This window comes from Nitratireductor aquibiodomus, assembly GCF_900105565.1.
GTDB lineage: Bacteria > Pseudomonadota > Alphaproteobacteria > Rhizobiales > Rhizobiaceae > Nitratireductor > Nitratireductor aquibiodomus.
In genome coordinates this window covers 280,960-1,190,519 of the sequence record NZ_FNSL01000001.1, presented here as the reverse complement: position 1 = coordinate 1,190,519, position 909,560 = coordinate 280,960, and the positions used below count along the sequence as shown (strand labels likewise).

Annotated in this window: 857 protein-coding genes, 14 tRNA genes, 2 other RNA genes, 1 pseudogene and 2 riboswitches (2 of these 876 only partly in view); of the genes and pseudogenes, 475 read left to right on the top strand and 399 right to left on the bottom strand. The window is 61.1% G+C overall.

What is annotated here, in order from left to right; all coding sequences use genetic code 11:
- Positions 1–671, top strand: partial view of a cation diffusion facilitator family transporter gene (locus BLW55_RS05705; RefSeq protein WP_090327374.1) — the 3' portion only. Its footprint begins 211 nt before the window's first position; 671 of the gene's 882 nt are visible here — the last part of the coding sequence; its start codon lies beyond the left edge, outside the window; the stop codon is at positions 669–671.
- Here BLW55_RS05705 and BLW55_RS05700 read toward each other — a convergent pair whose 3' ends face one another.
- The 4 genes from BLW55_RS05700 to BLW55_RS05685 all read right to left on the bottom strand — a co-directional run bounded on the left by BLW55_RS05700 (position 672) and on the right by BLW55_RS05685 (position 2,556).
- Positions 672–1,094: a YciI family protein gene (locus BLW55_RS05700; protein ID WP_007008723.1), complete on the bottom strand. Its 423-nt coding sequence runs from the start codon at positions 1,092–1,094 to the stop codon at positions 672–674. It lies immediately after the preceding gene.
- A 99-nt stretch (positions 1,095–1,193) separates the two neighbouring features.
- Positions 1,194–1,622 carry a hypothetical protein gene (locus tag BLW55_RS05695; protein WP_090327372.1) on the bottom strand — a complete coding sequence of 143 codons (429 nt, stop codon included), beginning with the start codon at positions 1,620–1,622 and terminating at the stop codon, positions 1,194–1,196.
- 42 nt (positions 1,623–1,664) lie between these two features.
- A complete protein-coding gene (locus tag BLW55_RS05690; RefSeq protein ID WP_007008725.1) occupies positions 1,665–2,159 on the bottom strand; it encodes an SRPBCC family protein in 495 nt (164 codons plus the stop codon).
- 46 nt (positions 2,160–2,205) lie between these two features.
- Positions 2,206–2,556, bottom strand: coding sequence for an ArsR/SmtB family transcription factor (locus tag BLW55_RS05685; RefSeq protein ID WP_025030306.1), 351 nt, complete (start codon positions 2,554–2,556; stop codon positions 2,206–2,208).
- A 145-nt stretch (positions 2,557–2,701) separates the two neighbouring features.
- Between BLW55_RS05685 and BLW55_RS05680 the strand changes: the two genes are divergently transcribed.
- On the top strand, positions 2,702–3,793 hold the full coding sequence (locus tag BLW55_RS05680; RefSeq protein WP_090327370.1) for an AbrB family transcriptional regulator: 1,092 nt from the start codon (positions 2,702–2,704) through the stop codon (positions 3,791–3,793).
- Between the two features lie 17 nt (positions 3,794–3,810).
- On the opposite strand, the gene BLW55_RS05675 is transcribed toward BLW55_RS05680, so the two are convergent.
- From BLW55_RS05675 to BLW55_RS05665, 3 genes are all read right to left on the bottom strand, one after another.
- Complete coding sequence (locus BLW55_RS05675) at positions 3,811–5,025, bottom strand: serine hydrolase domain-containing protein (protein ID WP_244508995.1); 1,215 nt, start codon at positions 5,023–5,025, stop codon at positions 3,811–3,813.
- Positions 5,026–5,168: 143 nt separating this feature from the next.
- A complete protein-coding gene (locus tag BLW55_RS05670; protein WP_025030307.1) occupies positions 5,169–6,005 on the bottom strand; it encodes an alpha/beta fold hydrolase in 837 nt (278 codons plus the stop codon).
- A gap of 122 nt (positions 6,006–6,127) precedes the next feature.
- Positions 6,128–6,733, bottom strand: a complete 606-nt coding sequence (locus BLW55_RS05665; protein WP_090327366.1) for a dihydrofolate reductase family protein — start codon at positions 6,731–6,733, stop codon at positions 6,128–6,130.
- A gap of 117 nt (positions 6,734–6,850) precedes the next feature.
- Between BLW55_RS05665 and BLW55_RS05660 the strand changes: the two genes are divergently transcribed.
- Positions 6,851–7,369, top strand: coding sequence for a winged helix-turn-helix transcriptional regulator (locus tag BLW55_RS05660; protein ID WP_007008731.1), 519 nt, complete (start codon positions 6,851–6,853; stop codon positions 7,367–7,369).
- 5 nt (positions 7,370–7,374) lie between these two features.
- Here BLW55_RS05660 and BLW55_RS05655 read toward each other — a convergent pair whose 3' ends face one another.
- Genes BLW55_RS05655 through BLW55_RS05645 form a run of 3 tightly spaced genes read right to left on the bottom strand, consistent with a single transcriptional unit; the run spans position 7,375 to position 8,853 of the window.
- Positions 7,375–8,025, bottom strand: a complete 651-nt coding sequence (locus BLW55_RS05655) for a DUF899 domain-containing protein (RefSeq protein WP_090327363.1) — start codon at positions 8,023–8,025, stop codon at positions 7,375–7,377.
- A gap of 28 nt (positions 8,026–8,053) precedes the next feature.
- Complete coding sequence (locus BLW55_RS05650) at positions 8,054–8,521, bottom strand: SRPBCC family protein (RefSeq protein WP_090327361.1); 468 nt, start codon at positions 8,519–8,521, stop codon at positions 8,054–8,056.
- Positions 8,518–8,853 carry an ArsR/SmtB family transcription factor gene (locus BLW55_RS05645; RefSeq protein WP_090327358.1) on the bottom strand — a complete coding sequence of 112 codons (336 nt, stop codon included), beginning with the start codon at positions 8,851–8,853 and terminating at the stop codon, positions 8,518–8,520. The genes BLW55_RS05650 and BLW55_RS05645 overlap by 4 nt, the downstream gene beginning before the upstream one ends.
- Before the next feature lie 384 nt (positions 8,854–9,237).
- Here BLW55_RS05645 and leuA point away from each other — a divergent pair, with 384 nt between their 5' ends.
- The 4 genes from leuA (at position 9,238) to BLW55_RS05620 (ending at position 12,764) form a co-directional block, all read left to right on the top strand.
- Entirely contained in the window at positions 9,238–10,962 is a 1,725-nt protein-coding gene (gene leuA / locus BLW55_RS05635) for a 2-isopropylmalate synthase (protein WP_090329895.1), read from the top strand.
- Positions 10,959–11,723 (top strand): alpha/beta fold hydrolase, encoded by a 765-nt coding sequence (locus BLW55_RS05630; RefSeq protein WP_090327356.1) that lies wholly within the window; start codon positions 10,959–10,961, stop codon positions 11,721–11,723. The genes leuA and BLW55_RS05630 overlap by 4 nt, the downstream gene beginning before the upstream one ends.
- 143 nt (positions 11,724–11,866) lie before the next feature.
- Positions 11,867–12,478, top strand: a complete 612-nt coding sequence (locus BLW55_RS05625) for a hypothetical protein (protein WP_025030729.1) — start codon at positions 11,867–11,869, stop codon at positions 12,476–12,478.
- A gap of 67 nt (positions 12,479–12,545) precedes the next feature.
- Entirely contained in the window at positions 12,546–12,764 is a 219-nt protein-coding gene (locus BLW55_RS05620) for a DUF3955 domain-containing protein (protein ID WP_007008738.1), read from the top strand.
- Positions 12,765–12,770: 6 nt separating this feature from the next.
- On the opposite strand, the gene BLW55_RS05615 is transcribed toward BLW55_RS05620, so the two are convergent.
- Positions 12,771–13,691 (bottom strand): metallophosphoesterase family protein, encoded by a 921-nt coding sequence (locus BLW55_RS05615; RefSeq protein WP_090327353.1) that lies wholly within the window; start codon positions 13,689–13,691, stop codon positions 12,771–12,773.
- Positions 13,692–13,744: 53 nt separating this feature from the next.
- Here BLW55_RS05615 and BLW55_RS05610 point away from each other — a divergent pair, with 53 nt between their 5' ends.
- A complete protein-coding gene (locus BLW55_RS05610) occupies positions 13,745–14,230 on the top strand; it encodes an NUDIX domain-containing protein (protein WP_090327350.1) in 486 nt (161 codons plus the stop codon).
- A gap of 27 nt (positions 14,231–14,257) precedes the next feature.
- Here the strand turns inward: BLW55_RS05610 and BLW55_RS05605 are convergent, their stop codons facing one another.
- On the bottom strand, positions 14,258–15,247 hold the full coding sequence (locus tag BLW55_RS05605; RefSeq protein WP_090327348.1) for a glutathione S-transferase family protein: 990 nt from the start codon (positions 15,245–15,247) through the stop codon (positions 14,258–14,260).
- 277 nt (positions 15,248–15,524) lie between these two features.
- Here BLW55_RS05605 and BLW55_RS05600 point away from each other — a divergent pair, with 277 nt between their 5' ends.
- Positions 15,525–16,034, top strand: a complete 510-nt coding sequence (locus BLW55_RS05600) for a GNAT family N-acetyltransferase (RefSeq protein WP_090327346.1) — start codon at positions 15,525–15,527, stop codon at positions 16,032–16,034.
- A 329-nt stretch (positions 16,035–16,363) separates the two neighbouring features.
- On the opposite strand, the gene BLW55_RS05595 is transcribed toward BLW55_RS05600, so the two are convergent.
- The 4 genes from BLW55_RS05595 to BLW55_RS05580 are packed head-to-tail and all read right to left on the bottom strand — an operon-like array spanning position 16,364 to position 23,201.
- Positions 16,364–18,424 carry a glutamine amidotransferase gene (locus BLW55_RS05595; RefSeq protein WP_090327342.1) on the bottom strand — a complete coding sequence of 687 codons (2,061 nt, stop codon included), beginning with the start codon at positions 18,422–18,424 and terminating at the stop codon, positions 16,364–16,366.
- Position 18,425: 1 nt separating this feature from the next.
- Positions 18,426–21,236 carry a DUF4159 domain-containing protein gene (locus BLW55_RS05590; RefSeq protein WP_090327339.1) on the bottom strand — a complete coding sequence of 937 codons (2,811 nt, stop codon included), beginning with the start codon at positions 21,234–21,236 and terminating at the stop codon, positions 18,426–18,428.
- Entirely contained in the window at positions 21,233–22,150 is a 918-nt protein-coding gene (locus tag BLW55_RS05585; protein ID WP_090327336.1) for a DUF58 domain-containing protein, read from the bottom strand. Before BLW55_RS05585 ends, BLW55_RS05590 begins: the two co-directional genes overlap by 4 nt.
- 28 nt (positions 22,151–22,178) lie before the next feature.
- Positions 22,179–23,201: an AAA family ATPase gene (locus tag BLW55_RS05580; protein WP_090327334.1), complete on the bottom strand. Its 1,023-nt coding sequence runs from the start codon at positions 23,199–23,201 to the stop codon at positions 22,179–22,181.
- A 209-nt stretch (positions 23,202–23,410) separates the two neighbouring features.
- On the opposite strand from BLW55_RS05580, the gene BLW55_RS05575 reads away from it, so the two are divergent.
- The 3 genes from BLW55_RS05575 to BLW55_RS05565 are packed head-to-tail and all read left to right on the top strand — an operon-like array spanning position 23,411 to position 25,925.
- On the top strand, positions 23,411–24,022 hold the full coding sequence (locus BLW55_RS05575) for a DUF1285 domain-containing protein (protein ID WP_007008745.1): 612 nt from the start codon (positions 23,411–23,413) through the stop codon (positions 24,020–24,022).
- On the top strand, positions 24,019–24,657 hold the full coding sequence (locus tag BLW55_RS05570) for a CoA pyrophosphatase (protein WP_007008746.1): 639 nt from the start codon (positions 24,019–24,021) through the stop codon (positions 24,655–24,657). Before BLW55_RS05575 ends, BLW55_RS05570 begins: the two co-directional genes overlap by 4 nt.
- The gene (locus tag BLW55_RS05565; protein ID WP_090327331.1) at positions 24,657–25,925 is read left to right on the top strand and encodes a CCA tRNA nucleotidyltransferase; all 1,269 of its coding nucleotides are present in this window, start codon (positions 24,657–24,659) and stop codon (positions 25,923–25,925) included. The genes BLW55_RS05570 and BLW55_RS05565 overlap by 1 nt, the downstream gene beginning before the upstream one ends.
- Positions 25,926–25,948: 23 nt before the next feature.
- Here BLW55_RS05565 and BLW55_RS05560 read toward each other — a convergent pair whose 3' ends face one another.
- The 6 genes from BLW55_RS05560 to BLW55_RS05535 all read right to left on the bottom strand — a co-directional run bounded on the left by BLW55_RS05560 (position 25,949) and on the right by BLW55_RS05535 (position 32,220).
- Positions 25,949–26,134 (bottom strand): DUF1059 domain-containing protein, encoded by a 186-nt coding sequence (locus tag BLW55_RS05560; RefSeq protein ID WP_007008748.1) that lies wholly within the window; start codon positions 26,132–26,134, stop codon positions 25,949–25,951.
- A gap of 120 nt (positions 26,135–26,254) precedes the next feature.
- Positions 26,255–27,145 (bottom strand): LysR substrate-binding domain-containing protein, encoded by an 891-nt coding sequence (locus tag BLW55_RS05555; protein WP_090327329.1) that lies wholly within the window; start codon positions 27,143–27,145, stop codon positions 26,255–26,257.
- 9 nt (positions 27,146–27,154) lie between these two features.
- Positions 27,155–27,352 carry a hypothetical protein gene (locus tag BLW55_RS05550; RefSeq protein WP_090327326.1) on the bottom strand — a complete coding sequence of 66 codons (198 nt, stop codon included), beginning with the start codon at positions 27,350–27,352 and terminating at the stop codon, positions 27,155–27,157.
- 121 nt (positions 27,353–27,473) lie between these two features.
- Complete coding sequence (locus BLW55_RS05545) at positions 27,474–29,360, bottom strand: ABC transporter ATP-binding protein (RefSeq protein WP_090327324.1); 1,887 nt, start codon at positions 29,358–29,360, stop codon at positions 27,474–27,476.
- Complete coding sequence (locus tag BLW55_RS05540; RefSeq protein ID WP_090327321.1) at positions 29,357–31,204, bottom strand: ABC transporter ATP-binding protein; 1,848 nt, start codon at positions 31,202–31,204, stop codon at positions 29,357–29,359. The genes BLW55_RS05545 and BLW55_RS05540 overlap by 4 nt, the downstream gene beginning before the upstream one ends.
- Positions 31,205–31,965: 761 nt before the next feature.
- A complete protein-coding gene (locus BLW55_RS05535) occupies positions 31,966–32,220 on the bottom strand; it encodes a hypothetical protein (protein ID WP_090327320.1) in 255 nt (84 codons plus the stop codon).
- Between the two features lie 297 nt (positions 32,221–32,517).
- On the opposite strand from BLW55_RS05535, the gene BLW55_RS05525 reads away from it, so the two are divergent.
- Positions 32,518–32,964 (top strand): tRNA (cytidine(34)-2'-O)-methyltransferase, encoded by a 447-nt coding sequence (locus BLW55_RS05525; protein WP_025030739.1) that lies wholly within the window; start codon positions 32,518–32,520, stop codon positions 32,962–32,964.
- A 252-nt stretch (positions 32,965–33,216) separates the two neighbouring features.
- Here the strand turns inward: BLW55_RS05525 and BLW55_RS05520 are convergent, their stop codons facing one another.
- Positions 33,217–33,474 (bottom strand): hypothetical protein, encoded by a 258-nt coding sequence (locus tag BLW55_RS05520; protein WP_007008755.1) that lies wholly within the window; start codon positions 33,472–33,474, stop codon positions 33,217–33,219.
- 119 nt (positions 33,475–33,593) lie between these two features.
- Between BLW55_RS05520 and hemF the strand changes: the two genes are divergently transcribed.
- Both hemF and BLW55_RS05510 read left to right on the top strand, forming a co-directional pair.
- Positions 33,594–34,508, top strand: coding sequence for an oxygen-dependent coproporphyrinogen oxidase (hemF, locus tag BLW55_RS05515; protein WP_007008756.1), 915 nt, complete (start codon positions 33,594–33,596; stop codon positions 34,506–34,508).
- A gap of 116 nt (positions 34,509–34,624) precedes the next feature.
- Positions 34,625–35,506 carry an EamA family transporter gene (locus tag BLW55_RS05510; protein WP_090327317.1) on the top strand — a complete coding sequence of 294 codons (882 nt, stop codon included), beginning with the start codon at positions 34,625–34,627 and terminating at the stop codon, positions 35,504–35,506.
- 7 nt (positions 35,507–35,513) lie between these two features.
- On the opposite strand, the gene BLW55_RS05505 is transcribed toward BLW55_RS05510, so the two are convergent.
- Positions 35,514–36,146 carry a LysE family translocator gene (locus tag BLW55_RS05505; protein ID WP_025030740.1) on the bottom strand — a complete coding sequence of 211 codons (633 nt, stop codon included), beginning with the start codon at positions 36,144–36,146 and terminating at the stop codon, positions 35,514–35,516.
- A gap of 92 nt (positions 36,147–36,238) precedes the next feature.
- Between BLW55_RS05505 and BLW55_RS05500 the strand changes: the two genes are divergently transcribed.
- From BLW55_RS05500 to BLW55_RS05475, 6 genes are all read left to right on the top strand, one after another.
- On the top strand, positions 36,239–36,556 hold the full coding sequence (locus tag BLW55_RS05500; RefSeq protein ID WP_090327314.1) for a DUF6665 family protein: 318 nt from the start codon (positions 36,239–36,241) through the stop codon (positions 36,554–36,556).
- A gap of 73 nt (positions 36,557–36,629) precedes the next feature.
- Positions 36,630–37,409 carry a class I SAM-dependent methyltransferase gene (locus tag BLW55_RS05495; protein WP_210184093.1) on the top strand — a complete coding sequence of 260 codons (780 nt, stop codon included), beginning with the start codon at positions 36,630–36,632 and terminating at the stop codon, positions 37,407–37,409.
- Between the two features lie 270 nt (positions 37,410–37,679).
- Positions 37,680–38,243 (top strand): ubiquinol-cytochrome c reductase iron-sulfur subunit, encoded by a 564-nt coding sequence (gene petA / locus BLW55_RS05490; protein ID WP_007009891.1) that lies wholly within the window; start codon positions 37,680–37,682, stop codon positions 38,241–38,243.
- A 23-nt stretch (positions 38,244–38,266) separates the two neighbouring features.
- Complete coding sequence (locus BLW55_RS05485; protein ID WP_007009892.1) at positions 38,267–39,553, top strand: cytochrome b; 1,287 nt, start codon at positions 38,267–38,269, stop codon at positions 39,551–39,553.
- Positions 39,554–39,582: 29 nt separating this feature from the next.
- Positions 39,583–40,407, top strand: coding sequence for a cytochrome c1 (locus BLW55_RS05480; RefSeq protein ID WP_007009893.1), 825 nt, complete (start codon positions 39,583–39,585; stop codon positions 40,405–40,407).
- Between the two features lie 197 nt (positions 40,408–40,604).
- Positions 40,605–41,156 (top strand): adenine phosphoribosyltransferase, encoded by a 552-nt coding sequence (locus BLW55_RS05475; RefSeq protein WP_025030744.1) that lies wholly within the window; start codon positions 40,605–40,607, stop codon positions 41,154–41,156.
- A 7-nt stretch (positions 41,157–41,163) separates the two neighbouring features.
- Here BLW55_RS05475 and BLW55_RS05470 read toward each other — a convergent pair whose 3' ends face one another.
- The 7 genes from BLW55_RS05470 to BLW55_RS05440 all read right to left on the bottom strand — a co-directional run bounded on the left by BLW55_RS05470 (position 41,164) and on the right by BLW55_RS05440 (position 46,584).
- Positions 41,164–41,634, bottom strand: coding sequence for a MaoC family dehydratase (locus tag BLW55_RS05470; protein ID WP_090327310.1), 471 nt, complete (start codon positions 41,632–41,634; stop codon positions 41,164–41,166).
- On the bottom strand, positions 41,631–42,098 hold the full coding sequence (locus BLW55_RS05465; RefSeq protein WP_090327307.1) for a MaoC family dehydratase: 468 nt from the start codon (positions 42,096–42,098) through the stop codon (positions 41,631–41,633). Before BLW55_RS05465 ends, BLW55_RS05470 begins: the two co-directional genes overlap by 4 nt.
- A gap of 294 nt (positions 42,099–42,392) precedes the next feature.
- Positions 42,393–43,364 (bottom strand): magnesium transporter CorA family protein, encoded by a 972-nt coding sequence (locus BLW55_RS05460; RefSeq protein ID WP_007009897.1) that lies wholly within the window; start codon positions 43,362–43,364, stop codon positions 42,393–42,395.
- An 87-nt stretch (positions 43,365–43,451) separates the two neighbouring features.
- Positions 43,452–44,555, bottom strand: coding sequence for a redox-regulated ATPase YchF (gene ychF / locus BLW55_RS05455; RefSeq protein ID WP_090327304.1), 1,104 nt, complete (start codon positions 44,553–44,555; stop codon positions 43,452–43,454).
- Between the two features lie 3 nt (positions 44,556–44,558).
- Complete coding sequence (gene pth / locus BLW55_RS05450; protein ID WP_090327302.1) at positions 44,559–45,278, bottom strand: aminoacyl-tRNA hydrolase; 720 nt, start codon at positions 45,276–45,278, stop codon at positions 44,559–44,561.
- A gap of 24 nt (positions 45,279–45,302) precedes the next feature.
- Positions 45,303–45,956 (bottom strand): 50S ribosomal protein L25/general stress protein Ctc, encoded by a 654-nt coding sequence (locus tag BLW55_RS05445; RefSeq protein WP_025030747.1) that lies wholly within the window; start codon positions 45,954–45,956, stop codon positions 45,303–45,305.
- 205 nt (positions 45,957–46,161) lie between these two features.
- A complete protein-coding gene (locus tag BLW55_RS05440) occupies positions 46,162–46,584 on the bottom strand; it encodes a winged helix-turn-helix transcriptional regulator (RefSeq protein ID WP_025030748.1) in 423 nt (140 codons plus the stop codon).
- A gap of 101 nt (positions 46,585–46,685) precedes the next feature.
- Here BLW55_RS05440 and BLW55_RS05435 point away from each other — a divergent pair, with 101 nt between their 5' ends.
- Complete coding sequence (locus tag BLW55_RS05435) at positions 46,686–47,246, top strand: NADPH-dependent FMN reductase (RefSeq protein WP_090327300.1); 561 nt, start codon at positions 46,686–46,688, stop codon at positions 47,244–47,246.
- A gap of 67 nt (positions 47,247–47,313) precedes the next feature.
- Here the strand turns inward: BLW55_RS05435 and BLW55_RS05430 are convergent, their stop codons facing one another.
- The 6 genes from BLW55_RS05430 to lgt form a co-directional block, all read right to left on the bottom strand.
- Entirely contained in the window at positions 47,314–48,246 is a 933-nt protein-coding gene (locus tag BLW55_RS05430; RefSeq protein WP_007009902.1) for a ribose-phosphate pyrophosphokinase, read from the bottom strand.
- Positions 48,247–48,349: 103 nt separating this feature from the next.
- On the bottom strand, positions 48,350–48,976 hold the full coding sequence (locus BLW55_RS05425; RefSeq protein ID WP_007009903.1) for a hypothetical protein: 627 nt from the start codon (positions 48,974–48,976) through the stop codon (positions 48,350–48,352).
- A 7-nt stretch (positions 48,977–48,983) separates the two neighbouring features.
- Positions 48,984–50,135 carry a M24 family metallopeptidase gene (locus BLW55_RS05420; RefSeq protein ID WP_007009904.1) on the bottom strand — a complete coding sequence of 384 codons (1,152 nt, stop codon included), beginning with the start codon at positions 50,133–50,135 and terminating at the stop codon, positions 48,984–48,986.
- The gene (gene pgeF, locus BLW55_RS05415; protein ID WP_090327298.1) at positions 50,135–50,929 is read right to left on the bottom strand and encodes a peptidoglycan editing factor PgeF; all 795 of its coding nucleotides are present in this window, start codon (positions 50,927–50,929) and stop codon (positions 50,135–50,137) included. The genes BLW55_RS05420 and pgeF overlap by 1 nt, the downstream gene beginning before the upstream one ends.
- A 58-nt stretch (positions 50,930–50,987) precedes the next feature.
- The gene (locus BLW55_RS05410; RefSeq protein WP_090327296.1) at positions 50,988–52,076 is read right to left on the bottom strand and encodes a class I SAM-dependent methyltransferase; all 1,089 of its coding nucleotides are present in this window, start codon (positions 52,074–52,076) and stop codon (positions 50,988–50,990) included.
- Positions 52,073–52,897 carry a prolipoprotein diacylglyceryl transferase gene (gene lgt, locus BLW55_RS05405; RefSeq protein WP_425286773.1) on the bottom strand — a complete coding sequence of 275 codons (825 nt, stop codon included), beginning with the start codon at positions 52,895–52,897 and terminating at the stop codon, positions 52,073–52,075. The genes BLW55_RS05410 and lgt overlap by 4 nt, the downstream gene beginning before the upstream one ends.
- Before the next feature lie 146 nt (positions 52,898–53,043).
- Between lgt and BLW55_RS05400 the strand changes: the two genes are divergently transcribed.
- From BLW55_RS05400 to BLW55_RS05390, 3 genes are all read left to right on the top strand, one after another.
- On the top strand, positions 53,044–53,358 hold the full coding sequence (locus BLW55_RS05400) for an accessory factor UbiK family protein (RefSeq protein ID WP_090327290.1): 315 nt from the start codon (positions 53,044–53,046) through the stop codon (positions 53,356–53,358).
- A gap of 336 nt (positions 53,359–53,694) precedes the next feature.
- Positions 53,695–54,195, top strand: a complete 501-nt coding sequence (locus tag BLW55_RS05395) for a type III secretion system chaperone family protein (protein WP_007009910.1) — start codon at positions 53,695–53,697, stop codon at positions 54,193–54,195.
- Positions 54,196–54,216: 21 nt separating this feature from the next.
- Complete coding sequence (locus tag BLW55_RS05390) at positions 54,217–54,570, top strand: tRNA-binding protein (protein WP_210180064.1); 354 nt, start codon at positions 54,217–54,219, stop codon at positions 54,568–54,570.
- A 196-nt stretch (positions 54,571–54,766) separates the two neighbouring features.
- On the opposite strand, the gene BLW55_RS20750 is transcribed toward BLW55_RS05390, so the two are convergent.
- Both BLW55_RS20750 and BLW55_RS05380 read right to left on the bottom strand, forming a co-directional pair.
- Positions 54,767–55,120, bottom strand: a complete 354-nt coding sequence (locus tag BLW55_RS20750; RefSeq protein WP_177175024.1) for a GFA family protein — start codon at positions 55,118–55,120, stop codon at positions 54,767–54,769.
- Positions 55,121–55,130: 10 nt separating this feature from the next.
- On the bottom strand, positions 55,131–55,625 hold the full coding sequence (locus BLW55_RS05380; protein WP_007009913.1) for a DUF2165 family protein: 495 nt from the start codon (positions 55,623–55,625) through the stop codon (positions 55,131–55,133).
- A 160-nt stretch (positions 55,626–55,785) separates the two neighbouring features.
- Here BLW55_RS05380 and BLW55_RS05375 point away from each other — a divergent pair, with 160 nt between their 5' ends.
- Together BLW55_RS05375 and BLW55_RS05370 are read left to right on the top strand one after the other, a co-directional pair.
- Positions 55,786–56,028, top strand: coding sequence for a hypothetical protein (locus BLW55_RS05375; RefSeq protein WP_244508993.1), 243 nt, complete (start codon positions 55,786–55,788; stop codon positions 56,026–56,028).
- 113 nt (positions 56,029–56,141) lie between these two features.
- Complete coding sequence (locus tag BLW55_RS05370; protein WP_143038418.1) at positions 56,142–57,266, top strand: tetratricopeptide repeat protein; 1,125 nt, start codon at positions 56,142–56,144, stop codon at positions 57,264–57,266.
- Between the two features lie 62 nt (positions 57,267–57,328).
- Here BLW55_RS05370 and BLW55_RS05365 read toward each other — a convergent pair whose 3' ends face one another.
- Positions 57,329–58,669 carry a sensor histidine kinase gene (locus BLW55_RS05365; RefSeq protein WP_007010435.1) on the bottom strand — a complete coding sequence of 447 codons (1,341 nt, stop codon included), beginning with the start codon at positions 58,667–58,669 and terminating at the stop codon, positions 57,329–57,331.
- A gap of 313 nt (positions 58,670–58,982) precedes the next feature.
- Here BLW55_RS05365 and BLW55_RS05360 point away from each other — a divergent pair, with 313 nt between their 5' ends.
- Positions 58,983–59,330, top strand: a complete 348-nt coding sequence (locus tag BLW55_RS05360) for an antibiotic biosynthesis monooxygenase (protein WP_007010436.1) — start codon at positions 58,983–58,985, stop codon at positions 59,328–59,330.
- Positions 59,331–59,338: 8 nt separating this feature from the next.
- On the opposite strand, the gene BLW55_RS05355 is transcribed toward BLW55_RS05360, so the two are convergent.
- Complete coding sequence (locus BLW55_RS05355) at positions 59,339–60,061, bottom strand: response regulator (RefSeq protein ID WP_007010437.1); 723 nt, start codon at positions 60,059–60,061, stop codon at positions 59,339–59,341.
- A 54-nt stretch (positions 60,062–60,115) separates the two neighbouring features.
- The gene (locus BLW55_RS05350; protein WP_065815439.1) at positions 60,116–60,616 is read right to left on the bottom strand and encodes a MarR family winged helix-turn-helix transcriptional regulator; all 501 of its coding nucleotides are present in this window, start codon (positions 60,614–60,616) and stop codon (positions 60,116–60,118) included.
- 259 nt (positions 60,617–60,875) lie between these two features.
- Here BLW55_RS05350 and BLW55_RS05345 point away from each other — a divergent pair, with 259 nt between their 5' ends.
- From BLW55_RS05345 to BLW55_RS05335, 3 genes are all read left to right on the top strand, one after another.
- Positions 60,876–61,769: a branched-chain amino acid aminotransferase gene (locus tag BLW55_RS05345; protein WP_090327283.1), complete on the top strand. Its 894-nt coding sequence runs from the start codon at positions 60,876–60,878 to the stop codon at positions 61,767–61,769.
- Between the two features lie 120 nt (positions 61,770–61,889).
- Positions 61,890–62,165, top strand: coding sequence for a hypothetical protein (locus BLW55_RS05340; RefSeq protein ID WP_090327280.1), 276 nt, complete (start codon positions 61,890–61,892; stop codon positions 62,163–62,165).
- Positions 62,166–62,257: 92 nt separating this feature from the next.
- Entirely contained in the window at positions 62,258–62,899 is a 642-nt protein-coding gene (locus tag BLW55_RS05335; protein WP_090327276.1) for an MBL fold metallo-hydrolase, read from the top strand.
- 8 nt (positions 62,900–62,907) lie between these two features.
- Here BLW55_RS05335 and BLW55_RS05330 read toward each other — a convergent pair whose 3' ends face one another.
- Positions 62,908–63,405 (bottom strand): anthrone oxygenase family protein, encoded by a 498-nt coding sequence (locus BLW55_RS05330; RefSeq protein WP_090329893.1) that lies wholly within the window; start codon positions 63,403–63,405, stop codon positions 62,908–62,910.
- Between the two features lie 89 nt (positions 63,406–63,494).
- Between BLW55_RS05330 and BLW55_RS05325 the strand changes: the two genes are divergently transcribed.
- On the top strand, positions 63,495–64,106 hold the full coding sequence (locus tag BLW55_RS05325; protein WP_090327272.1) for a TetR/AcrR family transcriptional regulator: 612 nt from the start codon (positions 63,495–63,497) through the stop codon (positions 64,104–64,106).
- A gap of 334 nt (positions 64,107–64,440) precedes the next feature.
- Here the strand turns inward: BLW55_RS05325 and BLW55_RS05320 are convergent, their stop codons facing one another.
- A complete protein-coding gene (locus BLW55_RS05320) occupies positions 64,441–64,884 on the bottom strand; it encodes a BA14K family protein (RefSeq protein WP_090327270.1) in 444 nt (147 codons plus the stop codon).
- Between the two features lie 351 nt (positions 64,885–65,235).
- On the opposite strand from BLW55_RS05320, the gene BLW55_RS05315 reads away from it, so the two are divergent.
- Positions 65,236–66,048 carry a DNA helicase gene (locus tag BLW55_RS05315; RefSeq protein WP_244508992.1) on the top strand — a complete coding sequence of 271 codons (813 nt, stop codon included), beginning with the start codon at positions 65,236–65,238 and terminating at the stop codon, positions 66,046–66,048.
- A gap of 233 nt (positions 66,049–66,281) precedes the next feature.
- On the opposite strand, the gene BLW55_RS05310 is transcribed toward BLW55_RS05315, so the two are convergent.
- The 7 genes from BLW55_RS05310 to BLW55_RS05280 form a co-directional block, all read right to left on the bottom strand.
- Complete coding sequence (locus BLW55_RS05310) at positions 66,282–66,497, bottom strand: cold-shock protein (RefSeq protein WP_065815433.1); 216 nt, start codon at positions 66,495–66,497, stop codon at positions 66,282–66,284.
- A gap of 413 nt (positions 66,498–66,910) precedes the next feature.
- On the bottom strand, positions 66,911–67,123 hold the full coding sequence (locus BLW55_RS05305; protein WP_090327267.1) for a cold-shock protein: 213 nt from the start codon (positions 67,121–67,123) through the stop codon (positions 66,911–66,913).
- Between the two features lie 332 nt (positions 67,124–67,455).
- Positions 67,456–67,926 (bottom strand): VOC family protein, encoded by a 471-nt coding sequence (locus BLW55_RS05300; RefSeq protein ID WP_090327264.1) that lies wholly within the window; start codon positions 67,924–67,926, stop codon positions 67,456–67,458.
- 71 nt (positions 67,927–67,997) lie between these two features.
- Positions 67,998–68,126 carry a hypothetical protein gene (locus BLW55_RS21020; protein ID WP_280140461.1) on the bottom strand — a complete coding sequence of 43 codons (129 nt, stop codon included), beginning with the start codon at positions 68,124–68,126 and terminating at the stop codon, positions 67,998–68,000.
- Positions 68,127–68,175: 49 nt separating this feature from the next.
- Positions 68,176–68,613, bottom strand: coding sequence for a DUF1284 domain-containing protein (locus tag BLW55_RS05290; RefSeq protein WP_090327262.1), 438 nt, complete (start codon positions 68,611–68,613; stop codon positions 68,176–68,178).
- Positions 68,610–69,215 carry a biotin transporter BioY gene (locus BLW55_RS05285; RefSeq protein ID WP_090327259.1) on the bottom strand — a complete coding sequence of 202 codons (606 nt, stop codon included), beginning with the start codon at positions 69,213–69,215 and terminating at the stop codon, positions 68,610–68,612. Before BLW55_RS05285 ends, BLW55_RS05290 begins: the two co-directional genes overlap by 4 nt.
- 192 nt (positions 69,216–69,407) lie before the next feature.
- Positions 69,408–70,073, bottom strand: a complete 666-nt coding sequence (locus BLW55_RS05280) for a GntR family transcriptional regulator (protein ID WP_090327256.1) — start codon at positions 70,071–70,073, stop codon at positions 69,408–69,410.
- Between the two features lie 128 nt (positions 70,074–70,201).
- On the opposite strand from BLW55_RS05280, the gene BLW55_RS05275 reads away from it, so the two are divergent.
- From BLW55_RS05275 to BLW55_RS05265, 3 genes are all read left to right on the top strand, one after another.
- On the top strand, positions 70,202–70,771 hold the full coding sequence (locus tag BLW55_RS05275; protein WP_090327254.1) for a helix-turn-helix domain-containing protein: 570 nt from the start codon (positions 70,202–70,204) through the stop codon (positions 70,769–70,771).
- Between the two features lie 3 nt (positions 70,772–70,774).
- Positions 70,775–71,311: a GNAT family N-acetyltransferase gene (locus BLW55_RS05270; protein WP_090327251.1), complete on the top strand. Its 537-nt coding sequence runs from the start codon at positions 70,775–70,777 to the stop codon at positions 71,309–71,311.
- 274 nt (positions 71,312–71,585) lie between these two features.
- Positions 71,586–73,172 (top strand): OpgD/OpgG family glucan biosynthesis protein, encoded by a 1,587-nt coding sequence (locus tag BLW55_RS05265; RefSeq protein ID WP_090327249.1) that lies wholly within the window; start codon positions 71,586–71,588, stop codon positions 73,170–73,172.
- Between the two features lie 6 nt (positions 73,173–73,178).
- On the opposite strand, the gene BLW55_RS05260 is transcribed toward BLW55_RS05265, so the two are convergent.
- Together BLW55_RS05260 and BLW55_RS05255 are read right to left on the bottom strand one after the other, a co-directional pair.
- The gene (locus tag BLW55_RS05260) at positions 73,179–73,685 is read right to left on the bottom strand and encodes a DUF2938 domain-containing protein (protein WP_090327246.1); all 507 of its coding nucleotides are present in this window, start codon (positions 73,683–73,685) and stop codon (positions 73,179–73,181) included.
- Positions 73,686–73,948: 263 nt separating this feature from the next.
- Positions 73,949–74,515, bottom strand: a complete 567-nt coding sequence (locus BLW55_RS05255) for a DUF2239 family protein (RefSeq protein WP_036541590.1) — start codon at positions 74,513–74,515, stop codon at positions 73,949–73,951.
- A gap of 128 nt (positions 74,516–74,643) precedes the next feature.
- Here BLW55_RS05255 and BLW55_RS05250 point away from each other — a divergent pair, with 128 nt between their 5' ends.
- The 4 genes from BLW55_RS05250 to BLW55_RS05235 all read left to right on the top strand — a co-directional run bounded on the left by BLW55_RS05250 (position 74,644) and on the right by BLW55_RS05235 (position 79,307).
- Positions 74,644–75,162: a SixA phosphatase family protein gene (locus tag BLW55_RS05250; RefSeq protein WP_090327244.1), complete on the top strand. Its 519-nt coding sequence runs from the start codon at positions 74,644–74,646 to the stop codon at positions 75,160–75,162.
- Between the two features lie 222 nt (positions 75,163–75,384).
- Entirely contained in the window at positions 75,385–75,813 is a 429-nt protein-coding gene (locus BLW55_RS05245; RefSeq protein WP_065815420.1) for a GNAT family N-acetyltransferase, read from the top strand.
- A gap of 112 nt (positions 75,814–75,925) precedes the next feature.
- Positions 75,926–78,796, top strand: a complete 2,871-nt coding sequence (uvrB, locus tag BLW55_RS05240; protein WP_090327241.1) for an excinuclease ABC subunit UvrB — start codon at positions 75,926–75,928, stop codon at positions 78,794–78,796.
- Between the two features lie 223 nt (positions 78,797–79,019).
- Positions 79,020–79,307 (top strand): GIY-YIG nuclease family protein, encoded by a 288-nt coding sequence (locus tag BLW55_RS05235; RefSeq protein ID WP_007010463.1) that lies wholly within the window; start codon positions 79,020–79,022, stop codon positions 79,305–79,307.
- 305 nt (positions 79,308–79,612) lie between these two features.
- Here the strand turns inward: BLW55_RS05235 and BLW55_RS05230 are convergent, their stop codons facing one another.
- Positions 79,613–79,984: a GFA family protein gene (locus BLW55_RS05230; protein ID WP_090327240.1), complete on the bottom strand. Its 372-nt coding sequence runs from the start codon at positions 79,982–79,984 to the stop codon at positions 79,613–79,615.
- Positions 79,985–80,813: 829 nt separating this feature from the next.
- On the opposite strand from BLW55_RS05230, the gene BLW55_RS05225 reads away from it, so the two are divergent.
- A complete protein-coding gene (locus BLW55_RS05225) occupies positions 80,814–81,293 on the top strand; it encodes a hypothetical protein (protein WP_090327237.1) in 480 nt (159 codons plus the stop codon).
- 111 nt (positions 81,294–81,404) lie between these two features.
- Here BLW55_RS05225 and BLW55_RS05220 read toward each other — a convergent pair whose 3' ends face one another.
- The gene (locus BLW55_RS05220) at positions 81,405–81,638 is read right to left on the bottom strand and encodes a hypothetical protein (protein ID WP_007010466.1); all 234 of its coding nucleotides are present in this window, start codon (positions 81,636–81,638) and stop codon (positions 81,405–81,407) included.
- A gap of 253 nt (positions 81,639–81,891) precedes the next feature.
- Between BLW55_RS05220 and BLW55_RS05215 the strand changes: the two genes are divergently transcribed.
- The 5 genes from BLW55_RS05215 (at position 81,892) to BLW55_RS05195 (ending at position 86,083) form a co-directional block, all read left to right on the top strand.
- Positions 81,892–82,212 carry a BA14K family protein gene (locus BLW55_RS05215; RefSeq protein ID WP_177175023.1) on the top strand — a complete coding sequence of 107 codons (321 nt, stop codon included), beginning with the start codon at positions 81,892–81,894 and terminating at the stop codon, positions 82,210–82,212.
- A 506-nt stretch (positions 82,213–82,718) separates the two neighbouring features.
- Complete coding sequence (locus BLW55_RS05210; protein WP_007010468.1) at positions 82,719–82,961, top strand: DUF1344 domain-containing protein; 243 nt, start codon at positions 82,719–82,721, stop codon at positions 82,959–82,961.
- A 180-nt stretch (positions 82,962–83,141) separates the two neighbouring features.
- Entirely contained in the window at positions 83,142–84,362 is a 1,221-nt protein-coding gene (locus tag BLW55_RS05205; RefSeq protein WP_090327232.1) for an NAD-dependent epimerase/dehydratase family protein, read from the top strand.
- Positions 84,363–84,374: 12 nt separating this feature from the next.
- A complete protein-coding gene (locus tag BLW55_RS05200; protein WP_090327230.1) occupies positions 84,375–85,184 on the top strand; it encodes a glycosyltransferase in 810 nt (269 codons plus the stop codon).
- Complete coding sequence (locus tag BLW55_RS05195) at positions 85,181–86,083, top strand: NAD-dependent epimerase/dehydratase family protein (protein ID WP_090327228.1); 903 nt, start codon at positions 85,181–85,183, stop codon at positions 86,081–86,083. Before BLW55_RS05200 ends, BLW55_RS05195 begins: the two co-directional genes overlap by 4 nt.
- A gap of 142 nt (positions 86,084–86,225) precedes the next feature.
- Here the strand turns inward: BLW55_RS05195 and BLW55_RS05190 are convergent, their stop codons facing one another.
- Positions 86,226–87,443 carry a mandelate racemase/muconate lactonizing enzyme family protein gene (locus tag BLW55_RS05190; protein WP_090327226.1) on the bottom strand — a complete coding sequence of 406 codons (1,218 nt, stop codon included), beginning with the start codon at positions 87,441–87,443 and terminating at the stop codon, positions 86,226–86,228.
- The gene (locus BLW55_RS05185; RefSeq protein WP_177175022.1) at positions 87,440–88,528 is read right to left on the bottom strand and encodes a Zn-dependent alcohol dehydrogenase; all 1,089 of its coding nucleotides are present in this window, start codon (positions 88,526–88,528) and stop codon (positions 87,440–87,442) included. Before BLW55_RS05185 ends, BLW55_RS05190 begins: the two co-directional genes overlap by 4 nt.
- Positions 88,529–88,712: 184 nt before the next feature.
- Between BLW55_RS05185 and BLW55_RS05180 the strand changes: the two genes are divergently transcribed.
- The gene (locus BLW55_RS05180) at positions 88,713–89,102 is read left to right on the top strand and encodes an acyl-CoA thioesterase (RefSeq protein WP_007010475.1); all 390 of its coding nucleotides are present in this window, start codon (positions 88,713–88,715) and stop codon (positions 89,100–89,102) included.
- 3 nt (positions 89,103–89,105) lie between these two features.
- Here the strand turns inward: BLW55_RS05180 and BLW55_RS05175 are convergent, their stop codons facing one another.
- From BLW55_RS05175 to BLW55_RS05150, 6 genes are all read right to left on the bottom strand, one after another.
- Positions 89,106–90,404 (bottom strand): hemolysin family protein, encoded by a 1,299-nt coding sequence (locus tag BLW55_RS05175; protein WP_090327223.1) that lies wholly within the window; start codon positions 90,402–90,404, stop codon positions 89,106–89,108.
- A 60-nt stretch (positions 90,405–90,464) separates the two neighbouring features.
- Positions 90,465–91,307 (bottom strand): extensin family protein, encoded by an 843-nt coding sequence (locus BLW55_RS05170; RefSeq protein ID WP_090329891.1) that lies wholly within the window; start codon positions 91,305–91,307, stop codon positions 90,465–90,467.
- 171 nt (positions 91,308–91,478) lie between these two features.
- Positions 91,479–92,114, bottom strand: a complete 636-nt coding sequence (locus BLW55_RS05165; RefSeq protein WP_244508991.1) for an extensin-like domain-containing protein — start codon at positions 92,112–92,114, stop codon at positions 91,479–91,481.
- 226 nt (positions 92,115–92,340) lie between these two features.
- Positions 92,341–92,769, bottom strand: a complete 429-nt coding sequence (locus BLW55_RS05160) for a DUF3775 domain-containing protein (protein WP_025030685.1) — start codon at positions 92,767–92,769, stop codon at positions 92,341–92,343.
- A gap of 77 nt (positions 92,770–92,846) precedes the next feature.
- The gene (locus tag BLW55_RS05155; protein ID WP_090327218.1) at positions 92,847–93,737 is read right to left on the bottom strand and encodes a DMT family transporter; all 891 of its coding nucleotides are present in this window, start codon (positions 93,735–93,737) and stop codon (positions 92,847–92,849) included.
- A 100-nt stretch (positions 93,738–93,837) separates the two neighbouring features.
- Positions 93,838–94,974, bottom strand: coding sequence for a PQQ-dependent sugar dehydrogenase (locus BLW55_RS05150; protein ID WP_090327216.1), 1,137 nt, complete (start codon positions 94,972–94,974; stop codon positions 93,838–93,840).
- Positions 94,975–95,250: 276 nt separating this feature from the next.
- Here BLW55_RS05150 and greA point away from each other — a divergent pair, with 276 nt between their 5' ends.
- The 4 genes from greA to BLW55_RS05130 are packed head-to-tail and all read left to right on the top strand — an operon-like array spanning position 95,251 to position 98,364.
- On the top strand, positions 95,251–95,724 hold the full coding sequence (gene greA, locus BLW55_RS05145; protein WP_007010482.1) for a transcription elongation factor GreA: 474 nt from the start codon (positions 95,251–95,253) through the stop codon (positions 95,722–95,724).
- Positions 95,725–95,726: 2 nt separating this feature from the next.
- Complete coding sequence (locus BLW55_RS05140) at positions 95,727–96,815, top strand: glycosyltransferase family 4 protein (protein WP_090327212.1); 1,089 nt, start codon at positions 95,727–95,729, stop codon at positions 96,813–96,815.
- On the top strand, positions 96,812–97,573 hold the full coding sequence (locus BLW55_RS05135) for a glycosyltransferase family 25 protein (RefSeq protein ID WP_090327209.1): 762 nt from the start codon (positions 96,812–96,814) through the stop codon (positions 97,571–97,573). The genes BLW55_RS05140 and BLW55_RS05135 overlap by 4 nt, the downstream gene beginning before the upstream one ends.
- Positions 97,570–98,364, top strand: a complete 795-nt coding sequence (locus BLW55_RS05130; protein WP_090327207.1) for a glycosyltransferase family 25 protein — start codon at positions 97,570–97,572, stop codon at positions 98,362–98,364. Before BLW55_RS05135 ends, BLW55_RS05130 begins: the two co-directional genes overlap by 4 nt.
- Before the next feature lie 3 nt (positions 98,365–98,367).
- Here the strand turns inward: BLW55_RS05130 and BLW55_RS05125 are convergent, their stop codons facing one another.
- Positions 98,368–99,192 (bottom strand): hypothetical protein, encoded by an 825-nt coding sequence (locus BLW55_RS05125; protein ID WP_143038417.1) that lies wholly within the window; start codon positions 99,190–99,192, stop codon positions 98,368–98,370.
- 75 nt (positions 99,193–99,267) lie between these two features.
- On the opposite strand from BLW55_RS05125, the gene BLW55_RS05120 reads away from it, so the two are divergent.
- Together BLW55_RS05120 and BLW55_RS05115 are read left to right on the top strand one after the other, a co-directional pair.
- Positions 99,268–100,044 carry a glycosyltransferase family 25 protein gene (locus tag BLW55_RS05120; protein ID WP_177175021.1) on the top strand — a complete coding sequence of 259 codons (777 nt, stop codon included), beginning with the start codon at positions 99,268–99,270 and terminating at the stop codon, positions 100,042–100,044.
- Between the two features lies 1 nt (position 100,045).
- On the top strand, positions 100,046–100,825 hold the full coding sequence (locus tag BLW55_RS05115; RefSeq protein WP_090327200.1) for a glycosyltransferase family 32 protein: 780 nt from the start codon (positions 100,046–100,048) through the stop codon (positions 100,823–100,825).
- 19 nt (positions 100,826–100,844) lie between these two features.
- Here the strand turns inward: BLW55_RS05115 and BLW55_RS05110 are convergent, their stop codons facing one another.
- Positions 100,845–101,318, bottom strand: coding sequence for an Lrp/AsnC family transcriptional regulator (locus BLW55_RS05110; protein ID WP_007010488.1), 474 nt, complete (start codon positions 101,316–101,318; stop codon positions 100,845–100,847).
- A 387-nt stretch (positions 101,319–101,705) separates the two neighbouring features.
- Between BLW55_RS05110 and trxB the strand changes: the two genes are divergently transcribed.
- Together trxB and BLW55_RS05100 are read left to right on the top strand one after the other, a co-directional pair.
- Positions 101,706–102,680 carry a thioredoxin-disulfide reductase gene (gene trxB / locus BLW55_RS05105; RefSeq protein WP_007010489.1) on the top strand — a complete coding sequence of 325 codons (975 nt, stop codon included), beginning with the start codon at positions 101,706–101,708 and terminating at the stop codon, positions 102,678–102,680.
- Positions 102,681–102,757: 77 nt separating this feature from the next.
- Positions 102,758–103,648 carry a LysR family transcriptional regulator gene (locus BLW55_RS05100; protein ID WP_025030692.1) on the top strand — a complete coding sequence of 297 codons (891 nt, stop codon included), beginning with the start codon at positions 102,758–102,760 and terminating at the stop codon, positions 103,646–103,648.
- 285 nt (positions 103,649–103,933) lie between these two features.
- Here BLW55_RS05100 and msrP read toward each other — a convergent pair whose 3' ends face one another.
- The 4 genes from msrP to BLW55_RS05080 form a co-directional block, all read right to left on the bottom strand.
- Positions 103,934–104,908, bottom strand: coding sequence for a protein-methionine-sulfoxide reductase catalytic subunit MsrP (msrP, locus tag BLW55_RS05095; protein WP_090327196.1), 975 nt, complete (start codon positions 104,906–104,908; stop codon positions 103,934–103,936).
- Between the two features lie 130 nt (positions 104,909–105,038).
- Entirely contained in the window at positions 105,039–107,084 is a 2,046-nt protein-coding gene (locus BLW55_RS05090) for an elongation factor G (protein WP_090327192.1), read from the bottom strand.
- 207 nt (positions 107,085–107,291) lie between these two features.
- Complete coding sequence (locus tag BLW55_RS05085; RefSeq protein ID WP_007010493.1) at positions 107,292–108,821, bottom strand: putative bifunctional diguanylate cyclase/phosphodiesterase; 1,530 nt, start codon at positions 108,819–108,821, stop codon at positions 107,292–107,294.
- A 126-nt stretch (positions 108,822–108,947) separates the two neighbouring features.
- The gene (locus tag BLW55_RS05080) at positions 108,948–110,150 is read right to left on the bottom strand and encodes a pyridoxal phosphate-dependent aminotransferase (RefSeq protein WP_090327188.1); all 1,203 of its coding nucleotides are present in this window, start codon (positions 110,148–110,150) and stop codon (positions 108,948–108,950) included.
- A 182-nt stretch (positions 110,151–110,332) separates the two neighbouring features.
- Between BLW55_RS05080 and BLW55_RS05075 the strand changes: the two genes are divergently transcribed.
- Positions 110,333–111,253 (top strand): EAL domain-containing protein, encoded by a 921-nt coding sequence (locus BLW55_RS05075; protein ID WP_090327186.1) that lies wholly within the window; start codon positions 110,333–110,335, stop codon positions 111,251–111,253.
- A gap of 4 nt (positions 111,254–111,257) precedes the next feature.
- Complete coding sequence (locus tag BLW55_RS05070) at positions 111,258–112,154, top strand: EAL domain-containing protein (protein ID WP_177175020.1); 897 nt, start codon at positions 111,258–111,260, stop codon at positions 112,152–112,154.
- Between the two features lie 40 nt (positions 112,155–112,194).
- Here the strand turns inward: BLW55_RS05070 and BLW55_RS20745 are convergent, their stop codons facing one another.
- Positions 112,195–112,347, bottom strand: a complete 153-nt coding sequence (locus BLW55_RS20745; RefSeq protein ID WP_155983450.1) for a hypothetical protein — start codon at positions 112,345–112,347, stop codon at positions 112,195–112,197.
- On the opposite strand from BLW55_RS20745, the gene BLW55_RS05065 reads away from it, so the two are divergent.
- The gene (locus BLW55_RS05065) at positions 112,346–112,549 is read left to right on the top strand and encodes a hypothetical protein (protein ID WP_090327181.1); all 204 of its coding nucleotides are present in this window, start codon (positions 112,346–112,348) and stop codon (positions 112,547–112,549) included. The genes BLW55_RS20745 and BLW55_RS05065 overlap by 2 nt on opposite strands.
- Before the next feature lie 297 nt (positions 112,550–112,846).
- On the opposite strand, the gene BLW55_RS05060 is transcribed toward BLW55_RS05065, so the two are convergent.
- Positions 112,847–113,050 carry a hypothetical protein gene (locus BLW55_RS05060; RefSeq protein WP_244508990.1) on the bottom strand — a complete coding sequence of 68 codons (204 nt, stop codon included), beginning with the start codon at positions 113,048–113,050 and terminating at the stop codon, positions 112,847–112,849.
- Between the two features lie 235 nt (positions 113,051–113,285).
- Positions 113,286–113,840, bottom strand: a complete 555-nt coding sequence (locus tag BLW55_RS05055) for a methylated-DNA--[protein]-cysteine S-methyltransferase (RefSeq protein ID WP_090327176.1) — start codon at positions 113,838–113,840, stop codon at positions 113,286–113,288.
- A 426-nt stretch (positions 113,841–114,266) separates the two neighbouring features.
- Between BLW55_RS05055 and BLW55_RS20900 the strand changes: the two are divergent.
- The 4 genes and pseudogenes from BLW55_RS20900 to BLW55_RS20740 form a co-directional block, all read left to right on the top strand.
- Positions 114,267–114,626: pseudogene (locus tag BLW55_RS20900) on the top strand (transglycosylase SLT domain-containing protein); the annotation flags it as partial.
- 169 nt (positions 114,627–114,795) lie between these two features.
- Positions 114,796–115,806, top strand: coding sequence for an ATP-binding cassette domain-containing protein (locus BLW55_RS05045; protein WP_090327170.1), 1,011 nt, complete (start codon positions 114,796–114,798; stop codon positions 115,804–115,806).
- Positions 115,803–116,612, top strand: coding sequence for an ABC transporter permease (locus BLW55_RS05040; RefSeq protein WP_090327168.1), 810 nt, complete (start codon positions 115,803–115,805; stop codon positions 116,610–116,612). The genes BLW55_RS05045 and BLW55_RS05040 overlap by 4 nt, the downstream gene beginning before the upstream one ends.
- 64 nt (positions 116,613–116,676) lie before the next feature.
- Positions 116,677–116,862, top strand: coding sequence for a hypothetical protein (locus tag BLW55_RS20740; protein WP_007007469.1), 186 nt, complete (start codon positions 116,677–116,679; stop codon positions 116,860–116,862).
- 870 nt (positions 116,863–117,732) lie between these two features.
- Here BLW55_RS20740 and carB read toward each other — a convergent pair.
- Complete coding sequence (gene carB / locus BLW55_RS05025; RefSeq protein ID WP_090327163.1) at positions 117,733–121,230, bottom strand: carbamoyl-phosphate synthase large subunit; 3,498 nt, start codon at positions 121,228–121,230, stop codon at positions 117,733–117,735.
- A 291-nt stretch (positions 121,231–121,521) separates the two neighbouring features.
- Between carB and BLW55_RS05020 the strand changes: the two genes are divergently transcribed.
- Positions 121,522–122,274, top strand: a complete 753-nt coding sequence (locus tag BLW55_RS05020; RefSeq protein ID WP_090327160.1) for a DUF4336 domain-containing protein — start codon at positions 121,522–121,524, stop codon at positions 122,272–122,274.
- Positions 122,275–122,298: 24 nt separating this feature from the next.
- Here BLW55_RS05020 and BLW55_RS05015 read toward each other — a convergent pair whose 3' ends face one another.
- Positions 122,299–122,640: an ArsR/SmtB family transcription factor gene (locus tag BLW55_RS05015; protein WP_025030705.1), complete on the bottom strand. Its 342-nt coding sequence runs from the start codon at positions 122,638–122,640 to the stop codon at positions 122,299–122,301.
- 172 nt (positions 122,641–122,812) lie between these two features.
- Here BLW55_RS05015 and BLW55_RS05010 point away from each other — a divergent pair, with 172 nt between their 5' ends.
- The 4 genes from BLW55_RS05010 (at position 122,813) to BLW55_RS04995 (ending at position 127,286) form a co-directional block, all read left to right on the top strand.
- On the top strand, positions 122,813–123,985 hold the full coding sequence (locus tag BLW55_RS05010) for an MFS transporter (RefSeq protein WP_090327156.1): 1,173 nt from the start codon (positions 122,813–122,815) through the stop codon (positions 123,983–123,985).
- 141 nt (positions 123,986–124,126) lie between these two features.
- Entirely contained in the window at positions 124,127–125,050 is a 924-nt protein-coding gene (gene ypfJ / locus BLW55_RS05005) for a KPN_02809 family neutral zinc metallopeptidase (protein ID WP_090327153.1), read from the top strand.
- Positions 125,051–125,095: 45 nt separating this feature from the next.
- Positions 125,096–125,611, top strand: coding sequence for a DUF2937 family protein (locus tag BLW55_RS05000; RefSeq protein ID WP_090327152.1), 516 nt, complete (start codon positions 125,096–125,098; stop codon positions 125,609–125,611).
- A gap of 163 nt (positions 125,612–125,774) precedes the next feature.
- Positions 125,775–127,286 carry a VWA domain-containing protein gene (locus BLW55_RS04995; protein WP_090327149.1) on the top strand — a complete coding sequence of 504 codons (1,512 nt, stop codon included), beginning with the start codon at positions 125,775–125,777 and terminating at the stop codon, positions 127,284–127,286.
- 53 nt (positions 127,287–127,339) lie between these two features.
- On the opposite strand, the gene carA is transcribed toward BLW55_RS04995, so the two are convergent.
- Positions 127,340–128,539, bottom strand: coding sequence for a glutamine-hydrolyzing carbamoyl-phosphate synthase small subunit (gene carA / locus BLW55_RS04990; RefSeq protein ID WP_090327147.1), 1,200 nt, complete (start codon positions 128,537–128,539; stop codon positions 127,340–127,342).
- Positions 128,540–128,947: 408 nt separating this feature from the next.
- Here carA and BLW55_RS04985 point away from each other — a divergent pair, with 408 nt between their 5' ends.
- A complete protein-coding gene (locus BLW55_RS04985; protein ID WP_025030652.1) occupies positions 128,948–129,397 on the top strand; it encodes a GatB/YqeY domain-containing protein in 450 nt (149 codons plus the stop codon).
- Positions 129,398–129,678: 281 nt separating this feature from the next.
- On the opposite strand, the gene BLW55_RS04980 is transcribed toward BLW55_RS04985, so the two are convergent.
- Positions 129,679–132,060 (bottom strand): sensor domain-containing diguanylate cyclase, encoded by a 2,382-nt coding sequence (locus tag BLW55_RS04980; RefSeq protein ID WP_090327144.1) that lies wholly within the window; start codon positions 132,058–132,060, stop codon positions 129,679–129,681.
- 222 nt (positions 132,061–132,282) lie between these two features.
- Between BLW55_RS04980 and dnaG the strand changes: the two genes are divergently transcribed.
- The 6 genes from dnaG (at position 132,283) to BLW55_RS04950 (ending at position 139,060) form a co-directional block, all read left to right on the top strand.
- Entirely contained in the window at positions 132,283–134,220 is a 1,938-nt protein-coding gene (gene dnaG, locus BLW55_RS04975) for a DNA primase (protein ID WP_007007480.1), read from the top strand.
- Between the two features lie 359 nt (positions 134,221–134,579).
- Positions 134,580–136,577: an RNA polymerase sigma factor RpoD gene (gene rpoD / locus BLW55_RS04970; protein ID WP_007007481.1), complete on the top strand. Its 1,998-nt coding sequence runs from the start codon at positions 134,580–134,582 to the stop codon at positions 136,575–136,577.
- A 189-nt stretch (positions 136,578–136,766) separates the two neighbouring features.
- Complete coding sequence (locus BLW55_RS04965; RefSeq protein WP_007007482.1) at positions 136,767–137,060, top strand: GYD domain-containing protein; 294 nt, start codon at positions 136,767–136,769, stop codon at positions 137,058–137,060.
- Between the two features lie 172 nt (positions 137,061–137,232).
- Positions 137,233–137,652, top strand: coding sequence for a secondary thiamine-phosphate synthase enzyme YjbQ (locus BLW55_RS04960; protein WP_090327142.1), 420 nt, complete (start codon positions 137,233–137,235; stop codon positions 137,650–137,652).
- Between the two features lie 81 nt (positions 137,653–137,733).
- Positions 137,734–138,027 carry an HlyU family transcriptional regulator gene (locus tag BLW55_RS04955; protein WP_065814871.1) on the top strand — a complete coding sequence of 98 codons (294 nt, stop codon included), beginning with the start codon at positions 137,734–137,736 and terminating at the stop codon, positions 138,025–138,027.
- A 322-nt stretch (positions 138,028–138,349) separates the two neighbouring features.
- On the top strand, positions 138,350–139,060 hold the full coding sequence (locus BLW55_RS04950) for a DUF599 domain-containing protein (RefSeq protein ID WP_244508989.1): 711 nt from the start codon (positions 138,350–138,352) through the stop codon (positions 139,058–139,060).
- Between the two features lie 4 nt (positions 139,061–139,064).
- Here BLW55_RS04950 and BLW55_RS04945 read toward each other — a convergent pair whose 3' ends face one another.
- Positions 139,065–139,661, bottom strand: coding sequence for a TetR/AcrR family transcriptional regulator (locus BLW55_RS04945; protein WP_090327137.1), 597 nt, complete (start codon positions 139,659–139,661; stop codon positions 139,065–139,067).
- Positions 139,662–139,795: 134 nt separating this feature from the next.
- Between BLW55_RS04945 and BLW55_RS04940 the strand changes: the two genes are divergently transcribed.
- Positions 139,796–140,221 (top strand): VOC family protein, encoded by a 426-nt coding sequence (locus BLW55_RS04940; protein WP_007007489.1) that lies wholly within the window; start codon positions 139,796–139,798, stop codon positions 140,219–140,221.
- 62 nt (positions 140,222–140,283) lie between these two features.
- On the opposite strand, the gene BLW55_RS04935 is transcribed toward BLW55_RS04940, so the two are convergent.
- From BLW55_RS04935 to BLW55_RS04920, 4 genes are all read right to left on the bottom strand, one after another.
- Positions 140,284–140,718 (bottom strand): FKBP-type peptidyl-prolyl cis-trans isomerase, encoded by a 435-nt coding sequence (locus BLW55_RS04935; RefSeq protein ID WP_007007490.1) that lies wholly within the window; start codon positions 140,716–140,718, stop codon positions 140,284–140,286.
- A 275-nt stretch (positions 140,719–140,993) separates the two neighbouring features.
- Positions 140,994–141,413, bottom strand: a complete 420-nt coding sequence (locus BLW55_RS04930) for a VOC family protein (RefSeq protein WP_007007491.1) — start codon at positions 141,411–141,413, stop codon at positions 140,994–140,996.
- Between the two features lie 99 nt (positions 141,414–141,512).
- Positions 141,513–142,766: an RNA polymerase sigma factor gene (locus BLW55_RS04925; protein WP_090327135.1), complete on the bottom strand. Its 1,254-nt coding sequence runs from the start codon at positions 142,764–142,766 to the stop codon at positions 141,513–141,515.
- Positions 142,763–143,149, bottom strand: a complete 387-nt coding sequence (locus BLW55_RS04920; RefSeq protein WP_007007493.1) for a YciI family protein — start codon at positions 143,147–143,149, stop codon at positions 142,763–142,765. Before BLW55_RS04920 ends, BLW55_RS04925 begins: the two co-directional genes overlap by 4 nt.
- 174 nt (positions 143,150–143,323) lie before the next feature.
- Here BLW55_RS04920 and BLW55_RS04915 point away from each other — a divergent pair, with 174 nt between their 5' ends.
- Complete coding sequence (locus BLW55_RS04915; protein ID WP_007007494.1) at positions 143,324–144,028, top strand: orotate phosphoribosyltransferase; 705 nt, start codon at positions 143,324–143,326, stop codon at positions 144,026–144,028.
- Positions 144,029–144,106: 78 nt separating this feature from the next.
- On the opposite strand, the gene BLW55_RS04910 is transcribed toward BLW55_RS04915, so the two are convergent.
- Together BLW55_RS04910 and BLW55_RS04905 are read right to left on the bottom strand one after the other, a co-directional pair.
- Positions 144,107–144,976, bottom strand: coding sequence for a dihydrodipicolinate synthase family protein (locus BLW55_RS04910; protein ID WP_090327132.1), 870 nt, complete (start codon positions 144,974–144,976; stop codon positions 144,107–144,109).
- Between the two features lie 174 nt (positions 144,977–145,150).
- Positions 145,151–147,136 carry an OmpA family protein gene (locus tag BLW55_RS04905; protein WP_177175019.1) on the bottom strand — a complete coding sequence of 662 codons (1,986 nt, stop codon included), beginning with the start codon at positions 147,134–147,136 and terminating at the stop codon, positions 145,151–145,153.
- A 190-nt stretch (positions 147,137–147,326) separates the two neighbouring features.
- Between BLW55_RS04905 and BLW55_RS04900 the strand changes: the two genes are divergently transcribed.
- From BLW55_RS04900 to BLW55_RS04890, 3 genes are all read left to right on the top strand, one after another.
- A complete protein-coding gene (locus BLW55_RS04900; RefSeq protein ID WP_025030661.1) occupies positions 147,327–147,770 on the top strand; it encodes a YcgN family cysteine cluster protein in 444 nt (147 codons plus the stop codon).
- Positions 147,771–147,822: 52 nt separating this feature from the next.
- Positions 147,823–148,239, top strand: coding sequence for a ketosteroid isomerase-related protein (locus tag BLW55_RS04895; protein WP_090327130.1), 417 nt, complete (start codon positions 147,823–147,825; stop codon positions 148,237–148,239).
- Positions 148,240–148,339: 100 nt separating this feature from the next.
- A complete protein-coding gene (locus BLW55_RS04890; protein WP_090327127.1) occupies positions 148,340–148,693 on the top strand; it encodes a hypothetical protein in 354 nt (117 codons plus the stop codon).
- 96 nt (positions 148,694–148,789) lie between these two features.
- Here the strand turns inward: BLW55_RS04890 and BLW55_RS04885 are convergent, their stop codons facing one another.
- Entirely contained in the window at positions 148,790–149,518 is a 729-nt protein-coding gene (locus BLW55_RS04885) for an SIMPL domain-containing protein (protein WP_007007500.1), read from the bottom strand.
- A gap of 110 nt (positions 149,519–149,628) precedes the next feature.
- Between BLW55_RS04885 and BLW55_RS04880 the strand changes: the two genes are divergently transcribed.
- Together BLW55_RS04880 and BLW55_RS04875 are read left to right on the top strand one after the other, a co-directional pair.
- A tRNA-Ile gene (locus BLW55_RS04880) sits at positions 149,629–149,705 on the top strand.
- Between the two features lie 825 nt (positions 149,706–150,530).
- Positions 150,531–157,412: an isopeptide-forming domain-containing fimbrial protein gene (locus tag BLW55_RS04875; RefSeq protein ID WP_177175018.1), complete on the top strand. Its 6,882-nt coding sequence runs from the start codon at positions 150,531–150,533 to the stop codon at positions 157,410–157,412.
- A gap of 101 nt (positions 157,413–157,513) precedes the next feature.
- Here BLW55_RS04875 and BLW55_RS04870 read toward each other — a convergent pair whose 3' ends face one another.
- Positions 157,514–161,182, bottom strand: a complete 3,669-nt coding sequence (locus BLW55_RS04870; RefSeq protein ID WP_090327124.1) for a DUF7929 domain-containing protein — start codon at positions 161,180–161,182, stop codon at positions 157,514–157,516.
- A 10-nt stretch (positions 161,183–161,192) separates the two neighbouring features.
- Positions 161,193–163,184, bottom strand: a complete 1,992-nt coding sequence (locus tag BLW55_RS04865) for an NHL repeat-containing protein (RefSeq protein WP_090327122.1) — start codon at positions 163,182–163,184, stop codon at positions 161,193–161,195.
- A gap of 424 nt (positions 163,185–163,608) precedes the next feature.
- Here BLW55_RS04865 and BLW55_RS04860 point away from each other — a divergent pair, with 424 nt between their 5' ends.
- Genes BLW55_RS04860 through BLW55_RS04850 form a run of 3 tightly spaced genes read left to right on the top strand, consistent with a single transcriptional unit; the run spans position 163,609 to position 166,224 of the window.
- Positions 163,609–164,178: a sigma-70 family RNA polymerase sigma factor gene (locus BLW55_RS04860; RefSeq protein WP_090327119.1), complete on the top strand. Its 570-nt coding sequence runs from the start codon at positions 163,609–163,611 to the stop codon at positions 164,176–164,178.
- A complete protein-coding gene (locus BLW55_RS04855; protein WP_090327118.1) occupies positions 164,175–164,831 on the top strand; it encodes an anti-sigma factor in 657 nt (218 codons plus the stop codon). Before BLW55_RS04860 ends, BLW55_RS04855 begins: the two co-directional genes overlap by 4 nt.
- Positions 164,824–166,224, top strand: a complete 1,401-nt coding sequence (locus BLW55_RS04850; RefSeq protein ID WP_090327115.1) for a S8 family serine peptidase — start codon at positions 164,824–164,826, stop codon at positions 166,222–166,224. The genes BLW55_RS04855 and BLW55_RS04850 overlap by 8 nt, the downstream gene beginning before the upstream one ends.
- Here BLW55_RS04850 and BLW55_RS04845 read toward each other — a convergent pair.
- Genes BLW55_RS04845 through BLW55_RS04830 form a run of 4 tightly spaced genes read right to left on the bottom strand, consistent with a single transcriptional unit; the run spans position 166,221 to position 170,714 of the window.
- Complete coding sequence (locus tag BLW55_RS04845; protein ID WP_090327113.1) at positions 166,221–167,006, bottom strand: ABC transporter ATP-binding protein; 786 nt, start codon at positions 167,004–167,006, stop codon at positions 166,221–166,223. The genes BLW55_RS04850 and BLW55_RS04845 overlap by 4 nt on opposite strands.
- Positions 167,006–167,986, bottom strand: coding sequence for a FecCD family ABC transporter permease (locus tag BLW55_RS04840; RefSeq protein WP_090327111.1), 981 nt, complete (start codon positions 167,984–167,986; stop codon positions 167,006–167,008). Before BLW55_RS04840 ends, BLW55_RS04845 begins: the two co-directional genes overlap by 1 nt.
- Positions 167,983–168,852 carry an ABC transporter substrate-binding protein gene (locus BLW55_RS04835; protein ID WP_090327109.1) on the bottom strand — a complete coding sequence of 290 codons (870 nt, stop codon included), beginning with the start codon at positions 168,850–168,852 and terminating at the stop codon, positions 167,983–167,985. The genes BLW55_RS04840 and BLW55_RS04835 overlap by 4 nt, the downstream gene beginning before the upstream one ends.
- A complete protein-coding gene (locus BLW55_RS04830) occupies positions 168,852–170,714 on the bottom strand; it encodes a TonB-dependent receptor plug domain-containing protein (protein WP_090327106.1) in 1,863 nt (620 codons plus the stop codon). The genes BLW55_RS04835 and BLW55_RS04830 overlap by 1 nt, the downstream gene beginning before the upstream one ends.
- Positions 170,715–170,841: 127 nt before the next feature.
- A riboswitch (cobalamin riboswitch) is annotated at positions 170,842–171,053 on the bottom strand.
- 275 nt (positions 171,054–171,328) lie between these two features.
- Here BLW55_RS04830 and BLW55_RS04825 point away from each other — a divergent pair.
- The 7 genes from BLW55_RS04825 (at position 171,329) to preA (ending at position 181,829) form a co-directional block, all read left to right on the top strand.
- Positions 171,329–172,981 (top strand): ABC transporter substrate-binding protein, encoded by a 1,653-nt coding sequence (locus BLW55_RS04825; protein ID WP_090327103.1) that lies wholly within the window; start codon positions 171,329–171,331, stop codon positions 172,979–172,981.
- Positions 172,982–173,062: 81 nt separating this feature from the next.
- Positions 173,063–174,100, top strand: coding sequence for an ABC transporter permease (locus BLW55_RS04820; protein WP_086008139.1), 1,038 nt, complete (start codon positions 173,063–173,065; stop codon positions 174,098–174,100).
- Between the two features lie 12 nt (positions 174,101–174,112).
- A complete protein-coding gene (locus BLW55_RS04815) occupies positions 174,113–175,270 on the top strand; it encodes an ABC transporter permease (protein ID WP_090327102.1) in 1,158 nt (385 codons plus the stop codon).
- A 22-nt stretch (positions 175,271–175,292) separates the two neighbouring features.
- Positions 175,293–177,911, top strand: a complete 2,619-nt coding sequence (locus tag BLW55_RS04810; RefSeq protein ID WP_090329889.1) for a dipeptide ABC transporter ATP-binding protein — start codon at positions 175,293–175,295, stop codon at positions 177,909–177,911.
- 97 nt (positions 177,912–178,008) lie between these two features.
- Entirely contained in the window at positions 178,009–178,956 is a 948-nt protein-coding gene (locus BLW55_RS04805) for an SH3 domain-containing protein (RefSeq protein WP_177175017.1), read from the top strand.
- Between the two features lie 195 nt (positions 178,957–179,151).
- Complete coding sequence (locus tag BLW55_RS04800; protein ID WP_090327097.1) at positions 179,152–180,504, top strand: NAD(P)-dependent oxidoreductase; 1,353 nt, start codon at positions 179,152–179,154, stop codon at positions 180,502–180,504.
- A gap of 14 nt (positions 180,505–180,518) precedes the next feature.
- Entirely contained in the window at positions 180,519–181,829 is a 1,311-nt protein-coding gene (gene preA / locus BLW55_RS04795; protein ID WP_090327095.1) for an NAD-dependent dihydropyrimidine dehydrogenase subunit PreA, read from the top strand.
- Between the two features lie 42 nt (positions 181,830–181,871).
- Here the strand turns inward: preA and BLW55_RS04790 are convergent, their stop codons facing one another.
- The gene (locus tag BLW55_RS04790) at positions 181,872–182,543 is read right to left on the bottom strand and encodes a glutathione S-transferase family protein (protein ID WP_040664849.1); all 672 of its coding nucleotides are present in this window, start codon (positions 182,541–182,543) and stop codon (positions 181,872–181,874) included.
- A gap of 103 nt (positions 182,544–182,646) precedes the next feature.
- Between BLW55_RS04790 and BLW55_RS04785 the strand changes: the two genes are divergently transcribed.
- The 5 genes from BLW55_RS04785 (at position 182,647) to BLW55_RS04765 (ending at position 185,650) form a co-directional block, all read left to right on the top strand.
- Complete coding sequence (locus BLW55_RS04785) at positions 182,647–183,081, top strand: MarR family winged helix-turn-helix transcriptional regulator (RefSeq protein ID WP_007007516.1); 435 nt, start codon at positions 182,647–182,649, stop codon at positions 183,079–183,081.
- Positions 183,082–183,184: 103 nt separating this feature from the next.
- The gene (locus tag BLW55_RS04780) at positions 183,185–183,676 is read left to right on the top strand and encodes an RrF2 family transcriptional regulator (RefSeq protein ID WP_007007517.1); all 492 of its coding nucleotides are present in this window, start codon (positions 183,185–183,187) and stop codon (positions 183,674–183,676) included.
- 37 nt (positions 183,677–183,713) lie between these two features.
- Complete coding sequence (locus tag BLW55_RS04775) at positions 183,714–184,181, top strand: carboxymuconolactone decarboxylase family protein (protein WP_025029602.1); 468 nt, start codon at positions 183,714–183,716, stop codon at positions 184,179–184,181.
- 57 nt (positions 184,182–184,238) lie between these two features.
- Entirely contained in the window at positions 184,239–184,613 is a 375-nt protein-coding gene (locus BLW55_RS04770; RefSeq protein WP_090327090.1) for a DoxX family protein, read from the top strand.
- A gap of 92 nt (positions 184,614–184,705) precedes the next feature.
- Entirely contained in the window at positions 184,706–185,650 is a 945-nt protein-coding gene (locus BLW55_RS04765) for a DMT family transporter (protein ID WP_244439659.1), read from the top strand.
- Positions 185,651–185,684: 34 nt separating this feature from the next.
- On the opposite strand, the gene BLW55_RS04760 is transcribed toward BLW55_RS04765, so the two are convergent.
- From BLW55_RS04760 to paaI, 4 genes are read right to left on the bottom strand one after another with little or no spacing between them, the layout of a single operon-like run.
- Positions 185,685–186,575, bottom strand: coding sequence for a PaaX family transcriptional regulator (locus tag BLW55_RS04760; RefSeq protein ID WP_090327089.1), 891 nt, complete (start codon positions 186,573–186,575; stop codon positions 185,685–185,687).
- 40 nt (positions 186,576–186,615) lie between these two features.
- Positions 186,616–187,212, bottom strand: a complete 597-nt coding sequence (locus BLW55_RS04755) for a TetR/AcrR family transcriptional regulator (protein ID WP_090327086.1) — start codon at positions 187,210–187,212, stop codon at positions 186,616–186,618.
- Between the two features lie 43 nt (positions 187,213–187,255).
- Entirely contained in the window at positions 187,256–188,566 is a 1,311-nt protein-coding gene (paaK, locus tag BLW55_RS04750; protein ID WP_090327083.1) for a phenylacetate--CoA ligase PaaK, read from the bottom strand.
- Between the two features lie 19 nt (positions 188,567–188,585).
- Positions 188,586–189,023 (bottom strand): hydroxyphenylacetyl-CoA thioesterase PaaI, encoded by a 438-nt coding sequence (paaI, locus tag BLW55_RS04745; RefSeq protein WP_090327082.1) that lies wholly within the window; start codon positions 189,021–189,023, stop codon positions 188,586–188,588.
- Between the two features lie 115 nt (positions 189,024–189,138).
- Between paaI and BLW55_RS04740 the strand changes: the two genes are divergently transcribed.
- Together BLW55_RS04740 and paaZ are read left to right on the top strand one after the other, a co-directional pair.
- Positions 189,139–190,377, top strand: coding sequence for a cytochrome P450 (locus tag BLW55_RS04740; protein ID WP_090327078.1), 1,239 nt, complete (start codon positions 189,139–189,141; stop codon positions 190,375–190,377).
- A gap of 18 nt (positions 190,378–190,395) precedes the next feature.
- The gene (gene paaZ, locus BLW55_RS04735; protein ID WP_090327075.1) at positions 190,396–192,426 is read left to right on the top strand and encodes a phenylacetic acid degradation bifunctional protein PaaZ; all 2,031 of its coding nucleotides are present in this window, start codon (positions 190,396–190,398) and stop codon (positions 192,424–192,426) included.
- A gap of 110 nt (positions 192,427–192,536) precedes the next feature.
- Here paaZ and BLW55_RS04730 read toward each other — a convergent pair whose 3' ends face one another.
- The 6 genes from BLW55_RS04730 to BLW55_RS20895 all read right to left on the bottom strand — a co-directional run bounded on the left by BLW55_RS04730 (position 192,537) and on the right by BLW55_RS20895 (position 197,186).
- Positions 192,537–193,601, bottom strand: coding sequence for a 3-carboxy-cis,cis-muconate cycloisomerase (locus BLW55_RS04730; protein WP_090327074.1), 1,065 nt, complete (start codon positions 193,599–193,601; stop codon positions 192,537–192,539).
- A gap of 46 nt (positions 193,602–193,647) precedes the next feature.
- On the bottom strand, positions 193,648–194,262 hold the full coding sequence (gene pcaG, locus BLW55_RS04725) for a protocatechuate 3,4-dioxygenase subunit alpha (RefSeq protein WP_090327071.1): 615 nt from the start codon (positions 194,260–194,262) through the stop codon (positions 193,648–193,650).
- The gene (gene pcaH / locus BLW55_RS04720) at positions 194,262–195,002 is read right to left on the bottom strand and encodes a protocatechuate 3,4-dioxygenase subunit beta (protein WP_090327069.1); all 741 of its coding nucleotides are present in this window, start codon (positions 195,000–195,002) and stop codon (positions 194,262–194,264) included. The genes pcaG and pcaH overlap by 1 nt, the downstream gene beginning before the upstream one ends.
- Positions 194,999–195,397 carry a 4-carboxymuconolactone decarboxylase gene (gene pcaC, locus BLW55_RS04715; RefSeq protein ID WP_007007528.1) on the bottom strand — a complete coding sequence of 133 codons (399 nt, stop codon included), beginning with the start codon at positions 195,395–195,397 and terminating at the stop codon, positions 194,999–195,001. The genes pcaH and pcaC overlap by 4 nt, the downstream gene beginning before the upstream one ends.
- An 18-nt stretch (positions 195,398–195,415) precedes the next feature.
- Positions 195,416–196,588, bottom strand: a complete 1,173-nt coding sequence (pobA, locus tag BLW55_RS04710) for a 4-hydroxybenzoate 3-monooxygenase (protein WP_090327067.1) — start codon at positions 196,586–196,588, stop codon at positions 195,416–195,418.
- A 151-nt stretch (positions 196,589–196,739) separates the two neighbouring features.
- A complete protein-coding gene (locus BLW55_RS20895) occupies positions 196,740–197,186 on the bottom strand; it encodes a hypothetical protein (RefSeq protein WP_244508987.1) in 447 nt (148 codons plus the stop codon).
- 69 nt (positions 197,187–197,255) lie between these two features.
- Between BLW55_RS20895 and BLW55_RS20890 the strand changes: the two genes are divergently transcribed.
- Positions 197,256–197,600: a helix-turn-helix domain-containing protein gene (locus BLW55_RS20890; protein ID WP_244508986.1), complete on the top strand. Its 345-nt coding sequence runs from the start codon at positions 197,256–197,258 to the stop codon at positions 197,598–197,600.
- Positions 197,601–197,609: 9 nt separating this feature from the next.
- Here BLW55_RS20890 and BLW55_RS04700 read toward each other — a convergent pair whose 3' ends face one another.
- From BLW55_RS04700 to aptA, 8 genes are all read right to left on the bottom strand, one after another.
- A complete protein-coding gene (locus tag BLW55_RS04700) occupies positions 197,610–198,593 on the bottom strand; it encodes an ABC transporter substrate-binding protein (protein ID WP_090327061.1) in 984 nt (327 codons plus the stop codon).
- 45 nt (positions 198,594–198,638) lie between these two features.
- Complete coding sequence (locus BLW55_RS04695; protein ID WP_090327059.1) at positions 198,639–199,499, bottom strand: ABC transporter permease; 861 nt, start codon at positions 199,497–199,499, stop codon at positions 198,639–198,641.
- Positions 199,496–200,422, bottom strand: coding sequence for an ABC transporter permease (locus BLW55_RS04690; RefSeq protein ID WP_177175016.1), 927 nt, complete (start codon positions 200,420–200,422; stop codon positions 199,496–199,498). Before BLW55_RS04690 ends, BLW55_RS04695 begins: the two co-directional genes overlap by 4 nt.
- Before the next feature lie 159 nt (positions 200,423–200,581).
- Positions 200,582–201,406 (bottom strand): ABC transporter ATP-binding protein, encoded by an 825-nt coding sequence (locus tag BLW55_RS04685; RefSeq protein ID WP_090327056.1) that lies wholly within the window; start codon positions 201,404–201,406, stop codon positions 200,582–200,584.
- A gap of 14 nt (positions 201,407–201,420) precedes the next feature.
- Positions 201,421–202,872 (bottom strand): dihydropyrimidinase, encoded by a 1,452-nt coding sequence (gene hydA, locus BLW55_RS04680; protein WP_090327053.1) that lies wholly within the window; start codon positions 202,870–202,872, stop codon positions 201,421–201,423.
- 50 nt (positions 202,873–202,922) lie between these two features.
- On the bottom strand, positions 202,923–204,173 hold the full coding sequence (locus BLW55_RS04675; protein ID WP_090327051.1) for a Zn-dependent hydrolase: 1,251 nt from the start codon (positions 204,171–204,173) through the stop codon (positions 202,923–202,925).
- Between the two features lie 13 nt (positions 204,174–204,186).
- Positions 204,187–204,480 carry a cupin domain-containing protein gene (locus BLW55_RS04670; RefSeq protein ID WP_090327048.1) on the bottom strand — a complete coding sequence of 98 codons (294 nt, stop codon included), beginning with the start codon at positions 204,478–204,480 and terminating at the stop codon, positions 204,187–204,189.
- A gap of 1 nt (position 204,481) precedes the next feature.
- Positions 204,482–205,810: an omega-aminotransferase AptA gene (gene aptA, locus BLW55_RS04665; RefSeq protein ID WP_090327046.1), complete on the bottom strand. Its 1,329-nt coding sequence runs from the start codon at positions 205,808–205,810 to the stop codon at positions 204,482–204,484.
- 245 nt (positions 205,811–206,055) lie between these two features.
- Here aptA and BLW55_RS04660 point away from each other — a divergent pair, with 245 nt between their 5' ends.
- Positions 206,056–206,673 carry a TetR family transcriptional regulator C-terminal domain-containing protein gene (locus tag BLW55_RS04660; RefSeq protein ID WP_090327043.1) on the top strand — a complete coding sequence of 206 codons (618 nt, stop codon included), beginning with the start codon at positions 206,056–206,058 and terminating at the stop codon, positions 206,671–206,673.
- A gap of 287 nt (positions 206,674–206,960) precedes the next feature.
- Here BLW55_RS04660 and BLW55_RS04655 read toward each other — a convergent pair whose 3' ends face one another.
- On the bottom strand, positions 206,961–207,539 hold the full coding sequence (locus BLW55_RS04655; protein WP_090327042.1) for a hypothetical protein: 579 nt from the start codon (positions 207,537–207,539) through the stop codon (positions 206,961–206,963).
- 124 nt (positions 207,540–207,663) lie between these two features.
- Entirely contained in the window at positions 207,664–207,936 is a 273-nt protein-coding gene (locus BLW55_RS04650; protein WP_090327041.1) for a DUF3892 domain-containing protein, read from the bottom strand.
- A gap of 435 nt (positions 207,937–208,371) precedes the next feature.
- On the opposite strand from BLW55_RS04650, the gene BLW55_RS04645 reads away from it, so the two are divergent.
- Complete coding sequence (locus BLW55_RS04645; protein WP_025029630.1) at positions 208,372–208,860, top strand: CreA family protein; 489 nt, start codon at positions 208,372–208,374, stop codon at positions 208,858–208,860.
- 51 nt (positions 208,861–208,911) lie between these two features.
- Here the strand turns inward: BLW55_RS04645 and BLW55_RS04640 are convergent, their stop codons facing one another.
- Positions 208,912–209,247 carry a hypothetical protein gene (locus tag BLW55_RS04640; RefSeq protein WP_090327038.1) on the bottom strand — a complete coding sequence of 112 codons (336 nt, stop codon included), beginning with the start codon at positions 209,245–209,247 and terminating at the stop codon, positions 208,912–208,914.
- A gap of 100 nt (positions 209,248–209,347) precedes the next feature.
- Positions 209,348–209,782, bottom strand: coding sequence for a PaaI family thioesterase (locus BLW55_RS04635; protein WP_090327036.1), 435 nt, complete (start codon positions 209,780–209,782; stop codon positions 209,348–209,350).
- Positions 209,783–209,899: 117 nt separating this feature from the next.
- On the opposite strand from BLW55_RS04635, the gene paaA reads away from it, so the two are divergent.
- The 5 genes from paaA to paaE are packed head-to-tail and all read left to right on the top strand — an operon-like array spanning position 209,900 to position 213,596.
- Positions 209,900–210,895, top strand: a complete 996-nt coding sequence (paaA, locus tag BLW55_RS04630) for a 1,2-phenylacetyl-CoA epoxidase subunit PaaA (protein WP_090327034.1) — start codon at positions 209,900–209,902, stop codon at positions 210,893–210,895.
- Positions 210,896–210,900: 5 nt separating this feature from the next.
- On the top strand, positions 210,901–211,188 hold the full coding sequence (gene paaB / locus BLW55_RS04625) for a 1,2-phenylacetyl-CoA epoxidase subunit PaaB (protein WP_007008364.1): 288 nt from the start codon (positions 210,901–210,903) through the stop codon (positions 211,186–211,188).
- On the top strand, positions 211,188–211,961 hold the full coding sequence (gene paaC, locus BLW55_RS04620; protein WP_090327031.1) for a 1,2-phenylacetyl-CoA epoxidase subunit PaaC: 774 nt from the start codon (positions 211,188–211,190) through the stop codon (positions 211,959–211,961). The genes paaB and paaC overlap by 1 nt, the downstream gene beginning before the upstream one ends.
- Positions 211,958–212,494, top strand: coding sequence for a 1,2-phenylacetyl-CoA epoxidase subunit PaaD (paaD, locus tag BLW55_RS04615; protein WP_090327029.1), 537 nt, complete (start codon positions 211,958–211,960; stop codon positions 212,492–212,494). Before paaC ends, paaD begins: the two co-directional genes overlap by 4 nt.
- A gap of 22 nt (positions 212,495–212,516) precedes the next feature.
- Positions 212,517–213,596 carry a 1,2-phenylacetyl-CoA epoxidase subunit PaaE gene (gene paaE, locus BLW55_RS04610; protein WP_090327026.1) on the top strand — a complete coding sequence of 360 codons (1,080 nt, stop codon included), beginning with the start codon at positions 212,517–212,519 and terminating at the stop codon, positions 213,594–213,596.
- 238 nt (positions 213,597–213,834) lie between these two features.
- On the opposite strand, the gene BLW55_RS04605 is transcribed toward paaE, so the two are convergent.
- The 3 genes from BLW55_RS04605 to BLW55_RS04595 form a co-directional block, all read right to left on the bottom strand.
- Complete coding sequence (locus BLW55_RS04605) at positions 213,835–215,481, bottom strand: thiamine pyrophosphate-binding protein (protein WP_090327023.1); 1,647 nt, start codon at positions 215,479–215,481, stop codon at positions 213,835–213,837.
- Positions 215,478–216,653, bottom strand: a complete 1,176-nt coding sequence (locus BLW55_RS04600) for a CaiB/BaiF CoA transferase family protein (protein ID WP_090327021.1) — start codon at positions 216,651–216,653, stop codon at positions 215,478–215,480. The genes BLW55_RS04605 and BLW55_RS04600 overlap by 4 nt, the downstream gene beginning before the upstream one ends.
- A 90-nt stretch (positions 216,654–216,743) precedes the next feature.
- Entirely contained in the window at positions 216,744–217,673 is a 930-nt protein-coding gene (locus BLW55_RS04595; RefSeq protein ID WP_090327018.1) for an alpha/beta fold hydrolase, read from the bottom strand.
- A 101-nt stretch (positions 217,674–217,774) separates the two neighbouring features.
- Between BLW55_RS04595 and ettA the strand changes: the two genes are divergently transcribed.
- Both ettA and BLW55_RS04585 read left to right on the top strand, forming a co-directional pair.
- Positions 217,775–219,424 (top strand): energy-dependent translational throttle protein EttA, encoded by a 1,650-nt coding sequence (gene ettA / locus BLW55_RS04590; protein WP_090327016.1) that lies wholly within the window; start codon positions 217,775–217,777, stop codon positions 219,422–219,424.
- A 240-nt stretch (positions 219,425–219,664) separates the two neighbouring features.
- Positions 219,665–220,786: a beta-ketoacyl-ACP synthase III gene (locus tag BLW55_RS04585; protein ID WP_025029636.1), complete on the top strand. Its 1,122-nt coding sequence runs from the start codon at positions 219,665–219,667 to the stop codon at positions 220,784–220,786.
- 14 nt (positions 220,787–220,800) lie between these two features.
- Here BLW55_RS04585 and BLW55_RS04580 read toward each other — a convergent pair whose 3' ends face one another.
- Positions 220,801–221,136 (bottom strand): DUF2293 domain-containing protein, encoded by a 336-nt coding sequence (locus BLW55_RS04580; protein WP_090327013.1) that lies wholly within the window; start codon positions 221,134–221,136, stop codon positions 220,801–220,803.
- Positions 221,137–221,363: 227 nt separating this feature from the next.
- On the opposite strand from BLW55_RS04580, the gene BLW55_RS04575 reads away from it, so the two are divergent.
- The gene (locus tag BLW55_RS04575) at positions 221,364–222,383 is read left to right on the top strand and encodes an ArsR/SmtB family transcription factor (RefSeq protein ID WP_007008374.1); all 1,020 of its coding nucleotides are present in this window, start codon (positions 221,364–221,366) and stop codon (positions 222,381–222,383) included.
- Entirely contained in the window at positions 222,383–223,303 is a 921-nt protein-coding gene (gene metF / locus BLW55_RS04570; protein WP_007008375.1) for a methylenetetrahydrofolate reductase [NAD(P)H], read from the top strand. The genes BLW55_RS04575 and metF overlap by 1 nt, the downstream gene beginning before the upstream one ends.
- A gap of 349 nt (positions 223,304–223,652) precedes the next feature.
- Here the strand turns inward: metF and BLW55_RS04565 are convergent, their stop codons facing one another.
- Positions 223,653–224,576: a DMT family transporter gene (locus tag BLW55_RS04565; RefSeq protein ID WP_090327011.1), complete on the bottom strand. Its 924-nt coding sequence runs from the start codon at positions 224,574–224,576 to the stop codon at positions 223,653–223,655.
- A 185-nt stretch (positions 224,577–224,761) separates the two neighbouring features.
- Here BLW55_RS04565 and BLW55_RS04560 point away from each other — a divergent pair, with 185 nt between their 5' ends.
- A complete protein-coding gene (locus tag BLW55_RS04560) occupies positions 224,762–225,982 on the top strand; it encodes an alanine racemase (protein ID WP_007008376.1) in 1,221 nt (406 codons plus the stop codon).
- Positions 225,983–226,011: 29 nt separating this feature from the next.
- Complete coding sequence (locus BLW55_RS04555) at positions 226,012–227,454, top strand: cation:proton antiporter (RefSeq protein WP_090327008.1); 1,443 nt, start codon at positions 226,012–226,014, stop codon at positions 227,452–227,454.
- Here BLW55_RS04555 and BLW55_RS04550 read toward each other — a convergent pair.
- Together BLW55_RS04550 and BLW55_RS04545 are read right to left on the bottom strand one after the other, a co-directional pair.
- Positions 227,451–228,629 (bottom strand): lytic murein transglycosylase, encoded by a 1,179-nt coding sequence (locus BLW55_RS04550; protein WP_090327005.1) that lies wholly within the window; start codon positions 228,627–228,629, stop codon positions 227,451–227,453. The two genes, BLW55_RS04555 and BLW55_RS04550, sit on opposite strands and share 4 nt — an antisense overlap.
- A 43-nt stretch (positions 228,630–228,672) precedes the next feature.
- Positions 228,673–229,476, bottom strand: coding sequence for a glycoside hydrolase family 25 protein (locus tag BLW55_RS04545; RefSeq protein WP_090327003.1), 804 nt, complete (start codon positions 229,474–229,476; stop codon positions 228,673–228,675).
- Positions 229,477–229,605: 129 nt separating this feature from the next.
- Between BLW55_RS04545 and BLW55_RS04540 the strand changes: the two genes are divergently transcribed.
- Positions 229,606–231,003, top strand: coding sequence for a serine hydrolase domain-containing protein (locus BLW55_RS04540; RefSeq protein WP_090329887.1), 1,398 nt, complete (start codon positions 229,606–229,608; stop codon positions 231,001–231,003).
- A gap of 138 nt (positions 231,004–231,141) precedes the next feature.
- Here the strand turns inward: BLW55_RS04540 and BLW55_RS04535 are convergent, their stop codons facing one another.
- The 3 genes from BLW55_RS04535 to BLW55_RS04525 form a co-directional block, all read right to left on the bottom strand.
- Positions 231,142–231,819, bottom strand: a complete 678-nt coding sequence (locus BLW55_RS04535; protein WP_090327000.1) for a class I SAM-dependent methyltransferase — start codon at positions 231,817–231,819, stop codon at positions 231,142–231,144.
- Positions 231,820–231,821: 2 nt separating this feature from the next.
- A complete protein-coding gene (locus BLW55_RS04530) occupies positions 231,822–233,066 on the bottom strand; it encodes a BtaA family protein (RefSeq protein ID WP_090326998.1) in 1,245 nt (414 codons plus the stop codon).
- Between the two features lie 210 nt (positions 233,067–233,276).
- Entirely contained in the window at positions 233,277–236,903 is a 3,627-nt protein-coding gene (locus tag BLW55_RS04525; protein ID WP_090329886.1) for a hydantoinase B/oxoprolinase family protein, read from the bottom strand.
- A 160-nt stretch (positions 236,904–237,063) separates the two neighbouring features.
- Here BLW55_RS04525 and BLW55_RS04520 point away from each other — a divergent pair, with 160 nt between their 5' ends.
- From BLW55_RS04520 to rnpB, 9 genes are all read left to right on the top strand, one after another.
- Positions 237,064–238,035: a TRAP transporter substrate-binding protein gene (locus tag BLW55_RS04520; protein ID WP_090329885.1), complete on the top strand. Its 972-nt coding sequence runs from the start codon at positions 237,064–237,066 to the stop codon at positions 238,033–238,035.
- A gap of 99 nt (positions 238,036–238,134) precedes the next feature.
- On the top strand, positions 238,135–238,686 hold the full coding sequence (locus BLW55_RS04515; protein ID WP_244508985.1) for a TRAP transporter small permease: 552 nt from the start codon (positions 238,135–238,137) through the stop codon (positions 238,684–238,686).
- Positions 238,686–239,990 (top strand): TRAP transporter large permease, encoded by a 1,305-nt coding sequence (locus tag BLW55_RS04510; protein ID WP_090326991.1) that lies wholly within the window; start codon positions 238,686–238,688, stop codon positions 239,988–239,990. The genes BLW55_RS04515 and BLW55_RS04510 overlap by 1 nt, the downstream gene beginning before the upstream one ends.
- 2 nt (positions 239,991–239,992) lie before the next feature.
- The gene (locus tag BLW55_RS04505; RefSeq protein ID WP_244508984.1) at positions 239,993–240,514 is read left to right on the top strand and encodes a winged helix DNA-binding protein; all 522 of its coding nucleotides are present in this window, start codon (positions 239,993–239,995) and stop codon (positions 240,512–240,514) included.
- Between the two features lie 221 nt (positions 240,515–240,735).
- Positions 240,736–240,921, top strand: coding sequence for a hypothetical protein (locus BLW55_RS04500; RefSeq protein ID WP_007010418.1), 186 nt, complete (start codon positions 240,736–240,738; stop codon positions 240,919–240,921).
- Between the two features lie 131 nt (positions 240,922–241,052).
- A complete protein-coding gene (locus tag BLW55_RS04495; protein WP_040665534.1) occupies positions 241,053–241,763 on the top strand; it encodes a J domain-containing protein in 711 nt (236 codons plus the stop codon).
- Between the two features lie 23 nt (positions 241,764–241,786).
- Positions 241,787–242,527: an N-acetylmuramoyl-L-alanine amidase gene (locus tag BLW55_RS04490; protein ID WP_090329884.1), complete on the top strand. Its 741-nt coding sequence runs from the start codon at positions 241,787–241,789 to the stop codon at positions 242,525–242,527.
- Between the two features lie 212 nt (positions 242,528–242,739).
- A complete protein-coding gene (locus BLW55_RS04485) occupies positions 242,740–243,465 on the top strand; it encodes a lytic transglycosylase domain-containing protein (protein ID WP_090326988.1) in 726 nt (241 codons plus the stop codon).
- Between the two features lie 80 nt (positions 243,466–243,545).
- Positions 243,546–243,987: RNase P RNA component class A (gene rnpB, locus BLW55_RS04480), an RNA gene on the top strand.
- Positions 243,988–244,059: 72 nt separating this feature from the next.
- On the opposite strand, the gene BLW55_RS04475 is transcribed toward rnpB, so the two are convergent.
- Entirely contained in the window at positions 244,060–245,169 is a 1,110-nt protein-coding gene (locus BLW55_RS04475) for a cystathionine gamma-lyase (RefSeq protein WP_090326985.1), read from the bottom strand.
- A gap of 361 nt (positions 245,170–245,530) precedes the next feature.
- On the opposite strand from BLW55_RS04475, the gene mraZ reads away from it, so the two are divergent.
- From mraZ to BLW55_RS04365, 22 genes are all read left to right on the top strand, one after another.
- Positions 245,531–245,998, top strand: a complete 468-nt coding sequence (mraZ, locus tag BLW55_RS04470; RefSeq protein WP_090326983.1) for a division/cell wall cluster transcriptional repressor MraZ — start codon at positions 245,531–245,533, stop codon at positions 245,996–245,998.
- The gene (gene rsmH / locus BLW55_RS04465; RefSeq protein WP_090326980.1) at positions 245,995–247,014 is read left to right on the top strand and encodes a 16S rRNA (cytosine(1402)-N(4))-methyltransferase RsmH; all 1,020 of its coding nucleotides are present in this window, start codon (positions 245,995–245,997) and stop codon (positions 247,012–247,014) included. Before mraZ ends, rsmH begins: the two co-directional genes overlap by 4 nt.
- 8 nt (positions 247,015–247,022) lie before the next feature.
- Entirely contained in the window at positions 247,023–247,391 is a 369-nt protein-coding gene (gene ftsL / locus BLW55_RS04460) for a cell division protein FtsL (RefSeq protein WP_007010425.1), read from the top strand.
- The gene (locus BLW55_RS04455) at positions 247,388–249,112 is read left to right on the top strand and encodes a peptidoglycan D,D-transpeptidase FtsI family protein (RefSeq protein ID WP_090326975.1); all 1,725 of its coding nucleotides are present in this window, start codon (positions 247,388–247,390) and stop codon (positions 249,110–249,112) included. The genes ftsL and BLW55_RS04455 overlap by 4 nt, the downstream gene beginning before the upstream one ends.
- 62 nt (positions 249,113–249,174) lie before the next feature.
- Positions 249,175–250,629, top strand: coding sequence for a UDP-N-acetylmuramoyl-L-alanyl-D-glutamate--2,6-diaminopimelate ligase (locus BLW55_RS04450; RefSeq protein WP_090326973.1), 1,455 nt, complete (start codon positions 249,175–249,177; stop codon positions 250,627–250,629).
- Positions 250,626–252,050, top strand: a complete 1,425-nt coding sequence (locus BLW55_RS04445) for a UDP-N-acetylmuramoylalanyl-D-glutamyl-2,6-diaminopimelate--D-alanyl-D-alanine ligase (RefSeq protein ID WP_090326970.1) — start codon at positions 250,626–250,628, stop codon at positions 252,048–252,050. The genes BLW55_RS04450 and BLW55_RS04445 overlap by 4 nt, the downstream gene beginning before the upstream one ends.
- Before the next feature lie 3 nt (positions 252,051–252,053).
- Complete coding sequence (gene mraY / locus BLW55_RS04440) at positions 252,054–253,136, top strand: phospho-N-acetylmuramoyl-pentapeptide-transferase (RefSeq protein ID WP_007010549.1); 1,083 nt, start codon at positions 252,054–252,056, stop codon at positions 253,134–253,136.
- Positions 253,137–253,145: 9 nt separating this feature from the next.
- On the top strand, positions 253,146–254,543 hold the full coding sequence (gene murD / locus BLW55_RS04435; RefSeq protein WP_090326968.1) for a UDP-N-acetylmuramoyl-L-alanine--D-glutamate ligase: 1,398 nt from the start codon (positions 253,146–253,148) through the stop codon (positions 254,541–254,543).
- Between the two features lies 1 nt (position 254,544).
- Positions 254,545–255,699, top strand: coding sequence for a putative lipid II flippase FtsW (ftsW, locus tag BLW55_RS04430; RefSeq protein ID WP_090326965.1), 1,155 nt, complete (start codon positions 254,545–254,547; stop codon positions 255,697–255,699).
- A 1-nt stretch (position 255,700) separates the two neighbouring features.
- Positions 255,701–256,825 carry an undecaprenyldiphospho-muramoylpentapeptide beta-N-acetylglucosaminyltransferase gene (gene murG, locus BLW55_RS04425; RefSeq protein ID WP_025031584.1) on the top strand — a complete coding sequence of 375 codons (1,125 nt, stop codon included), beginning with the start codon at positions 255,701–255,703 and terminating at the stop codon, positions 256,823–256,825.
- The gene (gene murC / locus BLW55_RS04420) at positions 256,822–258,225 is read left to right on the top strand and encodes a UDP-N-acetylmuramate--L-alanine ligase (RefSeq protein ID WP_025031585.1); all 1,404 of its coding nucleotides are present in this window, start codon (positions 256,822–256,824) and stop codon (positions 258,223–258,225) included. The genes murG and murC overlap by 4 nt, the downstream gene beginning before the upstream one ends.
- On the top strand, positions 258,222–259,184 hold the full coding sequence (gene murB, locus BLW55_RS04415) for a UDP-N-acetylmuramate dehydrogenase (RefSeq protein ID WP_090326963.1): 963 nt from the start codon (positions 258,222–258,224) through the stop codon (positions 259,182–259,184). The genes murC and murB overlap by 4 nt, the downstream gene beginning before the upstream one ends.
- 308 nt (positions 259,185–259,492) lie before the next feature.
- Complete coding sequence (locus tag BLW55_RS04410) at positions 259,493–260,419, top strand: D-alanine--D-alanine ligase (RefSeq protein ID WP_007010556.1); 927 nt, start codon at positions 259,493–259,495, stop codon at positions 260,417–260,419.
- Positions 260,407–261,327 (top strand): cell division protein FtsQ/DivIB, encoded by a 921-nt coding sequence (locus BLW55_RS04405; protein ID WP_244508983.1) that lies wholly within the window; start codon positions 260,407–260,409, stop codon positions 261,325–261,327. Before BLW55_RS04410 ends, BLW55_RS04405 begins: the two co-directional genes overlap by 13 nt.
- Entirely contained in the window at positions 261,324–262,640 is a 1,317-nt protein-coding gene (gene ftsA, locus BLW55_RS04400; RefSeq protein ID WP_025031587.1) for a cell division protein FtsA, read from the top strand. Before BLW55_RS04405 ends, ftsA begins: the two co-directional genes overlap by 4 nt.
- 65 nt (positions 262,641–262,705) lie before the next feature.
- Positions 262,706–264,397, top strand: coding sequence for a cell division protein FtsZ (ftsZ, locus tag BLW55_RS04395; protein ID WP_090326961.1), 1,692 nt, complete (start codon positions 262,706–262,708; stop codon positions 264,395–264,397).
- 308 nt (positions 264,398–264,705) lie between these two features.
- Complete coding sequence (lpxC, locus tag BLW55_RS04390; RefSeq protein ID WP_025030314.1) at positions 264,706–265,644, top strand: UDP-3-O-acyl-N-acetylglucosamine deacetylase; 939 nt, start codon at positions 264,706–264,708, stop codon at positions 265,642–265,644.
- Between the two features lie 169 nt (positions 265,645–265,813).
- Positions 265,814–266,656, top strand: coding sequence for an outer membrane protein assembly factor BamD (locus BLW55_RS04385; protein ID WP_036540120.1), 843 nt, complete (start codon positions 265,814–265,816; stop codon positions 266,654–266,656).
- 8 nt (positions 266,657–266,664) lie between these two features.
- Positions 266,665–268,338 (top strand): DNA repair protein RecN, encoded by a 1,674-nt coding sequence (recN, locus tag BLW55_RS04380; RefSeq protein ID WP_090329882.1) that lies wholly within the window; start codon positions 266,665–266,667, stop codon positions 268,336–268,338.
- A gap of 125 nt (positions 268,339–268,463) precedes the next feature.
- Entirely contained in the window at positions 268,464–270,575 is a 2,112-nt protein-coding gene (ligA, locus tag BLW55_RS04375) for an NAD-dependent DNA ligase LigA (RefSeq protein WP_090326959.1), read from the top strand.
- A gap of 183 nt (positions 270,576–270,758) precedes the next feature.
- Entirely contained in the window at positions 270,759–271,487 is a 729-nt protein-coding gene (locus BLW55_RS04370) for an AzlC family ABC transporter permease (protein WP_007007724.1), read from the top strand.
- A complete protein-coding gene (locus BLW55_RS04365) occupies positions 271,484–271,786 on the top strand; it encodes an AzlD family protein (protein WP_007007725.1) in 303 nt (100 codons plus the stop codon). Before BLW55_RS04370 ends, BLW55_RS04365 begins: the two co-directional genes overlap by 4 nt.
- Before the next feature lie 8 nt (positions 271,787–271,794).
- Here BLW55_RS04365 and BLW55_RS04360 read toward each other — a convergent pair whose 3' ends face one another.
- Positions 271,795–273,624: an aminopeptidase P family protein gene (locus BLW55_RS04360; RefSeq protein WP_090326956.1), complete on the bottom strand. Its 1,830-nt coding sequence runs from the start codon at positions 273,622–273,624 to the stop codon at positions 271,795–271,797.
- Positions 273,625–273,855: 231 nt separating this feature from the next.
- Between BLW55_RS04360 and BLW55_RS04355 the strand changes: the two genes are divergently transcribed.
- Positions 273,856–274,035 carry a hypothetical protein gene (locus BLW55_RS04355; protein ID WP_007007727.1) on the top strand — a complete coding sequence of 60 codons (180 nt, stop codon included), beginning with the start codon at positions 273,856–273,858 and terminating at the stop codon, positions 274,033–274,035.
- Positions 274,036–274,116: 81 nt separating this feature from the next.
- Here BLW55_RS04355 and BLW55_RS04350 read toward each other — a convergent pair whose 3' ends face one another.
- Genes BLW55_RS04350 through BLW55_RS20735 form a run of 3 tightly spaced genes read right to left on the bottom strand, consistent with a single transcriptional unit; the run spans position 274,117 to position 275,778 of the window.
- A complete protein-coding gene (locus tag BLW55_RS04350; protein WP_090326954.1) occupies positions 274,117–274,989 on the bottom strand; it encodes a 50S ribosomal protein L11 methyltransferase in 873 nt (290 codons plus the stop codon).
- 12 nt (positions 274,990–275,001) lie between these two features.
- A complete protein-coding gene (locus BLW55_RS04345) occupies positions 275,002–275,580 on the bottom strand; it encodes an SCO family protein (RefSeq protein ID WP_025030316.1) in 579 nt (192 codons plus the stop codon).
- 36 nt (positions 275,581–275,616) lie between these two features.
- Positions 275,617–275,778 (bottom strand): hypothetical protein, encoded by a 162-nt coding sequence (locus tag BLW55_RS20735; protein WP_162829773.1) that lies wholly within the window; start codon positions 275,776–275,778, stop codon positions 275,617–275,619.
- 253 nt (positions 275,779–276,031) lie between these two features.
- On the opposite strand from BLW55_RS20735, the gene BLW55_RS04340 reads away from it, so the two are divergent.
- On the top strand, positions 276,032–276,400 hold the full coding sequence (locus BLW55_RS04340) for a DUF488 domain-containing protein (RefSeq protein ID WP_090326952.1): 369 nt from the start codon (positions 276,032–276,034) through the stop codon (positions 276,398–276,400).
- 194 nt (positions 276,401–276,594) lie between these two features.
- Positions 276,595–277,056 carry a hypothetical protein gene (locus BLW55_RS04335; protein WP_040664932.1) on the top strand — a complete coding sequence of 154 codons (462 nt, stop codon included), beginning with the start codon at positions 276,595–276,597 and terminating at the stop codon, positions 277,054–277,056.
- 12 nt (positions 277,057–277,068) lie between these two features.
- On the opposite strand, the gene BLW55_RS04330 is transcribed toward BLW55_RS04335, so the two are convergent.
- Entirely contained in the window at positions 277,069–279,567 is a 2,499-nt protein-coding gene (locus tag BLW55_RS04330; protein ID WP_090326947.1) for an ATP-dependent helicase, read from the bottom strand.
- Positions 279,568–279,859: 292 nt separating this feature from the next.
- Here BLW55_RS04330 and BLW55_RS04325 point away from each other — a divergent pair, with 292 nt between their 5' ends.
- Complete coding sequence (locus BLW55_RS04325) at positions 279,860–280,396, top strand: glyoxalase superfamily protein (RefSeq protein WP_090326945.1); 537 nt, start codon at positions 279,860–279,862, stop codon at positions 280,394–280,396.
- Positions 280,397–280,401: 5 nt separating this feature from the next.
- Here the strand turns inward: BLW55_RS04325 and BLW55_RS04320 are convergent, their stop codons facing one another.
- Positions 280,402–280,815, bottom strand: coding sequence for a MerR family transcriptional regulator (locus tag BLW55_RS04320; protein WP_025030319.1), 414 nt, complete (start codon positions 280,813–280,815; stop codon positions 280,402–280,404).
- A 154-nt stretch (positions 280,816–280,969) separates the two neighbouring features.
- On the opposite strand from BLW55_RS04320, the gene BLW55_RS04315 reads away from it, so the two are divergent.
- On the top strand, positions 280,970–281,848 hold the full coding sequence (locus BLW55_RS04315) for a dienelactone hydrolase family protein (RefSeq protein ID WP_090326942.1): 879 nt from the start codon (positions 280,970–280,972) through the stop codon (positions 281,846–281,848).
- Between the two features lie 3 nt (positions 281,849–281,851).
- Here the strand turns inward: BLW55_RS04315 and BLW55_RS04310 are convergent, their stop codons facing one another.
- The 3 genes from BLW55_RS04310 to BLW55_RS04300 form a co-directional block, all read right to left on the bottom strand.
- Entirely contained in the window at positions 281,852–282,082 is a 231-nt protein-coding gene (locus tag BLW55_RS04310) for a hypothetical protein (RefSeq protein ID WP_244508982.1), read from the bottom strand.
- A gap of 173 nt (positions 282,083–282,255) precedes the next feature.
- The gene (locus BLW55_RS04305; protein ID WP_007007736.1) at positions 282,256–283,893 is read right to left on the bottom strand and encodes a chloride channel protein; all 1,638 of its coding nucleotides are present in this window, start codon (positions 283,891–283,893) and stop codon (positions 282,256–282,258) included.
- Positions 283,894–283,901: 8 nt separating this feature from the next.
- Positions 283,902–284,390: a thioesterase family protein gene (locus BLW55_RS04300; protein ID WP_090326938.1), complete on the bottom strand. Its 489-nt coding sequence runs from the start codon at positions 284,388–284,390 to the stop codon at positions 283,902–283,904.
- A gap of 124 nt (positions 284,391–284,514) precedes the next feature.
- Here BLW55_RS04300 and BLW55_RS04295 point away from each other — a divergent pair, with 124 nt between their 5' ends.
- The gene (locus tag BLW55_RS04295; RefSeq protein ID WP_025030322.1) at positions 284,515–285,933 is read left to right on the top strand and encodes an FAD-binding oxidoreductase; all 1,419 of its coding nucleotides are present in this window, start codon (positions 284,515–284,517) and stop codon (positions 285,931–285,933) included.
- 197 nt (positions 285,934–286,130) lie between these two features.
- Positions 286,131–289,937: an AsmA family protein gene (locus tag BLW55_RS04290; RefSeq protein WP_342027750.1), complete on the top strand. Its 3,807-nt coding sequence runs from the start codon at positions 286,131–286,133 to the stop codon at positions 289,935–289,937.
- Between the two features lie 34 nt (positions 289,938–289,971).
- On the opposite strand, the gene BLW55_RS04285 is transcribed toward BLW55_RS04290, so the two are convergent.
- From BLW55_RS04285 to BLW55_RS04270, 4 genes are all read right to left on the bottom strand, one after another.
- Entirely contained in the window at positions 289,972–290,202 is a 231-nt protein-coding gene (locus tag BLW55_RS04285) for a ribbon-helix-helix domain-containing protein (RefSeq protein ID WP_090326936.1), read from the bottom strand.
- Entirely contained in the window at positions 290,199–290,396 is a 198-nt protein-coding gene (locus tag BLW55_RS04280; RefSeq protein ID WP_007007741.1) for a DUF4169 family protein, read from the bottom strand. Before BLW55_RS04280 ends, BLW55_RS04285 begins: the two co-directional genes overlap by 4 nt.
- 2 nt (positions 290,397–290,398) lie before the next feature.
- Entirely contained in the window at positions 290,399–290,965 is a 567-nt protein-coding gene (locus tag BLW55_RS04275) for an SspB family protein (RefSeq protein ID WP_007007742.1), read from the bottom strand.
- 86 nt (positions 290,966–291,051) lie between these two features.
- Positions 291,052–291,753: a TetR/AcrR family transcriptional regulator gene (locus BLW55_RS04270; RefSeq protein WP_081784688.1), complete on the bottom strand. Its 702-nt coding sequence runs from the start codon at positions 291,751–291,753 to the stop codon at positions 291,052–291,054.
- 177 nt (positions 291,754–291,930) lie between these two features.
- Here BLW55_RS04270 and BLW55_RS04265 point away from each other — a divergent pair, with 177 nt between their 5' ends.
- On the top strand, positions 291,931–293,136 hold the full coding sequence (locus tag BLW55_RS04265) for a multidrug effflux MFS transporter (protein WP_090326934.1): 1,206 nt from the start codon (positions 291,931–291,933) through the stop codon (positions 293,134–293,136).
- Positions 293,137–293,253: 117 nt separating this feature from the next.
- Here the strand turns inward: BLW55_RS04265 and ssrA are convergent.
- Positions 293,254–293,621: a transfer-messenger RNA gene (ssrA, locus tag BLW55_RS04260) on the bottom strand.
- Between the two features lie 153 nt (positions 293,622–293,774).
- Here ssrA and BLW55_RS04255 point away from each other — a divergent pair.
- From BLW55_RS04255 to BLW55_RS04225, 7 genes are all read left to right on the top strand, one after another.
- Positions 293,775–294,086, top strand: a complete 312-nt coding sequence (locus tag BLW55_RS04255) for a DUF2853 family protein (RefSeq protein WP_007007744.1) — start codon at positions 293,775–293,777, stop codon at positions 294,084–294,086.
- Positions 294,087–294,244: 158 nt separating this feature from the next.
- A complete protein-coding gene (locus BLW55_RS04250) occupies positions 294,245–295,039 on the top strand; it encodes a thymidylate synthase (protein WP_090326932.1) in 795 nt (264 codons plus the stop codon).
- 14 nt (positions 295,040–295,053) lie between these two features.
- Positions 295,054–295,548: a dihydrofolate reductase gene (locus BLW55_RS04245; RefSeq protein WP_090326930.1), complete on the top strand. Its 495-nt coding sequence runs from the start codon at positions 295,054–295,056 to the stop codon at positions 295,546–295,548.
- Between the two features lie 147 nt (positions 295,549–295,695).
- Complete coding sequence (gene hflK / locus BLW55_RS04240) at positions 295,696–296,802, top strand: FtsH protease activity modulator HflK (RefSeq protein WP_090326927.1); 1,107 nt, start codon at positions 295,696–295,698, stop codon at positions 296,800–296,802.
- A complete protein-coding gene (gene hflC, locus BLW55_RS04235; RefSeq protein WP_007007748.1) occupies positions 296,802–297,731 on the top strand; it encodes a protease modulator HflC in 930 nt (309 codons plus the stop codon). The genes hflK and hflC overlap by 1 nt, the downstream gene beginning before the upstream one ends.
- A gap of 12 nt (positions 297,732–297,743) precedes the next feature.
- A complete protein-coding gene (locus BLW55_RS04230) occupies positions 297,744–297,929 on the top strand; it encodes a DUF2065 domain-containing protein (protein WP_007007749.1) in 186 nt (61 codons plus the stop codon).
- Positions 297,930–298,102: 173 nt separating this feature from the next.
- Positions 298,103–299,602 carry a DegQ family serine endoprotease gene (locus BLW55_RS04225; protein WP_090326925.1) on the top strand — a complete coding sequence of 500 codons (1,500 nt, stop codon included), beginning with the start codon at positions 298,103–298,105 and terminating at the stop codon, positions 299,600–299,602.
- A gap of 64 nt (positions 299,603–299,666) precedes the next feature.
- Here BLW55_RS04225 and BLW55_RS04220 read toward each other — a convergent pair whose 3' ends face one another.
- A complete protein-coding gene (locus BLW55_RS04220; protein WP_090326922.1) occupies positions 299,667–300,230 on the bottom strand; it encodes a GNAT family N-acetyltransferase in 564 nt (187 codons plus the stop codon).
- Positions 300,227–301,114, bottom strand: coding sequence for a phosphoserine phosphatase SerB (serB, locus tag BLW55_RS04215; RefSeq protein WP_090326919.1), 888 nt, complete (start codon positions 301,112–301,114; stop codon positions 300,227–300,229). Before serB ends, BLW55_RS04220 begins: the two co-directional genes overlap by 4 nt.
- A gap of 30 nt (positions 301,115–301,144) precedes the next feature.
- Here serB and miaA point away from each other — a divergent pair, with 30 nt between their 5' ends.
- Positions 301,145–302,080, top strand: coding sequence for a tRNA (adenosine(37)-N6)-dimethylallyltransferase MiaA (gene miaA, locus BLW55_RS04210; protein WP_090326917.1), 936 nt, complete (start codon positions 301,145–301,147; stop codon positions 302,078–302,080).
- A 90-nt stretch (positions 302,081–302,170) separates the two neighbouring features.
- On the top strand, positions 302,171–302,953 hold the full coding sequence (locus BLW55_RS04205; RefSeq protein ID WP_007007754.1) for a GGDEF domain-containing protein: 783 nt from the start codon (positions 302,171–302,173) through the stop codon (positions 302,951–302,953).
- Positions 302,954–303,084: 131 nt separating this feature from the next.
- Here BLW55_RS04205 and BLW55_RS04200 read toward each other — a convergent pair whose 3' ends face one another.
- Entirely contained in the window at positions 303,085–304,968 is a 1,884-nt protein-coding gene (locus BLW55_RS04200; protein WP_040664937.1) for an ATP-binding protein, read from the bottom strand.
- 352 nt (positions 304,969–305,320) lie between these two features.
- Here BLW55_RS04200 and BLW55_RS04195 point away from each other — a divergent pair, with 352 nt between their 5' ends.
- From BLW55_RS04195 to BLW55_RS04175, 5 genes are all read left to right on the top strand, one after another.
- Entirely contained in the window at positions 305,321–307,123 is a 1,803-nt protein-coding gene (locus BLW55_RS04195; protein WP_090326914.1) for an acetolactate synthase 3 large subunit, read from the top strand.
- Positions 307,124–307,206: 83 nt separating this feature from the next.
- Positions 307,207–307,779, top strand: a complete 573-nt coding sequence (ilvN, locus tag BLW55_RS04190; RefSeq protein WP_007007756.1) for an acetolactate synthase small subunit — start codon at positions 307,207–307,209, stop codon at positions 307,777–307,779.
- A gap of 130 nt (positions 307,780–307,909) precedes the next feature.
- Entirely contained in the window at positions 307,910–308,506 is a 597-nt protein-coding gene (locus tag BLW55_RS04185; protein ID WP_007007757.1) for a LysE family translocator, read from the top strand.
- Positions 308,507–308,890: 384 nt separating this feature from the next.
- A complete protein-coding gene (locus BLW55_RS04180) occupies positions 308,891–309,388 on the top strand; it encodes a hypothetical protein (RefSeq protein ID WP_007007758.1) in 498 nt (165 codons plus the stop codon).
- Positions 309,389–309,435: 47 nt separating this feature from the next.
- Positions 309,436–310,563, top strand: coding sequence for an ATP-dependent DNA helicase (locus BLW55_RS04175; RefSeq protein ID WP_090326912.1), 1,128 nt, complete (start codon positions 309,436–309,438; stop codon positions 310,561–310,563).
- A gap of 27 nt (positions 310,564–310,590) precedes the next feature.
- On the opposite strand, the gene BLW55_RS04170 is transcribed toward BLW55_RS04175, so the two are convergent.
- Both BLW55_RS04170 and BLW55_RS04165 read right to left on the bottom strand, forming a co-directional pair.
- Positions 310,591–311,445 carry a DUF3179 domain-containing protein gene (locus tag BLW55_RS04170; protein WP_244423391.1) on the bottom strand — a complete coding sequence of 285 codons (855 nt, stop codon included), beginning with the start codon at positions 311,443–311,445 and terminating at the stop codon, positions 310,591–310,593.
- Positions 311,446–311,797: 352 nt separating this feature from the next.
- A complete protein-coding gene (locus tag BLW55_RS04165; protein WP_007007762.1) occupies positions 311,798–312,193 on the bottom strand; it encodes a SpoIIAA family protein in 396 nt (131 codons plus the stop codon).
- A 127-nt stretch (positions 312,194–312,320) separates the two neighbouring features.
- Between BLW55_RS04165 and BLW55_RS04160 the strand changes: the two genes are divergently transcribed.
- The 6 genes from BLW55_RS04160 (at position 312,321) to BLW55_RS20610 (ending at position 316,667) form a co-directional block, all read left to right on the top strand.
- Positions 312,321–313,061 (top strand): pyridoxine 5'-phosphate synthase, encoded by a 741-nt coding sequence (locus BLW55_RS04160; protein WP_090326909.1) that lies wholly within the window; start codon positions 312,321–312,323, stop codon positions 313,059–313,061.
- A 115-nt stretch (positions 313,062–313,176) separates the two neighbouring features.
- Positions 313,177–313,758 (top strand): transglycosylase SLT domain-containing protein, encoded by a 582-nt coding sequence (locus BLW55_RS04155; RefSeq protein ID WP_007007764.1) that lies wholly within the window; start codon positions 313,177–313,179, stop codon positions 313,756–313,758.
- Between the two features lie 168 nt (positions 313,759–313,926).
- Positions 313,927–314,610 (top strand): TetR/AcrR family transcriptional regulator, encoded by a 684-nt coding sequence (locus BLW55_RS04150; protein ID WP_007007765.1) that lies wholly within the window; start codon positions 313,927–313,929, stop codon positions 314,608–314,610.
- A gap of 48 nt (positions 314,611–314,658) precedes the next feature.
- The gene (ilvC, locus tag BLW55_RS04145; RefSeq protein WP_025030596.1) at positions 314,659–315,678 is read left to right on the top strand and encodes a ketol-acid reductoisomerase; all 1,020 of its coding nucleotides are present in this window, start codon (positions 314,659–314,661) and stop codon (positions 315,676–315,678) included.
- Between the two features lie 156 nt (positions 315,679–315,834).
- Positions 315,835–316,125 carry a PilZ domain-containing protein gene (locus BLW55_RS04140; protein WP_025030595.1) on the top strand — a complete coding sequence of 97 codons (291 nt, stop codon included), beginning with the start codon at positions 315,835–315,837 and terminating at the stop codon, positions 316,123–316,125.
- Between the two features lie 305 nt (positions 316,126–316,430).
- Positions 316,431–316,667, top strand: coding sequence for a hypothetical protein (locus tag BLW55_RS20610; RefSeq protein ID WP_143038415.1), 237 nt, complete (start codon positions 316,431–316,433; stop codon positions 316,665–316,667).
- Positions 316,668–317,042: 375 nt separating this feature from the next.
- Here BLW55_RS20610 and BLW55_RS21015 read toward each other — a convergent pair whose 3' ends face one another.
- Both BLW55_RS21015 and BLW55_RS04120 read right to left on the bottom strand, forming a co-directional pair.
- Positions 317,043–317,177: a hypothetical protein gene (locus tag BLW55_RS21015; protein WP_280109686.1), complete on the bottom strand. Its 135-nt coding sequence runs from the start codon at positions 317,175–317,177 to the stop codon at positions 317,043–317,045.
- A gap of 375 nt (positions 317,178–317,552) precedes the next feature.
- Positions 317,553–318,494 carry a phytanoyl-CoA dioxygenase family protein gene (locus tag BLW55_RS04120; protein WP_090326905.1) on the bottom strand — a complete coding sequence of 314 codons (942 nt, stop codon included), beginning with the start codon at positions 318,492–318,494 and terminating at the stop codon, positions 317,553–317,555.
- Positions 318,495–318,614: 120 nt separating this feature from the next.
- Between BLW55_RS04120 and BLW55_RS04115 the strand changes: the two genes are divergently transcribed.
- The gene (locus BLW55_RS04115) at positions 318,615–319,475 is read left to right on the top strand and encodes a helix-turn-helix domain-containing protein (protein ID WP_177175015.1); all 861 of its coding nucleotides are present in this window, start codon (positions 318,615–318,617) and stop codon (positions 319,473–319,475) included.
- Positions 319,476–319,536: 61 nt separating this feature from the next.
- On the opposite strand, the gene BLW55_RS04110 is transcribed toward BLW55_RS04115, so the two are convergent.
- Both BLW55_RS04110 and BLW55_RS04105 read right to left on the bottom strand, forming a co-directional pair.
- Positions 319,537–320,079, bottom strand: a complete 543-nt coding sequence (locus BLW55_RS04110; protein WP_090326900.1) for a BA14K family protein — start codon at positions 320,077–320,079, stop codon at positions 319,537–319,539.
- A 159-nt stretch (positions 320,080–320,238) separates the two neighbouring features.
- On the bottom strand, positions 320,239–320,688 hold the full coding sequence (locus tag BLW55_RS04105) for a BA14K family protein (RefSeq protein ID WP_007007773.1): 450 nt from the start codon (positions 320,686–320,688) through the stop codon (positions 320,239–320,241).
- 255 nt (positions 320,689–320,943) lie between these two features.
- Between BLW55_RS04105 and BLW55_RS04100 the strand changes: the two genes are divergently transcribed.
- Entirely contained in the window at positions 320,944–322,059 is a 1,116-nt protein-coding gene (locus BLW55_RS04100) for an endonuclease/exonuclease/phosphatase family protein (protein WP_090326897.1), read from the top strand.
- A 31-nt stretch (positions 322,060–322,090) separates the two neighbouring features.
- Here the strand turns inward: BLW55_RS04100 and BLW55_RS04095 are convergent, their stop codons facing one another.
- Genes BLW55_RS04095 through BLW55_RS04085 form a run of 3 tightly spaced genes read right to left on the bottom strand, consistent with a single transcriptional unit; the run spans position 322,091 to position 325,124 of the window.
- Positions 322,091–323,299, bottom strand: a complete 1,209-nt coding sequence (locus tag BLW55_RS04095) for an ABC transporter permease (protein WP_090326895.1) — start codon at positions 323,297–323,299, stop codon at positions 322,091–322,093.
- The gene (locus BLW55_RS04090; RefSeq protein WP_090326894.1) at positions 323,299–324,015 is read right to left on the bottom strand and encodes an ABC transporter ATP-binding protein; all 717 of its coding nucleotides are present in this window, start codon (positions 324,013–324,015) and stop codon (positions 323,299–323,301) included. The genes BLW55_RS04095 and BLW55_RS04090 overlap by 1 nt, the downstream gene beginning before the upstream one ends.
- Positions 324,012–325,124 (bottom strand): efflux RND transporter periplasmic adaptor subunit, encoded by a 1,113-nt coding sequence (locus BLW55_RS04085; RefSeq protein WP_177175014.1) that lies wholly within the window; start codon positions 325,122–325,124, stop codon positions 324,012–324,014. Before BLW55_RS04085 ends, BLW55_RS04090 begins: the two co-directional genes overlap by 4 nt.
- A gap of 253 nt (positions 325,125–325,377) precedes the next feature.
- Here BLW55_RS04085 and BLW55_RS04080 point away from each other — a divergent pair, with 253 nt between their 5' ends.
- The 3 genes from BLW55_RS04080 to BLW55_RS04070 all read left to right on the top strand — a co-directional run bounded on the left by BLW55_RS04080 (position 325,378) and on the right by BLW55_RS04070 (position 327,314).
- Positions 325,378–326,295 (top strand): PhzF family phenazine biosynthesis protein, encoded by a 918-nt coding sequence (locus BLW55_RS04080; protein ID WP_090326890.1) that lies wholly within the window; start codon positions 325,378–325,380, stop codon positions 326,293–326,295.
- Positions 326,296–326,401: 106 nt separating this feature from the next.
- Positions 326,402–326,477, top strand: a tRNA-Lys gene (locus BLW55_RS04075).
- Between the two features lie 168 nt (positions 326,478–326,645).
- On the top strand, positions 326,646–327,314 hold the full coding sequence (locus BLW55_RS04070; RefSeq protein ID WP_090326888.1) for a protein-L-isoaspartate(D-aspartate) O-methyltransferase: 669 nt from the start codon (positions 326,646–326,648) through the stop codon (positions 327,312–327,314).
- A 170-nt stretch (positions 327,315–327,484) separates the two neighbouring features.
- Here the strand turns inward: BLW55_RS04070 and BLW55_RS04065 are convergent, their stop codons facing one another.
- Both BLW55_RS04065 and BLW55_RS04060 read right to left on the bottom strand, forming a co-directional pair.
- Positions 327,485–332,104 carry a translocation/assembly module TamB domain-containing protein gene (locus BLW55_RS04065; protein WP_425286761.1) on the bottom strand — a complete coding sequence of 1,540 codons (4,620 nt, stop codon included), beginning with the start codon at positions 332,102–332,104 and terminating at the stop codon, positions 327,485–327,487.
- The gene (locus BLW55_RS04060; RefSeq protein WP_090326885.1) at positions 332,101–334,005 is read right to left on the bottom strand and encodes an autotransporter assembly complex protein TamA; all 1,905 of its coding nucleotides are present in this window, start codon (positions 334,003–334,005) and stop codon (positions 332,101–332,103) included. Before BLW55_RS04060 ends, BLW55_RS04065 begins: the two co-directional genes overlap by 4 nt.
- A gap of 325 nt (positions 334,006–334,330) precedes the next feature.
- On the opposite strand from BLW55_RS04060, the gene BLW55_RS04055 reads away from it, so the two are divergent.
- The 3 genes from BLW55_RS04055 to BLW55_RS04045 all read left to right on the top strand — a co-directional run bounded on the left by BLW55_RS04055 (position 334,331) and on the right by BLW55_RS04045 (position 338,050).
- The gene (locus BLW55_RS04055) at positions 334,331–335,698 is read left to right on the top strand and encodes an acetyl-CoA C-acetyltransferase (protein WP_244508981.1); all 1,368 of its coding nucleotides are present in this window, start codon (positions 334,331–334,333) and stop codon (positions 335,696–335,698) included.
- Entirely contained in the window at positions 335,698–337,800 is a 2,103-nt protein-coding gene (locus BLW55_RS04050) for a 3-hydroxyacyl-CoA dehydrogenase NAD-binding domain-containing protein (RefSeq protein ID WP_090326880.1), read from the top strand. Before BLW55_RS04055 ends, BLW55_RS04050 begins: the two co-directional genes overlap by 1 nt.
- Positions 337,801–337,867: 67 nt before the next feature.
- Complete coding sequence (locus BLW55_RS04045; RefSeq protein WP_090326878.1) at positions 337,868–338,050, top strand: DUF3008 family protein; 183 nt, start codon at positions 337,868–337,870, stop codon at positions 338,048–338,050.
- A 112-nt stretch (positions 338,051–338,162) separates the two neighbouring features.
- On the opposite strand, the gene BLW55_RS04040 is transcribed toward BLW55_RS04045, so the two are convergent.
- Complete coding sequence (locus tag BLW55_RS04040; protein WP_090326875.1) at positions 338,163–339,365, bottom strand: pyridoxal phosphate-dependent aminotransferase; 1,203 nt, start codon at positions 339,363–339,365, stop codon at positions 338,163–338,165.
- A 205-nt stretch (positions 339,366–339,570) separates the two neighbouring features.
- Here BLW55_RS04040 and BLW55_RS04035 point away from each other — a divergent pair, with 205 nt between their 5' ends.
- Positions 339,571–340,278: a nitroreductase gene (locus BLW55_RS04035; RefSeq protein WP_007007786.1), complete on the top strand. Its 708-nt coding sequence runs from the start codon at positions 339,571–339,573 to the stop codon at positions 340,276–340,278.
- 273 nt (positions 340,279–340,551) lie between these two features.
- Positions 340,552–341,142, top strand: a complete 591-nt coding sequence (locus BLW55_RS04030; RefSeq protein WP_090326873.1) for an EF-hand domain-containing protein — start codon at positions 340,552–340,554, stop codon at positions 341,140–341,142.
- A gap of 113 nt (positions 341,143–341,255) precedes the next feature.
- Here BLW55_RS04030 and BLW55_RS04025 read toward each other — a convergent pair whose 3' ends face one another.
- From BLW55_RS04025 to BLW55_RS04010, 4 genes are read right to left on the bottom strand one after another with little or no spacing between them, the layout of a single operon-like run.
- Positions 341,256–341,846 (bottom strand): sarcosine oxidase subunit gamma, encoded by a 591-nt coding sequence (locus tag BLW55_RS04025; protein WP_025030488.1) that lies wholly within the window; start codon positions 341,844–341,846, stop codon positions 341,256–341,258.
- Complete coding sequence (locus BLW55_RS04020) at positions 341,839–344,832, bottom strand: sarcosine oxidase subunit alpha family protein (RefSeq protein ID WP_090326870.1); 2,994 nt, start codon at positions 344,830–344,832, stop codon at positions 341,839–341,841. Before BLW55_RS04020 ends, BLW55_RS04025 begins: the two co-directional genes overlap by 8 nt.
- Positions 344,829–345,104: a sarcosine oxidase subunit delta gene (locus BLW55_RS04015; RefSeq protein ID WP_090326867.1), complete on the bottom strand. Its 276-nt coding sequence runs from the start codon at positions 345,102–345,104 to the stop codon at positions 344,829–344,831. Before BLW55_RS04015 ends, BLW55_RS04020 begins: the two co-directional genes overlap by 4 nt.
- A 10-nt stretch (positions 345,105–345,114) precedes the next feature.
- On the bottom strand, positions 345,115–346,374 hold the full coding sequence (locus BLW55_RS04010) for a sarcosine oxidase subunit beta family protein (RefSeq protein WP_090326863.1): 1,260 nt from the start codon (positions 346,372–346,374) through the stop codon (positions 345,115–345,117).
- Between the two features lie 198 nt (positions 346,375–346,572).
- Between BLW55_RS04010 and BLW55_RS04005 the strand changes: the two genes are divergently transcribed.
- The 7 genes from BLW55_RS04005 (at position 346,573) to BLW55_RS03975 (ending at position 355,463) form a co-directional block, all read left to right on the top strand.
- Positions 346,573–349,038 (top strand): mechanosensitive ion channel family protein, encoded by a 2,466-nt coding sequence (locus BLW55_RS04005; protein WP_090326860.1) that lies wholly within the window; start codon positions 346,573–346,575, stop codon positions 349,036–349,038.
- Between the two features lie 107 nt (positions 349,039–349,145).
- Positions 349,146–349,418: a hypothetical protein gene (locus BLW55_RS04000; protein ID WP_007007793.1), complete on the top strand. Its 273-nt coding sequence runs from the start codon at positions 349,146–349,148 to the stop codon at positions 349,416–349,418.
- Positions 349,419–349,639: 221 nt separating this feature from the next.
- Positions 349,640–351,073: a UbiA family prenyltransferase gene (locus tag BLW55_RS03995; protein WP_007007794.1), complete on the top strand. Its 1,434-nt coding sequence runs from the start codon at positions 349,640–349,642 to the stop codon at positions 351,071–351,073.
- A gap of 3 nt (positions 351,074–351,076) precedes the next feature.
- Complete coding sequence (locus BLW55_RS03990) at positions 351,077–352,426, top strand: FAD-binding oxidoreductase (RefSeq protein WP_090326857.1); 1,350 nt, start codon at positions 351,077–351,079, stop codon at positions 352,424–352,426.
- Between the two features lie 111 nt (positions 352,427–352,537).
- Positions 352,538–352,975 carry an EamA family transporter gene (locus BLW55_RS03985; protein WP_090326855.1) on the top strand — a complete coding sequence of 146 codons (438 nt, stop codon included), beginning with the start codon at positions 352,538–352,540 and terminating at the stop codon, positions 352,973–352,975.
- Positions 352,972–353,979 carry an NAD-dependent epimerase/dehydratase family protein gene (locus tag BLW55_RS03980; protein WP_090326853.1) on the top strand — a complete coding sequence of 336 codons (1,008 nt, stop codon included), beginning with the start codon at positions 352,972–352,974 and terminating at the stop codon, positions 353,977–353,979. Before BLW55_RS03985 ends, BLW55_RS03980 begins: the two co-directional genes overlap by 4 nt.
- Positions 353,980–354,035: 56 nt before the next feature.
- On the top strand, positions 354,036–355,463 hold the full coding sequence (locus BLW55_RS03975) for an aspartate aminotransferase family protein (RefSeq protein ID WP_244509155.1): 1,428 nt from the start codon (positions 354,036–354,038) through the stop codon (positions 355,461–355,463).
- 141 nt (positions 355,464–355,604) lie between these two features.
- On the opposite strand, the gene BLW55_RS03970 is transcribed toward BLW55_RS03975, so the two are convergent.
- On the bottom strand, positions 355,605–357,329 hold the full coding sequence (locus BLW55_RS03970; protein ID WP_090326849.1) for a hypothetical protein: 1,725 nt from the start codon (positions 357,327–357,329) through the stop codon (positions 355,605–355,607).
- Positions 357,330–357,564: 235 nt separating this feature from the next.
- Between BLW55_RS03970 and BLW55_RS03965 the strand changes: the two genes are divergently transcribed.
- Together BLW55_RS03965 and BLW55_RS03960 are read left to right on the top strand one after the other, a co-directional pair.
- Positions 357,565–360,084, top strand: coding sequence for a GcvT family protein (locus tag BLW55_RS03965; RefSeq protein WP_090326845.1), 2,520 nt, complete (start codon positions 357,565–357,567; stop codon positions 360,082–360,084).
- 113 nt (positions 360,085–360,197) lie between these two features.
- Positions 360,198–361,046 carry a DUF1194 domain-containing protein gene (locus tag BLW55_RS03960; protein ID WP_244423393.1) on the top strand — a complete coding sequence of 283 codons (849 nt, stop codon included), beginning with the start codon at positions 360,198–360,200 and terminating at the stop codon, positions 361,044–361,046.
- Between the two features lie 6 nt (positions 361,047–361,052).
- Here the strand turns inward: BLW55_RS03960 and BLW55_RS03955 are convergent, their stop codons facing one another.
- From BLW55_RS03955 to BLW55_RS03940, 4 genes are all read right to left on the bottom strand, one after another.
- Entirely contained in the window at positions 361,053–361,538 is a 486-nt protein-coding gene (locus BLW55_RS03955) for an SRPBCC family protein (RefSeq protein WP_007007023.1), read from the bottom strand.
- Between the two features lie 79 nt (positions 361,539–361,617).
- Positions 361,618–362,616: a GlxA family transcriptional regulator gene (locus tag BLW55_RS03950; RefSeq protein WP_025030496.1), complete on the bottom strand. Its 999-nt coding sequence runs from the start codon at positions 362,614–362,616 to the stop codon at positions 361,618–361,620.
- Positions 362,617–363,274: 658 nt separating this feature from the next.
- Positions 363,275–363,406, bottom strand: coding sequence for a hypothetical protein (locus tag BLW55_RS21010; protein ID WP_280140459.1), 132 nt, complete (start codon positions 363,404–363,406; stop codon positions 363,275–363,277).
- A 29-nt stretch (positions 363,407–363,435) separates the two neighbouring features.
- Positions 363,436–363,618, bottom strand: a complete 183-nt coding sequence (locus BLW55_RS03940; protein ID WP_007007021.1) for a hypothetical protein — start codon at positions 363,616–363,618, stop codon at positions 363,436–363,438.
- 131 nt (positions 363,619–363,749) lie between these two features.
- Here BLW55_RS03940 and BLW55_RS03935 point away from each other — a divergent pair, with 131 nt between their 5' ends.
- Together BLW55_RS03935 and ligD are read left to right on the top strand one after the other, a co-directional pair.
- Positions 363,750–364,649, top strand: coding sequence for a LysR substrate-binding domain-containing protein (locus tag BLW55_RS03935; RefSeq protein ID WP_007007020.1), 900 nt, complete (start codon positions 363,750–363,752; stop codon positions 364,647–364,649).
- A 71-nt stretch (positions 364,650–364,720) separates the two neighbouring features.
- The gene (ligD, locus tag BLW55_RS03930; protein ID WP_090326842.1) at positions 364,721–365,620 is read left to right on the top strand and encodes a non-homologous end-joining DNA ligase; all 900 of its coding nucleotides are present in this window, start codon (positions 364,721–364,723) and stop codon (positions 365,618–365,620) included.
- A gap of 27 nt (positions 365,621–365,647) precedes the next feature.
- Here the strand turns inward: ligD and BLW55_RS03925 are convergent, their stop codons facing one another.
- From BLW55_RS03925 to BLW55_RS03890, 8 genes are all read right to left on the bottom strand, one after another.
- Complete coding sequence (locus BLW55_RS03925) at positions 365,648–367,705, bottom strand: ASKHA domain-containing protein (protein ID WP_090326840.1); 2,058 nt, start codon at positions 367,703–367,705, stop codon at positions 365,648–365,650.
- 71 nt (positions 367,706–367,776) lie between these two features.
- The gene (locus BLW55_RS03920) at positions 367,777–368,730 is read right to left on the bottom strand and encodes a methyltetrahydrofolate cobalamin methyltransferase (protein ID WP_090326837.1); all 954 of its coding nucleotides are present in this window, start codon (positions 368,728–368,730) and stop codon (positions 367,777–367,779) included.
- 64 nt (positions 368,731–368,794) lie between these two features.
- On the bottom strand, positions 368,795–369,907 hold the full coding sequence (locus BLW55_RS03915) for a methylenetetrahydrofolate reductase (RefSeq protein WP_090326834.1): 1,113 nt from the start codon (positions 369,905–369,907) through the stop codon (positions 368,795–368,797).
- Positions 369,904–370,500 carry a methylenetetrahydrofolate reductase C-terminal domain-containing protein gene (locus tag BLW55_RS03910; protein WP_090326832.1) on the bottom strand — a complete coding sequence of 199 codons (597 nt, stop codon included), beginning with the start codon at positions 370,498–370,500 and terminating at the stop codon, positions 369,904–369,906. The genes BLW55_RS03915 and BLW55_RS03910 overlap by 4 nt, the downstream gene beginning before the upstream one ends.
- Positions 370,487–370,789: a virulence factor gene (locus BLW55_RS03905; protein WP_007007013.1), complete on the bottom strand. Its 303-nt coding sequence runs from the start codon at positions 370,787–370,789 to the stop codon at positions 370,487–370,489. Before BLW55_RS03905 ends, BLW55_RS03910 begins: the two co-directional genes overlap by 14 nt.
- Before the next feature lie 111 nt (positions 370,790–370,900).
- Positions 370,901–371,518 carry an exopolysaccharide biosynthesis protein gene (locus tag BLW55_RS03900; RefSeq protein WP_244509154.1) on the bottom strand — a complete coding sequence of 206 codons (618 nt, stop codon included), beginning with the start codon at positions 371,516–371,518 and terminating at the stop codon, positions 370,901–370,903.
- A 143-nt stretch (positions 371,519–371,661) separates the two neighbouring features.
- The gene (locus BLW55_RS03895; protein WP_177175013.1) at positions 371,662–372,291 is read right to left on the bottom strand and encodes a DUF4893 domain-containing protein; all 630 of its coding nucleotides are present in this window, start codon (positions 372,289–372,291) and stop codon (positions 371,662–371,664) included.
- Positions 372,292–372,372: 81 nt separating this feature from the next.
- The gene (locus tag BLW55_RS03890) at positions 372,373–373,005 is read right to left on the bottom strand and encodes a DUF1638 domain-containing protein (RefSeq protein WP_090326826.1); all 633 of its coding nucleotides are present in this window, start codon (positions 373,003–373,005) and stop codon (positions 372,373–372,375) included.
- A gap of 104 nt (positions 373,006–373,109) precedes the next feature.
- Between BLW55_RS03890 and BLW55_RS03885 the strand changes: the two genes are divergently transcribed.
- The gene (locus BLW55_RS03885; protein WP_007007008.1) at positions 373,110–373,268 is read left to right on the top strand and encodes an entericidin domain-containing protein; all 159 of its coding nucleotides are present in this window, start codon (positions 373,110–373,112) and stop codon (positions 373,266–373,268) included.
- A 31-nt stretch (positions 373,269–373,299) separates the two neighbouring features.
- On the opposite strand, the gene BLW55_RS03880 is transcribed toward BLW55_RS03885, so the two are convergent.
- Entirely contained in the window at positions 373,300–373,998 is a 699-nt protein-coding gene (locus BLW55_RS03880; RefSeq protein WP_007007007.1) for a corrinoid protein, read from the bottom strand.
- Between the two features lie 318 nt (positions 373,999–374,316).
- Between BLW55_RS03880 and BLW55_RS03875 the strand changes: the two genes are divergently transcribed.
- The 6 genes from BLW55_RS03875 (at position 374,317) to BLW55_RS03850 (ending at position 378,334) form a co-directional block, all read left to right on the top strand.
- Complete coding sequence (locus BLW55_RS03875; protein ID WP_040664649.1) at positions 374,317–374,787, top strand: hypothetical protein; 471 nt, start codon at positions 374,317–374,319, stop codon at positions 374,785–374,787.
- 7 nt (positions 374,788–374,794) lie between these two features.
- Positions 374,795–375,178: a hypothetical protein gene (locus BLW55_RS03870; RefSeq protein ID WP_036540751.1), complete on the top strand. Its 384-nt coding sequence runs from the start codon at positions 374,795–374,797 to the stop codon at positions 375,176–375,178.
- Entirely contained in the window at positions 375,178–375,603 is a 426-nt protein-coding gene (locus BLW55_RS03865) for a hypothetical protein (RefSeq protein WP_090326824.1), read from the top strand. The genes BLW55_RS03870 and BLW55_RS03865 overlap by 1 nt, the downstream gene beginning before the upstream one ends.
- A 108-nt stretch (positions 375,604–375,711) precedes the next feature.
- Positions 375,712–376,170, top strand: coding sequence for a hypothetical protein (locus BLW55_RS03860; RefSeq protein ID WP_025031238.1), 459 nt, complete (start codon positions 375,712–375,714; stop codon positions 376,168–376,170).
- 7 nt (positions 376,171–376,177) lie between these two features.
- Positions 376,178–376,564 (top strand): hypothetical protein, encoded by a 387-nt coding sequence (locus tag BLW55_RS03855; protein WP_007007002.1) that lies wholly within the window; start codon positions 376,178–376,180, stop codon positions 376,562–376,564.
- A gap of 186 nt (positions 376,565–376,750) precedes the next feature.
- Positions 376,751–378,334, top strand: coding sequence for a trimethylamine methyltransferase family protein (locus BLW55_RS03850; protein ID WP_007007001.1), 1,584 nt, complete (start codon positions 376,751–376,753; stop codon positions 378,332–378,334).
- Positions 378,335–378,336: 2 nt separating this feature from the next.
- Here BLW55_RS03850 and BLW55_RS03845 read toward each other — a convergent pair whose 3' ends face one another.
- Positions 378,337–379,080, bottom strand: coding sequence for an META domain-containing protein (locus BLW55_RS03845; RefSeq protein ID WP_177175012.1), 744 nt, complete (start codon positions 379,078–379,080; stop codon positions 378,337–378,339).
- A 229-nt stretch (positions 379,081–379,309) separates the two neighbouring features.
- Between BLW55_RS03845 and BLW55_RS03840 the strand changes: the two genes are divergently transcribed.
- Positions 379,310–380,359, top strand: a complete 1,050-nt coding sequence (locus tag BLW55_RS03840) for an aldo/keto reductase (RefSeq protein ID WP_090326819.1) — start codon at positions 379,310–379,312, stop codon at positions 380,357–380,359.
- Positions 380,360–380,512: 153 nt separating this feature from the next.
- Positions 380,513–381,439, top strand: coding sequence for an alpha/beta fold hydrolase (locus tag BLW55_RS03835; protein WP_025031242.1), 927 nt, complete (start codon positions 380,513–380,515; stop codon positions 381,437–381,439).
- 68 nt (positions 381,440–381,507) lie between these two features.
- On the opposite strand, the gene BLW55_RS03830 is transcribed toward BLW55_RS03835, so the two are convergent.
- The gene (locus BLW55_RS03830) at positions 381,508–382,221 is read right to left on the bottom strand and encodes a L,D-transpeptidase (protein WP_244508979.1); all 714 of its coding nucleotides are present in this window, start codon (positions 382,219–382,221) and stop codon (positions 381,508–381,510) included.
- A gap of 304 nt (positions 382,222–382,525) precedes the next feature.
- Between BLW55_RS03830 and BLW55_RS03825 the strand changes: the two genes are divergently transcribed.
- Together BLW55_RS03825 and BLW55_RS03820 are read left to right on the top strand one after the other, a co-directional pair.
- Entirely contained in the window at positions 382,526–383,164 is a 639-nt protein-coding gene (locus BLW55_RS03825) for an aminoacyl-tRNA deacylase (RefSeq protein ID WP_244508978.1), read from the top strand.
- 652 nt (positions 383,165–383,816) lie between these two features.
- Positions 383,817–384,815: a glycoside hydrolase family 25 protein gene (locus BLW55_RS03820; protein ID WP_025031245.1), complete on the top strand. Its 999-nt coding sequence runs from the start codon at positions 383,817–383,819 to the stop codon at positions 384,813–384,815.
- 117 nt (positions 384,816–384,932) lie between these two features.
- Here BLW55_RS03820 and BLW55_RS03815 read toward each other — a convergent pair whose 3' ends face one another.
- Genes BLW55_RS03815 through dsbD form a run of 3 tightly spaced genes read right to left on the bottom strand, consistent with a single transcriptional unit; the run spans position 384,933 to position 388,152 of the window.
- On the bottom strand, positions 384,933–385,529 hold the full coding sequence (locus tag BLW55_RS03815) for a DsbA family protein (RefSeq protein WP_025031246.1): 597 nt from the start codon (positions 385,527–385,529) through the stop codon (positions 384,933–384,935).
- Positions 385,526–386,353 carry a TlpA disulfide reductase family protein gene (locus BLW55_RS03810; RefSeq protein WP_090326815.1) on the bottom strand — a complete coding sequence of 276 codons (828 nt, stop codon included), beginning with the start codon at positions 386,351–386,353 and terminating at the stop codon, positions 385,526–385,528. The genes BLW55_RS03815 and BLW55_RS03810 overlap by 4 nt, the downstream gene beginning before the upstream one ends.
- 2 nt (positions 386,354–386,355) lie before the next feature.
- Positions 386,356–388,152 (bottom strand): protein-disulfide reductase DsbD, encoded by a 1,797-nt coding sequence (gene dsbD / locus BLW55_RS03805; protein ID WP_090326813.1) that lies wholly within the window; start codon positions 388,150–388,152, stop codon positions 386,356–386,358.
- Between the two features lie 179 nt (positions 388,153–388,331).
- On the opposite strand from dsbD, the gene BLW55_RS03800 reads away from it, so the two are divergent.
- The 5 genes from BLW55_RS03800 to BLW55_RS03780 all read left to right on the top strand — a co-directional run bounded on the left by BLW55_RS03800 (position 388,332) and on the right by BLW55_RS03780 (position 392,970).
- The gene (locus tag BLW55_RS03800; RefSeq protein ID WP_025031805.1) at positions 388,332–389,081 is read left to right on the top strand and encodes a L,D-transpeptidase; all 750 of its coding nucleotides are present in this window, start codon (positions 388,332–388,334) and stop codon (positions 389,079–389,081) included.
- Between the two features lie 39 nt (positions 389,082–389,120).
- Entirely contained in the window at positions 389,121–389,786 is a 666-nt protein-coding gene (locus BLW55_RS03795; protein ID WP_090326810.1) for a response regulator, read from the top strand.
- The gene (locus tag BLW55_RS03790; RefSeq protein ID WP_090326808.1) at positions 389,783–391,150 is read left to right on the top strand and encodes an ATP-binding protein; all 1,368 of its coding nucleotides are present in this window, start codon (positions 389,783–389,785) and stop codon (positions 391,148–391,150) included. The genes BLW55_RS03795 and BLW55_RS03790 overlap by 4 nt, the downstream gene beginning before the upstream one ends.
- Entirely contained in the window at positions 391,147–391,740 is a 594-nt protein-coding gene (locus BLW55_RS03785) for a thioredoxin domain-containing protein (RefSeq protein WP_177175011.1), read from the top strand. Before BLW55_RS03790 ends, BLW55_RS03785 begins: the two co-directional genes overlap by 4 nt.
- 63 nt (positions 391,741–391,803) lie before the next feature.
- Complete coding sequence (locus BLW55_RS03780; protein ID WP_090326804.1) at positions 391,804–392,970, top strand: fumarylacetoacetate hydrolase family protein; 1,167 nt, start codon at positions 391,804–391,806, stop codon at positions 392,968–392,970.
- Between the two features lie 20 nt (positions 392,971–392,990).
- Here the strand turns inward: BLW55_RS03780 and BLW55_RS03775 are convergent, their stop codons facing one another.
- Positions 392,991–393,587 carry a thermonuclease family protein gene (locus tag BLW55_RS03775; protein ID WP_090326802.1) on the bottom strand — a complete coding sequence of 199 codons (597 nt, stop codon included), beginning with the start codon at positions 393,585–393,587 and terminating at the stop codon, positions 392,991–392,993.
- A gap of 109 nt (positions 393,588–393,696) precedes the next feature.
- Positions 393,697–394,275 (bottom strand): putative glycolipid-binding domain-containing protein, encoded by a 579-nt coding sequence (locus BLW55_RS03770; RefSeq protein ID WP_090326800.1) that lies wholly within the window; start codon positions 394,273–394,275, stop codon positions 393,697–393,699.
- 306 nt (positions 394,276–394,581) lie between these two features.
- On the opposite strand from BLW55_RS03770, the gene BLW55_RS03765 reads away from it, so the two are divergent.
- The 3 genes from BLW55_RS03765 (at position 394,582) to BLW55_RS03755 (ending at position 396,347) form a co-directional block, all read left to right on the top strand.
- On the top strand, positions 394,582–395,310 hold the full coding sequence (locus BLW55_RS03765; RefSeq protein ID WP_090326797.1) for a class I SAM-dependent methyltransferase: 729 nt from the start codon (positions 394,582–394,584) through the stop codon (positions 395,308–395,310).
- A gap of 157 nt (positions 395,311–395,467) precedes the next feature.
- Positions 395,468–396,046, top strand: a complete 579-nt coding sequence (locus BLW55_RS03760; protein WP_090326795.1) for a TetR/AcrR family transcriptional regulator — start codon at positions 395,468–395,470, stop codon at positions 396,044–396,046.
- Positions 396,047–396,059: 13 nt separating this feature from the next.
- Complete coding sequence (locus BLW55_RS03755) at positions 396,060–396,347, top strand: YciI family protein (protein WP_090326793.1); 288 nt, start codon at positions 396,060–396,062, stop codon at positions 396,345–396,347.
- 248 nt (positions 396,348–396,595) lie between these two features.
- On the opposite strand, the gene BLW55_RS03745 is transcribed toward BLW55_RS03755, so the two are convergent.
- The 7 genes from BLW55_RS03745 to BLW55_RS03715 all read right to left on the bottom strand — a co-directional run bounded on the left by BLW55_RS03745 (position 396,596) and on the right by BLW55_RS03715 (position 406,452).
- Entirely contained in the window at positions 396,596–400,345 is a 3,750-nt protein-coding gene (locus BLW55_RS03745) for a vitamin B12-dependent ribonucleotide reductase (RefSeq protein WP_090326790.1), read from the bottom strand.
- A gap of 681 nt (positions 400,346–401,026) precedes the next feature.
- A complete protein-coding gene (locus BLW55_RS03740) occupies positions 401,027–402,562 on the bottom strand; it encodes an inorganic phosphate transporter (protein ID WP_007006978.1) in 1,536 nt (511 codons plus the stop codon).
- A gap of 136 nt (positions 402,563–402,698) precedes the next feature.
- Positions 402,699–403,166, bottom strand: a complete 468-nt coding sequence (locus tag BLW55_RS03735) for an NUDIX hydrolase (protein WP_090326788.1) — start codon at positions 403,164–403,166, stop codon at positions 402,699–402,701.
- Between the two features lie 235 nt (positions 403,167–403,401).
- Entirely contained in the window at positions 403,402–404,115 is a 714-nt protein-coding gene (bluB, locus tag BLW55_RS03730; RefSeq protein ID WP_090326786.1) for a 5,6-dimethylbenzimidazole synthase, read from the bottom strand.
- 23 nt (positions 404,116–404,138) lie between these two features.
- Positions 404,139–404,636 (bottom strand): xanthine phosphoribosyltransferase, encoded by a 498-nt coding sequence (gene gpt, locus BLW55_RS03725; RefSeq protein ID WP_007006975.1) that lies wholly within the window; start codon positions 404,634–404,636, stop codon positions 404,139–404,141.
- Between the two features lie 144 nt (positions 404,637–404,780).
- Entirely contained in the window at positions 404,781–405,623 is an 843-nt protein-coding gene (locus BLW55_RS03720) for a universal stress protein (protein WP_007006974.1), read from the bottom strand.
- A gap of 76 nt (positions 405,624–405,699) precedes the next feature.
- Positions 405,700–406,452, bottom strand: a complete 753-nt coding sequence (locus BLW55_RS03715) for a competence/damage-inducible protein A (protein WP_090326785.1) — start codon at positions 406,450–406,452, stop codon at positions 405,700–405,702.
- A gap of 191 nt (positions 406,453–406,643) precedes the next feature.
- Here BLW55_RS03715 and wrbA point away from each other — a divergent pair, with 191 nt between their 5' ends.
- Positions 406,644–407,243, top strand: a complete 600-nt coding sequence (gene wrbA / locus BLW55_RS03710; RefSeq protein ID WP_090326782.1) for an NAD(P)H:quinone oxidoreductase — start codon at positions 406,644–406,646, stop codon at positions 407,241–407,243.
- A 102-nt stretch (positions 407,244–407,345) separates the two neighbouring features.
- Here wrbA and BLW55_RS03705 read toward each other — a convergent pair whose 3' ends face one another.
- Positions 407,346–408,326, bottom strand: a complete 981-nt coding sequence (locus BLW55_RS03705) for a nucleoside recognition domain-containing protein (RefSeq protein WP_007006971.1) — start codon at positions 408,324–408,326, stop codon at positions 407,346–407,348.
- 120 nt (positions 408,327–408,446) lie between these two features.
- On the opposite strand from BLW55_RS03705, the gene BLW55_RS03700 reads away from it, so the two are divergent.
- Entirely contained in the window at positions 408,447–408,899 is a 453-nt protein-coding gene (locus BLW55_RS03700; protein ID WP_090326780.1) for an Lrp/AsnC family transcriptional regulator, read from the top strand.
- Positions 408,900–409,074: 175 nt separating this feature from the next.
- Positions 409,075–409,159: transfer RNA gene (locus tag BLW55_RS03695), tRNA-Leu, on the top strand.
- Between the two features lie 39 nt (positions 409,160–409,198).
- Here BLW55_RS03695 and BLW55_RS03690 read toward each other — a convergent pair.
- From BLW55_RS03690 to BLW55_RS03680, 3 genes are all read right to left on the bottom strand, one after another.
- Positions 409,199–411,670, bottom strand: a complete 2,472-nt coding sequence (locus BLW55_RS03690; RefSeq protein ID WP_090326777.1) for an autotransporter family protein — start codon at positions 411,668–411,670, stop codon at positions 409,199–409,201.
- A 258-nt stretch (positions 411,671–411,928) separates the two neighbouring features.
- Positions 411,929–413,731, bottom strand: a complete 1,803-nt coding sequence (recQ, locus tag BLW55_RS03685; RefSeq protein WP_090326775.1) for a DNA helicase RecQ — start codon at positions 413,729–413,731, stop codon at positions 411,929–411,931.
- Between the two features lie 82 nt (positions 413,732–413,813).
- Complete coding sequence (locus BLW55_RS03680) at positions 413,814–414,710, bottom strand: LysR family transcriptional regulator (protein ID WP_090326772.1); 897 nt, start codon at positions 414,708–414,710, stop codon at positions 413,814–413,816.
- A gap of 118 nt (positions 414,711–414,828) precedes the next feature.
- On the opposite strand from BLW55_RS03680, the gene BLW55_RS03675 reads away from it, so the two are divergent.
- From BLW55_RS03675 to ade, 3 genes are all read left to right on the top strand, one after another.
- The gene (locus tag BLW55_RS03675) at positions 414,829–415,767 is read left to right on the top strand and encodes a DMT family transporter (protein ID WP_244508977.1); all 939 of its coding nucleotides are present in this window, start codon (positions 414,829–414,831) and stop codon (positions 415,765–415,767) included.
- 1,101 nt (positions 415,768–416,868) lie between these two features.
- Positions 416,869–417,594 (top strand): TetR/AcrR family transcriptional regulator, encoded by a 726-nt coding sequence (locus BLW55_RS03670; RefSeq protein ID WP_244508976.1) that lies wholly within the window; start codon positions 416,869–416,871, stop codon positions 417,592–417,594.
- Positions 417,595–417,669: 75 nt separating this feature from the next.
- Positions 417,670–419,487: an adenine deaminase gene (ade, locus tag BLW55_RS03665; protein ID WP_090326767.1), complete on the top strand. Its 1,818-nt coding sequence runs from the start codon at positions 417,670–417,672 to the stop codon at positions 419,485–419,487.
- A gap of 131 nt (positions 419,488–419,618) precedes the next feature.
- On the opposite strand, the gene BLW55_RS03660 is transcribed toward ade, so the two are convergent.
- Both BLW55_RS03660 and BLW55_RS03655 read right to left on the bottom strand, forming a co-directional pair.
- Positions 419,619–420,800: an alpha/beta hydrolase gene (locus BLW55_RS03660; RefSeq protein WP_007006965.1), complete on the bottom strand. Its 1,182-nt coding sequence runs from the start codon at positions 420,798–420,800 to the stop codon at positions 419,619–419,621.
- A gap of 86 nt (positions 420,801–420,886) precedes the next feature.
- Positions 420,887–422,344, bottom strand: a complete 1,458-nt coding sequence (locus BLW55_RS03655; RefSeq protein ID WP_025030148.1) for a TrkH family potassium uptake protein — start codon at positions 422,342–422,344, stop codon at positions 420,887–420,889.
- A gap of 133 nt (positions 422,345–422,477) precedes the next feature.
- Between BLW55_RS03655 and ilvA the strand changes: the two genes are divergently transcribed.
- The 4 genes from ilvA to BLW55_RS03635 all read left to right on the top strand — a co-directional run bounded on the left by ilvA (position 422,478) and on the right by BLW55_RS03635 (position 427,565).
- Entirely contained in the window at positions 422,478–423,764 is a 1,287-nt protein-coding gene (gene ilvA / locus BLW55_RS03650) for a threonine ammonia-lyase IlvA (protein WP_007006963.1), read from the top strand.
- A 9-nt stretch (positions 423,765–423,773) separates the two neighbouring features.
- Positions 423,774–424,310 carry a DUF1697 domain-containing protein gene (locus tag BLW55_RS03645; RefSeq protein WP_090326764.1) on the top strand — a complete coding sequence of 179 codons (537 nt, stop codon included), beginning with the start codon at positions 423,774–423,776 and terminating at the stop codon, positions 424,308–424,310.
- A 280-nt stretch (positions 424,311–424,590) separates the two neighbouring features.
- Complete coding sequence (locus tag BLW55_RS03640; RefSeq protein WP_025030150.1) at positions 424,591–425,952, top strand: DEAD/DEAH box helicase; 1,362 nt, start codon at positions 424,591–424,593, stop codon at positions 425,950–425,952.
- 398 nt (positions 425,953–426,350) lie between these two features.
- Positions 426,351–427,565, top strand: coding sequence for an MFS transporter (locus tag BLW55_RS03635; protein WP_090326760.1), 1,215 nt, complete (start codon positions 426,351–426,353; stop codon positions 427,563–427,565).
- 70 nt (positions 427,566–427,635) lie between these two features.
- Here the strand turns inward: BLW55_RS03635 and BLW55_RS03630 are convergent, their stop codons facing one another.
- On the bottom strand, positions 427,636–428,472 hold the full coding sequence (locus BLW55_RS03630) for an SDR family NAD(P)-dependent oxidoreductase (RefSeq protein WP_007008276.1): 837 nt from the start codon (positions 428,470–428,472) through the stop codon (positions 427,636–427,638).
- 202 nt (positions 428,473–428,674) lie between these two features.
- Here BLW55_RS03630 and BLW55_RS03625 point away from each other — a divergent pair, with 202 nt between their 5' ends.
- The 5 genes from BLW55_RS03625 to BLW55_RS03605 all read left to right on the top strand — a co-directional run bounded on the left by BLW55_RS03625 (position 428,675) and on the right by BLW55_RS03605 (position 432,664).
- A complete protein-coding gene (locus BLW55_RS03625; protein WP_090326758.1) occupies positions 428,675–429,709 on the top strand; it encodes a cysteine synthase A in 1,035 nt (344 codons plus the stop codon).
- A complete protein-coding gene (locus tag BLW55_RS03620) occupies positions 429,709–430,449 on the top strand; it encodes an alanyl-tRNA editing protein (RefSeq protein WP_425286760.1) in 741 nt (246 codons plus the stop codon). The genes BLW55_RS03625 and BLW55_RS03620 overlap by 1 nt, the downstream gene beginning before the upstream one ends.
- 117 nt (positions 430,450–430,566) lie before the next feature.
- Positions 430,567–431,421: a 3-mercaptopyruvate sulfurtransferase gene (sseA, locus tag BLW55_RS03615; protein WP_090326751.1), complete on the top strand. Its 855-nt coding sequence runs from the start codon at positions 430,567–430,569 to the stop codon at positions 431,419–431,421.
- 90 nt (positions 431,422–431,511) lie between these two features.
- The gene (locus BLW55_RS03610) at positions 431,512–432,069 is read left to right on the top strand and encodes an OmpA family protein (protein WP_007008273.1); all 558 of its coding nucleotides are present in this window, start codon (positions 431,512–431,514) and stop codon (positions 432,067–432,069) included.
- A gap of 121 nt (positions 432,070–432,190) precedes the next feature.
- Positions 432,191–432,664: a DUF1203 domain-containing protein gene (locus tag BLW55_RS03605; protein ID WP_007008272.1), complete on the top strand. Its 474-nt coding sequence runs from the start codon at positions 432,191–432,193 to the stop codon at positions 432,662–432,664.
- A 77-nt stretch (positions 432,665–432,741) separates the two neighbouring features.
- On the opposite strand, the gene ald is transcribed toward BLW55_RS03605, so the two are convergent.
- Positions 432,742–433,857, bottom strand: coding sequence for an alanine dehydrogenase (gene ald, locus BLW55_RS03600; protein WP_007008271.1), 1,116 nt, complete (start codon positions 433,855–433,857; stop codon positions 432,742–432,744).
- Positions 433,858–434,007: 150 nt separating this feature from the next.
- Here ald and BLW55_RS03595 point away from each other — a divergent pair, with 150 nt between their 5' ends.
- The gene (locus tag BLW55_RS03595) at positions 434,008–434,481 is read left to right on the top strand and encodes an Lrp/AsnC family transcriptional regulator (RefSeq protein WP_007008270.1); all 474 of its coding nucleotides are present in this window, start codon (positions 434,008–434,010) and stop codon (positions 434,479–434,481) included.
- A gap of 12 nt (positions 434,482–434,493) precedes the next feature.
- Here the strand turns inward: BLW55_RS03595 and BLW55_RS03590 are convergent, their stop codons facing one another.
- Positions 434,494–435,144, bottom strand: a complete 651-nt coding sequence (locus BLW55_RS03590; protein WP_090326748.1) for a 5-formyltetrahydrofolate cyclo-ligase — start codon at positions 435,142–435,144, stop codon at positions 434,494–434,496.
- 209 nt (positions 435,145–435,353) lie between these two features.
- Here BLW55_RS03590 and BLW55_RS03585 point away from each other — a divergent pair, with 209 nt between their 5' ends.
- Both BLW55_RS03585 and BLW55_RS03580 read left to right on the top strand, forming a co-directional pair.
- The gene (locus tag BLW55_RS03585; RefSeq protein ID WP_090329878.1) at positions 435,354–437,327 is read left to right on the top strand and encodes a bifunctional 2',3'-cyclic-nucleotide 2'-phosphodiesterase/3'-nucleotidase; all 1,974 of its coding nucleotides are present in this window, start codon (positions 435,354–435,356) and stop codon (positions 437,325–437,327) included.
- Positions 437,328–437,491: 164 nt separating this feature from the next.
- On the top strand, positions 437,492–437,788 hold the full coding sequence (locus BLW55_RS03580; RefSeq protein ID WP_007008267.1) for a Dabb family protein: 297 nt from the start codon (positions 437,492–437,494) through the stop codon (positions 437,786–437,788).
- Positions 437,789–437,796: 8 nt separating this feature from the next.
- Here BLW55_RS03580 and BLW55_RS03575 read toward each other — a convergent pair whose 3' ends face one another.
- From BLW55_RS03575 to BLW55_RS03560, 4 genes are all read right to left on the bottom strand, one after another.
- Positions 437,797–439,248 carry a cryptochrome/photolyase family protein gene (locus BLW55_RS03575; RefSeq protein ID WP_090326745.1) on the bottom strand — a complete coding sequence of 484 codons (1,452 nt, stop codon included), beginning with the start codon at positions 439,246–439,248 and terminating at the stop codon, positions 437,797–437,799.
- A 21-nt stretch (positions 439,249–439,269) separates the two neighbouring features.
- Positions 439,270–439,512, bottom strand: a complete 243-nt coding sequence (locus BLW55_RS03570; protein ID WP_090326742.1) for a hypothetical protein — start codon at positions 439,510–439,512, stop codon at positions 439,270–439,272.
- Between the two features lie 149 nt (positions 439,513–439,661).
- Positions 439,662–441,206 (bottom strand): CYTH and CHAD domain-containing protein, encoded by a 1,545-nt coding sequence (locus BLW55_RS03565; RefSeq protein WP_177175010.1) that lies wholly within the window; start codon positions 441,204–441,206, stop codon positions 439,662–439,664.
- 189 nt (positions 441,207–441,395) lie between these two features.
- Positions 441,396–441,470, bottom strand: a tRNA-Asn gene (locus tag BLW55_RS03560).
- 247 nt (positions 441,471–441,717) lie between these two features.
- On the opposite strand from BLW55_RS03560, the gene BLW55_RS20885 reads away from it, so the two are divergent.
- Both BLW55_RS20885 and BLW55_RS03550 read left to right on the top strand, forming a co-directional pair.
- Positions 441,718–441,942 carry a hypothetical protein gene (locus tag BLW55_RS20885; RefSeq protein WP_425286772.1) on the top strand — a complete coding sequence of 75 codons (225 nt, stop codon included), beginning with the start codon at positions 441,718–441,720 and terminating at the stop codon, positions 441,940–441,942.
- A gap of 124 nt (positions 441,943–442,066) precedes the next feature.
- Positions 442,067–442,140 (top strand) — tRNA-Cys (locus BLW55_RS03550).
- Between the two features lie 251 nt (positions 442,141–442,391).
- Here the strand turns inward: BLW55_RS03550 and BLW55_RS03545 are convergent.
- Entirely contained in the window at positions 442,392–442,967 is a 576-nt protein-coding gene (locus BLW55_RS03545; RefSeq protein ID WP_090326734.1) for a GNAT family N-acetyltransferase, read from the bottom strand.
- A 214-nt stretch (positions 442,968–443,181) separates the two neighbouring features.
- On the opposite strand from BLW55_RS03545, the gene BLW55_RS03540 reads away from it, so the two are divergent.
- The 9 genes from BLW55_RS03540 to BLW55_RS03500 all read left to right on the top strand — a co-directional run bounded on the left by BLW55_RS03540 (position 443,182) and on the right by BLW55_RS03500 (position 456,348).
- Positions 443,182–444,117: a pirin family protein gene (locus BLW55_RS03540; RefSeq protein ID WP_090326731.1), complete on the top strand. Its 936-nt coding sequence runs from the start codon at positions 443,182–443,184 to the stop codon at positions 444,115–444,117.
- Between the two features lie 324 nt (positions 444,118–444,441).
- The gene (locus BLW55_RS03535; RefSeq protein ID WP_090326728.1) at positions 444,442–445,116 is read left to right on the top strand and encodes a protein-L-isoaspartate O-methyltransferase family protein; all 675 of its coding nucleotides are present in this window, start codon (positions 444,442–444,444) and stop codon (positions 445,114–445,116) included.
- Positions 445,117–445,323: 207 nt separating this feature from the next.
- Entirely contained in the window at positions 445,324–446,688 is a 1,365-nt protein-coding gene (locus tag BLW55_RS03530; RefSeq protein ID WP_040665070.1) for a TolC family outer membrane protein, read from the top strand.
- A gap of 262 nt (positions 446,689–446,950) precedes the next feature.
- A complete protein-coding gene (locus BLW55_RS20730) occupies positions 446,951–447,715 on the top strand; it encodes a PopZ family protein (RefSeq protein WP_244508975.1) in 765 nt (254 codons plus the stop codon).
- Positions 447,716–447,903: 188 nt separating this feature from the next.
- On the top strand, positions 447,904–450,756 hold the full coding sequence (locus tag BLW55_RS03520; RefSeq protein WP_090326725.1) for a valine--tRNA ligase: 2,853 nt from the start codon (positions 447,904–447,906) through the stop codon (positions 450,754–450,756).
- A 414-nt stretch (positions 450,757–451,170) separates the two neighbouring features.
- The gene (locus tag BLW55_RS03515) at positions 451,171–452,412 is read left to right on the top strand and encodes an OmpP1/FadL family transporter (RefSeq protein ID WP_007008256.1); all 1,242 of its coding nucleotides are present in this window, start codon (positions 451,171–451,173) and stop codon (positions 452,410–452,412) included.
- A 247-nt stretch (positions 452,413–452,659) separates the two neighbouring features.
- Positions 452,660–453,592: a TerC family protein gene (locus tag BLW55_RS03510; RefSeq protein WP_202800338.1), complete on the top strand. Its 933-nt coding sequence runs from the start codon at positions 452,660–452,662 to the stop codon at positions 453,590–453,592.
- A 241-nt stretch (positions 453,593–453,833) separates the two neighbouring features.
- Positions 453,834–455,558 carry a dihydroxy-acid dehydratase gene (gene ilvD / locus BLW55_RS03505; RefSeq protein ID WP_007008254.1) on the top strand — a complete coding sequence of 575 codons (1,725 nt, stop codon included), beginning with the start codon at positions 453,834–453,836 and terminating at the stop codon, positions 455,556–455,558.
- Positions 455,545–456,348: a tetratricopeptide repeat protein gene (locus BLW55_RS03500; RefSeq protein WP_090326722.1), complete on the top strand. Its 804-nt coding sequence runs from the start codon at positions 455,545–455,547 to the stop codon at positions 456,346–456,348. Before ilvD ends, BLW55_RS03500 begins: the two co-directional genes overlap by 14 nt.
- Before the next feature lie 115 nt (positions 456,349–456,463).
- On the opposite strand, the gene BLW55_RS03495 is transcribed toward BLW55_RS03500, so the two are convergent.
- The 3 genes from BLW55_RS03495 to BLW55_RS03485 all read right to left on the bottom strand — a co-directional run bounded on the left by BLW55_RS03495 (position 456,464) and on the right by BLW55_RS03485 (position 458,776).
- Positions 456,464–456,724 (bottom strand): hypothetical protein, encoded by a 261-nt coding sequence (locus BLW55_RS03495; RefSeq protein WP_090326719.1) that lies wholly within the window; start codon positions 456,722–456,724, stop codon positions 456,464–456,466.
- Positions 456,725–456,822: 98 nt separating this feature from the next.
- Positions 456,823–457,614, bottom strand: coding sequence for an exodeoxyribonuclease III (gene xth / locus BLW55_RS03490; protein WP_090326716.1), 792 nt, complete (start codon positions 457,612–457,614; stop codon positions 456,823–456,825).
- A gap of 106 nt (positions 457,615–457,720) precedes the next feature.
- Complete coding sequence (locus BLW55_RS03485) at positions 457,721–458,776, bottom strand: polysaccharide deacetylase family protein (RefSeq protein WP_090326713.1); 1,056 nt, start codon at positions 458,774–458,776, stop codon at positions 457,721–457,723.
- A gap of 257 nt (positions 458,777–459,033) precedes the next feature.
- On the opposite strand from BLW55_RS03485, the gene BLW55_RS03480 reads away from it, so the two are divergent.
- Positions 459,034–460,428: a uracil-xanthine permease family protein gene (locus BLW55_RS03480; RefSeq protein WP_090326710.1), complete on the top strand. Its 1,395-nt coding sequence runs from the start codon at positions 459,034–459,036 to the stop codon at positions 460,426–460,428.
- Between the two features lie 103 nt (positions 460,429–460,531).
- Here BLW55_RS03480 and erpA read toward each other — a convergent pair whose 3' ends face one another.
- Positions 460,532–460,882 (bottom strand): iron-sulfur cluster insertion protein ErpA, encoded by a 351-nt coding sequence (erpA, locus tag BLW55_RS03475; protein ID WP_090326708.1) that lies wholly within the window; start codon positions 460,880–460,882, stop codon positions 460,532–460,534.
- A 148-nt stretch (positions 460,883–461,030) separates the two neighbouring features.
- Between erpA and BLW55_RS03470 the strand changes: the two genes are divergently transcribed.
- The 14 genes from BLW55_RS03470 (at position 461,031) to BLW55_RS03405 (ending at position 477,032) form a co-directional block, all read left to right on the top strand.
- On the top strand, positions 461,031–462,251 hold the full coding sequence (locus BLW55_RS03470) for a deoxyguanosinetriphosphate triphosphohydrolase (protein WP_065815096.1): 1,221 nt from the start codon (positions 461,031–461,033) through the stop codon (positions 462,249–462,251).
- Between the two features lie 60 nt (positions 462,252–462,311).
- On the top strand, positions 462,312–464,069 hold the full coding sequence (argS, locus tag BLW55_RS03465; protein WP_090326705.1) for an arginine--tRNA ligase: 1,758 nt from the start codon (positions 462,312–462,314) through the stop codon (positions 464,067–464,069).
- Positions 464,070–464,180: 111 nt separating this feature from the next.
- Positions 464,181–466,940 carry an SPOR domain-containing protein gene (locus BLW55_RS03460; RefSeq protein WP_090326704.1) on the top strand — a complete coding sequence of 920 codons (2,760 nt, stop codon included), beginning with the start codon at positions 464,181–464,183 and terminating at the stop codon, positions 466,938–466,940.
- A gap of 90 nt (positions 466,941–467,030) precedes the next feature.
- On the top strand, positions 467,031–468,050 hold the full coding sequence (nagZ, locus tag BLW55_RS03455) for a beta-N-acetylhexosaminidase (protein WP_007008246.1): 1,020 nt from the start codon (positions 467,031–467,033) through the stop codon (positions 468,048–468,050).
- Positions 468,051–468,111: 61 nt separating this feature from the next.
- Positions 468,112–468,918: a segregation and condensation protein A gene (locus BLW55_RS03450; protein WP_007008245.1), complete on the top strand. Its 807-nt coding sequence runs from the start codon at positions 468,112–468,114 to the stop codon at positions 468,916–468,918.
- Positions 468,911–469,642 carry an SMC-Scp complex subunit ScpB gene (scpB, locus tag BLW55_RS03445; protein WP_090326703.1) on the top strand — a complete coding sequence of 244 codons (732 nt, stop codon included), beginning with the start codon at positions 468,911–468,913 and terminating at the stop codon, positions 469,640–469,642. The genes BLW55_RS03450 and scpB overlap by 8 nt, the downstream gene beginning before the upstream one ends.
- A 53-nt stretch (positions 469,643–469,695) precedes the next feature.
- Positions 469,696–470,814 carry an ABC transporter ATP-binding protein gene (locus BLW55_RS03440; protein ID WP_007008243.1) on the top strand — a complete coding sequence of 373 codons (1,119 nt, stop codon included), beginning with the start codon at positions 469,696–469,698 and terminating at the stop codon, positions 470,812–470,814.
- Positions 470,815–470,849: 35 nt separating this feature from the next.
- On the top strand, positions 470,850–471,074 hold the full coding sequence (locus tag BLW55_RS03435) for a twin-arginine translocase TatA/TatE family subunit (RefSeq protein ID WP_007008242.1): 225 nt from the start codon (positions 470,850–470,852) through the stop codon (positions 471,072–471,074).
- Positions 471,075–471,127: 53 nt separating this feature from the next.
- Positions 471,128–471,703: a Sec-independent protein translocase protein TatB gene (gene tatB / locus BLW55_RS03430; RefSeq protein ID WP_090326699.1), complete on the top strand. Its 576-nt coding sequence runs from the start codon at positions 471,128–471,130 to the stop codon at positions 471,701–471,703.
- Positions 471,700–472,533, top strand: a complete 834-nt coding sequence (gene tatC, locus BLW55_RS03425) for a twin-arginine translocase subunit TatC (protein ID WP_090326696.1) — start codon at positions 471,700–471,702, stop codon at positions 472,531–472,533. Before tatB ends, tatC begins: the two co-directional genes overlap by 4 nt.
- A 66-nt stretch (positions 472,534–472,599) precedes the next feature.
- Entirely contained in the window at positions 472,600–473,883 is a 1,284-nt protein-coding gene (gene serS, locus BLW55_RS03420) for a serine--tRNA ligase (protein WP_090326695.1), read from the top strand.
- Between the two features lie 4 nt (positions 473,884–473,887).
- Positions 473,888–474,646 carry a 5'/3'-nucleotidase SurE gene (surE, locus tag BLW55_RS03415; RefSeq protein ID WP_090326692.1) on the top strand — a complete coding sequence of 253 codons (759 nt, stop codon included), beginning with the start codon at positions 473,888–473,890 and terminating at the stop codon, positions 474,644–474,646.
- The gene (locus tag BLW55_RS03410) at positions 474,643–475,296 is read left to right on the top strand and encodes a protein-L-isoaspartate(D-aspartate) O-methyltransferase (protein ID WP_090326690.1); all 654 of its coding nucleotides are present in this window, start codon (positions 474,643–474,645) and stop codon (positions 475,294–475,296) included. The genes surE and BLW55_RS03410 overlap by 4 nt, the downstream gene beginning before the upstream one ends.
- Positions 475,297–475,406: 110 nt before the next feature.
- A complete protein-coding gene (locus BLW55_RS03405) occupies positions 475,407–477,032 on the top strand; it encodes a peptidoglycan DD-metalloendopeptidase family protein (RefSeq protein WP_090326688.1) in 1,626 nt (541 codons plus the stop codon).
- Positions 477,033–477,122: 90 nt separating this feature from the next.
- Here BLW55_RS03405 and BLW55_RS03400 read toward each other — a convergent pair whose 3' ends face one another.
- On the bottom strand, positions 477,123–478,001 hold the full coding sequence (locus BLW55_RS03400) for an ATP-binding protein (RefSeq protein WP_090329876.1): 879 nt from the start codon (positions 477,999–478,001) through the stop codon (positions 477,123–477,125).
- Positions 478,002–478,243: 242 nt separating this feature from the next.
- On the opposite strand from BLW55_RS03400, the gene yajC reads away from it, so the two are divergent.
- From yajC to BLW55_RS03375, 5 genes are all read left to right on the top strand, one after another.
- A complete protein-coding gene (gene yajC / locus BLW55_RS03395) occupies positions 478,244–478,591 on the top strand; it encodes a preprotein translocase subunit YajC (RefSeq protein WP_007008235.1) in 348 nt (115 codons plus the stop codon).
- 69 nt (positions 478,592–478,660) lie between these two features.
- Positions 478,661–481,231, top strand: coding sequence for a protein translocase subunit SecDF (gene secDF, locus BLW55_RS03390; RefSeq protein ID WP_025031103.1), 2,571 nt, complete (start codon positions 478,661–478,663; stop codon positions 481,229–481,231).
- On the top strand, positions 481,231–481,620 hold the full coding sequence (locus tag BLW55_RS03385) for an Mth938-like domain-containing protein (RefSeq protein WP_025031104.1): 390 nt from the start codon (positions 481,231–481,233) through the stop codon (positions 481,618–481,620). Before secDF ends, BLW55_RS03385 begins: the two co-directional genes overlap by 1 nt.
- Before the next feature lies 1 nt (position 481,621).
- Positions 481,622–482,470: a phytoene/squalene synthase family protein gene (locus BLW55_RS03380; RefSeq protein ID WP_177175009.1), complete on the top strand. Its 849-nt coding sequence runs from the start codon at positions 481,622–481,624 to the stop codon at positions 482,468–482,470.
- Between the two features lie 78 nt (positions 482,471–482,548).
- Positions 482,549–484,306, top strand: coding sequence for a DUF4153 domain-containing protein (locus BLW55_RS03375; RefSeq protein WP_090326685.1), 1,758 nt, complete (start codon positions 482,549–482,551; stop codon positions 484,304–484,306).
- Between the two features lie 94 nt (positions 484,307–484,400).
- Here BLW55_RS03375 and trmFO read toward each other — a convergent pair whose 3' ends face one another.
- The gene (gene trmFO, locus BLW55_RS03370) at positions 484,401–485,804 is read right to left on the bottom strand and encodes a methylenetetrahydrofolate--tRNA-(uracil(54)-C(5))-methyltransferase (FADH(2)-oxidizing) TrmFO (protein WP_090326682.1); all 1,404 of its coding nucleotides are present in this window, start codon (positions 485,802–485,804) and stop codon (positions 484,401–484,403) included.
- A 242-nt stretch (positions 485,805–486,046) separates the two neighbouring features.
- Between trmFO and BLW55_RS03365 the strand changes: the two genes are divergently transcribed.
- Positions 486,047–486,496: a hypothetical protein gene (locus BLW55_RS03365; protein WP_244508974.1), complete on the top strand. Its 450-nt coding sequence runs from the start codon at positions 486,047–486,049 to the stop codon at positions 486,494–486,496.
- Between the two features lie 485 nt (positions 486,497–486,981).
- Here the strand turns inward: BLW55_RS03365 and BLW55_RS03360 are convergent, their stop codons facing one another.
- Positions 486,982–487,122: a DUF1127 domain-containing protein gene (locus BLW55_RS03360; RefSeq protein ID WP_007008226.1), complete on the bottom strand. Its 141-nt coding sequence runs from the start codon at positions 487,120–487,122 to the stop codon at positions 486,982–486,984.
- 333 nt (positions 487,123–487,455) lie between these two features.
- On the opposite strand from BLW55_RS03360, the gene BLW55_RS03355 reads away from it, so the two are divergent.
- Together BLW55_RS03355 and tig are read left to right on the top strand one after the other, a co-directional pair.
- Positions 487,456–487,540: transfer RNA gene (locus BLW55_RS03355), tRNA-Leu, on the top strand.
- An 88-nt stretch (positions 487,541–487,628) separates the two neighbouring features.
- Positions 487,629–489,065 (top strand): trigger factor, encoded by a 1,437-nt coding sequence (gene tig / locus BLW55_RS03350; protein WP_007008225.1) that lies wholly within the window; start codon positions 487,629–487,631, stop codon positions 489,063–489,065.
- Positions 489,066–489,149: 84 nt separating this feature from the next.
- On the opposite strand, the gene radC is transcribed toward tig, so the two are convergent.
- The 7 genes from radC to BLW55_RS03315 form a co-directional block, all read right to left on the bottom strand.
- On the bottom strand, positions 489,150–489,890 hold the full coding sequence (gene radC / locus BLW55_RS03345; protein ID WP_007008224.1) for a RadC family protein: 741 nt from the start codon (positions 489,888–489,890) through the stop codon (positions 489,150–489,152).
- Between the two features lie 68 nt (positions 489,891–489,958).
- On the bottom strand, positions 489,959–490,786 hold the full coding sequence (map, locus tag BLW55_RS03340; protein ID WP_090326678.1) for a type I methionyl aminopeptidase: 828 nt from the start codon (positions 490,784–490,786) through the stop codon (positions 489,959–489,961).
- A gap of 54 nt (positions 490,787–490,840) precedes the next feature.
- A complete protein-coding gene (sfsA, locus tag BLW55_RS03335) occupies positions 490,841–491,542 on the bottom strand; it encodes a DNA/RNA nuclease SfsA (protein WP_007008222.1) in 702 nt (233 codons plus the stop codon).
- A gap of 51 nt (positions 491,543–491,593) precedes the next feature.
- On the bottom strand, positions 491,594–492,568 hold the full coding sequence (locus BLW55_RS03330; RefSeq protein WP_244508973.1) for a hypothetical protein: 975 nt from the start codon (positions 492,566–492,568) through the stop codon (positions 491,594–491,596).
- Positions 492,569–492,714: 146 nt separating this feature from the next.
- Positions 492,715–492,790, bottom strand: a tRNA-Glu gene (locus BLW55_RS03325).
- An 80-nt stretch (positions 492,791–492,870) separates the two neighbouring features.
- A complete protein-coding gene (locus tag BLW55_RS03320; protein ID WP_090326671.1) occupies positions 492,871–494,028 on the bottom strand; it encodes a D-Ala-D-Ala carboxypeptidase family metallohydrolase in 1,158 nt (385 codons plus the stop codon).
- Positions 494,029–494,282: 254 nt separating this feature from the next.
- A complete protein-coding gene (locus tag BLW55_RS03315) occupies positions 494,283–496,112 on the bottom strand; it encodes a PHA/PHB synthase family protein (RefSeq protein ID WP_090326669.1) in 1,830 nt (609 codons plus the stop codon).
- Between the two features lie 113 nt (positions 496,113–496,225).
- On the opposite strand from BLW55_RS03315, the gene BLW55_RS03310 reads away from it, so the two are divergent.
- The 5 genes from BLW55_RS03310 to recJ all read left to right on the top strand — a co-directional run bounded on the left by BLW55_RS03310 (position 496,226) and on the right by recJ (position 502,258).
- Positions 496,226–496,648 carry a hypothetical protein gene (locus BLW55_RS03310; protein WP_090326666.1) on the top strand — a complete coding sequence of 141 codons (423 nt, stop codon included), beginning with the start codon at positions 496,226–496,228 and terminating at the stop codon, positions 496,646–496,648.
- 83 nt (positions 496,649–496,731) lie between these two features.
- A complete protein-coding gene (locus BLW55_RS03305; protein ID WP_025031113.1) occupies positions 496,732–497,952 on the top strand; it encodes an LL-diaminopimelate aminotransferase in 1,221 nt (406 codons plus the stop codon).
- Between the two features lie 40 nt (positions 497,953–497,992).
- Positions 497,993–499,306 (top strand): homoserine dehydrogenase, encoded by a 1,314-nt coding sequence (locus BLW55_RS03300; RefSeq protein WP_090326663.1) that lies wholly within the window; start codon positions 497,993–497,995, stop codon positions 499,304–499,306.
- 140 nt (positions 499,307–499,446) lie between these two features.
- Positions 499,447–500,424: a class II fructose-bisphosphatase gene (gene glpX, locus BLW55_RS03295; protein WP_007008215.1), complete on the top strand. Its 978-nt coding sequence runs from the start codon at positions 499,447–499,449 to the stop codon at positions 500,422–500,424.
- Positions 500,425–500,476: 52 nt separating this feature from the next.
- Positions 500,477–502,258 carry a single-stranded-DNA-specific exonuclease RecJ gene (gene recJ / locus BLW55_RS03290; protein WP_090326660.1) on the top strand — a complete coding sequence of 594 codons (1,782 nt, stop codon included), beginning with the start codon at positions 500,477–500,479 and terminating at the stop codon, positions 502,256–502,258.
- A gap of 9 nt (positions 502,259–502,267) precedes the next feature.
- Here recJ and BLW55_RS03285 read toward each other — a convergent pair whose 3' ends face one another.
- From BLW55_RS03285 to folE, 3 genes are all read right to left on the bottom strand, one after another.
- On the bottom strand, positions 502,268–503,248 hold the full coding sequence (locus tag BLW55_RS03285) for a patatin family protein (protein ID WP_025030411.1): 981 nt from the start codon (positions 503,246–503,248) through the stop codon (positions 502,268–502,270).
- A gap of 192 nt (positions 503,249–503,440) precedes the next feature.
- Positions 503,441–503,887, bottom strand: a complete 447-nt coding sequence (hisI, locus tag BLW55_RS03280) for a phosphoribosyl-AMP cyclohydrolase (RefSeq protein WP_007008212.1) — start codon at positions 503,885–503,887, stop codon at positions 503,441–503,443.
- Positions 503,887–504,552 (bottom strand): GTP cyclohydrolase I FolE, encoded by a 666-nt coding sequence (folE, locus tag BLW55_RS03275; RefSeq protein WP_007008211.1) that lies wholly within the window; start codon positions 504,550–504,552, stop codon positions 503,887–503,889. The genes hisI and folE overlap by 1 nt, the downstream gene beginning before the upstream one ends.
- 242 nt (positions 504,553–504,794) lie before the next feature.
- Between folE and BLW55_RS03270 the strand changes: the two genes are divergently transcribed.
- The 3 genes from BLW55_RS03270 (at position 504,795) to thrS (ending at position 507,805) form a co-directional block, all read left to right on the top strand.
- A complete protein-coding gene (locus BLW55_RS03270; RefSeq protein ID WP_007008210.1) occupies positions 504,795–505,241 on the top strand; it encodes an iron-sulfur cluster assembly scaffold protein in 447 nt (148 codons plus the stop codon).
- Between the two features lie 4 nt (positions 505,242–505,245).
- Positions 505,246–505,584, top strand: coding sequence for a membrane protein insertion efficiency factor YidD (yidD, locus tag BLW55_RS03265; protein WP_025030414.1), 339 nt, complete (start codon positions 505,246–505,248; stop codon positions 505,582–505,584).
- 235 nt (positions 505,585–505,819) lie between these two features.
- On the top strand, positions 505,820–507,805 hold the full coding sequence (gene thrS, locus BLW55_RS03260) for a threonine--tRNA ligase (RefSeq protein ID WP_090326657.1): 1,986 nt from the start codon (positions 505,820–505,822) through the stop codon (positions 507,803–507,805).
- 70 nt (positions 507,806–507,875) lie between these two features.
- Here thrS and BLW55_RS03255 read toward each other — a convergent pair whose 3' ends face one another.
- A complete protein-coding gene (locus BLW55_RS03255; RefSeq protein ID WP_007008208.1) occupies positions 507,876–508,784 on the bottom strand; it encodes a hypothetical protein in 909 nt (302 codons plus the stop codon).
- Positions 508,785–508,992: 208 nt separating this feature from the next.
- Here BLW55_RS03255 and BLW55_RS03250 point away from each other — a divergent pair, with 208 nt between their 5' ends.
- Together BLW55_RS03250 and BLW55_RS03245 are read left to right on the top strand one after the other, a co-directional pair.
- Complete coding sequence (locus tag BLW55_RS03250) at positions 508,993–509,553, top strand: nitroreductase family protein (RefSeq protein WP_425286771.1); 561 nt, start codon at positions 508,993–508,995, stop codon at positions 509,551–509,553.
- A gap of 11 nt (positions 509,554–509,564) precedes the next feature.
- Positions 509,565–510,173, top strand: a complete 609-nt coding sequence (locus tag BLW55_RS03245; protein ID WP_090329874.1) for a flavin reductase family protein — start codon at positions 509,565–509,567, stop codon at positions 510,171–510,173.
- Between the two features lie 8 nt (positions 510,174–510,181).
- Here BLW55_RS03245 and BLW55_RS03240 read toward each other — a convergent pair whose 3' ends face one another.
- A complete protein-coding gene (locus BLW55_RS03240) occupies positions 510,182–511,060 on the bottom strand; it encodes an HpcH/HpaI aldolase/citrate lyase family protein (protein ID WP_090326651.1) in 879 nt (292 codons plus the stop codon).
- Positions 511,060–511,515 carry a MaoC family dehydratase gene (locus BLW55_RS03235; protein WP_090329873.1) on the bottom strand — a complete coding sequence of 152 codons (456 nt, stop codon included), beginning with the start codon at positions 511,513–511,515 and terminating at the stop codon, positions 511,060–511,062. The genes BLW55_RS03240 and BLW55_RS03235 overlap by 1 nt, the downstream gene beginning before the upstream one ends.
- A gap of 145 nt (positions 511,516–511,660) precedes the next feature.
- Between BLW55_RS03235 and BLW55_RS03230 the strand changes: the two genes are divergently transcribed.
- Positions 511,661–512,806, top strand: a complete 1,146-nt coding sequence (locus tag BLW55_RS03230; RefSeq protein ID WP_090329872.1) for a DUF2336 domain-containing protein — start codon at positions 511,661–511,663, stop codon at positions 512,804–512,806.
- Between the two features lie 78 nt (positions 512,807–512,884).
- Here the strand turns inward: BLW55_RS03230 and parE are convergent, their stop codons facing one another.
- From parE to BLW55_RS03190, 8 genes are all read right to left on the bottom strand, one after another.
- The gene (parE, locus tag BLW55_RS03225; protein WP_090329871.1) at positions 512,885–514,942 is read right to left on the bottom strand and encodes a DNA topoisomerase IV subunit B; all 2,058 of its coding nucleotides are present in this window, start codon (positions 514,940–514,942) and stop codon (positions 512,885–512,887) included.
- A 193-nt stretch (positions 514,943–515,135) separates the two neighbouring features.
- Positions 515,136–517,937: an aminomethyl-transferring glycine dehydrogenase gene (gcvP, locus tag BLW55_RS03220; RefSeq protein WP_090326648.1), complete on the bottom strand. Its 2,802-nt coding sequence runs from the start codon at positions 517,935–517,937 to the stop codon at positions 515,136–515,138.
- 9 nt (positions 517,938–517,946) lie between these two features.
- Positions 517,947–518,315, bottom strand: coding sequence for a glycine cleavage system protein GcvH (gcvH, locus tag BLW55_RS03215; protein ID WP_007008200.1), 369 nt, complete (start codon positions 518,313–518,315; stop codon positions 517,947–517,949).
- Between the two features lie 7 nt (positions 518,316–518,322).
- Entirely contained in the window at positions 518,323–519,426 is a 1,104-nt protein-coding gene (gcvT, locus tag BLW55_RS03210) for a glycine cleavage system aminomethyltransferase GcvT (protein WP_090329870.1), read from the bottom strand.
- 148 nt (positions 519,427–519,574) lie between these two features.
- Positions 519,575–519,673: riboswitch (glycine riboswitch) on the bottom strand.
- A 128-nt stretch (positions 519,674–519,801) separates the two neighbouring features.
- Positions 519,802–520,185, bottom strand: coding sequence for a helix-turn-helix domain-containing protein (locus BLW55_RS03205; RefSeq protein ID WP_007008199.1), 384 nt, complete (start codon positions 520,183–520,185; stop codon positions 519,802–519,804).
- Between the two features lie 227 nt (positions 520,186–520,412).
- A complete protein-coding gene (gene fghA / locus BLW55_RS03200; protein WP_090326645.1) occupies positions 520,413–521,252 on the bottom strand; it encodes an S-formylglutathione hydrolase in 840 nt (279 codons plus the stop codon).
- A 4-nt stretch (positions 521,253–521,256) separates the two neighbouring features.
- Positions 521,257–521,721: a YaiI/YqxD family protein gene (locus BLW55_RS03195; protein ID WP_177175115.1), complete on the bottom strand. Its 465-nt coding sequence runs from the start codon at positions 521,719–521,721 to the stop codon at positions 521,257–521,259.
- A 4-nt stretch (positions 521,722–521,725) separates the two neighbouring features.
- On the bottom strand, positions 521,726–522,853 hold the full coding sequence (locus BLW55_RS03190) for an S-(hydroxymethyl)glutathione dehydrogenase/class III alcohol dehydrogenase (RefSeq protein ID WP_090326639.1): 1,128 nt from the start codon (positions 522,851–522,853) through the stop codon (positions 521,726–521,728).
- Positions 522,854–523,061: 208 nt separating this feature from the next.
- On the opposite strand from BLW55_RS03190, the gene BLW55_RS03185 reads away from it, so the two are divergent.
- The 5 genes from BLW55_RS03185 (at position 523,062) to BLW55_RS03165 (ending at position 531,677) form a co-directional block, all read left to right on the top strand.
- Positions 523,062–525,074 (top strand): acetyl-CoA carboxylase biotin carboxylase subunit, encoded by a 2,013-nt coding sequence (locus BLW55_RS03185; protein ID WP_090326637.1) that lies wholly within the window; start codon positions 523,062–523,064, stop codon positions 525,072–525,074.
- A 13-nt stretch (positions 525,075–525,087) separates the two neighbouring features.
- Positions 525,088–525,780, top strand: a complete 693-nt coding sequence (locus BLW55_RS03180; RefSeq protein WP_090326634.1) for an HAD hydrolase-like protein — start codon at positions 525,088–525,090, stop codon at positions 525,778–525,780.
- 92 nt (positions 525,781–525,872) lie between these two features.
- A complete protein-coding gene (gene dnaE / locus BLW55_RS03175; RefSeq protein WP_090326631.1) occupies positions 525,873–529,394 on the top strand; it encodes a DNA polymerase III subunit alpha in 3,522 nt (1,173 codons plus the stop codon).
- Between the two features lie 111 nt (positions 529,395–529,505).
- Entirely contained in the window at positions 529,506–530,597 is a 1,092-nt protein-coding gene (locus BLW55_RS03170; RefSeq protein ID WP_244508972.1) for a YjgN family protein, read from the top strand.
- A 39-nt stretch (positions 530,598–530,636) separates the two neighbouring features.
- On the top strand, positions 530,637–531,677 hold the full coding sequence (locus tag BLW55_RS03165) for a M48 family metallopeptidase (RefSeq protein ID WP_007008191.1): 1,041 nt from the start codon (positions 530,637–530,639) through the stop codon (positions 531,675–531,677).
- 25 nt (positions 531,678–531,702) lie between these two features.
- Here the strand turns inward: BLW55_RS03165 and BLW55_RS03160 are convergent, their stop codons facing one another.
- Positions 531,703–533,013, bottom strand: a complete 1,311-nt coding sequence (locus BLW55_RS03160) for a DNA polymerase IV (RefSeq protein ID WP_090326625.1) — start codon at positions 533,011–533,013, stop codon at positions 531,703–531,705.
- A gap of 83 nt (positions 533,014–533,096) precedes the next feature.
- Here BLW55_RS03160 and BLW55_RS03155 point away from each other — a divergent pair, with 83 nt between their 5' ends.
- Positions 533,097–533,672, top strand: coding sequence for a GNAT family N-acetyltransferase (locus BLW55_RS03155; protein WP_090329869.1), 576 nt, complete (start codon positions 533,097–533,099; stop codon positions 533,670–533,672).
- A 51-nt stretch (positions 533,673–533,723) separates the two neighbouring features.
- Here the strand turns inward: BLW55_RS03155 and BLW55_RS03150 are convergent, their stop codons facing one another.
- Both BLW55_RS03150 and BLW55_RS03145 read right to left on the bottom strand, forming a co-directional pair.
- Positions 533,724–534,377 (bottom strand): hypothetical protein, encoded by a 654-nt coding sequence (locus tag BLW55_RS03150; RefSeq protein WP_090326623.1) that lies wholly within the window; start codon positions 534,375–534,377, stop codon positions 533,724–533,726.
- Positions 534,378–534,398: 21 nt separating this feature from the next.
- Positions 534,399–534,683 carry a DUF3572 domain-containing protein gene (locus BLW55_RS03145; RefSeq protein WP_007008187.1) on the bottom strand — a complete coding sequence of 95 codons (285 nt, stop codon included), beginning with the start codon at positions 534,681–534,683 and terminating at the stop codon, positions 534,399–534,401.
- 227 nt (positions 534,684–534,910) lie between these two features.
- Between BLW55_RS03145 and BLW55_RS03140 the strand changes: the two genes are divergently transcribed.
- The gene (locus BLW55_RS03140) at positions 534,911–535,282 is read left to right on the top strand and encodes a response regulator (RefSeq protein ID WP_007008186.1); all 372 of its coding nucleotides are present in this window, start codon (positions 534,911–534,913) and stop codon (positions 535,280–535,282) included.
- A gap of 42 nt (positions 535,283–535,324) precedes the next feature.
- A complete protein-coding gene (locus tag BLW55_RS03135; protein ID WP_025030435.1) occupies positions 535,325–536,689 on the top strand; it encodes a PleD family two-component system response regulator in 1,365 nt (454 codons plus the stop codon).
- Positions 536,690–537,338: 649 nt separating this feature from the next.
- On the opposite strand, the gene rpmG is transcribed toward BLW55_RS03135, so the two are convergent.
- Positions 537,339–537,506 carry a 50S ribosomal protein L33 gene (rpmG, locus tag BLW55_RS03130; protein WP_007008183.1) on the bottom strand — a complete coding sequence of 56 codons (168 nt, stop codon included), beginning with the start codon at positions 537,504–537,506 and terminating at the stop codon, positions 537,339–537,341.
- A 351-nt stretch (positions 537,507–537,857) separates the two neighbouring features.
- Here rpmG and BLW55_RS03125 point away from each other — a divergent pair, with 351 nt between their 5' ends.
- From BLW55_RS03125 to BLW55_RS03115, 3 genes are all read left to right on the top strand, one after another.
- Positions 537,858–542,756 (top strand): DUF11 domain-containing protein, encoded by a 4,899-nt coding sequence (locus BLW55_RS03125; RefSeq protein ID WP_090326619.1) that lies wholly within the window; start codon positions 537,858–537,860, stop codon positions 542,754–542,756.
- Between the two features lie 922 nt (positions 542,757–543,678).
- The gene (locus tag BLW55_RS03120; RefSeq protein ID WP_244508971.1) at positions 543,679–546,291 is read left to right on the top strand and encodes a DUF7507 domain-containing protein; all 2,613 of its coding nucleotides are present in this window, start codon (positions 543,679–543,681) and stop codon (positions 546,289–546,291) included.
- A gap of 725 nt (positions 546,292–547,016) precedes the next feature.
- The gene (locus BLW55_RS03115; protein ID WP_090329868.1) at positions 547,017–549,821 is read left to right on the top strand and encodes a DUF7507 domain-containing protein; all 2,805 of its coding nucleotides are present in this window, start codon (positions 547,017–547,019) and stop codon (positions 549,819–549,821) included.
- Between the two features lie 58 nt (positions 549,822–549,879).
- Here BLW55_RS03115 and BLW55_RS03110 read toward each other — a convergent pair whose 3' ends face one another.
- Positions 549,880–550,581, bottom strand: coding sequence for a retropepsin-like aspartic protease family protein (locus BLW55_RS03110; protein ID WP_007008178.1), 702 nt, complete (start codon positions 550,579–550,581; stop codon positions 549,880–549,882).
- Between the two features lie 2 nt (positions 550,582–550,583).
- Positions 550,584–550,817: a DUF1289 domain-containing protein gene (locus BLW55_RS03105; protein ID WP_007008177.1), complete on the bottom strand. Its 234-nt coding sequence runs from the start codon at positions 550,815–550,817 to the stop codon at positions 550,584–550,586.
- Between the two features lie 45 nt (positions 550,818–550,862).
- Here BLW55_RS03105 and BLW55_RS03100 point away from each other — a divergent pair, with 45 nt between their 5' ends.
- Complete coding sequence (locus tag BLW55_RS03100; protein ID WP_007008176.1) at positions 550,863–551,918, top strand: nicotinate-nucleotide--dimethylbenzimidazole phosphoribosyltransferase; 1,056 nt, start codon at positions 550,863–550,865, stop codon at positions 551,916–551,918.
- Positions 551,919–551,941: 23 nt separating this feature from the next.
- Here the strand turns inward: BLW55_RS03100 and BLW55_RS03095 are convergent, their stop codons facing one another.
- The gene (locus BLW55_RS03095) at positions 551,942–553,246 is read right to left on the bottom strand and encodes a sensor histidine kinase (protein WP_244508970.1); all 1,305 of its coding nucleotides are present in this window, start codon (positions 553,244–553,246) and stop codon (positions 551,942–551,944) included.
- Positions 553,247–553,579: 333 nt separating this feature from the next.
- Between BLW55_RS03095 and BLW55_RS03090 the strand changes: the two genes are divergently transcribed.
- The 4 genes from BLW55_RS03090 to BLW55_RS03075 all read left to right on the top strand — a co-directional run bounded on the left by BLW55_RS03090 (position 553,580) and on the right by BLW55_RS03075 (position 555,990).
- Entirely contained in the window at positions 553,580–554,140 is a 561-nt protein-coding gene (locus BLW55_RS03090; protein ID WP_090326614.1) for a thermonuclease family protein, read from the top strand.
- A gap of 7 nt (positions 554,141–554,147) precedes the next feature.
- The gene (locus BLW55_RS03085) at positions 554,148–554,759 is read left to right on the top strand and encodes a glutathione S-transferase (protein WP_007008174.1); all 612 of its coding nucleotides are present in this window, start codon (positions 554,148–554,150) and stop codon (positions 554,757–554,759) included.
- Between the two features lie 10 nt (positions 554,760–554,769).
- Positions 554,770–555,396 carry a uracil-DNA glycosylase family protein gene (locus tag BLW55_RS03080; RefSeq protein WP_177175008.1) on the top strand — a complete coding sequence of 209 codons (627 nt, stop codon included), beginning with the start codon at positions 554,770–554,772 and terminating at the stop codon, positions 555,394–555,396.
- Positions 555,397–555,495: 99 nt separating this feature from the next.
- A complete protein-coding gene (locus BLW55_RS03075) occupies positions 555,496–555,990 on the top strand; it encodes an Lrp/AsnC family transcriptional regulator (protein ID WP_025030713.1) in 495 nt (164 codons plus the stop codon).
- Here BLW55_RS03075 and BLW55_RS21080 read toward each other — a convergent pair.
- The 10 genes from BLW55_RS21080 to moaA all read right to left on the bottom strand — a co-directional run bounded on the left by BLW55_RS21080 (position 555,945) and on the right by moaA (position 564,786).
- Entirely contained in the window at positions 555,945–556,553 is a 609-nt protein-coding gene (locus BLW55_RS21080; protein WP_090326612.1) for a DUF3299 domain-containing protein, read from the bottom strand. The two genes, BLW55_RS03075 and BLW55_RS21080, sit on opposite strands and share 46 nt — an antisense overlap.
- 9 nt (positions 556,554–556,562) lie before the next feature.
- The gene (locus BLW55_RS03065; protein ID WP_090326608.1) at positions 556,563–557,432 is read right to left on the bottom strand and encodes an NAD(P)-dependent oxidoreductase; all 870 of its coding nucleotides are present in this window, start codon (positions 557,430–557,432) and stop codon (positions 556,563–556,565) included.
- A 36-nt stretch (positions 557,433–557,468) separates the two neighbouring features.
- The gene (locus BLW55_RS03060) at positions 557,469–558,293 is read right to left on the bottom strand and encodes an ABC transporter permease (RefSeq protein WP_090326605.1); all 825 of its coding nucleotides are present in this window, start codon (positions 558,291–558,293) and stop codon (positions 557,469–557,471) included.
- Complete coding sequence (locus BLW55_RS03055; RefSeq protein ID WP_007008168.1) at positions 558,290–559,003, bottom strand: ABC transporter permease; 714 nt, start codon at positions 559,001–559,003, stop codon at positions 558,290–558,292. Before BLW55_RS03055 ends, BLW55_RS03060 begins: the two co-directional genes overlap by 4 nt.
- 163 nt (positions 559,004–559,166) lie before the next feature.
- Complete coding sequence (locus BLW55_RS03050) at positions 559,167–559,952, bottom strand: ABC transporter substrate-binding protein (RefSeq protein ID WP_007008167.1); 786 nt, start codon at positions 559,950–559,952, stop codon at positions 559,167–559,169.
- 161 nt (positions 559,953–560,113) lie between these two features.
- Entirely contained in the window at positions 560,114–560,632 is a 519-nt protein-coding gene (gene mobB / locus BLW55_RS03045; RefSeq protein WP_090326603.1) for a molybdopterin-guanine dinucleotide biosynthesis protein B, read from the bottom strand.
- On the bottom strand, positions 560,629–561,252 hold the full coding sequence (gene mobA / locus BLW55_RS03040; protein WP_090326600.1) for a molybdenum cofactor guanylyltransferase MobA: 624 nt from the start codon (positions 561,250–561,252) through the stop codon (positions 560,629–560,631). Before mobA ends, mobB begins: the two co-directional genes overlap by 4 nt.
- 9 nt (positions 561,253–561,261) lie before the next feature.
- On the bottom strand, positions 561,262–562,467 hold the full coding sequence (locus BLW55_RS03035) for a multidrug effflux MFS transporter (RefSeq protein WP_007008164.1): 1,206 nt from the start codon (positions 562,465–562,467) through the stop codon (positions 561,262–561,264).
- Positions 562,468–562,579: 112 nt separating this feature from the next.
- Complete coding sequence (locus BLW55_RS03030; protein WP_370671648.1) at positions 562,580–563,530, bottom strand: DMT family transporter; 951 nt, start codon at positions 563,528–563,530, stop codon at positions 562,580–562,582.
- Between the two features lie 251 nt (positions 563,531–563,781).
- On the bottom strand, positions 563,782–564,786 hold the full coding sequence (gene moaA / locus BLW55_RS03025) for a GTP 3',8-cyclase MoaA (protein ID WP_244509153.1): 1,005 nt from the start codon (positions 564,784–564,786) through the stop codon (positions 563,782–563,784).
- Positions 564,787–564,960: 174 nt separating this feature from the next.
- Here moaA and BLW55_RS03020 point away from each other — a divergent pair, with 174 nt between their 5' ends.
- Both BLW55_RS03020 and BLW55_RS03015 read left to right on the top strand, forming a co-directional pair.
- Positions 564,961–565,314 (top strand): gamma-butyrobetaine hydroxylase family protein, encoded by a 354-nt coding sequence (locus tag BLW55_RS03020; RefSeq protein ID WP_007008160.1) that lies wholly within the window; start codon positions 564,961–564,963, stop codon positions 565,312–565,314.
- Entirely contained in the window at positions 565,304–565,933 is a 630-nt protein-coding gene (locus tag BLW55_RS03015) for a pyridoxamine 5'-phosphate oxidase family protein (protein ID WP_090326593.1), read from the top strand. The genes BLW55_RS03020 and BLW55_RS03015 overlap by 11 nt, the downstream gene beginning before the upstream one ends.
- Positions 565,934–565,939: 6 nt before the next feature.
- Here the strand turns inward: BLW55_RS03015 and BLW55_RS03010 are convergent, their stop codons facing one another.
- Positions 565,940–566,290, bottom strand: a complete 351-nt coding sequence (locus BLW55_RS03010; protein ID WP_007008158.1) for a VOC family protein — start codon at positions 566,288–566,290, stop codon at positions 565,940–565,942.
- Between the two features lie 19 nt (positions 566,291–566,309).
- On the bottom strand, positions 566,310–567,512 hold the full coding sequence (locus BLW55_RS03005) for an MFS transporter (RefSeq protein ID WP_090326590.1): 1,203 nt from the start codon (positions 567,510–567,512) through the stop codon (positions 566,310–566,312).
- Between the two features lie 108 nt (positions 567,513–567,620).
- On the opposite strand from BLW55_RS03005, the gene BLW55_RS03000 reads away from it, so the two are divergent.
- Entirely contained in the window at positions 567,621–568,463 is an 843-nt protein-coding gene (locus tag BLW55_RS03000) for an AraC family transcriptional regulator (RefSeq protein ID WP_025030721.1), read from the top strand.
- 30 nt (positions 568,464–568,493) lie between these two features.
- Here the strand turns inward: BLW55_RS03000 and BLW55_RS02995 are convergent, their stop codons facing one another.
- Positions 568,494–568,946, bottom strand: a complete 453-nt coding sequence (locus BLW55_RS02995; RefSeq protein WP_025030722.1) for a MarR family winged helix-turn-helix transcriptional regulator — start codon at positions 568,944–568,946, stop codon at positions 568,494–568,496.
- Positions 568,947–568,993: 47 nt separating this feature from the next.
- Here BLW55_RS02995 and BLW55_RS02990 point away from each other — a divergent pair, with 47 nt between their 5' ends.
- Together BLW55_RS02990 and BLW55_RS02985 are read left to right on the top strand one after the other, a co-directional pair.
- Positions 568,994–569,947 carry an alpha/beta fold hydrolase gene (locus BLW55_RS02990; protein WP_090326588.1) on the top strand — a complete coding sequence of 318 codons (954 nt, stop codon included), beginning with the start codon at positions 568,994–568,996 and terminating at the stop codon, positions 569,945–569,947.
- Positions 569,948–570,069: 122 nt separating this feature from the next.
- Positions 570,070–571,953: a L,D-transpeptidase family protein gene (locus BLW55_RS02985; protein ID WP_090326585.1), complete on the top strand. Its 1,884-nt coding sequence runs from the start codon at positions 570,070–570,072 to the stop codon at positions 571,951–571,953.
- Between the two features lie 73 nt (positions 571,954–572,026).
- Here BLW55_RS02985 and BLW55_RS02980 read toward each other — a convergent pair whose 3' ends face one another.
- The 11 genes from BLW55_RS02980 to BLW55_RS02930 all read right to left on the bottom strand — a co-directional run bounded on the left by BLW55_RS02980 (position 572,027) and on the right by BLW55_RS02930 (position 584,973).
- Complete coding sequence (locus BLW55_RS02980) at positions 572,027–573,481, bottom strand: TrkH family potassium uptake protein (protein WP_025030725.1); 1,455 nt, start codon at positions 573,479–573,481, stop codon at positions 572,027–572,029.
- Positions 573,482–573,611: 130 nt separating this feature from the next.
- Positions 573,612–574,412: a methyltransferase, TIGR04325 family gene (locus tag BLW55_RS02975; RefSeq protein ID WP_007010406.1), complete on the bottom strand. Its 801-nt coding sequence runs from the start codon at positions 574,410–574,412 to the stop codon at positions 573,612–573,614.
- A gap of 154 nt (positions 574,413–574,566) precedes the next feature.
- Entirely contained in the window at positions 574,567–575,106 is a 540-nt protein-coding gene (locus BLW55_RS02970) for a hypothetical protein (protein WP_007010407.1), read from the bottom strand.
- 44 nt (positions 575,107–575,150) lie between these two features.
- On the bottom strand, positions 575,151–576,494 hold the full coding sequence (locus tag BLW55_RS02965) for an HlyD family type I secretion periplasmic adaptor subunit (RefSeq protein ID WP_090326583.1): 1,344 nt from the start codon (positions 576,492–576,494) through the stop codon (positions 575,151–575,153).
- A 13-nt stretch (positions 576,495–576,507) separates the two neighbouring features.
- Complete coding sequence (locus BLW55_RS02960) at positions 576,508–578,631, bottom strand: type I secretion system permease/ATPase (protein ID WP_007010409.1); 2,124 nt, start codon at positions 578,629–578,631, stop codon at positions 576,508–576,510.
- 19 nt (positions 578,632–578,650) lie between these two features.
- Positions 578,651–580,621 carry a type I secretion protein gene (locus BLW55_RS02955; protein ID WP_143038414.1) on the bottom strand — a complete coding sequence of 657 codons (1,971 nt, stop codon included), beginning with the start codon at positions 580,619–580,621 and terminating at the stop codon, positions 578,651–578,653.
- 156 nt (positions 580,622–580,777) lie between these two features.
- Positions 580,778–582,586, bottom strand: coding sequence for a hypothetical protein (locus BLW55_RS20725; protein WP_177175007.1), 1,809 nt, complete (start codon positions 582,584–582,586; stop codon positions 580,778–580,780).
- A gap of 499 nt (positions 582,587–583,085) precedes the next feature.
- A complete protein-coding gene (locus BLW55_RS02945; protein ID WP_090326576.1) occupies positions 583,086–583,571 on the bottom strand; it encodes a hypothetical protein in 486 nt (161 codons plus the stop codon).
- A 190-nt stretch (positions 583,572–583,761) separates the two neighbouring features.
- Positions 583,762–583,965, bottom strand: a complete 204-nt coding sequence (locus BLW55_RS02940; RefSeq protein WP_065815172.1) for a hypothetical protein — start codon at positions 583,963–583,965, stop codon at positions 583,762–583,764.
- Between the two features lie 171 nt (positions 583,966–584,136).
- Positions 584,137–584,211, bottom strand: a tRNA-Val gene (locus tag BLW55_RS02935).
- 78 nt (positions 584,212–584,289) lie between these two features.
- Complete coding sequence (locus BLW55_RS02930; RefSeq protein ID WP_065815173.1) at positions 584,290–584,973, bottom strand: HAD family hydrolase; 684 nt, start codon at positions 584,971–584,973, stop codon at positions 584,290–584,292.
- 129 nt (positions 584,974–585,102) lie between these two features.
- On the opposite strand from BLW55_RS02930, the gene rpiA reads away from it, so the two are divergent.
- From rpiA to BLW55_RS02890, 8 genes are all read left to right on the top strand, one after another.
- Positions 585,103–585,819 carry a ribose-5-phosphate isomerase RpiA gene (gene rpiA, locus BLW55_RS02925; protein ID WP_244439795.1) on the top strand — a complete coding sequence of 239 codons (717 nt, stop codon included), beginning with the start codon at positions 585,103–585,105 and terminating at the stop codon, positions 585,817–585,819.
- 22 nt (positions 585,820–585,841) lie between these two features.
- The gene (locus BLW55_RS02920) at positions 585,842–586,384 is read left to right on the top strand and encodes a DUF2059 domain-containing protein (RefSeq protein WP_007007106.1); all 543 of its coding nucleotides are present in this window, start codon (positions 585,842–585,844) and stop codon (positions 586,382–586,384) included.
- Positions 586,385–586,548: 164 nt separating this feature from the next.
- Positions 586,549–587,934, top strand: a complete 1,386-nt coding sequence (gene gor / locus BLW55_RS02915) for a glutathione-disulfide reductase (RefSeq protein WP_090326574.1) — start codon at positions 586,549–586,551, stop codon at positions 587,932–587,934.
- A 19-nt stretch (positions 587,935–587,953) separates the two neighbouring features.
- The gene (locus tag BLW55_RS02910; RefSeq protein ID WP_244508968.1) at positions 587,954–588,538 is read left to right on the top strand and encodes a gamma-glutamylcyclotransferase family protein; all 585 of its coding nucleotides are present in this window, start codon (positions 587,954–587,956) and stop codon (positions 588,536–588,538) included.
- A 133-nt stretch (positions 588,539–588,671) separates the two neighbouring features.
- The gene (locus BLW55_RS02905) at positions 588,672–590,048 is read left to right on the top strand and encodes a class II 3-deoxy-7-phosphoheptulonate synthase (protein ID WP_007007109.1); all 1,377 of its coding nucleotides are present in this window, start codon (positions 588,672–588,674) and stop codon (positions 590,046–590,048) included.
- A 100-nt stretch (positions 590,049–590,148) separates the two neighbouring features.
- On the top strand, positions 590,149–590,580 hold the full coding sequence (locus BLW55_RS02900; RefSeq protein ID WP_007007110.1) for a GFA family protein: 432 nt from the start codon (positions 590,149–590,151) through the stop codon (positions 590,578–590,580).
- A complete protein-coding gene (locus BLW55_RS02895) occupies positions 590,577–591,170 on the top strand; it encodes a hemerythrin domain-containing protein (protein ID WP_052017315.1) in 594 nt (197 codons plus the stop codon). The genes BLW55_RS02900 and BLW55_RS02895 overlap by 4 nt, the downstream gene beginning before the upstream one ends.
- 86 nt (positions 591,171–591,256) lie before the next feature.
- Positions 591,257–592,942, top strand: coding sequence for an NAD+ synthase (locus BLW55_RS02890; RefSeq protein WP_090326568.1), 1,686 nt, complete (start codon positions 591,257–591,259; stop codon positions 592,940–592,942).
- Positions 592,943–592,963: 21 nt separating this feature from the next.
- On the opposite strand, the gene BLW55_RS02885 is transcribed toward BLW55_RS02890, so the two are convergent.
- From BLW55_RS02885 to BLW55_RS02875, 3 genes are read right to left on the bottom strand one after another with little or no spacing between them, the layout of a single operon-like run.
- On the bottom strand, positions 592,964–593,599 hold the full coding sequence (locus BLW55_RS02885; RefSeq protein WP_025030937.1) for an ATP-dependent Clp protease proteolytic subunit: 636 nt from the start codon (positions 593,597–593,599) through the stop codon (positions 592,964–592,966).
- Between the two features lie 39 nt (positions 593,600–593,638).
- Positions 593,639–593,995, bottom strand: coding sequence for an SRPBCC family protein (locus BLW55_RS02880; RefSeq protein WP_007007114.1), 357 nt, complete (start codon positions 593,993–593,995; stop codon positions 593,639–593,641).
- The gene (locus BLW55_RS02875; RefSeq protein WP_007007115.1) at positions 593,992–594,306 is read right to left on the bottom strand and encodes an ArsR/SmtB family transcription factor; all 315 of its coding nucleotides are present in this window, start codon (positions 594,304–594,306) and stop codon (positions 593,992–593,994) included. The genes BLW55_RS02880 and BLW55_RS02875 overlap by 4 nt, the downstream gene beginning before the upstream one ends.
- Positions 594,307–594,464: 158 nt before the next feature.
- Here BLW55_RS02875 and BLW55_RS02870 point away from each other — a divergent pair, with 158 nt between their 5' ends.
- Positions 594,465–595,682 carry an MFS transporter gene (locus BLW55_RS02870; RefSeq protein ID WP_090326565.1) on the top strand — a complete coding sequence of 406 codons (1,218 nt, stop codon included), beginning with the start codon at positions 594,465–594,467 and terminating at the stop codon, positions 595,680–595,682.
- Positions 595,683–595,732: 50 nt separating this feature from the next.
- Entirely contained in the window at positions 595,733–597,106 is a 1,374-nt protein-coding gene (gene gltX / locus BLW55_RS02865) for a glutamate--tRNA ligase (protein ID WP_090326562.1), read from the top strand.
- Here gltX (BLW55_RS02865) and BLW55_RS02860 read toward each other — a convergent pair.
- Complete coding sequence (locus tag BLW55_RS02860) at positions 597,024–598,121, bottom strand: DUF2865 domain-containing protein (RefSeq protein WP_090326560.1); 1,098 nt, start codon at positions 598,119–598,121, stop codon at positions 597,024–597,026. The two genes, gltX (BLW55_RS02865) and BLW55_RS02860, sit on opposite strands and share 83 nt — an antisense overlap.
- 169 nt (positions 598,122–598,290) lie before the next feature.
- Entirely contained in the window at positions 598,291–600,606 is a 2,316-nt protein-coding gene (locus BLW55_RS02855) for an NADP-dependent malic enzyme (RefSeq protein ID WP_090326557.1), read from the bottom strand.
- 305 nt (positions 600,607–600,911) lie between these two features.
- On the opposite strand from BLW55_RS02855, the gene BLW55_RS02850 reads away from it, so the two are divergent.
- Entirely contained in the window at positions 600,912–601,736 is an 825-nt protein-coding gene (locus tag BLW55_RS02850) for a UDP-2,3-diacylglucosamine diphosphatase (RefSeq protein ID WP_090326556.1), read from the top strand.
- Between the two features lie 24 nt (positions 601,737–601,760).
- On the opposite strand, the gene dgcA is transcribed toward BLW55_RS02850, so the two are convergent.
- Complete coding sequence (gene dgcA / locus BLW55_RS02845) at positions 601,761–602,744, bottom strand: N-acetyl-D-Glu racemase DgcA (protein WP_025030932.1); 984 nt, start codon at positions 602,742–602,744, stop codon at positions 601,761–601,763.
- A 114-nt stretch (positions 602,745–602,858) separates the two neighbouring features.
- Here dgcA and BLW55_RS02840 point away from each other — a divergent pair, with 114 nt between their 5' ends.
- The 4 genes from BLW55_RS02840 to BLW55_RS02825 all read left to right on the top strand — a co-directional run bounded on the left by BLW55_RS02840 (position 602,859) and on the right by BLW55_RS02825 (position 606,967).
- Positions 602,859–604,049, top strand: coding sequence for an ABC transporter permease (locus tag BLW55_RS02840; protein WP_090329865.1), 1,191 nt, complete (start codon positions 602,859–602,861; stop codon positions 604,047–604,049).
- An 8-nt stretch (positions 604,050–604,057) separates the two neighbouring features.
- The gene (locus BLW55_RS02835; protein WP_007007122.1) at positions 604,058–604,870 is read left to right on the top strand and encodes an ABC transporter ATP-binding protein; all 813 of its coding nucleotides are present in this window, start codon (positions 604,058–604,060) and stop codon (positions 604,868–604,870) included.
- A gap of 9 nt (positions 604,871–604,879) precedes the next feature.
- The gene (locus tag BLW55_RS02830) at positions 604,880–606,253 is read left to right on the top strand and encodes an MlaD family protein (RefSeq protein ID WP_090326553.1); all 1,374 of its coding nucleotides are present in this window, start codon (positions 604,880–604,882) and stop codon (positions 606,251–606,253) included.
- Between the two features lie 111 nt (positions 606,254–606,364).
- On the top strand, positions 606,365–606,967 hold the full coding sequence (locus tag BLW55_RS02825; RefSeq protein ID WP_090326551.1) for an ABC-type transport auxiliary lipoprotein family protein: 603 nt from the start codon (positions 606,365–606,367) through the stop codon (positions 606,965–606,967).
- 20 nt (positions 606,968–606,987) lie between these two features.
- Here the strand turns inward: BLW55_RS02825 and BLW55_RS02820 are convergent, their stop codons facing one another.
- Both BLW55_RS02820 and BLW55_RS02815 read right to left on the bottom strand, forming a co-directional pair.
- On the bottom strand, positions 606,988–608,028 hold the full coding sequence (locus tag BLW55_RS02820) for a zinc-dependent alcohol dehydrogenase family protein (protein ID WP_090326548.1): 1,041 nt from the start codon (positions 608,026–608,028) through the stop codon (positions 606,988–606,990).
- A 187-nt stretch (positions 608,029–608,215) separates the two neighbouring features.
- A complete protein-coding gene (locus BLW55_RS02815) occupies positions 608,216–613,033 on the bottom strand; it encodes an apolipoprotein A-IV repeat region-like domain-containing protein (RefSeq protein WP_090326545.1) in 4,818 nt (1,605 codons plus the stop codon).
- Between the two features lie 309 nt (positions 613,034–613,342).
- Here BLW55_RS02815 and BLW55_RS02810 point away from each other — a divergent pair, with 309 nt between their 5' ends.
- Together BLW55_RS02810 and BLW55_RS02805 are read left to right on the top strand one after the other, a co-directional pair.
- Positions 613,343–613,657: an Hpt domain-containing protein gene (locus BLW55_RS02810; RefSeq protein WP_244508967.1), complete on the top strand. Its 315-nt coding sequence runs from the start codon at positions 613,343–613,345 to the stop codon at positions 613,655–613,657.
- Positions 613,658–613,806: 149 nt separating this feature from the next.
- Entirely contained in the window at positions 613,807–614,127 is a 321-nt protein-coding gene (locus BLW55_RS02805; protein WP_007007130.1) for a 2Fe-2S iron-sulfur cluster-binding protein, read from the top strand.
- 60 nt (positions 614,128–614,187) lie between these two features.
- On the opposite strand, the gene BLW55_RS02800 is transcribed toward BLW55_RS02805, so the two are convergent.
- Positions 614,188–614,802 carry a DUF922 domain-containing Zn-dependent protease gene (locus BLW55_RS02800; protein ID WP_177175006.1) on the bottom strand — a complete coding sequence of 205 codons (615 nt, stop codon included), beginning with the start codon at positions 614,800–614,802 and terminating at the stop codon, positions 614,188–614,190.
- A gap of 152 nt (positions 614,803–614,954) precedes the next feature.
- On the opposite strand from BLW55_RS02800, the gene folP reads away from it, so the two are divergent.
- The 3 genes from folP to folK are packed head-to-tail and all read left to right on the top strand — an operon-like array spanning position 614,955 to position 616,689.
- The gene (gene folP / locus BLW55_RS02795; protein ID WP_090326536.1) at positions 614,955–615,791 is read left to right on the top strand and encodes a dihydropteroate synthase; all 837 of its coding nucleotides are present in this window, start codon (positions 614,955–614,957) and stop codon (positions 615,789–615,791) included.
- Positions 615,792–615,806: 15 nt separating this feature from the next.
- Positions 615,807–616,166: a dihydroneopterin aldolase gene (folB, locus tag BLW55_RS02790; protein WP_007007133.1), complete on the top strand. Its 360-nt coding sequence runs from the start codon at positions 615,807–615,809 to the stop codon at positions 616,164–616,166.
- Position 616,167: 1 nt separating this feature from the next.
- On the top strand, positions 616,168–616,689 hold the full coding sequence (gene folK, locus BLW55_RS02785; protein WP_090326533.1) for a 2-amino-4-hydroxy-6-hydroxymethyldihydropteridine diphosphokinase: 522 nt from the start codon (positions 616,168–616,170) through the stop codon (positions 616,687–616,689).
- Positions 616,690–616,752: 63 nt separating this feature from the next.
- On the opposite strand, the gene BLW55_RS02780 is transcribed toward folK, so the two are convergent.
- From BLW55_RS02780 to BLW55_RS02765, 4 genes are all read right to left on the bottom strand, one after another.
- Entirely contained in the window at positions 616,753–617,298 is a 546-nt protein-coding gene (locus tag BLW55_RS02780) for a hypothetical protein (protein WP_025029653.1), read from the bottom strand.
- A 197-nt stretch (positions 617,299–617,495) separates the two neighbouring features.
- Positions 617,496–618,560 carry a YcjF family protein gene (locus tag BLW55_RS02775; RefSeq protein ID WP_007008012.1) on the bottom strand — a complete coding sequence of 355 codons (1,065 nt, stop codon included), beginning with the start codon at positions 618,558–618,560 and terminating at the stop codon, positions 617,496–617,498.
- Positions 618,557–620,038 carry a YcjX family GTP-binding protein gene (locus tag BLW55_RS02770; protein WP_090326531.1) on the bottom strand — a complete coding sequence of 494 codons (1,482 nt, stop codon included), beginning with the start codon at positions 620,036–620,038 and terminating at the stop codon, positions 618,557–618,559. Before BLW55_RS02770 ends, BLW55_RS02775 begins: the two co-directional genes overlap by 4 nt.
- Positions 620,039–620,119: 81 nt before the next feature.
- Positions 620,120–620,626, bottom strand: coding sequence for a SixA phosphatase family protein (locus BLW55_RS02765; RefSeq protein ID WP_090326528.1), 507 nt, complete (start codon positions 620,624–620,626; stop codon positions 620,120–620,122).
- A gap of 264 nt (positions 620,627–620,890) precedes the next feature.
- Here BLW55_RS02765 and dksA point away from each other — a divergent pair, with 264 nt between their 5' ends.
- Entirely contained in the window at positions 620,891–621,307 is a 417-nt protein-coding gene (gene dksA / locus BLW55_RS02760) for an RNA polymerase-binding protein DksA (protein ID WP_007008015.1), read from the top strand.
- A 113-nt stretch (positions 621,308–621,420) separates the two neighbouring features.
- On the opposite strand, the gene BLW55_RS02755 is transcribed toward dksA, so the two are convergent.
- Positions 621,421–622,284, bottom strand: coding sequence for a flagellar biosynthetic protein FliO (locus BLW55_RS02755; RefSeq protein WP_090326526.1), 864 nt, complete (start codon positions 622,282–622,284; stop codon positions 621,421–621,423).
- Positions 622,285–622,525: 241 nt separating this feature from the next.
- Here BLW55_RS02755 and cckA point away from each other — a divergent pair, with 241 nt between their 5' ends.
- Complete coding sequence (gene cckA / locus BLW55_RS02750) at positions 622,526–625,108, top strand: cell cycle histidine kinase CckA (protein WP_090326524.1); 2,583 nt, start codon at positions 622,526–622,528, stop codon at positions 625,106–625,108.
- A gap of 64 nt (positions 625,109–625,172) precedes the next feature.
- Here cckA and pncB read toward each other — a convergent pair whose 3' ends face one another.
- The gene (pncB, locus tag BLW55_RS02745) at positions 625,173–626,477 is read right to left on the bottom strand and encodes a nicotinate phosphoribosyltransferase (protein WP_007008018.1); all 1,305 of its coding nucleotides are present in this window, start codon (positions 626,475–626,477) and stop codon (positions 625,173–625,175) included.
- 338 nt (positions 626,478–626,815) lie between these two features.
- Here pncB and BLW55_RS02740 point away from each other — a divergent pair, with 338 nt between their 5' ends.
- The gene (locus tag BLW55_RS02740) at positions 626,816–627,073 is read left to right on the top strand and encodes a hypothetical protein (RefSeq protein WP_100213155.1); all 258 of its coding nucleotides are present in this window, start codon (positions 626,816–626,818) and stop codon (positions 627,071–627,073) included.
- Positions 627,074–627,116: 43 nt separating this feature from the next.
- Here the strand turns inward: BLW55_RS02740 and BLW55_RS02735 are convergent, their stop codons facing one another.
- Together BLW55_RS02735 and gloA are read right to left on the bottom strand one after the other, a co-directional pair.
- Positions 627,117–628,649: an acyl-CoA carboxylase subunit beta gene (locus tag BLW55_RS02735; RefSeq protein ID WP_090326522.1), complete on the bottom strand. Its 1,533-nt coding sequence runs from the start codon at positions 628,647–628,649 to the stop codon at positions 627,117–627,119.
- 107 nt (positions 628,650–628,756) lie between these two features.
- The gene (gloA, locus tag BLW55_RS02730) at positions 628,757–629,197 is read right to left on the bottom strand and encodes a lactoylglutathione lyase (protein WP_007008021.1); all 441 of its coding nucleotides are present in this window, start codon (positions 629,195–629,197) and stop codon (positions 628,757–628,759) included.
- Positions 629,198–629,423: 226 nt separating this feature from the next.
- Between gloA and BLW55_RS02725 the strand changes: the two genes are divergently transcribed.
- The 4 genes from BLW55_RS02725 to BLW55_RS02710 are packed head-to-tail and all read left to right on the top strand — an operon-like array spanning position 629,424 to position 632,198.
- A complete protein-coding gene (locus tag BLW55_RS02725) occupies positions 629,424–630,020 on the top strand; it encodes a cold-shock protein (protein WP_025029660.1) in 597 nt (198 codons plus the stop codon).
- 36 nt (positions 630,021–630,056) lie between these two features.
- Positions 630,057–630,554 carry a DUF192 domain-containing protein gene (locus tag BLW55_RS02720; protein ID WP_007008023.1) on the top strand — a complete coding sequence of 166 codons (498 nt, stop codon included), beginning with the start codon at positions 630,057–630,059 and terminating at the stop codon, positions 630,552–630,554.
- Positions 630,555–630,577: 23 nt separating this feature from the next.
- Positions 630,578–631,342: an alpha/beta fold hydrolase gene (locus tag BLW55_RS02715; RefSeq protein ID WP_007008024.1), complete on the top strand. Its 765-nt coding sequence runs from the start codon at positions 630,578–630,580 to the stop codon at positions 631,340–631,342.
- Positions 631,329–632,198 carry an alpha/beta fold hydrolase gene (locus BLW55_RS02710; RefSeq protein WP_090326519.1) on the top strand — a complete coding sequence of 290 codons (870 nt, stop codon included), beginning with the start codon at positions 631,329–631,331 and terminating at the stop codon, positions 632,196–632,198. The genes BLW55_RS02715 and BLW55_RS02710 overlap by 14 nt, the downstream gene beginning before the upstream one ends.
- A gap of 4 nt (positions 632,199–632,202) precedes the next feature.
- Here the strand turns inward: BLW55_RS02710 and BLW55_RS02705 are convergent, their stop codons facing one another.
- The gene (locus BLW55_RS02705) at positions 632,203–633,003 is read right to left on the bottom strand and encodes an enoyl-CoA hydratase/isomerase family protein (protein ID WP_090326517.1); all 801 of its coding nucleotides are present in this window, start codon (positions 633,001–633,003) and stop codon (positions 632,203–632,205) included.
- A gap of 417 nt (positions 633,004–633,420) precedes the next feature.
- On the opposite strand from BLW55_RS02705, the gene cysE reads away from it, so the two are divergent.
- Positions 633,421–634,257, top strand: coding sequence for a serine O-acetyltransferase (cysE, locus tag BLW55_RS02700; protein WP_090326514.1), 837 nt, complete (start codon positions 633,421–633,423; stop codon positions 634,255–634,257).
- A 282-nt stretch (positions 634,258–634,539) separates the two neighbouring features.
- Positions 634,540–634,746 (top strand): DUF3126 family protein, encoded by a 207-nt coding sequence (locus tag BLW55_RS02695; protein WP_007008028.1) that lies wholly within the window; start codon positions 634,540–634,542, stop codon positions 634,744–634,746.
- A gap of 96 nt (positions 634,747–634,842) precedes the next feature.
- On the opposite strand, the gene BLW55_RS02690 is transcribed toward BLW55_RS02695, so the two are convergent.
- On the bottom strand, positions 634,843–635,589 hold the full coding sequence (locus BLW55_RS02690; RefSeq protein WP_090326512.1) for a hypothetical protein: 747 nt from the start codon (positions 635,587–635,589) through the stop codon (positions 634,843–634,845).
- A 204-nt stretch (positions 635,590–635,793) separates the two neighbouring features.
- On the opposite strand from BLW55_RS02690, the gene BLW55_RS02685 reads away from it, so the two are divergent.
- Positions 635,794–636,321: a gamma carbonic anhydrase family protein gene (locus BLW55_RS02685; RefSeq protein WP_065815209.1), complete on the top strand. Its 528-nt coding sequence runs from the start codon at positions 635,794–635,796 to the stop codon at positions 636,319–636,321.
- Between the two features lie 213 nt (positions 636,322–636,534).
- Here the strand turns inward: BLW55_RS02685 and BLW55_RS02680 are convergent, their stop codons facing one another.
- The gene (locus BLW55_RS02680; protein WP_007008031.1) at positions 636,535–637,149 is read right to left on the bottom strand and encodes a transglutaminase-like cysteine peptidase; all 615 of its coding nucleotides are present in this window, start codon (positions 637,147–637,149) and stop codon (positions 636,535–636,537) included.
- A 193-nt stretch (positions 637,150–637,342) separates the two neighbouring features.
- Here BLW55_RS02680 and BLW55_RS20720 point away from each other — a divergent pair, with 193 nt between their 5' ends.
- Positions 637,343–637,492, top strand: coding sequence for a hypothetical protein (locus BLW55_RS20720; protein ID WP_177175005.1), 150 nt, complete (start codon positions 637,343–637,345; stop codon positions 637,490–637,492).
- Between the two features lie 81 nt (positions 637,493–637,573).
- On the opposite strand, the gene BLW55_RS02675 is transcribed toward BLW55_RS20720, so the two are convergent.
- Both BLW55_RS02675 and BLW55_RS02670 read right to left on the bottom strand, forming a co-directional pair.
- Positions 637,574–638,191, bottom strand: a complete 618-nt coding sequence (locus BLW55_RS02675) for a PilZ domain-containing protein (RefSeq protein WP_007008032.1) — start codon at positions 638,189–638,191, stop codon at positions 637,574–637,576.
- 89 nt (positions 638,192–638,280) lie between these two features.
- Positions 638,281–638,919 (bottom strand): PAS domain-containing protein, encoded by a 639-nt coding sequence (locus tag BLW55_RS02670; protein ID WP_040665020.1) that lies wholly within the window; start codon positions 638,917–638,919, stop codon positions 638,281–638,283.
- A 429-nt stretch (positions 638,920–639,348) separates the two neighbouring features.
- On the opposite strand from BLW55_RS02670, the gene BLW55_RS02665 reads away from it, so the two are divergent.
- Together BLW55_RS02665 and BLW55_RS02660 are read left to right on the top strand one after the other, a co-directional pair.
- Entirely contained in the window at positions 639,349–640,110 is a 762-nt protein-coding gene (locus BLW55_RS02665) for a rhomboid family intramembrane serine protease (protein ID WP_090326509.1), read from the top strand.
- Positions 640,111–640,195: 85 nt separating this feature from the next.
- Entirely contained in the window at positions 640,196–640,627 is a 432-nt protein-coding gene (locus BLW55_RS02660) for a CBS domain-containing protein (RefSeq protein WP_090326507.1), read from the top strand.
- A 37-nt stretch (positions 640,628–640,664) separates the two neighbouring features.
- Here the strand turns inward: BLW55_RS02660 and BLW55_RS02655 are convergent, their stop codons facing one another.
- The gene (locus BLW55_RS02655) at positions 640,665–640,922 is read right to left on the bottom strand and encodes a YjhX family toxin (protein WP_025029666.1); all 258 of its coding nucleotides are present in this window, start codon (positions 640,920–640,922) and stop codon (positions 640,665–640,667) included.
- 288 nt (positions 640,923–641,210) lie between these two features.
- On the opposite strand from BLW55_RS02655, the gene gatB reads away from it, so the two are divergent.
- From gatB to BLW55_RS02630, 5 genes are all read left to right on the top strand, one after another.
- Positions 641,211–642,713, top strand: a complete 1,503-nt coding sequence (gene gatB, locus BLW55_RS02650; RefSeq protein WP_007008037.1) for an Asp-tRNA(Asn)/Glu-tRNA(Gln) amidotransferase subunit GatB — start codon at positions 641,211–641,213, stop codon at positions 642,711–642,713.
- Positions 642,706–643,212: a GNAT family N-acetyltransferase gene (locus tag BLW55_RS02645; RefSeq protein ID WP_007008038.1), complete on the top strand. Its 507-nt coding sequence runs from the start codon at positions 642,706–642,708 to the stop codon at positions 643,210–643,212. Before gatB ends, BLW55_RS02645 begins: the two co-directional genes overlap by 8 nt.
- Positions 643,212–643,697 carry a GNAT family N-acetyltransferase gene (locus tag BLW55_RS02640; protein ID WP_025029668.1) on the top strand — a complete coding sequence of 162 codons (486 nt, stop codon included), beginning with the start codon at positions 643,212–643,214 and terminating at the stop codon, positions 643,695–643,697. Before BLW55_RS02645 ends, BLW55_RS02640 begins: the two co-directional genes overlap by 1 nt.
- Before the next feature lie 102 nt (positions 643,698–643,799).
- On the top strand, positions 643,800–644,198 hold the full coding sequence (locus tag BLW55_RS02635) for an NADH:ubiquinone oxidoreductase subunit NDUFA12 (protein ID WP_090326505.1): 399 nt from the start codon (positions 643,800–643,802) through the stop codon (positions 644,196–644,198).
- 114 nt (positions 644,199–644,312) lie between these two features.
- Entirely contained in the window at positions 644,313–644,735 is a 423-nt protein-coding gene (locus BLW55_RS02630) for a DUF2155 domain-containing protein (RefSeq protein ID WP_007008041.1), read from the top strand.
- Positions 644,736–644,748: 13 nt separating this feature from the next.
- On the opposite strand, the gene aat is transcribed toward BLW55_RS02630, so the two are convergent.
- From aat to BLW55_RS02595, 7 genes are all read right to left on the bottom strand, one after another.
- Positions 644,749–645,369, bottom strand: a complete 621-nt coding sequence (aat, locus tag BLW55_RS02625) for a leucyl/phenylalanyl-tRNA--protein transferase (RefSeq protein WP_007008042.1) — start codon at positions 645,367–645,369, stop codon at positions 644,749–644,751.
- A gap of 48 nt (positions 645,370–645,417) precedes the next feature.
- The gene (accC, locus tag BLW55_RS02620; RefSeq protein WP_007008043.1) at positions 645,418–646,761 is read right to left on the bottom strand and encodes an acetyl-CoA carboxylase biotin carboxylase subunit; all 1,344 of its coding nucleotides are present in this window, start codon (positions 646,759–646,761) and stop codon (positions 645,418–645,420) included.
- Positions 646,762–646,777: 16 nt separating this feature from the next.
- Positions 646,778–647,245 carry an acetyl-CoA carboxylase biotin carboxyl carrier protein gene (accB, locus tag BLW55_RS02615; protein ID WP_007008044.1) on the bottom strand — a complete coding sequence of 156 codons (468 nt, stop codon included), beginning with the start codon at positions 647,243–647,245 and terminating at the stop codon, positions 646,778–646,780.
- A gap of 21 nt (positions 647,246–647,266) precedes the next feature.
- On the bottom strand, positions 647,267–647,710 hold the full coding sequence (gene aroQ / locus BLW55_RS02610; protein WP_007008045.1) for a type II 3-dehydroquinate dehydratase: 444 nt from the start codon (positions 647,708–647,710) through the stop codon (positions 647,267–647,269).
- A 119-nt stretch (positions 647,711–647,829) separates the two neighbouring features.
- Positions 647,830–648,597, bottom strand: coding sequence for a DsbA family protein (locus BLW55_RS02605; protein ID WP_025029669.1), 768 nt, complete (start codon positions 648,595–648,597; stop codon positions 647,830–647,832).
- A gap of 71 nt (positions 648,598–648,668) precedes the next feature.
- Complete coding sequence (locus BLW55_RS02600; protein WP_090326502.1) at positions 648,669–650,039, bottom strand: M48 family metalloprotease; 1,371 nt, start codon at positions 650,037–650,039, stop codon at positions 648,669–648,671.
- Between the two features lie 165 nt (positions 650,040–650,204).
- A complete protein-coding gene (locus BLW55_RS02595; protein WP_090326499.1) occupies positions 650,205–652,976 on the bottom strand; it encodes an Rne/Rng family ribonuclease in 2,772 nt (923 codons plus the stop codon).
- A gap of 649 nt (positions 652,977–653,625) precedes the next feature.
- Between BLW55_RS02595 and BLW55_RS02585 the strand changes: the two genes are divergently transcribed.
- The 3 genes from BLW55_RS02585 (at position 653,626) to prfB (ending at position 658,866) form a co-directional block, all read left to right on the top strand.
- Positions 653,626–654,834 carry an N-acetylmuramoyl-L-alanine amidase gene (locus BLW55_RS02585; RefSeq protein WP_425286759.1) on the top strand — a complete coding sequence of 403 codons (1,209 nt, stop codon included), beginning with the start codon at positions 653,626–653,628 and terminating at the stop codon, positions 654,832–654,834.
- Positions 654,835–655,159: 325 nt separating this feature from the next.
- Positions 655,160–657,616 carry a penicillin-binding protein 1A gene (locus tag BLW55_RS02580; RefSeq protein WP_090326493.1) on the top strand — a complete coding sequence of 819 codons (2,457 nt, stop codon included), beginning with the start codon at positions 655,160–655,162 and terminating at the stop codon, positions 657,614–657,616.
- Between the two features lie 118 nt (positions 657,617–657,734).
- Positions 657,735–658,866, top strand: a protein-coding gene (prfB, locus tag BLW55_RS02575) for a peptide chain release factor 2 (protein ID WP_141685985.1) whose coding sequence is annotated in 2 segments (ribosomal slippage) — positions 657,735–657,803 and positions 657,805–658,866 — 1,131 coding nt in all. Because the reading frame shifts where the segments join, the coding sequence is not laid out codon by codon here.
- A gap of 268 nt (positions 658,867–659,134) precedes the next feature.
- Here prfB and BLW55_RS02570 read toward each other — a convergent pair.
- On the bottom strand, positions 659,135–660,433 hold the full coding sequence (locus tag BLW55_RS02570) for a M23 family metallopeptidase (protein ID WP_090326490.1): 1,299 nt from the start codon (positions 660,431–660,433) through the stop codon (positions 659,135–659,137).
- A gap of 173 nt (positions 660,434–660,606) precedes the next feature.
- Positions 660,607–661,089, bottom strand: coding sequence for a peroxiredoxin (locus BLW55_RS02565; protein ID WP_090326487.1), 483 nt, complete (start codon positions 661,087–661,089; stop codon positions 660,607–660,609).
- Between the two features lie 212 nt (positions 661,090–661,301).
- On the opposite strand from BLW55_RS02565, the gene BLW55_RS02560 reads away from it, so the two are divergent.
- Positions 661,302–664,556 (top strand): YhdP family protein, encoded by a 3,255-nt coding sequence (locus BLW55_RS02560; protein ID WP_090326485.1) that lies wholly within the window; start codon positions 661,302–661,304, stop codon positions 664,554–664,556.
- 57 nt (positions 664,557–664,613) lie between these two features.
- On the opposite strand, the gene tyrS is transcribed toward BLW55_RS02560, so the two are convergent.
- Positions 664,614–665,867 carry a tyrosine--tRNA ligase gene (tyrS, locus tag BLW55_RS02555; protein ID WP_025029674.1) on the bottom strand — a complete coding sequence of 418 codons (1,254 nt, stop codon included), beginning with the start codon at positions 665,865–665,867 and terminating at the stop codon, positions 664,614–664,616.
- Positions 665,868–665,928: 61 nt separating this feature from the next.
- On the bottom strand, positions 665,929–666,603 hold the full coding sequence (locus BLW55_RS02550) for an alpha/beta hydrolase (RefSeq protein WP_007008055.1): 675 nt from the start codon (positions 666,601–666,603) through the stop codon (positions 665,929–665,931).
- Between the two features lie 261 nt (positions 666,604–666,864).
- On the opposite strand from BLW55_RS02550, the gene BLW55_RS02545 reads away from it, so the two are divergent.
- From BLW55_RS02545 to BLW55_RS02510, 8 genes are all read left to right on the top strand, one after another.
- Positions 666,865–668,040, top strand: coding sequence for a cysteine desulfurase family protein (locus BLW55_RS02545; RefSeq protein WP_090326482.1), 1,176 nt, complete (start codon positions 666,865–666,867; stop codon positions 668,038–668,040).
- A 183-nt stretch (positions 668,041–668,223) separates the two neighbouring features.
- A complete protein-coding gene (gene sufB / locus BLW55_RS02540; RefSeq protein ID WP_090326480.1) occupies positions 668,224–669,747 on the top strand; it encodes a Fe-S cluster assembly protein SufB in 1,524 nt (507 codons plus the stop codon).
- A 27-nt stretch (positions 669,748–669,774) separates the two neighbouring features.
- Entirely contained in the window at positions 669,775–670,530 is a 756-nt protein-coding gene (gene sufC / locus BLW55_RS02535; protein WP_090326477.1) for a Fe-S cluster assembly ATPase SufC, read from the top strand.
- A 9-nt stretch (positions 670,531–670,539) separates the two neighbouring features.
- Positions 670,540–671,811 carry a Fe-S cluster assembly protein SufD gene (gene sufD / locus BLW55_RS02530; protein ID WP_090326475.1) on the top strand — a complete coding sequence of 424 codons (1,272 nt, stop codon included), beginning with the start codon at positions 670,540–670,542 and terminating at the stop codon, positions 671,809–671,811.
- 159 nt (positions 671,812–671,970) lie between these two features.
- On the top strand, positions 671,971–673,212 hold the full coding sequence (locus tag BLW55_RS02525) for a cysteine desulfurase (protein ID WP_090326471.1): 1,242 nt from the start codon (positions 671,971–671,973) through the stop codon (positions 673,210–673,212).
- A 5-nt stretch (positions 673,213–673,217) separates the two neighbouring features.
- Positions 673,218–673,616, top strand: a complete 399-nt coding sequence (locus BLW55_RS02520; RefSeq protein ID WP_025029678.1) for an SUF system Fe-S cluster assembly protein — start codon at positions 673,218–673,220, stop codon at positions 673,614–673,616.
- A gap of 89 nt (positions 673,617–673,705) precedes the next feature.
- Positions 673,706–674,086, top strand: a complete 381-nt coding sequence (gene sufA, locus BLW55_RS02515; RefSeq protein WP_007008062.1) for a Fe-S cluster assembly scaffold SufA — start codon at positions 673,706–673,708, stop codon at positions 674,084–674,086.
- Between the two features lie 10 nt (positions 674,087–674,096).
- Entirely contained in the window at positions 674,097–674,423 is a 327-nt protein-coding gene (locus BLW55_RS02510) for a TfoX/Sxy family protein (RefSeq protein ID WP_090326468.1), read from the top strand.
- 75 nt (positions 674,424–674,498) lie between these two features.
- Here BLW55_RS02510 and BLW55_RS02505 read toward each other — a convergent pair whose 3' ends face one another.
- Positions 674,499–675,911: a DEAD/DEAH box helicase gene (locus BLW55_RS02505; protein ID WP_090326466.1), complete on the bottom strand. Its 1,413-nt coding sequence runs from the start codon at positions 675,909–675,911 to the stop codon at positions 674,499–674,501.
- 164 nt (positions 675,912–676,075) lie between these two features.
- Positions 676,076–676,849 carry an NAD kinase gene (locus BLW55_RS02500; protein WP_007008065.1) on the bottom strand — a complete coding sequence of 258 codons (774 nt, stop codon included), beginning with the start codon at positions 676,847–676,849 and terminating at the stop codon, positions 676,076–676,078.
- 161 nt (positions 676,850–677,010) lie between these two features.
- Here BLW55_RS02500 and BLW55_RS02495 point away from each other — a divergent pair.
- Positions 677,011–677,086: transfer RNA gene (locus BLW55_RS02495), tRNA-Thr, on the top strand.
- A gap of 57 nt (positions 677,087–677,143) precedes the next feature.
- On the opposite strand, the gene BLW55_RS02490 is transcribed toward BLW55_RS02495, so the two are convergent.
- Positions 677,144–677,542: a DUF4440 domain-containing protein gene (locus tag BLW55_RS02490; RefSeq protein WP_157776513.1), complete on the bottom strand. Its 399-nt coding sequence runs from the start codon at positions 677,540–677,542 to the stop codon at positions 677,144–677,146.
- 210 nt (positions 677,543–677,752) lie between these two features.
- Positions 677,753–678,607 carry a TrmH family RNA methyltransferase gene (locus BLW55_RS02485; RefSeq protein WP_090326464.1) on the bottom strand — a complete coding sequence of 285 codons (855 nt, stop codon included), beginning with the start codon at positions 678,605–678,607 and terminating at the stop codon, positions 677,753–677,755.
- A gap of 184 nt (positions 678,608–678,791) precedes the next feature.
- Between BLW55_RS02485 and BLW55_RS02480 the strand changes: the two genes are divergently transcribed.
- The 14 genes from BLW55_RS02480 to BLW55_RS02410 all read left to right on the top strand — a co-directional run bounded on the left by BLW55_RS02480 (position 678,792) and on the right by BLW55_RS02410 (position 695,130).
- Positions 678,792–678,876, top strand: a tRNA-Tyr gene (locus BLW55_RS02480).
- A 30-nt stretch (positions 678,877–678,906) separates the two neighbouring features.
- Positions 678,907–678,980 (top strand) — tRNA-Gly (locus BLW55_RS02475).
- A gap of 154 nt (positions 678,981–679,134) precedes the next feature.
- Entirely contained in the window at positions 679,135–679,599 is a 465-nt protein-coding gene (locus BLW55_RS02470; protein ID WP_051556118.1) for a DUF2867 domain-containing protein, read from the top strand.
- Between the two features lie 195 nt (positions 679,600–679,794).
- Positions 679,795–680,970, top strand: a complete 1,176-nt coding sequence (gene tuf / locus BLW55_RS02465) for an elongation factor Tu (protein ID WP_007009510.1) — start codon at positions 679,795–679,797, stop codon at positions 680,968–680,970.
- A 547-nt stretch (positions 680,971–681,517) separates the two neighbouring features.
- A tRNA-Trp gene (locus BLW55_RS02455) sits at positions 681,518–681,593 on the top strand.
- Positions 681,594–681,892: 299 nt separating this feature from the next.
- The gene (gene secE, locus BLW55_RS02450) at positions 681,893–682,096 is read left to right on the top strand and encodes a preprotein translocase subunit SecE (RefSeq protein ID WP_007010606.1); all 204 of its coding nucleotides are present in this window, start codon (positions 681,893–681,895) and stop codon (positions 682,094–682,096) included.
- 29 nt (positions 682,097–682,125) lie between these two features.
- Positions 682,126–682,653, top strand: a complete 528-nt coding sequence (gene nusG / locus BLW55_RS02445) for a transcription termination/antitermination protein NusG (protein ID WP_007010607.1) — start codon at positions 682,126–682,128, stop codon at positions 682,651–682,653.
- Between the two features lie 136 nt (positions 682,654–682,789).
- Complete coding sequence (gene rplK, locus BLW55_RS02440) at positions 682,790–683,218, top strand: 50S ribosomal protein L11 (RefSeq protein WP_007010608.1); 429 nt, start codon at positions 682,790–682,792, stop codon at positions 683,216–683,218.
- Between the two features lie 4 nt (positions 683,219–683,222).
- Complete coding sequence (rplA, locus tag BLW55_RS02435) at positions 683,223–683,927, top strand: 50S ribosomal protein L1 (protein WP_090326461.1); 705 nt, start codon at positions 683,223–683,225, stop codon at positions 683,925–683,927.
- Between the two features lie 343 nt (positions 683,928–684,270).
- The gene (gene rplJ, locus BLW55_RS02430; RefSeq protein ID WP_007010610.1) at positions 684,271–684,789 is read left to right on the top strand and encodes a 50S ribosomal protein L10; all 519 of its coding nucleotides are present in this window, start codon (positions 684,271–684,273) and stop codon (positions 684,787–684,789) included.
- Between the two features lie 51 nt (positions 684,790–684,840).
- Complete coding sequence (gene rplL, locus BLW55_RS02425; protein ID WP_007010611.1) at positions 684,841–685,218, top strand: 50S ribosomal protein L7/L12; 378 nt, start codon at positions 684,841–684,843, stop codon at positions 685,216–685,218.
- Positions 685,219–685,399: 181 nt separating this feature from the next.
- Entirely contained in the window at positions 685,400–689,539 is a 4,140-nt protein-coding gene (rpoB, locus tag BLW55_RS02420) for a DNA-directed RNA polymerase subunit beta (protein WP_007010612.1), read from the top strand.
- Positions 689,540–689,687: 148 nt separating this feature from the next.
- Complete coding sequence (rpoC, locus tag BLW55_RS02415) at positions 689,688–693,887, top strand: DNA-directed RNA polymerase subunit beta' (protein ID WP_007010613.1); 4,200 nt, start codon at positions 689,688–689,690, stop codon at positions 693,885–693,887.
- Between the two features lie 151 nt (positions 693,888–694,038).
- Positions 694,039–695,130, top strand: coding sequence for an esterase-like activity of phytase family protein (locus BLW55_RS02410; RefSeq protein WP_090326460.1), 1,092 nt, complete (start codon positions 694,039–694,041; stop codon positions 695,128–695,130).
- A 169-nt stretch (positions 695,131–695,299) separates the two neighbouring features.
- On the opposite strand, the gene BLW55_RS02405 is transcribed toward BLW55_RS02410, so the two are convergent.
- Positions 695,300–695,581 carry a hypothetical protein gene (locus tag BLW55_RS02405; RefSeq protein ID WP_007010615.1) on the bottom strand — a complete coding sequence of 94 codons (282 nt, stop codon included), beginning with the start codon at positions 695,579–695,581 and terminating at the stop codon, positions 695,300–695,302.
- 466 nt (positions 695,582–696,047) lie between these two features.
- Between BLW55_RS02405 and rpsL the strand changes: the two genes are divergently transcribed.
- The 37 genes from rpsL to BLW55_RS02220 all read left to right on the top strand — a co-directional run bounded on the left by rpsL (position 696,048) and on the right by BLW55_RS02220 (position 720,853).
- The gene (gene rpsL / locus BLW55_RS02400; RefSeq protein WP_007010616.1) at positions 696,048–696,419 is read left to right on the top strand and encodes a 30S ribosomal protein S12; all 372 of its coding nucleotides are present in this window, start codon (positions 696,048–696,050) and stop codon (positions 696,417–696,419) included.
- 60 nt (positions 696,420–696,479) lie between these two features.
- On the top strand, positions 696,480–696,950 hold the full coding sequence (gene rpsG, locus BLW55_RS02395) for a 30S ribosomal protein S7 (protein ID WP_007010617.1): 471 nt from the start codon (positions 696,480–696,482) through the stop codon (positions 696,948–696,950).
- Between the two features lie 27 nt (positions 696,951–696,977).
- Positions 696,978–699,068: an elongation factor G gene (gene fusA / locus BLW55_RS02390; protein ID WP_025031266.1), complete on the top strand. Its 2,091-nt coding sequence runs from the start codon at positions 696,978–696,980 to the stop codon at positions 699,066–699,068.
- 75 nt (positions 699,069–699,143) lie between these two features.
- Positions 699,144–700,319 carry an elongation factor Tu gene (gene tuf / locus BLW55_RS02385; protein WP_007009510.1) on the top strand — a complete coding sequence of 392 codons (1,176 nt, stop codon included), beginning with the start codon at positions 699,144–699,146 and terminating at the stop codon, positions 700,317–700,319.
- A gap of 61 nt (positions 700,320–700,380) precedes the next feature.
- Complete coding sequence (gene rpsJ, locus BLW55_RS02380) at positions 700,381–700,689, top strand: 30S ribosomal protein S10 (RefSeq protein ID WP_007009511.1); 309 nt, start codon at positions 700,381–700,383, stop codon at positions 700,687–700,689.
- Between the two features lie 84 nt (positions 700,690–700,773).
- Positions 700,774–701,496, top strand: coding sequence for a 50S ribosomal protein L3 (gene rplC / locus BLW55_RS02375; RefSeq protein ID WP_007009512.1), 723 nt, complete (start codon positions 700,774–700,776; stop codon positions 701,494–701,496).
- Positions 701,496–702,116 (top strand): 50S ribosomal protein L4, encoded by a 621-nt coding sequence (gene rplD, locus BLW55_RS02370; protein WP_007009513.1) that lies wholly within the window; start codon positions 701,496–701,498, stop codon positions 702,114–702,116. The genes rplC and rplD overlap by 1 nt, the downstream gene beginning before the upstream one ends.
- Positions 702,113–702,406: a 50S ribosomal protein L23 gene (locus tag BLW55_RS02365; RefSeq protein ID WP_007009515.1), complete on the top strand. Its 294-nt coding sequence runs from the start codon at positions 702,113–702,115 to the stop codon at positions 702,404–702,406. The genes rplD and BLW55_RS02365 overlap by 4 nt, the downstream gene beginning before the upstream one ends.
- Positions 702,407–702,427: 21 nt before the next feature.
- Positions 702,428–703,264: a 50S ribosomal protein L2 gene (gene rplB / locus BLW55_RS02360; protein WP_090326457.1), complete on the top strand. Its 837-nt coding sequence runs from the start codon at positions 702,428–702,430 to the stop codon at positions 703,262–703,264.
- Positions 703,265–703,280: 16 nt separating this feature from the next.
- Positions 703,281–703,559 (top strand): 30S ribosomal protein S19, encoded by a 279-nt coding sequence (rpsS, locus tag BLW55_RS02355; RefSeq protein WP_007009517.1) that lies wholly within the window; start codon positions 703,281–703,283, stop codon positions 703,557–703,559.
- A 2-nt stretch (positions 703,560–703,561) separates the two neighbouring features.
- Positions 703,562–703,951: a 50S ribosomal protein L22 gene (gene rplV / locus BLW55_RS02350; RefSeq protein ID WP_007009518.1), complete on the top strand. Its 390-nt coding sequence runs from the start codon at positions 703,562–703,564 to the stop codon at positions 703,949–703,951.
- On the top strand, positions 703,951–704,658 hold the full coding sequence (gene rpsC, locus BLW55_RS02345) for a 30S ribosomal protein S3 (RefSeq protein ID WP_007009519.1): 708 nt from the start codon (positions 703,951–703,953) through the stop codon (positions 704,656–704,658). The genes rplV and rpsC overlap by 1 nt, the downstream gene beginning before the upstream one ends.
- A 20-nt stretch (positions 704,659–704,678) precedes the next feature.
- A complete protein-coding gene (rplP, locus tag BLW55_RS02340; RefSeq protein WP_007009520.1) occupies positions 704,679–705,092 on the top strand; it encodes a 50S ribosomal protein L16 in 414 nt (137 codons plus the stop codon).
- A 14-nt stretch (positions 705,093–705,106) separates the two neighbouring features.
- Positions 705,107–705,307, top strand: a complete 201-nt coding sequence (gene rpmC / locus BLW55_RS02335) for a 50S ribosomal protein L29 (protein WP_007009521.1) — start codon at positions 705,107–705,109, stop codon at positions 705,305–705,307.
- An 11-nt stretch (positions 705,308–705,318) separates the two neighbouring features.
- Complete coding sequence (gene rpsQ / locus BLW55_RS02330; RefSeq protein ID WP_007009522.1) at positions 705,319–705,561, top strand: 30S ribosomal protein S17; 243 nt, start codon at positions 705,319–705,321, stop codon at positions 705,559–705,561.
- A gap of 65 nt (positions 705,562–705,626) precedes the next feature.
- Positions 705,627–705,995 (top strand): 50S ribosomal protein L14, encoded by a 369-nt coding sequence (gene rplN, locus BLW55_RS02325; RefSeq protein WP_007009523.1) that lies wholly within the window; start codon positions 705,627–705,629, stop codon positions 705,993–705,995.
- 12 nt (positions 705,996–706,007) lie between these two features.
- A complete protein-coding gene (rplX, locus tag BLW55_RS02320; RefSeq protein WP_007009524.1) occupies positions 706,008–706,322 on the top strand; it encodes a 50S ribosomal protein L24 in 315 nt (104 codons plus the stop codon).
- On the top strand, positions 706,315–706,872 hold the full coding sequence (rplE, locus tag BLW55_RS02315; protein ID WP_007009525.1) for a 50S ribosomal protein L5: 558 nt from the start codon (positions 706,315–706,317) through the stop codon (positions 706,870–706,872). The genes rplX and rplE overlap by 8 nt, the downstream gene beginning before the upstream one ends.
- Before the next feature lie 27 nt (positions 706,873–706,899).
- On the top strand, positions 706,900–707,205 hold the full coding sequence (rpsN, locus tag BLW55_RS02310; protein WP_007009526.1) for a 30S ribosomal protein S14: 306 nt from the start codon (positions 706,900–706,902) through the stop codon (positions 707,203–707,205).
- A gap of 12 nt (positions 707,206–707,217) precedes the next feature.
- Complete coding sequence (rpsH, locus tag BLW55_RS02305) at positions 707,218–707,616, top strand: 30S ribosomal protein S8 (RefSeq protein WP_025030949.1); 399 nt, start codon at positions 707,218–707,220, stop codon at positions 707,614–707,616.
- A gap of 38 nt (positions 707,617–707,654) precedes the next feature.
- On the top strand, positions 707,655–708,188 hold the full coding sequence (gene rplF, locus BLW55_RS02300; protein WP_007009529.1) for a 50S ribosomal protein L6: 534 nt from the start codon (positions 707,655–707,657) through the stop codon (positions 708,186–708,188).
- An 11-nt stretch (positions 708,189–708,199) separates the two neighbouring features.
- Positions 708,200–708,559, top strand: coding sequence for a 50S ribosomal protein L18 (gene rplR, locus BLW55_RS02295; protein WP_007009530.1), 360 nt, complete (start codon positions 708,200–708,202; stop codon positions 708,557–708,559).
- Between the two features lie 82 nt (positions 708,560–708,641).
- Positions 708,642–709,199 carry a 30S ribosomal protein S5 gene (gene rpsE / locus BLW55_RS02290; protein WP_007009531.1) on the top strand — a complete coding sequence of 186 codons (558 nt, stop codon included), beginning with the start codon at positions 708,642–708,644 and terminating at the stop codon, positions 709,197–709,199.
- A gap of 67 nt (positions 709,200–709,266) precedes the next feature.
- Positions 709,267–709,467, top strand: a complete 201-nt coding sequence (rpmD, locus tag BLW55_RS02285) for a 50S ribosomal protein L30 (protein WP_007009532.1) — start codon at positions 709,267–709,269, stop codon at positions 709,465–709,467.
- 19 nt (positions 709,468–709,486) lie between these two features.
- The gene (gene rplO / locus BLW55_RS02280; RefSeq protein ID WP_007009533.1) at positions 709,487–709,963 is read left to right on the top strand and encodes a 50S ribosomal protein L15; all 477 of its coding nucleotides are present in this window, start codon (positions 709,487–709,489) and stop codon (positions 709,961–709,963) included.
- A 133-nt stretch (positions 709,964–710,096) separates the two neighbouring features.
- On the top strand, positions 710,097–711,437 hold the full coding sequence (secY, locus tag BLW55_RS02275) for a preprotein translocase subunit SecY (protein ID WP_025030951.1): 1,341 nt from the start codon (positions 710,097–710,099) through the stop codon (positions 711,435–711,437).
- Entirely contained in the window at positions 711,434–712,018 is a 585-nt protein-coding gene (locus BLW55_RS02270; protein WP_090326455.1) for an adenylate kinase, read from the top strand. Before secY ends, BLW55_RS02270 begins: the two co-directional genes overlap by 4 nt.
- A 199-nt stretch (positions 712,019–712,217) precedes the next feature.
- On the top strand, positions 712,218–712,586 hold the full coding sequence (rpsM, locus tag BLW55_RS02265) for a 30S ribosomal protein S13 (RefSeq protein ID WP_007009536.1): 369 nt from the start codon (positions 712,218–712,220) through the stop codon (positions 712,584–712,586).
- Between the two features lie 91 nt (positions 712,587–712,677).
- On the top strand, positions 712,678–713,067 hold the full coding sequence (rpsK, locus tag BLW55_RS02260; RefSeq protein WP_007009537.1) for a 30S ribosomal protein S11: 390 nt from the start codon (positions 712,678–712,680) through the stop codon (positions 713,065–713,067).
- A 99-nt stretch (positions 713,068–713,166) separates the two neighbouring features.
- Complete coding sequence (locus BLW55_RS02255) at positions 713,167–714,177, top strand: DNA-directed RNA polymerase subunit alpha (protein ID WP_007009538.1); 1,011 nt, start codon at positions 713,167–713,169, stop codon at positions 714,175–714,177.
- A 50-nt stretch (positions 714,178–714,227) separates the two neighbouring features.
- The gene (gene rplQ, locus BLW55_RS02250) at positions 714,228–714,659 is read left to right on the top strand and encodes a 50S ribosomal protein L17 (RefSeq protein ID WP_007009539.1); all 432 of its coding nucleotides are present in this window, start codon (positions 714,228–714,230) and stop codon (positions 714,657–714,659) included.
- A 174-nt stretch (positions 714,660–714,833) separates the two neighbouring features.
- On the top strand, positions 714,834–716,333 hold the full coding sequence (locus BLW55_RS02245; protein WP_090326452.1) for a DegQ family serine endoprotease: 1,500 nt from the start codon (positions 714,834–714,836) through the stop codon (positions 716,331–716,333).
- A gap of 22 nt (positions 716,334–716,355) precedes the next feature.
- Positions 716,356–717,669 carry a replication-associated recombination protein A gene (locus BLW55_RS02240; RefSeq protein WP_025030953.1) on the top strand — a complete coding sequence of 438 codons (1,314 nt, stop codon included), beginning with the start codon at positions 716,356–716,358 and terminating at the stop codon, positions 717,667–717,669.
- A gap of 46 nt (positions 717,670–717,715) precedes the next feature.
- Positions 717,716–718,093, top strand: coding sequence for a fluoride efflux transporter CrcB (crcB, locus tag BLW55_RS02235; protein WP_090329864.1), 378 nt, complete (start codon positions 717,716–717,718; stop codon positions 718,091–718,093).
- A 26-nt stretch (positions 718,094–718,119) separates the two neighbouring features.
- Entirely contained in the window at positions 718,120–719,106 is a 987-nt protein-coding gene (locus BLW55_RS02230; RefSeq protein WP_090329863.1) for an RluA family pseudouridine synthase, read from the top strand.
- Positions 719,103–720,029, top strand: a complete 927-nt coding sequence (locus tag BLW55_RS02225) for a DMT family transporter (protein ID WP_090326450.1) — start codon at positions 719,103–719,105, stop codon at positions 720,027–720,029. The genes BLW55_RS02230 and BLW55_RS02225 overlap by 4 nt, the downstream gene beginning before the upstream one ends.
- A 32-nt stretch (positions 720,030–720,061) precedes the next feature.
- Complete coding sequence (locus BLW55_RS02220; RefSeq protein ID WP_090326447.1) at positions 720,062–720,853, top strand: ATP12 family chaperone protein; 792 nt, start codon at positions 720,062–720,064, stop codon at positions 720,851–720,853.
- A gap of 30 nt (positions 720,854–720,883) precedes the next feature.
- On the opposite strand, the gene BLW55_RS02215 is transcribed toward BLW55_RS02220, so the two are convergent.
- From BLW55_RS02215 to BLW55_RS02205, 3 genes are all read right to left on the bottom strand, one after another.
- Positions 720,884–721,243 carry a YggT family protein gene (locus tag BLW55_RS02215; RefSeq protein WP_090326445.1) on the bottom strand — a complete coding sequence of 120 codons (360 nt, stop codon included), beginning with the start codon at positions 721,241–721,243 and terminating at the stop codon, positions 720,884–720,886.
- Positions 721,244–721,409: 166 nt separating this feature from the next.
- Entirely contained in the window at positions 721,410–723,221 is a 1,812-nt protein-coding gene (locus tag BLW55_RS02210) for a sodium:solute symporter family protein (protein WP_007009547.1), read from the bottom strand.
- 12 nt (positions 723,222–723,233) lie between these two features.
- Entirely contained in the window at positions 723,234–723,503 is a 270-nt protein-coding gene (locus BLW55_RS02205) for a DUF4212 domain-containing protein (protein WP_007009548.1), read from the bottom strand.
- Between the two features lie 156 nt (positions 723,504–723,659).
- Between BLW55_RS02205 and BLW55_RS02200 the strand changes: the two genes are divergently transcribed.
- The gene (locus tag BLW55_RS02200) at positions 723,660–724,322 is read left to right on the top strand and encodes a hypothetical protein (protein WP_090326442.1); all 663 of its coding nucleotides are present in this window, start codon (positions 723,660–723,662) and stop codon (positions 724,320–724,322) included.
- 53 nt (positions 724,323–724,375) lie between these two features.
- Here BLW55_RS02200 and glnA read toward each other — a convergent pair whose 3' ends face one another.
- Both glnA and BLW55_RS02190 read right to left on the bottom strand, forming a co-directional pair.
- Positions 724,376–725,785: a type I glutamate--ammonia ligase gene (gene glnA / locus BLW55_RS02195; protein ID WP_007009551.1), complete on the bottom strand. Its 1,410-nt coding sequence runs from the start codon at positions 725,783–725,785 to the stop codon at positions 724,376–724,378.
- A 72-nt stretch (positions 725,786–725,857) separates the two neighbouring features.
- Positions 725,858–726,196 (bottom strand): P-II family nitrogen regulator, encoded by a 339-nt coding sequence (locus BLW55_RS02190; protein ID WP_007009552.1) that lies wholly within the window; start codon positions 726,194–726,196, stop codon positions 725,858–725,860.
- 279 nt (positions 726,197–726,475) lie between these two features.
- Here BLW55_RS02190 and BLW55_RS02185 point away from each other — a divergent pair, with 279 nt between their 5' ends.
- Entirely contained in the window at positions 726,476–727,981 is a 1,506-nt protein-coding gene (locus BLW55_RS02185) for an NAD(P)H-hydrate dehydratase (protein WP_090326439.1), read from the top strand.
- A 156-nt stretch (positions 727,982–728,137) separates the two neighbouring features.
- Here BLW55_RS02185 and lexA read toward each other — a convergent pair whose 3' ends face one another.
- Together lexA and BLW55_RS02175 are read right to left on the bottom strand one after the other, a co-directional pair.
- On the bottom strand, positions 728,138–728,857 hold the full coding sequence (gene lexA, locus BLW55_RS02180) for a transcriptional repressor LexA (RefSeq protein WP_007009554.1): 720 nt from the start codon (positions 728,855–728,857) through the stop codon (positions 728,138–728,140).
- Between the two features lie 99 nt (positions 728,858–728,956).
- The gene (locus tag BLW55_RS02175; RefSeq protein ID WP_007009555.1) at positions 728,957–729,589 is read right to left on the bottom strand and encodes a MarC family protein; all 633 of its coding nucleotides are present in this window, start codon (positions 729,587–729,589) and stop codon (positions 728,957–728,959) included.
- 231 nt (positions 729,590–729,820) lie between these two features.
- Here BLW55_RS02175 and gyrA point away from each other — a divergent pair, with 231 nt between their 5' ends.
- Positions 729,821–732,610 (top strand): DNA gyrase subunit A, encoded by a 2,790-nt coding sequence (gene gyrA, locus BLW55_RS02170; protein WP_090326437.1) that lies wholly within the window; start codon positions 729,821–729,823, stop codon positions 732,608–732,610.
- A gap of 27 nt (positions 732,611–732,637) precedes the next feature.
- Here the strand turns inward: gyrA and BLW55_RS21005 are convergent, their stop codons facing one another.
- The gene (locus BLW55_RS21005; protein WP_007009557.1) at positions 732,638–732,772 is read right to left on the bottom strand and encodes a hypothetical protein; all 135 of its coding nucleotides are present in this window, start codon (positions 732,770–732,772) and stop codon (positions 732,638–732,640) included.
- A 217-nt stretch (positions 732,773–732,989) separates the two neighbouring features.
- Between BLW55_RS21005 and coaD the strand changes: the two genes are divergently transcribed.
- The 9 genes from coaD to BLW55_RS02125 all read left to right on the top strand — a co-directional run bounded on the left by coaD (position 732,990) and on the right by BLW55_RS02125 (position 741,212).
- A complete protein-coding gene (gene coaD / locus BLW55_RS02165) occupies positions 732,990–733,490 on the top strand; it encodes a pantetheine-phosphate adenylyltransferase (RefSeq protein ID WP_007009558.1) in 501 nt (166 codons plus the stop codon).
- A gap of 18 nt (positions 733,491–733,508) precedes the next feature.
- Positions 733,509–734,099, top strand: a complete 591-nt coding sequence (locus BLW55_RS02160; protein WP_090326434.1) for a peptidylprolyl isomerase — start codon at positions 733,509–733,511, stop codon at positions 734,097–734,099.
- Between the two features lie 27 nt (positions 734,100–734,126).
- Complete coding sequence (locus BLW55_RS02155) at positions 734,127–734,603, top strand: peptidylprolyl isomerase (RefSeq protein ID WP_007009560.1); 477 nt, start codon at positions 734,127–734,129, stop codon at positions 734,601–734,603.
- Positions 734,604–734,659: 56 nt separating this feature from the next.
- Complete coding sequence (gene queA, locus BLW55_RS02150; RefSeq protein WP_090326431.1) at positions 734,660–735,736, top strand: tRNA preQ1(34) S-adenosylmethionine ribosyltransferase-isomerase QueA; 1,077 nt, start codon at positions 734,660–734,662, stop codon at positions 735,734–735,736.
- Positions 735,733–736,863 (top strand): tRNA guanosine(34) transglycosylase Tgt, encoded by a 1,131-nt coding sequence (gene tgt, locus BLW55_RS02145; RefSeq protein WP_090326429.1) that lies wholly within the window; start codon positions 735,733–735,735, stop codon positions 736,861–736,863. Before queA ends, tgt begins: the two co-directional genes overlap by 4 nt.
- A 417-nt stretch (positions 736,864–737,280) precedes the next feature.
- Complete coding sequence (locus tag BLW55_RS02140) at positions 737,281–738,690, top strand: circularly permuted type 2 ATP-grasp protein (protein WP_090326426.1); 1,410 nt, start codon at positions 737,281–737,283, stop codon at positions 738,688–738,690.
- 11 nt (positions 738,691–738,701) lie between these two features.
- Positions 738,702–739,643, top strand: coding sequence for an alpha-E domain-containing protein (locus BLW55_RS02135; protein WP_090326423.1), 942 nt, complete (start codon positions 738,702–738,704; stop codon positions 739,641–739,643).
- A 10-nt stretch (positions 739,644–739,653) separates the two neighbouring features.
- The gene (locus BLW55_RS02130) at positions 739,654–740,448 is read left to right on the top strand and encodes a transglutaminase family protein (RefSeq protein WP_090326421.1); all 795 of its coding nucleotides are present in this window, start codon (positions 739,654–739,656) and stop codon (positions 740,446–740,448) included.
- A gap of 35 nt (positions 740,449–740,483) precedes the next feature.
- On the top strand, positions 740,484–741,212 hold the full coding sequence (locus tag BLW55_RS02125; RefSeq protein ID WP_025029446.1) for a proteasome-type protease: 729 nt from the start codon (positions 740,484–740,486) through the stop codon (positions 741,210–741,212).
- A 33-nt stretch (positions 741,213–741,245) separates the two neighbouring features.
- Here BLW55_RS02125 and BLW55_RS02120 read toward each other — a convergent pair whose 3' ends face one another.
- Positions 741,246–741,662: a DUF4864 domain-containing protein gene (locus tag BLW55_RS02120; RefSeq protein ID WP_090326418.1), complete on the bottom strand. Its 417-nt coding sequence runs from the start codon at positions 741,660–741,662 to the stop codon at positions 741,246–741,248.
- Between the two features lie 205 nt (positions 741,663–741,867).
- Here BLW55_RS02120 and BLW55_RS02115 point away from each other — a divergent pair, with 205 nt between their 5' ends.
- From BLW55_RS02115 to BLW55_RS02050, 14 genes are all read left to right on the top strand, one after another.
- Positions 741,868–742,644, top strand: a complete 777-nt coding sequence (locus tag BLW55_RS02115) for a DeoR/GlpR family DNA-binding transcription regulator (protein ID WP_025029444.1) — start codon at positions 741,868–741,870, stop codon at positions 742,642–742,644.
- A 141-nt stretch (positions 742,645–742,785) separates the two neighbouring features.
- Positions 742,786–744,315 (top strand): glycerol-3-phosphate dehydrogenase, encoded by a 1,530-nt coding sequence (glpD, locus tag BLW55_RS02110; RefSeq protein WP_090326415.1) that lies wholly within the window; start codon positions 742,786–742,788, stop codon positions 744,313–744,315.
- Positions 744,308–745,390, top strand: a complete 1,083-nt coding sequence (locus BLW55_RS02105; protein WP_090326413.1) for an ABC transporter ATP-binding protein — start codon at positions 744,308–744,310, stop codon at positions 745,388–745,390. Before glpD ends, BLW55_RS02105 begins: the two co-directional genes overlap by 8 nt.
- 9 nt (positions 745,391–745,399) lie before the next feature.
- Complete coding sequence (locus BLW55_RS02100; protein ID WP_090326410.1) at positions 745,400–746,491, top strand: ABC transporter ATP-binding protein; 1,092 nt, start codon at positions 745,400–745,402, stop codon at positions 746,489–746,491.
- Positions 746,488–747,351: a carbohydrate ABC transporter permease gene (locus BLW55_RS02095; RefSeq protein WP_007009571.1), complete on the top strand. Its 864-nt coding sequence runs from the start codon at positions 746,488–746,490 to the stop codon at positions 747,349–747,351. Before BLW55_RS02100 ends, BLW55_RS02095 begins: the two co-directional genes overlap by 4 nt.
- Positions 747,348–748,148 carry a carbohydrate ABC transporter permease gene (locus tag BLW55_RS02090; RefSeq protein WP_007009572.1) on the top strand — a complete coding sequence of 267 codons (801 nt, stop codon included), beginning with the start codon at positions 747,348–747,350 and terminating at the stop codon, positions 748,146–748,148. The genes BLW55_RS02095 and BLW55_RS02090 overlap by 4 nt, the downstream gene beginning before the upstream one ends.
- A gap of 10 nt (positions 748,149–748,158) precedes the next feature.
- On the top strand, positions 748,159–748,452 hold the full coding sequence (locus BLW55_RS02085) for a DUF2160 domain-containing protein (protein WP_007009573.1): 294 nt from the start codon (positions 748,159–748,161) through the stop codon (positions 748,450–748,452).
- Positions 748,453–748,580: 128 nt separating this feature from the next.
- Positions 748,581–750,311, top strand: a complete 1,731-nt coding sequence (locus tag BLW55_RS02080; protein WP_090329862.1) for an ABC transporter substrate-binding protein — start codon at positions 748,581–748,583, stop codon at positions 750,309–750,311.
- 100 nt (positions 750,312–750,411) lie between these two features.
- On the top strand, positions 750,412–751,905 hold the full coding sequence (gene glpK, locus BLW55_RS02075; protein ID WP_090326409.1) for a glycerol kinase GlpK: 1,494 nt from the start codon (positions 750,412–750,414) through the stop codon (positions 751,903–751,905).
- Positions 751,906–752,036: 131 nt separating this feature from the next.
- A tRNA-Lys gene (locus tag BLW55_RS02070) sits at positions 752,037–752,112 on the top strand.
- 176 nt (positions 752,113–752,288) lie between these two features.
- A complete protein-coding gene (locus BLW55_RS02065) occupies positions 752,289–753,047 on the top strand; it encodes a cytochrome c biogenesis CcdA family protein (RefSeq protein ID WP_090326406.1) in 759 nt (252 codons plus the stop codon).
- A gap of 277 nt (positions 753,048–753,324) precedes the next feature.
- Positions 753,325–754,686 (top strand): bifunctional UDP-N-acetylglucosamine diphosphorylase/glucosamine-1-phosphate N-acetyltransferase GlmU, encoded by a 1,362-nt coding sequence (gene glmU, locus BLW55_RS02060; protein ID WP_090326404.1) that lies wholly within the window; start codon positions 753,325–753,327, stop codon positions 754,684–754,686.
- A 136-nt stretch (positions 754,687–754,822) separates the two neighbouring features.
- The gene (glmS, locus tag BLW55_RS02055) at positions 754,823–756,646 is read left to right on the top strand and encodes a glutamine--fructose-6-phosphate transaminase (isomerizing) (RefSeq protein ID WP_090326401.1); all 1,824 of its coding nucleotides are present in this window, start codon (positions 754,823–754,825) and stop codon (positions 756,644–756,646) included.
- 121 nt (positions 756,647–756,767) lie between these two features.
- Positions 756,768–757,472, top strand: coding sequence for a DUF502 domain-containing protein (locus BLW55_RS02050; protein WP_090329861.1), 705 nt, complete (start codon positions 756,768–756,770; stop codon positions 757,470–757,472).
- Here BLW55_RS02050 and recG read toward each other — a convergent pair.
- On the bottom strand, positions 757,424–759,532 hold the full coding sequence (gene recG / locus BLW55_RS02045; RefSeq protein WP_090326399.1) for an ATP-dependent DNA helicase RecG: 2,109 nt from the start codon (positions 759,530–759,532) through the stop codon (positions 757,424–757,426). The two genes, BLW55_RS02050 and recG, sit on opposite strands and share 49 nt — an antisense overlap.
- A gap of 108 nt (positions 759,533–759,640) precedes the next feature.
- Here recG and BLW55_RS02040 point away from each other — a divergent pair, with 108 nt between their 5' ends.
- Together BLW55_RS02040 and mfd are read left to right on the top strand one after the other, a co-directional pair.
- The gene (locus BLW55_RS02040; RefSeq protein WP_090329860.1) at positions 759,641–759,919 is read left to right on the top strand and encodes an FAD assembly factor SdhE; all 279 of its coding nucleotides are present in this window, start codon (positions 759,641–759,643) and stop codon (positions 759,917–759,919) included.
- A 12-nt stretch (positions 759,920–759,931) separates the two neighbouring features.
- Positions 759,932–763,435: a transcription-repair coupling factor gene (gene mfd, locus BLW55_RS02035; protein ID WP_090326397.1), complete on the top strand. Its 3,504-nt coding sequence runs from the start codon at positions 759,932–759,934 to the stop codon at positions 763,433–763,435.
- A 41-nt stretch (positions 763,436–763,476) separates the two neighbouring features.
- Here the strand turns inward: mfd and BLW55_RS02030 are convergent, their stop codons facing one another.
- Both BLW55_RS02030 and BLW55_RS02025 read right to left on the bottom strand, forming a co-directional pair.
- Positions 763,477–764,154 carry a DsbA family oxidoreductase gene (locus tag BLW55_RS02030; RefSeq protein WP_090326395.1) on the bottom strand — a complete coding sequence of 226 codons (678 nt, stop codon included), beginning with the start codon at positions 764,152–764,154 and terminating at the stop codon, positions 763,477–763,479.
- Between the two features lie 11 nt (positions 764,155–764,165).
- Positions 764,166–766,001: an extracellular solute-binding protein gene (locus BLW55_RS02025; protein WP_177175004.1), complete on the bottom strand. Its 1,836-nt coding sequence runs from the start codon at positions 765,999–766,001 to the stop codon at positions 764,166–764,168.
- A gap of 262 nt (positions 766,002–766,263) precedes the next feature.
- Here BLW55_RS02025 and BLW55_RS02020 point away from each other — a divergent pair, with 262 nt between their 5' ends.
- The gene (locus BLW55_RS02020; RefSeq protein WP_090326392.1) at positions 766,264–766,890 is read left to right on the top strand and encodes an invasion associated locus B family protein; all 627 of its coding nucleotides are present in this window, start codon (positions 766,264–766,266) and stop codon (positions 766,888–766,890) included.
- A 78-nt stretch (positions 766,891–766,968) separates the two neighbouring features.
- Here BLW55_RS02020 and hspQ read toward each other — a convergent pair whose 3' ends face one another.
- Complete coding sequence (gene hspQ / locus BLW55_RS02015) at positions 766,969–767,301, bottom strand: heat shock protein HspQ (protein ID WP_007009885.1); 333 nt, start codon at positions 767,299–767,301, stop codon at positions 766,969–766,971.
- A gap of 163 nt (positions 767,302–767,464) precedes the next feature.
- Here hspQ and BLW55_RS02010 point away from each other — a divergent pair, with 163 nt between their 5' ends.
- Positions 767,465–768,427 carry an AEC family transporter gene (locus tag BLW55_RS02010; protein ID WP_090326389.1) on the top strand — a complete coding sequence of 321 codons (963 nt, stop codon included), beginning with the start codon at positions 767,465–767,467 and terminating at the stop codon, positions 768,425–768,427.
- Here the strand turns inward: BLW55_RS02010 and BLW55_RS02005 are convergent.
- The gene (locus tag BLW55_RS02005; protein ID WP_090326387.1) at positions 768,390–769,610 is read right to left on the bottom strand and encodes a UbiH/UbiF family hydroxylase; all 1,221 of its coding nucleotides are present in this window, start codon (positions 769,608–769,610) and stop codon (positions 768,390–768,392) included. The genes BLW55_RS02010 and BLW55_RS02005 overlap by 38 nt on opposite strands.
- Before the next feature lie 126 nt (positions 769,611–769,736).
- On the opposite strand from BLW55_RS02005, the gene BLW55_RS02000 reads away from it, so the two are divergent.
- The 8 genes from BLW55_RS02000 to BLW55_RS01965 all read left to right on the top strand — a co-directional run bounded on the left by BLW55_RS02000 (position 769,737) and on the right by BLW55_RS01965 (position 777,676).
- Complete coding sequence (locus BLW55_RS02000; protein WP_090326384.1) at positions 769,737–770,627, top strand: DUF2182 domain-containing protein; 891 nt, start codon at positions 769,737–769,739, stop codon at positions 770,625–770,627.
- A gap of 16 nt (positions 770,628–770,643) precedes the next feature.
- The gene (locus tag BLW55_RS01995) at positions 770,644–771,258 is read left to right on the top strand and encodes a DUF1326 domain-containing protein (protein ID WP_090326381.1); all 615 of its coding nucleotides are present in this window, start codon (positions 770,644–770,646) and stop codon (positions 771,256–771,258) included.
- 124 nt (positions 771,259–771,382) lie between these two features.
- Entirely contained in the window at positions 771,383–772,108 is a 726-nt protein-coding gene (pcsA, locus tag BLW55_RS01990) for a phosphatidylcholine synthase (protein WP_177175003.1), read from the top strand.
- Positions 772,109–772,209: 101 nt separating this feature from the next.
- Positions 772,210–773,787, top strand: coding sequence for an ABC transporter ATP-binding protein (locus BLW55_RS01985; protein ID WP_090329857.1), 1,578 nt, complete (start codon positions 772,210–772,212; stop codon positions 773,785–773,787).
- Positions 773,787–774,884 (top strand): ABC transporter permease, encoded by a 1,098-nt coding sequence (locus BLW55_RS01980; RefSeq protein ID WP_007009878.1) that lies wholly within the window; start codon positions 773,787–773,789, stop codon positions 774,882–774,884. The genes BLW55_RS01985 and BLW55_RS01980 overlap by 1 nt, the downstream gene beginning before the upstream one ends.
- Positions 774,877–775,791 carry an ABC transporter permease gene (locus tag BLW55_RS01975; RefSeq protein WP_007009877.1) on the top strand — a complete coding sequence of 305 codons (915 nt, stop codon included), beginning with the start codon at positions 774,877–774,879 and terminating at the stop codon, positions 775,789–775,791. Before BLW55_RS01980 ends, BLW55_RS01975 begins: the two co-directional genes overlap by 8 nt.
- Before the next feature lie 34 nt (positions 775,792–775,825).
- Positions 775,826–776,902: a BMP family ABC transporter substrate-binding protein gene (locus BLW55_RS01970; protein WP_090326378.1), complete on the top strand. Its 1,077-nt coding sequence runs from the start codon at positions 775,826–775,828 to the stop codon at positions 776,900–776,902.
- 138 nt (positions 776,903–777,040) lie between these two features.
- Positions 777,041–777,676 (top strand): glutathione S-transferase family protein, encoded by a 636-nt coding sequence (locus tag BLW55_RS01965; RefSeq protein WP_025029424.1) that lies wholly within the window; start codon positions 777,041–777,043, stop codon positions 777,674–777,676.
- Between the two features lie 93 nt (positions 777,677–777,769).
- On the opposite strand, the gene speE is transcribed toward BLW55_RS01965, so the two are convergent.
- Together speE and speD are read right to left on the bottom strand one after the other, a co-directional pair.
- The gene (gene speE / locus BLW55_RS01960; RefSeq protein ID WP_090326377.1) at positions 777,770–778,633 is read right to left on the bottom strand and encodes a polyamine aminopropyltransferase; all 864 of its coding nucleotides are present in this window, start codon (positions 778,631–778,633) and stop codon (positions 777,770–777,772) included.
- On the bottom strand, positions 778,630–779,109 hold the full coding sequence (speD, locus tag BLW55_RS01955) for an adenosylmethionine decarboxylase (protein WP_025029422.1): 480 nt from the start codon (positions 779,107–779,109) through the stop codon (positions 778,630–778,632). The genes speE and speD overlap by 4 nt, the downstream gene beginning before the upstream one ends.
- A gap of 315 nt (positions 779,110–779,424) precedes the next feature.
- On the opposite strand from speD, the gene BLW55_RS01950 reads away from it, so the two are divergent.
- From BLW55_RS01950 to BLW55_RS01925, 6 genes are all read left to right on the top strand, one after another.
- Positions 779,425–780,567, top strand: coding sequence for a hypothetical protein (locus BLW55_RS01950; protein ID WP_143038412.1), 1,143 nt, complete (start codon positions 779,425–779,427; stop codon positions 780,565–780,567).
- A complete protein-coding gene (locus BLW55_RS01945; RefSeq protein WP_244508966.1) occupies positions 780,564–780,986 on the top strand; it encodes a toxin-activating lysine-acyltransferase in 423 nt (140 codons plus the stop codon). The genes BLW55_RS01950 and BLW55_RS01945 overlap by 4 nt, the downstream gene beginning before the upstream one ends.
- A gap of 88 nt (positions 780,987–781,074) precedes the next feature.
- Complete coding sequence (locus tag BLW55_RS01940) at positions 781,075–781,386, top strand: hypothetical protein (RefSeq protein ID WP_244508965.1); 312 nt, start codon at positions 781,075–781,077, stop codon at positions 781,384–781,386.
- A 115-nt stretch (positions 781,387–781,501) separates the two neighbouring features.
- A complete protein-coding gene (locus tag BLW55_RS01935; protein WP_090326365.1) occupies positions 781,502–783,184 on the top strand; it encodes a peptidase domain-containing ABC transporter in 1,683 nt (560 codons plus the stop codon).
- Positions 783,171–784,493, top strand: a complete 1,323-nt coding sequence (locus BLW55_RS01930; protein WP_090326364.1) for an HlyD family type I secretion periplasmic adaptor subunit — start codon at positions 783,171–783,173, stop codon at positions 784,491–784,493. The genes BLW55_RS01935 and BLW55_RS01930 overlap by 14 nt, the downstream gene beginning before the upstream one ends.
- Before the next feature lie 97 nt (positions 784,494–784,590).
- A complete protein-coding gene (locus tag BLW55_RS01925) occupies positions 784,591–785,469 on the top strand; it encodes an aldose 1-epimerase (protein WP_090326362.1) in 879 nt (292 codons plus the stop codon).
- A 369-nt stretch (positions 785,470–785,838) separates the two neighbouring features.
- On the opposite strand, the gene BLW55_RS01920 is transcribed toward BLW55_RS01925, so the two are convergent.
- The 9 genes from BLW55_RS01920 to BLW55_RS01880 form a co-directional block, all read right to left on the bottom strand.
- Positions 785,839–786,309 (bottom strand): YbaK/EbsC family protein, encoded by a 471-nt coding sequence (locus BLW55_RS01920; RefSeq protein WP_090326360.1) that lies wholly within the window; start codon positions 786,307–786,309, stop codon positions 785,839–785,841.
- The gene (locus BLW55_RS01915; protein ID WP_007009864.1) at positions 786,306–787,130 is read right to left on the bottom strand and encodes an MBL fold metallo-hydrolase; all 825 of its coding nucleotides are present in this window, start codon (positions 787,128–787,130) and stop codon (positions 786,306–786,308) included. Before BLW55_RS01915 ends, BLW55_RS01920 begins: the two co-directional genes overlap by 4 nt.
- Positions 787,127–787,915, bottom strand: a complete 789-nt coding sequence (locus BLW55_RS01910) for a TatD family hydrolase (protein WP_007009863.1) — start codon at positions 787,913–787,915, stop codon at positions 787,127–787,129. Before BLW55_RS01910 ends, BLW55_RS01915 begins: the two co-directional genes overlap by 4 nt.
- A 5-nt stretch (positions 787,916–787,920) precedes the next feature.
- Positions 787,921–789,480 (bottom strand): methionine--tRNA ligase, encoded by a 1,560-nt coding sequence (gene metG / locus BLW55_RS01905; RefSeq protein ID WP_090329856.1) that lies wholly within the window; start codon positions 789,478–789,480, stop codon positions 787,921–787,923.
- An 83-nt stretch (positions 789,481–789,563) separates the two neighbouring features.
- Positions 789,564–790,607, bottom strand: coding sequence for a DNA polymerase III subunit delta' (locus tag BLW55_RS01900; RefSeq protein ID WP_090326357.1), 1,044 nt, complete (start codon positions 790,605–790,607; stop codon positions 789,564–789,566).
- The gene (gene tmk, locus BLW55_RS01895; protein WP_007009860.1) at positions 790,607–791,272 is read right to left on the bottom strand and encodes a dTMP kinase; all 666 of its coding nucleotides are present in this window, start codon (positions 791,270–791,272) and stop codon (positions 790,607–790,609) included. Before tmk ends, BLW55_RS01900 begins: the two co-directional genes overlap by 1 nt.
- Positions 791,273–791,605: 333 nt before the next feature.
- Positions 791,606–792,709, bottom strand: a complete 1,104-nt coding sequence (locus tag BLW55_RS01890) for a D-alanyl-D-alanine carboxypeptidase family protein (protein ID WP_052017416.1) — start codon at positions 792,707–792,709, stop codon at positions 791,606–791,608.
- Positions 792,710–792,968: 259 nt separating this feature from the next.
- A complete protein-coding gene (locus BLW55_RS01885) occupies positions 792,969–794,210 on the bottom strand; it encodes a septal ring lytic transglycosylase RlpA family protein (RefSeq protein WP_090326352.1) in 1,242 nt (413 codons plus the stop codon).
- A gap of 270 nt (positions 794,211–794,480) precedes the next feature.
- A complete protein-coding gene (locus BLW55_RS01880) occupies positions 794,481–795,359 on the bottom strand; it encodes a LysR family transcriptional regulator (RefSeq protein WP_177175001.1) in 879 nt (292 codons plus the stop codon).
- Positions 795,360–795,447: 88 nt separating this feature from the next.
- Between BLW55_RS01880 and BLW55_RS01875 the strand changes: the two genes are divergently transcribed.
- Positions 795,448–796,086 carry a class I SAM-dependent methyltransferase gene (locus tag BLW55_RS01875; protein WP_090326348.1) on the top strand — a complete coding sequence of 213 codons (639 nt, stop codon included), beginning with the start codon at positions 795,448–795,450 and terminating at the stop codon, positions 796,084–796,086.
- A 72-nt stretch (positions 796,087–796,158) separates the two neighbouring features.
- On the opposite strand, the gene BLW55_RS01870 is transcribed toward BLW55_RS01875, so the two are convergent.
- On the bottom strand, positions 796,159–796,536 hold the full coding sequence (locus BLW55_RS01870; RefSeq protein ID WP_090326346.1) for a tautomerase family protein: 378 nt from the start codon (positions 796,534–796,536) through the stop codon (positions 796,159–796,161).
- Positions 796,537–796,630: 94 nt separating this feature from the next.
- Here BLW55_RS01870 and BLW55_RS01865 point away from each other — a divergent pair, with 94 nt between their 5' ends.
- A complete protein-coding gene (locus tag BLW55_RS01865) occupies positions 796,631–797,488 on the top strand; it encodes a LysR family transcriptional regulator (RefSeq protein ID WP_090326343.1) in 858 nt (285 codons plus the stop codon).
- Positions 797,489–797,724: 236 nt separating this feature from the next.
- Here the strand turns inward: BLW55_RS01865 and BLW55_RS01860 are convergent, their stop codons facing one another.
- Positions 797,725–799,197 carry an MFS transporter gene (locus tag BLW55_RS01860; RefSeq protein ID WP_090326340.1) on the bottom strand — a complete coding sequence of 491 codons (1,473 nt, stop codon included), beginning with the start codon at positions 799,195–799,197 and terminating at the stop codon, positions 797,725–797,727.
- Positions 799,198–799,285: 88 nt separating this feature from the next.
- On the opposite strand from BLW55_RS01860, the gene BLW55_RS01855 reads away from it, so the two are divergent.
- Positions 799,286–799,858: a TetR/AcrR family transcriptional regulator gene (locus tag BLW55_RS01855; RefSeq protein ID WP_090326337.1), complete on the top strand. Its 573-nt coding sequence runs from the start codon at positions 799,286–799,288 to the stop codon at positions 799,856–799,858.
- A gap of 202 nt (positions 799,859–800,060) precedes the next feature.
- Here BLW55_RS01855 and BLW55_RS01850 read toward each other — a convergent pair.
- Positions 800,061–800,150: transfer RNA gene (locus tag BLW55_RS01850), tRNA-Ser, on the bottom strand.
- Between the two features lie 197 nt (positions 800,151–800,347).
- On the opposite strand from BLW55_RS01850, the gene BLW55_RS01845 reads away from it, so the two are divergent.
- A complete protein-coding gene (locus BLW55_RS01845; RefSeq protein ID WP_090326335.1) occupies positions 800,348–801,394 on the top strand; it encodes a dipeptidase in 1,047 nt (348 codons plus the stop codon).
- Positions 801,395–801,530: 136 nt separating this feature from the next.
- Positions 801,531–802,352 (top strand): nucleoside triphosphate pyrophosphohydrolase, encoded by an 822-nt coding sequence (gene mazG, locus BLW55_RS01840; protein ID WP_090326332.1) that lies wholly within the window; start codon positions 801,531–801,533, stop codon positions 802,350–802,352.
- Positions 802,353–802,400: 48 nt separating this feature from the next.
- On the opposite strand, the gene hflX is transcribed toward mazG, so the two are convergent.
- From hflX to dusB, 9 genes are all read right to left on the bottom strand, one after another.
- Complete coding sequence (gene hflX / locus BLW55_RS01835) at positions 802,401–803,726, bottom strand: GTPase HflX (protein ID WP_244509151.1); 1,326 nt, start codon at positions 803,724–803,726, stop codon at positions 802,401–802,403.
- Between the two features lie 48 nt (positions 803,727–803,774).
- Entirely contained in the window at positions 803,775–804,023 is a 249-nt protein-coding gene (gene hfq / locus BLW55_RS01830) for an RNA chaperone Hfq (RefSeq protein WP_007007454.1), read from the bottom strand.
- A 148-nt stretch (positions 804,024–804,171) separates the two neighbouring features.
- Positions 804,172–805,038 carry a D-amino-acid transaminase gene (locus BLW55_RS01825; RefSeq protein ID WP_007007453.1) on the bottom strand — a complete coding sequence of 289 codons (867 nt, stop codon included), beginning with the start codon at positions 805,036–805,038 and terminating at the stop codon, positions 804,172–804,174.
- Between the two features lie 96 nt (positions 805,039–805,134).
- Positions 805,135–806,511, bottom strand: coding sequence for a Trk system potassium transporter TrkA (trkA, locus tag BLW55_RS01820; protein WP_007007452.1), 1,377 nt, complete (start codon positions 806,509–806,511; stop codon positions 805,135–805,137).
- A 108-nt stretch (positions 806,512–806,619) separates the two neighbouring features.
- Entirely contained in the window at positions 806,620–807,981 is a 1,362-nt protein-coding gene (gene ntrX / locus BLW55_RS01815) for a nitrogen assimilation response regulator NtrX (RefSeq protein WP_025029407.1), read from the bottom strand.
- Between the two features lie 3 nt (positions 807,982–807,984).
- A complete protein-coding gene (locus tag BLW55_RS01810; protein ID WP_090326326.1) occupies positions 807,985–810,237 on the bottom strand; it encodes a sensor histidine kinase NtrY-like in 2,253 nt (750 codons plus the stop codon).
- Positions 810,238–810,422: 185 nt separating this feature from the next.
- Positions 810,423–811,865 carry a nitrogen regulation protein NR(I) gene (gene ntrC, locus BLW55_RS01805; RefSeq protein WP_090326324.1) on the bottom strand — a complete coding sequence of 481 codons (1,443 nt, stop codon included), beginning with the start codon at positions 811,863–811,865 and terminating at the stop codon, positions 810,423–810,425.
- Complete coding sequence (locus BLW55_RS01800) at positions 811,862–813,010, bottom strand: two-component system sensor histidine kinase NtrB (RefSeq protein WP_025029405.1); 1,149 nt, start codon at positions 813,008–813,010, stop codon at positions 811,862–811,864. Before BLW55_RS01800 ends, ntrC begins: the two co-directional genes overlap by 4 nt.
- Positions 813,007–813,954: a tRNA dihydrouridine synthase DusB gene (gene dusB / locus BLW55_RS01795; RefSeq protein ID WP_425286758.1), complete on the bottom strand. Its 948-nt coding sequence runs from the start codon at positions 813,952–813,954 to the stop codon at positions 813,007–813,009. The genes BLW55_RS01800 and dusB overlap by 4 nt, the downstream gene beginning before the upstream one ends.
- 215 nt (positions 813,955–814,169) lie before the next feature.
- On the opposite strand from dusB, the gene BLW55_RS01790 reads away from it, so the two are divergent.
- Together BLW55_RS01790 and BLW55_RS01785 are read left to right on the top strand one after the other, a co-directional pair.
- The gene (locus tag BLW55_RS01790; protein ID WP_425286770.1) at positions 814,170–815,399 is read left to right on the top strand and encodes a bifunctional 2-C-methyl-D-erythritol 4-phosphate cytidylyltransferase/2-C-methyl-D-erythritol 2,4-cyclodiphosphate synthase; all 1,230 of its coding nucleotides are present in this window, start codon (positions 814,170–814,172) and stop codon (positions 815,397–815,399) included.
- A complete protein-coding gene (locus BLW55_RS01785; protein WP_007007445.1) occupies positions 815,396–815,887 on the top strand; it encodes a CinA family protein in 492 nt (163 codons plus the stop codon). Before BLW55_RS01790 ends, BLW55_RS01785 begins: the two co-directional genes overlap by 4 nt.
- A gap of 2 nt (positions 815,888–815,889) precedes the next feature.
- On the opposite strand, the gene BLW55_RS01780 is transcribed toward BLW55_RS01785, so the two are convergent.
- The 16 genes from BLW55_RS01780 to tpiA all read right to left on the bottom strand — a co-directional run bounded on the left by BLW55_RS01780 (position 815,890) and on the right by tpiA (position 831,240).
- Positions 815,890–816,345: a type II toxin-antitoxin system RatA family toxin gene (locus BLW55_RS01780; RefSeq protein ID WP_065817463.1), complete on the bottom strand. Its 456-nt coding sequence runs from the start codon at positions 816,343–816,345 to the stop codon at positions 815,890–815,892.
- Positions 816,345–817,322 carry a lipoyl synthase gene (lipA, locus tag BLW55_RS01775; protein ID WP_090326319.1) on the bottom strand — a complete coding sequence of 326 codons (978 nt, stop codon included), beginning with the start codon at positions 817,320–817,322 and terminating at the stop codon, positions 816,345–816,347. Before lipA ends, BLW55_RS01780 begins: the two co-directional genes overlap by 1 nt.
- Before the next feature lie 7 nt (positions 817,323–817,329).
- Positions 817,330–817,614: a GlsB/YeaQ/YmgE family stress response membrane protein gene (locus BLW55_RS01770; RefSeq protein WP_007007442.1), complete on the bottom strand. Its 285-nt coding sequence runs from the start codon at positions 817,612–817,614 to the stop codon at positions 817,330–817,332.
- Between the two features lie 75 nt (positions 817,615–817,689).
- Positions 817,690–819,135: a dihydrolipoyl dehydrogenase gene (gene lpdA / locus BLW55_RS01765; RefSeq protein WP_007007441.1), complete on the bottom strand. Its 1,446-nt coding sequence runs from the start codon at positions 819,133–819,135 to the stop codon at positions 817,690–817,692.
- Positions 819,136–819,204: 69 nt separating this feature from the next.
- Positions 819,205–819,756 carry an HdeD family acid-resistance protein gene (locus tag BLW55_RS01760; RefSeq protein WP_007007440.1) on the bottom strand — a complete coding sequence of 184 codons (552 nt, stop codon included), beginning with the start codon at positions 819,754–819,756 and terminating at the stop codon, positions 819,205–819,207.
- Positions 819,757–819,772: 16 nt separating this feature from the next.
- Positions 819,773–820,411, bottom strand: a complete 639-nt coding sequence (locus BLW55_RS01755) for an SGNH/GDSL hydrolase family protein (protein ID WP_007007439.1) — start codon at positions 820,409–820,411, stop codon at positions 819,773–819,775.
- 31 nt (positions 820,412–820,442) lie between these two features.
- Positions 820,443–821,768 (bottom strand): pyruvate dehydrogenase complex dihydrolipoamide acetyltransferase, encoded by a 1,326-nt coding sequence (locus tag BLW55_RS01750; protein WP_090326316.1) that lies wholly within the window; start codon positions 821,766–821,768, stop codon positions 820,443–820,445.
- 13 nt (positions 821,769–821,781) lie between these two features.
- Positions 821,782–823,179: a pyruvate dehydrogenase complex E1 component subunit beta gene (locus tag BLW55_RS01745; RefSeq protein WP_007006682.1), complete on the bottom strand. Its 1,398-nt coding sequence runs from the start codon at positions 823,177–823,179 to the stop codon at positions 821,782–821,784.
- A gap of 13 nt (positions 823,180–823,192) precedes the next feature.
- Positions 823,193–824,254 carry a pyruvate dehydrogenase (acetyl-transferring) E1 component subunit alpha gene (pdhA, locus tag BLW55_RS01740; RefSeq protein ID WP_025031101.1) on the bottom strand — a complete coding sequence of 354 codons (1,062 nt, stop codon included), beginning with the start codon at positions 824,252–824,254 and terminating at the stop codon, positions 823,193–823,195.
- A 210-nt stretch (positions 824,255–824,464) separates the two neighbouring features.
- Complete coding sequence (locus BLW55_RS01735) at positions 824,465–824,785, bottom strand: FtsB family cell division protein (RefSeq protein ID WP_090329855.1); 321 nt, start codon at positions 824,783–824,785, stop codon at positions 824,465–824,467.
- Positions 824,786–824,862: 77 nt separating this feature from the next.
- Positions 824,863–826,137, bottom strand: coding sequence for a phosphopyruvate hydratase (eno, locus tag BLW55_RS01730; RefSeq protein WP_007006686.1), 1,275 nt, complete (start codon positions 826,135–826,137; stop codon positions 824,863–824,865).
- Positions 826,138–826,243: 106 nt separating this feature from the next.
- On the bottom strand, positions 826,244–827,074 hold the full coding sequence (gene kdsA, locus BLW55_RS01725; protein WP_007006687.1) for a 3-deoxy-8-phosphooctulonate synthase: 831 nt from the start codon (positions 827,072–827,074) through the stop codon (positions 826,244–826,246).
- Positions 827,071–827,970, bottom strand: a complete 900-nt coding sequence (locus BLW55_RS01720; RefSeq protein ID WP_244508964.1) for a VOC family protein — start codon at positions 827,968–827,970, stop codon at positions 827,071–827,073. Before BLW55_RS01720 ends, kdsA begins: the two co-directional genes overlap by 4 nt.
- Before the next feature lie 105 nt (positions 827,971–828,075).
- Positions 828,076–829,704, bottom strand: a complete 1,629-nt coding sequence (locus tag BLW55_RS01715) for a CTP synthase (protein ID WP_177175000.1) — start codon at positions 829,702–829,704, stop codon at positions 828,076–828,078.
- 146 nt (positions 829,705–829,850) lie between these two features.
- A complete protein-coding gene (gene secG, locus BLW55_RS01710; protein ID WP_007006690.1) occupies positions 829,851–830,237 on the bottom strand; it encodes a preprotein translocase subunit SecG in 387 nt (128 codons plus the stop codon).
- 256 nt (positions 830,238–830,493) lie between these two features.
- A complete protein-coding gene (gene tpiA / locus BLW55_RS01705) occupies positions 830,494–831,240 on the bottom strand; it encodes a triose-phosphate isomerase (RefSeq protein ID WP_090326311.1) in 747 nt (248 codons plus the stop codon).
- 173 nt (positions 831,241–831,413) lie between these two features.
- On the opposite strand from tpiA, the gene BLW55_RS01700 reads away from it, so the two are divergent.
- The 5 genes from BLW55_RS01700 to BLW55_RS01680 are packed head-to-tail and all read left to right on the top strand — an operon-like array spanning position 831,414 to position 836,905.
- The gene (locus tag BLW55_RS01700; RefSeq protein WP_090326308.1) at positions 831,414–833,300 is read left to right on the top strand and encodes a SurA N-terminal domain-containing protein; all 1,887 of its coding nucleotides are present in this window, start codon (positions 831,414–831,416) and stop codon (positions 833,298–833,300) included.
- An 8-nt stretch (positions 833,301–833,308) separates the two neighbouring features.
- Positions 833,309–834,340 (top strand): anthranilate phosphoribosyltransferase, encoded by a 1,032-nt coding sequence (gene trpD / locus BLW55_RS01695; protein ID WP_090326306.1) that lies wholly within the window; start codon positions 833,309–833,311, stop codon positions 834,338–834,340.
- Complete coding sequence (gene trpC / locus BLW55_RS01690; protein WP_090326303.1) at positions 834,330–835,145, top strand: indole-3-glycerol phosphate synthase TrpC; 816 nt, start codon at positions 834,330–834,332, stop codon at positions 835,143–835,145. Before trpD ends, trpC begins: the two co-directional genes overlap by 11 nt.
- Positions 835,146–835,148: 3 nt before the next feature.
- A complete protein-coding gene (moaC, locus tag BLW55_RS01685; protein ID WP_090326301.1) occupies positions 835,149–835,649 on the top strand; it encodes a cyclic pyranopterin monophosphate synthase MoaC in 501 nt (166 codons plus the stop codon).
- Positions 835,646–836,905 (top strand): molybdopterin molybdotransferase MoeA, encoded by a 1,260-nt coding sequence (locus BLW55_RS01680; RefSeq protein ID WP_090326298.1) that lies wholly within the window; start codon positions 835,646–835,648, stop codon positions 836,903–836,905. The genes moaC and BLW55_RS01680 overlap by 4 nt, the downstream gene beginning before the upstream one ends.
- 160 nt (positions 836,906–837,065) lie before the next feature.
- Here BLW55_RS01680 and BLW55_RS01675 read toward each other — a convergent pair whose 3' ends face one another.
- The 3 genes from BLW55_RS01675 to BLW55_RS01660 all read right to left on the bottom strand — a co-directional run bounded on the left by BLW55_RS01675 (position 837,066) and on the right by BLW55_RS01660 (position 838,856).
- Positions 837,066–837,416 (bottom strand): hypothetical protein, encoded by a 351-nt coding sequence (locus BLW55_RS01675; RefSeq protein WP_244508963.1) that lies wholly within the window; start codon positions 837,414–837,416, stop codon positions 837,066–837,068.
- A 101-nt stretch (positions 837,417–837,517) separates the two neighbouring features.
- Complete coding sequence (locus BLW55_RS01670; RefSeq protein WP_007006698.1) at positions 837,518–838,015, bottom strand: single-stranded DNA-binding protein; 498 nt, start codon at positions 838,013–838,015, stop codon at positions 837,518–837,520.
- Between the two features lie 622 nt (positions 838,016–838,637).
- On the bottom strand, positions 838,638–838,856 hold the full coding sequence (locus BLW55_RS01660) for a hypothetical protein (protein WP_143038411.1): 219 nt from the start codon (positions 838,854–838,856) through the stop codon (positions 838,638–838,640).
- A gap of 139 nt (positions 838,857–838,995) precedes the next feature.
- Between BLW55_RS01660 and uvrA the strand changes: the two genes are divergently transcribed.
- Together uvrA and BLW55_RS01650 are read left to right on the top strand one after the other, a co-directional pair.
- Positions 838,996–841,920, top strand: a complete 2,925-nt coding sequence (gene uvrA, locus BLW55_RS01655; RefSeq protein WP_090326291.1) for an excinuclease ABC subunit UvrA — start codon at positions 838,996–838,998, stop codon at positions 841,918–841,920.
- 4 nt (positions 841,921–841,924) lie between these two features.
- A complete protein-coding gene (locus tag BLW55_RS01650; protein WP_007006703.1) occupies positions 841,925–842,725 on the top strand; it encodes a DUF72 domain-containing protein in 801 nt (266 codons plus the stop codon).
- 153 nt (positions 842,726–842,878) lie between these two features.
- Here the strand turns inward: BLW55_RS01650 and BLW55_RS01645 are convergent, their stop codons facing one another.
- Positions 842,879–845,314, bottom strand: coding sequence for a ComEC/Rec2 family competence protein (locus tag BLW55_RS01645; RefSeq protein ID WP_090326288.1), 2,436 nt, complete (start codon positions 845,312–845,314; stop codon positions 842,879–842,881).
- Positions 845,315–845,441: 127 nt separating this feature from the next.
- Here BLW55_RS01645 and gltX (BLW55_RS01640) point away from each other — a divergent pair, with 127 nt between their 5' ends.
- Both gltX (BLW55_RS01640) and gltA read left to right on the top strand, forming a co-directional pair.
- On the top strand, positions 845,442–846,863 hold the full coding sequence (gene gltX, locus BLW55_RS01640) for a glutamate--tRNA ligase (protein WP_090326284.1): 1,422 nt from the start codon (positions 845,442–845,444) through the stop codon (positions 846,861–846,863).
- 196 nt (positions 846,864–847,059) lie between these two features.
- On the top strand, positions 847,060–848,355 hold the full coding sequence (gene gltA, locus BLW55_RS01635; RefSeq protein ID WP_007006705.1) for a citrate synthase: 1,296 nt from the start codon (positions 847,060–847,062) through the stop codon (positions 848,353–848,355).
- Between the two features lie 51 nt (positions 848,356–848,406).
- Here the strand turns inward: gltA and BLW55_RS01630 are convergent, their stop codons facing one another.
- The 16 genes from BLW55_RS01630 to BLW55_RS01555 form a co-directional block, all read right to left on the bottom strand.
- Entirely contained in the window at positions 848,407–848,847 is a 441-nt protein-coding gene (locus BLW55_RS01630) for a glyoxalase superfamily protein (RefSeq protein WP_025031428.1), read from the bottom strand.
- Positions 848,844–850,235, bottom strand: a complete 1,392-nt coding sequence (locus BLW55_RS01625; RefSeq protein ID WP_090326282.1) for an MATE family efflux transporter — start codon at positions 850,233–850,235, stop codon at positions 848,844–848,846. Before BLW55_RS01625 ends, BLW55_RS01630 begins: the two co-directional genes overlap by 4 nt.
- A 230-nt stretch (positions 850,236–850,465) precedes the next feature.
- Positions 850,466–851,641 carry a lipid-A-disaccharide synthase gene (gene lpxB / locus BLW55_RS01620; protein WP_090326279.1) on the bottom strand — a complete coding sequence of 392 codons (1,176 nt, stop codon included), beginning with the start codon at positions 851,639–851,641 and terminating at the stop codon, positions 850,466–850,468.
- Positions 851,631–852,530, bottom strand: a complete 900-nt coding sequence (locus tag BLW55_RS01615) for an LpxI family protein (protein ID WP_090326274.1) — start codon at positions 852,528–852,530, stop codon at positions 851,631–851,633. The genes lpxB and BLW55_RS01615 overlap by 11 nt, the downstream gene beginning before the upstream one ends.
- A complete protein-coding gene (gene lpxA, locus BLW55_RS01610) occupies positions 852,514–853,344 on the bottom strand; it encodes an acyl-ACP--UDP-N-acetylglucosamine O-acyltransferase (protein WP_090326271.1) in 831 nt (276 codons plus the stop codon). The genes BLW55_RS01615 and lpxA overlap by 17 nt, the downstream gene beginning before the upstream one ends.
- 10 nt (positions 853,345–853,354) lie before the next feature.
- Positions 853,355–853,825 carry a 3-hydroxyacyl-ACP dehydratase FabZ gene (fabZ, locus tag BLW55_RS01605; protein ID WP_090326269.1) on the bottom strand — a complete coding sequence of 157 codons (471 nt, stop codon included), beginning with the start codon at positions 853,823–853,825 and terminating at the stop codon, positions 853,355–853,357.
- On the bottom strand, positions 853,818–854,879 hold the full coding sequence (gene lpxD / locus BLW55_RS01600; RefSeq protein ID WP_007006712.1) for a UDP-3-O-(3-hydroxymyristoyl)glucosamine N-acyltransferase: 1,062 nt from the start codon (positions 854,877–854,879) through the stop codon (positions 853,818–853,820). The genes fabZ and lpxD overlap by 8 nt, the downstream gene beginning before the upstream one ends.
- Positions 854,880–854,944: 65 nt before the next feature.
- Entirely contained in the window at positions 854,945–857,326 is a 2,382-nt protein-coding gene (bamA, locus tag BLW55_RS01595) for an outer membrane protein assembly factor BamA (RefSeq protein WP_007006713.1), read from the bottom strand.
- Between the two features lie 215 nt (positions 857,327–857,541).
- Positions 857,542–858,681, bottom strand: coding sequence for an RIP metalloprotease RseP (rseP, locus tag BLW55_RS01590; RefSeq protein ID WP_090326267.1), 1,140 nt, complete (start codon positions 858,679–858,681; stop codon positions 857,542–857,544).
- Positions 858,682–858,875: 194 nt separating this feature from the next.
- Complete coding sequence (locus BLW55_RS01585; RefSeq protein ID WP_090326264.1) at positions 858,876–859,733, bottom strand: phosphatidate cytidylyltransferase; 858 nt, start codon at positions 859,731–859,733, stop codon at positions 858,876–858,878.
- Positions 859,730–860,419, bottom strand: coding sequence for an isoprenyl transferase (locus BLW55_RS01580; RefSeq protein ID WP_244509149.1), 690 nt, complete (start codon positions 860,417–860,419; stop codon positions 859,730–859,732). The genes BLW55_RS01585 and BLW55_RS01580 overlap by 4 nt, the downstream gene beginning before the upstream one ends.
- A 129-nt stretch (positions 860,420–860,548) precedes the next feature.
- A complete protein-coding gene (frr, locus tag BLW55_RS01575; RefSeq protein ID WP_025029853.1) occupies positions 860,549–861,109 on the bottom strand; it encodes a ribosome recycling factor in 561 nt (186 codons plus the stop codon).
- A gap of 12 nt (positions 861,110–861,121) precedes the next feature.
- Positions 861,122–861,868 carry a UMP kinase gene (gene pyrH / locus BLW55_RS01570; protein WP_090326259.1) on the bottom strand — a complete coding sequence of 249 codons (747 nt, stop codon included), beginning with the start codon at positions 861,866–861,868 and terminating at the stop codon, positions 861,122–861,124.
- 91 nt (positions 861,869–861,959) lie between these two features.
- Complete coding sequence (tsf, locus tag BLW55_RS01565; protein WP_007006719.1) at positions 861,960–862,883, bottom strand: translation elongation factor Ts; 924 nt, start codon at positions 862,881–862,883, stop codon at positions 861,960–861,962.
- Between the two features lie 103 nt (positions 862,884–862,986).
- A complete protein-coding gene (rpsB, locus tag BLW55_RS01560; protein WP_007006720.1) occupies positions 862,987–863,781 on the bottom strand; it encodes a 30S ribosomal protein S2 in 795 nt (264 codons plus the stop codon).
- A gap of 162 nt (positions 863,782–863,943) precedes the next feature.
- Positions 863,944–864,777 (bottom strand): cell envelope integrity EipB family protein, encoded by an 834-nt coding sequence (locus BLW55_RS01555; RefSeq protein WP_090326255.1) that lies wholly within the window; start codon positions 864,775–864,777, stop codon positions 863,944–863,946.
- Positions 864,778–865,009: 232 nt separating this feature from the next.
- Here BLW55_RS01555 and BLW55_RS01550 point away from each other — a divergent pair, with 232 nt between their 5' ends.
- From BLW55_RS01550 to BLW55_RS01540, 3 genes are all read left to right on the top strand, one after another.
- Positions 865,010–865,477, top strand: a complete 468-nt coding sequence (locus tag BLW55_RS01550; protein ID WP_007006722.1) for a RidA family protein — start codon at positions 865,010–865,012, stop codon at positions 865,475–865,477.
- On the top strand, positions 865,477–866,187 hold the full coding sequence (locus tag BLW55_RS01545) for a glycerophosphodiester phosphodiesterase (RefSeq protein ID WP_090326252.1): 711 nt from the start codon (positions 865,477–865,479) through the stop codon (positions 866,185–866,187). The genes BLW55_RS01550 and BLW55_RS01545 overlap by 1 nt, the downstream gene beginning before the upstream one ends.
- 131 nt (positions 866,188–866,318) lie before the next feature.
- A complete protein-coding gene (locus BLW55_RS01540; RefSeq protein WP_425286769.1) occupies positions 866,319–867,446 on the top strand; it encodes a GNAT family N-acetyltransferase in 1,128 nt (375 codons plus the stop codon).
- Positions 867,447–867,452: 6 nt separating this feature from the next.
- Here the strand turns inward: BLW55_RS01540 and BLW55_RS01535 are convergent, their stop codons facing one another.
- Positions 867,453–867,782, bottom strand: a complete 330-nt coding sequence (locus BLW55_RS01535) for a DMT family transporter (protein ID WP_025029849.1) — start codon at positions 867,780–867,782, stop codon at positions 867,453–867,455.
- Between the two features lie 108 nt (positions 867,783–867,890).
- On the opposite strand from BLW55_RS01535, the gene BLW55_RS01530 reads away from it, so the two are divergent.
- A complete protein-coding gene (locus BLW55_RS01530) occupies positions 867,891–868,316 on the top strand; it encodes an HIT family protein (RefSeq protein WP_007006725.1) in 426 nt (141 codons plus the stop codon).
- A gap of 1 nt (position 868,317) precedes the next feature.
- On the opposite strand, the gene BLW55_RS01525 is transcribed toward BLW55_RS01530, so the two are convergent.
- From BLW55_RS01525 to clpS, 4 genes are all read right to left on the bottom strand, one after another.
- Positions 868,318–868,668, bottom strand: a complete 351-nt coding sequence (locus BLW55_RS01525) for an AzlD domain-containing protein (RefSeq protein ID WP_090326249.1) — start codon at positions 868,666–868,668, stop codon at positions 868,318–868,320.
- Entirely contained in the window at positions 868,665–869,414 is a 750-nt protein-coding gene (locus tag BLW55_RS01520) for an AzlC family ABC transporter permease (protein ID WP_090326246.1), read from the bottom strand. Before BLW55_RS01520 ends, BLW55_RS01525 begins: the two co-directional genes overlap by 4 nt.
- A 110-nt stretch (positions 869,415–869,524) precedes the next feature.
- Positions 869,525–871,984, bottom strand: coding sequence for an ATP-dependent Clp protease ATP-binding subunit ClpA (gene clpA, locus BLW55_RS01515; RefSeq protein ID WP_090326244.1), 2,460 nt, complete (start codon positions 871,982–871,984; stop codon positions 869,525–869,527).
- A gap of 8 nt (positions 871,985–871,992) precedes the next feature.
- On the bottom strand, positions 871,993–872,322 hold the full coding sequence (clpS, locus tag BLW55_RS01510; RefSeq protein WP_007006729.1) for an ATP-dependent Clp protease adapter ClpS: 330 nt from the start codon (positions 872,320–872,322) through the stop codon (positions 871,993–871,995).
- 341 nt (positions 872,323–872,663) lie between these two features.
- Between clpS and BLW55_RS01505 the strand changes: the two genes are divergently transcribed.
- On the top strand, positions 872,664–874,025 hold the full coding sequence (locus BLW55_RS01505) for a D-alanyl-D-alanine carboxypeptidase family protein (protein WP_244508962.1): 1,362 nt from the start codon (positions 872,664–872,666) through the stop codon (positions 874,023–874,025).
- A 47-nt stretch (positions 874,026–874,072) separates the two neighbouring features.
- On the opposite strand, the gene BLW55_RS01500 is transcribed toward BLW55_RS01505, so the two are convergent.
- From BLW55_RS01500 to BLW55_RS01420, 18 genes are all read right to left on the bottom strand, one after another.
- Positions 874,073–874,768 carry a DnaJ domain-containing protein gene (locus tag BLW55_RS01500; RefSeq protein ID WP_090326241.1) on the bottom strand — a complete coding sequence of 232 codons (696 nt, stop codon included), beginning with the start codon at positions 874,766–874,768 and terminating at the stop codon, positions 874,073–874,075.
- Positions 874,765–875,502, bottom strand: a complete 738-nt coding sequence (locus tag BLW55_RS01495) for a vWA domain-containing protein (protein ID WP_090326238.1) — start codon at positions 875,500–875,502, stop codon at positions 874,765–874,767. Before BLW55_RS01495 ends, BLW55_RS01500 begins: the two co-directional genes overlap by 4 nt.
- A gap of 66 nt (positions 875,503–875,568) precedes the next feature.
- Entirely contained in the window at positions 875,569–876,003 is a 435-nt protein-coding gene (locus BLW55_RS01490) for a DUF1489 family protein (protein WP_090329850.1), read from the bottom strand.
- Between the two features lie 72 nt (positions 876,004–876,075).
- Positions 876,076–877,476 carry an L-serine ammonia-lyase gene (locus BLW55_RS01485; RefSeq protein WP_090326236.1) on the bottom strand — a complete coding sequence of 467 codons (1,401 nt, stop codon included), beginning with the start codon at positions 877,474–877,476 and terminating at the stop codon, positions 876,076–876,078.
- Between the two features lie 681 nt (positions 877,477–878,157).
- Positions 878,158–879,284 (bottom strand): IS3 family transposase gene (locus BLW55_RS01480; protein WP_090326217.1). Its coding sequence is split into 2 segments (ribosomal slippage): positions 878,158–879,020 and positions 879,020–879,284, totalling 1,128 coding nucleotides; the frame shifts between segments, so codons are not numbered across the junction.
- Positions 879,285–879,312: 28 nt separating this feature from the next.
- Positions 879,313–879,447 carry a hypothetical protein gene (locus BLW55_RS21000; protein ID WP_280140454.1) on the bottom strand — a complete coding sequence of 45 codons (135 nt, stop codon included), beginning with the start codon at positions 879,445–879,447 and terminating at the stop codon, positions 879,313–879,315.
- Between the two features lie 114 nt (positions 879,448–879,561).
- Positions 879,562–880,332: a glucose-1-phosphate cytidylyltransferase gene (gene rfbF, locus BLW55_RS01475; protein ID WP_090326233.1), complete on the bottom strand. Its 771-nt coding sequence runs from the start codon at positions 880,330–880,332 to the stop codon at positions 879,562–879,564.
- On the bottom strand, positions 880,329–881,387 hold the full coding sequence (locus BLW55_RS01470; RefSeq protein WP_210184092.1) for a glycosyltransferase family 2 protein: 1,059 nt from the start codon (positions 881,385–881,387) through the stop codon (positions 880,329–880,331). Before BLW55_RS01470 ends, rfbF begins: the two co-directional genes overlap by 4 nt.
- Positions 881,384–882,319: an NAD-dependent epimerase/dehydratase family protein gene (locus BLW55_RS01465; protein WP_177174999.1), complete on the bottom strand. Its 936-nt coding sequence runs from the start codon at positions 882,317–882,319 to the stop codon at positions 881,384–881,386. Before BLW55_RS01465 ends, BLW55_RS01470 begins: the two co-directional genes overlap by 4 nt.
- A 16-nt stretch (positions 882,320–882,335) precedes the next feature.
- Positions 882,336–883,418: a CDP-glucose 4,6-dehydratase gene (rfbG, locus tag BLW55_RS01460; RefSeq protein ID WP_244508961.1), complete on the bottom strand. Its 1,083-nt coding sequence runs from the start codon at positions 883,416–883,418 to the stop codon at positions 882,336–882,338.
- A gap of 45 nt (positions 883,419–883,463) precedes the next feature.
- Complete coding sequence (locus tag BLW55_RS01455; protein ID WP_090326225.1) at positions 883,464–885,101, bottom strand: hypothetical protein; 1,638 nt, start codon at positions 885,099–885,101, stop codon at positions 883,464–883,466.
- A complete protein-coding gene (locus BLW55_RS01450) occupies positions 885,098–885,517 on the bottom strand; it encodes a GtrA family protein (RefSeq protein ID WP_090326222.1) in 420 nt (139 codons plus the stop codon). Before BLW55_RS01450 ends, BLW55_RS01455 begins: the two co-directional genes overlap by 4 nt.
- On the bottom strand, positions 885,514–886,200 hold the full coding sequence (locus tag BLW55_RS01445) for a class I SAM-dependent methyltransferase (RefSeq protein WP_177174998.1): 687 nt from the start codon (positions 886,198–886,200) through the stop codon (positions 885,514–885,516). Before BLW55_RS01445 ends, BLW55_RS01450 begins: the two co-directional genes overlap by 4 nt.
- A 384-nt stretch (positions 886,201–886,584) precedes the next feature.
- Positions 886,585–887,711, bottom strand: a protein-coding gene (locus BLW55_RS01440; protein WP_090326217.1) for an IS3 family transposase whose coding sequence is annotated in 2 segments (ribosomal slippage) — positions 886,585–887,447 and positions 887,447–887,711 — 1,128 coding nt in all. Because the reading frame shifts where the segments join, the coding sequence is not laid out codon by codon here.
- Positions 887,712–887,770: 59 nt separating this feature from the next.
- Entirely contained in the window at positions 887,771–887,992 is a 222-nt protein-coding gene (locus tag BLW55_RS01435; protein WP_244508960.1) for a hypothetical protein, read from the bottom strand.
- A gap of 41 nt (positions 887,993–888,033) precedes the next feature.
- Positions 888,034–889,515, bottom strand: a complete 1,482-nt coding sequence (gene gatA / locus BLW55_RS01430) for an Asp-tRNA(Asn)/Glu-tRNA(Gln) amidotransferase subunit GatA (RefSeq protein WP_090326212.1) — start codon at positions 889,513–889,515, stop codon at positions 888,034–888,036.
- A 60-nt stretch (positions 889,516–889,575) separates the two neighbouring features.
- A complete protein-coding gene (gene gatC / locus BLW55_RS01425; RefSeq protein WP_007006738.1) occupies positions 889,576–889,863 on the bottom strand; it encodes an Asp-tRNA(Asn)/Glu-tRNA(Gln) amidotransferase subunit GatC in 288 nt (95 codons plus the stop codon).
- A 92-nt stretch (positions 889,864–889,955) separates the two neighbouring features.
- Positions 889,956–890,663 carry a metal-dependent hydrolase gene (locus tag BLW55_RS01420; RefSeq protein WP_090326210.1) on the bottom strand — a complete coding sequence of 236 codons (708 nt, stop codon included), beginning with the start codon at positions 890,661–890,663 and terminating at the stop codon, positions 889,956–889,958.
- A 388-nt stretch (positions 890,664–891,051) separates the two neighbouring features.
- Here BLW55_RS01420 and ruvX point away from each other — a divergent pair, with 388 nt between their 5' ends.
- The gene (gene ruvX, locus BLW55_RS01415) at positions 891,052–891,537 is read left to right on the top strand and encodes a Holliday junction resolvase RuvX (protein ID WP_025029841.1); all 486 of its coding nucleotides are present in this window, start codon (positions 891,052–891,054) and stop codon (positions 891,535–891,537) included.
- Here the strand turns inward: ruvX and BLW55_RS01410 are convergent.
- The gene (locus tag BLW55_RS01410) at positions 891,483–891,815 is read right to left on the bottom strand and encodes a DUF6105 family protein (protein WP_090326207.1); all 333 of its coding nucleotides are present in this window, start codon (positions 891,813–891,815) and stop codon (positions 891,483–891,485) included. The two genes, ruvX and BLW55_RS01410, sit on opposite strands and share 55 nt — an antisense overlap.
- The gene (locus BLW55_RS01405) at positions 891,815–892,387 is read right to left on the bottom strand and encodes a hypothetical protein (protein ID WP_090326205.1); all 573 of its coding nucleotides are present in this window, start codon (positions 892,385–892,387) and stop codon (positions 891,815–891,817) included. The genes BLW55_RS01410 and BLW55_RS01405 overlap by 1 nt, the downstream gene beginning before the upstream one ends.
- Positions 892,388–892,817: 430 nt before the next feature.
- Here BLW55_RS01405 and BLW55_RS01400 point away from each other — a divergent pair, with 430 nt between their 5' ends.
- Entirely contained in the window at positions 892,818–893,756 is a 939-nt protein-coding gene (locus tag BLW55_RS01400; protein WP_090326202.1) for an AEC family transporter, read from the top strand.
- Here BLW55_RS01400 and BLW55_RS01395 read toward each other — a convergent pair.
- Positions 893,738–895,366, bottom strand: coding sequence for an acyl-CoA dehydrogenase family protein (locus BLW55_RS01395; RefSeq protein WP_090326199.1), 1,629 nt, complete (start codon positions 895,364–895,366; stop codon positions 893,738–893,740). The two genes, BLW55_RS01400 and BLW55_RS01395, sit on opposite strands and share 19 nt — an antisense overlap.
- A 205-nt stretch (positions 895,367–895,571) precedes the next feature.
- Here BLW55_RS01395 and BLW55_RS01390 point away from each other — a divergent pair, with 205 nt between their 5' ends.
- The 4 genes from BLW55_RS01390 to dprA are packed head-to-tail and all read left to right on the top strand — an operon-like array spanning position 895,572 to position 899,591.
- Entirely contained in the window at positions 895,572–896,534 is a 963-nt protein-coding gene (locus BLW55_RS01390; RefSeq protein ID WP_090326197.1) for an aspartate carbamoyltransferase catalytic subunit, read from the top strand.
- Positions 896,531–897,817: a dihydroorotase gene (locus BLW55_RS01385; protein ID WP_090326195.1), complete on the top strand. Its 1,287-nt coding sequence runs from the start codon at positions 896,531–896,533 to the stop codon at positions 897,815–897,817. The genes BLW55_RS01390 and BLW55_RS01385 overlap by 4 nt, the downstream gene beginning before the upstream one ends.
- 29 nt (positions 897,818–897,846) lie before the next feature.
- Positions 897,847–898,461 carry a glycerol-3-phosphate 1-O-acyltransferase PlsY gene (plsY, locus tag BLW55_RS01380; protein WP_007006746.1) on the top strand — a complete coding sequence of 205 codons (615 nt, stop codon included), beginning with the start codon at positions 897,847–897,849 and terminating at the stop codon, positions 898,459–898,461.
- Entirely contained in the window at positions 898,458–899,591 is a 1,134-nt protein-coding gene (dprA, locus tag BLW55_RS01375; RefSeq protein WP_025029834.1) for a DNA-processing protein DprA, read from the top strand. Before plsY ends, dprA begins: the two co-directional genes overlap by 4 nt.
- On the opposite strand, the gene BLW55_RS01370 is transcribed toward dprA, so the two are convergent.
- A complete protein-coding gene (locus tag BLW55_RS01370) occupies positions 899,553–899,783 on the bottom strand; it encodes a hypothetical protein (protein WP_007006748.1) in 231 nt (76 codons plus the stop codon). The two genes, dprA and BLW55_RS01370, sit on opposite strands and share 39 nt — an antisense overlap.
- A gap of 529 nt (positions 899,784–900,312) precedes the next feature.
- Here BLW55_RS01370 and topA point away from each other — a divergent pair.
- The 4 genes from topA to BLW55_RS01350 are packed head-to-tail and all read left to right on the top strand — an operon-like array spanning position 900,313 to position 906,494.
- Positions 900,313–902,934: a type I DNA topoisomerase gene (gene topA / locus BLW55_RS01365; protein WP_090326192.1), complete on the top strand. Its 2,622-nt coding sequence runs from the start codon at positions 900,313–900,315 to the stop codon at positions 902,932–902,934.
- A 4-nt stretch (positions 902,935–902,938) separates the two neighbouring features.
- Complete coding sequence (gene rnr / locus BLW55_RS01360; protein ID WP_090326190.1) at positions 902,939–905,278, top strand: ribonuclease R; 2,340 nt, start codon at positions 902,939–902,941, stop codon at positions 905,276–905,278.
- On the top strand, positions 905,278–905,736 hold the full coding sequence (locus tag BLW55_RS01355; RefSeq protein ID WP_090326188.1) for a DUF983 domain-containing protein: 459 nt from the start codon (positions 905,278–905,280) through the stop codon (positions 905,734–905,736). The genes rnr and BLW55_RS01355 overlap by 1 nt, the downstream gene beginning before the upstream one ends.
- A gap of 17 nt (positions 905,737–905,753) precedes the next feature.
- Positions 905,754–906,494, top strand: coding sequence for an NUDIX hydrolase (locus BLW55_RS01350; protein WP_025029830.1), 741 nt, complete (start codon positions 905,754–905,756; stop codon positions 906,492–906,494).
- 205 nt (positions 906,495–906,699) lie between these two features.
- Here the strand turns inward: BLW55_RS01350 and BLW55_RS01345 are convergent, their stop codons facing one another.
- Positions 906,700–907,521, bottom strand: a complete 822-nt coding sequence (locus BLW55_RS01345; protein WP_007006753.1) for a sulfite exporter TauE/SafE family protein — start codon at positions 907,519–907,521, stop codon at positions 906,700–906,702.
- Between the two features lie 185 nt (positions 907,522–907,706).
- Positions 907,707–908,696, bottom strand: coding sequence for a tRNA dihydrouridine(20/20a) synthase DusA (dusA, locus tag BLW55_RS01340; protein WP_425286768.1), 990 nt, complete (start codon positions 908,694–908,696; stop codon positions 907,707–907,709).
- A gap of 159 nt (positions 908,697–908,855) precedes the next feature.
- On the opposite strand from dusA, the gene BLW55_RS01335 reads away from it, so the two are divergent.
- Both BLW55_RS01335 and BLW55_RS01330 read left to right on the top strand, forming a co-directional pair.
- Positions 908,856–909,140, top strand: coding sequence for a hypothetical protein (locus tag BLW55_RS01335; RefSeq protein ID WP_143038410.1), 285 nt, complete (start codon positions 908,856–908,858; stop codon positions 909,138–909,140).
- Positions 909,141–909,410: 270 nt separating this feature from the next.
- On the top strand, positions 909,411–909,560 hold the start of the coding sequence (locus BLW55_RS01330) for a sigma-70 family RNA polymerase sigma factor (RefSeq protein WP_007006756.1). 369 nt of this gene lie beyond the right edge of the window; only the first 150 of its 519 coding nucleotides appear in the window; its start codon is at positions 909,411–909,413; the stop codon falls past the right edge of the window.

The following is a 909,560-nucleotide window of genomic DNA, read 5'->3' as shown; positions in this document are numbered from 1 at the left end:
TCGGCCATCACAAGGCGGAATATTTTTCCGCCGTTCTGGAAGGCGTCCTCATCGTCGTCGCCGCGCTGCTGATCATCCATGAGTCATGGATGGTTCTTTTCGAGCCGCGCCCGCTCGACGCTCCGGTTGTCGGCCTCGTGATCAACGGGCTGGCCGCGGTCGGCAACGGCCTGTGGGCCTGGCTTCTCATTTCCACAGGGAGAAAGGCCCGCTCACCTGCCATGGTCGCCGACGGGAAGCACTTATGGACAGATGTCGTCACCTCTGCCGGTGTCATTTCCGGTCTCGTGCTTGCCGTGGCCACGGGCTGGTACTGGCTCGATCCGGTGATGGCGCTTGTGGTTGCGCTGAATATCCTGTGGCACGGGTGGCATCTGGTGGGCGAGTCCGTACAGGGTCTCATGGATGTTTCGGTTGAACCCGAGGAGCTGGCCCGGATCGAGCGCGTGATCGCCGACAATGATGACGGAGCCCTCGAATTCCACGATCTCAAGACGCGTGAAGCGGGCAGGGCCCGCTTCATCGAGTTTCATCTCGTGGTGCCGTCCGACATGACGGTCGAGGCCGCACACCGCATCTGCGACCGCATCGAAGGGGCGCTCGAAAAGGCCCAGCCCGGTGCGGAAGTCACCATTCACGTGGAACCGGAGCACAAGGCGAAATTCTGCTGATCAGGAGCGGTTGATGCCCTTTTCCAGCACGTCGGGATAAGTCTTCACGATCTCCTGCACCTCATCGCTATAGTCTTCCATCTGCTGGATTTTGCGGATCTCGATGGTCTCATTGGGCGAACCGGGGCAGCGCTTTGCCCATTCGATGGCATCGTCGAGTGTCGGAACGTTGATGATCCAGAAGCCGCCGAGCACTTCCTTGGCCTCAATGAACGGTCCATCGATCACCACTGGCTCGCCGCTGGCGAACGAAACCCGCGCCCCTGCAGATGGCGGATGCAGGCCCTCCAGCGCTTCCAGCACACCGGCGGCACGCAATTCTTCATTGTAGGCCATCATTTTGGCCACCGCATCGGCCGGCAGGTCGAGCTCGGGGCCGGCCGTCTCATATCCTTTGGGGATCATCAGCATCATGTAGCGCATTGCAGGTTCCTTCTCCTCTTGTCCCGCCCAGGACGAATAAGGAAGTGACAATCCGACAGGCTCATTGATTTTGTTTCGTGAACCCGGACCCCTGCGACGCTACCGCGAGCCTGATTTCCGCGCCAGATAAAGCTTTCCGCCGATCCAGGCGCAGGGCAGGCTGATGAGGATCAGCGCAATCGGATACCAGTGCATGCCCATCTGCCACATGGCGACTGCACCAAGTGTGGAAAGAACCACGCCGATGCCACCGAGCACCAGCGCGTGAGCCATCGGCGCGCGCGGCGCGAAGCGCGCTGCGAGATAACAGCCGAAAATGGCGATGGGAGTGCGATAGCCGAGCGCAAGCAACCCATCTTCCACATCCACCATGGGCTGATCCCAAGGCGGGTAGATTTCGAGGCTGTGCATGAGCTGATCCATCCCCAGAGACAGGATAAAGATCACCGCCAGACCCAGAAACACTGCGCCGATGCTGCGAAGCACACCATGATGGCGGTGTGCAGCCCTGGAAGCGTTGTGCGCCATGGCGCATTCCCTCATTATTAGATATCCAACAGGTCCTGAACCCTAAGCGGCCCTGCGTTCGGCAAGCTGGCGATCGAGACGGGCGTAGCCCTGCTCCATGCCATCGGACATGGGCGACTTCAGGATGTTGTCGCGCGCTTCCTTCGACTTACAGCGGATCACCATTTCCATACGCGTGGTCTCGCCATCGTCTTCGAACGTGGTGATGATCTCCGTGCCCCCGCCGGTCCAGTCCTCATCGAACATCTCTTCATGGACAATACGGTGGGGTGCATCGATTTCCCGATAGGTCGCCGTCATGCCCATATCGGCGCCATTTTCGGTGTTGTGCCAAACATAGCGGCCCTTGCCACCCGCCCGAAGGTCGATCTCGCACACGGGCAAGGTCCAGTTTTCCGGGCCGGTCATCCAGCGTTTGATCAGCTCGGGTCGCGTGTGGGCGTCGAACACCATCTGCCGCGGAGCATTGAAGCGGCGGGTGATGACGAGCTCCCTGTCACCACGTGCGGTGACGGTGATGGTCCTGGAGTGTGACATGCGGGGTTCCTTTCGGTGTCTGATCAGGAAAGGCGCGGGGCCCGGGTCAACCAGTGCCTGCGGTTGGATCGTTCACGGTCTTCAGGGTCTCAAGAAGGGCGTCGAGCTTTGCGTAGCGCACCTCCAGGAACCGACGATACTGTTCCAGAAAGTCGATGGCCTCGCCGAGCGGGCGGGCTTCCAGCTTGCACGGACGCCTCTGCGCATCGCGGCTGCGTGAGACGAGCCCGGCCTTTTCCAGCACCTTGATGTGCTTGGAAATGGCCGGCTGACTCAGGTCGAAAGGTTCCGTCAGCTCCATCACGGTGGCCTCTCCTTCGGCAAGGCGTGCGAGAATCGCCCGTCGCGTCGGATCTGCCAGAGCCGCGAATGTCGCATCGAGTTGATCGGTTTGCATGGTGCTCACTTAAATATCTTATCGGTTATATAGCCTATTGGAAATGTAAAATCAATCGACAGCACCAGCGGCCATGGGACGTGGACATTCCCATATGCGGCCCGATCCTGTATGCCGTCATGGCAGACAGTCGGGACGCTTGTTAATGGACACCACGCCGCAGACTTCCTTCAAGGGCCCTCTCACGCGTCTTGATCCTGTTTTCCAGTGGCTGTTTCTCATAGTTCTCACTGTGGCTTTTGCCGGCGTGATGCTTCTTGGGGCGCTGCCGGCAGCACTTCTCATCGGCCCCATGCTGGCAGCCGTTGCCACCGGGGCACTGGGTGCGGGCATCCGCGTTCCGGGTCTTGGATTTGCCTCGGCGCAGGCACTGGTGGGGCTTCTGATCGGCGGTTCACTCGAGCCCGCGATCATTGCCTCCTTCGCCGATATCTGGCCCATCCTCCTGCTTTCGGTTCTGGTGACGGTCGCGGCCAGCAGCTTTCTGGGTTTTCTCGTCAGCCGCTGGAGGATACTGCCCGGCACAACAGCCGTCTGGGGTTCTGCGCCGGGGGCGGCCACGGCCATGGTCCTCATGGCGGGTGCTTTCGGTGCCGATGCACGGCTCGTGGCTTTCATGCAGTATCTGCGGGTGATCTTCGTCACCGTCGCCGCTGCGCTCATTGCAAGGCTGTGGGTCGACACGTCCGGTGTCGATGCGCCTGAAACGGTCTGGTTTCCCCCGATCGATCTTGCAGCCTTTGCAATCACGCTGGTCACGGCGCTGGCGGGCGGGCTGTTCGGCAGGCTGGTGCGGCTGCCGGCGCCGTTCTTTCTTGGAGGCATGCTTGCAGGAGCGCTGGTCCATCTGGGCGGCGGTGTTGCGCTGGAGCTCCCGCCTTGGCTCATGGGCGCGGCCTATATGGTGGTGGGCTGGACCATCGGCCTGAAATTCGACCGCGCGCTCTTACGCACCGCTTTCAGGGCATTGCCGCAGGTGGTGATTTCGATTCTCGCCCTGATGGCATTCTGCGGTGTGCTCGCCTGGTTCCTGCACGTGGAGTGGGGCATCGATCCGCTCACCGCCTATCTGGCGACGAGCCCGGGCGGCATGGATTCCGTCGCCATCATCGCCGCCGCTGCCTCGCAGGACGTGAACCTCTCTTTCATCATGGCTGTGCAGATGGCGCGCTTTCTCTTCGTGCTTCTGGCCGGCCCGCCCATCAGCCGCATGGTGGCGCGCTGGGCGGGTGGCTAGGGGTCTTGCCCCCAGGATCAGCCAATGGCCGCACGCGCGCCTTTCCAGAAGTCCAGATAGGTTTTTGGCGCGTCGGGGGATGTCATCATCTGCTGGCTGAGAAATATCCCGACAAGGCTATTCTTCGGGTCGGTGTAGGCCGTGGTGCCATAGCCGCCGTTCCAGCCAAAGCTGCCCTGCGCCAGCCATGGTCGAGTGCTCTTGAGCCCCACTGACATGCCGAGCCCCCAGCCGGCGCCGCCATCGTCCATGAACATGGATGCATGGGGCGTCTGCTTCTGCTCCTGTGTGAGTTGATCCCGCGTCATCTCTGTCACGGTTTCGGCTTTCAGGTAGCGTCTGCCGTCCAGCGCGCCACCGTTGAGCATCATGCGGCAGAAGACAGCGTAATCGTCCACAGTGGTTACCAGCCCGCCGGCGCCTGAATCCATCTGCGGAGGTCTTGAAAAGTCGATGCCCTGTTCCGGGCCAAATGGGATCACCCGTGCACCGCCACTGGCAAAGTCCGGCCCATACTGGACGGGCAGGCGGTGCTGCTTGTCGTCCGGCACGAAGAAATCCGTGTCCTTCATACCGAGCGGCTCCAGGAGGCGGGCCTTCATCACTGCACCGAGCCGCTCGCCCGTCGCCCGCTCAATCAGGATGCCGGCAACGTCGAGACCGTTGTTGTAGAAAAAGCTTTCGCCCGGATGCGCTGCGAGCGGCAGTTCGCCGAGCTTCTTCATATAGGCATCGGACGGCATTTGCGGCAGAACCCAGCTCGGCGCGACGCCGGCCTCGCGCATTGCCGCTTGGATCGGATAGGCTTCCGGAAACACCATGATGGCGCCGAGACCGAAGGTCATCGTCAAGAGATGGCGCAGGGTCACGGGTCCATTGGCCGGCACGGTCTCATCAAGCGGCCCGTCGATCCGTTTCAGGACCTGGCGGTTTGCAAGTTCCGGTAAAAGATCGTCGACGGGGCCATCCAGCGTCAGCACGCCATCCTCCACAAGCATCATCGCGAGCGCCGCCGTCACCGGCTTGGTGATGGATGCCACGCGATAGATCGTATCGCGCGCCATGGGCGCACCCGCACCGTTCATCCCGAAGGTGCCGGTACTGTCCACATGCGTCTCTCCGGCATGGTGGATGAGCCATGTCGCCCCGGCGATCTCACCCGCATCCACATGGGCGCTGATGGAGCGGTGCAGTGCGTCAAGTGCCGCTTGGTTGAATGATGCAGTCTGCATGGCGCTGGACCCTCTGGTGAAAGCGGAACAGGCAAAAATTGCCGCGGTACCGGTGACGAGCGCGCGGCGGGTGCGATCAGGTGCTGTCGTTTTGTTGTGTGGCATTGTTCGGAGCCCCGGTGGTTCCTGCGCTGTTGGCTGGTTCAATGGTTTGAGTGCTCTGCGATTGCCGCGATGATTTCCGGCCAGTCGCCGGGGTGGAGTTCATGGCCGCCGCCCTCGATCTTCAGAAGGTGCGCGCCGGCAACGGTATCAGCCAGCAAGGTGCCGTGGTCCACGGGGAAGATCGGATCCGCTGTGCCGTGGATTACAAGAAGGGGAGCTTCCAGCACGGGGAGGCGGCCATCAAGCCCCTCGCCACCCTTCAGCATGAAATGATTGGTCACGCTGACGAAATTTCTCGCGCGTTTGACGTCGTTCTCCACCAGGTTGCGGGCGCGCGCTTCATCATAGGGGTGTGCGGTGCCGGCAATCATCTTGGTGTCCCTGACGATGAAGTCGATCACCTGTTGGTCGTCGGTCCAGTCTACGTTTTCGCCTGTGGAAGCATGTTCCATGTAGGCGGCGCTGGTCTGCGGCAGTCCGGATGTGTCGATCCCGACGGGCGTTGTGGAGATCAGGGTCAAAGCCCGTACGCGCTGCGGGTGTATGAGCGCTGCGATCTGGGCGATCATCCCGCCAAGCGACATGCCCGCCAGATGAGCCTTTTCGATGCCGTAGCCGTCGAGGATACGGATCGCGTCCTCGGCCATATCGTCCATGGTATAGGGCGGGCTTCCGGGCTGGTAGCTGGTGGAAAGCCCGGTGTCGCGATTGTCGTAGCGGATCACATAATGGCCGCGCGCCGCAAGGTCCTGGCAAAACTCCTCCGGCCACCAGAGCATGGATGCCATCGCTCCCATGATAAGCAGAATGGCCGGATCCGCCGGATCGCCAAAGCTCTGGGTGGCGAGTTCCACGCCGGTGTCGGTCTTGATCATGCGCATTCTTTCGTCTCCGTCTCTTGCCGTGAGTTCGGCGGCTTGAAGGGGCACTGCGATGTTGCAGATCGTCAGCGCGGCTGCCGACTGTAGAATGATGCGGCGGGTCGGTCGGAAGGTGGTCATGAGTGTGCGTTTATTTGCTCTGGCGTATCCGCGAGATTTTGGTCGGGCGCATAACGCAGGATCAGCGTGCCATTGCTTAGCGGCCTGCTCTCGATGAGGGTGAACTTGCGCCGCCCGTTGCCCGGCTTGAAGAATGGCGTGCCCTTTTCAAGCTGCACCGGCACCACACCCAGCATGAGCTCGTCGATCAGCCCCTCTTTCAGCAGGGAGGCGCTGAGGTCGGCGCTGCCGAAGATGTAGATGTTCTTGCCGGGCTCGGCATTCGCCTTCAGTTCCCGTATCGCGTCGGCGATGTTGGCGGTCACAGTGGTGTTGTTCCAGTCCGAATTGGTGAGGGTTCGTGAGGCGACCAGTTTGGGAAGAGCGTTCATGAAGGCCGTCACTTCGGGTTCGTCGGTGGTATCGGCGCTGGTCCAGTGCGCCTTCATGCCCTCATAGGTTACGCGGCCGAAGACGAGGGCGGCAGCGCTCTGGCCAAAACTCATGCTTAGCGCGTGCAATTCCTCGCCCCAGGCCTCGCCGTGATGATCGAGGTCCCATTTCTTCTCCCCCTCGAAATACCCGTCCAGCGTTACGAGTACCCAGACAATGACCCTGCTCATTCCGTCCTCCTCAGCAGTGTGGTTGTGCTTCGCTTTTAAAACTGGTTTCATTTTTAAACTGGTTGCACCCTATGCTAACTGGTGGCAATGTGCAATCAGAATTTTCTGGAGGCTATATTGCAGGACCAGCACCGCTCGGGATGTCCCATCAATCTCACCGTCGAGGTGGTCGGCGACAAATGGAGCCTCGTCGTCGTGCGCGACATGATGTTCGGCAACAGGCGCCATTTCCGCGAACTGCTGAACGGTTCCATGGAGGGCATTGCCTCCAACATTCTCGCCGATCGCCTGCGGCGCCTGACGGCAGAAGCAGTGATCTCGAAGGCGGACGACCCCAGCCACAAGCAGAAGGCGATTTACAGTCTGACGGAAAAGGGCATTGAGCTGGTGCCTGTCTTCGCCATGATCGGTGCCTGGGGCAGCAAATGGCTTCCGGTCACCGAGGAGCTTTCGATCCGGGCGAAGCTTCTTGCAGAGGGCGGGCCGCCGCTTTGGGAAGAGTTTATGGACGACCTGCGGGTAACGCATCTCGGGGCGCCGCCGGACCCGAACAGGAGCGGGCCCGATGTGCGCGAGCGGCTTCAGGCGGCCTATGAGGCGGTGGTGGCCCGCCAGGCGGGAGGCGGTCGAAACTGACCGCCTCAGGCGTATTCGTCATGGAGCCGCCACCAGCGATAGGGCGCGCTCTGCGGTGTGCCTTCGGGTGACGCTTCCCATGTCTCCTGCCGTCCATAGGGCGTCAGGTCGAGCAGGGTCCAGCTCGTGCCGAGTGTCTCCACCCCGCGGCCGCTGGTGTGGTAGGTGTGGTAGATCGACCCGCCCTCGCGCAAAAAGACGTTCAGGCCGAAGCCGCCTTCTACGCCGTGATCCGCATTGAAGGTGGAACTCATCACGGAGTACCAGGGCAGGGTCCAGCCCATCCGCTTTCTGAACGCTTCGATTTCCTCCACCGGTGCGCGTGAAACGAGTGCCAGGCTGGTGTCTCGGGCGTTGAGATGCGCGGGATCGCCCAGATTGTCGACAAACATTGAGCAGCCGGAGCAGGGGGCGGGGTCGGCCGGTTTCAGCATGTGGTGATAGACAATCAGTTGCTTGCGGCCTTCGAAAAGCGCCTCAAGCCTGTGGCTGCCTTCGCCATCCACGAAACGATAGTCCTTTTCGATCCTGACACGGGGCAGCAGCCGCCGCTCGGCGGCCAGTGCATCGCCCGCCCGTGTGTGAGCCTTCTCCTTTGCCAGCAGCGCCTTGCGCGCCTTGAGCCATTCCTCGCGTGAAACGGTTTGCGGTTCCATTGCTGCACTCCTCCGTCGTGTTTCGATGCTACGCCGCCTGCGCCACCAGTGCGTCCAGCCGCCTGAAGCAGGAGGTCCACCCCTCCGCATGGCCGTCGCGCGAGGCATCCGAGGCAAAGAATGCCTGGTGGAAGTGCATGCGGGTTTTTCCATCTGAGGTTTCGCTGAAGGAAATGGTCACGACGGTTTCGTGGCCGCGATCCCCCTTTTCGTCATCCCAGGCATGGGTGAAGACGATGCGTTCGGGCGGCGAGACTTCACGATAGGCTCCACTCACCCAGTGTTCCGCGCCGTCACTGCCGCGCATGCAGGTGCGAAACCATCCGCCGGTGCGGATATCGCCTTCGGAGACCGGTATGGTCATGCCTTCCGGGCAGCCCCAGCGATCCAGATGCTCCTTGCGGGTCCACATCTCGAAAACGAGGTCGCGTGGGGCATCGAACACACGCTGGATGGTGAGTTCGGCATCGGCTTTCTGCGTTGTTTCCACACTCATCGCGGTTGCTCCTTCTGCAATTCTTCCAGGTAGCTGTCGAGACGGTCAAAGCTCTCGTCCCAGTAGCGGCGGTAAGTCTCCACCCAGCCGGCAATGTCCTTCAGCGGGCCTGCCTCGAGCCGGCATGGGCGAAACTGTGCGTTTTTTCCGCGCGACACGAGGCCGGCCTTCTCCAGAACCTTCAGGTGCTTTGAGATGGCCGGCAGCGTCATCTCGAAGGGTTCCGCCAGTTCGTTGACGGTCGCTTCGCCTTCCGCCAGCCGGGCGAGCATCGCCCTACGGGTCGGGTCGGCGAGGGCGGAGAAGGTGGCGCTCAGTGTGTCGCTTGGCATTTATTTCACCAATTAGTTAATTATCTTTTTGGTAAAATAAAGACCACGGGCCCGGTGTCAAGAACAGGGCCTGCTGGCCGCGTGACGATCCACTTGCCAGCCGCGCCGGCGTCGTTTAAGGAAGCTTCCATGATGACGCGCCAGACAGTTTCTTTCTCCGCTCGTGCCGCCTTTGCCGGCGCGACCGTGCGCGCGCTTGCTTCCAGCCTTCTTCTTCTCGGCCTTATCGGCGATCGCCGGGTCCGTTGAAGGAGCGCCCGGCGATCGATGTCGCCGCACGGCAGAAGCTCTTTCTCCAAAACCGCACTTTACTGTTGACAGGCCCGCCGTGCGAAGCGCACGCAACCGGTGCCGGGAGAAAATGGAATGGACGCGCAGAATACGATGACTGATATGGCACAAAACCAGGCAAAAGACGGCGCAGCTTCACCGAAGCGCAAGGGAATGTCGGACGCTTCGATCAAGTATCAGCCCTATCCGCAGATCGATATTGCAGATCGCACATGGCCCTCGAAACGTATTGAGAAGGCGCCGATCTGGTGTTCGGTCGACCTGCGTGACGGCAATCAGGCGCTCATCGATCCGATGGGGCATGAGCGCAAGGCGCGCATGTTCAGGCTCCTGCTCGACATGGGCTTCAAGGAGATCGAGATTGGCTTCCCCTCCGCCTCGCAGACGGATTTCGATTTCGCCCGCTGGTGCATCGAAGAAGGCGGCGTACCCGACGACGTGTCACTTCAGGTTCTGGTTCAGTGCCGGCCCGAACTGATCACCCGCACCTTCGAGGCGCTGGAGGGTGCCAACCGGCCGATCGTTCACTTCTACAATTCCACCAGCGAGCTGCAGCGTCGCGTCGTGTTCGGCAAGGATGTCGCCGGCATCAAGCAGATCGCCACCGATGCGGCCAAGATGGTCATGGACATGGCCGCGAAGGCCGGCGGCGGCTACCGTTTCCAATATTCGCCCGAGAGCTTCACCGGCACCGAGCTCGATGTCGCTCTGGATATCTGCAATGAAGTGATCGCGATCATCAATCCGACACCGGACAACAAACTGATCATCAATCTGCCGTCCACCGTCGAGATGTCGACACCCAACATCTATGCCGACCAGATCGAATGGATGTGCCGCAATCTCGATCAGCGCGAAAACCTGATCATCTCGCTGCATCCCCACAATGACCGCGGCACAGGCATCGCCGCCACCGAGCTTGGCCTGATGGCGGGCGCCGACCGGGTCGAGGGCACGCTGTTCGGCAATGGCGAGCGCACCGGCAATGTCGATGTCGTGACCCTGGCGCTCAACATGTACACGCAAGGGCTCGATCCGGAGCTGGACTGCACGGACATCAACCGCATGAAGGATGTCTATGAGTACTGCAACCAGCTCGTCATCCCCGAGCGGCACCCTTATGTGGGTGAACTGGTCTACACCGCCTTCTCCGGCTCTCACCAGGACGCGATCAACAAGGGCATGAAGGCCATAAAGACGGCCAACAAGCCGCTCTGGGAAGTGCCCTATCTGCCCATCGATCCACAGGATGTGGGCCGCTCCTACGAGGCGATCATCCGCATCAATTCCCAGTCGGGCAAGGGCGGCATCGCCTATGTCATGCAGGCCGACTACGGCCTCAACCTGCCGCGAAACCTGCAGGTGGAGTTCCGCGGCGACATTCAGGACATCACCGACCGCGAGGGTAAGGAACTGCCCGCGAAGCAGATCTACGAGCGTTTCATGGAGCTCTATGTCGAGCAGCCTGGAGCGCGCATCAAGTTCGTCGATCACCAGACGTTTCCCGACACCAGCGTGAAGGGGCAGCGCATCGTCGAGGCGACCATCACCGATGGCGGGGCGGAAACCGTCATCAAGGGTGTGGGAACAGGTCCGGTCGACGGTTTCATCGACGCGCTCTCCAAGCATCTGGGCGTGGATATGTCGGTGGTCGATTATTCCGAGCATTCCATGCAGCAGGGCTCCAATGCGGCAGCCATCTGCTACATGGAAGTCCAGCATCCCGGCGGCAAGCTCTTCGGTGCGGGCGTCAACACCAACATCGTCACGGCTTCGCTCGAGGCAGTGGTGTCGGCGGCCAACCGGATCGTCGGTTGACGGGCGCACTTTATGCCGAAGATACGGGCGAGGGCGCAGGCGCCCTCGTTCTGCTGCACGGCTTTGCCGGCAGCCACCGCGTCTGGGAGGGTGCGCGCCGGGCGCTTCCCTCGGGCTTGCGCATCATCGCCTACGATCTGCCGGGTCATGCCCGCTCGCTCGATGTTCCCGGCGGCGGCAACGCTAAAGCCACCGCGCAGGCGGTCCTGGCCGATCTCGAAGAACGCGGCATCGGGCGCTGTCACATGGCCGGGCATTCCTTCGGCGGCGCGGTCGCCGTGCTTACCGCTCATTTCGCCCCCCGGTCAGTTGCATCTCTGGCGCTCATCGCGCCAGGCGGCTTTGGCCCGGAGATTGCCGGCGAGCTGATGGCGGCGCGCGCCGAGGCGCGTACGGATGAGGAGATGGCCGCTGCCGTGCAGGGCATGTTCGGCCCGCAGGCGCGGGTCCCGGCCAGGGTTGTGAAAGAGGCGATCAGGCTTGGTTCGGTTTCCGGTCAGCGGGAAGAACTCATTGAAATCAGTTCACTGATTGTGCGTGACGGGACGCAGGGCGCGTTTCCCAAAACCATGCTTGAGGCGCTTTCCATGCCTGTTCATGTGGCCTGGGGCGCGTGCGATGCGGTTTTGCCCGCGCATCAGGCCGACGGGTTGCCGGAGCCGTTTGTCGTGCACCGCCTGCCGGGCTGCGGTCACATGCTGCCGGAGGAAGCACCGGCCGAAACGGCGCGCATTATCGCTGCGAGCCTTGGTGCGGGCTGACTGCAATATTCGGCTTTCTCATCGCGTTTTGCTTAAACTTGGCTTGTTTACGCCGCTTTCAGTAGCGGAACAAAACGTGATGATTTTCTGTTTTAGCCATGTTAACGATGGGTTAACGCTAAGTTTCGTCAGGAGTCCTGCCCATGAGTGAGGCTGGTCAGTCCGCCGTTTCGGTTACCAATGTGCGCAGTCTTTCAGACGCCATGCGCGAGATGAAGAACGCGGCTGCCGACAGGGCGGATGTGGTCGTCGACATGCGTGAGGCGAGCCGCACGCGGCTCGAGCTGCTGGCTCAGGAACTGCAGCCGGTCTTCGCCGATGTGCCGGCGGACGATCCTTCCTTCGACTTTGCCATTTCTTCGGGAGAGCAGCCGAGACTATGGATCGATGCCGTCGCCCATGTGGCGATGGGACGGGATCGCCGGACCTACCGCTTCCTGCGCGACACGCGGCTTGGCCGGGTGGTCCTGGCCGAGAGCACAGATATCGCGCCGGTCGCGGATCAGGTCACCCGCTACATTGCCGAGCGTATGGTCGAGCGCCACCGCGCCATTGAGGGCGATGTCGAGGTGCTGCCGCGCCACAGCGAGACGGAAGAAGCGGTTGCGTCTGCTGCGCCTTACAGGAGCGCGTGGCGCGGCTTCTTCGGTGGTCTCGGGCTCGTGCTTCTGGGGGGCGTGGTCGGTGTCGTCACCGTTGCCGTCGCCATGTGGGACCGTTTTCCCGAACTGGAGACGCTTCTGTCCCGTTTTTGAAGCCACAAATTTTCGCCTCGTTTATCGGCTTACCCTGGGTTGAAGGGGCCGATTGCGAGTGATTGTTATGAAGTTTCTGTTTTTTTGCGCCCTGTTTCTGACTTCCGTGGGTATTGCCTGTCTGGCTGCTGTGGTCAGGATCGGCAGCTACGTCGATGCAGAAGGCGTTCTGCATGAACCGTTTGCCCTGATGGAGCTTGGCGCCATGTCTCTGGCGCTTGGCGTGGCTGTCGGAATAGTGTGTGCCGGCACCGCCGTGTGGAGGCGGCGGCTTCGCACGTCCTGAGCGTGGTCAGCCGACCTGCTTCTCGCCGCTGAGCAAGGCTCCTGAAACCTCTCCGATCGTGCCATTGCCATCGGTGACACCGCGCCGGGAGAAGCGGACTTCCCAGCCGCCTGGCGTTCCGTCGATTTCGAACAGATTGTAATGCGCGGGCGGCTTGGCGCTCCCATGGGCCTGACCGGCAGCGGCAACACCCACCACAGGCACTGTTTCTCCATTCGGCCCATCGATGCGATGCACGGTCGGCTTGTGGGTGTGCCCGTGCAGCACAAGCTCGGCACCGTGCTTGCGGATGAGCTTCTGGAACCGTTTGATGCCATAGAGCCGTTTCGCTGCGTGGGTCGCGCCGCGTACCGGAGGGTGGTGGATCATGATGACCCGGAAAAGCCCGGCCTCCCTCGTGGCATCGAGCATCTTTGCAAGCCGTTTGGCCTGTGCCCTGGAGAAATGTCCGCTCGCCAGAAAAGGCGCGGTGGCGCGTGCCGAGGAAACGCCGATGATGGCGATCCTGTCGCGCACACGCAGATAGGGGAAGCCACCCTTGCCTTTCGGCTGCCTGCCGTCATCGCCGGTCATATAGGCCGCCCAGGCGCGGCAGCAGCGTGCCAGCGCCCCCGGCACATAGGCGTCGTGATTTCCGGGCACCACCGAAACCTTGTCCGCCGGGCCGAGGCTTTCCAGCCAAAGCCGCGCCATCTCGATCTCCTTGTCGAGGGCAAGGTTGACGAGATCGCCGGTTAGCGCAATGTGATCGGGCGCGGCCGCCAGCATGTCGTCGGTGATACGGTCGATCAGCCCGTGGTCGAGATTGAGCCGCCGGTTGCGCCGCCAGTTGATGTAGCCGGTGATGCGCTTGGAAGCGAGCTCCCGATAGCTTATGGCGGGGAGAGGCCCCAGATGGATGTCGGAAAAATGCGCGAGGCGAAACATGCTTCGTGTGTAGAACACGTAAAACGCCCTGACCACCCCACAGGATGCAGCATATGAACGCAACGACCCCGCAGCGCCCCTGGCCGCCTCTTAGCGCCCGGCTTTTCCATTTCTGGCTGCGTCTGAGCCGCCCCATGACACTGGGCATGCGCGGGGTCGTCTACGATCAGGAAAACCACGCGGTGTTTCTGGTGCGACACACCTATGTGAAGGGCTGGCACTTTCCCGGCGGCGGGGTGGAGCCGGGCGAGAGCACCGAAGCGGCCCTCGCCCGTGAACTGGTTGAAGAAGGCAATATCGAGCTTCTCTCACGGCCCGAACTAAAGTCTTTTCACTTCAACCGCATGGCCAGCAATCGCGATCATGTGGCGGTTTATCTAATCACGCGTTTCCGCCAGACACACCCGCATGTGCCTGACCGTGAGATCGCCGAGGCGCGGTTCTTCCCGGTGGACGCATTGCCCGCCGGTACCAGCGAAGGCACCCGTCGCCGCATTGCCGAGATATTTGAGGACGCGCCCGTCTCGGACGAGTGGTAGGTCCTCTTCCTTGCCGCGTGGGAAACCTCAGGCTGCCTTCGCCAGCCGGTCCCGATTGTGCGGTGCCGCCAGGTCAAGCTCCGGCCCAAGAGGGACCACGCCGCTCGGGTTGATCGTCTTGTGGCTGCCATAGTAGTGCGCCTTGATATGCAGCAGGTCGACCGTCCCGGCCACGCCCGGCACCTGATAGAGCTCGCGCAGATAGTTCGACAGATGCGGATAATCGGCGATGCGGCGCAGGTTGCACTTGAAATGGCCGACATAGACCGGATCGAAGCGCACAAGCGTGGTGAAGAGCCGCCAGTCGGCTTCGCTCAGCCGGTCCCCTGCGAGGTAGCGCTGGCGTGAGAGCCGCTCTTCAACCTGATCGAGTGCTGCAAAGAGTGCTCCGAACGCTTCTTCATAGGCATCCTGCGTTGTCGCAAAGCCTGCCTTGTACACGCCATTGTTGATGTTGTCGTAGACAAGCGCGTTGATGCTGTCGATCTCGCTGCGCAGATCTTCGGGATAGAAGTCCACACTTGCGTCACCCCATTCATCGAACGCCCCGTTCAGCATGCGGATGATTTCTGCCGACTCGTTAGAGACGATGGTCTCCGTCTTCTTGTCCCACAGCACTGGCACCGTGACGCGACCGGAATAGCCCGGGTCTGCCTTTGTGTAGATCTGGTGCATGAAGTCGAAACCGTAGAGGTCGTCGCCCGTCGCGCCGTCCTCCTTCAGGAAGGTCCAGCCGTTCTTGCCCATGAAATGATGGACGATCGATACGGAAATCACATCTTCCAGCTTCTTCAGCCTTCGGAAGATCAGTGTGCGGTGTGCCCAGGGACAGGCGAGCGAGACATAGAGATGATAGCGACCGGGTTCGGCCCTGAAGCCGCGCTCGCGGCCTTCTGCCGGCGCGCCGTCCCTTGTGACGAAATCCCTGAATTGCGACCTGGACCGCTCGAAGCGGCCGCCGGTTTTCGACGTGTCATACCACTTGTCATGCCAGACACCTTCAACGAGCAAACCCATTCAAAAACTCCTTTGTTTGCGCTGGATGTAGGGCATTGGCCCTGAAAACCCAACCGTTTGGAGCGTAAACGCTGCGTCAACAATTTCATTTCAGCGGCAAAGTTGCGGTGGACGGGCCGGGAAAATGCTGGTAGCGGAAACTCCATTCAGTGAGGAAAGCGCACGGCAATGACCCGGTTTCTGGTGGAGCGACGACGAAAGGACTGAAGGCCCCTGGCATGGGGCAGGCGCGCCCGTGGCCGCCTCCACCTTTCGTAGACCACCGGAATAACTGATCATGTCTTCTGCCGACATTCATTACCTGCCGGAAGAGCCGGCCCACGACGCTGAAATCGAACTCATCAACGAAGAAGCCTTCGGCCCCGGCCGTTTCACGCGCGCTGCCTATAAAATTCGTGAGGGCGGTCCGCATGACCGGGCACTCTCCTTCGTGGCCGTTCATCAAAACCACGTCATCGCCTCGGTTCGCATGACATGGATCGCAGCCGGCGAGGGGCGGGCGCTCCTGCTCGGCCCGCTTGCGGTGCGGCCCGCCTTCAAGAGCATAGGCATTGGCCGCAAGCTTGTGGCCATTGCCGTCGAGGCCGCGCGCGAAGCTGGCGCGGGCTCGGTCGTGCTCGTCGGCGATGCCCCTTACTATGGTCCGCTCGGCTTTCAGAAAGTTCCCTACGGCCAACTGTGTATGCCGCGCCCCGTCGATGCAGAGCGCCTTCTGGCCGCTGAACTGCAAAAGGGGACGGTGGCGACGCTGAAGGGCGACGTTACGCACGCCGCGCTTGCAAGATAATCTCGACTCTCGGAAATAATTGTGGAATACAGATCATCTATTGATAGGTGAATTGTGATTATATTTGTTATTGTAGAAATTTGTACAGAGAAGAATAAATGCGTTATTTCATAATATTTTCGTGCACTTCTCTCCTTTTGACAGGATGTCTTTCTCCCGAACCCTACAGCGTGGAGCAGCGCGGGCCGGGCGCACTGACGGGGAGCGCCACGCCGCCACCCTATGTGAAGGGCGGCTTTCCGGGAAAAGAGCGCCTCTGCGAAACACGGAACAGCGCCGGCGAGCCGGTGACCTACAATTGCTGAATCATCCGGCTTGGGCGCCGGCGTTCAGCGCCCCTCGCGATACCACATGGCACCAAAAGCGAAGAGCAGCAGTGCCAGTGCCAGGAGCCCGGTGAAGACAGGAACCCGGCGTACCGCTTTCAGGATGCTGTCATCGGTGGTTCTGAACCCGATCCAGTCATTGCCCGATGCGCTGCCGGTGCGGCGCACGGGTACGATATTGGGCAGGTCGTTATCGGCAATTCTGCGCACCGAGCCGCCTGTCGCATCGGCGGCCGGTGCAAGCTTTTCCTCCGTGGAGATCATGTCGCCGAATTCCGGCGCGTTCACCGGTCCCACATGGGCGAGCGTTGTCAGATCGCCATTCGCGATGCTGTAGATGCCTATTTCATTTGTCTCCAGGCTTGTGGAGAAGCGGCCGGGCCCGGCGGGGCCGAGCTCGGCCGACAGCGTGTTCCCGGAAGGCGTGGTGATCTCGGCCTGCGGCGCGCTTTCTTCCATTGTCTGGCGTGTGATCTCGAGCCGCATGCCGCGGCCGGCGGCCGAAAGGCGCTCTTCTTCGAGCTCGGGCTCCTTCATCAGCCAGTGGGCAATGCGGCGATAGAGCGCCACATGCGGGCCGCCGCCCTCGAAGCCGCGGGCCCACAGCCAGCCCTGATCGGAGAGGAACATGCCGACACGACCCTCGCCCTTGCGGTTCAGAATGAGAAGCGGCTGCTCGTTGGCTCCCTGCATCACCACCTGACCGTCTGGCCGGTCGATGCCGATCAGGCGGAACCAGCGGCTCCAGGCGGGGGGCTCGGACGCCGCCCCTTCGAGGCCGCGCGTCACCGGGTGGCGTTCGCCGGTCTCGGTGAGGCGCGGATAAAAACCCTGTTCCACCACGTCGCCTGTCGGCAGGCCGGGCAGGGCAGCGATCAGTGGCGTGCGGGCGATGGACTGGTTGCCGGCGAATTCCGGCCCCGCCGCGATCAGCAGCGCACCGCCATTCTCCACATATTCGGCGATATAGTCGTAGTAGAGGATCGGTAGCACATCGCGGTGCTGGTAGCGGTCGAAGATGATCAGGTCGAAATCGTCGATCTTCTCGACAAAGAGTTCGCGCGTGGGAAAGGCGATCAGCGAAAGCTCGTTGATCGGCGTCCCGTCCTGCTTTTCCGGCGGGCGCAGAATGGTGAAGTGAACGAGATCCACCGAAGCATCGGATTTCAGCAGGTTCCGCCAGGTGCGCTCGCCCGAATGCGGTTCGCCCGAAACCAGCAGTACGCGCAGATTTTCGCGGATGCCGTCAACGAGTGCGACCGCGCGGTTGTTCACATCCGTCAGTTCCCCCTCGACGGGGTCTATGGCCAGTTCGATGATGTTGCGTCCGGCATTCGGCACGTCGATCTCGAGCAGCGTCTCGCGGCCGATCAGCGCCTCTTCGATGAAGAGCTCGTCGCCATTGATGATGACGCGGACATCCACCGGCCCGCGCTGGTCGCCGGTGGCAATGACCCGATAGGTCATTTCCAGCGGCTTGCCGACAATGCCGAAACGCGGCGCGCGTTCGAAGCGGATGCGGCGGTCCATCTCGTCGGCCTCGCCGGTGATCAGGCCGTGGATCGGGGCGCCGAGCGCTGCCGCATTATCGGGAATGTCATGCACCTGCCCGTCGGTGATCAGAACCGCGCCGCCAACGCGGGAGGGGGGCACGTCACGCAGCGCACTGTCGAGTGCCTCGAAAAGATGCGTCTGTGCGTTCTCTGTTGCCGAGGAGGTGCGCCCGGTGCGCACCACACGGGTTTCGAATTCCCTGAAGCGGGCAAGCCTTGCCTCCAGCTCGGCAGCCGCTTCGTCGGTCATGGCGCTGCGACCGTCGATGGTGGTCTGGCTCTGGCTTTCGTCGACCACCACGGCCACCACGCTTTTGAGCGGCTCGCGCTCTTCATCCAGAAGCACGGGATTGGCCAGCGCAGCGCCAAGCGCTGCCAGTGCTGCAAGCCTGAGCCACGCGCCGCGCTGCCGAGTCCACAGCCCGGCGAATGCAAGGAGCGCCACGGGTATCAGCAGCGCCGCGAGAACGGGCCAGGAAAAAAATGGTTCGAAACTGAGCGACCAGTTCATGCTATTGCCCCAGCCGTTCCAGCAGGACCGGCACATGCACCTGGTCCGATTTGTAGTTGCCCGTGAGCATGTACATCATGATGTTGACGCCCGCGCGATAGGCATAAAGGCGCTGCAGCGGGTCGTTGGGCACGGTCGGCAGAAGCGGTTCGCCGCTGGCGTCCAGCGCCCACGCCCCGGCCAGATCGTTGCCGGTGATCATGATTGGCGTTACCCCGTCGCCCACCCGCACAGGCCGGTCGGTGCGGGTGGAGGAATCGAGCGATGCTTCCACCCAGAGCGGGCTGCCGCGATAGCGCCCCGGAAACTCCGGCAGGATGAAGAAGGATTTCGTCAGCACGTGGTCGTCCGGCACCGGTTCCAGCGGCGGCACGTTGAGGCCGGAAAGGATATCGCGCAGGCGCTGCGTGGCCGGTGTCACGGCATCCGAGCCAAACCCGCTCGAATACTGGTCGCGCGTATCGAAAAGAACCGTTCCGCCAGACTGCATGTAGGCGTCGATACGGGCGATGGCCTCTTCGTTCGGCATCGGTGCGTCAGGGTCGATGGGCCAGTAGATCAGGGGATAGAAAGAGAGTTCATCCGTAGCAATGTCGACGCCGGCGGGAGCGCCCGGCTCCAGAGCCGTTTTGGCGGCGAGAAAGGTCGACAGCCCCTGAAGACCGGCGCGGCTCGTGGCGTCGAGCGAGGAAAGTCCGGTGATGACATAGGCGATGCGTGTCTGCGAGATCGCCTCGATCGCATCCGCCTCGCCGGCGCGCTCGTCCTGCGCGCGGGCTGCATCCGGTGACATCATGGCAAGGGTCAGGGCGATGGCCAATAGGGTGGCCGCACCCTTCGCCAGTTTCGGTTTGCGGCGCAGCCGCCCCCCGAGCCAGAGTACGGCGAGTGTGTCGAGCGCCAGCAGGGCGAGGGCGGCGGCAAAGAGCGGGCCTTTCAAGGGCTGCTGTTCGTCCAGGCCGTAGGAGATAGGGGTGATCGGGGCAGGGGCCTCGGGTCGCGTGATCGGGATCAGCTCCGCGTCGGGCGCGAGCAGATTGTGCGCCACCACGCCTTCCTCACTGCCATAGAGGCCGGGGGGATGTTTCAGTGTCACGGCGTTTGTGTCTGGGGTAAGAGGCTCGGCCTCGCCGGAGGGCGGCACGAGGCGCCCCTCCGCCGAAATCAGGCGATACGGTGCAAGCGCTCGCCCGCCTTCTGCTCCCGTATTGTTGAGCGCCCCTTGATTGCGGGAGAGCTGGACGATCCTGCGCAGCATTTCCACGAAACTGCCGGAAATCGGCAGGTTCGACCAGGTGGCTTCGGGCGTTACGTGAAAGAGCACGATCTGGCCTTCTCCGCGCGAAACGCCGGTGACGAGCGGTGTGCCATCGGCCAGGTTTGCCCAGCTCCGCTCCACGATGTCGGGCGAGGGTTCGGCCAGAACCTGCCGGTTCACCGTCACGTCGCGCGGTGGCGCGAGATCGGAGAAGGGACCATTGGGCGGGAATTCCGCCAGGGGCTGCGGCTCGGTCCAGGAGAGCGCACCGCCCAGTGAACGTTCACCCAGCCTGAGGCGCACGGGCAGAAGGTCTTCGTCATTGTCGGCAGCAGCCAGACGCGGTCCGGCAAAGCGCACCAGCGTGCCGCCGCCGTTCACCCAGTCGATCAGCGCCTGACGCGGGGCTGCCGGCAGCGTACCCACATCGGCCATGACGATGACCGCCGGGTTTTGCTCCAGAAGCTCCGGCAGCGCTTCCGTCAGCTCGGCGCTGGAAGGCTGCATGAGGTCCGCGAAGGGCGCGAGCGCCCGTTCGATGTAGTAGAGCGGCGAAAGCAGTGGTTGCGCCTGATCGGCCTCGCTCTGCGAAAACAGGCCAATGCGCCGGCGTTTGCTGTTTTCATCGAGCACGCGCAGGCCGGCGGCCTGATTCTGGCCCTCAATACCCACGGACACGAAGTCGTTTCGCAGCTCGAAGGGAAGACGCATGGCGCCTGTCGCCCGGGTTTCGCCCGCGCCGAACGTGATTGTCGTTTCGGCTATGCGGCGGCCCCGGTCGTCGCTGGCAAAGGCGATCGCTTGGCGGGGACCGGTGTCGCCCGCTGCGCGCGTCGCCGTCACTTCGAAGGCTTCCGCCATGTTCTGCGCATCGGTTGCGGCAAGCAGCGAAAGCCGTTCCGGTTCAGCCCAGAGCAATTCGGCAGGCCCGCCGGAGAAAAGCTCGGCGAAGGCCGCTTCGTCACCGCTCATTGCCAGCCCGTCGGAAAGCACGGCGATTGCCGCACCCGGAAAATCGGAAAGCACTCCTGCCACGCGTCCAAAAATTGCCGGCCGGTTGGCCGGTACAGGCCGTGGCTGCGCCGCGTTCAACCGCTCCAGAGCGGTGTCGGCATCGAAGGGCCCGATCTCCTGGTTCTGCTCTTCCGCAGTCAGCGCCAGCACCACGGGCTGTTCATTGGCGCGGGCGTCTTCGATCAGGCGCGATGCGGTCGCCACGCGCTCCTCCCAGTCGGGTGCCGAAGCCCAGCCATTGTCGAGAACGATGGCGAGTGCCGTTCCTTCGCCGGCTGTCTTTTCGCGTGGGTTCAGCACCGGATCGGCCAGCGCGAGGATCACCAGCGCGGCAAGCAGCAGTCTGAGGAGCGTGAGCCACCACGGGCTCTTGTGCGGTGTCTCTTCGCGTTTGACCACGCGCGCCAGAATTTTCAGCGGTGGAAAGGTTTCCGTCTGCGGGCGTGGTGGAGTGAGGCGTAACAGCCACCAGATCACCGGCAGGGCGATCAGGCCCCACAGCAGAAACGGTTGTGCGAAGGTCAGGGAGAACCAGTTCACAGGCCGCCCTCCGCGCCAAAGCCCGCATCCGCGCTCATGGCATTGTGCACGGCGACCAGCGCCTGTGCGGCAGGTCGGTCCGTGTGATGCACGGTATAGCTCCAGCCAAGCCGCTTGCACCAGCCGGCCATTTCCTCGCGCCGGGCGAGATAGAGCCGGCGGTAATCGTCGGCCAGCATTTCGGCACGTCCCGCCGTCAGCTTCTCTCCGGTTTCAGGGTCGGCAAACTCGGTGCGCCCGGCATAGGGAAAGCTTTCTTCCGCCGGATCGGCGATCTCGATCAGATGCGCGCGCGCGCCGCGGCTCGCCAGTTGGTCGAGCCAGGCGATCGTTTCTTCCACCGGATCGAGAAAGTCGCTCGCCAGTACCACGTCGGAGAAACGACGGATCTGCAAAAGGTCGGGCCGGGCGGGCAGGTCGGGCGTGTGCAGGAGTTGTGCGGCCAGCCGTTCGGCGCCGTTGCGGGCTGAAAACGGGTCGGTCACGCCGGGCCAGGCGATCCGTTCACCGCTGCGTGACAGAAGCTCGGCCAGTGCAAAGGTCAACACCAGCGCCCGCGCTTCCTTGGCTGTCGGCGCCAGCGAAGACTGGTATAGCATGGATGGTGAAGGGTCGGCCCAGAGCCAGACCGTGTGGGCCGCCTCCCATTCGCGGTCGCGCACGTAGAGATGGTCGTCACGCGCCGAACGTCGCCAGTCGATGCGTGAGACCGCTTCACCTTCCACATAGGGGCGGAACTGCCAGAAATTCTCGCCGATGCCGCGCTTGCGCCGTCCGTGCCAGCCGGCAATCACATTGTTGGCCACGCGCCTTGCATCCACCAGGAGGTCGGGCATCAGCGCGGCCCGCGCGCGAGCACGGACCAGCGCATCGCTCGATGCGACCGGTGTGGAAACTTCGCCGATCTTTGCCATCAAGATCCTATCTGGAGCACGAGGCCCATCAGTCGAGCGCTTTTACGAGACGCCGGATCACATCGCGCACCGTCATGCCCTCCGCGCGCGCTGCGAATGTCAGCGCCATGCGATGCTGGAGTACGGGCTCTGCCAGTGCCCGCACATCGTCCACCGAGGGTGCCAGCCGCCCATCATAGAGCGCGCGGGCACGGGCGCACAGCGTCAGTGCCTGGCTGGCGCGCGGGCCGGGGCCCCAGGCCACGTGGCGGTCGGTGTCGGGGTTGCCGACGCCGGGTCTCGCCGTGCGCACCAGTTGCAGAATCGCATCGACCACGCTTTCGGGCACTGGCATGCGGCGGATCAGCATCTGGATTTCCTTCAGCCGCTCCGGCGAGAGCGTGTTTTCCGCCTCGGCCTCATCCACGCCCGTTGTCTCCAGAAGGATGCGCCGTTCGGCCTCGATCTCGGGATAGAGTATGTCCACCTGCATCAGGAAACGGTCGAGCTGGGCTTCCGGCAGGGGGTAGGTGCCTTCCTGCTCCAGCGGGTTCTGCGTTGCGAGCACATGGAAGGGCGAGGGCAGGTCATGCCGGTGGCCGGCCACGGTCACGTGATACTCCTGCATCGACTGCAAGAGCGCCGACTGCGTGCGCGGGCTGGCGCGGTTGATCTCGTCGGCCATCAGAAGCTGCGAGAAGATCGGGCCGGGCAGGAAGCGGAAGGAGCGTTTGCCCTTCTCATCCTGCTCCATCACTTCCGAACCCAGAATGTCCGAGGGCATCAGATCCGGCGTGAACTGGATGCGCCGTGCGTCGAGGCCGAGAACCACGCCCAGCGTTTCCACCAATTTGGTCTTGGCGAGCCCCGGCACCCCGACGAGCAGTGCATGGCCTCCGGCGAGGATGGCCACAAGCGTGCGTTCCACCACTGCTTCCTGACCGAAAATGACCCTGCCGACGCCCTCTCGCACTTTTGCGATGTCGGCCAGCGCGCGCTCCGCCGCAGCGATCATCTCCTTGTCGCTCAGGGGCTTCTCGCCCGGCATCTGGTTTTTGGAAACAATGCTCATGCCGTCTCGATCCTTGTTGAAGCCCCGCAGGGTGGCCCCGATGTGGCCCGGGAGCGTTCTGGGAGCGTTCCGGGGCCGGTAACGGATCACGCGGCACGTGCATGAAGCGATTCGTGCCGTCACGTCCCTTTGGCAAATTTAAAACACTGAACAAGGCTGACAAGCGAAACAACAGTGACTATTTCGTGACCATGGACAATGAAAAGAGCATGAGCACATCAAGTCTCGCATCGGCCGGAGACGCTGTCAGTCTCGAGGCGTTGATCGCCCGCGCTGCCCGCGCCGGCAAGGGTGTGCCCCCCGTGGAGCGCTGGAACCCCGCCTTTTGTGGCGATCTCGACATGGAGATCAGGGCGGACGGCACATGGTTTTACATGGGAACACCCATAGGCCGCCCGGCACTGGTGCAGCTTTTCTCCTCCGTTTTGCGCAAGGATGAGGACGGCAAAACCTATCTTGTAACTCCGGTGGAAAAAGTCGGCATCCGCGTCGAGGATGCTCCATTTCTTGCCGTCGAGATGGTTGTGAGTGGGGCGGGCGACCATCAGGCGCTGACTTTCCGCACCAATGTGGGTGATGTGGTTGAAGCCGGTCCGGACCATGAACTGCGGTTTGTGGATCAGCCCGAAACCGGCGGACTGAAGCCTTATCTGCATGTGCGCGGACGGCTCGAGGCGCTGGTGGCGCGGTCCGTCATGTATGACTTGGTGGAAGCGGGTGAAGAGATCGAGGTCGACGGGCAGGCGATGTTCGCCATTCGCTCGCGCGGCTCCGTTTTCCCCGTGATGCCCGTTGCCGAACTGCACAGGCTGTCGCAATGACCATGACAAGCCCGCCCAAAACCCTGTTTTCGGCCGAGGAGTTTCGCCGTCGCGCCGCGCGTCAGCAGGGGCCTGCGGGAGCGCAGGATTATGGCGATCACAGCCTGAACCCCGACCTGCGCGAGATGATCGTGCGGCCGGGTCTGCGAGATGCGGCGGTGCTCATCCCGGTTGTTGACCACGCTGGCGGTGCGTCGGTTATCCTGACCCAGCGCACGCAGGCGCTGCGCAGTCACTCCGGCCAGATTGCCTTCCCCGGCGGGCGTATCGATCCGGAGGATGCTTCGCCAGAGGCGGCGGCGCTGCGCGAGGCGGACGAGGAGATCGGTCTTCTCCCGGGTGCAGTCGATGTGGTCGGCCGCATGCCTGATTATTCCACCGGCAGCGGATACCGCATCGCGCCGGTGCTGGGCATCGTGCAGCCGGGTTTTGATTTGCACATCAACCCGGATGAGGTGGATGCCGCCTTCGAAGTGCCGCTCGCTTTCCTGATGGATCCCGCCAACCACCGGCGCGAGAGCCGTCTGTGGCAGGAGAAGGAGCGGTTCTATTACACAATGCCATTCGGCGAGCGTTTCATCTGGGGCGTCACGGCGGGCATCATTCGCACTCTTTACGAAAGACTTTATGCTTGATGGACAAGCGGTTGATTTCAGATTCGAAATGGCTGGCCGACGAAAAGCTCCAGACGCTGCTTGCCGCTCTTTCCACCGATGGCGAGGAAGCGCGCATCGTCGGCGGGGCGGTCCGCAACACGCTGCTTGGTCAGACCGTGACCGACATCGATATCGCCACCACCACGGAGCCGGGTGAGACCGTGCGCCGCGCACGCAGCGCCGGCTTCCGCACCGCGCCCACCGGCATCGATCACGGCACCGTCACGGTGATCGCCGACGGTCGCGCATGGGAGGTGACGACACTGCGGGCCGATGTGGAAACCGATGGCCGCCACGCCAGCGTCACCTTCGGACGCGACTGGCGCAGCGATGCGGAGCGGCGCGATTTCACGATCAATGCGCTCTACGCCTGCGCCGATGGCGAAATTGTCGATCTGGTCGGCGGTTTGCCGGATCTGGAAAACCGCACACTCCGCTTCATAGGCGATGCCGATACGCGCATCACCGAGGATTATCTGCGCATCCTGCGGTTTTTCCGCTTCTTTGCCTGGTATGGCCGGGGCCGTCCCGATGCCGCGGGGTTGAAGGCCTGTGCGCGTCACCGTGACGGGCTGGAGCGTCTGTCTGCCGAGCGCGTCTGGGCCGAGCTGAAAAAGCTCCTGTCCGCGCCCGACCCCTCACGCGCGCTCCTGTGGATGCGCCAGACCGGCGTGCTGACGAAAATCCTGCCGGAATCGGAAAAATGGGGCATCGATACGATTGGCCCGCTGATCGAGGCCGAGCAGACACTTGGCTGGCAGCCCGACCCGCTTCTGCGGCTGGCCGCGATCATTCCGCCCTATGAGCCCCGCATAACCGAACTTGGCAGGCGCCTACGCCTTTCCAATGCCGAAAAGGCGGCGCTGGAAGGGTGGGCGGAAGCGCCTTCGCCTGCGGCGAACCTGGATGAAAGCGGATTCAGAAAAATTGTCTACAGGGCTGATGCAAAAGGTCTTTCCCGGCGTTTGAAACTGGCGCTGGTCAGCGCCCGCGCGCGGGCTTCCGAAGATGACGGGGCGTTGATGGAGGCAGCAGGCTACACCCGCCTCATGAAGCTCGCCGATGCATGGCAAAAGCCTTCATTCCCGGTCAACGGAAACGATCTGGCAAAGCTCGGTCTGGTAAAGGGAAAGGCGGTCGGGGAGGTGCTCGCCCGGCTGGAGGAGGAGTGGATCGCCTCGGATTTCTCGTTGAAACGCGACGCGCTGCTGGAGCGCGCCGCGGCAATGATCTCGTCCGCCGGCTGAGGTCGCCGGCGGGATACGCATGGTCAGGCCGCGTTGCGGGATTCAGCGATGCGAGAGCGGATGGCCTCCACCATGCTTTCGCGGATCACGGTTTCACCGTGGGCCTCGCGCATATGCTCGGCTGCCCGACGGATGACTTCCGCCTCCTCCTCGTGGCGTGTGTGCCACTCGCAGCCTGGAACGAGCGAGCCGCAATGAAATTCCTTCATGAGACTGTCCTCCTGTTCTCAGTTTATGCGTGCCATAGACTATAACACGGAATGGGGCGAGAGGTTGCCGGTGACAATAATCGTGATCCTGTCGTGCAGGCGTTACCGTAAGGACAACCGTTATTCCGCCATCATTTGCGCGATTTCGTCTCGCAGCCAGACCTTGAAGTCACGCACTCTGGCGGGCTCCGGCCGGTTCTGCGAGGTGATCAGCCAGTAGCTGAAGCGCGTTGTCGCTCGCTCGCGGAAAGGGGCGACAAGCTGTCCGGCGCGGAGCGCATCATGGGCGAGCGTGTGCCAGGCGAGCATCACGCCCTGACCGGCAATCGCCGCATCGAGGCAGAGCGCTGCATCGGTGAACGTATCGCCTTCGGCCAGATCCCGTTCGTCCAGGCCAAGCGGTTTCAGCCACACATCCCATTCGATGTTGGAATTGGCGTCGCGGATGATCGGTGCGGTGAGAACGTCTTCCGGCGTTTCGAGCGCTTTGGCAATCGAGGGCGCGCAGACGGGAAACACCTCCTGCGGCAGCAGGTGTTCCACCTTCACCCCCGGCCAGTTTCCCTCTCCGACGCGGATTGCGAGGTCGATGTCCGTGCTGTCGGGGTGGGCCAGGCCGATGGCCGCTTCAAGCCGCAGCTTGGTCTCCGGATGCGCCCTGGTGTAGCGCGTGAGCCGCGGCACCAGCCATTTGGAGGCGAAAACCGGCGCCACAGAAATCGTCAGGACCGAATCCGTGTCATGCCGCGTCATCGCGACCGCCGTGTCGAGCGTCTGAAAGCCGATGCCGAGCCGCTCGATGAACTGCCGGCCGAGCGTCGTCGGACGGATGCCGCGGCCCGTCCGTTCAAAGATCGCCGCGCCAAGCTGTGCCTCGGTCTTGATGACCTGCTGGCTTACGGCGCCGACCGAAACGCCCAGCTCCTCAGCCGCGGCACTCAGGGAGCCGCATCGCCCGACCGCTTCCACGGCGCGCAGTCCGTTCAGATGAACCCTCGGTAGATGTTTCATATAGTTTTTCTAAAACATCCCGCAGGCAATCTCCATTGAAAAGGTGCGGAAATAGCGTGATTTTGCCTGCAGAAAACTCCATTCCTCGCAAAAGGGAATGCAATGATACAGTTTTTCTGGATAAAATTTCAGGCTTTCAGCATCCGCTACCGGCAGGCCCGAACAGCGCTGGAGGAAGCTGAATGGCAGGACGATCCGCTGGCCCATCCGGCGCTTCGTGCCATGTCGATGCGGGAACTGGCCGATCTGCCCATGCGCAATCTCGACCGGATGGCGAAAGGAGAGGCGGCCACGCTCTACGCGCCGCCGCCTGCACTTGCCGGAATGGCTACTCCGCCGCCATCCGCCCGCCGAGAAAGCCGCCGGACTGGCGCTTCCAGAGCTGGGCGTAAAGCCCGTCACGTTCCACCAACGCCTCATGGGAGCCTTCCTCCACAATGCGACCCTGGTCCAGCACGATGATCCGGTCGAGCGCGGCGATGGTGGAAAGACGATGCGCCACGGCGATCACCGTCTTGTTCTCCATGAGGCGTTCCAGATTCTCCTGAATCACTGCCTCGATCTCCGAATCGAGCGCCGAGGTTGCCTCGTCGAGAATGAGGATCGGCGCGTTCTTCAGCATCATGCGGGCGATGGCGATGCGCTGGCGCTGGCCGCCGGAGAGCTTGACGCCCCGTTCGCCCACCACCGCGTCATAGCCGGTGCGGCCCTTGGGGTCCGACACATCGAGGATGAACTTATGGGCCGACGCGCGCTTTGCCGCGGCGACAATCTCCTCGTCGGTCGCCTTGCCCCGGCCATAGGCGATGTTGTCGCGGATTGAGCGATGCATCAGCATGGGCTCCTGGCTCACCACGCCGAACTGGGCGCGCAGTGAGGCCTGTGTCAGCTGCGTGATGTCCTGCCCGTCGAGCAGGATTTTTCCGTGCTCGGCCTCGAAAAGCCGCAGCATCAGGTTCACGATGGTGGTCTTGCCGGCGCCCGAGGGGCCGACCAGCGCAACCCGCTCGCCCGGCTTGATGTGCAGGTCAAGCCCCTCGATGATGCCGCTTTCCTTGCCGTAGTTGAACGTGACGTTGTCGAAACGGATATCGCCTTTCGCACGCTCCATTTCCAGCGCGTCCTCCGCATCGCGGATTGCCGGCTCGACCGAAACCACCGTGGTGGAATCCTGAACGGTCGCGTAGTTGCGGATCAGTCCGTTGATGTTGAACATCATCCAGCCAGACATCTGGTTGAGACGGAAGACAAGGCCCATCGCGGCCGCGATCTCACCGGTGGTGATGGCGCTGTCCAGCCAGCGGGAGACGGCAAGAACGAAGATCGCCGCCATCATGAAGCCGTTGACGATGGCAACCGTCACGCGCACACGGGTGATGGCGCGCGTCAGCGTCTGCACGGCGCTCAGGAAATTCGCCATGCCCTCGCGCACATAGGAGTGCTCGCGCTGGCCGCTGTCGAACAGCTTGACCGCCAGAATGTTTGTAAATGCGTCCACCATGCGCCCGTTGAGGATAGAACGCTGGTCGGCGGTGCGGCGGCCTGCCCGCCGCAGCGGAGGCAGCAGGTAGCGGGCAATCGCCACATAGGCCACCAGCCACAGCAGGACCACCAGTCCCATGAACGGGTCGAGCACGGTCAGGATGGAGGCCGCCAGCACCACGAAGGTGAGGAAGCTCCACATGGTCTGCAGAACGTTGATGATGAAATCGCCAGTCGCCTCGCCGCCCTGCAGAATCTTGGTGGCGATGCGGCCTGCAAAGTCATTCTGATAGAATTCGTAGGGCTGTTCGATGACGCGGCGGAACGCCTGCCAGCGCACACGCTGATAGAAGGCCGGCGCGATGACCTGCTCTTCGAGGATCGTGTTGCCGATGATCACCACCGCGCGGATCACCAGGAGCAGCACGAGAAAGGCCGCGAGTTTTTCCCAGTGTTCGGCGATCAGCGTTTGCGGCGAGGAAGAATCCAGAAGATCGATCAGCCAGCCAAGCGCCCAGTAAAGCCCTGCGTCGACGGCGCCCATCAGGCCGCCGGCAATCAAAAGCAGGATAAAGGGCCATTTGGCCTGTCGGGCGAAGAACAGGATGAACTCATGCGCCTTGACCGGAAGCACGGAGCGCCCGGTGTCGCCGAAGGGGTCGATGACCCCTTCGACACTGCGCCAGAGGCTTTCCGATCTGGGCGGTTCTGTGCTTTTCTCGTCTTCGTTCATTCTGCTGCCTCACTCACTTCCAGATCGAGGAACCCGCCGGACTGGCGCTGCCAGAGGCCCGCATAAAGCCCGCCGGCGGCCACCAGCTCGTCATGCGTGCCTTCCTCGACGATCCGGCCTCTGTCCATCACCACGAGGCGGTCCATGGCGGCGATGGTGGAGAGCCGGTGAGCGATGGCGATCACCGTCTTGCCCTCCATCAGGCGATAGAGGTTCTCCTGGATCGCCGCCTCGACTTCCGAATCGAGCGCCGAGGTCGCCTCGTCGAGAATGAGGATCGGTGCATCCTTCAGCATGACGCGGGCGATGGCAATGCGCTGGCGCTGGCCACCGGACAGTTTTACGCCCCGCTCGCCCACATGGGCATCGAAACCCCTGCGGCTCTTCGGGTCGCTCAGCCCGCCGATGAAGCCCATCGCCTCCGCGCGTCTGGCTGCTTCCAGCATCATCTCCTCGGTCGCATCGGGGCGGCCATAGAGGATGTTGTCGCGCACCGAGCGGTGAAGCAGGGACGTGTCCTGCGTCACCATGCCGATCTCGGCACGCAGCGTGTCCTGCGTAACCCCGGCAATGTCCTGCCCGTCAATCACGATGCGGCCGCGCTCCAGGTCGTAGAAACGCAAGAGCAGGTTGACCAGCGTCGACTTGCCGGCGCCCGAGCGTCCGACCAGCCCGACCTTTTCGCCGGGTTTGATGGTTAGTGACAGGTCTTCGATCACACCGCCTTTCTTGCCGTAGTGGAAACCGATTCCGTCGAACTCGATCTGGCCTTTAGGTACGGCAAGCGCTTCTGCGCCTGGCCTGTCTTCGACCAGCCTCGGCAGCGAAATCGAGCTGATGCCATCCTGTACGGTGCCGACATTCTCGAACAGTGCCGTCAGCTCCCACATGATCCACTGCGACATGTTCCAGAGACGCAGAACGAGGCCAATGGCGACCGCGACCGCGCCAACGGAAATCTCCCCGGCAATCCACAGACTGATCGACAGATAGCCCACGCCAACAAGGCAGGCCGAGTTCAGGAAATAGAGGAGCCCGTAAAGGCTCGTGACATACCGGAACTGGGTGTAGACGGTCTGGAGAAAACCGTTCATGCCGTCGCGTGCGTAGCCTGCCTCGCGCTGTGCGTGGGAGAACAGCTTCACCGTCTGGATGTTGGTGTAGCTGTCCACCACGCGCCCCGTCATGATCGAACGCGCATCGGCCTGCTTCTCGGCAACCTTGCCAAGGCGCGGGATGAAGTAGACCATCAGGGCGATGTAACCACCGAGCCAGAAGAGGATCGGGAGTGACAGGCGCCAGTCGGCAGAGGCGGTCAGAAACAGGATGCCGACGAAGTAGATCACGACATAGTTGAAGACGTCGAAGGTCTTGACCACGCATTCGCGCACCGCCAGCGCCGTCTGCATCAGCTTGGTGGCGATGCGGCCGGCGAACTCGTCCTGATAAAAGTTCATCGACTGCTTGAGCAGGTAGCGATGCACCTGCCAGCGGACGCGCATGGGGTAGTTGCCCATCAGAATCTGGTGGTTGTTGAGGCCGGTAAGCAGGATCAGTCCCGGCAGGATCAGAAGGATGAAGCCCGCCATGCCGATAAGACGCAGCCCTTCCTCGTCCAGGAATGTGGCCGGGTCGCGCCCTGACAGCCAGTCGACAATGTCGCCCAGGAAGGCAAACATCCAGACCTCGGCGAGCGCGATGGCCGCCACGAGAAACGTACCCAGCAGCACATAGGGCCATGCGCCCTTCGTAAAATGCAGGCAGAAGGCCAGGAACGTGCGGGGCGGTTCCTGCGGCTCCTCCGTGGGGAAGGGCTCAAGTCTTCGTTCGAACCATTGAAACATTGTCTCAGGCGTCTTTCATTCTTGTTCCCGCAAACGTGATGTCTTGATTCACGTTTGCGGGTTAATTGTCTGTTTTGCATTTGCTTTTCCGCGGGCGGCGGCTGGCGGAAAAGTGGTGCCTTTCGGCTATCGATGGCCCTTGCGCGGCACGGATGCCGCGGGGCTGTTCGTTCGCGTCTTCCCCGGTCCCTTCAAGGAGCCGGCGCTCGACGAAGATGGTTGCCCGACACCGCCCTTTTTCAGGGCTTGATTATGCGGCGGATTCGCGGGCTTGCCGAGAGCGGCCTTGAAGGCTCCTGAAAGCGATGTGGCAGGAGCGGTGTCATTTCCACGCTGCAGCGCGGAGGCGGCCGGGTCGGCTTTGGCGAAACGTGTCGTGCGGGGCGTGATGCCCCCGTTGGGAAAGCGTGCAGTCATGATGCAAATCCATTGTGTCAACCGGAAGAAACGGTCGGCGGATTCGCTCGTTTGCTGCTTTGCCTGTCGTGAAAAAGCTGAAGAACGAAACCCGCCGTCAGGCCTGGTACGGCGCCGTGGTCCACGGGCGCAGGCCGGCGAAGGAGGTAAGCATCTTGATGTCCATTGCCGCCTCCAGCGGTTTTCGTTGATGGGACGCACCTTATAACGACAGCGGTCGGATTTGACCAGAGCGTCTGTGTGCGCGGCAACCATTGAGGGTTGTAGAAGAACATGCGCATTCTGTCCCGTCCCGCAGTGCTGCGGGACGGGGGGTAACGAATGTTTGTGGGCGGAAAGCTCCATCATTGGAACAGTTTCCGCAACATCGTCCACAGTGCGGGGCGCTCCGGCGTGGCATGTTTCATGTCCACGTCTGGAAGCTGACCGCGATGTGGCCGCCGTTGATGGGACTCCTGATCGGACATTGTTGTCGCGCCGATCGTCAGCGCCCATGCCTCAAGCCTGCGATCCTGCAGGGTCGGGCGGGTTGGTTCTATTTGCGGAACGACAAAGTCGTTGTTGCGGCCGAAGGGCCGCCGGGGGAAGCGGTTGTGCATCGCGAACGTCCTTGAGAAGCGGGGTGTAATCCCGACGGACCGCGATGCGTAGCTGCCTGAAAGATCAGTGGAAGCGTGCCGAACCGAGTCCGCCGTCAGGCCTTCGGGCCAAAGGCGTGGAGCCAAGTCATGCAATGTCGAAGCGTATCCATGCTTTTCTCCTTCGGTTCGCGTTGACAATGATGGGCTTATACTCACAGTTGCAGCAGCTTGCCACCCTCTTTCGTGCCATTCCGTTTTCCCACCGGGAAGTGTAACCGGAAAGCCACAGCCAGCCATGTCGAGAGACACAGCCAGATGCGTATCGCGCTCTACCAGCCAGACATTCCCGGAAATACTGGGGCCATACTCCGTCTTGCCGCCTGCCTCGGCTTCACCGTCGACCTGATCGAGCCGGCGGGTTTCGACCTGTCCGACCGGAACCTGAAGCGGGCCGGCATGGACTATCTCGAGCGGGCCGCGCTTGTGCGCCACGCTTCGTGGGAGGCCTTCGAGCGCTGGAGCCGGGGAGAAGGGCGCCGTCTCCTTCTCTTCACCACCAGAGCTGAGACGCACTACACCGATTTTTCCTATGCCGATGGCGACATTCTTCTTTTCGGACGGGAATCGGTCGGTGCGCCGGCCTGCGTCCATGACGCCGCAGACGCCCGCCTGCTTATCCCGATGCAGGAAGGCGCGCGCAGTCTCAACCTCGCCATGAGTGCGGCCATGGCCGCCGGCGAGGCGCTGCGGCAGTTGCGCTAGCGCATCGAACCGGACAGTGGAATCCGGCTTTCGATGGTTCCGATGCGCCAGCCATGATGTGGATCGTCCTTTAAGCGCCCGGGTGGACGCACGGTGATCCAGCGTGCGGGTGTCAGTGTCGTGGGGCGGCATCTCGTCTCTTTCCTCTGTCAGGGAAAGGGATGCCTAAAAGTTCAAGTGAACTTTAAGTCAAGCTGTGCCGCGTGGCGTCGAGAAGGGGCTTGGAGGGTGATGTGTCCGAGGGGAGGCTTCTCAGTCGGCGCTCGGTAATCGGCGCATGGTGAATTCGATTACATCGCCGGGGCGTTCGCACCAGCTTTCGATCTCCGTCCAGTAGGCTTGCTTGGGCCAGCGCTCCAGCCATTCGCGGGCCTTTTCGCGGGCCTGTGCGCGGGGCAGGGCAAAACTCTCCCGCAGAAACCCATCGCGCGGCAGGCGGCTTGCCCTTGCGCGATGCTTGTCGAGGCTGCGTTTCAGCCCCTCCAGCGGTGGTTTTGCGGGCACACGCACGAAAGAACTCCTTGACCCGATGGATAAGAAGCTTAGGCAACGCGGTTGAAAATTGCGAGTCATTTGTAGGACTGTCCGCCTGCCGCACCGTCGCGTAGGATCGGGCCAGAGGAAAGACGATGGAACGACCAGAACTCCCCGCCGGCCTGCCGGACAACATCGAAGACAAGAAAGCGGCTGCGCGCAGCTGGTTCGAGGAGCTGCGCGACAGGCTTTGCGCAGCTTTCGAGGATCTTGAAGACGCGCTGACAGGCCCGCTTTCGACGCGCACGCCCGGTCGCTTCGAGCGCACCCCGTGGAAGCGCGATGGCGGCGAGGGCGGTGGTGGCGTCATGTCTGTCATGCATGGCCGGGTCTTTGAAAAAGTCGGCATTCATGTGTCCACCGTCCATGGCGAATTTTCGCAGGAGTTCCGCAAGCAGATACCGGGCGCTGATCGCGATCCGAGCTTCTGGGCATCGGGCATTTCGCTGATCGCCCACCCGCAGAATCCGCATGTGCCGGCCGTCCACATGAACACGCGCATGGTCGTCACCACCAGTCAGTGGTTCGGAGGCGGCGCCGATCTGACGCCGGTCCTCGACCGTCGCCGCACGCAGGAAGACGCGGATACGGAGGCCTTTCACAGGGCCATGCGTTTCGTCTGCGATCGTCACGCGGCCATCGTTGACTACGAAAAGTACAAGGCCTGGTGCGACGAGTATTTCTATCTGCCGCACCGCCAGGAGCCACGCGGCATCGGCGGCATCTTCTACGACTGGCTGCGCTCGCCGGAGGAAAAGGGCGGCTGGCAGGCCGATTTTGATTTCACGCGTGATGTGGGCCGTGCCTTCGCGGTCGTCTATCCGCATCTGGTGCGCAAGAACTTCAACACAAACTGGACCGAGGCCGACCGCGAGGAGCAACTGGTGCGGCGTGGCCGCTATGTGGAGTTCAACCTGCTCTACGACCGGGGCACGATCTTCGGCCTCAAGACCGGCGGCAATGTCAATTCCATCCTCTCCAGCCTGCCGCCCGAGGTGAAATGGCCTTAAGCCGGTACGGCGATCAATTTCGCTGATGGATAAGGGGCGTTCTTTTTGATTTGAAAGTCCCGGACGGGTGGGGTCTTTAGCGGGGATCCCTTTCAACCCGTCCGAGGACCCTCCGCATGAAATTGCCCCATATTCTGCTGGCGCTTCTCGTGACCGCCGTCTGGGGTTTCAATTTCGTGGTGATCAAGGTCGGCATCGACAACTTTCCGCCGATTCTTTTCTCTGCCTTGCGGTTCACGGCGGCGGCGTTGCCGCTTGCCTTTTTCGTGCCCAGACCGGCGATCGCCTGGCGCTATGTGATTGCCATTGCCGTCGTGCTGGGCATCGTCAAGTTCACGCTCCTGTTCTGGAGCATGCATGTGGGTCTTTCCGCCGGGCTGTCCTCGCTCGTGCTCCAGTCGCAGGCGTTTTTCACCATCATGCTTGCTGCGTTCGTGCTTGCCGAGCGACCGACGCGCATGCAGCTTCTTGGTATTTTCGTAGCGTTCTGTGGGATCGCCCTGATCGCCCTGACCGTGGATGGAAGCATAACCATCACGGGGTTGGCGCTGGCGATCGCTGCCGCCTTCATGTGGGCGATTTCCAATCTTTTGATGAAACAGGCCGGCAAGGTCGACATGTTTCGCCTGATGGTCCATGTGAGCCTCATCCCCCCGATCCCGCTATTTGCCCTTTCTCTCATGATCGAAGGCTGGGAGGCGGATATGGCCGCGCTGGCCAGCGTCTCCTGGGCAGGCGTCGGTGCGGTTCTCTATATCGCCTATGGCGCGACGATCTTCGGCTTTGCTGTCTGGGGAATGCTGATCAGAACCTACGGTGCCGGAAGGATCGCGCCATTTTCCCTGCTCGTACCGATTTTCGGCATGAGCTCGTCCGCACTGTTTCTCGGCGAAACCTTTGGCCCGCTGCGCATGGCGGCCGCAGCGCTCGTTCTTGCCGGGCTCATGCTGACGCTGGTCAGGAAACGCGCACCACTTGCCGAGGTGGGTGCGGCCTGAGGGGATATTACGGGCGCATGGTCGCCAGTTTCAGCCCGAAGCCGATGAACACCGTGCCCGTCAGCGCTTTCAGCCAGCGCTGCATGCGGGCGCTGCTGCCGAGCGTTTTGAAGCTTGAGAACAGGAGCACGAGCGACGAAAACCACAAAATGTTCAGGAGCGAGTGGATCACCACCAGGGCGAAGGCCCAGAACGTGGCATCGGCATTGGCGGGGATGAACTGCGGAAACGCCGCAAGATAAAACATCGAAACTTTGGGGTTGAGCGCATTGGTGAGAAAACCTTCCAGCGCTGCACGCTCCAGCGTGCGCCGGCGCTTCGCCGGCGAAACGGCAAGCGGTGCCGAAAAGCCGTGCCAGGCCTGCCATAGCGCCTTAAGGCCGATATAGCAGAGGTAGGCCGCGCCCAGCATTTTCACGACGAAGAAGAGCTGCGCCGATTGTACCAGAATGATCGAAATGCCGAGGATCGACAGCGCGCCATGGACGTAGAAGGCTGCGAAGAAGCCTGCGATGTTGGCGAAGCCCGCCGCCTTGCCCGAGGTCGGCACGGTCTTGGCGATCAGCACGCCGTTTGGACCCGGCGACATGACAAGCAGTGCGGCAACCAGTGTGAAGGTTCCAAGCTCAATCAGCGTCATCGTTCGTGCCCTGCCGTTGAAGATGGCTTCGATGCGCGCCACAATACAGGGCGAAGCTTCTGATTGTCGAGCGATAGAAAACGGGTTCCGCCATGCTGAGACTTCCCGGTTCCGTGACCGGCCTCGTGCCGCATCCTCTCAGCGGCGACACGGTGCTGCAGCATGAGATCGTGGCGGAGCAGGCTTCGTCGCTCGGTCATGCCGGTCGCCGCGTCGAGAAGGCGCTCTTGCGTCTTGCGGCGGCGGATCCGGTCGACAGTCAGGAGGTCGAACGCCGTCTCCATGCCGCCGCTGATGCAGTTCACGGCTACTTCATCCAGCGTGAGCTATGCGGCCTGCGCAGGCATGATGATGTCATTGCCGATCTTTCCATACCCGGCAGGGTTCTGGCCCGGCTCGGCGCATGCTGAGCGCTGGCCTGCTGGATGTTCCGGTCTGGCCCGCTTGCTGCCGTCGGGGGTTCGTGGCACTGGCCTGCCAGCAATGGCAGACATGAAAGACGGCGCCATGGAAAACGCTTACGGCACGCTGGCCTCGTGGGTTTATCATCTCGACAAGCCCATAGGCCGCTCTTTCGGGGATATTGAGTTCTATCGTGACCGCCTGGCGGGCTGCACCGGTCCGGTGCTCGAGCCTGCCGCCGGTAATGGCCGTGTTCTCATCCCGCTTCTTGAGGCCGGGTTCGATATACGCGGCTTCGATGCCTCCGAAGAGATGGTGGCCTACTGTCGCAGCGAGTGTGAGGCGCGCGGCCTGCCGTCACCTGTCGACATCGCACGCTTTGAGAGTTTTGATTATGAAACGCGGTTCGGTGCCATCATCATTCCCGCGGGTTCCTTCCAGCTGATCACCGAACCGGGGCAGGCGCTGGCGGTGCTTGAGCTTTTCCGCGGTGCGCTTGAGCCTGGCGGTCGGCTGATCCTCGATCTCGATGCGCTGGCATGCCTCGCCGACACCGCGTTCGCGGCACGGCACTGGCAGGCGGGGGACGACCTTCTCACACTGGTCGAAAGCCGGGTGGAGACCTGTTTCCAGCGTCAGACCACGCTTTCGCAACTGCGTTACGAGCATTGGCGCGAGGGCCGTCTCGTGGCCAGCGAGATCCAGCTTTTTCACCTGCGGCTCTGGGGGCTCCTGGAGTTCGAGCTGGCATTGCGCTCCGCCGGCTTCACGGAGGTTGGTGTCTATGCCGACTATCGGACCGACAGCGCTTTGGAGCCGGGCGCTTCCATCGTCACCTTCGAGGCAGTCGCACCGCTTTGATTGATGAAGATCGTGCAGAAACCATCGCTGAAGCAGCATCCTTGAAAAACAAGACTTTTTAAGTCATCTTTATTGACGGTGTTTTCCCCGCGACAATCTGCCCTGTAAGGCCGCCCCCGTCTGGACAAGTTCCTGCGTGGCGCATAGAAACCATCGAAAAATGCCGGGGGTAGAACCGGGCAGTTCCTGTGATGCGCAGGAGTTTGCTTGGGTTCAAAGTGCAATGAGGCTTCCCGACCGGCCGACTCAAGGTGAAAGGATCGCAGTCCCGTGAGCGCTACCGATTCGACCGAACATACAAGGCGTGACTTTCTTTACGTCGCAACAGGCGTTGCCGGTGCCGTCGGTGCGGCTGGTGTTGCGTGGCCGTTCATCGACCAGATGCGGCCCGATGCATCCACCCGCGCGCTGGCGTCAATCCAGGTCGATGTGTCCGGCGTCGAGCCCGGCATGTCCCTGACCGTCAAGTGGCGCGGCCGACCTGTGTTCATCCGCAACCGGACGGATAAGGAAATCGAGGAAGCGCGGGCTGTCGCACTGGCGGATCTGAAGGATCCCGTCGCGCGCAACGCCAACATCGCCGCTGACGCGCCCGCCACCGACATCGACCGTTCTGCGGGCGAGGGCAAGGAAAACTGGCTGGTGATGATCGGCGTCTGCACGCATCTGGGCTGTGTGCCGCTTGGCCAGGCCGGCGATTTCGGCGGCTGGTTCTGCCCGTGCCACGGTTCGCACTACGACACGGCCGGCCGTATCCGCAAAGGCCCGGCTCCGGAAAACCTTGCGGTTCCGACATTCGAATTCGTGTCCGACACCGTCATTCAGGTCGGCTAAGGCTCGGCGAGAGGGGATTTTCTATGAGCGCTGGACATTCGACCTATACGCCCAAGAGCGGCATTGGCCGCTGGATGGATGCGCGTTTGCCGCTTCCGCGTCTGGTCTATGATTCTTTCGTGGCCTATCCGGTGCCACGCAACCTCAACTACGCCTATACGTTCGGTGGCATCCTGTCGCTGATGCTGGTGGCTCAGATCGTGACCGGCATCGTGCTGGCCATGCATTACGCAGCCAACACCGAGGTGGCCTTCAACTCGGTCGAGAAGATCATGCGCGACGTCAACTCCGGTTGGCTGATCCGCTACCTGCACTCCAATGGCGCATCGATGTTCTTCATCGCCGTCTATGTGCACATCTTCCGCGGTCTCTACTACGGTTCCTACAAGGCACCGCGCGAGATGCTCTGGATTCTCGGCTGCATCATCTATCTCCTGATGATGGCGACGGCCTTCATGGGCTATGTGCTTCCGTGGGGCCAGATGAGCTTCTGGGGCGCGACAGTCATCACCGGCTTCTTCACCGCCATTCCTCTGGTGGGCGAGTGGATCCAGCAGCTTCTGCTTGGCGGCTTCGCGGTCGACAACCCGACGCTCAACCGCTTCTTCTCGCTGCACTATCTTCTGCCCTTCATGATCGCCGGTGTTGTCGTGCTCCACGTCTGGGCACTGCACGTCACAGGTCAGACCAACCCGACCGGCATCGAGGTGAAGCAGAAGACCGACACTGTGGCCTTCACGCCCTATGCGACCGTCAAGGACGCGTTCGCCATGGTCGTGTTCCTGGCCCTGTTTGCCTACTTTGTCTTCTACATCCCGAACTTCCTGGGCCATCCCGACAACTATATCGAGGCTGACGCGCTGAAGACGCCGGCACACATCGTGCCCGAATGGTACTTCCTGCCGTTCTACGCGATCCTGCGTGCGATCACCTTCAACATCGGTCCGATCGACTCGAAGCTCGGTGGTGTTCTGGCCATGTTCGGCGCCATCGCGGTCCTGTTCGTTGTGCCCTGGCTCGATACCTCGAAGGTTCGCTCTGCGGTCTACCGTCCGTGGTTCAAGCTGTTCTTCTGGCTCTTCGTCGTGAACGCGATCTTCCTGGGCTGGCTTGGCTCCCGCCCGGCGGAAGGCGTCTATGTGGCGATGGCTCAGGGAGCGACGCTTTACTACTTCGCCTTCTTTGTCGTGATCATGCCGGTGCTTGGCCTGGTAGAAAAGCCGCGCCGCCTGCCCAATTCCATCACGGAAGCGGTGCTGGAGAAGAAGTCTTCAGCCGGCGCACCGGCCACCGAACAGGCAAAGGGCTGAGCGAGAGAATGCGCAAAGGGATTTTCGCAATGAAGAGCATCCTCAACGGATTGGCCGCGCTCGGTCTTGGTCTGGCGGCTGTTACCGCCTCCAATGCGGCTGAGTACCCGATCAAGAAGCCGGTCGAGCAGGACTGGTCGTTCGCCGGCCCTTTCGGTACCTACGACAAGGGTCAGCTGCAGCGCGGCTTCAAGGTCTATCGGGAGGTCTGCGCGGCCTGTCATTCGATGAACCTCGTCGCGTTCCGCAATCTCGAGGATCTGGGCTATTCCGAAGCCCAGGTTCGCGCAATCGCGGCAGAGTATGAAGTCGAGGATGGTCCGGATGATTCCGGTGACATGTTCATGCGTGCTGCAAAGCCGTCTGACCGTTTTCCGGCGCCGTTCGCCAATCCGCAGCAGGCTGCGGCGTCCAACAGCGGTGCGGTTCCACCGGACTTTTCGCTGATCGCCAAGGCACGCGCAGTAGAGCGCGGGTTCCCGACCTTCGTCTTCGACATTTTTACCCAGTACGCCGAAGCCGGGCCGGACTACATTCACGCTCTTCTCACGGGCTACGAGGAAGATGCCGAGGGGCATGAGGTTCCGGAAGGCACCTATTACAACCCCTATTTCATCTCTTCGGCTTCGCTGGCAATGGCGCCGCCGCTTTCGGAGGGCATGGTCACCTATGACGACGGTGCGCCCGAGACAGTGGACCAGTATGCACGCGACGTTTCGGCATTCCTCATGTGGGCGGCCGAGCCGCACATGGAAGCCCGCAAGTCGACCGGCTTTGTCGTCATGGTGTTCCTGCTGCTCTTCGGTGGTCTGATGTATCTGACCAAGCGCAAGATCTGGGCGGACGTTCATTAAAGCCGGCCGCAGAATAAAATAAGGAAGGGCGCCGCGAGCGCCCTTTTCTTTTGCTTCGTAACGCGGCAAAAACCAGAGCAACTCCAGAAAAAGTGGGAACCGGCTTTCCGGCCGGGATTGCGTAAAGTCAATAAGATAGAGCGCCTTTGCGGTTCAACGAAAAGTGGAAGCGCTCTATCTGAACCGGGGCAGGGTACATGGCAGCTTCTCAGACACTTCAAGACACGCTTCTTTCAGCGATCCGCACCATTCCGGACTATCCCAAGCCCGGCATCCTGTTTCGCGATATCACCACGCTTCTCGGCAATGCGCGCGCATTTCGCCGGGCGGTGGATGAGCTCGTTCACCCCTATGCGGGTGCCAAGGTCGATAAGGTCGCCGGCATCGAGGCGCGTGGCTTCATTCTCGGCGGAGCGATCGCACACCAGCTCTCGTCGGGCTTCGTGCCGATCCGCAAGAAAGGCAAGCTCCCGCACGACACGGTGCGCGTGGCCTACAGCCTCGAATACGGCATCGACGAGATGGAGATGCACAAGGATGCGGTGACGCCGGGCGAGAAGGTCATCCTTGTCGACGACTTGATTGCCACCGGCGGGACCGCTGAAGGTGCGGTCAAGCTGCTGAACCAGATGGGGGCCGAGATCGTCGCTGCCTGTTTCGTGATAGACCTGCCCGATCTCGGCGGCCGGGCCAAGCTGGAAGCGCTGGGTGTCGATGTTCACACGCTGATTGCCTTTGAGGGCGACTGAGCGCGTCTCAGCCGGTCTTCATCAGCACGCCATTCTCGAAGCTCATGACCGGCTCGCCGTCGTCCCTGTGCGCTGCGGCAGCGAGCGTTACAAGGTGCCAGCCGGGGCGCGAGGCGAGGGGGCGGTGTCCCGTCACGGCCCGCGTGAAAGTGATCGTGTCGCCCTCGTAGACGGGCTTTAGCCATTTCAGATTGGAGAAGCCGGGCGAGGGACCGAATTCCGGTTTTTCGTCCGGACCTTCCCACGGGCCGAATGCGTCGCGTTCGATGCCTATCAGGTTGTATCGCATCCACATGGCGCATGTATGCCAGCCGGAGGCGCACAGGCGGCCGAAAACGCTGTCACGCGCCGCTTCCGCATCCGTGTGGAAGGGCTGCGGATCGAATGCCCGCCCGAAGGCGATGATCTCTTCAGCGGTGAAGGTATGGGTGCCCAGCACGATCGTTTCGCCAAGGCGCAGGAAGCGGTCGAGGCTCATGCGGCGTCTTCCGCCTCGCGCATTCTGAACATGATCGGGTTCTCCATTTCCATCACCGTTTCGCCGCGCTGGTTGGTCACAAGGTGACGAAAGGTCACCAGACCGATGCCGGGACGCGATTTCAGGGCCCGGCGTTCCAGCACGGTCGTCTGGCCGGTCAGTGTGTCGCCGGCAATGACCGGACGCTTCCAGCGGGCTTCCGTGATGCCGGGAGAGCCCTGCGAAGTGGAGTCCACCAGCAGCGCGTCGTAGAGCATGCGCATGAAGATGGCGCAGCTATGCCAGCCGGAGGCGGATAACCCGCCCAGAATGCTTGCCTTTCCGGCTTCTTCGTCGAGATGCATCGGCTGCGCGTCGAACTGTTGTGCGAAATCCTTGATCTCTTCGGCACCAACGGTTTTTTCGCCGAAGGGAATGGTCACTCCGGGCTCAAGGTCTTCAAACGCCCACTTTTTGTCAGTCATGGTTCAATCCTGTTCAGGCTTGAACCTTATGGCTGCAAGCAGTGCATTCTTCAAGCACCGGATGGAGAAGATTGCTGGACCTGGACGTTACAGCGCCGCGCGTCTTATAAGACGCGCAAAGGACGCTGTAGCACTTTTAAATGATGCATGTTCGTTGTCTTTCAAATGAATTCATTTGAAAGCGACATGCATTAGATCGCCGTGCGTCCATTCGGACGCACAAAGGACGATCTAAACTATTGATGGAGCATCGGAATAATCCGAAAACCGGATTCCACTTTTCGGTCCGATGCTCTAGAGCCAGCCGCGCCGTTTGAAATACCAGAAGGGCAGGAGCGCGGAGAGCACCATGAGACCAACGGCGAAGGGATAGCCGAGCGGCCATTGCAGTTCCGGCATGATGCTGAAATTCATGCCATAGACCGAGGCGACAAGCGTCGGCGGAAGGAAGATCACGGCGACCACGGAGAATATCTTGATGATGGCGCTCTGCTCGATGCTGATCATGCCGAGCGTCGCATCGAGCAGGAAGCCGATTTTCTGGGAAAGGCCCGTCGCGTGGTCGGCGAGCGAGGCAATGTCGCGCGAAAGCGTTTTGATCCGCGCCCGTCCATCCCTGCTGCTGCGGGTTGAAACCGCACTCAGGAAGCCGGAAAGACGCTGCATGGTCAGAAGGCTGTCCTGCAGTTTGGAGATCAGGTCTTCCTTGCGGCCGATCCGGCGCAGGATGATCTGAAAATCGCGATCGCGTTTGGAAGCCTTTTTCTCGGAGGGATGGAATATGCCCTTTGAGAGCTCCAGAATTTCGCGCCCGGCTCTTTCCAGAATGTCGGCCAGCCGGTCGGTGATGACTTCCAGAAGGTTGATGAGCACCGCCTCGCCACTGCCGCAGCCAAGTGCGGCCTTCGCGGCGCGCTGCGGAAAAATCTGGAAGGCGCTGGGTTCGTGAAAGCGAAGCGTAACGAGCGTACCGCTCGGGCTGAGAATGAAGGTTACCGGCCCCATCTGCGGCTGGTCTCCATCCGCCCGCGCGGTCAGGGTTGCCGTCATGTAGTGCGCCCCGTCCTCGCTGTAGAGGCGGCTCGAGATTTCGATCTCTTCCATGTCGGCGCGTGTCGGCACTGCTATGCCGAGCCATGCTTCGATGGCCCTTTCCTCGTCTTCCGTGGGCGAGAGCATGTCGACCCAGACGGCTGCGTCTCGCCCGGCTGACGACAGCTCGACGGGTCTTAGGCGCCCGTTCTCGGCAATGTAGATCTTGATCATGATTTCGTTCCCTGAAACCGGGAACGAAGATTTCCGGCTATCGCCACGCCGTCAAGACCATGTTTGTCCTGTCGGCTGTCCCGGCGATCAGGTGTTGAACTTGAACAGCATCACGTCACCGTCCGTCACCACATATTCCTTGCCCTCGTCGCGGGCCTTTCCAGCGTCGCGTGCGGCCACTTCACCGCCGAGCGTCACGAAATCACTGTAGCCAATGGTCTGCGCGCGGATGAAGCCACGTTCGAAATCGGTGTGGATCACGCCTGCCGCCTGCGGCGCCTTGGCGCCCTTCTGCACGGTCCACGCGCGGGTTTCCTTGGGGCCGGAGGTGAAGAAGGTGATCAGGTCGAGCAGTTCGTAGCCGGCGCGGATCAGCCGGTCGAGGCCAGGCTCTTCCAGTCCCATCGCCTCCAGATATTCGGCTGCCTCCTCGTCGGAAAGCTGCGCCACCTCGGCCTCGATGGCGGCGGAAATCACCACCGTCATCGCGCCCTGGGCCTTTGCCATTTCTTCCACACGCCTGCTCTCGGCATTGCCTTCGGCAGCGTCGCCTTCAGCCACATTGCACACATAGAGCACGGGCTTGGAGGTAAGCAGATTCAGACCACGCAGGATCTTCAGGTCTTCGGCTGCGATGCCGTCGAGCAACACACGCACCGGCTTGCCGTCCTGCAGCAGCGCCAGCGCCTGCTCCATCATGGGCAGAAGCGCCTGGGCTTCCTTGTCCTTGCCGGTCGCGCGCTTCTGCATCTGCAGGGTGCGCCGTTCCAGGCTTTCGAGGTCGGCGAGCATCAGCTCCGTCTCGACGGTCTCGGCATCCGCCACCGGGTCGATGCGGCCTTCCACATGGGTGATGTCGTCATCCTCGAAGCAGCGCAGTACATGCACGATGGCATCCACTTCGCGGATGTTGGCCAGGAACTGGTTACCCAGCCCTTCGCCCTTGGAGGCGCCGCGCACGAGGCCGGCAATGTCCACGAAGGAAATACGGGTCGGGATGACCTCCTTGGAACCGGTGACGCCGGCAATCTTCTTCAGGCGCGGGTCGGGCACGGCCACTTCGCCCGTGTTGGGCTCGATCGTGCAGAACGGGTAGTTGGCAGCCTGCGCGGCGGCCGTCTTGGTGAGCGCGTTGAAGAGCGTCGACTTGCCCACATTGGGCAGACCGACGATGCCGCATTTGAAACCCATTTCCTATTCCTTCTGGCCGAGGAGTTTTTTGAGCATGGCCGCCATCGGGCCGCTTTCGGGGAGGGGGGCTGCAGGCCCCTTCTGCCGCGCCTGGCGGATGTGGCTCTGTTTTTTGGCGGGCTTGCTGTCCCGTTTTTCACCCGGCTCTGCGCCGGTACCCTTCACCGCAAGGCTGATACGGTTCATGAAACCCGATTCGTCGCCTTCGGCAAGCATTGCGATATTGTCTGCAACGGCGTCCAGCATCGGTTCAAGCCATGGCTGGTCCGCCTTGGCGAAATCGCCCAGTACATGCGCGTTCACACGCGCCTTGTCGCCGGGGTGCCCAATGCCGATGCGCACGCGGCGGTAGTCCTTGCCGCAATGGGCGTCGATCGACTTGATGCCGTTGTGGCCGCCCGAGCCGCCGCCCGTCTTGATGCGCAGTTTGCCGGGCGCGAGGTCGAGTTCGTCATAAAACACGATCAGATCGTCGAGATCGATCTTGTAGAAGCGCATGGCTTCGCCGATCGCCTGGCCGGAAAGGTTCATGAAGGTCTGCGGCTTGATGAGCAGCACCTTCTCGCCGCCAAGGCGGCCTTCGGCCACCAGCGCGTTGAACTTTTTTGACCATGACGAAAAACTATGGCGGCGCGCAATCGCGTCCGCCGCCATAAAACCGACATTGTGCCGGTGCCGTTCGTATTGCTGGCCGGGATTGCCGAGCCCTGCAATAAGCAGCATGAGGTTTTGCAGGAAAGGGGAGGATTACTCCTCGCCCTCGCCCTCCTTTTCTTCGACCTCTGCTTCCTCTTCCGCACCTTCTTCAGCCTCGGACTCTTCCGACTTCAGGCCGGCCGGGGCTGCGATGGTTGCGATGGTGAAGTCGCGGTCTGTGATGGTCGGCTCAACGCCTGCTGGCAGCTTGACGGCGGAGATATGAGCGGAATCGCCGATATCCATGCCGTCCAGATCGACCTCGATGTAATCGGGGATCGCCGTTGCCGGGCAGGTGAACTCGACCTCGTGGCGCACAACGTTGAGAACACCGCCGCGCTTGATGCCCGGAGCGGTCTCTTCGTTGATGAAGTGAACCGGCACGTTCACGGTAACGACCGTGCCCTTGCCGATGCGCAGGAAGTCCACATGCATGACGAAATCGCGGACGGGATCAAGCTGATAGTCCTTGGGAAGGACCTGGATCTTCTTGCCGTCGACGTCGATGGTGGCAATCGTGGTGAGGAAGCCGCCGCCGAAAATCTTCATTGACACTTCCTTGTAGGGAAGCGTGATGGAAAGCGGGGCATCCTTCTCGCCGTAGATCACGGCAGGAACTTTACCGTTGCGCCGAATAGCCCGGGCGGACCCCTTACCGACCCGTTCGCGCGCCTCGGCCTTCAGCTCGTAGCTCTGATGGCTCATGGCCTATCCTTTCATGTTTTGGAGCGCTCTCGGGTAAACCCGAGAACGTGAAAGCCTTCCGAATGACACACAGGCGGCGCATGAAGCACTGCCTGAATACTGAAATCGATCGGACGGACTTCCGTCCGCGTTGCCTCCAAGGGTGTCTACGCGGACGGCGGGTCTATAGCCGATGCAGGGGGCGTGCGCAAGGGCGCAAGCCCTTTCAGACCATGGTCGCCGGCTGTATCGGCTGCGGTTGCCTGCCCCCGCTTTCGCCGGAGCCGCTACGCGCGTCATAGGCAGCCCGCGCGGCCTCCATCCTGTTGGCGTTTTTCAGAGCGAACTGCTTCAGTTTCGAGAGCGGTTCTGCAAGCTCGTGGCCAAAGGCGGTCAGCCGGTATTCGACGCTCGGGGGAACGGTGGGATGTTCGATCCGCTCGAGAAAGCCATCGCGCTCGAGTGCTCTCAGCGAACTTGTCAGCACTTTCTGCGAAATGCCGTTCACGCGCCGCTTCAATTCGTTGAAGCGCAACGGCTCCTCATTGAGCCGCTCTATGATCAGGGATGTCCACTTGTCGCCGATCAGCGACAGGATTTCGCTGATGGGGCGGCAGTTCTCCGAGATGTGGCCGTGACGTGGTTTCATAAAGGTGCCTTCTTGCAACCCGTTTTCCTCTGCCAGATATAGGGGCGGTTACCAAAGGATACCACCGGGAATTTGACCCCGGGCGGACAGAGGAATGAAAAATGAAGAAAATACTGGTTCTCGTCGGCTCCAACCGTAAGGAGTCGATCAATCGCAAATTCGCCGAGGCGCTGGAAAAGCTGGCCGATGGGCGCCTGGAATTCGAATATTTCGATCTCGCCGCTTTGCCGATGTACAACGACGATGACGTCGCGGAATACCCGGCATCCGCGCAAAAGCTCAAGGACAGCGTTGCAGCGGCTGACGGCATTCTCATTGTTACACCGGAGCACAACCGCTCCATCCCTGCCATTCTCAAGAACGCGATTGACTGGGCGTCTAGGCCCTGGGGCCAGAACAGCTGGACCGGCAAAGCGACCGCGGTCGTCGGTTCCAGCCCGGGCGCGATGGGGGCGATCGCAGCGCAGATTCACCTGCGCTCGATCATGGTCAGCCTCGGTGCCACGCTGATGACGAGCCCGGAGGTCTATCTGCAGATGAAGCCGGGCCTGGTCGATGAAAACAATGACATCGCCAATGAAGACACAAGGGCTTTCCTGTCCGGCTTTGTCGACAGGCTCTCTGCCTGGGTCGGTGTTGCGCAGGAGCGCGCTGCTGCCTGAGTGGACGGCTTGGCCAACAAAAAAGCCGGCACGCGTGGCCGGCTTTTTCATGCTTGCGGGAAGGCGATCAGTCGAAAAGGCTCGAGACCGATTCTTCTGTCGCCGTGCGCGAAATTGCTTCGCCGATAAGGTCGGAAATGGTGATGGTGCGGATGTTTTCCGCCGCTTCCACTGCCGAGCTCGGCTGGATGGAATCGGTGATCACCAGTTCCTTCAGCCGCGATCCGGAGATGCGTGCTGCCGCGCCGCCCGAAAGAACGCCATGCGTGATATAGGCGGTCACACTGGTTGCGCCGTTGTTCAGCAGCGCGTCGGCCGCATTGCAAAGCGTGCCGCCGGAATCGACGATGTCGTCGATCAGCAGGCAATCCTTGCCGCTCACGTCGCCGATCACGTTCATCACTTCGGATTCGCCCGGCCGGTCGCGGCGCTTGTCGACAATGGCAAGCGGCGCATCAATGCGCTTTGCCAGCGAGCGGGCACGCACCACGCCGCCGACATCCGGCGAAACCACCATCACATTGGAGAGCGTATAGTTCGCCTTCACGTCGCGTGCCATCACGGGCACGGCGAAAAGGTTATCGGTCGGGATGTCGAAGAAGCCCTGGATCTGGCCTGCATGAAGGTCCAGCGTCAGAACACGGTCGGCGCCTGCCTGGGTAATCAGGTTGGCTACCAGCTTGGCCGAGATCGGCGTGCGGCCCGATGTGCGCCGGTCCTGCCGGGCATAGCCGAAATAGGGCAGCACCGCAGTGATGCGCCGGGCCGAAGAGCGCCGGAAGGCATCGATCATGATGAGAAGTTCCATCAGGTGATCGTTGGCCGGATAGGCGGTCGACTGAAGGACGAAAACGTCCTCGCCGCGCACATTTTCCTGGATTTCGACGAATATCTCCTGATCGGCGAACCGTCGCACGGTGGCTTTGCCAAGAGAAATGTTGAGATAGCGGGAAACGGCCTCTGCCAAAACCCGGTTGGAATTGCCCGCAAAGAGCTTCATGGAATGTCCTCGGAGAACGCCTTGACGCTTGACCGCGCTTTTAACGGGGTGAGGCTTTATTGCAAGCGCCTGAGGAAAGAATCACGATGAAATCCCGAAAAAATCAGCCCTGCCGCTGCGCCAGCCATGCGGACAGTTGACTGATGGTCGAGTCTGCCACGGCTTCCATCGTGGCGCTGGTGACGGAAGACCAGCCGTCGCCCTGACCGCCGGGCGCAGCCTGCTGGCCCTGGATGCGGTGCAGCCGGTTGCCCGACGGGTCGAGCACGTCCCATACATAAATCACGGTCGTCTTGCCGCCATCGGCGATGGCCGAGAAGTAGCCTTTCATCACCATGGAGGCGCTGCCGCCCTGGGGTACAATGGCGATGCCGCTTTGTCTGGCACGGGCCTCCAGACGCCGCGACAGGGCCGGCACGGCCTCTGCGGTCGCGCCGATCACCGGGGCAAACTGGATGCGCTCACTGGTGGTCACGGCCTGCAGGGGGGCTGCCGCAGTCTCGTTCGCCGCGTCCGTCTGTAAGGCGAGGGCGGTTTCGGTCGGCTGCTGCTGAAGCCCGGTCTGCCCACCGGGCACTGTGCCCGCCGGTGTCGGTCCGGAATTCAGATCGAGCATGGAACCCGTGTTGCAGCCGGCAAGGCCGGCAAAGCTCAACATGGCGATGCCCGTTATGGCGCGCTTTGTAAAAATACCGCAGCCCCCCTCAATGGCTTCGATCCTGCGCGGCATATTGCCTTCACCTCGTTATAAGGTCCAGCCCGTAGCGCGAAAGCGGCTCGGGGTCGTCTTCGGTGGTCAGATAGGTGCGGCCGAGGCACATGGCGCTGCCCGTGTCGGAATCCATAATGATCATGTGGGCGAACAGCGTCATGCCCGGCGCGATGGGCTCTTCATTGCCGGCATAAAACATCTGTGGATCCATCCAGGACGGCGAGAACCGCGCGCCCAGCGAATAGCCGCAGGCGTTCAGCCGGTGCTTGGTCAGGCCATGCGTTTCCATCACGCGCGCATGCGCGTCGAACACGTCGCCGAACGTGTTGCCCGGTGTCATCGTCTTCTGCACCGCGGTCAGCGCATCGCGTGCCGCGTCGAAAAGCTCCTGATGCCTTTTCGAGACCTTGCCCGTCAGCACGGTCTGCATCATCGCCGCATGATAGTGGTGATAGACGCCGGCCCATTCGAGCGTGATCTGGTCGTTCTTGTTGAGCTTGCGCCGGCCCGCCTTGTAGCGGCACAGAAGTGCGTCCTCGCCCGAACCGATGATGAATTCATTGGCCGGATAGTCACCGCCGCCGGCAAACACCGCCCCTTGCATGGCGGCTAGAATCGCGGCCTCGTCGCCGCCCTGTTTGATCAGCGGCAGAGCTGCATCCAGCGCTTCGTCACCGAGCTTTGCGGCGCGTTTCACTTTCTTGATCTCTGCCTCGCTCTTGAACAGCCGCAGCCGGCTGACGAGGTCTGACGCGTCCTCGATCTTGCCAAATGTCTGCAACTGTTCATCAAGCAGGCGGGTGCTGCGGCCCGTGAGGCCATGCGTGTCGTATTCGACACCGATCCGGGCACCCAGCAGGTCGAGATCGTTCAGAAGATTGCGCAGGTCGACGGCCGGGTTGGCGTCGTGCCTGTCTGTCCACAGGACGATGTTTTCGATGGTGGAGGTGTGCCGCGCCTGACGCAGATCGGCCGAGCGTGTCAAAAGCACCATCGAGCCATCGGCCTTCACGACAAGGCACTGGAAGAAGCAGAAGCCGAACGTGTCGTAACCCGTCAGCCAGTACATGCTCTCCTGCGCGAAAAGCAGCATGGCGTCGAGCTTGCGCTCGGCCATTTCGATGACGAGACGATCGCGCCGGGAATCGAATTCTGCCTGGTCAAAATGAAGCGCCATCAAATGTCCTCCAGGATGATCGCTGAAATCTGGCGTCCGTAGTCCCGTTCACCGCGATGCGTGGCGCGGCGATAGGAATAGAAATGCTCTTCTTCTTTATAGGTGCAACGCCCGATCTGCACGGCATGGACGCCGGCCGCCGTCAGCCGCGCCACCGTGTAGCCATTGAGATCAAAAAGCGCATGCCCGGCCTTGGGCGACGGGCGGAACCAGTCCCGGTTTGCCGGGTTGTGGTTGACGAAACGCTCCACGAATTCCGGCCCGACCTCATAGTTTTCCTGGCTTATGGAGGGACCAAGCACGGCGGTGATGTTTTCCCGCTCCGCGCCCAGCAGTTCCATCGACGCGATGGTGTTTTCCAGAATGCCGGTCAGCGCCCCTTTCCACCCGGCATGGGCAGCCGCGATCACCCGCGCCTTGCCATCGGCGAGCAGAATGGGCCCACAATCAGCCGCCAGTGCACCCAGTGCCAGTCCCGGCCGATTGGTCACCACTGCGTCGGCCTCGGGGCGGTCTCCCGCAAAGGGTTCATCGACAATGACGGCATGGGGCGAATGCACCTGATGAACGGTCAGAAGATGATCTGCGTCGACACCTAGCCATTCGGCCACGCGCCTTCTGTTCTCTGTCACCGTCTCGCGGTCGTCGCCCGAGCCATAGCCCACATTGAGCCCTTGATAGAGCCCCGTCGAAACGCCGCCCGCCCGGGTGAAGAAGCCATGCTTCACACCATTCTCCCGCTCACGGTCCAGTAGCGGGGACCGCAGGGGTTCCGGCCTCGTCGTGTCAAGCATGCGCCGCCTTTTCAGATGTTCTCAAGCGGCGGGATGGTGGGGCAGGGGCGAAATCAAGTCAATGCGCTGAGGCGAATGGGGGAACCGCCACTGTGGATGGCGTTACGGCCAGCACCTTGAACAGCGTTCCCATCTGGTCGGGGCCGGCGAGCCGCTCCACATCGTTGCGAATGGCTTGCTGCTCCGTGGCGTTTCTGCCAGCGCCCAGCCGTCCGGCACGCTCAAGCAGGCCGAGGCCGATGAGAAAGTCACCCTGGTTCATCAGCTCGGCGGTCAGACCCCGCTCCTTTGCCGCACCCGCCAAGGCGGAGAAATCCACATGCGCCGTCAGGTCGGCTTTGCCCGGCGCCTTCAATACATTCTGATAGGCGTGGCCGCGCATGGCCTGCAGCGTGTCGCCGGGGGCGGGTGACGCATAGCCATAATCGATGAAAAGACCGGCGCCGCCCTTTCGGCCGATGCGTTCGGCGATGCGGGCCATTAGCGCATTGCGTGCCGGTGCGAGTTCCACGATCGCCCCTTCGGGCGCGTTATTTGCACCCGGCGGTAACAGAGCGGGGTCCGCAGAGCCGGCACCTGCCATGAACGCAAGCCGTTCTTCCGCATCAAGGCCAACCACGCGTTCGCGCCAGGCATTTCCAACCTTCACATATTGCCGAATGGGGATGGCGTCGAACAGCTCATTGCCAACAATGAAAAGCGGCCCTTCCGGCAAAGCGTCCAGATCGGCGATCCATGCCACTTCACCTTCCGGAAGCCCAAGCGTCCTGCGCTGCACGTCGCTCAGCCGGGGGCTCGCTTCGATCATGAAAAGCCGCATCTGCTTTCTGAACGCGGGGTCGATTTTCGCCCAGGTCCGTAGCATGTCCTTCATCAGCGTGCCGCGCCCGGGGCCAATCTCGGCCACAACAGGCGTTTTCGGTGCGCTGCTCTCCTTCCACGCCGTATAGAGCCAGACGGCGCACAATTCGCCGAACATCTGGCTGATCTCCGGCGCGGTCGTGAAATCGCCATCGGCGCCAAAGGGCTGGCGCGTCGTGTAATAGCCCTCGTCGGGATCGAAAAGGCAAAGCGCCATATAGTCGGCGATGCTCATTGGCCCCGCCGTTTCGATCTGCGCCCTGATGCGATCCTTCAGTGTTTTCATCGGGCTGCGGCCCGCGCCCTCAGCATTGCCCACACGCCCACAAGAACCATGGGCAGCGAAAGCACCATCCCCATGGTCAGCCACCCGCCGGCCAGATAGCCGATATGCGCGTCAGGCTCGCGGAAGAATTCGACCACGATGCGCGAGAGGCCGTAGCCGCACACGAACGCGCCGGCGACGAAGCCCGGCATCTTCAGCCTCAGCCCTTTATGGGTGAGAAGGCGCAGCACCACGAAAAGCACCAGCCCTTCGAGCGCTGCTTCATAGAGCTGGCTCGGGTGGCGCGGCTCCGGCCCGCCATTGGGAAAGACAAAGGCCCAGGGCACATCCGTCACCCGGCCCCAGAGCTCCGAATTGATGAAATTGGCCACACGAACGAGGCCAAGCCCGATCGGCACCACCGCCGAAATCGTGTCGAACAGGCTCCAGGCATTGATGCCGCGCTTTCGGGCGAAGAGCAGCATGGCGAGCGTGACGCCGAGCAGCCCGCCATGGAACGACATGCCCCCCTCCCACACGGCGAGAATGTCGAGCGGGTTCGCGATGTAGCGCGGCAGGTCGTAAAAGAGAATATAGCCAATCCGCCCGCCGGCTACGATGCCGATCGCGGCCCAGAGAACGAAATCGTCGAGATCCGTGACCGTCATCGCCGGCTTGCCGTCTGCCCACAGGCGCTCGTTCGAAACCAGCCGGCGCGCATACCACCAGCCGGCGAGGATGCCGACCACATAGCCGAGCCCGTACCAGTGGATTGCGAGCGGCCCCAGTTGCAATGCCACCGGATCGATTGCGGGAAAGGGCAGGGCGGCCAGAGGCAACATCAGAAAGTCGGTCAATCGGGCCTCCCGGCGCATAAAACTCACTTGCCGCAGGTATTGCGGAGCATCCGGGCAAGGTCAAGGCGCGGTTTGCCTTGCATTCGGAGCCGGTGCCCACTAGGTCAAAGGTTCAATCTGGGAAACGAGCCATGACCAACGGAAGCAACCGAATCTTCGACGAATTCGCCAAGCTGATGACCGATGCCGCAGGTGCCGCTCAGGGCGTGCGCCGCGAGGTCGAGACTGCCTTTCAGGCACAGGCTGAACGCATTCTCAGCTCGATGGACGTCGTCCAGCGCGAAGAGTTCGAAATGGTGCGTGAAATGGCGCTGAAAGCGCGGGAGGAAAACGCCGCATTGACCGCCCGTATCGAAGCGCTGGAGGCACAACTCGCCGCCAGCGGTGCCGCAAAACCTGCGAAATCTGATTCGAAACCGGCGTCATCCACCCGGGCGAAAAAATAATTTTTTATTACCGGCGCCTGTGTATGGCGTCGAAAAATCCTTGTTCGAGAGTCGCTTACGCCGCGCCGCCCCATGCCGCGCGGTGTTTCTATCCACACACCCCTTGGCCTTTCGGCAAAAAAGGTCTGGTCACGCGACTCTGCATCAATACACTGAATTTACAGCGTGATTCGTAACTGGTCATGCAGTCGGGCAGGGGCGGGCCCGCGTTAGTTCCATGCGTTGTCGTTGTCGCTCCACACTGTGTTTCAGGTTTGAAACGTCTTGCGGAAGATCATTTCCGCTGTGGATTCTTGCGGGGTGTTGCGGCGCCTCCAGATACGGGAAAGCAGATTAATGAGCCTTCTTGAACTCGACATGACCCGTGATGCGCATCCCGTCGATGTCATCGAACATGTCGCGCACACCAATGACTGGAGCTTCGAGCGCAATGGCGACGACGAGATCGCCATCGCCGTGGCCGGCACATGGACCGACTATAACGTGTCCTTCTCCTGGATGGAGGAATTCGAGGCGCTGCACGTGGCCTGCGCCTTTGACCTGAAGGTGCCCGCGAAGCGTACTCTGGAAGTCATGCGGCTCCTTTCGCTCATCAACGAACAGATGCTGTTCGGCCATTTCGATCTCTGGGAGCGCGAGAATGTGGTGATGTTCCGCCAGGCGCTCGTTCTTGCCGGTGGCGTCGAGCCAACGGGCCAGCAGGTCGAGACCATGCTGAACAGCGCTCTGGAAGCCTGCGAGTGCTATTATCAGGCGTTCCAGTATGTCATCTGGTCGGGCAGTACGGCGCAGGAAGCCCTGAACAGCGTGCTGTTCGAGACCTACGGCAACGCTTAGGTCGCAAGCAGGGGAGCGGGCATGTCATCGGAAATGGCCCCGGAAATCACCTTTGACGATTTCCTGAAGGTGGATATCCGTATCGGCACCGTCATCGAGGCAGAGCCTTATCCGGAAGCCCGCAAGCCTGCCATCAAGCTCAAGGTCGATTTCGGTCCGGAGATCGGAATCAAGAAATCGTCAGCGCAGATCACCGTCCATTACACGCCGGAGACTCTCGTCGGACGGCAGGTGGTGGCGGTGGTCAATTTCCCGCCGCGCCAGATCGGCAAGTTCATGTCGGAAATCCTTGTCATGGGGTTCTCAGACGAAAATGGCGCCATCGTTCTGGCCGGATGCGACGGGAAAGTGCCCAACGGCAGCCGCCTGCATTAGGTCGTCCCGTGCCCATTCGGAGGCATATGGCGATCTTGAAACCCGGATGGTGCACCGAAGCATCCGGAAAAATCAGGTTCATTTTCCAGTCCAACGCCCTGGCGCTTCCCATCTCCGGTAGAAGCCTGTACCCGCGCGGACACAATCCATCCTGATATCAATCGTATTTGAATAAGCGTTCATCCAGCGCGTTGTCTCAATCCAGATAATCAAATCTGTCCGCACCATCGAAACGGCGAATGCGCAGGCCGGCGATCGCACTCGGCTCCATCAGCCGCGCATTGATGGCCATGCGGTTGCCTTCACCAATCGGGAGCCAGTGCGTCGTGCACCCGCATGTGGGGCAATGGTGCATTGCGAGCGTCCTGTCGCCTTGCACATAGGCGACGGTGTCGTCTTCGCCGCACAGGAAGGTCACTTCGGCAGGACTGCAGTGAAGCCAGAGAACACCGAGCCTGCGGCAGATCGAGCAATTGCAGTCGGTTAACCACAAGGGCCGTGCGGATGTTTCCATCCGCACGGCCCCGCAATGGCATGTTGCCAGAAACATCGCTGTCGCGTCAGGCGACTTCGTCGTCGCGCTGGTTGACGAAGATCAGGACGCCGACGATGGCCACGTAAAACTTGAAGGCCGCGTCCTGGCCGTTCCAGGTGTCGGACTGCCACATCAGGAACCATTCGCCGCCGACGACCATGAAGCCGAAGAACCAGACGAGAAAGCCGGTCGTCGCGCCGGCGATCATCAGTTTCTTGGACGCCTGGAACTCGGCAGCTGAAGCGCTGCGCGCGCCGAACATTCTAAGCCCGCCCAGAAGCAGGAGAACGAAGGTCAGGCCCTCACCGGCGATAATCAGCCAGTAACCGGCATGCCACAGGGTCGGCGAGGTGATGGCCCGATACATGGCCGCATTGCCGGGAAATGTCGTGTCCATGCTCAACACATGCTGCACGAACGCGAAGTTCGAGCCGTAGTCCGTGATGTTGTTGAAGGTGACCATGAATGCGAAGGCAGCGAGTGCCAGCGTCATGGCGATTTTTGCGTAGCGTGAGGTCATGAGCCCTCTCCTTGCAATGGGCGGCCGGGAAAATCATGCGTCTGTGGCCCGGTCGCGACTCAGTGTGTTAGACGAAAGGATAACGTGCAATCTTTCGTGGGCGAAAGGTCAAGAGCATGGCCTTCTTTCCGCAGGGTTATCGACAGCAGGAGACATGCGCTTGAAGACGATCATCGAACTGACCAGCGCGGCGCGCCGCAGGGCCGAGACTGCGGGGCTGGCGACGCAGCTCGACCGCCTCAGCCTTGGTGAATGGGCGCGCAAGGGCGATTTCGTTGAACTGGCGGGGCGCGACGAGACCATTGTGTTCATGATCCGCGCCCGACGCATCCGTGTTGATGCCAATGATATGCAGACACTGGTCTTTGAGCTGGATCATCCACCACGCCCAGCCGTGCGCTGACGCATACCGCGGTGCCGCCTCGTTGACACGTCACTGCCTGCTCGTTCTAATTTGGGCGAACATTCGTTCAATGGCTCTTCGTGAGCGACTGCATCTGGTCTGTGGAGGCTGCCTTGCGCGCAATCAATATCCGGCCGGGACTGACGTCGGTGCTTTTCATAGGCGGCCTTCTCCATGGAGCGTTTGTAAGTCAGGCGCTTGCGTTTGATTTTGATGGACTGCTGAAGCGTCTGGAGCCGGTGCGGATCACCCGGGAAAAGCTGCGAGAAGATGTATCCGGGGGGCGTGAGGCTTTTCTGGGGCTGGTTTCGAGGGCTGAGGGCGGCGATGCTGATGCTCAGTATCAGCTGGGCCTTTGCCTGCGGGACGGATGCCATGATTACCTGGGCATTCGCCTGCCCCCGGTTTTGACGGGGGAGGCTGCATGGTGGTTTACGCAGGCAGTCAAGTCAGGCCATCTCCCCGCGCGTGTCGAGCTGGTGCGGACGAAAGTGCCCGAAGAGCTTTATCACTACCACATGGCCGATGGTAAGCAGGTGGAGACACGCACGGACGTGCAAACGCTCACTCATGAAGAGAAGCTCGAGATTCTGAAACCGGCTCTTGAGGCGGGGTATCGAAAAGCTCTTTCGGAAATCGAGCGTGTGGAGCGGGAATGGGCCAGCGATCTGCGCCATGAGCAGGCTTTCAGGGAGAGGGAAGAGACGCTGGCAGCCCTTGAGGAACAGTTCGCCGAGACCGGAGATCCGGACGTCCTCTACCAGATCGGCCAAATTCACATAAAGGGCTTTGTGTACGCTCACGAGGGGAATGAGAGGAGTGTGATGTCGAGGCAGGAGGGGCCCGCTTTCGAATATATCGAGCGCGCTGCCGGCCTCGGACACGGCCCCGCGATCCTCCTGCTTGGAAGCTTTTACGAACATGGAGTGGGCGTTGAGGAAAACTGGGACACGGCGCTCAATCTCTATCTCCTCGCGGAGGAGAAGGGCACGCCGGGCGCGGCCGCAAGGATCGCCTATGTCGAACGGAAAATTCAGGTTCCGATCGAGCGCAAGAAGCGCATGGCTTTCCTCATGGGCCTGCTTGCGGCCGGCGCCGTCGCCCTAAGCGAGAGCAGCGGATCCTCCGCTGGCAACGAGACCGCCGGTCAGAGTGAGGCAGACGGGATCAGGAAGCACACCGACGACACGATCAATACGATCATGCACCTGGACCTTTACAAGCACTCCGCATTCTGACGGCCGGTTTCATCGAGCCTGACCCGCGCTTCAGAAGGCCCGGCCCCTCCGCACCTTCAATCTCAGGACGGTACCCGGATCACCGCCCGAAGTCCGCCAAGCGGGCTGTCGTCCAGCGTCACGTCGCCGCCATGGCTGCGGGCGATGTCGCGGGCGATGGAAAGGCCGAGACCCGTACCGCTTTCGTCCTGGTTGCGCGCTTCATCAAGCCGCACGAAGGGCTTGAACACGTCTTCACGCATGTCAGCGGGAATGCCGGGCCCGTCATCGTCCACGGTGATGGTCAGCGTTCCATTGGTGTTGCGCGCGGTGATTTCCACATTGGAAGCGTAGCGGAATGCATTGCCGATCACATTGTTCAGAAGCCGGCTGAAGGCATTGGGTCGTGCGTGCAGGTGCGTGCTGCCCAAGGTCTCGACCTTCAGCGTGCAGTCGCGCAGGCCGGCTTCCTCCACGGCGCGGTCGAAGAACGCGGCCAGATCGAACGCGCCGGGGTCTTCCGCCGCCTCGCCGCGGGCGAAAGCCAGATACCCTTCCAGCATCGAGCGCATGTCCTCGATGTCCTGGTTGAGCGCTTCGATGTCTTCCTTGCTGCCGGCCACGGCAAGCTGCAGCTTGAAGCGCGTCAGGATGGTCCGCAGATCGTGGCTCACGCCGGTCAGCATGGCCGTTCGCTGCTCGATCTGGCGCTCGATTCTTTCGCGCATCAAGAGGAAGGCGCTGCCGGCGCGGCGGATTTCTTCCGCGCCGCGCGGCCTGAAGTCGCTTGGTGTCGGCCGCCCCTTGCCGAAACTGTCCGCGGCGGCCGCCAGTTGCAGGATGGGGCGAATCTGGTTGCGCAGAAACGCCACCGCGATGGCGATCAGCACCAGCGAGGTGCCGACCATCCACAGAAGGAAAATGTGCGTGTTCGAAGCATAGGCCTGGCTGCGTCTGGCAAAGACGCGCAGAACCTGGTTTTCAAGCTGGATGCGGATTTCGATGATGTTCGAATTGCCCACCGTGTCGAGCCAGAAGGGCCGGTTGATCTGCCGGGTGATCTCTTCGCCGAGCGTCTGGTCGAGGATGGAGAAAAACGGTTTCGGGCCGGGCGCGGGCAGGGGGTCGGGCGGCAGAAGGTCGATCTTGAGCGCAAGTCGCTCCTGGGCGATGCGGATGACCTGCGCATAGCCGTCATTGCCCGGATAGGTCTCGATCATGTCGATGATGGCGGAGATGTCGCGCGTGACCGCCTGGCTTAGCCGCTGCGTGACCGTCTGCCAGTGGCGTTCCATGAAAACGAAGGCAATGACCGACTGCAAAAGCAGCATCGGCGCGATCACGATGATGAGCGAGCGCGCATAGAGCTGTTTGGGCATGTAGCGCGAAACGATGCGCCAGAACCGTCGCCACGGTCTGCGCATCGCCCCGAATGCCTGTCTGAAGCGCGCCAATGGCGTGATCTTCCCGGCCGGCGTCTTCTGATCTGGTCTGATGTTCAATTCCGCCATTCGCCCTTGCGGGCATCCATTCCCGAACTGCAATCCGGTCTGATCCTATGCATTGGACGCGCAAGAGGAAACAGCTTTTCCGTGCGCTGCACACATGCGGACAACGCGACGCCGCGTGCAGGCAGGAAAAAGCACCGGGCGCAGCGAAAGACCTCTTGACTTAAAGTCAACTTGAACTTCGAGAGTGCGCCGCATCACCGTTCCATCTGTCCTTCAAGGAGACACCATGTCCGCACGCCCGCAAACCGCGCCTTCCGCCAATGCAATCTATCGGGTCGATAAATTTGCCGTACCGGCGCCGGCCCGCGAAGAGTTTCTCGAGCGCGTTTCCGCCACGCACACCCTCCTGCGCCAGCAGGCGGGCTTTCTGGGGGACATCATTCTCGAACAGGCGTCGGGGCCGGGCGAGTTCAATTTCGTCACCATGGTCGAGTGGGAAGGGCCCGAAGCGATCGTGCGCGCGGGCGAGGCCGTCGCGCGCATGCATTCAGAAACCGGTTTTGACCGCCATGAGATGATGGACCGCCTCGGCATACGAGCCGATATTGCGAACTACCAGTCTCTCGCCGTCTGACGCCGGGGTTACTCGACGCTCAGCCGGTAGCCGATGCCGCGCACGGTCTGCAGGTAGACCGGGTTGGACGGGTCGCGCTCGATCTTGCGGCGCAGGCGATTGATCTGCACGTCGATCGTGCGCTCGCCCACTTCCGAGTCCTCGCCCACCAGTTCGTGCCGCGGCACGGTCTCGCCGGCCCTTTCGGCGAATATGACCATGATGTCGCGTTCCCGGTCTGTCAGCTTCACCAGCTTGCCGCTGTGCTTCAGTTCGCGCTTGGCGATCTGGAAGGCGTAGGGGCCGAACACCACCTGTTCCACCTTCGGAGTGGACTGTGGCGTGCTGCGGCGCAGAATGCTGTTGATGCGCAGCACCAGCTCGCGTGGGTCGAACGGTTTGGGAAGATAGTCGTCGGCGCCGGCTTCCAGCCCGGTGACGCGGCTGTCGGTTTCCGACAGCGCCGTCAGCATCAGGATCGGCGTGTCCTTTTCCTCGCGCAGAGATCTGGTCAGCGATACGCCGTCTTCTCCCGGCATCATCACATCGAGCACGACGAGGTCGAAATCGAGGCCCACCAGCTTGCGGCGTGCCTCGGCAGCGTTGCCAGCAATGGTGACCCGGAAGCCGTTTTCACGCAGGAACCGGTTGAGCAGGCTGCGAATGCGCGTGTCGTCGTCCACCACCAGCAAATGCGGCGCATCATCGCTCAGGACAGTGTGGTCCTTCTCGAGATTGCCGGTTTCGCTCATTGTGACGATCTCCTCAACCGATGTGCCCGATGTGTCCGATGTGCCATGCGTCTTCTACTTAGAGCGTCCGTTGGGCAGTTTGTCCATCTGGGCGCGCAGTTCCGGGTTCACCATGGCGCGCAGAAAACGCTCCACCGCGGCACTGTCGCCCGGTTCCGCCTCTTCAAGTGCCGCACGGATGCGGCGGGACTGTGGCAGTGCCAGCGCCAGCGCCAGGTCGCGCCCTTTTTGTGTCGGGTAGAGTTCGCGCTGGCGGCGGTCGCGCGGCCCTGGGACCTGCACGATATACCCATCGTCGATAAGCTGTTTCAGCACCCGCGCCAGGCTCTGCTTGGTGATCCTCAGGACCTCCAGCAGCTCCGCCACTGTCAGCCCCGGCAGTCGGTTGACGAAATGCAGGACCCGATGATGCGCCCGTCCAAAACCGTATTCGTCAAGGATGGCGTCCGGGTCGGCGGTGAAATCCCTGTAGGCGAAGAACAGGTGCTCAATGATGGCGAAATCTACGCCGTCATCCAGTGTCAGCGGGGTTTTGATCGGGTCGGCGTCGGTCATGCTCTTGGGCTGCTTCCGGTCGTTTCGGTCGATTGACGAAGAAATTATGTCAGTCTTATTGACATAATTTCAAGGCGTGGTAATTTTTGACAATGTTTTCGTCCCGGCACGAACGAAAAGGTACTCTGAAGGTCATTTTTCGGAACATCCTTCAAATTCCTTTTGGTAGCGCATAGGCTGTGACGATTGAAGGCGTCGCCCACGGGCGGTATTTTCGGTTTGCCCGGTCCCACGGAAACGGACCGGCGGGAGAGGTTACATGGCAGCGGTTCCTTTTGATCAGCTCGAGGGCTTTATCTGGCTCAATGGTGAATTCGTCAAATGGGCAGATGCGAAGATTCACGTATTGTCCCATGGCCTGCACTATGCCAGCGCCGTGTTCGAGGGCGAGCGTGCTTATGGCGGCGAGATCTTCAAGCTCACCGAACACACCGAACGCCTGCATGAATCCGCTCGCATTCTGGGCTTCACCATCCCGTGGTCGGTGCAGGAAATCGACGATGCATGCCGTGAGCTTCTGGCGCGCCAGGGCTTTGCCGATGCCTATGTGCGGCCGATCGCTTGGCGCGGCAGCGAGATGATGGGTGTTTCGGCGCAGAACAACCGCATCAACCTTGCCATCGCCATCTGGCAGTGGCCGAGCTATTTCGACCCGGAGCAGCGCTTGAAGGGTATCCGCCTCGACATGGCGGAGTATCGCCGCCCGGACCCGCGCACCGCACCGTCCAAATCCAAGGCCGCCGGCCTTTACATGATCTGCACGCTTTCCAAGCATGCGGCCGAGGCAAAGGGCTATGCCGACGCCATGATGCTCGACTGGCGCGGTCAGGTCGCCGAGGCGACGGGCGCCAACATCTTCTTCGTCAGGGACGGTGTTCTGCACACGCCGACACCTGACTGCTTCCTCGATGGAATCACCCGTCGCACGGTGATCGATCTTGCCCGCCGCCGCGGCATCGAAGTGGTCGAGCGTGCGATCATGCCGGAAGAGCTGGAAGGTTTTGAACAGTGTTTCCTGTGCGGCACCGCTGCCGAGGTCACGCCTGTCTCCGAGATCGGCCCTTACCGCTTCGAAGTGGGCGAAATCACGCGTTTGCTGATGAATGATTACGCCAACGAAGTGCGCCCGAAACTGTCTGTGGCGGCCCAGTAAGCGGCCGCAACTGCAGGTTACTTCATCGAATATTCACAGCCTCTTATTTGACATGGGCCGGAATCGCGCTTTCATGGGCGGGCCGGCCCTTGGAGGTCGGCTCTTTGAGAGGGACCGGACATGGAAGCTCTACTTCCTATTATCGTGCAGGCTGTGACTGGCATTCTTGGCGGTGAGGCAATCGGCTCAGTCGTCAAGAAGGCCGCGATGGGTCACGGCGCCAAGATATTGAGTGGCGTCATTGGCGGCGTTGGCGGCGGTGCTCTGCTTTCTAGCATGGGTGGCGATGCCGGTGCGCTGAGCGGCCTGTTGGGCGATGCTGTCGGTGGCGCTGTCGGTGGTGGCGTTCTGACCGGCATTGTCGGCGCTGTTATGGGCGCGATGAACAAGAGCTGATTTTCATCAATTCTCTGAAACGGGCAGCCGGGGGCGGTTGCCCGTTTCGTATTTCCGGCCCCCGCGTTTCGGGCCACGAACAAGAGGGCTTCATGGGCAATCTCCGTGCCGGTGTCATTCCCGTGACGCCATTCCAGCAGAACTGCACCATTCTCTTCGACGAAGATATCAAGATTGGCGTTGTGGTCGACCCGGGCGGCGAGGTGGATCGCATTCGCGCAGCCATTGACGACAACGGCATTACCGTTGAATCGATCTGGCTGACCCATGGTCATATCGATCATGCCGGTGGCGCGATGGACCTCAAGGAGGCGCTGGGCGTGCCGCTGATCGGACCGCACGAGGACGACCGGGAGCTTCTGGCCAACCTGGAAAACCAGGCGCGCATGTTCAGCCTCGATCAGTCCGTGCGCAATGTCACGCCCGACCGCTATCTGAGCGAAGGCGAGACGGTGTCGTTCGGTGAGCATGAGTTCGAGGTTCTGCATTGCCCGGGGCATGCGCCGGGCCACGTTGTCTTCTTCAACCGCAAAGCCCGCTTCGCGCATGTGGGCGACGTGCTCTTCAACGGTTCGGTCGGTCGTACCGACCTGCCGGGCGGCGATCATGATGCGCTGATCCGTTCGATCAGGGAGAAGCTGCTGCCGCTCGGTGACGATATCGGCTTCCTGTGCGGTCATGGCCCCGGCGGGCGCTTCGGGGACGAACGGCGCTCGAACCCGTTTCTCGTATAGTTTCGCGTTCAGTCTGTACGGAGCCGGGCAATTCCATAGCCGGCAAGCGCCAGCGCAATGCCGGATGCGACCGTTCGCGTCTGGTTCCAGAACTGCCAGCGTGAAGAATAGTCGGACCAGATCGCTTCTGCCGCTTCAATCTCGTCCGGCACCGCAATCAGAGCCAGCGCCTCGTTCATCGGCACGTTGACCGTCATTGTCAGAAAGAGACCGAAGATCAGGTAGGTCGCGGCGCTCGCAGCGATCCAGAAAGCCGGGCTCCTTTGCCCGTCGCGCCAGATCACGAGCGCTGCCAGCGCAAGGACCGCGGGCGTCAGAAAAAAGGCCGGAAAGAAAACCGCATTGCGCACCGAGGCGTTCATCGCCTGCATGGCCGCGATCGCCACATGCGGGTCTGCCTGGTCGAGGCCCCACATGGTCGAGCACACCCAAGCATAGAAGAACCCGAAGATCGCCCCGGAGAAAAGGACAGCGGTTACCGAAAGTCCCGTGATCAGGCTGCGCATCGCCATGCCTCCAGAAGCCGTACATGTATGTACACTTTCTAATTTCGTACATTTGTGTACGGTAGCTGTCAAGACGGCGGGAGATGTGCATGCGTGAGGAAACGAGAGCAGAACGCCAGGCTCAGATAGAGCGTGCCGCCTATCGGCTCCTGCGCGAAAGGGGCTATGGTGGAACGTCGATGCTGGCCATTGCCCGGGAGGCGAGGGCGTCGAACGAAACGCTCTATCGCTGGTATGGCGACAAGAATGGCCTCTTCAAAACGATGGTCGAGGCGAATGCGCGTGAAACACGCGAAGCCTTGCTGCGGGCAATCGAGGCGGGGGACGATCCGCTGGAATGTCTGGAGAACGTTGCCCCGGTTCTCCTCTCCATGCTTCTTGGTGAGAGGGCGATTGCTCTCAACCGTGCCGCTGCCGCCGATGAAAGTGGAGAACTGGGCGCGGCGATTGCCGCTGGCGGGCGCAATGCCGTGGCGCCGCTCGTCGAAGAACTGCTTCGCCGGGCATGTGAGGAAGGCAGTCTTGCAGCATCGTCTCCGTCGACCGCTGCAGAACAGTTTCTCGGCCTTCTGGTTGGCGATCTTCAGATCAGGCGCGTTATCGGTGTTTTGCCGGAACCGGAGGCCGATTTCGTCGAAGCGAGGGTTTTCACCGCCATGACCACTTTCAAAAGCCTGTGCGGTTCTTCATGCATTGATTGACAGTGCGTCAAAAAATCAACTACTGATTGTTTTCCGTACGGAGTGATCGTGAACATCTGCGGGTAGCCGCGATCCGGGTCCAGTATGCGTTGCTAATGCATGTCGCTTTCAAATGAATTCATTTGAAAGACAACGAACATGCATCATTTGAAAGTGTTACAGCGTCCTTTGCGCGTCTTATAAGACGCGCGGCGCTGTAGTGTCCGAGTGCCGGTTCTTCGTTTTTTCCCTGAGTGTCCATTGGATGCGTTCGCAAACTCCACATCCAGCTTTTCATGAAGAAAGGCCGGGCTGAGCCCGGCCTCATTTCGTCTCGGGGCAGGGAACTCCGAGATTAGCGCGGCTGGCAGAAATGCCGCTGGCCATCATAACCCATGAAGGTGCCGGTGCGGCCGTCAAAGCTGCGATAGCGGTTGGAGCAGTACCGGAACCATTCGCGCGACCATGGCTCCATCGCCGACCGATAGCGAACCGGATGTTCGCGATAGACCGGGCGTTCCCGGTAGCGGTATGCTGGGCGCTCTCGGTATTGATAGACAGGCTGGTAGTCGGGACGATAGGGCGGGTCGATATAGACACGATCGTCGCCGCGGCGCGACTCCGAGATGAGCCCGCCGACGATGGCGCCTGCGGCCAGGCCAATCACGCCGGCAGCAATCGCGTCGCTGTTGTTGTTCAGGTGACGATGGCGGTGACCGGCATCGGCGGTGGAGATCGCTCCGAGCGTCGTGGCCGCGACGGCCAGCGAGAGAATGCCCGTCTTCAGGAAGCGTTTCATGACTTTACCTCTTCAAACACGAGCTGCGGTTTTTTCAGGGGGGAGCCGCAGCTTTCGCACCGGGTTTATCCATTCGCACCTGAATGGCACCTGAATGAGGCAGGCAGCCTGCGTTCAACCATTATGAAGGCTCCTTATCCTGCGTGTTGCGGGTGTGACCGATGTCTGGACGGCGATCCATCGTTTCGCCCGAACGCGGGTTGCGCTAATCTCCGATTCTGGTGCTGCCCGCGCCGCCTCCCTCCATCGGGAAAGCAAACGTCATGCAGGGCTATCTGCCTTTTGAAACCGACTGTTCGGGCGGCTGCATAAGGAGGGGTTGCGAAACCAGCTCGCAATGGGAGGTTTCCGATGAAACTGACAGCCCCTCTCTATGCCCTGAAGCGCAGGGCGAAATTTCTGTCCCGCCGCGATGGCGTCCCGCTCCATGCAGCGCTCGATCGCGTTGCCTGCGAACAGGGATATGGCGGATGGAGCCTGCTGGCGGCAAAGGCCGCATCGCGTGCGCCGGCAGCCATGCTGTTGTCCAGGCTCGCGCCCGGCGATTGCCTTCTGCTTGGCGCGCGTCCCGGTCAGGGTAAAACGCGATTGGCGCTGGAGCTGGTCGTCGAAGCCATGAACAACGCACATGGCGGTGCATTCTTCACTCTTGAATATACCGAACGCGACATCGTGGAGCGGTTTGGCGCTCTGGGGGCAGACGCGGCTCGCCATGCTGACCGCTTCATCTTCGACAGTTCTGACGAGATCTGCGCCGATCATATCGTGCGCGCGCTTTCGGCTGTGCCGCGCGGCACACTTGCCGTTGTCGACTATCTCCAGCTTCTCGATCAGAAGCGGATCAATCCCGATCTTATGGAGCAGGTGCAGTCTTTGCGGAGGTTCGGCGGCAGGAAAGGGGTGATCTTTGTTTTCATCTCCCAGATAGACCGCTCCGTCGATCTGTCGGGCAGGACGCTGCCCGATATTGGCGATGTCCGTCTGCCCAATCCGCTGGATCTGTCATTGTTCAACAAACACTGTTTCTTGCACAATGGCGCTGTTCGCTTTCACGGGTATGCGCATTGCGGGCGCTTTCCTGAGCGTCTGCATCGGTGCGACGGAAACGGAAACGCAGGTCACAAGACACCATTCTTGCCTGCGATCTGCTGCGCCGGTGCCTGAAATTTGGTGAAAAAGGAGAAAGAGCGCGCGGCGGCTCGACTGACGCGCGTTCCCTGTTCTGCCTGCAGCAGAAGGGCCTGCCCGGAGGGCAGGCCGAAGCCTGGCGCCTTCGAAGCGGTTCCTGGAGAAGCGGAGGCCGGTTTTCCGTTCGGAACTGCCTGAAAACCAAGGCCTGAACCGCTTCGCCAGTCTACGAAAACGATGAAGCGGTCTGGCCGACACCCGTCACCCGGTCAGGGCGAAACCTCCAGGTTGACGGCTTTCGGGCCTTTGCCACGCTTGTCCGGCTCGGTCTCGAACGTGACCTTCTGGCCGTCCTCGAGGCCCTGCAGGCCGGATGCCTGAACGGCTGAAATATGAACAAACACGTCCTTCTCGCCATTATCCGGGGTGATGAACCCGTATCCCTTGGCCTGGTTGAAGAACTTGACGGTACCACTCTGCGACATAGGAAGGAGTCCTTTCTCCCTTTATGCTGGTTTCGGCGGGCAAACCTCTTGACGGGTTCTCGCCCATGGCGTCATCGGTCGTTTACTGGGGGAGAAGAAACAGTCAGCTTCACGCCTCTCATCGGGACCAGTGGTGCGGGCTACTTGCCCGGACAGGTTGTTTGTCCTCGTTGCTTCGACGCGACTTCCTGAGGGCGTGATTAGGTCCGCCGCCAGGGCATGCCATTCCAGTCTCCGGGCCGGCAAATGCCCGAATGGCAGGGAGCTTGTTCGATTTTTTTAAAGGGAGCAAGCGAAAGTTTTGTGAATAATACGAATTGCGAAGAACAATGCGCCTGCAATCTGTGCGGGCAAATAAAAAGCGCGGCGAGTGAACGCCGCGCTCGATATGTGCATCCGGGAGAGTCTGGAAATCAGACTGCCGACAGATTGACAGCCTTCGGGCCTTTGCCCATGCGGTCGGGCTCAACCTCGAAGGAAACCTTCTGGCCGTCGGTGAGCGTGGTCATGCCGGAGCGCTCGACTGCCGAGATGTGTACGAACACGTCTTTCGCGCCATCATCGGGGGTGATGAAGCCGAAGCCTTTGCTCGCATTGAAGAATTTAACGGTGCCTGTCTGGGCCATTGGGAAACTCCTTTTCCCTTTGAGAAGTCGCGTCTGCGCAACGTGCACAGCTTAGCGGTGGTTCGAGAGTTTGAAGAAAATCGGGGAAAGGGGCCGTCCAAATCATAAAGCTTCCAGTCTCCGGGTCTGCAATCACCCGAGCGCGAGGGAATCTATGGCACGAAAGGGAAATGGCTACAAGACTGCCTGAAAAGCCGGCTCTCATCCTCTTTTGGCCATGCCGCCCGCCTGTTCTGCGGAAACGCCCGGGCAACGGGAGGCCGGCAAAATGCCATTTCCGGCCGGCTCCCGAGGCAGATTCCGGCCGATCTTCGACCAAGGTATAATGCCCGTCAGCCCCTTGCGGCGGCTTCAAGTCCGGCAATGTCGAGCTTCACCATTTGCAGCATTGCCCCCATTGCACGCTGCGCCCTGGCGGTATCCGGATCGTTTATCAGTTCGCCAAGCCGTCGCGGCAGGATCTGCCAGCTCAGGCCCCAGCGGTCCCTGAGCCATCCGCACTGTTCTGCCGTTCCGCCCTCGCCAAGCGCGCTCCATAGCCGGTCGATCTCGTCCTGGGTTTCGCATTCGAGCATGATCGAAAAACTGTGGTTGAACGCGTCGAGAGGTCCTGCCTCAAGCCCCTGATAGCGCTGATCACCAAGTGTGAAGCTTGCTACTTTCACACTTCCTGCCGGCCCGCCCGGTGTTTCGGTGGGCAGCGCCTTCACGCTCTCTATGCTGGAGCCGGGGATCAGCGACGTGTAGAGCCGGAGCGCGCTTTCCATGTCCTTTTCGAACCAGAGATGCTGTGCGACCTTCATGGCATTGCCCTTTCATTCTGATGGGTCTCACGACATAGGACGCACGGCGCACCCCGCTTCCGACACGGAGCTCAGACTTTTGGCGCAATGGGCATCCAGTGGTGCAGAATTTCCATGTCCGGCAGTGCTGCGGTCCAAAAGTGGCCCTGAAAGGGCTGGTCATGCGCGCGGTCGAAGGGGATGAAGATGCGTTTTGCCATTGCCTTTTTCTGGCGTGGCGCGCGTGGTGCGTCCATCCTGCGGGAGCGCTCAGTCTTGTGGCGCCGTGCCAAGCCGCGCGCCTTCATAGCCCTGACTGGCAATCGTAGAGCACAGGCCAAGCCATTCGCAGCCAAGGCAGGCCTGCCGGGTCCTGCCCCCGGCAAAGGCGGTGCGCATCCGCTCGATCAGTTCCCGGTCGGGGTGAAGAGTTTGCCCCGTGGCAATCTCATTGCCTAGCCAGCGCGAGAGCGCACCTGCCGCCCGGGCATCCCGCTCGCGCACGCGCGCGTTCAGGCAATGCGGTTGCGGTTCTTCGTCAAGCAGCGGCCGGCAGATGTCGTCCGGTCCTTCGATGACAAGCACATCCTCGCCCGCGTTGAGGCGCGCAACGATGCCGTCGTAATTTTTGGTGAAGGCGGGGCTGTAGCCCCGCCCGACATAAGTCAGCATGCATAGAAGGTGATGTGCACGCAGCCGCACCGTCATTGCGCATCACCGCGCTTTGCCGTGCGTGCGAGCGCCACCAGAGACGCAGCGCCGAGCGCCGACTTCAGGATGCCGCCGATCACGAATGGCGCCACGCCAAGTAGGAAGGCCTTCTCCATGCCGATCAGGCCGGCCAGCCAGACACCGCCCATGGCGAGGCAGAGTGCATTGGCTGCCAGCATAGAGGTGAAGGCGAGGAGCGGGCGCTCGGCGTTCCAGCCGCGTTCTGCCAGAAGGCCGACAAGCAGTGCCATGACCGGGAAGGACGCCAGGTAGCCGCCCGTCGGTCCGGCGAAGTGTGCGAGGCCGCCGGCGCCGCCGGCCAGAACCGGCAGGCCAACCATCGCCTCACCGAGCCAGGCGAGAACGGTCAGCGTGCCGAGACGCGCGCCATAAAGCGCTCCGATCATGGCAATCGCAAATGTCTGCATGGTGACCGGCACCGGCACCATCGGCACCTCAATGCGTGAGGCCAGGGCCAGGAACAGCGTGCCAAGCACGACCGCACCGGCCCTGAAGGCGAACGACCTCTGGTCGAGCTGCAGCGCACCGGCGCTGCCGATCAGCCTTGTGGTTTGCGATGTGGCGAAACTCTCAGACATGGGGCACCTTTCGAATTATAGATAATTTAGAGTCTTGATCTATTATTGAGTCCACATTCGCGCGCTCTTGGCAAGAGGGGTGTGGACAATCCCTCTTCTTTCGTCCGCTTGCAGGTGATTGCGTTCGGTTCTGGCGCGACCGGTTGCGGAGCCTGGGCGCCGGCAGGAAGCGCCGGGGAGGGCGTGTCCCGGTCAGCCCTCGATCACGAAAGCCTTGCGCTGCTTTCCAGACGCGGTCTCGACAGGTTTGTGCCCGATCCATTGCACATGCCGCGCGAGCACCGTGCAGGCCGCGTCCAGTTCACCGCGGCGCAGATGTTCAAGGATCGCGCGATGGTCGCGGTCGGTGCGCGTTTCCCAGTTCGAGCGCCAGGCCGAGAAGAGAAAGCGGGCGCTCGCCGCATGCAGATCGTCGATGGCGGCCAGCAGGCGCGGCATGCCGCATGGGGTGACCAGAAGCCGGTGAAACCGCCGGTTTGCAGCTTCCCACACCATCACGTCGCGCGCCCGATCGCCTTCCAGCGTCGCCTCTTCGGCAGAAGCGAGGATCGCCGGCGTCAGGTGCTGGGCGGCGTTGCGCAGGGCCAGCACTTCCAGAGCCGCCCGCATCTCCGCCACTTCGCGCACCTGGTTCAGGTCGAATGCCGCCACCCGCACCCCGCGGCGTGGTTCGTTCTTTGCCAGTCCCTGTGCTTCGAGCAGCCGAAACGCCTCGCGCACCGGCACATGGCTGGCACCGAACTCCTCGGCGACATGGTCCTGCCGCAGCCGGGCACCGGGCTCCAGCGTGCCGGAGATGATGCGGTCGGCCAGCGTGCGTGCGATATGGGCGGCTTTGGTCTCTTTGTGTTCGGTCATAATTATAGATAATTTGCTTTGCGCTGCCTTGTCGAGTGGGCAGGTCGCCTGATTGTGAAAGATCAGGGCGCAATGAACCTGTTTGGAGCCTGCTTGACGATTTCCATATTTGGGATAATTTCTCAAATATGGATACTTCTTCGTGCGATGACCACACCATAGACCAGCGTATTGCCGAGCGCCTGCGCGCTCTTCGTCAGGAGCGCGGCTGGTCGCTTGAGGACCTCGCCACGCGCTGCGGGGTCAGCCGCGCAACGCTTTCGCGGCTTGAGAACGCCGAAGTCAGCGCCACCGCCAATGCGCTGGGCAGGCTTTGCCAGGCCTACGGCATGACGCTCTCGCGCCTGATCCATCTGGTTGAGGACGATTTCCCGCCTTTGGTGCAGCGCGCCGGGCAGACGGTCTGGGAGGATGCCCGCTCGGGCTTTGCGCGCCGCATCGTCTCGCCGCCCGCCCGTGCGCTTGCCGGTGAGGCGATGGAGGGTGTGCTGCGCCCCGGCGCCCGCATCACCTATGAGGGGCCACCGCGCGCGGGGCTGGAGCATCATCTTGTCCTGCTGGAGGGTGCGCTTCGCGTCACGGTCGATGGTGTGGCCCACGCGCTTCAGTCGGGCGATTGTCTTCGGTATCAGCTTCGCGGCCCGAGCCGGTTTGAGGCTGGTGAGGCGGGTGCCCGCTATCTCCTTTTCACGGTCTGAATCATGCAGGTTTCTTCTAGTCTCTCCATAGAACGCGTGGATGCCGGCGAGGCGGAGTGCATCCTGCCCGAACTGGCGGCGCTGCTTCATGCCTGTGTCCATGACGGAGCGAGCATCGGGTTCATATTGCCCTTCGGCATCGAGGACGCGGCGGGCTTCTGGCGCGGGACCATCCTTCCCGCGCTTGTGTCAGGCGGGCGCATTCTCTTCATCGCCCGGCAGGGCGGCGCGCTCGCAGGCTCCGTTCAACTCGTTGTCGACACCCCGCCCAATCAGCCGCATCGCGTCGAAGCGTCCAAGCTTCTGGTCGATCCCGCCTTTCGCCGGCGGGGCATCGCTCGTGCGCTAATGGGGGCGTTGGAAGGCGAGGCGCGCAGCCTTGGCCGCAGCCTCATCACGCTCGACACGCGCACGGGCGACAGGGCCGAACCGCTTTATGCAGCTCTCGGCTTTTCCGTCGCAGGTATCATTCCCGGTTACTGCCGCGATCCCTTTCACGACCATCTCGACGCCACCACGGTCATGTACAAGCGGCTGTGACTCCGGGTGCTGTTTCACGCGTCCGATACCGTTGCGAACAGATCGTGATGCAGCCTGCGGAACGCGCGCGTGGTAACGGCACTTGTCTGTCGGGGTGGCTTCAGTTCGGCGAATGGAATCATGCGGCATCTCAGAAAACTGCATCGCGCGCGGATGTCTGCGCATCGCGGTGGTCATGGGCTGCTGCGGTGCACAGGTTCGTTCCGCAGGCACGAGGTCCCGCGTTCCCGTTCAGGCCGGCATTTCATGAATGAGCAAGGGACACTGTACATCCATGATCGATTTCAACCGACGGGATTTTCTTTCTCTCGCGGCGGCGTTTTCTGTCGTCGCGCCGTTGCCGGGCAGGGCGCTTGCCGCCACCGGCGCGCCCGGCCTGACCTTCGGGCCGGCAAAACCTTTCAGTTTCGACTGGTTGAAAGAAGAGGCGAAGGCGCTCTCGGAAAGGCCATGGCAGAATGCGCGCTCGCCCCATGGCGAAACACTGGAGAAGATCGACTACGATGCTTTCCAGAAGATCCGGTTTCGCAGCGATCATGCGCTCTGGGCTGATGGAAAGGGCGGTGCGCCGGTGCAGTTTTTCCATCTCGGCCGGTATTTTCAGGAACCCGTCCTTATACACGTGGTGGAAAACGGTGAGGCCCGCGAGGTGCTCTACAGGCAGGCGTATTTCGACCTTCCTGCAGATCATCCCGCCCGAGGCCTGCCCGACAGTATCGGGTTTTCCGGCTTTCGCCTGCATGAACCCTCGCAGAAGACCGACTGGCTCGCCTTTCTCGGTGCGTCCTATTTCCGCTCTTCCGGTGCGCTCAACCAGTATGGCCTCTCGGCGCGCGGTCTTGCCATCGACACCGCTCTGCCAAAGGCGGAGGAGTTTCCCCGCTTCAGCCGCATCTGGCTTGAGCGTGTGGAGGGAGAGCCGGATCGGGTTCTTGTCCATGCCCTGCTCGACAGTCCGAGCATCACGGGCGCCTATCGCTTCGACTGCGCAAGGGCCGACGGTCCTGTGATGGACGTTTCCTCCACGCTCTACCCGCGCAAAGCCATTGAGCGGCTGGGCGTCGCGCCGCTCACCTCCATGTACTGGTACTCCGAAACCAATCGCGGACAGGCGGTCGACTGGCGGCCGGAAATCCATGATTCTGACGGGCTCGCCATCTGGATGGGTAATGGCGAGCGCCTCTGGCGTCCTCTCAACAATCCACCCGCAACCGTCACCAACGCCTTTGTGGATGCGCGCCCGCGTGGCTTCGGCCTGCTACAGCGCGACCGGGAGTTCACCCATTACCAGGATGATGGCGTCTTCTATGACCGCCGCCCCTCTGCCTGGGTCGAGCCGGTCAATGAATGGGCGTCGGGGCAGGTGCAACTCGTTGAAATCCCGACCGACGACGAGATTCACGACAACATCGTCATGTACTGGGTTCCCGATGAGCCGGTGGAGCCGGGCAGGGCGCTTCAGTTCGACTATCGCCTTCACTGGACCGCGAGCGAGCCCTTTCCTGCCGATCTCGGACGCGTCATGGCCACCTGGACCGGCACCGGCGGTATTCCCGGTCAGCCGAGGCCGAAGAACACGACACGTTTCGTTGTCGATTATCGCGGCGGCGAGGTGGGCGCGCTCGAGCGCGGTGATGCCGCGCCGGTGGTTGATCTCTCGCGCGGTGCCGTGACGCTCGCCGATTCGCATCCGGTGGTCGGTCAGCCGGGTCTGTACCGCGCCTTCTTTGATGCACGGATCGATGGCACCGACCCTGTCGATATGCGTATGTATGTGAAGGGAAAGGACGACCGCGCCCTCACGGAAACCTGGCTCTACCAGTATTTCCCCAACCGCAGTGCGCTGGGTCGCGGTTCGTGAAGCGGCCTATCCACCAATCAGCCAGGTGCTTGCCAGCGCGGCCAGATAGAGCCCCACCCCGAAGGAGGTGTGCGCGATCAGGCTGCGTAGCCGGGCGGTGTTCGGAGCCGGTGTTCTGGATGCTGCAATCCCGGCACCCATTCCAGGCTGAAGTATAAGGAAGGGAGCGAGCACCGTTACAAGGCCCGTTGCGAGTGCGGGCAGGAAGCTGGGCTGGCGTGCCCAGTCCAGTCCTGCAATGGCGATCAGCGCTCCGGCAAAGACCACGCCGATGGCATAGTGCGCGACCCAGCCGATCCCGTGTTCACCGGCAATCGGCTGGGTGGCGCCGATCGCCGCATGGCGGAATGTTCCCCTGCCCAGATGGCCGATCCAACGCCCGACCATCGCGTAGTTGAGGCCGACCACGCCAAAGGCCCGTTTCTGAAACAGCGCCCAAAGATCCATCACCGCCGTCGCGCCCACTCCGATCAGAAAGGCGCGCACGCAGAATTCGATTGTTTCGGCCGTCATGACTCACCTGTTTTCTGCCTGTCCGGATGCCGGGGCTTCGTTTGCATTGGCTGCTCGGGACCAATGCACCGAGCGCCATTGGAGCGGCTCACCGCTTCACGGAAACGCCGCTCCAGCGCATCGTCGGACATTCAAATTAATATTCAATTGTTTTATTGATTGATTGCGTGAAAGCCAGGCGTTTGTCAATGCGTATCGGCCCGGGAATCAATCTTCTGTCCGGGCGCCGGTCATTTGCGGGACACGCGATCTGTCTCGAGAGTTCAGCTTTCGAAAGCCGCTGCTGCCAGCCGCTCGACATGCGCTTTCAGGTCAGCCGGCCATCCGCCGATCCGGCTTTGAAAGCGCTTCGCATCGCCGGCATAGAGCGCGCGGGCGGCCTCTTCATAGCCGGGCTGGTCGCCCAGCATCGCCATCATGAAGCGATCCGTGGCTGCCTGCGCCCTGCGCAGGCGCTCACGCGGCGCGTCGGCGGTTCTAGCGGCATCGACCAGCTTGCGGAGTGTGGCCGAAGCCCCGCCGGGCTGCTCGTTGAGCCAGTCCCAATGACGTGGAAGCAGCGTGATTTCGCGGGCCACGACGCCGAGTTTCGGTCGGCCGGGCGTGCGCTTCGCGGACGCTTTGGCAGGCTCTCCGCCGGACAGCCTCGCGGCCACTTCGGCATCGCTGCCGCTCAGGTTGAAATCGACCTGCCGTCCGGTTTCATCGTCGAAGATCAGCACGTCGGCGCCGGGATGTTCCGTCAGCAGCGCCTTCACGGCCAGCGCGACATCGATGTTCGCACCGCTGGCGAGGCGTTTCCTGCCGTGAAAGGCCGTGTAACCGGGCATGAGAGCTCTCCATTCAGATTTCGCGCCTTTTACCCGGGTATAATATTTCTGTCAATATACCCGGATAAAATACTGAGTGCCGTCGCGTACCGGCTTTCCCGGGCAGGCGCGACAAAATAAGAGGGGGGATGATGAGAGAGCTTCTGCTTTTGCGCCACGCGAAATCGAGCTGGGATGACCCATCTCTGGCCGATGTCGAGCGTCCGCTCGCGCCGCGCGGTCGTCGGGCCGCTCCGCGCATGGGGCGCGAGCTTGCGCGCCGTGGCTGGCTGCCCGATCAGGTTCTGGTTTCTCCGGCCCGGCGCGCGCAGCAGACCTGGCGGCTTGTCGCCGCCGAAATCGGTCGGATGGAGCTTGCGCCCGGCAGCGGGGGGCTCTACATGGCCGCGCCTGAGCAATTGCTTGCCGCCTTGCAAGAGATTCCGGAGAAGGCCGCGCGTGTCCTCCTTGTCGGTCACAATCCGGGCATGGAGGAGTTCGCCAGCCGTCTGGCCGGCGATGGATCCGAGGAGGACGCGCTGGAGCGCATGCGCGAAAAATTCCCCACCGCCGCCGTTGCCCGCTTCGCGTTTGACGGACGCTGGGATGCGCTCTCCTTCGGCCAGGCGCGGCTGCTCGACTTTCTGAAACCGAGAGATTTTGGCTGAAACCGTCCCGTGCAGCCTTGCGTCTGCACTTTTCCCGCGCTAGATCGCGATCAACTGTCTGGAGGTTTTATGTCCCGGTGAAGCGGGGGCGGCTGCGCCCCTGAAATGGATGATGGCTGGTGGTCTACCCGGTCTGCGCATCCGTTTCGCATCCTGAACAGATTTTTTCGCAGCAGCGTGCCTTTGACGGCGCGCGTGATGCTGCGCAACCGGACATGACCAATGATCAAGACCTATGAACCGGGCGTCGATGATGACGCCATCGTTGCCATCTGGCTCGCCGCCAGCCGGCTCGCCCACGCCTTTCTTGGCGAAGATTTCATCGCCGGCGAGGCGGAGAATATCCGCAATGTCTATCTGCCCATGGCCGATACCCGCACCGTCTGGGCGGATGGCCGGCTTGTCGGCTTCCTGTCCCTGCTCGGCAATCAGGTCGGCGGCCTGTTTCTCGATCCGCAATTTCATGGCCGCGGTCTGGGGCGGGCGCTGATGGACGATGCCGTGGCCCGCATGGGCACGCTCGAACTCGATGTGTTCGTCAAAAACGATATTGGCCGCCGCTTCTATGAACGCTACGGCTTCATCGTGGTGGACGAGCGCATCGATCCGCCCACGGGCGAGCCGCTTCTGCATCTCCGCTACCCGGCCTGACATGGTCGCGCATGACGGCTCCTGACAGCCTTCTGTCAGGAGCCGAGCGGGGTGGTGCATTCCCTGTGCGCCACCCCTTTCCATTTTGTTCCTGCGGTTCCATATTCGCCCCATGGCCAGATCACCCGACAAGAAGAATGGCGGCTTCGCCGAAGCCCCCCAGCCCGCGCTTTCGGGCACGCCGCTTTCCGGTTCCCCCTCCGGTTCTATCGCGGATTGGGCGGATGAAATCGCGCAGGAAGCCGAAAAGCCTGCAAAACCGAAGAAGCCGAAAAAGCCCGCCGGGCGTTCCGCCTCGGCATCGAAGACTGCGCGCGGAACCTCCATGGGCGGCGCGGCCTCGGCCAAAGAGCGCGCCGCTGCCGGCCTCATGCCCGTCGCGGGTCTCGACGTCACGCTGGAAGAGGCCGAGGGGCTTTCCTCCTCGGGTGTCACGGCCACGGTTGCAGCGCTCTCCAAGCTCATTGAAGGCGGCGACCCGAACCTCCAGTCCACATGGACACCGCACCGTCCCGCGCGACCTGAAAAGTCCGAGGGCGGCATTCCGCTCAGGATGGCGACGGAGTTCCAGCCTTCCGGCGATCAGCCCACGGCCATTGCCGATCTCGTCGCCGGCGCCAATGAAAACGAGCGCACACAGGTCCTTTTGGGCGTGACCGGCTCGGGCAAGACCTTCACCATGGCCAAGGTGATCGAGGAAACGCAGCGCCCGGCCATCGTCCTCGCGCCAAACAAGACGCTGGCCGCCCAGCTCTATGGCGAGTTCAAATCCTTCTTCCCGGACAATGCGGTCGAGTATTTCGTTTCCTATTACGATTACTACCAGCCCGAGGCCTATGTCCCGCGGTCGGATACCTTCATCGAGAAGGAATCCTCCATCAACGAGCAGATCGACCGCATGCGCCACTCGGCCACGCGCGCCCTGCTCGAACGCGACGACGTGATCATCGTCGCGTCCGTCTCCTGCATCTACGGTATCGGCTCGGTCGAGACCTACACGGCCATGACCTTCCAGATGCAGATCGGCGACCGGCTCGACCAGCGCCAGCTTCTGGCCGATCTCGTTGCCCAGCAATACAAGCGCCAGGACATCAATTTCGTGCGCGGCTCCTTCCGCGTGCGCGGCGACACGATCGAAATCTTCCCCGCCCACCTGGAAGACCGCGCCTGGCGCATCTCGCTCTTCGGCGACGAGATCGAGACCATCACCGAGTTCGATCCGCTCACCGGCAAGAAGACCGGCGACCTGCAATCGGTCAAGATTTACGCCAATTCGCATTATGTCACGCCGCGCCCCACGCTCAACCAGGCCGTCAAGGGCATCAATGCCGAACTGAAACAGCGCCTTGCGGAGCTTGAGCGCGCCGGTCGCCTGCTGGAAGCCCAGCGCCTCGAACAGCGCACCCGCTTCGATCTCGAAATGCTGGAAGCCACCGGCTCCTGCGCCGGCATCGAGAACTATTCGCGCTATTTGACCGGTCGCGCGCCGGGCGAACCACCGCCCACCCTGTTCGAGTACATCCCCGACAATGCGCTGGTCTTTGTCGACGAGAGCCACGTCACCATCCCGCAGATCGGCGGCATGTATCGCGGCGACTTCCGCCGCAAGGCCACACTCGCCGAATACGGGTTCCGCCTGCCCTCCTGCATGGACAACCGCCCGCTCCGTTTCGAGGAATGGGACGCCATGCGTCCGTCCACCGTTGCCGTCTCCGCCACGCCCGGCAATTGGGAGATGGAAGCCGCCGGCGGCGTCTTTGCCGAGCAGGTCATTCGCCCCACCGGCCTCATCGACCCGCCCGTCGAGGTGCGCCCGGCCAAGTCTCAGGTCGACGACGTGCTGGGCGAAATCCGCGAGACCGCTGCCAAGGGCTACCGCACACTCGTCACCGTGCTCACCAAGCGCATGGCGGAGGACCTCACCGAGTATCTGCACGAGCAGGGCGTGCGCGTGCGCTACATGCACTCCGACATCGACACGCTGGAGCGCATCGAGATCATCCGCGACCTGCGCCTCGGCGCCTTCGACGTGCTCGTCGGCATCAACCTCCTTCGCGAGGGCCTCGACATTCCCGAATGCGGCCTTGTCGCCATTCTCGATGCCGACAAGGAAGGCTTTCTGCGCTCTGAAACCTCGCTCATCCAGACCATCGGTCGCGCCGCGCGCAATGTCGATGGCCGCGTCATGCTCTATGCCGACCGCATCACCGGCTCCATGGAGCGGGCGATGGAAGAGACCAACCGCCGCCGCGAGAAGCAGCTTGCCTACAATGAGGAACACGGCATCACGCCGGCTTCCATCAAGAAGAACATCGCGGACATTCTCGATTCCGTCTATGAGCGCGACCATGTCCGCGCCGACATTGGCGGTGCCGGCGGCAAGGGCGACGACCTCAACAATCTCGTTGGCAACAACCTCGCCGCCCATCTCGAACATCTCGAAAAGGCGATGCGCGACGCCGCCGCCGATCTCGATTTTGAGGAAGCCGCCCGCCTGCGCGATGAGATCAAGCGTCTGAAGGAAACGGAGCTTGCCATTCTCGACGACCCGCTCGCCCGCGATGCCGGCGTCGAAAACACGCAAAAATCCCGCCGCGACAGGGCGCGCAGCAAAAAAGGGCAGGGCGGGCAGGCCAAGGGCGCAGGCGCACAGTCAGCTCCTCATGGTGAGCCCGTCGAACCACGGGGGGCGGGCAGCAAAGCTCCGGCTTCATCGCTCTTCCACAAGCCCGATCTCGACGAAATGGGTGGCGCTGGCGCCCACGCACGGCCTGCGGGAAAGAGCCTCTTCCGCAAGAACGATCTCGACGAGATGACGGTCGGCCGCACCGAAAAGCCGGTGCGCAAGCCGCTTCCGCAGAAGCCGGAAGACGACCCCAAACCGGTCAAGCGCCACCGGCCCGGCATCGGCTCCTACGAAGATCCGGCGGACGAGCGCCGCAACAAGCGCCGCCCGGGGAAGACGGGCAGGCCGGGGCGGTAGATAAACTCCGTCATCCCGGAAGCCGTAAGGCTATCCGGGACCTATTGGCAGAATGCCGTAGAGCGCGGTCGGGTTTTCGCCGATGCACTTCTCAGCACTGTCATCTTCTTCTGTGGAACCGGGCCGCGCTTACCCAATAGGTCCCGGCTCTCGCTCCGCTCGGCCGGGATGACGGGCGTGGATTCTCGTTGTGATCCGCAACCAGTACGTGCATATTCGTTGCATGGGCGGATATGTTTACATCCTGGCATCGCGAAAGAACGGGACGCTTTACACCGGGGTCACTAGCGATCTTGAGCAGCGTATTTGGGAGCACAGGGAAGGCATAACCGGCGGCTTCACCAAGAAATACGGTGTTCATATGCTCGTCTGGTATCGTGACTATTCCGATATCCGCGATGCCATAGAAGACGAGAAGCGCATCAAGCGTTGGCGCCGGAAATGGAAGCTGGAACTGATCGAAAGAATCAATCCCGACTGGGACGATCTCTCCAGCGCTCTGAACCATTAACCTCCGTCATCCCGGAAGCCGCAGGCTATCCGGGACCCATTGGTAGGCTCTCATAGAGCACTGTTCGGTCCTGGGTGCGCGCTTCTCAATACGGAGATTTCTTTCTGCGGATATAGGCCGCGCTGGCCCAATGGGTCCCGGCTCTCGCTTCGCTCGGCCGGGATGACGGATGCGCGGTGGCTTCCGGAAATACGTCATCCCGGAAGCCGCGAGGCTATCCGGGACCCATTGGCAGAACGCCGTGGGGCACGGCCCGGTTTTCGAGGAACGCCCTTAAGCTTCCTCGCCGTTGCGGCGGGATTCTCTTACTCCCAATCCCGTTCAAACCGCGCTTTCACTGGAAACGCCGGCAGCCACTTCTCGCGGCGAGACACCCACAACTCATAATCCGGCACAAGCTGGTCCGGCGCGTCCAGCGTGCCGAGATGCACTTCGATCTCGTCGCCGGTGCGGGCAAACACGGAGGAGCCGCAGCGCGGGCAGAAATGGCGGCCCTGATAGGCGTGTGTCTCGCCGGTGACGCGCACCGCCTCCGCCGCAAAGACGGCTGCCGCATAAAACAGCGCGCCATGGTGCTTGCGGCAGTCGAGACAATGGCAGATGCCCGCGCGGTCGGGCTCTCCCGCAGCTTCAATCCGCACCGCACTGCACAGGCATCCTCCACTCAACCGCACCACTGCCAGCTTCCTTTCCTGCTTTTGGTCAGGCGGACTCTGCCGCCTGAGAGATACGGCGGCAAGGGACAGGGCAAGGGGGGCGGTTTGAAAATGCCTATCCACCATCCTTACCCTACCAAAAGCACCGGGGATAAATTTCGGCCTCCAGGAAACCACCCCACTTTTTCTCACCCGCCCCCCGTCATCCCCGCAACGTCATGGCTCCCATGATCAAACGACGGGACGACGAGGCGAATGAAGCGCGTTCCCTACTCGCTATTCGCCACTCCCTATTCGCTCTTTTCTCCCCACCCTCAAAACCTCCACTACACTTCCCGCCATCGCCCCTGTCGGGAACCGGGTCCGGAGCCGGGGATCAGGAGGGGTGACGGCAGCCTCCCCCTCGGGTTCGGTGACCCGGGGCCTGTGAGGGCCCGCGAAAGGCCGGCGGCCGGCATCATGCCGGTTGCGGAAAAGCCGCTAGGGCGCAGATCGCCCGAGTGACCGGTCGGCAGTCGGGACAGCGGCCGGCGGGGCGCGCTTTTCGCGCCACTTATTTCACAACAGAGAGGCACGAAAAACGCGCCCCGTTTCCCGAACGATGCAAACCCCGGCGGAACTCCGCGCGGCAACAAAGGAGCCTGTCTTGAAATGTCCGCGCCACACCCCCTCGGTCCTGCCGGACAGAGGAGGGCAACTGCGCCAACGGTCGAAACCAGCCCCACCCCGTTTTCCATCATCCCGGAAGCCGCGATCCATTGGAAAACGCGCTGGAACACGGCCGGTCGGCAGGAACCTGCAGTGCCCGCTTGTTGGCGTCATCAACGCAAAAAAATCAGGGAGACCCCACATGTCACGCAAAACCAGAAAGCCGCAGGCGCAGACCGGGGCCAATGCGAAACTTTTCGAGATCGTTGGCGGCCTTGCGAGGATCCGCGACACGCTATCGGATGAGAAGGGCATCAAGCCACCTTTTCCCATTAGCCCGCCCGGATGGCCCTGTGAGGAAATGCAGGTGGCGTTTCGGTATCTCGCCGGACAGGCCGACCGGCCGCAGCACTGTCCAAACCGGCGGTGCCGGCGCTCAGGCATGTGTCAGGCAGGGGCGGATGCGCCGCTGGACGCGGACTGCTTTTCGAACTGGAACGATAGCGATGTCTCCCGGCTCCATGCTGCCTGGCTGGGTGTCGTTCTGTGCTGGATGTACGATGCCGAGCGGTATGAGCATTTCATGGCGATGTGGCAGCACAAAACGCAGGAATGCACCTTGCCCGAGCTGAAGCGGGCCATTGAGGAGACCAGGGAAAAACTTGCATGGGTGACAACCTGATCGCCGTGTTCCAGCGACGTTTGGTGCCCCTGGAGGGCTTTGCCCCGGGCCGTACCCAAATCGCTCCCCCGAGTGCTCCCCTGGGGCGCTCTATTGACATTTTCGTGTGCGTTAGGCTTCGAGCCGCGCCACGCTGTCCAGCCCGGCCTGAACCAGGTTCAGTGGCAGGCGGCGTCCGCTTGCCCAGGAACGCATCACGTGCCCGGCAACCCGTTCGCGGGACTTGCTGTCGCTCTGTCCTATGCCAAGCTCGGCGCAGACGGCTTCGATGGCGTTTTCCATCGCTGCCATTTCCTCTGCATCGTAGATGCCGGCGCTCTTGTGCGGTACTCCAGACTTGGCCATGGTCCGGCCCTCCTCTGCCGTGCGAAGTTGCAGTCGGCGCGCGTTACCTCCAGTGCCGCCGTCCACTGTCACTCCACCATAAACGGTAACAGGTTTATTTCCCGTGTCTATTATGGCGAATCTATGTTGCGTGAATGCGACGCGCCCCGCGAAAAAAAACGCGGGGGCCGTGAACCTTTCTTTTTCCTCCTGCGACAGACGGGCATCGGACGGCTGCACCAGCCGGCCATCGATCGCAAAGGAGGATGATGAAATGTCCCTGAAACGCACCATCGCAACCGGCCTGATGGCCGCCACTCTTGCCGCCACGGCGCTTTCGGCCGCCAGTGTTGAAAGCCGCGCGGGGAGCCTGTCTCCGGGTGAGGCTGCGGCCATCGCCGGGCTCGGCGGTTTTATTGCAGGCGGCCTGATCGCGGATTCCCGCGCCCGGTATTATGGCCCCGCGCCGGTTTACGGCCGCGCTTCCGCCTGGGATCGGCATGTGGCCCGCTGCTACGCGCGCTACCGCTCCTATGACGAGTACAGCGATACCTTTCTCGGCTATGACGGCTATCGCCATCGCTGCCGGCTCTAGAGCATCGGACCGAAAAGTGGAAACCGGTTTTCGGATTATTCCGATACTCGATCCATGGTTTGGATCGTCCTTTGTGCGTCCGGATGGACGCACGGCGATCCAGAGCATCGGACCGAAAAGTGGAAACCGGTTTTCGGGTTATTCCGATGCTCGATCTAGCTCTTCACGCAAAGGCGATGCGCGGTTACCCGATTTGACCGCGCCGCCACGGCGTGTCGGGAAAATCCGGGCGGGTCGTGAACACGGGCCGCCCGGATTTTGTCCGCTTTGCAGCAGGGGCGGCGTGAACCAAAGACGGTATCGCGCGTTGTTCAGCACGCAGCCGCCGGCGAAGCGGGGGATTGCGGCAAAGCTTTGGCGGGAGGCGTGTTTGCGGCGGTCATCCTGTTTGATTTGAGATTGCCGGTGTCTGGCGTCACCTTTTTCCCGTCGGCCTGGTTCCCGGCTCCCCCAAAACTGTCGACGGGGACTGGGCCGACATGAAAACACAAAAGGGAGTTCTCTCCATGAAGAAAATCCTCGCAGCCCTTGCCGCCACCGGCTTCCTCACGCTCTCGGCCTATGCCGCGGATGTGCAGGGAACCGTGCAGTCCGTCGACCCTGCCACCAGAACCATCGCACTCGACGACGGCACGGTTTACACAGCCGGCGAGGGCGTCGATCTCGCCGGCATATCGGCTGGCGCTTCGGTCACGTTGACCATAGACGACACAACCAACGAGGTGACTTCCGTCGAAGCGCAAATGTAACCCTGCCCGTCCTGTCCTTCCCCTGGGACGGGAAGCCGGTCTCCAGAGGAGGCCGGCTTCTTCGCGTATGTTTGTCCTTTCGGAACAAACTGTCATAAAACAATGCTAAGGGGGCTTTCGAGAAGGGAATCAATCTGTTTTCCCTTGGCTTGATGCATTGATGACCGGAGGCGGAATTTCATGAAGATTGCAGTTCTTGGCGGCGATGGATTCGTCGGCTGGCCGACCTCGCTTCACCTGTCGGCTCGTGGGCACGAGGTCCACATCGTTGACAATCTGTCCCGGCGGTGGATCGACACAGAGCTCGGTGTTCAGTCGCTGACGCCCATGGACTCCATTCAGGAGCGCACCCGCATCTGGCACCAGGAAACGGGCAGGCGTATCCATTTCCACCTGATCGACCTGGCGCGCGATTATGATGTGCTGAAAGCTTGGCTTGCCGAACACAGGCCTGACGCTATCGTGCACTTTGCCGAGCAGCGCGCTGCGCCCTATTCGATGAAGACGGACCGTCACAAGAACTACACCGTCAACAACAACGTCAACGCCACGCATAATCTGCTTAATGCGATGACGGAGATCGGTCTCGACGCGCATCTGGTCCATCTGGGCACGATGGGCGTTTATGGATATTCCTCCGTCGGTGCGGCAATCCCGGAAGGCTATCTCCCGGTCGGGGTCGAGACGCTCTCGGGCGAGACGGCGTCGCAGGAAATCCTTTACCCGACCAATCCGGGCTCCATCTACCACATGACGAAGTCGCTGGATCAGCTTCTGTTCCAGTTCTATGCCAAGAATGACGGTGTGCGCATCACCGATCTCCATCAGGGCATTGTGTGGGGCACGCACACGGAAGAAACCAAGCTTCATCCCCAGCTGATCAATCGCTTCGACTATGATGGTGACTACGGGACGGTTCTCAACCGCTTCCTGATCCAGGCGGCGATCGGCTACCCGCTGACCGTGCATGGCACGGGTGGCCAGACGCGGGCCTTCATTCACATTCAGGATTCCGTGCGCTGCGTCGAGATCGCATTGAACAATCCGCCGAAGCGGGGCGACCGCGTGGAAATCTTCAACCAGATGACCGAAACGCACCGCGTGCGGGACCTGGCGGAACTCATCGCGCGCATGACGGGCGCGAAGGTCGCGTACCTGCCGAACCCGCGCAAGGAAGCCGCGGAAAACGATCTGGTCGTGAGAAACGACAAGTTCCTGTCCCTCGGCCTCAATCCGATCACGCTGGAAGAAGGGCTTCTGGCCGAGGTCGTCGATGTGGCGAAGAAGTTCGATTATCGTGTCGACCGCTCGCGCATTCCGGCCGTGTCCGCCTGGACCAAGGACATTGCGCCGACCATCGAGCGCGATCCGGAAGGCAAGCGGCTCAAGAGCGTGGGCTAAGCGACGGCTTTCATGTCGAAACACGCCTATGTGACGCTTGTCACCAACGAAGATTATGCGATGGGCGCGCTGGCTCTGGTGCGCTCGCTACGGCTGACGCAAACGGATGCCGATCTTGTGGTGATGCACACCGGTGGAGCTCCCGCCCAGGCGCTGAAGCCGCTGGCTGCGCTCGGCGCACGGCTCGTGCCGGCGGAGCTTCTGCCCACCTCAGATGCCTTCAACGAGCGGCATCAGCGGGCGCGGCTCCACGCGAATGCACCCTTCACCAAGGGCAACAAGCCGAGCTTTCACACCCCGCTCGACAATTTCGCCAAGCTCAGGCTGTGGCAGTTGACCGAGTATGAACGGGTCGTTTTCATCGACGCCGACGCGGTGGTGGTGCGCAATATTGACCGGCTGTTCGGCTATCCGGAATTCTCCGCGGCGCCCAATGTCTATGAGAACCTTGCGGATTTTCACCGGCTGAATTCAGGCGTGTTTGTAGCAGCTCCTTCGGAGGCAACCTTTGTCGCCATGCTTGCGCGACTGGATCAGCCCGAAGCGTTCTGGCGGCGGACCGATCAGACATTCCTGCAGGCGCATTTTCCGCACTGGCATGGCCTGCCGGTATTCTTCAATATGTTGCAATATGTCTGGTTCAACCTGCCGGAACTGTGGGACTGGAAGTCGATTTCAGTGGTTCACTATCAGTATGAAAAGCCCTGGGAGCGGAATCACCCCAAAGCGGCCGAGCTGGGGCCGCTGATCGATCTCTGGCATGCCTATCATTCAGGTGAGGGCGTCCCCAATATTGATCTGCTGGCGAACCCGGTGTCATGAGCACGCCCCACAGCATCGTGTCCGGCGGGACCGGGCTTGTCGGGCGCTTCATTGTCGAGGGGTTGCTGGCAGCGGGGCATCGGGTGACGGTGCTGGGACGTAACGCGCCGCCGGAAGGCCTTTTTTCAGGGGCGGTCGCATTTGCGCCCATGACGCTTGAGCCGACATCCATCTCGACGGCTCTGTTCGAGGGGGCGGATTTCTTCGTGCATGCGGCCTTCGACCACCTGCCCGGCCGGTACCGGGGCGGGGAGGGCGGTGATGCGGCGGGGTTTCGTCGACGCAATCTCGACGGAAGCATTGCCATGTTCCGCGCTGCGCGGGCGGCGGGTGTGGCGCGAACGGTGTTTCTTTCCACGCGCGCAGTCTATGGGCCACGCGCACCGGGGTCGATGCTCAATGAGACCGATGCCTGCCGGCCCGACACACTTTACGGCGAGGTGAAGCTGGCCGGTGAGGAGGCGCTCTCGCAACTTTCCGACGATGGATTTAGCGGTGTGAGCCTGCGTGTGACGGGGGTCTATGGAACGGCGGGCAGCGGACGATCGCACAAATGGGCGGGCCTTTTTGACGATTACCTTTCAGGTCGTGAGATCGCACCGCGCGCGGCGACTGAAGTGCATGGCGAGGATGTTGGATCGGCTGTGCGTCTGATGCTGACATTGCAGGCGGCAAAGCTTGTGAGTGGTGTCTTCAACGTGTCGGATCTGGTGCTTGATCGTCACGATCTTCTGGCGCTCGTGGCACAGGAAACCGGATGCAGGAATCCGTTACCGCGTGCCGCTGACAAAAGTGCGGTCAATGTGATGAAAACGGATCGCCTGCGCGCCCTTGGGTGGACGCCTGCCGGCATGGCGCTTCTCAGGCGAACAGTGCCCGAATTGTTAGGCAGGCGTTAACCCCTGCGTGGTTTGTGAACCATAGCTGCGACAGCAAACTTCACGTATCGATTCAAGTTCTTGATGTGTTGATTCAGGTTTCTTGCGCGATGATTCATTTTGTCGCGGCAAGTTTCTGAAAACGAATCGGAAATCCGGCCTGCTATTTTGCTGTAATCGGTGCCTGCGTCGCCTGGAGATGCAGCTCGCCACCCTCATAGGGGTGAGCTTCGGCGACACTTTCGTCAAGCTCTACACCAAGCCCCGGTTCTCCCGATGGAATGACAAAACCATCCTCCCAGCGAATTTTCTGTTTGAGCAACCGAGCGTGAAAGCCGTCGAAGGTGCGGATCGCTTCCAGGATCAGGAAGTTGGGAAGGGTGACGGCGAGCTGGATGTTCGCGGCAGCGACGATGGGGCCGCAATAGCAGTGCGGTGCGATCTGAACATGGTGAGCTTCCGCCATTGCCGCGATCTTCTTCGTTTCAAGAAGGCCACCCGACCGACCGAGATTGGGCTGGAAGATGCCGGCGGCGCCAAGGCTGAGAAGCTGGGCAAATTCATACTTCGTGGTGAGTCTTTCCCCCGTGGCGATGGGGATCGTGGTTCCACGTGCGACCTGCGCCATGGCTGCGGGACTGTCCGGAGGAACAGGTTCCTCAAACCAGAGCGGATCATAGGGTTCGAGCGCGCGTGCCATGCGGATTGCACCCGATGGTGTGAACTGGCCATGAGTGCCGAACAGGATGTCGGCGCGCGTGCCGACTGCTTCGCGCACCGCAGCGACCATGCGTATGGAAAGGTCGATGTCGCTCTGGCGCGGCTGATGGCCGCCGAAGGCGGTGTATGGGCCCGCCGGATCGAATTTTATCGCGTCAAAACCCTGTGCAAGGCAGGCCAATGCGGCTTCGGCGGCAAGGTCGGGATCGTTGTAGACATTGCGTTCGCTATCGGTCTCGCCCGGTACGGCGCTGCCCGTGGCAGGGTAGAGATAGGTGTAGCTGCGCAGCCGCTCATGGACCTTTCCGCCGAGCAGCTTGTAGACCGGTTTGCCGGCCTCCTTGCCGATGATGTCCCAGCACGCCATCTCGAGGGCGGACACGCACCCCATCAATGTTGGATCGGGCCGCTGGCTGAAGCCGGAGGAATAGGCACGGCGAAAGAAGGTTTCAATGTCATGCGCGTCGTGGCCGATCAGGTAGCGTTCGGCCACGTCTTCGATCATGCGCGCCGTGAGGTGTGGGCTGAAGGCGGCGGAATAGGCCTCGCCATATCCAACCACGCCGCCATCGGTCACGAGTTTCACGAAGATGAAATAGCGCCCGCCCACATGCGGCGGCGGGTTTGCTGTGACGAAGGTTCTGGCTTCGGCAATCTTCATTCGAAGATCACCACATTGCGCAGGGCCTGTCCGTTCTTCACGGCGGCAATCGCCTCGTTGATCTCCTCGAGCCTGTAGCGGGCGGTGATGAGTTCATCGAGTTTCAGCCGGCCCTTCTGATAATGCTCGACAAGAACGGGTATGTCGTGGCGGAGCCGCGTTTCGCCCATCTTGGAACCGATGATCTTCTGGTTGAGGGCAGAAAGCTTGCCCGGATCATAGGGGATGCGCACGCCATTGGCCGGCATGCCGACAACGATGATCGAACCGTTGCGGGTTATATAACGCGGGGCGCTGGCGAGCGCTGCCTCGACACCCACGGTGACGAAGACGAAATCCACGCCACGCCCCTGTGTGAGCGCTTTGATCGACTTCGCGTGATCGGGGTCGGCGGGGTTGAACGCGTGGGTGGCGCCGAATTCGCGGGCCGCCGCGAGTTTGTCATCGCTGAGGTCAAGCGCAATGACCGGGCTCGCGCCGGCGAGTGCCGCACCCTGAATGGCATTAAGTCCGACGCCACCGCAGCCAATTACAGCCACAGCATGGCCTGCAGACACACGGGCCGTGTTGGTGACCGCGCCGAAGCCGGTGATGACGCCGCAGGCAAGGAGTGAGGCGACGTCGAATGGCATGTCGGCCGGAACATGGGCGAGCTGGCTTTCGTGAACGACCACTTTCTCGGCAAAAGCGCCGGTGCGCAGCCCCTGCTCGCAGGCGCCGCCATCGGCAAAGGCGAGGGGGCCTTGCTGATCGAGCGGGAAAACCTCCTCGCACATGACCAGGCTCTGACGCGCGCAATAGTGGCAATGGCCGCAGGAGCGGATGAGCGTGACGACGACATGATCGCCAGGCACAACACCGGTGACGCCGGGGCCGACTGCGGAAACCACGCCGGCTGCCTCGTGGCCGTAGACCGCAGGGAGATCGCCGCCCCAGGCGCCTTCGGCATACGAGATGTCGGAGTGACAGATGGCACAGGCTCTGAGGTCGACGAGGACTTCACCCTGCCGGGGCGGAGCGAGCTCGAGCGTTTCGATCGAGAGGGGTTTGCCGAACGCCCGGCATATGGCGGCCTTGATCTGCATGGAAACCTCGCTGGAATGCGTTCAACGCGAATTAAAGCCGCAAGTTCGTCACGGGTGCAACGCAGATACGACACCGAAGGGCAACCATGCGTCAACGGAAGAGGTGCCATGCGCCCGCGTTTGTTGACCGGGAGACCTGTCGGGGCTACGCCGGATGATGTTCAAAAAAGGGGAATGACAGGTCATGAATGCACCGGAAACACCCACGGGCGATCTGACGCTTCGCACGCAGGCGATGCCAGGTGACGCCAATGCCGCCGGCGATATTTTCGGCGGTTGGGTCATGGCGCAGATGGACCTTGCGAGCGGTATTCGCGCCGCCGAACGCGCCCATGGTCGCGTGGTGACGGCCGGTGTGAAGGAAATGGCCTTCGCCAAGCCGATGAAGGTTGGCGACACGCTGTGCATCTACACCCATATCGAGGGGGTGGGGCGCACGTCGATCCGGCTCAAGGTCGAAGCTTGGGCACAGCGTTACCTGTCGCCGACCATGGAAATGGTCACCCATGCAGATTTTGTGATGGTGGCGCTCGACGCCAATGGCAGGCCCACCCCGGTGCCACCCGAAGATTGAGGTCTACGCCTCGGACACCTCTTCGAGTTTCGTTGCAAGTACGCGGTCGATCCGGCGATTGTCCAGATCCATGATCTCGAAACGCCATCCCATAGCATCGGTGCTTTCGCCGGTCTTCGGTAGATGTGTGAACTCGTTGAGCAGGAAGCCGGCGAGCGTGGTGTAGGTGCGCTCTGCGGGAAGGGAAAAGCCGAGATGGTCGGCCATCTCGTCTGCGGGCATGGAGCCGGGCAGGAGCCAGGAGCCGTCGGCGCGCTCGACGATGTCCATCTCGCCTTCCTCGGCATCGGCACGAAAAAGGCCGGCAATGGCCTCCAGAATGTCGGAGGGCGTCACGATGCCTTCGAAATGGCCGTGCTCGTCGTGCACCAGCGCCATCGGCACCGCCGCTTCGCGCAGGACGGAAAGCACATCGAGCGCGTCGGCCATATCATGAACGATCGGTGCCGGCAGAACATGCGTCCGGATGTCCAGTGCTTCGCCCGATAGCTGGACGGCAAGCAGGTCGCGCAGCTTGACCACACCGGCGATCTCATCGATGGACCCTTCGCCGGCGGGGAGGAGGGAGTGACCGGACTCCCTGACATCATCCGCCAGTGCCGCTTCATCCGCTGTCAGGTCGAGCCAGTCGATCTCGCCGCGCGGCGTCATGATGGCGCGGGCCTTTCGGTCGGCAAGGCGCATGACACCTGCAATCATGCGACGCTCGTCGGATGCGATGGTGCCGCTGGTTTCGGCCTCGGCGATGAGTGTGCGGATTTCCTCGTCGGTTACACGCTGGCTCGATTCCGCGCTCTGACCGAGCAGCGCCAGGACCAGCCTGCCCGACACGTCTAGCAGCCACACGAGCGGCAGGGTGATGCGCGACAGTAGGCCCATGATCGGCGCTACCCTGATGGCGATGCCTTCGGCATTCTTCAGCGCGATCTGCTTTGGAACGAGCTCGCCAACGATCAGCGATACATAGGTGATCAGGGCTACGACCAGGCCGACGCCGAGCGGGTTTGCCACACCTTCCGAAACGCCCTGCATGACGAGCCAGTCGGACAGGCGTGTGCCGAGCGTTGCGCCGGAGAAGGCGCCGGAGAGCACGCCGACCAGGGTGATGCCGATCTGGACCGTGGAAAGGAAACGGCCGGGATCAGCCGAGAGCGCAAGGGCACGGGCGGCGCCGCGCTGACCCTGTTCGGCCCGAGACTTCAACCGGGCGGGTCTGGCCGACACAACGGCCAGCTCCGACATGGCCATGAAGCCGTTAAAGAGGATAAGGACGAAGAGAATGACGATTTCAACGATGAGCATGGCTGCTCTTTAGCACTCCGGGGTGAACGGCGCGAGACTGCATTGTGTCCAGAAAGGGCGCTATTTACAGGCGCGGTAGCCGTTGCGACGGCCTTTCAGGTCGAAGTGGAAGTGATCGCGGTGATCGTAGTTGTAGCCGGGACCGAGAACTGTCGTGAAGTAGTCGCAGCCCTCAGCGCGCACCGTGTTGAGCAGACCGCGCTGGCGGAACGCGAAGAAGCCGGGCTTGCGCACATCGATCTCGCGGCCATTCTTCAATTGGATGCTCATCACGTCGAGTGCGTTGCCCTTGGAATGCTCGGAGGCAACACTGGTGCCGGCGATGCGCCGGCAGGAATAACTTGAGCCCTGACGGATCTTGCCGATCCCGGTGAGGTAGCGCTTGCGTGCGGCCGGTGCGAGCTCGTTTTTGGTCCAGCGGGCAAAGGTCTCGGCCATTTGACAGTTGAGTGTGGCGGCGGGCGCCATTTCGATGTTGCCGGACAGGCCGCTGACCTTGACGGGCCAGTCTATGCGGCAGGCGCCGCCATCGTTGATGGGTTCGAGGTCCTGATATTTGACTCCGAGCCGCTTGAGGCGGCGGCGACAGGCGACCTCTTCCGGCGGCATGACGCGGGCCGAACTTTCGCTGCGCGGCAGGGTGAAGCGCGGGTAGGAAACCATCATCGGGTTTGAAGGAACGAGTGCCTGCAGGCCTTTCGTGCTGTCGGGCGTGGGGCTGGAGGCGGAGACGGATGGTGTCGCCGCTTCGGGTACATGTGCAGTGGGGGCCGGGGCGAGACGGGCGACAGGCACTGCTGCGGTCTGCACGCCGATATCCACCGAGGGGCGCGGCGACATGACATCGCTGACCGAGCAGGCGGAGAGCGTAGCGAGCGTCGCACCGGCCGCCGCGAGCAGCATGCGCGCGCGCAGCGGCCCTCCAACCGACCTGCCAATACGAATACCCACCATGAACACGCCCCGCCAGCCTCATACGTTCTTGCACGGGAGCAAGCCTAGCCAGACAAGGTAAAGGAAAGGTCAGCGGGGGTGTTCAGACCTGTGACCCGATTGTGGCGTGTGAACCACCAGCTACTTGCAATACAGAGAGTTGTTCCGGCGCTTTTGCAGATCGAGGTGAAAATGATTGGCGTGGTCGGCATTGGAACCCGGGCCGAGAACGGTCTTGAAGGGACCGCAGGCGGCTGTGCGGAAGGCCTTGAGAAACCGCGCTCTTCCGCTTTTCGGGTCGGGCTGTCGGGCGACGTCGAGTTGCGTGCCGTCGGCCAGGGTGAAGGCGGCGATGTCGAAGGCGTTGCCGAAGGCGTGTTCGGAAAGCTTCTGCAGTCCGCGACGCGACCGACAGACATAGGCCGAGGCATGGCGAACTGTCGTGACCGGCTGCTTCAGATGGCGCCGGGCGAGCGGCGGGACCTTCTCCGTGAAGAAGCGTGCGAGTGCGAGGGCCGTCGCACAGTTGAGCGTGGCCTCCGGTTGCAGCGCGATCTTTCTGGAAAGTCGCGTGATGACCAGCGGATGGGGAATGGCGCAGCCGGCTGCCTCGGAGATCGATGGCCGGTCGGAGAACGAGACGCCCAGTTTCGTGAGGGCGCGGCGACAGGTGGCTTCCTGTCCGGGCATGCGGCCGGGTTTGTAGGGGGCGGGTGGCTTTTGCGGTTGGGTTCTTTCCTCGGGCCGGGGCGAGGGGATCGGAACGATCACTGACATTTCCGATCGCCGTACCTCTCCGCGGGCCTGCGGAATGGGGCCCGTCGCCGGCAGAGGCACGGACGGGGCCGCCTCTGCGGCGTCTGCATTGCTTGAGGACAGGACGGGAACCAGTGCGCACAGGAGCATGGCCGTCAGCGCACTTCGAACGGCTAAGAGAACGATCATGCCTGATGTTTGCCCCAGCGGCGGCTGATCGGGAAATAACGGTGTGTTTCGGAGCGTGTCAGGATGCGCCGAGCGCGTCCAGGCCGTCGATCAGCCAGTCGCACAGCATCGGCATTCCCAGAAGATAGGTGGCGACGTGCTTTGCACCATGCTGTCTTGCATCGGCGACGGCATTTGCCCATTCGCTCACATCGTAGTCACCGCGACCAATCCATGCCAGCGCGACCAGGTCGGCAAGTTCGTCCACGTTGAGGTCTGCCACGAGCTCGCGGAATTCCTCTTCTGTGAGGTCTTCCTCCTCTTCCTCGATGAGCCCGTCATGCTGGTGCCGGTCGCGTGCATCGCCGTCGATTTCGACTTCATGCTCATGCCCGCCATCGTAGTCGGTGTTGAGCGCGGCGCTGATGGCCCGCGCCTTGCCTGCCAGCAAGCGTACGGTTTCCGGGTCTATCGACAGCTCCCATTCGCGTTCAACAGGTCTCTGCACGGGCCTATCCTCCGGGCAATCAGAGGCATGATAGCGCAGAACGCGTTGAGAGCGCGACGATTTGTTGATGATGCCGCTCAGGCGACGCTGCGCTGCCTGTTGCGCAGGGCCGGCACGATCTCGACTGCGAGGATCGCAGCGAAGATCAGGCCGCAACCGGCGAGGCCAAGCGCGGGCAGGCGTTCGCCGAGGAAGATCGCGCCGAAGAGCGCGGCGAAGACGGCTTCTGTGGACAGGAAGATCGCGGCCTGCGGGGCCGTCGTGTAACGCTGGCCGATGACCTGAAGCGTGAAGGCGATGCCGCCGGAAAAGATGCCCGCATAGAGGATTTCCGGCAGGGCGGTGCCCACAGCGGATAGGTTGATCGGCTCGACAAGGCCGGCAATGGCGAGCGCGATGACTGCGGTGATGCCGAACTGGCTCACCGACAGTGTGACGGGGCGGCCGGTGTGGCTGGCGCTTCTGCCGATCATGATGACCTGCAGCGCCCAGAAGAGGGCACAGACGATGGTCAGCCAGTCGCCGGTTGTCAGAGCGACACTGCCTGCGCCCGAAAGCAGCCAGATGCCGGCAAGCGCGGAAAGGGCCGCGGGCCAGACCACGGTGTGCGGCCATTGGCGGAAGAGAAGCACCGCCAGAAACGGCACCATGACCACGTAAAGACCGGTCAGGAAACCTGAATTGGTTACGCTCGTGGTCAAAAGACCAACCTGCTGCGCCGCCATGCCTGCGAACAGAAGCAGGCCGATGACCAGGAAGTTCCGTTTGTCGATGAAGGTTAGCGCTCCCGTGCTGCGCCGGGCTTCCCACATGGCGAAGGGCAGCATGGAAAGACAGGCGATGGCAAAGCGCAGGCCGATGAACAGGAACGGGCCGATGGCATCCATCGCGGTCGACTGGGCGACGAAGCCCATGCCCCACATGGCGCCAGCGAGAAGCAACAGAAGATTGGCCTGAACCCGTGTCATGCGTATATCCGGACAGGAGGAAACGCGTTTGTCTTACGGAGCGCGTGCGCAGCGCGCAAGGGCCGCTGCCCCTGCCTCCTATGGGCCAGATCCGTGCAGGCTATTCTCCGGCGCGGAATATGCGAATGATCTCGCCCCGGCGCTCGTCGGTCAAAAGCCAGAGCGAGCCATCGGGTGCGACATTGACATCGCGTATGCGCCCGAAAGCCCCCTTGAAGAGGCGCTCCTCGTCGGTGATGCCGCCATTTTCGTCCCGATCCAGGCGCGCGACGAGATGGTACTTCAACGCTGCGACGAGGAAGTCTCCCTGCCATTCGGGAAACATCTCGCCCTGATAGACCGCTGTGCCCGATGGCGCGATGGACGGATCCCAGTAATATTCAGGTTGCTCGTAACCGGGTGCCTCGGTGCCTACGCCGATTTTCGTGCCGCTGTAGTTGACGCCGTAGGAGATGACCGGCCAGCCGTAATTGCTGCCGGCTTCGGGGCGATTGACCTCGTCGCCGCCGCGTGCACCGTGCTCGACTGTCCACACCGCGCGGGTCACCGGGTCGAAGACGGCACCCTGCGGATTTCGATGGCCCATGGACCAGATTTCCGGTGCGGTGTCCGTGCTGCCGACGAAGGGATTGTCTTCGGGTACCGTGCCGTCGCGATTGATCCTGAGCACCGAGCCGGCATGGTCGGCGGGGTCCTGCGCCCGATCGCCTTCGCCGCGGTCGCCGATGGTGAAGAAGAGCGTGCCGTCGGGATGCAGCACGATGCGGGAACCGAAATGCTGACCCGCCGCACTCTTGCGGTTCATGGAGAAAATAGTGGTGACGTCCTCAAGGCGGGCTGCCCCTTCATTTCTTACCAGTCTGGCGCGGGCGATTGCCGTGCCTGCGCCGCCTTCGCCGGGTTCCGAGAAGGAAAGGAAGATCATTCCCGTTTCGGCGAAGTCGGGCGAGACGGCGACGTCCAGCAACCCACCCTGTCCGACGGCGGCTACCTCGGGTACGCCGGGAACAGGCTCCGAAAGGGTGCCATTGGCGAAGAGGCGCAACTGGCCGGAACGTTCGGTAACGAGCGCGCTTCCGTCGGGCAGGAAATCAAGACCCCAGGGATTTGAGAGACCGCGGGCAAGTGTTTCTGCCTCCACGGTGACCGCCTGCGTGACGAAGGTTTTGGCCGCGGCGGCGCCCGGTAACGCCAGGAGGCCGGCAGTGAGGGCGGTGCGGAGGAACTGATCCTGCATCAAGGTGTCTCCCGTTTTCGATTTTATCAAGAGATAGGTTTTGAGTGCCGCCCGACAAGGTAACGCACATGTGCGCAATCGGCTTCTGGAAGGCGGATACGCAAAAATTTGCGTGAAAATCGTCACCGGCTTGTTATATTGGGACAGGTCATACGAAACGGTTCCGTAGGCAGACGCTTTCGGACCGTTTCTTTTTATGTCTGCACCGGCGGCAGGGCGGCACTTCGCGTGATGCGTGTGGGGTCTTCCTGCCTTCATGTCTGGAAGGTGAATGAAATGAACAAGGTCCCAATGACGCTTGCCGGAGCTGCGGCGTTGAAGGAAGAGTTGCGCTGGCGCCAGCAGGAAGAGCGGCCACGCATCATTGAGGCGATCGCCGAGGCGCGCGCCCATGGCGACCTTTCGGAGAATGCGGAATACCACGCCGCCAAGGAGGCACAGAGCCTCAATGAGGGCCGCATCGGGGAACTGGAAGACTTTATCGCGCGTGCCGAGGTCATCGACGTGACAAAGCTTTCCGGCGACACGATCAAGTTCGGTGCCACGGTGATGCTCGTCGACGAGGACACTGAAGAGGAAAAGACCTATCAGATCGTCGGCGACCAGGAAGCCGATGTGAAGTCGGGCCGCATTTCCATCTCCTCGCCCATCGCGCGGGCGCTGATCGGCAAGGCGGTGGGCGATTCCATCGAGGTGAATGCTCCAGGCGGTGCGCGGGGCTATGAGGTGGTGGAAGTCCGCTACGGCTGACCATGTCCGGCAAGATGCCCGCAAGCGGCCATCGGGTCCGCGTCCGTGACGTGGATGTGGTGGCCCCCAACTTCAAGAAGCGGCTTTCGGGCGTGACCAGCACGATCGTGCAGCTTGTGCCGGAACAGGCAAAAGCGCTCCCGATTGCCACTCTGGGGCCGGGGCTTCCCGATACGCTGCCCAGACTGCGCTGGTGGCAGGTGCCGGGCCTGCTGCGCAGGCCTGCGAACAGGCCGTTTCGCATCTGGCATGCGCGGCGCAATCCGGAAATGCTGGCCGGTGTGGTTTTGCGGGATATCTTTCGTGCACCGGTGAAACTTGTTTTCACGTCCGCCTCGCAGCGCGAACACACACGCTGGACCCGGTTTTTGATCCGCCGCATGGACCGGGTGGTGGCCACAAGCCGCAAGACGGCCGGCTATCTCCGGGTTTCCAGCCGCGTGGTGATGCACGGCATCGATACCGGTCGCTTTTCGCCGCCTTCGAGCCCCGGCGAGGGGGCTGCAGCGGTGGGGATGGCGAGCGATCAGCGCTATGTCGGCTGTTTTGGCCGCGTGCGGCGCCAGAAGGGCACGGACCTTTTCGTCGATGCGATGATCGCGCTCCTGCCGGAGCGCCCCGGCTGGTCGGCGATTATTGCCGGTCAGGCGACCGGCCCGCACGCTGATTTCGAGGCGGAACTGAAAGAGCGCGTGCGGGCAGCCGGGCTCGCCGAGCGCGTTCTATTTGTCGGTACGCGTACAGATATTCCGGACTGGTATCGAGCGCTTTCGCTTTTCATCGCGCCGCAGCGCTGGGAGGGGTTCGGACTGACTCCACTTGAGGCGATGGCGACGGGCGTTCCCGTTGTCGCAACGGATGTGGGGGCTTTTTCCGAGCAGCTTGAGGGCAGTGGTGCGGGGGCGCTTGTGCCGGTTGACGATCTGGCTGCGATGATTGCTGCGGCAGGGCGCTATATGGATGACGAGGTGCTGCGGAGCACTGCGGCGCGCGCAGCGCTTGCGCATGCACGCGGGCATTTTCCCCTTGAGGGGGAAGCGCAGGCACTGAATGCGCTTTATGCGGAATTGTGGCGAGAGGCCTCCAGATGAAGATCGAAGGTTTCATCGTTCATTTGAGGCGTGCGACGGCGCGTCGCCCGCAGGTGGAGCATCTGCTCGCGACCCTGCCTGTCGAAACCCATGTTGTGGACGCTGTGGACGGTCAGGCGCTCGGCGATGACGAGACCGGCCGGCACTATGTGAAGGGGTTGCACCAGCCGGCCTATCCATTTGCGTTGCGGCAATCCGAAATCGCCTGTTTTCTCTCGCACCGGAAGGTGTGGCGGATGATTGTGGAACGCGGGCTTGATGCGGGGCTGATCGTCGAGGACGATGTGGCGCTCGACATGCCGCTTTTCGGGCGCTGTCTGGAGGTGGCAAAGCGGGCCTGTGTGGGGAAAGCGTATGTGCAGTTTCGCATAAGCCCGGTTCGCGGCAGGATGCGGGACGTGGCGCGGAACGGTGAGGTTCGGCTCGTGGCTCCGCAGGTTTCGCAGCTTGGCACAGTAGCGCAGCTTGTGACGCGCGAGGCGGCACAACATCTTCTCGCACTGACGGAGCGTTTCGACCGGCCGGTCGACACGTTTTTGCAGATGCGCTGGGTGACGGGCATTGCGCCCTTCTGTGTCGTGCCGTCAGGCATAAGCGACCAGTCGGCCGAGATCGGCGGCAGTACCGTCAGCGCGTCGGGGAAGGCGCGGCGCAGCCCTGGCGAACGCCTTTGGCGGGAGTGGAGCCGTTTCATCTATCGGCGCCGGGTGCAGAAATACTCGCGAGGTTGGTGCGAGACAGAGGTGGAGCGGCGATGAAGACGCTTGTCATCAATCTTGAACGGGAGACGGCGCGCCTGGCGCATATGCGCAGGGTCTTCGCCGAGCAGGGGCTCGATTTCGAGGTGGTGAAGGCGGTGGATGCAAAACTGCTTTCGCCGGAGCAACTCAAGGCGGGACGTACGGGGAAGCCGCGTTTTTATGAATTGGGAGCGGGCGAGATCGCCTGTTTTCTTTCGCACCGCAAATGCTGGGAGATCGCGGCGAAAAGCGAGGACGCTTATACGATCGTCTGTGAGGACGATATTTTCCTCGGCGAGAATGCAGCGGCGATTTTCGGCGACGATGGATGGATTCCCGAGGGCGCCGGCGTTGTGAGGCTGGAGGCGTGCAGGCCCAGGAGCCTTATTTGCAACGCTCCCTCCGCGAAGATCGGTGAGCGGGGAGTTCATGCTCTATTTCGGGCACATGCTGGCGCGGGGGCATATATTATTAGTCGAAAGTTTGCTGGAAAACTGACACACGACACACACGCTTTTGACGATCCGGTAGATCAATTTCTCTTCAACCGCGAGCGGCTTTTGGAGCCGGGCTGCGGTGTATTTCAACTGGTACCCGCAGTGGCGATCCAGGAATATTTTTTGAAGCCTGCTGCAAGCCTTGAACTAGGGAGCACGTTACGCGGTGAGCGGCGGGAGAAACGGCGTTCGGGGATCGAAAAACTCCGAAGGGAGCTTCTGCGCCCGATAGAGCAGCTCATCAGGACAGTGTGGTGGGCTGCAGGTCGCCTTTTCTCCGATCGTCTCTGGATACGCGTACCGTTTCGATAGTGATCAGAGGCCGTAGCGCTTCATAAGCTTGCCGAGCGGCGAATTGCGGGGTGGCTGCGTCTCTTTCAGACCGAGTTGTTTGAGGGATTCATTCCATAGGTGAACAGCTAATGTCCCCTCTTGGATGATGCTTTCGAGAGAGATATTTGCGTCGAACATATCGTGCGCACGGTGTTGGTCGAGCGGGTAGAAGACAGGTTTCCGTTCGGCCTGGTTGATGATCCCGTGCTTCCGGGCCAGATTGGTCAGCGCCTGCGGGCCATAGGTGCCCCAGGGCATGATGGCCGGGCGGATGCGCCGATTTGGAAGCCAGCGCTTCAAGCGCCTCTTCCTGGCGATTTTTGGGTCGACCCATGGAGGGATATATCCTTCCTGAAAAATGCCCAAAAGCTCGCCGATGATGGGAAGTTCAGAATCCAGATGGAGGATGGCACAGTTGATCGAATCCGGGCGTTCGAAGCCCATTATCGCCTGCTTCCGCTTGTGGATCGGTTTCACGCAGATCATATCCATGTCCGCCCACAAACCAGCGTTCTGTGCCTGAAGCGCGCAACGGAAATAGTCAGAGGCGAGAGCATAGGAGCTGGATCTGCGTTCACGCAGGCTCTGCACCAATGCAAAGTCCATCGTGGATGCCGCATCGACGAGTTCAATGCTGTCGGGCGCGTTAAACGCGCCATCGTATGTGTGCAAAACCACTCTGTGTCCCGCGGCCTTGAAGCTCAGGGCCGAAAGTTGCTCGATGGGGCTCAGGGGACCGCCTATCCAGAGCATATTCACAGGCATGAGCTCGTCTGAAATTATTTTCAAATTATTGTTTTTATTCAATATTTTTCCTTTTCGGAAGTCAATGAAGTTGGTTTTCGATCCAACAGGAATGCTTGAACAATGAAGATATATGCAATGAACCTTCAGGGCGCACAGAAGCGTCTCAAGACGCTTTCCTCGCGTTTCGACGCAGCGGGACTATCGTTCAAACGGGTCGAGGGCATTGACGGGCGTTTGCTGGACCAAGCCGAAATTGATCGCGTCGTTAAGAAAAGCGGACGCTGGGGGCGGCTGACGCCAGGCGAGGTGGGTTGCTTTCTCAGTCACCGGGCCTGCTGGAAGACGCTGATTGGGGATGGTGGGCGCTACGGTGCGATCTTTGAGGATGATGTGCTTCTCGGCGAGAATGCCGGCGCAATACTGGGCTCCAGTGACTGGATCCCCGAAGCAGCGGACATCGTGAAGCTGGAGGCCACTGCATCGCGCGTTTATCTGGACCTTGCTGAAGGTGCCGCCGTTTCTGGACGGAAGGTTCGGCGACTGCGCTCCTCGCATTACTGCGCGGCGGGTTATATCGTCTCCCGCGATTGCGCACGGCGCCTTCTGGCTGGAAGTGAAACATTTTGCGAAGCCGTGGATGATTTTCTCTTCAGTGCGCTGTCACCGGTCTTTAGTTCATCGAAAATCTATCAGCTTTCTCCGGCTGTCTGCATTCAGGAGTGGGGAGCGGTTGGGGATGGAAAGACACATGATCCGGCGACGAGCATCGAAGGGCGAGAAAGCAAGACGGAAGCGGGTCTTCCTTTCGCAATGCGTCTTTCTGAGGTTTGTGCCAAAGAGACCAAGGCATTGATCAACAAAGCCCTCAGTGCTGCAGGGGTGCGACAACGGCAGAAAGTGGAGTTTCGATAGAATGGAGGCAGAGGCTTTGCTTTCAGGCTATGGTGATCTGGCTCCTGGATGGCATGATCGGATTTTCGTGTTCTGGCTGGGGCCGGCCCGGATGTCGCCGGCGCGGCGGGCGTGTTTTGAGACGCTCGCAGCAACCAGATGCAGAGTGCATCTCGTTGGCGAGGACACACTCGCCAGCTTCACTGAGCCTCACGGGCCTTTGCATCCCGCATTCCAGTATCTATCTCCAATCCATCAATCAGACTATCTGCGCGCCTATTTCATGCATCACCTTGGTGGTGGCTACACCGATATCAAACGATGCAGCGGCTCGTGGAAACCGGCCTTCGAAGCGGTTCGCCTCGGGAACGCGCTGGGAGCAGGGTATCGTGAAGTACCGGGCGGGATGGCTCGGTTCCGGAAGTCGAAGGTCGATGGCCAGCGCTATTTTCTTGAACGGCCGATTGGAACCATGGAAATGGAGCTGCGCTATCGCTGGACGAAGCTTCAACACAATCGCCTGATGGGGAACTGCGCATTCATTTTCCGCCCCGGAACCGAATTCACGCGGCGCTGGCTTTCAATTGTAGAAAGGAGGCTTGATCTTCTTCTTCCGCATCTTGAAGCCAACCCGGCACGATATCCGAAGGAGGTTCCAGGCGTCGACTATGGAGATGGGCCTTCGCGCTATCCGGTGCCGTGGAGCTTTCTTCTCGGCGACGTGCTTGCGCCGCTAACGCTGCAATATCACACGCGCATTCTACAGGTGGTGCCTGCTCCGGATTTTGAGAACTACGAATAGCCAGTTGCGGCAAGCGCGCCTATTCGATCGCCACCAGTCCTTCGTCCTTGACCTGGCGGATGGTGAGTGCGGTGCGGACGGTGTCCACATTGGGCGCGGAGGTTAACTGCTCGATCACGAAGGTCTGGAAGGTGGTGAGGTCGGTCGCAACGCAGTGCAGCATGAAATCGGAATCGCCGGAGACCATCCATGCACGCCGCACGATGGGCCATTGCAGTGTCCGCTGGGCGAAGGTCTTGAGCTCGGTCTCCGACTGGTAGTGCAGGCCGATCAGGCAGAAGGCGACCACATCGTAGCCAAGGGCGGGCGAATTCAGAAGGGCGCGATAGCCCCTGATGATGCCGCCTTCCTCCAGCCGTTTGACGCGCCGAAGGCAGGGCGGAGCGGAAATGCCGACCCGGCGGGAAAGTTCCACATTGGTCATTTTGCCGTCGGCCTGAAGCTCGCGCAGAATTTTCCAGTCGATTGCGTCAAGATCGGCCTGTAGCGGCATGATGTTTCCCAATTCTGTTGCAAACGCGCGAGAATCTTTCACGCGCGCTGTCCGAAATTAGGGCAAGGGCTGTGCCAAGCCAAGCAATCCATTCACCGGTAAGGTGGACTATCCACCGCGTTTGGGCGTCTCTCATGCGTGGAAATGGAGGGGAGCGGCATTCGGTAGCTGTTGGAAACCTGTTCCTCGCCTTGCACTTTGGGTCTGTGAATACTTAGATCAAGTCACCGTATTGTTCTGGATGGCAGCCTAGGGATGAGCCCCTGGAGGCCGCTGTCCGATTTTGCGTTTCCGCCGGAGGGCGGTCACGCGCCTTGAAGTTGATAGTGGCGGCAGGAAGGCGAGAGACCATCCCTGCGGTCCAGCGAGGAAGAAAGGAATTCATCCATGTCACGTCGTCACACGCCCGTTCTCATTGTCGGTTCGGGCCCTGCCGGATACACGGCAGCGATCTATGCGGCGCGCGCCATGCTGAAGCCGCTTCTCGTCGCCGGACTGGAGCAGGGCGGGCAGCTCATGATCACCACCGAGGTGGAGAACTATCCGGGCTTTGCCGACCCGATACAGGGGCCGTGGCTGATGGAACAGATGCGCGGCCAGGCGGAGAATGTCGGCGCGGAGATCGCCAATGATCTGATCGTCGATGTGGACCTGTCGTCACGCCCCTTCGTGCTCCGGGGGGATTCGGGCACGGAATACACGTGCGATGCGCTGATCATCGCCACCGGAGCCAAGGCGAAGTGGCTCGGTCTGCCCTCCGAGCAGACCTTCATGGGTTTTGGCGTATCGGCCTGCGCCACCTGCGACGGGTTCTTCTACCGTGGCAAGGATGTTGCTGTTGTCGGCGGCGGCAACACGGCTGTCGAGGAAGCGCTCTATCTGTCGAACCTCGCCAAATCGGTGACGCTGATCCACCGCCGCGACGAATTGCGGTCCGAGCGCATCCTGCAGGAGCGCCTGATGGCGAAGGAGAATGTGACGATCCTGTGGGACACGGTGGTCGAGGAAATCACCGGCACGCCGGCCAAGCCGCCCATGCCGGCATCGGCTTCGGGCGTGCGGCTGAAGAATGTGCATTCGGGCGCGGTTTCCGATCTTGCCGTTGACGGTGTCTTCGTGGCGATCGGCCATGCGCCCGCCGTCGAGTTGTTTGAAGGAAAGCTCAAGCAGAAGCCCAATGGCTATCTTTGGACGCAGCCTGGTACGACGCAGACGGATGTGCCGGGCGTGTTTGCCGCGGGCGATGTGGCCGATGACATCTATCGCCAGGCCGTGACGGCAGCGGGGCTTGGCTGCATGGCGGCGCTGGAAGCGGAGAAATATCTGGCAGCCATGGAAACGAAAAAAGAAGCTGCCGAATAAACCGGGAACGATGCAGCGACAGGATTGGGCGGAAACGCCCATGACGGTAAAGGCGCCTGACAGAGGAGAACGAGGCGTTGGACTGGGACAAGCTCAGGGTTTTTCACGCCGCCGCAGAGGCCGGCTCGTTTACGCACGCTGCTGAAACGCTGCATCTCTCGCAGTCGGCAATCTCGCGCCAGGTGAGCGCGCTGGAACTGGAAGTGGGCGTGCCTCTCTTCCATCGGCATGCGCGCGGGCTGGTGCTGACCGAGCAGGGCGAGATGCTCTATCGTACGGCCCACGACGTGCTGATGCAGCTTGAAAGCGTGCGCGTGCGCCTTACCGAGGCCAAGGATCGGCCGTCCGGTCTGTTGAAGGTTTCCACCACGGTGGGGCTCGGCACGGGCTGGCTGACGGAGCGGCTGCCCGAATTCATCGAACTCTATCCGGACATCGAGCTGCAGCTCATTCTGGACAATGAGGAGCTGGACCTGACCATGCGGCAGGCCGACTGCGCGATCCGTATGCGCCAGCCGCAGCAGCCCGACCTTATCCAGCGCAAGCTCTTCACGGTGCATTTCCATCTCTTCGCGTCGCCCTCCTATGTGAACAAGCATGGAAAGCCTTCGTCGATCGCCGATCTGGACAACCACCGGATCGTGACTTTCGGCGAGGCGGTGCCGCCGCATCTGAGCGACATGAACTGGCTGGAAACGGCCGGTCGTCCGGAGGGGCAGAAGCGTCAGACAGCCCTGCAGATCAACAACATCCTGTCGATCAAGCTGGCGGTTCAGCGCGGTGCGGGCATCGCCATGCTGCCCGATTATGTGGTGGGCAAGAGCAACGATCTGGTGCAGCTTCTGCCGGAAACCGCAGTGCCGTCCTTCGATACCTATTTCTGCTACCCGAACGTGATGAAAAACCAGGCAAAGCTTCACGCGTTCCGCGATTTCCTTATTTCCAAATCACGGCATTGGGCATTTTGACGCAGTATTTCTCAAGAAATACCGGGCGTTATGCAAAATTGCATGGGTGAATTGCAAAAACATGTGGTTGTTATTTAGGCGGCGATTGCCCATATGAGAAGCACTCCCGGGGGCGTTCTCCTCCCATTTGCCCCCGCGAGTGTTCCCCTCTGGAGGTTTCGCCTATATGGCACTTCCAATGACTAAAGCCGGATCTCCGTGATCCGGCTCTTTTTTTATCTGCCATGGCTTTTCCTGTGAGAGCAGGATCGCAGCCAATGCCCTGTCTCATTGCTTCAGCTGAAATCAGCGATAAAGCGGTTCGCCTTCGAGCCCGCTGTAAAGACCGGCGACCTCCTCGGCGTAGCCGTTGAAGAGCTGTGTCGGCACGCGCTCGCCCGTGTGCAGAACACGCTCTTCCGCCTGGCTCCAGCGGGGATGCGGCACATCCGGGTTCACATTCGCCCAGAAGCCATATTCGCTGGCCGCGATCTCTTCCCAGAAGCTGACCGGTCGCTCTTCGGTGAAGGAAATGCGGCGGATCGACTTGATGGACTTGAAACCGTATTTCCAGGGCAGGGCGAGCCGCAGCGGTGCGCCGAACTGTCTGGCCAGCGGTTTGCCGTAGGCGCCCGTGACCATGAAGGCGAGGTCGTTTGCGGCCTCGTCCATTGTCACACCCTCCACATAGGGCCAGGGATACCAGACCTGCTTCTGCCCGCCGGCTATGCCGGGATCGTTGAACGTTTCGAAGCGGATGTAACGGGCGGACGAAAGCGGCCTCGCCAGGGCAACGAGTGCTGAAAGCGGAAAGCCGGTCCAGGGCACCGTCATCGACCAGGCCTCGACACAGCGATGCCGGTAGAGGCGCTCTTCGAGCGGCATGCGCTTTGCCAGATCGTCAAACGCGATGGTTGTGGGCTCCTCCACCAGACCATCGATCTCGATGTCCCAGGGGTGCGTGACGAGCGCCTGGGCGGCACGGGCGATCTGCTTGTGGGAGCCGAACTCATAGAAATTGTTGTAGGTGCTGCTCACCTCTTCAGGCGTGAGCGGGCGTTCGATCCTGTAGGCGTCATTGCGCTGTGCAGGATAAAGGGATGCGGTGCGCGCGGCGGCGTCCTCTGTCTCAGCTCTTGCCGTCTCCGGCAGGAAGCCTGCGCCGGCAATCGCACCCAGGCCAAGCCCGGCAAGCACTGCGCGGCGACTGGCAAAAACGCTCTCGGGCGTCGCCATGCTTTCGGCGACGGCCCAGCGCGGGCGGCGGTGAATGGCGGGCATGGCGTTCTCCGGCTGGTTTCTGATTTCAGGTCAGGACCTGACCCCAAGGCCAGTGGTAGAACTGCCCGCCCGCGTTTCAAAATCACGGTGCTTCACGATTGCGTGGAAGCCTCCCAGCTTGACGTTTCCCTCACGCCGCCTTGCCCTGCGCGTTCATCGCGGCATCGGCCAGACGCCCGGTCAACTCTGCCATGTGATCAAAACTGGCGCGGTAGCTGGCGACACCGGCGGTGGCAGAGCGCAGTTCGATGATCAGGTCGCCGGTCTCGGATGCGGGAACCGTCGCCTGCACCACATCCCAGCCACTCCACCCCGGTCGCGCGTCGAAGCCGAGAATCTGGCCGCGCCGCTGCGACAGGATGGCGGTGATACGGGCTGTGGCATCCGATGGCGTGTAAACCTCGATCCTGAGGACGGGCTCCAGCAGGACGGGCGAGCATTCGCCCAGCCCTTCCTTCATGGCGAGACGCCCGGCAAGCTGGAAGGCCATGTCGGAGGAGTCGACGGAATGGTAGGAGCCGTCTGCGAGATTGACGGCAAGGTCGATGACCGGGAAGCCGAGCGGCCCGGATTTCAGAAAGTCCCGAACGCCGGTTTCCACAGACGGTATGTACTGTTTGGGCACAACGCCGCCAGTGATCGTGTCGGTGAACTCGAAGCCGGACCCGCGGGGCAGGGGGCGTATGTCGAGAACCACATCGCCGAACTGGCCGTGACCGCCCGACTGTTTCTTGTGCCGGCCGCGCCTGGTGGCGCCCTTGCGGATCGTTTCGCGGTAGGCAACGCTCGGCGCGGCCGTGTCCACGGGGATCTGGTATTTGCCTTCAAGGCGTTCGCGGGTGACGCGCAGATGCATCTCGCCCTGGCCGCACAAGACGGTCTCGCCGGTCTCCTGCCTCTGCTCGAGACCGAGCGAGGGGTCTTCCTCGATGAGTTTCTGCAGAGCGAGCGAGAGCTTTGCCTCGTCCTTGCGTTCGCTCGGGTGTACCGCGACCGAATAGACTGCCTGCGGGCTCTCCAGCGCGATGAGGGGCGCAAGCGGCGCTTTGGCGGTTGTCAGCGTATCACCCGTCCGGACACCTTCGAGCTTGCCGAGAGCGACGGTCTCGCCGGCTTCCGCTTTCGCCACCTTGGTCTGTTCGCGCCCGAGAAGGGTGTAGAGACCGGAGACCTTGTCGACTGTGTTGCCGCTGCGCAGTTCCGTGCCGTCCCCGACCGAGCCGCAAAGAACCCGGGAGACGGACAGCTTGCCACCGTGTGGTGTGTGGATTGTCTTCATGACCTGGAGAACGGCTTCCCCGGCATCTTTCAGGCCGAGTCGTTCCCGTGTGGCTTCAACATCTGGCGAATCGTGCCGAATTGCCTTTAAAAGCCGTAGTATGCCGTTGCCTTTCTCAGCCGATCCGATCAGCACCGGTGTTACCGTGCCTTCGCGCAGATCCGCTGCCAGATCGTCGAATATCGCGTCGCGTGGCGGTTCGATCTCCTCGAGCAGTTGCTCCATCAACCTGTCATCATGGTCGGCAAGCGTTTCCAGCATGGAAAACCGTGCCTCGACCTCGCGCGCCCTGTCGTCGTCGGAAATGGGCGCAATCTCGCTGCTCGCATGCTCGCGGTAGATGTAGGCGCGTTCAAGTGCGAGATCGATGGAGCCGATGACAATGCCGTCCTTGCGCAGGGGGATCTGGCGTAGAAGCAGCGGCGTGTCGCTGGTGGGCTGCAGCATCTTCAACATGTCGCGCACACCCATGGTGGCGTGCTCGATCTTGTTGAGAAAGATCATGCGCGGGATGCCGAGCTCGTCGAGCCTGTGCAAAGTGAGTTGCAGGGCGGCGATCTTTTTCTCGTCGGGTTCGGTGACGACAATGGCCATGTCGGCTGCCGCCAGAACCGGATCCGCCTCATGGGCGAACTCGATGGAGCCTGGGCAATCGACAAAGGTGATGCTTTCATCGAGAAAGCCGGTGGTGGCGATGTTTGCCTCGACGCTCATCTGATGCGCCCTGGCTTCCGCCGAATGATCACCGACCGTGCCGGAGCCCGTGCTCGCCTGCTTCATTATGGCGCCGGTGCGCTCCAGAATGGCTTCGAGCAGGGTTGTCTTGCCACTCGCAAACGGACCGACAATGGCGATGCATTTCGGTCCGCGGCTTCTTTCTCCCGAGCGTTTTCCCATGTCTGGCGGCCTCCTCTCACGCGTTTACCTGCACACGTTTCATGAGCGGCGGCCGGCCTGTGCGGCCGTCGCGCGGTCGTGGCGCGTAGACGGATGATCAGGAGCATTCTCCGCCCTTGAGAGACCCGTTTGCGGCACTCACATGCCGGTGCGCCGACGTTCCCCGTCAAATATCGTCACACGGCTTTGGGATTTCGGCAAGGGCTCTCAGGCGGTCAATGCCAGACGCTCGACATTGTCGCTCTTGCGGTGGATCGCAGGCGCGGCCTCAGGCCGTCCGAGAAAATAGCCCTGGAAGCGGTTGCAGCCGGCGGCGCGCGCAAGATCGAACTCTTCTTCGGTCTCGATCCCCTCGGCAACGATTGTGAGACCCTGAATGCGCGCGATCTGGGTGAGGGCTGAGACGAACACCTGGGCAATGCGGTCATGTCCAAGGTTGCGGATGTAGCTGCGGTCGATCTTGATCGCATCAATGGGCAGCGTCTTGATGTAGTTGAAACCGCAATGGCCGGTGCCGAAATCGTCCAGCGCGATGTGGAAACCCATCTCGCGCAGCCGTTCGATGCGGGCGATGATTTCAGGCGTCGCAGCGGTGGCGACGGTCTCGGTGATTTCGAGGACGAACCGGTTTGCTGAAGCCCCCGTCTCACGCAGCACGCGATCGAGCATGTGCACGAGACCATCGCGCTTGAGCTGTTCGCCCGAGACATTGATGCTAATGCGGTTGCAGGCGAAACGGTCGAGGTCGAGGCACGCACGGCGAAACACCCATTCGCCGACCATGTCAATCAGGTTCGACCTCTCGGCCACGGGGATGAATTCGGCTGGCGAGACCATGCCGCGCACGGGATGGCGCCAGCGCACCAGACCTTCCAGCTCGGTGCAGTTGCGTTCGGAATCGGTCAGGGGCTGGTAGTGAAGCTCCAGCTCGTTGAGATAGATCGCGGCACGCAATTCGCGCTCCATGAAGCGGCGCTGGCGTTTTTCCGACAGCATGTCGGGATCGAAGACGGTGATACGGCCGCGCCCGGCGCCCTTGCTCTCGTACAGGGCAAGGTCGGCCAGCAGGGGAAGTTCTTTGTGGCTGCTCGCATGCTGGGGCGCCACAGCGATACCGATCGATGCGCCGAGTGGAATCTGATGCCCCTCGCAGGCCCGGCCTCTCTGCAGCATGGCGAGCAGTTTCTCGGCACGGGAGCGGCAGCGCGCGAGATCGTTGCCATACATCAGGATGGCGAATTCGTCGCCGCCGAGCCGGCCGATGGTGCAATCGGGGAAACAGTGCTTTGCGCAGGCGACCAGATGTGCCAGCGCTTCATCTCCGAACTGGTGGCCGAACCCGTCATTGAGCTGCTTGAAATGGTCGAGGTCGACAAGCAGGAGCATGATGCGGCGCGGCTTCGAGAGCGTGCCGATGCTGGTGTTGAGCTCGTCGAGAAACCGCCCGCGGGTCAGGGCGCCTGTGAGAAGGTCGTTTTCGGTAAGACGTGTGCGCTCGGCCTCGATGCGCACGGCATCCCTCAGCTGATCGGTGACAGTGCGTTTGAGGTACTCAAGCAGACCCAGGCCGGCGATGCTGAGCGCAAGGCAGGTGAAAAGCAGCCAGTCCGATACACTGCTTTCGCCAGGCGCCAGAAAATAGGCGGCGGCGGCGAGCGCGGTCGCAGTGATCAGAAGCGTCTGAACGCCGATATAAACACGCTTGCCGTTGCGGCGCACGGTGGAGAGGATGCTCATGACCCCCGATGTCTCCCCAAAACCCTTGGAAAGGAGAGAACAATACGAAACTTAAAGAGGGCGTTAATACTATTGCGCCGCAGAAAGAAAATTTTGCGGCGCAATAGCCGGATATCGAAGCTGCTTCTACTTCAGTGAAGCCGTGAAGCGCTGGATCCTGTTGCATGCCTCTTCGAGAAGGGCCTCGGAAGTGGCGTAGGAGATGCGGAAATTGGGGCCGAGACCAAAGGCAGAGCCGTGCACGACGGCCACGCCTTCCGCTTCGAGCAGTTCAGATACGAAATCTTCGTCGGTCTCGATCGTCCTGCCGGACGGTGCCGATTTGCCGATCAGTTCGGCGCAGGACGGGTAGACGTAGAACGCGCCTTCGGGGACCGGGCATTTGATGCCCCTTGCCTGGTTGAGCATGGACACCACCAGGTCACGGCGCCCCTGGAAGATTGCCTTGTTTCTGGCGACGAAATCCTGCGGGCCATTGAGTGCTTCGACAGCCGCCCACTGTGCGATGCTGCATGCGCCCGAGGTCTGCTGCCCCTGGATCATGTCCATGGCCTTGATGAGCTCGAGGGGACCTGCGGCATAGCCGATACGCCAGCCTGTCATCGCATAGGCCTTGGAGACGCCGTTCATGGTCAGTGTGCGCTCGTAGAGCTTCGGCTCCACCTCGGCGATGGTGTGAAACCTGAAATCGCCATAGGTCAGGTGCTCGTACATGTCATCGGTCAGCACCCATACATTCGGATGGGCGAGCAGCACGTCGGCGAGAGCCTTGAGCTCTTCCGCAGTATAGGCCGCTCCCGAAGGATTGGACGGCGAATTCATGATCAGCCATTTGGTCTTCGGCGTGATGGCCTTCTCGAGTGCCTCGGCGGTGAGCTTGAAGCCGTTCTCGATGCTGGTCTCAGCCGCGACCGGCGTGCCGCCGCAGATGGAGACCATCTCCGGGTAGCTGACCCAGTATGGGCTGGGGATGACCACTTCATCGCCGGCATTGAGCGTTGCCATCATGGCGTTGAACAGAACCTGCTTGCCGCCGGTGGCGACGATGGTCTGTTTCCAGTCATAGTCGAGATTGTTCTCGCGCTTGAACTTGGCTGCGATCGCCTCGCGCAGGGGCTGAATGCCGGAAACGGGCGTGTACTTCGTTTCGCCGCGATTGATCGCTTCGATTGCGGCTTTCTTCACATTGTCCGGCGTGTCGAAATCCGGCTCTCCCGCGCCAAGGCCGATGACGTCGCGGCCCTGAGATTTCAGTTCGCGCGCTTTCTGGGAAACCGCGATGGTTGCGGATGGTTTTACGCGTGAAAGGGCATCGGCAAGGAAAGCCATATTGGAGGACTCCGGTTCCTGTGAGATTTACACTGAGCTTCAGCGTGGTCCTTCATGTCCGATCGCGGAAAGAATCGCAAGCGGCCAGCCGATTTGCGGCGTTAAACCAGTCGTTAACGGCGAATAAAGGCGTTTGCTGGCATTTTAAGCCCCATGAATGACGAGACTTGAGGAAGCGCAGCATGCCGCGCAGCATCGGCCTCGCCCACATCGCCCGACAGGATGACGGGACGGCTGTGGGCATCTGGGGCGGTTACACACTAAAATCCGCCTTTCAGCCGATTTTCTCCTTTCGTGAAGGCCGTCTTCTCGTGACTGCTTATGAGGGGTTGATCCGTCCTTTTCGGGATGAGCAGCCGGTCGGCCCCGGAACGTTCTTTTCCAGCATTCCCGAGGTCGACCGCTTTCAGGTCGAAACGCTGGCAAGAACGCTGCATCTCCTCAACGCCGGTGTCAGTCTCAGTGAAACGGCATCGCTTTTCGTCAATTTCGACCCATCGCATTTCGTCGATGCCGCTTCTGCGGCAAGTGCGCTGCGCGATGTTCAGGTTGTCTTGAGAGATTCCGGTATCACGGCTGAACGCGTTGTCTGTGAAATCACCGAACAGGAAACGGGATCGGACGAGACGCTCCTCGGCTTTGTGCAGGCGCTCAAGGGATATGGGCACCGGGTCGCGGTCGACGACTACGGAGCAGACAGTTCCGACCTCAGGCGCATAGAGGCTCTAGGACCTGACATCGTCAAGTTCGACGGCGCTTGGACGGGCCATCTTCTGGCATCCGCCCCCGGCGTCGCGATGTTGACCGAGATGGTCCGCGCCTTCTCCGAGAAGGGCATTCGCACCGTTTTCGAAGGAATTGAAACCGGCCAGCAGCTTGAGCTCGCCGAAAGCTGCGGTGTCTCCATGGTTCAGGGGTTCGCGCTTGCCCGGCCTCAACTGGCTCCCGGTGCGTTCAAAGAGTTCGAGGCTGCGCGGGAGAGCGAGCGCCGACGGGCACTGGCTGGCACGGCGGAGCGCCTGGAGCAGGGCAAGGCCGAAAAAACCAGACGCGATGTTTCGCCGAACAGAAGCGGACGCACCTTCGGTCGCCGTGGAACCTAGAACGATGCCTGGACGATCAGCATCCCCGGCCTGCGGCGCGCTTATTGCCGATGAAATCGGTCTGGAGACGGGTGTGTACGGGGTCTACCGGCTCCGTTCCCTCTATCAGCCTGTTTTCCGGATTTCGTCCGGCAGGCTGATACCGGAAGGCCTTGAGGCGTCGGTTTTGCCGCTGCTCGACTTCACACCGTTGAAACCGGAAGTGCTTTTCTCTTCCGTCGACAGCGCAGCAGAGGGAGAACTACAGTCCCTTTGCAATCTGATGCATATCGGAAATCATCATCATACCGGGCAGGAGGGCCTCTCGCTTCATCTTCCGTTCGGGCCGGCATTGCTTCGCGGACCCAAAGCGCTGGATCATCTGGCACTTGCCTTCGCCCGGCTTGCGGAGACGGCCCTTTCTCCGCGGTCACTGGTGTTCCGCGTGTCGGGCACCGGGCCGGATGATCAGGAGATTTCCAGCCGGTTTATCGAGACGATACGGTCGGCGGGCGTTCGCATAGCGGTGGACGGTTTTGGGGTGCAGCCTGACGTTCTGGAAGCCGTCGACCGGGTTCAGCCGGACATCGTGAACGTCGACGGTTCATGGTTTCGCCGTGTGGCAAACATTACGTCGGCGGTGCGATTGATGCGTCAGATGGCGGAGAATCTCCAGCGCGCCGGCATCAGGGTTTCGATCAAGGGGATCGAGGACCCGGTCCATCTTCTGGCGGCGATGTCGGTCGGTGCCGATCTCGTGCAGGGTGACCTGCTTGCCGGGCCGAAGGAGGCGGGTTCTGCTATGGATCTGCGCCCGCTGAATGCTGCACGGGTGCTCCGCGATCCCCGGAAAGTCGTTGTCTCGTTGAGCGAGAGATGGCGGTGTGGCTGGCCTGCGTCTGCCTCGCGGACAAAGTTCTGAATAAACAGAAGCCCGACAAGGTCGGGCTTCTGTCCTGTCGTCAATTCTCGGAGCTGTCGGGTGCAACCGACGGGTTATCCTGATTTTCACCGTAGGCGGCGGCCACGGAAAGGAGATCCGGACCGTTTTCAGGATCCTTGTGGAGGAGAGCGATCCGGGCGGCAGATTCCGGGCTGGAAATGCGCTGCAGCATGGACGCGAATTGTTCGTTTTTCTGGACCTCAAGCGCCGCGCGTCTCGCCCAGGCTTCGATCCTGACACTGTCTTCGGGCTCTTCGGGCAACCTGTTCATCGAGGAGACACGGTATCTGCTTTCCACGGTGGCAGAGCCGTTTGAAGGTGCAGAAGACTGGCTGTTGCCAGAACCGGGCGTGCTCGGCGTCGGCTGGGCCTGACCTGGAGAATTACCGGAGCCCGCGGTTCCCCCATCAGCCGGTTCGGGCTGCGTCGTCCCGTTTGGTGGGGAAGCAGGATCCTGAGTGTCTGGCTGTCTGGCCGGCGGCGTGTATCTGTCGATCAACGGCAGGTTCAATATATTTCCGAGCAACACGAAGCGTCCTCTCCTGGTTCTGGTGCAAATTTGTGCAACGGGTTGTGTCCTGTCTTCCGTTGCTACCAGAGAGGGATTTTGAAACGGTGTTCGGGTTCGGGAAAATTCGACACAAATTGCGCGAATATTGTGTCCGGACTGTTCAGGCTGCGGCTTTGTCGCCGATGCTGGCAGAGGTTTGTGCTTTGCCGTTTTCGTCCATCTTTCCGGATGTCATCTTTTTGCGCATCGCGCGCAACACCGCATTGAGAAGATCGATGTCGATATAGAACTGTTTTGACAGTTCGAGAGCGATCTGGTCCATCGCAACGCCTCTCGTGAGCAGGCGTTTGACCTCCGCGATCATCGCCGATGGTTCAGTCAGGCGATTTTTGATGCCGTTGTCGGTAGATTGAAGCATGGTATTCCCGCCGATTGAAAATCACGGACGCAACGAACCCAACGCTGGACAGAAATGCCGCCGATATATCGACCGATTGACGGCAAGATTGTGGCTGTCCCCATTAATCACCGGGGCCATCCGAATCGTGTTTATTATGCGTGCTGCGCGCTCGCGTGCAAGGTGCGGGATTCAACTCCCGCTAGAATGAGAAGGCTCCCTGCGCAGGGACCGCGTTTGGCGAGCGAGCGTTTTCCAGTGCGAGCATCTTCTGCTTTGTCGTGATGCCGCCATGGGCGGAAAATCCACCGATCCTGCCGCCGGCGGCAAGCACGCGATGGCAGGGGATGATGAGGGGGATGGGATTCTGGCCCATGGCTGCGCCCGTCTCCCGGGTGGCTTTCGGAAATCCGACACTTTCGCAAAGCGCGCCGTAGGTTGTTGTTTCGCCGTAGGCGAGGCGACGCATGGCGGTGTAAAGCGCGCGGTGAAACGGGCTGACGCCTGAAAGATCGAGAGGCACGCTGGAAAAGGTCTCCTCGCTGCCGTCAAAATAGCGCTGTGCGGTTGCCACAAGATCGGCCATTTCACCTATCGGCTGAGTGGCTCTGGAGACCGGCAGGCGCTGTCTCAGCAATCTTTCGACGGGTTCTGCCTCGGGCGTGGGAAGAATGAAGCGCGCAAGCCCCACTTCGCTCCAGCCTGCACCGCAAAAGCCAAAGGCCGTTTCGAACACGTGATAAGCACTGTAGGTCATGGCGCACCCAACCACACTGTTTCCAGTGCCACGTCTAGCATGGAAACACTATGGTACAAAGAGTGAACGGGCATTGTCCTGACATGAGATTGCCACGCTTTGCATAGCACGGTAGAAGGCGCGCGGGTGGGGATGATCTTATCGAAGGAATGCGCCTTGCCATTGTTTTCCCGAATGTTCGTTATCGGTCTCGTGATCGCATTGCCATCCATGGCCGGTTGCACAACGACCGGGAGCGATGGTCAGGCCAAAGCCGATGCCACCGAAAGCAGCGCCGATGCGGCGGTTGTTGCGAACAGTCTGGTTGCAGAACAGGATGCCGCGATCTCCGGCGAAGACGTAAGCCCTGAAGCGTTTGCGGGCCAGCGCCCGCCTTCCGCCGCGCTGACGGCACTGGAAGCCGGTGCAAGTGTGGACCCCGTTGCTCCGCGCAGCGCCGAGCTCGATGCGCTGATCGCCCAGTATGCGGGCATCTACGATGTGCCTGAGCGGCTGGTGCGCAGGGTCGTGAAGCGGGAGAGCAATTTTAATCCGACGGCCCGCAACCGCATTTATTGGGGGCTGATGCAGATTCGTCACGATACAGCGCAGACCATGGGCTATCGCGGCCCTGCTTCCGGTTTGCTGGATGCCGAAACCAATCTGAAATATGCGGTCAAATACCTCCGTGGCGCGTACATCACCGCCGAGGGGAACGAAGATCGCGCGGTGCGTTTTTATGCCAGCGGTTACTACTACGATGCCAAGCGTAAGGGACTGCTCAGGGAAACCGGGCTGCGCGACTGAAGTGTGGCCTCGGCGGGAGGTGTCAGCAGCGTTCGAGCGCGCTCGACAATCCGGTTCTGACGAACTCTGGATTGGTGTATGTCTCCGCACTGTCGGAGACTGCCTCGCGGATCCGTCTTGCAGTGATCTGTCTTGCAGTGATGGGAAACGGCTGCCCGGAGGATTACGCATGAACGATTTGAACCCGATGGGCACCATGTCGTCCGCCCACGACACATTGCCTCTTGCGATTTCCGTGCGCGGATTGGCCAAGCGCTATGGAGACGTCACGGCGCTGGACGGCATCGATCTGGATGTCCCGCGGGGCATGATCTTCGGCATTCTGGGGCCGAATGGTGCGGGCAAGACCACGCTGATCCGCCTGCTCGCCACACTTGCGCGTCCGGATAGCGGTTCCGCAACCGTCATGGGGCACGATGTTGTTTCAGACCCACAGGCGGTGAGAGGTGCCATTGCACTGACCGGGCAGTTTGCCTCGCTCGACGAAGACCTGACGGGTCGTGAGAACCTTGTCATGCTCGCCCGGCTCTGGGGCTTTTCAGGCAGTCTTGCCAAGGCGAGAGCGGATGAGCTGCTTGCAGCCTTCGAGCTCTCGGATGCAGCCAGAAAACAGGTCAAGTCCTATTCCGGCGGGATGCGGAGGCGGCTCGATATTGCCGCTTCGCTGATCGTCACACCGGGCGTCCTGTTCCTCGACGAACCCACGACGGGGCTCGATCCGAAAGCACGGCAGGGCGTCTGGAAAATGATCCGCGCGCTCGCTCAGTCGGGCGTAACAATCCTTCTGACGACACAGTATCTTGAGGAGGCCGATCAACTGGCCGCGCGTATCGCCGTCATTGATCGTGGCCGCAAAATCGCTGAAGGCACGAGCCGGGAGCTCAAGTCGGCCATTGGCTCCGGCTTCCTCCATGTCGCGCTTGCCGACAACGGACGACTGGACGAGGCAGAAGCCATTCTGGAGCGGACTTTGGGGGCGACCGTGCAGCGCAGCGCCGAAGGCGCACAGCTTTCCGTTGTCGCCGGCTCCACCAGGGCCGCCAACGAAGCGCTTGCGGCGCTAATTTCAGCAGGGATAGAGCTTTCCGACTTTTCTATGGGCTCACCGAGCCTGGATGAGGTGTTTTTCGCACTGACCGGGCAGCCCATGGAAGAAGAGACCGGGGGAGAGGCATCATGAGTTCCTTGGAAAACGGCCCGGCAATGCTTTCCAATCTGGCGCGTCCGCCCCGGCCGTCCGCAATTTCCAATGCACTGACCTTTGGCTGGCGGGCGGTGCTGAAATTCAAGCACGTGCCCGAGCAACTGTTCGACCTGATCATGACGCCCCTCATGTTCACGCTGCTGTTCACATTCGTTTTCGGTGGCGCGCTGGCCGGGTCCACGAGCGACTATCTGCAATTCTTCCTGCCTGGCATTCTGGTGCAGACCGTGGTGTTCAACTCGGTCTATTCCGGCATGGGCCTGTCGACGGACCTCTCCAAGGGCCTGTTTGAACGTTTTCGCTCACTGCCCATCTGGTCCCTTTCGCCCTTTGCGGGGCTTATGGTGGGCGATGTTCTGCGTCACACCATTGCGGGGCTGATCATTCTCACCGTGGGACTTGTGCTGGGCTATCGCCCGGAAGCGGGGATCGCGGGAGTTGTCGCGTCCTTTGTGCTTCTGATCGCCATCGGCTTTGGTGTCGGCTGGATTTTCATCGTGCTCGGATTGCTGATCCGCACACCGATGACCGTGATGACCATCGGTTTCACATTCATCTTTCCGCTGGTGTTCGCCTCCAACATCATGGTGCGTCCGGAAACAATGCCGAGCTGGCTGGAGGCGTTTGTGGTGCGGAACCCTGTGTCGCACATGACGACGGCCCTGCGGGGGCTGATGAGCGGAACGGCCACAGGGGGCGAAGTGGTGCTTGCGCTTGTTGCGCCGGCACTTTTGACAATCGTGCTGTCACCACTTGTTTTGTCGCTTTACCGGCGCAGCTAGCCGTCGTCTTTTCGAGCGTCGGAATTGAGCGCGCCCCGGCAGGGGCGCGCTCGGACTTCATCAAATGAGCCGCGTTCTCTTCCCGTTGCGGGACAAGGTCAAACCCCCTGTCCTGATACTGGAAAAGGAGGCAGTCGACGCCATCAGCGCAACCGCTGAAATGCTTCAGGTGCCCCGGCAGATCGTAGAACGAACCTGCCGGATATTCCGTCCGCTGACCGTCGACCACGGCGTAAAAAGTGCCCTTTAACACCACCGTCGGGATGGACCGGGTGTGATAGTGATACGGGTTGTCCTTGCCGGCGGGGAACAGGACGAAAGCCTCATAGGGGCCGTCGCCCGCCAGGTCGCCGCGGACATTGGCATATCTGATGCCGCCCGAATCCGGGATCTCGATCCACACGAGTTCCGATGCGGGGAAGGAAACGATCTTCTTCTTCAGCGTTGCCAGATCCGAGCAGGCCGCAACCACAGCCAGCAACGCGAAAAGAGGCAGGGCAGTTCTCAAATACGGTTTCATCGCAAAAGTCCTTGGTGCTTAAAATTCACACGGGGCGCTGCAATACCGGCCCCGATCTCGTGCTCCGACAGTCTGGCAGGCGCTCTGGCTTCGTGAGTTCCGCGCCAATGCTGTTGATGTTTAGCTTAGATGTTCGGATTTGATGGTTTTCTACTGTGTAAACCTTTGCCTTAGCAGGAGAGGGATTTGAGAGTTTTTATATTAAAAACAATATTATTCTGAAATTCATGTAGCCGTTTAGTTTATAGTGGATTGGTATTATTGTTTACCTGATCGTACCAGTCGAATTGTATCAATTCGACAATGGGCTCCCATCGCGTTCGCCGTGGCGGCGCGCATGAGCTTGTCGAAGGGGGGGAGAACTGCGAATGAAAGGCGCGTCCGGCGCGCACGGCTGCGGCATTGGTGCCGTTCGCGCCTGGTCGGAGGCGCGGGACTTCAGGGCGAGGCGCAGCCGCCGCGCCCAGACCGCTTCAGCGTTTCATGGAATCGATGAAGCGGTCAAACTGCTTGCTTTTACGCAGTTCAAGACGGAAAGCCGGTTCCACTTTTCCTGGAAACGCGCTCAGCGGGGCGACTGCGCTCGTGCTGATCTGCCGTTCAGATGAAGTAGCTCTGCAGCGGGCGCACTTCGAGGCTGCCGGCCTTCAATGCGACAATGGCTTCGGCGGCAGCTTCCGCACCTGCCATGGTGGTGTAATAAGGCACTTTCTGCATCAGCGTCGCGCGGCGCAGCGACTTGGAGTCCGACATGGCCTTCTGACCGTCCGTCGAGTTGAAGACGAGCTGGACCTGACGGTTGCGGATGGCGTCCTCGATGTGCGGACGGCCTTCCAGAACCTTGTTGATCTTCTCGGCCTCGATGCCGTTTTCGCGCAGGAAGCGGGCCGTGCCACCGGTGGCCAGAACATGCCAGCCGGCATCGGCGAGCCGCTTGACGGCCGGCAGGACGCGGGCCTTGTCGTCGTCGCGCACCGACACGAACAGCGTGCCTTCGCGCGGCAGGTCGACGCCGGCGCCGAGCTGTGCCTTGGCAAAGGCGAGCGCATAGTCTGTGTCCAGACCCATCACCTCGCCGGTGGATTTCATCTCCGGTCCGAGCAGCGTGTCGACGCCGGGGAAACGGGCGAAGGGGAAGACGGCTTCCTTGACCGCGATATGGCCGAGGTCGCGCGCGTTCGGCATGGTGCCATAATGGGCGAAGGCGTTTTCCAGTGTTTCGCCCGCCATGATGCGGGCGGCGATCTTGGCGATGGGGCGGCCGATGGTCTTGGCGACGAAGGGCACCGTGCGCGATGCGCGGGGGTTGACCTCGAGCACGTAGATTTCGCCGTTCTTCACCGCGTACTGCACGTTCATCAGGCCGCCGACCTTCAGCGCGCGGGCGAGGGCTGCGGTCTGCTGTTCCAGTTCTGCGACAAGGCCCTCGTCGAGAGAGTGAACGGGCAGGGAGCAGGCGGAGTCGCCGGAGTGAATGCCCGCTTCCTCAATGTGCTCCATAATACCCGAAACATAGGTCTGGCCGCCGTCCGAAAGGCAGTCCACATCCACTTCGACCGCCTCGGTGAGGTAGGTGTCGAAGAGGAGCGGGTTCTTGGAGAGGAGCGTGTTGATCTGGCCGGTCTTGTCGGCCGGATACTTCTGGCGGATTTCCTCGGGTACGAGACCCGGCACCGTATCGAGCAGATAGGTCTGCAGCATGGTCTCGTTGTGGATGATCTGCATGGCGCGGCCACCCAGAACGTAGGACGGGCGCACCACCAGCGGGAAGCCGAGTTCGGACGCGACGACGCGGGCCTGCTCGACCGAATAGGCGATGCCGTTTTTCGGCTGCTTCAGGCCGAGCTTGATCAGAAGCTTCTGGAAGCGGTCGCGGTCTTCGGCCAGGTCGATCATGTCGGGCGCGGTGCCAAGGATCGGGATGCCGGCCTTCTCCAGCGCGTCGGCAAGCTTGAGCGGCGTCTGGCCGCCGAACTGCACGATCACGCCGTGCAGCGTGCCTGCCGCCTGTTCGGCGCGCAGGATTTCCAGCACGTCTTCGGGCGTCAGCGGCTCGAAATAAAGGCGGTCGGAGGTGTCGTAGTCGGTGGAGACCGTCTCGGGGTTGCAGTTGACCATGATCGATTCATAGCCGGCGTCGGCCAGCGCAAAGGCGGCGTGACAGCAGCAATAGTCGAACTCGATGCCCTGACCGATGCGGTTCGGGCCACCGCCGAGGATAACCACTTTCTTGCGGTCTGAGACGCGTGCCTCATCGGCCAGAGCGCCGGCGAATGGCAGCTCATAGGTCGAGTACATATAGGCGGTGGGCGCGGCGAACTCGGCTGCACAGGTGTCGATGCGCTTGAAGACCGGGTGGACGGAGAGAGAATGACGAATCTTCTGAATCTCTTCCGTCTCTTTCTTCGTGAGCGACGCGAGGCGTGCATCGGAGAAGCCCATGGACTTCAGAAGGCGCAGGTTTTCAGCATCTTCCGGCAGGCCGTGCTCGCGCACGCGCTCTTCCATGGCGAGGATCGCCGCGATCTGCTCCAGGAACCACGGGTCGATGCGGCACATGGCGTGGACGTCTTCGAGACTGGTGCCGAGGCGGATCGCTTCGGCGACCATGCGCAGGCGGTCGGGCGTGGGCGTGCCGAGCGCGGCGCGGATGGCGTTCTTGTTTTCCGACGGATCGCCTTCCGGATCGTACCCGGGTATCTCGATCTCATCGAGGCCGGTGAGGCCGGTCTCGAGACCGCGCAGCGCCTTCTGGAAGGATTCGGCAAAGGTGCGGCCGATGGCCATGACCTCGCCGACCGACTTCATCGCGGTCGAGAGAACCGGCTTCGACCCCGGGAACTTCTCGAAGGCGAAGCGCGGGATCTTGGTGACCACATAGTCGATGGAAGGTTCGAACGAGGCGGGGGTGGCGCCGCCGGTGATGTCGTTCTCCAGCTCGTCGAGTGTGTAGCCGACGGCGAGTTTTGCCGCGATCTTGGCAATGGGGAAGCCCGTCGCCTTGGAGGCAAGCGCGGAGGAGCGCGACACGCGCGGGTTCATCTCGATGACGACGAGACGGCCATTCTCCGGATTGACGGCGAACTGGACGTTCGAGCCGCCGGTCTCCACACCGATCTCGCGCAGCACCGCAATCGATGCGTTGCGCATGATCTGATATTCCTTGTCCGTCAGCGTCAGGGCAGGGGCAACGGTGATGGAATCGCCCGTGTGCACGCCCATCGGGTCCACATTCTCGATGGAGCAGATGATGATGCAGTTGTCCGCGCGGTCGCGGACCACTTCCATCTCATACTCCTTCCAGCCGAGCACGGATTCTTCGATCAGAACTTCGGTGGTGGGAGAGGCATCGAGGCCCGACGAGACGATCTCGAAGAACTCTTCGCGGTTATAGGCGATGCCGCCGCCCGTGCCGCCCAGCGTGAAGGAGGGGCGGATGATGGCGGGCAGGCCGACAAAGTCGAGCGCCTGCGCGGCCACACCCATGGCGTGGTTCATGTAGCGCTGCTTGCGGTCGCTCTCGCCGAGGTTCCATTCGTTTTCGAGATCGTCCAGCGCCTTGTCGAGAGCGTCGCCGGACAGCTTCTCTTTCAGTTCCCGGCGCTTTGTCTCGTGCTTCTGACGGTCGGTGTTCTTGACGTCGGAAGCATTGGCCAGCATCGAGCGTGGCGTTTCAAGGCCGATCTTGGCCATCGCCTCGCGGAACAGAGAGCGGTCTTCCGCCTTGTCGATGGCGTCGGGCTGGGCGCCGATCATCTCGACATTGTAGCGCTCAAGCACACCCATGCGGCGCAGGCTGAGCGCGGTGTTGAGCGCCGTCTGGCCGCCCATGGTGGGCAACAGCGCGTCAGGCCGCTCCTTGGCAATGATCTTGGCAACCACTTCCGGCGTGATCGGCTCGATATAGGTCGCGTCGGCAAGCTCCGGGTCGGTCATGATTGTGGCCGGGTTGGAGTTCACCAGAATGACTCGGTAGCCCTCTTCTCGCAGCGCTTTGACGGCCTGGGTGCCGGAATAGTCGAACTCGCAGGCCTGGCCGATGACGATGGGGCCGGCCCCGATGATCAGGATCGACTTGATGTCGGTGCGTTTTGGCATGAAAGATCACTCGCGCGTGTGAGCCGACGCCGCACGGGCGGGATGCCGCGCGCAGGCCGGGCAAAAATTGTCGGGCTAGGCGCGCCTTATAGGCAATGGGCGGGCCTTACGGAACCCCGAAAATGACGATTTCAACGCTACCAATGGACACGGGCGCCGATCATGGCCGGAAACTTGCGTTCGCTGTGGACGGGTGACACCGTAGTGCGACGTAAAATGGGGTTGGGCAGGCGCGATTCTTCGCGTGGAGCCGATGCTCCCGGGTATGTTTGAAATCGTTTGGGAATCGTTATGGGAGCGCCCCGGGAGACGGCAACCTATCCGCCGCTCAACACACTGAAACCAGTTGCGGAAGGCGTCTGGATCGTCGACGGGCCTACAATTCCGTTTGGACCGCCCGGTCTCAAAATGCCGTTTCCCACACGCATGACCGTTTTCCGGCTTAACGGTGGCGGACTGTTCGTGCACTCCCCAACGCATATGACGGAGGATCTGCGTGCCGGGATGGATGCGCTCGGCCCCGTCCGGTACATCGTGGCGCCGAACCGCATCCACTACTGGTGGGTGCCATTCTGGCGGGCGGCATATCCAGAGGCCGGGATATGGATGGCACCACGCATCCGCGAACAGGCCGGAGGGCATATCGACTTTCCGACCCGCGAGATCACGGGAGACATCGGTTATCCCTGGGATGCCGAGATTCGCACCCTGCCAATCTCTGGAAGCTTCATGACCGAGGTGGAGTTTTTCCATATTGGAAGCCGGACGCTCGTTCTGACGGATTTCATCGAGAATTTTGAAACACAGAAACTCAACTGGTGGCGGCGCATCATGGCGCGGCTGGGCGGTGTGCTGGCCCCGCATGGCTCGATGCCGCGCGATATGCGGCTGACTTTCGCAAAGCAGCGTCCGGCGTTGAAACAGGCGGTGGAAACCATGATTGGCTGGGCGCCCGAACGCGTGATCATCGCTCACGGGCGGTGGTTCGAGCGCGACGGCACGACGGCTTTGAAACGGTCTTTCGACTGGTTGCTCGACGGATAGCACCGCGCCGGCGCGGCACCGAGGTCAGACGGCCTGTTCGATCCGCTTTTCGGGTGGGGGCAGGGTGATCGCGGTAGCAAGAATGGAATCGAGGAGCCCCGGAAATCGTGCGTTGAGATCGTCCCTGCGCAGCGAAATCAGCCTTTTCGTGCCGCACGGCTCGACACGGATGACGCCGGCCTCGCGCAGTTTCGCAAAATGATAGGACAGATTCGATTTCGAGCCCAACAGCTTGAACTCCGCGCAGGCGAGTGGTTCGTCACCGCGTCTTGCGAGGTCGCCCAGGATGGCCAGTCGTGTCTGATCGCCCAGGACGGCAAGCACATGGGGCAGTGATATCTGATCTACGGTCGGGTGCTGTAACATGTCCTGAACACTAAGCTTTCGCAGGCAGGATGCAAGCCGTTCGCCACGGTGTGGGCGACTTCCGCTGCGCTGACGCAAAGGCAGGAACCGACAGGATCGACGCGATCGGAGGTTGACATCGGGCAGGTTTAGTTCAAAAGTTCAATGGATTTTGAACTAAAGGATTTTCCCCATGGATAAGCGTCTCTTCCTGCTGGCGCTCGGTGCCTTTGCCGTCAGCACGGTCGCTTTCGTCTTCGCCGGCCTTTTGCCATTGATTGCCTCTGACACCGGGGTAACGGTCGCCGAGGCCGGCTATCTCGTTTCTGCCTACTCGCTTGCCTATGCGATCGGCACCCCCATTCTCTCGGCGTTGACCGGCGCGATGAACCGGCGCCGGGTCATCGCCCTAGCCATGATGGCGTTCGTCGCGGGCAATCTGACGGCTGCCGCAAGTGGCGGCTTCGGGGCGCTGTTTGCCGCGCAGATCGTGATTGGCATGGCGGGCGGACTGTTCGCGGCAACCGCACAGGCCGCGGCCGTCGCGCTTGCCGGCCCGGAACGCCGCGCTGCGGCGATTGCCGTCGTTGTCGGCGGAACCACCTTTGCGCTGGCTTTTGGAGCGCCCTCCGGCTCGCTGCTGGCGCATTACGTTGGCTGGCGTGGAGCCTTTCTGGGGCTCTCCGGTGTGGGGTTTCTTTGCCTTCTTGCGCTCTGGTGGAAGTTGCCGTGCGATCTCGACGGTTCGCACACGCCGCTGGGAGAGAGGCTTTTGGTGATCCGGCGCCCGGGCGTCGCGCGGGCGATTGCGGTCACCCTGCTTTATCTGACCGGAGGGTTCACAATCATCGCCTATCTTGGCCCGATCGCCATCGACGGGGTGGGGCTGGCGCCGGATTACCTGCCCGCAGTGCTGTTGGCTTACGGCTGCGGCGCCATTCTCGGCAATTATGCGAGCGGGCGGCTGGCTGACCGGATCGGCGCGACCCGCGTCGTGGTCGGCTCCATGCTCTTTGCCGCTCTCTTCGCCGTTGTTTTCAGCGCCATCATGCTGTTCGTGCCCGACAGGGTCGCTGCACCGCTTCTCATCGCGCTTCTGGTGCCGTGGGGTTTTCTCGGCTGGAGCTTTCCGCCCGCCCAGGCGAGCCGGCTGGTGGGGTATGCGCCGGACGTGGCGGGGCTGACGCTGGCACTGAATGTCTCAGCCATCTATTTCGGCATCGGACTGGGTACGCTCATTGGCGGGCGCGTGCTGGAATTCGGGCAGGTCTGGGAACTCGGTCTGGTCGCTGCCATCTTCCCGTTGCTCGCACTTGCCTTTGTTCGGCGTGGGCGCAGGACGCGCGACGCGGTGTCTGCTGCCTGAGGCGCTCGACGTTCCTGCAGGCGATTCACAAATCGCCTGCAGGAGGTCGCCTTCTCCTCCGCGAGCCGGGAAACAACCTCTGGCCTTCTGGCGTATAAGCCGATAACTATCATTTATTAAAGGCAACTGGGAATTGCACGTATGCGCTGGAAGGGTCGTCGCCAAAGCAGCAATGTCGAGGACCGCAGGGGTCGTTCGGGAAGCGGAGGGTCGTTTCCTGGTGGATTCGGCCGGTCCGGCGGGCGTATAAGGCTGCCTATGGGCGGCGGCAGACGTGCCGGCGGCGGTCTCTCCGGTATCATCGTTCTGGTCGTGCTCTTCTTCGCCCTGCGTGCCTGCGGTATCGACCCGCTGGAGATGCTGGCCGGCGGGCCCGGTGGGAGCAACCAGACGACCACCACACAGGGGCAGGGCACCAGCGGTGCCAGCGATGAGATGAAGCAGTTCGTGAGCGTCGTGCTGGCCGAAACGGAAGACACCTGGAATGGCATCTTCGAATCCCAGGGGCTCGACTACAAGGAACCGGCCATGGTTCTTTTTACCGATTCCGTGCGCTCTGCCTGTGGCTTCGCCTCGGCAGCGACTGGTCCGTTCTATTGTCCGGGCGACCAGAAGGTTTATCTCGATCTCGGCTTCTTCGATCAACTCTCGCGCCGCTTCGAAGCTTCGGGCGATTTTGCACAGGCCTATGTGGTGGCGCACGAGGTGGGGCACCACGTGCAGAACGTGACCGGCATTCTGCCGCGCTTCAACCAGATGCGGCAGCGCATGAGCCAGGCCGAGGCCAACGCCATGTCGATCCGTGTCGAACTGCAGGCCGACTGCTTCGCTGGCATCTGGGCACATTACACGGCCCAGAAAGGGCTGCTGGAAGATGGCGATATCGAGGAAGCGCTGAATGCGGCCAACCAGATTGGCGACGATACGCTGCAACGCCGCACCCAGGGTTATGTGGTGCCGGAAAGCTTCAACCATGGCACGTCGCAGCAGCGGCGGACGTGGTTTGCGCGGGGGCTCAAGAGCGGACGGCTGGCCGATTGCGATACGTTCAACGAGCCAATCTAGGCCTGCGCCAGTCGTTCCTCTACCACGCAAGAGGTGGATCGGAACATGTTTGGACTAGGACGAATACTCGGCCTTGTTGTGGCTGTTGTCTGCGGGTCGGTCACATCGCAGGCGCCTGAGTTTTCCCAGCAGTATAGACAACGGCTCAACGGTGCCCAGGACGAGTTGAGGCAGGTCATAGAAGCCTTCGATGCCGATGCGGCCAACAACAATCTGAGCCGCGAAAACGCTATTCAGGTCTACGAGAAGACGGGCAGTGCCTTCCTGCAGAACCGTGCGACCTCCGTTCGGACCGCCATTGGCCGCCTGGGCGATCTGGAACGGCAGTCGCAGGCCTTTGACGAAGCCATGCCCGTGCTCAGACCTCTGGTTGTGGCGCGTGCGCCCGACGGTCCTGTCCTGCAGGGAGCTTTTCAGGATTTTGAGCCGGCCATCCCCATTACGTTGCACGGATTTGTGTGGACCGGAGCGGGCCTGATCCTGGGCTTCTCCATCATGTGGCTGCTCGGCCTGCCCTTCAGGCGGAAGAAGCACTCTCCGGCACGCAATCTTCGCGTGTAGAATTGCAACTACCCGTTTAACGCGTTCTTAAAATCCGCAGACTAGGTTGCCGCCAACAAAAAATGCTTGGGTGGGCAACATGATTTCTCGGTTAGGACGCGTACTGCGCTCCGGTGCTCTTATGTGTCGGAGTTTTGGCGCCGACAGGTCTGGCAACTTCGCAATGATGACGGCCCTGTCGGCCATGGCGCTGATAGGTGCTTCCGGCTTTGCTCTGGATTACTCCAACATGGGCCGTGAGCACTCGCAGTTGCAAAATGCTCTCGATACGGCGGCGCTGGCAGTGGCGCAAAGGGGAAAGAAGATTTCCGATGCGGAGGCGGAGAGCATTGCGCGCTCCTTTCTCGACGGCAATCTCCCCGCAACATACTATGCGCTAAAGGTCGATCGCGATGGTCGCTCCGTGCGGGTGACGGCCAATGTCGATGTCGACCTGCTCTTCGGCGGGATATTCGGTAAGAAATCCATGCCGGTGGGCGCGACCTCCCAGGCCGATGTCGCTCTGGTCTCTTATGAAATTGCACTGGTGCTCGACACCACCGGTTCCATGAGAGGCCGCAAACTGCGCGACATGAAAAAAGCCGTTGAGGAAATGATCGACAACATCTCCGCGCAGGTGGACAATAAGGAGCGCCTGCGCTTTGCGCTTGTGCCTTTCTCGACCTTTGTGAATGTAGGACCGCAATATGGGCCGGAGTTCGACAACAAGGGGAAGATGAAGGAGGGGACCGGTGCATCCTGGCTTGATCTTTACGGGGAAAGCGAGGTTCCCCAACTCGAGCTTCAGACCGGCATCAGCCGCTTCCAGGCCTACAACCGTCTCGGAGTCGAGTGGAAGGGCTGCGTCGAGACACGCATGCGTGATGGCACCACGCGACACGATGTGGCGGCAACGCCCTCGGACCGGCGAGACCCGGCCAGCCTTTTCGTTCCTGCGTTCGCGATCGATGAGCCGGGTACCGGCCGGTCAGAGCGCTTCTATAACGATTATCTCGACTCGTCGGTTGATCCGCTGGACAACAGTGTCCTTGGCAAAGTGAAAAAGGTCGGAAAATACGGTTTCGATCTTCTGGGGAATCTGCTGGGTGGCAAGAAGCCCAAGCCCAAGCGTAATGCCCCGGGGCCAAACTACATGTGCAGTTCCGAGCCGCTGACGCCGCTCACCAACGACTATACAATTCTCAAGTCGAAGGTGAGGCAGTTCGAGGCCGAGGGCAACACCAACATCATGGAAGGTGTTTCCTGGGGCGCACGCGTTCTCTCGCCGGACGAGCCATTCCCTGCGGGGAATTCAGAGGATGGCCTGGTCAAGGTCATGGTTGTCCTGACGGACGGTGCGAACACGTTTGGCGTTCTGCGCAACCGTCTTCGGTCTCGTTACACGAGCTTTGGCTACATGGTCGAGGGACGCCTTGAGGGGGAGGTCAACGCCAGTTCCGGCAGATCCACCAGGCTGATGAACGACAAGACAATCGAGGCCTGCGATTTTGCCAAGAAGAGCGGCATCGACATCTACACGATCCGGCTCGAGGTCCGCGATACCGGCACGGGTGACATGATGCGCTCCTGCGCGAGCCGTCCCGATCAGTATTTTGACACACCTTCGAGCCGTCAGCTCAAGGAAGTGTTCGACAAGATCGGCGAGCAGATCGTGAAGCTGCGCCTCTCTTCCTGACCGAAGCAGGCAGACGCAAAAAATGAAGAGGGCGGCCCGAGGCCGCCCTTTGCTTATTCGGCGAGAGCCGGCTCCCCCCGCCGTTCACGGATCAGGTTGGCAAAGCGGCGGAAGAGATAGTGGGAATCCTGAGGGCCGGGAGACGCCTCCGGGTGATGCTGGACCGAGAAAACGGGCCTGCCGGCGATCGTCAGGCCGCAATTGCTGCCGTCGAACAGGGAAACGTGGGTTTCCTCGACACCTTCCGGCAGCGTGTCGCCATCGACCGCGAAACCATGGTTCATGGAAACGATCTCGACCTTGCCGGTGGTGAAATCCTTCACCGGATGGTTCGCGCCGTGATGGCCCTGATGCATCTTGACGGTTTTCGCGCCGAGTGCGAGCGCCAGCATCTGGTGACCGAGGCAGATACCAAAGACCGGGATTTCCGTTTCAAGCAGCTCGCGGATCATGGGCACGGCGTATTCGGCAGTGGCCGCCGGATCACCCGGGCCGTTGGAGAGGAATACGCCATCGGGCTGCATGGCGAGGATGTCGGCGGCGCTGGTTCTGGCGGGAACCACGGTCACTTTCGCACCGAGGCCGGCCAGAAGGCGCAGGATGTTGCGCTTTGCGCCATAGTCGACCGCGACGATGTGGTGGGTCGGCGCCTCCTGCGCGCCGAAGCCCTCATCCCAGACCCACGGCGTTTCCGTCCAGCCCTGCGACTGGCCCGAGGTGACTTCCTTTGCGAGATCGAGGCCGACGAGCCCCGACCATTCGCGCGCCTTTGCCCTGAGCGCTTCGATATCGAACGTGCCATCGGGATTGTGCGCGATGACGGCGTTGGCTGCACCCTTTTCGCGCAGGAGAGCGGTCAGTGCGCGCGTGTCGACGCCGCTGATGGCAACAAGGCCGCGTCGTTTCAGCCAGGCATCAAGATGACCGCTGGAACGATAATTTGATGGGTTCGTGATATCGGCGCGGAGAACGGCGCCGACTGCGCCTGCACGAGTGGCCGGGTTGAGGTCTTCAATGTCTTCGTCATTGGCGCCGACATTGCCGATATGCGGGAAAGTGAAGGTGACGATCTGGCCGGCATAGGACGGATCGGTGAGGACCTCCTGATAGCCGGTCAGAGCCGTGTTGAAGCACAGCTCGCCGATCGCCTCTCCGCCGGCGCCCATGCCCTTGCCCTCGATCACTGTGCCGTCGGCCAACACGATAAGGGCTGTCGGCCGGCTCGTGGTCCAGGGGGCGGTCTTGGTCGCCATTGGGGTCTCCATCATTCGTGTGCCTGAAGGCGGTCGCTGGCAGGAGGCCGGCGCGCGCTTCAGGATTCCTTAACATGATCTGCGAGCAGACCGGTTCTCACTTTTTGCCGTCGAACGCAAGGGGGCAGAAGTATGGGGGGCTTGAAAGACGGTCTCGCATGGGCCATATGCCCCAGCGAAATGGATCCATGACATGGTGCCCGCGATATTGCGAAAGCCGGTGGATTCAGGCCGAAAAGGAAATTGTCCATGCAGGGTGCGGACAATAGGCAAAGGCTGTAAAACGGTCAATCACTCGCAATTAAATATTTATGTCAATGTTTCCAATGGCTTATTGGAACGTTGCCGCTTGCTTCGCGAGTTGGCCGGAGCTATGTTCGTCCTTAGCGACGGGAGACAGGTGTTATGATGCGCGAGAAACTCGCCAGGGCGTTGAACGACGCCGTCAAACAGAAAGACAAACGCCGCATTTCAACGCTGCGTCTGGTTCAGACTGCAATCAAGGACCGGGATATTGCCAATCGCGGGGCGGGCAAGGATCCCGTGAGCGATGAGGAAATTCTGCAGATTCTGTCCAAGATGGCCAAGCAGCGGCAGGAATCCGCGAAAGCCTTCGAAGAGGGCAATCGTCTGGAGCTTGCCGAGCAGGAGCGCGAGGAAATCTCGGTGATTACCGAATTCCTGCCCAAGCCGCTCGGCGAGGACGATCTGAAGCAGGCCTGTGCGCAGGTGGTTCATGAAGTTGGCGCAGACGGGCTTCGTGACATGGGCCGGTGCATGAATGTGCTGAAGGAGAAATTCCCCGGGCGCATGGATTTCGGCAAGGCCAGCGGTATCGTCAAGGGCATGTTGCGCTAGAAGGGCTCATCGTTTCACAGAAACGATGTCCTCTCCATCTCATTGTTTTTCTGCATCTATGCGAACGTCAGCTTTTCCCACCTGACGGCAAATGCTCCAAGCAGACCGCCAGATCTTTCGGATGCAATTACAGGACGGCTTAACCGAGCCGTCCTTTTTGCTTTGGCGGCGGACCGGCTGAAGTGCCGGTGCTGGCTGCCCAATTGCTGGAAGCGTTGTCGCCAGCGCGCTGTGGTTGAGTGCCGTGAAGCTCGAGACGCATTCGCCGGAGGGCGAAGGGCTTAAGCCGCGTTGGCGTCTGAGTGTTTTTCTTCTGCCTGAATGCCATCTTCCTGCAGATCGTCGAGCGGGCTCGGGCGTCCGAGGTAGTAACCCTGGCCGATCTGGCAGAGTTCCTTTGCCAGGAAGCTCAACTCGCCGGACGTTTCCACGCCTTCGGCCAGAACCGGCAGGCCAAGGCCGCGACCGATGCCCAGCACCGCCCGGACGATGGTGGCGGCCTGTTCGTTCGTGTCCACCTGACGGATGAAGCTCCCGTCGATCTTGATCTTGTCGAAGGGAAAGGCGCGCAGATTGGAAAGCGATGAGTACCCGGTGCCGAAATCGTCCATAGCGACGCGGATTCCGAGCGTTTTCAACTGCCGCAGTGTGGCGAGCGCACGGTGCATGTCGCGCACGAGGGCCGTCTCCGTAATCTCGATTTCCAGGCGATGCGGGGACAGGCCGGTTTCCAGCAGAATGCGGTGAACAGTCTGTGCGAAATTCATGCTGTGGAGCTGGACCGCAGAGACGTTGACCGCAATCATCAGATTGCTTTTCCAGCCGGCGGCCGCCTGGCATGCAGTCTTGAGCACCCATTCGCCTATAGGAACGATAGCGCCGCTTTCTTCGGCAACCGGAATAAAGGTGCCCGGCGATACGTTTCCCCGCTCGGGATGCCGCCAGCGCAGCAGGGCCTCATAACCGATCAACTCACCGCTATCGAGTGTCTTCTGCGGTTGATAAACGAGGTGAAACTCATTGCGCGCCACGGCATGGCGAAGTTCGTGTTCCATGATCCTGCGGGACCGCGCCTCAAGCCCCATGGCGTGTTCGTAGAAGCGGAATGTGTCGCGCCCTTCCGATTTGGCGCGGTAAAGGGCCGTGTCGGCATGGCTGATCAGTGTTTCCTGATCCTTTGCATCGCGGGGATAAAGAGCAATGCCAATGCTCGTCGACATGAGTCCGTCATTGCTGGCGCGCGCATTTTCAGCCCGAAACGCCTCAAGCACCCGTTCAGCGAGCATCGCTGCATCGTCCGGGTCTGAGATACCTGGGGCGATGATGGCAAATTCGTCGCCACCCAGACGCGCAAGCATCTGGCCTTCGCTCAATACGTTGCCAGCATTCTCGGCCACCTTGCGCAGCATCGCGTCTCCGGCGGCGTGGCCGAACAGATCGTTGACTTCCTTGAAGCGATCCAGATCCAGGCAAAGAAGCGCAATGGCCTCTCCATCGGCAAGTGCCGCCATTTCCTGTTCCAGCTGAGCGGTGAAGCTGCGCCGGTTCGGAAGATTGGTCAGTGTATCGTGCATGGCAAGGCGGCGGATATCGGCCTCTGCCTTCTTGCGCTCTCGTAAATCCCTGATCGCGATGACGGTATGTGGTTTCCCATTATAGTCGATAACACGCGAAAGCAGTTCGACCGGGCGGCTCGTGCCATCAGCGTGTTCCAGCGTGGTTTCCCAGACGGGCTGCTCGGCTATCGCCCCGTTCTGGTCGATCGCGCCAAAGATCACCGTGAAATCCATGCCGGAAAGCTCTTCGATCGAACGGCCGCACAACCTTGCAAGGCTCTGATTGGCGGTGACAATCTTCGTGTCGTCACAAACAATAAGGCCCTCGAAGGCGGCATTGGCGAGACCGCGCATGCGGCGCTCTTCTGCAACGGCGCGACGTTTATCGCGGATGTCGACCCAGAGTGCCAGGGCTGTCATGGCGAAGATCATGATTGCAGCCAGCGTGACCGCTGCAGCAAGCGCGGCAGAAGGGACCGAGAATTGCGAGATTGTGATCGAGGGATCAGGAACGATAGAGGCAGCGCCCATCGCAGTGAAATGCATGGTGCAGATCGCGAGCGTGAGCACGAGGCTCGCGGCGAGGTTGCGTTTCCCCGAGACGCGCTCCAGAGCGATACGGATGGCCAGTGCTCCAAGGACAATGCCTGCAACGAGCGAAGCCACCACCAGAGTCATATCCCATTCCAGCCGGCCTTCTACTTCAAAGGCAATCATGCCGGTGAAATGCATCACGGCGATGCCTGCACCAATCACTGCCCCTCCGACCAGATGGTGGTCCAGAGTGGGGCGGGCTGTGGCGATGGACATACCCAGACCGCTGCAGAGGACTGCGAGCACCAGTGAAAGAGCGGTGATGGGAACATCGTAGGCGGTCGGCAGGCCGGGGGAGAATGCAAGCATGGCCACGAAATGCGTGGCCCACACACCGAAGCCGAAACAGATGGCGGCGACAGCCGTCCATAACAGGCGGGTCTGGCCGTTGGATTTGCGCAGGTGCCGCAGGAGCGTTACCGCAGCAAAAGAGGCGATGGCTCCAAGAACTCCGGCCAGAAGAACCAGCCGTGGATCATGTTCGTTGACAATGCAATTGTAAACCGTAAGCACGTGTTTCGCTACCCTGATAGATTGCTTGCATTACCGGTTACGAGGGCCGGTTTGTTTTATCGATTGGGGCGGGTTTAGCACCTGCGTTTGAACAATCGGTTAAGTTGTATGCGGGGCTGTTGCGCCGCCTGTCATATCAGGCTGTGAATACCGGGAAGAAGCGTCTTCAGGGGTCGCGGTGGCTGGCGATCATGCTTATATGATTGCGTAGGCAGGACCAAAATGCGTTTTCCAAATTCCTTTCTCGACGAACTCCGTGACCGCGTGCCGATATCGCAGGTGGTGGGGACGCGCGTGACGTTCGACCGCAAGAAGACGAATGCGTCGCGCGGCGATTACTGGGGCTGTTGCCCGTTTCATGGAGAGAACACGCCGAGCTTTCACTGCGAAGACAGGAAGGGCCGCTACCACTGTTTTGGCTGCGGGGTTTCGGGTGATCATTTTCGGTTTTTGTCCGAACTGGATGGCATCAGCTTCCCGGAGGCCGTGGAGCGGGTGGCCGATATGGCGGGCGTGCCCATGCCCCAGCGCGACCCGCAGGCAGAGCGCCGGGAGCAACAGCGCGCCTCGCTTTCGGACGTCATGGAAATGGCAGCGGGTTTCTTCCAGAGCATGCTGCAGGCACAGCAGGGCGCGGAGGCGCGGGCCTATCTGCGCGGACGCGGGCTTTCCAGTGCCACACAGCAGACCTTCCGGATCGGCTACGCGCCATCGAGCCGCAATGCACTCAAGGAGTTCCTAGCCGGCAAGGGGGTGACGAAAGACCAGATCGAGGCCTGTGGTCTCGTGGTGTTCGGTCCGGATATTCCGGTTTCTTATGATCGCTTCCGTGACCGCATCATGTTTCCCATCGAGGATGCCCGGGGACGGGTGATCGCCTTCGGCGGGCGTGCCATGTCGAAGGATGTGCCCGCCAAATATCTCAACTCGCCCGACACCGAGCTCTTTCACAAGGGAACCGTTCTTTACAACCTCGCGCGGGCGCGCCGCTCGACCGCCAAGGGCGCGGCGGTGATCGCGGTGGAAGGCTATATGGACGTGATCGGGCTCGCGCAGGCCGGCTTCGAGAACGCCGTGGCGCCGCTCGGCACCGCCCTGACCGAGAACCAGCTCGATCTTTTGTGGCGCATGTCGGGGGAACCGGTTCTGTGTTTCGATGGCGATGAGGCGGGTCTGCGGGCTGCATGGCGTGCGGCGGACCTTGCGCTGCCGCTGGTCCAGCCGGGACGCAGCCTGCGGTTCGCTCTCCTGCCGCAGGGCAAGGACCCTGACGACCTGGTGCGGGAGGAGGGGCCGGACGCCTTTGCCGCGGTTCTCTCCGGTGCGCGGCCGCTGGCCGACATGCTTTGGATGCGCGAAACTTCGGGCAAGGTGTTCGATACGCCTGAGCGGCGTGCTGAACTGGAGCGCAATCTGCAGGCGCTGACGGCGCGGATCGGCGACGAAAACCTGAAGCGCCATTACAGTCAGGATATGCGCGAGCGTGCGCGGGCCTTCTTCGGCGGCAATCAGTCTCAGCGTGGTGGACAGCGCGGCTTCCGCGATGGTGGCGGTGGGGGACGAAACCGCGGCTTTGGCGGGCGCCCCGGCGGGGCCTCGGGACGGCTGGCGGTCTCCGAGAGCCTTGCCCGGTCCGCATTGGTGCGCAGCTCAACGCCGACCATGCCGCTCCGGGAGGCCACGCTTCTGGTTTCGCTGGTGAACCACCCGGCTTTGATCGACGAGTATTTCGATGCGCTCGACCAGATGTTACTGGCGAGCGCCGATCTCGGCCGGCTGCGCATGGCGATCCTCGATGCGGTGGCGCACAATCCGACGCACGACCGCGCGCTTCTTCTGGAAAAAATCGAGGCAGACGGGCTCCTTTCCGTCTGGAAGCAGGCGGAGGCGCGGGTGAAATCCGCCTATATGTGGCCGGCGCTTGAAAATGCGGCTCTGGATGACGCTCGGGAAGCCTTTGCGCAGACCCTCCACTTGCACCGGCGCGCAGGCTCTCTACATAAGGAGCTTAAAGCGGCTGAACTGGCGCTGGCCAACGACTGGAATGAAGAGGACGCCCGGCATCTGGTGGAGATCCAGGCAGAGCTGAGCAACCTGCAGGCAACCGAAGCGCTCATAGAAGGCTTCGGCATTCTATCGGGGCGTGCGAATCGATCTTGATGACCAAGTGGCATCGTGGCGTGTCCAAGACCCGCCAAAACATAAAAAAGCATCAGAATCGCTGTTTGATTCGCTTTTTTGACACGAATCACGGCGCTTCGGCTTGACCTTGCGCCGGAATGCAGGAATCAGGATCGATTCGAGAATATGCCGTGTTGCCGCGGAAAAGCGTGCAGCACGCAAGAGCAAGATACCGAAATTGGACGTGACAGGGAGTCCACCTAAGTATCAGGGTTAATCCGGCATTAACGCGGCCAGCGCTAGACCACGAATCAGGTTGCGAGATGCCGCGACGGACAGCCGTTGCAGCGGCGGCGACGGGGTGGCATGGACCCCCGCTCGGTTGGAGAAGGCAAAGCATGGCGACAAAAGAGAAGGAAGAGGTCGAAACCGAACGCGAGGGCTCAGACGGCCCCTTGCTCGACCTTTCCGACGACGCAGTCAAGAAGATGATCAAGGCCGCCAAGAAGCGCGGCTATGTGACGATGGACGAGCTCAACGCCGTCCTTCCTTCCGGCGAAGTCAGTTCCGAACAGATCGAAGACACGATGGCGATGCTCTCGGATATGGGCATCAATGTGGTCGAGGAAGACGAAGTTGCGGAAGACAACGATTCCAATGACAGCGAGGAAGGCGGCGAGCTGACCACGCAGTCGGGAACCGCGGTTGCGACCACGACGAAAAAAGAGCCGACGGATCGCACCGACGATCCCGTGCGCATGTATCTGCGCGAGATGGGCTCGGTGGAGCTTCTTTCGCGCGAGGGCGAAATCGCCATCGCAAAGCGCATCGAGGCCGGCCGCGAGACGATGATCGCCGGGCTCTGCGAGAGCCCGCTGACCTTCCAGGCGCTGATCATCTGGCGTGACGAACTGAACGAAGGCAAGATTCTCCTGCGCGAGATCATCGATCTCGAGGCGACCTATGCGGGGCCTGAGGCGAAGCAGGCGCCGGTCGTGCAGCGGCCCGACGAGGAGAACAAGCCGGCGGCAGAGGAAAAGCCCAAGCGCACACGCGGCGACGATGTCACCGATGTCGGCGGCGAGGGGCAGCCCGAGGAAGAGGACGACGAAGAGGATGAGGCCAATCTGTCGCTGGCCGCGATGGAAGCCGAACTCAAGCCCGGCGTGATGGAAACGCTGGACTTCATCGCCGACACCTACAAGAAGCTGCGCAAGCTGCAGGATCAGAAGGTGGAATCGAGCCTGGCGGACGCCGACACCCTGTCGACCAGCCAGGAGCGCCGCTACAAGCAGCTGAAGGGCGAACTCATCACCTCGGTGAAGTCGCTTTCGCTCAACAATGCGCGTATCGAGACCCTGGTCGAGCAGCTCTACGACATCAACAAGCGCCTCGTGCAGAACGAAGGTCGTCTGTTGCGGCTTGCCGAGAGCTACGGCGTGAAGCGAGAGTCCTTCCTGAAGGAATATCAGGGCTCGGAGCTTGACACGAACTGGACCGAGCGCGTTGCAACGCTTTCCGGCAAGGGCTGGAAGGAGTTCTCGAAGAGCGAGGCGAAGGCGATTGAGGATCTGCGTGCGGAGATCCAGAATCTCGCACAGGAAACCGCGATCTCCATCGGCGAGTTCCGGCGCATCGTGAACCAGGTGCAGAAGGGCGAGCGCGAAGCCGCAATCGCCAAGAAAGAGATGGTCGAGGCCAATCTGCGCCTCGTGATCTCCATCGCCAAGAAGTACACGAACCGCGGCCTTCAATTCCTGGATCTGATCCAGGAGGGCAATATCGGCCTGATGAAGGCGGTGGACAAGTTCGAGTATCGGCGCGGCTACAAGTTCTCCACCTATGCGACGTGGTGGATCCGGCAGGCGATCACCCGTTCGATTGCCGATCAGGCCCGCACGATCCGCATTCCGGTTCACATGATCGAGACGATCAACAAGATCGTCCGCACCTCGCGCCAGATGCTGCACGAGATCGGCCGTGAGCCGACCCCGGAAGAGCTGGCTGAAAAGCTGGCCATGCCGCTCGAGAAGGTGCGCAAGGTGCTGAAGATCGCCAAGGAGCCGATCTCGCTTGAAACCCCGGTGGGTGACGAGGAAGATTCGCATCTCGGCGACTTCATCGAGGACAAGGGCGCGGTTCTGCCCATCGACGCGGCTATTCAGGCGAATCTGCGCGAGACGACGACGCGCGTTCTCGCCTCGCTGACCCCGCGCGAAGAGCGCGTGCTGCGCATGCGTTTCGGCATCGGCATGAACACCGACCACACGCTTGAAGAAGTTGGCCAGCAGTTCTCGGTGACGCGTGAGCGTATTCGCCAGATCGAGGCTAAGGCATTGCGCAAGCTCAAGCATCCGAGCCGCTCGCGCAAGCTGCGGTCGTTCCTCGACAGCTGACCGCCAGCACATTCCAAATGGTGAAGCCGGGCCTCGTGCCCGGCTTTTCCCTGTCCGGATGGTTTTGATTTACCCCGAATTCCAGGCTTGCGGCCTGAAGGACACGGGCGCAGACTTGAAGATGGCGGTGCGGGCGCTTTGACCGGCGCGGATGCCCCTTGCGGACTCCCTGCCGGAGGGAGGTGCGATATGACCACCTACGTCATTCTGCTCAACTGGACCGACCAGGGCATAAAGAGCGTGAAGGAATCGCCCAAGCGGCTTGAGGCCGCAAAGGCCGTGCTTTCACAGATGGGCGGAACCCTCAGAGCATTCTATCTCACCATGGGCGCCCATGACATGGTCGTCGTCGCGGAGGCTCCAGACGACGCGGTTGCGGCGCGCTTTGCGCTCACCATCGGTATGGGTGGCAACGTTCGTACACAGGTGATGAAAGCGTTTCCGGAAGCGGCCTATATCGAGATCATCAGTTCGCTTGGCTAATGCATGTCGCTTTCAAACGAATTCATTTGAAAGACAACGAACATGCATCATTTGAAAGTGTTACAGCGTCCTTTGCGCGTCTTATAAGACGCGCGGCGCTGTAAGATGAGTTCTCAACCCAGCTTTCCCGGTTAAGCTTGACAGGTTTGCTCCCCGGGGGCACCACGGCATCATGCAACAGACGATCCTCTCCGTTTCGACTGCAGGGACGGGGCTCTATGAGTTTACCGACAGGGTCGACCGTTTCGTGAGGGAGGCGGGCGTCGATGCCGGTCTCCTGACGCTGTTCGTTCGGCATACATCCTGTTCGCTGATCATTCAGGAAAACGCCGACCCGGATGTGAAGCGGGATCTGCAGGCCTTTTTCAGCAGGCTCGTGCCGCCATCCACCGATGCGTCCATGTCGTGGGTGGTTCACCGCATTGAAGGGACCGACGACATGCCGGCCCATATCAAGGCGGCTCTGACACAAACCTCCATCGGCATACCGGTCATGAACGGCCGGCTGACACTGGGCACGTGGCAGGGAATTTATCTGTTCGAGCACCGGGTCCATCCACACAGGCGCCACGTGGTTCTGCATCTCGCCTGAACAAGCTGTGTTCTTCCTGTTTCACCGGCGTGCGGGTGAGGGTAAAACGCGATAAGCTACGACAACAACGGGAGTAAGCGCATGTCATTTCTAAAGCGCCTGTTTGGAGGTGGAGCGGGCACATCCGAGGCGGGTGAAGGCAAGCCCATGGGGGACGCGGTGGAGCACAAGGGATTCATGATCCAGCCGACGCCCTTCTCCGAGGGCGGGCAGTTTCAGACATGTGCGGTGATCTGGAAAGAGGTGGACGGCGTTCGCCGGGAGCACCGTCTGGTGCGTGCGGACCGTTTTCCAAGTGCTGATCTCGCCGCGGAACAGGCTATCCGCAAGGGCCGCCAGGTCATCGACGAACAGGGCGACCAGATTTTCGGCTGACCGGGCGAGGAGCTTTCAGCCTCCCACAGTCTTTAGATCGTCGTGCGTCCATCAGGACGTGCAAAGGACGATCTAAATTATTAATGGAGCATCGGAATAACCCGAAAACCGGGTTCCACTTTTCGGTCCGATGCACTAGATCGCCGTGCGTCCATCCGGACGCACAAAGGACGATCTAAATTATTAGTGGAGCATCGGAATAACCCGAAAACCGGGTTCCACTTTTCGGTCCGATGCTCAAAAAGCGCTGGGTGACTGGACCATCGGCGCCGGTTCGGTCAGACTTGCCGTTCGCGGTCAACAGGGCTCAAAGGCTTTTATATTGACACTCGCTGCATCGCTTTTTCCCATTTTCTGCTGGGGGTTCTACACCGTCTTTGCAAGCTGGCTGGAAAAGCGGCGGCCTTCGCTTTCCATCATCATGGGGGCGCAGCGCCATCGCTGGGTGCGCAATGCCGTGCGGCGCGAGACGCCGATGGATGCAATCCTTTCGGGCAATCTCATGGGGGCGGTCTCCTTCTTTGCCTCAACCACCGTGCTCATCATTCTGGCCTTGATCGCGGTGTTCGGCCAGATCAGCGCCGTGGTGGAAGCCGTCTCGGTCATGCAGCCGGCGCAGGAGATTTCGAAAGCGGCCGTTGAGCGGCACCTTGTGCTGTTTCTCGTGATGTTCGTGATGGCGTTCCTGTCCTTCACACTCTCGCTGCGGCAATTCAACCATTTCTGCATCATGCTCGGGGCGGCGGACGAGGCGGATGAATGCGACCCTGAGGAAATCTACGTCATGGCCGCGCTCAACACGATTGCGGCGCGCAATTTCAACCAGGGCATCCGGGCCTATTACTTCTCACTGGGCATGATTGCCTGGTTCGTCTCCGGTTGGGCGGCCATCGGCGTCAGTGTTTTGCTCTTTGTCTCGATCCTCTACCGGGAGTTCTTTTCAGCAGCGCGCGAACTCGTTGCCGGTCTCAGGGTCGAGGTTCCCAACCCGGCGCGGGATGCCGGGGGCAGGGCGGGCAAGGAGAAGAAATGAGCGCCTATGAGGCCGGAGCCAGCCCCTCGATCAGGCCGGCGAGGCCCGCCTGATAGTCAGCGGCGTCCGCACCGGCATCGATCGCCAGTGCCGCCCGGTCGAATGCCGCGCCCAGCAGGCCCGTCAATGCGTCGAGAGGCAGTCTGCGGATCTGCCCGGCCTCGATGGCCGCCTGTAGTCCTTCACGCAGGGTCCTGTTGCCGTGGCGGTTGTCGATTTCATCCATTCCGCTTCTGCCAAGAACGGCAGGCCCATCAAGCAGCAGAAGGCGTGTCCGCCCGGGTTCGGCCATCGCCTTGAGATAGGCTTTCCCGCCTTCGATCAGGGAGGCGGTGGCTGACGGAGAGCCGACCGTGTTTCGCTCGATCTCCTCGGCCACAACCCTCGCTTCGCGTTCGGCGACAGCGGCGAACAGGGTCTGCTTGTCGGCAAAGTGGTGGTAAAGCGCGCCCCGCGTGACACCGGCTTCACGGACAATCTCCGGTGTTCCCGTTTCCGCGTAGGATTTTTCCACGAAAAGGCGTCGGGCGGCCTGAATGAGCCTGTCACGGGTTTCCTCACTGCGTTCGCGGTTGGTGCGTCGGGTTGTTTCCTGTTGCATACATGCAGCCTGTATGTTAATTGATGATACATGCAGTCTGTATGTTTATAGCGGAGACTGGCGATTGCAAGCGTTTTACCAGTCGCAAGAAGCAGGACATGCAGTTGCGCGCAACGCCAACAGGAACCACGCCGATGAAAATTACCAGCTACTACCCCGTCATCATGACAGGCAAAGTCGCCGAAACAGCAGCGTTTTACTGCGCGCATTTCGGCTTTCAGCCCGCCTTTGAGGCGGACTGGTATGTCCATCTCCAGTCGAGGAACGACCCCAGCGTCAATCTTGCCATTCTGGACGGTACGCACGCGACGGTGCCGGAAAGCGGACGGGGGCAGGTTTCAGGTCTGATCCTGAATTTTGAGGTAGAAGACGTGGATGCCGAATATGATCGGCTGAAAGGGGCGGGGCTTCCGGTCCTGCTGGAACTGCGCGATGAGGCGTTCGGCCAGCGTCACTTCATCACCGCCGATCCGAACGGCGTGCTGATCGACGTCATCAAACCAATCCCGCCGTCCGCGGAATTCGCCGATCAGTATTCGTCGGACGCGATTCCGCAGTAAGGCTACATGGCGAACCCGGGAGCCGCGGTGCCAATGCACCGGCGGCTTCCGTATTGTTCTATTCAGGCACCGACGATCTCGACGACTTCGATGTCGAAGACCAGATCGTGTCCAGCCAGGGGGTGATTGGCGTCGACAGTGATTTCATCATCACCCACGCCGACCACCGTGAGGGAAATCTGATTTCCGTCCTGGGTGGTAGCCTGAAGGTTGGAACCGACCTGCACGTCGAGCTCCGGCGGCAGCGCCGAGCGGGGCACGACCTGCACCTGGTTTTCGTCGCGTGCGCCATAGGCTTCCGCTGCGGGGATGTTCAGGGTACCGCTCTCGCCCTGCTTCATGCCCTGAATCTGACGGTCGAGACCGGGAATGATCTGGCCGCTGCCGACCTTGAACTCGAGCGGTTCGCGTCCGGCCGAGGAATCAAACTGCGTGCCGTCGGCCAGCTTGCCCGTGTAATGAATGCGCACGACATCGCCGCTTTTGACCTGGCTCATGTCTGTCTCTCAATCGCTTTTGTGTGAGAAGATGTTGACGCGGCATAGCGCTCTGCGTCGGCGAAGAGGGATGTGGCAACGCCTCTCGATCCCTTGCCGACACAGCCTAGTGCGTGGCAGGCGTTCCTGTAAAGCGACAGGGAGAAAACGGCCGGGGATGTTTTTCGCCCCCCGGCCGCCCATCGCGGCGCGGAAAGGCCCCGGGGCTTGGGGAGCACCTGGGGAAGGGCCATGCGCCGCGAGAGAAGGTGAGCCAGCGTTCCAGGGACGCGGGGTTACTTCCCGACGATGGCCCAGGTTACGCCGAACGGGTCGCGGAGCTGGCCGTAGCGATCTCCCCAGAACATGCGTTCCAGAGGCATGATGACTTCCATGCCGGCACCGACTGCACGCGCCCACCAGCCGTCGACATCGTCGACTGCAAGGGTCAGCGTGTATCCGGCATGGTCGCGCAATTCCTGTCCATATTCCGGATAGGCATCGCTCAACATGAGCGAACCGCCGTGAATGTAGAGATGAATGTGCATGGTGCGGCCGTTCTCGTCTTCCGGCTGGCGGAAGACTTCTTCGGCAGCAAAGGCCTGTCTGTAGAATTCGGCGGCCTTCGAGGCGCCATCAACCATGAGATAGGGGACGACGCCGCCGAGTGTCTTCGGCATTTCCTGTTCATCTGCAACGACATGTGTTTCGGACATGATTTTCTCCTGATGCCAAGGCCCGGATATCGGGACTTGTCATCAGGACGAATGATGACCGGCGTATCCGACAAGCTGTCTGAATTTTTTCAGCGGGGCTCAGATGGCCCGGGTTTTCACTGCCAGCCGGTCGAGGTGCTGGCGGATATGCGCGGCTTCGGCCGGCGTGCGGGCAAGTGCGATGGCACGGTCGAACGCTTCGCGCGCTTCTTCCGTGCGCCCGATCTCGCTCAGATAGGCGCCGCGCACGCCGTGGAAATAGAAATAGCCTGACAGGCGCTCGGCCAAAGGGGCGATCAACTGCAGCGCGGCCTCAGGCCCCCGGATTTTCGATATGGCTACGGAACGGTTGAGCGTGATGACGGGTGAGGGTGTCTGGCTTTCGAGCATCTGGTAGAGAAGATCTATCTCCTCCCAGTCGGTTTCCTCAGGCGTGCGGGCGCGGGCGTGAAGTGCCGCAATCGCCGCCTGCACCTGATAGGGGCCTGGCCGTCCGTGGCGCAAAGCCTTGTCCACCAGGGCCAGACCCTCCTCAATGCCGGTGCGGTTCCAGAGCGTGCGGTCCTGGTCGTCGAGCAGAACGGCATTGCCATCCGCATCCATGCGGGCGGCGCTGCGGGCGTGCTGGAGAAGCATCAGGGCGAGGAGCCCCATGATCTCGGGTTCGGAGGGGAAGAGCCGCAACAGCAGGCGGGCAAGCCGGATCGCTTCATCGCATAGCGAGGCGCGCACGACGTCCGCGCCGCTGGTCGCCGAATAACCTTCGTTGAAGACCAGGTAGATCATCGCGGCGACCGAACCGAGCCGCTTCGAGCGCTCGACGGCGTCGGGTGCCGCAAAGGGAACATTTGCCTCGGCAACCCGGCGTTTGGCGCGGGTGATGCGCTGTTCCATCGCCTTTTCGCCAACCAGAAAGGCGCTCGCAATCTCTCGCACGCTCAGACCTGAGACGATGCGCAAAGCAAGCGCCACCTGCTGGGTCGCGGGCAGGTCGGGATGGCAGCACACGAACATCAGCCGCAGGATGTCGTCCCGGTAATGCGCATCGTCCAGCCGCTCGGCCATATCGGCTTCGGCATCTTCGATATCCGATATCCTGTCTTCAGGCGGCAATGCGGTGTTGCGGCTGTCGCGCCGCACACCGTCGAGCGCCGCATTGCGGCCGACAAAAATCAGCCAGGCGGTCGGGTCGCGCGGCGGACCCTTGACCGGCCAGTTCTTCAGGGCCCGGAGACACGCCTCCTGGAAAGCTTCCTCGGCCCGGTCGAGGTCGCGGAAATAGCGCAGGAGCGCGCCCATTGCCTGCGGGCGCGCGCTGGTCAGTGCATTCTCGATCCAGGCCAGTTCGGTCATTTGGCGGACGGTTCCCTTTCAGGCAGGTTGCCTTTCTCAAAAATCTGTACCGGACGGATCTCGAAGGTCACGCTCTCGCCTTCCTTCATGCGTTTGGCGAAATCGACAACCTCTTCCAGGTTCTCGCAATCGACGACGTAGAAGCCGAGTAACTGTTCCTTGGTCTCTGCGAAGGGGCCATCGAGCACCAGGTGCTCGTTGCCGGAAGCGCGGAGCGTCGTTGCCGCTGAAGTGGGCATCAACCGGATTGCCGGCCCCATACGGTCCGTATCGACAAGCTCCTTCTGAACCCGCCGACGCTTGGCAAGCACTGCATCGTCCTCTTCCTGGGACCAGGACATGACGACGTCTTCATTGTGATAGCAGAGAATCGCGTAGAGCATTCCGGTTCCTTTCTCGATTGGAAGACGGCGAACCTTGCCGCATTCCGACACGATGCGTCGAGAAAATTGTGGGACGGATGGTGCAAAGCCATCCACCGGAATATTGTCGGAAAAACTTCCGCCCGGCGTTCAATCCTGATAGCTGAAAGCCGCGTCACCAAACGAGAGCCAGCCATGTTCGCCAACACATTCCCCGACCGCGCCCTGATTGCCGAGACCGTGGCCAAGATGCTGATCGAGATCAAGGCGGTTCATTTCCGGGCCGATGAACCCTACACCTTCACGTCGGGGCTCAAGAGCCCGGTCTATATCGATTGCCGGAAACTCATTTCCTATCCGCGTATTCGCTCGGCAATCATGGACTTCGCGGCCTCTGTTGTGCTGCGTGATGCCGGCTTCGAGAAGTTCGATGCGGTGGCCGGTGGCGAGACGGCGGGTATCCCGTTTGCCGCCTGGCTCTCCGACAAGCTCGGCCTGCCCATGCTCTATGTGCGCAAGAAGCCCAAGGGTTTTGGCCGGGATGCACAGATCGAAGGCAATCTGAACGAGGGTGCGCGGCTGCTCCTGGTGGAGGATCTGACCACGGATGGCGGCAGCAAGCTGAAATTCGCCGAGGCGGTGCGCAAGGCGGGCGCCGAAGTGACCGATACATTCGCCGTGTTCTACTACGGGATTTTTCCGGATACGCCCAAGCGGTTGGAGGATGCGGGTATGCGTCTTCACTATCTCACCACCTGGTGGGACGTGTTGCAGGTTGCGCGCACGGAGAAACTGTTCGACGAGAAGACGCTCGATGAGGTGGAGAAGTTCCTGAACCAGCCGCTCGAATGGTCTGCGGCCAATGGCGGTATCTCGGAACTGGGTGAGAAGGCGGGCTGACGCGCAGCCATTCACTTCGCACGGCTCCAGTGAAGAAAAAACGGCAGTTCCGCAATGCGGAGCTGCCGTTTCGCTGTTTTAGAGAGGGATTTCGTCCAGGGCCGCTTTCTGCGCGTCGGTAAGCGGCATGTGCGGCAGGAGTGGCAGAGCGAAGCCGGTATCATCGTGCAGTCTTGCCGTCAGGTATTTTACGGCGGGAATGAGCGGCTGCGCGGAAATCGCGGTGCGGGCGCTCGATGCGGCTTCAAGCGCGTCGTCGTTGGTGGGCTCGGCCCATAATTTGGCGGCGAGCGGTGCGGTTACGCTGGCGGTGGCCGAGATGCAACCGGCATAGCCTTCCGCTTCTGCCCTGGAAAGTGCGGCCTCGTTGCTCGGGAAGACATCGAAACTGTCGATCCTGGCGAGTTCAGATGCGTAGTCGAGATCGCCCGAACTGTCCTTGGCACCGGCAATCCGGTCGGGAAAGGCCTCTTTCAGGCGCCGGGCGAGAACCGGCGAAAAAGTGAGGCCTGTCATCTGCGGGAAATTGTAGAGATAGATGGGAATGGTGTTGCCGGATGTGGCTGCGACAAGGCGCTCAAACCAGGCGAACAGGCCGTCGTCGCTGACGCCCTTGTAGTAGTAGGGTGGCAGAACGAGCGCGGCGGCAAAGCCCAGATCGTGCGCACGGCGGGTGAGCGCTATGGTCGTCTCCAGATCAGGGGTTCCCGTGCCCACCATCAACCGGGCGCGATCGATAGCACTGGCGGCGGCTTCCATGAGCGCCATGCGTTGCCTGGGTGAGAACGAATTGGCTTCGCCTGTGGTGCCGAGGACATTCAAGGCGTGGCATCCATTGTCGAGGGCCCATTCCGCATGGCGCAGGAACCGTGCCGTGTCGGGCTCGCCGTTTTCTGTCACGGGGGTGGGAACGGCGGCGATAACGCCGCCCAGGCGCTTCGAAGTCACGGGAGAACTCCTTTGAACATATCTGTCGATCTCTAAAGCATTCCTGTTCTGGCTGGAAACTCCAGAAGCGATTGTACGCAATGCCAGAACAAAAACCCGGCCGGAGGAGGGAGTTTCCGGCCGGGCTCCTTTCGCCTGCCTTTCTCAAGGCACCAGGCGCAAAGCGCTCACGGGTTAGTTGGCACTGGCGACCGGGGCGACAAGCGGGGTGATCCGCCGTAGGGCCACGCGCCGGTTTTCGCGCTCGCGCTCCTGGGTATCGATCTTCAGATAGCGCTCTCCATAGCCCTGTGTGACAAGGTTTTCAGGCGGGATGCCAAACACATCCGTCAGAGCGCGGGCAACGGATTCGGCCCTGCGATCTGACAGCGCCAGATTGGCCAGGTCCGAACCGACCGCATCCGTGTGGCCTTCGATCAGGAAGGTTTCGGCCGGGTTCTCGTCGAGCATGCGCTCGATCGCCGTGGCGATTGCCTCGAGCTCGTCTATCTCGCTTTCTTCGATATCGGCCGAGCCGAAAGCGAATTCGATCGTGTCGAGATCGACACGGCGCACCATGTCGCGCACGCGGGCCGAACGCTTCACCTCTTCAAGCGAGTACATGCGCCGAACCCGTTCGACCGGCGGCTTCTCCAGGAAGGTATAGTAGCGGTCGGGGTCCTCAACCTGCTCGGCCTCAAGAATGTAGTCGCTGACCGGGATCGTCAGCCGGAGCGGGGGCAGGTCGCGGGCCGGGTCGCGCCAGCGGTCGACCGTGTCCAGCCGCTCGTCCGGCACGAAAACGAGAACCTGCTCACGCCCATCCGGAGCGATGCGCACCCGGCGGATGACATCGCCATAGCGGTTGCGGACGGTGATCAGGCGGACGCCATTGGGCCGTGTGACAACCTCGCGCACGCGACCGCGCGGCAGCTCTTCGTAGAAAACCTCGTCATCGTCACGGATGAGACGGTCGCTGTCCTGGCTTTCAACGAACACCTGATTGTTGATCTGGATGATGGTGCGGTTGTCGTTGAATTCACGCACCACCTCGGCGTCCTCGCGCCGCTGGCGAAGTTCACGCCGGCGCTCGCTGCGTTCCTCCCGGGTAGCACCCATCTCGATGCGCTGACCCTGCTCTTCAAGGATATTGCGGATCTCGGTGCGAAGCGTTTCCGCGTTGACAGCATCTGCCTGCGCCTCGGCATCGCTCTCGGGGGGAGGTGCCCTGCGTGCTTCTGCGGGAGCTTCGCCGCTGTCTGCCTCAGGTGCTTCGGTTTCGGAGCGGGGCTGTGCTTCGCCATCTGCCTCCGGCTCCTTTGCACTGTCGAGAACCGGAGCGGCGTTTTCAGGCAGAGGCTCGGAGTCCTGTTGTTCAGGTCGGGCACCTGCTTCCGGTTCTTCCTGCGGCTCGCCCGCATCGGTTGCCGGCCTTTTGTCATCGGCCGGTTCCGTGGTTTCGGGTGCCTGCGGGACAGCTTCGCCCTCTGCCTTGGGCCGCTCGCCGGCGGTCGGAGCGGTCTTCTCCATCTCTGTAGCAGGCGGCTCGGCAGTGGACGCCGGTTCTTCAGCAGCTTCATCTTCAGGAGGCGAAGGTGCGGGTTCTTCCGATGCTTCCGTTTCGGCTGGGGCTTCTTTCGGTGCCGCTTCGGGTTCGGATTCGACAGGCTCATCCTCAGCAGGAGCATCCTCTGCCGGGGGTGCTTCTTCCTCGGCCTCTGACTCAATCGGGGTGGGAGCCTGCTCTTCCGGTGCTTCGGTTTCGGCAGGGACTTCCTCTGGTGCAGCCTCGCTCTCCGGTTGGGTCGGCTCTTCCATCGCGGGAGCGCTTTCCATGTCCTCAGGTGTCTCGATCGGAGGCTCCGCGGGCACTTCCTCCTCGGCGGCGGGCTGGGTGGGTTCGGGCGCCGGCGGGACGGCTTCTACCTCCGGTGCATTCTCCGGTTCGGTTGCCGGGGCGGCTTCTTCTTCAGCCGGCTCCTCTTCTTCCTGAGCCTCGCCGCCCCGCTTCTTCAAGAGCGCGCGCCAGGCCTCTTCCGTCATGCCTTCGGGCTTTTCTGCCTGTGCTAGCACCATGTCGGCAGAACGCTCGACTGCAAGGCTCCGCTGCATCGCCAGCGGTGTGGCGGCAATCAGCAGGCCAAGGGCGGTTGTCGTCATGATCCGCTTTCGCGTCGACATAGATTTTCTCCTGTGTGCAGGCGTCCCATCGCCGGCTTAACCGCTTCGACGACGTTCGGTTCCCTTTCGCGCGCGATTGATACCGGAGCGTGTGAAACCATGGCGTGATGGTGGCGGGGGCGTGGCGGAAATGCGGCCTGAAACGGCGCTTGACGCGCGATGCGCGGCGGTCCAAAGCTCGATGATGACGATGAAAGAATTCTGGAAGACCAAGACGCTCGCGGAGTTGAACGACCGGGAATGGGAGGCCCTGTGCGACGGCTGCGGCAAATGCTGTCTCGCCAAGCTCGAGGATGAGGAGACAGGCGAGATTTACTGGACGAGCGTGGGATGCCGCCTTTTCGATGGCGGTACATGCCGGTGCAGCGACTACCAGAACAGGCTGAAGCGCGTTCCAGACTGTGTGCGGCTCACACCCGACAATGTGGGAACCATTCCCTGGCTGCCCAGCACGTGCGGCTATCGCCTGGTGGCGGAGGGGAAGGAACTGCCGTGGTGGCACCCGCTTGTTTCCGGCGACCCCAACACGGTGCACGAGGCCGGTATCTCCATGCGCGGCCGCGTGAAGGCGAGCGAGGACGAACTGGCCGAGGCGGAGGATTATTTCGCCTTCATCCTGGATGAGGAACCATAGACGGGATGCGGTATTTTCTTCCGGAACGAGCGATGAACGAGGAGCGACGAGCATGTCCAACGAAGAGGCGCACGGCCTGGTGCAATCCTATCTGGATGCATTGAACGCCAGTGATCACGATGCGGCGCTGGCGCTGGTCAGCGAGGATGTGGCGCATGATCCCTTTGACCGGGAGCGGGAGATTGGCCGCGAGAAACTGCGCTGGCATCTGGGGCTTGCGGCGCGGCATTTCGATGAACGCCTTGCCGACATCGCCGTCATGAGCGCGCCGGGCGGTGTGCGTGTGGCAGCGGAGTTCACCGTCCGCGGCACCTATCGGACGAGGGCGGAGGGTTTGCCGGAGGCTACCGGACAGACCTATGCGCTGCCGGGTGGCATGTTCTTCGAAATCGATGGCGGCGAAATCACGCGCATCACCGAGCAGCGCAACAGGACGCAATGGCTTGCGGCTTTGTCGGCGGGTCGCTGAACACGGTATGAACGGCACATTCGCGAACCGTTCAGGCGCGGTTTGACATTGTGATCTCCATGAAGGGGCGTGAGGGTCCCGAACCAGCAAGGAGAGCACCATGTTTCAGAAACTGAAGATCGCCACTCTTTCCGCAATGATCGGGCTGGGCACTCTGGCGGCAGCGCCCGCCACGGCTCAGGCGGACAGTCTCTATTTCGGCTTTGGTATTGGCGGCCCGTCGGGCGGTTATGTCTATGGCAATAGCGGACGCAGCCATAGAGCCGAACGTCCTCGCCGCCATTATCGTGCCTGCTCGCCGCGTCAGGCGGTTCGCAAGGCAGAACGCATGGGGTTGCGCCGTGCCCGCATCGTGAGGGCCAACCGCAACATCATCCGCGTGGCCGGACGCACCCACTGGGGGCGTCAGCACGTGGTGTTTGCCCGTGCGCCGCGCTGCCCGGTGATTCGCTGATCGGATCGGTTTCACACTTTCTGGAACCTGCCATCCAAACACAAAAGCCGCCGGCATTCGCCGGCGGCTTTTGTGTTCTATCGCGTGATGCCCGGCTTATCTGTCGAGCTCGAAGGTCACATTGACCTGTACCTGATAGGCGTTTTCGCCGGCTTCCACTGGAACGGCCTCTGCCGAAGCCTGCATCCGGACGGCCTTGCCGGCATAGGGCATCGGCGGACGGTGCTGCATCTGCTCGGAAATCTCGACGATGTCGCCCAGTTCAACGCCGGCAGCCTCAGCGAGTGTCTTCGCCTTGTCCAGCGCGTCTTTTACGGCGCGCTTGCGCGCTTCGGTGATGGTGGCGGACGGGTCATCATTGGTAAAGCTCAGGCCACCGCCCTGATTCACACCCAGAGTGACCGACCGATCAAGGATGGCACCGACTTTGTCGAGATCGCGGATGCGTACGGTGAGCGTGTTGCCGACCTCGTAGCCGACGATGCGTGGCGTTTTCTCGTCATTCTTGTCGTTCGGATAGACATAGCGTGGGTTGATGGACAGGCCGCCCGTCTGCAGGTCGCGCGCCTCGATGCCGTCTCCCTTCATCGCATCGATCACGGAGGTCATCGCTTCATTGTTCGCGTCGAGCGCGGCGCGTGCCGTTTCGGCTTCGCGCACCACGGCGATGGTCAGGATCGCCATATCGGGACTGATGGCGGCTTCTCCCTCTCCGGTCACGATGATTCGCATGTCCTTGTCATCGGCGTGAGCCGGGGCTGCGGCAAACAGCGAAGCAGCAAGCATGGGAGCAGCGAATGCGGCTGGGAAGATGGATTTGGTCATGGAAATCTCCTTTTGCGATGTCCCGAAAGGGCACCTAGCGATGGATTGTGTATCGATTGCGGCAAGATGGCTTGTGCGGCGGCGAAAAAGCAATTAATCCATCGCCCACCGGGCCTGTAGCTCAATTGGTTAGAGCCGGCGGCTCATAACCGCTTGGTTGGGGGTTCGAGTCCCTCCGGGCCCACCATCGACCACATTTGTGGCCGTGCTGGCGTTCTTCCGGTTCTCTCGAAGTTTCATCTTTTAAGATATGATACTGATATTTTATTCCGGTTTTTTTATCATAACCGGTTAATTTTCTATTAATTTTCATATTTTCCAAGATTTGGTGCCTTCGGTGGAGAGAATATTACTACGATTTATATTTTTTCTCGTAGTTTGTCTTTTTTCGGATTCTGCCTTCTCTCAAATAGGCATCGGTTTCCGGGGGGACGGTAACTATGTAGGCACCATCGGGTCTAACAAGGGGTCGGTTGAGGGTTACAAATGTCCTGCCGGCACAGTCCTTCGCGGGCTCTATCACGCCGATGTCTCCATGAGCGATAGCGTGTCCAGCGTACGAGGCATGACAGCTCAGGTTGGACTGTATTGTGCCTCGATATCGGTTCTCCCCAACGGGACGGTTCAAACGATAAATACGTCCACGAACGGGACCCCGGAGGTGTTGGGGTATGGTTATCAAAACCAGGGATCAAAGCGAAATCGATATTGCGCAGCCGGGCAGATTGTTCAGCGGCTTGGTGGGTACGATCGGGTAGGACCCTCGGCAACAGTTCCATGGGCTTCCAGCATGCGGATGGCGTGCCGTCCGCTTCAATTGGGAGCTTCAGACTGGGTCTCTGTCGATACGTCTGTGACGGCGGGAATACAGACCGTTGGTGTGAATGAAAGCAACGCTACCCATCATTTCAGAGGGTGGTTTTGCGACGAAGCAGCCTATCGAGCTGCTTCGGGAATCCACAGGCAAGCCGGAGGACGGGGTTATGATGGTATCAATGTCTATTGCGGGCAATTGGAACAAGCCCGACATTCGGCCGCTCTGAGTTTTTCCGATTTTGCATGGGACCAGACCATCGGTGGTGCCGGTTGGCTGGTCAACCTGACCAAGGACAATGTTCTTCTCGACAATGGAAGCGGGCTATCGGGGGAGGATGTTGAACCATATGTCTCCCTGTCCGACAACGACCCTGCGGACTATAGCCCCAGCAGTGAGGTCTATGTGCTGCCGGGATCAGGTTATGGAGCCACGGCTTCGCAACGGCCTTCCGGAATTCCGGAGAACGCGTTCGCAGAGATCGGCAGTTGTGCGGGCAAAATCGTAAAAATCGACCAAGAGGACAGCACCTGTTCTCTCACGATTGCCGGTCGCCCCGACCTTTCGATTGCCATCTCCACGCCGACGGGCGTCTACAATGCACCCGGCGATACGATGAACATGACGGTGAGTGCCACCAATCTGGGCCCGGGTACCGTTGAAGCCTCGGATGGGTTTGTCATAAGTATTGCCGTGCCGACAGGATGGACGGCCAGCCCGGTTCCGGGATGTACGGTCTCCGGACAGACGGTGTCCTGCGCGGTGAACACGCCGCTGGCGCCCGCGGCCACCCCCGGAGGGGCAGGTGGCGGCATCACGTTCACCATCCCGCTCGTGGCCAACTCCGATGCCGTCTCGGGAAGCCATCCCATCACCGCCTCGCTTGATCGGTCTGTCCCTGACGGAGACGGCGATCCGACAAACGATGATTTCGAAACGGCCAACGATCAGGAACAAGGCACGGTCGAGTTTGTCAAACTGCCCAGATTGACTGTCCGCAAGACGACCTTTGACGATGTGGGCAGCTTTACCTTCACTGGCAACAATGGCTGGCAAAGCCAGACGATCACGACCGTATCGGAAGGTGTTGCGGAGCGCGGCGATACGCAGATCCTGTCAGACGTCGGCGTCGAAACGGTTATCTCCGAGACTCTGCCGCCCAATTGGGTTCTCGATGACGTTATCTGCCTCGGAATGGGATCCGGGGGGACAGTCTCCTTCGACGACAACTCCTTCACGCTCTCATCCGAGGCGGTGGCCGTAGACAGCGAGATTGACTGCACGGTGGTCAATCAAAAGGTGTTGCTCAGCACGTCCAAGGCATCGGATGTGGGCGATGGGGTGGGCGTTCAGGCGGGCGATACGATTACTTATACGCTGACGATCGTGGTGACAGGCGGGACGACGACACAGGACCTTGTTCTGACCGATGTGCTGGGCGCGGGGCTCGACTTCGGCAGTGTGACGGCACCCGGTGCGTTTGCTGCGGATACTGGTGGCGCGCCGACCCTGTCGTTCACGCTTCCTGCGGGGACTGCGGCGGGTACCTACAGCGTGTCGTACACCGCAACTGTTTCGGGCGGCGCATCGGGCTCGGTGTCGAATACCGTGACCGCAGATGTGGGGGACTGCAACCCCTGTGCGACAAGCAACCCGCTTGTGGAACTCAGCACCTCGAAAGCGTCCGATGTGGGCGATGGTGTTGGCGTTCAGGCGGGCGACACGATTACCTACACGCTGACGAGCGTGGTTACCGGCGGCACCACAACACAGGACCTGGTGCTGACCGATGTGCTGGGGGCGGGGCTCGACTTCGGCAGTGTGACGGCCCCTGGTGTGTTTGTTGCCGATACGGGTGGCGCGCCGGCCTTGTCGTTCCGGCTTCCCGCCGGCACATCGGCGGGTACCTACAGCGTGTCCTACACGGCGACGGTCTCGGACAGTGCATCCGGCTCGGTGTCGAATGCCGCCTCCGCAGATGTGGGGAACTGCAATCCCTGTGCGACGAGCAACCCGCTGGTGGAGCTCAGTACCTCGAAGGCTTCCGACGTGGGCAACGGCGTGGGGGTTCAGGCGGGCGACACGATTACCTACACCCTGACGAGCGTGGTTACCGGCGGAACGACGACACAGGACCTGGTTCTGACCGACACGCTGGGCGCGGGGCTTGACTTCGGCAGTGTGACGGCGCCGGGTTCCTTCGTGCCTGATACGGGTGGGGCGCCAACACTGTCCTTCACGCTTCCCGCCGGCACATCGGCAGGAACGTATAGCGTGTCCTACACGGCGACGGTCTCGGACGGCGCATCGGGCTCGGTGTCGAATACGGTCACCGCAGATGTGGGGGACTGCAACCCCTGTGCCACGGCCAATCCGCTCGTGGGGATCAGCACGTCGAAGGCATCTGACGTGGGCGATGGCGTGGGTGTTCAGGCTGGAGATACGCTGACCTATACACTGACGACTGTGGTTGCCGCCGGGGCGACGACACAGGACCTGGTCCTGACCGATGTGCTGGGCCCGGGGCTCGATTTTGGCAGTGTGACGACACCGGGCGCGTTTACTGCCGATACCGGTGGAGCGCCAAGCCTGTCGTTCACGCTTCCGACAGGTACGGCTGCCGGCACCTACAGTGTCTCCTATACGGCGACCGTAACCGAAGCTGCATCGGGACAGGTGTTGAACACTGCGACGGCGGATGTGGGAGACTGCAATCCCTGCGCCACTGCGAACCCGCTGGTGGAACTCAGCACGTCCAAGGCATCGGATGTGGGCGATGGGGTGGGCGTTCAGGCGGGCGATACGATTACCTACACGATGACGACCATTGTTACTGGCGGGACGACGACACAGGACCTTGTTCTGACCGATGTGCTGGGCGCGGGGCTCGACTTCGGCAGTGTGACGGCGCCGGGTTCCTTCGTGCCTGATACGGGTGGCGCGCCGACCCTGTCCTTCACGCTTCCAGCAGGAACATCGGCAGGAACACACAGCGTGTCGTACACCGCAACTGTCTCGGACAGTGCATCCGGCTCGGTGTCGAATGCCGTCACCGCAGATGTTGGGGATTGCAACCCCTGTGCGACAAGCAACCCGCTTGTGGAACTCAGCACCTCGAAGGTATCGGATGTGGGCGATGGGGTGGGCGTTCAGGCGGGCGATACGATTACCTACACGCTGACGACCATTGTTACTGGCGGGACGACGACACAGGACCTGGTGCTGACCGATGTGCTGGGGGCGGGCCTCGACTTCGGCAGTGTGACTGCGCCCGGTGCGTTTGTTGCCGATACGGGAGGGGCACCAACTCTGTCGTTCACGCTTCCAGCAGGAACATCGGCAGGAACACACAGCGTGTCGTACACCGCAACTGTCTCGGACAGTGCATCCGGCTCGGTGTCGAATGCCGTCACCGCAGATGTTGGGGATTGCAACCCCTGTGCGACAAGCAACCCGCTTGTGGAACTCAGCACCTCGAAAGCGTCCGATGTGGGCGATGGTGTTGGCGTTCAGGCGGGGGACACGATTACCTACACGCTGACGAGCGTGGTGACAGGCGGCACCACAACACAGGACCTCGTTCTGACCGACACGCTGGGCGCGGGGCTCGACTTCGGCAGTGTGACGGCGCCCGGTGCGTTTGTTGCCGATACGGGTGGTGCGCCAACTCTGTCGTTCACGCTTCCTGCGGGGACTGCGGCAGGAACACACAGCGTGTCCTATACAGCGACGGTCTCGGACAGTGCATCCGGCTCCGTGTCGAATGCCGTCACAGCAGATGTGGGGGACTGCAATCCCTGTACAACGAGCAATCCGCTTGTGGAACTCAGCACCTCGAAGGCGTCCGACGTGGGCGATGGTGTTGGCGTTCAGGCGGATGACACGATTACTTACACGCTCACGAGCGTGGTGACAGGCGGGACGACGACACAGGACCTTGTTCTGACCGATGTGCTGGGCGCGGGCCTTGACTTCGGCACTGTGACAGCCCCGGGTTCCTTCGTGCCTGATACGGGTGGCGCGCCGACCCTGTCCTTCACGCTTCCCGAGGGGACTGCGGCGGGTACCTACAGCGTGTCCTACACGGCGACGGTCTCGGACAGTGCTTCCGGCTCGGTGTCAAATGCCGTTACGGCAGATGTGGGGGACTGCAATCCCTGCGCCACTGCGAACCCGCTGGTGGAGCTCGGCACGTCCAAGGCATCGGATGTGGGCGATGGGGTGGGCGTTCAGGTGGGCGACACGATTACTTATACGCTGACGACCGTGGTGACAGGCGGGACGACAACGCAGGACCTGGTGCTGACCGATGTGCTGGGCGCGGGGCTCGACTTCGGCAGTGTGACGGCACCCGGTGCGTTTGTTGCCAATACGGGAGGGGCGCCAACTCTGTCGTTCACGCTTCCAGCAGGAACATCGGCAGGAACACACAGCGTGTCGTACACCGCAACTGTCTCGGACAGTGAATCGGGCTCGGTGTCCAACGCTGCCTCCGCAGATGTGGGGAACTGCAATCCCTGTACAACGAGCAACCCGCTGGTGGAGCTCAGTACCTCGAAGGTATCGGATGTGGGCGATGGTGTTGGCGTTCAGGCGGGCGACACGATTACCTACACCCTGACGAGCGTGGTTACCGGCGGAACGACGACGCAGGATCTGATCCTGACAGACACGCTGGGGCCGGGACTCGACTTCGGCAGTGTAACAGATATCGGATCGTTTGCCGCCGATACCGGTGGCGCACCGGAACTCACCTTCACGCTTCCTTCCGGAACGGCTGCCGGCACCTACAGTGTGTCCTACACGGCGACGGTATCTGACAACGCGTCGGGACCGTTATCCAATGCGGTGGTCGCGGATGTGGGTGAATGCGGTTCGTGCGCAACAGCAAACCCGCTTGTCAGGCTCAACACGACAAAGAGTTCAGATGTTGGAGACGGCGCGGATGTCCAGATCGGGGACACGCTTACCTACACGCTGACAACCGTGGTTGCCGAAGGGGCGACCACGCAGGATCTCATTCTAACCGATACGCTCGGCGCCGGGCTCGACTTCGGCAGTGTCACGAATTCCGGTCCATTCACCGCGGAGACGGGCGCGGCGCCGGAATTGTCCTTTACACTGCCCGCAGGGATGCCGGCTGGAAGCCACAGCATAACTTATACGGCAGTCGTGGCCGAAGGGGCGCCGGTGACACTGTCCAACAGTGTGGTCGCAAGCAATGGAGACTGCATCTCGTGCAGCACCGAAAACCATCTCCCGCCCGATGTGCGTATTTCCAAATCCCTCGTGTCGGAGGATGGTGCCGTTCCCGGGCTGGCAGAACTCGGGGAAACTCTGATTTTCGAGATCGTTCTGACCAATGCGGGCAGCGCTGCCGACAGTTTTTCCGTTCGTGATGTACTGGACACGCATCTCATGTTTGTCGATGCAAGCGATGGCGGAGACCATGCTGACGGGATCATCGACTGGACAGGTTTAACGGTTCCGCAGCGTGAGGGCAGTGTTGACGGGCAGCTCGTTCTGACAGTTGAGGCCTCGGTCGCCGAGCGGCTTTCGGAAACGGCTGATACGGTCGTCAATCTTGCCAAAAAACCCGATGCGGCAGACCCGGAATGCCCCTCTGAACAATGCGTTGTTCTTCCGCTCCAGTTTCCCGGGCTGAGCCTGACAAAGACGGGCGGATTCACCGATATCGATGGCGATGGACTGGCTTCTCCTGGTGACGTTCTCCATTATGAGTACGAAGTCGTCAACACTGGCAAACTCCCCGTAACCGACATTCGGATCGAGGACGAAGGTCCGGAATTTAATGGGCATGCCGCAAATGGTCGATTGTCTGATATCCGGCCGCAAACCCAGTCTCTGGATGCCGATGATACGGGGCAATTCTCGGCCACATATCTCCTCACACAGGCCGACATCGACAATGGCGCGGGACTTCTCGAGGCTGTCAGGAACTCAGCTGTCGCGTATGGCTCGGTTGTGGACGGCGGCGGCGAAGAATTTCAGCTCGCGTCAAACGAAAGCGTGTTCTCGTTTACCCTGCCTGCAGGGGGCAAAAACCTGACAATCAGCAAGATGGCCGAAAGACCGACGATCCGCCGGGGCGAACAGGCACCGTTTACGATCGTCGTTGCCAACAACAGCGATGTGCCCGTTCGCGGACTGAAAGTCGAGGATCAGCTTCCCGCCGGGTTCCGCTTCATTGAGGGTTCTGCAGTGGTTGACGGAGCACCGGCAGCCCCGGTCGTCAACGGCCGTTCGCTGCTGTTCGACGACATTTTCGTGGAGGCGCGAAGCTCCGTCGAAATCCGTCTGAGCATGAACGCGCCTGCCTCCATAGGTCCCGGCATCTATGTCAATACGGCGGTTCTGACCGATCCTCTCGGCCGCCGGATCTCCGCGGAAGCCAAAGCCAGCGTTCAGATCGAAGCGGAACCCGTCTTCGACTGCGGTGACGTGATCGGCAAGGTCTTCGACGACAGAAATCGCAACGGATATCCAGATGACGAGGAGCCTGGCCTGCCGGGCGTGCGGCTGGCCGTGGTGGAGGGGAAGCTGATAACAACTGACCCGGCCGGGCGCTTCCACATACCATGCGCTGCGCTACCAGATCAGCGCCTTGGGACCAATTTTGTCATTAAGCTCGATGCCCGTACGCTGCCCTCTGGATACCGGCCTACGACGGAACATGTGCGTGTGGTACGTTTGACGGCAGGAAAGATGATGAAGGTCAATTTCGGTGCATCGATCCAGCGCGTTGTGCGGCTGGATCTGCGTAGCGATGCGTTCGTTCGCGGGACAAGCGCTCTCAGTCAGAGCTGGCTGTCGGGTATCGACCAGCTGATCCAGATTCTCGACAGGGAGCCCTCCGTCCTTCGGCTGAGCTATCTTGATAATGAAGGTAGCCGAACGCTTGCGAGAACCCGCCTTGCCTGGGTGGAAAAGCGTATCAAGAAACACTGGCGAAGGTGGGGAGGACGGTATCGCCTCGAAATTGAAACGCGTGTGCTCACCGGGAAAGTGCGCCCGCCGGGATATTCAGGATTTGAACTGGACGCAGCCGCGGAGCGGTGATGTCTCTATCGGGAGCGGGTGAAGAGAAGATACCTGCCTCCAGAGCATTGTATAAGCCCCGCCGGTAAAACCGGCGGGGCCATTTTTCAGAGGTGCTCCGGTTACTGGAGCTGATTGCCTTTGTCGCGCGGCCGCAGGAGTTGCGGATTGATGCGCAGGGGACGATCAAGCTGCTGCCGGGGCACCCGGTTTACCGGTGGCGTCACGCGGATCTGCCGGCAATTCGGGTATTTGCCCGTGGTGCCCGGCGGGCAACGGCGCTGCACGACCGGACGACAGTTCGGGAAGGTTCCCGTTGTGCCCTGCGGGCAGCGGCGCTGCACAACCGGGCGGCAGTTGGGGAACGTGCCAGTCGTTCCACGCGGGCAGCGGGGCCGCACGATGGGTGCGCAGTTGGGATAGCGCCCCGTCGTTCCCGGCGGGCACTGACGCTGCACCTCCGGCTTGCGGCAGGCACCGGCCACCAGACGTGTTCCGCGCGGACAGACGCAGCGTCCGTCCTGTGTGCGGATCATGCCCGGAAGCAGGCGGCACTGCTGGCGGATCGGCCGGCAGTTGGGCGGTGTGCCCGTCGTGCCGCGCGGGCATTCGCGCTCGACCTGCGGCTTGACGCAGCGGCCGTTGGCCAGGCGCGTTCCGCGTGGGCAGACACAGCGGCCATCGCGCGTGCGGATCTGACCCGGCAGGAGCCGGCATTGCGGCCGGGGATCTGCCTGCGGCTTCGGATCGGGCTCACGCGGCGGTGTTGGTCGGGGCGTAGGCAGCGGAACCGGAGCGGTCTGCGTGCCAACGCACTGGCCGTTGCGGAAGGTGGTGCCTTCCGGACAGACACAGCGCCCGTCATTGTTGAGAACGAGACCCGGCGAACATTGCTGGTCCTCATCCTCATCCGCCAGAACCGTGAAGTCGTGGCAGTCATAGGCACGGCCATCTCCTGTTGTTTCCGGCGCACCGGAGAGCGAGGGCGCGGTGCGCACATCCGCTCGACGGTCGATCACCGCAGCGCAGTTGCGTCCCGATGCACCATTGCCCACTTCGTTGGCGAGGCCGCCATCTTCCGGCAGCTCGACAACGACCTCATGCGTGCGGCTCTCGCCACTGGCAAGGGTGAGGTCGGCTTCGCAGGCGAAGGGAAGCTCGGTCGGTTCGGGCGAACAGCCGAAAGGCGGGTTCACCGAAACGATCCGGGCCGGAACGCCGCCAAACCCTTCGACCCGAAGCGCATCGCCGATGCGAACCGGACCTGAGATCGATGACGGACCTTCGTTGCGGATGGTGATCTGGAACGTGCAGGGCTGACCAAGCAGGCACTCTGCATCACCGGTCTTCTCGACCGAGATCCGGGTGCCGCCCTGAGCACAGGCCTCGCCGATGGGATAGACGATGTCGTCTCCCGGAGCCGGGCCGAAGGAACCGCGTGCGCAGTTCTCGAAACGCTCATTGGGTGAGACATTGACCGTCACATCGAAGTGCCGCGCGGTTCCGGGTGTCATGACGGCGCCGGGAATCTCGCAGGTGAGATTTGCCGCAGGCACCGCGCCGCACGACCATTCCGGACCGTCAGGTGTGACAGACTGGACCTCGACCGGTGCACCACTGCCGATGATCTCGGCTGCGTCGTTGACGCGAACCGGGCCGACGGGTGCTGCCGTTCCGGCATTGCTGACCGTGATCCGGCAGGCCACACCTTCGGCGAGCGAGACGGTGGGCTCACAGGTCTTCTGGATGCGCATTTGCGGCTGGCCGCCCGGGATGCCCGGAATGGTCGCCGTCGCGCACGCCTCGTTGTTGGCGAGATTGGTTTCGCCTTCAAGCGCGGTCACCTTCGCACAGTTCTCGACCTCGTTTGTCGGATAGTCTTCGACGATTGTGGTCACGAGAATGTCCGTCGATGCGCCCGGCACGAGATTCAGGCCCGGATGGTCGCACTGGAACGTGTTGCCGGCGAGCGGCGCGCACGACCAGGGCGGTGAGGGGCTGAACGATGCCGAAGCGACATCACCGGCCGGGAACGTGTCCACGAAGCTGACGGGACCGTTGATCGGTGTGGCACCGGCATTGAGGATGGTCACGACGTAGGTGCAGAGACCGTCCGGCGTGCAGACCGTGGGTTCCGCCCGCTTGCGCACGGCGATATCCGGAATGTCGTTCTCCGGCGGCGTGCAGGCCGGATCGCCTGGCAGGCAGATCGCGATTGTGGCGCAGGCCTTGTCGTTGGTCGGATCGCCGAACGGATCCTTGCCGCTGGCCGTGTAGTCATATTCGGCGCAGTTGCGGATCGCGCTCCAGCTCCATGCCGGTCCCGGCTGGAAGCCGAGTTTCAGCTCCACGAACTCGCCCGGATTGAGGGTCGTTTCGGGGTGCTCGCACGACATGGGGCTCATCATCGGAACGCAGGTCCATGGCGCATTTGGCCCTGAGACCACCGTTGCATTGCCGGGCGTCGTTACCTCATCCAGCACGATCTTGCCGGTGTAAGGGGCGTCACCCGCATTGGAGATGCGAATGGTGAAATCGCACGAACCGTCGATCTCGCATTCGGCCTCATCGGCGCGCTTCTCGACCTTGATGTCGGGTTCGCCTTCATCGTCGGGCGGACATTCGAGGTCTTCAGGGATTTCAATGTCGACCACCTGTGAACAGCACAGCCCAACGCCCTCGGCCGGACCCGCATAGGTCTCGATGCCGGTGACGATCAGATGCACCGTATCGCCGGGCAGTGCACCGGTGATTTCCCATTCCAGCGTCCCGCCGCCGGCCGGAACGGGCTGGCTCGGCGGATCGATGGTGATGCCGGGTGTGGTGGAGGTCACGGTGACGACATTGCCTGCCATCTCCGGGCCGACATCCATGCGATAGATATAGGCACCGCCGCCGGGAAGGCAGTCCACCTCGCCGGTCTCGACCGAGAAACAGGCTTCTTCCGGCCCGTCGCCGGGCGGGGGAGGTGGCGGCGGATCGCAGTCCGTTACATCGATGGTGATGGTGGTCGGGTCGCCCGTCTTCCAGTCACCGTCGTCCGGCAGGGCGGGATCGTGCGACGGAATGGTGGCTACAAGCCCGCCGGTTGCCGTGCGGATCACGGCCACATTGGCCTGATTGTCGACATTGGTTGCGGCAGGGAACGCCGCCTGGTCGATCTTTGCCTTGATGGTGATGTCGATGGCGCGCTCGGTCAGACTGCCGTCGCCGTCGAGATCGGCGGCGGAAAGGTGGAAGTCCGACTGGGTGAGCGTGTCATCAAGGGTTGTGCTTGTGCTGACCACATGGGGTGGAACGGCTCCACCGCCGACACCGATGATGTCGCCGCTGAAAGTGGCGTCGACAATCGACAGATTGGCGGGAAGTTGATCGGTAAACTCGAAGGTTACATTGGTGAGAAACGCGTCGAGGCCCGGGTGGGCGATCATGTCAGGTGTGCCGCGCACGCCGAGGCGCAGGCGGTATTCCACATAATCGCAATTGAGCTGTGTTCCACGCTTTTCAAGGAAAGGCGTCAGATCAGGCTCGACCTCGGGCACTTCCGGTTCAAGTTCAATGCGTGGGCCTTCGGCGTCGCCCGGCGTTTCGAGAACCTCAAGCTCCTCGATCGTCCGGTCCTGTGCTCTGGCCTGATTGATGCCGGAAAGCGGTATGAGCGCGGTGGAGAGCGCCATGCCCGCCACCAGCAGCCAGCGCGGCGAGCGCGCTTTTTCTGCAAGGGGTTTCATGATCGTCTCCATGACGTTGTCGACCGTGGTCCGGTCGGTGGGAAAAGTGAACATGATCATCTCTCCCTCCTCACGGCGCACAGGATTCAAGCGGCGTTTCAAGCGGCAACGTCACCTTGCAACAGGGGAAGTAGCCACCCGCCTCGGCGTCGGACTGCTTATAGAAGCACAGGCCGAGATCGACGGTTTCGCCCGGGATGTGGCCGTTGATGCCGAGAGTGAACGGCGTGGCCAGGCTGGGGACCGTCTGCTTGGACGGGGAAACGCCAACGCCGGGCGTCAGCGATTTCGCGGAAAGCGAATCGCCACCGATGCCGGCGCGGTCATGGATGTAGAGATCGGCTTCAAGCCCTGCAGGCGTACAGAAATACGCAGCCGTCTCCAGCTCGATACAGGGCGGGAGATCGTTGGGCGGCGGGAAGCCGGGCGGCCAGCCGGGGACGGGAATGTCGCCCGGATAGGGGATCGGCTCGTAGTAGCCGGCGCGGCCCTCACAGGGACGCCAGACCTCCACGTCGCCGACATGTCCCTTGACCTCCGGGTCTTCGAAGAAACCGTCGTAATCGGCAAACCACGAGCCGAAGGGCGGTTCGTTTTTTGGCCGCACGAGCGTGCTTCTCGTAAGCTGTACGCCATGAACGGCAAGCGGCCCGCCTTCGATGAGCTGGTCTTCAAGGGCAGGGTTGTCGCGCAGCCTGTCGCCGGTTTTGACCAGCGTGGCCGCGCAGGCATTGCGGTTGAAGAAGCCTTCGGCGTCATAGCCATATTGCAGATCGATGCCGCCGGCCCCCTGTCGGTATGGTTCGGGAAAACCGACTGCATATTCCTGCGGTGCCGGCACCCAGATGCTTTCGGTTTCGGGATCGTCGGGGCTTTCGCGCCAGTAGCGCAACACCGACGCCTCGCCGCTGTCGGCAAAGCTTGAGTAGTCATAGCGGTTTTCGACCTCGCCCCGCTGGGCAAGGTACATGAAGCCGCGCGTGTCGAAGGCGATGTCGGTGACCGGAAGATCTTCCTCCGCTTCCACCGTCAGCTCCCAGCGCGGGTCGCCGGCGAAGGTGCCGTCGCGGGCGATGCCCACGGACCAGATTTCCGCTTCCTCACCAACGGCGTAGTAGAGGCGTCCGCCATGCATGGCGAGGCCATGGACGCTGCGCTCTTTCTGCGTGTAGCCCCAGCTTTTCGGCTCTTCCGCGTCGAAAGCAGCACCCTGTATGTCCATCACGGCGCCATCGTCAGCCACGGGATCGAGCCCGCGTGCCGGCCTGCCGTTCACGCCATGATCGAACGTGTCGATGAGATTGCCGTCGATGTCGATGCGGTGAATGAGACCGCTGTCTAGATCGGAAGCGAAGAACTGGCGGTGTGACCGGTCAAAGGCGATGTTGCCGATGCCGGGTCCGCTGTTGGTGTCGATATTGGCAAACAGGGTCACGGCACCGGTGATGCCGTCGATTTTCCAGATCGAACCGGGCCCGCCGCCATTCTTCTCGCCGAACTGCCCATCCATGAAGCGTGCGCCGGCTTCGCCGCGGCGCTGTCGTTCGGGCCGCCCGTCCTCGTCTTCGTCTTCCGTGACGATCTGGAGGCCGTGCAGGGACGTGGCCGCCGCATAGAGGTTCGGCACGATGGCCGTGGTCTCTTCGCGCCTACCGTCATCATAGGCAAGGCCGAACACCTGGCCGATTTCGGAGGCCGGCACTTCGAAGGGCGGTGGCGTAAAGACCACCTGCCCCTCAGGTGGGGCGCCGAGCCAGGTCATGTCGAAGATGCGCAACGAGGCGCGCTCGGTGTCGATGAAGGTTTCGTCCACCGGGTCGACGCCGGGCAGAAGACCTTCCACGAAACCGGGGATGAGCGTGCCGGGAAAACCGGTCACGGCCATGAAACCCGGCTGGATGATCGCGTTTTCCTGCGCGCTCGCTGGCGCATGTGCTGAAAAGCCCGCCATGACGGCGAGCGCAATGACGGCGGTGCCTGTAAGAAAGCGCCTGGCGCGTGCGCCGGGATGGAGGTCTCCGCTCCCGTCACGCCGTGCCGGGAACCCGTGGTTCTGCCCCATAACTTGCCTCCCGAAACCGTTTCGGAAGGCTGCCGGATGGGCGTCTTTTGCGCGCCCGGTCCCCTTTGTTCCGGTGTATCCCCCCGAAGCGAGGTTCATTTCAACCCCGTCATCGAAGAGCCTACGCCTCGGCTTACGCAAGGTCAACAAAGCCGCCCCGGTTATGCGCCGCGGCGGCTTCAACGACCGTTTGCAGTCGATATGCCGTGTCATCAGAACACTCCTTTCCGGGTGCGCACCATGCGTACCCTGCAGGGTTTGTCTGACGAGGCTGTGAAAAGGTTCACACTGAAGAGCGCCGTAAAGCCGATAGAGGGAGGCAATTCTGTTTCCACCGAACCGCAAATGGACTAGCTTTTCAGAAACTGGGGGAAGCGATGAACCGAAACGTCCCGTCGCGCGACACATTGTCGAAGGGCCGGTCATGAGTGGTTCGGATCAGACATCCGATGCTGCACTCGTGGCCAGAACGGCGCGCGGCGACAGGGCGGCGCTCCGGCTCTTGTTCATGCGGCATCACACGCGGGTGTTCCGTTTCGTGATGCGCCAGACGGGATCGGAAACCATGGCGGACGAGATTGCGAATGAAGTGTTTCTGGAGGTGTGGCGCCAGGCGCCGCGCTTCGAGGCACGCTCTCAGGTCTCCACCTGGCTGCTTGGCATCGCCCGTTTCAAGGCGCTTTCGGCCTTGCGCAAGCGCCGGGAAAGCGCGCTGGATGACGGGCAGGCGGAGGCAATTGAAGACAGCGCCGACACGCCCGAGGTTGCAACGATGAAGGATGACAAGGCGGCGGCGCTGCGCTCATTCGTCAACGCGCTGTCAGAAGAACATCGCACCGTGGTGGATTTGGCATATTATCACGGCAAATCGGTGTCCGAGATTGGCGAAATCCTTTCCGTGCCAGTTGCCACTGTGAAAACCAGAATGTTTTACGCTCGCAAGAAGCTTGGAGAAGCCTTGCAGGCGGCAGGATATGATCGAGGCTGGCCATGAGCGAGAACGCACAATCAAACCGCCGCGACCGGCTTGAGGCGCTGCTGCCGTTCTTTCTGAACGGCACGCTATCGGGCGCGGAACTGCGCGAGGTCGAGGAATGGCTTGCATCCGACCCGCAGGCCATGGCCTCGCTTGCCGAAGCCGAAGGTGAGTATTCGGCGACCGTTGCCGACAATGAGGCGGTCCACCCGCCGGCCGATGCGCTGGCGCGTTTTTCGGAGGCGCTGGCCGAAGAGGCGGGGCCGGAAAGGGCTGTTAGGCCCTCGCTGCGTGAAAGACTGGCCGGCCTTCTTCCCTCACTGCCGGTGCAGGCTGCGTGGGTGGCAGCCGGGCTGGCGCTCGCCATTCTCGTCGGCCAGACGGTCTGGCTCAATCTTTCGCAGACGGAGCAATATTCCGTGGCCGGTGCGGATCGCGAGGATGCACCCTTCGCCTTCGTGACATTTGCGGCGGATGCCTCCATGGTCGATGTCTCGGCACTATTGGAGGCAAGCGGTGCCGAGATCGCCGCCGGACCGCTGCCGGGTGGGCTCTACCGTGTTCTTGTGCCCGCCGAAACGGCGGAGCAATACGACGCAATTGTTGCCGGGCTCGAAAAGGCTGAATTCGTGGAAACCGTCGTCATCGGACGCAGACCGGGCGATGACTAGGTTCGTTTCACGCATCCTGACGGCTATCGCCATCACAGCCCCACTGGCAATGACAGCGCATGCCCAGACCACCGCACCAGCCGAGGCTGCGGACGGTGAAACGCAGGCGCGCACAGCCTCCGGCGAACGGCACGTGGTCTATCTGCCGCCGATGCTGGCGGAGCTTTTTGGGCCGGGGACGGGCGGGGCTGCGCCGGCGCAGCCCGCGACATCCGGGGATGCGCCTTCAACAAATGGCGATGTTTCGGATGGCGGCACTGGCCCAGCAGCATCTCCTCCCACGACGGCGGGAGCGGGGGCGCTTGCCAGACCTGTCGCGCCGCAACGCGCCATCTCCGGGGTTTTTGTGCCGGACGAGGTGCTTGTCACTCTTGACGGCGATGCGGATGTGGCTGCCGCCGTGGCCGCCCAGTTCGGTCTGGAGCTACGCTCGGCCCGTGCCTCCGGGTTGCTCGGGCGCACCATAGCCCGGCTTGGCATCCCTGACGGGCGTCCGGTGGCCTTTGTGCTTGCGCAGCTCGAGGGTGACGGCCGGCTGGCAGATCGTGTGCCGAACCATGTGTTTCAGCTTCAGCAGGCTGCCGCTGTGGTGAACTACGCTTTCGAGCGGATTGCGCTCGATGCGGGATCGGTGAGCGGCGAGAATGTGAGCGTGGCCGTGATCGACACGGCGCTGGAGGAGGCACATCCTGCCCTTGCCGGTCGCATAGGGAGCATGTTTGATGCGCTTCCCGACATGGCGGTGAAGGACCGGGAGCATGGCACGTCCATCTCTGGCCTGATTGCCGGCGGCGGGCCGTTTCGCGGCATGGCGCCCGGCGTGCGGCTTCTCCATGCACGGGCTTTCGAGGGCGGTATCTCCAGCACGAATGTGCTTCTCTCCGCGCTCGACTGGGCGGTGGAAGAGGGCGCGCAGATCGTGAATATGAGCTTTGTCGGGCCGGAGAACCCGCTTTTCTCGTCCGCCTGCCGCAATGCGATGGCGCGGGGTGTCGTGCTTGTTGCCGCTGCCGGCAACAACGGCCCCGGCGCGCCTTTCGGCTATCCAGCGGCCTATGATGGTGTGATCGCAGTGACGGCAACGGATGTGCATGACCGGGTGATGGGAAAGGCCAATCGCGGTCGCTACATCGATCTTTCGGCGCCGGGCGTGAATGTGGTGGCCCCCATCCCCGGCGGCATGGATGTCGTCACGGGCACGTCTTTTGCAGCGGCGGTTGTCTCTGGAGCGATTGCCAACCTTATCCACGCTGGCGGAGACGCTGCCCCGGAGACGCTTTCGGAACTGTTGCGGACCACTGCGGTGGACCTTGGCGATCCGGGTCGTGACGAGGATTTTGGCGACGGGCTCCTCAACGCCAGGGCAGCGATGGAAAAACGCGTGGCCGATTAACCGGACGAGGACGTGTCCGTAAGCCCGACCGGTGCGATGATCAGGCCGTTTTCGTCATGGGCGCGGTGGGCGGTCACACCGTAGATCCTTGCCAGATTCGCCTGCGACAGCACGGCTTCGGGTTTACCGAGCGCTGCAAGTTTCCCTTCGTTCAGAAGTATGACCTCATCGCACCAGCGGGCAGCGAGCGTCAGATCGTGGAGCGAGACCAGCACGGTCCTTCCTTCGGCGGCCAGCCGTTTCAACGACTGCATCAGCATGATCTGATGCGCGGCATCGAGGCCGGAGGCTGGTTCATCGGCGATGAGGAGCGGTGTTTCCTGCGCGATTGCACGCGCCATCAGAACGCGGGCCTGCTCGCCGCCCGACAGCTCGGTGGCGACCCGGCGGGCCAGCGGCGCAATGTCGACCATTGCCATGGCGCGGGCGATCGCGGCTTCGTCCCGGGCATTCGGGCGCTGGCCGAAGCCACGCCATGGCAGGCGACCGAGCGCCACGAGATCGCGAACGGAAAGACGCCAGCCTATGGTTCTCTGCTGCGGCAGATAGGCGATGAGGTGGGCGCGTTGGGCTGGGCCGATCGCCGCTAGATCGTGTTCGCCGAGCTGCATGGCGCCCTCGGCGGCAATGTGCCCGTTCAGCGCGCGCATGAGCGTGGATTTGCCGGCGCCATTCGGCCCCAGAAGGCCAATCACCTGTCCGGGTTCAATGTCGAAGCTGATGGCATCAAGAACCTGCCTCTTTCCGAGCTTCACGCTCAAACTGTCGATGTGGAGGTTCATCAAAGCATCTCCCGGCGGGCGCGGACAACGAGCCACAGGAAGAAGGGCGCGCCGATCAGTGCTGTCAGAACGCCGACATTGAGCTCGCCGGCCGGAAGGACGATCCGCGCGGCGATGTCTGCGGCGAGCAGAAGTGCAGCACCGCCGAGGCCGGCAGGCAGAAGGAGGCTGCTTGGCAGTCGGCTGGTCAGCGGGCGGATGAGATGCGGAACCACGAGGCCGATGAAGCCAATGGTGCCGGCGACCGCCGTTGCCGCGCCAACGGAGAGCGCCACACCGGCGACGATCAGGAAGCGTGCGCGGCCCATGTGAATGCCGAGGCTGGAGGCCGCTTCCTCGCCCAGTGAGAGCGCATCGATGGCGCGGGTCGACAGTGCGATCAGGAGCCAGCCACAGGCCATGAGAGGCAGGGCGAGTGCCACATGCTCCATGGATCGGTCCTTCAGAGAACCCAGCAGCCAGAAGATGATCTCATAGGCGGCGAAGGGGTTGGGTGACAGGTTTAGAACCAGGGAGGTGAGCGCTGCCGCGAGACTGGAGAGTGCGACACCTGCGAGGATGAGCGTGAGCGTCGAGCCCTGGCGCGCGGCGATGGCGAGCAGGATCAGAACGGCGAGAAGCGCCCCGATCAGCGCGCCGGCAGGAAGGGCATAGAGCGAACTTCCGGCAAGGCCTGAGTAAAACACCACCACCGCGCCGAGCGCTGCCATGGAGGACACACCGATCACGCCGGGTTCCGCCAGCGGATTGCGCAAAAACCCCTGAAGCACCGCGCCGGAAAGCCCGAGCGATATGCCGATGGCAAGGCCGAGCAGGGCGCGCGGCAGGCGGATTTCGCGCATGATGATGGCCGCCGCCTCGCCGCCGCCGGCGAAAAGGCCGGTTATGCTGTTCCCGAGGCCCAGTTCGGCGGGACCGATCAGCAGCGACACGACGAACAGCGCGAGTGCGAGGAGTGCAAGCGACGTGGAGAGCTTCATTGCGTCGCGTCCTGCGGGCAGGGGGCGATCTCGGCGCGAAGTGCGGCCAGCGCGCGCACGGCTTCCATCACTCCCGGGGCACCGCACGACAGGGAGCCTTCGGGCACGAATGCACCGATGCGGGTTTCGGGAAGGGCGGCAATCGCCGGGTGACGCGGCACGTGTTCGCCGAGTGTCGGCGCGTCCTGTTTTCTGCTGATGCTGATGACGTCCGGCCGGGCGGCGATCACCTGTTCCAGGGGGAAGGGTGCCATACCGACGACACCGAGATCGGCGGCCAGATTGGCGAAGCCCGCGGCGCGCATCACGGAATCAGCCAGCGTGCCGCTGCCGGGCGCGATGCCGTTCTGATCGTAGGCGATCATGGTGGGGCGCCTGTCGCATTGGCGTGCGGCAATTGCTTCGAGTTCGACTGTGAAATCGCCTGCTATTCTTTCGGCCTTCTCTTCCTGACCGAGGAGCGCGCCCATACGGCGGATTTCGCCCGGAATGGTCTCGAGGGTCTGTGCGAACGAAAATTCCTCGATATGAAAGTCCAGCCTTTTCAAGAGGGTGGTCGTGTTGTGGAGCGCGTAGGTGCCGGTGACCACGAGGTCGGGCTTTTCAAGGAACACCTCTTCGGCAAGTCCGCGATTGACCGGGTAGGCCTGCGCTTCTTCATGCAGCATTGAGAGGCTCGGCTCGCGCGAAAGGAAGGAGACGGAGACGAGCTGATCCGGCCCGGCCAGCGTCATGGCAAGCTGGTCAGTGCACAGATTGAGCGACATGGCGCGTTTTGGGGCGGCCGAAACCGGCGCGACAAGAAGCGCGCCGGCCAGAAAAGCAAGGCCGGAAAGGCGAGGGAGGCTTTTCCGACTCCCCAGCATCAGGGAGCGAACTTTGCCCGGAAGCCAGCGAAGACCCCGAAGCCCGGTGTGTTGTAGCCGCGTACCGTCTGATAATCCTGATCAAGCAGGTTTTCCGCGCGGACATAGAGTTCGGTGTCCTCGGTCGGCTTGTAGGCGACCCTGGCGTTGACAAGCAGATAATCGTCAAGCTCGAAACCGCCGGTGTCGACCGTATCCATAGCCGCCCTGGCAGATGCCGATATTGTCCACTTCTCTGCGGGCTTCACGCTGGCGGTCAGGCCGATTTCGTGGCGTGGCACGCGCGTCAGGCGAACGTCGTTCTGATCCACCGAGTGTGTATAGGTGTAGGCGCCGGTGAGGATCAGCCAGTCGGTCGCGGCATAGCGGAGCGAGGCCTCGACGCCGCGCTGGCGCGACGTGCCCGCGATCTGCTCATAGTGCGTCGTGTAGCCGATCAGATCGTCTATCTCGAGCTGGAAGTAGGTGAGATCGGCAACCACCGCTCCATTCCAGAAACGTTGCTCAACGCCGATGTCGAAGCCGAAGCTGGTTTCGGGCCGAAGGTTGGGGTTTGCGCCGAAGGGACCGAAGAGTTCGTTGAGGCTGGGGGCGCGGAAGCCGGTTCCCACGGAGCTGTGCAGGCGCGTCCCGGTCTCATTGAAAAGATAGGACGCGGTCGCGCGATATGTGGTGTGCCCCCCAAATTCGCTGTGTTCGTCCTGTCTGACACCGGCGGTCAGCGTCAGGTTTTCCAGCGGTGTGGCGATGGCTTCACCCCAGACACCGGCAATCCAGAAACTGGAATCAATCTCGGGATTGAACAGGCCGGCAGGAAAGACCGCGTTCTGGCGTTCGTAATCTGCGCCGCCCTGAACGACCAGCCATTCATTGACGTCAAAAGCGCCCTGATAGTCGGCCTTGTAGCGGCGAGCATTATAGCTTCCATCGAAGCCCGTGCCGGTAATCGACCGTTCGAGGTCAAAGGCCTGTACGGAGACCGTGTTGCGGAAGCGGCCGTCCATGAGGTCGAGATTGAAACCGGCGCGGCCTGCGCGTTGTCTGCTGTGGTTGGTGGCCGTTGGATTGTCACTCGGCAGAAGAGTGCCGAAACCCTGATTGTCGAACTCGGCCTCTGCGTCGATATAAAGCGCCGACCCGAAGACGGAGAAGACTTCGGAGAACGCATGTTCGGCGTTTGCATCGAACGTGATGTTCTCGTAGCCGTCGCGCTCGGTGCCGGAGGCTGCGGCCGAAATGCCGTCGGTGCGGAAGCCCGTGGCGTTGATGGAGAGTTTCGACTGCTCGCTGCCAGCTCTGAAACCGTAGGAACCACCAAACGTGCCATGCGAGCCACCTTCGCCGTGAAGGATGTGGGTGATGCCGGGCTCGACGTCGTCCAGTGTCGACAGGCTTATCACTCCCGCAATGGCGTCGGAGCCGTAGAGGGTGCTCTGTGAGCCCTTGAGGACTTCGATGTTCTGCAGCCCACCGGACAGGAGATATTGGTAGGATGTCTGCACCTGGGTGCTGGTCGGGTCGGAAATGTCGATGCCGTTGTAGAGGGTTTTCACGTAGCGGCGGGGCGCGCCGCGGATCGACAGACTGCCCTCCGCGCCCGCGCCCCCTGGCGATGACAGGCTTACACCCGGCAGAAGGTCAAGATATTCCACCGCAAGCGGCAGAGACTGCTCTTCGATCTCTTCGCGCCTGATCACTTCCACCGTGGAGCCCACTTTGGAAGCCTCTGTTGGCGTGCGGCTGGGTGTGATGACCAGTGTGTCGAGCTCGAAGTCTTCAGCCTGCGCGGTGAGCGTGGAGAAGCCCAGTATCAGCGCGGTCGTGCTGGACAGGATAGAGTTTCGGTGTCGATTTGAACGCATGCGTGTGCTCCAGAACCAAGTTTTTCCGGTTTGCTGGAGAGCGACAGACGCCTGACTTCAATCCCCCCGCCAGCGATGACAATCGCCACCACTGCGAGAAACACAGCCCCGGAAGCGTCCCGCATCCGGTCGGTGACGGCCTGAGGCAGGTTTCCTGGCTCGCGCTTCGTCGGCTGCCTCGCCTTCCCGGGCCTTGCGCCCAGTGGCATTGGAGGAGCCTCAGCGCTCACAGTTGCGGGAGCAGCCACGGCTGCGGTCACATGAAGAATGACCGTTCCGTGTTCCCTTTTCCTCCGGCGGGCGGACACCTGCCGGAGCACCTCAAGCGAACCGAAATCGCTTAGCAACTGGCTCCGGCAGCGTCAATCGGCAGGTGCGCGCAGGTCTGCCAAGTGTGCTGCTTCGGGTCAGTGCTTGTCATGAGGGTAAGGTGGCTCTTGTTGCAGAATCGGCTCTTCGTGTAGTTTTTGCGGCAATACTGTCGCAAATCCGTCATTGGAATTGTCGAAAAAGTTGCAGAATTCGCTTTCCGAACCCTGGGGAATTTTGACATCGGGGGCGGGATGGGAAATGCTAATCGAGAACCGAAAACGGTAGATAACGGGAGTGCGTCGATGACGTTTTTCAAGAGCAATGGCGAGAAGGTGCCGGCCCGCGTTGCCGAAATGGCGGATGAGGCACGATCCGGCCGAATGGACCGGCGTGAGTTTCTTGCGCTCGCAAGCGCACTCGGCGCATCGACGGCGGCAGCCTATGGAATGCTGGGCCTGGCCGCTCCCGGGCAGGCCATGGCGCAGGAGCCGAAAATGGGCGGCACGCTGCGTGTCGCCATGTTCATCAAGGACCCGAAAGACCCGCGCACGGCCGACTGGTCGGAGATCGCAAACGCCATGCGCCAGACGCTTGAGCCGCTGGTGAAGTACACGCGCGATTTCACCTTCGAGGGCAAGCTTATCGAAAGCTGGGAAGTCAACGAGGATGCGACCGAATACATTCTCCATGTGCGCCCGGGCGTGACCTGGAACAATGGCGATGCCTTCACGGCAGATGACGTGATCTACAATTTCAACCGCTGGTGCGACCAGACCGTGGAAGGCAATTCCATGCCGGCCCGTATGGCCTCGCTCGTCGATCCGGAGACCAAGAAGGCGCGCGAAGGCGCGATCGAAAAGGTCGACGACATGACGGTGAAGCTTAACCTGTCGGCGCCTGATATTTCGATCATTCCCGGCATGTCGGACTATCCGGCCCTTATCGTTCATCCGAGCTTTGACGAGACGGGCCGCGATTTTGTTGCCAATCCCATCGGCACCGGTCCCTTTGAGCTCGTGTCCTACGAGGTCGGCAACCGGGTGGAGCTGAAGAAGCGGGCCGACGGCAAATGGTGGGGCGGCGAAGCCTATCTCGATGGCATCGAGTTCATCGACTACGGCACGGATCCGTCCGCGACCGTCAGCGCGTTTGAATCCGGAGAAATCCACGCGAATTACGAGACCACTGCCGATTTCGTGGATATTCTCGATTCCCTCGGGTTGGTGAAGTCAGAGGTCACAACCGCCACAACGATCGTGGCCCGCACCAATGTCAACAACAAGCCCTATGATGACGACAAGGTGCGCCGCGCGCTGCAGCGCGCCGTGGACAACACGACCGTTCTGGCGCTTGGCTACAACAATGCCGGCGAGGTGGCCGAGAACCACCATGTCTGCCCGATCCATCCTGAATATGCAGAGCTGCCGAAGCTTGAGCGCAATCTGGACGAGGCGAAGGCGCTCATGGAAGAAGCCGGCCAGATGGACCATGAGCACGAACTCATCACCGTGGACGAGGACTGGCACAAGAATACGGGCGACGCCATCGCCGCCCAGTTGCGCGAGGCCGGCTTCAAGGTGAAGCGCACGGTGCTGCCCGGCTCCACCTTCTGGAACGACTGGACAAAGTATCCCTTCTCCATGACCAACTGGAACATGCGTCCGCTGGGCATCCAGGTGGTGGCGCTCGCTTACCGCACCGGCGAGGCGTGGAACGAATCCGCCTATTCCAATCCGGAGCTCGACAAGCTGATCGAGGAGGCGCTGGCCATTCCGGATCCGGACAATCGCCGCGAGGTGATGAAGCAGATCGAGGAGATCATCCAGGGTTCGGGCATCATTCTCCAGCCCTACTGGCGCAAGCTCTACAATCACTCGGTGGAGGCCGTGAAAAACCACGGCATGCACCAGACCTTTGAGATCGATCTCGAAAAGGTCTGGCTCGACGAGGGCTGAGACAAGAACCTGAAGGGGCCGAAAGGCCCCTTTTGCGCAGGCAATCAATAACAACCTCCGTCAACGGGGGAAGGGGAAACCGTGCTTGGGTTTATTCTGAGACGTCTGGGCGTCATGGCATTGACGATGCTGTGTCTGACCCTTGTCGTTTTCTTTCTGGTCAATCTGGAGCCGAACCTCAAAAAGCTCGCGATCAGCCAGCTCGACATGCGCTCCTCGGCGGAGCAACTCGAGAGCTGGCTGCAGAAAAATGGCTATCGCCAGAATTTCTTCGTGCGTTATGGCCAGTGGCTTGGCGTCGTGCAGAAACAGCCGAATATCGATCCGGAAACCGGGGTGGCTTCACCGCGGTTTTCCTATTGCGACGAACCGGCGGAACCCTATTACGGCGGCATACTTCAGGGCGACTTTGGCTGTTCGACCAAGTTCAAGGTGCCTGTGGCCGAAAAGCTCTTTCCGGCGCTAGGCGCCACCGGCATCCTGATGTTCTGGGTCATGGTGGTGATGGTTCCCGTCGCACTTCTGATCGGCGTTCTTGCGGGGATGCGGGAGGGTACGCGAACGGACCGAACGCTTTCCGTCGCCTCGATCGCCACCACGGCAACACCGGAATATGTGTCCGGCGTGATCTTTGCGGTCATCTTCGCCTCATGGCTCGGCTGGCTGAACGGCTCGGCCGCGACAGCCACGCGGCAGGGCATCTCCTTCTACAATTTCACCCTGCCGGTGATGACGATGGCGATTTACGGCATCGGCTATATCGCGCGCATGACACGGGCCTCCATGGTGGAGGTGATGACGCAGCAATATATCCGCACCGCCCGCCTCAAGGGGCTGGGCTTTCGCGCCGTGGTGATCAAGCACGCGCTGCGCAATGCGCTGATCGCGCCCTTCACGGTCATCATGCTGCAGTTCCCCTGGCTTCTGACGGGTGTCGTCATCGTCGAAGTGATGTTCCGCTATCAGGGTTTTGGCTTCACGCTGGTGGAGGCGGCCAGCAACAACGACATCGATCTGCTTTTAGGCTGTTCTCTGGTGTCGGTCTTCGTCGTCCTGTCCACGCAGCTTATTTCGGATGTGGGCTATGCCTATCTTAACCCGCGCATTCGCGTGCAGTAAGGAGGACGCGCGATGCAGGTAGAAACCCTTGGTACCTTCGGCATCATCTTCGGCGTGCTGGCGCGCTTCTGGCCGGTGTGGATCGCGCTGGCGGTCATTCTGTTCTTCAGCCTGCGTTTTCGTGAACGCCTCGGCCTCTACGGTCAGCTCTTTGAGACGGGCGTCGGCGTCGCCGGTGTTCTGATCTGCTTTTTCTGGCTGTTCACGGCGCTTTTCGCCGCAACGGTCGCTCCGTTTGACCCACTGGCGCAGTTCCCGATTATGAAGAATGTCCTGCCCGGCGCCATCGAACCGGAAAGCGGGCAGGCTTTTCTCTTCGGCGGTGACAGGCTGGCACGCGATGTTTTTTCGCGCATGGTCTATGGCAGCCAGATCGTGCTGATCATCGCGCCTGCGGCGACGCTCTTCGCCCTCATGGTGGGCACCACGCTCGGCCTGCCGGCGGGTTATTATGGCGGGCGGATCGACAGTTTTCTGTCGTTCCTCGCCAATCTGGTCCTCGCCTTTCCCGTTATCCTGCTCTTCTATCTTCTGGTGACGCCGGGCATCCGAGAGACGCCAATTCCGCAATGGATGGCGGGCGTCTTCTTCATCTTCCCGATCGTGTTCTTCGTGACGCTATTCTGGACGCGCTTTCGCAGCCGTCCGCAGCTTCTGGCCATACAGCTTGCCGTGACATTGCTGGTTGGCGGCTGGGCCTATCTGGGCCTCGTGTTCGATGCCGATCCGCTCGGCATCATCTCGATCAGCTCCAATCAGCTCAACATTTTCGTGGCCGTGGTCTTTGCCTCGTCCCCGGGCGTTTTCCGCATCGTTCGCGGACTGGTGATGGACATCAAGACAAGGGACTATGTGGCAGCAGCCCAGACGCGTGGCGAGACGCCCTGGTACATCATGCTGTGGGAAGTGCTGCCCAACGCGCGCGGTCCGCTCATTGTCGATGTGTGCCTGCGAATTGGCTACACGACCATCCTTCTTGGAACGCTCGGCTATTTTGGCCTCGGTCTTGCGCCCGAAAGCCCGGACTGGGGTACCGGCATCAAGGAATCGAGCCGGCTGCTCAGGGCCTATGTGCACCCGGCGCTGCCGCCCGTTTTTGCCCTCATGTCCTTCGTGCTCGGGCTGAACCTGCTTGCCGATGCGCTGCGTGAGCAGTCACTGAAGGATTGAGATGAACACTGAGAGCGACGCCATGAACGAAGCCATCAGCATCACACGCGGCCAGAAGAGCGGTAAGCCGATCCTCGAAATCGAAAACCTCTCCATTTCCTTCTTCACGCGTGCCGGCGAAATCCCGGCGGTGATGGATTTTTCCTGCGAGGTCATGCCCGGCGAGGCGATGGGCATTGTGGGCGAATCCGGCTGCGGCAAGTCGACCGTTTCACTCGGCATCATGCGCGACCTGTCCAATGTCGGGCAGATCGTCGGCGGGCGCATTAAGTTCAAGGGCCGTGATATGGCCGAGATGAGCGAGGAGGAACTGCGCCAGATCCGCGGCAATGAGATCGCAATGATCTACCAGGAGCCGATGGCAAGCCTCAACCCGGCCATGAAGATCGGCCAGCAGCTCATGGAAGTGCCGCTCATTCACGACAATGTCTCGAAGGGCGAGGCGTGGCGCCGCGCGCTGGAGATGGTGGAAGCGGTGCGGCTGCCCGATCCCGAACGCATGATGCGGTCTTATCCGCACCAGCTCTCCGGCGGCCAGCAGCAGCGCATCGTCATCGCCATGGCGCTTCTGTCTAAGCCCGCACTGCTTCTGCTCGACGAGCCGACAACCGCGCTCGACGTGACAGTCGAGGCGGGCATCGTCGAACTGGTGAAGGGGCTGGGGAAGAAATACGGCACGTCGATGATCTTCGTGTCGCACAATCTGGGCCTTATCCTTGAAACCTGCGATCGCGTGACGGTCATGTATTCGGGCGAGGCGGTGGAAACGGGCCGCGTTGAAGACGTTTTCGACCGGATGCGCCATCCCTATACGCAAGGGCTGTTCCGCTCCATTCCGCTGCCGGGTGCCGACAAGAATGAGAGGCCCCTGATTGCCATCCCCGGCCAGTTGCCGCTGCCGCATGAGCGCCCGAAGGGCTGCAATTTCGGCCCGCGCTGCCAGCATTTCAAGGAAGGTCTCTGCGATGCCGGAGAGGTGCCGATGCTGCCGATTGAAGGGCATGAGCGGCACCATTCCCGCTGTCTGCGCTTTGATGAGATCGACTGGAATGCGCTGCCGGAAGGCGCGCTCGCAGACAAAGAGCCTATCGAGCCCGGCAAGCCGATGCTCCGCATCGAAAATCTCAAGAAATACTACCACGTCGCCGCCAACAGCATCTTCGGTGGCGGCGATACCAAGACCGTCAAGGCCAATGAGCAGATCAGCTTTGAGGCGCGGGAATCGGAAACCGTCGCAATAGTGGGCGAATCCGGCTGCGGAAAATCGACCCTCGCCAAGGTGCTTCTTGGGCTGGAGACAGCGACGGATGGCGAAGTGGTGCTGGCAAACGAGCCCATTCAGTCCACGGCGGTCGAGGACCGGGATACGGGCACGGTGGCCGGCATCCAGATGGTGTTTCAAAACCCGTTCGACACGCTCAATCCAAGCCATTCCGTGGGTTCGCAGATTGTGCGCACGCTGGAGAAGTTCAACATCGGCAACACGCTGGCCGAACGCAAGCAGCGCATGCTGGAACTGCTCGATCTTGTGAAGCTGCCACGGGCCTTCGCAGAACGCATGCCGCGCCAGCTTTCCGGCGGGCAGAAGCAGCGCATCGGTGTCGCCCGTGCCTTTGCCGGCAATGCCAAAGTGGTGGTGGCGGACGAGCCCGTCTCCGCGCTAGACGTTTCCGTGCAGGCGGCGGTGACCGAACTGTTGATGGACATTCAGCGCAAGAACAAGACCACCATGCTGTTCATCAGCCATGACCTGTCCGTCGTGCGCTATCTGGCCGACCGTGTGGTGGTCATGTATCTCGGCCATATCGTGGAGCAGGGGACGACCGACCAGATATTCGCGCCGCCCTATCATCCCTATACAGAAGCGCTCCTTTCGGCGATCCCGATTGCCGACACGTCTGTCCGCAAGAAGCATATCGTGCTTGAAGGCGACATTCCCTCGGCGATGAATCCGCCCTCGGGCTGTCCGTTCCAGACACGATGCCGTTATAAGGACCAGGTTCCGGGCGGCAAGTGCGAGCGGGAGGTGCCGCCGTTGAAGGATCTGGGCGACGGACATTTCAGCCTTTGCTGGCTGGACGATGACGTTCTGAAATCCATGGAGCCAGTGATCAGTTTCGACGCGCCGCGGAAAACCGGCAAACCGGCGCGCCGGCAGGGGAAGGCAAAGGCGGCCAGTCAGAAACCGAAGGCAAAGGGCGAAATCCGGCCGATTGCCGGAGGTCGAAAGCCGGTCAGGGCTTCCGCGGCGGGCCTGTCAGCGGTGCCGGGCTCCTCCTCGCCGAAACGTGTTCAGGCGGAGGCCGGCGGCGGGCGTCAGGCGGCATCTACCCGCGTGAAGCCGGCAACCGCGAAGATCGGGAAAGATGCTAAGCCCGCCCGTATGCGCAAACCGAAGCAGCCGGATGATCTGAAGCTGATTTCCGGCGTGGGGCCGAAGCTGGAGGCGCGGCTCAACGATCTCGGCGTCTACACCTTTGCGCAGATCGCGGCCTGGAAAAAGGCTGAGCGCGACTGGGTGGACGATCATCTGAGCTTCAAGGGACGCATCGAACGAGACGACTGGGTGAAACAGGCCAAAGCACTCGCCAGAGGCGGTGTTGAGGAATATATGCGGGTGTTCGGCAAGAAGCCGCGCTGAGCGTGGTCCCGTCTGGTATTTTAAGCGATCTGTTCTGGATATCGTTACGACTTTGCAGCACTTTGCGCCGGCCAGTCGATGTGCGAAGGAGAGTCGCGTGCCTGCCCGGATCGTTCAGATTTTGCTTGTGTTGCTGACCTTTGCCGGTTTGTCGGTTTCTTTTTCGGATGACGCCCACGCACGGCGTGGCGTGGAAGCCGAGGCGACGGCTGATTTGAAGCTGCGCGAGGGTCCGGGCCTGCGCCATAGAGCCGTTCTCACCATCCCGCGCGGCGCGCGTGTTGCGACATTGCGGTGCACGCGCGGCTACGCCTGGTGCGAGGTTGGCTATGCTGGGCGCACAGGCTGGGTTTCCGCGCAGTATCTGCGTGACACGCGTCCGCATTATGGGGATCGACCGATTTCGGATGTCGGTGCCCTGATTGGTCTTGAGATCTTTGACTTCGTGATGCGTGAATTGGATGAGCGCGACCGCGACAGCGCGTTTGAAGAGGCCGGAGGGGCTGGCGGAGATCGACGCCCCACGCCGCGCAATGCCTGTTTCTATGATCGCCCGAATTTCAAGGGCCGCCGGTATTGTGCGGGGATCGGAGATGACGTGCGCGGCTTGCGCGGGCGCATCGCTTCGATCCGGGTTGGAGAGCGCACATCGGTCGAGATCTGTTCGTGGCCTGATCGTGACGGGCGCTGCAGCCTGCTCACGCGCGATGTGCCTTTGCTTCGCCGGGGTGACGCGGCTTCCAGTTTTCGCGTTCTTCGCCGGCGGGCAGGGGATGAGCAGGACTTTGAGCCCATGAGCCGGGCCTGTTTCTATGAAGGGGTGGATTTTCGCGGGGCGAGCCTCTGTTTCGATGCAGGTGACGGAAGCCCACGGTTGCCGCGTGAATGGATCGGTCGCATTGCGTCCGTCCGTCTTGAGGGCGGGGCCGAGGCGCGCATCTGCGAGCGGCGCAATTTGACGGGCTGGTGTGAAACGATTGAGCGCAGCATGCGACGCCTGCGCGATTACTACACCGACGACATCCGCTCCATCGAGGTCTACTGAGTGAGGATCGGCAGCGGATCCTTCAGAACACCGGCCTGCACATGGGCGTTTTTGCAAGAAATATCTGAAACTTAAAACATGATAATGGAATTCACCTTTCTTTTCAAAGGGATGTTCGACGCGTCAAAATTTGACCGATTGATAAAAAAATGAAACTGCGTTAGCCTTTCCCCAATAATAAAAGGGGAATACGGAATGGCTGATGGTCTCTATGCGGACGGCATCGCCGCCGGCCGCCTTTCCGGTGAGGAGTACGACAGGAACTTCTCCGACCTGCATCCACCGCTCGACCACCACGAGGCGGCCGTGGAGGCGGATCGCTGCTACTTCTGCTTCGATGCGCCGTGCATGACGGCGTGTCCGACATCGATTGACATACCCATGTTCATCCGCCAGATCGCCACGGACAATCCGCTGGGGTCTGCCAGAACGATCTTCGACCAGAACATTCTTGGTGGCATGTGCGCCCGCGTCTGCCCGACGGAGACGCTGTGCGAAGAAGCCTGCGTGCGTGAAGAAGCGGAGGGCAAGCCGGTGCAGATCGGCCGCCTGCAACGCTATGCCACCGATGCGGCGATGGCCGCAGGCGCACAGTTTTATGAGCGTGCCGCGCCAACCGGCAGGCGGGTTGCCATCGTCGGGGCCGGACCGGCGGGACTTGCCTGCGCGCATCGTCTGGCCGTGCACGGGCATGACGTCACGATCTTTGAGGCAAGGCCGAAGCCCGGCGGCCTCAACGAGTTCGGCATCGCCGCCTACAAGACGCCGGACGGGTTTGCCCAGGCCGAGGTGGATTATGTGATGGCGATTGGCGGCATCACGCTTGAGGAAGGCAAGGCGCTGGGGCGGGATTTCTCGCTCGGTGATCTCCGCCGGGATTTCGACGCCGTGTTCCTGGGCATGGGGCTGGCCGGCGTCAACGCGCTCGGTGCTGAGGGTGAAGATGTTGAAGGCGTGGAGAGGGCGGTGGACTACATCGCACATCTGCGCCAGGCGCAGGATCTTGCCAGCATGCCGGTTGGTCGCCGTGTCGTCGTGATCGGCGGTGGGATGACGGCCATCGACGCTGCCGTTCAGGCAAGGCTCCTTGGTGCCGAGGAGGTGACGATCTGCTATCGCCGGGGCCAGGAACACATGAACGCATCCGAATTCGAGCAGGATCTGGCCGCCTCCAAAGGCGTTGTCATCCGGCACTGGCTGCAGCCCCGGCGCATTCTTGCCGACAAGGGCAGGGTCACGGGGATCGAGCTCGAGTACACGGTGCTGAAGGACGGAAAGCTTTCAGGCACCGGTGAGGCACTGACCCTGCGCGCCGACCAGGTGTTCAAGGCCATCGGGCAGTCTTTCGAGGCTGGGGTTCTGAACGGCTCCAGCGCATCGATTGCGCTTGAGGGGCGTCGCATCAAGGTGGACGAAGAAGGGCGAACCTCCATGCCGAAGGTCTGGGCCGGGGGCGACTGTATCGCCGGTGGCGACGATCTCACCGTTTCGGCGGTCGCGCAGGGGCGTGACGCGGCCGAGAGCATCCACCGCGCATTGGCCGGCTGAGGAGCGAGAAACCCATGGCAGACATTCGCAGCAATTTCGTTGGTATCAAGTCTCCCAATCCGTTCTGGCTTGCTTCCGCACCGCCCACGGATAAGGCCTACAATGTTGAACGCGCCTTCAGGGCGGGCTGGGGCGGTGTCGTCTGGAAGACGCTTGGCGAGGAGGGCCCACCGGTCGTCAATGTCAATGGGCCGCGCTATGGCGCGATCTGGGGGGCTGACCGCCGGCTTCTCGGCTTGAACAACATCGAGCTCATCACCGACCGCGATCTTTATCTGAACCTGCGCGAGATCAAGCAGGTGAAGAAGAACTGGCCTGACCGGGCACTGGTGGTTTCGCTCATGGTGCCCTGTGAGGAACAGGCCTGGAAGGCGATCCTGCCACTGGTGGAGGAAACCGAAGCCGACGGGATTGAGCTCAATTTCGGTTGTCCGCACGGTATGAGCGAGCGCGGCATGGGCTCCGCCGTGGGGCAGGTGCCCGAATATGTCGAGATGGTGGTGCGCTGGTGCAAGCAGACCACGCGAATGCCGGTCATCACCAAGCTGACACCGAACATCACCGATGTGCGCAAACCGGCCCGCGCCGCTCATGCCGGCGGCACGGATGCGGTGTCGCTGATCAACACGATCAACTCGATCACGGGAGTGGACCTCGACAGCTTTGCGCCCGAGCCCACCATTGATGGCAAGGGCTCTCATGGCGGCTATTGCGGCCCGGCGGTGAAGCCGATTGCGCTCAACATGGTGGCCGAGATCGCCCGTGATCCTGAAACTGCCGGTCTGCCGATCTCCGGCATCGGCGGTGTCACCACATGGCGGGATGCCGCCGAGTTCCTGGCGCTTGGGGCCGGGACAGTTCAGGTCTGCACCGCCGCCATGACCTATGGCTTCAAGATCGTCGAGGAGATGATCGAGGGGCTGGAAAACTGGATGGACGCCAAGGGGCACGCCACACTCGATGATGTGATCGGCCGGGCAACACCAAACGTGACCGACTGGCAGTATCTCAATCTAAACTACGTCACCAAGGCGCGGATCGATCAGGATCAATGTATCAAATGCGGTCGCTGCCACATCGCCTGCGAGGACACGTCGCATCAGGCGATCACCGCCATGGTGGACGGAAAGCGCCATTTCGAGGTGATCGAAGAGGAGTGCGTCGGCTGCAATCTGTGCGTCAATGTCTGTCCGGTGGAAGGCTGCATCGACATGGTGCCACTGGCCGCCGGCGCGCTCGACAGGCGCACGGGTGAAAAAGTTCAGCCCTCTTATGCCAACTGGACGACACATCCCAACAATCCGTCCAGGGTGGCTGCCGAATAGCATTGGTGAGCGGCGGTGGGATGCCGCCGCTCCCGTTTGGGCTCAAGCGGTGACTGCGTGCCGACGCAGGATCACGCCATCTTTCTTCTCCAGAAAGCGCTTCAGCCGTTCGGGATAGTCATGCACCACCGCTTCGCGCACCGAGGCGCGCTCGGCGAGCGTTTTGCGCCATTTTTGTGTTCTGGGGAGATCATCGAAAACACCCAGATCAGCAATCTCGTCGAAGACATCGAAATAGCGGAACGCCGGTGCAAACACCGCGTCGACAATGGTGAAGCGGTCACCGGCGAAGAGAGGCCCTTCGCCGAGTTCGTTTTCGATGCGTACGAATTTCTCTTTCAACGCGATGATGGCGGCGTCGAAAGCGGCCTCGTCCTTCGTCGTCTCGAGCGTCCAGATGTCAGAGAGGGCAGCGGAACCGAACTCCATCCAGGCGCGATGCCGGGCGCGGGTGACGGGATTTTCGGGGTGGAGGCGAGGTGTTTCGGTCTCGTCCAGATACTCGACGATCGCGGCGCTTTCGAACAGCACGTCATCACCGACCCGCAGGACGGGCACCTTGCCGCGCGGCGATATCTTCAGGAACCAGTCGGGCTTGTTTTCAAGATCGATGTCGACGCGTTCGAATGCCACGTCCTTTTCGGCAAGGACGATGGCCGCACGCTGTACATAGGGGCAGAGGTCGAAGGAGATCAATGTGGGCGTTTGAGACATTGGATTGCTCGTTCATGGTTGATGTCGATGCAATTGCATTTATATTGCCGGTTTAGGATTGTCAAACTTGATGCAATTGCATCTAATAACGTTTTGGTGAAGCATGACCTCCACACCTGATGACGCCGCCGTTTCCGCCTGGGTCGCGCTGGCGCGCGCTTATCGACTGGCTTTCGCGACCTTCGAGGCACGGCTGAAGGCGGAGAACCTGCCGCCGATGGCCTGGTACGATGCGCTTTGGGAGCTGGAAAAGGCAGGTGAGGCGGGTCTCCGCCCGTTCGAGCTTGAGCAGGCAATGCTCTTTGAGCAGTACAATCTCTCCCGGCTGGTGGAACGCCTGGCCAGGGCCGGTCTTGTGGAGCGCTGCCCATGCCCGGAAGACCGGCGGGGTCAGGTTCTGTCCATCACCGCTGAAGGCAAGGCAACGCGCGCACGCATGTGGCGCGTTTATGGGGCGGCGCTTGCGGAGACCATCGGTGGTCGGCTCGATGACGGGGAGTTGCGGTTGCTCGCCGATCTTTTGCGCAAGCTAGGATAGGTCTCCCTTCGCTCCTTTGTCAGGAAGAGTCAGAAGTCTGTTGTTTCCTTATTGTAGATATAAAATATCCGGGATATATTTTATCCATAATTAGGAGAGCGAGATGAAACTGAGCGAAGGTGTTGAAGCGGCAATCCACTGCGCCACGCTTCTGGCGCAGCTGGAGGAGAGGCGAACCATGCCCGCCAGCGCGCTAGCCGAATATCACGGGCTTTCGCCCAGCTATCTCCTGAAACATCTGAAGACGCTCGCGGCGGCAGGGATTCTGGAATCCGTGCCCGGCCCGCATGGCGGCTATCGGCTGGCGCTGTCGCCCGATGCGATCACCCTGCTCGATGTGGTGCTGGCCATTGAAGGGCCGAAGCCGGCTTTTCGCTGTGCGGAGATCCGCCAGCGCGGGCCGGGGGCGCTGGAGCCCCGGGCTTACACGCGGCCATGCGGCATCAACGCTGCGATGCTGCGGGCCGAGCAGGCCTATCGCGCCGAGCTGCGCAAGACGCGGCTCTCAGATGTGATCGCCAATTATCAAGCAGGCGCTGATCCCCGCGCGCTCGCATTCGGCTGTGCCTTTGTGGAGCGCCATCAGCGCCCCTAGGCCGGAAACCGGTTTCCCGCAGAGAAAGGATATGATCATGCAGGAACGTCTGAATTACATGAAGATCGCCCCGGAACTGATCGGCGCAGTGCTGAATCTGAAGAAGGCCGTGGACAGATCGGGTCTCGACCATCGGCTGATCCATCTGGTGAACCTGCGCGCCTCGCAGATAAACGGCTGCAGCTACTGCGTCGACATGCACACCCGCGAGGCGCGGCGGGACGGCGAGAGCGAACAACGCGTGCATCTCGTCTCGGCATGGCGGGAATCGCCGCTTTACACCGAGCGCGAACGCGCCGCTTTCGCCTGGACCGAGCGCCTGACGAATATTTCCGACGGTCCGGTCGAAGATGCGCTTTACGCGGAGATGCTGGAGCATTTTAGCGAGGAGGAGCTGGTGCAGCTCTCCGTGCTCGTTGGGTTGATCAATGTGTGGAATCGGATTGCGATCCCGTTCCGCTCCGTTCATCCGGTCGTCAGCGATCAGGAGATAGCCGCCGCCTGATCACGCTGGGCACAACAGCCCCACCCGCCGTGGGTGGGGCTTTTGAAAGAGAAAGCGATGTTCCATTCCGAATTCATGCTTCTGCCTTTTCTGGGGAGCCTGCTCCTTGGTGGGGCGTTCGTCTTCGCAGGATTGCGTAATCTCGCCAACGCCTCCATTTTAACCGGCGCTCTCGCAGCCCGCGGGGTGCCTCTGGCAAAGGTGATGCTTTTCGCCGGGATTGCGCTTCAGTGCGGCGCAGGTGCGTTGCTGGCGGCGGGCGTTTTCCCCGTCTATGCGGCGGCTGCATTGATTGTCTTCCTCGTCACCGCAACCCTGATCTTTCACAATTTCTGGGATCATGAAGGGGCGGACCGCGTGGCGCGGATCAACGGCGTCGTCTCCAATGTGGCGCTTGCCGGTGGGTTTCTGCTGATCATGGCCAATGGCTGATCCAGCGTCCGTCATTCTCGAGAAGAGCCCGGAAACCGGTTTCGGTTTGCGGGCTTTTTCTTTAAACAAGCAGGCACAATGGGGAGGCCGGCTTGACGGACACCGCAGAGTTGAAAGCGGCGCGGCGTGAGGCGCATCGCGCTAGTGCAACAGGCGTGGAGAAGCGGCTGGGGCATCTGGCCATGCTTGGCTTTGCCACGCTCGTGGCTGGTTCCTTCTCACTGGGGTCGCTTGCCGCGCCACATATTGGCCCGGTCGCGCTCAATGCGGCGCGCTTTCTGATCGGCATCCTTTTCATGGGGCTGGTGGTGCGTTTCGTGCTGCGCCAGCCTCTCCCCTTTCCAAAAGCCCCGTGGCGCTTTCTGGTCCTGGGTGGGCTGATGGCGTTCTATTTCGTCACCATGTTCATGGCGCTCGGCATGACAAGCCCCGTTTCCACCGGGGCCGTGTTCACGCTGATGCCGCTGCTCAGCGCGTTTTTCGGCTTTGTTTTTCTGCGGCAGGTGCCGCGCGGGCTGGTTATTCCAAGCCTCGTTCTGGCCGGGCTCGGTTCCGTGTGGGTCATTTTCGACGGGGATTTCGAGGCGATGCGCCGTTTCGACATTGGCGAGGGCGAGCTCATTTTCTTCGCCGGTGTCGTCGGACACGCAGCCTATGCGTCGCTCGTCCGGCTTTACAATCGCGGCGAACCGGTGATCGCCTTTACCTTCTGGACGCTTCTGGCGACCGGCGTTCTGATCGCTCTTTACGGCATCGGCGAAATCGCTGCGACGAACTGGACTGCATTGCCCTCCATCACCTGGGTCGCAATCTTCTATCTTGCCATCTTCACAACGGCCGGCACATTCTTCCTGCTGCAGTTTGCCGCCCTGCGATTGCCGGCCTCCAAGGTGCTGGCCTACAACTATCTGACGCCGACACTGATCATCATGTTTGAAGGGCTGCTCGGCCATGGATGGGCGAGCCTTTCGGTCATGGCAGGCGCGGTCCTCACCATTCTTGGTCTGGTCATTCTGGCGCTTTCGCCCGAAATGTGAGGCCCCGCGCAACTCTCCGTTTCAGGGAAATGCTTCACCGGCCGAAACGGCGCTGGAAACTGTCCGTATTCGCAAGGGGCGGCAGGCCGGCATGATCGAGCCAGTTTTCGCTCGGCTCCATCAGGCGTCGATAGACTTCGCGTACCAGCGTTCGTGCTTCTTCGCCGGGCCAGTCCTTCGGCAGGAGGGCCATGGGCAGGCCGGGATCGCGCAGGACAATCCGCCGCCAGTCGTGGATGAGCAGGGTGCGTGCGGCCATGGCGTCCACCGGGGCGGGAAGCGGGGACACAGCAAGGCTACCGGCAAGGGCCGAATATTCGACAATGAGTTCGCGATAGGCTTCGGCAATCTCGTCAGAGGGCCACAGGCTCCGCAGCATTTCGGGATGCTCGGCGCTGGAACCGTGGATAATAAGCATGTCGTTCAGTGGCGCGGCGCCGGAAGTCGGGCCGTCATCTGGTCCGGGGGTGCGGGGCAGGAGATAGACACCATCGGCGATCTTCAGAAAGCCGTGTTCCTTTAGTGTCTCTTCGTGCACGCCGTTGCTGCCGGGTGCTGCGATAGCGACAGTCCATGAACCATCCCAGTCGGGCGCGCCGGCTGCATAGATGCGCCGTGTCGCCAGGTCGAAGGCATGCTGGCCATGCCGGTCGAGGGAGAAAAACGAGTTGCGACCGCGCCGTTCGCGCACCACCCAGCCATCGCTGGCGAGCCGCGACATTGCGGTGCGGAGTGCTCCCGCCTCGATGCCGAGCCGCGCCATCACCGCTTGAAGCACCGCCAGCGGTGCTTCGCCGCCGCGCGGCACGATGGCGTCACCAAAAAGGGTGATCACCAGAGACCAGACCCGAACGCGTCCGCGCCGGTGCAGGCGATCGATCAGGCCGGCAAGGGCGGTTTCGGGAGGTTCTGTCGGTGCATCCATCTTTTCCAAATGCCACGGGATCGCCGGACGGGCAAGATTGTCAGGGAAGCTCCTTTACGCCGCTCACAAGCAGGTGGGCGGCGAGCTTCGCATAGTCTTGCCTCGAAATTCCGCGATCCTCGCGAAACCACATGTAGAACCAGTTGAGCATACCGAAAAGGCTCATCGTGACCGGTTTCAGAAGTGGCCTGTTGTCGAAGGCGTCGGGGTTCACCTGCCGTATGGCCTCGGCGAAGATCGCCACCAGCCGGCGTTCCAGCGCCTTCAGCTCTTCCTGCTGCGCATCCGGCAGAAGCTGCAGACCGGAAAGCTGAACGCGGTGCTCATTGTCCGCATCGCGATACGCTTCGAGCAGGGCCGTCACCAGCCCTTCCAGCCGCGCCTGCGGCGCTTCATGCGGCTGATCAGCCTCTTCCACGGCTTCCACCAGTTCCTGCAGATGCGTTTCGATGATGTCGAAAAGCAGGGCCTCCTTGGAGGTGTAGTAGTGATAGAGAAGGGCCTTCGAGACACCCAGCTCCGTTGCAAGCTGGTTCATCGAGGCGCGGTCATAGCCGTCGCGCGCGAATATGCGCGCTGCGCCATGCAGCATGGCGTCGCGCTTGTCGTCATAGTCCTTGGCGCGGGTGCGGGCCATTAGCAGCTCTCACGGGGTGGATGCTTGTGAATGTGCGGCAATGTCACTGTTTCACCCGCTTGTCGACGATGCGCACGGCCTTGCCCTGGCTGCGGGCCACGCTGCCGGGGTCGGCCGCGTGGACGCGCACCGTCACGCCGACCACATCCTTGATGCGTTCGCCGAGCTGACGGCAGGCGGCGAGCCGCACGTCCTCGCCGGCCTCGAGCGTTTCCATCTCCACATGGATCGTCATCGCATCCATGCGGCCTTCCTGCGTGAGCTCGATCTGGAAATGCGGTGCAAGGCCCTTCACCGTGAGGATCTGCTCCTCGATCTGGGTGGGGAAGACGTTGACGCCGCGCAGGATCATCATGTCGTCCGAGCGGCCGGTGATCTTTTCCATCCTGCGCATGGAGCGCGCCGTGCCCGGCAGAAGTCGCGTCAGGTCGCGGGTGCGGTAGCGCACGATGGGGAAGGCTTCCTTGGTGAGCGAGGTGAAAACCAGCTCGCCCTTTTCGCCGTCCGGCAGCACTTCGCCGGTCTCCGGGTCGATGATCTCGGGATAGAAATGGTCTTCCCAGATATGCAGCCCGTCCTTGGTCTCCACACACTCATTGGCAACACCCGGTCCCATCACCTCCGACAGGCCGTAAATGTCGACCGCATGCATGTCGAATGCGTCTTCGATCTCGGCGCGCATGGCGTTGGTCCATGGTTCCGCACCGAAAATGCCCACCTTGAGCGGGCTCTTGCGCGGGTCGAGGCCGCGCGCGCGGTATTCGTCGAGGATCGACAGCATGTAGGAGGGCGTGACCATAATCGTGTCGGCCCGGAAATCCTCGATCAGCGTCACCTGGCGCGTGGTCATGCCGCCCGATGCCGGCACCACCGTCGCACCCAGCCGCTCCGCGCCGTAATGCGCGCCCAGACCGCCCGTGAAGAGCCCATAGCCATAGGCCACGTGAACGATGTCGCCCGCCCGCGTGCCGGATGCGCGGATCGAGCGCGCCATCACCTCGGCCCAGATGTCGATGTCCTTTGCGGTGTAGCCCACAACGGTTGGCTTGCCGGTGGTTCCGGAAGAAGCGTGAATGCGCGCCACCTTCTCGCGCGGTACCGCGAACATGCCGAACGGATAATTGTCGCGCAGATCCGTTTTTACGGTGAAGGGGAACTTCGAGAGGTCGGAGAGCTCTTTCAGGTCGTCGGGGTGAACGCCGGCAGCGTCGAAACTCTTTTTGTAGTGTGGCACATTCTCATAGGCATGGTTCAACGACCATTTGAGACGCACCAGCTGCAACGCCTGGATTTCGTCGCGTGAGGCGATTTCAATGGGATCCAGCTCTTCTTTTCTTGGGGTCAGATCTTTCATTTTTTCTCTCCCGAAGCTCTCAGGCCTCCTCCTCGAAATGTTTGCCGCTGATCACGCGAGAATTGCCACGGAATTCCGCGATCAGCTTGCCGTCCTGATTTTCGACCCGCACGTCATAAATCCCGGAGCGGCCGAACCGCGCAACCTCCCTCGCGACTGCTTTCAGCCGGTCGCCGAGCGCGCCGGGCGCAATGAAGGTTATGGAATTGTGCTGCGCGACAACGATCTGGTTGTAGGAGTTGCAGGCAAAGGCGAAGGCGGAATCCGCCAGAGTGAAGATGTAGCCGCCGTGGCAGATGTCGTGCCCGTTCGTGTGGTGCGTCTCCACCGTCATCGACAGGGTGGCGCTGCCCGGTGCGACCGCATCGAGGCTGCATCCCAGCCATTTGGAAGCGTCGTCGCGCGCCCACATTGCCTGCGCGCTGCGCTCTGCGATCTCCTGTGGAGACAGTTGCATTTGTGACATCTAGGCTCCTCCCAACGGCGTCGGTGAAAGCAGACTTGCATAAACCGACCGGTCGGTCAATAATACTGTTGAGAGGAGGCGGTGGGGCCGCTTCCGGGAGGAGAGCATGGCAAAAACGGCAGACAACGCTGCAACGAATGGCGAGAAACTGGTGGAGGACTTTGAATTGACGGCGCTGCCAGAGGGCTTCGTGGACGACCCGTTTCCGGCCTATCACGCACTTCTGGAGCACGCGCCCCTGAAGCGTTTCGCCGACGGCTCGGTCATGCTGTCGCGCTATGAGGATCTCGACCGCGTCTATCGCGACACGAAAACCTTTTCCTCCGACAAGAAGGCCGAATTCCTGCCGAAGTTCGGCGACACGCCGCTTTACGAGCATCACACGACGAGCCTCGTCTTCAACGATCCGCCGCTTCACACGCGGGTGCGCAAGATCATGATGGGCGCGCTCACGCCGCGCGCGCTGGCGGCCCTCGAGCCGGGCCTGATCACGCTGGTCGATGGCCTGCTCGACCGTATGGAAGAGAAGGGCGCGGTCGATCTCATCGAGGATTTCGCCGCGGCGATCCCCATCGAGGTGATCGGCAATCTGTTCGACATACCCCATGAGGAGCGTGAGCCGCTGCGCGACTGGTCGCTCGCCATTCTCGGTGCGCTGGAACCGGTTCTCACCGACGAGCAGCTCAAATGGGGCAACACTTCCGTCACCGATTTCAAGGCGTTCCTGAAGGAGATTGCCGATGATCGCCGGTGCAATCCCGGTGATCCGGCGACCGACGTTCTGACCCGTCTCATCAATGGCAATGAGGGCGAAGAGCTCTCCGAGGTGGAGCTTTTGCAGAACTGCATCTTCATCCTCAATGCCGGTCACGAGACCACCACGAACCTGATCGGCAACGCCCTTTACGAGCTGTTGCACTGGCCCGAAGAGAAAGCGCGGCTTGAAGCCGACCCGGACCTGATCGCAACGGCCGTCGATGAGTTCTTACGCTTCCAGAGCCCCAATCAGCTCGGCAACCGCATGGCGGTGGAGCCGGTGGAGTTTTATGGCGAAACCGTGGAGCCGGGCACGCCGATCCATCTCTGCATTGGTGCTGCCAACCGCGATCCGCGCCAGTTCGCCGATCCGGACCGACTCGACGTGGGGCGTAAGCCCAACAGGCATCTGGCCTTTGCCGGTGGTCCTCATCTGTGCGCGGGCTTCTCGCTTGCGCGGATGGAAGGACGCATCGGCATTTCGCATTTTCTCAAACGTTTCCCCGACTACCGGCTGACAGGAGAACCGGAGCGCACCGGACGTGTGCGCTTTCGCGGCTTCGCCCGGCTGCCGGCGCGGGTGCGCTGACCAGTAAAGGAGTTTTCCATGAGCGTGATGCGGCTTGAAAGCTATGCGGCAGGGGCGTGGGTTGCGCCTTCCGGCGATCTCAAACCCCTGCGGAGTGCGGTCACAGGCGATGTCGTTGCCGAACTCGGCTCGCAAAAGCTGGACTTCGCCCGCATGACCGATCATGCCCGCCAGGTGGGCGGGCCGGCGCTGCGCGCGATGACGTTCCACGACCGCGCCTTTGCCATCAAGGCGCTGGCGCAATATCTGAACGACCGCCGCGACGCGCTCTACGAGCTTTCCTACGAGACCGGCGCGACCAAGCCCGACTCGATGATCGACATTGATGGCGGCATCGGCACGCTGTTCGTCTATTCGTCCAAGGCCCGGCGCGAACTGCCGGACGATCACGTCTATGTGGATGGCGCGCTGGAGCAGCTTTCCCGCTCCGGAAACTTCGTTGGCCAGCACGTGGCGACCCCGCTTCAGGGCGTGGCCGTCCACATCAACGCCTTCAACTTCCCCGTCTGGGGCATGCTTGAAAAGCTGGCGCCGACGCTGATTGCCGGCGTTCCGGCCATCGTCAAGCCGGCGTCCTCGACCGCGTGGCTCGCCGAAGCCTGTTTCCGGATGATCGTGGAATCCGGCCTGTTCCCGGAAGGCGCGGTGCAGTTCATCGCGGGGTCCACTGGAGACCTGCTCGACCGCCTGACCGGACAGGATGTGGTGTCCTTCACCGGCTCCGCCTCCACCGCATCCATGCTGCGCGCCAACCCGAAGATCATCGGCAATTCCGTGCGCTTCGTGGCCGAGCAGGATTCGCTCAACGCTTCTGTGCTTGGGCCGGATGCAGCGCCCGGAACCCCTGAATTCGATGCCTTCATCAAGGAAGTGCACCGCGAGATGACGGCCAAGGCCGGCCAGAAATGCACCGCCGTGCGCCGCATTTTCGTGCCGGACGCGCACCGCGATGCGGTTACCGAGGCACTGGTCGCGCGGCTTGAGAAGACCGTGGTCGGCAATCCGCGCAGCGAAGGCGTGCGGATGGGCGCGCTCGCAAATCTTGCCCAGCGTGACGACGTTCTTGAAAAGGCCGCTGTTCTCGGCACCGAGGCTCGGCGCGTCTTTGGCGACCCGGATGCCTTTTCGGTCACCGATGCAGATGCAGCTGCGGGCGCTTTCGTGCCGCCCATGCTGTTCTCCTGCGACGATCCCGATGGCGCTCAGAAGCTGCATTCGGTCGAGGCGTTCGGTCCCGTGTCCACCATCATGCCGTACCGGGATCTCGGCCATGCGCTGAAGCTTGCCAATCGCGGCGAGGGCTCGCTTGTCGCCTCGGTCTTCACGCATGATCCGGCGGTGGCCCGGCAGGCGGTTCTGGAGGCGGGCGCCTTCCATGGCCGGCTCTATTTCGCCAACCGCGACACCGGCAAGGAGGCGACCGGCCATGGTTCGCCGCTGCCGCACATGGTGCATGGCGGTCCCGGCCGCGCCGGCGGCGGTGAGGAGCTGGGCGGTGTCCGTGGCGTGATGCACTACATGCAGCGCACCGCGATCCAGGCGAGCCCCGATCTGATCGCCGGCATCACCAACCGCTATGTGGCGGGCGCTTCGACCGAAGAGATAGAGCCGCATCCCTTCCGCCTGACCTTTGGCGAGCTGGAGCCCGGCCGCACGCTCTGGGCCGGTCCGCGCGAGGTGACGCTGGCGGACATCGAGCATTTCGCCGAGTTCACCGGCGATACGTTCTACGCGCATATGGACGAGGAGGCGGCTGCCGCCAATCCGTTCTTCCCCGGCCGTGTCGCCCATGGTTATCTCATCCTGTCCTTTGCGGCGGGCATGTTCGTCGAGCCGGCGCCGGGCCCGGTGCTTGCCAACTACGGCCTCGACAATCTGCGTTTCATGAAGCCGGTTTCGCCCGGCGATACGCTGAAAGTGCGGCTCACGGTCAAGCAGAAGACGCGCCGCAAGGACGAATATGGCGAAGTGCGCTGGGATGTCGGCGTCTACAATCAGGACGGCGAGCAGGTTGCCGCCTACGAACTCCTGACCATGAATGCCATGTAGCTTCTGAAGCGGTTTGGCATTTTGACGGCACGGCACCGGCCCCTCATCCGCCTGCCGGCATCCTCTCCCCGCTTGCGGGGAGAGGGTAAAGATGAGGGGCGAGCGCCCCGCTAAACGCTCCTGGCCTTGAACGTCAGGCCGTCCACCAGTTCCGAGGCTTTAAGCGTTGCCGCACCCGTTGCGACAATCATCTGCGGCAGAAGCATCCATTCCAGCGTCCATGCCGTGCCGGAGCGTTCGTTTTCGTGCACCAGCGCCTGATGCATGCCACCCAACAGCGTGGCGTTGAAGCGCGCGAGCGTCACCAGCGCTTCGGCCGCGACTGGGTTCTTCTTGTGCGGCATGGCGGAAGACCCGCCACCTGCAGCCAGTTCGACCTCGCCAACCTCGCTCTGTGCGGCAAGCACAATGTCCTGCCCCATCTTGCCGAGGCTGCCGGTGATGAGCGAAAGGACGGAGGCAAAGGCGACAATTCCGTCGCGCTCACTGTGGCGGGGGTGTTCGGGCAGAGCTAGGTCAAGTCTCGCCGCAAGTCGCCCGGCAACGGGTTCCCCCTTCTCGCCAAGCCTGTCGAGCGTACCGGCCGCGCCGCCGAAATGCAGCACCGCAACCTCGTCCAGTGCCTTCTCAAGCCTCTCCGCATGGCGCAGGAGCGGCTCGCGCCAGGAGCGGATTTTGCGGCTGGCGGATACCGGGATGGCGGCCTGCATCCGCGTGTGCGCCATGACCTCGATCTGCCCGTCGCGTTTTTCCAAAGATTCAAAGGACTGGATGAGCCTGCCCAGTCTCTTGCCGAGAATTTCAATCGCCTCGCGTGCGCGCAGCGCAAAGCCCGTGTCGATCACATCCTGGCTCGTCGCGCCGAGATGCAGGTGGGCACGCCACGCTTCAGACAGACCGGCACGGATCTGCGCAATGAGGGCGGGGATCACGACCCCATCCTGCGCTACACCTGCCTTCAGAGCGGCGATGTCGGGGCTGAAGCCGGCAAGTAAATCGGCAACCTCCTGCGCCGCCTCCTGCGGGATCGCACCCTGATCGGCCTGTGCCAAGGCAAGCTCCGCCTCAAAACGCAGCATCGCCTCGATCTCAGCCCGCGCCGAAAAGAGCGGCTCCAGTTCCTCGTCCCCGAGGAGCCCTGAAAGGATGGGATGGTCGAAGGCGGAAATGGTCATGGGTTTCTCGTGCCTGATTGACGCCCGAAGGATCGGTTATGGCCGATCATATATCGAAAAACACTGTTTCCCGTTCACCCTGGAGATGGATGTCGAAGAGGTAATGCGCGCTTTCCTTCCGTCCGATCAGGGTCTCCACCCTGTTCTGATGCTCGAGCCGCGTCAGCACCGGGTCTTCGGCGTTGGCCGTTTCCTCGTCACTGAAATAAAGGCGCGTCGCCAGCCCCAGATTGATGCCACGGGCGACAATCCAGAGGCTGATATGCGGCGCCATCAGGCGCCCGTCTGGGAAGGGGACGCGGCCCGGTTTGATGGTTTCGATTGCGATCTCGCCGGTCTCCATATCTGAGGGGAAACGCCCCCAGCCCTGAAAGTTCGGATCTGCTTTGCCACGGGTTTCAGAAGGCGAATTGTATAGCCCGTCGGTGTCTGCCTGCCAGGTTTCGACCAGCGCATCCCTGAGCACCGTGCCGGTTCCGTCGAAGATGCGCATCTTGATGGTGATGCGTTCGCCCCGCGCTTTCGCATTTACCGGCGCGGAACCCAGATCATGAGGGTAGACGCCCGCGATACCACCGAAATTCGGCGTCAGGCCGATATGCACATAGGGGCCTGCGGTCTGCGAGGCCGTTTCCTGCAGGCGCCTGAGCGACTGAGCCATCAGTTCCCCTCCATGCGGTTTTCGAACAGGGTCGAACGCCGGCCGCGCAGCACGATGTCGAACCTGTAGGCGCGTGCATCCATCGGCACCGCGGCCTCCATGTCGAGCGCGGCAATCAGACCCTCCACGGCTTGACGGTCTGGGATGGTGGAGACGATCGGGCAGCGCCAGATCATCGGATCGCCCTCGAAATACATCTGTGTGATCAGACGCTGGACGAAACCGTGTCCGAAAACGGAGAAATGAATGTGGGCGGGCCGCCAGTCATTGATGCCATTCGGCCATGGATAGGCTCCCGGCACGATGGTGCGAAAGAAATAGTGGCCCTCCGAATCGCTTATGGTGCGCCCGCATCCACCGAAATTAGGGTCGAGTGGCGCGAGATAGCCATCTTTCCGGTGCCGGTAGCGACCGCCTGCATTGGCCTGCCAGAATTCCACGAGAACGTTGGGTACGGGCCGGGCGTTTTCGTCGAGCACACGTCCGTATACGATGATCCGCGGGCCTATGGCACTTTCGCCGGGTGTGGCAAAGTTCACCGTCAGGTCATTGTCCAGTGCGCCGAGAATGCTGTGGCCGAAGACCGGGCCTGTCACCTCCGAAAGCGTGTGCGGAAAGGAGACCGGTGCCCGCCGCGGCGAGCGGGCAACGGATGTCTTGTAAAGCGGGGTCAGGGCAGGCGGATGCCAGCCGCGGTCTCGCTGGAAGAAGCATTCTGTATGGTGCTGTTCGTTCTTCATGCCTCTCTCCCCTCCATCTCCGCCAGTGCCTGCTTGACGATCTTGATAGCGTGATTGGCCGCCGGAACGCCGGCATAGATCGCTACATGCAGCATGGCTTCACGCAGATCTTCTGCGCTCGCGCCCGTGTTGGCGGTGGCGCGCACATGCAGGGCAAGTTCCTCGTCCTGTCCGAGCGCCGCCAGAAGTGCGATGGTCACCAAGGAGCGCTCGCGTTTGCTCCATTCGCTGCGTGACCAGACATGGCCCCAGGCCGCTTCGGTGATCAGGTCCTGAAACGGTTCGTCGAAGGCTGTTTTGCGCGCTTCGGCCCCGTCCACCCAGGCATCGCCCAGAACGCTGCGCCGGGTTTCCATCCCCTGCCGGTAGCGCTCGCTTTTTTCCCTGTCGGACATCATCGTCTCCCTCGGATATCAGAAAGGCAGGCCCACATAGTTCTCAGCCAGCATGGTGAGTGCGGCGCGTGACTGGAAGAGATAGTCGAGTTCCGCATGCTGGATCCTCTGGCCGAATGTACCCTGATCGGGGAACCGATGCAGCGTGCTCGTCATCCACCAGGAGAAGCGCTCCGCTTTCCACACGCGTGCAAGCGCCCTGTTCGAGTAGTCGTCCAGACCGGCAGGGGATTTTTCGAGATAAAATTCCCGAAGCGCGTCAAAGAGATAGCGCACATCGCTCGCAGCGAGATTCAAGCCTTTGGCGCCCGTGGGCGGAACGATGTGGGCGGCATCGCCGGCGAGGAACAGTCGACCGAAGCGCATCGGCTCGGCCACGAAGGAACGCAGGGGTGCGATGGATTTTTCGATTGAAGGGCCGGTGATCATCGCTTCCGCCGTACGCCCGGGCAGGCGGCTGCGGATCTCATCCCAGAAGCGTTGGTCGGACCAGTCTTCCACGCGCTCCTCCGCGCCCACCTGAACATAGTAGCGGCTGCGCGTCTTTGAGCGCATGGAGCAGAGCGCGAAGCCTCTGGGGTGATTTGCGTAGATCAGTTCTTGGCCCACAGGCGGCACATCCGCAATGATGCCCAGCCAGCCGAAGGGATAGACACGTTCGAACGTTTCGATGGCGGCTTCCGGTGCCGACCTGCGAGAAACGCCATGGAAGCCATCGCAACCGGCAACGAAATCGCAATCGATGCGATGGGTCTTTCCATCCTTCTCATAAGTCACGAAGGGATGGTCGCCGTCGAAGTCGTGAGGCTGGACGTTTCCGGCTTCGTAGATGGAGACAGCGTTCGCGGCTTCGCGCCCGTCCATCAGGTCGTGCGTCACCTCTGTCTGCCCGTAGACGAGCACGCGCTTTCCGCCGGTGAGGCCAGTTAGGTCGACACGGTGGCGGCGATTGTCGAAGGCGAGGTCGAAACCGTCATGCGGCAGGCCCTCGGCCCGCATGCGCTCGCCGACGCCCGCTTCGTCCAGCATGGCGGCGGTGCCTTCCTCGAGAACCCCGGCGCGAATGCGAGATAGGACATGGACTTTGGACGTTCGCTCCAGAATGACATTGTCGATTCCAGCATTGGTCAAAAGCTGCCCGAGCAGCAGGCCTGCCGGGCCCGAGCCGATGATGACGACCTGAGTTCGCAAGCTGATTGTTCCTCCCTTGGGGGCACAGAGTGAAAATTGATGCACGCCGCGACAATGGACATTTGCCGCAAACAATTGCACTTTTCGATCATGCTTTTTGGGGTGAGCTATGCGTTCCAGGATACCGAATTTCAGACTTTATGAAGAGAAATCAGACGAATCTTCCGATTTCTGGCTTCACTGCGAAACGCTTTCTGCCAGAAGCGCGCTGCACAATTGGCAAATCGACGTTCATCGCCACAATGCGCTTTTCCAGATGTTCTGGATGACGGAAGGAGGTGGAACCCTTTTCGGCGATGGGAAAACGGAGATGCCGTTTTCGGCACCCTGCGCCATATTCATCCCACCCGGGGCAGCGCACGGGTTTCGCTTTTTCCGCCATTCTGAAGGCGTTGTCGCGACGGTTCTTGCAGATCGGTTGGCCCTGCCAGGCGGGAGCGACAGGACTTTGGCCGAATTCCTGTCTCACACCCGTATTGTGTCGGTCGAACACCCCGTGGCGGACAAAGGAGAAGACCTTGACCGTCTGTTTCAGCGGCTGCTTGAGGAACACAGCAGGCATGGCGGTGTGGGGCGAGACCTGATGCTTGACGTGCATGTCACCGAAATTCTGGTTCGGCTGGCGAGGGCGGGTGCGCGCTCAACCTTGCAGGCGCTTCACAAAGCAATGACAATTGACAGCCGACGGGTGCAGGCACTGGAAACGCTGATTGCCGCACATTTCCGCGAGCATCGTCCTGTCGGTTTTTATGCAGGCAAAATTGGTGTTTCGGTTGCCCAGCTCAATCGCATCGCTCGGCAGGAGGCGGGCGCCAGCGTTTCGCATCTGCTGGCGCGCCGCCTCGTTGATGCAGCGCGGCGTGATCTTATCTTCACACCGACGCCGGTTCAGGCCATAGCCTATTCCCTCGGCTTTCAGGACCCGGCTTATTTCAATCGCTTTTTCCGTCGGCAGACCGGCACCACGCCGGGTACCTATCGTGAAACGGAGCGGCGCAGGCTTGCAGCCTGACGCCGGTCGCTACATCGCCTTCTTGGAAACCTCATGGGTGAAGGCGCCTTCCGGTTCTTTCGTGATCACAGGATCGGACCCGCCCTGCAGAAGCGTGTCCACGGTCTGCTTGTAGGCGGCTTCGTCGAGCGTGGCATCCTCACCCAGAAGTTTGGCGATTTCGCCCATCATGCGTGTCTGGTGCTTTTCGGTCTGGGCACCCGTCGCGTCATTGTCGAGCACGATCATGGCCGCTTCTTCCGGATTGTCCCGCGCCCACATCCAGCCTTTCATGGAGGCTTTCACGAAGCGCGCCATCCTGTCGACGAATTCGGGGTCCTGAAGCTTGTCTTCCAGCACATAGAGCCCGTCTTCCAGCGTGGCCACGCCCTCGTCGGTGTAGTTGAACACCACGATGTCGTCTTCGCTCAGCCCGGCGTCGATCACCTGCCAGTATTCATTGTAGGTCATGGCGGTGATGCAGTCGGCCTGCTTTTGCAGGAGCGGGTCGACATTGAAGCCGATCTTCTGGATCGTCACGCCATTTTCGGACCCGTCGCGCGGCAGGTCTAGCTTCGACAGCCAGCTATAGAGCGGATATTCATTGCCGAAGAACCAGGTGCCCAGCGTTTTGCCCTTGAAGTCTTCCGGGCTCTCGATGCCGGTCTCCTTGCGACAGACCATGGTGAGGCCGGAGCGGGCGAAGGGCTGGGCGATGTTGACCACCGGCACGCCCTTTTCGCGCGCGGCGAGCGCTGACGGGAGCCAGTCCACCATCACATCCGCGCCGCCGCCGGCCAGCACCTGAACGGGCGCGATGTCCGGACCGCCGGGCTTGATCTCGACGTTGAGGTCTTCTTCCTCGTAGAAACCCTGATCCTTGGCGACGTAGTAGCCGGCGAATTGCGCCTGGGTTACCCATTTCAGCTGCAGGGTCACGTCGTCGGCGGCGATCACCTGCGAGGCGGTGAGCATCAGCACACCGGATAAAAGGCCTGTCACTGCGTGTTTCATTTTCGCTTCCCTCTTTGATTGGGCCGCCGTTCTCCACGCGGCCGGTTATCCACTCCTCATGGATGGATGCCAGAAGGTAATGGCGCGCTCCAGAAGCGCGACCGCACCATAAAAAAGTGAGCCAGCCAGTGCCGCTATCGCGATTTCGGCCCATACCATATCAATGTTCATGCGCCCCACCTCGGTGGAAATGCGGAACCCCATGCCCACGATGGGCGTGCCGAAAAATTCGGCGACGATGGCCCCGATCAGCGCCAGCGTGGAGTTGATTTTCAGCGCATTGAAAATGAAGGGGGCTGCTGCCGGCAGGCGCAGCTTGAAGAGCGTCTGCCAGTAGGACGATGCATAGGTGCGCATCAGGTCGCGGTCGATGGCGGACGAGGCGGTCAGCCCTTGCACGGTGTTCACCAGCATGGGAAAGAAGGTCATGATGATGACGACAGCGGCCTTGGACGGCCAGTCGAAGCCGAACCACATGACCATGATGGGTGCGACGCCGATGATCGGCAGCGCGGAAACGAAATTGCCAAGCGGCAGGAGCCCGCGCTGCAGGAAGGGTGAGCGGTCGATGGCGATGGCGGTCAGGAAGCCCGCGCCGCAGCCGATGGCGTAGCCGATCAGCACCGCTTTCAGGAAGGTCTGCTGAAAATCCGCCCACAGGGTTGGAACGGACGAGACCAACCGCGCCCATATGGCGCTCGGCGGTGTCAGAAGCACGGGCGAGATGTTGAAGCCACGCACCAGCCCTTCCCAGACCACCAGAAGCGTGATGCCGAAAATGGCCGGGATCAGAATGCCGAGCGCGCGTTTGGCTGGCGCCGAGCGCGGGTTCAGCTTTGCAAGCCACTCATTGAGCGCCCACGCCGCCGCCCAGAAAAGAAGTGCTCCGGTCAGCGCCCAGTTCATGGCTTTTCTCCCATCCGCGCCATCACCATGCGCTGGCCGATGCCAACCACGCCCACCAGAATGGCGGCGAGGGCGGCAGCCATGAAGAGGGCGGACCAGATCTGCACCGTCTGGCCGTAATAGGAGCCGGCCAGAAGCCGCGCGCCGAGACCCGAAACCGCCCCTGTCGGCAGTTCGCCGACAATCGCGCCGACCAGGCTGATCGCCACCGCCACCTTCATGGAGGTGAAGAGATAGGGAAGGGCGGCCGGCCAGCGCAGTTTCCAGAAGGTCTGTGCGCCGCTGGCATTGTAGGTCCGCATCAGGTCGAGCTGGAAGGCTTCCGGGCTGCGGAAGCCTTTCACCATGCCCACGACCACGGGAAAGAACGAAAGATAGGTGGAGATCAGCGCTTTTGGCAGAAGGCCCGACAGGCCGATGGCGTTCAGCACGACGATAATCATCGGCGCGACCGCCAGGATCGGGATTGTCTGGCTGGCAATCACCCACGGCATGACGGACTTGTCCATGGCTCGATTGTGCACGATGCCAACGGCAAGCAGCACGCCGAGTGCGGTGCCGATCACGAAGCCGAGCAGGGTGGAGGAGAGGGTGATCCAGGCGTGATAGAACAGGTTTCGCTTGGATGTGAGCCGCGTTCCGACCGTGGTTTTCCAGATCTCCGCCACCACCTGATGCGGCGAGGGCAGCACGGGCCGCTCCTGCGCCATCGTATCGCGCACGAGATCGGCGGCTGTCCATTCCGTCTCCGCCCGCTCATAGGCGTCGATCTGCCATGGGGCGTTGAGATGCACGGTGAAGGCGTACCAGATCAGGAGAATGACGCCGAGCACGATCAGGATCGGCAGCGTCTTGCCTTCCACCGCGCGACGGAAGACGGGCGTTGTGGTGCGGGTCGGGGCTGTGTCCGCCGCCGCCGTCATGGCGTCACCTGTTGGGCGGGGTGCTGCCCCTCATCCGCCTGCCGGCACCTTCTCCCCGCACGTGGGGAGAAGGACAAAGCGGCGACGTCTATGCCTCCTTCTCCCCGTATGCGGGGAGAAGGTGAGGATGAGGGGCGGGCGCAAACGGCAATCATTGGCTCAATCATCGCCATGCCCCGCACGCAGGCCCTCGCGCACCCGCTGCGCGATTTCAAGAAACTCCGGCGATTCTCGAATGTCGAGCGGCCTTTCCTTCGGCAATGGCGACACGATCACATCGGTCACGCGGCCGGGCCGCGGCGACATGACGATGATGCGCGTCGAAAGATAAACCGCCTCCGGTATCGAGTGTGTCACGAAGCCGATGGTTTTGCCGGTGCGGGCCCAAAGGTCGAGCAATTGCTCGTTCAGATGGTCGCGCACGATTTCGTCGAGCGCGCCGAACGGCTCGTCCATCAGAAGGAGATCGGCGTCGAAGGCCAGCGCGCGGGCAATCGAGGCGCGTTGCTGCATGCCGCCCGAAAGCTGCCAGGGAAACTTTTTCTCGAAGCCGGCAAGGTTCACGAGATCGAGCGTGCGGTGCACGCGCTCTTTCTGCTCCGCCTTCGAATAGCCCATGATTTCCAGCGGCAGGGCGACATTCTGCTCGATGGTGCGCCAGGGAAAGAGCCCGGCCGCCTGAAACACATAGCCATAGGCCCGCTTGCGGCGCGCCTCTTCCGGCGTCAATCCGTTGACGAGGATTTCGCCGGCGGTGGGCTGCTCCAGATCGGCGATCACGCGCAAAAACGTGGTCTTGCCGCAGCCCGATGGGCCGATGAAGGAGACAAACTCGCCCTTGTTGATGGTGAGATCCACATCGGCGAGCGCGCGCACCGGCCCGTCATTGGTCTCGAAGGTGAGGCCGAGCCCCTTCGCTTCCACGACGGGCTGGCTGGTTTGAGGGGAGGACGCTTCCTGGCGGATGGCTGGGTTGGCGTTCACTGGATCGTTTCTCCCTATACCCCGCTCGCCGGAATGCCCGTTCGCTCCACCTTGCGGGGCGCGGTCACTTCCTTCCATTGCGACAGCGCCCTGTTCACCGCCATGTGCGGCTTGCGCGCCACGAATTTTCCGTGGCCCGGCTTCGCTTTGACCACGCCGTCCTCGACCACGATCTCACCGCGCGACAGCACTGACTTCGGCAGGCCCTTCACCTCGATGCCCTCGAACACATTGTAGTCGATGGCCGACTGCTGGCTCTTGGCCGAAATCGTCTTCGTGGCTTCCGGATCCCAGATCACGATGTCCGCATCGGCGCCCTCAACGATGGCGCCCTTCTGCGGGTACATATTGAGGATTTTCGCGATGTTGGTGGAGGTGACGGCGACGAATTCGTTCATCGTCAACCGCCCGGTGTTGACCCCATAGGTCCACAACACCGGCATGCGGTCCTCAAGCCCGCCGGTTCCATTGGGGATTTTTGTGAAATCGCCTACGCCATAGCGTTTCTGGTCCGTCGTGAAGGCGCAATGGTCGGTGGCCACCACCTGCAGCGATCCCGCCTGCAGGCCCGCCCACAGCGAATCCTGATGCTGCTTGTTGCGGAAGGGCGGGCTCATCACGCGGCGTGCCGCATGGTCCCAGTCGGCATTGGCATATTCGCTTTCGTCCAGAACCAGATGCTGGATCAGCGGTTCACCGTATACGCGCATGCCCTTCTGCCGCGCCCGGCGGATCGCCTCGTGGCTCTGCTCGCAGGATGTGTGCACCACATAGAGCGGCGTGCCTGCCATGTCGGCGATCATGATGGCGCGGTTGGTGGCCTCGCCCTCCACCTCCGGCGGGCGCGAATAGGCGTGCGCCTCCGGCCCATTGTTGCCTTCCTCCAGAAGCTTTGCCTGAAGCTGCGCGACCACATCGCCGTTTTCGGCGTGCACAAGCGGCAGCGCGCCAAGCTCGGCGCAGCGCTGGAACGACGAATACATTTCGTCATCGTCCACCATCAGCGCGCCCTTGTAGGCCATGAAATGCTTGAAGGAGGTGATGCCCTTTTCCACCACCTCAGGCATCTCGTTGAACACCTGCTCGCTCCACCAGGTGATCGCCATGTGGAAGGAATAGTCGCAGCTCGCCCGGGTCGACTTGTTGTCCCACATCTGGATGGCTTCCAGCAGGGACTGGCCGGGCGAGGGCAGGCAGAAATCCACCACCATGGTGGTGCCGCCGGAAACGGCAGCGCGGGTTCCGCTTTCGAAATCGTCGCTTGAATAGGTGCCCATGAAGGGCATTTCGAGGTGGGTGTGCGGGTCGATCCCGCCCGGCATCACATAGCAGCCGGTGGCGTCGATCTCGTGATCGCCATGAAGATCGTGGCCGATCGCCACGATCTTGTCGTGCTGCACGAGAATGTCGGCCTTCCACGTCCGGTCGGCCGTGACGATGGTTCCGTTTCTGATGACCTTGGACATGAGTTCCCCTCTTTATTTATTGTCCTCGGTGGATGAGCGGGATCGTCAGATCATTCGACGATCTCCGCCGTTTCCACCACGGCATGGAAAAGGACGTCCGCGCCGCCCTGCGCCCATTCCTTTGTGATCTCTTCCGCCTCATTGTGCGAAAGCCCGTCGACGCAGGGGCACATCACCATGGCGGTCGGCGCCACCTTGTTGATCCAACAGGCGTCGTGACCGGCGCCCGAAACGATGTCGCGGTGCGAATAGCCGAGCCGTTCGGCGGCGTCGCGGATCGCCTTGACGCAGCCCTCGTCAAAGGTGACCGGGGCGAAATGGCCGACCGGCTCGATCTCGAACTTGATGTCGAGCGCGTCGCAGATGGTTTCGATGCCGGCTTCGATCCTGGCGCGCATCCTGTTCAGCGTCTTCTCGTCTGGCGAGCGGATATCGACGGTGAACACCGTCTTGCCCGGAATGACGTTGCGGGAGTTGGGATAGACCTCCACATGGCCGATGGCGCCCACGGCATTGGGTTGGTGGTCCATCGCCACTTCATGCACCAGTTCCGTCACCCGCGCCATGCCGAGCCCGGCATTGCGGCGCTTGGGCATTGGTGTCGAGCCGGTGTGGCTCTCCTTGCCGGTCAGCGTTACCTGCAGCCACCACAGGCCCTGCCCATGGGTGACGACGCCGATATCGACGAGCTCGTCCTCAAGGATGGGTCCCTGCTCGATGTGCAATTCGAAGAAGGCCTTCATCTTGCGCTGGCCAACGGGCTCGTCGCCCTTCCAGCCGATACGCTCCAGCTCGTCGCCGAAGCGCTTGCCCTCCGCATCCGTGCGCTCATAGGCCCAGTCGCGCTCATGGACGCCCGCAAACACGCCCGACGCCAGCATGGCCGGCGCAAAGCGCGTGCCTTCCTCATTGGTCCAGTTGGTCACCACGATGGGATGCTTTGTCTTGATGCCCAGATCGTTCATCGAGCGGATGATTTCGAGCCCGCCAAGAACGCCGAGCACGCCGTCATATTTGCCGCCTGTCGGCTGGGTATCGAGATGCGAGCCCACATAGACGGGCAGGGCATCCGGGTCGGTGCCGGCGCGAGTAGCAAACATGGTGCCCATCTCGTCCACGCCCATTTCGAGCCCGGCTTCCTCGCACCATTTCTGAAAGAGTTTTCGGCCTTCGCCGTCTTCATCGGTCAGTGTCTGGCGGTTGTTGCCGCCGGCCACACCGGGCCCGATCTTCGCCATCTCCATGAGTGAATCCCAGAGGCGGTCGGCGTTGATCTTTAAGTTCTCGCCCGGTGCGGCCATGTTGTGTTGTCCCTTACTTTAATTCCACTTCGACGAACGACATGGGTTTGTCGCCGCCATTGATGACATTGTGCTCCACACCCTCGTCGCGGCGGTATGAAACGCCTGCTTCAAGGTTGTTGTGCACGGTCTCGCCACCCGGCATTTCCAGATGGAAGGCGCAGGGCGTGAGCGTGGTGATGACATAGTCCATGCCATGGCGGTGCCAGCCGGTCTCCGCGCCCGGCGCGAAATCCCAGCGGGTCACGCGCACGCGCTCGTCCTCGATCAGCACCTCATGGGTGGCCTTTTCGCGTTCCGTCGCCATGTCAGTCAATCATCCTCAAAACGTCGCGCAGATTGTCGATCAGCTCGTCGATCTGGCCGCGGGAGATGATGAGTGGCGGCGAAAGCGCGATGATGTCGCCCGTGGTACGGATCAGGAAGCCGCGCTCATAGGCCTTGAGGAAGGCGGAGAAGGCGCGTTTGGTCGGTTCGCCGGGAATGCCCTCCAGCTCCACCGCGCCGACAAGGCCGATGTTGCGGATGTCGATCACATGCGGCTCGCCCTTGAGCGAATGCAGCGCATCTGCCCAGTGGTCGGCAAGCTCCGAGGCGCGCGTAAGAAGCCCCTCTTCCTGATAGGTGTCGAGCGTCGCCAGGCCCGCCGCACAGGCAATCGGATTGCCCGAATAGGTGTAGCCGTGGAAGAACTCGATCAGGTGCTCCGGTCCGTTCATGAAGGCGTCGTGGATTTCCTTCTTCACGAACACCGCGCCCATGGGGATGACGCCGTTGGTCACGCCCTTGGCGGTGGTCATGATGTCCGGCACCACGCCGAAATAATCCGCCGCAAACGGCGCGCCGAGGCGGCCGAACCCGGTGATGACCTCATCGAAGATCAACAGGATGCCGTGCTTGTCGCAGATATCGCGAAGGCGCTTCAGATAGCCTTTCGGCGGGATCAGAACGCCCGTGGAACCGGCCACCGGCTCAACAATCACCGCCGCCACCGTCGAGGCGTCGTGCAGCGCAACGATGCGCTCCAGCTCGTCGGCCAGGTCGCCGCCATGCTCCGGCTCGCCGCGCGTGAACGCGTTTTCGCCGGGCAGATGCGTGTGCGGCATGTGGTCAACGCCCGTGAGAAGCGTGCCGAACATCTTGCGGTTGGCCACGATCCCGCCCACCGAGATGCCGCCGAAATTGACGCCGTGATAGCCGCGCTCGCGGCCGATCAGGCGGAAGCGGGAGCCGTCGCCCTTGGCGCGGTGATAGGCAAGCGCGATCTTCAGCGCCGTGTCGACGCTCTCCGAGCCCGAGTTGGTGAAGAACACGTGGTCCATGCCTTCGGGAGCAATTGCCGCCAGCCGGTTGGCGAATTCGAACGCGATGGGATGCCCCATCTGGAAGGCGGGCGCATAGTCGAGCTGTGCCGCCTGCTGCTGAATGGCCTCGGTGATCTTTGGCCGGCAGTGGCCAGCATTGACGCACCATAAGCCTGCCGTGCCATCCATGATCTTGCGACCATCCTCGGCGGTGAAATGCATATCCTTGGCGGCGACCAGCATGCGTGGCGTTTCCTTGAACTGCCGGTTCGCGGTGAACGGCATCCAGAACGCAGACAGATCGTTCGGCCTCTTGTTGAGCCTGTCGAGCATGACCAAGCTTCCCCTGATTGTTGTTTCGCTCGGCTTGTCCCGGTCAATGCTTGGTGCTTTGCGCGAAGATATGCTACGCAATTTTTGACCGTTTGGACAAACGTTAACACCGCCATGTGGGCGGTCAAGAGTATAGTAGGGGAAATCTTCTTGAGCCGGCGCATTCCACGGTGGACTAATCGGCTGGACCAGTCGGGCCGCGCAGCCTGTATCCGCCACGCGTGTTTTGCAGGGGTGCCCACCTGATGGACAAGCCTGCTCATCGCCCCAAACGCACCCGCATCCAGCGCGAAAAGCGCGAACTGATCGGAGAGGCCGCGCTGGAGGTTTTTGCCCAGCACGGTTTTCGCGGTTCGACCATCGACCAGATTGCCGATGCTGCGGGCATGTCGAAGCCCAATCTCCTCTACTATTTCAAGAACAAGGAGGAGATTTTTGCGACCTTGATTCATCGTCTCATGGAGACCTGGCTCGCTCCCCTGCGCGAGATGGATGCGCGTGGTGATCCGCAGACGGAAATCCGTTCCTACATCCGCCGCAAGATCGAGATGGCGCGCGATTTCCCGCGCGAGAGCCGGTTGTTTGCCAATGAGATTTTGCAAGGCGCACCGCGCATCTTTCCGCTGCTTGAGGGTGAACTCAAGGAACTGGTGGATGAGAAAGCCGCGGTCATTGCCGAATGGATGCGCGAGGGACGCCTGAAGAAGAGCGATCCCTACCACTTCATCTTCGCCATCTGGGCGACCACCCAGCATTATGCCGATTTCGACGTGCAGGTGCGCGCGGTGTTGGGCGAAAACCGCGGTGGCGAGGGGCGTTTCGAGGATGCCGCGCGGTTTCTGGAGGGGTTGTTTTTGGGGTAAGTAACGGCACTTTTCGAGACGGTTCGCCATGAGGATGCGATAGAGCTGGCCCGTCCGGGGATAAACCCGCGCTCATACCCGCAACCCTGATCTTTTTCTTTTTCCCAAGCATCTGAATTGTCTTTGGAACGCGCATCGTTCCTCGCATCACATCAAGAAAAGTATAGGAATTTTATCCTAATTATATACTTGGCGTACCGAGGCTAAAATGGGTATTGGTTCGGCTGACAGGCCGGCACTAAACGAGGCGGAAATTGAGGTGACACCTGAGATGGTTCAGGTTGGGGTTACTCTCCTGATCGAGTATGAGGAGGGGGAGGAATACGACAGAAGGCGGTTCGTATCGCATCTATTTCGTGCGGTGGAAGCGGAAAGGCCCAATCGGTGCCCTTCAGAGAACCTGCGTTGAGTATCGCCATAATGCGTCGTGAAAGGGCCGACACTGCGATAGATCGCTGGCGAATTTGATACAGCGTGAATGATTTGCTCGACCATTTTTGGTTATGAAAGGTGGTAATGCTGACGGAAGTTGCATCGCGAGAAGACCACATGCCGTGTGCGATTGCTTCACGGTCCGGCTTTAGAAGTTTAATTTCCGTGGCGATGTGGCGGATGCGCTCTACGAGAGATGGGCATTCAGGGAATCGAGATTGGGCCGAACCCTTGAGGAGCGCCAGTCTCTTTTTCAGGGCCATTGGTAGGTGGCGCATTTCCTCGTCTGTTTGGGGCCGCGCCATCATACTCAAGACAAGCATGTTAAGGTAAGTTTCCATAAAGCCCCATTGGGCTATGAACTGCCCTAACTCCGCGACCATTTCGCCAGAGACAGGAAGGCCGATCCAAAGAATGTCCTCACCAGGTTCCACGGGTGTTTCTTCCCCCTCAAGAGACAAAGACCAGGAAAAGGGCGACGAGGTATTGCGCCGCCTGTTGAAGACCCCTCCCGATCCGAAGACCGGGAGGGATACGGACGTCGCGCTCCTGACGGCTCTAAGGACACACCGGGCGTGCCAAGAGATTGTTAGGCTCAATGCCGTTTGATTCAGTCTTGAGGTACTTACGTCCTTTGCGGACATGCACTTCAATCCAAACAGAATTACCTTGCGTATCCACGGTCCAGAATTTGTCACCGCCTTCTATCAGGCTGATCAGTTGATCAATGGTTCGATACCATTGCGTGCTGCCCTTGCCACCAAGGCCCTGAATTCGGCGGTCTGGATCGTCATTGTCTGGTTTGTGACAGTTTACTCGAAAGGTTCCCATCTGGGTCTCCTGTGGGATAAGGTCACAGGAAGCTTGACGGAATCGCCTCGAATTTTAGTGTGACGAGCGTACGTCGTAGCCAAGCCCCCTGCGGCTGGTTGCGTTAACGGCGGTGGTGCTCTGGGGAGAGAATCAGCCACCGCCGTTTTCATTGGATGCCGCAACGGCATGCGCGCGCAAGGGTTGAACCCCGCTACGCCCGTGATTCACAGGTTGCTCTTGTTCTTCTTTCGTTGGAATGGAAGGAAGCATTATGGCAAATTCGTCACGGCAGCGCCACGACCACGCACGCCGTCAGAGCAGCAATACAGTGACAGCATTCTGGCTATGATTGAGTCTCAGCCCTAGCAAGCTTCGTGCCCCGGGACGCATTCCATTCGCGCCGGTCAGCCCCCATATTGGGGGCATCCGAGTTTGAACCGTTCGAGACAGGCCATGCGTTTTTCCCTCCCGACCCTTGCCGCATCACTCATCGCGTCCGTTTTCATCGCAGCCCCCGCATCCGCCGAGCAGGTGGGCGAAATCGGTGTCGACTGGCTCGGCAACGACATTATCATCGAGGCCGTGCGCGATCCCAAGGTCGAGGGCGTGACCTGCCACGTCACCTATTTCGACCGGGGTGTGATCGACCGTCTGCAGAAGGGGAACTGGTTCGAGGATCCGTCAAATTCCTCCATTTCCTGCCGCCAGACCGGTCCTATCGTTGTTGGTGACATCGATCTTGGCGAAGATGGCGAGGAGGTGTTCAAGCAGCGCCAGTCGCTGATCTGGAAGTCCGTCGTCGTCAAGCGCATTTATGACGAGAAGAATGACACGCTGATCTATCTTTCCCACGCTCGCCAGGTGCAGGACGGTTCGGCCAAGATGGCGATCTCGACCGTGCCACTCTACGCGCAGGAAGCGGTCTGGACAGAAGAGAAATAGGCTGTCGCAGGAGGCGGGTGCGGTCTGCGCACCCGCAGATGTCAATGCCGTCTATTGAGATTCGGCAAGTCGAGGCCTGTCGTATGGGCACCACCAGTACGCGCGGTAGACACAGTTGCCCTGCGCGTCGCCAAAGGCGTGATAGGTGCGCTTGAAGCGCTTTTCTTCGATGCCGAAAAGGGCGGCCACCTCGGCGATCTGAAAATCGTTGAGCCCGGCTTTCGCAAGATCCCCGAAATAGATCTTTGAAACAAAGCCGTTCTTGTCAAAATCCAGGCAATGACGGAAGAAGGAGATTTCCTCATTGCTGAGGATCGAAAGGTGCGATGAATCAAGCTTCTGGTCGTCCCCGCAAAATTCATCGAAATCTTCAAATGATCTGATCATAACTTTCCTCCACGGCGCAATTGCAGTGAGAATTGCAAGGTCAGGCTACTTTAATTTTGACTGAACTGTCACTCGAAATAAAACGCGCGGTCGTGGAAGTTTATCCGTCAAGATATGCGTAAGCACCAGTTGCCGTGAAGGCGAGGCGGGTGTCGCCCTCGGCCCGCATCTCCACCCGTACATAGGCCATGCGCCTTCCGTTCGACAGAACCTCGACCCGGATCGCCACCGGACCGGGTTTGAGCGGCCGAATGAAATGCGTGGTCATGTCTACCGTGGTGCAGGTGCGGAAGCGGCCATTGACGGCAGAAAGGGCCGCCACCGCGCATGTATCCGCTGCCGAGGCGGTCGCCTGCCCACAGACAACACCGCCCGCATGCGCAAGGTCCACGTTTTCCGGCAAGCGGAAGTCCGTGCCCGTTTCGTCGGCTGAAAGCGCTTCTATTTCAAGGGCCGCGATCCATGGTGCGAACACCGTTGCAAGCGTGTCGCGCGCGGCCTTGAGGGCCGCCTCTCCGGTGGTCGTTTCGCTCATCTATCCTCCATTCGCGAAAAAGCGTTACGAAATATTGCAAGTTTAGAGAGTTTTTGTTACATATTGAATGTGGGCTTTGCCCCGCCCTGAGTCGCGCGTGAGCATGGAGGACGAGCGATGTATAGCCAAGGGCTTATCGGCGCGAAGACCGATACCACCGAAGACGAGGCCTTTCTCGCCGCCTTTCAGGCGCGGATCGACGCCGAGGAAAAGATCGAGCCCAACGACCCGATGCCGGAGGGTTATCGCAAGACGCTCGTTCGCCAGATCGGCCAGCACGCGCATTCCGAGATTGTCGGTATGCTGCCGGAGGGCAACTGGATCACGCGCGCGCCGTCGCTGCGCCGCAAGGCGGCCCTGCTTGCCAAGGTGCAGGATGAGGGCGGCCACGGGCTCTATCTCTATTCCGCCGCCGAGACGCTGGGCGTCTCGCGCGAGGAAATGACCGAAGAGCTTCTGTCCGGCAAGGCAAAATATTCCTCCATCTTCAACTACCCCACGCAGACCTGGGCCGACATTGGCGCGATCGGCTGGCTGGTGGATGGCGCGGCCATCATGAACCAGATCCCGCTTTGCCGTTGTTCCTACGGCCCCTATGCCCGCGCCATGATCCGTGTGTGCAAGGAAGAGAGTTTTCACCAGCGTCAGGGCTACGAGATCATGATGACGCTGGCGCGTGGCACGCCCGAGCAAAAGGAGATGGCGCAGGATGCGCTGAACCGCTGGTGGTGGCCCTCGCTCATGATGTTCGGTCCTTCGGACGGCGACAGCCAGCACAGCGACCAGTCCATGAAATGGAAGATCAAGCGGTTCACCAATGACGAGCTGCGCCAGAAATTCGTCGATGCAACGGTGCCGCAGGGCGAGTTCATCGGCCTGACCTTTCCCGATCCCGACCTCAAGTGGAACGATGAGAAGGGCTCTTACGATTTCGGCCCCATCGACTGGGACGAGTTCTGGCGCGTGGTGAAGGGGCATGGCCCCATGAACCGCGAGCGCATCGAGGCCCGGCGGAAAGCCTGGGACGATGGCGCATGGGTGCGCGAGGCGGCACTCGCGCATGCGGAAAAACGGAAAGCCCGCCGCGATGCGGCGAAAATGGCGGCGGAGTGAGCCACATGACGAAGAACCTGATCCCCCTTTGGGAAGTTTTCATCCGCCCGCGCAACGGGCTGGCGCACAAGCATTGCGGCTCGGTGCACGCCGCCGACGAGGTGATGGCGCTTCAGGCCGCGCGCGATGTCTATACGCGCCGGGGTGAGGGCACCTCCATCTGGGTCGTGCCGTCGTCTGCGATCACCGCGTCGGACCCGGAAAACAAGGACGAGAATTTCGAGCCATCTCTCTCCAAGGTCTACCGTCACCCGACCTTCTACGACATTCCCGAAGATGTGGGGCATATGTGATGGCCACCGCTTCTCCTGTTTCCAGCGAGATGCTGACGGCGTTTCTGCTGCGGCTTGCCGACGATCATCTGATCTTAGGTCACCGGCTTTCGGAGTGGTGCGGTCACGCGCCCATGCTGGAAGAAGACCTCGCCATGCCAAACATGGCGCTCGATCTCATCGGTCAGGCGCGGTCGCTCTACCAGTATGCCGGCGAGGCTGAAGGCAAGGGCCGCGACGAGGATCGACTGGCCTATGTGCGCGGCGAGCGCGACTATGTGAACTGCCTGATGGCCGAGCGCCAGAACGGCGATTTCGCACACACCATGCTGCGCCAGTTCTACTTTGCAGCCTTCATGCAACCGCTCTGGCAGGCCATGATGACCTCAACCGACGAGCATCTCGCCGGCATTGCCGCCAAGGCCGAGAAGGAAGTCGCCTATCACATCCGCCATGCCGGCGAATGGGTGGTGCGCCTTGGCGATGGCAGCGAGGAAAGCACGCGCCGTATGAAGGCGGCGGTCGAGGCGCTGGCGCCCTATGTGGACGAACTGTTCGAGAGCGACGAGGTTTCGCGGGCTGTTGCCGAGGCCGGCATCGCGCCCGATCCGTCCACTTTGCGGCCTGCTTTCGACGCCATCGTCGGTCCAGTGTTCGCCGAAGCGGGGCTCGACTGGGTGGAAACGCCCTATGGCCAGACCGGCGGTCGGCAGGGCCGCCATGGCGAGGCGCTGGGCTTCCTGCTTGCAGAACTGCAATACATGCAGCGCACCTATCCGGGGATGACGTGGTGATCGGCGAAACGGTGGTGACGGCCTTTCCCTCAGGCCGCCTTTTCTCCGCAGGCGGGGAGAAGGAAGAGCGCGCCTATCGCGCCGCTGCCGCTGTGGTCGATCCGGAAATCCCTGCCGTCACCATTGCCGAACTCGGCATCCTGCGCGGTGTCGAGATGGATGGCGATGTGGCCGTCGCCCGCGTCACGCCCACCTATACGGGCTGCCCGGCGGTGCTCGCCATTGAACTGGCGGTGGAAACGGCGCTGCGTGAAGCCGGTTTCGAACCGCGCGTGGAGCGTGTCATTTCGCCCGCCTGGACGACGGACTGGATTACGAAGGAGGGGCGCGAAAAGCTGCGCGCCTATGGCATCGCGCCACCCGTGAAAGCCTCCAACTCCATTCGCGCCCTTTTTGGCGAGACGGAAGTGGCGTGCCCGCGCTGCGGCTCGCTTGAGACCGCACGCATTTCCGAATTCGGCTCCACGGCCTGCAAGGCGCTTTATCGCTGCCAGAGCTGCCACGAGCCGTTCGACTATTTCAAATGTATCTGACCGACCCCAGACCGAGGTGACCATGGCCCCGCGTTTTCACGATCTGAAAGTGACCTCCATCGAGCGCCAGACCCCTGAAGCCGTGGCGATCGCCTTCGAAATCCCGGCGGATCAGGCGGAGGCGTTTGCCTTCACGCCCGGCCAGTATCTGACGCTTGCCACCGATATTGACGGGCAGGAGGCGCGACGCTCCTATTCCATCTGTTCCGCGCCCGGCGATCCCTATCTGCGCGTCGGCGTGAAGAAAGTTGCCGATGGCCGCTTCTCTACCTTCGTCAACGATGTGCTTTCGGTCGGCGACACGATCCGCGTGATGCCGCCGCAGGGGCGTTTTACCGCGCTCAAGGGCGAGCGCCACGATTACCTTCTGTTTGCCGCCGGCTCTGGCATCACGCCGATGCTCTCCATCGCCCGCACGGTTCTGGCCCATGAGCCCGACAGCACGATCACGCTGGTCTATGGCAACCGCTCTACCGAGACGATCATGTTCCTCGAGGAACTGAACGATCTCAAGGACTGCTATATGAACCGCTTCACGCTGATCCACCTTCTGTCGCGCGAAACGCAGGATGTGGAGCTTCTGAATGGCCGCATCGACGCTTCCCGCGTGGGCGAGCTCGCTGATGGCGGCCTCATCGAGCCCGCCGCCATGGATGGCGTGTTCCTGTGCGGCCCCGGCGAGATGATCGACGCGGTATCCGGCACGCTTCAGACCATGGGTGTCGAGCGCGACCGCATCCGCTTCGAGCGCTTCACGCCGTCGGGCGAAGCGCCGGCCCCGCGCAAGGCGTCGAAGGCCGCGCGTGAGGCTGTTCAGGAAGGTGTTGCGGTCGAAGTCGTGGTCGATGGCGTGCGCCGCAGCTTTTCCATGCAGGATGCCGATGGCACGGTGCTCGATGCCGCGCACAAGGCTGGCATCGAGCTGCCTTACTCCTGCGCCGGCGGCATGTGCTGCACCTGCCGCTGCCGCGTGGTGGAGGGGCAGTCGGAAATGGCGGTGAACTTTTCGCTGGAACCCTGGGAAGTCGAAGCCGGCTTCACGCTCGCCTGCCAGACCCGCCCCACGGAGAAGAAACTGGTTCTCGATTTCGACGCGGCCTGATTGGCGGGTATCGTTTTTACGCTGCATCTGGCATGCCGCCCCCGTCCTTCGACGAGCTCAGGATGAGGGCTGGGCTGGTGGGAGGACTTGGCAAGTCGGAACCCAACCTGTCAGTGGCATTCAAGCGTAATCCCGCCCAATCAAAGATAGCACGGTCAATCTGCCTTCTCCCTCATCCTGAGCTCGTCGAAGGGCGGGGGAGAAGGCACGCGCTGCCATGGCTGTTGGCCAACGATGCTCAGCGCTTCTCGCGAATATCCGTGAGCGTCTTTGCCGGCGTGATGGCTTCCGGGTCGAGCTTGATCTCGATCAGCGCCGCTTTCCCGCTCGCCTGCGCGCGCTCGAAGGCGGCTGCAAAGTCCTCGGTCTTTTCCACCGTCTCGCCATGCCCGCCATAGGCGCGGGCGAGGGCTGCGAAATCGGGGTTGTTGATCGAGGTGCCGGAAACGCGGCCGGGATATTCGCGCTCCTGATGCATGCGGATCGTGCCGTAAATGCCGTTGTTCACCACCACCACGATGATCGGCAGGTTCTCCTGCACGGCGGTGGCGAATTCCTGACCGTTCATCATGAAGCAGCCATCGCCGGCAAAGGCCAGCACCGGGCGTTCGGGAAAGAGCGCCTTCGCGGCCACCGCCGCCGGCGTGCCGTAGCCCATGGAGCCAGAGGTCGGCGCGCCCTGCGTGGCGAAACGGCGGAAGCGATGAAAGCGATGCACCCAGGTGGCGTAATTGCCCGCACCATTGGTGAAGATCGCATCGTCCGGCAGAACGCTTTCGAGATAGTCCATGATCGGGCCCATCTGCACTGCGCCGGGACCGGTCTTCGGCGGGGTCGACCAGTCGAGATAGGCCTGATGCAGGCGCTCGGTTTCCGCCGCCCATGGCGCGTCGCTCGGTGCAAGTGCGGCAAATGCCTCCGCGAAAGCGGCTGCCGAAGCGTTGATCGCAAGTGTCGGGCGGTAAACGCGGCCCAGTTCGCCGGCGTCGGCGTGGACATGGACCAGCTTCTGGTCGGGATAGGGGCTCTTGATGAGCGAGTAGTCGGAGGAGGGCATCTCGCTGAAGCGGCCACCGACGAGCAGCACCAGATCGGCTTCCTTGATTGCCGCCGCAAGCTTCGGATTGGGGCCAATGCCCACATCGCCTGCATAAGAGGAGTGCAGGTGATCAAACAGCATCTGCCGGCGGAACGAGCAGCCGACGGGCAGGGACCACGCTTCCGCCGCCTTCTGCAAATCGGCCACGGCCTTCTCGTTCCAGCGTGAGCCGCCGAGAATGACGAAGGGACGCTTGGCGCCCTTCAGAAGCGCCGCAAGCTCTTCCATTTCGGCTGCGCCCGGACGTGTTTCGACCGGCGTGAAGGGCCGTGGTGCGGGCGCATCCACCATATCTGTCAGCATGTCCTCGGGAAGCGAAATCACCACCGGGCCGGGGCGACCGGAGGTTGCCACCGAAAAGGCGCGCGTCAGGATTTCGGGAATCCGCGCCGCATCGTCGATTTCGGTCGCCCATTTGGCGATGGGGCCGAAAAAGGCGCGGTAATCCACTTCCTGAAACGCCTCGCGTTCACGCGCATGGCTCGCAACCTGTCCGATGAACAGGATCATCGGCGTGGAGTCCTGCATGGCGATGTGGATGCCGGGCGAAGCGTTGGTTGCGCCGGGCCCGCGCGTGACGAAGCAAATGCCGGGCTGGCCGGTCAGCCGTCCGTGGCAGTCGGCCATCATCGCCGCGCCGCCTTCCTGGCGGCAGACGATGTTGCGGATCTTTGAATCGTGAAGCGCGTCGAGCACCGCTAGGTAGCTTTCGCCCGGCACGCTGAAAATGCGGTCGACGCCATTGGCTTCAAGGCTGTCGACGATGAGCTGGCCGCCGGTCTTCATTCGTTGTCGTCTCCGATTTCGCGCAGGATCTCTGCCGTGTGTTCGCCAAGCCTTGGGCTTGGCCGCTCAAAGGCGAGCGGTGTCTGTGAAAGGTTGATGGGGGAGCGTACCGAGGGTAGCGCCGTGCCGTGCCCGTCACCGAGCGAAAGCTGCATGCCGCGGGCCTTCACCTGCGGGTCGGCGAACATTTCTTCAATCGTGTTGATCGGGCTTGCCGGCACCGCATTGGCGTCGCATTTGGCCAAAAGCTCCGCCTTGTCCCAACCCGCCAGCGTGGCCACGATGCGCTCGCGCAGCGCAGCGCGGTTAGCCACGCGCGCCGGGTTGGTTGCAAAGCGTTCGTTTTTTGGCAGCTCGTCAAGGCCGACAATCTTGCAGAAGCGCTGGAACTGGCCGTCATTGCCCACGGCGAGGATGATGTGCCCGTCCTTCACCGGCAGCACCTCATAGGGCGCGATGTTCATATGGGCATTGCCCATCTGCACCGGGCTGTTGCCGGAGATGAGATAGTTCATGTTCTGGTTGGCAAGCACCGCCACTTGGCTGTCGAGCAGCGCCATGTCGATCATCTGGCCTTCGCCGGTCGCCTCCGCATGGCGCAGCGCTGCCTGAATGGCGATCACCGAGTAGAGCCCGGTGAAGATGTCGCTCACCGCCACGCCCACCTTCTGCGGCTCGCCGCCCGGTGCGCCGGTGATGGACATCAGGCCCGACATGCCCTGAATGATGAAGTCGTAGCCCGCGCGTGGCGCATAGGGGCCGGTCTGGCCGAAGCCTGTGATGGAGCAATAGACGAGGCGCGGGTTGATGGCTTTCAGGCTTTCATAGTCGAGCCCGTATTTTTTGAGACCACCCAGCTTGAAATTCTCGATCAGAACGTCGGCGGTGGCGATCAGCTTTTTCAGCTTCTCGGCCTCTTCCGGTTTCGAGAAGTCGAGCGCGATGGATCGCTTGCCCCGGTTGCACGAATGGTAATAGGCGGCCGAAAGGTTCTCGCCGTCCGCGCCTTCCACGAAGGGCGGTCCCCATTTGCGGGTGTCGTCGCCGCCATTGGGGTTTTCGACCTTGATGACATCGGCGCCCAGATCGGCCAGAACCTGACCTGCCCATGGGCCGGCCAGAATGCGCGCCAGTTCGATGACGCGAACGCCCTTCAGGGGTGGGTTGTTCATGATCGCCCGCAGCCCTCCAATATTTTTGTGCTTTTGAGGTAGCAAACGGTCCGGTCGCCTTCCAGATGCGCAGACCGCATTATTTTGGCATTAATTGATGAGTTTTCCGGCCCAGCGGACAAAATCCTCCATTGCCTTTTCCCGGCCGATTTCGTTGAGAGATTCGTGCCGGAAACCGTCGTAAATCGTTGTTTCCAGATTCGAAAAGCCACTCTCTCGCAGTCGGTTTTCGAGCTTGCGCACGATCTTCCCGCCTTTGGTGGAGGGGTCCTCGCTGCCGCCGACAAGCATGAAGGGCAATGTCTTGCGGGCGGCCTCCAGTGCCGCTTTGTCGGCCGCCTTCAGGCTGAGATCGAACAGCGCGGTCCAGATGCCGATGGATGCTTCCCACCCGGAGAGGGGGTCTGCGATATATTTGTCCACTTCGCTCTCATCCCGCGACAGCCAGTCGGCATCGGTACGCCGGTCGGGAAAGGCACGCGCCCAATTGGCGAAGGTGAGTTTCGGCAGGAGCCGCGAGGGAACGTCCGAGCCCAGGCGGAAACGCTCCCATGCGAGCACTGCCTTCCCGGCAAGCGCCTCGGCCCGCGTTGCAAGTGGCGCGTTCCAGATCGCCGCGCCAGCGAGGCGGTGGCCATTGCGCAGCGCATAGTTGATCGCGATCATGGCGCCCATGGAGTGGCCGAAAATGATGATCGGGAGGCCGGCACGCTCCTGAGCAATGTGTCTGTGGACGGCTTCTACGTCCTTCAGAAGCGTTCCGGCGGTCGCCTTTGGGCCGATATGACCGAGCGGAGCACCCGGCGCCGTGGTCGCTCCATGGCCGCGATGGTCATGCGCATAGACGTCGAAACCGTTTTCAGACAGAAAATCCGCAAAACCGGCATAGCGGGCCGCATGCTCTGCAACACCATGGTTGATCTGAACCGCGGCACGGACCTTTCCACTCGCCCGGCGCGTGAAAAGGCGCAGATCGGAGCCGGCCGGCGTTGCGAGCCGGGTTTCAGCATCGAAGCCCATCTTCCCTCCGTGCAGCGGATTGCCCCGCCGCTTCGTTTGGCCTACATACGCTGCGCAACAGGTTCCCCCCAATTCGAGTGAGACGGAGCGCGACGAGCCACATGGCACGCCAATTCATCTACCACATGTCGGGCCTCAGCAAGGCCTATGGCTCCAAGAAGGTTCTTGAGAACGTTCACCTGTCCTTCTACCCGGACGCCAAGATCGGCATTCTCGGCCCCAACGGCGCGGGTAAATCGACGGTGCTCAGGATCATGGCCGGCCTCGACAAGGAATTCACCGGCGAAGCATGGCTCGCCGAAGGCGCGACCTGCGGATACCTTCCGCAAGAGCCCCAGCTTGACCCGGCCCTCGACGTGATGGGCAATGTGATGGAGGGCGTCGCGGCCAAGAAGGCGATCCTCGACCGCTACAACGAGCTGATGATGGACTACTCCGACGAGACGGCGGAGGAGGCATCCCAGCTTCAGGACCAGATCGACAGCCAGAACCTCTGGGACCTGGAAAGCCAGGTGGAGATGGCCATGGAGGCGCTGCGCTGCCCGCCTGGCGATGCGTCCATCGAACATCTTTCCGGCGGTGAGAAGCGCCGCGTGGCGCTGTGCCAGCTTCTCCTGCGGCAGCCCGATCTCCTTCTGCTGGATGAGCCGACCAACCATCTTGACGCCGAAACGACGGCGTGGCTTGAAAAGCACCTGCGTGAATATCCAGGCGCCGTGCTCATCATCACCCACGACCGCTACTTCCTCGACAATGTCACGGGCTGGATTCTCGAACTCGACCGCGGTCGCGGCATTCCCTATGAAGGCAACTACACGGCCTATCTGGAAGCCAAGGCCAAGCGCATGAAACAGGAAGGCCGTGAGGAAGCCGCTCGCGAGAAGGCGCTTGCGCGCGAGCGCGAGTGGATGGCCGCCAGCCCCAAGGCCCGTCAGGCCAAGTCGAAGGCGCGTATCCGCGCCTATGACGAGCTGGTCCAGTCTGCCGCCGACCGCCGTCCCGGCGATGCGCAGATCATCATTCCGGCCGGCGAGCGGCTCGGCAATGTGGTCATCGAGGCCGAAGGGCTTTCCAAGGGCTATGGCGACCGCCTGCTGATCGACGGTCTTGACTTCAAGCTTCCGCCCGGTGGCATTGTCGGCGTGATCGGTGCCAACGGCGCGGGCAAGACCACGCTGTTCCGCATGATTACCGGGCAGGAAAAGCCCGATGCCGGCGAGATCCGCGTCGGTGAGACCGTCAAGCTCGGCTATGTCGACCAGAGCCGCGACTCGCTCAACCCCGACAAGACGGTCTGGGAAGAGATTTCCGGCGGCAACGATGTCATCAAGCTCGGCGCTCATGAGGTGAACAGCCGCGCCTATTGCTCGTCCTTCAACTTCAAGGGCGGCGACCAGCAGCAGAAAGTCGGATCGCTCTCCGGCGGTCAGCGCAACCGTGTTCACATGGCCAAGCTGCTCAAGGAAGGCGGCAATGTGCTGCTGCTCGACGAACCGACCAACGACCTCGACACCGAGACGCTGGCCGCGCTCGAAGACGCGCTGGAAAACTTCGCCGGCTGCGCCGTCATTATCTCGCACGATCGCATGTTCCTTGATCGCCTCGCCACCCACATCCTGGCCTTCGAGGGCGACAGCCATGTGGAATGGTTCGAGGGCAATTTCGAGGATTACGAGCAGGACAAAATCCGCCGCCTCGGCCCCGACAGCGTCAATCCGAAGCGGGTGACCTACAAGCGGCTGACGCGGTAGACAGGCGCGGTCTTGTCGGTAAAATGTTTCTGGGAGGGGCCTCGGCCCCTTCATCATTTTGACATTTAGATTCTGTTTGAGTGTTTCAATCAGTATCGGATCGTGAACGTCCGCGAGCGTGTTTCCTTGACACCATGGCGTTTCAGCGTAAATCCGCCTTGAAGGCAAACACAGGCACGGATCATGCTGCGCACCAGCGAGCAAGAGGCTTCAGATTTTGCACCGCACCACTCCAACGCCATGACGCGCGTCTGCGTTGGCGGGATTGGCGTCGAAATCCCCGAAGCGTCCATTTCCAATGAAGAGCTGGTCGACAGCTTCAACGCGTGGGTCGATGCGGAAAACCCGAATCGCGAGGCGAGGGGGCTGCCGCCTCTGGCGAAGTCCGATGCGGAGTTCATCGAGCATGCTTCCGGCATCAGGCAGCGTCACGTCTATGAGCGTGACGGCATTCTCGATCCCGCGCGCATGGCGCCCAATATTCCTGCCCGGGCCGACGACGAGCTTTCCGTCATGGCCGAGTTCGGCGCTGCCGCAGCCAGAAAGGCGCTCGCCCATGCCGGTGTCGAGGCGCGCGATGTCGATCTCGTCATCTGTGCTTCCGCCCATCATCAGCGGCCCTATCCGGCCATTGCCATCGAAATCCAGAAAGCGCTTGGCACCAGCGGTGCAGGCTTCGACATGGGGCTTGGCTGTTCCTCGGCGCTCGCCGGTCTGCATGTGGCGACCAATCTCGTCCGCTCCGGCGCGCATCGCCGTGTGCTCGTCGTCACGCCGGAGCTCATCACCGCGCATCTCAATTTCCGCGACCGGCAGACCCATTTCATCTTCGGCGACGCGTCCGTGGCCGTTCTCGTCGAGGCGTTGGGCGCCAGCGAAGAGCGGCCCGGGCGTTTCGAGATTGTCGACACGCGCAGCTGGACCCAGTTTTCCAACAACATCCGCACTAATTTCGGCTTCATGAGTCGTCTGGCGCAGGAGGATCCGTCCTATCTCGCCATGGAAGGCAATCTCATCAAGCAGAATGGCAACAAGGTCTTCAAGGACGTGACCATTGCCGGTCACAAGTTCATTGTCGACTTTCTGGCGGAGCACGGCCACACGCCGGAGACGATGCGCCGCTTCTGGCTGCATCAGGCGAATGCCCGCATGAACGCTATGATCCTCAAGCTCGCCTTCGGTGGCGAGGTGGGACAGGATCGTGCCCCCACGGTGCTCGACCGGCTGGGCAACACCGCTGCCGCCGGCGCGATCATCGCGCTTGAGGAAACACATCGCGACATGAAGCCCGGCGAGCACGGTCTGCTCTGCGCCTTCGGTGCGGGCTACTCCATCGGCGGTGCGCTTCTGCGCATGATGTAGGCGCGGCTGTCTTTTCAATCCTGCCGGGCTTCCAGCCCGTCTTCTTCTTCCGGGATCAGCAGGCGGGTGGCGCGCCAGCGCGTGAGCACTGTGTTGATGTCGTCGACGATAAAATGCCGGGCGGCGTCCCGGTCGTAACCGTCTTCGAGCATGGAATCGTAATCCGTATGCTCATGGCGGATATGGGTGATCGTTGCCAGCCATACCGCTATTGCCGGCGGCAGGGTGCGTAGCTTGCGGTCATTGGCCCTGTCGCGGATCGCTTCGGCATCGGCCATGGGCGCCCATGGAATAAGCAGCGTCAACGCCTTGTCGACCGATTTGCGCCGCCCGGTGGATGCCCGCTTCATATTCTGGAACCTGTTCCCGCACGCCTTCTGCGCATTGCCGCATAGAGCATCGGACCGAAAAGTGGAAACCGGTTTTCGGATTGTTCCGATGCTCCATTAAAAGTTTGGATCGTCCTTTGTGCGTCCGGATGGACGCACGGCGATCTAGTGTGAACATTGAACCCTGTCATCTTGCCAAGCAAGCCTAAACGATATAAACATATCTTTATATGTATTGGGAGAAACGCATGCTCATGCGTCCGGCAATTCATCTCGACCAGATGGTCGACACGTTGAAGGCGGCGGCCGAAACCAGCCGCCTGCGTATCCTTGCGCTCCTTTCGCAGGGTGATCTGACCGTGACCGACCTGACAGAGATTCTCGGCCAGTCGCAGCCGCGCGTTTCCCGTCATCTGAAGCTCCTGCTCGAGGCGCAGCTCATCGTTCGCTATCAGGAAGGGTCCTGGGCTTATTTTCGCCTGTCGGATGCCGATGCGGCGCGTGAATTCGTCGATGGTGTCGTTGGTCGGCTCGACCAGGCCGATGCCGTCATCGAGCGCGATCTGGAGCGTCTCGGGGCCATCAAGCGCCGGCGTGAGGAGAGAGCGGCGGAGTATTTTTCGCAGAATGCGGCGAGCTGGGATCAGATTCGCTCGCTCCACGTGCCCGACAAGGCCGTGGAGGAAGAGCTTTTGAAACTCATCGGCGCGCGGCCGTTCCAGTCCATGGTGGACCTTGGTACCGGCACGGGCCGTATGCTGGAGCTCTTTGCGCCGCTCTATCAGCGCGCTGTCGGTATCGATCTTTCCCGAGAGATGCTGGCGGTGGCGCGGGCAAATCTCGATCGTGCCGGCATCGCCCACGCGCAGGTGCGGCTTGGCGATATTTCGGCACCGCAGCTAGAGCGCGATGCGCATGATCTGGTGACCATCCATCAGGTGCTGCATTACATCGACAGACCGGCTGTGGCCATTCGAGAGGCCGCCCGGCTGCTCCGACCGGGTGGGCGTCTTGTGATTGTCGATTTCGCGCCACATGAGCACGAGTTCCTGCGCGAGGAACATGCCCATATGCGGCTCGGGCTGGCCGACAGCCAGATTGCCGAGTGGCTTGAAGAGGCCGAGCTAGACCTCACCGAAACACTGGAATTTGCGCCACGGGGCGAGGCTGGAGAGGGCCTGACGGTCAAGCTCTGGCTTGCCCACGACCGGCGCATGCAGATTGCCGACGGCATAGTGCCGTCGTTTGCCCAAAAGGAGACGGCTTGATGCCGCAACAGCGTTTTTCCCGCCAGCCCGACGTGGCCGGCAAACTCCGTGTGTCGTTCGAGTTCTTCCCGCCGAAGACCGACACGATGGAGGCCCGGCTCTGGGAGACGGTGCAGCGTCTGGAACCCCTGGCCCCGTCCTTTGTCTCCGTCACCTATGGTGCGGGTGGCTCTACCCGTGAGCGCACGGCCCGCACGGTCAGGCGCATTCTCGACGAGACCAGCCTCACGCCGGCCGCGCACATGACCTGTGTTGATGCTTCGCGTGAGGATGTCGACCAGGTGGTGGGCGAGTTTGTCGATATGGGCGTAAAGCGCTTCGTGGCGCTGCGCGGCGATCCGAGCGCCGGTGTCGGAGCAGCATACCGCCCGCATCCCGACGGCTACGCCAATGGCGCTGAGCTGGTGGGGGCGATGAAGCGTCAGGGCGATTTCGACATTTCGGTGTCGGCCTATCCCGAGAAGCATCCGGAAAGCCCGGACTTCGCCACCGATATCGACATGCTCAAACGCAAGGTCGACAACGGGGCGACGCGTGCCATCACCCAGTTCTTCTTCGACAACGATCACTATGAGCGCTATGTCGAGCGTGCGCGGCGCGCGGGCATCTACATTCCCATCGTGCCGGGCATTCTGCCGGTGCACAATTTCACACAGGTTGCCAATTTCGCCGGGCGTTGCGGCGCCAGTGTTCCCGGCTGGCTGGCCGAGCGTTTCGAGGGGCTGGAAGACGAGCCGCAGATTCATGCGCTTGTGGCTTCGGCCGTCGCTGCCGAGCAGGTGCTCGACCTTATGGAACGCGGGATTGACGATTTCCACTTCTATACGATGAACCGAGCCGATCTCGTCTATGCGGTCTGCCACATGATCGGCATTCGTCCGCGTCCCAGCAAGGGCCTGGAACAACCTGCCGCCGCATAAAATAAAGGGCCGGATCGACCGGCCCTTTCTCGTATCGTATCAACAAATTCCGGATCCGCTGTCTTGAAGGTGGCTGCTCCGGTCATGCGTTTACGGCAAAACGCCCATCACCAGGGCGCCGATGAACACGAATGCCGCGCAAATCATCAGTGCATTCACAGGCCGTGTCAGTCCCATGGCAAAGCCTCCTCTGCTTATTTACCCGCTGGATTCTATGGATGAGGTGCCGTCCGGCAAGCGGATTTTATGCTGCGCTGCGGTAGGTTTGTGAAAAAAACTACCGCCCGTCGCCGCGTTCATTTGAAATCATTGGTGAAATCATTGGGCAACTGGTCCGATTCACTTTGTGTTAACGGATGCGCGCAAGAAGCCGCCCGTCGATGATGATCAATCCGGTGGCGATCAGCACCATTCCTGCGATTTCGAAGGGCGTGAGTCGTTCGCCTAGAACAAGACTTCCCAGCAGGATGGCGCTGACGGGATTGAGGAAGGTAACGAGCGATGCATTGGTAGCGCCCGCACTTGCCAGCACCCGGAAATAGATCAGATAGGCAAACGCCGTTGACAGAACGGCAAGCCCGATGACCGCAGCCCAGATGTTGCCGGAAAAGCTGAACAGGTTTCCGGGGTCGTAGAGCGTGAGCACCAGCGGAATCATGATGATGGTGGAGGCGGTGAGCTGCCCCGTGGCGACGACAGTTGGGGGAACGCCGCGAAAGCGTCGCCCGTAGATGAAGGCGAAGCCATAGGAGACGGCGCCGCCGATCAGGGCGAGCTTCGCCCAGAGTGGGCCGCCCAGTCCGGTGAGGAGGCCGGGGCCGATCATCACGCCCGTTCCTGCAATGCCGAATGCGATGCCGGTCAGCTTCACCGGGGTAAGCTTTTCATCTGCGGTGAGCATGTTGGCCAGGATTGCGGTCCAGAACGGCGTCGTCGCATTCAGCACCGAAGCAAGCCCCGCACCCACCTCGGTCTGTCCCATGAAGATCAGCGAAAAGGGAATGACGTTGTTGAGGAGGGCGAGCACGAAGAAGCTGCCGGCGAGCGGCAATGCGATGCGAAACGACGGTCCGCGAACAGCAAGGAATGCCTGCAGGACAAGCGCGGCAATCGACACGCGAAACATGACCAGCATGAGTGGCGGCATTTCGCTGACCGCGATACGGGCGAAGAAGTAGGAGCCGCCCCACACTGTGCCAAGGAGGAGGAGAAGCGCCCAGTTCCGGGCAGACATTTGAGGCGCGGTTGTCTGGGCGGGTGCCTGTGCGGTCATTGTGGTCTCTCAAATCGGGATCGTTCGTGCACCCTGTGCATTAGGTTATGAGGAGGAGGGCGCCCACCCGAAACCCGCCCGGCCGCATTTTCAGCGACGGACGTTCGGGCGGAGCGTTTACATGAACGACAAATCCACTACGCTTCCCTTCCGTCCTTTGCGTTCATCCGAACCAGGAGCTGCCCATGCAGATTTTTGAGACCGCCCGAGACGCTGCCCTCAAGCTTCGTCCCGATGATCCGGTCTACTGCTTCCGGCCCGAAGTGCTGAAAGCCGATGCACGCGATTTCATGGGCCAGTTTCCCGGCAAGACCGCCTATGCCGTGAAAACCAATGGCGAGAAGCTTGTGCTCAAAACGCTGGCAGAGGCCGGCGTTGAAGCTTTCGATGTGGCGTCTCCGGCAGAGTTCGCCGCGGTTCGCTCCGTCGCACCCAATGCCGAGATGCTCTACATGCATCCGGTCAAGGCGCAGTCGGACATCCGCCTGGCACTGGAGGAATATGGCATCCGGGTCATCGTGGTTGATCACGAAGATGAGGTGACCAAACTGATCCGCGTGGTTCGGGCGCTCGACATCGACCCCGGTTCGCTGACCGTTTTCGTGCGCATTCAGACCAAAGGCCATGCCGCCTATGAACTGTCGAAGAAATTCGGCGCCGGGCCGGCGCAGGCGGTCGAGCTTTTGCGCCGTCTGGACCGGCACGGCTATAAGCTCGGCCTGTGTTTCCATGTTGGCTCACAGATCCAGGACCCGGACACCTATGAGCGCGCGCTCGCCTCGGCAGACTGGGTGCGGGGCAGGGCAGGGGTGGAGCTTGCCGCGCTCGACGTGGGCGGCGGCTTCCCGGCGGAGTATGGCCACGATCCCAACCGCAAAAAGCCCGAGATGCCAAGCCTTGACGAGATCATGGCCCGGCTGCGGGCCGATATCGTGGAGTGGGGCTTTGACGATATGCCGCTCGTGGCGGAGCCCGGACGCGTTATCGTTGCGCGCGCCTTTTCGCTGATCGTGCGCGTTCTCCTTCGCAAGGGCCGCCGGCTCTATATCAATGACGGGATATGGGCCTCGCTTTCGGATTCCTGGACCGGAAAGATCACGCTGCCGGCCCGTTTCATTCCCGATCCGGCGATCCGCAATCGCAATGGCGATCCTGAAAAGCTGGTTCCGTTCAAGGTTTGCGGGGCGACCTGCGATTCCGTGGACATCCTCTCGCGGCCTTTCTGGCTGCCGGAAACAGTGGATACGGGCGACTGGATCGAGATCGGCCATATTGGCGCCTATTCCCTGTCGCTAAGAACCCGCTTCAACGGGTTTTATCCCGATACGTTCGTCGAGGTGAAAACACCTTTCGATGCGGGCTCTGCGCCGGAAGGTTTTGCCAGCCTCGAAACCATGGCGGACTGATCGGGGAGCAAAAGGGAAGGAACCTGGTCTTGGAAGCGGAAGCACATGCCTTTCCATTGACGGAGGTCGCCTTTGTCCTCCTGGTGGCCATTGCGCTCGGGCTCGGCCTGATGCGCCTGAAGCAGCCGCCGCTGGTCGGCTTCATCCTGGCCGGTGTTGTGATGGGGCCGACCGGGTTCGGCCTGATCGGCAATTCCGAAAGCGTGATTGCGCTCGCCGAAATGGGTGTTCTGATGCTGCTGTTCTTCATCGGCATGGAATTGTCGTTGAGAGCCTTCATCATCAGCCTCAGACCGGCCGTTCTGGTGGCTTTCGGGCAGCTTTCGGTGGCGCTGGCCATTGGCCTTTCCATTGCGTGGATGGGCGGAACAGGCCTTTCCGAAGGCATCATCTTCGGCTTCATTATCGGTATTTCGAGCACGGTAGTCGCCATGAAAATGCTCGACGACATGGATGAACTGCGCCGCGATGCGGGCCGCATCGCCATCGCCGTACTCATCGCGCAGGACATTGCCGTGGTGCCGATGCTCATCATTGTGTCGGCGCTGGGCGGAGCCGATACCAGCCTTCTCGCCATCGCCGCCAAGGTGGCGCTGGCGGTCGGTTTTCTCGGCTGGCTCCTGTGGTGGCTCGGGCGACGCGGCAAGCTGCGCGTGCCTTTCGCTGCCGCCATTGCCGACAATGTCGAGATCCTGGCGCTTGGCGCGCTGGGCGTCTGTTTCGGCGCAGCCGCTCTTTCCGGTTTTCTCGGCCTCTCGCCCGCCTATGGCGCGTTCGTGGCCGGCATTCTGGTGGGCAATTCCAATCTGCGTGCCCGCATCATTCCCGTCATCGAGCCGATCCAGAGCATCCTCGTGGTGATCTTCTTCCTGTCCATCGGACTCCTGTTCGACCTGACCTATATCTGGAACAATCTCTGGATGGTGCTTGGGGCTGCCCTTCTGGTCATCGCCGCCAAGACGCTGCTCAACGTCTTCCTGCTGCGCGCCACCGGGCACGACCGCAACACGGCGCTGGTCGGCGGCCTCTCCATGGCGCAGATCGGCGAGTTCTCCTTCGTGCTGGCGGCGGCTGGCCTGTCGGCGGGCGCGCTCGGGCAGGACAGCTATCGCCTTGCCATCGCCGTCACGGCTATCTCGCTTCTCTTCTCGCCTGCGTGGATGTCGGTCATGCGCCGCATCGAGGACGTCGCGGCCAAGGGCTTCTCTTCCTATCGGGAAGCGCTGTCGGAAGCCTATGCCGATGAGATCGAAAATGTGGGCGAGGGGCTCTGGTGGGTGCGCGCCCGCTATCGCGCTGGTCGCCTGACCCTGCGCAAATGGCGTGCCCGCCGCGCGCTCGAAAAGGCCGCGAAAGCGGCCCGGAATAAAGAGAAAGCCGCCGAGGCGACGGGCGCAGCCGAGACGGCGGAAGAAAAACTCCGGCAACCCGATGAAAATCAGGCCGCCGGGGCATCTAGAGAAAAGACCTAAAGATTGGAGAACAGCGTCGGAGTCGGCCAGCCATCGGCGGGCAGGCCAAGGCGCAGCTGTTCCTGGCGCACCGCCGCGCGGGTGCCGGCGCCCAGAATGCCGTCAATCTTGCCCACGTCATGCCCGCGCGCGGCAAGCTTGGTCTGCAACTGCTTCATCGTCTCGGGCGCAAGGCCCTGCTCCGGCGAGCGCACATCAAAGCGCGGTGCGCCGGCAAGGCGCGCCGCCAGATGCGCCGCCGTCAGCGTGTAGATGAGCGACTGGTTCCATTCCAGATAGATGTCGTAATTGTCGTAGACGAGGAAGGCCGGTCCCTTGTGGCCCATCGGCAGAACCACAGCCGTCGCCATGCCGTCTGCCGGCAGCGGGCTGCCATCGCGATAGGTCACGCCCATCGCCGCCCATTCCGAGCGCGGGAGCTTGGTCACGCGGCCGGTCTTCTCCCACGCCATCTGATCCGGCACACGCACCTCTTCCATCCATGGCTCGCCGGGCTTCCAGCCAAGCGACTGGAGGTTCTTCGCCGCCGTCAGAATGGCGTCGGGCGAACTGCCCTTCAAATCCACCTTGCCATCGCCGTCGCCATCGACACCCTTGGTGTAATAGTCGGAAGGCAGCATCTGCATCTGGCCGATCTCGCCGGCCCATGCGCCGGTCACATTGGCCGGTACCCAGCCCTGATCGATCAGGTGCAGAAGCGCGATCAGCTGCGGGCGGAAGATTTCCGGCCGGCGGCAGTCATGAGCCAGCGTGGCGAGCGCATTAAGCGTCGAGAAATCGCCCTGCACGGCGCCGAAATCGGTCTCCAGCGCCCAGAAGGAGGCGATCACCGGGCCGGGTATGCCGAACTCGCTTTCGGCACGCGCGAACGTGTCGGCGTATTTCTTCAGATTGGCCGCGCCGTTCTTCAGCCGGTAATCATTAATCATGCGGCCGGCGAATTCGGCGAACGTCTGGTTGAACACGCCCTGCGCGCGGTCGCGCTGCAAAACCTTCTGCTCGATGGTGGCACCGTTCAAAGCCGAAAGCCCACGTTCGCCGATCCCGTCGGCCGCAGCCTCTTGGCGCACACCCTCGCGCCAGGCGTTGAAATCGCCGCCGCATTGCTGCGCCAAGGCGCTGCCGGTGAAGCCAAGGGCGAACAGCGCTCCAAGCGCGATGGATTTTCTGCGCATTTAAACTCTCCTTGAAAGCACGGGCTGAAGGCGTCTGGCGCGATCAGCTGGCATTGGCCTTGAGCCAGTTCTTCCAGGCTCTGGCGTTGCCGTTGAACACGTTGATATCGGCCTTCCCCTCAATGCCCGGGATCACGCCGGTGCCCGTATATTGCCAGAAGACCCAAGGATGATCGGAATATTTGTCATCCGGATGACCGGCCACTGAGCGTAACCAGAAGGGATAGCCCTTGAAACTGCTCAGATCATTGTCGTCGAAGAAGTCGATCGAGGTGTAGATGATCGGCCGCTTGCCATAATGACGCTCCACCGCGTTCAGGAAGATGCGCATCTCCGAACGCACCTTCTCAGCCGGCGGGCGGATGGTGCAGGTGGGCGAGAAGGGCGTCCATTCCATGTCCAGAACGGGCGGCAGGGCCGACGCGTCACGCGGCACATTGCGGATGAACCACCGCGCCTGCTCGATGGCCGGGCGGCAATGGTAGTAGAAGTGATAGGCCCCGCGCGGAACGCCCGCCGCCTTCGCCGCGCGCCAGTTGCGCGCAAAATAGTCGTCGACAATGTCGCCACCCTCCGTCGCTTTGATGAAGGCGAAGGAGATGTTGTTGCGGGCAACTCTCTGCCAGTCGATATCGGCCTGGTATTTGGCGACATCCGTTCCGTGTACCGCATAGTGCCAGGGCGCGCCGCCCTCCCATTCATGCGGGTCGGTGTCAGCGAAACGCAGGCCTCCGCTGCTGCGCATTGTCGAGGGTTGCGCCCTGGGCGCAACATCTGAAAAATCATAGTCGACGGTCGAGCAGCCGACGAGCAAAGCGGATAGACTGGCGATCATCAATCGACGCATGATGAGCGGGGCTCCTCCGGGTGCGAATCAGGAAACTGGGGCATCGTCGATAGAAATAGGCGAACTTGCCTGCGCCGTCACCACGGGATGAAAAGGCCGGCGGCGAACGAAGACGGGGAAGACGACGGAATGCGAACTGCTCTCAGGCTCTTCAAATGGCTCCTCCGTCTCCTTACCGTCGCAATCGCCGGTGCAGCGCTCTGGCTCTATGTCTCGCCGCCCGCGCTCATTCGTGTCGGCTCCAATTACGCCGCTAAGATTATCTGCTCCAATGTGTTCATAGCCGGGCGCGACCCGCAGACCGTGCTCGAGCGCGATGTTCAGGCCCCGGGCCATCCGCTTTTGAAGCTCATGCGCGTGCGGGTCGAGCCGTCCGACGCCACGGTTCACACCGGCCTCTTCGGTGTCTTTGGCGACGGGCTTGCCGTCTATCGCGGTGCGACCGGCTGTGCCGCCGTGCCCGATGGCGATGTGAAGGCGGCGCTGGGCGTCCGTTTCGACAGGCCGGAGCCTGCGTCTCAGGGAACGGATCTGTGGCCGGATGGCCCGCGCATCGACGTCGAGGGGCATGAGCTGGTGGCAGAACTCCTCGATGATCCGGTGCTCACCGGTCCCGGCATGCGCGCCGTGGTCGTCGTGCAGGATGGCCGCATCATCGGCGAGCGCTTTGGCGAGGATGTCGCCCATTACACGCAGCCCCTGATCGGCTGGTCCATGACCAAGACCGTCACCGCCGCCCTCATCGGCACCCGCGTCAAGGCCGGACGCCTGTCCGTTGAGGACAGCAATCTGTTCCCCGAATGGGCGGATGACGAGCGATCGAAGATCACCGTTGCCGATCTACTCGCCATGGAGAGCGGTCTCTACTTCAACGAAGATTACGGCGATGTGAGCGATGTCACCCGCATGCTCTATCTCGCCTCCGACATGCCGGCCTTTGCCGCCGATCAGAAGCTTGAAGGCCCGGTCGGCGAGGTTTTCAACTATTCGAGCGGCACCAGCGTTCTCCTGTCGCGTGTGTGGCAGGACACGTTCAGCGCGCCGCAGGATGCGCTGGCGTGGCCTTACGAGGCCCTGTTTGGTCCGCTCGGCATGGACAGCGCCGTCTTCGAGACGGACCCGCGCGGCACCTATGCCGGCTCTTCCAACCTCTATGCGTCTGCACGTGACTGGGCGAAGTTCGGCCAGCTTCTCCTTCAGGACGGTGTGTGGAAGGGCGAACGCATTCTGCCGGAAGGCTGGGTACGGTGGATGCGCACCCCCACCGAGGCTTCGGGCGGCGAGTATGGCCGGCAGACCTGGCTGCACGGCCCCCGCGCCAACACGCCGCGCGGCGTGCCGGAAGACGAGGGCTTCAACCTGCCGCCCGACGCGTTCTGGATGCTCGGCCATGATGGCCAGACCATCACGGTCATTCCCTCGCTACGCATGGTGGTGGTGCGCATGGGCCTCACACCCTCACGCCTCGGCTATAAGCCGCAGGCGCTAATCGAGGCTCTGGCGAAGATCCCGGGGCAGATGGAATAGCGTGGAGTGGTGCGTGGTTCGACAAGCTCACCATGAGGGATGGGATTGGCTGCACAACTGGTGAGCAGGGGTGTGGAACCGGTCTTCACCGCGAAGCTCCACCTCCCTCATGGTGAGCTTGTCGAACCACGCACAACGTCAATGCAACGGGGTGTCGTACTCAGCAGGCAATTCCACAATCGCCTGCACGGCGTAACCGCGAAAAGACGAATCGAAACGCAGGCTTGCGCCCCGTTTTTCGCATTCCGATTCCAGCGCTTCACGCAGTGAATCACGCGGCGTCACGTGGAAGGCCGCAAGCCAACGCCGCAGTCCTGCGCGAAACCAGCCGGGCAGCCTTTCCTGCCGGCCGAAATCCACAATGTGCAGCGAGCCGCCCGGCGCAACGCAGTCGAGGCCGGCTGCAATGGTCTCGCGCCATGGCGGGATCATCGACAGCGAATAGGAAATGAAAACCCGGTCGAAACGGGCCTGACCGAACAGCGCTTCGGCATCGAAAGACGATGCATCGGCTTTGGCCAGTCGGGCGTCGGTCCCCTCACGCTCCATGCGCTTTCTTGCGGTGGCAAGCATCTCCTGCGAGATGTCGAGGCCGAAAAGCCGCGCCTTCGGATAATGGTCCGAAACAAGCGCCAGATTGCGCCCCGTTCCACAGCCCAGCTCCAGCACCGCGCCGCCTTCCGGCACGTTCAGCCCGCCGATCAGCCCGTCACGCCCAAGCAGATAATATTTGCGCGTCAGGTCGTAGATATGGCGCTGGCGGCGATAGACGCCGTCCATCAGGCTGGCGTGGCCGGCGGTCTGCGGCATGGCCATTTTCAGGCCGCTTTCACATAGAGGTGGAACCCGCCATAGATCGCCGAGCGGTCGTTGGCCGAGAGTTCGCGCGAGCGAATTTTCTCATAGCGCCACTGGTTCAGAATGTGATCGTTCACGCGGCCCGGCAGCAGGCTAGGCGCTGCGGCGGTGCGGAAGATGACGCGCGCGTCGGGCGCTGCCGTGCGGGTGATCTCGCTCCACAGCGCGTTGAGCTGATCGTCGTTCATCCAGTCCTGCGCGTCGAGCAGCACATAGCGGTCTACGCTCTGCGCGGGCTTGTTGCCCAGCACGTCCATCAGGTTTGCGTGGTGCACCGTAACATTGTCCGCCGCAGAGCGGATCGTGTCGAAATTCCTGCGCTCCAGATAGGCGGGCAGGGTGGCTTCGCCCTGTGCGGGGTAATGGCGGGCGAAGGCCTGCCAGGCGAAATAGTTTTCCTTCAGCGGGAAATGGCAGGCAAGCTTTTCAAGCCGGCTCGACAGAACGTCCGCCATGGTGCCGTCACCCGCTGTGATCAGCGAGTCATACTGTGCCGGCGGAATGCCGAGGCCAAACAGCGATGCCTTGCGCGAGGTCGCCCAGCGCACAAGTCCACGGTCGAACAGCGGGCGTAACTGCTCATCGAAGAAGATGCGCTGATCGCGAAGCGAGCGCGACTTCATGATGTCGGTGGGGTTCACGCCATAGAACTTTGCGACTGTGTGGCCCGTGGCGATGAAGAAGCCGAGCAGGCCCTTGCGGTAGAAATTGCGCGTGAAGGCGTCGATGCGCCTGCGGCCAAGCGGCCCGCGGCTTTCCCAGTGCCGACGCGACTGGGCGTCGAGCGCTGGCGCGATGAAGCGGCGATAGGCCTCGCTGTTGCTGCGCTGGTTGGTTGTGCCGAAGAAGCGCAGCAGGTCGCCATGGGCGGGCAGCGTCTTGAAGGCGGTGAGCTTCAGCCGGTTGAGCGCTACATGCGCGGCGTTCAGGTCCACGGCATCGATCTTCGCCGGCTGGCAGGTGAGATAGGCCAGCACATTGCAGCCGCCCGACGCGATGGTGACGATGCGGTGGCTCTCATCGAGTTCCATCGCCGCGATATCCACGTCCGGGTCTTCCCAGATCTGCGGATAGACGAGGCCCGAGAAAAGAAGGGCGAAGAGGCGTTCGGAAAGGCCAGCGCGCGTGGTGGCCCTGTTCTGATAGACCGCTTTGCCGAGATGGCGGCGGGTGGAAAGGCCGGTGCCGGCTGAAAGATCTGTCATGGGTCTCTCCCCTCAATCTTTCCCTGAGGGGCTACTGCGCTTCCATGACAGGCGCGTGAACGCTGAATGACCGAGTGTGACGGGGCTGTTAAAGGCGGGGTGCAGGTTTGGCTGCGCGCGCCGCCCGTTCAGCGGCGCCTGGCCCCGAATAGGGGCTCCAGTGACAATGCGGGCGGAGAAGCATGCTCCCCGCCCGCAGTCCTGAGTGCTTTACGCCGCGCCGAACCCACCGGCGGTGGGCGTGGTCACGATCACCGCTTCACCGGCCTCGATCACCGTCTGGTCGCAGCCCTTGAGCGTCTCGACATGACCGTCCTTGCGGCGCACTTCGGTCTTGCCCATCTCGCCATCGCCGCCGCCCTCAACGCCGCGTGGCGGCCCGCTGCGGTGGGAGGAGAGAATGGCGCATTCCATGGTCTTCAGGAAGCGGATGGTGCGGCGCGTGCCGTCGCCGGCGCTCCACTTGCCCTTGCCGCCGGAGCCTTCGCGGATGTGGAAGTCCTCAAGCAGAACCGGGAAACGCAACTCCAGGATTTCCGGGTCCGTCAGGCGCGAATTGGTCATGTGGACATGAACGCCCGATGCGCCATCAAAGCCGCGACCGTCATTCATGCGACCGGCCGGAGAGCCGGAGCAGATGGTCTCGTAATACTGATACTCTTCATTGCCGAAGGTCAGATTGTTCATCGTGCCCTGGCTGTTGGCGATGGCCTTCATCGCGCCGAACAGCGCATTGGTGACGTGCTGCGACGTCTCCACATTGCCGGCCACGACCGCCGCCGGATAGGAGGGGCGCAGCATGCAGTCTTCCGGGATCACGATGTTGATTGGCCGCAGGCAGCCCGCATTCATCGGGATCTGCCCTTCCACCATCACGCGGAAGGCATAGAGCACGGCCGCGCGGGTCACCGGTTCGGGCGCGTTGAAATTGTTCTTCTGAACATTCGACGTGCCGGTGAAGTCGACGGTCGCCTCGCGCTTTTCGCGGTCGACGGTGATCTTCACCTTGATCACCTGGCCCGTGTCGGTCGGATATTCATATTCCGACGCGTCCGGCAGGCGTTCGAGCACGCGGCGCACGGCTTCCGCCGCATTGTCCTGCACATGGCCCATATAGGCCTGCACCACGTCCAGGCCGAACTGGTCGATCATCTTGCGCAGTTCCGCCACGCCCTTTTCGTTGGCGGCAATCTGCGCCTTCAGATCGGCAATGTTCTGGTGCGGGTTGCGCGCCGGATAGGCGTGGTCGGTCAGAAGCGTGTGCAGCTCCTCTTCGCGGAACTTGCCGCCTTCGACAAGGCGGAAATTGTCGAACAGAACGCCTTCTTCATCCACCGTGGTCGCCAGCGGCGTCATGGAGCCGGGCGCGGTGCCGCCGACATCGGCATGGTGGCCGCGCGAGGCGGTGTAGAACAGAATGTTCTCGCCGTGATCGTCAAACACGGGCGTAACCACCGTGATGTCGGGCAGATGCGTGCCGCCATTATAGGGCGCGTTCAGCGCGAACACGTCGCCGGGGCGGATATTGCCCTTGTTCAGTCGGATGACGGTTTCCACCGAGCGGTCCATGGAGCCCAGATGCACCGGCATGTGCGGGGCGTTGGCCACCAGCGCGCCGTTCTGGTCAAAAACCGCGCAGGAGAAGTCGAGCCGCTCCTTGATGTTCACCGAATAGGCGGTGTTCTGCAACGTCACGCCCATCTGTTCGGCGATCGACATGAACAGGTTGTTGAAGACCTCGAGCATCACCGGATCGGCCTTGGTGCCGAGTGCGGCCATACGGGCCTTCTTCTCCACGCGGCGCATCAGAATGTGGTCGAGCGCGGTGATCTCGGCCTGCCAGCCGGGCTCCACGACAACCGTCTGGTTGGCCTCGATGATGAGGGCAGGGCCGTTGACCTTCGCGCCGCGCGACAGCGTCTCGCGGCGGTAGATGCCGGCATCGTGCCAAGCGCCATCGCAGAAGATCGCGCGCGTCTCGCCGGGAGCGGGCGTGGCGTCGCTGGTCGCCTGCTCCTGCTCGACCGGACGGCCATCGCCGGCGTCCAGTCCCTCGACGCTGACGGCTTCCACCACCATCGGCTTGTCGTCGTAGACGAAGCCGAACTGCGCCTTGTGCGCCGCCTCGAAGGCGGCTTTGGCGGTCTCAAGCGTGCCGTCAAAGGCGATGGGCAGCGTGGTGTCGGTGCCCTCGTAGCGGATTTCCAGCTTGGTCGCCCAGACCACCTTGTCGCCGGTGATGCCCTGATCGGCCAGCTCCGCGCGCACCTCTTCGCGCAGCGACGCCGAAAGCGCGTCGATGGCGTCCAGAGAGCTTTCCGCAAAGGGCTTCAAAAGCGCCTGCTGGCGCGAGGCGAACACGGTCGCAAGGCCGATGCCATAGGCCGAGAGCAGGCCCGACATCGGATGGATCAGCACCGCTTCCATGCCGAGCGCGTCGGCCACGAGGCAGGCATGCTGGCCACCCGCGCCGCCAAAACAGTTCAGCAGATAGCCGGTCACGTCATAGCCGCGCTGCACGGAAATCTTCTTCACTGCATTGGCCATGTTTTCGACCGCAATGGTGATGAAGCCTTCCGCCACGGCTTCCGCCGGGCGTCCGTCGCCGATCTTGTCGGCAAGCTCGGTGAAGCGGGCGCGCACGGCGTCCACATCGAGCGGCTCGTTCTGCTCGGGGCCGAAAATGGCCGGGAAGAAGTCCGGCTGCAACTTGCCCAGCATCACATTCGCATCGGTCACGGCCAGCGGCCCGCCACGGCGATAGCAGGCGGGGCCGGGGTTTGCGCCGGCCGAATCCGGACCCGCCTTCAGGCGGTTGTCTTCATAATGCAGGATCGAGCCGCCACCGGCGGCCACGGTGTGAATGCGCATCATCGGTGCGCGAATGCGCACGCCCGCCACTTCCGTGTCGAAGGCGCGTTCATAGTCGCCGTCATAATGGGCCACGTCCGTGGAGGTGCCGCCCATGTCGAAGCCGATCACCTTGTCGAAGCCGGCAAGCCGCGCCGTCTCGACCATGCCGACCACACCGCCGGCGGGGCCGGAGAGGATCGCGTCCTTGCCCTGGAACTTGTCGGCCGCCGTCAGGCCGCCCGACGACATCATGAATTTGAGGCCCGGGCCTTCGCCATTCTCGTCGACGCCCAGTTCCGCCGCCACGCGGCTCACATAGCGCGACAGGATCGGCGACAGATAGGCATCCACTACCGTGGTGTCGCCGCGCCCCACCAGCTTGATGAGCGGTGAGGTCTCGTGGCTGACAGAGACCTGCGAGAAACCGGAATCGCGGCAAAGGCTTGCAGCGGCTTTCTCATGTTCGGGATATTTCCAGGCATGCATGAAGACGATGGCCACCGCATCGATGCCGTCAGCCTTCGCCGCCTCGATTTCGCCCTTCACGGCTCCAAGGTCGAGTTCCGTTTCCACCGTGCCGTCCACGCGTCGGCGCTCCGGCACCTCGATCACGCGCTCATAGAGCTGTTCGGGAAGAATGATCTCTTTGGCGAAGATGTCGGGCCGCGCCTGATAGGCGATCTTGAGCGCGTCGCGGAAGCCTTTGGTGATGACCAGCGCCACGCGGTCGCCCTTGCGCTCCAGAAGCGCATTGGTGGCAACGGTCGTGCCCATCTTCACGTCGCCGATCAGATGCGAAGGCATGGCTTCGCCCTTCTTGACGCCGAGGTGATCGCGAATGCCCTGGATGCCGGCATCGGCGTAGGCTTCCGGATTTTCAGAAAGCAGCTTGCGGGCAAAGAGCCCGCCATCGGGGGCGCGGCCGATAACGTCGGTAAAAGTGCCGCCGCGGTCGATCCAAAAATCCCATTTGCCTTCTGTCATCATCGCTTCCTTCGCATTATCCTTGGCAAAAGGAGAACCATGTCTCGGATAAAACGTCAATAATTTATTGACATATTGTCTGAATGTGCCACGCTGTCTTTATTGCAATGAGAAGGGTGAGGAAACACCTCCGTTGCTTCACAAAATGGGAGATCTGAATATGCATCATTCCGTGAAATTCGTTCTGGCCGCAGCCGCGCTCGGCTTTGCGACATCGGCATCTGCCCAGACCAAGTGGGACATGCCGGTGCCCTATGGCGACACCAATTTCCACACGCAGAACATCGTCCAGTTCGCCGAGGATGTGAAATCAGCCACCGATGGCGGGCTGGAGATTACCGTTCACTCCAACGGATCGCTCTTCAAGCATCCCGACATCAAGAACGCCGTGCGGCAGGGGCTTGCCCAGATCGGCGAAATCCTTGGCTCGCGTCTTTCAAACGAAGACCCGATCTATGAAGTGGATTCGATCCCATTCCTGGCCACCAGCTATGATGACGCGAAGAAACTCTATGACGCGTCGAAGGACCAGCTTGCCGCAAAGCTTCAGGAGCAGGGGCTTCAGTTGCTATTCTCTGTGCCCTGGCCGCCGCAGGGTATCTATACCCAGAAGGACATCTCCTCGGTCGACGACCTCAAGGGGCTGAAGATGCGCGCCTACAATGCCGCTACCGAGCGTCTGGCGCAGCTTGCGGGCTCGCTTCCGACGCAGGTTGAGGTACCGGATCTGCCGACCGCCTTTGCCACCGGTCGCGTCGAAGCCATGGTGACGTCGCCGTCCACCGGTGCGAATTCCAAGGTCTGGGACTTCCTCTCTCATTACTCCGACGCCCAGGCCTGGCTGCCGCGCAACATGGTCTTTGTAAACAAGGCCGCGTTCGATGCACTGGCGGCAGATCAGCAGGCAGCGGTGCTTGAGGCTGCGGCCACGGCCGAGACGCGTGGCTGGGAGGCTTCCGTCAAGGAGACGATGGAAAAGACCCAGGTCCTGAAAGACAACGGCATCACCGTGACTGCGCCCAGCGCCGAGCTGAAGGAAGGGCTTGCCGCCATCGGTGCGGAAATGTCCGCCGAATGGGCTGAAAAGGCCGGCGACGAAGGCAAGGCCATCCTCGAAGCCTACCAAAACTGACCGCTTTGACAGGCGCTGCAGGCGGCCGGTTCTTCAGCCGCCTGCAGATCGGTCGCCATGTGCGACCACAATGAGACCGTCGGAGCGGAGACGACGACAATGAGAAAACTGATGAATGGGCTCTATGGTGCAGCCGAATGGCTGGCCATGGCCGCCCTCTGCGTGATCGCAGTTCTGGTGTTCGCCCAGGTCATGGGGCGCGTGGTGGACAGCCTGCTTGGGCTTTTCGGCCTGCCACCCTTTGGCTTTCTTGTGCCGTCGTTGGCGGAGATCGCGGGCTTCCTGCTGGTCGGAGCCTCTTTCATGGCGCTTGCCGGCTCCCTGCGCGGCGGTGCGCAGATCCGCGTGACGCTGGGGCTCGCCGCCATGCCCGAGGGCATGCGCCGGATGGCCGAGGTGTTCGTGCTCCTGGTCGGAGCGGCGCTGGCGGGCTTCTTCTTCTACTATGCGGCAAAGCTCGCCCTCGACAGTCACCGTTTCAACGAATTGTCCTACGGCATCATCGCAATCCCGCTCTGGATACCGCAGTCGGTCATGGCTCTCGGGATCGGCATATTCGCCATTGCGCTACTGGATGATCTGTTCGCGGCCCTTACGGGCCGGTCGCCATCCTATCTCGCCACCGAAGACGGCGCAGCGGAGGAAGTGTGATGGACCTCCTGACCATTTCCCTCACGCTCGGCGGGCTGATGCTCGTCCTGCTTGCCGCCGGCCTCTGGGTTGCGCTGGCGCTCATGGTGGCCGGTCTTGCGGCCATCTATCTCATGGTTCCGGTGCCGCCCGGCGCGGTGATGGCCACCACCGTGTGGGGCTCCATCAATTCGTGGGATCTGGCCGCTCTTCCCATGTTCATCTGGATGGGAGAGATCCTGTTCCGCACAAGGCTGGCCGAAGACATGTTCGCCGGCCTGGCGCCGTGGATGCGGCGTCTGCCGGGCCGGCTCCTGCACGTCAACATTCTGGGCTGCGCCATCTTCGCCGCCGTGTCCGGCTCGTCTGCCGCCACCACGGCCACCATCGGCCGCATGTCTCTGCCCGAGCTCAGAAAGCGCGGCTATGACGAGCGCATGGCCATCGGCTCGCTTGCCGGTTCCGGCACGCTCGGCCTGCTCATCCCGCCGTCGATCATTCTGATCGTCTACGGTGCGGCCACCGAGCAGTCCATCGCCCGTCTGTTCATCGCCGGCGTCGTTCCCGGCATCATGCTGGCGGCGCTCTTCATGGGCTACACGGCCGTGTGGTCGATGATCATTCACAAGCGCATGCCCGAGGCTGATCCGCGCATTCCCTATCTTCAGCGCATCTGGCAGACGCGTCGCCTGTTCCCGATCCTGGCGCTCATCATCGGTGTCATCGGTTCGATCTATGGCGGCTTTGCTTCGCCCACCGAGGCCGCCGTTGTCGGTGTGGTCCTCTCACTGGCACTGTCATGGTTCACCGGCACGTTAAGTCGCTCGACCTTTTTCGCTGCGCTGCGCAACGCCTCGCGCACTTCCTGCATGATCGTGCTCATCCTCGCCGGTGCGTCCGTTCTGACCGTGGCCATGGGCTATACGGGCATTCCCCGTGCGCTGGCGCAGTTCATCGCCGAGCAGGGCTACTCGCCCTATGCGCTTCTGGCTGTGCTGACCCTTTTCTTCGTCGTGCTGGGTTGTTTTCTCGACGGCATTTCCATCGTCGTGCTTACCGCATCGGTCATTCTGCCCATGGTGGAGGCTGCGGGGCTCGACATCATCTGGTTCGGCATCTATCTCGTGCTCGTGGTCGAGATGAGTCAGATCACGCCGCCGGTCGGCTTCAACCTGTTCGTCATTCAGGGGCTTACCGGTCACAACATTCTCAAGGTCGCCGGCATGACCCTGCCGTTCTTCCTCATGATGATCGTCGCCGTGGCGTTGATCGTCCTGTTCCCGCAACTGGCGCTTTGGCTGCCGCAAACCATGCTCGCGAGGTAATGATGTCGAACGCCGAAAGGAAAGTCGGACCGGTCGTCTCCGCCGCTCATCTGGCCGCTGGCGCCATGCCGGCGCTGTCGGAGATCGAGTTTGCGATGACTGTGATGAGCCATTCCTTCGAGCGCTGGATGGTGCGCTGCATGGCAGCGGCAGGTGTGCCGGGGCTGCAGCCCACCGCCGTGCAGATCCTGCATGCCGTCAATCACAGGAACCGGGAGAAGACGCTTTCGGAGCTGTGCATGATGTTCAACATCGAAGACGTTCACGTCGCGTCCTACGCCATCAAGAAGCTGGCCGCGCTCGGTCTGGTCAAGACCGGGCGCAGGGGCAAGGAAAAGACGGTGAAGGCGACTGCGGAAGGGGCCGCCGCCTGCGAGCGCTATCATGAGGTTCGTGAAGCGCTGCTCGTTGCCAGCACCAAGCGCCTCAAGCTCGACGAGGAAGCGCTTTCCGGCATCGCTGCGGTGATGCACGCCCTTTCCGGGCAATATGATCAGGCGGCACGCAGCGCGACCAGCCTTTGATCCCGCATCGTTACGAACGGTCATTCAACGTTACGAAACTCCAGACGCGTCCGCGCATTTCTTTGGTGTGAGCGCGTGGTGTCGCGCTCTTGGAGCATCGGACCGAAAAGTGGAATCCGGTTTTCGGGTGATTCCGATGCTCTATCCATGGTTTGGATCGTCCTTTGTGCGTCCGGATGGACGCACGGCGATCCAAGATGCGCTTTGTATGGAGAGTCGACATGAAAAAGTTTCTAGCCGCCACCGTTTCGGGCCTCGCCCTTCTTGGACTTGCAGCCTGTAGTGAAGGCGACAACACGACCACCCAGAGCATCGAGCCCGAACAGCAGGATGCAACCCCGATGGATCCGCCGGCTGCTGCACCCGAAGCTGACCCGATGCAGGATCAGGGCACGACCAGCCAGTAAGGCGTCGTCCATTCAGGTCGCGTAATGAGTGCCTGAAGAGAAAACAGCCGGATGGGATGAAAATCCCATCCGGCTCCGCTTGCGCCAAACTGCGCCTCGAAATCCCGGGCGTTTGCGGTTACAAAACCGGCATGACGTTTTGGGATCGTATAACAGACTTTATCACGCGCGCGCCCGGCAGTGCGCTGTCAGCGATGGTCGAGGCCATTCGCACCGTATTCGAAGGCGACCCGCAACTGCGCCGGCGCGTTGCCTTTTCCATCGCCATCATCGCCCTGTCGGCCAAGATGGCGAAGGCCGATGGTGTCGTGACACAGGACGAGGTCAGGGCCTTCCACGAAGTTTTTTCCGTTCCGCGCAACGAGCAGGCCAATGTCTCGCGGCTCTACAATCTCGCACAGCAGGATGTGGCGGGTTTCGAGGCCTATGCGCAGCAGATGGCCAATCTGTGCGGATATGGCGGACCGAACTGCATGGTGCTCGAGGATATTCTCGACGCGCTGTTTCATATCGCCAAGGCAGATGGCGTGATCCACGAGCGTGAAACGGAATTTCTGCAACGTGTTGCAGAGATATTCGATATTGGCGACGACCATTTCGAGCAGATGCTGTCTCGTCATGCGATCACCGGAGATGGCAACCCTTATCTGGTTCTCGGTGTCGAACAGGGAGCGCCATTCGACGAGATCAAGCGCCGGTATCGCCGGCTTGTTGCCGAGAACCATCCCGACAAGCTCATTGCGCGCGGGGTTCCGGAAGAGTTCCTGGCCATCGCAAATACGCGTCTTGCGGCGATCAACGCGGCCTATGAGAGCATCGAGAAAGCGCAGGTGCGTGCGTGAGTGCGACCGTCTGCGCAGCGGCGATGTTCGAGCCGGATTTCAGCGGGGCGGAGGTTTGTCCCTCTCCGAATTTCGGCGTACGGCGGGACGGACAAAAGCCTGATGCGCTCATTCTCCACTATACCGGCATGGAAACCGGCAAGAGTGCGCAGGACTGGCTTTGCGCAGCCGAAAGCGAGGTTTCAAGCCACTATCTCGTCCATGAAGACGGGCGCATCGTGCAGATGGTGCGGGAGGCGGACCGGGCCTGGCATGCGGGGCGGGGATCATGGCGGGGGCGTGACGATGTTAACTCCTGGTCCATCGGTGTCGAGATCGCGAATGCGGGGCATCCGCAGAACCTGCCGGACTTTCCCGAGGTGCAGATCAAGGCCGTTCTCGAGCTTGGCCTGGACATCTGCCGGCGTCACAGAATCCTGGCAAAACGGGTTCTTGCCCATTCCGACATTGCGCCCGGTCGCAAGGTCGACCCGGGAGAAAAGTTTCCCTGGCAGCGGCTGGCGGCGGCTGGTCTTGGCCATTTTGTCGCAATTGCGCCCATCCCGGGAGGGCGTGTTCTCGGTCCCGACGGCAGCGGACCGGCCGTTCTGGCCCTCCAGAGACTGCTTCAGCGCTACGGATACGGGATTGCCACAACCGGAACATATGACAGGCAAACGCAAACGATCGTCCGGGAATTTCAAAGGCATTTCAGGCCTTTAGAGGTTTGTGGCCTGGCTGATGTGACAACATGCGAGATTTTGCGCAAATTGTTGTATAATTAATTTGTGATTGATTCTTCTCCCTGACGATCACTCACTCCCAAGACTGGCGCAAAATTTCATCGATTCATATTATTTGAATTGAAGCGCCTTTTTTGTTTCCCCTTCGCCTGCAAAACACCGACCCGTGTTGAGGCCGTGGGACATTGATCCCGGCTTCGTTAAAGACAAAACCTGCCGCGCACGGATGCTGCGGCACAGATTTACGGGTCGAAATGAAAATCAAAACCTTACTCGCGGCAGCGATCGCTGTCGGCGCTGCAACGTCTTTGTCCCATGGTGGCGAAAAGACCAATTATGGACAGGTGATCGCGGCCCACTCTGCCAAGAAGAGTGCCGAGAAAGCGGAAAAGGGTGAAGCCGCGCCCAATCTGCTTCGTACAATCATCCGTGGTGGAAAAGGTTCCCAGGCAAGCGAAGTGGACATGACCACCACCGCCTCGATAAAGCCGGCGAAACCGGCCAGGGCGGAAAAGAAGGTCACAGCGAAGTCCAGCAAGAAGAAGACCACGGTTAAAACCACCGTGCGCACCAGCGGCAAGAGCTCCAAGGGCAGCAAGAGCGCCAAGGGCGGTTCCTACCAGACGATCATTGCCCAATACGCTTCTGCCTATGGCGTCCCGGTTTCGCTGGCCAACGCCGTTGTCCGGGTTGAAAGCAACTACCGTGCGAATGCACGTGGCGCGGCGGGCGAGATCGGCCTTATGCAGATCAAGCCCGCAACGGCGCGGATGATGGGCTATCGCGGCTCGGCCAAGGGCCTCTACAATCCCGATACCAACATCAAGTACGGCATGAAGTACCTCGCCAAGGCGCACAAGCTGGGTGGCGGCACGACCTGCGGCACGATTCTCAAATACAATGCGGGTCACGGCGCGAAGCGCATGAACCCGATTTCCTCGCGCTATTGCTCGAAAGTGAAGCGGATTCTCGGGCGTTAAGTTCGGGAATGAGGGGTTTCGTGCGCAAACGTGTCTGTTTTGAGTTGCGTTTTGCCGTGCGAAACCCTTTATACGTCCTGCCAGCCGGTCGGACGGCCGCGCGAACGGGAGCCGAAAGGCTGTTTGCGAGGAAAGTCCGGGCTCCACGGAAAAACGGTGCCGGATAACATCCGGCGGGGGCAACCCCAGGGACAGTGCCACAGAAAGCAGACCGCCCCGCCTGTTTTTCGGTTCTTTTTCAGGCTCTTGCCGGGAACCGAAATGCTGGCGGGGTCAGGGTGAAAGGGTGGGGTAAGAGCCCACCGCGTCGACGGTAACGAAGACGGCATGGTAAACCCCACCGGGAGCAAAACCGAATAGGAATGGCGTGAGGGGTCACCCTCAGGGCGTTTTCCGGTCCAGCCGTTCGGGTAGGTTGCTTGAGGCCGATGGCAACATCGGTCCCAGAGGAATGGCCGTCACGTTGCATCGCTTTCGGGCGGTGCGGCCATACAAAACCCGGCTTATAGACCGGCTGGCACACTTTTCCGGAATTTGCCGATTTTTCTGGAATTCGAGGGATTCCGGCCTCGTTTCCGGAAATTCCGGGCAGTTTTACGCCGTTTTCAATGCGGCGTCGATTGCCTGCCAGAGTGTCTCCGTCGGCTCGCACCCGACCGAGAGACGAACGAACCCTTCTGCCACATCGTCACCCCATCGCGCACGCCGTTCGGCGGATGTGTGGACGCCGCCGAAAGAGGTTGTCGCCTCGATGAGCGGGCAGGTGTCGATGAAGGCTTCGGCCTGTTCTTCCGAACCCAGCGTCAGCCCGATGAGCGAACCGAAGCGCAGCATCTGCGTTTTGGAGAGTGCATGCGATGGATCGCCCGCAAGGCCGGGATAGCGCACCGACCGGATCGCCGGATGGTCTGCAAGGCGTGCTGCAATGATTTCGGCGGAAGTGCACATGCGGTCGAAGCGCAGTTCGAGTGTTTCGAGGCCGCGCAGGACCAGCCATGCTTCGAACGGGCCGGGGATGACACCGGCCAGTTTGCGCCATTCGCGGATGGTTTCGATCATCTCCCCATTGCGGCTTGCGACGTGGCCGAAAAGCACGTCCGAATGCCCGTTGGGCGCCTTGGTGTCGGCGGCAAGCACGATGTCGACGCCGAGATCCAGCGGGCGCTGGCCATAGGGTGTCATGGTCGTGTTGTCGGCGACGACGATTGCGCCCGCAGCATGGGCGGCTTCTGCCACCGCCCTGATGTCGCAGACATCAAGCCCCGGGTTGGAAGGGGTTTCGACGAGCACCATGCGATATCCGGCAAACCCGCCTTCGAGAAACGACGCGGTCGGTCGGGTGTCGTAGCGTATGCCAAGCCGGATCAGGTGCTTTTCCAAAAGGACGCGGGGCGTGTAGTAGCCATCCGAGGGCAGGAGCACCCGGTCGCCGCCTGAAAGCAGGGCCAGAAAAACCGACGAGATCGCGGCCATGCCGGAGGGGAAGGCGATGGCGTCGGCATCTTCAAGATGGGCGAGTGCTGCCTCCACCGCTTCCCAGGTGGGATTGTCGAAACGGCCATATTGACGCGCGCCTGCAGGGTCGCCTGGCAGATGAAACACCGAACTCATGACGATGGGCGTGGAGAGCGGATCGCCTTTGGCAAGGCTGCCCGAATGAAGGTGTGAGAGGCTTGCAGCACGGGCGTTCTGGCTGTCGGACATTGGGCTCCTCGCGGTCATGTCGGTGGGTGCGGGCCGGACGGCACGAAGCTCTTCCTAACCTTTTGTTAGCCTTAATGCACGATAAATGACCATGGCCCGATGCATGTCCAAAACGCCTGTCATTGCGGCATTTGTGAAGCTTAATCCCGTTGACGCCCATATCGGCCCATGGTACCCCATATAACAAATCAGCGTTTCGTTGCAGTTGGAGTACGGGTTCCTCTCATGTCGGCCTCTTTGGCAGGGCGGCGTGGCAGTTGGGATTCACCCTTGCAGGGGGGCGGGCAAGTGTTCGGAGAGCCGCATCTGAAAGCGGCTGAAGAGATGCAGAGGGGCATGGGCCTTTTGGCCGCAACGCGTCATGGACCGGTTTCTGTCGAATGCAGTAAACAAGATCGACTCCAAGGGTCGGGTCTCGGTGCCGGCGCACTTTCGCTCCGTCGTTCAAAAACGTGGTTTTATCGAGCTCTATGCGCTTCGCGCGCTCGACATCCAGGCGATGGATGTGGGCGGTCTCGATCTGCTCGACCGCTACGAGGAGCGGATCGCGCAGGAAGACCCATTTCTGCAGACTGCGGACGACATGTCCTTTTTCGTGCATGGCGACGGCGCCTTCCTGAAACTCGATCAAGACGGGCGCATCACGGTGACGGATTTCATTCGCGAGCATACAGGCATCACGAAGGATGTGGCCTTCGTTGGTCGTGGGCATTTCTTTCAGATCTGGGAGCCGGAGCGGCTGAAGGCTCACGGGCAGGCGGTGCGCGAACGGCTTCTGAAACTTCGGCAAGCGGCCACTTCGAGCCGAACTGCCGGACAGTCGGAATGATGGCGGGCCCCGGCGGCGAAAGCCCGGCCGGTGGCGGACTGGCCCGCCACATTCCGGTTCTTTTGCGCGAAGTTCTCGAGGCGCTACAGCCTCTCGACGGCCAGCATTTCATTGACGGCACGTTCGGCGCCGGCGGCTACACGACGGCCCTCCTTGAAGAGGGGGCCTCGGTCACGGCCATCGACCGCGACCCGACCGCCATTGAAGCCGGTCAGGCGCTGGTGAAGACGTGGGACGGGCGCCTGCAGCTGGTGGAAAACCGCTTTTCCAGGCTCGACGATGTTGTCGACGATCAGGTCGATGGCGTGGTGCTCGATATCGGCGTTTCCTCCATGCAGATCGATCAGGCCGTGCGCGGTTTCTCCTTCCAGAAGGATGGACCGCTCGACATGCGCATGGAGCGCTCGGGCCTGAGTGCTGCCGATGTGGTCAACACAATGAAAGCGGGCGACCTTGCCCGTATCTTCGGCATTCTCGGCGAGGAGCGTCAGGCGGGCCGCATTGCGCGTGGACTGGAACGGGTGAGGGCTGAAAAGCCGTTCGAGACGACGCTGGACCTTGCCAGTGCGGTCGAGAAGATCGTCGGCCGGCGTCCGCAGGAGAAAATCCATCCCGCGACGCGCGTTTTTCAGGGGCTGCGCATTTTCGTCAATGACGAGCTCGGCGAACTGGCGCGTGCGCTCTTTGCAGCCGAACGCGTTCTAAAACCAGGCGGCCGGCTGGTGGTGGTGACGTTCCACTCGCTTGAAGACCGGATCGTCAAGCGTTTCATGGTGGAGCGTGCCGGCGGACAGGGCGGATCGCGCCATCTGCCAGAGGTGCATGGCGCGGCTCCGACTTTCGAGAAGCCGGTCAAGCCTGTGGCTCCATCGCGCGGGGAGACGGAGCAGAACCCGCGGGCGCGTTCCGCGCGGCTGCGCCTGGCGAGGCGCACCGATGCGCCGGCCGGGGAGGCTGATTTCGAGATTGTCGGTCTGTCGCGGTTTCCGCGGCCGACGCGTGCAGGTGAGAGGTAGAGGCAAGAATGTTTCGCACGAGCGATATTGTGCTGATCACGGTCATGCTGGCAGCGGCTGCCTTCACCTACAAGACCAAGCACGATGCCGAAGCCAAATACGAGGAACTGCAGAAGATCGAGCGTCAGGCAGAGCTTGAGGAAGATTCGATCGATATCCTCAGGGCGGACTGGAGCCTGCTGACGCAGCCTGCGCGGCTGCAGCGGCTGGCCGAGACCTATAAGGATGAGCTGGGGCTTGAACCCGTTGAGGCGCCGCGGATCGCCGAATTTTCCGATCTTCCGGAAAAGCCTCTGACCATCGAGGGGCTTGTCGGCGGTATGGCCGACGCCGGGGGCGTGCCAGACGAGACGACAACCGGGGCGGTGCGGCCATGACGAGCACAAGCGGATACAGGGACGACATGGCTTCGTCGGTCGTGCGCCGGGGCGCTGCAACCATCGTGATGGACGGGGCCGGCAAGGCCCGTGGCGGACGGGCTCAGAACCGGGTGGTGATGGCCATGGCCGTCATATTCGGCATTTATGCAGTGCTTGGTGGTCGCCTGGTTCACCTCGCCATGCAGGACGAGCCGGAGGCGAGCGTGCCGGCAGCCCGTGTGACCGCGTCGCGCCCCGACCTGGTGGACCGCAACGGTGAGGTTCTTGCGACCGACATCAAGACAGCGTCGCTCTTTGCCGAGCCGCGACGTATCGTGGATATCGACGAAGCCATCGAGAAGCTTTCCACTGTTCTTCCCGACCTCAATTACCAGCAGACCTATCGAAGGCTCGACAGCGATGCGGGCTTTGTGTGGCTGCGCCGCCAGCTCTCGCCGCGCCAGCAGGCCGACATTCTCGCGCTGGGCGTGCCGGGTCTCGGTTTCCGCACGGAAAAACGCCGCTTCTATCCCGGTGGGGCGACCGCCTCGCATATCCTTGGCCTTGTGAACATCGACAACAAGGGCATCGCAGGCATCGAGAAATTCGTTGACGATCAGGGGCTGGCCGACCTGCAGGCCACGGGGCTTGCCGTCGAGGGGCACCTGGAGCCGGTTAGGCTTTCGGTCGACCTGCGTGTGCAGCACATCATCCGGGACGAACTCGTGCAGGCACTCGACCGCTACAAGGCAATTGCTGCCGGTGCCGTGGTGCTGAAGGCCAATACGGGTGAAGTGGTGGGCATGGCATCCGTGCCCGACTATGACCCGAACAATCCGGTCAACGCGCTGGACAAGGATCGCCTGAACCGCATGTCGGCCGGTGTGTTCGAGATGGGTTCGACGTTCAAGATCTTCACGACGGCCATGGGGCTCGATTCCGGTCTGGTCAGCATCAATGACAGTTTTGATGCGACACGGCCGATCCGCATTGGCGGTTTCACGATCAACGACTTCCACGGCAAACGCCGGGTGCTGAGCGTGCCCGAAATCTTCATCTACTCCTCCAACATCGGCACGGCGAAGATGGCGGACGTGGTGGGGATCGAGGGACACAGGGAGTTTCTGAAAAAGATCGGCCTTCTTGGACGGATGTCGACGGAACTGCCCGAGGTGGCTCTCCCGACAGAGCCGAAGGAATGGAAGAAGATCAATTCCGTGACGATCTCCTATGGTCATGGCATGGCCACGACACCCCTCCAGACGGCGGTGGCGGCAGCGGCCATGCTGAACGGTGGCAGGCTCATTCCGCCAACCTTCCTGCCGCGCTCCGAAGCGGAGGCGACGGAGATCGCAACGCAGGTGATCTCGCCGAAGACCAGCGCACAGATGCGCTATCTCTTCCGACTCAATTCCGAGAAGGGATCAGGCCGGCGCGCCGAGGTCGAGGGCTATTATGTCGGCGGCAAGACCGGCACTGCGGAGAAGGTTGTCAACGGCCGCTACTCCAACAATGTCCGCTTCAACGCGTTCATCGCAGGTTTCCCGGTCGACGATCCCGAATATGTGGTGCTGGTGTTCATCGACGAACCGAAGCCCGAGCGGGAAGGGATCGGCGCAACGGCCGGCCTGAACGCGGCGCCAATGGTGCGCAACATCATCCGCCGTTCAGCGCCGCTGCTTGGCGTCAAGCCTGAATTCGGTCAAGAAAGTGATGCTTTGCTGATTTCGCAGCAGTGAGTCGGCGCATTGAGTCGGCCATGTGCCGAGGGAACAAACGCAACTGAAAGTACCGGGGCCTCATGAAGTTCAGTGAATTTGCGGACATTCTTCCTCAACAGGGATCGTTGCCTGCGCAAGCGGAGGTCTCGGGGATTTCGGCGGATTCGCGGAAGGTGAAGGCAGGAGACCTGTTTTTTGCCCTGGCCGGCGTAAAGGCCAATGGAGCCGCTTTTGCCGCCGACGCTGCGCGCAAGGGGGCAGCCGCCATCATCGCGGCGCCAGGCGCCCTTTCTTCCGATCCCGGGGTGCCTGTCATTGAAACGGACGACCCACGGCGTGCCCTTGCGCTCTGTGCGGCGCGGCTTTTTCCGCGCCAGCCTGCGACAATGGTCGCGGTCACCGGGACCAGCGGCAAGACCTCGGTCGCTTCCTTCACACGCCAGATATGGGAACATGCCGGATTGCCGGCGGCCAGCATCGGCACCACGGGCGTGGTGGCACCGGGCCGGGACGAATATGGCGAGTTGACGACACCCGATCCGATCGCGCTGCATCGCCTGCTCGATGAACTGGCGGGGGAAGGCGTGAGCCACGCCTCGATGGAGGCTTCGAGCCACGGGCTCGACCAGCGCCGCCTCGATGGTGTGCGGCTTGCCGCCGGGGGCTTTACCAATCTCGGGCGCGACCACATGGATTATCATCCGACGGTGGAGGAATATCATCAGGCGAAGCTGCGCCTGTTCGATACGCTTTTGCCCAAGGGCGCGCCGGCGGTGATCTTTGCCGACGATCCGTGGTCGGACCCGACAGTGGTGGCGGCGAAGGCCGCGGGTCTCTATGTGCGTACGGTGGGGCGCAAGGGCGCGTTCCTGACGCTGAAGCGGGTCGAGCACGAGCGCCATCGCCAGCGGGCCGAGGTGGATGTCGGCGGTGTTATCTACGAGGTGGACCTGCCGCTTGCGGGTGATTTTCAGGTGGCCAATGCGCTTGTTGCCGCAGGTCTGGCGATCAGCACGGGGACGGCAGCGGAGACCGCGTTTGCAGCGCTTGAGACGCTCAGGGGCGCGTCGGGCCGGCTGGAGCTTGTTGGAACGGCCAAGAATGGCGCACAGGTTTATGTGGACTATGCGCACAAGCCCGACGGGCTGGAAAATGTGCTGCAATCGGTGCGGCCCTTCACGACAGGACGGGTGATCGTGGTGTTCGGCTGTGGGGGCGACCGGGATACGGGCAAGCGCCCGATCATGGGCGAGATCGCCTCCCGGCTGGCCGATGTGGCGATCGTGACGGATGACAACCCGCGCTCGGAGGACCCGGAGGCGATCCGGGCGGCGATCATGGCCGCAGCTCCGGGAGCGCGCGAGATCGGCGACCGGCACGAAGCGATCCGTTCAGCCGTTGCCATGCTCGAGGAAGGCGACACGCTGATCGTTGCCGGCAAGGGACATGAGACCGGGCAGGAGATCGCTGGTGAAAAGCATCATTTTTCCGACCACGAGGAAGTGCGGGCTGCACTCGCGGAGCGTGGCGGATGAGCGCGCTGTGGACACATGAAGCGCTGGTGCAGGCGACGGGTGGCAGGCCGCTCGGGCAGCCTGTAGCGGCGATCACCGGGATTTCCATCGACACGCGGACGCTCCAGCCGGGCGACGCGTTCTTTGCCATTCAGGGCGAGCGGTTTGACGGGCACGATTTCGCCACCGCTGCCATGGCGGCGGGCGCATCCGTGCTGGTGGTCTCGGAGGGCAAGCTGCCGGCGCTGGGACGGCTTGGTGTGCCGAAAGTGGTGGTGCCGGACGTGCAGAAAGCCATGGAAGATCTTGGCCGTGCCGCGCGTCTGCGCAGCCGCGCCAAGATCGTGGCGGTGACAGGATCAGTTGGGAAGACATCGACCAAGAACATGATGCGCCAGGCTTTTTCCGCCTGCGGCAGCGTTCATGCGGCAGACCGTTCCTTCAACAATCACTGGGGCGTGCCGCTGACGCTGGCCCGCATGCCGGCCGACTGCGACTTCGCGATCTTCGAGATCGGCATGAACCACCCGGACGAAATCCGCCCGCTTGTGAAGATGGTGCGCCCGCACATCGCCGTGGTGACACTCGTGGCGGCGGCGCATCTGGGGTTCTTCAAGAGCGTGGAAGAGATTGCCCGCGCCAAGGGCGAGATTTTCGAGGGCGTGGTGAAGGGCGGCGCGGCGCTCGTCAACCGCGATGACAAACGCTGGAAAACGCTTTCGGCCCTTGCTGAAGAGGCCGGCGTGAAGACGATTGCCGGGTTTGGCGAGAATGCGCGCGCGGATATCCGGCTGATGCATGCGGAATGCGGAGCGCAATCCTCCACCTTTGCCGTGAAAATCGACGGCGAGGAGACGGAAGTGCGGCTGGGCGCGCCGGGACGGCACATGGTTCAGAATGCGCTTGCGACGCTGGGCGCGGTGCATCTGGCGCAGGCCGATGTGCGGAAGGCGGCCATGGCGCTGGGCTCGTTCGGCGCCGAAGCGGGGCGCGGCGCGCGGCATCGGCTGAAGGTCGACGGCGGCACGTTCACGCTGATCGATGAGAGCTTCAACGCGAATCCGGCCTCGATGGAGGCGGCGTTCGACCTTCTGAAACGGGCGGATCTCGGCGACGGCGGACGGCGCATCGCCATTCTGGGCGATATGGCGGAACTTGGCTCCCATGCGGAGAAGCTGCATGCCGGGCTCGCCGATCTGGTGACCGGGGCGGGGACGGACTGCGTTTATCTCGCCGGGCGGGAAATGAAGGCGCTGGCGGCAGCGCTGCCGCAGGGGCTGCCGGTGGAATACCGCGAGGCGACCGACGACTTGCGCGATCTCGTGGTGAAGGCGGTGAAACCCGGCGACGCCGTGATGATCAAATCTTCGAAGAGCATCGGCTTCAACAGACTGGTCGACGCCTTTATCAACACCTATCCGGGCGCGGCGACGGGAGACTGATCCATGCTCATGATGCTCGTTGAACTGGCCGATGAAGTTTCGGTCTTCAACGTATTCCGCTACATCACCTTCCGCACCGGCGGCGCGCTGATCACCTCGGCGCTGATCGTGTTCCTGTTCGGGCCCATGATCATCGCCTCGCTCAGGGTTCGGCAGGGCAAGGGCCAGCCGATCCGCGCCGACGGGCCGCAGACCCATTTCAAGAAGGCGGGAACGCCGACCATGGGCGGGCTCATGATGCTCTCGGGTATTCTCGGCTCCTGCGCGCTGTGGGCGAACCTTTCCAGCGTTTATGTCTGGGTGGTGCTGATGGTGACGGTGGGCTTTGGCGCCATCGGTTTCTACGACGATTATCTCAAGGTGACGAAGCAGTCGCATCTGGGCTTTTCGGGCAAGGCGCGGCTTTCGGCGGAATTCCTGATTGCGGGGATTGCCGCATGGACCATTATGCAGGCGGGGCAGGCGCCGTTTTCCTCGTCGCTCACCTTTCCGTTCTTCAAGGATTTTCTGCTCAATCTGGGTATTTTCTTCATCCCGTTCGCGGCCTTCGTGATCGTGGGGGCTGGCAATGCGGTGAACCTGACGGACGGGCTCGACGGGCTTGCGACCGTGCCGGTGATGGTGGCGGCGGCGTCGTTCGGCGTGATCGCCTATCTTTCCGGTAACGCCATTTTCGCCAACTATCTGCAGATCCATTTCGTGCCGGGCACGGGTGAGCTGGCGGTGATTCTGGGTGCGGTGATCGGCGCGGGGCTCGGCTTCCTGTGGTTCAACGCGCCGCCGGCGGCGATCTTCATGGGAGACACCGGATCGCTGGCACTGGGCGGTCTGATCGGCTCGGTGGCCGTTGCGACCAAGCACGAGATCGTGCTCGCCATTATCGGCGGGCTGTTCGTGGTGGAAATCCTGTCGGTGATCATCCAGGTGGCGGTCTTCAAGATGACCGGCAAACGCGTGTTCCTGATGGCGCCAATACACCACCATTTCGAAAAGCTCGGCTGGACCGAAAGCCAGGTGGTGATCCGGTTCTGGATCATCGCCGTGCTGCTCGCTCTGATCGGGCTTTCAACGCTCAAGCTGCGCTAGGAAGAGCGAATGATCCCGGCTTCGGTTTTCAAGGACAGGACCATCGCCCTTTTCGGGCTCGGCGGGTCGGGCATCGCCACAGCGCGGGCGCTTGTGGCTGGCGGGGCGCGGGTGACGGCGTTCGACGACAACCCCGACAGTGTGGCGCGGGCGGCAGGCGAGGGTGTGCCGACCGGCGACCTGCGTGCCATCGACTGGAGCGCGCAGGATGCGTTCGTCCTCTCGCCGGGTGTGCCGCTGACGCATCCGCGTCCGCACTGGAGCGTAGAACTGGCACGGGCGGCAGATGTCGAGATCATCGGAGACGTGGAGCTTTTTGCACGTGAGCGCCGGGCGCACGCGCCCGAGGCGCCCTTCGTCGCGATCACGGGCACGAACGGCAAATCGACCACGACGGCGCTGATCGCGCATGTTCTCGAGCAGGCCGGTCGTGACACGCAGATGGGCGGCAATATCGGCCGTGCCGTGATGACGCTCGATCCGCCAGAGGCGGGGCGGCATTATGTGGTGGAGTGTTCTTCCTACCAGATCGACCTCGCGCCGACACTGGACCCCTCGGTCGGGATTCTGCTCAACCTGTCGCCCGATCACCTGGACCGTCATGGCTCGTTCGAAAACTACGCCGGCATAAAGGAACGGCTGGTGGCGAAGAGCGGGCTTGCCATTGTCGGCGTCGACGACCCCGATTGCCGGCGCATCGCCGACCGGCTGGAGAAGCACGGGCGCAGGCTCCTGCGTATTTCGGCGACATCCTCGCTGGCGGACGGGTTCTATCTTGAAGGACACAGCCTCATGCGTGCGGTCGGCGGGGTTGCCGAGAAGCTGGCGACGCTTGAGGGGATCGGCTCCCTGCGCGGCGCGCACAATGCGCAGAACGCGCTTGCCGCCCTCGCTACCTGTCTTGATTGCGGTCTTTCTGCGTCAGAAATCCAGGCCGGATTCAATAGCTTCCCGGGACTTGCCCACCGCATGGAGCAGGTGGCCCGCAGGGGGCGGGTTCTCTTCGTCAACGATTCCAAGGCCACCAATGCCGATGCGGCGGAGCGGGCACTGGCGAGTTTCGAGCGCATCTACTGGATCGCCGGCGGCCTGCCCAAGGACGGCGGAATTGAAACACTGAAGAGCTTTTTTCCACGCATCGCCAAAACCTACCTGATCGGCGAGGCAGCGCCGGCTTTCGCCGCCACCATAGGGGAGGCGACGGCGTTTGAGATTTCGGGTACCATAGACAGGGCCGTTGACCATGCGGCGCGCGATGCGGCGGGCGATCCCGCGCCGGAGGCTGTTGTCCTGTTTTCGCCGGCGTGTGCGAGTTTCGATCAGTTCAGAAATTTTGAGGTGCGCGGCGATGCCTTCCGCGAAGCGGTGCGTTCGCTCGCCGGCGCCGAGATGATGGGGAGCAAGTGACATGGTGAGCCGCACCGACCGAAGCCCGGTTGCCAACTGGTGGTGGACCATCGACCGGTGGTTCCTCGCAGCCTTCCTGATGCTTATGGGACTGGGCGTGCTTCTTTCCTTCGCCGCCAGCCCTGCGGTTGCGGAGCGCATTGGTCTGTCGAGCTTTCACTTCGTTACCCGTCAGATCATATACATGCTTCCGGCCGTGGTGGTGATGATCGCTGTTTCCTTCCTCAGTCCCCGTCAGGTGCGGCGTGTGGCTCTGGTCATGCTGGCCGGGTCACTTGTTCTGATGGTGGTGACGCTTTTCGCCGGCATGGAGGTCAAGGGCTCGCGGCGCTGGCTCTATATATTCGGCGTTTCTGTTCAGCCTTCGGAGTATCTGAAACCGGCTTTCGTGGTTATCTGTGCCTGGCTCTTCCATGAACATGCCCGGCAACCGGAGATTCCCGGCAATCTTTTTGCCATGCTTTTGCTTGGTCTGGTCATGGCGCTTCTGGTTGCGCAGCCCGATCTTGGACAGACGATGCTCGTGCTCGGTACCTGGGGAGCAATGTTCTTCATTGCCGGTATGCCATGGCTGTGGATTGCCGTTCTGGGCGCCCTGGGAGCCGGAGGCGCTTTTCTCGCCTACACGATTTTCCCTCACGTGGCCGATCGTATCGACCGCTTCCTGACCGGTGAGGGCGATACCTATCAGGTGGATATGAGCATCGAGGCGATCACCCGCGGGGGCTGGTTCGGACGCGGCCCGGGCGAGGGAACGGTGAAGCGCATACTTCCCGACAGCCATACGGACTTCGTCTTCGCGGTTGCCGGCGAGGAGTTCGGCATCATCCTGTGCCTGATCCTGCTTGGCCTGTTTGCCTTTGTGGTCTTGCGCGGGCTGACGAAAGCGCGGCGTGAGGACGATGACTTTACCCGCTATGCGGTGAGTGGACTGGTGATCCTGTTCGGTTTCCAGTCGATCATCAATATGGGTGTCAACATCCGCATGCTGCCGGCGAAGGGCATGACACTTCCCTTCATCTCCTACGGCGGTTCCTCACTGATAGCGATGGCCATTTCCATGGGCTTTGTGCTCGCGCTCACGCGCCGCAAACCTGAGAAACGCCGTCCCGTGACCTATGCGACCCCTTCGGGACGCGAGGCGGTCGCCGGCTGACATGAATAAGGGCACGATACTTCTTGCCGCCGGCGGGACCGGCGGCCATCTCTTTCCGGCCGAAGCGCTCGCGCATGCGCTTCATGAGCGCGGCTGGCAGGTGCATCTGGCGACCGACAAACGGGCGGCGCGATTTTCGGGCGACTTTCCGGCTGCGGAAACGCATATCGTCGAAAGCGCCACATTCGGATCCAAAAACCCCATCGCACTTCTCAGGGCTGGCTGGACCATCTGGCGTGGCGTCAAGCAGGCATCCGCACTGCTGCAGCGGCTAAAACCTGCTGCCGTGGTCGGGTTTGGCGGGTATCCCACACTGCCGCCTCTGTGGGCGGCGACGCGGCGGGGCGTTCCAGCGCTGATCCATGAGCAGAACGCGGTGATGGGACGCGCAAACAAGGCGCTGGCGGCACGTGTGCAGGCGATTGCTGGTGGATTTCTGGCGGCTGAAGGACCTTTTGCGGACAAGATCATTGCCACGGGAAATCCGGTCCGTCCGGCGGTGATCGAGGCGGCAGCGGTGCCCTATCGCGCGCCGGATGCGGGAGCGCCGTTCCATCTTCTCGTTTTCGGCGGCAGCCAGGGTGCACAGTTTTTTTCGGAGGCGATCCCCGCAGCCGTCGAAGAGCTCAGGCCGGAACAGCGCGCGCGGCTTGTAGTGACCCAGCAGGCGCGGCCCGAAGACGAGGCGGATGTTCGCACTGCCTATGAAAAGCTCGGTGTGCCTGCGGAAGTCTCACCTTTTTTCAATGACATGGCACGCCGGATTGCCGGGAGCCATCTGGTGATTTCGCGCTCCGGCGCGTCGACCGTTTCGGAAATCGCAGCCATTGGCCGGCCGGCCTTTCTGGTGCCGTATCCCCATGCGCTCGATCACGATCAGGCAGCCAATGCCGCGGCACTGGAGCGGGCCGGCGGTGCGGAACTTCATCCGCAGGCCACGCTGAGCGCTGAGCGCCTTGCCGGTCTGATCGGCGGGGCAATGGAGAACTCCCGGCGCCTGACTGAAATGGCCGGGGCCGCGCGCGGCGTGGGCAAAACGAACGCGGCGGCGTTGCTTGCAGACGTGGTTGAGGCTATTGCCTCCGGCCAATCCGCCAAAACAGTGAAAGAAGGAACCCACGCATGAAAATGCCGGAGACGATCGGAACCGTGCACTTCGTCGGTATCGGCGGCATCGGCATGAGCGGAATTGCCGAGGCGCTGCATACGCTTGGCTACAAGGTGCAGGGTTCGGACCAGTCCGAGAATGCCAATGTGGTGCGCCTGCGTGAGAAAGGCATCGAGGTTTTCGTCGGCCATGCGGCGGAGAATCTGGGCGAGGCTGAAGTCATCGTTGTCTCCACGGCCATCAGGAAGAACAATCCCGAGCTTGTTGCGGCACGTGAGAAGCATCTGCCGATCGTTCGACGTGCGGAAATGTTGGCCGAGCTGATGCGGTTTCGGCAGGCGGTCGCCATTGGCGGCACGCATGGCAAGACAACGACCACCTCGATGGTGGCTGCGCTGTTCGATGCAGGCGGTTTTGACCCGACGGTCATCAATGGAGGCATCATCAACGCCTATGGAACCAATGCCCGTATGGGCGAGGGCGACTGGATGGTGGTGGAAGCCGATGAGAGCGACGGCAGCTTTCTGAAACTCCCGGCCGAAATTGCCGTCATCACGAATATCGACCCCGAACATCTCGATCACTATGGCGATTTTGACAAGTTGCGGGCGGCGTTTCGTCAGTTTGTCGAAAACGTGCCGTTTTACGGCTTCGCTGCCATGTGCATCGATCATGCCGAAGTGCAGGCGCTGGTGGGGCGGATCGAAGACCGCCGCGTCGTCACCTATGGCGAAAACCCGCAGTCGGATGTGCGTTTTGCCAACCACCGCATGGATGGGCCGGTTTCCGTGTTCGACGTGATCTTTCGCGACCGCAAGACGGGTGGCACGGAGACGCTCGAGGGACTTCGCCTGCCTATGCCTGGAAAACACAATGTTTCTAACGCGACGGCGGCGATCGCCGTTGCGCACGAACTGGGCATTGACCATGAAGCGATCCGCGCGGGGCTTGCGGGCTTTGGTGGCGTGAAGCGCCGCTTTACGCTAACCGGAACCTGGAATGGCGTGAGCGTTTTTGACGATTACGGGCATCACCCCGTGGAAATCCGCGCCGTTCTCAAAGCCGCGCGTGAGGCCTGCAAGGGGCGGATTCTCGCCATCGCCCAGCCGCACCGCTATTCGCGGCTGCACGATCTCTACGATGATTTCGCCGCATGCTTCAACGAAGCGGACAAGGTGCTGATCGCGCCGGTTTATGCGGCGGGCGAAGAGCCGATCGACGGTGTATCCTCCGAGGCGCTGGTTTCGCGCGTTCGTGCGGCGGGCCATCGCGATGTCGCTCATATCGAGGGACCGGAAGCGGTGGAGCCCATTGTACGGCGCTGGGCGAAGGAGGGGGACTTCATCGTCTATCTGGGCGCTGGCAACATCACGCAATGGGCATATGCCCTGCCGGACGATCTGGGGGCGAAGGGATGAGCGGTGCCGCGCTGCTTGACCGTCTTGGGGACCGCCTGTCGGGTCTGCGGGGGCGCCTGACGCCTGATGCCGGCATGGACAAGATCACATGGTTTCGTGCCGGCGGTCCCGCGGACGCGCTGTTTCAGCCGGCCGACGAAGAGGACCTGGCTGCCTTCCTGAAGGCGGTACCGGAAGACATTCCGGTTACTATGGTGGGGATCGGCTCGAACCTGCTTGTGCGTGAAGGCGGCATTCGCGGATTCGTGGTGCGGTTGTCGGCCAAGGGGTTCGGTCAGGCGGAGGTGGTTTCGGACACGCGCATTCGCGCCGGCGCTGCCATCCCCGACAAGCGCCTTGCGGCGGCGGCGCTTGAGGCGGGCATCGGTGGTTTTCACTTTTATCACGGCATACCCGGAGGACTGGGTGGCGCGCTGCGCATGAATGCGGGCGCCAATGGCGTCGAGACGAAGGAGCGCGTCGTTGAGGTGCGTGCGTTCGACCGGAAGGGCGAACTGCACGTCTTCTCGAACGCCGATATGGGGTATGCCTATCGGCATTCCTCTGTGCCGAAGGATCTGATCTTCACCTCGGCCCTGATGGAGGGCTACCCCGAAGACCGGGAGACCATCCAGAAAGAGATGGATGCGGTGCAGCACCATCGCGAGACCGTGCAGCCGGTGCGGGAGAAGACGGGTGGCTCGACATTCAAGAATCCGCCCGGGACTTCGGCCTGGAAAGAGGTCGACAAGGCGGGATGCCGCGGGCTCACCATCGGTGGGGCGCAGATGTCGCCTATGCACTGCAATTTCATGATCAACACGGGTACGGCGAGCGGATACGATCTCGAATATCTCGGCGAGACGGTGCGGGCGCGCGTGCTCGAGCATTCGGGCATTCGCCTGGAATGGGAGATCAAGCGCATCGGCGAGTTCAGGGAAGGCCGTCGGATCGACCCGCTGTTGGGGCAGATGCTCTGACGTTGCATGCGGTTTTCTGCATGACGCAGAGAACCTTCCCGATTGTGGCGCCCGTGATCCCGACCCGTGTCAAGTTGCACGGCGCGGGTGTTCGCGTTCACAAAGTGTAAAATTTTCAGAAAATTGAATCTTCGGGAATCTCAAGCCCTTGCCATGGAATCAAACCTCTGATTCTTTGGCTCATAAGTAATCACTGATTTGAGTCGCGGCGTTCGGGTCGGGGGCTTTCCTAATCGAGGAGGTCTCACTCGGCCAATGCAGCTTATCGCCCAAAATTCTGGGCGGCCGGACAAGGGGGTAGCCGGACCATGAAGAGAAAGAACGTCGCCGTCCTGATGGGAGGTTTCTCCTCCGAGCGGCCGGTCAGTCTTTCTTCCGGCACTGCCTGCGCCGATGCTCTCGAGGTCGAGGGATATGCCGTCACGCGCGTCGATGTCGGGCGCGATGTGGCGCGTGTCCTGTCTGAGCTCAATCCCGATGTCGCCTTCAATGCCCTGCATGGCCCGTTCGGTGAGGACGGGGCTATCCAGGGTATTCTCGAATATCTCGACATTCCCTACACGCATTCCGGCGTGCTGGCATCTGCGCTGGCGATGGACAAGCAGCTTGCCAAAACGGTGGCGAAGGCGGAGGGCATTCCTGTTGCCGACGCGCTGGTGGTCAACCGCTTCGAGATCGGCAATGAGCACCCCATGGCGCCGCCTTATGTGGTGAAGCCGGTCAATGAGGGGTCGAGCTTCGGTGTGGTCATTGTCACCGAAGGGCAGAGCAACCCGCCGCAGATCATCAGTTCGACCGAGTGGCAATATGGCGAACGCGTCATGGTGGAGCGCTACATTGCCGGGCGTGAATTCACCTGCGCGGTGATGGGCGAGCGGGTGCTCGGCATCGCGGAGATCATTCCGGTCGGGCACGCCTTTTACGATTACGATTCAAAATACGTTCCGGGTGGCTCAAAACACGAATGCCCGGCAAAACTTTCACCAAATATTTACCAAAAAATAGAAACACTGGCCCTTAAGGCACACAAGGCTATTGGCTGCCGGGGCGTGTCCCGGTCCGACTTCCGTTTCGACGATCGCAAATCCGATGATGGGGAGCTTGTCTGGTTGGAGGTGAACACGCAGCCCGGCATGACGCCAACCTCTCTGGTGCCCGAGATCGCCGCTGCGGCGGGAATTGGGTTTGGTGAATTGTTGAGTTGGATTGTGGAGGACGCCTCGTGTTCTCGCTGACGTCATCTCAAGCCGGGACAGGCCGGAGCGGTGGACGCTTTCGCGGCGGCGATGTCGTGTTGCCGCGCTGGCTGCGTCGTCCAGCGCGTTTCATGCACAGGGTCAACGCGGGTGAAGTCGAGGCGCCGCGCTACGGCGCGACGATCGCGACTGCGGTGCTGCTTGGAGCCACGGCGGTATACGGGACACTGGCCGGCGGGCATCTGCCGCAGGTTCTGCAGAGCGTTACCGCGCGGACAGGGCTTGCGATCGCGCAGGTCCATGTGGTCGGAAATGAAGAAACCTCGGAGATCGATGTTCTGCAGGAGGTCGGTCTGAACGGCTGGACGGCGCTGGTCGGCTTCAATGCCGAAGAGGCGCGGCAGCGCCTTGCCGGTCTGCCCTGGGTTGAGGGTGTTGCCGTGCGCAAGGTCTATCCGGCGACGCTGGAAGTGGACATCACCGAGAAGAAAGCATTTGCGATCTGGCAGCATGGCAACGCGCTGTCGCTGATTGAAAAGGATGGCTCCGTGATCGCGCCGTTCGACGGCGGGCGCTACACGGCGCTGCCGATGGTGATCGGTGCGGGTGCGCGTGAGGTGGGGCCCGAATTCATCGCCAAGGTGGCGCGTCATCCCTCCATTGCGGGGGAGGTGCGTGCCTATATTCGTGTTGGCGGACGGCGCTGGGATCTGCGCCTGAAGAATGGCGTGACGATCAAGCTGCCCGAGACCAACGAGGCGCTGACACTGGCAACACTGGCCGCTCTCGACCGCAAGAACGGTCTTCTTTCCCGCGACATCACTTCGGTGGACATGCGGCTTCCCGACCGTATGGCGATCGGCCTTTCGGAAGAGGCCGCCAAGGCGCATCAGGAAACGATGCGCGAGCGCTACAAGGCGCGGATTGCAGGCGGGGCGCAGATATGAGCTGGTTATCAGAACCCAAGAAAGGCGCCGTGCGCCGCTCCGGCATCATCACGGTTCTTGACGTCGGCTCGAGCAAGGTCTGCTGCATCATCGCCAGGCTCATGCCTGCGGAAGAGGGACGGGCGCTGCGCCATCGCACGCATCGTGTGAAGGTCATCGGCATCGGCCATCAGCAGTCGCAGGGCATGAAGTCGGGCGTGATCGTCGATCTCGACCGGGCCGAGGAAGCGATCCGGCTGGCGGTGGACGCGGCCGAGCGCATGGCGGGGCTGACGGTGGATTCGCTGATCGTCAACGTGTCGGCGGGGCGGCTGCGCAGCGAGACGATCTCGGCGTCGATCAATCTTGGCGGGCATGAGGTCGCCCAGTCCGACATCAACCGCGTTCTCGCGGCCGGTGCGCGGCAGGGGCTGGAGACCGAGCGCGAGGTGGTGCATTCGCTGGCGACGGGGTTCAGCCTCGACGCGGAGCGCGGCATTCGCGATCCGCGCGGCATGGTCGGTTCCGAACTCGGCGTCGACATGCACATCCTGACGGCGGACGCGGCGCCGCTGCGCAATCTGGAGCTCTGCATCAACCGTTCGCATCTTTCGGTCGAGCGCATGGTGGCGACGCCTTACGCAAGCGGCCTGGCGGCACTGGTGGATGACGAGGCGCAGATGGGCGCTGCCTGCATCGACATGGGCGGCGGCACGACGACGATCTCCGTTTTCGCGGAGGGCAAGTTCGTGTGGGCCGATGCGCTGCCGGTCGGCGGCAATCATGTGACGATGGATCTGGTGCGTGGCCTCTCGGCGCGGCTTGAGGATGCGGAGCGGCTGAAGGTGATGCACGGTTCGGCGCTGATCTCTTCGAGCGACGACCGGGATATCGTTTCGATCCACCCGATGGGGGCGGATCCGGGCGAACAGCCGATCCAGGTGCCACGCGCCGTGATGACAAGGATCATCCGCGCGCGCATCGAGGAAACGCTGGAGATGGCTCGCGACAAGCTCAACCGCTCCGGCTATGGCGGCCTTGTGGGACGTCGTGTGGTTCTGACGGGTGGCGCAAGCCAGCTTGTCGGTCTGCCCGAGGCAACCCGGCGGCTGTTTGGGCGTAATGTCAGGCTCGGGCGTCCGCTCGGCGTGGCAGGGCTTCCCGAGGCGGCCAAGGGGGCGGCGTTCTCCGCTTCCGTGGGGCTGTTGATTTATCCGCAGGTGGCGGAGTTCGAAAACCGTGGCCGCAGCGGCAAGAGCGGCATATTCACCCGTGCGACCGGCACTGGCGGCCGGTTCCAGCGCGTCAGCCAATGGCTGAAAAGCAACTTCTAGCGGGGGCGGCCCCGAATGACGACCGCGGCGGCGAGGCGGCGGCAAAGGCGGAAAGGACGAGGACAATGACTATCAATCTGCAGAAGCCGGATATTACCGAGCTGAAGCCACGCATCACCGTTTTCGGTGTCGGGGGCGGGGGCGGCAACGCCGTCAACAACATGATCAATGCGGGCCTGCGGGGCGTCGAGTTCGTCGTCGCAAACACCGATGCGCAGGCTCTGACCCAGTCCAAGGCTGAACGCCTGATCCAGCTCGGCGCTGCTGTGACCGAGGGACTGGGTGCCGGCTCGCAGCCGGAAGTCGGCAAGGCCGCCGCCGAAGAATGCATCGACGAACTGGTCGATCACCTGTCCTCCACCCACATGTGCTTCGTGACCGCCGGCATGGGCGGTGGTACCGGCACCGGTGCTGCGCCCGTTGTGGCCCGTGCCGCCCGCGAGAAGGGCATCCTGACTGTTGGCGTGGTCACCAAGCCGTTCCACTTCGAAGGCCAGCGCCGTATGAAGACGGCGGAAGCCGGCATCGAGGAACTGCAGAAGTGCGTCGACACGCTGATCGTCATTCCGAACCAGAATCTCTTCCGCATCGCCAACGACAAGACGACCTTCGCCGACGCCTTCGCGATGGCTGACCAGGTGCTCTATTCGGGCGTTGCCTGCATCACCGACCTGATGGTCAAGGAAGGCCTGATCAACCTCGACTTCGCCGACGTTCGCTCGGTGATGCGCGAGATGGGCAAGGCCATGATGGGCACCGGCGAGGCTTCCGGCGAGGGCCGTGCAATGGCCGCTGCCGAGGCTGCAATCGCCAACCCGCTGCTGGACGAGAGCTCCATGAAGGGCGCACGCGGCCTTCTGATCTCGATCACCGGCGGCCGTGATCTCACGCTGTTCGAGGTGGATGAGGCAGCAACCCGTATCCGCGAGGAAGTGGACCCGGACGCGAACATCATTCTCGGCGCGACCTTCGACGAGGACCTGGAAGGCGTTATCCGCGTCTCCGTGGTGGCTACCGGCATCGACAAGTCCGCAGCGGAAATTTCCGCACCCGCTACCGCGACGCGCCCGGTGCAGCAGCCCCGTGCCATCGAAGCCCAGCGCCCGGCGGCAGCCGTCGTCGAAGCTAAGCCGCAGCCTGTCGCTACCGATCCGGTCGCAGACGCGATTCGCCAGGCAGAGCGTGCGGCATCAGAGCCCACGCCGGCTCCTGCACCCGCACCGCGCCCGGCGGCGACCAATGGCGGTTTCCAACCGCAGAGCTCGCTGTTCCGTGGTGCCCAGCCGGTTCAGCCGGCTCCGCGTACCCCTGCACCGGCACCCAGGCCGGCTCCGGCCGCTCCGGCAGCCGAGCAGGTTCACTCTCAGCCGCCGCAGCAGCAGCAGGCGCGGGTTGAGGAAGAGCAGTTCTCCGCACCGCGCATGCCGCGCGTGGAAGACTTCCCGCCGGTTGTGAAGGCCGAGATGGAAGCCAAGACGCAGGAGCATGAAGATCGCGGTCCGATGGGGCTCATCAAGCGTCTTACGCACGGCCTTTCCCGCCGCGATGGCGAGCAGGGCTATGTGGAGCAGCCGCGCGAGCCGAAGCTGCGTCAGGCGACGCCTCAGCCGCGCCGCACGCCGGAGAACGAGGGACAGCTCTACGCACCGCGTCAGGGGCGTCTGGATGAGCATGGCCGTCTCACCACGCAGCCGCGCAGTGTGCAGGAAGACGATCATCTGGAGATTCCCGCGTTTCTTCGCCGGCAAGCCAACTAGAGCGCTGCCGCTTTCAGGTTCGGTGCTTCTGGCCATGGAATCTGTTACAAAGATCGGGAAGGGGGATGCGCCGCATCCCCCTTTTTGTTAAAATTCCGTAAATAATTCAGAAAGTTATATGACACTCGCGTTTTTCTTATGCCGTAACATCAAGTAAGAAACCGTGATTTGGAGTCTGTATTCCGCAACATTATCTTTCGTTGCGATTAAAGGTGGGGTGTGGGACGCATTTTGGGGGTGTCGTCCTGAAACGTTGGACACGCTGGCGCTTTAATAGCGCAGGCCTTGAAGAGCTCACGGGGACCATTTTGCTCGAATATCAGACGACACTCAAAGCACGCTGCTCGCTCTCGGGCATCGGTGTCCATAGCGGCAAGCCCGTCTCCATTCATTTCTCCCCCGCCGAACCCGACACGGGAATCGTTTTCCAGCGAATCGATGACGCCGGTACCGGTCGTGTGATTCGAGCGCTTGCTTCCGAGGTCTGCCAGACCGATCTCTGTACTGCCCTTGGTGATGCACGCGGCGAGTTCGTCGCAACCGTCGAACACCTTATGGCTGCCCTTCTGGCTGTCGGCATCGACAATGTAGCGATTGAAATCGATGGCGGTGAGGTGCCTGTTCTCGATGGCAGCGCCATCGGATTTATCGATGCGTTCGAGCAGGCCGGAATTGCCACGCTCCCCGTCAAGCGGCGCTATATCCGCGTCGTGAAGCCTGTGCGGATCGACAATGGCGGCTCCTGGGCGGAATTCCGCCCTTATGACGGAACGCGTTTTGAAGTGGAAATCGACTTCGACACACCGGCCATCGGCCGCCAGTCGCTCGCTCTTGATCTCAATGCAGCCAACTTCCGGCAGGAGGTTGCGCGCGCACGCACGTTCGGTTTCATCAAGGACGTCGAACGGTTGTGGGCTGCCGGCTATGCGCTGGGCTCTTCTCTGGAGAACTCGGTCGTGATCGGTGAAGACCACAAGGTCATCAATATGGAAGGCCTGCGCTATCCCGATGAGTTCGTCCGGCACAAGATGCTGGATGCGGTCGGCGATCTGGCCCTTGCCGGCGCGCGCTTCATCGGCTGCTTCCGTTCCTATCGCGGTGGTCACCGACTCAATGCAGCGGCTCTGCGTCATCTTCTGACCGACCGTTCTGCCTACGAGATCGTCGAAACGACACGCCGTGAGCAGGGACGCCGGGCTGAAATGGTGGCTGTGAGTGCGCCGGTCTACGCGCCCTGGACACTCTGAAATCCGCTTTTGCTGTATTTGCGAACGGGCTTTCCTCGTCAAACGCCACAAAATTGTACGATTGGCGGGCAATAGCGTTGCCGCGTGGCGGTCATATGCTCTATGACTGCGTTCCGAAATCGAGTTTCCGTTTGCGAGAGGCGAAATGCGTTCAACTTTTGTTGCCGGCATGACCAGAACAGGCAGAGCTGCCGTTACGACAGCTTCGGTGCTTGGCGTTTCGCTTCTTCTTTCTGCATGCAATGCGGAGAAGGATCTCGATCTGTCGACCTATGTCGAGCAGACCGATCCGGCTGACGTTCTGTACAATCAGGCGCTGGCGAACATGAATGCAGGTCGCCTTAAAGAGGCGAGCGCGAAGTTCGAGTCCATCGACAGGCAGCATCCCTATTCCGAGTATGCCCGCAAGGCGATGGTGATGAACACCTTCGCCAACTACCGGCAGGGCAAGTACGAAGAGGCGATCAACGGCGGCAAGCGTTATGTGGCGCTTTATCCCACCACGGACGATGCGGCCTATGCGCAGTATCTCGTGGGGCTGAGCTATTTCCGCCAGATACGCGACGTGACGCAGGATCAGCGTGAGGCACGCCGTACGCTGGAGGCGATGGAAGAGGTGGTGCAGCGCTGGCCCGATTCGGAATATGTCGAGGATGCGCAGGCCAAAATCCGCTTCTCCCGCGACCAGCTCGCCGGCAAGGAGATGCAGATCGGACGCTACTATCTCGAGCGTCGTGAGTATGTCGCTGCCGTGCGCCGCTTCCGTGGTGTGGTGGAGAGCTATCCCAACACGCGCCATGTCGAGGAAGCGCTGGCGCGCCTGACGGAATCCTATTACGCCATGGGATTGGTCTCGGAAGCGCAGACGGCCGCTGCCGTTCTGGGGCATAACTTCCCGGACAGCGACTGGTACAAGGATTCCTATGCTCTGCTGCAGTCTGGCGGACTGGAACCGCGTGAGAATGCCGGTTCGTGGATCTCCAAGGCTGGGGCAGCGATACTGGGCGGCTGACCCTCATCATGCTGTCTCACCTGTCGATCCGCGATATCGTCCTGATTGAACGCCTCGACATGGATTTCTCCGGAGGGCTCTCGGTGCTCACCGGTGAAACCGGTGCGGGCAAATCCATTCTTCTTGATTCTCTTTCGCTGGCGCTTGGCGGGCGCGGCGATGCGTCTCTGGTGCGCCATGGCGCGGATCAGGGGCAGGTGATCGCCGTTTTCGACCTGCCAGGCTCTCACCCCGTACGCGCGGTGCTGGCGGAGAACGCGATCGACGATGAGGGCGACATCATTCTGCGCCGTGTGCAGAGCGCCGACGGGCGCACGCGCGTCTTCATCAACGATCAGCCTTCCAGCGTGGCGCTGATGCGGCAGGTGGGACGCCAGCTCGTGGAGATCCACGGGCAGCATGACGAGCGCGCGCTGGTGGACGCAGGTATTCACCGCGATCTCCTTGATGCTTTCGGCGGGCATGGTGAGGCTGTCGCGCGGGTGCGGCTCGCCTGGCGTGACCTGCGCAAATGCGAGCAGGACCTTGCCCGGCACAGGGCGCGTGTCGAAGCGGCGGCACGGGAGGCCGATTTTCTGAGAGCCTCGGTGGAGGAACTTTCCAAGCTCGATCCGCGACCTGATGAAGAGGCGGTGCTGGCCGAGGAGCGCGCAGGGATGATGCGCGCGGAAAAGATCGCCAGCGATATTTCAGATGCGCAGGAGGTGCTGTCCGGCAACGCCTCGCCGGTGTCGCAGCTTTCAAGCCTTTTGCGCCGGCTGCAGCGCAAGGCGCAGGATGCGCCGGGTCTGCTGGACGGGATCATCGAGCCGCTTGATTCGGCTCTGCTCTCGCTCGATGCAGCGCAATCGGCCGTGGACGAGGCGATGCGGGCTACTGAATTTGATCCACAGCGTCTGGAAGACACGGAAGAGCGGCTCTTTGCCCTGCGTGCCGTTGCCCGCAAACACAATGTGCAGGTGGACGACCTCGCCGAGCTCTGTGCCCGCATGGTGGGCGATCTGGATGAGCTGGACGCTGGCGAAGAGCGGCTGGCTGTGCTGGAGCAGGAAGCCAGGGCGGCAGTCGGCACTTATGACGCTGCGGCGGCGGAGCTGTCGCAGTTGCGCCGCGAGACAGCAGCTTCTCTCAGCAGGGCGGTGATGGCTGAGCTGCCGGCCCTGAAGCTCGAGCGTGCGGAGTTCATAGTCGAGATTGCCACGGAAGCCGACGACCGCGGCGAGGAAGGCATCGACCATGTGGAGTTCTGGGTGCGCACCAACCCCGGCACGCGGGCAGGGCCGATGATGAAGGTGGCCTCCGGTGGCGAGCTCTCGCGCTTTCTTCTCGCACTCAAGGTGGTGCTGGCGGATCGCGGATCGGCGCCAACGCTGGTGTTCGACGAGATCGATACGGGTGTCGGCGGTGCCGTGGCGGATGCCATCGGGCAGCGCCTCGCGCGGCTCGCCGAGCGTATTCAGGTGCTTTCGGTGACCCATGCGCCACAGGTGGCCGCGCGCGCCGGCACACACTATCTCATCGCCAAGAGCGGCGGCACCGACCGGGTCGCCACCGGGGTTTCGGTCATGGACACCGATGCCAGGCAGGAAGAGATTGCCCGCATGCTGGCAGGCGCCACCGTGACAGACGAGGCGCGTGCTGCCGCCCAGCGCCTGCTCAGGGGCAGTGAAGCGGTTTCCTGAACGGTTCCTGTTCAAGGGCTTTTGGCTGGCCTTGTCAGCAGGGATGAGCCGCGTAAAAAGACGGCTGCCAAAACCGCGCGCGGATAGACTAAACTGCGCTCCAGTTCACATCCGGATATGTTGTCATGCCCAAAGCCAAGCAAGCCGTTGATAGTCTGACGGAAGCCCAAGCCAGGGACGAGCTTGAAAAGCTCGCTCAGGAGATTGCCGGGCACGACAAACGCTATCATGCCGAAGACGCGCCGACGATCTCGGACGCGGAATATGATGCGCTGCGGCGGCGCAATCTGGCCATTGAGCAGCGCTTTCCCGAACTGGTGCGGGAGGATTCGCCCTCCCGGCGTGTGGGTGCTCCCGTTTCGGAGAAGTTCGAGAAGGTGCGGCACAAGGTGCCGATGCTTTCGCTCGACAACGCGTTTTCCGATGAGGATGTGGTCGATTTCGTGGCGCGCATCCGTCGCTATCTAAAACTCGACGCCGACGCACCGGTGGCGATGACGGCCGAGCCTAAGATCGACGGTCTTTCGCTTTCCCTGCGCTACGAAAAGGGGCGTCTCGTTTCGGCAGCGACCCGGGGAGACGGGCAGGAAGGCGAGAACGTGACGGCCAATGCGCGGGCCGTGACGGATATTCCTAATGTGCTTGATGGAGAGCCGCCCGAGGTGATCGAGGTGCGCGGCGAGGTCTACATGACCCATGCCGACTTTTTCGCGCTTAACAAGAGGCAGGAGGAAGCGGGCAAGCAGACCTATGTGAACCCGCGCAACACGGCGGCAGGCTCGCTGCGCCAGCTGGACTCCTCCGTGACGGCGGCGCGGCCGCTCAAATTTTTCGCCTATGCGTGGGGTGAAGTCTCCGACATGCCGTCCGACACGCAGACGGGCATGGTGGCGGCGCTGGAACGCTATGGCTTTCGCGTCAACGATCTGATGAAGCGGTGCGAGAGCGCCGAGGCGCTTCTGGCGCAATACCGAATGATCGAGGAAAAGCGGGCGACGCTGCCCTATGATATCGATGGCGTGGTCTACAAGGTGGATGATCTGGCGCTGCAGCAGCGGCTGGGTTTCGTGTCGCGCAGCCCGCGCTGGGCAATCGCCCACAAGTTTCCGGCCGAGAAGGCGACGACCATTCTGAACGGCATCGATATTCAGGTGGGACGCACGGGCGCGCTGACGCCTGTTGCGCGGCTCGAGCCCGTCACGGTGGGCGGTGTGGTGGTGACCAATGCAACGCTGCACAATGCCGAAGAGATCGAACGGCTCGGCGTAATGATCGGCGATACGGTGACGGTTCAGCGCGCCGGCGATGTGATCCCGCAGATCCTTGGCGTGATCGAGGAGAAACGGCCGGCCGATGCACAGGCTTTCGAATTTCCCAGTGTGTGCCCGTGCGAACTGAAGACACCCGTGGTGCGCGAAGGGATCGGCTCTGGCGTGGAGGGCGTGGTGCGCCGCTGTTCGGGCGAATTTGCCTGCCCGTTCCAGCGGGTCGAGCATCTGCGCCATTTCGTTTCGCGCCGTGCTTTCGACATTGACGGGCTGGGCGACAAGCAGATCGAGTTCTTCTTCAATGACCCTGACCTTCCGGTGAAGGCGCCGGGCGACATTTTTACGCTCGCAAGGCGCGATGCCGACAATCTGAAGAAGCTGAAGGACAAGGAAGGGTGGGGCGCGACCTCGGCCGCCAATCTGTTCGACGCCATCGAGGCGCGGCGCTCCATCGCGCTGGAGCGGGTGATCTATGCACTCGGCATTCGCCATGTGGGCGAGCAGACGGCGAAGACGCTGGCGCGGGCCTATGGCTCCTGGCAGGAGTTCCACGATGCCGTGCTGGCGGTGGCTAATGGCGACGCGCAGGCGCGCGAGGAAATGGATGCGCTCGATGACATCGGCGATGCGGTGATCGATTCGCTGGCACACTACTTTGGCGAGGCGCACAACCGCGAACTGGTCGAGGCGCTTGCGGGTGAAATCGACGTGCAGGAGGCGGAACGGCCGACGATGGATTCGCCCGTTGCCGGCAAGACCATCGTGTTTACCGGCGCGCTGGAGCGCATGTCGCGCGATGAAGCCAAGGCCATGGCCGAACGACTGGGGGCGAAGGTGGCAGGGTCCGTGTCCAAGAAGACGGATCTGGTGGTTGCCGGGCCCGGTGCAGGATCAAAGCTCAAGAAGGCCGCGGATCTCGGCGTGGAGGTTATCGACGAGGACGCCTGGTTCGAGCGGGTGGGGGCATAAACTGCCGCTGATGCGTGGCTCAACGGAATTCATGTGACTGGTCAGTCCTGTTGACCTACAGCTCAATCACTTTGATCGAAGCGAGAAAGCGCTCGATCTTGTTGTTTTTTGCGCAATTCCGGACGGAAAACCGGTTCCCATTTTTCCTGGAATTGCTTTAGGTTGCAGGCCTCTGGAGGGATGATGACTGCCGACATTGCCAAGGAAAGCGCGCGCCCGCGCGATTTTGCGCAAGGGGTGCGCGACAGCGTGCCCGTGGTGGTCGCGGCGTTGCCGTTCGGCTTTCTGTTCGGTGCGCTGGCGGTCGAGAACGGTCTGACCGTGTTCGAAGCCGTGTTGATGAGCGCGACCGTATTCGCGGGCGCTAGCCAGATGGTGGGGATCGATCTCTTCGGCCAGAAGGTTGCGCCGTGGCTGATTGTGCTGTCGATCCTTGCCGTCAACTTCCGTCACGTTCTCTACTCGGCCACCACTGGCCGGCGCATTGCCCATTGGGGGCCGGTGCAGCGGCTGCTTGGTTTCTTTCTGCTGGCCGATCCCGTTTTCGCCGAGGCCGAGCGGCGCAGCGAGACCCATGGCAGGATCACGTTTGGCTGGTATATGGGAGCGGCGCTGCCGCTTTATCTCTGCTGGGTGGTGGAAGGCTGGCTCGGAGCGCTGTTTGGTAATCTTCTGCCCGATGCGCATGCGCTTGGCATCGACTTCCTGCTGCCGATCTATTTCCTTGGCCTCGTCATGAGCTTTCGCAGGCGCTCGTTCTGGCTACCGGTCGTGCTGATGAGCGCGGCGGTTTCCATGCTTGCCTATTCTACGGTCGGCTCTCCCTGGCATGTTTCCATTGGCGCCATTGCGGGTGTGGCGCTGGCGGCGGTCATGGCACCGAACGCGCGCGGGCGCGAGGAGGGCTCATGAGCACGACGGTCTGGATCATTCTTGCGGGCGCGGTGCTGACATTCCTGACGCGTATTGGCGGCCACATGGTGCTGTCGCGGTTCGAGCGCATTCATCCGCGCGTCGAGGCCGGGCTGAACGCCGTTCCCGCCGCTGTTCTGACCACGCTGGTGGCGCCGGCGGCGATGAATGGCGGCATACCCGAAATCGCGGCGCTGGCGACCGGCATCATCGTCTCAATTGTTGCCGGCGGCATGATGCCGATGTTCCTCTCCGCGGCAGCGGTGCTCATTCTGCTCCGCCACCTGACCGGCCAGTAAAGACGCTGTCAGTCCAGCGGGGCCGTTGCCTTTTCGAGCCAGTCGAGCGTTTCACCGTCGAGCAGCGGCGCCAGCGTTTCACGCACGCGGGCATGATAGGTGTCGAGCCAGTCGCGCTCCTGCGGTGACAGCAGCCCGGTGTCGATCAGGCGGCGGTCGAAGGGGCAGAGCGTCAGCGTCTCGAAACCGTGCATGTCGATCTCTCCGCCGGGAATGGCGGAGGCCGGCTCCACCACGATCAGGTTCTCAAGCCGGATCCCATAGCTGCCGGGCTTGTAGTAGCCGGGTTCGTTGGACAGGATCATGCCTGCTTCCAGAACCTGCGTCCCTGTTCTGGCGATGCGCTGAGGGCCTTCATGGACGGCAAGATAGGAACCGACACCGTGGCCGGTGCCATGCGCATAGTCGAGACCTGCCTGCCATAAGGCGTGGCGGGCGAACGGGTCGAGGTCCATGCCGCGCGTGCCTTTGGGAAAGCGTATGGTCGAAAGCGCGATGAGGCCCTTCAGAACCCGCGTGTAGCGCTCGCGCATCTCGTCGCCTGGACGACCGATAATGACCGTCCGGGTGATGTCTGTGGTTCCATCGTCATACTGTGCGCCGGAATCGACCAGATAGAGCTCGTTTGCGGCCAGCGTACGGTTGGTCTTCGTCGTGACGCGATAATGGATGATCGCACCATTGGGACCCGCGCCGGAGATCGTATCGAAGGAAATGTCGTGCAGAGGCATCTGCAGGCTCTGCCCCGTCTCGGCCCGGCTTTCCTCCAGTTTTCGTACCGCGCTGATCTCGTCGACCGTGCCCGGCTCCTGCCGGTCGAGCCATGAGAGAAAACGGGCCATGGCAACGCCGTCCCGGCGATGGGCGGTGCGCGCGCCTTCAAGCTCAGTTGCGTTTTTGATTGCCCGGGGGAGGCGGGCGGGATCGTCAAGATCGGTGATGCTTCCGCCGGCTTCTTCCACAACCAGTCGCAGACGTTCGGCAGCGATCGAGGGATCAAGGCCGATCGAACCGGTGCTCTTTGCGCAGCGTGAAAGTTCCGCCTCCAGTGTGGATGGGGCCTTGAGATCGGCGAGCTGTGTCAGATAGGCCTCGGTTTCGCGGTCGAGCTTGCGTCTGTCGAGGAAAAGCAGCGGGCGCCCGTCCACGGGGAGAATGGCGAAGCCAAGGGCCAGTGGCGTGTGCGGCACATCCTGTCCACGAATGTTAAAGGCCCAGGCAATCGATGACGGGTCGGTGAGGACGGTGCAGTCGGCACCGGCTTCGCGGACGGCCTTCGCCATGCGTTCCAGCTTTGCGGCGGCGAGCTCGCCGGCATAATCCTTCGACTGAATGCGGGCCTGTGCCAGCGGCGGAGAGGGGCGATCGTCCCAGATGAGGTCGACCATGTTGTCGTCTACCGGAACGAGCTCGATGCTGCGTGCCCTGGCCCTGTCACGCAGGGCCCGCAACTCGGCGACGGTGTGCAGCCATGGATCAAAGCCGATGCGGCTGCCTGTGGGTGCGTTCCTGGCAATCCATTCGCGCGGCGGGGTGTCTATCAGGCTTTCAACGGTGAAGATCGACGGATCGGTCTGCTCGGCCGCCTGAAGCGTATAGCGGCCGTCGACGAAGAGAATGGCACGATCTTTGAGGACCAGTGCCGCGCCTGCCGATCCGGTGAAGCCCGTCAGCCACGCAAGCCGCTCGCAGGACGGGGCGACATATTCGCCCTGATGTTCGTCTGCGCGGGGAACCAGATAGCCGTCGAGGCCCGCTTTCGCCAGCGCCTTGCGCAGTTGGCCAACGCGCGTGATGCCCTGGCTCGGGTCGGCGGTAACGTCAAAAGATTGAAACATGGAACCTTGCCGCTTCGTCTGAAAATTGGCCCGAACCTATAGCATGGTCTCAGGAAGCGGAACGTCTTTCCGACTACAGAATACTTATGCTGCGTTGCACAATTGCTTTGTTGCGATGCAAAATCAGATGGTAGCCATGCGCAATCGGCGCTGGTTGCATGGGCTTCGCGGGCTTATTTATAGGGTCATGGACAACGGTACTTCCGTTGCAAACATTCAAGGAGATATCAGATGGCCCAAAAGCGTGGCTTTTTCCGCGGCGCATTCGACGCGCTGATCGAAGCTCGTCAGAAGCAGGTCCGGAGCTATGTCAACGGCGCGCTTCTGATGCTGGACGACGAAACCCTGCGCGCGCACGGCTACAACCGCGACGAACTCAAGCGCAGCCGCAGCGTTTCGCACATGTTCTGATCCGCTGGACCCAGCGTTTCTGTCAAAACCCCGAAAGCTCTGCTTTCGGGGTTTTTTTGTTTGTGCAGGTGCTGCGCTCCGTCAGCGCTTCATATGAATGGTGACCCAGCCTTCGCGTGCCTGCGTGCGCACATGTCGGAAACCCTGTCCGCCATAGGCTGCCACGACCGCGCGCCTCTGACGCTCCAGAATGCCCGACAATACGAGTGAGCCACCGGGCGTGAGGTGCTGCGCCATCGCCGGTGCGAGCGCCATCAGCGGACGCGCAAGGATATTGGCGACGATCAGGTCGAAGGGCTTCTCGCGGGCGAAAACACTGTGGTGGAAACCGGGCGCCGTGTGTGTGTCCACCAGACCGGTAACGCCATTGAGACGGACGTTCGATCTGGCGACTTCGGTGGCCACGGGGTCGATGTCGGTCGCCAGAACCGGAATGCGGGCGCTCCTGGCAATTGCAATGGCCAGAACGGCACTGCCGGTGCCCAGGTCCAGTGCGTTGCGTGGCTGTTCGCTCTTCAGGATATCGGCAAGCGTGCTGAGGCAGCCAGCGGTCGTTCCGTGATGGCCCGTGCCGAAGGCAAGGCCGGCGTCGATCTCTATTGCGATATCGCCGATGCGCTGCAAATGGCGGTCATGGCTGCCGTGAACCAGAAAGCGGCCGACGCGAACCGGGCGCAGCCCCTCCAGAGAATGACTGACCCAGTCGATCTCCGGAACGTCCTCCCGCCCCAGCGGGGGAAGGGGCGAGACATCTGCAAGGCTTTCCAGCACCCTTTGTTCCAGGCTGTCGGCGTCGTCTTCCGTGTAAATCGATATCTGGAAGATACCGCTGTCTTCCTCCGGCTCGAATATGCTGATCGGCAGCCCGTCATCTTCAAAATGCGCGTCGAGAATAGAGAAGATCGATTCGGCCTGCTCGCGCGGCGCCGTCAGGAAAAGTCGTGTCTGGCCCATGAATTTCCGGTGTCAGGTTTCGTTTGCCAGACGCTTCAGCTTGGCGATGGCAGTTTCACTGTTTTCTTCATAGGCGATCGTGCCGAAAAAGTCGCCATCGCTGTCAAGCAGCAGGATCGAGGCGGTGTGATCCATCGTGTAGTCGCCATCTTCCAGCTCGACCTTGCGCACATAGATGGAGAACCCCTTGGCCATGGCGGCGACTTCTTCCGGGTCACCGGTGATGCCGGTGATGCGGTCCGAGAAATTCGACAGATAGGTCTTCATGACCTCGGGGGTATCGCGCTCCGGGTCAATGGAAACGAAATAGGGTTTGATGTCGGCTGCTTCATCGCCCAGTTGTTCGAGATAGCCATCGAGTTCGAAAAGGGTGGTTGGGCACACTTCCGGGCAATGCGTGAAACCAAAGAAGACGACGCGAGGCCCGCCTTTGAATGCGGCTTCGGTGATCGGGTTGCCATCCTGATCGACCAGTTCGAATGGCACACCGAAGGCTTCGCCCGAACTCTGCTTTTGATACCACTGGAAGGTGAGGAGCCCGACGCCGACGGCCATGACCGCCAGGATGCCGATGAGGATGGATCGCATCATTGAAGTTTACCCGAAACGAAATGCTGAAAGATGGCGTCAAAAGCACCAGGACAACCCGGACTCGACGAGTGCGAGAAAAATTCCAGCCCCGTTTTCCAGCCACATGGCAAAGGCCAGCCCGGTGAATGCAGCCAGGAGCAGTGTCGCCGCGCCCAGTTTGAACCAGATGGCCGTGTGCCAGGGTTGCTGTGTTTTCATAGCCTATACTACGCGCAACTCCGGACTGCATGCAAAGCCTCATCTTGTCGCAAGGGAGGTCATGAAGAAAACCTCCCGTCGCCTGGAGGCCGACGGGAGGTTCAGGGTTGAGGTTGTATGTTGCCATGTGGCTATGGGGACGGGTTCAACCCCACATACGCACTTTACTGAGACATGGTTTGGAAAGGATTGCCTTGACCTTCAATCCTGAGGTGTACTCGATTGCAGCGAGAGGTTTACCGGGAGGATCGTCATGACGATTTCCGATATTCGACTGAAGCGCATCTATGACCCGGTGGAGGACAGGGATGGAACGCGGATCCTGATTGACCGTCTGTGGCCGCGCGGTATGAGCAAGGAACGCGCTGCACTTGACGCGTGGATGCCCGAGATCGGCCCCAGTCACGAACTGCGCAAATGGTATGCCCACGAGCCCGAGCGCTGGGAAACGTTCCGTCAGCGATACCGGGAAGAACTGGCCGGCCGTGAAGAATGGCTCGAACAATTGAGGGAGTCGGCCAGGAAAGGACCTCTGACGTTGTTGTTCTCCGCTACAGATCGCGACCGGAATCAGGCGGTGGTCGTTCGTCAATTCCTGCAGGAAGACGACGACTCCTCATAATATGAGCTCAATTTATGATTGTACTTGACGCGCGCCGGCAATCTGTTTTCCGGAAATCAGGGGAATATCCGGCGCAGAGTAGACGTTTAGCCTATACGGCGTGGCCGCACTCTTGACTCACGGAATGCTTATGGAGACATATGTGCACGGTTCGCCCATGCAGAATGGGCGTTCGTGGTGCCGGGGCGGATTTCATGATCAAGGATTTCGACAAGTTAAAGCAGCAGCTTACCGAGCTGTCCGAGGCGGTAAACAAGTTCGAATCGGAGGCTGTCCAGCTGCGCGTGGTCGAATTGGTGCTGGGGCAACGCGAGGGGCAGGTCGGCGGTTTCGCCGAAGGCGGGATTAACGAGTTTATCGCAGGCCCAGGTATGATGCATGTCGTGCGCAATACGGCACGCCCGGGGCGCCGCAAGACAACCACCGATAGCGCAAAGGGCGCCGTTGCTGCATTGAACGAGCTGCTTGAGAGCGATTTTTTCGCTGAGCCACGGACCATTGGCGACATCGTCGCCCGCTGTCAGGAGGCATTTGGCATGCGTTACAAGTCGAATGCGTTTTCCGGACCGCTTTCGCGCCATGCGCGCACGGGCGTTCTCAACCGCGAGAAGAATGCGGACGGCAAGTTCGTATATGTAAAGCCTGAAGCCGGCTGACTGCAGAAAGTTCTAAACCTGCTGGACGAAGCCGTCGAGCACGCGCTTCTGGCCCGCCTTGTCGAAATCGATGGTGAGCTTGTTGCCCTCGATTGCCGCGATATTGCCATTGCCGAATTTGAGATGGAACACCCGGTCGCCGACCTTGAAGGCGGAAGGGGTGTCGGAGACCGATTTGGCGACCAGCTCTCCTTCGATTACACGGCCCTTGACCGAACCGCGTCCGGCGCCATAGCCAGAATCCGCCTCGCCATAGCCGATGCGTTCCACCTGATGGCCGGAGCGATTGCCCCAGTTGCGCGCCGTCGCCTCGGTCCGGTTTTTCTGTGCGCGCTGCCAGCCGGGCGTGGCATAGCTGTTTGAAAAAGCGGGCTGATCGTCGAAGCGGGATTTGCCATAGGGGTTGGGCCTACCGGGCTGACCGGCGGAATAACCGCCATAGCCGCTGCTCTCCTCGGCCACGTCCACATGCGCTTCGGGAAGCTCGTCGAGAAAGCGCGAGGGGATGGTGGATTGCCAAAGGCCGTGGATCCGCCGGTTGGAGGCGAACCACAGATGCAGGTTCTTCTTGGCGCGGGTCAGGCCCACATAGGCCAGACGCCGCTCTTCCTCAAGCCCTGAGCGGCCGCCCTCATCGAGCGCGCGCTGATGGGGGAAGAGGCCTTCCTCCCAGCCGGGCAGGAACACGGTGGGGAATTCGAGACCCTTGGCCGAATGCAGCGTCATGAGGCTGACGGCGTCGAGTTCTTCGTCGCGCTCGGCATCCATGACGAGGGCCACATGCTCCAGGAAGCCGCGCAGGCTGTCGTAATCCTCCATGGAGCGGATCAGCTCCTTGAGGTTTTCGAGCCTGCCCGGCGCTTCGGCGGAGCGGTCGTTCTTCCACATGTCCGTATAGCCGGATTCTTCGAGGATGATCTCGGCCAGCTCGGTGTGAGGCGTGCGGTCGAGCATGCCCTGCCAGCGCTCAATATTGTCTACCAGCGTGCGCAGCGATGCGCGCGGCTTGGGCTTCATTTCCTCGGTGCCAACAAGATCGCGGGCAGCTTGCAGAAGGGTGGCCTCGCGCATGCGCGAGACATCGTGGATCTGGCGGACGCTGGCTTCGCCCAATCCGCGCTTCGGCGTGTTGACGATGCGCTCGAAGGCGAGATCGTCGGCGGCCTGCGCGACGATGCGGAAATAGGCCATGGCATCGCGGATTTCCATGCGCTCGTAGAAGCGCGGGCCGCCGATGACGCGGTAGTTGAGCCCCAGCGTGACGAAGCGGTCTTCGAACTCGCGCATCTGGAAGGAGGCGCGCACGAGGATAGCGATGTCGTTGAGGGCGTGGCCCTTCACCTGGAGCGCCTCGATCTCCTCGCCGACGGCACGGGCCTCTTCCTCAGAATCCCATGAGGCGTGCACCTTCACCTTGGGATCGTCGGGATCGGAATGCTCGGTGAAGAGGGTTTTGCCGAGCCGGCCCTCATTGTTAGCGATGAGATGCGAGGCGGCGCCCAGAATATGCGCGGTGGAACGGTAATTGCGCTCCAGCCGGATGACGGCGGCGCCCGGAAAATCCTTCTCGAAGCGCAGGATGTTGTCCACTTCCGCGCCGCGCCAGCCATAGATGGACTGGTCGTCGTCGCCCACGCAGCAGATGTTCACGGGCTCCGTGCTCTTCGGGCGCTGGGCGAGAAGCCTCAGCCACATATATTGCGCTGTGTTGGTGTCCTGATACTCGTCGACGAGAATGTAGCGGAACCTGCGGTGATACTCGGCAAGCACATCCGGATTGTCGCGCAGAATGCGGATCGGATGGCACAGGAGATCGCCGAAATCGACGGCGTTAAGTGTCTTCAGACGCTCCTGATAGGCGGTGTAAAGCTCGCGGCCCTTGCCATTGGCGAAGGCACGCGCATCCCCCTCGGGGATCTCCTTCGGGGCGAGCCCCTTGTTCTTCCAGCCGTCGATCATCTGGGCGAACTGGCGCGGCGGCCAGCGCTTGTCGTCCAGCCCCTCGGCCTGGATGATCTGTTTCAGGAGGCGGATCTGGTCGTCGGTGTCGAGAATGGTGAAGGAGCTTTTCAGGCCCGCAAGTTCCGCATGTTTGCGCAGGATCTTGACGCCGATGGAGTGGAAGGTGCCGAGCCACGGCATGCCCTCGATGGCCTCGCCGACCAGCGTGCCGATGCGCAGCTTCATCTCGCGGGCGGCCTTGTTGGTGAAGGTAACGGCGAGGATCTGCGAGGGATAGGCGCGGCCAGAGGCCAGAATATGCGCGATGCGGGTCGTGAGAACCCGTGTCTTGCCCGTGCCGGCGCCAGCGAGCACCAGAACCGGGCCCTCGGTGGTTTCCACCGCGAGGCGCTGCTCGGGATTAAGTGCATCGAGATAGCGTGTGTCGGGACCGCCCGAGCGCGCGGCCATGGCGCGCGCTGCAATGCCCGAAGGCTTCTGCGCTGCCGGTGGAGGCGGGGTCGGGTCGTCCTCATCAAAGAACGGAATATCGTCAGGGAAGCCGGACATCGGACCTGCATATGGTGATTCGGGGGGCAAAGCCCAAGGATGTTTTCTATTTGTACCGGTTTGTGGCCCATGAACCAAGGGGAGGTGAACCGGCAAAGGAACGTTGCGGAACGCTGTTGACGTTTCGCATGGCTGGAGCCAATCTGTTCATGGCTGAACGCAGCCGGCAGTCCGCGCCCCGAGGGGTATGGCGAATGCGTTCTGATTGTCTCCATGGTTCCTTTCACCGACGGCGATGACATCGGCAATGCGGACACTGATTGTTACGCGCCTCGATGAAGGACCCTGAACCATGCTTGAATTCTCCGACGCGAAAACCATGGCAAAAGCCATGCGCGCCTCGCTTTCCGCAAAGGGCGTTTCGATTTCGCACAGCGAAGCGCTGGAGATCGTTGCCCGCCAGTTCGGCTTCGATACCTGGAATATTCTGGCTGCGAAGATGACCGAGCCGGGTGTGGAAGAGATTGTTCTCCAGCCGGCCATACCGATCCTGCGCATATTCGACGAAGCGAAGGCACGGGCTTTTTATCTCGATTTTCTCGGCTTCAGGGTCGACTGGGAGCACCGGTTCGGCCCGGATATGCCCCTATACATGCAGGTTTCGCGCGGCGAACTCAGCCTGCATCTGAGTGAACATTCCGGAGATGCGACGCCGGGTGGCAATGCCGTGGTGTTCATGACCGGGATCAGGGCGCTTCATGCGGAGTTGCATGGACGGGACTACAAGTACAATCGTCCGGGTCTTGAAAAGCAGGAATGGGGACTGGAACTCGGCGTGATCGATCCGTTCAGCAACAGGCTTCGCTTTATCGAGAAAAGCGGGGCCTGAAAGGATCAGTGCTCGCTTTCGCACAGCGAATGGTCTGCGAGTGCCCGCAGAACGTGGCAGTCGCAGACCGCGCCGCTGTCGCAGCTATCGACAATGCGCTGCAGTTCGTGCTCGAGCCTTTGCAGGCGCGCGATGCGTTCGCGCACTTCTATGAGATGTTCGCGCGCAATGCTGTCGGCTGCCTCGCACGGTTTTTCGGGGTGGCCGCTCAGTTCGATCAGTGAACGGATGGCGTCGATGCCGAGCCCCAGGTCGCGCGCATGACGGATGAAGGCGAGGCGCTCCATGGCCTGCCTGCCATAGCGACGCTGGTTGCCGGACGAGCGTTCGGGCGGCTCAATCAGACCCGTCTCTTCGTAGTACCGGATTGTTGGCACCTTCACGCCCACGCGCTTCGACAGTTCTCCGATAGACCACATGGGCATCGCTCCTTTTTTGCTTGCGCAAGATATAGGAAGTCCCCGCCGGAGGTGGAAGGACTACCGCGCGCTCACGCGGCTGTGAATGGACCTTTTCCACGTGGGCCCTACCTTGAAGCTCGGCGGGAACCAACCAGCGAACGGGAGTGAACTCATGCAGGATCAGCCGAAGATCACCCAGGCGATGATTGACGCCTATGACGAGTACACGCATCTCACGCTCGACCGACGCGCATTCATGAGCAGACTGACAAAACTGGCGGGTTCCGGAGCCGCGGCCGCAGCCATTGTGCCGATGCTCGCAGCGAATTCCGCGCGCGCCGCCATGGTCGCCGAGGACGACGAGCGCGTGACGGCGGAAGACATCGCCTATGCCGGCGACGGCGGGGAGATGATGGGCTATCTCGTCCGACCGGCCGGTGTGGAGGGAAAGCTTCCGGCCGTGATCGTAATCCACGAGAACCGTGGCCTCAACCCGCATATCCGCGATGTAGCGCGACGCATGGCGCTTGAAGGGTTTGTTGCGCTGGCACCCGATTTTCTGTCTCCATCCGGCGGCACGCCGGAGGATGAGGACAGGGCGCGCGAAATGATCGGCCAACTCGATGGAGGCCAGACCGTGCGCAACGCGGTTGCGACACAGGCCTTTCTGGCAGGGCATGATGCGACCAATGGCAATGTCGGCGCCATCGGCTTCTGCTGGGGTGGGGGGCTGGTGAATGAGCTTGCCGTCAACGATCCCGAGCTCGATGCGGGCGTTGCCTATTACGGGCGTCAGGCCGATGCGGGCGAAGTCTCGAAGATCGAGGCGCCGCTGCTGCTCCACTATGCGGGGCTCGATGAGCGGATCAATGCCGGTATCGATGCCTATCGCACCGCGCTCGAAGGGGCGGGCAAGACGTTCACCATTCACGTTTATGAGGGGGTCAATCACGCCTTCAACAACGATACCTCGGAAGCGCGTTACGACAAGGAAGCCGCGGACCTTGCCTGGCAGAGAACGGTGACCTTCCTGCAGGAAAACCTGTCCTGAATGTCAAAAGGCGTCGAAGGGCGCCGGGTCGTAGGCAATGAAGAGGCGTTTCTGGCGCGCGGTGCGGACGATGGCGCGGACATAGATAAGGTCGATGGGGATCGGCCATCGGTTGCGTTCCAGCCAGTAGAGTTCGTCCTCGATGGATTTCAGCGCGCGCCAGAAGTCATAATCCGTTATCTCGTGCGAGTGCGCGAGACCGTCTGACAGGGCTTTGGCTTCCTCGTTCAACACCGGGCTTTCCGCCACCTACGAATCGAATGCGTTTACCAAGGATGGTCAACGTGCGGCGTGAGCGCTTCAAGCGCGGCACATGGTTAAACTTGTGCAAAGATTTTGGCCGTGACGGTATGGTTAACAAAACCTTCTCCCTCGCTTCGGGCGGCCAAACTCCTGGAAGACAACGCTTATCGGTGCTCTTCCTCGCTCATGTCCACGAGTGCGCGGTTGAAGAAGCGCAGCGCACGGACGTGGCTCGCAAAGGCGATGACCTTTGAAGAATCCTTCAGATCGACCACCGGCAGGCGGTCATGGCCTCCCTTGTCGAATGCGCGCAGAGACGCCTCTAGCGTATCGGTTGGCCTGAGCGATGGAGCCCCGGTTTCCGGGTCGTAGGTGACGGGCTCGTCTTCTTCATCCAGCGGTTCCATGAAATCCATGACGCGGATGGTCTGGCCGAGAGCCCGGTGAGGGCCTTCCACAAGGAACAGCCCGCGCATTTCGAGCTGCCACTGGAACCAGGAATGGCCGTGGATGGTCTGGGTGATGCCATGTGCGACGGCGACGGTCAGCAGGAGCGCGATGGAGAGTTCGTAGCCGCCGGTCAATTCGAAGACGATGACGGTGGTGGAGATGGGGGCGCCGAGGACAGCACCTGCGACGGCTCCCATGCCGAGGATGGCGTAGAGTCCTTCGCTTGATGCCATGGTGGGAAAGGCAGAGGCGGCAATGATGCCGAACGCGCCGCCCGTGAGCGCGCCCAGAAAGAGGGCGGGAGAGAAGATCCCGCCGCCGAAGCGCATTGCAAGCGTGATGGACGTCGCGGCCGTCTTGACGACGATCAGCGCCAGCATGGTCATGAGCGGGAGGCGGTTCCACAGCGCCATGTCGGTTATCTCGTAGCCCACGCCGAGCACGTGCGGGAACACCACGGCGATGCCGCCGACGATGAGACCGCCGACGACGGGTCGCGTCCAGAGCGGGATGCGGATGCCCCGCGCCGCGTAATCAGAAACGAAAAGCGAGAACTGGAACAGGATCGCCACCACGGCAGCCGTGACGCCCAGAAGGGCGAAAGCGGGGAACTCCCAGAACGAGGTGATCTGGTGCGTCGGTACAAGAAACGCGGCAGCGCTGCCGAACCATAAGCGCGATGCAACAGCACCTGCAGCTGAGGCGATGACGATCGGCACGAAGGAGCGCATGGCGTAGTGGCCGAGAATGACTTCATGCGCAAAGAGGACACCGGCAATGGGCGCGTTGAACGAAGCGGAGATCGCGCTGGCTACGCCTGCTCCCAGAAGGGTGCGCCGGCACCACTCCGGAAGATGGGCACGCCAGGCAATCGCCGTCGCCAGCACCGCTCCCAGATGGACCACCGGCCCTTCGCGTCCGGCGCTCGCGCCCGAGCCGAGCGACAGGGCGGTGACGAAGGCGGAGAGCAAGCCTTCACGAAACCGAAGTTTGCGCCCCGACAATGCACGCGCCTCGATCACATCGGCCACGGCGCCGGTGCGCCGGGCTTCCAGACGCGTAAGCAGAATGCCGACCAGAAGGCCGCCCACCACGGGCCCGGCCATGATCCAGTACCAGGGGAGGGCAAGAGCCGCGGTAAACACGCGCTCTGAGCGTGTTCCCAGCCAGAAGAGCTGGAAAAAGCCGATCAGCTCGCGAAAGGCGATGGCGGCAATCGCGACTGCGAGGCCGAGAAACAGCGACAGGAGCCAGACCAGCGGTAGCCGCGCTTCAAGAAATGCGCTGACATTCGGCTCGATCCAGGTTCGCAAAATCTGTGGCAGGCGCTGTATCAGCTTGAACAGGGACATGCCTGAGCCTAACGCGTCCGGCGGCGGATGGCGATTGAACGGCCAGCGCGTTCAGGCTCGGGCAGGGTTTTATGCAGTGCGCGCATCGCCGCAACGCGTTCAAGCACATCGGCGGGGAACGGGGTCACCTTCGGGCCGGACATGTCGATATGCAGCGTGAGCGTTTCGCAGGTGGCGGCCAGCCAACCTTCTTCGGCGTGGCGCAGCTCCTGATAGGAATGAAGGCGCTTCTCGTCATGATCGAGAAGCTGATACGTGCCGCGAACCCTGTCTGCGAGATGAAGCTCGCGCACGTAGCAGAGGTGGATTTCCGCCGTATAGGTGGTGAGCTGCCGCTCAGCCGCGTATCGGGCACCCATGCCGAACCCCTCCGACACTTCTTCATAAGCACGGTCGAAGAGAACCGGATAATAAGCCATGTTCAGATGGCCGTTGAAGTCGATCCAGTCTTTCTGCAGTTCGAATATACGTGAGCGGTGCAGCGCTTCGTCTGGCATTGTTTTTCTGTATCCCTGGGTTCTGTCCCTAGACTGCGGACTGTGTTCGACTTGCGGCAGATTCGGATAGAAACGAAAACGATCCTGTGCGGCAAGGGTTGGACCACCTGATTGGAGAAGCTGAATGGCGCTGGCGGAAATGGAAAAGGTTTTGCGGAACGACGAAGGCATCCGGCTGGTGCTGGACCTTTTGCGTCAGCGCTACGGGGAGCGTCTTGTTACCGGCCATTCGGTGCGTGAACAGCATGCCCATTCCACGAGTTACATCCCTCCACAATTGCCGGATGCGGTGTTCGCGCCCCGCACCGTCGAGGAGGTGCAGGAGGTGGTGCGCATGTGCGCCGAGCACCGCGTGCCCGTCATCCCTTTCGGAACCGGGTCTTCGCTTGAAGGGCATGTGAATGCGCCGGGCGGCGGCATCTCGCTCGACCTCATGAACATGAACCGCATTCTTTCGGTCAATGCGGAGGATCTGGACTGCACGGTCGAACCGGGTGTGACGCGTGAGGATCTGAACCACTATCTGCGCGACACGGGGCTCTTTTTTCCGATCGATCCGGGCGCCAATGCGAGCCTGGGCGGCATGGCTTCCACGCGCGCCTCCGGCACCAATGCGGTGCGCTATGGAACGATGCGTGACAATGTGGTGAACCTGCAGGCGGTGATGCCGGACGGCAGGCTGATCACAACGGCGCGCCGCGCGCGCAAAACCTCGGCGGGTTATGACCTGACGCGGCTTTTGGTCGGAGCGGAAGGGACGCTGGGTGTCATCACCGCGCTGACCCTGAAGCTTTACGGCATTCCACAGGCCATTTCAGGCGGTGTCTGTCCCTTCCCGGACGTGGAAACAGCCTGCCAGGCGGTCATTACGACGATCCAGATGGGTGTGCCTGTCGCACGTATCGAATTCGTCAATGCGCTCGCCATGAAGGCCATCAACGCCTATTCCGATCTGAGCTATCCGGAAAGCCCGTGCCTGTTTGTCGAGTTTCATGGCAGCGATGCCGGTGTGAAGGAGCAGGCCGAGACCTTTGGTGAGATCGCGGAGGAGTTCGGTGGCGGGCCGTTTCAATGGACGAGTGTCGCCGAGGAGCGCACCAGGCTCTGGAAGGCGCGCCACAATGCCTACTGGGCCTGTGTGGCGCTGCGGCCCGGCACGCGCGGGCTTTCCACCGATGTGTGCGTGCCGATCTCGCGGCTTGCCGAATGCATTGTGGAGACCGAAGCCGACATTGCCCGGGAGGGGCTGATGGCGACGGTGCTTGGCCATGTGGGTGACGGTAATTTTCACGTTCTCGTTCTGATGGACATGGAGGACCCGAAGGAGATCGAGCAGGCGGAGGCCTTTGTGGCGCGGCTCAACAAGCGGGCACTCGCCATGGATGGAACCTGTACGGGGGAGCATGGCATCGGGCAGGGCAAGATGCGGTTTCTGGAAGAAGAGCTCGGAGACGCGGTCGATGTGATGCGGGCGGTCAAAGAGGCGATCGATCCGCTCAACATCATGAACCCGGGAAAAATCGTCGGGGCGAGGCGCATATAAGCGGGACCTTGTGCGACCATGTGGCCGACGGTCTCTTCAACACCGTTGAACCGCAGTGGATCGATCTGCATCCTCGGGGCGCAGAAAGAACGATCTAAATCATTGATGGAGCACCGGAATAGCCCGAATACCGGATTCCACTTGTCGGTCCGATGCTCTAGTGTAGAAAAACAGGCGTTTTAACCAGGGAGAGCGAACTGGCCCGGCTGTTTGTATTCTTCGGTGGACTTGTGGTGCTGGCGCTGACCTCGGCGCTGGTTGCCCCGTATTTCATCGACTGGAATCACTACCGATCCGCTTTCGAGCGCGAAGCGGGACGGGTGCTGGGCCGCGAGGTGCGGGTGGAGGGCAGCGCAAGGGCGCGGCTTTTGCCATTTCCTTCGCTGACTTTCACCGATGTGGTCGTGGCCGGCGAGACACCGGATGCGCCGGGCATGACGGTGGATGAATTCTCCATGCATGCCGAGCTTGCGCCGTTCCTGCGCGGCGAGGTGCTGATTTTCGACATGCAGCTCACGCGGCCGCGGGCGCGCATCGCGGTCGCCGCAGATGGCGGCATCGACTGGGCCGTGCGGCCTTCCGGACCGTTCGACCCGCGCCAGGTGACGCTCGAGAATGTCACCATCGTCGATGGTTCGGTCACGCTGCGCCACGCTGCGAGCAGGCAGGTTCATCAGGTTTCCGATATAGACGCGGAGCTTTCGGCGCGCACCCTGGCGGGGCCATGGCGGATTGGAGGGTCGCTCGCGTTTGACGGTCTGCCAATGGGGATTTCCGTTTCGACGGGAACGCTGGGCGATGACGGGCGCATGCGGCTGCGGATCGACGCTCTGCCCCAGGGAGCGCCGATCAGGCTGGCCACGGACGGTCAGGCGTATATCGACGATGGAGCGGCCTATTATGACGGTACGTTCGCGCTCAACACCTATACCCGGGAGGCGATGGCCGCCCTGCGCGAGGAAGAGGAGCGACCACTGGCGCTCACCACGGCAGCGGCGACCAACCGCCTGTCGGGCAGTTTCGACCTGAGGCACGACCGGCTTGCGGTGGACATGTTTCGCTTCGAGACCGGACCGGTCGATGCGCCATACCGCGCCGAGGGACGGGCGAGCCTCGATTTTGGCGATGCGCCGCGTTTTCTCATAGAGGCGGATGGCGCCCAGCTTCGTTTCGAACCGGAGGAGGGGCAGGGCGGTTCCATCGCCGGACTTGATCTCAACGCGCGCTTCGATGCGTTTGCCGGTCTGATGCGCGCTTTGCCGGCGCCGGGCATACCAGGCCAAGTCTCGATCAACCTGCCGGCGATCGTGGCCGGCGATACGACGATCCGCAATATCGAACTGCGGGCGGAGCCGGCGGAGGGCGGCTGGTCGATCGGCTCAGTGGCGGCGACCCTGCCAGGGCGCACCCAGTTCGAGGCCAATGGTCTTCTCACCACAAGCGACACCCTTGCCTTCAACGGACGCATGCTGCTTGCGATCGGACAGCCATCGGGCTTTGCCGCATGGGTTTCGCGCGATGTGGACGATGCCATCCGCCGGCTTCCGTCGGCCGGCTTCAGCGCGGATGTGAACCTTTCGCGCAGCACACAAAGCTTTGACGCGCTGGAACTCATTCTTGGCGATGCGCGCTTCAACGGGCGCGTGGAGCGGCGCGAACCGGACAATGCAAAGCCCTCTCTGGAGGTCGCGCTCGACGGGGAGGCGCTCGATCTCGACGGTATTCAGGCCTTCATGTCGCTCTTCGTGAACGATGCGGGCGTGAACAGGCTTGCCGGCCATGACGTGGACCTCGCCGTGAAGGCGGGCCCTGTCTCGGCCGAGGGGTTGAAGGCCGAAACAGTCGACACGGCCCTGCGCCTGCGCGCTGGCGTGCTCGAGATCGACCGCCTGACGCTCGGCGGACTCGCCGGCGCCCAGCTCAGCGCCACGGGGCAGATTCGCGATTTCTCCACGGCGCCCACGGGGCAGATCGATGCGACCATCCTGTCGACCGATCTGGCGGACCTTGCGGTGATGCTTGCCGGCAGATTTCCCCAGAACCGGCTTTTTGAAGCCATAGCCCGCCGGGCGCAGGGCTTTCCCGGTCTTTTTGAGGATGCGGAAATCAACGTCATCGCAAGTGCTGCCGACAACAATGACGGCACTGTCGGGCTCGCGGTGAGCGCGGAAGGGGTTGCCGGTGGCACCGATCTCGGTCTTTCGCTTTCCGACCGCAGTCCCCGGGAAGAACTGCTTCAGGGGGATTTCAAGCTTTCCGTCACGGCCAGGAACGACGATGCGGCAGTTCTCTACGGTCTCGCCGGATTGCCGGCGCTTCCGCTCGGCCTTGTCGGAGAGGCCCGGCTCGAACTCTCTGCTGCCGGTTCGCTGGCGGATGCGGTCAGGACAAAGGCGACTGTCACGGGCGACGGACTTGCTGCCTCGTTCGACGGGGGGCTTGCCAATGCGCTTTCCGCTCCGTCTCTCGACGGTAAAGTGCGCATCGAGACCACCGATATCGAACCGTGGCTGGCGGCGGGCGGTGTCGTGCTGCCGGGGTTCGGCCTCGGATTGCCTGTCGAGCTCGCAGCCGCGCTCGAGTGGAGCGAGGAGGTCGTGGTTCTTTCCGGACTTGCCGGAGCCGTGGCCGGCAGCGATGTGAGCGGTGATTTCAACATTCTGCTCGATGGCGGCAAGCCGCGTATCGACGGAGCGCTTCGCATGGCGCGTTTCGACCTTGCACCGGCGGCGGAACTCGTGCTGGGGCCGGATGTGCTTTCGGGCGAGGAAAGCGGGGCGTGGCCCGAAGAGCCTTTCGGCAGCGATGTCGATCTTCCGTTTTCGGCCGATCTCGAACTGCGGACAGACGCGCTCTGGGCCGGTTTCCTTTCCGCCGGGCAGGAGGCAAGCCTGAAGCTGAAGCTCGACGATGAAGGGCTGACGGTTTCCGATCTGAAGGCGGCGGCGTTCGACGGTTCGATCGACGGGTTTGCCACGCTAAAGAACAATGCCGGGACGGGGCTTCTGACAGCGCAGATCGGCTTGAATGACACGGCGCTTGAAGCGCTCATGCCGCAGGGGAGCCTCGAAGGACGGCTGAGCGCCCGTGCCAGCGTTACCGCCAGCGGCAAGACAGTGAACGGTATGGCGTCGGCATTGACGGGATCGGGTTCTGCAACATTGAAGGATTTGAGCATTCGGGGGCTGAACCCGGATGCACTGGCAATGATCCTCGAGAAGGCGGATGCGCTGGGCAATGAGATCGACACTGCAAAGACAGAGGTTTTTGCGCCCGCGATGATCCGCGACGGGCGTTTCCAGGTGGGAAGCACCGAGTTTGCCTTCACCATCGCCGGCGGCGTGGCGCGCACGCCGCCCATGCGGCTTGAGGCCGAGAGGGCGACGCTGACAACGACAGCCTCCGCCGATCTGCAGTCCATGACGGTTGCAACGGATGGGGCGCTGGTTTTCGATCCCGGTCTCGAATCCGTTGTGGGTGCGGAGCCTCGTGTGGATGTCACGGCTTCGGGACCTTTCGGCGATGTGGGGTCGAAGCTGTCGGTGGGGCCGCTTGCGCAGTTCCTGACTCAGCGTGCTCTGGAGCGTGAGCAGGTGCGGGTGGAGCGAATGCAATCGGTGCTTCTGGAGAAGCAGAGACTGCGCCGCGAGACGCGTTACTTTGCAGCGCTTCAGACGGAAAGAGAGCGCGCTGAAGCCGAACGCCAGAGGCTTGAGCGCGAGCTTCGCCTGAAGCGCGAGGAAGAGGAGGCCCGCCGCCAGGCGGAAGAACGGGCTGAAGCAGCACGCCGGGCCGCAGAGGCGGCGCGGGCAGCCGAAGCGCTCCAGCGCCAGGAGCGGCGCGGTCCCGCGGAGAACGTTGCGCCGCGTGAAGTCGAGCGTGCCCCGCTGGAGGCACCGGAGGGGGCGAATTCTCCCGACGCGGTTTCGGAGTTTTTCCGCTCAAGGAACCTTTCGCCGGACCGGCTCCGGGAGCTTCTGGGGACCGACGGGGGCGTCAACTGAAGCGCTTCCACCTTTCGGTCCGATGATCTGATGGTCAGCCGGTTCGGGACGCCCGGGCTTTCAGGTCGTGAAGCACGTAGAGCCGGAGTTCGGAAGAGAGATTGCATTCTTCGTCCCGCCGGGCGTCGACCTCGGCTATGAGTGCGGCAAGCGACATCTTGCGGCGTCGGGCGATCGCTTCCAGTTCTTCCAGGAAAGGCTCTTCTAAAGAGACGCTTGTGCGGTGGCCGCGAATGCTGACCGAACGCTTGGCGATCCGGCTCATTCGGGTTCGTTGTCCCGGCTTTTTTCGCGCCTGTGTCCGTCGAGCCGTGCAACCAGACCCGCCTTCGCACTCTCTTCCAGTGCGCGCTCGCCTCTGGTGCGGCCGTGGCGGATGCGATTTTCAGTGGCTTGCTGCTCTTTCTCTTCGCGGGCGCGGCGTTTGCGCCTTTGTCGGAGATTGACCAGTTCGCCCATGGTCACTTCTTCCGAAATGCGTCGAGCGAGACGACTTCCGCCCCCTTGCTTTCGGATGCCGGCGCATCCTCCTGCACGGGCTCGGCTTCGGCTTCCGCCTTGTCCTTTTTGGCCTTTTTCGCAGGCTTCTTCTTTGTCGCGGGCTTTTGCGGTTCTTCCGAAGTGTTCTCCGGGTGAACCTCGGTGATGTCCGCCGTCTGTTCGCTCTGCTCCGGCTTTACGTCGAACTCGAGCTCGAAATTCACCGACGGGTCGTAAAATCCCCGGACGGCGGAGAAAGGCACGCTCAGCATTTCGGGAACATCCGCAAAGGACAGGCCGACCTCGAAGCCGGTCTCGGTCACTTTGAGATCCCAGTACTGATACTGCAATACGATTGTCATCTGCTCGGGATAACGCTCGCGCAGGCGCGAGGAAACGCGCACACCCGGAGCGTTGGTGAGAAAGGTGATGAAGAAGTGATGCTCACCGGGCAGTCCGGTGCGCGCGACTTCCGCCAGCACCTTGCGCATCACGCCGCGTAGAGCGTCCTGAGCGAGAATATCGTATCTTATGCGGTCTTCGGCCATCAACGCGAACCGGTTTGTGAATCTTTGACCTACCTCTAATCAAGGACCGCGCTCAGGTAAACCGGCAAAAGACGGGTTCCGCTACGTCAGGCGGGGAGAGCCCTGCTGACGCGGGTCGTTTCCTGGCCCTCTTTACCGTTCCTGCGGTAGGCGCGCAGGAAGGTTTTGACCGCGCGGGTGGTTACTTCCCGGAGTTGGTCGTTTTCCAGTTTCTCGCCAAAAAGGGCGGGGATATGGAGCTCGGCGTTCACCAGGGCGATGAACTGGCGTGCGGCGACGTCGGGGTCGTCAAGTTCGAGATGCCCCGCATAGGCAAGACGGGCGAAACGGGCTGCCAGTGCAGACCAGACCTTGCCCGGTCCTTCCGTGCGCCAGCCTGCAAACAGGTGAGGATGCCGTTCCCCTTCGCTTTGAATGAGCTTGCGAAGATATTTGCCATCTTCGTCGCACACGCATTTCTGCGTCAGGCGCATGGCAAAGGCGATGAGTTCGTCTTCAAGGTCCGCGGGTTGATCCGGAAAGGTCGCCAGCACCTCGAAGCTGCGTGCGTTGCAACGCTGGGTGATTTCGGTGACCACAGCGGCGAAAAGCCTGTCCTTGTCGCCATAGTGATTGTAGACGGTTTGCCGCGAAACGCCGGCTTCGGCGGCGATCATGTCGATGTTCGCGCCCGTATAGCCTTCTCGGCAGAAAACCCGTGCACCCGCTTCCAGAATGGACAGGCGCTTGGCGGCGTGTCCGCGTGTCGGGAGCCTGTCAGTAGCGTTGATCACATGCATGAAAAACATATATGTGTGATTGACATATTAGACAAGGCTGTCCAAAAATATAGTCAATCAAGATCAGGTTTGTTGCCCGCGCTGTTTTTGCTCTGCCATGTCTGGGCCATGTCGGGCCTCTCCCCAGTCTTTCGTCTTTGGTTTGACGCCCGTTGTGGCAGCCATCTTTTTTGAAAGTGCAAATCCATGACCTCGAGATTCCTGCGCATCGCGCTGGTACTTGGCCTTTTGACCGCTGTGGGGCCGTTCGCCATCGACATGTATCTGCCTGCGCTACCGTCGATCGGCGCCGATCTGAATGCGGGCACCGTGGCGGTGCAGATGTCTCTTCTGGTGTTTTTTCTGTCGATGGGACTGGCGCAGATCATCGTCGGGCCGATTTCCGACATGGTGGGCCGCAAAGCACCGCTCTATGCGGGGCTGGCTGTTTTCATCATCGGCAGCATCGGTTCGGCGCTGGCGACGAGCATCGAGATGCTGATCGCGTTTCGTTTCCTGCAGGGGCTGGGCGCGTCGGCCGGCATGGTGGTGCCGCGCGCGGTCGTGCGCGATCTTCACACCGGAACGGAAGCGGCCCGGCTGATGTCTCTCCTGATGCTGGTCTTCTCGATCTCGCCCATTCTGGCGCCGCTCACGGGCAGCGTGATCATCGCCACCCTCGGCTGGCGGGCGGTGTTCTGGTCGGTGACCATTGCGGCAGTCCTGGGTGTTTTCCTTCTGGCGACTGCCCTGAAGGAGACAAGGCCCGTCGGGGAACGGAAGGGGAGTTCGCTGCGCAGCGCGCTCGCCGGGTATCGTTTTCTCCTGGGCGACCGGAAATTCATGGGCCTGACCTTTATCGGCGGGTTCGGCATTTCCAGCTTCTTCGTTTATCTGTCGAATTCGTCGTTTGTGCTGATCGACCACTACGGGCTTACGCCGACGCTCTATAGCGTGTTCTTTTCCATGAATGCGGTGGCGTTTTTCACCATGTCGCAGCTTACCGGGCGGTTGACCGAGCGTTATGGACTGCGCCGAGTGGTGAGGGTTGCGGTCATCTCATATGCGACGACTATTGTGGCCCTGCTGGCGGTGATGGCATCCGGCCTGCAGTCACTCTGGGTGCTCGCTTCGTTTCTTTTCGTTGGCTACGGGTTCCTGGGCCTGGTCATTCCGACGACTTCGGTGCTTGCGATGGATGATCATGGCACCATAGCCGGCACGGCCTCGGCGCTTATGGGAACACTGCATTTTGCCATCGGGGCCATGGCGATGGCTATCTCGGGCCTGTTCTTTGACGGAACGCCATTGCCGATGGTGACCAGCATTGCCGTGTGTGCCGTGCTTGCGCTTGCGTTGACCCATCTGACGCTGGGACGCGATGAACAGCCTGCGAGGGCTGCCGCAGAGTGAGGTCGGGTGTGCCTGACAGGTTGGTTCTGGAAGGGCGCTCGGGCGCCCTTTCTTTTTCGCGCAAAAGGCTGACGCCTGCCGGGAGGGCGGAAACTCATAAATTCGAATAAAGGGAAAAGTGAAGGCTTCTGTTGCCAGGTGCCTTCGAACCCCGCCTGAAAGTGCGAACCCTCAGGAGTTTAAGTGAAGCTGTCGCACCGCATTAAGCAGCGAGACGTGCCTCCGCATAGTTGTCGTTTGCAACTACTGGTTTGACCCGATAACGGTGGTATCATGCCGAGCGAAAGTCCGATCTTTACACCCTCGTCGATCCTGTTTCGCCCCCATCAGAAGCCGTCTGCGGGCTGATTGCCCCGGGCGGTTTCTGGTGGAGGCGCCGGGCACTGCCCCCGGGTCCGAATGGTTTATTACACCGTCAGTTTATCGCCATAGTCGGTCAAGCCGACGAAGCGAATATAGTGGGGCAGCCGCACCAAGAAAAGGGGGATTCTGGCGAAAAGGCGTTTCGGCATTGACTTGACGTCATGCTTTGCGGAATGTCTGCAACGGTGTGGGAAGGAACTTTGGCAAACGTTGAGGTTGCGTTGGTGGCCGGATCGTGTCGAAGGGGGCCCACGATTTGAAACGAGGGAAAAGTCATGGCCGATTATCTCGCGGATGTCCGCAAATATGATGCAACCGCTGACGAAGAGACCGTCAACAAGATCGTGAAGCATCTTGGCATCGCGCTGCGCAACAGGGACTCGTCTCTGGTCTCTTGCAGCGATTCCAGCGAACTCGATCGCGTGCGCGAGAGCTGGTGCATGAAGAAGCTCGGCGAAACCGACGGCGCGAAATGCGATTCCATCATCGAAAAGGTCTGCGAGACGATGTCCGGCGACAATTCGAAGGGCCGTGTGACCTTCTATTATCTTGTGGCAAAACATCTGGGCAAACTGTCCAGCCTCTGAGCCGCCACGCGACCTGACCTCCAAACGCCTCCTCCCTGCCGGGTGGGGGCGTTTTCATTTGCGCGTGTGGACGAGACCGATATTCGCAGTGCCTGTACTTTTCGTGCCGGTAGCCTGCTTTATGATGCGGCGATAACGCCAGCCCGAATCGGACCGCCATGCGCCAGTATCTCGATCTTCTTTCCCATGTCCTCGAAAACGGCGTCGACCGTGACGACCGTACGGGAACCGGTACACGCGGCGTTTTCGGCCATCAGATGCGTTTCGATCTGGAGCAGGGGTTTCCGGTTCTCACCACCAAGAAGCTGCACCTGCGCTCGATCATTCACGAGCTGCTGTGGTTTCTGAAGGGCGACACGAACATCGGTTATCTGAAAGAAAACGGCGTTTCGATCTGGGACGAATGGGCGGATGAGAACGGCGATCTCGGCCCGGTCTACGGCGCGCAATGGCGTTCGTGGCCGGCACCTGATGGCGGGCAGATCGACCAGATTGCGGCGCTTCTGAAAGGCCTGCGTGACAACCCTCATTCGCGGCGGCATGTGGTTTCGGCCTGGAACCCGGCGGAGGTCGATTCCATGGCGCTGCCGCCATGCCACTGTCTGTTCCAGTTTCATGTGGCCAACGGGCGGCTCTCCTGTCAGCTCTACCAGCGCTCCGCGGATATTTTTCTCGGCGTGCCCTTCAACATCGCTTCCTACGCGCTTCTTACCATGATGGTGGCGCAGGTGACGGGGCTGCGCGCTGGCGATTTCGTGCATACGCTGGGCGATGCACATCTTTATTCCAACCATTTCGATCAGGCGCGCGAGCAGCTGACGCGGACGCCGAAGCCGCTGCCGACGATGTGGATCAATCCGGATGTCACCGATCTCTTCGCTTTCCGGTTCGAGGATTTCCGGCTTGATGGCTATGTGGCGGATCCGTCGATCCGCGCGCCGATCGCGGTTTGACCGGGGAGGGTCTGATGAGTGTCGAACTGGTCGTTGCGATGGCGCAAAACGGGGTGATCGGGCGTGACGGCGATCTGCCATGGCGGCTTTCGACCGATCTCAAGCGCTTCAAGGCCATCACCATGGGCAAGCCCGTAATCATGGGGCGCAAGACCTGGGACAGCATTGGCAAGCCATTGCCGGGGCGGCGCAACATCGTCGTCACGCGGCAGGCGGACTATACGGCCGAAGGCGCTGAATGCGTGTCATCGCTTGATGTCGCGCTTGCACTTGCCGCAGGTGGCGAGGCGGGTGCAGATGTCTGTGTCATCGGCGGCGGGCAGGTCTACGCGGAAGCGATCGACAAGGCCGACCGCCTGCATGTCACCCATGTGGATGCGCAGATCGAAGGGGACACCGTGTTCCCTGAAATTGACCCTGAAATCTGGGAGGAGGTGTCTCGCGAGGAGGTGCCTGCCGGCGAAAAGGACGTTTACGCCACCTCCTATGTGGTCTACCAACGACGCTGAAGAGGCAGGGCAGGGCTCTCTTTTCGCTGAAAGAGTGGGAAACGCGGCGGGCTGCCGCGTTGAAAGAGGATTTGCTGCTACCTATAACTGACCGGATGGGAGAGCTGTCCTCGGCGGACGGAACCCGGATCGAGAAAAGGAACAAGAATGCCCTGGAACAATCAAAGTGGCGGAGGCGGCCCTTGGGGCGGCGGCAATAACGGAGGCCCCTGGGATCAGGGGCCGCGTGGGCCGAATGGACCGCAGGGATCTCCGCCCGATCTGGAAGAGATCATCAAGCGTGGCCAGGATCGCCTGAAGAGCGCGCTGCCCGGTGGCGGCGGGATCAGCCCGGCGATGATCGGCCTGGTGCTGATCGCGCTGGCAGGTCTGTGGCTTTTCAAGTCCGTCTACACGGTGCAGCCGGACGAACTGGCGGTTGAGCTGCGTTTCGGCAAGCCGAAGCCGGAGCTTTCCGAGCCGGGCCTGCATTTCCACTGGTGGCCGATCGAGACCGTCGAGAAGGCATCCGTTGCCGAACGGCTTGTCGATATCGGCCAGACGCGGGGCGGGGCTTCGAGCGGCCTTATGCTTTCGGGCGATCAGAACATCGTCGATGTGAAGTTTTCCGTGGCCTATCAGGTCGCTGATCCTTCCGCCTACCTGTTCAACGTCGCCAATCCCGACGAGACGCTTCGCCAGGTGGCAGAGAGCGCCATGCGTGAGGTGGTTGGGCGCCGTCCGGCGCAGGACATCTTCCGTGACGACCGCCAGGGCATCGCAGAAGATGTGCGCCTGACCATCCAGACCGCGCTCGACGAATACGGCACGGGGCTGACGGTCAATGCCCTTTCGATCGAGGATGCCGCACCGCCGCGCGAAGTGGCTGACGCGTTCGACGAGGTGCAGCGCGCCGAGCAGGATGAAGACCGCTTTGTCGAGGAGTCCAACCAGTACTCCAACCAGAAGCTCGGCCAGGCGCGCGGTGAAGCCGCGCAGATCCGTGAAGAGGCGGCCGCCTACAAGAATCGTGTCGTTCAGGAAGCCGAAGGTGAGGCGCAGCGCTTCATCTCCGTTTATGATGAATACGCCAAGGCTCCCGAGGTGACGCGCAAGCGTCTCTTCCTGGAGACGATGGAAGGCGTGCTGCAGGGTTCGAACAAGGTGATTGTCGAGCAGAATGGCGGCCCCGGTGTGGTGCCCTATCTGCCCTTGCCCGAACTTCGCCAGCAATCGCAGCAGCAGCCGCGTGGAACCGCGGGAGGGAGCAACTGATGTCCAACCGTCTTCCCATACTCGTCGTTATCGGCGCGGTTCTGCTCTTCCTGGTCTACTCGGCGATCTTCGTCGTCAACGAGCGGCAGCAGGCCATCGTCCTTCGCTTCGGTGAAATCGTCGATGTGAAGACCGAACCCGGTCTCTACTTCAAACTGCCTTTCGCATTCCTCGAGGCGGACAATGTCCAGATCATAGAAGACCGCATCCTGCGCTTCGATCTCGATGACATCCGCGTGCAGGTTTCGGGCGGCAAGTTCTACGAAGTGGATGCGTTCATCGCCTATTCGATCAACGACCCCCGCCGTTTCCGACAGACTGTTTCGGGCAGTGTTGCGCTGGCCGAGCAGCGTCTGCGCACGCGTCTCGATGCTGCCCTGCGTCGTGTCTACGGTCTTCGTGGCTTCGAGGCGGCGCTTTCGGAAGAGCGTGCATCGATGATGCGTGAAGTTGCCGAAGAACTGCGGCCTGCCGCGGCTTCGCTCGGACTTGAAATCGAGGATGTGCGTATTCGTCGGACCGATCTGACAGCGGAGGTCTCGCAACAGACCTACGACCGCATGAAGGCCGAGCGTCTGGCAGAAGCCGAGCGTCTGCGCGCACGCGGCCGCGAGGCTGCTGCACGCATTCGCGCCCGTGCTGACCGTGAGGTCGTCGAAATCCTGGCGGCTGCCCAGCGCGAGTCGGAGATCCTGCGCGGTGAAGGCGAAGCGGAGCGCAACGGCATCTTCGCCGAGGCGTTTTCGCGCGATGAGGATTTCTTCGAGTTCTATCGCTCGATGAATGCCTATCAGCAGGCGCTCGACCCGAGCGGAACCACGATGCTTCTGTCGCCCGATTCGGAGTTTTTCCGTTTCTTCAACGACTCGAGCGGTGGTGGCGCGCGTAGCTCTGCACCGGCCGCGCAGGGCGCGACCGCCGGCCAGTAACCGGCGGCTGGAATGAGCGACTTCATCGCCGCCCTGGGCCTGGTTCTCGTTATCGAGGGCCTGGTCTATGGCGGCATGCCGAGGCTGGCCAGGCGGCTTGCCGAACAGGTTCTCGACATGCCGGACAGCGCTTTGCGCACGGCCGGTATCACCGCCATGGTTCTTGGGGTGGTCGTGGTCTGGCTCGTTCGAGGATAAATCTAATTTGCGGCCCGTATGGAAACTCCATGCGGGCCGCAAACGTGCCGTAATCAGGCTCGATCATGCAGTTGTGAAATGCCTGTTAATGGAATTCGGGCAGTGTTCCGCCTAAGATTCCATTCCGACTACGGGCCGTTCCACCACGCAAGCCATCTGGAGAAATGCTCTCAATGATCCCGACGAAGATTTTACGCGCCACGCGGGTGGCACCAGTGGCCGCTCTGATTGCGCTGGGCGGCCTCACCTCGACGCCGGTGATCCTGAGCCAGCAGGCGCGGGCGGAAGGCCCGGCTTCGGTGGCAGACCTTGCTGAGCGGCTTGCCGGCGCGGTGGTCAACATCTCCACTTCCCGCTCCACCGGTGGCGGTGCGTCGGGCCGTGTCCCGCTGCCCAAGCTGCCGGAAGGCTCACCGCTGCAGGAGTTTTTCGACGATTTCTTCCAGGACGAGCCTGAACACGATCATGAGCCGCGACAGGCGCAGTCCCTTGGTTCCGGCTTCGTGATCGATGCGGAAGAAGGCATCGTCGTTACCAACAATCATGTCATCTCCGGCGCCGACGAAATCGTGGTCAATTTCACCGACGGTGGCAAACTCGACGCCGAGTTGCTGGGCGTCGACACCAAAACCGACCTCGCGGTGCTTAAGGTCGATGCCAGCAAACGCAAGCTGCAGGATGTTCCGTTCGGCGATTCCGACAAGATGCGGATCGGCGACTGGGTTATGGCAATCGGCAACCCGTTCGGTCTTGGCGGCACGGTGACGGTCGGCATCGTCTCGGCGCGCAACCGCGAAATCGGGTCGGGTCCCTATGACGATTTCATCCAGACGGATGCGGCCATCAACCGTGGCAATTCCGGTGGCCCGCTGTTCAACATGGACGGTGAGGTGATCGGCATCAACACGGCCATCATTTCGCCGACCGGCGGCTCCATCGGCATCGGCTTCTCCATTCCTTCTGCACTGGCGATCAAGGTGGTCGATCAGTTGCGCGAATTCGGCGAGACGCGGCGCGGCTGGCTTGGCGTGCGTATTCAGGAAGTCACCGATGAAATCGCCGAAAGCCTGGGCATGGAAAAAGCCATGGGAGCGATGGTGAGCGGCGTCATCGAAGGTGGTCCGGTGGACGATGGCTCCATTCAGCCCGGCGACGTGATCGTGGAGTTTGACGGTAAGGCCGTCGAGAATGTGCGTGAGCTGCCACGCATTGTGGCCGAGAGCCCGGTTGGCAAGGAAGTCGACGTCACGGTTGTGCGAAAGGGCCAGGAAGAGACCGTGCGGGTGACGCTCGGACGGCTGGAAGACAGTGAAAAACTGGCCTCCGCTGAAACCAAGGAAGACAAATCCGAAGGCGAGGGAGACGTGGTGTCATCTGCAGCCGTTCTTGGCATGCACATGGCGGCACTTGATGACGAGCTGCGCGAACGGTTCGAGATTTCCGCCGACGTTAATGGTGTCGTCGTCACCGAAGTGGATGAGGATTCGCCCGCTTCCACAAAGGGTGTGACGGCAGGCGACGTGATTGTGGAAATCGCTCAGGCCACCGTCTCGACCCCGAAGGAGGCTCTGGACCGACTGGAGGAACTGAAAGGGCAGGGCCGCCGCAACGCGCTTCTGATGCTCGCTTCCAAGAACGGGGAGCTGCGCTTCGTGACACTGCGGATGGACTGACCCCTCAACAATATTGCAGCAGATATAAAAACGGCCCGGAAGCGATTGCAACCGGGCCGTTTCGTTATCCCTGCCGGGCGCGCCAATCTGCCTGTGACAGCCGGTAGAGTGCATGCGGTTTGAGATGTGGGTGGCTGTCCGGGACGCTCGGGTGATCGAAATCGCCCGCCGGATCATGGCGCATGCCGATGCGGCGCATGACGGCGATGGAGCGGTCGTTGTCGACCACAGCGAAGGAGACGATTTCATCGAGGCCAAGCGTTTCAAAGCCGTATGCGAGCCAGGCGCGGGCGGCTTCCGTCACATATCCCTTGCCCCAGAACTCTGGAGCCAGACGCCAGCCGATCTCAATTGTCCCTTCCGGCAGGTTGGAAAGGCCCGAAGGCCGGTGCAGACCGACAAAGCCGATTGGCTCGCCGGTCTCCTTCAGCGCCGCTGCAGCGAAACCGAAGCCGTTTTGCGCGATGCCTTCACGGATGAAGTCCATCATCGCGTCCGCTTCTTCCCGATTGCGGCGAAACGGAAAGAACTCCATCACCGTTTCGTCGGAATTGACGCGATGAAAGAAGGGGCGATCTTCCTCGCACCAGTCACGAAGTATCAGACGGTCGGTCTCCAACGGTTTCATGTGACGAACTCCGTTTCGCGATAGCCCTGAAGGAAGAGAAGCGCCGTCAGATCGCCATGGTCGATGCGCACGCGCGCCTGAGCGGCGACGGCAGGCTTTGCATGAAGGGCCACGCCAAGCCCGGCCAACCCCAGCATGTCGAGGTCGTTTGCACCGTCGCCAACAGCCAGAACCTCTCGCCGTGTCAGGCTGTGCTCGGCGGCGAAACGGTCGAGCGCTTCCGCTTTGGCCGCGCGGCCCAGAATGGGTTTTGCGACCTTGCCGTTAAGCTTGTCTTCCTCTATGAGAAGCCGGTTTGCCTGCTGCGTGTGGAAGCCGAGCTTATCGCCGACGGGACCGGTGAACTGTTCAAACCCGCCTGAAACGAGCGCGGTGAACGCGCCGGCTGCCTTCATGGTGGCAACAAGCGTCGGACCGCCAGAGGCAAGCGTGATGCGCTCCTCGATCACGCTGTCGATCACGTCGAGGGGAAGGCCCCTGAGCAGGGCAACGCGCTCTTCCAGAGCCGGTTCGAAGTCGATTTCGCCGTTCATGGCGCGGCTGGTGATCGCGGCAACGGCGTCTTTCAGCCCAAGTTCGGCGGCCAGCTCATCAATGCATTCCTGGTCGATCATGGTGGAGTCCATGTCGGCAATCAGCATTTTTTTGCGCCGGCCTTCCGCTTCCTGCACCGCCACGTCCACGGGGGCGCCGGCAAGGGATTCACGCAGGAGGGCTTCTGTTGCCGCGATCTCCAGTCCGGGCTTCAGGGCGATGTCACAGGCAAGGTTTTCCCCCAGCCAGTCGATCGCGCTTGCATCGAGCGCCTTCATGGCCATAGTCGCAACGTCCGGTGTGAGTACGCGCTTCGCCGGATGGGAGATGAGTGTGGCAACGAGGGACATGAGTGCTTTCCGGAGTGTTGGGTGGCGGGGATGCTGAATGATGCGATCCTGATAGCTGGGCCAACCGCCAGCGGCAAGTCCGCGCTGGCGCTGCGCCTGGCCATGGAAACGGGCGGGGTGATCGTCAATGCCGACTCCATGCAGGTTTACGATGTGCTTCGCGTCCTTTCGGCCCGACCGGGCGCGGACGATCTCGCCAGGGTTCCGCACCATCTTTACGGCCACGTGCCGCCTTCCGTCGCCTATTCGACCGGCGCCTGGCTGGAGGATGTGGCAGCGCTTGCAAAAAAGAGCAGTCTTTCAGGCCGTCGCCCGATTTTCGTTGGCGGCACGGGGCTTTATTTTCGTGCACTCCTCGATGGGATCGCACCGACGCCACCAGTGCCCGAGGACATACGAAACCATTGGCGGCAGCGGCTTCTGGACGAAGGACCGGAAGCGCTTCATCGCCTTCTTTCGGAACGCGATGCCGCCGCCGCAGAGGCAATAGGTGTCACGGACGGGCAGCGCATCACGCGGGCGCTGGAAGTTCACGACGCAACCGGCAGAGCGCTGAGCACGTGGCAGAATGAGACGACGGTGCCATTGGTCAAAAAAAGCGAATGCACCTGTATTGTGCTTGAACCCGAGCGCGCTTTTGTCACCGAACGCATAGAGCGCCGCTTCGACAGCATGGTCGAGGAGGGGGCGCTCGACGAGGTGCGGTCTCTGCTCGCACTCGATCTTTCCGCTGCCCTGCCGGCGATGAAGGCGATCGGGGTCCCTGAACTGGCCGCATATCTGCGAAACGAGTGTTCTCTGGAAGATGCCATCATGCGGGCGAAAACGGCCACGCGGCGCTATTCCAAGCGGCAGGCAACCTGGTTTCGGCATCAGCTTGACGAGGACTGGCTAAGGCTTCCGATCGGGTCGCAAGCAGGATCAGCCGATGAACTTCTCAAGCTTATAAGAAACAATCTGGAATAGTCCAAAGTCTGTCAGTTCTACCTGTGGAGATTAACCTTGCGTAAGTGAGACTGTGCGAGAACGGCGCAAAGGGTGTCGTTCGGGGCCAGCATGCGTTTCCACAAAGCGGAGTCGGCGTTTTTTGTATTCATTTCGCTCGTTCTCGGAGCGGGAGGAATGCTTGCCTATGCCTATTGGCTGCTGCGCTCGGGTATCACCACTTTTCCTGTCCCTCAGGATCTCGGAAGTTTCATCCAGCTTCTGTTCATTACGGGTGTGCTGCTCGCCACGGCCACTATCTTCGGCATGTTCTTCATTTACCCGCTGATCCGCACCCAGGTGCAGGAGGAGGGGAAGCTGCGGGCGATGACGGAGACGCTGAGTGCGCGATCCGAATCCCTCCAGCATGCCGCGCTAACCGACAGCCTCACGGGAATGCAGAACCGCCGTTTCTTCGACGATGCACTGCGTGAGTATCTGCAGGAATTCCGCCGCATCGAAAAGCCGGTCGGCCTGATGGTGCTCGATCTCGATCACTTCAAGCAGGTCAACGACACACATGGTCACGATGTGGGCGATGAGGTGCTTCGCGCGGTGGCGCGGTGCCTTAAGGATCTGACTCGCTATCACGATGTGGTGGCGCGCATGGGGGGCGAGGAATTTGCCATCGTTGCTCCAAACATGAACAATCAATCGCTGGTGAAGCTGGCTGAACGCATTCGCCGAGCGGTCGACGCGTTGACGATCGAGTCATCGAACGTGAACATCCGCGTCACCATCAGTGTCGGGCTGTCGATCTGGAACGGTCGCGAATCGGCTGAAGAGTTCTATCGCCGTGCCGACAAGATGCTCTACGAGGCCAAACGTCTGGGACGCAACCGCGTCTGCGCCTGACCGGCAACCGCTCTTTTCTTCAACGGGTTTCGGGTGCCAGTTTCACGTGGCCTGCGCCTGCGTGCGCCTATGCCAACCGTAGCGATATGAGCTCTCTGGCCGGCGTTCGGAATGGAGAGGGGGCGCGCCCGTCAGCGGGTTCCGAATTTGCCCCGCGGTTGGGGTGTCACGCCTGCATAGCGGCTGCTGCCGGGAGCCTCATGGGACACAGGTGCGGAAGGGGCCGGTCGCAAATGCGCCGTGGTTTCGGACGGCTCCGGGGCATACCCCCGGTCGCCAGCCTGCATTCCGGCGGGAACTGGAGCGCCGATGTTGGGCGCTGTCTCCACCTGTGTGCGCATCGAGCGTCCGGTATCGCGCAGGCGACTGACGATTGAGGCCAGGTCCACCGCCCGGTCGATTTCCTCGGGGTTCGAGACCTTCTGCTTTTCGGTGTCCCGGACGCCCGGCAGAGCGTGAGGCGGCAGGGCTTCGAACTTCATGCGCATGGTGGTCGCCACACCTTCGCCAAATGCAATGGCCTCGCGTCGGCCCATGGCAGACAGGAAGGAGAGCATGGACGCGGACGAATCCGCAATTGCCGAGCGGATGATCGCCTGGTCCTGATCGTTGGCAAGCCGCATGGCGAACACCGTCGAGCACTGTGAGAGCACCGTCGGGTCGAGCTCGCCGGGGCGCTGGGTTATCACACCGAGATAGCAGCCATACTTACGCCCCTCCTTGGCGATGCGCGCCAGCGCATGCCGGGTGGGCGCAAAGCCGAGCCGTGGGTCGGCCGGCATGTAGCGGTGAGCCTCTTCGCAGACGACCAGAAGATTGAGCTTGCCCTCGCTCCATAGAGCAAGGTCAAAGGCGAGACGTGCCATGACCGAACAAACGGAGTTTACCACCTCCGGCGGCATGCCGGCCATCTCGAAACAGGTCACCGTCTTGCCATGGCTGGGAACACGGAAGAGCCTGCCGATCGTTTCGTGGATCGTATCCTCAATGACCCGCGCCGCAAACATGAAGCGGTAGCGGGGATCGCTGATGGCCGCTTCGATGCGCACCTTGAGGCTGCGGTAGAGCGGTCGCTCCACCTTGTTTTCGAGCAGGCCGATCCGTTCGTCAATCTCCTTGAGAACGTCGGCCATCCTATAGGGAACAGGTGTATCGGCTGTCAGACCGCCGCCATCATTGTTGCGTCGCAGAGCAGCCGCGCTGCCCGGGTTGCGGTAGTGATGCTTTGCATTGGGAATGAGGTCGCGGAGAAGTTCCACCTCTTCGGCGACGGGTTCGCGGCCCCGGAACAGAACCTCGACCAATTCTTCGAGGCGAAACAGCCAGAATGGGAGGTCAAGCGTGTTCGTGTCGACCCGAACGGCGTGTTCGGGCAGGGCAGACGCAAATTCGTTGTGCGGATCGAGGATCAGCACGCGCAGATCAGGCCGGGAGGCAATGGTCTTGCGCAGCAGAAGCGAGACGGCGGAGGATTTGCCAACGCCCGTTGTGCCAACCACCGCGAAGTGGCGGTTGAGCGTGTCGTCAACGGCGATGCAGGCGTCAATGGCTTCATCCTGCGACAGCTTGCCAATGACCGCCTGCTGGCGCCCGGCAAGATCGTAGACCGCCTGCAGGTCGCGTGAGCGGATGCGATGGGCGGGCGCGCCAATATGCGGGTATTCGGTGATGCCCCGATCGAAAACCGGTTCGGCGCCGCGGTCGCGGACTTCGCCGACCAGTTCGACGGAGATTGCTATGGGGTTGGCCTCGCCGTCGCGCCAGCGGTGTTGCGGCCGTTCGACGGCATAGACGAGGCCGACGGTGCGGGTCGCGCCCATGTTAATGGAAATCATCTTGCCGACGGTCCAGTGGTTTGACTGGCCGGGCTCGTCGATCTCGGTATCGGCGGCAATGGTGGCGCGGGCGCCATCGCAGTGAACCACATGGCCGAGCAGGCGCCTGCGCGGCTGATCGGCTGCGCGTCGTTCCTGCGACGTGGTTTCACCCTGCGTTGTTCCACCTTCCACAAACATCATGCCACCCCGTTATCCCTAATCCCCAACCATAGCCGTACAAGGTTAAGACCCTGTGTTTGCGGATGGTTGAGGCGGGGTAAACAGGACCGTTCAACTGGTCTGCTCAAGCCGGTTGACGGGGCGGCCAAGCAACCTTATTGTGCGCAGCCATGATGACAGGAAACATTCTTATCGTAGGAAGGCGCATGGGCAAGGCGGCGTAGCCGTCTGGCGAAAGCTCCCATGCGCGAAACACAGGCTCCTTCGGGGGCCTTTTTTATTGGCCCGGTGTTTCCTTGGGGGCAGCGGGCGGCTAAACCAACTTCGCCGGTTGACAGAATGGGCCGGCAGACAGAACGGAAAGACCAAGATGAACAAGGCAGTGTCGGAGCCAGCAGCGGATGCATCCGCCCATCACGAGATGACGGGGGCTGAAATCGTCGTGCAGGCGCTCAGGGATAACGGGGTCGAGAATATTTTCGGGTATCCGGGCGGCGCGGTGCTTCCCATCTATGATGAGCTCTTCCAGCAGGAAGAGGTCCGGCACATTCTCGTGCGTCATGAGCAGGGGGCAGGTCACGCGGCTGAAGGCTATGCGCGCGCCACCGGCAAGGCCGGCGTCATGCTGGTGACCTCGGGGCCGGGCGCCACCAATGCTGTGACGCCGCTGCAGGACGCCCTGATGGATTCCATTCCGCTTGTCTGCATCAGCGGCCAGGTGCCGACCGCTCTGATCGGTTCCGATGCTTTCCAGGAGTGCGACACGGTCGGCATCACCCGCCCGTGCACCAAGCACAACTGGCTGGTGAAGGACGTGAACCAGCTTGCGGCGATCATCCACGAAGCCTTTCATGTGGCGACCACGGGGCGTCCCGGTCCTGTCGTTGTGGACATTCCCAAGGACATCCAGTTCGCCAAGGGGACATACACGCCGCCGCAGACGGCGCCACGCACCAGCTATAGCCCGCAGGAGCAGGGCGACATCAACCAGATCAAGGCGGCGATCGAACTGATGGCACATGCCAAAAAGCCGGTGATCTATTCGGGTGGCGGCGTGATCAATGCCGGCCCCGAGGCGAGCCATCTCCTGCGCGAACTGGTGGAACTGACCGGCTTTCCGATCACCTCGACGCTGATGGGGCTGGGTGCCTATCCGGCTTCCGGCGACAACTGGCTCGGCATGCTGGGCATGCACGGCACCTATGAAGCCAATATGGCGATGCATGATTGCGACGTGATGCTGTGTATCGGCGCGCGTTTCGACGACCGCATCACCGGACGCCTCGACGCTTTCTCTCCCAACTCACGCAAGATTCACATCGACATCGACCCGTCCTCAATCAACAAGAATGTCCGCGTCGACGTGCCGATCATCGGTGACGCCGGCCGGATTCTCGAGGATCTCGTGCGCCTGTGGCGTGCGACGGCCAAGGCCGACAAGGCCGCGCTCAAGCCATGGTGGACGCAGATCGATATTTGGCGGGCACGCGATTCTCTGGCCTACAGGCCGAACGAGGATGTGATCATGCCGCAATACGCGATCCAGCGGCTCTACGAACTGACCAGGGATCGGGACGTCTATGTCACGACCGAAGTCGGTCAGCACCAGATGTGGGCCGCCCAACATTTCGGCTTCGAAGCGCCCAATCACTGGATGACGTCGGGTGGCCTGGGCACGATGGGATATGGTCTCCCGGCGGCGCTGGGCGTTCAGATCGCGCATCCCGATGCGCTGGTGATCGATATTGCCGGCGATGCCTCGGTGCAGATGACCATTCAGGAGATGAGTGCGGCGGTCCAGCACAACGCGCCGATCAAGATCTTCATCCTGAACAATCAGTATATGGGCATGGTGCGTCAGTGGCAGCAGCTTCTGCACGGCAACCGCCTGTCGCACTCCTATACCGAGGCGATGCCCGATTTCGTCAAGCTGGCTGAGGCCTATGGCTGCCACGGCATCATGTGCGACAAGCCGGCGGCGCTGGACGATGCCATCCGCGAGATGATCGAGGTGAACAAGCCGGTGATCTTCGACTGCCGCGTTGCGGCACTCGCCAACTGCTTCCCGATGATCCCGTCCGGCAAGGCGCACAATGAGATGCTGCTTCCCGACGAGGCCAGCGACGAGGCGGTCGCCAACGCGATCGACGAAAAGGGCCGGCAACTGGTCTGACGGGGCCGGAGCGCCTTGTCAGGTCGGAAAGGTGCTTTGTTTTCAGTCAGTTACAAGATGGTTTTGCAAAAGAGATTCATGCAATGAACGCGCAGCTACAACCCACCGGCTCTGCCTATTTCATTACCAAGGAGACCGAAGCCGCCGAAACGCACACGCTGGCGGTTCTGGTAGACAACGAACCGGGCGTTCTTGCCCGCGTCATCGGTCTGTTTTCCGGCCGGGGCTACAACATCGACAGCCTGACCGTTTCTGAGACGGAGCACGAGCGGCATCTCTCGCGCATCACCATTGTGACGCGCGGTACGGGCCACGTTCTCGAACAGATCAAGCATCAGCTTGAGCGTATCGTGCCCGTTCACCGGGTGATCGATCTTTCAGTCGTCGCCGACGAGCGTGGCCATGATCGCCCGATGGAACGCGAACTTGCGCTGGTGAAGGTGAGGGGACAGGGCGATGACCGCGTAGAGGCGCTCCGTCTGGCCGATGCTTTCCGCGCGCAGGTGATCGACGCCAATACGGAGCACTTCATTTTCGAGATCACGGGGCGCGTTTCCAAGATCGAGCAGTTCATCGCCATCATGAAGCCGCTTGGCCTTGTTGAGGTCTGCCGCACCGGCGTTGCAGCGATGAACCGCGGGCCGGAGGGCATGTAGAGGCCTCCCGGCAGCGGAAGGGACAATTTTTCGGCGCAGGGTGACAAGTTTCAAATGGCCTGCGCCGGAAACCGGGTCAATAATACTGACATTCAAACCCTCTGTCGGATTCCTGCCTGGGAGCAAACGGATGTCGCCCGACGTCTTCCTTGCCTTGCTGATTTTTTCTTTCGTTTCCTCGGTCACGCCGGGGCCCAACAATTTCATGCTGCTGGCTTCCGGCGTAAATTTCGGCTTTCGGCGCACCATTCCGCACATGTTTGGAATTGCAGGGGGATTTGCCTCGCTGCTTCTGGCTGTTGGCTTCGGCCTCGGCGCGGTGCTTACGGCCATGCCGGCTCTTCATGTGGTGCTGAAAGTCGCCGGGGGGGCTTACCTGCTCTATCTTGCGTGGCGCATCGCCATGTCGCGGGCCCTCAGTCAGGGGGGCGACAGCAAGTCCCAGCCGATGACGTTTCTGGAAGCTGCCGCCTTTCAGTGGGTCAACCCGAAGGCCTGGGTCATGGCGTTGACCGCGATGGCGGTCTACACGGATCCGGCTGCACCATTTCTCACCGTTCTTCTGGTGGCGCTCGCCTTTGTCGTCGTCAATTTTCCAAGCGTTTCCGTCTGGGCCGGCTTCGGCGTCGCCCTGCGCGGTTTTCTGGCCGATCCCGTCCGCCTCAAATGGTTCAACATCGCCATGGGTGTGGCGCTGGCCGCAACGCTTTGGCCAATGCTGCGCTAGGGTCAGGACCCATTAATATGATCACAATGGCGTTCGATAGACCAAGAGATGCAAGGAGAAGCCCGCAGAGCGGGGTCTTCCCCCGGTCAAGGGGTTTGACGCGGCAGGTCGCCGGACTATCGAGCGTCCTTCGGATCGACCTGATTTGCACGGGCTACTTTGTCGCAAGTCCTTGAAAGACGTGAAGTCTTCCTGCGGTCCTGCTTCGCGTATCCGCACAAATCAGGCCGACCATTGCCGCCATATTGATGGGTCCTGACCCTAGATCGAATCCGAGACAACGAAACCTGCCGGTAACGGAACCGGACCGACCACACCGTCAACTTGCATATCTTTAATTAGCCGGCTATCTTATTTCTCCACGCAGCGTGGCGGAGTGGTCGGATGGCGAAGCTCGATGAAGCCACGGTGACGTGGCGGCTGTTCCTGTCCGTATTCGCGCTCTCTCTCCTCTTGTTTGCCATCGGCTGGATAATCCATGAACCGCCCGACAAGAGGCCTCTGCTCGATGTGGTGGGCGGTGGGTTTACCGTCGATCACAACACGGCGGAGATCCACTACGATCTTTCCGTTAAGCAAGTTCGACCGCTGCGACACGGCATGATCATCGAGGCGGATTTCGAAGACCCGGCCGGCAACGGCTATTATGTCGTGCGCGAGCGGGTCCAGCGCTGGCGCAGGCGATACAGTCTGCGTTCGCCGCCTGTCTGCGGGGTGAGGGCCCGCAAACGCTATCTCGTGATGCTTCGGGTTCTGAATGACGGTGGGGATGACGAGCTCTGGCATGATGTCTTTTATGTTACGAGCCATCTGGATGAAGACGTCATGCCCGAGCCCCCTGTCACCACCTGGCCCGGCCGAAACCTGACACCGTATCAATAGAGCGCTGCGGCCTGTTCAGACGATGGCGAATCTGCTTTCTGGGCTGGATGGAATTCTCCCCGCAACAGGATGCGGCGCTGAACGCCGTGGCAAGCTGGCTGAAGGCCGGTCAGAGCCAGATTTTCCGTCTGTTCGGCTATGCCGGAACGGGCAAGACCACGCTGGCGCGCTATTTCGCCGAGCACGTGGATGGCGATGTCCAGTTTGCCGCTTTCACCGGCAAGGCGGCCCAGGTTCTGCGCTCGCGCGGGGCCACCAATGCACGCACCATCCATTCGCTGATCTATCGCCCGCGCGGCGAGGAGGAGGTGGAGGACGAGGTGACGGGCCGCACGTCCATTTCGCCGACTTTCTCGCTCAACCGCCAGAGCCCCATTGCCAAGGCGGCCATGGTGATCATCGACGAGTGTTCGATGGTGGACGAGGCGCTTGGCCGCGATCTGATGTCGTTCGGAACGCCGATCCTGGTGCTGGGCGATCCCGGCCAGCTTCCGCCGATCTCGGGCGGCGGGTTTTTCACCGAGCACGAACCGGATCACCTTTTGACGGAAATCCACCGTCAGGCGCGCGACAATCCGATTATCCAGCTTGCACTCGACGTGCGCGAGGGACGCGAGATTTCCCATGGCGATTATGGCGCGGCCAAGGTGATTTCAAAGGCCGAAGTCGACCAGGATCTCGTGCTGTCGGCCGATCAGGTGCTTGTCGGCACCAACCGCACCCGCCGGCGCTACAACCAGCGCCTGCGTGAGCTGAAAGGGTTTGATGCCGAGTACCCGCAGGCCGGGGACAAGCTGGTCTGTCTGCGCAACGATCCGGCCAAGGGTCTGTTGAACGGGTCGCTCTGGAAGGTGATGACCTCTTCCAAGGAGACGGTAAAACCCGGCATCAACCTTCTGGTCTCGCCCGAGGAAGACGATCCCGATCGCGGTGTCGCCAAAATCAAGCTCCTTAAGGCGGCCTTCGAGGATCCGGGCGCGGACATACCCTGGCAGACGAAGAAGCGGTTCGACGACTTTGACTATGGGTATGCGCTGACCGTTCACAAGGCGCAGGGTTCGCAGTGGGATGAGGTGGTGTTGTTCGATGAGAGCTACGCCTTCCGCGATACGCGTCAGCGCTGGCTTTACACGGCGATCACCCGCGCCTCCGAGCGCTTGACCATCGTGCGATAGAGCGGTCACCGGACCTCTTTCGGTGCCTCAGTCGATGATCGATACGTCCGGGTGAAAAGCGTGGGCGACAAACGCGAAGGTGATGTCATGGGCGACATCCCTGCCGTCATGCGTCACACGCACCGTGCCCACCTCACGCCCCTGTGCGATGTCGCCGGTATCGAGCGCGGAGGCCACGCCCTCTATGTAGACAATGCTGTACCCGTCCTGTGAGAACCCGTTCCGCCTTACTCTTTCGAGGCTAACAATGACAGGGCCCTCTGGTGCGCGTATCACCACCACCCGCGCCATGGCTGGAATGTTTTCCGGCATCTCCCCCGAATACAGGAACGGGACCGCAGAACTGTCATAGCCGCGATAGGGGTTGCGTCCATAATCCCGGAAGGCGGGATCGCCCGGAACGAGAACCGCGCCATCAGGATGTGCCTGCCGGAACGCGGCGAAAGACACAATGCGTGACGGTATGAGGGAGAGCTTCTGTCCTTCCAGTTCACCGGCGATGGCGGTTCCGGTGAATTGCTGCCACCAGCTTTCCGTCTCACGGTCATACATGATGAGATCGGAGTTTCTGAGTTTCCCCGTGGTGCCGAACTCCAGTACGCGGCCTTCCAGCCGACGGTCGAATACGATGGAAGCGTTGCACAACGGGCAGTATGTCACGGCGACGGGCCGGCCTTCGACTTCATCATTGACGATCTCGTGCCAGGTCAGGACCCGCAACGGGTAGGCTCGTGCGGTATCGTTGATGACGAGCTGGATCAACGGTTCACGGTCTGCGAGATCGGTCAGGCTCGACGCCGGGCTAAAACGGGGATTGTCGATGGACGGGATGCCGTCGCGGGGCGGGCCACCTGAGCGGATTTCCTCATGTTGGACAGACATCCGCGAAAAATCGGTCTTCCAGCCCTCGCTTTTCCATCGTGCAGGATCCGCCGTGGCTCCATTGGCAAGGAGGGCGAGAAAAGCGACGGTGATAGCGGGGACTGCAAGTCGCATTACCTTTAGCGTGACGTTTTGGAACTCCCGGGTGTCTGCCCATCTGGAGCACTTCCACTTTTCCTGGAATTGCTCTCGAGCACCGTGCGTCCATTCGGACGCACAAAGGGCGCTGCGCGGTAGCGAGCATGTCAGCATGGCTCAGCTTCACAGACCAATCACCTTTGCGTGGTGAAGCTCTCCGCCCGGCGAGCCATTCAGGGGCAGGCCGGTCAAGCCGTATCAATGGGTCCCGACCCTAGCTCGGCTCCGCGCCCAGCCACTTCCACGCCTCTTCCACCTTTTCATAGGGAAAGTACTCCATCTCCATGGAGAAGAACGGGCGGAAGAAGGCGATGGTCGTGCCCATCCAGGCCGGTCCGCCAGCCACTGCATATTTGCGGATATGCTTGAGTGCGTTGGTCTTGCCGATCATCGTCTGCTCCTTGAAGGCGGCCTGCCAGTCGAAACCTTCATAGTCGTGGATGATGACAAGCACGTCGATCCTGTCATGCACTTCGTAGGCGCCTTCGAGCAGGCCGTAGAGGTTTTCCATGTCGGCTGCCGTAATGTGGCCGACGATCTCGAAGGCGTAGGCATCGTCGCGGCTCGTCTCGATGCGCCGCACATTTGGAGGATTGTCGTTGACGGTCATGGTCTGCTCCTGACGGCTTTCCAGCCTGCCTTTCTCGACAACGCGATCTGGGCCTGTCCGTTCCGTCCCGAACGCGGTATGGAGCGATGGTAATGCATCGAGCGCAACAGAAAAGCGGGACGCAACAATGCCGGCAAAACTCTCCGTCAATCTCAATGCTGTCGCAATGCTGCGCAACCGGCGTGGCCTGCCATGGCCGAGTGTGACCGGGTTTGGCCGCATCGCGCTTGAGGCGGGCGCCTGCGGGCTGACCGTGCATCCGCGCCCGGACCAGCGCCATATCCGGTTTTCCGACGTGCCGGAAATCCGCGCGCTGCTCGATGACGAATTTCCCGACCGGGAGTTCAATATCGAGGGGTTTCCCACGGAAGACTTTCTGATGCTTGTCGAGGAGAACCAGCCCGAACAGGTGACGCTGGTGCCTGATGATCCGGCGCAGGCCACCTCCGACCATGGCTGGGACTTTGCCGGGCAGGGCGATTTTCTAAAACCCATCATCGCGCGGCTCAAAAAGCAGGGCTTTCGCGTTTCGCTTTTCGCCGACCCTGATCCCGATCAGGTGCCGGCGGCGGCGGCACTCGGGGCGGACCGGATCGAGCTCTACACGGGCCCTTATGGCGGTTGCCATGATGATTCCGAAAAGGCTGCTATCGAACTGGAAAAGCTCGGCAAAACGGCGGACGCCGCTGCCGCGCACGGGCTGGGCGTCAATGCCGGTCACGATCTGACGGTGGCGAATCTTTCAGCCCTTGCGCGCCGCATGCCGGAACTCTGCGAGGTTTCCATCGGCCACGGGCTCACCGCCGATGCGCTGGAATACGGCATGGCCGAAACCGTGCGCCGCTTCATCCGCGCCTGCGAGGGCTGATTTACCTCCAAATCGCCCGCAAATGGTCACGGCTTTGCCCAGACCGTTAACGCGCATGGACAGGGTTTCTTAGGATTCCCTGACCTATGCATGGGGTGGGTTTTGAGGTGTTTTCATGCGTATCGTTGCAGTGACCGTGCTGCTCGCGCTGGCGTTGGCAGGCTGTGCCTCGACGCCGCGCAGCATCAACAATGTCTGTTCCGTCTTCGACCAGAAGCAGGGCTTCTTTGGCGGCTGGTATACGGAGGCCAGGCGCGCCGAGCGCAAATATGGCGTGCCGGCGGAGGTGCTGATGGCCACGATCCGGATCGAATCCGGCTTCGATGCCGATGCGCGCCCGCCACGCCGCAAGCTGCTCGGCTTCATCCCGTGGAAGCGCGCTTCCAGCGCCTATGGCTATTCGCAGGCGCTCGACGGTACCTGGGAGCGCTACAGGCGCGAGACGGGCAATGTGATGGCGCGGCGCACGAGCTTTGCGGATGCGGTGGATTTCGTCGGCTGGTATCACCAGACCAGCAACCGCACCAATGGCGTGGCGCTCAACGATGCCTACGGGCTTTATCTCAACTACTATGCCGGGCATGCGGGCTATCGGCGGGGTGTCTGGCGCAACAATCCGCAGATGCAGAAATCCGCCCGAAAGGCCGCTGGCATGGCCAATCAGTATGGTCAGCAGATGCGGCAGTGCGGGCGTTGATGCCCGCCACCTGGTACCCCGAATAGAAACGATCCTGTGCCCCGCACCAACTCAATGCGGGGCTCCGTGTTTCATTCCAGCGCATTTTCCCGAAGTGCGGCGATGATACCCACGAACCAGCTTGCAATCCTGCGGATCGTGTGACAGAACCGTACCGTACGGTACGATATGAGAGCGGGAACAGAAACCTTCGTGCGCCACATGCCGGAAATGCAGGATGACTATACGCCGCGCCAGCGCGCGGTGCTGGACAAGGCGCTCGGGCTGCTGGTGGAGGGCGGTGAACGCGCGCTGACGACCGCAGGGCTGGCGCGGGCGGCCAATTGCTCCAAGGAAAGCCTCTATAAATGGTTTGGTGACCGCGACGGGCTTCTGGCCGCGATGATCGCGCATCAGGCGAGCAAGGTGCGCGCACGGATCGACGGCGGCGAGAAGCTCGACCATGGGCGCTTTCGCACGCATCTGGTGGATTTCGCCAATGATCTTCTGCAGGTTCTGGGGGGCGATGTATCGCTGGCGCTCAACCGGCTGGCCATCGGGCAGGCGAGCCGCGAGGGTAGCCGGCTGGGCGCGCTTCTCATTGAGCGGGGCAGACATGGCATCGACAAGCGCGCGGGCGCGCTTCTGGAGGCGGGCCGGCAGCGCGGCCTGATCGCCTATGGCGACCGCGATGCTGCCTATCACACATTCTATGGCCTGATCGTGCGCGACCTTCATGTGCGCATGCTTCTGGGCGAGGCCGGCGTACGCCAGCCGGAGAATTACGCCGCGCTCGCAGAGGAGGCGGTGGAGCAGTTTTTCGTTCTCTTCGGAGTGCGAAAAGAAGAGACGACCGGCCGGGACAGGGTCTAGGCAGTCGAAAACGGACAACAGTCAGTTGGATCAGGAAAGGAACTGAGTATGCGGGTGTATTACGATCGCGATGCCGATCTCAATCTCATCAAGAGCAAGAAGGTCGCCATTATCGGTTATGGCAGCCAGGGCCGCGCCCACGCGCTGAACCTGAAGGATTCTGGCGCCAAGGACATCGCCGTGGCACTGCGTCCGGGCTCTGCGACCGCCAAGAAGGTCGAGGCCGATGGCCTCAAGGTGATGTCGGTGGCCGAGGCAGCCGCTTGGGCCGACCTGATGATGATGGCCACGCCCGACGAGCTGCAGGCCGGCATCTACAATTCCGAGATCGCGCCGAACATCCGCGACGGTGCGGCCATTGCCTTCGCGCATGGCCTCAACGTGCATTTTGGCCTGATCGAGCCGAAGAAGACCGTCGACGTGCTGATGGTTGCGCCGAAGGGCCCGGGCCACACCGTGCGCGGCGAATATGAGAAGGGCGGCGGCGTGCCGTGCCTGGTTGCCGTTCACCAGGATGCTTCCGGCAATGCGCTGGACCTCGGCCTTTCCTACGCCTGCGGCGTTGGCGGCGGCCGTTCGGGCATCATCGAGACCACGTTCCGCGAAGAGTGCGAGACGGATCTGTTCGGTGAGCAGGTCGTTCTGTGCGGCGGCCTGGTCGAGCTCATCCGCGCCGGCTTCGAGACGCTGGTTGAAGGCGGTTACGCGCCGGAAATGGCTTATTTCGAGTGCCTGCACGAAGTGAAGCTGATCGTCGACCTCATCTATGAGGGCGGCATAGCCAACATGAACTACTCGATCTCCAACACCGCAGAGTGGGGCGAGTATGTCACCGGCCCGCGTATCATCACGGCAGAGACCAAGGCAGAGATGAAGCGCGTTCTGCACGACATCCAGTCCGGCCGTTTCACCACCGAGTGGATGCAGGAGTGGCACGCAGGTGCGGCCCGCTTCAAGGCGACCCGTCGCCTGAACGACGAGCATCCGATCGAGGAAGTTGGCGAGAAGCTGCGCGGCATGATGCCTTGGATTTCCAAGAACAAGCTGGTGGACAAGGAAAAGAACTGATCTTTTCCAAATTCTCAGACAGAAGGCCGCGGCATCGCCCGCGGCCTTTTCTTTTTGTATCTGATCGGTGCGAAACCTGTTTCGGGATGAAACAGGTTTCTGGCACGTTTTTAGCTACAGAAGCCTCATGGGAAGGTTGCCCTTGAGGAGGCAAGGATGATGTCGGATACGGAAAAGCCCACAGGTCCCGAAAACCCGGTTCACACCGAGCGGCGCGAGCATGCGCGTGAAGATGTCGAGCGCCGCGCCAGGCTTTTCTGGAACAATGGAAGCTGCATGCTCCCTGGGGTCGTTCTCGACCTGAATGAAGACGGCGCCCGCATCCGCTTTGGCGATATCTGTGCCATTCCCGATGAGGTTTACGTCGAGATCGAAGGCAGCGACCGCGTGCGCCCGGCGGTTATCCGCTGGCGAAGCCTGACGGAGATCGGCGTGGCATTTGATTGAACTTTGAAGTGGGCTAGCGAGATCATCCCGCTGCCTGCCACTTCAAAGGCTCGCAAGCGCTGTATCCTGCAGAGATTTCTCGCGTCATGTTTTCCATTTGACTGCTTGATTTAAAATTATGGCTTATAAATAATTTAGAAAAATTTACTTTATGGACCTAATATTTACGTGTATTCTTCCAATTTATTTTGGAGAATGTTTTGAATAAACTATCATTATATTCGTTTCCTTTGTCTTTATTTTTATATTCCTCCGCTGGTGCGTGGGCGGAAGATGGCGCTGGTATAATCGAGAGGAAAATGGATGTGACTTCACGTTGCCTTGAAGCGGCACGCGTGACCTGGGCAGCCCCTCTCGTTCTGCCTGACGATGGTGGATTCACCAAATACGGCGTAGCAGTCGTCGCTGGCCCTGGCCTGTCTGATGCTTATCGTCCGGCGTTCGTCTGCCTGGTCGATTTGGAGACGGGTGTGGTGGAGCTGTCGAAAGGCCTGGACATCAGTCCTCTCCTGCCAGGCGTTCGAGCGCTGACAGGAGAGTGAGGTCATGCAACAACGATTGAGTTGTGCAATCAGGTGCCGGATTGCCACGGCTCGAGGCTCAAGAGTTTTCTTCCAAGCTCTATAAGCTCGGCCGTCTTTGAATTCTTTTTCTCTCATTCGCGCGGGTCGCCGGGGAAGGTGCCGCGTTTGGGGTGGTCCAGTTCGCGCCAGAGGCGGAGGCGTTCTTCTTCGTTTCCGTATTCGGCCGGGTGCACGGCGATGTACTGGTTCATTCCCGATGAGGTTTATGTCGAGATGGAAGGCAGAGACCGTGTGTGCCATGTCATCATCCGCTGGCGGAGTCTGACGGAGATTGGCGCGGCGTTTGATTAATGGGACGGGTGCCGGACGTAAATCCCGTCCGGCACGGTTAGCCTATTTTGCGGCGAGCGCATCAATGATGGTTTTGCCGTCCTCGAAGGAGATCTTGGCCTTGTCCAGACGGATTTCTGTGCGCTCATCGGTAAGGACGACATTGCCGCTCGCATGCAGAACGTTGGTGTCGTCCACTGTGATTTCTTCAGCGCTCACTTCGAATCGATCGAGATTGGAATTATCATCCGCGGCGAGTGCAGGTCCGCTTGTTATGATCATTGATATAATTGAAATTGATATTCTATTCATTACCTGAAACCATTGTTATTTAGAGCATTAATTTATTCTACGCCTGCCTGGTTATTCAGTGTTTGCGGCAAATGTGTGTGCGGGGTTTTCGCAAGGTATCGAAGACGGACAAAGCGGGCAGGCGTAAACAGGCCTTATCCCTGGCCAACGGGAAGCGGTTTGCCTTCCATCGAAAGCGATAGATCCTGAACCCTGCTTTTTTCAACTATGCGGCGACCAGGGGTCGCCTCGGACGGCAAACCCTTCTCGTGATCTCACGTCTCAATCCCAACCCTTCAACCCCAGCAACTTCTCCCCCAGCTCCGTAAGCTCGGCCGTCTTGGCGTTCTTCTTTTCCCATTCGCGCGGGTCGCCGGGGAAGGCGTCGCGTTTGGGGTGGTCTAGTTCGCGCCACAGGCGGATGCGTTCCTGGCGTTCTTCCTCGTTCTCGTATTCGGCCGGGTGCATGGAGATGTATTGCGCCATCCGCACCCGGTCCTTCGAATGGTTCGGCCGCACGCCATGCGCCAGGAGCGAATTGAAAATCAGGAGATCGCCCGCTTCCATGTCGATGTTGGTGATTTTGAAACCGGTCGTGTCCGGGTGCATCGGGTCTCGGTCTTCGGGCTGGGTCTTTACCCATTCCTCAAAATGCTCGAAGAGCTCGGGAATGCACTGGAAACCGCCGACATCGCCATCCTGCTTTTTCAGGCTCAAAACGCCCTGAACGCCGATGGGCAGTGGGCGGATCGATGTGTCTGCATCCCAGTGGATGAAGCCGTCGGGGTTGCCGGGGTTTTTCTTCGGCGCATTGAGATTGGCGCGGTCGATGGTCACCCAAAGGTCCTCCCGGTCCCAGATGTCCACGAAGGCGTCGTAGACCCGCGGTTCCATCCGGTTGTCCCACAGATGCTGGTGATTGTAGATCTCCAGCATGCCGGTGTTGTTGAGCTCCTTCATTTTGTGCTCGCGGCGCTGCGGGGCGTACCAGGTGGAAGGATCGTTCGGGTCTTTCTCGTCAAACGTCCAGAGCAGGTCGACGAGACGTTCGACATTCTCCCGCGGCACGGCCTGACGGACGATGACGTAGCCCCTGGTGGTCCAGTGCTGCCAGTCTTCGGGTGAAAGAACGCGCAGGGGCAGCGTCTTCTCGATGTCTTTTAGCTGCGTGCCCATCTTGCTGGTCGAAGGGTGCGCGTCGCGTTTGATGACTGCTTCCTGCATGGTTTCCTCCCTGGTGTCCTGCATTGCTGGCAAGAGAATACTGCGGGAACCCATGGCGGTGTTGTACTGACATGGCCGATATTGGTACAATTATGGCGTTCTGTAGCGAGGTAGCGCCCGATGAGGCCGTTTCTTGAGACATTGCCAACTGTGCCGGGGGCATCCTGGAGCATGCTCAACCGGCGGCTCGACGATGGCATTCCCTTCGAATGGCACCACCATCCCGAATACGAGCTGACGCTGACGCTCAATTCGAAGGGACAGCGTTTTGTCGGCGACCATGTCGGCGAATACGGCGATGGCGATCTGGTGCTGGTGGGGGCGAACCTGCCGCACACATGGGCCTCGCGGGCACGGCCGGACCCGGCGCAGCCACATGTGGCGCTGGTCATGTGGTTTCGCCATGAATGGGCGCAGGCGCTGGGGGAGGGGTTTGCCGAACTGCGCCCCATAGCCGGGCTTCTGGCGCGCGCGGAGGCGGGGCTTGCCTTTTCGCCACAGGTTTCCGAGCGGGCGCGGCCGATGATTGAATCCCTGTTCGAGGCGGAACTGGCCGAGCGGTTTCTGGCACTGGTCAGGGTTCTTCTGCTTTTGGCCGGGGACGGGGATGCCGAACCTCTTGCAAGCACAGTGGCCGCCCGCGATCTCGACCGTGCCGACCGCGAGCGGATCGACCGGGTATTGCTGCATATCCACACGCACTATGCGGAAGGTCTCAGCAATGGGGATCTGGCCGGGATCGCCGCGCTCAGCGCGTCCGGCCTGCATCGCCTGTTTCGCCGGCACATGCGCACCAGCATTTCCGACTATGTGATGCGGCTGCGTATCGGCGAGGCCTGCATGCGCCTTTCATCGGGAGATCAGCCGATCGGCCATGTGGCCGAGGCGGTGGGCTATCATTCGCTCGCCAATTTCAACCGACAGTTCAAGGCGCTGCGCGGCATGACGCCCCGCGCCTATCGGGCGCTGTTTCGCGGTTAAGCGTCATTGCCCGCGGCGGACGGCGACATTCTGGAGCGTCCCCGCTTTTCCTGGAATTGCTCTATCGCCCATAGGGCGAGACGCAGCGCCTGCGCGGTCCCTTGTAAGGCTGAAAGCTATTGTCGCCGGCCCGGTAGGAGCGATATTTTTTGCTGCACCAGGCAAGATGTGCCGCACGGGCATTGTGGCCCGGATAGGCGCGCGGCATCGCCCGCCGGTAGGTGCGTTTCGGCTGGTAGCGCCAGTAAAACGACCGTGTTCCATGCCGCGGCCTGAAGAGCGGCCGTCCCGGGCCGTAAACATCGTTGAAGCCGTAGAAATAGCCTGCGAAGCGGCCATGCGGATCGTGCCAGCGCGACCATGAGGGAATGGCGCGGTCGTGAAGCCGGTACATTGTGCGGCAACGCTCGATCCAGTGGCGGCGATGCATGTCGCCCAGCGTCAGTTGCATGCGGCCGGGAAAGAGACGCCGCATCGCGCGCCGTTCGTTCCAGTTGTCCAGACAGACACGGTTCCCGGCTGAAAGAGTGAGACGACCGGCAGACGCATTCTGGGCGCCGAGCAGACAAAGAGCGACAATCAGGACCAGTTTCAAAGAACGCATTTTATGCAACTCCAGATAGATTTTCTGGACTTTAGTCGCGTCCTCCTGTCATAAAAGTCGGATTGTCGTAACAGTTTTTGCAAATTGTTCCGGTGCAGGAACCCGGCCATAAAAATGGCGCGGACCGGCCGCGCCATTCTCGGCAATCCAGCCTGCTTCCTACCGGAAATACGGTGAGATGCAGGGCCTGCGCGGGCCGTGATAGGGCTGGAACGTGTTGTCGAACGCTCGATACGACCGATAGCGGTTGTAGCACCAGCGCACATGCGCACGGGACAGCCTCACAGGCCGGCCATAATAGGGACGCGCAGGGCGCGGGCGAACGTGGTAGGGCCGGTAGTAATAGGGAGCGGGGCGGCCAAACTCGAAGTAGAAGCCCGCGCGCGGGCGATGCCGGTGCCATTTGCGGCGTTCGTGGTGGCGGCGCCATTTCCTGCGATCCCGCCGGTCGACCTGCACGACAGGGGTTTCAGCCACCGAACGCTCAAGCGCGCTCGAGGCTGCACCGCTGGCGATGCCAAGCGCATTAGCGTTTGCTGGCGCACCGACGAAGACGAAGCCCAGGGCGAGCAGGCCCGAACAGGCGATTTTTGTCAGTCCGTGTTTCATAGTGGTCTCCTGATTTCCAGACCCCCAAAAAATGCCCCTTCATCTCCTTTGCTCAAGCAATGTCAGAGATGCTTATAGTATCAGAAGCAAGCATAAACTCCATGAACGTGTGATGAATGGCAGCGTTGCCGGGCCTTTGAGCCAGGGATCAGGGACGAAGGCAGGGGCGCGATCAGGGCGTGACGAGGGTGCGGGCCAAGGGGCGGGCCAGGGTGCGGACTTGAAATCCGCGCTGCACCGTTTAAACGTGCAGGCATGTCGCTCCGGCTCGCCACTTTCAATGTCGAAAACCTGATGAACCGGTTCGATTTTTCCGGGTTCCGCAACGATTTGCATCGGGATCGCGCGCTTTCGCTCTATGAGATCGAGGATGAGGCGCATTATCGAGCGCTCGAACAGGCGCGCGCAGTTGCGCTGACGGACGACGCCAGGCAATTGACCGCGCTTGCCATCGCAGCTACGCGCGCTGATATTCTGTGTCTTCAGGAAGTCGACAATATCGCCGCGCTCAAGGCATTCGAATACGGCTACCTCTTCAAGATGATCGGCAATGGCTACCGCGAGAAATATTCCGCTTCCGGGAATGATTCACGCGGCATTGACGTGGCGGTGATGATGCGGCCCGAGACCGCGCATGGTCAGCCGATCGATTTTGAGCGCATGACCAGCCACGCGCATCTGACCTTCGCCGATCTCGACCTCCACAACGAAGCGCTGGCGGAACTCGGGATCGAGCCACAGGACCGCATTTTCCGCCGGGACTGCCTGGAACTCGACATCAAGGTCGGTGGGCGGCCCATGACGCTTTATGTCGTGCATTTCAAGGCCATGAGCCCGCCGCGCAACGGCATGGACGGGCGCACGGCCTCCATGCCAGTAAGAATGGCCGAGGCTGCGGCGGTTCGGCGGATCATCGAGGAGCGCTTCGGTGGAGCGGAGCGAGCTTCTGCGAAGCGCTGGGTCATCTGCGGTGACCTGAACGACTATCGCGAGCGCGTCGTCATTTCCGGTGAAGCGCATGAGGGCTACCGGTTCGAGCCCGTGCGGGAGCCGCTTTCGAGCGTCAACACGCTGACGGCCGGCGGTTTCTGCCAGAATCTCGTCGAACGCCGCCCCGAGATGAACCGCTGGACGCTTTATCACACGCGCGGGCCGCAAGAACGTCACCTTTGCCAACTCGACTATCTGCTTGCCTCGAAGGCGTTGGCGGAGCGGAACCCCCGCGCGGTTCCGGATATTGTCCGTTCAGGGCAGCCCTGGCGCACGATCTTTCCACCGGAACAGGACGTGCCCCGTTTTCCGCGCGTTGGCTGGGATCGCCCGAAGGCATCCGACCATTGTCCGGTGGTGGTTCAACTCGACATCACCTGACCGGGACCTGACCGGGAGGCGCATTCGACGGTCATTCATGCCGCAGGGCGTCGATGGGGTCGAGCCGCGCGCCGCGCAGCGCAGGAAAAAAGCCGAACACGATGCCGATCATGGCCGAGACAGCCGCGATTGCGCTGACCGCCGTGAGGTTCGGCACAAAGCTGACATTCATGAACGCAGTGACGACCCATGCAATGGCAAGGCCGAGCCCGATGCCGATCAGTCCGCCGAGCAGCGAGAGCACGGATGCCTCGGTCAGGAACTGAACCAGAATGTCGCGCTGGCGTGCGCCGATCGCCATACGGATGCCGATCTCACGGGTGCGCTCGGTTACCGACACCAGCATGATGTTCATGATGCCGATGCCGCCCACCAGCAGGCTGATGGCGGCGATGGCGCCGAGTATGGCCGTGACATTGCCGATGATGCTGCCCGCCTGACGCATGTATTCGGCCATGTCGTCGACCTGAAAATCGTCGTTGCGCCCAGGTGCTATCCGGCGGAGACGGCGCATCTCTTCGGCAACCCGCACTTTCAGTGGTGCGACCAATGCCTCGCTGGGGGCGTTGATCAATATCTGGGCAAGCTCATTCCTGCCGCTGATCCGGGTTTGAAAGAGACCGAGTGGAATGAGGGCGAGCGTGTCCTGGTCCCCGGAGAATGAAGCGCCCTTAGGTGCGAGTTCACCGACGACCCGGCAATGCGGGTGGCCGATGCGAATGCGGGCTCCGATGGGGTTCTCCGTGCCGAAAAGGGCCTTGGCCACCTTGCTGCCGATCACACAGGTTCCGGCATGGCTGGCCACCTCGAGGGGAGAGAGCAGGCGACCGCGCTTCAGTGTCCATTCGCGCAGCGTGAAATAGGATTCGCTCACGCCCCGGATCTGTGCCGAGAGGCTTCGCGCCCCATAGGAAACGCGTAGCCGGGTTTCGGCCTGGGCGGCAATGGTTGCGTGCTGGCCAATGGATTTGTCCAGGTTCATCAGGTGCTCGTTTGTGAGTGGCTGCACCTTGATTTCGGCTGGAGAAGCGGGATCACGAACCATGCCGGCAAAGGCGAAAATCAGGCGACTGCCCTGGCCGGCCATTTCGGCACGTATCTGCTCCCTGGCACCGCCGCCGATGGTCAGCAGTGCGATCACCGCCGCCACGCCGATGATGACACCCAGAAGCGTCAGGAGTGAACGCATCTTGTTGCGGGCGATGGAGCGCAGCGCGAGACGGACAGACTCCAGGAACATCAGACTGCCGCCCCGGCATCGCTGTCGAAGGCGATGCGTCCGTCATGAAAGCTGATCTGGCGGCTGGCAAAGGCTGCGATGTCGGCCTCGTGGGTCACCATGACGATGGTCAGCCCGCGTTCACGGTTGAGCGCCGTCAGCAGCGCCATGATTTCGCGGCTGCGCTCTGTGTCCAGATTGCCGGTCGGTTCGTCGGCCAAGAGCAAGGTCGGTTCCGACACCAGTGCGCGGGCGATGGCGACGCGTTGCTGCTGACCGCCGGAGAGGGCGGCCGGTGTGTGGTGCCTGCGTCCTTCGAGCCCGACCTGTTCCAGGGCCTTTTCGGCCATGGCGCGGCGCCCAGGGGCCGGAAGAGCACGGTAGATGAGTGGAAGTTCGACGTTTTCGAGTGCCGTCGTCCGGGGCAGGAGATTGTAGCCCTGAAACACGAAGCCGATATGCCGGTTGCGCAGTTCCGCCCTGCTGGCGTTGTCCAGCCGACCGGCATCCGAGCCCATGAAACGGTAGATGCCGCGGGACGGGACATCGAGGGCGCCGAGAATGTTCATGGCGGTGGATTTCCCGGAGCCCGAGGGCCCGGTTACGGCGGTGAATGTTCCCCGTTCAATCCCGAAACTGATGCCCGAGAGTGCATGGACCTGTGTGTCACCCCCGCCGTAGCTGCGCCACACATTCTCGAATGCGAGAAGCGGCGCGGTTTTGCCCGGCGCGTTCATTGCGCGTGCGCACCGGTCAGATCGCCGGTGATGACGCTCTGGCCCTCCGACAGGCCGGAGAGCACCTCGACCTTCTCCCAGTTGCGCACGCCAAGCCGCACACGTACCGGCTTTAGCTTGCCGTTTTCAAGCACGTGAACGAGGGCGGAGTCCCGCGGCTCTCCGGGCCCTTTCAAGATCGGCTCCTCTTCCATGATCTGCGGCCTGTACCGCAAGGCGCTGGCAGGGATGAGGAGAGCGTTTTCGGCTTCGTCCGTTTTTATCGACACGGAAGCGGTCATGCCCGGGCGCAGCTTGAGGCCGCTGTTGCGAACGTCGAGATTGGCCTCATAGGTAACCAGATTGTCATCGTTTTTGTGGGCGAAGGACACATCGCGGATCGCCGCGCGGAAGGCCCGGTCGGGATAGGCGTCGACCGTGAAACTCGCCTCCTGCCCCTGAGCGACCGCGCCGATATCGGCTTCGTTGATCTTTGCGATGAGTTCCATCCTCTCCAGGTCTTCGGCGAGGATGAAGAGCACACCGTCGTCGGATGAGGCGAACATCGTTTTGCCCGGTTCTGCGCTGCGCGAGAGCACCACGCCATCGATGGGCGAGCGGATCGTTGTTCGACTGAGATTGAAGCGCTTGAGCCTGAGTTCCACCTGCTTGACCGAAAGATCGGCCCTGGCTGTGGCGACCCGGTTCTGCGCCCGATCATATTCGGCCTGCACGTCTTCCAGCTTTTGCTCGCTGAGCGCGTTTTTGGCTCTGAGAGCCCTGGCGCGAGCGAGCTTCCTTTCGGCTTCCTTCAATGAAATCCCTGCATCGGACAGGCTTGCCTGCGCTGTTTCCACAAACGCCTCCCCGCGTTCCACCTCATATTCGAAAACCGTGGAATCGAGCTTTGCGAGGATGTCGCCACGCCGGATGCGCTGATTTTGTCGAACGGGCACGGACTGAATCGTGCCTTTCAGCTCGCTTGAAATCTCGATCTGCGTGCGCGGGCGCAGGACAGCCGTTGTCGCGACCCGTGCGACGAGATTGCCACGTTCCACGAGCTGGCTCGTATAGGCTGCTTCCGGCTGCCCTGACCGGGCGCCTGCAAAGAACCAGATGCTGGCCGCCAACAAAGCTGCGCCCGTCAGCAGCAGGGACCAGCGGCGTTTTGTTCCTGATGACCTGGCTTTAGCGCTGGGGTCTTGCGCGATCGCCGATGCGGCCCCGCCGGATTCATGATCGGTCATTTTCATGGTCCGCCTGTCGTTTGCAGTGCGCCCCGTTCGCGGTGACGTGGTATGACGAGTGTGGGCAAAAGATGGCAAAGCGCTGCCGGATCGACCGTATTGTCCGAATGGCGTGCATATTTCCGTGAGAGGCGAGATGACTGGGCGAAACTATTATATTTACGACGTTTTTTCCGATGAGGCTCTGGCGGGAAATCCGCTGGCCATCGTGCTCGATGCAGAGGGCCTCGACGATACGGCCATGCAGCGGATCGCGGATGAGTTCAATCTCTCGGAGACCGTGTTCGTGCTGCCAGCGGAGAATGACAACCACGCCGCCCGGCTGCGCATCTTCACACCCCGTACGGAACTGCCTTTTGCCGGACATCCGACGGTCGGCACAGCCATTGCACTGGCGGAGCGGGCGGGCACCGGTGACGACGGCATTCAGACCTCCATCCTGATGCTTGAAGAAGCGGTCGGGGCGGTGCGTTGTGCGGTGACCGTCGGGAAGAGAGCGGCCTATGCTGAGTTCGATCTGCCCAGACTTCCGGTGTCTTTGCCGATTCCGATCGAACCGGAGGCGGTGGCTGCGGCCCTCGGGCTCGGGCATCATGAAATCGGGTTCGAGAACCACACAATCAGCACCTGGAGCGCCGGCGTGCCCTATGTGTGCGTGCCCGTCGCCGATCTGGATGTCGCGCGCCGTGCCCGGATCGACGCAGCGCTCTGGCGCTCACTTCTTCCCGAACTGGAGGGGCCGGCTGCCGCTCCTTACATCTATTGCCGGGAGACGGTGAACCACGATCATGCATTTCATGTGCGCATGTTTGCCCCGGATGACGGGATCGCAGAGGATCCGGCCACCGGCTCGGCGGCTGCAGCCTTTGCCGGTGCAATCATGCAGTACGATGCCCTGGTCGACGGGGCGCATGGTCTGCTGATCGAACAGGGCATTGAAATGGGGCGACCGTCCAGCATTCGCCTCGAAATCGATGTCCACGGGGGTGCGGTCGAATCCGCCCGCATCGGTGGCCATGCGATCCGCGTGGCGGAGGGCAGGCTGTTGATTTGAGCAATAAGTGACAAACTCGTGTCAGAGTGTCTTGCATGCTTGCACGAAACCGTTTAAGGAGCCGGTCATTCGGTTGACGGCGACCTGATTGCCGCACGAAATGGTCGGGTGATTAGCTCAGTTGGTAGAGCAGCTGACTCTTAATCAGCGGGTCACAGGTTCGAGCCCTGTATCACCCACCAAACCTTCTCTCATTAGCGTTTGCTCCAAAGCTCCGGGGTCCCAGACAGCCGAGCTATGCATGTTCCGCGCGCCGTTATGCATCAGGTCATAGCCGCAAGGATGGACGTTGAAGACCGTTTGGCGGCATTATGGGATATCGACGTTTCCATGATTGAAGCCGGGCAGGTTTGAGCAGCAACACCGATCCCCATATCAACGAAAGCCGCCGCAGCGAAATGCTGTCGGTGCTGAGGCGGCGCGGCATTGCGTCCGAAGCCGTGCTCGATGCGATGGCTGAAGTGCCGCGCGAACTGTTCGTGCCTCCGCATCTCTCCGAACTCGCCTATGAGGATGGTGCTCTGCCCATCGGCGACGGGCAAACCATATCCCAGCCCTATATCGTTGCCCTTATGACGGAAGCCGCCGATCTCGGGCCGCAGAGCCGGGTGCTCGAAGTGGGCACGGGGTCCGGGTATTCGACCGCGCTTCTCTCCCGGCTTGCAGGCCATGTGTTCTCGGTTGAACGGCATGATTCGCTGGCAATTGCGGCGCGCAGGCGCCTGGCCGACGCCGGCTATCTGGACAATGTCAGCATTGTCGTCGGTGATGGAACGCTGGGACTGCCAGAAGAGGCGCCGTTCGACGCCATCGTCGTGGCGGCAGCGGGGCCGCGTGTGCCGGAGGCGCTGCGCGTGCAGCTTGCACCGGGCGGGCGGCTTGTCATGCCGGTCGGTTCGGCGTCCGGTCCGCAAAAGCTCAACTGCGTTGTCCGGGAAGGCGAGAACTCTTTTCGAACGGAGACGCTGGCGCCGGTCTCCTTCGTGCCGCTGATCGGGGCGCAGGGCTGGCAGCGTTAGGGCGGATTGGGCATAACCGCCAGGCCGGGAAGTGGAAAAATGAAACTTCGTTTGGAACCTTTGTTGCCCGGGCGGGTTCATGCTCTAGGCGCGCCCCCACCATCCCCCCGACCCGAACCAAGCGCGCCGTTTGCCGGCCAGTTTCACTGGCCGGCTTTCTTTTGTGCGGATCAGTAGTCTTTTTCGAAGAAGATACCGAGGCTTGAATTGCCGTCGGACCCGACTGCACCACGCGCCTTCAGATCTTCGGTGATGTCGAGATTGATGGTGCCGCGTGTCGTGCCTTTCGCGCCTGCCTCGACCCCCAGATAGATGTTGTCCTGGATATAGCGACCGGCCCGGACGGCGGCGTTGCCCTCGCTGTCGGTGACGACATCCAGATCGTCCAGCCCGGTGGCGTTGCGCAGCGAGCCAAGGAGCGAGGTGTTGGATCCTCCGGCAAGCTCGGCTGCCGCCGCCGCAAGCTGGGCGATCTGCACGGCGGAAAGCTCGTCGATGCCGCGGTTGAAGATAAGGCGCGCCAGAACCTCGTCCTCAGGCAGTTCGGGCTGCGAGGAGAATGTGATGTTGAGGTCGGAGACACGGCCCCTGACATTGATGAAAACGATGATGTCGTTGCCGCGCGAGCGGGCGACGAAATCGAGCTGGGGGTCGAGATCGCCCACAAGGGTCACCTGGCCTTCGTCGAAGGTGATGCGCTGGCCGATGATGGACAGGCGCCCACGGATCAACTTGAAACCGCCGACCGGCTGGATATTGGTCACCGGCCCCGTCAGCCTGACCGAGCCGCCGAGCTCGGCATCGAGGCCCCGTCCGCGCACGAAGATGCGCGCGGGTGCCGTCACATTGACGTTGAGCCGCATGACGCTCGGGCGCGCCGAGGGCATCGGTGTGCCGTCGTCGGCGCGTGCGCGCTCCAGTGTCCGCTGCACCGCCGGCGGTGGGTTGAGATGACGCACGTCGATCGCCGAAGCGCCGCCACCAAGGCTTTCAGGCACAATGATCTCGGCGCGTTCGATGTTGACCTCGCCGGCAAGCAGTGGGTCGCGGGTGAGGGGGCCGGTCATGGAGAGCGCGCCGTTGACGGTCGCCGTCACCATCTCGCCATCGGTGTGTCTGGCATTGTCCAGACCGATCCTGAGATCGGCGGGAAAGCCTGCCTGTGCATTGGTCGAGATTGTGCCCGAAACCGAAACGCGGCCACCGGCTGCCAGCGCCGCCGACCCTTCCGTGATCGATATGCGATCGCCATTGACGGCTGCTGCCAGGCGTACATCGCTGATGCGCAGATTGGTGAGCGGATCGACGGCTGAGGCATTGGCGGTGGATATGGTGCCGTTGATGACCGGGTTGGCCACTGCGCCGGAAACACGGATATTGGCGGAGGCCGTGCCGGAAATCTGGGTGCCACGGTCGGCGAGGATGCGGTTGGCGATTGAAAGCGGTGCGGTGCCCGCCACGTTGACGCCAAGGCCTGCGCCGGACAGCGGAATGGTGCCGCTCGCCTCGATGCCCAGCCCGGACGGGCCGTCGGCGGTCAGGCGGGCGAGCTGTACCGCATTGCCCGAATAACGCCCGCTCGCAGCAAGCTGAAGCGGGCCAAGGCCCGCGCTGGTCAGGGGCGCGGCCCGCAGGCCGCTTGCGCGCATATCGAAGCTCGCCTGCGGCGCTGCGAGCCTGCCGGTAACGCGGGCGCTGCCCGTCACCTGACCGGAAAGGTCCTGGCCGCGCACGACCCGGTTCAGGGATGCCAGCGGGAACGCGTTGAGTGCCACATCCATGGAGAGCTGGCCATCATCGAAGGGCACCGTGCCGCGTGCAGCCGCGTTCAACCCTTCAGGGCTGGTGACGCTGGTGTCGACATTCAGCCGGTTGCCGTCGCTCGTTCCTGTCGCGTCTATCGTCAGCGTGCTGAGGCCCGCCTGCGCGAGGACCGGGGAGGTGATGCCGCGCCCGTCGACGTCGAAATTCACAAGCGGCCTTTCGCGTGTGCCCTTGATGTTCGCCGTGCCGTCAAGCGTGCCACCGAGGCCGAGGGCGGGCTGGATCGTGTTGGCAATGGAAAGTGGCACCTGCTCAAGGCTGACCGCCAGATCGAGAACATCGGCAACACGGCCGCCGGCGGTGATGCGCCCGCCCGCGACATCGATGGCCAGCGGATCGAGTGTGAAAGCGCTTCCTTCAACGAGGAGGGAGGTGGGTTCCACGAGCCGGGCCTGAACCGCGCCCTGCTCGAGGCCGAGGCGGTTGAGCCGGACACGATACCCGTTGCCCTCGGGCGCAAGCGCGCCCCGGGCTTCAAGCTGTGTACCCTGGTCAAGAAGGGCCGTGCCCTCGAAATCCGTCGCACCCTCATTCTGGCGGGCGGTGGCTTCAAGCCGGGCAATGCCCACGCCGCCGGCGCTGATGTCCTGCGCATTGATGGAGCCCACGACGGCGGGCACGCCGAAGAGGTCTTCCACGGTGGCCGCAACCGTGGCGCTCGAAACCCGCGTCTGTTCAATTTCCAGATCGCGAATGGTGGCGTTGACGTCGGCGATCTGACGTTCATCAACCTGTGACAGAGAGAGAGCGGCCTTCACACTGCCGGTCGCCTCACGCAGAAACAGGGCCGCGGCGGTCGAGACGTCGGCGGCATCGATGCTTATTCTGCCGTCGATCAGGCCTTTACGCACATCCTGGATGATGTTGCCACCGGCGGTTGCGCCGCCGGCCCGAAATACGAGCTCGGTCAGTTGCCGTTGCTCGGGCGAGAGAAGGAGCCGGCCAGCAAGGTCGACACGCTCACCGGAGAGAAAGGCGTTGCCGTCTATCGTGCCGGTCAGAACCTGCTCTTCGAGCTGGCCGTCGAAGCCCAGCGTGGCCTCGCTGAGATCGCGGCCGGAAAGGCTGCCGCGTGGCGCATCTGCCTTGAAGGTCAGATTGATGCGCCCCTCACCACCCTCGGCGCGTCCCGTGGCTGACAGAGGGCCGGATGCATTCTTTGCGAGAAGTGCCATATCCTCGAGCGCGGCGTCGAAACGGAAGTTTGCGGCACCAGATGCGAAGGTGCCGTCGGCACGCATGCTGAACTGATCGTTGGCGAGCCGCAGGTTGCGGGCGGTCAGTCCTTCGGGGCCGCGGGCAACACCGCCCTCGATGCGTGTGGTGCCGGCAAGAAGATTTCCCGCGGCCTCGTTTTCGATGCGCAGATCGGTTGCGGTGCCGTCGAGATTGAGATCGAAGGCGCCGCTGATGGGGCGCACCGTGCCGCTTGCGGTCAGGTCGACCGCGCCACCGAGCGCCTGATCCGCAAGACCGGAGAAGGGGGCGATGTCGGAAGCGCCGAGCTTGATGTCACCGGTGAAGGCGAAGTCGTCAATCTGGCCGGTGAGGGTGGTTTCGAGACCGTTGCCGGAAACGCTGGCATTTTCTATCATGACCGGGTTCCCGGCCAGCCAGTCGCCGCGTGCGGCAATCGTCAGCGCATCGCCGAGCGCTTCGGCGATCTTTGCCTGCTTGGCGGTGATCTGCGAGAGGCCGCCGTCGATCTCGAAACTGACGCGGCGTGAAAGCGGGTCGTCAAGGTTCTGGGCGAGCCCGCCCATCGTCAGGACCGTGCGCCCGGCGGCGAATTCGGCGGTCTGCAGCCCGTCCAGCTCGAGCTTGCCGTTCCAGCGCTCGGAACCCGCTTCGCCAAAGGTGATGTCGAGTTTCGCCGACTGCAGCGAGGTCTGTCCGCCGGCGACGGGAAGCAGAACGCGCTCGCCCGCGGGATTGGCCACCCCGGCGCTCAGCGAGAGAGCGGTCAGGAAGTTGTCGCTGCCGGTTTCAGCCGCGGCCTCAATGCGCATGGATGCGCTGGAGACCTGAAAATTCTCAAGCAGAATCCCGCCGCCATCCTTCGAGACGCCGTTGACGTTGATGCGCGTTCCCGCACCGAAGAAATCCTGAAACTGGACTGGCACAAGGCGTCGGATGGAGCCGGCAAGACGTGCGGAAAAGCCGAGCCCCTCATCGCGCTCGCGGAACTGCGCCGTGCCGCCGAAGGCAGGCACGCCATCCGCCTCAAGCGCAAGCTTCACGTCGAGCGCGCTGAGCGGGCCGCTGCCGGCGAGGGTCAGTTTGAGCGGCGGGCGCCCCTCGACGTTGAGAAGGTTGGCAACCACACCATCCGCCGGTTCGTCGAGCACCAGATCAAGATCGAGGATTTCGGTTTCGTTGGAAAACGCAGCCTTGAGCGCGAACTGGCCACCGGGGCCGTCAAGGCGCTGGACATCGAAATCGGTATCGAGCGCCCCGCTCTCGATCCTGAGCGCGCCATTCAGCGAGAGCTCGGCGGCAAGCCCGAAAACCTCCTCGCCGAAAGTTGCCTGCTCGACTTCAAGCTGTTCCAGATTGACCGCCAGAGGCAGTTCGGGGACCTGAAACGAGCGCGATTCGGGAGCGGGCAGGCCTTCGTCCGGCAGCGGACGGCGCATCACTTCGATGGTTTCGGCAGCAAGCCTCTGCACTTCAAGGCGCTGGCGAAGCAGAAGCGTGGAACGGCTCCAGTCGATCGAGGCATTGCCTATGCGGAGCCAGATGCCTTCGCGGTCGGCAATGGTGATTTCACTAATGGTTGCCTGCGAAGAGAGGGCACCGGAAATGCCGGAAATACGGATCTGCCGGTTCGGCGTGGAGAGCTGATCCTCCAGAAGGCGCGTGAAGAATGAGCGCTCCTCATCGGGCGTGCGTTCGCTGGGTGTATCCTGCGCCATGGCCGGCAGGAGGACGAACAACAGGGTCAGAGCTGCGAAAAAGCGGATCAAAACGCTTGTCCTATTCCGACGTAAAAGGCGACGCCCGGGTCGCCGTCTCGCTTGTCGAGGGGGACGGCGACGTCAAGGCGCACGGGGCCGAGCGGGGTAAGATAGCGCAAACCGGCGCCGACGCCGATCCGCACATCCTCGGAGAAGTCCGGGAAGGATTCGGAGCCCACGGTGCCCGCGTCGACGAAGCCGACAACACCGATGGAACTGGTGATGCGGGCGCGCAGTTCGGCGGAGGCCTCCATCAGCGAGCGGCCGCCGGCAATGCCGTTCGCCGTTTCGACGCCGATATTCCGATAGGCATACCCGCGCACTGAACCGCCGCCACCGGCGAAGAACAGCTTGTCTGGCGGTGTCTCGTCAATCGGGGCGCCAACCAGCGCACCGATCTTGGCGCGTCCTGCCAGGACGAAGCGGCCATCGCTGCCGAAATCGTAGTAGGCACGGCCCTCCAGAAGCATGCGGGCAGCCAGGTTGCGGTATTCCATCTCGTAGAACGGTTCCAGCGACAGTTCGGCGAAATAGCCTTCGGTGGCGTCAGCGGGGTTGTCGCGGCTGTCATAGGTGAGGGTGCCTGCGAGCCCGACTGTGGTGAAATCGCGTGTGCCGAAATCGTCTTCGAAACGGGCGCGGCCGGCATTGGCGAAAAGGCTTCCTGAAAGCTCTTCGGTGAATTCGTGCCTGAAGCCGAACTCGGCGCTGACCGCCGTGCGCGTATACCGCTCAAGAACCTCACGGTCGCCGAAGATCGACGCCTGGAAGTCCGTGTCGGGCGTATAGACGCCGGGTTTGATGAAGGTCGCACCCACGCGGTATGTCAGGTCCTCCGGATTGAATGTGTTGCCGATGCCGGAAACCTGACCTTCAATGCGCAGCCGTTCGGCGCGACCGAAGAGGTTGCGGTGCATCCAGTAGGCCTGCACGCCGAGCCCGTCGAGCGTCGAATAGGTGCCGCCGACACCAAAGCGGCGGGGCAGGCGCTCCTGGACGATGACGGCAAGCGGCAGAATGCCGTCGGCGCCGATCTCGTCTGCTTCCTCGATCCGGGCCGAGCGGAAGACGTCGAGCTTCGACAGCCGCTTGCGGGCCCGTTCCAGATCGTCGGGATCGTATTCGCGGCCGGGCACGAGACCGGTCTGACGCGCAACGAAATCGGGGTCCATACGTTCCGTGCCGCTGACGGTGACGGCGCCATAAGCGGCGCGGCGTCCGGGCTCGACGGTGAGGATGGCGTCAACGGTCCTGCTTTCATGTGCGGCGGTGACGCGTCGCTCCACGATCTCGGCTTTCGCGTGCCCCTGGTGCCGCCACGCTTCGACGGCGAGGCGTCCGGCTCTCAGGATGGTTCCGGATGCTGCGACTTCGCCGGTCTGGAAACCTTCCTTTGCGGGGTCTTCCACGCGGTCGTTTCGGTTGAGGGGCGGCGGTGCCTGATTGACGATGCGTGCCTGGCCGAAATGGAACACCGAACCGGGATCGACGGCAACGCGGACACTGGCCGGATTGGCGATGTCGGCGTCGATGGGCAGTTCGGATACTTCCCTTCCGTCGATGGTGATGCTGATTGAGCCACCATAGAGGGCCGAACCATAGAGCGTGTTCAGCAGGCGGCGGTAATCGCCGCGCGCCTTGACGATCAGGCCGGCTGCGCCCGAGGCCGGCTTCTCCCGGTCCGCCCAGAGGGACGAGGCACCCTTAAGTTTCTTTTCGGTATCGTCTGCGCCATAGGGAAGGACGAACTCAACGGTATAGTTCCACGGTTCGCCGATCGTGTCGGGCTCTTCGGCAGCCTTGTCCTTGCCAAAAAGCTTTATGCCAAACAGCTCGAAGGCGCTGGCAGGGGGCGGCGAAAAGGCAAGCATGAGCGCGAGCAGCAACGGCCCGTGCAAACGCCGACCCATCGACGGTTTCGCGTCGATTCCACTCAAACCCGTCTCCCATTCTCGAGCCGAAGTGTCGGTCACCAACCTTGCCGTGACGTTAACGCCCGCCGCCCGTATGCTGCAAAACAGTGCGGTTAAACCACAAACCGCTGGCGCGGCCAATGTGGCTTATCGGGTGTGGCCAGACAATTGTGGCTTAAAGCCGGCGTTATTGGGAATGAAGCCGAATCGGGAACTAGGAAGAGCTCGAACGGTTGTGTCTTCAAAGACAATGATGCTCAACTGCGGCAGCAGGGCTGAACAATCGCTCATCGTCTGGTTTGTAAGGAGAGGTGTGTGTTGAATGGCACAAATGCCCCGAAAGCAGAAGAGTGAGACCCGCAAGGCACCGCCGCGCCAGCGGCGCAGGGCGCCCGGCCGGTCGGCTGCGGAGAGACCGGTATTTATCGTCGACGGAGCGCGGACCCCGTTCCTCAGAGCGCGGGGGAAGCCGGGACCGTTTACGCCGGTGGACCTTGCCGTCCAGTGCGGACGGCCGCTCTTGGCCAGACAGCCGTTTTCTCCAGAAAGTTTCGACAAGGTCATCCTGGGCTGCGTCAATGTGATCGCCGACGAGATGAACCCTGCGCGGGTTGCCGCTTTGCGGCTTGGCATGGGCGACGCGATGCCGGCCTTCACCGTGCAGATCAATTGCGGTTCGGGCATGCAGTCGATCGATACCGCGTTCCGAACCATTCAGTCGGGCAAGGCGGATCTCATCCTGGCCGGGGGCACGGAAGCGCTCTCGCACGCGCCGCTGGTGTGGCCGCAGGAGGGGGCGGCATGGTTCGGCCGATTCGCCTTCGCCAGATCACTGCCCGAAAAACTGTCCGCTCTCGGCGCCTTCAGGATGCGCATGCTGAAACCTGTGATCGGGCTGGAGCGCGGGCTGACCGACCCCGTTACCCAGCTCAATATGGGGCAGACGGCAGAGAAGATCGGCCATATCTTCAATATATCCCGCGAAGCGGCGGACGCCTACGCGCTTGAAAGCCATCAACGTCTGACGAGGGCCCAGAAGAATGGTGCGCTGAAGGGGGAGGTGATCCCCGCCGTGACGCGTGAAGGCGTGCTTTATGAACACGATGACGGCGTTCGCCCCGACACGTCGATGGAGCGGCTGGCCAAATTGAAGCCGGTTTTCGAAAAACCCTACGGCAGCGTGACGCCAGGCAACTCCTCGCAGATTACCGACGGGGCCTCATGGGTCGTTCTCGCATCTGAAGGCGCGGTCAAGAAGCACGGGCTGACGCCGCTGGCGCAGATTGTCGATAGCGCGTGGTCGGGCCTCGATCCATCGATCATGGGGCTGGGGCCGACGCTGTGTTCGACCGTCCTGCTTGAACGTCACAAGCTCACCCGAGACGATATCGACCTGTGGGAGCTCAACGAGGCTTTCGCAGCGCAGGTGCTTGCCTGCCTTGCGGCGTGGGAGGATGCGGATTACTGCCGCGACGTTCTTGGACTTGAAAAACCGTTCGGGCGCATCGACCGGAAACGCCTGAATGTGGATGGAGGGGCGATAAGCCTCGGTCATCCGGTGGGCACCAGCGGAAACCGGATTGTGCTTCATCTTGTAAACGCCATGCGCAAGCGTGGAGAGAAACGCGGCGTGGCGACCGAGTGCATCGGCGGTGGCCTTGGCGGTGCGATGCTGGTGGAGGTAGTCTGATGGCTGTTGGAAAGATATCCGCCCGTGAGCATCTCGCTCAGAACCGGCTTTCGCTCGGTGCGAACACGAAAGAAGTCGCCAAAACCACGCACTGGTCTTTGCGAAGGGACGCGGATGCGATTGCCTGGCTTGTGCTGGACCGCGCCGGGGAGAGCACGAACACGCTTTCCGAAGCGGTCATGGCTGAGCTGGAAACCCTGCTGAATACGATCGAAACGATGCAGGCCAAGGGGCTGGTTATCCGCTCCGGCAAAGCCGGGGGCTTCATTGCCGGTGCTGACATTCGTGATTTTTCAGGTGTGAGCGAGACGGATGCGGTTGAAGCCCGTATGACGCGGGCGCATGAAATCGTCGACCGGCTGGCGGCCCTGCCGATGCCGACGGTGGCGGTTGTCCACGGCCATTGTCTTGGTGGCGGGCTTGAACTCGCGCTCGCCTGCAGGTTCCGGATCGCTGTCGAAGGCGCAGTGTTCGGCTTTCCCGAAGTGCTTCTGGGGCTTCACCCGGGTCTCGGCGGTACATTCCGGCTTCCAGCGTTGATTGCCCCCGTCGAGGCCATGAAGATGATGCTGACGGGCAAATCCGTTCACTCAGGGAAGGCGAAGGCGCTCGGGCTTGTCGATACCGTGATCGAAGAGCGTCACGTCGGCAATGCCGTAAAGGCGGCCATCGGCGGGAAACTGAAACGGCCACGGCGCAGCGCCGGGCTGAGTGGTTTTTCGCTTTTTCGTGGCATTGCCGCGCGGAAGATGCGTTCCATGGCCGCAAAACGCGCCCCGCAGGAGCACTACCCGGCGCCCCATCGGTTGATCGATCTGTGGGAGCAGCACGGCGGCGGGGAAAAAGAGGTGATGCAGAAGGAGGAAATCCGCTCCTTCGCGCGTTTGCTGACCGGCGAGACCGCGCAGAACCTCATCCACGTCTTCTTCCTGCGCGAGTCCCTGAAGGCCGGGGGCAAGGGGAAGAGCGGCATTGCCCATGTTCATGTCGTCGGCGCCGGTACCATGGGCGGCGACATCGCCTCATGGTGTGCCGCGCGCGGCCTGCGAGTGACACTCACCGATCTCGATGAAAAGGCGCTTGCCGCCGCAATCGGCCGGGCCGGGAAGCTGTTCGACAAACGCCTCTACAGCAAGATTGACCGGCGCGATGCGTTCGACCGCATGATACCGGATTTTGCGGGCGACGGTGTGAGGCAGGCCGATCTTGTGATCGAGGCGGTGGCGGAGAAGGCCGAGGTAAAGCGCAAGGTTTTCAAGGCAGTAGCACCGCTCATGAAGAAGGGTGCGCTTCTTGCGACCAACACATCAAGCATTCCCCTGAGCGAGCTGCGCACGGCTGTTCCGTTTCCTGAAAGGCTGCTGGGGCTGCACTTCTTCAATCCCGTGGCGCGTATGGAACTTGTTGAAGTCGTCGCGCATGACAAGGTTTCGGATGCGGCGCAGGCGCGGCTGGCGGCTTTTTGCGGCTCCATCGACAGGCTTCCCGCACCGGTGAAAAGTTCGCCGGGCTTCCTCATCAACCGTGTCCTGACGCCATACATCACCGAGGCATTCCTGATGCTCGACGAGGGTGTGCGCAGGGAAACCATCGATCAGGCGGCCGTCTCGTTCGGTATGCCGATGGGGCCGCTCGAGCTTGCCGACCGTGTCGGTCTGGACATATGCCTCGAAGTGGCCCGAACCATGAAGTCCGGCCTCGACACGCCGCTGCCGGATGTGCCGGGCTGGCTGGAGACGATGGTCGCGGAAGGGCGGACCGGCCGAAAGGCGGGCCGGGGGCTCTATGAATACGACCGGAATGGCGAGCCCCGGAAGAGCGGGCAGCGTCTCGCGCCGCATCCCACCATGACAGACCGGCTTGTCCTGCCAATGCTCAACACCTGTGTGACCTGCCTGCGGGAAGGCGTTGTCGGCGACGAGAAAACACTTGAGGGGGCGATGATCTTCGCCACGGGCTTTGCGCCGTTTCGTGGTGGGCCTCTGCGATATGCGCGCGCCCGCGGATTCGCCGAGATCATCGCCGTGCTCGAACGCCTGCAGGAAAAATACGGCGATCGCTTCGCACCGGACCCGCACTGGGTGAAACTGCCGGTGACCTGAAAGAAATCGGGAACCCTGCCGGTTCTGAAGCCTTATTCTCCCGGGCGGCAAGCCAGAGGAGATAAGAATGCCGGCAAAATCCAGGGCGCAGCAAAAGGCGGCAGGTGCCGCGCTCGCGGCGAAGCGCGGCGACATGCCCAAATCCCAGCTTCAGGGCGCATCTAAGGAAATGTATGAGACCATGAGCGAAGCGGAGCTCGAAGAGCTGGCGGAGACGGACCGCAAAGGTCTGCCAGAAAGAAAGGCGTGATGCTGCGGCTTAGAGCATCGGACCGAAAAGTGGAATCCGATTTTCGGATTGTTCCGATGCTCCATCAATGGCTTGGATCGTCCTTTATGCGTCTGGATGGACGCACGGCGATCTAGCCGGCGGCTGCGGTCTGTCCTGTTTTGTCGAGCCGGGCCGCGATGAAACGCTGCAGGCGCTTTGCGGCTTCGCGCAGGGTTTCTTCGTCCTGGCACATGGAAATGCGAATATGCCCCCTGGCCGCGTTGCCGAAGCTGGCACCGGGTAACACCGCGACGTCTTCCTCGTTGAGGAAATCCCAAGCGAACTTTTCGCAATCCTCTTCTATGGCCCGGATGTCGAGCATGACATACATGCCGCCTTCCGAGCCGCGCACGATCACGCCGTTCATGCCGCGTATGGCATCGAGAAACGCTTCGCGGCGACGCGTGTAGAGCTCCGCGATCTCGCGCAGGCCGAAGCCGTTTTCTGCGGCGGCAATGGCCGCGTGGGAGGTGAAATCGGGCAGTCCATAGGTGGCGACCAGATTGAGGTTGGTCATCACGGTGATCATCCCGGCGGGGCCCGTCAGCCAGCCGACACGCCAGCCGGTCATGCCATGGCTCTTCGAAAGCGAGTTGATGACCAGCGTCCGCTCCTTCATGCCGGGCAGGGCGCGGGGCGAGATGTGCTCCTTTTCGGAGCGGATCGTCCAGTAGACTTCGTCCGAGAGCAGCCACAGGTCGCGTTCGCGGCAGAACTCTGCAATGCGCTCGATGGTTTCACGGGAGTAGACCGCTCCAGTGGGATTGTTCGGCGAGTTGATCAGGATCGCGCGTGTATCGGCTTCAAGTGCCGCCTCGATCTCTGAGAGGCTCGGTTCGAAATTGTTTTCCGCGTGGGTTTCGATTTCCGTATAGCGCCCGCCGGCTGCGCGCACCGTGCCTGGATAGGTGGCGTAGTAGGGCGAGACGATCACGGCATGGGCGCCGGGATCGAGCACTGCCTGAAAGGCAGCATAAAGCGCGCCCTGGCCGCCAATGGTGACCATGATCTCGTCAGGGCTGGTCTCTGTGCCGGTGCATTCCTGCGAAAGCGCTGCCAGAGCCGCCCGCAGACGGGGAAGGCCGGGAAGCTGGGTATAATGGTGATGCCCGCCCCGCACTGCTTCGACACAGGCTTCGACCGTTCCCTCCGGCGTGTCGAAATCATGATCGCCGACCGAGAGCATGATGACCCTGCCGCCGGCCTGCTTTCGGGTCATGGCGGCGAAGTGGATTTCCCAGCCATTTTTGCCGGACGGGACGATGCCTGAAATGCGGGATGAGGGCTTTGGCATTGGTGGCTCCAGGGGCGATCTTGGCATTCGACTTGAAAAAGAGAGGTCCTTCGACTACGAGGACCGGCGCATTGGTCGGCCTTGTAGCAAATCGACCGGCGTGAGAACAGCATAGTGAATGAGTGCATTTGGTCCTGAACGGATTGCGATATTGATGCAGGGGGCCTGTCGCAGATCCGTTGAGACTTCCAGGAAGGATGGCGGCATGTTGGCCCCTGAGAAGAAGAACGAACTGTCTGCTGCGGAGATTGTCGACGAGGCGATGCTGACACGTCGCTCCGTGCGGGCCTTTCTGCCGCGCCCGGTCGACGACGAGACGATCAGGGATATTCTTCGCGTTGCCGCGCGCGCGCCCTCCGGCACCAATATGCAGCCCTGGAAGGTCTATGTGGTTTCCGGTGAGCGCAAAGGGGCGCTGTCCGACGCGATTCTTGCTTCCGGCGTACGTCCGGAAAAGATCGAGTGGGACGAGTACAAATATTATCCGGACAAGTTTTTCGAGCCCTATCTCGCACGGCGCCGTGCGGTGGGCTATGCGCTCTATAGCCTTTTGGGCATCGGCCGGCGCGAAGTGGAGCGCATGCGTGCCCAGCACGACCGGAATTTTACCTTCTTCGATGCGCCAGTTGGCCTGATCTTCACCATCGACCGCCGTTTGAACAAGGGCTCGTGGGTCGATCTCGGCATGTTCCTGCAATCGGTGATGATTGCCGCGCGGGGGCGTGATCTTCATACCTGTCCGCAGGCGGCATTCGCTCCCTACCACAGGCAGATTCGCCCGATCCTCGGCATTCCCGACGAGGAGATCGTGGTCTGCGGCATGGCGCTCGGCCATGAGGATGTCTCGAAGCCGGAAAACGCACTGCGCAGCGAACGTGCGCCGCTGGAGGAATTCGTCTCCTTCGTTCGCTAAGTGTCTGATCCAAAAGTCGCCAGACCGGGCTGCAAATGGCGTTTTCCTGCGCTTCGGTGCTCACGTACCGCATGTACGCTCCGCTCCGATGCTCGAAAACCGCCATTCTCGCCGCGGCCTGCCGCTTTTTGATTCAGACACTAAGCCTGTTCTCCGCACCGACGGTTGCTTACAAAATTGTAATTTCCCGGCAAGGTCGTCGTAATGTGCGATCGGCCAAGGTCTCTTCGTTCCCTGCCGCTTCCCTTGCGGCGCCCCTACGAGGAGACAGACATGAAGAACAATATCCTTTTGTCGGCCATGGCTCTGAGCCTGATCGCCGGTTCTGCCGCCATCGCCCAGGAGGCTTCTTCTGACGAGGCTGTGCCCCAGGCTGCCGGCGAGCGCATGAATGGCAAAGGCGGCAAGACGATGCGGGGCTTTGCCCGTCTTGATGCAGACGGTGACGGCAGCATCACCATTGAAGAGTTTTCCGCAGTGCGTCTTGAACGTTTGAAGGCCGCCGATGCCGATGGTGACGGGGTGCTTTCAGAAACCGAGCTTCAGGACATGGTCACGGAGCGCATCGTCGAGCGCCGGGCGAAGCGTGCCGCACAGCGCCTCGACATTGACGGTGATGGCACCGTCACCATCGCCGAGATCGAAAGCCAGCAGGCGAAGCGCTTTGCACTCATGGACGCCAATGATGACGGCAAGGTCGACCAACGCGAAATGCGCCGCGGGTTCCGCCAGATGGCCGACAGGCGCGGTGGGCATCATGGAAAGATGATGCATCACAAGCGCGACCACCGCGGTGGACCGCGCGGTGACATGCGTCCGGGCGAACCGCCGGCTGAGATGGCACCCGACGCCGACAATGGCTGACAAGAATGCCGGGAGGTACGAACTGCCTCCCGGACGATCAAGCCGGTTCGTCTGGGGCTTCCGCGAACCGGCCGATAGGTCCGGTGTCGCCGCGCCGGGCCTATCTTCCGAACCTATCTAATTGTATAGCCCACATCTTCTGCCGCCCGGCAAAGCGTTTTGGCAAAAGCTCTTGCAAACGAGCGGAAAACGTAGAACTCGAAGCGTTTCTCGCCCCGGCGCTGGATTTGCACGAACACATCGTGATGCGCCGTCGCCCGGCCGGCATGGACCGGGAAGGCAGTCAGGCTGAAGTCCAGCGCGAAGAGCTTGGCCAGAACCCATTCCACCCGCGGACCCTCGATGCTCAGAACCGTGCGCCCGTGGGAGAGATCGGTCACGGTGCCGGTCTCGTCGCCAATGGCAGCAATGATATCCCCTGCCAGAGCTTCATCCATCCCGCTTACGAGAAACCGGCCGGGGCCGATGTTGAAGGCGCAGGTGCCCTCGCGGCTGGCAGCGCCGTTTCCGGGCAAGGCCGGAAGCGTGAGACGGCAGGTGGCGGAAATGCTTTCTGCCAGTGCTTTCTCTTTGCCGGGCCAGGCATTCGCCTCGACAATCGAGCCCTTCAAGACTTCGGATATCGTGACGCCGTTTCCGTCGGCGAAGTCACCATGGGAGCCGGGGCGGAAACCGCCGCCCAGCGGTGATGCGCGCTCAACCATGCATGCGCTCCCCATCCGGATCGAAGAAATGGTGGCTGACGACCTCCACCTGACCGAAGCGCCGGCGTAGCGGATCGGAAAGCAGGACCCGCGTTCCATGGCGCGCCTTGCCGCCCCTGACGAGCGCCAGGCCGATGTATTTCTGCAGAGCCGGTGAGTAGCAATAGGCCGTCACATGACCGATGCTTTCTCCCGGCTCATCTGAACTGCCGCGCTCTACCAGATGCGCGCCGCCGCCGAGCTTCTGGCCATCGAGCGAGACGATGCCGACGAGCCGCAGCCGGTTCCTGTCGATCAGTGCAGGGCGGTCCATCAGGCCTGAACCGATGAACGGTTTCTTCTTGGACAGCATCCAGTCGAGATAAAGATCGCGGGCCGTGGTCCGGCCATCGATCTCGGCACCTGTCACGTGCCCTTTCTCGATGCGCAGTGCGCCAAGCGCCTCCATGCCGTAGGGCGTGATGTCGAAGGGTTCGCCTGCTTCCATCAGCGCTTCCCATACATGCTGCCCATGACCGGCGCCGCAATAAACCTCATAGGCGCGTTCGCCGGAAAAGGAGAGGCGGCAGATCATGACGGGTGCACCGTCAATCTGGCCATGAACAATGCCCATGAAGGGCAGTGTCTCATTGTCGACTTTGGTCCCCGTCACGCAGCGCTCCAGCACTGCGCGGGCCTGCGGGCCGGCGATCGCGGCGCCCGCCCACTGGTCCGTCACCGAGGTCAGGTGCACTCTGAGATCGGGCCAGAGAACGTCGAGGCAATATTCCAGATGCTGCATCACCGCGCCTGCATTGGCGGTGGTTGTGGTCATCAAGAAATCGGTTTCGCCGAGCCGCCAGGTGGTGCCGTCGTCGAAGGCGATGCCGTCTTCGCGCAGCATCAGACCATAGCGGGCCTTGCCCACTTTCAGCGTGGAGAAAGTGTTGGTGTAGACGCGATCAAGGAAGGTGGCGGTATCGGGGCCCTTGACCGCGATCTTGCCCAGTGTGGAGACATCGACAATGCCCACGGAGCGACGCACCGCCGCTGCCTCGCGGATGTAAGCCTGTTCGACCGTTTCACCAGCACTTGCGTAGACCAGCGGGCGGTGCCAGAGACCCGCCGGGGTCATCTCGGCGCCGTGTTCCACATGCCAGTCATGCATAGGGGTGAAGCGCTCGGGCTTCAGATCGCCATAGCGTTCCGCAGCCAAAGCACCGATGGCCACCGGGGAGTAGGGCGGGCGAAACCGCGTGGTGCCGGCTTCGGGGATCGTGATGCCGCGTGCTGCCGCCATAATGGCCAGCCCCGGGACATTCGAGGTCTTGCCCTGGTCAGTCGCCATGCCGAGCGTCGTGTAGCGCTTAAGATGCTCGACGCTGACGAAACCTTCGCGGTGGGCGAGCCGCACATCGTCGGCGGTCACATCGTGCTGGAAGTCAACGAAAGCCTTGCCCCTGCCACGAATTTCAAGAACCGGCGCTGGCGCAGGATTGAGTGCTTCTGGCGCGATTTCAGGCAGTCTGGCGCGGGATGGGCGCTTGCCGGCGCATTTCAAGCCCGCATCGCGGCCACTTGCCAGCGCGTCGGCCGAGCTGAATTTGCCAAGGAATGCGCCGGCACCCGCCCAGCGTTGCGCTGGCTCGGGGGGCAGGAACGCCTGATTATCCTCATCCCAGACCGGTTTCGCGCCCGCCTGGCTTGCCAGATCAAGCACCGGCTGCCAGCCACCGGAAACCGCGAGACTGTCGCATTCAAGTGGCCGTGCTTCTCCCGAAAGCCTGCCCGTTTCCGCGTCGAACGCCTGAACAAGTGCTCCGGATAACGCACGGCTGCCCTTTGTGCCGGCGACGGCATGACCGGTCAGCGGCACTACGCCCGCCTCGGTGGCAAGTGCGGTGGCCGCATCACCGATCCGTGGACGCACATCGACAATGGCTGCGATATGGCCGCCAGCGCGCTTGATAGCAACCGCAGCCTCGTAGGCGCTGTCATTGTTGGTAAAGAAGATGGTTCTGTTTCCGGGCAGAACGCCGAATTCTGTGGCATAGCGGCGCGTGGCGCCGGCCAGCATGACGCCGGGACGGTCGTTGCCGGGAAAGACGATGGGGCGTTCCAGTGCGCCCGTCGCCAGAACCACGTCGCGGGCACGGATTGTCCAGTGCCGCTGGCGCGCGTGTCCCTTCGGCGTGCGGGCCACATGATCGTGGACACGTTCAAGCGCGGCCAGCGTGTTGCCGTCATAATAGCCCCAGACCGCAGTGCGCGGTAAGAGACGTACAGTGTCGAAGCGGGTGAGCCGTTCCGTCAGCTCTGCCACCCATTGATGGGCGGGTTTTCCGTCGAGGGTCTCGTCCGACCAGCGGGCGAAGCCGCCGGTCTGCGGTTCCTGTTCGGCGAGGATCACGCGCTTTCCGGCCTTTGCAGCAGCCTCGGCTGCCATCAGGCCGGCGATGCCCCCGCCCACCACCAGAACGTCGCAGAAGGCGTTCACCCGCTCGTAGCGCGAGGGGTCAGCCTCGTAATCGGCTCTGCCAAGACCGGCGGCACGGCGGATGAAATGTTCGCACATCATCCAGAAGCGCGTGCCCTTGAGTGGCCCGATCACCGGGCCCATGAAGGTCTTGTAGTAGAAGCCCGCACCAATCAGTCGACCGCCGAGCTGGTTTACCGCTCCAAGATCCCATGCCAGAGAAGGAAAGCGGTTCTGGCTTTCCGTACGCAGCCCGTCATAGATTTCGATCTGCGTGGCAGGAATGTTGGGCTCGCGCACGCCTTCCCGCAACAGCGTCACGAGCGCGTTCGGTTCGTCGATACCGGCGCTGAAGACACCGCGCGGGCGATGATATTTGAACGAGCGGCCTGCGAGCGAAACGCCATTGGCGAGAAGCGCCGAGGCCAGCGTGTCTCCGGCATGACCGGTGTAGCTCTCGCCATCAAACGTAAAGCGAATGGTGCGGGCGCGGTCTATCAGCCCGCCCGTCCTGGTGCGGCGGGGGCTCATGCGGCGTCTCCGCTGTTCGCATTTCTGGCAAAGGCGACCGAGCGAATTTCATGTGTCAGCGTGTCGCGCTCCACCACCAGATGCGCGCGGCATCCGCCGGCGTGCTGCCAGTATTCGCGGTGCAGCCCTGCCGGATTCGGCCGGTTATAGACATAGTCGAGCCAGGCTTTCGTATCGGTGGAAGCGGGATCAGGGCGCGTGCGCGTCGCGTCGCCCTGGTAGGAGAATTCGGCGAGGTCGCGGGGGCCGCAATGCGGGCAGTCGATCAGCATGGCGTGTCCCTCAATGCAGTTTGGGTGTCGGGCCATGGCCCGTTTCGTCAATCGCCGCACCGCGCTCGAAGCGGCTGAGCGTGAAGGGCGCGTTGATGGCGTGGGGTTCGTCCCTGGCGATGGTCCAGGCGAAGGAATAGCCGGAGGCAGGCGTCGCCTTGAACCCGCCATAGCACCAGCCGCAATTGAGATAGAGGCCGGGCAGGGGCCCTCTGGTTATGATGGGGGACCCGTCCATCGACATGTCCATCACCCCGCCCCAGGAGCGCAGCAGTCTCAGCCGCGCGACGGCGGGGAACATGGCACAGATTTCGCTCATCACGTCTTCCGCCGCGGGAAGGTTTCCACGCTGGGCGTAAGAATTGTAGAAATCGAGACTGCCGCCAAAGACCAGCCCGCCCTTGTCGGACTGCGACATGTAGAGATGGCCTGCACCGAAGGTCACGACGCAGTTCACGAAGGGCTTGATCGCTTCCGAAACGAAAGCCTGAAGGACGTGGCTCTCAATGGGGAAGCGTTTGATGCCGGCACGCTGCAACACCCGGCTGGTGCTACCGGCAACCGCCAGCGCCACCTTCTTTGCCCGAATGTCGCCTCTTGTGGTGGAAACGCCGGTGATCTGATCGCCGTCGCGCAGGAAGCCTGTCACCTCGCAATTCTCGATCAGATCGACACCGCGCCGGTCGGCGGCGCGTGCATACCCCCATGCGACCGCGTCATGGCGGGCCGTGCCCGCACGCGGCTGCAGAAGCCCGCCGGCGATGGGAAAACGCGCTGAGCCGGAGGTGTCCAGACCCGGCACCTTGCGTGCGATCTCCAGCGGCGTCAGCCATTCGGCGTCCACGCCGCCATGGCGCATGGCGTTGCCGCGGCGGATGAAAGCGTCGGCCTGGCCGGGGCTGTGGGAAAGGTTGAGAACGCCGCGCTGCGAGAACATCACATTGTAGTTGAGCTCATGGGAGAGGTTTTCCCAGAGTTTCATGGAAAATTCGTAGAAACGGACGGATTCGGGCAAAAGATAGTTGGAGCGCACAATCGTGGTGTTGCGGCCGATATTTCCGGAGCCGAGCCAGCCCTTTTCCAGTACGGCAACGTTGGTGATGCCGTGTTCGGCTGCAAGATAATAGGCGGTTGCCAGACCATGTCCGCCGCCACCGATGACGATGACGTCGTATCTCGGTTTGGGATCGGGCTTGCGCCAGGCCGGTTTCCAGTCCCGATTGCCTGAAAGAGCATTCTTCAGAAGCGAAAGAGCTGAATATTCCGCCATGCGCCGCCATTCTTTTTGCCTGACCCAGCCTTAAGCTATAGGACACGCCAGACGCCGGAGGCAAATAAAGCGCCATGGCTTTGCACAGGCCCGACCCTGATGCGCCGATAAGCTTGCTGCGCAGGCGTCGCTCAGGCAATGTCCGCGTATCGACACTGACCTCCGATTGCATGTGATTCCGTGAGAAGACTGACAGAAATGTTGTTGAAGCTTCGTGCCCTGCCGGTTCTCCTGTGCCTTGTTTTCCAGTTTGCGGTGCTTGCGCCGGCGGCGGCGCAGGGACCGGAAAACTTTCTGCAGACCCAGCGCGAAAAGCTCTCCGGGATCGAAGCAACCGTCGACAGGATGGAAAAGGAGGTAGACGATCAGGCCGCTGATGACGGCGAACTCGTCGCAGTTCGTGTTGAGCTGGAAAGGCTCGCGCGCGAGGTTTTCGATGCCAGCCTGGCGTTTCGCCCAAGGCTAACGGAGATCAACACACGGCTCGAACAACTGGGTGAGCCGCGCAAGGAGGGGGAACCAGCCGAACCCGAGGAGGTGACGCGCGAGCGCACCCGGCTCCTGGATGAAAAGGCGAGTTTCAATGTGCTGATCGGCGATGCCGAACGGCTTTCCGTGCGCATCAACAGCATTGTTGACGAGATCGCCGAACTCAGGCGCGACCTCTTCACGCGCACGCTTTCACGCCGCTACGACGTTTCCGCGGCGCTCAGCTCTGATGTGGCCGGTGAATTCACGCAGGAGGTGGGGCGGGTCTACAAGCGGGTTTCCGCCTGGCTGACCTTTGTCGTTAAATATCGCCTTAATTCACTTCTGCTCGCCACTGCGCTCGCAACGATCGCCGCCCTTGCGCTGCTTTTCGGGGGGCGGCGTCTGTTTGGCGATTTCATCGAGCCGGACCCGACCGAGACGGAACCCACCTATCTCAGCCGCCTTTCGCTGGCGCTGTTCTCCACGCTCATACCGTCGCTCTCGATCGGCGTCTTTTTGGCCTCAACCTACTACTTCCTCGATTATTTCAGCTTGCTGCGCAGCGATATAGCACCGCTTCTCTGGTCTCTCTTCTCTGTCATTCTCCTGGTCTATTTCGTCTACCGTCTGGCACGCGCCATTCTTGCGCCCCGACGACCGAACTGGCGGCTGTTGCCCGTGCGATCGCAGGCGGCACAGTGGCTGCTCGTGCTGGCGGTTTTCACGGCTGTCTCGACCGGTTTCGATTATTTCATGGATCAGGTCTATTCGCTGTTCGGCTCGCAGCTTTCGCTGACGGTGGCGACCAGCCTCGTGGCCACCGTAATCGTTGGTCTGCTCATTATGGCGATCGGCGGCGTCAGCCCTCTGGACGACGAGGAAGGCAGGCCCAGACAATGGCCGCTCAAATTCCGCTATCTCCTGTTTGCCCTCGGGGCTGCGATCATCATCGCGGCCATGCTTGGCTATATCGGTTTTGCGCGGTTCCTTTCGCAGCAGGCGGTGGTGACGGGCGCGATCGTTGCGACCATGTATATCGGTTTCCTCACGGCCGGGGCGATCACGTCGGAGGGCGCTTTCGCCAATTCCTGGCTGGCGCGCCGGCTGGAACGGTACACCGCTTTCGATGAAACCGCGCTCGATCAGCTCGGCCTGGTCACCGGCATGCTGATAAACACGGTCGTGGTCCTGATCGGTGTGCCGCTCATTCTTCTGCAATGGGGGTTCCGCTGGGCGGATCTGACGGCCTGGAGCTACCGTATTGCCGGCAGGATCCAGGTCGGCTCCCTGTCGTTTTCCATCATCGGCATTCTCACCGGTATTCTGGTTTTCGTGGTCGGCTATTTCGTCACGCGCTGGTTTCAGAGCTGGCTCGACGGCAAGGTCATGGCGCGCAGTCGCATGGATTCCGGTGTGCGCAATTCCATCCGCACAGGCATCGGCTATGTGGGGCTGGTGATCGCTGCCCTGATCGGCATCTCTGCGGCCGGCATCAACCTCTCCAACCTGGCCCTCGTGGCCGGTGCCCTTTCACTCGGTATCGGCTTCGGGTTGCAGAACATCGTCTCGAACTTCGTCTCGGGCCTGATCCTTCTTGCCGAGCGCCCGTTCAAGGCGGGTGACTGGATCGTCGCGGGCGGCGTGTCCGGCACGGTGAAGAAGATCTCCGTGCGCGCAACGGAGATCGAAACATTCCAGCGCCAGTCGGTGATCCTGCCGAACTCAGAACTGATCAATGCTGCCGTCGGCAACTGGACCCATCGCAACAAGCTCGGGCGCATGGAGATACCCATCGGTGTCGCCTATGGTTCGGATGTGCGCCGCGTGCACGAGATTCTTCTGGAAATCGCCAAGTCACATCCGCTCGTTCTCAAGAACCCGGAGCCGTTCGTTCTGTTTGCCGGTTTCGGCGATTCGTCGCTTGATTTCGAGATCCGCGTCTATCTTTCCGACATCCTTATGCAATTGAATGTGCAGAACGATATCCGCTTCGCCATCGTCGATGCATTCGAGGCGGAGGGAATCGAAATTCCGTTCCCGCAACGCGATATCCACGTGCGCTCGGGGCTGTTCAGAGCACAGGAGCCCGATGAGACGCCGAAGGATGAAGAACCAGCCGATGAGATGGAGGAAGAGCAGGATGAGGTGCCGGCGGGCAGACGCCGGCGCCGGCGCAAGGTCGATCCGGAATAATCCTGATCGCCTGAATATGCCGTTCAGTTGCCGTTCAGGTTGAAATCTCTATAAACGAGGCGAAAAGGGGCTCAAGGGCCCGCTGCTACAGGGGCGGTGACACACCGATGAAGACCATGAAGACATTCTTGCTTGCAGCCGTGGCGCTGCTGGTCGCAGGCGGCGCGGCTTTCGCGGCCAGTGTCGTCAACCGTGACAGTGAACCGCGAACCATTGTTGTGACGGAAGGCGGTTCGCAATCCGAGATCGTGGTCGGCGCTGGCGAAACCATCGAGTTCTGCTCGGCCGGCTGCTTCGTGACGATGCCCAATGGTGACCGCGAAGTGCTGACCGGCTCAGAGACTGTAGAGATTTCGGAAGGTCGCGGCCGCGTGCGGTAGAACCGCGCCACAAGAGCTCGAGAAGTTTTGCAAACTCCGGCAAGTGATTGCCGGAGTTTTTTGCTGTTCTTACGGGGTATTTGCCAGGTGCCCTTAGGGAAACTTTAAGCGTATTCCTGAAATCTGCTTGCGGGTTTGCCCCGACTGTCTGTCGCTTCAGACTTTGGAAGCTCATTTCGCGTAAGGCCGTTGGAAGAACGGTCTTTTATGCGGGGGCTTTTATGGACGCGCGATCCGAACGCAATGCAGTGCCTTTGGCTGTCGATCTCGACGGCACTCTGATTGCGACCGATCTGTTGTGGGAGAGTCTGTTTCTTCTCCTGCGCCGCCGGCCCCTCTGTCTCTTTCTGTTGCCGTTCTGGCTGATGGGCGGCAAGGCGCGGCTGAAATGCGAGATCGCTTCGCGCGTCGATCTGGATGCCGCGGGGCTGCCCTATCGGCAGGACCTTCTGGCTCAGCTTCGCAAGGACAGGGCGGATGGTCGTCACATCGTCCTGGCAACGGCTTCGCCCAAAAAGTTTGCCGATGCGATCGCCTTGCATCTGGGCGTTTTTGACGAGGTCATTTCCACAGAGCCCGGCCGCAACATGGCCTCCGGCATGAAGCGTGACGCGCTGGTCAGGGCATTCGGCGATGGCGGGTTCGATTATGCGGGCAACAGCCGCGCGGATATCGCGGTCTTCGATGCCGCGCGCAGGGCTGTTGTCGTTGCACCCGACCGGGCGGCTGCCCGCTGGCACGCGCGGAATGGCGGCGAGCTTCTCGAGGCGGCGAAACCCACATTCAAGACCTATGTGAAGATGCTCAGAGTGCATCAATGGCTCAAGAACAGCCTGATCTTCGTGCCGCTGATCCTCAGCCACGAATATTTCAATGCTCCGCTTCTGACCCTGTGCGTCCTGGCATTCATCTCATTCAGCACGGCAGCGTCCGCCATTTACATTCTGAACGACTTCTTCGATCTCGGCCTTGATCGCCGGCATCCCACGAAGCGGAACAGACCTTTCGCAAGCGGCACGCTTTCGATCCCGTTCGGTTTCGCGTCCATGCTCGTGCTACTGGCGATAAGCGGCGCAACGGCGCTTTTTCTTCCGCCACTCTTCGGCCTGGTGCTGATTGGCTACCTGATTGCCACCACCGCCTATTCCCTTTCCCTCAAGCGCATGCTGCTCATCGACGTGCTGACTTTGGCGGGGCTCTACACGGTGCGTATTCTTGCCGGCAGTGCGGCGACCATGATCGGCGTGTCGTTCTGGCTCCTGGCCTTCTCCGTTTTCTTCTTTCTCTCCCTGGCGCTGGTCAAACGCTATGTGGAACTGCGTTCCACCGAGCTTCCCGCGGGCGAGCGCATCGCAGGTCGGGGCTATCGCACGGAAGATCAGGAAGTGATCGCACAGGCCGGCATGGCCTCCGCCTTTTCCTCGGCCATGGTTCTGGCGCTTTACATTCAAAGCAGTGCCGTGCGTGACCTCTATGAGATGCCCTGGCTGATCTGGCCGCTCTGCCCCATTGTCCTCTACATCACAATCCGCATGTGGATCCTGGCGCGGCGCGACGAAATGCATGACGATCCAATCGTCTTCATCATCAGCGACTGGCGCAGCCAGTTGTTTGGTGTTCTGGGGGCGGTGCTCCTCTTTACGGCGGGGTTCTGAAGCATGGCTGATTATTCGGCATTCGGACTGGTGCGCAGAAACACGGCTCAGGCGATTGGCGCTGAAGATGCGGTCGAGCGTCTGCGCGCTGGCAGGGGGCTGCCGTCGTCCGTGCTGCCTTATGGCAATGGCCGGTCCTATGGCGATACCTGCCTGAACGATGCCGGCGCGCTGATCGACATGCGCTCCATGAAGCGCGTTCTGGCCTTCGATGCCGAAAGCGGGCTCTTTACGGCGCAGGCCGGTCTCATGCTGTCGGACCTGATCGCTCATGTCGGTCCGAAGGGCTGGTTTCCGGCTGTGGTGCCGGGCACGCAGTTTGTCACGCTGGGTGGAGCCATCGCCAACGACGTGCATGGCAAGAACCATCACCGGCGCGGTACTTTCGGCTGTCACGTGGTTTCCTTCACGCTGCTGCGGTCCGATGGCGAGACCCGCCATTGCAGCGCGCAGGAAAACGCGGAGCTCTTTCGCGCCACCATTGGCGGCATGGGGCTGACAGGTTTGATCCTCGACGCGACGATCAGACTGATGAAGGTCGCCTCCGTCGATGTAAACGAGCGCGTGCGTGGCTTTTCCGGGCTCGACGAATATTTCGACCTGGCGGCCGATGCCGACGCCAGGAACGAATACGCGGTGGCCTGGCTCGACCAGCTTGCTTCTGGCGCGAGCGCGGGCAGGGGCTTCCTGCTGACGGCAAATCATGCCGAGGACGGGGACGTCTACCGTGTGCCCTCCGCTCGCCGCCTTGCTGTTCCTTTCCGGCCTCCGGTCAATTTCCTGAACCGGTGGTCGCTTGCCGCTTTCAACCGTGCTTTCGCCTGGAGCAAGGCGCGGGCGGAGGGCGTTCGGCGCTCGTCTTACGAAAGCTATTTCTTCCCGCTCGATGCGGTGCGCCACTGGAACAGGCTCTACGGTCCGCGCGGCCTCCTGCAGCATCAGAGCGTGGTGCCCTTCGAGGCCGCGCGCGAAACCATACCGGCCATGATGGCGGCGGCGCGCGAGGCCGGGCAGGCCTCTTTCCTTACCGTTCTCAAGCGCTTCGGCGATGTTGCCTCACCGGGCATTCTTTCGTTTCCAAGGCCGGGCTACACGCTGACACTCGATTTCTCCAATGCGGGTTCGGCCACCCGTGCGCTCTTCGAGCGCCTCGATCGCATGACGGTGGAGGCGGGTGGCGCGGTCAATCCCTACAAGGACGCGCGCATGGGGGCGGCCCTGTTCGAAGCCTCTTTTCCGGGCTGGCGCGATCTTGAGGCGCTACGGGATCCTGCGTTTCTTTCCGACTTCTGGCGGCGCACGGCGCTGAAATTGCCGGCAGGCGAGAAGGGAGAACGTCATGCAGCCGAATAAACGGGCGTGGTTCAGGCAAACGCAAGATTTTCACGCGGTGGATGCAATTTATCTCGGGCGCTTCACGCTTTGTTTGCAAGAGGGCGCTATGACAGGGACGGGCGGAACAAGATGAAATACATACCCTTCATACTCTTCACGGTGATGACCAACGCGGCTGCGCAGCTCATGCTGAAACACGGCATGATGACGCTGGGCGATCTGAGCTTTGCAGGCGCGAACCCGATCCTGAAGATTCTTCAGATCGTCTTCAGTCCGTGGATTTTTGCCGGCCTGTGCGTCTTCGTCATCTCCATGGCGTCGCATCTCTACGTGCTTTCCAAGGTCGAGCTGTCCTTCGCCTATCCGTTTTTGAGCCTTGCCTATGTGGCGGTGGCGGTGTTCGCCTACTTCCTCTTCAAGGAAGACCTGAACGCCTACCGCATCGCCGGCATCGCGCTGATCTGCGTCGGCACCGTGCTGATCGCGCAGAGCGGCCGCGAAATGCCTGAAGAACAGGCGGCGCTCGCAAAAGACAAACTTCAGTCCGAAAGGTCGATGATCCAATGAGACATATCATTTTTGGCGGTGACGGCTTCGTCGGCCGGCACCTGGCTCCCAAGCTAGTGGCCGATGGCGAAGAGGTCATCGTTGCCGACATCGTGAAGAGCGACCTGCCGCATTATCGCCAGGTGGCGTTTGTCCATTGCGATGTAACCGATCCCGCGGCGATTGAGGCGCTGGGCTTGAAGGCCGACGACATGGTCTACAACCTGTCGGCCAAGATGCTGTCGCCGATCCAGGTGCGCGCCAAGCGGCACGATTTCTTCTATCCGGTGAATTATCACGGCACGGTCAACATCATCGAGGCGATGGACAAGGCGGGCGCCAAAAACCTCGTCCACTTCACAACCGACATGATCTACGGCCATACCGTCACCTATCCGATGACCGAGGATCACCCGGTTTCGCCGCTCGGCGAATATGGTCAGTCCAAGCTCGATACTGAAGTTCTGGCAGCCGAATGGCGCAAGCGCGGTATGAACATCTCGCTGTTCCGCCCGCGTCTCATCATCGGGCCGGGACGTCTGGGCATTCTGGAAAAACTGTTCAAGCTGGTGGACATGAACCTGCCGGTGCCGATGATCGGTGCAGGCAAGAACCCCTACCAGTTCATCTCCGTGTTCGACTGCGCGGAAGCAGCACGGCTTGCGTGGAAGGCAGGCGTGCCGAACGAGGCCTATAATCTCGGCTCGCTCAACCCGCCGCCGGTGCGCAAGCTGCTTGGCGATCTGGTGAAGCATGCGGGCTCGAAATCCCTGCTTCTGCCCACGCCCGGCTGGGCCGTGAAGCGCACGCTCGACATGCTCGACTGGATGAACATGCCGCTTATGGACCCGGAGCAGTATCTGATTGCCGACGAAATGTGCGTGCTCGACGTCTCCAAGGGCGAGCGCGACCTTGGCTGGGTGCCGCAATACAATGATGGCGACATGCTGATCGCCGCCTATGACGAATATCGTGCCAAGAAATCTGGCCAGGCCGTTGGCGCCAGCCAGGTTCCGGCCGAATAAGGGAGGTCGCCATGACCGTCGTGACAAAGACCGAGACGAAAGGGGCAAGGCCCGTGATGGATGCACCCGAACTCGCACCCCGGACAATCGCGAAACCCGACCTCCTGACGGTGGAGGATGCCAAGGCTCTGAGCGTCGAGCGGATGACCGATCTGTTCAAGGCGCATCTGAACCCCGGCCAGCTTCACTTCATGAAGCTTCTGGGCTTCCACAAGATCAAGATTGAGAGCGCCGAGGGGATGTATTACATCGACCAGAACGGTCGAAAGATCCTCGACTTCTTCGGCGGTTTCGGCTCGTTGGCCTTCGGCCACAACCATCCGCGCATTCTCGAGGCGCGCAGGAAATTCCAGGACGAGAAGCGCCACGAGATCGCCATCGCCTTCATGTCGCAGTATTCGACGGCGCTCGCTGCCAATCTCGCTGCCTGCTCACCGGGTGAGCTCGACATGGTGTTTCTCGGCTCCTCGGGCTCCGAGGCCATGGAATCGGCCATCAAACTTGCCGAGCGCGCGGCCGGCCCCAAGCGGCCGAAGGTCGTCTATGCGGAGAATTCCTTCCACGGCAAGACCAAGGGCGTTCTCACCATCACCGATGGCAATCTCTACCGCGCCGAGTTCCGCCTGACGGACAACACGGTACGCGTGCCCTTTGGAGATATCGACGCCATCGAAACGGCTTTCCGCACCGATCCCGAGATTGGCGCAATCGTGCTTGAAACTGTTCAGGGCGGTGGCGGCATCAACGAGGCGCCGCGCGAATTCTGGCAGAAGCTGCGCCAGCTCTGCGACCAGTATGGCGTCATCTGGGTGGCGGACGAGGTTCAGTGCGGCTATGGGCGCACGGGTCGCTTCTATGCCTTCGAGCATTATGACGTGGTGCCGGACATTACCGCGCTCGCCAAGTCGCTGGGTGCCGGCAAGGCCGCCATGGCCGCGATGATCGCCAAGCGCGACATCTACATGAAGGCCTATGGCACGCCGAAAACGGCGATGATCCACGCCATGGCCACCTTTGGCGGCATCGGTGAGGCCTGCGCCACGGCCATCGAGGGCACCAATGTGCTCTATGACGAGGCGCTGATGGAGAATGCCGAAAGCACCGGCGCCTATCTTGTCGAACGTCTCAATGCGCTGAAGGACAAATATCCGCGCATCATCAAGGACATTCGTGGCCGCGGCTGCATGGTCGGGCTCGAATTCCACGATTTCTCGCAGACCCTGCCGGCGGTCCTGCGCCCGGTGGTCGGTGTGCTGGACGAGAAGCTGAAGGGCTCGCTGTCGGGCTTCGTGGGCGCGCTTCTCCTGCGCGATTACGATGTACTGGTCGCCTTCACCGAGTACAACCGCAATGTCATCCGTCTTCTGCCGCCGCTCATTATGCGACCCGAGCATGTGGACAAGCTCGTGGACTCGCTCGATGCGCTGCTTGGGCGCGGTGTCGTTTCCATCGTGAAGGATTTCGTCAAAAGCCAGGTGAAGTAAGCGCCGGCTTCTGAGAGAATGAGTCTGAAACGCTTTTCAAGGCTTTGAAAAGTTTAGGAATAGCGCCTCTCGCGCGACAACTGGCCGGGCTTGTCCCGGCCTTCTTTTTGTGTGCGCCCGGCTTTGAAAGAGCTGCCGCGCCTATTCGATCCGGTCCGCCATGCGCGGGCTCAGATAGGCGTCGAAGCATTGGTTCAGCGTGATGCGCTCATGGTCCTGCATGGCGGGCGCGTAGATCTTGAGAAGGTCCGCATTGGCCGTGGTCAGCGGGCAGGTGGGGTGCAGGATCATATCTGTCTGGCGAACGGCCTCCAGCGCTTCGGCATCCGGTGGGGGAACGGCGCGTGTGGGATCGGCCCCGATCGCCACGTGCAGTGGCGCACTCCGGTCCAGTAGCCAGGGGAAGGGGTTGACGAAGTTCAGGTTGAGGATCGTCTCGAACCTTATTCCCTGCTCTTCTTCCAGCTCGCGGATCGCATTAATGGCGCCGTCGATGGCCATCAGATGCGTCGCCTGGAAATGGAACTCCGAGTAGTACACGGAAGACGGCAACTCCTGAATGCGGATGAAGTCCGCGTAGGTGTCGCGGTGGAGCGTATAGAAATCCAGCATTTTTTCAGAACGCGCCAGGATTTCGGGTCGCATATTGAGGCGGCCGAGCGTTTTCAGGTTCTGGTTCGGCATTGCCACATTCTTGATGGCGCCGATATAGGTGCGTGCTGCGCGCTCCACCGTGTTGACCAGCGGCGGCAGGGCGGCGGCGGAGGCAAGGGCGGCAGCGACCAGAAAGACAGGGCGTTCCGTTTCGCTCTGCCAGAGCCGCACAAGAACGGGTAGGAGCACCGGCCAGATGAAGATGAGCGCCTGGCTTCCTGTGTTCTGTGTTTCGAAGAAGATGCCTGCGACAAGCACCGTCATGATCCAGAATGCATTATGGTCGATGATGGCAGCAATGGCCGCCACACTCGGCGCGCGCAGCTTGCCGGCGAGCATCCCGCGATCCCGGTAGAGCAGGAAGAGCGCCAGCAGGCCCGCGGGCGCGATAATGCCGAATGTGTGCGACGCGGCCTGGAGGAAGCGGGGCAGAAGGCTGCCTTCGTTCATGACGACGAGCGCCAGGATGTCCCTGATGTAATTGAGCGTAAAGCCGGTCCAGAGTTCCAGAAGGCCCAGAATTCCCAGGAAGATGACCGCCGAGGCGACCGCAGTGCGGATGGAGACGCGGCCCGCCGCGAAAGCGAAGGCGCATAGAAGCCCACCGGAGACGAAGCCCGTAATCTTTGTCAGGAAGAGGCCCGTCATCCCGGCCACGATGGAGACGAGCAGCATCCGCTGGTCGCGCAGATAGACGAGCGCAACGGTGAGCACATATAGAAGCTGGCAAACCTGCCGATTGTAGATGCCGAACCCGTCGGATCCGGGAAATGGATAGAATTCGCGGGTGTTGAACGGCAGAAGGGCGAAGGCGAGAAAGGGCAGAAGCAGCGCCAGCGCCGTTCCGCGCGACTTTGCATCCACCTGCCACAGCGCCAGCGCCATGAGCGGTGCGGTGACGGCAAAGAGCGACCAGTGCACCAGTAGGAGCGGCTGCGCGTTGGCAAACAGCTTCACGCCGCCTGCAAACAGATAATAGCCGAGCGGTCCCACGGGCGCGAAGAAGTCCGTGGCGGGGATCTGGTCGGAAAAAATCCGGTTTGCGGCATCGAAATAGATGAACAGGTCCCAGTACATGGGGCCGATCGGCACGTTGAGCGGCAGGACGAGGAAAACCGCCATGACCAGCGCCGTCATGGCCAGGATGGCCACCGGGCCTGTCAGCCATCTGCGCCGTCTTGTCGTGGCCATGTGTTCGACCGCCATTGCCATGTCTGCCCCCGGGGTGCCTTCTGCCTGTCGTCGCATTCATTTCTACAGAAGAGGCGGTCAGAAGAAGTTAACTCACCCGCTCAATCGCCTGTTTTGCTTAATGGCGCGGGCCGTTTCGGCGATGTCGCATTCAGGCAAAGAAGTTCTGTCTTCTGAGGACTAGGATCGTTTCTGATCATGGGCGTCATCCAGCCTGCCTGCGCGGTCTGGCGGGAGCGATCGAGGGAGTGAGAGCATGAAGGCAAATGCGCGGGCGGTTGTCATCGGCGGTGGTGTTGTGGGCGTGTCGACGCTCTATCACCTGGCCAAAAAGGGCTGGTCGGATGTGGTGCTGCTTGAGCGCAAGGAATTGACATCCGGTTCCACATGGCATGCCGCCGGCCTTCTGCCGCTGTTCAACATGAGCTACTCGGTCGGTCAGATCCACAAATACTCGGTGAAATTCTATCAGGAGCTTCAGGAGGAGACCGGCATGAATGTCGGTTTCACGCAATGCTCCAATATTCGTCTCGCGCGCACGAAGGATCGCTGGGACGAGTATATGTATTATGCCGGTATCGCCGAAACCATCGGCATTCCGGTCAAGCTCCTGACGCCCGAGCAGGTGAAGGAGATCTGGCCGCTTTGCGAGACCGATGGGCTTCTTGGCGCGATCCAGCATCCTGACGATGGCTATATCCAGCCGGCCGATCTGACGCAGGCGCTCGCCAAGGGCGCGCGCGATCTCGGCGCAACCATCTATCGCAACACCGCGGTGACCGCGATTGCACAGGGCGATGACGGGACCTGGACCGTCACCACCGACAAGGGCGAGATTGCCTGCGAGCACGTTATCTCCTGCACCGGCAATTTTGCCCGCAGGACCGGGGCCATGGTCGGGCTCGACGTGCCGGTGATCCCGGTCGAGCATCAATACATCGTCACCGAGCCGCATCCCGCCATTGTCGCACGCAAGAAGGAAGGGCTGCCGGAAATGGGAGTCCTGCGCGAGAGCGATTCCTCCTGGTATATGCGCGAGGAGAATGGAGGTCTTTTGCTTGGTCCTTACGAGGTCGGTGCGCCCTGCTGCTATGTGGACGGTCCCAGCGAAGACAGTGAGTACGAGCTGTTCCAGGAGGATCTGGAACGCCTCATGCCCTATGTGGAAACAGCGATCGAGCGTGTTCCCGCCTTTGGCGAGGTGGGCATCAAGAAGATCTACAATGGCGCAATCGCCTATACGCCCGACGGCTCTCCCATCATCGGCCCCGCGCCGGGGCTGAAGAATTTCTGGCTGAATGAGGGCCATTCCTTCGGCGTCACGGCGGCCGGCGGCGCGGGCTGGCAGCTTGCCGAATGGATCGTCGAGGGCGAACCGTCCATCGACATGATGGGCGTCGACCCGCGCCGTTTCGGCCCCTATGCCACCGAGGGCTATCTGCGCGAGAAGAACGAGGAGGCCTATGCCAATGTCTTCACCGTTCACTATCCCGATGAGGAGCGTTCGGCGGCGCGGCCCCTGAAGACCACGCCGAGCTATGAACGTATGAAACGGCTGGGGGCCGTGTTCGGATCCGTTTATGGCTGGGAGCGGCCCAACTGGTTTGCGCCGGAAGGGTATGCAGTGCCTGAAAGCGAACTCGGCGTTGGTGCGGACGTGCTGTTGAAGCACAATCATGCGCCGGCGCTTGCAGATGGCCGCGTCGTTGAAAAATGGTCGTTCCGCCGCTCGAACTATTTCGAACATGTCGGTAACGAGGTGACGAACGTCCACGAGAACGTCGGGCTTCTCGACATGTCGGCCTTCGCCAAGATCGAGGTTTCGGGACCCGGCGCGAGGAGCTGGCTCGACAGCATTTTTGCCAATCGCATCCCAAAGAAGCGGGGCCGCGTGGCGCTCTGCCATCTGCTTACGAAGAATGGCGGGGTGCGCTCGGAGTTCACCGTCTATGAGTGGAAGCCGGGCCGGTTCTATCTGGTGTCCGCCGGTGCCTATGAGGCGCATGATCATGACGTGCTCTTCAAGCTGCTTCCCGATAACGGCTCCGTCACCCTGCGGCCGATCACGCAGCAGTACGGCGTTTTCGTTCTTGCTGGACCCAGGAGCCGCGATGTGTTGCGCAGGCTCACGCGCACGGAGCTTTCCAACGCCGCGTTTCCCTGGCTCTCGGGCAAGGAGATTTCCGTTGGCCGTGCGAGCGCCCATGCGCTGCGCGTGAATTTCGTCGGCGAGCTCGGCTGGGAGCTGCACCATCCCATCGAGCAGCAGAACCTGATCTTCGATCTGATCATGGAGGCCGGCGCGGAACTTGGCATAAAGCCCTTTGGCATTCGCGCCATGACGGCAATGGCCATCGAGAAGAGCTATCGTCTGATCCCGCGTGAACTCTCAATCGAGTACACCGCATGGGAAAGCGGGCTCGACCGTTTCGTGCATCCCGACAAGGGCGAATTCATCGGCCGTGAGGCTCTGCTTAAGCAGCGCGAGGAGGGGCTTGGCTGGAACTATGTCACGCTGGAGGTTGGTGGTGTCCGCGACGCCGATGCACGCGGCAACGAGGCGATCTACAGGGCCGGAGAACTGGTGGGGCGTGCCACGCATGGCGGCTATGGCTGGCGCGTGGGAAAAAGCCTGGCGCTCGCCATGGTACGCCCCGAATTCGCCGCCGAAGGCACGGAGCTCGAGATCAGGATACTGGGTGAGCTTCATCCGGCAAAAGTGATCGGTGAAAGCCCGTTCGATCCCGAAAATGCTGCGCTGCGCACGGATGGGTGACGTGGAGGTGGAAAGGAAGCGGAACCCATACTCACCAATGGAAGCGCCATAAGTCGGGTCAATACGCCAAATTGCGTGATTTATAGCCGGCTGGACATGCGCTAGACTAGGGCATGTCCAGGTCGAGAATGGGTCTGCACCTCAATCAAAGCGGTCTGCTCGCTGCTTTTACGGGATTTTGTTGCGCCTTTCTTGTCGCCACTCAGCCTCAACCGTCCAGAGCCCAGGAAATCGTCGACGTTCAACTCGTCCTGGCGGTCGATGTTTCTCTTTCCATGTCGGCTGGCGAGCTGGAGATACAGCGCCGCGGCTATGCGGAAGCGCTGACCCATGAAGAGGTCGTTGGCGCGATCCTGAGTGGCATGCATGGCAAGATCGCGGTGACCTATTTCGAATGGGCGGGCAATTTCTCCCAGCGTGTTGTCGTTCCCTGGACCCGGATTGCTTCGGCAGAGGATGCGCGGCATTTCGCAGAGCGGCTATCGGCCAATCCTCCAAGCAGTGCCCGTCGAACCTCGATATCAGGTGCACTCGATTATGCCGGCGATCTATTGGCGGAAAGCGACTTTCGAGGGCTTCGGCGCGTGGTGGATGTCTCCGGAGACGGCCCCAACAATCAGGGCGGTCCCGTGGTTCCGGCCCGCGACCGACTGGCTGGCATGGGCATCACCATCAACGGGCTTCCGCTGATGACCAATGGCGGGCTGACCACCAGTTTCGACGTCAAGGATCTCGATACCTACTACCGGAACTGTGTCATCGGCGGGCCGGGGGCATTTGTCGTGCCGGTCAATGACTGGTCGCAGTTCCCCGAAGCCATTCGACGCAAGCTGGTACTGGAGCTGGCTGGAACGGGCGGGCACCGCCCGCAGGTCGTGCTCGCCCAGTTTCACAGTGCCTATGACTGCCTTGTCGGTGAAAAGATGTGGCGGGATCGCTCCTGGATGTGGCAGGAGCCCTGATCGCGTTCAGAGCGTTGCAGCAATCTCTTCGAGCTGGTCGGCGCATTGGCCCCAGCCTTCGTGAAAGCCCATCTTCTCGTGTGCTTCGCGGTCCTCCGCATTCCAGTGCAGCGCCCGTGCGATGTAGCGTGTCCTGCCTTTTCCGGCATCCTCCAGGGTGAGGATCATGGTCATAAACGGCTTTTGTGAAGGGGTCCACGCCCCGGTGAAGGCGTCGGTCGTCACGATCCTCTCGTTCTCGACCACCTCAAGGAAAATGCCCGGATTGGGATACTCATTGCCGTCCGGGTCGCGCATTACGATCAGGCTGGATCCGCCCGGACGCACGTCCATCTCGACTTTCGAAATCGTCCAGGGTTTTGGCACGAACCATTGTTTGAGGATTTCCGGATCGGTCCAGGCGCGGAAGATTTTTTCGCGGGGCGCGTCGATGATACGCGCCAGGACGAGTTCGTTCTCCAGTTCAGGTGCGACGTCGATGGTGGTGCTCATTTCCATGTCTCCCAGTGTCTGTCTGTACTGCGAGGACGATCGGTGCGCAGCCACCCCGACAGGTCCCGGCAATTTTTTGTCAGGCGACGAGAAGCTGCTTGCGGTCGGCGCGTTCCTGCTGGGGTGAGCGGGCGTAGAGCTCACGGTAGCATTTGGAGAAGTGCGAAGCCGAGACGAAGCCGCAGGCAACCGCCACTTCAACAACGGGCAGGGAGGACTGGATCAGGAGGTGGCGGGCCCGGTCAAGGCGGATTTCCAGATAGTAGCGGGCGGGCGAACGCCCCATCTCCTGCCGGAACAGGCGCTCGATCTGACGGCGGGAGAGCCCCACGTTCTCCGCGATCTGCACCAGTGAAAGGGGCTCAGCCAGGTTCGCTTCCATCAGCTCGATGATGGTGAGAACCTTGGAATTCTGCACGCCAAGCCGCGCCCTCAGTGGCAGGCGCTGGCGGTCGGAGGGGCTGCGCACCCGGTCCGTCAACAATTGCTCGCAGACGCGGTTGATCAGGCTGTCGTCGAAATCCTCACCGATCAGCTTCAGCATCATGTCCATGGCCGCGGTGCCGCCCGCGCAGGTGTATATGTTCGCCTCGGTCTCGAAGAGATCGGCAAAGACGTTTGCGCGTGGGTATCTTTCGGCGAAGCCCGGGAGGTTTTCCCAATGGATTGCGCAGCGTCTGTCGGCCAGCAGCCCGGCCCCGGCCAGGACGTAAGCTGCCGTGCACAGCCCGCCGATGGCGACGCCACGATTGTACTCTTCGCGCAGCCAGGCAAAGACAGTCTTGTTGCTATAATCCTCGATGTTCAGGCCGCCGCAGACAATGACCATTGAAGGACGTTCGTGCCCGACCATTTTCTGCCGCTCGGCGGCGAGGGAAGAGCCGACGGCCACCTCAACGCCGTTCGATGCGCGGACCGGTTCGCCATCACAACTAGCCAGCCGCCATGTATAGGCTTCGTAGCCCGCCATTCGATTGGCGGTTCGCAGGGGTTCCAGCGCAGCGGAAAACGCCATCATGGTGAAGTCGGGAATGAGAAAGAAAACGATCGACCGCTTGCAGCTGTTCTCGCCCGACATAGTGCCTCCCGGTTGCGCATGACACCTGCCTCCCAGGTCATGCCGCTGTCATCGAAGCGTCATCAGGAATTGTGTTTTCTGTCAATCCGAGAGGCGATGGAAAGCGTCGTTTTGCAGGCGTTTGCGTGAAGTGCGAGCGTGTTGAGGCCTGCATGCGGAGGCAATCAGACAGCCGGGCGTTCCCGACCCGGTGGCTCAGCTGTGGCCGGAGAGGCCCCGGAGGCTAAATGGGGCTTGCAAAAGTTGATCAGTTGACCAGGAAGCCGAGCCGAGAGCCGGCGAGGGCTCCGGTTTCACCCGGCATCGTTTTTTGAAGCCGCTGGCGGGCGAACACAGTGTTTGGATTCGTACCCCGACGACGGCGTATAAAGCGTGCGAAAAGCTTCATCTTGCGCTCCAGGAAACAGTCAACATCGAAAGACAGTCGGTTCTCACCGAGCGCCTTCTCATGCAGGATGGAGTGGGGTCGCTCGTTCGATGGTGGAGAGCTATCGCATCCGTGTCGGCGATGAGGCGGAAAATGCGAAGCGCACGTTAGGAAAAGCGACATCTGTGGGGCTCGCAACGGCATACGGGCAAAAAAAGACCCCGACATTCAGGTCGGGGTCAGGTCGGCGTTCGACAGATCGCGCGTAAGCGCGTGGCTTTTGCTTTCATGTCAGTGTGTGCTCCGCCCGGATGGCCCGGGCTTTTTCGCCGGGGGCGTACCGTATTTGGCGTGATGGGTCATTGCGTCGAATTCGATTGCGAAATCACGCACTGCCTTCAGGGCCTTTGTCAGCGATATCATTCAACACTCCTGTTTGTCTGGACCGGCGTTCAGAAACGCGAGATGCTGCGGTTGTCCTGACCATCGGACTGAATGCTCGTGTAGTGAGCCGGCCAGCCGATGTCCTTGCGGATTTCTGCGGGAAGCGTGTCGATCAGGCGCTCGGTACGCCGGCGGTTCAATGCCGTCCGATAGTGGCGGACATAATGGTTCATGCGTGCGAAAACAGACATTGTCCTTCTCCTCTGTCTGGCTGCTTTGCCAGACGTCATCGCCTGACACTGTTGACTATGCCGCAAGGTTGATGTTCAATCAAACACAATCGAATGATCCTTTTGTTCAAAGTTATTGAATGGAAAACGGCATGAACGCTCCCCTCAATCATCCGATGCCCTTATTGGAGCTCGATGTCCTTCGCACCTTTGTGGCGATTGCCGAGACCGGCAGTTTCACGGCCGCATCCAATGCGGTCTACCGAACCCCGTCTGCCGTCTCCATGCAGATCAAGAAGCTTGAGGAGATGCTGGGGCGTTCGGTGTTCCAGCGTGATGCGCGGTCGGTGTCGCTTACGGCCGATGGCGAGTTATTATTGAATTATGCGCGCAGATTACTGGCCCTGAACCGCGAAGCGGTGTCGAAATTCGTCATGCCCGATATCAGCGGCATCGTTCGATTAGGATCGCCGGACGATTACGGCGAACGAATCTTACCCAGCGTTCTCAAACGCTTTGCAGAAACCCATCCTTCCATTGCCGTCGACGTGGTCATCGACCAGAGTGCCAACCTGCGCAAACGGATGGCCAACCGACAGCTTGATCTCACACTGCTCACCTGTACCGAAGGATCTGAAGACAGCAGCGTCCAGATTGTCTTCACGGAGCCCATCGTCTGGGCAGGCGCCAAAGGGGGCTGCGCGCATTTACGCGAGCCGCTGCCGCTCTCGCTCTGGGAGGAGGGGTGCGCCTGGCGCGCCGGTGCGCTTTCCGCCATGGAAAAGGACGGGCGCGATTATCGCGTCGCCTATATGAGCGCCCACACGGCGGGCCAACGCGCGGCCATTCTTTCCGATCTCGCCATCGCGCCGCTGCCAAAATCCTTCCTGCGGGACGACCTTGTGGAGCTTGGCCCGAAGGATGGACTGCCCAAACTGTGCAACTATCACATCGGCATGGTCGTTTCTCCCGATGCTTCGGCGCCGGTCAAGGCTGCTGCCGACCATATTCGCTCGACTTTCGACATGTTCAGCGAATCCGGCCGGTTCTGAGCGGTCTTAGGCACGCTCTGGGGCACGCTCTTGGACACTCCGGGGCGTAAAAAGCGTGGAGGCTGTTGCGCATGTGTGCTGACAAACGACTGCAGATTGCCGGCGTTTCGCTGTCGAGCCCCGACAGGCTTCTCTTCGCGGAGGAGGGCGTTACGAAAACTGCGCTGGCGCAGTATTACGAGCGCGCGGCGCCGCGCATGCTTCCGCATATCGAAAAGCGCCTCGTCAGTCTGGTGCGTTGCCCGGATGGGCGCGAAAGCCCGTGCTTTTTTCAGCGTCATGGCAGCAAGGGGTTTCCCGATGCCGTGCGGCACATGGCGATTGCCGAGAAGAGCGGTGAGAAGGCCGAATATCTTTATATCGACGATCTGAAGGGCGTCATCGCCGCCGTTCAGATGAGCACGCTCGAGTTTCACATATGGGGCTCACGCACAGACCGGCTCGAGGCCTCCGACCGGCTGGTATTCGATCTCGATCCCGATGAGGAACTGGACTTCACTGCGGTTCGCCGCGCCGCCTTCACGGTGCGTGACCGGCTTGCCGATCTCGGCCTTCAGACCGTGCCGCTTCTGACCGGTGGCAAGGGTATCCACGTGGTCGCACCGCTGGAGCGCCGTCGGGAGTGGCCGGACATCAAGGATTTTGCCAGGGGATTTGCAAAGCGTCTGTCCGAAGACGAGCCCGAGCGCTTTCTGGCTGAAGCGTCGAAGGCGAAGCGGGAAGGGCGGGTCTTTGTCGACTGGCTGCGCAATGAGCGCTCCGCCACGGCCATCGCGCCCTACTCGACGCGGGCGAAACCCGGTGCGCCGGTGGCGGCGCCGGTTTCCTGGTCCGAGCTTGAGACCATTGCTGTATCAAGCGCCTTCGCCATCGCCGATATGGATGAGCGGCTTGCAGCGCCCGATCCCTGGGCGGAAAGTACCGGCTGGCGCCAGTCCCTCACAGATAAAATGCTGAAAGCCGTGACATAGCGTTTCGCCTACCGGGGAGCGACCACGCTAATCGCGGCGGCGCCGTGCCGCGCGTTCTTCGCGTGAGCGCCGGCGGGGGCGCGCTGCACCCGTTTCATCGGCTGGAGCGCCTGCCATTGCACGCGGCGGTAGCTGCATCTGTTCGGCCAGTTTCGGGAACGGGTCGACCTTGTTGGGCAGCGCCATGGCATGCACAAAATGCTCCTGAAATCTCGGTTCCAGGGCGGTCTCGATTTTCTCGATGCGCCTTACCGTCTCTTCGATTTCGCGGCGGTGGTTGCGGTTGAGCAGCGCCATGCGTGCGCCTGTGCCGGCGGCGTTGCCGACGGCCGAGACCCGGTCGAGGTCGCAATCGGGGATCAAGCCCAGAACCATAGCGTATTGCGGATCGATGAAGGATCCGAACGCGCCGGCAAAGCGGATCGTGTCCACGGTTTCCACGCCCTGCTTCTCCATAAGGAGCTTCGTGCCAGCATAGAGCGCGGCCTTGGCAAGCTGGATTGCCCGCACATCGTTCTGGGTGATGGTGATGCGCGGTTCGGCCTCGCTCAGCACATAGGAGAAGGTGCGGCCCTCGGCGACGATGCGCGGGTTTCGAACTGCCAGCGCTCCGTCCACCACACCATCCTCCGAGATAATGCCCGCCAGATACATCTCGGCGATCACCTCGATGATGCCGGAACCGCAGATGCCGGTGACACCGGCCTGCCCGAGCGAACCGGGAAAGCCCGGCTCGTCCGACCAGAGCTCGCTGCCGATCACCCGAAAGCGCGGAGCTAGCGTTTCCCGGTCGATGCGCACGCGTTCGATGGCGCCGGGCGCGGCGCGCTGGCCGGACGAGATTTCCGCGCCCTCGAAGGCGGGGCCTGTCGGCGAAGACGCGGCCACCACACGCGCCCGGTTGCCTAGAACGATCTCCGCATTGGTGCCCACATCGACGATCAGCATCATTTCGTCCTGGCGGTGCGGCCCCTCCGACAGCGTGACGGCGGCGGCATCGGCTCCCACATGGCCAGCTATGCAGGGCAGCAGATAGGTGTGCGCGCCCGGATTGAGCTTGAGCTTCAGATCGTCGGCCCGGAGCCTGACGGCGCCGGAAACTGCCAGCGCGAAGGGAGCGCCGCCCAGCTCTGTCGGGTCAATGCCGAGAAAGAGATGGTGCATGATGGGGTTCGCGACGAACACGGCGTCCAGAATGTCGCTGCGCTCAATGCCGCCGTCGTCGGCCACTTTCTGCACCAGTTTCGATATCTCCTGGCGTACGGCACGCGTCATCGCCTCGCGTCCGTCCGGGTTCATCATCACATAGGAAACCCGGCTCATCAGGTCCTCGCCAAAGCGAATCTGGGGGTTCGATGCGCCGGCCGAGGTCACCACGCGTCCCGACAGAAGCGAAACAAGATGCATGGCAATCGTGGTCGAGCCGATGTCGCAGGCAAGCCCGTAGGCTTCGTTTTTCAGGCCCGGCCACAGGGCGACCAGCCGGGCAATGTCGTCATCTGCGTCCTGATACAGGGCGGCGGTGACGGTCCAGTTGCCTTGGCGCAATATCGCCTGCACCTGCGGCAGAAGATGCGCATCCGCCTCGATGCGTCCAACCCCCCAGTCTTTTTGCAGGGCAGTTTTCAGCCGGTCGAGATCGCCGAGCGGCTTGTGCATGTCGGGCTCTTCAACCTCCACATAGCAAAGGTGAACCGCCGGATGGCGCTCGATGACACGGGTATCGGCATCCTTGCGCACCACCTGCGCATTGATCACCGCGTCCTGCGGAACGTCCACCACCAGGTCGCCTTCGATGGTGGCCGAACAGGAAAGGCGACGAGCTGCGGGCAGCGCGCGCTTTTCGGCGTAACGGGCTTCCTTTGCGCCGACCGGTGAGATGTGATCCGGGGAGGAGGAAATCTTGTGTTTGGCGAAATGGCCTTCCTGCACCTCGATCTGGCATCGTCCGCAGGTGGCGCGTCCCCCGCACACGCTCTCCACGTAAACGCCAAGCTGCCGCGCGGCATCGAGTATGGTCGTGCCCCGGGGGAAACGCCCCCGCTTGCCGGACGGCATGAAGAGAACGAGCGGATCATCGCTCATGGCGAGGCCCGTTAGTTGGGGGTGGCAACCTGGCAGGCATGGAATGACGGGTGAACGCAATCAAGGCATTTTCACCCCCGCGCTCTGCGTGCATCGCGGCCGCCGCGGCGGCGCCCACCGGAGGACGCGGGGGCCGCCGCCGCCGTTGCCTCGCCTGTAGCGGTGGGCTGGTGGTCACGATAGGTCATGATCCAGTTGTAGCAATTGGGGTCCGTGCCGTTCAGCACATTTGCCGCGCGCACCATTTCCATCTCCTGTGGGCGGCAGGGGTTCATGATGGCGCTGGTCATGCCCGCCCCGATCACCATGGGAATGAAACCGGCATTGATGCCGTGCCGGTGCGGCAGGCCGAAGGATATGTTGGAAAGGCCGCAGGTGGTGTTTACCTTCAATTCTTCGCGCAGCCGCCGCAGAAGCCGGAAAACCTGCTGGCCCGCCGTGCCCATGGCGCCGATGGGCATCACCAGCGGATCCACAACGATGTCGTGGGCGGGAATGCCGTAATCGGCGGCGTGCTGGACGATCTTCTTCGCCACCTCGAAGCGCACGTCCGGGTCTTCGGAAATGCCGGTTTCGTCGTTGGAAATGGCGACGACGGGCACGTCGTATTTCTTGATCAGCGGCAGGATGGCTTCCAGCTTCTCCTCTTCGCCCGTCACCGAGTTGACCAGCGGTCTGCCCCGGGCGACCCTGAGCCCGGCTTCGATGGCGGCAGAAACGGAGGAGTCGATCGAGAGCGGCACATCGACCAGATCCTGCACGATCTCCAGGGTCTGAACGAGAAGCCCGGGCTCGGTTGCGTTGGGGTCTACCGCCGTGACGCCGGCGTTGACGTCGAGCATGGTTGCGCCGGCTGCGACCTGTGCCAGCGCGTCCTGCTTCACCGTCTCGAAATTGCCGGCAACCATCTCGGCGGCGAGCTTCTTGCGCCCGGTCGGATTGATGCGCTCTCCGATCACGCAGAAGGGCTGGTCAAAGCCGATCACGACTTCCCTGGTTGCAGAGGCGACGATGGTACGGGTCATTCAGAATCCTCCTGGAGGCATGGTGTGAGCCCATGCTGCTGATCGATGGTCTTGACTGGCATTCTCATTCGCTGGATGTCGCGCTTGCGTCCCTCACCATCTCTACGGGCTTCTCGCTCGGGTCGTCATGCAGAATGTGGTCGAGCCGCTCGGCAACCAGCGCATCGTCGAGGCCCGGCTCGCGCTTCCACGGCTTGCGGCTCTTCAGGACGCCGGATTCGTGCACGATCTCAGCCACGAATTCCTCTTGCCGGTAGGCCATGACATGAATGCCGGACACACCCTCGATCTCCTTCACCTCGTTGATGATATCGATACACAGGCGCTTGCCTTCCTCTTTCTGCTTTTCGGCGCCTTCAAGCCGTTTGATCACCGCATCGGGAATGTGGACACCCGGCACGTTCGAGCGGATCCAGCGGGCGGTTTTTGCAGAAGCGAGCGGGCCGACGCCAACCAGTATGAAGCATTTTTCGTCGAGCCCCATATCGCGCACCCGCTTCATGTATTCCTTCAGCATTGGCACATCATAGCAATACTGACTCTGCACGAACTGCGCGCCGGCCGCTATCTTCTTGGCGAGCCGGTGGGGGCGGAAGTCGAAAGGCGGGGCGAAGGGATTGATGGCCGCACCGAGAAAAACGGCAGGCGGTGTGGTGAGCCTGCGTCCGGAGAGAAACTTTTCCTCGTCGCGCATGGTCCGCACCGTTTCGAGAAGCGACATGCAGTCGAGGTCGAAAACGGGTTTTGCGCCCGGCTGGTCGCCGGCCTGCACGCCGTCGCCCGTCAGGCACATGATGTTGCCCACACCCATGGCCGCCGCACCCAGCACGTCGCCCTGAATGGCGATGCGGTTCCGGTCGCGGCAGGCGATCTGCATGATCGTCGCATACCCCATGCGCGTCAGCAGCGCGCAGATGCCCATTGAGGACATGTGGCAATTGGCGCCGGAAGCATCCACGGCGTTGATGCCGTCCACCCAGCCGTCGAAAATTGCCGCCCGTTCGTAGACGTCCTGCGCGTTGGCGCTGTCGGGCGGGTTGAGTTCAGCCGTCACCGCGAATTCGCCGCGTCGCAGCACGCGTTCCAGCCGGCCGCGCGAGGAATGGCCGGGCAGGGGCTCCAGCGGCAGGTCGACGCCGTCCGGGTTTTCGTCGATCTGCGGTGGCCGCCTCGTCATGCGGTGCTGCTCCGGAGGCTTTCGCGTTCACGCGCAGCCTGCGCGGTTACCCTGAGCCAGGCGGAGCTTTCCCTCAACGACTGGTCGACGGGCTTCTGGACATCAAGGATCGCCTGCCGGTTCCGCATCGCCTGCGCCCCCTCCCAGGCTTTCACCCAGACGCACGGCATGTCCGGTTCCACCTCGCAGTTGCCGTTGGCGCGCACGCCCCCGCAGGGACCGTTGCGCAACTGTTTGGGGCAGTTCATGGGGCACGACATGCCGGTGGAAGAGAGGATGCACTGGCCGCACATGCGGCAATCGAACATCAACCCTTTCACCTGCCGTTCCACGAATTTGACCGGCTTTTCCGCCCGCGCATAGCCAACGGCGCTCCAGAACGGGTGCAGCGCCAGGAAAAGGCTTGAGAACCGGGCATAAACCCATTCGAGCAGCCGGGCATGGCGTACCGACCAGCGCCGCATTGTGTAACGCCGCTGGACCCGCCGCTGGGGCGAGACATCGGCCGGCCTGTAGGCAAGCGCCTCGCGTGCTTTCTTGACGAGGGTCGCCTGGGTGACTGTCGAGGTCTTTCCAGTGCTATCCGTCGTCATGGCCACCTGCCTTGACAAGCGCCAGAAGGCGCTCTCTGTGATAGTCGCGGTCAATTGCTTCCAGGGCCTTATCCGCTTCAGCCTCGAGGTCGTCGCTGACGGAGACGGGCTCGCCGCGCCGCCATTCAGCGAGATAGGCGTCCGTGTCACGCGCACCTACACGCATGGCGCACATGTCGATGGCCTCGGTGAAGCGCAGTGGCAGTTCGCGCTTGGCGGTCTGCCGCCCCTTCCTGACGATCACCTGAGCCGGGATGTCGCGCCAGTATACAACGATCAGCTGAGCCATAAGCGCCTGTTCCTTCCTCGATTTTCAGAATTGCCGCATTGCCGCGCCCTCGCTTGCTGCAAGGCGACGCGCGTGCATTCAAATGCGACGTGTCCGAGGAGGAACGGGAGGTCAGTGCATGACGGCGCCTGCCATCATGCTGGCGCCGATCACGACGCCGGCAATCACCATGAGAGAGAGCACGCCGCAGGCGACGGCGATGCCGAGCAACACACCGTCGCGCTCGGAAAGAGCGAGCCCCACCAGCGCGCAGGAAAAGGCCGGAAACCAGTTGCCGAGCGGAATGGGAAGTGTCACGGCAATCGAGAGGATCAGCGCGGCGAGCCCGATAACCCGGTCTGCGTGATCGCGCGCAAACGGCCAGTAGCGCGGCTTGATGAGCCGCTCCAGCCAGATAAGGCGCGGAATGAGCCGCTCGCTCATATGACGAAACTTGTCTGCGCCGATCGCCTTGTTGAGCAGGAACTGCGGCAGCCATACGGTGCGGTTGCCCATCACCATCTGCAGCGCGACCAGCACCAGCGGCGGCCCGAGGACGAGCGTGCTGCCGGGTGGGAAGGGCAGGAGGTTCAGGCTGGCAAAAAAGACCAGAAGGGTGGCAAAGCTGCGATCGCCGAGCGCCTGGCGGATTTCGCCGATAGTGACCTTGTCTTCAGCGTGTTTTGCCAGGTCGCGGAAAATTCGCGAGAGCCGGCGCGGCGGCAGGTGAGCCGGCGGTGCGCCCAACACCGTGTCCAAGTCCGTTCCCTCCGCCTTCATTGCACTCATTCTTGCCAGCCATTCGAATCTCGACCGGGATGGCGTACAGTTTTGTCTGGATGCCGTTAAGCCTTCATGACAGAAGCCGCAAGCATCCTGCGGCGCCGCGAAACTCATGGAGCGCGCCGGAACTCCAGAATGTCGAGTACGGATTCCCGCTCCGGTGCAGGGAATTCCATGCGCCAGCCATCGTCTTTGCCGCGAAAAACGTAGGCTACCTGATCGCTATTGCGGCCGGAGCCATAGCGAGGCGGCCGGTCGTCCTTCACGAAATAGCTGCCGAGATAGATCAGTCGCGAATCGCCGTCTGTGAAGAAACGTCCTCTGGTTCGCTGCGATCCGGTCAGTTTTTCAAGGACCCAGCCCGCCCCGTCATCGTTGACCTGGCAACGAAACCAGTCATAGACCACAAGCGGCGCGAGCCCACCGGTCTTTATGGTGCGGCATTGCCACTTGCCTGTAAGGTCGAAATCCTCAAAGGAGCGTTCCGGTCGCTGATCGATCTCATCGAGCAGCGCGACATCGGCTGACGCTCCGCCGGCCTTGGCCTGCCTGAAGGCCTCGGTGCGCATGCGTGCATAGGCATCGAGACGCGCAGCGTCGCGATAGGTGATGTCCTGCATCACCGTGTCTTTTTCGAAACCGGCCCGCTCCATGTCGAGCTTCTCCTGAACCAGCGACTGCGCGTTTGCCGGAACGGTGATCAGGGCAAACGTGAAAATTGGTAAAAGAATACGGTGCATGAAAAATCTCCAGAAAATCAGCATGAATATGCTTCCGGAATGCACCGCCAATGTAACCATTTCATGGCGTTCGTAGAGGGATCAGCTGCCCCGTGCCGCGGTCGCCAGCGCCTTCGTCAGGTCGCCATATCCGGTTTGCCGTTTTTCGTAGGCAAGGCCGAGAAGCCTTGCCGCATCCTGCGCGACGCGCTCCAACTGTGGGTCGTCCGTCTGCGCCAGATAAACGAGCTTTTTATAGTTGCCGAAGAAATCCTGGATAAGCTCAGGGTGCCGGTCGAGGCCGAGCGGTTTCATGAAAAATGCGTCGAACTGACGGCACAGGAAGTCCGTCATGTAGAAGGAGAGCATGTCGTCTTCGGCAATCTCTTCGAACGCGGAGAGACCCTGGTAAAAGGCGAAGCAGTGCGGCCCGTCGATGCGTGCCACGCCGTGCTTTTCGCAGATTCGGTCAAGCGCTCCACCGGTTCCGCAATCCGCATAGCCAACGAAGATGTGGCGATAGCCTTCTGCGCGCGCCTTCGTGATCGCGGCATCCATGGACGGTGCGATGCGGTCGGGCCGATAGTGGAATTCAGCGGGGAGACAGGTGAGGTCCAGATGCCCAAAGCCGAGCGTCTCGCGTACCGCCAGAATTTCGCGCGCGATCATGCCGCAGGCGATCACGAGAACTTTCTCGGGCCCGAGAACTTTTTCCGGTTTCGTGCGTTCCTGCATGGTAACGCTCCCGTTTGCGCGGGGACTATCTAGACCATCGATAACGTATCGGACCAAGAACCGGATTCCACTTTTCGGTCCGATGATTTAGAGGGAGACAAGCCATGAAACTGTCCGTTCTTTCCCGTCTCGCAATCCTCCTCCTCGTGGCCGGGTCGGTTGCGGGTTGCGCCAACACGATCCGCGGTGTCGGCCGGGATGCCGCAAATGCGGTCGATGCAACACAGAGCGCCGGGCGCGACATTTCGCAGTCCACTTATTGAGCTGTACGGCACACTCTGTGATGCGAAGGGATCAGGCGCCGGCCGTTACATTGTGCCTGCGCTTGATCAGTTCCTTGGCGGTTTCAACCGTCACCGCCGCGTCACGGCAATAGGCGTCGGCTCCCACCGCTTTGCCAAACTCCTCGTTGAGCGGCGCACCGCCGACGAGGACGATATAGTCCTCCCGAATACCCTTTTCTTTCATCGTGTCGATCACAACCTTCATATAGGGCATGGTCGTCGTGAGGAGTGCCGACATGCCGACAATGTCGGGCTGGTGCTCCTCTATCGCATCCAGGTAGTTTTCGACTGGATTGTTGATGCCGATGTCGATCACGTCGAAACCGGCCCCCTCCATCATCATGCCGACCAGGTTCTTGCCGATGTCGTGAATGTCGCCCTTTACCGTGCCAATCACCATCTTGCCCTGTTTGGGTGCGCCGGTTTCGGCCAGAAGCGGCCGCAGGATCGCCATGCCGGCCTTCATGGCGTTGGCCGACAGCAGGACTTCCGGCACGAACAGGATGCCGTCGCGAAAATCCTCGCCGACAATCCGCATGCCTTCGACCAGGGCGTCAGTGAGCACCTCGTAGGGTTGCCAGCCGCGGCCCAGCAGAATGTGCGTGCCTTCCTCGATCTCGTCCTTGAGTCCGTCATAAAGGTCGTCGTGCATCTGCTGCACGAGTTCGTCGTCGGGAAGCTCCGAGAGGATGATTTCGTCGTCGGACATGCTCTGGCTCCTGCTGCTCACGTCGCGCGGGCAGGGCATCCCGAACCGCGCTCATTGTTGGCCGCAAACAAGCGGTATCACAAGAATAAGGCGCGAAGTCGCTGATTACATAGCTGATTTGCGACCCGCGACGTCAGGAAAGCGACGGCGCAGAGCGGCGGTGGCTCTCTGGAGTGTGTGGCACTTTGGTTTGTATTTTTGGTTGTATTATTTTGCGATGTAAATCTTAAGTGGTATATTAGCAATATATTAAGAGGACCGCGTTTTCATAAGGCCTGTAAGAGGGGGCTTGTCTGCTTGTCCGTGAGGAGCAGGGTCATGTTCAGAACCTCTCTATCTGCATTGTTGCTTACCACCATTTTCACCGCGCCTGCCGCCGCCGTCACCGATACTGTGATTTTTAACGGCAACGTCATTTCAACGTGCCTCATAACAGTGGGAACGCCCGGCGTTCTGGGAACCAATGGCGCCCTTAACGTCCTTTCATCGACCGAAGCTGCCGGCGTTTCAGGTACGGCCACCGTCGTGACCACTGGAACGGGTTTCAATATGTCGACCTCCACGCCTGCGGCGTTTCTCGTCGCACCGGCAGGTGGGGACGATGATGTAATCTTCTCCTCGAGCTACAGCGCCTCCGGTGTGACCACGCTTCTTGATGTGGTCGGCACGGTGACCTCCCCGCTTGGGCTTGGGGTGACGAATGTCGATGTGGATCTGAGCGCTACAAAATCGGCCGGTGTTTTCCCTGCCGGCAACTACACCGCTGAAGTCACCCTGACCTGTGAGTAGCTCCATCTTGAAACTCATCCTTCTGGCCGCGTTTATCGCGGCCGGTTGCGGCATCGGCGTTGCACAATCCATGACGCCGATGCGGGGGAAGATATCGAGCTTCGGCGACACGTTTACGGTGCGGGTTTTCCCCTACAATCCCTATCCGCACAAAATTCGAATGGCGGTGAAAGCCTATGATCAGGATTTTCGGCCGATCGAAGCACATGTTTTTCCTGCGGAAACAATGGTCGGGAGCAAAACTTCCCGCTCGGTCCTGGTTTCGGTGGGGTTCAACAACAATAAGGTCAGGCGTGTCAGGATCTGCGCTGAAAGCATCCCGTTTCCTGGCCGTGGCACAAATATTAAGGCTCAAGTATGCGGACGTTTCATAGCTTATCGTATCGATTGATGGGGGCCTGTGCGTTCTTCTTCCTGAGCGTGTCCATCGTCTATGGCGACAGCGACCGGTATGTCATCAACCAGAACCAGACTGGCGTGACGCTGCCCGGGGTGGTCATGCCGAACGGCTTTGACGAGATCAGGGCTGCAGACGGAACCACGTGCCGTGCTTCCATGGCGAATTCCGGAGCCTATCTTGACTCGGGTGTCATTGGAGACAACAGCTCGCAGCGCGTTTCAGCCTACGGGCGTCTGGTTGTGCCTCTGGGGCGAAAACCGAGACGACTGGATTGCGACAAACTCTATCAACTGGAGTTGAAGCGCTTGGAACTCGAGGTCGAACTCATGCGGCAGGGGCTCGATCCGCGCATGCGGTCAAACCCCGAAGGGAACTGGGCAAGTGACGCCTCTTGGACAAACAAGGGCAGGCGCTGAGTGCGCCTGTTATCTTCAATAACTGTTTGCAGCAGGTATCTCTTTTTTGTTGACGGAGGTTTTTTGAGTACCTAAATGGCGCCCTGATTTTCAACCCAGGGTTTTGTCATGAAGTATATCTACTCTTGTGTTTTTTTGCTGCTCGGTACGACCGCGTCCCTTGGAGCCCAGTCAGACCTTCCTTTTCGCGCCAATCTAGAGGAGAGCTGCACCATCGAAATCCGGTCAGACGGTGTGCTCGTGCGGGATGGCCTGGATGTCCTGGACTCTGAAGCTGCTGGTGGTAATTCCGGTGCGGCTACAGTTTATACGACAGGTGCGGGGTTTCAGGCGTCGCTCAAGGCACCGGAGGCTTTCTCAAGAGCACCGAACGGCACGGGCGCCGTCACTTTCATGACCACCTACAGCTCGACGGGCGCCACGAGCACGGCAAAGGTGCCGGGGTCGACAATAACACCTCTGGGAGTTGGCGCGAGCAACCTTTCGGTCGATCTGCGCGCGGTGGCGGACAATGCGATCTTTCAAAAAGGTGCATATGAAGCCTTTGTCACAGTGACCTGTGAGTAGGTGCACAATGCATAAACGGACACTGGCGGCCCTGATCGCCGTCTGTGCTGCAACGACGCCCGCATCGTCGCAATCCATGTCGCCGATGCGGGGCGTCGTTCGCAGTTTCACCGACAGTTTTGCCGTGCGGGTTCAGCCACGAAATCCGTACAAGCATCGCATAGGCGTGACCATTCGCGCTTATGATGCGGATTTCAGGCCGATTGATGCAAGCATATCGCCAGCGGACTTCTCACTCGGTGCCGGCGCCTCCCGGTCAGTGCTGGTCGTCCTCAGTTTTGAGGGAGCGCGTGAGCGACGTGTGCGCATCTGCACCGAGAGTGCTCCCTTTCCCGGCAAAGGCGTTGGGATGAGAGCGCAGATCTGCGGAAAATTCATCGCTTATCGCTTGTGAACGGCGTGGTGCCAACGGCTATTTGTGCAAAGGAATGCGGTGACAGCACGCTACGATGGACACGCTGCCGGTCCCATCAGCACGCCAGTTGCGACACCATCTGCCGCTTGCGGAACGGAGGTTGTTGCTGCAAACGCTAGGGTCATAATGAGGCTTGCTTTGTGACCCTAGCGTGGAGTTTGCGCGATGACGATGATGGCCGGTGACGACGAAACGCAGGATCGGCCGCGCCGGGGACGTTCCGGGCGCAGTGAGCGGGGCGGAGCCGCAGCCCGCAGGGCGGCGCGCGCAGGTGCAGGACCGGGACAGCAACTGACCTATATCCGCCGTGCGCTCAAGCCTTACGAGGTGCTTGACGAGGAGGCGCTGGCGCTGGTCGAGGCGAACGCCGATACGGTTCTTGAAGAGATTGGCATCGAGTTCCGCGACGACCCGGAAGCTCTCGCCCTGTGGAAAGAGGCGGGGGCCGACGTGCGCGGCGATCGGGTGCACTTTCCCAAAGGGCTGTGCCGCCAGCTTCTGAAAACGGCACCTTCGGTTTTTACCCAGCATGCGCGCAATCCCGAGCGCTCGGTCGAGATCGGCGGCAACGCCACGGTCTTTGCGCCGGTCTATGGCCCGCCCTTCGTCCGCGACCTCGACGGCATGCGTCGCTATGCGACGATTGAGGATTTCCGCAATTTCGTGAAGCTCGCCTATATGGCGCCGTCCATTCATCACTCGGGCGGCACCGTCTGCGAACCGGTGGACGTGCCGGTCAACAAACGCCATCTCGACATGGTATTCTCGCATATGCGCTATTCCGACAAACCCTTCATGGGCTCTGTCACGGCGCCCGACCGTGCCGAAGACACGGTGGCGATGGCGAGGATCCTTTTTGGTGAGGATTTCGTCGACCAGAACACGGTGGTCATCAACCTGATCAACGCGAACTCGCCCATGGTTTTCGACGAAACCATGCTGGGCGCTGCAAAGGTCTATGCACGCGCCAACCAAGCCTGCATTGTCACGCCCTTCATTCTGGCCGGAGCGATGAGCCCGGTGACGGTCATCGGAACGCTGACCCAGGTTCTGGCCGAAGTCATGGCCGGTGCGGCGTTCACGCAATTGGTGCGACCGGGGGCGCCGGTGCTGTTTGGCACGTTTGCGTCTTCCATTTCCATGCAGTCGGGTGCCCCGACCTTCGGCACGCCTGAACCGTCGCTCGTTTCTTACGGAGCAGCGCAGCTTGCCCGGCGTCTGGGGCTCCCGTTCCGTACGGGCGGATCACTGACGGGATCGAAAATCCCGGATGCCCAGGCCGCCTATGAGAGTGCCAATACGCTGAATTCGACGGTGCTTGCCGGCACCAATTTCGTGCTCCACGCGGCCGGGTGGCTTGAAGGCGGTCTGGTGTCTTCCTACGAAAAATTCATGATGGATATCGACCAGCTCGGCATGCAGCAGCGCATGTGCGAACCGCTGGACGTTTCGGAAAACGGGCAGGCGATGGACGCGATCCGCGAAGTGGGGCCGGGGAGCCATTATCTCGGCTGTGCTCACACGCAGGCCAATTTTCAGACGGCGTTCTACCGCTCGTCCATTGCCGATAACAATTCGTTTGAGCAATGGGCGGCGGAAGGTGAGAAAACGGCGGCGCAACGCGCCAACCAGCTCGCCCGCAGCTGGCTCGAGACCTACCAGGCACCCCCGCTCGATCCGGGGATCGAAGAGGGGCTTCTGGATTTCATCGCAAAACGCAAGGAATCGATGCCCGACGCCTTCGCCTGAGTTCAGCCCGCCGGGAAGGCCCGGAGCCTGCGGCCGTCGACGGTCTGCAGAATCAGCGCGCCCTCTGGGGTCGTGGCGTAGAATTTGAGATCGGGCAGGATGGACAGGAACTTCTGCTCCTGGTTCATCAGCGCTCCTGCACAGGCCATTTCAGTCGACACGGCGTGTCCGACCGTTAGTCTGCCGTTGTTTTCGGTCCAGCCTGCCGAATAGCTGTTGCAGGATGCGCGGCCGCCGACCCTGCCATCCTCGCCAAAGGTCAACGTTACACGCGACCTGTCGATGATGCCGCCGCCATTGATATCTTCCACCACCCATTCCGTGCCGGTGATTTCCTCCATGGCAACCGGTATCAGACGCAATGTGCTCCCAGATGGCTTCAGGAGAAGGGCTCCAAGGGTGATGTCCGGCTCCTGCGGATCGATCACAACTGCTTCCGATGTCCAGCGCTGTTTGCGCCCGTCGTGGATGTCACCATAGAGATGGTAGGTCTCTCCCGGCTTCAGCTTTGACCTTTCGACGGCAAGGCTGAAGGGGACCGGAACCTGTTTGCCGTTGAGCGTGATCTTCTGTTCGGCAATGGGAGGGGTATCTTCGGAGGCCTGCGCGTTGCGCAGCTCGACCGTTGCGACACTGTCTGGCGGCAGCGCGATGCGCACGAGATAGATGAGTTCGCCTGAAATCCTATGCATGTCCTTCTCCGGTTCCTGGGCGATTGCCGCCGTGCCCGATACAGAAGCGGTCATAAAAATGATGCTGAGGAAAAATGTACGCCGATACATGAAGATGGTTGTCCTGATGCTGGTTGCCCGGTCCGAAAAATGCGGACTCTGGTTGTGTTTTTGCCAACACTTTGTGGCGTGATTGCGTGGCGGGCGAGACTTCTGCCTGATGGTCGCTTGCGTGTCGTGGCAGGCGGCCTATGATGTGATGGATGGCGCGTTCGCGCCTGTTTTCAGCACCCGGAGAGTTTTGATGGAAAAGCGCCGTCTTGGACGCAGCGATCTCTTTGTCTCGCAGATTTGCCTCGGCACGATGACTTTTGGCGAACAGAACACCGAGGCAGAAGGCCACGAACAGATGGACCGCGCGGTTGAGCGCGGCGTCAACTTTCTCGACATGGCCGAGCTTTATCCAATCCCGCCCAAGGCCGAGACGCAGGGACGAACGGAGCGTTGCGTCGGAACCTGGATGAAAGCGCGTGGCAATCGCGACCAGGTGATTGTCGCTTCCAAGGTGATTGGCCGCACTGCCAATGAGTGGTTTCGGGGTGACAGGCCTTCGAAGCTCGTGCGCGCCGACATCATGGACGCGATCGACAAGTCGCTCTCGCGGCTGCAGACGGACTATATCGACCTCTACCAGATCCATTGGCCGGATCGCGAAAACCCGTTCGGTTCCAACCCGACGCGCGTGACGACGCTGTCGGAGCCGCTTGCCGACGAAACGCCGATCGCTGAAACGCTCGCCGTGTTTGACGATCTGGTGAAGGCCGGGAAAATCCGCCATTTCGGTCTTTCCAACGAGAGCTCCTGGGGCGTGATGCGCTACATCGCGGAGGCCGACAGGGGCGTGGGGCCGCGGGTGGTCTCGCTGCAGAATGCCTACAATCTCATGAACCGGACCTATGAGGTGAATCTGGCCGAAACCTGCCAGCGCGAGGAGGTTGGCCTGCTTGCCTATTCGCCGCTGGCGCAGGGGTATCTGACTGGGAAATATGATGACGGGGCGCTGCCCGAGGGCTCGCGCAAAGTGCTGTTCGACCGTCTTCAGCGTTACGAGAAGCCCGGCGGGCCGGAGGCTGCGAAGGCCTATAACACCATGGCGCGGGAATTCGGGTTGACACCGGCCGCTTTCGCGCAGGCGTTTGTCAATTCGCGGCCATTCATGACCTCCAACATCATTGGCGCGACCACGATGGCGCAGCTCGAAGAGGCGCTCGGTGCGCTCGATGTGCGCTGGACAGACGAGATGCAAACGGCGGTCGACGATCTGCACCAGCGGATCGGCAATCCGAGCCCCTGAGGACAGCCCTGGGCGGTGCCTGTCTTCCGGCATCGCCCCACAAGGTATCCTGGAAAAATTCAATCCCCTGTCGGATCGGCGTGGCATTGTACGTCCTGGGAGCATCGCAATGACGGTGCGTCGCAGCGACGGCCGATTTGATGGGAGATCGCAATGTTCAAAAATGCCTTTGCTGCCGTTTGCGCGGCTCTGATCCTGGCGGTATCCGCCGCTGCGCCTGCGCGTGCTGAAACGGGCGCTTCCGAACCGGTGAAAAGCGGTGAAGTGGAAGCCGGCGGCATAAAATATCACTACCAGATCCACGGGAAGGGCGAACCGCTGCTTCTGGTGCATGGCGGGCTTGGCCTTATCGAGATGTTCGGGCCGGTGCTCACCATGCTGGCGGCCGAGCGCGAAGTCATCGCCATCGACATGCAGGGGCACGGGCGCACCGAACTCGGCGACCGCCCGATCAGCCTTGAAGCGATGGGGGATGACGTGGCGGAAATTCTCGACCAGCTGGGCTACGACCAGGTGGATGCCATGGGCTATTCGATGGGTGGCGGGGTCGTCCTGCGTCTCGCCATACAGCATCCTGAGAAGGTGCGGCGGATGGCGCTGGTCTCGGCGGGCTTTGCCCAGGACGGGTTCTATCCTGAAATGCTGCCGATGCAGGCACAGGTCGGGGCGGGCATGGCCGAGATGATGAAGGACACGCCCATGTATCAGTCCTATGCAGCGGTGGCGCCGGATCCTTCGCGGTTTCCCGAACTGCTCGACCGGATGGGCGCCTATATGCGCAAGCCTTATAACTTCGCCGATGGTGTGAAGACGCTGGAAATGCCGGTGATGCTGGTGTTCGGCGATTCCGACATGTACCGGCCAGAGCATATTGTGGAGTTCTACAAACTGCTCGGCGGCGGGCTGAAGGATGCGGGGTGGCAGCGCGAGAACATGTCTCAGAATCGCCTGGCGATCCTGCCGAACCTCACGCATTACGACATCGGCGTGTCGCCGCGACTGGCCGAGACGGTGTTGCCGTTTCTCAACGACAGCCAGATCAATGCGCCGTGGACGGCGGACGATCTGACCCGCAAGTAGTCTCTGGTATCCCGAAAGAGGCCCTTGCCGCGCGGGCGTGCGGCAAGGGCTTTTTTGATGACGCCGGCTCAGACCATGCCGGGCTGTGGCTGACCGCCGCCCAGCACCACCATGCGGGCGCCGCGCGGAACACGCTTGTAGAGATCCATGATGTCGTGATTGAGCAGGCGGATACAGCCGGAGGAAACCGATCTGCCGATGGACCACGGCTCGGTTGTGCCGTGGATGCGGTAGAGCGTGTCCCTGCCATCCTTGTAGAGGTATAGCGCGCGCGAACCGAGCGGATTGGTGAGGCCGCCCTGCATGCCGGCTGCGAGCGGACGATAGCGTTCGGGCTCGCGGTTGATCATGGCAAGGGTCGGAGCCCAGTTTGGCCACGCGGCCTTGCGGCCGATCACGCCGTCGCCCTGATATTCCAGCCCCGCCTTGGCGACACCAATACCGTAGCGCATGGCCTTGCCGTTCTCCATGACGAGGTAGAGGAAGCGGTTTTCCGGATCGACAACGATGGTGCCGACCGGTTCGCTGGTCGGGTAGTCGACCATCTGGCGCAGATACTGGCGATCCATCTTGGTGACGTCCACGGCCGGAATCACGATGCCGTTGTCTTCGATCTCGCTGTACATGTCCTGATAGTAGGACAGCATGGGACCGGGCACGTCGGTGGAGGGGACGGGGCTGCGGCCTGTGGTGGTGCAGGCGGCAGCCAACGCGGGCAGAAGCAACAGCAGGGCGAGCCGCGCGGCGCGAGGGGCAGCGCGTGCAACAGTGGTGTGGAACAAGGAAACTCTCCTTACGTGTGGAATTCCGGTCTTCATGTGATGTGAGTCGCCTCTTCGGCGCGGATGCGCGGAAGCGTTGAAAGGCGCTTGCCATGCGGTTCTTGATAAAATGTGGCAAAGAACGGACGCTGTGCCCGAATGTCGCGCGAATTTTGCCGGCCATTCGCATTCGCGCTGCGCAGTGCGATATTTTTCCCACAGTGACGCCGGGGAAAGGCGCTTTCGCCTGCATGCCGGAAAGGCTTTTCGTGGACGCGGGGCGGGTGTATCCTAAGGACCTGAATGACCAGCAGGCAGCCGCCGGATGCGACTCTGGCGCGGCGCTGGCTCCCGCAAGCGGCGGAATGCCGTCCTTGCCCGCATTCCCGGTCCCGCGCCCCTTGCACCGGCTGACCGCCAGGTCGACGGTCGGATCGGGCTGTGCCGCGATATCCTGTCGTATCAGCCACCGGCCGAGAGGCAGGGAAGGAGCAGGACCATGGGTATCGCGATGACGATGCATGAATTTCTCGAAGACAGCCACGTGCGCTACGATGTTGCGAAGCACAATCGCACGGGCAGTTCCGCAATGACCGCGCGTGTGAGCCACATTCCGGGCCGCGAAATGGCCAAGGGTGTGGTGCTGAAATGGGACGACAGCTATCTCCTGGCGGTCGTGCCCGCGTCGCGGCAGGTGGACCTCGGCAAAGTGGGAGCGATCGTCGGCGACAAGGTCGTTCTGGCGAGCGAAGAGGAGACAGCGGCGCTGTTTCCCGATTGCGAGGAGGGGGCGGTGCCTGTGTTCGGCGCGCCCTACCGCATTGCCTGCATGATCGACGATGAACTCGATACGGACGAAGACGTCTATTTCGAGGGTGGCGATCACCGCACGCTCGTGCATGTCTCCGCAAAGGGCTTCGAGCAATTGATGTATGGCATGCCGAGGGCGCAGATCAGCCGCTAATGCATGTCGCTTTCAAATGAATTCATTTGAAAGACAACGAACATGCATCATTTGAAAGTGTTACAGCGTCCTTTGCGCGTCTTATAAGACGCGCGGCGCTGTAGCAGACGCATGTGATCGTTCCCGCGTGTGAAACCGGGTTTTGAGAGGAAGACGGGCGGCTGAAGCGACGCTCATCTGGGTATTGTTTGTGCGACCCTTCAGCCGCCCGCCCGGCTCTTGACAACCTCCGGCGGGGATCGCCCCGGAACCGGGTGCGCCGGGTTCACCCCGAAAGGTGAGCCTTTGCACCAGACCGTGCATGCGCACGGCCCTTTGCCGAACCAGCCGCCACGGGCACCGGAAGCACACGTTATGCCGCCGGCCGGGCACCGTCCCATCCCCGCGAGATCACCGTCGCGACCTGCGTTCCCACGAGATGGGCAAGGAGAAGGATAGGGCAGGTTTGATGAGCGGGGAGAAAATGACCGTCAAAAAAATGCGCTCTACCGAAATTGCGGGACGTGCGGTGACGGACGACCAGAGGATTATCCCCGCAGCGTGGTTAACAGGTTGATTCAAACTTTATTGGTAAGTTTACGGTATCGCTGGGCATTCCCCGGTGAAATGGGCGCCGGGTTCTTCAAATTCCTCGAACCCTTGCAGATCGTATATGCGTATTCCTGCGTTCCTTCGACCTGTCGTTCTCACACTCGCTCTGACCGGCTGTACGGGCGGTCCAAGCATCGATTCTGCACTCAGAATCGATCCGCCGTCGCGTGAAGTCACCAGTTCCATCGTGAGGCCGGATGCCAGCGTGCCGGGTGCAGCGATTGCGGAAGTGGAGACTGGCCATATGAGCGATGCGGGGATGACGGCCATTGCCGAACCCGATCGCGTTTCCACGCCGGCGCTTGAACAGGTGGCGATGATCACACCGCCGAAGCCGACACTGCGCCCGAAAACCGCAGCACAAGGCACGGTCTACCGCAGCCGGTTCGGCGATGCGCATCCCATCAATTTCGGCAAGGTCACCCCAAAGCATCATGCGGTGCATGGTGTCGATGTTTCGCGCTGGCAGGGCGACATCGACTGGGTGAAGCTGCGTTCGCGTGGCGCGAATTTCGCTTACATCAAGGCGACCGACGGCATCGACCACATCGATCCGATGTTCAAGACGAACTGGAACGGGGCCGCCAAGGCGGGCATTCGCCGCGGGGCCTATCACTTCTTCTTCTGGTGCCGAAGGGCATCCGACCAGGCAGAGTGGTTCATTCGCAATGTGCCCAAGGTGAAGGGCGCGCTGCCTCCGGTTCTGGATGTGGAGTGGAACCACCAGTCGAGCTGCAAGTGGAAACCGTCACGCGCGGAAGTGCTGGAGAAGATGCAGGTCTTCCTCGACCGACTGGAGCGCCATTACGGCCAGCGACCGATCATCTACACCGCGCCGGACTTTTACGAAGACAATCTGAAGGGGGCTTTCCCGAACCATCCGTTCTGGCTGCGCGCCGTGGCCGAGCATCCCTCGAAGGTCTATCCGGGCCGTGACTGGGTGTTCTGGCAGTATTCGGGATCGGGACTGAGCCAGGGTGTTGACGGCAAGATCGACCTGAACGTCTTCCACGGCAATGAAAGCGCCTGGTGGCGCTGGGTCGGGAAGGTGGCGGGCTGAACGCCGAAAATTGATGATTGCATTTTTGGGGGGCTTCACGCCCCCCTTTCTTTTGCTGTGCTTTTGTATTGCGCAGTTCCGGACGCAAAACCGGTTCCCACTTTTGCTGGAATTGCTTTAGCCACGGGCCTCGGCGATGGCTGCGGTAATGTCATTCCGGCGCATCGCACCGTAGTGCATCTTGGTGTTGAAGAGGAATGCCGGCGTTCCGTTGAAGCCGAAGGCATTGGCCTGCTCCATATTGCGGGAGAGAATCCCTTCAATGCGTTGGCGATCCTTCTTGAAGTTCGACAGGAGTTTTTCCGGGTCGTGGCCGGCGGCGGAGAGTGTCTCGTCGACCTCGTCCTGCGTTAGTCGTCCGGGTGTGGCCATCAGCGCATTGTGGACGGCTTCATAGTCCGGGCCGGCGGCGAGGACGAGGCTTGCCGCGTGGACGGACGGGCCGCCGAAAATGGGCCAGTCCTTCATCACCAGCCGCACATTGCCGTCTTCACGCACCACGTCCAGCAGGTCCGGATGGCCGCGCTTGCAATAGGGGCACTGGTAGTCGAAGAACTCGGCGATGGTGACGTCGCCATCCGGATTGCCGATGACCGGGATTTCCGGGTCGAAGAGAACCTCTTCGACGGTCGGGTAAAGCTGGGCGCGGGCCGGTCCGGCGGCGGTGACGAGCGTCGCTGCGCCGGCGACGAGCAGGGTACGGCGGTTCATCATGGCCTTGTGTCTCCTGATGGGCTGATGCTGGTTCTGAGATTCTCGATCTTCCCGATGAGCACCTCGCGTGAGATTTCGCCCAGATGCGCATGTTGCAGGACGCCATCGGCATCGATGAACAGCGTGGCGGGCAGTCCGGGCGCGCTGTAGAAGCGCGAAAGGTCGCTGAACTGGTCCACCAGTATCGTGTCGAGCGAGAGGCCGGAGGCGGCGAGATAGCGCTGGATGGCCGTGCGGCCTTCGCCCTGATTGGCAAAGACGAAGGTGACGTCGTCCGTGGAGGCGGCGATGTCGGCCATCATGGGCATTTCGCGCCGGCAGGGCGGGCACCATGTCGCCCACAGATTGACCACCTGCGGCGTGCCCTTGTGCTCTTCGAGGCGGTAGCCATTGCCCTCCAGCGTTTCAAAGGCCTGATCCGGGACAGCGAGCGGGTCGGTGCCGCCGGTGAGCTGCCATGTCGTGTTCCAGACGATGAGGGAAAGGGCGAGCGGCAGGACCGCCCAGAGGCGCTGGCGGCCGGTGGGCAGCATGACGAGCAGGCTGACAATGACGGCGGCCGCGCCCGTTGGCCAATAAAAGCCGCCCTGCCACACCGCGAAAATGCGCAGCGGGTCGGCCATGAAGCTTTCCATGTTGATGAGCACATGGCCGATGCGTGCGCCGATGATGCCGCCGAGAAACGCCCACCAGGACCAGGCGTTGAAGCGGTCATCCACCTTGCGGGCCATGATGCCGGTGACAATGAGGAAGACGAAGATGGCGAGCACGACGGCGAAGCGGTCTGCCGCAAGGACGAGTGGCCCGAGTGAAACGGCATTCATGATCAGAGCGCCTCTGCGGTTTTGGCCGAGCCGGTCAGGTTTTCAACCGTGACGGAGCCGACGAGGCGGGTGCCGGCGACCTCGCGGCCTGCGCTGTCGAAGAAGAGCATGGTGGGCGGGCCTGCCACTTCAAGGGCTTTCATGAGAGCTGCGTTCTCGTCGTTGAAGTCCGACAGGTCGGCCTTGATGAGCTGGAAACCGTCGAGACCGTCGATCACGCCGGCATCCGGCAGGACCGAGCGTTCGATGACGCGACAGGTGACGCACCAGTCGGCGGTGAAATAGACGAGGGTGGGTGCGTCGCCGGCGCTGGCGAGCTGCGCCTTGAGCTCGGGGATGGAGCCGGTCTGCGCAAAGGCGAGGTCGCGGGCGGGGGCGGATGCCTCGCTGCGCTCGGCGATCCGGGCCAGCGGCTTGAGCGGATCGGTGCCGCCGGACGCGGCTCCCAGCATCAGGATGATGCCGTAGATGAGCGACAGCGCGCCAACCGAACGGACGGCGGCGAGCGGCGTCGTTTCGGTGATCTTTGCGCTGAAGGCGAAGCTTGCGATGGCGATCAGAAGGGCGGACCAGAGCGCGAGATCGAGGCCGGCGGGGAAGAGCGGCGTTGCCGTCCAGATGGCAGTGGCCAGGAAACCGAAGCCGAACACGCGCTTGACGCTTTCCATCCATGCGCCGGCGCGCGGCAGGGCCTTGCCGCCAAGCGTGCCCATGATGATGAGCGGGATGCCCTTGCCGATGCCAAGGCCGAAAAGGGCTGCCGCGCCCAAAGCCACATCGGCGGTCTGGGCGATGTAAAGGAGTGCGCCGGCGAGCGGAACGGTGACGCAGGGGCCGACGATGAGGGCGGATGAGAAGCCGAGAATGGCGGCGGAGCGGCGCGACCCACTGAGCCCGCCCGTGCGGTTTGCCACCCAGCTTGTCCATGCGGTGGGCAATTGCAGCTCGAACAGGCCGAACATGGAAAGCGCCAGAACGGCGAAGAGCGCGGACAGAATGCCGATCGTGACGGGCGATTGCAGAACGAGCTGCAGGTTTTGCCCGGACCAGCCGGCGGCAGCGCCCAGAAGCGCGAAGGCCGAGGCGAGCGCAATCACATAGATCGAGGAGAGTTCGAAGCCGCGCCAGGCGGTGAGCCGGTCGCCCTCGCGCGCCAGTGCGCCGGCCATGATGGGATACATGGGAAAGACGCAAGGGGTGAAGGCGAGAAGCAGGCCGAAGAGCGGGAAGCTGACCAGAACGAGAAGAACGCCGCCGCGACCGAGCAGCGACTGAATGAGCCCGTCATCTTCGGCAAGCGCAAAGCCGGTGTCTTCGCTGGCGGTGGGTGCTTCTTCCGTGACCCATTCCACGGGCGCTGCAGCCTGTGGGGCCGCCGGTGTGATGACGGCAAGCGAAAGGGCGTTTACCTGCCGGTTTTCCGGTGCGTAGCAGATGCCGCCATCCTGACAGCCCTGAAAGGTGACGTCGAATGTGCCGAAGACCTGTTCGGCAAGATGTGCGCTCGCCTGATCGTAATAGACTTCGGAGAGGCCGAATGTGGGGTCGTCCTTGCGGATGCCGGGGCTGGTTTCCAGCGGCAGTTCCGCGCCATCCTGCGATGCGCCGATGTGATCGCGATAAAGGTAATAGCCTTCGGCGATCTGCCAGTTGAGGGCCAGTGTGCCGTCTTGCGTGCGCGAGACCTCAAGGGTGAAGGCCTCTTCGACCGGCAGCGGTCTGGCGGTCTGGGCCGAGGTGGGGGCGGGCGCAAAGCTGACGGAGAGGAAAGCCGCGAGCGCGATCAGGATTGTCTTCATTCGGTCACTTCAAATCGTGTGGGCCACCGGGAGCGTGCGCTCATGGCGGATCTCGGAAGGCGGATTGAACGCTTCAACTTAAGGCAGCCTTAAGGTGGGTGTTGTTTGGGCGGCTGGCAAAACAGCAAGGAGTTTTCAGAATGGCGCAATTTCGCGCGGGCATGGGCGTCCGGATGCGTATGTCCGAACTGCCGAACGAAGGACATACGGACGCTGGACACTCTGCAGTTTCAGCGCGATTGGGGCGGCGTGGCTTTCTGGCCGGGTTGAGCGCGCTGGCGGTTTCGGGCTGCGTTGCGAAGCCGAAGCCCGAGGCTCCCAAAGTGGTTGAGCCGCCCAAGCCCAGGCGCGTCGTTCCACCCATGTATTACGCCATGCCCAATGAGCGTTTTCCCATTCCCGAAGTGGACATCAGCCATCTGGACGAGCGCTGGTGGCGCAGGGAGGTGGACTATCCCACCAGCGAACGCAAGGGCACGCTGATCGTGGATACGCCGAACAGGTATCTATACCATGTGACCGGGCCGAACCGGGCGACGCGCTATGGCATCGGCGTCGGGCGTGACGGGTTCTCCTGGGCGGGACGGGCGATCATGGCCTATCGCCGCGAATGGCCGCGCTGGACACCACCCAACGAAATGGTGGCGAGACGTCCGGAACTGGAGCCCTACAGCATCGCCAATGGCGGCATGCCGCCGGGCCTGCGCAATCCGCTCGGTGCGCGTTCGCACTATATCCACCTGAATGGCAAGGACACGCTTTACCGCATTCACGGCACGCCGGAGCCGTGGAGCATCGGCAAGGCTGTTTCGTCTGGCTGTATCCGCTTGATCAACCAGGATGTGATTCACCTGCATGACAATGTAAGGGACGGCAGCCCAATTGTCGTCATACCCGACCCGAAGATGCAGCATCTTCTGGTATCCTGACGGGCTCCGCCCCTTGCCAATGCGAATGAGACGCGTGCGATGCGACTTTTGGTGGTTGAAGACGATCCGCTGCTTCTGGACGGTTTGACCGTGGGGCTGGGGCTTGCCGGCTTTGCTGTTGATGCCGTGGCCACCTGCGAAGACGCTTTCGCCGCACTCAGCGCGCAGGCCTATGAAGGGGTCGTGCTCGATCTGATGCTGCCGGATGGCTCCGGCCTCGACGTGCTTTCGGATCTGCGCCGGCGGGGCGATGCCACGCCGGTGGTGCTTCTGACAGCGCGCGATCAGGTTCCCGACCGGATTACCGGGCTGGACGCTGGTGCAGACGATTATGTGGGAAAGCCCTTTGACCTCGACGAACTGTCGGCACGCGTGCGTGCAGCGGTGCGCCGGGGCAAGGGCCGTTCCAGCGCGACGCTTGCCTGGGGCGGCGTGACGCTCGATCCGGCGAACCAGTCGGTGACCCGCGACGGTGATCCGGTGATCCTGACGCGGCGCGAATTCGCGCTTCTTGCGGCGCTGATGGAACGGCCGGAGAGCATTCTTTCCAAACCGGCGCTCGAAGAATCGATCTATGGCTGGCAGGAAGAGGTGGAGAGCAACGCCGTGGAGGTGCATATCCACAAACTGCGCTCCAAACTTGGCTCCGACTTCATTCGCACCGTTCGCGGGGTGGGCTACCGTCTCCGGGAGACGGACGCATGAGATCTATCCGCGCTCGGCTGATCCTGATCCTCATGGGCTCGACGGGGCTGGTGTGGCTGCTCGCGGTCGGCTGGATCTATCTCAGCACGCAGGCCGAGGTGGAGCGGGTGCTGGATGCGCGGCTGATGGAGGCGGCGCGGATGGTCAATTCGCTTCTTTCCGACCACCGCATCGAGGTGGGGCTGAAAGAGGGGACAGCCAGCCATGTGGTGGGCGAATTCGAGCACAGCCATCGCCCCTATGAACGGCAACTCTCGTGCCAGATATGGACGCTGGAGGGCAGCCTTGTCGGACGTTCGGAGAATGCGCCAACAACGCAGCTGAGCGAAGTCGTGGACGGGTTTTCCGAAACGGATGTGGAGGGTGAGCGCTGGCGCGTCTTTACCGTGGAAAACGAACGGCTCGGCGTGCGCGTCATGGTGGGTGACAGCCTGAAGATCCGCGAAAGCCTCGTTAGTGACGTGATCACGGGGCTGGTGGTGCCCGCGCTTCTGATCCTGCCGTTTCTGGCGGGCGTTATTCTTGTTTCGGTGCGACGTGGCCTCTCGCCGCTGAGTGATATGGCAGACACGCTGTCGCAGCGTGCGGCAAACGATCTGCGCCCGCTGCAGGCCGGTAATCTGCCCAAGGAGATTGCGCCAGCGGTGAGTGCACTGAACGGGCTGTTCAAACGGGTGGAAGATGCGCGTGACCGCGAACGCAGTTTTACCGCCTTTGCCGCCCATGAACTCAAAACGCCGCTGGCCGGCGTGAAGACGCAGGCGCAGATTGCGCTTGCAAGTGACGATCCCGCCCTTCATGCCAATGCGCTGCGGCAGATTACAGCCGGCGTTGACCGCACCAGCCGGCTCGTGAAGCAGTTGCTGGATATCACCGCACTCGAGGCGAACGATGCTGCGCCTAACCTTCAGGCGGTGCGTGCGCAGGTGCTTTTGAAGCAGAGCGTGGCGGAACTGCCCCTGCCTTCAGGCGGGGCGCGTCTCGTAGTCGAAGGCGGAGACGGGGAGGATGCACTGATCCTTGCCGAGCCGCATTTCCTCTCGCTCGCGCTGCGCAACCTGATCGAGAACGCGCTCAACCATTCGCCGGAAAATTCCATGGTTGTGTGTCGGGTGGAGGAAGCCGGCCGCGACGTGCGCCTCGTGGTTGAAGATGAGGGGCCGGGCATTCCGGAAGCCGAGATTTCCACTGTGGTGGAGAAATTTGTGCGTGGGCGAAACCGCTCGGCGACCGGCAGTGGACTGGGTCTTGCAATCGCGCAGGCGGCAATGGCACGCATCGGCGGCGCGCTCGGGCTTGAAAACCGGAGCGGCGGTGGATTGCGCGCCGTTCTGACCGTGCGCGCGGTGGAGGCGGGTGCGTGATCTCCCGGCGTGGATTTCTGGCTGGAGCGACGGCCCTTGTGCCCGGTGTGGCGGGAGCGGCGACCGGACTTGACGAGATCGTGCGCGACCCGGCTCTTCAGGTGCTGGGAAACCCGGCCGGCGATGTGACGATTGCCGAGTTCTTCGATTATCTCTGCCCCTCCTGCAGAGCGATCCATCCTGCGCTCAAGGAGATTGTGCGCTCTGATGGTAATCTGCGACTGACAATGAAGGACTGGCCGATCAACGGCGATCTGGCCTGGTATGCCTCGCGCATGGTGCATGCTTCGGCTGCCCTTGGCGCTTATGAAGCAGCGCACAACGCGGTGATGGCCATAGAGGGCGGGCTGACGCATGGCCGAGTGGACGACGCGCTCGCCAGCGCTGGCGCGGATGCCGGCGATGTGCGCGATGTGCTTGATGTGCATATTGCAGGGATCGACGCCCTGATTGCCCGCAACGAAACGCATGCGAAGGCGCTGAATCTGGCCGGAACGCCTGCATTCCTGATCGGGAAGCGGCTTTACCGGCGGCTCCTCGCCGCCGACGAGATCGAGGCGGCGGTGGCACTGGCGCGATCCGAAAATTAGGGCGCAGTGCATGCGCATCTCTGCTATTCAGGCACGGTTTCATGAGAGGCCGGGAGGGGCGAAATGGTGCAAGCGGCAGGTTTTCCGGAAGAAGGTGTGTTTGTCGGGCGGGTCTGGAAGCCGGATGTGGCGGGACCAGCGCTTTGTGTGCTCCGGGACGGAGCGCTGATCGACATTACGTCACCCGAGGCGCCGACCATGCGCGATCTTCTGGAGATGGACGATCCGGCGGGCTATGCGCGCGAACGGGCGGCAGGCGGAGAGAGGCTTGGCACGCTCGACGCGATTGCCGCAGAGCGCCCTGCCAACACCACGGGCAGCGCGCGCGCACATCTGCTCGCGCCCAACGATCTGCAGGCGGTGAAGGCCTGCGGCGTGACCTTTGCACGCTCGATGATCGAGCGGGTGATCGAGGAACGTGCGGCGGGCGACCCATCGAAGGCGGCGGCGATCCGCGAGCGGTGCCAGGCGATCATCGGCGATAGCCTGCGTGACCTGAAGGCGGGATCCGAGAAGGCCGAAGCGGTGAAGCGGGCGCTGATTTCGGAAGGCGTGTGGTCGCAATATCTCGAAGTGGGTATCGGGCCGGATGCGGAGGTGTTTACCAAGGCACAGCCCATGTCTTCGGTCGGCCACGGAGCGGAAATCGGGCTTCACCCGGTTTCAAACTGGAACAACCCGGAGCCCGAAATCGTGCTGGCGGTGGACAGTTCTTGCAGGGTGAAGGGGGCGGCGCTCGGCAATGACGTCAATCTGCGCGATGTGGAAGGGCGCTCGGCGCTGCTTCTTGGCAAGGCCAAGGACAACAACGCCTCCTGCGCCATCGGGCCGTTCATCCGGCTGTTTGACGACGGGTATGGCATGGACGATGTGCGGGGCGCGGAACTCGACCTTCTTGTGACGGGCGAAGATGGTTTCGTGCTTGAAGGCAAGAGCTCGATGGCGGAAATCAGCCGCGATCCGCTCGATCTGGTGGCGCAGACCTGCGGGCGGCACCATCAATATCCCGACGGGTTCATGCTTTTCCTGGGCACGCTGTTTGCGCCGACGCAGGACCGTGACGTGCCCGGTGAGGGGTTTACGCACAGGGTAGGCGATCAGGTGACGATTTCGAGCCCGGGGCTTGGCGCGCTGACAAACACGGTGCGGCTTTCCACCGATTGCCCTCCCTGGGCTTTTGGAGCGGCGGCGCTGATGCGCAATCTAGCCGGGCGGGGACTTCTTGGGTGAGGAGAGGTGTGCCTGAATAATTACGAGCACCAGGATTCCTTGAAGCCGCGCCAGCGATGGGCGAGACCCTCGGCGATGAGCTGATCGCCGAGAGGTTTTCCATTGCGGTAGAGGCTTCTGAGCTTACGGCCATAGACATCGCGGTCGCGCAGGCTCGTGCGCCGGACCTCAAACGGGCCGGCATTGACCATCTGCTGAAAGCGGCGCTGGGCGCGGCGGGCGAGCTGGGCTTCCTGGGCGCATTGGGGCGAAAAGAGCTCTGGCGTATTGAAGCCGGTCATTCTGATCTTCTCGCCATCGATGTAGAGCGTATCTCCATCAACGATACAGTTGAGGCGTTTCCCGCTTGCACAGACAGGGAAATAGCGGACAACGAAGGGGTGACTTTCGGAACGAGAGTCCGTGAGGAGGTTCGAGATTCTGTCGGTAGGAATGACCGAATAATGTGCCGCCGCCCACCCGGTGACGAGGGCGAGTGTGATCAGTCCAAACCCTTCTTTCAAAACCTGAAACGGGCGCACTGGCCAGCCTTTGCGCCTGCCGGTGCGCTCTGAGCCCTTGCGCCACGGACTGTTGCTTCCGCCTGACCTTGAGGAAAAGTTGTAGATGCGTGCCATCGTCCGCTCCCTGGCGGCAGTTCATCAAACGCATCTGAAGATGGGGTTTTGTTGCGGGAGCGAATTTTAACAATTGCGCTCTGACGCGTATTGCTCTCGCTGGCGCAGTTCAGCCGGGCGGAGCGATGCGCTGGAAGAGATGCTCATAGCTGATGACGAGACCCAAATCGTCCACGGTGAGGTCTGCTTCGAAGCCACTCGACAATCCCAAATCGATGTAATGAACGGCATTCGGACCCTGACGCAGATAGCGCTGACGTGAGCGCGCGACTGTGAGCGCCGGTCCGTCGATGAAGGCGGTGTCGAGCGTGAGGTGTTCGCCGGGCGTGGCCGGCGTGCGGCGGATGGGCGGAGTGTTGCAGAACGGGGTGACGGAAAGGTCCGGCTCGGCGGCCCCGTCAAGATCGGGGCGGGGCGCTCCGTTTACCCGCCAGCCGGTTCCTGCGCGCACGAGATGCAACTGGCCATGACCCTCGCCGTTCCAGCGTTCAACTGTGAGGCTCTGCGTGTGCCACGCGGCGTCGAGCGTCCAGCTGTAGTCTATGCGGCAGCCGCCGGATTCCAGACACAGGACCGTGGAGCGGGCCTCGACGCCCTGCTGGCGGATGGAAAGGGTGAGCCGCTCCAGCCCGTCCATATCCGTGCGGCGCCAGAAAAGCTGCATGGATTGTTCGACCGAGTTTCGCATCGGATGCCTCCGGGAGCCTGCACTGCGCGGTGAGACTATCGGCTTCGCACGGGATCGCAAGAACGGGTGGCCGCGCGGGTTGCATCTCTTGACAGTGCGGGACCGGCAAAGGATATGAATGGCCATGATCGAGCAGGACACGCACATCGTTTCCCGGCTGGCCGGCATCTTCCAGGGCGAGATGCCGGAGCCTGAAACACGCTGAGAAAAAGACGCGGATCATACTCCTGCAGCCTCGCCGCGACGCGGACGGGGTTTTGTGCGTAAATCTGTGCCCCGTCCATTTTTGAGAAATGGAGACAATCAATGGCGCAGAACATCTATGACAATTCCGATTTTTTCAAAGGCTATAGCCAGCTTCCACGGCAGGTACACGGGCTGGCAGGCGCGCCGGAATGGCCGGCCATCGCTGCCATGCTGCCGGATGTGACGGATCGGCGTGTCGTTGATCTGGGATGCGGGTTTGGCTGGGCCTCACGCTATCTGCGCGAGGCCGGCGCGCGGAGCGTTCTCGGGCTCGACGTTTCGCAGAACATGATCGCGCGGGCGCGTGCCGACACTGACGATGCGGCCATCGACTACCGGATCGCCGACCTGGAGACGCTTGAGCTGCCCGGAGGGGCGTTCGACTTCGCGTTCAGCGCGCTGACCTTTCACTATATCCGTGATTTCGAGCGGCTGGTGCGGACGATCCACGGAGCGCTGACACCAGGCGCGCATTTCGTGTTCACCATCGAACATCCGGTTTTCATGGCGGCCATGCGGCCGCGCTGGCTGCCGGACGAAGACGGGCACAAAACCTGGCCGGTCAATTGCTATGCAATGGAAGGGGAGCGGCGCACCGACTGGTTCGCCAGGGGCGTGCTCAAATACCACCGCACCATGGCGACGACGCTGAACGCGCTGATCGGCACGGGATTTGCGCTGCGCGAAATCAGGGAGTTCGCACCGACCGATGCGCAGATTGCGCAGATGCCGGAACTGGCCGAGGAACTGGAGCGGCCGATGATGCTTCTGGTTTCGGCGCAGCGGTGAGGGAGTGGCGTGCGCAGGGGGGCGGGCGCCACTCTGCAAGGCCACAGTGCCACAGCTCAATCAGACAGGTTTCTCGCTTCTGGAATTGGCACTGCGGTGACTTGCATGATTTGGACAATTGTCCTAATCATGCAAAACCACTTGCAACGAGGTCTTCATGGCTGCTGCTTCCACCCGCCACAACATCATCGAAATCGCTGATGACCTGTTTTATCGGGGCGGGTTTGAGGCGACGTCGTTTGCGGACATTGCCGTAAAGGCCGGCATCTCCCGAGGCAATTTCTACTATTATTTCAAGACCAAGGACGAGATTCTGAATGCCGTCATAGACCGGCGGCTTCAGCGCACCAGGACAATGCTGGACGGGTGGGAAGCGCAGGCTCCGAAACCGCGCGAGCGGATTGTTGCCTTCATTGAACTTCTGATCGCCAACCGTGCTCCGATCATGGCCCATGGATGCCCGGTTGGCACATTATGCGCCGAACTCGCCAAGCTCGACCACGTGCACCAGGAGCGGGCGGCGGAGATTTTTGGCCTGTTTGCCCATTGGCTTGAAGAGCAGTTCAGGGCGCTGGGCGCGGATGAGACGGCGTGGGAATGGGCGCTGCATGTTCTGGCCTGGTCGCAGGGCGTGGCGTCGCTCGCCACGGCGTTCAAGGACGGAGATTTCATCCGCCGGGAAGTGGCGGACATTACCGGCTGGCTCGACGGCCGGATTGCATCATTGTCGAATTGAGGAGTTTCTTCGCATGTTTGTGACGCTTTTGAAGTTTGCCGAGAACCGAAGCGCCGCTGGGGAATTCATGGCTGGCCACAATGAATGGATCGCCAAGGGGTTTGCCGATGGTGTGTTCCTGAGCGTCGGCTCCTTGCAGGAGGGCGGCGGCGCGGTGATTGCTCATGGCGAGAGCCGCGAGGCCCATGATGCGCGCATTGCCGCCGATCCCTTCGTGGAGCATGGCGTGGTGAGAGCGGAGACTTATGAGATCGACCCGAAGCGCACGGTGCCAGCGCTGGAGTTTACGAAGGCGGCGTAGCGGTAGGGCGGGCAGGTGCGTTTTGACAGTTGCGATGCCATTCAACGGGGAAAACCGCTGAAACGCTGGGCTAGGCAATGGGAAATCGGCCTGATTGAGAAAACCAATCCTGAATGGAACGCGCTTTGCGGAATTGGGGCTTGCCCCGGGGCTCCATGCCATTCCGGTGATGCTTTACGCGAATAGAAAAGGCCCGCACCTAAGGTACGGGCCTTGTTTCAATCACTTGGAGCGTCGCTGCTACCGCCTCAGCTACACCCGCTCGTCGCGCCGCAGGTGTCGCACTTCTCGCAGGTGCCGTTGCGCACCATGGTGAAGTTCTGGCATTCCGAGCACATATTGCCCGTGTAACCCTGCATGATCGCCTGCTGGCGGCGGTGGGTTTCCACCTTCTTGGCGTCGGCGGCTTCCGTAGCGGCGGCTTCGGTGAAGACATCGTTGATGTCGTTGTCCTGCGCCACCTCTTCGGCCAGTTCCTTCGCACGCTCCTCATAGTCACGACGGAAGGCGGTGGCCTCTTCCTGTAGTTCGGAGACCGCCGGTTTCAGCGCATGCACCGTTGCTCCGGAGGAGATGGCACGCACCGTGCTGCCGGATGACCCCTTGGGTTCGCCACCGGACTTGCCCGAAACGACCTTGAGCGGCGCGCCGCGGGTCAGGCCCTTGGAATAGGGCAGGGCCTTGCCCTCATTGATGCCGCGGCCAAGCGCGGTGTTGGTGAAGTCGGATGTGTCCACATGGGCAAGGTCGGACCGGTCGAGATAGGAAACGGCCAGCTCGCGGAACACATAGTCGAGGATCGACGTGGCGTTCTTGATCGCGTCATTGCCCATGACCATGCCGGCCGGCTCGAACTTGGTGAAGGTGAAGGCTTCCACATATTCGTCGAGCGGCACGCCATATTGCAGACCGAGCGAGATGGCGATGGCGAAATTGTTCATCATGGCGCGGAAGGCTGCGCCTTCCTTGTGCATGTCGATGAAGATCTCGCCGAGGCGGCCATCGTCGAATTCGCCGGTGCGCAGATAGACCTTGTGCCCGCCGATCACCGCTTTCTGGGTGTAGCCCTTGCGGCGGTTGGGCAGCTTCTCGCGCTCGCGCACCACTTTCTCGACCACGCGCTCGATGATCTTTTCCGAGACCGCCGCAGCCTGAGCGGCGGTTGGTGCTGCGACCAGCTCCTCGACCAGATCGTCGGCATCCTCTTCATCGTCGGCGATGAGCGAGGCATTGAGTGGCTGCGAGAGTTTTGAGCCGTCGCGGTAGAGCGCGTTGGCCTTGAGCGCCAGTTTCCAGGAAAGGAGATAGGCCTCCTTGCAGTCCTCGACCGTGGCCTCGTTGGGCATGTTGATGGTCTTGGAGATGGCGCCCGAGATGAAGGGCTGGGCAGCGGCCATCATGCGGATGTGGCTCTCGACCGAGAGATAGCGCTTGCCGATCTTGCCGCACGGGTTGGCGCAATCGAAGACGGGCAGGTGCTCTTCCTTCAGATGCGGTGCGCCTTCCAGCGTCATGGCACCGCAGATGTGGATGTTGGCTGCCTCGATCTCCTTCTTGTTGAAGCCGAGGGCGGCCAGCATGTCGAAGGAGAAATCGTCGAGCTGTTCGTCGGTGAAACCGAGCTTCTCCCGGCAGAAATCTTCACCCAGCGTCCACTTGTTGAAGGCGAACTTGATGTCGAAAGCCGATTTGAGCGCGGCGTTGACGGCGGCGATCTTCTCGTCGTCGAAACCCTTGCCCCTGAGGCTGGTCGGGTTGATGGACGGCGCCTGGTCGAAATTGCCATGACCGACGGCATAGGCCTCGATTTCGGCGATCTGTGCTTCGGAATAGCCGAGCGTGCGGAGCGCTTCCGGAACGGCGCGGTTGATGATCTTGAAGTAGCCGCCACCGGCCAGCTTCTTGAATTTTACCAGCGCGAAATCAGGCTCGATGCCGGTCGTGTCGCAGTCCATGACGAGGCCGATCGTGCCCGTGGGCGCAATGACGGTGGCCTGCGCATTGCGGTAGCCATGCTTTTCGCCGAGCTCGAGCGCGCGGTCCCAGGCGGCGCGTGCATGCTCGATCAGGTCGGCATGCGGGCACTCGTCCGCCTTGAGGGGGACCGGGTTTACGGACAGGCCCTCATAACCCTCGCTCTGGCCATGGGCGGCGCGGCGATGGTTGCGGATGACGCGCAGCATGTTTTCGGCATTGCGCTCATAATCGGGGAACGCGCCGAGCTCGCCGGCCATTTCGGCCGAGGTGGCGTAGGAAACACCTGTCATGATCGCCGTCAGTGCGCCGCCAATGGCGCGGCCTTCCGGTGAATCGTAGGGGATGCCGGAGGTCATCAAGAGGCCACCGATATTGGCATAGCCGAGACCCAGCGTGCGGTACTCGTAAGAGAGCTTTGCGATTTCCTTGGACGGGAACTGGGCCATCATCACGGAGATTTCGAGCACCATGGTCCACAGGCGCACCGTGTGCTCATAGGCCGCGATGTCGATGGAGCCGTCCTTGTTGCGGTACTGCAAAAGGTTCATCGATGCGAGATTGCAGGCCGTGTCGTCCAGGAACATGTATTCCGAGCACGGGTTCGAGGCGCGGATCGGGCCCGCCGCCGGCGAGGTGTGCCAGTCGTTCATGGTGGTGTTGTAGTGCAGACCCGGATCGGCCGACGCCCACGCGGCATAGCCGATCTTCTCCCACAGATCGCGGGCCTTCACGGTTTTGGCGACCTTGCCGTCGATGCGGTTGATGAGGTTCCAGTCGCCATCGGCTTCGACGGCACGCAGGAAGTCGTCCTTCAAGGAGACGGAATTGTTTGAATTCTGGCCGGAGACGGTGAGATAGGCCTCCGAATCCCAGTCCGTGTCATAGGTTTTGAAGCCGAGATCGGTATAGCCCTGTCGCGCGAACTGGATGACGCGCTGGATGTAGTTTTCCGGCACGGCATTGCGCTTGGCGGCCTTGATCTCACGCTTCAGCGCCGGGTTCTTGGACGGGTCGAAGCAATCATCATTGGCGCCCTCGCAATTGATGCAGGCCTTCATGATGGCGTCGAGATGCTTCCTGGCGATCTTGGAACCGGTGACGAGGGCAGCAACCTTCTGCTCCTCCTTCACCTTCCAGTCGATATAAGCCTCGATATCGGGATGGTCAGCATCGACCACGACCATCTTGGCCGCGCGGCGGGTTGTGCCGCCCGACTTGATGGCGCCGGCGGCACGGTCGCCGATCTTGAGGAAGGACATGAGGCCCGACGACTTGCCACCGCCAGAGAGCTTCTCGCCTTCGCCGCGCAGATGCGAGAAGTTGGAACCGGTGCCCGAACCGTATTTGAAGAGGCGTGCTTCGCGGACCCATAGATCCATGATGCCGCCTTCATTGACGAGATCGTCGCCGACCGACTGGATGAAGCACGCATGGGGCTGCGGGTGCTCATAGGCCGATTTGGATTTCACCAGCTTGCCGGTGAAGGGGTCGACGTAATAGTGGCCCTGGCCGGGACCGTCGATGCCATAGGCCCAGTGCAGGCCGGTGTTGAACCACTGCGGCGAATTGGGGGCAACGCGCTGGGTGGCGAGCATGTAGCACAGCTCGTCCATGAACGCCTGCGCGTCTTCCTCGCCATTGAAATAGCCGCCCTTCCAGCCCCAGTAGGTCCAGGTGCCGGCGAGACGGTTGAAGACCTGCGCAGCGCTGGTCTCGGAGCCATAGCGCTCATCCTCGGGCAGGTCCTTCAGGGCTTCCTCGTCAGCCACTGAACGCCACAGGAAGGAGGGGACGTCGTTCTCCTCGACCTTCTTAAGGCGGGCGGGCACACCGGCCTTGCGGAAATATTTCTGGGCCAGAATGTCACTGGCGACCTGTGAGAACTGCGCCGGAACGTCGATGTTCTCCAGCCGGAAGACAATGGAGCCATCCGGGTTCTTGATTTCGCTTGTGGCCTTGCGGAAGGAAATCTCCGCGTATGGGCTCTGGCCTTGCTTTGTGAACCGGCGTTCGATGCGCATTTTATCCTCTTCGCCCCTAATCCAAATATAGTGTCTGCAACGGTCAATGCCTCATCACATTTTTACCGCACAGACGCTGTGTCCGCCGACTGCCGCTCGCCGGAACGAACGACTCTCCTTTACCGAAGGTTGGTGCCTCGTGGCGGGCCGGGAAGACGGCCCTCTTGAAGCGATGTCTCGCAGTCTGCGAAACCGCCCCCAACCTGACGCCGATGCAACGCTAACGTCACATAACATTCACATTATCTGGTGCGCAGAATATCTGAAGACACTAAATATAGTGTTAACAGCTTCTTTATGCCAGTTCGGCACACGCGCCCCCGTTTGATTTTTTCACGGCGCAAACGGCACCGCACCGCCCAAAATTCTGTTCGGGCAGGTCTCGGAAACTCAATACAAAATTGGAAAATCGACCGGGTTTTCGCCGACCAATCGCACCTTACGAACGCAGGCGCGAAACCCATAAAAGGCGACTCGTATCGTCACGTCAAGGAGTCGGGTCTCGATCATTTATGACCGCAAGATGTTGTGTGTCGCATATGTGAATAATGGGGAAGCCTCCTGGACACTGTTGCGGTTTTCAAAACCCAGCGTTCCCGGTATCTGGCGCGGGCAGGGAGCAGAAAAAACGCGCGGTGAAAAAACCGCGCGTCAAAAAAAGCCGAATGAAGAAAAACGGTGTCAGGCGACGAAATCAAGCACCAGGAATATGACAGCCGAAAGCAGGGCGGCTGCCGGAACCGTCGTCACCCAGGCGGCGACGATGGTGCGCACATGGGCGCGACGCACGAGCTTGCGGCGGGCGATTTCCTCACGTGACGTCTTCTGCAGTTCGATCTCCAGATCATCGTCGTCGCTGGCGCCGTTGTCCGCCTTGAGCCGCACGCCCTTGCGTTCAAGATAAGCACGGCGGCGCTTCGAATGCGCCGTATACCATTCGCGGAAGAAACCGACGCCGAAAATCGCGCCAACGGCGGTGTGGGTGGAACTGATCGGCAGGCCGAGACCGGAAGCAATGATGACGGTGATGGCAGCCGACAGCGCGACGCAGAAGGCGCGCATGGGGTTAAGCTTGGTGATCTGTTCACCGACCATGCGGATGAGTTTGGGCCCGAAGAGAACGAGGCCGATGGAAATGCCGGCTGCACCAATGACCATCACCCAGAGGGGGATGGTGACGGTGGTGTTGACGGTGCTCTCGTGGACCGTGAAGACGATTGCCGCCAGCGGGCCGACAGCATTTGCCACGTCATTGGCGCCATGGGCGAAGGAGAGGAGTGCGGCCGAGATGACCAGGGGAACCTTGAAAAGGCTGCGCAGCGACTGGTTGCGGTTCTCGAGACCCTCCGACTGGGCATGCACGAAGAGGTGCGCCAGGAACCACGTCACGGCGAAGAAGGCGAAGCCGATGATCGCAGCGCCCGTGCCGCTGACGGGAAAGACCTTTTTCAGCCCCTTGAGCGTGAGATAGGCGGCGAACGCACCGGCCATGATGGCAATCAGGAGCGGCAGCCAGCGCCGCGCCGCCGAGATCTTGTCGTCCTGATAGATGATCGCGGTCTTGATGAAAGCGAGGAACAGGGCGGCGATGACGCCGCCGACAACGGGGGAGACGACCCAGCTCGCTGCGATCTGCGTCATCATCGCCCAGTCGACAGAAGAGAAGCCGGCTGCGGCAATACCGGCACCCATGACCCCGCCGACCACGGAATGGGTGGTTGAAACGGGAGCGCCGATCCAGGTCGCCAGGTTGATCCACAGTGCCGAGGAGATGAGGGCGGCCATCATGGCCCGTACGAAAGCCTCGGGCGTTCCTACGGCAGCCGGATCGATAATGCCCTTGGAGATAGTGTCGACCACATCACCGCCGGCAATCAGTGCGCCGGCACTTTCGAACACGGCAGCAATGAGCAGCGCGCCACCAAGCGTCATGGCCTTGGCGCCCACTGCGGGGCCGACATTGTTGGCCACATCGTTCGCGCCGATGTTCAGCGCCATATAGGCGCCGATCGCGGCGGCGGCGATGATGATCACCGCGCGCGGCTCACCAAATGTGTAGGTGGCGGCGAAAATGGCGGTAAGCGCCAGGAAGAGAAGGCCTAGGCCCGGTGCGACCAGACCGCGCGCGACGGTGGTCGTGGCCTCCTCGACGTGCACCAGCTTGTCGAGGTCCTTGTCGAGGGTCTGCTTGCGCGGATTGGTGGCGGTGTCGCTCATTCCATTTCCAGTTTCGGCTGGGCCATTTCCAGTTTCGGCCGGTGCTGTGCCGTTAAGCCGGCATATCGCAAAGAAGTCCGGTCCCGGTTAGGAAACAAAGTTCCGCGCGGCAAGTCCTGACGATAAAAAAGGCCGTTCAGGCGGCGATTTCCCGTGGATTGTGCGCGAACCGAATCAGGAGTTCACCCAGATCGGGTTCCTTGACGGCAGCGGCTGCCTCAGCCGGCGAAAACCACTGACGGGTCCGCTGTTTGCGCTCAGGCCATTTTGCGCGCTCTTCCGTCACCTCGAGCGGAACGACGGCGACCTCGCAGGGCCACTCGACGCCTGTTCCGTCGAGTTTATGATAGTAGAAACGCCCGATTTCACCTTCGCCTGGCTTCCCGCGGACGCCCGCTTCCTCGCGCGCTTCGCGCTGGGCGGCCATGGAAAGCGTTTCCGCACCTTCCGGCCACCCTTTGGGCAGGACCCAGCGGCCGGTGCCACGACTGGTGACGAGCAGGAATTCGACACGTTTGCCATCCGGGGTTTTCCGCCACGGCAGGGCAGCGGCCTGCACACGACGCGGATTGCCGCCGAACAGACGCCGAACCGTTTCGGTCAACCGCAAACGTGTGCCGTGAGTGAAAATCGTACTTCTCCTTCGCCCGGGCACATCGCGCCGGGATTCATGACTTTCCTGCAAATAACTGTTTCTACGCTAAATTCACGCGCCGGGCGGACGTTTTCCGCCGAACTGCTCTCGCGCTCGAATCATGCGGCGCAGAAAGCCTGATGGCAGACATAGTGAATTGACGACAGAAATCAAGCGTTTGGCGCAACAATCGTGCGTCAAGCCATTAATCCTCAGGGTCGTGTTGCGCGTTCCATTTCTCTTCGTGGACGTGTTTCTTCACATCATCACGGTGTCGCCAGCCGCGCTTTTCGAGTTCGGGCCGGTCGTGGAAGCCGCGCACATGCCCCAGGCAGAGATAGCCCACCAGACGAATGCGATCGGGAATGCCAAGCACCGATTTGACCTGATCCTCGTGCAGAATGCTCACCCAGCCGACGCCGATTCCTTCCGCGCGCGCCGCAAGCCACAGATTCTGGATCGCGCACACGGTGCTGAAGAGATCCGTGTCGGCCATGTGGGTGGCACCGAGAATGACGGGACCACCGCGCGCGGGATCGCTGGTTACGCAGATATTGAGTGGCGCGGACAGAATTCCTTCAAGTTTCAGGGTGCGATACTGGGCCTGTTTCTGCGCGGGAAACCGTTTTGCGGCTTCTTCATTGGCCCTGGCGAAGATTTCGGCGATCCGGCTGCGCGTTTCCCTGTCGCGGACGAGAAGGAAATCCCAGGGCTGGGAGAGGCCCACGGATGGCGCCTGGTGGGCAGCGGCGAGGATGCGGGAAAGCGCGTTCTCGCAAAGTGGGTCAGGCAGGAACTCGCCGCGCACGTCGCGGCGTGTCGTGATGGCACGGTACACGGCGTCGCGTTCGGCGGGAGCGAACGCTTCACCGGACGTCAGATCGTTCGCCGTGCCGGACTTTTGCTCGATGCGCGACATGGGGCGCGTTTCCCCGGGCCCGTTCAGCCGCGCTGGTCTTCGGCGATCGGCTTCTGGTAGGAGAAACCCATGTCCCAGGGGAAATAGATCCATGTATCCTGGGAAACTTCGGTAACGAATGTATCGACCAGCGGTCGCCCCTTCGGTTTTGCGTATATCGTGGCGAAATGTGCCTTCGGCATCATGGCGCGTACGATGGCGGCGGTCTTGCCGGTGTCGGTCAGGTCATCAACGATCAGGACGTTTTCGCCGTCATCCTTCAGAAGCTCCGGGTTGATCTCCTTGAGAACCCTGAGATCGCCCTGTTCCGTGTAGTCGTGATAGGAGGCGACGCAGACGGTCTCGATCAGGCGGATGCCGAGTTCACGGGAGATGACGGCGGCGGGCACCAGACCTCCGCGTGTGATGCAGACGATGGCTTTCCAGTCGCCATTGGCGCCGGCGAGCCGCCAGGCGAGGGCGCGCGCGTCGCGGTGAAACTGGTCCCAGGAGACCGGGAAGGCTTTTTCGGGAAGAGACATCGACATCGCACTCCATATACGCATCGCGGCGGTAGATCGGAATGCGCGGTGAATTAGCCGGAAAGGGATGTCGAGCGCAAGCCCGACACCCTCCGATGACGGATTTTCAGCCAGTCTCCACTGCGAAGACGGGGCGAACCGGCATCAATGTGCCATGAAGGTCGGCACGGTCATGCTCTGCAGAATGGTGCGGGTGGCACCGCCGAACACAAATTCGCGCAGCCTGGAACGCCCGAAGGCGCCCATGACCAGAAGATCGGCGCCCGTGTCGGCGACGCGATTGTCCAGCACCTCACCATGGGAGAGGCCGCCAGACTGCTCCACCTTGACCGTGACGTCGATGTCGTGACGGGCGAGTGCCGCGGCGATGGCGGTGCCTGCCATGGCGGCGTCGCGGCGGGGCGTGTCCTGCGGGTCGACGCAGAACACTTCAACGCTGCCTGCTTCCTTCATGAAGGGCAGGGCATCGAAGGCGGCACGCGCTGCCTGGCGGCTACCGTTCCAGGCGAGTATGATCTTCTTGAACTCGGCCTCGCGTGTCTTGTGGATGTAGGGCACGAACAGGACCGGGCGGCCGCTTTCGAAAAGCAGGGCTTCGACATTGGCTTCCATGGCGCCGGCAGCGTCCGGATCGGTCTGCTGGGCGATGACGAGATCGGCACTGCGCGCGCTCTCGATGCCGGATATGGCGGAATCGCCCGAGACACTGTCGAAACCACGCCATTCATTACCGACGGCTTCCCTGCGGGCGCGCTCGTTGAAAAGGTTGCGGATCACTGCGTGACGGCGGTTTGTCTCTTCCTGCATATCGACGCTCAGATCGACGACGGGTCCGCCCATGGGGGAGGCCATGACCATCGGCAGTGCTTCGGCGTGGAGACCGATGACATGGCTGTCATGACGGGCCGCAAGCGGCAGGGCAAGATCGAGAACGCGCGGGGCGTCGGCTTCGCTTTGAAGAATGGCAAGAATGGTCTTGTAGCTCATGTCAGCCTCCTTGGAGCTGCGATGCAGGGCCGTCTCTATTCCTAACGCTCTGAGAGGCAAAAAGTTTTGCGCCAGATCAACCTTTTACCACCTGCCTGGCGGGAATGGCTTCCAGCATGCCGCGTGTCGCCTCGACAGCCGCCGCAAGCGCCTCCCTCGAACGGGAGCGAACCACGATTTCCGTCCAGAAGGAACCGTCCTGATATTTTGGATAAGAGCCGATGATGGTTTCGGGATGGGCGGCCTGGACTTCGCCGAGCGGACCGCCGATCGCGCCTTCGGGAAGCGGGGAGGGGATGGTCTCGGAGATAAGCCGGGCGCCGGTCCTGAGTTTGGGGATCACATTGTCGAGCATGGCCTGGAAAATTGCCGGCACGCCGGCCATCACATAGACGTTTTCGACGCGGAAGCCGGGGGCGACCGAGATCGGATTTTCTATGTGTTCGGCGCCTTCGGGCATGCGCGCCATGCGCTTGCGTGCCTCGGAGAATTCGATGCCGCGGCGGCCATAGTGCTCTGCAAGAAGCCGGTAGGCCTTCTCGTCATAACCGCATGGGCGACCGAAGGCACGGGCGATGGAATCGGCGGTTATATCGTCGTGGGTAGGGCCGATGCCACCTGTGGTGAACACATAGGTGTTGCGCGCGCGCAGCGCATTCACGGCTTCCACGATGGCCGTCTCGTCGTCTGAGACGACGCGCACTTCGCGCAGATCAATGCCGACCGCCGTCAGCATGTCGGCCAGGTGGCCGATGTTCCTGTCCTTAGTGCGGCCCGACAGGATTTCGTCGCCTATGACCACCATCGCGGCCGTTACGAGTTCGCTCATTTCGTGTGTGATCCCTGTTGACCATAGGAGAGATAAACCTCCGGCAGGGCGGGGGCAATGGGCCTCAAACGGTGAACAGTGTGTCGGCTTTCGTGCGGTTTTTAGTGAACCCGACAGAGGTTAGATGCGTTGAGGTCGCGTCGTCGCGGCAGACGACCGAAACCGAGATTGCAGCAAAAGCGGAGCAGACAATGACCAAGATTCTGGTTCTCTATTATTCGAGCTGGGGCCACATGGAAGCCATGGCCAGGGCCGCCGCCGAAGGCGCGCGGGACGCAGGCGCCGACGTGACCATCAAGCGCGTGCCTGAACTGGTTCCGGAAGAAGTGGCCCAGAAGGCACATTACAAGCTCGACCAGGAGGCCCCGATCGCCGAGCCGCTGGAGCTCGCCGACTATGACGGGTTCATTTTCGGTGTGTCGACGCGCTACGGCATGATGGCGGCGCAGATCAAGAATTTCCTGGATCAGACGGGGCCGCTCTGGGCGGAAGGCAAGCTGATCGACAAGCCGGCCACGGTGATGTCGTCTACCGCCACGCAGCATGGCGGCGCGGAGCTTGCGCTGGCCTCAACGCAGCTCGCCCTTCAGCACCACGGTATGCTGATCGTGCCGCTCTCCTATGCCTATCAGGACCAGATGGGCAACGACAAGGTGCGCGGCGGGGCACCCTATGGCATGACCACGACCACGAATGGTGACGGTTCGCGCATGCCTTCCGAGCAGGAGCTTGAAGGCGCGAAATTCCAGGGCAAGCGGCTGGCCGAAATCACCGCAAGGTTTGCTGGCTGACAGCGGCGAAAGCCGGAAATTCAAGCACAATCGCCCCCGCAGAATTCCGCGGGGGCGATGTCGGTCTTCAAGGCCAGAACGTTTCCACTTCCACTGGATGTTCTACGGGCCGGCCGGTGCCTCGCATTTCGTGCGCCGGAACGCCCATGAAAAAAACCTGTCATCGGGGATCGAGCGCAGGACGCAGGCAATCAGGGCCGTTGCCGCGACTGCGAATGCAAGGCGCCCGGCGAGCACGCCAAGGGCGTCTGCGCCCAGAGCCATGACGATCAGGGTGTCTTCTATAATGCTGTGCGCGAAGCCCATGAATACGCATGAAATGAAGACCTGGCGGGGTGAGATGTTACCCGTTCGCGCTTCGCGGATCAGCAATCCGCCACCGTAGGATATGCCGAGAAACAGACCCACGGCGGTAAACTGTCCCGCTTCCTCTCTGATTCCGGCAAGGCGCAGCGCCGGGGCAAGTATCCGCATCAACAGTGCCATGATGCCCGTCAGCTTCAGGACTTCCAGCCCCCAGGCAAGGGCAAGGAGAATGGCGAGCATGACGGCAAGGGCCTCCAGGAGCCCGAAAAGGAAACCCAGCCAGTCGGTGGAGGCGACGACCGGTATCCAGGTCGGGTTGAGCGGCTCCGCGAGCCAGCCTGTTGTCTCCAGTACATGATGCAGGATAATGGCGTAAACGACGGCACCGGCGATGCGGATCGACGTGGTGATCACAAATCCCGGACCGGCTCTCTGGATGATCTTCTGCTCAATCGGCAGGCCGTGCGCGATCAGCACAAGTGCCGAAAACACCGTGATGTCGGCAACGCTCATCGACGTGGCGGGCACCAGCGTGAAAATCATAGCAATCGCACCCCAGATCCCCACGAGCATGCCCGTTAGCCAGGCAAGGCCCAGTTCCGGCGGCAAACCGAAGAGCGCCATGACGGGCGCCAGAGCGGGCGCCGCGAGATCGATCAGTCCCGCCCGGGACATCACCTCGGTCGCGATTGTGATGGGAACCATGATGCGCACGAGTTCCCAGTATATCTGAAGCGTCTCGAGGGTTTTGTGGATGGCAAAACGGAGTGCGGACATCTCTGTCTCCAAAAATTCACTGCTGCCATTTTCTAGTCCGACGGCATTCGCATTTGTGGTCAAAAATTGCATATTTGTGCAATTTTATTGCACTCTAGGATTCGTCGTCTGGAGGTATGAATGGATCGGATCGACAGGAAACTGCTGAACCTTCTGCAACGCGACGCGTCGCGCACCAATGCCGCCCTGGCCGACGAGGTGGGGCTGTCCGCTTCAAGTTGTCTGCGACGAATTCGGCGGTTGCGTCAGTCAGGTGTCATTGACCGGATTGCCGCAATCCTGAATCCGGCCAAGACCGGGCGCACGCTGAAGGCCGTGGTGACGGTGGAGTTGAGACTTCACGGTGAGCCGAACACAAGGCAATTTCTCGACCTGGCGGCCAGGGAGGAAGCGGTTGCCCAGGCTTATGCCGTGACGGGAGAGGTCGACGCCGTTCTGGTCCTGCGTCTGCGGGACATGGAGGAATATGATGCGCTCTGCAACCGACTGTTTCAGGAGCGGATGAATGTTGCGAGATACTGGACGATGATGGTGATTCGAACCGGCAAGGACGACACCATGATTCCGCTTTGACATGCGCTGACGAAAGCGGCCGCGCCTGCGGTGAAGCAGGAACACGCAAGACCCCATCACGTGGATGCCGACCGGGTTTCACGCGCCATCATGTGCAAGTGAACATGCGTATTCTCTGAAGAACATGCGTATCGCGCTTGATCGCGCGGGTTTCTACCGCTAGTCGTTGAACCGTGCGGACGTGGCGAAACTGGTAGACGCAGCAGACTTAAAATTTGCCGCCTTCGGGCTTGCGGGTTCGACCCCCGCCGTCCGCACCAGACACGCAGGGAGCGTGAGGCGAACAATGCCGGCACAGCCTACCAGGTGATGCTCAGGCCCAGATTGGCCTCGACTATCTGCGTTTTCTCACCGCCGATATTCGTCGTATAATCAGCTGTTGCGAAAAGGCCGACCTGTTTGGTGAGGTTGGCTACAAGGCCTGCGCCGAGTTCGAGTGATGTGCCTTTGAGCTCGGTTGCAACCGCGTCCCCGCCGAAACGGAGGCTATGTTCTGCCGAGAATGTGTGCCAGAGATTGGCCTTGAAATACGGTTTCAGGCTCTGGCCATCGTCTGCCTGAAAATCTCCCTCCAGACGTATTCCCAACCGTCCTGTGACGACGTCGTCTGTTTCGAAGGTGACCGTAGAAAAACGGTCGCTCTGATCGTCGAGTGAGAGATGCTGCCAAATCAACTGAACCTGCGGTTCCAGGCGCCAGCGATCGTTGAGAGCGACAGGATAGCCTGTTTCAACCGAGGCTGCGACACCGGTCCCGTCAACCTCGATGGCTTCGCCGGCATTGGAGCGTGCCGCTCCGCCGAACCAGGTACCCGTCACGACGCCGTCCAGATACCAGCCATTGGGCGCAACATGCGTCCAGTAGCCGCCCAGGCTGGTGCCATGAATGTCGAGTTCGCCGACTGCCACGTCATTCCAGCCAATGGCCTGACCGGTGGTGTCACCGTTCATGCGGGCATGACTGATAAAGATTCCGGCCCGGTCAATATGCCCGCTATGGCTTTCGCGTCCAATCAGGTCCTGGCCAAGCTGAAAGCCCAATAAATTCCCGTCAAAACCGGGAGCGACGGTGCCGCCCCATTTGCTTTCGACGGTCTGGCCGAAGAGTCGGCTCCAGCTTGCCGGTAAAACCGTGTCTCCATTCCGCAGAAATGGTTGTGAGCCGCGTCTTTCATGGAACGTGCCAAGTGTGGACGCCGCCAAATGCTGAAGCACAGGCGGGACGGTGGAGTAGGCTGCAACCTCCGGACGGTATAGCGGAACTGTCTCGCCTGTCACCAGGGTCGCGCCCGGAGTGGGCGGGGTTCCCGGTGAAGGCGCAGGCACAGAGGGCGAAGTTGCTGGTGGGTTGACGATGGTTGAGCGCAGGTACCAATTCTCTTGCGTGCCGGCGGAGACACCGCCTCTATACAGTTGATACTCGAAAGCCCCGACCGCGACGCGGTCGTTGAGGGAGAACGCGCCAGCGGCGGTCGTTCCGCCTCCTGTCGCCTCGACGACCATGATCCCGTCCTGAACCGTGGTGCCGCCGCTGCCGCCCAGATTGACGATGGAGATGCCGGTGGAACCGGTGGCGGTTCCCTCCGCGATGACAAGCTTGTCCGAAGGCGAGGCATCGTCGCCCAGCACCGTGTTCAGAGACAGAATTCCGCCATCTCCGAAATAATCGCCGGTGATCGTGAACGTATCGGTTGCGCTGTTGCCGCCATTGGTCAGATCGATGGTGCCGGCATTGCTTACACTTGCTCGTTGGCCGGTGCCGAACGCATTGATGCCGCCAGTCGCCGAGCCGCCGAAGAGAGCGCTGGTCGCGTCGATGTTCATGGATCCGGTGCCGGTGCCGCTGTCGCCGAGGGTAAGCGTCTCGCTACCCGAGAAGGTCAGGGCAGATCCTGCGTTCACATTGATGGTTTCAAGCGTCTGGAAACGATCAGGAGTGTCGGCCACCACGCCTTCAAGCGTCAGGTCGTCTGCGCCGAGGCCGCCGAGAAACGCATTTAGACCACCAAGATTGGAGGCGTTCAGGTTGCGTAGCGTGGCAGTATCGTCATCACCGCCCAAATCCACATTGCCGCCAATGCTGCCGCCGCCATCCCACAGGAGTGTATCGGTTCCCACGCTCAGCCGGACATCGCCGCCGACAGAACCGCCGGTAATCGTGACGCGGTCGGTGCCTCCGCTGACGCTGATATTGCCACCGATCGAACCGCCGGAAAGGATGATGGTGTCGTGTCCGAATCCGGCCACCAGATTGCCGTCAATGGTGCCGCCAGACATATCAAAAATGTTGTTGGCGAGTTTCATGTCGACACGACCGATGCGCCCACCGGTCATGACCGCTTCGTCGCCGTCGTCGAAATGATTGACGATATGGCCCCCGGACATGAAGAACGTGTCGAAATGTCCGCCCTGGTTCAGGCTGTCAATCTGACCGCCAGTCATCCTGAAATCGTCAACGCCGTCGCCCTGCTGCAGCTGACCGTTGATTTCTCCTGAATGCACCTCGACCGTGTCGACGCCGGGACCAAACGTGACATTGCCGTTGATAATGCCGGAACCGCCAGCGGAGAGTGTCAGGGTGTTGTTGCCTGAAAGGTCCAGAACATCGCCCGTGTGCGTGCCGCTATCACAGACGAATATGTCGTTGCCGGCCGTAGGAACCAGAGTGCAGGCGGCGTGAGCGGTGGAAACCGGCCATGCCATGAAACTTCCCAGCGCGCTTCCCGACAATAAGATTGCCGTCAGTCGGCCGTTGAACGTCCGATAATGCATGTGCCCCCCCCCCTCAAACCACTGGCATCACGACGCAGTTTTTTGTTTTTACCGGATGCCCTTCCTGAAATCTCAGGATCCTATACAGGTCGCTTTATGATGCGACGCGATGGTCTTATGCATTTATGACAGACAGTGTTTTGCTGCCCGAGCCCAAAATACCCATGATTTACAAAATATACCGAGACCCAAGTCGACAGACAATTACTTAAATCAATAAAATTCTTATGTTTCGCTTCTTCTCGCGGGAGTGATTTCTTAGCGATAGCTGGCGATGACGTCCAGAAAGGCTTCGCCATATCGGTCGAGCTTGGCCTCTCCGATACCGGAAATTCCGGCCATGGCGTTGCGGGATACGGGGCGGGCGGTGGCCAGTTCGATCAGCGTGCGGTCGTGGAAGATGACATAGGGCGGCAGGTTCTGCGCGCGGGCAATCTCGATGCGCTTTTCACGCAGCGCCTTGAAGAGCTCGGCATCTGCCGGGGCGAGGGCGCTGGCAGCTTCGCTGCCGGAAGAACGGCGGCTCCTGCCCTTTGTCGCCGGGCGGGGAACACGCAGCATCATCGTTGGCTTTTCACGCAGAAACCGCGCGCCGCGCTCGGAAATCGAGAGGCCGCCATGGCCGCTGAAATCCACATCGACGAAGCCGTGGGCGACCATCTGGCGCAGGATGGAGCGCCAGGTGCGCTGATCGTGCTCCTTGCCGATGCCATAGGTGGAGATCTGGTCGTGCCCGAAACGGGTGATGCGTTCGTCCTCTGCGCCGAGCAGCACGGAGACGATATAGGCCTGCCCGAAGCGTTCGCCTGTCCGGTAGATGCATGAGAGCGCTTTCTGCACCGCGATGGAGCCGTCGAAGCGCTCTGGCGGACTGGAGCAGGTATCGCAGTTGCCGCAGGGCTCGCAATCGTCGCCGAAATAGTTGAGCAGGACCTGGCGCCGGCACTGGGCCGTTTCGGCGAGGCCGAGAAGGGCGTCGAGCTTCTGCATCTCCATACGCTTGCGCTGGTCTGATGCGTCGGACTCCTCAATGAAGCGGCGGCGCAGCGCAATGTCGTCGAAACCATAGAGCATCATGGCTTCGGAAGGCAGGCCGTCACGACCGGCGCGGCCCGTCTCCTGATAGTAGGCTTCAATGCTGCCGGGCAGATCGAGATGCGCTACGAAGCGCACATCCGGCTTGTCGATGCCCATGCCGAAGGCAATGGTGGCGACCATGATGACTGCTTCCTCGCGCTGGAATCGGGTCTGGTTGGCCTCACGCGCCTCGCGATCCATGCCGGCGTGGTAGGCAAGCGCGTTGTAGCCTTCCGACTGAAGCCAGGCGGCGGTTTCGTCGGTCTTGCGCTTGGAAAGGCAGTAGACGATGCCGCTCTCATCCCTGTGCTTTTCAAGGAACCGCTGGAGCTGACGCCGCGGATTGTCCTTTTCCTCAATGGCGTAGTTGATGTTGGGGCGGTCGAACCCGGCGATGAAGCTGTCGAGCCCGGCAATGCCCAGATGGGCGATGATTTCCGCGCGGGTGGGCGCGTCGGCCGTGGCGGTGAGCGCCATGCGCGGCGTGTCCGGAAACTCTTCGACCAGTGCATCGAGCTGACGGTAATGGGGGCGGAAATCATGGCCCCACTGGGAAAGGCAGTGTGCCTCGTCGATGGCGATGAGCGAGAGTTTGACCTGCTTCAGCCGGTCGAGAACGGCCGGGCGCAGCAGGGTTTCCGGCGAAACGTAGAGGATGTCGAGCGAGCCGTTTCCCATGGCGCGCCAGATGGCCTGGCGGGCGTCGGGCGGCAGGTTGGAGTTGAGCGCGGCGGCCCGCACGCCGGCCTGTTTAAGCGCGGCCACCTGATCGGCCATGAGGGCGATGAGCGGCGAGATGATGAGGCCCAGGCCCGGGCGGCAGAGTGCAGGGATCTGATAGCAGAGCGACTTGCCGCCGCCTGTCGGCATCAGAACGAAGGCGTTGTTGCCGGCGATGACGTGATCGACGATTTCGGCCTGGCGACCGCGAAAGGCTTCGTATCCATAAACGGTCTTGAGGATATGCGTCGGGTCAGCGGTCACGGCGGTCCTGTCGGGAGAATCGGGTGGTTATTCTCTCATAACAGGTTTGGGGGCGCACTGCAGACGCGCGCGGCGTGGACAGTCAGACAGCTCGGGCGGGGAGCGTTTCTACCAGGAAGTCGAGGAACGCACGCACCTTGGCCTGCACATGGCGGGCGGAGGGGTAGATCGCGTAGAGCGTGGTGTCCATCGGTGTCCAGTCGGCGAGAAGCGGGACGAGGTGGCCGGAGGCGAGGTCGTCCTGCACATAAAGTCTCGGAATAAGGCTTACGCCGAACCCGGCGCGCAGCGCATCGCGCACGGCGAGGCTCGAGGTGACCTTGTAGCGACCGTTGACCGGCACGCTGACGCTGCGGCCGGCCTTGTGGAAAGTCCATTCGTCCGCGTGGCCTGAAAGCGTGAACTGCACGCATTCGTGGCGGCGTAGCTCCTCCGGTGCGGCGGGTGGTGCGTTGCTTTCGAGATAGGCGGGCGCGCAGCACAGGACGTGATCGAGGATGAGCAGCGTGCGGGCAATCAGGCTCGAATTTTCCAGCCGGTCGCTGCCGCGAATGACCAGGTCGAAACCATCCTCGACAATGTTGACGCGGCGGTCGTCGAGCCTCAGGTCGAGGGTTATCTCCGGATAGCGTTCGAGAAAGCGCGGGATTGATGCCGACAGGGCGACGAGGCTCGCGGCCATGGGGGCACTGACGCGCAGGAGGCCGCGCGGCTCCTGCTGGAGCGGCCTAAGGGTGGCGTCGGCCTCCTCCAGATCGTCGAGAATGCCTGCGATGCGTTTGTGATAGAGCGCGCCCGCCTCCGTCAGGCTCATGCGGCGTGTCGTGCGGTTGATGAGACGGACGGCGAGATGCGCTTCCAGCTCTCTGATGTTCTTGCTGACGGCCGCGGGGGAGAGCCGCAGGCGCCGCGCAGCCTCGGCGAAGCTGCCAAGTTCAACGACCGTTCGGAACACGGTGAGGGCGGTGAGGCGATCCATAATTCAACACTGTCAGTCAATAGTCATTCGTCTGAGTCGCATATTATCAATCGGGTCGCAATGAACTAGCTATGCCTTCATGTTCGAAGCCGATAGACTTCTGAAAGGCAGGTGACCCGTGGCGATTGACAGGGAGCAGAGTGTGATGCGTGCCCATCTGGGCATGCTCTTGTGGGCGCTGATCGTCGGGGCCTCGTTCCCCGCGGTCGGGTTCCTGTCCGACGGCTTGCCGCCGCTGCTTCTGACGGCGCTGCGTTTCGCCATCGCGGCACTCGCCATGGTGCCGATGGTGCGCGGACGCGAGGACTGGCGGCCGAGCCTGCCGGCCCTTGCGCTCTACGCGGTGATGGGGCTCTGCCTTGCGGGATTTTTCGGCATCATGTTCTGGGCTGCGCATCGGGTGACCGCGCTTTCCATGTCGGCGCTTTTTGTGACGATGCCTCTGATTGCCTACGGGCTGGGGCGGATGCTGGGCGTCGAGCCGCGGGCGGGCGGGCTGTTGGCCATTCTGGGGCTTGGGGCTCTCGGTGCGCTGGCGCTGGCCATGGCGCAGACGGGCGGCGACCTTGCCCAGTTGCAGTTTGGCTGGAACGAGGTGCTGTTCTTTGTGGGCTGCATTGCGTCTGCGCTCTACCCCGTGCTTTCCAAATGGGGGCTGGCGCGGAACCTGCTTTCGAAGGATGCGGCGGCGCGTACTTTCTGGAGCCTCGCCGGCGGTGGTATGCTGATCGCGCTGGCCGGTGTGACTTTCGAGCCGGTCGATGCGCTTTCGCGGATGCAGATGGGCGATGTCCTTCTCGTTGCCTATCTCGGCGTCTTTTCAAGCGGCGTGACCTTCTGGCTCATGCAGCGCGGCACGGGTGTGCTGACGCCGGGTGCGGTGACGGCCTACAGCTATCTCGTGCCCTTCGTTTCCATGGTGGTGCTCTTCGTGACCCGGCCGCAACTGATCGGCTGGCACTGGCTGCCGGGCAGCCTGATGGTGATTGCCGCTATCGTGACCCTTTTGAAGCGTGGCTCGGGCGTTGCCTCCCGGCCCGTTGGGCAGACTGGCTGACGCTGCGCGGTGGTCCCGCGTCTTGTGACAAAAGTCCCAGATAGCAAAAAATGAACATTGACAAATCTAAGGCGTAGACGTCAATATCTCTTTATTTTGTTGTTTTCATTAAATAATTATGCGGTACTATCTTCATGTTTGATAAACTTACGATGGCCATGATTAGTGGATCGCCAGAACCCTGCGAACTGGCGGGGCTTATGTATCTCGACTGTTGAGTTGAGTTCAGCATTTTCTCCGCGATTAGTTCATGAACCAGTTCCAGTCTTGATCTCGACCGTGACGCGGTTGCCATACGGTACACGGCCTCGGCTGCTCCTGAGCACCTGATCGGAATGCACTGCAGGAATAGCTTCGCCGAAGCGTACGCGGAAGCGAACATATAGTTGGTGAGGGATCGCTGCAGGACCCCTCACCAGTTGAGCCGCCGGAACAGTTGTTCCGGCGCACGTCAGCAGGGGGAGTATAAATTCCTTTCCCCGAATTGTTAGAGGTACTTTGTATGACGCACTACATTGACGTTCGGCGTGACGGTCTATTCGCACCGGTTAGTTTTGGCGGTGGAGGCTCCAGTAGTGATGGAGGGAGCCAGGAGATAAGTACGGTATCAACCCAAGTGACCGGTACCGTTACGAGCATGGGAATGGGGGCGCTGATTGGCACACAATTTGGAGGCCCGATGGGGACGGCTGCAGGTGCCTTGGTCGGTGGCGCAATGAGCTGGAGCACATCTGGAGAGACCACGAGTGCCTGGAGTGTTGAGACCAATCCCGGAGGGCCTCAGCCCTGAGTTTCCATCGCCTCTGCTGAGCTACGTTCGGCGGAGGCATGCCCGCCAATGCAACCCGGAGATTTTTCTATGCACGACATCATTTTAATCGGGCTCATATTTGTCACTTCAACGGCAGCAACGATAACGGGAGATGAGTATGTTCTGGGGATGAACTCATCCCAGATTGTACTGTTTTTTTCTTCCATGCTGCTGGCAAAAACAATTGCGAACCATATCCGAAAGAGAAGATGACGCTGTGCGACGTACGGTAAAATGTGCACGCAATGTCTGTAGCTGCTGCAGCGTACGGAACCCGGTTCGCAGACGGTGTGCAGGGTTTCGTCCTCCTTCCAGCATTTCCATTTTCTCGTGACCGCCAGTCGAGATGGCCTACTGTCTTGAGAAATCGGGTCAAGGAAATTATTTACGGCTTGGTACAAAAGGTATTCGAGATGGCTGGACGCGGCAGGCCCAGAGCATTTGACAGGAACGAAGCGCTGCATCAGGCGATGCGGGTGTTCTGGTCGTGCGGATATGAAGGCGCCTCGATGAATGAGCTTGCCGAGGCAATGGGCATCAACAAACCCAGCCTTTACGCAGCTTTCGGCTGCAAAGAGGCGCTGTTTCGTGAAGCGATTGAGCTCTACGAGCGCGAGGAGGGCGCGCCTGTTGGCGAAGCCCTGCAGAATGGGAGCACGGCGCGTATCGCTATCGAGGCTGCGCTGCGTGTCAATGCACAAAGCTATACAAATCCCGATAATCCGCGTGGTTGCATGGTGGTGATCTCAGCACTTGCCGGAGCGCCGGAGAACAACCCTGTCTGCCGCTTTCTGGCCGAGAACAGGCGTGACAGCGAAGAGGGTTTTCGCCGCCGCGTGGAGCGCGGCATTGCCGATGGGGACGTGCCTGAAAGCGCGAATCCGAGCAGTGTTGCGGCTTTCTACGCAACCGTAATGCACGGGCTTTCAATCCGGGCGCGGGATGGGGCTACATCCGACGAGCTTGAACGGGTGGTCGACAGCGCCATTGCTGCCTGGGATATGATTGCGCGCTGACAGACCTTTCTGCTGAAACAGGCTGGCGTGGAAGACGCGGGTTTGCCAAAGTGCATCCTCCATCAGGAGGATATCATGCCCGATACCAAGCCCGTGCAGTCCACCGAACTCAAGCCATGGCACGCGGTCGCGCCGCTTCTAGTGGATGTGGCCATGGGACGCCGACCGGCCGATCTGGTGGTGCGCAACGGGCGCTGGGTGAATGTCCATTCGGGCGAAGTGATTCCCGCGACAGATATCGCCATCGTGGCGGGGCGTTTTGCCTATTGCGGGCCGGATGCGAGCCACGCCATCGGCGAGAAGACCAAGGTGGTCGACGCGATGGGGCGCTATCTGGTTCCAGGGCTATGCGATGCGCACATGCATGTGGAAAGCGGAATGGTGACGGTGACGGAATTTTGCCGTGCCGTGATCCCGCATGGCACGACCTCGATGTTTATCGATCCGCATGAAATCGCCAATGTTCTGGGCCTCGACGGTGTGCGGCTGATGCATGACGAGGCCATGGCGCAGGCGATCAACGTATTTGTGCAGATGTCGTCCTGCGTGCCTTCGGCGCCGGGGCTTGAGAATGCGGGAGCCGAACTTACAGCCGAGGATGTGGCGGAAGCCATGGACTGGCCGAACATTATCGGGCTTGGGGAGGTGATGAATTTTCCCGGCGTTGCGGCGAATGACGCGACGATGACGGGCGCGATTGCTGCGACTGTGAAGGCTGGCAAGACGGTTGGCGGGCATTATGCCTCGCCGGATCTTGGTCTGCCGTTCCACGGTTATGTGGCAGGCGGGCCGGAGGACGACCATGAGGGCACGCGTGCCGAGGATGCGATTGCGCGTGTAAGGCAAGGCATGAAGGCCATGCTCCGGCTTGGCTCTGCCTGGTACGATGTGGCAAGCCAGATCAAGGCGGTTACGGAGCAGGGGCTCGATCCGCGCAATTTCATTCTGTGCACCGACGACAGCCATTCTGGAACGCTGTTCAATGACGGACATATGGACCGCGTGGTGCGGCACGCGATTGCCCAGGGGCTGAAGCCGGTGACGGCGATCCAGATGGCAACGATCAACGCGGCCGAGCATTTTCGCCTCCAGCGCGAGCTGGGCTCCATCGCGCCGGGGCGACGGGCGGATTTCCTCATCGTATCGGACCTCGCCGAACTTGCGATTGACGAGGTGTTCGCGCGGGGTGTGAGGCTGGCGCGGAGCGGCCGGCTCGAAGCGGACATTCCCGCTTACGATTACCCAGCGAAGGCGAAGAACACGGTGCGGCTCGGCAAGGAGCTTGCGGCAGAGGATTTCGACATTGCAGCACCCGAAGGCGCGAACCATGTGCGGGCGCGGGTGATCGGTGTGATTGAGAACCAGGCACCGACGCGGGCGCTCGAAGCCGAGCTCGGTGTCGAGGACGGCGTTGTCGCCATGGACCGGCGCAACGATGTCTGCCAGATCGCGCTGGTGGAACGGCATCGCGGCACGGGGCAGGTGACGAACGGTTTCGTCTCGGGTTTTGGCTATATGCAGGACTGTGCGATGGCCTCGTCGGTGGCGCATGATTCACACCACATAATCGTTGTGGGCACCAACAAGGAAGACATGGCGAAAGCTGCCAACCGGCTGGGCGAAGTCGGCGGTGGCGTGGTGCTTTTCTCAAAGGGGCGCGAACTGGCACTCGTCGAGATGCCGATTGCGGGGCTGATGTCGGACGAGCGGGCCGAAGTGGTGGCGCGGAAGGCGGCGAAGCTGACCGGGGCCATGCGCGAGATGGGCTGCACACTCAACAACGCCTATATGCAGCACTCGCTTCTGGCGCTGGTGGTGATCCCCGAGCTTCGGATATCCGACACGGGCATCATCGACGTGTCGAATTTCCGCAAGGTCGACCTCTTTCTCTAGATGTGAGCTTTCAGGAAGTTGTTCACCGGACGCACAGAGGCCACTCTAAGTTATTGATGGAGCATCGGAATAGCCCGAAAGCCGGATATCGCTTTTCGGTCCGATGCATCCGGTGCCCCAGGTGAAGGAAATCAGCGCCGCCGTCCCTGGCCGGTGGCGAGTTCGATCACACTGAGCGGTGTGGTGATGACGATGTCGGCCGCCGAGCCGAATGTCTGCCCGAGCCCGCGGACCAGGTTTTCGACCTGACCGACAACAACATCCTCATTGCCTTCGTTCAACTCGCCTTCGCTTGAAAGACGCTCGCCGAGGAGGCGCACGAGAACGGGGTTTTCGGCAAACTTCGTGTGGTTCAGCCAGTCGCCCGAAGAGACCTTTGTCACGTCGATGACTGTTACACCGAGGCCCGTGAGATCTTCTGCATTGCGATAGTCGCCGAGCCGGGGCTGATTGCCTGCGATAAAGCCGGACAGTGTCAGCGCCCGGTCGTTCTGCGACGTGAGGACGGCAAAGGGGCGCTCCGGCACGCCATAGCGCCGCATCTGTCCCTTGAAGACGTCTATGTCGATATCGGGCGAGGCGAGAACGACGTCGGCCAGCCTTCCGCCGAGATCGCGGTCGCCGGAAATGGCGAGCTGGCGCAGCGCCTCCATGGTGACCCAACTGCCCATGGAGTGCGCCACCACATCGATGCGCCGGGCTCCCGCGCGGGCGAGTGTGCGCAGCGTTCCTTCCAGCGCATCGCGGGCCGATGTGGCGCTGTTGCTGTCGTAGACATAATCGATCGTGCGGCCGGCTGACGGCCAGGAAAACAGGATCGGCGTACCCGTATACTCTGAATCGTGAAAGATCTGCGCGGCGCGATAGACGGCTTCGTCGAAGCCGGTGTTGTAGCCGTGGATGAACACAAGCGCGCGTCCGCTATGCGCGGCGATATCGTTCCTGAGCGCAGTCTCGAAATCGTTTTCCCCGGCGAAGAGAATGGCGCGGCGGGCGGCGAAATAACGGGCCGGATCGGCAACCCTGGGATTGGGAGCAAGCTCCATCTTGCCGGTTTCGTGCACGGCGGGAACGGTGATCTCCACCTTTGCGAATGCCGGATCGGGCGCACGTCCACCAGCAAAGAGTTCACCCGGCTTCTCCGCCTGCATCCGGTTGGTGGCAATGAAAATGCCGTGAGTTCCCGCAATCTGGTCCGCGCGTGCAGGCGCAATCGTTTCAGCGATCAGACGCGAGGGATGCGGATTTGCGCAGCCGGCAATCAGCGCAACAAGGAGAAGGACGAACAGATGCTGAAACTTGTGGAACGGCATTCTACAACGACCCTGTTCGTGGCTCACGGACCGCCAGCGTGTGGCCCGGCATTTGTTTTAAGAGGAAAGAGCTTGCGGATGGAAGGCTATCTTTCCCAGAAAACCGGCGTGAAGATGACGAGAACCGCCAAAATTTCCAGCCGCCCCATCAGCATCGCGAAGGCGATGATCCATTTGGCAAGATCCGGAACCGGCGCAAAGCTGCCGGCGGGACCAACGACCTGACCAAGACCGGGGCCGACATTGGTCAGCCCGGTCAGCGCGGCGGAAATGGCGGTCACGAAATCGAGCCCGGTGGCGGCAAGCAGCAGGATGATGACCGCCCAGATAACCAGAAATGCCGACATGAACAGAACGACGGCGCGTTGCAGGTCGTCATCCACCGGCCGGTCGCCATAGCGGACCGTGACGATCGTGTTGGGGTAGACAAACCGGCGCAGGCCGTTTGCCAGAAGCTTGAACAGGATCAGGAAGCGATACGCCTTGATGCCGCCGGTGGTGGAACCCGAACAGCCGCCGAGAAACATGGCAACGAACGCGGCGGCGACGCCGAAGGCGCCCCATTGCGAATAGTCGTCGCTGGCATAGCCGGTTGTGGTGATGATCGACACGAAATTGAACGCCGAATGGGTAAGGGCGTCAAAAAATGTGTGGTCGTGGACGATGCGCAGATAGACGGCGACGGCAAGGACGAACACGACCACGTAACCGGCGAAAACACGGATTTGCGGGTCACGTAGGGCATCGAGCCGCCCGCGGATCGCAAACAGGATCAGGATGGAGAACGGCAGCGCGGAGATGAACATGAAGAGCGTACTGATCCAGAGCACCGCCGGATTGTCGGCATAATAGCCCATGGAGGCGTCGTGGGTGGAAAAGCCCGCCGTTGCGATGGTTGTCAGAGCGTGGTTGACCGCATCGAAGGCGCGCATGCCGGCTGCAGCATAAGCGATGGCACAGGCGAGCGTGAGCAGGGAATAGATGCTGATGAGACCCAGACCAAAGGTCGAGAAGCGGTCGAAGGGGCGATCTTCGATGTCCGAGGATTCGATCCGGAAATAGGAAACGCCGCCGACATTCAGGAACGGCAGGACGAAGAGGCCCAGTGCGATCACGCCGAGGCCGCCGATCCATTGCAGGATGGAGCGCCAGACGAGCAGGCCCGGCGGCATGCTGTCGAGGCCGACGATCACCGTTGCACCTGTCGCCGTGACGCCCGAGACGGATTCGAAAAATGCATCGGCGACGCTGAACTCCACCGAAGAGGCAAGCATCGGGACGGCGCCGGCGATGCAGGCCGTCATCCACAACAGATTGACGACAAGGAAGCCGAAGCGGGAGGAGATGACGGGCGCGCGCCCCTGGGTGGCAAGTGATACGCCGATGGCGAGCCCGCCGGTGAAGAGTGCGGAAAAGGCGAAAACCTGCCAGTCGTCATTGCCGTAATATAGATCCACGGCTGCCGGGATGAGCATGGCGGCCGAGAGATAGATGGCAAAGACCGCCGCAATGTGCAGTGCGGCGCGTACAGCGAGATATTGCAAGGACTGAACCTCAGGCTGCTCAGAAAAGCGTCTGTTGTTCGGGAAGCGATCCCCCTCCCTGGCGCGAGAGTGGCGTCCCGCGCCCCGATATGCAATAGCCCGTAGGACACAAGGACTGGATAGGCAAGAGAGCATGAGTGCAGCATCGGGTGATAGCGAATTCGTGGACGCGGTGGCAGAGGCGGCTGGCGCGCTGCGGTCGCTGTTTGCCGAAACGCCTCTTCAGGAGAACGACTATCTCTCCAAGAAGACCGGGGCGCGGGTCTTCCTGAAACGCGAGGACCTGACGCCGGTCCGATCCTACAAGATTCGCGGCGCATTCAATTTCTTCCGCAAGGCGATGGCGCAGGGCGGGACAGGGCGTACATTCGTCTGCGCCTCAGCCGGCAATCATGCTCAGGGATTTGCCTATGTCTGCCGTCATTTTGGCTGCAGGGGTGTCGTTTTCATGCCGGTGACGACGCCGCAGCAGAAAATCGACAAAACGCGTATTTTTGGCGGAGATTTCGTTGAGATCCGGCTGATCGGCGACTTCTTCGACGATTGCTACAGGGCCGCGCTGGCGTTTGCCGAGGAGAGCGGTGGCGCCATGGTGCCGCCCTTCGACCACTCCGACATCATCGAGGGGCAGGCAACGGTGGCGCGCGAGATTGCCGAGCAGATCCAGGCGTTCGACGGTGCGCGCATGGACGATAGCCTGGTGATCCTGCCGGTGGGCGGCGGCGGTCTTGCTTCCGGTGTGACGCGCTATCTCACGGCCAGTGGGGAAGCGGGCTCCTTTGCCTTTGCCGAGCCGGAAGGGGCGGCGAGCCTGCAGCAGGCGCTGGTGCAGGACCGACAGGTGCGGCTCGACAGGGTGGACAATTTCGTCGACGGGGCGGCGGTGGCCGAGATCGGCGCGGCGCCGTTTTCGCATCTCAAGACGTTTGACGCCGATGCCGTGCATCTCGTGCCGGAAAACCGGCTGTGCGCGACGATGATCGAAATGCTGAACATTGAGGGCGTGGTGCTGGAGCCGGCGGGAGCACTGGCCATCGACACGCTGAAGGATTTTGCGCCGAAGGAGCTTGAGGGGCGCACGGTGATTGCCGTTGTGTCGGGGGGGAATTTCGACTTCGAGCGCCTGCCGGACGTGAAGGAACGGGCGCTGCGTTTCGAAGGGTTGAAGAAGTACTTCATCTTCCGCTTCCCGCAGCGCCCCGGCGCCCTGCGCGATTTCCTCGACCTTCTGGGACCGGAAGACGACATCACGCGGTTCGAGTATCTCAAGAAGTCGGCGCGGAATTTCGGCTCGGTTCTGATTGGCATCGAGACCAGGAACCGTGCCAATTTCGATGTTCTGACAGGGCGGTTTGACGCGGCCGGCTGGGCCTATCAGGACATAACAGACAACGATACGATTGCGGGACTGATCATCTGAGGGGCGAAAGTGTCCAAAACGCGGTTCATTGTGCTCTTTCGTGGGGTGGGTGGTGCAACACAGCTGCCCGTGAAGGAGTTGCGAGAGGTTTTGGGTGAGGGTGGCTTCTCCGGGGTAGCGACCTACATCAACAGCGGCAACGCCGTGCTGACGGCGACCTCCGGTGAAGAGGATGTGCGTAGGCGCGTTTCCGACCTCGCGAAGACGCGCATGGGCTTCCAGAAGGCGATCATGGTGCGCAGCCTCGACGAATGGGAGGCGATGATCGCCGGCAACCCGTTTCCGCAAGCCGAGAATGCACCGACCTGTGTGCATGTTTATGCGATGGAACGCGAACCTGAACTTGAAAGAGTGCAAGCGCTCAAGGCACTGGCGACTGGCACGGAAGAGTTTCGTATCAACGGGCGCACGCTCAATCTCTATACACCCGATGGCATGGGGCAGTCGCGCTTCGCGCCCAGGATGGAGCGAACCCTGAAACTGGAGATGACCGGCCGCAACTGGCGCAGCATGCTGGCGCTCAGAAGGCTTGCCCGTGATGGGTGAGCGGTTGCGTCGCACAAATTAGCGATTGCACTTTGCCGGCAGATATCCCATATGACGCCGAGACGCATGGGTCGGCAATGCCGGCTTTCTAAAGGGACTGGTTGCGTCTGAAGCCATCGCCTGCGGGCGAGAGCTTAAGCCGGCATCGCCGGCGCGACAGCGCAGCCGCACGGGGCACCCCCGTCGTCTTGTCGTTCATCCAAACATTTATTCGGCAGGTTGCGCCCTGCCACATATCATTTGCGGCGCCTGCGGGCGCCGGCATGGGAAAGATTGTAAATTGACCAATGACAACAATGCGAAACAGATCGGTTTCGCAGAACTGGGAATTTCAGGCGCGCTGTTGAAGGCGGCCGAAGACGTGGGGTTTGTGACCCCGAAGCCGATCCAGGAAAAAGCCATTCCGGCCATGCTGGAGAAGCGCGACGTGCTGGGCATTGCGCAGACCGGATCGGGCAAGACGGCAGCCTTCTCGCTGCCCATTCTCTCGCAGATCATCGCGCTCGGCTCCAAACGTGTGCGCAAGACCGCGCGCGCGCTGATCCTGTGTCCGACGCGAGAACTGGCGGTTCAGATCGACGATGTGGTGCGTGAACTTTCGCGCCACGCGCATCTGGCCACGGCGCTGGTCCTGGGCGGGGTCTCCCGCAACAGCCAGGTGAAGCGCCTTGCCCAGGGCGTTGACATTCTGGTGGCGACACCGGGCCGGTTGACGGACATCGTGCGCTCGGGCGAGCTTTCGCTGGCCGAGACGCGCTGGCTGGTGCTCGACGAGGCCGACCGCATGCTCGACATGGGCTTCATCAATGATGTGCGCCGCATCGCGCGGGCCACGCACCCGGCCCGCCAGACGGCACTCTTCTCGGCAACCATGCCGAAGGAAGTGGAAGGGCTTGCCCAGAGCCTGCTCAACGATCCCCTGCGGGTGGAGATCGCCAAACAGTCGACCACGGCCGGTGAGATCACCCAGCATCTGGTGATGGCGCGCACCAAGCAGAAGCGCAAGATCCTCTCCGACATGCTGGCCGACGAGGCCATGCGTTCAGTGATCGTGTTTGCGCGCACCAAACATGGCGCGGACCGCGTGACACGGGACCTTGAGCGTGACGGGTTCGAGGCTGCGGTCATTCACGGCAACAAGTCGCAGAATGCGCGCCAGCGCGCGCTGAACGGCTTTCGTGATGGATCGGTGCGCATTCTCGTGGCGACCGATATTGCGGCGCGCGGGATCGACGTTCCAGGCATCAGCCACGTGGTAAACTTCGATCTGCCGGACCAGCCGGAAAGCTATGTGCATCGCATTGGACGCACGGGCCGAAACGGGGCCTCGGGCGAGGCGGTGACCCTGTGTGATCCCGGCGAGACCGACAAGCTGAAGGCGGTGGAGAAGATCATCCGCATGCGGCTGCCGGTGACGGCGGACCATACATCGGAACCCGATCCGGTGCGTCCGGCCCCCGCCAACAACGCTGGCGAGCGCCGCAATGCGCCAAAGCCCTCCAGGGGCGGTGAAAACCGCAAGCCGAAGCGGCCCGCTGCGAAACCGCAGCAACAGGCCGAGCAGCGGCAGAATGAGGGGGACAAGCCTGTTCGCCGTCGGCGCCGGAACCGGAACAGGCGACCCGGCGCACGCGCTGCATAAGCTTCATTTCCGGGCTTTCGACATGAGCTGATCGGCCGATAGGCCGGTCTGGCCCAATTGTCGCCGGTCGTCCGTTCCGTTAGGGTCAGGACCCATTAATATGACCACAATGGTCGGCCTGATTTGTGCGGATACGCGAAGCAAGACCACAGGAAGACTTCATGTCTTTCAAGGTCTTGCGACAAAGTAGGCCGTGCAAATCAGGCCGATCCGAAGGACGTTCGATAGACTGGCGAGCTGCCACGTCAAACCCCTTGACCGGGGGAAGGACCCCGCTCTGCAGGCTTTTCCTTGCATCTCTTGGTCTACCGATCGCCATTGTGGTCATATTAATGGGTCCTGACCCTAGGCCAGAACTGTCTGGCGTTGTTGCCAGAGCGGGAGGACATGGCGAAACGATGATCGGTCTTGCGGCACTGGCGATCGGATATGTCCTGTCGCAATTCTACCGGTCGTTTCTGGCTGTTCTGACACCGGCTTTGACAACCGAGCTGGGCGCCACGAAGGCGGAGCTCTCCATGGCTTCGGGGGCGTGGTTCGTCGTGTTCGCCCTGATGCAGTTCGTCGTCGGTGTTTCACTCGACCGCTATGGCCCGCGCCGCACGGCAGCGTTTCTGCTGACGGTTTGCGGTGGGGGCGGAGCGCTGATGTTCGCTTTTGCGTCAACGCCGGAAACGATCATTCTTGCCATGGCGCTCAACGGCGCCGGCTGTTCCGCCGTATTGATGGCCTCTGTTTTCATCTTTGCAAAGTCCTTTTCGGCGGGGCGGCTCACCATCCTGATTTCCTGGCTGATCGCCTTCGGCACGCTTGGCAATGTGGTGGGCTCTGCGCCTATGGCGGCGGCGGCGGAAGCATTTGGCTGGCGGAGCGTCATGGGTGGCCTGGCGTTCTTCACGATCTTGACCGGCATCGCCATCCAGTTTCTCGTGCGCGACCCCGAACCGGCAGGCGAGAGCGAGCGGGAAAAGGGGCTCGGGTTCAATGGCTACCGTGAACTTCTGAGCCTTCGCGTGCTCTGGCCTATCCTGCCTCTGACCGCGCTGAACTATGCACCGGCTGCGGGGATTCGCGGCCTTTGGGCAGGCCCCTATCTTGCCGATGTCTACGGTGCGGACGCGCTGATGATCGGACAGGCGACGCTGTTCATGGCTCTTGCGATGTCTGCGGGCAGTTTTGTCTATGGACCGCTGGATGTTTTTTTCCGGACACGCAAATGGGTGGCGGTCGGCGGCAATCTCATCGGTCTCTTCGCCATATTGATTCTGGCGGTTGTGCCCGTGTCTTCAATCGTCACGACCACGGTGGTGCTCGTCGTCATCGGTCTGTGCGGCGCGAGTTATGGCCTGCTGATGGCGCATGGCCGGGCCTTTGTGCCGGCCCATCTGACGGGGCGCGGTGTGACCCTCCTGAACTTCTTTTCCGTGGGAGGCGCTGGCGTGATGCAGTTTCTGACGGGCGGTGTCGTGTCGGCATCCACCGTGCCGGGTGATCCGGTGGCCGCATATCAGACCCTGTTCATTTTCTATGCTTTCCTGATCGCTCTTTCGCTGGCCATCTACCTGGTCTGCAAAGACGCACCGCCTGAGATGGAGCGCGCGCACGGCAGTTAGAGCGTTTCACCGTCCTACGGAAACGCCGCTCCACGCTATCTGTCTGTATTTCCGCATAAATGCTCCAGGGTCAGGATCTGGCCCGGGCGCTTTTCCCTGTTTTCCTGCGTGGCCCGAGGGTGCGCCTGTTCCAGCCTGTCAGGCGATACATAATGTGAAATATGCAGGACGCCGGAAAGAGGCGCAGGAATTTCAGCGGCCAGACAAGGCGCTTTGGGAAAGCGATTTCGAAACCGCTTTTGTGAAGACCTCTGTCAATGCGGCGGGCCGCCTCCGATGCGGTGAGAAGCGCGGGCATCGAAAAATCTGTCTTGTCGGTGAGCGGTGTGGCGACAAATCCCGGATTGATGATCTGGGTGCGGATGTTGAGTTTTTCGAAATCGTAGCGCAGCCCCTCGACAAGATTGTTCAAGGCAGCCTTTGTCGACCCGTAGGCAGCGGCTGACGGCATGCCGAAAAACGACGTGACCGACCCCATGACCGCGATCTGCCCGAAACCGCGCTCGCGCATGCGGTCGGAGACCGGCACAAGCCCGTTCAGCGTCCCGAACACGTTGATCTGATAGCTGCGGACGAAGTTGGTTGTTTCCAGCCGGTCGCCGCGCACCGGCAGATAGGTTCCGGCGTTGAACACGGCGAGGGCTATGGGGCCGAGATTCTTTTCGATCTGGGAAACGGTGCGTTCCATCGCAGCTTCGTTCATCACGTCGCAGGGAAAGACGAAAATCCGACCGTCGAGATGCTCTGCCTCCCGCGTTATGGAGGAGAGGCCGTCTTCTGCACGTGCGGTGGCTGCAACCGTGTAGCCCTTGCGGGCGAGGCGGATGGCGAGCGCACGCCCGATCCCGGTGCTGGCACCGGTGATCCATGCAACGCCATCCTGTGGACTGGCCCGGTAAAGCGCCATTCCAATCCCTCTCCAGTTCTGGGGCAGGTTTATCGGGCGGTCGGCGCGAAGAAAAGCACCTTGTGGACAGTACACACCGAAAAGGTTCGCTTTGCCATGCAATACGCGACAGCTTTGCGCGCTTTTGGCCCGTTGTGAAAAATCCCTCCTTGCAACCCTCGGGCGGGCTTTCTAACCTCCGCAAAAATCGAAAGAGGACGCCATGAAAAACTCGGTTGTGGATGCCATCGGCAATACCCCGCTGATCCGCCTGAAGCGGGCCTCGGAGGAGACAGGCTGCGAGATTTTCGGCAAGGCCGAATTCATGAATCCGGGCCAGTCCGTGAAGGATCGTGCAGGGCTCTTCATCATCCGCGACGCGGAAAAGCGAGGGCTTTTGAGGCCGGGCGGCGTCATCGTCGAGGGGACGGCAGGGAATACGGGCATCGGCCTGACTGTCGTTGCCAAGGCGCTGGGCTATCGTACTGTGATCGTCATCCCTGAAACCCAGAGCCAGGAAAAGAAAGATGCGCTCCGGGTGCTTGGAGCCGAACTGATCGAAGTTCCGGCCGTGCCCTACAGGAACCCGAACAACTATGTGAAGGTTTCGGGACGCCTTGCAGAACAGATCGCACAATCGGACCCGAACGGGGCCATCTGGGCGAACCAGTTTGACAATGTGGCCAACCGCGAAGGCCATGTGAAAACGACGGCAGCCGAAATCTGGGAACAGACGGGCGGAAAGGTCGATGGTTTCGTTTCGGCTGTCGGCACGGGCGGCACGCTTGCCGGCGTTGCGGAAGGTCTGCGCCACAAAAACAAGGATGTGAAGGTGGCGCTTGCCGACCCGATGGGGGCAGCACTCTTCAGCTATTACACCGATGGCGAACTGAAGTCTGAAGGGACGTCGATCACGGAAGGCATAGGGCAGGGGCGCATCACGGCCAATCTGGACGGGTTTGCACCCGACTTTTCTTATCAGATACCGGATGAGGAGGCGCTGCCGATCGTCTTCGACTTGGTGCAGGAGGAGGGGCTGTGCCTCGGCGGGTCGTCAGGAATCAACATTGCCGGCGCCATTCGCCTGGCACGCGAACTCGGACCCGGGCATCGCATTGTGACGTTCTTGTGCGACTATGGTACGCGTTATCAGTCCAAGCTGTTCAATCCGTCCTTCCTGCGTGAAAAAGGCCTGCCGGTGCCCGGCTGGATGGAAAGAACGCCGGAAATCGACGTTCCATTCGAGGAGGTGGCCTGATGGCGCAGACGGAAGCGCTTTTTCGTGACGATGCCTATTTGCGGGATGGAGCGGCGCGTGTCGTGGGCATCAACGATCGCGGCGGCATCCTGCTCGACCGGACGATGTTTTATGCCACGTCTGGTGGTCAGCCGGGCGACACGGGGCGCCTTACCCGCGAAGACGGTTCGACCATCGAGATCGCGGCGACGGTGACGGGCGAGACGAAGGATGAGATCATCCACGTTCCGGCAGCCGAGCAGGTTCTGCCTGAACTGGGCGAGACGCTTCAGCTGGCGATCGACTGGGAGCGCCGTTTCAAGCTTATGCGCATGCACACGGCCTGCCATCTTCTGAGCGTTATCTGTCCGTTTCCGATCACCGGCGCCTCCGTGAACGAGGCGGATTCGCGGGTGGATTTCGATCTCCCGGATGCGAATGTCACCAAGGAAGACGTCACCATCAGGCTGATGGAACTGGTGAACGGGAACCATCCTGTTTTCACGCGGTGGATCAGCGAGGAAGAACTGGAGTCCAATCCCGGCCTGGTGAAATCGAAGAATGTGCGCCCGCCGCGGGGGGCAGGACGCATCCGGCTCGTGTGCATCGGCGAGGAGGCGGTTGTCGACAGCCAGCCCTGCGGCGGCACGCATGTGGCAAGCACTGCCGAAGTGGGAGAGATTCATATCGGAAAGATCGAGAAGAAGGGGCGGGAGAACCGTCGCTTCCGCATTCGTTTCGGCTCATTGCCGGCGAGTTAGAGCGGTTCCTCGTTTCATGGAAACGTTGCTCCGCTCAGTCTGTCTGTTTTTCCGCATTCATGCGGATGTCAGGTGCTGCTACCTGACTGCAAAGTGCTCCAGGATTGCGAGGATCAGATGAGCGAGACCAGCCTTTTTACTGTTTCGTCCGCGTGGCTGGAGGAGCGGCTTGGCCAGCCCGGTCTCTCCATTGTCGATGCGTCCTGGTATCTGCAGGCGCAGGGCAGGGACGCGAAGGCGGAGTATGAGGCGGGGCATATCCCCGGTGCCGTGTTTTTTGATCAGGACGCGGTGGTGGATCCAGATTCCGACCTGCCCCATGCCTTGCCGGATGCCGCCACCTTTCAGCGTCATGCGAGCGCGATGGGGATTTCGGAGAGCGATACCATCATCGTCTATGACGGACCGGGATTGTTCTCCGCGCCGCGCGTGTGGTGGATGTTCCGGGTGATGGGGGCAAAGGATGTGCGGGTGCTGGAGGGCGGTCTCGATGGCTGGCGGGCCGAGGGCAGGGCGCTGACAAACGAGCCAACCAGGATTGCGCCCACGGTTTTCAATGCCTCATTCGATGATACGCGCGTCGCAGACATCAAGGCCGTGCGAGGGGTTGTCGAGGACGGATCGGCGCAGATTGCCGATGCGCGGCCGGCGGGCCGGTTTACGGGCGAAGATCCGGAACCGCGCGCAGGGATGCGGTCCGGACACATGCCGGGCGCACGCAATGTGCCGGCCTCGGCGCTTTCGCGCGATGGCAGGCTTCTTGCGCCGGAGGACCTGCGGGCGCTGTTCGCGCAGGCGGGGCTTGATCTCGACCGGCCTGTGGTGACGTCGTGCGGTTCGGGCGTGACGGCAGCGGTGATCACGCTGGCGCTGGAAACGGTCGGACATACAAATAACCGGCTCTATGACGGTTCATGGAGCGAATGGGGCGGACGCGAAGACACTCCCGTGGCGACGGGCAGGGAAAGCTGAAAGCGGGGCAACGGCGCGTTCATCGTCAATTCAGCCGCACCGCATGAAGATGCGGGCAATCGACGAACCGTTTCCCGAAAGGAGCCTTCCATGCTGAACCGCCGTCAAATGCTGGGCGCAGTCATCGCGGCATCGCTGATGCCGGGTGCGGCCATGGCGCAATCTTCCATGCCCTCGGCGTCACGCATCCAGCGGAGCCTCGAAGCTGCTCCGGCGCAGCGCGTGCGCCCGCAGGACCGGGTGACGGTGCGCGAACTGAAACGCCGGCCGGACCTGCGCCGCCGGGCGCCCTCGATTGACATTCAGGCGATCAATTTCGGCTTCGATTCGGCCGAAATACCCTATTCGCAGTTCCGCAAGGTGGAGGAGATCGCCGATGCGCTGCATCGGCTGCGTCGCCGCCGGCCGGGAACAGTGGTGCTTCTTGAAGGACACACCGATGCGGTCGGGTCTTTCGGCTATAACCAGCAGCTGTCCGAGCGCCGGGCCGCTTCGCTGCGGCGCGTTCTGGTGCGGGAGTTCCGCGTGCCCGCGCGCATGCTGGAAACGGTGGGCTATGGCGAGGAGTTTCTTCTGGTGCCCACGCCCCATGAGAACTGGCGCAACCGGCGCGTCACGCTGCGGCGCATCGACGATTTCCTTCGCTGACGAGGGAATTGGGCGCTGACAGGGGAATTGGGCGCTGACAGGGGGAATTTGGCCGGAATCGGGTGGAAGCTGCGGTTCCGGCAGGCAAACTGGTCTCCATCAGCTTTGAAGGAGACCAGTCATGGGATTGATCAAGTTTGTGGCCATGGGAAGCGATGAAGCGAAAGCTTTTCGCAATGGCGCGCCCGATGCCTATGGGATGAAGCCCGAACGAAGACTATCGGACGGCAGCGGTGTTCCCTGTCGCCATTGCCTGCGTTCGGTACCCGAGGGCACGCCCTATCTTACCCTGGCGTATCGGCCGTTTCCGCAAACCCAGCCCTATGCCGAGACCGGGCCGGTTTTCCTGTGTGCGGAGGAATGCGAACGGGCGCCGGACAGCGATGTCATGCCCGCGCTGTTTCGTGCCCGCACGGAGTGGCTGCTGCGCGGCTACGGTCATGACGACCGCATCGTCTACGGTACGGGAGCGGTGACGCCAAAACAGGATATCTGTACGCGGGCGCACGAACTCCTGCAGCGTGAAGATATTGCCTATCTGCATATGCGTTCCGCGCAATACAACTGCTACCAGGTGCGCATAGACCGGGCCTGATCGCACTCACACCGAACGCCTCTCGAAAAAAAGCCCGCCGTTTCCGGCGGGCAACGTTGGAGGCAGAGTGTTTATTCTCAGGCGGCGAGCGCGGATTTTGGCTCGGCCATTTCGTAGCCCAACGCTTCGGCAACGGCCTGATTGGTGATGCGGCCCTTGTGGACGTTCAGGCCATTGCGCAGGTTCTGATCGTCGACGAGTGCCTTGAGGCCCTTGTCGGCAAGCTGAAGGCCATAGTGCAGCGTGGCGTTGTTCAGCGCATGCGCGGAGGTGACGGGAACGGCACCCGGCATGTTGGCCACGCAATAGTGGATGATGTCATCGACCTCGTATGTGGGGTCAGAATGGGTGGTCGCATGCGAGGTTTCGAAGCAGCCACCCTGATCGATGGCGACGTCGACCAGCACGGCGCCCTTCTTCATGCCCGAAAGCATCTCGCGGGTGACCAGTTTGGGCGCTGCAGCGCCCGGAATGAGCACGGCACCGACGATGACATCGGAGGAGAAGCACTCTTCCTCAAGTGCCTCGACGGTGGAATAGCGCGTGTGGACGCGGCCGTTAAAGATGTCATCCAGCTCGCGCAGGCGGGGGATAGAGCGGTCGATGATCGTCACATCGGCACCGAGGCCGACCGCCATCTTGGCCGCATTGAGGCCCACCACGCCGCCGCCGATGATGGCAACCTTGCCGGGCAGAACGCCGGGCACGCCGCCAAGCAGCACGCCGCGTCCACCATTGGCTTTCTGAAGCGCGGTGGCGCCTGCCTGGATGGCAAGGCGGCCCGCGACCTCGGACATCGGAGCGAGAAGTGGAAGCCCACCGCGCGCGTCGGTGACGGTCTCGTAGGCGATGGCAGTGACGCCGGAATCGACCAGGCCGCGTGTCTGATCCGGATCGGGCGCCAGGTGGAGATAGGTGTAGAGGATCTGGTCTTCGCGGAGTTGCACCCATTCCGAGGGTTGCGGCTCCTTGACCTTAACGATCATGTCCGACCTGGTGAAAACCTCTTCGGCCGAGCTGGCGATGGTGGCGCCGGCTGCACGGTAGGCGTTGTCGTCGGCACCGATGCCGGCACCAGCGCCGGCTTCCACGAGCACATCGTGTCCGTGCGCCACATATTCGCGCACGGAGCCCGGTGTCAGGCCGACGCGGTATTCATGATTCTTGATTTCCTTCGGGCAGCCGACGCGCATCCGTGTCTCCTCCGACGTTTTGCGAATTTTCTGGCTTAATGAATGAGACCACAAAACTGGCCGAACGTCTTTGCGAAGATGTTTGCGCTTGGTGGTGTTTTTCGCTATTTTTTGCGCAAAATAGAAATTCTATGGGAGGAAGTTCGATTTATGGCCCTTGATAGGATTGATATCGCTATTCTGGAAGTGCTCCAGAAGGATGGGCGGATCTCCAATTCGGCGCTTGCTGAGAAGGTGGGGCTCTCCCAGTCGGCCTGTTCCCGCCGTCTCGACAATCTGGAGAAGAGCGGTGTTGTCAAGGGATACCACGCCCGGCTCTCAAATGCAGCCCTTGGACATGGGGTTACGGTGATTGTGCATATTTCGCTGTCGGGACAGTTCGAGCGGACGCTCAGCGAGTTCGAAGCAGCCGTGCAGCGTTGCCCGAATGTGGTGTCCTGCCATCTGATGTCGGGTGAGTACGACTATATTCTGCGGATCGCTGCGCGCGACCTGCAGGACTATGAGCGTGTCCACAAGGAGTGGCTGACGGGCATGCCGCACGTGATCAAGATCAACTCGGCTTTTGCATTGCGCGAGGTGGTCGACCGGACAGGCGTGGGGCTGAAGCCGCAGATGGCGTGAGGCCGGTGGGCATCAGCCGGCGGTGACGATGCGATCCATCGGAATGTCGTGCGGCTGGGGATAGATCGTCGGGAGTTGCGAGAAGGCGTATCCGATGCCGACGAGCAGCGGCTTTCTCGGCAGGGCGGCAATCGTGCGGTCATAGAATCCACCACCATAGCCCAGCCTGTAGTTGCCTTTATCGAAACCGACCAGCGGCGAGACGACGATATCGGGAACGATCTCTTTGTCGGTTGCCGGAACGGGGATGTTCCAGACACCGCGTTCGAGTGTGTCTCCGGGACGATAGGGGCGAAAGACAAGGGGCGCGGCTTTCTGGATGACGACCGGCAGGGCCGTCATGGCACCGCGATCATGGAGCGTGGCAAGCCATGGGCGCAGGTCCGGCTCGCCCCGGAACGGCCAGTAGAGGCCGATCACGCGGCCCGATGGATCGCCGATCAGAGCGTCGAGCTTCTGCGCGATGATGTCTGCAAGGTGGGTGCGTTCGGCGGCGGGAACGGCTAGGCGCTCGGCGATCAGGCGGTCGCGCGTGGCCTTGCGCCAGCGACGCACCTCCGGCCAGACTTCCGCGCTTGAGATGCCGGCGCGACCGTCCAGTTCATGCATGAAACAGGGTGGCGAGGCATGAGGCCTGGTTCTGTCGCCCGGTGTGTCGCTCATCCTCGCGTCTCCTCCGCATTCGCTGCAGCCGGATCCGATGCTGCTGCATTTGCTGTCCGGGCGCTGTTCTGCATGCGACAGGGTTCGCTCACAACGTGCCGGTCGACTGTCATGCGCGCGTCACGAGATTTTGCTGGAAGTCTCGGCGCGACGGCGCAATCATGCTCCTTCGCCGGTTCCTTTTCAAAGGCCCAGGAGAGACGATCATGATGTCCGCATACGCCTCCATGTCCCGCCGTTCGTTTTTAGCAGGCTCGGCTGCTGCAGGTTCTCTGGTGCTGATGCACCCTTTTTCCGCCAAGGCTTCGGTGAACCAGGCGCATCTGCGCATTATGGAAACCACCGACCTGCATGTGCATGTCTTTCCCTACGATTATTACGCCGACAAGCCCAATGACACGATGGGGCTCGCCCGCACGGCGTCTATCATCGACGCAATCCGCGCCGAGGCAACGAACTCGATCCTCGTCGACAATGGCGATTTCCTCCAGGGCAACCCAATGGGCGATTACATCGCCTATGAGCGCGGCATGCGCGAGGGCGACATCCACCCTGTCATCAAGGGGATGAACACGCTCGGCTATGATTGCTCGACGCTTGGCAATCACGAGTTCAATTACGGGCTCGATTTCATGTTCAAGGTGCTTGCGGGCGCGAATTTCCCCTTTGTCTGCGCCAACCTGACCAAGGGGCAGCTTGCCGCCAGCGGCCGCGGCGATGACTTGTTCCTGAAACCCTACGTGATCCTTGACCGGATGGTGAAGGACGGCGATGGCGCGGAGCACCCGATCCGCGTGGGGCTTATCGGCTTCGTGCCGCCTCAAATCATGAATTGGGATTCCAAGCATCTGACCGGCAAGGCGATGACACGCGACATCGTTCGGGCGGCGGAGGCCTGGGTTCCGCAGATGCGCGAGGAGGGCGCCGATATCGTGGTGGCGCTGTCGCATTCGGGCATTGGCCCGGCGCAGTATGAGGAAAATCTCGAGAACGCTTCGCTGCTACTTGCCGGTGTCGAGGGTATCGACGCCATCGTGACCGGGCACAGCCATCTCGATTTTCCCGGTCCGAAGTTTGAAGGGCTTGAAGGTGTCGACAACGCCAGGGGCACGATTGCCGGGAAACCTGCCGTCATGGGTGGCTTCTGGGGATCGCATCTGGGTCTGATCGACCTGCTTCTGGAAAGGGACGGGCAGAGCTGGGTGGTGGTGAACGCGACGTCCGAGGCGCGCCCAATTTTCAAGCGTGTGGAACGCCAGACCGAGCCGCTGGTCGAAAGCAAGGCGGAGGTCGAGGAAGCGGTGCGCGAAGACCACGAGGCAACGCTGAAATATGTGCGCACCGCGGTGGGCAAGACGTCTGCGCCGCTGCATTCCTATTTCGCGCTGGTGGCCGACGACCCATCCGTGCAGATCGTGAGCCAGGCACAGACCTGGTACATCACCGACATGCTGAAGGATGGCGAATACCGGGATCTGCCCGTGCTTTCGGCGGCTGCGCCCTTCAAGGCCGGCGGGCGCGGCGGTCCGGACTATTACACGGATGTGCCAGCGGGCGATGTGGCGATCAAAAACGTCGCCGATCTTTATCTTTATCCCAACACGGTGCAGGCCGTTCTGGTGACGGGTGCGGATTTGAAGGAATGGCTGGAGATGTCGGCCGGCATTTTCAATCTGGTGGAACCCGGCAAGTCGGACCAGCCGCTGCTCGACCCCTCGTTCCCGTCCTACAATTTCGACGTGATCGACGGCGTGACCTATCGGATAGACCTGTCCCAGCCACCGAAATATTCGTCCAAGGGCGAGCTCTTGAACGCGGATTCGAACCGCATCGTGGATCTGCAGTTCAATGGCGCGGCGGTCGACCCGGCTCAGAAATTCATCGTCGCTACGAACAATTACCGTGGTGGGGGCGGAGGCAATTTTCCGGGGATAGGGCCGGACAAGGTGATCTTTGCTGCACCGGACACGAATCGCGATGTGATCGTGCGCTATATCGTGGAGCAGGGAACCATCAACCCATCCGCAGACGCCAACTGGACCTTCAAGCCTCTGGCCGACACGTCGGTTCTTTTCGAGACAGGCCCCAAAGGCGCGGAATTCGCGTCGAGTGTCGAGGGTGTTTCGATTGAACCGGCTGGCGAAGGGCAGGAAGGTTTTGCGCTCTACCGCATCACGCTTTAGCCAGGGGCAGGAAGGGCTGGGCTTTGCGCCTGGCCTTTTTTCTTTGCGAAACAGTCTTTTGTTCGGCGGCGTTGAGGTTTTGATTCCGCTCCTGCGGCGTGACGCTGCATTGACATTCAGGCGATGCGGCGCGATTTGCGGGCACATTTTCAGGAGACAGGCCCGTGATTCGACACATCGTTTTCTTCAGCGCCAGAGACGAGGCCGACGTGGAGCGGATTGCCGAGGGCCTGCGTATGCTGGCCGATATTCCGCACTCCGATTTTTTCGAGGTTGGCATCAACCGCAAGGTCGACCAGATCGGCACCGAAGTGGATGTCATCGTTTACGCGGAGTTCCGCGACGAAGCGGCGCTGGCAGCATACAAGGCAGACCCGATCTATGAGGCGTGTACGGCCAGGGTGCGGCCCCTGCGCGAGATGCGCATCGCCGCCGATTTCGTTTCCCGGAAAACCGACTGACGGGCACGTCAGCCGGCGTTTTTGACCGATTTATAGGCGTCCAGCGCGCGTTCGCGGGCCGCCCTGTGGTCGACCAGAGGGCGGGGATAGGTGTCACCAAGTTTTACGCCAGCCTTGCCGCAAGCCTCTTCGGGGGCTTTCCACGGCTGGTGCAGATGCTTGTCGGGGAGCGCATCCAGTTCCGGCACGTACCGCCGCACGTAATCGCCCACGGGATCGAACTTCTGACCCTGAAGCACGGGGTTGAAGATGCGGAAGAAGGGGGCCGCATCCGCACCGGAACCCGCGACCCATTGCCAGTTGGCCGGGTTGGAGGCGGGATCGGCGTCGACAAGCGTGTCCCAGAACCACGCCTCCCCCTCACGCCAGTGGATGCCCAGATGCTTGACGAGGAAAGAGGCGACGACCATGCGTGCGCGATTGTGCATCCAGCCGGTCTGCCAGAGCTGGCGCATGGCCGCGTCGACGACGGGATAACCGGTTTCGCCGCGTTGCCAGTGGCGAAGGGCGGTATCGTCTCCACGCCAGGGAAACGCATCGAAGTTACGATTGAAATTTTCTGTGGCGAGCTTCGGATTGTGAAAAAGAAGATGCCAGCAGAATTCGCGCCAGCCGATCTCCCTGCGAAAGGCCTGCAGATCCCCGTCGGCAATGCTGCTGTCGCTTTCAAGCGTCTGCCAGATCTGGAATGGCGTGATTTCGCCGTGGGCGAGATGCGGTGAAATGCCGGATGTCCCGGCCTCGGCCATGAGATCGCGGCGGGTCTTGTATCCTTCGCCGGCACCGTCGAGAAACGCTGTCAGCCTCTTGCGGGCGCCAGCCTCTCCGGGTTCCCAGGTTTCCCGCAGGCCCGTCGCCCAGTCAGGTTTCGTCGGCAGGAGCTTCCAGTCCTCAAGCCTGTCGCCTGCCACTGCTTCCCTGCAGGGCGTGAGCGTTTCGGGTCGGTCGGCGGGCGGGCGCGGGTGTACGGAATCGAGCAGGGCCCGCCAGAAGGGCGTGAAGACCCGGTAGGGCCCGCCCGATCCGGTCTTCAGTCGCCACGGTTCGTGCAGCAGATGGCCAGCGAAACTTTGCGCTTCGATGCCGCGGTCCCTGAGGCCAGCTTTCAAGTCGGTGTCGGCGGCGATGCCGGCGGGGTCGTAGCGCCGGTTCCAATAGACGGTGCAGGCACGGGTCTCGTCGGCCAGTGCGAGCGCAGTCCTGGCCATGGAGCCCCTGCGCAGGACGAGTTTCAGACCATGTTTTCCCAGATCCTCAGCCAGTGCTGCAAGGCTGTGATGCAGCCACCAGCGGCGTGCGCCGCCGAGCGGCCGGATGCCTTCGCTTTCCTCGTCGAGAATGAACGCGGCCACGATGGGGAGTCCCGTTTCGGCGGCGGCGCAAAGGGCGAGATTATCCGACAGACGCAGATCATGCCGGAACAGGAGCAAAACCGGGCGCCGGTCGTTCTCAGGGGTCATGTGATCTTCCATGCGTGGGGGTCAATCGTCGTTTGTTGCGTTGAGCTGCTCGGGTCGCAAACCATCATTGCCGTCGTTTTCGGTGCGCAGCAGCCCTCTGGAAAGGGCCCATGTTCTGAGTGCGGTGACGAGCGCTTGCTCTCGTGTCATGCCGGCGCCCTCCATGGCGCTGAAGCGATCGAGTGCCGCGACGACATCCGCTGGAAGCGCATTGGATAAGCTTTCCAGTGTGACCGGAGGTTGCGTTTTGTTCTTCTGTTTCATCCTGCCCGCCCGAATCTTTTGTATTCTGGTACAATCGGCGGGGTCGGAAAACGTTCCGTGGATCGTCGCCTGCTCACGAATCCGTGTTCGGACGGGACCTGGAATCAGGCTTGATGTTCAAGTCTGTGCGGGTGGGCGGAATTGCCGTTTTACCTCGCGCGCCGCTTCCAGAATGGCCGGCACTCCTTCAGCGTCTTCCAGTGGTCCCTGGCGGCTGGCCAATCGTAAAGCGTGCGGGTCTCGCAGGTTCCAAGCAGACGGCCGATGGCACGTTGCGCGGCAAGGTCGTTGATGGAGGAGAGGGGAGGCTTGCTCAGGATCACATCGGCGACAGCCGCGTCGTTGAGGCTGCCAAATACGGTCTGTAGGGTCTTGAGCCTGCCGGTCATGCGCTTCACGCCGGCGGGTGCATAGAGCGGGCCGAGGAATTCGATCGCATAGCGGAGCTTCTTCAGTTCCTTGCGTAACACATGCTTTTCATCCACGGCGAAGGCATCGATCCCTCGGGCGTGCGCAAAGACGTGCTTCCAGCGCTTTTCGAGCATGCCGCTCGCCAGATCTCTCAGGTTCCCGGGAACGGGCGGCTTTTCATGAACGCCTGTCTCAGTCAGTTCCGAGAGGCCAAGCAGGAATTCGTTCACGCGTTCTGCCGAGAGAGCCTGCCGGAGGTCGGTACGGACCTCGCCTGCGTGTCGCTGCAGTGTGCCGAGGACGAGTGCCGCGCCGGGCGACCGGGGTGCATCCGCGAAGAACGGTTTTGCAATATCGTTGAGGACCACTTCGAGGTCGCGCAGGCGACCGACTTCGCGCCCCAGCCAGCGTGCTTCTTTCTTGTAATGCACGACGGCTGACGGCTCCAGCGCGCCGGCGAAGAGAGCGAGTGCGCTGCGCAGGCGCCGAAGGCCGATGCGCAACTGGTGCGGGCCTTCCATTTCGTCGGTCTGCTGGATGGCTTCGATGTTTGCTGCGATCTGGGCCAGACATTCCTGCAATATGTCGCGGGCGGCTTTGTGAATGCCGTCCTTGCGGCCGATCGGCACAGACCTTGCCCTCTGCGGTCCGGCAGGGGGCTCGATGTGCCCGTGTTCGGCGAGGAGAAAGCTGCGCGCGGCTTTCGAAAAGCGCGAAAAGCGCAGGGCGCCTTCGGGCAGAATCATGCGCGCAGCCCTGTAAAGCCCGACTGGCTTTCCCGCGACCAGTTCGATCTCGAGTTCGTTCAGGTTTTCGCTGCGACCGGCAGCCTTGATGGCGCCGCTGTCCACCGCAAGCTCGGCCCTGGTGCCGTCATCAAGATGAAGATCGACCTGTGTGCGGCGGATGTGGGTTTCTGCGACCGTCTGCAGCGGCGCGTCTTTCACCAGCTTCCTTAGTCGGTCCCGGACCTCATCGTTTTCGATCGCATCGACCGAGACTGCGCCCGTGGGGGCGGGCTGCTCGATCTCAGTGACCCTGGAAAGACCTCCCGCGATGGAACCGTTGAGCTTGACGGTCTGAAGCCAGCGCCTGCCGTCGCGCCGCAGGCGCAGGGAGATGCCGTTTGCGCGCAGGACACCATCCGGTGTGTCGAGGTAGATGCTGCGCAGAAGCCGGCTTTCGTGCACCCTGTGCGCATCATCGGGCAATCGTTCGATGCGCGCGAGCAGGTCGGGCACTTGCTGCTTTTCCAGCAACAGCTTCAACTCGACTTCGGACAAGAAGGTACCCCGCACACAAGCCTGCAAAACGAACGCGCTACGCTACGGATTTATCCTAAACCGGTTCTGCACTTGATGAAAACGCTCGCCCGGAGTGCTGTGCATCTGCTCCGGTGTCTGCCTTGGCCGACGTGCAGGAGCAAGCGCAGCGACGAAACTGCGGTGCATGCTGGATATTTTCCTGAAAAGTGGCTCCCCGGGCCGGATTCGAACCAGCGACCAACCGGTTAACAGCCGGTTGCTCTACCACTGAGCTACCGGGGAACGCCTGTGCTCATGCGAGTGAGCGTGCCTATAGCAAACCAAATTCAGCTTTGCAAAGCGCCAAATGTGATTTTTGCCGTTTTTTTCAAACAGCCCCTCCCATCGGTGGACTTTGCAACGCATATGGAAGGTCCGGCATTGATGGGCAGACAGCGTGTGAGGGCCGGTAGAGGGCTATGGAACGTATATGGTGAAGCAAAACAGGAACTGCGAAGCGAAGGAGAAGGGGCGACCGTCGGTTTCCCTCATGGGAAAACGGATACCGATTCCCAGGTCTCGGCTCGCGAGAATCGGAGGGGGGTGCCTGCTCGTCGTCCTGGGATTGTTCGGGTTTCTGCCCGTGCTCGGGTTCTGGATGATTCCACTCGGATTGCTGATCCTCTCGTATGACATCGCATCAGTGAGGCGGCAGCGGCGCAAGGCCGCCGTCTGGTGGAGCCGTCGCAGGGATGGAAAGCATAGGCCTGGGTGACTGGTGATCCATTCATCGCTCCCGAATCGCACGGTCTCCCCGGATAATTTCACGGCAATGACATTTGCCCGCTTGACGGGGAATTGGCTGCAACCTATTGAACAGCCCGTGTCGCTTGCGACATGGCCTCGTGGCGGAGTGGTTACGCAGAGGACTGCAAATCCTTGCACCCCGGTTCGATTCCGGGCGAGGCCTCCAAATTCTCTTTTCCAAATGATTTCAAATTTTTATCTGAAGACCTTACACGGTTTTGCGTGAGCTGCACTCCAGCCCTTTCGCACTGCCCTGTGATTCGCCGTCTCTTCGCCAATGGCTTTCGGCCCGCTGTATAGGCAAAAGGGCGCGTTTCTTTGCGGGCGCCGCGTCGCTCACACCAGCCCAGCTGAAACCTCCTGAAATGTGGCGCTGCCGACATTGGCCGCGGGTTGTCGAGAGCCCGCCAGTCAGGTTCAAGAGCTGGCAGAAAGTGCTCTTTTTTCCCATTCGGACTGCAAGAGCGCGTAAATGAACTCATCGCCCCATACTCCATTGAAGCGGTCGTTTTGAAGAAGATGTGCTTCGCGACGGAAGCGCAGCCTCTCGACAACCCCTACCGATCCTTTGTTCAGCGGATCGAGGCGTGCAAAAATCCGATGGAATCCGTATTCGCTGAAACCGATATCGAGCATCATTCGAACGGCTTCGGTGGCATAGCCTGCGCCTGAGAAATCGGGATTGAAGATATAGCCGATCTCCGCTTGAAGCGCGTCCTTGCTTGCCATCTTCAGCAGAACCTCCCCGAGGAGTGCGGAATCTTCGCGGCGGATCACTGCCAGGTGCAATGCATCTCCATTGTTCTCGAACCGTGGCTGAAGACACGCTGCAAACTGCTCAGACAGGGCGTGTTTGCCTGGGACCGGTGCATAGAGAAACCTGTAGACCTCGGGACGGCTGTGATAGGCATCGTAAGCCGGGCGATCGGATGACACGAAAGGTCGTAGTTCAAGACGATCAGAACGAACTGCCGGTGGCAGGCGGGTGTCCATAGGGTCTCCAGTATGGGTATCCGGGACACGGGCATCTATGGAGCGGCGGTTGATCCTGCAAGGTGTCTGGGGCAGCGGACTGGCAAAATGCCGCGCCACTAAAGATGTCCCGCAGTGCTCCCGGTGACGGACTGTCAATGCGTGCCGGCATTTCCGGCCATCGACCACGGTGATAGTCTTTTGCAGGACCGCGTTTGCTGCAAAGGATGTTGCCATGAGCTGGAATCCCGCCCTGACACCGGGGTGCCCGGATGATACCGAGGCCGACTCCATCGAAACGCTGATCATTCCGCGTGCCCGCGACATTGGCGGCTTTGAGGTGCGGCGGGCGCTGCCAGCACCAAAGCGGCAGATGGTGGGGCCGTTCATCTTTTTCGATCAGGCAGGACCGGCGGAGTTTCTGACAGGCCAGGGCATCGACGTCCGCCCCCACCCGCATATCGGGCTGGCGACCGTGACCTACCTCTTCCGCGGAGATTTTCACCATCGTGACAGCATTGGCTCGGATCAGGTGATCCATCCCGGCGCGCTGAACTGGATGGTTGCGGGGCGGGGTGTTTCCCATTCGGAGCGGACCAGCACGGCCTCGCGGCAGGGGCCGCACAGCCTGTTCGGCATTCAGACCTGGGTGGCGTTGCCGGAAGCGATGGAAGATGCCGAGCCCACGTTCGAACATCATGAGAAAGAGACGCTTCCCGAAATTGGCGATGACGGTGTGACCCTGCGGCTGATCCTGGGAGCCGCCTATGGCGAGAAGGCTCCGGCCACGGTCCACACAGACATGTTCTATGCCGATGTCGTGCTCGAACCCGGTGCGCGCTTCCCGCTTCCCGATGATCATGAAGACCGGGGGATCTACGTGACGGAGGGGGCGGTCTCGGTTGCCGGGCAGATCTTTGAAGCCGGACGAATGATGGTGTTCCGGCCCGGTGATTCCATCACTGTGGGCGCCGGAGCAGAGGGCGCGCGGCTGATGCTTCTGGGTGGCGCGACAATGAGCGGGCCGCGATACATATGGTGGAACTTCGTGGCTTCTTCCAAGGAGCGCATCGAAGCGGCCAAGGATGACTGGCGCCGGGAAAACTGGGGTGCGGGGCTGTTTGATCTGCCGCGGGGAGACGATGAGGAATTCGTTCCATTGCCTGGCTAGGCGGCCTTGCGTCCATCTGGAGGCACAAGGGACGATCCATATTATTTAAGGTGCACCCGAATGACCCGAAAACCGGATTCCACTTTTCGGTCTGGTGCTCTGGCTGTGAGGCCGGGCGCGACTGTGCTCCCTGTCGGGAGCTCCGATGTTCGACGTGTGTGGGCGAAGGTGTTTCCCGACGTGTCAGTGGTCCACGCCTGCCTGCCGCAGAGCGATTGACAGGGGCGACCGCAGCCGCTAGCAAACCGGTCAAATCTTTGTTTTCGGCGAAGCGGGAAGCTTGTCCCGCAGACGGTCCGAAAACAGGCTTCGGGAAGCAGACGCATGACAATCGATTTCTCCCAGCAGCGCGCCAATATGGTGGAAGGACAGTTGCGGACGTCCGATGTGACGAGCAACCCGCTTCTGGACGCGATGGGCGAGATTCCGCGCGAGGCCTTCGTGCCGGGACGAAAGAAGGCGCTCGCCTATATCGACGAAGACATTGAAATTGCCCCGGCAGCGGATGGAAATGGCGCCCGCTATCTGATGGAGCCCGCGGCCTTCGGGAAGCTGATCCAGCTTGCCGATGTGCAATCGAGCGATGTCGTTCTCGATGTGGGGTCGGGATCGGGTTATTCGGCGGCGGTTCTGTCGCGCCTTGCAAGCTTCGTCGTTGCACTTGAAAGCGATGAAGGGCTTGCGGGTATGGCGACGGAAGCGCTCAACGAGCTTGGCTGCGTCAACGTGGCTGTCGTCGGTGGTGCGCTGCAGGGCGGGTATGCCGACGATGCGCCCTACGATGTGATTGTCATTGGCGGGGCGGTGGATCATGTTCCGCAAAGTCTCCTCGATCAACTGCGCAATGGCGGACGGCTTGTCGCGGTGATCGGCGAAGGGAATGCGGCCCAGGCGCATCTTTTTGTGAAGGATGACGGCATCGTTTCCAGCCGTCCGGCTTTCAATCTGGCGGTCCGGCCATTGCCTGGGTTCCAAAAAGAGCCGGTATTCGTGTTTTGAGGGGTGACTTGTTGCTTTCCTGCAACGGAATTGATCAAGGGATTGATGTAACATCTATTTGAAAGAGCGCCTGATTTGGGGGTGGGGGACAGGCTGTCATTGGTGTCTCCCGGGCGTGGACGCCGGTTGAAAGACCGGAACACATAAGTCGGGGTGGTGGTGTCCTGTATGGCGCGGCTGCCGATAACAGTCCGAGGTTGACAGATCGTGCCTTTTTACCGTCGTTTCCTTATCCCTCTGGTGGCCTCATCCGCGTTGATTGCAACGCCAGTCGTCGCTTCCGCCGAGACCATTCTGGGCGCTCTGGCAAAAGCCTACGAGAACAACTCCACGCTCAACGCCGAACGCGCCGGAGTCCGGGTGACCGATGAAGACGTCGCCATCGCCAAATCCGGCATGCGTCCGCGCGTTCAGGGCACCGCTTCGCTCGCGCTGACCCACAATGACGGCACCGATATCCGCACCGGTGAATTCGGTATCTCGCTGACGCAGCCAATTTTTGACGGCTTTCAGACGCGCAACAACGTGCAGGCTGCGGAAGCGTCGGTTCGTGCGGCGAACGAGGCCCTGAGAAACCAGGAACTCGATACGCTTTTCAACGCGGCCAGCGCCTATATGGACGTCATTCGCGATCGTCAGATCGCTGCGCTGCGGGCACAGAACCTTGAATTCCTCGAGGAGCAGGTGCGTTCGGCGCGCTCGCGCTTCGATGTGGGCGAGGGAACGCGCACGGATGTCGCGCAGGCCCAGGCGCGCCGGCAGGCCGCTCTGGCGCAGCTCAGCGCGGCGCGGGCCTCCGTGACATCGAGTTCGGCTGTCTATCGCCAGTTGATCGGTGATGCGCCGCAGAATTTGAAGGCGGCGCAGCCGCTGACGAAGCTGCTTCCCAAGAATCTCGACAGCGCGCTTTCACTCGGCCTTGCCGCGCACCCGGTCATCAAGGCGCGCCAGCATCAGATCGACACGGCGTCGTTCCGCGTAAAATCTTCGGAAGGCGCATTCCTGCCGCAGGTCTCGGGTTCTGTCGGGCTTTCGCACAGCTATCAGGACTCATCGCCGGGCCTTTCTGCCGATGGTTCGCGCGATAGCGCGCGCATCGGGCTCAATCTGACCGTGCCGATTTACCAGGGTGGTCAGGCCTCGGCGCAGGTGCGCAAGAACAAGGAATCGCTCGGTCAGGCGCGCATCAATCTTGATGTCAGCCGCGATCAGGTTCGTGCGGCCGTTGTTTCGGCCTGGAGCCAGTATCAGGCAGCGCGCGAATCGCTTTCTGCCAACCGGGAACTGGTGCAGGCGGCACAGCTGGCGCTCAATGGTGTGATCGAAGAGCGCAATGTGGGACAGCGCACAACACTCGATGTCCTGAATGCGCAGGCGGACGTTATCGACGCGAAGATCAACCAGGTGAGCGCGGAGCGTGACATCGTGGTTGCCAGCTATGCCATTCTTTCGGCGACCGGACGGCTTTCCGCCAGCCGGCTTGGTCTTCAGGTCAGCGAATACCGGCCCGAGGAACATTATCAGGCAGTGAAGGACAAGTGGTACGGCCTGCGTACGCCGGACGGTCGCTGAGACCTGTCAGCGTTTCCTGGGCGGCTTCGTCCGGACATATTCCCTTATATTCAAGCGATAAAGAAATGCCGGGCTCTCGTGAGCCCGGCATTTCTGTGTGCAACCTGAAACTGCACGGGTGCGGGGATTCTCATGCGCCCGCCCGTGCGTTACGCTTTCTGTTGTGATTCGACCGTCTGCACTGGTGCCTGGACGGGCAGAGAGAACGTCGTTCCGGGCAGGGTTGGTGAAGCGGACGCAGCTGGAGGCGGCAGGTTTGACTATGTCACAGGGTTTCGGGGCGCAGAAGATGGAAGCAGCAGTCGAGGCGCTGACTTCAAACGGGAGTCAGCGTGAGCCCTCCATGGAGGAGATACTCGCGTCGATCCGGCGGATCATCGAGGACAATGATGCGCCTTCGGCGAGGTCATCCGAGAATGCGGGCGCTGCCGCTGTTGCTGCGCGAGAGGCCACGGCTCCCCAGAGCGGAAACGTGGAGCAGGGCCAGGTGCCAGCAGACCAGCCAGAAAAGCGGGACGCGGCGGCGCATTTTGAAGCCTCGGCTGACGTTGAGAGTTTTCGAACAGAGCTGCGCGATTCTCAGGCGCATCAGGAGGATGTGCGTCCGGAGACGATGGAGGCGCCGCTTGCCGGTGTCTCGTCCATTGCATCTGCGCAGGATGATGCGCCGGCTATCGATCGGGGTCTCGTGCAGCGGCTCGCCGAGGTTGAGGCTGTTCAGAAAGAACCAGCCGCCGAGACCGATGATCGGGAGCAGCAGGGCGAACCCTATATGCCGGTTGCCGCGGGTGCGGAGCGGGCCGATGAGGCAAGGCAGGGCATCCTTTCCGAATATACGGGCCGCAAGGTGGCGGCTGCTTTCGGCGAACTGAATGAGGCCTTTGAGGCCAGCCGTCGACGCAATTTCGACCAGATGGCCGAGGAGATGCTCCGGCCGATGCTCCAGGACTGGCTCGACAACAATCTGCCAACCATCGTGGAGCGCCTCGTGCGCGAAGAGATCGAGCGGATCGCGCGCGGCGGATAAGCCGCGCCGCCAGCCGGTTGACTTGATCTGACCCTTCGGCTTTACACCGTTCTGTGAACAGACCAGATTGCGGGTCTGTGGCTTTGCTGTTTTTCAGAAAGACGGTGAAGCGATCCGACTGTTGATTTCACGCAGTTCCGGAGGGGCCGTTTTCACGTTTCCGGGATTGCTCTAGCGCGGAAACCCTTATGCTTGAAAAGACTTACGACGCGGCAAGCGTCGAGCCGAAAATCGCCGCTCGCTGGGAAGAGGCCGATGCGTTCAGGGCCGGAGCCGGTGCAGAATCGGGCGCGGAATCCTTCACCATTGTCATTCCGCCGCCGAACGTGACCGGTTCGCTGCATATGGGCCACGCGCTCAACAACACGCTGCAGGACATCATGGTGCGCTTCGAGCGCATGCGCGGCAAGGACGTGCTGTGGCAGCCGGGCATGGACCATGCGGGCATCGCCACCCAGATGGTGGTCGAGCGGCAGCTCATGGAGAAGCAGCAGCACCGACGCGACATGGGCCGCGAGAAGTTCGTCGAAAAGATCTGGGACTGGAAGGCGGAGTCGGGCGGCGCGATCATGAACCAGCTCAAGCGGCTGGGCGCTTCCTGCGACTGGTCGCGCGAGCGTTTCACCATGGACGAGGGCCTGTCGAAGGCGGTGGTCGAGGTGTTTGTCTCGCTCTACAAGCAGGAGCTGATCTACAAGGACAAGCGCCTCGTCAACTGGGATCCGAAGCTGCTGACGGCGATTTCGGACCTTGAGGTCGAGCAGGTCGAGACCAACGGCAATCTCTGGCACTTCCGTTATCCGCTCGCCGACGGGTTGACCTATGAGCATCCCTACAGGCTGGACGACGAGGGCAACCGCGTTATCTGGCGGCCTTCGGACGGGCAGCCGGATGGCTATGAGACGCGCGACTATGTGGTGGTGGCCACGACGCGCCCGGAAACCATGCTGGGCGACTCTGGTGTTGCGGTTCATCCCGACGATCCGCGCTACAGGGAACTGATCGGCAAGAACGTGTTCCTGCCGCTGGTCGGCCGCCGCATTCCCATCGTTGCCGATGAATATCCGGACCCGGAAGCGGGCACCGGCGCGGTGAAGATGACGCCTGCGCACGATTTCAACGACTTCGAGGTCGGCAAGCGACACGATCTGGCACAGATCAACATCATGGCGACCGATGCCACGATTACGCTCAAGGGCAATGAGGCGTTTCTTGAAGGGCTGGAAGGGGCCGATGCGCCGCTCGCCCGCACGATCGCCGAGCTCGACGGCGTCGACCGGTTCGATGCGCGCAAGAAGATCGTCGCGATGATGGAAGAGGCCGGGCTTCTGGAGAAGATCGAGCCGCACAAACACATGGTGCCCCATGGCGACCGTGGCGGCGTGCCGATCGAGCCGTTCCTGACGGACCAGTGGTATGTGGATGCGAAGACGCTGGCGAAGCCCGCGATCGCATCCGTGCGCGAAGGCCGCACGAAGTTCGTGCCGAAGAACTGGGAAAAAACCTATTTCGAGTGGATGGAGAACATCCAGCCCTGGTGCGTTTCCCGTCAGCTCTGGTGGGGGCACCAGATCCCCGCCTGGTATGGTCCCGACGGGCAGGTCTTCGTCGAGAAGGATGAGGAGACGGCGCTCGAGGCGGCGATCCAGCATTACATCTCGCATGAAGGCCCCTGGAAGGCCTGGGTGGAAGAGAAGCTCGAGAATTTCGAGCCGGGCGATATCCTGACGCGTGATGAAGACGTGCTCGACACCTGGTTTTCTTCGGCGCTCTGGCCGTTCTCGACGCTCGGCTGGCCGGACAAGACACCGGAGCTTGCGCGTTACTATCCGACCTCGGTTCTGGTGACCGGCTTCGACATCATTTTCTTCTGGGTTGCCCGGATGATGATGATGGGCATGCACTTCATGGAAGAAGAACCGTTCCACACGGTCTATGTTCATGCGCTGGTGCGTGACAAGAACGGCGCCAAGATGTCGAAGTCGAAGGGCAACGTCATCGATCCGCTCGAGCTGATCGACGAATATGGCGCGGATGCACTGCGCTTCACGCTGACGATCATGGCTGCACAGGGCCGCGACGTGAAGCTCGATCCGGCGCGTGTGGCGGGCTACCGCAATTTCGGCACCAAGCTCTGGAACGCGACGCGTTTCGCCGAGATGAACGGCGTCAAACGGGACGAGAGTTTCCGTCCGGAAAATGCGAAGCTTGCAATCAACCGCTGGATTCTGACGGAACTTACGCGGGCGGCGAAGGGCGTGACGGAGAGCATCGAGACCTACCGCTTCAACGAGGCGGCGGGCACGGCCTATCGTTTCGTATGGAGCCTGTTCTGCGACTGGTATCTGGAGCTGTTGAAGCCGGTGTTCGCCGGTGAGGACGAAGAGGCCAAGGCCGAGGCCCGCGCCTGTGCGGCCCATGTGCTCGACGAGACCTACAAGCTTCTGCATCCGATGATGCCCTTCATGACGGAAGAGCTCTGGGCGCATACGGGTGGTGAGGCCGGGCGCGACAGCGTTCTGGCGTTGACCCGCTGGCCGGCGCCTGACTTCGAGGACGCGGATGCGGCAGCCGACATCAACTGGCTTGTCGACCTCGTGTCCGGCATCCGTTCGGTTCGCGCAGAGATGAATGTGCCGCCGTCTGCCACGGCGCCGCTGGTGGCCGTGGGGGCCGATGAGGCAACGCGGGCGCGCATCGCACGCCATGACCCGGCCATTCGGCGGCTTGCACGCGTGGGAGAGCTTGGCTTTGCCGGTGAAGCGCCGAAGGGCTCGGCGCAGATTGTGCTCGGCGACACCACATTCTGCCTGCCGCTGGGCGATCTGATCGACCTGTCGGCGGAAGCCGCGCGGCTTGAGAAGGAGATCGCCAAGACGGCCTCGGAAATGCAGCGTCTGGAAAAAAAGCTTGGAAACGAGAAATTCGTGGCCAATGCGCCGCAGGAGATCGTTGCAGCCGAGCGTGAGAAGCTCACTGAATTCGCCGATGCGAAGGGCAGGCTGGAAGTGGCGCTCGCCCGTGTCCGGGAAGCTGGCTGAACCGGTCGACCAGTCCGCGGAATTACAAGCGAATGAAGCCGCGCTCACTTTTCAGGTGGGCGCGGCTTTTCTTGTTCCGCGCAATGCTGATTCGTAGTTGCGCGGCGTGCGGAGCGATCTGAATATGGCTTCCCTGAGGGTGGTTTGTGACGGTTGTGCGAAATCCCCAATGGGTGTTGCATTTGCGCAACTGGTGATGAATTTGCGAAGCCAGCTAGGCAAAATGTGTCGATTTCAGGGGAATTTTAAGGCGCTTGCCTCTTTGCTGGTCCTTGGCGCACGGATTGTCACGCCAATATCCCATAGGCGTATTACGTTAACGTAAGCGTGAGGTACGACAAGCTGTACAGTAACAATTGAGGTTCGAGACCGCGCTGCTATTCTCGGACCAGCAATTGGAGGAGAGGGGATCTCATGCGTTTGGTTCGCACTGTTTCGGCAGCGTTGATGGTCTCGGCGAGCGCGAGTATCGCTTATGCCGGTGGCCTGGAGCGCGGTGGTTACAACGTCGATCTTTTGTTCGATCCGGCACCGTTCGCCTTTGAGGCGACAGGCACCTATGTGATGCCGCAGCGCAAGCTGGACAATGTCGTTGGCAAGAACGCCTTGGGTGGTCCGGTGCCCGGAGCGTCGCAGGGGGTAAAGGATACGGAAAGCTATTTTTCACCGCGTCTCGGTGTGAAAGTCGGGATCGGTGAACAGGTTGACTGTCTGATCGACTACTCGCAGCCTTGGGGTGTGCACACCAACCCTGGCGCAAATTGGGCCGGTGCCTATCACAATATTGAGACCAAGGTCGACAGCCACAACTTTGGCGGCACCTGCTCCTATAAGATGCAGGCCGGCAAGGGGCAGTTCCGCGTTCTCGGTGGCGTCTTCTATCAACAGCTTGAGGGTTTCAAGGAACGCCAGGTCTTCTTCCCGACACTCGCCGGCAATGGTATCGGACGGCTTGATCTGGAAGGAAGCGGTGTTGGCTGGCGTGTCGGTGCCGCCTACGAGATTCCGGAGATCGCGTTCCGCGCGAGCCTTGTCTACAATTCACGGGTCAAGCTTGATGACATAACCGGAACACTGGATCTTTCCCGTGTACCCGGAGCCGTCAGCCCGCCCGTGACGGGTCGGATCACGCCGGTTTTCGGCGCAACCGAGATGCCTGAAACCGTCGAACTGAAAGTGCAGTCCGGTATTGCTCCTGGCTGGCTGGCATTCGGTTCTGTGAAATGGGTCAACTGGAGCATCCTTCAGTCCATTCCGTTCTGCCCGGAAGCCACGCGGGGGATTGCCTGTACGACAACCGGTCCGACGCGCGCCACGTCGCTCGACCTTCTCTATCGCGACGGCTGGACGGTTTCCGGCGGCATCGGCCACAAGATCAACGAGCAGTGGAGCGCTGCGGCCAGCCTCACCTGGGATCGTGGAACCTCTCAGGGCTTCGGTCATCAGGCGGACTCCTGGACGCTCGGCGGCGGGGTCGCCTATACGCCCAACGAGAACGTCGAGATGCGCCTGAGTGGGGCGCTCGGCATTCTTACATCGGGCGAATCCGGTGCCATTGTGGGCGACGACGGTCGGGTTTACGGCAATGACATCTCCTACACCTTTGACAATGATCTTGTCGGAGCCCTGTCCGCCTCGATGAAGGTGAAGTGGTAAACAGCTCTTCTGAGAACAGCGTGCAAGACCCGGCTTCGGCCGGGTCTTTTCGTTTCTGGAGCCGGGCGTGCCATGCATTTGTGCATGGCTTGTGTATGGGCGGGGACTGCGCGGACTTGTATTGCTGCGGTTTTTACCGCACATAGAGGCAGTCACCCGATCCGGGCCCCTCTGGCAGGCAAGGCGTTGCCTGTGATGTCGGATCGAACGACAACGCGCAAACGCGGCGCAAACCCCGTATCTTTCCATGACAATGCATGACTGGCTGTGGCCCGGATTTCTGGCCTTCGTGGCTGTGGTTCTCTTTTTTGATCTTTTTGTCCTGCACCGGCGCGATCACGTTATCACGACGCGTGAAGCCATGAAAACCGTCGCAGGCTACGTGGCTCTCGCCATGGTTTTTGCCATGGGCGTGTTCTACTTCGGCGGCAAGGATCGTGGCGCGGAATTCCTGACCGGCTATCTGATCGAGCAGGCGCTTTCGCTGGACAATATCTTTGTCATCGCCCTGATCTTCACCTACTTCAAGGTGCCGTCCGAGGCGCAGTACCGTGTGCTTTTCTATGGCATTCTGGGGGCAATCGTCATGCGTCTCTCGCTGATCGTGCCCGGCGTGAAGCTGGTCGATCAGTTCATGATCATCGGCATGGCGCTGGGCGCGCTTCTCGTTTTCTCCGGCTTCAAGATGATGACGTCGGACGAGGAGATGGTGGACCCCGGGGAAAGCCGCATCGTGAAACTTCTGATGCGGACCGGGCGTGTGACGGAGGAATATCACGGCTCGCGTTTTCTCACCCGGCGCAATGGTGTTCTCTTCATGACGCCGCTATTTGTCGTGCTGGTCACGGTGGAGTTCACGGACCTGATCTTCGCTGTCGATTCCATTCCTGCTGTTCTGGCGATCTCCAACGACCCCTTCATCGTTTTTTCTTCCAATGTGTTTGCGGTCATGGGGCTGCGCGCGATGTTCTTTGTGCTGTCCGGCATGATGCGCACCTTCAAACACCTGAAGACCGGTCTGTCGCTGGTGCTGATCTTTATCGGCCTGAAGATGCTGGTCGCTCACTGGATCAAGATTCCCTCGCCGCTGGCCCTCTCGGTTACGGTGCTTCTGATCGGCGGTTCGATCGTCGCTTCCATCATCGCGCGCAGGCGCGAGGAACAAGAGGCGCGGTCCTGAACCTGCGACCCCGGACAGGGCGCTTTTGGCGTCCTGTTCTCTCCTGCTGACGTCCCCTGACTCTTGTGCACAGGTCTCTGTGCTCATTTGGCAACAGTTTCTCAATAAGCATTCGGTTAAGACAGGGGCGGGACGAAACGCCAATTTCCCGCCATAAACCCGGCGCATCGAAAAGCTCGATGGCGCACGGGACACAACCGACTGTTCAGGAGAAGTGCCGCGCGCTGCGGCTGGGGTAATTATGGACGCAAAAGCAATTTCGAAAGACAAACTTCCAAGCCGATACGTCACGGTGGGCCCGGCAAGGGCACCGCATCGCTCGTATCTCTACGCCATGGGGCTTTCGGAAGAAGAGATCGCGCAGCCGCTCGTGGGTGTTGCAACCTGCTGGAACGAGGCTGCGCCCTGCAACATTTCGCTGATGCGTCAGGCGCAGGTGGTCAAGAAGGGTGTCGCGGCGGCCCACGGCACGCCGCGCGAGTTCACCACCATCACGGTGACGGACGGCATTGCCATGGGACACCAGGGCATGAAGTCTTCACTCGTCTCGCGTGAGGTCATTGCCGATTCCGTCGAGCTCACCATGCGCGGCCATTGCTATGATGCGCTGGTCGGCCTGGCGGGCTGCGACAAGTCGCTCCCCGGCATGATGATGGCGATGGTGCGCCTCAACGTGCCGTCGGTTTTCATCTATGGTGGCTCGATCCTGCCCGGTACCTATCGCGGCCGGCAGATCACGGTTCAGGATGTGTTCGAGGCCGTCGGCCAGCATTCCGTGGGCACGATCTCCGACGAAGACCTGACCGAGATCGAACAGGCGGCATGCCCGTCGGCCGGTTCCTGCGGAGCGCAGTTCACCGCCAACACGATGGCGACGGTTGCCGAGGCGATTGGCCTGGCGCTGCCTTATTCCTGCGGCGCGCCGGCTCCTTACGAGATGCGTGACCGGTTCAACTACGCATCGGGCGAGAAGGTGATGGAGCTCATCGCCAAGCAGATCCGGCCGCGGGACATCGTGACCCGCAAGGCGCTGGAAAACGCAGCCGCGGTCGTGGCGGCCTCGGGCGGCTCGACCAACGCGGCACTACACCTGCCGGCCATTGCCCATGAGGCGGGTATCGAATTCACCCTGTTCGACGTGGCGGAGATTTTCAAGAAGACCCCGTATATCGCCGATCTGAAGCCGGGCGGCAAATATGTCGCCAAGGACATGTTCGAAGCCGGCGGAATTCCGCTGCTGATGAAGTCGCTTCTGGAGCACGGATATCTGCACGGCGACTGCATGACCGTAACTGGCCGCACAATTGCCGAAAACATGGAGCATGTTCCATGGAATGAAGACCAGGATGTGGTTCGCCCGGCGAACAATCCGATCACGAAGACCGGCGGTGTGGTTGGCCTGAAGGGCAATCTGGCTCCCGAAGGTGCGATCGTGAAGGTCGCCGGCATGAAGAACCTGACGTTTTCGGGCCCGGCGCGCTGCTTCGATTCCGAGGAAGAGTGTTTCGCAGCCGTGACGGAGCGGAACTACAAGGAAGGTGAAGTGCTGGTCATCCGCTACGAAGGTCCGAAAGGCGGGCCGGGCATGCGCGAGATGCTTGCGACCACGGCAGCGCTCTACGGTCAGGGCATGGGCGACAAGGTTGCGCTCATCACCGATGGACGCTTCTCAGGTGCGACCCGCGGGTTCTGCATTGGCCATGTGGGGCCGGAAGCCGCTGCCTGCGGGCCAATCGGCCTCCTGAAGGACGGCGATGTGATTTCGATTGACGCCGAAGCCGGCACGATCGACGTGGCACTCAGCGAAGAAGAACTCGCAGAGCGGGCCAAGGAATGGAAACCGCGCGAGACGGATTATCAGTCAGGCGCGATCTGGAAATACGCTCAGACGGTTGGGGCGGCACGCGATGGCGCGGTGACCCATCCGGGGGCAAAGAAAGAAACGCACTGTTATGCGGATATTTGAAGCAGGGAAAGCAGCTGTTCTTGCTGGTCTGGTAGCGTCCTCCGTGGCGCTGCCGGAAACCGCTTACGCGCTGGACGAGAACGCTGTCATTCAGGAGCAGGAGAAACGCAGCCCCTGGGCTGTGTTCCGCTTCGCTTTCTCTGCTTACAAGCGGGGTGACAAGGAAGAGGCCCTTGAAGCCTACCGCTATGCCGCCGAGAACGGGCAGGTCGGCGCGCGCTGGAAGCTCGCACGCATGTACGCCGAAGGCGACGGTGTTGCCCGCAACGACCGTGAGGCGTTTAAATTCTTCTCAGCGGTGGCGCAGCAGGACGTGCGGCCCGGCAGCCCGGACGAGACCTACGTCTCGGACGCGCTTGTGGCGCTCGGCAAATATCTGAAAACGGGCATTCCCGACAGCCCTATCCGCGCCAATCCTCTGGCCGCGCAGGAGCATTTCATGCGTGCGGCGGCGACATACCGCAATCCAGAGGCCCAGTATCAGGTCGGCCGGATGTTTCTGGACGGGGAGGGCGTGGCCCAGAGTGTGCAGCAGGCTGCGCGCTGGTTCCAGCTTGCTGCCGAAAAGGGACATGCCGGCGCCCAGGCCATGCTTGGACATATCCTGTTTGAAAGCGGACGCGTTGTGAAAGGTCTGGCAATGATGACGGCGGCTCTCGACCGGGCCGCGCCGAACGATGTAAGCTGGATTCGGGCCATGCAGGAGCAGGCTTTCGCTCTGGCCGGGGAATCGGACCGGCGCACGGCAATCGCACTGGCGCATGATCTGCGCGAAAACGGTTTCGACTGATCGGACGGATGGCGGGCAATCAGCGCGCTTCCGCTTTTCACAGAATCCAAAAGCCGCTCTATCTCATTGATTTTACCAATTCCGGACGGTGAACCGGTTCCCACTTTTCCCGAGCTTAGTCCCCACCAAACAGGGCGCCATAATGCGCCACCGTCATCGGGACTGCTTTTTCCAGATGCTTTGACGTCTGAAAGCAGGCCTGATCGAGAATTTTCCAGGACGAATTATTGAGAACCATCTCGCACCGTGCCAGACGCGGCCCGTCAGGAAGTGCGAGGCAGGTTGTTTCTCCCTGACGAAAAGCTGATCCATTGGCGCGGCACTGGCATTCGGCCGCAGAGGAGGCTGCGACCGGCAGGGAAAGCGCGACCGCCAATGCGGCGATCCCAGCGTGCCGTAACATGGTCATAACGCAATCATGTTAGCACAGACTGCGATCCGCGGCCATTGCCTGGGGCTAATGCAGCCTGGCGTTCAGGCGGAGCGCAATTTCAGATCAAGAACGACGGGGACGTGATCAGACGGCTTTTCCCAGCCGCGCGTGTGCTTTTCGACCGTGACGGATCCCAGATGGTCGGCGGCTTCTGGCGACAGCATGAGGTGATCGATGCGGATGCCGTTGTTCTTCTGCCAGGCGCCGGCCTGATAATCCCAGAAGGTATAGATTCCGTCGTCCTGATTGACGGCGCGCAACGCATCGGTAAAGCCCAGAGCACCCAGACGCCGAAAGGCCTGGCGGCTTTCCGGGCGAAAGAGGGCATCGCCCACCCATGCGTCGGGGTTTTTCGCGTCTTCCGGCTCGGGGATGACGTTATAATCGCCTGCCAGAACCAGCGGTTCTTCAAGCTTGAGCCGTTCGACACTCCACTTTTCAAGCCGTTCCATCCAGCCGAGCTTGTAGGGGAATTTCTCGCTGTCGACGGGATTGCCATTCGGCAGATAGAGCGAGACGACCCGAAGCGCGCCCCTGTCGGTGGAAAACACACCTTCGATGAAGCGCGCCTGCTCGTCACCATCGTCGCCCGGCAGGCCGCGATTGACCTCGTCGAAGCGCATTTTCGAGAGGAGGGCCACACCGTTGAAGCCTTTCTGGCCGTGGGTCTCCACATGGTAGCCGAGCGCTTCGATCGGTTCGCGCGGAAAGAGCTCGTCCACGGATTTGATCTCCTGCAGGCAGGCGATGTCCGGGCTGGACTCTTCGAGCCAGTGCAGGAGGTTGTCGATGCGCGCCTTGACGCCGTTGATGTTCCAGGTAGCGATCTTCATGGGGCCCTTCCACAACTCAACCCTTTCTTAGGTGGGTCGGGAAGGCGCCGCAACCGCCTTATGAAGGATACTGACAGGTCGTGCCGTGCGATGATCCGTTAGGGGGTCAGCGCCGCCGCAGCCGAAACGGCAGGCCGGACAAGAGTGCGCGCACATAGCGTTTGCGTTGGTAAAAACCGTTCAGCGATACGCGGGGGAGTGCTGTCTGAGCGTCGCGGGATGCCTGCGAAAGCAGGCCGGGCTCTGTGGTGACGGCAGCGGCAAAGCCGGCTTCCCTTGCAGCGGCGATCTCGCGCGCACCGACGGCGGACGGGTAGCCATAGGGATATGCAAAGGTCGCCGGAGCAGCACCAACATAGTCTCGCACCTTCCCGGCCGAATGCATCATCTCGTGTTGCAGGCGTTGCGGACTTACCTTGCGCAGGTTTGCGTGTGTGAGTGTGTGTGCGCCAAAGCTGGCGAGGGGATCCTCAGCGAGTTCGGCAAGCGCGCCGGCATCCATTGTAAGACGCTCGGTGATGGCCAGCGGGTCGATGCCATGGGCCCGGGCCAGTGTGTCGAGCCGGGCGACCGCCGCGTCTTCGTCTTCTGCATCGCTTACGGCGTTGGACAACCGGTCGAACAGGCCGACCCTGTCGGCGCGGCTTTCGAGGTGGACGCGCTCATCGGAGCCCCAGGGCGAGAGGTCGACACTGGACGATTTCATGACCAGTTCCTGCGCCGTCTTCCACCAGATTGACCTGGAGCGCTCCACAAAGCCGGATGTAAGGAAGACGGTGTAAGGAATGGCCTGACGCCGGAAAACAGGGGCGGCGAAGCGCGCATTGTCCCGATAGCCGTCGTCAAGTGTGAAGCACACATAACGGCGCGTGTCCGCAGGGTCGGCAAGCCGCTCTGGAAGCTCTTCGAGTGTGATTGGTATCAGCCCCTCTTCGCGGGTCACCTGGATGGCTTCTTCGAGGAAGGTTGGCGTTATGCTCAGCCACGCATTGGGAACCCAGCTGGCCGTGCTTTCAGGATCAACGTGATGCAGAGCGAAAATGACACCGCGCTGCGCATCTGCCAATGGCAGGCCGGCCCGCAGGGCGAGGGCAGTCCCCTCCAAGCCAGCGCGGATCAGCTCGTATCGGGCGGACCTCTTTAGAGCCTGAAGTGAGAGCATGAGGTGTTCGGCGTCTTTCGATCAGAGTGGGCATGTTGCTCGTATCGGCTTCCAGGTCTTGCAGCGATGCCGAAACAGCGACGATACAAGCAGAAAATGTTGAAGAATTTCCTTCGGTAGATTCTCTGGCGCTTCGTGCAACTTGTGTTTGAAATCTGGCTGTCTTTCAAAAAAATATAGATAGAAGCGTGCGCGTTTGTGTCCGATGCTTCGCCCAAAAAGATTTCAGGTTTCTGAAGCACAATCGGGGAACACAAATGACACAGACGACGATGACCGGCGGCGATGAGCTGTCGCCTGCTGACTTAAGCAATCCCGACTATACGCCGCCACTGTTTCAGGCTGTGCCGCTTGGCATCCAGCACGTACTTGCGATGTTTGTATCCAATGTGACGCCGGCAATCATCGTGGCGGGGGCTGCCGGTTTCGGATTTGGCTCCAATTCGCCGGATTTTCCCAACCTCATCTACATGATCCAGATGTCGATGCTGTTTGCCGGCATCGCGACCCTCTTCCAGACCATCGGCATGGGCCCGGTGGGTGGACGCCTGCCGATCGTTCAGGGCACCAGCTTCGCGTTCCTGCCGGTGATGATCCCGATTGTCGCGGGGCAGGGCGTGGCCGCCATGGGAGCGCTGATGGGCGGTGTCGTGATTGGCGGTATCTTCCACTTCTTTCTCGGCAGTTTCGTGGGACGCCTGCGTTTTGCGCTGCCGCCTCTGGTGACGGGATTGATCGTGCTGATGATTGGTCTGTCGCTCATTCGGGTGGGAATCCAGTATTCCGCTGGCGGCGTCCCGCTGATCGGAAAGCCGGGATACGGCACTCTGCAAAACTGGAGCGTGGCGCTGGTCGTGGTGGTCGTCACGCTGCTTCTCAAATTCTTTGCGCGGGGCATGTGGTCGATCGCGGCGGTGCTGCTCGGCCTGATCGCGGGCTATGTCGTGGCGCTTGCCATGGGGATGGTGAGCTTCTCCAATGTGGGCAATGCCTCGTGGGTGGCGGTTCCGGTGCCGTTCAAATGGGGCTTCGAGCTCGCCGCCCCGGCCATTATCGGCATGTGTTTCATGGCCGTTATCTCGGCCATCGAGACGGTGGGGGACGTTTCCGGAATCACCAAGGGCGGAGCGGGCCGCGAGGCGACGGAGAAAGAAATCTCCGGGGCAACCTATGCGGACGGGCTGGGATCGGCCATTGCGGGTATTTTCGGCGGTCTGCCCAACACCTCGTTCAGCCAGAATGTCGGCCTGATCTCCATGACCGGCGTAATGAGCCGGCATGTGGTGACCTATGGTGCGATCTTCCTGATCCTGTGCGGGCTCATCCCGAAGGTGGGCGCGCTGATCTCGACGGTGCCGATTATGGTGCTCGGCGGGGGCGTGATCGTGATGTTCGGCATGGTCGCGGCAGCCGGCATCAACATGCTGGCGGATGTGAATTGGAACCGGCGAAACATGGTGATCTTCGCCGTTTCACTGTCGGTCGGGCTGGGACTGCAGCTTGAACCGGGAGCCCTCCAGCATCTGCCGAAGACGGCACAGATTCTCATGACCTCCGGGCTTCTGCCTGCGGCCTTTCTGGCGATCGTTCTGAACCTGATCCTGCCGCGGGAGGCAGGGGCAGAGCGTGCAGGGGCAGAGGGCGATGACTGACTGGATGGCGAGGAAGAAACGGGCTCGGTGAGGACAGTCGACTGAACATGTGAAAAAGCGCCGCGTGGAGAGCACGCGGCGCTTTCTCTGAAACCGGTTGAGATCAGATCGAGAAACTGGTTCCGCAGCCACAGGAGGCGACGGCGTTTGGATTCTTGATCTGGAAGGACTGGCCGATCAGATCGTCGACGAAGTCGATGACCGACCCGCCCATATAGACGAGTGAAAGATCATCGATCAGGACGGTGGCTCCGTCCCGCTCGATGGTGTGGTCGTCGTCATTGCGCTGATCGGTCAGATCGAAAGCATAGGAGAAGCCAGAGCATCCGCCTCCTTCCACGGAAACGCGCAGGGCGATCTTGCCCGGTTCGTCCCTGAGGATGGTCGTGATGCGCTTCGCCGCTGCCTCGGTCAGTTCAACGCTCTTCATTTCCGTTCCCGCGTCCATGCCCATAATGGTTGTCCTGACGGTCACCTTGCGTTCGTGTTCATAGAATAGGTATGAAGCCGCAGGCGGCAAGTCAACCTGAGCGATGCGGTCGGGTTTCGGACGAGGGCAATGGCGAGCCGGAAACGGTTTGTCCGACAGGGTGTTGCGAACTATGGACAGTGAACAGGGGTTGCAGAATATCGGTTTTGGCTATCGCCCGCGCGCCGTTTACGCAACGGACCCGGCAGCATCGCGCGGGCGGCTTGTTGCGGAGCCGGAAAGCCCGACGCGCACGCCATTTCAACGCGACCGGGATCGCATAATCCATTCGACCGCGTTTCGTCGTCTGAAGCACAAGACCCAGGTCTTCATCGCCCATGAAGGCGATCATTATCGCACGCGGCTGACCCATTCGATTGAAGTGGCCCAGATTGCGCGCGCCCTGGCGCGGGCGCTCTGCTGCGACGAGGACCTGGCGGAAGCCATCGCACTGGTGCATGACTTCGGCCACACCCCGTTCGGGCATACGGGAGAGGATGCGCTCGACGAGCGCATGGCGCGCTGGGGTGGTTTCGACCACAATGCGCAGTCGTTGCGGATCGTGACCGAGCTTGAAAGCCGCTATGCGGAATTCGACGGTCTGAACCTTTCCTGGGAGACGCTGGAAGGCCTGGTCAAGCACAATGGCCCGCTGACGAACGCCGAGGGCGAGGGGCTTGATGGTCCTGTGCCGCAGTCCATTCTCGACTATGTGGCGCGCCACGATCTGGAACTGGCCCGCTTTGCCGGTATCGAAGCGCAGTGCGCGGCGATCGCCGACGACATCGCCTATAACGCGCACGACATCGATGATGGCCTGCGCTCGGGGCTCCTGACGCTTGAAATGCTGGAAGAGGTGAGGCTGCCCGGAGCGATCCTGGCGGAGGTGGGGCGCCGCTATCCCGACCTTGACCCCGTGCGTCGTGGGCACGAGCTGATGCGGCGCCAGATCACGGCCATGGTGGAGGATGTGATCGTTGCTTCGCGGGAACGGCTCCGTATCCTGAAACCGGCAAGTGCCGATGCGGTCCATGATGCGGGCTGCACAATCGTTGCGTTTTCGCAGCGCATGGCCGCCGACGAGAAGGAACTGAAGCGTTTTCTTTATGCCAATCTCTATCGCCACGAAGCGGTGGTTGCCGTCAGGGCACATGCCGACCGGATCGTGAAGGATCTCTTCGATGCCTATTTCGCCAGGCCCCGCGAGATGCCTGAGGGATGGCGGGAAGGTCTCGGCGCGGTGGATGATGGGGAGAAGGCACGGCTGGTGGCCGATTTTCTGTCGGGCATGACAGACACCTATGCGGTGAAGGAACACCGGCGCCTGTTTGACCAGACTCCTGAATTGAGCTAGTGCCAACCGCAATTCCGCCTGAGGGCGGACGACAAAGATTCATTTTTCAGGACATCGTCCATGAACATTTTCGCCGATTTCACAGATCGGGTCGCCAAGACCATTGAAGCTTTAGACTTGCGTTCCAGCAGCGGCGAGGCGCTCGACCTTTCGCGTGTGGCCGTGGAGCCGCCGCGTGATGCAAGTCATGGCGATGTGGCAACCAATGCGGCCATGGTGCTGGCAAAGACCGTCGGTGAAAACCCGCGTGCGCTTGGCGAAAAGATTGCCAGGGCATTCGAGGCCGATCCTGATGTGGCAGCGGCCACCGTGGCCGGTCCGGGGTTTGTGAACCTGAAGCTCAGCGACAGCTTCTGGCAGGCGCGGCTTGGCGAAATGCTGGATCTCGGCACCAATTACGGCCGCTCGCAGATGGGCGGGGGCGAGAAGGTGAATGTCGAGTATGTTTCGGCCAACCCGACCGGGCCGATGCATGTGGGCCATTGCCGGGGCGCCGTGGTGGGCGATGCGCTCGCCAATCTCCTTGCCTTCGCGGGTTATGACGTGGCGCGTGAATACTACATCAACGATGCGGGCGTGCAGATCGACGTGCTTGGTCAGTCGGTGATGCTGCGTTACCGCGAGGCCCTGGGCGAGAAGATCGACGAAATTCCCGCAGGGCTCTATCCGGGGGATTATCTGAAGCCGCTTGGCCGGACGCTCGCCGAGGAATTCGGCACGAAACTTCTGGAGATGCCGGCCACCGAGGCGCTGACCATCGTCAAGGACAAGGCTGTCGAAAGCATGATGGGGATGATCCGCGACGACCTTGCCGCGCTCAACATCCGCCATGACGTGTTTTTCTCAGAACGCTCGCTGCATGAGGGCAATGGTGGAATGATCAGGTCGGCGATCAACGACCTGACCATGAAGGGGCATGTCTACAAGGGCAAGCTGCCGCCGCCGAAGGGGCAGAAGCCCGAAGACTGGGAAGATCGCGAGCAGACGCTGTTCCGGTCCACCGAAGTGGGTGATGACATCGACCGTCCGCTGATGAAGTCGGATGGCAGCTTCACCTATTTCGCTGCCGATGTCGCCTATATGAAAGACAAGCTGGATCGGGGCTTTGAGCATCTGATTTATGTGCTCGGCGCCGACCACAGCGGCTATGTCAAGCGGCTGCAGGCCGTGGCGCGTGCGCTGGCCGAGGACAGGGTCGATCTGACCGTGCTTCTGTGCCAGCTCGTGAAGCTGTTCCGTGGCGGCGAGCCCGTGCGCATGTCCAAGCGGGCAGGGGAGTTCGTGACCCTGCGAGAGGCGGTGGACGAAGTCGGGCGTGATCCGATCCGCTTCATGATGCTTTATCGCAAGAACGACGCTCCGCTTGATTTCGACTTTGAGAAAGTAACCGAACAGTCCAAGGACAATCCGGTCTTCTACGTTCAGTATGCGTCGGCGCGCAGCCATTCGGCGTTTCGCCAGGCGGGCGAGCAGCTCGGCGTCACCGACTTCAGCCGTGCGGAGATGAAAGCGCAGCTTGGCAAGCTCACCGATGAGGGCGAAATGGCACTCGTGCGCAAGCTGGCGGAGTATCCGAGACTGGTTGAAAGCGCTGCCCAGGCAATGGAGCCGCACAGGCTTGCATTCTACCTTTACGACCTGGCCAGCCTGTTCCATGCCCAGTGGAACAGAGGTAGCGAGACAGCTGACTTACGTTTTGTTAAGGTTAACGATCCAGAATTGACCTATGCCAGACTGGGTCTGGTGCAGGCAGTTCGAGATGTGTTGACATCCGGACTTGCGTTGATCGGGGCGGAGGCGCCTTCTGAGATGCGCTGACCCCATCCCGTAAGGGGTGCGGTAGTCTGTCACCTTTTGCCCACATTGCGCTGGTACCCGACAATTGTACGACGTCGCGGGCGTCTACCGAGTGTGAGTGCGGAAAAAAGCATGGCAGATCATAGCTCGAACCAACGCGCGGACAGCGCCGTTTTTTCTGAGGATGACCCTTTTGCGGAACTGACCCGCATTATGGGGCACGATCCACGGCGCGCCGAGGTGTCTGGCAGTGAAACCGAGCAGGAGGGCGATGATCTCGCACTTGAGCTCGAAAACGAACTGCTGGGCGATCTGGCGGAGTTTTCCGACGAGGTTCACGAAGAAAAGGGTGCCCAGAACGACTGGGAGCCCCGGCAATCGAGTGACTGGCGTTTCGATGTCGAAACGGCTGCCGGTGAGGCGGTGTCAGTGCATGAGGAACCTTCGGTCGATATGGCTGCGGACGTCGATATGGCTGCCGATATGGCCGATGAGCTCGACGAAAGCTTCGCCTCCAGTTTCGACAGCGAGATGCGCCTGGAACCGGCTGAAGATGTCTCGACCCTTTCAGAGCCGCAGCAGGTGGGCCATCGGCTTTCCGAGCCTGCACAGGGGCTTGAGGGCGATGATTTCGAGCAGCATTTTTCAGAGTTCGAGCTTGATGCGAGCGAGCCTTCTGCACCTGCCAGCGTCGTAGAACAGCCCCGCGAAGAGCCGATTAATGAGCCGGAAGACAGTGGCGATCTCGAATTCGGCGAGCAGGATTTCGCGCAGCTTGACAACGATCTTGAAGCTTCGCTGGCTGCCGAGGGCTGGTTCAGCCCCGACTATGCGGTCGAAGATCAGATGGATGAGTCAGCGAGCCCGGAGGCTTCCTACTCACATGAGTTTGATCCTGTGGAGACCGATGAGGGGGAAGCAGAGCGCGCCGCAGACGATGAACCGGGTATATTCGATGACATCGAAGCGGCTGGACAGCCCGACATGCCGATTGAATCCGGATCGGCCCCAGACAATGCCGTAAGCGCCGATCCGTTTCTTTCTCCCCAGGCGTTTGCCTCCTCAATAGCGCAGGGGGCAGAGCGTGCGAGTGCCGTCGACGGCGATGTTGCGCGCGAAGAGCATGACTTTACCGCAAGCCTGGAAGAGCAGCTTTCTGCCCAGGTTTTCGATGAGCATGCAGTGGCCGAGCCGGCCCTGCAGCCAGAGGCGGCTGAGAGCGAGCCGACAGACCCTGCGTGGACCATGCCCGGGGCCGCTGATCGGGAGGCCGACGAGGCTTCCGGTGAGGACCTGGTTGACGCATCTCTTTCTGCGCCGTTCTGGCTGCAGCCCGAAGAGCCTTCTCAGACGGTCGTTTCGGCTGGTGAGCCATCCGTGCCGCACATCGACACGGTGGAGGTGCCGGGCAATGAACGGGTGCATGTGGAAGATACCGCCCATATTCCGGAGTTTCTGAGCGAGCCAGAGCGCGCACCGGAGGCCGAAGCCGACGATCTGGAGCGCGCCCTGGCGCGCGCTTTCGGCGACAGTGAAAGCCTGCCGGATGCAACACCGGCGGATGGCGGCGAGGAGCCGCTCCCTGCAATGCCCGATGACGCCTATGCAGCCGCTGCCCTGCAGCCGGGCGAGCCCGCACGCGAGGATGACGATTTCGGTTTCGAGACGGCCTTTGCGGACAGTTTTCCCGAGCCGGATAGGTTTGCAGAGCAGGATGAAGCAGGACCGGCTGACAAGAGAAATGCCGACGCTGCCGACGCGTTCGTGGTTTCGGACATGGCATCCTGGGATGACCCCTCCGAGCGTTTCGACGGTGTGAGCGGTGCAGCCGCTCCGGCAATGGCGGCCGGCCGTGCAGCGCGCCCGGGCCTGTTCAGCAATCGCCGCAACCTGGCAATGGCGGGTGCATTCGGTGGCATTGCCGTCCTAGCACTTGTCGGAGTGTTCGCTTTTGGCGGTGGCGGTGAAGACAATTCCGCACCGGTTGTGGTCCGTGCCGATGACGAGCCGGTCAAGGTGAAGCCCGACAACCCTGGCGGACAGCAGGTGCCCAATCAGGACAATCAGGTCTATCAGCGGGTTTCCGGTTCTGAGGCGGGCGACAACCCGGTGCAGGAACGGCTGGTTTCAACGGCCGAGGAGCCGGTCGACGTGCCTCAGGCGGCGCCGAAGTCTGAAGAACGTCTGGTGCCGGGCGCGGATGATTCCGTGTCTCCGACCAGCGAGCCGGTGACAGCAATGACACCGCGACGCGTCCGGACCATGGTGGTGCGGCCGGACGGCACAATCGTACCTCGTGAGCCGGAAGCCCCGGCACAGAATGCAGACGTTGCGGCGGGCACCGGCAGTGACACTCTGCCGGTTGAGCAAAGCCCGGCCGCCAACGCGCAGCAGCAGGCGAACGTGGAAGCCACGCCCGATGCACGCCTGGCGGCGACCGATCAGGCGGGCGGCGCAACAGGTGACACGGATGCTGCGGCGACAAATGTGCCGGATACGGCGCCCGTTCCCACATCACGGCCCGCAGCGCCGCCGGCGCAGTCCCAGCAGCCTGCCACCGAAAGAACGCAGCCCGCCCAGGTGGCGGCAGCTCCCAGCCAGCCGGCACAACCTGTCGCGCAGGCACCGGCACCCGTAACCTCGGGCACGGATGGCTGGTCAGTGCAGATTTCCTCGCAGCCGACCGTTGAAGCCGCGCAAAAGTCGTATCAGGACATGGCGCAGCGCTATGGAGGCCTTCTGACCGGTAAGGGTGTGAACATCGTCAAGGCCGACATCGCCGGAAAGGGCACGTACTACCGTGTGCGTATTCCCTCGGCTTCGAAGGACGACGCGATCCGCCTGTGTTCACAGCTTAAATCCGCTGGAGGAAGCTGCTTCGTTTCGAAGTAAGACCCAGAAAAAAATACGCAAAAACCGCCGCCATCGTGCGGCGGTTTTTGTTTTCTTTTCCAGATTCGCGTGCCCGGCTATCCTGATGACATGAGCGAATCAAAATCCATGATCCTCGGAGCGACGGGGAAAGAACTGACGGCGGATGAAATCGCCTTCTATCGTGATGAGCGGCCGTGGGGCTTTATCCTGTTTGCGCGCAATGTCGGCGAGCCCGCACAGTTGAGCGACCTTGTCGCATCCATGCGCGACAGTGTCGGGAGGCCCGATGCGCCGGTTTTCATCGATCAGGAAGGGGGCAGGGTGCAACGCATCCGCCCGCCCATGGCAGGCAGCTATCCGACGGCCTCCGAACTCGGCCGCATCTACGCGAAAAGCCCGGAAGCGGGACTGCGCGCGGCCTGGCTGATGTCGCGCCTGCATGCGATGGACCTCAGACGCTATGGGATTACGGCCGACTGCCTGCCGGTGCTCGACGTGCCTATTGCAGGTGCCCATGACGTGATTGGCGATCGCGCCTATGCGCATGACCCGCAGACGGTGATTGCACTTGGACGCGCTGCGAGCGAGGGGCTGATGGCAGGCGGTGTTCTGCCGGTGATGAAGCACATGCCGGGCCATGGGCGCGCCTTTTCCGACAGCCACAAGGCGCTGCCCGAGGTGACGGCCCCGCTGGATGCCCTGCGCGGGCACGATTTCGTGCCGTTCAAGGCGCTGGCGGACCTGCCGATGGCGATGACCGCGCATATCGTCTTCCATGCGGTTGATCCCGAGCGTCCGGCGACCACCTCAGGGAAGGTGGTGCGCGACATCATCCGCGGCGAGATCGGCTTTGACGGGCTTCTGATGAGCGATGACGTGTCGATGCACGCACTTTCTGGGGATTTCTCTGAACGGGCGGAAGCAATCCTTGCGGCGGGCTGCGATCTCGTCCTTCACTGTCATGGCATTATGCCGGAAATGCAGGCTGTCGCCGAAAAGGCGCCTGAATTGTCGGGCAAGAGCCTGGAGCGGGCCAATCGTGCTCTGGCCTGCCTGAAACCCGGGGATGATACGGAAGAATTGACCGCGCGCGCGGAATTCGAGGAGTGCTTCGCGGCGGTCGCCTGACGATAAGGGTCAATGACGCTTGGCGCAGAACGCTGAAAAATCGGCCGTCAAACCGGCACCCATGGACAAGCTGTGGGACGATCAGGCAAAGGAGCATGGTGTCTCCGAGCCTGCGCTGACGGTTGACGTCGACGGTTTTGAAGGTCCGCTCGACCTGCTTTTGCATCTGGCGCGCACGCAGAAGGTGGACCTCGCGCGCATTTCCGTTCTTGCCCTTGCCGAGCAGTACATCGCCTTCATCGAAAAAGTGCGCAAGATGCGGCTGGAACTGGCGGCCGACTATCTGGTCATGGCGGCCTGGCTCGCCTATTTGAAGTCGCGCCTGCTGATCCCCAAAAAGCCCGAGGATGAAGAGCCGACCGGCGAGGAAATGGCAGCGCTCCTGCAATTCCGGCTGAAGCGGCTTGAGGCGATGAGGGATGCTGCGGCGCGACTCGTTAACCGCAACCGGCTGGGCCGGGACGTCTTTGCCCGCGGCATGCCCGAACAGGTGATCGTGCAGAGGGAAAGCGCTTTTACCGCGTCTCTTTACGACCTGCTGACCGCCTATGCGTCGCAGCGTCAACGGCGTGCGGTGACGAATGTGCGCATTGCCAAGCGGGGTGTCTGGTCGCTCAAGCAGGCTCGCGAAATCCTGGTGCGGATGATCGGTGATTTCGGCGACTGGACTGCGCTGGATCATTTTCTGATCCGTTATATGACGCGTGCCGAGGAGCGGGCGACCGCCACCGCAAGCGCGTTTGCTGCCTCTCTCGAACTGGTGCGGGAAGGGGCCCTTGAAATTCGGCAGCAGGAGCCTTTCGCGCCGCTCTATATGCGCACGGGCAAGAAGGCCCCGGCCAGCCTGTTTGAGAATGCCGATGACTGAAAACAGCAATGTGGTTCCGTTTGCCGCCAGTGAGGGCGAGCAGGAGACCGAGGCACGCGAGGTGCGCTCGCCGCATCTGCTTGAGGCCAAACGCATGGTGGAGGCGATTATTTTCGCCAGCGCGGAGCCGGTGCCCGAGAGGATACTGGCTGAGCGTCTACCGGATGGAACGGACGTCGCCGAAGCCCTGACGGAATTACAGCGCGATTATGAAAAGCGCGGGGTGAACCTCGTTCGCGTCGAAAACAGCTGGGCCTTTCGGACGGCGAGCGATCTGTCATTCCTCATGAACCGGAACGCTGTCCAGCAGCGCAAATTGTCGCGTGCCGCGCTCGAGATGCTGGCGGTGATTGCCTATCACCAGCCCGTAACACGCGCCGAGATTGAGGAAATTCGCGGTGTCGAAACGTCCAAGGGCACACTCGACATTCTGCTTGAGACGGGCTGGGTCAAGATGCGCGGCCGCCGCCGCACACCGGGGCGTCCGGTAACCTATGGAACCAGCACGGAATTTCTGGATCACTTTGGGCTGACGGAGCTGCGCGATCTGCCGGGCATCGACGAATTGAAGGGGGCCGGGCTGCTTTCCGCCAGAATGCCGGCCAACTTCTCGGTGCCGCAGCCAATGACCGATCCGGATGAACTCACAGAAGATGAAGATCCGTTGACGGATATCGACCTGGAAGAGCTTGGTCTGTTGACACCGCTCGCTGAGGATGATTGACGGAAGTCCTGCGGGACAGGGGCCGCCTGCGATCCATCCAGGGATACCGGTGCATGGACATTAAGAAGCAGAGTTCGGCGCGTGGAACGGCCGGCGTGAGCTTCGCGGCGCGTCTTTCTTTCCAGAATATCAGCCATTCCTATGCTTCGGGAGCGCAGACGCTCAGGGACGTGTCTCTCTGCGCAGAGCCCGGTGAGGTGCTTTGTCTTCTCGGGCCTTCGGGTTCCGGCAAGACGACTCTGCTCAGGATTGCCGCCGGCATCGAGGCGCAGCGCTCGGGCCGGGTGTTTTTGAATGAGCGGGAAATTGCCGGGCCTGATGTTTTTCTGCCGCCGGAGAAGCGGTCCATCGGTCTGGTGTTTCAGGACTTTGCGCTGTTTCCGCATCTGACCATTCTCGACAATGTGCGTTTTGGACTGACCGCGCTTTCGGGCGAGGAAGCCCAGAAAGAGGCAATGATCGCGCTGGAGCGGGTTGGGCTGGAGGGGTATGCCAATGCCTATCCGCATGTCTTGTCCGGCGGTGAGCAGCAGCGTGTTGCGCTGGCGCGGGCGCTGGCGCCGCGCCCGGCCGTACTCCTGATGGATGAACCATTCTCCGGCCTCGACTCGCGCCTGAAGGACAGTGTGCGCGCCGAAACACTGGCCATTCTGCGGCAAAGCCGGGCCACCGCAGTGGTGGTGACGCATGACGCGGAAGAAGCAATGCGCATGGGCGACCGGATCGCCCTCCTCAAAGGGGGAGAGCTTGTGCAGGTGGGAACCGCCGAAGAGCTCTACCACCGGCCAGCAGATCTTTTCGTTGCCGGTTTCTTTTCCGAAATCAACGAGTTTGACGGGCAGGTGCACGCCGGCAGCGTGGAAACGCCTCTGGGGCGGTTTCCGGCGGGCGGGCTGGAGGAAGGGGCCGACGCGACGGTGGCGGTGCGCCTTTCCGGTTTTCAGGTGGATCAGGAGCGCGGTTCCGTGCCGGCACGCGTCGTTTCCCGACGCTTCCTCGGTGTGGTGGAGTTTCTCGAACTTGCGATACCGGGGGCTGACCGGCATGTGCGGGCGCGCGTGCGCTGCGGACAGTTGCAGCCGGGCGTGCGGGACATTTGGCTGAACGTGGTTCCGACCGATGTTCTCGTATTCGCGAGACAATCGTTTGAAACATCGCGCGAAAGCGCATAAATCAAATCAATGGCAATTGGTGAAAGAGACTGATCATGGGTTCCTTTTCAATCTGGCACTGGCTTATCGTGCTCGTCGTGGTGCTGCTTCTCTTCGGACGCGGCAAGATCCCCGAGCTGATGGGCGACATGGCCAAGGGCATCAAGAGCTTCAAGAAGGGCATGTCCGACGATGATGAGGACACGACCAAGACGGTCGAACATCAGGCCGATGAGCCGGTGAAGGACGCGAGCAAGCCGAGCAAGAAGAAGTCCGGTTGATTCGCTGCGTTTCGCGCGGCGATTCCACTTCCCGCTATCCGTTCCGGTGACCTATGTTTGATCTTGGCTGGCCCGAAATCATGGTGATCGCCATCGTCCTGATCGTCGTGGTCGGGCCGAAGGACCTGCCGCGCATGTTGCGCACTTTTGGGCGCACCACGTCCAAACTGCGCACCATGGCGGGAGATTTCCGCAAGCAGTTCGACGAGGCGCTGCAGGAGGCGGAGCTTGATGATGTGAAATCCCTCGTGGATGACGCGCGCAAGCTCGATCCGCGCAACGAGATCAAGAAACACCTGAACCCGATCGAGAAGGTCGGACAGGAGATTCGGTCCGGTCTCGATGCGGCGATGAAACCGCAGGCGGCGAAATCCGGTCCGCCGGCGTCAAAGGAGCCGCATGCGGCGGAGCCGGCCAAGGCGGGCGCAACCCGCATGCCGGGAGAGGCGAAGCCCAAGGCCACGGCCAAGTCCCGCACGGCGACGAAAACGGCAGCAAAGCCGAGGGCGACCAGAGCAGCGGCAACGAAGCCCGCGACGACGGCCAAGCCAAAAGCGGCCAGCAAGACGAAAGCGGCGGGTGCGGCGAAGCGTGCTCCGGCGAAGAAGACCAGCGGAGCCAAGCCGTGAACGCCGAACGTGACGACGACATCGATCAGTCTTCCGCACCGCTGATCGACCACCTGATCGAGCTCCGCTCGCGCCTGATGTGGGCGCTTGCCGGGTTTTTTGTGGCGTTTCTCGTCTGCTTCTTCTTTGCCAAGCAGATTTTCAATCTGCTGGTCATCCCGTTTCAGTGGGCGACCCAGTGGGCGGGGCTAGACGCGGACAAGGTGGACCTGATCTACACCGCGCCGCAGGAATTTTTCTTCACCCAGATCAAGCTTGCCATGTTCGGCGGACTGGTGCTCGCCTTTCCGGTGATCGCCATGCAGGTTTATAAATTCGTGGCGCCTGGCCTCTACCGCAACGAACGCCGCGCGTTCATGCCGTTCCTGATCGCTTCGCCGATCCTGTTCATGATTGGTGCAGCGCTCGTCTACTTCTTCTTCACGCCGATGGTCATGTGGTTCTTCCTGTCCATGCAGCAGGTGGGGCCGGACAATACGGTGCAAATCTCGCTGTTGCCCAAGGTCTCCGAGTATCTCGGGCTGATCATGACGCTGATCCTGTCCTTTGGGCTGGTGTTTCAGCTTCCGGTGGTGACGACGCTGATGGCGCGGGTGGGGCTTCTCACCTCGACGGGGCTTGCCGACAAACGCAAATATGCGATCGTGGCGGCCTTTGTGGCGGCGGCGATCCTGACGCCGCCGGATCCGGTGAGCCAGATCGGTCTTGCGCTTCCGACCATCCTTCTCTACGAAATTGCCATCTGGGCCGCCCGTATGGTCGAGCGCCAGCGCGAGAAGGAAAAGACCGCGCAGGACGAGACCGACGAAGCGGACCAGCCGACCGCCTAGATTTGCAGGCTTTCCTGTCGTGTTCGAGGCGGTTCACCGCAATCTCTCCGCGATTGGAAATCTGACATGCTCGACATCAAATGGATTCGCGAGAACCCGCAGGCGCTGGACGAAGCGCTGAAGAAGCGCGGCGCGGACCCTGAAAGCGCAAAACTTCTTGCGCTCGACGAAGCGCGCCGCCAGCACCTGACAAAACTTCAGGAAGCGCAGGAGCGCCGCAATGCCGCTTCCAAGGACATCGGCAAGGCGATGGCCTCCGGCGACAAGGAGCTTGCCGAGAAGCTGAAGGCCGAGGTTTCCAAGCTAAAGAGCTTTGTGCAGGATGGCGAAGCCGAGGAGCGACGCCATGATGCGGCGCTGAACGACGCGCTGGCGCGCATTCCCAATGTTCCGCTCGACGATGTGCCGGAAGGAGCAGACGAGAACGACAATGTGGAAGTGCGCAAACATGGCGAGCCGAAGCGCGCCAACTGGGCCAGGGAGCATTTCGAGATCGGCGAAGCGCTCGGCCAGATGGATTTCGAGCGCGCGGCGAAACTCTCGGGCTCGCGCTTTACGGTGCTTTCGGGGCAGCTTGCCCGTCTGGAACGTGCGCTTGGGCAGTTCATGCTCGATCTGCACACGCAGGAGCATGGTTATACGGAAGTCCAGCCGCCGCTTCTGGTGCGCGACGATGCGATGTTCGGCACCGGGCAGTTGCCGAAGTTTACCGAAGATCTTTTCCGCGCCGGTGACGATCACTGGCTGATCCCGACGGCGGAAGTCTCGCTCACCAATCTGGTGCGCGAGGAAATTCTCGATGGCGAAAAGCTGCCGCTGCGCTTTACCGCGCTGACGCCGTGCTTCCGTTCGGAAGCGGGTTCTGCGGGACGCGATACGCGCGGCATGCTGCGCCAGCATCAGTTCTATAAGGTGGAGCTCGTCTCGATCACCGACGCCGAAAGCGCGATTGACGAGCATGAGCGAATGACGGCCTGCGCCGAAACCGTGTTGAAGAAGCTCGATCTTCCTTTCCGCACCATGGTGCTGTGCACCGGCGACATGGGTTTTGGCGCACGCAAGACCTATGATCTGGAAGTGTGGCTTCCGGGGCAGAACGCCTATCGCGAAATTTCGTCCTGCTCGGTCTGCGGCGATTTTCAGGGGCGGCGCATGAATGCGCGCTACCGGGTTGCAGGCGAGAAGCAGACGCGCTTCGTGCACACGCTCAACGGCTCGGGAACGGCGGTTGGCCGGGCTCTGATCGCGGTTCTGGAGAATTACCAGAACGAAGATGGCAGTGTCACGATACCGTCAGCGCTGAAACCCTATATGGGCGGCCTGGAGAAAATCGAAGCATTAGAGGACTGAGACTTTGCGCATTCTGTTGACCAATGATGATGGTATTCACGCGGAAGGACTGGCGACGCTGGAGCGGATCGCCCGCACGCTGAGCGACGATGTGTGGGTGGTGGCGCCTGAGACCGACCAGTCGGGCTTTGCCCATTCGCTGTCATTGTCCGAGCCGCTCAGAATGCGCAAGATCGACGATCGGCATTTTGCCCTGCGCGGCACGCCAACGGATTGCGTGATCATGGGCGTGCGGCACGTGATGGACACGCCGCCGGACCTGATCCTCTCCGGCGTCAACAATGGCACCAACATTGCAGACGACGTGACCTATTCGGGGACCGTTGCCGGTGCAATGGAGGGGACGCTTCTTGGCATTCCGTCCTTTGCATTGAGCCAGGCCTACGATTTCACCGACGAGAGCCGCTATATCCCCTTTGCGACGGCAGAGGCGCTCGCACCGCCAATCCTCAAGAAACTGATCGAGCGGCCGATGCCGGAGGGGGTGCTGGTCAACATCAACTTCCCCAACTGCACGCCTGAAGAGGCCAAGGGCACGCTCGTGACCGTGCAGGGCAAGATGGTGCACGGGCTCAACGTGGAAGAACGCCGCGACGGGCGAAACTATCCGTATTACTGGCTGCGTTTCGGGCGCAAACAGACCGACATCCGCCAGGGCAGCGACCAGGCGGCCGTCCGCGACGGTTATGTTTCGGTAACGCCGCTGCATCTTGACCTCACGGCGCACGAAATGCGCGACCAGTTGGCCAAGGCGCTGGCATGAACGAGCCGGGGCAGGAGCGCGAAAGCTTTGCCGCCTTCATGCTGCGCATGCGCGCGAGCGGGGTCGGCGGCAAGGAGCTTTTCGCTGCGATGGAGGCGACGCCGCGCGGCAGCTTCCTGCCTTCGGAATGGCATGCGCTCGCCTGGTCGGACCGCATGGTGCCAATTGCCTGCGGCGAGACCATGGAGGGTTGCGACCTGCAGGCACGGATGATCGATGCACTTGCGCTTTCATCCGGGCTTCGGGTGCTCGAAATCGGCACGGGCTCCGGGTTTACCGCCGCCGTGATGGGGCGACTGGCGGGGAGGGTGCTCACACTTGACCGCTACCGGACGCTGGGGGTGGAGGCGCAGTTGCGCTGGGAGCAGCTGGGCATCACCAATGTGGTTGCCCGCCATGCCGACGGCCTGGACGGGGCCGCCGCCGACGGGCCCTTCGACCGAATCGTTTCCTGGGCCGCGTTCGATGAATTGCCGCGGCGTTTTGTCGATCAGCTCTCGACTGGCGGTATCATGATCGCGCCAATCGGCCCCGGAGACGATATTCAGACGGTTGCGAAGCTGGAGAAGGTTGGCAGTCGTTTCGAGCGCACGGACCTTGCAAACGTACACCTTCAAGCGCTGGTCAAGGGAGCCGCGGAAGCGATCTGATCGCACGGCTCATTGCGCCTCTCCGCAATTTCCACGCGCGGCTTAACCGCTGAGTAACATTAACGCGATTTAATTGCTCGTGTTCAGGTATTGGGTACGCGGGTAGTCAAATGCGTTGTATTGCACGGAATTTCGATCGCGCGCTTCTGCGCGGAGCCGCAGTCATCTTGATCGGCGGCGTGGCGGCAGGATGCAGTTCCGATCTATCGCGCTTCAAGTCCAGCGACTTTGCCGACGCACGGTCGACGAACCGCAGCGTTGCCATGGCACCCGCAAGCCAGCCCTATCCGGGCGATGTCGGCACGGGTCTCGACACTACCTATACCGGCTCGATCAGCAGGCAGAGCGGTGGCCCGCGGCCGTCGGCTTCCGTTGGAGGGGCGATGCAGCAGCCGCTGCCCGCCCCCACGAACACCGCTGCACGCGCTGCAACCCGACCTGTCGATCTGACCGCTCCCAGTGTCGCCCGCAGCAGTGTGCAGCGCCAGCCCATCGCCGCACCGTCGCAGCCGGCGCCGGTCGTTGCAGCCGCTCCTGCGCCGCAGCTTGACCGGACGCCTACCGGTTCCGTGACCCGCCAGCCGGCTCAGGCCCAGGCGCCTGTGCGCAGTGGCAACAGCGGCGATAGCGGCTGGAGCGATGTGGGCGGCACCACAATCACCGTGCGTGAGGGCGAGACTGCCTACAATCTGTCGCGGCGCTTCGGGATTCCGGTTGCGGCCATCCTCAGCGCCAACAATCTTTCAAGCGCCTCCGAGCTGAAGGCCGGGCGGAAGATCGTCATCCCGACCTATGTCTATTCGCGGCGTGCCCCGGTTTCCGCACCGGACAATGACGCGCGCGCGCAGCAGCAGGCCGCGCGTCAGCCGATCCCGAGTGAACCGGAACCGCAGCGTGAACCACAGGAGCGCCTTGCAGTTCTGCGCGAAACGCCGCGGCCCAAACCGCGCCCGCAGGGTGCGGAGACCAGCAACACGACTGCAGGCACCAACAGCGCAAGCCAGGTGGCTTCGCAGGCCGGCACCGGAGCAGGCGGTTCCTACACGGTTGTTTCAGGCGATACGCTTTACGGCATCGCCCGCAAGACGGGAGCGAGTGTCGCCAACATCAAGGCGGCGAACGGCCTCTCGGATGGATATCTGCGGGTCGGCCAGACGCTGGCCATTCCTTCGGGCAATGTCAGCCAGCCCACCCAGGTGGCGAATGCCTCCAGCGGCGTTGACCGGACAACGACGAGCGCGACGACACGTGAACCCGCGCAGGTCGTGAAGACGTCGGCCCCACAGGCAGCATCCTCCACGCAGACCCAGGTGGCCGCGGTTGCGACGCAGAGCAGGGATGTCGCGCCGGATTCGACCGGAATCGGCAAGCTGCGCTGGCCGGTGCGGGGGCGGATCGTTTCCGATTTCGGCAGCACGTCCGGCTCGGCCCGCAATGACGGCATCGACATCGCGGTTCCGGCGGGTACGCCGGTGAAGGCAGCCGAGAACGGCGTGGTGATTTATGCCGGCGATGGTCTCAAGGAATTTGGCAACACGGTGCTCGTGCGCCACGACAACGGCATGGTCACGGTCTACGGGCATGCCAGCGCGCTTCGGGTCAAACGTGGCGAGAAGGTGCGGCGTGGACAGGAAATCGCGCTTTCGGGCATGAGCGGCAGTGCCGACCGCCCGAAACTGCATTTCGAGGTGCGCAAGGATGCGACGCCCGTCAACCCGAGCGGCTATCTGGAATAAGCGTTCCCTGAATAACGAGAAAAAGCTGCGGCCTGCCAGACCTCCGGTCAGGCCGCCTCTTTGACCCGCCCGCGAGGGCGGGTCTTTTATTTATGTATCCAGCCGTTTGCCGAGACGTCCGGCGAGGTCCTGAATGAACTGCCAGGCGACACGGCCTGAACGGCTGCCGCGCGTGGTTGCCCATTCGAGCGCTTCGGCGCGCAGGGTTTCCGGAGTGATCTGGAGGCCGAAATGGGCGACATAACCGTCGATCATCGCCAGATAGTCGTCCTGGGAACATTTGTGGAAACCGAGCCAGAGCCCGAAACGATCCGACAGGGAGACCTTTTCCTCGACCGCTTCCGACGGGTTGATGGCCGTGGAGCGTTCATTCTCGATCATGTCGCGGGGGAGGAGGTGGCGCCGGTTGGAGGTGGCGTAGAGAATGACGTTGGCCGGTCGGCCCTCGACCCCGCCCTCCAGCGCCGCCTTGAGGGACTTGTAGGACGTGTCGTTCTGATCGAAGGACAGATCGTCGCAGAACAGGATGAAGCGGAAGGGGGCGGCTTTCAACAATGCCATGAGCTGGGGGAGGGTCTCGATATCCTCCCGGTGAATCTCGACCAGCTTCAGCGGCGCCTGCCCGCTTGCCGCGGTGCGGTTGACCTCGGCGTGCACCGCTTTCACCAGTGATGACTTGCCCATGCCGCGCGCGCCCCACAAAAGCACATTGTTGGCTGGCAGGTCCCTGGCAAAACGGTCGGTGTTGTCGGAGAGAATGTCGCGCACTCGGTCAACGCCGCGGATGAGGCCGATGTCCACCCGATTGACGTTTTCAACGGGTTCAAGCGCCCTGCGATCGGCCTGCCAGACGAAACAGTCGGCTGTGTCGAAGCGGGGAGGAACCGTCGGGGCGGGCCCGAGCCGCGCAACGGCTTCAACCAGCCGGTCCAGTTTTTCAGACAACGCTTCAATGGTTTTGTCGGACATGGTTTCCTCACGATGGCCCATACAACTGCGATTGGCGTACCGTACGGTACGGTTCTTTCACAGGGCCGGGCAATTTGCAAGCCGGGAAGGAGGGGCTGCGGTACCGAGTGGGGGTCTTGGGGACACAAGCGTTCAGAAGTGCGTGCGCAGAGACCGGGAACAGTTGCAATGGAGAGGCGAAAGTCTATATTCCGGCCACATTTATGACCAGCCGGCTCTACGGCACATATCAGGAGTTTTCGATGTTCATCACCCCGGCATACGCACAGGCTGGCGCAGGCGGAACGCCCGACATCCTTGTCAGCATCCTGCCCTTCGTCCTGATCTTCGTGATCATGTATTTCCTTATAATCCGCCCACAGCGCCAGCAGATGAAGAAGCGCTCCGAAATGCTCGCCGCAGTGCGCCGCGGTGACACGGTGGTGACGGGTGGTGGCCTGGTCGGCAAGGTGACGAAGGTCATCAACGACGCCGAACTCGAAATCGATCTCGGCGGCGGAAACAAGGTTACGGCCATGCGTGCGATGCTTGCCGAGGTGCGCGTGAAGGGCGAACCGGTGGCTGACAACAGCCAGGCCGCCAAGAAATAACCGCAATATGACGTGATTGCCGGGAAGGGCCGGCAAAACGGCCCTTCCAAACTGAACCGACGAGGCCCCATGCTACATTTCTCGCGCTGGCAAACGATCCTCATATGGCTGGCTGTGGCGCTTGGCGTCGCCTATGCGGCGCCGAATATCATTCCGCCATCCTATTTGTCCTCGATGCCGAGCTGGGCGCCTTCGCGGCCGATGACCCTGGGTCTCGACCTTCAGGGCGGTTCGCATATTCTTCTGCAGATCGAAAAGCAGGAACTGATCGAAGAGCGCATCGTCACCACGCGTGACGATATTCGACGTCTGCTGCGCGAGAAACGGATCGGCTATACCGGCCTGACGGGCTCGGGCCAGAGCGTGCAGGTTCGTATCCGCGATGCGGGCCAGGTTGCAGAGGCCAAGGAAGCCCTGCGCGAGCTGACGCAGCCGGTCAATTCGGGCCTCTTCAGCGGCGGCACGGTGACCGAGCTTCAACTGACGGAGCCGGAACCGGGCTTGCTGCGCTATTCGCTGACGGAAGAGGGCATCAACTACCGAATCTCGTCTGCGCTGTCGCAGTCGATCGAGGTGGTGAGCCGCCGCGTCAATGAACTCGGTACGACCGAACCGATCATTCAGCGGCAGGGCGATGACCGCATTCTGGTACAGGTGCCGGGCCTGCAGGATCCGCAGCGTCTGAAAGACATTCTCGGCCAGACCGCCAAGCTGACTTTCCAGATGGTGGACCAGTCGGTGCCAGTGCAGGAGGCGATCAATGGCCGCCCGCCCATCGGCACGACGATCAAGTATTCCGTGGACGACCCGCCCGTTCCCTACCTGATCGAGGACCGGGTGATCGTTTCGGGTGAAAACCTCGTGGACGCGCAGGCGACATTCGACCAGCGCACCAATGAGCCGGTGGTCAGCTTCCGCTTCGACACCAAGGGCGCGACAAGGTTCGGCCAGGCGACGCAGGAGAATGTCGGGCGCCTTTTCGCCATCATTCTCGATGACCAGGTTATTTCCGCCCCGCAGATCCGCGAACCCATCCTGGGCGGTACCGGGCAGATTTCAGGAAGTTTTGACGTGCAGTCGGCCAATGATCTGGCCGTTCTCCTGCGTGCCGGCGCGCTTCCGGCGACCCTGACCATCATTGAAGAGCGTACCGTCGGACCAGGCCTCGGCCAGGACTCCATCGATGCCGGCAAGATCGCTGCAATGATCGGCGCCGTGCTCGTCGTGCTGTTCATGATCGCAGCCTATGGCCTGCTTGGCGTGTTTGCCGTGGTGGCGCTTGCGGCCAACGTAACGATGATCGTCGCCATACTGTCTGCGCTGGGAGCGACGCTGACGCTTCCGGGCATTGCCGGTATCGTGCTGACGATCGGCATGGCGGTGGATTCCAGCGTGCTCATCTTCGAGCGCATACGCGAGGAACGGGCCGGGGGACGTTCGCTGATCCAGGCGGTCGATACGGGCTTCTCCAAGGCGCTGGCCACCATTGTCGACGCCAATGTGACGACGCTGATCGCGGCGATCATCCTGTTTTATCTCGGATCGGGCCCGATTCGCGGTTTCGCGGTCACACTCGCCATCGGTATCGCCACGACGGTGTTCACCGCCTACACGCTGACGCGCTGGATCGTGGCCGACTGGGTGCGTCGTCGCCGCCCCAAGGAGCTGCCGCGCACACCACTGCGTTTCGTGCCGGACGGCACCAGTATCGGCTTCATGAAGCTGCGCCGCGTGACCTTTACGCTTTCGGCCATCGCGTCGATTGCGGCCGTCGCGCTCTTCATGACCATTAACATGAACTACGGCATCGACTTCAAGGGTGGTTCGTCGATCGAGGTCCAGTCCCGCGAGGGACCGGCGGACATCGGCGATATCCGGGCGCGTCTGTCCGATCTCAATCTCGGCGAGGTGCAGGTTCAGGAGTTTGGCGATCCGCGCGAAGTGCTGATCCGCGTTCAGGCGCAGGACGGTGGAGAGAATGCCGAGCAGACCGTGATCGCCAAGGTGCGGGGGGAACTCGAGGATGCCTATGAGTTCCGCCGCGTTGAAGTGGTGGGACCGACGGTGTCAGGTGAACTGGCGCGGGCCGGCACGATTGCCGTGCTTGTCTCGCTGATGGCGATCCTGATCTATATCTGGCTGCGGTTCGAGTGGCAGTTCGCCGTGGGTGCGATCCTGGCAACGCTGCACGATGTGATCATGACGGTCGGGTTCTTCGTGATTACCGGAATAGAGTTCAATCTTTCGAGTATCGCGGCGATCCTGACAATTGTCGGCTACTCACTGAACGATACGGTGGTCGTCTATGACCGTGTGCGCGAGAACCTCAGACGGTTCAAGAAGATGCCGCTGCCGGAGCTTCTGAACCTGTCGATGAACCAGACCCTGTCACGCACCATCATGACTTCCGTGACAACGCTTCTGGCGCTGGCGGCTCTCTTCGTCTTCGGCGGCGAGGTCATTCGCTCCTTTACGGCGGCCATGATCTTCGGCGTTGTGATCGGCACTTATTCGTCGATCTTCATTGCTGGGCCGTTGCTCATCCTGTTCCGCATGCGCTCCACCGGAGCACTCGGTGCGGAGCAGGGCGGCGATGACGCAGCCGGTTCGGAGACGACCGGACAGTTGCCGGCCAAGTGATGGCGAGCGGTATCGAAATCCGCGCGGCCCACTTTCCGGGCCGCGCGCCGATCGATGCCTACGGCAATGGCGGGTTTCGCTTTGCCGACATGTCGCATCGCGGCTCGATCCTGTGTCTGCCCTCGGGGATACATGGATGGGATGTGAGCAGCTTCGGTGATGTGGGGGAGGCCGATCTTGCCCGCCTGCTGGAGGAAGCCGCTGAATTCGACATCCTTCTCGTGGGGACAGGCGATACGCTAATCCCGATGCCCCCGCAGATGCGCAGGAGCTTCCGCGAGGCCGGCGTGGCGGTGGAGACCATGGCCACGGGCGCGGCGGTGCGGACCTACAACGTGCTTCTCGCAGAGGATCGTACCGTGGCTGCAGCGCTGATCGCCGTCGACTGAGATGGCAGAGGTGGAGCCATTCGTCGTTTCCTTGGTGCGGGAGGCCGATCCGGACCGCTACCTCTCCGTCCTTTATGCTCCAGAAGACAGGCGGGCGGCGCTTTTCGCGCTTTTCGCATTCAATGCCGAGGTGGCTGGAATCCGTGACCGCGTTAGCGAGCCCCTGCCGGGGGAGGTGCGGCTACAGTTCTGGCGCGATGTGCTGACGGCGGACGCTGCGCCGGAAAGCGCGGAGGGCTCACCGCTTGCGGTCGCGCTGCTCAATGCGATCCGCAGCCACCAGCTTCCCGTTCAGCCGCTGCTCGACCTTCTGGAAGCGCGCAGCTTCGATCTTTATGACGACCCCATGCCGAGCCGCAACGATCTGGAAGGATATTGCGGCGAGACGGCGTCTGCGCTGATCCAGCTTGCCGGGCTTGTGCTCGACACGCCTGCCGCCATGCGGTTTTCCGAAGTCTCGGGGCATGCCGGCTGTGCGCAGGCCATTGCCGGGCTTCTGCGCATGCTGCCGATCCACCGCAGGCGCGGGCAGTGCTACATCCCGGGCGACCTTCTTGATGCTGCCGGAACCACACGCGAGAACCTGCTAAATGGACAGGACAGGGCGGGCTCGGCGCGCGCGCTTGCCGCCATGATCGCACTGGGCAGGCACCACGTTGCCAGATTCGAGGAGGGGGCGAGTGATCTGCCTGCTACGCTGCGCCCTGCCTTCCTGCCGGCGGGCCTTTCGAAGACGTATCTCGATCGTCTCGAAGCCAAGGGGGAAGCAGCCCTGAATGAAATCGTGACGCTGGCGCAATGGCGGCGGCACTGGCTGATGTTCAGGCATGCCACAAAGGGCTGGGGATAAGCCTTCGGAAGCGCTGCCTAAATTGTACCGCGCTTTCATGATCCTGATTGTTCAAAGGTTCGTTCCGGGGGAAAGTTTTTGGCAGAACAACTGAACGACGCTCATGCGGGCACCGGCTGGCTCGCCTCATCGCGGGAGGCAATTGCCGCCATGGGAGATGCGTTGTCGCGCTTTCCCGTCACGGTGATCTTCCTCTTTCTGATGGCGCTACAGGCCAACGCGATGGTCGCCGATATCGATCTCGCTCCGGCCTGGATTTTGGGTTCGGTGCGAGACGAAGACCTGCTTCTGGCATTGCTCGCAGCGGTGTTTGCCTCATTCGCTGCAACACTTCTCGCGCAGGCATGGCGTTTGTCTGCATTGATCGCGGCCCTGCTAGCGTTGCTCGCTGGCGTGACCGCCTTCACCGTGATGTGGCCGACTGTGGCGGACCGCACGGTGGAATGGGCGTTTCTTGCTTCGCTGATGGCGCTGGTGCCGATCGCGCCCTTTGCGGGGAGGGGATCGGGAAATGCGTTCTGGATGTTCACGGCGCGGCTTGCCTTTGCCGCCGCACTCGGCCTCCTGGCCTTCGTGCTGTTTGGCGGTGGCATTTCCGCCATTCTGGCAAGCCTCACCCATCTCTTCGGCATCGACATCCCCAGCGATCTCTACGAACATATCTGGGCCTCCATAGGACTCTTCGTTGCACCCCTGTTCGGGCTTGGTCAGACCCCGCGCGTGTTTGACGAAGAGCCGGGCGGGCATGAGCATGACATGATGCAGCGGGGCATGCGGGCGCTGGGCGACTTCGCAGCGGTTCCGCTCCTCATCATCTACGCGGTGATCCTGCATCTCTATGTGGCGAAGATCATCGTGACGGGGGAGGTGCCGCAGGGGCAGATCGGCTGGCTGGTGCTGACCTATGGCTCCTGCATCGTCGCCGTTCTGCTTCTGACCAAACCGTTTCTCGACACGGCCCGCGCGCCGACGCGTTTCTTTGTGCGCTTCTGGCCGCTTTTTCTTCTGGTGCCGCTCTTCCTGCTGTTTTATGCGCTGTCGCTGCGCGTGGACGCCTTCGGCTGGACAGTGCAACGGTACTTCCTGGGGCTATTCGGCCTGGTGATGCTTGTTCTGGTCGTTCTGCAACTCGTGCCGCGGGCGCGTGGCGATATACGCATGATCGCCGGCATTCCGGTTCTGGCGCTTCTTGCCGGGAGCTTTGGCCCGCAGGGCGCTCTCGACTGGTCGCTGTCGTCGCAGCGTGAGCGATTTCTGGAGATCGTCCGGGGCGAACCAGAGGACTTGCAAACGAAGGCAGAGGCGCTTGCCGTCCTGCGTTATCTGAATGGAGAAAATGCTGCGCTCGACGTGGCTCCGGACGGCTTTGTCCAGGAGGACGACGAGAGCCTCTATCGGCAGGTGGCGCATGCCTGGGGTCTCGACCCCGACAATCCCGTACAGCGCGGGCGTCAATGGTATTCTTATGACAGGGGCTCGTCTGTCGCGGTTGCACTGGAAGGATTCGATGTACTTCTTCAGCACGTAAAGCTCGATAAGGAAGATGGTGGGAGCGGCCCCTTGTCATTGCCTAACGGAACCCGTCTCAAGCTGGTACTGAACAAAAACGCCCTATCGCTGGAGCCGGAGACAGGCACGCCTACATTCTTCAAAATCGATACCGTAAGAATTGTCGAGCTTTCCGCGCAGGTCGATCAATCGGCTTTGCTGCGACTTGAGGCAGACGGCAAGCAGATCGTGCTGATCCCCACCTATCTTTTCGCCAGTTCTTATCCCGAAACAGTGCTTACGCATTTTTCCGGGGGAGTGCTTCTGCGTAGCAGCGACTGGGAGTGAGGTTTTTGGGACGATCGCAATCCCCCTGAATGAAGAAGGGGTGCGCAAACCGCACCCCTTACAACTTGCATTGTAAAGATATCTCTGGACCGTGCTACTCGGCTGCCGCAGCCGCGGGAAGGCGGTCAAGCCATGCCTTGAAGTCGATAAGCGCGCGCGTGGTGAGTGCTTTCTTCTTGGCAACGGATTTTTCCTTGCCGCGAAGCCGTTTGCCTTCGGGCTTCGGGACCTCGACGGGCGGGAAAAGGCCGAAATTGACGTTCATTGGCTGGAATGAACGCTTGCCGGGCTCGTCATCCGAAAGAATGTGTCCACCGGTGATGTGATTGAGCAGGGCGCCGAAGGCGGTGGTCGCTGGTGGCGTGGGGATGGGGCGCCCCAAACGCTCTGCCGCCGCGAAGCGACCGGCGATCAAACCCATGGAGGCGCTTTCCACATAGCCTTCGCAGCCGGTGATCTGCCCGGCAAAACGCAGCCCCGGGCGGCTCTTCAACTGCAATGTGCCGTCCAGAAGGGTCGGAGAGTTCAGATAGGTGTTGCGGTGCAACCCGCCAAGGCGCGCGAACTCGGCGTTTTCCAGACCGGGGATCATGCGGAAAATGTGCGTCTGTTCGCCGTATTTCAGCTTCGTCTGGAAGCCGACCATATTGTAGAGCGTGCCGAGCGCATTGTCCTGACGCAATTGCACCACGGCATAGGCCTTTACGTCTGGCCTGTGCGCATTGGTGAGCCCCATGGGCTTCATGGGGCCGTGCCGAAGCGTCTCGGGGCCGCGCTCGGCCATCACCTCAATCGGCAGGCAGCCGTCGAAATAGGGCGTGCCTTCCCATTCCTTGAACTCGGTCTTGCCACCATCGAGCAGGGCCTGGATGAAGGCTTCGTACTGTGCCTTGTCCATGGGACAGTTGATATAGTCCTTGCCCGTGCCGCCGGGACCGACTTTGTCATAGCGCGACTGGAACCATGCCACGTCGAGATCGATGGAATCGAAATGGACGATGGGCGCGATGGCATCAAAAAAAGCGAGCGATTCTGCGCCGGTCGCCTGTGAAATGGCTTCTGCCAGTGCCGGTGCGGTCAGCGGACCGGTGGCGATGATCGCCTGATCCCAGTCTTCCGGCGGCAGCCCGGTGACTTCTTCGCGCTCAATGGTGATGAGCGGATGAGCCTCGAGCGCTGCCGTGACCGCTTCTGAAAAGCCATCGCGGTCGACGGCGAGCGCGCCGCCGGCCGGCACCTGATTGGCGTCGCCGCAGCGCATGATGAGCGAATCCGCCAGACGCATCTCCGCGTGAAGCAGACCGACCGCGTTGGTCTCTGCGTCGTCGGATCGGAAAGAGTTGGAGCAGACCAGCTCGGCAAGACCGTCGGTCTTGTGGGCGTCTGTGCCGCGCACCGGCCGCATCTCATGCAGAATGACGGGAATCCCTGCCTGAGCAACCTGCCAGGCGGCTTCGGAGCCGGCGAGACCGCCGCCAATGATGTGTATCGGTTTCATGGAGTGGAGATAAGCCGCCGTATCGGGGAATGCAACGGCAGACAATGCGCGCTAACCAACAATGCAGAGCGTGGCCGGCGGTGCTTTTCCGAATGCGTGCCGCAGCGTAGACTGTCTCAATGGGGCTTGCAATTTTACGTACAGGAATGGTCTGCGCGGCGCTGTCGCTCGTCTGGGTAGGCGCGGCACAGGCGGAACGCCTTTATGTCTGCAGCGGGTATAGCTGCTTCTATAAGAAAAGTGTGACGATCGGATCAGCCGCCAGGCAGCGTCTGACACGCATCATGGCCTCGGGCAGGGCTTCGGCGAAGGCCGAGCGTGAGGCTGTGGGAAAGGCCGTGCGCTATTTCGAGAAGCTGGCGACACAGGCCATCGGCGTACGGGATGGTGCGAAGTCGGCACCCGGCGGCGCGCATGTCTATGGCCAGATGGACTGCATCGACGAGTCGCGCAACACGCGCTCTCTGCTGCGTTATCTCGAGCGCCACGGTCTGCTGCGCCATCACACTGTGCAGCGGAACTCAGCGCGCGGCTTTTTCGTGGATGTGCGCTATCCGCATGCGACGGCCGTGCTGCGCACGAAGAGCGGAGAGGACTGGGCGGTGGACAGCTGGTTTGAGCCGGCCGGCGGGGCGCCCGACATCATGAAACTGTCCGAATGGAAAAAGCGCGGCGTGCGCGGCGAACGCTGAACGTTTCCTGAAAAAAAACGACACCCGCCGAGGGAGGAGGTTCGGCGGGTGTCGCTATGGGATGACCGGCAATTTGGGAGGAGGAGGTTGCCGGTCTATTCGCCAGGGTTGGGAGGAGGTAACCCGGACGAAATCTATGAAACTCAATTCCTGACAGTGCCCATATAGGTAGGCTTCTGCCCGGAAACAACACCCGCCGAGGGAGGAGGTTCGGCGGGTGTCGTTTTGGGATGACCGGCAATTGGGAGGAGGAGGTTGCCGGTCGTTTCCTTCGGAATTGGGAGGAGGATAACTCCGAAGGAAGCTCTAAAACTCTGTGTGGCGCGCTGTTTCAAGCGCTGCCGCCCGTTCCAACACCCGCCGAGGGAGGAGGTTCGGCGGGTGTTGTTTTGGGGTGACCGACAATTGGGAGGAGGAGGTTGTCGGTCATATTCGTCAGGATCGGGAGGAGGTGACCCTGGCGAAACTCTTAAACTCTTTTGCCCTTAGAGGGACTTGCGTGCCACGAACGGGATGTCGCCGCGGGAGATGCCCAGATCGTTCAGCTCACGGTTGGACAGACGGCTCAGTTCGGTGACGGTCTGACGGTAACGACGCCAGTTGCGGTAATTGCGGATGATGTTCATCTCAGTGCTCGCTTCGTTTGAATTCCGTGTTCGTTTGTTGAGCCTGAGATAGTCCCATCCCGTCCGGCTTTGAAGTGCCAATGTTGCATGACAGCAATGCGATTTGTGCAATGCAACATGGCCTTTTTGCGGCTGCGTTATGGCAAGGAGCCGGCGGGATTACAATCGATTTATAAAAAATGCGGGAAACGGACCGGGAGCGCCGGGTGTTGCCGGGCCGGCAAAAGGATCAAAAAAGCCCTGAATCTTGCCAATTTTGCTTTGATAGACTAGGTGCAGGTGATATAGAACCCGCGCTTTCGGAAGCTTAGGGTGTTCCTTGGGTCTTTCGAAGCGGGTGTGGTGGAATTGGTAGACACGCAGGATTTAGGTTCCTGTGGCGCAAGCCGTGGGGGTTCAAGTCCCTCCACCCGCACCAGAAGGGCCATTCCCGGTAAGATTCCCCGACAGGAAGAGCGGTGGGCGCCGTGAACGCGGCGACAAAAGCGAATACAAAGGTATGATGGATGCAGGTAACCGAAACTCTCAACTCAGGGCTCAAGCGCGAACTTAAGGTCGTCGTTCCTGCAAAGGACATGGAGGCGCGCCTCACCCAGCGTCTCGATGATGCGAAGGGCAAGGTAAACCTCAAGGGTTTCCGCCCCGGCAAAGTGCCCGCGCAGCACCTGCGCCGCGTTTATGGCAAGTCGTTCATGGCCGAGGTCGTGAACGAAATCCTTGCGGACACGCAGAGCATCCTGACCGACCGCGGCGAGAAGCCGGCCATCCAGCCGGAAATCTCCATGACCGAGGACGAGAAGGAAGCCGAAAAGGTTCTTTCCGGCGATGCGGATTTCGAATTCTCGATGTCTTACGAGGTCATCCCGCCGATCGAGCTGAAGAGCTTCTCCGACATCAAGATCACGCGTCAGGTCTATGACGTGACGGATGAGGAAGTCGAAGAGCAGGTCAAGCGCGTTGCCGACTCCGCCCGCACCTATGAGGTCAAGAAGGGCAAGGCGGCAGACGGCGACAAGGTCAAGCTCGACTATCTCGGCAAGATCGACGGCGAGGCCTTTGATGGCGGCGCTGCCGAGGATTCCGAGGTCGTGATCGGCATGAACCAGTTCATCGCCGGTTTCGAAGAGCAACTCGTGGGCCTGAAGGCCGGCGACGAGACCACGATCAAGGTGAGCTTCCCGGAAGAATATGCGGCTGCGCATCTGGCCGGCAAGGAAGCCGAGTTCGACATCAAGGTCAAAGAGGTCTCCAAGCCCAATGAGCTCGAGATCAATGACGAGACCGCAAAGCAGCTCGGCCTGGAATCGGCTGACAAGCTGCGCGAGATCGTTCGCGGCCAGCTCGAGAACCAGTTCGGCCAGGTGACCCGCCAGAAGGCGAAGCGTCAGATTCTCGACGCGCTGGACGAGGCCTACAAGTTCGAAGCACCGTCCAAGCTGGTGGAAGCCGAGTTCGAGAACATCTGGAACCAGGTGACCCGCGATCTCGAGGCTGCCGGCCGCACCTTCGAAGACGAAGAGACGACCGAGGAAGAAGCGCGCGAAGAGTATCAGCGTCTTGCTGAGCGCCGCGTGCGTCTGGGCCTCGTTCTCTCCGAAATCGGCGAGAAGGCGGAGGTCAAGGTTGGCGACGAAGAGATGCAGCGCGCGCTCATCGAATCGATCCGCCGCTACCCGCCGCACCAGCAGCAGGAAATCTACGAGTTCTACCGTCAGAACCCGCAGGCCATGGCCAACATCCGTGCGCCGCTGTTCGAGGAGAAGGTCATCGACCATCTGCTCGGTGAAATCGCGGTCACCGACGAGAAGGTCTCCCGCGACGAGCTGATGGCTGACGACGAGGACGAGGCTGACGCAAAGCCGGCGAAGAAGGAGAAGGCTGCTCCGAAAAAGAAAGCCGCTCCGAAGAAGGCTGCTGCAAAGAAGAAGGAAGAGGGCGAGTAATCGCTTCTCGACTTTCTCTGAACTTCCTAAAGGCCGGCGCGATGCGCCGGCCTTTTGCGTTCTGGTCGCCGGTCTGAGGCGCGTTCAGATAAGCTGGAGCCCCTTGAAGCTTACATGGCTCTTCTTGCCGATGATGATGTGGTCGTGAACCGTGATGCCAAGCGGTTTTGCCGTGTCGACGATGGTCTTCGTCATGTCAATATCGGCGCGCGAGGGGGTCGGGTCGCCAGAGGGATGGTTGTGCACGAGGATTACCGCCGTCGCGGCGAGTTCCAGAGCACGGCGGATGAGTTCGCGCGGATAGACCGGCGTATGATCGACCGTACCGGTCTGCTGGACCTCATCAGCGATCAACTGGTTCTTCTTGTCCAGAAACAGGACGCGGAACTGCTCGCGGTCCTCGTGGGCCATGACGGCAGTGCAGTATTCGATTACCTGGGACCATGAGGTCAGAAGCTGGCGATTGCGGAGGTCTGCCTTGAGCATTCTCTGGGCAAGGGCTGCCGCGATCTTGATGTCACGGGCCGCTGACGCGCCGATGCCGTCGACTTCCTGCAGAAGGCGCTCGGGTGCGCCAAAAACCTCGGGTAACGAGCCGAAGCGCTCCAGCAGGGCTTTCGCCGGACCTTTTGTGTCGGCGCGCGGTATCGAGCGGAACAGGAACAATTCCAGGATCTCATAGTCCAGCAGTGCCGCGCTGCCGGCCTCCGCGAAGCGCTGACGCAGCCGGTCGCGGTGCCCGTGATAATGCGGCTTTGCTCCGGTTTTTCCAGCCGGCGAAAACTGCTCTTCTGCAAAGAAACTGCGTTCGTCTTCCCCGTCCATGAAATGCCCCCGCCGCTGCCCCCAATGCGAACGTGCGCTTCCTCGATGACGCACGTTCTGGTAGCAGTTTAGGCCGGGAGGCCGGGGCGGTCGAGCCCTGTGGGCGAAAGCGTGAAAATTTCGCAACCGGTTTCGGTAACACCGATGGAGTGCTCATACTGGGCAGACAAGGAACGGTCACGTGTGACCGCCGTCCAGCCATCGGACAGAACCTTTACATGCGGGCGGCCGAGATTGATCATCGGTTCGATGGTGAAGATCATGCCAGGGCGCATCTCGACGCCCTCATTGACGCTGCCATAGTGCAGGATATTGGGAGCGTCGTGAAACAGCTGCCCCACTCCATGGCCGCAGAAATCGCGCACCACGGAGCAGCGCTCTCCCTCGGCATACGCCTGGATGGCAGCACCGATGGCACCGGTGCGTGCGCCGGGCTTCACCGCGGCGATGCCGCGCATCAGGCACTCATGCGTGACCTCGAGAAGGCGCTCGGCGGCGCGCTTGATGGTGCCGACCGGATACATGCGGCTCGAATCGCCGTGCCATCCGTCGAGGATATAGGTGACATCGATGTTGACGATGTCACCATCACGCAGCGGCTTGTCGTCGGGAATGCCGTGACAGACCACATGGTTGATCGAGGTGCAGGTCGACTTGGTGTAGCCGCGGTAGTTCAGTGTCGCGGGGATGGCGCCGTTGTCCATGCCGAATTCAAAGACAAACCTGTCGATTTCGTTGGTGGTCACGCCCGGCGCGACACGGTCTGCAAGTTCATCCAGGCAGCGTGCGGTCAGGTTGGACGCCCTGCGCATGCCTTCGAACCCTTCTTCCCCGTAAAGGCGAATCTGGCCGGTGTTTCGCATGGGGGCGGAGTCTGCTTCGAGATAGGTGACCATGGAGCTTGAGTCGCTTGCGCTTTGGTTGGGTGTTGCTGCCGGATTTTGCTGTTTTTATCGCACGATGTCTATCAGCCTGTCCGGCTCTATGGCTTCAGGGCTGATTTGGCATTTGATGGCGTAAGCTTCAACCCCGGCTTTGTCGGCAAGTGCGAATGCGGCCGTATAAACGGGGTCGAGATCGTCACACAGGCGAAAACGCTCGCAGTCGCTTCTCTGGATCAGATAGATCATGATCGCGCGATGACCGGCCCTGCGCATGGACATCAATTCGTGCAGGTGCCGCGCCCCGCGCTCTGTCACTGTGTCGGGAAACTCCGCAAGACCCGCCTTGCGCATGAAATGCACGTTCTTGACTTCCACATAGGCCGAGGGGCGCTGCGGATCCTCCAGGAGCATGTCGATGCGGGAGCGTTCCCCGTAGCGTTGCTCACGCTTCAGAACGGAATAGGTGGCAAGATCGGACACAAGTCCGGCGCGAATTGCTTCTTCGGCAAGCCGGTTGGGCAGACCGGTGTTGATGCCAACCAGTGTGCCATCGGCCTCCACGATCTCCAGACGGTGGCTGTATTTGCGCTTCGGGTCGTCTGAGTGGGAAAGGTAGATGCGCGATCCTGCGGCTGTGAGACCGAGCATGGAACCGGTGTTGGGCACCGAAACGGTGATCTCCGTTCCGTCCATCAGCGTGACGTCGGCGAGGAAACGCTTGTAGCGGCGAATAAGGCGGGCTTCGATCAGGGGCGTTGGAAACTGCATTGTGTCGCTTGGTCGGGCTTTCAGCGGGGCGTTGTGGTTGTTGAGGCGGTATCAGCCCTGTGTCGGACTGTGGGCCACGGCTGCTGCACGCCTGCGATAATACGGGCCAAGGACGAGCGGTGTCAGATACATAGGGATCTGGTAGCAGCCAATGAAGAGCAGCAGCGAATCGGTAACGCTGGCGGGGAGGGCTGTGAGGAAGAGGCCGATATTGCGGTTGCCGGCAGCAATGCCCAGGGGCGCTGCAATCCGTTTTCCTCCATAGCGCTCGAGCAGGGCTGTCACAGCGATCTGCAAAACGAAATTGGCGGCAAAGGCAACCGCCAGATTGAGGCCGACACGTGCCGGATCGACGAGAAGGGTCTCGCCCACCGCCGACATGAGGCCGACAACCACGACCCCCATGAGAATGGCCGAGAGGCCGTCGATTGACCGGATGGCCGCGGGAGGCGGGTTTGAGAGCGCCAGACGGCGCAGGAGGAAGGCGGCGGAGACCGCGAGCGCGATAACGCCCAGCAACCGGCCAGCGGCCGCCAGGATCACATCGGCGCTGCCGAGCGCCGGCGTCAGCCAGAAAACCGGCAGGACCGTTAGGGGCAGAAGGGCCGTTCCGAGCGTCATCACCCGCATGACAGGGGCGGGGTCGTTGCCGGTCATGATTGCCAGGTGCGGGCTGCCGGATACAGGCGCGGCGGCCGCCATCAGCACCAGGGCCGTGGGCAGGACCCCGCTCCATCCGATTGCCAGAAAGAAAAGTGCGAAGCCGATGGGCAGAAGCAATTGAAAGGCGAGCGTGGCAACAAGTGACTGGCGAAAATCGCCCAGCGCGCCAATGAGGGCTTTCGGGCCCACTCTAAGGGCTGCCAGAAAGAGCAGGGCCGCGATCATTTCGGCGATCCAGGGCTTTGCAGCATGGGCGGCAGCCGGTGAGGCTATGCCCACGAGAAGCCCGGCAATCAGGAAGAAGCGGGCATGGGACGCGGCAAAGCCGAGCAGTTTCTCCATAGTGGTCAATAGGCCCTGCATTCCATCGCCTTCCCGTCCGTGCCGCTGACGCAGTCACGCTCCATCAGCTGCAACTTTTTCCATGCGAGGAGTACGCGTGACGAAAGACGGGGTCAAACCCGGCTCGCCAGTGTCAATCGATATGCGATGTGGAAAGCAGGAGAAACTGGCACGCCCAACGGGACTCGAACCCGTGTTTCCGCCGTGAAAGGGCGGCGTCCTAGACCGCTAGACGATGGGCGCGCTCAAGACGATCCGGCTTATAGTGAGCTTCGCTGCCGGGGGCAACCCGTCTTGTGATGGTTCTATGCTTTTTTTGTGATTTATTTTCTGCGACGGCAGCGCCAGTTCCAGTCGCGCTCCGGTCCGACGTCGACATGGACGGATTTCGTGTGGCAATAGGTGCCGACACCGCCACGGCCCGGCATGGAACGGACATATTTGGCCAGTTCCCATTTGCTCACGCCTTCGATCTGTATGTCGGCGGCGGCGCAATACATATGCAGAGATTTGCGGGCGCCGCGCACACGGCGGTTATAGCTCGGGCTGCGGTAACCGGATGTCACCACGATTCGCTTACCGTAATGGCGCTCGATGGTCTTGAGCATGCCGACAAGTGCCGGCTTCAGGCAGGCGGTGTCCACGCTTTCGCGCTGTTTCAGGAGACCGTTGGGGGCGAGGCGTGCCATGCCTGCCGCCGATGCAACCTGATAGGCTGGCTCTTCTTCGTAAATGTCCGCGTCCGCGTCTGCATCGCTGCTGCCGGACCTGCTGGAAAACTCGAAAAGGCTTTCGCCCTGGCGTACGCCGGGAAGGGCCGAGCCCATATTGACGGATGCCTGCACCGGCTTTGTGTCCGGGGAGGCGGAGGCGAGCACCACTTTCGGCTCTTCGTCTTTCGGCTTTGCACTGGCCTGACTGATAAGCGGGCGGGTTGCTTTCTCGGCCGCTTTTGCAGCTTGTGGCTCCCGAGCGGAGAAGAACGCCGATAGGAAACTCTGGCGCTTCGATGCCGATTCTTCCTGGGAGCCGGTGCCGTCGGCGGCGACCGCAATGTCGTCGGAGGGCGTTTCGTCAGTTGCTGCTGGTTCTGACTGGGCGGCGGTGTTGTCAGTTGCGGTGGCGGGAGCCTGCGGTGCGCTTTCGGCGGACGCCGTCTCTGCTGTCGCTTCTGCTGGTGCGATTGGTGCTGCTGAGGTTTCCGTTGTGGTTTCGGCAACCGGCTCCGCTTTTTCAGCAGCGTCCGGTCGTTCTTTGGGGAGTGGCACCGCGTTTGCCGATGCGGCTTCGTTCGCGCCGGGGGCAGATGCAATCAGGGCGCCATCGCTGGCCGCAAGATCGGAGCTGGTGTCGTCGCTTTGCAGTGCGGCCGGGGCGAGGCCAAGCTGGGTTACGGGATCCGAGGTGGTGGAGCAGGACGCCAGAAGCAGAGCGCACATCACACTTGCCAGGCTGGTCCGGCCAAAGCTCATCACCGTCATACAGCGTTTTCCGCTCTCGTCCCCCAGCAACAGAAATGTGCCCCCTAAACTGATTTGCCACACGCTCTACGGTGAACTGAAATCTGGATCGCAAACTTGCGGCAAGTGCTTGTCTTGCCTGCGAATCTCAGCCCGTTGGAAAACCATATAGGCGTTAGAAAACAATTGAGGCAAGAACATGTTTCAGAACAAGACTATGTCAAAGTTCAAGTCAGGCCCTTAAAAGCATTGTTTCATGTCGTCACGTTGTGTGATCAGGCGCGGATGCGTACATAATCTCCCGGAGCATCGCCAAGGGATTTCCTGCTCTTTGCCGGCTTGCGGGCTTTCGCCTTTTTGTCGTCCTGCGCGATGATCCAGTCGTGCCAGTGCGGCCACCAGGAGCCCTCGTTCTCCGTGGCTTTCGCCATCCAGTCGTCGAGTTCCCCGTCGGGTTTTGCGCCGGTCCAGAACTGATACTTCTTCATTTCGGGCGGGTTGATGACGCCGGCTATGTGCCCGGAGCCTGCGAGCACGAACTCAACCGGTCCCCCGAAGAAGCCGCTGCCAAGGAACACGGACTTTGCGGGCGCAATGTGATCTTCGCGCGTCGCAAGGTTAAAGATCGGGATTTTGATCTGTTCGAGATGAAGCGCTTTGCCGCGGAGGATCGCGCGCCCGCGTGAGAGATTGTTCTCCAGGTAGCAGTTGCGCAGATAGTAGGAGTGATTGGCGGCGGCTAGCCGGGTGGAATCGGAATTCCAGTAGAGGAGATCGAAGGGCAGCGGCGCCTGACCGCGCAGGTAGTTGTTGACCACATAAGGCCAGATCAGATCGCCGGCGCGCAGCATGTTGAATGCCGTCGCCATGCGTGTTGCGTCGAGGTAGCCGCGCTCGCGCATGGCTGCGTCCAGCGCCCTGATCTGATCCTCGTCGACGAAGACCTTGAGGTCCCCCGCAAATGTGAAGTCCACCTGCGTGGTCAGCAGCGTCGCTGATGCAATGCGGTTGTCATCTTCGGCAGCCATCAGGGCAAGGCCGGCTGCAAGCAGTGTGCCGCCGACGCAGTACCCCATCGCATTGACCTGTTTTTCTCCGGTCGCAACTTCGATCGTGTCCAGCGCAAACCGTATGCCCTGATCGATATAGTCCGCCCAGTCGAGGCGCGCGTGACGCTCGTCCGGGTTGATCCAGGAAATGACGAAGACCGTATGGCCCTGTTCGACGGCCCAGCGAATGAAGGAACGCTTCGGGTTGAGGTCGAGAATATAGAATTTGTTGATCCAGGGCGGGACGATGAGGAGCGGCCGCTTCAGCACGTTCTTCGTGGCGGGGTCGTATTGGAGGACCTCGACCAGATCGTTGCGCGCAACGACCCTGCCGGGGGTGGTGGCGATGTTTTCGCCGACCCTGAACTTGGAACTGTCGGACTGTCTGAGTTTCAGGTCACCCTTGCCGGCGGCAATGTCCTCGGCCAGCATGCGCATGCCGCGGACCAGGTTTTCGCCATCGCTCGCCATCGTCTCGCGGTAGAGCTCGGGATTGGTGAGCAGGAAGTTTGATGGAGAAAGAGCCTGGCTCATCTGCTCGACGTAGAAACGCGCCTTATGGCGGGTTATGTCATCGAGGTTGTCGGCACCGTCCACTAGATCGGCCGCCCAGCGCGCCGTAACGAGGTAGGCCTGTTTCAGGAAGCTGAAAAACGCGTTGCGCCCCCATTCGGGATCCTGGAAACGCTTGTCGGTGGTGGAGGCTTGCGCGTAGTCGCCGACGTTCTCTTCGCTCATGCGGCGAATTGCGTTCGCCCAGATGCCCATGAATTCGGCGAAGAGGCGGGTCTGTGCCTCGAGCGCGCGGCCGGGATCGCCAAGCCAGTATTCACTGACACGCGAGAATGTTCTGATCATGTCGGCAAGCGGGGCGGCTGTGATGTCGCTCGATTCGCCCTTTTCCCGTGCCTCCGTCCAGGAGGCGGCCGCCCTGCCGAGTTCCTCCAGCGCCCGCGCGAGATTTTGTGCGAGACGCTCGGGGTCTTTTGCGAAATACTGGTCGAGTGTTGTGCCTGCGTGGTTTTCTGCGCCGTTGGTCTGCTTTTTCTGAGCCATAATCTGCGCCTGCAACCTGGACGCGCCTTTAAAGCGGCGCGGTGTTAACGTAATCTCACGGGAGGCTCCCCCGCGACCATCATGCATGGTAGTGGCTTGAATCGGAAGAGAATATGAAAATCAGACCTCATGGCGGATTTTTTCGCGCTACCGGATTGATCGCCTCGGCGGCTGCGCTGTCGCTGGCCCTTGGGGGGTGTATGAGCATGAGCCTGGAAGATGCAGCGCCGTCTGCCGCGATCACAACGCCAGCGCCGATGCCGCAGCCTGCTCCGCGAACCGCACCTGAGGTCGTGAGCGGACCCGGCGTCCGCAACACCGGCGCCTATCCCGATCTGAACATCCCGCCGGAATCGGCCGGAACGCCAATCGATGCAACCGAGAAGGATGCGCTGACGCGCGACCTTTCCGCCGCGCGCGACCGTCTGGTGGGCCGCGCGCCGACCAACAACGCCGAGGCGGAAGCGATCCGGCTGCGTCGTCTGGCGAAAACGCATGCTGATCGGCAACTCGAGGAAATCGAAAAGAGCGAGTAGCTTCGGTTTGCTCCCCTCGACCGTTTGCGGGAATGGGTATATGAGGACCGGGCGTCGTCCTGCACGACCTGCATTGAGGTATGATGATGGAAGAATTCCATAAGATCCGCCGGCTTCCGCCCTATGTGTTTGAGCAGGTGAACCGCCTGAAGGCCAGCGCGCGGTCGCGCGGGGCCGACATCATCGATCTGGGCATGGGCAATCCCGACCTGCCGACCCCGCAGGCCATTGTCGACAAGCTGTGCGACGTTGTGCGTGATCCACGCACGCATCGCTACTCGTCTTCGCGCGGCATTCCGGGGCTTCGTCGCGCGCAGGCGGCCTATTATGAGCGCCGCTTTGGCGTGAAGCTTGATCCTGAGACCCAGGTGGTTGCGACCCTTGGTTCCAAGGAGGGCTTTGCCAACATGGCCCAGGCGATCACAGCGCCGGGCGATGTGGTTCTGTGTCCGAACCCGACCTATCCAATCCACGCTTTCGGTTTCATCATGTCGGGTGGTGTCGTGCGCGCCATTCCCGCTGAACCGGACGCGAATTTCATACCGGCACTTGAGCGGGCGGTGCGTTATTCCACGCCGAAACCGCTGGCGCTTATCCTCAACTATCCGTCGAACCCGACGGCCTGCATGGCATCGCTGGATTTTTACAGGGACGTGGTGACGTTCGCTCGAAAGAACGATTTGATCATCCTGTCCGATCTCGCTTATTCGGAAATCTATTTCGATGGCAATCCACCGCCTTCCGTTCTGGAGGTGCCGGGGGCGATGGATGTGACGGTGGAGTTCACCTCCATGTCCAAAACGTTTTCCATGCCCGGCTGGCGCATGGGATTTGCGGTCGGCAATGAGCGGCTTATTGCAGCGCTTTCGCGCGTAAAGTCTTATCTGGACTACGGCGCGTTCACACCGATCCAGGTGGCTGCCGCTGCGGCATTGAACTCGGATGGCACGGAGATTGAAGAGGTGCGCGAGGTCTATCGCCGCCGCCGCGACGTGCTTGTGGAATCGTTTGGCCGTGCGGGCTGGGATGTGCCTCCGCCGCCCGCAACAATGTTTGCCTGGGTGCCGATCCCGGACGCCTACCGCGAACTGGGCTCTCTGGAGTTCTCCAAGCTGTTGGTCGAAAAGGCCGAGGTGGCCGTGGCACCGGGCATCGGTTTCGGTGAGTTCGGCGACCAGCATGTGCGCATCGCCCTGGTGGAAAACGAGCACCGGATCCGCCAGGCCGCGCGCAGCATCAAGCGCTTCCTTGCAACCGCACCGGAAAACACCGACAACGTCATCCCGCTCGGCGCCCGGCGCTGAGTCTCACTCACTGAACTTTTGAGAAGGAGCACGCCGCATCATGGCCGAAGCGTTGCGTATTGGAATTGCGGGTTTGGGAACCGTGGGAGCTTCCGTTGTGGGCTGCATGACGGACAAGGAAGCGGAACTGACCAGGCAATGTGGACGCACGATGGCTCTGACAGCGGTTTCGGCGCGTGACCGCACCCGCGATCGCGGCATAGAGCTTGGAAATGCGCAATGGTTTGACGATCCGGTGGAACTGGCCAGGTCGGCCGAGATCGATGTCTTCGTCGAACTGATCGGCGGCGATAGCGGCGCGGCTTACGACGCCGTGAAGGCGGCGCTGGAGGCCGGACGCCACGTAGTCACGGCGAACAAGGCACTCCTTTCCAAACACGGTGTCGCGCTGGCGGCGATTGCCGAGGAGAAAGGCGTTCTCCTCAACTACGAGGCTGCGGTCGCGGGCGGCATTCCCGTCATCAAGACAATGCGTGAGGCGCTTGCCGGCAATGAGGTGAGCCGTGTGTTCGGCATCATGAACGGCACCGCCAACTATATCCTGACGCGGATGGAAGAAGAGGGGCTCTCCTTCGAGGACTGCCTCGCCGAGGCGCAGCGCCTTGGATATGCCGAGGCCGATCCGACCTTCGACATCGAGGGGCACGACACAGCGCATAAGCTCTCCATCCTTACCAGTCTCGCTTTCGGCTGTAAGATTTCGGCTGACGATATCTATATGGAGGGCATCTCCAACATCAGCCAGGCCGACATTCGTGCGGCCAGCGAGCTTGGTTACCGCATCAAACTGCTTGGCGTTGCGGTGAAGACCGACAGCGGGATCGAACAGCGGGTTCACCCGACCATGGTTCCGACACACTCCGTTATTGCGCAGGTTCATGGCGTGACCAATGCCGTGGCCATCGAAACGGATGTGCTTGGCGAACTTCTGCTTTCGGGGCCCGGTGCCGGCGGAAATGCCACGGCATCCGCGGTTATCGGCGATATGGCTGACATTGCAAAAAGCCGCCCCGGTTTCCAGCATGGCCCCGTCTTCGGGCGTCCGGCCGCGAAGCTGAAGCCATACAAGCGCGCGCGTATGCGCTCCCACGAAGGCGGCTACTTCATCCGCATGACGGTGCATGACCGTGCCGGTGTCTTTGCCGCTATTGCCAAGCGCATGGCAGACAATGAGATTTCGCTCGAATCGATCGTCCAGCATGCCGACGGCGGTCTGCCGGACGAGCAGAAGAATGTGATTCTCGTGACCCATGAGACGACAGAGGCGGCCGTGCGCAAGGCGGTCGATGGCGTGATGAAGGACGGTCACCTGGTCGACAAGCCGCAGGTTATCCGCATCGAGCGAGCGGCCTGACGCACAATTCGCACCTGTCACATTTATTCAATCGATTCATGTTTTTGACGGGGCGGACGAGGTCTTGCCGTGCCGCGCCGTCTTTGCCACAAGAAGCCGTCCTGCTCATGGGAAGCGGGTAAACATCAGGATCTGGATATATGTTGAAAGCCACGCAGGCGGGTCTCGACCGCATTCTCACACTGGAACTCGTTCGTGTGACAGAGCGCGCGGCGGTGGCGGCTGCGCGGCTGCGCGGGCGCGGCGATGAGAAGGCGGCGGACCAGGTGGCCGTTGATGCCATGCGCTCGGAGCTCAACCGTCTGCCCATCAAGGGTACGGTGGTCATCGGCGAGGGCGAGCGCGACGAAGCGCCCATGCTCTATATCGGCGAGGAAGTGGGCGTCGGCGAGGGGCCGGAGGTCGACATCGCGCTCGACCCGCTGGAAGGCACCACGATCTGCGCAAAAAACCTGCCCAATTCGCTGGCGGTGATCGCCATCGCAGAGCGCGGCAGCCTTCTTTATGCGCCGGACGTCTACATGGAGAAGATCGCGGTTGGGCCGGGTTATCCCGACGGGGTTGTCGATCTTGATGCTCCTGCTGTGGAGAATATCGAGGCGCTGGCCAGGGCCAAGGGCGTCCCGGTCAACGAGATCACGGCGTGTATTCTCGACCGGCCCCGCCATGCGCGCCTGATCGAGGACGTGCGCGGCACGGGCGCTGCGATCCGCCTGATCGGCGACGGTGACGTGGCCGGCGTGATCCACGCGACCGACCCGGATGAAACCGGTATCGACATCTATCTGGGCATTGGCGGAGCGCCGGAAGGCGTTTTGGCTGCGGCGGCATTGCGCTGCATCGGCGGCCAGATGCAGGGCCGCCTGCAGCTCAACACCGAGGAAAAGATCGCACGCGCCGCCAAGATGGGCATCTCCGACCCGAACAAGGTCTATCGCATGGACGAGATGGCCAAGGGCGACGTGCTGTTCGCGGCGACCGGTGTGACGGACGGCAATCTGCTTTCCGGTGTCAAATTCGGCCGTGACCAGATCTCGACGCATACGATCGTGATGCGCTCTTCTTCGCAGACGGTGCGCGAGATCATTGCCCGCCATCAGGATCTGGACAAGTTCTGAGGACGCCGAGAGGCGCTTGCCATTGTCCGTCCTCTGTGAAAGCTAGGCGGCGATGACTGGCGATAAACGTTACTTTCTTGATGTGCAGAGCTCCGCGCGCGGTCTTGCCTGGGAGCACAGGCTCGACCTGCGGGGCGAAAATGCTGCGCTGGCGATGGCGCAGTCGCACGGTATTCCTGAAATCGTGGCGCGTGTGCTCGCCGGGCGCGGGGTGGATATGGATGGCGCAAAGCGCTTTCTCGATCCAACCATCCGCGATCTCTTGCCCGATCCCGCAACGCTGACCGACATGGACAGAGCTGCCGAAAGACTGGCCCACGCGGTGCGGGCCGGCGAGAAGGTGGCGATCTTTGGGGATTATGACGTCGATGGGGCTGTTTCCTCGGCCATGATGAAGCGCTTTCTCGCGCATTATGGCATCGATTCTGAAATCTATATTCCCGACCGGATTTTCGAGGGCTACGGCCCCAATCCCGATGCGATGCGCGACCTCGCGGGGCGGGCCGCTCTCATCGTGACGGTGGATTGCGGGGTCAACAGCGCCGCTGCCATCGCCGCCGCAAATGAGGCGGGCGCGGATGTGGTGGTGCTCGATCATCACCAGGTGGGGGGCGATTTGCCGGACGCGGTCGCTGTCGTGAATCCCAACCGAGAGGATGACCTTTCGGGGCAGGGTTTTCTGTGTGCTGCGGGCGTCGTTTTCCTTGCGCTGGTGCAGACGGCGAAGCATCTGCGGCAGGGAGGCGTTGCCAAACCGCCGCCGGACCTGCTCGGGCTTCTCGATCTCGTGGCACTCGGCACGGTGTGCGATGTGGTGCCGCTTGTGGGTGTTAACCGGGCTTTTGTGGTGAAAGGGCTTCTGGCCGCACGCCAGATGAAGACGCCGGGGCTTGCCGCACTGGCGCGCGTGTCGCGCATCGGCGAACCGCTCAATCCCTATCATCTGGGCTTTATGATCGGACCGCGGATCAACGCTGGAGGGCGTATCGGCAATGCAGCTCTGGGCAGCAATCTGCTTGCCAGCGACGATCCGGCAGAGGCCGCGAAAATTGCCGAGACACTCGACCGGCTGAACACCGAGCGCCAGGACATGGAAACGGTGATGCTCGCGGAGGCGAAGGCCGAAGCGGATGCCGAATTGATGGCGGGTGAGGGGCCTGCCGTGCTTGTCACCGCGAGCGACCGCTGGCATCCGGGTATTGTCGGCCTGCTCGCTTCGCGCCTCAAGGATCATGCACGGCGGCCGACATTTGCGATTGCGTTCGATCCGAATGGCAAGGGAACCGGATCGGGGCGCTCCATCCCGGGTTTTGACCTGGGCAAGATTGTGCGTGAAGCGGTGGCTGAAGGGCTGCTGGTGAAGGGAGGCGGGCACGCGATGGCTGCCGGAATCACAATCGAGCGCAGCAAGCTCGGACCGCTTCGCGCGTTTTTCGAGGAACGTGCAGCGAGTGCCGTGAAGAAGCTGCGCGACGGTGAAAGCCTGAAGATCGACGCAGCACTCTCTGCCGATGGCGCCGGTTTTGCGCTGCTTAATGCGCTGGAGACGGCTGGGCCTTACGGTTCCGGCCATCCAACGCCGGTGCTTGCGCTACCGCGCCACCGGCTCGCGGATGCTCGTATCGTTGGCAATGGTCACATCCGCGTCGAGCTGCGTTCGCAGACTGGCGCACGCATGGAAGCCATTGCCTTTCGTGCTGCCGAGACTGATCTCGGCAATTTCCTGTTTGCCAGTCGTGGCGCGACCATTCACGTGGCCGGAACGCTGGCGGCCAATCACTGGAATGGAACGAAACGCATCCAGATGCGCCTGCAGGATGCGGCAAGCGCCTGATGGAAGGGGTTACCCGAGAACGGCGATGATCCGGTCGAGCTCGGAAAGGCGTGCCTGCGTGGTCTCGTAGCCGATGGCAATGGCCTCGTCGGCGCGATGAAATTCCGTAAGGCCGATGTGGCCGAGCTTCGGCTGGAGCGACAGGTCCGGTGGGTCGCCGGCCATACGGGCGCGCGAAATCCGATCCTGAATGATGTTGAAGGCTTCCACCATCACGCCGGTAATACCGAGCCGATGGTTGCGCTCGTGCGGACCCTTGTCGACCACAAGCGGTGCTTTCTCGCCATCTTCGGTTTCCTTGGGCATGTCGGCAGCGTGCTTGATGACCGCCGCGCGCCCGAAGAGGTCGTAGTGAAGATTGACGGCCATGACGAGTGGCTGCTCGTAGGAGCGGCAGGCGGAAACGGGGACCGGATTGACGAGCGCTCCGTCAACCAGTACGCGGCCGTTGCAGGTGACGGGCTCGAATACACCTGGCAAAGCATAGGATGCGCGCATGGCCGTGATCAGCGACCCGCTCGACAACCAGATTTCGTGACCGGTGCGGATTTCCGCCGCCACACAGACGAAGGGTTTTGACAGATCGTCGAAGGTGACGTCGCGCAAATGCTCTTCCATGCGCGCCGTCAGCTTCATGCCGCCAAAAAGGCCGCTGCCGCCGAAGTTGATGTCGAGAAGACCGAAAATGCGGCGTTTGGTCAGGGAGCGGGCGAATTCTTCCAGTTCGTCCAGTTTGCCTGCCAGATAACAGCCGCCGACAAGCGCACCAATTGACGTCCCGGCGATCATTCCGATGGGAATCTTCGCTTCTTCAAGGGCACGCAGAACACCAATGTGGGCCCAGCCGCGCGCCGCGCCCCCGCCCAGTGCGAGCGCTATTCCATTGCGGGGATTTGGTGCCGGAACCGGATCGACCGCAGGCGGCGCCGGCGAAACCACATCGACCTGCCGGTTTTCCTGTTTTCTGCGTAGAGATGCCCAATCGAGCATGATCATCTCCTCGTCCCCATCACATCATGCCCGGGAACTGTATCAAATTGGTGAATATGCGTCGCTTTGGCGAACCGAACGGTTCAACGCTGCCTCACCCGGGGACGCGGGGATACCCCAGCCCTTTAGATGTGCGTTCCCAACTGGAAAGTCTATGCCATAGATGTTCAAGAAATCGAGACCGACTTTTGGTCAAGCGTGTCCGTCTTTGTGCCCCAGAGGCTTCATGCCAAGGTCGATGAGAACCGCTTTGCCGTCACGAATGCTCACATTTCGGTAGAAACAGGAGCGGCGACCGGTGTGACAGGTGGCGCCATCGCCGGCGACCTTCACGCTCAGATGCACCGCGTCCTGATCGCAATCCGTCGCGATGGAGACGATGTGCTGGACGTTTCCGGAGGTCTCGCCCTTTTTCCAGAGCTTTGCGCGCGAACGCGACCAGTAATGGGCAATGCCGGTTTCCAGTGTCATGGACAGTGCCTCGGCATTCATGTGGGCAACCATCAGGAGCGCATTCGTTTCGGCATCTGTCACCACCGCCGTGAGAAGGCCACTTGCATCAAAGCGCGGTGAAAAAGCCGCGCCTTCCTCAAGCGCGGCCTTGTCGGACGGGGCCGGGGGAAAGATCAGTGTCGACATCAGCCGTGCTTGTCGCGCAGCATGGTCATGAAACGCGCCTGTTCCTGAAGATCTTCCCGATAGACGCCCGTGAACGTGGTGGTGAGCGTTACGGAGCCCTGCTTGCGGATGCCGCGCATGGCCATGCACATGTGCTCGGCCTCCACCAGCACGGCGACACCGCGCGGCTTGAGCACGTCCTGGATGACATGGGCGATCTGTGCCGTCATGGCTTCCTGTGTCTGCAGGCGGCGGGCGAAGATGTCCACCACGCGGGCGATCTTGGACAGGCCGACCACTTTCCCATCCGGTAAATAGGCCACATGCGCCTTGCCGATGATCGGCACCATATGGTGTTCGCAGTGGGAGTGGAACGAGATGTCCTTGATCAGGACCATGTCGTTGTAGCCCTGCACCTCCTCAAAGGTACGGCCAAGTTCCTCGGCGGGGCACTGGTCGTAGCCGGAAAACATTTCGCGATAGGCCTTGGCAACACGCTGAGGTGTCTCGATAAGGCCCTCGCGGGCAATATCGTCGCCGGTCCAGCGCAGAAGGGTGCGCACTGCGTTCTCCACCTCTTCCCGGGATGGGCGGTCGGTAACTGGCTTATCCATGTAGGATTTTTTCTCCGCGATTTTCTCACCCTTCTCGGTGTGAGGCGGAAAGTTCTTGATAACTGCGTCCATAGAAGGCGTCTCCCGTAGTCCCTGTCTCGGCAGGGACGAGTTGAACGGTTCACGGCCTTATCCAGCGGGTAATGGAGAAAAATCTCAGCCCGGCCCGACAGTGGCGTGCACGAAACCGGAACCCGCAATGGCATCATGCCTTGTCGCGGGCCCACGGCGATCATTATATAAGTGCCCTGGAGCAGAAGGGAAGGTGTCGAAGCGACATTGATGTGTTTCGGCTGCGGCAGAACGGAAATTCTATGCTTGACGATGTCTATAACGCAAAAATTCTTGGCTTTGCCGGCAATATTCAGCGGATCGGACGGCTGGATGCGCCGGATGCCACCGCAAAGGCGCATTCCAAACTCTGTGGCTCGACTGTCGTGGTCGATCTCAGGATGGATGGCGATACGGTTGTTGATTTCGCGCATGAGGTGAAAGCCTGTGCTCTGGGGCAGGCATCGTCTTCCATCATGGCTGCTCATGTTGTCGGCGCCAAGTCTGGTGAACTGCGACGGGTTCGGGAGCAGATGTACGCCATGCTCAAGGAGGAGGGCGCACCGCCGAACGGGCGTTTCGATGATCTGAAATATCTGGAGCCGGTGCGTGGCTACAAGGCACGTCACGCTTCCACGCTGCTGACTTTCGATGCGGTTGTGGATGCGATCGACCAGATTGAGAAGGCGCGTGCGGGCGCAGCCGCCTGACGTCATGGTTCACCCAGTGCGGAGCCGAAACTGGCAGGGCCCATGGCCGAAGACGCCTGGCCGCCTGCTGGGGACTGCAACGATCCGGCTCTACCAACTCACGCTCTCCGGCTTTATCGGCAATTCCTGCCGGCATTTCCCCACCTGTTCGGAATACGCCTATGAGGCGATTGCCCGACATGGGCTGTGGCCCGGTGGCTGGATGGGGCTTTTTCGCCTGATACGCTGTGGGCCGGGCGGCACGCATGGGGTCGATCCGGTGCCGGATGTGCTGGAGCCCGACCTGAAATGGTGGGCGCCATGGCGTTACTGGCGCGTGGCGAGGCAGAAGGCCGATCATTGATCTAAAGCGCGTCGCGATCTTTCAGATTCGCTCTGTGCGCTTTAGGTTCTTGATTTGACGCATGTCTTTGTCCCGAAACCGGTGCCCACTTTCGGGAGACATGCGTTAACGGTCGCACCTGTGTGAATCCGGTTTGCCCTTTACCTTCACTGGCGAAACGCTTATCCCGAGCCCGCAAACCCAAAATGCCCAAACCACCCGCGCTCGTTGGCGGGACTGGATAAGGAGAAGACTGATGGCCGAGGCCGTTTCCCTAAAATTTCCCGATGGCTCCGTTCGTGAATATGACGCGGCGACGACCGGCGCTGACATTGCTGCCGGCATCTCCAAGTCGCTCGCAAAGAAGTCCGTCGCCTATGCGCTCGATGGCACGGTGCGCGATCTTTCCGAGCCCGTCGGCACGTCCGGCGATCTTGAGATCATCACCCGCGACGACCCGCGTGCGCTGGAGCTTATCCGGCACGATGCCGCGCATGTGCTCGCCGAAGCCGTGCAGGAGTTGTGGCCCGGCACCCAGGTCACCATCGGCCCGGTGATCGAAAACGGCTTCTACTACGATTTCGCCCGCAATGAGCCTTTCACGCCCGAAGACCTGCCGGTCATCGAGAAGAAGATGGCGGAGATCATTGCGCGCAACAAGCCTTTCACCAGGGAAGTCTGGTCGCGCGACAAGGCCAAGGAAGTGTTCGCCGAGAAGGGCGAGAGCTACAAGGTTGAGCTGATCGACGCGATCCCCGAGGATCAGGACGTCAAGATCTACGCGCAGGGCGACTGGTTCGACCTTTGCCGTGGACCGCACATGGCCTCCACCGGTCAGATCGGCAAGGCTTTCAAACTGATGAAGGTGGCCGGCGCCTACTGGCGCGGCGACGCCAACAATCCGATGCTGACCCGCATCTACGGTACGGCCTGGCAGACCCAGGAAGAACTCGACCAGTATCTCCACATGCTGGAAGAGGCCGAAAAGCGCGACCACCGCCGCCTTGGCCGCGAGATGGACCTGTTCCACTTTCAGGAAGAAGGCCCCGGCGTCGTATTCTGGCACTCCAAGGGCTGGCGCATGTTCCAGAACCTGGTGAGCTACATGCGTCGCAGGCTTGCGACCGATGGCTATGATGAGGTGAACGCGCCGCAGGTGCTCGACAAGAGCCTGTGGGAGACCTCCGGCCACTGGGGCTGGTACAAGGAGAACATGTTCAAGGTCGAGTGCGCGGACGACGAGGCGGAAGACACCCGCACCTTCGCGCTGAAGCCGATGAACTGTCCCGGTCACGTGCAGATCTTCAAGCACGGCCTGAAGTCCTACCGCGATCTGCCGATTCGGATGGCCGAGTTCGGGAATGTGCATCGCTACGAGCCTTCGGGCGCGCTGCACGGCCTGATGCGCGTGCGCGGCTTCACGCAGGACGACGCGCACATCTTCTGCACGGAAGACCAGCTTGCAGCTGAATGCCTGAAGATCAACGACCTGATCCTCTCCACCTATGCCGATTTCGGCTTCAAGGAGATCACCGTCTTCTTCTCCACGCGCCCTGAAAAGCGCGTCGGATCGGATGCGCTGTGGGACCACGCCGAGGAGATCATGGCTGGTGTTCTCAAGAAGATCGCTGCCTCCGACAGCCGCATCAAGACCGCGATCAATCCGGGTGATGGCGCGTTCTACGGACCCAAGTTCGACTATGTTCTGAAGGACGCCATCGGCCGCGAATGGCAATGCGGCACGACGCAGATCGACTTCAACCTGCCGGAGCGTTTCGGTGCGTTCTACATCGATCAGGATTCGGAGAAGAAGCAGCCGGTCATGGTGCACCGCGCCATCTGCGGCTCGATGGAGCGTTTTCTCGGCATTCTGATCGAGAATTTCGCCGGTCACTTCCCGCTCTGGTTCGCGCCGGTGCAGGTGGTGGTGGCGACGATCACGTCCGATGCCGACGATTATGCGCTCAAAGTCACGGAGACGCTAAAGGAGGCCGGTCTTCTGGCCGAGGTGGATCTGCGCAACGAGAAGATCAACTACAAAGTCCGCGAGCACTCGCTGGCCAAGGTTCCGGTGATCCTCGTCTGCGGCAAGCGCGAAGCGGAAGAAGGCACGGTCAACATTCGCCGGCTGGGCAGCCGCGATCAGGCGTCCATGTCGCTGGCCGATGTGACCGCAATGCTGGCTGACGAGGCAACGCCACCCGACCTGAAGCGCAGGGCTGCAAGGGTGGCTGCCGCTTAAAGTCTTTCAGGGACTGACCAAAATGGAAAAGAGCCGTGCTTGTACGCGGCTTTTTTCATTTGAGGGGAAATCAGTCGGGAAACTGGTTGCGCGTGTCGAGCAGGTCCGTCGGAAGCAGTTCCACGTCCTGATTGCGGCCGGGCACGACCGAGAAGTCGCGCTGATAGATGCGGTCGCGGTTCTTGGCGACAATCGTGTAGTCGCCTTCAGCGAGCACCATTGAAGCATAGGCGCTGACCGTCTCGTAGACGATTTCGCCGGTGTCGGTGAGTACGGACCACGCAGTGTCGGCGATGGCTTCGCCGCCGCGCTCACGGACAAGCTTCATGGTAAGGTCGGCAGCGCGGTGTTCGACCGTTGCCTCAGTCAGCTTTCCGGCCTCGACACGGATATCGGAGCGAATGACGGCGTTCATGGCTCCATATTTCGCCACGACATGGTAGGTGCCGGCATTGAGGCGCACGATGCTGCCCGGCTCGACATTGGGCAATATCAGAGTTCCATCGCCAATATTGTCTTCGCTCGCCTCGTAGATCGAGAAGCGGAGCTGGTTCTGCGGAATTCGCACGCCGCCGGGCAGGATCGCGTTCAGCTTGAGCCCGCCCGCATCGAGAAAGAGATCCTCGCGCACCGGCTCACGACCGACGGTGATGCGCTTGGTGACGCCAGCGCGACCGTAGGCCGCGTGGACGAGGTAACTGCCCGGTGCAAGCTCGAACACACCGTTGCCGCCGCGCGCTGTGGCCACGAGCGGGAGTTTTTCGTCGGCACCCGGCTGTGTTCCAAAAATGCGCCAGACAAGACCGTTGGGGATTTCCTCGCCGCCTTCGTTCAAATGAGCGACGAGCGTGACCTCGCCGGTATCGGCAATGGCCAGTGCATCGTCCACCGAGGCAGGAGCGTAATTGTTGAGGCCGGGCAGGCGCAGACCATCGACGGCCACTGCCGCATCATCCTGTGCATGGGCGGGAACCGCCATCCCGAATGAGGCACACAGGGCGAGAATGGAAAGTGTCGTTCTTAAAGGACTGCGCATGTCCGACATGAAGCCCAAGGCGGTGGCAATTTCAAGGCGTTTGTGCGATCTGGTTTCCACGAGCCGCCAGCTTGTGCAAACCGTCCTGGCTGTTTCAGGCCATGCATATCCCACAGGAGACAGACAATTGCACCCATCCGTGCTTGATTTCATGCTCGCGCGCCGCTCTACGCCGGTGAAGGATCTTGCGGAACCGGCACCGACCGATAAGGAAATCGAGACCATGTTGACGGTGGCCTCGCGCGTGCCCGATCATGGCCGGCTGACGCCATGGCGCTTCATTCTTTATCGTGGCGATGTGCGCAGGCAGATCGGCGAGGCGCTGGCCGCACGCGCCATCGAGCGCGAGGGTGCGTTGCCGGAGCCGCGGATCGAGCAGGAGCGGACGCGGTTTTCGCGTGCGCCTCTGGTCATCGGCGTGGTCTGCGTGCCGAAGGAGAGCCCGACCATTCCCGAATGGGAAATGTTTCTGTCCGGCGGCATGGCTGCGATGAACCTGATGATTGCCGCAAATGCGCTGGGCTACGGCACGAATCTCATCACCAACTGGTATTCGGACGATGCCGAAGGCCGCCGCATTCTGGGACTTGCACCGCGCGAACGGGTGGTCGGGTTCGTGCATATCGGTTCCTATGATGTGGAGCTTCTGGAGCGCCCGCGTCCCGAGCTCAAGACCATCGTTTCCGACTATGTCGGGCCATGGGAGGCGTGAGGGGAGGCATGATGTTCTACGAACCGTCCAAAGGGCATGGCCTGCCGCACGATCCGTTCAAGGCCATTGTGTCGCCGCGCCCGATCGGGTGGATTTCCACGCTGTCGAAGGAGGGGGAGGCCAATCTGGCACCCTATTCCTTTTTCAATGCGATTTCGTCCAATCCGCATCTGGTGTTTTTTTCCTCGGAAGGGGCGAAGGACAGCGCCACGCATGCAGAAGAGACCGGCGAGTTTGTCGTGAATCTTGCCAGTCATCATCTGGCGGAGCAGCTGAATGCCAGTTCCGTCGATGCGCCGCGCGGTGTCAGCGAGTTCGCCTATGCGGGGCTCACGGAAGCACCTTCACTGCTTGTGAAACCGCCACGTGTTGCCGAGTGTCATGCGGCGCTCGAATGCAGGGTGACCGAGGTGCGACACCCTCTGGGGCTCGACGGTTCACCGGCTGGCGTGATTGTCGTCACCGGGGAGGTGGTGGGCGTCCATATCAGCGAGGCGGTGCTGAAAGACGGGCTGTTCGATGCGGTGGCAGCCGGCAATATGGCCCGCCTGGGGTATCGCGATTACTCGACTGTGACCGAAGTCTTTCAGATGACGCGCCCGCAGTGGAAAGACGGTTAACGTCTTTGTCAGGCCGATGACGCCTCAGCCGCGCGTGCGAGAACGCGTTCGGCAAGGGCGAGGTGCGGGCGGTCATACATCCGCCCGCCTATGTTGACCACGCCGGCATTGCCGGCGGCTGAAAAGGCTTCCACCACGGCACGGGCCTTTTCGACCTCTTCATCCGAGGGCGTGAAGACGGTATTGATCGTATCGACCTGCACGGGGTGAATGGCCATCCTGGCAACGAAACCGTCGCGGACGGCCAGTTGGCAATCCCTTGCGAACGCCTCTGTATCCGAAAAGTTCGGGAACACGGTGTCGATGGCTGGAACGCCTGCCGCCGCAGCCGCCAGAAGCGTCATGTTGCGGGCGAGCTGAAAGAGCGGCGTATAGCTTCCGTCTTCATGGCGCGCAGCAAGCGCGCCGATATGGGCCGACAGGTCTTCCGCGCCCCAGGTCAGCCCGGCCAGCCGGTCGCTGGAACCCCGGTAGCTGGCGGCGTTGAGAACGCCCAGCGCCGTTTCCGTGATGATCGGCAGGATGCGCGTGCGGCCGTCCTCGATCCCGTTTTCTGCTTCGTGAACACGCAACGCGGCTGCGAGACGCGCGACATCGTTCCCGCCTTCCGCCTTGGGGAGCATGATGCCGTCCGGCCGGGCTCTCATGACGACAGCCAGATCGTCTTCGGTCAATCCGGTCGCAAGATCGTTCACCCGGACGTAAAGCTGAGCATTCGTGCGCGAGCGCGCCGACTGGAGAAAGGCTGCAGTGATGCGCCGCGCCTCTGCCTTGCTGTCGAGGCTGACTGAATCTTCGAGGTCGGCGATCAGGACATCGCTCTGCGACCCGATGGCCTTTTCGAGCTTGCGTTGAGAAACACCGGGCACGAAGAGCAGTGAGCGCATCAGGCCTCTCTCTTTTTGAGGATCATCGCCTGGCGCAGGCAGCGGGCCACCAGCCTGTCATCCTGATTGTAGGCGCGGTGCTCGAATTCCACGATGCCGCGATCGGGCCGGGATTTCGATTCGCGCACGGATTTCACCTCTGTCTCCACACGGATGGTGTCGCCATGGAACACCGGGTGGGGAAAGCTGGTTTCGGTCATTCCGAGATTGGCCACTGTTGTACCGAGCGTGGTGTCGTGGACGGAAATGCCGATCATCAGGCCGAGGGTGAAGAGGGAGTTGACCAGCGGCTTGCCCCATTCGGTCTTTGCCGCGAAATCGAAATCGATGTGCAGTGGCTGGGGGTTCAGCGTCATGGTCGAAAACAGCGTGTTGTCGCTTTCGGTGACGCTTTTGCGCAGCGTGTGCTGGAACACCTGTCCCGGCTGGAACTCCTGAAGATAAAGGCCGGCCATTTCGTTCCTCCCGTCGTGCTCCGAAACGATCTTCAGCTTCTTGATAGGCGGGCCGGCCGCGCCCTGCAAGCGGGCACTTATGGTAAACGTTTCCTATACGAATTCACGTTAGGGTCGGTTCAGACAGGGCGGGAGTGTGACTTCGGTGCAGGTGGTTCAGCATTTTCTCAAGTGGACGCAGACAGCAAAAGCGGCTGAACGCGCGGGCGCGGCGGCAGCTCTTGCCAGAGCCTATCTCGATGGAGAGCTTCCGTTCGAGGATCGCTACGCCGCCGAGGCGGCGCTGACAGCCCTGCTTGACGATCCTTCTTCAAAAGTGCGGTCTGCGCTGGCGGAGGCGCTCTCCATGAGCCGGCACGCGCCGGTGCAGGTGGTGGCGGCCCTGGCGGCGGATCAGCCGGATGTTGCCGCGCCGATCCTGGCCCGCTCGCCGGTCTTGTCCGACCCCGACCTGATCGACCGGGTGGCTGACGGGCGCGGGGGGACGCAATGCCTCATAGCGCGACGTCCCCAGTTGAGCATGAGTGTCTCGGCGGCCATCGCCGAGGTTGGATCGCTCGAGGCTTGTCTGGCATTGGCCGAAAACCCGAGCGCAGACATTGCAGCCGTGAGCTTCCGCCGCATGATCGAGCGTCATGGGAGCAATGCACCTCTGCGAGAGGCGTTGGCTGCCGACCCCCGTCTTCCCTCCGATTGCCGCCATGTGCTTCTGACGCAGCTTGGAGAAGCCCTGCGCGACGCGCCGCTCGTGCGGGCGCTGGTGGGAGCGGCACGGGCGGAAAAGCTGACTCGGGATGCATGTATTCGTGCTTCGCTCACGTTGATCGAGACCATCGATCCGGAAGAACACGGAGCAATGGTGGAGCATCTGCGCATTCGCGGAGACCTGACAACGAGTTTCATCGTCAGGCTGGTGGCGCATGGCAAGATCGATTTCTTCGGTCATGTTCTCATGACCCTGACAGGGCAGCCCCTGGCCCGGATCAGCGGGCTTCTGGTGAATGGCCGCGACCTGGCGATGGCTGCGCTGTTGCAGAAGGCCGGGCTTGCAAAGCCCGTTCACCGGCCCATCATCCGGGCTCTGTCCGTCTGGCGCGAAGTGGCGCAGGGAAAGCGCCTGGCGGGCGCACAGGAAGTCTCATGGCTGATGCTGGAGAGCATCGGTGCAACGCCCGGGCAGTCGGGCCCGGCACAGGATGCTGCTGAACTGGCCGGCCTTCTGAGGTCCATCCATCTCGACGCGCTGCGCGAGAACGCCCGCGTGCAGGCGCAGGCTATCGCCGCTGCCTGAACCCGGAAGAACGATCCAAACTGTTGATGGAGCATCGGAATAGCCCGAAAACCGGATTCCACTTTTCGGGCCGATGCTCTAGATATCCAGTTCTTCGGCGAACTCTGCATTCTCCTGAATAAAGCGGAACCGTGCCTCGGGCTTTGTTCCCATCAGAGAATCAATCGCGCTCTTTGTCGCTTCCTGACCGTCGAGAACCGTGACGCGCAGCAATGTGCGCTTGGCCGGGTCCATGGTCGTCTCCTTGAGCTGGCTCGCCATCATCTCGCCAAGGCCCTTGAAGCGGCCGATATCGACCTTGCCGCGGCCGGTGAACTCCGTTTCCAGAAGCTCGTCCTTATGCGCATCGTCGCGCGCATACATCGTCTTGCCGCCCTGGCTGATGCGGTAGAGCGGCGGCACGGCCATATAGAGATGCCCGTTCTCGATGAGCTGCGGCATCTCCTGATAGAAGAAGGTAATCAGCAGCGAGGCGATGTGCGCGCCGTCAACATCGGCGTCCGTCATGATGATGACGCGGTCGTAGCGCAGGTCGTCTTCGCGGTATTTCGACCGCGTGCCGCAGCCGAGCGCCTGGGTGATGTCGGAAATCTGCTGGTTTGCGGCCAGTTTGCCAGTGCCGGCGCTGGCGACGTTAAGGATTTTGCCGCGCAGCGGCAGAACGGCCTGGCTGGCACGATTGCGCGCCTGCTTCGCGGAGCCGCCAGCCGAGTCGCCCTCGACGATGAAGATTTCGGCACCCGCTGCCGCACCCATGGTGCAGTCGGCGAGCTTTCCCGGCAGGCGCAGCTTGCGCACCGCGCTCTTGCGGCTCACCTCGCGCTCCTGACGGCGGCGAAGACGCTCATCGGCACGCGCCACCACCCATTCGAGCAGCTTGGAGGCTTCCTGAGGATTTTCCGCCAGCCAATGATCGAACGGATCGCGCACGGCGTTTTCGACAATGCGCATGGCTGCCGCCGTTGCCAGCTTGTCCTTGGTCTGGCCTACGAATTCCGGCTCGCGCACGAAAACGGAGAGCATGCCTGCGGCTGAAATCATCACGTCTTCGGAAGTGATGATGGACGCGCGCTTGTTGCCCGTCAGTTCCGCATAGCCGCGCAGACCGCGCAGGAGCGCGTTGCGGAAACCGGTTTCGTGCGTTCCGCCTTCCGGTGTCGGCACGGTGTTACAATAGGAATTGAGCATGGCGTCGCCGCCATACCAGGTGATCGCCCATTCCACCGCGCCATGGCCGGAGCTCTTTTCGCTGCGGCCGGAAAACACCTCCTTGGTGACCTGAAACTGGCCGTCCAGCGAGGCGTTCAGATAGTCCTTGAGGCCACCTGGGAAATGGAACGTGGCTTTCGTCGGCGTTTCGTCCTTTTCGCCGATCAGTTCGGGCGCGCAAATCCAGCGTATCTCGACGCCGCCAAAAAGATAGGCCTTGGAACGCGCCATGCGGTAGAGCCGCGCCGGTTCGAATTTGGCGCCCTTGCCGAAGATTTGCTCATCCGGCTTGAACCGCACCTTCGTGCCGCGTCGGTTGTGCACGTCGCCGAGCTTTTCGAGCCCGCCCTGCGGCAGACCGCGCGAAAAGGTCTGGCGGAAGAGCTGGCGATTGCGGGCAACCTCGACTTCAAGAATTTCAGAGAGCGCGTTCACCACCGAGACACCGACGCCGTGCAGGCCGCCGGAGGTCTCATAGACCTTGGAATCGAACTTGCCGCCCGCATGCAGCGTGGTCATGATGACTTCGAGAGCCGACTTGTCCTTGAACTTCGGGTGCGGATCGACGGGGATGCCGCGGCCATTGTCGGTGACGGCGAGATGACCTTCCGTGTCGAGCTCCACTTCAATGAAGGTGGCGTGGCCCGCCACCGCCTCATCCATGGAGTTGTCGATGACTTCGGCGAAGAGGTGATGGAGCGCCTTGTCGTCGGTACCACCGATATACATGCCGGGACGCCGGCGGACAGGCTCCAGACCTTCGAGAACCTCAATGTCGGCCGCGCTGTACCCATCGCCGGAAGCTGCGGGTGCGGGCGAGGGTGCGGGGCGCGAAGCGGGCTTACGCTCGGGCGCTGCCGGCTCCGGCGTTTTCGCACGGTCCACATTGGCAGGCATTCCGGAGAAGAGGTCGTTGTTGTCGTCCATGAAGCGTGTGGTTTCCTGTCCGCGAATCACCTCGCAGTTTGCCATGGTTTCCATGGCAAAGCGAAGCCTGTTCCGGTTCCGTTCGGAGTGTGTGGACGACGCTTTAACAGAAAGCGCGGGCCCGCGCCAAGAGGTGCGGTAAAAATGGGCGATCATCTCCCCGGGGGGGGGGAGATGATCCGTTTCGTGCTGGTTAGCTAGCCAGGGCCTCGATGGGCGGGCAGGCGCAGACCAGATTGCGGTCGCCGCTGACATTGTCGACGCGCGAGACCGGCGGCCAGTATTTGGACGCGGAAGCAAGCGAGCCTTCGGGGAAGGCGGCTTCGCTGCGGCTATAGGGATGTGTCCACGCGTCTCCCATCAGTTCCATCGCCGTGTGCGGTGCGTTGGCCAGTGGATTGTCGTCCTTCGGCCATTCGCCCTTCTCCACCTTCGCGGCCTCCTCGGCGATGGAGATCATCGCCTGGCAGAAGCGGTCCACCTCGCTCTTCGGCTCCGACTCGGTCGGCTCCACCATCAGCGTGCCCGCGACGGGGAAGCTCATGGTCGGGGCGTGGAAGCCATAGTCGATGAGCCGCTTGGCGATGTCGTCGACGGTGACGCCGGCGCGATCCTTGAAGACCCGCGTGTCGAGAATGCACTCATGCGCGACACGGTCGTTGCGGCCCTTGTAGAGCACCGGGTAGTGGTCTTTCAGGCTGTGGGCGATGTAATTGGCGTTGAGGATCGCCATTTCCGTCGCCCGTTTGAGGCCGTCGCCGCCCATCATGCGGATATACATCCACGTGATCGGCAGGATCGACGCGCTGCCATAGGGGGCTGCTGCCACCGCACTGCTGCTGCCGAGCGCGACATGACCCGGCACGAAGGGCTTCAGATGCGCCTTGACGCCGATGGGGCCGACGCCCGGTCCACCGCCGCCATGGGGAATGCAGAAGGTCTTGTGCAGGTTGAGGTGGCAGACATCCGCGCCCAGATCGCCCGGCCGCGCAAGCCCGACCATGGCGTTGAGATTGGCGCCGTCGAAATAGACCTGACCGCCATGTTCATGGATCACGGCGCACATATCGCGCACGCCTTCCTCGAACACGCCGTGGGTTGACGGGTAGGTCAGCATGAGCGCCGCCAGCTTGTCGGCGTGCTCTTCCGCCTTCGCCTTCAGGTCGTCCTGATCGATATTGCCATCGTCCGTGCAGCGGACCACCACCACCCGCATGCCGGCCATGGAGGCGGACGCCGGGTTGGTGCCGTGGGCGGAGGAGGGGATGAGGCAGATGTCGCGATCGGCCTCGCCGCGCTCGGCGTGATAGCGGCGGATCGCCAGAAGACCGGCATATTCGCCCTGGCTGCCGGCATTGGGTTGCAGCGAGACCGCATCGAAGCCGGTGATCTCCGAAAGCCAGCGATCAAGATCGTCGATCATGCGACGATAGCCCGCCGTGTGCTCCGGCGGCGCGAACGGGTGAAGACCACCCACTTCCGGCCAGCTCACGGGCATCATCTCGGCGGCGGCGTTGAGCTTCATGGTGCAGGAGCCGAGCGGGATCATGGCGCGGTCGAGCGCAAGATCCTTGTCGGCGAGCCTGCGCAGGAAGCGCATCATTTCCGTTTCCGAGCGGTGCGAATGGAAATCCGGCTGGGTGAGGAAGCCTTCGCCGCGCGCTGTGGCCGGTGCAAGGCGCGGTGCGCTTTCCGGCAGCTTCGCGCCGAACAGGGCAGCGAGTGCAGCCAGATCGTCCTCGGTCGTCGTTTCATCGAAGGTGACGCCAACGCGGTCCGCATCGATGACACGCACGAGACGGCCTTCGGCTTCGGCTCCGGCCGCGATCTCCTGCGCCTTGCCGGGAACGGAGGCGGTGACCGTGTCGAAGATCACGTCGCCTGCAAGCGAAAGGCCAGCGGCCTTGAGACCCGCATGGAAACGCGCTGCGTGGTCGTGCACCTGCTCGGCAATGGCGGCGAGCCCTTCGGGCCCGTGCCAGATGGCAAATGCTGCGGCCATGTTGGCAAGCAGCGCCTGCGCGGTGCAGATGTTGGAGGTCGCCTTGTCGCGGCGGATGTGCTGCTCGCGGGTCTGGAGCGCCAGACGGTAGCCCGGACGGCCATGCGCATCGGTGGACTGGCCGACGAGACGACCGGGCATGAGGCGCGTGAGCTTGTCCGACACGGCGCAATAGGCCGCGTGCGGGCCGCCAAAGCCCATAGGCACGCCAAAGCGCTGCATCGAACCAACGGCGATTTCGGCGCCGAGCGCTGCCGGTGTTTCGCTCAACAGAAGGCCAAGCGGATCGGCGACCATGATGACGATGGCCCCCTTGTCCTTCGCGTCGGCGATCAGCGCGCTGTGGTCGCCATAAACACCATAAGTGTCGGCCCACGGAACGATAAGGGCGAACGTGTCATCATCGATCGTGTCGCCATCAACCTCGATGCCAAGCGGTTCGGCGCGGGTGACCACCACATCGCGGGTCTGCGGGTGCAGTTCGCCGGCAATTGCCAGCTTGTTGCGCCTGGAGCGGTGATGACGCCAGGCAATGCCCACGGCTTCGGCCACGGCGGATCCTTCGTCCAGCAGCGAGGCGGAGGCAACCGGCAGGCCGGTCAATTCCGTCACCAGCGTCTGGAAATGGAACAGAAGCTCAAGGCGGCCCTGGCTGATTTCCGACTGGTAGGGTGTATACGCCGTGTACCAGGCAGGGTTTTCAAACAGGTTACGCTGGATGACCGGCGGCAGTTTCACGCCGTGATAGCCCGTTCCGATGAAGCTCTTGAGCACGCTATTCTTGCTCATGGCTGTACGGAGTTCGGCAAGCGCTTCGGTTTCGCTGGCCGCGGGGGGCAGGTCGAGCGCACGGTCAAGGCGGATCGAGTTCGGAACGGCCTGCGCGATCAGCGTCTCCAGCGAAGGGACGCCAAGGGCTGCGAGCATGGCCTTGGTTTCCTCACCGCGCGGGCCGATATGGCGGGCGGCAAAAGGGAGTGTTTTGGCGGACATGGTGTTTCCTCAGGCAATCGACGCCTTGTAGGCGGCTTCGTCCATCAGGCCTTCGAGCTGGCTTTCGTCGGCAAGCTTCATCTTCCAGAGCCAGCCATCGCCGGTGGGAGCGGAGTTGATGAGGGCGGGCTCGCTGGTCAGGGCGTCGTTCACTTCCGCGACCTCGCCATCGGCGGGCGCATAGACATCGGATGCGGCCTTGACGGATTCGACCACGACGGCGGTGTCACCTTTCGAGAGCGTGGCGCCGGCTTCCGGCAGCTCGACAAAGACCAGATCGCCAAGCTGTTCCTGCGCATAGTCGGTGATGCCGACGGTTGCGACGCCGTTCTCGACTTTGATCCACTCGTGATCTTCTGTGAAATAGGTCTGGCTCATCTGGCTGTTATCCTTTTTTGTAGCGCTGCGGCGTGAAGGGAAGGGAGTGGACGTCAAGTGCGATGCGGTTGCCGCGCACTTCAGTAAAAAGACGGGTTCCGGGCTCGGAGAGCGTTTTTGTGACATATCCCATGGCGACCGGATGACCCGCCGAGGGACCAAAGCCACCGGAGGTGACGCGGCCGATCTTCTCGCCTGCCTCATTGATGAGCGGCGCACCGGCGCGCACGGGCTGGCGTCCTTCCGGCTTCAGGCCGACGCGTTTTTCCTTTGCGCCATCTGCGATGATCTTCTGCAGAGCCTGCGCGCCAACGAATTTGCCTTCTTCGCGCAGCGCCTTCGGAACCGCCCACAGGATCGCGGCGCTTGCCGGGTCGGTGTTCTCGTCCAGGTCCTGGCCGTGCAGGCAAAGACCCGCTTCTAGGCGCAGGCTGTCGCGGGCCGCAAGACCGACCCATTGAACGCGTTCATCGTCTAGCAGCGTTCGGGCGAAGCGCTCGGCTTCATCGAGGGGCAGGGCGATCTCGAAGCCGTCTTCACCGGTATAGCCCGAGCGGGCAGCAAACCAGCCCTCGCGCGGCTCCATACCGGTCATGAAGGTGAGATCGCTCAGATCGAGGCCGGCAGCGATCATGACGGCTTCTGCGTGGGGCCCCTGCAGCGCCAGAAGAACGCGTTCGAGCCGCGTGAACGAAACGTCGAAGTCTCCAGCGATGGCGCGGAAATGGGCTTCGTCACTGTCGGCATTGCCAGCGTTTGCAACCACCATGAAGCGATTTTCGCCAAGGCGGGTGACGATCAGATCGTCGATGATGCCGGCGTTCTCGTTGAGAAGGACGGTGTATTTTGACTGACCTTCTCTCAGGGCTGCTGCATCGAGCGGGCAGGCGCGCGACAGGAAATCGGCGGCACCGGTGCCTTCGACCTCGAAAAGCTGCATGTGGGAGATGTCGAACAGGCCGGCACTTTCGCGCGTGTGCAGGTGTTCTTTCATGACGCCGGCAGGGTAGGTCAGAGGCATGCGCCAGCCGGCGAATGCGCCGAAACGCGCGCCGGCATCTTCGTGCAGCGCTTCCAGCGGCAAATGTTTTTGGGGTTTCGTGTCGCTCATCATTCCTCCAGAATCGCACGCATGCCGCAGTCAGCGACATGTTCGTGCCCCTCTGTCGGAAGCCTGAGAGACTCGCGCAGCCGGAACCCTGTCGACCACGCTTACACCTTCGGCGCGGGGATCGCTCCCCGACTTTCCAGAGTGTCTTGACCCGTCTACGGTTCTTTTGCCTGAGAGATTTCGGGCGATTTCCCCTTCGGCGTCCGCCCCGGTTCTATCCGGTTTGGATCTCTCCCGCAGACAGGCAGGGCTTCTGCCCTCGACGGCTGGAAACTAGCGCAGACGGATGTGTTTGTCACCTGCCATAACGCGGGCCGTGGCCCTGGCATGATGGTTTCTGTGCACAATACACCGGAGGTTCGCATCTGCTGTTTATCAGCCTGCACCCGCTGCGCGGGCAAGATCGGCCTCGATCTGGGTGACGAGCCGGTTCGTCTCGTCCTGAAGTTTGCGGATACGCTTGAGATTGGCCGAGACGGCATTGACGAGCTCGGAGCGGCTTTCGTCCGCCGGTGAGACGCCCACGCCATGGAGAAGCCATGAGAGGCTTACATTCAGGACGCCTGCTAACATGGCCAGGCGATTGGCGCGGGGCTGCGAGCGGTCGCTTTCCCAGGCCTGTATCGTGGCGGCCTTCACGCCAAGGCGGCGGGCGAGTTCGGAGACCGAGAGGCCAACGGCGTCGCGTGCTCTGGAAAGACGGCCGCCCATCGTGTCGCGGTCGGGTGAATCTGTATAGATGTGTGCGGTGTCCTGCACCGGTCGGCACCTCCGTTTTTTCTGTCGAGCATCTTTGGCTGGATGACCCGTCTGATGGCGGGATTTCTCGGTCGAGCATGCCGGAAGTGACGCGCCGGCACAACCTTGTGCCGGCGTATCGATTGGGGTGCAGCTGAAAAGCGTTTTTATGGCAGCGTGTTAGACGAAGAATGTAAGAAGATGATTCATCGGCTTCACGTATTGATTCAGGATCGCCGGGTTTCAGGTCAGCCGGCCGCGAGGCGCTTTGCGTGCCAGGCGAGGTGGTCATCCATGAATGTCGAGATGAAGAAATAGGAGTGGTCATAGCCCTCACGCATGTTGAGCGTGATTGGAATGCCAACCTTCTCGCAGGCCTTCTCGAACAGCCATGGGCGCAGACCTTCATCCAGAAAGCTGTCCGCCGTACCCTGATCAATCAGGAATTCGGGAAAGCGTGCGCCATCGGCAACGAGCGCGCAGGCGTCGTGTCCGCGCCATGCGGCTTCGTCCGTTCCCAGATATTTCTCCAGCGCCGGTTTCGACCAGCCCGCCGTCGAGGGCTCGACGATGGGGGCGAAGGCGGAGCAGCTCCTGAAACGGTCGGGATTTTTAAGCGCGATGGTCAGCGCGCCATGGCCACCCATGGAATGCCCGAATATGCCCTGGCGATCCATGTCCGCCGGGAAGTTTTCGGCGATCAGTGCCGGCAGTTCCTCGGTGATGTAGGAATACATGCGGTAGTTTTTGGCGAAGGGCTCCTGCGTGGCGTCCACATAGAAGCCTGCGCCCTTGCCGAACTGCCAGTTGCCCGCCTCGTCAGGCACGTCATCGCCGCGCGGGCTCGTGTCCGGGCAGACCACGATCATGCCAAGCTCGGCGGCCATGCGGCGGTATTCGCCCTTGTCCATGACATTGGCGTGCGTGCAGGTGAGGCCTGACAGATACCACAGGAGCGGACATGGGCCGCTGGCTGCCTGCGGCGGCACGAACACGGCGAAGGTCATGTCGCACTGGCAGGTCTTGGAAGTGTGGCTGTAAACGCCCTGGACGCCGCCATGAGAGCGGGCGGTGGAGACGGTTTTCATGAGGTCAGTCCCTGTTTTCTTTCAAAGCGCGGCGCACGGTGCGGTCGAGCACCTGCAGGAAGTCGGAGCGGTCGCGGGCGGTGAAGCCGGGATTGTACCCCTTGATTTCGCCGGATTCGCGCAGATCCTGCTTGAGGTTGCGCATGGCAACGGCCATGCCGATGGCTTCAGGCGTAAACTGGCGGCCGGTGGGGCCGAGCACATGCACCTCCCGCTCCACCAGGCGCGCGGCCAGCGGCACATCCGCCGTGATGGCGATGTCGCCGGCCACGGCATTCTCCACGATCCAGTCGTCGGCGGCGTCGGCGGTGCCGGGCACCACCACATGCCGAACCATGGGATCGCGTGAAGGGCGCAGCCCGCCATTGGAGACATAGACGATGACAAGCCCGTGCCGCTCGGCGACACGGGCTGCTTCCGGTTTCACCGGACAGGCGTCGGCATCCACATAGATGGTGGTCAAGGTGATGGCCTCAGTAGACCACCACGGAGCGGATGGATTCACCCGCATGCATGAGGTCGAAGCCCTTGTTGATCTCGTCCAGCGACAGGGTGTGCGTGATCATCGGGTCGATGTCGATCTTGCCTTCCATGTACCAGTCGACGATCTTGGGCACATCCGTGCGGCCGCGTGCGCCGCCAAAGGCAGTGCCTTTCCAGGTGCGTCCGGTGACCAGCTGGAAGGGACGGGTGGAGATTTCCTGACCCGCACCGGCCACGCCGATGATGATGGACTCGCCCCAGCCGCGATGCGCGCTTTCCAGCGCCTGACGCATGACATGGACATTGCCCGTGCAGTCGAACGTGTAGTCCGCGCCGCCTATCTGGTCCGCGCCGCGCTTGGTCAGGTTGACGAGATAGGGAACGATGTCCTCGCCGACTTCTTTCGGATTGACGAAATGCGTCATGCCGAATTTCTCGCCCCATTCCTTCTTGTCGTTGTTCAGGTCCACGCCGATGATCATGTCGGCGCCGGCAAGCCGGAGGCCCTGGATCACGTTGAGGCCTATGCCGCCGAGGCCGAAGACGATCGCCGTCGAGCCGATCTCGACCTTGGCGGTGTTGATGACCGCGCCGACGCCTGTGGTCACGCCGCAGCCGATGTAGCAGATCTTGTCGAAGGGCGCGTCCGGATTGACCTTGGCAACTGCGATTTCCGGCAGCACGGTGAAGTTTGCGAAGGTCGAGCAGCCCATGTAGTGGTGCAGTTTCTCGCCGTTCAGCGAGAAACGGCTCGTGCCGTCCGGCATCAGGCCCTGGCCCTGGGTGGAGCGGATGGCGGTGCACAGATTGGTCTTCTGCGACAGGCAGGACGGGCACGCGCGGCACTCGGGCGTGTAAAGCGGGATCACGTGATCGCCTTTCCTGAGGCTTGTCACGCCGGGGCCGACATCGACCACGACGCCAGCGCCTTCATGGCCAAGAACCGCCGGGAAAATGCCTTCGGGGTCCGCGCCGGAGAGGGTGAACTCATCCGTATGGCAGATGCCGGTCGCCTTCACCTCGATCAGCACTTCGCCTTCGCGTGGACCTTCGAGGTCGACCTCCATGATTTCAAGTGGTTTTCCTGCCTGAACGGCAACAGCGGCGCGGGTTTTCATGGACAATTCTCCTGCAAGTCCGGAATCTACGACGAAAGTCTCGGGCGAAAGTTTCAGGAATTGTTATGTCCCGCAAGCCCGAACCGGCCATAGGATGACGCAATCTGACAAACCCGCTTCGCACGCGACAATTGTGTGAAATGCTTGAGCGGGAGCATGCAAAGCCATAAAACGGAAACAACGTCGCTCGTGGGGGGAAACACCGTTCATGTTCAAGAAGATCCTCGTCGCCAATCGCGGTGAAATCGCCTGCCGGGTCATGAAGACAGCGAGGAGGATGGGCATCGCCACCGTTGCGGTCTATTCCGACGCGGATGCGGATGCCGTGCATGTGGAGATGGCGGACGAGGCGGTGCATATCGGCCCGGCTGCCGCCAGTCAGAGCTATCTTCTCGGCGACCGGATCATCGCTGCCTGCAAACAGACAGGCGCGGAGGCCGTGCACCCGGGCTACGGTTTTCTGTCCGAGAATGCTGCTTTCTGTGAGAAGCTCGAAGCAGAGGGCATTGTCTTCATCGGTCCAAAGCCGAAGGCCATTCAGGCCATGGGCGACAAGATCACCTCCAAGAAAATCGCCGCAGAGGCCGGTGTTTCCACGGTCCCCGGTTTCATGGGGCTGATCGAAGATGCCGAACATGCGGTGAAGATTGCCGGTGAGATCGGCTATCCGGTGATGATCAAGGCGTCCGCAGGCGGTGGCGGCAAGGGGATGCGCATCGCCTGGAACGATGAGGAAGCGCGCGAAGGTTTTGCGCGGTCCAGATCGGAGGCGGCGTCATCCTTTGGCGATGACCGGATTTTTATCGAAAAGTTCGTGGAAGAACCGCGGCACATTGAAATCCAGGTGTTGGCCGATGCACAGGGCAACTGCCTCTACCTCGGCGAGCGCGAGTGCTCCATACAGCGCCGCAACCAGAAAGTCGTGGAGGAGGCGCCGTCGCCCTTCCTGGACGCCGAGACGCGCGCGGCCATGGGGGCGCAGTCGGTGGCGCTGGCAAAAGCCGTTGATTATCAGAGCGCTGGCACGGTCGAGTTTATCGTCGACAAGAACCGCAGTTTCTATTTTCTGGAAATGAACACGCGCCTTCAGGTGGAGCATCCGGTGACCGAGCTTGTCACCGGCATCGACCTGGTGGAGCAGATGCTGCGGGTGGCGGCAGGCGAGGCGTTGTCCTTCGATCAGGAGGACATCAAGCTCAATGGCTGGGCCGTTGAAAGCCGCATCTATGCAGAAGACCCGGTGCGTAATTTTCTGCCCTCCATCGGCAGGCTGACCCGCTACCGACCGCCGGAGGAGGGGCGTTTTGGCGATGCCGTGCTGCGCAACGACACGGGGGTAACGGAGGGGTCGGAAATTTCCATGTTCTACGATCCCATGATCGCCAAGCTCTGCACCTGGGCGCCCGAGCGGCTGGACGCGATCAACGCGATGAGCGAGGCACTGGACCGTTTCGTGATCGACGGGATCGAGCACAACGTTCCGTTCCTCGCGGCTCTGATGAGCCATCCGCGCTGGCGCGAGGGGCGTCTGTCGACCGGTTTCATCGCGGAGGAGTTTCCCGACGGGTTTGCACCGCCATCGCCGATGGCAGCCGAGCGCACGGTGCTGGCTGCTGTGGCGCTGGCCGTCGAGCTTCTGCGGCGTGATCGTCTTGACCGGCTGACTGGCCGTCTTGCACCGCATTCGGGCGAACTGAAGCGCGACTGGGTGGTGCGGCTGGACGATGACTATCTGTCCGTCAGCCTTGTCGAGGGCATGATCTCGATCCCGCTGGAAATGGACATACGCATTGGCGATGCCGACCCGGTGACCGTGCGCTCGTCCTGGCGTCCGGGTGAGCCTGTCTGGGAGGGCGAGGTTAATGGCCGCACGGTTGCGGTTCAGGTTCGGCACATCCTGAATGGTGTGAGGCTTGCATGGCAGGGCGTCTCTGCCGATGCTCGCGTTATGCTGCCGCGTATCGCCGAGCTTGACCGGTTGATGCCCGTGCGCGAAGCGCCTGATACGTCGAAGATGCTGCTTTGCCCGATGCCCGGGCTGGTCGTGTCCATCGCCGTTGCCGAGGGGCAGGAAGTCAAGGCGGGTGAAACCCTCGCCGTTGTCGAAGCGATGAAAATGGAGAATGTCCTGCGCGCCGAGCGCGACGGGATGGTGGCAAAGATCAATGCCGCGCCTGGCGACAGCCTCGCCGTGGATGCGGTCATCATGGAATTCGAATAGGAGCCTTCCCAAAATGGCGGAGAACGAAAAGCGGGCAGCGGTGCTGTTCGACCTCGACGGCACGCTGACGAACCCGTTCGCCGGCATTTCCAACGGAATCCGCCACGCGATGGAAAAGATGGGGCACAGGGCGCCCGACGATGATGCCATCCGCTCCCATATAGGGCCACCATTGCAGGTGACCTTTGCCGCCTTTCTCGAGACGGACGACGAGGCACGCATCTGGGAGGCTGTGGGGCACTACCGCGAGCGTTATCAACGGGTTGGGAAATTCGAGAACGAGATCATACCAGGCATCAAGGACGTGCTCGCTCATTGCGTGGAGTCGGGGTATTTCCTGTCGCTTGCGACATCTAAGCTGGAGTCTTACAGCCGGGACATTCTCGCTCATTTCGGCCTTTCGGAATATTTCGATGCGGTCCATGGCTCAGCACCCGATGGTACCAATGCCGACAAGGCTGACCTGATCCGGCATATTCTGGCAAGCGAGCCGATTGAGGCTGCCAATGCCGTGATGATCGGTGACCGACTGCACGATGTTGCCGGCGCCAGGGCGAACGGGGTGCCCGCAATCGGTGTGTTGTGGGGCTTTGGTGACAGGGCTGAACTGGAAGAGGCGGGCGCGTCGGCCGTCGTCGAGCGGCCTTCAGACCTTGCCTTCGTCATGGAGGGCGTTCTCGCCGTTGAGCCGATCTTACCTTCATAAAGCCGTGTGCTGCCGCCTGCGGGCCTTTACCCGTTCAACTCGATGCGGAACAATAAGGCGTTGAGTCTTCAGAAACCGAGCGGCAGCAGTTCATGGCGAGCGACAGGCGTTTGCGCGATCCGATCTTCGCGGCAGCGGAGCGTGAGAAAAACAGGCCCGAGCGCCCCTTCATCCATCTGAGGGTGCACTCGGCCTATTCGCTGCTCGAAGGTGCGTTGCCGCTTGGCAAGATCATCGGCCATGCGCTGAAGGACGAAGCGCCGGCTATCGCCATCACCGACACCAACAATCTGTTCGGCGCGCTTGAGTTCTCGCAGAAAGCTTCCAAGGAAGGGCTGCAGCCGATCGTCGGCTGTCAGCTTGATTGTGCGTTTGAGGATGCGCTGGCGGAAAGCCGTCGCGGCAACAGCCGAAAAGGCGGCTCCCAGTATGAGCCGCTGGTTCTGATTGCGGCGACCGGGGAAGGTTATGCCAATCTCGTCCGGCTGGTCAGCCGGGCCTATCTGGAAAACGAGCCGGGTGCGGCCACCCACATCACCACCGAATGGCTGACCGAGCTTTCCGGAGGCATTATCTGCCTGAGCGGTGGTCCGCGTGGCCCGATTGGGGCTGCGCTGAAGGCCGACCGCCCGGAGGTGGCCGAGCAGCGTCTTCTGTTCCTGAAAGAGTGTTTTGGCAACCGGCTCTATGTGGAGCTGGAGCGTTTTGAAGGCTATGACCGGGCCCTGGAGGCGGCCGCTGTCGAGCTTGCCTACAAGCATGAATTGCCGCTGGTTGCCACCAATGAGGCGTTTTTCCCCGCCCGTGACGACTTTGAGGCTCATGACGCGCTGATCGCCATCGCCGAAGGCGCGGTCATCGCCATGGATGATCGTCGGCAACTCACGCCGGACAATTATCTGAAGAGCCAGGCCGAAATGGCACGGCTCTTTTCCGACCTGCCCGAGGCCATCGACAACACCATCGAGATCGCCCGGCGCTGCTCCTATTTTACGCAGACGCATCCGCCGATCCTGCCGCGCTTTACGGGGGCCGACGCCGCCGACGCCGAGGCCGCTCTTCAAGCCGAAGCCGATGAATTGCGGCGGCAGGCTCATGAGGGGCTGGAACGCCGGATCGAAACGCAGGGGCTGGCGGAAGGTTACACGCGCGAGACCTATGTCGAACGGCTCGATTACGAGCTCGGCATTATCGAACGCATGAAGTTTCCGGGCTACTTCCTGATCGTTTCGGACTTCATCAAATGGGCCAAGGCGCAGGACATTCCCGTGGGACCGGGACGTGGTTCGGGTGCCGGCTCGCTGGTGGCCTATGCGCTGACGATTACGGATGTGGATCCGCTGCGGTTCTCGCTGCTGTTCGAGCGGTTTCTTAATCCCGACCGCGTGTCGATGCCCGACTTCGATATCGATTTTTGTCAGGACCGCCGCGAAGAGGTGATCCGCTACGTGCAGGAGAAGTACGGCCGCGATCAGGTGGGGCAGATCATCACCTTCGGTACGCTGCAGGCCCGCGCCGTGCTGCGCGATGTCGGTCGCGTGCTGCAGATGCCCTACGGACAGGTGGACAGGCTCTGCAAGATGGTGCCGTCCAACCCGGCCAATCCGACGCCGCTGCCCAAGGCCATCGAGGACGAGCCGCGTTTTGCCGAGGAGGTGGAGAAGGAGCCGATTGTCGGTACGCTTCTCGACTATGCCCAGAAGCTGGAAGGCCTCTACCGCCACGCCTCCACCCACGCTGCCGGCATCGTGATCGGCGACCGGCCGCTCTCCGAACTGGTGCCGATGTATCGAGACCCGCGGTCCGACATGCCAGTCACCCAGTTCAACATGAAATGGGTCGAGCAGGCGGGACTGGTCAAGTTCGACTTTCTTGGCCTGAAAACGCTGACGGTTCTGGAAACGGCGGTGAAGCTCATTCGCCGGCGCGGGATCGAGATCGACCTGTCGCGCATTCCGCTGGATGATCCGGACACCTATGCCATGCTCTCGCGCGGTGAGACGGTCGGCGTGTTCCAGGTGGAATCGGCGGGCATGCGCAAGGCGCTGATCGGCATGAAGCCGGACCGGATCGAGGACATCATCGCGCTTGTGGCGCTTTACCGTCCAGGTCCGATGGAGAACATCCCGACCTACAACGCGCGCAAGCATGGTGAAGAAGAGATCGCGTCGATCCATCCCAAGATCGACCACCTGGTAAAGGAGACGCAGGGCGTCATCGTCTACCAGGAGCAGGTGATGCAGATCGCGCAGGAGCTCGCCGGCTACACGCTCGGACAGGCCGATCTTCTGCGTCGTGCGATGGGCAAGAAGATCCGCGCCGAAATGGAAAAGCAGCGGGGCATCTTCGTGAAGGGGGCGACCGAGCGCGGCGTTTCCAAACAGCAGGCCGATTTCATTTTCGACCTTCTGGCCAAGTTCGCCGACTACGGCTTCAACAAGTCGCATGCGGCCGCCTATGCCATCGTCTCTTATCAGACGGCCTATCTGAAGGCGCATTACCCGGTCGAGTTCCTGGCCGCGTCCATGACATACGACATGGCCAATACGGACAAGCTCAACGACTTCCGGCGCGACGCCATGCGGCTCGGTATCGAGGTGGTTTCGCCTTCGGTTCTGACATCGCATCGCCCGTTCGAAGTGGGCGAGAACAGGATCTATTATGCCCTGGCCGCGATCAAGGGCGTTGGCGACGCTGCGGTCGAGCACATTGTCGAAAAACGCAACGAGAAGCAGTTCGAGAGTCTTGAGGATTTCTGCGCCCGCATTGACCCGAAGATTGTTGGAAAGCGCGTCTTCGAAAGTCTCATCCAGGCCGGTGCTTTCGACTGTTTCGGACACGATCGCGCGGCTCTCTTTGGCGGCATCGACCGATTGATGGGCATGGCAGCACGCGCTGCGGAAGATGCTGCCATGGGGCAGGGCGACATTTTCGGGATGTCGGGTGGCGGCGAGCCACAGACAATACACCTGCCGACGGTCGAGCCATGGCCGGCTGCCGACAAGCTCCACCGCGAGTTCCAGGTTGTCGGCTGTTATCTCTCGGCGCATCCGCTGGATGAATATGCAGAGATTCTGGAAAAGATGCGGGTGCAGAACTGGGGGGATTTCCAGGCTGCCGTGAAGCGTGGTGCCAGTGCCGGCCGCCTTGCCGGCACCGTTACGTCTAAACAGGAACGGCGCACGCGCACCGGCAACAAGATGGGCATCATCCAGCTTTCCGATGCTACGGGACAGTATGAGGCGGTGTTGTTCTCCGAGGCACTGGCGCAGTACCGCGACCTTCTGGAAGCAGGCTCCTCAGTGGTGATCATGGTGGGCGCAGAGAACAGGCCGGAAGGCGTCAATCTTCGCATCCAGGCCGTGCAGTCCCTGGAGGAAGAGGCCTGCCGCATGCAGAAGGCGTTGCGCATCTATCTGCGCGACCCGAAGCCGCTGGCCGCAATCTCATCGCAACTGACACAGCGCGGTGACGCCCAGGTCAGCCTCGTCGTCATCAAGGAAGGCGGGCAGGGCGAGATCGAGGTTGGTCTGCCCAACCGATACCGCATTTCGCCACAGATCGCTGCCGCCATGCGGGCGGTCCCCGGGGTCGTCGAGGTCGAACTCGTTTAGGGTCAGGACCTCGGCTGGCGGGCGAAATGTTCTGCAACTTCTGATCGTTGTTTTGTGCGGCATTTGTGATTAGAAGGCCCGATTGTTTGATTCATATTCGAGGATTTTGTTGTGACTTCTTTGAAAACGGCGGCCGCGAGCCGTGAAGCGCCTGTTCACCTCGGGTTTTCCTTCACCGGACGGGCGCTGGAGTATTTCGGTATCTGGATTGTCAACCTTTTGCTGTCGATTATTACGCTTGGAATCTACACCGCATGGGCGAAGGTGCGGCGTCTGCGCTATTTTTACGGAAACACCTGGCTCGACGGCCACAATTTCGAGTATCACGCCCGTCCGGTCAAAATCCTGATCGGGCGCATTATCGTCGTGGCGCTTCTGGTCGCCTATAATCTCCTGGTCAGCATTTCCCCGATTTTCGGCCTCCTGATCATTCTTTATCTGCTGGCTTTTCCCTGGCTCCTCAACAAGTCCATGGCGTTCAACGCGCGGATGACCAGCTATCGCAATGTGCGGCTCAATTTCCGTGGGTCCTATTGGGGCGCGTTTCTGGCATTCGTGATCATGCCGATCGTGGCGCTCCTGACGGCGGGCCTGCTCTTCCCTCTCGCTTCCAAGCTGTCCAACGACTATATCGGCCGTCATCTTGGATATGGTTCGGCCCGGTTTGAAACACGGGCGCCACTCAAGGCTCTCTATGGCAATTTGGGTGCGACGATCCTGTTCGTCATCATGGTCACCCTGGTGTGTGCCGGGATCGGTTTTCTCGTCGGTTCATCGCTTGTCACCGCTGGAAACATGATGCAGGGCGGTGGTGACGAACTCCTGGATGTGCTGACCTTCGGGCCGGTCACCGGGGCACTCATCGGCGGGTATATCGCGCTCGCGCTTGCCTATCTTTTCTATGCCGCAGGTGTGCGCAATATCGCTTATAATCACACCGTTCTGGACGGTCAGCATCAACTGACTTCCAGTGTGAACCGTATGCGTTATGTGTGGATTCTGGTTTCAAACCTGTTTGCCACGATCCTGTCCCTCGGGCTTCTGCGGCCCTGGGCCGCGATCCGCACGTGGCGCTATCTGGTGAGCAGCACGGGTCTTCTGGCCGCGGGACCGCTCGATGATTTCGTCGACGAAGCCGCACCTGAAGGCAATGTGGGCGCGGCAGAGTTTTTCGATATCGAAGGTATCGATTTCGGGCTTTAGCCCGGTGCGCCATGCGGTGGCGCGGGGAACGGTTGGATCATGATTGACGGACGCTATTTTCCGCCAGGGTCATCACGCGCTGTCGCGGCCAGCCTTGCCGGCGGGCCGGGGCGGCTCGCGCTGAAACGGGAAGACGAGCCGCAGGCGCAGGCGGTGGTTCTGATGTCGGTCTCCGATCCCCTGGCCGGCGTTCCACGCAAGCTCACATTTGCCGATGGCGGCGTTTTTGAAGCGCCGCTTGAAGCCGATGTGGATGGTTTCCTGAACATGGGCGGGAGCTTCTTTGCGCGTCTGACAAGGCTCGAGGCCAATCTCGGTCTGGTGGCTGCAGCGGCTGTTGTCACCATCGGCCTCGTATTTGCGATTTACCGGTTCGGTATTCCGCTTCTGGCATCCGGTGCTGCGGCGATCACGCCACCGCCCATCGTGGCCGCGATGGATCGCGGGACGCTGGAAACGGTGGACCGGGTGGTCTTCTCTCCATCGGAACTGGACGAGGGCCGAAAGCAAGAACTGCAGGCCATGTTCGATGAACTGGCAGGTTTTGCGGACGATGCGGGGCCGGCGCTGAAACTGCAGCTGCGCCGGGGCGGTGCCATCGGTGCGAACGCGCTGGCGCTGCCTGGCGGAACGATCGTCGTTACCGACGAGCTTGTCGCGCTTGCGGCATCTGACGACGAGATCGCCGGCGTGATTGCGCATGAGATTGGCCATGTACGCGAACGACACTCGCTGCAGCAAATCTATCGGGTTTTGGGAATCGGCTTCATGGTCGGCCTGATTGGCGGTGACGCGAGCCAGTTGGTAGACGATGTGGTGACACAGGCGAGTGCGCTGCAGACACTCGTCTATTCTCGCGAGTTTGAGACCCATGCCGATCTTTACAGCGTTGCACTCATGGCCCGGGCGGGGCGCGATCCACTCGCGTTCGTGGATCTGCTTGACCGGATCGTGAGGGCGGCCGGTGGCTCAGATGAAACCGGCTGGCTGGCGACACATCCAGGCACCAGGGACCGGCGTGAGGCCGTCCGCAAGCGCGTTAAGGAACTTGGTGAGGCAGGGGAAACGGCCAGAAACTGACTGTGCCCGTGCCGCGCCGTCCATCTCAGTCGTCACCGTCTCGCTGTGGCTGTCCAGCCTTTCCGTGACCGAACGTGTAGCCGGTTTCCACTGCCTGTTTGCCGAATTTTTCGCGCAGGCTGTCCATGGCGCCTTCGGCAAGTGCACGCTTGTGGGAAAGACGGTCGACCAGATCGGGCGGGTCGGCCTTGGCCGCATCCGTCAGGTCACTCACACCGATGCCCAGAAGGCGAAAGCGTGTGCCATCGATTTCGCGCTTCAGCAGGTCGAGGCCGGTGTGGAAGATGCGGTCGGCCAATCGCGTCGGATCGCCCAGCTGCCGGTTGCGCGTACGGATGCGGAAATCGGTGGTTTTGAGCTTCAGGACGATCGTGCGTCCGGCGATGTCGGCCTTCTTGAGGCGGGCGGATACGCGTTCGGAGAGCGCGCGCAGCACCGGCACCAGGTCTTCGGCGCGGGACAGATCGACATTGAAAGTGGTTTCGGAGGAGACGCTTTTTGCCTCGCTGCGCGGTTTCACACTGCGCTCGTCCATCCCGCGCGAGAGGTGGTAAAGGCGGTCTCCCATCGTGCCATAGCGGCGCATCAGATCGTTGCGTTCCATGGTCTGTAGCTGGCCGATCGTGTGCAGCCCGTCTCTGGCGAGCGTAGCGGTAAAGGCTTTGCCCACGCCCCAGATCAGGGTGACGGGCTGCCGGGAAAGAAAGGAGAATGCTTCCGATTTGCCAATGACTGAAAAGCCTCTCGGCTTGTCGAGATCAGAGGCGACCTTGGCCAGGAATTTGCAGTAGGAAAGACCAACCGAGACTGTAATGCCGACCTCTTCTTCCACTTGGCGCGCAAAGCGGGCGAGCACCATGGCGGGAGGCGCGCCGTGCAGTTTTTCCGTGCCGGAAAGATCGAGAAAGGCTTCGTCGATGGACAGCGGCTCGACCATGGGGGTGAGCGCTTCCATCATCGAGCGGACCTGTCGTCCCACTCGGACGTATTTTTCCATATCCGGCTTGATCACCACTGCTTCAGGGCAGGCTTCCAGTGCCTTGAACATAGGCATGGCCGAGCGCACCCCGTTGATGCGGGCGATATAGCACGCGGTCGAAACCACCCCCCTTTTTCCACCGCCAATGATGACGGGCCTGTCGCGCAGCTCCGGATTGTCACGCTTCTCGACGGCGGCGTAGAAGGCGTCGCAATCGATATGTGCCAGGAACAGATTCTCCAGTTCCGCATGTGCAAGCATGCGTGGGCTGCCGCACGACCGGCAACGCCTGGACGCAGTCTGCGCCGGGGTCAGGCAGTCACGGCAAAGGCCGTGCGGGAGGGCGTTGACAGGCATGGTATATCATGTGAACATAAAGTGAACATGCATCTTACTGGAAATGGCATCGGGGCACAAGCTGCGGTGTGGAGGAGGCTGAGGTGAGCTATCAAGTCGCGCCTCTGACGTCGGAGTTGTGGCCGGCGTTCGAGGATCTGTTTGGCAGGCAGGGGGCCTGCTATGGATGCTGGTGCACGCATTTTCGCCTGCCGCCGGCCGTGCGGCGCGAGAACAACCGCGAGCGTAACAAAGACCACATAAAGGCGCGGATCGAGGCTGGTCCTCCTCCTGGACTTCTTCTGGTTGAGGGTGGTCGCGCCGATGGCTGGATGCAGATCGGCCCGCGCGGCGACGTTCCTGAGTGGAACAACAGGGGGCGTGTTTCGGCGCCCGTGGAGGATGGCGATGACCGGGATCCGACGGTCTGGGCAATCTCCTGCTTTTTCCTGCGTCCCTCGGCGCGCCGTAAAGGGCTGTCGCACCACCTGGTGGCCGCCGGGATCGACCACGCCCGGGTTGAGGGAGCCCGTTTTCTGGAAGCCTGTCCGATAACCCACTCCAGGGATACGCGCTCTGTTGGCCTCTTTGTCGGATCGACGCGGGTTTTTGAGAAGGCGGGATTTGAGACGGTTCTGGAGCGCAAGGCAGGGCGCCCGCTGATGCGGCTGAGGCTTTGACACCGCGTGCCATGCGGTGCCGCGGTTACACCAGGACGGACACGCGGCGATTTAGAGCTTTAGCGAGCGGGCGATTTTTTCGCCGGCCTCTTTCCAGTGCTCTACCACCGTTATCCCCTGCGGGATCGGAGGCATGAGCGCGCGGACGGAATTGTCGGCCATGAGGTGAAAAAGATGCGCGTCCACGACCGTGTCGCGTACGGAGACTAGGTTGTAATACATGTCATCGACGAAGGCGACGGGGCGCGGATGGTCGCCACGCAGGCGCTTGATCGCGGGGCCCTTGGCGCGTTCCGTGGTCAACAGCGGATAGCGCATTTCAAGCTGGTCGAGCAGGGCGCGGCGTGTCTGCCGATAGCGGTGCGGCATGGCGGTAAGAAGCACCACCTGGCTCGCCCTGGACAGGCGTGCAATGGTCTCCGAAGCGTCTTCGGCGAGCTTCTGCCAGTCGTGCTGGACCTCGAAGAACGCATCGACAAGCTGAGCGACCGTTTCATTGTCCACACGCTGACCGGATGAAAGGTCGGCTACGTTTCCGTTCAGGCCAAAGCTCTCCAGCTTCAGTTCAAAGCCACGGGTGCGCAGGTATTCCGGAAACGGCCTGATGAATTCCAGGATCACATCGTCCACATCGAGCACAAGCAGGGGCTGGTTGCTGAGTGAAAGCTCATCAATCTGCCGGGCGGTTTCCGGGTCAATCGTCATATGTCGCTGTCCAAAGTCGTGTCAGGGCTGAATGTCGTAGGACGTGTTGCCGTGGGGCAGGGCGGAGGGTGCCTGCGCCACAATCCGGGGAGCAATGCCGTTTTCCTCGGAAAAGCGCAACAGGGTCGGTTCATGTGCAAGGATGAATTGCAGAACACCGGTCAGAAATCCTGGTTCAGCAGCGGCGGCGCGGATCTGGTTTGCCTCGATACCGGTGAGGGAGAGAAACCGCGGCAGGAGCTGGTCATCTGCGGCTATGAATGCCAGGGCGGAAACGGCTATGGCTTCGGCTTCCTCTCGTTGCATGGTCCTTCTCTCCAATCGATGTCAGGAATGGTCTGCGGCATTTTCCGTGAGACGAATTGCGCGCAAATCCAGGGCCGCTATGCTGTAAAGCTACGATTCGCGGGCGCCCATTACCGATTCATAAATCAAATCGTGCAAGGGTGGCGTCTGAAATTTCGCTGTCTGGCGTGCTCCCGGCAGGGCCGGGTCAAATGCGAAGGCAGCGGGATTGAGTGGGACGGGGTGTGATGTCGAAGAAAGTCATGATCGTCGAAGACAACGAGCTCAACATGAAGCTCTTTCGCGATCTCATCGAGGCGAGCGGTTACGATACGGTGCGCACCCGTGATGGGTTGCATGCGCTGGAGCTCGCGCGTGAGCACCGCCCCGACCTGATCCTGATGGACATTCAGTTGCCGGAGGTTTCCGGACTTGAGGTCACGAAATGGCTCAAGCAGGACGATGACCTGCACACCATTCCTGTCATCGCGGTAACGGCCTTTGCCATGAAAGGCGATGAGGAGCGCATCCGCCAGGGCGGCTGCGAAGCCTATATCTCCAAGCCGATTTCCGTGCCGAGTTTCATCGAAACGATCAAATCCTATCTGGGGGATGCCTGATGCTGCGGACGGCTTCCCGAAGCCCTTCGTGAGGAGCCGGTCATGACCGCGCGCATTCTGGTTGTCGACGACGTCCCGTCCAATGTGAAGCTTCTCGAAAGCCGGTTGCTGGCGGAGTATTTCGAGGTTGTCTGTGCGCATAGCGGTGCGGAAGCCCTGAAAATCTGTGCCGGCGGCAAGGTGGATGTCGTTCTGCTGGACGTCATGATGCCCGGGATGGATGGCTTCGAGGTTTGCCGCAGGCTCAAGTCAAATGCCGCCACACAGCATATTCCCGTTGTGATGGTGACAACGCTGGGCGAAACATCCGACCGCGTGCGGGGGCTGGAAGCGGGTGCCGATGACTTTCTGTCCAAACCCGTCGATGACCTTCAATTGGTGACACGGGTAAAAAGCCTCGTGCGGCTGAAAATGCTGACAGATGAACTGCGGCTGCGGACGGAGACAGCGGAGAACGCCGGTTTCGAGCCGGGACTGGAGGAGGATCGGCGCGATTTACCCGCCATCCTGCTGATTGACGAGGCTCCCCATTCGTCCGCTGCGATGGCGGCCATGCTGCGGGGGCATTTTTCTCTTGATGTGGAAGACGATCCGCAGGCCGGTCTCTTTCGCGCCGCCGAAGGTGGTTATGAATGCGTTCTCGTGACCTCCAGCTACGCGACCTATGATCCGCTGCGGCTCTGCGCCCAGTTGCGCGCGCTGGACCGCACCCGGTTTCTGCCGGTGATGCTGGTGGTCGACCAGGACGAGGGGGCGATGGTCGCGCGGGCGCTGGAACTCGGGGTGAATGATTACATCGTTCGTCCGGTTGACCAGCAGGAGCTTCAGGCTCGCCTGCGCACGCAACTGCGCCGCAAGCGCTACAATGACCGCCTGCGTTCGAGTGTCAGCCAGAGTTTTCGGATGGCCGTGACAGACCCTCTGACGGGGCTTCACAACCGCCGCTATCTCGACGCGCATCTGCCGAAGCTTCTGGCGCGGGCCGTTGCGCGTAGGCGCCCCCTGTCGGTGATGATGGCCGACATAGATCTCTTCAAGGCGATCAACGATCGCTGGGGGCACCCGAGCGGCGATGATGTGCTGCGCGAATTCGCCGACCGCTTGCGTCAGAACATCCGGGGCATCGATCTGATCTGCCGTTTCGGGGGGGAAGAGTTCGTTGTTGTAATGCCGGATACCGAGCGCGACATGGCCGAAATGGTGGCAGAGCGTCTGCGGGTTGCCATAGCGAGCGAGCCCTTCACGGTCGATGGCGGCAAGAACGCGATCGCCGTTACAACCAGCGTCGGTGTGGTCGGTTGTGCGGGGGGCAATGGCGACCCCGCAGATCTTCTGAAGCACGCCGATGCCGCGCTCTACGATGCGAAAAGCAAAGGGCGCAATCGCGTGGTGGCCTCTGCGGCCTGAGGCCGGGTGATGCCCATATCGTGAATGCGCGCGGCAGACAGGCGCCGTGCCCCGTGTGCCTGGATCACACCACTGCCAGCGCACGGGTAGTCGTGCAGCACGAAAGAGTGATAACCCACTCCACCAATTAGGGGCTGACGAAACGCAAGGCGCACGCCATATTTAACCCTAACGTCAGGGAGTTGACGGGAATGGTTAAGTAAGTGTTGATTTTCTGACCGCCCTGCGCAAATCTCTCGACCGACAGGGGCGGGCTTCAGGGCATGGCGTTTATCGCCGGGCTGCCGCCTCGAGATACCCCATGATGCTCAGGTCCGCCGCATCTCCTGGGTCCGTGGGGTTGGCCGGCCGGCGCTGGTTTATAGTGGCCTCCTCGTACCGCTGCCAGTTTGCCGACCGGCCCCCGATTTCTTCCCGTCGAACAGGCATTTTCAACCTGCATGGCTGGCCGATCGTTCCGGACGGCCTTCAAAGCTTATGGGTTCGGAGCATCTTGCAGACAGGTGGATACACCTGGCGTCCGCATAGATGTGGAGAAGTAGACAGATGGAGCGCAATGGCGTTTCCGTGAAACGGCAAGCTGCCTCAGGAACACAAACAAAAACGCCGCCCGAGGGCGGCGTTCCGATAAGGCACGGCGAAACCGTATCTATTTGATCTTGGTTTCCTTGAACTCCACATGCTTCTTGGCAATGGGGTCGTATTTCCGCTTGGTCATCTTGTCGGTCATCGTGCGGCTGTTCTTCTTCGTGACGTAGAAGAAGCCCGTGTCCGCCGTCGACTGGAGCTTGATCTTGATGGTCGTGGCCTTCGCCATGTCTGTCGTCCGTTTCTGGTGGTTTATCGGTCGCGCGAAAGCAGAATCTCTCCACCAGCGCTTAAAGAGTCTGGCGGACACATAAAGGGAACTCGCGGAAAGTCAAGCCGGGGTGTGCGAGAGATGGACGCTCGTGCGACGCAACCGGCCTGTCTTCCCACCTCCGTCACAAATGCCAAAAGCCGAAGAGGCTGAAACCTTGGTCGCTGATCTCAAAGGTTCGTCCGCTACAGGGTTTGATGAGAGATTGGTTCTGGAATGTTCGGTGTTCCGCGCTGATTGCTGCGGGAATATTATTTTTGTATAAATTCATTAAGAAATAGTTTTTCCCAAAATTATGGGAAATATAATATGAAAATATTTATTAAGCCATCAAGATTTAAATTTATAAGCAGTCTTTCCTTGATCTGCTGCAAGGCCTTTGCCTTTTTGGCTGTCCTTTTTGGAATGCTGGGCGGTGATGCGCCTGCTCAAACTCTGCCTGATTTTGGAACGTGCGATTCCCGCATGTGGCTGTCACAGGGAAGTCGGACCAGTCTCAACGCAATCAATACCTCAACGAATCCGTTCACTTTTGTGAATCAAGGAAGTGTGACCTTCCCATATAATGGCACTGCCTTTAATCCCGTGGATAATTATGGATATGCGGTGAATAATGGATCTCCAATTCTTTACAGGATTGGATCTAATGCGGCGACTGAAAATCTTGGAACAATATCTGGTGTGCCATCTACTTTAAGAGTTAATACTGGTGAGATATCTGATGATGGATCATATTATGTGTATGGCAGAACACATGATAGATATATATATAAAGTAGATATTCCTACCAAGACAGCGACAAGAATTACTTTAAGTAGAAGTGTTTTTCTCTCAGATATGGCGTGGTCGAATGGACTTCTTTATTCCAAGGAAGGGAACTCGCGCCAACTCATATCCATCAATCCTGTGACAGGAGCGGTTACCAATGTGGGTGATACCGGGCTCTCCGCAAGCAGCGTCTTTGGGGCAATGTTCGGTGCACCCAATGCCGTGTATGGCTCGGGGAATGCTGGAGAGGGCTTCTATGAATTTGATCTGACCTCAGGCCGGGCAACACGCATTTCGAGTTCCCCGGGTTCGTCAGTCAATGATGGTATGAAGTGCGCAACCACGAAGCTCAGTTTCCCCGCGGACATCTCAATTTCAAAGACGGATGGCCAGGAGGCTTATACGCCGGGCGAAGACGTGACCTATCAGATACTGGTGACGAATAACGGTCCATTTGGCGCGACCGATATCGGAGTGGATGATCCTCTGCCGGCTGGAATCACATCGGCGAGCTGGACGTGTACCGGTTCCGGCGGGGGCACTTGTGATGTTACGAGCGGAACCGGCGAGCTCGACAATGAGACGGTCAGTCTTCCGGTAGGAGGGACGGCAACCTACAACTATACAATGTCCGTACCTTCGGATTTTTCTGGCGACCTGACCAATGTGGCGAGGCTGAGGCTTCCCGACACGATCATAGACAATACTCCGCCTGACAATAACGATAGCGACACTGACCGCGAAGCTTCGGTGTCGATTGTCAAGGAGGCAACGCATGACGACGCCAATGGTAACGGCAAAGCTGATATTGGTGAGGTAATCAACTACGACTTTATAGTTGAGAATACTGGCGACGTCCCGCTGACCAACATTGAGGTGACAGATCCAAAGGCGACGATCTCAGGGAGCCCTATCGCGTCCCTGGCGGCGGGAGGTGTCGATTCGGAGTCTGTGAAGGGGGTCTACGAGATCACCGAAGCAGATCTGGTAGCAGGCAGCGTTGACAACGTCGCCTCGGCAAACGCGAAGGATCCGGATGGTGACGATGTCACCAAACAATCCCGCCCACCAGATGGTGAAGAGGGTGATTCAACGAGCATCGAAACGCCGCTGGAGGGTGACTACGACTTCGTCAAGGAAGCCGAGCATATCGACGCGAACGGCAATGGATTGATCGATGCCGGGGAAGTTATCAGCTACCAGTTTATCGTTGAGAATACCGGCAATGCTCCGCTTACCAATATAGAGGTGACGGATGCACGGGCGGATGTGACAGGCAGCCCACTCGCCGGCCCGCTGGGCCCCGGTGAGAAGGACGACGAGAGCGTTAAGGGGAGCTACGTCGTCACGCAGGCGGATATCGATGCGGGTGATCTCGACAATGTCGCCTCGGCGAACGCAAAGCTGCCCAATGGCGACGATCTGCCCAAGGATTCGCGTCCACCCGATGGGGACGAGGGGGATCCGACCAATCCACCCGGTGGGCTGGACAAGGTGTCCGACTACGACTTCGTTAAAGAAGCGGAGCATGACGACGCCAACGGGAACGGGGTGATCGATGCCGGTGAGGTGATCACCTACAATTTCACGGTGGAGAACACGGGCAACACGACGCTGACCGATGTTGAGGTGACGGATTCGAAAGCGACGATCACGGGCAGCCCGATCTCAATCCTAAGGCCTGCCGAGGTCGACGATGAAACTGTGAAGGGCACGTACACGGTGACCCAGGCTGATGTTGATGCCGGCGGCGTGGACAATGTTGCAGATTCGCGCGGGAAAGATCCCGACGGCGAGGACATTGATCGTCAGTCGCGTCCGCCATCGGGCAATCCCGGCGACCCGACCCCACTACCTATCGAGCCGAATGGCGACTACGACTTCGTCAAGGAAGCCGAGCATATCGACGCGAACGGCAATGGATTGATCGATGCCGGGGAGGTGATCAGCTACCAGTTTATCGTTGAGAACACCGGCAATGTTTCGCTTACCAATATAGAGGTGACGGATGCGCGGGCGGATGTGACAGGCAGCCCACTCGCCGGCCCGCTTGGCCCAGGTGAGACGGACGACGAGAGCGTTAAGGGGAGCTACGTCGTCACGCAGGCTGATATCGATGCGGGCGATCTCGACAATGTCGCCTCGGCGAACGCAAAGCTGCCCAATGGCGACGACCTGCCTAAGGATTCGCGTCCACCCGATGGGGACGAGGGGGATCCGACCAATCCACCCGGTGGGCTGGAAACAGTGTCCGACTACGATTTTGTCAAAGCAGCGGAGCACGACGACGCCAACGGGAACGGGTTTGCCGATGCAGGCGAGGTGATCAACTACACGTTTACGACCGTGAACACGGGAAACACGACACTGACAGACATTGCCGTGACCGATGACAAGGCAGAGATTACCGGTAGTCCCATAGCCTCTCTAGCGCCTGGCATGAGCAATTCCGATGTCAAGGGTACGCATGTCATCACCCAGGACGACATTGATGCAGGCTCATTTTCGAACACGGCAACTGCGGTAGGCAAGGACCCCAAGGGTGAGGATGTAGTCAAAGAGGCGCGTCCTCCAGATGGTGAGCCGGGTGACTCGACGGTCATTCCATTTGCCACAAACCCGGCGGTGGAGCTCGAACTGGTGAGCGAGTGGACGGACACGAATGGAAACGGGTTTCCGGATCCCGGTGAGCCGGTGGTGTATTCATTTCTGGTCCGGAACACTGGCAATGTGACACTGGAGAATCTTTCGATTGCTTCGCTTGATCTGGAGACGGAGGGTGGAGGGGTACCCGCGAAATCCATACCTGTTCCGAACGGTACGATTGCTAGTCTGCCACCGTCCGGTGAGCATGATTCCCTGCCCAGCGTTTCCTATCCTTTGACGCAGGCCGATATTGACGCTGGCGGTGTTGTTGCAAAGACGAGCGTTAATGGACAGGCACGCGATGGCACCCCGGTGACGGACGCGTCTGACGATCCGGTTGAGACTGCTGACATCGATACTGAAGATGATGGTGAGCCGGATGATCCCACGCCCACCCCTCTGCCGCAAGTTGCTGCTCTAGGGCTGGAGAAGACCGGAGTGTTTCAGGTTGAGGGCCGGCTTGCGGAGCCCGGCGACACCATTGTCTACACGCTGACCGCGATCAATGAGGGCAATGTAACCGCGTCCAATGTCACGCCTGCCGACCCAGGGCCGTGGTTCGGCGGGCTGCCTGGTAGCGGATCGCTATCATCATTCTCTCCGCCCACTGCCGACCTTGGAGCGACTGAAAGCGCAACGTTCACCGCGACATACACCGTGACGCAGGCTGATATCGATGCAGCACAAGGGCTAGAGGACGGTATCAAGAACTCGGCAACGGTTTCTGGTTCCGGTCCGGAAGGGCAGCCGGTGCTTTCCCCCGTGGCGGAGGCTGCAGTGGACCTGCCTGGCTATGCGATAAGCAAAATGACGCCGCTGGCGGAGGTTCGTCGGGGTGGCCGCGTACCCTATACGATCAATGTGAAGATGCTCGGTTCCGTTGGCGAAAGCGCGGTCAACATTATCGATATGACGCCCTCCGGCCTGACTTTCGTGCGGGGAACCGCCATGCTCGACGGCAGTGCGGTCGAACCCAAAGTGGATGGGCGGAAGCTGACATTCGAGAATGTTACGCTGCCGACCGACGAGGCGATCGTTATCGAGCTTGATCTCGCAGTAACGGGAGCTGCGAAACCTGGCGAGTATGTAAATCAGGCGTGGGTGGAGACGCCCGATGGCACCATGGTGTCGCGCGTTGCGGCCGCTGTAGTGGAAGTGGTGGTGGAAGCGCTGTTCGATTGCGGCGATATTCTGGGCAAGGTGTTCGACGACAGGAACCGCAACGGGTATCAGGACAAGGGTGAGCCGGGGCTGCCGGGCGTGCGGGTTGCGACGGTGAAAGGGCTTCTGCTCACGGCGGACGACCATGGGCGCTTCCATGTGGCCTGTGCGGATCTTCCCGACCAGAGGATCGGCACGAGCTATATCATGAAACTTGATTCGCGTTCGCTGCCATCGGGGTATCGTCTGACGACGGAGAACCCGCGCGTTGTCCGGTTGACAGCCGGTAAGGCATCGGAATTCCTTTTCGGTGCGTCCATCGGCCGGGTGGTTCGGCTTGATCTCACCGATGCGGCTTTCGTTGAGGGTACCCAGGAGCTGTTGCCTGAATGGGAGGAGCGGATCATGAAGATGATCGTGCTTCTCGACCAGGAACCTTCCGTATTGCGCCTGGTCTATTCAGGGTCTGAGGGAAGCAAGCGATCAGCGCAGAAGCGCCTGCGGGAAATCCGCAGGAAGATCGCCGCAGAGTGGCGAAAGACCGGGCGCGGATACCGTCTTGAGATCGAGACGAGACTCGGGACCGAAGCCACGGCGCGTTCCAAGCAGATGAGGGCACTCGAGCGCAGGTAGTTCCCCTCAAAGTTGGCGGCGTGCGCTGTTCGGGCCGTCGCCAACTGTAACGATACCTTTTCGCAACTGACACGTCGCGTTTGTCTGTCCCAGTGCTCGGACAGTCCGTTGCCGCCTTTGCGCGCGATCTCTGAGTCTCCCGTTTCCGCGTCTGGCCGAGGACGGCCCAATCAGAAACCGAACCGTGGACGATGGTATGACGAGGCCTGTCATGTTCAAAAAGCTCCAGACAATCTTGCTTCAACCGCAGAGAGCGGAAAGCATGTTTGAATCCCGCCAACGTTTTCGTGTGCCCATGCTTGGGTTTGCGGCGAACCCGCCGGGGGAGCCGGAAAAATCACCAGAGTGGAGGTGCCAGCACTCGATGCGCCAGAACATTCATACGGCATGTGGCATGGCGCGGGCTGGGGTCCGGGAGATTATGCTGTTGCTCTTGCTGGCGCTCGGACTGCTGTCATTCGCCAGCGGGTCGGCCAGCGCCCAGACCATTCCGCCAACATCGCCCTGTACGCCGGGTGGTGGTCAAACACCGCCTGGATGGACGAACGGCACAGGTAGTCCGGATTGTTCAACCCGCTCGGCGTGGGGGTTTGGGAACTATCCGTGGAAGAACGCGCCGCTTCCCGTTGTTCCAACAGGTGACACGACGTTTGCATCCATGGTCGCTAACGAGTCCATTCTGACCACGATGACCGGACTTGTGCCAGGTCGGACATATCGAATTCCGTTTTATGCGTTAGGTCGCGGAGTGAATGGCAGTGGTTACTCGAATGCCTGTGAGGGGCTCAAGCTGACAACGAGCGGCACGGATGAAACGATTCTGTTTCCAGATACGACTGCCTGGGGGCAGAGCGTGTTTGCTTTCACTGCGGTGTCGAGCTCGCAACCCCTTGAGGTTGCTGCGTACGGGACCACCGCCTGCGTGATCAGTTTTGCACTGGGAGCGGAAGTCATCGAGATCATCAAGACGGTCTCGGAAGGCGAGAAGGCTGGCGATGTTCTGACCTTCACGATGACGGTGGAGAACCAGGGCATCGGCTCGCTGAGCGATGTCTCGATCAGCGATGACGTTCTCGGGCGGGCCGACGGCACGCCATTGACGCCCGACAGCGGGCCGACTTTCGTCTCCGCTTCGGCCGGCTCTCCCGAGGGCACGCTGGCCGAAGGGGAAACGGCCACCTACACGCTGACCTACACACTGACACAGGACGATATTGATGCTGGCGGCCTGTCCAATGTGGCTACTGCCGAGGGAACCGACGAGAACGGGAACCTCTTCAACGATATTTCCAGCGACACGGCGACTATGGACGAGAACCCGACCACTGTGGCGATCCCGCCCAATCCCGACTATGACTTCATCAAACAGGCGGAGCTGGAAGATGCCAACGGCAATGGTCAGGCGGATGCCGGGGAACTGATCAATTACACGTTCACGCTCGAGAACACGGGCAATGTGACGCTGACGGATATCGTTGTCGAGGACGACAGGACCCCGGTTTCGGGCAGCCCCATCGCCTCGCTGGCGCCGGGTGAGAGCAGAGCCGACCTGACGGGCACCTATGCGGTCACGCAGGAGGATATCGACCGCGGCTATGTCGAGAACCTGGGGACGGCGACCGCGAAGGACCCGCAGGGCAAAGATGTGGACCGGCTGTCGAGGGCGCTGGAGGGCGTCCCGGGTGATCCGACGGTGGTCTCGTTCGAGCCGAAACCGGGCATCGAAGTGGACCTGATTGATGAATGGACCGACACGAACGGAAATGGCTATCCGGACGTCGGAGAACCGGTCACCTATTCATATGTGGTTCGCAATACCGGTAATGTGACACTGGACAACGTCGCATTCTCCTCATTGCAGATTGGGCCGGACACAACGGCGCCCCAGCCTTCGGTTGCCGTTCCCACAGGGAGCCTTTCGAGTTTTCTGCCCGGCAGCGAGGACACGACAACTTTCTCCACCTCTTACACGCTGACGCAGGCTGATATCGATGCCGGTGGGATTGTTGCAACGGCGAGTGTGGATGCCATGGCCCCCAACAGCACGCCGCTCGCCGACATATCGGACGACCCGGACGAAACGGCCGACGTTGATGTCGAAGGCGACGAGGAGCCTGACGATCCGACGCCAACCCTGCTGCCGCACAATGTTTCCCTCGCGCTACAGAAGTCGGGAATGTTCCAGGGAACCGAGGGGCAGTTTGCCGAGCCCGGGGACACGATCGTCTACGCGTTCAAGGTTACGAACGACGGCAATGTAACCGCCACCGATGTGGCTCCCAACGATCCGGGTCCCCGCTTCAACGGGCGCGTGGGCAGTGGAACGCTGACACCGTTCTCGCCCTCAAGCGCACAACTGGCTGCAGGAGAAAGCGCGACGTTTACCGCGACCTACACGGTGACGCAGTCTGATGTGGATGCAGCGCAGGGTGTCGAGGATGGTGTGAAGAACACGGCAACGGCGACCGGAACGGACCCGCTGGGGCAGGCTGTAACATCGCCTGATGCGATGGCCGTGGTCGACCTGCCAGGCTATGCGATCAGCAAGGTGACGCCGATGGCAGAGGTGCGGCGGGGTGACCGAGTTCCATACACGATCCGGGTGAAATCACTTGGTTCGGCAGGAGAAAGCACAGTCAACATTGTCGATATGACGCCGCCGGGTCTGACCTTTGTGCGTGGATCCGCGCAACTGGACGGGAGTCCTGTTGCGCCGAAAGCGGAGGGGCGGAAGCTGACATTCGAGAATGTTGCACTTCCTGCGAACACGGCGGTGCTGATTGATCTGGAGCTCGCTGTGACCTCGGCGGCAAAACCCGGTGAATATGTAAACCAGGCCTGGGTCGAGGACCTTTCCGGTGAGGTGTTGTCGAGGATTGCCGAGGCCGTTGTCGAAGTGGTGGTTGAGGCGGTGTTCGACTGCGGCGACATTCTTGGCAAGGTGTTCGACGACCGGAACCGCAACGGGTATCAGGATGCAGGCGAACCGGGGCTGGCGGGTGTGCGGGTTGCGACGGTGAAGGGCCTGCTTCTGACGGCAGACGACCAAGGGCGCTTTCATGTGGCCTGTGCCGACCTTCCCGACCAGCGGATCGGCACGAACTACATCATGAAGCTTGATCCGCGATCGCTGCCATCGGGGTATCGTCTGACGACGGAGAACCCGCGCGTGGTCCGGTTGACGGCGGGCAAGGCGTCCGAATTCCTGTTCGGTGCGTCCATTGGCCGGGTGGTGCGGCTTGATCTCACCGATGCGGCGTTTGTGCGGGGGTCGCACAGCCTGATGTCCGACTGGCAGGGGCACGTGTCCCAGTTGATCGCCCTGCTTGAGCACGAGCCTTCGGTTCTGCGTCTGGTCTATGCCGAAGGCGGTGAAGGCAAGCGGCTGGCGAAAAGGCGTATCAATGCGCTGCGCAAGCTCATCGCAAGCGAATGGCGGGACGTTGGCGGGCGCTATCGGCTGGAGATTGAATCCAGGATGTTGAGTGCGGCCAGTCGCCGTCCGGGGCAAACTCGTGACGTGGTCTACAAGTAGCGGCCTGCGCAGGTCAGTGGCACTCAGAGTAAATGTTTGCCGCAACAGTATGAATACCCCTCCGTAACTTACGTTTCGCGTTTATCTGTCCCAGTGCTCGGACAGTTCGTTGCCACCTTTGCGCGCGATGTCTGTGTCTCCCGTTTCCGCGTCTGGCCGAAGAAGGCCCAATCAGAAACCGAACCGTGGACGATGGTATGACGAGGCTTGTCATGTTCGAGAATCTCCAGACGATCTTGCTTGAACCGCAGAGAGCGGAAAGCACATTGGAATCCTTTCAACGGTTTTTAGGGGGCTCTTGCAGGCTCTTTTCAAACCGGCTTGGCGGGGCGGTCAAGCCGCCGCCGTGGAGGCGCAGGAACTCCACCAGCCAAAGCATGCGCACGGCATATGGCATGATGCGGTCTGCGGTTTGCGCGATTGCGCTTTCACTCTTGCTGGCGCTCGGACTGCTTGCATTTTCCAACGGGTCGGCGAATGCGCAGGATATTCCGCCAACATCACCCTGCACCTATGGTGCGAACCGTACACCGCCTGGGTGGACTGTCGGTTCTGGCACGCCGGATTGTTCGAACAGGACAACCAACGCTCTGACGGGTGCGCCCTGGAACGGGGGCCCAATCCCTGTAACTCCGAATGGCCACACAACCTTTACCTCGTTTCACAACGAAACCATTTCGACAACGATGACAAATCTCGAGGTGGGTCGGGAGTATCGCGTGCCGATGTTTGCGGCGCCGTGGTCGACGGGCACCTACGGTGCCTGTAGAGGCCTGACCGTTTCGACAACTGGAGTCAGTACAGACCTCGAATACCCCGCTGAAAGCGGCTGGAACCAGCAGGCGTTCGTGTTTACCGCGCAATCCACGTCGCAGCCCTTGACCATTGGTTCCTACAATCCCGACGGTGGCGCCTGTATGACGGCCTTCGTTCTGGGTTCTGAGGTCGCCGAGATCATCAAGACGGTTTCGGAAGGCGATAAGGCTGGCGACGTTCTGACTTTCACGATGACGGTTGAGAACCAGGGCATCGGCTCACTGAGCGACGTTTCGATCAGCGAGGACGTTCTTGAACGGGCCGACGGCACCCCATTGACCCTGGATAGCGGACCGACATTTGTTTCTGCCAGTGGCGGCTCGCCGGAAGGAATGTTGACCGAAGGGGAAACAGCCACCTACACAGCGACTTACACGCTGACGCAGGAAGATGTGGATGCTGGAGGCTTGTCCAATCAGGCTACGGCCGAGGGAACCGACGAGCGCGGGAACCTCTTCAACGATATTTCCAGCGACACGGCGAATGTGGACGAGAACCCGACCACGGTGACGATCCCGCCCAATCCCGACTATGATTTCATCAAGCAGGGGGAACTGGAAGATCTCAACGGCAATGGTCAGGCGGATGCCGGGGAACTGATCAATTACACGTTCACGATCGAGAACACGGGCAACGTAACGCTGACGGATGTCGTTGTCGAGGATGACAAGACCCCGGTTTCGGGCAGCCCGATCGCCTCGCTGGGGCCGGACGAGAGCAGATCCGACCTGACGGGCGCCTATGCGATCACGCAGGAGGATATCGACCGCGGCTATGTCGAGAATCTCGGGGAAGCGACCGCGAAGGACCCGCAGGGGAACGATGTGGACCGGCTGTCGAGGGCGCTGGAGGGCGTCCCGGGCGATCCGACGGTGGTCTCGTTCGAGCCGAAACCGGGGATCGAAGTGGACCTGATCGATGAATGGACCGACACGAATGGAAATGGCTATCCGGACGTCGGAGAACCGGTCACCTATTCCTTTGTGATCCGCAATACCGGCAATGTGACGCTGGACAATATCGTCATTGCTTCACTGGAGGTTACGGCAAATTCGTCGCAAACCTCGATACCGGTAGCACTTCCGGGAACCAGTCTGTCCAGTTTTGCCCCAGGCGGTGAGGACACGACGACATTCACGACTTCCTATACGCTGACGCAGGCCGATATTGATGCCGGCGGGATTGTCGCAACGGCGAGTGTGGATGCCATGGCCCCCAACAGCACGCCGCTCGCCGACATATCGGACGACCCGGACGAAATGGCCGACGTCGATGTCGAAGGCGACGGGGAGCCTGACGATCCAACACCCACTCCGCTGCCGCACAACGGTTCATTGGCAATCGAAAAAACGGGAGAGTTCCAGGGAGCCGAGGGGCAGTTTGCCGAGCCCGGGGACACGATCGTCTACACGTTCAAGGTTACGAACGACGGCAATGTGACTGTCACTGACGTCGTGCCTGCCGATCCGGGCCCCCGTTTTAATGACCGTCCCGGCAGTGGTGAACTTTCATCTTTCACACCGTCCAGCGAGGAGCTGGCGTCTGGACAGACGGCTACGTTCACAGCGACCTATACGGTAACACAGGATGATATCGATGGGGCGCAGGGTATCGAAGGCGGTGTGAAGAACACGGCAACGGCAACAGGCAAGGATCCCTTGGGGCAGGAGGTGATCTCACCCGAAGCTGAAGCGGCGGTCGATCTGCCAGGCTATGCGATCAGCAAGATGACGCCGATGGCGGAAGTTCATCGCGGTGGCCGTGTCCCATACACGATCCGCGTCAAGTCTCTCGGGTTTTCGGGAGAAAGCACTGTCAACATCATCGACATGACGCCATCAGGTCTGACCTTTGTGCGTGGTTCGGCTCTGCTGGATGGCAGTCCTGTTGCGCCCACAGCGGAGGCACGAAAACTGACATTCGAGAATGTCACGCTTCCCGCTGGAGGAGAGGTCCTGATCGATCTCGAGCTTGGTGTGACCTCGGCCGCAAAGCCTGGAGAATATGTGAACCGAACCTGGGTTGAGGATCTTTCGGGCGCAGCAATCTCCCGGGTTGCCACAGCAACCGTAGAGGTGGTGGTGGAAGCCCTGTTCGATTGCGGCGACATTCTTGGCAAGGTGTTCGACGACCGGAACCGCAACGGGTATCAGGATGCAGGCGAACCGGGTCTGGCGGGTGTGCGGGTTGCGACGGTGAAGGGCCTGCTGCTGACGGCGGACGATCACGGGCGCTTTCATGTGGCCTGTGCGGACCTTCCTGACCAGCGGATCGGCACGAACTACATCATGAAGCTTGATCCGCGATCGCTGCCATCGGGATACCGTCTGACGACGGAGAACCCGCGCGTGGTCCGGTTGACGGCGGGCAAGGCGTCCGAATTCCTGTTCGGTGCGTCCATTGGCCGGGTGGTGCGGCTTGATCTCACCGATGCGGCGTTTGTGCGGGGGTCGCACAGCCTGATGTCCGACTGGCAGGGGCATGTGTCCCAGTTGATCGCCCTGCTTGAGCACGAGCCTTCGGTTCTGCGTCTGGTCTATGCCGAAGGCGGTGAAGGCAAGCGGCTGGCGAAAAGGCGTATCAATGCGCTGCGCAAGCTCATCGCAAGCGAATGGCGGGACGTTGGCGGGCGCTATCGGCTGGAGATTGAATCCAGGATGTTGAGTGCGGCCAGTCGCCGTCCGGTGCAAACTCGTGACGCGGTCTACAAGTAGCGCCAATGAACACCCGGACGTCGCTCCGGGTGTTCATCCACCGGTGCCGGTCTTACCCTTAATCCCGAAGAATGATGCGGTCGCCGCGAAGTTCGAAGCCGGCCAGCGTGTTGATGAAGCTCATTCCAAGCAGGCTCTGGTCAAGGCGTCCCGGCTGCGCGACGTAAACCGGCAGATTGCTCCGCACAATGGATCCCACCTGAATTTCCGCCGCGCGGGCGCGGGCAACCAGCGCGGTGCCATTTGCGGTGGCAACTGGTGTCTGGAATTGCAATCCTTCAGGATCAAAGCCTGCCGAGCGCGCATCCGCATCCGAAAGAACGATGCTGCTGGCGCCTGTATCAATTAGCATGCGCAGGCCGGTACCATTTACATCCGCGACGACCTCGAAATGGCCGCTGGCGGAACGCTCCACCATCACCTGCGCCCGTCCGTCGCTACCCACTGCCGACACCGGGGTGCCCGGTATGAGGCCGGCTGTAACGCGGCTTGCTACATCCTGCAGTTCGTAGCGGTACTGATAAATGGCCACCAGAGCCAAAAGCAGAAAAACCCAGAAGGCGAGCGTTCTTGCCATCTCGCCGATCCGCAGGCCCGAGCCCAGTATCCCGACGATCAGAACGGCAGCCCAGAGCCCCATATAGAGGGTCGAGGCGAAGGCGGAGCTCTCAAGTCCCAGTACCGTGCCGGAATCATGATTGGCGATCAGCAGAATCAGGCCGCTCCCCAGTATGGCCATGGAAATCCAGAACAGCCGCATGGCTATTGTCCCTCCGCGCGCTGGCGGGTAAGGCGTGCGCGCCGCGTTTCTCGGCGCGGTCTGCGCTCCACGGTTTCAAGACGCGCGGGAAGTTCAGCCATGACGGTATCGCGCTCCCGTGGCGACATGGTGAGCCAGCCGGCAATTTCGTCGCGCGTGCGCCCGCAACCGAAACAGTAGCCCGACTTCATATCGATCGCGCATACCAGGATGCAGGGGGATTTGATGTCGGCCATGATCCTTCCAGCATTCTTAGCCCTGGCCCCAAGACATGGGGTATTGTGCCTGCCGACGCAAGCCACCAGTGCGGCCGCTATACCATTGCGCTTGATGCGCTTGGTGGCTATCTCGTTTCCGACACCAATCGGGAACCATTGTTCATGTCCTTCTCCGGAATGCCTTTCGACGACGTCCGCTCCCTGCTTTCCCAACTCGAAACGCCTGACGACACCCTGGCTGAAGCGATGACACAGGCATTCGCGCGGGCCGGCTACCCGGGGACCGCGCTGGGGCGTCTGCAGGAACTCGGCATATGGCTTGCACGTACCCGCGGGGCGGTGCCGCCGCTGATTGGCAAATCCGGCGTCGCGCTCTATGCCGCAACCCACGGCTTCGCGGAGGATGCGCTTCCTCAGCAGCGCGTGCGCGTCGATGCGGTTGCTGCGGGCGCTGCTGCGGTGTCGCATCTATGCGTCGCAGGCGATCTTTCCCTGAATGTGTTCGATCTGGCGCTAGACCTGCCATCGAATGACATCCGCGAGGATGCCTCTCTGGACGAACGCTCCTGTGCGGCCACGATCGCGTTCGGCATGGAAGCCACGGCTGAGGGCGCCGACCTTCTGTGTGTCGGGGCTTTGGGTGCACAGGCTGCGATTGCCGCAAGTGCAATTCTTCTCGCGCTTCTGAATGGGAAGCCGGAACAGGTGGGTGCTGCGGACAGGAACATCGTGTCTGAAGCGATTTCCTTCCATGCCGACCACCTGAGTGATCCGCTCGAGGTGCTGCGGCGATTGGGCGGGCGGGACATTGCAGCGCTTACGGGTGCCATTCTCGCAGCCCGCGTGCAGAACATCCCCGTTGTTCTCGACGGGTTGCCGGCTTTGGCCGCAGCGGCGGTGCTCTACCGGCTGGCACCACACGCAATTTCTCATTGCGTCCTTGCGAGTTCGAATAGCCCGCTTGAGATATGGGCAGCCGAACAGCTTGCGCTTAAGCCACTCCTTGAGCTGGAGTTTTCCGGTGAGGCAGGGTGTGCTGGCGCTGTCGCGGCTGGTCTTCTCAAATCAGCCGCCGCGTTGGCCGGCGGGGTCGCGGAGGTCGCCAGGCGTATGGGGTGAGCCGTGGGGTCGGGAAGGGGGTGTCAAGTGCCGCCACCCGATGCGCGCCTGCGCTCGGTGGGAACGGCGGGAAGCTCTTCCATCACGCGTGAACGCGGGAAGGCAACAATCGCATCGGTCCCGGAACGCAGCCTGGAGTTCAGTTCGAAAACGCCATTGTGCAACGCTGCCAGTCCCTGAACGATTGGCAGGCCGAGGCCGGTGCCCTGTTCCGCGCTTTTGATGGCAATGGATCCCTGTCCGAATGCCGAGAGAACCACGGCAAGTTCGTCGTCCGGTATGCCCGGGCCGTTGTCCTTGATGGCGATGTATTGTCCGCCTCCAGCCGTCCAGCCGACCCGGATGTGCACGGAGCTCCCTGTCGGGCTGAATTTGATGGCGTTGGAAAGAAGGTTGAGCGTGATCTGGCGGACGGCACGCTCGTCGGCGAAAAGCCGCAGCAGGGTTGGCTCCACATCGAGCCTGAACGAGATGTCCTTGCCACGTGCCTTCATTTCCATGAGGCGGCAGCAGTCCTCGACGATTGCGCCGAGTGACAGCGGCTCCTCATTGAGCCGATAGCGCCCCGCCTCAATGCGCGAGAGGTCGAGTATCTCGTTGATCAGGCTAAGCAGGTGCTTGCCGGAACTGTGAATGTCATTGGCGTAGTCGCGATAGGTCGCATTTTCCAGCGGACCCAGAACCTGATTGGCCATGACCTCGGAGAAGCCGAGAATTGCGTTCAGGGGGGTTCTGAGCTCATGGCTCATCGACGCAAGAAACCGAGATTTCGCCAGGTTGGCTTCTTCGGCACGCCGCCGCGCCTCATCCGACATGGATTTGGCCGTTTCCAGTTCGCCCACGAGCGCATTCTTCTCGCTTTGGAATGAGAGAAGGGTCAACGCAGCGCGGTTTCGATGGTGCGCGACATAGGCGAGGAAGGGCAGCGATGCAGCCAGGACCAGTCCCATCATCAATGTGCCCATTGTGGGTTCACTGCTCACCCTGAAGGCGAACAGGCAGACCGGCAGTGCGAAAGCCGCAACCAGAGCGCCACCTAGTGTCGCCGTCACGATTGCCGTTCCTGCGATGACGAGAAGCAGAAAGACACCCTGCATGATCTGCGGTTCTGACAACATGCCGACGGGAAGAGGCAGAAACGCGAAACAGGCCCATCCGAGGCCGCTGGCGAAATGGGCGGCAAAAAGCCACTGCCGTGTCCGCGTGACCTCAATTTCGTTTTCCGGCATTCCCTCGAGACGGCGCGCAAGCAAGAAGAGCGGCAGGTAACCGGCAAGGCAGGCGAGTGCCCACAGGCACGTGATCTGCAGATCAAGCCCGAAATACACCCCCCGAGGCTGATCGCCAGGATCAGCAGGACTGGCTTGATGGCGTTCGAGAGAATGGCGCGCGCGTGCATTTTGAGCATGTCGCGGTTGAAATCTGGCGGGCCGAGGCTTTGAGACAGCCGGTCGCGCGTGCGGCGCACGGCAAGACCCACATTGCTGTTGCGATGCGGCTTGGTGCGGTCCACAATGAACTTGTCGGCCGATTTTGACGCTTCCGGCACCATAACCCGTTTGAATTCCCGCTATTCACCGCTCAACCTATTCGTGAATGATTAAGAGACCCTTCAAAAGATGAGAGGCCGCCGAAACGCGCGGAAACGCGGCCGCCGGTCCATGCGCCTGACGGATCTGTTGCTGACCCTGCTGCTGCTGGGCGGAATAGCGCTTCTGGTCGACCGGCTTCAGCGTATTGGCAGCCAGACGCTAAGCGGTCAGGTCATTGTGCATGATGGCGATACACTGACGGTTGCCGGTGAACGTATTCGTCTTGAAGGCATCGATGCGCCTGAGTTCCAGCAAAGCTGCACCCGCGACGGGCAGGACTACGCCTGCGGGCGAGAGGCGCTTCGGGCGCTGCGCCGGTTAGTGGCAGGCGCAGAGGTGGTGTGTGAAGGCTATGAGCGCGACCGCTATGATCGTCTTCTGGCCCGCTGTAAGGTGAACGGGAAAGATATCGGCGAAGCGCTTGTTGCGGCTGGCTGGGCGCTGGCCTATGGCGCTTACGACGGGGCCGAGGCAGAAGCGCGCCGGGCACGGCGCGGCATATGGGCCGGCGGTTTCGAGGCCCCGCATGACTGGCGTGTTGAACATCAGAGCGAGCCGCGTCCGGCGGATGGCGATCTGCTTAAGCGCCTTTGGGACAGGTTTGTGGAGTGGTTTTCAGGCGAAGGGTGATTGGATCATGAAGCTTTACGACGGCGGCAGGGCGCCCAATCCGCGGCGCGTGCGGATTTTCCTGGCGGAAAAAGGCATTGAAGTGCCCATCGAACCGGTGGACATGGGCGCGCTGGAGCACAAATCTGAAACGCTGACCCGCCTTAACCCCCTGCAGCGCTTGCCCGTTCTGGAACTGGACGACGGCACGGTGCTGACGGAAACCGTTGCGATCTGCCGCTATTTCGAGGCGCTTCACCCGGAACCCGCGCTTTTCGGCACGGGAGCGCTTGGAGTTGCGACTGTGGAAATGTGGCAGCGCCGGGTGGAGATGCACCTGTTCTATCCCATTGCACAGGCCTTCCGGCATCTTCATCCGGCCATGAAGGAATGGGAGGTGCCGCAAGTCGCGGCATGGGGTGAAGCCAATAAGCCCAAGGCCCTTGAGTTCCTCTCCTATCTCGATGAGGCACTGGCCGACCGTCCATTCATAGCCGGCGAGGACTATTCGATTGCCGATATCACAGGGCTTGTGAGCATCGATTTCATGAAGCTCGCACGCCTGACAGTCCCGGACGGGCTCGATCACCTTATGCGCTGGTATCACACGGTTGCCGGGCGACCGAGCGCCAGGGCCTGAGCGTACGGACGTGCAGAATGATCGGCTTGAAACGCTGCTGACGCGCATTCGTGCGTGCCGGATTTGTGTTGAGGAGCCGGCTGTTAGACCGTTGCCGCACGAGCCGCGGCCGGTCGTCGTTGGCTCGCGCAGCGCACGGATTCTTATTGCGGGGCAGGCGCCAGGAACACGGGTTCACGCTTCCGGTCTACCGTTCGATGACCGGTCGGGAGACCGGCTGCGAGACTGGCTCGACGTCGATCGCCCGACATTTTACGACCCATCCTGTTTCGCCATTGCCCCGATGGGGTTCTGCTTTCCCGGGCTCGATGCCAAAGGTGGGGATCTGCCGCCGCGCAGGGAGTGCGCGCCGGCCTGGCGTGCGCAATTGATGGAAGCAATGCCGCAGATCGAACTTGTTCTCGTTATTGGCCAGTATGCGCAGGCCTGGCACCTGGGCGGCGAGCGTTCCAGAACCCTCACCGAGACGGTGCGCGACTGGCGCCGGTTGCTGGCGCTCGACCTGGAGCCACGCGTTCTGCCACTGCCGCATCCTTCATGGCGCAACACGGGGTGGCTGAAAAGGAATCTCTGGTTTGAACGCGATCTGTTGCCTGTTCTTCGTGAGGAAATTCATCGGCTTCTTTCAGATAAATGAGGAATATCTGATCGCGGTTCTCATTTGCGGAGCAAAAAATTTCTTGTTGGTTTGGGTTTCTCTTGTCATTTTAGGAAATCATTTTCTCCGGAGTTCATCATGGATCGCCTTGATCGCAAGATCCTGCGCCTGTTGCAGGAAAATTCGACCCTTGCCGTAGCCGATGTTGCAAAAAAGGTCGGTCTGTCCACGACACCCTGCTGGAGGCGTATCCAGAAGCTGGAGGAAGAAGGCGTCATTCGCCGGCGTGTGGCGGTGCTCGATCCGGAAAAGGTCAATGCCCGGGTCAATGTGTTCGTGTCGATCCGCACGAACATGCATAGCCATGAATGGCTGAAGCGCTTCTCCGAGGTGATCCAGCAGTTTCCCGAGGTGGTCGAGTTTTATCGGATGAGCGGCGATGTGGACTATCTGCTGCGCGTCGTGGTGCCGGATATCGCCGCCTATGACGCCTTCTACAAGAGGCTGATTGCCAAGATCGAAATCCGCGATGTCTCATCCACCTTCGCAATGGAGCAGATCAAATACACGACCGAGCTGCCGCTCGACTATCTCGTTCTGGACAAGGATTCCGGGGGTACCAATGGCGGCTGACTGGACGATCTCGCGCCGTTGACAACGCGATGCCATGGATTGTCCGGGGAGGGTGTCTGCAGTCCAGGAAAGGTTCTGTTCGGGCTCACCCCGGCACCCCTTACCGTATAGCCGGACGTTATCACTGCTGCGCCATCCAAAATGAAAAGCTGGGTTTTCTCCAGACCGGGCCGCAGTGCGCCGGTTATCGTCACCGGCTCGTAGTTGGAGCTCAGGCGGTAAGGGGTTGATGGCACGACCCGGATGACCTGGCTGGGTGGCGGCTGCTGCATGTGGCTGCAGGCGCCTCGGCGCGCCACCAGCATGAACGAGTAGACCAGTTCGCCCTCGCGGTCGGCAGGGAGGAGGTAGCCGGAAAGGCTGATCGTCTGGCCGCTCAGTTTGCTGGCTGCCAAGCTTTGCGGATTTTCTGGGTCCGGGGAAGCAAGGGCAGCCCATTCGACAGGGCGAGCCGACCCCGCTTGCGGCGCGGTTTCGGAACCGGCGGCGGGTGAGGCGATGAGGGCCGGTGCAGAGAGCGCGCCGAGGGTTGTTGCGAGAAATGCCGCGCACCGGCCAGTCATTGTCTGCTCCTATTTTGCCAGGCGGGCGAGCAGGGAGGACGTATCCCAGCGGCGCCCCCCCATCTTCTGGACATCCTTGTAGAACTGATCCACCAGAGCGGTGACAGGTAAGCTTGCACCGTTGCGGTCGGCCTCGGCAAGGCAGATTCCGAGGTCCTTGCGCATCCAGTCGACCGCGAAGCCGAAATCATACGTGCCCTGGTTCATGGTCTTGTGACGGTTTTCCATCTGCCAGGAGCCGGCCGCACCCTTGGAAATCACGTCGACGACCTTCTCGATGTCGAGCCCGGCCTTCTGGCCGAAGTGAATGCCTTCAGCGAGCCCCTGCACCAGCCCGGCGATGCAGATCTGGTTGATCATCTTGGTGAGTTGCCCGGCACCGGCCGGGCCCATCAGTCCGACCATCCGGGCGAAGGACTCGATCACAGGCTTTGCCCTTTCGAACACCGCTTCCTCGCCACCGCACATGACCGTCAGGATACCGTTTTCGGCGCCGGCCTGACCGCCGGATACGGGCGCGTCGATGAAGCCGAAGTCGCGCTTCCGCGCTTCTTCGGCGAGTTCACGTGCCACTTCAGCGGAAGCGGTGGTGTTGTCGATGAAGACTGCGCCCTCTTTCATGCTCTGGAAGGCGCCGTCCTCGCCGAGCGTCACCGAGCGCAGGTCATCGTCATTGCCGACGCAGGCGAAGACAAAGTTCTTGCCGGCAGCGGCTTCCCGAGGCGTGGGGGCGTGCGCGCCGCCATGCTCCTTGACCCAGCTCTGCGCCTTCGCGGCGGTGCGATTATAGACCGTGACCTTGTGCCCGCCCTTGTTCTGAAGATGCGCGGCCATCGGATATCCCATGACCCCGAGCCCGATGAATGCGACGTCTGCCATTCGGAAATTTTCTCCCTGATATGCGTGTTCTAAGTGTCAGCGCTTCAGATGCTTGGTGATACGACGCTCTATCCAGTCTATCGTGTTGCGCAGGATTTCGACGATGCCAAGATAGATGATGGCGGCCCAGATGTAAGTCTGGAAGTCGAATGTGCGAGCGTAGGCGCGCCGTGTTTCGCCCATCAGGTCGTAAACCGTGATGATTGCGACGATGGCAGAGCCCTTGATCATCAGAATGATCTCGTTGCCATAGGGTCTCAGCGCGACAATCAGCGCCTGCGGAATGATGATTTTGCGGGCGGTCTGGAAGCTGGAGAGGCCCAGTGCCGACGCGGCCTCCCATTGGCCCTTGCCGACGCTCTCGATCGCCCCGCGCAGGATTTCGGCCTGGTAGGCGGCGGTGTTGAGGGTGAAAGCGAAGACGGCGCAGTACCAGGCCTCCCGGAAAAACGTCCACAGCCCCACCGCCTGAAGCTCGGGTCTGAAAGAGCCCAGGCCATAATAGACCAGGAATGTCTGGGCGAGCAGGGGCGTTCCGCGGAAAAAATAGACATATGCATAGGCAAGGGCGGCAATGAACCTGTTTCTTGATGCACGCCCAAGCGCGACAGGCACGGAAAGGATCGCACCGAGAAAAACCGAAACAGCGACAAGCTGGATGGTGACCCAAAGGCCGGACAGATAGCGCGGCGCGTAACGGGTGAAGATGTCGGGGTCCCAGGCGTTGATCATGAAGCCGAGGACGGCAAGCCCGAGGACTGCCCAGATCGCGAGCAGGATCACACCGATTGTCCGGGCTCTCGTCCAACCCTGTCTGGCGACGGGCGGGCGCTCAACGGTTGCTTGTATATCTGCACTCATCGCTGCGCTCCATGGCGTTTGGTCCAGTTCTCGATGATGCCAAGGGCGATCGAGGAGAGCATGGCCAAAGCGAGATAAAGCAGGCATGCAATGCCAAAGAACAGAAACGCCTCCTTGGTGACGCGCGCGGCAATGCCGGTCTGGCGCAGTATGTCGGCAAGGCCGATCACGGAAACAAGCGCGGTGTCTTTCAGGAGGATCAGCCAGAGATTGGAAAGGCCCGGCAGGGCCAGCCTGATGAGCTGGGGCAGGATGATCAGGCGCATGGTCTGCGCGTTCGAGAGGCCAATGGCGTGACCGCCCTCATACTGTCCCTGCGGGATTGCCCGAAACGCAGCGAGAAACACTTCGCTTGCGTAGGAAGAGAAGACCGCGCCGAGCGCCACCATGCCCGCCACAAACGCGTTGATTTCGATGCTGGCGTCCGGATTGAAGAGGCGCACAAGCTGCTGCAGGCCGATCTGTGCACCGTAGAACACGAGGAACAGCGTCAACAGCTCCGGCAGTCCACGGAAAATCGTTGTGTATATGTTGGCTGCCAGGCGTAGTGCCTTGTCGCTGGAACGCTTGCCCAAAGCGACGAAAAAGCCGATCGCCAGTCCCAATGGTAATGTGGCCAGTGCCAGCGACACCGTCAGAAGAACGCCCTTGGCGATGTCATCGCCCCAGCCTTCCGGGCCAAAACTCAAAAGGGTCCAAACCCTTTCCATCTCCCAAAATCCCTGTCCGAACCGCCTGACCCGGCATCCCTTTGCGGATTGGCGATTTTCCTTTTCATTCCGGCGCTATTTCCAGAACCGTATGCAATACAGGCGGCCGAACACCCGGGTCCGGCCGCCTGCGGCAGTATCAATCAGGACATCGCAAAGGCGCTCAATCGCCGTAGACGTCGAACGAGAAATACTTGTCGTTGATTTCCTTGTACTTTCCATTCTCACGGATTGCCGTGATCGCGGCATTCAGCTTCTCACGAAGTTCGTCTTCGCCCTGCCGCACGGCAATGCCGATGCCGGGCCCGTAGATATCCTCACGCGGTGTAAGCGTGCCGAGAACCTTGCAGCAAGCGCCGTCATCACTGTCGAGGAATTCCTGCAGGACGATGATGTCGTCGATGACGGCATCAAGCCGTCCGTTGACCATATCGAGCTTGTATTCCTCCGCGGTCGGATAGACCTTCACGTCGCTGTCGGAAAAGGTGGTCTCGGCGAAATTCGCGTGTGTGGTTGCACCCTGTGCGCCGATGACCTTGCCGGCGAGATCCTCCGGCGAGATGCCTGCGATGTCAGACTCTTTCGGCACAACGAGTGCCGGCGGGGTGTTGTAGTATTTGTTGGTGAAGTCGACCTGCTTCTTGCGGTCTTCGGTGATCGACATGGAGGCGACAATGGCGTCGAACTTGCCAGCCTGAAGGGCCGGAATGATGCCGTCCCAGTCCTGTGTCACGAATTCGCACTCAGCTTTCATCTCCTCGCAGAGTGCCTTGGCGATATCAACGTCAAAACCTTCAAGAGAACCGTCCGCGGTCAGGTTGTTGAAGGGGGGATAGGCACCTTCGGTACCGATCTTGAGCTTCATCATGTCCTGGGCATGGGCGGAGCCCACTGCCAGTGCCAAAGCTGCTGCAGGCAGTGCGAGCGCGATACGCCTTGAAATACGCATTCTGGTTCCTCTCATCTTATTATCTACCGCTGCCGGCTGCGTGCCAGAGCGGAACTTGAAGCCGGATACTCCCACCGATCCGATTCAAATTGCAACCTTAAAGGTGACTGGTCCCATGCAATGAATGCGCGCGCCTGGACCCCTGCTATCAGGCACTGGCCTTAGTGCGTTTCTCCTCCGATGCCGGTATGGCTGATGATGAAGTCGGCAATGCCATCGATATCGCCGAGAGCGAATTGCGGCAGGGTCTGGCTTTCGGTGTCGTGGTCCGTCGCCACCGCCACGATCCCCGGGTCGGTCGTCGCCAGAAAGCTGTGGTCTCTGGTGTCTTGCCGGCGACATTCCAGTTTCGGGTGATTTTCGCGCTTGAAACCTTCGATCAGCACCAGATCGCATGGGGAGAGGCGTGCGAGCATTTCCTGCAGTGTCGGCTCCCGCTCCTCCGCCAGCTCATGAATAACCGCCCAGCGTCTGCCTGAAACGATTGCAACCTCCTGCGCACCGGCGGCACGGTGACGGAAGGAGTCCGTGCCCTCATGGTCAATATCAAACGTATGGTGGGCGTGTTTCAGGGTGGCTATCCTGAAGCCGCGTTTCGTCAACTCCGTCACAAGGGCTGCGGTCAGGGTGGTCTTGCCCGAATTCTTCCAGCCGACAATGCCGAAAACCGGTTGTTTCACGGTGTTTCCCTCCGGTGTCTTTCGCGCGCCCTTTCAAGGTCGTCAGGCGTGTTGATGTTGAAGAACGGATCGTCCCCGGGCGCACACGGAAAGTCGACGATGGCAGCGTTGTGGAGATCGCACGCATAGGCGGTGACGCGGCGACTACCGCCTTCGACAAGATACCGGGCGAGATCATCGGCAAGTTCAACAGGCCAGAGGGCGAAGACAGAATGCAGCCTGCCGCTGGTTCTGGCGATGGCCGGAACCGAAGATGCCCCCGCGGCATCTGCAAGGCGCGCAACAAGATCGCGAGGAAAGAAGGGGGTGTCCGCTGCCGCCGTTGCAACATGCGAGGCCTCGGGGACGGCGCTTCTCACCCACTGCAGTGCCGCGAGCACGCCTCCCAGAGGACCAACGGGCTCAGGAACCGGATCGGCGATCACCTCAAGCCCGAGCGTCGCAAACCTTTCAGGGTCGCCATTGGCATTGAGGGCAATACGGTCGACCTGTGGCGAGAGCCTGTCGATGACCGATCGGATGACCGTTTTCTCATTGAGGCGCAGCAGTCCCTTATCGCCACCGCCCATGCGGCGTGCCGTTCCGCCCGCCAGGATTACCCCTACAATGCCCTTTCTCATCGCTCGGCCTCAGATGTTTCCCGCCTGCCTGGCAACATAGATCACGTAGAGCGATGCGGCGATGGCGAGTACGGAGGATACGAGCATTACCCAGATCAGCGGAAACGGGCCTGATTCGGGCGAAAGGACAGCGCCGGCGATCACCGAGAGTGCGGCGCCGCCGCCAATCTGCAGCGCTCCGCCGAGGCCCGAGGCGGAGCCGGCCAGGTGCGGCCGGACGCTGACGATACCGGCATTGGCGTTCGGCATGGTCATGCCATTGCCGATCCCGACGAAGAATGACGGGCCGAAAAGCGACATGGGATGGAAGAAGCCGACCGCAAAGAGGACCAGCGCGAGGACAAGCCCAAGAGATGCCAGAGTATTGCCCGCCAGCATCATCGGATTGATGCCGATCCGCTTCGAAAAGCGACCGGAAAGGAAGTTGCCGATCATGTACCCCACCGAGATCAGGATGAAATACATCCCGTATTGCGAGGGGGTGAGGTCGAGGATTTCGGTCGCCACGTATGGGCCGCCGCCAAGAAAGGCGAAAAACGCTCCCGAGGCCATGGCGGCTGTCGCCGTGTAGCCCCAGAAACGCCGGGCCCGGAAGAGCTCGGGATAGTTTCTGACCTGAGCGGTCATGCTACTGGACGGTGTGTTGTTCGTTTCTCCGAGATCAAGATAGACGATGAGAAGAGAGAGCAGCCCGAAACCCAGGATCAGGTAAAACGCTGCCTTCCAGCCGTAGAGTTCATCGAGGAAACCGCCGATCAGAGGACCGAGCATCGGAGCGAGCGTCATGCCCATGGTGATGTAGCCGATGCGGCTGGCAGCCTCATCAGCGCCCACCGTGTCGCGCACGATGGCGCGGGACAGGACCATGCCTGCTGCAGCGAATGCCTGCATCACCCGGCAGATAAGGAAGACCGTAATGTTGGGCGCGACCAGTGCGGCGATGGTGGCCAGAATGAAGATGACAAAGCAGGTGAGCATGACTGGGCGGCGACCGAAGCGGTCGGAGGCCGGGCCGATGCCCAGTTGCAGAACGGCGGTGGCGGCGAGATAGAGCGAAACTGCCAGCTGGACGACGCCGTAATCCGCCCTGAAATATTCCGCCATACCCGGGAGGGACGGAAGGAACACGTTCATCGAGACCGCTGCCGTCGCAGTTGCGATAACCAGTGTGACGATATGAGGGGGCGTGGCGGAGCGGGGTAAGAATTTTTCCATAACGTCTTGCGAACCTTGCGTAATCAATCGTCGGCGCGTGCAGGCCGGAATTGGCGCGCGCTGGAATGGGATCCGAGCCAGTCGGATGGTTTTGAATGAATGGTTGAAATCTTCATGTGCCTTCCGTGGCCATGCCGGGGCCTGTGCTCCTGGCGGCAGGCTTCGTCCGGTTGACGACCTGTTCGCGGTAGAGCGTATAGAGACCCGAGCACACCACCAGAAAAGCACCGGCCATCATGACGCGATCGGGCCAATCGGCAAAAAGCACGATGCCAAGGCCGATGGCCCACAGGAGGGCGGTATAGCGGAAGGGGGCGATGAAGGAGAGCTCGCCGGCCCGCAACGACAGGACGATGAAGTGATAGCCGCAGACAATGCATAAGGTGGCGCCCACAAGAATGGCGAAGTCTGCTCCACTCATGGGGGACCATCCTCCATAGGGGACGAGCAGGACTGCACCGGCGATGGTCACCGATGCAGCCGTTACCGTGGAAATCATCGGCGAGGGTATCTCGGACGGAATCTTCCGGGTCGTCAGGTCCCGCATGGTGGCGAATGCAACCGCAGCGACGCCGTAAAGCGAATAGGCGTTGAAAGCGTCGAAGCCAGGCCGGATGATGATCAATATGCCGATGAAACCAACGATAATTGCGCTCCAGCGGCGCCAGCCCACAGGCTCATTCAGGAAGAAGGCTGCTCCGAGTGTAACGGCCAGCGGAAGCGCCTGCATGACAGCGGCGAGGTTGGCGATCGGCATATGTGCGAGGGCCGAAAGAAAGCATATTGTGGCACCGGTCTCGCCTGCAACACGCAGCGCCACCATCGGGTGCAGGACTGCGCGCGGCTTTTTCATTGCTTTCCACTGCCAGGCGAGCAGCAGCATGACAAGTGTCGCCATAACCCCGCGCACCAGCATGACCTGCGCCATGTTCATGGCTTCGGCAACGAGCTTGGTCAGACCGTCATTAACGGTGAAGCCGGCCATTGCAATGGACATAAAAAGCGCACCGCGCGCATTCGGCGAAAACGACACGACCACCCCGCGATGCACAACGCCGGACACGTCCCAGACCCTTGGGGGCGCATGTCTACGTTGAACGAGTTCCTACGGTTTTTGGTGAAAAACGAATCCCACCTCCACAACAGGTTCTGATGCTAAGTATACCTTATGGACTTGGCAATTGGTTCGTTGCCGAAAACTGGCGATCCAGTCCTGGAGCGGTTCACCGTTACACGGAAACGCCGCTCTGCTCTGTCATCTGATCTACCGCATTTGTGCGGACGTCAGGTGATTCCACCTGACTGCAAAATGCCCTAACCGCCCGTGACGCTCATGTGCCGGGAGACCGAGGGACGGCTGGTGCGCCGGTCGATGACGAAGTCATGTCCCTTGGGCTTGCGGGCGATGGCATTGTTGATTGCCTCGGCCAGAAGCTCATTGCCTTCCGAAGCTCTGAGGGCAGCGCGCAGATCGGCAGAATCATCCTGACCGAGGCACATGTAGAGCATGCCGGTGCAGGTGATGCGGACGCGGTTGCAGCTTTCACAGAAATTATGCGTCATCGGGGTGATGAAGCCGAGTTTGCCGCCCGTTTCAGCGACTTCCACATATCGGGCCGGACCACCTGTCTTGAAAGGAATGTCTTTCAGCGTGAACTGCCGCTCCAGTTGCGCGCGAAGGAGCGACAGAGGAAGATACTGATCCGTCCGGTCGGCATCGATCTCGCCCATGGGCATCGTCTCGATCACGGTCATGTCCATGCCGCGCCCATGCGCCCAACGCAGCATGTCGGGAATCTCGTCTTCATTGAAACCCTTGAGTGCCACGGTGTTGAGCTTGATCTTCAGACCGGCTTCCTCCGCCGCCTCAATGCCGCGCATCACCTTTTCAAGCCGGCCCCATCGCGTGATCGCGTGGAACTTGTCCGGATCGAGCGTGTCGATCGAGACGTTGATGCGCTTCACGCCGCAATCGGCCAGTTCGCCGGCAAAGCGTTCGAGCTGCGATCCGTTGCTGGTGAGCGTGAGTTCGTCGAGCGCACCGGATTTCAGATGTCGTGAGATCTGGCGCACCAGATGCATGATGTTCTTGCGTACCAGTGGTTCGCCGCCGGTCAGGCGCAGGCGCCGCACGCCTTTTTCAATGAAGACGGTGCAGAGGCGGTCCAGTTCCTCAAGGCTGAGCAGGTCACGCTTGGGAAGAAAGGTCATGTCCTCCGCCATGCAGTAGACACACCGGAAGTCGCAGCGGTCGGTTACCGAAACGCGCAGATAGTCTATGGTGCGCCCGAAAGGATCGATCATGGTGCTCTGCGTCATAGGCTCGCTTTCGCTGGCATTCTTCATCAGGACCTTGCCCTGTTATGTCGTCACATAGTGCTCACTGTTCAAGCGCTGCAGGCTAGCATTTGTGCAATTGCCCGGGCAATTGCAGGGAAGGGCTTTTCACTTGGACCAAAGCTGAATAGGTCTACGGGCGAAAGGTGGTGACGGATGAAGCCTCCCAAGGAACTGCGTGTTTCAAAGGACCGTTCGGTGATGACGGTTCTGTTCCCGGATCTCGGACCGGTGCAACTTTCGGCGGAAATGCTGCGGGTGCTCTCCCCCTCGGCCGAAGTGCAGGGGCACTCACCCGAGCAGCGTATAACGGTTCCCGGCAAGCGGCATGTGACCATCGCTCGGGCGGAGCCGGTGGGCAATTATGCCGTGCGCCTCGTGTTCAGTGACGCACATCAGAGCGGTATTTTCACCTGGGTTTATCTGCATGAACTGGCCACGCAGAAGGATGCCAGATGGCAGGGGTATCTTGATGAACTGGAGGAGAAGGGGTTGAGCCGTGACATCTGAGGCGGACGCGTACACCATCACGTCGATTGACGCGCTTGAGGCGCTCTACGGTACGCCCGGAAAGGCATCGCTGGTCAAGGTGACGGACCGGGTGATACCGGAATATGCAAAACTGATCGATGCGTCGCCCTTTGTGGCGCTCGCCACCATAGGGCCGGAAGGAATCGATTGCTCGCCGCGCGGTGACAGGTCCGGCTTCGTGCGTATTCACGATGAGAAAACGCTGATGATGCCGGACCGTCGTGGCAACAACCGTGCGGATTCGCTGCGCAATATCGTTCGTGACGAACGGGCGGCCTTTCTCTTCCTCATTCCGGGATCGGGCACGACCCTGCGCGTCAACGGGCGGGCCAGGCTTTCAATTGATCCGGAACTATGTGCCTCCTTTGCCATAGACGAAGCCGCACCGCGCTCAGTCATCGTGCTTTCAGTGGACGAGGCCTATTTCCAGTGTGCGCGGGCGATTGTCCGCTCCGATCTCTGGAACGGTGCAAAGCATGCGAACCCCGAGAATCTGCCGACGCCCGGACAGATTCTTCAGGCGACGAGCCGCAGGGAGATCGACGGTGAGGCCTATGACAGTGAATGGCCCGATCGCGCCGGGAAGACGATGTGGTGACCCGCCTCAGCGATGGGTCAGAATGTTGACCAGCTTTCCGAAGGGGTCGCGGGTGTAGAAGCGCCGCACGCCCCACGGTTCCTCTGCAGGGCCGTATTCGATTGGGAAGCCCGCTTTCTCGACCCGTTCAAGCGCTTCATCGAGGTCATCCACTTCGATGGAAAGGTCGGGCACGGGGGTGTCCGATCCACCCTGTGACATGACGCTCACCTGCAGGCGCGTCTTTTCCTGAGCGCCATAGGTCACGATCCAGCCCTGGTCCATCAGCGTGTCGAGCCCGAGGACATCGCCGTAGAATCGTTTCGCTTCCCCGACCCGATCCGAAGCGATGTTGGCGACAATGCGTTTTACTTTCACGACGTGTCTCCCTTTGGGTTCAGCCTGCCTTCTTGAGGTTTGGGAGAAACACCGTCAACAGGCCGAGCAACGGCAGGTAGGAACAGATCTGGTAGACGAACTCGATCCCGGTCCTGTCTGCGATAATCCCGAGCACGGCTGCGCCAAGGCCACCAAGCCCAAAGGCAAAGCCGAAGAACATGCCGGCGACCATGCCCACGCGGCCCGGCAGCAGCTCCTGTGCGAACACGACGATCTGCGGGAAAGCGGATGCGAGGATAAGGCCAATGGCAACGGTGAGGATCGGGGTCCAGAAGAAATTCGCATAGGGCAGTGCCAGCGTGAAGGGCAGCACCCCGAGGATGGAGAACCAGATGACCGTCTTGGAACCTATACGGTCACCGATCAGCCCGCCCAGCACGGTGCCGGCGGCAACCGAGCCAAGGAAAACGAAAAGCAGGATCTGCGACTGCTGGACACTGACGCCGAATTTTTCGATCAGAAAGAACGTATAGTAGCTGGAAATGCCGGCCATATAGACATTTTTGGCGAACACCAGTGAGACTAGGATCGCCAGAGACATGGCAATCTTGCCGCGTGGGAGGGTGAGAGCCGGAGAAGGTGCTGCACGTGTGGCGGTGCGCTGGCGGTACTCCGCATACCACGCGCTCACGCGCCACAGGACGATCATGCCGAGCAGTGCCGCGAGCGAGAACCAGGCGACGCTGCCCTGGCCCCGGGGCACGACGATGAAGGCAGCGAGCAGCGGGCCGATGGCGGTGCCGGCATTGCCGCCCACCTGGAAGACGGCCTGTGCCAGGCCGTATCGACCACCCGAGGCAAGACGGGCGACGCGCGAGGATTCGGGATGAAAGATCGCCGAGCCCAGGCCGACGAACATCGCGCCAACCAGGAGCAGCGAGTAGTTGGCGGCCGTCGCCAGAAGCAGAAGTCCGATAAAGGTCGATCCCATGCCGACGGGCAGCGAGTAGGGCATGGGTTTCTTGTCGGTGGTCAGCCCGATCGCCGGCTGCAGCAGCGACGCCGTCACCTGGAACGTCATGGTTAGAAGGCCGATCTGCCAGAAATCCAGCCCGTAATCGCTCTTCAGCATTGGATAGATGGCCGCAAGCATGGACTGCATGATGTCGTTCAGCATGTGGCAGAAGCTGACGGCAAGCAGGACCGCGAAGGCGGTCTGTTCTGCCGGCGTGGAGGGCCGGTTGGCGGTGGTATCGGTCACGTCAATGCTCCATGAGAAGAGGCCGCCCTCAAGACAGCAGCCGCTTATACGCCTCTTGCAAATGACCTGCCTTGGTGATTTGGTCTACTTTTTTTGCAAGTGGGCCAAATGAATTCTCCGCGCAGCCCCAGTACGGTGGTTTTCAATACCGATCGTCCCGTCGACGACGAAAAGCGACGCAACTGGCTTGAGGAGGTCGAGGGCGATCTGGTTGTTGGCGAGATTGCGCAATTGGCACATGTTCAGGTGCCCATCCATCGCCACAGCCGTGGGCAGCTCCTTCACGCAAGCAGCGGCGTGGTTCTGGTCAAGACCGGCTTCGGACACTGGATGGTGCCGGCAGGGCAGGCGATCTGGATTCCACCGGGTATCCAACACGCGGTCGAAATGATGACCGATGTGCGCATGCAGTCGGTTTACGTGCTTCCCGAGGCAATTTCAGGGTTGCCGGCAAGACCGCGTGTGGTCGGCATCACACCATTGATGCGCAGCCTTCTGGAGGAGGTGGCGCCTTTGCCGCATGTTGCCCGGCCGACGGGCCGCAACGGCTTGCTTTATGAACTCATCATGCATGAGATTCCGCGCTTGCCGGAGCTGCCGCTGGGGCTGCCATTTCCCTCTGATCCGCGGCTCGCACGCATGTGCCGCGCCTTTCTTGACGCGCCGGAAAGCCGCGTAACGATCGATCAGTGGGCGCATTCGGCGGGCATGAGCCGCCGCACCTTCACCCGCCGTTTCAAGCAGGAGGTCGGGCTCAGCCTGTCGCTCTGGCGCCAGCAGGCCAGCCTTTTTGCTGCTTTGCCGAGGCTGGCGAGCGGCGAAGCTGTAACCAACGTGGCGCTGGACCTGGGCTATGAGAGCGTGGCCGCCTTCACGACGATGTTCAAGAGGATGTTGGGGGCTTCGCCACGCAACTATCTGAATGTTCCGGCAGCGGATGGGGAACAGTGAAGCGGCCGCGTTTCCTGAAAAAGCCGTTGTTCAGTCTTCAGCGAGCGCTTCACTGATGCGGCGCATCTGCTCGCCCATGGCCTCGCATTGCTCCGGCGTCGACTGGGCCATCACGCGGTCGATCAGCCTGGTGTAAACGGCGAGCGCTTCCATCAATCGCTCTTCACCGTCCTGCGTCAGGTAAAGCCGTAAGATTCGCCGGTCGTTGGCGTCGCTTTCACGGCGCACCAGCCCCTGCGTTTCCAGTTGCGGCAGCAGCATGGTGATGTTGGAGCGCCCGACGAGCAGGCGACGCGCAAGATCGTGCTGGGATTGCCCCGGGTGGCGATAGAGATTCATCAGCATGTCAAGCTGCGCAATCTTGAGGCCGAGTGGTTCGAGCGCCTTGCTGAGTGCCCGGACAATGGCTTTCTCCGCGCGCGCCACGGCGATCCATGTGCGAAAACGCGGATTGTCCCACGGGAGTTCTTGTATTTTGTTCATGATTGAACTAACTTTGTTCACGCTTGAACATTATATGGGTTTCCACCATGACTCGTTTCGGCCTGCGCATCCTGAAGAGCCTTTTTGGCACACTCGAACATGTCGCGCCAAGTCTCGGCGGTCGCATGGCGTTTGGGGTGTTTTGCCGAACACCCAGCCCGACGCGGCTGACGGAGAAGGAAAGGCGCGTTCTCGCCCAGTCGAAAGACTTCATGCGTCGTGCACGCAAACATCCGCTGACGACGACGCATGGCGCGGTTGTTGCCTATGAGTTTACGAACTGGGGTGCGCGTCGTGACGGTCCGGCGGTTCTTGTTCTTCACGGCTGGCGCTCGCGTACCGAGCACATGCGCGTGGTCGTTGAGGCACTGCTTCAGCGCGGCTTTCGCGTTGTTTCCATGGATCTTCCGGGACATGGCGTCTCGGGCGGACGCATTCTTAATATCCCCAAGGCGGTTGGGGCGGTGAGCGCCGTGGCGCAATGGCTGGGACCGTTTGATGCCATGGTGGGACACTCCTTCGGCGGGGCGGTCGCGCTTAATGCGATTGCCGGCTCTGTCGCCGGCGTCCCGCCGGTTTCCGTTCGACGACTGGTGACCATTGCTTCGCCGAACGCGCTGCCCGATCTCTTTTCCCAGTTCGGTGCCTTTGTGGGCCTTGGACCGAAGACGCAAGAGGCGTTCGAAGGCCGGGTCGAGGCCATTGCCGGAACGCCCCTGAAGGCGTTCGTCGCGGCGGAACAGCTGCGGGAGGTGCGGCTGCCGGCACTGATCGTTCACGCTCCGGAGGACAAGGAAGTGCCTGCATCTAATGCAAGGGCCATGGGCGACGCGGGCACGCATGTTTCGCTGGTTTGGGCGCCCGGTCTGGGGCATCGCCGGATACTTGCCGATCCCGGCATTGCAGCGCGCGTTGCGGCTTTCGTCGCGACACGCAGAGAGCGGCGACTTGAGCCTGCTGCCGCCATGCCTTTAGAAGATTGTTTACCAGTCGGCGATTGAACCTCAATTTCATAACAATTTTATCGATCACCCCGCGACCCTGCGGCTGAGACCTGTTATTCTGGTTGTGATTGAGAATATCGTGGTTGTGGCAACGAGGCCGGGTCTCGGCGGGGTGAGCGATGATGTTAAAGTCCATGCGCAAAAGTGGGCTGAGCTGTGTGGCAGCAATGCTGTTCGCCGGAAGCGTGGGGCAGGCCCATGCGCAGTCGGACAATCTTTTTGACATGCTGTTCGGAGGCGGCAACCGCGCCACCAGCCGGGCGCGAAGTGAGCCGCCGCGGACGGTGAAACCCGCGCCGGTCAAGCGGCAGCCGGCAAAGGCCCCCAGGATTTCGGGCCCGTCCTACTACAATTACAGACCTGTGCCGCTCACTCACGTCGCGTTTTCCGACATTTCGGTTCCAGCAGCCGAAAATGCGTTTCAGCCGGCACTTGAGGGCGTTGCGTTCCGCGAGGCCCTGCCCATGCTGGAGGGCGTGGAGCTATACGCCGAGAAGGACATTGCAGCGGCAATTGTCGCGTTTTATTCGAAGCACCCTGATTTCGTCTGGGTTTCCGGCTATCAGGTCAACGAGCGTGCAAAACGTGTGTTACGGGTGCTTTCGGAAGCCTCCAGCCATGGGCTTTCCGACGTCGACTACACGGTTGGAGTGCCCGGCAGCGACTTTTCCTATGACGATATAGCGGCGCGTCAGAAGGAATTGATCCGTTTTGAAATGACGCTGACCGCGCGGGCCCTGCGTTATGCGCGTGATGCACACGCCGGGCGCGTCAATCCCAACAAGCTCTCCGGCTATCACGATTTCCCCGAAAAACCGATGGATCTGGTGCAGAGCATCGGCTTCATGGCAAATATGCCGGAGGCGGACCGCTATCTGGAAGGGCTGCATCCGCGCAACGATGTTTATCGCAAACTTCGCGCGGAACTGGAGGTTTTGCGCGGGGCTGCCGAGCGTGAGATCGTCGTCGACCCGAAGATGTTTATGCGTCCCGGTGGAGAGAGCTCCGAACTCGCCAAACTGCTCAAGATCATCGAACGCGACGCCAGCGGGGCCTTCATGGAGACCCATGGTGCGGTTTTGAAAGCGCATGAGGGGAGCGAAAGATATTCCGATGCGCTGGTGCCGGTGATCAAGGCGGCACAGGAGAGTCACGGGCTCAAGCCGGATGGCATTATTGGGCCACGCACGGTGGCGGCGATCGCCGGCGTCTCAAAGGCAGCGCGGATCGAAAAGGTGCTTTATGCGCTCGAGCGGTTGCGCTGGCATCCCTCGGAACTGGGTGACACGCGCGTGGTGATCAATGCTGCGTCGTTCAATGTCGATTTCTTCGAGAACGGGAAGCCGCGCATCTCCATGCGTACGGTCGTGGGGCGCAATGCCAACCAGACCAGTTTTTTCTACGACAAGCTCGAAACCGTAGAGTTCAATCCGTATTGGGGCGTTCCGCGGTCCATCCTCGTTAATGAGATGCTGCCGAAACTCTGGCGCGATCCGAGCTATCTCGATCGCAACGGCTATGAAGTGGTGAACAGCCAGGGGCGCCAGATCTCGTCCTCTGCCGTGAACTGGGGGCAGTATGGAAGCAACGTGCCCTATAGCGTGCGCCAGAAGCCGGGGCGCAACAACGCGCTTGGGGAACTGAAAATCCTGTTTCCCAACCGGCATGCGATCTACATGCACGACACGCCGTCCAAGAGCCTGTTCCAGCGCGATACCCGTGCGTACAGCCATGGTTGCGTCCGACTGGCAGATCCGCGGGCCATGGCGGCGGCGGTCCTCGACATTTCGGTCGACGAGGTCTCGCGTGCCATTGAGATCGGCGATCGCAGCCGTCCCACACGGCGCAGGATCGAACGCGATATTCCTGTCTATGTCGGCTATTTCACGGCCTGGCCGCAGACAGATGGCGTTGTCTCCTATCATGGCGACGTTTATGGACGTGACGCACGTCTGAAAACTGCGCTGGAAAAGACGACCGATCTGCGCTCCTCGAGCATCTGACGCTGCACAGAACCGATGGGCTCAAGTGCCCATCGCAGACCGCAGCCATCGGCGGATTGGCTTGCGGATTTGATCAGTCGCGCCAGAAGGTGGGCACCAGAAGCACCACAACGGCGAGGATTTCGAGCCGGCCGAGCAGCATGGTCGCCGACAAGACCCATTTTGCAAAATCGCTGAGGGGAACGAAATTGCCGGCAGGGCCGATCGTGGTGCCGAGGCCGGGACCGACATTGGTCAATGCGGTGAGTGAACCGGTGATCGATGTCAGGAAGTCGAGGCCAGTTGCCGACAGGAGAAGTGTTGCGACCACCCAGGACGCGAGAAAGCCGACGATGAAGAGTACGACCGATCGCTGCATCTCCTCATCGACGATGCGCTTGCCATAGCGCAGTGCCTGGACGGAGTGCGGATGAATGAGCAGACGCAGCCCGTTGCGCAGCATCGCCCCGAGAATGAGGAAGCGATAGGCCTTGATGCCGCCGGACGTCGAACCGGAGCAGCCGCCCAGGAAGGTGGCGAAGAAGGCCAGGGTCACAGCGAACGGCCCCCAGAGGGTGTAATCCTCACTGGCAAAGCCAGTCGTTGTGATGATCGAAGCAAAATTGAAGGCGGTAGATGCGAGAATGTCGTCGAACGGATCGCCGGTGGTGATGCGGCGCTGGACCGCCAGAATCATGACAATCAACGTCACATAGCCGAGAAACAGTCTGATCTGAGGGTCCCGCAGGGCGTCGAGGCGTCCGCGCGCGAAGAAAAGAACCAGGATCGAGAAGGGCAGGGCGGCGAGGAGCATGAACACCGTGCCGACCCACAAAACCGCGTTGCCTTCGAAATGGCCGAAGGAGGCGTCGTGGGTGGAGAAGCCACCTGTCGCGATGGTGGTCATGGCGTGATTGACGGCATCGAAATTGCTCATGCCGGCGGCCGCATAGGCCAGCGCACAGAGTGCGGTCAAAAGGCAGTAGATGCCGACAAGCGCAATGAGAAAACTGATAAAGCGCTCGAAAGGGCGGTTCTCAATGTCCGAGGATTCCACCCGAAAGTAGGAAAAACCGCCGACTTTGAGAAGCGGCAACAGGAAGAGGCCAAGCGCGACAACGCCAACCCCGCCGATCCATTGCAGGATGGAGCGCCACAGCAGCAGCCCGGGCGGCAGGCTATCCAGCCCCGAAATGACGGTGGAGCCGGTGGTTGTGATGGCGGACACCGATTCGAAGACAGCTTCGGCAAGATCAAGTTTTAGCGAAGCCGTGTAAAACGGCAGTGCGCCCACCAGTCCCAGCATCAGCCATAAGAGAACCACGACCAGGAAGGTCGATTGCGTCGAGCCACGGGTGAGCGGCGCGCGCGTGGCGGCGGCAATGGTCAGGGCAATGGCGCCCGTGGCCAGCGAGCAGACAACGAAAATCTCCCAGTCGTCATTTCCGTAATAGAGATCAACAGCGGCTGGAAGAAGCATCGAAGCGGCGACGTAGACAGCGAAAATGGCCGCTGGATAGGTGGCCGTCCGGATTGTCGATGGCTGCACTTTCTCGACCTCGAAATGAACCGGCTCCGTGGTAGAGGAGAATGCGCTCCAAGGAAAGAGACTTCAGAAGAAGGGCAGACATGCGCAATCGGCATGACTGTGACTGCGGGAAACCTCTCGGTGCGTGCGGTCAGCGCCGCGTGCAGTAGAAACCGGCACTTTCACTCGCACCGTATTCGGGATGCGTGTCGATCACATGCGAAAGAGAAGGAATGCTCCAGCGATCGGCGATGCTGTAGCCGATGCCTTCGAGCTCTGCCAGAAAGGAGGCTTCATTGCGTATCTGGTAGGGGACCAGAGCCGGCCCGATCCGTTCCAGCGTGACGATGGTTTTTCCCCCGCGCAGCGCCACCTTGTTCAAAAGCAGATGTTTTGGTGGTGCGGCGAGACGGTCGAGAAGATCGGGCAATGGAACGTTGAGATATTGCAGCAGCCCTGATCCGAGAAACACGTCGCAGGGGCCGTGTCCATCCAGCCGGCTTGTGAAGGAGAGGTTTTCAATGCCCTCGTCGCGAGCGCGTTTCTCTCCCGCTTTGACAATGGCTGGCACGTCGTAGACGGTCCACTTCAGGGCTTCGATCTCGGGCAGGATCGTGCGGAAAGCGCGGAACTTGGTGCCCATGTGGCCACCTGCATCGAGCAGTGAGTGGATATCCTGCCTGATCTGACTGAGCCAGAACAGCACCGGGTAATCCCAGGGCACCAGCCGGCACATTTGCTCGAACGCTACGCCGGCCACCGCGTCATGATCATATCCGGCAAGGCCGCGCTGATTTGCGGCGGTCAAGGCATCCTCATATGTCGTGTAGACGCCGGAAAACCGCACCGGGCGATGCGCCACCATCCGCATGCGCCCGGCCGCCGCCTGAAACGGCAGGAAAGCGGCTCCACGCGCCTGCTTGAGCCCTTGTTTGATCTGATCCAGCGCCATTTTCAGAGTTCCGGTCCGCTTTCATCCGTGCCCTGAAGCGCGCGGATACTTTGCGAAACCCTAGCGTTGGCCGCCTGTCTCGACCAATTCATCAATAAGGCTGATCGTGAAACCAATGTGGTTAGAACGTGGGGAATGCTTCGCACAGGGTGTTTCACACTGGAAAGCCATGCTTTTTCGCCAGCGCCCAGATTTCCCGGTTCGTGGCGATCAGCCGATTGATTGAACTGGTGATATTGGCGATCTCCGCATCGTCGATCGCATCGACCTTGCCGTATTTGAGCCGATCGCCGGAATCGGAAATCCTCATGAGCAGCGTTGAGACGTTTTCCCCGCTGTCGTCAAAGGAATAGATGCAGTGATTGTATTTGTTCCGGAGCCTGGATTCGCTCATCATACTGCGCGTGACGTTCAACACGTCCTTGCGAATATCCGCATCGGTTCGATCGAGCTTTGCGAGGCGCTCGACCAGATCGACACGGGCGCGGGAAGTGTTGAGAGTGAGGAAGATGACCGTCGCTGTCTCCATGTCCACCCGCGCCAGCCCGGCGATGAGGTGGATAAGGAGGCTCTCCGTGTTCGTCCACGTATAATTGAGCTGCCCCAGCAGCGTCAGCACGTCCCGAAAACGCGAACTGCCTTCCTTCATCGCAAGACTGCCAGCACTCACCTCGAATGGCTCAATGGAAAACATGCTAGCACCCCGCATTTCAGGCGTCCACGCCAGCGCTATCGGGCTCAGTCCTCGCGGAAGGCACGGTTCATGCTGTCCATGATCGGTTTCGAGAGGTATTCGAAAAATGTGCGTTCAGCAGTCTGGATCAACACTTCCGCAGGCATGCCCGGCGTGGGCAGGAAGCCGCGGACGCTTGCGAGTTCGCTCGGTGGCAGGCGCACGCGCGCAAGGTAAATCTCGCGCTTGTCGGCTGCCGACTGATCGCGCAGGGCGTCTGCTGAAACATAGAAAACCTCGCCCATGAGAACGGGCGTGGTGCGCTGGTTGAGGGCCGTCAGCCGAACGGTCGCTTCCTGGCCCACGCGGACACTGTCGATCTTGGTGCGCGGTATCTGCGTTTCGATGATCAGGGGAACGTCGGATGGCAGGATCTCGGCAATGCTCTTGCCACTTTCGATCACGCCGCCGGGCGTGTGGTAGTAAAGCCGTATCACCGTGCCGGTGACAGGCGCGTTGATTGTGGCGCGGCGCAGAACGTTTTCGGCCGCCCGTGACTGTTCGCGCACCGCGTCCAGCTCCGCTTCGATGGCCTGCAGCTCGTCGAGTGCCGCCTGTCGATAGGCGGCCAGTGTCTGATCGGCCTGCTGACGATAACGAGCGATTTGGGCCTGCGTTTCGTCCACCTCGGCGGCAAGGCGCCCGATCTGCCCTTCCGCTTCGGCCATGGCGCGCTTTATCGCGGAAATTTCGGGTTTGCGCATCAGCCCCTGTTCATAGAGCTTCTGCTTGCCGGAGAACTCGTCCGACAGGAAGGCGAGTTGGCGCGTCAGCGCCTCGTGCTGCGCTTCGTAGCCGCGTCCGCGGATTTCAAGCGCGGCGATGTTGTTGTTCAGGAGTTCGATCTCGCTGTTCAACTTGCGTTTCGAGGATGTGAAATTGAGCTTCTGACTATCGAGAATTTCAGCGACTTCAGGATCGACCATCCGCTCTGACAGTTCGGCGGGAAAGTCGATGCTGTCCTTCTCCTGATACTCGGCACTCAGTCGGGCGACGATGGCAAGGAGGCGCGCACGCCGCAGGAAGAGCTGACGCTCATTGGCAAGGGCGGACGTCTCATCGAGCTGGAGCAGGGGCTGACCGGCCGTGATGTGGTCGCCTTCCGAAACCAGAATTTCCTTGATGACGCCACCCTCCAGGTGCTGGACGATCTTGTTTTGACCAGTGGCGACAAAACTGCCCTGGGAGATAACGGCTGCAGCGAGCGGTGCGAAACTCGCCCAGATGCCGAACCCCCCGAAACAGAGAATGAGCAGTATGATCCCGGCGATGGACTGTTTGCGGATCGACCGTGGCACTTCCGCGTACCACGTCATGTCCTGGAGTTTTGCGATATCTGTTGAGCTCATCGGATGCCTGCCTTCAGGGAAGCTGGGTGGCGAAAGGACCATTCTGCAACTGTCCGGCCTGGTGGGCTGCCAGCGCACGCAGCACGTCTTCGCGGCGGCCGAACATCGAAATGGTGCCGTTTGTCATCAGCAGAATCTTGTCGACATGCTGCAGCAGGGAGGGGCGCTGGGTGATCACGATCACGGTGATCCTGTTCTGCTTGGCGTGTTTCAGAGCCCGGGCAAGAGCGGCATCGCCAGCGCTGTCGAGGTTCGAGTTCGGCTCGTCGAGCACAATCATACGCGGATTGCCGAAGAAGGCGCGGGCAAGGGCAATGCGCTGCTTCTGGCCACCCGAGAGAGGCGACCCATCGGCTGCGACGATTGTTTCGTACCCTTGCGGGAATGTTGCGATCATCTCGTGCACGTCGGCAAGGATGGCAGCCTGATAGATGTCCTGATCGTCCACATCGTCGCGCATGCGCGCAATGTTAGCCTTGATCGATCCGGGGAAGAGCTGAACGTCCTGGGGGAGATAGCCGATACTGTCACCGAACTGGCGCTGGTCCCAGTTGCGCAGATCCATAAGGTCCAGCCGGACACTGCCGGAGGTGGGCAGGATCGAGCCGACCAGCATCTTGCCAAGCGTTGTCTTGCCGGCACCCGAATTGCCTATAACGGCAAGTGAATCGCCGGGGCGTAGTGCGAAGTTGATGCCATTAAGCACGACGCGTTTGGTTCCCTGCGGAACATACAGCACGCGTTCCACGTCCAGCCGTCCTTCGGGCTTGGGCAGGACGAGACGTTCGAGATTCAGCGGAGAGGATCGAAGCAGCGTCGAGATGCGCCGATAGGCGCCCCGCGAAAGAATGAACTGGTTCCAGCCTTCGATTGAGCCCTCGATTGGTGCAAGCGCCCGGCCTGCAATGATGGAGGCAGCGATCACCATGCCACCGGTGATGTAGCCTTGGATGGCGAGATACGCACCCCAGCCAAGCAACGCGACCTGCGTCAGAAGACGGATAGCGCGGGAGGTTGCCGCCGAGACGATGTTCCGGTCTTGTGCCTTGACCTGTGCCTTCAGCGAGCCGGCGGTGTCCTGGCCCCAGATCTTGACTGCCTCAGGGATCATCGCCAGCGCGTTGATGATCTGCGAGTTCCGCGCCATGGAGTCCAGATGCAGATTGGCCTTACTCTGGTAGACATTCGCCTCGCCAAACGGGGCGGCAGTGGCGCGCTGGTTGATGAATGCGACCAGCGTGAGCAGCAGTGCCGACAGCACCACAATGCTTCCCAGATGCGGATGGACGAGAAACACCGCCAGGATAAAGATCGGGGCGAAGGGTATGTCGAGAAATGCGAGCAGCGTGCCCGAGACCAGAAATGAACGCAATTGCTGAAGGTCGCCGAGGGTCTGGTACTCGCGCCCGGTGCCGTGAAGGGAGGCGCGCGCTGCCGCGCTCAGAATTGGCGCGCCGAGCTGGGCGGCGACCTCGACTGCGGTGCGCATCAGGATGAACCGTCGTATCGCGTCGAAAATCGCCTGCAGCAGCACAGCGCCCACGATCACGACCGTCAGCATGATCAGCGTGTCCGTGGAACGGCTCGTAAGAACGCGATCAGAAATCTGAAAGAGATAAACCGGAATGGCGAGTACGAGGATGTTGCTGGCATTGGTGAAAAGCAGCACCATCAGCATGTTTTTGCGCACCGCGGCGAGGCCGGCGGTGAGGCTTTTGGAAAAGTCGGCCGGGCCGAGCCGGCGGTGAAACTGGTCTTTTGCTCCGTTGACCCTGGTGATCTCCGGTTTGCTTCTGTCTGCTTCCGGCTTCTGACTGTCTTGCTTTGACGGCGTCTCCGGCTGCCGGGTCTCAGTCTTTTCTGCAACGTCTTCCGCGCCTCCCGTGGAGGCAGCCGGCTCTTCTTCGGCTGGTTTTGTTTCATTGTGACCTGCGGGGGTGGCGGCGTCACGGGTTTCCGCATCAGTGGCTTCGGCCCGTTGCCGTGCAGCCCGCGCGTCGACTTCCCGGAAGATGCGGGAAATCTCTTCATCGGCAGTACGCAGAATACGCAATTTGCGGGCTTCGTCTTCCATCCCCAGCGCGCAGGACGATGCGTCGTTCACATGCGCCGGGCGCTTGGTCGGTTTGTCCAGCATGTCGTTCCCCCCGATCGTCCTATCCGAGCATCGTCTGCATTACGTCGGCCGTGCCGCCGTCAGGCGTGGAGGGATCCGGCGCATTCTGGTCTGCGTCACCCTCCGGCGATGCCATGAGATCATCGCTGAGAAACGCCACCGCCTCGCTCACCAGTGCGTCCGCACCCTGCGTGTAGAGGTTCGTGTCATCGGAAATCAGTTCAGCCTGGATCAGCAGCTCATCCGAATAGACCGCGCCACCCGTATATGTCGTGGAATTGACGCCACCATCGACAATAGACGCCTGGTTGATGAGCGCGTTGGAACCTGTCGAAACATCCCAGGAGGCGTCGGCGTGTGCGGAACTCTGGCTTTTTGCCAGCGCGACCTGGTCCGCATCGCCGAGAACGTTGATCTGGCTGACATACTGAAGATCGACCACGTCGCCGGAAATGTAGAGCACCTTGATTGTCGTCAGGCCGGCGAAATCCGACCCCGACAAAAGCGATTGCGGCGCCGTCCCCGGGCCATCGCCCAGTTTTTCGAGCGCCTCCAGATAGGAAGGCGGCATCGTGTCGAACGACATGGTGCCGTACTGGGTGATGGAGGCCTCGTTCCAGAGGAGGTTTCCGCCCGTCGAGAGCGACGCTGAGCCGCCGGTCTGGAAGTCGCCGACCGTGCCCACGAGATCGTCGTCCAGAAGGATGTTCGTCTGGCAGATGATGTTGGCGTGATAGACGTTGCCGCCGACGATGATCAGGTCGTAATAGTTTCCCAGCGCGGCAAGTGACGTGGCATTGATAACCGTGTTGTTGCCGAGAACGATTTCCGTTCCGCCACCGCTGGCCGACATCACGGTGATGTCGTTGTCCTCCACGAAGCTGACCTGCTTGATCCAGTTGGCCAGCATCAGATCGCCATCAATCCGCGATACCTGCCAGTGTTCAGGGAAGACCGGCTCGCCGTTGGCGTTTTCCAGACCCGGTGGAGGCGGGTTGTCGATGGTCTGGATGGTGGCGGTGTTGAACGCCTGGGTCGGCGCCTCCGTCAGTGATTTCCAGCCGTTGAGCGCTTCGCTTGTCGTGTCGTTGTCGCTCCACAAATTCAACTGGCTGATCGCGTTGAAATGAACATAGTCACCGGCTATCGCGAGCACCGGTGCTCCATACCAGTCGTTGACGAGGATGGCTTCGTTGACGAGAAGGTTGGCTCCTGCCTCGACATCCATTGTTGCATGTGTGGAAAAGTCGGTCTCCGCGTCGCCTGCTTCTTCCTCCTCGCTGAACTTCTCGGGGAGATAGGTGTCCAGGGCGGGCAGTTCATCGACTTCTTCTCCATTCAGAAACTTTCCCTCGATGCTTTCGCCCCGCATGACGAAGACGCCGTCGTTTCCATCGAGCGCGTCAATGAATGCATCGGCGATATGCGGAGCGTGGAGAATGAAGTCACCGATTTCAGCTGCCGAGCCCGGCTCATGAAGATCACCGAAAGGCTGGAACGGGGAGGCTGCCTTGATCAGCGCTATAAGCGCCGCATCGGTGTCGCCGACGGAGCTGAAATGCAGCCCGTGGTCGCCAATGCTGAGATAGTCGTTGTCCTCCAGGCGCGCCTGCTGCTTGAGATAGAGCGCGAGCGAGCCAAGGGGCTGGTATTCTGCAAAAGCCTCTCCGCCCGCCATCAGGGGCGGTGTTTCAGCCCCCCAGATGGTGGCGGCGGGTGCACCTTGGCCTTCATTGTAAAGAGGGATGGGATCGTACCGGATTGCAACGGAAACCTGCGCATCGAACCTGTCGATGGGAGGAGGGGTGTAATCGACCCGGGGTTTGAAACCGTCCAGAGAATAGGGGCTGACGATGTTGATCTTGATGTTGAGGAGGTCGTTTTGCTCCAGGGGTGCGTCCGGGAGCGCCTTGAAATCCGAATAGTCGAGCCGCAACCGGGCTTCCTCAACCGCCTGGGAGAACAGTCCTATGAAGTGGGCGATCGCTTCCGTGGTTTGATCCATATGCATAAAGCATCACCTTGCTTCGACTTCCTGTCGATCATCGCCGCCTGTGCACCGTTGGAAAGGTGTGGAGGTTTGCGGGTGTCAGACGAAGGGTGAATTGCGCAAACCTCCGGTTCCGGCGCCCAGGGGGATCGGGCGCCGGAATGCTCTGTGCTGCCGTCAGGCGTCGTCTTCGCCGACGACTGTGCTGTTGAGATTGCCGCCGACAACCGTGGTGTCCACGGTGTTGCCGAGCACATTGGCGCCCATGACGATCTGCTGGTTGAAGGCGCTCGTATCGACAAGTGCATCGGCGCTTGCCTCGGAGATGCCGTTCACATAGCCGTCATCGCCATTGTTGGAACCCCACATGCCGCCGGCGCCGCCTGCGCCGCCTGCACCTGTGGTGGCGATGCCGCCCATACCGCCGGCGCCGCCGTTGCCGCCTGAGACCGGTCCGGCCCATGCATCACCGGCGTCACCGCCGACTGCAGAAGCCCAACCGCCTGCGCCGTCGCCTCCATTGCCGCCATTGCCGCCACGTGCTGCGCCGAGGCCGAAGCCTTCTCCTTCGCCAGCGCCGAAGCCAAGGCCCGCGCCGCCGTCGGCTGCGCCGCCAAGGCCGCCCATGCCGCCCATGCCGCCCATGCCGCCTTCGCCGCCTGTGCCTGTTCCGCCGTTTCCGCCGGAGCCTTCGCCACCTGCAGCACCTGTTCCGGTTCCGCCGGCACCGCCAGCACCGGCTGCGCCACCTTCGCCGCCTGCCGCCGCTGCTGCTGCTGCGTCGGCATCCGCCGCCGCGGCTGCGTCAGCAACACCCAGCGCTGCGGCTGCCGCCGCGGCTGCATCTGCCGCTGCTGCACCGGCTGCTGCGCCGTCGCCACCGTCGCCGGCATCTCCGCCTTCGCCGCCTTCGCCGCCTGCGCCTTCACCACCGGCACCGCCGGTTCCGGTGCCGCCCATGCCGCCGGTGCCATAGCCACCGAGGCCACCGGCACCACCGACACCGCCTGCGCCGCCGGCACCACCAGTGCCGCCATCGCCGCCGAGGCCGACGCCTGCACCGAGGCCGCCGAGGCCGAGACCTGTACCGGTGGCCGTTCCACCGGAACCGCCCGCTGCACCGTTGCCGTTGCCGCCATAGGCCTTGGCGTCATCAGCCATGCCGCCACGGGCATAGCCGCCGTCTGCATAACCGCGATCGCCATCGCCGCCGTCGGCATCGGCATCACCGCCGCCTTCGCCACCGTCGCCTCCGGCCACGATGCCGTCATCGGCTGTGGCGTTACCGCCGTTTGCGTCGCCGTTCTGGTTGAAATCGGCTTCGTTGGAGACATTCGGGTTTTCAAGCGTGTCGTTGTCGACCAGATCGTTGACCTGTCCGACAACGAAGGCGTTGTCGTTGCCGCCGCCATTGAGCGAGTCGTTCAGGATGTCCTCGAACGACATGTCGTCGCCCGGATCGTAGGAAATCTCACCGTCGCGATTGATGAACAATTCGTCGACCGATCCACCACCATAGATGTCCACGTCGGCGAAGTCGTCGTCAGAGGGAATAAAGCCGTCGAGACCGACATTCACGGATGTGTTGACGGAGGTGGCGACATTGGTTGCCACGTCGGTGTTGTTGGTTGCGTTGTTCTCTGCGTTGTTCTGCGCCGCATTGCGGGCATTGTTGCTGGCTGCGTTGTCGGCCGCATTGGTGGCCGCGTTGTCTGCGGTGTTGCCAGCCTGGTTGTTCGCGGCGTTCTGTGCCGCGTTGGCAGCGCTATTCGCGCTGGAGTTATTGCTGGTGTTGTCCGCATCATTGGTGGCGGCATTGTCAGCATCGTTGCCTGCCGTGTTTTCAGCGGTGTTGGTGGCGTTCTGTTCCTGACCCTGATACTGCCATTCACCCTGGTGCTGATGCTGGTCCTGATCCTGGTCCTGCCATTGCTTGTTGCCTGGCCAACCAGGGAAGAAAACGCCAAATCCGTTTTGCTTAGGCATGATCGTGTCCTCATCCTCAAAATGAGAACCGTGCGGACACGATCACTGTTCATCTCTCAGGTGATATTGTGTCTACACGGTCCTGCTGTTTCACGACCCGAAGGCCGTCTTTCGAAGTGCAGAGCAACGTTCGGTATTTGAATGATGTTGCACTCCTCCCTCAGTCGGATGGTGCCGATCTTCCTGGCGCGAATCCCCACCGCCCACATCATCGTTGCGACCCATGAACAGTCTTCACGACAGGGGTTCGGACTTATCCGACGGGAGGAATTGTCGTGCCGGGAGAGCGAACAAAAAACCTGCAAATTCGGTCGATTGGGGCGCATTAAGGCCTGACCATAGGTCCACCCACCACATCAAAATGGGTAGACGCGGGGTAGCTAGGTTTGGGTGAGTCGGGGAAAGCACGACAGATTCATGCCGCTTTCCACAGTTTTGTATATGTGTTCCTGCCTGTCCATCAAGGCGGCGATTCGAAGCGCCGGCTTAGGGCCTGACACTAGAAGCGGAACGTCCAGTAAAGACAGGCGAGAGTGGCAGCTGCGAATCCAATGAAGGCAAGCGTGCGCAAAAGCACATTGCGCCGCAGTGCATCGAGCGACAAATGGGCCACGACAATGCCGGCTGCGAACACGAACTGCCAGTCGACCAGTGCCCACAACGCTCCCGCGTTCCCGAACGCCATCCGCGTGACCTGAACCCCGACGATCGTTGCGAATAGCACCACGGCAGTCAGGTAGATCGGGGTCGTCCCATTGGCGTGCATCATCGCGGCTGCCCGGATCGGAAGTATGGTCACCAGCATGGCTGTAAACGCATAGAGAGCGGCGAGCGGCACGAAGGTGGCCGCACTGGCAAGGCCATCGAGCCGATCACTGCCGAGGCTTCCAAATCCATAGCCCTTGATCTGCAGCGCAAAGCCCAGGGCAACCAGCAATCCGGTGAGAACGGCGACGAGAAGGAAGGCGGATGCTGTGCGGTTCATGCGAGTTCACTCCGGAATCGGCTCGGTTCCCCTCGCTTAGGACGATCCGCCGGTCTTGAAAAGACTGGAAGTGGGAGTTGCTGCCCGTTACCGCCAGCGGTCCGAGCGTCAGGCGCGATGCAGTCCGGGCAGGTATAATGGAGCCGCGCCAAAGGCGTGCCCAATGCGCGGCCTGATACGAGAGCTATGCTTACGAGTTGGCGACCTTCTTCCGTTCCTCCCGCGCAAGGCGCCGCTTCTCCACCTCGTTGAGCACATAGCAGGCGTCTTCCGCTTCAGATTTGCTGATGCCGGCCACGACTGTCATGCCGATCATTGCGGGTTCGTTCAGCAGATTATCCCAAACGGTCCAAAGTTCTGAAGGGTCAAGGATTATCTCGTAGCGGGGTTTCATCTCCCGTCTCCTTCATCAGATTGCTCTCCAGCATTTGCCTAACGAGAGATCAATGATTCTGATGAAAGAGAAGTAAGCGAAAACAATAGGATAAGAGTAAAATTTTAGCAGTTCAGGCCGGCACCCGCCGTTTCCAGCGTGCAGGGAAAACAGAAAAGAAGAGAAATATAATGGTGGGCGCGGCAGGGATTGAACCTGCGACCCCACCCGTGTGAAGGGTGTGCTCTCCCGCTGAGCTACGCGCCCGCTGACGAAGCATCGTCAAGCGAGCCGCGATATAAGGGGCGGGGCGGGTGAGTGTCAAGCGCGCTTTCGCGCCTGTGCTCAGGATGCTGTCGCGGCGATCAGGCCTTCCACCATCTCGACCGTCAATTCGTCGAAGCGCGAGATCACACGCGACGGCTCAAACGTGCTTACATGCTGGTCGGTATAGCCGAAATCGACCGCGATGACGGGGATGCCGGCAGCCTTGGCGGTGTCGATGTCCGTGCGCGAATCACCGACCATTACGGCCCGCTGCGGGTCCGCACCCGCCATGGCGATGGTGCGCAGGAGATGTCCCGGATCGGGTTTGCGCATCGGAAAGGTATCGCCGCCGCAGATCGCGCTGAAATGTCCGACGATGCCGAGCGCTTCGAGAAGGGAGAGCGACATGCCCTCAAGTTTGTTGGTGCAGACCGCTGCCGTGTAGCCGGCCGCGTGGAAGCGTTCGACCGTTTCGACGGCGCCGGGAAACGGCCTGGAGTGCCCGGGAACGTTCGCCGTGTAGTGATCGAGGAAGGCAGCCTGGAGCGCGTCGAGCTGGCCGCCGTCCAGATGCCGTTTGCGCAGCGCGAAGGCACGCTCGATCATCACACGGCTGCCGAAACCGACGATGCGGTTGACGTCCTCATGCTTCACCGGCTCCATATCGACGGTTTCAAGGCAGTGATTGAGGCTGTCGAGCAGGTCCGGTGCCGTGTCGACAAGCGTTCCGTCGAGATCGAAAACGATGATTGGCGCTGACATGTTGTCCCCTTGCTTGAATTTCACTGGGATACCGCGCAAGGCGGGGTGAAGCAAGTTGGGCACTGTCCCCGCGCACGCGCGCCGCCTGCATTGCGGGGAGAGGTAAAACGGGTTAGGAACCGCTGAGATATGACCGGGGGCGAGATGTCGGCGGATATGCGTGAATTGAAGATCGAGGCGGCTCGTGCTGCGCTTGATCAGGTGGAAGATGGAATGCGGCTCGGAATCGGTACGGGTTCGACCGCTGAAGAGTTCGTCCGCGTTCTGGCCGAGCGTGTTGCCGGCGGCCTGACCGTGATCGGTGTTCCCACCTCCGAGCGTACGGCTGCGCTGTGTCTGGAGCTCGGCGTTCCGCTCACCACGCTCGACGAAACCCCCGAACTCGACCTGACCATCGACGGTGCCGACGAAATCGGGCCGCAGCTTGGATTGATCAAGGGCGGTGGTGGCGCATTGCTGCGCGAAAAGATCGTTGCAGCCGCTTCACGGCGTATGATCGTGATTGCCGACAAGTCCAAGCTCGTCGAAACACTTGGCCGTTTTCCACTGCCGATCGAGGTCAACTCCTTTGGCCTCGGTGCGACCGTTCGGACGATTGAAAGAACAGCGCGCGCACTCGGACTGGAGGGTGCTCTGAAAGTGCGGGAGCGGGATGGAAGGCCTTTCGTTACCGATGGTGGACATCTCATCGTCGATGCATCTTTTGGCCGCATTCCCGATCCAAGAGCATTGGCGAATGCGTTAAACGCCATACCGGGTGTTGTAGAACACGGCCTGTTTCTCGACCTTGCCGACACCGCTTTCGTGGCCGGGGACGGCGAGGTGCGAACCTTCGGGGCCGCATAAACAAGAATGGAGTGAGAAACATATGAATCTGGCAACCCGCATCCGCCTTGTTGCAGCTTCTGCAGCCGTGGCGGTGACGTTCGCTTTCGCTCCTGCCGGCGCGCAGGAGATTTCCGCGTCCCATCTCGCCGCGGCGCGCTCCGCGATTGATGCGATCAACGCAACCGACGATTTTGATGGCGTGCTGCCACAGGCCGCTGCCGCGCTCAAGTCGGAACTGATCCGCAAGAACCCGGATATGGTGGCGCTGATCAATGCCACGGTGGACGAGAAGGCCATTGAGCTGGCAAGCCGCCGGGTCGACCTCGAACGGGAAGCCGCGCAGGCCTATGCTCGCGTCTTCTCCGAGCAGGAACTGACAGAGATCGCGCAGTTCTACACCTCCCCGACGGGCATGAAACTGATCGAGGACGGCCCCATTGTGACCCGCGAGGTCCTGAAGGCCGGAGAAATCTGGCGTCGCGGCATCGCGCGTGATCTCGCCCAGATGGTCGGGCAGCAGATCCAGGCCGCGACTGGCGCGACCGGCAGCGGAGAGGCTGCCGGCGAGGAAACCGCCCAGTAAGCTTTCGATCACGAAACAGTTAGAGCCCGGTCGTCGCACCGGGCTTTTATTCTTCTACGGGCGTTTCTAAGTGAGTGCGGCGGTGCAGCATTCCCGTTGCTGCAGAGTTTCAGAAGCGCTCGGGCGCGGCGGATTCACGGTATTCAAGGGGCGAGGATCAGAGAATGAGCGATTTCGACTACGATCTTTTTGTGATTGGCGGCGGTTCTGGTGGGGTGCGCGCTGCACGTCTTGCAGCAGGCCTTGGAAAACGCGTTGCCATTGCCGAAGAATACCGCTTTGGCGGCACCTGCGTCATTCGCGGCTGTGTGCCGAAGAAGCTCTATGTATACGCCTCGCAGTTTCCGGAGCATTTCGAGGATGCAGCCGGCTATGGCTGGACCGTGCCCAGGCCCACCTTCGACTGGAAAACTCTCGTCACGAACAAGGACCGTGAGATTGCCCGGCTCGAGGGCCTTTATCGCAAGGGGCTTGAGAATGCCGGCGCCGAGATCTTCGAGGCCCGTGCGACGCTGGTGGATCGCCACACGCTTGATGTTGGTGGAAAGTGCGTGACGGCCGAAAGAATCATCATCGCTGTCGGCGGACGCCCCAATCCGCACCTGGCGCTTCCTGGCCATGAGCATTGCATATTTTCCAACGAGGCCTTCGACCTGGAGGCGCTGCCCGGGTCTATCGTCATTGAGGGTGGTGGCTATATTGCCGTCGAGTTCGCCAATATCTTTCATGGCCTGGGGGTCGACACCACGCTGGTCTATCGCGGCAAGGAAATCCTGTCGCGTTTCGATCAGGATCTGCGCCGCGAGCTTCACGCGACGATGGAGGCCAAGGGTATCAGGATCCTGTGCCAGGACGTCCTGACGAAGGTGGAAAAGCGCGGGGAGGGTGATCTTCTCGTTCATCTCAAGTCCGGCGCCACCCTTGAGGCCGGTCAGGTCATGCTGGCCATTGGCCGCATTCCGAACACCGAAGGTCTCGGGCTCGAGGCTGCCGGTGTGGAGACCGGCAAGATTGGTGAAATCCCGGTCGACGGTTTCTCTCGCACGAATGTCGAAAACATCTGGGCGCTGGGGGATGTGACCAATCGCGTACAACTGACGCCGGTCGCAATCCACGAAGCGATGTGCTTTATCGAGACCGAGTATAAGGGCAATCCGACCGAAGTCGATCACGACACGATTGCCACGGCCGTGTTCTCACAGCCCGAAATCGGTACGGTGGGGCTCTCCGAGGACGAGGCGGCGCAGCGCTTCGATCGACTGGAAATCTATCGGGCGAGCTTCCGGCCCATGCGCCACACGCTGTCCGGGCGGCAGGAGAAGATGCTCATGAAGCTCGTTGTAGACAGCGAGACCCGGCGTGTGCTTGGCGCTCATGTCATGGGTCCGGATGCCGGCGAAATGGCTCAGGTTCTGGGCATCTCGCTCAAGGCGCGGCTGACCAAGGATGATTTCGATCGAACGATGGCGGTGCACCCGTCCGCGGCCGAAGAACTGGTCACGATGTATCAGCCGACATATCGCGTCGAGAAAGGCCAACGGGTCGAGTGAGATGGGAGAGGGCTGCGGCGTGAATGGTCTGGTCGCCTATTTTGGCTACGGGTCGCTCGTCAACCGCGATACGCACCGCACGGAGATTGTCGGAGCATACCCGGCGCGGCTTAAGGGCTGGCGCCGCCAGTGGGTGCGCCGCGATGGCGAAAGCAGCCGTGCGCTCCTGAGTGTGCGGCGCGACCCTGATTCCGTCATTGACGGTTTGCTCGTTGTCGATCGGGCCGAGAATCTCGCCGCCGTCGATCAGCGCGAAGAGCGCTACCGGCGTGTCTCGCTCACCCCGTCTGATCTGGAATTGTCTGCTGAGCTGCCTGCCGGCTGTTCGCTTTATGTCTATGAAGCATCAGCGGATCAGGCTTCCGTTCGTCTCGAAATCATCCAGTCTTATCTCGACGCGGTGCTGCAGGGGTTTCTGCGGGAGTATGGCCGTGCCGGCGTCGAACGTTTTGTTCGCGAGACCGAGGGTTTCGATGCTACGGTGATTGCTGATCGCAAGACGCCGGGCTATCCGCGCGCGGTGAGGCTTGAGGCCGATGAGGAGGCGTATTTCGACGCACTGATAATGCAAAAAATCTCTGATTTTGCACCTTTCGTGCGTTAGTGTTTCCCGAACGCCACAATTGCGGGCTAGTATCGGGCGCTTCCTTTGGTTAAGAAAGCGGCCTTCCAGTATCCGTCTTGGAGATTTCAGCGGATAGAGGACATGATCCTATAGCAACTGTCGAGTAAGCAAGATGACGAAGTGGTCGCCGAATTCGTGGAGAAACAAGCCAATCCTGCAGGTTCCGGCTTATCCGGACGCTGACGCCCTGGCCGAGGTCGAGGCGCGCATGGCCACGTATCCGCCGCTCGTTTTTGCAGGTGAGGCGCGTAAGCTGAAGAAGCAGCTCGCTGCCGTGGCCGAAGGCAACGGTTTTCTGCTTCAGGGCGGCGATTGCGCCGAGAGTTTTGCCGAGCACGGTGCCGACAATATCCGCGACTTCTTCCGCGCCTTCCTGCAGATGGCCGTTGTCTTGACCTATGCCGGTTCGCAGCCGGTGGTGAAGGTCGGGCGCATCGCAGGCCAGTTCGCAAAGCCGCGCTCCTCCGACAACGAGACCAAGGGTGATGTGGTGCTGCCGAGTTACCGCGGTGACATCATCAATGGCATTGAATTCGACGAAGCCTCGCGTATTCCCGATCCGGCACGTCAGGAAATGGTGTACCGCCAGTCGGCGGCAACGCTGAACCTTCTGCGCGCCTTTGCGCAGGGCGGTTTCGCCAATCTGGAAAACGTCCACAAGTGGATGCTGGGCTTCCTGTCCGACAGTCCGCAGGCCGAGCGCTATCAGGAGCTGGCCAACCGCATCTCCGAGACGGTCGATTTCATGCGCGCCATCGGCATCACCGGCGAAAGCACGCATGCGCTGCGCGAGACGGATTTCTACACGAGCCATGAGGGGCTGCTTCTTGGCTACGAGGAGGCGCTCACGCGCGTCGATTCCACATCCGGCGACTGGTATGCAACATCCGGTCATATGATCTGGATCGGCGATCGCACCCGCCAGCCCGATCATGCCCATGTGGAATACTGCCGCGGTATCAAGAACCCGCTCGGTCTTAAATGCGGTCCCTCGCTCTCGCCCGACGGTCTGATCGAGCTGATCGATATTCTGAACCCGGAAAACGAGCCCGGCCGCCTGACCCTGATTGCACGTTTCGGTGCGGACAAGGTGGGCGAATACCTGCCCAGGCTCATCCGCGCGGTGGAGAAAGAAGGGCGCAAGGTTGTCTGGTCGTGCGATCCGATGCACGGCAACACCGTCACTGCGGCCGGCTACAAAACGCGGCCCTTCGACCGCATCCTCAAGGAGGTTCAGACCTTCTTCGAGGTGCATCGCGCTGAAGGATCGCATCCGGGCGGCCTGCATGTAGAGATGACGGGCAAGAACGTTACCGAGTGCACGGGCGGCGCGCGCGCCATCCGCGACGAGGAGCTGCAGGATCGCTACCACACCCATTGTGACCCTCGTCTCAATGCCGATCAGGCGCTTGAGCTGTCTTTCCTGGTGGCCGAACTCCTGAAGAAAGACCGTGAGGCCCTGCCGGCAGGCAAGGTGGCCAACGGCTGAAACCGCCTGATGCTTAGCTTCAGGCATAGTTGATGTCGCCGGCGGCTTTGAGCTGATAAATATGGTTCCGGATACGACTGGATCGCGTTCGGAGGGAACCATGACGAAAGAAAGCAACGGATCGTGCCTGTGTGGTGCGGTCCGTTTTCGCACCAGGGGCGCGCTGCGCGGCGTTGTCTATTGTCACTGCTCGCAGTGCCGCAAGCAGACAGGGCTCTACTATGCCGCGACGGATGTCGATGTGTCGAACGTCGTCATTGAAGGCGAGGGGAACATTACCTGGTATGCGGCCTCCGATTTCGCCAAACGCGGTTTCTGCAGGACATGTGGCTCCGCCCTGTTCTGGAAGCGCAATGATGCGGACAAGATCTCGATTCTGGCCGGTGCCTTCGACCTGCCATCAGGCCTCACGGCCGAAAGCCACATTTTCGTGGCCGACAGGGGGGACTTCTATGCTATTGCGGATGAGCTGCCCCAACACGCGCTTGGCAGCCCGAGTGTTGTCGTCGCTCAAACCAGGCGCAACGAATGACGATCCTACCAGAAATGCCGAATCTTGAGACCCGGAACGGATTGCCTGCCGATCTGCGTTATCTCGTGGAGAAATACCCACGAGAGGTCTGGCCGTCGCATCCGAACCTTGGCGAGATGGCACGGTTCTGGCTGCAGCGCCACGACATGTTTCGTGAGCTTGGCGGCATGTTGAAGGCGGGCATGGGCGATTATCGGGAGCAGAAGCTCGCTCCGCGCGATTTCGCTGTCTGGTTCGCGCCTCGCCTGCGCTTCTTCCTGCAGCAGCTTCACGGACACCATCAAATCGAGGACATGCACTATTTCCCGGTTTTTGCAAAAGCGGAGCCGCGCATGAAGCACGGTTTTGATTTGCTCGACAGCGACCATCACGTCATCCATGACGCGCTTGAGCGCAATGCGGAGAGTGGCACGGCGTTTTTGCAGGCACTTCAGGCGGACGGCGATCAAGTGCGCTTTGCCGCTGATGCCTATGCGCGGGAAAACGAGGCTCTGCTCGCCATGCTGCTGCGTCATCTGGACGATGAGGAGGATCTTATCATTCCGCTCATTCTGGATAGAAGTGAAGAGGGGCTTGGCGTCGGCCTCTGATACACGCCGGAGTGTTGCAAGCATGGGGTGCAAAGGCTACACGCTTTAGACACTTCGCTGTCCTTGCCTCACCGAACAGGAACGTCATGCCTCCCAAGTCTGCCCCTTCTGACATTCTGCGTATTGCCACTGCACAGCTTAATCCAGTCGTTGGCGATGTTGCGGGAAATCTGGCGAAGGCGCGCGAGGCACGGGCGGACGCTGCGCGCCATGGGGCTGATCTCGTCCTGTTCACCGAGCTGTTCATTGCCGGGTATCCGCCGGAGGACCTCGTCCTCAAACCCGCGTTTGTCGAGGCCTGCGAGACGGCCGTCCAGGCACTTGCCGATGACACAAAGGATGGCGGTCCGGGCGTCATCATCGGTGTGCCGCTAAAGCGCAAGAGCGGTCTGCACAATGCGATCATGGTGCTTGATGGCGGCAAGGTGATCGCCGAGCGATACAAACTCGACCTGCCCAATTACGGGGAATTTGACGAGAAACGTGTCTTTCAGCCAGGCCCGGATATGCCGGGGCCCGTGAATTTCCGCGGCATCCGAATAGGTATCCCGATTTGCGAGGATATCTGGGGCGAACTCGATGTCTGCGAGACACTGGCCGAATCCGGCGCCGAGATTTTGCTGGTGCCGAACGGCTCCCCCTACTATCGCGGCAAGGTCGAGGTGCGCCATCAGGTCGTCATCCGTCAGGTCATCGAAAGCGGCTTGCCGATGCTTTACGCCAATCAGCTTGGCGGGCAGGACGAGCTTGTCTTCGATGGCGCGTCCTTTGCCATACAGGCCGACAAGTCGCTCGCATTCCAGATGAGCCAGTTCGAGGAGGCAGTCTCCGTCTCCGCCTGGAAGCGCGAGGGCGAGGGCTGGCGCTGCGATGACGGCCCCATGTCGAGGATTCCGGAGAAGGAAGAGGCCGATTATCGGGCCTGCATGCTGGGCCTGCGCGACTATGTGAACAAGAACGGCTTCAAGAATGTGGTTCTTGGTCTCTCGGGCGGCATCGACTCGGCGATTTGTGCTGCGCTCGCCGTCGATGCGCTGGGCGAGGAGCGGGTGCGCTGCATCATGATGCCCTACCGCTACACCTCGAAGGATTCATTGAAGGATGCCGAAGACTGCGCCCGTGCGCTCGGTTGCCGCTACGACATCGTGCCGATCTCGGAACCGGTCGAAGGATTTTCGAGCGCGCTTGGCCAGCTTTTTGAAGGCACCGCAGAGGGGGTGACGGAGGAGAACCTGCAAAGCCGTACCCGTGGCACGATCCTCATGGCCGTTTCCAACAAGTTCGGTTCCATGGTTGTCACCACCGGCAACAAGTCGGAAATGTCGGTCGGTTACGCCACGCTCTATGGCGACATGAATGGCGGGTTCAATCCGATCAAGGACGTCTACAAGATGCAGGTCTATGCCCTGTCGTCCTGGCGCAACACGATCGTGCCACCCGGTGCGCTCGGCCCCTCCGGCGAGGTTATTCCGCAAAACATCATCGACAAGGCGCCGTCGGCCGAGCTTCGTCCCGACCAGACGGATCAGGATTCACTGCCGCCCTATCCGGTGCTCGACGACATTCTGGAATGCCTGGTCGAAGGCGAGATGAGTGTCGACGCGATCGTTGCGCGGGGCCATGAGCGCGAGACGGTGCATCGCGTCGAGCACCTGCTCTATATTGCCGAATACAAGCGGCGGCAGGCCGCGCCCGGCGTGAAGATCACGAAGAAGAATTTCGGGCGAGACCGTCGTTATCCGATCACGAACAGATTCAGGGATCGCTCGTAACGAGCTGTTAGAGAACAGCTTTCAGGAGCTGGCAGGCTTTTGCGCTTTCTGGCGCTCCAGATCCGTCCTGGTTGAATAGACCCGGTCGACAAGGCCCCAGTCGCAGGCTTCCTGCGCAGTCATGAAGAAGTCGCGGTCGAGCGTGCGTTCCACTTCCTCTTCAGTGCGCCCGCAATGTTCCGCATAGAGCCGGATCATCCGGCGTTTCAGCTTCAATATGTCTTCCGCGTGGCGCTGCACATCGGATGCCTGACCACGAAAGCCGCCCGAAGGCTGATGCAGAACGACGCTGGCATTGGCAAGTGCCGCGCGCCGGCCGGGTTCCCCCGCCATCAGAAGGAACGATCCCATGGAACCGGCCGTACCCATGCAGACAGTCGCCACCGGGCTGTTGATGAAATTCATCGTGTCATAGATGGCAAAGCCGCTCGACACCACACCTCCCGGCGAGTTGATGTAGAAGGAAATCTCGCGCTCGGGATTTTCCGATTCCAGGAACAGAAGCTGTGCGCAGATGAGTGCGGCCGAGTCGTCATTCACCTCCCCATTCAGGAAGATGATCCGCTCTCGCAGAAGTCTCGAGTAGATGTCGAAGGAACGTTCGCCTCTCGGTGACTGCTCCACGACCATTGGGACGAGCGCCATCGTGTCGCGCATCGCGATCTCCTTTTTTGTCAATGTCGGTTCTGGTGGATGTCAGGCAGCGCGTGCCGTCGGCGCGCCGTTGCTGTTTGCAGCCAGGCGTGGCAGGGCGCAGTGGCTGTGGGTTAGACGAAACCACGTATTGCCGTCGGGTGCGGGGCTGATCTCGAAGGTCACCAGCGTGTCTGGCGCGTCGGTCTGCTCGTCACGCCAAGTATAGCGCACACGCGAACAGGGCTCTGTGTCGAGGATTTCATAGGCCGGTTCCCTGCCGCCGTCACCGGGCTCACCAAGCCAGCCTGCCGCAAGTTCGGGAACGGTAAGTGCGCGCCAGACCTTTTCGGGCGGAGATTCCAGAAGGCACTCCAGAACAATGTTTTCGTTCGTGTTTTCAGTGTCGGCGTCGCTCACTGGTCCATCTCCCTGAGCAGTGTTTTGAGCCTCTCGACCCGTTCGGGCCAGAAGCCGCGATAGCGTGTAAGCCAGTCGACCACCGGCGCCATTCCATCCGCCCTTATGCGGTAGCGCATCTGCCGTCCGGATTTTTCTTCCTCAATCAGGCCGGCGCCGCGCAGCACGGCGATATGCTGCGAGACCGCCGGCTGCGACATGGCGAGCCCCTCCCGCAGTTCGGTCGCATTGCGTTCGCCTCCGCTCAATCGTTCGAGCATCTGTCTGCGTGTCGGGTCGGCAAGGGCCTTGAAGATGTCTGCTTCGTTCATGTGAATAGATAAGTCGATTCTTATGTTTTTTGCAAGGGGCTGGCGCATCCAATCGGTGCAATGCGGCCATTGCGCTTTTTCCTCCTGCGTTTACGATGCCCGCAATTCGCTTTGCAGTGTTCCGACGCCGCATCCTGCCCGGCACTAGAGTTCCGCTCATGTCCTATCTGATCTTTCTTCGCGATAATGCGCGCTGGCTTGCGGGCGGGTTTCTTCTCACGCTGTTTTCATCCTTCGGCCAGACCTTCTTCATTTCGCTGTCGGCTGGCGATATCCGCGCCGAATACGGTCTGTCGCACGGTGCCTTCGGCACGCTCTACATGCTGGCGACGCTCGCCAGCGCGTTTACCCTGCCGCGGCTCGGCCAGATCGTCGATCGCTATTCGGCGCGCAGGGTCGCCTTCATCATCATTCCGCTTCTGGCGCTCGCCTGTGTGTCGATGGCGCTTTCGCATTCGCTCGTGGTGCTTGTGGTGACGATCTACATGCTGCGACTTTTCGGGCAGGGGATGATGACGCACAACTCGCTGACCGCCATGGGCCGATGGTTCTCCGCGCAGCGCGGTCGCGCTGTTTCCGTCGCAACGCTTGGTCACAATGTCGGCGAGGCGACCCTGCCGCTGGCCTTCGTCGCGATTGCCGCGGTAGTCGGCTGGCGCAATAGCTGGTTCATCGCCGCCGCACTTCTTCTCGTCTTTGCATTGCCGGTCATCTCCGGCCTGATTGCGGTGGAGCGTGCGCCGCGCGCCAGCGATCCGGCGGCGCGCAGAAGCACGGTGCGTGACTGGACGCGTGGTGAAGTGCTGCGCGATCCCGTCTTTTATCTTCTGCTTCTCGGCGTCATGGCGCCGGGCTTTATCGGCACCACGATTTTCTTTCATCAGATTTATCTGGTGGAACTGCGCGGCTGGTCTCTGGAGGTGTTCGCCTCCTCATTTACCTTCATGGCGTCCATGACGGTCGTCTTCGCGCTGATCTCGGGCCAGTTGATTGACCGTTTTTCAGCCGTCGCGCTTCTGCCGGGCTTCCTTGTTCCGCTGGGGGCGGCCTGTCTCATTCTCGCGGGTAGCGAAGCCCAGTGGAGCGCCTTTGCTTTTATGGGGCTTATGGGCGTTTCCTATGGCTTTTCCTCGACGCTTTTCGGCGCGCTCTGGCCGGAGGTTTACGGCATCAGACATTTGGGTTCCATTCGCGCACTGACCGTTGCAATCATGGTCTTTGCCACGGCCATGGGGCCGGGCGTTACAGGCTTCCTGATCGACCGCGGCGTTAACTATCCGCTGCAGATCGGGGTGATGGGCGTCTACTGCCTGGCGGCCTGCGTGATGCTCCTGTTTGCATCGCGCGGGCTGAATGCCCGTCTGGAACCTGCCTGAGGCCCGCGTTTTTCTTGCCAAGCGATGCGCTTTTGGATACCCCCGCACCCATGACAGTCACTGTTCGTTTCGCGCCGTCTCCGACCGGCCACATTCATATCGGCAACACGCGTACTGCGCTCTTCAACTGGCTTTATGCGAAGAAGCTGAATGGACGCTTCATCCTGCGCTTCGACGACACGGATGCAGAGCGCTCGCGTCAGGAATATGCCGATGGCATCGCCCGCGACCTGGCCTGGCTCGGCATCGAACCGGATCAGACGGTTGCCCAGTCGGGCCGGTTCGAGCACTATGATGCCGCCGCTGAAAAGCTGAAGGCGGCCGGGCTTCTCTATCCCAGCTACGAGACGCCGGAAGAGCTTGAACGCCGCCGCAAGATACGCCTGTCGCGCCGTCTGCCGCCCGTCTATGGCCGCGAGGCGCTAAAACTCACAGATGCGGAGAAGTCGGCGTTGGAAGCCGAGGGGCGCAGGCCGCACTGGCGCTTTCTTCTCCCGAATTTCGCCGACGATCCTTTCGTGACCAGTCGTACGGAGGTGCAATGGGACGATGTGGTGCGCGGACCTCAGACGGTCGACCTTGCCTCCATGTCGGACCCCGTTCTGATCCGTGCGGACGGCACGTATCTCTACACGCTGCCTTCCGTGGTTGACGATATCGACCTTGGCGTGACGCATGTCATCCGTGGTGACGATCACGTCACCAATACAGGCGCGCAGATCGCGCTCTTCAGAGCGCTTGGCGCCGAGCCGCCGGCCTTCGGCCATCACAACCTGCTGACAACCGTGTCAGGCGAGGGGCTTTCGAAGCGCACCGGCGCTCTCTCCGTTGCCAGCTTGCGTGATGCGGGCATCGAGCCGATGGCGGTTGCGTCGCTTGCGGTTCTCATCGGCACATCCGAAAACGTTGCTGCAGCCTCCTCGATGGAGGAACTGGCGGCGCTGTTCGATCCGACCTCCACGTCGAAATCGGCTGCCAAATTCGACCCTGCGGAGCTTTCTGGCCTCAGCCGGCATCTCATTCAGGTGATGACGTTTGACGATGTACAAGACCGGCTAGCCGTCCTTGGCATTGCCGGCGATGAAGCAGAGGCCTTCTGGCTTGCCGTGCGCGGCAATCTGGAGGCCGTCGCGGAAGCGGCAGACTGGTGGAGCATCGTTCGCGCGAAACCTGCTCAGGATGCTGTTCTTTCGGAGGAGGACCGCATCTTTGTTCGCGAGGCGGGGAAGCACCTGCCGCAGGAGCCATGGGATGCCGAAACCTGGCGCGTATGGACGGCGGCCGTCAAGGCCGGAACGGGGCGCAAGGGGCGAGGCCTTTTCATGCCGCTCCGCATCGCCCTTACGGGTCGGGAGCAGGGGCCGGAGCTCGCAGGTCTATTGCCTCTTCTGGGTCGGGAAGAAACGCTGGCCCGACTATCCTGACACGGCGCTGGGCGGCATCGTCTTCGAGCAGCGGGTTGACGGAAGCATTCTTTTCCATATGCGCTGCCGCAGCGTTGTCTGACATTGGCTCTTGCTGCGGCGGTGTTGCGATGTAGAAGCTCGCTGAAGTCTCACTGGACATCTCTTTCGCCATCAACCGGGTTTCGGGTGCGGGAGGCGGTCCGATGGGCGCTGGAGTGCGCGCGTCGACCGCCTTTCCCCCGGCGATGATTGTGAAGCGCTTGTCCTTACGGCAACTGCAGGCGGCGCGCGACACGCCGGTCTGGCGGTAGCTGAACGCTTTGGGTAATGCGCGATACGGGGTGCCGTCGGCAACGGAAATCATGTCTTCGGCTTCTTCGTTCAGAACGTCATGCGCGTAGAGCGCAACCTCAGCGCCGGGGCAGCGCGCCTCGCAGGTCTTCTGGTCTCTGGAAAATTTGTCCTTCGCAACCGAAAACGAGATTGGAAAATAATAACCGTCGCATGCGCGCACGCACATGGTCTGATAGACGGTTCCGGGGCGATTCGGCTTTTTGCTGCCGCCCGATGACGCTGCCTGTTTCTGTTTCTTTCTTTGCGCCTGCTGTGGACTTTTTTTTGCGTAACAATTGTTGTCTTTCAATGCGGAACGGAGGCGGGCGCGTTCTTTGCCTGAAGCGCCGCCTTTCCGCCCTCGCTCACTCTGCAGCTTGGCGAGATTTTTCGCCATGCGGGTTTCCGATTCTCTCAAGTCAGTGCATTGGCTGCTGCGGTTCTTGAAGATACCGACCCCGCACCGCGCCTGCCGCAGGCGTGAACGCACAATACCAAGCTGGTGCTGCTGCTTCGCTATAGCGCGGTCGTAACCCCTGGCCTTTGCCGAAGAGTTCGGCGAGGCGGCCGCAAGCTGCATTTCGAGATTTCTGCACGTTCGCGATTTCGCATTGGCGTCGGCGACTGTTGCCGCCGCGCCCAGCGCGGCAGTGACAAACACAAAAACAATACGCAATAAATACTTGCCACCCAGATGCATTCCGCGCCCCGTCTGCCCACACTGACTGACACGCGAACACGCCCGTTCCGGTTTCGCGGAAACCGTCAGCCAATTGGCGAAAGATAGGCCAATCAGGTTAAGTTACAGTTAGAAATGCAACCTTATCGCGTATTGATGAATTGGCAGCAACCAAATTTTGCAGGAAATTTCAGTTCGTCATCACGGCCTTGCTCTTCTGCAGGGCTTCGACGGCCGCAAGTGCGGTCATGTTCACGACGCCGCGCGAGGTGACGGAGGGGGTCAGAATGTGGGCGGGCATGGCCGTTCCGAGCAGGATCGGGCCGACATGCAGCGCATCGGTCATGATCTTCAATGTGGTCAGCGTTATGTTTGCTGCGTCCAGACTTGGGAACACGAGAAGATTGGCTTCGCCGGAGAGCGATGCCTGCGGATACACACGCTGACGTAGCACCTCCGAAAGTGCGGAATCGCCGTGCATCTCACCGTCGGACACGAGATCGGGGGCAACACGTTTCAACATCGATGCCGCCTCGCGCATCTTGATCGAGCTCTCGGAATCGCGTGAGCCGAAGTTGGAGTGCGAGAGAAGCGCTGCTTTGGGTTCTATGCCGAAACGACGGATCTCCTCCGCCGCAAGGATCGTCGTTTCGACGATTTCCGAGGCGGAGGGACAAAGGGTGACATAGGTGTCCGTAAAGAAGGTTACACCGAACTGAGAGATGAGCATGGAGAGGGTGGAAAGATCGCAGACGCCTTCGCGCTTGCCGATGATCATGTCCACGTAGCGCAGGTGCTTCTCAAAGCGGCCTTCAAGCCCGCAGATCATGGCGTCCGCCTCGTCGCGCATCATGGCGATGGCGGCAATTACCGTGGTGTTCGTGCGCACAAGAGTGCGCGCGGCTTCGGGCGTCACGCCGCGCCGGCCGGCCAGTTGCACCAGAAGATCAACATAGTCGCGATAGCGCGGGTCGTCTTCCGGGTTGATGATCGAAAAATCCTCGCCGGGACGAATACGCAGGCCATAGCGCTTGAGGCGCGTTTCCACCACGTGCGGACGGCCGATGATGATGGGTTCGGCTATGCCTTCCTCGATCACGACCTGGGCTGCGCGCAGCACCCGTTCGTCCTCGCCGTCTGCATAGATCACACGCTTGGTGCCTGCGCCTTTGGCTGCCGAGAAGACAGGTTTCATCACGAGGCCGGAGCGGAACACGAAGCGGTTTAGCCGGTCGAGATATTGGTCCATGTCCTCGATGGGGCGCGCCGCGACACCGCTCTTCATGGCCGCTTCGGCAACCGCCGGTGCGATGCGCAGGATGAGGCGTGGATCGAAGGGTGAAGGGATCAGAAAGTCCGGACCGAAGATCGGCGTCTCGCCGGAATAGGCGCGCGCTGCGACATCGGATGGCTCTTCGCGGGCAAGGCCTGCGATTGCCTTGACCGCAGCACGCTTCATCTCTTCGTTGATCGCGGTCGCACCCACGTCGAGCGCTCCGCGGAAGATGTAGGGGAAGCACAGAACGTTGTTCACCTGGTTCGGGAAGTCCGAGCGCCCGGTGCAGATCATGGCGTCAGGCCGCGCTTCGCGTGCCACGTCCGGCATGATCTCGGGCACAGGGTTGGCGAGCGCCAGGATCAGCGGTTTCTCGGCCATGTCCGCCAGCATTTCCGGCTTTAGCACACCAGCCGCCGAGAGCCCGAGAAACACATCCGCTCCGCCGATCACTTCAGCCAGCTTGCGGGCGTCCGTGTCTTTCACATACGGCGCTTTCCAGCGGTCCATCTCCTCCCTGCGGCCTTCATAGACGACGCCGTGCCGATCTGTAAGCCAGATGTTTTCGGTCTTCGCACCGAGCGAAACGAGCAGGTTGAGACAGGCAAGCGCGGCCGCTCCCGCGCCCGAAGAAACTATCTTTGCCGAGGCGATGTCCTTGCCGGCGAGTTCAAGACCGTTCAAAACCGCCGCGGCCACAATGATGGCTGTGCCGTGCTGATCGTCATGGAACACCGGAATGCCCATGCGGGCTTTCAACTGTTCCTCGACCTCGAAGCATTCGGGTGCCTTGATGTCCTCCAGATTGATGCCGCCGAAGGTCGGTTCGAGTGCCGCGACCGTCTCCACCATGCGGTCGATTTCCGGTGCGTCGATCTCGATGTCGAACACGTCGATGCCGGCAAACTTTTTGAATAGAACCGCCTTGCCCTCCATTACCGGCTTGGAAGCGAGCGGGCCGATATTGCCGAGCCCGAGCACGGCTGAACCATTTGAGACCACGGCGACGAGATTGGCCCGTGCCGTATAATCGGCCGCGGTTTTCGGATCATCATGGATGGCCATGCAGGGGGCGGCAACGCCGGGCGAATAGGCGAGCGCCAGGTCGCGCTGGTTGCCCAGCGGCTTGGTGGCCTGAATTTCCAGCTTTCCGGGAGTGGGGTGCCGGTGAAAGAAGAGCGCGGCTTCGTCGAATTCTGATCTCTGTGGTTTCTTGTTTTTGGATGACATCAGCGGCTCCACATCATGGCTCTGGCGGCGTGGCCGTTTGGCTTGCGGCACGGTGTTCAGGCGCTATTGACCCCTGATGGGCTGCAGCGCTCAAACGGTATGAATCGTCTCATGTGCTTAGGCGCTCGCCCGCGCTTTTTCCAGCGCTGAATGTCGAGAAGCAGTTTCATAAGCCGGAATCGTGCCCGGCGCGGCGTTTTGCCGTCCTGCACAGCCATTTTCCCGTATCGAAACGGTAATCGTCATATGTCTGTGACATGAATCGGGCCATAGAATGCGCGACTTAACAAGGCTCAGGCGGGACAATGACCGGCGCTGAACACCGCAGATTTCGCGCACTTTTCATCTCCGACATCCACCTCGGCTCGAAGCCGGCGAAGGCCGAGTTTCTGATCGATTTTCTGCGCTATCACGATGCCGACCAGATTTATCTGGTCGGAGACATTGTCGATGGCTGGCGTCTCAAGCGGTCATGGCACTGGCCGGCGGCGCACAACGATGTGGTGCAGAAGCTCCTGCGCAAGGCGCGCAAGGGATCCGAGATCACCTATATCGCGGGCAATCACGATGAGTTTCTTCGCTCGTTCCAGGGCGTCCATTTCGGCGGCATCGTCGTCGCCGACCGGGTAATCCACGAGGCCGCAGACGGGCGCAGATTTCTTGTCATCCACGGCGACCAGTTCGACCAGGTCGTGCACAATGTGCGCTGGCTTGCCTATCTGGGCGACAAGGCCTACGACCTCGCCATCGTCGTTAATCGCGTCATCGCGCGCGTGCGGCGGGTTTTGGGGCGTCCGTACTGGTCGTTTTCTTCCTGGGCAAAGATCAAGGTCAAGAAGGCGGTCAAGTTCATAAGCTCGTTCCAGGACGTGCTTGCCCAGGAAGCCCAGCGCTCCGAGGTTGACGGCGTTATCTGCGGACACATCCATCATGCCGCGATGGAAGACATTCGCGGCATAAGCTATATGAACACGGGCGACTGGGTGGAAAGCTGCACGGCGCTTGCCGAGAATTTCGACGGCAGCTTCGAGATCATCACGTGGGCGCAGATTCTCGAGGTAGAGCCTGCGGCTTCGCAGGAGCGCGCCGTCGTTGCTGCATTTCAGGGGGACCGGATCAAGGCCGCCTGAGCGGCCCTGATCGTCCAGCCCCCGTCAACCCCAGAGCTGTGGCGAGGGGGGCGAGACCAGTGAGCCGGAATAGCTCAGTCCGTGCGGACGGTCTTTCGCCAGAAGCAGCGGGCCGTCCAGATCCACAAAGTCGGCACCCTGGGCGAGCAGCACCGCCGGCGCCATGGCGAGCGACGTGCCCACCATGCATCCCACCATCACGCCAAAGCCCATTTCACGGGCGCGGTCGCGCAGTTCCAGCGCCGCTGTTAGACCGCCGGTCTTGTCGAGCTTGATGTTGACGAAATCGTAGAGCCCGGCAAGTTCGGGTAGGCTGTCGGCTGTGTGCACGCTCTCATCCGCGCATACTGGCACAGGGTGTGGGATGTCGCGCAGAATTCCGTCCTTTCCGGCGGGCAGGGGCTGTTCGATCAGGGCAACGTGGAATTCTGCTGCCGCCAGCATGTTTTCGCGGATGTTTTCTTCGGTCCAGCCTTCATTGGCATCGACGATCAGGCGGCTGTCGGGGGCCGCACCCGCCACGGCATGAATGCGTGCCGCATCGTTTTCACCGCCGAGCTTCACCTTCAGGAGAGGGCGCGTTGCATGCGCGCGCGCCTGTGCTGCCATTTCCTCAGGTGCGGCGAGCGAAATCGTATACGCCGTCTGCAACGGGCGTGGCGGGATGGTGCAGGCCGTCGCGGAAGCGCGCCTGCCCGAAAGCTTCGCTTCGAGATCCCAGAGAGCGCAGTCGACAGCGTTGCGGGCGGCGCCGGCTGGCATCGAGGAGACGAGGTCGGCGCGGCTGATGCCGTTGGCAATATCCTCACGCGCCGCCTCAATCTGAGCGACTACGCTGTCCTCCGATTCGCCGTAGCGCGGGTAAGGCACGCATTCCCCCTGGCCGCGAACGCCGTTTTCGCTCACCGTGCAGGTGACGACTCGCGCCTCTGTGCGTGAGCCTCTGGAGATTGTGAAGACACCTGCAATGGGAAAACCTTCGGTGTTTGTGGCCAGTTCGCGTGTCATTTCCACCCTTCTTCTCGCAAAAATCACAATTATCGGAGGAACATGCCTTATATGGCGCTTCTGGGGACCGGCAACCGGTTCCCTTTGGACCTGCTCCACACTAATGATGGTGCCATGTTGACCAATTCCGTTGACGACGCAAGCGACGCAGGGCGTCCAGCCGGCCAGAATGGCGAGCCCCGTCTGGAGACGGACGTGCAGGGCGGCGTGCTCTCCTGCCGCCTTTCGGGTGCCTGGAACACGCGAACTGTCGCCAGGGTCGATGCCCGTATGCGCAAGCTGGAGGCCCAGGACGGTCTGCAGCGCGTTTCTGTGGACCTGTCCGGCATCGCCAGCCTCGATACGGCTGGCGCCTGGATCATCGAGCGCCTCGTCCATGCGCATCAGACACGTGGTGCTGATGTCACGGTCACCGGCGAGAGCGAAGCCGCCAAGATACTCCTGCCTGCGGTTCGCGATGCGGTCGAGCAGGACGGCGAGAGCAGGCCGCGCCAAAAGGGTTCGCTGCTTGTCAGCCTCCTGGAGCGGATCGGCGTTGCCATGTATGAGGCGCGGGACGATATCGTCTATGGTGCGCATATTCTTGGCGCCACCATTGGCGGCGCCCAGATGAAGCTTGGCCGCGCGCACGCGATCAATCCTGCCGCCATTATCAACCAGATCGACCGGATGGGCGTGGGCGCAGTGCCGATCATCGTTCTGATGTCTGCGATCGTCGGCGCCATCATTGCCCAGCAGGGTGCTTTTCAGCTGCGCTATTTCGGTGCCGAGATCTTTGTTGTCGATCTTGTCGGGATCCTGATCCTGCGCGAGCTTGGCGTGTTGATGACGGCGATCATGATTGCCGGTCGCTCCGGCAGCGCCATCACCGCCGAAATCGGCTCCATGAAGATGCGCGAGGAAGTGGATGCGCTGACGGTGATTGGCCTCAACCCGGTCGGGGTTCTGGTGTTTCCGCGTCTCGTCGCCTTGATGGTCGCGGTTCCGTGTCTCACCATCGTTGCAAATTTCGCCGCCCTCGGCGGTGCCATGCTCATTGCCTGGCTTTACTCAGGCATCCCGCCCGAGGCGTTCATTGATCGCCTCAGGGATTCGATCGATCTTTCAACAATCTTCGCCGGTTTGATCAAGGCGCCCTTCATGGCGCTGATCGTCGGTATTATCGCTTCTATCGAGGGGATGAAGGTGGGAGGCAGTGCCGAGTCCCTCGGAGGTCACGTCACTGCGTCCGTGGTCAAGGCGATTTTCGTCGTGATCGTCGTTGATGGGATGTTCGCCATTTTCTACGCAGCAATCGATTTCTAGGTGGCGGCATGGTGTTGATCGAGGAGCGGCAGGAAGGGCAGGTGGCGCAGTCGCGCGATGTGGTTCTTTCCGTGCGCGACGTCACGGTCGGTTTCGGTGATACGCTGGTGCTCGACGGTCTTTCGCTTGACGTCTATCGCGGCGAAATTCTTGGCTTTGTCGGCGCGTCGGGAGCTGGCAAATCGGTGCTTTTGCGCACGATCCTTGGTCTCGTGCGAAAACGCTCGGGCACGATCCACCTGCTTGGACAGGACCTTGACGCTGCGACGGATGAGGAACGCCTGAGGGTCGATATGCATCAGGGGGTTCTCTTTCAGCACGGCGCGCTGTTTTCAGCGCTGACAGTGCTCGAGAACATCCAGGTGCCGATGCGTGAATATCTCGACCTGCCGCGCGCGCTGATGGATGAGCTGGCTTATCTGAAGCTTGAACTTGTCGGTCTGCCACGCAATGCTGCAACGAAATACCCATCCGAACTGTCGGGTGGCATGATCAAGCGGGCCGCCCTTGCGCGCGCCCTTGCACTTGATCCGGATATCGTTTTTCTGGACGAGCCGACATCCGGCCTTGACCCGATCGGTGCGGCTGAATTCGATGAGCTGGTTGGGAAACTGCGCGACACGATGGGGCTGACGGTCTATATGGTCACCCACGATCTCGACAGTCTCTTGACGGCATGCGACCGCATCGCCGTTCTCGGTGGCAAACGTGTTCTCGTTGAAGGCACGGTCGAGGACATGCTCGCATGCGACGATCCTTGGGTGAAAGCCTATTTCAGGGGAAAGCGGGCCCGGCAGATCGACCGTTCCGCGAGAGGTTAGCAGGTTATCATGGAAACCAGAGCCAACTACGTTCTTGTCGGCTTCTTCACCGTTCTGGTCATCCTGGCCGCGTTCGGTTTCGTTTACTGGACCGCCAATATCGGCGACCGTGGCGAGACTGCGGTTCTGCGGTTTCGCATTCCCGGTTCCGCATCCGGCCTCTCGCGTGGCAGCGCAGTGCTCTTCAACGGCGTGAAGGTGGGGGATGTGCGCCGCGTCTATCTGGACCTTTCGAACCCGAGTGTCGCAATCGCCGACGCGGAAGTGGACCGCCTGACCCCGATCACGCAATCCACAAAGGCGGATGTCGGGCTTGCGGGCCTTACCGGAACGGCAAACATCGAGCTGACGGGCGGTGACCTCAACGAGCCCAATCTGTTCGACCTGGCCGAGGAGCGCGATACGGTCGCGGAAATACAGGCAAGCCCTTCGGCGGTGACCAATCTTCTGCAGACCGCCCAAAGCCTTCTCACGCGTGCTGATTCTGTTGTGTCCCAGCTTGAAGGGTTCACGAAGGACGCCCGGCAGCCGCTTACCGATACGGTCAAGAACGTCCAGCGCTTTTCCGAGGCACTGGAGCGGAACGCGTCCGGCATCGATACATTCCTCGCCAATGTTAGCTCGCTCTCGGAGACGATCTCAAAAGTGTCCGGGCAGCTCGACAGCACGCTAAAGGCGGCCGAGGAGCTGATTACGTCGGTCGATCGTGACAAGATTGCATCGATGGTTGGCAATTTCGATGAGTTTTCGGGGCGCCTGGAGAAAGCGAGCCGCAACATCGACACTGTCATGACCAGTGTTGACGAGACCGTGCGTTCGATCGGCACTTTCTCGACCAATGCCAACCAGACACTCGCCAAACTCGATGGCGTTCTCGATAGCGTCGATCCCGCTACGGTCAAATCCGCCGTCGGTAATTTCGAGCAGGCAAGCGCGACCGTGAACCGCGCTGCAAAAAGCATCGCCGATGTCAGCGAAACGGTGGATAAGCGCAAGGACGACATCGACCAGTTCATTACCAATGCCAGCGAACTGGCGAGCCAGTTGAACAAATCGTCGGTGCGGCTCGATTCCGTGCTTGCCAAGCTCGACGGCATGCTCGAATCCGGCGACGGCGACGGTCTGATGGCCGATGCACGCGAAACGCTCAGGTCTTTCCGCAAGATGGCCGAAACGCTGACTGTCCGCGTTGATGCGATTTCGGGCAATCTGGAGCGCTTTTCGGGCGGTGGACTGCGTGAGGTCGAGTCTCTCGTGCGCGACGCCCGCCGTGCGATCAACCGGATTGAGAGCGCGGTGACGGACTTCGAACAGAATCCGCAACGCATCATCACCGGTGGTGATGGGACGATTCGCCGTTATGACGGGCGGGTCCGACGTTGACATTCGTGCCGCATCATCCCAAACAATTCGGGACAGGTCTTTTTTGCTTTTTGGGCAGTGTCAGGGGCGAATCCCGCCGGATTCACCGGCGTTCGGATTGAGGAGCGGTTTTTGAGGACGAGGGCGAGGATTTTCGCGCTGCTGGCGTTGGGGGGCGTTCTGGCCGGCTGTGCTGCCTTGCCGGGCGGCGGACCTGCACCTGTAGTTGCTTTCGATCTCACCACGCCCACCGTCTCGCAGGACGGACGCCGCGTCAGCCGGAAACAGATCCTTGTCACAGAGCCCACGGCCATCAAGATGCTCGACGGGCAGGACATTGTGGTCAAGACGTCGAGTGGCGCCATTCAGTATCTGGGTGGTGTCCGATGGGCCGACCGGCTGCCGAGGATCGTTCAGACACGCATGGCCGATCTCTACCAGCGTTCGGGCCGCTTCGGCGGCGTCGGCATGCCGGGCGAGGGACTGGCGATCGACTACCAGGTTCTGGCAGACCTGCGTGCTTTCAATGTGCGTGTCGACGGACAGGATCGCGCCGAGGTCGAGATCTTCGTTCGCATACTGAACGACCGAAATGGGGTCGTGCGGGCTTCGCGCGTCTTCACCGCATCGACACCCGTGAACGGCAGCGGGGGGCAGGCGTTCGCCACGGCCCTTGATCGAGCCTTCGGCACGGCCATGGCGGATCTCGTCGACTGGACTGTCTCCAACACCTGAAGCCTTGCAAGCGCTGCTCTTCAGAAGCGGTTGATCACCGTTGTGCCGATAGACTGGAACCGGTCCATCGCCATCAGTGCTTCAATCGATTCTTCAAGGCTGATCTGTTGTCCCACCAGCCGCTCAGGGGCGAGTTTGCCTGCCTGGATCATGGCCAGCATTGCGTCATAGCGATGCGCCTGCATGCCGTGGCTCCCCAGAACCTCGAGTTCGTGGGCGATGACACGCGCCATGGGAATCTGTGGCGTGCTGTGCTCAGCCAGCATCAGACCGATCTGCACATGTCTGCCACGCCGGCGCAGGTTCTGGATCGAGTTGAAGCAGGTTTGGGGATGGCCCAGCGCGTCGAGGGAGAGATGGGCACCGCCATTCGTGATGTCGAAGACCGCTTCGGCGACGTTGTCCACTGCTGCCGCGTTGACAGTTGCGGTTGCGCCGAGCTCGCGGGCGAGGGCCAGCTTGTCTTCGGAAATGTCCACGGCCACGACATTTGCACCGAGGGCGCTGGCTATCATGATGGCGGAAAGCCCGATGCCGCCGCAGCCGTGTACGCAGACCCATTGACCGGCAGAAACCCGGCCCTGATCCACAACCGCGCGAAACGATGTGGCGAAGCGGCAGCCGAGGCTGGCCGCGGTGACGAAATCCATGGTTTCAGGCAGTGCGACGAGATTGAGATCGGCCTGGTGGATTGCAACGAATTCGGCGAAGGAACCCCAGTGCGTGAAGCCCGGCTGAAACTGGTTGTGGCAAACCTGCTGCTGCCCGGCATGGCATTCGGGACATGAACCGCAGCCTCCGACAAAGGGAACGGTAACGCGGTCGCCGACCTTCCACCGCTGAACGTCTTTGCCGACCGCCTCCACCGCACCGGCGAGTTCGTGGCCGGGAACATGTGGCAGTTCGATATCAGGGTCGTGCCCCATCCAGCCATGCCAGTCGCTTCGGCAAACGCCCGTGGCCTCAACCTTGATGACGACGCCGTGCGCAGCCGGCAAGGGATCGGGCAGCGTGGCGATCTGCGGCGCTTGTGCGAAGCGTTCAAAGAGCACGGCCTTCATTGACATCTCCGAGCCTGAAACGTGAGCGTGACATCCTATCGGAGTCCCGGTGCGTTTCGTTGTCAAAGGCTTTTTGCTGTTCCAGCAGAAGCTGTGCGCCCGAACAACGGTTTGCAGATTGCCATTCAAAAGGAAACGGGCCCGCGAGGGGCCCGTCCGGTTCGTTCAGCTTGTATGCCGTATCGTGTTAGCGAAGACGGCCGCTCGCGTGTGCCAGCATCGTGTAGACCTTGCCCGTATCCGAGGTCAGATAGGTCTGGGTCATCATGTTGTCTCGATCCGAGCGCGACACGTCCCGCAGAAGTTTTTCGAAATCGCGGCAGTACAGATCTACCGCCGAATGGAACTCGGGATCGGAACGATACTTGTTCTGGATTTCGTCAAAAGTCTGCTGGCCCTTAAGCGTGTAGAGCCGACGCGTGAAGACATTGCGCTCCCCACGGCGGTAGCGGTCCCACAGGTCGATCGATGCTTCATGGTCGATCGCACGGGCGATGTCCACCGAAAGCGAGTTCAGTGATTCCACGACATGCAGGGCTGAACGGTCTTCCTTCTGAACGGAAGGCGCCTGGCGTTCGCGCTCGCCGCGACCCTCTTCGTTTGAAGCACTGCGCAGGAGATCACGGATCCAGCCGCCGCCCGCTGCGGGCTGATTTGCCTGCTGGGGTGCGCGTGCGGTCTCGGCCGGTCGCGGTGAAGCCGGTGCGGGCTGGCGCGGTCGTTCGATCACCGGCTGCTGCGCGGCGGCAGGGGCCGGTTGGGATGCACGCGGCGCCGGTGTCGGTGCGGACTGGCGCAGCGGAGCCGGCTCGGCTGCGAGACGGCTTTCGCTTTGCTGGTCGAGCCCATGCATCCGGCCGGATTTCGACACGATGTCGGAAAGCTCCTTCAGCGCGTTCACCTGTTCGGTGATGGCGTTGCGCATCGCCGAAGTGGACTGCTTGGCCTCAGCCGGCAGTTCTGCGATGCCGCGCTTCACGTCGCTGCGGGTCTGCTCCAGTTCGTTGCGAATTTCAGCGGCCGTGCGGCGGATTTCATCCGTGGCCCCGCTGAAGCGGCTGGTGGCCGCTTCAACGACTTCGGCAATCGACTGGCGGATGCCGTCGACCGATTGCTGCGTGCGGCCCTCGGCGGAGGTGAGTGTGCGCCCGACAAAATCCTCGAACGCGTTCATCGTCCGCTCGATGTGCTCCGATTTCTCGGCCAGGCCGGAGGCGAGGGCTTCGAGAGCCTTCTGGCGGTCTTCGAGATTGCCGCTCAAACCGGACTGCGCGCGTTCGAGCAGCTCGGATGCCGTTTCCAGAACCTTGCTGTGATCTTCGAAGCGGCTCGCGATGGCGGAGATCTCACGCAGCGTCCTGTCGGAGAAATCGGCCAGGCGGCCCGAGTTCGCATTGATAAGGCTCGCGGAATTGGAGAAGGTTTCCGCTGCCTTTTCTGCATTTTCAGCGAAGTTCGTCGCGGTGGAGCTGAGCCGCTCATCCACTTCGGAGAGATTCTTCGAGGCGGTGGAGATCAATGCCCCCAGACGCTGACCCGAAACGCCAAGCTTCTGCAGAAGCTCATCGATATGGCCGCTGAGGCTCGACTGCACGTGCTCGAAGGCCGAAAGCGCTTCATTCGTGCGGTTGGTGAGCGCGTTGAGGAGCGCTGCGTTCTCGGACTGCAGTCGCTGCGTGGTTTCCGTCGTGATCGCTTCGATGCTTTCGCGCAGTTCTCCGCCACTGGCTGCGAAACGCTCCACGAGTGGCTTTGCCGTCTCGTCCAGAATACGCGACATCTCGGAGGTGCGTCCGGCGAGGATCGCATTGAGCTCACGGGTCCGCTCTTCCAGGTTTGAGACGGTCTCGTTCGTGCGCTTGCCAATGTGCTCGTCGACCGAAGCGAAGGTCTGGGCGATCGTATCGGCCGTGGAGACAAGGCGCGCCTGCGTTGTCGAGAGCTGCTGGTTGACATGCTGGGCGACCGATTCCGCGCTTTCGCGTAGGCGGGCGTCTGCATCGTTGACGCCGCCGGAAATCGCGCTCGCAATCATGCTGGCGCTGTTCGAGAGGCGTTCCTGCAGGCTGGAAAGGGATTCGCCCATGGCGCTGGCGCGTGCGTCCAGCTCGGCCGAAGTCTGATGCGTGCGCGCGATGATGCGCTGATCGAAATCCTCGAAGGTTTTCGACAGATCCTCGGTGCGGGCCGCCAGTTGTTCGGTGGTCTGATCAACGCGGGTGACGAGCTTGCGGTCGGCCGCCTCGAACGTATCGGTGATCGCCCTTGTGTGCTGCGACAGCGTTTCAGCGGTCGATTCAAGGCGCGCTGCAATGCGGCCGTCAACTTCGGCAAATGTCTGCGCGAACACGCCTGCACGTTCGGTGAAGCGCGCGGAGGCGTCGTCGAAGGTGCGATCGATGTCCTCAATACGCGCGCCAAGCGTCGACGCGGTCTGTTCGGCACGCGCCGCGATGCGCTGGTCAGCGTCCTCGAAGACCTTGGAAGCTTCCTCGTTCAGCGTCGAGGTTGCCTCGATCACCTTGTCGCGCAGGGCGCCGGCGACCACGATCGCGCTGTTCTCGAGCGTGCTGCGCACATTCTCCACACCAATGGAGAGCGCTTTTTCCATGGTCTGGGTGCGCTCTTCGATGATCCCCGTCTGTTTGGTGAAGATCTCATTGACGCGCAGGGCCTCGTCTTCGATCACGGCATTGAGGGCCGAGCGGTGCTCGTCGATCTTGGCGATGTTGGCGTCGAGCGCCTGACCAAAGCCATCCCGTGTCCTGGAAAGCTGCTGAACCTGCTCTCCGATCCCGGCCTCGAAGGTTGCGCGCGCCAGATCGAGCTTCTCCATGTCTTCGGTGAGCGCACCGGAAAGCCGCTGGTGCGTTTCTTCAAAGGCCTGGATCTGACGCTGTGCAGCCTCACTCATTCGCGACTGGGTGGCGTCGATACGCTCAATGCCTTCATCGAAATGCGCGGCCATCTGCGACCAGTTCTGGTCGAGACGCTTGCCGAATTCGCCGGCAGTGTTCTCCAGCATGATGCTGGTCGATGCCACGAGATCGGAGAGCTCGCTGCCGAGCGCAGACTTGCCTGCTTCGACAGCTGCCGAAACCTCGTCCTTGCCCTGTGCGAAGGTGCTGGCGATCTCCCGGGTGCGTTCGACGAGGGTTTCGTTGATGCTGCGCGCCCGCGCTTCCAGGGCCGAGTTGAGCTTCTGTGTGCCTGCGTCGAGCGCTTCGGCGCGGGTGGTGAACTCGGCAATGAGCGCCCGGCCACGTTCGGTGACGGCATTCTCGAGCTGGCCAAGACGGGTGTCGAATTCGCTCGACATGGAGTCGGTCGCCTCACCCAGTGAGGAGAGCAGCGCCGAGCTGCGGGTCTCAAACAGCGTGTTGAGCGAACGGGTCGTCTGGTCGGTACGCTCGGCAAGGGTTGCCATGCGTTCATCGAACAGATTGCCGAGCGTCTGCGCTGCGTCCTGGGTCTCCTTGGTGAGGGTGCCGAGGCGCGAATCGAGAACCTTCGTCAGGGTCTGTTCCGCATCCTGTGTATTCTGGCTGAACGTTGAGATGCGCGAATCAAGGACATTGCCAAGCTTGGTTGCGGCTTCTTGGGCACCATCGGCCAGAGCCGAGACACGCGAATCGAGCAGACCGCCGATCTTTTGCGTCGCCTCGTCGGTCCGCTCCGCAAGCGTCGCCATCCGCGTGTCGAACAGCGTGGCGAGGTTCTGTGTTGCATCCTCAGTGCCCCTGGTCAGGGACGCGATGCGTGTGTCGAGCAGGCTTGCGACAGCGTCACCGGAGGTGGTGATGCGTTCCGAAAGGCTCTGGATGCGGTCGTCGATGCCCTTATGCAGGGTGCCGCCGGTGCCATCGAGCTGCTTCAGCAGCGCCTCACTTGATGCGTTGACGGAGGCTGCAAGCTGCTTGGAAGCATCGGCGATGGTCGCACGGATGCGCTCGCCGGCAGTGTCCAGCTCGTCCTTCAGGATTTCGTGCGCGCCGGCGATGGATGCGCGTACGCGTTCAGCGTGGCCGACAATGCCTTCACGTTCCGAGCCAAGCCCGTCAACCAGGTGGCGGATGCGCGATTCGTTCTCCGAATAGGCGCGCTCCAGTTCACTCACCTCGGTGTGGACCAAGGATTCGAGCTCGACGGCGCGGGTGAGGGTGCGGTCCATGCCGTCACCCATGGCCTGCACTTCACGGCGCACGGCCTGACCAACGGTCATGATGCGCTCATGGGCGAGGTTTTCAGGCTCGGCAAGACGGAAAGCAGCTTCCGCCATCGATTGCGCGGCAAGTCGCATTTCCTGCGCGCGGCGCACCATGACGGCAAATCCCCAGAACAGGATCACCGGAACGACAATGCCGACGAGCAGTGCAATCGCGTGCGGCGCCGCCAGAAGGGCACCGGTCGAGCGAATCTGCCAGAGCTCGGAGCCGTAAAGCATCTGACCGAGAAGAATGCCGCCGCCGATCCACAGGGCGGAGAGAACTGCGACGAGCCAATAGGCCGTGTTGGGTGCGCGGCGGTCGAATTTGCGCATGACCGCGCTGAAATCACCAGCCCGGTCGTCATTGGCGGGGGCGAATGGCTGGGAAGCGTTGTTCTCGGGCGCCGGGTCGACCGGTGTGAGGTTCTTGCGGTCGACAGGGGCGTCTTCGGTTTTCACAGGCTTGGAGGCCGTGGCGCCTGCCTTGTCCGGCGCAGCAACGCTGGAAGCCGGAGCGGCCGTCTTGGCACCCGGGGCGTTTCCAGCCGTCTCCTTGGCGGACGGCGAGGTGTCTTTCTTCTCGCTCACGGTGACCTTGCCGTCTCCGTTCTGGTCGCGGTTTTCGCGCGCGAGTTCCTCGGCTGCTGCAGATATCTGCGCTTCCAGGTCCTCCATGGAGGCGGCGATATCCAGGTCGCCATTCTCCAGACCGTCCGCAAGCTCCAGATCGAGGGCATCCTCGAGTTCCTTCGCAAAATCGCGCTTGGGTTGATTTTTCTTTGCTACTGTACGCGCCATACCGCCAAACCTCAGCTACTCTCAGCCGGAGCCTCATACGCAAACTTGAGTAACCTCGTACTCCGACACTATGCCCAAAATGAGCCAATCGTATCGTAATGGGACAAGAGCCTGTTGAAAACATGCAATCGGTCCGATGTGTAAAAGTTTAAACATAAGGTTAACGACGTTTTTGGTGAAAGCGTCGCTTTGGAGCGAAGCCGTTAACCCGTTGTCCATCCGGCATTAATAGTGTGTGAAGGGTGCCGTAGAGGAAGCCGGGGACCGATGCGCGGATCAAATCATGCCAAGCTTTTTGAGGAGAGGGATGTGTCTGTTGGCCCGACGCCGGTCGATCTGAAACACCTGTCGCGTCAGACCATGGGCGATCAGGCGCTGGCCCTTGAAGTCCTCGGCATGTTCCGCAGGCAGACAGAAGGGCTCGGCGAGCGCATTCGCACTTCGGACCTTCAATCGAGGCGCGAGATGGCGCATGCACTCGTCGGATCGGCACGAGGGGTCGGCGCGATGGAAATTGCCGCCTGTGCTGCTGGTATCGAAAAAGAACCGGCAGACGAGGAGAGCATAATGTGCCTGGTAAGCCTGATCCACGAAGCCAATGAATTCATTTCTGAATTAAGCTGATGCGATGTCGCATCCCAGCATACGGATTGCCTTTCGTCTCCAAAAACCATAAGTGATGCGCGAAACCCGGGGCGCAACGGGCCTCGCCGAAGTAGCGCGCTCCATCTCCACGCACCCGCATCAAATCCAAAAAACTGCCGAGTATCCGCATGCCGAAGATCACCTATATCGTTCCCGATGGCACGCGCTTTGAGGTGGATGCCGAAAACGGCTCCACGGTCATGGAGAACGCCATTCGCAATGCCGTGCCCGGCATTGAAGCCGAGTGTGGCGGTGCGTGTGCCTGTGCGACCTGCCATGTTTATGTGGAGGAGCAGTGGTCCGATACGGTCGGCCAGCCTGAGGCAATGGAAGAGGACATGCTGGACTTCGCTTACGAGGTTCAGCCCACCTCGCGCCTGTCCTGCCAGATCATCGTGCGTGATGATCTCGATGGTCTGGTGGTGCGCATTCCCGAACGGCAGGCCTGAGCAAAAGAGCCCGTGGCCAACTGGAAGCATCCGATGGACGCAACTGCGCGGTGAAGCGTTCTAACCGGGGTTCCGTCCCTTTTCGAGCTGTTCCAGCCGGTAATTGAGCAGCCGCATCAGGCGCCATTCGAAGTTGCCGCTTTCGATGCGGTCGAATCTTGCCTGCGCGGCATCGTGTTCTTCGAGTTTCTTCTGCGTCACCTGTTCGGCGCGCGCCTGAAGGGCTTCACAGGAAGAGCGCGGTGCAAGATTGCCAATCCCGTTTTCGATGCTGCGCGCGTAGCGTTTGGCAATTCCCAGATGGCTTTCTTCATGGCGCTTGATGTCTTTTGACAGCGTATCCCAGATGAGTGCGGTTTCCGGTCCGGCGCTCCTTCGGTTGCGCCAGCGGGGGAGGAAGACCCGCGCCTTGACCGAAACCCTGACGTCGGCGATGCGGCAGCGCCGGTTTTCTTCCTCGTAGGTTATCCTGGTCTTGAACTCCATCCGTGTCGCGCCGGGGTGTCTCTGCCCGGTGCTCTGCACATGCGGTCCACGCGAGCGGAGCTGTTCTTCAATTTCGCTCAGCGTTTTTCCGCCGATGGAGAAGTAGCTGTAGGTGCGTGAAATGTCGGCGCTCGCGGTGGGAAAGGTACCCAGTGCCAGCAGGGCGAGTGTCAGCGTGATGCGTCTCATGATGTCTCCGATCTTCACCCTGCGACGTCGGTTGCGCGATGACAAGCCCGGCGCTTCCGGTTTCCGAGTCGACCGGTCAAACACATTGCGGTTGATTTTGGCGGCAATGAGCCGCAAAAACGCCTGATTGTGATCCGGAGGCTGAAAGCCTGATGACTTTTCCTGTCTGGAAACTTGCGCATGGGCGCGAGCTCGCGCTCGGCCCCGACGCGATCATCATGGGCATTCTGAACGTTACGCCGGACAGTTTTTCCGATGGCGGTGCCTTTGTCGGCGTCGAGTCCGCGCTCCGACAGGCCGACAGACTGATCGGCGAGGGGGCGTGCATTGTCGATATCGGTGGCGAATCGACCCGTCCCGGCGGTGCGCCGGTATCCGCTGCCGAAGAGCAGGATCGGATTCTGCCTGTGTTCGAGGCGCTCGCGGGGCGCGATGACGTCCTTCTTTCCGTAGATACCTACCGGGCCGAGACGGCACGGCTCGCCGTCGCTGCGGGAGCCCATATCGTCAATGATGTCTGGGGGCTTCAGCGCGAGCCGGGCATTGCAGAGGTCGCATCGCAAAGCGGGGCAGGGCTCGTCATCATGCACACCGGTCGAGAGCGCGAGAAGCTTTCCGACGTGATCGCCGATCAGTTCTCGTTTCTGCGCCGCTCGCTGGAAATCGCCCGCCATGCCGGCGTTCGAGATGAACAGATCTTGCTTGACCCGGGTTTCGGCTTTGCCAAGGACACGCAGGAGAACATCGAGATCATGGCTCGTTTCGAAGAACTGGCCGGCCTTGCATTTCCCCTGCTTGTCGGTACATCGCGAAAGCGCTTCGTGGGTGCGGTCACGGGCCGCGAGAGCGCAGAAGATCGGGATATGGGAACGGCGGCGACCAGTGCGCTGCTGCGAATGAAGGGCGCAGCCGTTTTTCGGGTGCACGATGTCGCAATCAACAGGGATTCGCTGAAGGTAGCAGATGCTATGCTTGCAGCGCAGAGATAGGCCGGTGAGGCGATGATGTATGTAATCCGGATGAAGAACTGCGCTTTCTTCGCGCGTCACGGCGTGCACGACGAAGAAGAGCGCCTTGGCCAGCGCTTCTATGTGGATGCGGTGCTGACCGTGGAGCCTGGCCGTGCGCTTAGCGATGATTCTCTGGAGGGAACGGTCGACTACGGCGCGGCCTTCAAGGTCATTGAAGAGATCGTCGCTGGCAAGCGTCGATTTCTGATTGAGGCTTTGGCGCTGGAAGTGGCGAAGGCACTTGCTGCCCGCTTCCCGCAGATTGCGCGTTCTGAAATCACGATACGCAAGCCCAACGCTCCTGTTCCCGGAGTTCTGGACTATGTCGAGGTTTCCGTGGTCTGGCCGCAGTAGAATGCAGGACGTTTATCTGGGTCTGGGGGGCAATATCGGAGACCCGCGCCGGGCGATGCAGATGGTTTTGGCGGCCCTCGATGCACGGCACGATACGGAGGTTCTCGCCGTCTCGTCGCTCTATCGCACGCCCCCGTGGGGCAAGCTCGATCAGCCCGATTTTCTCAATGCCGTTGCCATGGTGCGCACCAGCCTTGATCCGCATGCGCTCCTCGAGCAGTGCCTGACGATCGAACGGGCACTCAAGCGCATACGGGCGGAGCGCTGGGGGCCGCGCCCCATCGACGTTGACATCCTGTTTTACGGTGACCGCACCGTGGACGATGCCGGGCTGACGATACCGCATCCGCGCATGGCCGAGCGTGCATTTGTCCTGGCTCCACTGGCCGAGATTGCGCCGGAGCGGGAGATTGGCGGAATAAGCGCCAGAGCGCTCCTTGAAACGCTGGATCAGAGCGGTATGGAGCGAATTACGCCCGACGGAATGTGGTGGCGCGTCGATGGAGACAAAAAAAGCGGCTGAAAGCCGCTTTCTTCCCGAAAACCTCACGACATGATCGACATGGCGCCCACAAGGCACCAGCGATTACTGCCGGGCGATGGCTTCGATGCCGCCGGAATCCGTGCGCTTCAACTTCATTCCGATCACCGGAACCATATCGTCGTTCACCTGCACCGAAATAGTGATGTGCATCGTGTTATTGTCGCTAATGCGCGCGCGCATCGCACCGCTGAGCGATGAGCGGTGAAGAGCGAACACCACGTCGTTTCCGATCACCTTGCCGCCGGTGACATCAAGACCCTTGCCGGCCGCGCCATCGAGGAAGGTTCCGATGTAGCCGCCCTTTCCACGTACCACGCTGGCCTTCATGGGCTGCGTGAAGACCCCGACACGACAGCTTCCGTCGAGTGCCATGCCAATCTTCTTGTCGGGTGTGCCACCGTCGAAATTACAGACGAACTTCGTACCCTTGTATTTGCCGGCGACAATTTCGCCGGGACCGGACCAGCTTCCTTCTACGGACTGGAAAAAGCGCCGCTCCTTTTCCGAAGCTTCCGCCGTGCCGGCCAAACCGGAAATCGGGGCTGCTGCAGCGGCCAGAAGAGCGAGCTTGAGCGCGAATTTCAGCATGAGCTAAAGAACCAGATCAGGTTGAAAAAGAAATCTAGCGGGAATCCTGCCGCAGATTGGTTAAGGCTTTGTCTACCATACCGGCCTGATTCGGTGCAGCGGCCGAGTGCATCAAACCCGGAACCCCGGTTGCGATAGTTCGCGAGTGTGTCTTTTGAGACTCACCCGATCAGCCGACGACTTCAGAGAAACCGGCGCTATGTTTTCGCGCTATCCTTGCCGGTCTTCTCGCTCGACGCGAAACTTGTGAGTGCTTTCAGAAAGTCGCTGATGCCCGGGCGCTGAACGGCGTTGAACGGGAGGGGACGGGCGGCGTCCATGGCGGCGATACCGATGCGCGCCGTCATCATGCCGTTGACCACACCTTCGCCGAGTTTCGCAGAAAGGCGTGCTGCAAGCCCGTGGCCCACGACCTGCTGAACCAGCGTTTCGCCGGCGGCCATGGAGCCGGTGATGGCAAGATGCGTGAAAATGCTGCGCACAAGGCGCATGAATCCGAGGAATCCGGGCCGCCCGCCATAGAGATCGGCAATGCGGCGTGTCAGCCGCGCAGCCTCGAAGAGCACATAAGCGATGTCGACCAGCGCCCGGGGAGATACCGCGGTCACCACGGACACGCGCTTGGCCGCGTTCAAAACCTGGGTTCGTGCCATGGCGTCGAGGGGCGCGAGCAGTTCCTTCTCGGCAACTGCGAGAAGGTCCGCGCCGTCGATCACATCGTCTTTGAGGCCCTGCAGCGTCGCGCGGCCGGCGGCCGTCTCGGGCTTGCGCGCCAGCAGACCCATGAGGTGATCCACCGTTTTCCTGGCTTCTGCGGTGTTATTGCGAAGGATCGCGTCCGCTGCATCCCGGCGCATCGCCTCGATGGAAGCGAGCCGCATGATGCCGAGTGCTTCACGAACAAGGATTGCCACGAACGCCAGCAGCGCTGTCGCGGCCACGCCGAGCGCCAGCCAGCCCAGCCAGTCGGCGCGGGTGAAGAGGTCGCGGATCAACCGGTCGGTCCAGAGACCGATTGCCAGCGAAACGAGGATACCGAAGGCGGTGAAGAAGACGCGGCCCAGTATGGAGCGGCGGCGCGATGGAACCGGCGGCGGGGTGGTGAGAGCAAGATCCGGCTCGGCGAAATAATCGTCGCTTTCGGCGACCACCGCCACTGCCTTGCCCGGGCCAACCACCTGCGGTTTTCGTTTGGCTGCCGGCTTTTCGACCTTTTCGGGTCTCGGCGGATCTATGCGAAACGATGCGGGCGCTCTCTTCATGCGAGTTGGTCTCCGACAAGAAACTGAAGGGCCCGGTCAAGTCTGATATGCGGGAGGGAAAGGGTGAGGCCTTCGGCGGTTCGCTCGAGCCGCGGCGGGCGAAACCGCACGAAACGGAGCGGGTTCTCGGGAGCGGAGCCGGCGTTTTCTTCATCCGGTCCCGGTTGCTGAAAGATCAAACCGGGCTTTTCGGGCAGGTCGCCTGGAAAGATTGCCGTTTCGGTTTCGCCGTCGAAGGTCTCACCGGCAATGGTTTCGCCCTCCAGCGGTGTTCCGATGATGACGGGCAGTGTCTCCTTGCCCTGTCTTACGGTTCCCTCGCGCGTCGCCCGCACGGCGGCCATGGCGAGAACGTCGACGGCGGCGCCGGAAAAACCGGCCCGCGCGATGGCACGGTCGGCGAGCCGACGCACGATTGCCTGCAACCGGTCATGGCTTTCGTGGTGGATGTGGTCCGCCTTGGTGGCCGCGACCAGAATCCGGTCGATGCGGTGCGAAAAAAGCCCCGTCAGAAGATTGCCGCGCCCCTGGCGAAAGCACGAGAGGATCTCGGTCAGCGCCCGCTCGAGGTCGGTAACGGCCTCGGCGCCCGCGTTCATGGCCTGCATTGCGTCGATCAGCACGATCTGGCGGTCGAGCCTGGCGATGTGTTCGCGGAAAAACGGACGAACGACATGCGTCTTGTATGCCTCATAGCGCCGCTCCATCATGGCATGCAGCGAGCCGGGCTTGCCCCGGGCGCCGGGCTCCACACCCAGCGGGGCGAAGGTCAATGCCGGGGAACCCTCCAGATCGCCCGGCATCAGGAAGCGGCCGGGTGGCAGCGTCGAAAGCGCCCGGTGATCGGCCTTGCATGCACGCAAATAGGATGAAAATGCCTCGAAAAGCCTGCGGGCGGTCATTTCATCTGCCGGTTCGTTCGGGTCGACCTCATGCGTCAGGGCGCGCCATTCAGCCGAAAGATCGGCGCGGGCAGGAAGGGCTGCCATCTCCAGCGCCTCGTGGCAGAAGGTTTCGTAATCCTTCGACAGTAGCGGTAGGTCGAGCAGCCATTCGCCAGGATAATCAACGATATCGAAGGATAGTTTCCCGCGTGACAGGAGACGGTTCCATGCTGATGCGGATTCGAATTCGACCGTCAGGCGCAGTTCGGAGATGGCGCGTGTGGATTCTGGCCAGATACGGCTTTCGACAAGCGCGGCGATGTGATCTTCATACTGGAAGCGGGGGACCGCATCGTCCGGCTGGTGTTCCAGATAGGCCTTGGAAATACGCCCCGAACTCTGCGCGTCGAACAGCGGTAGCCGTCCACCATGCAGAAGATTGTGCACAAAAGCGGTGATGAAAACGGTCTTGCCTGCGCGTGAAAGCCCGGTAACGCCGATCCGAAGTGAGGGCGAAACGAGCCCGGTGGCGCGCCCGGCCAGCGTGTCGAGAGCGATCCGCGCTTCGTCCGTGTATGTGGTCAATGAAGCCAAAAGGCGAAATCCTCAAAAATCGCAAGACCTTGCATATAGGAACCCAAAGCCGTGATTGAAGACCGTTGGCGCAGCGTGCCGTCAGAGGTCCGGCTTCAGGAAGGCTTCGAGCCGCCCGCCATTGCGTCTTATGTCCGCCAATGGTCCGGGAAAGCTGATGACTGCAAGACCGCATGTGGGAAAGCCGGAGGCGGTTCCGCGCATTGCCTGTTGATCTCCTGCGGAAGGAAGTTCGAACGCCAGATCCTCCATCATCGGATTGTGCCCCACCAGCAGCAATGTCTCAGCCACCTGCGCTTCCCGCACGGCGTGCAGATAGTCCGTTGCATCGGAATTGTATAATTCCTGGACAAGTTCCGTTTTTGGGGGGCTGTCGAAGAGTGTTGAAGCAACGAATTCAAGTGTTTCGACGGCGCGCCTGGCTGGAGAACACAGGATCAGATCGGGAATGAGGCCGATTGAGCGCATGCGCATTCCAAGCGCCTTTGCATCGGATTGGCCTGACTGGGTAAGGGTTCTGTCGAAATCCGACGTACCAGGTGCCGCCCAGCCGGCCTTTGCATGGCGTAGCAGGAAAAGGCGGGACATTACCGAAATCCGGGAAAAAACGAAGAAAACGCGCCAAGAAGCTGCTGGTTTGAACCAAAACTGCGCGGATTTTCCGTCATTTTATCCTCCGTGGAATCCCTTGATCTCCCCGGGGAGTTTATACGCATCCCGCGTTTGGAGTAGGAGATATCCACTATTTCCGCTGCAATTAACAAAAGCGTGAAGCATGCGGCCTTTATGCTTGTGGTTGCGGGGGTGCGTGAATATATAGGCGCGGGCGTCAAAACATCTCAGGGTGACTCGATGAATGAGCTCAGAAATGCCGAATACGTGCCCACCGAGGACGAACCCTTCATGAATGAGCGCCAACGCTCATATTTCCGTGCGAAATTGCTGCGTTGGAAAAGCGACATTCTCAAAGAAGCGCGTGAGACCCTCGAGGTACTGCAACAAGAAAGTGCAAATCACCCGGACCTCGCTGACCGTGCGTCGTCCGAAACGGATCGCGCAATCGAACTGCGAGCGCGGGACCGCCAGCGCAAGCTAATCTCCAAGATCGATGCCGCCCTGCAGCGCATCGAGGAGGGGACCTACGGCTATTGTGAAGAAACGGGTGAGCCGATTTCACTGAAGCGGCTTGATGCACGCCCGATTGCGACCTTGTCGATCGAGGCACAGGAACGTCATGAACGCCGCGAGAAAGTCTATCGCGATGATTGATACTCTACTTTAAGCAGGCTTTGACTCGGGCTTGTCTTGTTTTGTGCGCGCCACCCCTCTGGGCTGGCGCTTTTTTCTTGTCCACCGTCTGGTGAGAGCCTTGAACCGGGTCGTCAGTGTTTCTGTTCTGAAAGCTCTTCAAGCAGGCGGCTCATCTCATCTTCGAGCGTGTGTTCGCCGGTCTGATTCTGTGCGGCGGATTGCTCTGCGTGTGAGACTTCAAAATCAACGGCAGGCGCCTCGTCTGTGTGTCGCGAACCGGCGTCGGGTTCTGGTGGCCGGTGTTCCCCGGCGTCTTCGACCCGCGGCTCACGTTTTGGGGCAGCCGGCGTCACGGCGGCAAGCGAACCGATCGATGCCGCTGTAACGGCGCGCCGCGGAGCGGGCGCCGACACAGGTTCTCGCATTGGCTGTGGGGCTTCTGTCACTGCTTCTGCCGGATAACGGCGGGGCGCCGGCGCCGGAGCGGGTGTCGGCCGACTGGCTATCTGGATCGTCGGTTCCGGTGCTGACGGGCGGCGTTCGGGCTCGGGCTCAGGCATTTCCGGTTCCGGCGAAGAGGGGGCGGTGCGGGGCGCTTCTCTCTCCACATCCGGTTCCTGCATGCCGGAGGCTCGTGGTTCGACTGGCGCAGCTGGTTCTTCGACTTGGTGCGTCGCAGGCTCGGCAGTCGTGGCACGGGGCCCCCCGATATTGGTTTCGATCACGAGATCGCCTGGTCCGCCGATCAGGATGAGGTGTTCCACATCATCGCGGCGCACCAGTATGAGACGTCTGTGGTTGTCCACGGGGGTGGCGTCCGTCACAGCCAGTCGCGGCTGCCTGCCACGCGCGCCGGAGATAAAGGTCCCGGCGGTAAACCGGCGGTTTACCCGGAGAAACACCAGAAGGACGACGGCGACGGCTATGAGAATGATCGTCCAGAAGGCCGCGGTCGCGTAAGCCTCTCCAAAAAACCCCACGAGCCAGTCGCGCATTCGTCTACTCCACTTTCAATCAGATCAGCCAAACTATGCGTCTCGCAGGGACGCGGCAACCCGCGGGTGCGCCGAGGGGGCCTGACGGCATGGTTTTCAGCAGCAAAATTCGCGCAAATAAAGGCGATTTGCGTTTCGATTACATGTGTACGCTTGCAGATGCCGGGAGCCCTGATATATCCCGGAGAGGCTGGGTTCGCGTGGAGCCTGGCAGGAATTGGGCGCGACAGACGGGAAACGCATGGCCAAGCAGACCGGGGGAGAAATCCACGCAGCACCGATTGTCGACCAGAGTTCTCGACCCGGTGCCATCACGCGCCTGATCATATTCATCGTCATACTGACCCTTTCTGCGGTTGCGTTCTCGGTTTTCCGCGAACGGCTGGGAGATCCGTTTCTGCTCGGACTTCTCGGCATTCTGGCGATGATCGGCGTGGGGTTTCTGTTCGCGACAGCCATCGGTTTCGTGCAGGTCGCGCCGCGTTCGGCGGGAAGTGAACTCTCCAGGGCCTTTGTCGATTCCATGGAGGAGGGCCTCGTGGTTGCGGACACCAAGGGCCGCATCCTTTATGCAAACAATGCTTATGCGCAAATGACGGGTGCGACATCGGTGGCCGATGTGAAGACCGTCGACGGGCTTCTGTCAGACAACCCGGAAGCCGGACCGGTGGTGGAGAAGCTTTCGGCGGGGCTGCGCGACGGGCGCGCAGGTGACGGAGAGTTCCGGCTGTCGCGCTCCATCCGTCCCGGTGGTGCGCTCGGCGCACGCTGGTACAGAACCTGGGCGCGCATTTTCAAGCTGCCGGGTTATCGTCAGCCGGTGTCCGCGTGGCAGATTGCCGATATTTCGGAAGAACGCGCCGAGCAGGAACGCTTCTTCCTCGATCTTCAAAAGGCGATTGATCATCTGGATCATGCACCGGCGGGCTTTTTCGCGGCCGATCCCGACGGACGTGTGACGTATATCAACGCAACGCTGGCGGAATGGCTAGGCATTGATCTTGCCAATTTCGTGCCCGGAGCCGTGCGCCTACCACAGATCGTTGCCGGCGATGGCATGGCGCTGATCAACGCGGTGAAGGCCGATCCGGGCACTGCGCGCAACGCGATGATCGATCTCGACCTCTCCACCATGGATGGCGAGGTGCTTCCGGTGCGCTTCATGCACCGCGTGACTGCAAGCCGCGAGGGAACTCCGGGAGCAACCCGCACGATCGTCCTGAACCGCCAGCTGGGTGAGGACGCGTCAGCGGACCTGCGTGCGTCCGAAGTGCGTTTCACCCGCTTTTTCAATTCCACGCCGATGGCGATTGCTTCGGTGGATCATGAAGGGCGGATCCTGCGCACGAATGCTCCGTTCCTTTCTCTGTTTTCGCGTGTGGTCGACAGCGATGCCGTGGAACGGCATATCCGGCTTGATGCCGTCATTCACGAGAACGACCGTGAGGCGTTTGCCGCAGCCCTCGAGAGGGCGAAGCAGCGCCAGGCGGAAATCGCGCCGATCGACACGATGCTGCCCGATGATGCAGAGCGGCATGTGCGCTTCTATGTGAACCCCGTGGTCGACCACGATGGCGGGGAGGGCGCGGAGGAAGCCGCGATCGTCTATGCCGTGGAAACCACCGAGCAGAAGGCGCTCGAGGCGCAGATGGCGCAGAGCCAGAAGATGCAGGCTGTAGGACAGCTTGCCGGCGGCATCGCGCACGATTTCAACAACGTCCTGACAGCCATCATTATGGCCTCTGACCTCCTTCTGACAAACCACCGTCCGTCCGATCCGTCTTTCCCGGACATCATGAATATCAAGCAGAATGCCAATCGCGCGGCGTCGCTGGTGCGTCAGCTCCTGGCGTTCTCGCGCAGGCAGACCCTGCGTCCGGAAGTGCTCAATCTGACGGATGTTCTGGCGGATCTGAGAATGCTGCTTGCGCGCCTGGTCGGCAGTGAGATCACACTCTCCATCGAGCATGGGCGCGATCTTTGGCCGGTCAAGGCCGATATCGGTCAGTTCGAGCAGGTTGTCGTGAACCTGACGGTCAACGCACGCGATGCAATGCCGGAAGGAGGCAAGCTTGCTGTGCGGACCCGGAACATTTCCGCCGAAGAGTGCGCCCAGTTTCCTTATCGCGAAATGGCAGCGGCCGACTATGTGGCTGTCGAGGTGAGCGACACGGGTACGGGCATCGATCCCGAAACCATCAAGAAGATATTCGAGCCATTCTTCACCACCAAGGAAGTGGGCAAGGGAACCGGGCTTGGCCTGTCCATGGTGTATGGCATCGTCAAGCAGACGGGTGGCTTCATCTTCTGCGATTCCGAGCTGGGCGAGGGCACCACATTCCGCATATTCCTGCCGCGTCATGTTCCGAGCGAAGCGGAGAAATCTGCCGATGAAGCCGCCGCGCGGGGGAATGACGCTGCGAAGGCGAAAGAAGAGAATCGAGACCTTTCAGGCTCTGCACGCGTGCTCCTCGTAGAAGATGAGGATGCGGTCCGGATGGGCAGTGTGCGCGCACTCTCCTCACGGGGGTATGAAGTGCATGAGGCCAGCTCCGGCGTCGAGGCGCTCGAGATATTCAACGAGCTCGATGGCAAGGTCGACATTGTCGTGTCCGACGTCGTGATGCCGGAAATGGACGGCCCGACACTGCTTGGCGAGCTGCGCAAGGCGCAGCCCGACATCAAGTTCATCTTTGTGTCCGGTTATGCTGAGGATGCCTTTGCAAAGAACCTGCCGGAGGATGCGCAGTTCGGCTTTCTGCCGAAGCCATTCTCGCTAAAGCAGCTTGCAACGGTTGTGAAGGAAATGCTGGAAGAAGCCTGATCGTTTCAGGCTTATCGCCATTTGCAAAAGACCGCGCCGATGCGGTGCCCATAAAGCTGGACTGTCAGACTGAAACGGTGCGGCGAACGCGGTTTTGCGTTCCAAACAGCTTTATGTAGCGCTCGATTTCGCCTGGGTCGCCTGTTGCCTTTTCCGGGTTGTCGGAGAGTTTGACCGCCGGTTGGCCATTTGCGCTGCTCACCTTGCAGACGACCGAGATCGCCTTCAGACCATTCACTTCCGTTGGTGCGCAGTTCTCGAAATCATTGGTAAGGTTGGTGCCCCAGCCAAAGGCCATGCGCACCTTTCCCTCGAAATGGCGGTAGGCCGCTTCGATCGTGTCTACATCGAGGCCGTCGGAAAAGATCAGCAGCTTGTCACGCGGATCTTTGCCGTGCTTGCGCCAGAACTCCATGATGCGTTCTCCGCCTTCGATTGGAGGCGCGCTGTCGGGGCGGAAGCCCGTCCAGTCCGCGACCCATGGCGGGGCGTCACGCAGGAAGGATTCCGTGCCGAATGCATCGGGAAGCACGATCAGCAGGTTGCCGCCGTAGTAGCTCTGCCAGTCTTCGAGAACGCGGTAGGGAGCTTCGAGAAGCTCCTCGTCAGTTCCGGCCAGCGCTGCCAGCACCATCGGCAGCTCGTGAGCGTTCGTGCCAAGTGCTTCCAGGTCCGTATCCATGGCGAGAAGCACGTTGGAGGTGCCGGTAAAGGAGTCGCCGATGCCTTCTTTAAGCGCTTCCACGCACCAGCGCTGCCAGAGGAAAGAATGTCGCCGTCTGGTGCCAAAATCGGAAATCCTGATGTCCGGCAGCTTCTTCAGGCGTTCGACCTTGGTCCAGACCTTGGCCTTGGCGCGGGCATAGAGGACATCGAGCGCGAAGGGGCCGAGCGAGCGCATGGCAGCGCGCGATCGCAGCTCGTTGATGATCGCAAGGGCGGGAATCTCCCACATGGTGGTTTCCATCCACTTGCCATGGAAGTTGAGTTCGTATTGGCCGCCACGGCGGGTGAGCTCATACTCGGGTAACCGGAAATCCGCGAGCCAGTTGAGGAATTCCGGCTGGAAAATCTGCTTGCGTCCATAAAACGTATTACCGGCGAGCCAGATCATTTCCTTTTTGGTGAAGCGGATCGCACGTGCGTGATCCAGTTGCTCGCGCAGTTCCCCTTCATCGATCTCGTCGGCCAGCAGGACTGACTTGTTGCGGTTTATGAGAGTGAAGGTCGCGTCGACATTCGGATACAGTCCCCAGATCATCTGCAGCATCAGGAGCTTGTAGAAGTCCGTGTCCAGCAGGCTGCGGCAGATGGGGTCGAGCTTCCAGGCGTGATTAAAGACGCGGCGCGCGATATCGGTTTTCGGCATGATGTGCGTTTCCTGCGAGTGTAGTCCACCGGTTCGCGGCGTTCGTCCGGCAGACCACACCGGCAGGCCGCGATTGTCAACGACCGCCAGCGTCAAACCTTGCTATGCAAGGGGAAACGCACATCGAAATTGCCGCCTTCATCAGGCGCTGAACCTGGCTTTCGCCAGCTTTGAGACAATTGCGCGGCGGATGGTTAAAGCTTCGTTAACAGATGAGGCGGACACTGACTGTTGGGAGGAGTCTCGAGGAGATGAGTATGATCTACTCTGGCTTTTCCAAACGGCGTCTGGCTTTAAGTGGGGCTCTTCTTTTGGGCGCATTTGCGCCTTCATGGACAATGGCTGTTGCGCATGAGGCAAAGAGCGGTTGGCGCTATCCCTATGCCTGCTGCTCCGATCGCGACTGCCGGGAGGTCTCGAACGCCGCCGTCACGGAGGGACCCGAGGGATATGTCATCAGGGTAACCGGTGAAGTGTTGCCGTATACGGACAAACGTGTGCGCAACTCGCCCGATGGCGTGTTCCACTGGTGCTCCGTGGCCGGAAAGATGGATGGCCGCACCATCTGCCTGTTTGTGCCGCCACGCAGCTTCTGACGCGGTGGAAGACAGGCCGTGAGGCGCAGCGCAAGGTGCTGTGTCAGAGCGGGATGTTGTCGTGTTTCTTCCAGGGGTTCTGGAGGTCCTTGTTGCGCAGCATGCGCAGGGCACGGGCAATGCGCGTCCGTGTCGAGTGCGGCATGATAACCTCGTCTACATATCCTCGCTCGGCCGCCACGAAGGGCGAGAGGAAGCGGTCCTCATACATTTTCGTGTGGGCGGCGATCTTGTCCGGATCGTCAATGTCTTTGCGGAAGATGATTTCCACCGCACCCTTGGCACCCATCACCGCGATCTGGGCGGAAGGCCAGGCGTAATTGATGTCACCGCGCAGATGTTTGGAGGCCATGACGTCGTAGGCCCCGCCAAATGCCTTGCGTGTGATGAGAGTGATCTTGGGAACGGTTGCCTCCGCGTAGGCAAAGAGCAGCTTTGCGCCATGCTTGATCAGCCCGCCATACTCCTGCGCGGTGCCCGGCAGGAATCCGGGAACATCCACATAGGTGACAAGCGGAATGTTGAAGCAATCGCAGAAGCGTACGAAGCGGGCGGCCTTTCGGGACGCGTCCGAATCCAGAACGCCCGCCAGCACCATCGGTTGATTGGCGACGAAACCCACCGTGCGGCCCTCCACGCGGCCGAACCCGGTCACGATGTTTTTGGCGAAGGACGTCTGAATCTCGAAAAAATCCGCTTCGTCGCAGGTTTTCAGGATTAGCTCACGGATGTCGTAGGGTTTGTTGGCATTGTCTGGGACCAGCCGGTCGAGAGAGTAATCGGGGTCCGAGACGGGCTGGAAACACTCCACTTCGGGGAGATCAGCCGTGTTCGACGTTGGCAGGAAATCGATCAGGCGGCGCATCTGCAGGAGCGCTTCCACATCGTTGTCGTAGGCGCCATCGGCGATGGAGGATTTGACGGTGTGGACGGAGGCTCCGCCGAGTTGTTCGGCCGTCACTGTTTCGTTGGTAACGGTCTTGACCACATCCGGCCCGGTGACGAACATGTAGGAGGTGTCGCGCACCATGAAGATAAAATCGGTCATCGCCGGGGAGTAGACGTCACCGCCCGCGCAGGGGCCCATGATGACGGAAATCTGCGGGATGACTCCGGAGGCGAGGACGTTGCGCTGGAATATCTCGGCGTAGCCACCGAGTGCCGCCACGCCCTCCTGAATGCGCGCGCCGCCCGCATCGTAGAAGCCGATGATGGGCGCGCGGTTCTTCAGCGCCATCTCCTGGACCTTGACCACCTTTTCCGCGTGCGCTTCGGAAAGGGAGCCGCCGAAGACGGTGAAATCCTTGGCAAAAACGAAGACGGTGCGCCCGTTGACCGTACCCCATCCCGTCACCACGCCATCGCCGGAAATGCGGGTTTTCTCCATGCCGAAATCGGTGGATCGATGCTCGACGAACATGTCGAACTCTTCGAACGTGCCTTCATCGAGGAACGTCTCAATGCGCTCACGCGCCGTCAGCTTGCCCTTGGCGTGCTGGGCGTCGATACGCCGCTGGCCTCCACCCTCGCGCGCGGCGGCGCGGCGGCGTTCCAGCTCGAGAAGAACCTCTTTCATGCTTGTCTCCCCCAAAGGCAATCAACGGCCCTTCTGCTGTTAGCATGGCGGCAGCGGCAGGAAAATACGCCGTGCGTTCCAGATAACGCACGGCGCATTTGCAGAATTTACCAGCTGCCGGTGTTTTCCATGGAGGCCCAGGGCTCGGCCGGCTCCCGTGCGCCGCCCTTCTGAAGGAGTTCGATCGAGATACCGTCAGGCGAACGAACAAAGGCCATGCGCCCGTCGCGGGGCGGGCGGTTTATGGTGACGCCTGCCTTCATCAGCCGGTCGCAAAGCGCGTAGATGTCGTCAACCTCGTAGGCGAGGTGTCCAAAATTGCGGCCCCCGTCATAGTCCTCCGGGTCCCAATTGTATGTGAGCTCGATCAGCGGTGCCTGTTCCTGGCTCGCGCGCGCTTGATCTGCAGGGGCCGAAAGGAAGATCAGGGTGAAACGTCCCTTCTCGTTCTCAGAGCGGCGAACCTCGGTCAGTCCGAGCTTGTTGCAGTAGAATTCGAGCGATTCATCAATGTCTTTTACACGGACCATGGTGTGCAGGTAGCGCATGTTTTCTCTCGCTTGCTGGTTTACGTATACGGTACAGGGTCTCTACACGTTCTATTCGGCAATGTTGCACGTTAACCGGTTGTGCCGTTTTGCCGAAATCCCTCAAATCCGGCTGATTTCACCTGCTGTTGAAAATCAGAAACTGGGTCTTGCTATGCCACAAAGCGCCAATGCTATCTTTGAAACACACAGTGAGTCGGGCGGACTTGAGAAAAGGCTTGATGGGATGGACGACAAGTCCTCGACAACCAAGAGGTACGAGGCTGGCGATAAGGCGCCGAAGACGGATGACGTCGCGGAAACCGGGGAACTGGTAGAGATTTCCGGCGCCATCAAATGGTTCGACGTGGCGAAAGGCTATGGCTTTATCCTCCCAGACAATGAAGAGCATGGCGATGTGCTACTTCACGTAACCTGCCTGCGCAAGGATGGGTTCCAGACGGCACTCGAGGGAGCACGGGTCGTTTGCCTGGCCCAGCAGGGCGAAAAGGGGCTGCAGGCCTTTAAGGTGGTGTCGATCGATCTTTCGACGGCGGTTCACCCGAGTGAGGATCAGGCACCGCGCACCCATGTTACCGTTGTCGCAGAGAGCGGGCTGGAGCGGGCGATTGTCAAATGGTTCAACCGCACCAAGGGGTTTGGGTTCCTGACCAGGGGTGAGGGGACCGAGGACATCTTCGTTCATATGGAAACGCTACGTCGCTACGGTGTGACGGAACTGCGTCCCGGCCAGGTGGTTCTGGTCCGTTTCGGGCGGGGTGACAAAGGCCTTATGGCTGCCGAAGTCTATCCCGATCTTGGCACGTTGAACGCCGCGCACTAATCTTGCGCGGCTCCCGTACCTGAGAGAGTGCCAGCGATGCCGCGCTTTGTGTTTTCCCTGTCTCGCTGTTTCCTGTCTGCTGTCGTCGTCCTGATGGTCGCGGCAGCCGGGGCGCTAGCGCAGGGTTCGGCGATGCGGCTGCCGGTGGATCCTGAACCGCTTGTCGCCATCACATCGTCGGGCGAGATCCGGTTTGACATCGAGATCGCTGACGAGCCGCATGAACGTCAGCGCGGCCTGATGTTCCGCCAGTCCATGCCGGCTGATCGTGGCATGCTCTTCGTCTTTCCGGCGGAGAGCCGGCAGGGCTTCTGGATGCAGAACACGCCACTCGCACTTGACCTGATGTTTGTCGGTGCCGACGGCACGGTGCGGGCGATTGCACCTGGAACACCTTTCTCCACCGCGTCCATATCACCGGATGTGGAATCTCAATTCGTGCTTGAACTGCTGGCGGGAACCGCGCAGAAGATGGGTATCGAGGTCGGTGATCGTCTGCGCCATCCGCGCATCGGGACTGCCGGCGCACAATAGTCAGCAGCGGCGCATATCCACAGATGCATTCTTTCAAACATGACGGGTTCGAACTTTCCTTTATCGATGAAGGGCAGGGCGATCCAATTCTCCTGATCCACGGTTTCGCTTCCACCCACTATGTGAACTGGGTGGCGCCGGGCTGGGTGAAAACGCTGCGGGATGCGGGTTTTCGCGTGATCGCACTCGACAATCGGGGCCATGGCCGCTCAACCAAAAGCCATGACGAGGCGGTTTACACGCCCCGCAGAATGGCTGGCGATGCGGCGGCGCTGCTTGATCATCTGGACATTCCGAAGGCGCATGTGATGGGTTATTCCATGGGCGCGCGCATTTCCGCTTTTCTCGCCCTTGAACATCCCGCGAAAGTAGCGACGCTGATCCTGGGAGGGCTGGGGCTCGGCATGATCGAGGGTGTTGGCGAATGGGATGAGATCGCTGAGGCCCTGCTGACGGACGACCCCGATACCATCGCCTCGGAGCGTGGTCAGATGTTTCGCAAGTTCGCAGACCAGACGAAGAGCGATCGCAGGGCACTCGCAGCCTGCATCGCGACCTCGCGTGAACTTTTGACCGAGCAGGATGCGGCGAGGATAGCTGTGCCGACGCTGGTGGCGGTGGGAACGCGCGACGATATTGCCGGTTCGCCCGAAGGCCTTGCCGATCTGTTGCCTAATGGCGTTGCGTTTGCCATTGAGAGACGGGATCACATGCTGGCGGTGGGCGACCGGACATTCAAGGCGCGCGCGCTGGCATTTCTGGAGGAGCACCCTCTTGATCGAACGTAAGGCGATTTCATTCGTCGGGGCCGAAGGCAATCGGCTGACCGGTGACATATGGGATGGTGGCGGCCAGCCGGTCGTTTTCCTGCATGGCGGCGGACAGACCCGCCGCGCATGGGATGCAACGGCGCGTGATGTTGCACGGCGCGGCATGCGGGCAATCGCGGTCGACCAGCGCGGCCATGGCGAGAGCGCCTGGGTGGAAAGCGGGCATTACGGCTTTCATCACTATGGCGAGGATGCAGCGGCAATCTTTCGCCAGGTGCACGAGCGCTTTCACACGCGGCCCGCGGCTGTGGGCGCATCGCTTGGCGGTCTTGCCTCTTTGACGGCGGAAATGCGGGCTGGCCCGATGCTGGACGCGCTGGTTCTTGTCGATATCACGCCGCGCCTCGACCCTGCCGGGGTGGACCGGATTCAGGGTTTCATGGGCGCGCGGATGGAGGAGGGGTTTGCCTCTCTCGAAGAGGCGGCCGATGCCATTGCTGCGTATCTTCCGCACCGCGCACCGCGCCGCTCCCTCGAAGGTCTTCGCAAGAACCTGCGGCAGGGCGAAGACGGCCGCTATCGCTGGCACTGGGATCCGGCCTTCATCAAGGGCGCGGTAAACATCAATTCCGGCGCGGAAGCGCTGATGCAGGAACTGATTGCAGGCCTGCCGGAACTGCACCTTCCCGTTCTTCTTGTCCGCGGAATGCGGTCGGAGCTGGTGCAGGAATCTCACGCGCGGGAGTTCGTCTCACTCGCTCCGGCTGCATCTTATGTTGATGTTGGCGGTGCGGGGCACATGGTTGTCGGCGACCGAAATGACGTTTTCGCTTCGGAGATTTTGAAGTTTCTGGGCCGCGACCAGGCCGCCTGATCGCTCAGCGCCCCTGGAAGCGGGCGGACCGGCGTTCTCGAAAAGCCAGGCGCCCCTCCACATAGTCCGCGCTTTCGAAGGTAATGTCGCCCAGATCCTGCGCCTGCGAGACGTCGCCTGCGCGGCAGGACAGAGCGGCTGCGATGGACGCCTTCGAGGCCCGGATTGACAGGGGCGCGTTGGCGGCGAGCATTGTCGCTATCTCCTGTGCCCGGCTGACCAGAACGTCGGTGGGGACAATTTCGAGAAGAAAACCGCACTCCCTGGCGCGTGCTGCGTCGATCCGGGCGCCGGTGAATGTGAGGTAGCGTGCCATCTGCGCACCCGCTGTGGCGACGATGTCTCCCATAGCCTCAACCGGATAGGCAAGGCCGAGCCGGGCAGCAGGAACTGCAAAGAGCGCGTCCGGCGTCGAAATCCGCAGATCGCATGCCGCGGCCAGACCAAAACCACCACCGAAGCAGACGCCGGAAATGGCGGCAACCGTGGGCAGGCGCGTATTGCGGATGGCGGCAAATGCCTCTGCATTCAGCGCCTCATAGACCCGCGCCGTTTCCGCATCCCGACGTACAGTCTCGAATTCGGAGATGTCAGCCCCCGCGCAAAAATTGTCGCCCGCGCCGCGCAGGATCATCACGCGGGCCGTGTCATCGGCGTCAAGTTTTTCAATCGCGGCAATGAGATCGCGCCACATTGCCTGCGAGACAGCGTTCATCTTTCCCGGACGCGAGAGGATAATTGTGGCAACACCATCGGTGCAGGAAACGCGGAGGGCTGGCTCACTGGGATGGGCTGGCACTGTCATGCATCAATTTTCCTGTAAGTATGGTCACGGTTTTTTGCGGTTCAACTACAATGGCTTCTGACGTATGTTGCCATGCAAGGCAAGTTTACGCCTTGGAGCATCGGACCGAAAAGTGGAATCCGGTTTTCGGATTATTCCGATGCTCCATTAAGAGTTTAGATCGCCCTTTGAGCGTTCGGATGGGGGCACGGCGATCTAGAGCATTGCGCAGGCAGGTGGAATCACCTGAGGTCCGCATGAGCGCGGAAAACAGAGATATGGAACGTCCTTCGGATCGACATGACTTGCACGGGGTAATCTGTCGCAAAACCCCGAAAGACATGAAGTCTTCCTGCGGTGGCGCTTTGCGCATCCGCGCAAATCAGGCCGACCATTGCGGCCATATTCACAGGCCCTGAGCCCGGGTGGAGAAATCCAATGAACGCACGTAACGCAATTCGTCAGCGCAGTTCCGGCAAGAGCACGCCGCAGCCGGTGGATCCGATCTGGTATGCCGTGCGCGAAGAGGCAGAGGCCGCGGTTGCCAACGATCCGCTTCTGGCCGCGTTTCTCTATGCCACGATCCTCAACCATGATGATCTGGAGAGCGCGGTGATTCACCGGGTGGCCGAGCGGCTCGACCATCCGGACATGGGCGCGGATCTCATCCGTCAGACATTTCATGCCATGCTCAATGCCGATCCGGAGTGGCGCACGACTGTTCGTGTCGATATTCAGGCCTATTACGACCGGGATCCGGCCTGCGATCGTTTTCTGATGCCAGTGCTTTATTTCAAGGGTTTCCACGCGATCCAGACGCACCGGCTGGCCCATTGGCTCTGGAACGAGGGACGACGCGACTTCGCCCTATACCTGCAGAGCCGATCCTCCGCGGTCTTCCAGACGGACATCAATCCGGCAGCGCGGATGGGCAAGGGAATCTTCATTGACCATGCGACGGGGGTCGTGATCGGCGAAACTGCCGTTGTGGAAGACGACGTCTCAATCCTTCATGCGGTAACTCTTGGCGGTACGGGGAAGGAAACCGGTGACCGGCATCCAAAGATTCGCCATGGCGTTTTGATTGGCGCCGGCGCGAAGATTCTTGGCAACATCGAGGTCGGTCACTGCGCCCGGGTCGCTGCGGGGTCGGTCGTGCTAAATGATGTACCGTCCGCCAAGACAGTTGCGGGTGTACCGGCGCGGGTTGTCGGAGAGTCCGGATGCAGCGAACCATCGCGCTTGATGGATCAGACGCTTCACGGCGAAGCCTGAGAGGGCTCCTGTAACCTCAGGATTGTGGTTTTTCGTTCCGATGGCGCCTGGAGAGTTCCCGGCTGATCGGAAACGCCTGTTGACCTTCGGAAGCTTTACGGCTGAAATCCCGGTTTCAGGGTTTACAGTAGCGCTGGGCTCATGCCAGAAGCGCGCCACCACAGCAGTGCCGTCAATCAGCTATCCGGGTGTTTTGTCGGTTCTGTACGAAATCTGAAGCTGCGCATAAGGGTTGCTAAGAATATCCGACCCTGGCGATGCGCGATGCACTGGAGATGTTTCTTGAATCCCGAGGAAATCAGAAAGCTGGAAGCGTATTTCAAACGCACCTTCAACAATCCCGCCTTAAGTGTGAAGGCGCGCCCGCGCAAGGACGATTCCTGCGAGCTCTATCTGGGAGATGAGTTTCTCGGAATCATCTTCAAGGACGAGGATGAAGGAGAGCTTTCCTATAATTTCTCGATGGCCATTCTCGACATCGATCTCTGAGAAGCACTGCCAGATCATCTTTTTCGTAAGCCCGCATGCAACATGATTGCCTGCGGGCTTTCTGATTTCGGTCTCCGGTCGTCGGCGCGCGTCCTGTTAGCCAGGTGCATTGAGAAGGCGCGCAACCTTCTGCTTTATCGCACTATCCAGAACCTGCCAGTTTCCCAGGAGCGAAGCAGGGAAGCGGTAGGTCATGCTAAGGCGGTTTCCCACGTTAATGTCCCGCTCGCAGGGCGCGAGCGCTTCGCGGGCCGCTGCGCCTGTCAGACAACGGGCAACAAATGGCTGACCCGTGCCCGTACCCTCTGCGATAGCTAGCACTTCCCCCGCATATCCCGAATCCCTCTTGAAGCGATGGAACCGAATGTTCCCGGGGCCGGCCACTGAGCGCGTTTCGATGATCTGTCGGTAAACCGGCTCCAGCCTGTTGCTCATATCGCGCGACATCACCTGTTCCTCGAACGTGAGGAATATGATGTTCCGCGCTCCGTCGACATGATTGAAATCGTTGCGCCGCCCGGGAGTGTATCCCTCAAGCTCGGGCCATGACAGATAGAGATCGAGACGCAGCGTTACGCCATCCATGCGCGCACTCTTGAAGCGGATCGCATTTTCAGGAACCGTCAGAATATTGTTCCGGATCACGATCTCCCGAAGCCTGACCGATTCGGTGTGGCCGGCATTCGAAAGGCTGGCACCATACCAGCGTCCGAAAAGGAAGATGCCGAGAGACAGGACAAGGAGCACAAGGCAGAGCTGGAGCACGCGGATCGCAAGACGATGTCTCCGCGAAGCCGGCTCCGCGCCGGAATCACCAGTGGTTTCGCCGGTCGCCAGTGTCATCCCCTCGTGCACGCCTCCCACGGTGGGAGAATCATCATCAAGTTTCTGAATATCAGTGAAACCTTGGCTCTACATGGTAAAGGGACAGTAAATCCCGGCCGTCAGAGCTTCCTGAAGGATGGAGACGGAAGCGTTTTCCGGGGGTGCTATTCTGCTTTGGGGCGAGATGTTGCAGAGTGCGGTTTGGTCGAACTGGAGTGAACTATGCCGATTTATGCACTGGCGGGCGAAAGCCCCGTCTTCGAAGACAGGGAAACCAACTGGATCGCGCCGGATGCCTCGATTATCGGACGGGTGCGGCTTGGTCGCAATGCCGGTATCTGGTTCGGTGCCGTTTTGCGCGGCGACAATGAGCCCATCGAGATCGGAGAAAACACCAATATCCAGGAGCATTCGGTGCTGCACACGGATATGGGCTTCCCGCTGCGCATCGGGCGCGGGTGCACGATTGGCCACCGGGCGATCCTGCATGGCTGCACAATCGGTGAAAACAGCCTGATTGGGATGGGCGCAATCGTTCTCAACGGAGCCGAGATCGGCAGGAACTGCCTCATAGGCGCGGGTGCACTCGTAACAGAGAACAAGAAGATCCCCGACAATTCGCTCGTCGTGGGCTCACCGGCAAAGGTTGTGCGGGAACTGGACGACGAAGCCGTGCGCGCTCTTCAGTGGTCATCCGCTCACTACGTGGAGAACGGCAACCGCTTTCTGAATGAACTGAAGACGCTCTAGGGTCCTGACCCTAGGAGCCCGGAAAAAAGGCGGAGCCGACCCATGGGGTGGGCCGGCTCCTGTACCCGGTCGTTGGGGACGGGGAGGTGGGGACTCGACCGGGTGTCCCGGAGCGGACCCGGCTGCGCGGAGGTCAGAAGCGCAGTGTTGTCCGTCGGATGTCAGTCTGTCATGGGCGCGTCCCGTCCATTGCGCCCACGAGTATGGAATGTATCAGCGGCTCGAGGCAACGCTGCCGACAGCGATGGCCCGCCCATCGTTGATGGTGACCCATTTGCCGGAATGAGACGCCGACTGGCGTTTCAGATAGGTGTAGTCCGTATCGGTCCAAACTGAAACACGTGCTTCCAGATTGTCCAGAATATAGTCACCCATGCTGGTGACAACCGTCAGCACCGCATGTCCATCTCCGTTGGGCTGGCGCACGACCGTGATCAGCAGATTGCCGGCCGGTACGCCCGCGCGGATGAGGCGCCGACGCTTCTCAAGAACGTAGTCCTCGCAGTCGCCATAGGCCTGAGGGTAGGACCAGTATTCCTCTACACCCCACATTTCCATGTCGGTGCGCGGCAGAACTGTCGAATTCACAGCGTTGTTGACGTCGATCATGGCCTGCCAGAGCTTCCGCGTGAGCTGCACCGGGCGCGGGCGCGCGGTGGTCTGGCGGCACTCCACCGGTTCACGCTGACACAGCTCATAGTGCCCGATAGGCTGGCTGGTAAGGCCGCCGACCTTCATGAAGTTGGGTGTGGCGAACGCCCCCGTGGTGAACGTCCCCATTGCGATTGCGGCTGCGGCCATGAGCCGTGCGCTTGTTGAAAGCCCCATTGTCTTGTCTCCCCGTTTGACGCGACAATGGCAGAGGGGAATTTATTCCAGGCAAAATTGCACAGTATAAGTCTCGATAAATTCTATCTGTATTTTGAATTAATAAGAATAAAAAGTGATCTTGTTTTGATTTTTATTTGAATAAATTTTGCTTAAAATTGTAACGAAATTGAAGAAGCGATCCGGAGGCGGAATGGAGAATCTGCGCGCGTTGGTGTTCGACGTGCCGGGTATGAAGCCGACGGATGTCTGCATGGTGGCTGCGCGCAATGACGACCCCGGAGCCGCGCGCGTGGTGCGGGCTCAGGACGACCTTTGTTCCCTGGTTATGGGAGCATGGTGAAAGGTGCCAGAAACGACCTGCAGGTCGGAGCGGCCGGGGATGTGATTGCAGCGGATTTCGAGGTTCTGACCTCGGCCGTCGTCAGACTTCGACGGGGAGCGAGAATTCCGCTTCCAGAGCCTGACGGTCCTGAATGCTGGCAAATTCGATGGCCACTCCGTCGTCGAAGTGGCGGACCACCTGGCCACGCATTGTGCCAATATGAACCTGGGTGCCCCGTTCGGGCCTGACTTCGCTCTCAATGGCTGCGCCGGAGAGCGAAAGATCGATAATGCGGCAGCGGTATTCACGGCCGTCTGGCAGACGCAGGACACTGATCGGATTGCGCGGCGCGATGCGCTCGTGGCGACGATCCTCGGGCAGGTCCAGTTCGTGCTTGTTGGCGAGCCAGGTGAGCTGTGCGGCGAGCTTGTCGCGCTTGCGCTCCGATGCAACCACCGTCATGGCGAAACCGTCGCGGTTGACCCGGATGATTTCGCCTTCGATGCGGCCCACGTGATCGAGATAGGCGATAACACGTTCGCCCTGGCGGCCCGACCGCTGGGCGATCAGGCAGACATCGCCCGGCGACATGTCGGTCACGCGGCAAGCGTGTTCGCTGCGGTCTTCCAGCATGAAACGGCCGTAGATCGACACTTTCACGCGCTGAAAACTGCGTCGCTCATCATCCAGTGTGGACCGGTTTATCGCCGCTGACATGGTGGTATGCGCTCTTCGCTGTGGCGGTTCTGATGCCCAGTCGGGCAGCGCTACACTACGCCCAATCGGTTAACAACCGGTAAGAGCAACTATACGTTGCGGCCACCGTCGAAGACCACCAGATGCCGGAAGCGACGGCCCTGACCGGGCTCGATCAGACTGTCGGTAATGGACCGTCGTTCGGGCACCAGTGGCGGGACTTCAACGGCAGGGCGGTTTTTCAGGAGCACCGGCTCGCGATCGGCATCGATGAGGCGCAGGGACGTCACTTCGCAGTCGACGAGGGCTTCTGCACCCAGCCAGAAGGGCTTTTCGCAGGCCAGAAGCGAGCCCATCGCGCGGGGGCTCTCCATCCCACCTTCCAGAGGCAGGAGCAAGAGCTCGAACGACGCCTTGTCGCCGGCTTTGTTTTTTCCGTCGAAAGCAAGAACGACGACGGACTTCATGTCGAAAACGCTGCGTGCGAGTTTTCCGACCACTGTCTGATCGCGGCCCGCCCAAAGCGATGCGAAGGAAAGGCCCTTCAGCTCTTTTCCAAAAGTGGCACACAGCCGGGTGCCGGCGAGGCGGAAGACGGCTTCGCCCCGTGCGTCCTTTTCAAGGATGAACGTATCGGCCAGCAGGGACTTTATCTCTGCAGGCTCAACTTCCGTGCGCCTGGGGGCCGGACGGTTGCCGCGCAACCTGTTCCAATATTGGAACAACGTCACTGAACCATCGTGTCTCATGCCTCTTGGCTCCTTACTTTCGGCCCGGGCCTGTCCCATAGGCGGACAGGTGCGGGCATTTTCAATAGCGACATGTGGATGGCTGCAGGTTGCGTGCCAGACCGGCCGGGGTTGTTCACCTGCCCGTTTTGTTAAGGTTAAAAAAGGGTTTCAATTGCGTGGCCGGCGGGGCGCTGGCAGTGTCTGGCGGTCAGCAAGACCGAATCATTCACATACGGGCAGGGCCGAAGTTCGGAACAAGAACCGGCAGGGGGGCTCGACAAAGCCGTTCAGGTTGTTTTGCCTGGACGGCTTTTTTCTGTCCGGTGGGTCTGCTCGATCGCCCTGCGTCCATCCGGGCGCACAAAGGACGATGCAGACTGTTGATGGAGCATCGGAATAGCCCGAAAACCGGATTCCACTTTTCGGTCCGATGCTTTAAGCAAAATCATGGACAGAGATGAAGATCACACGATTCCGACGGCGGCAGCCGACAGGGTGGGGCATGGCGGGAATGATGGACGCGAGCCCGTCTTCAATCTGGCGCCGGCGGTTGCGGGCATCGGCCTTGTATGCATCGCCATCTACGCGGTGGAAGCATTCTGGCTGAACCTGGATCAGCAGCTCTGGCTGATGCTGCATTTCGCTTTCCTGCCCATTCGCTATACGGGGCCGTTTGCACTTGATTTTTCAGCCCTGATCAGCCCGGTCACCTATTCCCTCCTGCATGGAAGCTGGGGACATTTGCTGGTCAACCTGATCTGGCTTGCCGCTTTCGGTTCGCCGCTTGCCAATCGGATCGGCACCATGCGCTTCCTGCTTTTCTGGATTGCGGGCGCTCTCTCAGCGGTCGCGCTTCACTTTGTACTCTATCCGTCGTCGGTGGTTCCCCTGGTCGGGGCGTCCGGCTCCATTTCGGCAATGATGGGCGCTGCGGCGCGTTTTGCCTTCCGTGTGGACCGCCGCGCACCAAAGCCGGCTTTCACCGGACCGGTCCTGCCGGTATCGGTGGTCTTGAGATCCCGGATGGTTCTGGTCTTCCTCGGGGTCTGGATGGTTGTAAACCTCGCCACGGGCGTATTCAGCGGCACGACGATCGACGGGCCGCAGATCGCCTGGGAGGCGCATATCGGCGGTTTTCTTCTGGGCTTTTTCGGTGTTCGCGCGTTCGATCGCCGCCATGCTGCGCCGCAATATCCTCAGGACAATTGACGAGCAGGCGAGACGGCACTCCACCACTTGCAAAGCATTCGGGCTCGGCGCAACATTGGCTTGTTGCGAGGAGAAGGAGATTGCCATGACGGTAAAGGCCATTCTGGACGCCAAAGGGCGCAATGTCGTCACCATCGCCCCGGATATGAAGCTTGCGGATGCGGCGCAGCTCCTGTCGGAACGCGGTATCGGTGCGGTCGTCGTGACAAAGGCCGATGGCCGGATCGCGGGCATATTGTCGGAGCGCGATATTGTACGCGTGATTGGCAGGGATGGTGGCGGCGCTCTCGAACAGCCGATTTCCAGGGTGATGACGTCGAAGGTGCAGCGCTGTCATGAACAGAACACCATCAACGAGGTCATGCAGATCATGACCACGGGGCGTTTCCGTCATTTGCCAGTCGAGGAAAACGGCAAGATTGCCGGCATTATCTCCATCGGCGATGTCGTCAAAAAACGGATCGAGGATGTGGAACGTGAGGCGGAGGACATTCGCAGTTACATAGCCACCGCCTGAAAGATGAGAGGCTGCCTTCTGGCAGCCTCTCCTAGCCTTAGCGATTGTCGCCCTGTGAGCGAACAAGTTGCAACCCCCGCCGCGTGATGCGGTAGGGCCCGCCATTGCGCGACTGAATTGCGCGTTTGCGCTTGATTTTTCTGAAGACGATCACGTCAAGGCCGGGGAAATACCAGCCATCGCGCGTGATGCAGTTCAGTTCGATGATCTGACCGCGGTCATCTTTCTCAATGTCTATGCGGCCGCCCTGCGCCAATATGTGCAGGATGCGCTGTTCTGCGCGGGAAATGTCCATATCTAGAAGTCCTGGGAAAAAACCAGTGGCCGAATGGCCACAAAACATCGCCGCGCCATTCTGCGATGGCACGGGGTTTCAAGGTTTTCTCGCCCCGATCCTGTGTTGGTTCAGGTTCGGGGCTTCACCGGGCCTCAAGGCTGATGGACATAAAAACTCCGTTGGTTCGGGGTTTTCATAATGCAAACTTTGGCCGGAATAAAGCGCTCGGCTTGCCACGCGTGAGTGTTTGGTCTAGCGAATGCGCATTCATCATAGATCCATCCGACTGCACGGTACCGTGAACCCATGACAATCATCGATACGCGCACGCCCGATCCCAAGCGCTTCATCTCCGGAGCGACCGGCGACTGGGAAATCATCGTCGGCATGGAGATCCATGCTCAGGTTACCTCTGAAGCAAAGCTCTTCTCCGGCGCTTCGACGGCCTTCGGTGCGGAGCCCAATGCCAATGTCTCTCTCGTGGACGCGGCCATGCCCGGCATGCTTCCGGTGATCAACGAAGTGTGCGTGAAGCAGGCAATCCGCACGGGTCTGGGTCTCAAGGCGCAGATCAACCTGCGCTCTGTTTTCGACCGTAAGAACTACTTTTATCCGGATCTGCCGCAGGGCTATCAGATTTCCCAGTTCAAGCAGCCGATCGTGGGCGAGGGTAAGGTGACGGTGTCCGTCGGCCCCGCCAAGGACGGTTCCTTCGAGGAAATCGAAGTCGGCATCGAGCGTCTCCATCTGGAGCAGGATGCCGGCAAGTCGATGCATGACCAGCATCCCACCATGTCCTATGTGGACCTCAACCGCTCCGGTGTCGCGCTCATGGAGATTGTCTCCAAACCTGACATCCGTTCGGCCGATGAGGCCAAGGCGTTTCTGACCAAGCTGCGAACGATCCTGCGCTATCTGGGCACCTGTGACGGCAATATGGACGAAGGCTCCATGCGCGCCGACGTGAATGTTTCCGTGCGGCGTCCCGGGGGCGAGTTCGGCACGCGCTGCGAGATCAAGAATGTGAACTCGGTGCGTTTCGTCGGTCAGGCCATCGAATCGGAAGCGCGTCGTCAGATCGCCATTCTGGAGGATGGGGGTGCGATCGATCAGGAAACCCGCCTGTTCGACCCCGCGAAGGGCGAAACGCGTTCCATGCGTTCCAAGGAAGAGGCGCATGACTATCGCTATTTCCCCGATCCGGATCTGGTGCCGCTGGAGTTCGATCAGGCTTATGTGGATGCGCTCGCTGCCGATCTGACGGAACTTCCCGATGAGAAGAAGGCGCGCTTCATCGAAACATTTGGCCTCTCGGAATACGACGCATCCGTGCTGATTGCGGAAAAGGCCACGGCGGACTTTTTTGAAAAGGTTGCCGAAGGCCGCGACGGCAAGGCTGCCGCCAACTGGGTAATCAATGATCTTCTTGGCGCCTTGAACAGGGCCGGGCAGGGGATCGAAGACACGACAGTAACGCCTGATCAGCTTGGTGCGATCATCGACCTGATCAAGGACGGAACGATTTCCGGCAAGATTGCCAAGGATCTGTTCGAGATCGTGTTTGCAGAAGGTGGTGATCCGCGTGTCATCGTCGAAGAGCGCGGCATGAAGCAGGTCACCGATACCGGTGCCATCGAAAAGGCCGTGGATGAGGTCATCGCTGCCAATCCGGACAAGGTCGAACAGGCCAGGGCCAAGCCGACGCTTGCCGGCTGGTTTGTCGGGCAGGTGATGAAGGCCACCGGTGGCAAGGCCAATCCGCAGGCCGTCAACGCGCTTGTGAAGGAAAAGCTTGGGATCGATGCCTGACAGCGAGGAATTTTTCGTCCGCACGGCAGGCGAGCGCGACCTGCCTGCCGTGCGTGCGCTCCTCGTGGAGACGTGGCACGACACCTATGACCCGATCTATGGCCGCGCGCGCGTGGTAGAGATTACCGACACTTGGCATTCTCTGGATGCACTAAAGGCGCGTCTGAAGCGGCCGCATTCAGAATTCGTTCTGGCAGACAATGGCCGGCTGATTGGCGGTATGGCGTTTGCGGTGGCCGGAAATGACGGCAAGGAGATCCAGCTTCATCAACTTTATGTGCATCCTGAATGCCAGGGAAAAGGCATCGGAATGGCGCTTTTCTCCGAGATCGCTCAATGCTTCCCGGAAGCACGTGAAATCATGCTTGAGGTTGAAGAGGCGAACAGCAGGGCGAGAGCCTTTTACGCACATCTGGGATTTGAGGAGGTTGGGCGAAGCGGCGACTGCGGTGGTGCGGGTTTCGAGCTGCCGGCGCTCATCTATCGCCGGGGGCTTTGATGGTGACGGGCGGAGAAACGGGCGCCGAAGGGCCGTTGATTCGAATCGCCGAACGGCGCGATGTTGAGGCGATTGTCTCGCTCTTCGCTGCGGACGGGGAGGGTGGCCACGGGGATACGACCGATCCGAATGCCGCAGGCGCCTATCTTGCGGCATTCGAGCGCATCAGCCGGAGCCCGAACGACACGCTTTACGTTGCCGAACTCGACGGCGAGGTTGTGGGCACCTTTCAGACGACGCTTATTCCGGGCATGCCGGGGCGTGGCGGTACGAGCTTCCAGATCGAGGCCGTGCAGACCCGCAAAGACATGCGCAGCCGGGGAATTGGCGCGCTGATGATCACGCATGCTGTCGGTGAGGCGAAGGCGGCAGATGCGCGTCTGGTTCAGCTCATGTCCAATGCCGTGCGCGAGCGCGCGCACGGGTTTTATGAGCGGCTTGGCTTCGCAAAAAGCCATGTCGGTTTCAAGATGAAGCTGAAATGACTATGGAGCATTGACCGGGGGCCTTGCCTTCCGGCGCGGTGGACGCCATAACGCCAACCACGAGCCATCTCTGATGACGATAGCGAGCGACTTGAGGACGCCATGAAGAAGTTTCTGCTTCAGTTTTTTACCTGGTGGAACGGCCAGACGCTGGGCACGCGCTTCCACACATGGCGCAAGGGCACACGCGTTGGTGAAGATGAATTCGGCAATACCTATTATGAAGGCGGCAAGGATTCCGAGGGGCGCACGCGCCGCTGGGTGATCTATAACGGCATTTCCGACGCCTCGCTGGTGCCGCCCGGCTGGCATGGCTGGCTGCACCACCGCGTTGACGTTGCGCCCGTCAACGAGAATTACACACCGCGCGAATGGCAGAAGCCCCATCAGCCGAACCTGACTGGCTCGCCGGCTGCCTACCGTCCGCAGGGCTCGATCGCGAACACTGCCGATCGCCCGCGTGTCACGGGCGATTACGATGCGTGGACGCCTGGCGGCTGAACCTGTTTGCTGATCTCGCCACAATTGCGCATTAGTCGTAAGCTTTATCGTGGGTCGGGCGATTCCGCTGGACTCTCTCAGCGTGACAAGCAAACAGAACGGGTGTCGAGCCATATGAAGTCAGGCCAGAAGAAAAACGCCGGTTTCGGGCTGATCGTGGCATTGGGACTGGCCGTGTTGGCGACTGCGCCGGTCCAGGCCGCCCGGATCAAGCACCCGGTGGCCGAGTTTACCGGCATCGACAAGATCACCGGGCGTATCATCTCTTTTGACGTTTATATGGACGAGACGGTTCAGTTCGGTGCGCTGCAGGTCACTCCGCGCGTCTGCTACACTTCGGAAGAGACCGAAGAGCCGCGCACGGATGCTTTCGTGGAAGTGGACGAGATTACCCTGGACCGGGAAATCCGCCGTATCTTTACCGGCTGGATGCTGGCCGAGAGCCCCGGTCTGAACGCCGTCGAGCACGCGGTCTACGATGTGTGGCTGAAGGGCTGCAAGGAAGACACTGACGTCCCGCCGCCAGAGACCAATTGATCTGCTTCTCCGTTTACGGATTGAAGCGGGCCTCGCCGCATTGCAGTGCTTCCTGTAGGAGCTGCTCGTAGCGGTTCCGCGGCACGTCGATTGCGCCGAATTGCTTGAGATGCGGTGTCGTAAACTGAGTGTCGAGAAGCGTGAAGCCACGCTCACGAAGACGCTTCACGAGATGAACGAGGCAGATTTTCGAGGCATCGGTGCGGCGTGAGAACATGCTCTCGCCGAAGAAGGCGCGGCCCAGTGTCACGCCGTACAACCCACCGACCAATCCTTCATCCGTCCAGGCTTCCACCGTGTGGCAATGGCCGTTCTCGAAAAGAAGCCCGTAGGCTTCGCGGATCGGTGCATTGATCCAGGTTTCGGTGCTGTCGCGCCGTGCCTCTGCACAACCTTCGATGACGCCGTCAAAGTCCGTGTCGAAAGCGATCCGGAAAGGATTGCGGCGCAGCGTCTTGCCCAGGCTTTTGGGGACATGAAACGTGTCGAGCGGGATGACGCCGCGCATCTCCGGCCGCACCCAGAACACCTCCGGATCGTCGGCGCTTTCGGCCATCGGGAAGACTCCGGTGGCATAAGCGCGCAAGAGAAGATCCGGAGGAATCCGAAATCCTGGTGCGAAAGGTCGTGCCATCGTGCCCAACCGGCGAGGTTGCCGGAGAATCACATGGAGCGGCGGGCCTCAGCCCGTCTTCGCCAGGTAATTCTCCAGCCAGTGGATGTCGTAATCGCCGTTGGCGATGTCGGGATTGCCGACCAGGTCCTGGAACAGCGGCAGCGTGGTCTTGATGCCGTCGACCACGAATTCATCCAGGGCGCGGCGTAGGCGCATCATGCATTCCACCCGGTTGCGGCCATGCACGATCAGTTTGCCGATCAGGCTGTCGTAGTAAGGTGGAATGCGATAGCCGGAATAGACGCCGGAATCGACGCGGATGCCGAGACCGCCGGGCGTGTGGAAGTGCGAGATCGTGCCCGGCGAGGGGGTGAAGGTGCGCGGGTCTTCCGCATTGATGCGGCATTCGATGGCGTGGCCCTCGAAGCGCACTTCATCCTGCGTGCAGGAAAGACCGCCGCCCGAGGCAACGCGGATCTGCTCATGCACCAGATCGATCCCGGTAATCGCTTCCGTGACCGGATGCTCCACCTGAAGGCGGGTGTTCATCTCGATGAAGTAGAATTCGCCGTTCTCGTAGAGGAACTCGATCGTCCCTGCGCCGGAATAGCCAAGATCGGCAATCGCTTTTGACACGATCTCGCCAATGCGGTTGCGCTGTTCGACATTGAGGGCAGGTGAATTTGCCTCTTCCCAGACCTTCTGGTGGCGACGCTGGAGAGAGCAATCACGTTCGCCCAGATGGATGGCCTTGCCGGCACCGTCGCCCATGACCTGCACTTCGATGTGACGCGGCTTTTCGAGATATTTCTCGATATAGACCGCATCGTCGCCAAAGGCGGCGCCTGCTTCGGCGCGGGCGGTGGAGAGCGCTTCGGCCAAGTCGGCTTCCGTCTTCGCGACCTTCATGCCACGCCCGCCGCCGCCGGCCGATGCCTTGATGAGAACGGGATAACCGATATCAGCGGCGATCCGTTTGGCTTCCACATCGTCGGTGACGGCGCCATCGGAGCCGGGAACCACCGGAATGCCCAGCTCCTTCACCGTCTTCTTGGCGGTGATCTTGTCGCCCATGATGCGGATGTGGTCGGCTGAAGGGCCGATGAAGGTCAGGTTGTGAGCGGCCAGAATTTCGGAGAACTTGGCGTTTTCCGAAAGGAAGCCATAGCCCGGATGCACGGCGTCTGCGCCCGTGATCTCGCAGGCGGCCAGAATCTGGTGAATGTTCAGATAGCTGTCGCGCGAGGGCGGTGGACCGATGCACACGCTTTCGTCGGCAAGGCGCACATGCATCGCATCCGCGTCCGCCGTGGAATGCACGGCCACGGTCTGGATGCCGAGCTCCTTGGCGGCGCGCAGCACGCGCAGGGCAATTTCGCCGCGATTGGCGATGAGGATCTTGTGAAACATGCGCGCCTGCCCCGGACTACTCGATCACAACCAGCGGCTCGCCGAACTCAACCGGCTGCGCGTCCTCGAAGAGGATCGCCGTCACGGTGCCGGAGCGGGGCGCGGGGATCTGGTTCATGGTCTTCATCGCTTCGATGATCAGAAGCGTCTGGCCTTCCTTTACGGTCTGGCCTACCTGGATGAAGGCGGCTGCGCCCGGAGCTGGGGCGGCATAGGCGGTTCCGACCATGGGGGAGGGAACGGCATTCTTGGAATCGGCGGGGCTGGCAGCCGGCGCTTCTTCCTTGGCCGAGGCTGCAGGAGCAGCCGGCGCAGGCGCCGGAGCAGGTGCGGCGTAAGTCTGCACCGGCGCTGCTGCCTGCTTGGCCACGCGAATTCGCAGGTCGTCCTGTTCGACCTCGATCTCCGTCAGATTGGTGTCGTTCAAGATCGTCGCAAGCTCGCGAATGAGTTGCTGATCGACCCCCGTCTTCTTTGTCGACATATGCTTTGTCCTGCCTTGTTCTCAATCGGGCCGGCTTGCGGCCAGCGCGTCCAGCGCGAGTACATAACCGATTGTGCCCAATCCGCAAATCATGCCTTTTGCAGCCGGGGCAATCATCGAAACGTGGCGAAAGGCCTCGCGTGCGTGAATGTTGGAGATATGCACCTCAATCACCGGCAGCGGGCTGACGGCGCGGATTGCATCATGCAGCGCGATCGACGTGTGCCCGTAGGCGCCTGGATTGATGACGATCCCGGCGGCACCTTCACCGGCCTCATGAATCCAGTCAACGAGGTCACCTTCGTGATTGGATTGCCGAAACTCGATGTCCATGCCAAGCGATGCAGCCCTTTCCCGGCACGATGCTTCGATCCCTTCCAGGGTATCGCCGCCATAGATGCCGGGCTCACGCCTGCCGAGCGCATTCAGGTTGGGCCCGTTCAATATGAAGACTGTTTTCGCCATGAAATTGTCCCCTGACCCCTCGCGGCACGCTCAATACGCTCCTCTATAGAGGGCTTAGACCGTGCCGCAAAGATGGCAAGGGGCTTCTTTGTCTGTCCACAGCGCGCTCAAGGCGCCGATCAGTTGCTTTGCGTGCGTGCCTGGTCGATCTTCTCGGCAAGAACGTCCTTGCCCAGCGCGCCGAACACCACTTCATCGCCGATCACATAAGCGGGTGTTCCCGTGACGGCAAGCTGATTCGCCAGATCGTAGGTCTCGGCAAAGACCTTCTGGATCTCCGGATTCTCCATCTCCTTGCGCAGCGCGGCTTCGTCGATGCCCGTTTCTGTTGCGATCTTCATGGCCAGCTCGCCGTCGGCGCGCGTTTCCGCGCCCAAAAGCTTCTGGTGGAAATCGGCGTATTTTTCCGGGGCAATCGCATGAACGGCCATGGAAACCACATGCGCTTCACGCGACTGGGCGGAGAGGATCGGAAATTCCTTGAGCACGAAGCGGACATCGTCGTTTTCCTCGACCAGCGCCTGCATGTCCGTCATGGCGCGCTTGCAGTATCCGCAATTGTAGTCGAAGAACTCCACGACCGTGATGGCTGCGTCGGGATTGCCCACCACGCCGTCGTAAGGGCTGTTGAAAAGCTGCTCTTGTCTGTCCTTCATGACTGTCTGCTGGGCCAGTTTCTGCTCTTCACGCTGCTTCTTCTCCAGCGCGTCCTGAACCTCGAGCAGGATTTCGGGATTGTTGAGCAGGTACTCGCGGACAATCTGCTCCACCTGTGGCTTGCCGAGCGGTGCTGCAGTCTCGGCCTGTGCCGTGGTGCCGAACAATGTGACTGGCGTGAGCAGGGCGGCCGTCGCCGCAAGCACTCGGATATTTCTGGTGAAGGTCATGTCATGTTCCGATTCATCTAATTGGTGGGCGGGTGCGCTCATGGGTGTCGATGGCGCGTCAATGGTTCACGCTAACCCGGTTTTCTGTACTGAATGATGTCCTGGGCACGCAGCCAGCCAGGCGTTCCGCGCTTCATCCGCTTTTGTGCTCTGGTGGCGAAGATTTTTGCATCCTGATAGCGGCCGAGATGAAAATGGCCTTCCGCCGTTGCCAGTTCGGCCGCAGCGATGTCTCCGAGCTGGCCGTAGGCCTGCGCGAGATAACGATAGCCATTGGCAAATTCCGGCTCGCGCGAAAGACCAGTCTGCAATTCGGAGGCGGCTTTTTTCACCAGATCCGGCTTGCCGGTCGCAAGAAGGGCCTGCCCATAGCCCACCTGCAGAAGGCCAGGGGTTCCCGGTGCAAGCGAGAGTGCTCTCGCATAGGCATTGGCCGCTTCTTCTGCACGGCTGGCCTTGATGAGAATGTCACCACGCAGCTCCTGCAAATAGGCATTGCGCGGCATTTCCGCGATCAGGGCATCGACCTTTTGAAGTGCGGTGCGCGGGTTGCCATTGAGATAGGTGGCGATGGCATCGCCGTAGCGCGCCGGAATGCCGCGCGGATTGCCGCGGAACAGGCGCTGAACGGCCTGCCCACCTTCCATATAGGCGGCGATCTTGGCCCGCATCATGTCGTGACGAAGCTGTAGCTGCGGGGGATCCTTACGATCGAAGTAGCGGCTCTTGCGGGCGAGCTCTTCCAGATTGGCGATGCGCTCGCGCGGCATCGGATGGCTGATCTGGTAGGGATCCACGTTGACGCCGGCCAGCGCCATGCCGCCGGCAAGGCGCTCGAAGGTCTTGAGCATGCCGTTGGCCGACTGGCCCGTTCGATTGAGATAGTCGATCGCTGTGCGGTCTGCTGTTGCTTCTTCGGAGCGCTGGTAGCCGAGCAGGCTGCGCCGGGCCATTTCAGCGCCACCGGCTGCCATGCCCATGCCAGCCGTTGCCAGGCCGCGCGAGTCCGAAGCGGCGCCGGCCACACCTGCACCGATGCCGATCAGTGCGGAGACAATCGCCATTGTCTGTGCGCGCTGCAACTGCTGGCGCAGACGTTCCTGATGACCGCCGGCGATATGACCGGCCTCGTGAGCGAGGACGCCAATGACCTCGTTGGGCGTTTCCGCATCCGTCAGTGCGCCGGTGTGAATGAAAATCCGGCGTCCGTCGACAAAGGCGTTGAAGCTGCGATTGTTGACGAGGACGATGTCTATGCCAGACCGGGAGAGGCCCGCCGCTTTCAGGATCGGTTGGGCATATTCCGAGATCAGGGCTTCGATCTCCGCATCGCGCACGACGGTCACTCTGGACTGGGCAAAGGCAGAGGGTGTCGAGGCGACAGTGAGATAGGCCGCAACGAGGAAAAGCGAAATGGTTCGCGTGACTGTCGTGTAAACCATGGTGTTTCTCTCAAGCATCGCGAAAGTGGTAGACGAGCATGAGGGCGATGGAAAGGCAGAACCGCGTGCGATCATGGAGTTTTGATTACCAGCGTCGCCATGCCGCAAACAAAAGAAGCCGGCGCAGAACGCCGGCTTCTCGAGATCAAGTCGTCAGGAGCGCTACTAGAAGAAGCTCTTGCGCTGCCACCAGCCGGTCTTGCGCGGCCGGTCACTTTCTGCAGGCTCTGACGAGGAAACAACCGGTTCGGCTTCCGCAACAGCGCTCTCCTTGACCGGAGCGTCCTTTTCCTCAGCCTTGACTTTCGCCGTGCTGCGACGTGTGGCGGTCCGGCGCTTTTTCGGCGCAGGAGCGGCGGCCTCTTCCGATGCGACTGCCTCAGTGGCATCTTGTCCGGCAGGCACTTCCTCTGCGGGTGGCGTCGCGCCATTGGTCGCTTCGGTCTTCTGGCTGTCGTCGGCTGCGGCAGCGGCAGTTTTGCGCGTGCGGCGGCGCGGCTTCTTTGCCGGCTTCTCGTCTGCCGCCGGTTCCTGTGCCGCGTCGCTTGAACCGTCCTGTTGCGGAGCGTCTTCTGCCGCAGCTTCGACCTTGTCCGAAGTGTCGGCATTCACTGCCTGAGGCTCTTCATTCCCGCTTTCGGTCTCGGTCTCTGGAGCCTGTGCGTCCTGCGCCTGGTTCTCGCGGCGGTTCTTGCGACCACCCCGTTTGCCGCGGTGACGCTTCCTGCGCTCGCCTTCACCACCCTCCGCAGCCGCTGCCTCGGCAGGCTCTTCGGAGGAAACAGCGTCTTCACCGGCGCTCGCAGCAATGGCATCTGCGTCGATGGAGCCCTGTTCGGAGCTCTCATTCTGATTCTGATCCGCTGCTGCCTCACCGCCACCGTTGCGGTTGCGGCCGCCGCGCCGCTTGCGCTTGCGCCGCCGCTTGCGCGGTTCGCCATCCTCACCGTTGGTGGCTTCGTGTGACGGGGCGGCGGTCTCTTCCGGTTCTGCAACGTCGACCGGAGCCGTGGGGGCGGGCTGTTCCATGCCCGACTTGTCGGCGGGCTGCTGCCTGGTGATCGCAAAGTGCTGCGCACCGACCTCGTCGTCCGCTTCCACGGTTATGTTTACACCAAAGCGGTTCTCCATCTCGACGAGATTGGCGCGCTTGTGGTTGAGGAGATAGAGAGCCGTGGGGGTGGGGGTCCGCACTGCGATGTTGTTGCGGGAATCCTTGAGTAGATATTCTTCGATGGAGCGAACCACGAACAGAGCCACGGAGGAATCCGAGCGGATATGCCCGGTGCCGCCGCAATGGGGGCAGGGCTGCATCGTGCTCTCAAGAACGCTTGCGCGAATGCGCTGGCGGGACATTTCCAGAAGGCCGAAATGCGAGATGCGACCCACCTGGATGCGCGCACGATCGTTCTTCAGGCATTCCTTGAGGCGCTTTTCCACCGCGCGGTTGTTGCGGTTTTCCTCCATGTCGATGAAATCGATGACGATCAGACCTGCAAGGTCGCGCAGGCGCAACTGGCGCGCGACCTCTTCTGCCGCTTCCAGATTGGTCTGGAGCGCGGTGTCTTCGATGGAGTGTTCCTTCGTGGAGCGGCCGGAGTTGACGTCGATTGCAACCAGCGCCTCGGTCTGGTTGATGATGATGTAGCCACCGGATTTCAGCGTTACCTGTGGCTGCAGCATCCGGTCCAGCTGTGCTTCGATACCGTTGCCGGCAAAGATGGGTGTAACCTCGCGATAGGGCTGCACGACCTTTGCGTGGCTCGGCATGAGCATGCGCATGAAGTCCTTGGCTTCGCGATAGCCTTCCTCGCCTGCCACAAGGACTTCGCCGATATCCTTGTTGTAGAGGTCGCGCACGGATCGCTTGATCAGGCTGCCTTCCTCGTAAACGAGGGCAGGCGCGGTCGATTCAAGCGTGAGGGAACGCACCTTCTCCCACAGACGCATCAGATAATCGTAATCGCGCTTGACCTCCGCCTTGGTGCGATTTGCACCCGCGGTGCGCAGGATGACCCCCATGCCCTGTGGCACGTCAAGCTGCTTCACGACGTCCTTGAGGCGTTTGCGGTCCTGGACGTTCGTGATCTTGCGCGAAATGCCGCCGCCGCGTGCCGTGTTCGGCATCAGGACCGAATAGCGTCCGGCGAGCGACAGATAGGTGGTAAGTGCTGCGCCCTTGTTGCCGCGCTCTTCCTTTACGACCTGAACCAGAAGTATCTGGCGGCGCTTGATGACTTCCTGGATCTTGTAGTTCTTGCGGGCGGCACGGCGCGGGGGCTGAGCCTCCTCCAGCGCGTCGTCGGCTCCAACGGTATCGACATTGTCGTCCTCGTCGTCGCCATTGCCATCATCTCCATTGCTGTCGTCTCTGGAACGGCTGCGACGGGAGCGCTTTCCACGCGGTTCTTCTGAAACCACATCGCCGGCTGCATCCGCAGCCATCGCCGCGGACTTTTCCTCGCCATCGGTTTCGGAAGCCTCATCGTCATCGGATGGCTCTTCGGAGAGGGTTTCGCCATTCTCCTCGTCAGCAGCGACATCGTCCTGTTTCGCCGACTTCTTCCGGGTGCTGGCACGGCGGCGCTTGCGCCCGCCCTTCTGGGCCTGGCGCTGCTCGCCTTCTTCCTCGTCTTCGTCCGCCTTGGCTTCCGCCGCCTCGGCCTCGATGAGTGCCTGACGGTCGGCTACCGGGATCTGGTAGTAGTCAGGATGGATCTCGCTGAATGCGAGAAAGCCATGCCTGTTCCCACCATATTCGACGAAAGCGGCCTGAAGTGAAGGTTCAACGCGCGTTACACGCGCCAGATAGATGTTTCCGCGAAGCTGTTTCTTATCCTGAGATTCGAAATCGAATTCTTCGATGCGATTACCGCGAAGGACGACGACCCTTGTTTCCTCCGGATGGGAGGCGTCTATTAGCATTTTGTTCGGCATAAATTCTTGTCTCCCCGGCAGGGAACGATTGTCGGGCTGGACTCCACGCGTGTCGCCGCAAGCCAGTGTGACAATCTGTGCCGGATAATCTGAGGTTCGTCGGCGTTGAAGGCCGCGCGAAATTGGGCCGGAACACCGATTTCGCGGTGCATTTTAATCCGGATCTATTTCCAATCGCGCCTGAAGCCATTCCATCGCCCGGCAAAACCGTTTCAACCAAGGCCCGGTTTTACGGGCCAGCTTTTGCTCATAGCGAGCCGGCGCGGACGTTTCTTAAGGTCCGGCCGTTTCCAATGTCAGAGCCCTCATGTCTGGAGAACGCCCTGAAAAATTCCTTCTGAATCACCGCACGTTCCGGTTTGCGGCAGCGGAAAAGGTTCGCCCCGTTGCTCATCGCCGTCTGTCAGCAGAGACTCAAACCAGGCACGCGTATCGCGATGATTCATAGATGCTTTTATGATTTGACAGTTGTATTGGCAACCCTGATTTCCATTGACGGGTTGCGTGGCAGGTCGATGCGGAACCCGGCGCGTATTTGCTCAATCGATCTGGAAAGCGCATATAAAATGCCGGTTTCCCGGCGATTCGAGAGCAAAATTGCCATCTTTGTTCGTAGGGAATCGATGTTGATTCGATAAAAATTCGCACAATGCATCGCAGAGAGACGGTTTTGCACAGACCAGCACTTTTGTTTTCGGTTGTTCTTGCGGCGATCTTTCTTGTCTTCACCAACGCTTTTGGTGCTGATTCCGCGCTGAAGGCACATGATTACAAGATGGCGGGTGATGCGCAGTACACACGCATCGTCGTCCACTTCGACCGCAAACCCGACTTTCGATGGTTTCTTCTGCGCGATCCCAGCCGGCTGGTGATCGATCTCCCGCCGACGGACTTTTCTTTCGACCCGTTTGAGCTGCGCCCGCGCGGGCTCGTGGCCGCGGTTCAGTACGGTGCTGTCGATGCGCAGCGAGCCCGGCTCGTCTTCAGGGCGGTCGGGCCGTTCTCCGTGGAAAAGGCCGAAGTGAAGGAGAACGAGACTTCGGACGGGTTTCGCCTGATCATTGAACTGCGGGCAAGCTCGACCGAGGCGTTCGATGCGGCATTGCGTGCGAGCATGCTGAAACCGGAGACGGAAGCCCGGTTGGAGGCCCCGTCTCGGGCGCAGGATCGTTTCACCGTCGCGCTCGACCCGGGGCATGGTGGCGCTGATGGTGGTGCGCGTGGCGTCAACGGCACGGTCGAAAAGCAGATCACGCTTCTGTTTTCACTGGAACTCGCCAAGAAACTCGAGGAAACCGGGCTTTACCGGGTCGTTCTAACGCGAGAAGATGACCGGTTTCTGCGGCTCGACGAGCGGGTGCGGATCGCCCGGGAAAAAGGCGCGGACCTGTTCGTCTCCGTGCACGCTGACGCAATCGCAGTTCGCAGTGTGCGCGGGGCGACCGTTTATACGGTGTCCGACAAGGCTTCGGACGCCGAGGCTGCTGCCACGGCTGCACGCGAAAACCTCTCCGACGAGATCGCAGGCAAGGTGCCTGAAGAAGAGCAGGATGAAGTCGAAGACATTCTGGTCGACCTCATACGGCGCGAGACGCATGCGTTTTCCATACGCTTTGCGCGCACGCTGATCGGCAAACTGTCGGATACGGTTCAACTGGTGAAGAACCCGCACCGGTACGCGGGATTCCGTGTCCTGCGGGCGCCCGACATCCCGTCGGTTCTTCTGGAGCTTGGCTATCTTTCGAACCCGAAGGACGAGGCCCAGCTTCGGGACCCGGCATGGCGCGCAGCCACGATGGATGCGATCATCGAGGCGGTGGGTTATTTCGCGAAGGCCAATGGCGGGGCTCGCGGATGATGCAAAGACGTTGCAAGTCTGCAACGCTGGCATGGATTAATGCGGCTGGAGGTGTTGGGATGTCTGCCGCCGTATTTTGCCCACAAGGCTGAGGCAGTAAGGGAAAACGCAGGATTTTCCAGAAGCTCCGGGTGTTCCGGGCGGAAGATCGTGACAAAAAGTGGTACTATAGAATCGCTAACAACGAAGATGGGCGGACTGCGTTGCTGTGACGAGGCACCATGCGTCATTCCTCTTTGTGATGCGGACAGAACTTGAAAGGCGGCCCCGGCGATCCCTGACTTTGACAGGGCAAGGCTATGCCGGGGTGTAAATTGGAGCGGGCATGGTACGTCTCATCGGGTATTTCTTTGGCGTGGGCATCGTGCTGGCGCTGCTGGTGGCAGCGGGCATTGCACTTTATGTCGGCGATCTGACAAAAGATCTCCCCGACTATGAGGTTCTGGCGAAGTATGAGCCGCCGGTGACCACCCGTGTTCACGCCGCCGACGGCGCACTGATGGCGGAGTTTGCGCGCGAGCGCCGGCTTTATCTGCCCATTCAGGCGGTGCCTGACCGTGTCAAGGCGGCCTTCCTCTCGGCTGAAGACAAGAACTTCTACAATCATCCGGGCGTTGACGTGACCGGTCTCGCGCGCGCCGTCGTCACGAACATTCAGAATCTCGGTTCCGGCCGCCGCCCGGTGGGCGCATCAACCATCACCCAGCAGGTCGCCAAGAACTTCCTTCTGACGTCGGACCAGACGATGCAGCGCAAGATCAAGGAGATGGTGCTCTCTTTTCGCATCGAGCAGGCCTACTCCAAGGATCGCATTCTCGAACTCTATCTCAACGAGATCTTTTTCGGTCTTGGCTCCTATGGCATCGCGGGTGCTGCGCTGACCTATTTCGACAAGTCGGTCAATGAACTGACGCTTGCCGAAGCGGCCTATCTCGCCGCTTTGCCCAAAGGCCCGTCCAACTATCATCCATTCCGGTACACGGAGCGCGCCATAGAACGCCGCAACTGGGTGATCGATCAGATGGTCGCCAATGGCTACGCCACGGCAGAAGAGGGCGAGAAGGCCAAGGCGACCGGGCTTAACGTGTCTCCGCGTCGCCGTGGAACCTATCTCTTTGCAGGCGAGTATTTCACCGAAGAGGTCCGCCGCGACATCATCTCCCGCTATGGTGAGGACGCGCTTTACGAAGGCGGACTTTCCGTACGCACGACACTTGACCCGCAATTGCAGCTTTATGCCCGCAAGGCGCTGCAGAATGGCCTGCTTCGTTACGATACGCTGCGCGGCTATCGCGGACCGGTCACGCAGATCGACATTTCCGGAGACTGGGGTGTTCCGCTCGGCGAAGTCGACGCCCTCAGCGATGTGCCGGAATGGCAACTCGCCGTGGTTCTTGGAACCGAAGACGACAAGATTTCCATCGGGATCAAACCGCAACGTGTTGTCTCCGGTGCGCTGTCGGAAGAACGCGAGACAGGAACCATTGCGCTCGACGACATGAAATGGGCCATGCGCCATGTGGTCGATGGCAAGCGGGTCAAGGCGAACAGGCAGTCGGACGTGCTGAAGCCCGGTGACGTGATTTTCGTCGAGAAGAAACCGGATACGGAGCGGGCGTGGGAGTTGCGTCAGGTTCCCGAGATCGAGGGCGCTCTGGTGGCCATGGACCCGCATACGGGACGTGTCCTGGCGATGGTTGGCGGTTTCTCCTATGCCGATTCCCAGTTCAACCGCGCAACGCAGGCGTACCGCCAGCCCGGTTCGGCCTTCAAGCCCATCGTTTATGCTGCTGCGCTCGACAATGGCTATACGCCGGCGTCGGTTGTGCTTGATGCGCCGATCTCCATTCAGGTGGGCAATGATGTCTGGGAACCGAAGAATTACGGCGGCAAGTCGGCTGGTCCCTCGACACTGCGTGCGGGCATCGAGCGCTCACGCAACCTGATGACGGTTCGTCTGGCCAAGGATATGGGCATGCAGCTCGTGGCCGACTATGCGGAGCATTTTGGCCTCTACGACAAGATGCTTCCCGTTTTGGCCATGTCGCTCGGCTCCGGTGAGACGACGGTCATGCGCATGGTTTCAGCCTATGCGGTTATGGCGAATGGCGGAAAACAGATCGTGCCTTCTCTGGTCGACCGCATTCAGGATCGCTACGGCAAGACTGTCTACAAGCATGACCGCCGCGAATGCGTCGGCTGTGTTGCAAACGAGTGGACGGGGCAGGACGAACCGGAAATCATCAACGATCGTGATCAGGTTCTCGATCCCATGACCGCTTATCAGATCACCTCTATGATGCAGGGCGTGGTGTCGCGCGGTACCGCCGTCACCGTTTCAGAACTGGGCCGTCCGATTGCCGGCAAGACCGGCACGACGAACGACGAAAAGGATGCATGGTTCGTCGGTTATACACCCGACCTCGTGGTCGGGGTGTTCATGGGCTACGATACACCGCGTCCGATGGGGCGTGGCTCCACGGGTGGTGGCCTGGCCGCTCCGATCTTCAAGGAATTCATGGCGAACGCCCTGAAGGATATGCGCCCCGTGGATTTTCAGGTGCCTGAAGGCATGAACGTCATTCCCATTGATCGCAAGACGGGGATGCGCGCCCAGGCAGGACAGCCGGGCGTCATCATGGAAGCCTTCAAGCCGGGCACGGGGCCGGCCGACAGCTACTGGGTCATCGGCATGGAGGACCTGGAAGGCGCGGGCGGTCCCCGGGTCATTTCTCCCCAGGCTAACCGTGCGGTCAATTCGGGCGCCGGCGGCCTCTACTGACAATGTCGACCGATTATCGGCGTGTCCGCTTTACACAGGCGGGCACGCTCCATATGGTCCGACGCGATTCAGGATTTCGTTCCTGAAAAATCCAACAAAACCGAGGTGTGGATCTGCAATGCGTGCGGAAACCGAAAATCTTGTCGACGAAATCAAGCAGGCCATAAGCCTGCTGAGGAGGCATCTTTGACTGGGATGAAGCGGTAAAGAGGCTCGAATATCTGAATTCCCGCGCCGAGGAGGCTGATCTGTGGAACGATCCGCAGGAGGCCCAGAAGCTGATGCGCGAGCGCCAGATGCTCGAAGAGAACATCACCGGTGTCCGCAACCTGTCACAGGCGCTTGAGGACAATGTCGGGCTCATCGAACTTGGAGAGGAAGAGGGTGACACCTCGGTTGTCTCGGAGGCCGAAGCCGCGCTGAAGGGGCTCAACGACGAGATCGCGGCCCGTCAGGTCGAAATGCTCCTTTCCGGTGAGGCTGACGGCAACGACACCTATCTTGAAATTCACGCCGGCGCTGGCGGTACCGAGAGCCAGGACTGGGCGCAAATGCTTCTGCGCATGTACACGCGCTGGGCCGAACGCCGCGGCATGAAGGTTGATGTGATGGAAGTCCATGACGGCGAGGAGGCGGGCATCAAGTCTGCCACGCTGCTGATCAAGGGGCGCAATGCCTATGGCTGGCTTAAAACGGAATCGGGCGTGCATCGCCTCGTGCGTATTTCGCCATATGACAGCAATGCGCGGCGGCACACCTCCTTTGCCAGTGCGTGGATTTACCCGGTCATCGACGACACCATCGATATCGACATTCCCGATTCCGAGGTTCGCATCGATACCTATCGCGCGTCGGGCGCGGGCGGTCAGCACGTCAACACGACCGACTCTGCAGTCCGCATCACGCACATTCCAAGCGGTATCGTCGTTCAGTGTCAGAAAGAACGCTCGCAGCACAAGAACCGGGCGACCGCCTGGGACATGCTGCGGGCGCGTCTTTATGAGGAAGAACTGAAGAAGCGCGAAGACGCGGCAAACGCGACCGAAGCATCCAAGACCGACATCGGCTGGGGGCACCAGATCCGTTCCTATGTTCTGCAGCCCTATCAGTTGGTGAAGGATCTGCGCACAGGCGTGGAAAGCACCAGCCCTCAGGATGTTCTGGACGGCAAACTCGACGCGTTCATGGAAGCCGCTCTGTCGCAGCGTGTGCATGGCAGCGATGGTGCGGAGGTCGAAGACCTGGCGTAGATTGCCGTGCGTCCATCCGGACGCACAAAGGACGATCTAGACTATTGGTGGAGCATCGGAACAATCCGAAAACCGGTTTCCACTTTTCGGTCCAATGCTCTAATGCATGTCGCTTTCAAATGAATTCATTTGAAAGACAACGAACATGCATCATTTGAAAGTGTTACAGCGTCCTTTGCGCGTCTTATAAGACGCGCGGCGCTGTAGCCGGTCTGTCGGCAAAACAGGACAATACGGGCGGACGTATGGCGTTCGCCCGTTTTCACGTTCAGGAATCGCTTTCGAGATATTTGGCGATCTTTCGTCCCGCCGTGATGAAGCGGGACGGGTTGATGGCTGCGCCGGACCTGCGCACTTCATAATGAAGGTGCGGCCCTGTGGAGCGACCGCTGGAGCCTACCTTGCCCACCTTCGTGCCGACATCCACTTTGTCCCCGGTCTTTACGAGAATCTTGCTCATGTGAGCGTAGCGCGTCGTCAGGCCGTTTCCGTGGTCGATTTCCACCATGCGTCCATAGCCGCCGTTCCAGCCTGCCTTGACGACGCTTCCAGCGCCGGTCGCGTGGATTGGGGTGCCACGGCGGGCGCGAAAGTCGATTCCGGCGTGATGTGCCAGGCGACCGAGAAACGGATCCTTTCGTGCACCAAATCGGCTTGATATCGGTGCACCAGGTGTCGGGTTCGCCAGCGGGAGCCGCTTTGCCTTCGTCTTCACCTCGTTCAGATGGGACAGTGCTTCATCCAGTTCTCGTACCTGATCCTCAAAGACAAGGGCCGAGGTGGCAGCGAGAAGCGGACCACCAACGTTCTGCTCCCTGTCATCTTCAGGGATTGTCAGGCCAACATCTTCCAGGGTGCCGGCAATGGCGTCGGCAGTCTGATAGGCGTCTTCGGCGAGCAGCCTCACGCTGTCGATCTGCTCAGTTTCAATTGATTCCAGCGCGCGGTTGAGCTTCACAAACAGATAGTCCGCCTTGTCCGCTGCTGACAGCGGTCCACTCTGCTGGGATGTCTGGGCGCGCAGCGGCCAGGGAACCGTGTCTCTGGCCGAAGGAGCAAACGAGGCGACAGCGATGCTTCCGGTTTTTGTCGGGTCAAGCAACTGGTCGGTTTCAGCCTTGATCTGGGGCCTGGGGGCGGGCACCGGCGCATTCTCGGGAAGCAGTTCTGCTCCGGCTCGATTGAGCACCGGAGCGAGGCGGCTTTGCCGTTTGGTCAACTGGTCCTGTCGGGCAAGCAGTTCGCCAACCTTTTCCTGCATGAACTGCTGATCGAGGAGCTGCCGGCTTGTGACACGATCGAGCTGTGCACGCAGGGCGGAGATTCGATCCTCGTAAGCCTGCTGAAGGCGCGCCTGGCGGGCGACGGTCGCACCGATCAGATCGTCGCGGAGCACCAGATAGGAAGTGGCGAGAAGATAACCGATGGCAAGCGCTGCAACAGCTGAACCCGCCATTGCAGCAATCCAGGGCCGCACGGTGAAGTGCCGTATCTTGTCGCCCCGTGCGATGATGATCGTATGGGGCTCCTTGCGTTTACCAAAAACCGCGGATTGCTGTGGGCGCATCGAGAATCGAACTTATGTTCAAGGGACCAAATTCGATGCCGATTACACTTGATTAGGGTTAACAAAGCTTTTCGCGTGCCGCTGGATGCGTTGCCAAATGCACTTCGGCAGGCTCATTGCCAACGGCTTTTGCGGGCTTTCGTCATAAAACGGGCGGGGATAGGGGTCTGCGCCTATTCATCGCGCTGTTTTAGCGCTTTGACGGTGTCCAGCACCGCCTGCGCATGGCCCGGCACCTTCACCTTGCGCCACGTCTCGGCGATGCGGCCGTCCGGGCCAATCAGGAAGGTGGAGCGCTCGACACCCATATATTTGCGTCCATACATGCTTTTCTCGACCCAAACGCCATAGGCCTGGAGCGTCTCTTTGTCCTGGTCGGACACAAGGCCAATTGTGAGAGCGTGCTTGTTCTTGAACTTGTCATGGCTCTTGGGGCTATCGGGAGACATCCCGAGCAAAACCGTATCCAGAGCATCGAATTCGGGTTTAAGGGCGGTAAAATCGATTGCCTCGGCGGTACAGCCGCTCGTGTCGTCTTTCGGGTAAAAGAAGAGAACCACGGTCTTCCCGCGAAAATCCGACAGTCTGATTTCGCTGCCGCCGTCACCAGGCAATGAAAAATCCGGAGCTTCGCTTCCTTTGACGGGTTCTGTCATTTTCTTTCCCCTGTTTGTGGATAGCCGATGGATGGGAGAGATATAATGATGTCGGTGGATTCGTCCATGGCTGCTGAGTGTCGACGGGAACGGTTTTGGATCAGGAAGGTGCTCCTCACAGGAAGGTCAGGTTCAAGCGCGGCGAGATAGCGGCTCTGGAAACGTATCCGTCTACCCATGACAGGGCTCGCCGGGTTTTGAGACGCTCGGTCATGTGGCTATGGCTAAGGCGGTGCATCGGCGGTCTTTTCGTCCTGATCGCGCTTCTCGTTTCCCTTGGCGTGGCCATTCAACTCCTCGGAACCGGCTCCTTCGGCCAGGATCGATTGCGTTCGGCTGCTCAAAAAGCCCTGACAGCACTTGCGGGGTTCGAAGTGGAGGCGACCATGGGGAGCCTCCGGATCGTTCTGAGTGATCGCAGTCTGATCGCGCTCGAAATTCGCGATGTTAATCTGACAAAGGCTGAAACCGGTGAAACGCTGATCGACGCGGACACGCTGCATTTCGGTTTCAGGCTGCTGCCTTTGCTCAGGGGCCAGGTGCAGGTGGGCAGCGCGGAGATCACCGGCGCTCGTGTGCAACTGGCCAGTCTCTCCTCGCGCCCTGAGGAGGTGGCTGCGGTCGCCCGCTGGAAAAAGCCTGTCGATCCCCGCGTTATCGAGAAGGATGTCTTCGATGGCCTGCGACGCGTCTACGCGCTGACCGAACGTACGGGAACGCGCTATCTTCGTCTGCGCGACGTGGTGGTCGTTGTGGATGAGATCACCCAGCGCAGCCTCGCCATCGACGTCAATGCGTCGATGGCACCTTCCGGCAAACTGGACTTCAAGAGCAGTGTCACCTTCGATGACCGCGACATCGAACTGTCGGGAAGCGCTTTGCGGCCCGTGCGTGAGGGGCCGATCAAATCGCTCGATATCGAGATCGCCGCGCCAAAGCCGTCGCTTCTGGAAGCCGCGCGCACGGTTTCGGGGCAGACGCGGCGCACCGGTGGACTTCTCGAAGCGGTGCGCATTTCACTCAGCGGCGGGGAGACCGAAAGCGGCAACGGAAGGCTGCAATTTGAACTGGCTCTGGAGGAGGCGCCCTTCGATCTTGGCGAAGACGGTGTATTGACAGCGACAGGGCGCATTCGCGCCGTGGTTGAACAAGACGCGGGTGCAATTGCCATCAACCGGGCAAGCCTGATCATCGGCCGCTCGGCTTTCGACTTCACCGGCCGGATTGTTCCGGTAGAAAACCCGGATGCGGGGAGTGCGGTCTACCGTTTCGAACTTGTCAGCGGCAAATCGACGATCGCTCCGATCGATTCTCCCGAAGCCGCCGTTCCGTTCGTTGCCGGGGCTTCGGGCCGCATCGACACGGGAAGCGGCCGGATCATCGGCGATACGATCCGCATAGCCACAACGTCGGGCGTGATCACCGCAAGCGCTGCGGTGACGCTTGCGGCGGGCAAGACGCCGGGCCTTTCGCTCGCCGTTTACACCAAGGGCATGCCCACGCATGAGGTGAAGCAGTTCTGGCCGTGGTTTGCCGCTTCCGGTGCGCGGGAATGGGTGCTGGAAAACCTGTTCGGCGGGCGGGTTGTTGAAGGCAATCTGCGCCTGCGGGTTCCACCGGGGCGTTTCGGCAATGGCAAGCCACTGGACAATGAAGAAGTCAGCGGAGCCTTCGAGGTTGCAGATGCACGGTTCGACATCGCCGGCCGGATTCCGCCGGTGCGTGATGCCGTCGGCCGTATCGCCTTTCAGGGGGCCGATATCGACATCGGTATCGAAGCAGGGACGGTGTTCATGCCGAGCGGGCGCAAGGTTGCGGCGAGCAACGGATCGCTCAGGGTTCGCAATGCACATGTCAAACCACGCATAGGCAAGCTGGAGATCGACGTCGCCGGAAAGGCGCCGGCGATTATCGAACTCGCTTCCTATGAGCCGATCGACGTTTCCGACAGGATCGATCTTGCTCCGCAGGATGTGACAGGAGATGTCACAGGGCATGTGAAGGCGGACATTCCTTTGAGCGACGGAATACCGCGCGAGGATCTCGGCTGGCAGGCGACGCTCGAATACGAGAATCTCTCGATCTCAAAACCCTTTGACGGGCAGATGGTTGCCGATGCCAGCGGTGTCCTGATGGTAGAGCCTGGAAGGGCGGACATATCCGCCTCCGCAACCCTCAACGGCATTCCGGCACGGCTCGAACTCGTGGAGCCTTTCGGTGAGTCTGGAGTGGAGCGGTCGCGCAGGATTCAACTGACGCTGGACGACAAGCTGCGAAACAAAGTCGTTCCGGGGCTCGACGAGATTCTCTCTGGTCCGATGACAGTCGACTATTCCGAGCTTGACGACGGCCGCAAGGCGCTGTCGGTCAAGCTCGACAAGGCGCGTCTGACGCTGCCATGGATCAACTGGAGCAAGGGCGCGGGGATTCCGGCGACGGCGTCGTTTGTTCTCGATGAAAAGCCGTCCTCGATGGCACTGACGGATTTCAGGCTCTCCGGTGAAACATTTTCGGCCGCAGGGCATCTCTCCATCGCCGGTGGGAGTCTCTCCAGCGCACGTTTTGAAAGAGCGCGTCTTAACCGCGGTGACGACTTCTCGGTTTCGATCGATCGTTCGGAGAGGAATTACAGGGTGACCGTTCGCGGTGCAGCGCTGGATGGCCGATCTTTGATCAAGCACTATCTTGGGGCGGAACAGAGGGGCGCGGGAGGCGGCGCATCCGAAGCTGACAGCGCGAATGTGAACCTGGATGCGAAGCTTGCGCGTGTGTCCGGCTTCGGCGGGGCAGTGTTGCGGGACGTTTCCCTGAAGTATGCATCGTCGCAGCGTGGACCGGGCCGTCTTGATCTGACTGCAAAAACGACGTCGGGCGGCGCCGTGACGCTGGCGCGGGACGCAAGCGGGATCGTTGCCAATTCCTCCGATGCCGGTGCGGTCATGCGGTTTGTCGATTTCTACGAGAATATGGAAGGGGGGCAGATGGCCCTCTCGTTGAGCGAGGGGAATGGCGGGGTTCTGAGCGGCCGCGTCTCGGCCCAGAACTTCTTCATTGTCGACGAGCCCCGTCTCCGTTCGCTGGTGTCGGCAACCGAAAACAATGGCGAGGTGGATGCCAACAGGATCAGCTTCGAGCGCGGCTATGCGACGGTGCTCAAAGGCCCGGGCCGTCTCGAACTGAAGGATGGCGTGCTGCGTGGGCCATTGATCGGCACCACGTTTCAGGGAACCCTGTTTGACGCAGACGACAACATCGCGATCACTGGGACTTTCATGCCGCTGTACGGCCTGAACCGGATCTTTGGTGAGATTCCCGTGTTTGGCGGGCTTCTCGGGAATGGACGCGACCGCGGTTTGATCGGAATAACCTACCGCCTCTACGGCAAGCTGGCTGAGCCACAGATGGAGGTGAATCCCATCTCGGCCATCGCTCCCGGTATTTTCCGGCAGATTTTCGAGTTTCGATAAAAAAGCGTGCGCCCGACCGGACACACGCTCATCATTCAGATGCGATTGTTCCGCAGCTCAGACCGGGCGCAGAAGCACGTGCTTCTTCTTGCCGAGCGAGAGTTTTACGACGCCTTCTTCGGTGAGGTTGTCGAGGGTCACGGCCTGCCGGTCATCGCTGACGGGCTGGTCGTTGAGGCGCACCGCGCCACCCTTCACATGCCGTCGCGCCTCGCCATTGGAGGCGGCAAGGCCTGCGGTCACGAAAAGTGACAGAACGCCGACGCCTTCCTCGAGCGCCGAGCGCTCCACTTCGATGGTCGGCAGCGTCTGCGCTAGTGCACCTTCCTCAAAAGTCTTGCGCGCTGTCTCGGCAGCCTCATCTGCCGCATCGCGGCCATGCAGCATTGCCGTCACTTCGGTGGCGAGAACTTTCTTCGCCTCGTTGAGCTCGGCTCCCTGCAGTGCCGCAAGGCGCGCGACCTCATCGAGCGGCATCGTCGTGTAGAGCTTGAGGAATCGCTCGACATCTGCATCCTCGGTGTTGCGCCAGTACTGCCAGAAATCGTAGGCGCCGAGCATGTCCGGGTTGAGCCACACAGCGCCGTCGGCGCTCTTGCCCATCTTCGCGCCCGACGAGGTGGTCAGAAGCGGCGAGGTGAGGGCGTAGAGCTGCGGCGTGCCCATGCGGTGGCCGAGATCGATGCCGTTGACGATGTTGCCCCACTGGTCGGAACCACCCATCTGCAGACGGCAGCCAAGACGCCTGTTCAGTTCGACATAATCATAGGCCTGGAGGATCATGTAGTTGAATTCCAGGAACGACAGAGACTGCTCGCGGTCGAGGCGCAGCTTTACCGAATCGAACGACAGCATGCGGTTGACCGAGAAGTGGCGACCCACATCGCGCAGGAATTCCAGGTAGTTTATGCCCAGAAGCCAGTCGGCATTGTTGACCATCAGGGCGTCCTGCGGGCCGTCGCCGAAGGTCAGGTAGTTGGCGAACACCTTCTTGATGCCGGCGATGTTCTCGGCAATCGTTTCCGGCGTCATCAGCTTGCGCGCTTCGTCCTTGAACGAGGGATCGCCGATCATGCCGGTGCCACCGCCCATCAAGGCGACCGGACGGTGGCCGGTCTTCTGCATCCAGTGCAGCATCATGATCTGGATCAGACCGCCGGCATGCAGGCTCGGTGCGGTCGGATCAAAGCCGATATAGGCCGTGACCGTCTCGTTCCGGAACAGTTCATCGAGACCAGCGTCGTCGGAGGTCTGGTGAATGAACCCGCGTTCGCTGAGCGTGCGCAGGAAGTCGGATTTGAAGGCGGTCATGATCGTTCAGGCTCTTTGATTTTGGCGGATGCGACGCAGCATGACGCATCCGCGCGACGGTCTATTTCAGGCGTTTTGGGCGGGGTTCGGAAAGCTCGCCACGCAGACGGCGGTCCAGATAGTCCGAGCACTCCCCGATCAGTTCGTCGATGCGATCGGTATAGAAGTGGTTCACGCCGGGCATGGTTTTCTGGGTAATCGTAATGCCCTTCTGTGACTGCAGCTTGTCAACGAGGCCCTGAACGTCGGCGGGCGGTGCAACCTTGTCGGCATCGCCATGAATGATCAGGCCGGATGACGGGCAGGGGGCCAGGAAGGAGAAGTCGTAGAGATTCGGCTGTGGCGATATGGACATGAACCCCTCGATCTCCGGGCGACGCATCAGAAGCTGCATGCCGATCCATGCACCGAAGGAGTACCCGGCGATCCAACAGTTCTTCGAATCGGGATGCAGCGACTGCACCCAGTCGAGCGCTGCAGCCGCATCCGACAGCTCGCCGGTGCCGTGATCGAAGGCGCCCTGGCTTCGGCCGATGCCACGGAAGTTGAAGCGCAGCGTGGTGAAGCCCCGGCTCTGGAACATGTAGAAGAGATCGTAGACGATCTTGTTGTTCATCGTGCCGCCGAAATGCGGATGTGGATGGAGGATGAGCGCGATTGGAGCGTTCTTTTCCTTCGACGGCTGATACCGTCCTTCCAGACGTCCGGCAGGCCCGGCAAAAATGACCTCAGGCATGAGTACTCCACATTGGGCATCGCAGCATATCGGGTTACAAAGGGAACGATGTTCCTTAACCCTTGACGCGACGCCGACGCCTCCATAGAAGCTAGTTTAGAATTGTTCAAAAATGATGATGCGCAAGCGATCATCATGTCGGCAAGCCGGGTAAATAGGACGGCTCGCCCTGAAAATTCAAGGAAATTACGTCACTGCGGCCAAGTTTGGCCTGGAAGGCGTGAAGCAGACAGCGGATTCGCGGAGAAAAGCGGAAGGTCTATGTCGGCAACCCGGGCATATCTCGACTTCAATGCCAGTGCGCCGCTTCTCGAGCGGGCGCGGGTGGCGATGCTTGACGCGCTGTCGATGCCGGCGAATCCCTCGTCGGTTCATACCGAAGGGCGGGAAGCCCGTCGCGTGCTGGAAGACGCACGCAGGCACGTTGCCCGACTGGCTGGCGCGCGTCCCGAGCATGTGATCTTTACGTCCGGCGCAACCGAGGCTGCGGCAATGCTGCTCACCCCGCGCTGGAAAATGGGGCGGTCACCGCTCGGGTTCTCGGCACTTTATGTGAGTGCTTCTGACCATCCGTGCGTTTTGAAGGGCGGGCGCTTTTCGCCAAGCCAGATCAAGACGATACCGGTGCGGCCTGACGGTTTGGTCGACCTTGTCGAGCTGGAAGCCCTGCTCGCGGCGCATGACAACAATGCCGGTCTTCCGCTGGTTGCCGTGCACGTGGTCAACAACGAAACCGGCATTGTTCAGCCGGTAGAGGACATTGGCCGACTGGCCAAGGCCCACGGTGCCACCACCGTGTTTGATGCCGTGCAGGCTGCAGGGCGTATTCCTGTAGATATTTCATCGGGTTACGCTGACTACATCATTCTTTCTTCGCACAAGATCGGTGGGCCCAAGGGGGCTGGCGCCGTGGTTGGAAGTGCCGACCTGATGATGCCGGAGCCGCTGATTCACGGCGGCGGCCAGGAAAAGGGGCATCGCGGGGGCACTGAAAATCTCGCTGCCATTGCCGGTTTTGGCGCTGCTGCTGCCGAGGCATTTGAAGGGCTGGGCCGCATTGCGGCGCTTTCCACCATGCGGGACCGATTCGAGGCCGCTATTCTGAAGCATGTGCCGGATGCCGTGATCCATGGCCGCGACGTGCAGCGGGTCGCCAACACGAGCTTCTTTTCCATTCCCGGCATGAAGGCCGAAACTGCCCAGATCGCGTTCGATCTCGGCGGCGTTGCGCTGTCGGCGGGCTCTGCCTGTTCCTCCGGCCGGGTCGGTCCCAGCCATGTGCTGCAGGCTATGGGACAGGGCGACGAAGCAAGTGCATTGCGGGTTTCCATCGGACACGCGACGACCGAACAGGATCTGGTGCTGTTCGACGTGGCTCTGGCCGGTATTGCGAAACGGCGAAAGAATGCCGCGGGAACCGGGATTCAGGCCGCGTAGCGTGGTCGAAAGGAAAAAATCGATGGTGAAGAGAGTAAAAATGGAGAAAAAGACACATATTTAATATGTGACCGGATGAAACGTCCGCTCCGAAGCACTACACCCGGTTTGCAACAAGGCAATCAGGGTGTGCACAATTTGAAGACGGCCGGGCCTTGACCCCGGCATGGATGGAGAACGCATATGCCTGCCGTGCAGGAGACGATTGATCAGGTCCGCATGATCGATGTGGACCAGTACAAGTATGGTTTTGAGACGCTCATCGAGAGCGAACTGGCCCCCAAGGGCCTAAACGAAGACATCATCCGCTTCATTTCGGCCAAGAAGGAAGAGCCGGAGTGGATGACGGAATGGCGGCTGAACGCCTACAAGCGCTGGCAGGCCATGGAAGAGCCGAGCTGGGCGCGCGTCAGCTATCCCAAGATCGACTTTCAGGATCTGCACTACTACGCAGCGCCGAAGAATCAGACCGGCCCGAAGTCGCTGGATGAAGTCGATCCAGAGTTGCTCAAAACTTACGAAAAGCTCGGTATCCCCTTGAGGGAACAGGAGATTCTTGCCGGCGTGCGCAAGCAGGGCGAGCCGAGTGAACTGGACGAAAACCCGAGCGACAATGTCTACAGCTCCGGGCGCGTTGCGGTTGATGCGGTGTTCGATTCCGTATCGGTCGTGACCACGTTCAAGGAAGAACTCGCCAAGGCTGGCGTGATCTTCTGCTCGATCTCCGAGGCGATCCGCGAGCATCCCGAGCTGATCCAGAAATATCTGGGCTCGGTCGTGCCGGTCTCGGACAATTATTATGCTGCGCTGAATTCCGCCGTCTTCACCGATGGCTCCTTCGTCTATGTGCCGAAGGGCGTGCGCTGCCCAATGGAATTATCGACCTATTTCCGCATCAACGAGCGCAACACCGGCCAGTTCGAGCGCACGCTGATCATCGCGGAAGAGGGCGCCTATGTGTCCTACCTGGAAGGCTGCACCGCGCCGCAGCGCGACGAGAACCAGCTCCACGCCGCCGTGGTCGAGCTGATCGCGCTGGACGATGCGGAGATCAAGTACTCCACGGTCCAGAACTGGTATCCGGGTGATTCCGAGGGCAAGGGCGGCATCTACAATTTCGTCACCAAGCGCGGCGATTGCCGGGGCAACAACTCCAAGATCTCCTGGACCCAGGTCGAGACCGGTTCGGCGATCACCTGGAAGTACCCGTCCTGCATCCTGCGTGGCGACAACAGCCGTGGCGAGTTCTACTCGATTGCCGTTTCCAACGGCCATCAGCAGATCGATTCCGGCACCAAGATGCTGCATCTGGGCAAGAACACGTCGAGCCGCATCATCTCCAAGGGTATCTCCGCCGGCAAGTCGCAGAACACCTATCGCGGACAGGTTTCGGCGCACCGCAAGGCCGCCAATGCTCGCAACTTCACCCAGTGCGACAGCCTGCTGATCGGCAATGACTGCGGCGCACACACGGTGCCCTATATCGAAGCGAAAAACGCCACCGCGCAGTTTGAGCACGAGGCGACCACGTCGAAGATTTCCGAGGATCAGCTGTTCTACGTCATGCAGCGCGGCATTCCCGAGGAAGAGGCCATCGCGCTCATCGTCAACGGCTTCGTGAAGGACGTCATCCAGGAACTGCCTATGGAGTTCGCCGTCGAGGCGCAGAAACTCATCGGCATTTCGCTTGAAGGTTCGGTCGGCTGAGGCCGGCGCATTTGTTTGGAAAAAATCATGCTTGAGATCAAAAACCTGCACGCCCGCATCGCTGAGGATGGCACCGAGATCATCCGTGGCCTCAACCTGACGGTAAAGGCCGGCGAAGTGGCCGCGATCATGGGGCCGAACGGCTCCGGCAAGTCCACGCTGTCCTACATCCTGGCCGGTCGTGACGACTATGAGGTGACCGAGGGCGAGATCCTCTACAATGGCGAGTCCATTCTGGAGATGGATCCGGCCGAGCGCGCCGCCGCCGGCATCTTCCTTGCCTTCCAGTACCCGCTCGAAATTCCGGGCGTTGCCACGATGGAGTTCCTCAAGACCGCCATCAACGCGCAGCGCAAGGCGCGCGGTGAGGAAGAGCTGAAGATCCCCGAGATGCTGAAGCGCGTTCGCACTGCAGCCGACGAGCTGGAAATGAGCATGGACATGCTCAAGCGTCCGCTCAATGTCGGTTTCTCCGGCGGTGAGAAGAAGCGGGCCGAAATCCTGCAGATGAAGCTTCTGGAGCCAAAACTCTGCGTTCTGGACGAGACCGATTCCGGCCTCGACATCGATGCGCTGAAGATCGTCGCCGATGGCGTGAACGCCCTGCGTTCGCCGGATCGTGCCGTGCTGGTGATTACCCACTACCAGCGTCTTCTCGACTACATCGTTCCCGACACGGTTCACGTTCTCTACCGCGGCCAGGTCATCAAGTCTGGCGACAAGGATCTGGCGCTTGAGCTGGAGAAGAACGGTTACGCCGGCGTCATCGACGCAGCCGCTTGAGGTGACGAGATGAACCTTCATGCTCAAAACACGCTGACGGAGGCCGAGACGGCGCTGGTCAACGGCTATTCCAGCCGTTTTTCCGACCTGCCCGGTGATGCCGAGGTCACCGTCCGCCGCGATGAGGCGCTCGAGCTTCTCAAGCAGGGCCTGCCCACGCGGCGCGTCGAATCCTGGCATTACACCGACCTGCGCCGGCTTCTCTCCGTCGTTCCGGATTTCAAGCCGGTCGCCAATGCCGAGGCCGTTGCGCCGCTGATCGAAAACGCGCTCGTCCTGCCTGTGCTGAACGGCACTGCGCATGGCCGCGAGGCAGGACCCGAAGGGCTCACGGTCGCAACGCTCGCCGACAAGCTTCAGGAAGGCGCGCTGCCTGCCGAATGGCTGACGGCTTCCGACCGGTTCGACGCTGTCGGCGCGATCAATGCTGCCTTCGTTTCGGATGGCTACTGGCTCGACATTGCCGAAGGTGCGGAGCTTGACCGCCCGATCGAGCTTCAGAATATCCATGCGGGCGGTCAGGTGCATGGCCGTTTCGTGGTCAATGCGGCAGCCGGTTCAAAGGCGACCATCATCGAGCGCCAGACCGGTGCCGGTGATGCGCTTGCATCGTCCGTCACGCATCTGGACGTTGCCGATGGCGCGAATGTGCTGTGGATCCTGCTTCAGGAGCAGCCGGACGATGCGGCCTATCTTGGCCAGTTTTCGGCTTCGCTTGGCAAGGATTCGAGCCTCACACTCTTCATCATTAACGGCGGCGGCAAGCTGGTTCGTCAGGAAGTGAAGGTTACAGCGCGGGGCGAGGGCTCCGATTTCAGGCTTCGCGGCGTGAACCTGCTCGGCGGTGAGACCCATTGCGACGTGACCATGGTGCTCGATCACCTGGCACCCGACACGGTTTCCACCGAAACGTTCCGCAATGTCGTAACGGGCAAGGCCAATGGTGTGTTTCAGGGCCAGATCCGCGTTGCGAAGGTCGCTCAAAAGACCGACGCCAAGATGGCCTGCAACACGCTTTTGCTGACTGATGAAGGCGGATTCTCTTCGAAGCCGGAACTCGAGATCTTCGCCGATGATGTGGCCTGCGGCCATGGCGCGACGGTGACCGATATCGAGAAGGAGCATCTCTTCTACCTGATGGCGCGCGGCATCGATGAGAAGACCGCACGCGGTCTGCTGGTCAAGGCTTTCGTGGCCGAGGTCATCGAGGAGCTTGAGGACGAAACCGTGATCGAGGCGCTGGAGGCCAGGCTGGTCGACTGGTTCGCCCAGCACGGCTAGAGCGCCGTGCGTCCATTCGGGCGCACAAAGGACGCTCTACCCTATTGGAGCTTCGCATCGTGCTTTCCGAAAATCGATTTCGATTTTCGGGCCGATGCGATAATCCCAAACCACTCACACCCGCCTTTCTGAGCGAGGGGCGGGCACGCGGGGTTCGAAATGGACCAGAAGGTCGACACTATGCGTTATGACGTTGAAGCCGTTCGCCGGGATTTTCCCATCCTGGCGCGAGAGGTTTACGGCAAGCCGCTCGTCTATCTCGACAATGGCGCGTCGGCGCAGAAACCGCAGGCGGTGATCGATGCGATCACGCATGCCTACAGCAATGAATACGCCAATGTTCATCGTGGCCTGCACTTTCTCTCGAACGCCGCTACGGATGCCTATGAAAAGGCGCGTGAAACGGTCCGGCGCTTCCTGAATGCGGAAAGCACCGATCAGATCATTTTCACCAAGTCGGCCACCGAGGCGATCAACACCGTCGCCTATGGTCATGCGATGCCGAATATCGGCGAAGGCGACGAGATCGTTCTGTCGATCATGGAGCATCACTCAAACATCGTGCCCTGGCATTTCCTGCGCGAGCGCCATGGCGCGAAGCTCGCCTGGATCCCGGTCGATGAGGAAGGGGTGCTCACGGTCGAGGCGTTCGAGAAGACGCTGACCGACAGCACGAAGCTCCTCGCCATCACACATATGTCGAATGTGCTCGGCACCGTCACGCCGCTCAAGGAGATCATTCGGATCGCCCATGAGCGCGGCATTCCGGTTCTGGTCGATGGCAGCCAGGGCGCTGTCCACCTGCCGGTCGACGTGCAGGCGCTCGACTGCGATTTCTATGTCTGCACCGGGCACAAGCTCTACGGGCCTTCCGGCATTGGCGTGCTCTATGGCAAGAAGGAGCGCCTTGCCGCCATGCGGCCCTTCCAGGGTGGCGGCGAGATGATCGAGGACGTGACGCTCGACAACGTCACCTACAACGATCCGCCGCACCGTTTTGAAGCCGGTACACCGCCCATCGTGCAGGCGATCGGGCTTGGCGCGGCGCTGGAATATATCGAAGGCATTGGTCGCGAGGCGATTGCGGCTTACGAGGCCGATCTGGTGCGCTATGCGCATGACCAGCTTGGCCGCATCAATTCGCTGCGGATTTTCGGCAATGCGCCGGACAAGGGCGCCATTGTGTCCTTCGAGCTTCAGGGCATTCATGCCCATGACGTGTCGATGGTGATCGACCGGGCAGGTGTCGCCGTCAGAGCCGGGACGCATTGCGCCCAGCCGCTCTTGAAACATTTCGGCGTCACCTCCACATGCCGTGCATCGTTCGGCATGTATAATACACGCGAGGAGGTCGACGCCCTCGCTGAAGCGCTTGAGAAAGCGCGGCGTTTTTTCGGGTGAACAAGATGACTGATACACCGCAGGATACGGACCAGCCTGTCGAGGCTACAGCCCCTCGGGAGATGGAAGCCAAGATGTCTTCCATTCCGCAGGAAGAGCTTGCGCGGCTGACAGACGATATCGTTAGCGCGCTGAAGACGGTCTACGATCCGGAAATCCCGGCTGACATTTATGAACTCGGTCTGATCTACAAGGTCGATATCGAGGATGACCGGTCGGTCAAGATCGACATGACCCTGACCGCGCCCGGTTGTCCCGTGGCGGGCGAGATGCCAGGCTGGGTGCAGAACGCCGTAAGCAGTGTCGAGGGCGTGGGCGATGTCGAGGTGACGATGGTGTTCGATCCGCCGTGGACGCCGGACCGAATGTCGGAAGAAGCGCAGTTCGCTGTCGGGTGGTATTGAGTGCTGCTCTTGCAACGCGGCCGAATCCTGCCCATCTTTTGCACATGACCATTCCGCGAGCCTTGCACTCGCTGTGAACGGAGATTTTTATGAGCCGATTTCAAGTGATGACGATGACCGACGCCGCGGCAGACCGCGTGCGTGAAATCGTGTCCGCCCGAGACGGCGCCAGGGGCGTGCGGGTCGGCATCAAGAAGGGCGGCTGCGCGGGTATGGAGTATACGGTCGATCTGGTGACGGAACCTGATCCAAAGGACGACCATGTGGAACATGAGGGCGCGCATGTCTATGTGGCGCCGGAGGCGGCGCTTTTCCTGCTCGGCACCGAACTCGATTTCGAGGTGACGAAGCTGCGCACCGGCTTTACCTTCAAGAATCCCAACCAGACTTCCGCCTGCGGCTGCGGTGAATCCATCGAACTGAAGCCTGCTGACCTGAAAGCGCTGGCCGAAGCGCGCGGCACTGCCTGACGGGCGGGCGGTGGACGACGACGCCATACGCGATCTTTTCGCAGGGCTCGGTCCCGTTACCATCCGGCGCATGTTCGGCGGCAAGGGAATTTACCATCAGGGAATTGTTTTCGCATTGCTGGTTGGCGGCGAGATATTGCTGAAGGCCGACGCGCAGACCGCGCCGGCTTTCAAGGCGGCCGGTTCACGGCAATGGGTTCCAGCGGGACACAGGGGGCGGGGGCCGGTTGTCATGCCCTACTGGAGCATACCTGACCACGCGATCGACGACCCCGATGAAATGACACTGTGGGCACGCCGTGCGTTCAAGGCCGGGCTGCGAAGCAGGAAAAAATAATCATTCGTGCAAAAAAAAAGCCGCTGCGGGAAGGCTCCAGCAGCGGCTTAGTTCATTCCGTCATCCGGTTCGGCTTCAGGTCCTGACCGGGATCTTCATGAACGCTGGCACGTCTTCGCCGAAGCCGACAGTGGTGTCTTCCTCGCGCTGATGGCGTCGCTGCTCTTTGCGGGGTTCTGAGCGAGGTTCTGGTTTGTCCTGCTTTGCCTTGCGCTCGGCATTCTCGGATTTGATTTCGTCCTTGCGCGACTTTCTGCCGGAAGGTTTTTTGTCGTCGCCTGCCGCGTCCTTCTTGCTGTCGCGTTTTGCTCCGCGTCCGCGCTTGTGTTCGTCGGTTCCGTCTTCCGCCTGGAGCGTCGAGAGATCGCCGTCCAGCCATTCGACATCCTGGCCGATGAGCTTTTCGATCGAGTCCATGTATTTGCGATCGGCCTTGGTAATCAGCGTGAACGCTGCACCCTTGCGGCCCGCGCGGCCGGTCCGGCCGATACGGTGCACATAATCGTCGGCATGGGTGGGAATGTCGAAATTGAAAACGTGGCTTACATCGGGGATGTCGAGCCCGCGTGCTGCGACGTCGGAAGCGACGAGCAGCTTCAGATTCCCTTTGCGGAAATTCTCCAGCATCGTCATCCGCGCGCGCTGGTCCATATCTCCATGCAGTGCGCCGGCGTCATACTCGTGACGGACCAGCGAACGGAACAGCGTTGCCACTTCGCTCTTGCGATTGCAGAAGATGATCGCGTTTTTCAGCGTGTCACCCTGAGAATCGATTAGCGACCGGAGGCGCTCGCGCTTCTCCCAGGGTTTTGAGCCGCATTTGACAAAGCGCTGGGTAATGTTCGTCGCGGTTGTCGCCGGGCGCGAGACTTCCACACGGACCGGCGCCTGCAGAAACTGCTCGGTGAGCTTGGTAATCTCCGGCGGCATGGTGGCCGAGAAGAAGAGGGTCTGCCGTGTGAACGGAATGAGCTTGCAGATGCGCTCGATGTCGGGGATGAAACCCATGTCGAGCATCCGGTCGGCCTCGTCGATCACGAGGATTTCCACACCGGTCAGAAGAAGTTTCCCTCGCTCGAAATGATCGAGCAGACGCCCCGGCGTCGCGATCAGCACATCGGCGCCGCGCTCCAGCTTCTTCTCCTGCTCGTCGAACGAAACACCACCAATCAGAAGCGCAATGTTAAGCCGATGGTTCTTGCCATATTTGACAAAATTTTCCTCGACCTGCGCGGCGAGCTCCCGTGTCGGCTCCAGGATGAGTGTCCGGGGCATGCGCGCCCTGGCACGTCCGCGCTCCAGCCGCGTGAGCATGGGCAGGACGAAGGACGCTGTCTTTCCGGTCCCTGTCTGGGCAATGCCCAGCACATCCTTGCCGGTCAGAGCATGCGGTATGGCGCCTGCCTGGATCGGTGTGGGTTGCGTGTAGCCCGCATCGGCCACGGCGGAGAGGACCTTTTGGGACAGGCCCAGATCGGAAAATGTCAACGCTTCCTGAGCGGTGTCTTGTTCTTCTGCTGGCACGTTTCGGCTGTCTTTGTGTTTGCGGCGTGGTGCCGCCCTGTGAGGCCCTGGAACCCCGAATCCCCCGAGGGCGTACGGCCTGACGCGTGCGATGTCAACAGATCAGTTGCCGTAAAGTCAGCTATTGTTCAGTAACGGAACTGCTCGGAAAGGATGCGTTCGTTCCAGGAATGGCTCTCGTCGAACAGAACGGTCACGGTTTCCTGGTGCGATTCGCGGACCGTCACCGACACGACCGACTTGATCTCGGTGTGGTCGGCGACCGCGTTCACCGGCCGTTTTTCAGGCTCGAGTATATCGAAATGCACCGTCGCCTGGTTGGAGAGCAGGGCGCCGCGCCACCGGCGCGGACGAAACGGGCTGACGGGGGTAAGCGCCAGGAGGGGCGCGTCCAGCGGCAGGATGGGCCCGTGAGCGGACAGGTTGTAGGCCGTGGAGCCGGCAGGCGTCGCCACCATGACACCGTCACAGATCAGTTCTTCCAGACGCACCTTGTCGTCGATGGCAATGCGGATCTTCGCTGCCTGGTATGACTGACGCAGAAGCGAGACCTCGTTGACGGCGAGTGCCCGGACCCTGTTGCCATCGGCATCGATGGCCTCCATCTGCAGCGGGCGCACGGTTTCGGGGATTGCAGCGGCGACGCGCTCGCGCAGGCCGCGCTCCCGGTATTCATTCATCAGAAAACCGATTGAGCCGCGATTCATGCCGTAGATGCGCTTTCCCGCACTCATTGTTTCGCGCAGCGTGTGCAGCATAAAACCGTCACCGCCAAGCGCCACGATGACGTCAGCATCCTCGGGCCTTTCCTGGCCATAGAGCGCCGACAACCGCTTTGCCGCTTCCTGGGCATCCTCGGTATCGGCGGAAACGAAGGCGAGGGCCATTGTTTGTTGGGTCATGGCGGTCGGACAGGCCTTGAATTCGCGGCGGGCAGCTATCGGTTAGCATGTGGGCGTTTGCCTGCAAAGGCAAACAAAGTCGCATTCATATGGGGATCGGACATAATCGATGCCAGTTTTGATTTCACTCTTGCGCGGTTTGTGCTAACGGAGCGCCGGATGCCCTTGTAGCTCAGTTGGTAGAGCACCTGATTTGTAATCAGGGGGTCGGCGGTTCGAGTCCGTCCGGGGGCACCATTTTTCACAGACAGCTATCCAACTCCCAGGCCCCGTTCCGATTGCGTGGTGGGCGCTTCATAGACCGTCGCAGCTTTCGGCGATCTGGGTCTGATTGCTTTCCCGGACCCTCGCTCCCTTGATCACAAAGCGCTCACTCGTGAGAACGGAATTGCCCGGGAAGTCGTAGCACACGGTCACAACCGTTTCGGTGTCCAGCTCTTCTTCCACGCGATAGCGGATGTCGGTGCCGCTGCCTGTCGCGTCCTCCCAGGCGTCGAGCGAACCGAGAAACTCTTCTTTCGTCTGCTCAATGCCTATGTCGTTCAGGATGATCCGCGCATCGTCGGCAAGGAGATCTGCAAGTGCCTCGCGGTCGGTGGTGCGCAGGGCGTCGAACCATCGGGCGAGAACGGTGCCGTCATCGGCGAGCGATGGTGAAACGGTCAGGGCCATGGCGGCCAGAAGCAGTCGCATCCGGTGCAGCATCATAGAGAAACCATGTCCAGTGCTGTTGCGTTCGGTTCGGCTGAGGCCATCCTAGAGCATCGGACCGAAAAGTGGAATCCGGTTTTCGGGCTGTTCCGATGCTCCATCAATTGTTTAGATCGTTCTTGGTGCGCGCGGATTGGCGCGCGGCGATCCAGCCGTTTTGGCGCGGTTCTTGAAACCCGTGAACAGACGGAGCTATTCCGTGTCCGAAATGATCTTCAGGTGCAGGCAGGCCGCATAGAGGGAGACCGCCGCGGCATTCGACACGTTGAGCGAACGGATTGCGCCCGGCACATCCAGCCGCGCCAGGGCGGATACGGTCTCGCGGGTTTTCTGCCGCAGACCTTTGCCCTCGGCCCCCAGGACCAGAGCGATCCGGTCAGCCTCGAATGTGCTTTCGAGGCGCTTCGGCCCATCCGAATCGAGGCCGATCGTCTGGAAGCCGGCCTGCGCAAGTTCCTCGAGCGCCTCGGCGAGGTTGCGCACGGTCAGATGATCGATGTGCTCGAGCGCGCCGGAAGCCGCCTTGGCGAGAACACCGGATTCGGCAGGGCTGTGGCGTGCTGTCGTGACCAGTGCGTTGACGCCGAAAGCAACGGCGGAGCGCATAATGGCGCCGACATTGTGCGGATCGGTAACCTGGTCGAGAACGAGAACGAGGGCCGCCCCGTCGAGATCACGCAGTGGCGCGGGCTTGAGTGGCTCCGCCTCAAGCAGCGCGCCCTGATGCACGGCATCGGGGCCAAGTAGCCGGTCGATCTCGCGTGGCTCGACAGTTTCCACCGGGAAGGACAGGGCCTCAGCGTCCGCAAGTTCAAGGCGCGTGGCCGCGTTCCGGGTAATACAGAGACGCTTGATTCGTCGCTTCGGATTGTCGAGCGCGGCCCGTACCGTGTGCAGCCCGTAAAGGCGGACGATCCCATCCCCCGCGCCGGGCCCGGCAGGGAGCGCATGCTTGCCCGGCTTCTGCTGGGCACGGTCCCTGTGGGCGCGTCTGAGGCGCGCGTAATGGCTGTCTTTCGGGGTCCGGGAGTTGTGATCGTCGCTCATGGCCCCTCTATAGTCCTGCGGCGGCATTCTGGAAACCGGATTCGCAGGATGCAAGTTTTTCGGCGAAGATTTGCGACAGGCGGTTGACACCGGAGAGCCGCCTCGTCATAAGGCGCATCGCGGAACGGAGCAGGGCGATTTGCCTTTCGAAATTCCGCCACGTCGCTGAAGCTCCGACGGAAACGGAGGGGTGTCCGAGTGGTTAAAGGAGACGGACTGTAAATCCGTTCGCTATGCGTACGCTGGTTCGAATCCAGCCCCCTCCACCACCGTCGATCAGAGCCAGCGAAACGAACCCGGCGGGTATAGCTCAATGGTAGAGCAGCAGCCTTCCAAGCTGAATATGCGGGTTCGATTCCCGCTACCCGCTCCAGCGTTCCATCTTCGGCCTTTCATCCCCCGGCGTCTTGTCTTTCTGTGTTTGTTTGTCGCATTCGGCCGCTTTCGGCTAGCTCCTGCGTTGGACGTGCTGCATGATGCTCTTGCCGGTTTGTCCATAAGGGCGCACAAGCTGTGGAGCTTTTGTCATGTTGATGTCCGAGGTGGGGCTTGCTGAGGCACCGGCCGTTTTGCCGGGAGCGCGTTTCTCCGACACTTTTGACGCAGTTTCGCGAGAGCGGATCGATGCCGGCGTCGCCATGGAGCGCGGGTTCAAGACGGTCCCCGGTTGGGTCGACAGTCTGATGCGCCTGCGCGATCGTCTGGTGGCGCCATTCGGACTTAAAACGAGGGACGAGACGGCGCGCGCGGACAGGGCGGTGCCGTTTCCCATACTGGAGCATACACCGGAGCGGATCGTCATGGGGACCGATGACAGGCATCTGGATTTCCGCGTGATTCTTGGTGCAAACCCGATGGAACGCGGAGGTACGCGTGTCTCCTGCACGACGCTGGTCCGGCCGCGCAATCTGCTCGGGTGGCTCTATCTTTTGGCGGTTCTACCGTTTCACAAGCTGATCGTGGCGGCCACCGTGCGCCGCATCGTAGCCTGAACCCGGTTTTGTAACCGGGCGAGGGTGGCCTGCTTCATCACGAGTCCCGAACAGGCGACTGAAACACCCGATAGCAGGGGCAAATCGGCCTGCGGGGCCGGCCAAGCGGTAAAGGGGCTTGTAATTTTGCGACTTTGTCGGTAATCGCCCCGCATCTAAAACCCAAACGCATCCACGGCGCCAAAGGAAGTTGCAATGGCCAAAGGTAAATTTGAGCGTACGAAGCCGCATGTGAACATCGGCACGATTGGTCACGTTGACCACGGCAAGACGTCTTTGACGGCTGCGATCACGAAGTATTTTGGCGAATTCCGCGCGTATGACCAGATTGATGGCGCGCCGGAAGAGAAGGCCCGCGGCATCACCATTTCGACGGCGCATGTGGAGTATGAGACGGAGGCCCGTCACTACGCCCACGTCGACTGCCCCGGCCACGCCGACTACGTGAAGAACATGATCACGGGTGCTGCGCAGATGGACGGCGCGATCCTGGTCTGCTCGGCCGCCGACGGCCCGATGCCGCAGACGCGCGAGCACATCCTGCTTGCCCGCCAGGTTGGTGTTCCGGCCATCGTGGTGTTCCTGAACAAGGTCGACCAGGTCGACGACGAAGAGCTTCTCGAGCTGGTCGAGCTCGAGGTTCGCGAGCTTCTGTCCTCCTACGACTTCCCGGGCGACGACATTCCGATCGTCAAGGGTTCGGCACTTGCTGCTCTCGAAGACTCCAACAAGGAGATCGGCGAGGACGCAATCCGCAAGCTGATGGCCGAGGTTGACGCCTACATCCCGACGCCTGAGCGTCCGGTTGACCAGCCGTTCCTGATGCCGATCGAGGACGTGTTCTCGATTTCGGGCCGTGGCACGGTTGTGACGGGTCGCGTCGAGCGCGGCATCATCAAGGTCGGCGAGGAAGTCGAGATTGTCGGCATCAAGGATACGACGAAGACGACGGTTACCGGCGTCGAGATGTTCCGCAAGCTGCTCGACCAGGGCCAGGCCGGCGACAACATCGGCGCGCTGATCCGCGGTGTCGACCGTGAAGGTGTCGAGCGCGGCCAGGTTCTTTGCAAGCCGGGTTCTGTTACGCCGCACACGAAGTTCAAGGCAGAAGCCTACATCCTGACGAAGGAAGAGGGCGGCCGTCATACGCCGTTCTTCACCAACTACCGCCCGCAGTTCTACTTCCGCACGACGGACGTGACGGGCGTGGTCTCGCTGCCGGAAGGCACGGAGATGGTGATGCCCGGCGACAATGTGACGGTCGACGTCGAACTGATCGTGCCGATCGCCATGGAAGAGAAGCTGCGCTTCGCTATCCGTGAAGGCGGCCGCACCGTCGGTGCCGGCATCGTCGCATCGATCACTGAGTGATCGACGCGGCGTTGCCGAAAGCAACCGACGCGGATAATGCCAAAACGGGCGCAAGCGCGTTTTGGTGCGGTGCCGGCATCGTCGCATCGATCACGGAGTGATCAGGCAGGAGCCGTTGTCATAAATGACGACGGCGACACCTAGGATTTTCAGGCGGGGCGCTGGATACAGCGCCCCGTTTTTTTATGCCTGAAGGGTGAGGGACAATGGCGAGAGTGCTTCTTGGCCTGTTGATCGTTTTCGTGATGGCGGGGATGCAGCAGGCATCGGCGGCGCGAAACTGTCCCGAACGCCCGCCGTGCAAAGGGTGCGGCTGTAAGGGCGGTCCCGGATATCGCGCGCCGGATGGGAAGTGCGTCAGTTTCAAGAACATCCATCGCAAGTGCGGTACGCCGCCTGAAAAGCGCTGCATCTTCGAGAACGCCCCGGGTACGGGAGCCAACAAAAGCTGTGCCCTGAAAAGTCAGCGAAAAAAGTGAAGTTTTCGGAGCATCCGGGCAAACTACTTCTTGAACTGAAAATGCGTTTGGGCAATAAGGACGCCGATAGGGGTATAGCTCAGTTGGTAGAGCGGCGGTCTCCAAAACCGCAGGTCGGGGGTTCGAGCCCCTCTGCCCCTGCCAGGACACTGCATCGATGAACCGAACCAGATTGCCTTGAGGCTTCTTGTCGCCACAATATTCCGTTGGGGCTTGCAAGAATCGGACTTCGGTTCTATGTAGGACGAACAGACACGCGGTGCGTGGAGCCGGGAAAGCGGCTTTACGCGCCTTTGTCGTATGGGTGAAATGTGGAAAACGATTCGGTTTTTCAGGTTTCTTCCGGGCTTGGGGCTGGCCTCGCCGGTCTCGTGCATCTCTCCCGATCTGATCGGGGACAATAAATAACCTGGCTTACCAGGCTTTAGAACCAAGAGCGGCATATGGCGTCGAAAACCACGAATCCTTTCACGTTTCTTCAGCAGGTTCGGTCCGAAACCGCGAAAGTAACGTGGCCCTCGCGGCGTGAGACACTGATCTCTACGGTGATGGTCATCGCATTCGCTACGCTGGCGGCGATCTTCTTTTTCGCTGCCGATCAGCTCATGGCCTACGGCATCGAGCTAATCCTTGGCATTGGCGCCTGATCCTGGACGATTGACGGAGTGCGATTGAAATGACTGCGCGTTGGTACATCGTCCACGCCTATTCGAATTTTGAGAAGAAGGTTGCCGAATCCATTGAGGAGCAGGCGCGCCAGAAGGGGCTGACCAACAAGGTCGAGCAGGTTGTTGTTCCGACCGAGAAGGTCGTGGAAGTGCGTCGCGGCCGCAAGGTTGATGCCGAGCGCAAGTTCTTCCCCGGTTACGTTCTCGTCAAGGCGCAGCTCACCGATGCCGTCTTCTCGATGATCAAGAATACGCCTAAAGTGACCGGTTTTCTTGGTGACTCCAAGCCGGTGCCGATCACCGAGGCGGAGGCCGAGCGTATCCTGACCCAGGTTCAGGAGGGCGTGGAGCGTCCCAAGCCTTCGGTCACATTCGAGATCGGCGAGCAGGTGCGCGTGGCCGACGGCCCGTTCGCCTCGTTTAACGGCTCCGTTCAGGAAGTGGATGAGGAGCGCTCGCGGCTCAAGGTCGAGGTTTCGATTTTTGGACGGGCCGTGCCCGTCGATCTGGAATTCGGTCAGGTCGAAAAGGGCTGACCGTGTTGCCCCTCAAGGGGCTTCGTCGGTGGAAGGGAAGAGCGGCTTAGCCGGCTGCTGATTTCCGGACCACCAAACTGCAGTGCCGGCCCGTTCTTCCTGAGGTGGCCGGCGTGAACGACAAGGCAGATGAGATATGGCTAAGAAAGTTGCAGGCCTGCTCAAGCTTCAGGTTCCCGCGGGTTCGGCGACACCGTCGCCCCCGATCGGTCCTGCGCTTGGTCAGCGCGGCATCAACATCATGGAGTTCTGTAAGGCATTCAATGCGCAGACCCAGGAGATGGAGAAGGGTTCGCCGATTCCGGTCGTTGTGACCTACTATCAGGACAAGTCCTTCACCTTCACGATGAAGACTCCGCCGGTGAGCTACTTCCTCAAGAAGGCGATCAACCTGAAGTCCGGCTCCAAGGAGCCCGGCAAGGTGGTTGCAGGCAAGATTTCCCGCGACAAGGTGCGCGAGATCGCCGAAGCCAAGATGAAGGACCTGAACGCGACCGACGTCGACGCAGCGATGCGCATGGTCGAAGGTTCCGCCCGGTCCATGGGCCTGGAAGTGGAGGGCTGAGGATATGGCGACGAAACTTTCCAAACGCGTTGCGAAGGCCCGTGAAGGCATTGATCGCGACAAGGAATACGCTCTCGACGAGGCCGTTGCGCTCCTGAAGGACCGTGCGACCGCAAAGTTTGACGAGACCATCGAAGTGGCGATGAACCTCGGCGTTGATCCGCGCCACGCGGACCAGATGGTTCGTGGCGTTGTGAACCTGCCGAACGGCACGGGCCGTACGGTTCGCGTTGCTGTCTTCGCCAAGGGTGACAAGGCGGACGAAGCCAAGGCAGCCGGTGCCGACATCGTTGGTGCCGAGGATCTCGTTGAGGTCGTTCAGAAGGGCGAGATCGAGTTCGATCGCTGCATTGCGACGCCGGACATGATGCCGCTGGTCGGCCGTCTGGGCAAGGTGCTCGGCCCGCGTGGCCTGATGCCGAACCCGAAGGTCGGAACGGTTACCGCTGACGTGACCGCTGCGGTCAAGGCTTCCAAGGGTGGCGCCGTCGAATTCCGCGTCGAGAAAGCCGGTATCGTGCATGCAGGCGTTGGCAAGGCTTCCTTCGATGCCAAGGCCATTGCCGAGAACGTGCGCGCCTTCACTGATGCGGTGATCAAGGCGAAGCCGGCAGGCGCAAAGGGCAACTATGTGAAGAAGGTGGCAATCACCTCGACCATGGGCCCGGGCCTGCGCATCGACGTGGGCAGCCTCTCGGCCGAAGGCTGATGAATTTCGGGGAGGGCGCTTAGGCGCCTTCCCCAAGACTTTCCAGATCGCAAGTTCTGGAAACCGGAAGGAAACTTCCGGAACATCCTGTCCGAGATTGCAGGCGGTTCGCCTTAATCCCTTTTCGGGGGTCTGCATGAGACGGGTGGGACCGGAGACCGGGGCATGCCCCGTTTGAAGGTTCGAACCGTGTTGGCCTTTTGTCCGATGCCGGAATTCCGGTTGGCGAAAGGGGACAGGATCCTCGAGCGTCGCTTGGGTGATCCGAGTTTGCGGATGCCCTGCGGCAAAAGGCAAACCGGCGGATATGTCTTTCGGGACTTTCCGTCAAATGGAGAAGGCAGTGGACAGAGCGGAAAAACGCGAATTCGTCGCGGATCTGAATCAGGTGTTCAGCAACACCGGTTCGGTCGTCGTGGCCCACTATGCCGGTCTGACCGTCGCACAGATGAACGATCTTCGTTCGAAGATGCGCGGTGCAGGTGGCACAGTCAAGGTTGCGAAAAACCGTCTCGCCAAAATCGCCCTTCAGGGAACCCCGTCCGAAAGCATTCAGGCCCTTTTCGAAGGCCAGACCCTGATTGCCTATTCGGACGATCCGGTTGTCGCTCCCAGGGTCGCCAATGACTTCGCCAAGGGCAATGACAGGCTTGTCATTCTCGGCGGTGCCATGGGTGAGACCGCGCTCGACGCCAACGGTGTGAAGGCACTTGCCTCGCTGCCGTCGCTGGACGAGCTGAGAGCGAAGCTGGTCGGCATGATTTCGACGCCGGCTACCCGGATCGCACAGGTTGTCAACGCGCCCGCGGGTCAGCTCGCGCGCGTCTTTGGCGCCTATTCCAAGAAGGACGAGGCGGCGTGATGCCGGTCCTCAAGACCAACAACACAGTTCGAACACAAAAGGAAATGTACAATGGCTGATCTTGCTAAGATCGTTGAAGACCTGTCGAGCCTGACCGTCCTCGAGGCGGCCGAGCTCTCCAAGATGCTTGAAGAGAAGTGGGGCGTCTCCGCTGCTGCTCCGGTGGCTGTTGCCGCTGCTGCAGGCGGTGCTGCCGGTGGCGAAGCTGCTGAAGAGAAGACCGAATTCGACGTCGTTCTCGCCGATGCAGGCGCCCAGAAGATCAACGTCATCAAGGAAGTCCGCGGCATCACGGGTCTCGGCCTGAAGGAAGCCAAGGATCTCGTTGAGTCCGCTCCGAAGCCGATCAAGGAAGGCGTCTCGAAGGACGAAGCCGAGAAGATCAAAGCCCAGCTCGAAGGCGCTGGCGCTAAAGTTGAGCTGAAGTAATTCAGCGTCCGGTCCGCGCGGGTTTTCGATCTGCGCGGACCGGAACACTGAATAACGAACCGAAACCTCTTTCCTGTGAGCCGCGAGCGGCTTTCAGGAAACGGGTTTTTATCCGTTTGGATTGACCGCCGGGATGGCGGTTCACGTGGTGCATGCAAGCCAGGCAGGGCAAGGAGCGACGATGGCCGAGACCCAAACGTTTAATGGTCGCAGGCGGGTACGCAAGTTCTTCGGAAAGATTCCGGAAGTTGCGGAGATGCCGAACCTTATCGAGGTTCAGAAGGCATCCTATGACCAGTTCCTGATGGTCGAGGAGCCCCAGGGCGGGCGTCCTGACGAGGGGCTGCAGGCGGTGTTCAAATCGGTGTTCCCGATTTCGGACTTCGCCGGAACGGCAATGCTCGAATTCGTGAAGTACGAGTTCGAGGATCCGAAATTCGATGTCGACGAGTGCCGGCAGCGCGATCTGACCTTCGCTGCGCCGCTTAAGGTGACGCTGCGCCTGATCGTCTTTGATGTCGATGAGGATACCGGCGCCAAGTCGATCAAGGACATCAAGGAGCAGGACGTCTATATGGGCGACATGCCGCTCATGACGTCCAACGGCACCTTCATCGTCAACGGCACCGAGCGCGTCATCGTTTCGCAGATGCACCGCTCTCCCGGCGTGTTCTTCGATCACGACAAGGGCAAGTCGCATTCTTCGGGCAAGCTTCTGTTTGCCGCCCGCGTCATCCCTTATCGCGGTTCCTGGCTCGACATCGAGTTCGACGCCAAGGACATCGTGCATGCGCGCATCGACCGCCGCCGCAAGCTGCCGGCGACGTCGCTTCTGATGGCGCTCGGCATGGATGCTGAAGAGATCCTGTCCACCTTCTACGATCAGCTCACCTATGTGCGCGACGGTGAAAACTGGCGCGTGCCTTACACGGTCGAGCGCTTTAAGGGTCTGAAGGCAACTACGGACCTGATCGATGCTGACAGCGGGGAAGTTGTCGTCGAGACGGGCAAGAAGATCACCGCGCGTCAGGCAAAGCAGCTTGCTGAAAAGGGCCTGAAAGCGATCCGCGCCACGGAAGACGATCTCTTGGGCAATTACCTTGCAGAAGACATCGTCAATCCCGAGACAGGCGAGATCTTCCTCGAGGCCGGTGACGAGATCGACGAGAAGACGCTGAAAGTCCTGCTCGAGACGGGTGCGACCGAGGTGCATTTCCTCGACATCGACCACGTCAATGTGGGTGGCTACATCCGCAACACGCTGGCTGCCGACAAGAACGAGTCGCGCCAGGACGCGCTGTTTGACATCTACCGTGTCATGCGCCCGGGTGAGCCTCCCACGCTTGAGACGGCGGAGGCGATGTTCCATTCGCTGTTCTTTGATGCCGAGCGCTACGACCTTTCGGCCGTCGGTCGCGTGAAGATGAACATGCGTCTTGAGCTCGATGCGGAAGACACCGTGCGCGTTCTGCGCAAGGAAGACATCGTTGCCGTGGTCAAGACACTGGTCGAGCTGCGCGACGGCAAGGGCGAGATTGACGACATCGACAATCTCGGCAACCGCCGTGTGCGTTCCGTCGGCGAGCTGATGGAAAACCAGTACCGCGTCGGTCTTCTGCGCATGGAGCGCGCGATCAAGGAGCGTATGTCCTCGATCGAGATCGACACGGTCATGCCGCAGGACCTGATCAACGCGAAGCCGGCGGCCGCCGCCGTGCGCGAGTTCTTCGGTTCCTCGCAGCTCTCGCAGTTCATGGATCAGACCAACCCGCTCTCCGAGATCACCCATAAGCGTCGCCTTTCGGCGCTTGGACCGGGCGGTCTGACGCGTGAGCGTGCGGGCTTCGAGGTGCGCGACGTGCACCCGACCCACTATGGCCGCATCTGCCCGATTGAGACGCCGGAAGGCCCGAATATCGGTCTGATCAACTCGCTGGCCACCTTTGCCCGCGTGAACAAGTACGGCTTCATCGAAAGCCCGTATCGCAAGATCGTCGATGGCAAGGTCACGCAGGACGTCGTCTATCTGTCGGCCATGGAAGAAGCCAAGCACTATGTTGCCCAGGCCAATGCCTCCATCGGCGAAGACGGCAGCTTCACGGACGAGTTTGTCATCTGCCGCCACGCCGGCGAGGTGATGATGGCGCCGCGCGAGAATGTCGACCTGATGGACGTGTCGCCGAAGCAGCTCGTTTCGGTCGCGGCCGCGCTCATTCCGTTCCTCGAGAACGATGACGCCAACCGCGCACTGATGGGCTCGAACATGCAGCGTCAGGCCGTGCCGCTGGTGCGGGCTGAAGCGCCGTTCGTCGGCACCGGCATGGAGCCGATCGTGGCGCGCGATTCCGGCGCTGCGATCGCCGCACGCCGGACCGGTGTGGTCGACCAGGTGGACGCAACGCGTATCGTTATCCGCGCAACGGAAGACGTCGACGCGTCGCGTTCGGGCGTCGATATCTATCGTCTGATGAAGTTCCAGCGTTCGAACCAGAACACCTGCGTCAACCAGCGTCCGCTGGTGCGCGTGGGCGATCTGATCAACAAGGGCGACATCATCGCCGATGGTCCGTCGACGGATCTTGGTGACCTGGCGCTCGGCCGCAACGTGCTCGTCGCGTTCATGCCGTGGAACGGCTACAACTACGAGGACTCCATCCTTCTGTCCGAGCGCATCGTTCGCGATGACGTCTTCACCTCCATTCACATCGAGGAATTCGAGGTGATGGCGCGTGACACGAAGCTTGGACCGGAAGAAATCACGCGCGACATTCCTAACGTTTCGGAAGAAGCGCTGAAGAACCTCGACGAAGCCGGCATCACCTATATCGGCGCTGAAGTTCAGCCGGGCGATATCCTGGTCGGCAAGATCACACCGAAGGGCGAAAGCCCGATGACGCCGGAAGAAAAGCTTCTGCGCGCCATCTTCGGTGAAAAGGCTTCGGACGTTCGTGACACCTCCATGCGCATGCCGCCTGGCACGTATGGCACGGTCGTGGAAGTGCGCGTCTTCAACCGCCACGGTGTGGAGAAGGACGAGCGCGCCATGGCGATCGAGCGCGAGGAAATCGAGCGTCTCGCAAAGGACCGTGATGACGAGCAGTCGATCCTCGACCGCAACGTCTATGCGCGTCTGGCCGACATGCTGGATGGCAAGCAGGCGATTGCCGGCCCGAAGGGCTTCAAGAAGGGCGGCGCGCTTTCCGCGGAGGTTCTCGACGAGTATCCCCGCTCGCAGTGGTGGCAGTTTGCTGTCGAGGACGAGAAGCAGCAGGAAGCGCTCGAAGCGCTGCGTGCCCAGTATGACGAGTCCAAGAAGGCGCTCGAGCAGCGCTTCATGGACAAGGTCGAGAAGGTGCAGCGCGGCGACGAGATGCCGCCCGGCGTCATGAAGATGGTCAAGGTCTTTGTCGCCGTTAAGCGCAAGATGCAGCCCGGCGATAAGATGGCCGGCCGTCACGGCAACAAGGGTGTCGTGTCGCGCATCGTTCCGGTCGAGGACATGCCGTTCCTGGAGGATGGCCAGCATGTGGACATCGTGCTCAACCCTCTGGGTGTGCCGAGCCGCATGAATGTCGGCCAGATTCTGGAAACGCATCTGGGCTGGGCCTGTGCGGGCATGGGCCAGCAGATCGGCGAGCTGATCGACAGCTACAAGGAAAGTGGCGACATCAAGCCGCTGCGCCAGACGATCGAGGCCGTCATTCCGGAGAACGACCGCAACGAGCCGGTTCGCCAGTATGACGATGAAAGCGTCGTGCGGCTGGGTGAGCAGATGCGTCGCGGCGTGTCCATCGCCACGCCGGTCTTCGACGGTGCGCATGAGGCGGACGTCAATGACATGCTGGCGCAGGCAGGCATGCAGACCAGCGGTCAGGTTACGCTTTACGATGGGCGTACGGGTGAGCCGTTCGACCGTCAGGTGACCGTCGGCTACATCTACATGCTGAAGCTGCACCACCTTGTGGACGACAAGATCCACGCCCGTTCGATCGGGCCGTACTCGCTCGTTACCCAGCAGCCGCTGGGCGGCAAGGCGCAGTTTGGTGGCCAGCGCTTCGGTGAGATGGAGGTCTGGGCGCTGGAAGCTTACGGTGCGGCCTACACGCTGCAGGAAATGCTGACCGTGAAGTCGGACGACGTGGCAGGCCGTACCAAGGTCTACGAAGCCATCGTGCGCGGCGACGACACGTTCGAGGCGGGCATTCCGGAGAGCTTCAACGTTCTCGTCAAGGAAATGCGTTCTCTCGGCCTCAATGTGGAGCTGGAAAACTCCCGCATTGACGCGGCCGAGGCCGAGCAGCTGCCCGACGCTGCGGAATAAGCGTTATCGCGTGTCGCAGGAAAAACCTGCGGCACGCATCGTCGTTCGCAAGGCAGCATAGCGGCCAAGCATTTGAACCGGTGAGACACGCGGCGGCAGTCTTCACCGAAGTTTAAAAGGGACAAGGCGTCCCGAAAAGGAGATCGGCATGAACCAAGAGGTCATGAATCTTTTCAACCCTCAGGCGCCGGCACAGACTTTCGACTCGATCAGGATTTCTCTGGCCAGCCCCGAGAAGATCCTGTCCTGGTCGTATGGCGAGATCAAAAAGCCCGAGACCATCAACTATCGTACGTTCAAGCCCGAGCGTGACGGTCTCTTCTGCGCACGCATCTTCGGTCCGATCAAGGACTATGAGTGCCTGTGCGGCAAGTACAAGCGCATGAAGTACAAGGGCGTCATCTGCGAGAAGTGCGGCGTTGAAGTCACGCTGTCGCGGGTGCGTCGCGAGCGTATGGGCCACATCGAACTGGCCGCACCAGTCGCGCATATCTGGTTCCTGAAGTCACTGCCGTCGCGCATCGGCACGCTGCTCGATATGACCCTGAAGGATATCGAGCGGGTTCTCTACTTCGAGAATTACATCGTGACCGAGCCCGGCCTGACGGCGCTCAAGGAGAACCAGCTTCTCTCCGAAGAAGAGTATCTGATCGCGGTCGACGAGTATGGCGAAGACCAGTTCACCGCCATGATCGGCGCCGAGGCGATCCATCACCTGCTGGAATCGATGGACCTCGACACGATTGCGGGTGATCTGCGTTCGGAGCTGGCATCCACCACGTCGGAGCTGAAGCAGAAAAAGCTTCTGAAGCGCCTCAAGGTGGTTGAGAACTTCCTCGAGTCGGGCAACCGTCCCGAGTGGATGATCATGAAGATCGTGCCGGTCATCCCGCCGGACCTGCGCCCGCTGGTTCCGCTGGATGGCGGTCGCTTTGCGACGTCCGATCTCAACGACCTTTACCGCCGTGTGATCAACCGCAACAACCGTCTGAAGCGCCTCATCGAGCTGCGCGCACCGGGCATCATTATCCGCAACGAGAAGCGCATGCTTCAGGAGGCTGTTGACGCGCTGTTCGACAATGGCCGCCGCGGCCGTGTCATCACCGGTGCCAACAAGCGTCCGCTGAAGTCGCTCTCCGACATGCTGAAGGGCAAGCAGGGCCGCTTCCGCCAGAACCTGCTCGGCAAGCGCGTCGACTATTCGGGCCGTTCGGTGATCGTGACCGGTCCCGAGCTCAAGCTGCACCAGTGCGGTCTGCCGAAGAAGATGGCGCTCGAGCTGTTCAAGCCGTTCATCTACGCGCGTCTCGACGCGAAGGGCTATTCGTCCACCGTCAAGCAGGCAAAGAAGCTGGTCGAGAAGGAAAAGCCGGAAGTCTGGGATATCCTGGACGAGGTGATCCGCGAGCATCCGGTTCTTCTGAACCGCGCGCCGACGCTGCACCGTCTGGGCATCCAGGCGTTCGAGCCGGTGCTGATCGAAGGCAAGGCGATCCAGCTTCACCCGCTGGTCTGTACGGCGTTTAATGCCGACTTCGACGGTGACCAGATGGCCGTTCACGTGCCGCTTTCGCTGGAAGCCCAGCTCGAAGCGCGCGTTCTGATGATGTCGACCAACAACATCCTGCACCCGGCCTCCGGCGCACCGATCATCGTGCCGTCGCAGGACATGGTTCTCGGACTCTACTACCTGTCCATCATGAACCAGAACGAGCCGGGCGAGGGCATGGTCTTTGCCGACATGGGCGAGCTGCACCATGCGCTGGAGAACAAGGTCGTCACGCTGCACACCAAGATCAAGGGCCGTTTCAAGACGGTCGATGCGGAAGGCAATCTCGTTTCGCAGATCCACGAGACGACGCCTGGCCGTATGATCGTTGGCGAGCTCCTGCCGAAGAACCACAATGTGCCCTTCGACATCTGCAACCAGGAACTGACCAAGAAGAACATCTCCAAGATGATCGACACGGTCTACCGTCACTGCGGTCAGAAAGAGACGGTTATCTTCTGTGACCGCGTCATGCAGCTCGGCTTCGGCCATGCCTGCCGCGCCGGCATTTCCTTCGGCAAGGACGACATGGTCATTCCGGACACCAAGGAAAACCTGGTGGCCGAGACCGAAGCGCTCGCCAAGGAATACGAACAGCAGTACAATGACGGCCTGATCACGCAGGGCGAGAAGTACAACAAAGTCGTCGACGCCTGGGCCAAGTGCTCGGAAAAGGTCGCCGACGAGATGATGAAGCGCATCAAGGCGGTCGAGTTTAACGAAGACGGTCGTCAGAAGCCGATGAACTCGGTCTACATGATGTCGCATTCCGGTGCCCGTGGCTCGCCGGCGCAGATGCGTCAGCTTGCCGGCATGCGCGGCCTGATGGCCCGTCCGGATGGCTCCATCATCGAGACGCCGATCATCTCGAACTTCAAGGAAGGCCTGACCGTGATGGAGTACTTCAACTCCACCCACGGTGCCCGTAAGGGTCTGGCCGACACGGCTCTGAAGACGGCAAACTCGGGTTATCTCACCCGCCGTCTGGTTGACGTGGCTCAGGACTGCATTGTCACCGTGCCCGATTGCGGCACCGACAAGGGCCTGACCATGCAGCCGATCGTCGACGCCGGTCAGGTGGTTGCTTCCATCGGTCAGCGTGTGCTGGGTCGCACCGCGCTTGATGACATCATCAACCCCGCAACCGACGAGGTCATCGTTTCGGCCGGGCGTCTGATTGACGAGCGCGATGTCGAAGCCATTGAAAAGGCAGGAATCCAGTCTGTCCGCATCCGTTCGGCGCTGACCTGTGAAGTCCGCAGCGGTGTCTGCGCGATCTGTTACGGTCGTGACCTTGCGCGTGGTACGCCGGTCAATATCGGCGAGGCCGTTGGTGTCATCGCCGCCCAGTCGATCGGTGAACCGGGTACCCAGCTCACCATGCGTACCTTCCACATGGGCGGTACGGCGCAGGTGGTCGATCAGTCGTTCCTCGAAGCTTCCTTCGAAGGCACGGTCAAGGTCCGCAACCGCAATGTGGTGCGCAATTCCGAAGGCGATCTCGTGGTGATGGGCCGCAACATGGCGGTTCTGATCCTGGACGAGAACGGCGAGGAGCGCGCAAGCCACCGTCTCACCTATGGCTCGCGTCTGTTCATTGACGAGGGCGACAAGGTGAAGCGCGGCCAGCGCATCTCCGAGTGGGATCCCTATACGCGCCCGATGCTGACCGAGGTGGAAGGCACCGTTGCGTTCGAGGACCTGGTCGATGGTGTGTCGGTTCAGGAAACGGCGGACGAGTCCACCGGCATTACCAAGCGTGAGGTCATCGACTGGCGGTCGACGCCGCGCGGAACCGACCTGAAGCCGGCGCTAACGGTGCTCGATGCCAAGGGCAAGGTGGCAAAGCTCGCCCGTGGTGGCGATGCGCGCTTCCTGCTGTCGGTGGAGACGGTTCTTTCCGTGGAGCCGGGCTCCAAGGTCAAGCCGGGCGACGTTATTGCCCGTATCCCGACCGAGAGTGCCCGCACCAAGGACATCACCGGTGGTCTGCCGCGCGTTGCGGAACTGTTCGAGGCCCGTCGTCCGAAAGATCACGCCATCATCGCCGAGATCGATGGCACGATCCGCTTCGGCCGCGACTACAAGAACAAGCGCCGCATCGTCATCGAGCCGCATGACTCGACGCTGGAGCCCGCGGAGTATCTCATTCCCAAGGGCAAGCCGTTCCATCTTCAGGACGGTGACCAGATCGAGAAAGGCGACTTCATTCTCGACGGCAACCCGGCGCCGCACGACATCCTGGCGATCAAGGGCGTGGAGGCTCTGGCTTCCTACCTGGTCAACGAAATCCAGGAGGTCTATCGCTTGCAGGGCGTGTTGATCAACGACAAGCACATCGAGGTGATCGTTCGCCAGATGCTGCAGAAGATCGAGATCACGGCACAGGGCGACTCGACCTACATTCCGGGCGACCATGTCGACTCGGTCGAGTTCGAGGAGATCAACGAGCGTCTGGTGGAAGAGGGCAAGAAGCCGGCCGAAGGCCAGCCGGTCCTCCTCGGCATCACCAAGGCTTCGCTGCAGACACCGTCCTTCATCTCCGCGGCCTCCTTCCAGGAGACCACACGCGTGCTGACCGAGGCGGCTGTCGCCGGCAAGATCGACACGCTGCAGGGCTTGAAGGAGAACGTCATTGTCGGCCGTCTCATCCCGGCCGGTACGGGTGGCGCCATGAGCCAGGTTCGCCGGATCGCGCGCTCGCGCGACGATCTGATCCTGGACGAGCGGCGCAAGAGCTCGGGCGCCGAGATGGCCGATCCGATGATCGCCGACATGACGACGAGCGCTGCCGAATAATCGGCAGATCGCTTCTCAGAAAAATGCAAGAGCCGGGCCCTGCGCCCGGCTTTTCTTTTGGCGGTCCACCGTCATGGTCGCATGCCTGTCATCGGACTGGATCATGAGGCTTCCGGGCGTGCATTCCCGCCCGTTTTTTGGAGAAGTTCTCATGTTCAAGAAGTTGGTCCTCGCTGCGGCATTGTCCGTTTCGGTGCAGTCTCTCGCCCTCGCAGACGCCATGATGAAGCCCGCCTATCTCGGCGAAATCGTTCTTCCCAGCGGCCTTATGATCTCGGGCGTCGAGTTCGGCGGCATATCGGGCCTGGACTATGATGCAGAGGAGGGGGTGTTTTATGCGATTTCGGATGACCGGTCGGAGAAAGCGCCGGCGCGGTTCTATCGGCTGAAGCTTGCGATCGAGAAAGATGGCGTAATGGGCGTCGATATCATCTCCAGCCATGTGCTGCAGGAAGAGAACGGCGGGCCGTTCGCGCCCAAAACGATCGATCCCGAAGCTATCCGCTTCGACGCTTCGCGCCAGAGCGTTGTCTGGTCGAGTGAACGCGACGCCGCGGGCAATCCGACGCTCTACGAGGCTGGACCGGACGGTGCATTCAAGCGCAGCTTCGCGATCCCTGAAGCCTATCTGCCGGACGCCGCCGGTGAACGAGGCATCCGCAACAATCTGGGGTTTGAAGGGCTGACGCTCTCGGTCGATGGAGATACCGTCTGGGTCGCGACCGAGAATGCGCTCGTTCAGGATGGCCCAAAGGCGACGCTTGAAGCCGGAAGCCCGTCGCGCATTCTTGGCTTCAATGTGGAAAGTGGCGAGCCGGTCGCCGAGTATGTCTACGAAACCGGCCCGATTCACCGGAAATCCGAAACCGAGCCCTATTACAACGATAACGGTCTGACGGAGATACTGGAGATCGAGGCCGGCAGGTTTCTTGCGGTCGAGCGCTCCTTCGCGCTGGGGACTGGAAACGAGATCAATCTCTATCTCGTAGAAACGGCAGGTGCGAGCGACATTCTCGGCGCGGAGAGCATTGCCGACCGTGATGTCACGCCGGTCAGGAAGGCGCATGTTCTGAAGATCGGGGAAGGGGATTTCGGGCTCGACGTGGACAACATCGAAGCGGTCTCCTGGGGACCGGATGTCGTCGGCAAACGAACTCTCGTCATGGCCTCCGACAACAACTTCAATCCCAATGGCCAGTTCTCACAGTTTGTTGTGTTCACGCTGGAACCGGCGCTAAACTAGATCGCCGTGCGTGGCCTGCGGAATAAGCCCGGCTGGCAGCCGGGCTTCTTCGGAGACTGCATCATTCGACCATTTCACGGAAACCCCACTCGGGGCACTCTGCCGTTTTCCCAATGCGTGTGGATGTCCGGGCGGTCCCATCTGACTGTGAACGCCGTGGGGTCAGGACCTAGATTGGTTCGTCAAACGTGACGATCGCGATTTCGCCTTCAAGCGCACCCTGCCAGGCGGAGAGGTGAGGCTCCTCGTCCGGCTCCCCCTCCATGTCCCCGATTCGATCGAGCTCAGCCTCGGCGTAGCCTTCGCGGGCAAGGGCCTCCAGAGCGAGCCGCACGGCGGTGTCGTCGTCGGGTGCGAGCAGCATGATGTGCACACCTTCACTTTCCTCGCCCTTTTCCCGCCAGACGCGGCCGGTAATGATGGTGACCGCGCGTTCTTCCGATTCGTTCATCGTTTTTCCTGATTCTTACCAAACGGTGAATGCCTGTATTGCGAGGCCCGTTTTTCGCATGCGACCCTGGAAAATGACAGGGGAACGACGCGGTTTCGCTTCGAAAACCCGCCCGATTGAGCAATATTGTGTCGTTGCGCCTCGCTACCGCCGTGGTGCCGGTGTTTGCGCCAGATAATTGCGCGGTTGGGGTTGACGGTTAACCGACATGCGAGTAATACCCGCTTCGTCCGAGCCGATGTGAGGCTTTTTCTTTCGGGGCGACGCGCCCTGGATTAGGTCTCAAACAGGGTTCGTTTTTGCGAGCGACAGAATTTGCGGCGCATGAAGCGGAAACGCTTCCTCTGCTGTATGTCCGGGCAAGACCGTTAAAGCGGTTTGGCAGCCCGGATTTATGCATGTACGCAGACTGTTCTTGAAGCGGCCCTCGGGCTTGAGACACGGAATTGTAACAAGGGAAGGTTTGATGCCTACCGTTAACCAGTTGATCCGCAAGCCGCGCATTGCGCCGGTTAAGCGCAATAAGGTTCCGGCCATGCAGGCCAACCCGCAGAAGCGGGGCGTTTGTACGCGCGTCTACACCACGACGCCGAAGAAGCCGAACTCGGCTATGCGTAAGGTGGCTAAGATCCGCCTTGCCAATGGCTTCGAGGTCATCGGTTATATCCCGGGTGAGGGGCATAACCTTCAGGAGCACTCCGTGGTCATGATCCGCGGCGGCCGCGTGAAGGACCTTCCGGGTGTGCGCTACCACATTATCCGTGGTGTGCTCGACACGCAGGGTGTCAAGAACCGCAAGCAGCGTCGTTCCAAGTACGGCGCCAAGCGTCCGAAGTAGGTTTCCCGGCTTCGGCGCTTTGTTTTTGAGCCGGGCCTTCGAAGGTAAGAGACGAAAAACATGTCCCGACGCCATCGCGCAGAAAAGCGAGAGATCAACCCCGATCCGAAATTCGGTGACACGGTTGTAACGAAGTTCATGAACGCCATCATGCTTGATGGCAAAAAGTCCGCTGCAGAGCGTATCGTTTACGGTGCGTTCGAGCAGGTTGAGGACAAGCTGAAGCAGGAGCCTGTTGGTGTGTTCCATCAGGCGCTCGAGAACGTTGCTCCGCACGTTGAGGTTCGTTCCCGCCGTGTTGGTGGTGCGACCTACCAGGTGCCGGTTGATGTTCGTCCCGAGCGTCGTCAGGCCCTGGCCATCCGTTGGCTGATTTCTGCTGCACGCAAGCGCAACGAGACGACCATGGTCGATCGCCTTTCCGGCGAACTGCTCGATGCAGCCAACAATCGCGGCACTGCCGTCAAGAAGCGCGAAGACACGCACAAGATGGCTGAGGCCAACCGCGCGTTCTCGCACTACCGCTGGTAGCCTTACGGATCGAAGAGGTACACGACGATGTCCCGCGAATATAAGCTCGAAGACTACCGCAACTTCGGTATCATGGCGCATATCGACGCCGGCAAGACGACGACGACCGAGCGCATTCTTTTCTACACCGGCAAGTCTCACAAGATCGGCGAAGTGCATGATGGCGCTGCGACGATGGACTGGATGGAGCAGGAGCAGGAGCGCGGGATCACGATCACGTCTGCTGCCACGACCACCTTCTGGGAAGGCCGTGACGGCAAGAAGCGCCGCTTCAACATCATTGACACGCCCGGACACGTCGACTTCACGATTGAAGTGGAGCGTTCGCTGCGCGTTCTCGACGGTGCGGTTGCGCTGCTTGACGCCAATGCCGGTGTCGAGCCGCAGACGGAGACCGTCTGGCGCCAGGCGGACAAGTATAAAGTCCCGCGCATGATCTTCTGTAACAAGATGGACAAGATCGGCGCTGACTTCTACCGCTCGGCGGAGATGGTGAAGACCCGTCTTGGTGCGCAGGCTGTCGTCATGCAGCTCCCCATCGGTGCTGAGAACGAATTTGCCGGTGTTGTTGATCTGATCGAGATGAACGCGCTTGTCTGGCAGTCCGAGAACCTGGGCGCTGCCTGGGACATCGTCGAGATCCCCGCTGATCTTCAGGCGAAGGCCGAAGAGTACCGCGAGGCTCTTATCGAGGCTGCCGTCGAGATGGACGAAGGCGCGATGGAGCGTTACCTCGAAGGCGAGATGCCCTCGAATGACGAGATCCGTAAGCTCATCCGTAAGGGCACCATCGAGGTTAAGTTCTTCCCGATGTTCTGCGGCTCCGCCTTCAAGAACAAGGGGGTTCAGCCGCTGCTCGACGCCGTTGTGGACTTCCTGCCGTCTCCGATGGACGTTCCGTCGATCAAGGGCATCGACCCCAAGACCGAAGCAGAGATTGCTCGCAAATCGTCTGACGAAGAGCCTGTCTCCATGCTGGCCTTCAAGATCATGAACGATCCGTTCGTTGGCTCGCTCACCTTCTGTCGCATCTATTCGGGTGTGCTGAACAAGGGTTCTTCGCTGGCCAACACGGTGAAGGACAAGCGCGAGCGCATCGGCCGCATGTTGCAGATGCACTCCAACTCCCGTTCCGATCTCGAAGTGGCTTACGCAGGCGACATCGTCGCCCTGGCCGGCCTCAAGGAGACCACGACGGGCGACACGCTTTGCGATCCGACCAAGCCGGTCATTCTCGAGCGCATGGAGTTCCCGGATCCGGTGATCCAGATCGCCATCGAGCCGAAGACCAAGGGCGACCAGGAGAAGATGGGCCTCGCGCTCAATCGTCTGGCAGCCGAGGATCCGTCCTTCCGCGTCAAGTCCGACGAGGAATCCGGTCAGACCATTATCGCCGGCATGGGCGAGCTTCACCTCGACATCATCGTCGACCGCCTGAAGCGTGAATTCAAGGTTGAGGCCAATGTGGGCGCTCCGCAGGTTGCATACCGCGAGACGATCACCCGCGAAGCCGAAATCGACTACACGCACAAGAAGCAGTCCGGTGGTTCGGGCCAGTTCGCCCGCGTCAAGATCGTGTTTGCGCCGAACACCGAGAGCGAGGAATTCGAGTTCGAATCCAAGATCGTCGGCGGTTCGGTTCCGAAGGAATACATTCCCGGCGTCCAGAAGGGCATCGAGAGCGTTCTTTCCTCCGGTCCGGTTGCGGGCTTCCCGATGCTCGGCGTGAAGGCCACGCTGATCGACGGTGCCTATCACGACGTCGACTCTTCGGTTCTCGCCTTCGAAATCGCTGCTCGTGCAGCATTCCGTGAAGGCGCCCAGAAGGCAGGTGCTCAGCTCCTTGAGCCGATCATGAAGGTCGAGGTGGTGACGCCGGAAGAGTATGTGGGCAGCATCATTGGTGACCTGAACGGGCGTCGTGGCCAGATTCAGGGCCAGGAAGCACGCGGTATCGCTACGGTGATCAACGCCATGGTGCCGCTGGCCAACATGTTCAAATACGTCGATACACTGCGTTCGATGTCGCAGGGCCGCGCCCAGTACACGATGCAGTTCGATCATTACGAGCCGGTCCCCAGCGCGGTGGCGCAGGAGATCCAGAAGAAATACGCGTAATCCGCTCAGATACGTTCGTTACGGATTATCGAGAGTTGAAAGAGCCCGGACGGGCACAAGGAATGGAGAGCTCACATGGCCAAAGGTAAATTTGAGCGTACGAAGCCGCATGTGAACATCGGCACGATTGGTCACGTTGACCACGGCAAGACGTCTTTGACGGCTGCGATCACGAAGTATTTTGGCGAATTCCGCGCGTATGACCAGATTGATGGCGCGCCGGAAGAGAAGGCCCGCGGCATCACCATTTCGACGGCGCATGTGGAGTATGAGACGGAGGCCCGTCACTACGCCCACGTCGACTGCCCCGGCCACGCCGACTACGTGAAGAACATGATCACGGGTGCTGCGCAGATGGACGGCGCGATCCTGGTCTGCTCGGCCGCCGACGGCCCGATGCCGCAGACGCGCGAGCACATCCTGCTTGCCCGCCAGGTTGGTGTTCCGGCCATCGTGGTGTTCCTGAACAAGGTCGACCAGGTCGACGACGAAGAGCTTCTCGAGCTGGTCGAGCTCGAGGTTCGCGAGCTTCTGTCCTCCTACGACTTCCCGGGCGACGACATTCCGATCGTCAAGGGTTCGGCACTTGCTGCTCTCGAAGACTCCAACAAGGAGATCGGCGAGGACGCAATCCGCAAGCTGATGGCCGAGGTTGACGCCTACATCCCGACGCCTGAGCGTCCGGTTGACCAGCCGTTCCTGATGCCGATCGAGGACGTGTTCTCGATTTCGGGCCGTGGCACGGTTGTGACGGGTCGCGTCGAGCGCGGCATCATCAAGGTCGGCGAGGAAGTCGAGATTGTCGGCATCAAGGATACGACGAAGACGACGGTTACCGGCGTCGAGATGTTCCGCAAGCTGCTCGACCAGGGCCAGGCCGGCGACAACATCGGCGCGCTGATCCGCGGTGTCGACCGTGAAGGTGTCGAGCGCGGCCAGGTTCTTTGCAAGCCCGGTTCGGTTACGCCGCACACGAAGTTCAAGGCAGAAGCCTACATCCTGACGAAGGAAGAGGGCGGCCGTCATACGCCGTTCTTCACCAACTACCGCCCGCAGTTCTACTTCCGCACGACGGACGTGACGGGCGTGGTTTCGCTGCCGGAAGGCACGGAGATGGTGATGCCCGGCGACAATGTGACGGTCGACGTCGAGCTGATCGTGCCGATCGCCATGGAAGAGAAGCTGCGCTTCGCTATCCGTGAAGGCGGCCGCACCGTCGGTGCCGGCATCGTCGCATCGATCACTGAGTAAGAACGGCAACCTTCCGGCGCGGCGCGGTTACCCGCGTCGCAGCGGAACAAGGAAGTGACACATGAACGGACAGAATATCCGTATCCGCCTCAAGGCGTTTGATCATCGCGTTCTTGATGCCTCGACGCGGGAAATCGTGTCTACGGCGAAACGCACGGGCGCGAACGTGCGCGGCCCGGTGCCGCTGCCCACGCGCATCGAGAAATTTACTGTGAACCGGTCTCCTCACATCGACAAGAAGAGCCGCGAACAGTTCGAGATGCGCACCCACAAGCGGCTGCTCGACATTGTCGATCCGACGCCGCAGACGGTCGATGCGCTGATGAAGCTCGACCTCGCTGCCGGTGTGGATGTCGAGATCAAGCTCTAGGGCGCAAGACAGAAAGTCAGGAACCCGAGCCTCTATCCGTGACAGCGGACGAGGGGCTGGGAACCCCGAAAGGAAATCGAACCGATGCGTTCAGGTGTTATCGCACAAAAAATCGGTATGACACGCGTCTACAACGAAGCGGGTGAGCATGTGCCCGTGACGGTTCTGCGCATGGAGAACTGTCAGGTCGTTGCGCAGCGTACCGAGGAAAAGAACGGCTACACGGCTGTTCAGCTTGGCGTTGGACTGGCCAAGGTGAAGAACACGTCGAAAGCGCTGCGCGGCCATTTCGCGACCGCTTCCGTCGAGCCAAAGGCCAAGGTGGCCGAATTCCGTGTGTCGCCCGACAATCTTCTGGATGTCGGCGCTGAGATCACGGTCGAGCATTTCGTCCCCGGCCAGAAGGTCGACGTGACGGGCACCTCGATTGGTAAGGGCTTCCAGGGTGTCATGAAGCGCCACAATTTCGGTGGCGGTCGTGCAACCCATGGTAACTCGGTTTCGCACCGCTCGCATGGTTCGACCGGTCAGCGCCAGGACCCCGGCAAGGTGTTCAAGGGCAAGAAGATGGCCGGTCATATGGGCGCGCACCGCGTGACCACGCAGAACCTGGAGATCGTCTCTACCGATACCGAGCGTGGCCTTATCCTGGTTCGCGGCGCGGTTCCCGGTTCCAAGGGCGCCTGGATCACGGTTCGTGATGCCGTCAAGGCTCCGCTGCCAGACAACGTGCCAATGCCGGCCGCTATCCGTAGCAATGGCGCGGCAAAGGCTGAAGAAGCTGCCGCCACCGAGGGGGCTGAATAATGGACATTAAAGTTACGACCCTCGCAGGCAAGGATGCCGGGAAGCTGAAGATCTCCGATGAGATTTTCGGACTCGATCCCCGCGAAGACATCCTGCACCGCGTCGTGCGCTGGCAGCTTGCCAAGAAGCAGCAGGGCACGCACAAGACCAAGGGACGCTCCGAAATCTCGCGTACCGGTGCGAAGATGTACCGTCAGAAGGGTACGGGCCGCGCCCGCCACTCGTCTGCCCGCGTGCCGCAGTTCCGCGGCGGTGGCCGTGCTCATGGCCCGGTCGTTCGCGACCACAGCCACGACCTTCCCAAGAAGGTTCGTGCGCTCGGTCTGAAGCACGCCCTGTCGGCGAAGGCGAAAGACTCCAGCCTGATCATCATCGATGATCTGGCGCTGGCTGATGGCAAGACGAAGTCCCTGGTGGACAGCTTTGCCAAGCTCGGCCTGAGCAACGCTCTGCTGATCGGCGGCGCGGAAGTCGATGCCGGCTTCAAGCGTGCTGCTCAAAACATCGCCAACATCGACGTTCTGCCGGTGCAGGGCATCAATGTTTACGACATTCTGCGCCGCGGCACGCTGGTCCTTTCCAAGGCCGCCGTCGAGGCCCTTGAGGAGCGTTTCAAATGACGGAGCTTCGCCACTATGACGTGATCGTCAGCCCGGCGATCACCGAGAAATCGACCATGGCGTCGGAAAACAACCAGGTGGTCTTCAATGTGGACCGCAAGGCGACGAAGCCGGAAATCAAGGCTGCAGTCGAGGCGCTCTTCGGCGTCAAGGTTACCGGTGTCAACACGCTTGTTCGCAAGGGCAAGGTGAAGCGTTTTCGCGGAACGATTGGCCGCCAGAGCGACGTGAAGAAAGCGATCGTCACGCTGGCTGAAGGTCATTCCATCGACATCGCGACTGGCCTCTAATCGGGCGGCGAGGAAGAGACAATGGCACTTAAGAAGTATAAACCGGTAACCCCAGGCCAGCGCCAGCTGGTCATCGTTGACCGCTCCGGCCTTCACAAGGGCAAGCCCGTGAAGGGTCTGACGCAGGGTCTGACGGGCAAGGGCGGCCGCAACAACACGGGTCGTATCACCGCTCGCTTTCAGGGCGGTGGTCATAAGCGCACCTACCGTCTGATCGACTTCAAGCGTCGCAAGCTTGACGTGTCGGCAACGGTCGAGCGCATCGAATACGACCCGAACCGCACCGCGTTCATCGCGCTGGTTCGTTATGAGGACGGCGAGCTGTCCTACATTCTGGCACCGCAGCGTCTGGCTGCCGGCGACAAGGTCGTCGCCAGCGACAAGCCGGTCGACGTGAAGCCGGGCAATGCGATGCCGCTTTCGGCAATGCCGATTGGCACGATTGTGCACAATGTCGAGATGAAGCCCGAGAAGGGCGGTCAGATCGCTCGGTCTGCCGGCGCTTACGTTCAGCTCGTCGGCCGTGATCAGGGCATGGCGATCCTGCGTCTCAACTCCGGCGAACAGCGCCTCGTTTCGGGTCGCTGCTTTGCAACGGTTGGCGCCGTTTCGAACCCGGACCACGGCAATGTGAGCCTGGGCAAGGCCGGCCGCAAGCGCTGGATGGGCAAGCGCCCGCACAACCGCGGCGTCGTCATGAACCCGGTCGATCACCCCCATGGTGGTGGTGAAGGCCGTACCTCCGGCGGTCGTCACCCGGTGTCGCCCTGGGGCAAACCCACAAAGGGCATGAAGACCCGGTCGAACAAGTCGACCGACAAGTTCATCATGCGCTCGCGCCACAAGCGCAAGAGCTAAGGAAAGGTAGCGGCAAGTGTCCCGTTCAGTCTGGAAAGGCCCCTTCGTCGACGGCTATCTCCTGAAGAAGGCCGAGAAGGTGCGCGAGAGCGGCCGTAACGAGGTTATCAAGATGTGGAGCCGCCGCTCCACCATCCTGCCCCAGTTCGTGGGTTTGACCTTCGGTGTTTACAACGGCCAGAAACACATTCCCGTCTCCGTCTCCGAGGAGATGGTCGGTCACAAGTTTGGTGAGTTTGCTCCGACCCGCACCTATTACGGCCATGGGGCGGACAAGAAGGCAAAGAGGAAATAACGATGGGCAAGGCCAAAGCGCCGCGCAGGCTTGCTGACAATGAGGCCCGTGCCGTATTGCGCACGATCCGCGTCAGCCCGCAGAAGCTGAACCTCGTTGCCGCGATGATCCGCGGCAAGAAGGTGGCGACCGCGCTCGCCGACCTGGAGTTTTCGCGCAAGCGGATCGCCGAGACCGTCAAGAAGACGCTCGAATCGGCAATCGCGAATGCGGAGAACAATCACGACCTGGACGTGGATGCGCTGGTCGTGGCCGAAGCCCATGTCGGCAAGTCGATCGTGATGAAGCGGTTCCATGCGCGTGGCCGTGGCCGCGCCAGCCGCATCGAGAAGCCGTTCTCGCACCTGACGATCGTCGTGCGCGAAGTGGAAGAGAAAGTGGAGGCCGCCTGATGGGTCAGAAAATCAATCCGATCGGGTTCCGTCTCGGTATCAACCGCACGTGGGACTCCCGCTGGTATGCCAATGACGGCGAATACGGCGATTTGCTGCACGAGGATTTCAAGATCCGCAACTACATCGAGAAGGAGCTGAAGCAGGCTGCCATCTCGAAGGTTGTGATCGAGCGTCCGCACAAGAAGTGCCGCGTCACCATCCACTCCGCACGCCCCGGCCTGATCATCGGCAAAAAGGGTGCGGACATCGAGAAGCTGCGTCGCAAGGTCTCGCAGATGACGAATGCGGAAACGCATTTGAACATCGTCGAGGTCCGCAAGCCGGAAATCGACGCTGCGCTGATCGCGCAGTCGATTGCCCAGCAGCTCGAGCGCCGTGTCGCGTTCCGCCGCGCCATGAAGCGTGCCGTTCAGTCGGCCATGCGTCTTGGTGCCGAGGGCATCCGCATCAACTGTGCGGGTCGTCTTGGCGGTGCGGAAATCGCCCGTATGGAATGGTACCGTGAAGGCCGTGTTCCGCTGCACACGCTGCGCGCTGATGTCGACTATGGCACGGCCGAGGCAAAGACCGCTTACGGTATTTGCGGCGTCAAGGTCTGGGTGTTCAAGGGCGAGATCCTCGAACATGACCCGATGGCTTCCGAGCGCCGCGCCACCGAGGGTGACCAGGGCGGCAGCAGCAACCGGCGTCGTGAGAACGCTTAGGAATTTTGGAGTAGAGAACGATGCTGCAACCAAAGCGCACAAAGTTCCGCAAGCAGTTCAAGGGCCGTATTCACGGCGCTGCCAAGGGCGGCACGGAACTCAACTTCGGGTCCTTCGGTTTGAAGGCGCTCGAGCCGGAGCGCGTTACCGCGCGCCAGATTGAAGCGGCCCGCCGCGCGATCACCCGCTATATGAAGCGTCAGGGTCGTGTGTGGATCCGCATTTTCCCGGACCTCCCGGTCACCTCAAAGCCGACCGAAGTCCGCATGGGTAAGGGCAAGGGCTCCGTTGACTATTGGGCCTGCCGTGTTAAGCCCGGCCGCGTCATGTTCGAGATCGACGGTGTCGGTGCAGACATTGCGCGTGAAGCGCTGCGTCTGGGTGCTGCGAAGCTGCCGGTCAAGACGCGCTTCGTGCAGCGTATTGCAGAGTAGGAAAGGCGGACGCTATGAAGGCTGTTGATGTCAGGGCGATGACGCCGGACCAGCTCACCGACGAGCTGACGAAACTCAAGAAAGAGCAGTTCAATCTTCGCTTCCAGAAAGCGACGGGACAGCTCGAGAAAACCGCGCGCGTGAAAGAAATCCGTAGGGATATTGCGCGCATTAAGACAATCGCGGCCGAGAAGTCGGCCGGTAGCAAGGCCTGAGGACAGCGAACATGCCAAAGCGCGTTTTGCAGGGCACCGTGGTGAGCGACAAGAACGACAAGACGGTTGTCGTCCGTGTCGAGCGTCGCTTTACCCATCCTATGATGAAAAAGACGGTGCGTATGTCCAAGAAATATAAGGCACACGACGAAGAGAACGCGTGCAAGGTCGGTGATCTGGTGACCATCCAGGAAACCGCGCCGATTTCGAAGGACAAGAATTGGGTCGTCCTTAAAGACGCCCAGGCACAATAAGTATTGAAATTGCCGGAAAGCGGAGTATCTGAACCGCTTTCCATTGAACGAGAAGGCGGCCAGTCATGATTCAGATGCAAACAAACCTCGATGTGGCGGACAATTCCGGCGCCCGTCGTGTCATGTGCATCAAGGTGCTTGGCGGTTCGAAGCGGAAGTATGCCTCCGTGGGCGACATCATTGTCGTCTCCGTGAAAGAGGCGATCCCGCGCGGCCGCGTGAAGAAGGGCGACGTGATGAAGGCGGTTGTTGTGCGCACGGCGAAAGACATTCGCCGCGCTGACGGCAGCGTCATCCGTTTCGACAAGAACGCAGCCGTTCTCGTCGACAACAAGAAAGAGCCCGTCGGCACGCGTATTTTCGGACCGGTTCCGCGCGAACTCCGCGCCAAAAACCACATGAAAATCATTTCGCTCGCGCCGGAAGTGCTCTAGGAGGCCGGGGATATGCAGAAGATTAAAAAAGGCGACAATGTCGTCGTTCTCGCCGGCAAGGACAAGGGCCGTACCGGCGAAGTGGTGAAGGTGATGCCGAAGGAAGACAAGGCGCTCGTGCGCGGAGTCAACCTGGTTCGCCGCCATCAGAAGCAGTCCGCTCAGGCAGAGGGCGGCATCATTACGAAGGAAGCGCCAATCCACCTGTCGAACCTGGCGCTGGCTGATCCGAAGGACGGCAAGCCGACCCGTGTTGGCTTCAAGGTCCAGGAAGACGGCAAGAAGGTGCGCGTGGCGAAGCGCTCTGGAGAATTGATCGATGGCTAATGCTCAGTACCAGCCGCGCTGGAAGAAGAAGTATGACGAGGTGATCCGCAAGGAGCTCCTCGATACCTTCAAATATGACAATGCGATGCAGGTGCCGCGCATCGACAAGATCGTCATCAACATGGGTGTTGGTGAGGCGACGGGCGATTCCAAGAAGCCGACATCGGCTGCCGAGGACCTCGCAAGGATCGCCGGTCAGAAGCCGGTCATCACCCGTGCTTCGAAGTCGATCGCCGGCTTCAAGGTGCGCGAGGGCATGCCGCTCGGTGCCAAGGTGACGCTCCGCAAGGATCGCATGTATGAATTTCTGGACCGCCTCGTGACGATCGCGCTTCCGCGCGTCCGCGACTTTCGCGGCCTGAACCCGAAGAGCTTTGACGGACGTGGCAATTTCGCCATGGGCCTGAAGGAGCATATCGTGTTCCCCGAGATCAACTACGATCAGGTCGATCAGATCTGGGGAATGGACATCATCGTTTGTACGACTGCAAAGACCGACGACGAAGCGCGGGCCCTGCTCAAGGCCTTCAACTTCCCGTTCCGGCAGTAACGGCAGGCGAGAAGAAGGACACTTTAAATGGCAAAAGTCAGCGCAGTCGAAAAGAACAAGCGTCGGCGCAAGATGGTCGATCGCTATGCTGCCAAGCGTGCAGAGCTCAAGGCGATCGTCAAGGATCAGTCGAAGCCCATCGAGGAGCGCTTCCAGGCGCAGCTCAAGCTTGCTGCTCTCCCGCGCAACTCGTCCAAGACGCGTATCCGCAATCGTTGCGATGTGACCGGACGTCCGCGTGCGTACTACCGCAAGCTGAAGATGTCGCGCGTCGCGCTGCGTGAACTGGGCAATAACGGGCTCATCCCGGGCCTGGTCAAGTCGAGCTGGTAAGGGGTAAGAACGATGTCCGTGAATGATCCGCTCGGCGATATGCTGACCCGTATCCGCAACGCCATCGGCCGCAACAAGCCGAAGGTGTCTACCCCGGCTTCGCGTCTGCGCGCCCGTGTGCTCGATGTTCTGAAGTCCGAAGGCTATATCCGCGATTATAGCCAGATCGACTATGACAACGGCAAGTCCGAGATCGAAATCGAGCTCAAATACGCCGAAGGTGGCTCCGTCATCCGCGAGATCGCGCGTGTTTCGAAGCCGGGCCGTCGCGTATATGTGTCGGTGAAATCCATCCCGCAGGTCGCCAACGGTCTCGGTATCGCCATCCTTTCGACGCCCAAGGGCGTGATGGCCGATCATGAGGCGCGCGAACAGAATGTGGGTGGCGAGGTGCTCTGCCAGATCTTCTGATCCGGCAGACAGCGCACGCAAAGAACGAGGGCAGACAAATGTCTCGCATTGGCAAAAAGCCGGTCCCGGTTCCGCAGGGCGTCACCGCTCAGGTCGAGGGCCAGACCGTGACGGCCAAGGGGCCGAAGGGTGAGCTGAAGTTCGTCGTCAACGACGAGGTTCTGGTGAAGCTCGAAAATGACGCTATCGCTGTTGACCCGCGCGACCAGTCCAAGGACGCACGCTCCAAGTGGGGTATGTCGCGCACGCAGATCGCCAACATTCTTCAGGGTGTGAAGGATGGTTTCGAGAAGCGTCTTGAGATTAACGGCGTTGGTTATCGTGCCGCGATGCAGGGTAAAAACCTGCAGCTTTCGCTTGGCTACAGCCACGAAGTGATTTACGAGGCTCCGGAAGGAATCAGCATCAGCTGCCCGAAGCCGACGGAAATCGTGATCGCCGGCATCGACAAGCAGGTAGTTGGTCAAGTTGCGGCCGAGATTCGCAAGAAGCGTGGCCCCGAGCCGTATAAGGGCAAGGGCGTCAAATATGCGGACGAGACGATCGTTCGCAAAGAAGGCAAGAAGAAGTAGGAACCCGAACCATGGTCTCGAAAGTCTCCGTCAAGCGACGTGCGGGACGTGTTCGCCGGAAGATCAAGGCGGTCTCCAATGGCCAGCCCCGTCTTTCGGTCTACCGTTCCTCCAAGAACATCTATGTCCAGGTTATCGACGACGCCAAGGGCCACACGCTCGCGGCCGCGTCGACCCTCGACAAGGATCTCAAGGGCCAGATCAAGACCGGTGCCGATTCCGCTGCTGCTGCAGCCGTTGGCAAGCTGGTTGCCGAGAGGGCCAAGAAGGCAGGCGTAGAGGAAGTGGTCTTCGACCGTGGTCCTTACCTCTTCCACGGTCGCGTCAAGGCACTTGCCGACGCAGCCCGCGAAGGTGGCCTGAAGTTCTAAACCGTTCGGGCGTTCCCTGAAAGGAGCGCCCGGATCATCATTATCAACCCCGTGCTTCCGGAAAAGAACAAGGAAAAGGGCAATGGCACAAGGACGTAGGGACGATCGCCGCGAGCGCGAAGAGCGCGACAGCGAATTCGTCGACAAGCTTGTACATATCAATCGCGTCGCCAAGGTGGTGAAGGGCGGCCGTCGTTTCGGCTTCGCCGCACTCGTCGTGGTCGGCGATCAGAAGGGTCGCGTCGGCTTCGGTCACGGCAAGGCACGCGAAGTGCCGGAGGCCATCCGCAAGGCCACCGAGAGCGCCAAGCGCGACATGGTTTTCGTTCCGCTGCGTGGCGGCCGTACGCTGCATCACGACGTTTCGGGACGTCATGGCGCCGGCCGTGTTCTCCTGCGTGCTGCAAAGCCCGGTACCGGCATCATCGCCGGTGGCCCGATGCGCGCGGTTTTCGAGACGCTCGGCGTTCAGGACGTGGTGGCGAAGTCGCTCGGCTCCTCGAACCCCTACAACATGGTTCGTGCCACTTTCGATGCCCTGAAGCATCAGTTGCATCCCAAGGACGTTGCTGCACAGCGCGGCATTAAATATTCCACGCTCCAGGCGCGCCGCGGCGCTGCTGCAGGCGGCGAGGAATAAGGATCACGGCAGATCGGCCCGTCTCTCTGACGGGCTTTGATCGCCAGGTTTGCAAGGATTGATGAACATGGCAGAGAAAAAGAAGGGCAAGACGGTCACCGTTGAACAGATCGGCAGCCCGATCCGCCGCCCGGCCAGCCAGCGCCAGACGCTGATCGGCCTTGGTTTGAACAAGATGCACCGCCGTTCCACGCTTGAGGACACCCCGTCCGTGCGCGGCATGATCGCGTCGGTGCAGCATCTCGTCCGCGTCGTGGACGAGGCCTGAGGATCCCAGGAGCGATATTATGAAACTGAATGAACTCAGGGATAATGAAGGCGCCACCAAGTCGCGCAAGCGTGTTGGTCGTGGCATTGGCTCCGGTACCGGCAAGACCGGTGGCCGCGGCGTGAAGGGTCAGAAGTCACGCTCGGGCGTGTCCATCAACGGCTTCGAGGGTGGTCAGATGCCGCTCTACCGTCGTCTGCCCAAGCGCGGCTTCAAGAACATCTTCGGCAATGACTTCAATGAAGTCTCGCTTGGACGTATCCAGGCTGCCATTGATGCGAAGAAGCTTGACGGCAAGGCCGTTATCGATGTGGCTGCACTGGTTTCTGCAGGCGTTCTGCGCCGCGCAAAGGACGGTGTTCGCGTACTCAGCGACGGGGACCTGAAGACAAAGGTCACGCTCGAAGTTGCCGGTGCCTCCAAGGCTGCCGTCGAGAAGATCGAGAAGGCCGGCGGAACGGTCAAACTGCTTGAAGCAGCGGCCAAGGCCGAGTAATCCGATCCACAGGCGGCGGGCGATTGTCCGCCGCTTGCATCTATGCCTGTCAGACCCTATTTCGGGTTTTCGACAACGTGTGCCCGTATCGATTCGATAATCTGCGGGGGCATGACGAAGCGGAGAATTCTTCATGGCATCGGCAGCGGAACAGCTTGCGTCCAACCTCAATTTCGCGGCCTTCGCGAAGGCCGAGGATCTCAAGAAACGCATCTGGTTCACGCTCGGCGCGTTGCTGGTTTACCGGCTCGGAACCTATATCCCGATGCCGGGCATCAACCCTGATGCCTTTGCGCAGGCCTTCCAGCAGCAGTCTGGCGGCGTCCTGGGCATGTTCAACATGTTTGCCGGCGGCGCAGTCGAGCGCATGGCGATTTTCGCGCTCGGCATTATGCCGTATATTTCCGCCTCCATCATCATGCAGCTCATGACGTCGGTCGTGCCGTCGCTCGAGCAGCTGAAGAAGGAAGGCGAGCAAGGCCGCAAGGTCATCAACCAGTACACGCGTTACGGCACGGTCATTCTTGCGACGGTTCAGGCTTATGGCATTGCCGTAGGCCTTGAAGGCGGCGCGAATATCGTTGCCGATCCGGGCTGGTTCTTCCGCATTTCCGCCGTCATCACGCTTGTCGGCGGCACCATGTTCCTGATGTGGCTCGGTGAGCAGATCACCGCTCGCGGCATCGGCAACGGCATTTCGCTCATCATTTTCTCGGGTATCGTGGCTGGTCTTCCGTCCGCCATTGGCGGCACGCTGGAGCTTGGCCGCACGGGCGCTCTGTCCACCGGACTGATCCTGGCAATCATCGTGCTGGTGGTTGCGGTGATTGGCGTGATCGTGTTCTTCGAGCGGGCCCAGCGCCGTCTTCTGATCCAGTATCCGAAGCGTCAGGTGGGCAACCGCATGTTCCAGGGCGATACCTCGCACCTGCCGCTCAAGCTCAACACCGCCGGTGTGATCCCGCCGATTTTCGCATCGTCGCTGCTCCTCCTGCCAGCGACTGTGGCGGGCTTCTCCGATACCACGCAGCTGCCCGGCTGGGCGTCGACCATGCTGGCCTCGCTTGGCCACGGTCAGCCGCTGTTCATGTTCCTCTATGCCGCGCTGATTGCATTCTTCGCGTTTTTCTACACGGCCATCGTGTTCAACCCGAAGGACACGGCCGATCAGTTGAAGAAGCATTCCGGCTTCATTCCGGGCTATCGTCCTGGTGAGCGCACGGCAGAGTACATTGACTATGTTCTGACGCGCATCACGGTGATCGGTGCAATCTATCTTGTTCTGATCTGTCTGCTGCCCGAGTTCCTGATTTCGGCGACCGGCGTTCCCTTCTATCTCGGCGGCACGTCGCTGCTGATCGTGGTGAGCGTCACGCTCGACACGGTTGCGCAGATGCAGGGTCACCTCATTGCCCATCAGTATGAGGGGCTGATCAAGAAATCCAAATTGCGTGGGGGTAAGAGGGGACGATGAGGCTTATACTTCTTGGACCGCCGGGGGCGGGCAAGGGCACGCAGGCCCAGCGGCTGGTCGAGAAGCACGGTGTTCCGCAGCTCTCCACTGGTGATATGTTGCGGGCCGCAGTTGCGGCTGGGACGGAAGTAGGAAAGCGCGCGAAGGCTGTCATGGACGCCGGCGAGCTGGTGTCCGATGAAATCGTTAACGCGATTGTTGCCGAACGTATCGATCAGTCCGACTGTGCGAACGGTTTTATTCTCGACGGATATCCGCGCACTCTTGCGCAGGCTGATGCTGTTGAGGCGATGCTGGCCGAGCGCGAGGTCAAGCTTGACGCGACCATTGAGCTTGTTGTCGATGACGCGGCTCTGGTAGGACGCATCGAAAAGCGCGCTCAGGATGCGATCGCTGCCGGTCAGACACCGCGCAAGGATGATAATGCCGCAGTCTTCGACGAGCGGTTGCGCGAATATTACAAGAAGACCGCAGCGCTGATCGGCTACTACCATGCCAAGGGGTTTCTGCGGCGCGTCGATGGAATGAAGTCCATCGACGAGGTGACGGCGGAGATCGAGCAGGTCCTCGCGTCACTTTGAGCCGGCGCATTCTCCGGCGGTGCTTGACTGTGTGGCGTTTATCGATTAATGCCACTCGGTCTCCTGATCGAACGAGTCGTTGGTCGGGCCGTCAGGCTCGGCCTTCTTGTTTGTAGGAACAATCATCTCCCGCAAGGGCCGGCCTCCACCGGACGCGGGCAAACGAAGCGCCGGGAAACCGGCTCACATGGAGAAGAAGATGGCCCGTATTGCAGGCGTCAATATTCCGACCAACAAGCGCGTCGTGATCGCGCTCCAGTATATTCACGGCATTGGTCCGAAGACCGCCGGGGATATCGTCAAGCAGGTCAACATTCCGCTGGAGCGCCGCGTCAGCGAGCTCACAGATGCCGAGATCCTCGCCATCCGCGAAACGATCGACCGCGATCTGCGCGTTGAGGGTGATCTTCGCCGCGAAGTTTCGATGAACATCAAGCGTCTGATGGACCTGGGCTGCTACCGCGGCCTGCGTCACCGTCGTTCGCTTCCGGTTCGCGGTCAGCGCACGCACACCAATGCGCGCACCCGCAAGGGCCCTGCCAAGGCAATCGCCGGCAAGAAGAAGTAATTTGGGTTGGCCGCGCTTCCAGGAAGCGCGGCTTTTCTCAGGTGGAGCCGCTGGTGCTACGGCGGTGTAGAGATCGACTGAAAGGAAAAGTATGGCCAAGGAAGCCGCACGCGTTCGTCGTCGCGAACGTAAGAACATCTCGTCGGGTGTTGCTCACGTTAATTCGAGCTTCAACAACACGATGATCACCATCACTGACGCACAGGGCAACGCGATTGCCTGGTCGTCTGCCGGCGCGCAGGGCTTCAAGGGCTCGCGTAAGTCCACGCCTTTCGCGGCACAGGTTGCTGCCGAGGATTGCGCCCGCAAGGCTGCCGAGCACGGCATGCGCACGCTCGAGGTTGAGGTTTCCGGTCCGGGTTCGGGTCGTGAGTCCGCGCTTCGCGCATTGCAGGCTGCCGGCTTCACCATTACCTCGATCCGTGATGTGACGCCGATCCCGCACAATGGCTGCCGCCCGCGCAAGAAGCGCCGCGTCTAACCAGAGTTTTGTCGCCGCATGAGCGCTACGGCGCTCCTCTACGGTTTCCAGAGCGCCCGTCACGAATGGATGGTGGCGGGGTAACGGAAGGAACCCGGAATGATCCAGAAGAACTGGCAAGAGCTTATCAAGCCGAACAAGGTCGAGTTTTCGTCCAAGGGCCGCACCGTCACCACGCTGGTGGCCGAGCCTCTTGAGCGTGGCTTCGGTCTGACGCTCGGCAATGCACTGCGTCGTGTGCTCCTGTCGTCGCTTCGCGGCGCGGCCGTGACCGCGGTGCAGATCGACGGCGTGCTGCACGAATTCTCGTCGATCCCCGGCGTGCGTGAAGATGTGACGGACATCGTCCTGAACATCAAGGAAATCGCGCTCTCCATGGAAGGCGAAGGCCCCAAGCGCATGGTTGTGCGCAAGCAGGGACCCGGCGCCGTGACGGCTGGCGACATCCAGACCGTGGGCGATGTGGAAGTTCTTAACCCCGACCATGTGCTCTGCACGCTGGACGAGGGTGCGGAAATCCGCATGGAGTTCACCGTCGACAATGGCAAGGGCTATGTCCCGGCTGACCGCAACCGTGCAGAAGATGCGCCGATCGGGCTTATCCCGGTCGACAGCCTCTACTCGCCGGTCAAGAAGGTCTCCTACAAGGTCGAAAACACCCGCGAGGGCCAGGTTCTCGACTACGACAAGCTGACCATGACCCTTGAGACCAACGGTTCGGTGACGGGCGAGGACGCGGTGGCTTTTGCCGCACGCATCCTGCAGGACCAGCTTGCGCTGTTTGTCAACTTCGAAGAGCCGCAGAAGGAGCAGCCCGCCGAACAGGTGGCCGAGCTCGCTTTCAACCCGGCGCTTCTCAAGAAGGTGGACGAGCTGGAGCTTTCGGTTCGCTCTGCAAACTGCCTGAAGAACGACAACATCGTTTACATCGGCGACCTGATCCAGAAGACGGAAGCCGAGATGCTGCGCACGCCGAACTTCGGCCGCAAGTCGCTCAACGAAATCAAGGAAGTGCTGGCCTCGATGGGGCTCCACCTCGGCATGGAAGTCGAGGATTGGCCGCCGGAAAACATCGAAGAACTCGCCAAGCGTTACGAAGACCAATACTAGGCCCGTAGAGCCCGCCAAGTCCGGGCGACGGGGATTGAAGGAGAAAGGCCATGCGTCACGGAAAATCCGGCCGCAAGCTGAACAGGACGGCAAGCCACCGCAAGGCGCTCTTTGCCAACATGGCGGCTTCGCTGATCGAACACGAACAGATCGTCACCACTCTGCCGAAGGCGAAGGAACTTCGCCCGATCGTGGAAAAGCTGGTGACGCTCGGCAAGCGCGGCGACCTGCACGCCCGTCGTCAGGCCATCTCGGCCATCCGCGACGAGAGCCTTGTCAAGCGCCTGTTCGACACGCTCGCTCCGCGCTACGCAGAGCGCAATGGCGGCTACACCCGCATCATGAAGGCCGGCTTCCGCCACGGCGACAATGCGCCGATGGCCGTCATTGAGTTCGTTGACCGCGATGTCGAGGCGAAGGGTGCTGCCGACCGTGCGCGTCTCGAAGCCGAGGGCGGCAACGAAGAGGCCGAAGCCGCATAATTTTGCGCGCCTTGAGCACACTTGAAAAAAGGGGCTTCGTGGCCCCTTTTTTGTTGCGCAAAATCGCGGCTTTGACGGGCTCGCGCCTTTCAATATGCACAATGCTCTGAGAAAACCGGCTTGGGTCTTCACACGATCACCTGCATTCTCCCAAAACGGATAGAGGCAAGGCATATGCGGATGCGTTCTGTTTTCTCAAGGGTAGCTCTTCTTGTGTTTGCTGCTGTGGTTGTCGCCACTGGCTCGGTTCTTGCACAGGAAGGCGGGAGCGGGACCCTGCGGGGATTTCTCTCTGATCTTCTGAAAGGAGACGGGCAGAAGCAGCTTGTCGCGCCGCAGCGCGATGCGGCAGAACGTCGTGTGCCGTTCGGGCAGGGGGAGCTTCAGCTTTCCTTCGCACCGCTCGTCAAGGAAACATCGCCGGCCGTGGTGAATGTCTATGCCTCGTCGACCGTTCAGGTGCGCTCGCCCTTCATGGGCGACCCCTTCTTCGAGCAGTTTTTCGGGCGTCCGCAAATGCCGCCCCGTGTACGCTCTTCACTCGGTTCCGGCGTGCTTGTCGACCCGAGCGGTGTGATCGTCACCAACAACCACGTCATCAGCGATGCCGACGAGGTGAAGATTGCACTGGCGGATGGGCGTGAATTCGAGAGCGAGATACTGCTGAAGGACAAGGCTCTTGATTTGGCAGTGTTGAAGATCTCTGGCGATGACGCGTTTCCCGCTGTCGGACTGGGCAACTCAGACAGTCTCGAAGTGGGCGATCTGGTGCTTGCCATCGGCAATCCGTTCGGCGTGGGCCAGACCACAACGAGTGGCATCGTTTCAGCACTCGCGCGCAGCCATGTCGGTGTGTCGGATTTCGGTTTCTTCATCCAGACGGATGCGGCGATCAACCCGGGCAATTCCGGCGGTGCGCTGATCGACATGCGCGGCCAGGTAATCGGCATCAACACGGCCATTGTCAGCCGCAGCGGCGGCTCCATCGGCATTGGATTCGCCATTCCCGCCAACATGGTGCGGGCGGTGGTCAATGCCGCGCTTTCCGGCGCCGATACGTTCGAACGGCCGTTTTTCGGCGCTTCGTTTGACCCGGTAACCGCTCAGATCGCCGAGGCACTGGGCATGGAGCGTCCCGTTGGAGCTCTCGTGCGCGAGATTGCGCCCGATAGTCCTGCCGAGCGTGCCGGCCTGCGCCCGGGTGACGCGGTGGTGGCCATGGACGGCGCAGACATTCAGCATCCCGATGCGCTCGAATATCGCCTTGTTACGCATCCGCTCGAAGAGACGGGCGTGATCAGGGTGCTGCGCGACGGGACGACGCTCGAGTTGAGCTTTGAACTCGAAAGGCTCTCCGATGGTGAGGAGGCGAAGCCTGTCACGCTGGACGGGCGCGGCCCATTTGCCGGTGCTGCGATCGCCACGCTCGCTCCGCGCCTGGCCCAGCGCCTAAAGCTGCCGTTGAACAAGAAAGGCGTCGTTGTGCTGGAGGTCGACCGGCGCTCGCCCGCAGCCAGTGTGGGTCTGCGGCCGGGTGACATCATCCGCGAGATCAACGGCATCGAAATCGAGGACAGCGAAACGATGCAGATCGTGGCCCGGGATACCGGGCGCCGCTGGGACTTTGCCGTTGAGCGGGATGGACGCATATTGCGTCAACGTCTGCGCTTTTGAGTTTGGATTCGATGAATGACCGATGAGTGATCTGTTCGCCACTGCCGAAGATAGCGGCTCGAATGTGAGCCGTCCGCTTGCCGACCGGCTGCGCCCGAAAAAGCTCGATGAAGTGGTGGGGCAGGAGCATCTGACCGGTGATGATGGTGTGCTTACCCGCATGATCGCGAGCCGCTCACTCGGCTCGCTCATCTTCTGGGGGCCGCCCGGCACCGGCAAGACCACGGTTGCTCGTCTCCTTGCCGGTGAGACAGAGCTGGCCTTTGAGCAGATATCGGCGATTTTCTCAGGCGTTGCCGATCTCAAAAAGGTTTTCGAGGCAGCGCGGCTCCGGCGCAGCCAGGGCAGGCAGACGCTGCTCTTCGTGGACGAAATCCATCGTTTCAACCGTTCACAGCAGGATTCCTTCCTGCCGGTGATGGAAGACGGCACCGTGGTTCTCGTCGGGGCGACGACTGAAAACCCATCCTTTGAGCTCAACGCTGCTCTTCTGTCGCGTGCGCGTGTGCTCAACTTCAACACGCTTGGACCAGAAAGCCTCATGCGGCTTCTTGAGCGTGCGGAGGCACTGGAAGAAAAGCCCCTGCCGCTGGACGAGGAAGCGCGGGCCGTGCTTGTGCGCATGGCTGATGGTGATGGACGCGCCTCTCTGACCCTTGCCGAAGAGGTCTGGCGCGCCGCCCGCGAAGGCGAGGTGTTCGATGCCGAGGGGCTGCAGCGTGTCGCCCAACGCCGCGCGCCTGTCTATGACAAGGGCCAGGATGGGCACTACAATCTCATCTCGGCGCTGCACAAATCCGTGCGCGGTTCCGATCCCGATGCCGCGCTTTATTATCTGTGCCGCATGTTCGATGCGGGCGAGCACCCGCTCTACATCGGTCGCCGGCTCGTGCGCATGGCCGTGGAAGACATCGGCCTTGCCGACCCGCAGGCCCTTGGCATCGCCAATGCAGCCAAGGATGCCTACGAATATCTCGGTTCACCGGAAGGGGAACTGGCCCTCGCGCAGGCCTGCGTCTATCTGGCGACCGCGCCCAAGTCGAACGGCGTTTACACGGCCTTCAAGCAGGCCTTTGCCGATGCAAAGGCAAATGGGTCCCTGCTGCCGCCCAAGCACATCCTCAACGCACCAACCAAGCTCATGAAGGAGACCGGCTACGGTGCCGGTTATGCCTATGATCACGACCAGCCGGACGCGTTCTCCGGGCAAAACTACTTTCCTGAAGAGATGGGGCGCCGGCACTACTACGATCCGCCCGAACGGGGTTTTGAACGCGAGATTCGCAAGCGGCTCGACTATTGGACGCGGCTGCGCAAAGAGCGGGGAGAGCCGTGATGTCGAGGGTTGTTGATTTTTGCGCAGCTTCTGCGAAAAGGGCGCCATGAACCATCTGCTGATCGTTGCCGCCGGAGGGGCAGTCGGCGCGAGCCTAAGACACCTGACCGGCCTTGCTGCCATGCGCCTTCTGGGGATCGGCTTTCCGTGGGGAACGCTGACGGTCAATCTCGTCGGGTCTTTCATCATGGGCGTGTTTGTCGAATGGCTGGCCCGGCGCGCGGGGGCTACGCCGGAGTTGAGGCTTTTCGCGGCAACGGGGCTGCTTGGCGGGTTCACGACCTTCTCCGCCTTTTCGCTCGATGTTGCCGTTTTATGGGAAAGAGGCGAGGGCCTGTTGGCCGCGTCCTATGTACTTGTCAGCGTTTGCGGTGCGATTGCAGCGCTGTTCGCCGGCCTTTATCTGGTTCGGCATTTCGCCTGAGGCGATGTTTTTAATGGATGGGTGAAATGGCCGGCGTACAGCAGATCGAAGTGGACAAGGACGAGAGCGGAATGCGGCTGGACCGGTGGTTCAAGGCCCATTTTCCCGGTCTCGGCTTCGGACATTTGCAGAAGCTCCTGCGCTCCGGGCAGATTCGTGTGAGCGGCAGCCGTGCCAAGGCCGATACTCGGCTTGAGCCCGGGCAGATGGTGCGCGTGCCGCCCCTCGATGTGGATCGCAAAGGGGACGGGCAGGCAACAGCGCACAGCCTGCGCAACACCGGCGATGGCGAAGCGCTGATGCAGATGCTGCTCTACGAAGACCCGAAAGTTTTCGTCTTCAACAAGCCGGCCGGTCTTGCCGTGCAGGGCGGCTCCGGTGTGAATCGGCACGTTGACGGTATGCTGGAAGCCCTGCGCAACAAGAAGGGTGAAAAGCCGCGCCTGGTGCATCGCCTCGACCGCGATACGTCGGGTGTCCTCGTGGTGGCGCGCACCCGTCAGGCGGCCATGCGGCTTGCCGAAGCGTTTCGCGCGCGCGACACGAAAAAGACCTACTGGGCACTGGTGAAGGGTGTTCCAAACAGGGACGAGGCGCGCATATCCACCTGGCTTGCCAAGGAGCAGACGCCAGACGGTGACCGGATGCGCGTGGTCAAGCATGGCGAGCCCGATTCCGATCACGCGGTTTCAAATTACCGGGTGGTGGAGCGGGCGGGTTCCGCTCTCTCCTGGCTCGAGATGGAACCCTACACAGGGCGCACCCACCAGCTTCGCGTTCATGCTGCCTATATCGGATGCCCGATCATCGGCGATCCGAAATATTTCGAAGCGGATCAGAACTGGGAGTTTCCAGGAGGGATCCAGAAACGGCTTCATCTGCATGCACGCCGCATCGTCATCCCGCATCCGGGTGGGGGCAGGATCGACGTGACCGCGCCGCTGCCGCCGCATATGCGCCAGAGCTGGAATCTTCTTGGCTTTGACGAAGCCTCCGCCGAGGATGGTGCATGACCACGCTTTCCGCCGACGCCACCTCAACCAGGCGTGATGCGATCGACGCCTTCGCTACCATTGTCATGCTTGGGCTGACCCTGACATGGGGCGTCAACCAGGTGGCGATCAAGCTGGCCAATATCGGCTTCAACCCGATGTTGTCCATGTTTCTGCGCTCGGCGGTGGCCACTCTGCTCGTCTTCCTTTGGTGCCGATACAGGGGCATTCGCCTGTTCGAGCGCGATGGCACGCTCTGGCCCGGGATTCTGGCGGGTCTCCTGTTCGGTCTGGAGTTCATTCTGGTCTTCTTCGGCCTCGATTACACATCGGCGGCACGCGGTGCCCTGATGCTCAACACGATGCCATTCTGGGTGCTCGTCGGCGGCCACTTCTTCCTTGGGGAGAAGATGTCAGCGCTCAGGTTCGGCGGGCTTCTGCTTGCTTTTGCCGGAGTGGTTCTTGTCTTCTCCGATAATCTCAGCCTGCCGGGACCGGATGCACTTTTCGGCGATGTCTTATGTCTTGTCGCAGGCATTGCCTGGGCTGCAACCATCGTCGTCATCAAGCAGTCCAGCCTGTCGAACGCAGGTGCGGAAAAGACGCTGCTTTATCAGCTCTCCGTTTCCGCGCTGCTTGCGATCCCCTTCATTCCCTTTGGAGGGCCGCTCTTGCGTGAAGTCAGCACCCTGGCGACGGGCGCGCTGGTGTTCCAGGCAGTGTTTGTCGTCTCGTTCACGTATCTTGTCTGGTTCTGGCTGATGCGGCGCTACCCGGCGTCGGGGCTGTCGAGTTTCACTTTTCTCACACCTGTTTTCGGCGTTCTGTCGGGAGGTCTCCTCCTGGGCGAACCCCTGACACTCAAAATCCTTCTGGCGCTTTGCCTGATCGTACTCGGACTTACCGTTGTCAATCGGCCTCGCCGCCGGGTGATTCCGGGTTAGCCAAATTGCAAACACACACTATATGAAGACCCATGCGTGACCTTCTGAACGATCTCGAAAGCGGAAAGACCCCGGCGGAGCTCGATCCCATCCGGCGGGCGCAGAGCGCCATCAGGAAACCGCTGCCAAAACGTTTTTACAAGGACGTTTCGGTGACGCCTGAGGAGGATGGTGGTTTTGCTGTCCGCCTCGATGGAAAGCCCGTGCGAACGCCCGGTGCAAGTGCAGTGCGCCTGCCAAATGAAGCGACAGCGCTTCTGTTGGCCGGCGAGTATCAGGCACAGGGTGAGCATATCGACCCTGCTTCCATGCCCGTGACGCGGCTCGTCAACACGGCGATAGACGGGGTTGCCGTTCACGCTCAGGCTGTCCTGGAAGATGTCCTGCGCTATGCCACGGGCGACCTCGTTTGCTACCGTGCGCCATCGCCGGAGCGTCTGGTGACACTGCAGGCCGAGGCTTGGGATCCGGTTCTGGACTGGGCGCAGCAGCATATGGGCGCGCATTTCGTGCTCGCCGAAGGGGTCATCCATGTGGAGCAGCCCCGCGAGGCTATCGCCGCGGTCAGCGCATATCTGCGCCAGAAGAATGAGCCATACCGTCTGGCCTGCCTGCATGTGATGACGACGCTGATGGGGTCTGCGCTGCTTGCACTGGCCGTAGAGGCTCAAGCGCTGGAGCCCCAGGCAGCGTGGAAAGCCGCTCATGTGGATGAGGACTGGAACATTTCGCTGTGGGGCGAAGACAGTGAAGCCGCGCAGCGGCGTTCTGCCCGCGAGCGCGACATGATGTCAGCGGCAACGCTGCTTTCTGCACTCAATTGAGCCGGTGCAGGGGCGTTACCGGCCCCTGTCTCAGTTGCCGCCGAACATCTGATAGAGAACGCCTGCGATCTCGCTTTCGAGCGGGAACGAAAGCATGCCCATGACCGAGTAGCCGAGCAGCCAGGGCATCAGATAGAACCGGATCATAAAGAAGAACCACGCCACATAGACCGGCACCAGCGGCTCCAGCAGGAAGCCCGGCGTCACGGGGCGGAAGAGTTTCAGGATCGGGTTCGTCACGCGTACGAAGAAGCGCATGAAGAAGAAGCTTGAATCTTCCGCCAGGAAAATGTTCATGGCCGCGCGCCCGATCAGCGTCCACATGATGACGCCAAGGATGTAGTCGAGCGCCAGCACCCAGAATGGAAATGCAGCCATTGTTTCGGGCATGGAGTGCCTCCCCGGACATGATTAGGGGGCGGGTTTTCCCGCCCCCGTTTTCGGAGCCTAGAGCATCGGACCGAAAAGCGGAATCCGGTTTTCGGGTTATCCCGGTGCTCCTTCAATCGTCTGGATTGCCATGCGCCTGCATGGGCGCATGGCGATCTGGCACAGGTCAGTGCTTGGCAGAAAGAATGGCCGGGCCTGTCGGCACACGGGTTTCTTCCACCATGCGCTGGATTTCTTCGTCCGGAGCGGGCGTCAGCAGGGTGACGACCACCATCGAGACCAGGCTAACGGCCATGCCTACTATGCCGAAGCGGAGATGGTCGATGCCGAACCATGGCGTTCCTCCGGTGTAGACGTAGTAGAGATAGAGGCTGCCTGCGGTGAACCCTGCTGCCATACCGGCAACCGCGCCGGCCCGGTTGGCCCGTTTCCACCACACACCGAGGGCGAGCGGGAAAAACAGACCGGAACAGGCGAAGCAGAATGCCCAGGCCACGGCACCGAGAATGCCGGTGAGCTGGAGAGACGCGATCAACGCGCCCAGCGCCCCGATGCCGACAAGCAGAACGCGCGCGACAATCAACCGGATGGCAGTGTCAGCCTTTGGATCGATGATCTTGTAATAGAGATCATGGCTGAGGGCGTTTGCGATGGCCAGGAGAAGGCCGTCCGCAGTAGACATGGCTGCCGCCATGCCGCCGGCTGCAACGAGACCGGAAATCACATAGGGCAGGCCCGCGATTTCAGGGGTGGCCAGAACGACGATGTCGGGCCGCATGAAGAACTCGTTGAGCTGCAGGATGCCGTCACCATTCTGATCCGCGATGGCGAGGAAGCCAACGCTTGCCCAGTTCTGGATCCATGCCAGTGAAGCCACTTCCTCGAACGGTTTGCCGATGATCGCCGTCGGCAGATTCGGATCGAGAAGCTGCAGCTTGGTGAGCGTGGCGAGGGCCGGGGCTGTGAAGTAAAGCAGGAAGATGAACAGCAGCGACCATGCGACCGACTTGCGCGCCGAACGAACGGTCGGCGTCGTGAAGTAGCGCATCAGGATGTGGGGCAGGGAAGCCGTGCCGCACATCATGCACAGAGCAAGTGTTATGAACTTCCACTCTGCATAGTCACCAACCGGACCTGTGTGCGGTGTGGTGAGCACCGAAAGGCCGGCAATGGCTTCCGCTGGCGGATTAAGCCCATACTGTGCCTCGAGCTGCGCCATGGTGGACGCCGCTTCGCCATAGGTGAAGTGCGGGATGATACCGAAGCCCTGTGCATTCGACATCCAGATGACCGGCACGAGATAGGCGATGATCAGCACGATGTACTGCGCCACCTGGGTCCAGGTGACGGCGCGCATGCCGCCCAGCATTGAGCAGAGCAGAATGCCCAGAAGTCCGAACCAGACGCCGTAGGAGAATGGAATGTGCAGGGCGCGCGCGGCAATCGTGCCCGTTGCGTTGATCTGCGCCGTCACATAGGTGAACGAAGCCACAACCAGAACGATTACGGCGCACAGGCGCGCAAGATTGCCGCCGTAACGTGTGCCGATGAAATCAGGCACCGTGTAGCAGCCGAACTTGCGCAGATAGGGCGCCATCAGCGAGTTGACGAGCACATAGCCGCCCGTCCAACCGACGATGAAGGCCATGTAGCCATAGCCGCCGAAATAGACACCGCCTGCAAGGGCAACGAAGGATGCGCCCGACATCCAGTCGGCCGCTGTTGCCATGCCGTTGTAGACGGCCGGCACCTGCCGCCCCGCCACATAATAGGCATCAACCTCCATGGTCCGCGACAGCCAGCCGATGAGGGCATAGATCGCGATGGTGAAGGCGACGAACAGAATGCCGATCGTGTCGGCGCCTACGCCAAGCTGTTCCAGAACCGCCATCAAGAGGATGAAGGCGAGGAAGCCACCGGTGTAGAGTGCGTACACCCGGCCGATATTGTCGATGAACCGTCCCTGTATCAAAGCCATGCCGGTTCCTCCCTATTCTTCTTCGCCGAAGCCGAATTCGTCGTCGATGGCATCCTGGCGCCAGTTCTGCACCCAGATGATGACGACAAAGGCGATGAGCGAACCCTGGGCGATCATGTAGTAGCCGAAGGGAAAGCCAAGAAACGTGAATTGATTGAGTGTCGAAACCATTGCTGGAATGACAAGTGCGAAGAACGCCCACAGGGCCAGAACCACGATTGTCAGGTTCCTGGTCTTGGCCCAGTAACGATCCCTCACATCATCTGCGTTATTAGCGGACATGGTGTCCTCCTCCCTAAGAACGTCAGCGACGAAAGTCGTTAACTGCCGCCATTGCGGTTCTACTGATTAGGAATCACAATGGCATGTCTCAAGCATTGGGCATCTTCTGATCAATGGAAATCGAGACATTGGTCGTATGACGGGAGGACGTGTCTTATGGGTGTTGCCTGGTCCAGGGGGATGGCATTCCTGCGTGAAGCTGCCGGGCGTCTCAGCCTGCGGCGGGACAACAGCGTAATTGACGATATCCCGTCCCTGTGCAGTTTCGTCGCGACACGTTCTTCATTCGTTGCCCAGAAGAAGCTTTACGGATACCTGAAAGCCCGCATGGGCACGCGCTATCCGTCTATGTTCGAAGACGACGTTTTCATCGGTTCCATCAACATTGCCAAGCTCCACGTTTTCGCGGCCTGCCTGTCTGACCTTACCATTCACGCGGTTGCAAAGGTCGGAGCCGAAGGCGCCCTGAGTCAGGACGAGGCGGGCGCGCTCGCCCGTCACTGCCATGCAGCGGGGCTGGCCCAAAACGCCGAGGCGCTGCCTGATGCGCAAATCGTGGAAGAGTGGCGGGAGCGATTTCACGATCGCATCGCCGATCTGCACTGGCAGAATGCGGCAACCAGTGGTGACTGTTTTGCGGAAAGTCCGAAGGCGCTGTTCAAATGGGCGCCGATTGCCGATGAACTGAAACGCTTCGACCGGGAAATTGTCGAAAACTCGATCCGCTTTGCCTTTGGCGAGGTGACGCGTGCATTTCGGGAACGTGCAGATCTCCCCGCTCTGGCGCGGGACTGGCAAAGCCGCGGCACCAGAGGCTGAAACAAAAAGGGCCCCGTCCGAAGACGGAGCCCCGATCGCCCCAACAGCTGCGATCAAACGGAGTAGTACATCTCGAACTCGACCGGGTGCGGCGTCATTTCGTAGCGCAGCACTTCCGCCATTTTCAGCTCGATATAGGCGTCGATCTGATCGTCGTCGAACACGCCGCCTGCCTTCAGGAAGCCGCGGTCTTTGTCGAGGCTCATGAGCGCTTCGCGCAGCGAGCCGCAGACGGTCGGCACCTTTTTCAGCTCCTTCGGCGGCAGGTCATAGAGATCCTTGTCCATGGCCTGGCCGGGATGGATCTTGTTCTTGATGCCGTCAAGGCCGGCCATCAGCATGGCGGCGAAGGCGAGGTAGGGGTTCGCGCCCGGATCGGGGAAGCGGACCTCGACACGCTTGGCTTTCGGCGAGGAGCCGAACGGGATGCGGCATGAAGCGGAGCGGTTGCGGGCCGAATAGGCAAGCAGAACCGGTGCTTCGAAGCCCGGAACCAGACGCTTGTAGGAATTGGTGATCGGGTTGGTGAAGGCGTTGATCGCCTTGGCGTGCTTGATGATGCCGCCGATATAGTAGAGGCAGTTCTCCGACAGGCCGGCGTATTCATTGCCGGCGAAGGTCGGCTTGCCTTCTTTCCAGATCGACTGGTGCACATGCATGCCCGAACCGTTGTCACCATAGACGGGCTTGGGCATGAAGGTTGCCGTCTTGCCGTAGGCATTGGCCACCTGGTGGACGCCATATTTGAACTTCTGGACACTGTCGGCGCTTTTCAGAAGCGTCTCGAACTTGATGCCCAGCTCATGCTGTGCCGCACCCACTTCGTGGTGGTGCTTTTCAACGATAACGCCCATTTCGGTCAGAACCGTCAGCATTTCGGAACGCATGTCCTGCGCAGAATCGATCGGCGGAACCGGGAAGTAACCGCCCTTTACGCGCGGACGGTGACCCAGATTCCCCGTTTCATAGTCCGCATCGTCATTGGTGGGAAGCTCGCTGGAATCGAGCTTGAAGCCGGTGTTGTACGGATCGGCCTTGTACTTCACGTCATCGAAGATGAAGAACTCCGGCTCGGGGCCGACGTAAACCGTGTCGCCGATGCCCTCGGACTTCAGGAATGCTTCCGCCTTCTTTGCCGTGCCGCGCGGGTCGCGATTGTAGGCCTCGCCCGAGATCGGATCGAGAATGTCGCAGAAAATCGCCATCGTCGACTGTGCGAAGAACGGGTCCATGTGAGCCGTGTCGGGCTCGGGCATCAGCACCATGTCGGACTCGTTGATGGCCTTCCAGCCGGCAATGGACGAGCCGTCGAACATGACGCCGTCGGCGAACATGTCCTCATCCACGGCGGAGACATCCATGGTGACGTGCTGCAGCTTGCCTTTGGGATCGGTGAAGCGCAGATCGACAAACTTCACGTCGTTTTCCTTGATCTGCTTCATGATGTCTTGTGCAGTGGTCATATTCGCCTTCCTATTTGCGATGGTCTTGCCTGATGATCCCGGAGGTTTTCCGGGAAAGAGAGTGGTTGTGGATCAAACAGCGTCAGCGCCGGTCTCGCCGGTGCGGATGCGTATGACTTCTTCCACATTTGTCACGAAAATCTTGCCGTCGCCGATACGCCCGGTCTGGGCGGCCTTGCGGATCGCCTCGATCGCGGCGTCCACGGTCTCGTCCGGGAGCACGACCTCGATTTTCACCTTCGGGAGAAAATCGACGACATATTCGGCCCCTCGATAGAGCTCCGTATGCCCCTTCTGGCGACCGAAACCCTTGGCCTCGATCACGGTTATGCCCTGAAGGCCGATTTCCTGAAGGGCTTCCTTCACTTCGTCGAGCTTGAACGGTTTGATGATCGCTTCGACCTTTTTCATGCCTCAGTGGCCTCCAAATGAGTTCAGGAACGGTGATCCCGCGCCCCTTGTTGCTCCGGTTTGGTTGAAGCACGAAACATGCCAACTCGTGCGGGAGCCTTGCATGAAGCGTGCCAGTCGCTGCATTCTGTGTCCGCACGGGCGAAATCGCGTGGATTGTTCGGGCAGCGACATGTCAGGTCGGGCCTCCGGAGCTTATCGAGGAACCATGCGGTGTGCTGCGCAGTTTGCGGCTTGCCTAAAAAATATGCAATGCGCCGAAGAAAGCGGCAAGATGTGATGCGTTTGGAGATTTTGACGCCTGAAGAAATGGGCAGTGTGGATCGCAAGGCGGTCGATGCCGGACCTCTGGACGGCTACGGTCTGATGCAGAATGCCGGTGCGGTGGTGGCTGCTGCGATCCTCGAACGTTTCGCCGAGGCGGAGGGATTTCTGGTTCTGTGCGGCCCTGGCAACAATGGTGGCGATGGTTATGTCGTTGCCCGCCTGCTTGTGGAGCGGGGTGTACAGGTCCGGCTGTTTGCCGAAACCGAACCGGCGGCGGGCAGCGATGCGGCCAGGGCGCGCCGGGCTTGCCCTGTTGAACCGAAGTCGTATTCGGAGTTCGAACCCGTTGAGCGATGGCTTGTGGTGGATGCGCTGTTCGGCGCTGGTCTGTCGAAGCCTGTCGAAGGGCGCGAGGCTGCAATCATAGAACGGGTGCGCACCAGCGGGCTGCCCGTGGTGTCGATCGATTTGCCGTCCGGCGTTTCCGGGCTTACCGGGAAGCCGCTTGGCGCTGCGTTTCAGGCGGATCTGACCGTGACTTTCTTCCGCAAGAAACCGGGGCACGTGCTCGTGCCCGGCCGGCAGATGTGCGGTGAGCTTCTTGTCGCGGATATCGGCATAGCCGAAACAACACTGAATCGAGCCGAATGCAAGACCTGGGAGAACCATCCCGCGCTGTGGCGGGCAGCCTTGCCGGAGATCGGCATCAGCGCCCACAAATATTCGCGCGGGCATGTGGCCGTCATATCCGGCGGCGCCACGTCCACGGGAGCGGCGCGTCTTGCAGCGCGCGGCGCAGCGCGGGCGGGGGCAGGCGCCGTGACCGTGCTTTCACCCGCCAACGCGCTTTCCGTCAACGCAATGCATCTGACCTCGATCATGCTGCGCAGGGCCGATACGGTCGAGGAACTGGAGGCGTTCCTCAGTGATCGCGGCCCCTCCGGCGCTGTGCTGGGGCCGGGGGCAGGAACAGGCGAGCGAACGCGAAGTTTTGCGCGGAGCCTTCTCGACCGGGCGGGCGCCGCGGGCGGACTGGTTTTCGATGCGGATGCAATCACCGCCTTTCGCGGCGACCCGGAGACGCTTTTCGCCATGATCAAAGCCTCCGCCGCGCAAGTCGTTCTGACACCGCACGAAGGGGAATTCGGGCGCCTGTTTCCAGGTCTTGAAGATGCGCCGGAGGTCTCGAAAGTGGAGCGGACCCGGGAGGCAGCCATGCGATCAGGTGCAGCAATCGTGCTCAAGGGACCGGATACGGTGGTCGCGGCGCCTGACGGGCGGGCAGCCATCAATGTGAACGCAACGCAGCACCTGGCGACAGCCGGCTCAGGCGATGTCCTGTCCGGGATCATCGCTGGTCTGATGGCACAGACGATGCCGGCGTTTGAAGCGGCCTGCGCGGGTATCTGGCTTCATGCGGAGGCCGGCAGAGTGTTCGGCCGCGGGCTCATCGCAGAAGATCTGCCCGAGATGCTGCCCCAGGTTCTACAGTCTCAGTTCCCCGAACACGTCCGCTGAAAGGTCGAAGCGAGCGGGACGTACCGGCGGGGAGAAACGAACGGGGCGTATCTGGCTGTGGAAGAGAAATGGGCGGGTCTACGCAGACGGCTCGACCCGCCGTCGCCGCGTTGGAAGATTTTGCAGTCAGGTTTTTCCACCTGACCGCAATATACTTCAGTAACGGCGCATCAATCCAACCAGGCGCCCCTGAACCTTGACTCGGTCAGGGCCAAAAATCCGCGTCTCATAGGCCGGGTTGGCAGCTTCAAGGGCAATCGACGCGCCTTTGCGGCGAAAGCGTTTCAGGGTTGCTTCTTCCTGATCCACCAGCGCGACCACGATCTCGCCCGGATTGGCGGTCTGGGTTTCGCGGATGATGACGGTATCACCATCGAAGATGCCTGCCTCGATCATGGAATCGCCCCTGACCTCCAGCGCGTAATGATCGCCGCCGCTCAGCATGTCCGGGGGGACGGCGATGGAATGTGTCTGGTGCTGAATGGCGTCGATGGGAACGCCGGCAGCGATGCGCCCCATCACCGGCACGGAAACGACGCCGGCCAGACCGTCATCATTGCTGGCGGCGGGTTTTGGCTGGGGCGAGGGGGCTTTGCCGAGGCTGCCTTCAATGACGCTGGGCGAGAATTTGCGTGCGCCGGGGTTCAGGCCGGGAGCAATCGAATCAGGGAGGCGCAGAACTTCCAGTGCACGGGCCCGATTGGGAAGCCGGCGAATGAAGCCACGCTCCTCGAGCGCGGTGATCAATCGATGAATGCCGGATTTCGAGGCAAGGTCCAGCGCTTCCTTCATTTCATCGAAGGAGGGCGGGATTCCTGTCTCCTTCAGCCGCTCGTGGATGAACAGGAGAAGTTCGTGCTGCTTGCGGGTCAGCATGGGCGCCACCGAGAATCAGTTAAAAACAAAACCAGAACATACTCTATATGTTCCAGTTGTGTTCCGCAACTCCCGGCATTTGCGCGCGGTTTACCGGGGCTACGGTGCCGCAAACAGCGCCTTGGCGCCGTCGGCGACGAACTGCACGGCGAGCGCGGCCAGTATAACGCCGAGAAGGCGTGTCAGGATCGAGCGTCCTGTCTCGCCGAGGAAGCGGTCGACGCGCTCGGCAAGCGTGAAGACGGCGTAGGTGATGACGATCGTTGTCGCCAGGATTGCCAGCAGTGCGGCACTTCCGGCCAGTCCGCCGAAGGAACCCGAAAGCAGAACGGTGGCCGAAATCGCGCCGGGGCCGGCTATCAGGGGGATCGCCAGCGGAAAGGCGGCGATGTTTCGGATCATGTCGCGGGTGATGGCGCGCTCGGCGCTTTTCTCATGGCGCTCCTGGCGGCGCTCGAAGATCATTTCGAAGGCGATGAAGAAGAGCAGCAGGCCGCCCGCCACGCGGAAAGCGGGCAGTGTGATCCCGAACACGGAAAGTATGGCGCTGCCGGCCACACCGAAGAGAGCGAGGACCGCGAAGCCGATGATCGCCGCCCGAACAGCGACCTGGTTGCGCTCCGACCGGTTCATGCCCACCGTCAGGGCGAGAAAGAGCGGGGCGAGGCCTGGTGGGTCCACGGTCACGAGCAGTGTGACAAAGGCATTGAATACGGTCTCGTAGCCTGGCATGAGGTCCTCCCTTGCACTTGTCTAGCCCAGTGGGGAGGCTTCGGAAAAGACCCGATTGTGTCTCCTGGCGGGCAGTCTGCGGCAATTTGTCAGTGACATCATTCACAGACCTGCCATATGCATCTGAAATCGCGTTGGATTTCCCCGGCTTCAATCGCTGCTCCGATTGGAGAATCAGTGGCGCTTCATATATAAGAAGTCAGTGATTCCTTATTCTGTGTGTGACACGATTTGACTGACCAGACGACGCCGACCGGACCGGGCGAGCCCGACGACATCGAGCCGATTTCCATCATCGAGGAGATGCAGCGCTCCTATCTCGATTACGCGATGAGCGTGATCGTGAGCCGCGCTCTTCCGGATGCGCGCGACGGGTTGAAGCCGGTGCACCGGCGCATTCTCTATGCCTCGCATGAGAGCGGTTATCACTGGAACCGCAAATATGTGAAGTCGGCCCGTCCCGTTGCCGACGTGATGGGTAAATACCACCCGCACGGCGACGCCGCGATCTATGACGCGTTGGTGCGCATGGCGCAGGACTGGTCCATGCGTCTGCCGCTGGTCGACGGGCAGGGCAATTTCGGCTCCATCGACGGCGATCCGCCGGCGGCCATGCGTTACACCGAATCGCGCCTCACAAAGGGCGCGCACGAGCTTCTGGAAGACATCGACAAGGAAACGGTCGATTTTCAGGACACGTATGATGGCTCCTCCAGCGAGCCAAAGGTGCTGCCTGCACGGTATCCGAACCTCCTGGTCAATGGCTCCGGCGGTATCGCGGTTGGCATGGCGACCAACATTCCGCCGCACAACCTGTCGGAAGTCATCAATGGCTGTGTGGCCATGATCGACAATCCGGCGATCAGCCTGCCCGAGCTGCAGGAGCTGATCCCGGGGCCCGATTTCCCGACCGGCGGTCTCATCCTCGGGCGGTCCGGCATCCGCAGCGCCTACGAGACAGGCCGTGGCTCCATCATGATGCGCGGCAGGGTGGCCATCGAGCCCGCCCGCAACGACCGCGAAGCCATCATCATCACGGAGATCCCCTATCAGGTCAACAAGGCCTCGATGATAGAAAAGATGGCCGAACTGGTGCGCGACAAGCGCATCGAGGGCATCTCCGACATCCGCGACGAGAGCGACCGTCAGGGCTATCGCGTCGTGGTCGAGCTGAAGCGCGACGCCGTCGCCGATGTCGTGCTGAACCAGCTTTATCGCTTCACGCCGCTGCAGACCTCCTTTGGCGCCAACATGGTCGCGCTCAACGGTGGCAAGCCGGAGCAGATGAACCTGCTCGATCTCCTGAAGGCCTTTGTCCACTTCCGCGAGGAAGTCGTCAGCCGGCGCACGAAATATCTTCTGCGCAAGGCGCGCGACCGCGCGCATGTGCTGGTCGGTCTTGCCATCGCCGTCGCCAATATCGACGAGGTGATCAAGCTTATCCGTCATGCGCCCGACCCGCAGACGGCGCGCGAACAGCTGATGGAGCGCCGCTGGCCGGCGGAGGATGTCGAAGCCCTCATTCTCCTGATCGATGATCCGCGTCACCGCATCAACGATGATGGCACCTATAATCTGTCGGAAGAGCAGGCGCGTGCGATTCTCGAGCTGCGCCTGCAGCGTCTGACGGCGCTCGGGCGCGATGAAATTGCCGACGAACTGAACCAGATTGGCGCGGAAATCAGCGATTATCTGGAAATCCTGTCGTCGCGGGCGCGTATTCAGCAGATCGTCAAGGACGAGCTCATCGCCGTGCGCGACGAGTTCGGCACACCGCGTCGTTCCGAGATCACCGAAGGTGGTGCGGATCTGGATGACGAAGACCTGATCCAGCGTGAGGAAATGGTCGTTACCGTCACGCGCAAGGGCTATATCAAGCGCGTGCCCCTCTCCATCTACCGGGCGCAGGCGCGCGGCGGCAAGGGCCGATCGGGCATGTCGACCAAGGACGAGGATTTCGTCACGCGGCTGTTCGTGGCCAACACGCACACGCCTATTCTGTTCTTCTCCTCGCGCGGCATCGTCTATAAGGAAAAGGTCTGGCGCCTGCCGGTTGGTACGCCGCAATCCGTCGGAAAATTCCTGCGCAACATGCTGCCGCTCGAGGAGGGCGAGAGCATTACGACGATCATGCCGCTGCCGGAGGACGAGGAGAGCTGGGGCGCGCTCGACGTCATGTTCGCCACCACGCGTGGCACGGTGCGCCGCAACAAACTGTCCGATTTCGTCCAGGTCAACCGCAATGGCAAGATCGCCATGAAGCTGGATGACCCGAGCGACGAGATTCTCGGAGTTTACACCTGCACGGAAGACGACGACGTGCTTCTGACCGCAGCGTCGGGCCAGTGCATCCGCTTCTGTGTCACAGATGTGCGCGTCTTTGCCGGTCGCAATTCGATCGGCGTGCGCGGCATCAATCTGGCCGAAGGCGACCGTGTGATTTCCATGGCGATCCTCTCGCATGTCGAGGCAAGTCCGGCCGCACGCGCCGCCTATCTCAAGCAGGCGGCAGCGGAGCGCAGGCAGGCAAGCGGCGAAGACGAAGACATCGCCCTGACCAATGAGGATCTCGGCGAAGAGGAAAGCCTGACGCCTGAACGCTATGAGGAGCTTAAGGCGCGCGAGCAGATGGTGCTGACCGTCAGCGAATTCGGCTATGGCAAGCGTTCTTCAAGCTATGATTTCCGGGTCACCGGCCGTGGTGGCAAGGGCATTCGTGCGACGGATGTCGCTAAGACCGATGAGATCGGTCCGTTGATCGCGGCGTTCCCGGTGGAGCAGGATGATCAGATCATGCTGGTTTCGAATGCGGGTCAGGTCATTCGTGTTCCGGTTGACGGTATCCGCATCGCCAGCCGCGCAACAAAGGGCGTGACGATCTTCAACACGGCCAAGGGCGAAAAAGTGGTTTCGGTCGAGCGCATTTCCGACACGCAGACCGAAGAGGAAGAGATCGCCTCTGCCGATGACGCCGCCAACGGAGAGGCGAGCGACCAGAATGGGGATGGCGCTGCCGAGTGATCGGCCTGCGGCATCCCCGATTCCGGTTTAACGGAAGCGGCGGTTTGCAGAGCTGCGAACGCGGTTTTCGAGTTTGACGCGGCCGGCTTCTTCGTGGAGGCCAACAACGGTGGCAATCAGCATTGCGACGGTCATTGCGGCGGCTAGCGTAAAGATCAGCATGGCTTCACTCCTTTTGCTCTGTTAACGAGGAGAGACGCCATTTGGTTTCATACCCTGGACCGGCGCCCCTTCAGCCATTGGTGTTCTGACTACCCGATCAGGTTCGAACCGGTGTTGAACGGACTGTTCATGTGCGGTTCATCTTTTCGCCGCCATTGCTGCGAAGAGGTGCGATTGCTGAATTGCCTTCATCCGGCAACACGGATACAAGCACGCCATGACCGAACGAACAGCATTTTATGCAGGATCCTTCGATCCCCTGACGAACGGCCATCTCGATGTGCTCAAGGGCGCGCTGACGGTGGCAGACAGGGTGGTGGTCGGCATCGGCGTTCACCCAGGCAAGAAACCGCTTTTCAGTTATGAGGAGCGCGTGGCGCTGATCCAGAAGTCTGCAACGGTCGAGCTGGGTGGTGATGCCCGACGCATTGAGGTTGTGGCATTCGACAAACTGGTGATTGATGCCGCACGCAGACATGGCGCCTCGATCATGATCCGCGGTCTGCGTGATGGCACGGATCTCGACTATGAGATGCAGATGGCCGGCATGAACGAAACCATGGCGCCCGACCTGCAGACGGTTTTTCTGCCCGCCAGCCCATCCGTGCGCACCATTACCGCCACACTTGTACGTCAGATCGCTTCCATGGGCGGAGACATCGCGCCATTCGTGCCTTCCGCTGTTCTGGAAGCGCTCGAAGCCAAGTTCCCCGCCTGAAACCAAAAGGAGAGTTTCATGCAGCTTCGCAAGCTAGCCTCGTCTGCGCTCGTGGCCGGTGCCCTTGTGGCTTCTCTCGGTATGGCTTCGGCCGCCGAACCTGAAAACACTTTGATCCTCACGCTCAGGAACGGTGAAGTAACCATCGGGCTGCGGCCGGATCTTGCGCCCAGGCATGTGGAGCAGGTCAAGGCCCTCGTTGAAGAGGGCGCTTATGACAATGTCGCTTTCCATCGCGTGATCGACGGGTTCATGGCGCAGACCGGTGACGTCCAGTATGGCGATGTAGAAGATGGCTTCGATGCGCGTCTTGTCGGCACCGGTGGCTCCGAAAAGCCCGATTTGCCGGCGGAATTCTCCGAAGCCGCGTTTGCGCGCGGAACCGTGGGCATGGCCCGTTCGCAGAATCCGAACTCTGCCAATTCCCAGTTTTTCATCATGTTCGCGCCTGCCGAACACTTGAATGGACAATACACGGTGATCGGCGAAGTCGAATCGGGCATGGAACTGGTTGACGCGATCAAGAAGGGTGACGCCGCGCAGAACGGCATGGTGCAGAGTCCCGACAAGATTCTCGATGCGCGCATGGCGAGTGACGACGCGAACTAACCGCGTTGACCAAAGAAAGGTATAGGAATGGCTGATATCAAGGATCCGGAAAACACCATCGTCATGGAGACGACCAAGGGCAAGGTCGTTATCCAGTTGTTTCCGGATATTGCTCCCGAGCATGTGAAGCGCGTCAAGGAACTTGCGCGCGACAAGTTCTACGATGGCATCGTGTTCCACCGCGTGATCGACGGATTCATGGCACAGACGGGTGACCCGACGGGTACCGGTATGGGCGGTTCCGACAAGCCGGATCTCAAGGCCGAGTTCTCCAACATGGCCCATGAGCGCGGCACATGCTCGATGGCCCGTTCGCAGAATCCGAACTCCGCCAACTCCCAGTTCTTCATCTGCTTCGACAAGGCGCCATGGCTCGACCGTCAGTACTCGGTCTGGGGCCAGGTGACCGAAGGCATGGACTGCATTGACAGGATCAAGCGCGGCGAGCCGGTCTCGGAGCCGGATTCCATCATTTCCATGCGGGTTGCGGCTGACGCTGCCTGAATTTTCGATGCCGGGCGGAGCAGCGCCGCCCGGTCTTTCTTACCGGCCGGTTTGCGATGCGTGTAGACATCTTCGATTTTGAGCTGCCGGAGGAACGGATTGCGCTCAGACCGGTCAGTCCGCGCGATTCCGCGCGGCTTTTGACGGTCCAGGACGGTAGAATCCGTGATCATGTGGTGCGTGAGCTGCCCGAGATTCTGCAGCCCGGCGACGCGCTGGTCTTCAACGACACAAGGGTTATCCCAGCCCGCCTTGGCGGCATTCGCCGGCGCGGTGAGGCGCAGGCGCGCATTGAGGCGACGCTGCACATGCGCGAGGGGCCGGACCGCTGGCGCGCTTTCCTGAAGCCCGCGAAGCGCGTGAATGTGGGCGAGCGCATCCAGTTCGGCCATGATGGCGAAAGCTGTTTCCTTGGTACTCTTGAGGCGACCGTCGCGGAAAAGGGCGAGGGCGGGGAAGCGCTTCTCGTTTTCGATTTTTCGGGGCCTGTCCTCGATGAAGCCATCGCTGCGGCCGGCCATATGCCGCTGCCGCCCTATATCGCCGGGAAACGCGCCGAGGATGCGCGCGACGAGGTCGACTATCAGACGATCTATGCCCGTGAAGAGGGCGCCGTCGCGGCGCCGACTGCCGGACTGCATTTCACACCGGAGCTGATGCAGGCGCTGGATGCAGCCGGTATCGAGCGGCATTTTGTGACGCTCCATGTAGGGGCGGGCACCTTTCTGCCGGTCAAGGTCGACGACACGGACGACCACAGGATGCATTCCGAACGCGGCGAGGTGAGCGCCGAGACGGCAGAAGCGCTGAACGCTGTCAGGGCGCGGGGCGGGCGCATCGTCTCGGTGGGCACCACCTCGCTGCGGTTGCTGGAGAGTGCTTCGCAACGAACTGGAGTTCTGGAAGCATGGTCCGGTGCTACGGACATTTTCATCACGCCCGGCTATCGCTTTCGCACGGTCGACGTGCTGATGACCAATTTTCACCTGCCGCGCTCGACACTCTTCATGCTCGTTTCGGCCTTCAGCGGCACGGAGACGATGAAGCGCGCCTATCAGCATGCGATCGGCAATGACTACCGTTTCTATTCCTATGGCGATGCCAGCCTGCTTTTCAGGGACGATCAATCGTGAGTGACCGGTTTACCTTCCGCCTTCTGGCAACGGACGGCGATGCCCGGCGCGGCGAGATTTCAATGCCGCGCGGTACCATCCGCACGCCGGCCTTCATGCCGGTGGGAACGGCAGGCACCGTCAAGGCCATGTATATGGATCAGGTGCGCGGTCTCGGCGCTGACATTATCCTTGGCAACACCTATCACCTGATGCTGCGGCCGGGCGCGGAACGGGTGGCGCGGCTTGGCGGTCTGCATGAATTTGCACGCTGGCCTTATCCGATCCTGACGGATTCGGGCGGGTTTCAGGTCATGTCGCTGGCGGACTTGCGCAAAATCACCGAAAAAGGCGTAACCTTCCGCTCTCATGTGGATGGCCAGGTGTTCGAGATGCCGCCTGAGCGCTCCATAGAGATACAGGGACTGCTCGGCTCCGACATCCAGATGCAGCTCGACGAGTGTGTTGCACTGCCGGCGGAAGAATCCGAAATCGAACGGGCGATGGAGCTCTCGCTGCGTTGGGCGGAGCGCTGCAGGATCGCGTTCGGCAACCAGCCCGGCAAGGCGATGTTCGGCATCGTGCAGGGTGGAGACAAGCCGCATCTGCGCGAGCGCTCGGCTAGAGCGCTGGCTGCGATGGAGCTGAAGGGCTACGCCGTTGGCGGACTGGCCGTCGGTGAGCCGCAGGCCGTCATGCTCGACATGCTCGAAGCCACGTGCCCGGTGCTGCCCGGTGAAAAGCCCCGCTACCTGATGGGTGTCGGCACACCGGACGACATCCTGAAATCGGTCGCGCGCGGGATCGATATGTTCGATTGCGTGATGCCGACACGCGCAGGCCGGCACGGTCTTGCCTATACGCGACGCGGCAAGATCAACTTGAAGAATGCCCGACACGCCGAGGACATGCGCCCGCTGGACGAGGAGAGCGACTGTCCGGCCGCACGGGATTATTCCCGCGCCTATCTTCATCATCTGGTGAAGGCGGGCGAATCCCTGGCCGGCATGCTGCTGACCTGGAACAATCTCGCCTATTACCAGTCGCTTATGCAGGACATTCGTGACGCCATTGAAGCAGGGCGGTTTCAACAACGCTCGGCCGAAATCAGTGCAGCGTGGGAAAAAGGCGATCTGCCGCCCCTCTGATGGAGGCTGCTCATATTTTCGGCAGAGCAGCGCGCATCCGGCTTAGGGTCAGGGCTTATTAATATGGCAGCAATGGTCGGCCTGATTTGTGCGGATACGCGAAGCGAGGCCGCAGGAAGACTTCATGTCTTTCAAGGTCTTGCGACAAAGTAGGCCGTGCAAATCAGGCCGATCCGAAGGACGCTCGATAGACCGGCGACCTGCTGTGTCAAACCCCTTGACCGGGGGGAGGACCCCGCTCTGCGGGCTTCTCCTTGCATCTCTTGGTCTATCGATCGCCATTGCGGCCATATTAATGGGTCCTGACCCTAAAGATTGGGCATGGAAGCCGTCAATCTTCCCGATTTCCCGCAACCTACAGAAACAACTTGCTTTTTTGAGGCATCCCCGCTGAAATGCTCTTGAGAGGAGCATTTCTTGACGCTATTTGACGAGATGCGCCTGGGGGGCCAGGCCCGAGATCCTTACGAAGATTACCAGAGCTGGTTCGACCGGCAGGACCCGAAACGCCTGAAACAAAAGGCGGACGATGCGGAGCGGGTTTTCCGTAGAACCGGCATCACTTTCGCCGTATATGGCGAGCAGGAAGCAGCCGAGCGGCTCATCCCCTTCGACATTGTCCCGCGCATTATCTCCGGCAAGGAATGGCGCCGGCTCGTGCAGGGCATCGAGCAGCGTGTCCAGGCGCTCAATGCCTTTCTCGAGGATATCTACCACCGGCAGGAAATTCTGCGCGCCGGGCGCATTCCCAAAGAAATCATATCCAACAACGAGGCTTTTTTGCCTGAAATGATCGGTGTGCGGCCGCCTGGCGGCGTCTACACGCACATTACCGGTGTCGATATCGTGCGCACTGGCGAGAATGACTTTTTCGTCCTGGAGGACAATGCGCGCACGCCGTCCGGCGTCTCCTACATGCTGGAGAACCGCGAGACGATGATGCAGCTCTTCCCGGAGCTCTTTCAGCAGGTGAAGGTGCTGCCGGTGGAGAACTATCCGCAGCTTCTGCGGGAATCCCTAAGAAGCGTGAAGCCCGAACATTGCGATGGCAAACCGACGATCGCCGTTCTGACACCCGGAAGCTTTAACTCGGCCTATTTCGAGCATGCTTTTCTGGCCGATCAGATGGGCGTCGAACTGGTGGAGGGACCGGATCTTCGCGTGGTGGACGGGCATGTGGCGATGCGCACGACGCAGGGCTACCGCCGCATTGACGTCCTTTATCGCCGGATCGACGACGATTATCTGGACCCGCTGACCTTCCGGCCCGATTCCGTCCTCGGCGTGCCGGGCATCATGGATGTCTACCGCGCCGGCAAGATCACGATTGCAAACGCGCCTGGGACCGGAATCTCCGACGACAAGGCGATTTACTCCTACATGCCGGAGATCGTCGAGTTCTACACCGGCCGCAAGGCGATTCTGCAGAACGTGCCGACCTGGCGCTGTTCCGAGCCTGACAGTCTCACTTACGTACTGGAGCACCTCGACGAACTTGTCGTGAAGGAGGTTCATGGTTCAGGTGGCTATGGCATGCTGGTGGGGCCTGCCGCTTCGAAGAAGGAGAGGGCGGCTTTTGCGAAGAAGCTGAAAGCGAGGCCGAAGAACTATATCGCCCAGCCGACGCTTTCGCTTTCAACCTGTCCGATCCTCACCAGCAAGGGGCTTGCGCCACGGCACGTGGACCTTCGTCCCTTCGTGCTCGTGTCGGATCGCATCCGCATTGTGCCAGGCGGTCTGACCCGCGTGGCGCTGAAAAAGGGCTCTCTTGTGGTCAACTCCTCCCAGGGTGGCGGCACCAAGGACACCTGGGTTCTCGATGATTAAGGCGCTCTGACATGCTTCTTGGTCGCTCCGCGAACGGACTTTTCTGGATGGCGCGCTACATCGAACGCGCGGAGAACATGGCGCGTTTGGTCGATACCGGCCTTAGACTGGCTCTGACCCAGACCAGCGCTTCGTCGGACGAATGGGCTTCGGTTCTTACCAGTGCCGGGGTGCGTGATCTGTTCGAAGAGGAGAACGACGCGTTCGATACGGCGACAGTGACGAATTTTCTGCTGCGGGATACCAGCAATCCCTCGAGCGTCCTATCCTCCATAGACACCGCGCGCATGAACGCGCGCATGGTGAGGACCGCGCTTACGCGCGAGACATGGGAGAGCGTCAACGAGGCGTGGATGTCGATGCACCGCATGCTGAAGAGACGTGTGGACGAACAGGACCTTCCAGCCGTTCTCGACGCCGTAAAACGTGAAACGGCGCTTATCCGCGGCGCGTTTCAGGGCACCATGCTGCGCAACGAAATTTTCGATTTTGCCCAGATCGGCACTTTGATCGAGCGGGCCGACAACACGGCGCGCATACTGGACGTGAAGTATTACGTGCTTCTGCCATCGGCGGCATGGGTGGGCTCGCCGCTCGACAATATCCAGTGGCAGACGATTTTGCGATCGGTGTCGGCACTTCGCTCATACCGCTGGACCCATGAAGGGGACTTCAATCCCGCAAACATCGCCGATTACCTCATCCTCAACCGGCGAATGCCGCGTTCGCTGGCCTTTTGTTATCGGGGCATTCAGGATTCGCTGGACTATCTGGCCGATGAGTATGGTGTACGTCAGAGTTGTAACGAAATGGCCGATGCGAAGGTCGAAAAGCTGAAAACTGCGGCTGTCTCGGATGTATTTGATGAAGGCCTGCACGAATTCCTGAGCGATTTTATCCGCGACAACGCAGCGCTGGGCAGTCAGATCGCCACAGATTTTCGCTTCCACTGAGGGCAGCCAGATGCGCCTGAAAATCAAGCACCGCACGGAGTATCGATATGATGCTCCTCTCTCATACGCCCTTCAGCGCCTGCGCCTCTTTCCGCAAAGCGGCCCGACGCAGGAGGTGGTGGAGTGGTCGCTGAAGACCGAGGGCGCCACGCAGGAAGCGCAGTTTATCGACGGTTTCGGAAATGACACGCGTCTTGTGAGCATTGATGGCGAACCGCATACAATCGTGATCGAGGCGTCCGGCGTGGTTGAAACGCGCGATACGGCCGGCGTAACGGGCAGACATCAGGGACTTGCGCCGCTGTGGCTCTTTCAGCAGCAGACGCCGCTTTGCACCGCCGGGCGTGGCATTTCGACCCTGCTACGCGGCATCGACGGCGAAACGGATGTCGAGCGCCTCCATAATCTCATGAGCGAAGTGCGTGATCGCGTAGCCTACAGAATCGGAACCACCGATGCCGGTACGCCAGCCGAGACCGCCCTGGCGAACGGAGAGGGGGTCTGTCAGGATCACGCCCACATTTTTCTCACTGCAGCGCGTATGATGGGATTTCCGGCTCGCTATGTAAGCGGTTATCTGCGCATGGATGACCGGGATGAACAGGCAGCGAGCCATGCCTGGGCCGAGACACATCTCGAAGGGCTGGGCTGGGTGGCCTTTGACTGCTCCAACGGCATCTCGGCGGATGATCGCTATATACGGGTTGCGACAGGGCGGGATTACCGTGATGCGATGCCGGTGATGGGGATCAGGATCGGGCAGGCGCAAGAAGAGCTTGCGGTTCAGATCACGGTCGAGCAGTAATCTTTTAGAGCGAATCTGAATGAGGTACGGTCCGGATGACCTATTGCGTCGGGCTGAAAACACAGCATGGCCTGGTGTTCATGTCCGATACGCGGACGAATGCCGGTGTCGACAACATTTCCACCTTTCGGAAGATGCATTGCTGGCAGGAGCCGGACGACCGCGTTCTGGTGCTGCTTTCGGCGGGTAATCTGGCGACCACGCAGGCCGTGGTCAGCCTGCTGGACGAACGGACCAAGGCGCCCGATGAGCGCACGCCCTCAATGCTCGAAACTCCGTCCATGTATCAGGCGGCGCGCCTGGTGGGGGATACCGTCAAGGAAGTCATCCGCCAGTCCGCGCCGGCAGGCCAGAGCGCAGACGCATTCGGTGCCTCTTTCATTCTGGGTGGCCAGATTCGCGGTATGGAGCCGCGTCTCTTCCTGATTTACCCGGAAGGGAATTTCATCGAGGTCAGCGCCGACACGCCTTTTTTCCAGATCGGTGAGACGAAATACGGAAAACCCATTCTGGTTCGTGCCTTCGACACGGCCATGAAGCTGGAAGAGACGGTGAAGCTCCTGCTTGTCTCATTTGATTCGACGCTCAAATCCAACCTCTCCGTCGGTCTGCCGCTCGACCTTCTCTTCTACGAGAACGACACATTCCGCATCGGCTATGAAAAGCGCATCGAGGCGGATGACCCGTATCTGCGGGAAATCTCCGAGGGATGGTCCGACGCCTTGAAGACGGCGTTTAAAAGTCTCCCTGACTTTACGCGCTGAGATCCGCGGCGAACCGGTTCGCCGCTTGGCGCATCAGATAGCAAGAGCGTCTGCCTCCTTCAGGCTCACACCTGTGATCCGATAGGTGCCGTCGGTCTGCCGCTCAAGGGTATAGACCGCTTCATAGCTTTTGCCGTTCGGACCCGTGGTCAGCACGCGCTGAATGACCGTCGACGCGTTCGGCTCGGCAGCCTTTCCGAATGCGTAATTGCGCGGGCGGTAGACGGGCTGATAGCCGCGCGTCACCATCGCCATGAAGCGATCGAGCGTCGGGAAGAGCGCCTTGATGTTGGGCGCGGCGTAGGAATAGGCGCGTTCATTGTCTCCTGCCAGAAAGGCTTCGATCTGGTTCCTGATGGATGACTGCGCTGCGCGAATTTCCGCCTCGCCGGCGAAAGCGAAAACAGGCGTCAGCAATGTCAGCGCGATGGTCGGCAGCAGGTTTCTCATGGTGTGTTCCTCTCTTTCCGCGTGTGTGCGGCTTTCTCCCGAAGCCGGTTCTGCATTTTAGTCTGTTTTGGGAGCCACGAGACATGACCGGAAATGGTTTCGCCGCCGATTGCCGGAGTGCGTTCGTCGTGCTGCTCCCCGCAGAGTGCACTTGCTCTATGTTCGTTTTTGTCCTTATATGATAAAAACGAACATAGAGACGACAATGAACCCTTCATTCCTGACGCCGCGACTCTCGGAGATCCTTGAACAGGCAAAGGAGCATGGCCGTGTTCTGGTGGATGACCTTGCCGAGCATTTCAGCGTGACGCCGCAAACGATACGGCGCGATCTCAATGAGCTCTGCGACCGGCGCCTGCTGACGCGAATCCATGGCGGTGCGCTGCTGCCCTCCGGTATCGAGAACATGGAGTATGAAGCGCGGCGCAAGATTGCTCTGGATGAAAAGCGGGCGATCGGCCAGGCGGCAGCGCGTCTCATTCCCGACAGGGCGTCGCTCTTCGTCAATATCGGCACCACCACCGAAGCCGTGAGCGATGCGCTTCTCGATCATGAAGGACTCATGGTTATCACGAATAATATCAATGTTGCCAATAGGATGCGTGTATATCCTTCACTCGAGGTCATTATCGCTGGCGGTGTTGTTCGCGGTTCCGATGGCGGCGTTGTCGGCGAGGCCGCTGTCGACTTCATCCGGCAGTTCAAGGTGGACTATGCCGTGATCGGCGTCTCATCCATCGATCCGGATGGCGCGCTTTACGATTTCGATTTCCGCGAAGTGAAGGTGGCGCAGGCGATCATTGCCAATGCAAGACATGTCATCCTGGTGTCCGACTCGACCAAGTTCGAGCGCGGCGCGCCGGTGCGCATCGGGCATTTATCGCAGGTCGACACATTCATCACCGACCGCTGCCCGCTTCCGGCGATGCGGACCCTGTGCGAGGACGCGGGTGTGCGGCTTATTGAGACCGGCGCCCAGTAATTTTATTTTCGTTTGACATTCATTCTGCTTTCGAAATAATTCTTTTGTCTCCGCTGGAGGAGGACTGCTTCTACAGCCTGAGAGATAAGGGAGGATTGCGTGTCCGGTTCCGCGCCCAGTTCATTGTCCGCCAGCTCTGCCATGTTCGACGTGTTCGTCATTGGCGGCGGCATCAATGGCTGTGGCATTGCACGCGACGCGGTCGGGCGTGGTTACTCCGTCTTTCTGGCGGAGATGAACGATCTTGCGAGCGGCACCTCTTCCGGCTCTACCAAACTGATCCATGGCGGTCTGCGCTATCTCGAACATTACGAGTTTCGCCTCGTGCGCGAAGCGCTGATGGAGCGCGAGATTCTGTGGCGCAACGCGCCGCACATCATCTGGCCGATGCGTTTCGTCCTGCCTTTGCACAAGGGGCTGCGCCCAGCCTGGCTCGTGCGGCTCGGGCTCTTCATCTATGATCATATCGGCGGGCGAAAGCGGCTTCCAAAGACACGCACGCTCGACATGCGGTCCGACCCGGCGGGTAAGCCGCTGAAAGCCTCCTACCGGCGGGCCTTTGAATATTCGGACTGCTGGGTGAATGATGCGCGTTTCGTTGTGCTGAATGCCCGTGACGCTGCAAATCGGGGTGCCGATGTGCGGGTGCGCACACGCGTGATCTCGGCCGAAGACGAAAACGGGACCTGGAAAGTTCGTATCCAGAACCTCTTGACCGGTGAGACCGAGACCGTGCGGGCGCGTTATCTCGTCAATGCAGCCGGTCCCTGGGTTGATCACGTCATTTCGGGCGTGCTGGGCCAGAACGACGTTCACAATGTGCGGCTGGTCAAGGGCAGTCACATCGTCGTCGGGCGCAAATTCGATGATCCGCGTGCGTATTTTTTCCAGAATGCCGATGGGCGGATCATCTTCGCCATCCCATACGAGGAAGATTTCACCCTGATTGGAACCACGGATCAGGATTACGACGGCGATCCGAAGGATGTGGCCATCAGTGACAGCGAGGTTGACTATCTCTGCGCCGCTGCAAGCGAATATTTCTCCGAACCGGTGACCCGCGACGATATCGTCTGGACCTACTCCGGGGTGCGCCCTCTATTCGATGACGGCGCCTCGAAGGCACAGGAAGCGACGCGGGACTATGTGCTGAAATCGGAGACCGCGCGGGGCGGTGCGCCCATGGTGCACGTGTTCGGCGGCAAGATAACGACCTACCGCAAGCTGGCCGAATCCGCCCTTGAAAAAATCGCCGGGGCGCTTGGTCCCAAAGGGCAGCCGTGGACGCATGCGGGCGCGCTGCCGGGCGGCGAGTTTCCTTTCGACGGCTACGACGCACAGGTCGAGGCGCTGATGCGGGACTATTCCTTCCTCGACAGGCATCATGCGGCGCGGCTTGTCAGGCTCTATGGCCTGTGTGCCCGCGATCTCCTCGGAGAAGCGCGGTCGGTCGATGATCTGGGCCGGCATTTTGGTGTCGATCTCTACGAAGCCGAATTGCGTTATCTGGCCGCTCACGAATGGGCTGTCAGCGGTGATGACGTGCTTTGGCGCAGAACCAAACGCGGTTTGCGCCTGTCGCAGGAGGAGGCGGCAGCGGTCGACACTTTCATGCGTGAAATTTCGGGAATGCACAACCAGGCGGCAAACGCTGGGGGAGGACATGCTTGAACTGCGCGACGTTTCAAAGGTCGTATCCGGCGAAACGCATATAGACGACGTTTCGCTGAGGCTGGAGCCGGGCTCGTTGAACGTGCTGCTCGGGCCGACGCTGGCTGGCAAGACCAGCCTGATGCGGCTTATGGCCGGGCTTGACCGGCCAACCGCGGGCAGCGTGTGGATGGATGGTGCCGATGTGACCGGCGTGCCGGTGCAGAAGCGCAGCGTTGCCATGGTCTACCAGCAGTTTATCAATTATCCGGCGATGACGGTCTATGAAAACATCGCTTCGCCGCTGCGCGTTGCGGGTGCCGAGAAGCGCGTCATCGAGGAAAAGGTACGGCAGGCGGCAGAGCTTCTGCACCTGACGCCGCATCTGGACCGCACGCCGCTGGAGCTTTCCGGTGGCCAGCAGCAGCGCACGGCACTGGCCCGCGCCATGGTCAAGGAAGCGCGTCTGGTGTTGCTGGACGAGCCGCTGGCCAATCTGGATTACAAGCTGCGCGAGGAACTGCGCGCTGAACTGCCAAAGATATTTGCGGCGTCCGGTGCGATCTTCGTCTACGCCACCACTGAGCCGAGCGAGGCGCTGCTTCTTGGCGGCAGCACGGCGACGCTGAGCCAGGGGCGCCTGACGCAGTTCGGCCCGACCATCGACGTGTTCCGCAAGCCGATCGATCTCGTCACCGCGCGCACCTTTTCCGACCCGCCGCTGAACACCGTGGCGGTGACGAAGGCGGGCAGCAGGTTCGCACTCGACGAAACCGTTCAACTGCCCGTTCCACAGGGCCTCGAAGGCGCGCCCGACGGACAGTACACGCTCGGCTTCCAGCCCCATCATCTGTCGCTGGCGGCGCGCGCGGACGACGGGGTTTCGGTCCGGGCCACCGTGTCGGTGACTGAAATCACCGGTTCCGAGAGCTTTGTCCATCTCGATTTCGCAGGCCACCGCTGGGTGATGCTGGAAGAAGGCATTCATCGTCTGGAGGTCGGCGAAACGGTCGATGTCTTTATCGATACGCGCCACGTGCTGGTGTTCGACAATGCAAACCGGCGTGTGACGTCCGGTACCAGCCAGGCTGCGTAGGAGGCGGGAATGGCGCGAATTGATCTGAACAACATCCGCCACGCCTACATGCCCAACCCCGTGAGCGATGACGATTTCGCTTTGAAGCGGGTTCACCACACCTTCGATGATGGTGGCGCCTATGCTCTTCTGGGGCCGTCGGGCTGTGGCAAAACCACGCTTTTGAACATCATCTCGGGGCTGCTGCGGCCAACCGAGGGAGATATCCTCTTTGATGGACACAAGGTGACGGACCTTTCCACGGAAGACCGCAATATAGCGCAGGTTTTCCAGTTTCCGGTCGTCTACGACACGATGACGGTCTACCAGAACCTCGCCTTTCCCCTGCGCAATCGCGGCGTGGCTTCCAATGAGATCGAGCGGCGGGTGCGCGAAACGCTCGAAATGATCGATCTGGCGGACCGCGCTGATCAGAAAGCCAAGGGACTGACGGCAGACGACAAACAGAAAATCGCGCTCGGTCGCGGGCTGGTGCGCTCGGATGTCAGCGCCATCCTGTTCGACGAACCATTGACGGTTATCGATCCCCACATGAAATGGGTGCTGCGCTCGCAGCTGAAGGAACTGCACCGGCGCTTTGCCTTTACCATGGTCTATGTGACCCACGATCAGACCGAGGCGTTGACCTTCGCCGATCAGGTGGTGGTGATGAACGAGGGCGAGATCGTTCAGATCGGAACGCCGGAAGAACTGTTCGAACGTCCCAATCACACCTTTGTCGGATATTTTATCGGCTCCCCGGGCATGAATGTTCTTCCTGTCCGGATCGACGGGCAGGGCGCCCATATTGGCAGCCATGCCATCAGCTTGGCCGGGCCGATCGCGGCGGACCGTGCGGCGCGCATGGAACTGGGCGTGCGCCCGGAATATGTGCGCATCGGCAACAAGGGCATTCCGGCACAGATAACGCGCGTCGAGGATACGGGGCGGCGCAAGATCGTTCATGCGACCATCGAGGGGCAACCCATTGCCGCGATTGTCGCCGAGGATACTGCCATTCCCGCTGAACCGCATATCAGTTTCGATCCCGCCGGCATCAACATCTATGCAAATTCATGGCGTGTGGATCCGGCGGCTGCGCGCCAGGGAGGGGCAGCATGACCAAGACATGGAACAATCGGGCCTGGTTTCTCGTCCTGCCGGTCCTGCTGCTGGTCGCATTCAACGCGATCATACCGCTGATGACGGTGGTGAACTACTCGGTGCAGGAGACGTTCGGCAACAATCTGTTCTTCTTCGAAGGTGTCAAATGGTATGAGGATGTGCTCACCTCCGACCGTTTCCACGCCTCGCTTTTCCGGCAGTTTCTGTTCACCGGGATCATTCTTCTGATCGAGGTGCCGCTCGGCGTCGCCATTGCTCTGACCATGCCGCGCTCCGGGCCATGGGTGTCTGTCTGTCTTGTGCTGATGGCGCTGCCGTTGCTCATTCCGTGGAACGTGGTGGGTGCGATGTGGAACATCATGGCTCTGCCGGATATCGGCCTTCTGGGCTATGGGCTGAATGCCCTCGGCATTCCCTACAATTTCACACGCCAGCCCATTTCCGCCTGGTTCACGGTGGTGTTGATGGATGTCTGGCACTGGACCTCGCTCGTGGTGTTGCTTGCCTATGCCGGCCTGCGCTCCATCCCGGAGGCCTATTATCAGGCGGCGAAGATCGACGGCGCATCGCGCTGGTCGGTGTTCCGCTACATCCAGTTGCCCAAGATGAACCGCGTTCTCACCATCGCCGTTCTCCTGCGCTTCATGGACTCCTTCATGATCTACACGGAGCCCTTCGTGCTGACCGGCGGTGGCCCCGGCAATGCCACGACCTTCCTGTCCATCGATCTGGTGAAGGCGGCGCTGGGTGAATTCAATCTCGGCATCGCCGCCGCCATGAGCATCATCTACTTCCTCATGACATTGCTGGTGAGCTGGATCTTCTACACGCTGATGACCCGGGGAGAAGACCAATGAGACTGACCCGCTGGCTCGTTCCCACGCTCTACATTGTCTTCCTGCTTCTGCCGATCTACTGGCTGGTCAACATGTCGTTCAAGACGACAAACGAGATCCTGGGCGGCTTCAGCCCCTGGCCGAAGAACTTCACCATCGACAGCTATGTGGAGATCCTCACCAATCCGGTCTGGTATAACGGTTACATCAGCTCTATCAGTTATGTCCTTATAAACACTGTCATTTCCGTCGCCTTTGCGCTGCCTGCCGCCTATGCGTTCTCACGTTATCGCTTTCTTGGCGACAAGCACCTGTTCTTCTGGCTTCTCACCAACCGCATGGCGCCGCCGGCGGTCTTTGCCCTGCCGTTTTATCAGCTCTATTCGGCCGTCGGTCTGTTCGACACACCCTGGGCCGTGGCGCTCGCGCACTGCCTGTTCAACATTCCGCTCGCCGTCTGGATCCTCGAAGGGTTTATGTCGGGCGTGCCCAAGGAGATCGACGAAACGGCCTATATCGACGGCTATTCATTCCCGCGCTTCTTTGTCAGAATTTTCATGCCGCTGATTGCATCGGGCATCGGGGTGACAGCCTTCTTCTGCTTCATGTTCTCATGGGTGGAACTGCTTTTGGCAAAGACGCTGACCTCTGTCGCCGCCAAGCCCATCGCGGCTGTCATGACGCGCACAGCAAGCACGTCCGGCTATGAGCTGGGACTTTTGGCTGCGGCCGGCGTACTGACCATCATTCCGGGCGCGATCGTGATCTGGTTCGTACGCAATTACATCGCCAAGGGCTTTGCCCTCGGGCGCGTGTAGGGAGGAAATCATGCCCCATTGGCTCGATCTCACATGGATGGCCTGGACCTGGCAGACCGCCACGTTCTTCCTCGTCATCTTCGCGCTTCTATGCGCCATGACCGTCTGGGAATGGGCGAGCCCCGGTGGAGGGCCGCGGCACGGGATTCTCGGTCTGGACACGACACGCGGCGACCGTCTGTTCATCTCTCTGCTTGGCAGCGCCTTCATCCATCTTGGATGGCTAGGGCTGACGGATATGCCGCTTTGGGGCGGTACGATTTTGTCGCTGATCTACGCCTACGCGGTGTTTCGCTGGGTGTAGGTCCATCGGCAAAGCAAAGCGGAACGGCAGGCCGCTCCGCAAACCGGCGCAACGGGACCGGAACAAACCCACCCGAACCGCCAACCATGTTCAGAAAATGAATGTGGAAACAGGAGGAGGAGTTTGAAATGAAAGCGCATTTGAAAGCTTCAGTCGCTGCGCTCGCTCTGCTCTGGCTGCCCGGCCAGGCCATGGCGGACATGGCGGCAGCCGAAAAGTGGATTGATGACGAGTTCCAGCCCTCTTCACTCAGCCGTGAGGAGCAGCTCGCAGAAATGGAATGGTTCATCAAGGCTGCAGAACCGTTTCAGGGAATGGAGATCAACGTCCTCTCCGAAACCATCCCGACCCACACCTATGAATCCGAAACGCTGACCAAGGCGTTCGAGGAGATTACGGGCATCAAGGTGAACCACCAGCTTCTGGGCGAAGGTGAGGTGGTTCAGGCCGTGCAGACGCAGATGCAGACCAACCGCAACCTCTACGATGCCTATGTCAACGACGCCGATCTGGTGGGCACGCATTCCCGCCTGCAGAGCGCCGTCAACCTCACCGACTGGATGGGCGGCGAGGGTGCGGACGTCACATCGCCGACGCTCGACCTGGAAGATTTTATCGGTGTGGCGTCGGCCACGGGTCCCGACGGCAAGCTCTGGCAACTGCCCGACCAGCAGTTCGCAAACCTGTACTGGTTCCGTAAAGACTGGTTTGATCGCCCTGAAATCAAAGAGAAATTTAAAGAGAAATACGGGTATGAACTGGGCGTCCCCGTCAACTGGTCTGCCTATGAGGACATTGCCGACTTCTTCACCAACGACGTGAAGGAGATCGACGGCGTTCGCGTGTACGGCCATATGGACTACGGCAAGCGCGCACCGGATCTCGGCTGGCGCATGACGGACGCCTGGCTTTCCATGGCCGGTGCGGGCTCCAAGGGTCTGCCCAATGGCCGGCCGATCGATGAATGGGGCATCCGGATGGAGGAGGGTTCCTGCAACCCATCCGGTGCATCCGTCAGCCGCGGCGGTGCTGCCAATGGACCGGCCGCCGTCTACGCCATCCGCAAATGGGATGAGTGGCTGCGTCAGTATGCACCGCCCGGTGCCGCCGACCTCGACTTCTACCAGTCGCTGCCGGCATTGAGCCAGGGCAATGTCGCCCAGCAGATATTCTGGTACACGGCCTTCACCGCCGACATGGTGAAGGCGAAGAGCGAGGGCAACAACACCGTCGATGACGAGGGCAATCTGCTTTGGAAGATGGCGCCTTCGCCGCATGGGCCCTATTGGGAAGAGGGTATGAAGCTCGGCTATCAGGATGTCGGCTCCTGGACCCTGTTCCAGTCCACGCCCGTGGACCGGCGCAAGGCGGCGTGGCTCTATGCCCAGTTCGTCACGTCGAAAACGGTTGATGTGAAGAAGAGCCATGTGGGTCTCACGATCATCCGCGATTCCACGGTGAACCACGAATCCTTCACCGAACGGTCTCCGAAGCTCGGCGGGCTCGTTGAGTTCTACCGCTCACCGGATCGGGTCCTGTGGACGGACACCGGCGTCAATGTGCCGGACTACCCGAAGCTCGCCCAGATCTGGTGGCAGCAGATCGGCGATGTGAACTCCGGCGCCTTCACGCCGCAGGAAGCAATGGACCGTCTGGCCGGCGAGATGGACCTGACCATGGCCCGCATGCAGGCAGCGGACGAAAGCGCCAATGTCTATGGTGGCTGCGGGCCGCGTCTGAACGAGGAGAAGGACCCGTCCGAGTGGATCGGCAAGGGTGGCGCCAAGGCCAAGCTTGAAAACGAAAAACCCCAGGGCGAAACCATCGTCTATGAGGAAATTGTCAAGCGCTGGCAGTAAGGCCGGTTGCAGTCGGCTTGATTGACATGACAATTGCACGGGGAGGCGGTCAGTCCGGCTCCCCGTTTTCGACAGTTTTGCAGACCGATCCGGAGGACTCATGAGCGGCTATGTATTGGCGATAGACCAGGGCACCACGTCGAGCAGGTCCATCGTGTTTGACGCGGCCATGAAGCCGCTGGCGACGGGCCAGAAGGAGTTTCCGCAACACTACCCGGATTCGGGCTGGGTCGAGCACGATCCCGAAGACATCTGGAAGGGCGTGGTCTCCACCGTGCGCAGCGCTTTGCGCAAGGCGAAGCTCTCCGCCGGAGATGTTGCCGCCATCGGTATCACCAATCAGCGCGAAACGGTCGTCGTATGGGAGCGCGATACGGGCAAGCCGATCCACAATGCCATTGTCTGGCAGGACCGCCGCACTGCGCCCATGTGTGAAAAGCTGAAGGCCGAGGGGCTGGAAGAAACTTTTACGGCAAAGACCGGCCTGCTTCTTGATCCTTATTTTTCGGGAACCAAACTCGCCTGGATCCTCGATGAGGTCGAAGGCGCGCGCGAACGGGCCGAAAAGGGAGAGCTTCTTGCAGGGACCATCGACACATTCCTGATCTGGCGGCTCACCGGCGGCAGGGCGCATGTGACCGACGCGACAAATGCATCGCGCACGCTGCTTTTCAATATCGGGACAAATACGTGGGATGACGAGCTTCTGAAAATCCTTCGCGTGCCGAAGGTCCTGTTGCCGGAGGTAAAGGATAGCGCGGATGATTTCGGCGTGACGGAGAAGGCTCTTTTCGGTGCGGCCATCCCGATCCTTGGCGTTGCCGGCGACCAGCAGGCAGCCGTCATTGGCCAGGCCTGTTTCGAGCCGGGAATGCTCAAGGCAACCTACGGAACGGGTTGCTTCGCGGTGCTCAACACCGGCGAAACCATGGTCGCCTCGAAGAACCGTCTGCTCACCACCATTGCCTATCGGCTGAACGGCGTGACGACCTACGCGCTCGAAGGGTCGATTTTCGTTGCGGGTGCTGCGGTGCAATGGTTGCGCGACGGCCTGAAGGTCATCGGCAAAGCCGCCGATTCCGGGGCGCTTGCCGCGAAAGCCGACCCCACACAGCACCTTTATCTCGTTCCCGCCTTCGTGGGGCTCGGCGCGCCATACTGGGACGCGGAAGCCCGCGGCGCAATCTATGGCCTCACGCGCAATTCAGGCCCGGCCGAGTTTGCGCGGGCGACGCTCGAATCGGTCGCCTACCAGACGCGCGACCTGCTCGATGCCATGCGCAAGGACTGGCAGGACGGGGCGAACGATACGGTTCTGCGCGTCGATGGCGGCATGGTTGCCAGCGACTGGATGCTGCAGTGCGTTGCCGACATGCTCGACGCACCGGTGGACCGACCGACTCAGCTTGAGACGACGGCGCTGGGAGCTGCCTGGCTCGCGGGCGCGCGGGCGGGCGTGTGGCCGGATGCCGGTGATTTTGCGCGGAGCTGGGAGCTTGATCGGCAGTTTCGGCCAAAGATGGGCGAAGCCGAGCGTGAGGCCAGGCTAAAGGGCTGGCACGATGCGGTGCGCCGCACGCTCAGCACCACCTGAAGTCGCCCCGGATGGTGCTGGTCGGGAGGAGCGGAAAAAAGTCGGGAGAAAGACACTTTTTTCCGGTTGACCGCTGATAAGCGCCTCTCTATGTTCCGCCGCAATTTCCGGGGTTCGGAAGAACCCGCCGGGAGCGCGTAGCTCAGTTGGTAGAGCAACTGACTTTTAATCAGTAGGTCCAGGGTTCGAGCCCCTGCGCGCTCACCACCATCTCCGTCACACCGCCGTTGAACGTCATTCTCCCGCACAGGCTGGCTGCGCGGGTGCTCATCCGTAGCGACGGTATGCCACGCAAAGGTGATTGGCGTGTGCGGAACCGTCTGCTTATACGGGTGAGTTCTTTCTGCAGCGCGCATTGCGCGGATTTGATTTTGAGATGAAGCATGGCGATTGATGTTGGATATTTGAGTGCCGCAGGTGCGGGCGCGCTGTCGTTCCTGTCCCCGTGTGTCCTGCCGCTCGTTCCTCCCTATCTGTGCTACATGGCCGGTGTCTCGGTGGAGCAGTTCCAGGGCGAAGGCGCAGATGGAACCGGCGCTTCGTCCGGCGGCGCAACGCGGTTTGCGCTCTTTGCGGCATCCGTCTCCTTCGTGCTCGGCTTTACCACGGTCTTCGTGCTTCTGGGGGCTGGAGCGTCCACGATCGGCGCCGTGCTGCGCGCGTGGCAGCAGGAACTCGCCATTCTTGCCGGCATCGTCATCATCATCATGGGGCTGAATTTCCTGGGCGTGGTGCGGATTCCTTTTCTGTCGCGCGAAGCACGCTTTCAGGCGGGGGGAAAACCGGCCACCAGGCTCGGAGCCTATGTCATGGGGCTGGCGTTCGCCTTCGGCTGGACACCGTGCATCGGACCCGTTCTGGGACCGATCCTGACGCTGGCAGGCGGACGCGAGACCGTTGGCGATGGCGCGCTGCTGCTCGCCGTTTATTCTCTGGGGCTTGGGGTGCCGTTTCTTCTGGCGGCACTGTTTTCGGGCAGTTTCATGCGCTTCCTCGCCCGGTTCCGCATGCAGCTCGGGCGAGTTGAAAAAGTAATGGGCGGACTGCTGGTCCTTGCCGGTGTCCTTTTCTTAACCGGCGGCATGCAATCCATGGCTTTCTGGCTTCTTGAAACCTTTCCGGCCCTCGGCAAACTCGGCTGAGAGTGGATTGGTGCCGCAAGGGCAGGATGCTAGGAGCCTGACCCTAGATCGGACGCACAAAGGACGATCTAGACCAACGATGGAGCATCGGAACGATCCGAAAACCGGATTCCACTTTTCGGTCCGATGCTCAAGATCGCCGTGCGTCCATTCGGACGCACAAAGGGCGATCTAAACGATTGATGGAGCATCGGAGTAATCCGAAAACCGGATTCCACTTTTCGGTCCGATGCTCTAAGAAAAGGCGACTCGTCAGAAGCACAACGGATTTCCTTCCATGAGCGAACGCACCTGCCTTTCCGTCATTCTCGCAGCAGGCGAGGGGACGCGGATGAAAAGCGCCACGCCCAAGGTGCTGCACAGGCTCGCCGGGCTGGAAATGCTCGGTCACGTGACACGCGCGCTTGACGGTGCCGGAGCTGGCAACAAGGCGCTGGTCGTAGGGCACGGCGCCGAAGCCGTGTCGAAAGCGGCGGAGGGGTTTGCGCCGGGGGCCGAGACATTCGTTCAATCGAAGCGTCTGGGCACAGGCCACGCAGTGCTCGCAGCCCGCGCGGCGATTGCACGCGGGTATGACGATGTTCTCGTGACCTTTGGCGACACACCGCTCATTTCGCTGGAAGCGCTTCAGACACTGCGCTCAGGGCTGGCCAGGGGAGCCGACATCGTGGTCATGGGGTTTCGCACGGATCGCCCGACCGGCTATGGCCGGCTGATCGAGAATGGCGACGCGCTGATTGCGATCCGCGAGGAGAAGGACTGCTCCGATGAAGAGCGCCGGATAACGTTTTGCAACGGCGGTGCCATGGGCATTGCCGGCAATCGCGCGCTGGAACTCCTTGAGGCCATCGGCAACGACAACGCCAAGGGCGAATATTACCTCACCGATATTGTCGAGATCGCAACCAGTCGCGGGTTGACGGTTCGGGCAATCGAAGCCGATTACGAAAGCGCGCTCGGCATCAACAATCGGGCCGAACTTGCCGCTGCAGAAGCGATCTGGCAGCAGCGCCGGCGCGAAGCCATGATGCTGGATGGCGTAACGCTGATCGCTCCCGAAACCGTTTATTTCGCACATGACACCGTTGTCGGCCGCGACACGGTCATCGAACCGAACGTCTTCTTCGGACCCGGCGTGACGATAGGCGAAAACGTGACGCTGAAAGCCAATTCCCATCTCGAGGAAGCGCGTGTCGACGCGGGAGCCTCAGTCGGACCGTTCGCGCGGCTGCGTCTGGGCGCCGAGATCATGGATGGCGCGAAGGTTGGCAATTTCGTTGAGATCAAGAAGACGCGTGTCGAACCCGGCGCCAAGATTCCGCACCTGTCCTATGTGGGCGACGCCCGGGTTGGTGCGAAGGCCAATCTTGGAGCCGGTACCATCACCTGCAACTATGACGGCTTTTCGAAGCATTTCACCGATATTGAGCCGGGCGCCTTTGTCGGCACCAACTCTTCCCTGGTTGCTCCGGTGACCATCGGCGCGGGTGCCTATGTGGCGTCGGGCAGCGTGATCACGGAGTCCGTACCAGCCGACGCACTCGCTTTCGGCCGCGCGCGTCAATCCAATCGTGAGGGTCTTGGCAAACGTCTGCGCGATCGGCTGGCGGCGCTCAAGGCAAAACGCTCAAAAACTTGATATCCAGGCAATATAGGCATCTGATCAGGCCTGATACGAACTGAAAGACTTGTTGATTTTCATCCCCTTCCTGCGCGCTCTAGAACAATCGCGTGAATCGGGGTTTGATCATTTGGTGGGAGGCTGAGACAGCCATATGTGTGGAATCGTAGGCATTGTCGGACAGACGCCGGTGGCACCGCTCATCGTCGATGCACTGAAGCGGCTGGAGTATCGCGGATACGATTCCGCCGGTGTTGCCACACTGGATCTGGGCAAGCTCGACCGTCGTCGCGCGGAGGGCAAACTCGTCAATCTCGAGAAGAGGCTTGGCGAGGAGCCGCTTGGTGGGACGATCGGCATCGGTCACACACGCTGGGCGACGCACGGTGTTCCCAACGAGACCAATGCGCACCCCCATTTCGCCCAGGATGTCGCTGTCGTTCATAACGGTATCATCGAGAACTTTGCAGAGCTTCGTGACGAACTGAAAGCGGATGGTGTTGCGTTCTCGTCCCAGACCGACACGGAAGTGATCGCACATCTGGTTGCGAGCGGGCTGAAGAACGGGGATGCGCCGCAGGCTGCGGCATTTGCGGCGCTGAAGCGTCTGCGCGGTGCATTCGCCCTGGCAATCATGTTCCGGGGCGACGAAGACATGATCATCGGTGCCCGAAACGGCCCGCCGCTCGCTGTCGGTCACGGCGAAGGGGAGATGTATCTCGGCTCCGACGCCATTGCACTGGCGCCTTTCACCAACGCCATCACCTATCTGGAGGATGGTGACTGGGTGGTGGTGCGCCGTGGCGGCGTGGAGATTTTCGGCATGGACGGCCAACCCGTCGAACGGGCGCGTCAGCAGTCGGTCGGCACCAGCCTTCTCGTCGACAAGGGCAATCACCGGCACTTTATGGAAAAGGAAATCCATGAACAGCCGGAGGTGATTTCCCATACACTCGCCCACTATCTGAACTTTGCCGAAGGCACGGTCGCAGACTTCGACCTGCCGTTCGACTTCGGAAAGATCGAGCGTCTGGCGATTTCGGCCTGTGGCACGGCCTACCTTGCGGGGCTGATCGGAAAATACTGGCTTGAGCGCTATGCACGTCTGCCGGTGGATATCGATATCGCTTCCGAGTTCCGGTACCGTGAAATGCCGCTGCCGAAGAACAGTGCCGCACTGTTCATCTCGCAGTCCGGCGAAACCGCCGATACGCTCGCCTCGCTGCGCTATTGTCGTGGCGAAGGCGTTCCGATCTCCGCCATCGTCAATGTGCGCGAATCGACCATTGCCCGCGAGAGCGACGGTATCTTCCCCACACTGGCCGGCCCCGAAATCGGCGTTGCCTCCACAAAGGCGTTCACCTGCCAGCTCAGCGTTCTCGCTGCACTGACGCTCAGGGCGGCAAAGGCGCGCGGCACGATTTCCGCGGAGGAAGAGCAGTCGCTTGTGCGTCAGCTGTCGGAAGCCCCGCGTTTCGCGTCGCAGGCGCTCAAGCTGAGTTCGGGCATCGAGAAGGTCGCCCGCGAACTCTCCCATGTGCGGCACGTCCTCTATCTTGGGCGGGATACGAACTATCCGCTGGCACTGGAAGGCGCGCTGAAGCTCAAGGAAATTTCCTACATTCATGCCGAAGGCTACGCGGCTGGCGAACTGAAGCACGGCCCCATCGCGCTCATCGATGAGCAGATGCCGGTGATCGTGATCGCCCCGCATGACCGCATTTTTGAGAAAACCGTCTCGAATATGCAGGAAGTCGCCGCCCGTGGCGGGCGGATCATTCTGATCACGGACGAGAAGGGCGCGAAAAACGCAACGCTCGACACGCTGGAGACGGTGGTCCTGCCGGACGTTCCCGAGTTCGTTGCGCCGATCATCTACGCGCTGCCAGTCCAGATGCTGGCCTATCATACGGCGGTCATCATGGGCACGGATGTTGATCAGCCGCGCAATCTGGCGAAATCGGTTACGGTCGAATAGCGAAAGAGGGACTGTCATATAGCGGCCCGAATTCCTATTCTATTGTTCAGCCTGGTGGCGTAGTGTCCACCGGGCTGTTTTTCGTCAATCCATCATATTCGAGGCCCGTTTCCACATCATGATGACTCGCCTGCGCAACTACTTCCTTACGGGCTTCATTGTCACCGCGCCGCTGGCGATCACGGCCTATCTCGCCTGGTCGATGATCGGCTGGGTCGATTCCTGGGTCAAACCCTACATCCCGTCCCGCTACAATCCGGACAATTACCTGCCGTTCGCAGTTCCCGGGTTCGGCTTGATCGTCGCGCTGATCATGATCACGCTGATCGGGTTTCTGACCGCCAACTTCATCGGGCGCACCATTCTTGCCACAGGCGAAAACGTTCTCGGGCGCATGCCGCTCGTACGCAGTGTCTACCGTGGCTTGAAGCAGATTCTTGAGACCGTGCTTTCGGAACGGTCCGACACCTTCAAGAAGGTCGGACTGATCGAGTATCCGCGCAAGGGACTGTGGGCTTTGGTGTTTATCGCCACGGAAACGCGGGGCGAGGTTCAGGCGAAGATCGACGACGATGCTGGGCAGACCATCGCCGTGTTTCTGCCGACCACGCCGAACCCGACCTCCGGTTATCTGCTCTTCGTTCCCAAGAAGGATGTGATCGAGCTCAAGATGACCGTTGAGGAGGGGGCAAAACTCGTCATATCGGCGGGTCTTGTCGCCCCGGAGTATCACGCAAGGACCGCCGCTCTCGCTGACGAAGCAAAGGAAACCGGTTCTCAGCCGGCACGCAGCAAGCGGATGGCCTCGTCGCGTCCGAACAAATAGAGCAGCAACCGCAGTGCCTCGCCGCGCGGGGACTGGAGTTCGGGATCGCGTGACAGGACAAGCCGTGCATCGTCACGGGCGGCCTGCAGCAGGTCCACATGGGCCTCGATCCGTGCGACGCGGAACCCGGGCGTTCCGGACTGCTTGGTGCCCAGAAGATCGCCTTCACCGCGCAGTTTCAGGTCTTCCTCCGCGATTACGAACCCGTCCTCTGTGTCGCGCATCACCTCAAGCCGCCGCGTGGCCGTTTCCCCGAGCGGCCCCTTGTAGACAAGCACGCAGGAAGAGGCGAGGGCGCCACGGCCCACGCGCCCGCGCAGCTGGTGAAGCTGGGCGAGGCCGAAGCGCTCGGCATGTTCTATGACAATGATCGTCGCGTCCGGCACATCGACGCCCACCTCGACCACCGTCGTGCCGACCAGAATGCGTGTTTCGCCGGTCTTGAAGGCGCGCATCGCCTCGTCCTTGTCGGCGGCTTTCATGCGTCCGTGAATGAGCCCGACGGCGTTCCCGAAGACTTTCTGCAGCGCAGCGTGGCGGTCTTCGGCCGACATCAGCTCAAGTTCTTCCGATTCCTCGACGAGCGGGCAGATCCAGTAAACCTTCTGGTCCTCTGAAAGCGCTTTCCTGAGCCGGTCGACCAGTTGCGGGAGACGCTCCACCGGCAGTGTCACGGTGCGGATTGGCTGTCGCCCCGCGGGCTTTTCAGTCAGGCGCGAGACATCCATGTCGCCAAACGCCGAGAGCACGAGCGTGCGCGGGATCGGGGTTGCCGTCATGACGAGCATGTCCGGCGCATTGCCCTTTGCGGTCATGGCCAGCCGCTGATGCACGCCGAAACGATGCTGCTCGTCCACGACTGCAAAGGCGAGATCGCGGAACTGGACCGTTTCCTGGAAAAGTGCGTGGGTCCCGATCACAAAATCGACCGCGCCCGATGCGATTTCATCGAGAATGCGCTGGCGTTCCCTGCCTTTTTCACGACCGGTCAGAACCGCGATCCGTAGCCCGGCAGATTCGGCCAGCGGTGCGATTGTTGCCGCGTGCTGGCGGGCGAGGATTTCCGTCGGCGCCATGAGAGCCGATTGTCCGCCCGCTTCCGCCGCGCGTGCCATGGCAAGAAGTGCCACCACTGTCTTGCCCGCGCCCACATCGCCCTGAAGCAGGCGAACCATTCGCTCCGGGCTCGCCAGATCCGCGTGGATGTCCTGCACGGCCTCTTCCTGTGATCGCGTCAGTTGATAGGGAAGGGCAGCCCGGATTTTCGCTTCGAAACGCCCATCACCCGCTAGCGGACGACCTGAGAGGCGCTTGACCTTCGCACGCACCAGTGCCAGCGAAAGCTGTCCGGCAAGGAATTCGTCATAGGCGATGCGCCGCCAGTAGGGATTTTCAGGCTGGACGTCCTCCGGTGCGTCCGGATCATGCAGCCTGTTCAGCGCCTCGCTGAAAGCCGGCATCCGGTTGCGGGAGAGAAAGCTCTCATCCTGCCATTCCGGCAGGTCGGGGAGGCGCTCCAGCGATTGTGCAATTGCCCGGCGCAGGACTTTTGCCGAGAGACCGGCCGTCAGTGGGTAAACCGGCTCGAGCGTCGGCAGTGTGTGCGCCTCTGCCACCGGAACGACGAAATCGGGATGCACCATGGATGCGCGTCCGTTGAACCATTCCATCCGTCCGCTCACCAGAACCTGCTCGCCTTCCGGAAGGATTTTTTCGATCCACGGCGCGCGGGCGTGGAAGAAGGTGAGGGCGATCTCGCCAGTTTCGTCGAAGGCGAAGACACGGTAGGGCACGTTCCTGCGGCCGGGCGGAGAAGGGTGGTGACGTCCGACCGTCAGGTCGAGCGTAACGATTGTTCCCTCTGCAGCGTTGGCAATGCCGGGTCGGTTTCGCCGGTCAATCAGCGAATGCGGAAGCACGAAGAGAAGATCGCCGACACGAAGTTCCCGCCCCGCGACATCGCCGGGAACGATGTTTGCCATGAGGTCGGCCAGTTTCGCGCCGACGCCGTCGAGCGTCGTGACAGGAGCGAAGAGAGGGTCGAGAACGGAAGGGCGCATCCTGTCATGATTAAGGCCCAAATTCGGCGACGCAAGGCTGACAGACGCTCATGCACACGCTATATCCGCCCGGGCGACCGACCGCCGCAGACCATGAAGGCGAAACCCATGACAGGCACAACCCGTTCCAGCCACGATCTCGACCCGCGCCGACGCCGCGCGCTTGTGCGTTCCTGGCGGCGCGGCATGCGCGAGATGGATCTGGTGCTCGGCGGATTTGCGGATGCTGAGATCGACCGTCTGAGCGACGAAGAAATGACCGAGCTTGAGGCCATTCTCGATGTTCCGGACACGAATCTCTTCAAATGGGTGACGGGCGAGGTGGCGGTGCCGCCGGAGTACGACACGCCTCTCTGGGCGCGCATAACCGCATCGCACGGGCGCTGAGGTTCAACGCTGATGAGTTTGATGGATTCGCCAAAACTGCCGCGTCAGGGCGTCGGTGCGCTGACAGTTGATGGTGTGGCCGACGGGTTCGAGGCTTTTGCACTGGCAGCCGTCGCCCGCGAAGTGGCGCCCGATGGCCCGACGATTTTTATCCTGCGCGACGGGCAGCGTCTGCCTGCGCTGGTCGACACGCTGCGCTTTGTCGATCCGGGATTGCCCGTGCTCGACCTGCCGGCCTGGGACTGCCTGCCCTATGACCGCGTGTCACCGGGCGGGGATGCGGCCGCGCGGCGGCTCGCCGCGATGGGGGCGATGGCGGAGCTGCGCAGGAAACCGCACCGTTCTTTGGTGATCGTGAGCGCCAATGCGCTGTTGCAGCGCATGCCGCCGGCAGATCAGATCGGCGCCCAGGGCTTTTTCGCGCGTCCGGGCAATCAGGTCGACCTGACCGCGCTCACGGCACGCCTTGAAACCAGCGGGTTCGAACGCGTTTCGACAGTGCGCGACGTGGGCGAATATGCGGTGCGCGGCGGAATTCTGGACCTCTTCGCTCCTGGCTGGGATGAGGCGCTACGGCTCGATTTCTTCGGCGACACGCTCGAATCGATCCGTGCCTTCGACGTTGCCACCCAGAGGACGACGGGGCAGCGCAAGGAGATTGCGCTTCAGGCCATGAGCGAGATCACGCTCAGCCCGGAGGTCATCAGCCGGTTTCGCCGCAATTATATCGAGACTTTCGGCGCGCCTTCACGCGACGATGCGCTCTATGCGGCCGTGAGTGAGGGCAGGCGTTTTGCGGGCATGGAACACTGGTTGCCACTCTTCCATGAGCGGCTCGACAGCGTCCTCGATTATCTTCCCGAGGCTCCGATCGTGTTCGATCATCTGGCGGAAGAGGCGCTGGGTGAGCGTCATGCGCTCATCGTCGATCACTACGAGGCACGCCGCGCACAGATGGAGGGTAGCGAGCTTGGCGGAGCGGTGCCTTACAAGCCGGTCGCGCCGGAAACGCTTTATCTCGATCGGGAAGAGGTGAGTGCTGCATCACGCGACAGGCGTGTGATTCATTTCACTCCCTTTGCAACGCCGGAGACGAGCAAGGCCCGCATCCACCATGCGGGCGCGGAGGCTGGGCGCAATTTTGCCGAGGAGCGGGCCGATCCCAATGCCAATGTGTTCGATCATGCGGTCAGGCATATCGGAGCGCTGCGCGCCAGCGGCAAGCGCGTTCTGATCGCGGGCTGGAGTGAAGGTTCCGCCGAGCGGCTTTCGCAGATCCTGGCCGAGCACAATCTTGGCAACGTCGCGCGTATCGAAACGCTGGCAGAGCTGGAAAAGCTTCCAGAACAGCAGGCAGGCATCGGCGTTCTGCCGCTGGAAACCGGGTTCGAAACGGCCAGACTGGCCGTCATCGGCGAACAGGACATTCTGGGCGACCGTCTGGTGCGGCGCGCCAGGAAGCGCAAAAAGGCGTCCGACTTTATCTCCGAAGTGGCAGCCCTTTCAGCCGGAGACATCGTCGTTCACGCCGATCACGGCATCGGCCGGTTCATTGGGCTCAAAACCATCGAGGCCATGGGTGCACCTCATGACTGCCTTGAGCTGCGCTATGCCGGCGATGACCGGCTGTTCCTGCCGGTCGAAAACATCGAGCTTCTGTCGCGCTACGGGTCGGATGGGCCGGACACCATGCTCGACAAGCTGGGCGGTGTGGCCTGGCAATCGCGCAAGGCGAAGCTGAAAAAGAAGCTTCTGGAGATGGCGGGCCATCTGATCCGCATTGCCGCCGAACGCGAGATGCGGCCCGGCGTCAAGCTTGCACCGCCCGAGGGGCTTTATGGCGAGTTTGCCGCGCGCTTTCCCTATGAGGAAACCGAGGACCAGCAGACTGCCATTGATGCGGTGATCGACGATCTGGGCTCTGGCCGGCCCATGGACCGCCTGATCTGCGGCGATGTGGGGTTCGGCAAGACGGAGGTGGCGTTGCGTGCGGCATTCGTGGCCGCCATGGAGGGGCTGCAGGTGGCCGTGGTCGTGCCCACGACGCTGCTTGCCCGCCAGCACTTCAAGACCTTCCGCGACCGGTTCGCCGGTCTGCCCCTGCGTGTGCGGCAGGCCTCGCGTCTGGTCGGCTCGAAAGAGCTCGCCGAAACCAAGAAAGGCATCGCCGATGGCACGATCGACATCGTGGTCGGCACCCATGCGCTTCTGGGTAGCTCCGTCACCTTCAAGAATCTCGGCCTTCTGATCATCGATGAAGAGCAGCATTTTGGCGTCAGGCACAAGGAGCGGCTGAAGGATCTCAAATCGGATATCCACGTGCTGACACTGTCGGCCACGCCGATCCCCCGCACCCTCCAGCTGGCGCTGACCGGCGTGCGCGAGCTGTCGCTCATCACCACGGCACCGGTGGATCGCATGGCCGTGCGAAGCTTCATCTCGCCGGTCGATCCACTCGTCATCCGCGAGACGCTTCTGCGCGAGCGCTATCGCGGCGGGCAGAGCTTTTATGTCGTCCCGCGGGTCTCCGATCTGGCGGAAGTCAGGGAGTTTCTGAGCGAGCACGTGCCGGAACTGAAAGTTGCGACAGCGCACGGGCAATTGGCGCCGGGCGAACTCGACGACATCATGAACGCCTTCTATGACGGTCAGTATGATGTGCTTCTGTCCACGACCATCGTCGAGTCCGGCCTCGACATCCCGACAGCCAACACGCTGATCGTACATCGGGCGGACATGTTTGGCCTGGCGCAACTCTATCAGCTGCGCGGGCGCGTGGGCCGCTCGAAGGTGCGCGCCTATGCGCTCTTCACCCTGCCGCCAAACCGGACGTTGACCGCCACGGCCGAACGGCGCCTTAAAGTGCTCCAGTCGCTCGACACGCTCGGCGCAGGATTCCAGCTTGCAAGCCACGATCTCGACATTCGCGGTGCCGGCAACATACTGGGCGAGGAGCAGTCCGGTCACGTCAAGGAAGTTGGCTATGAACTCTACCAGCAGATGCTGGAAGAAGCCGTTGCCGAGCTGAAGGGCACGGAAGAGGCCGTAGACACTGGCTGGTCGCCGCAGATCACGGTCGGCACGGCGGTGATGATTCCGGAAGCCTATGTTTCGGATCTGCAGTTGCGTCTGGGGCTATACCGCCGCATTGCAGAGCTCGAAACGCCTGAAGAGATCGATGCTTTCGGCGCCGAACTCATCGACCGTTTCGGCCCGCTTCCGCAGGAAGTGGAGCATCTGCTCAAGATCGTCTTCATCAAGGCTCTGTGCCGCAGGGCCAATGTCGAAAAGCTCGATGCCGGCCCCAAGGGGACCGTGGTGCATTTCCGAAATCAGGAATTCCCCGAACCGGTGGGGCTCGTTCGCTTCATCGGCGAGCAGGGATCGCTCGCCAAAATCCGGCCCGACCAGAGCATCGTCTTTATCCGTGACTGGCCGACGCCCGAGAAGCGGCTTGCCGGTGCTGCCGTCATCATGACGCAGCTCGTGCGACTGATCCAGAAGAAGGCGGCCTGACAGGGCGGGCGGCGACCGCTTGTCTTACCCCGCCTCAGAGGTCACGCCTGGCCGTTGTCCAGCGTGCCGTCAGCCTTGGCCTGTGCCACCTGGCGGATGGCATCGGCAAGTGTTGCCGGTTCCTGCGCTCCCACCACCGCATACCTGCCCTCAAGCAGGAAGCACGGCACGCCGGTGACACCCATCTGTTGAGCGGTCGCGATCTCCTGTTCGACCTCGGTCCGGTCGGCGTCGGTCGCAAGCAGCGTCTCGACCACCGCAGCGTCCATCCCTGCCTCTTTTGCGGCCTGGATCAGGACGGTGGCATCCCCGATATCCGCGCCTTCCTCGAAGTAAAGCGCGAAAAGGCGGCCGACGAGGCGATCCTGCACGCCCGGTTCCGCCGTTGCCGCCCAGCGGATCACCCGGTGTGCGTTGAGCGTATTGGGTGAAAGCGCAATGGCGTCGAAATCGAAGGATATCCCCTCGGCCTCTCCGATAGTGCCAAGCTGCTCGTGCATCTGTCGGATACGGGCTTCATCGCCAAACTTGTCGGTGAGATAATCCCGCCGGCTCTTGCCTTCTGGCGGAATGGTCGGGTCGAGCTGGAACGGTCGCCAGCGCAGATTGACGGAAATCTCTGGAACTGCCTCCAAAGCCTTTTTCAGACGTGCGCGCCCCACATAACACCAAGGGCATACGGCGTCGGAAACGACGTCGATCGTAACAGGAACAGTCATGGTCTCAGGCTTTATTCAGCGTCTTTGTTGTGCCACCAGGTCTGCAGCTTGTATCCGTAAAGCGGTGTCTTCTCGGGATGCGCCAGATCGCTCCAGTAGGCGACCCATTCGTCGCTGTCATGCTGCATGGGCACGACATAAGCGCCGGACATCAAAAGCCGGTCGAGCGCGCGCACGGCTGCTGCATAATCGTCCATGTCCCGCGCATTGAGCATCGCGTCGATCATCGCATCGATCGCCGGATCGGCCGCGCCTGAAAGGTTGAACGTGCCTTCCGCCTTCGCAGCTTCAGAACCCCAGCGGTTGATCTGCTCGATACCGGGTGACAGCGAACCGGAAAAGCCCACGGAGGCGATGATCACGTCGAAGTCGTAGCGTTGTTTGCGCTGCTGGGCCTGTGAATCGTCCAGCAGGCGGATCGAAACATCTATGCCGATCTTCTTGAGCACTCTCTGAAAAACGGCGGCCAGTTTCTCGCCTTCCTCGGAGGTCACGAGGATTTCGAAGGTGACGGCCTCGCCATCGGCATTCACCAGCGCATTGCCTTCGAGGCTGTAGCCGGCCTGCTGAAGCATCTGCAGCGCTTCGCGCATTTCACCACGCCCGATGGGCGCCCCGGCCATCTCCGCCTTGCCATAGGTCCCGTCCATGACGTCCGGCGTCACGCGGTCGGCAAAGGGTTCCAGAAGCGCGCGCTCGCGCTCGTCGGCGGGCTTTCCAAGGGCGGAGAGATGCGATCCCTGCCAGTAGCTGAGCGTGCGCTCATATTCGCCGCGCAACACGTTTGTGTTGACCCAGCCAAAATCATAGAGCTTGGAAAGTGCGCGACGCACCTGCGGATCGGCGAATTTTTCGCGGCGTGTGTTGAAGAAAAAGCCCGTGACCGCGGGCGGGATGCCATTGGTGAAGGTTTCGCTGACGACCTTGCCTTCGCGGGCAGCCGGAAAATCGATGCCGCGCTGCCGGCGCACCGGGTCGGATTCTGCATAGACCGAGCAAATGCCCTTCTTGAAGGCCTCGATAAGCGAATTTGCGTTCAGAAAGTACTCGATGGTGACCTTGTCGAAATTGTCGAAACCGCGCTTCGACGGGATGTTTTCGCCCCAATACTCTTCGTTTCGGGTGAAGACGATGCGCCGACCGGGCTCGACCTCCGAAATACGATACGCGCCGCTGCCGATCACCGGTTTGAGCGTCGTCTGATCGAAGGTTTCGATGTCGAATGCGTGTTCCGGGATGATCGGGGTCATCGCAACGATCAGCGGAAACTCGCGATCCGCCTTGTCGTTGAAGGTGAAGCGTACACTGCGATCGCCGGTTTTCTCGATTTTCTCGATCTTTGCCATGCGGCTGGAGTAGGGCGGGCGTCCCTTGTCCGTGTACGCCTCGTAGGTGAAGATCACGTCTTCCGGCGTCACATCCGTTCCATCCGACCATTTGGCGTCCGGATTCAGGTTGAATTCCGCATAACTGCGCGCCTCGTCCATCTCCACGCTTTCTGCCAGCAGGCCGTAGAGTGAAAAGGGCTCGTCGGCACTGCGCATCATCAGGGATTCAAACACCAGATTGCCGAAAATGGTGTCGATTACGCCGCGCGCCGTGGTGCGCATGCTTTTGAGAATGAAGGGATTGAGATTGTCAAAGGACCCCACGACGCAATAGGTAATGTCGCCGCCCTTCGGCGCTTCGGGATTGGCGTAGGGGAAATGCGAGAAACCGGCCGGCAGTTCAGGTGCACCGTGCATGGCGATGCCATGTTTCGGCTGCTCATCCGCCGCGACAGCCGCACCTGTTGCGATCACACTCGCCAACAGGGCGAAACAAAGGGGTTTTAGGGCTGCAGACATTGAGACACCTTGGCCGGGAATTGCGCGTTTCCATGATTCGCCGGGGAGCCTAGCACACAGTGTGACCTTTTCCGGGCTTCCGGCAGATCGTGTGATGTTTGCCGCACACTGTCATAAAGTCCAGGGAAATGCGCGGACGGACTGGATTCGCACCGCATGGCGGTGTAACACGCGGCCAAGGGTCATGCTGTCGCCGCATTTTAACAACAGGTGACGCAGTGATCGATATTCTGGCGCTGTGCATTTAGAGGAACTGAGCCATATGAAAAGCCTGAACGCGAAAGCAATCCGCACCCTGTTCGCCCTTGCCGGCGCCGCCTGCGTGGCCGCAAGCGGAATTGGTGTTGCCGCCGCGCAACAGCAGCAGCCGCCGCAGGGCTGGTTCAAGGCCTGCACCAAACAGGAAAACGTGGATATCTGCAATGTGCAGAACGTTCTCGTGGCGGAAACCGGCCAGATGATCACAGGCGTCAGCCTGATCGAAGTGAAGGGCAAGGTGAACCGCAAGGTCTTCCAGATCACCGTTCCGACCGGCCGCATGGTGCCTCCCGGCATCGGCCTGCAGATCGACGGTGGCCAGACCCAGAAGATCGACTACGCGATCTGCCTGCCGGATCGCTGCATCGCGGAAGCCCCGCTGACCGATCAGCTCGTGGCTTCCTTCAAGCGCGGCTCGGAACTGACGCTCACCTCCGTCAATTTCCAGAACCAGCCGAACCCGATCAAGATGTCGCTGTCCGGTTTCACCAACGCCTATGACGGCGACCCGCTGCCGCAGTCCGACATCGAGGACCGCCAGAAGAAGCTTCAGGACTTCGTGAACAAGAACAACGAAGAGTTTACCGAAAAGCTGCGTGAAGCTCAGGAGAAGGCCAAGAAGGCTGAATAGTCTTCATTCTCCTTCGGAATCTCATTAAAAAACAGGGCCTTCGCGGCCCTGTTTTCATATGCACTTCAATAAAAGCAGTCAGTGATGCATGCGCTCGCGGGGCTCGTAGTGACCGTCGCCGGTCTCCACGAAGAATTCTGCGAGCTGCGGGTGCCGGACGGGCACGCCGGATTCATCGGGCATCAGGTTCTGCTCCGAGACATAGGCCACATATTCCGTCTCCTCGTTCTCGGCGAGGAGGTGGTAGAATGGCTGGTCCTTGCGCGGACGCACTTCTTCCGGGATCGCCTGATACCAGGCTTCGGTGTTGTTGAATTCGGGATCGACATCGAAAATCACGCCACGAAAGTCGAACACCCGGTGGCGGACGACCTGACCAATGCGAAATTTTGCAGTTCCAATAGTTTGCATAATTGTACCTCTGGCCCCTATGTGGCGCAGCCGCCGCCACAATTCAATCCCGCAGGCTTGACGGGCAGGGCATGCGCGGGCTAGCCGCCATCTATGGGCGAAACGTTTTCAACCTGCCTCTGCGGGTGAGCGAACCGAGCGGTGGCCCAGACAGGGATGGGCCATGACCGGTGTCACAGGACTTGTTCTGCCGTTTTTCGGATTGATCTTCATCGGCTATGCGGTGGCACGGCTGAAGCCCCATCCGGCCGACGCGCTCGGCTGGATGAACACGTTCGTCATTTATGTGGCGCTTCCGGCTCTCTTTTTCCAGCTTCTTGCCAAAACGCCCATCGAGCGTCTCACGGAGTGGGGCTATATTTTCGGCGCGGTCGCCTCCACCTATATCGTCTTCGCCATCATGTTTGCCGGTTCGCTTCTGATCAGCCGAAGCTCGATCGCTGAAAGCACCATCAAGGGGCTTGCCGCCAGCTACGGCAATATCGGCTATATGGGGCCAGGCTTGGCGCTGCTTGCCTTCGGCGAAGAGGCAGCAGTTCCCGTGGCGCTGATCTTCTGCTTCGAGAACATGGTCCACTTTGCGGTTGCGCCGATGATGATGGCGATCTCAGGCGGCAGCGGCCAGAAACCGGGGCGGCTGGCTCTGGAAGTGGTGCGCAAGATCGTGCTCCATCCGTTTATTGTGGCAACAGCGGCAGGCGTGGCCGCGGCAGCGATCAATTTTGCCCCGCCATTGCCCGTTGAGCGGCTGCTTGCCTATCTGGCATCGGCTGCTGCTCCCTGTGCGCTCTTCGCCATGGGGGTCAGCCTGGCGCTCAGACCGCTGAAGCGTGTCCCGCACGAAGTCGGCGCCATCGTTTTCCTCAAGCTCATCCTCCACCCGGCCATCTGCTATGTCATGCTGAGCTGGGTCGGAAACTTCTCTGAGAGCTGGGTATTTTCAGCCGTACTTCTTGCCTCGCTGCCCACGGCAACCAACGTGTTTGTCATAAGCCAGCAATACGGTGTCTGGATGGAGCGCGCTTCGGCAAGCGTGCTCATCACCACGCTCGTGTCGGTCGGCACGGTAACAGCGCTCCTCTACGCCATCACGAACGGGCTCCTGCCGCCGGACCTTTTCCCTTAAACGGCAGAAGCGCGGAGAAGCCGCTGCCGGGCCGCATGCCTTCGCGCATGAAGAGGGCGCGCAGCGGCGGAATGCTTCCGATGACACTGAGCCCGGCGCTGCGGGCAATCTGTGCGGGAAGAAAGCCCGAAAGAAGCGAAGCATTCAGAAGGTTGACCGAGTTGCTCCGGGCAAGAATATCCGGGCGCCTGGCAGCGTGATAGCGGCTCATGGCGGCAGGTGACCCGGGATCGTCGGGAAAAGCACTGGCCACGGCCACGAGGTCCTCGACGTCCCGAATGCCCAGATTGAGCCCCTGTGCCGAGATGGGTGGGAAAACATGCGCCGCCTCACCGACAAGCGCCACCCGGTTCTGTCCGAAGCGCGACGGCATCAGCGTGCCGAGCGGATAAATCTGGCGGCCGGGTTCCACGGTGACGCGGCCCAGCATCGACGAAAGCCGTTCCTCGACCCTGCGCGACAGCTCTTCGTCGCCGAGTGCGTTCATCGTCTCGGCATCTTCGGGGTTCAGCACCCAGACAAGGCTCGAACGCATTCCGGGGAGGGGGACCTGTGTGCAGGGGCCGCTCTGGGTGTGAAACTCGGTCGATACAAAGCCGTGCTCACGCGCATGCTTGAAGTTGAGCACCAGGGCGGCCTGGGGAAGGGCTCGGGTCTTGGCAGAAATACCGGCGGCTTCCCGCGCCGGCGAGCCGCGCCCGTCGGCGGCCACCGCAAGCTGCGCCACAAGGCGTTCGCCGTTTCTAAGCGTTGCGGTCACGCGGTCGCTTTCGCAGGCCCATTTCTCTACAAGGCTTTCGTGCCAGTCGATCAGGGGCGAGGTTCTTGCCGCCTCTGCGAGCTCTTCCGTCAGGCGCGCATTGGGGATGTTCAGCCCAAAAAACTCTTCGCCGATCTCGCCTGCATGAAAGGTCACCGTCGGGCTGCGGATGAGACGCCCCGTCGCGTCCACAAGCCTCATGGCGCGCAGCGGCGCGGTTTCCGGCAGCAGCCGGTCAAGTATGCCAAGGGGCTCGATCAGGTCGAGCGACGGGCGCATCAGCGCCACGGTCCTCCGGTCACGCCCCTCGGGGACGGGGCCCACAAGCGTTACCGCGTGGCCGTGATGCGCGAGCATCAGCGCGGCGATCAGGCCGGCTGGCCCTGTCCCTGCAACGAGTATCCTGCGGTTGCGATCGCTCACGGCTTTCCATCCATCTCTGTTTCTGTCTTGATCGACAGCAGCGCTTCCTGTCTTTGTCATGATGGGTCGGTTCGGCGCAAGCTTCAACGTGGCGAAAGAACCCAGTCTGGTGGATGAGGTTCGGATGTGAGTTGCAAGGATGACGATCTGACTGCTCTGGCGGGTTCCGGGCGCACCGTGCACCGCATGGCACGTCTGGCTTATCCGCTTTCGCTGTCTGCGCTTTGTCTGGCCATTGCAGCGTCCTGGGCCGTTCTCGCACTCATGGGCGTGAGGATCGCCGCCGTCGACCCGCGGGCGGCCGGGCCGGGGGCGGCCTTGCTTGAACACATTCCCGACATCGCATTGCCGGCTTCCTTCGAGACTTTTTTGTCCCTCTGCCTTGCTCCGGTCGGCGCCGGCAACGGCTGGACGGCCTTCTTTCTTCTCGCCTTCATGTGGTTCCTGATGGCGGTTGCCATGATGCTGCCGTCGGCTGCGCCGTTGGTCCGCACCTATTGCGAGATTGCCGATACCGCCGCCCGAAAGGGTGAAAGCGTGGTGCATCCCGTCATTCTCGTGGCCGGGTATCTCTCCGTCTGGCTGGCGGCATCGTTCGGTTTCGCAGCATTGGCACTCGGTGTCTTCCGAAGCTTCAATGGCGAAACTTTCCTGTCTCCCTGGACGGGCCATGCCGGCGCAATTGTTCTCGCCATTGCCGGATTTTATCAGTTCTCCGCCTTGAAAGAGGCCTGCCTCGTCAAGTGCCGCAATCCCTTTGCCACCCTTTTTGGCCGCTGGAGCACACGCCCTGCCACAATCTACCGGCTCGGCCTGCAGCAGGGGCTCTGGTGCCTCGGCTGTTGCTGGGCGCTTATGCTGGTCATGTTGGCCGTTGGCCTCATGAATGTATTCTGGATGGCGCTTCTCGGCGTGTTCACGCTGGTCGAGAAATCTGGTCATAGCCGCGTTTTCACACGCGTTTCGGGCGCGCTCCTTCTTGTGTGGGCGCTTACGCTTCTTGTAATCTCACTTTAGAAGAGGGGCCGATGCCATGGGAAAGAAAGACTGGGCGCTGAAAGGCGAGCTGGTACTGTCGTGCAATTGCACCGTGTTCTGCCCCTGCGTGCTTTCGTTGGGCAACCATCCGCCCACCGAGGGATACTGCCAGACCTGGGCCGGGTTTCGGATAGACCAGGGGCACTACGGCGAGACGGACCTTTCCGGCCTCAATCTCGGACTTGTCATGGAGATTCCGGGCTATATGAGCCGTGGCAACTGGACAGCGGGCATCTTCCTGGATGAACGCGCGTCGATCTATGCGGAAAAAGCCATCGGCAAGATATTTTCCGGCAAGGCCGGCGGGACGACGGGGCTTCTCTCCATTCTCGTGGGGCAGTTTCTGGGCATTCAGCGGGCGCCGGTTCACTATGAAACCGACGGGAAGACCCGCATTTTCCAGATTCCGAAAATCATCGACGGCGCCATTACGCCGATCGCAGGTAAGGATGCCGACGGCGACACGGTCATCACCAATTCGCAATACTGGATCGCGCCGGAGATTACCGTTGCCCGATCCGAGAAGAGCCGCATGCGCGCCTTTGGCCGCAACTGGAATTTTGCCGGGCGGTCGGCAGAGATATGCCCGCTCGACTGGCGAGGACCTTAAAGCAATTTCAGGAAAAGCGGGAACCGGTTTTCCGTTCGGAATTGCGCAAAAACAAGAGGATAGAGCGTTTTTTGCGATTTACGAAAAGCGAAAGCGCTCTGGGGTCAGGACCTGGGCACAGAGCATGAAGACTAAAAAAGTCACGGCCCCGCAGGCCAAAGCGTTTTCCGTTCACCTTTTGACGGCATCCGGATCCTTTCTCGCTTTTCTGTCGCTGGTCGCTGCCAGCGAAGGGCGGTGGGTTGCCATGTTCTGGTGGCTCGGCTTCGCGCTGTTCGTCGACGGGATCGACGGGCCGATTGCGCGCAGGCTCGATGTAAAGCAGGTTCTGCCCACCTGGTCGGGCGACATGCTCGACAACATCATCGACTATGTCACCTATGTCCTCATTCCCGCGTTCGCGCTCTACCAGAGCGGATTCATGGGCGAGGGGCTTTCCTTCCTGTCGGCGGCGATCATCGTCGTTACCAGCGCGATCTATTATGCCGATACCGGCATGAAGACCCGGGAGAATTTCTTCAAAGGTTTTCCCGTGGTCTGGAACATGGTGGTCTTCACCCTGTTCGTGGTGGAGCCGGGTGAATATGTCGCGTTCGCCGTTGTTCTCATCTCGGCTGTGACGACCTTTCTGCCCGTCTTTTTCCTCCATCCGGTGCGCGTGCAGCGACTGCGCGCGCTCAATCTGACCATCTTCTTTGCCTGGTGCGCATTCGGCGTTCTTGGTCTTGTTCAGCATCTCGATGCGCATCCGCTGGTTCGGATCGGCATCGGCGCCACCGGCGTTTATCTCTTTGTGATCGGGGGCATCATGCAGGCTTGGCCGAATCTGGGCAAAGGGCGTAATGAGTAAAGGGGCCGTCGCGTTTGAAGCTCTTTCAAGCAAAGCGGCTCTAATTAACGACAAAGCCGTCTGCCTATGATCGAGTTGGGAACAAAATAAAAATGTCCGAAATGGGAGCCGGCGTGGATCAAGCACACGAAGGCAAGGGCAGCGAACTTCTGGAAGTTCGCGGGCTGACAAAGATATTTGGCGCCCTGAAGGCGTGCGACGCGATCGACCTTTCGATTGGTAAGGGCGAGATTCATGCACTCCTCGGTGAGAACGGCGCCGGCAAGTCGACACTGGTCAAGATGCTCTTCGGTGCGCTCGAACCGGCCGCGGGCGACATTCGCTGGAAGGGAAAGCCGGTGTCCATCCAGTCGCCGGGCGAGGCCCGTCGTCTCGGCATCGGCATGGTTTTCCAGCATTTCTCGCTGTTTGAAGCCTTGACCGCGGCTGAAAACATCATGCTGTCGCTGGACGACAATACGCCGATCCTGCAGGTGGCCGAACGCGCACGCGATTTGTCAAAGGCCTATGGCCTGCCGCTCGATCCCTTTGCCCATGTAGGCGACCTTTCGGTCGGAGAGCGTCAGCGGATCGAGATCATCCGTTGCCTGCTGCAAAAACCGGATCTGATCATTCTCGACGAGCCGACGTCGGTTCTGACCCCGCAGGAGGCGGACAAACTCTTCGAGACGCTGGAAACCCTGCGCGACGAGGGCAAATCGATCCTCTACATCTCCCACCGGCTGGAAGAGGTGAAAAGGCTTTGCGACCGTGCAACCGTTCTGCGCCACGGCAGGGTGGTTTCGCATTGCGATCCACGGCAGGAGACTGCCGCCTCGCTTGCCCGCATGATGGTCGGCGATGACGTCGATGCAGTCAGGCGTACCGGCAGCGTTGATACCGGCGGCGAGGCGCTGCTGGAAATCACGGCGCTAAAACGGCCCGCCGCAAACCCGTTCGCCATGCCGCTTCGAGGGATCAGCCTTTCGGTGCGCGCCGGCGAGGTCATGGGCATTGCCGGCGTGGCGGGCAATGGACAGGGAGAACTGTTCGAAGCCCTGTCTGGGGAAGTGCTTCAGGAACAGGCGGGTGCCATCCGCATTCGCGGCAGGGATGCGGGGCGAACCGGCATTTCCGGTCGTCGCCTGCTGGGCGCCGCCTTCGTGCCTGAAGAGCGCCTTGGTCATGGCGCGGCGCCGCAGATGCGACTTTCAGAGAATCTCTTCCTGTCGCGTCATATCACCGATGCGGGCGCTCTCGTCGGGGCGCTCGGCACCGTGCGTTCGGGCGCGCTGGCGAAGGCCGCTTCCCGCATCGTCAAGATAATGGACGTTCGAAAAAGTGGCGAGGATCCAGAAGCCTCCGCCCTGTCGGGCGGCAATCTGCAGAAGTTCATCATCGGCCGCGAGCTCGATCGCCAGCCCGCAGTGATGGTGGTGAACCAGCCCACCTGGGGCGTCGATGCGGGGGCCGCCGCGCGCATCCGGCAGGCCCTGATCGACCTGGCGCGCTCGGGCTCGGCGGTTCTGGTCATCAGTCAGGATCTGGATGAACTGTTTGAAATCTGCGATTCCGTGGCCGTCATGCATGACGGACGACTTTCGGCGCCGATGCCGATTGGCGAGGCAAGTTTTGAAAAAATCGGCCTGCTGATGGGTGGCGCCGAACCCGAACGGCCCGAAAGCGCGGAGACCGCATGATGCGACTGGAACTCGTCAAGCGTCCGCAGCACTCCGTTCTCTTCAGCGCCATCTCGCCGCTGATCGCCCTGGTGCTTACCATGATTGCCGGCGCGATCATGTTCTCCATTCTCGGCAAGAACCCGCTCGATGCGCTCTACTACTATTTCATCGATCCGCTGCGCGAGACATGGTCGCTCCATGAGCTCGCGATCAAGGCGGCACCACTGATCCTGATCGCCGTCGGCCTGTCGGTCTGTTTCCTGTCCAACAACTGGAACATCGGTGCCGAGGGGCAGTTCATAGCCGGCGCAATAGCTGGCAGCATCCTGCCCGTGGTGTTTCCCGATTTTCAGAACTGGCTCGTTCTGCCCCTGATGCTCGCCATGGGCATGGCGGGCGGCGCTGCCTATGCGGCCGTGCCCGCCTTCCTCAAGGCCCGTTTCAACACCAACGAGATTCTGACAAGCCTTATGCTGGTCTATGTGGCGCAGCTCTTTCTGGACTGGATCGTGCGCGGTCCATGGCGCGATCCGGGCGGAATGAACTTCCCCGAGACGCGCGATTTTCACGCTTTCGCCATTCTGCCCGAACTGATGCCTTCGGCCGGCAGGGCCAACTGGGGCATCGTCTTTGCCGTTCTTGCGGCCCTGATCCTGTGGTTCGTCCTGCGCAAGACCCGCAAGGGATTTGAAATCCGCGTCCTGGGCCAAAGTCCAAGGGCAGGGCGGTTTGCCGGCTTCAGCTCGTCGCGCATGGTCATGATGGCCTTTCTCATCTCCGGCGGCCTTGCCGGCCTTGCCGGCATCTCCGAGGTCGCAGGTGCGATCGGTCAGCTCCAGCCCTCCATCTCACCCGGCTACGGGTTCACCGCAATCATCGTCGCCTTCCTTGGGCGACTCAATCCGCTGGGCATCGTGGCGGCAGGCTTCGTGCTCGCGCTCTCCTATCTTGGCGGCGAGGCCGCGCAGATTTCACTCGGGCTATCCGACAAGGCCGCCCGTGCATTTCAGGGCATGCTGCTTTTCTTCGTGCTCGGCTGCGACACGCTGATCCACTACCGGGTCCGGCTCGCCGGACGCGCCTTGCGGGGCGGGGAGGCCGCGAAACATGCTTGAATCCGTTCTGATCACCATTGCCACAGCGGCAACACCGCTTTTGATCGCCGCAATGGGCGAGTTGGTGGTGGAGCGTTCCGGCGTTCTCAATCTCGGCGTCGAGGGGATGATGGTGATGGGCGCCGTGACAGGGTTCGGCGTCGCCATAACTACCGGTTCCCCCTGGCTCGGCGTGTTCGCGGCCGTTCTGGTTGGCGCAGCCTTCGCCCTCCTCTTCGGGTTCCTGACACTCTCGCTCGTGACCAATCAGGTTGCGACCGGCCTGGCGCTGACGCTGTTGGGGCTTGGTGTTTCCGGCATGATCGGCGAGGCATTCATCGGTTTGCCCGGTGTCAGGATGACACCGCTTGTCATTCCGGTCCTGTCCGATCTGCCCGTGGTCGGCCGCTTTCTCTTCGCGCAGGCCCCGCTCTTTTATATTTCGATCCTGCTGGTCATCGGCGTCAGCTATTTTCTCTTCAGCACCCGTGCGGGTCTTACGCTGCGGTCGGTGGGGGACAATCACGATTCCGCCCATGCGCTCGGCATCAGGGTCATCGCCGTACGCTATGCGGCGGTCGTCTTCGGCGGTGCGTGCGCCGGGCTCGCGGGCGCGTATCTTTCGCTCGTCTATACGCCGCAATGGATCGAGAACATGACAGCCGGCCGTGGCTGGATCGCGCTGGCGCTGGTGGTGTTCGCATCGTGGCGACCGTGGCGCGTTCTGGCCGGAGCCTATCTCTTCGGCGCCGTCTCAATCGGCCAGCTGCATGCACAGGTGATCGGTGTTTCCGTGCCTTCACAGTTCCTGTCCGCATTGCCCTATCTGGCGACCATCGCCGTTCTTGTACTAATCTCGCGAAACCGGCGCCTGACGATGGTCAACACGCCCGCATGCCTCGGCCGGCCCTTTGTGCCTGCCAGATAAGCCCCGCACTCAGTCAACAGAGAGGACGTCAACAATGAAGAAACTCGTTATGGCTCTTGCCGCAGGCGCTGCGGCCATCGCCTACGGTGCGGCGCCCGCCGCGGCGCAGGACAAGACCAAGGCCTGCTGGATCTATGTCGGCCCCATTGGCGATTTCGGCTATTCCTACCAGCATCATCAGGGCCTGCTCGATGTCGAGGAGCATTTTGGCGACAAGGTCGAAACGGCCTATCTCGAAAGCGTCCCGGAAGGGGCGGATGCCGAGCGCGCGCTGGAGCGTTTTGCCCGCTCGGGGTGCGACATCATCTTCGCCACCTCGTTCGGCTTCATGGATCCGGTGCAGAAGGTCGCCGCGAAGTTCCCCGACATCAAGTTCGAGCACGCAACCGGCTTCAAGCGCGATCACCCCAATGTGGCAACCTTCAATTCGCGCTTTCACGAAGGCCGCTATGTGCAAGGCGTGATCGCTGCAAAAATGTCGGAGAAGGGCGTGGCCGGCTATATCGCCTCCTTCCCGATTCCCGAAGTGGTGATGGGCATCAACGCCTTCATGCTCGGCGCGCAGTCGGTCAATCCGGATTTCCAGGTCAAGATCGTCTGGGCCAACACCTGGTTTGACGCCGGCAAGGAAGCCGACGCAGCCAAGGCGCTGCTTGATCAGGGCGTCGACATCATCACGCAGCACACCGATTCCACGGCGCCGCTGCAGGTCGCTGCCGATCGCGGCATCAAGGGTTTCGGCCAGGCCTCCGACATGATCAAGTTCGCGCCTGAGACCCAGCTGACATCCATCGTCGATGACTGGGGGCCGTATTACATCGAGCGCGTCCAGGCCGTGATGGACGGTACGTGGGAGCAGCAGGATGTCTGGGGTGGCATGAAGGACGGCCACGTCGTCATGGCGCCCTACACGAACATGCCCGACGATGTGAAGGCGGCTGCCGAGGCCATCGAGGCCAAAATCAAGGATGAAAACTTCAACCCGTTCACCGGCCCTGTCTACAAGCAGGATGGCACGCTTTGGCTCGAGGAAGGCCAGGTTGCACCGGACGGCGAAGTCCTGAGCATGAACTTCTATATCAAGGGCATCGACGACAAGCTGCCGAACTGATCTTGACGGTATTCACATTCTCGGAAAAGGCGGCTTCGGCCGCCTTTTTGCATCTGCGGGGATGAATACCGGAGCATGCTGACGGTATCCTGTCAGGAGGGGCTTGATAGAGTGCGGCATCGAGTAGGAGAAAACCCGATGTTGACTTTCTATCATGCACCCTGGTCGCGCTCATCAAGCATCCTCTGGCTCCTGGAGGAGTTGCGGGTTCCCTATGAACTGGAGATGATCGACATTCGCGCTCGCGGCGGTGTGCCGGAGAGCTATCGTTCCATTCAGCCCAGCAAGAAAGTTCCGGCCATTGTCCATGACGGACAGGTGGTGACCGAACGCGCCGCCATCACCATCTATCTTGCCGACCGGTATTCGCAGGCTGGACTGGCACCCGCGGTCAATGACGCGGATCGGGCGGCCTATCTGGCGGCTCTGGTCTATTGTGATGCCGTTTTTGATCCTGCCATCTGCGCACATGTGCAGGGGCTGAAATATGAGAGCAACGAATACCCGTTTGGCACCTTCGCCGACATGCTGGCTTACGTCGAACTGCGGCTTGCAAACAATTCCTATGCGGCAGGCGCGCGTTTCACCGCTGCCGATACACAGCTCGCATCCGGGATCAATTACACCATGAACATCCTGCGCGCTCTGCCCGAAAAGCCTGTCTTCAAGGATTATCTGGCGCGGGTGGAAACGAGGCCCGCCTATCGCAGGGCACAAGAGCTGGACGCGGAACTTGCCTCCAGCGTGCCGTTCTTCTCCGGTCAGCAGGCATAGAGAAACCGGCGGAAAGGTGGAATGCGGACTTCCGGATGAGACTGCCGGTGGCAGATGGAGTGAGAAGCGGAAATGGGCCCTTGGGCCCATATCTCAAGGCTTCACGGCGTTCTCCAGCAGCGTTTCGATGAAACGCGGAAGGGCGAAGGCTGCCCTGTGGTGGGCAGGCGTGTAGTACCGTGTTTCAATTCCCGACATACGTTCTGCAAGCGTCTCCTCGCTGACTGCGAGAGAGGCGGGATTGTCAGTCGACCAGCCGAGCGTCATGTGCCCGCCGAAATAGGTGGGGACGGAGACGAGGTAACAGGTAGCAGTCCCAAACACCGAGGACAGCCCCTTCATGGCCTTCGAAAACTCGTCGGGCTGCAGAAAAGGGACGCCATTCTGCGAAACCACGATGCCGCCCGGGCGCAGGATGCGTTTCAGACTCCCGTAGAACTCGGTCGTAAACAAAACCGCGCCGGGGCCGGTGGGATCCGTTGAATCGACGAGAATGACATCGAATCGCCTGTCTGTTTCCGCAGCAAAAACCGCCCCGTCGGCGATCTCGACCCTGAAACGCGGGTCGTCGAAAACGGGTGCGTTGAAGTCGGCAAAATGCTCGCGTGAGAAGTCAAGGACGGACGCGTCGATCTCCACCTGGGTGAGGGTGCCGACACGCCTGTGCTTCAGCACCTCCTCCGCGAGGCCGCAATCGCCGCCGCCGATGATCAGCACATCGGCGGGGCTTTCGTGCGCGGCAAGCGGCACGTGCGCAAGCATCTCATGATAGATGAACTCGTCACGACTGGTAACCTGCACAGCACCATCGAGCACCAGAACCTTGCCGAAGACAGGGTTTCGGATCAGCGTGAGCTGATGATGTCCCGTTCCCTCTTCGTAAAGCACATCCTCGGCATCGAAAACCATGCCGACGCCGTCATGCAAGGTTTCCGAGATGGTCTTGCGCCCGCTCACGCGTTTCGTCCCCGAAGCAGCTCGTTCACGTCCATCCGGCCGGGCGCGAATGCTTCCTTCAGCACATCGATGCAGCGTTCCGGCTGTGCGTCGCCGCACATAAAAATGTCCAGCGCCGCATATTGCCGCTCGGGCCAGGAATGGATCGAGATATGGCTTTCGGCCAGAACGGCAACGCCGCTTATCCCGCCATTCGGCTCGAATGGGTGCAGATGGATATGCAAAAGAGTGGCGCCGGCTGCGTTCACACAGTCGATCAGCGTCTTTTGAATGTAAGGCAGATCGTCCAGGCGCTCGGCCTCGAACAGATCCACGATGAGATGCGAACCGGCGCAAAGAACGCCGTCCTTCTCGATAAAGTGATCCTTGTCGTCGCAAGCCGCAGATGCGGGCTGCGCGGTGATGCTTTCTTCCTTTTGGGCGGTGTTCAGTACAACTGAATCCATCCCCAATTGGAAAAGGGCGTCTTGAGACATGGCGTCCTCTCCAACCAGCAGATGCTCAACCTGATCATTCAGGAGTGTGCCCGTATATATGCAACGAAACCGGGGACGCAAGCACAATCACACGTCTCATGGCGGACATTGAGGCGCAGCGGGGAAAGCCGCGAAACTGCGTCGGACGGCGAAGTCGGATCGGCAAGATGCACGCCTTTTCATGATATTTCGCGTCCGGTACTAATATAAAAGGCGCCTTTATTTCATAAAAAATCACAATCTCTCCCGATCAATTTGCTGTAAACAGCATCTCACTTTTAATTTACAAACGAATATTGATCATATCTTTTCCTCATGGCTGATATTTTTTCTGAGTGGTTAAGAACCAATCGTGTTGATGATGCCTTCCTCAGGCGAAACCTGAGTGATGATGCAATTCCGGTTTTTCTGACGGGCGCCGGGGCATCAGGTCGCAGCGTGCCTCCGGAAACAAGCGGTGAGGCAGCGTGGGAGATGGCAGCACAGGCGCTTACTGCGGGTATTCCCGAACTGTCTCGGTTGATTCGGTTCGTGCAGACGCGGGTGCCGAGAAGTTTTGAAGTGCAGCAGGGCAGGGATGGCCGTGCCTTCACGTACGATCGGGGCGCCCGGGGCGCCCGCGGGCGAAAGACATTGCCCTTTGTGAGTTGTCCCTACCGCGGAACAGCTTCGGACATTCTCACGGTCGCACATGAGTTTTCCCATGCCCTGCAGATTGTCAGCTCCGGGCGCTCGACCATGCCGCCATTATCCCGTGAAGTCTGTGCGTTTGTCGGCGAGCAGCTTCTGTTAGGCTGGGTGCGTCAGGCTCGACCGGCATTATCGCCGCATCTGGAAACTGCTTGGTTAACCGACAACTCTCGCTATCTCGGTACGGATCTACAGTTGCTGAGAACCGCTCTGGAATGCGGAAGCGACACCTACGATTACGCATGGAACTACCCGATTGCACGTCTTCTGGCGCAATCGATTGGTCAGGAATGGACTAGACAGAAAATCGCCGCGTTCTTCAAGAGCGGCGAAAAGGCCCCAGCTCTCCTCAAAGCTTATCACGATCGCCCGCGCATTCTGCCGCAGCGCTACGTTCTGCCCGGCATGCAGGATACGGGCGGAACCGTCTCCAGTCTTTACCGCCAGATCGGTGGCCTTCTACTGCTCGATCTTCAGGACCTTGATGCAGGTGCCGTCGATCACTCGATTGGCGATCGCTACGCCCGCCTGCTGCAGTCCATGCAGGACGGCAGTGTTTTCCTTGCGCTCGACCGTCAACAGGTGCCTCTGGGGTATGTGCTGTGGCAGTGCAACGGGGAGGGCGAGACAGTCCACCTTGAGCACCGAATAGCGTGCAGGCAACGGCTTCCGGATATGCTCGCGTCTCTTGGGAACCATTGTCCGCAGGTCGCGATGGAGCTCCGGCACACGAAACCAACCGCTTCATCACGGGGGATCAGGCAATGACGGCCGTCGATCTGTATTCCGGCATTGGCTATGTCCTGGAGCTTCTCGCGCGCTCCGAGAGCCATCGCGCCTTCTCCGTAGTGCGTTATCTCGACGTGGAAATCCTGCCGCCTCTTCATCTTGGCCAAGCGCGGTTTTATCTGACGCCGGACGGGATCCCCACGGGCTTCGTTAGCTGGGCGCTGCTGGATGAAGGCATCGAGCGAACCATCTTGCAGAGCGGCCGCGCACTCGCATTCCACGAATGGAGATGCGGCGACCGCCTGTTCTTCAATGACTTCATCGCTCCCTATGGTACTGCGCGCGAAATCATTGCCGATTTGAGAAGCAATATTTTTCCCGGTCGTCGCGCGACCAGCGTACGCAGACATACCGATGGCGCTCTTCGAACCGTCAAGTACTGGAAGAGTTCCGCGTGAGCCGAACAACCGGGCCCTGAGGCATTTTGCAGGTCTCCCGTAGCCCGGAACGAATGCCCTCGACACGTTTTGTATCGGGCGCATGCCGGTGGACATTATTCGCCGGTCAAACCGCCGGTTATCCGGCTTCATACTCAAAAGCACATTTGAAATAGGGATATTGGAAATGTTTGAAAATTTTCAGATTGATACCGTCAGCATTGATGCGCCCGTGAGCTTCGGCGGTGGCGGCGAAGGGACCGAGGGTCTGGGCCACACCATTGGTGCGGCCATCGGTTCGGTTGTCGGCGGAGCCGTCGGCGGTTTTTTCGGAAGCGTGCCAGGGGCTGAAGTCGGTGGTGTCGTCGGAAACTCCGTTGGCGGAATTATCGGCGGCGCGATCGAAGACACCGTCGCCTGATCCTCAGTCGCAATAGAAGACATCGCCTGACGCGGCGATGTCTGCACTGAACGGGGTCGGGGGCCTGAACGCATCAGGGCCCCGACTGCCGGACACCCGATCAGCAGGTCTCCACATGACAAAACGCCTTCCATCGGCCGATCAGGGTGTCCCACTGTCCTGGTTCGCAACGACGCTGCGCAAACATATCCCGCTCTATGCGGAGCTCACCTTTCTGGCCGTCTGCGTTCGAATGATCGGTCTCCTTGAGCCGTTTGTTTTTCAGGTGGTTATCGACCGGATATTGCCGTTCCAGCGTGAAGCGTCTCTGATCGTCGTGGTGGTCGTCATGGTGGGCGCAAACCTCTTTCAGGTCAGTTTCAACCTTCTCGCAGCCTTTCTGGGCATCTCTGTCGCCAACCGCCTGACGCTGGAACTGGGAACAAGGCTGTTCGATCATCTCTTCCGCCTGCCACTGCAGCACTTCCGAAGGTGGCCTGTGGGCGAAACTCTGTCCCGGATCGGCGAGACGGATACGATTCGCGCCTTCCTGATCGGATTGACCACCGGTGCGTCGCTGGATCTGTTCTTTACTGTGCTCTACGTCGCGGTTCTTCTGTCGATCTCGGGGCAATTGACCGTGGTCGTGGCCGTAGCGCTGCCGCTTCAGGCACTTCTTTATCTGGGTTTTGGACCCGTGTTGCGAAGGCGCCTGCGCGCCCAGTTCGATGCGGGTTCGCGCCATCAGGCTCGGCTGGTGGAAAACCTGTCCGGCATGACTGCGGTAAAGGCGCTCACCGCGGAGGGCGCGATGCTGTCGCGTCTGCGCCAGACACTCTCCCAGACCCTCCAGGCTTCGCGCCGTGTCTACACGATGAATGCCGTCAGCGGCCAACTGGCCATGCTGTGCGAGAAGGGCGTCTTCATCGGCGTCATCTATGTCGGTGCGCAACAGGTCTTTGCCGGCGATCTCACGCTCGGGCAGCTCATTGCCTTTCAATTAATTGCAGAGAAGATCGCCGCGCCCATCGCCGGCTTCTCGAAGCTGTGGCAGGACTGGCAGAACCTTCGCGTCTCGCGCCAGCGGCTGGGCGATATACTGAGCAGCACGCGTGAGCCTTTCGGCGAGAAAAACAGGCTCCCCGCCGAACTTAAACCCCGGCTGGAGTTTCGCTCCGTCTCCTTCACCTATGCGGTCGATCAACGACCGGTCCTGGATGGGGTCGACCTCGTCATTCCGCCGAACTCATGCACCCTCGTGGTCGGACCGTCGGGGGTGGGAAAGTCGACATTCGGGCGCCTGGCTGCCGGTCTGGAAGTACCGCAGGGGGGCACCGTCCGCTTCGGTGGCGAGGACCTTTCAGAATTCGAACCGGAGAGCGTCCGGTCGCGGATCATCTATGTCCCGCAGGATCCGTATCTCTTTTCGGGAACGCTGCGCGAGAACCTTCAGCTTCGATGTGCGGAAGCCACCGACGCGATGCTGCGCGAAGCGCTGGTCGTGGCGGCGGCGGATGACCTCGTTTACCGGCTGCCGCTGGGGCTCGATACGCCGGTTGGAGAGCAGGGGAATGCCCTGTCGGGCGGGCAGAGGCAGCGCATCGCCATCGCCCGCGCCGTGCTCCAGAACCCGTCCGTTCTCATACTCGACGAGCCGACCAGCGCGCTTGATGAGGTGGCGCAGGGCCGGATGGTGGGGGAACTGATGCGGCTCAGGGAAAAGATGACGGTCATCGTCATCACCCATCGGCCAGACGTTTTTTCGCAGCGGGATCACATTATCGATTTTGGTACGGGAGTTGCTCATGCGGATGCTTGACGAACCGGGCGGCTCTTCACCGACATTGCATGTTACCGTGGTGTTCAGCATGGCTGTTTTTGCCATCATCCTGATCGCTGCATGCATCCTGCGCGTAGAGGTGACCGCCCGCGGCACCGTCCGGATCGTGCCGCTTGATCGGGTGCAGGTGGTGCAGGCCGAATATCCCGGCTCCATCACTGGCATCCTCGTGCGGGACGGAGCAAGTGTGAAAAAAGGCGATCTGCTGCTGACGCTCGACGCCACCGCAGCCGGGGCAAAGCAGGCAACGCTGGTTGAGGAAGAGGCCCGGCTCAAGCGTGAGACAATGCGGCTCGCCACTTTTCTCTCGCGCCTTGCTGAAATGCGGGATGGTGGCTCACCGCCGCGAAAATTCGATGCGGGCGACCTTCTGCCCGGTGGCGAAGATGGCGATGAAGAGGCCGTGCAGGCACGCCTGCTTGCCGTCGAACTCAACGACTTTACCGACGGCCTGGCCGGTGCGGATGCACGCATCGACGTCAACCGAAAGGCGCTGGATGTCCTTCTTGAACGGATTGAGCAGGCAGACGCCGCGCTGGCGGTTCAGGAGGAACGGCTTCAGGCGGCAGAAAAGCTCATGGAGCGTGGCATTTCCTCTAGGGAGGCGTATCTCAAGGTCCGTGCGGCTTATGACGACCTGCAGGCGGAAAAACATGTGGTCGAGCGCCAGATCGCCAAAACGAAAGCTGAGGCGTCCGTTCTGGAAACCGAGCGGGCAGGGCTCTTCAGCGCGAACCAGAACAGGGCCATGCAGCGACGGGACAAGATTGATGCCCGGCTGGCTGCGTTGCGCCAGGAGCGCAGAGCACTGGACGAACGGATCGCGGCAGCGACGCTGAGAGCTCCGGTATCGGGAACGGTCGAGCAACTCGCGGTATCGACAATCGGCGGTGTGGTTCAGTCCGGGCAGGATCTCATGCGGGTGGTCCCGCGGGATAGTGAGCTTGAATTTGAAGCGCTGTTTTCCAATCAGGACAGCGGCTTCCTCAAGGTCGGACAGAGTGCGCGCATCCGGCTCGATGCCTATCCTGCCGAGCGATTTGGTTCGGTGATGGCCGTTATCACCGACATCGCCACCGATTCGATCGAACTCGGGGCCAGCGGCCGCTGGGGATTTGTTGTGCGCTTGAAGCCTGAAAGCGATGCACTGGTATCGCCGTCAGGCCGTCTTGCTCTGCGTCCCGGGATGACCGGCAATGTCGACGCGATCACCGGAGAGCGCCGTCTCATCAGTTACTTCCTGGCGCCAATCACGGCCCAGTTCGGCCAGAGCCTCGGTGAACGCTGATCCGGCCTTTCAGGATCGTGCTTCAAAATCCGCCGCCGATGGCTTCATGCGCCGGCTTGTTGTATTGCTTTGGCCGGTCTGACTGATTGGGGGAACGATGACAGACGGAACGGTTTTACTGGAAAGCACGGAACTGCGCGTTCGCGTGTCTCCGCGTTTTGGTGTGGTTCTTGATGGATACCACCGCAACGGGCATCCGATCCTGCGGCCGTTCGCCGGGGAGGAGGGGGCGTTTGGCCCGACCGATACGGCCTGCTTTCCGATGGTGCCCTTTGCCAATCGGGTCGGCGGAAATGCCTTTGACTATGAAGGCCGCACATACAGGTTTGAACCCAACGACGTGCCGCCCTTCTACCTGCATGGCGAAGGCTGGAAGAGCGACTGGACCGTCACTGAGCGTACCGCACATTCCGTGGCCATCGACATGCAGCGTGAGGGCGATGCACAGTCACCCTACACCTACAGGGCGACACAGCGGTTTGCGCTTGATGGCAGCCGGCTTACAATCTCCATTGCGGTGGAAAACAGGGCGCGCCACGCCATGCCGTTTGGCCTTGGTCTGCATCCATATTTCCCCCGGACACCCCGGATGACCTTGCAGGCCCGCGCACAATCCTGGTGGACGGAGGACGACTACCACGTTCCAGACCGAAACGAACCGCTGCCTGATAAGGTGGATTTCTCAAAACCGCGCCTCCTTCCGGATCACGGGCTCAACAATTGTTTCGAGGGATGGGATTGCAGGGCCAGTCTGGTCTGGCCCGAACACGGTCTCAGCGCGATCATCGACACCGACCCCGTCTTCTCGCGCTACATGCTTTTTTCACCGCCGCCGGACTTTGCATTTCTGTGTTTCGAGCCCATGAGCCACACGGCCAACGGTTTCCATCATCCCGATTTCGGAGGCCTGCGGCGGCTCGCACCGGGCGAGACGATGGGCGGTAGCATGCGCCTGAGGGTGAAGGAGAGCGCGTAACGAAGGGCAGAGCAGGTCGTTCCTGCTTTTTTCGAGGCTGCGGTTTCTTACGGTTCAGCCCATCATCGCCATTCAACAGAAATCGGCACGCGACGTCGTCCGGACTTTTCCGCACTGACGTCGATGCGGACCGTCGTAGCATGCGAGCAGCCGATCCAGCGGTGTTCATCCATGCTGATTATGGGAGTAGGTGCGTTTCCTGCGTTGTTCCTCGCGTGAGATAAGTCATTGTTATCTCACGCAAGCCGTACTTCAAACTTGTACCCATCCGGTAACCCACCCGGCTCTATAAGAAGATCGCATAAGATAGATTATGGAACTAATCGATACTGACGGAGAAGGTTTCTCAGGGCGCGCTGCCTCTGCCGGTTACACCGCAATATCGGCCTTCTGCACACCTGCCGCCGTGAAAAGCGCGCCCGGTTCGGCGGAGAAAACGGCATCGTGCGCGCCGGCCGCAGCCCAGACAAGATCGAAGCCCGCCAGGCTCTCGTCGCCAAAGCGTGCGACCTCGTCGGGCTGTCCGAGTGGCGATACGCCGCCAATGGCGAACCCGGTGACGTCGCGGATGTGCCGTGGGTCGGCGCGCTTCAGGGTTTCGCCGACCAGTGCCGATGCCTTGGCAGTGTCGAGCTGGCGGCTGCCGGAAACCAGAAACAGATAGAGCTTCTGGCTTTGCTCGCCCCGAAAGATCAACGATTTGACGATCTGCGCGACACTGCAGCCGCACTGGCTGGCCGCTTCCTCGGCGGTTCGGGTCGATTCACCCATCCGCTTGACCTCGATTGCCAGTCCGGCAGCTTCGGCGGCCGCCTGTACGCGTTTGATGCTCTTGCTCATTCCGTGTCCTCCTCAATGGGCAATTCGAGCACCATGCCGTCAAAGGCCGGCTCCACGTGATCCGGCGTCTCCCGCAGCACGGTTTCATAGTCGAGCGGTATGTGCATGTGTGTCAGCACGGCGCGCCGTGGTGCCAGTCGCTCGATCCACTCCAGCGCTTCCCCGAGCGAAAAGTGACTTGGGTGCGGCCGGTATTGCAGCGCATCGATAATCAGCGTGTCCGCGCCCGATATCAGTGCCGGTGTGTCGTCCGGAAATGCGCTGACATCGGGACAATAGGCCAGACCGCCAATGCGATAACCGAGTGAAAGAATGTCGCCATGTATCTGAGGCAGCGGCTGAAACAGAAGTCGCCCGCCAGCGCCGTCGATTGAAAACGCCTCTTCGTGGCTGATTGGATGCGCCTTCAGGATCGGCGGATAATTGCTGCCCGGCGGCGTTTCGAAGCAATAGCCGAAAGCTTCTCTCAGACGTTCCAGCGTCGGCTTGTCCGCGTAGATGTCCATCAGCTGCCGCTGGTTGAGGACATAGCCGCGCAGATCGTCAATGCCGTGGATATGGTCCGCATGGGGGTGCGTGTAGACAGCCGCATCCAGCCGGTCAACGCCGGCGGCGATCATCTGCTCGCGGAAGTCCGGTCCCGTATCAATGACGACCCGCGTTATCCCGCCATTTTCCGAGATGCGTTCCACCAGTGCCGCGCAGCGCCGTCGCCGGTTTTTGGGATTGGCGGGGTCGCAGGCTCCCCAGTCACCGGTGATGCGCGGCGTTCCTGGCGAAGAACCGCATCCCAGGATCGTCAGGCGCAGAACATCGCTCACCGCGCCGCATCCCGTGGCACTTTCCTGAAAAGACGGAAGAAGTTCTCTGTCGTCAGATCAGCCGTCTCTTCATCGGAAAGCCCGATTGTTTCCGCCAGAACATGTGCCGTATGTGCGACGAAAGCCGGTTCGTTGCGCTTGCCGCGCTTTGGCACGGGCGCGAGATATGGCGCATCCGTCTCGACCAGAAGCCGGTCATGCGGCACGGTTTCCGCGATGTCGCGCAGTTCCTGCGAGTTGCGGAAGGTCAGAATGCCGGAGAACGAAACATAACCGCCGAGTTTGACACCGGCCTGTGCCAGTGCTGCACCGGAGGAAAAACAGTGCAGAATGAAGGGGAAGGCCCCCTTCCCTGTTTCTTCTTCGAGAATTGCGATCATGTCGTCATCGGCATTGCGGGCGTGGATGACGAGCGGTAGACCTGTCTGGCGCGCGGCCTGGATATGCGTGCGAAAACCCTGCGCCTGTGCCTCGCGCGGCGCCTTGTCATAGAAGTAGTCGAGCCCCGCTTCGCCGATGGCCACCACCTTGGGGTGTCCGGCAAGGCGCACGAGCTCATCGCATGTCACATCGAGCTCCTCATCCGCATTATGCGGATGGGTGCCCACAGAGCAGAAAACGTTCTCATGTGCCTCGGCAATCGCCAGAATCCGGTCGAACTGACGCACACGGGTGGAGATGGTGACCATAAGCCCGACACCGGCTTCGCCCGCGCGCTCGATGAAACCGGCCCGGTCCTCCTCGAAATCGGGAAAATCCAGATGGCAGTGGCTGTCGACCAGCATCCCTATCAGGCTCCTTCGCCTTCCGCTTTCGGCTCGACATAGCGTGGAAAGACCGGCTGCGGTGCCGGCAGTGCGCTGCCGGAAACGAGCGCATTCTCCTCGCCAAGATGCGCAAAGGACCGGGCATCCTTTTCCACGGCCAGCAGGTCGAGCAGCTTTTCAGCAGAGCCCGGAATGAAGGGCTGGCAGAGAATGGCCACACGGCGCACCAGTTCGGCGGTCGTATAGAGCACGGTCTGCATGCGGGCCGGGTCGGTCTTTTTCAGCGCCCAGGGTTCCTGCCCGGCGAAATAGCGGTTCGCTTCGGCCACGACGCCGAAAATCGCGCCGAGCGCCTGGTGCAGAGCCTGCGTTTCCATGGCGGTGCGTGCCGTTTCAAGGGCCTCGCCGGCACGCGTCAGAATTGCCTGATCGGCCGCATCAAGCGTGCCCTTTTCGGGAACCTGACCGCCGCAATTCTTGGCGATCATCGACAGGGAACGCTGTGCAAGGTTCCCAAGATCGTTGGCCAGATCCGCATTGGTGCGGTTGACGATGGCATCATGGCTGTAGCTGCCATCCTGCCCGAAAGGCACTTCGCGCAGGAAGAAATAGCGCACCGCATCGAGCCCGTAATGCTCAATCAGCGCAAAGGGATCGACCACATTGCCGACCGACTTCGACATCTTCTCTCCGCGGTTGAACAGGAACCCGTGCGCGAAGACGCGCCTGGGCAGCTCGATCCCTGCCGACATCAGGAATGCAGGCCAGTAGACCGCGTGGAAGCGCACGATGTCCTTGCCGATCACATGCACGTTGGCGGGCCAGTAGGACCAGCTCTGCGCATCCGTGTCGGGATAGCCGGCAGCGGTGATGTAGTTGGTGAGCGCGTCGACCCACACATACATCACATGCTTTTCGTCGCCCGGCACCGGAACGCCCCAGTTGAATGTCGAGCGCGAGATGGAAAGGTCTTTGAGGCCCGAGCGCACGAAGCTCATCACTTCGTTGCGGCGTTCGGCCGGACCGATGAAGTCCGGATTGGCCTCGTAATGGGCAAGGAGCCTGTCCTGATAGGCGGAGAGGCGGAAGAAATAGGTTTCCTCCTCGTTCCATTCCACCGGTGAGCCGAGCGGCTCACGGCGCACGCCATCCTCGCCGATTGTCGTTTCGCTTTCGTCGAAATAGGCTTCCTGGCGCACCGAATACCAGCCCGAATAACGGTCCAGATAGATGTCGCCATTGTCGGCCATTTTCTGCCAGATGGCCTGGCAGGCGCGGTGGTGCCGCTCCTCGGTGGTGCGGATGAACTGGTCGTTCGAGCCGCCCAGCGCGGCAATCATGTCGCGGAACACGGCGGTGTTTCGGTCTGCGAGCGCCTGCGGCGTGATGCCTTCCTTGTCGGCGGTCTGCTGCATCTTCAGTCCGTGCTCGTCGGTACCGGACAGAAAGAAGACGTCCTTGCCGTCAAGCCGCTGGAAGCGTGCCATCGCATCCGTCGCGATCACCGTATAGGCATGACCGATATGCGGCTTGCCATTGGGATAAAAAATGGGCGTGGTGATGTAAAACTTGTCGCGGGCCATTGGGAAGAACGTCCAGGAAACACATTGCTTGATGACGCCCAGATAGCGCATCGCGCATGCGCATGCCAGCCCAACCAGCGTCTTCAGGCGTTGAATGCGGCATTAAGCTTCGCGGCAATGCCTGCAGCATGCTGCTTGCGGTCGAGGTTGAAGGTCTCCGCATCGCGGATTGCCGTGTTTATCTCGTCCCAGAGGTCAGCAGCCGCAGCAGCCCCCCTTGTGTCACCTGCTTCGGCCCGCGCGGTGGCGTGCTGATTGATCATATCCAGAACCGCGCGGTTGAAGATCGAGAACTGAACGTCCCGGTCGCGTCCGCTGACCGCTTCGCCAAGACGCAGTGCTTCGGCGGCGTCAAAACTGCGTTCCGCGACCAGCTTCTGCAAAACATCGGCGATTTCGGCGCCGCCAAACTGCGACAGGAGAATCGCATTGCGCACGCTGCCCTGCGCGCGCGCCGCAATCTCTTCGTCGCTGCCTGCCTCCGCCGCGCCGAACTCGCGCAGCAGGCCTGCGAGGTCGGGCGCGTCGAGTGGTTGAAGCCGAACGATCTGGCAGCGCGAACGGATGGTCGGCAGAAGCCGCCCGGGCGAATGGGCTATCAGAATGAACACCGTGCGCGGCGGCGGTTCTTCGAGGCTTTTGAGCAGCGCGTTGGCGGCGCTGACATTCAGATCGTCGGCCGGATCGACAATCACGACCCGGTAACCGCCATCATGCGTGGTCAGGGAGAGAAACCGCTGGATACGGCGGATTTCATCCACCGTAATCACGGTCTTGAATTTCTTGTCCCGTTCCACGAAGGGGCGCGTCAGGTGCAGCAGCGAGGGATGCGCGTCCTGCGCGATCAGGCGAAAGGCCTGTCCTTTGGGGTCCGGAGCGGAAAACCGGGAAGGCGCGCTCTCCGCCTGCGGGTGGGAGAATAGATGATTGGCAAGGTGAAAGGCGAGCGTCGCCTTGCCTATACCGGGCGGACCCGCAAATAGAAGGCCATGATGAAGTTTCCCGGCCTGGTAGGCTCCGGCCAGCATGTCGGCCACCCGCTGATGCCCGACCAGAATCGGGTTTTCCGAAGGCTCGGGTATGTCCGGCAGTGTATCGAAGCGCTCGGGCGCCGTCCGCTCAAGCATCAGGCCTGCCTCCGTTCGCGCCCGGTCTGTTCCCTGACCATGGCCTGTTCGACGGCGCGCTGAATGGCTGCGGTGACCCTGTCTGCCGGCATGGATGCGTCAACGACCACACAGCGCCCCGGTTCCGCCCGGGCGATTTCGAGAAATGCTTTTCTACGGCGGCGGTGCGTTGCCAGCGCCTCTTTTTCAAAACGGTCCGGCGCGTCGGTGCCGCGCCGTGCGCTGGCCCGGCGCAGCCCCTCTTCAGGATCGATATCGAGGATGACGGTCAGGTCCGGCACCATGCCGTTCACGGTGACACGCTCGAGCTCGCGCATGAAGTCGTCATCGAGATTGCCCGTGACGCCCTGATAGACGCGCGAGGAATCCAGAAATCGGTCGCACAGAACGACCGCTCCCCGCTCGATCGCCGGGCGGATCACCTGCTCTACGTGGTCGGAACGTGCGGCTGCAAAAAGGATCGCCTCCATCGCCGGTCCAAACGGCTCCGCAGCGCCTGAAAGGAGAACATGCCGGACGGCTTCGGCTCCCGAAGAGCCACCAGGCTCACGCGTGATGATCACGTCGTGTCCCTGATCACGCAGGCTGGCCGCCAGTTGCGTGATCTGAGTCGATTTTCCAGCCCCCTCGCCTCCCTCGAATGTGATGAAGAAACCGCGAGACAAGAGACCTTATTCCTTTTTCACCTTTTGTGCGGCGTCATTGCCGGACGCAACCTACTTAAAGCATCGGACCGAAAAGTGGAATCCGGTTTCCGGGTTATTCCGATGCTCCACTATTATTCTAGATCGTCCTTTGTGCGTCCGGATGGACGCACGGCGATCTATGGCATCGGACCGAAAAGTGGAATCCGGTTTTCGGATTATTCCGATGCTGCATCAATGGCCTGGATCGTTCTTTGTGCGTCCGGATAGATGCACGGCGATCCAGGCCTTCGTTTCACGAAGGTCTATGCAGATATGTGTTCTGTAAACTGCTGTTTGATGCAGGTGTACGTCTCAGGAACGGTATTTTCGCAGCCAGCCGATCAGCAACTCGCCCATTGCGTCCAGTGCCCGGTCTGGCAGGCCACCCTCCTTCACGCTTTCAGCGGCGTAGAGAGGCGTTTCCTGGCTCAGCGTGTCGCCGATCCACACTTTCAGCGTGCCGACCTGCATGCCCTCCTCCACGGGAGCCGGAATCGGTCCCTGATAGACGATGCGCGCGCGCAGCCGATCGGCATTGGTGATCGGGCGAAAGATCGCGATCGGTCCGTCAGCCCGCACGGCAAGCTCTGCCCTGTCACCTCCGAAAACCGACACCCGGCCAACCGTTTCGCCGGCTTCAAAAAGTTCGATCTTCTCAAAAGCGCGAATACCCCAGTCCAGCAGCTTGCGGGCCTCCTCGGCCCGTTCGCTCTCGCTCGACAGTCCGCTCATCGCTGCAAAGAGGCGGCGGCCGTTGCGGTTCACCGCCCCCACAATGGCGTAGCCGGAAGCCTCTGTATATCCGGTCTTGAGGCCTTCGGCGCCAATGTTCATGCGCAAAAGCGGGTTTCGGTTGCGCTGCAGGATCTTGTTCCAGGTGAAAGCTTCCTGCGCGTAATATTTGTAGAACTCGGGGTATTCCTTCTGCAGATGCATTGCCAGCGTGACGAGGTCCCGCATGGTGACGTGCTGCCCCTCGGCGGGCAGGCCCGTGGCGTTGACAAACTCGGAATCCGTCAGGCCGATTTTGCGCGCCCGCTCGGTCATCAACTGGGCGAAGTTCTCTTCAGAACCCGCCATGCCCTCCGCGATGATGATACAGCCGTCATTGGCGGATTGCACGATCACGCCCTGTATCAGCGCTTCAAGAGGCACGGAGGACTTGATCTCCGCGAACATGGTGGATGTTCCAGAAACAGCCCCGCCGGTGCGCCAGGCATGCTCGCTGACATAGAACTCGTCACTCAGGGAGAGCCGCCCGCTCTTGATCGCATTGAAGACGACCTCCATCGTCATCAGTTTCGCCAGCGAGGCTGGCGGAATGCGCTCCTCGGGATTTTTGGAGAAAAGCACCGTGCCCGTTTCAGCTTCAACGAGAAACGCCTGCTTTGCCCGGGTTTCGAAGAGTTGAGCCATGGCCGCCTGGCTTCCCAGAAGCAGCACGCAGCAGGCTAAAAACAGTGTCTTTTTGAACGCGGCAAACAAATCAACGCCCCCAAGCGCAGGAAATCTCCCTGAATCTAGCGGTATGAGAGCGTGAAAATCAACCGTTGCGGCGCAGTTAGCCGCCGGCTGACGCATCGGGCGGAAAAGCGGAATCCGGTTTTCGGACTGTTCCGATGCTCCATCCATACTCTAGATCGTTCTTTGTGCGTCCGGATGGACGCAGGGCGATCTAACGAACGATGAAAGCGTCCCCGGCACCCGTTGCCCACGCGGCCTGCAGCAGTTCGTCTATCCGGGATTGTGCATCCGGCGTTACCGACAGCGCGTAGTGAACCACACCGGCTTCGTCGGATACGGTTTCGATACGCGTTTTGCCATATGAGTCCAGTTCGCGAGCCCGCGTCTCGGCTTCTGCTTTCACCGTCCAGGTGCCGACACTCACGAAAGTGTCCGGCTCTGCGACGGGCCCCGGCAGCGCCCCTCCGTTTTGCCTGCGCCACCAGCGCGCAACGTCCTGCGAACGGGGGTCTGCGCCCTGCAGAACGCTGTCAAATGCACCCGCTGCAGCGCTGATACGCTGATCGGCATAGGAGAGTGCGGCCACATCCTGCGGGACACCCTCGAGCGGCAGCGTACGCGGACGGTCAGGGATAATCGGACCGGATGCCGGCAGTTCAAACGTTGCCGATGCGGCAACCGGCTGGGGCGGCGTCAGGCCTGGCTGGCTGGCGAAGGCATCCGCAGCCCTCACGCCCGGGAGGGTGGCGGTCGGTGTCGGGCCGTTCATCGCCACCATCACACCGGTCGGCAGGCCGTCGGAAGGATCGGGGGCCGCGCCGCCCGGCCGGTAGGAGGCCATCAGATATTCGTCATCGCGGCCTTCCAGCGGAGCAGGCCCCACATATTCGACCTTCACCTCGGCCACGCCGGCGCTCTGATAATCGAGAAGCTGTGCGGCGCGCTTTGAAAGATCGATGATGCGATTGTGCGCAAAGGGACCACGGTCGTTCACGCGCACCAGAACCGAATTGCCATTGTCCATATTGGTGACGCGCGCGTAACTCGGCAGTGGCATGGTCGGATGCGCCGCCGTCAGATGCGTCATGTCGTAGATTTCGCCATTGGCGGTCAGCCGGCCGTGAAACGCATCGCCGTACCATGATGCCGCACCGACCTTTTCATAGTCGGGGTCTTCCTTGGGGCGATACCACTTTCCCTTGATCTGGTAAGGCTTTCCGACCTGATAGCGTCCACCGCCCCGGCGCAGGTTCGATGTTTTTGTCGCGACCCGCGGGCTGGCCTTCACGCCATATTCGGATTCGGCGAAATACTCTTTGGATTTGCTTTTGCTGACGGCCACCTTCGGTGTCGTCGAATTGCATGCCGAAAGCAGTGCCGCGCATGCGGCAATGGCGATACCGGATGATAAGCGACGGACCGTCATGCGGCGCGCGACAATCGAAAAATTCATGCGCCCGCATCTCCCCCGGGCATCGAAATCTCGTTCATGATCGCGAGATATCCCCACTCATCAAAATTACCGGAAACGAGGCGTTCCAGTCTTGAACAGTACAGGATGCCCTCCGCACCCTGCCCCGAAATACCTTAGCAAGCTGTTAATCATTTGTGGCAGCAAAGGGGCAAATCGCCAAAATTGCGACAGGCCATGGCATTTCTCGTCGCTGGTTTAGTGTGACAGCGACAAAAACGCAAATGACGGCACCGGTGCCTGCCGTCACAATCACATGCGGGCCAGTTCCTCGCTCACTATCCTCTGAACCAGTCTTATGCGGGGACTCGCCTCCAGTCCCTGGTGGGTGATGAGCCAGATCGGCACCGTGATTCCGGGCAGATCGAGCGGCAGGCGCGTCACCCCGGGGGTGCGCTCGGCCACTTCGCGCAGCATGGCGGCAACACCGAGACCCTGCCGGACCATCTGCCAGACGGCGATCCCGGAGTTGGAAAGCAATCGGAAATCCGACACGCCGATGGGGATGCCCATGCCGTTCAGGTAAGCCGTGTAGCGCTCGACATCCTCTATGCCGATAAGGTCGGAATGCGCCAGTTCATCCACGCTGCGCGGCAGGCCATTGCGCTCGACCCAGTCGTGAGAAGCGTAGAAGTGCGCTTCGGTATCGCGCAGGCGCTGCCCGACCAGCCTCTCCCGGTCGGGAGCGACGTGGCGGATCGCAATATCGGCCTCCCGCCGGTGCAGATCGCTTAGATCGTTGGAGGCTACGACCATCACGCTGAGTTGCGGTGCCTCGAGCCTTATGCGGTCAAGAATTTCGGGCAGGACGTAAGCGGAAAACGTGTCCGTGGCCGAGATGCTGACCCGCCCGGTCAGTGCCTGCACGTTTCCACTTGCAGCCAGGGAAAATGCATCTGCGGCGTCGCCCATGCGCTCGATGTGCTCAAGCAGGGCTGAGCCCGTCGGGCTCAAAGACAGCCTCCGTCCAATCCGCTCAAACAGCTCAACGCCCAGCTCTCCTTCAAGGGCGATGATCTGCCGCGAGAGCGTCGGCTGGGTCAGCGAGAGATGCCGGGCCGCAGCCGAGAGCGACCCCAGCGTCGCCGTGGCGTGAAATGCACGCAGAAGGTTCCAGTCCAATGCTTTCATGCATTTACGTATATATATCGTGCCGATTTAATCAATTGTGGCGCCAGATGCATATGCTAGGCTCCGGCCGATCAATCTGGAGGCTCGCATGACGGCAATTTCGGACGCCCGTTTCTGGGACAGAACCGCCAGAAAATACGCCGCATCGGCTGTTGCCGATCCGGAAGGATATGAGCGCACGCTGGCGCGCACGCTCGGCTTCCTCCGGAAGAACCACAGCGTGCTCGAACTTGGCTGCGGCACAGGAACCACCGCCCTGCGCCTGGCGCATGCAGCCCGCTCTTACCTAGCAACTGACATCTCCGAAGCAATGATTGCCATTGCCAGCGACAGGCTGCGGGAAGCCCCCTGCCCCGGCCTGGCTTTCCGTCAGGCTGTCGCGGAGGATTTTTTGGCGGGAGATGACCGCTTCGATGTCATCCTTGGGTTCAACTACCTGCATCTCACGCGCGATCCCCGGGCCACGCTGCGCACCATCCGCCGGCTGCTCAAGCCCGAGGGGATATTCATCTCCAAGACCCCGTGCGTCGGCGAGATGAACCTGGTGATCAGGCGTCTCCTGCTGCCGGCCATGCGTGCCGTCGGCAAGGCGCCGCATGTGAGTGTTTTTTCCGTCAATGAGTTGAAACAGCTCATGAGCGACGAGGCCTTCACCATCGCCGAACTGGAAAATCACGCCAGCAAAGGTTCAACGGCCCGCCCCTTCATCGTGGCCGTGAAAGCGTAGTCGGCCGCCTCCTGGACGCGCCCCGCCCGGCGCGAACCCGCGTCCTGCGCACCATGTCCACCTGCATGCAGATCAGGCGAATTGCGCGAGGCCGTGGCCGACGGACCAGTTCTCTTTCGCGGCCTCGACGATGTTGATGAACACATCCTCCGGACGGATGCCCGGGTGTTCGCCCAGCAGGTCTGTGGCCCGCCGGAAGAACGCCTTCTTCTGGTCCGGGGTGCGCGTGTCGAACACAATGATCTGGATGTAGACCAGATCCTCGCTCCGTGCGACGCCAAACGCCGTACCATGGCGGAAGTTTGAGGCATCATGCTCGGTGATGGTCATGAACTGGTCGTCTTCCGGCACCGTAAGTGCGTCGCGCATCGCGCGGTAGAGGCTGTCGAGGATCGCCTGCCTGTAGGCTTCCGATTTTCCCGCACGCAGTGAGATGTTGAGACGTGGCATGGTGGTCCTTTCCGTGTGGTTTGAACAGGACACTAACCGTCGCCTATATATTTTGATATGGCATCGATTTTGATATCAATGATAATATATTGAAATGACGACACGCACCCTCGACATTGATTCCGTCCGCGCCTTTCTCCACATTGCGGAGCTTGGCAGTTTCACGCGCGCTGCCGAAGCCATGAGCACGACTCAGGGCGCGATCAGCCTCAGACTGAAGCGTCTGGAAGACCGGCTCGGCTGCCGGCTCATCGAGCGGACGCCGCGTTCTGTGCAGCTTTCGGCACGGGGCGCGGCCTTTCTGGAACGGGCGCGGGAGCTTATGGAAACCCATGACCGTGCGCTCGCTGCCTTTTCTTCCTCCCGGCAGAGGCTCACCATAGGCATCAGCGACCATGTTGCCGGGCCGGAACTTCCCGCACTCATTGCGCGCATGAACGCGCAGGACCCGCATTTGCTGATAGACATCCGCATAGGATCGTCGGGCGACCTGCTTCAGAGCTTCGACCGGCGCGAGCTCGACGCGGCCCTTGCCCGTCTGCATGTGGGGCGCAGCGACGGAGAGGTTATCGCTGAAGAAAAGTTCGGCTGGTTTGCATCGCCGGGCTGGCAGCACCGCGCGGGCGAGCCCCTGCCGATCGCCACAATGCCAGAGCCCTGCGGCGTACGCGCCATGGCGAGCCGGATTCTTGACGAGGCGGGCGTTGCTTGGACGGAGACATTCGTTGGAGGCGGTGTTTCGGCGGTCTCGGCCGCTGTTGTGGCTGGTCTGGGCATTGCCGCCCTTTCTCCCCGCATGCTGCCCTTGGGCGCGGTTGATGTGGGCCCCCGGCTCGGCCTTCCCGATCTGCCCCGTTTGCCGGTTCTGCTCCATTCGAGAGTTACGGACGACCGGTCCCGGGAGGCCCTCGCCGCCCTGTCCGCTGCCTTCAGGAGCGCGGTGCGAGGGTAGATTGGTGTGAAACGGATAGGCGAAAAATGGCGAGCTGGGAGTTGCAAAACTGAGAACTGCGTCTGTGCCATAGCCCCCAAGAATTGACTCAAGAGCGAGTGGCCACAACGGGGCGGAAACCGGTCACTCGTACGAAAGCGACAATCTGGTAGCTATGCGGACGAAGCTGTCGCTTGCCAATGCTGCGTGGGTGCGAGTTGGAAGCGCTTTCCCGTTTGTACCAATCTCATCTCCGCTCAATGAGGGGCCACGGCCTTTCGCCAGATACCGAACGCTACACCCAGGACAAAGAGTGATGCCAAGGCGATCACACCGATGAATGCCTCATCGAAGGCCCCTCGTGCCAGCGCTCTCAACTGTGTGGCAGCGGCATCGCCCAAGCTTTCGGAGGCCAGCAGCGCCTCGTCGAAACTGTCGGCTACCGTAGCGTCCACCCCAGCGGGTACAGTCATAGCGCGGGTGTAGAGCGCGGTCATGACACTGCCCAAGACGGCGATGCCAAGAGCGCCGCCGAGTTCAAAGGACACTTCTTCGACCGATGCCGCCATGCCGGCGTGTTTTTCGGGTGTAGACAACATGATGACACTCGACGCCGCAGTCATGCTGGCACCGAGGCCAAAGCCCATGGCCGCCAGGACAGAGAGCCAGACCACAGGCGCGCCATCGTAGGTCAGAAGGTAGACGACCAAGGCCAGCCCTGTCAGCGTCAGGGCCGAGGTCAGGACACGGGTAGCGCCGAAGTGTGGCATCGCCAACCCCGTCAGGGGGCCTGCGATGAAGGATGCCGCTGGGATTGGCAGGATCATCAGGCCTGCCTCGAGCGGCGACAGGCCGAGCACCAGCTGGAGGCGCTGGCTGAACACCAATTCGACGCCGATCAGCGCCGCTGACGCCACGAGAGCCGCAACCACGCCGGATGTGAAACGGGCGTTGCGGAACAACTCGAAGTCGATTAACGGGTGGGCGCTCCGGCGCTGGCGGCGGACGAAGGTCGCCAGCGCCAGCCCCCCGATGACAAGAGCGATGCTTGAAGCCAGCAAGGAAGGGTCACGATTGGCGACTTCTTTGATCGCATAGACCAGGCCGACCAGCCCGACCATCACCTGGGCCGAGCCGATCAGGTCGAAGGGATGGGCATTTTCGGGTCGCCTGTTGACGAGAACGAACGCGCCTGCCAGCAGCGCGCACAGGACAATCGGCACGTTGATCAGAAAAACCGAGCCCCACCAGAACCACTCCAGCATCACCCCCCCGACGATCGGCCCCATGGCCGCACCGCCGGAGGCGACCGCAGCCCAAATGCCTATTGCAAAGGCTCGCTCGCTCTCGTCGGTGAAGGTCAGTCGGATCAGCGACAGAGTGGCGGGCATCATCATCGCCGCACCGATCGCAAGCAACACACGGGCCGCGATGAGTGCCTCCGGCGTCGGCGAGAACGCTGCCACCAGCGAGGCGATGCCAAACACCGCCAGCCCCGACATGAACATGCGCTTATGGCCGACCCTGTCTCCCAGTCCGCCGAGTCCCGGCAGCAGCCCGGCGACCACCAGCGGGTAGGCATTGACGATCCACAGCTTCTCGATCGCCGTGGCTGCGAGGTCGTGGGTCAGGCGTGGCAGGGCCGTGTAGAGCACCGTCATGTCAATGACGATCAGGAACAAGGCGCTCGACACTGTGGCGAGCACAAGCCAGCGGTTGCGGGGGGGCATTTGGGCTATCCTCTTGAGACTCAGATTCGGGTTGGATCTTCTGAATGGGTCATATAATTACAGTCGCATCGTATTGAAAGGGAAAAAGATGGCCGGACGACCTCGCTCCATTGATCGCAACAAGGTTCTGGATGCCGCCGAGGCGCTCGTGATGGCCAGAGGGGCGGGCGCGCTCAGCTTCGATGCCGTGGCAAAGGCTGCGGGGATCACCAAGGGGGGCGTGCAATACGCCTTCGGCTCGCGCGACAACCTGATCCGGGCGATGATCACCCGATGGGGTGACGCCTTCGATGACGAGGTGGCCGCGCGGGCCGGGACTGATCCGTCGCCGCAGGGCCTGATCCGGGCACACCTTGCGGCAACGCGCGATTCGAACGCCGATGATCATTCACGCTCAGCGGTGATGATGACGGCGCTTGTCCAGCACCCCGATCAGTTGTCCGATACACGCGACTGGTATGAGACCCGCCTCGCTGGCCTCGATTTGGCCAGTTCGGATGACCGCAAGCTGGCACTTGCTTTTCTCGCCGGTGAAGGCGCGTTCCTGCTCAAGGCGTTGGGTCTGCTTTCCGTCTCTGAGTTGCAGTGGAAGGCGTTGTTCGAGGATCTACTTGCCGCTACAGCACCCGGTCAATCAGGTGTGGCCCCGGACGAAGACTGAGCTATTGGAATTGCGGTCGGAAACTCATCATCATTATTGGTATGACCGGCAACATTGGTCTCAGAGCAGACATTCGCTGCGATGGGTTCGGATGGCTGCTATGGGAGCGAGAGGTCATCCTGATCTTCAAGAGATCTAGGGCCGTAGCGTATGATCGGCCGTCCGTGGCGTCGGTTGGTGTGAGCGCGCAATCAGCAAAAAATGGCGGAGGGAGTGGGATTCGAACCCACGAGACGGTCACCCGCCTGCCGGTTTTCAAGACCGGTGCCTTCAACCGCTCGGCCATCCCTCCGGTCACTGTCGGGCGCTTTTACAGCTCTGCCCGGCTCTGCGTCAACTCGTTCGATCCACCTCTGTGCGAATTGTGCCTGGGACCGCGGCAAAGTGTTCTCAGGCGGCCGGAAGTGCGATTTGCTTCCCGCTGCGTGCTTGCCTAGAAATAACCTTCCAGACTCACTCAGCGCATACGCGCGAACAGGCGATCTCTTCATGGCAGACATCACCCCCGTTTTCGACGGCCACAATGACGCGCTCCTTCGACTTCATCTGAGTGGACGGCAGGACGCCGAAGAGCTTTTTCTGAATGGCATGGACCAGGGGCACATCGACCTTCCCCGCGCCCGTAAAGGAGGCCTCGCCGGCGGCCTCTTTGCGATCTTTCCCCCGCCACTTTCAAACATGAAGGTAAACGGAAAACGCCCCGAAGACGTTACCTTTCCGCAACTCAAACAGGCCGATGCCCTCGCCTCGACGCTTGCCATGGCTGCACTCCTGCAGCGTGTCGAGCGCGCTTCGGAGGGCCGTTTCGCGATCTGCCGCGACGCGGACGCGATTCGCGCGGCGATGGCATCCGGCGCGCTGGCCGCCGTATTTCATGTCGAGGGCACGGAAGCGGTCGGAGCCGATCTCGACCTGGTCGATGTTCTCCATGCCGCCGGGCTGCGTTCACTCGGCCCCGTCTGGAGCCGCTCCAACATTTTCGGCCATGGCGTGCCGTTCCGCTTCCCAGCTTCCCCCGATATCGGCGATGGATTGACCGAGGCCGGCAAGGCACTGGTGCGCAAGTGCAATCGCCTGCGCATTCTGGTCGATCTCTCCCACCTCAACGAAAAGGGGTTTCGTGACGTTCAGGCGATCAGCGACGCGCCGCTCGTCGCCAGCCATTCCAACGTTCACGCCATCTGCCCGCAATCCCGCAATCTGACGGACTGGCAGATGCGCGCGATCCGGGAAACCGGCGGACTGGCCGGGCTGAACTTCTCGGTCAGTTTCCTGCGGCCCGACGGCGGCACGAATGCGGATACGGAGTTCGACGTTCTGCTGAGACATCTGGATGCCATGCTCGAAGCGCTTGGCGAAGACGGGGTGGCATTCGGATCCGATTTCGACGGTGCACTGGTGCCGCGACAGATCGGAGACGTCACCGGCCTTCCGAAACTGATTGAAGCGATGCGCGCGCATGGTTATGGACGCGAGCTGATCGAGAAAATCGCCTGGCGCAACTGGCTGCGCGTGCTGGAACGCACTATTGGTTAGGGCAGTTCTGCGAAAAGCGGGCACCGGTTTTCCGTCCGGAGTTGCGTAAGATCAACGGGATGGAGCGCTTTTTGCGGTCCAATGAAATGCGAAAGCGCTCCGGATTCAGTCTCCGGGCCAACACAGGAAGACAAGGATGCAGCCTTCTAGGGATATCGTCGGCCTTCTCGAGATCATGAAGGCGCTACGCACGCCCGAAACCGGTTGTCCCTGGGATGTCGAGCAGGACTTCGCGTCCATCGCGCCCTATACGATTGAGGAAGCCTACGAAGTCGCCGATGCCATCGAGCGCAATGATCTCACTGATCTCCGTGATGAGCTGGGCGACCTTCTGCTGCAGGTCGTGTTTCATGCCCGCATGGCGGAAGAAGAAAACCAGTTCGATTTCGGTGACGTGGTGGAGGCGATTACCCGCAAGATGATCCGGCGTCATCCGCACGTGTTCGGTGATGCAGAAGCCCGCAGCCGGGGCATGGCAAAGGGCATGTGGGACGAGATCAAGGCGCAGGAGAAGGCCGAGCGGCTCGCACGGCGACGGCAGAACGGCAGCCCTGCCGAACCTGTCGCTTATCTGGATGAGGTGCCGCGCGCCCTGCCCGCGCTCATGCGCGCGCACAAGCTCCAGCAGCGCGCTGCCCGAGTCGGTTTTGACTGGGGGCAGGCCGGGCCGGTTCTCGACAAGATCGAAGAGGAAATCGGCGAGCTGCGCGAAGCCCTTCAGGAACGGGACGACGTTCATACCGCGGAGGAGTATGGCGACCTTCTGTTTGCCGTCGTCAATCTGGGGCGGCATCTGGGGCATGATGCAGAGGCCGCGCTCGCCCGCACCAACGACAAGTTCCGCAGGCGCTTCGATTTCGTCGAACGTGAGCTGACAAAGGCAGGGCGTTCGCTTGACGAGGCGAATCTCGCAGAAATGGAAACACTCTGGCAGCGCGCAAAAACCGAAGCGGACTGATCGGCTTTCAGAGTCGCAAAGCCCTTTTCTTTCAGACGGATAGAGCCTTTACCTGGAGGTTTTGTTTCCAGAAAGCTGCTCCTGCACCTCCTGCCTTGCGGTTTCCGTCATCCGCACCTTGAGGGAGATGCTGCCATCGTCATTGTTGCTGCGCTCGACAACTTCGCCGTTGCGATAAATCCAGTCGAGAAGCGACATCCGGTCGGGCGGAAGCTCGATGGAAGTCATGACGACCTGGCCTGAAATGCGCTCTTCAATCAGCGCCAGAAGGTCTGAAATGCCCTCGCCCGTGATCGCGGAGATCGCCAGCGGCGCGTCGCTTGCGCGCGTCCCCTCCAGCAGCGCGCGGCGGCGCTCCGGGTCCAGGCTGTCGATCTTGTTCCAGACCTCCAGAACCCGCATCCGGTCCGCCGCATCGACGCCCAGGTCGCCAAGGATGGCTTCCACATCCATGGCCTGGGCCGCCGTGTCGGGGTCAGAAATGTCGCGCAGATGCACGATGAGGTCAGCCTCGATCACCTCTTCAAGCGTGGCGCGGAACGCCGCCACCAGATGTGTCGGCAGATCGGAAATGAAGCCGACCGTGTCGGAAAGAATGATCGTTGTGCCATGTGGGAGCTGCACCCGGCGAAGGGTCGGGTCGAGCGTGGCAAAGAGCATGTCTTCGGCAATCACGCTTGCGCCCGTCAGCCGGTTGAACAGCGTCGATTTTCCGGCATTGGTGTAGCCGACGATTGCGACAATCGGGAACGGAACCTTGCGGCGCTTGGCCCGGTGAAGGTCGCGCGTGCGGCGGACCTGTTCCAGATCTTTCTTCAGGCGCATGATGCGCTCCTGAAGCTGGCGCCTGTCGGCCTCGATCTGGGTTTCGCCCGGTCCGCCCATGAAGCCACCGCCACCACGCTGCCGCTCCAGGTGGGTCCAGCTGCGCACCAGCCGGCCACGCTGATATTCCAGATGCGCGAGATCGACCTGAAGCCGCCCTTCCTTGGTGCGCGCGCGGCGGCCGAAAATTTCGAGGATCAGACCCGTCCGGTCGAGAACCTTGGCCTTCAGCGCCTTTTCGAGGTTGCGCTGCTGAACCGGCGTGAGCGGATGATCGATGATCACCACCTCGACGGCCTCTTCTTCGACCCGCGCGGCTATTTCCTCGAGTTTTCCCGTGCCGAGCAGCGTTGCCGGGCGTGGCGTGCTCACGCTCACGATCTCTGCAAAAGCCACATCGAGATCGATGGCTTCGGTGAGACCGATCGCCTCTTCATGGCGTGCTTCGGCGGCACGCGAAGAGGCCGCGCTGCTTTCGGCAGCCCGGCGTTCGGATGTGAGAACAGGCGATATGACAGCGGCCCGGGTGGGATCGGGCTCGATGGTCAACCGATCGTCACCGCGCGCTGCTTCGGCTGGCTTGCGTGTGTCGGCCAATCAGGAGTCCCGATTGCTTTCCTCGGCGTCGTAAAGCTGAACGGGCTGGCTCGGCATGATCGTCGAGATCGCATGCTTGTAGACGAGCTGCGAATGTCCGTCGCGGCGCAGGAGCACGCAGAAATTATCGAAGGAAGTAACAATGCCTGTCAGCTTGACACCGTTGATGAGAAAGATCGTGAGAGGATTCTTGCTCTTGCGAACGGTATTCAGGAACAGGTCCTGCAGGTTTTGAGTTCGTTCCGCCATTTTTGGTCTTTCACCCATTCGCTGCCTTGGAGCAGCCAGTAGCGCAAATATGACACGCTCCTGTCAAGAAAGTCTGCGACAGAGACTGCGTGATCAATTGATGCCAGTCGTCGCCCGTTATACCGAGCCGCATCATCATGCGCGTTGGTTAACAGCTAGGACTTTTTTCCGCAATCGCAAAAAACGCCTCTCGCAGGGACCGCGCGACAGTCCCTGGATGCCCATTGGCCACGGGTTTGCCGTCGATGCTGACCACCGGCATGACCACACTGGTCGCGCTCGTCACGAAGGCTTCACGCGCGCTCTGGGCTTCTTCAACCGAGAATGCGCGCTCCTCGACCTTGAGACCGAGATCGTCGGCGACCTTCATGACGGTCGCCCGGGTTATCCCGCGCAGAATGCCGAAATCGGCCGGCCGCGTTACCAGGCCGCCATCCGCGGTAACGATCCAGGCATTGGTGGACGCGCCCTCCTTGACCGTTCCGTCCGGATCGACGAACCAGGCCTCCTGCGCACCGGCGTCGACCGCCGCCTGGCGTGCAAGAACGTTTGGCAGAAGGCCGATCGTCTTGATGTCGACCCGCTCCCAGCGGTTCTCGGGGACGGTGATCACCGTCATCCCCTTTTCGGCCTTCTTTGCCGCGGCTTTCGGGTCCATGCGCTTGGCCGTTACCACCAGCGCGGAGCGAACCGGCGTGGTCGGGAAGGCATGATCACGCGGTGCGACACCGCGCGTGACCTGCAGATAGACCATACCGTTGTGAACATGGTTGCGGCGGATGACCTCGCGCATGATGAACTCCAGCGCCCCGCGCTCCACCGGCCAGTCCATGCGAAGCTCGCGCAGCGACCGGTCGAGCCGGTCCAGATGCCCCTTCATGTCGATGATGAAACCGCGGGAAATCTCGCACACCTCATAAACGCCGTCGGCGAGCTGATAGCCACGGTCCTCCACGTGAACCATCGCGTCACTGTGATTCGCATAACGCCCGTTCACATAAGCAATGCGTGGCATGTCTGGGTCTCCGTCTGATGGAATCTGCGGGCTGGAATTGTTGCCGCTTATAAGAGAAATCTGTTTTGCCGCCCTGCGCCGGGTTTTTCAAGCGCCTCAGAAGAACTCCAGGCTGACGCGGAACATCTGCTCGACCTGGCGCACGGCACTTTCGAGCGCAAAGATCACCACCCGGTCCTTCGGCTTGATCTTCAGAGACCCGCTCGGCTTGATCACCGCACCGTCACGATAGACTGCGCCGATGCGCATTCCGTCGGGGAACTCCACCTCGCTGAGCGGCGGCCCCACAAGCGGCGAGGTCTCGAGCGCCTCAGCCTCGATGACCTCGGCCGCCCCGCGCTGAATGTTGTGGACGGCGCGAATGCGGCCGCGCCTGACATGCTGGAGCACTTTCGAAATCGTCACCGAACGCGGATTCACATGGGCGTCGATTCCCAGCGTTTTGGCAAAATCGTGATAGGTCGGATTGTTGATCAGAACGAGGTTGGAGCGGCAGCCGAGGCGCTTGGCGATCACGCTCGACAAAATGTTGACCTGGTCGTCATTGGTCAGCGCGACCATCAGGTCGGCATGCTGGATGTCAGCTTCCAGGAGCAGCTTCTGGTCGAGCGCGCTGCCATGCAGAACCACGGTGCGACGCAGCTTGTCGGCCAGCGCGACCGCGCGTTCGCGCGTGTTCTCGATCACCTTGACCTTGGTGCGGCTCTGCTTCTTTTCCATGGCGCGCGAAACATAGAGGCCGATATTGCCGCCACCGGCGATGACGATCCGCGTAGCCTCGCGCTCCTCATGTCCGAAAAGGCCAAGCGTGCGCCGCACCTGGTCCTTGGTCGTCACCACATAGGCGAGATCGCCGGCAATGAGCTGGTCGCCCGAATGCGGGATGAAGAGCTTGCCCTCGCGCGAGACGCCTACAACGGTAGACGGCAGGTCGGGGAAAAGCTCGGTCAACTGCGCCAGCGGCGTGTTGATGACGGGGCATTCCTCCAGACATTCGATCGCGACCATCGATACCCTGTCATCGGCAAAGCTCACCACATCCGTCGCACCCGGCAGCGCGATGCGGCGCATCACCATCTCGCCGACCTCGACTTCCGGCGAAATGATCACGTCGATGGGCAGGTGATCGCGCGAGAACAGGTCCATATAGTGCGATTGCAGATATGACTGCGAACGAATGCGCGCGATCTTGGTCGGCACATTGAAAAGCGAATGCGCCACCTGGCAGGCGACCATGTTCACTTCGTCGAACAGGGTCACGGCGATGATCATGTCGGCTTCGCTTGCGCCGGCGGATGCGAGCACGTCGGGATGCGCGCCATGGCCGACGAAGCCGCGCACGTCAAGCGTATCGCGGACGGCGCGAATCAGTTCCGGCGACGTATCGATCACGGACACATCGTTCTGCTCGGCCGCCAATCGTTCCGCGATACCGAAACCAACCTGGCCCGCGCCGCAAATAATGACTTTCATCGCCTGTTCCCTGCCTCATCAAGACCGGATATCGGGTCTGCAAGGCCCCTGCTCTAGCGCTTTTCCAGCGACATGGAAACCTGAAAGCCGGATGCCCGCTCCGCGCCACTAGACGCCGAGCGATTTGAGCTTTCGGTGAAGGGCCGAGCGCTCCATGCCGACAAACTCCGCCGTACGCGAAATGTTTCCGCCAAAGCGGTTGATCTGCGCCAGTAGATATTCCTTCTCGAAAAGTTCGCGCGCCTCGCGCAGCGGCAGGGCCATGATGTGCTGGTCCGATTGTGTAGGCAGGCGCGGCATGACATCGCCGATTTCCGCCGGCAGAAGATCTGCCGTGATCGGCGTATCCGGCCCGTCCCCGCGCGTGAGGATCATCAACCGCTCGATATTGTTGCGGAGCTGGCGCACATTGCCTGGCCAGTTGTGTGCCTGGAGAACGGCCATGGCATCGTTGCCCAGCGGGCGCGGCTTGATGCCGGCCTGCTCGCCGATCTGCTGCATGAAATGATCGACGAGCAGCGGAATGTCCTCGCGGCGGTCCGCCAGTGGCGGCACCACCACGGGCACGACGGCCAGCCGATGAAACAGGTCTTCGCGGAACCGGCCGTCGGCGATCAGGGATTCGATGTTCTGCGCCGTCGAGGAGATGATGCGTACATCCACCTTCACCCGCCGTGTGCCGCCCACTCGCTCGAACTGCTGATCCACCAGAACACGCAGGATCTTGCTCTGCGTGCCGAGCGGCATGTCGGCCACTTCGTCGAGATAGAGCACCCCGCCATGTGCTTCCTCAAGAGCCCCAACCTTCCTCTCGCCGCCGTCGGATTCGGTGCCGAACAGCTCGATTTCCATGCGTTCCGGTGTGATCGCGGCTGCGTTCAGCGTCACGAACGGGCCGTTGCTGCGTGGCGAGGCGGCATGGATCGCCCGGGCGACCAGCTCCTTGCCGGAACCGGATGGCCCCGTCAGCATGATGCGGCTGTTCGACGGTGCGACCCGTTCGATGGTCTGGCGCAAGTGGTTGAGTGTTGCCGAGTCCCCGACAAGGTCGAACGATGCGCCACTGCGCTTCTTCAGGTCGCTCATCTCGCGCTTGAGCTTGGAGATTTCAAGCGCGCGCTCGCAGATCAGGATCATCCGATCCGTCTTGAAGGGCTTCTCGATGAAGTCGTACGCGCCGCGCTTGATGGCCGACACGGCCGTCTCGATCGTGCCATGGCCGGAAATCATCACGACGGGAATGTGGGGATGCAGCTCCTTGATTTTATCGAGCAGAGCCAGACCGTCGAGCTTCGATCCCTGCAGCCAGATGTCGAGAAGGATCAGACGCGGAACACGCTCAGAGATCGAGGCGAGCGCGCTGTCGCTGTCATAAGCGGTGCGCGTCTCATGGCCTTCATCGCTCAGAATGCCGGCTACGAGTTCGCGGATGTCTTCCTCGTCGTCTACGATCAGAATATCGGAAGCCATGATTTACCTTCTTGTCGTGTCAAGAGCGCCGCCATTCTCTTCGGCGGCGGGAAGTATGATGCGGATCATCGCGCCGATGCCGCCATGGAAACCGGCGGGTGCATCGTGCAGTTCGAGGCGCCCGCCATGGTCCTCGATGATCTTCTTCACGATCGCCAGGCCGAGGCCCGTGCCCTTTTCCCGCGTGGTCATATAGGGCTCCAGCAGACGCTGGCGGTTTTCACGCGGCAGTCCCTTGCCGTTATCGATCACCTCGATCTGGATGAAACGGCCGTTCATGCCGGCATTGATGCGGATCGCACCCGGCTGGCCGTTGCTGCGCTCGGCGGCGTCGATTGCCTCGGCGGCGTTTTTGATAATGTTGCCGAAAGCCTGCCCCATGAGGCGCGCATCAAACCGCCCCATCAGCGGCGTCTCGGAAATATCGCGCTCGAAGCTGATCTCATTGCGGGCCACTTCCACCAGGAAAGAGGCCTCACGTAATGGTTCCCGCAGGTCAAGGCGCTGAATATCCGGCTTCGGCATCCGTGCGAAGGCGGAGAACTCGTCCACCATCCTGCCGATATCGCCAACCTGCCGGATGATCGTGTCCGTGCACTGATCGAAGATTTCCCGATCGTGCTCGATTACCTTTCCGAACCTGCGGCGGATTCGTTCGGCCGACAACTGGATCGGTGTCAGCGGATTCTTGATCTCATGAGCGATACGCCGCGCCACGTCCGCCCAGGCCATGGAACGCTGTGCCTGCATCAGATCGGTGATGTCGTCGACCGTAACCACATAGGAATGCTCGTCATCCTCGTTGACGCCCTCTTCCGTCGTAATCTGAATGTTGAAGGTACGTTCCGACCCGCCTCGAAAGAAAGTTGCCTGTTCGCGGTAGACGGGGCGACCGGACTTGCGCCCCATTTCGAACACACGGCCGACATGCGGTAGAACGGCGGAAAGGTTCCTGTTCACCGCCTCGTGAGCAGATATGCCGAGCATGGACTCCGCAGACCGGTTGACCATGGCGACCGAGCCGTCAGCCTCCACACCGATGACCCCGGCGCTGACACCGGAAAGGACCGCTTCGGTAAAGCGCCGACGCTCGTCGATCACGTCCTTGGCGGCGATGAGCTGATCGCGCTGCGATTTGAGCTGCTGTGTCATCTTGTTGAACGTGTCGCCAAGCAGACCGACATCCCCGTCGGAAGAACGGACGGGGACCGTGACATCGAGATCGCCGGTCGAGACCGCCCCGGCCGCGCCGATGAGCTGCCGTATCGGGCGCACAAGCCGGTCAGCCACGGCGATGCCCGTCCAGATGGCCGCCAGTACAATCGCCAGCGTTACCACCAGATAGAGCAGCGCAAAGGCGATCTGCGTGTTGCCCCGGTTGCCTTCGAGAGATCGGTATTCGTCGGTGTTGGTGCGCACGATCTGCCGCGCCTTGAGCACTTCGGGATCGAGCAGCGCACCGGTGTAGAGATAGGCATCAGGAATGTCCTGAAGCTTGTAGACGGCGGTCACCAGATTGGTGCCGCCAATCTCGTTGAAAGCGATCTGCGAGCTGTTGGCGAGGTCCATCGCCTTGGCTCCCGGGCGCGGCAATGGAATGTCTTCGACCATCTGCGCACTCATGATGACGGAGCCGTCTTCGCGAACCAGTTCGGCGTCCGCAAGACCACGCAGCATGGCTTGACGCGTCATGAAATCACGAAAACCGTACCGGTCGAGATTGTAGAGGGTGCGCGCCTGGTCCAGTCGAACCCCCATGCTCTCGGTCGTCCCCTGCAGGCTGCGTGCATTCTGCTGCACGTAGGCATCGGCAATCGAGAGCGAGGAATAGACAATCACCTTGGTGCGCAGCTCGAACCAGCGGTCGAGCCCGAGCTCCAGGGTCACCGAGGCGATCACCGCCACGAGGATCGCCGGAATTGCCGCCACGAGCGAGAACATTGCGATGATGCGCACGTGCAGGCGGGACGCCGCCCTCTGTCCCTTGCGGGATTTGTAGATGCGCAGTCCTTCGAGCACGATCAGCCCAAAAAGCAGCATGATGAAGGCGAAATTGACTGCGATCAGCAGAAGTGTTGCGCGCTCATCAGGGGTGAACGGGGTAAGACCAAGAAGGACGGTAAAAGAAATGGCGGCGGTCACAAGCGCGCCGATGGCCGCAGCAACGCCGACGTAAAAAGTGGCTGAGCGCCCGCGCCGAACAGGCGAAGCCGCAACAAAAGCCTGCGTCGGCGAACTCTCTGACAAGCTGACCATTACCCCTGCTTCTACTCTTCCATGCCGCATCTATGTTGCACATATGCAACGACTGTAACCGACTGGCAACAGTTGCTTTTCCGAACATTGCGGCATTGCTGGGGCAGAACGGGGATCGAGGCCATATTAACAGGCCCCGACACTGGGTGGGCTGATATCAGTCAAACAGCCGGCTTACGGGCATGTCAGCCCGCACCGCGATAGATGTTGATGCCATAGTCGCGGATCTTCTTGCGCAGCGTGTTGCGATTGAGCCCCAGAAGGTCCGCTGCCTTGATCTGATTCCCGCCGGTCGCCGTCAGCGCCGCGATCAAAAGGGGCTGCTCCACATCCGCCAGCACACGCTGATAGAGTCCTGCCGGTGGAAGCTGATCGCCGAACTGCGTGAAATAGCGTTGAAGATACTGCTCCACCGCCTGCGTGAGGGTCGTCTCTTCGGGCAGGGCTTCCGACTGGCTGGCCCGCAATGCGCCGGCGGCGCGCAGTTCCTGTTCGATGATTTCGGCAGAGATTTCATCCTGCGGATAAAGCGCCGCCAGGCGGCGCACCAGATTCTCCAGTTCGCGCACATTGCCCGGCCAGCGATAGTTCTTGAGGCGATTGAGACCCTCCGAACCGATCCGTTTGGGCTGCAACCCTTCCTGTTCTGCCCGCGCAAAGAAGTGCCTGACGAGATCAGGAATGTCTTCCGCCCGTTCCCGCAGCGGCGGGAGGCGCAGGGGCACGACGTTGAGCCGGTAAAAAAGGTCCTCACGAAAGAGCCCCTGATCGATCAGCGTTCTGGGGTCCTTGTTGGTGGCCGCGACGATGCGCACATCGGTGCGGATCGGTGTCCGCCCGCCAACCGTCGTATACTCGCCCTGCTGCAGCACACGCAGGAGACGCGTTTGCGCCTCCATGGGCATGTCGCCGATCTCATCGAGAAAGAGCGTCCCGCCCTCCGCCTGCTCGAAGCGGCCGAAGGAACGCGCCTGCGCCCCGGTGAAGGCGCCTTTTTCGTGTCCGAAGAGCTCGGATTCGATCAGGTCGCGCGGGATGGCTGCCATGTTGATGGCCACGAAGGGGCCCTTGCGCCTGCGGCCATACTCATGGAGCGCGCGCGCCACAAGTTCCTTGCCGGTGCCCGATTCACCACTAATCATGACCGTGAGGTCGGTCTGCATCATGCGCGCAAGAAGGCGATAAATCTCCTGCATCGCGGCAGAGCGCCCGATCAGGGGCAGTGCATCCGGCGCTTCGGCGCTGGCGGTTTCCTTCTGGCTCGCCTTCGGTTCGGAAAGTGCGCGCCCGACGATGTTGACGAGTTCCGTCAGGTCGAAGGGCTTCGGCAGATATTCATAGGCTCCGACCTCGGAGGCGCGTATGGCGGTCATGAACGTGTTCTGCGCGCTCATCGCGACAACCGGCAGGTCCGGTCGCGCCTTGCGGATTCTGGGCAGAAGGTCGAACGCATTGCCATCGGGCATGACCACGTCGGTGATCACCAGATCCCCCTCGCCCGCCGAGACCCAGCGCCACAGCGTCTCGACATTCGACGTCACCCGCACGTCATGGCCGGCACGCGACAGCGCCTGGTTCAGAACTGTGCGGATGGCTGCGTCATCGTCGGCGACAAGAATGCTGGTCATGCGGGCCTATCCTCTTCGTGATGAAGGGCATCCTTGCGGCGCGCTTCGCGCCAGGCGGGCATCAGAATGCGGAACACCGTGCCGCGCTGGCCGGAGGATTCGCATTCGATCACCCCGCCATGCGCGCCAACGATCTTGGCCACCAGCGCCAGCCCGAGGCCGGACCCGTTCTGCTTGGAGGTCACGAACGGATCGAAGATGATCTGCCGAAGGTCTTCCGGAACGCCCGGTCCGTTGTCGTAGACGCAAAACTCCAGCGGCAGGGCCACACGGTCAGGCGAGCCGGGTACCGACAGGCGGATGCCGGGGCGAAATGCAGTCGTCAGCCTTATCTCGCCATCGTCCCGGTCGCCGATCGCTTCGGCGGCGTTCTTCACCAGGTTCAGAAAGATCTGGATAAGCTGATCGCGATTGGCCCATACGGGCGGCAGCGATGGATCGTAGTCCTCGACAATGCTCACCTTGCGGGCGAAGCCGCTTTTGGCAACAGCCTTCACATGATCGAGCACGAGATGAATGTTGATCGGATCGCGCTCCACCGGCCTTTCGTCGGAAAACACTTCCATGCGATCCACCAGCGCGACGATCCGGTCCGTCTCTTCCGTGATGAGCCGCGTCAATGCGCGATCCTCGTCGGACACCGCGTGTTCGAGCAACTGTGCCGCGCCGCGAATGCCCGAAAGCGGGTTCTTGATCTCATGCGCCAGCATGGCCGCAAGCCCCGTTACCGAGCGGGCAGCACCCCGGTGCACCATCTGCCGGTCGATCTTGTCGGCCATGGAGCGCTCCTGCAGGAGGAGCGCGACAGCACCCGGCACTTCGGAAACCGGCGCGGCATGAATGTCCACCATGCGCTCCGCACCGAGCCGGGGCGAAGAAATGTCGACACGATATTCGTTGATGGCCACGCGCTGCTCGCGCACCTGTTCGACAAGGGCGATCAGCGGGCTCCCAAAGGGCACGAAATCGGCCAGCCGGCTGCGCGCGAGAATGGCAGCGCCCGAGCGGAAGAAATCCTCCGCTTCGGCATTGACCTCGATCATGAAGCCATCCTGATCGATCATCACCACAGGGTGCCGCAGCGTGTTCAGGAGCAGGCTGGCGGGGCCGGTGTCCATGCGTGTGCGCTCACCCGGTCGGTTCATGCGGCCAGACGCTCCTCTTGCCTGCGAAACAGGTCGCGCAGAAGGCGCGACACTTCAAGGTGATCGGTGCCCGTCATGATCGCCTTTCTGGTCTCGGCATCCACCGCGTCGAGATGGCGTTCCATGTACCAGCCGAGATGTTTGCGGGCATGCCGCGTGCCGTGCTCCGTGCCGTAAAGCGCGAGCATCGCCTCATAATGGTCGATCACGTAGTCAGCGAGGTTTTCAGGCCGGCGTTCGGCATTCGCAGCAACCGCACCCGCAACCCACGGCACGCCGTAATGCGCCCGGCCGATCATCACCGCATCCGCACCCGACGCGGCCAGTATGCCGGCGGCATCCTCTGCCGTGGTCACGTCGCCATTGGCCACGACCGGAATACCGACAGCCGCCTTGACCGCCGAAATCGCCTGCCAGTCCGCCCTGCCCTTGTAAAACTGGCAGCGCGTGCGCCCGTGAACCGTCACCATAGCGACACCGGCATTCTCCGCGCGGCTTGCGATTTCCGGCGCATTGAGCGCATTCTCGTCCCACCCAAGCCGCATCTTGACCGTTACAGGCACCTGCACCGCCGCCACGACAGCCTCGATCAGGCTTAGCGCATGGTCGGGCTCACGCATCAGCGCAGAACCCGAATATCCACCCGTCACCTTCTTGGCCGGGCAGCCCATGTTGATGTCGATGATGTCGGCGCCCTGCGCTTCCGCAATGCGCGCCCCTTCGGCCATCCAGTGCGCTTCCCTGCCGGCGAGCTGCACCATGTGCACATCCACGTCCGGCCGGCGCAGGCGGCGTGCCGATTCCGCCTTGCCGCGCGCAAGTTCACCGCTCGCCACCATTTCAGAGACGACAAGCCCCGCCCCATGCGCATGCGCGCGCGCCCGAAAGGCCAGATCCGTCACGCCCGACATGGGCGCCAGAAACACCCGGTTGCGGATCGTCACCGACCCGACCGAAAGAGGCCCCGAGAGAATTTCAGCTGATGGATTGCACAAAAGTGATGCACCTATATCCTGTGCTTAATATTTAGCCAATTCGCCCCCTGCCCGCAACAGCCAATTCGCATCGGGCAACACAGATTGTAAATTCGGCTGGCCTTTCGCGGCGTGTCTTATTATGCGTCTGCCCTATGGACAAGCAGATGCACCAATCCGAGACCCTGGACGAAGCCGATCCGCTGGCCTCCCGCCCGGCGGGAGAGGTCGCTGCCGTGATTGTCGCCGCGGGGCGCGGCGAGCGGGCCGGGCAATCCACAGAGGGGCCGAAGCAGTATCGCCTGATCGGTGGCAAGCCGGTTCTGCGTCACACGCTTGAGACCTTCCTCGCCGATCCCCGCATCGGCCGCATCGTGGTCGCAATCCATCCCGATGACGAGGCGCTCTTTGCCGAAGCCACGGCCGGCCTTTGCGATCCGCGTGTCCGGGCGATCCATGGCGGTCATTCCCGACAGGCCTCCACCCGGCTCGCCCTGCTTGCGCTTTACGATCCCGAACCCCAGACCGTGCTTATCCATGATGGCGTGCGCCCCTTCATCGACCGTGAACTGATCGACCGCATCATCGGTGCGGTGGAAGAGGGCCGAGGCGCCCTGCCCGCCCTTCCCGTCGCCGACACGGTCAAGCGCGCCGGTCCCGCAGGGTTCATCGCCGAAACCGTGCCGCGCCACGATCTGCACGCCGCCCAGACACCCCAAGGCTTTCCTTTCGCACTCATTGCCGCTGCCCACGACCGCGCACACAAACTCGGCCGCGAGGACTTTACCGACGATGCCTCGATCGCCGAATGGGCAAAGATACCCGTTCGTCTCGTTGCCGGTGCCGTGGACAACATCAAGCTTACCTGGGCGCGCGACATTGCGCTCGCCGACGAGCGCCTGAACCGCCCGTCGGCCTTCCCGGACGTGCGCACCGGAAACGGTTACGATGTTCACACTTTCACCGATGGCGACGCCGTCATTCTTTGCGGCGTGAGCATACCGCACACAAAGCGCCTTTCCGGCCATTCGGATGCCGATGTCGGCCTTCACGCGCTCACCGACGCGCTGCTTGCCACCTGTGGCGCCGGCGATATCGGCACGCACTTTCCGCCATCGGATCCGCAGTGGAAAGGTGCTGCCTCGCACATCTTCCTCGAGCACGCGGCCCGGATCGTACGCGAGGCCGGTGGCCGCATCGCCAATGCCGATGTCACGATCATCTGCGAGGCACCGAAAGTCGGCCCACACCGCGAGGCAATGACCGCTGCGCTGTCCACCATGCTCGGCATCGCGCCGCATCGCATTTCCATCAAGGCGACGACGAATGAAAAGATGGGCTTCATCGGCCGTGAGGAAGGCATTGCTGCTATCGCCACGGCCAGCGTGATCTATCCCGGCGAGGTGCCGGCATGAGTGAATACGAGGATCGGGCTCGCGCCGTTCTTTCCGCCTGTGAAGCGAGCGGCATCATGCTGGCCACGGCCGAATCCTGCACCGGCGGCATGATCGCCGCGGCCCTGACGGACATCGCCGGTTCCTCCTCCGTCGTCGATCGCGGTTTCGTCACCTATTCCAACGAAGCCAAGATGGAGATGCTCGGCGTCTCATCCGAAACGCTCGCCGCCCATGGCGCTGTTTCGCAGGAAACGGCGCTGGAGATGGCATCCGGTGCGCTCGCCCGCTCACGCGCTGGCGTGGCCGTTGCCGTCACCGGCATTGCCGGCCCTGATGGCGGCTCAGCGGAAAAGCCTGTCGGTCTCGTCTGGTTCGGCCTTGTATTGAAGGGCCGCGCGCCCCTGGCGCAATCCCACGTCTTTGCGGGCCGCGACCGCGCCGGTGTGCGCGCAGCGACCGTCGAGGCTGCTCTCGACATGGTTCTGTCGGCTTTGAAGGACGGCTGAATTCAGGCGCTCACGCCATAAACCACATCAGCGCGGCGCTCGAAGGCCTCGGAAAACATGCGGAACGCGCGGTCGAACATCGCGCCCATGACAGCGCCGAGCATGCGGCTCTTGAATTCATACTCGATGAAGAAGTGAATATCGCACTCCGCCTCACCGGCCGGCTCAAAGCGCCATTCGTTCTTCAGGAAGCGGAACGGCCCATCCACATAGCGCACATCGATGGCCGCATCGTCCGGTTTCAGCGTCACCTGGCTGGTAAAGGTCTCGCGCAGCGCCTTGTAACCCACGGTCATGTCGGCGACGAGCAGCGTTACGCCATCGCGCTCCCTGCGTGTGCGCACGCTGAGCGCCTCGCACATGGGCACGAATTCGGGATATTTCTCCACATCCGCGACCAGCGCGAACATGTTCTCGGGCGTGTGCGCCACGCGGCGCACGGTCTCGAATTTCGGCATCAGTTCGCGGCAGCGCCTGCGCCTTCGAGGCGGGCGTCGCGCGCCGCCTTCAGCTTTGCGAAGTCCTCGCCTGCGTGATGCGAGGAGCGCGTCAGCGGGCTCGACGACACCATAAGGAAGCCCTTCGTGTAAGCCACGGTCTCATAGGACTTGAATTCTTCGGGCGTCACGAATTTCTTCACCGGATGGTGCTTGCGCGTCGGCTGCAGATACTGGCCGATGGTCATGAAATCCACATTGGCCGAGCGCAGATCGTCCATGAGCTGCAACACTTCGTTGCGCTCTTCGCCAAGCCCCACCATGATCCCGGATTTGGTGAACATGGTCGGATCCAGCTCCTTGACCTGCTGGAGCAGGCGCAGCGAATGGAAATAGCGCGCGCCGGGGCGCACCTTCAGATAATTGCCCGGAACGGTCTCCAGATTGTGGTTGAAGACGTCGGGCCTGGCAGCAACCACCACTTCCAGCGCGCCATCCTTGCGCAGGAAGTCGGGCGTCAGGATCTCGATGGTCGTTTCGGGCGATGCGGCACGGATCGCGCCGATCACATCGGCAAAATGCTGCGCACCGCCATCGGCTAGGTCGTCGCGGTCGACCGAAGTGATCACGACATGCTTCAGCCCCATCTCGCGCACCGCCTTGGCGACGTTTTCAGGCTCGTTCATGTCCACCGGACCGGGAATGCCCGTGGCGACGTTACAGAAGGCACAGGCGCGCGTGCATATTTCGCCAAGGATCATGAAGGTCGCGTGCTTCTTGTCCCAGCACTCGCCGATGTTCGGGCAGCCCGCCTCTTCGCACACGGTCACAAGCTTGTTGGATTTCACGATCTCGCGGGTTTCCAGATAGCCCTGCGAGGTCGGCGCCTTGACCCGGATCCATTTGGGCTTGCGCAGCACTTCCTGATCGGGCCGGTGCGCCTTTTCAGGGTGCCGCGGGCGCGGCTTGGCGGTGACAGTATCGAGAATCGTGACCATGTTTGTCCTATCGCGCCCGGCTGGAAGACGAGCGTCCGAATACCCAGAGGATCAGGATCGCGCCAACAATGGCGATCACCAGATTGCCCAGAAAACCGTAGAACGAGATGCCGACCAGACCGGCAAGCGTCCCGCCGACGAAGGAACCGGCGATGCCAACAAGGATGTTGGTCAGAAAACCATGATCGCGGTTCATCGTTTTCTCGGCCACGTAACCGGCCAGAAAGCCGATGACGAGCAGGCCGAAAAAGCCGACGCCGGGCATGCCCAGAAGACCGTAGCTCTCTTCCATCATCCTGTTCCTCGTTCGATGTTCCCCCGCATATAGTCCAGTTGGTGCGGGGGAAACAGGGCCCTTCAGCCCATTTTACGCGTTGAGCGTACGCCCATAGGCATCGAGCACACTCTCCTTCATCATCTCCGACAGGGTCGGATGCGGGAAGACCGTGTGCATCAGCTCTTCTTCCGTCGTCTCAAGGTTCATCGCAACGACGAAGCCCTGAATGAGCTCGGTAACCTCGGCACCAATCATGTGCGCGCCGAGAAGCTCGCCCGTCTTCTTGTCGAAGATCGTCTTGACGAAACCCTGGTCTTCGCCGAGCGCAATCGCCTTGCCGTTGGCGGCAAACTGATAGCGGCCAACCCGGATGTCGCGGCCGGCTTCCTTGGCTTTGGCTTCCGTGAGGCCGACGGAGGCAACCTGAGGATGGCAATAGGTGCAGCCGGGGATCAGCCCCTTGTCGAGCGCATGGACACCCGGCACGCCGGCGATCTTCTCGATGCAGATCACGCCCTCATGCTCGGCCTTGTGCGCCAGCATGGGCGGGCCCGCCACATCGCCGATTGCGTAGATGCCCTCAACATTGGTGCGACCGTACCCGTCGACCGCCACACAGCCGCGATCCGTCTTAACCCCGAGCGATTCGAGGCCGAGATTTTCGATGTTGCCCTGCACGCCAACGGCGGAGATCAGCTTCTCGGCCGAAATCTTCTCAACCTTGCCGTCCTTGGTTTCGATATGGGCGGTGATCCCGTCCTTGGTCTTCTCGACCTTGGCAACCTTCGCCTCAAGCTTGAACTGGATGCCCTGTTTCTCGAACTGGCGCTTTGCAAACTTCGAGACTTCCGCATCCTCGACCGGCAGGATCTGCGGCATCAGCTCTACAACCGTCACATCCGCTCCCATGGTGCGGTAGAAGGAGGCGAACTCCATGCCGATGGCGCCGGAGCCCATCACGACGAGTGATTTCGGCATGGTCTTGGGAACCATCGCCTCGAAATAGGTCCAGATCTTATCGCCATCCGGCTCGATGCCCGGCAGAACGCGCGGACGCGCACCCGTCGCAACAATGATGTGCTTTGCCTTGTAGGTGCCGGCACCCTTGGTGTTCTTCGGCATGGGTGGCTGCGGCTGCATCGCCTTTTTGGAGGGCTCGGAAACGACCACCTCGCCCGGCTTGGAAAGCTTCGCCTCGCCCCAGATCACGTCGATCTTGTTCTTCTTCATCAGGAAGCCGACGCCGCCATTCAGCCGCTGGGAGACCTTGCGCGAGCGGTCGACGACGGCATTCACATCCGCGGAAATCTTGCCGTCGATCGTCAGACCGTAATCCTTGCCGTTTTCGGCATAATGCTTGATCTCGGCCGAGCGCAGCAGCGCCTTTGTCGGAATACAGCCCCAGTTGAGACAGATGCCACCCAGATGCTCACGCTCCACGATTGCCGTTTTTAAACCAAGCTGTGCAGCGCGGACGGCGGTAACATAGCCGCCGGGTCCCGATCCGATGATGATAACGTCGTAATTTTCAGCCACAGCTGGTTTCTCCTTGTCGTCGTATCATTGTCCGGGCGCGGCTTTCACACCGCCGCGCCCCGAGAGTTTTCAGGCCCGCTGCGCCCCGCGCAGGCCAAAAGCTATGAGCAAAAGAAACACGCCGTTCGAAAGCAGTTCGACGGCGAGAAGGATGCCCAGAATTGTTGCCGCGGCCCATGGCATGTCCGCAAGGATCATGACGCCGAGCAGAAGCGAGACGATGCCCGAGAAGAGCACCCATCCCCAGCCGGAAAGCGGCCGGAATGCGAAGGCATACATGACCTTCACCACACCGAGCACCAGAAACATGATGGCCACGAGAATGGTCAGCGAAATGATCCCGGCAGCCGGCTTGGCGATGATCGAAATCCCGACGGCAAGCGTCAGCAGCCCCAGCAGCAGGGCCCAGAGAAACCCGCCCCACCCCCGAACACGAAACGCCTGCACGATCTGGAGCACGCCGAAAAGCACGAATGTCCAGGCTGCCAGTATCGCTGCAGTCATGGTGGCTGCGAACGGATTGAAGAGAGCCAGAATGCCGCCGATCAGTGAAATGGCCCCGAGCAGGGCCAGCCAGCCCCACGAAGCATGTACGCTTTCATTTTCCACAGTGTTGGCCATGCTTATCCCTCCTTTATCAAAGTCCAAGCATGTCTCTCACGACCGGGGCGAGCCCCCGGCCAATGGAGCCTGTGTTTTCGGCGTCCAGATGAACGCCGTCAAGCGGGCTCGTCTGAGCCACGCTTCCTGCATCGAAGAAGCCCGCACCCGTCTCATCCGCGAGCGCAGCATAAAGACCGGCCAGCTTCGCCGACTCGATACGGGCGCTTTCAAAAAGGGCCGCGAAGTCCGGTTCTGGCGTTTCGCAGGCGGCCGGCGGCGACATGATGAGCACCTTCGGTGCCGGCTCGCCCATCGGATAATCATGACCGCGCACGATGTCGATCAGACGCTGCATGCCCTGTTTCGCGCCGAAAGCACGGCCGCAGATGAAGGGTTTCATGTCGTTCGTGCCGAGCATGATGACGACCAGATCGAGCGGCGCATGGCTGGTCAGAAGCGTAGGCAAGACGCGTGCGCCGTTGCGGTCGGCACCGGATGCGAAATCGTCAAACACCGTGGTGCGGCCATTCAGCCCCTCGGCGATCACACGCGCACCGCCGCCCAGTTCCGCCTGAAGCACGCTCGGCCACCGATCATCGAAGGGATGCCGTCCGGGGCCGGCGGGGTCATACCCCCATGTCAGCGAATCGCCAAAGCACAGGATGGTCTTCATCGTTTGTCCCCGGAAAGCAGGTCCATATCGCCTAGATCAGCATGGTGAGCGGATTTTCGATGACCTTCTTGAAGGCGGCGAGGAGTTCGGCGCCAAGCGCGCCGTCCACCGCACGGTGATCGGTCGACAGCGTCACCGACATCACCGTTGCAACCTTCACCTCGCCATCCTTCACCACGGCCCGCTGCTCGCCAGCACCGACCGCGAGGATCGTCGCGTGCGGCGGGTTGATGACGGCGGCGAAGTCCTTGATGCCGAACATGCCGAGATTGGAAACGGCCGTGTTGCCCCCCTGGAACTCTTCCGTCTTCAGCTTGCGCGAACGCGCCCGCGTGGCCAGATCCTTCATCTCGTTCGAGATGGCCGACAGCGTCTTCTCGTCGGCGCGGCGAATGATCGGCGTGATCAGCCCGCCGGGGATCGACACGGCAACGCCCACATCGGCGTGTCTGTGCTTTACCATGGCGCTTTCGGTCCAGGAGACATTCGCCTCCGGCACCATGGCAAGTGCCTTGGCGTGGGCCTTGATCACCATGTCGTTGACCGACAGCTTGTAAGCCGGCTTCTCGCCATCCTCGGTCTTCACCTTCGGCGCGGCCTCGTTCAACTGCTTGCGCAGTGCCAGAAGCGCGTCGATCTCGCAATCGAGCGTCAGGTAGAAATGCGGAATGGTGGACTTGGCCTCGACCAGACGACGGGCGATGGTCTTGCGCATGCTGTCATGCGGGATCAGCTCGTAAGAACCTTCCTCGAACAGTTTCATGACCTGATCGTCGGACATGGCCTGCGCCGCGGCGGGAGCCGAAGCCGGAGCGGCGGCAGCCTTCGCACTGCCATCCTTGCCAGCCGCTTCCACATCGGCTTTCACGATCCGGCCCTTGGGCCCGGAACCTGAAATCGCCGAAAGGTCGAGACCCGCTTCCTTTGCAAGACGGCGGGCAAGCGGAGAGGCGAACACACGCTCGCCATCGCCTGCCGGCGCCGCTTTCGCTTCCGCAGGCTTTGCCTCGGGTTTGGCCGCGGGAGCTTCTTCCTTTGCAGGCTTTTCAGACTTGGGTTCAGGCTTGGAGTCGGAACCGCCCTCGGCCGCTTTCGCCGCCGCGCCGGCATCCTCTCCTTCTTCGGCGAGAACCGCGATCAGCGCATTCACCTTCACGCCTTCAGTGCCTTCCGGCACCACCAGTTTCGCAACGGTGCCCTCGTCGACCGCTTCCACTTCCATGGTCGCCTTGTCGGTCTCGATCTCGGCGATCACGTCGCCCGGCGCGACGCTGTCGCCCTCCTTGACCATCCATTTGGCGAGATTGCCCTCCTCCATCGTTGGCGAAAGGGCAGGCATGGTGACTTTGATCGGCATGGTATCCTCCCCCTTAGCTGCGATAGGAAACGGCTTTCACCGCTTCAACCACTTCGGCGACGTTGGGCAGCGCGAGCTTTTCAAGGTTCGCCGCATAAGGCATCGGCACATCCTTGCCCGCAACCGTGATCACCGGCGCGTCGAGATAGTCAAACGCCCGCTGCATCACCTGGCTGGCGATATGCGCGCCGACCGAAGACTGCGGGAACCCTTCCTCGACCGTCACCAGACGGTTCGTCTTCTTCACCGAAGCGATCACCGTATCAAGGTCCATCGGGCGGATCGTGCGCAGGTCGATCACCTCCACGTCGATCCCCTCACCCGCCAGCTCTTCAGCCGCCTTCACCGCATAGGTCATGCCGATGCCAAAGGAGACGATGGTGGCGTCCCTGCCTTCCTTGTGGATGCGCGCCTTGCCGATGGGCAGCACGAAGTCATCCATCTTCGGAACGTCAAAGCTCTGGCCATAGAGAATCTCGTTTTCGAGGAAAATGACCGGATTCGGATCGCGGATCGCGGCTTTCAAAAGCCCCTTCGCGTCGGCTGCCGTATAAGGCATCACCACCTTGAGCCCCGGGATATGCCCATACCAGGCCGCGTAGCACTGCGAATGCTGTGCGGCCACGCGGGCAGCCGCCCCGTTCGGTCCGCGGAACACGATGGGCGCACCCATCTGGCCGCCGGCCATATAGAGCGTCTTGGCTGCGGAGTTCACGATCTGGTCAATCGCCTGCATGGCGAAGTTGAACGTCATGAATTCGACGATCGGCTTCAGCCCGGCAAAGGCCGCACCAACACCGACGCCGGCAAAGCCGTGCTCGGTGATCGGCGTGTCGACCACGCGCTTGTCGCCGAACTCCTGCAAGAGCCCCTGCGTCACCTTGTAGGCGCCCTGATATTCGGCCACCTCTTCACCCATGACGAAAACGTCGCCGTCACGGCGCATTTCCTCGGCCATGGCGTCGCGCAGCGCCTCGCGCACGGTGGTCGAAACCATTTCCGTGCCTTCGGGAATGTCCGGGTCCGCCGCGATTTTCACCTCGGGCGCCGCCGGCACGGAACCACCGGACTTTTCTTCCGGTTCAGCCTTCGTGGCGCTGTCATCGGCAACCTTTGTCTCTTCGGCAGCCGGCTTTGATGCCGCCTTATCGAGATCGGCGTCGCTTTCGCCATCTGCCAGCAGCACGGCGATCGGCGTATTCACCTTCACGCCTTCGGTGCCTTCGGAGATCAGGATTTTTCCGAGCGTGCCTTCGTCCACGGCTTCCACTTCCATGGTCGCCTTGTCGGTTTCGATCTCGGCGATCACGTCACCGGGCGCGACGGCATCGCCTTCCTTTTTGATCCATTTGGAAAGATTGCCCTCTTCCATGGTCGGAGAGAGCGCGGGCATGAGAATTTCGGTTGGCATGTCGGCCCTCTCCTCAAAGCAGAATGTCGGTGTAGAGTTCAGACACATCCGGTTCCGGATCCGTCTGCGCGAATTCGGCCGAATCGCCGACGATCTCGCGCACCTCCTTGTCGATGGCCTTCAGTTCGTCTTCATCAGCCCATTTGTTCGCCATGAGACGCTGCTTCACCTGCTCGATCGGGTCGTGATCCGAGCGCATTTTCTGCACTTCATCCTTGGAGCGGTATTTTGCCGGGTCAGACATGGAATGGCCGCGATAGCGATAGGTCTGCATTTCCAGAATGATCGGCCCCTTGCCCGAACGGCACCAGTCCACGGCCAGATCGCCTGCAGCCTTCACCGCGCGCACATCCATGCCATCCACCTGGATGCCCGGAATCTTGAAGGAAAGACCGCGATGGGAGAAATCGGTTTCCGCAGAGGAGCGCGCCACGGCAGTGCCCATGGCATAGCGGTTGTTCTCGATGATGTAGACCACCGGCAGCTTCCACAGCGAGGCCATGTTGAAGCTCTCATAGACCTGGCCCTGATTGGCAGCACCGTCGCCGAAATAGGTGATCGAAACGCTGTCGTCGCCGCGGTAGCGGTTGGCAAAGGCCAGCCCCGTGCCCAGCGGCACCTGCGCGCCCACGATGCCATGGCCGCCATAAAACTTCTTCTCCTTGGAGAACATGTGCATGGAGCCACCCTTGCCCTTGGAGTAGCCATTGCGGCGCCCCGTAAGCTCGGCCATCACGCCGCGCGCTTCCATGCCTGTTGCGAGCATGTGACCATGATCGCGATAACCGGTGATCACCTGGTCGCCGTCCTTCATGCTCATCTGCATGCCGACGACAACAGCCTCCTGACCGATATAGAGATGACAGAAGCCGCCGATGAGGCCCATGCCATAGAGCTGGCCGGCCTTTTCCTCGAAACGACGGATCAGAAGCATTTCACGATAGGCGTGAAGCTCCTGCTCTTTGTCGAAATCTTCTGGCTTTGGGGGTTTGGGTGCCTGAACGGCAGCCCCTGCCGCTCCTTTTTTGGTCGAGCGTGACCTCGCGGCACTTGTCTTGCTTGCGGCTCGCGCCATGCCTTTACTCCCTAGCTGACATTCCGGGGAATTTATGCAACGGTGGAGCCTGGCAAAGGTTGCGCCATGAGCCTCCCGTCATCTCCCGCTTATGGTAGATGAAGCTAGCACGTGGAACACAATTCGGCCATTCAAAATCCGCATAGCTGCCATGCAGCTAAATGCTTGGATTTTCACATCTTATTGTTGATTAAGTGAAATTCAGTTAATTTACTGACCGGCACCGATGAGGACAATCACCTCATTCTCCCGGGCCAGATTCAGCGCCCGGCGCGCCTGCTCATCGAGCATGTCTTTCTCCAGGCTGCCATCGTTCACCAGTGCAACCCGATGCTCCAGCTCCCGGCGCTTGGCGACAAGGGCGTCAAGCCGCTCCTGAGCTTCCGCGATACGGGTCTCAAGCCTGTATTTCGAGTAGATGCCATAATCGCCATTGTAGGCATGAAAGCCGAAATAGGCGAGAAACAGCCCCGTGATCGTCGGAACGATCAGACGGCCAGTGTTGCGGCGTTTGTGATGACGTGTCCACATGCGGAAAAAACCCTTCTCCCGCATGTGACCATATGTTGCTTAAAGGACCGTTATTTCCCTACGGTCACCTGCAAACTTTATCCGCGCAGGATCGATTTTCCGGCGTAGCGCGCCTGCGGACCGAGCTCTTCCTCGATGCGGATAAGCTGGTTGTACTTCGCCGTCCGGTCCGAACGTGCCAGCGAGCCGGTCTTGATCTGCCCGCAATTGGTGGCAACGGCCAGATCCGAAATGGTCGAATCCTCGGTCTCGCCGGAGCGGTGCGACATCACCGCCGTGTAGCCGGCCTTGTGCGCCGTCTCCACTGCGTCGAGCGTTTCCGTCAGCGTGCCGATCTGGTTCACCTTGACGAGGATCGAATTGCCGATGCCCATCTTGATGCCGTCGCGCAGGCGCGCGGAATTGGTCACGAACAGATCGTCACCCACGAGCTGCGCCTTGTTGCCCACCAGATCGGTCAGAATCTTCCAGCCTTCGAAATCGTCTTCCGACATGCCGTCTTCGATGGAGATGATCGGATAGTTGCCGACGAGCTTCGCAAGGTATTCGGCCTGCGCCTTGCCGTCGCGCGTCTGGCCTTCGCCCTCGTAGACATACTTGCCTTCCTTGAAGAACTCGGTCGCGGCGCAGTCGAGCGCGATGCCCACATCCTCGCCCGGCTTGTAGCCGGCCTTCTCGATCGAGGCGAGAACGAAGTCGAGCGCATCTTCAGCACTCTTCAGGTTCGGAGCAAATCCGCCTTCGTCGCCCACATTGGTGTTGTGGCCGGCGTCTTTCAGGCCCGCTTTCAGCGTGTGGAAGATTTCCGAGCCCCAGCGCACGGCCTCACGAATGGACGACGCGCCGATCGGCATCACCATGAATTCCTGGAAGTCGATCGGGTTGTCGGCATGCGCGCCGCCATTGACGATGTTCATCATCGGCACCGGCAGGACATGCGCGGAGGCCCCGCCCACATAGCGGTAGAGCGGCAGGTTGGAGGTCTCGGCGGCAGCCTTTGCCACCGCAAGCGAAACACCGAGGATCGCGTTTGCGCCAAGGCGGCTCTTGTTGGGCGTGCCATCGAGATCGATCATTGCCTGGTCGATCTGCATCTGGTTTTCCGCCTCGAGCCCGCTCAGGGTCTCGAAAATCTCGCCGTTGACCGCATCGACCGCCTGTTCGACGCCCTTTCCGAGATAGCGCTTGCCGCCGTCGCGCAGCTCCACGGCTTCATGCGCGCCGGTGGAGGCGCCCGAAGGCACGGCGGCGCGGCCCATGGAGCCGTCTTCCAGAACCACATCGACTTCGACGGTCGGGTTGCCCCGGCTGTCCAGTATTTCGCGTCCGACAATGTCGAGAATGGCAGTCATTTTAACTCTCTCTAATCTGGAGGTTGGTTCCGGCAGTGTTTACCGGAAGGAACGGCTCGCGCCTGTCTTAGCGCAGGCACGTGAAAACTCAATGTCGTGAGCGGGGTCAGTTCGCCTTGGCAATGCGGTCAAAGGCCATCAGGCGCTCAAGAAGTCCCTTCATCTCATGGAGCGGCACCATATTGGGACCGTCAGACGGCGCATTGTCGGGATCCTGATGTGTTTCCATGAAAACACCGGCAACGCCGACCGCAACGGCAGCGCGCGCAAGCGTTTCCACAAATTCTCGCTGACCGCCGGACGAACCTCCACGGCCTCCGGGCTGGGCGACCGAATGCGTCGCATCGAAGATGACCGGTGCGCCCATAGCCGCCATCTGCGGCAGGCCGCGCATGTCCGAGACAAGCGTGTTGTAGCCAAACGAGGTACCCCGCTCGGTCGCCATCACATTTGGATTGCCAGAATCCGTCACCTTCGAGATGACATTTTCCATATCCCACGGCGCCAGAAACTGCCCCTTCTTGACGTTCACCACCTTGCCGGTCTGCGCCGCCGCGATCAGGAGATCGGTCTGGCGGCAAAGGAATGCCGGGATCTGCAGCACATCGACCACTTCGGCGACAATCCCGCACTGTTCCTCTGTGTGAACGTCCGTAATCACTGGGACATCGAATTCCTTGCGAATGTCGGCGAAGATCGGCATGGCCGCATCCAGCCCTGCCCCGCGCTTCCCGGAGAGTGATGTGCGGTTCGCCTTGTCGAAACTGCTCTTGTAGACGAGCCCGATGCCCAGTTCGTCCGTCATCTCCTTGAGAGCACCGGCCATGTCGAACGCGTGCTGACGCGTTTCCATCTGGCATGGACCGGCGATCACCGCCAACGGAGCATCATTGCCGAAAACGACCTTGCCGACCGTCACACGAGGATTGGGTTTCATGGGGAAGACTCCTCAAAGACAAACACGGCACCCTGCCCTGCCGCCGGCGGCACGATGACCGCACCGTCATGTTCGGCAAACAGAACCTGTCGCACCTTCAAATGGTCGCGCAGCCCGGCCAGATCCAGGCATTGGAAAACGATTGCAGCCAGATCGAACCGGCCGGACGCCGGCACCCGGTCTAGGCCGTATCTGGTTTTGTAAATATCCGGCGTAATCAACGTCAGCTCGCCATTGGCAAGCTTCAGCACGATCTCTTCGGTCGCCGGTATCTGGTGCCCTTCACCGGAGAACGCGTCGAGAAAGCCCGCATAGTCATCTGGAGCGGCGGCGAGCATGACGATCCGCGCGGTTCCCGTCACGCCGTTGGCATGAGTTTCGAGCGCACCGCGGCCTGCAGCCGGTAAGTTCACGCGCTGGCACGTGAAGAAGAAATGGCCGTTGGCGTTTTCCGGTGCGGCAAAGGCCAGGCGGAACGAAGCCGTGGCTTCGCGCCCATCGACATCGCGGAAGGGGCGCGAGAAGGAGAGTGGGCTTCCAGCGGAAATTCCCGCACCAGCAAAGCGTGCATGATCTTCATCTGCGTCCGTGGTTCCAAGAACCACGGCGGAAAACCCCTCATCGCCGAATTGTTTACGAAACACGCTGTCGCGCTGGACGAAAACATTGCCTGCGGATTCCGCCTTCCGCGCGGCCTGCGGCGCGACCCGGCTCAAGGGTTCGAGATAGGACCCATCTGCGAAGAAGACGCAGCAATTGCCGGTGCCGAAAGGGTGTGCGGCATCCGCTGCCACAGTGAAGCCGAGCGCTTCCAGACGTCCGCGCGCAACCGCCAGATCGGCGGTTGGCAACACACAATGATCGAGGCTGCGATCGATGCTGCGCGGAAATCGCATCTTGTCTTCAGATACCATGCACCGCATGTGCCCGAAGCCCGGGCGCTTTGCAAGTGCCGAGCCGGGCAAGGAGTGGTTCCCCGCCGGAGCGGCGGGGAAACGAGATCACACGAGGCGCGACTGCTCTACAGCTGCTTCAATGAAAGAAGCAAAGAGCGGATGCGGCTCAAAGGGCCGGCTCTTCAGCTCGGGGTGATACTGCACGCCGATGAACCAGGGATGATCGGGATACTCGACCGTCTCCGGCAGAACGCCGTCCGGTGAAAGACCGGCAAAGACCAGTCCGCACTCTTCGAGCTTCTGACGATAGCCGATATTCACCTCATAGCGATGGCGGTGACGCTCGGAAATTTCTTCCGAACCATAGATCGCCGCAATCTTGGAGCCTTCGACAAGTTTGGATTCATAGGCGCCGAGACGCATCGTGCCGCCGAGATCGCCGGAGGCCGTGCGCTTCTCGAGCATGTTGCCCTTGAGCCACTCGGTCATCAGACCGACAACCGGCTCGCTGGTCGGGCCGAACTCCGTGGAAGAAGCCTTTTCGATCCCGGCCAGAGACCGGGCCGCCTCGATACAGGCCATCTGCATACCGAAGCAGATGCCGAAATACGGCACCTTGCGTTCGCGTGCGAACTTGGCCGCAAGGATCTTGCCCTCCGCGCCACGCTCGCCGAAGCCACCGGGCACCAGAATGCCATGCACCTTCTCAAGCCACGGAGCAGGATCTTCCTTCTCGAAGATTTCCGCCTCGATCCATTCGAGCTTCACCCGAACCCGGTTTGCCATGCCGCCATGCGAAAGCGCTTCGATCAGCGATTTGTAGGCGTCTTTCAGTCCGGTGTATTTGCCGACAACGGCAATCGTGACCTGACCTTCGGGATTGTGAATGCGGTCGGCAACCTCGTCCCAGCGCTCCATGCGCGGTTTCGGCGCCGGATCGATGCCGAAAGCGGCCAGCACTTCCGAATCGAGCCCTTCCTCGTGATAGGCTATCGGCACATCGTAGATATGCGCCACATCGAGCGCCTGAATGACGGCTGATTCGCGCACATTGCAGAACAGCGACAGCTTGCGCCGTTCTTCGGCGGGGATTTCCCGGTCTGCGCGCACCAGAAGGATGTCAGGAGCAATGCCGATGGACCGCAATTCCTTCACGGAATGCTGCGTCGGCTTGGTCTTGAGTTCGCCGGCTGCCGGAATCCAGGGCATCAAGGTCAGATGCACATAGACCGTGTTGCCGCGCGGCAGTTCGTTGCCGAGCTGGCGAATCGCCTCAAGGAACGGCATCGCCTCGATGTCGCCGACGGTTCCGCCGATTTCGCACAGAACGAAATCGTAATCGTCATTGCCTTCGAGGACGAACTGCTTGATCTCGTCGGTAACGTGCGGGATCACCTGCACCGTGGCGCCCAGATAGTCGCCACGACGCTCTTTTTCCAGAATGTTCTGGTAGATCCTGCCTGTGGTGATGTTGTCCTGCTTGTTGGCCGAACGCCCGGTAAAGCGCTCGTAATGGCCAAGGTCCAGGTCGGTCTCGGCACCGTCATCGGTGACGAAAACCTCACCGTGCTGATAGGGCGACATCGTGCCCGGATCAACATTCAGGTAGGGATCGAGTTTACGGATGCGAACGCGGTACCCACGGGCCTGTAACAGCGCGCCAAGGGCCGCTGCTGCAATGCCTTTTCCGAGGGAGGAGACCACGCCGCCGGTTATGAAAACATATCGCGCCATGGGACTCATCGCTTAACCGGACACAGGCGATTCCGCCAGCAAAAAATAACGAGACGCAAATCTTTTTGCGCACCGCGGTGAATAAGTTCTGCGATTGGCAAAGCCGGTCGCAGCTCAGGCGACCGGTCAACCTCGCGGCACGGAGCTTACTGCCCCGTGGGAACCTGATCTTCAGGATTGGCGTCAGCCGGAGCCGAAGGCTCCTCGGTGGGAGCAGAGGCGCCCGCACCGCCAAGCTGGTCAAGAACGCCCCCCGAACCTTCCGTCTGCTCGCTTCCGGCAGGAATACGGTCCAGAATGTCCGTCGGGCTCGCGCCGTAGCGGGCGATCAGCGACAGGGCCAGCGATGTCGCGAAGAACGCGGCCGCCAGAATGGCCGTCGTGCGCGTCAGGGCATTGGCCGCGCCGCGCGCGGACATGAAACCGGAACCGCCGCCGATGCCAAGCCCGCCACCCTCGGAGCGTTGCATGAGGACGACGCCAACCAGCGCGACCACGACGATCAGATGAATGACGATGATAACGGTCTGCATGTTTCCTTCCGGCTCTCCGGCTCGAAGCATCCGCCTCAATGCGGACGCGGCTCATTACACGGCTTTTGCCGATTTTCCAAGACCGCTCACAATCCGTGTCCTGGCACCTGCATGTTTTTCCAGAAAACGGGACCATACGCACCCGTTTTGCGGAGTTTATGACGGTTTTCGGTCAAACCGGCCGGAATTTCCGAATTCCCGTCAAACCCCACCTCACATAGGCGCTTGCGGCTGTAACGCAAGCGTTTTCTCTGCCTCAGACCGGACAGGCAGCCGCAATCGCCAGAAAATCCACCGCCTTCAGACTCGCCCCGCCGACAAGCGCGCCGTCCACATGCTCGACCGAAAGCAGTTCCGTCGCGTTGCCCGGTTTGACCGACCCTCCATAAAGAAGCCGCATCTTTCCGGCCTCCTCTCCCAAAAGCTTTTCCAGCTCGTCGCGGATGTGCCTGTGCGCTTCGGCAACGTCCTCAACCGTTGGCGTCAAGCCGGTTCCGATGGCCCAGACCGGTTCATATGCAACCACCGTGTTCTTCGCCTGTGCGCCTTTGGGAACGGACCCGAGAATTTGCCGTGAGAGGACCGAAAGCGTTTCGCCCGCTTCACGCTCCGCCTTTGTCTCGCCGATACAAATCACCGCCGTCAGCCCGGCACGCCAGGCGGCTTCCGCCTTGTCGGACACGAGGGCGTCAGTTTCGCCGTGATCCGTGCGGCGTTCCGAATGGCCAACGAGAACATGGGTCGCGCCCGCATCCGCCAGCATTTCGGCCGAAACATCGCCGGTATGCGCACCGGATGCCGCCGTGTGGCAATCCTGCCCGCCGAGATGAACGCTGCCGCCCAGCGCATCCCGCGCCAGCATCATCAGCGTTGCCGGCACGCACAGAAGAGCTTCGGCGCCGTTGAACGTTCCCTCGCCTATGGCCTTCAATTCGCCAGCATCGGCGCTCAAACCGTTCATTTTCCAATTGCCTGCGATCAGGGGGCGAATTCCGGGCGTCATGGGCGGTGTCCTCAGCAAAACCAAACTCGGCAGCTTCCCTAGCAAAAACGCGGGCTGATGCAAAAGCAATTGGGACGGCAATTCCCACTCCGCTATCGACACTCGGCGTCTGGGACGCTATTGCGCTTCGTTGGGAACACTGCCCCAATACACCAAGGAACTTCGGAAAAGCCATGCTCGACAGTCTGAGAAACGCCGCCTCCACCTGGATCGCCAAGCTGCTCCTTGGCCTGCTTGTCGTGAGCTTTGCTGTCTGGGGTATTTCCGGCCAGGTTCTGAATGACCAGTCCCGCAACGTTCTGTCCGCCGGCAGCTCCTCCGTTTCCATGCTGGATTTCCGGCTTGCCTATGACCGGCAGATCAACGCTCTTTCACAACAGCTTGGAACCCGCGTCACGCGCGAGCAGGCTGTCGCCTTCGGTCTGGACGATCAGGTGCTGCAGCAGCTTGCAGCCGGCGCTTTGCTGGACGAAGAGGCCCGCCGGCTTGGCCTTGGCCTCTCGGGTGACAAGCTCGCCCAGTTGACCGCGGACGACCCGGCATTCCGCGGGCCCGATGGCCGTTTCGACCGCCAGCAGTTCGATTTCGTGCTGCGCCAGATCGGCATGCGCCCCGAGGACTATCTGAAGAACCGTGAGCAGGTGGCCATTCGCCAGCAGATTGTCGAAGCCGCGACAGACGGCATGAACGTCCCGGATGAGCTGTTCAAGAATCTTGCGCTCTATCGTGGCGAAGACCGCACCGTCGAATATCTCGCCGTGCCGCGGGCTCTTGTCGAACCAGTCGCACAGCCGGACGATGCCACGCTGCAGGCATGGTTCGATGAGCGCAAGGACGCCTATGCCGCCCCCGAATATCGCAAGTTCAGCTATGTGAAGCTTGAACCCTCCGATATCGCGGACCCGGAAGGCATTTCCGATGCGCAGGTGCAGAAGGCCTATGAAGATCTGCGCGATCGCTACACGACGCCGGAGAAGCGCACGATTGACCAGATCGTGTTTTCGGACCGTGCTGCGGCTGAAGCCGCGCTCAAAGACCTGCTGGACGGCAAGAATTTTGCAGACGTGGCAACGGCTGCCGGCAAAAGCAGCTCGGACATCGCCCTTGGCACGCTCGCCCGCAGTGACGTTGCAGACGATGCTGTCGCCGATGCGGCGTTCTCGCTCGAAGCAAACCAGTTCAGCGATGTGATCGACGGGGCTTTTGGACCCGTCATTATCTATGTCTCGGACATCCAGTCTGAGGTTGTGCAGCCACTGAGCGAAGTCGAGAGCGAAATCCGCCAGGACCTGGCGCTCGAAGAGGCTGCGCGCGTTCTGCTTGATGTTCATGATTCCTATGAAGACGCCCGCGCAGGCGGCGCTTCCATGGCCGAAGCTGCGGAAAGACTGAAGCTTTCCATGCGGACCATCGAGGCCATCGACGCAAGTGCGCGCCGCCCTGATGGAACCATTGTGGGCGACCTGCCCGTTTCAGCCGAGCTTCTGCGCGAGGTTTTCGAAAGCGAAACCGGTATTGAAAACGCACCGCTTTCCATGGGCGGCAACGGCTTTGTGTTTTATGAGGTCGAGGGCATCACGCCGGAACGCGATCGTTCGCTTGATGAAGTGCGCGATCAGGTCACGCAGGACTGGCTGAAAGCGGAAACGGACCGCCTGCTGGCCGAGCGTGCCTCTGAATTCGCCAAGCGTCTTGAGGAAGGTGCTTCCCTGGAGGAAATCGCGACCGAAATCGGCCAGGAGAAGCAGGTCAAGCGCGGCCTCAAGCGTAATGCCAACGACGCCGACCTAGGCCAGGCCGGTGTTGCGGCGGTGTTCTCCGTTCCGCGTAACGGAACCGGCGTTTTTGCGAATCCGGCTGGCGACGGCCAGTTCCTGTTCAGGGTCACGGAAGTGTTCGAGCCGGCCAGCGCGACGGCAGAGAGCATTCCCGACAATCAGCGCGCCACGATGCGTTCGGCACTTGCCGATGACCTGCTCGACCAGATGGTTGCGCGCCTGCAGGGCAAATATCCGGTTACGGTGAACCGGGCGGCCATGCAGGAAGCCCTGAGTTTCTGAGGCGGCAGATGAACGGATTCAAAACCTACATCGCCAAGGCCGCTTCCGGCGCCTCCCTGAGTTTTGACGAGGCGAGGCAGGCCTTCGACATCATGATGTCGGGCGATGCGACGCCAAGCCAGATCGGCGGTTTTCTCATGGCTCTGCGCGTGCGCGGCGAAACCGTGGAAGAAATTTCCGGCGCCGTTGCCACGATGCGCGACAAGATGCTGCCGGTCTCTGCTCCCGATGATGCGGTGGACATCGTCGGCACAGGCGGCGATGCCTCCGGCTCTTACAACGTTTCTACCTGCTCGGCCTTCATCGTTGCGGGTGCCGGCGTGCCCGTCGCCAAGCATGGTAACAGGGCGCTCTCTTCGCGGTCCGGTGCGGCTGACACGCTGGCTGCCCTTGGCATCAATATCGAGCTGACCCCGCAGGAGATCGCCGATTGCATCAACGAGGCGGGGCTGGGTTTCATGTTTGCGCCCGCCCATCACTCGGCCATGCGTCACGTCGGGCCATCCCGCGTTGAGCTCGGGACCCGCACGATCTTCAATCTTCTCGGGCCGCTTTCCAATCCGGCGGGTGTCCGCCGCCAGCTTGTGGGCGTGTTCGCACCGGAATGGGTGGCGCCGATCGCCCACGTGCTCAAACAGCTGGGCACAGAATCCGCATGGGTCGTTCACGGCGCCGGGCTGGATGAGATGACCACCGCCGGGACGACGCAGGTTGCGGCGCTCGAGGACGGTGAAATCCGCCATTTTGAGATCATGCCCGAGGATGTCGGCCTGAAGCGGGTCACGATGGCGGATCTGAAAGGCGGCGAAGCGGCGTACAATGCCAGGGCGCTGAAAGCGGTTCTGGAAGGCGAGAAGAACGCCTACCGCGATATCTGCCTGTTGAATTCGGGTGCGGCGCTGGTTGTCGCAGGACGCGCAAAGACCCTGAAGGATGGCATGAAGCTGGCCGCTGAATCGCTTGACCATGGGCATGCGCTGGCCACCCTGAATCAGCTGATCGAGGTTTCAAACAGGGGAGCCCCGAGCGGTGACGACTGATATTCTACGCAAAATCGAAGCCTATAAGCGCGAGGAGATCGCTGCGGCCAAGACCACCACGCCCCTGCCCGATCTTGTTGCCAGAGCACGCGACGTCGAGGCACCGCGCGGCTTCGCCGATGCGCTTCTTCACAAACAGGCGACCGGCCGCTTTGGGCTTATTGCCGAAATAAAGAAGGCGAGCCCGTCGCGCGGGCTCATTCGCGCAGATTTCGACCCTCCCCGACTGGCCGCGGCCTATGAAGACGGCGGTGCCGCATGCCTTTCCGTGTTGACCGACGGACCTTCCTTTCAGGGTGCGCCTGCGTTTCTCGAAGCTACCCGCTCCGCATGTGCGCTGCCGGCGCTGCGCAAGGATTTCCTGTTCGAACCCTATCAGGTTTATGAAGCGCGCAGCTGGGGGGCGGACGCCATCCTGATCATCATGGCCAGCGTTTCGGAAGATGAAGCCCGGGCCCTTGAGGATACGGCCCTCGAACTCGGCATGGACTGCCTGATCGAGGTCCACGACGAGCGTGAGCTGGAGCGGTCTCTCGAGCTTTCGTCACGCCTCATCGGTATCAACAATCGCAATCTGCGCACCTTTGAAACAAGCCTTGAAACCAGCGAACGGCTGGCCCCACGCGTGCCTGAAAACCGGCTGGTGGTTGGCGAGAGCGGCATCTTCACCAATGAAGATTGCCGTCGCCTGGCGCGTGCCGGCATGAACACCTTTCTGGTCGGCGAAAGCCTGATGCGGCAGGAGGATGTCGCAGGCGCGACCCGTGCCCTGCTGGGGCTCGATACCGCAAATCCGGCAGGCTGAACGATGAGCGACGACACCGGAAAGCTGACGCATATCGGCGCTTCCGGAGAAGCGCATATGGTGGATGTGAGCGGCAAGCAGGAAAGCCGCAGGGAGGCCGTCGCCGAAGGCGCTGTCGTCATGCAGGCGCAAACGCTGGAAGCCATCCTTTCAGGCAATGCCAAGAAGGGCGATGTGCTTGCCACCGCGCGCATAGCCGGCATCATGGGCGCCAAGAAGACATCTGACCTCATTCCGCTATGCCATCCGCTGGCACTTTCCAAAGTGGTGGTGGAAATCGAGGCGGATAACGCGCTGCCCGGCCTGAGAGTGCGAGCCCGTGTGCGGGTGACCGGCCAGACCGGGGTTGAAATGGAAGCGCTGACGGCCGTCTCCATCACCTGCCTGACCATTTACGACATGGCAAAGGCGCTGGATAAGGGAATGATCATCAGAGACGTTCGCCTTCTGGAAAAGACCGGCGGCAAATCCGGCGACTGGCGCGCACCGGAGCCTTCGACATGACGCTTCTGCCGGTGGATGAGGCTCTGGAGCGCATTCTCGACGGCGTGAAGGCCCTGCCCGGTGAAATGGTGCCGATCGAAGAGGCGGACGGACGTGTTCTGGCCACCCCGCTTTCGGCGATGCGCACACAGCCACCTTTCGACGCGTCGGCCATGGATGGTTACGCCGTGCGGGCTGCGGATGTCGAAACACCGCGTGAGGTGCGGTTGCGGGTGATCGGGGAATCGGCTGCCGGCAATCGGTTTCACGGCGCGGTCGGCGCTGGCGAGGCCGTTCGCATCTTCACCGGAGCGCCGGTGCCGGAAGGCGCCGATACGGTTCTCATTCAGGAAAATGCCGATCTTCAGGATGATGGCAGCATCGAAGCAACGAGCACGGTTGCCAGCGGGCGCCACATCCGCAGGGCTGGGCTCGATTTTGTCGAAGGCGATGTCGTTCTTGAACAGGGGCGCCGGCTCGGGCCGGCCGGTGTCGGTCTCGCCGCTGCCGCCGGCCATGCGATGCTTTCGGTAACCGAGCGTCCGCTGGTTGCCATCATCGCCACGGGCGATGAGCTGGTGCGACCGGGCGAGGCCTGCGGCCCCGATCAGATCGTGGCCTCCAACGGGTTCGCCATTGGGGCTCTTGGCAAAAGCGAAGGGGCCCGGATCCTCGATCTCGGCATTGTCGGCGACGACAGCGCCGCGATCACCGCCGCAGTGCAAAGGGCCGTCGCGGCGGGCGCGCATGTGCTTGTAACCCTTGGCGGCGCCTCCGTGGGGGCTCGCGATCTGGTGCGGCAGGCTCTGCTTGACGCCGGCATGTCGCTCGACTTCTGGAAGATCGCCATGCGCCCGGGCAAGCCGCTCATGTTTGGCCGGCTGGAACATCGGAACAGCCGAAACCCGAATTCCACTTCCCGGCCCGATACCACCGGAACCATGCGGGTGCTTGGCCTTCCCGGCAATCCGGTCTCAAGCCTTGTCTGCGCCCATCTTTTCCTGCGCCCGCTTGTTGCCCGCCTTGGCCAGCGCAGCCACACGCCGGATCTGCGCGCTGCGGTTCTGGCGAGTGCCCTGCGCGAGAATGACGATCGCCGCGACTATATCCGCGCTTCGGTCGCTTCCGGCCCTGAGGGGCTGATCGCGACGCCCTTTTCGCTGCAGGATTCGTCCATGTTAACCACCCTGGCCGCGGCCAATGCGCTTATCGTGCGCGAACCAGGCGCGCCGGCTGCCGAGCCGGGTTCACGCTGCCGCGTTCTGATGCTGGCATAGCCTCCAGAGCATTTTGCAGTCAGGTGGAATCACCTGACGTCAGCGCAAATGCGGGAAATCAGAGAGACAGAACGGAGCAGTGTTTCCGTGAAACGGTGAACCGCTCCAGGTATCCGCCGGCGGCGCAATTGTATTTCAGGAGAGATCCGGGCTGATGACCTTACCCGTCCCCGCGGCCGGGAATGGGCAGCGTCACCTCTCTTCCGCCAAATCCATGAACGGAATCGCGTGCGCGAATGGTGACATGGGTCAGCCCGTCAGGCAGTGACACGCCAGAGAGGCTGCGGGTAAATGGCTGTTCGTTCACATGCGGGTGCAGGAGTTTGCGTGACCCGAGGACATTGCCGGCATCGTCGAGCACGTCCCATTGATCCGCGTAGTGCTCCCACCCTTCATCTGCATGTTCCACGGTGACGTCGAAGCGGTAGGTGCCGCCGGTCTCGGCGACGATTTTCACGTCGACGACGTCCGCTTCACCGGCGGTCACTGCCGATGTGAACGTCGCGAACACGATTGAAAATGCGAAAAACCCGGCGCGCCATGCCCAGATACCAGGGAGACGTCCATGGATCGGGGCGGCACTGCCGGGTTTCAACACGACCCTGTTCCCGATCAGAACGGGATTTCGTCGTCGAGGTTCTGCGAGTAGCCGCCTCCGCCTCCGCCGCCGCCGCTGTCGGCAGGGCCGGACTGGCCAAAATCGGAGCTGCGATTGCCGCTGCCGCCACCATAGCCGACCTGACTGTCACCGCCCTGGCCGCGCGTGTCGAGCATCTGCAGTTCGCCGCGGAATTTTTGCAGCACGACTTCGGTCGTGTAACGCTCCTGACCGTTCTGGTCGGTCCATTTGCGCGTCTGGAGCTGGCCCTCGATATAGACCTTGGCGCCCTTCTTCAGATACTGCTCGGCAACCTTGGCGAGATTGTCGTTGAAAATCACCACATTATGCCATTCGGTACGCTCACGCCGCTCGCCCGACTGGCGATCACGCCATGTTTCCGATGTGGCAATCCGCATGTTGACCACCGGATCGCCGGAATTGAGCCGGCGAATTTCCGGGTCGGCGCCCAGATTTCCCACCAGAATGACCTTGTTGACGCTGCCCGCCATAACGCTTCTCCACGCTTGTCCGAAATCTGCCGCGCACCTTATCGCAAGCGGAACTGCCGCGCGCTCTTCGCCTTTGCCCGCTCCGCTGTCGTCCACAGCTCATTTGTTCTTATTATGTTCACATTCGACGAACATCTGTCAATGCCTTCAAGGGCGCCGTCCGGGGCACCTTCCGCGGCCCCCTGCGCGATGCTTCGGTCCGGCATTGCAAGGAAAAGCCCCGCCGCCTTCTGGTCGCGCGGGGCTCCGGGTCTTCTGACCCTCCATACCGGGAATGGTTTACCGGTGTCGTCAGGCAGGGCGGTTTCACCAACCCTGTCTTCAAGTAAATCTGATTTTCGGGGGCAGCCAGCCGCCAGCGTTGTCATGCCTGCCGGCGAATGCGTTCTCCAGAAACGTCATGCGCCCTGGACCGGAACCGAAACACATGCGTCGCGCAATGCGCCGAATGCGTAGCGGACCGATCAGCCAGCTGTGGCTTCGCGATCGAGGCGAAGCCTGGTGGATCGGTCAGGTGGATTCATGCCTTCCTCCTTCTTCGCGTTTCGGACATTTGCTCGGCGTCAGCGTGCTCAAGCGGCGATGCGCAGCCGATGCGCCCACCGGCGCCTCCTGCGAGTGCTCAAAAGCCGCGAGCGCTGACCGGGGCATACTGCGCCTTCGGGTTTCGCCGGTCAAGCGAATGGCCCGCTATGCCAGCAAATGTGATCGCCTGTAACGAACCGTACGCTCCTGCCAGAATTGTCAGGAGAACGTTCGGTCTTTGTTCTTTTTGCTTGCCCATCAGCCGGGCAAGCGTGTTAAAGGAAGAATATGCGCCCTTCCGCTCGTTGAGTGGCATTGGCGTATCTGCGGCGAAGCGATACCGGCTGGCGTCATCCCTGGCGCTGCGGTCGACATTTGCGTGCCGCTTCCTACATGATGCACGGACCGGCATGCTGCCGGCCAATCCGGTTTCTCAAGACAGGCAGCGACGGGGCATGCCAGAACACAAGTCCATTACCATTCGCGGTGCGCGCGAGCACAATCTGAAGAATGTCGATCTCGACCTGCCGCGCGAGAAGCTGATCGTCATGACCGGCCTGTCGGGCTCCGGCAAGTCGTCGCTCGCCTTCGACACGATCTATGCCGAGGGGCAGCGACGCTATGTGGAGAGCCTTTCGGCCTACGCGCGCCAGTTCCTGGAAATGATGCAGAAGCCGGATGTCGACCAGATCGACGGGCTTTCTCCGGCCATTTCGATCGAACAGAAGACGACGTCGAAGAACCCGCGCTCCACCGTCGGCACGGTGACGGAGATTTACGACTATATGCGCCTGCTCTTCGCGCGTGTGGGCGTGCCCTATTCACCGGCCACGGGCCTGCCCATCGAGAGCCAGACAGTGAGCCAGATGGTGGACCGGGTGATGGCACTGGAGGAAGGCACGCGGCTTTATGTGCTCGCTCCCATCGTGCGCGGACGCAAGGGCGAGTACCGCAAGGAGATGGCCGAACTCCAGAAGAAGGGCTTTCAGCGCGTCAAGGTGGACGGCACGTTCTATGAGATCGCCGAGGTGCCGGCACTCGACAAGAAATACAAGCACGACATCGACGTGGTGGTGGACCGCGTCGTGGTTCGGGATGATCTGGCAACGCGGCTCGCGGATTCGCTCGAAACCTGCCTAAAACTCGCCGAAGGGCTGGCGATTGCCGAATTTGCAGACAGGCCGTTGTCCGACGAGGCGACCGCAAAGGGTGGCGGGGCCAACAAATCGAAGAACGAGACGCACGAGCGCATCGTCTTTTCGGAAAAATTCGCCTGCCCCGTCTCCGGCTTCACGATTCCGGAAATCGAGCCGCGGCTTTTCTCGTTCAACAACCCGGCGGGCGCCTGCCCGACCTGCGACGGGCTCGGCAGCCAGCGCGCCATCGATCCGAATCTGGTGGTGCCGGACGACAATGCGATCCTGCGCGAAGGGGCGATTGCACCCTGGGCGAAATCGACCTCGCCCTATTATCTGCAGACGCTGGAGGCGCTTGGACGCGAATACGGCTTCAAGGTGGGCGACCGCTGGCGCGACCTGCCGGCCGACGGGCAGGATGCGATCCTGAATGGCACGGGCGAGAAGAAGATCGTCTTCGACTATGATGACGGCCTGCGCAGCTACCGGACCACAAAACCCTTCGAGGGTGTCGTGGTCAATCTCCAGCGCCGCTGGAAGGAGACCGAATCGGCCTGGATGCGCGAGGAGATCGAGCGCTACATGTCGGCCCACCCCTGCCCGGCGTGCGGCGGACACCGCCTGAAGCCCGAGGCGCTGGCGGTGAAGATCGACGGCCTGCATATCGGCCAGGTCACCGAAATGTCGATCCGCAAGGCGGGTGCATGGTTCGAGGATCTGCCTGAGCATCTCAATGACAAGCAGAACGAGATCGCGGTCCGCATCCTGAAGGAGATCCGCGAGCGGCTACGCTTTCTCAACGATGTGGGCCTCGACTATCTGACGCTTTCGCGCAATTCGGGCACGCTTTCGGGCGGCGAGAGCCAGCGCATCCGGCTTGCCTCACAGATCGGTTCCGGCCTGACCGGCGTTCTTTATGTGCTCGACGAGCCGTCCATCGGCCTGCATCAGCGCGACAATGACCGGCTTCTCGCAACGCTCAGACATCTGCGCGATCTCGGCAATACGGTGATCGTGGTCGAGCATGACGAGGACGCCATTCTGACGGCTGACCATGTGGTCGACATCGGCCCTGCCGCTGGCGTCCACGGCGGCCAGATCATCGCCGAAGGCACGCCGCGCGACATCATGGCCAGTCCGGCCTCCATCACCGGCAAATATCTGACCGGTGCGATGGGGATCAAGATGCCCGAGCAGCGCCGTGAAATCCCGAAGAAGCGCCGCATCCGCGTCGTGGGCGCGCGCGGAAACAATTTGAAGGACGTGACGGCGGAAGTGCCGCTCGGAACGTTTTCCTGTGTCACCGGCGTTTCCGGTGGCGGCAAGTCCACACTTCTGATCGAGACACTGTTCAAGTCCGCCTCGCGCCGGATCATGGGCTCGCGCGAACAGCCCGCCGAGCATGACAGGATCGAAGGGCTCGAACATCTCGACAAGGTGATCGACATCGACCAGTCTCCGATCGGGCGCACGCCCCGGTCCAACCCGGCCACCTATACCGGCGCGTTCACGCCGATCCGCGACTGGTTTGCCGGCCTGCCGGAAGCCAAGGCGCGCGGCTACCAGCCCGGGCGCTTCTCGTTCAATGTCAAAGGCGGCCGCTGCGAGGCCTGCCAGGGCGACGGTGTCATCAAGATCGAGATGCACTTTCTGCCGGATGTCTACGTCACCTGCGATGTCTGCCATGGCAAGCGCTACAACCGCGAGACGCTCGAAGTCACCTTCAAGAGCAAGTCGATTGCCGATGTGCTGGAAATGACGGTGGATGAAGGCGTGGAGTTTTTCGCGGCCGTTCCTGCCGTGCGCGACAAGTTGGTCACGCTCGCCCGCGTCGGCCTCGGTTACATCCATATCGGCCAGCAGGCCACCACGCTTTCTGGCGGCGAGGCGCAGCGCATCAAGCTCGCCAAGGAACTGTCGAAACGGGCCACGGGCCGTACGCTCTACATTCTGGACGAGCCAACCACGGGCCTGCATTTCCACGATGTGGCAAAGCTGCTTGAAGTGCTGCATGAACTGGTCGACCAGGGCAACACGGTCGTGGTGATCGAGCACAATCTCGAAGTCATCAAGACCGCCGACTGGATCCTCGATCTGGGTCCCGAAGGCGGCGATGGCGGCGGCGAGCTTGTTGCCTCCGGCTCCATCGACGACGTGATGGCCGAGCCGCGCAGCTATACCGGCAAATTTCTGAAAGAACTTCTTGAGCGCCGGCCCGCCGGCAAGGCACAGGCAGCGGAGTAGACCGATGACCACAGGCACCATTCGCGCCGGCATGGGCGGCTGGACGTTTCAGCCATGGGAAGGCACGTTCTATCCCGACGACCTGCCGAAGAAGCGACAGCTCGAATTTGCCTCACGGCAGGTGCCGACAATCGAGGTGAACGGCACCTATTACGGCAGCCAGAAACCGGCCACCTATGCCAAATGGGCAAGTGAAGCGCCGGACGGGTTTGTCTTTTCACTCAAGGGAAACCGCTTTGTGACGAACCGCAAGGTTCTCTCGGAAGCATCTGAATCTCTTGAAAAATTTCTTGGATCGGGAATTTCCGAGATCGGCGAGAAGCTGGGCCCGCTGGTCTGGCAGTTCGCGCCGACGAAAAAGTTCGATCCCGAGGATTTCGAGGGTTTTCTGAAACTGCTGCCGCACGAGCGCGACGGCGTGCCTCTCCGACATGTTCTGGAGGTGCGCAACGAGACCTTCTGTACACCGGAATTTCCTCAGCTTGTGCGCAAATACGGTGCGGCAGTCTGCTATGCGCATCACAACACTTACCCAGAGATCGCCGACGTGACCGGCGATTTCGTCTATGCCCGCCTGCAGCGCGGTGAGGACGACATCCCGACCGCATATCCTCCCGACGAGCTCGATGGATGGGCGAAGCGCGCGAGGCTCTGGGCCGCGGGCGGACAGCCGGGCGACCTGCCCCTCATGGACCCGGCCTTCACACCGGAGACAAAGCCGCGCGACGTGTTCGTCTATTTCATCCATGAAGGAAAGATTCGCGCGCCGCATGCCGCCAGGGCTTTCATGGAGCGCGCGGGTTAGATCGCCGTGCGTCCGCCCGGACGCACAAAGGACGATCTAAACGATTGATCGAGCATCGGAATAGCCCGAAAACCGGGTTTCACTTTTCGGTCCGATACTCTGGCTCATGTCTGCGTGATTTTATGAGTTGCCTTTGGTGTTCGCTCTAAAACGCTAATTTTGCTGATGTTTTTTCGCTTCTTCGGGAGCGTTCCGCGTGCGTTTGTATGGTCCCAGCCCGCGGGCGGCGCGTGAAAACTGGCGTTGCTCATGCCATGGCCGATGGGGCTCGCTGATCGCATAAGCGATGTTGAACAGAAGCGCGTCGCGCCCCTTTCGTTCAATGCGTATCTCGGCACTGCCCCGACGGGCCAGGTCACGCGCCGTGATTGTCTGCGCGCCATCGGCCCCGCAGGGCCGATCGATGCGCGCATCATTGATGACGACGAGATCGGCGGCTCCGCACAGTTCACGAAAAGACCGTCTCGGCATCGCTGCATCCGTTTTCCTTACATGGCCGATAATCGCTCCGCTTTCGTGGCGCAGGACGCAAATGGCGTCGTTGCACAGGAAATGATGCGCTGACGCCCGGGCAATGAGTTCGGCAGTGCTCGCGCTGCTCAACCCGTCCGGTTTCCGGACAGTTTCGGTGCCTTCCGCGCGCAGCCAGTTCTCCAGCGAAAACGCATTGGGACGCTTTCGATTGACGGCGAGCGCGCCATCCTGTGTGCGTACCGCCACGAGGCGTGCGTCTTCGGAGATGAGGACGTCAGGCAGACTGCGCGTCGCTATGAGAAAAAACCCCATCGCCAGGAACGGCAATGCGGCAATCCTCAACCTCGTCGTGGTCATGGTGAGAACAACGAGTGCCGCTGTCAGGCTCAGTGTGGCGCCAAGCGGTATCGCCCCGGTCGCATCGATGGGGGTCCGCTCGGAGAACCATCGCGCGATGCTCATGACGGTGGAAATGCCCCACCCCATCACGGCCAGCGGCCACCCATCGAGATTGAGCGGCATGGTCGCAATTGCGGCGACGGCCGAGGGCATCACCACCAGGGAAACGACAGGCATCGCCGCCAGATTGGCGCCGAGGGCCAACGGCGAGGCCCGCTGAAAGTGCCAGACGCCATAAAGCGTTGTTGCGGTGCCGGCGATCAGGGATGTGAGCGCAATTCCGCCAATAGACAGGAGAACGAGATGGATGAGCTTCGCAGCACCTCTCCGCTCGACATATGGCTTTCGGGCGAGCCGCTTCTCGCGGTGCGCGTTCCACGCCGCATAGCCTGCGATCAGGGCGGCCGTTGCCGAGAAAGACATCTGGAAACCCGGCCCGACAACCTCATGTGGCGTCGTGATGATCACTGCCAGTGCCGCAACCGCGAGATTGCGCATGGTCAGGGCAGCGCGGTCGAACAACAGCGCCAGCAGCATGACCGCCAGCATGAGAAAGCTGCGCTGCGCCGCCACACCGCTGCCGGAAACAAGCAGATAGAAGAAGCAGACGAGCAGCGCCGCTGCGGCGGCGTATTTGCGCACGGGATGGCGTGAAGAAAAGCCCGGGAACACGGCAAAGCCCAGCCTTGCGGCTCCGATGATCGTGAAAGCTGCAAGCGCCATGTGCAGCCCCGAAATGGCAAGGACATGCGCAAGCCCGGCGCGGCGCAGGTCTTCATTATAGGCTTCGGGGATGCCGCCCCTCATGCCGGTGATCAAGGCGGCTGCAACCTCGCCTTCGGCCCCGCCCACCCGCTCGCGCAGCCTCGCGGCCAGGCTTTCCCGCAGTCCCTGCAGGCTGGACGACATCCGCTGCACCCACTGCCGCGCCCCGGGCAACGGCTCGATCTCCACAGGTTCGGGATCACGCATGAAAAAGCCCACGGCCCCGAGGCCGTCAAAATAGCTCTCGAAAGAAAAATCATAGGCGTGCGGCCGCACCGGCCCCGAGGGCGTCATCAGGCGCACGAGGCCCTCGATCCCGTCACCCGGCCTCAGCCCGGCCGGGATGGAGCGCGCCGACAGGCGCGCCCGCGCTGGTGCATAACGCAATTGCGGGCGTCTGGTGGACACCACATCCACTGTCAGGCGGAAACGCCCATTCGCACGATGCTCAATGCTGATGACGCGGGCGGTGAGCCGGGTGGTCACGTCGGCGCCGAGCATGGGCGTGCCGGTCCGCCAGCTCTCCACTTTGGCGCAGGCGAGCCCCAGCAGAACGATGAGGGCTGCAAGAACGGCACCACGCAGCAGCGGCTTTCCCGCGGCCAGAAATGCCACAAGGGCAAGCGCGAGCAGACCGCAGACAATGGCATAGGCCGGTGGTTCGACCGGCAGGGCGAAATAAGCGAGCGCGCCACTGCCCAGCAGGACAGGAAGCCAGAGGAACAGAGTGCCTCTTGCCGCTTCCCGCGAAAGCGCGGCACGCATATCTGCATTCAGGCGCTTGCCGAGCGGAGCGACGAGGCCATGGATTCGCGCTGCGACCGGCGCATGCGCAGGGCGCGCCGGCGACACCAAGATGCCCTGCGTTGCGTCTTCAGCTTCCGGCGTCTGCGTGCCGACCGCGAACTGCGCCCGCTCGTCGCTCTCCGCAATCGCCAGTTTGCCCCCCATCGGCCTGGCCTCCCGTGCAATGCTTGCGCCCGGACCGTTCTATGCTACATGACAGCCAACCGAAGGCCACCTGCGGTATCACACACCCAGCGGATCGTGAGACCGCGCCAATTCCCGGGATAGATTCATGACCACACCCGTCGTCACGCGCTTTGCACCCTCACCCACCGGATTCCTTCATATCGGCGGTGCGCGCACGGCCCTTTTCAACTGGCTCTATGCGCGCCACACCGGTGGAAAGATGCTGCTGCGCATCGAGGACACGGACCGGCAGCGCTCGACCGATGAGGCCACGGCGGCCATTCTGGACGGGCTTGCCTGGCTGGGGCTCAACTGCGACGGAGAACCGGTCTCGCAGTTCGAGCGGGCGGACCGGCATCGCGCGGTCGCCGAGGAACTGGTCGCCAAGGGCGAGGCCTATTACTGCTACAGTTCCCAGGAAGAGCTTGAAGCGATGCGAGAAAAGGCGCGCGCCGAGGGCCGCCCGCCCCGCTATGACGGCACCTGGCGCGACCGTGATCCTGCAGAGGCTCCCGAAGGCGTCAAGCCGGTGATCCGCATCAAGACGCCCCGGGAGGGCGAAACCGTGGTCGAGGACCAGGTGCAGGGTACAGTGCGCTTTCCCAACAAGGACCTCGACGATTTCATCATCCTGCGCTCCGACGGTTCGCCGACCTACATGCATGCCGTCGTGGTGGACGATCACGACATGGGCGTCACGCACATCATTCGTGGCGACGATCATCTGACCAATGCCGCGCGCCAGACGGTGATCTACAGGGCCATGGGCTGGGAGGTGCCGGTGATGGCCCATATCCCGCTTATTCATGGGCCAGACGGGGCCAAACTCTCCAAGCGCCACGGTGCGCTCGGCGTCGAGGCCTATCGGGAAATGGGATATCTTCCCTCCGCCCTGCGCAACTACCTGGCACGGCTCGGCTGGAGCCACGGAGATGACGAGATCATGTCCGACGAGGACATGATTCGCTGGTTCGACATCGTGGACGTGAACAAGGGCGCCGCGCGTTTCGATTTCCAGAAGCTTGAAGCGCTCAACGGCGTGCATATGCGGCAGATGGACGATGCGAAGCTGCTCGACGTGCTGGTCGGCACATTGCCCTATCTCGACGGTGGGAAAGCGCTTCTCGACGCACTCGACGAGACGCGAAAAAACCAGCTTTTACAGGCCCTTCCAGGCTTGAAAGAGCGCGCCAAGACTCTCGTAGAACTCGTTGATAATGCGGCTTTTCTTTTCGCAAAGCGCCCGCTGTCGATCGACGAGAAAGCCGCGCAGCTGCTTGACGAGAATGCACGCCAGCTGCTTGCGGAAATTCTTCCCGTATTGCAAAATGTCGGCGATTGGACCCTTGCGAACATCGAAGCTGCTGTCCGCGTCTTCGCGGAACAGACCGAACGCAAGCTTGGCAAAGTTGCCCAACCCTTGCGGGCAGCGCTCGTCGGGCGCACCACATCGCCAGGCATCTTCGATGTTCTCTCCGTTCTTGGGCGAGAGGAGAGTTTGGCGCGCATCCGCGATCAGGCTGCCTAGCTTCGTCCCGCAAAGGACCTGGCTGGCGGAGCGGGTTCGATCACCGAGAGCGTGCTGCACTGCAATATTCAGATGCTGCACGCGCTTGGCACCACGGGGGAAATGCGTTAGCTATTTCGCGCGCTCGACCGCCGGCCATTTTTATTTGGGCGACAGTTTTCTGGCGCCAAGTTCCTTGAAGTGAGAGGTGATTGCGATGACCAAACCAACTGCGAAGCTGGAAATTGGCGGCCAGGAAGAAGGGCACGAATTTGAGGTTTTGAAGGGCAGCGTGGGCCCGGATGTCGTCAACATCACCTCGCTCTACAAAGACACCGGAATGTTCACCTACGATCCGGGCTTTACCTCGACCGCAAGCTGCGAATCGAAGATCACCTATATCGACGGCGACGAGGGAATTCTGCTGCACCGCGGCTATCCGATCGAGCAGCTTGCCGAACATGGTGACTTCCTTGAGACCTGCTACCTGCTGCTCTACGGCGAACTGCCGACCAAGGCGCAGAAAGAGGATTTTGACTATCGCGTGACGCACCACACCATGGTGCACGAACAGATGAACCGCTTCTTCACCGGTTTCCGCCGCGATGCGCATCCGATGGCCGTCATGTGCGGCGTGGTTGGCGCGATGTCGGCCTTCTACCACGACTCGACCGACATTTCCGACCCGCATCAGCGCATGGTGGCGAGCCTGCGCATGATCGCCAAGATGCCGACCATTGCCGCCATGGCCTACAAATATCACGTGGGTCAGCCGTTCGTTTATCCCAAGAACGAGCTCGGCTATGCCGCCAACTTCCTGCACATGTGCTTTGCCGTGCCGTGCGAGGAGTACAAGGTGAACCCGGTTCTGGCGCGTGCAATGGAGCGCATCTTCATCCTGCACGCCGATCATGAACAGAACGCCTCCACCTCGACGGTGCGTCTGGCCGGTTCTTCCGGTGCCAATCCGTTCGCCTGCATCGCAGCCGGCATCGCCTGTCTCTGGGGCCCGGCTCATGGCGGCGCCAACGAAGCAGCGCTCAACATGCTGGACGAGATCGGTTCCGTCGACCGTATTCCCGAATTCATCGACCGCGCCAAGGACAAGAACGATCCCTTCCGCCTCATGGGCTTCGGCCACCGGGTCTACAAGAATTACGATCCGCGCGCGAAGATCATGCAGAAGACCTGCCACGAGGTGTTAAGCGAACTGGGCATCAAGGACGACCCACAGCTCGACATCGCCATGGAGCTGGAGCGCATTGCGCTGACGGATGAGTATTTCATCGAAAAGAAGCTCTATCCGAACATTGATTTCTATTCCGGCATCACGCTGAAGGCGCTGGGCTTCCCCACCACCATGTTCACGGTGCTCTTCGCGCTCGCGCGCACCGTCGGCTGGATCGCCCAGTGGAAAGAGATGATCGAGGATCCGAAGCAGAAGATCGGCCGCCCGCGCCAGCTCTATACGGGCGCTACGCAGCGCGACTACGTGCCAATCGCCAAGCGCTGATCGCTTATACGATGCGACGAAGCCCCGCTGTTTTTCGGCGGGGCTTTTTCTTTATGGAGCGGCTCTGGCTTCCAGCGTGAGATGCGGCAGCCCGTTGGATGTCCGCTCGCGGGAATGCCCGTCCGGACCGACAGTTCCGCGAATGCGTTTGCGGTGGTTGGAGAAGCTGTCGAACGTGACGACGTCCACGGGTTCGTCCAGGTCGATCACAACGCGAAACCAGCCGGGGCGCAGCCTTTGCGAAGCGATCAGGGTTCCCTCAAACGGCCGCGAGAGATAGGTTCCCTGCACGCGCTGCCCGGGAGCCCATGCATCAGGCCCATTCTGCCCGATTGCCGCGCAAAGCGTGTTCCAGTCGCGATATCCATGCTGGTGCGCAATGGTTTCGAGCGCCTGCGCATGCGATACGACGCGCCCGCGATCCTTCAGATGCTGACGCAGGCGCTTTGCGAGCGCCTTTGCCTCTGCCATCGTCGGCAGTTCGGGATTCATGCCTGCTCTCCCCTCACTGCCGGGAAAAGCCCCCATCCCAGCCTGTTTCCCCGAGCCGTGCGGTAAAGCACGATGACGGTAAGGACGAAAAGCATCGCTTCAGCGGACGGCCCGGCAACCCAGATACCGGCCTCGCCGAAAACTGCCGCGAGCGAGAAGGTGAACGGGATCGCAAAGAGGTATGGCTTCGAAAGACCGAGCAGCGCCGCCCGACCCGCATCACCGATCGCCTGAAAATGCATTGCGATCATCATCAGCGGGCCAGTGGCGAAGAACAGACCTGTCATCACGGGAAGGATGCGCGCCACTTCGGCCACGACCGCTCGATCCCCGACGAAGACCCGCCCGATCGCAGAGGCGAAACAGGCCATCAGAACCTGAAGCGCAAGGCAGTAGACGAAGGCGACGACAACAGCAAATTGCAGGCTCCTGTTTACACGCAACAGCCTGTCTGCGCCGAAATTGTTGCCCGTGATCGTCTGCATCGCATGGCTCAATCCAAGAAGCGGCAGGAAAGCGAAGGTCATGACCCTCGTTATGATCCCGTATGCCGAAACGGTGGTCCCATAGCCCGGCGCCCCTACCCATTGAAGCGCTGTAAGGATCGTTGCCGCCCCCAGCGCGAGGCCGATAAAATTCAGGCTCTGCGGCGCTCCGAGTGCCAGGATGCGTGCCCAGCCTCCATGCAGCCCGTGGCGCACAAGGACTGAAAGAGGCAGTTGCGTCCGGCCCCGCAGACGAAAGGCAAGAATGCCTGCGAATGCGAGCGCCTGGGCGAGTGCGGTTCCATAGGCAGAGCCGGCAACCCCCATGCCGAGACCGGCGATCAGCATGTAGTTGAAGCCGATATTGGCAATTGAGACGAGCAGGCTCATCGCGGCCATCAGGTTGACGCGGCCCTCATTGCGCAATGCGTCGGAGTTGACGGAAAGCAGGAACAGAAGAGGTGAAAAGAAGACCGTGATCCGCAGATAAATCAGCCCCATCTCCGCCAGTTCCTGGGAGCCACCGGCAACAAGCAGGGAGATCGCCGGTCCGAACGGAAGGAAAAGCAGCATCAGAAGAAGGCTGACCAGAAGCGCAAGGCCGTGCGCGCCGGCGAACACTCCGGCTGCCGCCTGTGTTTCGGCCGCGCCAAGACGACGTGCCAGAAGGCTCGACATGCCGCTCGAAACAAGCGTCGCCAGTGCGACGACGAGCATATAAAGCGGAAACATGAGCGTGACGGCGGCCAGCGCATCCGGTCCGACGAAATGCCCCAGGAAGAGCGCGTCGCAGACAGCGAGCAGTCCGTTCATGCCCATCACGAAGATGATCGGAAGCGCGGTACGCGCATAGATGGGTCCGAGAGGACCTTCGGTGAATGCGTTAATGGGCTTTTCAGACAAATCCCCGTTCTCCTGTCGCCAGAGCCGCGCTGAAAAGGACGGGGGTCCGCATTGCCATCCGCGCGACATGCGTGGAGGAGGATTGAAAAGGTCTGAGGCAGAACTTCACCGTGACATGATGTCAGCGGACGGCAGGCGTCTGCAGCCGATCCGCTCTCTAGCCGGAAGCCGCCTTGACGTCAATGATCTGCGTGCTTTGCGAGCCTGTTGCCGGAAAAGCCTGCAAAATCTCAGGCGGCGCCTGAAACATGCCGGAGAACCACCTGCGCAGCGATCTCACCGGACGGACGTGCGGTGGCCAGTGCTTCGGCGATCTCCTGGAAGCCGGCCATCTGCGCGGCCCGACCCGGCTTGTCGTCCCACAATGTCGTGATCTGGCGGGCCAGATAGGACGGCCGGACATATTGATTGAAATGCTCAGGCACGACCGGCCAGCCGGCAATCAGGTTTGGCAGGGCCGCCGACCACACGGTGATCAATGGAATAAGCGCACGCGCCGCGAAATCCGTCTTGTAGCAAAGAATGGTCGGCACCCGAGCCAGGGCCAGCTCCAGCGAGACGGTTCCGGAGCATGCCAGTGCTGCATCGGCCTCGGCAAACGCCCGCCATTTGCGTTTCTGATCGAGGATGATTTCGGGCTTTTGCGGCCAGTCCTTCACCGCAGCCTCGATCATGGAGGAGACGTGCGGGACGGTGGGCATCAGCACACGGAAATCGTGCCCCGCCTCATGAAGGTGGCGCACGGTTTCCCCAAAAGGCTGGAGAAGACGCGAGACCTCGCCCCGGCGCGATCCGGGCAGGAGAAGCAGGGAGCGCTGTTCGTCAGGCGCTTTGGCCGCCCCAGACAGATGCGCCTGCGCCGCAGCAAGGATGTTCGGGTCGCTTGCCAGACGATGGCCGACAAAGGTGCCGGCCGGGCCGCCAAGCCGTTCCAGTTCGGCAGGTTCGAACGGCAGAAGACAAAGCACCTCGTCGACATGCGGGCGCATGGCGGGCGCCCTTCCCGGCCGCCACGCCCAGACGCTTGGGCAGACATAGTGGATGATCGGGATGGAGGGCGCGAGCGCGCGCACCTTCTTTGCGACGCGGAGGCTGAACTCAGGACTATCGATGGTGATCAGGCAGTCGGGCCCTGCATCTGCGACGGCTCTTGCCGTCTGGCCGATGCGGCGTATCAGTCGGGGCAGATCGCGCACGATAGCGCTGATCCCCATCAGAGCAATCTCCTCGGCATCAAAGATCGACTCCAGGCCCTGTGCAACCAGCCCTCGCCCGCCAACACCCAGAAGCTCGACGTCCGACCCGCTTTCCCGACGGAGCGCCTCTATGAGGTCTGCACCCAGAAGGTCCCCGGATTCCTCGCCGGCAATGATGGCAATCTTCAAAGGGCGGCGCTCAACGCTCATCGTGCGCCTCCGGATCGAGCCCGATCACGAACAGACCATGCTCGTCTGCCAGCCCGATCGTGGTCGCATAGTCGAGGATCAGCGAACGCCCGGCCTCGACGCCGACGCCGGCGAGCCCGGCGGCATGTGCCGCCCGTATCGTATCGGGGCCTATGGTCGGCATGTCGGCGCGTTTCTCCTGATCCGGCTTGACGCACTTCACCAGCGCCCCGCCCGCCTTTCCCGCAAGGCGCCCATGGTTGCGCATGCCCCGCATCCGCTCAAGCAACCCTGCAGTTCCCTCAATGCCTTCGAGCGCCACGGCACGGCCGCCCACGGCGATGGCGGCCTGACCGATGTCGAGCGCACCGATCATGCGGGCTGCCTCATAGGCGGCGGCCAGGTCTTTCCTGTCGGAGGCCTTTGGCCCGCTGCGGGTCATGACCCCTTCGGGCGCGAGAAGCTCCGGTGCAATCTCGTGCGCGCCCAGAACGCGAATGCCTTTGGATTCGATATGCGCAATGACCGCGCGCAGGAGACCATCGTCGCCCTTTGCATAGGCTGCCAGAAGTTTGGGAAGAGCGCAGAACACATCCCATCCAAGCCGGACCTTCAGGATCGGCGGGCGGCGGCTTACCCCCCCGGCAAGCACGAGATGGGTCACGCCTGCGCGCTTGAGCCTGGGCAGGAACAGTCCCAGACGCTCGGCCGGCGCCGGCCATAGATCGAAATCGGTGACGTTCTCGCCATCCAGCCAGTCCGCCTCGCCTTCAATGGCAACGACGAGCGGCCTGTGCCCGCCCTTGACGAGCGTGCGCACCACATCCCGTGGCAGGGCTCCGCTGCCGGCGACGACCGCAACTCGGGCATCGCGCGGCAGAACCGGGTGGTTTTCAGGCTGTGTCATCATCCTCGGACGCGCCTTTGCCACGCGCCGGGAGTGTGAAGTGGCGCTTGTCCCTGCCGGAAACGAAGGCGACAATGTCGCCGATCAGCTCCGAAGAGGGATAAGCGTTCCGGACAGCGACGGCGTTTTCTTCCAGCGATGCCCCTTCCGCAAAGAGCGTCCTGTAGGCCCTGCGCAGGGCCGCAATGTCCTCGCGCGGCATGCCCGAGCGTTTCAGACCGACAAGGTTGAGGCCGCGCAGGCGCGCCCGGTCACCCACTGCCATGCCATAGGGGATGACATCGCCCACCACGGCGGCAAATCCGCCCAGAAAAGCGTGATGGCCAATGCGTACGAACTGATGAACGGCGGCATAGCCTGAAATGATCACATGATCGCCGATCTCTGCATGCCCGCCGAGACCGGCATAGTTGGCCATGGTCACGTGGTTGCCGACGTCACTGTCATGCGCGACATGCGAATAAGCCATGAAAAGGCCGTGCGAGCCGACCGTCGTCCTGCCGCGGCTTGTGTCCGTTCCAGCGTGAAAGGTCACGCCCTCGCGTATCACGCATTGGGCGCCGACATCGAGCGTGCTCTTGCCGCCCTTGTGCTTGAAGTTCTGCGGCGGAGCGCCGAGAACGGCCTGCGGGTAGACTTGGCAGGCCTCGCCCAGCGTCGTGTCGCCCATGATCGTCACATGGCCGATCAGTTCCACGTCGTCATGAAGCCTGGCGCCCGAAGACACATGGCAAAACGGGCCGATACGAACCCCTTCGCCCAGTTCGGCACCGGGCTCGATAACGGCCGAAGGGTGAATGACAGTCTCGCGCGCCATAAAATTCCCGTCAGTTCGCCTGTTCAACAGACATCATCGCCGAGATGACCGCCTCGGCAACCTTGGTGTCATCCACCTTTGCGACGCAATCGAACTTCCAGATGCTGCCGCGCTGTTTAACCTTGGTCACGTGGATTTCGAGACGGTCGCCAGGCACGACGGGCTTGCGGAACTTGGCATTGTCGATGGTCATGAAATAAACGAGCGAAGGGGTTTCGTCGCCGGCATTGTTGATACAGATCGCACCGGCGGTCTGCGCCATTGCCTCGACGATCAGAACACCCGGCATGACCGGCTGCGCCGGAAAGTGCCCCGTGAAATGAGGCTCGTTCATCGTGACATTCTTGATGCCGATGGCCGAACGGTCACCGTCGATCTCGACAATCCTGTCGACCAGAAGGAACGGGTAACGATGCGGAAGCAGCCGCATCAGATCCATGATGTCCAGGCTTTCAAGCGTGGTCGAAGCGGTGTCACTCATCCCCGTCCCTCATTTTCTTCCTCTTCCCGTCTACCAGCCCCCGCAAGGCAGCCAGCTCACGAAACGCCTCGCGTATCGGCTGGGCGGGGGAACCGGCCCAGCGCTCGCCTGCCGGCACGTCGTTCATGACGCCGCTCGACGCGGCAAGCTGCGCACCGGTGCCGATATTGATGTGATCGGCTATACCGACGCGGCCGCCCAGCATGACGAAATCGCCGAGCGTCACAGAGCCCGAAAGGCCGCAATTTCCGGCAATGACGCAGCTACGGCCGATGCGGACATTGTGCGCCACCTGGACCAGGTTATCGATCTTCGTGCCCTGCCCGATGACCGTATCCACGAGCGCGCCGCGATCAACGGTGGTGTTGGCGCCGATCTCGACATCGTCCTGAATGACGACCCGGCCGATCTGCGGCAGTTTTTCCAGTCCCCTTGCGCCCGGCAGATAGCCGAAACCGTCCTGGCCGATCCGCACGCCGGCATGGAGGATGACGCGATCACCGATCATGGCGCACTGAACCGAGGCCCCGGGGCCGACATAGCTGTCCCGGCCAATCCGGGTGAATGCACCGACCACGGCATTGGGCGCGATGGTCGTGCCGCGTCCGATCATGACGCCCGCGCCGATGACGGCGCCGGGCTCCACAATCACACCATCCTCAAGAACCGCATCGGCCGCCACGCTCGCTCGGGCGGATATCCCGGTCTCACCGGTCATCGATCCGGGGCTCATAGCCTGAGGAAAGAGAAGCCGTGTGATCTCGGCGAATGCGACCTGAGGTTTGTCGACGATCAGAACCGCGACAGTATCGGGGCAATGGCCTGCCGCCTCGCGCTTGCACAGGACAGCGGCGGCCGTCGTGTTTCGCACGAGCTCGGCATTGCGTTTGCCCTCGATGAAAACGAGCATGCCTGCCCCGCCCTCGGACGCGGCGGCAACACCCTCGATCACGACCTCTGCGAGCTCGGGGCGAACAAGCTCAGCTCCCGTCAGCGAGGCAACCTCGCCTGCCGTGATGCGGCGTGCGGGAGGAAAAAAATCAGGGTCCTTCATGGAAACCTTTCGCCCGGGCCCACAGGGCCCGGGCTAAACGGAACTGCTCCAGCAACACGCAACGGCTAGAAGCGTGTCGAAATACCGAAGTTGAAATGCTCCACGTCGTCCGTCTCTTCCTTCAGGACGGGGTAAGCATAGTCAACACGCAGCGGACCGAAGGGCGAAGCCCAGATCAGGCCGGCGCCCACGGAGGCGCGCCACTGCAGATCGGTTCCGATCGCGCCGGCAACGTCGCTGCCGTAGAGCGTGGCGGCGTCGGCGAAGACCGCGCCGCGAAGGCCGAAGCTCTCGGGCAGGATCGGGAACGGGAACTGGGCTTCGGCGGAAGCGTTGAAATAGGTCTTGCCGCCGATGTGATCGATGCCACCACCCGTCGAATTCTGATACGGGCCGATGCCGTTGTAATCAAAGCCGCGAATGATGCGATCGCTGCTCGAGAAATGATCGAACACGCGGAGATCGCCATCAAGCGCCTGAATGTGACCGGCGCCGACCGTGAACAGGCCGACCAGATCAAGCTCTTCCGACAGCGTGTGGTAATAGGTGCTGCGCGCGGTGGCCTTGATGAACTTGGCATCGCCACCAAGACCGGCAACCTCAAGCGTCAGGTTCGCATAAAGACCCGAATGCGGATTCTTCATGTCGTCGATCGTGTTGTAGATCAGCGAACCGCTGACCGACGACTTGATCCACTTCTCCTGACCGATCGCTTCGACGAGCGCCGGAGCGAGGTTACAATTGGCGTCGTTGGCGGGATTCCCGTCGTTCAGGTTCGCGCAGTTGCCGATGCCCGTATATTCCTCCTGGGAGAGGTTGTAGGCGAGCTGCGTTGACAGCGCCTCGGTGATCGGCAGGCCGAAGCGGACCGTCGCACCCGTCGTGTCGCGCTCATACTTGTCGTCGAACTTGCGGGTGCGGCGATAAACGTCGAAACCTGCAGAGATGCGGCGACCAAGGAAATATGGCTCGGTGAACGAGAACGAGTAATCGCGCGAGTTCTTGCCGCCGCCGGCAGCAACGCGGACATACTGACCGCGACCAAGGAAGTTGCGCTCCGTAACGGAGCCTTCCACGGAGAAGCCACCGCTGCTGTCGACACCGCCGCTGGTCGAATAACCGGCGCCGATGGAGAATTCACCCGTCGACTTCTCGACCACATCAACCACCAGGACAACCTGATCGGGCTGCGATCCCGGCACGGTCGAGATGTTGACCGTCTGGAAGAAGTTGAGCGCTTCAAGGCGACGCTTGGCACGCTGCACCAGCACCTGGTTGAAGGCATCGCCCTCGCTCAGGTCGAATTCGCGGCGGATCACATAGTCGCGGGTGCGCTGGTTTCCGCGGATTTCGATGCGCTGGATATAGGCGCGCGGTCCCTCGTCGATCGAATAGACGACATCGATCTCGCGGGTTTCGAAATTGCGGTTGCCGCGCGGCGTGACCTGCGCGAAGGCATAGCCCATGCCGGCGACGTGCTCTGTCAGGGCAATGATGGAATCTTCGACATTCTTCGCGCTGTAGACGCTGCCCTGACGGGTTTCGATCTGCGAGCGAAGGGTCTCCGGGTCGATGCCGGAAATCGTGCTTTCAACGTCGATATTGCCAAAGCGATAGCGCTCGCCCTCTTCCACCGTGAAGGTGAGTGTGTAGGCGTTCTCGGTCTCGTCGAGATCGGCAGTCGCGGAAATGACGCGGAAATCGGCATAGCCACGATTGTAGTAGAAGCGACGCAGGGTCTCTTCGTCTGCACGCAGACGGTTGTCGTCGTAGATGTCGTTGCGCAGCAGGAAGGAAAGGAAATTCGACTGCTTCGTCGAAATCACGTCCTTCAGACGGCCATCACGGAATGCGTTGTTGCCGACGAAGTTGACTGCCGCGATCTTCGTACGGCCGCCTTCCTGCACCTCGAAGATGACATTGACGCGGCCATCCTCGAGTTCCTGCGTACGGCTGCTGACGGTCGCGTCATCACGACCGATGCGCCGATAGGCCTCACGAATGGTCTCTTCGTCAGCCTGAAGCGCCTGATTGGAGAAGGATTTGCGTGGCTGCAGCTGGACGGCGCGCGCCAGGTTAGCGTCCTTGATCTTCTTGTTGCCCTGGAAAATCACCTGATTGACGATCGAATATTCCTCGACCGTAACGATCAGCGTGCCGCCGGACTGATTGATCGACACGTCGGCGAACAGACCGGTGGCGAACAGGCGCTTCACCGCATCGTTCACATCATCCTGCGAGAACGAACGCCCCGGACGGATGCTGATATAGTTGCGAATGGTTTCCGCGTCGACGCGACGGTTTCCACGCACCTCGATTCGGCTGACCGTGGCAGCATGCGCCACCTCCATTGCGGCCAGCTCAACGGCGATCGTCCCCGTCATCGCCAACCCCGCCGAAAGGGCCACTGCCGAAACGGCGTTCTTAAAGCTCGAAGATGCCTTCATTGGGCCTGAAAACCTCTATTCTCTTTGTCCCCGCAGCGAGAAATAGGAACAATCCTGCAAAGCAGCTAACCTAATAGCCAGATTTTCCCTACACGCAAGCCTTCTGGTTAATTTGCGTTTACGAACCACCGCTTAGTGGCATTCGCATCACGCCAAAATCGAAGCCATGGTAAATATCGTCTCAATTTTTACACATTTTGCCTTCCCGAGCCTCCCTAGCACCCAAACAGGTCGTTCCAAAAAACAAACCCCATGAATGCGAGAACGGCGAACAGACCAACACGGTAAACCGCGTCCATGACCCTCTCGGACACGGGACGGCGCATCACAGCTTCTATGGCGTAGAACACCAGATGCCCGCCATCAAGGGGGGGAATGGGCAAAAGATTAAGAACGCCTATCCCGACTGACAATAATGCAACAAGTTGCACCAGCCATTCGAACCCGAGTTGCGCGGCCTTTCCGGCCATGTCTGCAATCTTGACCGGGCCGCCGAGCTGGCAGCGATCTTCCCGGCCGGCTACGAAACGCTTGAGAAACTGGCCGGTGCGGTAAATCACATAGCCGGTTTCACGCACCGCCTCGCCAAGCGCCTCCAACGGCCCGAATTCGATCAGGCGCGGCTGTCCCGTCTCCTGATCGTTGACGACGCCGATAATGCCGATCTTCACCGTGTTTCCCAAGGCATCCTTCTGTTCGAGGAGATCCGGCGTCGCCGTCAGGGTCAACTCCTCATCGCCCCTTCGGACAACGAAGGACAGTTCGTCGCCCGCGCGGCCAGAAACGATACGCTGGACATCGCCGAAGGTGCGAACCTGGCTTCCGTCGACCGAAACAAACCGGTCCCCCGGCTGGAAGCCGGCAACGGCGGCGGGAGTGTCCGGGCGCACTTCGGCGACCATCGGCTCCATGACATACCGGCCGAAACCCGCAAACATGACCGCGAATACGGTAATGGTCAGAAGAAAATTGAAGAACGGACCAGCAAACACGGTTGCCGCGCGCTTCCACACCGGCTGGGTGTGGAAGGCGACCCGCAGCTCTTCCGGCGACAGATGCCCGGTTGATTCGTTGTCGGGCGTGCTGGTGACCGACATATCGCCGGTAAACTTCACATAACCGCCGAGCGGTATGGCCGACAGTTTCCAGCGCGTACCGTGCCTGTCATTGAAACCGAAAAGCTCGGGCCCGAAACCGATCGAAAACGCCTTCACACCAATGCCGCACCAGCGACCGACGAGATAGTGTCCCATCTCATGAACGAAGACGACCACGGTCAGAACGAACAGGAACGGGATGATCGTCCCGACCAGCAGGCCGTTCGTGCTGAAGATGGAGGCAAGAAAATCGGTCACGTCGTTCTCATTCGATCACAGTGTGCTTCAGCGCATCAATCTGGAAGGTCTTCACGACTCTCAGAAGGTCTGCAGCATTGTTCCAATAAGTTGCCGGTTAACACGGTCGCGCGCCGCAGAAGAGCCTCCCGAATCCCGACTTCCCCACACTCCATGCCATCGCGGCCGATCCAAGGCAAATGGTTACGGTTTCCTCAAAAGTTGAAAAGGGCGTGAGCCGGGGATTCCGCCCCGCCGAGAAGAGCAGCCAGCAGATAGAGGGCAAGTGCAGCCGCCATCAGCCCGTCCACGCGATCCATAACGCCGCCATGACCGGGGATGAGATTGCTGGAATCCTTCACCCCGCTGCGCCGTTTCAGGGCCGATTCGAAAAGATCGCCGATCTGAGAAATCACGGCGAGCACGAGCGCGATCAAGGCAATCAGCAGCACGCCGTGGACCGCATTCTCATGAAACGCAAAAGCCCCTCCGGCAAGAACGGCGAACACCGTGCCGCCGACAGCGCCGCTCCACGTCTTTCCGGGGGAAATGGATGGCGCGAGTTTCGCTCCGCCGAGAGTACGTCCGGTAAAATAGGCCATGACATCGGTGGTCCACACCACAGCGAACAGAAACAGGATCGCAAACAGTCCCGACTGGTCATCGGCGCGCAAATGCACGAGCGCCAGTGCGGGGGCGGCCGCATAGCCGAGACCTGCAACCGTTCCCAGCCCGGCACCGGACATCCAGCCGTGCAGGGCGAGCACCAAGAGGGCAGCCGCAAGGACAAGAAACAGGATTGTCGCGGGCTGACCGAGAATCATCACAAGCATGACCCCGGCCAGCAGCGCGCCGGCAAAGGCCGTATGCACGCCGGGACCGGGGCGCATGGAGCACCATTCATAGAAAATCGCGCCGGCCACGGCCGCCGACATCAAACGAAACGGCAACCCGCCAAGATAGGTGATCAAGAGAACGACGAGACCCAGAACGATCGCCGAGACAATCCGCAACTGCAGATTACTGCGCCCCGGGCGGGGTGACGGCGCCCCCTCCTCCCCACGCCCGCTCATAGGACGGCTTCGCGCGCTCCGACGCCGCCGAAGCGGCGCTCGCGGGCATTGAAGGTGGCGATGGCTGTCTCCAGATCGGCGCGGCCGAAATCCGGCCAGTGGCACGGAAGGAAAACAAACTCGGCATAGGCCGCCTGCCAGAGCAGGAAGTTCGACAGGCGCTGCTCGCCGCTCGTGCGGATGATCAGATCGGGATCGGGGATGCCGGCCGTATCGAGGTAGCCGCCGAACGAATCGAGATCGACTTCGTCGGCTCCGATTCTACCGGACTGCACGTCGTGCATCAGTGCCTTTGCCGCCCTCAATATCTCGTCGCGCGCGCCGTAGTTGAAGGCGATCACCAGGTTCATGCTGGTGTTTTCCGCTGTCAGGTTCTCGGCCTCGAGCAACAACGACCTGATGTCGTTCTCCAGGTTTTCGCGGTCGCCAATGATGCGGACGCGAACGCCATTCTGATGCAGTTCGGCAAGGTCGCGTCGGATGAACAGCCGCAAAAGCCCCATGAGGTCGTTGACCTCGGATCGCGGCCGCGACCAGTTTTCAGACGAAAAAGCGTAGACGGTGAGCCAGTTGATGCCCAGTTCGCCAGCCGAACGCACGGCATTGCGCAGCGCCTCCACGCCGGCACGGTGACCGGCCCGGCGCGGCAGGCCCCGCGCTTCGGCCCAGCGACCGTTTCCGTCCATGATGATGGCTACATGCGCCGGCTTCAACTGGCAGTCTCCCCTCGCCTCTCAAGCAGCTTTTCAGCGGCCCTGCCGTTTCCAGCCCTTTTCTCCGCGTCCGAAAACCGGGAAAGCGCTGAAAGCGGTCCGCTAGACCTGCATGATCTCAGCTTCCTTGTCAGTCAGGAGTTTGTCGATGGCGGAGATCGTGTCATCCGTCATTTTCTGCACCTGATCGGACTGCGTGTGCAGTTCGTCCTGGCTGATATCGCCGTCCTTTTCGGCCTTTTTGAGATGTTCCATGCCATCGCGGCGCACATGGCGCGCGGCGACCTTGGCGCTCTCGGCGTATTGATGGGCGATCTTCACCAGTTCCTTGCGCCGCTCCTCATTGAGCTCAGGAAGCGGAATGCGCAGCGTCGAACCGTCCACGATTGGGTTGAATCCGAGATTGGATTCGCGGATCGCCTTGTCCACGGCATTGACCATGCTCTGATCCCAGACCGCGACAGAGATCATACGCGGCTCCGGCACGGAAACCGTCGCGACCTGGTTGATCGGCATGGGCGAGCCATAGGCTTCCACATGGATGGGATCGAGAAGGTTGGCCGAAGCACGGCCAGTTCTCAGCGAAGCAAGGTCGTGCTGGAACGCGGTTGTCGCCCCGTCCATGCGACGCTTCAGATCTTTGAAATCAACGCCGTCCGCCATCATTAAATCTCCTTACGCACCGGCACGCTGTTCTGGTTCGGCGTCATCGGACACGATGGTGCAATGCCCGCCGCCTTTCAAGATGGCGTTAAATCCGCCCTCTTCGTGAATCGAGAAAACGATTATCGGAATGTGGTTCTCACGCGCAAGAGCAATCGCAGCAGTATCCATGATGGCCAGCCCATCACGGATCACCCGCGCGTGGCTCAGGCGCTCGTAGCGCGTCGCACTCGGATCCTTGCGCGGATCGGCGGAATAGACGCCGTCGACCTGCGTCCCCTTGAAAAGTGCGTCCGCGCCGATCTCGGCTGCCCTTAGTGCTGCTGCCGAATCCGTGGTGAAGAACGGATTGCCGGTGCCGCCAGCGAAAATCACCACCTTCCCGGCATTCATATAGCTCATGGCCTGGCGCTGGGAGAAGCTTTCGCAAAGCTCCGGCATAGCGATGGCCGACATCACCACCGCATCAACCCCCATCTTCACCAGCGAGGTGCGCAGCGCCAGCGAGTTGATGACGGTTGCGAGCATGCCCATGTGGTCCCCGGTAACCCGGTCGCCGCCCTTGGAGGCCACGGCAACGCCGCGGAAAATATTGCCGCCGCCGATAACCACGCCGACCTCGACGCCAATCCTGCGCGCTTCCAGAATGTCGCGGGCGATGCGGTCAACGACCGAAACATCGATGCCGAACCCCTGCTCGCCCATCAGTGCTTCGCCGGATGCCTTCAGGACAACACGCCGATAGCGTTTCTCGGTCATCTTCAAAGTCTCCAAATTTGACCCTGCGTTACACGAAGGGCGCCGCGTTGTCACGCGGCGCCCTTTGTCTTCAAACAGTTATTCGCCCGTCTTACGACTTTGCAGCAGCAGCCACTTCAGCCGCGAAGTCGGTCTCTTCGCGCTCAACACCCTCGCCGAGTGCGAAGCGGACAAAGCCGACGATCTTTGCCGGAGCGCCGATTTCCTTTTCAGCTTCGGCCAGCGCCTTCTCGACAGTCAGATCCGGGTTCATCACGAATGCCTGCTTCAGGAGGACAACCTCCTCGAAGAATTTGCGCAGACGGCCTTCAACCATCTTCTCGATGATGTTTTCCGGCTTGCCCGACTGGCGCGCCTGGTCGGAGAAAATCTCTTTCTCACGGGCAACGGCTGCCGGGTCGACATCAGCCTCGGTCAGAGCCAGCGGATTGGTCGCGGCAACATGCATGGCAACCTGACGGCCGAAGGCGCGGGCAGCATCGGCATTGCCGGTCGTCTCAATCGCCACCAGCACGCCAAGCTTGCCAAGACCGTCGGTCACGGCATTGTGGACGTAGCTTGCGACGGCGCCATTCTCCACGGACAGCTTCGCCGAGCGGCGCAGCGTCATGTTTTCACCAATCGTGCCGATGGCGTCCTTCACCGTGTCGGCGACGGATTTGCCCGTCGCGGGATAGGTCGCCGACGAGACAGCGTCGATGGAACCGTCGGTGCCGAGTGCAACGGTCGCAATGTTGCTGACCAGTGCCTGGAACGCGTCATTGCGGGCAACGAAGTCGGTCTCGGAATTGACCTCGACGACAACGGCGCTGTTGGCGTCGGATGCAACGCCGATCAGGCCCTCGGCAGCCGTGCGGCCGGCCTTCTTGTCGGCCTTGGCGATGCCCTTCTTGCGCAGCCAGTCCATGGCTGCTTCCATGTCGCCATTGTTCTCGGTCAGGGCCGTCTTGCAGTCCATCATGCCTGCGCCGCTCTTCTCGCGCAGTTCCTTGACCATTGCTGCTGTAATGCTCATCGTCGCCTCTTCATAAATCTTCTAACAAAAACGGCCGCGTAGCTTCCTGTCTGCCGCGCGGCCGCCGCGGAGCCTCAGCCCCACATTTTCGGAACGGCGCTTATCAGGCGTCCTTGTTTTCTTCTGCTGCCGGCGCTGCGGCCTCATCGTCGAGGGTCGGTTCTGCCGGAGCCTCGACTGCTTCGCCGATATCGAGGCCGAGAGCACCCTGCTGGCGCTCAATGCCGTCGATTGCCGCCTTGGCAACGAGATCGCAGTAAAGAGCGAGCGCACGTGCGGCATCGTCGTTGCCCGGGATCGGGTAGTCGACAACGTCCGGATCGCAGTTCGAATCGACAATGGCGACAACCGGAATGCCGAGGCGCTTGGCCTCCTGAACGGCAATCGCTTCCTTGTTGGTGTCGATCACGAACATCAGGTCCGGCGTGGAGCCCATGTCGCGGATACCACCGAGGGCACGGTCGAGCTTCTCGCGCTCGCGCTCAAGGTTCAGGCGCTCCTTCTTGGTGAAGCCCTGGGCATCGGCAGCGAGCAGTTCGTCGAGCTTGCGCAGACGCTGGATCGAGTTGGAAATCGTCTTCCAGTTGGTCAGCATGCCGCCAAGCCAGCGGGCGTTCACATAATACTGTGCCGAACGCTTGGCAGAATCGGCAACGATCTCGGATGCCTGACGCTTGGTGCCGACGAACAGGATGCGGCCGCCCTTGGCGACGGTGTCGGAGACAGCCTTCAGCGCCTGGTGCATCAGCGGCACGGTCTGGCTCAGGTCGATGATGTGAACATTATTGCGGGCGCCAAAGATGTAGTTGGACATCTTCGGGTTCCAGCGGTGGGTCTGGTGACCAAAGTGAACACCAGCTTCCAGAAGCTGGCGCATGCTGATATCGGGCAGTGCCATTCGTTATCCTTTCCGGTTGAACCTCCACGGACCGTCAGGCGGAAACCGCCACCGGAGGCGCTGGCCGGATGTCTCCCGACCGGAACCAAGATCCGTGTGTGGAATGCGCGCGCATATAGAAGCTTATGGCGCAGAATGCAAGCGTTTGGCCGGCGAAAGGGCCTAATCAGCGCAATCGCGCGCCTCTTTCGTCTCATCGAACATGGTCAGATCGACAAGCTGGCCGCGAATCGAGAACTCGCCATAGTTCATGTCGAGGCTGCGCGTGACGCCGCTTTCATGCAAAAGAAAGCTGATCTCGTAATCCGGCAATGCCTCGCCGCGCTCCTGCGTCGGATCGAAATAGGCAATGCTCACCGGCCAGTAAGACTGGTTCGCGAGCGGCGCCGCGGCCGAACGTTCCGCTTCGTCCTCTCCGATCGGTTTTGGCCCTCCGATGGTCACGGACGTGATCATGACGCGGTCAGCATCCTCGGAGCTGTCATAAAGCGTGGTCTGGTAAAATCCGCCGCCGGATTCGGCCTTTGCCAGCACCTCTTTCATGTGCTGAACCGGGAACTGCGTCTTCTCAAGCGTCTCGCTGCGAGGTTCGGGTTTTGAAAGTTCCACAAGTGTTTCGCCGTCGCCGAGGCGGGCAACACCCTTCACTTCCCGGTCGAGCGCGTTGTCGAGATACATCTTGTTGACGAACTGGAAGACCTTTCCGCTGCCGTCCTCATAGGTGGATGTCTGCTGATCGGAAAGCCGCGATGCCTCGTCCGTTTCAAGCCGCATGACGAAGCGGAAGGTGGTCGTGTAGCCCTCACAGGAGGAGCCTGCAAACTCGTAGACCATGCGCCCGGTAATGCCGTTGATGCCGGAACGGTCGCTCGCCTGTTCCAGAGAAAGGTCGTAGACGGCCCGATGTGGCAGCAGTTTTGGTGCGGCCAGGGCAACACCCGGCCCCGCAATCGGAACGAAGAGCAGGGCCAAGGCAAATAGGCGCAATGAGCGCATGAACGACCTCCGGAATTCGGCTATTACGGTCGCAGCGTGTCGTGACCGTCTGGATGGTTCCCGTTTGAACGAGAGTCGTGGCGGAAGCGAGGCAAATATGCAACCTCTGCCGCTGCGGCACATTCCCCCTTGAGCGCAGATTCGATTGCGAAAGTGTTGCAACTGACGTTTAGTTCCGCCTGCGCGGCGGAGTTGCCGCATCCAGAATCTTATAAAATGCCGGGAGAGCAATATGGCACTTAAAATCGAGAAAAGACTGCTGGAACTGGGTGTCGAATTGCCCGAAGCGGCAGCGCCGGTTGCAAACTATGTGCCTTATGTCCAGACCGGTTCGCTGCTGATGACCTCGGGGCAACTGCCCATCAAGGATGGCAAGCTGATGGCCATGGGCCTTCTGGGGCGTGAACTGGGAACCGAAGCGGGCAAGCTCGCCGCCAAATGGTGCACGGTCAATGTGCTGGCACAGGCGCGTGCCGCGCTTGGCGACCTGGAACGGATCAAGCGTGTGGTGCGCATCTCCGTCTATGTCGCCTCGACGCCGGACTTCACCGACCAGCATCTGGTAGCCAACGGCGCTTCGGATTTCCTCGTGGCGGCGCTTGGGGACCGGGGACGCCATGCACGCGCAGCCGTCGGCATGGCATCACTGCCAATGAACGCGCCCGTCGAGATCGATGCCATCATCGAGGTTGCCGCGTAATGCCCGATCTTGACTGGCTGGCGGCACGGCCCATCGCGCATCGCGGTCTTCACGACATGAACAACACGCGCTGGGAGAACACGCTCCCGGCTTTTGAGGCGGCGGCCGATGCCGGCTATTCCATCGAATGCGATGTGCATCTGTCATCCGACGGGGTGCCCATGGTCTTTCACGATCATGCACTGCGCCGCCTGACGGGTCAGGACGGGACGATTGCCGGAAAGACGGCGGCGGAAATGAGCGCGCTGAAGGTCGGCGATACCGCCGCTCATGTGCCGACCCTTCGTGAAATGCTGGACCTGGTGGCCGGTCGCGTGCCGCTGGTGATCGAACTCAAGGGCTCCGAGGGCCATGACGACGCGCTCGTTGCCCGTGTCGCTGAGACGCTTGAGGGGTATTCGGGCCCCGTGGCACTCATGTCGTTCGAGCATCGACTAGTGCGCCAGTTTTCCCGACTGGCACCCGGACTACCGTGCGGCCTGACGGCCGAAGGCACCGCACCGGAGGCCATGGAAGCGCATTTTTCCATGCTGGCGCATGACATCTCTTTCGTCTCCTACGCGGTCAAAGAGCTACCGAACCCGTTTGTCGCATTCGTGCGTGAACGCCTCTCCATGCCTGTCATCACATGGACGGTGCGGGATCGCGAGGCCGTCAAGCGCACCTTCGCTTATGCCGATCAGATGACGTTCGAAGGTTTCACACCCTGACTGCGCCAAGCGTTCGCAACCTCTTGAAGCCGCACCCGGCGGACGCTTAGTTAAGCTATATGACTGCAACAGAAACCAACACGCCAATGTCGGGCGACGTGACGCTGACGGTTTCACCGTCACTCGCCGATATGCCAGAGGCTGACTGGGCAGCTCTTTCCGGGGCGCGTCGGAACGGAACGGGTTCACCCTACAACCCATTCGTTTCATACGCGTTTCTGTCGAGTCTGGCAGACAGTGGATGCGCGGTGCGCGAAAGCGGATGGCTTGGGCAGCATCTGTTTCTGCGCGCGGCAGACGGCACGCTTCTGGGGGCGGTGCCGTGCTATCTCAAATCTCACAGCCAGGGTGAATATGTCTTCGATCATGGCTGGGCGGATGCCTTCGAGCGTGCCGGCGGGCGCTATTACCCAAAACTGCAGGTGTCGATACCCTTCACGCCTGCGAGCGGTCCGCGCCTCCTTGTGCGCGAGGGAGCATCATCCCGCGCCGTGCGCGAGGCACTGGCGGAAGGAATCAAGACCCTGACGGACCGGCTGGGCGTTTCGTCGGCGCATGTCACCTTCGCGACAGACGACGACATCGCCGCGCTGGACCGCGCGGGGTTTCTGATGCGCACCGATCAGCAGTTTCACTTTTTCAATCGTGACTATGGTCACTACGACGACTTTCTTGCCACACTCGCTTCACGCAAGCGCAAGGCGCTGAAAAAAGAGCGTCGTACCGCGCTCGAAAATGGTATCGAAATCGACTGGCTGACGGGAGCGGATCTGACAGAATCCGTCTGGGACGACTTCTTCAGCTTTTACGCCGATACTGGAAGCCGCAAATGGGGGCGCCCCTATCTCAACCGCCGGTTCTTTTCCCTTATCGGCGAGCGGATGGCCGACGACATCCTGCTCGTCATGGCCCGCAGGAATGGCCGCTACATTGCTGGCGCGATCAACTTCATTGGCTCAGACACGTTGTTTGGCCGGAACTGGGGCTGCGTCGAACATCACCCCTTCCTGCATTTCGAGGTCTGCTACCATCAGGCAATCGAGTTTGCCATTGCCCGCGGACTGACGCGTGTGGAGGCCGGCGCACAGGGCGAACACAAGCTCGCGCGCGGCTATGAGCCCGTCACCACCCGGTCGGCCCATTATATTCCCCACCCGGGCCTGCGGCGCGCGGTGGCGCAATATCTGGAAATGGAACGCCGGGACGTGGCGGAAATCAGCCACATGCTGGAGGCCCATACACCGTTCCGCAAAGGCTGATGGGCTTCAGTGCATGACCGATTTCGAAAAGAGATTGATCACCAGAACGCCGGCGATGATGAGCCCGACGCCAAAAAGCGCCGGAGCGTCGAGCGCCTGCTGAAACCAGAGCCAGCCTATGGCGGTGATGAACACGATGCCGGCACCCGACCAGAGTGCGTAGACAATGCCGACCGACATGGTGCGCAGCGTGAGCGAAAGGAAGAAGAAGGCAACCGCATAGCCGATGAGCGTGACCAGAGACGGCATGAGGCGCGTGAACCCCTCGGTCTGCTTGAGTGCCGTCGTCGCCACCACCTCGAAAAGAATGGCAACGATCAGATAAAGATAGGTCACGGTCTGCACCTTCTGGATAACGCTACGAATCACTCAACACCGGGAGTTGACGGCCCGGACATTAGCGCAGAAAAATGCGGCGGCAATTGCCTGACACAAGAGGTTCCTATGACCAGTGCCGCCTATGACAACGACAACGTATTTGCAAAAATCCTGCGCGGCGAACTGCCCTCTCACAAGCTCTATGAGGATGACGAGACCCTTGCGCTGATGGACATCATGCCGCGCGGCGATGGCCACTGTCTCGTCATACCGAAGAAGCCCTCACGCAACATTCTTGATGTCGATGCAGACAGCCTCGCGGCGGTGATGCGCACAGTCCAGAAGCTTGCCCGCGCCGCAAAATCAGCCTTCGATGCGGATGGCGTGACCATCCAGCAGTTCAATGAACTGGCCGGCGGTCAGGTCGTGTTTCACCTGCATGTCCACATCATCCCGCGTTTTGAAGGCGTTGCACTGCGCCCGCACACCGGCGAGATGGCGGATCAGGCGGTGCTCGCCGAACAGGCTGAAAAAATCCGATCCCAGCTTTAGGTCAACCGATCAGGTAAAGCCCGGTCAAAAGAACGGTTTCGGCAACAACGATTCCGGCGAGAATCTGTTTGCGGGCGAGAAGATAGGCGGCGAACCCTGCAATCGCCGCACCCACCCTCAGGACAAGAGGGGAATCGGCAAGCGCGCCACTTGGGAAAACGATGAGATTGGCAATGACGGCAGCCACAAGCGCCGTCGCAACACAGCGCACAAAGACCAGAATGTCTGATTCCTCAGACATTTTGCCTCCGAGGTAGACACCGAGATAGCGCCACAAATCCGTTGCCAGCCAGCCGGCAAGCAGGATGAACAGATAGGGCCACCACCAGGCATCGAACGCGTCGAAACTCACTTGCCCATCTCCCGCTTCACACGCGAGCGGTGCCAGATATAGGCGGCGCCCCCTGCCACGCCGCCGGCAGCGAGCAGGTCGAAGCCCGGCAGGACAATATGGAACACCGGCCCGCTCGCCAGCCCCAGGATCATTGCCACATGCCCTGCCCGTTCGCGTGCCGACCCCCATAGCGAGGTCAGAAAATATATCGGCGTCAGGAAGAACAGCGCTGCCGTCACCTGCACGGGCAGGCTTTCAGCCAAAAGGAAGACGGTTGCGACCACGCCCATGTTCACCAGAATGAGCGTGGAACCTATACCGGTGTAGTACGCCGTCCGCAGATGGCGCGGTACATGCCTGAAACTTTCCATGGCGAGCACCCAGGAGGTGATCGCGACAAAGTGGGAAAGGACGTAGAGAACCCATTTTCGGGTTCCGGGCGTACGCATTTCCGGCGTCAAGGCAACAACCATTGGCGCCAGACGAACTGATGAAAGGGCGACAGCGAAGGCTGCGGCGATCAGACTGTTGCCCGCCAGAACCGCGCCGACCAGAACGACCTGTGCAGGCAGGGCCCAGACAACGCCCGTCATGAAAACGGTCTGGGGAAGCGTAAGCCCGGCTTCTCGCGCAAGGCCGGCAAACCCGATGAACGCGCTTACCAGCACCAGGCCCGGTATCGAGAAGCAGCGCCGCACGCCCCGCAGATACCAGGCAAAGTGGCTTTCTTCGCTGCTCGATTCGGCTGTCGCATTCTCACTCATAGCTCCAACGACCTAGCACAGCCCTGCCCGGTGGGCGATACGACGAAGGCGTGGGTGCTTGGGACACCCACGCCTTCGAAATTAGTCCACTCGAGAACCGTTTCCGGCTATCAGCTCTTGCGCGGCAATTGCGGCACGAGGCTGCGCTTGGGCGGATCCTTGGGCTTTTGCGCCTTGGGTTTGGCAGCCGATTTGGGCTTGCGCGTTTTCCTGGCAGCCGGCTTCGCCTTCTTCCTGGCCGGAACCTCCTCGCGCGGCTTGATCGGCGCATCGTCGGGCACGGCGTCAAGCTTCATGCGGCTCTCACCCGTATCGTCCTTCTCGACGGTTACGCGGACCGTACCGCCCTTCTTGAGCCGGCCGAAAAGCACCTCGTCTGCGAGTGGCTTCTTGATATGCTCCTGAATGACACGTCCAAGAGGACGCGCGCCCATCCGTTCGTCATACCCCTTGTCGGCAAGCCAGGCGACGGCATCCTCCGAGAGATCGAAGGTGACGCGGCGCTCGGCAAGCTGTGCCTCGAGCTGCATGACAAACTTCTGCACGACCTGATGAATGACCGGGACCGGCAGAGCGCCAAACGGAATGACGGCGTCCAGGCGGTTGCGGAACTCCGGGGTAAAGAGGCGGTTGATCGCCTCCATATCGTCACCTTCACGCTTCGACGATCCGAAACCGATGGCTGGCTTGGCCATATCGGATGCGCCCGCATTGGTCGTCATGATGAGGATCACATTGCGGAAATCGATGCTCTTGCCGTTGTGGTCCGTAAGCTTGCCGTGATCCATCACCTGCAACAGGATGTTGAACAGATCCGGATGCGCCTTCTCGATTTCGTCGAGAAGCAGCACGCAATGCGGATGCTGGTCGACACCGTCGGTCAGCAGGCCACCCTGGTCGAAGCCGACATAACCGGGCGGAGCGCCGATCAGCCGCGAGACCGTATGGCGCTCCATGTATTCCGACATGTCGAAGCGCAGGAGCTCCACACCAAGCGATGCCGCAAGCTGTTTCGCGACCTCGGTCTTGCCAACACCCGTGGGGCCCGAGAACAGATAGGAGCCAATCGGCTTCTCAGGCTCCCGCAGGCCGGCACGTGCCAGCTTGATCGCCGAAGAAAGCGCCGTGATGGCTGCGTCCTGCCCGTAAACGACCCGCTTCAGCTCGTCTTCGAGCGTCGCCAGAACCTTCTCGTCATCGGCCGAAACGGTTTTCGGCGGGATGCGGGCCATGGTGGCAATCGTCGCCTCGATTTCCTTGACGTTGATCGTCTTGCGTCGTTTCGATTCCGGCAGCAGCTTTTGCGATGCGCCGGTTTCGTCCAGCACGTCAATTGCCTTGTCGGGCAGTTTGCGGTCGTTGATATAGCGCGCCGAAAGTTCCACCGCCGCCTTCACGGCTTCATTTGTGTAGCGGACCTTATGGAAATCCTCGAAATAGGGTTTTAGCCCCTTCATGATCTCGATGGCGTCCTCAACCGTCGGCTCGCTGACGTCGATCTTCTGGAAGCGGCGTACCAGCGCACGGTCTTTTTCGAAAAACTGCCGGAACTCCTTGTAGGTGGTGGAGCCAATGCAGCGAATCGAGCCGGACGATAAGGCAGGCTTCAGGAGATTGGACGCGTCCATCGCACCGCCGGACGTTGCGCCTGCGCCGATGACCGTGTGAATTTCGTCGATGAATAGAACCGCGCCGGGATAATCCTCCAGCTCCTTCACGACCTGCTTCAGGCGTTCCTCGAAATCACCACGATAGCGTGTCCCGGCCAGAAGCGTGCCCATATCGAGGGCGAAAATCGTCGCGTCCGCCAGAACATCCGGCACATCGCCCTCGACGATGCGCTTGGCGAGCCCCTCGGCAATCGCCGTCTTGCCGACGCCGGGATCGCCAACGTAAAGCGGGTTGTTCTTGGAGCGGCGGCACAGGACCTGGATCGTGCGGTTGATCTCGGGCGCGCGCCCGATCAGAGGATCGATACGGCCTGCCCGCGCCTTCTCATTGAGGTTGACGCAATAGGCGGTGAGCGCGTCCTGCGCCTGTTTCTTCTTGCCGCCCTCTTCCGCCTCCGCACCCGGTGCGCCGGCGTCGTCGTCTTCTGCACCGCGGGGCGTTCTTGCCTCCGACCCACCGGGCCGCTTGGCGATGCCATGACTGATATAGTTGACCGCGTCGTAACGGGTCATCTGCTGTTCCTGCAGAAAATAGGCCGCATGGCTTTCGCGTTCGGCGAAAATCGCCACGAGCACGTTCGCCCCTGACACCTCTTCGCGCCCGGACGACTGCACATGGATGACAGCGCGCTGGATGACGCGCTGGAAGCCTGCGGTCGGCTTGGAATCCTCGTCATAGCCCGTGACGAGGTTATCGAGTTCTCCGTCGATATATTTGACCACCGTATCCTTGAGCGCATCGAGATCGACATTGCAGGCCCGCATGACGGCCGCAGCGTCCGAATCGTCGATCAGCGCCAGGAGCAGGTGCTCGAGCGTCGCATATTCATGGTGGCGCTCATTGGCGAAGGTGAGCGCCTGATGCAGTGCCCGCTCCAAGCCTTGGGAAAAAGCCGGCATTCAGTACCTCATTTCTTTTCCATCACGCATTGAAGTGGATGCTGATTCTGCCGGGCGAAATCCATCACCTGCGTCACCTTGGTCTCAGCCACTTCGAACGTGAACACGCCACATTCACCAACACCGTGATTGTGTACGTGCAGCATAATTCTGGTCGCGGCCTCGCGATCCTTCCTGAAGAATCGCTCAAGCACGTGAATGACGAACTCCATGGGCGTGTAATCGTCATTCAGCAACAACACACGATAGAGGCTCGGCTTCTTCGTCTTGGTTTTCGTACGCGTGATGACCGCAGTCCCGCGGTCGGAACTGTCACCGTCATCCTCGCCATCCTGCATTCGCCAGGCGTCGTGCTGCATGGCTTCACCGATATTCAAAAATTCCATTCCCTGTGCCGAGCCCTTACGTGGGACATGTAGGTACCCTTCCGACAATTTTAAGCCCTTATGCGTTCCTGACAATATGGGTGAAAGCCTTTTGCGTTCAAAACTACGCCATCATGACAGTTGATCCGTCTTCGCCACCCTTTGACCGGAAAGATCGTTCGATTTCGAGTCAATGTTAAGAAATTCCGTCAACGAATGGCTCACCATAAACGGATTGGTAACGCCGACGCCGATAGGGTGATGGGAAATGGGCCAGCGAGTGGGGATGCTTCGCGGCCTGAAACCAGATGCAAATGGGTGTAATCGTGCGTCAGGCGTTGTTGGGTAGAGCGAATCTTGTGCGGCTCTCAGGCAGGATTCTCACGGCACTTTTCGTTTCAGGTGTCGTCATGCTGGGCGCGGCGGAGCAGGCTTCCGCAAACGCCAAATATGCGGGCATCGTCATGGACGCAAAGACCGGCAAGGTGCTTTACGAATCGAATGCCGACGCGCCACGCTACCCAGCCTCGCTCACCAAGATGATGACGGCCTACATGATTTTCGAGGCCCTTTCGAGCGGACGCATCAAAAAGGATACGCGCATCCCCGTGTCACGCAATGCGGCGGCCGAGCCACCGACGAACATCGCGCTGCGCCCCGGCGACAGCCTGACTGTCGATCAGGCAGTCCGGGCACTCGTAACCCGCTCCGCAAACGACGCGGCAACCGCCGTTGCCGAGTTTCTCGGCGGTTCGGAAGCCAAGTTCGCATCCATGATGACGGCGAAAGCGCGTCAGCTCGGCATGTCCCGCACCACGTTCAAGAACGCGCATGGCCTTCCCAACAGCCGGCAGAAGACAACCGCGCGCGACATGGCCAAGCTCAGCATCGCCCTGCGCGAGCACTATCCGCAGTACTACAGCTATTTTCAGACCACTTCCTTCACCTACAAGAAGCGCCGCTACGGCAACCACAATCGCCTTCTCGGGCGCGTCAACGGCGTCGACGGCATCAAGACCGGCTATACCCGCGCTTCCGGTTTCAATCTTGCCAGCTCCGTGCAGGCAAATGGCCGCAGCATCGTCGCCGTGGTTCTGGGCGGCCGCACGTCGCGCAGCCGCGACGCGCACATGGCCGATCTGATCAAGCGCTACCTGAACAAGGGCTCCACCGGGCGGGACCGCATGCTGATCGCCAAGGCGCCAGGCGGCGCCCGCACCGCGCTTGCAGCAATGATTCCCGGCAAGCAGGTGCCTCTGCCGACCGAGCGTCCGGAAGCCGAAACGCTGACGGCCTACGCGCCGGAAGCCCCGGTCAAGGCCGCTGCCGTGATGAACACTGCCGTGCCGCGCCCCCGTGCGGCTGTTGCGGCGGTCGACCCTATGCCCACGGCTTCCACCGCGCCCGAGCCGCAGGGAGGCGCCTCCGCAGGTGGCTGGGTGATCCAGGTCGCATCAATGCCGAGTGAAGACGAAGCCCTCATGTTCCTCGCCGAGACCGAGAAGAAGGCCGGTCAGGTGCTTGCACGTGCCGTGCCGATCACCGAAACGTTCGAAAAGGGCGGCGTCACCTATCACCGCGCGCGTTTCGTCGGGTTCGACAGCAAGTCCGATGCATGGGGCGCCTGTGCGTCGCTCAAGAAGAAAAGCATCTCCTGCTACGCCGTGCAGCAGTAAGACCGGAGTTGAAGATGAGTCAGGACAGCGTCGCGCGTAGCGGGAATTCAGTGATGAGTGGACAGCAGAATGTCGCGCGCCTCGTTGATGCGGGCGGCAAGAGACGAGGTTCCTCCCATGTCGGGATGCAGGCGCTGCATCAGGCGGCGGTGAGCCTCTCTGATCTGCGCAACGGTCGCACCTCGTTCAAGACCAAGGACCTCATAGGCCTCCTCCTCGGTCATGGGGCCCGTGCCCGGCGCAACTCCCTCCCCCCGGTCGCCATCCGACTGCGTGCTGTCGCGCCAGGCGGGGAATTCGCTGTCAAGATAGGTTTCGAGAAGCCTTAGGCTCTCCTCGTCGCGTTCGAGCTCGGCGTAGAGCGAAAGCAGTTCTTCCTGCGTCATGTCCGCGAGCCGGCGTCCTTCGTGCCGACCGGCCAGGACCACACCGGACAATTTTCCGCTATCGTGATCGAGTTCCATCTCAATGGCAGCGGAGCGCACGGTTGAGCGCTGGCCAGGTGTTTTGGCCCGTCCCATCCTCAGCCGCGCTGAACCGAACCAGGCGGCGGCTGCCGAAAGCAGCATTCCGCCGATTCCCGCCCTGCCCGCAAAAAGCATCACCACGCCGGAAAGCGCCAGCACCGCCGGGCCGGCTATTCGCAGTGTATCTGCCACCCGCTTCGGGCTCGCATTGACGAATGCAAGCCCCCCGAGAACCAGAAGCAGCAGAAGCCCAAAGAGAAAGAAGGGAAAGGTCATCGGTCTTTTCCGCCGCGCAGGTGCTCCAGCATCCGGCGATCTTCCGGCCGGTTGCGATCGCTGAGTGCCTTCAGCCCACCCGTTGCATAGACGGCGACGGCGGACAGGAGCCTGCCGAGTTCCGCTGCCGAACGTGAATCGAACCGAAACCACGCCCCCTTCGACAGTCGGGCGATCTCACGGAAAGCGCGCTCTGCGACGGGATCGTACCCCTCCTGAAAGACGAAGACCGGGACGCCACTCAGGCCAAGCCGCCCGGCCCTGTCGGAAAGTTCGTCCACACTCTCCTCCATGGCATCGCCAATATAGACAAGCGCGTTGATCTTTTCGCGCGCCGTCTCCTTCAGCGCATGCGCGAGCACCTTGCCGATCTGCGTGTGGCCGCCACGGCAGTCAATCTTTGTCATCAGCGTTTTCAGTGCATCGGTATCGCGCACGAAACGCGAGGCGCGGCTTTCGCCAAAACCGCGGAAGTAGACGAGCTGGACACTGAGTGCACCGGCCTTGCCGACTGCGTCGAACATTTCCGCCTGAAGCTTGCAGGCGAGATCCCAGGTCGGCTGACGGCTCATCGTCGCGTCGAGCGCCAGAATCAGGCGGCCTGTGCCCATTCCGTGTACCGGCGCAACGGCACGGGCATGCCGAACGAAGGCGTCGATCGCGCCCGAAGTGGACCTGGGCGCGGTGAGATCGGCTTTGGCGCGGTGTGGTGCAGGCGTTTTCTTGTCGCTCATAGTGAGAAAGATGGGCGTGTTCGGACCGGTTGCAAGGCTGACGACAAGCCTGCGCCAGAACGGTCGCTACAGCAAGCCGAGTTCAGAGAGTTCGCGGCGCAGTTCCTGAGGCATCGCGGCATCGTCTCCCGCGCTGCCAATATCGCCCGGTGCGTCCTTCGCATCCAGATAGCGCCACCCCTGAAAGGCCCGGCGTGGCTGAAACTGCGTGCGCACCAGTCTGGGCTCCAGAACAAGATGGCAGCGGGACACACCCTCCGCGTCACGAAACGGCCGTATGTCAACAAGCCGTTGTCGGCATTGAACCGACCCCTTGATCACCCAGTAGAGCGAGCCGCCTTCCGTCAGTTCCTCCACGCGTTTGGGCACCATGCGGGTCGTGTGGAAGTGTTCGGCCGGCTCGCCACGCGCCTTTTTTTCGCGAACGCGCAGCTCGATCCAGTCTTCCAGTTGCTCGACGCTTTCACAGCCGACGCACAATTTTATGAGATTCAGTGCCATGTCCTGAATGTCGGGTGGCAGGCAGTGAAGGTCAAGCGCGGCCCGTGCGCTCTCCACAGTGTCTGAACGCGCTCAGCACTCGACGACATTGACCGCAAGGCCACCAAGGCTTGTTTCCTTGTAGCGTTCGTTCATGTCCATTCCGGTCTGCCGCATGGTCTCCACCGCAGCGTCCAGAGAGACGAAATGCTTGCCGTCGCCCTTTACGGCCAGTGAAGCCGCGGTGACGGCTTTTACGGAGCCCAGCGCATTGCGTTCGATGCAGGGAACCTGCACCAGCCCGGCGACCGGGTCGCACGTCATGCCCAGGTGATGTTCAAGCGCGATCTCGGCGGCATTTTCGACCTGCTCCGGCGTACCGCCCAAAACGGCGGCAAGGCCTGCGGCAGCCATGGCGGAGGCCGACCCGACCTCGCCCTGGCAGCCCACCTCAGCCCCGGAGATGGAGGCGTTGTGCTTGACGATGCCGCCAATGGCCGCCGCCGTCAGCAGGAAATCGCGGATGCCGTTGGTGTCCGCATCCACATGGAATTTCTGCCAGTAGCGCATGACGGCCGGCACCACACCTGCCGCGCCATTGGTCGGTGCGGTCACCACACGTCCGCCGCTGGCGTTTTCTTCGTTCACCGCCATGGCGAAGACGGAGAGCCAGTCGTTCGCTGCCAATGGGTTGGGCCGATTCTGACGCCAATCCTCGTCCAGCTTTTCATGCAGATGGCGTGCGCGACGGCGTACATTGAGGCCGCCGGGCATGACACCGTCCTGCGAGAGGCCGCGTTCGATACACGCGTCCATCGCCTGCCAGATGCGGTCCAGCCCGGTATCGAGCTCGGCCCGCGTCATGTGTTTTTCTTCGTTCGCCCGTTTCATCTCGGCAATGGAGAGCCCGCTCTCAGCCGCCATGGCGAGCATTTCGCGGGCGCTGGCGAAGGGAAACGGTACATCGTCCTTTGCGGGCTTCGCGGATTCGTTCTTGAGTGTCTGAAGCTCTTCCTCGGAAACCACGAAACCGCCACCGATGGAGTAATAGATCCGCCGCAGGAGAAGCCTGTCGTCCGCATCATGAGCGTTGAATGCCATGCCGTTGGCATGTCCCGGCAAGGGCTGCTTTTTGTCCAGCACAAGATCGGTTTCCGGGTCGAAGTGGTAAGGCGGATGCCCTGCCGGCCGCACCATCTTTTCGGCGGCGATGGTGGCGAGTTGCCCGTCCATCCGGTCGGGATCAACGGTCAGCGGATTGTAACCTGCAAGCCCGAGTATGACCGCCCGGTCCGTGCCGTGCCCGACACCGGTAAAGGCGAGAGAGCCATGCAGGCTCACCGAGAGCCGGTGCACGGCGCTTCCCGCCGGGCGCGGCCAATCATCGCCCGCGATCTCGGCCAGAAATCGCTCCGCCGCCGTCATCGGCCCCATCGTGTGCGAGCTGGACGGTCCGATGCCGATCTTGAACAGGTCGAAAACGGAAAGGAACATGGGCGAAGGCTCCGGACTGTAACCACACGGAGGATTCCCGTGGTCTGCGGCCATTGGCAGGTTGTGGCGCGGCATGCTCTGGTGTGACCGCGACATGCGAAGATGTAGGCCATTTCCCCGAACAAGCAAAGGGCGCAGCGGTTGCGCTGCGCCCTTCAACTTTAAAGAACCGATATTGTGCGGTTTTGCTGGTAGTTCAGCCTGCCGTTGCTACGACCGCTGCCGTTTCGGCGCCAATCAAGAGCCATGCCAGAAAGATTATTCCCGCAAGCCCGATCACTGCTTTGGCGGTCACGCCCCAGCAGGATCTCTCAACGCTATCGTCCATGCATATCCCGTTTTGTTATCCGATCTCCGAACGGGATGATCCCGATCGCCGATCCGTGACGGCGGGAGATACTCCTCCGCGCAGGCTTCCGCAAGTCCAAAAACGGCAAAATGACGGCTGCAAAACAGGTAAGAAGCCTTAGAAAACCGGGCTTCTATAGCGCAATCAATCACTTGCAGGCGTAAAGGAATTTTCAAGAGTTGCGGCGAAATGCGGACAAATTTGCTGCATCGCACCATCGAACACCGAAAAAGACACCAAGACTCATTCCGAGGACACCTCGGGGGCCGGCAAAAACGCGTCTGTTCTGCCCGTGATGCTGGGGTGCCCCATGGGGTGGTCCGGTTTAATTGTTAGTGCATTGTCGGTCTGTGATCCATGGGAATGAAGCTTTCCGGCGCAGGTGGGCGGTATCCCAATGCACTGTGCGGCCTGACAATGTTATAGTGGATGCGCCATTGCTCGATCAGGGTTTTGGCTTCCTTTAAGCTGTAGAAGATTTCACCGTTCAGCAGTTCGTCGCGGAACCGGGCGTTGAAGCTCTCGCAGTATCCGTTCTCCCAAGGCGACCCTGGCTCGATGCAAGCCGTCTTGGCGCCGACAGCAGCGATCCAGTCCCGAACCTTTTGAGCGATAAATTCCGGGCCATTGTCGGATCTTATGTATTCCGGCGGGCCACGCAGGATGAACAGATCGGTCAGTGCATCCAGCACATCTGTTGAGTTGAGCTGGCGATTGACGCGGATCATCAGCGCCTCCCTGGTGTATTCGTCGATGACGTTGAGCGTCCGATAGGCACGCCCGTCAGCGGTGCGATCCTGGACGAAGTCGTAGGACCAAACGTGGTTGGGTCTCTCGGGTCGAAGCCGAACGCAGGAGCCATCATTCAGCCAGAGCCGCCCTTTCTTCTTCTGTTTGTGCTGGACTTTTAGCCCTTCACGTCGCCATATGCGTTCCATCCGCTTGTGGTTCACGTGCCAGCCTGCATTGTTCAGCAGGCCGGTGACCATGCGATAGCCGTAGCGTCCGTACTTGTTGACCAACTCGATGATGTCGTCAGTCAGCCGTTCTTCATCAGCTCGGCCTTGCTGCACTTTGCGCTGTGTAGATCGGTGCTGACCGAGTGTACGGCAGGCGCGACGCTCAGACACGCCAAGCTCCTGCCGTACATGGTCGATGCACGTGCGACGACGTGAAGGGCTTAGAAGTTTCCCCGCGCGGCTTCTGTCAGGATGAGCTTGTCCAGAGGGAGGTCGGACACCGCACGCCGCAGCCGCTGGTTCTCTTTCTCCAGTGCCTTCAGGCGGGCAAGCTGCGACCGCTCCATTCCACCATAAAGTTTCCGCCAACGGTAAAATGTCTGCTGCGTGACACCGATCTGGCGAACAGCCTTGGCAATCGTCGCACCTTGACCTTGCAGTACTTCAACCTGCCGAAGCTTCGATACAATCTCTTCGGGCTTTTCACGTTTTCCAGCCATCGCTGATCCTCCAATTTGCGGGACAATTCTATCCCAGTTGGTGGACCACTTTCAGGGGGCTACTCAAGTCGCCGATATCCTCCCGGGCGAGCGCCACCCAAACATCGCGCATGACAAGCCCTTTGCGGATATCCTCCAGCGCGTTTGCAAAAATGATCTTCATCGCCTGCTGCTGATTTCAAGACACCTCTCTTTCAAGGAGAGAGTGCCGTATTGATCAAGCAGCGTTTGCGCCGTCAGCACGACCGCCGCTCAAAGGCGGAGACCGGGGCAGCGCTTACCAGCGTTTCCAGGGTGCTTTTCCCCCATCCCAGAGCTTTTCAAGTTCTCGCTTGTCGCGCAAGGAATCCATCGGTTGCCAGAACCCAGTGTGGCGATAGGCGGCGAGCTGACCACTTCTTGCCAAGTTCTCGAGCGGCTGGCGTTCCCAGATCGTGGTGTCGTCCTCGATATGGTTGATCACCTGCGGGTCCAGGACGAAGAAACCACCATTGATCCAGCCCATTTCATTCGCCGGCTTCTCATAGAAGCCGGTCACGTCTTCTTCCGCACCGATCTCGAGAATTCCGAACCTGCCGGGAGAAGGCACTGCAGTGACCGTAGCGATCTTGTCGTGGCTTTTGTGGAAGGCAACGAGCTTGGCGATATCGATGTCTGCCACGCCATCACCATAGGTCATGCAGAACGGCTCATCGCCCAGATAGTTCCTTATCCGCTTGAGGCGCCCGCCGGTCATGGTGTGCATGCCCGTATCGACAAGGGTAACCGACCAATGTTCGCTCGGGCTGCCGTGAAAATCGATCTTGTTCTCGCCGAGATGAACCGTCATGTCGTAGTTCTCGGCGAAATAGTTCGCGAAATAGCTCTTGATCATGGAGGCTTTGTAGCCGCAGCAGACGACGAAGTCAGTCAGGCCGGCAGCCGCATAGATTTTCATGATATGCCAGATGATCGGTCTGCCACCGATCTCCACAAGCGGCTTTGGGCGCAGCCCGGTTTCTTCCGACAGCCTGGTGCCCAGACCGCCTGCCAAAATCACTGTCTTCACGAGTCTTGCTCCGTCTTGCTGGTCCGCCTGGTTTTGGCGGAAGCCTTGTTTTGCTTTGCACCCTCGATCCGATGCTCGATAATCGAGATGGGCAGGCTGCGGGTATTGTTGAAAATTCTGCCGATGTATTCCCCCAGCAACCCGAGGATGAAGGAATTCAGCCCGATCAGCACCAAAAGCAGGAGAACGACCGTGGTGAAGCCACTCGGCAGGCTACCGGAGAACAGCATGGCGGTCGTGAAATAGTAGATCACCATCAGACCGGAAACTGCAGTCACCACCAGACCGAAGATAGTGATATAGCGCAATGGTTGCGTCGACTGCGCCGTCAGACCGTCGATGGCTAGGTCGATCAGCTTGCGCACGCCGAACTTGCTGCGTCCGGCCACCCGGCTTTCACGGTCATAAGCGACACCCGTCTGCGCATAACCGAACGAGGAGATGATACCCCTGAGATAGGGGGTCTGCTCGTCTATGCCCCTGAGATGCTCGATGATGACGCGATCGATGAGCCGGAAGTCGCCGGCGTCGCGTGGCACTGGCGTCGGGCTGAGGTTTGTGATGACCGCATAAAAGGCCCGTCTAGACAGGTTGAGAACCGGATTCTCCTGGCGCCTGCGCCTGATGCCGTAAACCACCTTGTATCCCTGTTCCCACAGGCGAAGAAAATCCGAGATGACACGCGGCGGATCCTGAAGATCAGCATCGATTTGGACCGCAGCCGCGCCATTGGCGTTGAGATAATTGGTCAGGATCGACTTTTGGAAACCAAAATTGCGCGAGAACCGCAGAACCCTGATCCGGTCGTCCTCTCTGGCGCGCTCGCACAACAGCTCAAACGTGCGGTCAGTACTCGCATTGTCGGTGAAGAGGAACTCGAAATCGTACCCGTTCTCCCGCTCCGCCAACTCGCTGAGAGCCGCGTGGAGAGCAGGAATGTTTTCCTCTTCATTGTACACGGGAACGGAGATCGTGATCAGCTTACGCTGCGTTTTCCGCCTGGTCGCGCGGGGCAGATCTGTGGTGGGAGCGTTGTTGCCGGGATGCGCTTTCACAGTCTTTCCCCCGGCTTCTCACTGTGGCCGTTCGACAGGATGCGGGCAATGCCTTCCTTCAGCGTGATCTGCGCCCTCCAGCCGATAATTTCGGTCGTCCGCCCCGGATCCCCAACTGACCAGCCATTCTCGCCGTCGCGCATCCTGATATCGCCAAACCCCAGCAACCCCAAGTCCTTCCCCAACAACTGACACGTCATTTCCGCGAATTCCCTAACTGTAACTCCCGTTCCGGTGGCAATATTGAAAACGCCTGCGCCACCGCGCGCGCCGATGAAGTCCAGCGTTCCCCGAATGGCGTCGCAAACATCGTCGACATGGATGAAATCCCGTACCTGCGTTCCCGCTGACAGGGGGACCCGCTCCTCGCGGGACAAGCGCTCTCTTAGCGAGGGGAGCAATCGATGTGGAGATTCACCCGAGCCGTAGACGTTGAACAAGCGCAGGCCTGCAAACGCAACGCCACGCGCTCTGGCAGCAGCCAGTGCCGCGATCATTCCCGCGGCCTTGGTCGCTCCGTAGAGCGCTCCCGTCTCCAATGGCGCTGTTTCAACCAGCCGGTGTGGCGCTTCGACCGGCGCGTACTCCGAAACCGAGCCGATATGAAGCAGCGGGATCTTTCGTTGCGCAGCCAGCGCAGTCAATGCGAAAGGCAGTGCGACATTGGCTTCGAAGGCCAGGGTGGGATCGCGATCTTGGGGCGAAACGCCGTAAGAGGCTAGGTTCACGATCGCGGCAAATTCGACACCGGCAAGATCTTCAGACAAGCGCTCCGGCTTACAGGTGGCTATGATGCAATCATCGCTCCCCGCACATTCGCGCTGCTTCGCGCACTCTCGCATCACAGGCAGGGCTTGCAATCCATGCCGCCGAAGATATGGGACCAGATGGCGCCCGATGAAGCCGCTCGCTCCAAAAACCAGAACCGTCAAATGCCCCTCCCCGTGCTCAGATGCCCAAGAGGGCACGATACCGGGAAATCTGACGGTCGGTCAGCGCTTTCATGTCCGATGATCCCGCTTGATGTGCGGCATACCATTCGCCGGTCAGCCGCACCGTCTCGTCGAAGGAAAGCGGTGGCTTCCACCCCAGGCCCGACTTGGCCTTCTGGCTGGAAAGGTGCAGGAAATGCGCCTCCGGGAAGGCCCCCGTCCCGTATTCAAGCCGCGCCGGCCGCCAATGTCTGCCAAGCGCCTCTACCAGTGCCGAGACTGGTTGGTTACCCTCATCCTCGGGACCGAAGTTCCAAGCGCCGACCGCTCCCCTGTCAGCCAGCAATCGCTCTGCGAGGACGAGATAGCCATGGACCAGTGCGAGAACATGCTGCCATGGGCGCGTGGCGCTGGGGTTGCGCAGCACCAGCGGTGCGTCGGCCTCGAGGGCGCGCGCGAAATCGGGCACGATGCGGTTAGGAGACCAGTCCCCTCCTCCTATGATGTTGCCGCCGCGCGCCGATGCGATGGCGACGTCATTGCCTCTGGCTGCCATGGTCTGCTGATAGGTTGCAATGACCACTTCCGAGCCGGCCTTGGAAGCACTGTAGGGATCCTTGCCGCCCAGCCGATCGTGCTCGCGATAGCCGTAACACCACTCCCGGTTCTCGTAGACCTTGTCAGTGGTCACGCAGACCACCGCCCTGGTCGCTGCGCAATTGCGCGCCGCCTCGAGTACATTCAGCGTTCCGATGACGTTGGTCATGAACGTGTTGTACGGATCGCTGTAGCCTTCGGATACGATCGGCTGCGCTGCGAGGTGAAACACGATTTCGGGCTTCTCACTTTCGAACAGTCGGTTCACGGTCTCGGGATGGTTGATGTTGCCCATATGCGAGGAGACACGCTCCGCGATGTTCAGCGTCTCGAAAAGGTTCCTGTCCGTCAATGGTGACAGGCCCAACCCGGCAACCCTGGCACCCAGAAGATCAAGCCATGAACAAAGCCACCCGCCTGTGAAGCCGGTATGTCCGGTGACAAGGACCCGGCGCCCGGCATAAGGCTGCTCAAAGGGTAGTGTTTCACGACTTGTGTTCACAGGCGTCTCCGGCGTGCGCATGGGTTCCCGGGCTTTCGATCCGATCTATACGCAGAATTTCAGCGTGTTCGGGGAACTCTCCAAAACCTTGAACACGCCGTATTGTCCTTGCGCGGCGCAAAGCGCGTCGTTGCGCTTAAAGTTCATTCGGTAGCCAAGGGATTGCACCGAGTTCTTCCAGAATTCGGCAGCGGAATAGTGATAGGAACGGATAGAGGTGCCGGTCAACGTTTCGGGACGAATGCCATACTCGATCTCTAAACGTTTGAAACCATATCGGTAGTAATTGTCCAGCACGGCTTCGGTCAGCTTGTTCACGATAATCCTGTCGAACACTGCGTCGGACTTCCATCGTTCGGTGACATTGACCGACTTTTGCCATTCGACCGCACAAAAGACGAATATGCCACAACACAAAATAACACGGCTCGATGCATTCAAGGATATTCGAAGAACAAGCGCGCACAGAAGGAAAATGAATATGCCTACGTAAATTTCATATCTTGCCACTTTTCCGATGAATCCCGTACCGGTGTACGGAGAAAAGGAAAAAAGAACAACAATCGAGAACACCATTGAATAGAAAACGGCGGAACGACTAGGGCCTTCGTCTTCCGATAGGACGAAGGCAATAATCATCAGATACGCAAAAACGCCATAGATATAAAGAGCAGCAAAAACCCGAGCGTTATTCGACGCCCCAGGTACAGCTAGGAGAGGCGATGCGTACACAACAAAAACAACAAAAAACAGTTTGACCAACCTCCAAACTTTCTCATTGGCATCTCCATACGAAGCCGAAAGAGAAAACGCCAGCAAGAAAAGGAAAGAATGAAGAGAGAACGAATTGTACTTGAATATCGCAAAAGACAAGACGGACTCTTTATATGCATCAAATGCAGACCAAATACCAAAACTGCCGTCGAGATAGAAGTCCGTCCTCCCTCGAAGTCCGTATCCAAAAAAATCACTATAGAAACTCGTTCTTGAAAATAAATCAATAATAAAAAAAGACAACAATGCTAAAATTGGAGAGGATACAGCGGCCAATATCACCCTTTTTTCTTCAGTTCCGCGCAAGCAAAAAACGACCACTGACATCAAAACAAATATAAAATATGCAATAACCTGATACGACGCTATCAATGAAACGCTCGCAAACAGAGATGCGGACAAAAATCCTATTAAAGAAGCGATGGACCATCTATCAACGAGAGATTTTAATGAAAAAACGTACAGCCCCATAATTGGAAAACTAACAACAAAATAAAGAGCAACAACGTCATAAAACATCAAAGAATCCGCCATCGCGATAGATGACGAGCAAAGTAGTGAAAAGTACACCTTGTAATTCTTCTCGATTCTGATAAATGAGGAGAAGTACCAGAAAAAAATAAACCCTAGGCTTCCTGAAAAGAAGTTGACGATGTGCCGGAAGCCGACATCGTTCAGGAATGCGCCCTGAAAAATTGCGTACACAATGCCGCTGACGAAGCGACCGTCGCCGAAGTGTGACCGGTTCTGATAGGCGTAATAGTCGTCACTCGTGATGAAGGAGGACACCACGCCGATCAGCAGGAGATTGATGAGCCCCGCAACAAAGGCAGCGTATAAGATGCTTACGTCTGCACCATCCGCCTTGTCAGTTACGGGGCTGCGATCCTGTTTCACGATATCCGTCATCTGCCGGCCCTGCCGTCGCCCCTAAAAGTCCAGTACTTCATCAGAAAATAGTTCGCGAGCGGGATGACGAGCGCAACGGCGATCGACGCCCAGAAATGACTGATGCGGTTGCTTCCCTGCGACATCGCGATGATCGAATAGCTGAGCAATATTCCAAGGCAAGACTGGACCGTGAACTTGATCACCCCGGATGCCTTGTGGCTATGGATGGAGAACGTGAACATGCTGTGCGCAAGGTAGGATACCACCATACCGACAAAGTAGGCGCACACGGACGCCACAGGTGCTGGCAGCGCCTGTGCGTAGACCAGGCCATTAAAGGCCGTCACGTAACTCAATGTCGCAAGGCCGCCCGAAATAAGGAAACGCACGAACTCGGTGTTAAAACGAAGCTCCGGGAAAGGCACGATAATCACTTTCGGCCTTGCACGTAGTACTGGCCGCCGAAAGGCAGACGGCCCAGCAGTCCGTCTGCGGCGAAGAGGATGTCATTCAGCGGGGGCAGAGTCAGTATGGATCTGGCCGTGACATCGCAGAAACCGGCTTCCGACAGCAGCGATACGGTTTTGGGACGGGACAGAAGCACTGCATCGGCATCAAATGGACATTGGTTTACCGCGCGGCGGGTCAGAGGATTCCACGGATTGTGCTCGAAGACCAGGAACACGCCACCCGGTCTCAGCACCCGATGAGCTTCGCATACGAACCTCGCCCAGTTCCCCGGCGGGACATGATGCATGACGCAGATCGTGTAGGCCACGTCGAAGGATCCATCACTGAACGGCAAAACCTCGCCTTCATAGTGGCGATAGGTCACGTCCGGGTGACGCTCACCTGCCTTTTCGACGGATGCCCTGGAAATGTCGACACCAGTGATCGACTGGAAATGTTCAGCCAGAAGACCGTGATAGTTTCCAACGCCACAGCCAATATCGAGCAGGTCCAGCCCTTCCGCTTCGGCAAGTTCCGCGTCGACAATCTGTCGAATATAGCGCGCCTTGACGCGTGTGAAAAAGTCGACATCGAGACCGGTAAACGATACGGAACGGTTGACGGTATCCGCGTAGTTGCCCTCGTAGGCGTCAAACACTTCTCCCACGGCCTGGTTTTCTGACGGAGAATTGACTTGTCTATGCATCGCCCAAACCTAGGAGTTCCACCAAATCAACTCGAGAAGCCTATAGATGCGTATGCTTTGTCAGAAATTGCCGTAGCGTCGCCACCTACCCGATCGACCGATAGCACGTTGAATTGTTCAACTGCAATGCTTATTGTCATCCATGTTGAATAGGGAACCGTTGTAGATGGTAGTGAGGGGGTATCTTTCATTTTAGAGATGCAGGATTTGGGTTAGATTGAGCAACATCAAACGGTTAGTGCTCGTTGGAGCTTTTCAACGATGAAATCCATCGATGAAAAACACCTGAAAACCCGCCAACAATCTTTATTGGCGAGCCCCCCATGGGGTGGTCCGGTTTAATTGTTAGTGCATTGTCGGTCTGTGATCCATGGGAATGAAGCTTTCCGGCGCAGGTGGGCGGTATCCCAATGCACTGTGCGGCCTGACAATGTTATAGTGGATGCGCCATTGCTCGATCAGGGTTTTGGCTTCCTTTAAGCTGTAGAAGATTTCACCGTTCAGCAGTTCGTCGCGGAACCGGGCGTTGAAGCTCTCGCAGTATCCGTTCTCCCAAGGCGACCCTGGCTCGATGCAAGCCGTCTTGGCGCCGACAGCAGCGATCCAGTCCCGAACCTTTTGAGCGATAAATTCCGGGCCATTGTCGGATCTTATGTATTCCGGCGGGCCACGCAGGATGAACAGATCGGTCAGTGCATCCAGCACATCTGTTGAGTTGAGCTGGCGATTGACGCGGATCATCAGCGCCTCCCTGGTGTATTCGTCGATGACGTTGAGCGTCCGATAGGCACGCCCGTCAGCGGTGCGATCCTGGACGAAGTCGTAGGACCAAACGTGGTTGGGTCTCTCGGGTCGAAGCCGAACGCAGGAGCCATCATTCAGCCAGAGCCGCCCTTTCTTCTTCTGTTTGTGCTGGACTTTTAGCCCTTCACGTCGCCATATGCGTTCCATCCGCTTGTGGTTCACGTGCCAGCCTGCATTGTTCAGCAGGCCGGTGACCATGCGATAGCCGTAGCGTCCGTACTTGTTGACCAACTCGATGATGTCGTCAGTCAGCCGTTCTTCATCAGCTCGGCCTTGCTGCACTTTGCGCTGTGTAGATCGGTGCTGACCGAGTGTACGGCAGGCGCGACGCTCAGACACGCCAAGCTCCTGCCGTACATGGTCGATGCACGTGCGACGACGTGAAGGGCTTAGAAGTTTCCCCGCGCGGCTTCTGTCAGGATGAGCTTGTCCAGAGGGAGGTCGGACACCGCACGCCGCAGCCGCTGGTTCTCTTTCTCCAGTGCCTTCAGGCGGGCAAGCTGCGACCGCTCCATTCCACCATAAAGTTTCCGCCAACGGTAAAATGTCTGCTGCGTGACACCGATCTGGCGAACAGCCTTGGCAATCGTCGCACCTTGACCTTGCAGTACTTCAACCTGCCGAAGCTTCGATACAATCTCTTCGGGCTTTTCACGTTTTCCAGCCATCGCTGATCCTCCAATTTGCGGGACAATTCTATCCCAGTTGGTGGACCACTTTCAGGGGGCTACTCAAGTTTGTGGAAACGGTCTTCTAGCGGTCCGAGAACGAGCGCGCCAAGCGTCGTCCAGGCGGACAGAAAGAGAACCAGAAAAGAGAAACCGCCTGCCATCATGGACAGGCGGCGCCAGCCGAAAAAAGCGGTGACGAACGATACCGCAATCAGGATTGCGGCAAGGCCGAGTGGCTGCAGGAACAGCCAGCCAATCGCAGAGATGAAATGGAACATGACGCGGCCTTTCTATCAGGAAGCGAGCCGCGCCATGGGCATTACCACCACCTGTTCGGTGCGAAACGGCCTGCGGCCTGTTCGATCACGTGTGCTGTGCGGAACAGCGTTTCTTCTTCAAACGGCTTGCCGATGAGCTGCAGGCCGAGTGGCAGACCCTTTGCGTCAAGTCCGGCCGGCACCGCGATGCCGGGAAGGCCCGCCATGTTCACCGTCACGGTGAAAATGTCGTTCAGATACATCTTCACCGGATCGGACGCCATCTCCTGATCCGCAACGCCGAAGGCGGCCGAGGGCGTGGCAGGTGTCAGGATCGCATCCACGCCCTGATCGAAAACCTGCTCGAAGTCGCGCTTGATGAGCGTGCGCACCTTCTGCGCCTTCAGGTAGTAGGCGTCGTAGTAGCCGGCCGACAGCACATAGGTGCCGATCATGATGCGGCGCTTGACCTCACGGCCAAAACCGGCGGCACGGGTCTGCTCATACATGTCGGCAATGTCCTTGCCGGGCACGCGCAGGCCATAACGCACGCCGTCATAGCGCGCGAGATTGGAAGAGGCTTCTGCCGGTGCCACGATGTAATAGGCCGGCAGCGCGTATTTTGTATGCGGCAGCGATATGTCGACAATCTCCGCGCCCGCATCGCGCATCCAGTCGATGCCCTGTTTCCACAGTGCCTCGATTTCCTCCGGCATGCCGTCCAGGCGGTATTCGCGCGGAATGCCGATCTTCATGCCCTTGACCGACCGGCCGATGGCAGCTTCATAGTCCGGTACCGGAAGATCGACTGAGGTCGTGTCCCTGTCATCGACGGACGCCATGGATTTCAGAAGGATTGCCGCATCGCGCACGTCGCGCGCAATCGGCCCTGCCTGATCGAGCGAGGAGGCGAAGGCCACCGTGCCCCAGCGCGAACAGCGACCATAGGTCGGCTTGATGCCGACCGTGCCGGTGAAGGCGGCGGGCTGGCGGATCGAGCCGCCGGTGTCCGTTGCGGTCGCACCCGCGCACAGGAGTGCCGCTACGGCTGCCGCCGAACCGCCCGAAGAGCCGCCGGGAACGAGGTCGGCATTGGAGCCTTCGGCGCGCCATGGGTTGATGACCGGACCATAATAGGAAGTCTCGTTCGACGAGCCCATGGCGAACTCGTCCATGTTGAGCTTGCCGAGCATCACTGCGCCATCAGCCCAAAGATTGGCCGTGACGGTGGATTCGTATTTGGGCCTGAAACCATCAAGGATGTGGCTTGCTGCCTGGGTGTGGACGTCCTGCGTGGCAAAAAGATCCTTGATGCCGAGCGGAATGCCTTCCAGCGCGCCCGCCTCGCCCCTGGCAATCTTTTCGTCACTCGCCTTTGCCATCGCCCGCGCCTTGTCGTGCGTGACGGCGACATAGGCGTTCAGCTTTTCGTTGGCCGTGTCGATGGCCGAAAGATAGGCCTCGGTCAGTTCGGTGGCGGTGAAAGCTTTGGCGGCGAGCTTTTCGCGCGCTTCGGCGATTGTGAGTTTGGTGAGCTCTGTCATGGAAGATCCGTGAAAATCCGGAGGCCCGTCAGGGCAAATGGGTTGGGAAGCGGGGCGCTCTTATTCGACCACTTTGGGAACGACGAAGAAATTGTCTTCCGAAGCAGGCGCATTGGCGACGATATCGTCAGCCTTGCTGCCGTCGGTCACGCCGTCCTGGCGCTTCTTCATCGCCATCGGGATGACGGAGGTCATCGGCTCGACGCCCTCGACATTCACTTCGTTCAGTTGCTCGACGAAACCGAGAATGGCGTTCAGTTCGCCGGTCATGCGCTCTGCATCGGCCTCATCAACGGCAATGCGGGAAAGGCGCGCAACGCGCTTCACGGTATCGATGTCCACGGACATGGTTTTCTCCAGGCGCTTATTGGCTGCGCCACGGCTATAATCGGCGCGCGGGCGGCGTGCAACCGCCAACGCGCTCCGGCGCACCGGAATTGCTATAGCGAAATCGTCTCGCCGACCTTCAGCGCCGGCACGTTCACGCCCGAACCTTCCATCCCCTCGATGAATTTCTGCGCGGTCTGATCAATGATCGGGAACGTGCCGAAATGGCAAGGCAGCACCGTCTCGAACTTGAAATAGCGCCGGCAGGCAAGAGCCGCGACCGCCCCACCCATGGTGAAGCGGTCGCCAACCGGCACGAGACCGATATCGGGCTGATGCAGTTCCTGAATCAGCGCCATGTCGCCGAAAATGTCGGTGTCGCCCATATGATAGAGCGTTTTGTCCCCGGGGAAGTGCAGGACAAGACCGGCGGGATTGCCCAGATACGTGTTCGCACCGCCCTCGCCCGCAGACGATGAGGAATGCAGCGCGTTGACGAAGGTGGTGGTGAAGCCGCCGCAATCGACGGTGCCGCCGTGGTTGCCGGGGTTGATGCGGTTCTGGTCCACGCCCTTGCCGACAAGGAACATGCAGATTTCGAAATTGGCGACCAGCATGGCGCCGGTGTTCTTCAGAATATCAACCGTATCGCCGATGTGATCGTCATGACCGTGGGTGAGCAACACATGTGTCACGCCTTCAGCCGGCTCCTCCCACCCATTGTTCCAGGAGGGGTTTCCGCTCAGAAAGGGATCGATCAGGATATGCGCATCGCCCGCATCCACGCGAAATGCGGAATGGCCGTACCAGGTCAGCTCCATGGAATTATCCTCCTTGCCTGTTGTCGCCGCGCCGTCAGTGGCGGCTATCGCGCAATGGCGGCTTTTCGTGTAACCGCCGCAGCGCTAGGGTCAGGACCTATTAATATGGTCGCAATGGTCGGCCTGATTTGTGCGGATACGCGAAGCAGGACCGCAGGAAGACTTCACGTCTTTCAAGGTCTTGCGACAAAGTAGGCCGTGCAAATCAGGCCGATCCGAAGGACGCTCGATAGACCGGCGATCTGCCGCGTCAAACCCCTTGACCGGGGGGAAGACCCCGCTCTGCGGGCTTCTCCTTGCATCTCTTGGTCTATCGAACGCCATTGTGATCATATTAATAGGTCCTGACCCTAGAACGATTCCACAGTCGTAATCGGAGAACACAGTTTTGTCAGTGGTTGACCTGCAGGAACTCCCCGCTTTTCTCGATGCAGGCCAGACGCTGGCCGGGCTCGATCTCGGCACCAGGACCATCGGGCTTTCGGTCTCTGATCGCGGACTGTCCCTGGCAACCCCCCGTCAGGTGATCATGCGCAAGAAGTTCACGCAGGACGCCGAAGCGCTGCTTGCCGCCTTCAAGCGCGACAATGTCGGCGGCATCGTCATCGGCCTGCCCGTCAACATGGATGGCAGCGAAGGTCCGCGCGCGCAGTCCACGCGCGCGTTCATTCGCAATCTGGAGCGGCTGACCGAGCTTCCGGTCGCTTTCTGGGACGAGCGCATGTCGACGGTTGCCGCAGAACGGGCGCTGCTGGAAATGGATGTATCGCGCAGGAAACGGGCGGAGCGGATCGATTCGGCCGCCGCCGCCTTCATCCTTCAGGGTGCGCTGGACAGGTTGCGCGCTTCGGGCGTTGCGTCGCCGGACCGATAGGCGGCGCGTTTCTCCCTGAACCAGCCCCAGAGGGCACGTCGGCGCCGGAAGGCGACGATGCCCAGAAGGATGAAGCTGTCGAGCACGCAGGCGCGCGCCACCATGCCTGGAATGATCGCGGGATCGATGCCCAGAATGTCGCCATAGATCTGGAACAGGAGATCGTTCATCTCCCGGCTGAAAAAGCCGAGGCCGAAATTGATGTCATGATAGGACAGGCCGTACCAGCCCCAGAACAGGCCGAGCGGGAGCGCCCAGAAGATTAACAGGTAGCGCATCACGGGCTCCCGTGGTCGTTGGCGGGTGGTGAGAAACGCAGCCGGTGCCTTCGCGCAACACGGTCAGCCATTGTGTCGTGCGCGGCGTCAATGGTGCGCAGCGTCGAGACACGGGATGTGGCCCGCAGGGCCGGTGCCGCTTCTCCACTATCCACACCCGCTCCCTCACGGCGCAGAACCAGATGCGTCGCCAGCACGGCCAGGAACTTCATCATCATCGCGGCCGAGGGAGCGACTGTTGCCACCTTCGCGGCGAGCCCCGCGTAAGCGACATCCACCAGAAGCATGACGAGCGCAGCGGCGCAGGCAAGCCCGGCGAGATTTGCGGTCTCGCGCCGGTCCCCCTCCTCTAGCAGCGACACGAGCAGCGTCCATGAAAAGAGGGCGGCGACGAGCGCGTTGCCGAGCACCACGCCCAGATGGCCGAAAAACTGCGATGCGTGCCAGACGCTTTCCGCACCTGATGTGCCAACGGGCACGACGATGCCTTCGGCGAGCGCCGCCGATCGGGCGGCAAGGCCGAAATTGACGGCCCAATAGACCGACAGAAGGATTGCGAATGTACGGTTCATGAGTCTCGTCTCTGGATGAGAAGCACACTGAACCGACGCAAATCGACCTGCAACGCTTACCAATCGTTAAGGTTAACTTTCACAGGCGGCGCGCACCAGTCCCGCGCTTTACAGTTTCAATATCGAACATTAGCTAGGGTCAGGACCCATTAATATGGCCGCAATGGCGTTCGATAGACCAAGAGATGCGAGGAAAAGCCCGCAGAGCGGGGTCTTCCCCCCGGTCAAGGGGTTTGACGCGGCAGATCGCCGGTCTATCGAGCGTCCTTCGGATCGGCCTGATCAGCACGGGCTATTTTGTCGCAAGACCTTGAAAGACGTGAAGTCTTCCTGCGGCCTTGCTTCGCGTATCCGCACAAATCAGACCGACCATTGCGGTCATATTAATGGGTCCTGACCCTAGAAGAACCCTCCTGCCGCCGGATTCCCCATGTTCGCTATTTTCGAAAGCATCCTTCCGATCTTCCTGCTCATCATTGCGGGCAATATGCTGCGGCGGTCTCCCCTCATCCGGGATGAGACGTGGCCGGGGCTCGAGCAGCTTTGCTACTGGTTCCTCTACCCGGCGCTGCTTTTCATCACGATTGCCAACGCCGATTTCTCAAAACTCCGGCTCGATGCCCTGCTCGGCGCGCTGTCGGTCTCGGTCTTTGCGATGATCTTGCTGGTCCTGGCGCTGTGGCCGGTGCTCAGGGCGAGCCGGTTGATCCGGCACAGTCAGTATTCCTCGCTGTTCCAGACAGCCATACGCTGGAACGGGTTTATGGCACTGGCTGTGGCGCAGAAACTCTTTCCGCCTGAGGGTGCCGCCGTGGTCGCGCTGGTGATGGCGACGATCATCATTCCCATCAACATCGCTTCTGTGTTCGTTGTGACGCGCTTCGCCGACAGCAGCGCATCCTGGTCGAAAGTGCTTCTGGACGTTGCGCGCAATCCGATGGTGCTGGCGGCGGCGGCGGCCGTCGTGCTGCGCTTCATGCCGTTCGGTCTCTATCCGCCGCTGAACCAGACGCTGGACCTGGTCGGACGCGCCGCGCTCGGCATGGGGCTTTTGACCATAGGTGCGAGCCTGCGCCCGGGCGATTTCCTCGCCGCACGGGCGGCACTTTGGACATCCGCTTTTCTAAAGCTGGTGTTCTTTCCGGTGTTGATGATCTCGATCGCGCTTGCCTTTGGCGTTTCGGGCCCGGCGCTCGATTATCTGGCACTTTGCGCTGCGGTCCCGACCGCAATGAACGGTTATCTTCTCGCACGACAGCTTGGTGGCGATGCACCTCTCTATGCGAGCATCACCACACTGCAGACGGCACTCGCCTTCTTCACGATACCGCTGGTTCTGACAGTCGTGGCTCAGCTCGCCTCGGGGTAGAGCACATCGAGGATGGAAGCCGCGTCATGGCGCGCATCCAGCATGCCATAGGTGCTGCGCCACTGGCCGGCCAGACGCGTCTCGATGAAGGCATCGGCAACACGGCCGGCGCCCATGCGCTTGAGTTCGGCCGCTGCAGCGGCGAGCGCGAGCTGCTCGGTCAGGATGCGCGCCGAGCCCTCGTCCGTCTGACACACGCGGGCTGCGGCGGCCAGAACCTCGAGCGTCGCTCCACCCTTTTCGCCAAGATCCCTGCCGATCATGCCCAGCACCTCGTCAAAAAGCCCGGCGTTGCGTTCGAGGACCCGCAGAACGTCGAGCCCCATCACATTGCCGGAGCCTTCCCAGATCGCGTTGACCGGGGCTTCACGGAAGTGACGGGCGAGCGGGGCCTCCTCGACATAGCCATTGCCGCCCAGGCACTCCATCGCCTCATAGGTGACGGCGGGCGCCAGCTTGCAGACCCAGTATTTGACGACCGGCGTCATGACGCGGGCGAAAGCCGCATCGCCGCGGCTGTCGGCCGCCTCGTCGAAGGAGCGCGCGAGCCGCATAGAAAGCGCCGTTGCGGCGGCGACGTCCAGAGCCATGTCGGCAAGCACCCGCATCATCAGCGGCTGCTCGATGAGCCGCGCGCCGAAAGCCTTACGGTGGCGCGTGTGATGCACTGCTTCCGCCAGTGCCGCACGCATCATGCCCGCTGAGCCCAGTGCACAGTCGAGCCGCGTCAGCGTCACCATGTCCATGATGGTGCGGATGCCACCACCCGGCTCGCCAACCAGTTCGCCCATCGTTCCGTGGAACTCCACTTCCGAGGACGCGTTCGAGCGATTGCCGAGCTTGTCTTTCAGGCGCTGGAGATGGAGGCCGTTTCCAGTGCCATCTTCAAGCACGCGCGGAACGAGGAAACAGGACAACCCCTTGTCGGCCTGCGCCAGAACGAGAAAGGCGTCCGACATCGGCGCCGACAGGAACCATTTGTGTCCGGTCAGGCGATAAATCTTGCCTTCAAGGCGTTCGGCGCGGGTCGTGTTTGCGCGCACATCGGTTCCACCCTGTTTCTCGGTCATCCCCATGCCGATGGTGATGCCGCTTTTCTGAGCGACGGGCTTGTTCGAATGATCGTATTTGCGGACGGCCACACGCGGCGCCCAGCGGCGAAACAGCGTGTTGTCCGCCATCAGCGCCGCCAGCGAGGCATTCGTCATGGTCAGCGGGCACAGATGCCCGCATTCAAGCTGCGCAGTCAGATAAAAGCGCGCGGCGCGTATCTGGTGGCGATGGCCCGCCTCCGCTTCTGTCTTCTCCCAGATGGAGGAATGAAGCCCATTGGCGGCCGAACGGCGCATCAGTGCGTGATAGGCGGGGTGATACTCAACCAGATCGAGCCGGTTGCCGTATCGGTCATGGGTTCTGAGCTGGGGCGTCTCGGCATTGGCCAGCCGGGCCAGGTCGAGCGCCTCCTGATTGCGCACGAAACGCCCGAGCGTATCGAGCTCTTTGCGCACGGGTTCGGAAAACCGCTCCGCCGCCTGCATCAGCAAAGGATCGCTGCGCCAGGCATTGGTCCCGGCGATCGGAGGCGACTGGTTGGTTACTTCGTGCGTCACGGCTTCACTCTATCACAACAAAAATGCGGCGCGTCGGGAATCAAGGCGCGCTCGACGCTTCATAGTGGCAAGCACACCTTGCCAATCGATGAAAGCGCGATGAACCACAAAAACACAAAACCTGTTATTTGTGCCCCGTTGATGTGCTTCGCACGCGATGCGCGCTTGCAGCCCACCAGACTGCGGCCTATAGCAGGCTCTTGAGATGACAAACGCCTCTTTCCCACTTTACCCGCACCGCCATCTGCTTGGCATCAAGGGGCTGTCGCCCCTCGACATCGAAACCCTTCTCGACCGGGCTGACGCCGCCGTTGCCATTTCACGGCAGCAGGAGAAGAAAACGGCCGCGCTGCGCGGCCGTACGCATATCAACCTTTTCTACGAAGCCTCGACACGCACCCAGTCTTCGTTCGAACTGGCCGGCAAGCGGCTGGGCGCGGATGTCATGAACATGTCGGTCGCAAGCTCCTCGACAAAGAAGGGCGAGACGCTGCTCGACACCGCGATCACGCTGAACGCCATGCGGCCCGACATTCTGGTGATCCGGCACGCGGCGGCCGGTGCTGCAGCCCTGCTAGCACAAAAGGTTTCGTGCTCGGTCGTCAATGCCGGCGATGGTGCCCATGAGCACCCGACGCAGGCGCTGCTTGATGCGCTGACGATCCGCCGCGCGAAAGGCCGAATCGGCGGGCTCACCGTGGCGATCTGCGGCGATGTGCTGCATTCGCGCGTGGCGCGCTCGAACATCGTTCTGCTGAATGCAATGGGCGCGCGGGTGCGGGTCGTTGCGCCCTCGACGCTTCTTCCCGCCGGCATCGAACAGATGGGCGTCGAGCCCTTTACGCGCATGGATGAAGGCCTGAAAGGGGCGGACATCGTGATGATGCTGCGGCTCCAGCGTGAGCGGATGGCGGGATCGCTTATTCCCTCGGTGCGGGAGTATTTCCGCCATTTCGGCCTCGACGCAGAGAAACTGAAGGCCGCCAAGGACGACGTGCTGGTCATGCATCCCGGCCCCATGAACCGCGGTGTGGAAATCGCCTCCGAGATCGCCGACGGGCCGCAAAGCCTCATTCAGGAGCAGGTGGAGATGGGCGTGGCCGTGCGCATGGCCGTGATGGAAGCGCTGCTCGATCCGCGACGCAACGCCGAGGGAGGCCCGGCATGAGCGCGACCGTCTTTCAGAACGCCCGTATCGTCGACCCCTCGCGCGGCATGGACGAAAACGGTTCGGTCATCGTCGCCGACGGCAAGATCGTTGCCGCCGGCGCCGACGCGCACAATAAGGGCGCGCCCGAGAACGCCCGGACCGTCGACTGCCGGGGGCATGCCATCCTTCCCGGCCTGGTGGATTCGCGTGTGTTCATCGGTGAACCCGGCGCCGAACATCGCGAAACCATCGCCTCGGCGAGCCGGGCCGCTGCCGCAGGCGGCGTGACCTCGGTCATCATGATGCCCGATACAACGCCCGTGATCGACGATGTTGCGCTGGTTGAGTTCGTTAAACGCACCGCACGCGAAACGGCGACAGTCAATATTTTTCCTGCCGCCTCCGTGACCAGGGGCTTTGCCGGCAAGGAACTCTCCGAATTCGGCCTGCTGCGTGAGGCGGGCGCGGTCATGCTGACCGAGGGGCGTTCGACCATCGCCAACGCGCTGGTGATGCGGCGCGCCCTCACCTATGCCCGCGATCTCGGCATCACCATTGCTCACGAGACGCAGGACCCGCATCTGGCGTCCTCCGGCGTTATGAATGAAGGGCTTTTCGCAAGCTGGCTCGGGCTGCCCGGCATTCCACGAGAGGCCGAGACCATACCTCTCAGCCGCGATCTCATGCTCGCCGGACTGACCGGCGGACGCTATCACGCGGCCAAGATTTCCACCGCCATGTCGGCGGCAGCCATTGCCCGCGCCAAGAATGATGGCGCGGATGTCAGTGCCGGCGTCTCGATCAACCACCTGACTTTAAACGAGAACGATATCGGCGATTACCGCACCTTTTTCCGGCTTTCGCCCCCCTTGCGCACTGAGGATGACCGGCTCGCCATGGTGGAAGCGCTCAAAACGGGGGCGATCGACATTATTGTCTCCTCGCACGATCCGCAGGACGTGGATACGAAGCGCCTTCCCTTTGCCGAAGCCGAGGCCGGTGCCATCGGGCTTGAGACGCTTCTGGCGGCGGCCCTGCGCCTTTATCACAATGGCGACCTGCCACTCATGCGTCTTGTCGAGTGCCTGTCCACCGCACCGGCGCGTCTGTTCGGCCTGCCCGGCGGGACGCTGAAACCCGGTGCAGACGCCGATCTGGTTTTGGTGGACCTCGACGCGCCGTGGATCGTGCGCGAGACGGATATTCGCTCACTTTCCAAGAACACGTGTTTCGAAGGTGCGCGAATGCAGGGCCGGGTCTTGCAAACAATGGTTGCAGGCCGCACAGTGTTCACGGCCTGAGTGAACGCAGTTTCAGGGGAGAGAGCCCGATGCCGGATCCCATCAGTTGGCAGCTAGCATTGCCATATCTCTTGGCCGCGCTCCTTTTCGGCTATCTGCTCGGTTCCATTCCGTTTGGCCTTGTCGTAACGCGGCTTGCGGGCCTCGGGGATGTCCGCAAGATCGGCTCGGGCAATATCGGCGCAACCAATGTGCTGCGCACAGGCAACAAGAAGCTAGCGGCCCTCACGCTCCTTGGCGACGCGCTGAAAGGCACGGTCGCCGTTCTGCTGGCCGGCCTTTATGGGCCCGATCAGGCTGTCGCGGCGGGGCTTGGCGCGTTTCTCGGCCATCTCTTTCCGGTCTGGCTCGGATTTCGCGGTGGCAAGGGCGTCGCCACCTATCTCGGTGTCCTGATCGCCATAGCCTGGCCGGGGGCTCTCATCTTTGCCGCAGTCTGGCTCGCGATTGCCGTCATCACCCGGTATTCCTCGCTTTCCGCTCTCGTTGCCGCCATCGCCGTTCCGGTCGGCCTCTATCTTCTGGATTATGTCCAGGCGGCAGAACTTTTCGTTCTGATGAGCGTGATCGTGTTTATCAAACACCGCACCAACATCTCCCGGCTGATGGCGGGCACCGAAACCCGTATCGGGGGCAAGGGGTGAACGCGCCCGGCGAAGGCGCGCGGCTTAGCGACCGACAGCGCCTCGCCTGGCTTCAGCTGCTGCGCAGCGAGAATGTCGGCCCGGTGACATTCCGCCAGCTCGTCAATCATTATGGCTCTGCCGAAACGGCTCTGGAGATGCTGCCCGAGCTCGCGCAGCGTGGCGGGGCAAAAAGACAGATCGTCATCGCCTCACGGGCCGATGCAGAGCGCGAAATGGAGGAAGCCCGTCGTCTGGGCGCCGCCTTCGTCGCCGTGGGCGAACCTGACTATCCGCCGCTGATGCGGCGCATGGACCAGCCCCCGCCCCTTCTGGCAATGAAGGGTGACCTCTCCATCGTGCACAGGCCGACGGTTGCACTGGTCGGCGCGCGAAACGCCTCCCTCACCGGCATGAAGATGGCCCGGCAACTGGCGGCCGCACTTGGAAGCGCCGGTTTTTCCGTTGCTTCCGGGCTGGCGCGGGGCATCGATGCCGCCGCTCACCAGGGCAGTCTCGACACCGGCACCATCGCCGCCCTTGCCGGCGGGCTGGACAAGCCCTATCCGCCCGAAAACTGCGCTCTTTTCGAGGAAATCGCAGAACGCGGGACCGTTCTCAGTGAAATGCCATTCGGATGGTCACCCCGGGCGCGTGATTTTCCGCGCCGCAACCGTCTCGTCGCGGGGATTGCCTTTGGCCTCGTTGTGGTGGAAGCCGCCAGGCGCTCCGGCTCCCTGATTAGTGCACGGCTGGCGGGAGAGATGGGGCGGCTTGTCTTTGCAGTGCCTGGATCGCCATTCGACCCCCGCACCGGCGGAACGAATGCTCTGCTCAAGGACGGAGCGATCCTCGTCACCGAAGCCGACGACGTGATTTCCCACATCGCGCCGCTGCTGGACAGGCCGATTTCGAGACCGGAAAACCTGGAAGAACCGCCGTCATTTTCGGCCGCTCCGCCACCCAGTGACAGCGACCGCGATCGCATTACCCAGGTGATGGGACCGTCACCCGTGCTGATAGACGAGATTATCCGTCATACGGGACTGCATCCATCGCAGGTGCTGACCGTCCTGCTCGAGCTCGATCTGGCTGGCCGGCTTGAACGGCATTCAGGAAGCGCGGTTTCGCTTCTTCCCCCGGACGTCTAGGTTGAGCCCGTTCCTTTCGAAGCGGTACGGCTGGTCGCCGCGGATGATGTCACCCGCCTCCAGATATGCCATCTCGATCATGTAAGCGAGCATCTCGCAGCGTTCTGCGAGCGCCATCGTCCGCAACTGACCGAGCATCGCCTGCATGTAGTCGAGTGCGTCTGTTCGGCCCCCGCCGCAATGTTCGCCCATTCGCCGACACTCCCTTCCAGAGCATCGGACCGAAAAGTGGAATCCGGTTTTCGGACTATTCCGATGCTCCACCAATAGTTTAGATCGTCCTTTGTGCGTCCAGATGGACGCACGGCGATCTAGTGCATCGGACCGAAAAGTGGAAACCGGTTTTCGGACTATTCCGATGCTCCATCAATCGTTTAGATCGTCATTTGTGCGTCCGGATGGACGCAAGGAGATCTAGCGTGGCACCCCTTCGTGTTGCCCGATGCATTTTCGTGCTGCCTTCGTATGCTTTCGTGTTGCCCGCTACCTGCCGTCCCCGATCATTCTCCATTAAGGACCCAGATGGAGTATACACACCATTATAAACAAATAAACGGAAAATTTACGATAAACAAACCCTGTCCACAGGCGCTTTACAGCGGACGAAATTCCCATTGGCCCTTGACCGCACGAGAAAGCACGGCCATTTGACGAGGCTGGATTCGTTCAAATTGCGAGGCGCCGCGACACGCCGGATGCCTGCGGGGAAATCTGAAAGCTTATGGATCTCGTTATCGTCGAGTCGCCGGCAAAGGCGAAAACCATCAACAAATATCTGGGCTCGAACTACAAGGTTCTGGCTTCGTTCGGGCATGTGCGCGACCTTCCGCCCAAGGATGGCTCCGTGCGTCCCGACGAGGATTTCGCCATGTCGTGGAGCGTGGACAGCCCTTCCTCCAAGCGGCTCAGCGACATCGCCAAGGCTGTGAAGGATGCCGACACACTGATCCTCGCCACCGACCCCGACCGCGAGGGTGAGGCGATTTCCTGGCATGTACTGGAAGTGCTGAAGCAGAAAAAGGTGCTGAAGGACAAGCCGGTCCAGCGCGTCGTTTTCAACGCCATCACCAAAAAGGCCGTGCTCGATGCGCTCTCTCATCCGCGTGAGGTGGATGCGCCGCTGGTCGATGCCTATCTTGCGCGCCGCGCGCTTGATTATCTGGTCGGCTTCACGCTCTCGCCCGTCCTGTGGCGCAAACTGCCAGGCGCGCGCTCGGCCGGCCGTGTGCAGTCGGTGGCGCTGCGGCTTGTCTGCGACCGCGAGGCGGAGATCGAGCGGTTTATCCGCGAGGATTACTGGCAGATCGCCGCCACACTCGCCACACCGCGTCAGGAGAGTTTTGAGGCGCGGCTGACGACAGTCGATGGCAAAAAACTCCAGAAGCTCGACATCAAGAGCCAGGAGCAGGCTGACGACATCAAGGCGATGCTTGAAGGTGCCTCCTTCAAGGCTGTTTCCGTCGAAGCCAAGCCCACCCGGCGCAATCCCGCACCGCCCTTCACCACCTCCACCCTGCAGCAGGCCGCCTCCTCGCGCCTCGGTTTCGGTGCGTCGCGCACCATGCAAGTGGCGCAGCGCCTTTATGAGGGCATCGACATTGGCGGCGAGACAGCCGGCCTCATCACCTATATGCGTACCGACGGCGTTCAGATGGCGCCCGAGGCGCTCGATCAGGCGCGCAAGGCGATCGGCGTGGAGTTCGGCGAGCGCTATTTGCCCGAGAAGCCGCGCTTTTACTCGGTGAAAGCCAAGAATGCGCAGGAAGCGCACGAGGCAATCCGTCCGACCGATTTCTCCCGCACGCCCGATCAGGTACGCCGCTATCTCGATGCCGATCAGGCCCGTCTCTATGAAATGATCTGGAAACGGGCCATCGCCAGCCAGATGCAGCCGGCCGAGATCGAGCGCACCACGGTCGAGATCGTGGCCGAGAATGGCGGCCGCAATGCCGGCCTGCGTGCGGTCGGGTCAGTGATCCGGTTCGAGGGTTTCCTTGCCGCCTATGCGATCGACAAGGACGAAAACGCCGAGGACGAGGAAAGCCGCCGCCTGCCCGAAATCCACGAGGGCGAGGCGCAGACGCGCGAAAAGATCGACGCCACCAAGCATACGACCGAGCCGCCGCCGCGCTACTCGGAAGCCTCGCTGATCAAGAAGATGGAAGAGCTCGGCATCGGCCGCCCCTCCACCTATGCGGCGACGCTCAAGACGCTTGAGGATCGTGACTATGTGACGATCGAGAAGCGCAGGCTCATGCCGCAGGCCAAGGGCCGGCTCGTGACCGCATTCCTCGAAAACTTCTTCGAACGCTATGTGGAATACGATTTCACGGCGGACCTTGAGGAAAAGCTCGACAGGATCTCCGACGGCCAGCTTTCCTGGAAGGAGGTTCTGCGTGACTTCTGGCAGGACTTCTCCGGCCATGTGGACGAAATCAAGGAACTGCGTGTCACGAATGTTCTCGATGCGCTGAACGAGGAGCTTGCGCCGCTGGCGTTTCCGGCCAAGGAAGACGGGACCGATCCGCGCGCCTGTCCGCGCTGCGGAACCGGTCAGCTTTCGCTGAAACTCGGTCGCCACGGCGCGTTTGTCGGCTGTTCCAACTATCCCGAATGCGGCTTTACCCGTCAGTTCGGCGAGGCCGGCAATGGCGAGAATGGCGAAAACGGACTCGATGGCGACAAGGTTCTCGGCAAGGACCCGCACACCGAAGAAGAGATCACGCTGCGCTCCGGTCGGTTCGGCCCCTATGTCCAGCGGGGCGAAGGCAAGGAAGCCAAGCGAGCCGGCCTGCCAAAGGGCTGGTCGCCCGGTTCCATCGACATCGAGAAGGCACTGGCGTTGCTCGCCCTCCCTCGCGATGTCGGCCAGCATCCCGAATCTGGAAAGATGATTTCAGCCGGTATCGGGCGCTATGGTCCCTTCCTGCTGCATGACGGGGCCTATGCCAATCTCGAGAGCGTCGAGGACGTGTTCTCCATCGGTCTCAACCGCGCCGTCACCGTGATTGCGGAGAAGAAAGCCAAGGGCGGACGTGGACGCTCGACGCCCGCAGCCCTCAAGGAGCTTGGCGATCATCCCGACGAGGGCGGCAAGATCACCGTCCGCGACGGGCGCTATGGACCCTATGTCAATCACGGCAAGGTCAATGCGACACTTCCCAAGGGCAAGGAGCCGATGGATGTGACGCTTGAGGAAGCGCTGGAACTGATCGCAGCCAAGGCTGCCAAGGGCGGCAAGAAGAAGCCTGCCGCAAAGAAAAAGGCGCCCGCGAAGAAGGCGACAACGACCAAGAAGGCCACCGCGGCAAAGAAAAAGACCGCAGCCAAGAAAGAGGAATAACGCCTTGGCGCGCAGCATTTCCGGCAAGTCGAAAGCAAAGACCCGTTCCCTCGGCAAAGCCGGTCGGACGGAGAGTTCCGCCAAGGCGCCTTCCGGAGACGGGCTCCCTAACCGTGACGCGGTGCTGCGCTTCATCTCCGACAATCCGGACCGCACGTCGAAGCGCGACATCGCCAAGGCCTTCGGCCTAAAGGGGGGCGACCGGATCTGGCTCAAGGACATTCTGCGCGACCTTCAGGACGAGGGGCTTCTGAAGAAAACGCGCAAGCGCCTTCTTCGCCCCGGCGCACTGCCACATGTCGTGGTGCTCGATGTCTTCTCACGCGATGCCTCCGGTGCCCTACTGGCCCGGCCTGCCGAACGGGAGGACCAGGACGAGGGCGCAGGTCCCCTGCCCCTCGTGGAAATCCGCACCCAGAAAGGCGGCAAGGCTGCGGGCATCGGCGACCGCGTCCTGGCGCGTGTCTTCCCGACCGAAAGCAGCGAAGGCCCCGCCTATACGGGCCGCGTGATGAAGGTGTTTGAAAAGCGCCGGCAGAGCATTCTCGGTGTCATCCGCAAATCGAAGGATGGCGCCTTTCGCATCGAACCCGTGGAGCGCACGCAGCGCGAGCTCATCATTGACGGAAACGATCTGAACGACGCGCAGGATGGCGATCTGGTCGAGACCGAGCCCATGTCCGGCGGGCGCTATGGCCCCGCGCGCGGCAAGGTAACTTCGGTCATCGGTTCGCTTTCCAGCGAAAAGGCGGTCTCCATGATCGCCATTCACGCGCACGAGATTCCGCATGTCTTCCCCGACGGCGTGATCGCGGAGGCGGAAGGAGCAAAACCCGTCACGCTTTCAGGCCGCGAAGACTGGCGCGACATGCCGCTCATCACCATCGACCCGGCCGATGCCAAGGACCATGACGATGCGGTGATGGCCGAGCCCGACCCGGACGAGAAGAACCCCGGCGGCTTCATCGCCACGGTCGCCATTGCCGATGTGGCGCATTATGTGCGTCAGGGCTCTGCACTCGACCGGGAAGCTTTAAAGCGCGGCAATTCCGTCTATTTTCCGGACCGTGTCGTTCCGATGCTACCGGAGCGCATTTCCAACGATCTGTGCTCGCTGCGCGAAGGCGAGCCGCGCCCGGCTCTTGCGGTGCGCATGCGCTTTTCGGCGTCTGGCCAGAAGGTCGGGCACAGCTTTCATCGCGTCATCATGCGCTCGGCGGCAAAACTTTCCTACCAGCAGGCACAAAAGGCGATTGACGGCGAACCGGACGACAAGACGGGCCCGCTTCTCGAGCCCATCCTGAAGCCGCTCTGGGATGCCTATGCGGTCTTGAAGCGCGGGCGCGATAACCGCCAGCCGCTCGAGCTCGACCTGCCGGAGCGCAAGATTCTCCTGAAGGAGGACGGCACCGTCAATCGCGTCGTGGTCCCCCCGCGGCTCGATGCGCACAAACTCATCGAAGAATTCATGGTGCAGGCCAATGTGGCTGCGGCCGAGACGCTTGAGGCCAAGCGCCAGGCGCTGGTCTACCGCGTCCACGATGCCCCGTCGCTTGCCAAGCAGGAGGCGCTGCGGGAGTTTCTGCGCACTTTCGAGATCTCGCTGGCGCGCGGCGCGCAGCTCAAGCCCGCCCAGTTCAACGCCATCCTCGCCCGCGTGCGCGACACCGAGCACGAACAGCTCGTCAATGAGGTGGTCTTGCGTTCGCAGAGCCAGGCCGTCTACGCGCCTGAAAATCTCGGGCATTTCGGCCTCAACCTGCGGCGCTATGCCCATTTCACCTCGCCGATTCGCCGGTATGCGGATCTGATCGTCCATCGCGCGCTCATTGCGGCCCTAGGGCTCGGCAAGGATGGCCTGACCCAGGAAGAGGAATCCCGGCTTGAAGAAACCGCAGCGCTGATTTCGGCGACCGAGCGGCGCGCCATGGCGGCGGAACGCGATACGGTGGACCGGCTTGTTGCCGAACATCTTTCCGGCCGCGTCGGCGAAGAATTCGATGCCCGCATCTCCGGCGTGGCCAAGGCGGGACTTTTTGTCCAATTGCCGGATTATGGCGCAGATGGCTTCGTGCCCGTCTCTACGCTTGGAGACGAATATTATATCTATGACGAAGCCCGGCATGCCATGGTGGGCGAGCGCAGCGGTCGTGGCTTTCAGCTCGGTGACAGCGTGTCCGTCCGGCTGGTCGAGATCGCGCCGCTGGCCGGCGCCATGCGCTTTGAAATGCTGAGCAAGCCCGAGAAGCTGCCGGGATCGATGAAATCGTTCCACAAGGCAAAGGGTCGCTCCGGGCGCGCTGCCGGCAAGAGCCGCCGCGCCTCGCAGGGCAGGAGACGATGATGGAAGAGAAAATCTACGGCGGCGCAGCAGCGCCAAAGAAGCCCGAGCGTCCCCTGATGGAAGCCATGAAACGCGGCTTTATGGGGCGCTGCCCCAGTTGCGGCGAGGGAAAACTCTTTCGCGCCTATCTGAAAACCGCCGATCAATGTCCTGAATGCGGAGAAGAACTTCACCATCACCGCGCCGACGATCTTCCGGCCTATCTGGTGATTTTCATTGTCGGTCACATCGTCGTCGGTGCCTTCATGGGAATGGAGGCGTTCACCGACTGGCCCGGCTGGGTGCATCTGTCGATCTGGGTGCCGGTCACGCTGATCATGTCGCTCATTCTGATCGGACCGGTCAAGGGGGCGATCGTCGGCCTGCAATGGGCCTATTACATGCACGGCTTCGGCGATGAGGACGAATTAGCGGAAGCCCACCCGGAACTTCCCGAACACTCCGGGAGGCGCTCATGAGCGGGCGGCCCAACCGCATGGACGGCCTCGACAAGGCCGCCGTCGACCGCGCGGAAGCCAAAGATTTTTCGCTCGGCGGCAAGCCCATGAGGCCGCGCGACGCGGCAACCCTCATCCTGCTCGATCGCAGCGGTGACGAGGTCCGGGTGCTGATGGGGCGTCGCCACCGCAAGCATGCCTTCATGCCGGGCCGTTTCGTGTTTCCCGGCGGGCGCACCGATCCCGCCGACGGCCGCATTCCCGTTACCTCTGGTCTGCACCCTGACGAAGAGCGCCGGCTGATTGGCACCGGTTCTCGCGCTACGGCAGCGCGTGCGCGCGCCGTCGCCATGTCGGCAATCCGCGAGACTTATGAGGAAGCCGGTCTTCTGATCGGCGAAAAAGGCACATTCAGCACGACAGCGAAGGACTGGCAGGGTTTTGCCGAAAACGGCGTCTGCCCCTCGCTCTCCGGCCTGCGTTACATCGCCCGTGCGATCACGCCGCCCGGTCGTGTGCGCCGCTTCGACACCCGCTTTCTGGCTGCCTGGCGCGATGACGTGGCCGTGGAACTGCCCGATGGTGGCCCGACCCACGAGCTGGAAGAGCTGGTCTGGCTTTCCATTCCAGAGGCAAAGAAAACCGAGGTTCCGCTCATCACCTGCACGATCCTCGATGATCTGGAGCAGCGTCTCAAGGTTGATCCGGAACTCAAGCCGGGAGCGCCCGTGCCCTTCTATTCCATGCGCTACAACCGCTTTGAGCGGGCGCTGATCTAGGGTCAGGATGATCTGCGCTCCGGACTGGTGCGTGGTTCGACAAGCTCACCATGAGAAACGGTGGCGCTAGCAAACAATGCCTCTCTGCAGCTGCTCCAGATGAAGCCCGGTGAAACCCTCCCTCATGGTGAGCTTGTCGAACCACGCACATGCATTGCAGCCACCGATCAAGCGAAACATTGAGATAAAGGAGGGGCGGCCCAGCCTAAAGCAGGCTCCAGCCAAAGCGGGCGGCGACAATGATCATGAAGAGGCCGAACGCCGTTTCGAGCTTTCTCTTGTCGAGCGCATGGGCAATCCGCACGCCAAGCGGTGCCACAAGGAGCGTGATCGGGATGATGAGCAGGACGGCAATCCAGTTCACATAGCCGGTGGAGGCAATCGGCAGAAGCGCTTCGCCCCATCCTGCCCACACATAGCCGAACAGACCCGGGATCGAAATCAGAACGCCGACGCCTGACGAGGTCGCCACAGCCTGGTGCATGGGCCGGTTGAAGAGCGTCATGAAGGTGTTGTTCATAACACCGCCGCCAATGCCCATCAGGGTCGACAGAAATCCGATCAATGTGCCGACAAGCGAGCGCGCCGGGTTTCCTGGAATGTCGGCTCCCAGCCGCCAGGTTTCACGGTTCAAGAGAAGCCGGACACCGACCAGAAGAGCAATCACCGCAAAAATCGCCCGCAGGCCGCCGCTGGACACATGGGCAGCCACAAGCGTTGCCAGCACCACACCGACCGGCACGGCGATAACGAAACTCCGCAACAGATCCATATCCACAGCACCACGCAGATAATGCGACCGGAAGGAGCGCAGCGAGGTTGGAACGATGATGGCAAGCGACGTACCGACGGACAGGTGCATGCGCACCGCCTCGTCCACGCCGACGAGCCCGAACACCTGGTAGAAGACCGGGACAAGGATCGCGCCGCCACCGATGCCGAACAGGCCGGCAAGGATGCCGGCCACGACACCCGCTGCCGCCAGCGCAGCAGCAAACATGGCGATTTCGCCCATCGGCAGATTCATGATGTCCCCCTCTCAAATCCGGCCCAGCGAGGCTGGATCACCGTGCGTCCAGCCGGACGCAAAGGGTGATCTAAGCTGTTGATAGAGCGTCGGAATAGCCCGACAACCGGATTCCACTTCTCGGTCCGATGACCTAGCTAACGCCGATGCCGCACAAATGCAATTTCCACGTGGTGGGATCGAGATCAGGCCGCGTCGCGTCGGGTGCCAAGATCGACAGCTGAAAAAGCCTCGCGCAGAACTTCTGCGCCGGCACCCGGCTTCGTCGCCTTGCTGGAGAGTATCTGCCGATAGCGGCGTGCGCCGTCGAAACCATGAAAAAGACCAATCATGTGCCGTGTCACATGCGACAGCCGTCCGCCACTGGCGATGTGCCGCTCGGCATAAGCCGCCATTGTCTCGATCAGCAGGGCGTAATCGACCGGCGCCCGTTCGCCCCCCTCAAGCAGAGCATCAACGCCCGCCAGAATGGCCGGGTTCTGATAGGCCGCGCGCCCCAGCATCACGCCGTCCACGTGCGCAAGATGCGCTGCCGCCTCGTCAAGGCTGACAATGCCGCCATTGATGCCGATGAACCGGTCCGGATTTGCCTGTTTCAGACGATAGACGCGATTATAGTCGAGCGGCGGAATTTCCCGGTTTTCCCTGGGGCTCAACCCCTGCAGCCACGCCTTGCGCGCATGCACCCAAAGCGCATCCGCCCCAGCCGACCAGGCCGCATCGGCAAGCGCATCGAGCGCGGTTTCGGTATCCTGATCGTCCACCCCGATCCGGCATTTCACCGTTACAGGCAGAGATACACGCGCCTTCATTGCCGCAACACCGGCCGCCACGACCCCCGGCGTCTTCATGAGGCAGGCACCGAATGTTCCCGACTGGACCCGGTCTGACGGGCAGCCAACATTGAGGTTGATCTCGTCGTATCCGAACCCGGCACCGATCTCCGCAGCTTCTGCGAGTTTTTCGGGATCGGAACCGCCAAGCTGAAGCGCGACGGGGTGTTCGCTCCGGTCAAAACCGAGCAGGCGTTCGCGATCGCCATGAATAACAGCATCGGCGACGATCATCTCGGTGTAAAGCAACGCCCCGCCCGTCAATTGTCGATGAAAGAACCGGCAGTGCCGATCCGTCCAGTCGATCATTGGGGCGACAGCAAAAAGCCGAGATGCGCAGATATGTGAATTTCCTGCTTTTTCCAATACTTAGCCTATGTTTTAAATCTTTAGCCCGCCTCATTTCGGCTGACTTCGCACCCATTTACCCGGAAAGCACAACCAATGTTGTACCGATCTGGGCGCGACCGCAAAGCGTTCACGCAAGGACAGGTCTGTAGCATGGCTCGCGCAGCTTGTCATAAGGCCGGCGGCGAGATCGTGCTGCACGAGAACAAGCCCTTCGAATTTCGATCGACAGCCAACGCATGGCTTAGCCAACGGGACGATCGGCCTGGACAACCCGGTGCGCTTAAGGCGGCGCTCAAATCCACGTCGAGCCGCAACCAGGCGCCGGCACTCTCCGACGCGATCGAGCGGTGCTTCAACAGGCGAAAGCGTTTCAGGCGCATTGCGGTGGATGCGATGAATGTCGATTTAGTCTGGAAGTCGGAACAGGACTGCTGACCTGCTGAGGGCTGCGTGGGCACCGAGATATGGCTTGACCTGCCCCTTCCGAAGGCGATCTTAAAGTTGACATTTTAATTCATATTTATATTCTCGTGAACCTTCACTGGTACCGTCAAATCTGTTTTGTGTCTGCTCTTCTGATGGGAGTGGCTTTGCAGAAACTTCTCGCCGCACTATGGAATTCCATTTTCGCACTGCCCCCTCACTCATCAATCCGCCGCTTAGCGCGTCAGACCTGACATTGAGACAAGTCTAACGAGAGATCCCATGTCGGGTAGTTTCCACAATTGGCTCGCCGATCTGTTCAAATCGCAACACCAGGAACTGGTGCGTTTCGCCGCACGCCTGGTGGGCGGGCGCGACGGTGGAGAAGAAGTCATCCAGAACACCTATCTGCGGCTTGTGCGTCGCTCGAAA

Coding starts and splice junctions, on each gene's coding strand:
- BLW55_RS03995 (WP_007007794.1), top strand. CDS start 349,640: ATGGACGCGCGATCCGAACGCAATGCAGTGCCTTTGGCTGTCGATCTC.
- sfsA (WP_007008222.1), bottom strand. CDS start 491,542: ATGCAGTTTCCAACGCCCCTGATCGAAGCCCGCCTTATTCGCCGCTAC.
- dgcA (WP_025030932.1), bottom strand. CDS start 602,744: ATGACACGCGAACTGGCCACAAACACCGAAGGTTTTCCCATTGCAGGT.
- hisI (WP_007008212.1), bottom strand. CDS start 503,887: ATGTCGACACTGATCTTTCCCCCGGCCCCGTCCGACAAGGCCGCGCTT.
- BLW55_RS02525 (WP_090326471.1), top strand. CDS start 671,971: ATGGACCAGAAGGTCGACACTATGCGTTATGACGTTGAAGCCGTTCGC.
- secG (WP_007006690.1), bottom strand. CDS start 830,237: ATGCAGACCGTTATCATCGTCATTCATCTGATCGTCGTGGTCGCGCTG.
- secY (WP_025030951.1), top strand. CDS start 710,097: ATGGCATCGGCAGCGGAACAGCTTGCGTCCAACCTCAATTTCGCGGCC.
- BLW55_RS03245 (WP_090329874.1), top strand. CDS start 509,565: ATGTTCTACGAACCGTCCAAAGGGCATGGCCTGCCGCACGATCCGTTC.
- BLW55_RS05540 (WP_090327321.1), bottom strand. CDS start 31,204: ATGTTTCAATGGTTCGAACGAAGACTTGAGCCCTTCCCCACGGAGGAG.
- BLW55_RS03180 (WP_090326634.1), top strand. CDS start 525,088: ATGGCGGAGAACGAAAAGCGGGCAGCGGTGCTGTTCGACCTCGACGGC.
- pth (WP_090327302.1), bottom strand. CDS start 45,278: ATGCTGCTTATTGCAGGGCTCGGCAATCCCGGCCAGCAATACGAACGG.
- BLW55_RS03985 (WP_090326855.1), top strand. CDS start 352,538: ATGAAATACATACCCTTCATACTCTTCACGGTGATGACCAACGCGGCT.
- BLW55_RS05285 (WP_090327259.1), bottom strand. CDS start 69,215: ATGTCTGAGAGTTTCGCCACATCGCAAACCACAAGGCTGATCGGCAGC.
- BLW55_RS04015 (WP_090326867.1), bottom strand. CDS start 345,104: ATGCTGATCGACTGCCCGCATTGCGGCCCCCGCGACCTCGCCGAATTC.
- BLW55_RS05210 (WP_007010468.1), top strand. CDS start 82,719: ATGAAGAAAATCCTCGCAGCCCTTGCCGCCACCGGCTTCCTCACGCTC.
- BLW55_RS05570 (WP_007008746.1), top strand. CDS start 24,019: ATGACCATGACAAGCCCGCCCAAAACCCTGTTTTCGGCCGAGGAGTTT.
- BLW55_RS05300 (WP_090327264.1), bottom strand. CDS start 67,926: ATGAAGGTCGCACAGCATCTCTGGTTCGAAAAGGACATGGAAAGCGCG.
- BLW55_RS02200 (WP_090326442.1), top strand. CDS start 723,660: ATGGGTGTTGCCTGGTCCAGGGGGATGGCATTCCTGCGTGAAGCTGCC.
- BLW55_RS05460 (WP_007009897.1), bottom strand. CDS start 43,364: ATGATCAAGATCTACATTGCCGAGAACGGGCGCCTAAGACCCGTCGAG.
- pcaH (WP_090327069.1), bottom strand. CDS start 195,002: ATGAAGAACGAACAGCACCATACAGAATGCTTCTTCCAGCGAGACCGC.
- BLW55_RS03765 (WP_090326797.1), top strand. CDS start 394,582: ATGGCGCAGAACATCTATGACAATTCCGATTTTTTCAAAGGCTATAGC.
- BLW55_RS02630 (WP_007008041.1), top strand. CDS start 644,313: ATGAAGTCAGGCCAGAAGAAAAACGCCGGTTTCGGGCTGATCGTGGCA.
- BLW55_RS02125 (WP_025029446.1), top strand. CDS start 740,484: ATGACCTATTGCGTCGGGCTGAAAACACAGCATGGCCTGGTGTTCATG.
- ftsL (WP_007010425.1), top strand. CDS start 247,023: ATGTTTCGCACGAGCGATATTGTGCTGATCACGGTCATGCTGGCAGCG.
- paaZ (WP_090327075.1), top strand. CDS start 190,396: ATGAGCGTGATGCGGCTTGAAAGCTATGCGGCAGGGGCGTGGGTTGCG.
- BLW55_RS04295 (WP_025030322.1), top strand. CDS start 284,515: ATGGCGCTGGCGGAAATGGAAAAGGTTTTGCGGAACGACGAAGGCATC.
- BLW55_RS05340 (WP_090327280.1), top strand. CDS start 61,890: ATGGAAGCTCTACTTCCTATTATCGTGCAGGCTGTGACTGGCATTCTT.
- BLW55_RS02080 (WP_090329862.1), top strand. CDS start 748,581: ATGAAAGCGCATTTGAAAGCTTCAGTCGCTGCGCTCGCTCTGCTCTGG.
- pcsA (WP_177175003.1), top strand. CDS start 771,383: ATGAAGACTAAAAAAGTCACGGCCCCGCAGGCCAAAGCGTTTTCCGTT.
- BLW55_RS02705 (WP_090326517.1), bottom strand. CDS start 633,003: ATGACAGTGCCAGCCCATCCCAGTGAGCCAGCCCTCCGCGTTTCCTGC.
- BLW55_RS04300 (WP_090326938.1), bottom strand. CDS start 284,390: ATGCCAGACGAAGCGCTGCACCGCTCACGTATATTCGAACTGCAGAAA.
- BLW55_RS04230 (WP_007007749.1), top strand. CDS start 297,744: ATGAGCGACTTCATCGCCGCCCTGGGCCTGGTTCTCGTTATCGAGGGC.
- BLW55_RS21010 (WP_280140459.1), bottom strand. CDS start 363,406: ATGATATCGCTGACAAAGGCCCTGAAGGCAGTGCGTGATTTCGCAATC.
- BLW55_RS02255 (WP_007009538.1), top strand. CDS start 713,167: ATGATCCAGAAGAACTGGCAAGAGCTTATCAAGCCGAACAAGGTCGAG.
- BLW55_RS02940 (WP_065815172.1), bottom strand. CDS start 583,965: ATGAAACCCCGCTACGAGATAATCCTTGACCCTTCAGAACTTTGGACC.
- BLW55_RS05255 (WP_036541590.1), bottom strand. CDS start 74,515: ATGCCCGGTTACACGGCCTTTCACGGCAGGAAACGCCTCGCCAGCGGT.
- murC (WP_025031585.1), top strand. CDS start 256,822: ATGAAAATGCCGGAGACGATCGGAACCGTGCACTTCGTCGGTATCGGC.
- BLW55_RS05380 (WP_007009913.1), bottom strand. CDS start 55,625: ATGACCTCACGCTACGCAAAAATCGCCATGACGCTGGCACTCGCTGCC.
- BLW55_RS01385 (WP_090326195.1), top strand. CDS start 896,531: ATGAGCGCGACCGTCTTTCAGAACGCCCGTATCGTCGACCCCTCGCGC.
- rplE (WP_007009525.1), top strand. CDS start 706,315: ATGGCTAATGCTCAGTACCAGCCGCGCTGGAAGAAGAAGTATGACGAG.
- BLW55_RS20740 (WP_007007469.1), top strand. CDS start 116,677: ATGAGCCGCGTTCTCTTCCCGTTGCGGGACAAGGTCAAACCCCCTGTC.
- BLW55_RS02820 (WP_090326548.1), bottom strand. CDS start 608,028: ATGAAGGCCGTGCTCTTTGAACGCTTCGCACAAGCGCCGCAGATCGCC.
- BLW55_RS01700 (WP_090326308.1), top strand. CDS start 831,414: ATGCTCGACAGTCTGAGAAACGCCGCCTCCACCTGGATCGCCAAGCTG.
- BLW55_RS02985 (WP_090326585.1), top strand. CDS start 570,070: ATGATGTTAAAGTCCATGCGCAAAAGTGGGCTGAGCTGTGTGGCAGCA.
- BLW55_RS03885 (WP_007007008.1), top strand. CDS start 373,110: ATGAAACTGTCCGTTCTTTCCCGTCTCGCAATCCTCCTCCTCGTGGCC.
- BLW55_RS03625 (WP_090326758.1), top strand. CDS start 428,675: ATGAAAAACTCGGTTGTGGATGCCATCGGCAATACCCCGCTGATCCGC.
- BLW55_RS01975 (WP_007009877.1), top strand. CDS start 774,877: ATGCTTGAATCCGTTCTGATCACCATTGCCACAGCGGCAACACCGCTT.
- BLW55_RS04050 (WP_090326880.1), top strand. CDS start 335,698: ATGGCTGTTGGAAAGATATCCGCCCGTGAGCATCTCGCTCAGAACCGG.
- BLW55_RS02030 (WP_090326395.1), bottom strand. CDS start 764,154: ATGACTGTTCCTGTTACGATCGACGTCGTTTCCGACGCCGTATGCCCT.
- BLW55_RS05140 (WP_090327212.1), top strand. CDS start 95,727: ATGTCCGGCAAGATGCCCGCAAGCGGCCATCGGGTCCGCGTCCGTGAC.
- BLW55_RS05115 (WP_090327200.1), top strand. CDS start 100,046: ATGGAGGCAGAGGCTTTGCTTTCAGGCTATGGTGATCTGGCTCCTGGA.
- BLW55_RS04870 (WP_090327124.1), bottom strand. CDS start 161,182: ATGATCATGTTCACTTTTCCCACCGACCGGACCACGGTCGACAACGTC.
- BLW55_RS01875 (WP_090326348.1), top strand. CDS start 795,448: ATGACGGCAATTTCGGACGCCCGTTTCTGGGACAGAACCGCCAGAAAA.
- BLW55_RS04080 (WP_090326890.1), top strand. CDS start 325,378: ATGACTGGGCGAAACTATTATATTTACGACGTTTTTTCCGATGAGGCT.
- BLW55_RS05580 (WP_090327334.1), bottom strand. CDS start 23,201: ATGAGCATTGTTTCCAAAAACCAGATGCCGGGCGAGAAGCCCCTGAGC.
- BLW55_RS05600 (WP_090327346.1), top strand. CDS start 15,525: ATGTCTTCTGCCGACATTCATTACCTGCCGGAAGAGCCGGCCCACGAC.
- ypfJ (WP_090327153.1), top strand. CDS start 124,127: ATGCGCTGGAAGGGTCGTCGCCAAAGCAGCAATGTCGAGGACCGCAGG.
- bluB (WP_090326786.1), bottom strand. CDS start 404,115: ATGTCGCGCATCGAGCAAAAGTCCGGCACGGCGAACGATCTGACGTCC.
- BLW55_RS03680 (WP_090326772.1), bottom strand. CDS start 414,710: ATGGATCGCCTCACCGCCCTCACCGTGTTCCGAACGGTCGTTGAACTT.
- BLW55_RS01810 (WP_090326326.1), bottom strand. CDS start 810,237: ATGGTCAGCTTGTCAGAGAGTTCGCCGACGCAGGCTTTTGTTGCGGCT.
- BLW55_RS03925 (WP_090326840.1), bottom strand. CDS start 367,705: ATGAGCGATGATCCGCTCGTTCTCTTCATGCCGTCCGGCAAGCGGGGG.
- BLW55_RS05365 (WP_007010435.1), bottom strand. CDS start 58,669: ATGCGCAGACCGTGGCGACGGTTCTGGCGCATCGTTTCGCGCTACATG.
- murG (WP_025031584.1), top strand. CDS start 255,701: ATGAATAAGGGCACGATACTTCTTGCCGCCGGCGGGACCGGCGGCCAT.
- BLW55_RS02485 (WP_090326464.1), bottom strand. CDS start 678,607: ATGAGCGACGATCACAACTCCCGGACCCCGAAAGACAGCCATTACGCG.
- BLW55_RS03715 (WP_090326785.1), bottom strand. CDS start 406,452: ATGAGCGAACTCGTAACGGCCGCGATGGTGGTCATAGGCGACGAAATC.
- BLW55_RS05625 (WP_025030729.1), top strand. CDS start 11,867: ATGAGTGAGGCTGGTCAGTCCGCCGTTTCGGTTACCAATGTGCGCAGT.
- BLW55_RS01335 (WP_143038410.1), top strand. CDS start 908,856: ATGGCTCGCGCAGCTTGTCATAAGGCCGGCGGCGAGATCGTGCTGCAC.
- BLW55_RS05305 (WP_090327267.1), bottom strand. CDS start 67,123: ATGGCCCAGACAGGCACCGTTAAATTCTTCAATGCGAGCAAAGGCTTC.
- BLW55_RS02870 (WP_090326565.1), top strand. CDS start 594,465: ATGTCCTATCTGATCTTTCTTCGCGATAATGCGCGCTGGCTTGCGGGC.
- BLW55_RS04775 (WP_025029602.1), top strand. CDS start 183,714: ATGCAGGAACGTCTGAATTACATGAAGATCGCCCCGGAACTGATCGGC.
- hspQ (WP_007009885.1), bottom strand. CDS start 767,301: ATGCAAACTATTGGAACTGCAAAATTTCGCATTGGTCAGGTCGTCCGC.
- BLW55_RS04225 (WP_090326925.1), top strand. CDS start 298,103: ATGATCCCGACGAAGATTTTACGCGCCACGCGGGTGGCACCAGTGGCC.
- BLW55_RS01555 (WP_090326255.1), bottom strand. CDS start 864,777: ATGCGCTCATTGCGCCTATTTGCCTTGGCCCTGCTCTTCGTTCCGATT.
- BLW55_RS04325 (WP_090326945.1), top strand. CDS start 279,860: ATGCTTGAATTCTCCGACGCGAAAACCATGGCAAAAGCCATGCGCGCC.
- BLW55_RS03535 (WP_090326728.1), top strand. CDS start 444,442: ATGACAATCGATTTCTCCCAGCAGCGCGCCAATATGGTGGAAGGACAG.
- BLW55_RS04785 (WP_007007516.1), top strand. CDS start 182,647: ATGACCTCCACACCTGATGACGCCGCCGTTTCCGCCTGGGTCGCGCTG.
- rpsE (WP_007009531.1), top strand. CDS start 708,642: ATGGCACAAGGACGTAGGGACGATCGCCGCGAGCGCGAAGAGCGCGAC.
- BLW55_RS03435 (WP_007008242.1), top strand. CDS start 470,850: ATGGGTTCCTTTTCAATCTGGCACTGGCTTATCGTGCTCGTCGTGGTG.
- BLW55_RS03270 (WP_007008210.1), top strand. CDS start 504,795: ATGCTTGACGATGTCTATAACGCAAAAATTCTTGGCTTTGCCGGCAAT.
- BLW55_RS03905 (WP_007007013.1), bottom strand. CDS start 370,789: ATGGCTCAGCTGATCGTTGTATACTGGCGCGACATCCCGGCTCAGGTG.
- rplR (WP_007009530.1), top strand. CDS start 708,200: ATGGTCTCGAAAGTCTCCGTCAAGCGACGTGCGGGACGTGTTCGCCGG.
- BLW55_RS05325 (WP_090327272.1), top strand. CDS start 63,495: ATGCGTGAGGAAACGAGAGCAGAACGCCAGGCTCAGATAGAGCGTGCC.
- rpsJ (WP_007009511.1), top strand. CDS start 700,381: ATGAACGGACAGAATATCCGTATCCGCCTCAAGGCGTTTGATCATCGC.
- BLW55_RS02160 (WP_090326434.1), top strand. CDS start 733,509: ATGCAGCTTCGCAAGCTAGCCTCGTCTGCGCTCGTGGCCGGTGCCCTT.
- BLW55_RS05000 (WP_090327152.1), top strand. CDS start 125,096: ATGTTTGGACTAGGACGAATACTCGGCCTTGTTGTGGCTGTTGTCTGC.
- BLW55_RS04640 (WP_090327038.1), bottom strand. CDS start 209,247: ATGATCAGATCATTTGAAGATTTCGATGAATTTTGCGGGGACGACCAG.
- BLW55_RS05040 (WP_090327168.1), top strand. CDS start 115,803: ATGAGTTCCTTGGAAAACGGCCCGGCAATGCTTTCCAATCTGGCGCGT.
- trxB (WP_007010489.1), top strand. CDS start 101,706: ATGTCACGTCGTCACACGCCCGTTCTCATTGTCGGTTCGGGCCCTGCC.
- preA (WP_090327095.1), top strand. CDS start 180,519: ATGGCAGACATTCGCAGCAATTTCGTTGGTATCAAGTCTCCCAATCCG.
- BLW55_RS02220 (WP_090326447.1), top strand. CDS start 720,062: ATGCGTGACCTTCTGAACGATCTCGAAAGCGGAAAGACCCCGGCGGAG.
- BLW55_RS03000 (WP_025030721.1), top strand. CDS start 567,621: ATGAATTCTCCGCGCAGCCCCAGTACGGTGGTTTTCAATACCGATCGT.
- BLW55_RS03895 (WP_177175013.1), bottom strand. CDS start 372,291: ATGCACCGTATTCTTTTACCAATTTTCACGTTTGCCCTGATCACCGTT.
- BLW55_RS01580 (WP_244509149.1), bottom strand. CDS start 860,419: ATGGACGGAAACGGTCGCTGGGCCGAAGCGCGGGGCCTGCCGCGCCGG.
- BLW55_RS03790 (WP_090326808.1), top strand. CDS start 389,783: ATGAGATCTATCCGCGCTCGGCTGATCCTGATCCTCATGGGCTCGACG.
- BLW55_RS02190 (WP_007009552.1), bottom strand. CDS start 726,196: ATGAAAAAGGTCGAAGCGATCATCAAACCGTTCAAGCTCGACGAAGTG.
- BLW55_RS04055 (WP_244508981.1), top strand. CDS start 334,331: ATGGCACAAATGCCCCGAAAGCAGAAGAGTGAGACCCGCAAGGCACCG.
- BLW55_RS04270 (WP_081784688.1), bottom strand. CDS start 291,753: ATGTTTTTCATGCATGTGATCAACGCTACTGACAGGCTCCCGACACGC.
- BLW55_RS02020 (WP_090326392.1), top strand. CDS start 766,264: ATGAAAAGCCTGAACGCGAAAGCAATCCGCACCCTGTTCGCCCTTGCC.
- BLW55_RS01920 (WP_090326360.1), bottom strand. CDS start 786,309: ATGAGCAAGAGCATCAAACGCGTACAGGCGGCCGCCGAAGCTGCCGGA.
- ade (WP_090326767.1), top strand. CDS start 417,670: ATGCCCGATACCAAGCCCGTGCAGTCCACCGAACTCAAGCCATGGCAC.
- mraZ (WP_090326983.1), top strand. CDS start 245,531: ATGGACCGGTTTCTGTCGAATGCAGTAAACAAGATCGACTCCAAGGGT.
- gltA (WP_007006705.1), top strand. CDS start 847,060: ATGACCAAACCAACTGCGAAGCTGGAAATTGGCGGCCAGGAAGAAGGG.
- BLW55_RS04815 (WP_090327102.1), top strand. CDS start 174,113: ATGCAGGTAGAAACCCTTGGTACCTTCGGCATCATCTTCGGCGTGCTG.
- BLW55_RS01490 (WP_090329850.1), bottom strand. CDS start 876,003: ATGGCACTGAATCTCATAAAATTGTGCGTCGGCTGTGAAAGCGTCGAG.
- BLW55_RS01760 (WP_007007440.1), bottom strand. CDS start 819,756: ATGGCCAACACTGTGGAAAATGAAAGCGTACATGCTTCGTGGGGCTGG.
- accB (WP_007008044.1), bottom strand. CDS start 647,245: ATGTCGACAAAGAAGACGGGGGTCGATCAGCAACTCATTCGCGAGCTT.
- BLW55_RS03090 (WP_090326614.1), top strand. CDS start 553,580: ATGCGCCTGACGGATCTGTTGCTGACCCTGCTGCTGCTGGGCGGAATA.
- BLW55_RS04995 (WP_090327149.1), top strand. CDS start 125,775: ATGATGACGGCCCTGTCGGCCATGGCGCTGATAGGTGCTTCCGGCTTT.
- BLW55_RS05675 (WP_244508995.1), bottom strand. CDS start 5,025: ATGCAGACTGCATCATTCAACCAAGCGGCACTTGACGCACTGCACCGC.
- BLW55_RS05650 (WP_090327361.1), bottom strand. CDS start 8,521: ATGAGTGTGGAAACAACGCAGAAAGCCGATGCCGAACTCACCATCCAG.
- eno (WP_007006686.1), bottom strand. CDS start 826,137: ATGACTGCCATTCTCGACATTGTCGGACGCGAAATACTGGACAGCCGG.
- tyrS (WP_025029674.1), bottom strand. CDS start 665,867: ATGACCGCCTTCAAATCCGACTTCCTGCGCACGCTCAGCGAACGCGGG.
- tpiA (WP_090326311.1), bottom strand. CDS start 831,240: ATGACGCCCGGAATTCGCCCCCTGATCGCAGGCAATTGGAAAATGAAC.
- BLW55_RS03920 (WP_090326837.1), bottom strand. CDS start 368,730: ATGACCCGTACCATCGTCGCCTCTGCAACCAGGGAAGTCGTGATCGGC.
- BLW55_RS03510 (WP_202800338.1), top strand. CDS start 452,660: ATGACAATGCATGACTGGCTGTGGCCCGGATTTCTGGCCTTCGTGGCT.
- BLW55_RS01950 (WP_143038412.1), top strand. CDS start 779,425: ATGGCTGATATTTTTTCTGAGTGGTTAAGAACCAATCGTGTTGATGAT.
- BLW55_RS02960 (WP_007010409.1), bottom strand. CDS start 578,631: ATGCTGGACAAACCGACCAAGCGCCCGGCGCATGTGAACGACGCATCG.
- metG (WP_090329856.1), bottom strand. CDS start 789,480: ATGGCCCGCGACAAGTTTTACATCACCACGCCCATTTTTTATCCCAAT.
- BLW55_RS04090 (WP_090326894.1), bottom strand. CDS start 324,015: ATGAACGCGCCGGGCAAAACCGCGCCGCTTCTCGCATTCGAGAATGTG.
- BLW55_RS05110 (WP_007010488.1), bottom strand. CDS start 101,318: ATGCCGCTACAGGCCGATCTTGACGCAATCGACTGGAAAATTCTGCGC.
- BLW55_RS04275 (WP_007007742.1), bottom strand. CDS start 290,965: ATGGCCGAAGACCGCATAAGATACGATATTCTCGCTCAGGACGCTCTA.
- BLW55_RS03975 (WP_244509155.1), top strand. CDS start 354,036: ATGGATGCACCCGAACTCGCACCCCGGACAATCGCGAAACCCGACCTC.
- BLW55_RS03630 (WP_007008276.1), bottom strand. CDS start 428,472: ATGGCGCTTTACCGGGCCAGTCCACAGGATGGCGTTGCATGGATCACC.
- rplF (WP_007009529.1), top strand. CDS start 707,655: ATGTCTCGCATTGGCAAAAAGCCGGTCCCGGTTCCGCAGGGCGTCACC.
- paaK (WP_090327083.1), bottom strand. CDS start 188,566: ATGAAAGATCTGACCCCAAGAAAAGAAGAGCTGGATCCCATTGAAATC.
- BLW55_RS04645 (WP_025029630.1), top strand. CDS start 208,372: ATGCGTTTTTCCCTCCCGACCCTTGCCGCATCACTCATCGCGTCCGTT.
- BLW55_RS03115 (WP_090329868.1), top strand. CDS start 547,017: ATGTTTGCGGCGCCGTGGTCGACGGGCACCTACGGTGCCTGTAGAGGC.
- gatB (WP_007008037.1), top strand. CDS start 641,211: ATGACAATCATCGATACGCGCACGCCCGATCCCAAGCGCTTCATCTCC.
- BLW55_RS20730 (WP_244508975.1), top strand. CDS start 446,951: ATGTCACAGGGTTTCGGGGCGCAGAAGATGGAAGCAGCAGTCGAGGCG.
- BLW55_RS20750 (WP_177175024.1), bottom strand. CDS start 55,120: ATGTTTCTGGCAACATGCCATTGCGGGGCCGTGCGGATGGAAACATCC.
- BLW55_RS04800 (WP_090327097.1), top strand. CDS start 179,152: ATGGCTGATGGTCTCTATGCGGACGGCATCGCCGCCGGCCGCCTTTCC.
- tuf (WP_007009510.1), top strand. CDS start 679,795: ATGGCCAAAGGTAAATTTGAGCGTACGAAGCCGCATGTGAACATCGGC.
- BLW55_RS02635 (WP_090326505.1), top strand. CDS start 643,800: ATGAAGAAGTTTCTGCTTCAGTTTTTTACCTGGTGGAACGGCCAGACG.
- BLW55_RS03135 (WP_025030435.1), top strand. CDS start 535,325: ATGACCGCGCGCATTCTGGTTGTCGACGACGTCCCGTCCAATGTGAAG.
- BLW55_RS03690 (WP_090326777.1), bottom strand. CDS start 411,670: ATGCATTATCGGACGTTCAACGGCCGACTGACGGCAATCTTATTGTCG.
- BLW55_RS02660 (WP_090326507.1), top strand. CDS start 640,196: ATGACGGTAAAGGCCATTCTGGACGCCAAAGGGCGCAATGTCGTCACC.
- folP (WP_090326536.1), top strand. CDS start 614,955: ATGACTTTTCCTGTCTGGAAACTTGCGCATGGGCGCGAGCTCGCGCTC.
- BLW55_RS04005 (WP_090326860.1), top strand. CDS start 346,573: ATGTTGTTGAAGCTTCGTGCCCTGCCGGTTCTCCTGTGCCTTGTTTTC.
- BLW55_RS03305 (WP_025031113.1), top strand. CDS start 496,732: ATGATGGAAGAATTCCATAAGATCCGCCGGCTTCCGCCCTATGTGTTT.
- moaA (WP_244509153.1), bottom strand. CDS start 564,786: ATGACGCAGAGCACCATGATCGATCCTTTCGGGCGCACCATAGACTAT.
- ilvA (WP_007006963.1), top strand. CDS start 422,478: ATGAGTGCAGCATCGGGTGATAGCGAATTCGTGGACGCGGTGGCAGAG.
- BLW55_RS05020 (WP_090327160.1), top strand. CDS start 121,522: ATGGGAGCGCCCCGGGAGACGGCAACCTATCCGCCGCTCAACACACTG.
- BLW55_RS01660 (WP_143038411.1), bottom strand. CDS start 838,856: ATGCCACTCAACGAGCGGAAGGGCGCATATTCTTCCTTTAACACGCTT.
- BLW55_RS02245 (WP_090326452.1), top strand. CDS start 714,834: ATGCGGATGCGTTCTGTTTTCTCAAGGGTAGCTCTTCTTGTGTTTGCT.
- mfd (WP_090326397.1), top strand. CDS start 759,932: ATGAGTTTGATGGATTCGCCAAAACTGCCGCGTCAGGGCGTCGGTGCG.
- BLW55_RS21080 (WP_090326612.1), bottom strand. CDS start 556,553: ATGACTGGCCGGTGCGCGGCATTTCTCGCAACAACCCTCGGCGCGCTC.
- BLW55_RS03380 (WP_177175009.1), top strand. CDS start 481,622: ATGGCAGAGGTGGAGCCATTCGTCGTTTCCTTGGTGCGGGAGGCCGAT.
- BLW55_RS01945 (WP_244508966.1), top strand. CDS start 780,564: ATGACGGCCGTCGATCTGTATTCCGGCATTGGCTATGTCCTGGAGCTT.
- BLW55_RS04695 (WP_090327059.1), bottom strand. CDS start 199,499: ATGAACTGGGCGCTGACCGGAGCACTTCTTTTCTGGGCGGCGGCGTGG.
- BLW55_RS04865 (WP_090327122.1), bottom strand. CDS start 163,184: ATGGGGCAGAACCACGGGTTCCCGGCACGGCGTGACGGGAGCGGAGAC.
- BLW55_RS03190 (WP_090326639.1), bottom strand. CDS start 522,853: ATGAAAACCCGCGCCGCTGTTGCCGTTCAGGCAGGAAAACCACTTGAA.
- BLW55_RS04530 (WP_090326998.1), bottom strand. CDS start 233,066: ATGACAGATCTTTCAGCCGGCACCGGCCTTTCCACCCGCCGCCATCTC.
- BLW55_RS01530 (WP_007006725.1), top strand. CDS start 867,891: ATGACCAGTGCCGCCTATGACAACGACAACGTATTTGCAAAAATCCTG.
- BLW55_RS01540 (WP_425286769.1), top strand. CDS start 866,319: ATGCCAGAGGCTGACTGGGCAGCTCTTTCCGGGGCGCGTCGGAACGGA.
- BLW55_RS04205 (WP_007007754.1), top strand. CDS start 302,171: ATGCGTTTCCACAAAGCGGAGTCGGCGTTTTTTGTATTCATTTCGCTC.
- bamA (WP_007006713.1), bottom strand. CDS start 857,326: ATGAAGGCATCTTCGAGCTTTAAGAACGCCGTTTCGGCAGTGGCCCTT.
- BLW55_RS20725 (WP_177175007.1), bottom strand. CDS start 582,586: ATGCCTAAGCAAAACGGATTTGGCGTTTTCTTCCCTGGTTGGCCAGGC.
- BLW55_RS03880 (WP_007007007.1), bottom strand. CDS start 373,998: ATGTCCGACGACGAAATCATCCTCTCGGAGCTTCCCGACGACGAACTC.
- rpmC (WP_007009521.1), top strand. CDS start 705,107: ATGAAGGCTGTTGATGTCAGGGCGATGACGCCGGACCAGCTCACCGAC.
- BLW55_RS02995 (WP_025030722.1), bottom strand. CDS start 568,946: ATGAACAAAATACAAGAACTCCCGTGGGACAATCCGCGTTTTCGCACA.
- BLW55_RS02025 (WP_177175004.1), bottom strand. CDS start 766,001: ATGTCTGCAGCCCTAAAACCCCTTTGTTTCGCCCTGTTGGCGAGTGTG.
- BLW55_RS04760 (WP_090327089.1), bottom strand. CDS start 186,575: ATGGATGCACCGACAGAACCTCCCGAAACCGCCCTTGCCGGCCTGATC.
- BLW55_RS01900 (WP_090326357.1), bottom strand. CDS start 790,607: ATGCTTGAGCGGACGGCGCCCGAGCGCTTCGATACACTGCCGGACATA.
- BLW55_RS04000 (WP_007007793.1), top strand. CDS start 349,146: ATGAAGACCATGAAGACATTCTTGCTTGCAGCCGTGGCGCTGCTGGTC.
- aroQ (WP_007008045.1), bottom strand. CDS start 647,710: ATGGCGAAAACAGTCTTCATATTGAACGGGCCCAACCTGAATGCGCTC.
- BLW55_RS04165 (WP_007007762.1), bottom strand. CDS start 312,193: ATGACCGTCAACGACAATCCTCCAAATGTGCGGCGCATCGAGACGAGC.
- BLW55_RS02085 (WP_007009573.1), top strand. CDS start 748,159: ATGCCCCATTGGCTCGATCTCACATGGATGGCCTGGACCTGGCAGACC.
- BLW55_RS05200 (WP_090327230.1), top strand. CDS start 84,375: ATGTCGAAACACGCCTATGTGACGCTTGTCACCAACGAAGATTATGCG.
- BLW55_RS03835 (WP_025031242.1), top strand. CDS start 380,513: ATGTTCAAAAATGCCTTTGCTGCCGTTTGCGCGGCTCTGATCCTGGCG.
- BLW55_RS03970 (WP_090326849.1), bottom strand. CDS start 357,329: ATGGCAATGGCGGTCGAACACATGGCCACGACAAGACGGCGCAGATGG.
- BLW55_RS04850 (WP_090327115.1), top strand. CDS start 164,824: ATGACTAGGTTCGTTTCACGCATCCTGACGGCTATCGCCATCACAGCC.
- BLW55_RS03720 (WP_007006974.1), bottom strand. CDS start 405,623: ATGAGCTACAAGACCATTCTTGCCATTCTTCAAAGCGAAGCCGACGCC.
- BLW55_RS04780 (WP_007007517.1), top strand. CDS start 183,185: ATGAAACTGAGCGAAGGTGTTGAAGCGGCAATCCACTGCGCCACGCTT.
- sufD (WP_090326475.1), top strand. CDS start 670,540: ATGAACCTTCATGCTCAAAACACGCTGACGGAGGCCGAGACGGCGCTG.
- BLW55_RS04770 (WP_090327090.1), top strand. CDS start 184,239: ATGTTCCATTCCGAATTCATGCTTCTGCCTTTTCTGGGGAGCCTGCTC.
- BLW55_RS04510 (WP_090326991.1), top strand. CDS start 238,686: ATGGACCTCCTGACCATTTCCCTCACGCTCGGCGGGCTGATGCTCGTC.
- BLW55_RS03125 (WP_090326619.1), top strand. CDS start 537,858: ATGAAAATATTTATTAAGCCATCAAGATTTAAATTTATAAGCAGTCTT.
- BLW55_RS02130 (WP_090326421.1), top strand. CDS start 739,654: ATGCGCCTGAAAATCAAGCACCGCACGGAGTATCGATATGATGCTCCT.
- BLW55_RS05345 (WP_090327283.1), top strand. CDS start 60,876: ATGGCAGCGGTTCCTTTTGATCAGCTCGAGGGCTTTATCTGGCTCAAT.
- BLW55_RS02215 (WP_090326445.1), bottom strand. CDS start 721,243: ATGCCCGAAACAATGGCTGCATTTCCATTCTGGGTGCTGGCGCTCGAC.
- rplK (WP_007010608.1), top strand. CDS start 682,790: ATGGCTAAGAAAGTTGCAGGCCTGCTCAAGCTTCAGGTTCCCGCGGGT.
- BLW55_RS05430 (WP_007009902.1), bottom strand. CDS start 48,246: ATGAAGCTCTTTGCGGGCAATTCCAACCGGGTTTTGGCAGAGGCCGTT.
- BLW55_RS03850 (WP_007007001.1), top strand. CDS start 376,751: ATGACGATGATGGCCGGTGACGACGAAACGCAGGATCGGCCGCGCCGG.
- BLW55_RS04575 (WP_007008374.1), top strand. CDS start 221,364: ATGCTCATGCGTCCGGCAATTCATCTCGACCAGATGGTCGACACGTTG.
- mobA (WP_090326600.1), bottom strand. CDS start 561,252: ATGAGAAAGGGCATTGTAGGGGTAATCCTGGCGGGCGGAACGGCACGC.
- BLW55_RS03745 (WP_090326790.1), bottom strand. CDS start 400,345: ATGCGCATCGAACGCCGGTTCACAAAGCAAGGCCAGAGCCCATACGCG.
- BLW55_RS02920 (WP_007007106.1), top strand. CDS start 585,842: ATGAATCTGGCAACCCGCATCCGCCTTGTTGCAGCTTCTGCAGCCGTG.
- BLW55_RS04605 (WP_090327023.1), bottom strand. CDS start 215,481: ATGAAGACCGGCGGCCAGCTCATCGTCGACAGCCTTGAAGCCAATGGC.
- BLW55_RS03820 (WP_025031245.1), top strand. CDS start 383,817: ATGCGTATTCCTGCGTTCCTTCGACCTGTCGTTCTCACACTCGCTCTG.
- BLW55_RS04170 (WP_244423391.1), bottom strand. CDS start 311,445: ATGTCTGTCCAACATGAGGAAATCCGCTCAGGTGGCCCGCCCCGCGAC.
- BLW55_RS04755 (WP_090327086.1), bottom strand. CDS start 187,212: ATGGCCCGCACCCGCGCCAAGGACTATGACGACAAGCGCGACGCCATG.
- BLW55_RS01870 (WP_090326346.1), bottom strand. CDS start 796,536: ATGCCACGTCTCAACATCTCACTGCGTGCGGGAAAATCGGAAGCCTAC.
- lpxA (WP_090326271.1), bottom strand. CDS start 853,344: ATGGCGCGCGAGACTGTCATTCACCCTTCGGCCGTTATCGAGCCCGGT.
- pgeF (WP_090327298.1), bottom strand. CDS start 50,929: ATGCTTGACACGACGAGGCCGGAACCCCTGCGGTCCCCGCTACTGGAC.
- BLW55_RS04560 (WP_007008376.1), top strand. CDS start 224,762: ATGCAGATTTTTGAGACCGCCCGAGACGCTGCCCTCAAGCTTCGTCCC.
- BLW55_RS03935 (WP_007007020.1), top strand. CDS start 363,750: ATGAACGCTCCCCTCAATCATCCGATGCCCTTATTGGAGCTCGATGTC.
- BLW55_RS03755 (WP_090326793.1), top strand. CDS start 396,060: ATGTTTGTGACGCTTTTGAAGTTTGCCGAGAACCGAAGCGCCGCTGGG.
- BLW55_RS05695 (WP_090327372.1), bottom strand. CDS start 1,622: ATGGCGCACAACGCTTCCAGGGCTGCACACCGCCATCATGGTGTGCTT.
- BLW55_RS04025 (WP_025030488.1), bottom strand. CDS start 341,846: ATGGTTGAGCGCGCATCACCGCTGGGCGGCGGTTTCCGCCCCGGCTCC.
- BLW55_RS05465 (WP_090327307.1), bottom strand. CDS start 42,098: ATGACTGACAAAAAGTGGGCGTTTGAAGACCTTGAGCCCGGAGTGACC.
- BLW55_RS05190 (WP_090327226.1), bottom strand. CDS start 87,443: ATGAAGATTGCCGAAGCCAGAACCTTCGTCACAGCAAACCCGCCGCCG.
- BLW55_RS01420 (WP_090326210.1), bottom strand. CDS start 890,663: ATGGAGCTGACCTGGTACGGCCATTCCGCATTTCGCGTGGATGCGGGC.
- BLW55_RS05280 (WP_090327256.1), bottom strand. CDS start 70,073: ATGACCGAACACAAAGAGACCAAAGCCGCCCATATCGCACGCACGCTG.
- glmS (WP_090326401.1), top strand. CDS start 754,823: ATGTGTGGAATCGTAGGCATTGTCGGACAGACGCCGGTGGCACCGCTC.
- BLW55_RS05055 (WP_090327176.1), bottom strand. CDS start 113,840: ATGACCTACAGTGCTTATCACGTGTTCGAAACGGCCTTTGGCTTTTGC.
- BLW55_RS01780 (WP_065817463.1), bottom strand. CDS start 816,345: ATGCCGAAATTCGAGACCGTGCGCCGCGTGGCGCACACGCCCGAGAAC.
- rpsM (WP_007009536.1), top strand. CDS start 712,218: ATGGCCCGTATTGCAGGCGTCAATATTCCGACCAACAAGCGCGTCGTG.
- BLW55_RS04540 (WP_090329887.1), top strand. CDS start 229,606: ATGCGAACTGCTCTCAGGCTCTTCAAATGGCTCCTCCGTCTCCTTACC.
- BLW55_RS01390 (WP_090326197.1), top strand. CDS start 895,572: ATGACAAACGCCTCTTTCCCACTTTACCCGCACCGCCATCTGCTTGGC.
- BLW55_RS04830 (WP_090327106.1), bottom strand. CDS start 170,714: ATGCGTTCAAATCGACACCGAAACTCTATCCTGTCCAGCACGACCGCG.
- BLW55_RS05260 (WP_090327246.1), bottom strand. CDS start 73,685: ATGACGGCCGAAACAATCGAATTCTGCGTGCGCGCCTTTCTGATCGGA.
- lpxB (WP_090326279.1), bottom strand. CDS start 851,641: ATGAGCGTTGAGCGCCGCCCTTTGAAGATTGCCATCATTGCCGGCGAG.
- BLW55_RS04670 (WP_090327048.1), bottom strand. CDS start 204,480: ATGGCGACGGAACGCGAAAAGGCCACCCATGAGGTGCTGATCGAGGAC.
- BLW55_RS05120 (WP_177175021.1), top strand. CDS start 99,268: ATGAACCTTCAGGGCGCACAGAAGCGTCTCAAGACGCTTTCCTCGCGT.
- BLW55_RS03485 (WP_090326713.1), bottom strand. CDS start 458,776: ATGCTCTCACTTCAGGCTCTAAAGAGGTCCGCCCGATACGAGCTGATC.
- BLW55_RS02970 (WP_007010407.1), bottom strand. CDS start 575,106: ATGTTTTCCATTGAGCCATTCGAGGTGAGTGCTGGCAGTCTTGCGATG.
- BLW55_RS05225 (WP_090327237.1), top strand. CDS start 80,814: ATGTCACGCAAAACCAGAAAGCCGCAGGCGCAGACCGGGGCCAATGCG.
- BLW55_RS01770 (WP_007007442.1), bottom strand. CDS start 817,614: ATGGAAGAGAGCTACGGTCTTCTGGGCATGCCCGGCGTCGGCTTTTTC.
- murD (WP_090326968.1), top strand. CDS start 253,146: ATGATCCCGGCTTCGGTTTTCAAGGACAGGACCATCGCCCTTTTCGGG.
- BLW55_RS01785 (WP_007007445.1), top strand. CDS start 815,396: ATGAGTGAATACGAGGATCGGGCTCGCGCCGTTCTTTCCGCCTGTGAA.
- BLW55_RS03440 (WP_007008243.1), top strand. CDS start 469,696: ATGGACATTAAGAAGCAGAGTTCGGCGCGTGGAACGGCCGGCGTGAGC.
- BLW55_RS04280 (WP_007007741.1), bottom strand. CDS start 290,396: ATGGGCGAACTGGTCAATCTCCGACAAAGGCGCAAACGCCGCGCCCGC.
- BLW55_RS02755 (WP_090326526.1), bottom strand. CDS start 622,284: ATGCGCGACTGGCTCGTGGGGTTTTTTGGAGAGGCTTACGCGACCGCG.
- rpsL (WP_007010616.1), top strand. CDS start 696,048: ATGCCTACCGTTAACCAGTTGATCCGCAAGCCGCGCATTGCGCCGGTT.
- hydA (WP_090327053.1), bottom strand. CDS start 202,872: ATGTCCAAGGTCATCAGAAACGGAACCATCGTCACGGCCGACCGGACG.
- BLW55_RS05545 (WP_090327324.1), bottom strand. CDS start 29,360: ATGAACGAAGACGAGAAAAGCACAGAACCGCCCAGATCGGAAAGCCTC.
- BLW55_RS04500 (WP_007010418.1), top strand. CDS start 240,736: ATGAAAAAGTTTCTAGCCGCCACCGTTTCGGGCCTCGCCCTTCTTGGA.
- folK (WP_090326533.1), top strand. CDS start 616,168: ATGCAGGACGTTTATCTGGGTCTGGGGGGCAATATCGGAGACCCGCGC.
- BLW55_RS04150 (WP_007007765.1), top strand. CDS start 313,927: ATGAGAGCGGGAACAGAAACCTTCGTGCGCCACATGCCGGAAATGCAG.
- BLW55_RS04585 (WP_025029636.1), top strand. CDS start 219,665: ATGACGCGCGTCTGCGTTGGCGGGATTGGCGTCGAAATCCCCGAAGCG.
- BLW55_RS04040 (WP_090326875.1), bottom strand. CDS start 339,365: ATGCCAAAGCCCTCATCCCGCATTTCAGGCATCGTCCCGTCCGGCAAA.
- BLW55_RS05070 (WP_177175020.1), top strand. CDS start 111,258: ATGCCTGGACGATCAGCATCCCCGGCCTGCGGCGCGCTTATTGCCGAT.
- BLW55_RS03620 (WP_425286760.1), top strand. CDS start 429,709: ATGGCGCAGACGGAAGCGCTTTTTCGTGACGATGCCTATTTGCGGGAT.
- argS (WP_090326705.1), top strand. CDS start 462,312: ATGAACATTTTCGCCGATTTCACAGATCGGGTCGCCAAGACCATTGAA.
- rpoB (WP_007010612.1), top strand. CDS start 685,400: ATGGCCGAGACCCAAACGTTTAATGGTCGCAGGCGGGTACGCAAGTTC.
- BLW55_RS04965 (WP_007007482.1), top strand. CDS start 136,767: ATGACCACCTACGTCATTCTGCTCAACTGGACCGACCAGGGCATAAAG.
- BLW55_RS05165 (WP_244508991.1), bottom strand. CDS start 92,114: ATGTCAGTGATCGTTCCGATCCCCTCGCCCCGGCCCGAGGAAAGAACC.
- ftsW (WP_090326965.1), top strand. CDS start 254,545: ATGGTGAGCCGCACCGACCGAAGCCCGGTTGCCAACTGGTGGTGGACC.
- BLW55_RS03140 (WP_007008186.1), top strand. CDS start 534,911: ATGTCGAAGAAAGTCATGATCGTCGAAGACAACGAGCTCAACATGAAG.
- BLW55_RS01980 (WP_007009878.1), top strand. CDS start 773,787: ATGCGACTGGAACTCGTCAAGCGTCCGCAGCACTCCGTTCTCTTCAGC.
- radC (WP_007008224.1), bottom strand. CDS start 489,890: ATGGACGGGGAAGACGAACGCAGTTTCTTTGCAGAAGAGCAGTTTTCG.
- BLW55_RS02990 (WP_090326588.1), top strand. CDS start 568,994: ATGACTCGTTTCGGCCTGCGCATCCTGAAGAGCCTTTTTGGCACACTC.
- BLW55_RS02585 (WP_425286759.1), top strand. CDS start 653,626: ATGCATCGCAGAGAGACGGTTTTGCACAGACCAGCACTTTTGTTTTCG.
- aptA (WP_090327046.1), bottom strand. CDS start 205,810: ATGCTCGACAGGCTCAACAAGAGGCCGAACGATCTGTCTGCGTTCTGG.
- gcvH (WP_007008200.1), bottom strand. CDS start 518,315: ATGAGCCAGACCTATTTCACAGAAGATCACGAGTGGATCAAAGTCGAG.
- BLW55_RS02645 (WP_007008038.1), top strand. CDS start 642,706: ATGCCTGACAGCGAGGAATTTTTCGTCCGCACGGCAGGCGAGCGCGAC.
- BLW55_RS02210 (WP_007009547.1), bottom strand. CDS start 723,221: ATGGCTTTGATACAGGGACGGTTCATCGACAATATCGGCCGGGTGTAC.
- clpS (WP_007006729.1), bottom strand. CDS start 872,322: ATGCAGGATGGCGAGGATGACGGTGACAGTTCCGACCGCGGGACTGCG.
- BLW55_RS02570 (WP_090326490.1), bottom strand. CDS start 660,433: ATGCGCCCACAGCAATCCGCGGTTTTTGGTAAACGCAAGGAGCCCCAT.
- BLW55_RS05275 (WP_090327254.1), top strand. CDS start 70,202: ATGGATACTTCTTCGTGCGATGACCACACCATAGACCAGCGTATTGCC.
- BLW55_RS03595 (WP_007008270.1), top strand. CDS start 434,008: ATGGCCCTTGATAGGATTGATATCGCTATTCTGGAAGTGCTCCAGAAG.
- BLW55_RS03990 (WP_090326857.1), top strand. CDS start 351,077: ATGGCTGATTATTCGGCATTCGGACTGGTGCGCAGAAACACGGCTCAG.
- folB (WP_007007133.1), top strand. CDS start 615,807: ATGTATGTAATCCGGATGAAGAACTGCGCTTTCTTCGCGCGTCACGGC.
- rplN (WP_007009523.1), top strand. CDS start 705,627: ATGATTCAGATGCAAACAAACCTCGATGTGGCGGACAATTCCGGCGCC.
- BLW55_RS05480 (WP_007009893.1), top strand. CDS start 39,583: ATGAAGAGCATCCTCAACGGATTGGCCGCGCTCGGTCTTGGTCTGGCG.
- BLW55_RS01485 (WP_090326236.1), bottom strand. CDS start 877,476: ATGTTCCTTTCCGTTTTCGACCTGTTCAAGATCGGCATCGGACCGTCC.
- ftsA (WP_025031587.1), top strand. CDS start 261,324: ATGAGCTGGTTATCAGAACCCAAGAAAGGCGCCGTGCGCCGCTCCGGC.
- BLW55_RS01495 (WP_090326238.1), bottom strand. CDS start 875,502: ATGAGCGACAAGAAAACGCCTGCACCACACCGCGCCAAAGCCGATCTC.
- gor (WP_090326574.1), top strand. CDS start 586,549: ATGAGCGATTTCGACTACGATCTTTTTGTGATTGGCGGCGGTTCTGGT.
- BLW55_RS05270 (WP_090327251.1), top strand. CDS start 70,775: ATGCAGGTTTCTTCTAGTCTCTCCATAGAACGCGTGGATGCCGGCGAG.
- BLW55_RS04350 (WP_090326954.1), bottom strand. CDS start 274,989: ATGGGCCAGACACGACTTTTCCTGACGGCGCCGCGCGAGCAGGCCGAA.
- BLW55_RS04175 (WP_090326912.1), top strand. CDS start 309,436: ATGGAATTCTCCCCGCAACAGGATGCGGCGCTGAACGCCGTGGCAAGC.
- fusA (WP_025031266.1), top strand. CDS start 696,978: ATGTCCCGCGAATATAAGCTCGAAGACTACCGCAACTTCGGTATCATG.
- BLW55_RS02580 (WP_090326493.1), top strand. CDS start 655,160: ATGGTACGTCTCATCGGGTATTTCTTTGGCGTGGGCATCGTGCTGGCG.
- BLW55_RS04360 (WP_090326956.1), bottom strand. CDS start 273,624: ATGTTTCAATCTTTTGACGTTACCGCCGACCCGAGCCAGGGCATCACG.
- ilvC (WP_025030596.1), top strand. CDS start 314,659: ATGCGGGTGTATTACGATCGCGATGCCGATCTCAATCTCATCAAGAGC.
- BLW55_RS04860 (WP_090327119.1), top strand. CDS start 163,609: ATGAGTGGTTCGGATCAGACATCCGATGCTGCACTCGTGGCCAGAACG.
- BLW55_RS21000 (WP_280140454.1), bottom strand. CDS start 879,447: ATGAAGATCATTTTTGCAAACGCGCTGGAGGATATCCGCAAAGGGCTT.
- coaD (WP_007009558.1), top strand. CDS start 732,990: ATGACCGAACGAACAGCATTTTATGCAGGATCCTTCGATCCCCTGACG.
- BLW55_RS04650 (WP_090327041.1), bottom strand. CDS start 207,936: ATGGGAACCTTTCGAGTAAACTGTCACAAACCAGACAATGACGATCCA.
- BLW55_RS05565 (WP_090327331.1), top strand. CDS start 24,657: ATGGACAAGCGGTTGATTTCAGATTCGAAATGGCTGGCCGACGAAAAG.
- BLW55_RS05265 (WP_090327249.1), top strand. CDS start 71,586: ATGATCGATTTCAACCGACGGGATTTTCTTTCTCTCGCGGCGGCGTTT.
- BLW55_RS01720 (WP_244508964.1), bottom strand. CDS start 827,970: ATGCGATTTCCGCGCAGCATCGATCGCAGCCTCGATCATTGTGTGTTG.
- BLW55_RS03255 (WP_007008208.1), bottom strand. CDS start 508,784: ATGGCGGTTCCCGCCCATGCACAGGATGATGCGGCAGTGGCCGTCGAT.
- ntrX (WP_025029407.1), bottom strand. CDS start 807,981: ATGGCTTCCGATATTCTGATCGTAGACGACGAGGAAGACATCCGCGAA.
- BLW55_RS03075 (WP_025030713.1), top strand. CDS start 555,496: ATGGATCGCCTTGATCGCAAGATCCTGCGCCTGTTGCAGGAAAATTCG.
- tatB (WP_090326699.1), top strand. CDS start 471,128: ATGTTTGATCTTGGCTGGCCCGAAATCATGGTGATCGCCATCGTCCTG.
- BLW55_RS02690 (WP_090326512.1), bottom strand. CDS start 635,589: ATGACACTGGCGACCGGCGAAACCACTGGTGATTCCGGCGCGGAGCCG.
- BLW55_RS05175 (WP_090327223.1), bottom strand. CDS start 90,404: ATGCTCATCGTTGAAATCGTCATTCTCTTCGTCCTTATCCTCTTTAAC.
- BLW55_RS02550 (WP_007008055.1), bottom strand. CDS start 666,603: ATGCCTGAGGTCATTTTTGCCGGGCCTGCCGGACGTCTGGAAGGACGG.
- greA (WP_007010482.1), top strand. CDS start 95,251: ATGAACAAGGTCCCAATGACGCTTGCCGGAGCTGCGGCGTTGAAGGAA.
- BLW55_RS03515 (WP_007008256.1), top strand. CDS start 451,171: ATGCGTTTGGTTCGCACTGTTTCGGCAGCGTTGATGGTCTCGGCGAGC.
- BLW55_RS04195 (WP_090326914.1), top strand. CDS start 305,321: ATGAACAAGGCAGTGTCGGAGCCAGCAGCGGATGCATCCGCCCATCAC.
- BLW55_RS02155 (WP_007009560.1), top strand. CDS start 734,127: ATGGCTGATATCAAGGATCCGGAAAACACCATCGTCATGGAGACGACC.
- BLW55_RS04020 (WP_090326870.1), bottom strand. CDS start 344,832: ATGAGCCCCCGCCGCACCAGGACGGGCGGGCTGATAGACCGCGCCCGC.
- BLW55_RS03315 (WP_090326669.1), bottom strand. CDS start 496,112: ATGGCTCAGAAAAAGCAGACCAACGGCGCAGAAAACCACGCAGGCACA.
- BLW55_RS02470 (WP_051556118.1), top strand. CDS start 679,135: ATGTTGATGTCCGAGGTGGGGCTTGCTGAGGCACCGGCCGTTTTGCCG.
- BLW55_RS04545 (WP_090327003.1), bottom strand. CDS start 229,476: ATGCGTCGATTGATGATCGCCAGTCTATCCGCTTTGCTCGTCGGCTGC.
- BLW55_RS04935 (WP_007007490.1), bottom strand. CDS start 140,718: ATGAGCCAGGTCAAAAGCGGCGATGTCGTGCGCATTCATTACACGGGC.
- BLW55_RS01970 (WP_090326378.1), top strand. CDS start 775,826: ATGAAGAAACTCGTTATGGCTCTTGCCGCAGGCGCTGCGGCCATCGCC.
- BLW55_RS04345 (WP_025030316.1), bottom strand. CDS start 275,580: ATGATGCGATCCATCCTCATCGGCATCCTGGCGGTCATGGCCGTCGGC.
- BLW55_RS01630 (WP_025031428.1), bottom strand. CDS start 848,847: ATGAATCCCGAACTGCCGACGATGGCAGAGGCAAAGGCGCTCGCAAAG.
- BLW55_RS05180 (WP_007010475.1), top strand. CDS start 88,713: ATGAATGCACCGGAAACACCCACGGGCGATCTGACGCTTCGCACGCAG.
- BLW55_RS01995 (WP_090326381.1), top strand. CDS start 770,644: ATGGGAAAGAAAGACTGGGCGCTGAAAGGCGAGCTGGTACTGTCGTGC.
- BLW55_RS02135 (WP_090326423.1), top strand. CDS start 738,702: ATGCTTCTTGGTCGCTCCGCGAACGGACTTTTCTGGATGGCGCGCTAC.
- pcaC (WP_007007528.1), bottom strand. CDS start 195,397: ATGTCCGACAGGGAAAAAAGCGAGCGCTACCGGCAGGGGATGGAAACC.
- BLW55_RS04895 (WP_090327130.1), top strand. CDS start 147,823: ATGTCCAACGAAGAGGCGCACGGCCTGGTGCAATCCTATCTGGATGCA.
- BLW55_RS03980 (WP_090326853.1), top strand. CDS start 352,972: ATGAGACATATCATTTTTGGCGGTGACGGCTTCGTCGGCCGGCACCTG.
- BLW55_RS03065 (WP_090326608.1), bottom strand. CDS start 557,432: ATGGCAGACGTCGCATTCATCGGGCTCGGGGTCATGGGATATCCGATG.
- paaI (WP_090327082.1), bottom strand. CDS start 189,023: ATGCAACTGTCTCCACAGGAGATCGCAGAGCGCAGCGCGCAGGCAATG.
- BLW55_RS04565 (WP_090327011.1), bottom strand. CDS start 224,576: ATGACCGCACAGGCACCCGCCCAGACAACCGCGCCTCAAATGTCTGCC.
- BLW55_RS04925 (WP_090327135.1), bottom strand. CDS start 142,766: ATGACCGAACTGGCCTGGATCGAGAATGCACTGACCAGCGCGCGCCCG.
- uvrB (WP_090327241.1), top strand. CDS start 75,926: ATGGCCAGATCACCCGACAAGAAGAATGGCGGCTTCGCCGAAGCCCCC.
- BLW55_RS02775 (WP_007008012.1), bottom strand. CDS start 618,560: ATGAAGAGAGCGCCCGCATCGTTTCGCATAGATCCGCCGAGACCCGAA.
- BLW55_RS04790 (WP_040664849.1), bottom strand. CDS start 182,543: ATGTCTCAAACGCCCACATTGATCTCCTTCGACCTCTGCCCCTATGTA.
- BLW55_RS04905 (WP_177175019.1), bottom strand. CDS start 147,136: ATGTCGACGCGAAAGCGGATCATGACGACAACCGCCCTTGGCCTGCTG.
- BLW55_RS01615 (WP_090326274.1), bottom strand. CDS start 852,530: ATGATGACACAGCCTGAAAACCACCCGGTTCTGCCGCGCGATGCCCGA.
- BLW55_RS05425 (WP_007009903.1), bottom strand. CDS start 48,976: ATGCCGCGCAGGATCGAAGCCATTGAGGGGGGCTGCGGTATTTTTACA.
- BLW55_RS03500 (WP_090326722.1), top strand. CDS start 455,545: ATGCGGATATTTGAAGCAGGGAAAGCAGCTGTTCTTGCTGGTCTGGTA.
- BLW55_RS04915 (WP_007007494.1), top strand. CDS start 143,324: ATGTTCGCCAACACATTCCCCGACCGCGCCCTGATTGCCGAGACCGTG.
- BLW55_RS04690 (WP_177175016.1), bottom strand. CDS start 200,422: ATGACGGCGGCGGCGGACACAGCCCCGACCCGCACCACAACGCCCGTC.
- glpX (WP_007008215.1), top strand. CDS start 499,447: ATGTTGAAAGCCACGCAGGCGGGTCTCGACCGCATTCTCACACTGGAA.
- BLW55_RS03890 (WP_090326826.1), bottom strand. CDS start 373,005: ATGCAGGAACGCACGAAACCGGAAAAAGTTCTCGGGCCCGAGAAAGTT.
- cysE (WP_090326514.1), top strand. CDS start 633,421: ATGAACGCACGTAACGCAATTCGTCAGCGCAGTTCCGGCAAGAGCACG.
- BLW55_RS03540 (WP_090326731.1), top strand. CDS start 443,182: ATGAGCTGGAATCCCGCCCTGACACCGGGGTGCCCGGATGATACCGAG.
- cckA (WP_090326524.1), top strand. CDS start 622,526: ATGGCCAAGCAGACCGGGGGAGAAATCCACGCAGCACCGATTGTCGAC.
- BLW55_RS05665 (WP_090327366.1), bottom strand. CDS start 6,733: ATGAGCAGGGTCATTGTCTGGGTACTCGTAACGCTGGACGGGTATTTC.
- rpsN (WP_007009526.1), top strand. CDS start 706,900: ATGGCAAAAGTCAGCGCAGTCGAAAAGAACAAGCGTCGGCGCAAGATG.
- BLW55_RS04920 (WP_007007493.1), bottom strand. CDS start 143,149: ATGCTCTACGCGATTCTCTGCTATCACAATGAAGACGTCGTCATGTCC.
- BLW55_RS05015 (WP_025030705.1), bottom strand. CDS start 122,640: ATGTTACAGCACCCGACCGTAGATCAGATATCACTGCCCCATGTGCTT.
- serB (WP_090326919.1), bottom strand. CDS start 301,114: ATGTCCCTCGTTGCCACACTCATCTCCCATCCGGCGAAGCGCGTACTC.
- sufA (WP_007008062.1), top strand. CDS start 673,706: ATGAGCCGATTTCAAGTGATGACGATGACCGACGCCGCGGCAGACCGC.
- BLW55_RS03960 (WP_244423393.1), top strand. CDS start 360,198: ATGTCCAGGTCGAGAATGGGTCTGCACCTCAATCAAAGCGGTCTGCTC.
- BLW55_RS03060 (WP_090326605.1), bottom strand. CDS start 558,293: ATGAGTGCAGATATACAAGCAACCGTTGAGCGCCCGCCCGTCGCCAGA.
- BLW55_RS01755 (WP_007007439.1), bottom strand. CDS start 820,411: ATGAAGACCATCCTGTGCTTTGGCGATTCGCTGACATGGGGGTATGAC.
- BLW55_RS05085 (WP_007010493.1), bottom strand. CDS start 108,821: ATGAGCATCCTCTCCACCGTGCGCCGCAACGGCAAGCGTGTTTATATC.
- BLW55_RS05475 (WP_025030744.1), top strand. CDS start 40,605: ATGGCAGCTTCTCAGACACTTCAAGACACGCTTCTTTCAGCGATCCGC.
- BLW55_RS04580 (WP_090327013.1), bottom strand. CDS start 221,136: ATGAAGCGGGCATCCACCGGGCGGCGCAAATCGGTCGACAAGGCGTTG.
- BLW55_RS05500 (WP_090327314.1), top strand. CDS start 36,239: ATGCTGAGACTTCCCGGTTCCGTGACCGGCCTCGTGCCGCATCCTCTC.
- BLW55_RS03875 (WP_040664649.1), top strand. CDS start 374,317: ATGTTCAGAACCTCTCTATCTGCATTGTTGCTTACCACCATTTTCACC.
- BLW55_RS04520 (WP_090329885.1), top strand. CDS start 237,064: ATGCATCATTCCGTGAAATTCGTTCTGGCCGCAGCCGCGCTCGGCTTT.
- BLW55_RS20735 (WP_162829773.1), bottom strand. CDS start 275,778: ATGAAAACACAGCAACCCTGGCACACGGCCATCTGGTTCAAACTGGGC.
- BLW55_RS04250 (WP_090326932.1), top strand. CDS start 294,245: ATGCGCCAGTATCTCGATCTTCTTTCCCATGTCCTCGAAAACGGCGTC.
- frr (WP_025029853.1), bottom strand. CDS start 861,109: ATGGCGGACGGCGTTGATTTCAAAGATCTGAAGCGTCGCATGGACGGG.
- rplP (WP_007009520.1), top strand. CDS start 704,679: ATGCTGCAACCAAAGCGCACAAAGTTCCGCAAGCAGTTCAAGGGCCGT.
- BLW55_RS02040 (WP_090329860.1), top strand. CDS start 759,641: ATGACAGGCACAACCCGTTCCAGCCACGATCTCGACCCGCGCCGACGC.
- BLW55_RS02735 (WP_090326522.1), bottom strand. CDS start 628,649: ATGAAAGAGGTTCTTCTCGAGCTGGAACGCCGCCGCGCCGCCGCGCGC.
- BLW55_RS05435 (WP_090327300.1), top strand. CDS start 46,686: ATGAAGAAAATACTGGTTCTCGTCGGCTCCAACCGTAAGGAGTCGATC.
- BLW55_RS03410 (WP_090326690.1), top strand. CDS start 474,643: ATGAACGAGCCGGGGCAGGAGCGCGAAAGCTTTGCCGCCTTCATGCTG.
- BLW55_RS03705 (WP_007006971.1), bottom strand. CDS start 408,326: ATGTCCGCACTCCGTTTTGCCATCCACAAAACCCTCGAGACGCTTCAG.
- lgt (WP_425286773.1), bottom strand. CDS start 52,897: ATGTTGCCTCTGGCCGCCCTGCCCTTTCCCGCAATCGATCCGGTGGCA.
- BLW55_RS04060 (WP_090326885.1), bottom strand. CDS start 334,005: ATGGGTCGGCGTTTGCACGGGCCGTTGCTGCTCGCGCTCATGCTTGCC.
- BLW55_RS05550 (WP_090327326.1), bottom strand. CDS start 27,352: ATGGGCCAGCGGATCGTCCTGCCATTCAGCTTCCTCCAGCGCTGTTCG.
- BLW55_RS03020 (WP_007008160.1), top strand. CDS start 564,961: ATGAAGCCTCCCAAGGAACTGCGTGTTTCAAAGGACCGTTCGGTGATG.
- BLW55_RS05185 (WP_177175022.1), bottom strand. CDS start 88,528: ATGCAGATCAAGGCCGCCATATGCCGGGCGTTCGGCAAACCCCTCTCG.
- BLW55_RS05420 (WP_007009904.1), bottom strand. CDS start 50,135: ATGGCGCTTCATTTTGACCAGGCAGAATTCGATTCCCGGCGCGATCGT.
- fghA (WP_090326645.1), bottom strand. CDS start 521,252: ATGAAAACCGTCTCCACCGCCCGCTCTCATGGCGGCGTCCAGGGCGTT.
- BLW55_RS05135 (WP_090327209.1), top strand. CDS start 96,812: ATGAAGATCGAAGGTTTCATCGTTCATTTGAGGCGTGCGACGGCGCGT.
- BLW55_RS05245 (WP_065815420.1), top strand. CDS start 75,385: ATGATCAAGACCTATGAACCGGGCGTCGATGATGACGCCATCGTTGCC.
- BLW55_RS01355 (WP_090326188.1), top strand. CDS start 905,278: ATGGAAGAGAAAATCTACGGCGGCGCAGCAGCGCCAAAGAAGCCCGAG.
- BLW55_RS02895 (WP_052017315.1), top strand. CDS start 590,577: ATGACGATCCTACCAGAAATGCCGAATCTTGAGACCCGGAACGGATTG.
- BLW55_RS05595 (WP_090327342.1), bottom strand. CDS start 18,424: ATGAACTGGTCGCTCAGTTTCGAACCATTTTTTTCCTGGCCCGTTCTC.
- gatA (WP_090326212.1), bottom strand. CDS start 889,515: ATGACAGAGCTCACCAAACTCACAATCGCCGAAGCGCGCGAAAAGCTC.
- erpA (WP_090326708.1), bottom strand. CDS start 460,882: ATGGGCATGGACGCGGGAACGGAAATGAAGAGCGTTGAACTGACCGAG.
- BLW55_RS02805 (WP_007007130.1), top strand. CDS start 613,807: ATGCCGAAGATCACCTATATCGTTCCCGATGGCACGCGCTTTGAGGTG.
- BLW55_RS04200 (WP_040664937.1), bottom strand. CDS start 304,968: ATGTTTGTGGAAGGTGGAACAACGCAGGGTGAAACCACGTCGCAGGAA.
- BLW55_RS02565 (WP_090326487.1), bottom strand. CDS start 661,089: ATGACAGAACCCGTCAAAGGAAGCGAAGCTCCGGATTTTTCATTGCCT.
- BLW55_RS04045 (WP_090326878.1), top strand. CDS start 337,868: ATGCCGGCAAAATCCAGGGCGCAGCAAAAGGCGGCAGGTGCCGCGCTC.
- BLW55_RS01890 (WP_052017416.1), bottom strand. CDS start 792,709: ATGGCTCAACTCTTCGAAACCCGGGCAAAGCAGGCGTTTCTCGTTGAA.
- BLW55_RS03470 (WP_065815096.1), top strand. CDS start 461,031: ATGGACAGTGAACAGGGGTTGCAGAATATCGGTTTTGGCTATCGCCCG.
- mazG (WP_090326332.1), top strand. CDS start 801,531: ATGCAGCCTTCTAGGGATATCGTCGGCCTTCTCGAGATCATGAAGGCG.
- BLW55_RS03330 (WP_244508973.1), bottom strand. CDS start 492,568: ATGCAGGGCCTATTGACCACTATGGAGAAACTGCTCGGCTTTGCCGCG.
- BLW55_RS04265 (WP_090326934.1), top strand. CDS start 291,931: ATGACCTCGAGATTCCTGCGCATCGCGCTGGTACTTGGCCTTTTGACC.
- BLW55_RS05615 (WP_090327353.1), bottom strand. CDS start 13,691: ATGTTTCGCCTCGCGCATTTTTCCGACATCCATCTGGGGCCTCTCCCC.
- plsY (WP_007006746.1), top strand. CDS start 897,847: ATGCCGGATCCCATCAGTTGGCAGCTAGCATTGCCATATCTCTTGGCC.
- BLW55_RS03360 (WP_007008226.1), bottom strand. CDS start 487,122: ATGAACATCATCCGCAATTACCGCAACTGGCGTCGTTACCGTCAGACC.
- tuf (WP_007009510.1), top strand. CDS start 699,144: ATGGCCAAAGGTAAATTTGAGCGTACGAAGCCGCATGTGAACATCGGC.
- BLW55_RS02120 (WP_090326418.1), bottom strand. CDS start 741,662: ATGAGAAACCTGCTGCCGACCATCGCGCTGACATTGCTGACGCCTGTT.
- BLW55_RS04485 (WP_090326988.1), top strand. CDS start 242,740: ATGAAAATCAAAACCTTACTCGCGGCAGCGATCGCTGTCGGCGCTGCA.
- BLW55_RS02605 (WP_025029669.1), bottom strand. CDS start 648,597: ATGACCTTCACCAGAAATATCCGAGTGCTTGCGGCGACGGCCGCCCTG.
- BLW55_RS03310 (WP_090326666.1), top strand. CDS start 496,226: ATGAAAATCAGACCTCATGGCGGATTTTTTCGCGCTACCGGATTGATC.
- gltX (WP_090326284.1), top strand. CDS start 845,442: ATGACCACACCCGTCGTCACGCGCTTTGCACCCTCACCCACCGGATTC.
- BLW55_RS02670 (WP_040665020.1), bottom strand. CDS start 638,919: ATGAGACACGATGGTTCAGTGACGTTGTTCCAATATTGGAACAGGTTG.
- BLW55_RS02595 (WP_090326499.1), bottom strand. CDS start 652,976: ATGCCGAACAAAATGCTAATAGACGCCTCCCATCCGGAGGAAACAAGG.
- BLW55_RS05555 (WP_090327329.1), bottom strand. CDS start 27,145: ATGAAACATCTACCGAGGGTTCATCTGAACGGACTGCGCGCCGTGGAA.
- BLW55_RS04305 (WP_007007736.1), bottom strand. CDS start 283,893: ATGTCCCTGTTCAAGCTGATACAGCGCCTGCCACAGATTTTGCGAACC.
- BLW55_RS01935 (WP_090326365.1), top strand. CDS start 781,502: ATGACAAAACGCCTTCCATCGGCCGATCAGGGTGTCCCACTGTCCTGG.
- BLW55_RS01455 (WP_090326225.1), bottom strand. CDS start 885,101: ATGACGGATATCGTGAAACAGGATCGCAGCCCCGTAACTGACAAGGCG.
- ald (WP_007008271.1), bottom strand. CDS start 433,857: ATGCGCGTCGGCTGCCCGAAGGAAATCAAGAATCATGAATACCGCGTC.
- BLW55_RS04535 (WP_090327000.1), bottom strand. CDS start 231,819: ATGGCCATGCCGCAGACCGCCGGCCACGCCAGCCTGATGGACGGCGTC.
- rplQ (WP_007009539.1), top strand. CDS start 714,228: ATGCGTCACGGAAAATCCGGCCGCAAGCTGAACAGGACGGCAAGCCAC.
- BLW55_RS01880 (WP_177175001.1), bottom strand. CDS start 795,359: ATGAAAGCATTGGACTGGAACCTTCTGCGTGCATTTCACGCCACGGCG.
- BLW55_RS05445 (WP_025030747.1), bottom strand. CDS start 45,956: ATGAGCCATCAGAGCTACGAGCTGAAGGCCGAGGCGCGCGAACGGGTC.
- BLW55_RS04940 (WP_007007489.1), top strand. CDS start 139,796: ATGAAAATTACCAGCTACTACCCCGTCATCATGACAGGCAAAGTCGCC.
- trmFO (WP_090326682.1), bottom strand. CDS start 485,804: ATGAAACCGATACACATCATTGGCGGCGGTCTCGCCGGCTCCGAAGCC.
- gcvT (WP_090329870.1), bottom strand. CDS start 519,426: ATGAGCGACACGAAACCCCAAAAACATTTGCCGCTGGAAGCGCTGCAC.
- BLW55_RS02655 (WP_025029666.1), bottom strand. CDS start 640,922: ATGGACATTTCCCGCGCAGAACAGCGCATCCTGCACATATTGGCGCAG.
- BLW55_RS01715 (WP_177175000.1), bottom strand. CDS start 829,704: ATGGCGCGATATGTTTTCATAACCGGCGGCGTGGTCTCCTCCCTCGGA.
- BLW55_RS02765 (WP_090326528.1), bottom strand. CDS start 620,626: ATGTCCCGCCTTTTCCTGCTACGCCATGCAAAGGCCGGCTGGGCGGCA.
- BLW55_RS01825 (WP_007007453.1), bottom strand. CDS start 805,038: ATGCCACGCATTGCTTATGTGAACGGGCGTTATGCGAATCACAGTGAC.
- trpD (WP_090326306.1), top strand. CDS start 833,309: ATGAACGGATTCAAAACCTACATCGCCAAGGCCGCTTCCGGCGCCTCC.
- BLW55_RS05495 (WP_210184093.1), top strand. CDS start 36,630: ATGGCAGACATGAAAGACGGCGCCATGGAAAACGCTTACGGCACGCTG.
- BLW55_RS04105 (WP_007007773.1), bottom strand. CDS start 320,688: ATGAAACACGGACTGACAAAAATCGCCTGTTCGGGCCTGCTCGCCCTG.
- BLW55_RS02240 (WP_025030953.1), top strand. CDS start 716,356: ATGAGTGATCTGTTCGCCACTGCCGAAGATAGCGGCTCGAATGTGAGC.
- BLW55_RS01745 (WP_007006682.1), bottom strand. CDS start 823,179: ATGCCAACCGAAATTCTCATGCCCGCGCTCTCTCCGACCATGGAAGAG.
- BLW55_RS02680 (WP_007008031.1), bottom strand. CDS start 637,149: ATGGGGCTTTCAACAAGCGCACGGCTCATGGCCGCAGCCGCAATCGCA.
- BLW55_RS01865 (WP_090326343.1), top strand. CDS start 796,631: ATGACGACACGCACCCTCGACATTGATTCCGTCCGCGCCTTTCTCCAC.
- hflC (WP_007007748.1), top strand. CDS start 296,802: ATGTCCAACCGTCTTCCCATACTCGTCGTTATCGGCGCGGTTCTGCTC.
- BLW55_RS04660 (WP_090327043.1), top strand. CDS start 206,056: ATGGACAAGCCTGCTCATCGCCCCAAACGCACCCGCATCCAGCGCGAA.
- BLW55_RS03810 (WP_090326815.1), bottom strand. CDS start 386,353: ATGAATGCCGTTTCACTCGGGCCACTCGTCCTTGCGGCAGACCGCTTC.
- BLW55_RS03105 (WP_007008177.1), bottom strand. CDS start 550,817: ATGGCCGACATCAAATCCCCCTGCATCCTGGTATGCGCGATCGATATG.
- BLW55_RS02830 (WP_090326553.1), top strand. CDS start 604,880: ATGGAAACCAGAGCCAACTACGTTCTTGTCGGCTTCTTCACCGTTCTG.
- BLW55_RS03520 (WP_090326725.1), top strand. CDS start 447,904: ATGCTTGAAAAGACTTACGACGCGGCAAGCGTCGAGCCGAAAATCGCC.
- rplC (WP_007009512.1), top strand. CDS start 700,774: ATGCGTTCAGGTGTTATCGCACAAAAAATCGGTATGACACGCGTCTAC.
- ilvN (WP_007007756.1), top strand. CDS start 307,207: ATGAACGCGCAGCTACAACCCACCGGCTCTGCCTATTTCATTACCAAG.
- BLW55_RS04505 (WP_244508984.1), top strand. CDS start 239,993: ATGTCGAACGCCGAAAGGAAAGTCGGACCGGTCGTCTCCGCCGCTCAT.
- BLW55_RS01650 (WP_007006703.1), top strand. CDS start 841,925: ATGACCACAGGCACCATTCGCGCCGGCATGGGCGGCTGGACGTTTCAG.
- BLW55_RS02835 (WP_007007122.1), top strand. CDS start 604,058: ATGGTGTTGATCGAGGAGCGGCAGGAAGGGCAGGTGGCGCAGTCGCGC.
- xth (WP_090326716.1), bottom strand. CDS start 457,614: ATGAAGATCGCTACCTGGAACATCAACGGCGTCAAGGCGCGCATCGAC.
- BLW55_RS05315 (WP_244508992.1), top strand. CDS start 65,236: ATGAAACTGACAGCCCCTCTCTATGCCCTGAAGCGCAGGGCGAAATTT.
- BLW55_RS05485 (WP_007009892.1), top strand. CDS start 38,267: ATGAGCGCTGGACATTCGACCTATACGCCCAAGAGCGGCATTGGCCGC.
- BLW55_RS20895 (WP_244508987.1), bottom strand. CDS start 197,186: ATGCACGTCAAGCATCAGGTCTCGCCCCACACCGCCATGCCTGCTGTG.
- BLW55_RS04635 (WP_090327036.1), bottom strand. CDS start 209,782: ATGAGCGAAACGACCACCGGAGAGGCGGCCCTCAAGGCCGCGCGCGAC.
- BLW55_RS02675 (WP_007008032.1), bottom strand. CDS start 638,191: ATGTCAGCGGCGATAAACCGGTCCACACTGGATGATGAGCGACGCAGT.
- hfq (WP_007007454.1), bottom strand. CDS start 804,023: ATGGCGGAACGAACTCAAAACCTGCAGGACCTGTTCCTGAATACCGTT.
- BLW55_RS01500 (WP_090326241.1), bottom strand. CDS start 874,768: ATGACCTTTCCCTTCTTTCTCTTTGGGCTTCTGCTGCTTCTGGTTCTC.
- BLW55_RS04825 (WP_090327103.1), top strand. CDS start 171,329: ATGACGTTTTTCAAGAGCAATGGCGAGAAGGTGCCGGCCCGCGTTGCC.
- BLW55_RS04835 (WP_090327109.1), bottom strand. CDS start 168,852: ATGCTGGGGAGTCGGAAAAGCCTCCCTCGCCTTTCCGGCCTTGCTTTT.
- BLW55_RS02855 (WP_090326557.1), bottom strand. CDS start 600,606: ATGTCATCCAAAAACAAGAAACCACAGAGATCAGAATTCGACGAAGCC.
- BLW55_RS04840 (WP_090327111.1), bottom strand. CDS start 167,986: ATGAAGCTCTCCACGTCGCTTGCACTCCTCGCACTCGCGCTGTTCGTC.
- BLW55_RS05690 (WP_007008725.1), bottom strand. CDS start 2,159: ATGTCACACTCCAGGACCATCACCGTCACCGCACGTGGTGACAGGGAG.
- BLW55_RS05575 (WP_007008745.1), top strand. CDS start 23,411: ATGAGCACATCAAGTCTCGCATCGGCCGGAGACGCTGTCAGTCTCGAG.
- BLW55_RS01860 (WP_090326340.1), bottom strand. CDS start 799,197: ATGCCCCCCCGCAACCGCTGGCTTGTGCTCGCCACAGTGTCGAGCGCC.
- BLW55_RS04885 (WP_007007500.1), bottom strand. CDS start 149,518: ATGACCAAATCCATCTTCCCAGCCGCATTCGCTGCTCCCATGCTTGCT.
- queA (WP_090326431.1), top strand. CDS start 734,660: ATGCGTGTAGACATCTTCGATTTTGAGCTGCCGGAGGAACGGATTGCG.
- BLW55_RS02065 (WP_090326406.1), top strand. CDS start 752,289: ATGGCGATTGATGTTGGATATTTGAGTGCCGCAGGTGCGGGCGCGCTG.
- BLW55_RS04220 (WP_090326922.1), bottom strand. CDS start 300,230: ATGAAACCGTTGGAGACCGACCGTCTGATACTTCGTGACTGGTGCGAG.
- metF (WP_007008375.1), top strand. CDS start 222,383: ATGCCGCAACAGCGTTTTTCCCGCCAGCCCGACGTGGCCGGCAAACTC.
- BLW55_RS05360 (WP_007010436.1), top strand. CDS start 58,983: ATGTCCGCACGCCCGCAAACCGCGCCTTCCGCCAATGCAATCTATCGG.
- BLW55_RS04285 (WP_090326936.1), bottom strand. CDS start 290,202: ATGAGCCGGATCGCCAAGCGTTCGGTCAGCATTCGCGGCCACCGCACA.
- BLW55_RS02740 (WP_100213155.1), top strand. CDS start 626,816: ATGGCTGTTGCGCATGAGGCAAAGAGCGGTTGGCGCTATCCCTATGCC.
- BLW55_RS01520 (WP_090326246.1), bottom strand. CDS start 869,414: ATGAGTGAGAATGCGACAGCCGAATCGAGCAGCGAAGAAAGCCACTTT.
- rpsQ (WP_007009522.1), top strand. CDS start 705,319: ATGCCAAAGCGCGTTTTGCAGGGCACCGTGGTGAGCGACAAGAACGAC.
- BLW55_RS01435 (WP_244508960.1), bottom strand. CDS start 887,992: ATGTTCCATTTCATCTCTGCGATTGGCTGGCTGTTCCTGCAGCCACTC.
- BLW55_RS04450 (WP_090326973.1), top strand. CDS start 249,175: ATGAAGTTCAGTGAATTTGCGGACATTCTTCCTCAACAGGGATCGTTG.
- BLW55_RS02545 (WP_090326482.1), top strand. CDS start 666,865: ATGTCGGCAACCCGGGCATATCTCGACTTCAATGCCAGTGCGCCGCTT.
- hflK (WP_090326927.1), top strand. CDS start 295,696: ATGCCCTGGAACAATCAAAGTGGCGGAGGCGGCCCTTGGGGCGGCGGC.
- BLW55_RS04740 (WP_090327078.1), top strand. CDS start 189,139: ATGGCAAAAACGGCAGACAACGCTGCAACGAATGGCGAGAAACTGGTG.
- BLW55_RS21005 (WP_007009557.1), bottom strand. CDS start 732,772: ATGCTGATCTTTACGCTAGCCGCCGCAATGACCGTCGCAATGCTGATT.
- BLW55_RS04095 (WP_090326895.1), bottom strand. CDS start 323,299: ATGTTCCTGGAGTCTGTCCGTCTCGCGCTGCGCTCCATCGCCCGCAAC.
- fabZ (WP_090326269.1), bottom strand. CDS start 853,825: ATGAGTGACACCGCTTCGACCACGCTTGAAAGCCTGGACATCATGGAT.
- BLW55_RS03145 (WP_007008187.1), bottom strand. CDS start 534,683: ATGCAACGAGAGGAAGCCGAAGCCATAGCCGTTTCCGCCCTGGCATTC.
- BLW55_RS20890 (WP_244508986.1), top strand. CDS start 197,256: ATGACAATTGACAGCCGACGGGTGCAGGCACTGGAAACGCTGATTGCC.
- BLW55_RS03165 (WP_007008191.1), top strand. CDS start 530,637: ATGATTGACGGACGCTATTTTCCGCCAGGGTCATCACGCGCTGTCGCG.
- BLW55_RS03845 (WP_177175012.1), bottom strand. CDS start 379,080: ATGACCGCTTCTGTATCGGGCACGGCGGCAATCGCCCAGGAACCGGAG.
- topA (WP_090326192.1), top strand. CDS start 900,313: ATGGATCTCGTTATCGTCGAGTCGCCGGCAAAGGCGAAAACCATCAAC.
- BLW55_RS01930 (WP_090326364.1), top strand. CDS start 783,171: ATGCGGATGCTTGACGAACCGGGCGGCTCTTCACCGACATTGCATGTT.
- BLW55_RS04245 (WP_090326930.1), top strand. CDS start 295,054: ATGAGTGTCGAACTGGTCGTTGCGATGGCGCAAAACGGGGTGATCGGG.
- BLW55_RS05250 (WP_090327244.1), top strand. CDS start 74,644: ATGATGAGAGAGCTTCTGCTTTTGCGCCACGCGAAATCGAGCTGGGAT.
- BLW55_RS02050 (WP_090329861.1), top strand. CDS start 756,768: ATGACTCGCCTGCGCAACTACTTCCTTACGGGCTTCATTGTCACCGCG.
- BLW55_RS04180 (WP_007007758.1), top strand. CDS start 308,891: ATGGCGAAGCTCGATGAAGCCACGGTGACGTGGCGGCTGTTCCTGTCC.
- BLW55_RS01545 (WP_090326252.1), top strand. CDS start 865,477: ATGCCCGATCTTGACTGGCTGGCGGCACGGCCCATCGCGCATCGCGGT.
- BLW55_RS05220 (WP_007010466.1), bottom strand. CDS start 81,638: ATGGCCAAGTCTGGAGTACCGCACAAGAGCGCCGGCATCTACGATGCA.
- kdsA (WP_007006687.1), bottom strand. CDS start 827,074: ATGAAACCCAATCCTCGTGTGACGGTCGGCAAGGTCGTTTTCGGCAAT.
- BLW55_RS03605 (WP_007008272.1), top strand. CDS start 432,191: ATGGGATTGATCAAGTTTGTGGCCATGGGAAGCGATGAAGCGAAAGCT.
- BLW55_RS02875 (WP_007007115.1), bottom strand. CDS start 594,306: ATGAACGAAGCAGACATCTTCAAGGCCCTTGCCGACCCGACACGCAGA.
- hemF (WP_007008756.1), top strand. CDS start 33,594: ATGGAACGACCAGAACTCCCCGCCGGCCTGCCGGACAACATCGAAGAC.
- BLW55_RS02800 (WP_177175006.1), bottom strand. CDS start 614,802: ATGAGACGCATCACGCTGACACTCGCCCTGCTGGCACTGGGTACCTTT.
- BLW55_RS02175 (WP_007009555.1), bottom strand. CDS start 729,589: ATGCCAGGCTACGAGACCGTATTCAATGCCTTTGTCACACTGCTCGTG.
- BLW55_RS01670 (WP_007006698.1), bottom strand. CDS start 838,015: ATGGCGGGCAGCGTCAACAAGGTCATTCTGGTGGGAAATCTGGGCGCC.
- BLW55_RS02010 (WP_090326389.1), top strand. CDS start 767,465: ATGACCGGTGTCACAGGACTTGTTCTGCCGTTTTTCGGATTGATCTTC.
- BLW55_RS04385 (WP_036540120.1), top strand. CDS start 265,814: ATGACCAGAACAGGCAGAGCTGCCGTTACGACAGCTTCGGTGCTTGGC.
- BLW55_RS02685 (WP_065815209.1), top strand. CDS start 635,794: ATGCCGATTTATGCACTGGCGGGCGAAAGCCCCGTCTTCGAAGACAGG.
- BLW55_RS21020 (WP_280140461.1), bottom strand. CDS start 68,126: ATGGCAAAACGCATCTTCATCCCCTTCGACCGCGCGCATGACCAGCCC.
- BLW55_RS01800 (WP_025029405.1), bottom strand. CDS start 813,010: ATGAACCGACCGGGTGAGCGCACACGCATGGACACCGGCCCCGCCAGC.
- BLW55_RS03965 (WP_090326845.1), top strand. CDS start 357,565: ATGAAGGCAAATGCGCGGGCGGTTGTCATCGGCGGTGGTGTTGTGGGC.
- BLW55_RS03955 (WP_007007023.1), bottom strand. CDS start 361,538: ATGAGCACCACCATCGACGTCGCACCTGAACTGGAGAACGAACTCGTC.
- rsmH (WP_090326980.1), top strand. CDS start 245,995: ATGATGGCGGGCCCCGGCGGCGAAAGCCCGGCCGGTGGCGGACTGGCC.
- BLW55_RS02225 (WP_090326450.1), top strand. CDS start 719,103: ATGACCACGCTTTCCGCCGACGCCACCTCAACCAGGCGTGATGCGATC.
- BLW55_RS02890 (WP_090326568.1), top strand. CDS start 591,257: ATGCCTCCCAAGTCTGCCCCTTCTGACATTCTGCGTATTGCCACTGCA.
- BLW55_RS05065 (WP_090327181.1), top strand. CDS start 112,346: ATGGACGCGAATTGTTCGTTTTTCTGGACCTCAAGCGCCGCGCGTCTC.
- BLW55_RS03855 (WP_007007002.1), top strand. CDS start 376,178: ATGCATAAACGGACACTGGCGGCCCTGATCGCCGTCTGTGCTGCAACG.
- BLW55_RS03050 (WP_007008167.1), bottom strand. CDS start 559,952: ATGCGTATTTCAAGGCGTATCGCGCTCGCACTGCCTGCAGCAGCTTTG.
- BLW55_RS05075 (WP_090327186.1), top strand. CDS start 110,333: ATGCCGCGCAGCATCGGCCTCGCCCACATCGCCCGACAGGATGACGGG.
- BLW55_RS01410 (WP_090326207.1), bottom strand. CDS start 891,815: ATGCGCTACCTGTTAATCTTCTGGGCGCTCCCGCTCGGCCTGTTCTGG.
- secDF (WP_025031103.1), top strand. CDS start 478,661: ATGCTACATTTCTCGCGCTGGCAAACGATCCTCATATGGCTGGCTGTG.
- dnaG (WP_007007480.1), top strand. CDS start 132,283: ATGCGTTTTCCAAATTCCTTTCTCGACGAACTCCGTGACCGCGTGCCG.
- BLW55_RS05080 (WP_090327188.1), bottom strand. CDS start 110,150: ATGGCTTTCCTTGCCGATGCCCTTTCACGCGTAAAACCATCCGCAACC.
- BLW55_RS05395 (WP_007009910.1), top strand. CDS start 53,695: ATGAGCCTTCTTGAACTCGACATGACCCGTGATGCGCATCCCGTCGAT.
- BLW55_RS02600 (WP_090326502.1), bottom strand. CDS start 650,039: ATGGTTTACACGACAGTCACGCGAACCATTTCGCTTTTCCTCGTTGCG.
- BLW55_RS02365 (WP_007009515.1), top strand. CDS start 702,113: ATGACGGAGCTTCGCCACTATGACGTGATCGTCAGCCCGGCGATCACC.
- BLW55_RS03385 (WP_025031104.1), top strand. CDS start 481,231: ATGGCGAGCGGTATCGAAATCCGCGCGGCCCACTTTCCGGGCCGCGCG.
- BLW55_RS01925 (WP_090326362.1), top strand. CDS start 784,591: ATGACAGACGGAACGGTTTTACTGGAAAGCACGGAACTGCGCGTTCGC.
- dsbD (WP_090326813.1), bottom strand. CDS start 388,152: ATGAAGACAATCCTGATCGCGCTCGCGGCTTTCCTCTCCGTCAGCTTT.
- BLW55_RS04110 (WP_090326900.1), bottom strand. CDS start 320,079: ATGCGTTCTTTGAAACTGGTCCTGATTGTCGCTCTTTGTCTGCTCGGC.
- folE (WP_007008211.1), bottom strand. CDS start 504,552: ATGGACGCAGTTATCAAGAACTTTCCGCCTCACACCGAGAAGGGTGAG.
- BLW55_RS04515 (WP_244508985.1), top strand. CDS start 238,135: ATGAGAAAACTGATGAATGGGCTCTATGGTGCAGCCGAATGGCTGGCC.
- miaA (WP_090326917.1), top strand. CDS start 301,145: ATGCTGAATGATGCGATCCTGATAGCTGGGCCAACCGCCAGCGGCAAG.
- BLW55_RS04845 (WP_090327113.1), bottom strand. CDS start 167,006: ATGAACCTCCACATCGACAGTTTGAGCGTGAAGCTCGGAAAGAGGCAG.
- carA (WP_090327147.1), bottom strand. CDS start 128,539: ATGGCGACCAAGACCGCCCCCTGGACCACGAGCCGGCCGACAGCCCTT.
- BLW55_RS02665 (WP_090326509.1), top strand. CDS start 639,349: ATGGACAGAGATGAAGATCACACGATTCCGACGGCGGCAGCCGACAGG.
- BLW55_RS02560 (WP_090326485.1), top strand. CDS start 661,302: ATGTGGCTATGGCTAAGGCGGTGCATCGGCGGTCTTTTCGTCCTGATC.
- BLW55_RS03400 (WP_090329876.1), bottom strand. CDS start 478,001: ATGTCCGACAAAACCATTGAAGCGTTGTCTGAAAAACTGGACCGGCTG.
- BLW55_RS03450 (WP_007008245.1), top strand. CDS start 468,112: ATGGACAAGCTGTGGGACGATCAGGCAAAGGAGCATGGTGTCTCCGAG.
- BLW55_RS03480 (WP_090326710.1), top strand. CDS start 459,034: ATGACACAGACGACGATGACCGGCGGCGATGAGCTGTCGCCTGCTGAC.
- recJ (WP_090326660.1), top strand. CDS start 500,477: ATGACTGGCGATAAACGTTACTTTCTTGATGTGCAGAGCTCCGCGCGC.
- BLW55_RS05525 (WP_025030739.1), top strand. CDS start 32,518: ATGCGTATCGCGCTCTACCAGCCAGACATTCCCGGAAATACTGGGGCC.
- BLW55_RS04115 (WP_177175015.1), top strand. CDS start 318,615: ATGAGGCCGTTTCTTGAGACATTGCCAACTGTGCCGGGGGCATCCTGG.
- BLW55_RS02405 (WP_007010615.1), bottom strand. CDS start 695,581: ATGAACGAATCGGAAGAACGCGCGGTCACCATCATTACCGGCCGCGTC.
- BLW55_RS04960 (WP_090327142.1), top strand. CDS start 137,233: ATGCAACAGACGATCCTCTCCGTTTCGACTGCAGGGACGGGGCTCTAT.
- BLW55_RS03285 (WP_025030411.1), bottom strand. CDS start 503,248: ATGCTCGATTGGGCATCTCTACGCAGAAAACAGGAAAACCGGCAGGTC.
- BLW55_RS01350 (WP_025029830.1), top strand. CDS start 905,754: ATGGACGGCCTCGACAAGGCCGCCGTCGACCGCGCGGAAGCCAAAGAT.
- rplA (WP_090326461.1), top strand. CDS start 683,223: ATGGCGACGAAACTTTCCAAACGCGTTGCGAAGGCCCGTGAAGGCATT.
- BLW55_RS01370 (WP_007006748.1), bottom strand. CDS start 899,783: ATGGGCGAACATTGCGGCGGGGGCCGAACAGACGCACTCGACTACATG.
- BLW55_RS03700 (WP_090326780.1), top strand. CDS start 408,447: ATGGATCGGATCGACAGGAAACTGCTGAACCTTCTGCAACGCGACGCG.
- BLW55_RS02850 (WP_090326556.1), top strand. CDS start 600,912: ATGACCGGCGCTGAACACCGCAGATTTCGCGCACTTTTCATCTCCGAC.
- rplX (WP_007009524.1), top strand. CDS start 706,008: ATGCAGAAGATTAAAAAAGGCGACAATGTCGTCGTTCTCGCCGGCAAG.
- BLW55_RS05410 (WP_090327296.1), bottom strand. CDS start 52,076: ATGAAAACACTGAAGGATCGCATCAGGGCGCAGATCGAAACGGCGGGG.
- BLW55_RS04445 (WP_090326970.1), top strand. CDS start 250,626: ATGAGCGCGCTGTGGACACATGAAGCGCTGGTGCAGGCGACGGGTGGC.
- BLW55_RS04035 (WP_007007786.1), top strand. CDS start 339,571: ATGTTGGCCCCTGAGAAGAAGAACGAACTGTCTGCTGCGGAGATTGTC.
- ilvD (WP_007008254.1), top strand. CDS start 453,834: ATGGACGCAAAAGCAATTTCGAAAGACAAACTTCCAAGCCGATACGTC.
- BLW55_RS01885 (WP_090326352.1), bottom strand. CDS start 794,210: ATGAATTTTTCGATTGTCGCGCGCCGCATGACGGTCCGTCGCTTATCA.
- rpmD (WP_007009532.1), top strand. CDS start 709,267: ATGGCAGAGAAAAAGAAGGGCAAGACGGTCACCGTTGAACAGATCGGC.
- paaB (WP_007008364.1), top strand. CDS start 210,901: ATGACGAAGAACCTGATCCCCCTTTGGGAAGTTTTCATCCGCCCGCGC.
- BLW55_RS03570 (WP_090326742.1), bottom strand. CDS start 439,512: ATGAAACAGAAGAACAAAACGCAACCTCCGGTCACACTGGAAAGCTTA.
- BLW55_RS03770 (WP_090326800.1), bottom strand. CDS start 394,275: ATGCGAAACTCGGTCGAACAATCCATGCAGCTTTTCTGGCGCCGCACG.
- BLW55_RS04255 (WP_007007744.1), top strand. CDS start 293,775: ATGGCCGATTATCTCGCGGATGTCCGCAAATATGATGCAACCGCTGAC.
- rpsB (WP_007006720.1), bottom strand. CDS start 863,781: ATGGCACTGCCCGATATCAGCATGCGCCAGCTTCTGGAAGCTGGTGTT.
- pyrH (WP_090326259.1), bottom strand. CDS start 861,868: ATGACCGAGAAACGCTATCGGCGTGTTGTCCTGAAGGCATCCGGCGAA.
- BLW55_RS04455 (WP_090326975.1), top strand. CDS start 247,388: ATGACGAGCACAAGCGGATACAGGGACGACATGGCTTCGTCGGTCGTG.
- serS (WP_090326695.1), top strand. CDS start 472,600: ATGCTCGACATCAAATGGATTCGCGAGAACCCGCAGGCGCTGGACGAA.
- BLW55_RS05655 (WP_090327363.1), bottom strand. CDS start 8,025: ATGGAACCGCAAACCGTTTCACGCGAGGAATGGCTCAAGGCGCGCAAG.
- rpsK (WP_007009537.1), top strand. CDS start 712,678: ATGGCCAAGGAAGCCGCACGCGTTCGTCGTCGCGAACGTAAGAACATC.
- BLW55_RS04010 (WP_090326863.1), bottom strand. CDS start 346,374: ATGGCGGAATATTCAGCTCTTTCGCTTCTGAAGAATGCTCTTTCAGGC.
- BLW55_RS04525 (WP_090329886.1), bottom strand. CDS start 236,903: ATGACAGAAGGCAAATGGGATTTTTGGATCGACCGCGGCGGCACTTTT.
- BLW55_RS04945 (WP_090327137.1), bottom strand. CDS start 139,661: ATGCAACAGGAAACAACCCGACGCACCAACCGCGAACGCAGTGAGGAA.
- carB (WP_090327163.1), bottom strand. CDS start 121,230: ATGCCAAAACGCACCGACATCAAGTCGATCCTGATCATCGGGGCCGGC.
- yajC (WP_007008235.1), top strand. CDS start 478,244: ATGTTCATCACCCCGGCATACGCACAGGCTGGCGCAGGCGGAACGCCC.
- BLW55_RS04155 (WP_007007764.1), top strand. CDS start 313,177: ATGCGTATCGTTGCAGTGACCGTGCTGCTCGCGCTGGCGTTGGCAGGC.
- BLW55_RS01965 (WP_025029424.1), top strand. CDS start 777,041: ATGTTGACTTTCTATCATGCACCCTGGTCGCGCTCATCAAGCATCCTC.
- BLW55_RS03320 (WP_090326671.1), bottom strand. CDS start 494,028: ATGACGGTGATGAGCTTTGGCCGGACCAGCCTGGCAAGTGTGATGTGC.
- gcvP (WP_090326648.1), bottom strand. CDS start 517,937: ATGTCCGCCAAAACACTCCCTTTTGCCGCCCGCCATATCGGCCCGCGC.
- BLW55_RS03795 (WP_090326810.1), top strand. CDS start 389,121: ATGCGACTTTTGGTGGTTGAAGACGATCCGCTGCTTCTGGACGGTTTG.
- BLW55_RS02930 (WP_065815173.1), bottom strand. CDS start 584,973: ATGTCAGCGCCAATCATCGTTTTCGATCTCGACGGAACGCTTGTCGAC.
- BLW55_RS02105 (WP_090326413.1), top strand. CDS start 744,308: ATGCTTGAACTGCGCGACGTTTCAAAGGTCGTATCCGGCGAAACGCAT.
- BLW55_RS03160 (WP_090326625.1), bottom strand. CDS start 533,013: ATGCCTGTCAACGCCCTCCCGCACGGCCTTTGCCGTGACTGCCTGACC.
- BLW55_RS03775 (WP_090326802.1), bottom strand. CDS start 393,587: ATGGCACGCATCTACAACTTTTCCTCAAGGTCAGGCGGAAGCAACAGT.
- BLW55_RS03590 (WP_090326748.1), bottom strand. CDS start 435,144: ATGAGCGACACACCGGGCGACAGAACCAGGCCTCATGCCTCGCCACCC.
- BLW55_RS04890 (WP_090327127.1), top strand. CDS start 148,340: ATGTTTCAGAAACTGAAGATCGCCACTCTTTCCGCAATGATCGGGCTG.
- gltX (WP_090326562.1), top strand. CDS start 595,733: ATGACAGTCACTGTTCGTTTCGCGCCGTCTCCGACCGGCCACATTCAT.
- BLW55_RS01345 (WP_007006753.1), bottom strand. CDS start 907,521: ATGAATCTGCCGATGGGCGAAATCGCCATGTTTGCTGCTGCGCTGGCG.
- rpoD (WP_007007481.1), top strand. CDS start 134,580: ATGGCGACAAAAGAGAAGGAAGAGGTCGAAACCGAACGCGAGGGCTCA.
- dksA (WP_007008015.1), top strand. CDS start 620,891: ATGAATGAGCTCAGAAATGCCGAATACGTGCCCACCGAGGACGAACCC.
- BLW55_RS05150 (WP_090327216.1), bottom strand. CDS start 94,974: ATGCAGGATCAGTTCCTCCGCACCGCCCTCACTGCCGGCCTCCTGGCG.
- BLW55_RS05700 (WP_007008723.1), bottom strand. CDS start 1,094: ATGCGCTACATGATGCTGATGATCCCCAAAGGATATGAGACGGCCGGC.
- BLW55_RS05645 (WP_090327358.1), bottom strand. CDS start 8,853: ATGCCAAGCGACACACTGAGCGCCACCTTCTCCGCCCTCGCCGACCCG.
- recG (WP_090326399.1), bottom strand. CDS start 759,532: ATGCGCCCTTCCGTTCTCGACCCTCTCTTCGCTCCTGTCACGACGCTC.
- leuA (WP_090329895.1), top strand. CDS start 9,238: ATGACTGATATGGCACAAAACCAGGCAAAAGACGGCGCAGCTTCACCG.
- BLW55_RS03150 (WP_090326623.1), bottom strand. CDS start 534,377: ATGACGATTGACCCGGAAACCGCCCGGCAGATTGATGAGCTTTCACTC.
- BLW55_RS02115 (WP_025029444.1), top strand. CDS start 741,868: ATGAACCCTTCATTCCTGACGCCGCGACTCTCGGAGATCCTTGAACAG.
- BLW55_RS02715 (WP_007008024.1), top strand. CDS start 630,578: ATGCATTCTTTCAAACATGACGGGTTCGAACTTTCCTTTATCGATGAA.
- BLW55_RS05560 (WP_007008748.1), bottom strand. CDS start 26,134: ATGAAGGAATTTCATTGCGGCTCGCTCGTTCCAGGCTGCGAGTGGCAC.
- BLW55_RS05620 (WP_007008738.1), top strand. CDS start 12,546: ATGAAGTTTCTGTTTTTTTGCGCCCTGTTTCTGACTTCCGTGGGTATT.
- BLW55_RS01750 (WP_090326316.1), bottom strand. CDS start 821,768: ATGCCGATCAAAGTCACCATGCCTGCCCTTTCGCCAACGATGGAGGAG.
- paaA (WP_090327034.1), top strand. CDS start 209,900: ATGTATAGCCAAGGGCTTATCGGCGCGAAGACCGATACCACCGAAGAC.
- BLW55_RS02095 (WP_007009571.1), top strand. CDS start 746,488: ATGACCAAGACATGGAACAATCGGGCCTGGTTTCTCGTCCTGCCGGTC.
- aat (WP_007008042.1), bottom strand. CDS start 645,369: ATGGCACGACCTTTCGCACCAGGATTTCGGATTCCTCCGGATCTTCTC.
- BLW55_RS01845 (WP_090326335.1), top strand. CDS start 800,348: ATGGCAGACATCACCCCCGTTTTCGACGGCCACAATGACGCGCTCCTT.
- BLW55_RS03610 (WP_007008273.1), top strand. CDS start 431,512: ATGCTGAACCGCCGTCAAATGCTGGGCGCAGTCATCGCGGCATCGCTG.
- BLW55_RS03185 (WP_090326637.1), top strand. CDS start 523,062: ATGTTCAAGAAGATCCTCGTCGCCAATCGCGGTGAAATCGCCTGCCGG.
- gloA (WP_007008021.1), bottom strand. CDS start 629,197: ATGCGCTACCTGCACACCATGGTCCGTGTAAAAGACATTGATGAATCG.
- rpiA (WP_244439795.1), top strand. CDS start 585,103: ATGACCGGGGGCGAGATGTCGGCGGATATGCGTGAATTGAAGATCGAG.
- lipA (WP_090326319.1), bottom strand. CDS start 817,322: ATGGTCACGATTCTCGATACTGTCACCGCCAAGCCGCGCCCGCGGCAC.
- BLW55_RS01505 (WP_244508962.1), top strand. CDS start 872,664: ATGGGTGTAATCGTGCGTCAGGCGTTGTTGGGTAGAGCGAATCTTGTG.
- BLW55_RS03865 (WP_090326824.1), top strand. CDS start 375,178: ATGGGGGCCTGTGCGTTCTTCTTCCTGAGCGTGTCCATCGTCTATGGC.
- BLW55_RS04955 (WP_065814871.1), top strand. CDS start 137,734: ATGTCATTTCTAAAGCGCCTGTTTGGAGGTGGAGCGGGCACATCCGAG.
- BLW55_RS05155 (WP_090327218.1), bottom strand. CDS start 93,737: ATGACACGGGTTCAGGCCAATCTTCTGTTGCTTCTCGCTGGCGCCATG.
- BLW55_RS03035 (WP_007008164.1), bottom strand. CDS start 562,467: ATGGAAAAATTCTTACCCCGCTCCGCCACGCCCCCTCATATCGTCACA.
- rpsG (WP_007010617.1), top strand. CDS start 696,480: ATGTCCCGACGCCATCGCGCAGAAAAGCGAGAGATCAACCCCGATCCG.
- BLW55_RS03800 (WP_025031805.1), top strand. CDS start 388,332: ATGTCCGAACTGCCGAACGAAGGACATACGGACGCTGGACACTCTGCA.
- BLW55_RS05010 (WP_090327156.1), top strand. CDS start 122,813: ATGGATAAGCGTCTCTTCCTGCTGGCGCTCGGTGCCTTTGCCGTCAGC.
- BLW55_RS03915 (WP_090326834.1), bottom strand. CDS start 369,907: ATGACGAGGCGGCCACCGCAGATCGACGAAAACCCGGACGGCGTCGAC.
- BLW55_RS01910 (WP_007009863.1), bottom strand. CDS start 787,915: ATGCTGGTCGACAGCCACTGCCATCTGGATTTTCCCGATTTCGAGGAG.
- BLW55_RS02230 (WP_090329863.1), top strand. CDS start 718,120: ATGGCCGGCGTACAGCAGATCGAAGTGGACAAGGACGAGAGCGGAATG.
- BLW55_RS03950 (WP_025030496.1), bottom strand. CDS start 362,616: ATGTCGGGCGAGAACAGCTGCAAGCGGTCGATCGTTTTCTTTCTCATT.
- BLW55_RS03240 (WP_090326651.1), bottom strand. CDS start 511,060: ATGCGCTCACTGCTCTTCGTGCCCGGTGTTTCTCAACGCAAGCTCGAA.
- map (WP_090326678.1), bottom strand. CDS start 490,786: ATGGTCACCTATCTCGAAGCAGACTCCGCCCCCATGCGAAACACCGGC.
- glnA (WP_007009551.1), bottom strand. CDS start 725,785: ATGACCACTGCACAAGACATCATGAAGCAGATCAAGGAAAACGACGTG.
- msrP (WP_090327196.1), bottom strand. CDS start 104,908: ATGCCCGCCATTCACCGCCGCCCGCGCTGGGCCGTCGCCGAAAGCATG.
- BLW55_RS02725 (WP_025029660.1), top strand. CDS start 629,424: ATGGACGACAAGTCCTCGACAACCAAGAGGTACGAGGCTGGCGATAAG.
- BLW55_RS03740 (WP_007006978.1), bottom strand. CDS start 402,562: ATGAGCGACACCGCCACCAATCCGCGCAAGCAGACCCTCGACAAGGAC.
- BLW55_RS03635 (WP_090326760.1), top strand. CDS start 426,351: ATGATCGGTCTTGCGGCACTGGCGATCGGATATGTCCTGTCGCAATTC.
- BLW55_RS03940 (WP_007007021.1), bottom strand. CDS start 363,618: ATGTCTGTTTTCGCACGCATGAACCATTATGTCCGCCACTATCGGACG.
- BLW55_RS05045 (WP_090327170.1), top strand. CDS start 114,796: ATGAACGATTTGAACCCGATGGGCACCATGTCGTCCGCCCACGACACA.
- paaC (WP_090327031.1), top strand. CDS start 211,188: ATGGCCACCGCTTCTCCTGTTTCCAGCGAGATGCTGACGGCGTTTCTG.
- accC (WP_007008043.1), bottom strand. CDS start 646,761: ATGTTTCACAAGATCCTCATCGCCAATCGCGGCGAAATTGCCCTGCGC.
- BLW55_RS04335 (WP_040664932.1), top strand. CDS start 276,595: ATGATCAAGGATTTCGACAAGTTAAAGCAGCAGCTTACCGAGCTGTCC.
- BLW55_RS03585 (WP_090329878.1), top strand. CDS start 435,354: ATGTCCGCATACGCCTCCATGTCCCGCCGTTCGTTTTTAGCAGGCTCG.
- BLW55_RS02490 (WP_157776513.1), bottom strand. CDS start 677,542: ATGCGACTGCTTCTGGCCGCCATGGCCCTGACCGTTTCACCATCGCTC.
- recN (WP_090329882.1), top strand. CDS start 266,665: ATGCTGTCTCACCTGTCGATCCGCGATATCGTCCTGATTGAACGCCTC.
- BLW55_RS03405 (WP_090326688.1), top strand. CDS start 475,407: ATGCGTTGTATTGCACGGAATTTCGATCGCGCGCTTCTGCGCGGAGCC.
- BLW55_RS01400 (WP_090326202.1), top strand. CDS start 892,818: ATGTTCGCTATTTTCGAAAGCATCCTTCCGATCTTCCTGCTCATCATT.
- pncB (WP_007008018.1), bottom strand. CDS start 626,477: ATGCCGAAAACCGATATCGCGCGCCGCGTCTTTAATCACGCCTGGAAG.
- BLW55_RS05350 (WP_065815439.1), bottom strand. CDS start 60,616: ATGACCGACGCCGACCCGATCAAAACCCCGCTGACACTGGATGACGGC.
- BLW55_RS02885 (WP_025030937.1), bottom strand. CDS start 593,599: ATGCGCGACACGATGGCGCTCGTCCCAATGGTCGTGGAGCAGTCACCG.
- BLW55_RS04410 (WP_007010556.1), top strand. CDS start 259,493: ATGAAGAGAAAGAACGTCGCCGTCCTGATGGGAGGTTTCTCCTCCGAG.
- BLW55_RS05400 (WP_090327290.1), top strand. CDS start 53,044: ATGACCAACGGAAGCAACCGAATCTTCGACGAATTCGCCAAGCTGATG.
- BLW55_RS03840 (WP_090326819.1), top strand. CDS start 379,310: ATGGAAAAGCGCCGTCTTGGACGCAGCGATCTCTTTGTCTCGCAGATT.
- BLW55_RS20745 (WP_155983450.1), bottom strand. CDS start 112,347: ATGCTGCAGCGCATTTCCAGCCCGGAATCTGCCGCCCGGATCGCTCTC.
- dnaE (WP_090326631.1), top strand. CDS start 525,873: ATGGCGAGCGACAGGCGTTTGCGCGATCCGATCTTCGCGGCAGCGGAG.
- BLW55_RS01985 (WP_090329857.1), top strand. CDS start 772,210: ATGGGAGCCGGCGTGGATCAAGCACACGAAGGCAAGGGCAGCGAACTT.
- BLW55_RS03300 (WP_090326663.1), top strand. CDS start 497,993: ATGGCCGAAGCGTTGCGTATTGGAATTGCGGGTTTGGGAACCGTGGGA.
- BLW55_RS02860 (WP_090326560.1), bottom strand. CDS start 598,121: ATGCATCTGGGTGGCAAGTATTTATTGCGTATTGTTTTTGTGTTTGTC.
- BLW55_RS02270 (WP_090326455.1), top strand. CDS start 711,434: ATGAGGCTTATACTTCTTGGACCGCCGGGGGCGGGCAAGGGCACGCAG.
- BLW55_RS04900 (WP_025030661.1), top strand. CDS start 147,327: ATGAAAGAATTCTGGAAGACCAAGACGCTCGCGGAGTTGAACGACCGG.
- BLW55_RS02905 (WP_007007109.1), top strand. CDS start 588,672: ATGACGAAGTGGTCGCCGAATTCGTGGAGAAACAAGCCAATCCTGCAG.
- ftsZ (WP_090326961.1), top strand. CDS start 262,706: ATGACTATCAATCTGCAGAAGCCGGATATTACCGAGCTGAAGCCACGC.
- ligA (WP_090326959.1), top strand. CDS start 268,464: ATGCCCAAAGCCAAGCAAGCCGTTGATAGTCTGACGGAAGCCCAAGCC.
- sufC (WP_090326477.1), top strand. CDS start 669,775: ATGCTTGAGATCAAAAACCTGCACGCCCGCATCGCTGAGGATGGCACC.
- BLW55_RS04370 (WP_007007724.1), top strand. CDS start 270,759: ATGACTGCCGACATTGCCAAGGAAAGCGCGCGCCCGCGCGATTTTGCG.
- BLW55_RS05205 (WP_090327232.1), top strand. CDS start 83,142: ATGAAGATTGCAGTTCTTGGCGGCGATGGATTCGTCGGCTGGCCGACC.
- BLW55_RS05090 (WP_090327192.1), bottom strand. CDS start 107,084: ATGGGAAAACGCTCGGGAGAAAGAAGCCGCGGACCGAAATGCATCGCC.
- BLW55_RS02945 (WP_090326576.1), bottom strand. CDS start 583,571: ATGAACCGCACAGCATCCGCCTTCCTTCTCGTCGCCGTTCTCACCGGA.
- yidD (WP_025030414.1), top strand. CDS start 505,246: ATGGTTCACCCAGTGCGGAGCCGAAACTGGCAGGGCCCATGGCCGAAG.
- BLW55_RS04930 (WP_007007491.1), bottom strand. CDS start 141,413: ATGTCCGAAACACATGTCGTTGCAGATGAACAGGAAATGCCGAAGACA.
- BLW55_RS04330 (WP_090326947.1), bottom strand. CDS start 279,567: ATGTCCGGCTTCCCTGACGATATTCCGTTCTTTGATGAGGACGACCCG.
- BLW55_RS04985 (WP_025030652.1), top strand. CDS start 128,948: ATGCGCGAGAAACTCGCCAGGGCGTTGAACGACGCCGTCAAACAGAAA.
- BLW55_RS03085 (WP_007008174.1), top strand. CDS start 554,148: ATGAAGCTTTACGACGGCGGCAGGGCGCCCAATCCGCGGCGCGTGCGG.
- BLW55_RS05535 (WP_090327320.1), bottom strand. CDS start 32,220: ATGCACAACCGCTTCCCCCGGCGGCCCTTCGGCCGCAACAACGACTTT.
- BLW55_RS04365 (WP_007007725.1), top strand. CDS start 271,484: ATGAGCACGACGGTCTGGATCATTCTTGCGGGCGCGGTGCTGACATTC.
- BLW55_RS03860 (WP_025031238.1), top strand. CDS start 375,712: ATGAAGTATATCTACTCTTGTGTTTTTTTGCTGCTCGGTACGACCGCG.
- BLW55_RS04100 (WP_090326897.1), top strand. CDS start 320,944: ATGTCGCTCCGGCTCGCCACTTTCAATGTCGAAAACCTGATGAACCGG.
- BLW55_RS05680 (WP_090327370.1), top strand. CDS start 2,702: ATGGACACCACGCCGCAGACTTCCTTCAAGGGCCCTCTCACGCGTCTT.
- uvrA (WP_090326291.1), top strand. CDS start 838,996: ATGCCAGAACACAAGTCCATTACCATTCGCGGTGCGCGCGAGCACAAT.
- glmU (WP_090326404.1), top strand. CDS start 753,325: ATGAGCGAACGCACCTGCCTTTCCGTCATTCTCGCAGCAGGCGAGGGG.
- BLW55_RS04320 (WP_025030319.1), bottom strand. CDS start 280,815: ATGTGGTCTATCGGAGAACTGTCGAAGCGCGTGGGCGTGAAGGTGCCA.
- BLW55_RS02500 (WP_007008065.1), bottom strand. CDS start 676,849: ATGACCCAACAAACAATGGCCCTCGCCTTCGTTTCCGCCGATACCGAG.
- BLW55_RS05130 (WP_090327207.1), top strand. CDS start 97,570: ATGAAGACGCTTGTCATCAATCTTGAACGGGAGACGGCGCGCCTGGCG.
- wrbA (WP_090326782.1), top strand. CDS start 406,644: ATGACCAAGATTCTGGTTCTCTATTATTCGAGCTGGGGCCACATGGAA.
- BLW55_RS05355 (WP_007010437.1), bottom strand. CDS start 60,061: ATGAGCGAAACCGGCAATCTCGAGAAGGACCACACTGTCCTGAGCGAT.
- rpsC (WP_007009519.1), top strand. CDS start 703,951: ATGGGTCAGAAAATCAATCCGATCGGGTTCCGTCTCGGTATCAACCGC.
- mraY (WP_007010549.1), top strand. CDS start 252,054: ATGCTCATGATGCTCGTTGAACTGGCCGATGAAGTTTCGGTCTTCAAC.
- BLW55_RS05510 (WP_090327317.1), top strand. CDS start 34,625: ATGAAATTGCCCCATATTCTGCTGGCGCTTCTCGTGACCGCCGTCTGG.
- BLW55_RS03910 (WP_090326832.1), bottom strand. CDS start 370,500: ATGACGACGGATAGCACTGGAAAGACCTCGACAGTCACCCAGGCGACC.
- BLW55_RS20885 (WP_425286772.1), top strand. CDS start 441,718: ATGGGAAAACGGATACCGATTCCCAGGTCTCGGCTCGCGAGAATCGGA.
- BLW55_RS05605 (WP_090327348.1), bottom strand. CDS start 15,247: ATGGGTTTGCTCGTTGAAGGTGTCTGGCATGACAAGTGGTATGACACG.
- thrS (WP_090326657.1), top strand. CDS start 505,820: ATGGCCGAGGCCGTTTCCCTAAAATTTCCCGATGGCTCCGTTCGTGAA.
- BLW55_RS02520 (WP_025029678.1), top strand. CDS start 673,218: ATGACTGATACACCGCAGGATACGGACCAGCCTGTCGAGGCTACAGCC.
- crcB (WP_090329864.1), top strand. CDS start 717,716: ATGAACCATCTGCTGATCGTTGCCGCCGGAGGGGCAGTCGGCGCGAGC.
- BLW55_RS03460 (WP_090326704.1), top strand. CDS start 464,181: ATGGCAGATCATAGCTCGAACCAACGCGCGGACAGCGCCGTTTTTTCT.
- BLW55_RS05685 (WP_025030306.1), bottom strand. CDS start 2,556: ATGCAAACCGATCAACTCGATGCGACATTCGCGGCTCTGGCAGATCCG.
- BLW55_RS03780 (WP_090326804.1), top strand. CDS start 391,804: ATGGTGCAAGCGGCAGGTTTTCCGGAAGAAGGTGTGTTTGTCGGGCGG.
- BLW55_RS05610 (WP_090327350.1), top strand. CDS start 13,745: ATGAACGCAACGACCCCGCAGCGCCCCTGGCCGCCTCTTAGCGCCCGG.
- BLW55_RS05215 (WP_177175023.1), top strand. CDS start 81,892: ATGTCCCTGAAACGCACCATCGCAACCGGCCTGATGGCCGCCACTCTT.
- BLW55_RS01585 (WP_090326264.1), bottom strand. CDS start 859,733: ATGAGCGGGCGTGGGGAGGAGGGGGCGCCGTCACCCCGCCCGGGGCGC.
- secE (WP_007010606.1), top strand. CDS start 681,893: ATGGCGTCGAAAACCACGAATCCTTTCACGTTTCTTCAGCAGGTTCGG.
- rplD (WP_007009513.1), top strand. CDS start 701,496: ATGGACATTAAAGTTACGACCCTCGCAGGCAAGGATGCCGGGAAGCTG.
- glpK (WP_090326409.1), top strand. CDS start 750,412: ATGAGCGGCTATGTATTGGCGATAGACCAGGGCACCACGTCGAGCAGG.
- BLW55_RS05505 (WP_025030740.1), bottom strand. CDS start 36,146: ATGACGCTGATTGAGCTTGGAACCTTCACACTGGTTGCCGCACTGCTT.
- BLW55_RS04730 (WP_090327074.1), bottom strand. CDS start 193,601: ATGACCATTTCCGCCTTCGACCATCCCATCCTTTCAGGGCTCCTCGGG.
- BLW55_RS05335 (WP_090327276.1), top strand. CDS start 62,258: ATGGGCAATCTCCGTGCCGGTGTCATTCCCGTGACGCCATTCCAGCAG.
- BLW55_RS04700 (WP_090327061.1), bottom strand. CDS start 198,593: ATGAAACACGCAGTGACAGGCCTTTTATCCGGTGTGCTGATGCTCACC.
- ychF (WP_090327304.1), bottom strand. CDS start 44,555: ATGGGTTTCAAATGCGGCATCGTCGGTCTGCCCAATGTGGGCAAGTCG.
- BLW55_RS04355 (WP_007007727.1), top strand. CDS start 273,856: ATGGCCCAAAAGCGTGGCTTTTTCCGCGGCGCATTCGACGCGCTGATC.
- BLW55_RS02205 (WP_007009548.1), bottom strand. CDS start 723,503: ATGTCCGCTAATAACGCAGATGATGTGAGGGATCGTTACTGGGCCAAG.
- speD (WP_025029422.1), bottom strand. CDS start 779,109: ATGTCTCAAGACGCCCTTTTCCAATTGGGGATGGATTCAGTTGTACTG.
- BLW55_RS02840 (WP_090329865.1), top strand. CDS start 602,859: ATGTTGACCAATTCCGTTGACGACGCAAGCGACGCAGGGCGTCCAGCC.
- BLW55_RS05440 (WP_025030748.1), bottom strand. CDS start 46,584: ATGAAACCACGTCACGGCCACATCTCGGAGAACTGCCGCCCCATCAGC.
- nagZ (WP_007008246.1), top strand. CDS start 467,031: ATGAGCGAATCAAAATCCATGATCCTCGGAGCGACGGGGAAAGAACTG.
- gatC (WP_007006738.1), bottom strand. CDS start 889,863: ATGTCCGTGGACATCGATACCGTGAAGCGCGTTGCGCGCCTTTCCCGC.
- ntrC (WP_090326324.1), bottom strand. CDS start 811,865: ATGACCAGCATTCTTGTCGCCGACGATGACGCAGCCATCCGCACAGTT.
- BLW55_RS04160 (WP_090326909.1), top strand. CDS start 312,321: ATGCCGGCAAAACTCTCCGTCAATCTCAATGCTGTCGCAATGCTGCGC.
- BLW55_RS01405 (WP_090326205.1), bottom strand. CDS start 892,387: ATGAACCGTACATTCGCAATCCTTCTGTCGGTCTATTGGGCCGTCAAT.
- BLW55_RS03760 (WP_090326795.1), top strand. CDS start 395,468: ATGGCTGCTGCTTCCACCCGCCACAACATCATCGAAATCGCTGATGAC.
- BLW55_RS04550 (WP_090327005.1), bottom strand. CDS start 228,629: ATGCGCAGAAAATCCATCGCGCTTGGAGCGCTGTTCGCCCTTGGCTTC.
- BLW55_RS02780 (WP_025029653.1), bottom strand. CDS start 617,298: ATGCTGAAATTCGCGCTCAAGCTCGCTCTTCTGGCCGCTGCAGCAGCC.
- BLW55_RS05170 (WP_090329891.1), bottom strand. CDS start 91,307: ATGCTGCTCGCGGCGGCCGGTGCGACGCTCGCTACGCTCTCCGCCTGC.
- BLW55_RS02185 (WP_090326439.1), top strand. CDS start 726,476: ATGCGTTTGGAGATTTTGACGCCTGAAGAAATGGGCAGTGTGGATCGC.
- BLW55_RS04855 (WP_090327118.1), top strand. CDS start 164,175: ATGAGCGAGAACGCACAATCAAACCGCCGCGACCGGCTTGAGGCGCTG.
- pcaG (WP_090327071.1), bottom strand. CDS start 194,262: ATGGCTCAGTCGCTCAGGCGCCTGCAGGAAACGGCCTCGCAGACCGCA.
- nusG (WP_007010607.1), top strand. CDS start 682,126: ATGACTGCGCGTTGGTACATCGTCCACGCCTATTCGAATTTTGAGAAG.
- BLW55_RS03110 (WP_007008178.1), bottom strand. CDS start 550,581: ATGCGGCTGTTCTGGATTTCCATGGCCATACTGGGGAGCGGCCTGATT.
- BLW55_RS03660 (WP_007006965.1), bottom strand. CDS start 420,800: ATGCCGTTCCACAAGTTTCAGCATCTGTTCGTCCTTCTCCTTGTTGCG.
- BLW55_RS02720 (WP_007008023.1), top strand. CDS start 630,057: ATGCCGCGCTTTGTGTTTTCCCTGTCTCGCTGTTTCCTGTCTGCTGTC.
- BLW55_RS03825 (WP_244508978.1), top strand. CDS start 382,526: ATGCGACTCTGGCGCGGCGCTGGCTCCCGCAAGCGGCGGAATGCCGTC.
- BLW55_RS03575 (WP_090326745.1), bottom strand. CDS start 439,248: ATGACCCCTGAGAACGACCGGCGCCCGGTTTTGCTCCTGTTCCGGCAT.
- BLW55_RS04120 (WP_090326905.1), bottom strand. CDS start 318,494: ATGCAGGAAGCAGTCATCAAACGCGACGCGCACCCTTCGACCAGCAAG.
- BLW55_RS05310 (WP_065815433.1), bottom strand. CDS start 66,497: ATGTCGCAGAGTGGTACCGTCAAGTTCTTCAACCAGGCCAAGGGATAC.
- BLW55_RS02955 (WP_143038414.1), bottom strand. CDS start 580,621: ATGCATATGGATCAAACCACGGAAGCGATCGCCCACTTCATAGGACTG.
- tig (WP_007008225.1), top strand. CDS start 487,629: ATGCAGGTAACCGAAACTCTCAACTCAGGGCTCAAGCGCGAACTTAAG.
- BLW55_RS04490 (WP_090329884.1), top strand. CDS start 241,787: ATGTTCGAGCCGGATTTCAGCGGGGCGGAGGTTTGTCCCTCTCCGAAT.
- BLW55_RS01855 (WP_090326337.1), top strand. CDS start 799,286: ATGGCCGGACGACCTCGCTCCATTGATCGCAACAAGGTTCTGGATGCC.
- BLW55_RS01680 (WP_090326298.1), top strand. CDS start 835,646: ATGACGCTTCTGCCGGTGGATGAGGCTCTGGAGCGCATTCTCGACGGC.
- paaE (WP_090327026.1), top strand. CDS start 212,517: ATGGCCCCGCGTTTTCACGATCTGAAAGTGACCTCCATCGAGCGCCAG.
- rpmG (WP_007008183.1), bottom strand. CDS start 537,506: ATGGCGAAGGCCACGACCATCAAGATCAAGCTCCAGTCGACGGCGGAC.
- BLW55_RS05330 (WP_090329893.1), bottom strand. CDS start 63,405: ATGCGCAGCCTGATCACGGGACTTTCGGTAACCGCTGTCCTTTTCTCC.
- BLW55_RS02975 (WP_007010406.1), bottom strand. CDS start 574,412: ATGGCGCTGGATCAGATCAAACAAGGGCTCAAGCAGGCGCGTGGAGCC.
- BLW55_RS04340 (WP_090326952.1), top strand. CDS start 276,032: ATGACGATTTCCGATATTCGACTGAAGCGCATCTATGACCCGGTGGAG.
- sufB (WP_090326480.1), top strand. CDS start 668,224: ATGCCTGCCGTGCAGGAGACGATTGATCAGGTCCGCATGATCGATGTG.
- BLW55_RS05470 (WP_090327310.1), bottom strand. CDS start 41,634: ATGAGCCTCGACCGCTTCCTGCGCCTTGGCGAAACGATCGTGCTGGGC.
- BLW55_RS01735 (WP_090329855.1), bottom strand. CDS start 824,785: ATGTGGACACGTCATCACAAACGCCGCAACACTGGCCGTCTGATCGTT.
- BLW55_RS04495 (WP_040665534.1), top strand. CDS start 241,053: ATGACGTTTTGGGATCGTATAACAGACTTTATCACGCGCGCGCCCGGC.
- BLW55_RS04600 (WP_090327021.1), bottom strand. CDS start 216,653: ATGAACAACCCACCCCTGAAGGGCGTTCGCGTCATCGAACTGGCGCGC.
- tsf (WP_007006719.1), bottom strand. CDS start 862,883: ATGAGCATTACAGCAGCAATGGTCAAGGAACTGCGCGAGAAGAGCGGC.
- rpoC (WP_007010613.1), top strand. CDS start 689,688: ATGAACCAAGAGGTCATGAATCTTTTCAACCCTCAGGCGCCGGCACAG.
- BLW55_RS02815 (WP_090326545.1), bottom strand. CDS start 613,033: ATGGCGCGTACAGTAGCAAAGAAAAATCAACCCAAGCGCGATTTTGCG.
- BLW55_RS04810 (WP_090329889.1), top strand. CDS start 175,293: ATGAACGAAGCCATCAGCATCACACGCGGCCAGAAGAGCGGTAAGCCG.
- BLW55_RS02900 (WP_007007110.1), top strand. CDS start 590,149: ATGACGAAAGAAAGCAACGGATCGTGCCTGTGTGGTGCGGTCCGTTTT.
- trkA (WP_007007452.1), bottom strand. CDS start 806,511: ATGAAAGTCATTATTTGCGGCGCGGGCCAGGTTGGTTTCGGTATCGCG.
- murB (WP_090326963.1), top strand. CDS start 258,222: ATGAGCGGTGCCGCGCTGCTTGACCGTCTTGGGGACCGCCTGTCGGGT.
- BLW55_RS04140 (WP_025030595.1), top strand. CDS start 315,835: ATGATGTCGGATACGGAAAAGCCCACAGGTCCCGAAAACCCGGTTCAC.
- rplB (WP_090326457.1), top strand. CDS start 702,428: ATGGCACTTAAGAAGTATAAACCGGTAACCCCAGGCCAGCGCCAGCTG.
- rplO (WP_007009533.1), top strand. CDS start 709,487: ATGAAACTGAATGAACTCAGGGATAATGAAGGCGCCACCAAGTCGCGC.
- BLW55_RS05235 (WP_007010463.1), top strand. CDS start 79,020: ATGGGCGGATATGTTTACATCCTGGCATCGCGAAAGAACGGGACGCTT.
- BLW55_RS20720 (WP_177175005.1), top strand. CDS start 637,343: ATGGAGAATCTGCGCGCGTTGGTGTTCGACGTGCCGGGTATGAAGCCG.
- scpB (WP_090326703.1), top strand. CDS start 468,911: ATGACTGAAAACAGCAATGTGGTTCCGTTTGCCGCCAGTGAGGGCGAG.
- BLW55_RS03545 (WP_090326734.1), bottom strand. CDS start 442,967: ATGGACACCCGCCTGCCACCGGCAGTTCGTTCTGATCGTCTTGAACTA.
- BLW55_RS05195 (WP_090327228.1), top strand. CDS start 85,181: ATGAGCACGCCCCACAGCATCGTGTCCGGCGGGACCGGGCTTGTCGGG.
- BLW55_RS02100 (WP_090326410.1), top strand. CDS start 745,400: ATGGCGCGAATTGATCTGAACAACATCCGCCACGCCTACATGCCCAAC.
- BLW55_RS05390 (WP_210180064.1), top strand. CDS start 54,217: ATGTCATCGGAAATGGCCCCGGAAATCACCTTTGACGATTTCCTGAAG.
- BLW55_RS04595 (WP_090327018.1), bottom strand. CDS start 217,673: ATGGGCTTCGATGCTGAAACCCGGCTCGCAACGCCGGCCGGCTCCGAT.
- ligD (WP_090326842.1), top strand. CDS start 364,721: ATGTGTGCTGACAAACGACTGCAGATTGCCGGCGTTTCGCTGTCGAGC.
- BLW55_RS05585 (WP_090327336.1), bottom strand. CDS start 22,150: ATGGCAAAGATCGGCGAAGTTTCCACACCGGTCGCATCGAGCGATGCG.
- BLW55_RS01550 (WP_007006722.1), top strand. CDS start 865,010: ATGGCACTTAAAATCGAGAAAAGACTGCTGGAACTGGGTGTCGAATTG.
- gpt (WP_007006975.1), bottom strand. CDS start 404,636: ATGTCTCTTCCCGAAAAAGCCTTCCCGGTCTCCTGGGACCAGTTTCAC.
- BLW55_RS03235 (WP_090329873.1), bottom strand. CDS start 511,515: ATGGCCGGCCTTTATCTTCAGGAGTTCCAGCCGGGACAGGTGTTCCAG.
- ettA (WP_090327016.1), top strand. CDS start 217,775: ATGGCACGCCAATTCATCTACCACATGTCGGGCCTCAGCAAGGCCTAT.
- BLW55_RS05670 (WP_025030307.1), bottom strand. CDS start 6,005: ATGATCAAGACCGACACCGGCGTGGAACTCGCCACCCAGAGCTTTGGC.
- clpA (WP_090326244.1), bottom strand. CDS start 871,984: ATGCCGGCTTTTTCCCAAGGCTTGGAGCGGGCACTGCATCAGGCGCTC.
- BLW55_RS04675 (WP_090327051.1), bottom strand. CDS start 204,173: ATGGCCGCACCGGGCGAGAACTTAAAGATCAACGCCGACCGCCTCTGG.
- sseA (WP_090326751.1), top strand. CDS start 430,567: ATGAGCGAGACCAGCCTTTTTACTGTTTCGTCCGCGTGGCTGGAGGAG.
- moaC (WP_090326301.1), top strand. CDS start 835,149: ATGAGCGACGACACCGGAAAGCTGACGCATATCGGCGCTTCCGGAGAA.
- rplL (WP_007010611.1), top strand. CDS start 684,841: ATGGCTGATCTTGCTAAGATCGTTGAAGACCTGTCGAGCCTGACCGTC.
- BLW55_RS02965 (WP_090326583.1), bottom strand. CDS start 576,494: ATGAGCTCAACAGATATCGCAAAACTCCAGGACATGACGTGGTACGCG.
- BLW55_RS05320 (WP_090327270.1), bottom strand. CDS start 64,884: ATGAAACGCTTCCTGAAGACGGGCATTCTCTCGCTGGCCGTCGCGGCC.
- BLW55_RS04315 (WP_090326942.1), top strand. CDS start 280,970: ATGCAGGATCAGCCGAAGATCACCCAGGCGATGATTGACGCCTATGAC.
- lexA (WP_007009554.1), bottom strand. CDS start 728,857: ATGCTGACCCGCAAGCAGCACGAACTTCTCCTGTTCATCCACGAGCGG.
- pdhA (WP_025031101.1), bottom strand. CDS start 824,254: ATGGCGCGAGCCGCAAGCAAGACAAGTGCCGCGAGGTCACGCTCGACC.
- parE (WP_090329871.1), bottom strand. CDS start 514,942: ATGGACGACAACAACGACCTCTTCTCCGGAATGCCTGCCAATGTGGAC.
- BLW55_RS05290 (WP_090327262.1), bottom strand. CDS start 68,613: ATGACGGTGCGGCTGCGTGCACATCACCTTCTATGCATGCTGACTTAT.
- lpxD (WP_007006712.1), bottom strand. CDS start 854,879: ATGAAGGACCCTGATTTTTTTCCTCCCGCACGCCGCATCACGGCAGGC.
- BLW55_RS04030 (WP_090326873.1), top strand. CDS start 340,552: ATGAAGAACAATATCCTTTTGTCGGCCATGGCTCTGAGCCTGATCGCC.
- BLW55_RS02640 (WP_025029668.1), top strand. CDS start 643,212: ATGGTGACGGGCGGAGAAACGGGCGCCGAAGGGCCGTTGATTCGAATC.
- BLW55_RS02410 (WP_090326460.1), top strand. CDS start 694,039: ATGTTCAAGAAGTTGGTCCTCGCTGCGGCATTGTCCGTTTCGGTGCAG.
- BLW55_RS05060 (WP_244508990.1), bottom strand. CDS start 113,050: ATGATCGCGGAGGTCAAACGCCTGCTCACGAGAGGCGTTGCGATGGAC.
- BLW55_RS01645 (WP_090326288.1), bottom strand. CDS start 845,314: ATGGGGGGCAAACTGGCGATTGCGGAGAGCGACGAGCGGGCGCAGTTC.
- glpD (WP_090326415.1), top strand. CDS start 742,786: ATGTTCGACGTGTTCGTCATTGGCGGCGGCATCAATGGCTGTGGCATT.
- rplV (WP_007009518.1), top strand. CDS start 703,562: ATGGGCAAGGCCAAAGCGCCGCGCAGGCTTGCTGACAATGAGGCCCGT.
- BLW55_RS02090 (WP_007009572.1), top strand. CDS start 747,348: ATGAGACTGACCCGCTGGCTCGTTCCCACGCTCTACATTGTCTTCCTG.
- BLW55_RS04185 (WP_007007757.1), top strand. CDS start 307,910: ATGTCGCCCGACGTCTTCCTTGCCTTGCTGATTTTTTCTTTCGTTTCC.
- BLW55_RS03055 (WP_007008168.1), bottom strand. CDS start 559,003: ATGGAAAGGGTTTGGACCCTTTTGAGTTTTGGCCCGGAAGGCTGGGGC.
- BLW55_RS03815 (WP_025031246.1), bottom strand. CDS start 385,529: ATGATGAACCGCCGTACCCTGCTCGTCGCCGGCGCAGCGACGCTCGTC.
- BLW55_RS03250 (WP_425286771.1), top strand. CDS start 508,993: ATGCTCGCGCGCCGCTCTACGCCGGTGAAGGATCTTGCGGAACCGGCA.
- rpsH (WP_025030949.1), top strand. CDS start 707,218: ATGTCCGTGAATGATCCGCTCGGCGATATGCTGACCCGTATCCGCAAC.
- BLW55_RS04475 (WP_090326985.1), bottom strand. CDS start 245,169: ATGTCCGACAGCCAGAACGCCCGTGCTGCAAGCCTCTCACACCTTCAT.